This window comes from Janthinobacterium aquaticum (genome assembly GCF_009208565.1).
In the GTDB taxonomy this organism is placed as follows: Bacteria; Pseudomonadota; Gammaproteobacteria; order Burkholderiales; family Burkholderiaceae_D; genus Janthinobacterium.
The window spans coordinates 1-659,031 of sequence record NZ_WFLK01000001.1 but is presented as its reverse complement, the minus strand read 5'-3'; the positions used below and the strand labels follow the sequence as shown (position 1 = coordinate 659,031).

At 62.3% G+C, this 659,031-nt stretch carries 584 protein-coding genes, 14 tRNA genes, 3 pseudogenes and 2 riboswitches; of the genes and pseudogenes, 336 read left to right on the top strand and 265 right to left on the bottom strand.

What is annotated here, in order from left to right; genetic code table 11:
* The first annotated feature begins 507 nt into the window (after positions 1-507).
* Both GCM43_RS02980 and GCM43_RS02975 read left to right on the top strand, forming a co-directional pair.
* On the top strand, positions 508-891 hold the full coding sequence (locus tag GCM43_RS02980; RefSeq protein WP_152241985.1) for a glutaredoxin domain-containing protein: 384 nt from the start codon (positions 508-510) through the stop codon (positions 889-891).
* A gap of 84 nt (positions 892-975) precedes the next feature.
* A complete protein-coding gene (locus tag GCM43_RS02975) occupies positions 976-1,713 on the top strand; it encodes a hypothetical protein (protein WP_152241984.1) in 738 nt (245 codons plus the stop codon).
* Here GCM43_RS02975 and GCM43_RS02970 read toward each other — a convergent pair.
* Complete coding sequence (locus tag GCM43_RS02970) at positions 1,710-1,943, bottom strand: DUF3820 family protein (protein WP_152241983.1); 234 nt, start codon at positions 1,941-1,943, stop codon at positions 1,710-1,712. The two genes, GCM43_RS02975 and GCM43_RS02970, sit on opposite strands and share 4 nt — an antisense overlap.
* A 133-nt stretch (positions 1,944-2,076) precedes the next feature.
* Between GCM43_RS02970 and GCM43_RS02965 the strand changes: the two genes are divergently transcribed.
* Together GCM43_RS02965 and GCM43_RS02960 are read left to right on the top strand one after the other, a co-directional pair.
* Positions 2,077-3,288, top strand: a complete 1,212-nt coding sequence (locus GCM43_RS02965) for an MFS transporter (RefSeq protein WP_152242047.1) — start codon at positions 2,077-2,079, stop codon at positions 3,286-3,288.
* A 192-nt stretch (positions 3,289-3,480) separates the two neighbouring features.
* Entirely contained in the window at positions 3,481-5,418 is a 1,938-nt protein-coding gene (locus GCM43_RS02960; RefSeq protein WP_413770920.1) for a PhoX family protein, read from the top strand.
* Between the two features lie 112 nt (positions 5,419-5,530).
* Here GCM43_RS02960 and GCM43_RS02955 read toward each other — a convergent pair whose 3' ends face one another.
* Both GCM43_RS02955 and GCM43_RS02950 read right to left on the bottom strand, forming a co-directional pair.
* Positions 5,531-6,400 (bottom strand): nucleotidyl transferase AbiEii/AbiGii toxin family protein, encoded by an 870-nt coding sequence (locus GCM43_RS02955; protein WP_152241981.1) that lies wholly within the window; start codon positions 6,398-6,400, stop codon positions 5,531-5,533.
* Positions 6,375-7,451 carry a type IV toxin-antitoxin system AbiEi family antitoxin gene (locus GCM43_RS02950; protein ID WP_193315512.1) on the bottom strand — a complete coding sequence of 359 codons (1,077 nt, stop codon included), beginning with the start codon at positions 7,449-7,451 and terminating at the stop codon, positions 6,375-6,377. Before GCM43_RS02950 ends, GCM43_RS02955 begins: the two co-directional genes overlap by 26 nt.
* Before the next feature lie 327 nt (positions 7,452-7,778).
* Between GCM43_RS02950 and GCM43_RS02945 the strand changes: the two genes are divergently transcribed.
* The 12 genes from GCM43_RS02945 (at position 7,779) to GCM43_RS02890 (ending at position 29,613) form a co-directional block, all read left to right on the top strand.
* Positions 7,779-9,248 (top strand): sodium:solute symporter, encoded by a 1,470-nt coding sequence (locus tag GCM43_RS02945; RefSeq protein WP_152241979.1) that lies wholly within the window; start codon positions 7,779-7,781, stop codon positions 9,246-9,248.
* A 58-nt stretch (positions 9,249-9,306) separates the two neighbouring features.
* Complete coding sequence (sppA, locus tag GCM43_RS02940; protein ID WP_152241978.1) at positions 9,307-11,181, top strand: signal peptide peptidase SppA; 1,875 nt, start codon at positions 9,307-9,309, stop codon at positions 11,179-11,181.
* Between the two features lie 451 nt (positions 11,182-11,632).
* Positions 11,633-13,051: an efflux RND transporter periplasmic adaptor subunit gene (locus GCM43_RS02935; RefSeq protein ID WP_152241977.1), complete on the top strand. Its 1,419-nt coding sequence runs from the start codon at positions 11,633-11,635 to the stop codon at positions 13,049-13,051.
* On the top strand, positions 13,048-16,167 hold the full coding sequence (locus GCM43_RS02930) for an efflux RND transporter permease subunit (RefSeq protein ID WP_152241976.1): 3,120 nt from the start codon (positions 13,048-13,050) through the stop codon (positions 16,165-16,167). The genes GCM43_RS02935 and GCM43_RS02930 overlap by 4 nt, the downstream gene beginning before the upstream one ends.
* Complete coding sequence (locus GCM43_RS02925) at positions 16,164-19,400, top strand: efflux RND transporter permease subunit (protein WP_152241975.1); 3,237 nt, start codon at positions 16,164-16,166, stop codon at positions 19,398-19,400. Before GCM43_RS02930 ends, GCM43_RS02925 begins: the two co-directional genes overlap by 4 nt.
* Positions 19,397-20,821: an efflux transporter outer membrane subunit gene (locus GCM43_RS02920; protein WP_152241974.1), complete on the top strand. Its 1,425-nt coding sequence runs from the start codon at positions 19,397-19,399 to the stop codon at positions 20,819-20,821. The genes GCM43_RS02925 and GCM43_RS02920 overlap by 4 nt, the downstream gene beginning before the upstream one ends.
* Positions 20,822-20,955: 134 nt before the next feature.
* Positions 20,956-23,556 (top strand): chemotaxis protein CheB, encoded by a 2,601-nt coding sequence (locus tag GCM43_RS02915; RefSeq protein WP_152241973.1) that lies wholly within the window; start codon positions 20,956-20,958, stop codon positions 23,554-23,556.
* Positions 23,553-25,652 (top strand): sensor histidine kinase, encoded by a 2,100-nt coding sequence (locus GCM43_RS26355; RefSeq protein WP_264372633.1) that lies wholly within the window; start codon positions 23,553-23,555, stop codon positions 25,650-25,652. Before GCM43_RS02915 ends, GCM43_RS26355 begins: the two co-directional genes overlap by 4 nt.
* A 71-nt stretch (positions 25,653-25,723) precedes the next feature.
* Positions 25,724-27,880, top strand: a complete 2,157-nt coding sequence (locus GCM43_RS02905; RefSeq protein WP_152241972.1) for a S46 family peptidase — start codon at positions 25,724-25,726, stop codon at positions 27,878-27,880.
* 400 nt (positions 27,881-28,280) lie between these two features.
* Complete coding sequence (locus GCM43_RS02900) at positions 28,281-28,607, top strand: hypothetical protein (RefSeq protein WP_152241971.1); 327 nt, start codon at positions 28,281-28,283, stop codon at positions 28,605-28,607.
* Positions 28,608-28,652: 45 nt separating this feature from the next.
* On the top strand, positions 28,653-28,913 hold the full coding sequence (locus GCM43_RS02895; protein WP_152241970.1) for a hypothetical protein: 261 nt from the start codon (positions 28,653-28,655) through the stop codon (positions 28,911-28,913).
* A 103-nt stretch (positions 28,914-29,016) separates the two neighbouring features.
* Positions 29,017-29,613, top strand: a complete 597-nt coding sequence (locus GCM43_RS02890; protein WP_152241969.1) for a DUF4755 domain-containing protein — start codon at positions 29,017-29,019, stop codon at positions 29,611-29,613.
* Between the two features lie 654 nt (positions 29,614-30,267).
* Here GCM43_RS02890 and GCM43_RS02885 read toward each other — a convergent pair.
* Both GCM43_RS02885 and GCM43_RS02880 read right to left on the bottom strand, forming a co-directional pair.
* A complete protein-coding gene (locus GCM43_RS02885) occupies positions 30,268-30,747 on the bottom strand; it encodes a hypothetical protein (RefSeq protein WP_226929280.1) in 480 nt (159 codons plus the stop codon).
* A gap of 79 nt (positions 30,748-30,826) precedes the next feature.
* Positions 30,827-31,441, bottom strand: a complete 615-nt coding sequence (locus GCM43_RS02880; protein WP_152241968.1) for a TetR/AcrR family transcriptional regulator — start codon at positions 31,439-31,441, stop codon at positions 30,827-30,829.
* Between the two features lie 75 nt (positions 31,442-31,516).
* On the opposite strand from GCM43_RS02880, the gene GCM43_RS02875 reads away from it, so the two are divergent.
* The 3 genes from GCM43_RS02875 to GCM43_RS02865 all read left to right on the top strand — a co-directional run bounded on the left by GCM43_RS02875 (position 31,517) and on the right by GCM43_RS02865 (position 33,271).
* Entirely contained in the window at positions 31,517-32,035 is a 519-nt protein-coding gene (locus GCM43_RS02875; protein WP_226929279.1) for a DUF2867 domain-containing protein, read from the top strand.
* Positions 32,036-32,129: 94 nt separating this feature from the next.
* Positions 32,130-32,741, top strand: coding sequence for a nicotinamide riboside transporter PnuC (gene pnuC, locus GCM43_RS02870; RefSeq protein ID WP_152241967.1), 612 nt, complete (start codon positions 32,130-32,132; stop codon positions 32,739-32,741).
* Positions 32,738-33,271: an AAA family ATPase gene (locus GCM43_RS02865; protein WP_193315511.1), complete on the top strand. Its 534-nt coding sequence runs from the start codon at positions 32,738-32,740 to the stop codon at positions 33,269-33,271. The genes pnuC and GCM43_RS02865 overlap by 4 nt, the downstream gene beginning before the upstream one ends.
* 7 nt (positions 33,272-33,278) lie before the next feature.
* Here the strand turns inward: GCM43_RS02865 and GCM43_RS02860 are convergent, their stop codons facing one another.
* Both GCM43_RS02860 and GCM43_RS02855 read right to left on the bottom strand, forming a co-directional pair.
* Positions 33,279-35,432 carry a TonB-dependent siderophore receptor gene (locus tag GCM43_RS02860; RefSeq protein WP_152241966.1) on the bottom strand — a complete coding sequence of 718 codons (2,154 nt, stop codon included), beginning with the start codon at positions 35,430-35,432 and terminating at the stop codon, positions 33,279-33,281.
* Between the two features lie 54 nt (positions 35,433-35,486).
* Positions 35,487-35,584, bottom strand: a riboswitch (TPP riboswitch).
* Between the two features lie 65 nt (positions 35,585-35,649).
* The gene (locus GCM43_RS02855; protein ID WP_152241965.1) at positions 35,650-36,807 is read right to left on the bottom strand and encodes an iron-containing alcohol dehydrogenase; all 1,158 of its coding nucleotides are present in this window, start codon (positions 36,805-36,807) and stop codon (positions 35,650-35,652) included.
* Between the two features lie 134 nt (positions 36,808-36,941).
* On the opposite strand from GCM43_RS02855, the gene GCM43_RS02850 reads away from it, so the two are divergent.
* Both GCM43_RS02850 and GCM43_RS02845 read left to right on the top strand, forming a co-directional pair.
* Positions 36,942-37,247, top strand: a complete 306-nt coding sequence (locus GCM43_RS02850; RefSeq protein WP_152241964.1) for a ferritin family protein — start codon at positions 36,942-36,944, stop codon at positions 37,245-37,247.
* Positions 37,248-37,351: 104 nt separating this feature from the next.
* Positions 37,352-37,834: an Imm26 family immunity protein gene (locus GCM43_RS02845; protein WP_152241963.1), complete on the top strand. Its 483-nt coding sequence runs from the start codon at positions 37,352-37,354 to the stop codon at positions 37,832-37,834.
* A 115-nt stretch (positions 37,835-37,949) separates the two neighbouring features.
* Here the strand turns inward: GCM43_RS02845 and GCM43_RS02840 are convergent, their stop codons facing one another.
* Positions 37,950-39,305 (bottom strand): sensor histidine kinase, encoded by a 1,356-nt coding sequence (locus GCM43_RS02840; RefSeq protein ID WP_152241962.1) that lies wholly within the window; start codon positions 39,303-39,305, stop codon positions 37,950-37,952.
* Between the two features lie 16 nt (positions 39,306-39,321).
* Positions 39,322-40,023, bottom strand: coding sequence for an osmolarity response regulator transcription factor OmpR (ompR, locus tag GCM43_RS02835; RefSeq protein ID WP_244199194.1), 702 nt, complete (start codon positions 40,021-40,023; stop codon positions 39,322-39,324).
* Between the two features lie 404 nt (positions 40,024-40,427).
* Between ompR and GCM43_RS02830 the strand changes: the two genes are divergently transcribed.
* Both GCM43_RS02830 and GCM43_RS02825 read left to right on the top strand, forming a co-directional pair.
* Complete coding sequence (locus GCM43_RS02830; RefSeq protein ID WP_152241960.1) at positions 40,428-40,715, top strand: hypothetical protein; 288 nt, start codon at positions 40,428-40,430, stop codon at positions 40,713-40,715.
* 168 nt (positions 40,716-40,883) lie between these two features.
* Positions 40,884-42,764, top strand: coding sequence for a flagellar assembly protein A (locus GCM43_RS02825; RefSeq protein WP_152241959.1), 1,881 nt, complete (start codon positions 40,884-40,886; stop codon positions 42,762-42,764).
* A 105-nt stretch (positions 42,765-42,869) separates the two neighbouring features.
* On the opposite strand, the gene arfB is transcribed toward GCM43_RS02825, so the two are convergent.
* The 5 genes from arfB to GCM43_RS02800 all read right to left on the bottom strand — a co-directional run bounded on the left by arfB (position 42,870) and on the right by GCM43_RS02800 (position 47,813).
* Positions 42,870-43,265 carry an alternative ribosome rescue aminoacyl-tRNA hydrolase ArfB gene (gene arfB / locus GCM43_RS02820; RefSeq protein WP_152241958.1) on the bottom strand — a complete coding sequence of 132 codons (396 nt, stop codon included), beginning with the start codon at positions 43,263-43,265 and terminating at the stop codon, positions 42,870-42,872.
* 13 nt (positions 43,266-43,278) lie between these two features.
* Positions 43,279-45,288 (bottom strand): ATP-binding cassette domain-containing protein, encoded by a 2,010-nt coding sequence (locus GCM43_RS02815; RefSeq protein ID WP_152241957.1) that lies wholly within the window; start codon positions 45,286-45,288, stop codon positions 43,279-43,281.
* Positions 45,289-45,375: 87 nt separating this feature from the next.
* Positions 45,376-46,266, bottom strand: coding sequence for a 50S ribosomal protein L3 N(5)-glutamine methyltransferase (gene prmB, locus GCM43_RS02810; protein ID WP_152241956.1), 891 nt, complete (start codon positions 46,264-46,266; stop codon positions 45,376-45,378).
* A gap of 53 nt (positions 46,267-46,319) precedes the next feature.
* Complete coding sequence (gene dapE, locus GCM43_RS02805) at positions 46,320-47,456, bottom strand: succinyl-diaminopimelate desuccinylase (RefSeq protein WP_152241955.1); 1,137 nt, start codon at positions 47,454-47,456, stop codon at positions 46,320-46,322.
* A gap of 3 nt (positions 47,457-47,459) precedes the next feature.
* The gene (locus tag GCM43_RS02800; protein ID WP_152241954.1) at positions 47,460-47,813 is read right to left on the bottom strand and encodes an ArsC family reductase; all 354 of its coding nucleotides are present in this window, start codon (positions 47,811-47,813) and stop codon (positions 47,460-47,462) included.
* 259 nt (positions 47,814-48,072) lie between these two features.
* Here GCM43_RS02800 and GCM43_RS02795 point away from each other — a divergent pair, with 259 nt between their 5' ends.
* Positions 48,073-48,495: a hypothetical protein gene (locus tag GCM43_RS02795; RefSeq protein WP_152241953.1), complete on the top strand. Its 423-nt coding sequence runs from the start codon at positions 48,073-48,075 to the stop codon at positions 48,493-48,495.
* A gap of 223 nt (positions 48,496-48,718) precedes the next feature.
* Here GCM43_RS02795 and dapD read toward each other — a convergent pair whose 3' ends face one another.
* Positions 48,719-49,546, bottom strand: coding sequence for a 2,3,4,5-tetrahydropyridine-2,6-dicarboxylate N-succinyltransferase (gene dapD / locus GCM43_RS02790; RefSeq protein WP_152241952.1), 828 nt, complete (start codon positions 49,544-49,546; stop codon positions 48,719-48,721).
* A 29-nt stretch (positions 49,547-49,575) separates the two neighbouring features.
* The gene (gene dapC, locus GCM43_RS02785) at positions 49,576-50,790 is read right to left on the bottom strand and encodes a succinyldiaminopimelate transaminase (RefSeq protein ID WP_152241951.1); all 1,215 of its coding nucleotides are present in this window, start codon (positions 50,788-50,790) and stop codon (positions 49,576-49,578) included.
* Between the two features lie 112 nt (positions 50,791-50,902).
* Here dapC and tsaB point away from each other — a divergent pair, with 112 nt between their 5' ends.
* Genes tsaB through GCM43_RS02765 form a run of 4 tightly spaced genes read left to right on the top strand, consistent with a single transcriptional unit; the run spans position 50,903 to position 53,883 of the window.
* Entirely contained in the window at positions 50,903-51,625 is a 723-nt protein-coding gene (tsaB, locus tag GCM43_RS02780) for a tRNA (adenosine(37)-N6)-threonylcarbamoyltransferase complex dimerization subunit type 1 TsaB (protein ID WP_152241950.1), read from the top strand.
* Positions 51,622-52,110, top strand: coding sequence for a ribosomal protein S18-alanine N-acetyltransferase (gene rimI, locus GCM43_RS02775; RefSeq protein WP_152241949.1), 489 nt, complete (start codon positions 51,622-51,624; stop codon positions 52,108-52,110). The genes tsaB and rimI overlap by 4 nt, the downstream gene beginning before the upstream one ends.
* Positions 52,107-52,973 (top strand): uracil-DNA glycosylase, encoded by an 867-nt coding sequence (locus tag GCM43_RS02770; protein WP_152241948.1) that lies wholly within the window; start codon positions 52,107-52,109, stop codon positions 52,971-52,973. The genes rimI and GCM43_RS02770 overlap by 4 nt, the downstream gene beginning before the upstream one ends.
* Positions 52,966-53,883: a DUF1853 family protein gene (locus GCM43_RS02765; RefSeq protein ID WP_152241947.1), complete on the top strand. Its 918-nt coding sequence runs from the start codon at positions 52,966-52,968 to the stop codon at positions 53,881-53,883. Before GCM43_RS02770 ends, GCM43_RS02765 begins: the two co-directional genes overlap by 8 nt.
* Positions 53,884-53,990: 107 nt before the next feature.
* On the opposite strand, the gene lplT is transcribed toward GCM43_RS02765, so the two are convergent.
* Complete coding sequence (gene lplT, locus GCM43_RS02760) at positions 53,991-55,253, bottom strand: lysophospholipid transporter LplT (RefSeq protein ID WP_152241946.1); 1,263 nt, start codon at positions 55,251-55,253, stop codon at positions 53,991-53,993.
* A 245-nt stretch (positions 55,254-55,498) separates the two neighbouring features.
* Between lplT and alr (GCM43_RS02755) the strand changes: the two genes are divergently transcribed.
* From alr (GCM43_RS02755) to fliD, 4 genes are all read left to right on the top strand, one after another.
* Positions 55,499-56,590, top strand: coding sequence for an alanine racemase (gene alr / locus GCM43_RS02755; protein ID WP_152241945.1), 1,092 nt, complete (start codon positions 55,499-55,501; stop codon positions 56,588-56,590).
* Between the two features lie 72 nt (positions 56,591-56,662).
* A complete protein-coding gene (radA, locus tag GCM43_RS02750) occupies positions 56,663-58,039 on the top strand; it encodes a DNA repair protein RadA (RefSeq protein WP_152241944.1) in 1,377 nt (458 codons plus the stop codon).
* A 128-nt stretch (positions 58,040-58,167) separates the two neighbouring features.
* On the top strand, positions 58,168-58,497 hold the full coding sequence (locus GCM43_RS02745) for a PilZ domain-containing protein (RefSeq protein WP_319636930.1): 330 nt from the start codon (positions 58,168-58,170) through the stop codon (positions 58,495-58,497).
* Between the two features lie 128 nt (positions 58,498-58,625).
* Positions 58,626-59,999, top strand: a complete 1,374-nt coding sequence (gene fliD / locus GCM43_RS02740) for a flagellar filament capping protein FliD (RefSeq protein ID WP_152241942.1) — start codon at positions 58,626-58,628, stop codon at positions 59,997-59,999.
* 11 nt (positions 60,000-60,010) lie between these two features.
* Here the strand turns inward: fliD and GCM43_RS02735 are convergent, their stop codons facing one another.
* Positions 60,011-60,811 carry a helix-turn-helix transcriptional regulator gene (locus GCM43_RS02735; protein WP_193315510.1) on the bottom strand — a complete coding sequence of 267 codons (801 nt, stop codon included), beginning with the start codon at positions 60,809-60,811 and terminating at the stop codon, positions 60,011-60,013.
* A gap of 99 nt (positions 60,812-60,910) precedes the next feature.
* Between GCM43_RS02735 and GCM43_RS02730 the strand changes: the two genes are divergently transcribed.
* Together GCM43_RS02730 and rraA are read left to right on the top strand one after the other, a co-directional pair.
* On the top strand, positions 60,911-62,122 hold the full coding sequence (locus GCM43_RS02730) for an MFS transporter (protein WP_152241941.1): 1,212 nt from the start codon (positions 60,911-60,913) through the stop codon (positions 62,120-62,122).
* Between the two features lie 38 nt (positions 62,123-62,160).
* The gene (gene rraA, locus GCM43_RS02725; RefSeq protein WP_152241940.1) at positions 62,161-62,655 is read left to right on the top strand and encodes a ribonuclease E activity regulator RraA; all 495 of its coding nucleotides are present in this window, start codon (positions 62,161-62,163) and stop codon (positions 62,653-62,655) included.
* Between the two features lie 12 nt (positions 62,656-62,667).
* Here the strand turns inward: rraA and GCM43_RS02720 are convergent, their stop codons facing one another.
* Positions 62,668-63,087, bottom strand: coding sequence for a DUF4952 domain-containing protein (locus GCM43_RS02720; RefSeq protein WP_152241939.1), 420 nt, complete (start codon positions 63,085-63,087; stop codon positions 62,668-62,670).
* A 339-nt stretch (positions 63,088-63,426) separates the two neighbouring features.
* Between GCM43_RS02720 and GCM43_RS02715 the strand changes: the two genes are divergently transcribed.
* Entirely contained in the window at positions 63,427-65,250 is a 1,824-nt protein-coding gene (locus GCM43_RS02715) for a DUF4153 domain-containing protein (RefSeq protein WP_152241938.1), read from the top strand.
* Between the two features lie 3 nt (positions 65,251-65,253).
* Here the strand turns inward: GCM43_RS02715 and motA are convergent, their stop codons facing one another.
* A complete protein-coding gene (gene motA / locus GCM43_RS02710; protein WP_152241937.1) occupies positions 65,254-66,117 on the bottom strand; it encodes a flagellar motor stator protein MotA in 864 nt (287 codons plus the stop codon).
* Between the two features lie 129 nt (positions 66,118-66,246).
* Here motA and GCM43_RS02705 point away from each other — a divergent pair, with 129 nt between their 5' ends.
* The 3 genes from GCM43_RS02705 (at position 66,247) to GCM43_RS02695 (ending at position 69,197) form a co-directional block, all read left to right on the top strand.
* On the top strand, positions 66,247-67,317 hold the full coding sequence (locus GCM43_RS02705; RefSeq protein ID WP_152241936.1) for an Lnb N-terminal periplasmic domain-containing protein: 1,071 nt from the start codon (positions 66,247-66,249) through the stop codon (positions 67,315-67,317).
* Positions 67,318-67,380: 63 nt separating this feature from the next.
* A complete protein-coding gene (locus tag GCM43_RS02700) occupies positions 67,381-68,643 on the top strand; it encodes a DEAD/DEAH box helicase (RefSeq protein ID WP_152241935.1) in 1,263 nt (420 codons plus the stop codon).
* An 83-nt stretch (positions 68,644-68,726) separates the two neighbouring features.
* On the top strand, positions 68,727-69,197 hold the full coding sequence (locus GCM43_RS02695; protein ID WP_152241934.1) for a hypothetical protein: 471 nt from the start codon (positions 68,727-68,729) through the stop codon (positions 69,195-69,197).
* Here the strand turns inward: GCM43_RS02695 and GCM43_RS02690 are convergent, their stop codons facing one another.
* Genes GCM43_RS02690 through GCM43_RS02675 form a run of 4 tightly spaced genes read right to left on the bottom strand, consistent with a single transcriptional unit; the run spans position 69,198 to position 72,631 of the window.
* On the bottom strand, positions 69,198-69,869 hold the full coding sequence (locus tag GCM43_RS02690; protein WP_152241933.1) for a hypothetical protein: 672 nt from the start codon (positions 69,867-69,869) through the stop codon (positions 69,198-69,200).
* Entirely contained in the window at positions 69,866-70,876 is a 1,011-nt protein-coding gene (locus tag GCM43_RS02685; protein WP_152241932.1) for an MlaD family protein, read from the bottom strand. The genes GCM43_RS02690 and GCM43_RS02685 overlap by 4 nt, the downstream gene beginning before the upstream one ends.
* Before the next feature lie 23 nt (positions 70,877-70,899).
* Positions 70,900-71,712 carry an MlaE family ABC transporter permease gene (locus GCM43_RS02680; protein ID WP_152241931.1) on the bottom strand — a complete coding sequence of 271 codons (813 nt, stop codon included), beginning with the start codon at positions 71,710-71,712 and terminating at the stop codon, positions 70,900-70,902.
* 55 nt (positions 71,713-71,767) lie between these two features.
* Positions 71,768-72,631, bottom strand: a complete 864-nt coding sequence (locus tag GCM43_RS02675) for a LysR family transcriptional regulator (RefSeq protein WP_152241930.1) — start codon at positions 72,629-72,631, stop codon at positions 71,768-71,770.
* A 118-nt stretch (positions 72,632-72,749) separates the two neighbouring features.
* On the opposite strand from GCM43_RS02675, the gene GCM43_RS02670 reads away from it, so the two are divergent.
* On the top strand, positions 72,750-74,132 hold the full coding sequence (locus GCM43_RS02670) for an MFS transporter (protein WP_152241929.1): 1,383 nt from the start codon (positions 72,750-72,752) through the stop codon (positions 74,130-74,132).
* A 7-nt stretch (positions 74,133-74,139) separates the two neighbouring features.
* Here the strand turns inward: GCM43_RS02670 and ribB are convergent, their stop codons facing one another.
* A complete protein-coding gene (ribB, locus tag GCM43_RS02665; RefSeq protein WP_152241928.1) occupies positions 74,140-74,790 on the bottom strand; it encodes a 3,4-dihydroxy-2-butanone-4-phosphate synthase in 651 nt (216 codons plus the stop codon).
* 96 nt (positions 74,791-74,886) lie between these two features.
* A riboswitch (FMN riboswitch) is annotated at positions 74,887-75,028 on the bottom strand.
* 150 nt (positions 75,029-75,178) lie between these two features.
* On the opposite strand from ribB, the gene GCM43_RS02660 reads away from it, so the two are divergent.
* From GCM43_RS02660 to GCM43_RS02635, 6 genes are all read left to right on the top strand, one after another.
* Entirely contained in the window at positions 75,179-78,049 is a 2,871-nt protein-coding gene (locus tag GCM43_RS02660; RefSeq protein WP_152241927.1) for a M16 family metallopeptidase, read from the top strand.
* Positions 78,050-78,129: 80 nt separating this feature from the next.
* Positions 78,130-78,327, top strand: coding sequence for a hypothetical protein (locus tag GCM43_RS02655; RefSeq protein WP_152241926.1), 198 nt, complete (start codon positions 78,130-78,132; stop codon positions 78,325-78,327).
* Between the two features lie 133 nt (positions 78,328-78,460).
* Positions 78,461-79,978, top strand: a complete 1,518-nt coding sequence (locus GCM43_RS02650; RefSeq protein WP_152241925.1) for a methyl-accepting chemotaxis protein — start codon at positions 78,461-78,463, stop codon at positions 79,976-79,978.
* Positions 79,979-80,081: 103 nt separating this feature from the next.
* Entirely contained in the window at positions 80,082-80,951 is an 870-nt protein-coding gene (locus GCM43_RS02645; protein ID WP_152242040.1) for a ThiF family adenylyltransferase, read from the top strand.
* 2 nt (positions 80,952-80,953) lie between these two features.
* A complete protein-coding gene (locus GCM43_RS02640; RefSeq protein ID WP_319636931.1) occupies positions 80,954-82,051 on the top strand; it encodes a nitroreductase family protein in 1,098 nt (365 codons plus the stop codon).
* Position 82,052: 1 nt separating this feature from the next.
* Positions 82,053-82,712 (top strand): acyltransferase, encoded by a 660-nt coding sequence (locus GCM43_RS02635; RefSeq protein WP_152241924.1) that lies wholly within the window; start codon positions 82,053-82,055, stop codon positions 82,710-82,712.
* Here the strand turns inward: GCM43_RS02635 and GCM43_RS02630 are convergent.
* From GCM43_RS02630 to GCM43_RS02620, 3 genes are all read right to left on the bottom strand, one after another.
* Positions 82,709-83,722 carry an EDSAP-1 family PEP-CTERM protein gene (locus GCM43_RS02630; RefSeq protein ID WP_152241923.1) on the bottom strand — a complete coding sequence of 338 codons (1,014 nt, stop codon included), beginning with the start codon at positions 83,720-83,722 and terminating at the stop codon, positions 82,709-82,711. The two genes, GCM43_RS02635 and GCM43_RS02630, sit on opposite strands and share 4 nt — an antisense overlap.
* 85 nt (positions 83,723-83,807) lie before the next feature.
* Positions 83,808-84,788, bottom strand: a complete 981-nt coding sequence (locus GCM43_RS02625) for an EDSAP-1 family PEP-CTERM protein (RefSeq protein ID WP_152241922.1) — start codon at positions 84,786-84,788, stop codon at positions 83,808-83,810.
* A 196-nt stretch (positions 84,789-84,984) separates the two neighbouring features.
* On the bottom strand, positions 84,985-86,196 hold the full coding sequence (locus GCM43_RS02620) for a glycosyltransferase (RefSeq protein WP_152241921.1): 1,212 nt from the start codon (positions 86,194-86,196) through the stop codon (positions 84,985-84,987).
* Between the two features lie 142 nt (positions 86,197-86,338).
* Here GCM43_RS02620 and GCM43_RS25730 point away from each other — a divergent pair, with 142 nt between their 5' ends.
* The 4 genes from GCM43_RS25730 to GCM43_RS02610 all read left to right on the top strand — a co-directional run bounded on the left by GCM43_RS25730 (position 86,339) and on the right by GCM43_RS02610 (position 87,839).
* Positions 86,339-86,503, top strand: a complete 165-nt coding sequence (locus GCM43_RS25730; RefSeq protein ID WP_193315517.1) for a hypothetical protein — start codon at positions 86,339-86,341, stop codon at positions 86,501-86,503.
* Positions 86,504-86,677: 174 nt separating this feature from the next.
* Complete coding sequence (locus GCM43_RS25725) at positions 86,678-86,815, top strand: hypothetical protein (RefSeq protein ID WP_193315509.1); 138 nt, start codon at positions 86,678-86,680, stop codon at positions 86,813-86,815.
* 126 nt (positions 86,816-86,941) lie between these two features.
* Complete coding sequence (locus tag GCM43_RS02615) at positions 86,942-87,310, top strand: hypothetical protein (protein WP_152241920.1); 369 nt, start codon at positions 86,942-86,944, stop codon at positions 87,308-87,310.
* Positions 87,311-87,380: 70 nt separating this feature from the next.
* Positions 87,381-87,839: an acyl-CoA thioesterase gene (locus GCM43_RS02610; RefSeq protein ID WP_152241919.1), complete on the top strand. Its 459-nt coding sequence runs from the start codon at positions 87,381-87,383 to the stop codon at positions 87,837-87,839.
* Between the two features lie 96 nt (positions 87,840-87,935).
* Here GCM43_RS02610 and GCM43_RS02605 read toward each other — a convergent pair whose 3' ends face one another.
* Positions 87,936-89,342: a DEAD/DEAH box helicase gene (locus GCM43_RS02605; protein ID WP_152241918.1), complete on the bottom strand. Its 1,407-nt coding sequence runs from the start codon at positions 89,340-89,342 to the stop codon at positions 87,936-87,938.
* 416 nt (positions 89,343-89,758) lie between these two features.
* Positions 89,759-91,171 carry a transglycosylase SLT domain-containing protein gene (locus GCM43_RS02600; protein WP_152241917.1) on the bottom strand — a complete coding sequence of 471 codons (1,413 nt, stop codon included), beginning with the start codon at positions 91,169-91,171 and terminating at the stop codon, positions 89,759-89,761.
* A gap of 314 nt (positions 91,172-91,485) precedes the next feature.
* Between GCM43_RS02600 and GCM43_RS02595 the strand changes: the two genes are divergently transcribed.
* Complete coding sequence (locus GCM43_RS02595) at positions 91,486-92,067, top strand: DUF1415 domain-containing protein (RefSeq protein WP_152241916.1); 582 nt, start codon at positions 91,486-91,488, stop codon at positions 92,065-92,067.
* Positions 92,064-92,267 (top strand): DUF1289 domain-containing protein, encoded by a 204-nt coding sequence (locus tag GCM43_RS02590; protein ID WP_152241915.1) that lies wholly within the window; start codon positions 92,064-92,066, stop codon positions 92,265-92,267. Before GCM43_RS02595 ends, GCM43_RS02590 begins: the two co-directional genes overlap by 4 nt.
* Positions 92,268-92,413: 146 nt before the next feature.
* Here the strand turns inward: GCM43_RS02590 and GCM43_RS02585 are convergent, their stop codons facing one another.
* Positions 92,414-92,920 (bottom strand): DUF1993 domain-containing protein, encoded by a 507-nt coding sequence (locus GCM43_RS02585; RefSeq protein ID WP_193315508.1) that lies wholly within the window; start codon positions 92,918-92,920, stop codon positions 92,414-92,416.
* Between the two features lie 265 nt (positions 92,921-93,185).
* Here GCM43_RS02585 and GCM43_RS02580 point away from each other — a divergent pair, with 265 nt between their 5' ends.
* Entirely contained in the window at positions 93,186-96,302 is a 3,117-nt protein-coding gene (locus tag GCM43_RS02580) for an EAL domain-containing protein (RefSeq protein WP_152241913.1), read from the top strand.
* 15 nt (positions 96,303-96,317) lie between these two features.
* Positions 96,318-98,591: a xanthine dehydrogenase family protein molybdopterin-binding subunit gene (locus GCM43_RS02575; protein ID WP_152241912.1), complete on the top strand. Its 2,274-nt coding sequence runs from the start codon at positions 96,318-96,320 to the stop codon at positions 98,589-98,591.
* Positions 98,592-98,597: 6 nt separating this feature from the next.
* Here GCM43_RS02575 and GCM43_RS02570 read toward each other — a convergent pair whose 3' ends face one another.
* Positions 98,598-99,023 carry a thioredoxin family protein gene (locus GCM43_RS02570; protein ID WP_152241911.1) on the bottom strand — a complete coding sequence of 142 codons (426 nt, stop codon included), beginning with the start codon at positions 99,021-99,023 and terminating at the stop codon, positions 98,598-98,600.
* A gap of 173 nt (positions 99,024-99,196) precedes the next feature.
* On the opposite strand from GCM43_RS02570, the gene GCM43_RS02565 reads away from it, so the two are divergent.
* The gene (locus tag GCM43_RS02565; protein ID WP_152241910.1) at positions 99,197-100,114 is read left to right on the top strand and encodes a 23S rRNA (adenine(2030)-N(6))-methyltransferase RlmJ; all 918 of its coding nucleotides are present in this window, start codon (positions 99,197-99,199) and stop codon (positions 100,112-100,114) included.
* A 12-nt stretch (positions 100,115-100,126) separates the two neighbouring features.
* Here GCM43_RS02565 and GCM43_RS02560 read toward each other — a convergent pair whose 3' ends face one another.
* Together GCM43_RS02560 and GCM43_RS02555 are read right to left on the bottom strand one after the other, a co-directional pair.
* The gene (locus tag GCM43_RS02560) at positions 100,127-100,912 is read right to left on the bottom strand and encodes an SAM-dependent methyltransferase (RefSeq protein ID WP_152241909.1); all 786 of its coding nucleotides are present in this window, start codon (positions 100,910-100,912) and stop codon (positions 100,127-100,129) included.
* Between the two features lie 84 nt (positions 100,913-100,996).
* The gene (locus tag GCM43_RS02555) at positions 100,997-101,605 is read right to left on the bottom strand and encodes a Maf-like protein (RefSeq protein ID WP_152241908.1); all 609 of its coding nucleotides are present in this window, start codon (positions 101,603-101,605) and stop codon (positions 100,997-100,999) included.
* 108 nt (positions 101,606-101,713) lie between these two features.
* Here GCM43_RS02555 and GCM43_RS02550 point away from each other — a divergent pair, with 108 nt between their 5' ends.
* The 30 genes from GCM43_RS02550 (at position 101,714) to GCM43_RS02405 (ending at position 124,945) form a co-directional block, all read left to right on the top strand.
* Positions 101,714-102,211, top strand: coding sequence for a YceD family protein (locus GCM43_RS02550; protein ID WP_152241907.1), 498 nt, complete (start codon positions 101,714-101,716; stop codon positions 102,209-102,211).
* A 187-nt stretch (positions 102,212-102,398) separates the two neighbouring features.
* Positions 102,399-102,581: a 50S ribosomal protein L32 gene (gene rpmF / locus GCM43_RS02545; RefSeq protein ID WP_034749653.1), complete on the top strand. Its 183-nt coding sequence runs from the start codon at positions 102,399-102,401 to the stop codon at positions 102,579-102,581.
* 213 nt (positions 102,582-102,794) lie between these two features.
* A complete protein-coding gene (gene plsX / locus GCM43_RS02540; RefSeq protein WP_152241906.1) occupies positions 102,795-103,859 on the top strand; it encodes a phosphate acyltransferase PlsX in 1,065 nt (354 codons plus the stop codon).
* Positions 103,860-103,874: 15 nt separating this feature from the next.
* Complete coding sequence (locus tag GCM43_RS02535) at positions 103,875-104,873, top strand: beta-ketoacyl-ACP synthase III (protein WP_152241905.1); 999 nt, start codon at positions 103,875-103,877, stop codon at positions 104,871-104,873.
* Between the two features lie 31 nt (positions 104,874-104,904).
* Positions 104,905-105,846, top strand: a complete 942-nt coding sequence (gene fabD, locus GCM43_RS02530) for an ACP S-malonyltransferase (RefSeq protein WP_152241904.1) — start codon at positions 104,905-104,907, stop codon at positions 105,844-105,846.
* A 38-nt stretch (positions 105,847-105,884) separates the two neighbouring features.
* On the top strand, positions 105,885-106,634 hold the full coding sequence (gene fabG, locus GCM43_RS02525) for a 3-oxoacyl-ACP reductase FabG (protein WP_193315516.1): 750 nt from the start codon (positions 105,885-105,887) through the stop codon (positions 106,632-106,634).
* Positions 106,635-106,811: 177 nt separating this feature from the next.
* Positions 106,812-107,051 carry an acyl carrier protein gene (acpP, locus tag GCM43_RS02520; RefSeq protein WP_152241902.1) on the top strand — a complete coding sequence of 80 codons (240 nt, stop codon included), beginning with the start codon at positions 106,812-106,814 and terminating at the stop codon, positions 107,049-107,051.
* Between the two features lie 28 nt (positions 107,052-107,079).
* On the top strand, positions 107,080-108,330 hold the full coding sequence (gene fabF / locus GCM43_RS02515; RefSeq protein ID WP_152241901.1) for a beta-ketoacyl-ACP synthase II: 1,251 nt from the start codon (positions 107,080-107,082) through the stop codon (positions 108,328-108,330).
* A 287-nt stretch (positions 108,331-108,617) separates the two neighbouring features.
* Positions 108,618-109,031 carry a hypothetical protein gene (locus GCM43_RS02510; protein ID WP_152241900.1) on the top strand — a complete coding sequence of 138 codons (414 nt, stop codon included), beginning with the start codon at positions 108,618-108,620 and terminating at the stop codon, positions 109,029-109,031.
* Between the two features lie 81 nt (positions 109,032-109,112).
* The gene (gene rpoE / locus GCM43_RS02505) at positions 109,113-109,715 is read left to right on the top strand and encodes an RNA polymerase sigma factor RpoE (RefSeq protein WP_152241899.1); all 603 of its coding nucleotides are present in this window, start codon (positions 109,113-109,115) and stop codon (positions 109,713-109,715) included.
* A gap of 77 nt (positions 109,716-109,792) precedes the next feature.
* Positions 109,793-110,113, top strand: a complete 321-nt coding sequence (locus tag GCM43_RS02500; RefSeq protein ID WP_152241898.1) for a sigma-E factor negative regulatory protein — start codon at positions 109,793-109,795, stop codon at positions 110,111-110,113.
* A 171-nt stretch (positions 110,114-110,284) separates the two neighbouring features.
* Entirely contained in the window at positions 110,285-111,778 is a 1,494-nt protein-coding gene (locus tag GCM43_RS02495) for a Do family serine endopeptidase (protein WP_152241897.1), read from the top strand.
* Positions 111,779-111,853: 75 nt separating this feature from the next.
* Positions 111,854-112,105 carry a glutaredoxin family protein gene (locus GCM43_RS02490; RefSeq protein ID WP_152241896.1) on the top strand — a complete coding sequence of 84 codons (252 nt, stop codon included), beginning with the start codon at positions 111,854-111,856 and terminating at the stop codon, positions 112,103-112,105.
* Between the two features lie 277 nt (positions 112,106-112,382).
* Positions 112,383-114,176: a translation elongation factor 4 gene (gene lepA / locus GCM43_RS02485; protein ID WP_152241895.1), complete on the top strand. Its 1,794-nt coding sequence runs from the start codon at positions 112,383-112,385 to the stop codon at positions 114,174-114,176.
* Positions 114,173-115,090, top strand: coding sequence for a signal peptidase I (gene lepB, locus GCM43_RS02480; protein WP_152241894.1), 918 nt, complete (start codon positions 114,173-114,175; stop codon positions 115,088-115,090). The genes lepA and lepB (GCM43_RS02480) overlap by 4 nt, the downstream gene beginning before the upstream one ends.
* Positions 115,091-115,174: 84 nt before the next feature.
* Entirely contained in the window at positions 115,175-115,945 is a 771-nt protein-coding gene (rnc, locus tag GCM43_RS02475) for a ribonuclease III (RefSeq protein ID WP_413770919.1), read from the top strand.
* A gap of 7 nt (positions 115,946-115,952) precedes the next feature.
* Positions 115,953-116,855, top strand: coding sequence for a GTPase Era (gene era, locus GCM43_RS02470; protein ID WP_152241892.1), 903 nt, complete (start codon positions 115,953-115,955; stop codon positions 116,853-116,855).
* Positions 116,856-116,883: 28 nt separating this feature from the next.
* Positions 116,884-117,717: a DNA repair protein RecO gene (gene recO / locus GCM43_RS02465; RefSeq protein WP_152241891.1), complete on the top strand. Its 834-nt coding sequence runs from the start codon at positions 116,884-116,886 to the stop codon at positions 117,715-117,717.
* 19 nt (positions 117,718-117,736) lie between these two features.
* Positions 117,737-118,498 (top strand): pyridoxine 5'-phosphate synthase, encoded by a 762-nt coding sequence (gene pdxJ / locus GCM43_RS02460; RefSeq protein WP_152241890.1) that lies wholly within the window; start codon positions 117,737-117,739, stop codon positions 118,496-118,498.
* Between the two features lie 2 nt (positions 118,499-118,500).
* Positions 118,501-118,902, top strand: a complete 402-nt coding sequence (gene acpS, locus GCM43_RS02455; protein WP_152241889.1) for a holo-ACP synthase — start codon at positions 118,501-118,503, stop codon at positions 118,900-118,902.
* Positions 118,903-118,909: 7 nt separating this feature from the next.
* Positions 118,910-120,790 (top strand): excinuclease ABC subunit UvrC, encoded by a 1,881-nt coding sequence (gene uvrC / locus GCM43_RS02450; protein ID WP_152241888.1) that lies wholly within the window; start codon positions 118,910-118,912, stop codon positions 120,788-120,790.
* 112 nt (positions 120,791-120,902) lie between these two features.
* Positions 120,903-121,487 carry a CDP-diacylglycerol--glycerol-3-phosphate 3-phosphatidyltransferase gene (pgsA, locus tag GCM43_RS02445; protein ID WP_152241887.1) on the top strand — a complete coding sequence of 195 codons (585 nt, stop codon included), beginning with the start codon at positions 120,903-120,905 and terminating at the stop codon, positions 121,485-121,487.
* 386 nt (positions 121,488-121,873) lie between these two features.
* Positions 121,874-121,949, top strand: a tRNA-Gly gene (locus GCM43_RS02440).
* Positions 121,950-122,040: 91 nt separating this feature from the next.
* Positions 122,041-122,116, top strand: a tRNA-Gly gene (locus GCM43_RS02435).
* Between the two features lie 59 nt (positions 122,117-122,175).
* Positions 122,176-122,251: transfer RNA gene (locus tag GCM43_RS02430), tRNA-Gly, on the top strand.
* Positions 122,252-122,306: 55 nt separating this feature from the next.
* A tRNA-Gly gene (locus GCM43_RS02425) sits at positions 122,307-122,382 on the top strand.
* A gap of 82 nt (positions 122,383-122,464) precedes the next feature.
* Positions 122,465-122,540: transfer RNA gene (locus tag GCM43_RS02420), tRNA-Gly, on the top strand.
* Positions 122,541-122,580: 40 nt separating this feature from the next.
* Positions 122,581-122,654 (top strand) — tRNA-Cys (locus GCM43_RS02415).
* Between the two features lie 309 nt (positions 122,655-122,963).
* Positions 122,964-124,451: a SulP family inorganic anion transporter gene (locus GCM43_RS02410; RefSeq protein WP_152241886.1), complete on the top strand. Its 1,488-nt coding sequence runs from the start codon at positions 122,964-122,966 to the stop codon at positions 124,449-124,451.
* Positions 124,452-124,480: 29 nt separating this feature from the next.
* Positions 124,481-124,945, top strand: a complete 465-nt coding sequence (locus tag GCM43_RS02405) for a hypothetical protein (RefSeq protein ID WP_152241885.1) — start codon at positions 124,481-124,483, stop codon at positions 124,943-124,945.
* Here the strand turns inward: GCM43_RS02405 and GCM43_RS02400 are convergent.
* A complete protein-coding gene (locus tag GCM43_RS02400; RefSeq protein WP_152241884.1) occupies positions 124,942-126,630 on the bottom strand; it encodes a methyl-accepting chemotaxis protein in 1,689 nt (562 codons plus the stop codon). The genes GCM43_RS02405 and GCM43_RS02400 overlap by 4 nt on opposite strands.
* Positions 126,631-127,144: 514 nt before the next feature.
* On the opposite strand from GCM43_RS02400, the gene fdnG reads away from it, so the two are divergent.
* From fdnG to tcuC (GCM43_RS02350), 10 genes are all read left to right on the top strand, one after another.
* The gene (gene fdnG / locus GCM43_RS02395) at positions 127,145-130,216 is read left to right on the top strand and encodes a formate dehydrogenase-N subunit alpha (RefSeq protein WP_152241883.1); all 3,072 of its coding nucleotides are present in this window, start codon (positions 127,145-127,147) and stop codon (positions 130,214-130,216) included.
* 13 nt (positions 130,217-130,229) lie between these two features.
* Positions 130,230-131,144 carry a formate dehydrogenase subunit beta gene (fdxH, locus tag GCM43_RS02390; RefSeq protein WP_152241882.1) on the top strand — a complete coding sequence of 305 codons (915 nt, stop codon included), beginning with the start codon at positions 130,230-130,232 and terminating at the stop codon, positions 131,142-131,144.
* Positions 131,141-131,809, top strand: a complete 669-nt coding sequence (locus tag GCM43_RS02385) for a formate dehydrogenase subunit gamma (protein ID WP_152241881.1) — start codon at positions 131,141-131,143, stop codon at positions 131,807-131,809. Before fdxH ends, GCM43_RS02385 begins: the two co-directional genes overlap by 4 nt.
* 209 nt (positions 131,810-132,018) lie before the next feature.
* The gene (gene fdhE, locus GCM43_RS02380) at positions 132,019-133,059 is read left to right on the top strand and encodes a formate dehydrogenase accessory protein FdhE (RefSeq protein WP_152241880.1); all 1,041 of its coding nucleotides are present in this window, start codon (positions 132,019-132,021) and stop codon (positions 133,057-133,059) included.
* Positions 133,059-134,471: an L-seryl-tRNA(Sec) selenium transferase gene (selA, locus tag GCM43_RS02375; RefSeq protein ID WP_152241879.1), complete on the top strand. Its 1,413-nt coding sequence runs from the start codon at positions 133,059-133,061 to the stop codon at positions 134,469-134,471. Before fdhE ends, selA begins: the two co-directional genes overlap by 1 nt.
* Entirely contained in the window at positions 134,468-136,417 is a 1,950-nt protein-coding gene (gene selB, locus GCM43_RS02370) for a selenocysteine-specific translation elongation factor (protein WP_152241878.1), read from the top strand. The genes selA and selB overlap by 4 nt, the downstream gene beginning before the upstream one ends.
* On the top strand, positions 136,414-137,313 hold the full coding sequence (locus GCM43_RS02365) for a LysR family transcriptional regulator (protein ID WP_152241877.1): 900 nt from the start codon (positions 136,414-136,416) through the stop codon (positions 137,311-137,313). The genes selB and GCM43_RS02365 overlap by 4 nt, the downstream gene beginning before the upstream one ends.
* A 106-nt stretch (positions 137,314-137,419) precedes the next feature.
* Entirely contained in the window at positions 137,420-138,202 is a 783-nt protein-coding gene (locus tag GCM43_RS02360) for a substrate-binding domain-containing protein (protein ID WP_152241876.1), read from the top strand.
* A 54-nt stretch (positions 138,203-138,256) separates the two neighbouring features.
* Positions 138,257-139,576, top strand: coding sequence for an MFS transporter (tcuC, locus tag GCM43_RS02355; RefSeq protein ID WP_152241875.1), 1,320 nt, complete (start codon positions 138,257-138,259; stop codon positions 139,574-139,576).
* A gap of 100 nt (positions 139,577-139,676) precedes the next feature.
* Entirely contained in the window at positions 139,677-140,966 is a 1,290-nt protein-coding gene (gene tcuC / locus GCM43_RS02350; protein ID WP_152241874.1) for an MFS transporter, read from the top strand.
* Positions 140,967-141,028: 62 nt separating this feature from the next.
* Here tcuC (GCM43_RS02350) and GCM43_RS02345 read toward each other — a convergent pair whose 3' ends face one another.
* The 8 genes from GCM43_RS02345 to deoC form a co-directional block, all read right to left on the bottom strand.
* Positions 141,029-142,066 (bottom strand): ABC transporter permease, encoded by a 1,038-nt coding sequence (locus tag GCM43_RS02345; protein ID WP_152241873.1) that lies wholly within the window; start codon positions 142,064-142,066, stop codon positions 141,029-141,031.
* On the bottom strand, positions 142,063-143,625 hold the full coding sequence (locus GCM43_RS02340; RefSeq protein ID WP_152241872.1) for a sugar ABC transporter ATP-binding protein: 1,563 nt from the start codon (positions 143,623-143,625) through the stop codon (positions 142,063-142,065). The genes GCM43_RS02345 and GCM43_RS02340 overlap by 4 nt, the downstream gene beginning before the upstream one ends.
* Before the next feature lie 104 nt (positions 143,626-143,729).
* Positions 143,730-144,740 (bottom strand): substrate-binding domain-containing protein, encoded by a 1,011-nt coding sequence (locus GCM43_RS02335; protein ID WP_152241871.1) that lies wholly within the window; start codon positions 144,738-144,740, stop codon positions 143,730-143,732.
* Between the two features lie 79 nt (positions 144,741-144,819).
* Entirely contained in the window at positions 144,820-145,815 is a 996-nt protein-coding gene (locus GCM43_RS02330) for an ABC transporter permease (protein ID WP_152241870.1), read from the bottom strand.
* 32 nt (positions 145,816-145,847) lie between these two features.
* Positions 145,848-146,786 carry a ribokinase gene (gene rbsK / locus GCM43_RS02325; RefSeq protein WP_152241869.1) on the bottom strand — a complete coding sequence of 313 codons (939 nt, stop codon included), beginning with the start codon at positions 146,784-146,786 and terminating at the stop codon, positions 145,848-145,850.
* Positions 146,787-146,788: 2 nt separating this feature from the next.
* The gene (locus GCM43_RS02320; protein WP_152241868.1) at positions 146,789-147,241 is read right to left on the bottom strand and encodes an RbsD/FucU family protein; all 453 of its coding nucleotides are present in this window, start codon (positions 147,239-147,241) and stop codon (positions 146,789-146,791) included.
* A gap of 238 nt (positions 147,242-147,479) precedes the next feature.
* A complete protein-coding gene (locus GCM43_RS02315; protein WP_152241867.1) occupies positions 147,480-149,888 on the bottom strand; it encodes an aldehyde dehydrogenase family protein in 2,409 nt (802 codons plus the stop codon).
* Between the two features lie 5 nt (positions 149,889-149,893).
* Positions 149,894-150,973, bottom strand: coding sequence for a deoxyribose-phosphate aldolase (deoC, locus tag GCM43_RS02310; protein ID WP_226929278.1), 1,080 nt, complete (start codon positions 150,971-150,973; stop codon positions 149,894-149,896).
* A gap of 269 nt (positions 150,974-151,242) precedes the next feature.
* On the opposite strand from deoC, the gene GCM43_RS02305 reads away from it, so the two are divergent.
* The 3 genes from GCM43_RS02305 to GCM43_RS02295 all read left to right on the top strand — a co-directional run bounded on the left by GCM43_RS02305 (position 151,243) and on the right by GCM43_RS02295 (position 153,032).
* Entirely contained in the window at positions 151,243-152,073 is an 831-nt protein-coding gene (locus GCM43_RS02305; protein ID WP_152241866.1) for a DeoR/GlpR family DNA-binding transcription regulator, read from the top strand.
* A gap of 29 nt (positions 152,074-152,102) precedes the next feature.
* Positions 152,103-152,198: transfer RNA gene (locus GCM43_RS02300), tRNA-Sec, on the top strand.
* Positions 152,199-152,333: 135 nt separating this feature from the next.
* Entirely contained in the window at positions 152,334-153,032 is a 699-nt protein-coding gene (locus GCM43_RS02295) for a substrate-binding periplasmic protein (protein ID WP_152241865.1), read from the top strand.
* On the opposite strand, the gene GCM43_RS02290 is transcribed toward GCM43_RS02295, so the two are convergent.
* The 8 genes from GCM43_RS02290 to fur all read right to left on the bottom strand — a co-directional run bounded on the left by GCM43_RS02290 (position 153,015) and on the right by fur (position 158,344).
* Positions 153,015-153,755: a GGDEF domain-containing protein gene (locus GCM43_RS02290; protein ID WP_152241864.1), complete on the bottom strand. Its 741-nt coding sequence runs from the start codon at positions 153,753-153,755 to the stop codon at positions 153,015-153,017. The genes GCM43_RS02295 and GCM43_RS02290 overlap by 18 nt on opposite strands.
* A 3-nt stretch (positions 153,756-153,758) precedes the next feature.
* On the bottom strand, positions 153,759-154,157 hold the full coding sequence (locus tag GCM43_RS02285; protein ID WP_152241863.1) for a DUF1987 domain-containing protein: 399 nt from the start codon (positions 154,155-154,157) through the stop codon (positions 153,759-153,761).
* Positions 154,158-154,180: 23 nt separating this feature from the next.
* On the bottom strand, positions 154,181-154,738 hold the full coding sequence (locus tag GCM43_RS02280) for a SiaB family protein kinase (protein ID WP_152241862.1): 558 nt from the start codon (positions 154,736-154,738) through the stop codon (positions 154,181-154,183).
* Positions 154,739-154,788: 50 nt separating this feature from the next.
* On the bottom strand, positions 154,789-156,021 hold the full coding sequence (locus GCM43_RS02275) for a SpoIIE family protein phosphatase (protein WP_193315507.1): 1,233 nt from the start codon (positions 156,019-156,021) through the stop codon (positions 154,789-154,791).
* A gap of 160 nt (positions 156,022-156,181) precedes the next feature.
* Positions 156,182-156,388 carry a hypothetical protein gene (locus GCM43_RS02270; protein ID WP_226929277.1) on the bottom strand — a complete coding sequence of 69 codons (207 nt, stop codon included), beginning with the start codon at positions 156,386-156,388 and terminating at the stop codon, positions 156,182-156,184.
* A gap of 336 nt (positions 156,389-156,724) precedes the next feature.
* On the bottom strand, positions 156,725-157,378 hold the full coding sequence (locus tag GCM43_RS02265; RefSeq protein WP_226929287.1) for a DUF1349 domain-containing protein: 654 nt from the start codon (positions 157,376-157,378) through the stop codon (positions 156,725-156,727).
* 119 nt (positions 157,379-157,497) lie between these two features.
* A complete protein-coding gene (locus GCM43_RS02260; protein ID WP_152241860.1) occupies positions 157,498-157,842 on the bottom strand; it encodes a MerR family transcriptional regulator in 345 nt (114 codons plus the stop codon).
* 64 nt (positions 157,843-157,906) lie between these two features.
* Positions 157,907-158,344 carry a ferric iron uptake transcriptional regulator gene (gene fur / locus GCM43_RS02255; RefSeq protein ID WP_152241859.1) on the bottom strand — a complete coding sequence of 146 codons (438 nt, stop codon included), beginning with the start codon at positions 158,342-158,344 and terminating at the stop codon, positions 157,907-157,909.
* 108 nt (positions 158,345-158,452) lie between these two features.
* Between fur and GCM43_RS02250 the strand changes: the two genes are divergently transcribed.
* The 3 genes from GCM43_RS02250 (at position 158,453) to GCM43_RS02240 (ending at position 160,960) form a co-directional block, all read left to right on the top strand.
* Positions 158,453-159,349: a LysR family transcriptional regulator gene (locus GCM43_RS02250; protein ID WP_152241858.1), complete on the top strand. Its 897-nt coding sequence runs from the start codon at positions 158,453-158,455 to the stop codon at positions 159,347-159,349.
* A gap of 177 nt (positions 159,350-159,526) precedes the next feature.
* Entirely contained in the window at positions 159,527-160,141 is a 615-nt protein-coding gene (locus GCM43_RS02245; protein WP_152241857.1) for an OmpW/AlkL family protein, read from the top strand.
* Positions 160,142-160,417: 276 nt separating this feature from the next.
* Positions 160,418-160,960, top strand: coding sequence for a gamma carbonic anhydrase family protein (locus GCM43_RS02240; protein ID WP_152241856.1), 543 nt, complete (start codon positions 160,418-160,420; stop codon positions 160,958-160,960).
* A 9-nt stretch (positions 160,961-160,969) separates the two neighbouring features.
* Here the strand turns inward: GCM43_RS02240 and GCM43_RS02235 are convergent, their stop codons facing one another.
* The gene (locus GCM43_RS02235; protein WP_152241855.1) at positions 160,970-161,287 is read right to left on the bottom strand and encodes a DUF3144 domain-containing protein; all 318 of its coding nucleotides are present in this window, start codon (positions 161,285-161,287) and stop codon (positions 160,970-160,972) included.
* A gap of 132 nt (positions 161,288-161,419) precedes the next feature.
* Positions 161,420-163,072, bottom strand: coding sequence for a Na+/H+ antiporter (locus tag GCM43_RS02230; protein WP_152241854.1), 1,653 nt, complete (start codon positions 163,070-163,072; stop codon positions 161,420-161,422).
* 173 nt (positions 163,073-163,245) lie between these two features.
* Between GCM43_RS02230 and GCM43_RS02225 the strand changes: the two genes are divergently transcribed.
* Genes GCM43_RS02225 through GCM43_RS02215 form a run of 3 tightly spaced genes read left to right on the top strand, consistent with a single transcriptional unit; the run spans position 163,246 to position 167,547 of the window.
* Complete coding sequence (locus GCM43_RS02225; protein ID WP_152241853.1) at positions 163,246-164,733, top strand: cytochrome c; 1,488 nt, start codon at positions 163,246-163,248, stop codon at positions 164,731-164,733.
* Positions 164,734-164,750: 17 nt separating this feature from the next.
* Positions 164,751-165,221: a (2Fe-2S)-binding protein gene (locus tag GCM43_RS02220; protein WP_152241852.1), complete on the top strand. Its 471-nt coding sequence runs from the start codon at positions 164,751-164,753 to the stop codon at positions 165,219-165,221.
* The gene (locus GCM43_RS02215; RefSeq protein WP_193315506.1) at positions 165,214-167,547 is read left to right on the top strand and encodes a xanthine dehydrogenase family protein molybdopterin-binding subunit; all 2,334 of its coding nucleotides are present in this window, start codon (positions 165,214-165,216) and stop codon (positions 167,545-167,547) included. Before GCM43_RS02220 ends, GCM43_RS02215 begins: the two co-directional genes overlap by 8 nt.
* Before the next feature lie 37 nt (positions 167,548-167,584).
* Here the strand turns inward: GCM43_RS02215 and fghA are convergent, their stop codons facing one another.
* From fghA to GCM43_RS02135, 16 genes are all read right to left on the bottom strand, one after another.
* Positions 167,585-168,454 (bottom strand): S-formylglutathione hydrolase, encoded by an 870-nt coding sequence (fghA, locus tag GCM43_RS02210; protein WP_319636929.1) that lies wholly within the window; start codon positions 168,452-168,454, stop codon positions 167,585-167,587.
* 64 nt (positions 168,455-168,518) lie between these two features.
* Positions 168,519-169,436: an NAD-dependent protein deacetylase gene (locus GCM43_RS02205; RefSeq protein WP_226929275.1), complete on the bottom strand. Its 918-nt coding sequence runs from the start codon at positions 169,434-169,436 to the stop codon at positions 168,519-168,521.
* Between the two features lie 56 nt (positions 169,437-169,492).
* A complete protein-coding gene (lepB, locus tag GCM43_RS02200) occupies positions 169,493-170,164 on the bottom strand; it encodes a signal peptidase I (protein ID WP_152241851.1) in 672 nt (223 codons plus the stop codon).
* Positions 170,165-170,351: 187 nt separating this feature from the next.
* Entirely contained in the window at positions 170,352-170,597 is a 246-nt protein-coding gene (locus tag GCM43_RS02195; protein WP_152241850.1) for a hypothetical protein, read from the bottom strand.
* Complete coding sequence (locus GCM43_RS02190; RefSeq protein ID WP_152241849.1) at positions 170,594-170,845, bottom strand: hypothetical protein; 252 nt, start codon at positions 170,843-170,845, stop codon at positions 170,594-170,596. Before GCM43_RS02190 ends, GCM43_RS02195 begins: the two co-directional genes overlap by 4 nt.
* A gap of 132 nt (positions 170,846-170,977) precedes the next feature.
* The gene (locus GCM43_RS02185) at positions 170,978-171,508 is read right to left on the bottom strand and encodes a GNAT family N-acetyltransferase (RefSeq protein ID WP_193315505.1); all 531 of its coding nucleotides are present in this window, start codon (positions 171,506-171,508) and stop codon (positions 170,978-170,980) included.
* 87 nt (positions 171,509-171,595) lie between these two features.
* Complete coding sequence (locus tag GCM43_RS02180; RefSeq protein ID WP_152241847.1) at positions 171,596-172,180, bottom strand: DinB family protein; 585 nt, start codon at positions 172,178-172,180, stop codon at positions 171,596-171,598.
* Positions 172,181-172,193: 13 nt separating this feature from the next.
* Positions 172,194-172,895: an ABC transporter ATP-binding protein gene (locus tag GCM43_RS02175; protein WP_152241846.1), complete on the bottom strand. Its 702-nt coding sequence runs from the start codon at positions 172,893-172,895 to the stop codon at positions 172,194-172,196.
* Positions 172,888-173,613, bottom strand: coding sequence for an ABC transporter ATP-binding protein (locus GCM43_RS02170; protein ID WP_152241845.1), 726 nt, complete (start codon positions 173,611-173,613; stop codon positions 172,888-172,890). The genes GCM43_RS02175 and GCM43_RS02170 overlap by 8 nt, the downstream gene beginning before the upstream one ends.
* On the bottom strand, positions 173,606-174,580 hold the full coding sequence (locus tag GCM43_RS02165; protein WP_152241844.1) for a branched-chain amino acid ABC transporter permease: 975 nt from the start codon (positions 174,578-174,580) through the stop codon (positions 173,606-173,608). Before GCM43_RS02165 ends, GCM43_RS02170 begins: the two co-directional genes overlap by 8 nt.
* Positions 174,577-175,449 (bottom strand): branched-chain amino acid ABC transporter permease, encoded by an 873-nt coding sequence (locus tag GCM43_RS02160; protein WP_152241843.1) that lies wholly within the window; start codon positions 175,447-175,449, stop codon positions 174,577-174,579. The genes GCM43_RS02165 and GCM43_RS02160 overlap by 4 nt, the downstream gene beginning before the upstream one ends.
* Positions 175,450-175,528: 79 nt before the next feature.
* Positions 175,529-176,695, bottom strand: a complete 1,167-nt coding sequence (locus GCM43_RS02155; protein WP_152241842.1) for an ABC transporter substrate-binding protein — start codon at positions 176,693-176,695, stop codon at positions 175,529-175,531.
* A gap of 77 nt (positions 176,696-176,772) precedes the next feature.
* On the bottom strand, positions 176,773-178,335 hold the full coding sequence (locus GCM43_RS02150) for a class I adenylate-forming enzyme family protein (protein ID WP_152242034.1): 1,563 nt from the start codon (positions 178,333-178,335) through the stop codon (positions 176,773-176,775).
* The gene (locus GCM43_RS02145) at positions 178,335-179,489 is read right to left on the bottom strand and encodes an acyl-CoA dehydrogenase family protein (protein ID WP_152241841.1); all 1,155 of its coding nucleotides are present in this window, start codon (positions 179,487-179,489) and stop codon (positions 178,335-178,337) included. The genes GCM43_RS02150 and GCM43_RS02145 overlap by 1 nt, the downstream gene beginning before the upstream one ends.
* 36 nt (positions 179,490-179,525) lie before the next feature.
* The gene (locus GCM43_RS02140; protein ID WP_152241840.1) at positions 179,526-180,362 is read right to left on the bottom strand and encodes an IclR family transcriptional regulator; all 837 of its coding nucleotides are present in this window, start codon (positions 180,360-180,362) and stop codon (positions 179,526-179,528) included.
* A gap of 298 nt (positions 180,363-180,660) precedes the next feature.
* Positions 180,661-181,029, bottom strand: coding sequence for a flagellar basal body protein (locus tag GCM43_RS02135; protein ID WP_152241839.1), 369 nt, complete (start codon positions 181,027-181,029; stop codon positions 180,661-180,663).
* 424 nt (positions 181,030-181,453) lie between these two features.
* On the opposite strand from GCM43_RS02135, the gene GCM43_RS02130 reads away from it, so the two are divergent.
* The gene (locus GCM43_RS02130) at positions 181,454-182,638 is read left to right on the top strand and encodes a dienelactone hydrolase family protein (protein ID WP_226929274.1); all 1,185 of its coding nucleotides are present in this window, start codon (positions 181,454-181,456) and stop codon (positions 182,636-182,638) included.
* A 111-nt stretch (positions 182,639-182,749) separates the two neighbouring features.
* The gene (locus GCM43_RS02125; RefSeq protein ID WP_152241838.1) at positions 182,750-184,342 is read left to right on the top strand and encodes an NYN domain-containing protein; all 1,593 of its coding nucleotides are present in this window, start codon (positions 182,750-182,752) and stop codon (positions 184,340-184,342) included.
* A 14-nt stretch (positions 184,343-184,356) separates the two neighbouring features.
* Here the strand turns inward: GCM43_RS02125 and GCM43_RS02120 are convergent, their stop codons facing one another.
* Together GCM43_RS02120 and GCM43_RS02115 are read right to left on the bottom strand one after the other, a co-directional pair.
* Positions 184,357-184,851: an NMCC_0638 family (lipo)protein gene (locus GCM43_RS02120; protein ID WP_152241837.1), complete on the bottom strand. Its 495-nt coding sequence runs from the start codon at positions 184,849-184,851 to the stop codon at positions 184,357-184,359.
* Positions 184,852-184,971: 120 nt separating this feature from the next.
* Complete coding sequence (locus GCM43_RS02115; RefSeq protein WP_152241836.1) at positions 184,972-186,774, bottom strand: methyl-accepting chemotaxis protein; 1,803 nt, start codon at positions 186,772-186,774, stop codon at positions 184,972-184,974.
* A gap of 76 nt (positions 186,775-186,850) precedes the next feature.
* On the opposite strand from GCM43_RS02115, the gene GCM43_RS02110 reads away from it, so the two are divergent.
* Entirely contained in the window at positions 186,851-187,111 is a 261-nt protein-coding gene (locus tag GCM43_RS02110; RefSeq protein WP_152241835.1) for a hypothetical protein, read from the top strand.
* A 124-nt stretch (positions 187,112-187,235) separates the two neighbouring features.
* Here the strand turns inward: GCM43_RS02110 and GCM43_RS02105 are convergent, their stop codons facing one another.
* From GCM43_RS02105 to GCM43_RS02080, 6 genes are read right to left on the bottom strand one after another with little or no spacing between them, the layout of a single operon-like run.
* A complete protein-coding gene (locus GCM43_RS02105) occupies positions 187,236-187,970 on the bottom strand; it encodes an ABC transporter ATP-binding protein (RefSeq protein ID WP_152241834.1) in 735 nt (244 codons plus the stop codon).
* Positions 187,971-187,980: 10 nt separating this feature from the next.
* Entirely contained in the window at positions 187,981-188,805 is an 825-nt protein-coding gene (locus GCM43_RS02100) for an ABC transporter permease (RefSeq protein WP_152241833.1), read from the bottom strand.
* 3 nt (positions 188,806-188,808) lie between these two features.
* The gene (locus tag GCM43_RS02095; protein WP_152241832.1) at positions 188,809-189,801 is read right to left on the bottom strand and encodes an aliphatic sulfonate ABC transporter substrate-binding protein; all 993 of its coding nucleotides are present in this window, start codon (positions 189,799-189,801) and stop codon (positions 188,809-188,811) included.
* A 15-nt stretch (positions 189,802-189,816) separates the two neighbouring features.
* Entirely contained in the window at positions 189,817-191,205 is a 1,389-nt protein-coding gene (locus GCM43_RS02090; protein ID WP_152241831.1) for an LLM class flavin-dependent oxidoreductase, read from the bottom strand.
* On the bottom strand, positions 191,205-192,032 hold the full coding sequence (locus GCM43_RS02085) for a MetQ/NlpA family ABC transporter substrate-binding protein (RefSeq protein ID WP_152241830.1): 828 nt from the start codon (positions 192,030-192,032) through the stop codon (positions 191,205-191,207). The genes GCM43_RS02090 and GCM43_RS02085 overlap by 1 nt, the downstream gene beginning before the upstream one ends.
* An 18-nt stretch (positions 192,033-192,050) precedes the next feature.
* Positions 192,051-193,274, bottom strand: coding sequence for an acyl-CoA dehydrogenase family protein (locus GCM43_RS02080; protein WP_152241829.1), 1,224 nt, complete (start codon positions 193,272-193,274; stop codon positions 192,051-192,053).
* A gap of 256 nt (positions 193,275-193,530) precedes the next feature.
* Between GCM43_RS02080 and ssuE the strand changes: the two genes are divergently transcribed.
* From ssuE to GCM43_RS02055, 5 genes are read left to right on the top strand one after another with little or no spacing between them, the layout of a single operon-like run.
* Positions 193,531-194,163 carry an NADPH-dependent FMN reductase gene (gene ssuE / locus GCM43_RS02075; RefSeq protein WP_152241828.1) on the top strand — a complete coding sequence of 211 codons (633 nt, stop codon included), beginning with the start codon at positions 193,531-193,533 and terminating at the stop codon, positions 194,161-194,163.
* A gap of 27 nt (positions 194,164-194,190) precedes the next feature.
* Entirely contained in the window at positions 194,191-195,201 is a 1,011-nt protein-coding gene (locus tag GCM43_RS02070; RefSeq protein ID WP_152241827.1) for a sulfonate ABC transporter substrate-binding protein, read from the top strand.
* 12 nt (positions 195,202-195,213) lie between these two features.
* A complete protein-coding gene (ssuD, locus tag GCM43_RS02065) occupies positions 195,214-196,380 on the top strand; it encodes an FMNH2-dependent alkanesulfonate monooxygenase (RefSeq protein ID WP_152241826.1) in 1,167 nt (388 codons plus the stop codon).
* 1 nt (position 196,381) lies between these two features.
* On the top strand, positions 196,382-197,158 hold the full coding sequence (ssuC, locus tag GCM43_RS02060; RefSeq protein WP_152241825.1) for an aliphatic sulfonate ABC transporter permease SsuC: 777 nt from the start codon (positions 196,382-196,384) through the stop codon (positions 197,156-197,158).
* Positions 197,159-197,184: 26 nt separating this feature from the next.
* Positions 197,185-198,000 carry an ATP-binding cassette domain-containing protein gene (locus tag GCM43_RS02055; RefSeq protein ID WP_152241824.1) on the top strand — a complete coding sequence of 272 codons (816 nt, stop codon included), beginning with the start codon at positions 197,185-197,187 and terminating at the stop codon, positions 197,998-198,000.
* On the opposite strand, the gene GCM43_RS02050 is transcribed toward GCM43_RS02055, so the two are convergent.
* Together GCM43_RS02050 and GCM43_RS02045 are read right to left on the bottom strand one after the other, a co-directional pair.
* Positions 197,966-198,658: an HAD-IA family hydrolase gene (locus GCM43_RS02050; protein WP_152241823.1), complete on the bottom strand. Its 693-nt coding sequence runs from the start codon at positions 198,656-198,658 to the stop codon at positions 197,966-197,968. The two genes, GCM43_RS02055 and GCM43_RS02050, sit on opposite strands and share 35 nt — an antisense overlap.
* Before the next feature lie 144 nt (positions 198,659-198,802).
* A complete protein-coding gene (locus tag GCM43_RS02045; protein WP_152241822.1) occupies positions 198,803-200,320 on the bottom strand; it encodes a CoA-acylating methylmalonate-semialdehyde dehydrogenase in 1,518 nt (505 codons plus the stop codon).
* A 106-nt stretch (positions 200,321-200,426) separates the two neighbouring features.
* Here GCM43_RS02045 and GCM43_RS02040 point away from each other — a divergent pair, with 106 nt between their 5' ends.
* Positions 200,427-201,362: a LysR family transcriptional regulator gene (locus tag GCM43_RS02040; protein ID WP_152241821.1), complete on the top strand. Its 936-nt coding sequence runs from the start codon at positions 200,427-200,429 to the stop codon at positions 201,360-201,362.
* Here the strand turns inward: GCM43_RS02040 and GCM43_RS02035 are convergent, their stop codons facing one another.
* From GCM43_RS02035 to GCM43_RS02015, 5 genes are all read right to left on the bottom strand, one after another.
* The gene (locus tag GCM43_RS02035; RefSeq protein WP_152241820.1) at positions 201,363-202,196 is read right to left on the bottom strand and encodes a MetQ/NlpA family ABC transporter substrate-binding protein; all 834 of its coding nucleotides are present in this window, start codon (positions 202,194-202,196) and stop codon (positions 201,363-201,365) included. It abuts the gene before it with no gap.
* Between the two features lie 19 nt (positions 202,197-202,215).
* Positions 202,216-202,890, bottom strand: coding sequence for a methionine ABC transporter permease (locus GCM43_RS02030; RefSeq protein ID WP_152241819.1), 675 nt, complete (start codon positions 202,888-202,890; stop codon positions 202,216-202,218).
* Complete coding sequence (locus GCM43_RS02025; RefSeq protein WP_152241818.1) at positions 202,883-203,689, bottom strand: methionine ABC transporter ATP-binding protein; 807 nt, start codon at positions 203,687-203,689, stop codon at positions 202,883-202,885. The genes GCM43_RS02030 and GCM43_RS02025 overlap by 8 nt, the downstream gene beginning before the upstream one ends.
* Before the next feature lie 314 nt (positions 203,690-204,003).
* On the bottom strand, positions 204,004-204,504 hold the full coding sequence (locus tag GCM43_RS02020; RefSeq protein ID WP_152241817.1) for a YbaN family protein: 501 nt from the start codon (positions 204,502-204,504) through the stop codon (positions 204,004-204,006).
* Positions 204,504-205,127 (bottom strand): biliverdin-producing heme oxygenase, encoded by a 624-nt coding sequence (locus GCM43_RS02015; protein ID WP_152241816.1) that lies wholly within the window; start codon positions 205,125-205,127, stop codon positions 204,504-204,506. The genes GCM43_RS02020 and GCM43_RS02015 overlap by 1 nt, the downstream gene beginning before the upstream one ends.
* 459 nt (positions 205,128-205,586) lie before the next feature.
* On the opposite strand from GCM43_RS02015, the gene GCM43_RS02010 reads away from it, so the two are divergent.
* Positions 205,587-206,153 (top strand): YceI family protein, encoded by a 567-nt coding sequence (locus GCM43_RS02010; RefSeq protein ID WP_152241815.1) that lies wholly within the window; start codon positions 205,587-205,589, stop codon positions 206,151-206,153.
* Positions 206,154-206,229: 76 nt separating this feature from the next.
* Here GCM43_RS02010 and GCM43_RS02005 read toward each other — a convergent pair whose 3' ends face one another.
* Together GCM43_RS02005 and GCM43_RS02000 are read right to left on the bottom strand one after the other, a co-directional pair.
* Complete coding sequence (locus GCM43_RS02005; RefSeq protein WP_152241814.1) at positions 206,230-208,032, bottom strand: NAD(P)/FAD-dependent oxidoreductase; 1,803 nt, start codon at positions 208,030-208,032, stop codon at positions 206,230-206,232.
* A gap of 126 nt (positions 208,033-208,158) precedes the next feature.
* Positions 208,159-209,301, bottom strand: a complete 1,143-nt coding sequence (locus GCM43_RS02000; RefSeq protein WP_152241813.1) for a sigma-54-dependent Fis family transcriptional regulator — start codon at positions 209,299-209,301, stop codon at positions 208,159-208,161.
* A gap of 172 nt (positions 209,302-209,473) precedes the next feature.
* Here GCM43_RS02000 and GCM43_RS01995 point away from each other — a divergent pair, with 172 nt between their 5' ends.
* The 3 genes from GCM43_RS01995 to GCM43_RS01985 all read left to right on the top strand — a co-directional run bounded on the left by GCM43_RS01995 (position 209,474) and on the right by GCM43_RS01985 (position 211,658).
* On the top strand, positions 209,474-211,039 hold the full coding sequence (locus GCM43_RS01995) for a CHASE2 domain-containing protein (protein ID WP_152241812.1): 1,566 nt from the start codon (positions 209,474-209,476) through the stop codon (positions 211,037-211,039).
* A 72-nt stretch (positions 211,040-211,111) separates the two neighbouring features.
* Positions 211,112-211,381, top strand: a complete 270-nt coding sequence (locus GCM43_RS01990; protein WP_152241811.1) for a BrnT family toxin — start codon at positions 211,112-211,114, stop codon at positions 211,379-211,381.
* Positions 211,365-211,658 (top strand): BrnA antitoxin family protein, encoded by a 294-nt coding sequence (locus GCM43_RS01985; protein ID WP_152241810.1) that lies wholly within the window; start codon positions 211,365-211,367, stop codon positions 211,656-211,658. The genes GCM43_RS01990 and GCM43_RS01985 overlap by 17 nt, the downstream gene beginning before the upstream one ends.
* Positions 211,659-211,662: 4 nt before the next feature.
* Here the strand turns inward: GCM43_RS01985 and GCM43_RS01980 are convergent, their stop codons facing one another.
* The 3 genes from GCM43_RS01980 to GCM43_RS01970 are packed head-to-tail and all read right to left on the bottom strand — an operon-like array spanning position 211,663 to position 216,876.
* On the bottom strand, positions 211,663-214,428 hold the full coding sequence (locus tag GCM43_RS01980) for an Hsp70 family protein (protein ID WP_152241809.1): 2,766 nt from the start codon (positions 214,426-214,428) through the stop codon (positions 211,663-211,665).
* Between the two features lies 1 nt (position 214,429).
* Positions 214,430-216,298, bottom strand: coding sequence for an Hsp70 family protein (locus GCM43_RS01975; RefSeq protein WP_152241808.1), 1,869 nt, complete (start codon positions 216,296-216,298; stop codon positions 214,430-214,432).
* The gene (locus GCM43_RS01970) at positions 216,295-216,876 is read right to left on the bottom strand and encodes a DUF2760 domain-containing protein (RefSeq protein WP_152241807.1); all 582 of its coding nucleotides are present in this window, start codon (positions 216,874-216,876) and stop codon (positions 216,295-216,297) included. The genes GCM43_RS01975 and GCM43_RS01970 overlap by 4 nt, the downstream gene beginning before the upstream one ends.
* Before the next feature lie 261 nt (positions 216,877-217,137).
* Here GCM43_RS01970 and GCM43_RS01965 point away from each other — a divergent pair, with 261 nt between their 5' ends.
* The 6 genes from GCM43_RS01965 (at position 217,138) to urtE (ending at position 223,760) form a co-directional block, all read left to right on the top strand.
* Positions 217,138-217,947: a DUF4349 domain-containing protein gene (locus GCM43_RS01965; RefSeq protein WP_152241806.1), complete on the top strand. Its 810-nt coding sequence runs from the start codon at positions 217,138-217,140 to the stop codon at positions 217,945-217,947.
* A gap of 202 nt (positions 217,948-218,149) precedes the next feature.
* Positions 218,150-219,400, top strand: a complete 1,251-nt coding sequence (gene urtA, locus GCM43_RS01960) for an urea ABC transporter substrate-binding protein (RefSeq protein ID WP_152241805.1) — start codon at positions 218,150-218,152, stop codon at positions 219,398-219,400.
* Between the two features lie 107 nt (positions 219,401-219,507).
* Positions 219,508-221,106 carry an urea ABC transporter permease subunit UrtB gene (gene urtB, locus GCM43_RS01955; RefSeq protein ID WP_152241804.1) on the top strand — a complete coding sequence of 533 codons (1,599 nt, stop codon included), beginning with the start codon at positions 219,508-219,510 and terminating at the stop codon, positions 221,104-221,106.
* Positions 221,103-222,230 carry an urea ABC transporter permease subunit UrtC gene (gene urtC, locus GCM43_RS01950; RefSeq protein ID WP_193315504.1) on the top strand — a complete coding sequence of 376 codons (1,128 nt, stop codon included), beginning with the start codon at positions 221,103-221,105 and terminating at the stop codon, positions 222,228-222,230. Before urtB ends, urtC begins: the two co-directional genes overlap by 4 nt.
* Entirely contained in the window at positions 222,227-223,057 is an 831-nt protein-coding gene (gene urtD / locus GCM43_RS01945) for an urea ABC transporter ATP-binding protein UrtD (RefSeq protein ID WP_152241803.1), read from the top strand. Before urtC ends, urtD begins: the two co-directional genes overlap by 4 nt.
* A 4-nt stretch (positions 223,058-223,061) precedes the next feature.
* A complete protein-coding gene (gene urtE / locus GCM43_RS01940) occupies positions 223,062-223,760 on the top strand; it encodes an urea ABC transporter ATP-binding subunit UrtE (RefSeq protein WP_152242031.1) in 699 nt (232 codons plus the stop codon).
* A gap of 3 nt (positions 223,761-223,763) precedes the next feature.
* Here urtE and GCM43_RS01935 read toward each other — a convergent pair whose 3' ends face one another.
* The 4 genes from GCM43_RS01935 to GCM43_RS01920 form a co-directional block, all read right to left on the bottom strand.
* The gene (locus GCM43_RS01935; protein ID WP_152241802.1) at positions 223,764-224,348 is read right to left on the bottom strand and encodes a chromate transporter; all 585 of its coding nucleotides are present in this window, start codon (positions 224,346-224,348) and stop codon (positions 223,764-223,766) included.
* On the bottom strand, positions 224,345-224,941 hold the full coding sequence (locus GCM43_RS01930; RefSeq protein WP_152241801.1) for a chromate transporter: 597 nt from the start codon (positions 224,939-224,941) through the stop codon (positions 224,345-224,347). Before GCM43_RS01930 ends, GCM43_RS01935 begins: the two co-directional genes overlap by 4 nt.
* Positions 224,942-225,381: 440 nt before the next feature.
* On the bottom strand, positions 225,382-225,987 hold the full coding sequence (locus GCM43_RS01925; RefSeq protein ID WP_152241800.1) for a response regulator: 606 nt from the start codon (positions 225,985-225,987) through the stop codon (positions 225,382-225,384).
* 362 nt (positions 225,988-226,349) lie between these two features.
* A complete protein-coding gene (locus GCM43_RS01920; RefSeq protein ID WP_152241799.1) occupies positions 226,350-226,880 on the bottom strand; it encodes a phosphohydrolase in 531 nt (176 codons plus the stop codon).
* Between the two features lie 82 nt (positions 226,881-226,962).
* On the opposite strand from GCM43_RS01920, the gene GCM43_RS01915 reads away from it, so the two are divergent.
* Positions 226,963-227,874 (top strand): alpha/beta hydrolase, encoded by a 912-nt coding sequence (locus tag GCM43_RS01915; protein ID WP_152241798.1) that lies wholly within the window; start codon positions 226,963-226,965, stop codon positions 227,872-227,874.
* A gap of 43 nt (positions 227,875-227,917) precedes the next feature.
* On the opposite strand, the gene GCM43_RS01910 is transcribed toward GCM43_RS01915, so the two are convergent.
* The 3 genes from GCM43_RS01910 to cynR form a co-directional block, all read right to left on the bottom strand.
* Positions 227,918-228,478 (bottom strand): TetR/AcrR family transcriptional regulator, encoded by a 561-nt coding sequence (locus GCM43_RS01910; protein WP_152241797.1) that lies wholly within the window; start codon positions 228,476-228,478, stop codon positions 227,918-227,920.
* Positions 228,479-228,487: 9 nt separating this feature from the next.
* A complete protein-coding gene (locus tag GCM43_RS01905) occupies positions 228,488-228,958 on the bottom strand; it encodes a nuclear transport factor 2 family protein (protein WP_152241796.1) in 471 nt (156 codons plus the stop codon).
* A gap of 277 nt (positions 228,959-229,235) precedes the next feature.
* The gene (gene cynR, locus GCM43_RS01900) at positions 229,236-230,162 is read right to left on the bottom strand and encodes a transcriptional regulator CynR (RefSeq protein ID WP_226929273.1); all 927 of its coding nucleotides are present in this window, start codon (positions 230,160-230,162) and stop codon (positions 229,236-229,238) included.
* 167 nt (positions 230,163-230,329) lie between these two features.
* Between cynR and GCM43_RS01895 the strand changes: the two genes are divergently transcribed.
* The 4 genes from GCM43_RS01895 (at position 230,330) to GCM43_RS01880 (ending at position 232,751) form a co-directional block, all read left to right on the top strand.
* Positions 230,330-230,992, top strand: a complete 663-nt coding sequence (locus tag GCM43_RS01895) for a carbonic anhydrase (protein ID WP_152241795.1) — start codon at positions 230,330-230,332, stop codon at positions 230,990-230,992.
* A 33-nt stretch (positions 230,993-231,025) separates the two neighbouring features.
* The gene (gene cynS, locus GCM43_RS01890) at positions 231,026-231,496 is read left to right on the top strand and encodes a cyanase (RefSeq protein WP_152241794.1); all 471 of its coding nucleotides are present in this window, start codon (positions 231,026-231,028) and stop codon (positions 231,494-231,496) included.
* Positions 231,497-231,534: 38 nt separating this feature from the next.
* Positions 231,535-231,726: a hypothetical protein gene (locus GCM43_RS01885; protein ID WP_152241793.1), complete on the top strand. Its 192-nt coding sequence runs from the start codon at positions 231,535-231,537 to the stop codon at positions 231,724-231,726.
* 140 nt (positions 231,727-231,866) lie between these two features.
* Entirely contained in the window at positions 231,867-232,751 is an 885-nt protein-coding gene (locus GCM43_RS01880; RefSeq protein WP_226929272.1) for a LysR family transcriptional regulator, read from the top strand.
* Between the two features lie 5 nt (positions 232,752-232,756).
* Here GCM43_RS01880 and GCM43_RS01875 read toward each other — a convergent pair whose 3' ends face one another.
* The 3 genes from GCM43_RS01875 to GCM43_RS01865 all read right to left on the bottom strand — a co-directional run bounded on the left by GCM43_RS01875 (position 232,757) and on the right by GCM43_RS01865 (position 238,619).
* The gene (locus tag GCM43_RS01875) at positions 232,757-234,841 is read right to left on the bottom strand and encodes a pyridoxamine 5'-phosphate oxidase family protein (protein ID WP_152241792.1); all 2,085 of its coding nucleotides are present in this window, start codon (positions 234,839-234,841) and stop codon (positions 232,757-232,759) included.
* A 20-nt stretch (positions 234,842-234,861) separates the two neighbouring features.
* Entirely contained in the window at positions 234,862-235,509 is a 648-nt protein-coding gene (locus tag GCM43_RS01870) for a glutathione S-transferase family protein (protein WP_152241791.1), read from the bottom strand.
* 293 nt (positions 235,510-235,802) lie between these two features.
* A complete protein-coding gene (locus GCM43_RS01865) occupies positions 235,803-238,619 on the bottom strand; it encodes a hybrid sensor histidine kinase/response regulator (protein ID WP_226929271.1) in 2,817 nt (938 codons plus the stop codon).
* 236 nt (positions 238,620-238,855) lie between these two features.
* Here GCM43_RS01865 and GCM43_RS01860 point away from each other — a divergent pair, with 236 nt between their 5' ends.
* Complete coding sequence (locus GCM43_RS01860; protein ID WP_152241789.1) at positions 238,856-239,491, top strand: LysE family translocator; 636 nt, start codon at positions 238,856-238,858, stop codon at positions 239,489-239,491.
* Here GCM43_RS01860 and GCM43_RS01855 read toward each other — a convergent pair.
* Positions 239,454-240,194: a YceI family protein gene (locus tag GCM43_RS01855; RefSeq protein WP_152241788.1), complete on the bottom strand. Its 741-nt coding sequence runs from the start codon at positions 240,192-240,194 to the stop codon at positions 239,454-239,456. The genes GCM43_RS01860 and GCM43_RS01855 overlap by 38 nt on opposite strands.
* Before the next feature lie 534 nt (positions 240,195-240,728).
* The gene (locus tag GCM43_RS01850; protein ID WP_152241787.1) at positions 240,729-243,428 is read right to left on the bottom strand and encodes a M1 family metallopeptidase; all 2,700 of its coding nucleotides are present in this window, start codon (positions 243,426-243,428) and stop codon (positions 240,729-240,731) included.
* 233 nt (positions 243,429-243,661) lie between these two features.
* On the opposite strand from GCM43_RS01850, the gene GCM43_RS01845 reads away from it, so the two are divergent.
* Entirely contained in the window at positions 243,662-244,285 is a 624-nt protein-coding gene (locus tag GCM43_RS01845; protein WP_152242028.1) for a glutathione S-transferase family protein, read from the top strand.
* Positions 244,286-244,365: 80 nt separating this feature from the next.
* Here the strand turns inward: GCM43_RS01845 and GCM43_RS01840 are convergent, their stop codons facing one another.
* Together GCM43_RS01840 and GCM43_RS01835 are read right to left on the bottom strand one after the other, a co-directional pair.
* Positions 244,366-246,474 (bottom strand): prolyl oligopeptidase family serine peptidase, encoded by a 2,109-nt coding sequence (locus GCM43_RS01840; protein WP_226929270.1) that lies wholly within the window; start codon positions 246,472-246,474, stop codon positions 244,366-244,368.
* A gap of 153 nt (positions 246,475-246,627) precedes the next feature.
* Entirely contained in the window at positions 246,628-247,026 is a 399-nt protein-coding gene (locus GCM43_RS01835) for a RidA family protein (protein ID WP_152241786.1), read from the bottom strand.
* Positions 247,027-247,158: 132 nt separating this feature from the next.
* On the opposite strand from GCM43_RS01835, the gene GCM43_RS01830 reads away from it, so the two are divergent.
* The 8 genes from GCM43_RS01830 (at position 247,159) to GCM43_RS01795 (ending at position 259,587) form a co-directional block, all read left to right on the top strand.
* Complete coding sequence (locus GCM43_RS01830; RefSeq protein ID WP_152241785.1) at positions 247,159-248,061, top strand: LysR family transcriptional regulator; 903 nt, start codon at positions 247,159-247,161, stop codon at positions 248,059-248,061.
* A 299-nt stretch (positions 248,062-248,360) separates the two neighbouring features.
* Positions 248,361-249,653, top strand: a complete 1,293-nt coding sequence (locus GCM43_RS01825; protein ID WP_152241784.1) for an MFS transporter — start codon at positions 248,361-248,363, stop codon at positions 249,651-249,653.
* Between the two features lie 22 nt (positions 249,654-249,675).
* Positions 249,676-252,225, top strand: a complete 2,550-nt coding sequence (gene nirB, locus GCM43_RS01820; protein WP_152241783.1) for a nitrite reductase large subunit NirB — start codon at positions 249,676-249,678, stop codon at positions 252,223-252,225.
* A gap of 3 nt (positions 252,226-252,228) precedes the next feature.
* Positions 252,229-252,591 (top strand): nitrite reductase small subunit NirD, encoded by a 363-nt coding sequence (gene nirD / locus GCM43_RS01815; protein ID WP_413770918.1) that lies wholly within the window; start codon positions 252,229-252,231, stop codon positions 252,589-252,591.
* A complete protein-coding gene (locus tag GCM43_RS01810; RefSeq protein ID WP_226929269.1) occupies positions 252,588-253,832 on the top strand; it encodes an NAD(P)/FAD-dependent oxidoreductase in 1,245 nt (414 codons plus the stop codon). Before nirD ends, GCM43_RS01810 begins: the two co-directional genes overlap by 4 nt.
* Before the next feature lie 17 nt (positions 253,833-253,849).
* Positions 253,850-256,537: a nitrate reductase gene (locus GCM43_RS01805; RefSeq protein WP_152241782.1), complete on the top strand. Its 2,688-nt coding sequence runs from the start codon at positions 253,850-253,852 to the stop codon at positions 256,535-256,537.
* A 328-nt stretch (positions 256,538-256,865) separates the two neighbouring features.
* A complete protein-coding gene (gene cysC, locus GCM43_RS01800; protein ID WP_152241781.1) occupies positions 256,866-257,402 on the top strand; it encodes an adenylyl-sulfate kinase in 537 nt (178 codons plus the stop codon).
* Positions 257,403-257,595: 193 nt separating this feature from the next.
* Positions 257,596-259,587 carry a diguanylate cyclase domain-containing protein gene (locus GCM43_RS01795; protein ID WP_193315503.1) on the top strand — a complete coding sequence of 664 codons (1,992 nt, stop codon included), beginning with the start codon at positions 257,596-257,598 and terminating at the stop codon, positions 259,585-259,587.
* A 1-nt stretch (position 259,588) separates the two neighbouring features.
* Here GCM43_RS01795 and GCM43_RS01790 read toward each other — a convergent pair whose 3' ends face one another.
* The gene (locus GCM43_RS01790; protein WP_152241779.1) at positions 259,589-260,092 is read right to left on the bottom strand and encodes a MarR family winged helix-turn-helix transcriptional regulator; all 504 of its coding nucleotides are present in this window, start codon (positions 260,090-260,092) and stop codon (positions 259,589-259,591) included.
* A gap of 353 nt (positions 260,093-260,445) precedes the next feature.
* The gene (locus GCM43_RS01785; RefSeq protein ID WP_461653575.1) at positions 260,446-261,246 is read right to left on the bottom strand and encodes a DeoR/GlpR family DNA-binding transcription regulator; all 801 of its coding nucleotides are present in this window, start codon (positions 261,244-261,246) and stop codon (positions 260,446-260,448) included.
* 143 nt (positions 261,247-261,389) lie between these two features.
* On the opposite strand from GCM43_RS01785, the gene glpD reads away from it, so the two are divergent.
* The 8 genes from glpD to glpK all read left to right on the top strand — a co-directional run bounded on the left by glpD (position 261,390) and on the right by glpK (position 270,584).
* Positions 261,390-262,961, top strand: coding sequence for a glycerol-3-phosphate dehydrogenase (glpD, locus tag GCM43_RS01780; protein ID WP_152241778.1), 1,572 nt, complete (start codon positions 261,390-261,392; stop codon positions 262,959-262,961).
* 61 nt (positions 262,962-263,022) lie between these two features.
* Positions 263,023-264,132, top strand: coding sequence for an ABC transporter ATP-binding protein (locus GCM43_RS01775; protein WP_152241777.1), 1,110 nt, complete (start codon positions 263,023-263,025; stop codon positions 264,130-264,132).
* A complete protein-coding gene (locus tag GCM43_RS01770) occupies positions 264,132-265,229 on the top strand; it encodes an ABC transporter ATP-binding protein (protein WP_152241776.1) in 1,098 nt (365 codons plus the stop codon). Before GCM43_RS01775 ends, GCM43_RS01770 begins: the two co-directional genes overlap by 1 nt.
* Entirely contained in the window at positions 265,229-266,098 is an 870-nt protein-coding gene (locus GCM43_RS01765) for a carbohydrate ABC transporter permease (protein WP_152241775.1), read from the top strand. Before GCM43_RS01770 ends, GCM43_RS01765 begins: the two co-directional genes overlap by 1 nt.
* On the top strand, positions 266,095-266,898 hold the full coding sequence (locus GCM43_RS01760) for a carbohydrate ABC transporter permease (RefSeq protein ID WP_152241774.1): 804 nt from the start codon (positions 266,095-266,097) through the stop codon (positions 266,896-266,898). Before GCM43_RS01765 ends, GCM43_RS01760 begins: the two co-directional genes overlap by 4 nt.
* 33 nt (positions 266,899-266,931) lie before the next feature.
* Complete coding sequence (locus tag GCM43_RS01755) at positions 266,932-267,207, top strand: DUF2160 domain-containing protein (protein WP_152242023.1); 276 nt, start codon at positions 266,932-266,934, stop codon at positions 267,205-267,207.
* 72 nt (positions 267,208-267,279) lie between these two features.
* Positions 267,280-269,007 carry an ABC transporter substrate-binding protein gene (locus GCM43_RS01750; RefSeq protein WP_152241773.1) on the top strand — a complete coding sequence of 576 codons (1,728 nt, stop codon included), beginning with the start codon at positions 267,280-267,282 and terminating at the stop codon, positions 269,005-269,007.
* A gap of 83 nt (positions 269,008-269,090) precedes the next feature.
* Positions 269,091-270,584, top strand: a complete 1,494-nt coding sequence (gene glpK / locus GCM43_RS01745) for a glycerol kinase GlpK (RefSeq protein ID WP_152241772.1) — start codon at positions 269,091-269,093, stop codon at positions 270,582-270,584.
* Positions 270,585-270,630: 46 nt separating this feature from the next.
* On the opposite strand, the gene GCM43_RS01740 is transcribed toward glpK, so the two are convergent.
* From GCM43_RS01740 to GCM43_RS01715, 6 genes are all read right to left on the bottom strand, one after another.
* Positions 270,631-271,098, bottom strand: a complete 468-nt coding sequence (locus GCM43_RS01740; RefSeq protein WP_152241771.1) for a hypothetical protein — start codon at positions 271,096-271,098, stop codon at positions 270,631-270,633.
* A 53-nt stretch (positions 271,099-271,151) separates the two neighbouring features.
* Positions 271,152-272,966, bottom strand: a complete 1,815-nt coding sequence (locus tag GCM43_RS01735) for a hypothetical protein (protein ID WP_152241770.1) — start codon at positions 272,964-272,966, stop codon at positions 271,152-271,154.
* A 28-nt stretch (positions 272,967-272,994) separates the two neighbouring features.
* On the bottom strand, positions 272,995-275,865 hold the full coding sequence (locus GCM43_RS01730) for an AAA family ATPase (protein WP_152241769.1): 2,871 nt from the start codon (positions 275,863-275,865) through the stop codon (positions 272,995-272,997).
* A 98-nt stretch (positions 275,866-275,963) separates the two neighbouring features.
* Positions 275,964-276,539: a YdcF family protein gene (locus tag GCM43_RS01725; RefSeq protein ID WP_152241768.1), complete on the bottom strand. Its 576-nt coding sequence runs from the start codon at positions 276,537-276,539 to the stop codon at positions 275,964-275,966.
* A 129-nt stretch (positions 276,540-276,668) separates the two neighbouring features.
* A complete protein-coding gene (locus tag GCM43_RS01720; RefSeq protein WP_152241767.1) occupies positions 276,669-277,010 on the bottom strand; it encodes a hypothetical protein in 342 nt (113 codons plus the stop codon).
* Between the two features lie 149 nt (positions 277,011-277,159).
* Positions 277,160-277,660, bottom strand: coding sequence for an Lrp/AsnC ligand binding domain-containing protein (locus GCM43_RS01715; protein ID WP_152241766.1), 501 nt, complete (start codon positions 277,658-277,660; stop codon positions 277,160-277,162).
* A gap of 137 nt (positions 277,661-277,797) precedes the next feature.
* Between GCM43_RS01715 and GCM43_RS01710 the strand changes: the two genes are divergently transcribed.
* The 3 genes from GCM43_RS01710 (at position 277,798) to GCM43_RS01700 (ending at position 280,894) form a co-directional block, all read left to right on the top strand.
* Positions 277,798-279,087, top strand: a complete 1,290-nt coding sequence (locus GCM43_RS01710) for a D-amino acid dehydrogenase (RefSeq protein WP_152241765.1) — start codon at positions 277,798-277,800, stop codon at positions 279,085-279,087.
* Position 279,088: 1 nt separating this feature from the next.
* A complete protein-coding gene (gene alr, locus GCM43_RS01705) occupies positions 279,089-280,228 on the top strand; it encodes an alanine racemase (protein ID WP_226929268.1) in 1,140 nt (379 codons plus the stop codon).
* Positions 280,229-280,336: 108 nt separating this feature from the next.
* On the top strand, positions 280,337-280,894 hold the full coding sequence (locus tag GCM43_RS01700) for an NADPH-dependent FMN reductase (protein WP_152241764.1): 558 nt from the start codon (positions 280,337-280,339) through the stop codon (positions 280,892-280,894).
* 64 nt (positions 280,895-280,958) lie between these two features.
* Here the strand turns inward: GCM43_RS01700 and GCM43_RS01695 are convergent, their stop codons facing one another.
* The 4 genes from GCM43_RS01695 to GCM43_RS01680 form a co-directional block, all read right to left on the bottom strand.
* Positions 280,959-281,534, bottom strand: coding sequence for a YceI family protein (locus GCM43_RS01695; protein ID WP_193315501.1), 576 nt, complete (start codon positions 281,532-281,534; stop codon positions 280,959-280,961).
* Between the two features lie 32 nt (positions 281,535-281,566).
* Entirely contained in the window at positions 281,567-282,130 is a 564-nt protein-coding gene (locus GCM43_RS01690; protein WP_152241763.1) for a YceI family protein, read from the bottom strand.
* A 29-nt stretch (positions 282,131-282,159) separates the two neighbouring features.
* The gene (locus GCM43_RS01685; protein ID WP_152241762.1) at positions 282,160-282,747 is read right to left on the bottom strand and encodes a cytochrome b; all 588 of its coding nucleotides are present in this window, start codon (positions 282,745-282,747) and stop codon (positions 282,160-282,162) included.
* Between the two features lie 77 nt (positions 282,748-282,824).
* Positions 282,825-283,877, bottom strand: a complete 1,053-nt coding sequence (locus GCM43_RS01680; RefSeq protein WP_152241761.1) for a porin — start codon at positions 283,875-283,877, stop codon at positions 282,825-282,827.
* A gap of 249 nt (positions 283,878-284,126) precedes the next feature.
* On the opposite strand from GCM43_RS01680, the gene GCM43_RS01675 reads away from it, so the two are divergent.
* From GCM43_RS01675 to GCM43_RS01575, 21 genes are all read left to right on the top strand, one after another.
* On the top strand, positions 284,127-284,840 hold the full coding sequence (locus GCM43_RS01675) for a GntR family transcriptional regulator (protein ID WP_152241760.1): 714 nt from the start codon (positions 284,127-284,129) through the stop codon (positions 284,838-284,840).
* On the top strand, positions 284,837-286,060 hold the full coding sequence (locus tag GCM43_RS01670; protein WP_152241759.1) for a VOC family protein: 1,224 nt from the start codon (positions 284,837-284,839) through the stop codon (positions 286,058-286,060). The genes GCM43_RS01675 and GCM43_RS01670 overlap by 4 nt, the downstream gene beginning before the upstream one ends.
* A gap of 139 nt (positions 286,061-286,199) precedes the next feature.
* The gene (locus GCM43_RS01665) at positions 286,200-287,072 is read left to right on the top strand and encodes a fumarylacetoacetate hydrolase family protein (protein WP_152241758.1); all 873 of its coding nucleotides are present in this window, start codon (positions 286,200-286,202) and stop codon (positions 287,070-287,072) included.
* Between the two features lie 12 nt (positions 287,073-287,084).
* Positions 287,085-287,534 carry a DUF3237 family protein gene (locus tag GCM43_RS01660; RefSeq protein WP_226929267.1) on the top strand — a complete coding sequence of 150 codons (450 nt, stop codon included), beginning with the start codon at positions 287,085-287,087 and terminating at the stop codon, positions 287,532-287,534.
* Positions 287,535-287,557: 23 nt separating this feature from the next.
* Entirely contained in the window at positions 287,558-288,994 is a 1,437-nt protein-coding gene (locus tag GCM43_RS01655; RefSeq protein ID WP_152241757.1) for an aldehyde dehydrogenase family protein, read from the top strand.
* Between the two features lie 45 nt (positions 288,995-289,039).
* Complete coding sequence (locus GCM43_RS01650; RefSeq protein ID WP_152241756.1) at positions 289,040-290,299, top strand: CaiB/BaiF CoA transferase family protein; 1,260 nt, start codon at positions 289,040-289,042, stop codon at positions 290,297-290,299.
* Positions 290,300-290,338: 39 nt separating this feature from the next.
* The gene (locus GCM43_RS01645; protein ID WP_226929266.1) at positions 290,339-291,736 is read left to right on the top strand and encodes an MFS transporter; all 1,398 of its coding nucleotides are present in this window, start codon (positions 290,339-290,341) and stop codon (positions 291,734-291,736) included.
* The gene (locus GCM43_RS01640) at positions 291,733-292,194 is read left to right on the top strand and encodes a cache domain-containing protein (RefSeq protein WP_226929265.1); all 462 of its coding nucleotides are present in this window, start codon (positions 291,733-291,735) and stop codon (positions 292,192-292,194) included. Before GCM43_RS01645 ends, GCM43_RS01640 begins: the two co-directional genes overlap by 4 nt.
* Before the next feature lie 35 nt (positions 292,195-292,229).
* Complete coding sequence (locus GCM43_RS01635; RefSeq protein WP_152241755.1) at positions 292,230-293,060, top strand: enoyl-CoA hydratase-related protein; 831 nt, start codon at positions 292,230-292,232, stop codon at positions 293,058-293,060.
* Positions 293,061-293,129: 69 nt separating this feature from the next.
* Complete coding sequence (locus GCM43_RS01630; RefSeq protein ID WP_152241754.1) at positions 293,130-293,888, top strand: 3-hydroxyacyl-CoA dehydrogenase; 759 nt, start codon at positions 293,130-293,132, stop codon at positions 293,886-293,888.
* Positions 293,889-293,948: 60 nt separating this feature from the next.
* Positions 293,949-295,562, top strand: a complete 1,614-nt coding sequence (locus GCM43_RS01625) for a sensor domain-containing diguanylate cyclase (RefSeq protein WP_226929264.1) — start codon at positions 293,949-293,951, stop codon at positions 295,560-295,562.
* A gap of 40 nt (positions 295,563-295,602) precedes the next feature.
* Positions 295,603-296,133 (top strand): hypothetical protein, encoded by a 531-nt coding sequence (locus GCM43_RS01620; protein ID WP_152241753.1) that lies wholly within the window; start codon positions 295,603-295,605, stop codon positions 296,131-296,133.
* A gap of 33 nt (positions 296,134-296,166) precedes the next feature.
* Positions 296,167-296,559 (top strand): hypothetical protein, encoded by a 393-nt coding sequence (locus GCM43_RS01615; protein ID WP_152241752.1) that lies wholly within the window; start codon positions 296,167-296,169, stop codon positions 296,557-296,559.
* 78 nt (positions 296,560-296,637) lie between these two features.
* On the top strand, positions 296,638-297,030 hold the full coding sequence (locus tag GCM43_RS01610; RefSeq protein ID WP_152241751.1) for a hypothetical protein: 393 nt from the start codon (positions 296,638-296,640) through the stop codon (positions 297,028-297,030).
* A 1-nt stretch (position 297,031) separates the two neighbouring features.
* Positions 297,032-298,378 carry a TolC family protein gene (locus GCM43_RS01605; protein WP_226929263.1) on the top strand — a complete coding sequence of 449 codons (1,347 nt, stop codon included), beginning with the start codon at positions 297,032-297,034 and terminating at the stop codon, positions 298,376-298,378.
* 2 nt (positions 298,379-298,380) lie between these two features.
* Positions 298,381-299,757: a multicopper oxidase family protein gene (locus tag GCM43_RS01600; protein WP_152241749.1), complete on the top strand. Its 1,377-nt coding sequence runs from the start codon at positions 298,381-298,383 to the stop codon at positions 299,755-299,757.
* 156 nt (positions 299,758-299,913) lie between these two features.
* On the top strand, positions 299,914-301,566 hold the full coding sequence (locus GCM43_RS26460; protein WP_152241748.1) for a methyl-accepting chemotaxis protein: 1,653 nt from the start codon (positions 299,914-299,916) through the stop codon (positions 301,564-301,566).
* A gap of 129 nt (positions 301,567-301,695) precedes the next feature.
* Entirely contained in the window at positions 301,696-302,427 is a 732-nt protein-coding gene (locus GCM43_RS01590) for a transporter (RefSeq protein ID WP_152241747.1), read from the top strand.
* 88 nt (positions 302,428-302,515) lie between these two features.
* Positions 302,516-303,076 (top strand): hypothetical protein, encoded by a 561-nt coding sequence (locus GCM43_RS01585; protein WP_152241746.1) that lies wholly within the window; start codon positions 302,516-302,518, stop codon positions 303,074-303,076.
* Positions 303,077-303,093: 17 nt separating this feature from the next.
* Entirely contained in the window at positions 303,094-304,389 is a 1,296-nt protein-coding gene (locus GCM43_RS01580) for an NAD(P)/FAD-dependent oxidoreductase (RefSeq protein WP_152241745.1), read from the top strand.
* A gap of 20 nt (positions 304,390-304,409) precedes the next feature.
* Positions 304,410-304,919, top strand: a complete 510-nt coding sequence (locus GCM43_RS01575) for a DUF6265 family protein (protein WP_152241744.1) — start codon at positions 304,410-304,412, stop codon at positions 304,917-304,919.
* A gap of 264 nt (positions 304,920-305,183) precedes the next feature.
* Here GCM43_RS01575 and GCM43_RS01570 read toward each other — a convergent pair whose 3' ends face one another.
* Positions 305,184-305,894, bottom strand: coding sequence for a sensor histidine kinase (locus tag GCM43_RS01570; RefSeq protein WP_152241743.1), 711 nt, complete (start codon positions 305,892-305,894; stop codon positions 305,184-305,186).
* A gap of 218 nt (positions 305,895-306,112) precedes the next feature.
* On the opposite strand from GCM43_RS01570, the gene GCM43_RS01565 reads away from it, so the two are divergent.
* Positions 306,113-306,514: a hypothetical protein gene (locus tag GCM43_RS01565; protein ID WP_152241742.1), complete on the top strand. Its 402-nt coding sequence runs from the start codon at positions 306,113-306,115 to the stop codon at positions 306,512-306,514.
* A 106-nt stretch (positions 306,515-306,620) separates the two neighbouring features.
* On the opposite strand, the gene GCM43_RS01560 is transcribed toward GCM43_RS01565, so the two are convergent.
* Entirely contained in the window at positions 306,621-307,604 is a 984-nt protein-coding gene (locus tag GCM43_RS01560; RefSeq protein WP_152241741.1) for a GGDEF domain-containing response regulator, read from the bottom strand.
* Positions 307,605-307,925: 321 nt separating this feature from the next.
* Positions 307,926-309,992 (bottom strand): sensor histidine kinase, encoded by a 2,067-nt coding sequence (locus GCM43_RS01555; protein ID WP_152241740.1) that lies wholly within the window; start codon positions 309,990-309,992, stop codon positions 307,926-307,928.
* Positions 309,993-310,388: 396 nt separating this feature from the next.
* On the opposite strand from GCM43_RS01555, the gene GCM43_RS01550 reads away from it, so the two are divergent.
* From GCM43_RS01550 to GCM43_RS01535, 4 genes are all read left to right on the top strand, one after another.
* Positions 310,389-310,465, top strand: a tRNA-Arg gene (locus GCM43_RS01550).
* An 82-nt stretch (positions 310,466-310,547) separates the two neighbouring features.
* A tRNA-Arg gene (locus GCM43_RS01545) sits at positions 310,548-310,624 on the top strand.
* Positions 310,625-310,690: 66 nt separating this feature from the next.
* Positions 310,691-310,767: transfer RNA gene (locus tag GCM43_RS01540), tRNA-Arg, on the top strand.
* A gap of 66 nt (positions 310,768-310,833) precedes the next feature.
* A tRNA-Arg gene (locus tag GCM43_RS01535) sits at positions 310,834-310,910 on the top strand.
* 65 nt (positions 310,911-310,975) lie between these two features.
* Here GCM43_RS01535 and GCM43_RS01530 read toward each other — a convergent pair.
* Positions 310,976-311,839 carry a helix-turn-helix domain-containing protein gene (locus GCM43_RS01530; protein WP_152241739.1) on the bottom strand — a complete coding sequence of 288 codons (864 nt, stop codon included), beginning with the start codon at positions 311,837-311,839 and terminating at the stop codon, positions 310,976-310,978.
* A gap of 120 nt (positions 311,840-311,959) precedes the next feature.
* Between GCM43_RS01530 and GCM43_RS01525 the strand changes: the two genes are divergently transcribed.
* Positions 311,960-312,916: a phytanoyl-CoA dioxygenase family protein gene (locus GCM43_RS01525; protein WP_152241738.1), complete on the top strand. Its 957-nt coding sequence runs from the start codon at positions 311,960-311,962 to the stop codon at positions 312,914-312,916.
* An 88-nt stretch (positions 312,917-313,004) separates the two neighbouring features.
* Complete coding sequence (locus GCM43_RS01520; protein WP_152241737.1) at positions 313,005-314,150, top strand: alpha-hydroxy acid oxidase; 1,146 nt, start codon at positions 313,005-313,007, stop codon at positions 314,148-314,150.
* Positions 314,151-314,172: 22 nt separating this feature from the next.
* Here the strand turns inward: GCM43_RS01520 and GCM43_RS01515 are convergent, their stop codons facing one another.
* Positions 314,173-314,832, bottom strand: coding sequence for a hypothetical protein (locus GCM43_RS01515; protein ID WP_152241736.1), 660 nt, complete (start codon positions 314,830-314,832; stop codon positions 314,173-314,175).
* Between the two features lie 97 nt (positions 314,833-314,929).
* Here GCM43_RS01515 and GCM43_RS01510 point away from each other — a divergent pair, with 97 nt between their 5' ends.
* The gene (locus tag GCM43_RS01510) at positions 314,930-315,430 is read left to right on the top strand and encodes a hypothetical protein (RefSeq protein WP_152241735.1); all 501 of its coding nucleotides are present in this window, start codon (positions 314,930-314,932) and stop codon (positions 315,428-315,430) included.
* A gap of 14 nt (positions 315,431-315,444) precedes the next feature.
* On the opposite strand, the gene GCM43_RS01505 is transcribed toward GCM43_RS01510, so the two are convergent.
* Positions 315,445-315,654: a hypothetical protein gene (locus tag GCM43_RS01505; protein ID WP_152241734.1), complete on the bottom strand. Its 210-nt coding sequence runs from the start codon at positions 315,652-315,654 to the stop codon at positions 315,445-315,447.
* On the bottom strand, positions 315,596-315,997 hold the full coding sequence (locus GCM43_RS01500) for a DNA breaking-rejoining protein (RefSeq protein ID WP_152241733.1): 402 nt from the start codon (positions 315,995-315,997) through the stop codon (positions 315,596-315,598). The genes GCM43_RS01505 and GCM43_RS01500 overlap by 59 nt, the downstream gene beginning before the upstream one ends.
* A 140-nt stretch (positions 315,998-316,137) precedes the next feature.
* On the opposite strand from GCM43_RS01500, the gene GCM43_RS01495 reads away from it, so the two are divergent.
* Positions 316,138-317,145: a L,D-transpeptidase gene (locus GCM43_RS01495; RefSeq protein WP_226929262.1), complete on the top strand. Its 1,008-nt coding sequence runs from the start codon at positions 316,138-316,140 to the stop codon at positions 317,143-317,145.
* Between the two features lie 24 nt (positions 317,146-317,169).
* On the opposite strand, the gene GCM43_RS01490 is transcribed toward GCM43_RS01495, so the two are convergent.
* The gene (locus GCM43_RS01490; protein ID WP_193315500.1) at positions 317,170-318,690 is read right to left on the bottom strand and encodes a sensor domain-containing diguanylate cyclase; all 1,521 of its coding nucleotides are present in this window, start codon (positions 318,688-318,690) and stop codon (positions 317,170-317,172) included.
* A gap of 90 nt (positions 318,691-318,780) precedes the next feature.
* On the opposite strand from GCM43_RS01490, the gene GCM43_RS01485 reads away from it, so the two are divergent.
* Positions 318,781-319,362, top strand: a complete 582-nt coding sequence (locus GCM43_RS01485) for a GNAT family N-acetyltransferase (RefSeq protein WP_152241731.1) — start codon at positions 318,781-318,783, stop codon at positions 319,360-319,362.
* A gap of 33 nt (positions 319,363-319,395) precedes the next feature.
* On the opposite strand, the gene GCM43_RS01480 is transcribed toward GCM43_RS01485, so the two are convergent.
* Together GCM43_RS01480 and GCM43_RS01475 are read right to left on the bottom strand one after the other, a co-directional pair.
* Positions 319,396-319,803: a hypothetical protein gene (locus GCM43_RS01480; RefSeq protein ID WP_226929261.1), complete on the bottom strand. Its 408-nt coding sequence runs from the start codon at positions 319,801-319,803 to the stop codon at positions 319,396-319,398.
* Between the two features lie 106 nt (positions 319,804-319,909).
* Positions 319,910-321,085, bottom strand: coding sequence for a zinc-dependent alcohol dehydrogenase (locus GCM43_RS01475; protein WP_152241730.1), 1,176 nt, complete (start codon positions 321,083-321,085; stop codon positions 319,910-319,912).
* Positions 321,086-321,315: 230 nt separating this feature from the next.
* Here GCM43_RS01475 and GCM43_RS01470 point away from each other — a divergent pair, with 230 nt between their 5' ends.
* Positions 321,316-321,513: a type II toxin-antitoxin system prevent-host-death family antitoxin gene (locus tag GCM43_RS01470; protein ID WP_193315499.1), complete on the top strand. Its 198-nt coding sequence runs from the start codon at positions 321,316-321,318 to the stop codon at positions 321,511-321,513.
* On the opposite strand, the gene gstA is transcribed toward GCM43_RS01470, so the two are convergent.
* Entirely contained in the window at positions 321,510-322,145 is a 636-nt protein-coding gene (gene gstA, locus GCM43_RS01465; RefSeq protein WP_152241728.1) for a glutathione transferase GstA, read from the bottom strand. The two genes, GCM43_RS01470 and gstA, sit on opposite strands and share 4 nt — an antisense overlap.
* A gap of 133 nt (positions 322,146-322,278) precedes the next feature.
* Here gstA and GCM43_RS01460 point away from each other — a divergent pair, with 133 nt between their 5' ends.
* Entirely contained in the window at positions 322,279-322,599 is a 321-nt protein-coding gene (locus tag GCM43_RS01460; RefSeq protein WP_152241727.1) for a winged helix-turn-helix transcriptional regulator, read from the top strand.
* Positions 322,600-322,667: 68 nt separating this feature from the next.
* Here the strand turns inward: GCM43_RS01460 and GCM43_RS01455 are convergent, their stop codons facing one another.
* Both GCM43_RS01455 and GCM43_RS01450 read right to left on the bottom strand, forming a co-directional pair.
* The gene (locus GCM43_RS01455; RefSeq protein ID WP_152241726.1) at positions 322,668-323,624 is read right to left on the bottom strand and encodes a D-2-hydroxyacid dehydrogenase; all 957 of its coding nucleotides are present in this window, start codon (positions 323,622-323,624) and stop codon (positions 322,668-322,670) included.
* Positions 323,621-324,565 carry a LysR family transcriptional regulator gene (locus GCM43_RS01450; protein WP_152241725.1) on the bottom strand — a complete coding sequence of 315 codons (945 nt, stop codon included), beginning with the start codon at positions 324,563-324,565 and terminating at the stop codon, positions 323,621-323,623. The genes GCM43_RS01455 and GCM43_RS01450 overlap by 4 nt, the downstream gene beginning before the upstream one ends.
* Positions 324,566-324,768: 203 nt before the next feature.
* On the opposite strand from GCM43_RS01450, the gene GCM43_RS25720 reads away from it, so the two are divergent.
* The 5 genes from GCM43_RS25720 (at position 324,769) to GCM43_RS01430 (ending at position 332,039) form a co-directional block, all read left to right on the top strand.
* A complete protein-coding gene (locus GCM43_RS25720; protein ID WP_193315498.1) occupies positions 324,769-324,921 on the top strand; it encodes a hypothetical protein in 153 nt (50 codons plus the stop codon).
* The gene (locus GCM43_RS01445; protein WP_152241724.1) at positions 324,918-325,769 is read left to right on the top strand and encodes an alpha/beta hydrolase; all 852 of its coding nucleotides are present in this window, start codon (positions 324,918-324,920) and stop codon (positions 325,767-325,769) included. Before GCM43_RS25720 ends, GCM43_RS01445 begins: the two co-directional genes overlap by 4 nt.
* A gap of 293 nt (positions 325,770-326,062) precedes the next feature.
* Positions 326,063-327,310, top strand: coding sequence for an efflux RND transporter periplasmic adaptor subunit (locus tag GCM43_RS01440; RefSeq protein ID WP_152241723.1), 1,248 nt, complete (start codon positions 326,063-326,065; stop codon positions 327,308-327,310).
* Positions 327,311-327,312: 2 nt separating this feature from the next.
* Positions 327,313-330,525, top strand: a complete 3,213-nt coding sequence (locus tag GCM43_RS01435) for an efflux RND transporter permease subunit (protein ID WP_152241722.1) — start codon at positions 327,313-327,315, stop codon at positions 330,523-330,525.
* 14 nt (positions 330,526-330,539) lie between these two features.
* Positions 330,540-332,039 (top strand): efflux transporter outer membrane subunit, encoded by a 1,500-nt coding sequence (locus GCM43_RS01430; RefSeq protein ID WP_152242014.1) that lies wholly within the window; start codon positions 330,540-330,542, stop codon positions 332,037-332,039.
* A gap of 158 nt (positions 332,040-332,197) precedes the next feature.
* Here GCM43_RS01430 and GCM43_RS01425 read toward each other — a convergent pair whose 3' ends face one another.
* Positions 332,198-332,446, bottom strand: a complete 249-nt coding sequence (locus tag GCM43_RS01425; RefSeq protein WP_152241721.1) for a hypothetical protein — start codon at positions 332,444-332,446, stop codon at positions 332,198-332,200.
* A 54-nt stretch (positions 332,447-332,500) separates the two neighbouring features.
* On the bottom strand, positions 332,501-332,833 hold the full coding sequence (locus GCM43_RS01420; RefSeq protein WP_152241720.1) for a hypothetical protein: 333 nt from the start codon (positions 332,831-332,833) through the stop codon (positions 332,501-332,503).
* A 264-nt stretch (positions 332,834-333,097) separates the two neighbouring features.
* Here GCM43_RS01420 and GCM43_RS01415 point away from each other — a divergent pair, with 264 nt between their 5' ends.
* The gene (locus GCM43_RS01415) at positions 333,098-333,655 is read left to right on the top strand and encodes a fasciclin domain-containing protein (RefSeq protein ID WP_193315497.1); all 558 of its coding nucleotides are present in this window, start codon (positions 333,098-333,100) and stop codon (positions 333,653-333,655) included.
* A gap of 59 nt (positions 333,656-333,714) precedes the next feature.
* On the opposite strand, the gene GCM43_RS25715 is transcribed toward GCM43_RS01415, so the two are convergent.
* From GCM43_RS25715 to GCM43_RS01395, 4 genes are all read right to left on the bottom strand, one after another.
* Complete coding sequence (locus GCM43_RS25715; protein WP_193315496.1) at positions 333,715-333,966, bottom strand: hypothetical protein; 252 nt, start codon at positions 333,964-333,966, stop codon at positions 333,715-333,717.
* A gap of 70 nt (positions 333,967-334,036) precedes the next feature.
* Positions 334,037-334,378, bottom strand: a complete 342-nt coding sequence (locus GCM43_RS01405) for a hypothetical protein (RefSeq protein WP_152241718.1) — start codon at positions 334,376-334,378, stop codon at positions 334,037-334,039.
* A 112-nt stretch (positions 334,379-334,490) separates the two neighbouring features.
* On the bottom strand, positions 334,491-335,687 hold the full coding sequence (locus tag GCM43_RS01400; protein WP_152242012.1) for a PepSY-associated TM helix domain-containing protein: 1,197 nt from the start codon (positions 335,685-335,687) through the stop codon (positions 334,491-334,493).
* 6 nt (positions 335,688-335,693) lie between these two features.
* Positions 335,694-337,832 (bottom strand): TonB-dependent siderophore receptor, encoded by a 2,139-nt coding sequence (locus GCM43_RS01395; RefSeq protein ID WP_152241717.1) that lies wholly within the window; start codon positions 337,830-337,832, stop codon positions 335,694-335,696.
* Between the two features lie 262 nt (positions 337,833-338,094).
* Between GCM43_RS01395 and GCM43_RS01390 the strand changes: the two genes are divergently transcribed.
* Positions 338,095-339,390, top strand: coding sequence for a sensor histidine kinase (locus GCM43_RS01390; protein WP_152241716.1), 1,296 nt, complete (start codon positions 338,095-338,097; stop codon positions 339,388-339,390).
* Positions 339,387-340,118, top strand: coding sequence for a LytR/AlgR family response regulator transcription factor (locus GCM43_RS01385; RefSeq protein WP_152241715.1), 732 nt, complete (start codon positions 339,387-339,389; stop codon positions 340,116-340,118). Before GCM43_RS01390 ends, GCM43_RS01385 begins: the two co-directional genes overlap by 4 nt.
* Before the next feature lie 16 nt (positions 340,119-340,134).
* On the opposite strand, the gene GCM43_RS01380 is transcribed toward GCM43_RS01385, so the two are convergent.
* Positions 340,135-340,446 carry a hypothetical protein gene (locus GCM43_RS01380; protein ID WP_152241714.1) on the bottom strand — a complete coding sequence of 104 codons (312 nt, stop codon included), beginning with the start codon at positions 340,444-340,446 and terminating at the stop codon, positions 340,135-340,137.
* 200 nt (positions 340,447-340,646) lie between these two features.
* Here GCM43_RS01380 and ligD point away from each other — a divergent pair, with 200 nt between their 5' ends.
* The gene (gene ligD / locus GCM43_RS01375; protein WP_152241713.1) at positions 340,647-343,145 is read left to right on the top strand and encodes a DNA ligase D; all 2,499 of its coding nucleotides are present in this window, start codon (positions 340,647-340,649) and stop codon (positions 343,143-343,145) included.
* Here ligD and GCM43_RS01370 read toward each other — a convergent pair.
* The 4 genes from GCM43_RS01370 to GCM43_RS01355 all read right to left on the bottom strand — a co-directional run bounded on the left by GCM43_RS01370 (position 343,142) and on the right by GCM43_RS01355 (position 346,393).
* A complete protein-coding gene (locus tag GCM43_RS01370; protein WP_152241712.1) occupies positions 343,142-343,741 on the bottom strand; it encodes a cytochrome b in 600 nt (199 codons plus the stop codon). The genes ligD and GCM43_RS01370 overlap by 4 nt on opposite strands.
* Positions 343,742-343,780: 39 nt before the next feature.
* Positions 343,781-344,374 (bottom strand): TetR/AcrR family transcriptional regulator, encoded by a 594-nt coding sequence (locus GCM43_RS01365; RefSeq protein ID WP_152241711.1) that lies wholly within the window; start codon positions 344,372-344,374, stop codon positions 343,781-343,783.
* Between the two features lie 113 nt (positions 344,375-344,487).
* Positions 344,488-345,393, bottom strand: coding sequence for a non-homologous end joining protein Ku (gene ku, locus GCM43_RS01360; RefSeq protein WP_152241710.1), 906 nt, complete (start codon positions 345,391-345,393; stop codon positions 344,488-344,490).
* Between the two features lies 1 nt (position 345,394).
* Positions 345,395-346,393 (bottom strand): SDR family oxidoreductase, encoded by a 999-nt coding sequence (locus GCM43_RS01355; RefSeq protein WP_152241709.1) that lies wholly within the window; start codon positions 346,391-346,393, stop codon positions 345,395-345,397.
* A 126-nt stretch (positions 346,394-346,519) separates the two neighbouring features.
* On the opposite strand from GCM43_RS01355, the gene GCM43_RS01350 reads away from it, so the two are divergent.
* The 14 genes from GCM43_RS01350 (at position 346,520) to GCM43_RS01285 (ending at position 362,778) form a co-directional block, all read left to right on the top strand.
* Positions 346,520-347,071 carry a TetR/AcrR family transcriptional regulator gene (locus GCM43_RS01350; protein WP_152241708.1) on the top strand — a complete coding sequence of 184 codons (552 nt, stop codon included), beginning with the start codon at positions 346,520-346,522 and terminating at the stop codon, positions 347,069-347,071.
* An 83-nt stretch (positions 347,072-347,154) separates the two neighbouring features.
* Positions 347,155-348,795 carry a SulP family inorganic anion transporter gene (locus tag GCM43_RS01345; protein WP_152241707.1) on the top strand — a complete coding sequence of 547 codons (1,641 nt, stop codon included), beginning with the start codon at positions 347,155-347,157 and terminating at the stop codon, positions 348,793-348,795.
* A complete protein-coding gene (locus tag GCM43_RS01340; protein WP_152241706.1) occupies positions 348,792-349,181 on the top strand; it encodes an Imm1 family immunity protein in 390 nt (129 codons plus the stop codon). Before GCM43_RS01345 ends, GCM43_RS01340 begins: the two co-directional genes overlap by 4 nt.
* 132 nt (positions 349,182-349,313) lie before the next feature.
* Positions 349,314-352,373, top strand: a complete 3,060-nt coding sequence (locus GCM43_RS01335; RefSeq protein ID WP_152241705.1) for an ATP-binding protein — start codon at positions 349,314-349,316, stop codon at positions 352,371-352,373.
* Positions 352,370-354,544, top strand: a complete 2,175-nt coding sequence (locus GCM43_RS01330) for a sensor histidine kinase (RefSeq protein WP_152241704.1) — start codon at positions 352,370-352,372, stop codon at positions 354,542-354,544. Before GCM43_RS01335 ends, GCM43_RS01330 begins: the two co-directional genes overlap by 4 nt.
* Positions 354,545-354,730: 186 nt before the next feature.
* The gene (locus tag GCM43_RS01325) at positions 354,731-356,941 is read left to right on the top strand and encodes a GGDEF/EAL domain-containing response regulator (RefSeq protein WP_152241703.1); all 2,211 of its coding nucleotides are present in this window, start codon (positions 354,731-354,733) and stop codon (positions 356,939-356,941) included.
* Positions 356,942-357,108: 167 nt separating this feature from the next.
* Positions 357,109-357,975, top strand: a complete 867-nt coding sequence (locus GCM43_RS01320) for an urease accessory protein UreD (RefSeq protein ID WP_152241702.1) — start codon at positions 357,109-357,111, stop codon at positions 357,973-357,975.
* Between the two features lie 13 nt (positions 357,976-357,988).
* A complete protein-coding gene (locus tag GCM43_RS01315) occupies positions 357,989-358,291 on the top strand; it encodes an urease subunit gamma (protein WP_152241701.1) in 303 nt (100 codons plus the stop codon).
* A 42-nt stretch (positions 358,292-358,333) separates the two neighbouring features.
* Complete coding sequence (locus tag GCM43_RS01310; protein WP_152241700.1) at positions 358,334-358,663, top strand: urease subunit beta; 330 nt, start codon at positions 358,334-358,336, stop codon at positions 358,661-358,663.
* Between the two features lies 1 nt (position 358,664).
* A complete protein-coding gene (ureC, locus tag GCM43_RS01305; protein WP_152241699.1) occupies positions 358,665-360,365 on the top strand; it encodes an urease subunit alpha in 1,701 nt (566 codons plus the stop codon).
* Positions 360,366-360,377: 12 nt separating this feature from the next.
* Positions 360,378-360,893 (top strand): urease accessory protein UreE, encoded by a 516-nt coding sequence (gene ureE, locus GCM43_RS01300; protein WP_152241698.1) that lies wholly within the window; start codon positions 360,378-360,380, stop codon positions 360,891-360,893.
* On the top strand, positions 360,893-361,573 hold the full coding sequence (locus tag GCM43_RS01295; protein ID WP_152241697.1) for an urease accessory protein UreF: 681 nt from the start codon (positions 360,893-360,895) through the stop codon (positions 361,571-361,573). Before ureE ends, GCM43_RS01295 begins: the two co-directional genes overlap by 1 nt.
* A 15-nt stretch (positions 361,574-361,588) precedes the next feature.
* On the top strand, positions 361,589-362,221 hold the full coding sequence (ureG, locus tag GCM43_RS01290) for an urease accessory protein UreG (protein ID WP_152241696.1): 633 nt from the start codon (positions 361,589-361,591) through the stop codon (positions 362,219-362,221).
* A complete protein-coding gene (locus GCM43_RS01285; RefSeq protein WP_152241695.1) occupies positions 362,218-362,778 on the top strand; it encodes a HupE/UreJ family protein in 561 nt (186 codons plus the stop codon). The genes ureG and GCM43_RS01285 overlap by 4 nt, the downstream gene beginning before the upstream one ends.
* A gap of 19 nt (positions 362,779-362,797) precedes the next feature.
* Here the strand turns inward: GCM43_RS01285 and GCM43_RS01280 are convergent, their stop codons facing one another.
* The 4 genes from GCM43_RS01280 to GCM43_RS01265 all read right to left on the bottom strand — a co-directional run bounded on the left by GCM43_RS01280 (position 362,798) and on the right by GCM43_RS01265 (position 365,602).
* Entirely contained in the window at positions 362,798-363,406 is a 609-nt protein-coding gene (locus GCM43_RS01280) for a 1-acyl-sn-glycerol-3-phosphate acyltransferase (protein WP_152241694.1), read from the bottom strand.
* A 282-nt stretch (positions 363,407-363,688) separates the two neighbouring features.
* Positions 363,689-364,744, bottom strand: a complete 1,056-nt coding sequence (locus GCM43_RS01275; protein ID WP_152241693.1) for an alkene reductase — start codon at positions 364,742-364,744, stop codon at positions 363,689-363,691.
* Positions 364,745-364,794: 50 nt separating this feature from the next.
* A complete protein-coding gene (locus GCM43_RS01270) occupies positions 364,795-365,091 on the bottom strand; it encodes an ArsR/SmtB family transcription factor (RefSeq protein ID WP_152241692.1) in 297 nt (98 codons plus the stop codon).
* A 148-nt stretch (positions 365,092-365,239) separates the two neighbouring features.
* On the bottom strand, positions 365,240-365,602 hold the full coding sequence (locus tag GCM43_RS01265) for a DUF1304 domain-containing protein (protein WP_152241691.1): 363 nt from the start codon (positions 365,600-365,602) through the stop codon (positions 365,240-365,242).
* A 213-nt stretch (positions 365,603-365,815) separates the two neighbouring features.
* On the opposite strand from GCM43_RS01265, the gene sugE reads away from it, so the two are divergent.
* Positions 365,816-366,136: a quaternary ammonium compound efflux SMR transporter SugE gene (gene sugE, locus GCM43_RS01260; RefSeq protein WP_152241690.1), complete on the top strand. Its 321-nt coding sequence runs from the start codon at positions 365,816-365,818 to the stop codon at positions 366,134-366,136.
* A gap of 107 nt (positions 366,137-366,243) precedes the next feature.
* On the opposite strand, the gene GCM43_RS01255 is transcribed toward sugE, so the two are convergent.
* Entirely contained in the window at positions 366,244-367,197 is a 954-nt protein-coding gene (locus tag GCM43_RS01255) for a M14 family metallopeptidase (protein WP_152241689.1), read from the bottom strand.
* Positions 367,198-367,325: 128 nt separating this feature from the next.
* Between GCM43_RS01255 and GCM43_RS01250 the strand changes: the two genes are divergently transcribed.
* Positions 367,326-368,441 carry an acyltransferase family protein gene (locus GCM43_RS01250; RefSeq protein ID WP_152241688.1) on the top strand — a complete coding sequence of 372 codons (1,116 nt, stop codon included), beginning with the start codon at positions 367,326-367,328 and terminating at the stop codon, positions 368,439-368,441.
* Here the strand turns inward: GCM43_RS01250 and GCM43_RS01245 are convergent.
* Complete coding sequence (locus GCM43_RS01245; protein WP_152241687.1) at positions 368,438-368,902, bottom strand: hypothetical protein; 465 nt, start codon at positions 368,900-368,902, stop codon at positions 368,438-368,440. The genes GCM43_RS01250 and GCM43_RS01245 overlap by 4 nt on opposite strands.
* A gap of 146 nt (positions 368,903-369,048) precedes the next feature.
* Between GCM43_RS01245 and GCM43_RS01240 the strand changes: the two genes are divergently transcribed.
* The 12 genes from GCM43_RS01240 to GCM43_RS01185 all read left to right on the top strand — a co-directional run bounded on the left by GCM43_RS01240 (position 369,049) and on the right by GCM43_RS01185 (position 379,793).
* Positions 369,049-369,125: transfer RNA gene (locus GCM43_RS01240), tRNA-Val, on the top strand.
* Between the two features lie 78 nt (positions 369,126-369,203).
* Positions 369,204-369,280: transfer RNA gene (locus tag GCM43_RS01235), tRNA-Val, on the top strand.
* 216 nt (positions 369,281-369,496) lie between these two features.
* Entirely contained in the window at positions 369,497-371,404 is a 1,908-nt protein-coding gene (thrS, locus tag GCM43_RS01230; protein WP_152241686.1) for a threonine--tRNA ligase, read from the top strand.
* Between the two features lie 27 nt (positions 371,405-371,431).
* The gene (gene infC, locus GCM43_RS01225; protein ID WP_264372634.1) at positions 371,432-371,977 is read left to right on the top strand and encodes a translation initiation factor IF-3; all 546 of its coding nucleotides are present in this window, start codon (positions 371,432-371,434) and stop codon (positions 371,975-371,977) included.
* 227 nt (positions 371,978-372,204) lie between these two features.
* The gene (gene rpmI, locus GCM43_RS01220) at positions 372,205-372,402 is read left to right on the top strand and encodes a 50S ribosomal protein L35 (protein ID WP_152242011.1); all 198 of its coding nucleotides are present in this window, start codon (positions 372,205-372,207) and stop codon (positions 372,400-372,402) included.
* A gap of 26 nt (positions 372,403-372,428) precedes the next feature.
* Positions 372,429-372,788 carry a 50S ribosomal protein L20 gene (gene rplT, locus GCM43_RS01215; RefSeq protein ID WP_010399214.1) on the top strand — a complete coding sequence of 120 codons (360 nt, stop codon included), beginning with the start codon at positions 372,429-372,431 and terminating at the stop codon, positions 372,786-372,788.
* A gap of 135 nt (positions 372,789-372,923) precedes the next feature.
* Positions 372,924-373,940, top strand: coding sequence for a phenylalanine--tRNA ligase subunit alpha (gene pheS, locus GCM43_RS01210; RefSeq protein ID WP_152241685.1), 1,017 nt, complete (start codon positions 372,924-372,926; stop codon positions 373,938-373,940).
* Positions 373,941-374,019: 79 nt separating this feature from the next.
* Positions 374,020-376,446 (top strand): phenylalanine--tRNA ligase subunit beta, encoded by a 2,427-nt coding sequence (pheT, locus tag GCM43_RS01205; protein ID WP_152241684.1) that lies wholly within the window; start codon positions 374,020-374,022, stop codon positions 376,444-376,446.
* Between the two features lie 169 nt (positions 376,447-376,615).
* Positions 376,616-376,963, top strand: a complete 348-nt coding sequence (locus tag GCM43_RS01200; protein ID WP_152241683.1) for an integration host factor subunit alpha — start codon at positions 376,616-376,618, stop codon at positions 376,961-376,963.
* 10 nt (positions 376,964-376,973) lie between these two features.
* Positions 376,974-377,393 carry a MerR family transcriptional regulator gene (locus GCM43_RS01195; protein WP_152241682.1) on the top strand — a complete coding sequence of 140 codons (420 nt, stop codon included), beginning with the start codon at positions 376,974-376,976 and terminating at the stop codon, positions 377,391-377,393.
* A gap of 199 nt (positions 377,394-377,592) precedes the next feature.
* Positions 377,593-378,225: a response regulator gene (locus tag GCM43_RS01190; protein ID WP_076571670.1), complete on the top strand. Its 633-nt coding sequence runs from the start codon at positions 377,593-377,595 to the stop codon at positions 378,223-378,225.
* 149 nt (positions 378,226-378,374) lie between these two features.
* Positions 378,375-379,793: a sensor histidine kinase gene (locus tag GCM43_RS01185; protein ID WP_152241681.1), complete on the top strand. Its 1,419-nt coding sequence runs from the start codon at positions 378,375-378,377 to the stop codon at positions 379,791-379,793.
* 171 nt (positions 379,794-379,964) lie between these two features.
* Here the strand turns inward: GCM43_RS01185 and GCM43_RS01180 are convergent, their stop codons facing one another.
* Positions 379,965-380,774, bottom strand: a complete 810-nt coding sequence (locus GCM43_RS01180) for a Crp/Fnr family transcriptional regulator (protein WP_152241680.1) — start codon at positions 380,772-380,774, stop codon at positions 379,965-379,967.
* 501 nt (positions 380,775-381,275) lie between these two features.
* Between GCM43_RS01180 and GCM43_RS01175 the strand changes: the two genes are divergently transcribed.
* Entirely contained in the window at positions 381,276-382,943 is a 1,668-nt protein-coding gene (locus tag GCM43_RS01175) for a peptide chain release factor 3 (RefSeq protein ID WP_152241679.1), read from the top strand.
* A 124-nt stretch (positions 382,944-383,067) separates the two neighbouring features.
* Here the strand turns inward: GCM43_RS01175 and GCM43_RS01170 are convergent, their stop codons facing one another.
* The gene (locus GCM43_RS01170; protein ID WP_152241678.1) at positions 383,068-384,972 is read right to left on the bottom strand and encodes a putative bifunctional diguanylate cyclase/phosphodiesterase; all 1,905 of its coding nucleotides are present in this window, start codon (positions 384,970-384,972) and stop codon (positions 383,068-383,070) included.
* A gap of 374 nt (positions 384,973-385,346) precedes the next feature.
* Between GCM43_RS01170 and rnk the strand changes: the two genes are divergently transcribed.
* Positions 385,347-385,754, top strand: a complete 408-nt coding sequence (gene rnk, locus GCM43_RS01165) for a nucleoside diphosphate kinase regulator (RefSeq protein WP_152241677.1) — start codon at positions 385,347-385,349, stop codon at positions 385,752-385,754.
* Positions 385,755-385,797: 43 nt separating this feature from the next.
* Here the strand turns inward: rnk and GCM43_RS01160 are convergent, their stop codons facing one another.
* From GCM43_RS01160 to GCM43_RS01150, 3 genes are all read right to left on the bottom strand, one after another.
* Positions 385,798-386,823: a transporter gene (locus GCM43_RS01160; protein WP_413770917.1), complete on the bottom strand. Its 1,026-nt coding sequence runs from the start codon at positions 386,821-386,823 to the stop codon at positions 385,798-385,800.
* A gap of 145 nt (positions 386,824-386,968) precedes the next feature.
* On the bottom strand, positions 386,969-387,667 hold the full coding sequence (locus GCM43_RS01155) for a YXWGXW repeat-containing protein (protein ID WP_152241676.1): 699 nt from the start codon (positions 387,665-387,667) through the stop codon (positions 386,969-386,971).
* 124 nt (positions 387,668-387,791) lie between these two features.
* A complete protein-coding gene (locus GCM43_RS01150) occupies positions 387,792-388,022 on the bottom strand; it encodes a hypothetical protein (RefSeq protein ID WP_152241675.1) in 231 nt (76 codons plus the stop codon).
* A 343-nt stretch (positions 388,023-388,365) separates the two neighbouring features.
* Between GCM43_RS01150 and GCM43_RS01145 the strand changes: the two genes are divergently transcribed.
* The 4 genes from GCM43_RS01145 to GCM43_RS01130 all read left to right on the top strand — a co-directional run bounded on the left by GCM43_RS01145 (position 388,366) and on the right by GCM43_RS01130 (position 394,381).
* Positions 388,366-390,666 carry a coiled-coil domain-containing protein gene (locus GCM43_RS01145; protein WP_152241674.1) on the top strand — a complete coding sequence of 767 codons (2,301 nt, stop codon included), beginning with the start codon at positions 388,366-388,368 and terminating at the stop codon, positions 390,664-390,666.
* 17 nt (positions 390,667-390,683) lie between these two features.
* Positions 390,684-393,005, top strand: coding sequence for a bifunctional serine/threonine-protein kinase/formylglycine-generating enzyme family protein (locus tag GCM43_RS01140; RefSeq protein WP_152241673.1), 2,322 nt, complete (start codon positions 390,684-390,686; stop codon positions 393,003-393,005).
* An 87-nt stretch (positions 393,006-393,092) separates the two neighbouring features.
* Positions 393,093-393,491, top strand: coding sequence for an OsmC family protein (locus GCM43_RS01135; RefSeq protein ID WP_152241672.1), 399 nt, complete (start codon positions 393,093-393,095; stop codon positions 393,489-393,491).
* Positions 393,488-394,381: a pirin family protein gene (locus GCM43_RS01130; protein WP_152241671.1), complete on the top strand. Its 894-nt coding sequence runs from the start codon at positions 393,488-393,490 to the stop codon at positions 394,379-394,381. Before GCM43_RS01135 ends, GCM43_RS01130 begins: the two co-directional genes overlap by 4 nt.
* 120 nt (positions 394,382-394,501) lie before the next feature.
* Here GCM43_RS01130 and GCM43_RS01125 read toward each other — a convergent pair.
* Positions 394,502-394,984 (bottom strand): annotated as a pseudogene (locus GCM43_RS01125) (metal-dependent hydrolase); the annotation flags it as partial.
* 300 nt (positions 394,985-395,284) lie between these two features.
* Positions 395,285-396,874: an FHA domain-containing protein gene (locus tag GCM43_RS01120; RefSeq protein WP_226929260.1), complete on the bottom strand. Its 1,590-nt coding sequence runs from the start codon at positions 396,872-396,874 to the stop codon at positions 395,285-395,287.
* A gap of 300 nt (positions 396,875-397,174) precedes the next feature.
* Here GCM43_RS01120 and GCM43_RS01115 point away from each other — a divergent pair, with 300 nt between their 5' ends.
* Complete coding sequence (locus GCM43_RS01115; RefSeq protein ID WP_152241669.1) at positions 397,175-397,594, top strand: DUF2177 family protein; 420 nt, start codon at positions 397,175-397,177, stop codon at positions 397,592-397,594.
* Here the strand turns inward: GCM43_RS01115 and GCM43_RS01110 are convergent.
* The 3 genes from GCM43_RS01110 to GCM43_RS01100 form a co-directional block, all read right to left on the bottom strand.
* Positions 397,584-398,507: a PP2C family protein-serine/threonine phosphatase gene (locus tag GCM43_RS01110; protein WP_152241668.1), complete on the bottom strand. Its 924-nt coding sequence runs from the start codon at positions 398,505-398,507 to the stop codon at positions 397,584-397,586. The genes GCM43_RS01115 and GCM43_RS01110 overlap by 11 nt on opposite strands.
* Before the next feature lie 154 nt (positions 398,508-398,661).
* Entirely contained in the window at positions 398,662-399,120 is a 459-nt protein-coding gene (locus GCM43_RS01105; protein ID WP_152241667.1) for a glycine zipper 2TM domain-containing protein, read from the bottom strand.
* A 141-nt stretch (positions 399,121-399,261) separates the two neighbouring features.
* Complete coding sequence (locus GCM43_RS01100) at positions 399,262-399,804, bottom strand: GNAT family N-acetyltransferase (protein WP_152241666.1); 543 nt, start codon at positions 399,802-399,804, stop codon at positions 399,262-399,264.
* 149 nt (positions 399,805-399,953) lie between these two features.
* Here GCM43_RS01100 and GCM43_RS01095 point away from each other — a divergent pair, with 149 nt between their 5' ends.
* A complete protein-coding gene (locus GCM43_RS01095) occupies positions 399,954-401,408 on the top strand; it encodes a M20/M25/M40 family metallo-hydrolase (RefSeq protein ID WP_152241665.1) in 1,455 nt (484 codons plus the stop codon).
* An 8-nt stretch (positions 401,409-401,416) separates the two neighbouring features.
* Here the strand turns inward: GCM43_RS01095 and GCM43_RS01090 are convergent, their stop codons facing one another.
* The 3 genes from GCM43_RS01090 to GCM43_RS01080 form a co-directional block, all read right to left on the bottom strand.
* Positions 401,417-402,751, bottom strand: a complete 1,335-nt coding sequence (locus tag GCM43_RS01090) for a hypothetical protein (protein ID WP_226929259.1) — start codon at positions 402,749-402,751, stop codon at positions 401,417-401,419.
* Between the two features lie 121 nt (positions 402,752-402,872).
* The gene (locus tag GCM43_RS01085; RefSeq protein ID WP_152241664.1) at positions 402,873-405,008 is read right to left on the bottom strand and encodes a T6SS effector phospholipase Tle3 domain-containing protein; all 2,136 of its coding nucleotides are present in this window, start codon (positions 405,006-405,008) and stop codon (positions 402,873-402,875) included.
* 104 nt (positions 405,009-405,112) lie between these two features.
* On the bottom strand, positions 405,113-405,970 hold the full coding sequence (locus tag GCM43_RS01080) for an MBL fold metallo-hydrolase (protein WP_152241663.1): 858 nt from the start codon (positions 405,968-405,970) through the stop codon (positions 405,113-405,115).
* A gap of 130 nt (positions 405,971-406,100) precedes the next feature.
* On the opposite strand from GCM43_RS01080, the gene GCM43_RS01075 reads away from it, so the two are divergent.
* The 7 genes from GCM43_RS01075 (at position 406,101) to GCM43_RS01045 (ending at position 414,852) form a co-directional block, all read left to right on the top strand.
* The gene (locus GCM43_RS01075; RefSeq protein WP_152241662.1) at positions 406,101-406,337 is read left to right on the top strand and encodes a hypothetical protein; all 237 of its coding nucleotides are present in this window, start codon (positions 406,101-406,103) and stop codon (positions 406,335-406,337) included.
* A 115-nt stretch (positions 406,338-406,452) separates the two neighbouring features.
* Complete coding sequence (locus GCM43_RS01070; protein ID WP_152241661.1) at positions 406,453-406,704, top strand: hypothetical protein; 252 nt, start codon at positions 406,453-406,455, stop codon at positions 406,702-406,704.
* A 258-nt stretch (positions 406,705-406,962) separates the two neighbouring features.
* Entirely contained in the window at positions 406,963-407,850 is an 888-nt protein-coding gene (gene prpB / locus GCM43_RS01065; RefSeq protein WP_152241660.1) for a methylisocitrate lyase, read from the top strand.
* Between the two features lie 24 nt (positions 407,851-407,874).
* On the top strand, positions 407,875-409,029 hold the full coding sequence (gene prpC / locus GCM43_RS01060) for a bifunctional 2-methylcitrate synthase/citrate synthase (RefSeq protein ID WP_152241659.1): 1,155 nt from the start codon (positions 407,875-407,877) through the stop codon (positions 409,027-409,029).
* A gap of 11 nt (positions 409,030-409,040) precedes the next feature.
* A complete protein-coding gene (acnD, locus tag GCM43_RS01055) occupies positions 409,041-411,653 on the top strand; it encodes a Fe/S-dependent 2-methylisocitrate dehydratase AcnD (RefSeq protein WP_152241658.1) in 2,613 nt (870 codons plus the stop codon).
* 83 nt (positions 411,654-411,736) lie between these two features.
* The gene (gene prpF / locus GCM43_RS01050) at positions 411,737-412,936 is read left to right on the top strand and encodes a 2-methylaconitate cis-trans isomerase PrpF (protein ID WP_152241657.1); all 1,200 of its coding nucleotides are present in this window, start codon (positions 411,737-411,739) and stop codon (positions 412,934-412,936) included.
* A 29-nt stretch (positions 412,937-412,965) separates the two neighbouring features.
* Positions 412,966-414,852, top strand: coding sequence for a propionate--CoA ligase (locus GCM43_RS01045; protein WP_152241656.1), 1,887 nt, complete (start codon positions 412,966-412,968; stop codon positions 414,850-414,852).
* 42 nt (positions 414,853-414,894) lie between these two features.
* On the opposite strand, the gene GCM43_RS01040 is transcribed toward GCM43_RS01045, so the two are convergent.
* Positions 414,895-415,608 carry a S24 family peptidase gene (locus tag GCM43_RS01040; RefSeq protein ID WP_152241655.1) on the bottom strand — a complete coding sequence of 238 codons (714 nt, stop codon included), beginning with the start codon at positions 415,606-415,608 and terminating at the stop codon, positions 414,895-414,897.
* Between the two features lie 161 nt (positions 415,609-415,769).
* Between GCM43_RS01040 and GCM43_RS01035 the strand changes: the two genes are divergently transcribed.
* The gene (locus tag GCM43_RS01035) at positions 415,770-416,159 is read left to right on the top strand and encodes a winged helix-turn-helix transcriptional regulator (protein WP_193315493.1); all 390 of its coding nucleotides are present in this window, start codon (positions 415,770-415,772) and stop codon (positions 416,157-416,159) included.
* A 49-nt stretch (positions 416,160-416,208) separates the two neighbouring features.
* Positions 416,209-416,637: a hypothetical protein gene (locus GCM43_RS01030; protein ID WP_152241653.1), complete on the top strand. Its 429-nt coding sequence runs from the start codon at positions 416,209-416,211 to the stop codon at positions 416,635-416,637.
* Positions 416,638-416,652: 15 nt separating this feature from the next.
* Here the strand turns inward: GCM43_RS01030 and GCM43_RS26350 are convergent, their stop codons facing one another.
* The 7 genes from GCM43_RS26350 to GCM43_RS01000 form a co-directional block, all read right to left on the bottom strand.
* Positions 416,653-416,775 (bottom strand): hypothetical protein, encoded by a 123-nt coding sequence (locus GCM43_RS26350; protein ID WP_264372632.1) that lies wholly within the window; start codon positions 416,773-416,775, stop codon positions 416,653-416,655.
* A gap of 328 nt (positions 416,776-417,103) precedes the next feature.
* Entirely contained in the window at positions 417,104-419,134 is a 2,031-nt protein-coding gene (locus tag GCM43_RS01025) for a M3 family metallopeptidase (protein WP_152241652.1), read from the bottom strand.
* Between the two features lie 102 nt (positions 419,135-419,236).
* Positions 419,237-422,113, bottom strand: coding sequence for an insulinase family protein (locus tag GCM43_RS01020; RefSeq protein WP_152241651.1), 2,877 nt, complete (start codon positions 422,111-422,113; stop codon positions 419,237-419,239).
* Positions 422,114-422,156: 43 nt separating this feature from the next.
* On the bottom strand, positions 422,157-423,029 hold the full coding sequence (locus tag GCM43_RS01015) for a hypothetical protein (RefSeq protein WP_152241650.1): 873 nt from the start codon (positions 423,027-423,029) through the stop codon (positions 422,157-422,159).
* Between the two features lies 1 nt (position 423,030).
* A complete protein-coding gene (trxA, locus tag GCM43_RS01010; protein WP_152241649.1) occupies positions 423,031-423,360 on the bottom strand; it encodes a thioredoxin in 330 nt (109 codons plus the stop codon).
* Between the two features lie 120 nt (positions 423,361-423,480).
* On the bottom strand, positions 423,481-425,217 hold the full coding sequence (locus tag GCM43_RS01005; protein WP_152241648.1) for an ABC transporter ATP-binding protein/permease: 1,737 nt from the start codon (positions 425,215-425,217) through the stop codon (positions 423,481-423,483).
* Positions 425,218-425,235: 18 nt separating this feature from the next.
* On the bottom strand, positions 425,236-427,617 hold the full coding sequence (locus GCM43_RS01000) for a TonB-dependent siderophore receptor (protein ID WP_152241647.1): 2,382 nt from the start codon (positions 427,615-427,617) through the stop codon (positions 425,236-425,238).
* Positions 427,618-427,776: 159 nt separating this feature from the next.
* Between GCM43_RS01000 and GCM43_RS00995 the strand changes: the two genes are divergently transcribed.
* Both GCM43_RS00995 and pcp read left to right on the top strand, forming a co-directional pair.
* Positions 427,777-429,258 (top strand): aminotransferase-like domain-containing protein, encoded by a 1,482-nt coding sequence (locus tag GCM43_RS00995; RefSeq protein ID WP_152241646.1) that lies wholly within the window; start codon positions 427,777-427,779, stop codon positions 429,256-429,258.
* A gap of 174 nt (positions 429,259-429,432) precedes the next feature.
* Positions 429,433-430,086 carry a pyroglutamyl-peptidase I gene (gene pcp / locus GCM43_RS00990; protein ID WP_152242007.1) on the top strand — a complete coding sequence of 218 codons (654 nt, stop codon included), beginning with the start codon at positions 429,433-429,435 and terminating at the stop codon, positions 430,084-430,086.
* Positions 430,087-430,398: 312 nt separating this feature from the next.
* On the opposite strand, the gene GCM43_RS00985 is transcribed toward pcp, so the two are convergent.
* Positions 430,399-430,485, bottom strand: a tRNA-Leu gene (locus GCM43_RS00985).
* A 267-nt stretch (positions 430,486-430,752) separates the two neighbouring features.
* Here GCM43_RS00985 and GCM43_RS00980 point away from each other — a divergent pair.
* The 3 genes from GCM43_RS00980 to GCM43_RS00970 are packed head-to-tail and all read left to right on the top strand — an operon-like array spanning position 430,753 to position 434,367.
* On the top strand, positions 430,753-431,991 hold the full coding sequence (locus GCM43_RS00980; RefSeq protein WP_226929258.1) for a porin: 1,239 nt from the start codon (positions 430,753-430,755) through the stop codon (positions 431,989-431,991).
* A gap of 10 nt (positions 431,992-432,001) precedes the next feature.
* Positions 432,002-432,433 (top strand): phosphate ABC transporter substrate-binding protein, encoded by a 432-nt coding sequence (locus GCM43_RS00975; RefSeq protein WP_152241645.1) that lies wholly within the window; start codon positions 432,002-432,004, stop codon positions 432,431-432,433.
* On the top strand, positions 432,433-434,367 hold the full coding sequence (locus GCM43_RS00970) for a sensor domain-containing diguanylate cyclase (protein ID WP_152241644.1): 1,935 nt from the start codon (positions 432,433-432,435) through the stop codon (positions 434,365-434,367). Before GCM43_RS00975 ends, GCM43_RS00970 begins: the two co-directional genes overlap by 1 nt.
* On the opposite strand, the gene GCM43_RS00965 is transcribed toward GCM43_RS00970, so the two are convergent.
* Positions 434,351-436,636, bottom strand: a complete 2,286-nt coding sequence (locus GCM43_RS00965; protein WP_152241643.1) for a TonB-dependent receptor — start codon at positions 436,634-436,636, stop codon at positions 434,351-434,353. The genes GCM43_RS00970 and GCM43_RS00965 overlap by 17 nt on opposite strands.
* A 283-nt stretch (positions 436,637-436,919) precedes the next feature.
* Entirely contained in the window at positions 436,920-437,090 is a 171-nt protein-coding gene (locus GCM43_RS25710; protein ID WP_193315492.1) for a hypothetical protein, read from the bottom strand.
* On the opposite strand from GCM43_RS25710, the gene GCM43_RS00960 reads away from it, so the two are divergent.
* Positions 437,089-438,534 (top strand): HD-GYP domain-containing protein, encoded by a 1,446-nt coding sequence (locus GCM43_RS00960; RefSeq protein WP_152241642.1) that lies wholly within the window; start codon positions 437,089-437,091, stop codon positions 438,532-438,534. The two genes, GCM43_RS25710 and GCM43_RS00960, sit on opposite strands and share 2 nt — an antisense overlap.
* Before the next feature lie 12 nt (positions 438,535-438,546).
* Here GCM43_RS00960 and GCM43_RS00955 read toward each other — a convergent pair whose 3' ends face one another.
* The 3 genes from GCM43_RS00955 to GCM43_RS00945 all read right to left on the bottom strand — a co-directional run bounded on the left by GCM43_RS00955 (position 438,547) and on the right by GCM43_RS00945 (position 439,882).
* Positions 438,547-438,759, bottom strand: a complete 213-nt coding sequence (locus GCM43_RS00955; protein WP_152241641.1) for a hypothetical protein — start codon at positions 438,757-438,759, stop codon at positions 438,547-438,549.
* A 48-nt stretch (positions 438,760-438,807) separates the two neighbouring features.
* Positions 438,808-439,320 carry a DUF2939 domain-containing protein gene (locus GCM43_RS00950; protein ID WP_193315491.1) on the bottom strand — a complete coding sequence of 171 codons (513 nt, stop codon included), beginning with the start codon at positions 439,318-439,320 and terminating at the stop codon, positions 438,808-438,810.
* A 115-nt stretch (positions 439,321-439,435) separates the two neighbouring features.
* Complete coding sequence (locus tag GCM43_RS00945; protein ID WP_152241639.1) at positions 439,436-439,882, bottom strand: DUF2939 domain-containing protein; 447 nt, start codon at positions 439,880-439,882, stop codon at positions 439,436-439,438.
* 122 nt (positions 439,883-440,004) lie between these two features.
* On the opposite strand from GCM43_RS00945, the gene GCM43_RS00940 reads away from it, so the two are divergent.
* Positions 440,005-440,862, top strand: coding sequence for a hypothetical protein (locus GCM43_RS00940; protein ID WP_152241638.1), 858 nt, complete (start codon positions 440,005-440,007; stop codon positions 440,860-440,862).
* Between the two features lie 207 nt (positions 440,863-441,069).
* Here the strand turns inward: GCM43_RS00940 and GCM43_RS00935 are convergent, their stop codons facing one another.
* Positions 441,070-442,251 carry a trans-sulfuration enzyme family protein gene (locus GCM43_RS00935; RefSeq protein WP_152241637.1) on the bottom strand — a complete coding sequence of 394 codons (1,182 nt, stop codon included), beginning with the start codon at positions 442,249-442,251 and terminating at the stop codon, positions 441,070-441,072.
* Positions 442,248-443,666 (bottom strand): pyridoxal-phosphate dependent enzyme, encoded by a 1,419-nt coding sequence (locus GCM43_RS00930; RefSeq protein WP_193315490.1) that lies wholly within the window; start codon positions 443,664-443,666, stop codon positions 442,248-442,250. The genes GCM43_RS00935 and GCM43_RS00930 overlap by 4 nt, the downstream gene beginning before the upstream one ends.
* A gap of 216 nt (positions 443,667-443,882) precedes the next feature.
* On the opposite strand from GCM43_RS00930, the gene GCM43_RS00925 reads away from it, so the two are divergent.
* The gene (locus tag GCM43_RS00925) at positions 443,883-444,497 is read left to right on the top strand and encodes a thymidine kinase (protein WP_319636928.1); all 615 of its coding nucleotides are present in this window, start codon (positions 443,883-443,885) and stop codon (positions 444,495-444,497) included.
* A 152-nt stretch (positions 444,498-444,649) separates the two neighbouring features.
* On the opposite strand, the gene mqo is transcribed toward GCM43_RS00925, so the two are convergent.
* From mqo to GCM43_RS00910, 3 genes are all read right to left on the bottom strand, one after another.
* Positions 444,650-446,365 (bottom strand): malate dehydrogenase (quinone), encoded by a 1,716-nt coding sequence (gene mqo / locus GCM43_RS00920; protein ID WP_152241636.1) that lies wholly within the window; start codon positions 446,363-446,365, stop codon positions 444,650-444,652.
* Positions 446,366-446,479: 114 nt separating this feature from the next.
* Positions 446,480-446,926, bottom strand: a complete 447-nt coding sequence (locus GCM43_RS00915) for a MarR family winged helix-turn-helix transcriptional regulator (RefSeq protein ID WP_193315489.1) — start codon at positions 446,924-446,926, stop codon at positions 446,480-446,482.
* A gap of 214 nt (positions 446,927-447,140) precedes the next feature.
* On the bottom strand, positions 447,141-448,736 hold the full coding sequence (locus tag GCM43_RS00910; RefSeq protein ID WP_152241634.1) for a methyl-accepting chemotaxis protein: 1,596 nt from the start codon (positions 448,734-448,736) through the stop codon (positions 447,141-447,143).
* 157 nt (positions 448,737-448,893) lie between these two features.
* Between GCM43_RS00910 and GCM43_RS00905 the strand changes: the two genes are divergently transcribed.
* Positions 448,894-449,463 (top strand): TetR/AcrR family transcriptional regulator, encoded by a 570-nt coding sequence (locus tag GCM43_RS00905; protein WP_152241633.1) that lies wholly within the window; start codon positions 448,894-448,896, stop codon positions 449,461-449,463.
* A gap of 11 nt (positions 449,464-449,474) precedes the next feature.
* On the opposite strand, the gene GCM43_RS00900 is transcribed toward GCM43_RS00905, so the two are convergent.
* The gene (locus tag GCM43_RS00900) at positions 449,475-449,747 is read right to left on the bottom strand and encodes a putative signal transducing protein (protein WP_152241632.1); all 273 of its coding nucleotides are present in this window, start codon (positions 449,745-449,747) and stop codon (positions 449,475-449,477) included.
* Positions 449,748-449,800: 53 nt separating this feature from the next.
* Positions 449,801-451,771, bottom strand: coding sequence for a methyl-accepting chemotaxis protein (locus GCM43_RS00895; protein ID WP_193315488.1), 1,971 nt, complete (start codon positions 451,769-451,771; stop codon positions 449,801-449,803).
* Positions 451,772-452,313: 542 nt separating this feature from the next.
* Between GCM43_RS00895 and GCM43_RS00890 the strand changes: the two genes are divergently transcribed.
* Positions 452,314-454,581, top strand: coding sequence for a carboxy terminal-processing peptidase (locus GCM43_RS00890; protein WP_152241631.1), 2,268 nt, complete (start codon positions 452,314-452,316; stop codon positions 454,579-454,581).
* A 264-nt stretch (positions 454,582-454,845) separates the two neighbouring features.
* Here the strand turns inward: GCM43_RS00890 and GCM43_RS00885 are convergent, their stop codons facing one another.
* A complete protein-coding gene (locus GCM43_RS00885; protein ID WP_152241630.1) occupies positions 454,846-455,763 on the bottom strand; it encodes a LysR family transcriptional regulator in 918 nt (305 codons plus the stop codon).
* A gap of 116 nt (positions 455,764-455,879) precedes the next feature.
* On the opposite strand from GCM43_RS00885, the gene GCM43_RS00880 reads away from it, so the two are divergent.
* Positions 455,880-457,121, top strand: coding sequence for an MFS transporter (locus GCM43_RS00880; RefSeq protein ID WP_152241629.1), 1,242 nt, complete (start codon positions 455,880-455,882; stop codon positions 457,119-457,121).
* 180 nt (positions 457,122-457,301) lie between these two features.
* Here GCM43_RS00880 and GCM43_RS00875 read toward each other — a convergent pair whose 3' ends face one another.
* A complete protein-coding gene (locus GCM43_RS00875; RefSeq protein WP_152241628.1) occupies positions 457,302-457,988 on the bottom strand; it encodes a pentapeptide repeat-containing protein in 687 nt (228 codons plus the stop codon).
* Between the two features lie 212 nt (positions 457,989-458,200).
* On the opposite strand from GCM43_RS00875, the gene alaC reads away from it, so the two are divergent.
* The 8 genes from alaC (at position 458,201) to GCM43_RS00835 (ending at position 466,605) form a co-directional block, all read left to right on the top strand.
* Positions 458,201-459,409, top strand: coding sequence for an alanine transaminase (gene alaC, locus GCM43_RS00870; RefSeq protein WP_152241627.1), 1,209 nt, complete (start codon positions 458,201-458,203; stop codon positions 459,407-459,409).
* Between the two features lie 299 nt (positions 459,410-459,708).
* A complete protein-coding gene (locus GCM43_RS00865; protein ID WP_152241626.1) occupies positions 459,709-460,509 on the top strand; it encodes an alpha/beta fold hydrolase in 801 nt (266 codons plus the stop codon).
* A 330-nt stretch (positions 460,510-460,839) separates the two neighbouring features.
* Positions 460,840-461,247, top strand: coding sequence for a type II toxin-antitoxin system RelE/ParE family toxin (locus tag GCM43_RS00860; protein WP_152241625.1), 408 nt, complete (start codon positions 460,840-460,842; stop codon positions 461,245-461,247).
* Positions 461,222-461,554: a helix-turn-helix domain-containing protein gene (locus GCM43_RS00855; RefSeq protein ID WP_193315487.1), complete on the top strand. Its 333-nt coding sequence runs from the start codon at positions 461,222-461,224 to the stop codon at positions 461,552-461,554. The genes GCM43_RS00860 and GCM43_RS00855 overlap by 26 nt, the downstream gene beginning before the upstream one ends.
* A 166-nt stretch (positions 461,555-461,720) precedes the next feature.
* Positions 461,721-462,911: an acyl-CoA dehydrogenase family protein gene (locus tag GCM43_RS00850; protein WP_152241624.1), complete on the top strand. Its 1,191-nt coding sequence runs from the start codon at positions 461,721-461,723 to the stop codon at positions 462,909-462,911.
* Positions 462,912-462,922: 11 nt separating this feature from the next.
* Positions 462,923-464,068 (top strand): acyl-CoA dehydrogenase family protein, encoded by a 1,146-nt coding sequence (locus tag GCM43_RS00845; protein ID WP_152241623.1) that lies wholly within the window; start codon positions 462,923-462,925, stop codon positions 464,066-464,068.
* 23 nt (positions 464,069-464,091) lie between these two features.
* Positions 464,092-464,547, top strand: coding sequence for a MaoC family dehydratase (locus tag GCM43_RS00840; protein WP_413770921.1), 456 nt, complete (start codon positions 464,092-464,094; stop codon positions 464,545-464,547).
* Positions 464,548-464,613: 66 nt separating this feature from the next.
* Positions 464,614-466,605, top strand: a complete 1,992-nt coding sequence (locus tag GCM43_RS00835) for a hybrid sensor histidine kinase/response regulator (protein ID WP_193315486.1) — start codon at positions 464,614-464,616, stop codon at positions 466,603-466,605.
* A 61-nt stretch (positions 466,606-466,666) separates the two neighbouring features.
* Here the strand turns inward: GCM43_RS00835 and GCM43_RS00830 are convergent, their stop codons facing one another.
* The 15 genes from GCM43_RS00830 to GCM43_RS00760 form a co-directional block, all read right to left on the bottom strand.
* The gene (locus GCM43_RS00830; RefSeq protein ID WP_152241620.1) at positions 466,667-467,170 is read right to left on the bottom strand and encodes a hemerythrin domain-containing protein; all 504 of its coding nucleotides are present in this window, start codon (positions 467,168-467,170) and stop codon (positions 466,667-466,669) included.
* 114 nt (positions 467,171-467,284) lie between these two features.
* Entirely contained in the window at positions 467,285-467,857 is a 573-nt protein-coding gene (locus GCM43_RS00825; RefSeq protein WP_152241619.1) for a prepilin-type N-terminal cleavage/methylation domain-containing protein, read from the bottom strand.
* A 51-nt stretch (positions 467,858-467,908) separates the two neighbouring features.
* Entirely contained in the window at positions 467,909-468,640 is a 732-nt protein-coding gene (locus GCM43_RS00820) for a hypothetical protein (protein WP_152241618.1), read from the bottom strand.
* The gene (locus tag GCM43_RS00815) at positions 468,637-469,407 is read right to left on the bottom strand and encodes an ABC transporter permease (protein ID WP_152241617.1); all 771 of its coding nucleotides are present in this window, start codon (positions 469,405-469,407) and stop codon (positions 468,637-468,639) included. Before GCM43_RS00815 ends, GCM43_RS00820 begins: the two co-directional genes overlap by 4 nt.
* The gene (locus GCM43_RS00810; protein WP_152241616.1) at positions 469,407-470,114 is read right to left on the bottom strand and encodes a prepilin-type N-terminal cleavage/methylation domain-containing protein; all 708 of its coding nucleotides are present in this window, start codon (positions 470,112-470,114) and stop codon (positions 469,407-469,409) included. Before GCM43_RS00810 ends, GCM43_RS00815 begins: the two co-directional genes overlap by 1 nt.
* Entirely contained in the window at positions 470,111-470,821 is a 711-nt protein-coding gene (locus GCM43_RS00805) for a hypothetical protein (protein WP_152242001.1), read from the bottom strand. Before GCM43_RS00805 ends, GCM43_RS00810 begins: the two co-directional genes overlap by 4 nt.
* Complete coding sequence (locus GCM43_RS00800; protein ID WP_152241615.1) at positions 470,821-471,255, bottom strand: hypothetical protein; 435 nt, start codon at positions 471,253-471,255, stop codon at positions 470,821-470,823. The genes GCM43_RS00805 and GCM43_RS00800 overlap by 1 nt, the downstream gene beginning before the upstream one ends.
* A gap of 17 nt (positions 471,256-471,272) precedes the next feature.
* Positions 471,273-471,956, bottom strand: a complete 684-nt coding sequence (locus GCM43_RS00795) for a hypothetical protein (RefSeq protein WP_152241614.1) — start codon at positions 471,954-471,956, stop codon at positions 471,273-471,275.
* On the bottom strand, positions 471,953-473,518 hold the full coding sequence (locus GCM43_RS00790) for a hypothetical protein (protein WP_152241613.1): 1,566 nt from the start codon (positions 473,516-473,518) through the stop codon (positions 471,953-471,955). Before GCM43_RS00790 ends, GCM43_RS00795 begins: the two co-directional genes overlap by 4 nt.
* Before the next feature lie 7 nt (positions 473,519-473,525).
* Positions 473,526-474,731 (bottom strand): type II secretion system F family protein, encoded by a 1,206-nt coding sequence (locus GCM43_RS00785; RefSeq protein WP_152241612.1) that lies wholly within the window; start codon positions 474,729-474,731, stop codon positions 473,526-473,528.
* Positions 474,731-476,434 (bottom strand): GspE/PulE family protein, encoded by a 1,704-nt coding sequence (locus tag GCM43_RS00780; protein ID WP_152241611.1) that lies wholly within the window; start codon positions 476,432-476,434, stop codon positions 474,731-474,733. The genes GCM43_RS00785 and GCM43_RS00780 overlap by 1 nt, the downstream gene beginning before the upstream one ends.
* Positions 476,435-476,450: 16 nt before the next feature.
* A complete protein-coding gene (locus tag GCM43_RS00775; RefSeq protein ID WP_226929257.1) occupies positions 476,451-477,860 on the bottom strand; it encodes a tetratricopeptide repeat protein in 1,410 nt (469 codons plus the stop codon).
* The gene (gene mshL, locus GCM43_RS00770) at positions 477,857-479,776 is read right to left on the bottom strand and encodes a pilus (MSHA type) biogenesis protein MshL (protein WP_193315485.1); all 1,920 of its coding nucleotides are present in this window, start codon (positions 479,774-479,776) and stop codon (positions 477,857-477,859) included. Before mshL (GCM43_RS00770) ends, GCM43_RS00775 begins: the two co-directional genes overlap by 4 nt.
* A 197-nt stretch (positions 479,777-479,973) precedes the next feature.
* The gene (locus GCM43_RS00765) at positions 479,974-480,867 is read right to left on the bottom strand and encodes an ExeA family protein (RefSeq protein WP_152241610.1); all 894 of its coding nucleotides are present in this window, start codon (positions 480,865-480,867) and stop codon (positions 479,974-479,976) included.
* Positions 480,864-481,607, bottom strand: a complete 744-nt coding sequence (locus tag GCM43_RS00760; RefSeq protein WP_226929256.1) for an ABC transporter ATP-binding protein — start codon at positions 481,605-481,607, stop codon at positions 480,864-480,866. Before GCM43_RS00760 ends, GCM43_RS00765 begins: the two co-directional genes overlap by 4 nt.
* Positions 481,608-481,776: 169 nt before the next feature.
* Between GCM43_RS00760 and GCM43_RS00755 the strand changes: the two genes are divergently transcribed.
* The 15 genes from GCM43_RS00755 to GCM43_RS00685 all read left to right on the top strand — a co-directional run bounded on the left by GCM43_RS00755 (position 481,777) and on the right by GCM43_RS00685 (position 495,270).
* A complete protein-coding gene (locus GCM43_RS00755) occupies positions 481,777-483,480 on the top strand; it encodes a GspE/PulE family protein (RefSeq protein ID WP_152241609.1) in 1,704 nt (567 codons plus the stop codon).
* A 1-nt stretch (position 483,481) separates the two neighbouring features.
* The gene (locus GCM43_RS00750; protein ID WP_152241608.1) at positions 483,482-484,714 is read left to right on the top strand and encodes a type II secretion system F family protein; all 1,233 of its coding nucleotides are present in this window, start codon (positions 483,482-483,484) and stop codon (positions 484,712-484,714) included.
* The gene (locus GCM43_RS00745; RefSeq protein WP_152241607.1) at positions 484,711-485,241 is read left to right on the top strand and encodes a prepilin-type N-terminal cleavage/methylation domain-containing protein; all 531 of its coding nucleotides are present in this window, start codon (positions 484,711-484,713) and stop codon (positions 485,239-485,241) included. Before GCM43_RS00750 ends, GCM43_RS00745 begins: the two co-directional genes overlap by 4 nt.
* A gap of 69 nt (positions 485,242-485,310) precedes the next feature.
* A complete protein-coding gene (locus GCM43_RS26455; protein ID WP_152241606.1) occupies positions 485,311-485,775 on the top strand; it encodes a type II secretion system protein in 465 nt (154 codons plus the stop codon).
* 159 nt (positions 485,776-485,934) lie between these two features.
* Complete coding sequence (locus GCM43_RS00735; protein ID WP_152241605.1) at positions 485,935-486,501, top strand: pilus assembly FimT family protein; 567 nt, start codon at positions 485,935-485,937, stop codon at positions 486,499-486,501.
* Positions 486,491-487,069 (top strand): type IV pilus modification PilV family protein, encoded by a 579-nt coding sequence (locus GCM43_RS00730; RefSeq protein WP_152241604.1) that lies wholly within the window; start codon positions 486,491-486,493, stop codon positions 487,067-487,069. Before GCM43_RS00735 ends, GCM43_RS00730 begins: the two co-directional genes overlap by 11 nt.
* Positions 487,066-487,956 (top strand): type II secretion system protein, encoded by an 891-nt coding sequence (locus GCM43_RS00725; protein ID WP_152241603.1) that lies wholly within the window; start codon positions 487,066-487,068, stop codon positions 487,954-487,956. Before GCM43_RS00730 ends, GCM43_RS00725 begins: the two co-directional genes overlap by 4 nt.
* On the top strand, positions 487,953-488,387 hold the full coding sequence (locus GCM43_RS00720) for an agglutinin biogenesis protein MshP (protein WP_152241602.1): 435 nt from the start codon (positions 487,953-487,955) through the stop codon (positions 488,385-488,387). Before GCM43_RS00725 ends, GCM43_RS00720 begins: the two co-directional genes overlap by 4 nt.
* 229 nt (positions 488,388-488,616) lie before the next feature.
* On the top strand, positions 488,617-489,570 hold the full coding sequence (locus tag GCM43_RS00715) for a type IV pilus biogenesis protein PilM (RefSeq protein ID WP_152241601.1): 954 nt from the start codon (positions 488,617-488,619) through the stop codon (positions 489,568-489,570).
* Entirely contained in the window at positions 489,567-490,259 is a 693-nt protein-coding gene (locus GCM43_RS00710) for an MSHA biogenesis protein MshA (RefSeq protein WP_152241600.1), read from the top strand. Before GCM43_RS00715 ends, GCM43_RS00710 begins: the two co-directional genes overlap by 4 nt.
* Entirely contained in the window at positions 490,256-491,047 is a 792-nt protein-coding gene (gene gspM / locus GCM43_RS00705) for a type II secretion system protein GspM (RefSeq protein WP_152241599.1), read from the top strand. Before GCM43_RS00710 ends, gspM begins: the two co-directional genes overlap by 4 nt.
* Positions 491,044-491,412: an MSHA biogenesis protein MshK gene (locus GCM43_RS00700; RefSeq protein WP_152241598.1), complete on the top strand. Its 369-nt coding sequence runs from the start codon at positions 491,044-491,046 to the stop codon at positions 491,410-491,412. The genes gspM and GCM43_RS00700 overlap by 4 nt, the downstream gene beginning before the upstream one ends.
* Before the next feature lie 35 nt (positions 491,413-491,447).
* Complete coding sequence (gene mshL / locus GCM43_RS00695; RefSeq protein WP_152241597.1) at positions 491,448-493,226, top strand: pilus (MSHA type) biogenesis protein MshL; 1,779 nt, start codon at positions 491,448-491,450, stop codon at positions 493,224-493,226.
* Positions 493,227-494,141, top strand: coding sequence for an ExeA family protein (locus tag GCM43_RS00690; protein ID WP_152241596.1), 915 nt, complete (start codon positions 493,227-493,229; stop codon positions 494,139-494,141).
* Between the two features lie 19 nt (positions 494,142-494,160).
* On the top strand, positions 494,161-495,270 hold the full coding sequence (locus GCM43_RS00685; protein ID WP_152241595.1) for a tetratricopeptide repeat protein: 1,110 nt from the start codon (positions 494,161-494,163) through the stop codon (positions 495,268-495,270).
* A 1-nt stretch (position 495,271) separates the two neighbouring features.
* On the opposite strand, the gene GCM43_RS00680 is transcribed toward GCM43_RS00685, so the two are convergent.
* The 3 genes from GCM43_RS00680 to GCM43_RS00670 form a co-directional block, all read right to left on the bottom strand.
* A complete protein-coding gene (locus GCM43_RS00680; protein WP_152241594.1) occupies positions 495,272-496,042 on the bottom strand; it encodes a hypothetical protein in 771 nt (256 codons plus the stop codon).
* 3 nt (positions 496,043-496,045) lie between these two features.
* Positions 496,046-497,215: a pyridoxal phosphate-dependent aminotransferase gene (locus tag GCM43_RS00675; protein WP_152241593.1), complete on the bottom strand. Its 1,170-nt coding sequence runs from the start codon at positions 497,213-497,215 to the stop codon at positions 496,046-496,048.
* 74 nt (positions 497,216-497,289) lie between these two features.
* On the bottom strand, positions 497,290-497,733 hold the full coding sequence (locus tag GCM43_RS00670; RefSeq protein ID WP_152241592.1) for a putative toxin-antitoxin system toxin component, PIN family: 444 nt from the start codon (positions 497,731-497,733) through the stop codon (positions 497,290-497,292).
* A gap of 28 nt (positions 497,734-497,761) precedes the next feature.
* Between GCM43_RS00670 and yaaA the strand changes: the two genes are divergently transcribed.
* Entirely contained in the window at positions 497,762-498,532 is a 771-nt protein-coding gene (yaaA, locus tag GCM43_RS00665; RefSeq protein WP_152241997.1) for a peroxide stress protein YaaA, read from the top strand.
* 260 nt (positions 498,533-498,792) lie between these two features.
* On the opposite strand, the gene GCM43_RS00660 is transcribed toward yaaA, so the two are convergent.
* Positions 498,793-499,596 carry an outer membrane protein assembly factor BamD gene (locus GCM43_RS00660; protein ID WP_152241591.1) on the bottom strand — a complete coding sequence of 268 codons (804 nt, stop codon included), beginning with the start codon at positions 499,594-499,596 and terminating at the stop codon, positions 498,793-498,795.
* Between the two features lie 101 nt (positions 499,597-499,697).
* Here GCM43_RS00660 and GCM43_RS00655 point away from each other — a divergent pair, with 101 nt between their 5' ends.
* Entirely contained in the window at positions 499,698-500,711 is a 1,014-nt protein-coding gene (locus GCM43_RS00655) for an RluA family pseudouridine synthase (protein WP_226929255.1), read from the top strand.
* Entirely contained in the window at positions 500,711-501,505 is a 795-nt protein-coding gene (pgeF, locus tag GCM43_RS00650) for a peptidoglycan editing factor PgeF (RefSeq protein WP_152241589.1), read from the top strand. The genes GCM43_RS00655 and pgeF overlap by 1 nt, the downstream gene beginning before the upstream one ends.
* 26 nt (positions 501,506-501,531) lie before the next feature.
* Here pgeF and GCM43_RS00645 read toward each other — a convergent pair whose 3' ends face one another.
* Positions 501,532-501,744, bottom strand: coding sequence for a hypothetical protein (locus tag GCM43_RS00645; protein WP_152241996.1), 213 nt, complete (start codon positions 501,742-501,744; stop codon positions 501,532-501,534).
* 66 nt (positions 501,745-501,810) lie between these two features.
* On the opposite strand from GCM43_RS00645, the gene phaC reads away from it, so the two are divergent.
* The 7 genes from phaC (at position 501,811) to GCM43_RS00610 (ending at position 509,441) form a co-directional block, all read left to right on the top strand.
* Positions 501,811-503,562: a class I poly(R)-hydroxyalkanoic acid synthase gene (phaC, locus tag GCM43_RS00640; RefSeq protein ID WP_152241588.1), complete on the top strand. Its 1,752-nt coding sequence runs from the start codon at positions 501,811-501,813 to the stop codon at positions 503,560-503,562.
* A 223-nt stretch (positions 503,563-503,785) separates the two neighbouring features.
* Positions 503,786-504,349, top strand: coding sequence for a polyhydroxyalkanoate synthesis repressor PhaR (gene phaR / locus GCM43_RS00635; RefSeq protein ID WP_152241587.1), 564 nt, complete (start codon positions 503,786-503,788; stop codon positions 504,347-504,349).
* A gap of 92 nt (positions 504,350-504,441) precedes the next feature.
* The gene (locus GCM43_RS00630; RefSeq protein ID WP_152241586.1) at positions 504,442-504,759 is read left to right on the top strand and encodes a hypothetical protein; all 318 of its coding nucleotides are present in this window, start codon (positions 504,442-504,444) and stop codon (positions 504,757-504,759) included.
* Positions 504,760-504,852: 93 nt separating this feature from the next.
* The gene (locus GCM43_RS00625) at positions 504,853-505,362 is read left to right on the top strand and encodes a nucleotidyltransferase family protein (protein WP_226929254.1); all 510 of its coding nucleotides are present in this window, start codon (positions 504,853-504,855) and stop codon (positions 505,360-505,362) included.
* A gap of 130 nt (positions 505,363-505,492) precedes the next feature.
* A complete protein-coding gene (locus GCM43_RS00620) occupies positions 505,493-505,969 on the top strand; it encodes a (2Fe-2S)-binding protein (RefSeq protein WP_152241584.1) in 477 nt (158 codons plus the stop codon).
* On the top strand, positions 505,966-508,158 hold the full coding sequence (locus GCM43_RS00615) for a xanthine dehydrogenase family protein molybdopterin-binding subunit (protein WP_152241583.1): 2,193 nt from the start codon (positions 505,966-505,968) through the stop codon (positions 508,156-508,158). Before GCM43_RS00620 ends, GCM43_RS00615 begins: the two co-directional genes overlap by 4 nt.
* On the top strand, positions 508,155-509,441 hold the full coding sequence (locus GCM43_RS00610; RefSeq protein WP_152241582.1) for a c-type cytochrome: 1,287 nt from the start codon (positions 508,155-508,157) through the stop codon (positions 509,439-509,441). Before GCM43_RS00615 ends, GCM43_RS00610 begins: the two co-directional genes overlap by 4 nt.
* Positions 509,442-509,505: 64 nt before the next feature.
* Here the strand turns inward: GCM43_RS00610 and GCM43_RS00605 are convergent, their stop codons facing one another.
* Positions 509,506-509,745: a hypothetical protein gene (locus tag GCM43_RS00605; RefSeq protein WP_152241581.1), complete on the bottom strand. Its 240-nt coding sequence runs from the start codon at positions 509,743-509,745 to the stop codon at positions 509,506-509,508.
* 186 nt (positions 509,746-509,931) lie between these two features.
* Here GCM43_RS00605 and GCM43_RS00600 point away from each other — a divergent pair, with 186 nt between their 5' ends.
* Positions 509,932-511,332 carry an aminotransferase-like domain-containing protein gene (locus GCM43_RS00600; protein WP_193315484.1) on the top strand — a complete coding sequence of 467 codons (1,401 nt, stop codon included), beginning with the start codon at positions 509,932-509,934 and terminating at the stop codon, positions 511,330-511,332.
* A 36-nt stretch (positions 511,333-511,368) separates the two neighbouring features.
* On the opposite strand, the gene GCM43_RS00595 is transcribed toward GCM43_RS00600, so the two are convergent.
* On the bottom strand, positions 511,369-511,854 hold the full coding sequence (locus GCM43_RS00595; protein WP_152241580.1) for a DUF1203 domain-containing protein: 486 nt from the start codon (positions 511,852-511,854) through the stop codon (positions 511,369-511,371).
* 279 nt (positions 511,855-512,133) lie between these two features.
* Between GCM43_RS00595 and rimO the strand changes: the two genes are divergently transcribed.
* Complete coding sequence (gene rimO, locus GCM43_RS00590; protein WP_152241994.1) at positions 512,134-513,489, top strand: 30S ribosomal protein S12 methylthiotransferase RimO; 1,356 nt, start codon at positions 512,134-512,136, stop codon at positions 513,487-513,489.
* Positions 513,490-513,602: 113 nt separating this feature from the next.
* Complete coding sequence (locus GCM43_RS00585; RefSeq protein ID WP_152241579.1) at positions 513,603-514,769, top strand: cystathionine beta-lyase; 1,167 nt, start codon at positions 513,603-513,605, stop codon at positions 514,767-514,769.
* 2 nt (positions 514,770-514,771) lie between these two features.
* On the opposite strand, the gene GCM43_RS00580 is transcribed toward GCM43_RS00585, so the two are convergent.
* Entirely contained in the window at positions 514,772-515,143 is a 372-nt protein-coding gene (locus tag GCM43_RS00580) for a DUF4870 family protein (protein WP_152241578.1), read from the bottom strand.
* 89 nt (positions 515,144-515,232) lie between these two features.
* On the opposite strand from GCM43_RS00580, the gene GCM43_RS00575 reads away from it, so the two are divergent.
* Positions 515,233-517,086, top strand: a complete 1,854-nt coding sequence (locus GCM43_RS00575; protein ID WP_152241577.1) for a serine hydrolase domain-containing protein — start codon at positions 515,233-515,235, stop codon at positions 517,084-517,086.
* A gap of 77 nt (positions 517,087-517,163) precedes the next feature.
* Here GCM43_RS00575 and serB read toward each other — a convergent pair whose 3' ends face one another.
* The 3 genes from serB to GCM43_RS00560 form a co-directional block, all read right to left on the bottom strand.
* Positions 517,164-518,015 carry a phosphoserine phosphatase SerB gene (gene serB, locus GCM43_RS00570; protein ID WP_152241993.1) on the bottom strand — a complete coding sequence of 284 codons (852 nt, stop codon included), beginning with the start codon at positions 518,013-518,015 and terminating at the stop codon, positions 517,164-517,166.
* Between the two features lie 66 nt (positions 518,016-518,081).
* A complete protein-coding gene (mfd, locus tag GCM43_RS00565) occupies positions 518,082-521,525 on the bottom strand; it encodes a transcription-repair coupling factor (protein WP_152241576.1) in 3,444 nt (1,147 codons plus the stop codon).
* A 117-nt stretch (positions 521,526-521,642) separates the two neighbouring features.
* Entirely contained in the window at positions 521,643-522,593 is a 951-nt protein-coding gene (locus GCM43_RS00560) for a 5'-nucleotidase (protein ID WP_152241575.1), read from the bottom strand.
* 284 nt (positions 522,594-522,877) lie between these two features.
* On the opposite strand from GCM43_RS00560, the gene GCM43_RS00555 reads away from it, so the two are divergent.
* From GCM43_RS00555 to GCM43_RS00535, 5 genes are all read left to right on the top strand, one after another.
* Positions 522,878-524,464: a methyl-accepting chemotaxis protein gene (locus tag GCM43_RS00555; protein ID WP_152241574.1), complete on the top strand. Its 1,587-nt coding sequence runs from the start codon at positions 522,878-522,880 to the stop codon at positions 524,462-524,464.
* A 345-nt stretch (positions 524,465-524,809) separates the two neighbouring features.
* Entirely contained in the window at positions 524,810-526,423 is a 1,614-nt protein-coding gene (locus GCM43_RS00550) for a methyl-accepting chemotaxis protein (protein WP_193315483.1), read from the top strand.
* Positions 526,424-526,442: 19 nt separating this feature from the next.
* The gene (locus GCM43_RS00545) at positions 526,443-527,216 is read left to right on the top strand and encodes an EAL domain-containing protein (RefSeq protein ID WP_152241572.1); all 774 of its coding nucleotides are present in this window, start codon (positions 526,443-526,445) and stop codon (positions 527,214-527,216) included.
* 110 nt (positions 527,217-527,326) lie between these two features.
* Complete coding sequence (locus GCM43_RS00540; RefSeq protein ID WP_152241571.1) at positions 527,327-530,113, top strand: ATP-binding protein; 2,787 nt, start codon at positions 527,327-527,329, stop codon at positions 530,111-530,113.
* 86 nt (positions 530,114-530,199) lie between these two features.
* The gene (locus GCM43_RS00535) at positions 530,200-530,901 is read left to right on the top strand and encodes a TetR/AcrR family transcriptional regulator (RefSeq protein ID WP_152241570.1); all 702 of its coding nucleotides are present in this window, start codon (positions 530,200-530,202) and stop codon (positions 530,899-530,901) included.
* 84 nt (positions 530,902-530,985) lie between these two features.
* On the opposite strand, the gene GCM43_RS00530 is transcribed toward GCM43_RS00535, so the two are convergent.
* Positions 530,986-533,313 (bottom strand): penicillin-binding protein 1A, encoded by a 2,328-nt coding sequence (locus tag GCM43_RS00530; protein WP_226929253.1) that lies wholly within the window; start codon positions 533,311-533,313, stop codon positions 530,986-530,988.
* Between the two features lie 188 nt (positions 533,314-533,501).
* On the opposite strand from GCM43_RS00530, the gene GCM43_RS00525 reads away from it, so the two are divergent.
* The 4 genes from GCM43_RS00525 (at position 533,502) to GCM43_RS00510 (ending at position 540,081) form a co-directional block, all read left to right on the top strand.
* Positions 533,502-535,769 (top strand): OPT family oligopeptide transporter, encoded by a 2,268-nt coding sequence (locus GCM43_RS00525; protein ID WP_152241569.1) that lies wholly within the window; start codon positions 533,502-533,504, stop codon positions 535,767-535,769.
* A gap of 220 nt (positions 535,770-535,989) precedes the next feature.
* Positions 535,990-536,469, top strand: coding sequence for a sigma-70 family RNA polymerase sigma factor (locus tag GCM43_RS00520; protein WP_226929252.1), 480 nt, complete (start codon positions 535,990-535,992; stop codon positions 536,467-536,469).
* A gap of 2 nt (positions 536,470-536,471) precedes the next feature.
* Positions 536,472-537,482 (top strand): FecR domain-containing protein, encoded by a 1,011-nt coding sequence (locus GCM43_RS00515; RefSeq protein WP_152241567.1) that lies wholly within the window; start codon positions 536,472-536,474, stop codon positions 537,480-537,482.
* A 94-nt stretch (positions 537,483-537,576) separates the two neighbouring features.
* On the top strand, positions 537,577-540,081 hold the full coding sequence (locus tag GCM43_RS00510; RefSeq protein WP_152241566.1) for a TonB-dependent siderophore receptor: 2,505 nt from the start codon (positions 537,577-537,579) through the stop codon (positions 540,079-540,081).
* Between the two features lie 36 nt (positions 540,082-540,117).
* Here GCM43_RS00510 and GCM43_RS00505 read toward each other — a convergent pair whose 3' ends face one another.
* The 3 genes from GCM43_RS00505 to GCM43_RS00495 all read right to left on the bottom strand — a co-directional run bounded on the left by GCM43_RS00505 (position 540,118) and on the right by GCM43_RS00495 (position 544,107).
* Positions 540,118-541,809, bottom strand: a complete 1,692-nt coding sequence (locus GCM43_RS00505; RefSeq protein WP_152241565.1) for a coiled-coil domain-containing protein — start codon at positions 541,807-541,809, stop codon at positions 540,118-540,120.
* An 8-nt stretch (positions 541,810-541,817) separates the two neighbouring features.
* Positions 541,818-542,495 carry a UPF0149 family protein gene (locus GCM43_RS00500; protein WP_152241564.1) on the bottom strand — a complete coding sequence of 226 codons (678 nt, stop codon included), beginning with the start codon at positions 542,493-542,495 and terminating at the stop codon, positions 541,818-541,820.
* Between the two features lie 106 nt (positions 542,496-542,601).
* Positions 542,602-544,107, bottom strand: a complete 1,506-nt coding sequence (locus tag GCM43_RS00495; RefSeq protein WP_152241563.1) for a peptide MFS transporter — start codon at positions 544,105-544,107, stop codon at positions 542,602-542,604.
* A gap of 309 nt (positions 544,108-544,416) precedes the next feature.
* On the opposite strand from GCM43_RS00495, the gene ppnN reads away from it, so the two are divergent.
* Together ppnN and GCM43_RS26450 are read left to right on the top strand one after the other, a co-directional pair.
* The gene (gene ppnN / locus GCM43_RS00490; RefSeq protein WP_152241562.1) at positions 544,417-545,787 is read left to right on the top strand and encodes a nucleotide 5'-monophosphate nucleosidase PpnN; all 1,371 of its coding nucleotides are present in this window, start codon (positions 544,417-544,419) and stop codon (positions 545,785-545,787) included.
* A gap of 332 nt (positions 545,788-546,119) precedes the next feature.
* Positions 546,120-547,319, top strand: coding sequence for a methyl-accepting chemotaxis protein (locus GCM43_RS26450; protein WP_152241561.1), 1,200 nt, complete (start codon positions 546,120-546,122; stop codon positions 547,317-547,319).
* 117 nt (positions 547,320-547,436) lie between these two features.
* Here the strand turns inward: GCM43_RS26450 and lysS are convergent, their stop codons facing one another.
* The 4 genes from lysS to GCM43_RS00465 all read right to left on the bottom strand — a co-directional run bounded on the left by lysS (position 547,437) and on the right by GCM43_RS00465 (position 552,007).
* Positions 547,437-548,966 carry a lysine--tRNA ligase gene (gene lysS, locus GCM43_RS00480; protein WP_152241560.1) on the bottom strand — a complete coding sequence of 510 codons (1,530 nt, stop codon included), beginning with the start codon at positions 548,964-548,966 and terminating at the stop codon, positions 547,437-547,439.
* 22 nt (positions 548,967-548,988) lie between these two features.
* Complete coding sequence (locus GCM43_RS00475; protein ID WP_152241559.1) at positions 548,989-549,666, bottom strand: HAD family hydrolase; 678 nt, start codon at positions 549,664-549,666, stop codon at positions 548,989-548,991.
* A gap of 2 nt (positions 549,667-549,668) precedes the next feature.
* Positions 549,669-550,773, bottom strand: a protein-coding gene (gene prfB, locus GCM43_RS00470) for a peptide chain release factor 2 (protein WP_152241558.1) whose coding sequence is annotated in 2 segments (ribosomal slippage) — positions 549,669-550,691 and positions 550,693-550,773 — 1,104 coding nt in all. Because the reading frame shifts where the segments join, the coding sequence is not laid out codon by codon here.
* Positions 550,774-551,068: 295 nt separating this feature from the next.
* A complete protein-coding gene (locus GCM43_RS00465; protein WP_226929251.1) occupies positions 551,069-552,007 on the bottom strand; it encodes a YihY/virulence factor BrkB family protein in 939 nt (312 codons plus the stop codon).
* Between the two features lie 113 nt (positions 552,008-552,120).
* Here GCM43_RS00465 and GCM43_RS00460 point away from each other — a divergent pair, with 113 nt between their 5' ends.
* On the top strand, positions 552,121-553,119 hold the full coding sequence (locus GCM43_RS00460; RefSeq protein ID WP_152241557.1) for an alpha/beta hydrolase: 999 nt from the start codon (positions 552,121-552,123) through the stop codon (positions 553,117-553,119).
* Here the strand turns inward: GCM43_RS00460 and GCM43_RS00455 are convergent.
* Positions 553,103-555,400, bottom strand: coding sequence for an FdhF/YdeP family oxidoreductase (locus GCM43_RS00455; protein WP_152241556.1), 2,298 nt, complete (start codon positions 555,398-555,400; stop codon positions 553,103-553,105). The two genes, GCM43_RS00460 and GCM43_RS00455, sit on opposite strands and share 17 nt — an antisense overlap.
* Before the next feature lie 149 nt (positions 555,401-555,549).
* Between GCM43_RS00455 and GCM43_RS00450 the strand changes: the two genes are divergently transcribed.
* Together GCM43_RS00450 and GCM43_RS00445 are read left to right on the top strand one after the other, a co-directional pair.
* Complete coding sequence (locus tag GCM43_RS00450) at positions 555,550-557,592, top strand: bifunctional 2',3'-cyclic-nucleotide 2'-phosphodiesterase/3'-nucleotidase (protein ID WP_152241555.1); 2,043 nt, start codon at positions 555,550-555,552, stop codon at positions 557,590-557,592.
* Positions 557,589-558,104 (top strand): SEL1-like repeat protein, encoded by a 516-nt coding sequence (locus GCM43_RS00445; RefSeq protein WP_152241554.1) that lies wholly within the window; start codon positions 557,589-557,591, stop codon positions 558,102-558,104. Before GCM43_RS00450 ends, GCM43_RS00445 begins: the two co-directional genes overlap by 4 nt.
* On the opposite strand, the gene GCM43_RS00440 is transcribed toward GCM43_RS00445, so the two are convergent.
* Together GCM43_RS00440 and GCM43_RS00435 are read right to left on the bottom strand one after the other, a co-directional pair.
* Entirely contained in the window at positions 558,101-558,571 is a 471-nt protein-coding gene (locus tag GCM43_RS00440) for a hypothetical protein (RefSeq protein ID WP_152241553.1), read from the bottom strand. The genes GCM43_RS00445 and GCM43_RS00440 overlap by 4 nt on opposite strands.
* A 9-nt stretch (positions 558,572-558,580) precedes the next feature.
* Positions 558,581-559,465, bottom strand: a complete 885-nt coding sequence (locus tag GCM43_RS00435) for a hypothetical protein (protein WP_152241552.1) — start codon at positions 559,463-559,465, stop codon at positions 558,581-558,583.
* A gap of 303 nt (positions 559,466-559,768) precedes the next feature.
* On the opposite strand from GCM43_RS00435, the gene GCM43_RS00430 reads away from it, so the two are divergent.
* The 5 genes from GCM43_RS00430 to GCM43_RS00410 all read left to right on the top strand — a co-directional run bounded on the left by GCM43_RS00430 (position 559,769) and on the right by GCM43_RS00410 (position 566,802).
* Positions 559,769-560,926, top strand: a complete 1,158-nt coding sequence (locus GCM43_RS00430) for an ABC transporter substrate-binding protein (protein ID WP_152241551.1) — start codon at positions 559,769-559,771, stop codon at positions 560,924-560,926.
* Positions 560,927-561,021: 95 nt separating this feature from the next.
* A complete protein-coding gene (locus GCM43_RS00425) occupies positions 561,022-561,912 on the top strand; it encodes a branched-chain amino acid ABC transporter permease (RefSeq protein WP_152241550.1) in 891 nt (296 codons plus the stop codon).
* Between the two features lie 7 nt (positions 561,913-561,919).
* On the top strand, positions 561,920-563,875 hold the full coding sequence (locus GCM43_RS00420; RefSeq protein WP_152241549.1) for a branched-chain amino acid ABC transporter ATP-binding protein/permease: 1,956 nt from the start codon (positions 561,920-561,922) through the stop codon (positions 563,873-563,875).
* A gap of 10 nt (positions 563,876-563,885) precedes the next feature.
* Positions 563,886-564,608, top strand: a complete 723-nt coding sequence (locus GCM43_RS00415) for an ABC transporter ATP-binding protein (RefSeq protein ID WP_152241548.1) — start codon at positions 563,886-563,888, stop codon at positions 564,606-564,608.
* Positions 564,609-564,672: 64 nt separating this feature from the next.
* Positions 564,673-566,802, top strand: coding sequence for a TonB-dependent receptor plug domain-containing protein (locus tag GCM43_RS00410; RefSeq protein WP_226929250.1), 2,130 nt, complete (start codon positions 564,673-564,675; stop codon positions 566,800-566,802).
* Between the two features lie 4 nt (positions 566,803-566,806).
* Here GCM43_RS00410 and GCM43_RS00405 read toward each other — a convergent pair whose 3' ends face one another.
* Genes GCM43_RS00405 through GCM43_RS00395 form a run of 3 tightly spaced genes read right to left on the bottom strand, consistent with a single transcriptional unit; the run spans position 566,807 to position 568,301 of the window.
* A complete protein-coding gene (locus GCM43_RS00405; RefSeq protein ID WP_152241547.1) occupies positions 566,807-567,127 on the bottom strand; it encodes a DUF2288 domain-containing protein in 321 nt (106 codons plus the stop codon).
* A gap of 35 nt (positions 567,128-567,162) precedes the next feature.
* Entirely contained in the window at positions 567,163-567,864 is a 702-nt protein-coding gene (locus tag GCM43_RS00400; protein WP_193315482.1) for an RES family NAD+ phosphorylase, read from the bottom strand.
* Positions 567,864-568,301 carry an MbcA/ParS/Xre antitoxin family protein gene (locus GCM43_RS00395; RefSeq protein WP_152241546.1) on the bottom strand — a complete coding sequence of 146 codons (438 nt, stop codon included), beginning with the start codon at positions 568,299-568,301 and terminating at the stop codon, positions 567,864-567,866. Before GCM43_RS00395 ends, GCM43_RS00400 begins: the two co-directional genes overlap by 1 nt.
* Before the next feature lie 248 nt (positions 568,302-568,549).
* On the opposite strand from GCM43_RS00395, the gene GCM43_RS26445 reads away from it, so the two are divergent.
* On the top strand, positions 568,550-570,250 hold the full coding sequence (locus tag GCM43_RS26445; protein ID WP_152241545.1) for a methyl-accepting chemotaxis protein: 1,701 nt from the start codon (positions 568,550-568,552) through the stop codon (positions 570,248-570,250).
* Between the two features lie 14 nt (positions 570,251-570,264).
* A complete protein-coding gene (locus GCM43_RS00385) occupies positions 570,265-570,714 on the top strand; it encodes a hypothetical protein (RefSeq protein WP_152241544.1) in 450 nt (149 codons plus the stop codon).
* A gap of 28 nt (positions 570,715-570,742) precedes the next feature.
* On the opposite strand, the gene recJ is transcribed toward GCM43_RS00385, so the two are convergent.
* Together recJ and GCM43_RS00375 are read right to left on the bottom strand one after the other, a co-directional pair.
* Positions 570,743-572,443, bottom strand: a complete 1,701-nt coding sequence (recJ, locus tag GCM43_RS00380; protein ID WP_152241543.1) for a single-stranded-DNA-specific exonuclease RecJ — start codon at positions 572,441-572,443, stop codon at positions 570,743-570,745.
* Positions 572,440-573,462, bottom strand: coding sequence for a hypothetical protein (locus GCM43_RS00375; protein WP_193315481.1), 1,023 nt, complete (start codon positions 573,460-573,462; stop codon positions 572,440-572,442). The genes recJ and GCM43_RS00375 overlap by 4 nt, the downstream gene beginning before the upstream one ends.
* 138 nt (positions 573,463-573,600) lie before the next feature.
* Between GCM43_RS00375 and GCM43_RS00370 the strand changes: the two genes are divergently transcribed.
* From GCM43_RS00370 to GCM43_RS00350, 5 genes are read left to right on the top strand one after another with little or no spacing between them, the layout of a single operon-like run.
* The gene (locus GCM43_RS00370) at positions 573,601-574,878 is read left to right on the top strand and encodes a lipoprotein-releasing ABC transporter permease subunit (protein ID WP_152241541.1); all 1,278 of its coding nucleotides are present in this window, start codon (positions 573,601-573,603) and stop codon (positions 574,876-574,878) included.
* A 29-nt stretch (positions 574,879-574,907) separates the two neighbouring features.
* Entirely contained in the window at positions 574,908-576,173 is a 1,266-nt protein-coding gene (locus GCM43_RS00365; protein ID WP_152241540.1) for a lipoprotein-releasing ABC transporter permease subunit, read from the top strand.
* 16 nt (positions 576,174-576,189) lie between these two features.
* Complete coding sequence (lolD, locus tag GCM43_RS00360; protein ID WP_152241539.1) at positions 576,190-576,903, top strand: lipoprotein-releasing ABC transporter ATP-binding protein LolD; 714 nt, start codon at positions 576,190-576,192, stop codon at positions 576,901-576,903.
* 10 nt (positions 576,904-576,913) lie between these two features.
* Positions 576,914-577,723 (top strand): TatD family hydrolase, encoded by an 810-nt coding sequence (locus GCM43_RS00355; RefSeq protein ID WP_152241538.1) that lies wholly within the window; start codon positions 576,914-576,916, stop codon positions 577,721-577,723.
* Positions 577,720-578,946, top strand: a complete 1,227-nt coding sequence (locus GCM43_RS00350) for a PQQ-dependent sugar dehydrogenase (protein WP_152241537.1) — start codon at positions 577,720-577,722, stop codon at positions 578,944-578,946. The genes GCM43_RS00355 and GCM43_RS00350 overlap by 4 nt, the downstream gene beginning before the upstream one ends.
* 280 nt (positions 578,947-579,226) lie before the next feature.
* Here GCM43_RS00350 and GCM43_RS00345 read toward each other — a convergent pair whose 3' ends face one another.
* From GCM43_RS00345 to mdcA, 10 genes and pseudogenes are all read right to left on the bottom strand, one after another.
* On the bottom strand, positions 579,227-581,209 hold the full coding sequence (locus GCM43_RS00345) for a helicase-related protein (RefSeq protein ID WP_152241536.1): 1,983 nt from the start codon (positions 581,207-581,209) through the stop codon (positions 579,227-579,229).
* A 66-nt stretch (positions 581,210-581,275) separates the two neighbouring features.
* Complete coding sequence (mdcH, locus tag GCM43_RS00340) at positions 581,276-582,184, bottom strand: malonate decarboxylase subunit epsilon (RefSeq protein WP_152241535.1); 909 nt, start codon at positions 582,182-582,184, stop codon at positions 581,276-581,278.
* Positions 582,181-582,780, bottom strand: a complete 600-nt coding sequence (locus tag GCM43_RS00335) for a malonate decarboxylase holo-ACP synthase (protein ID WP_152241534.1) — start codon at positions 582,778-582,780, stop codon at positions 582,181-582,183. The genes mdcH and GCM43_RS00335 overlap by 4 nt, the downstream gene beginning before the upstream one ends.
* Positions 582,780-583,543, bottom strand: a pseudogene (gene madM, locus GCM43_RS00330) (malonate transporter subunit MadM). Before madM ends, GCM43_RS00335 begins: the two are co-directional and overlap by 1 nt.
* Before the next feature lie 21 nt (positions 583,544-583,564).
* On the bottom strand, positions 583,565-583,966 hold the full coding sequence (gene madL / locus GCM43_RS00325; protein ID WP_152241533.1) for a malonate transporter subunit MadL: 402 nt from the start codon (positions 583,964-583,966) through the stop codon (positions 583,565-583,567).
* Between the two features lie 61 nt (positions 583,967-584,027).
* Positions 584,028-584,858 carry a biotin-independent malonate decarboxylase subunit gamma gene (mdcE, locus tag GCM43_RS00320; RefSeq protein ID WP_152241532.1) on the bottom strand — a complete coding sequence of 277 codons (831 nt, stop codon included), beginning with the start codon at positions 584,856-584,858 and terminating at the stop codon, positions 584,028-584,030.
* On the bottom strand, positions 584,855-585,706 hold the full coding sequence (locus GCM43_RS00315; RefSeq protein WP_152241531.1) for a biotin-independent malonate decarboxylase subunit beta: 852 nt from the start codon (positions 585,704-585,706) through the stop codon (positions 584,855-584,857). The genes mdcE and GCM43_RS00315 overlap by 4 nt, the downstream gene beginning before the upstream one ends.
* Positions 585,703-585,996: a malonate decarboxylase subunit delta gene (locus GCM43_RS00310; RefSeq protein WP_152241530.1), complete on the bottom strand. Its 294-nt coding sequence runs from the start codon at positions 585,994-585,996 to the stop codon at positions 585,703-585,705. The genes GCM43_RS00315 and GCM43_RS00310 overlap by 4 nt, the downstream gene beginning before the upstream one ends.
* Complete coding sequence (locus GCM43_RS00305) at positions 585,983-586,900, bottom strand: triphosphoribosyl-dephospho-CoA synthase (RefSeq protein WP_226929249.1); 918 nt, start codon at positions 586,898-586,900, stop codon at positions 585,983-585,985. The genes GCM43_RS00310 and GCM43_RS00305 overlap by 14 nt, the downstream gene beginning before the upstream one ends.
* 11 nt (positions 586,901-586,911) lie before the next feature.
* Positions 586,912-588,591, bottom strand: a complete 1,680-nt coding sequence (gene mdcA, locus GCM43_RS00300) for a malonate decarboxylase subunit alpha (protein ID WP_152241528.1) — start codon at positions 588,589-588,591, stop codon at positions 586,912-586,914.
* A gap of 120 nt (positions 588,592-588,711) precedes the next feature.
* Here mdcA and GCM43_RS00295 point away from each other — a divergent pair, with 120 nt between their 5' ends.
* Positions 588,712-589,617, top strand: coding sequence for a LysR family transcriptional regulator (locus GCM43_RS00295; RefSeq protein ID WP_152241527.1), 906 nt, complete (start codon positions 588,712-588,714; stop codon positions 589,615-589,617).
* A 14-nt stretch (positions 589,618-589,631) separates the two neighbouring features.
* Here the strand turns inward: GCM43_RS00295 and GCM43_RS00290 are convergent, their stop codons facing one another.
* Both GCM43_RS00290 and GCM43_RS00285 read right to left on the bottom strand, forming a co-directional pair.
* Positions 589,632-590,765: an AAA family ATPase gene (locus tag GCM43_RS00290; RefSeq protein ID WP_152241526.1), complete on the bottom strand. Its 1,134-nt coding sequence runs from the start codon at positions 590,763-590,765 to the stop codon at positions 589,632-589,634.
* Positions 590,762-591,655, bottom strand: a complete 894-nt coding sequence (locus GCM43_RS00285; RefSeq protein WP_152241525.1) for an RNA ligase family protein — start codon at positions 591,653-591,655, stop codon at positions 590,762-590,764. Before GCM43_RS00285 ends, GCM43_RS00290 begins: the two co-directional genes overlap by 4 nt.
* 420 nt (positions 591,656-592,075) lie before the next feature.
* Here GCM43_RS00285 and GCM43_RS00280 point away from each other — a divergent pair, with 420 nt between their 5' ends.
* Entirely contained in the window at positions 592,076-594,499 is a 2,424-nt protein-coding gene (locus GCM43_RS00280; RefSeq protein WP_152241524.1) for a DNA internalization-related competence protein ComEC/Rec2, read from the top strand.
* Positions 594,500-594,510: 11 nt separating this feature from the next.
* Here the strand turns inward: GCM43_RS00280 and GCM43_RS00275 are convergent, their stop codons facing one another.
* The gene (locus GCM43_RS00275; protein ID WP_152241523.1) at positions 594,511-595,440 is read right to left on the bottom strand and encodes a LysR family transcriptional regulator; all 930 of its coding nucleotides are present in this window, start codon (positions 595,438-595,440) and stop codon (positions 594,511-594,513) included.
* A 149-nt stretch (positions 595,441-595,589) separates the two neighbouring features.
* Here GCM43_RS00275 and GCM43_RS00270 point away from each other — a divergent pair, with 149 nt between their 5' ends.
* From GCM43_RS00270 to dcd, 4 genes are read left to right on the top strand one after another with little or no spacing between them, the layout of a single operon-like run.
* Complete coding sequence (locus GCM43_RS00270; protein ID WP_152241522.1) at positions 595,590-596,351, top strand: sulfite exporter TauE/SafE family protein; 762 nt, start codon at positions 595,590-595,592, stop codon at positions 596,349-596,351.
* Between the two features lie 3 nt (positions 596,352-596,354).
* A complete protein-coding gene (locus GCM43_RS00265; protein WP_152241521.1) occupies positions 596,355-597,050 on the top strand; it encodes an HAD family hydrolase in 696 nt (231 codons plus the stop codon).
* A gap of 57 nt (positions 597,051-597,107) precedes the next feature.
* Positions 597,108-597,920 carry an alpha/beta hydrolase gene (locus tag GCM43_RS00260; RefSeq protein ID WP_152241520.1) on the top strand — a complete coding sequence of 271 codons (813 nt, stop codon included), beginning with the start codon at positions 597,108-597,110 and terminating at the stop codon, positions 597,918-597,920.
* 53 nt (positions 597,921-597,973) lie between these two features.
* Positions 597,974-598,543 carry a dCTP deaminase gene (gene dcd, locus GCM43_RS00255; protein WP_034755486.1) on the top strand — a complete coding sequence of 190 codons (570 nt, stop codon included), beginning with the start codon at positions 597,974-597,976 and terminating at the stop codon, positions 598,541-598,543.
* Positions 598,544-598,549: 6 nt separating this feature from the next.
* Here the strand turns inward: dcd and GCM43_RS00250 are convergent, their stop codons facing one another.
* Entirely contained in the window at positions 598,550-599,782 is a 1,233-nt protein-coding gene (locus GCM43_RS00250) for a PrpF domain-containing protein (protein ID WP_152241519.1), read from the bottom strand.
* Positions 599,783-599,939: 157 nt separating this feature from the next.
* On the opposite strand from GCM43_RS00250, the gene GCM43_RS00245 reads away from it, so the two are divergent.
* On the top strand, positions 599,940-600,296 hold the full coding sequence (locus GCM43_RS00245; RefSeq protein ID WP_152241518.1) for a FlxA-like family protein: 357 nt from the start codon (positions 599,940-599,942) through the stop codon (positions 600,294-600,296).
* Between the two features lie 101 nt (positions 600,297-600,397).
* Here GCM43_RS00245 and GCM43_RS00240 read toward each other — a convergent pair whose 3' ends face one another.
* Both GCM43_RS00240 and GCM43_RS00235 read right to left on the bottom strand, forming a co-directional pair.
* Entirely contained in the window at positions 600,398-601,948 is a 1,551-nt protein-coding gene (locus GCM43_RS00240; protein ID WP_152241517.1) for an ATP-binding protein, read from the bottom strand.
* Positions 601,949-601,950: 2 nt separating this feature from the next.
* A complete protein-coding gene (locus tag GCM43_RS00235) occupies positions 601,951-602,640 on the bottom strand; it encodes a response regulator transcription factor (RefSeq protein WP_152241516.1) in 690 nt (229 codons plus the stop codon).
* Between the two features lie 180 nt (positions 602,641-602,820).
* Between GCM43_RS00235 and GCM43_RS00230 the strand changes: the two genes are divergently transcribed.
* The gene (locus GCM43_RS00230) at positions 602,821-603,333 is read left to right on the top strand and encodes a Spy/CpxP family protein refolding chaperone (RefSeq protein WP_152241515.1); all 513 of its coding nucleotides are present in this window, start codon (positions 602,821-602,823) and stop codon (positions 603,331-603,333) included.
* 131 nt (positions 603,334-603,464) lie between these two features.
* Complete coding sequence (locus GCM43_RS00225) at positions 603,465-604,346, top strand: dioxygenase family protein (RefSeq protein ID WP_152241514.1); 882 nt, start codon at positions 603,465-603,467, stop codon at positions 604,344-604,346.
* 2 nt (positions 604,347-604,348) lie between these two features.
* On the opposite strand, the gene GCM43_RS00220 is transcribed toward GCM43_RS00225, so the two are convergent.
* Genes GCM43_RS00220 through GCM43_RS00210 form a run of 3 tightly spaced genes read right to left on the bottom strand, consistent with a single transcriptional unit; the run spans position 604,349 to position 607,976 of the window.
* On the bottom strand, positions 604,349-605,800 hold the full coding sequence (locus GCM43_RS00220; protein ID WP_226929248.1) for a DUF1501 domain-containing protein: 1,452 nt from the start codon (positions 605,798-605,800) through the stop codon (positions 604,349-604,351).
* A gap of 11 nt (positions 605,801-605,811) precedes the next feature.
* Positions 605,812-607,638, bottom strand: a complete 1,827-nt coding sequence (locus tag GCM43_RS00215) for a DUF1800 domain-containing protein (RefSeq protein WP_152241513.1) — start codon at positions 607,636-607,638, stop codon at positions 605,812-605,814.
* 50 nt (positions 607,639-607,688) lie between these two features.
* Positions 607,689-607,976, bottom strand: a complete 288-nt coding sequence (locus GCM43_RS00210) for a hypothetical protein (protein ID WP_152241512.1) — start codon at positions 607,974-607,976, stop codon at positions 607,689-607,691.
* On the opposite strand from GCM43_RS00210, the gene GCM43_RS00205 reads away from it, so the two are divergent.
* Entirely contained in the window at positions 607,976-608,998 is a 1,023-nt protein-coding gene (locus GCM43_RS00205; protein WP_152241511.1) for an SAM-dependent methyltransferase, read from the top strand. The genes GCM43_RS00210 and GCM43_RS00205 overlap by 1 nt on opposite strands.
* Positions 608,999-609,052: 54 nt before the next feature.
* On the opposite strand, the gene GCM43_RS00200 is transcribed toward GCM43_RS00205, so the two are convergent.
* The 3 genes from GCM43_RS00200 to GCM43_RS00190 form a co-directional block, all read right to left on the bottom strand.
* Positions 609,053-611,308, bottom strand: a complete 2,256-nt coding sequence (locus GCM43_RS00200) for an arginine/lysine/ornithine decarboxylase (protein WP_152241510.1) — start codon at positions 611,306-611,308, stop codon at positions 609,053-609,055.
* A gap of 184 nt (positions 611,309-611,492) precedes the next feature.
* Positions 611,493-612,008: a dihydrofolate reductase gene (locus GCM43_RS00195; protein WP_152241509.1), complete on the bottom strand. Its 516-nt coding sequence runs from the start codon at positions 612,006-612,008 to the stop codon at positions 611,493-611,495.
* A gap of 31 nt (positions 612,009-612,039) precedes the next feature.
* Positions 612,040-612,789, bottom strand: a complete 750-nt coding sequence (locus GCM43_RS00190; protein ID WP_152241508.1) for an alpha/beta fold hydrolase — start codon at positions 612,787-612,789, stop codon at positions 612,040-612,042.
* A gap of 193 nt (positions 612,790-612,982) precedes the next feature.
* On the opposite strand from GCM43_RS00190, the gene GCM43_RS00185 reads away from it, so the two are divergent.
* The 4 genes from GCM43_RS00185 (at position 612,983) to GCM43_RS00170 (ending at position 618,648) form a co-directional block, all read left to right on the top strand.
* Positions 612,983-613,558 (top strand): TerD family protein, encoded by a 576-nt coding sequence (locus GCM43_RS00185; RefSeq protein WP_152241507.1) that lies wholly within the window; start codon positions 612,983-612,985, stop codon positions 613,556-613,558.
* A 74-nt stretch (positions 613,559-613,632) separates the two neighbouring features.
* Positions 613,633-614,868, top strand: coding sequence for a TerD family protein (locus GCM43_RS00180; RefSeq protein WP_152241506.1), 1,236 nt, complete (start codon positions 613,633-613,635; stop codon positions 614,866-614,868).
* A gap of 9 nt (positions 614,869-614,877) precedes the next feature.
* Positions 614,878-616,212, top strand: a complete 1,335-nt coding sequence (locus GCM43_RS00175) for a VWA domain-containing protein (RefSeq protein ID WP_152241505.1) — start codon at positions 614,878-614,880, stop codon at positions 616,210-616,212.
* 135 nt (positions 616,213-616,347) lie between these two features.
* Entirely contained in the window at positions 616,348-618,648 is a 2,301-nt protein-coding gene (locus GCM43_RS00170) for an outer membrane beta-barrel family protein (protein ID WP_152241504.1), read from the top strand.
* 121 nt (positions 618,649-618,769) lie between these two features.
* On the opposite strand, the gene GCM43_RS00165 is transcribed toward GCM43_RS00170, so the two are convergent.
* Both GCM43_RS00165 and GCM43_RS00160 read right to left on the bottom strand, forming a co-directional pair.
* Positions 618,770-619,810 (bottom strand): SMI1/KNR4 family protein, encoded by a 1,041-nt coding sequence (locus tag GCM43_RS00165; RefSeq protein WP_152241503.1) that lies wholly within the window; start codon positions 619,808-619,810, stop codon positions 618,770-618,772.
* The gene (locus GCM43_RS00160; protein WP_152241502.1) at positions 619,810-620,784 is read right to left on the bottom strand and encodes a thymidylate synthase; all 975 of its coding nucleotides are present in this window, start codon (positions 620,782-620,784) and stop codon (positions 619,810-619,812) included. The genes GCM43_RS00165 and GCM43_RS00160 overlap by 1 nt, the downstream gene beginning before the upstream one ends.
* A gap of 178 nt (positions 620,785-620,962) precedes the next feature.
* Here GCM43_RS00160 and GCM43_RS00155 point away from each other — a divergent pair, with 178 nt between their 5' ends.
* Positions 620,963-623,746 (top strand): bifunctional diguanylate cyclase/phosphodiesterase, encoded by a 2,784-nt coding sequence (locus GCM43_RS00155; RefSeq protein WP_152241501.1) that lies wholly within the window; start codon positions 620,963-620,965, stop codon positions 623,744-623,746.
* Positions 623,747-623,905: 159 nt separating this feature from the next.
* Entirely contained in the window at positions 623,906-625,339 is a 1,434-nt protein-coding gene (locus GCM43_RS00150) for an OmpP1/FadL family transporter (protein WP_152241500.1), read from the top strand.
* A 232-nt stretch (positions 625,340-625,571) separates the two neighbouring features.
* Here the strand turns inward: GCM43_RS00150 and GCM43_RS00145 are convergent, their stop codons facing one another.
* The 9 genes from GCM43_RS00145 to wrbA are packed head-to-tail and all read right to left on the bottom strand — an operon-like array spanning position 625,572 to position 635,715.
* On the bottom strand, positions 625,572-626,657 hold the full coding sequence (locus GCM43_RS00145; RefSeq protein WP_152241499.1) for a threonine aldolase family protein: 1,086 nt from the start codon (positions 626,655-626,657) through the stop codon (positions 625,572-625,574).
* Positions 626,658-626,667: 10 nt separating this feature from the next.
* Positions 626,668-627,339 carry a leucine efflux protein LeuE gene (leuE, locus tag GCM43_RS00140; protein ID WP_152241498.1) on the bottom strand — a complete coding sequence of 224 codons (672 nt, stop codon included), beginning with the start codon at positions 627,337-627,339 and terminating at the stop codon, positions 626,668-626,670.
* Positions 627,340-627,347: 8 nt separating this feature from the next.
* Positions 627,348-629,192, bottom strand: coding sequence for an ABC transporter transmembrane domain-containing protein (locus GCM43_RS00135; RefSeq protein WP_152241497.1), 1,845 nt, complete (start codon positions 629,190-629,192; stop codon positions 627,348-627,350).
* A 39-nt stretch (positions 629,193-629,231) separates the two neighbouring features.
* Positions 629,232-630,308 (bottom strand): lipocalin-like domain-containing protein, encoded by a 1,077-nt coding sequence (locus GCM43_RS00130; RefSeq protein ID WP_152241496.1) that lies wholly within the window; start codon positions 630,306-630,308, stop codon positions 629,232-629,234.
* On the bottom strand, positions 630,308-632,980 hold the full coding sequence (locus GCM43_RS00125) for an FtsX-like permease family protein (protein WP_152241495.1): 2,673 nt from the start codon (positions 632,978-632,980) through the stop codon (positions 630,308-630,310). Before GCM43_RS00125 ends, GCM43_RS00130 begins: the two co-directional genes overlap by 1 nt.
* Positions 632,875-633,297: a DUF4124 domain-containing protein gene (locus tag GCM43_RS00120; protein WP_152241494.1), complete on the bottom strand. Its 423-nt coding sequence runs from the start codon at positions 633,295-633,297 to the stop codon at positions 632,875-632,877. Before GCM43_RS00120 ends, GCM43_RS00125 begins: the two co-directional genes overlap by 106 nt.
* The gene (locus GCM43_RS00115) at positions 633,294-634,700 is read right to left on the bottom strand and encodes an FAD-binding oxidoreductase (RefSeq protein WP_152241493.1); all 1,407 of its coding nucleotides are present in this window, start codon (positions 634,698-634,700) and stop codon (positions 633,294-633,296) included. Before GCM43_RS00115 ends, GCM43_RS00120 begins: the two co-directional genes overlap by 4 nt.
* Entirely contained in the window at positions 634,697-635,107 is a 411-nt protein-coding gene (locus tag GCM43_RS00110) for a DUF2069 domain-containing protein (protein WP_152241987.1), read from the bottom strand. The genes GCM43_RS00115 and GCM43_RS00110 overlap by 4 nt, the downstream gene beginning before the upstream one ends.
* Entirely contained in the window at positions 635,107-635,715 is a 609-nt protein-coding gene (gene wrbA, locus GCM43_RS00105; RefSeq protein ID WP_152241986.1) for an NAD(P)H:quinone oxidoreductase, read from the bottom strand. The genes GCM43_RS00110 and wrbA overlap by 1 nt, the downstream gene beginning before the upstream one ends.
* Positions 635,716-635,794: 79 nt before the next feature.
* Between wrbA and GCM43_RS00100 the strand changes: the two genes are divergently transcribed.
* Positions 635,795-637,183, top strand: coding sequence for a YihY family inner membrane protein (locus tag GCM43_RS00100; protein WP_152241492.1), 1,389 nt, complete (start codon positions 635,795-635,797; stop codon positions 637,181-637,183).
* A gap of 16 nt (positions 637,184-637,199) precedes the next feature.
* On the opposite strand, the gene GCM43_RS00095 is transcribed toward GCM43_RS00100, so the two are convergent.
* From GCM43_RS00095 to GCM43_RS00085, 3 genes are read right to left on the bottom strand one after another with little or no spacing between them, the layout of a single operon-like run.
* Positions 637,200-639,212 carry a DUF6630 family protein gene (locus GCM43_RS00095; RefSeq protein WP_152241491.1) on the bottom strand — a complete coding sequence of 671 codons (2,013 nt, stop codon included), beginning with the start codon at positions 639,210-639,212 and terminating at the stop codon, positions 637,200-637,202.
* A gap of 7 nt (positions 639,213-639,219) precedes the next feature.
* Positions 639,220-640,029 carry an alpha/beta fold hydrolase gene (locus GCM43_RS00090; protein ID WP_152241490.1) on the bottom strand — a complete coding sequence of 270 codons (810 nt, stop codon included), beginning with the start codon at positions 640,027-640,029 and terminating at the stop codon, positions 639,220-639,222.
* Between the two features lies 1 nt (position 640,030).
* Positions 640,031-641,341, bottom strand: a complete 1,311-nt coding sequence (locus GCM43_RS00085) for an O-acetylhomoserine aminocarboxypropyltransferase (protein WP_152241489.1) — start codon at positions 641,339-641,341, stop codon at positions 640,031-640,033.
* A 193-nt stretch (positions 641,342-641,534) separates the two neighbouring features.
* Here GCM43_RS00085 and GCM43_RS00080 point away from each other — a divergent pair, with 193 nt between their 5' ends.
* Positions 641,535-641,981, top strand: a complete 447-nt coding sequence (locus tag GCM43_RS00080; RefSeq protein ID WP_152241488.1) for a CBS domain-containing protein — start codon at positions 641,535-641,537, stop codon at positions 641,979-641,981.
* Between the two features lie 113 nt (positions 641,982-642,094).
* Here the strand turns inward: GCM43_RS00080 and GCM43_RS00075 are convergent, their stop codons facing one another.
* On the bottom strand, positions 642,095-644,365 hold the full coding sequence (locus tag GCM43_RS00075) for a putative bifunctional diguanylate cyclase/phosphodiesterase (RefSeq protein WP_152241487.1): 2,271 nt from the start codon (positions 644,363-644,365) through the stop codon (positions 642,095-642,097).
* 375 nt (positions 644,366-644,740) lie between these two features.
* On the opposite strand from GCM43_RS00075, the gene aroC reads away from it, so the two are divergent.
* The gene (aroC, locus tag GCM43_RS00070; protein ID WP_152241486.1) at positions 644,741-645,835 is read left to right on the top strand and encodes a chorismate synthase; all 1,095 of its coding nucleotides are present in this window, start codon (positions 644,741-644,743) and stop codon (positions 645,833-645,835) included.
* Positions 645,836-645,960: 125 nt separating this feature from the next.
* On the opposite strand, the gene GCM43_RS00065 is transcribed toward aroC, so the two are convergent.
* Both GCM43_RS00065 and GCM43_RS00060 read right to left on the bottom strand, forming a co-directional pair.
* Positions 645,961-647,466, bottom strand: coding sequence for an HDOD domain-containing protein (locus GCM43_RS00065; protein WP_152241485.1), 1,506 nt, complete (start codon positions 647,464-647,466; stop codon positions 645,961-645,963).
* Positions 647,463-649,151, bottom strand: coding sequence for a putative bifunctional diguanylate cyclase/phosphodiesterase (locus GCM43_RS00060; protein ID WP_226929246.1), 1,689 nt, complete (start codon positions 649,149-649,151; stop codon positions 647,463-647,465). Before GCM43_RS00060 ends, GCM43_RS00065 begins: the two co-directional genes overlap by 4 nt.
* A gap of 491 nt (positions 649,152-649,642) precedes the next feature.
* Here GCM43_RS00060 and GCM43_RS00055 point away from each other — a divergent pair, with 491 nt between their 5' ends.
* The 4 genes from GCM43_RS00055 to GCM43_RS00040 all read left to right on the top strand — a co-directional run bounded on the left by GCM43_RS00055 (position 649,643) and on the right by GCM43_RS00040 (position 653,024).
* Positions 649,643-651,334 (top strand): isovaleryl-CoA dehydrogenase, encoded by a 1,692-nt coding sequence (locus GCM43_RS00055; protein WP_152241483.1) that lies wholly within the window; start codon positions 649,643-649,645, stop codon positions 651,332-651,334.
* Positions 651,335-651,466: 132 nt separating this feature from the next.
* Entirely contained in the window at positions 651,467-652,117 is a 651-nt protein-coding gene (upp, locus tag GCM43_RS00050; protein ID WP_152241482.1) for a uracil phosphoribosyltransferase, read from the top strand.
* A 36-nt stretch (positions 652,118-652,153) separates the two neighbouring features.
* Positions 652,154-652,504 (top strand): Hpt domain-containing protein, encoded by a 351-nt coding sequence (locus tag GCM43_RS00045; protein WP_226929245.1) that lies wholly within the window; start codon positions 652,154-652,156, stop codon positions 652,502-652,504.
* A gap of 316 nt (positions 652,505-652,820) precedes the next feature.
* Positions 652,821-653,024: a cold-shock protein gene (locus GCM43_RS00040; RefSeq protein WP_020703630.1), complete on the top strand. Its 204-nt coding sequence runs from the start codon at positions 652,821-652,823 to the stop codon at positions 653,022-653,024.
* A 247-nt stretch (positions 653,025-653,271) separates the two neighbouring features.
* Here the strand turns inward: GCM43_RS00040 and GCM43_RS00035 are convergent, their stop codons facing one another.
* Positions 653,272-654,189: a LysR family transcriptional regulator gene (locus GCM43_RS00035; RefSeq protein WP_152241480.1), complete on the bottom strand. Its 918-nt coding sequence runs from the start codon at positions 654,187-654,189 to the stop codon at positions 653,272-653,274.
* Positions 654,190-654,392: 203 nt separating this feature from the next.
* Here GCM43_RS00035 and aceB point away from each other — a divergent pair, with 203 nt between their 5' ends.
* Complete coding sequence (aceB, locus tag GCM43_RS00030; protein ID WP_152241479.1) at positions 654,393-655,991, top strand: malate synthase A; 1,599 nt, start codon at positions 654,393-654,395, stop codon at positions 655,989-655,991.
* 59 nt (positions 655,992-656,050) lie between these two features.
* On the opposite strand, the gene gloB is transcribed toward aceB, so the two are convergent.
* Positions 656,051-656,860, bottom strand: a complete 810-nt coding sequence (gloB, locus tag GCM43_RS00025) for a hydroxyacylglutathione hydrolase (RefSeq protein ID WP_152241478.1) — start codon at positions 656,858-656,860, stop codon at positions 656,051-656,053.
* A 19-nt stretch (positions 656,861-656,879) separates the two neighbouring features.
* Here gloB and GCM43_RS00020 point away from each other — a divergent pair, with 19 nt between their 5' ends.
* The 3 genes from GCM43_RS00020 (at position 656,880) to dnaQ (ending at position 658,891) form a co-directional block, all read left to right on the top strand.
* Positions 656,880-657,656, top strand: coding sequence for a class I SAM-dependent methyltransferase (locus GCM43_RS00020; RefSeq protein WP_152241477.1), 777 nt, complete (start codon positions 656,880-656,882; stop codon positions 657,654-657,656).
* Positions 657,649-658,098, top strand: coding sequence for a ribonuclease HI (gene rnhA / locus GCM43_RS00015; RefSeq protein WP_152241476.1), 450 nt, complete (start codon positions 657,649-657,651; stop codon positions 658,096-658,098). The genes GCM43_RS00020 and rnhA overlap by 8 nt, the downstream gene beginning before the upstream one ends.
* Positions 658,099-658,177: 79 nt before the next feature.
* The gene (gene dnaQ / locus GCM43_RS00010; protein ID WP_152241475.1) at positions 658,178-658,891 is read left to right on the top strand and encodes a DNA polymerase III subunit epsilon; all 714 of its coding nucleotides are present in this window, start codon (positions 658,178-658,180) and stop codon (positions 658,889-658,891) included.
* A gap of 33 nt (positions 658,892-658,924) precedes the next feature.
* Here the strand turns inward: dnaQ and GCM43_RS25985 are convergent.
* Positions 658,925-659,031: pseudogene (locus GCM43_RS25985) on the bottom strand (IS110 family transposase); the annotation flags it as partial.

Below are 659,031 nucleotides of genomic sequence, written 5' to 3'. Positions count from 1 at the left end.
TACTACCTTGTTGCGATGCTTGCCGTTGGTCAGGCGCAGCGCGCAGTCCAGCTTTGCCTTGGCAACGTCGATTCCTAAATGAAACATGTTGTGGTCCTCTTGCGATCTACCTTGTGAATGCGGGCTAACCGGCGTGCCGGTGCCAAAGATACTGTCCGATCTTGACATTGAGGGTGGGTAACTGGTGCGAGATCTACGATGCTGGCTTTGAGCCTAAGGGCGGATACAGCATCCAGTTACCCGGTCTTGATATGCCTACCAAGAATTTTGACAGCGGTTAATGTTGTTCGCAACACCATCAACCGCATGAGAGGAATAATACAAGGTCGGATTAGCCGCGTAGCGGCGTAATCCGACAACACCTGCGGCGCCAACAATGTTGTCGGATTACGCGGGGCTTTGCCCCGTTAATCCGACCTACCGTCCTCTTAACTTAACGGCATTACGACCTGACCCCGGATTTTCCATGTCACAATGCATCAGACGACACTTCTTTACAGGACCCCCATGACCCGCGCCATACTCGACGAAAGCCAGATCCATCCCGCCGCCCGCCCGTTCATCGGCGGCAAGCATGGCGATATCGTGCGCGAAGTGCAGGCGGCCATTGCCGCGCACCAGGTGGTGGTGGTTGGCATGGCACTGAACCCGTTTCCACGCAAGGCGCGCAAGATACTCGATGTGCTCGGCACGCCTTACCAGTACCTGCAGTACGGCAGCTATCTGAGCCAGTGGCATCGCCGCAATGCGCTCAAGATGTGGAGCGGCTGGCCGACTTTTCCCATGGTGTTTGTCAATGGCGTGCTGGTCGGCGGCGCCAGCGAACTGCAGGCGCTGGTGGCCAGCGGCGAGTTGAGCAGCATGCTGGCCAGGAAAATACGCGCGTTTTAACCTCTTGTGACAATGCGTGAATTTTGTCGCCACTTGCAGTGCTTATAGTCGTCTTTTTGATGCCACAAAGCGAAAGGTGGAACGATGGAAGACGAGGGCGTGCCGGGCAAGAGCGGCAAAGGTTTGATGTTCGTTTGCGCGCTGCTGTGCGTGCTGGCCGTCTGGCTGGCTGCGCAGTGGCAAAGTGGGGCGCTGGCGTTTCAGGCCAATCTGGCGGCGCTGGCGCCGGGTATTTTCGGCTCGATGCTGCTGGTGGCGCTGTTCGTCGAACGCATGATCGAAGTATTTGTTTCCCTGTGGGCGCCGCCGCAAGTGGCAGCGCACCAGCAGACCATCGCCTGGTGGCAGGCCCAGCGCGGGCGCCAGAAGCGCCGCATCGCCGACCTGCTGGCCGAACTCAATAGCACGCCTGGCCTTTCCGACGAGCGCAAGACGGTCATCGCCGGCCTGCTCGACGCTGCGCGCCAGCAGATCGAACAGGCCGACGACAAGGTCGACGCCGAGCAAAAGGCGCTGCTGCCGTACACCATACAAACCACCAAAGTCACCACCTGGGTCGGCCTGATGCTGGGCATGATCACCTCGGCGGCCGGCTTTCGCTTCCTGTCGCAGATCGTGGTGCTGGCGCCGATATCGGCAGCGGGCCTGCCGCTGTCGGTGCAGGAGCAGTACAGCGCTTTTATCGCCGTCGATGTGGTGCTGACCGGCGCGGTACTGGCCGGCGGCAGCAAGCTGGTGCATCAGATCTTCGGCGTCTATGAGTCCTACACCACGGCCTGGTCGAAGGCCGCGCAGGCGCGCGGCGTGGCCTCGTCGAGTTAGTCGCTGGCGCGCCGCCAGCCTGGCGGACGCAGGGGATCGAGCAGGCTGCGCAGGTCATTGTGGTCGAGTTCGTACATCAGCGCCAACAGGCTGCCCAGTTCGCCCGAAGGAAAACCTTCGCGCGCGAACCAGCCCAGGTAGTGGCCGGGCAGGTCGGCCAGCTTGCGTCCCTTGTATTTTCCATACGGCATATCGCGCGTCAGCAGCAGCGCCAGTTTTTCAGAGTCCATGCGCATCAGTGTAGCAGAGCGCTCAATTGTTGAGATGCGCGCAACTATGTTCTGCCCGGTCAGCTATTTTTAGAAACAAAGAAAACCCCGATACTGCTTGTCATTAACTTTATCGGAGTTTCCCGTGTTTTCCATGCCTATTGCCCTGCTTGCGCTGACCATCAGCGCATTTGCCATCGGTACCACCGAGTTTGTCATTGTCGGCCTGTTGCCCACCATCGCCGCCGACCTGAAAGTCAGCCTGCCCTCGGCCGGCCTGCTGGTCAGCCTCTACGCGCTGGGCGTGGCCGTCGGCGCCCCCGTACTGACGGCGCTGACCGGCAAGGTGCCGCGCAAGATTTTGCTGTTGTCGCTGATGGTGTTGTTTACCCTCGGTAATCTGCTGGCCTGGAAGTCGCCAGGCTATGAAACCCTGATCATGGCGCGCATCCTGACGGGCCTGGCCCATGGCGTGTTCTTTTCCATCGGCTCGACCATCGCCACCTCGCTGGTGCCCAAGGAAAAGGCGGCCAGTGCGATTGCCATCATGTTTACCGGCCTGACGGTGGCGCTGGTCACGGGCGTGCCGCTGGGAACGTTTATCGGCCAGCATTTCGGCTGGCGCGAAACCTTTCTGGCTGTCTCGGTCCTGGGCCTGGTGGCGTTTGTCGGCAGCCTGCTGTATGTGCCGTCGACCATTCGCCACAGCAAGCCGGCGTCGCTGCTGCAGCAGTTCCAGGTGCTGGGCCAGCCGCGCCTGTTGCTGGTGTACGCCATGACGGCCGTTGGCTATGGCGGCTCCTTTATTGCCTTTACCTATCTTGCGCCGATTCTGCAGCAGGTGTCGGGCTTTGGCGCCAGCGCCGTGGGCCTGGTGATGCTGGTGTATGGCGTATCGGTGGCGTTTGGCAATATATGGGGCGGCAAGCTGGCCGACAGGCGCGGCCCGGTCAGCGCGCTCAAGCTGATTTTCCTGCTGTTGTCGGGCGTGCTGCTGCTGTTGACCTTTACCGCGCCGCATCCGGTGCTGGTGGTGGCGACCGTGCTGCTGTGGGGCGCCGTAGCCTTCGGCAATGTCGCCGGTTTGCAGGTCTATGTGGTGCAGCAGGCTGAACACTTCACGCCGCGCGCCGTCGACGTGGCCTCGGGCCTCAATATTGCCGCGTTCAATCTTGGCATTGCCGGCGGCGCCTGGGGCGGCGGCCTGATTGTCGACCGACTGGGGCTGGTTCATACCGGCTGGATCGGCGCGCTGGTAGTGCTGGGCGCGTTTGGCCTGACGGCCCTGAGTGGCCGGCTGGACCGCCTCAATCCGATACCGCTGCGCGCTGCCGGTGAAAAATCCCTCCATGCAGCAGGACATTAAGCGGTTTGCCTGAGCGCCTCGATGACGTCGGTACAACGTCATCAAGCTGACATATTGCCTGTTTATGATCTGGCCTCGTCGCCTTGCCGGCCTGTTCCACGATATTTATTCATAACGGAAAAACAAAAAATGTCGAATCACGCTCCTGAATCTACCCGTCGCCGCCTGCTGCAGATGTTTGCAGGCGCTCCCATGTTGCCGTTGGCCGGCCTGACCGGTGTCAGCACCTTGCTGTCCGCCTGCGGCGGCAGCTCGGACTCCGTGACGCCACCGGTGACCACGCCAGCCACCCCGGTCGCGACCTTTACCACCGCAGAATTTACCGGCATGGCTGCGCCGACGGCCAGCTCGCCAACCGCACTGGCCACCACCACGGTCGGCTCCAAGCTCAAGGTCAACTTCAGCGATGGCAGCAGCAACAGCTATAACCTGGCTTACCAGCCTTTCTTCCTGACCGGCGACCGCGTCCCGGACGGCAAGGGCGGCACCGTGATTGCCGGCGGTTACTTCGACATCAAGAACCAGCCCATCATCGACAGTTCGCTGCCAGGGCGCGAGCGCCAGTTCTTCTCCGATTCGCCGGACGGCAGCTCGATGCTGACGATTGCCAATCCAACCGTGACTGGCATCAAGGGCAAGGCCGTGTTTGCCGTGGTGCAGTTCGAGTACAACACCGCCAACCAGGCCGGCGCATCGACCTACGGCACGCTGCCGTCGCCGATCGCGGTGCTGACGCTGGACCAGGACCAGACCACCGGCAAGCTGTCGATGGTCAAGTACCACAACGTCGACACCTCGTCCGTCAAGGGCCTGTGGATCACCTGCGGCGCCAGCCTGTCGCCGTGGAACACCCATCTGTCGAGCGAAGAGTACGAACCCGATGCGTTCGACCAGGGCCTGGGTGGCCAGACGCTGGCCGTGCTGAAAGCCTACAGCCAGAACGTGTTCGGCAACCCGGCTACGGCCAACCCGTACGACTACGGCCACCTGCCGGAAGTATCGGTCAATCCGGATGGCACCGGCAGCATCAAGAAGCACTACTGCCTGGGCCGCTACTCGCGCGAGCTGGTACAGGTGATGCCCGACCAGCGCACCATCCTTGGCGGCGACGACTACACCAACGGCGGCCTGTTCATGTTCGTGGCCGACAAGGCTGCCGACCTGGCCGCTGGCGGCACGCTGTACATCGCCAAATACACCACGCAACTGACCGAAACCACCACCGGCAAGCTGCAATGGGTCAGGCTTGGCCATGCAACGCATGCTGAAATCAAGGCGCTGGTCGATGGCGGCATCAAAGCCACCGACATCATGGATTCGACATTGAGCGATCCGAACGACACCAGCTACACCAAGATCGTGCTCAACAAGAAAACCGCCTGGGTGCGCGTCAAGGCCGGCCAGGAAAAAGCCGCCGCCTTCCTGGAAACCCATCGCTACGCGGCAATGAAGGGCGGCAGCATGGCCTTTACCAAGAACGAAGGCACGACCGTCAACGCCAAGGACAAGATTGCCTACTCGGCCTACGCCAATATCCAGGATTCGATGGTCGAAGGCGGTTCGGGCTATGTCGCCGGCCTCAACGTCAAGTTCAAGAAACTGGTCGCAGGCGCGGTGGTGCAGCACAAGCTCGGTGGCGGCCAGAAAGATGACACCGGCGCCGCAATCGACAGCGAATGGGTACCGCTTGAATCGAGCGTACTGCTGGCCGGCGAAGATATTGCAGCCGACGCCCTCGGCAACACCGCCAACCAGGACAAGATCGCCAGCCCGGACAACCTGAAGTTCTCGGAAAAACTGCGCACCCTGTTTATCGGCGAAGATAGTGGCAACCATCTGAACAACTTCCTGTGGGCCTACAACGTCGATACCAAAAAGCTCGAACGCCTGCTGTCGTGCCCGGCCGGCGCCGAATCGACCGGCCTGCACGCAGTCGACGAAATCAACGGCTGGACCTACGTGATGAGCAACTTCCAGCACGCCGGCGACGAGTGGAGCCGCTTCCCGGGCTTGCCCACGGCGCTCAAGGACCAGATCAATATCATTATCAACACCAACTACAACAACAAGGCCAGCGGCGCAGTCGGCTATCTGACGGCGGAACTGACGCAGGTGAAACTGTCAAAATAATGCGCTGCATCTGAGCGCATTGCCAATCGGCAGGGCAAGCAAAAGTGCCCGTCTCCGCAAGGGGACGGGCGCTTGCTTTTGAAGGGGGGACTGGCTTGAGTTATTTCTGTTTTTAGCGACCTTCGATTCCACTGCCTTCCAACGATTTTTCCAAAAGTCGAAGGCGAGACACAACGCGTTCACCGACATTATCTGCATGGCGGTTGGCTTTGATCATTTCATTGGAAAGCCGATCAAAGTCTTGCCGGATAATTCGCAGCAGCATTGCCAGGGTTTCAGCGCTTGCCACGCGCTCGATGTCTTTGCCAAGTAAATAAACACCGGCCAAATCCGGATCGGCATCTCCGGCCTCGATCACACCTTCCTCATCGTAGACACGCTCCAGATTGCCAGCTGCGGTGTAATTGTCCATCAAGTGGATCAGATCATGGGCATCTTTCGGATTTTCCCGTCCCCGATCAGACCATGCGACAAGTTTCAATATCGCGAGGCCGGCCAGTGAAACAACCTTTCCGTCAAAATCAGCGGCAAACCTCACGTGCTCTGCGGCCGCCAGCACATCGTCATAGCCTGCAACGTTCATGATGACCGCCATATCCGGTGGCCAGGCGATTTCTCCCGTGCCTTCGGCAATGGGGCCAAACGGTACCAGGTCCAGAGGATAGCAAAGAGAGCCGTTCGGGCCAGTGAAGTAGATGCGTTGTTTTGCCGCGCCCTGTTCCTTGAAGGTTCCGTGCGCCAGAAGCCTGGAGCGCAGCGCATCGAACTGCTGCCAATTTTTCACGGCGACGGCAAAATCTACATCATAGGTTGCTCGCCTGGCGGTAATGCCAAACACATGATCCAGGAGGATGTCTCTTGCTGTCGCGCCCACCAGCATGTAATCAATCCCGTCAGCCGATGCATCGGCGGCGACGACACGCAGGATATCGATAATGATGGGATCGACGGGCCGGTTATTCCTGATTAAACGTGGGGTCAATGCACTTCTCCTTGATCATGTTGGCCGCTTCGTCTGCGCGCGGATCCATTAAGGCCCGCAGCTCGGCGTAAACCAGCAGTGGTGGCGCAAGGAGGCGTTCGATGTCGCCTTGTGGCCAGAATGCTTCCAGTATTTCGATATTGCCATCGGCATCGGGTTTGAGTCGATGTTGTTTGACCAGCATCCTGATGACGCTATCGATATCTCCCTGCTCAACGTAAAGGGTTTGCGTCAATGGCTTGAGGTAGCCGGTCAGATTACAGGCGGCCACTTCCGAGCTCCACGCGTAACGAAAAGCATCCAGTTGCACTGACCGCCACCAATCGGGGTCAGGTGCGCTGAAACGCCTGCGATGCAGTTTGGGGCGCAATGTTACCGGGAAATTGACTGCCCATTCATTGATCAGCCGATCTGGCTCCAGCAGCTTTCTACGTCCGGCACCGCCGGAATCAATCAGGTAACCCCGACGCTGTAAATCGTTCAGCACATTGTAGGCAGTACCCAGTGACACGCCAGCGGCGCCTGCAATGGACTTGAATGATGAATTGAGAAGGGCGGGCTGTGAAAGCACTGCAAAGACCACGCGCAATGTTGCTGAGTTCGTAAGTCCCTTGGGTTCGTCATTGGCAAGGCGAACCGGGCTACGTTTTTCGCCAGTCATAAAGACAAAGAGACCTGGTGCATGCAAATATGCGTTGCCAGACAGATCGATGAACTGCAGGTCTATTGTCCTGCAGTATTCGGCCAGTTCCCTGCTGAGGTAGGGCGTGATCAGCAGACCGTCCTCTCCGAGCCGTGTCAGCTGTTGCCGCACTTTGTTCAGATGTTCCTTGCGATCAATCGATGATTTGCATTCGACCCAGTAACGGTGTGTGCCGTTAGGATGCTGCAATCTGATTGTGGCATCGGCCTGCGGCTGATCAGATCTGAAAGGCTCAACCGTGGTGACAGATCCCGTGATCGCGGTTCTTTCTTGCAATGTTCGCAGAGCATGCGAGATCAGTTCCCGCTCCGCAGTGAGGTAATCCAGAACGAGTTCACTTGCGATCATTTCTATCTCCACCATTTCTCACTGAATGTGACTGCACATGGTATTAAAAAATCAAAAAAAATTCAATAATTTTTCTTTTTCACGTTACGCGAATTCTTAAATAAATTAGAAAATTTCTTGTAGACAAAAACAGCGAAGAATTTAAACCACTGCTGCCGATGTGTCTGCAACCGACGGTGCCGTATATCCGGATGACTGCCGTCTGCTACATCGTCTTCTCTTTTTCCATGACGCGCGTGGAGCAACTGACCGCGCTGCGTCCCGCAGCCGCTTCAACGCGGGTAGTGTATATTCCCGTCCCTGTCCATCCTTGCCGTTCGCACCTTCATGTCACCGATCCTGCTGTTTTCCGTCGTGCTTGCCTATTTCCTGATCCTGCTGGGCGTGGCCAGGCGTACGGCGCGCCGCGCCAACAATGACAGTTTTTTTATCGGCAACAAGAACAGCAACTGGATGCTGGTGGCCTTCGGCATGGTGGGCACCACGCTGACCGGCGTGACCTTTATCAGCGTGCCGGGCGCCGTCGGCAGCAGTGGCTTCGGCTATATCCAGCTGATGATCGGTTATGTACTCGGCTACCTTGCCATTACCTTTATCCTGCTGCCGCTGTATTACCGGCTGCAACTGACCTCCATCTACCGCTACCTGGAACTGCGCCTGGGGCGGCGTGCCGGCCAGAGCGGGGCGGCCTTTTTTATCCTGTCGCGCCTGCTGGGGGCGACGGCGCGCCTGTATTTGGTGGTCAATATCTTGCAGGCCACGATTCTTGACAGCCTGGGCGTGCCGTTCTGGCTGACTGCCTGCGTGGTGCTGCTGCTGATCTGGCTCTATACCTATGAAGGCGGCGTCAAGACCATCGTCTGGACCGATACGCTGCAGACGGCCTGCATGCTGGCCGGGCTGGTGATCTGCACGTTCTGGCTGCTGCGCGAGATGAATCTGTCGCCGCTGGAAAGCCTGGAGCAGATGCGTTTGCAGGGCCTGGCGCGGGTGTTCAATACCGATCCTGACAGCCCCGGCTACGTGTGGAAGCATATCGTGGCCGGCATGTTTATCACGATCGCCATGACCGGCATGGACCAGGAGATGATGCAGAAAAATATCTCGGTACGGACCTTGCGCGACTCGCAGAAAAACATGCTGACCCTGACCGTGATATTGACCGGCGTGCTGCTGCTGTTCCTGTTCCTGGGTGGCCTGCTGCACCTGTATGCGCCGGCGGCCGGTATTGCAGCCACCGGCGACAAGCTGTTTCCGGCGGTGGTGCTCGGCCATTTTCCGGTCTTGGTGCAGCTGATCTTCTTTATTGCCTTGATTTCCGCGCTGTTTCCCAGCGTCGATGGGGCACTCACGGCGCTGACCTCGACGTTCTGCATCGATATACTGGGCTTGCCGCGCAGGAGCGGGCTCGACCAGGCCACGCAGACGCGCTGGCGCCAACGCGTGCACCTGGGTTTTACCGCGCTGTTCCTGCTGCTGATCATGGCCTTCAAATGGATCGACAGCCCCAGCATGATCGGCGTGATCCTGAAGCTGGCCAGCTACACCTATGGGCCGTTGCTGGGCCTGTTCATGTTCGGCCTGCTGTGCCGGCGCGGCGTGCGCGGGCGCTGGGTGCCGCTGGTGTGCGTGGCCGGCCCGCTGCTGTGCGCGCTGATCGAACAGGAGCAGGCGCTGCTGTTCGAGCATTACCGCCTGGGACTGGAGCTGCTGCTGCTTAATGGCGCACTGGTGCTGGCAGGGTTGATGCTCATTTCCGTGCCGGCTGAAAAGGGCGCGGTACTGCTGTCAGATTAGCCGGTGGCGGCAGTTTTCAGTTATATTGATTTTTTAGCCAAATCAATACGGAGCATCGATGTCACTGAATCCCTTTCCGCCACTGCGCCGCGGGCTGGCTGCCTGCTGGCGCGCGCTGGACGCCACGCGCCGCGCGGTCTTCAACCTGATCTTCCTGCTGGTGGTGGTCGCTATCCTGATCGGCATCTTTGGCGGCGGCGCCAAGCCGTTGCAGGACAAGACCACGCTGGTGCTGAGCCTGAAAGGGCCGCTGGTCGAAGAGACGCCTGGCGGGGTGCGCGATGCGGTGCTGGCCAATGTCAGCGGCGACGTCAGGAAAAGCGTACAGCTGCGCGACGTGCTGGCAGTGCTGGACATGGCTGGCAAGGACCCCAAGATCGGCGCCATGGTGCTGATGCTCGACGATCTCGAAGGTGGCGGCCTGGCGTCGCTGCGCGAAGTGGCGGCCGGCATCGCGCGCTTCCGCGCCACCGGCAAGCAAGTGGTGGCCTGGGGCTCGAACTACAACCAGCGCCAGTACCTGCTGGCCGCCAGGGCCAACGAAGTGTATCTGCATCCGATGGGCGGCGTGCTGATTGAGGGTTTTGGCCGCTACCGCAATTACTACCGCGATGCGCTCGACAAGGTCGGCGTCACGGTCAACCTGCTCAAGGTAGGCGCCTACAAGAGTGCTGCCGAGCCATATATTGCCAACGGGCCGTCGGAGGCCGCAGCCGAAGCCGAGCGTTATCTGAATGACGGCCTGTGGGCGACATATACGACTGATGTGGAAAAATCGCGCAAGCTGCCGGCCGGCGCCATCATGAATTCGATCAACCAGCTGCCCGAAATGCTTGAAGCGGCCGGCGGTAATATGGCCAAGGTATCGCTGGACGCCAAGCTGGTCGACGGCCTGAAAACGCGTGACGAACTGCGCCAGATGATGATGACGCGCGGCGCCAAAGATATCGACGGCAACAGTTTCCGTCAGGTGTCGTACAGCGACTACCTGGCGCGCCTGCGTCCGAACATGATGGGCGACGCCGTTGGCGTGGTGGTGGCCTCGGGCGAGATCGGCGACGGCATGGCGCCGGCCGGTGAAATCGGCGGCCTGTCGACGTCGCGCCTGATCCGCCAGGCACGCGAAGACAAGTCCATCAAGGCCATCGTGCTGCGCGTCGATTCGCCTGGCGGCAGTGCCTTCGGCTCAGAACTGATCCGCCGCGAACTGGAACTGACGCGCGCCGCCGGCAAGCCGGTGGTGGTTTCGATGGGTAACGTGGCTGCTTCCGGCGGCTACTGGATCAGCACCGCCTCCGACGAAGTGATTGCCGATGCCGCCACCATTACCGGTTCAATCGGCGTGTTTGCCATTTTGCCAACCGCGGAAAAAGTGGTCGACAAGCTGGGCATCCACACCGCCGGCGCGCCGACCACCTGGCTGGCCGACGCCGGCAACCCGCTGCGTCCGCTCGACCCGCGCTTTGCCAAAGTGGTGCAGGGCTCGATCAACCATGTGTATGGCGACTTCATCAATATCGCCGCCAAAGCGCGCAAGACCACGCCGGAAAAAATCAATGAAGTGGCGCAGGGACGCGTCTGGACCGGCCTGCAGGCCAAGGACCGCAACCTGGTCGACCGTATCGGCAGCTATGGCGACGCGCTGGCGTCGGCCGCCAGGCGCGCCAAGCTGGGCAGCGACTATCGCGTTGCCTACCTGGAGCCTGAAGTATCGAATTTCGACCGTTTCCTCGGCATGTTCGGCTCGAAAGCCATGGCCTCGCTGGGCCTGGGTGAGCATGTCCGGCTGGGAATGGCCTCGACCGGCCTGCCGCCGCAGGCAGCGCTGGGCGTGGCCACTGACCTGGCCTGGTTGTCGGACATGACGCGCGAGCGCAAGCCGTTCATGGCGCTCACGCATTGCCTGTGCAACGATCCGATGGGCGGCAAATAGCGTTTGCTGTCGTTGCCACTCACGAAACAAGCCGGTCATGCCGGCTTGTTTTTATTGCGGTGCTGTAAAGCGGCGTAAAGGTTTTGTGATGGAACAGCGGCAAAGGCAGGAGATTTGTAGCGAGTTTGTATCTGCATTAGTACTTCTGCCAACGCTGCTGTGCGTGGCATTCCCCTTGCAAGCCTCATATTTGCGTGCCTATGATGCCTGGCCCACCTTATTGCTGTCGCCAATTGTTTCAGTCAGAAATGAAACAGTTACATGACTATGCTAGAGTCCTCGCTCGATGGGAGGCCGATGTTTTTTCAGCTGATTTTCAGCTCTTGAAATCCCGTCAAGATTGCAAGAAAAACCTGATTGCGGCAGTTGTCCTGAGTGTGCAAACCTCGGCCGGCGCCACCAGCAAACACACAAACAAACGCCGTGCCAGCGGCCTATAAAAGGAAGAGTAATGGATACGCATACCCCGGTCACACCTGCACGGCGCAGCCGCCGTTCCAAAATCGTCGGCACCGTGATGGCGCTGGCCGTGATGGCCGCGCTGGGCGGCGCCGCCTGGTACCTGACGCACTCTGGCAGCAGTGCAAAGGCTGGCGCCAGCATGGCCGGTGGCCCTGGCGGACCTGGTGGTCCCGGTGCCGGCGGCCCGGGCGGGCGCCGTGGTCCGCCCTCGACCACCGTGGGCGTGGCGACCGCCGTCAAGTCCGACTTGCCGGTGGTGCTCGATGCGCTGGGCACGGTGACGGCGGCATCGACCGTGACGGTGCGCCCGCAGGTGTCGGGCATCCTCAAGGAGATCAGATTCAAGGAAGGCGGCATGGTCAAGGCGGGCCAGGTGGTGGCGCTGATCGAGCCGGCGCAGTTTGAAATGGCCCTGATGCAGGCTACCGGCCAGCGCCAGCGCGACGAGGCACAGCTGGACAATGCGCGCCTGACCCTGAAGCGCTACCAGACCCTGCTGGGCCAGGACTCGATTGCCCGCCAGGATGTCGATACCCAGGCCGCGCTGGTCAAGCAGCTCGAAGGTACAGTCATGACCGACCGTGCAGCCGAAGGCACGGCGCGGCTCAATCTGGGCTACACCAAGGTGGTTTCGCCGATCAGCGGCAGGGCAGGGCTGAAGGTGGTCGATATCGGCAACCTGGTCAGCACCAGCGATACCGGCGGGGTAGTGGTCGTGACCCAGCTCTCGCCGATCGACGTGCAGTTCTCGGTGCCGCAGGACAAGGCGCAAACCATCCAGGAACGGCTCAATTCCGGTACCGCGCTGCCGGCCGTGGCGCTCGACCGCACGCGCACCATCACGCTTGACAAGGGCGCCTTGAGTGCGCTCGACAACCAGGTCGACGTGCAGACCGGCACCGTGCGCGCCAAGGCCCGCTACGCCAATGACAAGATGGCGCTGTTCCCCAGCCAGTTCGTCAATGTGCGCCTGGAGATGGGCAATATCGTCGGCGCCGTGCTGGTGCCGGTCACAGCCCTGCGTCACAGTAACAATGGCGACTTCGTGTATGTGCTCAAAGCCGACAAGACCGTCACCGTGCGCATGGTCACGCGCGGCCAGGCCACCACCGACATGGTGGAAATTCGCGCCGGTCTGGAAGCGGGCGAGCAGGTCATTACCGAAGGCGCCGACCGCCTGAAGGAAGGCGCCAAAGTGATGCTCGCTGGCGACAAGCCGGCCGGCATGGGCGGTGCTGGCGCGGGCAATGGCGAGCGCCGCCATCGCCGCCAGCATGCCGAAGGCGCCGCTGGCGCCGCCGGTGCCTCCGGCGCCGCCGGTGCCTCCGGCGCTGCAGCGTCTGCTGCCGCCAGCGCGCCAGTGGCCACGCCGGCGAAAGGTGATGCCGCCAAGGGTGCCGCGCAATGAGTCCATCGACTCCGTTTATCAAGCGCCCGGTTGCCACGGCGCTATTGATGCTGGCCATTGTGCTGGCCGGCCTGGTGGGTTTCAAGTTCCTGCCGCTGGCGGCCTTGCCGCAGGTTGATTTCCCCACCATCCAGGTGCAGACGCTGTATCCGGGCGCCAGCCCCGAAGTGATGGGCCAGACCGTGACGGCGCCGCTCGAGCGCCAGTTCGGCCAGATGGCAGGCCTGCAGCGCATGAGTTCGACCAGTGCTGCCGGCGTGTCGATTATCACGCTGCAGTTCACGCTGGGCCAGACGCTCGACGTGGCCGAGCAGGAAGTGCAGGCCGCCATCAATGCCGGCGGGTCCTTGCTGCCCACCGACTTACCGGCGCCGCCGGTGTACGCCAAGGTTAATCCGGCCGACGCGCCCGTGCTGACGCTGGCCATTACCTCCGACACCATGCCGCTCACGCAGGTGCAAAACATCGTCAACACGCGCCTGGCGCTCAAGATCAGCCAGGTCAGCGGCGTGGGCCTGGTGTCGCTGTCGGGCGGCCAGCGCCCGGCCGTGCGCATCCAGGGCGACACCAACCTGCTCGCTTCCTATGGCCTGGGTCTGGACAGCCTGCGCACCGCCATCGCTTCGGCCAACGTCAACAGCGCCAAGGGCAGTTTTGACGGCCCCACGCGCTCGTTTACGATCAACGCCAACGATCAGTTGGTCACCGCCGACGACTACAAGAAGCTGATCATCACCTACAAGAACGGCGCCCCGGTGCGCCTGTCCGACGTGGCCAAGGTGGTCGACAGTGCCGAGAACACGCGCCTGGGCGCCTGGTCGGGCAAGCAGCCGGCGATTATCCTTAACGTGCAGCGCCAGCCTGGCGCCAATGTGATCAAGACGGTTGACGCCATCAAGGCACTCCTGCCCGAGCTGCAGCAAAGCCTGCCGGCCGCCATGAAGCTCGAGGTGCTGAGCGACCGCACCACCGGCATCCGCGCCTCGGTCGAACACGTGGAACTGGAACTGCTGGCCTCCATCGTGCTGGTGGTGCTGGTGATCTTTGCCTTCCTGCACAGCCTGCGCGCCACCGTGATTGCCAGCCTGTCGGTGCCGATCTCGCTGATCGGCGCCTGCGGTGTGATGTATTTGCTCGGCTATAGCCTGAACAACCTGTCGCTGATGGCGCTGACGATTGCCACCGGCTTCGTGGTCGATGACGCCATCGTGATGATTGAAAATATCGCGCGCTATATCGAAGAGGGCGAAACGCCGATGGCCGCAGCCCTGAAGGGCGCCTCGCAGATCGGCTTTACGATTATCTCGCTGACGGTCTCGCTGATCGCCGTACTGATCCCGCTCTTGTTCATGGGCGATGTGGTGGGCCGTCTGTTCCGCGAGTTTGCCATGACGCTGGCCATCACCATTCTGATTTCGGCCGTGGTCTCGCTGACGCTGGTGCCGATGATGTCGGCGCGCTGGCTCAAAAGCCATGCGGATGAAAAAATCGGCGCGTCCGGCCAGCGCATCCAGGCCTTTTTCGATCGCGTGATTGTGCGCTACGACCATGCGCTGGTGTGGGTGCTCAAACGCCAGGGACTGACCCTGATCGTGGCGCTGGCCACGCTGGTGCTGACCGTGATCCTGTACATGACCATCCCGAAAGGCCTGTTCCCGACGCAGGATACCGGTCAGTTGCAGGCGCGCCTGGAAACGGCGCAGGCGGTGTCGTACGAACGCATGGCCAGCCTGCAGCAGGCAGCAGCGAGCGCGCTGCTGGAAGACCCCGATGTGGAGACCTTAAGTTCGCTGGTTGGTGTGGACGCGGCCAACAACACCATGCTCCATACGGGCAGCATGCTGATCAACCTGAAGCGCTCGCGCAGCGATAGCCAGGACGACATCATGGAGCGCCTGCGTGAACGCGTGGCCAAGGTGGCTGGCGTGACGCTGTATCTGCAGCCGACGCAGGACCTGACCATCGACTCCGAATCGGGGCCGACCCAGTACCGCGTCTCGCTCGAAGGCGCCGATACCGCCACCGTCACTGAATGGGCCAACAAGCTCGCTGCACGCATGCGTGACAAAGCGCAGCTGCGCAATGTGGTGACCGACGCCGGCGCCACCGGCGCAGCCGTCAATGTGTCGATTGACCGCGACAGCGCTGCGCGCATGTCGGTCACCACCGCCACCGTCGACGATGCGCTCTACAACGCCTTTGGCCAGCGCATTATCTCGACCATCTTTACCGAGACCAACCAGTACCGCGTAATCCTGGAAGCGGCGCCCGGCATCATTACCACGCCGGAAAAACTGGGCGACCTGCAGGTGCGTACCGGCGCCGGCAAGTCCACGCCGCTGTCGGCGTTTGCCAGCGTGACCGAAAAACAGGCGCCGCTGCAAATCACGCACGTGGCGCAGTATCCGGCCACCACGCTGGGCTTCGATACGGCCAAGGGCGTGGCATTGGGCCGCGCCGTCGAGGCGGTGCGCGAAGCGGCAAAAGAGATCGCCATGCCGGCGTCCGTCTCGCTGACTTTCCTCGGCGCTGCCGGTGCGTATGAAAACTCGCTGTCGAACCAGCTGTGGCTGATCCTCGCTGCCGTGGTGTGCGTGTATATCGTGCTCGGCGTGCTGTATGAAAGCTATATCCACCCGCTGACGATTCTGTCGACGCTGCCGTCGGCCGGCGTGGGCGCGCTGCTGGCGCTGATGGTGTCGGGCCAGGACCTGGGCGTGATCGGCATTATCGGCATTATCCTGTTGATCGGCATCGTGAAAAAGAACGCCATCATGATGATCGACTTTGCCATCGAGGCCGAGCGCGACGAGGGCAAGAGCCCGCAGGAGGCGATTCACCAGGCCGCGTTGCTGCGCTTCCGTCCGATCCTGATGACGACTCTGGCCGCCCTGTTTGCCGCCGTGCCGTTGATGCTGGGCTGGGGCGAGGGCGCCGAACTGCGCCGTCCGTTGGGACTGGCCATCTTTGGCGGGCTGATCCTCAGCCAGATCCTGACGCTGTTTACCACGCCGGTAATCTACCTGGCGTTTGACCGCCTGGGCCAGCGTTTCGGGCCGAAAAAAGGCGCGGTCAATCTGGACAAGGCCGATACCGGAACCGGGAGCACCGCGTGAATCTGTCCTCCCCGTTTGTCAAGCGGCCGATTGCCACCGTCCTGCTGACCATCGGCATTGCGCTGGCCGGCATCGGCGCGTTTTTCGTGCTGCCGGTCTCGCCGCTGCCGCAGGTCGATTATCCAACCATTTCGGTCAGCGCCAGCCTGCCTGGCGCCAGTCCGGAAACCATGGCCAGTTCGGTGGCTACGCCGCTCGAGCGGCGCCTGGGGGTAATTTCGGGCGTCAACGAGATGACCTCGTCGTCCGGCAGCGGCTCGACCCGCATCAACCTGCAGTTCGACCTGAACCGCAAGATCGATGCCGCCGCGCGTGAAGTGCAGGCGGCCATTTCGGCTTCGCGCGCCGACCTGCCGGCGACCCTGCGCAGCAACCCGACCTACCGCAAGGCCAATCCGTCGGATGCGCCGGTGGTGATCCTGGCGCTGACCTCGAAAACGCGCACGCCGGGCCAGATTTACGATGCCGTGTCGAACCTGGTGCAGCAGAAAGTGGCCCAGGTCAAAGGCGTGGGCGACGTGGAGCTGGGCGGCGGCTCGCTGCCGGCCGTACGCGTGGAACTGCTGCCGTACCAGCTCAATCACTACGCCGTCTCGATGGAGGACGTGCGCGCGGCGATCCAGGCCAGCAACGCCAACCGGCCCAAGGGGGCCATTACCGGCGATGAGCGCAGCCTGCAGGTGTATTCGGGCGCCAGCACTGCCTCGGGCGGGCGCAGTGCGGCCGACTATCGCAGCCTGGTGGTGGCCTGGCGCGACGGCGCCGCCATCCGTCTCGATGACGTGGCCGAGGTGGTCGACGGCGTGGAGAACAACAATACGCTGGGCCTCTTTAATGGCGAGCCGGCGGTAATCGTGCTGATCACGCGCCAGCCGGGCGCCAACGTGATTGCCACCGTCGATGGCGTGCGCGCGCTGCTGCCCGAATTGCAGGCGCAACTGCCCGGCGACATCAAGCTGCAGGTGGCGTCCGACAGCACTAATTCGATCCGCTCGTCCCTGCATGAAATCGAGTTCACATTGATTCTGTCGATCGTGCTGGTGGTGCTGGTGGTCAGCGCGTTTTTGCGCAGCGTGCGCGCCACCATCATTCCGGCGGTGGCCACCATTGTCTCGCTGCTTGGTACTTTTGGCGTGATGTATGCGCTGGGCTTTTCGCTCAACAACCTGTCGCTGATGGCGCTGACGGTGGCCACCGGTTTCGTGGTCGACGACGCCATCGTGGTGCTGGAAAACACCCAGCGCCATATCGAGGCCGGCATGGACCGCTTCAAGGCCGCGCTGCTGGGGGCGCGCGAAGTGGGGTTCACCGTGCTGTCGATCAGCCTGTCGCTGGTGGCGGTGTTTATTCCGCTGCTGTTTATGGGCGGCCAGGTGGGGCGATTGTTCCGCGAGTTTGCCGTGACCCTGTCGGCTGCGGTGATGATTTCGCTGGTCATTTCACTGACCACCACGCCGATGATGTGCGCCTGGCTGCTGAAAAACGGCGAGCAGCACAAGCCGCCCGGCGCCGTGGCGCGCTGGTTCGAGCGCGGCTTCGAGCGCATGCTCACATTCTACGAGCATTGCCTGGACTGGGCGCTGTCGAGTGCCGCGCTGGTCATGACCATCCTGGTATTCGTGGTGGGCCTGAACGTGTATCTGTTTGCGGCCGCGCCCAAGGGCTTTTTCCCGCAGCAGGATACGGGCCAGATCAACGGCGGCATGCGCGCCGACCAGAGCATCTCGTTCCAGGCCATGCAGGGCAAGCTGCGCGAACTGGTCAATATCATCAAGAACGATCCGGCGGTCGATACGGTGGTGGGCTTTACCGGCGGCAGCCGCGCTGGCGGCGGCTTCATGTTCATCAACCTGAAACCGGCCTCGCAGCGCACCGACAAGGGCCAGGCCGTGATCGCCCGCCTGCGCCCGCAACTGGCCAAGGTCAGCGGCATTTCGCTGTTCCTCAATCCGGTGCAGGATTTGCGCATGGGGGGCCGCTCGTCGAACTCGACCTATCAGTACACCCTGATCAGCGACAACCAGGCCGACCTGAAAAAATGGGCGGCAAAGCTGGCCGACCAGATGAAGCAGCAGCCGGCCCTGACCGACGTCGATACCGACCAGGCCGAGAACGGCGTGGAAACGTATGTGTCGATCGACAAGGACCGTGCCACCGAACTGGGAGTGCAGGTGCGCGATATCGACAATGCGCTCTACAACAGCTTCGGCCAGCGCCAGGTCGCCACCATCTATAGCGAACTCAATCAATATCACGTGATCATGGAAGTGGCGCCGCGCTACGCGCAAAGTCCCGAGGCGCTGCGCTCGGTGTATGTGCCGGCCTCGAATGCGGCCAATACCACCACCACGACCAGCGCGGTCAGTTCGGCGGTGTCGGCTACCACCTCGAACACCACGGCGGCGCGCGATCCGTCCAGCGGTACGGCGCTGGCTACCACCATGTCCACTATGGTGCCGCTGTCGTCGTTCAGCACCTTTGCCGAAAGCTCGACCGCCACCTCGATCAACCATCAGGGCGGCGAACTGGCCACCACCGTGTCGTTCAACCTGGCCGACGGTTATACGCTGGGCGACGGCCAGGCAGCGGTGGCGCAGGCCGAATCCGAGATCGGCATGCCGGTCAATGTGCGCGGCAGCTTCCAGGGTTCGGCCAAGAGTGCGCAGGACAGCAACAAGGAGCAGCCGCTGTTGATCCTGGCCGCCATCGTGGTGATCTATATCGTGCTGGGCATCCTGTATGAAAGCCTGATCCATCCGATCACGGTGCTGTCGACGCTGCCGTCGGCCGGCGTCGGCGCGGTGCTGGCGCTGCTGCTGTTTCGCATGGAGTTTTCCATCATTGCGCTGATCGGGGTGTTTTTGTTGATCGGCATTGTCAAGAAAAATGCTATATTGATCATCGACTTCGCACTGGAGGCCGAGCGCTCGCGCGGTCTGACTGCCGTCGAAGCGGTCCGTGAAGCGTGTTTGCTGCGCTTCCGTCCGATCCTGATGACCACACTGGCGGCAGCGCTTGGCGCCTTGCCGCTGGCAATCGGTTTCGGCGAGGGCTCCGAGTTGCGCCAGCCTTTGGGGGTTGCCATTATTGGCGGCCTGATTGCCAGCCAGTTATTGACATTGCTGACCACCCCGGTGGTCTATATCCTGCTCGACAAACTGCGCAAACGCAGCCCCGACGAGCAGCAATTGAGCCGCATTCCCGGGCCAGATAACCTGAGCACATCATCATGAAGCAAGTAAAAATCGAGAAGTTTTCCACGCCGCTGCGCCGCGTCCAGTCGCTGGCCGCCGCCAGCGCTTTCGTCCTGCTGGCTGGCTGCGCCGTCAGCCCTGTCTATCAAGTGCCGACCGCTGCTGCGCCGCAGACGTTCAAGGAAGCGGCCGGCTGGCAGCCGGCGGCGCCAGCCGATACGCTTGAGCGCGGTCCGTGGTGGACGCTGTTTGGCGACGCCCAGCTGAACCTGCTTGCCGACAGCGTGGAAGTATCGAACCAGAACGTGGCCGCCGCGATTGCGTCCTATGAACAGGCGCGCGCGCTGGTGCGCGAACAGCGCGCCTCGCTGTTCCCGACCGTGACGCTCAATGGCAGCGGCACGCGCTCGGGCGGTGGTGGCGAGCAGCAGACCAGCAACAGCTACCGCTCCTCGCTGGGCGCCAGCTGGGAGCCGGACGTGTGGGGCAAGCTGCGCGCCGGCGTGACCGGCGCCGACGCCAGTGCCGCCGCCAGCGCGGCTGACCTGGCCGCAGCGCGCCTGTCGGCGCAGGGCGAACTGGCCACCAATTACTTTTCGCTGCGCCAGAGCGATGCGCAGATCGCGCTGCTCAATACCACCATCGAGGGCTACCGGCGCGTGCTCGATATCACCGGCAACCGCTTCAATTCCGGCATCGCCGCCAAGTCCGACCTGCTGCAAGCGCAGACACAGCTGGCCAACGCGCAGATCGATTTGTCGAGCCAGGTGCGCCAGCGCGCCCAGCTCGAACACGCAATTGCCATCCTGGTGGGCCGCGCGCCGGCCGACTTCAGCCTGGCCGCCGCGCCATGGACGCTGACGGTGCCTGATGTGCCGCTGGGCGTGCCATCGACGCTGTTGCAGCGCCGGCCCGATATTGCGGCGGCCGAACGGCGCGTGGCGCTGGCCAACGAGCAGATCGGCATAGCCCGCTCGGCTTATTATCCGAGCCTGAACCTGACCGGCTCCTACGGCTCGAACGCCAGCCGCGTCGGCGATTTGTTCAACGCCTCGACCAGCCTGTGGTCGCTCGGCGTGTCGGCCGCGCAAACGCTGTTCAACGCCGGCGCCACCACGGCCAGCGTGGATGCGGCGAAAGCGTCGCACGAGGCAGCCGTTGCGCGCTATCGCCAGACCGTCTTGAGCGCGTTCGGCGCGGTGGAGGATCAGCTGTCGGCCACGCGCGCGCTGGCTGAGCAGCTTGACCTGCGCCGCCAGGCCTCGAATGCGGCCGATCAGGTCGAGCAGCAGATGCTCAACCGCTACAACGCCGGCCAGGTCGGCTATACCGATGTGGTCAATGCGCAGGTCACTGCGCTGTCGGCAAGGCGCCAGCTGGTGCAGGCGCAGGCCGACCGCCAGACCACGGCGGTGGCGCTGATCCAGGCGCTGGGCGGCGGCTGGCAGGCCACGCAATAAGGCGGTTGTCGGCAGGGGCGCGCGCGGTGCGCATGGTGTGCATTTGCGCCTTTCCAGTCGTGTAGCGAGTGCTAAAATGCAAGTTTAATTCTTTCTTGCCTCGGCAGGTGTGCCGTGGCGCTTACTTGCCGACGATGACACGCAGCAAATCCAGCAACGGCCCCGTAACGGACCCCGCCGCCATCATTTTTCCCGTGGTGGCGATTGGCGCCTCTGCCGGCGGCCTCGATCCGATCGTCGCTTTCCTGTCCAATGTGCCGCAGGACAGCGGCATAGCCTATGTGGTGATCCAGCACCTGGACCCGCTGCACAAGGCCTTGCTACCCGAGTTGCTGCAGCGCGCCACCAGCGTGCCGGTGGTGGAAATCACCCACCAGTGCGAACTGCGGCCCAATCATATTTATGTCATTCCGCCGAACGCCGAACTGGGCCTGTCGAAGGGCCGCTTCCTGCTCAGCGAGCCGGTGCAGTTGCGCGGGCACCGGCTGCCGATCAACGCCTTTTTTGAAAGCCTGGCGGCGGAACTGGGCGAGCTGGCCGTCGGCGTGGTGTTTTCCGGCATGGGACGCGACGGCACGCGCGGCCTGCAGGCCATCAAGCAGGCCGGCGGGCTGACGCTGGCGCAGTATCCGGACACGGCCAAGTTCGACATGATGCCGCAAAGCGCCATCTCGGCCGAGGCAGCGGACCTGATCGATTTTCCCGACAAGATGCCGGAAAAGATCATCAACTACCTGTTTCGCAGCAGCTATCTGAGCCAGCCGGGCCAGGATGCCAACGGTCGCAATTCGCTGCAGGAAATCGTGGCGCTGTTGTCCGAACACACCGGCAACAGTTTTACCGACTACAAGATCAATACGGTGCTGCGCCGCATCGAGCGGCGCATGAGTTTGTTCCAGTTCAGTTCGATGGACCAGTACGTGCCGTATCTGCGCGAAAATCCGTCCGAGATCGACCTGCTGTTCAAGGAGCTGTTGATCGGCGTAACCAGCTTTTTCCGCGACCAGAAGGTGTGGGAATACCTGAAGATGGTGGTGTTGCCGCAGCTGCTGGCGGCGAACCCCGATGGGCGCGCCTTCAAGGCCTGGGTGCCGGCCTGTTCCACCGGCGAAGAAGCCTATTCGCTGGCCATGATCTTCCATGAAGTGGTGGCCAGCATCAATCCGCCGTCGAAATACAGCCTGCAGATTTTTGCCACCGACCTGTCGGCCGATGCGATCGACCGCGCGCGCCAGGGCCGCTTCCCGCTCAGCATCAGCAGCGATGTGTCGGCCGAACGGCTCGATCGCTTTTTCCTGCGAGACAAGAACCATTACCATGTCAAGAAAGAGATACGCAATTCGATCATCTTTGCGCAGCAGAACATTATTTCAGATCCGCCGTTTACCAAGCTCGATATCCTGTGCTGCCGCAATCTGCTGATCTATCTCAATGCCAAGCTGCAGCAGCGCCTGATTCCGCTGTTTCATTACGCCCTGAACCGCGACGGCATTCTACTGCTCGGTAGTGCTGATACGCCTGGGCATTTTTCCGACTTGTTTGCACCGCTGACCACTTCGACGCGCCTGTTCCGGCGCCTGGATAACCTGGCACGACAGCGTTTGCCAACCTATTTCCCGACCAAGGTATCGTTGGCATCTCCCCCTACACCCAGTGACACGAGAGAAGTGAGCATGACAGGCAAGATACAATCGCATGTGGAGCAATTGCTGCTCCAAAAATATTCGCCGGCGGCGGCGCTGCTGAACCAGGATGGCGATATTCTGTATATTAACGGGCGCACCGGCGCCTTCCTGGAGCCGGCTGCCGGCAAGGCAAACTGGAATATCCACGCCATGGCGCGCGAAGGGTTGCGCTACGAACTGGGCAGCCTGATCAAGCAGGCGCTGCAAAGCGAAAGCGTGATGCGCCTGAAGGGCCTGGTGGTGAAAGACCACCTCGGGCAGTCGATGGGCGTCGATCTCAGCGCCGAGGCGCTAAGCCAGCCCGAGTCGCTGCGCGGCATGGTATTCGTGACCTTTTCCAGCGTGCCGCTGCAGGCCGAGACGCGCAGCGGCCGGTCGCCTAATCCCAAGGTGCTGGAACTGGAGCAGCAGCTGGCGCAGGCGCGCAACGAGATCCAGGCCGTGCGTGATGAAATGCAGACTTCGCGCGAGGAGCTCAAGTCGGCCAACGAGGAGTTGCAGTCGACGAATGAAGAATTGCAATCGACCAATGAGGAACTGACGACGTCGAAAGAGGAGATGCAGTCGCTCAACGAGGAGCTGTACACGGTCAATGCCGAGCTGCAGTCCAAGGTCGACGACCTGTCGCTGGTCAACAGCGATATGAAAAACCTGCTCAACAGCACCGATATTGCCACCATCTTCCTTGACAGCGACCTGCGCATCCGCCGCTTTACAGCGCCGGCCACGCAAATTTACAAGCTGATCCAGACCGACTTGCGCCGGCCCCTGAGCGACATCGTCAACGACCTCGATTATCCCGACCTGGAAACCAATGCGCTCGAGGTGATCCGCACGCTGGTGTTTTCCGAGCGCCAGGTGCCCACCAAGGCCGGACGCTGGTATAACGTGCGCATCATGCCCTACCGCACGATTGAAAACGTGATCGATGGCGTGGTATTGACGTTTATTAATATCACCGAGTCGAAGATGCGCGAGGCACAGCTGCGCCAGATGCAATCGGGCGTGCTCGGCGGCGAAACAGGCGACAGCGGCAAGAGCACGCCATGAACGGCAAGTTCGATAGCGGCGCCAGCCTGAAAGCCTTGCGCGAGCAGGCTGAGCAACTGGTGCTTGGGCAGGCCAGGCAGGCCAGTGCGCCGTTATCGAACGAAGAGGTGATGCGCCAGTTGCATGAGCTGCAGGTCAGCCAGATCGAGCTGGAAATGCAGAACGTGGCGCTGGCTGAGCTGGAACGGCTCAAGGCCGAATTTGAAAGCAGCCGCGACCTCTATGCCCAGCTCTATGAACAGGCGCCGGTCAGTTATTTTTCACTGGCGCGCGATGGCGTGATCACGCGCGCCAATGCGGCCGCCAGTACTTTGCTGGCGCGCGACAGGCGCAGCCTGCTGGGCCTGAGCTTCGAGCAGTTCGTGGCGCCGCAGGCGCAGGCGCTCTGGCGCCGTTTCCTCGCCAGCGTGTTCGATACCGGCGCGCGCCAGGTGTTCGAGGCGCCACTGTTCGCCTCGCCTGAAGGCGGCGCCATGCGCATCGAAGCGAACTATGACGCCGACAGCGACAGCGCGCGCATGATGGTCACGCAGCTCGGTGACGAACATGAGCGTGACTCGGCGCTGCGGCGCGCCTTTTTGATCCTCGACACCATCCGCGAAGGCGTGATGGTGACCGACCGCAGCAACCGCATTATTTCGGTCAACCCGGCGTTTACCGCCATTACCGGTTACCAGGCGGAGGAGGCGATCGGACGCGATCCGCGATTTCTCGGCGCCGGCACGCATCCGCCGCAGTTTTATGAGGTCATGTGGCGCAGCCTGCGCCAGGACGGCTGCTGGTCTGGCGAGCTGGTCAATCAGCGCAGGAACGGCGAGCGCTTTGTCGAGTCGCTGTCGATCACGCCGATGCGTGCGTCCGACGGTGCCACCAGTCATTTTGTGGGCGTGTTTTCCGATATTACCGAGCGCAAGCTGGCTGAAGCGGCCGTGCGCGAGCTGCATCGCGAACTCGACCAGCGCGTGGCCGAGCGTACCTCCGAGCTGGTGGGTGCGAACCAGCACCTGCAGCGCGAAATGTTCGAGCGCGAACAGGCGCAGCTGGCCTTGCGCGACGCCGAGCATTTTTTTCATGCCACCCTCGATTCGCTGCCGGACCGGGTGCTGGTACTCGACCGGGCCGGGTTTGTGGTGCATGCCAACCAGGCCTGCATGCGTTTTGCCGGCCATGCCACGCCGCAGCCGGCCTATCTGGTTTTTTGTGAAACCGATCCGCGCTGGCAGGGCGGGGCCGGCCGGCAACTGGCTGACGGCATCCGCGCCGTGATCGCCGGGGTCAGCGCCACCCATACACTCGAGTATGCGTTTGCGGTGGCCGACGGCGAACGCTGGTGGCAGGCCAGGGTCAGCCGTTTCCTGGGCGAGGGGCCGCTGCGGGTGGTGGTGGCGCATACAGACATGACTGAACGCAAGCTGATGGAGCAGGCGCTGCGCCAGCTTGCGCTGCACCTGGAAACGGTCAAGGAAGACGAGCGCAAGCGCATTTCGCGCGATATCCACGACGAGCTGGGGCAGAACCTGCTGGCGCTGCGCATCGATGTGTCGATGCTGAGCGCGCGCACGCAGGCGGCCCATCCGCGCCTGCACCGGCGCGTTGCTGCCGCGCTCGACAATGTCGACACCACCATCCGCAGCGTGCGCGGCATCATGAACGAGCTGCGCCCGATGGCGCTGGACCTGGGATTGCAGGCGGCCATCGAATGGCAGGCGGGCGACTTTCGCAAGCGCAGCGGCATCGAGTGCCATCTGCTGATACGCGACGAGGCGCTGTTTGCCGCCATCGGCAGCCATCTGGAAATCGCCCTGTTTCGCATCGTGCAGGAGGGGCTGGCCAATATCATGCACCATTCGCAGGCCAACCTTGCCGAGATCGAGCTCAGTTCCGATGCCTGCGCCGTGCATCTGAGCATCAGCGATAACGGCCGCGGCATTGCTCCTAATCAACCGCGTGGGCAGCAATGCTTTGGCCTGATCGGCATTGCCGAGCGCGTCAATGGGCTGGGCGGACAGTTCAAGATCGGCACGCCGCCGTCGGGGCAGGGGTGCCGGCTGAGTTTGCAAATTCCGTTGCAGCCGCCGCCACACCGGCCAGGCTAGCCATTATTTGCCGCCTGGCACTGGCCGGACAGGCTATACTTTTGCCTGCTTTTTATGGAGGGGCAAATAGCATGTTCAAGAAAATCGCATTACCAGTCGCCTTGTTGGGCGCGTTCGCCGGCGCACACGCCGACGAAGGGCAGTGGCAGCCACATCAGTTGCCACAGCTGAAAGCCGAGCTCAAACGGGTCGGCATCGAGATTCCTGCAGAAAAACTGGCTGACCTCAGCAAGCACCCGATGAGCGCCATCGTCTCGCTGGGCGGCTGCTCGGCCTCGTTTGTGTCCGACGCCGGCCTGGTAGTGACCAATCACCACTGCGCCTACGGTGCGATCCAGCGCAATTCGACGCCTGAACATAATTACATTACCGACGGTTTCCTGGCCAAGACGCGCGACGCCGAACTGCCGGGCGGCCCGAACAGCCTGGTCTACGTGACCGACAAGGTGGAAAACGTCAGCGACCGTGTACTGAAAGGCCTGACGGCGCAGATGAGCGGGCGCGAACGCCATGAAGCGGTGGAAAAACGCATCAAGGACCTGATCGCCGAATGCGAGACCGACAAGATGTATCGCTGCTCCGTGCCAGCGTTCCACCGGGGCCTGGAATACTACCGCATCCGCCAGATGATGATACGCGACGTGCGCCTGGTCTACGCGCCGTCCGACAAGATCGGCAACTTCGGCGGCGACGTCGACAACTACGAATGGCCGCGCCACACCGGCGACTACTCCTTCCTGCGCGCCTACGTGGGCAAGGACGGCCGTCCGGCCGATCCGTCGCCCGACAACGTGCCCTACAAGTCGAAAGACTTCCTGGTGGTCTCGGCCGAAGGCATCAAGGCCGGCGACGGCATCCTGCTGGCCGGCTACCCGGGCCGCACCAGTCGCTACAAACTGCCGGCGGAAATTCGCTACGCGCGCGACGACGCGTTCCCGCTGAAAGTGGCCGAACTGCAGGCCGACCTGGCCGTGATGGCTGACGCCACCAAAGGCGACGCAGCTGCAGCCGTGCGCTATGCCAGCGTGGTGAAAAGCATCAACAACGTACTGAAAAAAACCCAGGGCCTGCTCGACGGTTTTGCGCGCAAGGACATCGCCGCCATCAAGGATGGCCAGGACGCCGAGTTCCGCGCCTGGTACGCCAAACAGCCGAACGTGTCGCCAACGCTGCTGGCCGAACTGGATGCCGCCATTGCCAGCGACATGGCGCTCTCCGACGAGGAATTTGCCTGGTCGGTGGCCACCAACAGCGACCTGCTGAAAAGCGCCCGTTCGCTGTACCGCCTGGCTGAAGAACGCCAGAAGAGCGATGCCGACCGTGAATCCGGTTACCAGCAGCGCGACCTGGCCTTTATCAAGGCGCGCCTGGCACGCCTGGAGCAGTCCTACGTCAACAAGGTCGACCAGGCCCGTTTTGAAGCCGGTCTGAAGCGCTACGCCCAGCTGGCTGCCAAGAGTCATCCGCAAGGGCTGGACGCCTTGCTGCCAGCACCAGGCGCAGTTGCTGCGCTGTACCAGAAGACGGAACTGGCCGACACCGCCAAGCGCCTGGCCTGGATGGAAAAGGACAAGGCCGCGTTCGAGCAGTCGAACGACGCCTTCGTGCAACTGGCCATCAAGCTGCAGCCGGTCGCAGCGTCGCTGGAAGATCGCCGCAAGGAAATCGACGGCGACCTCGAGCGCGTGATTCCGCAGTACATGCAGGCGGTGATTGCCTGGAAGCAGTCGCAAGGCAAGCCGGTCTACCCGGACGCCAACTCGACTTTGCGCGTGACCTACGGCACCGTGGCGCCATACTCGCCGCGTGACGGCATCAGCAAAGGCCCGTTCACTACGGTGGAAGGCATCGTTGAGAAAGTTACCGGCAAGGCGCCGTTCGAAGCACCGCAAGGCCTGCTCGACGCAGTCAAGCAAAAGCGCTACGGCCAGTTCCGCGATCCGGTACTGGGCACCGTGCCGGTCAACTTCCTGACCAGCGCCGACACCACCGGCGGCAATTCGGGTTCGGCCGTGATGAACAAGCGTGGCGAACTGATCGGCCTGAACTTCGATTCCACCTACGAATCGATTACCAAGGACTGGTACTTCGACACCGCCATCACGCGCGCGATCCACCTCGATATCCGCTATATGCTGTGGGTGATGAAGGAAGTGGACCATGCCGATAACCTGCTGGCGGAAATGACGATCAAGTATCCGAAGCCGGTAAAGAACGCTAAAAAATAAGTGTGTTTAGCTGAAGAAAAACCGCATTGCCCGCAAGGGTAATGCGGTTTTTTTAACCCCAAAGCAAACCCTGCAGGGGCAATCCACCCAAAGTTAAGGACTTGCGAAGCCCATAGAACAAATATTCCATTGAGCTATCGATGTGATTGCCATAGACTGCATGAGCAATGAGAATTGATATCAGTCTCTGGAAAATTCTCTCAATAATTGTCATTTATCCGTATTCGCATGCTGCGAAAGGTTGAATTACGCATGGTGAGGTTGTAATGCCTGAAAACCGGTTTTCAGCCGTTCCAAGCCAATTTCGCGATGCTTCACTCTTGCCAGCTTCGCTGGTTCGTTCAAGCTGTATGGAAATCGGCATGCGGCATTATTTTGCTTGCTATAACTGGTAATTAATATGAATTTAAGCTTGGAGGAGTGGGATCGAACTATAGCCGGACTTTACGATGGCATATTACAGCCCGATCTATTTTTCTCCGCCATCGCAGCTGCAAATAAAACACTGGATGCGGACTTTTGCCACGTTCTAGGCGTCACGCCCGAAGGGCAAGTTCCATTGAATATTGTCACGATACCGAGCTATGAAGTGGCGACCGGAGTTTATGCTCGTCACTACGTCGGCATTGATCCATGGCGTCAATTTGCCGATAGTCAGCCGGTAGGGAAGACCTATCGATCCAGTTCCTTGTTTAGTCCAAAATTTGTTGATCGTAACGAGTTTTAACAAGACTTCCTGAAGCCCCCACGGCTTGCGTTAAATCATAGGCGCATGCTTGCATCGCAGCGAAAAAATGAGCGTTTATCCAGCATTCAATCACATCAATGGCAGCCGGAATTTACCGATGAAGAGCATAGGTATTTTAATTTAATTAATTCTCATCTTGGCAAAGTCATCACCGCGATCGAACGCATACGTCCTGTCAGCACAGCGTTGACGCTCGGTGAGCTAGCGCTTGAGGTGATGCAGATCGCCCTGTTGGGGGTGGCCCCAATGGCATCGTTACGTATGCCAATGTGCAGGCAAAAATAGAACTGGCGACGCTCGCCTTGGCGTTTGATCATTCATTTTAATGATGCAGCACTGGCATTAAATGCTGTAAGATTGCCTTCAAGCATGCCCTCTGAAGTGATTCGTGTTTCATAAATCTCCTGGGGCATTTTATTTTTCTTTCACTATAGGTAAAAACATGATTTTATCCTGGTCTCTCATCGTTATTGGTGCCTTGTTTATTCTTAATGGGATTCCTGCCATGATTTTTGGTGCTGGCGGCATTTTTTATATTTTCCTGGGTGCAGTTATTGTTTTCTTTGGTCGCAAGCTTTTGCGAAAAAATAAAAACAAGATAAACAATATAAAGCATTTGGATAAAAATGCGCTGGCCAACGCCGACTATAGTCATGTTTATGAGGATTTTGCCATAGGCATCAGCGAAAGAGATCGCAAAGTTTATCTTGCCGAAAATGGGAAGTCCAAGACCTATGATTTTAGCGATATCCGAAGCTGGCGATACAATCTGGAGTCCGGAGGCGCTGTTATTAACGGTGGCATGGCCGGGGTCGCACGAACAATTGGCCAGGACCGCATGAATAAAATGGCGAGCGGATTTTTCGTGCAGGTTAGAGACATAGATAACCCTGAATGGCAAATCAGATTCCCTCATGATTCGGAGCAAAAGAAGAACCTGTTGCGCTGGATGGAGATTTTCGATCAAAAAGTCAATAATCGGTAAGTAAAAAAAACCCGAAAACAAGCCCGGGTCTTTTTGATTTGTCTCGTCGGCACTACATGAATCTGGCACTGTTCTTCTTGGGCGGCGCAACCTCCAACTCATTGGCCAGGTGAGGGTTCCGGATTTTGATGACATCGCCAAGGTCCGCGCGGTCGATGGTGAACAGCGGTTTGCCGTCCTTTGTGTTTAGTACAACTACCGCATCAACGACGAGATAGGAGGTCGCCGACTGGCTCGTGTCGGTGATAGCCTGCGACTTGACGATGTGACCGAGGTTAATGCATGGAAGGTCCGCGCTGGATGAACTGGCATCGCCAAGTGCTACCAGCCCGCTTTCGATTTCACGCGCCTCGCTCTAAACAGTGAAATATTAGTACAGCGCAGATCGTTGTGGTTTCATCAAAAGTGATAGTTAGGTGCCAGCCCAATCCACCCAAGTTAGGCGATAGGCTGCCATCAAGTAGCTCGCAGGCGTTGGTTCGCCGTGATCTTGATCGTCCTGGGTGATGTTTAAACGTTCGCTTGGCGATCAGAGCCAGCGCGTTGGCCAGCAAGGGGATGCAGGCAGCCCAAGCACCAACGATGGCAAGAGCGGCCTGCGTACCGAATCGACACAGGTGCGGTTGATGGGTCTGTCGAGTGGCAATGCATTGATCACTCATCCGACTTCGTTGCCAGCGCCACAATCGCCGCGCCGGCGGCGACGATCAGCAGGTCTTCGATCAGGCCGCTGCGGGTCTGGCCGATTTTGGCGATGGCCTGCTTGCGTGCCGACAGCGTCAGGTAGGCCATCGGCACGGCTGTTGCCACGGCGACAGCGGCGCCAGTGCGTTCGCGGCCCTCGGGCGCCAGGGCGGCGCCGGCAATGCCGGCGCTCATCACGCGCGCCAGCATGCCCAGGAACACGGTACGGTCGGGCGCCGTTTTCATCTTGTCGCCGGCCAGTTCGCCGGCGCCCATCGCCAAAGCGCCCAGCTTGAATACGGGGCGGTCCAGCAGCACCAGCGTGCCCGGCGTCTTGCGTCCGGCCAGGCGGGCCATGGCGAGGGTGGCCATCGGTGTCATCGAACGGGCGCTGGCAACGGCGCCGATCAGAATGGAGGAAAGCAGGCTGCGTATCTTCAAGGTCATCATGGTGGTCAACTCCTCTGCATTGGTTAGACACCATTGTAGTGAGGCCATGCAGTGCTGTCGCACGCTATGGCGGCGTGCACTATGCCGGCCTGCACCTTAGCGCTTCGAGCGGCAGCTGGAAAAACCGTGGCACCAGCGCCGGCGTCAGTTCATTGCCGCCGCCTATCATGTCGAGCCGGCCGCTCAGGCGCAGCATCACGTAGCCATGTCCCAGCGACCAGCCGGCGCTGGCCGCTGCCTTGGCCCAGTGTGCATCAAGGCCGGCTTCGCGCACGGCCGCGCCGGCGGTCAGCAGCACATGCTCGAAACACTGCTCGGCGGCCTGCAGCAGCACCGGGAACTGGCGCACGTCCTGGTGCTCGAACATCAAACGATAGTGGGCCGGTGCACCGAGTGCAAATTCAATATATTGCTGCCCGAGCAGCTCGAAACGTTCGGCCGCCGGCAGGCTGCCCAAGGGCGGCAGGTGCTGGTCCCAGCGCTGGCGCAGGGCGGCAAAGCCGGCTGCTGCCACTTCTGCCAGCAGCGCTTCCTTGCTGGGAAAGTGGCGGTAGACGGCGGCGATCGATACGCCTGCGGTGCGCGCCAGTTCGCGCAGCGACAGGCTGGCGTCCTGCTGCTGCGCCAGTTGCGCCATTGCGGCCGCTAGCAGGGTGTCGCGTAAATTGCCGTGGTGATAGCTGGCTGTAGTCATATGTTATCGGTGTTTACATTGCGTGATTTGTCTGTATGATGGCGATGTTATCACTGAAAACATATGAGGTCTTCCATGATGGGCTCCAGCAAGGTCAAAGTGCGCAAGGTGGAACTGCCGCGGCAAGCATCGATAGCCGGTCTCTACCCGGGCAGCCATCTGGCCGATGCCTACCAGATAGCGCTGGGTCCCCGGGCGCACGGCATGGACATGGAGAGCCTGGCGCGCGTGCTGCTGGGCAGTCAGCCGCGCTGGGCGCAGGCGCTGATGGTGCTGCGCGACGCCATCGTGGCGCCTTTCGGCATCAAGACGGCCAGCGAGCTGGCAGGCGGCGAGGGCGGGCGCATCGGCATCTTTCGCATCTATTCGGTGACGGACGATGAAATCGTGGTGGGGGAAGACGACAGCCACCTGGACTTTCGGCTGTCGATGCTGCGCAGCGCCGATGGCAGCGTGTACGGAAGCGTCACCCTGGCCAGCGCCGTGCATTGCCATAACCGGATAGGGCGCGCCTATATTTTCCTGATCCGGCCGTTTCATGAACTGATCGTTCGGCGCTCACTGACGCGCGCAGCGAGACTGCACCTGGCATAGGCGAGAGAGACGGGCGGCAGCGCCGGCAGGGCGTCAATCTTGCTTATTCAGGCCCGCTATTGCATACTGCACCACCTGCCTGATCCCCATTCCCATGAACGATACGCTGTTGCTGCTCGGCTTTGCCACCACGCCGCTTGAACTGATTTCCTTTGTCCTGGCACTGACAACCGTTGCGCTCAATATTGGCCAGAATCACTGGGCCTGGCTGTTTGCGATTATTTCCTCGGCTGCCTATGGCTGGGTGTTTTTTGCCTCGCGCCTGTATGGCGACATGGCGCTGCAGCTGGTGTTCATTACCGTGTCGTTCTGGGGCTGGTACCAGTGGCTGCATCCGCAGCAGGGCGCGACCGTGCTGCCGGTGACCACGCTGTCGCTGCGCGGCTGGCTGGCCAGCGGCGCTGGCTGGCTGGCCGGCTTTCTGCTGATCGCCTGGCTGCTTACTTCCACCGATACCGACGTGCCCCATGCCGACGGCTTTCTGACGGCCGGCAGCCTGGTGGGGCAGGTGCTGCTGTCGCGTAAAAAACTGGAAAACTGGATCGTCTGGATCGTGGTCGATATCCTGTACGTCGGTCTGTATATCCACAAGAATCTGATGCTGACCGCTGTGCTGTATGGCGTGTTCGTGGTGATGGCCGTGATCGGCCTGCTGGCCTGGAAAAAAGCCGCGCCGGCCGCGCCCGATGCGATGGTTCTCAAGTGAGCGCAGCGCTGTACCGCATCGCCATCCTGGGTGCCGAATCGTCGGGCAAGTCGACTCTGGCCGCCGCCCTGGCCGAACGCCTGGACACGGTGTGGGTGCCGGAATACTTGCGCGAGTTCGTGGAAAAAGAGGGCAGGGTACCCGTTGCCGCCGACCAGTTCCTGATTGCCAGCACGCAGGTGGCGCGCGAGCGCGAGGCGGCTGGCCGGGCAAAGCGGGTGCTGGTGTGCGACACCACGCCCCTGATGACGGTGCTCTACAGCCGCCATTACTTCGATGGCGAAGATGTGCAACTGGCAGCGCTGGCCGCTGCCACGCGCTACGACCTGACACTGGTGACCGCGCCCGATACGCCGTGGGTGGCCGATGGCCTGCAGCGCGAATCGGAAGCTGTGCGCCAGCAGGTCTACCAGCTGCTGCTCGGCGAGCTGGCGGCGCGGCAGATACCGCACCATATCCTGCACGGCACGCTCGCACAGCGCATGGCGCAGGCCATGCCGCTGATCGAACGCGCCATCGCTAACGCCTGATAGTCGATCAGAAGTCAAACTGGGCCGACACGCGCAGCGTGCGGCTGGCGCCCGGATACAGATAGCCGTCGGACTCCGGCGTGGCGTCGCGCCAGTAGAACTTGTCGAACACGTTGTTGACGGTGGCGCGCAAGGTGGTCTGCTGGCCGGCAATGCGCGTGGCGTAAGCGGCACCCAGATTGAACACATGGTACGACGGCACAAAAGTCGCATTGTTGTACTGGAACGCCTTCTTGCCTGCATATTCCCAGCTGCCGTTGACGCTCAGGCCGGCAAGCTGCTGCACGCGGTAGTCGGCATGCATATTGCTTTTGAAAGCCGGAACATTGGGCACGCGCTTGCCGTCGAGCGAGGCTTCGCCGGTAGCGGACTGGCGACTGTTGAGCAACGTGGCCGACACGCCCAACGTCAGGTCGGGCGTGGCCTTGCCCTGCGCTGACAATTCCAGCCCGCGATGCTGGGCCTGGCCTGCGCGCACAAAGTAACTGGCTTCGTTCTGGAATTCCAGGCCCTTGCGGATCTGGAACAGGCTGGCTGCCACCATGAAGTCCGGTGTCAGGTCGGCCTTCACGCCGAACTCGATCTGCTTCGAGCGGCTCGGCGACAGCTCTTCATTGGCATTGGCTGCCTTGCGGTCGGCCGTGCCGCCATGCTCCATGCCTTGCGAGTAGGCGCCATACACGGCCACGTTGTCGAGCACGTTGTAGACCAGCGCCAGATTGGGCAGCAGGAAGTCGTGGCTGGCGCGCACTTCGGCCACGCTCGGGTCGGCCTTGAGTACGTACTGGTAGCCGTCCACGCTGACATGGCGCAGGCCCGCATGCAGCGTCCAGCTTGGCGCCAGGCTGACGATGTCCTGCACGAACACGGAATTCTCGCGGTCGTTGCGGGTCAGGCGCACCGGCCCCTGCACGCCGCTCGATGGCTCGACGATCACCGGCTGGTAGATATTGCTCACGCCGGCATAGTCGTAGACGTACAGGCCGGCGCGATCCTTGCGGCGGAAGGTCGATACGCCCGCCGTCAGCGCATGGCGCACGCTGCCGGTGGCAAATTTGCCCTGGATCATCGCCTGTGCACTGAGCGGCTTCTTGGTTTCACCGAGGCTGCGGTAGTCATACACGTCATAGTCGCCATTGCTGCAGAAACCTGGAAACAGGTTTTCCGAACTGCAGCCGTACGGGAAGGCGGTGTAGTCGTCACGCTTGAACGAATGCTGGTTGGCCGACAGGGTGGCGTGCCAGTTGTCGTCAAACGCGTACTGGAAGCGCAGGCCGATGTTGCTGGTGATGGTTTCGACCGGACGCGTCCAGGGCTGCAGGTTGAGCATGGTGTCGGCACTGACGTGCGTGGGCAGGGTAGTGTTGCCCAGCAACTGGAAACCTGGTGCGGTGGCCTGCGCCTTGTACTGGTAGTCGGCGTCGAGCTGCAGCAGCGCTTTCGGTGAAATCTGCCAGTCAAACGCGCCGGAAATGAATTTGCGGTTGCCGTCGGCGCCCTTGATATACGAGCGCAGGCGTTCTGCCGCCACATTGATGCGGTAGCCAAAGCGTGGGTCTTCCAGGCGGCCACCGAGGTCGACTGCGCCATACAGCGTGCCGCGCTCGCGCGCTTCAAGCGTGACCGTGCGCAGTGGCTCGGCGGTGGGGCGCTTGACGATAAAGTCGATCACGCCGCCCGGTGCGGCCACGCCGGCCTGCAGGCCCGACAGGCCTTTCAGTACCTCGATGCGCTCCTTGTTTTCCAGTGGAATCTGGGTGTCGCCGGGAATGGCCACGCCGTCCTTGCGGTAGCTGGAATTGTTGTCGAGCTTGAAGCCACGGATCGAGAACTGCTCGGCATAGCCGACGGCGTTGTAGGCGTCGTTGATGCTGGCGTCCAGGCGCACCGCTTCGCTGGCATTACGGATCTGCAGGTCCTGCAGCTGTTGCTGCGAGATGACGGTGACGGCGGCCGGCGTTTCCAGCAGGGCTGCGTCGGAAAAACCGCCCACCGTGGCGCGCTTTGCCGCCGGCGTCTTGCTGGCAGTAACGACCACTTCGGCCATGCTGGGCGTGTCGGCGGCCTCTGGCGTGGCGGTGTCTAGGGCAAAGGCGGGCGCGGCAAACGCTTGTGCGATAGCCAGGGTCAGCAGGGAAACAGACAGATTCGGTGTAGGCATGATTGCTCGTGTTGGCATGTTCGGCTGGCGCCAACGCAGGAGCTATCAAAGGAGGGTGGGTACTTTGCGCTTTCCTTCGCTGGCATTATCCAGATCAGGTACGAAGGGTATCTCTCACCCGGAAAACAGCTCCAGGACCCCTAGCGAAGCGACAGCTTAGCACGAAGCACCGCCAGCTGTCTCGCGCAGCTGACGGTTTTACAACAATGCATGGCTGCTACAAGCTCATTTCCAGCACCTTGCGGCTCACTTCCAGCGTCACGTCGCGCTGCTCGCCCATGGCCGTCATGCCGTGCGCTTCGAGCGCGGTCAGCACGGCCTCGATGCTGCCATGGTCGAGCCCATAGTCGGCCAGGCTGGTTTTGAGGCCCATATGGCGGATAAAGAATTCGGTACGTACAATCGCCCCTTCGATGCGGCCATTTTCATCGCCGCCGTCGAGGTTCCAGATACGCGCCGCATACTGCAGCAGCCTGGCGCGCTTGGCGTCGCGGCGCACGCGCATCATGCTGGGCAGGAGAATGGCCATCGTTTGCGCATGGTCGAGTTCATACAGGCTGGTGAGCTGGTGGCCGATCGCGTGCGCCGACCAGTCCTGCGGCACGCCGGCGCCGATCAGACCGTTCATGGCCAGCGTGGCGCTCAGCATCACGTTGGCGCGCACGTCGTAATCGTCCGGATTGGCCAGCGCGCGCGGTCCTTCCTCGATCAGCGTTTGCAGGATGCCTTCGGCAAAACGGTCCTGCAGCGCGCTGTTGACCGGATAGGTCAGATATTGCTCCATCACATGCGCAAACGCTTCGATCACGCCGTTGCCCACCTGGCGCAGCGGCAGCGTAAACGTGGTCGACGGATCGAGCACCGAAAACACCGGATACACCTTGCGGCTGGCAAACCAGCGCTTTTCCCGGGTCGCCTCGCGCGTGATGACGGCCGAGCCGTTCATCTCCGAGCCGGTGGCCGGCAGCGTCAATACGGTGGCAAAGGGCAGGGCGGCTTCGATGGTCTTGCCGTTGTTTTCAAGCAGCTCCCACGGCTCGCCCTTGTACAGCGCGGCGGCGGCAATAAACTTGGTGCCGTCGATCACCGAGCCGCCGCCGACGGCCAGCAGGAAGTCGATCTTTTCCTGCTTCACCAGCGCCACCGCTTCCATCAGCGTCTCGTAGCTGGGGTTGGTTTCAATGCCGCCAAATTCGATGACGGTGTGGCCGGCCAGCGCGCCGCGCACCTCATCGTAGACGCCGTTCTTGCGGATGCTGCCGCCGCCATAGGTCATCAGCACGCGTGCCCCTAGCGGCACCAACTGGCCGATGGCAGCGCTCTGGCCCTGGCCGAACAGGATTTGCGTAGGATTGTAAAAGTCAAAATTGAACATGTCTCTCCCATTGTTGCTCGATGGCTGGAACCTGATTATGGACGAAGGCGTGCCCGGCTGTCCCGACGCTTGAGCTTTTGGCTGCTGCAGAGGACAATGCAGCTCGGCTGTCACTACACGATCAAGGAAACCGCATGTCCCATCTGCCACTCGAAGAATCCGGCCTGCCGGCCACCGCGCTCGACATGCATCGCGCCATCAACGCGCTGGTCGCCGCGCTGCAGTCGGTCGACCTCAATGGCCAGCGCCTCGAAGCGTGCACCGACCCGGAACTGCGCCGCGTGCTGGCGCATGCGGGCGACGCCAGCCGCAAGGAAGCGGCCATGCTGCTCGAATGGATGCGCCGGCGCGATGCACGCCTGGACAAGGAAATGAAGGAAGCGCTGTTCAAGGCCGGCCCCATCGTCGCGCAGTTTCATTACGACGAGAAAGTGCAGTAGCCCGCTGGCAATAGAGCGCCAGGCATGCGCCATCGATTGCCGCTCTCGCGTAAGCTGTCGCCCGACGTTCAAGCGAAAGGGAGTCAGATGCGAAGGGAAGTTGCATGAAATCATTACCATACCGGGAGGGCAGCTGGTTTGCCGTGCCCTTGACCGGCGGCGGCCATGCCGTCGGCGTGGTGGCGCGCACCGCGCCAGCCGGACGCATTATGCTGGCCTATATGTTCGGGCCGAAACGCGACGCACTGCCACCGCTGTCCGAGCTGCAGCAGCTGCGCCCTGAACAAGCCGTGCGTCGCCTGCGCACCGGCGACATGGCGCTGCTCAACGAGCGCTGGCCCATGCTGGGCGACAGCGCCGACTGGCAGCGCGACGCCTGGCCGATGCCGCCGTTTATCCGCCGCAACGAGTCGCTGCAACGCGCCTGGCGCGCCAGCTACGCCGACGCCGACCCGGCCAAGCTCGACCGTGAAGAATCGGTACCGTTCGATACGCCGGGGCTGGAAAGCGATTCGCTGTATGGCTATGGCGCAACGGAGCTGCTGATGAGCAAGTTGCTGGTGACCTCATCACCTGATTCGGTGTAATCCGACCATCTCCGGGACGGCCAACAATGTTGTCGGATTACGCGCTGGCACGCTAATCCGACCTACCCGACCTACCCGACCTACCCGACCTATCCGACGTGCACGACGTGCCGATTTACACCGCTGGCAAACTGATCTGAAACGCCAGCCCGCCGCCTTCGCGGTTGCGCACCTGCAACTCGGCGCCGTGGCGCAGCAGCACGCGGTCGACGATGGCAAGACCGAGGCCGGCGCCGTTGGCCTGGCCGCGTGCCGTATCGAGGCGGGTGAAGGGCTTGAGCATCTGCTCGATCTTTTCGGTCGGCACGCCGGGGCCGTGATCCTGTACTTCGATCACCACTTTTTTCGCGCCCAAGCTGCCTTTGATCTGGCAGCTGATATCGAGTTCGGTCATGTCGCTGCCCGGCGTCTTGCCGTAGCGGCGCGCATTTTCCACCAGGTTATTGAGCACGCGTCGCAGATCGGTGCCGTTGCCCATCACATGCGCATCGGGTGCGATCTGGGCCGTGATGGTGACGTCAGGCAGGCGCATCGCCTCGCGCGCCATGTCGGTCAAGAGGCCCGACAGGTCGATTTCGGTAAACGTCGACGCTTCGGTCGGTCTGGCATAGTCGAGGAACTGGCCGATGATGGCGTCCATCTGGCCGATATCGGACTGGATGCCTTCTCTTGCATCATCGGACAGATTGGCCATTTCCACTTCCAGCTGCATGCGCGCCAGCGGCGTGCGCAGGTCGTGCGAGATGCCGGCCAAAATCACCGCGCGGTCCGATTCCACCTGTTTCAGGTCGTCCACCATCTGGTTGAAGCTGCGGTTTGCTTCCAGGATTTCTATCGGTCCTTTTTCCGGCAGCGGCGCCGGCTGGCGTCCCTGTGCAATCGCGCGCGCCGCTACCGTCAGGCGCGACAGCGGGCGGTTGATCAGGCTGGAAATAATCGCCGCGCCCAACAGCGACAGCAGCGACACCAGCGAAGCCCAGCCCAGCCACTGGAAGCCGGTCAGGCCGCGCAGGCGCTCGCGGTCTAGCATCAGCCAGTAGTCATCGTCGTCGATCTTGAAGCTGACCCAGAAGCCGGCCACGCCATTGACGCGCGCCGAAAAGCGCGTGTCGTGACCGAGCTTGGCCTTGACCAGCGTTTCAATGTCGGGCATCAGATAATTGTCGGGCGGCGGATCGATGCGGTCGTCCTCGTACAGCGGGAAGATGCGGATGCCTTCGTTGCTGACCAGGTCGAACAGCAGTTCGCGGCGCAGCTCGGGCGCCGAGTGCGTCAGCGCCGCATGCGTGATGGTGACCACGGAGATGATCTGCGCAGAAATCTGCTGTGCCTGCGGCTCGCGCTGGACCACGGAAATCATGCCGATCCAGGCGGTCATGCTGACTGTGGTCAAGGTGCCGAGCAGCAGGAACGTGCGCCAGAACAGGCCGCTCTTCAGCCGTGCCAGGCTGATATCGGGAACAAGTTTCATCTAGCCTCGCCAGCGATCAGCGCGGCTGTCCGTCCGGAATGAACACGTAGCCCAGGCCCCACACGGTCTGGATAAACAGCGGGCTTGACGGGTCCGGTTCGATCAGCTTGCGCAGGCGCGAGATCTGCACGTCCAGGCTGCGGTCAAACACTTCGTATTCGCGCCCGCGCGCCAGTTCCATCAGCTTTTCGCGCGACAGCGGCTGGCGCGCATGGCGGGCAAATACCTTCAGCACCGAAAATTCACCGGTGGTCAAAGGTACTGTCTCGCCGCTCTTTTTCAGCGTGCGCGTGCCCAGGTCCAGCACGAAGTTGCCGAACTCGAAGGTTTGCGGCGTTTCCGATGGGGCGCCCGGAATTTCGTCAGGCCCCTTGCGGCGCAGCACGGCGCCGATACGCGCCACCAGTTCGCGTGGATTGAATGGCTTGGGCAGGTAGTCGTCGGCGCCCATTTCCAGGCCGACGATGCGATCCACGTCTTCGCCCTTTGCCGTCAGCATGATGATCGGCGTCTGGTCGCCGGCACCGCGCAGGCGGCGGCAGATCGACAGCCCGTCTTCACCGGGCAGCATCAGGTCGAGCACCAGCAGGTCATAGCGTTCGCGCAGCCACAGCTTGTTCATGGCGGTGGCGCTTTCGGCCGTAAAGACATTGAAGCCCTGTTCGGTCAGGTAGCGGCGCAGCAGGTCGCGCAGGCGCACATCGTCGTCCACCACCATGATCTTTGCCTGATGGCCCTGTGCGCCTTGCGCTGTTGTATTGTTGCCGGAAGTGGAGGTTGTGGTCATTTGGTATGTCGTGTTATCGTATATTGGTTGCTATAGTAACGCCTGGCGCGGCGTCGTCAATGGCTGCAACTTGCGTTTTGGTCTGATTTGGCACCCATTACATACTGTTACAAACTTTACCCAATTGCTCTTACTGCGTCGTGTAAAGCATCATACACTGGGGTCACAGTGGAATTGCGCTTTAAGTTTATACGGCATTGCGGAAGAGGAACTCAATGAATAACGTCGATCAAAAAATTCACGCCAGTCCTTGCGCTGTTGCAGCACGTGTTTCCGTACAGGCGTCTGCACGCATTTCTGCACGTGTGGTGTTGTCCTCGCTTGCCTTCGTTTGCATGTTGGGCTCAGGCCTGGCGCAGGCTCAGTCACAGCCGCCGCGGCGCGACGACCAGCCACAGTTGCAGAGCCAGCGTTTCGAGCAGTCGCAGCGCAACAATGATAACCGCTTGCGCGATCAGCGGGACGCACGCAGCTTCGATACGCGCGCCGACGACCAGCGCCGCGGCAATGACGGCGCCGAATCGCGCCGCACCGGCCGCATGACGCCCGACGAGCGGCGTGATCTGCGTCGCCAGATCAATGAAGCGGGGCAGGATATCTATTCCAATCCGCCGCGCCGCTAAGCGTCCCTGAACGTTGCTTTTTCTGCCGCAGGCCAGACCATCTTCGCATGGCCTGGCCTGTTTGTTTTGGTGCGTGCAGCGACATGAAGATTGCTCCGTGCCGCCATCAGCCGTGCTATTGTTCTGCCGCAAGAGCAGCATTTTTAGCGGAGGAGCGGGAACGTGAGCGTGAGCGACAGGGACGCGTTTGAGGCCGACATGACCGGCGCTGGCGGTTGGCCGCCTGGCCTGCTGCTGCGCAAGGACGGCGTGTTCCTCGACGTGGCGCTGGCGCCCGAACTGCTGCGTTCCGGCATCGATCGCCTGTACCAGACTGGCTGGCTGCTGGCCGGGCTCGATTATCCCTTGTTGCTGCAGACGCTGTTTCAGGCGCCGGGCCCGCGCCGTACCGTCAAGAGCGAAGCGGCGCTGCGCATCGCGGCGCGCGTGGCGCCGTTTGCGCCCGAGCGGCGCCGGTTGTATGAACACATTACCGTGCACGATGACGTGGCCGAGTTTTATTTCGAGGCCGTGCCTTCCAGCGAGGACAGCCGGGTACCGGTCACGCGCGATGTCGACGAAATGGTGGCGGCGCTCTGGCGCCATGGTGTGCATTATGGCGTGGACAGCGCTGCCGTACGCGCGCTGATCGTCTCGGGCCGCGCCGAGCGCGCCATCGTGGCGCGCGCGCTGGCGCCGCAGCCGGGGCGCGAAGCCCAGCTGACGCCGGTGGCGCAGGGGATCGAGCGTGACGATGCCCCGCGCGAACGGGCCGACGGCCGCTTCGACTTGCTCAGTTTTAAGAATCGCCATCCGCATATCAAAAAGCATACGCGCCTCTTGCGCAGCAGCGCCGCCACGCCAGGTCTGCATGGCTATGCTTTGTCCGGCGCGGTGCTGCCGCCACCGCCGCCTGCCCAGGTCGATTTGAGAGCATACGCCGGCGAGGGCACGCGGATCGAGCGCGTGACGGACGGCGAGTTTCTGGTCGCCGCCGTCGACGGCTATGTGCAGATTGATGCGCAGGGCAGGATTTCCATCGAAAACAAGATCGTCAGCCATGACGGCGTCAGCAGCCGCACCACTGGTAACCTGAAGCTGCGCGGCGCCTACGAGGAGTTTGGTGAGGTGCAGGAGCAGCGCCTGATCGACGGCAGCGACATGACCTTGCACGGCGACGTCTATGGTCGCCTGCATTCGCATGGCGGTCTGATCGAACTCGAGCGCAACCTGGTGGGCGGCACCGCGTACAACGAGCATGGCGATATCCACGTCGGTGGCGTCGCCTCGGGCGCGGTGCTGCAGGCGCGCGACGGCACGGTGCGGCTTGCGCGCGCCGAGAGCTGCGTGATTTCCGGCACGCGCGTGGTGATCGCGCACGCCAGCAATTGCGAGATCATTGCCGACGAGGTGGAGCTCGGCGTGGCCGAAGGCTGCGCCGTGGCGGCGCGACAGATGCGCATCGGCCAGACTCGTGCGCGCAAGCAGGTCGAGATGCTGGTGTTGCCACTGGTGCCGGATCTGGCGCCGTTCGAGGAGCGCATCGCCGACGCCGTCGCCAGGGCAGAGCAGCAGGGACAACTTCAGATCAAGCGTCAGCAGGAAGTGGCGGCCATTGCGCAGCTGCCGGACATGCGCAGCTATCTTTCCCTGACTGGCCAGCTGCGCCGCAGCGAGCTGGTGTTGAAGGAAGCGCAGCAGGTGCTGTATGACAAGCTGGCCGCGCGCATGGCGCCCGTGCTCAAGGAGATGGCCCGCCTGCGGCTCGATATCAAGCAGGCCGAGGTGATGCAGGCGCAACTGCAGGCGCAGGCCGGGCAGTTCGCGCAGGAGCGGCTGGCGGCAGCGGCCCACACGCATTGCGTGCTCACTGCCATCGAAGGCGACACCATCGTGCGCACCTTGCTGGCGCCAGCGCTGCCGGCGCGCGTCTACGACCGCACGCCCAAGGAAATCAAGGCCTTGCTGCATAGCGCAACGCCGGGCACGCTACCCGTGTTTGTGGGCAGCAGCGGCGCGCTGGACTGGACGTATGTGCCGGAGGAAGTGACATCGTGTAGGTCGGATTAGCGCGTAGCGCGTAATCCGACAACATTGTTGACGCTGGTGGTATTGTCGGATTACGCCGCTGCGCGGCTAATCCGACCTACGAATATTGGCCGACCTGATCCCGATTTATCCCAACACCTTGCCACGTGATTGCTTGAGCAGGCCGTGCGTGCTTTTGCTGTCGAGCCGGCGCCGTTGCGAGCCGCGCGTGGGCTTGGTGGCGCGGCGGATGGTGGGCAGCACGGCCACGCTGTCGATAATCTGCTGCAGCCGCTGCAAGGCTTCTTCCTTGTTCTGCTCCAGGCTGCGCGACTGTTGTGCCTTCAGTACCAGTACGCCGTCCTTGCTGATGCGGCTGTCGCGCAGCGCCAGCAGGCGCTCCTTGATCGCATCGGGCAGCGACGAGGCGGCAATGGCAAAGCGCAGATGCACGGCGCACGAAACCTTGTTGACGTTCTGCCCACCCGGCCCCTGGGCGCGGATGGCGGAAAATTCAACGTCGGCAGGATCGAGCGTCGGCATCGCAGTGCTTCAATCAGGCGCCGATCTTTTCCAGCTGGTCCTGCAGGTCCAGCCAGTCCGCTTCGAGCTGCGCCAGGTCCTTGGCGTAGAAGCTCTGGTCGGCCAGCAATTGCTTCAACTTGGCCTTGTTGGCCGCATCGTAGATCGACGGCTCGGCGAGCGCTGCATCGGCCAGCGCCTTTTGCTCGTTGCGCTTGGCAATCTGCTCTTCCTGGCGCTTGATCTTGTTTTCCAGCGGTTTACGCAGGGCAGCGGTGCGCTGGCGCTGTTCGGCGTCCAGACGCTTCTGCTCCTTCTTGTCGACCGCGGGCACGCTGGCCACGGCGGCCGGCTTGGCCACTGGTGAAGCGACCGGGAAGTCCGTCTTGTTGGCCTTGCCCGCAGCCGGCAGCACATCGGTGCCTTTGCCCAGCTTGGTCTGGAACAGCCAGTCCTTGTAGTCGTCCAGATCGCCATCGAACGGCTGCAGCTTGCCGTCGGCAACGATAATGAATTCGTCGGTGGTGGCGCGCAGCAAATGGCGATCATGCGATACCACCACCAGCGTGCCCTCGAACTGCGCCAGTGCCTCGGTCAGCGCTTCGCGCGTTTCCAGGTCCAGATGGTTGGTCGGTTCATCGAGCAGCAGCAAATTTGGCCGCTGCCAGACGATCAGTGCCAGAGCCAGACGGGCCTTTTCGCCACCCGAAAACGGCGCGATCGAGCTGGTGACCATGGTGCCGGGGAAGTTGAAGCCGCCCAGGAAGTTGCGCAGTTCCTGTTCGCGCACGGTCGGCGCAATCTTGGCCAGATGCCACAGCGGCGATTCGTCATGGCGCAGCATTTCCACCTGGTGCTGGGCAAAGTAACCGATATTGAGGCCCTTGCCCATGGTGGCGTCGCCGGTCAGGGGCGCCAGCTCACCGGCAATGGTCTTGATCAGGGTCGATTTGCCGGCGCCGTTCTGGCCCAGCAAGCCGATGCGCTGGCCGATCTGCAGCGAAAACTTGATGCCGTTGACGATGGTTTTCTGGCTGATCTCGCCGGTTTCCTCGTTTTCGATCTTGTAGCCGGCGTCGACGTCTTCCATCACCATCAGCGGGTTCGGCGCGCTCAACGGCTCGCGGAACTCGAACGAGAATTCGGCGGCAGCGCGCAGCGGCGCCAGCTCTTCCATCTTGGCCAGCGCCTTCATGCGGCTCTGTGCCTGGCGAGCCTTGGAGGCCTGGGCCTTGAAGCGGTTGACGAACGACTCCAGATGCGCGCGCTTGCGCTGCTGCTTTTCCAGCGCGCCGGCGGCCAGGATCATCTGCGCCGCACGCTGGCGCTCGAAGCTCGAGTAGTTGCCCGAATAGCGTTTGAGCTTGCGCTCGTCGATATGCACCACCACGTTGACGACTTCATCGAGGAAGTCGCGGTCATGGGAGATGATCAACAGGGTGCCGGCATAGCGCTTGAGCCAGTCTTCCAGCCAGATGATCGCATCCAGATCCAGATGGTTGGTCGGTTCATCGAGCAGCAGCAGGTCGGACGGGCACATCAGCGCCTGCGCCAGGTTCAGGCGCATGCGCCAGCCGCCCGAAAAGCTGGCCACCGGCTGCTGCATCTGGTCGAGCGTAAAGCCCAGGCCCAGCAGCAACTGCTCGCCGCGCGACTGCACGGTATAAGCGTCGGCATCGGCCAGCGCGCTGTAGATCTCGCCGATGGCAATCCCGTTTTCCGAAGTGGCCGGCTCGCTTTCCAGGCGCGCCAGTTCCGCTTCGAGCTTGCGCAGGGTGACGTCGCCATCGATGGCGTAGTCGAGCGCAGCACGGTCCAGCGGCGGGGTTTCCTGCGCCACGTAAGCCACGCGCCATTTGGCCGGGAAATCGATCTCGCCCTGGTCGGGATGCAGCTCGCCGCGCATCATCGCGAACAGACTCGATTTGCCGGCGCCGTTGGCGCCGATCAGGCCGATCTTGTCGCCCGGGTTAAGGGTGACGTCGACCTGTTCGAGCAACGGTTTGATGCCGCGCATCAGGCTTACTTGTATAAAACGTATCATTTTTTTCTTTGTGGTGTTACGTAGGTCGGATTAGTGGGGCAAAGCCCCGCGTAATCCGACAACATTGTTGACGTCATTGGTGCCTGATTAAACCAGCTTCAACTGCTCCGCCGTCAGCAGAAACACCATATCGTCGCCAGCGCTGGTAGTCAGCCAGGTCAGGCCCAGCTCGCCAAAGGCGGCTTCGGCAAATTCGCGCTCGTTGCCGATTTCAACCATCAAAATGCCATCGTCGGTCAGGCGCTCGGCGGCGCCGGCGATAATCTTGCGCACCAGGTCCATGCCGTCGCTGCCGCCGTCGAGCGCGATTTGCGGCTCGGCCAGGTATTCCTGCGGCAGCGCCTTCATCGAGGCCGAATTGACGTACGGCGGGTTGGTGACAATCATGTTGTACTTCTTGGCCGGCACGTTGGCGTACAGGTCGGACTGGATCAAATTGATGCGCGATTCAAGTTTGTAGGTGTCGACGTTGCGTTTGGCCACGGCCAGCGCGTCAGGCGAGATATCGACCGCGTCCACGGTGGCGCTCGGGAAGGCGTCGGCCATCATGATCGACAGGCAGCCTGAACCCGTGCACAGTTCGAGGATATTTTCCACCGCTTCCGGCTCTGCCACCCAAGGCGAAAAATATTCGGGAATCAGCTCGGCAATAAAGGAGCGCGGCACGATCACGCGCTCGTCGACGTAGAAATTGTAGGTGCCCAGCCAGGCTTCTTTGGTGATGTAGGCGGCCGGCACGCGGTCGATGCTGCGGCGGTCGATCACGGCCATCACGCTGGCCACTTCCGATGGCATCAGCTTGGCGTCGAGGAACGGTTCGAGCTTGTCCAGCGGCAGCTTCAAAGTGTGCAGGATCAGATAGGCGGCTTCGTCAAACGCCTCGGCGCTGCCGTGGCCGAAAAACAGCTTGGCGGTGTTGAAGCGGGTGGTGGCGTAGCGCAGCAGGTCGCGTGGCGTGGTAAACGGATTCGGTGTCATGGCGTTCTCGAAAAGACGGTGTTCTGGTCCGCATGGCGGACCTCGGTATTGATTCAGGCAGGCAGCAAATGCTCCAGCGTGCGCCGGTAAATGTTCTTCAGCGGATCGATATGGCGCAGTTCGATATGTTCGTCGATCTTGTGGATACTGGCATTGGGCGGCCCGAATTCTATCACCTGAGGGCAGATCTGCGCGATAAAGCGGCCATCCGAGGTGCCGCCGGTGGTCGACAGCTCAGTCGTGATACCGGTCTCCTCGATGATGGCGTCCGACAGCGCATCCGACAGGCTGCCGCGTGGCGTGAGGAACGCCTGGCCGCTCAGCGTCCATTGCAGATCGTATGGGAAATCGTATTGATCGAGAATCGCGTGCACGCGTGCGCGCAGGCCTTCATCGGTGCTGGCGGTGGAAAAACGGAAGTTGAAGTCGATCACCATCTCGCCCGGAATCACATTATTGGCGCCGGTGCCGGCGTTGATGTTCGACATCTGCCACGAGGTCGGCAGATAGTATTCATTGCCATCGTCCCAGCGTTCGGCCACCAGGTCCGCAATCGCCTGCGCGGCCAGGTGGATCGGGTTTTTTGCCAGCTGCGGGTAGGCGATATGACCCTGCACGCCCTTGACGGTGAGCCGGCCCGAGAGCGAGCCGCGACGGCCGTTCTTGATCATGTCGCCCAGTTCGGCGCTCGAGGTTGGTTCGCCCACCAGGCAGTAATCGATCTGCTCGCCGCGCGCTTTCAACTGTTCGCACACCACCACCGTGCCGTCGACAGCCGGGCCTTCTTCGTCGGAGGTGATCAGGAACGCGATCGAGCCGCTGTGATCGGGCGTGGCGGCAATGAATTCTTCGCACGCCACCACCATCGCGGCTATCGAGGTCTTCATGTCGGCCGCGCCACGGCCATACAGCTTGCCATCGCGGAGGGTCGGAATAAACGGCAGCGAGCGCCACTGCTCGACCGGGCCGGTCGGCACCACATCGGTATGGCCGGCAAACACGAACACGGGCGAGGTAGTGCCACGGCGTGCCCACAGATTGGTCACGCCGTTCGAGATAATGGTTTCGCAGACAAAGCCCAGTGGCGTGAGCAAATCGATCAGGTGCTGCTGGCAGCCCTTGTCGTCAGGCGTGATGGACGACAGCGAGATCAGTTTTTCGGTCAGGGCCAGCGTTCTGGAAGCGGTCATGATTCAGCCTGCGAAAAGAGTGGTGTACTGCGCATCGGAAAACGCCACGCTGAACCTGCCATCGACATCGAGCACCGGGCGCTTGATGATGGACGGGTTTTCCAGCATCAGCTCCAGCGCGCTGGCTGCATCGACAATGCCGGCCTTGCGCTCGTCGCTCAGGGCGCGCCAGGTCGTGCCCTTCTTGTTGACCAGCACATCCCAGGGCAGCTGCGTCAGCCAATGCTCGACCGTGGCGTGTTGCAGGCCCTGTTTCTTGAAGTCATGAAAGGTGAAGTCGTGCTGGTGGTCGCTGAGCCAGGTGCGGGCTTTTTTGACGGTATCGCAGTTGGGGATGCCGTAGAGGGTGATGGTCATGGTGTGGGAGGCGTGTCAGTAAGGCTTGAGCGGGGTGCTTGCATTCGCGGAAAGAAGCAGATTTACCCGGTATTATACTTCGGAGGGGCTTGCCGGTCGCTGTCTGCGGTAAGCAGGCAGCATCAAGGACGAGCTTGAAGCCATTGCGCTGTCGCTCAATACGTGTAACTGGACTTCAATAAGGCATAAAATTAATCAAATAATTCACATGGCATTAAATTTCCGTCCGGTAAATTGTAAATTTAATTAATGGTTATATATGAAACTTTACTGTACGACTGTGGTTATCCCTGAGTTCTCTGATGTGGCTGGAAAGATAGCTGTTTTAATAAAAAAGCGCATGAATGATGCGTACAAGGGGCAAGATTTCGGAGGAGGGCTTGATACATTTACGATATGTCTATATGTAACTTATTTTGAGGCATCGTCTACGCTGGAAGAGGCCAGGTTAAATCATGGCATAGAAATCTTTCAGGATTTCAGGACGAAAGAACTAATGAAGGGATTGGGCATTATTGTTGTGGTTGATCCGGATTTGGCTAGAAATATGACTGAAGAAGATTTCAAGAGTGATGTTTTTAATAAAATTGGCTACACATTTGATAATTTTGATATAAATACTCCCTCGGAATTTGATGTTGAAAGTTTTTCTTTTTTTGTAAAGTCCAGTCTTGTTAGCTGACAGTTGCCAGTCCAGCGTGCCGCTCAGCAGTCTGCCGCAGACAAGGTGTGCGTGCCGCAAGCAAGTTCAGTTGTGCCAGAAGAGAGGCTGGCGGCGCAATAGGGGGGAGGTGGCTCGTCAGCATCCGTTGCGCACGTTCGCACAGCCAGCGAGCATGGTATGCGTAATAAAAAATGTCCCGCATAAACGGGACATTTTTACTTCAGCGCTGCAGCCGGCCTGATCAAATACCGCGCAGCAGTTCGTTGATGCCGGTCTTGGCGCGGGTCTTGGCGTCCACGCGCTTGACGATCACGGCGCAGTACAGCGAGTACTTGCCGTCTTCCGAAGGCAGGTTGCCCGATACCACGACCGAGCCGGCCGGCACGCGGCCGTAGGTCACTTCGCCGGTGGCGCGGTCGTAGATCTTGGTCGACTGGCCGATATACACGCCCATCGAGATCACCGAGTTTTCTTCAACGATCACGCCTTCGACGATTTCCGAGCGGGCGCCGATAAAGCAGTTGTCTTCGATAATGGTCGGGTTGGCCTGCATCGGTTCGAGCACGCCGCCGATGCCGACGCCGCCGGACAGGTGGACGTTCTTGCCGATCTGGGCGCAGGAGCCGACGGTGGCCCAGGTATCAACCATCGCGCCTTCATCGACGTAGGCGCCGATATTGACGTACGACGGCATCAGCACCACATTCTTGGCGATAAACGAGCCGCGGCGGGCGACTGCCGGCGGCACCACGCGGAAGCCGCCTTTGGCGAAGTCTTCCGGCGTGTAGTTGGCAAACTTGGTCGGTACCTTGTCGTAGAACTGCATGGTGCCGTCGGACGGCATGACGACGTTGTTTTCCAGGCGGAACGACAGCAGCACGGCTTTCTTGACCCACTGGTTGACCACCCAGTCACCGCTGGTTTTTTCGGCAACGCGGATGCTGCCGTTGTCCAGGCCGTTGATCACGTGCGATACGGCGTCGCGCAGTTCGGCAGCGCCGTTGCCCGGATTGATCTCGGCGCGGTTTTCCCAGGCCTGGTCGATAATGTTTTGCAGTTGTTGGCTCATGATGAAGTCTTGTGTGGATTGAAATACGGTTATGCGGAAAGCTGCTGGCAGAATTTTACTATGCGCTGCGCTGCCTCGAGGCCTTCGGCCGTTTCGGCCACCAGCGCCATGCGGATGCGGTTGCGTCCCGGATTGATGCCGTGCGCGTCGCGCGCCAGATAGCTTCCTGGCAGGACGGTGACATTATATTCGGCGTACAGGCGCTGCGCGAACTCGGTGTCCGACAGGCCGGTGCGGCTGACGTCAGCCCACAGGTAAAAGCCGGCGTCGGGCAAGGCGACATCCATTACCGTCTGCAGCAGCGGGGTAATGGCGTCGAACTTGGCACGGTATTGGGCGCGATTGTCTTCGACATGGGTTTCGTCGTTCCAGGCCGCGACCGAGGCCGCCTGCACGGCAGGGCTCATGGCCCCGCCGTGGTAGGTGCGGTAAAGCAGGAATTTTTTCAGTACTTCGGCGTCGCCGGCCACAAAGCCCGAGCGCATGCCCGGCACGTTGGAGCGCTTGGACAGGCTGGAAAACACCACCAGGCGCGCATACGGGCGCTCGACGCTGGACAGGCCCAGCATATGGGCTGCCTGCATCGCGCCCAGCGGCGGCGTGTCTCCGTGGTAGATCTCGGAATAGCATTCGTCGGCGGCAATCACGAAGTCGTAGCGTTCGGACAGCGCAAACAGGTTTTCCCAGTCGGTCAAGGTGAGTACGGCGCCGGTCGGATTGCCGGGCGAGCACAGGAACAACAGCTTGACCTTTTCCCACACGGAAGCAGGTACGCTGTCGTAGTCGCAGCCGAAGTTGCGGACCGGATCGGAATTCACAAAATACGGCTCGGCGCCGGCCAGGTAGGCGGCGCCTTCATAGATCTGGTAGAACGGGTTCGGGCTGATCACCAGCGAACCGGCAGCCGGGTCGATCACGGTTTGCGCCAGCGCAAACAGCGCTTCGCGCGAACCATTGACCGGCAAAATCTGCGTGGCCGCGTCGAGCGCCGGAATCTGATAGCGGCGCTGCAGCCAGCCCGCGATCGCCTCGCGCAGCGCCGGCGTGCCGATGGTGGTCGGGTAGCTGGCCAGGCCGTTGATGTTGTCGATCAGCGCCTGCTCGATAAAGGCCGGCGTCGGGTGTTTCGGTTCGCCCATGCCCAGGCTGATCGGCTTGTAGGCAGCGTTGGCGCTCACGCCGGCAAACAGCTGACGCAGCTTTTCAAATGGATAGGGTTGCAGTTTTGACAGAAGTGGATTCACGGGCAGGCCAGGTCAGTTGGAGGGATGCGAGCCTGACATTATAGCTGCGCCGGCCACGGCGTAGTATCGGCTGCAGTTGGTGCATCGGCGGCGCCACAGGTTAAAATACGCCATGTCTACCATACTTGCTATTGAAACTTCTTCCGAACTGGCATCGTGCGCCCTGTTGCGTGGCGATGTCGTGTTGAGCCGTGCATCGTCGGGTGTGCGCACCCACTCCCAGGCCATCTTGCCGCTGGTGCAGGAACTGCTGGCCGAGGCCGGTATTGCGCTGGCCGATTGCGATGCAATTGCCTATGGCTCCGGCCCGGGCTCGTTTACCGGCGTGCGTACCGCCTGCGGCATCGCCCAGGGCCTGGCCTATGGCGCCGGTTTGCCGGTAGTACCGGTGGTGACGCTCGACGCCATGGCGCTCGCTTGCCAGCAACAGCATGGCGCACAGCGCGTGCTGACGGTGCTCGATGCGCGCATGGGCGAAGTGTATTGGGCGCAGTACGATCTTGCCGGTGCCATGCAGACAGTGTTGCCGCCGGTGCTCAGTGCGCCTGGTGCGGTGGCGCCGGAGGGCGACGTGGTCGCTTGCGGCAACGGCTTTGCCGCCTATGCCGACGAGCTGGCTGCCTTGCCCTGCATTGCCACGGCAGACGCCGCCATCATGCCGCACGCCATCCAGGTCGGCCAGTTGGCGCAGCGCGCCTTTGCTGCCGGCCAGACGGTGACGGCTGCCGAAGCCCAGCCGCTGTATCTGCGCAACAAGATTGCGTACACCAGCGCCGAGCGCGCCGTCATCAACGCCGCCAAGGCTGCCAAGGTGGTTGAGGGGGCAGGGCAATGACAGCCGACCTGGCGCGCCTGAGCCTGGCGCCGATGCGCGAGGCCGATCTGGACGAGGTGCTGGCGCTGGAGCTGCGCGTCTATCCGCATCCCTGGACGCTGGGCAACTTTGCCGATTCACTCAAAAGCAATTATCCGGCGCGCGTGCTGCGCGACAGCGACGGCACCTTGCTCGGTTACTTTGTGGTCATGCCGGTAGTCGATGAAGGCCATCTGCTCAATGTGGCCGTCGATGGCGCGCTGCAAGGGCAGGGCCTGGGCCGCCATCTGCTGGCACAGTGCTGCGCCTGCGCGCGCGAGCTCGGCATGGAGTCGATGCTGCTGGAAGTGCGCCCGACCAATCTGCGCGCGCTCGACCTGTACCAGCGCCATGGTTTCAAGCAGATCGGCCGGCGCAAGGGCTACTATCCTGCGAGCAATGGGCAGCGCGAGGACGCCATTGTGATGCGGTTCAGTCTGGAGCCTGGTCTGGGAACCCCATTATGAGCCGCAGCGCCGTGTTTCTCGATGAAATGGGCATCGGCCCGCTATGGCGCTTGCGCCAGGGCGCGGCGCCTGAGCTGCAGGAGGTGATCGAGGCAGCGCCTGAGCCCATCGTGCCTGTTGTGCAGGCCATGCCAGAGATTGCCAGGGTGGTTGAGGTTGCTGAAACAGTGCCGCCGCCAGCGGTGGTGGCGCCAGCCGCCGTGCCGCCTGCGCCGGTCGCTTTGCCTGTAGCGGAAGACACGGCCTGGTTTGACGACGCGCCCGCACCGCCGGCAGCCCAGCCGGTCACCGATGCCGAGATTGCCGCCATGGACTGGGACAGCCTGGCTGGCGCCGTGGCCAAGTGCACGCGCTGCGACTTGTGCAAGTCGCGCAAGGGCGTGGTGATGGGGCGCGGCAACCGTCAGGCCGACTGGCTGATGCTGGCCAGCAGCCCGTCGCGCCTTGAGGAGCGCGAACAGCGCGCCTTGCCGGGCGACCAGGGAAAACTGCTCGACAATATGCTCAAGGCCATCGACCTCGATACCGGGCGCGACACCTATGTCACGCATCTGCTCAAATGCCGGCCGCTCGATGAAGCCGGCCAGGAACGCTTGCCGACGCAAGCCGAATCGGCTGCCTGCCGGCCATATTTCGAGCGCGAACTGGCGCTGCTGCAGCCGCGCACCATTGTCACGCTCGGTTCGATGGCCGCGGCAGGCATGATGCCCACTGAAAAGCCGGTACGCGGCAAGGTGCGCCAGTTGGGGGCGATGTCGCTGATTGCGACCTTCCATCCTGAAGCACTGCTGCAGGACGACACCGGCCGGGCCAAGGCGCGTGCCTGGGCCGACTTGTGCCTGGCAAAAAGCACGCATGGCTGAGCAGAACTTCCAGCGCCGCTTTGAACAGCGCTGGAGCCATCTGACCGAGCCGCGCGTGCGCGCGCTGGCCTGGCTGCTCGATTCACCCAACCTGCTCGATGCAAATAGTCCCGCCTGGCAAGGGCGCATTGCCAGCCTGGGTGTCGTTACGCCGGCGGTAGCCGACTGGCTGGCAGGGCTGCAGCGCGATCCGGCGCCGTTTGATGCCGCCTTTGGCGACAAGGTGTACTCGCGTCTCGGCCTTTATGCTGAAAAGCTGCTGGCCTTTTATTTCGAGCAGCACGGACAATTATTTGCCCACGGCCTGCAGGTGCGCGCCAGCCGCAACGACACGGTGGGCGAGTTCGACTTCCTGCTGCGCCAGGGCGAGCACTTGCTGCACTGGGAACTGGCCACCAAATTCTATCTGCTCGACGGCGCGCCCGATGCCGCCTTGAATCATCTGATCGGCCCCAACCTGGCCGATGCGCTGGGCCTGAAGATGCGCAAGATCTTCGACAAGCAGCTGGCGCTGGCCAGCCATCCGGCTGCGCAGCCCTTGCTGCCGCAACCGGTGGAGGCTGCGCAGGCGCTGGTCAAGGGCTGGCTGTTTTATCCGCAAGGTGTGGTGCAAGCCATGACCGGCATCGCGCCCGCTCATGCGCATGGATTCTGGTGCACTGCCCGTCAATTGCCGGCGCGCGCCTATGTGCTGCTGCCGCGCCTGCAATGGCTGGCGCCGTACAAAGGACGTGATGAGCAAGTACTGGCTGCCGGCGAACTGGCGATGCCACTGGCGCAGCCTTATATGGTGGCCGAAGTCGAAACGGTCGACGGCTGGCAGGTCGAAGTGGCGCGCGGTTTCGTGGTGCCCGACGACTGGGCCGAGCGCGCCGGCGAGCGGAGGCAGGCGGGGATGCTGCCGGCGTAATCGCGTAATCCGACAACACCGCTGACGCCAACAATATTGTCGGATTACGGCCCGAAGGGCCTAATCCGACCTACGTGCCACGTCGGAAGCCCCGTCGGAAGCGGATCTTAATGCTTGTGCTCGCCAATCAGCGACAGGTTGTCATGCTCGGCCTGGTTCATTTTATGGCGGCGCATGATCAGGAACATGGTGCCGGCCACGAACAGCCCGAACAGGGTAATGATGATATTGAGCGGCAGGTGCAGGCGGATCATCACCGAATAGACGGCCAGCATGGTCAGGATCGACAGGTTTTCATTGAAGTTCTGTACCGCAATCGAATGGCCTGCGCTCATCAGTACGTGACCGCGGTGCTGCAGCAGGGCGTTCATCGGCACCACGAAAAAGCCGGACAGGGCACCGATCAGCACCAGCAGCGGATAGGCAACCCAGACAGAGTGCACTTGCGTCATCATCATCACGATAATACCCATGATGATGCCCAGTGGAATGACGGTCAGCGATTTGCGCAGCGGAATAAAGCGTGCCGACGCTACCGCGCCGAGCGCTACACCGATGGCTACCACGCCCACCAGGCTGGTCGCTTTGTCGAATGGCATATGCAGTGATTGCTTGGCCCACTCCAGCACGATCAGCTGCAAGGTGGCGCCGGCGCCCCAGAACAGGGTAGTCACGCCCAGGGTGATCTGGCCCAGCTTGTCTTTCCAGAGTATCGAGTAGCAGTTCGCAAAGTCGGCGATCAGTTTGATAGGATTGCGTTCCTGATGCGGGTAGACGCAGCCGGTATCGGGAATCTTGAGGTTGGCCAGTGCGGCGATCACATAGATACCTACTACCACGCATAGCGCCGCTTCCGACTTGGAAGTAATGCCGGTGTCGATCAGCGGGATGTCAATTGACAGCAGCATGTCCGACACATGGCCGCTGACCAGCGCACCGCCCATCACCGTACCGAGGATAATCGAGCTGACGGTTAGTCCTTCGATCCAGCCATTGGCTGCCACCAGTTTCTCGGGGGGCAAAAGTTCGGTCAGGATGCCGTACTTGGCTGGCGAGTACACGGCCGCGCCAAAACCGACCACGGCATAGGCCAGCAGCGGATGAACATGGAAGAAAACCAGGGCACAGCCGAAGATTTTAACGGTGTTGGCAATGAACATGACCTTGCCCTTTGGCAAGGAATCGGCGAAAGCGCCAACAAAAGCTGCCAACAGCACGTAAAAGAGGACAAATGAGAGTTTTAGCAGCGGGGTAATCCACGCTGGGGACTTCATGGACACCAATAAATCAACGGCGACAAAAAAAAGGGCGTTATCGGCCAGCGACGAAAAGAACTGCGCTGCCATGATGGTATAAAAACCACGATTCATTCTGGATTGCCTGAAATCATATCTGGCTTGCTTTATACCACGAAAAAACGACTATCCCCAAGTTTGCCAGCCTATGTTGCCCCCGAGTTGGCTCAAGCATTATCTAAGCGTCATTTAATTGATTTGAAGTAAGAAAATACACACGTTGATGTACATTTTATAAATAGTAAAACTTGGCGGGCACCTTCAGTACCGCCTGTTGCATCCGGTAAAATGCAGCTTTGCCACTTGCCCTGAGTCTGTGTATGCCGCGGCCCCTGTTTGCCCATATTCATATCGATGCCATGCAACATAATCTGGCGCGCGCCCGCGAATGCGCGCGCGGCGCCAGGGTCTGGGCGGTGGTCAAGGCCGATGCCTACGGACATGGACTGGCGCGCGCCGTGCGCGGTTTCGCCGACGCCGACGGGCTGGCGCTGGTGGAGTTTGATTATGCACTGCGCCTGCGCGAATTGGGCTGGACCCGGCCGATCCTGATGCTCGAGGGTTTTTTCGACGCCAGCGACCTGCAGTTGATGGCGCGCCACGGCCTGCAAGGCAGCGTGCACAGCGAAGAACAGCTTGCCATGCTGGCGGCGGCGCAACTAACGGCGCCCATCGATGTGCATCTGAAAATGAATACCGGCATGAACCGGCTCGGTTTTACGCCCGATACCATCGCCCATGCTTACGCCCGCCTGCGCGCCATGCCGCAGGTGGCCAGCATTACCCTGATGACTCATTTTGCCAATGCCGACGAGCTGGCACCGGCACGCCTGCCACTGGCGCAGCAGCTGCAACGCTTTGAAGCCGGTGCGGCCAGTATCAATCAGCGCCTGCCGCGCAGCCTGTCCAACTCTGCCGCCCTGCTGATGCACGAGATCGACAGCGACTGGGTGCGCCCGGGCGTGATGCTGTATGGTGGCACGCCGGCCGGCAGCGCGCATGGCGTGCCGGCGGGCGAGTTTGGCCTGCTGCCCACCATGACCCTGCGCAGCCAACTGATCGCCGTGCAGCAGATCGAAGCCGGTGAGCTGGTCGGTTACGGCAGTTGCTTCGAGGCCGGCGCACGCATGCGCATCGGCGTGGTGGCTTGCGGCTATGCCGATGGTTATCCGCGCCATGCACCGCACGGTACGCCGGTGCTGGTCGATGGTGTGCGCACGGGGCTGGTGGGACGCGTGTCGATGGATATGCTGATGGTCGACCTCAGTCATGCGCCCGATGCCGGCGTGGGCAGTGAAGTCACGCTGTGGGGGCAGGGCTTGCCGATCGATGAGGTGGCGCTGGCGGCCGGCACCATCGGCTACGAGCTGATGTGTGCGCTGGCGCCGCGCGTGCCGGTCAGCGATGCGTGACGGTCGCACGGTAGATGGTCTATACTGTATAAATACACAGTAACGCAGTAACTTTCCGGAACTCCGCATACCATGGCAAAAAACAAGACCACCTATACCTGCAGCGACTGCGGCGCGATCAGCAATAAATGGACCGGCCAGTGCAGCTCCTGCAATCAGTGGAACACGCTGGTCGAGACGGTGGCTGAAACGGCGGGCAATAACCGTTATTCCAATCCGCAACATATGTCGCTGGCGCAGACGGCACCCGTGCTCTCGCTTGACGATATCGACGCCATCGACGTGCCGCGCTTCGGCACCGGCATCGAGGAATTTGATCGCGTGCTGGGCGGCGGCATGGTCTCGGGCGGGGTGGTGCTGATCGGCGGCGACCCTGGTATCGGCAAGTCGACGCTGCTGCTGCAGGCGCTGGCCAATATGTCGCACCACAAGCGCGTGCTGTATGTCAGCGGCGAGGAGTCGGGCGCGCAGATTGCGCTGCGCGCCAAGCGGCTGGTGATCGACGCCAAGGAGCTCAAGTTGCAGGCCGAGATCCAGCTGGAAAAAATCCTCGCCACGCTGGCTGACCTGAAACCGGAAGTGGTGGTGATCGATTCGATCCAGACCGTCTATTCCGATGCGCTCAGCTCGGCCCCCGGTTCGGTGGCGCAGGTGCGCGAGTGCGCGGCGCAACTGACGCGCGCGGCCAAGACCAGTGGTGTGACGATTATCCTGGTCGGCCACGTGACCAAGGAAGGCGCGCTGGCCGGTCCGCGCGTGCTCGAGCATATCGTCGATACGGTGCTGTATTTTGAAGGGGACGCCCATTCGAGTTTCCGCCTGGTGCGCGCCATCAAGAACCGTTTTGGCGCGGTCAATGAACTGGGCGTGTTTGCCATGACCGAAAAAGGCCTGAAGGGGGTGTCGAACCCGTCGGCATTGTTCCTGTCGCAGCACGATAACCAGGTGCCCGGCTCGTGCGTGATGGTCACGCAGGAGGGCACGCGCCCGCTGCTGGTGGAAATCCAGGCGCTGGTCGATACCAGCCATTTGCCCAATGCGCGCCGGCTGTCGGTGGGGCTGGAGCAGAACCGGCTGGCCATGCTGCTGGCGGTGGCCCATCGCCATGCCGGTATTGCTGCGTTTGACCAGGATGTATTTATCAATGCGGTGGGCGGCGTGAAAATTACCGAACCGGCGGCCGACCTGGCGGTTTTGCTGGCAATTAACTCCTCGATGCGCAACAAGCCCTTGCCGCGCGGCCTGGTGGTATTTGGTGAAGTGGGGCTGGCAGGTGAAATTCGTCCGGCGCCGCGTGGCCAGGAACGGCTGCGCGAGGCGGCCAAGCTCGGTTTTACGCTGGCGATGATCCCCAAATCGAATCTGCCCAAGCAGGCCATCGAAGGCATCAAGGTGATTGCCGTCGAGCGCATCGACGAGGCATTCAACAAGCTGCGCGATCACGAGTGAGCAGTTTGATAATCGAAATACCAATTTTGCGTTTGATCAAACTTAATCGCCATTTCCAACTATAATATTTGCCCTATGCCCTCCGGCATGGCGCACATGTTTGTGCGATAACGTGAATTGATAGCGAAGTGAATACTGTGTCAGCAGAGCAAAGGCAAGGCGCCCGCAAGATTTTGCGCAGCAGGGCGATGTTGGTAATGGACGGTGCGGAACCGGTGGCGGCGCGCACACTCGATGTCGGGCCGGGCGGCATGTCGGCCGTGGTGGCCGAGCCGGTACCGGCAGGCAAGCAGGGCAAGGTGCTGTTTGAATTGTTTTATGAAGGCAGTGCGCATATTATTGAAGCACGTACCGCTGTATCGCATTGCATATTCAGCAGCGCCGGCTTCAAGGTGGGCCTGACTTTCATGAAGCTCGATATGGCCGTTTCCAGCGCCATCTCCAAATTCATGCGCTAAACTGGTGCATAGCGGGGTGGAGCAGGGCAAAAATTGTTCTGTTCGTCGTTTTGATATTTGAATAATGCTGCATAATGAGCAATTCAGGGCGGCTGTCGCGCCTTTGCTTACCGAACAGGACTGCAACCATGTTTAATTCGACCATTACCAGCAAGGCCTACAGCAATCCCCTGACGACGACGGCGCCGTCAGCCGAGGTGTACGCCAAGGTCGAGCAGCAGATGAAATCGCAGAACACCGGCGTGGTCAAGCTCAATACCAGCCTGGCGCGCGACCAGACCAAGCTGTCCGGCCTCGGGCAGCTGCAATCGGCGCTGGCCAAGTTCCAGGCGGTGGCCGCCAATATGTCCGGCAGCGGCGTCAATACCGCCGCCACCTCCAGCACCAAGGGCGTGCTGACGGCCACCACCAATGACAAGGCCGCCAGCGGCACCCACGCCATCGACGTCAAGCAACTGGCGCAGGGCCAGACGCTGGCCACCGCACCGCAAAAAAGCAGCAGCACCGTGATCGGCACGGGCGCCGTGGCGCAAATCAGGATCGAACTTGGCAGCGTCGATGGCAAACAGTTTTCCGCCGGCGGCGGCAAAGCCATCACGCTCACCATCGACAGCAGCAACAACACGCTCGACGGCATTGCCGCGGCGCTGAAAAAGGCCGGTGTCGACGCCAGCGTGGTCAAGGGCGACGACGGCTATACGCTGGCGATCAACGGCCAGAGCGGCGCCGACAACAGCATGCGCATCAGCGTGGCGGGCGACGCCGCCATCGGCAACCTGCTCAGCTACAGCCCGTCGGCCAGCAAGGGCATGACGCAGACGCAGGCGGCGCAGGATGCGCTGCTGACAGTCGATGGCAAGGACGTGATCAGCGCCAGCAACAAGCTTGACAAAACCATCGAAGGGGTGAGCTTCGAGCTGAAAGCCAAGGGCAGCACGGACCTGGTGGTGGCCAAGGACAGCAGCCAGATCGCCAGCAATGTGGCCAGTTTCGTCACCGCCTACAACGAACTGAACAGCAAACTGCAAACGCTGCAGAAAGGCGATCTGAAGTCCGACACCGCCCTGAGCCAGGTCAGCGGCCAGATGGCGCAGGTGCTGCGCACAGCCAGCAACGGCGTACCGGCTTCGGTATTGAGCAGCGCAGGCGTGACGCTGGGGCGTAGCGGTGAGCTGGTGCTCGACGAGAAAAAGCTCAAGTCGGCCATCGAAGCCGATCCGGATGCGGTCAGCAAGCTGTTTTCCAATGACGGCAAGGGTGTGGCCGACCAGTTCAACGCCAAAATCACCACCTTGACCAGTGATTCCAGCCTGATCCGCAAGGAAGTGCAATCGGTGGGTAAGGAAATTACCACGCTCAACAACAAGAAGACCGAGCTGGCCAAGGTGTTGACCAAGCAGGCCGAAGCGCTGGTCAAGCTGTATTCGGCGCAGGAGCAGGGCACCAATTCAGCCCTGCCAGGCTATACCGGCAAAAACTCGCTGTTCGACTTTATGGCGTAAGGCGGCCAGTCTTAATTGCTGGCATTCCGGGAAAAAAATGCCGATGGCGAACTGCCAAAGGTTTTCCTGAACATCGCTGAAAAAGCCGACTGGCTGGCGTAGCCCAGCTCTTCGGCCACCTGCGACAGCGCCACGCCGCGCGCAATCATCGGCGCCGCATGCGCCAGGCGCACCTGCTGGCGCCACTGGCCAAAGCTCATTCCCAGTTCCCGCTCGAACAGGCGCGCCAGCGTGCGCTCGGACGCACCGGCCATTTGCGCCCATTCTTCCAGAGTCAGCTTGCTGCCCGGCGTATCGATCAGGCGGGCGCACAGGCTGGCCAGGCGCTTGTCGGTCGGCATCGGCACGTGGATGGGGCGCGTGCTGGCGCGCGACAGTTCATCGAGGATCAGCTCGGCCAGCAAGGCCTTGCGCGCCATTTCCTGGCCCGGGTCGAGCTGTTCCAGCGCCATGCTCAGCTGGCGCAGCAGGTTCGATACTTCCAGCACGCGGCAATCGTTGCCGGCAAACGGTGCGCGCGCCGGATGGATGCACAGCGGGCGCAAGCGGGTTTTTTCCAGGATTGCCACCGCGTGCTCGACCTGCGGCGGTATCCAGATGGCGCGCATGGGCGGCAGGATCCAGCTGCTGTTGTGGGCGCTGATGCGCAGCACGCCGTCCAGCGACAGCGCAATCTGGCCCCAGTCATGGCTGTGCGGCAGCAGGAATTCATCGGGTTGCAGGTCGCGCGCCACCATGGTGACGGGGATGGCCTCGCTGGGCAGTTCGCGTGGCGGACACATGCGTGTGTGATGCAGGATGGGGACGGCCATCAGCTTGGCAGGAACGCGACAAAAATTGGCATTTTAGTGGAAAAAGGGCAATAGTATTTTGTTTACACTCAATCATTATCATAATCAGCAGGGGATGACATGGCAACAACAACTTTGCGCAGCGACGCGCGCGTGATTGGCCTGGTCGGCCTGGCGCATGGCGTCTCGCATTTTTATCATCTGATCCTGGCGTCGCTGTTTGTCTGGCTCAAGCCTGCTTTTGATCTGTCGTATGCCGAGCTGGGCCTGCTGATGACGGTGTTTTTCATTATCTCCGGCGTGGGGCAGGCGCTGGCCGGTTTCGTGGTCGACCGTTTTGGCGCGCGCGCGGTGCTGTTTTCCGGCGTGTTCCTGCTGGGCGCGTCGGCGCTGGTGCTGGCGCAGGCGTACAGCTATACGGCGCTGATGCTGGGCGCCATGCTGGCCGGCACCGGCAACAGCGTATTTCATCCGGCCGACTACACCATCCTCAATCAGCGCGTCTCGCCCGCCCGGGTGGCCTACGGCTTTTCCATGCACGGCATCAGTGGCAATATCGGCTGGGCCCTGTCACCGCTGTTCATGACCTGGGTGGCCACGCATTATGATTGGCGCATCGCCTTGCAAAGTGCGGCCGTACTGCCATTTGGCGTGCTGCTGATCCTGGTGCTGAACCGCCATGCGATCCGGCCTGAATTCAAGCCGGCCACGGCAACGCCAGGCGCCGATGGTGAGAGCACGCTGTCGTTCCTGCGCCTGCCGGCGGTCTGGATGTGCTTTGCATTTTTCCTCATTACCGCCATTGCACTGGGCGGTATCCAGAGCTTTGCCAGCGTGGCGCTGGTCAAGCTGTACGGCATGAGCCTGGCGCTGGCTACCAGTGCATATACTGCCTATATGCTGGCCTCGGCGGTGGGCATGGCCTTTGGCGGTGTGGTTGGCGCGAAAAGCAGCCAGCCTGACCGCAATGTGGCGATCGCCTTTGGTGCCGCTGCGCTGCTGGCAGTGCTGCTGGGACTGGCGCTGGTGCCGGCCTGGGGTGCAGTGGTGCTGATGGGCGCCATCGGCCTGACGTCGGGCGTGGCCGGTCCTTCGCGCGACCTGATGATACGGGCGGCGGCGCCGAAGAACGCCACCGGGCGCGTGTACGGCGTAGTGTATTCGGGGCTCGACAGCGGCCTGGCCATCGGCCCGCTGTTCTTTGGCGCGCTGATGGACGGCGACCATCCTGCGCTGCTGTTCGTGTTTATCGGCGTGTTCCAGGCACTGGCCATCGTCACAGCGGTGGGCGTGGGCGGAAAAACGCGGGCGGGAGCGCTGCAAAAGGCATAGAATGTGCTCCGGGATTCTGATATTTTTTCGGAGAAAACATGACCTTTGCCACCACCGATCTGTGCGATGACTACGCTGCCATGCTCGATGAAGGCACGCTGGCGGTGTTGTCGCCGGTCTACCGCTCCTATGGCCAGAAAGCGCGCTTTTGCGGCCCTGCTATCACCTTGCAAGTATACGAAGACAATGCACTGGTGCGCAGCACACTGGAAACGCCGGGCCAGGGCCGCGTGCTGGTGGTCGACGGCGGCGCCAGCCTGCGCCGTGCGCTCGTTGGCGGCCAGCTGGCCATGCTGGCGCAAAACAACGGCTGGGCCGGCATGGTGATTCACGGCTGCATCCGCGACAGCGAGGAAATCAATGTCTGCCAGATCGGCGTGCGCGCGCTGGCCACCCACCCACGTAAAAGCGGCAAGACCGGCGCCGGCAAGGTTGACGTACCGGTGCATATTGCCGATGTGACGGTGTTGCCGGGCGACTGGATCTATGCCGACGCCGACGGCGTGCTGGTAGCGCGCCAGGAGCTGGACTAGCCAGCCAGCAGTTCAGGGATCATGCGCATAAGCATGAACGCTGATATAAAAGCGGTCGATGGCCGGCCAGTCCTGGCGCTGGCGCACCGGTGTTTCTTCGGTCGCCATGACCATCACATACTGGAAGCCGGTATGCCTGTCGCGCCACGAATGCCGTGAGCTGTCCCAGGCGCAGCAATAGCGCTTGAGCGCAGGCAGGCCATACGCGCGGTGCAAATAGGTTTCGGCCTGCCGCGCGTGCTTGCCCGCCACTTCATAGCGGGCAAGGTACGGCTGGTCCTGGCGATCATGCTGCTGCTCGCACCCCTTGTAGAGCAGATAGGCCGGTTTCCTGCCCTGTTCGCCGAGAAAGTCGCCACAGCGCAGCTGTGCTGGCGGCTGTGCCTGGCCGGCGGCGGCCAGCAGTATCGCCATCACCATCGTTACCGCCATGATGCGGCCTGCGATCGATAGTCGCGGCACCCATCGCCGGCACGCAACAGGGCGCGTTGCTGATCAAAGCACAAGAAATTGTGCGACAGGCCCATGGCGCCTGCCAGGTCACCGGTTTGCATGAGCGTCCATTGAAAGATGCTGGGGCCTGCAGTGTACTGCACGCGCAAGCGTGGGCTGTTTTCGTTATGGATGGCATGCGCCGGCGCTAACGGGCCCACCGGTACTGTGGTAACTCGCGGCACCAAGTCTGCCCGTGCGCGTGCCTTGGTTGAAGCGACCTTGATGAGATGCAATAATGCACGCTGTATGATGACAGAACGACTCTAAAAGGACTTTATGCAAGCTGCCACTGGACAAGATACGGTATTGCTCGATCCCGTGGTAGCACCGCGCATCGCGGTGACCCGGCTGCTGGCCGGCGTGCTGCAAGGCGTGCTGCTGTTCTGGCTGTACAGCGCCGCGCAGAACAAGGCGTGGCCCGCCACCGTGCCATCGCTGCTGGCGCCGCTGATGCTGTGCTGCATGCTGCTGCCGGTGCTGCTGGTATCGAGCCTCGGGCATATGTCGATCAAGCGCATCGCCTTGTGGATGCTGGGCGCCGGCACGGTATTGACGCTGCTGGCGCTGCACGATGTGGCGCGCGGCGCCGAGCACGTTATCTGGGGCAACTACAAGCCCGGTGCACCGCTGCGTGTGATTTCCGCGCAGCTGTTCGGCTTTTGCGTGGTGGGCCTGTACGTGGCCCATGCGCTGGTGCTGGCCAGCGCGCAGGACCAGTTGCGCGTGGCGCGCTATCCGACCTACTTTGAAATTGCCTGGAAGCTCGGCATCCAGCTGCTGTTTTCGCTGCTGTTCGTGGCCGTGCTGTGCCTGGTGTTCTGGCTGGGTGGACAGCTGTTCTTGCTGATCAGGCTGGCATTCCTTAAAAATTTGCTGGCGCAGCCCTGGTTCGTGATTCCCGTGCTGTGCTTTGCGTTTTCGTTTGCCATGCATATTACCGATGTACGGCCATCGATCGTACGCGGCATCCGCACGCTGCTGCTGGTCTTGCTGTCGTGGCTGCTGCCGATTGCCGCCGTGCTGGTGGCCAGTTTCCTGCTGACCTTGCCGTTTATCGGTTTCGAGCGGCTGTGGGCCACGCGCCATGCCGCCTCGGTGCTGCTGGGCATGGCCGGCGTGCTGGTGGTGCTGATCAATGCGGCGTTCCAGAATGGCGAAGTGGGCATGGGCGTGGCGCGCGGCGTGCGCCTGGGCACGCGCCTGGCGTGTTTGCTGCTGCCGTGGCTGGTCGGCATTGCCATCTATGCGCTGACCTTGCGCGTGATGTCGCATGGCTGGAGCGCCGAGCGCCTGGTCGCTTGCGCCTGCCTGCTGATTGCCGCCTGCTATGCGGTCGGCTATGCGTGGGCGGCCAGTAAATACGGCAACTGGCTGCACCTGATTGCCAACGTCAATGTGGCCACCGCTTTTGTCGGCCTGGCTGTGCTGTGCGCGCTGTTTACGCCGCTGGCCGATCCGGCGCGCCTGTCGGTGGCCAGCCAGATGGCGCGCCTGGAAAGCGGCAAGGTGGGCGCCGACCGTTTCGATTTCGAGTATCTGCGTTTCGAAGGTGCCAAGTATGGACAGGCGGCGCTGGAAGAACTCAAGGCCCGCCGCACCGGCCCTGAAGCGGCCATTATCCAGGCGCGTGCGCAGGCCATGCTGCTGCGTGAAAACCGCCTGGACGAAACCGGCGCCCTGAGCGACATCAGCATCAACCTGACCGTGCGCCCGGACGGCGCGCGCCTGCCCGAGAGCTTTTTGAGCCAGGACTGGAGCCAGGTAACGCCGGGCTGGCGCTTGCCGGCCTGCCTGAAGCGGGCAGGGCAGCAGTGCGATGCTTATCTGCTCGACTTCGACGGTGATGGCAAGGATGAGGTGCTGCTGATCAGCAATGATCCGCGTGCGGTGTCGGTGCTGCTGGCGGAAAAAGAAGGCGGCGGCTGGTATGCGCGCGGCCAGGTGCCGGCCAATATCCTGCGCTGCAAGCCGCTGCGCGAGAAGCTGCAGGCCGGCCAGTTCCAGCTGGTGCCGCCGCAGGTGCGCGAGCTGGAAGTCGATGGCCTGCGCGTGCCGATGAGCCTGTACAACCCGGAAGAGCCTGATTGCCCCGAGCAATAGAGCCTAGTTGCGTGTCCTCACGCCGCGCACATGGTTCTCCAGTTCGCTGAACGACGGCCGTTCGGTGGCGGAAATGACTTTGCGGCCAAATTCCACTGCCAGCGCCGGCGCGTAGCCGTTCAGGCTGGCCAGCAGCGTGACCTTCACGCACTGGTACATCTTGGCCGTTTCATGGTGCTTGCGGCGCAGCAGGCTGGCCAGTGGCGAAATAAAGCCGTAGGCCAGCAGGATGCCGATAAAGGTGCCCACCAGTGCCTGCGCAATCAGCACGCCCAGCTCGGCCGGCGGCAGGCCGACCGAGGCCATGGTATGCACCACCCCCATCACCGCGGCCACGATGCCGAAGGCCGGCATGGCGTCGGCCAGCTGTGAAATGGTCTGGATCGGCATCTCGGCGTCTTCATGATGGGTCTCGATTTCATTGTCCATCAGGTTTTCGATCTGGTAGGCGTCCATATTGCCCGACACCATCAGGCGCAGATAATCGGTAATGAATTCAAGGATATGCTCGTCGCCCAGCGTGTACGGATACTTGACAAACAGCGCGCTGCGGTAGGGATCGTCGATATCGTCTTCGACCGACATCAGGCCTTCCTTGCGGATCTTGCTCAGCACTTCATACATCAGGCCCATCAGTTCCATATAGCGCGCCTTGGTGTATTGCGCCGTATGGAACAGGGTGGGGATGGCGGCCAGCGTGGCGCGGATGGCCTTGGCGTCGTTGCCGACGATAAAAGTCCCGACCGCCGCACCGCCGATCATCAATAGCTCCAGCGGCTGGAACAGCGCCGCCAGATGGCCGCCCTGCAAGGCAAAGCCGCCAAAGACGGAAAACAGCACGACAATAAAACCAAGTATGACCAGCACTGGGTACTCCCTGTAAATTGCTATAACGCAATATTGTAGTGTACCGCGATTCGGTTCCCGGATAAACGTGCATGGCGACAGTTGGCGCACAATTGATCAGTTCACTCAACAAAACTTTATAATGGCCACATGACATTCTTATCACACCGTACTGTTTCCATTCTTGGCGTGCTGGGCAAGCTGGCCGCCTCCCTGATAATCGTTCTGAGCGCAGCCTGGGGCGCGCTGGCGCTGTGGTATCACCTGCACGGTGGCGCGGCGGCGCAGACCATCGGCGCGCTGCTGTGGGCCGCGCTGGGTATCGGCAGCGTGGCGCTATGGTGGCTGCGCGGCAGTGCGCGCGCCTTGCTGCCGTATGGCGTGGGCTTCGTGCTGATGCTGGTGTGGTGGAGCCTGATTGCACCCTCGCAGGACCGCAGCTGGGCCGACGATGTGGCCAGGAATGTGACGGGCAGCGTCAAGGGCAGCGTGGTCACGCTCGACAACGTGCGCAATTTCGACTGGCGCAGCGATGACGACTACACCGTCAAGTGGGAGCAGCGCAGCTATGACCTCGACGAGCTGCGCACGGTCGATACCGCGCTGTCGTACTGGACCGGCCCCCTGATCGCCCACACCCTGGTGTCGTTTGGCTTTGCCGACGGCCGCTTCCTGACGTTTTCCATCGAGATCCGCAAGGAAAAGGGCGAGAGCTTTTCCGCCATTGGCGGCTTTTTCAAGCATTTCGAGACCAGCCTGATTGCCGCCGACGAGCGCGATATACTGCGCGTGCGCACCAATGCGCGCGGCGAAGACATGCATCTGTACCGCGTGCTGATGCCGCGTGCAGCGATGCGCTCGCTGTTTATGGCCTACCTCGACGAAGCCGACGCCCTGAAGCGCAAGCCGCAGTTTTACAATACGCTGACGGCCAACTGCACCACCATCGTGTTCGAGATGGCGCGCCGCATCGTGCCCGGCCTGCCGCTCGATTACCGGCTGCTCGCCTCTGGCTATCTGGACCGCTATCTGTTCGATGTCGGCGCGCTGGTGCCGGGCCTGACCTTCGCTCAGCTGCGCGACGGCGGCCATATTACGGCGCGGGCGCGCGAAGCGAACGACGATGCCGACTTTTCGCATGCGATCCGGCGCAATATGCCGGGCTACGATGAAGACGGCCGTGCTGTGCGGCAGATGCCGAAGCAGGCACCGAGGCGCTAGGCGCTCTGGGCGCCAGGCAGTATTGCTATACTGGCGCCTTTTCCAAGAACAAGAAGGCCCGCCATGCCATTTTCCTCACTGGGTCTGATTCCCGCCCTGGTCCGCGCCGTTGAAAAAGCCGGCTATGCCGCGCCGACGGCCATCCAGTCCGCCGCCATCCCTGCCGTGCTGCGCGGCAGCGATGTGCTGGGCGCGGCGCAAACCGGCTCGGGCAAGACGGCCGCCTATGCGCTGCCGCTGCTGCAAGCGCTGATGGCGCCAGTATCGGGCCCGCGCCAGGTGCGCGCGCTGATCCTGGTACCCACGCGCGAGCTGGCCGCGCAGGTCGGCCAGACGCTGCATGCACTGGCCAATCCGCTGCCCGTCAAACTGAAAATTGCCGTGCTGTTCGGTGGCGTGTCGATCAATCCGCAGATGATGGACTTGCGCGGCGGCGCCGATATCGTGGTGGCCACGCCGGGGCGCCTGCTCGACCTGGTCAAGCACAATGCCGTCAAGCTGGGCGGCGTGTCGTGCTTCGTGCTCGATGAAGCGGACCGGCTGCTCGACATGGGCTTCAGTGAAGAAATCGGGGCGGTGCTGGCGCTGCTGCCGGCAAAGCGCCAGAACCTGTTTTTCTCGGCCACCTTTCCCGACAGCGTACAGGCACTGGCGTCCAGCCTGCTGGTCGATCCGGTGCGCATCGAAGTGGCGTCCGAGCCGCAGGACAAGCCCGATATCGTGCAGCGCGCCATCACGGTCGATGCGGCGCGCCGCACCCAGTTGCTGCGCTACCTGGTCTTGCAGCAGCAGTGGGAACGGGTGCTGGTGTTTGTTGCCACCAAGTATGCGGCCGAGCATGTAGCGGCCAAGCTGCAGCGCGCCGGCCTGCATGTTGGCGCGTTTCACGGTGAATTTGCGCAAGGCACGCGTAGCCAGCTGCTGGCCGACTTCAAGGCCGGCCGCTTGCAGGTGCTGGTGGCCACCGATGTGGCTGCACGCGGCATCGATATTGCCGGTCTGCCGGCGGTCATCAACTACGACCTGCCGCGTTCGGCCGCCGACTATATCCACCGCATCGGCCGCACCGGCCGCGCCGGCGAAAGCGGCATGGCGGTCAGTTTTGTTACGGCCGATACCGAAGCGCATTTCCGCCTGATTGAAAACCGCAACGATCTGCGCATCGTGCGTGAAGTGGTGGCCGGTTTCGAGCCGACCGAACAGGCCACGCCCGTCAGCGCCTTCACCGACACCGTCAACGGCGGCGTCAAGGGTGCGCGCAAGAGCAAGAAAGACAAGCTGCGGGAGGTGGCGGCGAAGGCGGCAAAGGCGGCAGAAAGCAGTTAAATTGGTTCTTGTGTGCGCCAGCCCCTTGAGTGGAGCGTCTTGCCGTTTTACTATAGGCGTTCTATAAAGCAACGGAGTTGCGCATGCAGAACAAAATATGGACGCTGATGGCCGCTGCCGGGCTGGGTTTGCTGAGCGCCTGCGCCAGCTTGCAGGGCGGTTCGGGCTTGAACCTGACCATGCCGGGCACCGTCCCAGCCAATCCGGCAGTGGCTGCCACCTGGTATAACCCGCCGGCCGAATTTCCCGGCATCTGCATCACCCAGTTCAAGGATGGCAGCCTGCGCTTTGACGGCGGTTTTGCGTTTTTGAATCCGGGCCGCTGGTCGTACGATGCGGCCACTGCGGAACTGCGCTTCGAGCTCAAGCCCTGGCCGCAGCTGGCCAAGGCGCATGCCAATACCGGCTTGCACCAACAATTGCTGCGTGTCGAGGCCGACAAAAACGCACTGGTCTACCGCGTCAAGGCCGAGACCAAGTCCATCGGTTTGGGCGGTTTTATCTTCTACCGCGATATGGCGTGTCCGGGCAAATCTGGCAAGGCCGCCAGTTGATTACAAAGGCTTGCCGCTTTTTTCCACCACATCCATGCGCCGTGCGATGCGCTGCGCTGCGTCAAGCTGGCCAGCCTGTTCCAGTCGCAGGCGCTGCACGCCCAGCCAGGCCAGCAGCGGCCGGCGCCAGCCCTGGTCCGAAGCGGTGGCGACAGCCGTGTCGAGCAGCGCAGGGGTGGCGCGGTTGGCGCGCAGCAGCACGCCGGCAGCCACCAGGCGTGACAGCGGCTCCCTGATCGCCGCCACGGCATCGGCCGCAGCCGTATCGGAGGCGGCAGCGGCCGGTGCGCGCTGCGCTTCGGGCAGCAGGGCGATCTGTCCAGGCTGCACTTTTCCCAGCAGATAATCGGCATAGGCGCGATCGGCTTCGCCGGCGTCGCTGCGCAGTTGCTCGAAGCCGGGGCAGGCGTCAAGCGCCAGGCTGGCCACGCGCGCCGCGCAGCGCAGCAGCTCGACACGGGCGATCAACTCGAATTTGCCGGTGGAGCCGACCTGCGCGCGGGCGCGTTCGAATTCAGCTTGCTCAACGCGCGCATCGCCACTCAGATAGGCTGATTCAAAGCGTTCAAGCGAACTTTGCGCCGTCATTTTCCAGTCCGGCACCGGCGGGCCGCTGGCGCAGGCGGTCAGCAGCACGCAGGCCAGCAAGGCAGTGACTTGTTTCATTCTCATGGCAGGGTAATCTCCGGATTGCGCTTGAACGGCCATTTACGGTTCAGTTCGTTGACCAGTTGCTCGACCTTGCGCAGATTGCTTTCCACCTCATTGCGCAGCGGTGCCAGGTCGGCGGTGGCCGCTTTGGCATTGGCGCCGACGGCCTGCGCTTCGACCAGCACGGCGTCGACTTTTTTAAGGCTGGCGCGGGTGTCGGCCAGCAGCGCGTTCAACTGCACGATGGTGGCCTGGGCATCGGTCATCACGCCCTGTTCGCCGAATACGCGCGTGTCGGCATTGCCCACCAGCGTACTGGTGCGGCGCGCCAGCTGGTCGGCCGTGACCAGCAGCGCATTGGCGCGTTCGACCAGCAGTTTGGATTGCGCGTCGTCGCCGGTCAGCAGGCCCATCGCGCCGCCCGGGCCGCTCAGCTTGCCGGTGACGGCCTGCACATTGCGCATGGTCGAGTCGAGCGGCGAATCGGCGCCGGTCAGGTTGCCCAAGTTGGCCAGCAGATCCTTGGCCGCGGCCAGCAGGCGCGGAATTTCAGCGGCCATATCGCCCACCAGCAGGTCGCGCGTGGCCTTGTCGGGCAGCGGCGGGTCGGTCAGGATGCCGCTGTAGGCGCGCAGCTTGGCGCCGCCGACAATGCCGCGCTCGAGCGTGAAGATGCTGCTGGTGCGCAGCCAGTGCGCGTCTTTTTCCGGCACGTCGACAATCACGCGCGCACGCCCGTCCGGCGCCAGTTCGATGCGGCGTACGCGGCCGATGGGAAAGCCCGAGAAGGTCAGGTCGGCGCCGACCACCACGCCGTCCGAATCGTCGGTGGCCAGCACCAGCTCCTGGGTTGACTCGAAGGCGCCGCGCGCATACATCAGGTACAGCACGGAGCCGGTGATCAGCACGAACATCGAGATCAGCAGGATGGCCGCCTTCAGTTCGGCGTGGCGCACCGGTGGCGGCGCGGGCAGCACCGCGTCGGGCGCGGTAATATCGGTCTGGTCGGGATTTGGGGTCTGGCTCATGGCAGGCGAATAGGATAAAGGAGTCAGTAGTAGTTGCCCATCAGGGAGGCGACTTCAACGAGCAAAATAACGGAAAACAGGCGCAGCATTTCGGACAGGCCGTGCGCGGCAAACAGCCGGTGGCGCCGGTCGGGCTCAAGCGGATAGTACGATGACGCGAGCGGTATCAGCGCCACCGCAAAGCTGAAAAACACCACCTTGAGCATCAATATCAGCAGCACCGCCGGATTGAAGATCTGGCCGACCACGCGCGTATAGCCCTGCAGCGCCCATGGCGTAAAACCGTAGATCACCAGGTAGGCCAGAATCAGCGAACTGACGCAGCTGAAAATGGCCAGCATCCAGACCGCAAAAATACCCGACATCACGCGTGGAAAATATTCGCGCCGCAGCAGGTCGACGTTCTGCTTTTGCAGGCTATCGAGCGCGCCGGTCGAGCGCATCTGCGCAAAGGCAATGCCGTCGGGCAGCGTCAGGCGCAGCGCCACGAACAGCGCGGCGGTGAGCGGAATCAGTTCAAGCACCAGCACACGCACCACCATCTCCAGCGCATAGCGCGACAGGCCGTAGCTTTGCGCGCTGACCACCACGATGCGGATCAGCACCAGGCTGACCAGTGCGCAGGCCACGCTGAACCACACCAGGTTGGGCGCGGTATTGATCACCAGCCGGTGCGCCAGCAGCGGACGGTTGCTGCGGTTATAGCTCGATGGCGACAGCCCCAGCGAAAAAATCAAAATTGAAAAATGCAGCAGGCTCCACCAGCTGCGCAGCCAGGCGATGGTGGCGCGGTGCAGGCGATGCAGGCCGATGATCAGGGAGACGGAACGGGTCATCGTGGCATCTTAACATCGGCCGCGTTCGCCGGGCGATACGGCTGGTGTGCGTCGGCTATTGTGCGACGCTGGCGATAATCGCATCGGCCGCGGCGCGCACGCGCGCCGAGCGCGCCAGGTCGCCATGCATGACCAGCCAGACGTCATACGGCTCGCTGCGCTCGGGCCAGATGCGCACCAGTTGCGGGTCGCTGTCGCCCAGATGGGTGCCCAGTTCGGCAATGCCCAGCCCGGCGCGCGCCGCTTCCTGCAGCATCATCGCGGTATTGACCTCCATCGCCACGCGGGCATTGGCCACCGGTTCTCCGGCCAGTTTGTCGGCATGGCGCGCCGCCACCGACTGGTGATAGATCACGATATCGTGGCCGGCCAGCGCCGTGCCGCGCTGCGGTTCGCCGCGCTCGGCCAGATAGGCGGCCGAAGCGTACAGGCCCAGGTTGCGTTTGACCAGGTGGCGCGAAATCAGGTCCGGGTCCTGCGGGCGCGCCGAGCGTACGGCCAGGTCGGCTTCGCGCCTGGTCAGGCTGGTCAGCTGTGGCGACACATGCAGCGCAATGCGGATGTCGGGGTGCTCGTCATGCAGGCGGCGCATGGCGCGCATCACGAAGTGGCTGGCCATGCTGTCGGTGGTGGCCACCCGCACCAGGCCCGACAGGCGCGTATCGACGCCCTGCATTTCGCGCTGCAATCGGTCCGCTGCGCGCTCCATCGCTTCGGCCGCCGCCAGCGCCAGTTCGCCGGCCGGCGTTGGCACATAGCCCGATGGCGTGCGCAGGAACAGCCTGGCGCCGAGCGCCGTTTCCAGCGCGGCCAGGCGCCGTCCGCAGGTGGCCTGGTCGATGCGCAGCAGCGCTGCTGCGCCGCGCAGCGTGCCGGCGCGGCCGATGGCCAGGAAAATGCGGGCGTTATCCCAGTCCATCGCTGTGTCCTTGTTTTAGTGTGATGCATTTTTGCATCAGGGTGCCGATTTTATGGGCGTTTACTGCATCATGCAAGCTTTCTACAATGCGTTTTTCTTCGTGCTTTCAAGGACTCTCATGTCTTCCGTTGTAACTGGTCGCCGGCCTTTTCCGGTCTTGCTGACGCTGGCGCTGGGCTTTGTGATGGCGATGCTTGATGTGACTGCGGTCAATGTTGCGCTGCCCGGCATTGCGCTCGATCTGCAGGTGCCGCTGGCGGGCCTGGTATGGGTGGTCGATGGCTATACGCTGACGTTTGCCGCACTGCTGCTGGCCGGCGGCGCACTGGCTGATCGCTACGGTCCGAAGGCCGTCTATCAGGCAGGCCTGGCGCTGTTCCTGGCCGGCTCGGCGCTGTGCGCCATGGCGCCCGACGGCGTCTCGCTGACGGCGGCGCGGCTGCTGCAAGGGGCAGGTGCTGCGCTGTTCATGCCCAGTTCGCTGAGCCTGCTCACGCACAGCTATGAAGACCCGGCGCTGCGCACGCGCATGCTCGGTGCCTGGTCGGCGCTGGTGGGCGTGGCGGGGGCCTCGGGGCCGCTGGTCGGTGGCCTGCTGGTGCATCAGTTTGGCTGGCGCAGCGTGTTCTGGATCAATCTGCCGCTCGGTGTGCTGGCCATCGTGATGGCGCAGCTGTTGCTGGCGGCGCCACCGAAGCGGCCGCGCGCGCTGTCGCTGGGCAGCCATGCGTTGGGCGTGGCGGCGCTGGCGGGCCTCAGTTTTGTGCTGATCGAAGGCCCGGTGCTCGGTTGGCTGGCGCCTGCCGTCTTGCTGGCGTCGGGCCTGACACTGGCGAGCGCTGCTGTGTTGCTGCAGCGCGAGCGGCGCGGCAGCCATCCGCTGCTGCCGCGCGAACTGTTTCAGGGCAGCAGTTTTGGCGCGGCCAATGGCGTCGGTTTCCTGATCAATTTTGGCGTTTTCGGCCAGCTGTTCCTGCTCAGCCTGTATCTGCAGCAGGGCGGCAGCGGCGATGCGCTGCAGGCAGGCCTGCGGCTGTTGCCGATGATGGCGGCTTATACGGTCGGCAATTTTATGGCTGGCGGCATCGCGGCGCGCCATGGCACGCGCAGGCCCATGCTGCTGGGCTTGCTGGTGGCGGCGGCCATGGCCGCCTTGCTGGCGACGCTCCAACTGGCCGCGCAGCAGGCCTTGCCGTATGGCGTGCTGGTGCCAGTGGCGGTGCTGATGAATGTGGCAATCGGCATTGCGATTCCGGCCATGACGGCCACCGTGATGCAGGTGGCCGGCAAGGCGCATGCCAATAGCGCGGCAGCGGCATTGAACGCCAACCGTCAGGTCGGCGCGCTGGTGGGCGTGGCGCTGGCCGGCAGCATGCTGCAGATGGCGCCGGGCTGGCCGCAGCGCATCGTGCTCGCTTACGCTGCCGTGGCCGTGGCCTATGCGCTGGCGGCAGGGCTGGTCGACCGGCGCATCGCAGTGCCCACCTCCGTACCGGCTTGACCCTGCTTTATGTGGCCTCGTGCCGCTGGCGCCAGGCGACCAGCTCTTCGATGGTCAGGATGGGCATGCCGTGCAGTTCGGCAAAGCGCTCGATATCGTCGCCGCGCATCATGCTGCCGTCCGGGTTCATCAGTTCGCACAGCACGCCGGCCGGGCGCAGGCCGGCCATGCGCGCCAGGTCCACAGAGCCTTCGGTGTGGCCACGGCGCTCCAGTACGCCGCCAGGGGCGGCGCGCAGCGGGAATACATGGCCGGGACTGACCAGGTCGGACGGAGTAGCCGATGCGGCAATGGCTGTGCGGATGGTGGTCACGCGGTCGGCTGCCGAGACGCCGGTAGTGACGCCCTCGCGCGCTTCGATCGAGACGGTAAACGGCGTGCCGTAGCGGCTGCCGTTATGTTGCGACATCATCGGCAGTTGCAGGGCCTGAACGGTGGCAGCCTCCAGGCACAGGCATACGATGCCGCTGCATTCGCGGATCAGCAATGCCATGGTTTCATTGGTGATTTTGTCGGCTGCCAGGATCAGGTCGGCTTCGTTTTCACGGTCGAAATCGTCGAGCAGGATGACCGGCACGCCGGCGCGCATGGCGGCCAGCGCCGATTCGATACGACCTTCAAGGTCATTCGATTGCAGGGTGTAGCTATTGACTAACATGGGTGGAACGCTCCTCGCATAAGCGAAAAACGCTGCAGGGCAAGCGCATAGGCGCAGCAGGCCGCGTCGCGCAGGCGAGCGGGCAGCTGGACTACCGCACATCTTCTTTCATCCGGACTATACCGTCGGCTCTGGCATCGCACCAGATCTGCTGACCCTCCCGAAGGAGGCGCTCGCGGGCTTGACCGTGGCCGGTCTTACCGCCGGTGGGGAATCGCACCCCGCCCCGAAGACGTATTGTTGTGCCGGTCACATAACCGGCGGCAATACTTTAGCACAGATAGGCCATTGCGGCAGTCGCCCGGCCTCGGCATCCTAAGCTGATTTTAATCGCGGAAAGGCCGATTCGGTGTAAGGTAGCGCCGTTACGCCTTAACCACGAGAGTACATGAAACTGAGACCATTACGCCTGATCACGGGCGCCGTATTGCTGGCCTGCGCCTGCATGGCGCAAGCACAAATCGCACTGAACGATCCGCTGCCGCTGTCGCCGGAGGTAACGGTCGGCAAGCTGTCCAATGGCCTGACTTACTACATCAAGAAAAATGCCCGTCCGGCCCAGAAAGTCGAATTGCGCCTGGTGGTCAAGGCCGGCTCGATCCTGGAGGATGACGACCAGCAGGGCCTGGCGCACTTTACCGAACATATGGCCTTCAATGGCTCGACGCATTTCAAGCGCAATGAGCTGATTTCCTATCTGCAGTCGATTGGCGTCAAGTTCGGCGCCGACCTCAACGCCTACACCAGCTTCGACGAGACCGTGTATGTGCTGCCGATCCCCACTACGCAAAAAGGCAACCTGGAAAAAGGATTCCTGGTGCTCGAAGACTGGGCGCACGGCCTGAAGTTCAATCCGGCTGACATTAACAGCGAGCGCGGCATCGTGCTCGAAGAGGCGCGCCTGGGCAAGGGCGCCAGCGACCGCATGAACAAGGTACTGTATCCGAAGCTGCTGAACGGCTCGCGCTATGCCGAGCGCATGCCGATTGGCAAAGAGTCTGTGCTCAAGACCTTCAAGCCGGACACCATCAAGCGTTTCTACAAGGACTGGTACCGGCCCGACCTGATGGCGGTGATGGTGGTGGGCGATGTGGAACCGAAGCAGGCCGAGGCGATGATACGCCGGCATTTCGGCAAGCTGAAAAATCCGGCCAAGCCGCGCCCGCGCACCTATGCCGAAGTGCCGCTGCGCGAACAGACCGAAGCGCTGGTCATTACCGACAAGGAAGCGACCGACGATACGGTCTTTATCCGCTATCCGATCCGCCCGGCGCAGGAACCCGTCACGATTGCCGACTACCGGCGCCAGATGATCGAAAACCTGTACGGCCAGATGCTGAGCGCGCGCATGCAGGAACTGACGCAGCAGGCCGATCCGCCGTTTATCCAGGGCGGCAGCAGCATGGGCAAGCTGGTGCGCGGCTATGAGTCGTTCAGCGCTTATGCACTGTTGGGCAAGGGCGGCGTGCAGCCGGCCATCGCAGCGCTGGTGCGCGAGGACGAACGGGCGCGCCGCTTCGGTTTCAGCCAGGATGAACTCGACCGTGCGCGCAAGAATATGCTGCGCAACTACGAGCGCGCCTACAACGAGCGCGACAAATCCGATTCGGCCGGCTTCGTGGCCGAATACTCGCGCAACTTCCTGGAAAAAGAGGCGATACCGGGCATCGAAAATGAGCTGATGTATGCGCGCGAATTGTTGCCCCAGGTTAGCTTGCAAGAGCTTAACGAGACCGTGGCCAAGGTGATTCCCGACCGCCAGAAAAAGCTGGTCGTGTATATGGGAAGTGAGATGGGAAGTGAAACAGGCAGTGAAGCAAATGCCGGCGGCAAAGCAGTGCCGACCGAGCAGCAGCTGCTCGACGCGGTAGCGCAGGCTGAGCAGCAACAGGTCGAGCCGAAGCTGGAAAAAGTGGTCGACAGCAAGCTGATGGATGGTCCGCCAGCCGGTGGCAGCATCGTCAGCGAAACCCTCAATAGTGCCATCGGCGTGACCGAGCTCAAACTGGGCAATGGCGTGCGCGTGCTGCTCAAGCCGACCGACTTCAAGAACGATCAGGTGCTGATGGGCGCGACGCGTTTCGGCGGCCAGTCGCTGTTTGACGACGCCGACGTCTACAACGCGCGCTATGCCAGTGCGGTTGTCAGCAACATGGGCCTGAAGGACCTGGCGCCGCTGGATCTGCAAAAGGCCATGGCCGGCAAGACCGTCAACGTGGGCGCTTCGCTGGGCGAACTGAGCGAAGGCTTTGGCGGTTCGTCCAGCAGCGCCGATGTGGAGTCGATGCTGCAGCTGGTCAACCTGTATATGCACCAGGTGCGGCGTGACCCGGCGCTGTTCCAGTCGTATATCGGCAAGCAGCAGGACCTGGCGAAAAACAGCATGCTGCAGCCCGAGACGGTGTTCTACGACACGGTCCAGCGCACCATGTTTGGCGACTCGCCGCGCATCGACGGCGTGCCGCATGCGAGCGACTTTGCCAAAATCGACCTGGACCGTGCGCTCGAGATTTTCCGCCAGCGCTATGGCAGCGCGCGCGACATGACGTTTTTCTTTACCGGCAGCTTCGATGTCGAGACCATCAAGCCGCTGCTGGCCGCTTACCTGGGCACCTTGCCGGTGGGCGAAGTGCCGCACGCTTACCGCGACCTGGGACTGCGGCCGGTCAAGGGCGTAGTCAAAAAAGCGGTGTATATGGGCAGCGAGCCGAAGAGCAATATTTCAATCAACTTTACCGGCGAGGTCGAGTACTCCGACGAGCAGAAAATGGTCTTGCAGGCGCTCGGTGAAGTGCTCAATCTCAGGGTCATCGACGTGCTGCGCGAAAAGATGAGCATGATCTATGGTGGCGGCTTCGAGACGGCCATGGGCAAGCATCCGTATGGTCATTACACGGTAGGCCTGTCGCTGCCGACCGGCCCTGAAAATGTCGACAAGGTGATTGCGGCGGCGTTTGCCGAGATCAAGCGCATGAAGACCGACGGCCCCAGCGCAGCCGACTTGGAAAAAGTCAAGCTGAACTGGATTACACGCCAGAAGAAAGCCATGCGCGAGAACAGCTACTGGATGAGCCAGCTGATGGGCAGTGTCACGCAGGAGCGCGATCCAACCCAGATTCTGCGCTACGAGCAGCGCGTACGCGCCATCACGCCACAGGCCGTCAAACAGGCGGCGCAGCGTTACCTGGATCTGAACAATTATGTGCAGGTGGTGCTGTATCCCGAGCAGAAAAATGTGACAGCCAGCAACAGTCATTAATTCAGGGTAGGGCCGGCAGCGGGGGAACTGCTACACTGTCGGCTATCGATGCGATAGCGCATGCAAGCTGAGGAAGCAAGATGGCAAAGAAAGAAGAACTCGATCCGGAAACCCTGGAACTGATCAACTGGTGCATCGAGGTCGAAGGCTTCCTGGTTGCCGGCGGCGCCACGCTGGCGCAGGCCCAGGAGCATATCGAAGAGCAGGTCGAATGGTTTACCGACCAGTTCTACGACGGCCTGACGCCGGAAGAAGCGGCCAAGGAAGCGTTGGCCTGATCAGCTGAGCAAGTAGTATCCAATGCGGGCGGTGCCTGCCGGGCATCGCCCGGTGGCGCCGCCCGTTTTGCTTTTCTGAAAAGCTTTCCTTAACCTATATCCCTGCATTTTCTTTGTATTTCCCAAGGTTCCCATGACTCTGCGTTCCCGTATTCTGCTGTTGTGCTTTACTACCCTGCTGGGCATTATCCTGATCGCCTCGGCCTCTCTTTTTTCGATGCGCCAGGGCCTGATGGCCGAACGCGTGGAGCAACTGACCGTCCTGGTCGAACTGGCCAATGCTTCGGTCGAGAAGGCCTATGCGCTGGAACAGTCGGGCAAGCTGACGCGTGAGCAGGCGCAGCAGCAGGCCAGGCTGGCCGTTGGCAGCTTCGTCAAGGACGACATGTATTATTTTGTGCGCGACTACAGCAGCGACCTGCTGTTGGTGCATCCGAAAGCATCGCGCATCGGCGTGCCGCAAGATGGCATGAAACAGTCGGGGGACAATTACCGCGCCGCGCTGGCCGGCAAGCGCGTAGGCGTGGTGCAGGCCGATGGCACGCGTCCCGGCGTGACAGGCCCGGTGGCCAAGATGTACACGGTAATGAAGTTTGCACCTTGGAACTGGCTGATCGGCACCGGCACCTATATTGACGATATCAACCACAAATTCTGGGCCCAGGCGCGCATGCTGCTGGCCATCGGCGGCGTACTGATGCTGGTGGTGGCCGGCATGGCGACGGTCATGCTGCGCCGCATCGTGGGCCAGCTCGGCGGCGAGCCTGACTACGCAGCGGCCATCGTGGCGCAGATTGCGCAGGGCGACCTGACCACGCCGATCAGTACCCGGCCTGGCGACACCGGCAGCCTGCTGCTGGCGATCCGCGCCATGCGCGACAACCTCGCGCATCTGGTCAGCCAGGTGCGCCGCGACGCCGACGCCATCTCGACGGCATCCGCTGAAATTGCTTCCGGTAACCATGATCTGTCGGCACGCACCGAGCAGCAGGCCGGCGCACTCGAGGAGACCGCCTCGACGATGGAAGAAATGACCTCGACCGTGCGCCAGAACGCGGACAATGCGCGCCAGGCCAACCAACTGGCCGTGTCGGCTTCGCAGGTGGCTGTGGAGGCGGGCGGCGTGGTCGGGCAGGTGGTCAGCACCATGGGCGCGATCAACCAGTCGTCGAAAAAGATCGGCGATATTATCAGCGTGATCGATGCGATTGCCTTCCAGACCAATATCCTGGCCCTGAATGCGGCAGTCGAGGCGGCGCGCGCCGGTGAGCAGGGGCGCGGCTTTGCCGTGGTGGCCGGCGAAGTGCGCAACCTGGCGCAGCGCTCGGCGGCGGCGGCCAAGGAGATCAAGCAACTGATCGACGACTCGGCCGAACAGGTGGGCGCCGGGGAAAAGCTGGTGGCACTGGCCGGCGCCACGATGGACAAGGTGGTCGTCAGCGTGCGCCAGGTCAGCGATATCGTGGCGGAAATTTCGGCCGCCAGCGGCGAGCAGAGCGCCGGCATTGAACAGATCAATCAGGCGATTGTGGAAATGGATAATATGACCCAGCAGAATTCGGCGCTGGTGGAACAGGCTTCGGCGGCAGCGCAGGCGATGAACGATCAGGCAGCCGGCCTGGCGCAAGTGGTCAGCGTTTTCAAGGTGTAGGAAGGCAAATAAGGTATAGAGCTGGAGCAAGGTTTCGTTCGATTGACGGAACTTTTTTGCAGGCCGTTTGTCCAAACCTCTTTGGTATGAGGTGAAGGTGATGATGGCAGACGGTTTTTTCTATGATGCAGCATTTGCCCGCAATCTGGGCTGGGTCACGCAGCAGGAGCAGCACAGTTTGCGCGGCAAGCGCGTGGCCATTGCCGGCATGGGCGGCGTGGGCGGCGTGCATCTGCTGACGCTGGCGCGGCTCGGTATCGGCGCGTTTCATCTGGCCGATTTCGATACCTTCGATATCGCCAACTTCAACCGCCAGGCCGGCGCCATGGTCTCGACGCTGGGCCAGCCCAAGGTCGAGGTGCTGGCGCAGATGGCGCGCGATATCAATCCTGAACTCGATCTGCAGCTGTTTCCCGATGGCGTCAACCAGGGCAACCTGGCGGCTTTTTTCAAGAATGTCGACCTGTATGTCGATGGCCTTGATTTCTTTGCCTTTGCTGCGCGCCAAGCTACTTTTGCCCTGTGCGCGCAGTTGGACATTCCGGCCATTACCGCAGCGCCGCTGGGCATGGGCACTGCCGTGCTGAGTTTTCTGCCGGGTCAGATGACGTTCGAGCAATATTTCGGCTGGGGCGACCTGCCGGACGAAGAAAAGGCGCTGCGTTTTCTGGTCGGCCTGGCGCCGGCCGGCCTGCACGGACGCTATCTGGTCGATCCCACGGCGATCAACCTGAAGGAGCGGCGCGGCCCTTCCACCATGATGGGTTGCCAGCTCTGTGCTGGTGCGGCCGCCACCGAAGCGCTGAAAATCCTGCTGCGGCGCGGCACGGTGCGCGCGGCGCCGCATGGCACGCATTTCGATGCGTATCGCAACAAGCTCGTGCATACCTGGCGTCCGGGCGGCAACCGCCATCCGCTGCAGCGCCTGGCCATGGCGCTGATACGGCGCCGCAGCCCAGCCCAGGGCACATGATGGTGGCCGCCTTGACCCTTGATCCCGTGCTGGCAAGCATACTCGAACAGGCGCGCTGGGCGCCCAGCGGCGACAATACCCAGCCCTGGCGCTTTGAAATAGTCGGCCCACGCCGGGTGGTGGTGCATGGTTTCGATACGCGCAGCCACTGCGTGTACGACCTCGACGGCCATCCCAGCCAGCTGTCGCTGGGCGCCTTGCTTGAAAGCATGGCGCTGGCTGCCAGCAGTCACGGCTTGCACATGGAGGCGCAGCGGCGCACCGGCTTGCCGGACGCCACGCCGACCTTTGAGCTGCGATTTGTCGACGCGCCGGGCCTGATACCCGATCCGCTGGCCGCATATCTGCTGGCGCGCAGCGTGCAGCGGCGCGCGCTGAGCACGCGGCGCCTGCGCGTCGATGAAAAGGCTGCGTTGGCGGCCAGCTTGCCGCCTGGTTACAGCGTGCTGTGGCTGGAAGGCGCGCGCCTGCGCCTGGCCTGCGCGCGGCTGATGTTCGACAATGCGCGGCTGCGCCTGACCATGCCCGAGGCGCATCAGGTGCATCGCGATGTGATCGAATGGGGCGCGCGCTTCAGCGATACGCGCATACCCGACCAGGCGCTTGGCGTTGACGCCGTGACGGCCAGGCTGATGCGCTGGATTATGGGCAGCTGGCGCCGCGTCGACTTTTTCAATACCTGGCTGGCTGGCACGCTGGCGCCACGCCTGCAGATGGATCTGCTGCCGGGCTGGCGCTGCGGTGCGCATTGTGTCTTGCTGGCAGACACGCCGCCGCGTCACATCGACGACTATGTGGCGGCGGGGCGCGCCATGCAGCGCTTCTGGCTGGCGGCAACCGAACTGGGGCTGCAAATGCAGCCGGAACTGACGCCGTTGATCTTTGCCCGCTATGCGCGCGAGCGGCGCGTGTTTTCCCGTGCGCCAGGGCTGCATGAGCTGGCGCAACAACTGGCAGGGCGTACCGAGGCGCTGCTGGGCAAGGATGTGATTGAGCGGGCCGTATTTATGGGCCGCATCGGCGCCGGGCCACCCGCGGTGGCGCGCTCGCTGCGCCGGCCGTTGAGCGAACTGCTGGTCGTGCCTGGCAAGGGGGCGTGACATGCGCCGTATCGGCACGCTTGAAATTGTCGTCTTCCTGGGTTTGCTGGCGCTGATCGTGTTGCTGGGCATCGGTGGCGCCGCCTGGCTGGTGGGCATGCTGACACTGGGGCAGTGGCGCCCGATCGCCTTGATGGCGGCGGCAGTCGTGCTGACCTATCTGTGCGCCTTTGCCGTGTACCGGCTGGCGCTGCGTGTCTGGCCGCTGGTCGAAGGTAGCGCCGCACCCGGTTCGCGGGCGGCCTTTGCCGCCAATCTCAATATCCTGTTTTACTTGTTGTTGTTTAACAGTTTGATTCGTACCCATTTCCTGCCCTTGCCGCTGCTGCGCCTGGTGTACCTGGCGCTCGGGGCGCGTCTCGGAGAAAATACCTACAGCGCCGGCGCGCTGCTCGACCCGCCTTTGATCACGATTGGCAGCAATACCATCGTCGGCCACGATGCGGTGGTGTTTGCGCATGTGATCGAAGGCGAACGCCTGGAACTGCAGCGCGTGTGGATCGGCAGCGGCGTGACGATCGGCGCCCACGCCGTGATCATGGCTGGCGCGCGCATCGGCGACGGCGCCATGATTTCAGTCGGCGCGGTGCTGACCAAGGGCAGTGTGGTCGGCCCTGGCGAAGTCTGGGGCGGCATTCCGGCGCGTCGCCTGAAAGGCTAGGAGTGACATGCCTGGCGCGCTTTGCGACGCGCCAGGCACAGCCCTGCCAGTCCCAGCCCCAGCAGGGCCAGCGTAGCCGGCTCGCTGACCAGCTGCACCGTCGGGAAAATCGACAGATCGGCGCTGTTGACGGTGTTCAGGGTCAGCGTGTAGTTGCCCGCCACCAGGTTATTGGTCAGCGCTGTATAGGCGCCGCCGCAACTGCTGCCGGTGCCCGTGCCGGTAGGCGCGCCACAGGCGAGCGGGTCATAGGTCAGCAGCTTGCCGCTGGTCAGGGTATTGCTTGAGTAGCTCAGATTGAGGTCGGCCGCATCGGCAAATTCGGTGCCGCCGCTGATGCCTGAGCCTATGGCGCCGTCCGGCGACCAGTTGAACACGGTTTGTCCGACTGCATTGGTGATGGTAAAGCTGACCGACATATTGGCGCTCGACGACGAACCGGGGCCTGCCAGCGCATCGAGATACACCTGCATGAAGGGCGCGGCCAGGAAGTTGAACAGGATGGTGGCGCCCGGTGCGCCAACCACCAGGTTGACGCGCAAGCCGGTGTTCGAACCGTTGCGTCCTGAGGCATCGGCGTTGCCGGCATCGAACAGAAAAGCTTCGGCAGCATTGACTGAATGCGTGCTGGTAGCGCCGGCAGGGAAGGGCGGAATCTGCGAGCTGATGATTTGTGCATCGCCGCGCGAGTACGAGGCGCCGCCCTGGCCTTGCTGGCTGAAATTGTTTTGCCCTTTGGTGACGGCGCCCAGGCTCGATTGCGGCGCGTCGATAAAACCATTGCCGCCGCGAATGACGCTGCTGCCATTCAAGGTGGCGGTCGAGCGTGAAATATCGGTATTGCCTGCCACCGCAATCGAGCCGGTGGGGTTGCTGACGGTCAGGCCGAAGATATTACTGTAAGAATAAGCATAGGCCGAAGCGCTGGCCTTGCCGCTGGCGCCGGCCATCAGCAGACAGGCCAGCGCCAGCGAGCAGATTAAAGTCGGAAAAGAAAAAGGCTGTTTCATAGGGCGTCCCGGGCGTGTGCGCCGTGGCGTTGCTGCAAGGCGCCACGGCAGGCAGGTGTAAAAAAAACCGACAGAGCGCTGCCGTTCAAGCGGTGAGCCGGCGGCGGCTGGCGTAGCCCAGGCCGGCCAGTCCCAGGCCGAGCAGGGCCAGCGTGCCCGGTTCCGGCACGGCAGCCACCTTGACCAAGTCGACGCTTTCCACCGCGTTCAGTGTCAGCGTGTAGGCGCCCGCCACCAGCGCATTGGTCAGCGCCGTGAAGGTGCCGCCGCAGCCGGTGCCGATGCCGGTGCCGGTCGGCGTGCCGCAACCGGTCGGGTCATAGGTAAACAGGTTGCCGCGTGTCAGGAAGTTGGTCGACAGATTGGTGTTGAGATTGGCCGCGTCGGCAGACTCGGTGCCGCCGGTAATGCCGGAGCCGACCACGCCGTCCGGCGCCCAGTTGAAAATGGTGGCGCCGGCCGCGTTGGTGATGCTGAAGGTCACGACCAGGTTGGCCGTCGATGACGAGCCTGCTCCCACATCGTTGTTCAGGAACACTTGCATGAAGGGATCGGCCAGGAAGTTGAACGCCAGCGTGGCGGTGGGCGAACCGACCACGAAGTTGACGGAAAAGCCGGTGGTCGAGCCGTTGCGCCCCGAGGCGTCGGCGGTGCCGGCCGTATCGAGATGGGCTTCGGCCACATTGACCGCCTGGGTGCTGGTGGCGCCCGGTGGGAAAGGCGGGAACTGGGTGCTGACGATCTGCGCATCGCCGCGCGCGTAGGTGCCGACCGGGCCTTGCTTGGTGAAATTGTTTTCGCCATTGGTGACGGCGCCGACGGCCGACTGTGGCGAATCGAGCGTGCCGGAGCCGCCGTTGATCACGCTCACGCCGTTGAGCGTCGAGGTGCTGCGCGAGATATTGGTGGTGCTGGCCACCGTGACCACCCCGGTGGGATTGGTAATGGTCAGGCCGAAGATATTGTCATAGGAGTAGCCGTAGGCGCCTGCCTGCGCGCTGCCTGCCGCGCACAGCATGGCCAGTGCGGCAGCGGCGGGGAGCAGTTTCAAGTTTGAAATGTTCATTTTGCGAACCTCGTCATGGGTGGAAGAGTGGCATCGGATGAGCCCTGTCGGGAGGAACTCACGGGTCTTCAAAGCCACTTTCGTGCCAGGCCGGGTTTTTACTGCGTAATCAAGCACTTGCCCTGTTATCTGCAGCGCGCCATGTCGGCTGTCGCAGGCAAGTGTAAAAAAAGCCGACAGCGTGGCGCCGTCAGGTTCAGGCTGGCAGCAGTTCTGCCATGCTTGCCTGCAGGCGAGCAATCGGCTGGTATTGCCCGAACAGCCTTGCCAGATGCTGTGCGGCGCGTCTGGCGTGCGGGTCGCCCAGCAGGCGCGTGCAAAGCGCGCGCAACACCGCTTCCTGCAGGCGGTCGGCGCGCAGCAGCGCTCCGGCGCCAGCGCTGACGATGGCGTGCATATTGAGGAACTGGTCAAGGTTGCCGGCAATGCCGATCACCGGCACGCCGGCGCGCAGCGCCTGGTGGCTGGTCGGGCTGCCGCCATTGCAGATCACGATGCTGGCGTGGCGCGCTGCCGCATCGCCAGGCAGGAATGGCGCCACGAAGGCGTTGGGCGGCACGCTGGCCAGGTCGATATTGCCGGCCGTAGCCGCCACTACAGTCACCGGCAGCGGCGCCAGCGCGCGCAGCACGTGCGGTAACAACTGCGCCAGGCCGGAGCTGCCCAGGGTGACGTAGACGATCGGCCGGCTGCTGTCCAGCACGCTTTGTTGCCACCACGGCGGCATGGCCACCGGCGGCGCCCAGGTGATTGGGCCCAGAAAGCCATGGCCTGCCGGCATCGCCGGCGAGCCGAACAGTTCGGCAATATCGGCGTACAGGGTGTGATCGGCATCGGTATAGATGCGGCGCAAGTCGCTACCCAGCGAGGGCAGGCCATGCCGTCGGCGCACGCGGTTGAGCGGCACGGCGTGCGAAGCAAAAGCGATTGGCCGCACCAGGCGGAACAGCGTGTCGGCCAGCCAGATGGGCAGCGTGCGCGTTATCGGCAGCGCCGGCACCGTGTAGTGCTGGCGCACATGCGGACTCCAGTAGGCATTGCTGATGGTGATATAGGGTATCTGCTGCAGGCGCGCGCTGACCGACAGCGACAGGCGAAAGTCGCCGATCACCAGATCGGGCTGGACCGCTTGCAGCAGGCGCATATCATCGGCTACGTAGGCTTGCAGCGTGGCCTCATCGTACACCGGACTGCCTTGCGCCAGTGCCTGCAGAAACTGCTGCGGCGTGATGCTGTCAATGCGCCAGCGCTGGAAAGTGCTGCCCTGGAAACAGAAATCATAACCGTCGGCGCAGGCAAAATGGATGTCATGCTGTTCAGGCGGCAGGCCTTGCGCCAGCGTCAGCAGGCGCCCGACATGGGCCAGGGTGACGGCTTCGGCAAGTAACAAGATTTTTTTTCGACGCATTGTTGCTCCACGGCTGGCGCCAGGCAGCAGGCCCGGCACCCTGTTTGGAGTCTTTGCAGTGAAGAAAGTTCCTGCTGTACCTGTTCCAGCGGCGCGACATGATCGGGCCGCCTGCGCTAGAGTGGCCGTAAAGGAGATCGCCATGAACGATGACATAGTCAAGCACGCCCACAGCACGCCCGAGCCCGATATCACGCCGCCGCCCGAAGGCGACCCTGTCACGCCGCCACCGGACAGGCAGCCCGAGGTCGATCCGGTGCCGGTCGAAGAGCCAACGCCGCCGTCGCCGCCGGTGAAAATGCAGTAACCATGCAGGCAGCTTCGCGTGGCACGCCATTTAAACAACAGCGTTCAAGAAAAGCGTGCTCTGGCACACACAAAACGCGGTTGAACGTGTGTGTGTCACGCAGCCGTCACGATTCTGTTCTTATAATGAGCTATCGAAAACACATGGCGTTTTGACGCGAATACGGAGACCATCATGGGCAATTCTTTATACAACAAAATCCATCTGGGACGCCGGCCTGTGCTGGAAAACAAAAGCCTGCTGGCACTGGCGTTGACCGGCGCCGTGGCTGGTTGTGGCCTGGTCTGGCTGGTGTTGCGCACGTTGAAATAAACAACAGTTCTTCAGCTTGCCGTGCGCCGCGCGCCTTGCGTGCGGCCATGTACTGACGTTGCCTGTTGCCGTTGTGCAGCCGGGCGCGTACCATGAGGGCCGAAACCTGGCCTCTTATGGAAATGTATGAAGAACGAAAAATTAACAACCGACGAATATGATGCGCTTGAACAAGTTGCGCGCGGCATCAAGACCGAGCGTCCAAGCGCTTGCGTGGCGCGTAATGCCAAGCGCCTGTCGGGCCTCAAGCTGCTCAGCTATGCCCGCGATGGCCGCCTGTCCATCACCGACAAGGCAAAGGAAATGCTGTTTCTGCGCCGCTGCATCATGGGCCTGCGCGCCGTGTCTGCCGACCCGCTGGCCGCGCTCGATAGCGAAGTAGGGTATTTCCTGAGCAAGAAAGCCCATATCGTCGCGCGCGCCGACGGCGCCGGACACGATATCACCGACAAGGGCCGCGACTCGCTGGCCGATATCGACACCCTGGGCCTGTAAGGCCTTGCAGCCGGCCCTGCAAGGCCGGTTTCCTGTTACTCATTCCCTGGAGAATACTTTGGACAGTGCGATGAACTGGTCGGCCCATGAACTGACGATGACGGTGCTGATGACGCCCGACATGGCCAACTTTTCCGGCAATGTGCACGGCGGCACGATCCTGAAATATCTCGACAGCGTTGCCTATGCTTGCGCCAGCCGTTATTCGGGCAGCTATGTGGTGACCTTGTCGGTCGATCAGGTGATGTTTCGCCAGCCCATCCATGTGGGCGAACTGGTGACCTTCCTGGCCTCGATCAATTACACCGGCAACACCTCGATGGAAGTGGGCATCCGCGTGGTCACGGAAAATATCCAGCAGCGCCTGGTGCGCCATGCCAACAGCTGCTATTTCACCATGGTGGCGGTCGATGCTGACCGCAAGCCGGTGGCTGTGCCGCCTTTGGTGCTGGAAACGCCCGAGCAGAAGGTGCGCTTCGAGCAGGCCAAGCTGCGCAAGCAGGTACGCCAGGAGCTGTCGAAGAAGTAAGCCAGCCAGCACACAAGTAAAAACGGCCACCAGATTGCTCTGGTGGCCGTTTTTTTCATGCTGCGCCGGTCGCGGCGCAGATGCCATCAACCGTGATTAACGGTCGCCGTAGCTGCGGCGTGCGCCGTCGGTGCTGCGCGGGTTGGAACCCTTGTAGCCGCCGCCGGTGCTCGGTGCGCCGTCTTTGCGTGGTGCGCCCGGTTTGCTGAAGGTGCGCTGGCCTGGCTTGGCGCCGCTGCGGTTATCGCCTGGTTTCCAGCCGCCTGGACGGGCGCTCGAACGTGGCGCCGACGCGGTTTTCTTCGGCTCGAAGCCTTCGATCACGTTGACCGGAATCAGTTGCTTGGTAAAACGCTCGATGCGCTTGACGTTCATGCCTTCGGCGTGGTTGACCAGCGAGATTGCCAGGCCATTGCGGCCGGCACGGCCGGTACGGCCGATACGGTGCACATAGTCTTCCGGGAACTTCGGCAGGTCGTAGTTGAACACGTGGGTAATGGTCGGTACGTCGATGCCGCGGGCGGCAACGTCGGTAGCTACCAGCACCTTGACATGGCCACGACGCATGCCGTCGAGCGTGCGGTTACGCGCGCCCTGGTGCATGTCGCCGTGCAGCGCGGCAGCCGAGAAACCGGCGATGTTCAGGCGGTCGGCAATGGTGTCGGCGTCACGCTTGGTGGCGGTAAACACCACAGCCTGGTCGAGCGAATCGTCGCGCAGCAGGTGGTCCAGCAGGCGATTCTTGTGCGACAGATCGTCGACAAAGTGCACGCGCTGGGTGATGTTTTCATGCTTGTTGGTCGAGCTCGCCACCTGGATGATCATCGGGTTCTTGGTGATGCGGCGGGCCATATTGCCAACCACGCCGTCGAGCGTTGCCGAGAACAGCATGGTCTGGCGGCCTTCCGGTGTCGCTTCAACGATTTTTTCGATATCGTCGATAAAGCCCATGTCGAGCATGCGGTCAGCTTCGTCCAGTACCAGGATTTCCAGTTGCGAGAAATCGATCTTGCCCGATTCCATATGGTCGATCAGACGGCCTGGGGTAGCAACCAGGATTTCCGGGTTCTTGGCCAGCAATTGCATCTGTTTAGGGTAAGGCATGCCGCCCAGAATCGACACAGCCTTGATGCGGCGAATGCCGGTGCTGTACTTGTCGGTATTGGTGGTCACTTGCAGTGCCAGTTCGCGCGTTGGCGTCAGAACCAGCATTTTTGGCGTGGCAGCCTTGAAACGTGGACGTTCGCCACGGGCGCGGGCAGCCTGCATGTCCTGGTTGGCGGTACGGCCGGCTGCGCTTTGTTCGGCGCTGGCCAGTTTGTGCAGCGACGGCAGCATGAACGCTGCGGTCTTGCCCGAACCGGTCTGCGACGAGACCAGCAGGTCACGGCCTTCGATCGCGGCAGGAATCGCTTGCGACTGGACCGCGGTTGGCGCGGTGTAGCCCGATTCGGTCAGAGCGGCGAGGATGGACGGATGCAGGCCTAAGGATTCAAATGTCATTCTTTTTTTCTTTCGTGAAAATCAGCGTTCTTGCAAAAAGCAGAACGCAAAATAGCAACGCCAACCAAAACGAAATGACTCGAATAAAAAGAAATTTCGGCACAAAAGCTTTGCGCCGGGACGGTGTCAGGTGCGACACACAAGGCGGGAGGGCTTTATAAGGCAACATCCGGTGGATGCGCCAAGGCTTGCGAAGCTGCTAGTTTGATATTGCATGATGCTGCGGGGTTGCTTTTTGCAAAGCATATTGCAGCGCACAACGACACTATACCGTATTTTCATCGGTTTTGCACGGCTTATCTGTACAGCGGCGTTCCGGGCGCGCATTTTTGCCGTCCATTGTGGCGTGGGCAAGTAAAACCGGCCGCGACAGCAGAGCTGTGGCGGCCGGCAAGGTCAGTGCGCAATGGCATTGATCAATGGCGTGCCTTGGCGCGGTTGTTGCTGCCGCCACGGGCGATGCGCGGCTTGACCAGCGAGATCGGCGTAGCCTTGGACTTGCCGCCCTTGGCCACATGGCGCGAGTTCTTGCTGGCGCGCTCGGGACGATCCGCTTCAAACAGTATCTTGGCGTTGTCGGCGATGTCCTGGGTGATATTCATGTTCATGGTGGCCGACGTCTTGGGCACCAGGATGGTCGAGCCGGCGCGCAGGCTCGTGCGTTGCGGAATATTGTTAGCCTGGCGCAGCACATCGGCCGTGGTGCCGAACTTCGAGGCCAGCGTTTCGATGCGTTCGCGTGCGCTGGTGATCTTGTGCGTGGTCCAGCTCGACAGGGCATGGCCCCATTGCGCCAGGTTGCTGGTGAACTTGGCCGCGTTTTCCTGGGGCAGCAAAATCTTGGTTTTTTCGCCACCGATAATGACCGGGCGATTGAACTGCGGATTGAGCGCCTTGAATTCATCCATCGACAGCTCGGCCAGCTGCGCCGCGACGGTCACATCGATGTCGCTGGTTTTGTCGATGGCGGTAAAGTAGGGGTGATTGTCGACCACCGGCAGCGTCAGGCCATATTGGGCCGGGTTGCCGATAATGTTCTTTACCGCCTGCAGCTTGGGCACGTAATTGCGCGTTTCGGCCGGCATCAGGTCGGCCAGGCTTTCAAAGTCGGTCGGCTTGCCCAGCGACTGGTTTTTCTTGATGGCGCGCTGAACCGAACCTTCGCCCCAGTTGTACGCAGCCAGTGCCAGTTGCCAGTCGCCAAACATGTCATACAGGCGCTGCAGATAAGTGAGCGCCGCATCGGTCGAGGCCAGCACGCCGCGGCGCTCGTCCTTGAACATGTTCTGTTTCAGATTGAAGTCGCGTCCGGTGGCCGGCACGAACTGCCACATGCCGGCCGCATTGGCGCTCGAGAACGCCTGCGGATTGAAGGCCGATTCAATGAATGGCAGCAGCGCCAGTTCGGTAGGCATGCCGCGCTTTTCCAGCTCCTGCACCACGTGGAAGATATAGCGCGAGGCGCGCGCCGTGGTGCGGGCGATATAGTCGGGACGCGTGGCGTACCAGTTGACGTGGTTGGCCACCAGCTGGTTATTAATGTCGGGAATCGCATAGCCGCTGCGGATGCGGCCCCAGACATCGGCTTCGCGCAAAGGGTCGGAACTGTCGCTGAGATTTTTCATCAGGCGATCCGTCTTTTGCAGGCGATTGTCGAGGGTGGGGAGGTTGGCCGTGACCTGGGCGGTCATCGGAATCAGGGCGGGGTTGGCAGCGGCGACTGGCGCGTAATCGCTCTCAACACCGGTGTCGTTCGCCTGGCTGAAGGCCGGCACCAGGGCCAGCACCAACGCTGCCAGAGCGCCAGATTTAAAGGAGTTTTCGTGCATATTATTCCATTGTTGTCGTCGGAGAAACATCGGACTGACGCATGAGCAAGCAGCGAGTGTACGTATTTCCACATGCCGGAGTCAAGAATTATGTCAGTTCGATGACGGCTTGCGGGGAAGTTTCCATTCGCTAATCATGCGAAAAATACCAATTAAATTTGCCCGTTTCGCTGTTCGGCCGCTGTTATAGCATAGCCGGGGCAGGGGCTGTCGCAAGGTTAGCGGCGCGTGGGTATGAGCTTGCGCAAAGTATGCGTACAATTTGACTTTGGCCGGCGTCTTGCCGGTTGCGTTTATTGAAAGAAGCCTGTTATATGACTACCCCGCCGCGCCACGAAGACGACAACGCCGTGATCATTGCCAATACCGTCGAGTGGCTGGAAAAGGCCGTGATCGGCCTGAACCTGTGTCCGTTTGCCAAGGCCGTGCATGTCAAGCAGCAGATCCGCTATGTGGTGTGCGATTCGGCCAATCCCGAAGAACTGCTGGCGCTGCTGATGGATGAATTGCAGCTGCTGGCCGATACCAGCCCGGAAGAAATCGACACCACCTTGCTGATTCATCCGTATGCGCTCAACGATTTTCTGGACTACAACGAGTTTCTCGACGTTGTCGAAGCTGCAGTGGAAGACATGCAGCTCGATGGCGAACTGCAGGTAGCGAGTTTTCATCCGCAATACCAGTTTGCCGAAACGTTTGATGACGATATCAGCAACTTCACCAACCGTTCGCCGTATCCGACGCTGCATCTGCTGCGCGAAGACAGCATCGAGCGCGCGGTCGAGGCCTTTCCCGAGGCTTCCGAGATTTTCGACAAGAATATCGCCACGCTGGAAAAGCTGGGCTTGGACGGCTGGCAGAAGCTGGGCCTCTACCAGCATGTGGTGGCCAAATGAGCGACGAGCTGTGCGACGCCTTGCCGGAACGGCCCGATACACCGTGCGTGGCGGTCTGCTCGACTACCTTCGATGAAATATGCCGCGGCTGTGGTCGCACCGTGGTGGAGGTGGCGCACTGGGTGTCGATGAGCGCGCAGGAAAAAGAAGCGGTGTGGGTGCGCATCCTGGCGCAGGGGTATCCGCGCAGGAATAGCTGAGAAAGACGTGGCGTGCTGCCCGCCTGTCCGTGATGTCATCCGACAATACCGCAGACGCCAACAATGTTGTCGGATTACGGCCCCTGCGGGGCCTAATCCGACCTACGTCCGACCCGACAATGGCGTAGGTCGGACCCGGCAGCCGATTAATAACTGCCGATAAAATCTTTCTTGCCAATCTCGATGCCGTTATGGCGCAGGATGTCGTAGGCGGTGGTGGCGTGGAAGAAGAAGTGCGGCAGCGCGTAGTGAAACAGATAGGTCTGGCCCGTGAAGTGTTTGGTTTTCTCGCCGCTGCCGGTGGTGATGGCGCGCGTTTCGCTGCCTTCGATATCGGCTTGCGGCAGGCTTTCCAGGAAGACGATGGTCTTGACGATGCGCGCTTTCAGTTCGGCAAAGCTCTGTTCGCTGTCTTCATACGGTGGCACGGCCACGCCGGCCAGGCGCGCGCCGCAGCCCTTGGCGAAATCGGTGGCGATCTGGATCTGGCGCACGAACGGCAGCATGTCGGGGAACAGGCGGTAGTGCAGCAGCGCGGCCGGATCAATCTTTTTATCCTGCACATGTGCTTCGGCCTTGTCGAGGATGGTGGCCAGGCTGCCCAGTATCTGTTTGAAAACGGGGATCGATGCGGAATGGATGGAAAAGGTCATGATGGTTCCTCTTGGTAAAGTGGCGCGATCATAGCAAGGTGTGCGGTTTTTTGCTTGCCGTTGTCCTGGCTGCTATATTGTCAGGCATGCGCTGTGGTATCGAGCGCACAGATCAGCGGCTAGTTTTATTGCTTTATGGACAGGTATGTGACTTTGTGTGCATTTTCCATGCATAATTGCCGACAAGGAATTTCCTCCATCGCAGTGCTCCCCCGATAAAATCCGATGACCGTACGCTCGACCATCATTGCTCCGTGCCGCCGGCATGGCTGATTCCATTTTCCGTCGCTGGCGCGCCAGCCTGAACAACCTGTATGGTTCGTCGATCTATGGCGCGCTGATACTGGTGGTGCTGGGCGGCCTGGTGGTGCCCGCGCTGGTCGGCAGCTATCTGCTGGTCGGCGTGCACGAGCGGCAGTCGGCGCGCACCAGCCTCAATGAATCGCTGCAGCGCTATGTCGACATCCTGGCGCTGGGCATGCAGGAATCGCTGTGGAACATGAATGCCGAATCGGCCCGTTCGCTGGTCGAATCGGTGATGCGCGACCGCGCTGTGCTGGTGGTGCAGGTGACGGGCGTGGCCGATACCGAATTCATGCGCCTGCAGGCGCCGCAGCGCCCGGTCGGCAATGTTTTTCGCGCCGGGCGCGACATCGTGGTGCGCGGCGAACGCATCGGCCATGTAATGGTCGAAATGGACGATGCGCGCAGTCAGCAGGATCTGCGCGAAAAGCAGATCGCCTATATCTTTGTGCTGGGCGCGCAACTGGCCATCTCGATGGCGCTGATCGTGCTGTTCATGAATCGCCGCCTGCTCAGGCCCTTGCGTCGGCTGATGCGTTTTTCCGACCGCCTGTCGCATGGCGACTTCGATACGCCCTTGGTGCCCGACGGTAACGATGAGCTGGGCCGCCTGGCCGCGCAGCTTGAACGCATGCGCGCCGCCATCGGCCAGCTGTTCGAAGATATCGGCCAGCGCGAAGAGCGCTTTCGCACCATCGTCACGCAGGTGCCCGGCGCGGTGTTCCGCTACCGGCCCGACGGCCCCATCGATTTTGTCAGCGAGGCCATCGAGGACATTGCCGGCTACACGGCGCAGCAGTTCATGCGTGGCACCACCCATGCCTGGGTCGACCTGATCTGCCCGGAGGATCGCCGCAACCACCGGCGCGCCGTCAGGCAGGCGGTGGCCGAGGTGCAGCCCTACGCACTTGAATACCGCATTATCGACGCGGCCGGCATCGAGCGCTGGGTGGCGGAAAACGGCCAGCCGCAGGCCGGCGAGCAGGGCGTGGTGTGGGTCGACGGCATTATTGCCGACATCAGCCAGCGCAAGCACCATGAAATGCGCATCGAAGCGCTGCTGACCGAGCAAAGCGCGATACTCGACAACGTGATGTTCGGCGTGATGTTCGTGCGCCACCGCCGCATCGTGTCCGTCAATCGCCGCTGCGAAGAGCTGTTCGGCTATGGCCGCGATGAAATGGCGGGCCAGTCGACCGCCATCGTGTTTCCGACCTTGTATGACTTCGAGGAAGCAGGCGAGCGCCAGTATCCTGCCATGCGCGAGGGCGGCGACTTCAGCGAGGAGCGCCACTACAAGCGCCAGGACGGCAGCCTGTTCTGGGCGCTGGTCAGCGGCTGCGCGCTCGATCCGGCCCGTCCGGGCGAAGGCAGCATCTGGGTCTATGCCGACATTACGGCGCGCAAGGAGGCCGAGGAAAAACTGCGCCTGTCGGCAGCCGTGCTTGAACATATCGCCGACGGCGTGATGGTGGTCGATGTCGATGAAATGATCGTTGCCGTCAATCCGGCCTTTACGCAAATTACCGGCTACACCCAGGCCGAGGCGGTCGGCCTGCATTCATCGATGACGCGCTCGCAGCGTCATGACGATGCCTTTTACGTGACCATGTGGGACGAGCTGACCGGTACCGGTTTCTGGCGCGGCGAGATCTGGCGCCAGCGCAAGAACGGCGAGGTTTATCTGGAATGGCTGACCATCAGCGCGGTGCTCGACAACCGGGGTGCGCCGACGCATTACGTGGGCGTATTCAGCGACATCACCGCCATCAAACAGGCGCAGGAAAAGCTCGATCATATGGCCCATCACGATCCGCTGACTGCACTGCCCAATCGCCTGCTGTTCCACGACCGCCTGCAGCACGCCTTGCAGCGCGCTGCGCGCGATGGCGAGCAGCTGGCCATCCTGTTCATCGACCTGGACCGCTTCAAGAACGTCAACGATACGCTCGGTCACCATATCGGCGACGAACTGCTGCAGCAGGTGGCCAGTGAGCTGGCCGCGCGCCTGCGCGAAGGCGACACGCTGGCGCGCCTCGGTGGCGATGAATTCATCGTGCTGCTCGAAGGCGTCGATGGCCAGTTCGGCGCCAGCCAGGTGGCCGACAAGCTGGTGGCCATGTTCGAGCAGCCGTTCCTGGTGGCCGGCCACGAGCTGTTCGTGACCTGCAGCGTGGGCGTGAGCCTGTATCCGCATGACGCGCAGGATCTTAATATGCTGATCCGCAATGCCGACGTGGCCATGTACCAGGCCAAGGCGCGCGGGCGCAACGGCTACCGCTTCTATGCGCCGTCGATGACGGGCGAGGGCATGGAGCGCCTGCGGCTGGAAACGTTCCTGCGCCGCTCGCTGGAAAAGAACGAGATTTTCCTCAACTATCAGCCGCAGGTCGAGATCGACACGGGTCGCCTGATCGGCGTCGAGGCGCTGGTGCGCTGGAACCATCCGGAACTGGGCCTGGTGCCGCCGTCGCGCTTCATTGCGCTGGCCGAAGACAGCGGCTTTATCAACCAGCTGGGCAAGTGGGTGCTGGAAGAAGCGTGCCGCCAGATGCTGCGCTGGCAGCAGCAGGGCCTGCATGTGCCGAAAATGGCGGTCAACCTGTCGCTCAAGCAGTTCGAGCGCGGCAGCATCGCCGGCATGGTCGACGCCATCTTGCAGGAAACCGGCCTGGAGCCGCAGCGCCTGCAGCTGGAAGTGACCGAGTCGGTGATCATGAATACCAGCGATGCGCTCGGCTACATCAATGACCTGCACGCGATCGGCGTGGGGCTGGCCATCGATGACTTTGGCACCGGCTACTCGTCGCTGGCCTACCTCAAGCAGTTGCCGGTGCAGACGCTGAAGATCGACCGCTCGTTTATCAAGGATATTGCCAGCGACGCCGACGACGAAGCCATCACGATTGCCATTATCGAGCTGGGACGCAGCATGCAGCTGTCTGTGATTGCCGAAGGCGTGGAGACGCAGGAGCAGGCGGCATTTTTGCTGCGCCACGGCTGCCGCCTGGCGCAGGGCTATTTTTATAGCCGTCCGGTGACGGCGCACGATATAGTGGAGCGCTGGACCTCACTCTAAAGAAAAGGATGGCGCATGGCCGCACGACAATCGACTTCCCGCCGCCGTTTTCTGCTTGGCGGCCTGGGGCTTGGCGTGGCAGGCGTGGGCGCACTGGTGCTGGGTTGGGGCGTGCTGCCGCCGCGCCAGCGCCTGTATGGCAGCGCGCCGCTGCCGGTCGGAGGCGGTGCGGTAGCGCTCAATGGGTGGCTGGCGATCCGTCCTGACGGCAAGGTGCTGCTGGCCATGCCGCGCAGCGAAATGGGGCAGGGCGTGCATACCGCGCTGCCGATGCTGGTGGCCGAAGAGCTGGACGTGGCGCTCGATAACATCGAGCTGATCCAGGCGCCCATCGACAAAATCTTCGGCAATATCACGCTGCTGCGCGACGGCCTGCCGTTTCATCCTGACGACCGCGGCCGCACCCGCGCCCTGGTTGAATGGACGGTGGCCAAGGCGGCGCGCGAGCTGGGCGTGATCGTGACGGGCGGCTCGTCGAGCGTGAAGGACGCCTGGCAGCCGATGCGCGAGGCCGGCGCCGCCGCTCGCGCCATGTTGGTCCAGGCCGCAGCGCAAGCATGGCAGGTCGCCCCCACGCAATGCACGACCAAGGATGGTGCCGTGCTGCATGCCGACGGCCGGCGCGCCAGCTACGCCAGCCTGGCAGGGCAGGCGGCCGGCATCGATCCGGGCAAGCCAGTGCTCAAGACGCCCGAACAATTCAGGCTGATCGGGCGCAGTGCACCGCGCCGCGATACGCCATCGAAGGTCGATGGCAGCGCCGTGTTCGGCATCGATGCGCGCCCGCCCGGCCTGTTGTACGCCAGCCTGCAGCTGGCGCCGCGCCTGGGCGACACGCTTGCCGGTTTTGACGCCGCACCGGTGCTGGCCATGTCCGGTGTGCGCAAGGTGCTCGACCTGTCCGGCGCGCTGAAGAACCGCAGCGCGCCGTGCGTGGCGGTGGTGGCAGCCAGCTACTGGCAGGCAAAGCAGGCGGCCTCAGCGTTGGCGGTGCAGTGGCAGGCTGGCGCTGGCGCTGCTTTGTCGAGCCAGGCCATTTTTGCCGACTTTGCGCGCCGGCTCGACAGCGAGGCGGGCTATACCTATCACGCCAGCGGCAAGGTCGACGATCCGTCGCAGCAGTCGCTGCGTGAAGTGAAAGCCGAATACCGCGCGCCGTTCCTGGCGCACGCCACCATGGAGCCGGTCAACTGCACCGCGCAGGTCAAAGACGGTAAAGTGCGCCTGTGGGCCTCGACCCAGGCGCCCGGCATTGCAGTGGAAGCGGCGGCCAAAGTGGCCGGGGTCGCTGCCAGCGACGTCAGCATCGAGGTGCTGCTGCTCGGTGGCGGCTTTGGCCGGCGCCTGGAAGTCGATATGGTGGCGCAGGCGGTGGCCATTGCGCTGCAATGCGACGGCGCGCCGGTGCAATTGATCTGGACCCGCGAACAGGATACTGCGCACGATATGTACCGTCCGGCGGCACTGGCGCGCTTTGCCGCGCGGCTCGATGCGCAAGGGCGCATTGCGGCCTGGGACAACAAGTCGGTCAGCGCCTCGATCACGCACCAGTATTTGCAGCGCAACTTCGGCCTGCCCGGCATGGGGCCGGACAAGACCACCGCCGAAGGCGAGTTCGACATGCCTTATGAGATCGCCAACCAGCGTATCGCCCATGTGATTGCCGACAGCGCAGTTCCAGTCGGCTACTGGCGCTCGGTCGGCCATTCGCATAATGCGTTTTTCAAGGAAAGCTTTATCGACGAATTGGCGCATGCGGCCGGCCAGGACAGCGTGGCCTACCGGCGCGCCATGCTGGCGCAGCACCCGCGCCACCTGGCCGTGCTCGACGCGGCCGTGGCCCGGGCTGGCCAGGCCCCGGCCGGCAGTGCGCATGGCGTGGCACTGCACCAGTCATTTGGCAGCATCGTGGCGCAAGTGGCGCAGGTGTCGGTGGACAACGGCGAGATCCGCGTGCAGCGCGTGGTCTGCGTGATCGACTGCGGCCTGGCCGTCAATCCCGATATCATCGAGCAGCAGATGGAGTCGGCGGTGGTATTCGGCCTGTCGGCCGCATTGGGCGGCGAGATCACGTTCAAGGATGGCAAGGTCGAGCAAAGCAATTTCCACGACTATCCGGTGCTGCGCATGGGCCAGGCGCCGCAGGTCGACACCATCATCATGCCCAGCCTGGAGGCGCCCGAAGGCGTGGGCGAGCCGGGTACGCCGCCGATTGCGCCGGCCGTGGCCAATGCCCTGTTCAAGCTGACCGGCCAGCGCCTGCGCAGCCTGCCGCTGCGACTGCCGTAAGCTGTTTTAGCCGGGTTCTGCCAGCAGCGTGCGCAAATTGCAGTCGCGCTGCCAGTTGCGCCGCTCGTCGCTGCTGAGCGCCTGGGCGGCCAGTTCGTCGGCGCTGAGCGCCTGCTGCGCCGTGATCATGCGGTGCGCCAGGCTGCCGTCGGGCAGCACGGTGCCAAAGAAGGCCACGTTGTCGTCATGCTGGATCAGCAGGGTAGGGAAGTTGTCGATATCGAGGTCACCCACCACATCGGCCTGGTCTTCGATATCGATCCAGACAAACTGCATGTCCGGATGGCGCGCCGCCAGTTCCTCGAAAGTGTGGCGGTAAGTGCCGCAGGTGCCGCACCATTGCGCGCATAAACAGGCCACGCTCCAGCGCGGGCCGGCCAGGCTGGCGGCGATCTCGGCGCGGTTGTCGGTAGTTAAGGTCAGACTATGCATGGTTTTGCTGGCGGCGCACGGGCGCAGCGGCCAAAAGCGCGTATTTTACTCCGGCCTGCGCATTGCTTGCGGCCGAGGCCGCCGGCCTGGCCGGTGTTTTTTGATATGCATGGCGTTTCTGGTGGATAATGCTGCCAATTGCACGCCCATTTTATTTTAGGAACAGTCAGTTTATGTTGAGTTATCGTCACGCTTTTCACGCAGGCAACCATGCCGATGTGTTGAAGCATTATGTCCAGATCCAGTTGCTCAAGTATCTGAATCAGAAGGACACCGCCTACAGTTATATCGATACCCATTCGGGCGCCGGCGTGTATGCGCTCGACGGCGGTTATGCGTCGAAAAACGCCGAGTATGAGACCGGCATCGCGCCGCTGTGGGATCGCACCGACCTGCCTGAATCGCTGGCCGAGTATGTGAATCTGATCAAGGAAATGAATCCGAGCGGCAAGATGCGCTACTACCCAGGTTCGCCGTACTGCGCCGACCAGGTTAGCCGCGAGCAGGATCGTTTGCGCCTGTTCGAGCTGCATCCGGCCGACGCCAAGATTCTGGCCGACAATTTCCGCAAGGTCGAAGCCCATGCGCAGGCCCAGGGCGAGCGTCCGACCGTGCGCGGCAAGCGCGTGATCATTACCAAGGCCGACGGTTTCCAGAGCCTGAAAGCGCTGCTGCCGCCGCCGTCGCGCCGCGCGCTGGTGCTGATCGACCCGCCGTATGAAGACAAGATGGATTACCGCAAGGTCAAGGACACGCTGGCCGAAGCGCTGGGCCGCTTTCCGACCGGCACGTACGCGGTCTGGTATCCGGTGCTGCAGCGCATGGAGTCGCGCCAGTTTGCCGACAAGCTCAAGCAACTGCCGTCAGCCGAGTGGCTGCACGTGACGCTGACGGTCAATACGCCATCGCCGGACGGCTTTGGCTTGCACAGCAGCGGCATGTTCATTCTTAATCCGCCGTACACCCTGGAGCCGATGCTGCGCGAAGTAATGCCTTACCTGGTCAAGGTGCTGGGCCGCGATGACGGCGCCAAATTTGTGCTGGAAACCGGCAAGGGCGGCGTGAAAAATACCGGTACGCGCCGCATCTGATGCGTCTGGGGCTTATTGGCCCAGCAGTAAAAATACCGTGGGCTTCTTGTGGAAGTCCGGCGCCTGGCCTGCCGCCAGGCGTTTTTTCCACTGGCCGGCATTGCTGGTCTGGATGCTTTCCGTGGAAAGGCTGAGGTCGGTTGCCACGCAGATCAGCGTCGACGGCTGGCACTGCGCCACCAGTGCTTCAAGCATGGCGGCGTTGCGGTACGGCGTTTCAATAAACAGTTGTGTCTGTTTTTCCGCGCGCGAACGGTTTTCCAGCTCCTTGATGCGCTTGGCGCGCAGCGCCGCGTCGGTCGGCAGATAGCCGTTGAAGGCAAAGCTCTGGCCGTTCAGGCCGCTACCCATCACCGCCAGCAGGATCGATGAAGGCCCCACCAGCGGGCGCACGCGGATGCCGTGCTGGTGCGCCAGGCGCACCAGGTCGGCGCCCGGGTCGGCCACAGCCGGTACACCCGCTTCCGACACCAGTCCCGCATCGCGCCCCGCCAGCAGCGGCGCCAGCAAACCGGCCAGCGCCTGCGCCGGGGTATTGACGTTCAGTTCCGAAATCGTCATTTCCTGCAAGGGCCTGGCCAGCGGATGCTGTATGCCGACCAGTTTTAAAAAGGCGCGCGCCGTCTTGGCGTTTTCAGCCACGAAATAATCGAGCTGCGAAGTGATGCGGCGCACCTCGTCGGGAATAATATGCGCCAGCGCGTCGGGTGGCGCGTCGGTCGGCGCATCGGCCAGAACTTCGGACAGGCCGAGGTGGTTGGGGATCAGGTACAGCGTGCCAGTTGCTTGTGAGTTCATGGTCAGTCGTGTTGTAACCCTGGCAGCGAAAGGCCGGAGTCGAACCCTCAGGGTCCGACTCCGGTTCCTGCCTTGGGTTGGATTTCAGGTGTTAAAAAAAACCGCTCCCGCGCGCCGCAGCATACCCGTCAGCGCAATCAGTGGCAGCCCGGTCAGGGCGGTAGGGTCGGTACTGTCGATGCGTTCGAGGATGGCGATGCCCAGCCCCTCGTTCTTGGCGCTGCCGGCGCAGTCGTACGGCTGCTCGATGCGCAGGTAGGCATCGAGTTCGGCATCCGGCAAATCGCGCACGGTAACCAGCGTTTGCACGTCTTCGATCTGCGCATGAGGGGTTGCTCCGCGTCCGTCGAGCAGGCACAGCGCCGTATGGAAGATGACCTGGCGTCCGCGCATGGTCTGCAGTTGCAGCAGGGCGTTGGCGTGGTTGCCCGGCTTGCCGATCTGCGCGCCATCGAGCGTGGCGACCTGGTCCGAGCCGATCACCAGGCTGCCGGGAAAACGTTGCAGCACAGCCTCGGCCTTGGCGTGGGCCAGGCGTAGCGCGGTGGCGCTGGGGCTTTCGCCGTCGAGCGGACGTTCGTCGAGGTCGGGTACGGCCACCTCGAACGGTAGTTGCAGGCGCGACAGCAGTTCTCTGCGGTAGCTGGAACTGGAGGCAAGAATCAGGCGCAAAGGAGAAGAATTTGGTATCATTCGGTAAACAATCAGCAGGCCGCTGGCGCAAAAAAATGCGTGCAAGTCTTTGACTCGGCGTTGAAAACCCTGTTATTATCGCAGGTTTTCCGGGGAAATTTTCTGCCAATGAATGCTTTTGTGATCGACGCCTTTGATTTTTCCCGTGTCGGTGCAAGCCGCGAAGGCGTAACGCCGGTTGCCGAAATGACCCGGTTGACCAAGGATTGCGCGGACAATTCCGGTGAGATTTCCTGGAAGATTGTCGGCAGCACCAGCAAGCAGGGATACCCTGAGCTGACCTTGTCGGTCAGCGGCAAAGTCCAGCTGGTTTGCCAGCGCTGCCTGGCCCCGTTTGCCTATGATATCGATTCGTCGACCAGGCTGATGCTGGGCAAGGATGATGCGCATGCTGATGAAATCGAAGAAATCATTGCCGATGAATCGGTCGATGTGATCGTCGGCAGTCGCAGCATGGATGCCATGGCGCTGATCGAAGATGAAGCCTTGCTGGCCCTGCCGCAGGTACCCAAACACGATGTCTGCCCCGATACGGCGCAGCTCGATGCTCTCAAGACTGAAAAGAAATCGCCCTTTGCGGCGCTGAAAAGCTTGAAGCCAGAATAAGTAGTGGTAATGAACGTGTCAAACGCGTGTTGTAATCGAGTATGGCAATGTTGTAGTAGAAGTAGCAGTAATAAACGATGTCGGTACGGGCTGTTTTAGGATAGTCTATGCCGCTGGGATACTCGATTCGCATGTATTTGCTGGTCGAATGTGCTAAAATTTTAGAACTTATGTATTAGGAGTTATCATGGCAGTTCAACAGAACAAGAAAACCCCATCGAAGCGCGGTATGCACCGTTCGCACGATTTCCTGGTAGCGCCGCAATTGAGCGTCGAGCCAGTCACCGGCGAAACGCATATGCGTCACCACATCAGCCCTAACGGTTTCTACCGTGGCCGTAAAGTGTTGAAGACCAAAAACGACGAGTAATCGACGTTTTGTTGGGTAAGTCGAAAGCGGTGTTGCGTGGATGTTCAGCGTGGCGCCGCTTCTTCTTTTTTATCGGCTGCAATTGATCTTGCACACCGTCATTTTGAATCACGCTCACCGCGTCTGGTTCGTGCATGACACGATGCCATCGGCATATGTTTCAGTCCGATTCTCATCTTGCCGCAAGCCCGCAGCGGTATTGAATCAAAACAAATGACAATCAAAATATCTATCGACTGCATGGGCGGAGATCATGGTCCCTCAGTCACTATTCCTGCAGCAATTTCCTTTATCAAACAAGAGCCTGACGCCGAACTGATCCTGGTGGGATTGGAAGATGTGATCCGCGCCGAACTCAAGAAATACAAGGCCGACGCATTGCCGCGCCTGACGGTATTGCATGCCTCCGAACAAGTTACCATGGACGATCCGCTGGAAGTGGCCTTGCGCCGCAAGAAGGATTCGTCCATGCGCGTGGCCATTGAACAGGTCAAGAACAGCACGGCGCGAGCCTGCGTTTCCGCTGGCAACACTGCCGCCCTGATGGCCGTTTCGCGCTATGTCCTCAAAACCATGTCAGGCGTCGACCGCCCGGCCATCTGCAGCATCCTGCCCAATCAAAAGGGCGGCCCGACCTATATGCTCGACCTGGGCGCCAACGTCGACTGCGAACCGCATCACCTGCACCAGTTTGCCATCATGGGTTCGGTGCTGGTGTCGGCCATGGAAGGCATCGAACGCCCGACCATCGGCCTGCTCAACGTCGGTACCGAAGACATCAAGGGCAATGAGGTGGTCAAGCTGACCTCCAAGCTGCTGCAGGCCGACCATGACCGTGGCGCGCTCAATTTCTACGGCAACGTGGAAGGCAACGACATCTTCAAGGGCACCACCGATATCGTCGTGTGCGACGGTTTTGTCGGCAATGTGACATTGAAAGCCATCGAAGGCCTGGCGCGCTATTTCAAGCTGGTGCTGACGTCCGAATTCAAGCGTAATCCGATCACCATGCTCGGCGCCCTGATCGCGCGCACGGCTCTGAAGGCCATCGGCAACCGCCTGAACCCTTCGCGTTTCAATGGCGCCAGCCTGCTGGGCCTGCGCGGCCTGGTCTTCAAGAGCCACGGCGGCGCCGATGCCTATTCATTCGAGTGGGCGATTCGCCGCGCGCATGAGGCGGCCAAGAACGATGTGCAGGCGCACCTGGCCAGCATGATCGCCGAACTGATGCCGCGCACACCAGTGGAAGAACCTCAATCAACAAGCTCTAGCATTTAGTGGACGGATACGGGCATGACTGTTTTTAGCAGAACCTACAGCAAGATTATCGGTACCGGCAGCTATCTGCCGGAAAAGCGCGTGACCAACCAGGATCTGACGGAGCAGCTCGCTGCCAAGGGCATCGAGACGTCCGACGAATGGATCGTCTCGCGCAGCGGTATCTCGGCGCGCCACTACGCGGCGCCGACACAAAACTCCTCCGACCTGGGCGTGGAAGCGGCCAAAAAAGCGCTGGAAATGGCCGGCATCGAAGGCAATGACCTGGACCTGATCATCGTGGCCAGCTCGACCCCGGATTTCTTCGGCAGTTTTCCCAGCACCGCCTGCATCGTGCAGAACAAGCTGGGCATTACCAACAACTGCGCCGCCGTCGACGTGCAGGCTGTCTGCAGCGGCTTCGTCTATGCAGTGGCCACGGCCGACAGCTTTATCCAGTCTGGCATGCACAAGAACGTGCTGGTGATCGGCGCCGAAGTGTTTTCGCGCATCCTGGACTTTAACGACCGCAGCACCTGCGTGCTGTTTGGCGACGGCGCCGGCGCCATCGTCATGACGGCCTCGCAAGAGCCGGGTATCCTGGCCACCAAGCTGCATGCCGACGGCCGCCACTCCGATATCCTGAGCGTGCCCGGCAATGTGGCCGATGGCGCCCTGGCCGGCAGTGCCTTTTTGCATATGGATGGCCCGGCCGTGTTCAAGCTGGCTGTGTCGGTACTGGAAAAAGTCGCCCAGGAAGCGTTGACGCACGCCAATATGACGCAGGACCAGATCGACTGGCTGATCCCGCACCAGGCCAATATCCGCATCATGAACAGCACCGCCAAGAAGCTCGGCTTGCCGCTGGAAAAAATGGTGGTCACGGTTGACCAGCACGGCAATACCTCGGCTGCGTCGATCCCGCTGGCGCTCGATATCGCCGTGCGCGACGGTCGCGTCAAAAAGGGCGACAACGTGATGATGGAAGGCGTGGGCGGCGGCTTTACCTGGGGCGCCGTGCTCGCAAGAATGTAAGCTGCTGAGAAAAATATTAAACGGAGTCACCATGACAAAATTCGCATTTGTTTTCCCGGGCCAGGGCTCGCAAGCCATCGCCATGCTCGACGGCTTTGCCGGCAATGACATCGTCGCGCAAACCGTGGCCGAAGCGTCCGAAGCGCTCAAGCTCGACCTGGGCAAGCTGATTGCCGAAGGTCCGAAAGAAGAACTGGACCTGACCACCAATACCCAGCCGGTGATGCTGACGGCGGCCGTGGCGTTCTATCGCGCCTGGATCGCTGCCGGCGGCCCGCTGCCCAGCGTGGTCGCTGGTCACAGCCTCGGTGAATACTCGGCGCTGGTCGCTGCTGGCGTGATCGATTTCAAGGACGCCGTGCCGCTGGTGCGCTTCCGCGCGCAAGCCATGCAGGAAGCCGTGCCGGTCGGGCAGGGCACCATGGCGGTGGTACTGGGCCTGTCGGACGATGACGTACGCGCCGTCTGTGTCGAGGCCGCTGCCGAAAATACCGCGCTGGTGGTCGAGCCGGTCAACTTCAATGCGCCGGCGCAAGTCGTGATCGCCGGCCATACGGCAGCTGTCGAGCGCGCCTGTGAGTTGGCCAAGGCCAAAGGCGCCAAGCGCGCCATGAAACTGCCGGTATCGGCGCCGTTCCACTCCTCGCTGCTGAAACCGGCGTCGGACCGCCTGAGCGCCTATATGGCCGACCTGACGTTCTCGGCGCCGCAAATCGCCCTGATCAATAACGTCGATGTGGCCATCGTCAACGATCCGGCCGGCATCAAGCAGGCGCTGGTACGCCAGGCCGCCAGCCCGGTGCGCTGGGTCGAGACCATGCAGAAAGTCGCGGCTGACGGCATCACGCAAGTGATCGAATGCGGTCCGGGCAAGGTGCTGATGGGCCTGGCCAAGCGCATCGATCCGGTGCTGGTGGGCGACGCCATTGTCGACCAGGCATCGCTTGACCGTATTTTGACGCAGCTCAAATAAACTGCAGGCGGCAGCGCGACTGCCGTCTTTTAATAAGGATAACCATGAATTTAGCAAATCAAGTCGTGCTGGTCACCGGCGCTTCGCGCGGCATCGGCCGCGCCATCGCCGTCGAATTGGGCAAGCAGGGCGCCACCGTGGTCGGCACCGCCACCTCGGAAGCGGGTGCGCAGGCCATCAGCGACTACCTGACCGAAGCGGGCGTGGCCGGCAAGGGCCTGGTGCTGAACGTGACCGACGCGGCGCGTTGCGCAGCAGTCGTTGACGAAGTGCAGAAAACCTACGGCAGCCTGTCGGTGCTGGTCAACAACGCCGGCATCACGCAGGACCAATTGGCCATGCGCATGAAGGACGAAGAGTGGGACAGCGTCATTTCCACCAATCTGTCGGCGGTCGGCCGTTTGTCGCGCGCGGTACTGCGCGGGATGATGAAAGCGAAAACTGGGCGTATCATTAATATTACGTCGGTGGTGGCCTCGTCGGGCAATCCGGGGCAGATGAACTACGCGGCAGCCAAGGCTGGCGTGGAGGGCATGAGCCGCGCGCTGGCGCGTGAAATTGGCAGTCGCAACATTACCGTCAACTGCATCGCGCCAGGTTTTATCGATACCGACATGACCAAGGCGCTGAGCGAAGAGCAGCACGCCGCGCTGCTGACGCAAATTCCGCTGTCGCGTTTGGGCAAGCCGGAAGACGTGGCGGCGGCCGTGGCTTTCCTTGCTTCGCCGCAAGCGGCCTACATCACGGGCACCACCCTGCACGTGAATGGCGGCATGTATATGAATTGATGCGTATGCTGGACGAGAAGGCGGTTTGTGGCATGATGGAAACGTCTTTTTGTCTGAAATAGCATCTTTTAGCAGCAGCTTCGGCTGAAATAGCCGCAGACATTGAAATTAGTATTCGGACGCGCAAACCTGATAAAATGCGCGCACTTTCCGTAACACACACTTTGGAGCCATAACATGTCGGATATCGAACAACGCGTTAAGAAAATCGTCGCTGAGCAACTGGGCGTTGCAGAAGCAGACATCAAAATCGAATCCTCTTTCGTCGACGATCTGGGCGCCGATTCCCTGGACACCGTGGAACTGGTGATGGCCCTGGAAGATGAGTTCGAAATGGAAATCCCTGACGAACAAGCTGAAAAAATCACCACCGTGAAACAGGCGATCGACTACGCCACCGCCAACGTCAAGGCCTAAGGCTTCTGACTGACTTCAGGAGAATCGCTTGAGCCGTTCTAAAAACCGTCGTGTCGTCGTTACCGGCCTGGGCTGCGTCTCACCTGTAGGCAATAATATTGCCGACAGCTGGGGTGCAATCGTCGAAGGTAAATCCGGCATTGCCACGATTACCAAGTTCGATGCCCAGCCTTTCACCACGCACTTTGCCGGTGAAGTCAAAGGCTTCAATATCGAAGATTACATCTCCGGTAAGGAAGCTCGCCACATGGATACCTTTATCCATTTTGGCATGGCTGCCGGCATTCAAGCCATGCAGGACTCCGGCCTGGAAGTGACCGAAGAGAACGCCGAGCGTATCGGCGTGATCATCGGCTCGGGCATCGGTGGCCTGCCGCTGATTGAAGAAACCAAGTCCGAGTACGAGAAACGCGGCCCGCGCCGTATTTCGCCATTTTTCGTGCCTGCCTCGATCATTAACATGATCTCTGGCAACCTTTCGATCAAATATGGTCTGAAGGGCCCGAACCTGGCTATCGTGACGGCCTGTACTACCGGTTTGCACTGCATCGGTGCTGCTGCGCGCATGATCGAGTACGGCGATGCCGACGTCATGATCGCCGGCGGCGCCGAATCGACTGTCTCGCCGCTGGGCCTTGGCGGCTTCGCCTCGGCACGCGCCTTGTCGACCCGTAACGACGACCCGGCAACGGCGTCGCGTCCGTGGGACAAGGACCGCGATGGTTTCGTGCTCGGCGAAGGCGCTGGCGTGATGGTGCTGGAAGACTACGACCACGCGGTAGCGCGCGGCGCCAAGATCTATGCTGAAGTGCATGGTTTCGGGATGAGCGCAGATGCTTATCACATGACCTCGCCTCTGGAAGATGGCAGCGGCGGTGGCCGTTCAGTGGTTGCTGCGTTGAACAACGCCGGTTTGAACCCGGATCAGATTCAATACGTCAACGCGCATGGCACCTCGACGCCGCAAGGCGACGTGGCTGAAGTGATGGGCGTCAAGCGCACCTTCGGCGAGCATGCCAAGAACCTGGTCGTCAGCTCGACCAAGTCGATGACCGGCCATCTGCTCGGTGGCGCCGGTGGCCTGGAAGCAGTGTTTACGGTGCTGGCAATCCACAATCAAGTGGCGCCGCCGACCATCAACCTGTTCAACCAGGATCCGGCTTGCGATCTCGACTTCTGTGCCAATACGGCGCGCGACATGAAGATCGATTATGCAGTGAAGAATTCGTTCGGCTTCGGCGGTACGAATGGCACGCTGATTTTCGGTAAAGCAAAGTAAAAGCAAGTCTGGTTCGGCGAGATATTTTTGTTTCGCCTGAACTTTTAGCGCTCACTACGGTCAAACCGTAGTGAGCGCTGATTCGGCGCCAACGTTCGTTGGCGCCTGAATTTGCCCGGCATGGTGCCGGCGCGCCTTAATTTTTTCCCGTCAAGTCTATGTCGATTGCCGTTTCGGCTGTCGTTCGCACGCCTGTCTGCGTGCGCCTGCCGCAAGCTTGCCTGGCCGTTTGCGCGTTGCTGGCTGCCTGTCCGCTGTCCGGCTGCTGGCCTGCTGTCGGCAGCTCCATGCAATTGGTCGGTGCTTACGCCTGGTCCTTGCCGCTGGCAGTGGCAAGCGCTGCCGGCGGCCTGTTGCTGCTGGTCATCTGTTGCCGGCCCGCCACCGCATGCAGGCTTGATATTTCACCGGTCGGCCAGGTGCGCCTGGCGGTATATCTGGATTCGACAGCGCGCGATTCGGCAGCGCCCGCTGCGGTGCCGGCGTCAATCGCGTTGCCGTCGCAGTCGTCGTTATGTCGGCTGTTGCCGGGAACGACCTTGTGGCCAGCGCTGCTGGTGCTGCGCCTGATGGACGGGCAAGGCCGGCGATGCAGCGTGCTGGTCCAGCGCGGCGCCTACGGATGTCCGGCGTTTCGCGCGCTTGCCGTGGCGTGTCGCGTGCTGGCGGCGCGCCAGGAGCCGGATGGCGAAAAAAAGTGACATGAAAACTGAACTTCTTGCAGCGGGCCAACTCTATAGTCAATCAGGCACGCACGCTGCATGTGAACAGGGGTTGCGGGCGTGAAGACAGAGCGGGAAGCGGATCAATTGCTGGTCGAACGCGTACAGGCGGGCGACCGGCAGGCGTTTGACATTCTGGTGTCGAAGTATCAGCGACGCCTGATGCGTCTGATATCGCGGTTGATACATGATACGGCTGAGGCTGAAGATGTAGTACAGGAAACCTTTATCAAGGCATACCGGGCGCTGCGGCATTTTCGTGGTGAAGCCGCCTTTTATACCTGGCTGTACCGCATCGGTATCAATACAGCCAAGAACTATCTGCTGACCCAAGGGCGGCGCACGCCTGCCTTGGGCGATGCCGATGCCGGGCAGGCGGAATCGTTCGAGGATGGCGGTAAACTGCGCGACAACAATACGCCCGAGTCCGTATTGGCCAGCAAGCAGATCGCCGCCACCGTCAACGCCGCCATGGACTTGCTGCCGATTGAATTGCGTACGGCGATCATATTGCGTGAAATCGAAGGCCTGAGCTACGACGAGATTTCACAGATCATGGCCTGTCCCATCGGCACCGTGCGCAGCCGTATTTTTCGCGCACGCGAGGTGATTGCGGAAAAACTCAAACCCTTGCTCGACATGCCGATTGACAAGCGCTGGTAATGAAACGAGTATGGCGCTTATTGTAAAAAAGCATGGCCGGTAATGACGCCGGGATACTTGAACTGGCTGGGTCTATCATGGACACGCACACACAATTGCTCGAATACCTGTCGGCCCTGGCCGACGGCGAGCTGGCGCACAGCGAACGCGAGCTGGCCCTGGCGGTACTCGATACCGAAGCCGGGCGCCAGGCCTGGCAGGCCTGGCAGCGCATCGGCGACGTGCTGCGCGCGCAGCTGCCCGGTAATGCGTCCGATGCGCCTGATACGCCGGATATGCAGTTCGCGGCGCGCCTTGCCAGCCGCCTGACGCAGGAGGAGGCTGCCGGCAGCACCGTCCCGTCCAGACAGCCTGACGCAGCCTTGCCCCTGCAGCGCCATCCATCGGCGCAGCGCTGACAGTCTGGCTTACGCCGGCCTTAATGCCGGCGTCCCCCTCTTGACACCTGCCTGCGGCACGATTGACACTATCAGCAGGCGATATCTTGCTTATGCGATATATTGTTGAGCAGTTTGCCATTGCTTGCCGGCAGCAGCCCGATCCGATTCAACATTCGAAAAGTACTGTCCATGAAAAAAAATATTTGTGCAAACAGCAAAACGTTTTCAGCGAAAACTCTTTCCGCACTGTGTCTGGGAACGGCCAGCGTTTTCTTTGCGCCCACCGTGCTGGGCCTGGGCCCGGTCGCGCAGGCCGCCATTCCTGCCGTTGGCTTGCCCGACTTTGCCAACCTGGTCGATGCCGTCGGCCCGGCCGTGGTCAATATTCGCACCACCGAACGCCTGAAGTCCGGCGGCCCCGGCGCTGGTGGCCAAGATGAACAGGAAATGCAGGAATTCCTGCGCCGCTTCTTTGGCGGCGCCATGCCCACGCCACGCCAGCAGTCGCCCAAGGCGCCGCGTGGTGCGCAGCAGGAGCGCGAAGTGCAGCGCGGCGTCGGCTCGGGCTTTATTATCTCGGCCGATGGCTATGTGCTGAGCAATGCGCACGTGGTCGACGGCGCCGATGAAGTCTACGTCACGCTGACCGACAAGCGCGAATTCAAGGCCAAGGTAATCGGTGCCGACGCCAGCACCGACGTGGCGCTGCTCAAAATCGAGGGCAGCAACCTGCCTCGTATTACCATCGGCGACTCCAACAAGATCCGCGTCGGCGAATGGGTGATTGCCATCGGTTCGCCATTCAACCTCGACAATACGGTGACGGCCGGCATTATCTCGGCCAAGGCGCGCGATACCGGCGACTACCTGCCGCTGATCCAGAGCGATGTGGCGGTCAACCCCGGCAATTCGGGCGGCCCCTTGATCAATATGCGCGGCGAAGTGATCGGCATCAATTCGCAGATCGCCACCTTGTCCGGCGCCTATAACGGCATTTCGTTTGCCGTGCCGATCGACGAGGCGATGCGCGTGGGCGAACAGTTGAAAAAGACCGGCAAGGTAGTGCGCGGACGCATCGGCGTGCAGATCGGCGCCGTCAGCAAGGAAGTGGCCGAGTCGCTGGGCCTGCCGAACGACAAGGGGGCGCAGGTATCGATGGTCGAGCCGGGCGGCGCTGCCGACAAGGCCGGCATCAAGCCGGGCGATATTATCCTGAAATTCAACGGCGCCGCCATCGAGCGCTGGTCCGACCTGCCGCGCCTGGTGGGCAGCGCCACCGTCAATGGCAAGGCCACCATGACCGTCTGGCGCAACGGCGTGCAGCAGGAGGTGCCGGTGGTGGTGGCGCAGGTCGATGACGGCAAGACAGCCAAGAAAGACGCCAAGGCACCGGAAGTACTGGGCCGCAATGCACTGGGTCTGAAAGTGAGCGACGTGCCGGCAGCCAAAAAGCAGGAACTGAAAATCGATGCTGGCGTCCAGGTCGACGATGCCGATGGCGTGGCTGCGCTGGCCGGCTTGCAAGGCGGCGACGTGATCTTGCAGCTCAATAACACCGCCGTGCGCGACGCCAAACAGTTCAATGCGCTGGTAGCCAAGCTCGATCCGAAGAAGACCACCGCGCTGCTGGTACGCCGTGGCGATACCGCGCAGTTTGTTTCCTTGCGGCCAACCGCGAAGTAACTCCGGCCTGTGGGGGCGGGCCATCCCAGGCCGCTCCCTTGCCCCGCGCGCGTCAACAAGATCACTGAACCCACCATGCACTTCACCCTGTACTCCCGCGGTTACTGCCACCTTTGCCAGGAGATGTTTGACGCGCTGCAGCGTCTGCAAACGCCGGCGCAGCCGTTCACGGTCGAGGTAATCGATATCGACCAGTCGCCCGACGCCACGCTGCTGGCCCGCTTCGATGAGCTCGTTCCGGTGCTGTTTGCCGGCCTTGAGCAGCCCGAGCTGTGTCATTACTTCCTCGACGAAGCGGCCGTGCGGCGCTGCCTGGCAGCGCAATAAAGAAAGCGCGCCAGCACGCAACTGCACGTTTTCCCCGGTGCCACCCTGATAACACGGGCTTTCTAGTGTGAAATCCGGTAAAATGGAGAGGTCGAAAAAGCTCCTGTCCGAGGCAGCAGCTTCTGTCGCTTCAAAAAGCGCTCGCCCGGGGCATGCAGATGCCCTGCTCGGAGCGCTTTTTTCATCATGAGCGGGGCGCCGGGTCTATCCCGAAGTTGGCCCCTTGGCCCTGGATTCCTTGTTACAGCACTGTTGTCACTCGCATAGATATTAGTTAATGAATAACATACGCAATTTCTCCATCATCGCCCATATTGACCACGGTAAATCGACCCTGGCGGACCGCATCATTCAATTGTGCGGCGGCCTGTCCGACCGCGAGATGGAGGCGCAGGTGCTCGATTCGATGGATCTGGAGCGCGAACGCGGCATTACCATCAAGGCACAAACGGCCGCGCTGCAATACAAGGCGCGCGATGGCCAGACCTATAACCTGAACCTGATCGATACGCCGGGCCACGTCGACTTCAGCTATGAAGTGTCGCGCTCGCTGTCGGCCTGCGAAGGCGCGCTGCTGGTAGTCGACGCCTCGCAGGGCGTGGAAGCGCAAACCGTGGCTAACTGCTACACGGCGCTCGACCTGGGCGTAGAGGTGGTGCCGGTACTGAACAAGATCGACTTGCCGAACGCCGACCCGCCGACCGCGATTGCCGAAATCGAAGACGTGATCGGCATCGATGCCGCTGACGCCGTGCATTGCTCGGCCAAGACCGGCCTGGGCGTGCAGGACGTGCTGGAGTCCCTGATCGCCAAGGTGCCGGCGCCGAAGGGCGATCCGGACGCACCGTTGCAGGCGCTGATCGTCGACTCCTGGTACGACTCGTACGTGGGCGTGGTGATGCTGGTGCGCATGGTCAATGGCACCCTTAAACCCAAAGACAAGATCCGCCTGATGGCCACCGATTCGGTGCAGCTGGTGGAAGATATCGGCGTATTTTCGCCGCGTTCGCAATCCTTGCCGCAATTGTCGGCAGGACAGGTGGGCTTTATTATCGCCGGTATCAAGGAACTGAAGGCGGCCAAGGTGGGCGACACCGTGACGCTGGCTTCGCGTCCTGCCAGTGAGCCGCTGCCCGGCTTCAAGGAAGTGCAGCCGCAGGTGTTTGCCGGCCTGTTCCCGGTCGAAGCCAACCAGTACGATGCGCTGCGCGATTCGTTGGAAAAGCTCAAGCTCAATGATGCGGCGCTGATGTACGAGCCGGAAGTGTCGCAGGCGCTGGGCTTCGGCTTCCGCTGCGGCTTCCTGGGCTTGCTGCACATGGAAATCGTGCAGGAGCGTCTCGAACGCGAGTTCGACATGGACCTGATCACCACCGCGCCGACCGTGGTGTACGAGGTGGTGCAGCGCGACGGTAGCATGATCAACGTCGACAACCCCTCCAAGATGCCCGATCCGTCGCGCATCGAAGAAGTGCGCGAGCCGATCGTTACGGTCAATCTGTATATGCCGCAAGAGTATGTCGGTTCGGTCATTACCCTGTGTATCGCCAAGCGCGGCATCCAGATGGACATGAGCTACCACGGCCGCCAGGTCAAGCTGATCTATGAAATGCCGATGGCCGAGATCGTGCTGGACTTCTTTGATCGCCTGAAATCGACCTCGCGCGGTTACGCTTCGATGGACTACGAGTTCAAGGAATACCGCGCGGCCGACGTGGTCAAGGTCGACATGCTGATCAACAGCGAGAAAGTCGATGCGCTGGCCATTATCGTGCACCGTTCCAACAGCCAGTATCGTGGTCGCCAGGTTGCCGCCAAGATGCGCGAGCTGATTCCGCGCCAGATGTTCGACGTGGCGATCCAGGCGACCATCGGCGCCAACATTATCTCGCGCGAGAACGTCAAGGCGTTGCGCAAGAACGTGCTGGCCAAGTGCTATGGCGGCGATATCAGCCGCAAGAAGAAATTGCTGGAAAAACAAAAAGCAGGTAAAAAACGCATGAAACAAGTGGGTTCGGTGGAGATCCCGCAAGAAGCATTCCTGGCAATTTTACAAGTGGACGATAAATGAACCTGCAAGTGATCTTAGGAAATTTCGCTTTAATCCTGTTTGTGCTGATGGTGGCGACCGGCCTGGTCTGGTGCCTCGATGTGTTCTATCTGTCCAAGCAGCGCCGCAAGGCGGCCGACCAGGCGCTGGCCGAATTCGATGCGCGCCAGGCCAAGCTCGCCGGCGAGGGCATCAAGGCCGACGCCGGCGGCAACCGTGCCTCGATCGAAGCGGCGCTGCTGCGCCAGCCGACATGGGTTGAATACTCGGGCAGCTTCTTTCCGGTGATTGCGCTGGTGTTCTGCCTGCGCTCGTTCCTGTACGAGCCGTTCAAGATTCCATCGTCGTCGATGGTGCCGACGCTGCTGGTGGGCGACCTGATCCTGGTGAACAAATTTACCTACGGTATCCGTCTGCCGATCGTCAACAAGCGCATTATCGAAGTGAACGATCCGCAGCGCGGCGACGTGATGGTGTTCAAGTATCCGAAAGACATGACGCAGGACTACATCAAGCGCGTGATCGGCGTGCCCGGTGATAAAATCACCTATGAAAACAAGCGTTTGACGGTCAATGGCAAGGAAGTGACATACACGCCGCTCGACGATTATCTCGACGATGAAAGCACCGTGTATCACAAGCAGCTGGAAGAAAACCTGACCGGCGTCAGCCACCGCATCCTCAATGACGATCCGGCGCCGACGCTGAACCTGGCCGAAGTGAAAGATTTCCCGCACAAGGACGACTGCAGCTACAACGAAGACGGCTTTACCTGCGTGGTGCCAGCGGGGAACTACTTCATGATGGGCGACAACCGTGACAACAGTGCGGACAGCCGCTACTGGGGTTTCGTGCCGAACGAGAATATCGTCGGCAAGGCTTTCCTGGTGTGGATGAATTTCAGCAATCCGAAACGCGTGGGCGGCATTCATTAAGCCTCTGGCCGCCGCGCCCAAACATTGCGTGGCGGCCAGCCGAATCAATCAGATGAAACAGAAACAACAATGAATCTTCAGCTATTGCAAACCCGTCTAGGCTATACGTTCCAGGATGCTGGCCTGCTGCAGCAAGCCCTGACGCACCGTAGCCACAGCAGTTTGCATAACGAGCGGCTGGAATTTCTCGGTGACTCCATCCTCAACTGCGTGGTAGCGTCGATCCTGTACGAGCGCTTCCAGGCAATTGACGAGGGAGATTTGTCACGCCTGCGCGCCAATCTGGTCAAGCAGCAGTCGCTGTATGAAATCGCGCAAAAGCTCGAACTGTCGCAGTTCCTGCGCCTGGGCGAAGGCGAACTCAAGTCTGGCGGCTTTCGCCGTCCGTCGATCCTGGCAGATACGCTTGAAGCGTTGCTGGGCGCAATTTTCCTCGATACCGGTTTCGATGCGGCCAGCATGGTAATCCGCGCGTTCTATATTCCCATCCTCGATACGGTCGATCCGCGTACGCTGGGCAAGGACGCCAAGACGCTGCTGCAGGAATTTTTGCAAAGTAAGAAAATCTCGCTGCCACAATACAATGTGGTGGCCACCCATGGCGCCGCCCACAGCCAGGAATTCGAGATCGAATGCCTGGTGCCGAAGTTGAATATCCAGGTCTACGGCCGTGGCGGAAGCCGCCGCGCCGGTGAGCAAGCCGCCGCCCGACTGGCGCTCGACGTGGCAGAGCAGGCAATGCAAAAGTCGCCTGCCGCCAGCCGCAAGCCCAAACCGCGCGCCGCCCAGCTCAAGCTGGCCGGCATTGCCACCATCCAGAGCGACGACGTTGCCGTTCACACCAAACAGAATTGATACCAGCATGACAGATTCCAAAATGCCCGAACACTTCCGCTGTGGCTATATCGCCATCGTGGGCCGCCCCAACGTGGGCAAATCGACCCTGATGAACGTGCTGATCGGCGCCAAGGTCAGCATCACCTCGCGCAAGGCGCAGACCACGCGCCACCGCATTACCGGCATCCAGACCTTGCCCGATGCGCAGTTTATCTATGTCGATACGCCTGGCTTCCAGACGCGCCACTCCAACGCGCTCAACAAGACGCTCAACAAGACCGTCACCAATACCCTGATTTCGTCGGACGTGATCCTGTACGTGATCGAGGCGGGCACGTTTGGCCCGGCCGACCAGCAGGTAATGGACCTGCTGCCGAAAGAAGTGCCGTGCATCCTGGTGATCAACAAGTCGGACCGCGTGAAAGACAAGGCCGTGCTGCTGCCGTTCGCGCAAAAAGTGGCCGCCATGCGCGACTTCGCCGCCATCGTGCCGGTGTCGGCCAAGCTGCACTTCCAGCTTGAAGGCTTGCAAAACGAGATCAAGCGCTTCCTGCCGGAAAACCAGCCTATCTTCGGGCCCGACGATATTACCGATCGCAGCGAAAAATTCCTGGCCTCGGAAATCGTGCGTGAAAAGCTGTTCCGCTTTGTCGGTGATGAACTGCCGTACACCAGTACCGTACTGATCGAGAAATTCGAGCAGGAAGGCGACCTGCGCCGCGTGTTTGCCGCCATCCTGGTCGAACGCGATACGCATAAATCGATGATCATCGGTAACAAGGGTGCGCGCCTGAAGGAAGTGTCGACCCAGGCCCGCCTGGATATGGAAAAGCTGTTCGGCGGTCCGGTCTACCTGGAAATCTGGGTCAAGGTCAAATCGGGCTGGGCCGACAACGAAGCCGGCCTGCGCGCCTACGGCTACGAGTAAGCCTGCCACGGGTGACAACACCAACCGCATGAGCACCACCCTCCCTGCGTTGCCCGATGCTGCGCCGGTGGCCGCCGCGCCACCGGCTGCCGGTGCGCCGCCAGCGCGTCCGGCACGCCCGGCGCGCGCCACTACCCGCGCCCCGCAGCGCGACGGCAAGGTCACCGGCCAGCCGTCGTTTGTGCTGCACAGCTATCCCCATAAAGAAACCAGCCTGATCGTCGACGTATTTACGCGCGAGTACGGCCGCATCGCGCTGGTGGCCAAGGGCGCCAAGCGGCCCCATTCGCAACTGCGCGGCGTGCTGCAGACCTTCCAGCCGCTGCAGGCCGGCTGGACCGGCAAGTCCGAGCTGCGCATCCTGACCGGTGCCGAGTGGGTCGGTGGCATGCTGCCGTTGGAAAAAACCGCCTTGCTATGCGGCTTTTATCTCAATGAACTGCTGGTCAGGCTGCTGGCGCGCGACGATCCCCATCCCCAACTGTTCGACCATTACGTGGCCACGCTGAACCAGCTGGCGCACAACGAGCCGGCGCCGATCGTGCTGCGCAAGTTCGAGCGCGCACTGCTCAAGGAAACCGGGGTGGCGGCCGATCTCACGCGCTGCACCGTCACGCGCCAGGGCGTGCAGGCCGGTGAGGTGTATGTGGTCGACCCCGAGCGCGGACCGCGTCCGGCGCACGCGCAGGACGCCTGGCCGAAAATCACCGGCAAGACCCTGCTCGACATGGAATGCGAAGATTACCTCGATGCCGCCACGCAGGCGCAGAGCAAGCTGCTGATGCGCTTTTTGCTGGCCCACCAACTCGGTGGCGCGACCCTCAATACGCGCCAGATTCTGATCGACCTGTTGCAGCTATAATTTTACGGAACTTAATCTCATGAGCTTTTTGCAGCCTGCCGGCCCCGTCATCGACCTGGGCGTCAATATCGACCATGTGGCGACCCTGCGCAATGCGCGCGGCACCGCTTACCCTGATCCGCTGCGCGCAGCGCTGCTGGCCGAACAGGCCGGCGCCGACGCCATCACCTTGCACCTGCGCGAAGACCGCCGCCATATCAAGGACGCCGATGTGATTGCGATTGCGCCGCAACTGATTACGCGCATGAACCTGGAAGCAGCCGTCACTGCCGAGATGATCGACTTTGCCTGCCGCATCAAGCCGTTTGATGTCTGCCTGGTGCCGGAAAAGCGCACTGAAGTGACCACTGAAGGCGGGCTGGACGTGGTGCGCTACTACAAGGAAGTGGAAGCGGCCGTCAAGCAGCTGCAAGGCGAGGGCATCCGCGTCAGCCTCTTTATCGATGCCGACGAGCAGCAGATCGGCGCCGCTGCCGACCTGGGCGCGCCGGTGATCGAGCTGCACACGGGCCGCTATGCCGATACCGAAGGCGCGGAGCAACTGGCCGAGCTTGAACGCATCGAGGCCGGTGTGCGCTTTGGCGTTGGGCGCGGTCTGAAGGTCAACGCGGGCCACGGTCTGCACTACACCAATGTACAGGCGATTGCCGCCATCCCCGATATTGCCGAACTCAATATCGGCCACGCCATCGTGGCGCATGCGGTGTTTGTCGGTTGGGAAAACGCGGTTCGTGAAATGAAGGCTATCATGGTGGCGACAAGACTGGGCAGCAAAGGATAAACATGATCTACGGCATCGGTACCGACATCTGCAAGATACCGCGCATCGAGGCGGCGCTGCAGCGCCATGGCGAGCGCTTTGCACGCAAAATACTGGGGCCGCAGGAGCTGGACAAGTTTCGCGCGCGCAGTGCCAAGCATGCGGCGCGCGGCGTGCGCTTCCTGGCAACCCGCTTTGCCGCCAAGGAAGCGTTTTCCAAGGCCATCGGCCTGGGCATGCGCATGCCGATGACCTGGCCGGCCGCGCAGATGCTGAACCACCCGAGCGGCAAGCCGATGATCGTCTGCAGCGGCGTGCTGGCCGAGTTCATGGAAAAACATCGCCTGATCGTGCAGGTCACGGTCAGCGATGAAGAAGAGTATGCCGTGGCGTTTGTGATCGTGGAGCAGGCGCCGGAACCCTGAGTGAGCAATGACTGAAGCAATCCCCGATCTGAACGCCATCGTGCCTGTGCCGGATCCGCGTGAGCAGGTGCTGGCGACGGTGGCCAAACTGCCCAACCTGCCTGGCGTCTACCGTTATTTCGATGCCGCCGACAAAGTGCTGTACGTGGGCAAGGCGCGCGACCTGAAAAAGCGCGTGTCGAGCTATTTCCAGAAAAACCTGGCCAGCCCGCGCATCGCCATGATGGTCGAGCGCATTGCACGCCTGGAAACCACGGTCACGCACAGCGAGGCCGAAGCGCTAATCCTGGAAAACAACCTGATCAAGGCGCTGCAGCCGCGTTACAACATCCTGTTTCGCGACGATAAGTCCTACCCTTATCTGAAAATCACCAACGGCGAAGCGCCGCGCATGGTGTATTACCGCGGTGCGGTGGACAAGAAGAACCAGTATTTCGGTCCGTTTCCCAGCTCGTGGGCGGTCAAGGAATCGATGCAGATACTGCAGAAAGTATTCCTGATCCGCACCTGCGAAGACAGCGTGTACGCCAATCGCACGCGGCCCTGTCTGCTGCACCAGATCGGCCGCTGCAGTGCGCCGTGCGTGAACCTGATCAGCAAGGAAGACTACCGGCTCGACGTCGACAATGCAGCGCGTTTCCTGCGCGGGCGCCAGAGTGAAGTCATGGCCGACCTGGAAAAGAAGATGCATGCCTATGCGGCCGAGCTGAAATTCGAGCAGGCGGCGCTGGTGCGCAACCAGATTGCGTCGCTGTCGCGCGTGCTGCATCAGCAGAGCATGGAAACGTCGGGCGACGCCGATGTCGATATTATTGCCGTGCTGGTGCAGGGCGGCCGCGCCTGCGTCAACCTGGCGATGGTGCGCGGCGGACGCCATCTGGGCGACCGCGCCTATTTTCCAAGCCAGATGAGCGATGCCGCCGCCATTGCCGAAGAACCCATCGAGGTCGAGGTGCTGAGCGCCTTCCTGGCCCAGCATTACACGGAAAAATTTATTCCTGGCACGCTGATCCTCAATATTGAATTCGACCAGCCGGCGCTGATGGTGGCCCTGATGGAACAGTGCGGCCATCGCATCAACCTGATTTTCCAGCCGCAGGGGCAGCGCCGCCAGTGGCTGGAACTGGCGCAAAAAGGCGCCGAGATTTCGCTGGCGCGATTGCTGTCCGAGCAGGGCTCGCAGCAGTCGCGCACGCGTGCGCTGGCCGACGCCTTGCGGCTGGAAATCGAAGACCTCGACACCCTGCGCGTCGAGTGTTTCGATATCAGCCATACGCAGGGCGAAGCGACGCAGGCCTCGTGCGTGGTGTTCCATCATCACGCCATGCAGAACGGCGAATACCGGCGCTACAACATCAACGACATTACGCCGGGCGACGATTACGCCGCCATGCGCCAGGTGCTGATGCGCCGCTATGAAAAAGTGGCCAATGGCGACGGTGTGATGCCCGATGTGGTGCTGATCGACGGCGGCAAGGGCCAGATTGAAATGGCGCGCCAGGTATTTGCCGAACTGGGGCTCGATATCAGCCTGATCGTCGGCGTGGCCAAGGGCGAGGGCAGGCGCGTGGGGCTGGAAACGCTGATGTTTGTCGACGGACGGCCGCAGCAGGAGCTGGGCAAGGAATCGGCGGCGCTGATGCTGGTGGCGCAGATCCGCGACGAGGCGCACCGCTTTGCCATTACCGGCATGCGCGCCAAGCGCGCCAAGACGCGCCAGACCTCGCGCCTGGAAGAGATTGAAGGCATTGGCGCCAAGCGCCGCCAGAAATTGCTGGCGCGTTTTGGCGGCCTGCGCGGCGTGGTGGACGCCAGCGTGGAGGATCTGATGTCGGTGGAAGGCATTTCAACCCAGCTGGCCGAAGAGATTTACCGACAGTTGCACTGATGCACGAGCCGGTGCGGCTGCCAGCAACTGGAATAGGTTACTATGCGTGCGCCATATCATCCCGTGATGTGTGGCGTTTTGTTCACTTTATCCGTCGGCCGATTGTCTTACTATGCCTTTTAATATTCCCATTCTCCTGACCTGGCTGCGCGTGGCCCTGATCCCGTTGGTGGTCGGCGTGTTTTACCTGCCGCCGTCGATGCTGCTGCATGGCGACCAGAACCTGGTGGCCACGCTGGTCTTCATCGTTGCCGCCGTGACCGACTGGTTTGACGGTTTTCTGGCGCGCCGCTGGAACCAGACCTCAGCCTTTGGCGCCTTCCTCGACCCGGTGGCCGACAAGCTGATGGTCGCCGGCGCCTTGCTGGTACTGGTGCAGCTCGACCGCGTCAACGCCGTGCTGGCCTTTATTATTATCGGCCGCGAGATCACCATCTCGGCGCTGCGCGAATGGATGGCGCAGATCGGCGCGTCCAAATCGGTGGCGGTCAGCTCGATCGGCAAGATCAAGACCGCCGCCCAGATGACCGCCATTCCGTTGCTGCTGTATCACGAGGTGATCTTTGGCGCGATCGATACCCATGTCTGGGGTGAAAAGCTTTTGTGGCTCGCTTGCGTGCTGACGGTTTGGTCGATGTTCTATTACCTGCGCCTGGCATGGCCCCTGATTAAGGAAAAGGCCGGCAATCTGCATTGATCCCGTATGTCGGGTGGGTCGGGTACGTCGGGTAGGTCGGATTAGTCCCGAAGGGACGTAATCCGACACAATAGGCGCTTGCGTATCTCTGCGCTTGAAAGCGTAAAAACTGCGGGCCGGAGACGCGGGGCTGAGAAAATGCCGATGGCGGCGTTGCAGCTCCTCGCCGTACTGGCGTACTGTCTTCGTCGCTGCGCCTTGCCCTCGACATTTTTCAGCCCCGCTTGGCCCGGAATGCCTTTGCCGGGGACGAGGGGTGTTTTGGGCATTGGTGGTTTGCTTGTTCTCGTATGTTTGCGGTCCCTGGATAGTCCATAGGAGAAGCCGCCAAAATCCCATTGACACCCTCTGTAATACCTCTATAATGCTGGCCTGTTGTTGATGACGCGGGAGTAGCTCAGTTGGTAGAGCGCAACCTTGCCAAGGTTGAGGTCGAGAGTTCGAGACTCTTCTCCCGCTCCAGTTTTCTGGAAGTGTCATAGGTAAAACAGCAGTTGCAGTGAAAAAGTAGTACTGGCGATGTAGTAGAGCTTCTGATACAATGTTGTCCACTGCGGGAGTAGCTCAGTTGGTAGAGCGCAACCTTGCCAAGGTTGAGGTCGAGAGTTCGAGACTCTTCTCCCGCTCCAGTGATTCACTGGGCGCAGTTGTAAACGAGGTTGAAAAGCAGTAAAATAGTTGTTCAGATGCGGGAGTAGCTCAGTTGGTAGAGCGCAACCTTGCCAAGGTTGAGGTCGAGAGTTCGAGACTCTTCTCCCGCTCCAGCGCAAGCTGGAAGCAGTCAGGTTAGTGGCAGCAGCAGAAAATAGAAGCTCCAATGCGGGAGTAGCTCAGTTGGTAGAGCGCAACCTTGCCAAGGTTGAGGTCGAGAGTTCGAGACTCTTCTCCCGCTCCAGAATTCTAAAGGGAAGCGCAGCTGGCTTCCTTTTTTTATCCGCCGCCATGTGATGGTGCAGCGTGATGCAGTAAAGCTCCATGCGGGAGTAGCTCAGTTGGTAGAGCGCAACCTTGCCAAGGTTGAGGTCGAGAGTTCGAGACTCTTCTCCCGCTCCAGTTTCAGATGTGCCGAAAAACACATCGCAGCAGTTCCTCAGGCGAGGTAGCAAAGAGGTTATGCAGCGGCCTGCAAAGCCGTTTAGACGGGTTCGATTCCCGTCCTCGCCTCCAGATGAAAAAAATAGCCCACTTTCGAGTGGGCTATTTTTTTGCCTGCCCGGGCAGTTGCGGTCGTCTTGCGAGTGTTTTGCGCCTGTCTTGCGCCAGTCTTGTATACTCGCGCCTGCCCGGCCATGCTGTCGTGCTAACCCGATTGATCCGACCTGTGCGCCATACCGATGTAGTGAGCGATTCCCTATAAATTCCCAATCTCGACCGGGATTTGCGTGGCCAGCGGTTCAACGCCAGCCAGCTGTATCGGTACGCCTGATTTCACGGCAGCAAGCCTGCCATTGTTTGCTTCAAACCGGATACTGATCAATGATGAGCAATACCTTTCGGGCCGAATGGTTCCCGAATATACAAAAGAATTTCCTCGCCGGCCTGACCACCTCGTTTGCGTTGGTGCCTGAATGCATCGCCTTTGCGCTCGTTGCGCACCTCAATCCGCTGATGGGCTTGTATGGCGCCTTTATTATCTGCGCCATGACGGCCGTGTTTGGCGGGCGGCCCGGCATGATTTCGGGCGCGGCCGGCTCGATGGCGGTAGTGATCGTGGCGCTGGTGGTGCAGCATGGAGTGCAGTATCTGCTGGCGACCGTGGTGCTAAGCGGCATGATCATGGCGCTGTTCGGCATTTTGCGCCTGGGTAAGTTAATCCGCATGGTGCCGCATCCGGTGATGCTGGGCTTTGTCAACGGCCTGGCCATCGTGATTGCCATGGCCCAGCTTGAACACTTTCGCCAGCCGGCCGCGCAGGGCCATGGCTGGCTGCAGGGCACGCCGCTACTTGTGATGAGCGCGCTGGTGGCGCTGACCATGGCGATTGTCTATATTTTGCCGCGTCTGACGCGCGCCGCGCCGCCGGCGCTGGTGGCCATTCTTGGCGTGGGCGTACTGTGCTATGTGCTGCAATTGCCGACGCGCACCCTGGGCGACCTGGCGCAGATTGCCGGCGGCCTGCCCGTGTGGCACTGGCCCGATGTGCCGTTTAATATGGCAACTTTGCAGATTATTTTCCCGTATGCCGCGCTGATGGCCATGGTGGGCCTGCTGGAAACCCTGCTGACTTTTAACCTGACCGATGAAATGACGGAAACGCGCGGCCAGCCCAACCGCGAATGCGTGGCGCTGGGCGCCTCCAATATCGTCTCGGGCATGTTTGGCGGCATGGGCGGCTGCGCGATGATCGGTCAGACCATGATCAACTTGAGTTCGGGCGGTCGCTCGCGCCTGTCGGGGCTGACCAGTGGCGTGATGATCCTGTTGTTTATCCTGTTTCTGTCGCCGCTGATCGAGCGCATTCCGCTGGCGGCGCTGGTGGGTGTGATGTTCGTGGTGGCGCAGGAAACGTTTGCCTGGGGTTCGCTGCGCGTGCTGGGCAAGGTGCCGAAGCACGATGCGCTGGTCATCGTGGCTGTCACCATTATTACCGTCTTGACCGACCTGGCGGTGGCCGTGGGCTGCGGCATCGTGATTGCCGCGTTGAACTTTGCCTGGCAGCACGCGCGCGAGATGCGCGCCGATATCGATGACAGTACGCAAGGCGAGCGCGTGTATGTGCCGCACGGCACGCTGTTCTTTGCCTCGACCGCGCATTTCCAGGAACTGTTCGATCCGGTTCTGGACCCGGCGCGCGTGGTGCTCGATTGCCGCCATCTGCATATGGCCGACCATTCGGCCATTGCCGCCATTGAATCGCTGTACGAGCGTTATGAAAAAGCCGGCAAGCATGTGCAGGTCACGCATTTGTCCAAGCGTAACCATGCCTTGCTGGCGCGCGCCGGCGTCGATGTCGGCGTGGCCTGACCTTTATTGAAAAGAAAATCCGGAGCACCATGCTGACTGCAGAACAAGAAACATTATTACAGGAAAGCCAGCAGGCTTTCGATGCCTATTACGACGCGCTGGGTACCTCGCTGGTCAGCTTTGTCGAGCGCCTCGGCATCCAGCCATCGCACGAAGTGCTGACCAATGCGGCCGAATACCTGCCGTATATCGATGCGGCCATGCGCACCATCACTATCCGCGATGAAAGCTGGCAGTGGGTCAAGACCATGCTCGGCTACTTTGTGGGGGAATACTTCGTGCAGCAGCATGCCGGCTGCTGGTATCTGGAAACGCAGCCCCAGTCGCCGCATTTCTGCCGTGTGATGGTCGGCGGCTTTGAAGATGGCCTGCCGGCCGATGCTGCGATCGAGCCGGAACAGCTGGCGCTGGCCTTGTTGGCCGGCCCGCTGCCGCGCGAGCTGTCGAAACTGATCGACGAGACGGCGACAGCGCTGCAACGCAAGCCGCTTTAAAACTCTTCCCAATCGCCTTCGCCACTGGTCGCCTTGGGCGCGCTGCGAGGTGCAGGCGAGGGCAGGGTCGGCGCCTTGCGGACTGGCTGCGTTGGTGCTTTCAAGGGCGCAGCCTTGGCCACTTTCACTGCCGGTACGGCTGCCGCGCCGTCCAGGCGAAACACGCTGACTACCTGTGCCAGCGCGCTGGCCTGTTCCTGCATCGCTTCGGCCGCTGCCGAGGCTTCTTCCACCAGCGCTGCATTTTGTTGGGTAACCTGATCCATTTCGGAAATGGCCTGGTTCACCTGCTCGATGCCGGCGCTTTGCTCTTCGCTGGCGTTGCTGATTTCACCCATGATCGAGGTGACAAAGGCAATGCTCTGCACGATCTCTTCCATGGTGCGGCCGGCGCGATCGACCAGCACGGTGCCGGCGTCAACTTTCTGCACCGAATCGTTGATCAGATCCTTGATTTCCTTGGCCGCTGCACTCGAGCGCTGCGCCAGGTTGCGCACTTCGGTGGCCACCACCGCAAAGCCACGGCCCTGTTCGCCGGCGCGCGCTGCTTCCACCGCCGCATTCAGCGCCAAAATATTGGTCTGGAAGGCAATCCCGTCGATCACGGAAATAATATCGACGATCTTTTTCGACGAGTTGTTGATGTCGTCCATGGTGGTGACCACTTCGGCCACCACGGCGCCGCCGCGGCTGGCGATCTGGGCGGCGTCGCCGGCCAGTTTGTTCGCTTCGCGCGCATGCTCGGTATTCTGCTTGACGGTCGAGGTCAGTTCTTCCATCGAGGAAGCGGTTTCTTCCAGCGAACTGGCCTGCTGTTCGGTGCGCGACGACAGATCCTGGTTGCCGGCTGCAATTTCGCTCGATGCGGTGGCAATCGTGTCGGTGCCGCTGCGCACCTGGCCGACGATGCCCACCAGGCTGTCGTTCATGGTTTTCAGCGCCTGCATCAGCTGGCCGGTTTCATCGCGGCTGCTTACCGTGATCTGGCTGGTCAGGTCGCCGGCCGCTACCGTTTCAGCAACCTGAACGGCAGCGCGGATCGGACGCGTGATCGAGCGCGAAATGGTCCAGGCAAAGCCGATGCCGAGAATAATGGCCAGGATGCCCAGTTCGATCAGCAGCAAACGGGTGCTGGTGTACGACTCGAGGATGCTGTCGGCTACGCCGTCGGCAGCGGCAATCTGCATTTCCGCAAAGCGCTTGACTTCGGCCTGGTAGGCCACCGTGATGGGCGCCAGCTCCACATCGAAAATCTTGCGTGCCAGTTCCATATCGCCTTCGGCCTTGGCCTTGAAGGCGCGGCCGCGCGTTTCAACATAGGCAGTGCGCACCTTGCGCACCACGTCGAACTGCGCCTTGACGCCCGGATTGCGCAGCGAAACGGCAATCTTGTCCTGCAGATCGCTGGAGCGCTGGGCAAATACTTTCAGATCGGCTTCGATTTTGGCCAGCACGACCGGATTGGTAATTTCAAACGTGGCCACGCCGCGCACGCTGTTGATCTCGATGATCTTGGCCCATTCGGCTACCATGCGCTGGTTCTTGATGCTGGTATGGACCAGGCGGTAGGTCAGGTCGCTGGCCGTTTGCATGCGCACGATGGCGGTGACGGTCAGGGCGGCAAGCAACAGCAATACGACGGCAAAGCCGACGCCGAGGCGGCTGCCGATATTCAGGTTTTTCATGTGGTTCCTAGCAATTTAACAGTCGGATTCGCCGCAATGCGCAGGTCGTCGCGCTGCAGAACGGGAAATCGGGGGTAACTGGCGCCGCGCTTCTGGCGCTATGGCGGGCCACGCAAGCTGTGGCCGGGAGGTGCAAGTGGTTGCGCACTGGCTGGATGCTCAGCGGCCGGCGAAGTATAGCATTGATACGGAGAAATAGTTTTTCAAAGCAATAATAATGTTATTTAGGCATGTAATATAATGACAGGTGCAGGTGCTCACTATCGCAATACAAGGCGGATTTTAGCAGGGCTACCGGTCAATAAGTAGTTTCCACTAAGTAGTCACAACCAGCAGCCAGCACCAGTTGCCTTATTGAGGAGTAAAATGCATTGATATGGCGCAAAAACTCTGTAATTCATGCTGTGAATATCGGTAGCGACTGCTCCATGACTTTTTTTTACATACAAAACTTCGGAAAACCGGTGGCAGTCACACCGGCATGCCGAAGTTCCTTACATCATAGAGGCCTGATATGGTTCAGATGTCCAGGCGCCAGTTCCTTCGGGTAACTGGCGCGACCATTGCCGGCTCCAGTCTGGCCATGCTCGGTTTCGCACCGGGCACGGCCATGGCTGAAGTGCGGCAATACAAGCTGTCTCGCACCACCGAGACGCGCAATACCTGTCCTTACTGCTCGGTAGGCTGCGGCGTACTGTTGTACGGACTGGGCGACGGCGCGAAAAACGCTGTGTCGAGCATTATCCACGTGGAAGGCGACGCCGATCACCCGGTCAACCGCGGTACGCTGTGCCCGAAAGGCGCCAGCCTGATCGACTTCATCCATAGCCCGAACCGCCTGAAAGTGCCCGAGTATCGCGCACCTGGCGGCACGGAATGGCAGCCGATCTCCTGGGATGTGGCGCTCGACAAGATCGCGCGCCTGATGAAGGATGACCGTGACGCCAACCTGATCGAGAAAACCGAAGACGGCAAGACCGTCAACCGCTGGCTCTCCACCGGCATGCTGGCCGCCTCTGCCGGCAGCAACGAGGTCGGTTATCTGACCCACAAGACAGTGCGCAGCATGGGGATGCTGACCTTTGATAATCAGGCGCGTGTATGACACGGACCGACGGTGGCAGGTCTTGCCCCGACGTTTGGCCGTGGCGCGATGACGAATCATTGGGTCGATATCAAGAATGCCGATGTGATCCTGGTCATGGGCGGCAATGCAGCAGAAGCACATCCTTGCGGATTCAAATGGGTAACGGAAGCAAAAGCACATAACAAGGCCAAGCTGATCGTTGTCGATCCGCGTTTTACCCGTACCGCATCCGTGGCAGATTACTACTGCGCCACGCGTACCGGCACGGACATCGTTTTCCTCGGCGGTATCATCAATTACCTGCTGACCAACGACAAGATCCAGCACGAATACGTCCGCAATTACACGGACATGCCCTTTATCGTGCGCGAAGACTTCGGCTTTGAAGATGGCCTGTATTCGGGCTTCGACAAGGAAAAAGGCAAGTACACCGACAAGAGCACCTGGGACTATGAAATCGGCGAAGATGGCTACGCCAAGGTCGATCCGACCCTGGAGCATCCGCGCTGCGTGTACCAGATGATGAAGAAGCACTATTCGCGCTACACCGTGGAAATGGTGACGCGCACGTGCGGTGTCTCGTCCGAGAAATTCCATAAAGTTGCCGAAGCGCTTGCTTCGACCGCCGTGCCCGGTCGTGCCGGCACCATCCTGTACGCACTGGGCTGGACGCACCATTCGACCGGCGCGCAGACCATCCGTACCGGCGCCATGGTGCAGCTGTTGCTCGGTAATATGGGCATTGCCGGTGGCGGCATGAACGCCTTGCGCGGCCACTCGAATATCCAGGGTCTGACCGACCTGGGGCTGATGTCGAACCTGTTGCCAGGCTATATGACGCTGCCCAACGAGGGCGAGCAGGATTTCGACGGCTATATCGGCGCGCGCGCCACCAAGCCGCTGCGTCCGAATCAGCTCAGCTACTGGAGCAATTACCGCAAATTCCACGTCAGCTTCATGAAGACGTGGTGGGGTGACTTTGCCACGGCCGAGAACAACTACGCGTTCGATTACCTGCCCAAGCTCGACAAGCCGTATGACCTGATGCAGGCCATCGAGAACATGCATCAAGGTAAGATGACCGGTTATATCTGCCAGGGCTTCAACGTGCTGGCGTCGGCGCCGAACAAGCAGAAGGTGACCGAAGCGCTGTCGAAACTCAAGTTCCTCGTCATCATGGATCCGCTGGCAGTGGAAACCGGTGAATTCTGGAAGCCGCACGGCCAGTATCACGAAGTCGATCCGACCAAGATCATGACCGAAGTGTTCCGTTTGCCGACCAGCTGCTTTGCCGAAGAACGCGGCTCGCTGGTGAGCTCCTCGCGCGTGCTGCAATGGCACTGGCAGGCAGCCGAACCACCGGGCCAGGCGCGCAGTGACCTCGATATCATGTCGGGCCTGTTCCTGCGCATCCGCAAGATGTACCAGACCGAAGGCGGTAAATTCCCGGACCCGATCGTCAACCTGACGTGGAACTATGCGCAGCCGCATAGCCCGCAGCCGGAAGAGATCGCCCGCGAATTCAACGGCCGGGCACTGGTCGATCTGTACGATCCAAAGGACGCCACCAAGCTGCTGGTCAAGAAGGGCGAGCAATTGTCCTCGTTTGCCCAGTTGCGCGACGATGGCAGCACCACCAGCGGTTGCTGGATTTTTGCCGGCAGCTGGACCCCGGCAGGCAACCAGATGGGACGGCGCGACAACAGCGACCCGACCGGTATCGGCCAGACGCTGGGCTGGGCCTGGGCATGGCCGGCCAACCGCCGTGTGCTGTACAACCGTGCTTCGTGCGATCTGAAAGGCAAGCCGTTCGATCCGACCCGCAAGCTGATCGCCTGGAACGGCACCAACTGGAGCGGTGCTGACGTGCCCGACTTCAAGGTGGACGAACCGCCGGAAAACGGCATGGGTCCGTTCATTATGCTGGGCGAAGGTGTGGCGCGTTTCTTTGCGCGTGGCGCCATGGCCGAAGGTCCGTTCCCCGAGCATTACGAGCCGTTTGAAAATCCGCTCGGCTACAACCCGATGCATCCGAAAAATGCGCAGGCGACCAGCAATCCTGGTGCGCGCGTGTTTGCCGATGACCGGAAAATGTTCGGGACGCATGAAGAGTATCCGCATGTGGCAACCAGCTACCGCCTGACCGAGCATTTCCATTACTGGACCAAGCATGCACGGCTCAATGCCATTATCCAGCCGCAGCAATTCGTTGAAATCGGCGAAGAGCTGGCCAAAAGCATCGGCGTGGTTGCCGGTGGCGAAGTGCGCGTGTCGTCCAAGCGTGGCCACATTATCGCCAAGGCCGTCGTCACCAAGCGTATCAAGGCGTTGACGATCGAAGGCAAGCCGGTGCATACCGTCGGCCTGCCGCTGCACTGGGGCTTTACCGGCCTGACCAAGCCCGGGTATCTGATTAATACCCTGACGCCTGGCGTGGGGGATGCGAATTCGCAGACACCGGAATTCAAGTCCTTCCTGGTGAAGGTGGAAAAAGCATGATGGGAGATCAATAATGGCACTGCAATCGTTAGACATCAAGCGCCTGTCCGCCACCACCGTCACGCCGCCCCAGGCGAGGACGCCGGTGACCGGTACCGTGGCCAAGCTGATCGATGTATCCAAATGCATCGGCTGCAAGGCCTGCCAGACGGCCTGTATGGAATGGAACGACCTGCGCGATGAAGTCGGTGAGAATCACGGCACCTACGACAATCCGACCGACCTGTCGCCGCAATCGTGGACGGTGATGCGTTTTACCGAGCATGAAAGCAACGACGGCAACCTCGAGTGGTTGATCCGCAAGGACGGCTGCATGCACTGCGAGGACCCGGGCTGCCTGAAGGCCTGTCCGGCGCCGGGCGCCATCGTGCAGTACACCAACGGCATCGTCGACTTCCATCAGGAAAACTGCATCGGCTGTGGCTACTGCGTGGCCGGCTGTCCTTTCGATGTGCCGCGCATCTCGAAAAAGGACGACCGCGCCTACAAGTGCACGCTGTGCTCGGACCGCGTGGCCGTCGGCCAGGAACCGGCCTGCGTGAAAACCTGTCCGACCGGCGCCATCGTGTTCGGCACCAAGGAAGACATGAAGGTGCATGCGGAAGAGCGCATCGTCGACCTGAAGTCGCGCGGCTTCGAGAACGCAGGGCTGTACGACCCGGCTGGCGTGGGTGGCACGCACGTGATGTATGTGCTGCACCATGCCGACAAGCCGACGCTGTACGCCAACCTGCCGAACCGTCCGCGCATCAGTCCGATGGTGGGCTTCTGGAAGGGCTGGGCCAAGCCGCTGGCCGTAGCCGGCATGGCGGCAACGGCGCTGGCCGGTTTCTTCCATTACACGCGTGTCGGTCCGAACGAAGTGTCGAAGGATGAAGAGGCCGAAGCACTGGCAGAGGCCCGGCGCATCCGCGAGGAGCAATCATGAGCCACCAACATGACGATCACAAGCTGCGTGACAAGGACGGCAATCCCCTGATTGAACGCTACAAGCCCAATGAGCGCACCAATCACTGGATCACGGCGATTACCTTCGTGATGCTGGCGCTGTCGGGCCTGGCGATGTTCCATCCGTCGATGTCGTGGCTGGCGCTGCTGTTTGGCGGCGGCCAGTGGACGCGCATTTTGCATCCGTTTGCCGGCCTGGTGATGTTTGTCTCGTTTGCGATCCTGGTGGTGCGCTTCTGGCACCATAACAAGTTCGAGGATGGCGACAGGCAGTGGTTGAAGCAGATGGACGATGTGCTCAACAACCGCGAAGAAAAGCTTCCGAAGATCGGCAAATACAACGCCGGCCAGAAGATCCTGTTTTTCGTGCTGCTGTTCTGCATGTGCGGCCTGCTGTTGTCAGGCATCGTGATCTGGCGCGCGTATTTTGCGTTCTACTTCCCGATTCCCGTCATCCGCGCCGCCGCCTTGCTGCACTCGATCTGTGCCTTCGGCATTATCTGCGCCATCATCGTGCATATCTATGCGGCGCTGTGGGTCAAGGGCTCGATCGGCGCCATGGTGCGCGGCACCGTCACGTACGGCTGGGCGCGCAAGCACCATCCGAAGTGGTTTGAAGCGGTGATGCGCAACGAAAAGCACTGATTGTCTTAACCCTACTGCAAAAGTCAGGGTAGGTCGGATTAGCCGGAACGGCGTAATCCGACAATTGGCAGCTGATATGGTCGGATTACGCCGCTACGCGACCTGCGCGTCCCGGCTAATCCGACCTACTTGGTTGCCAAGAGCTTTGCGGCTGGCGATAGCCGTATCGATTAAAATACTTTATCGCCCTTTTTTTGATGGGAACCCCAGTGGTACAACGTATCCTACAGCCAGGTGAAATCGAAGGCCTGGACCACAACGCCATTCCGCGCCTGCTGCTGCCGCAGCCAAAGTCCTTGTTTGCTGCGCGCGCGCTGCGCCTGCGCGAACTGGCGCAAGGCAATATCAAGGGCATCCCGGTCGACGCCGGCATGCAGGGCTATCTGGTGCTGATGGCCGCGCTGGCCGACGCCCAGGCTGCCGTGGTGGACAAGCTGGCGCCGGGCAGCGTGCCCAGCGCTGATGCCGACGCGCTGCGCCGCGCCATGTCGCACCGCATGCCGGTGCTGCCGGTCAATGGCGCCCGCCCACCGGTCTGGCGCAGCATTTTCAGCAGCCTGCTCGATGAGCTGGCCGCCACTGCCGCCAAAACGCCGGCGCTGGCCACGGGCCTGAACCAGGTGCTGGCGCAACTGCGCGCGCTCGATGAAGCGGCGCTCGATGCCTGCGCCGACGCCGTGCTCGATGAAAACGGCGACCATATCAATCCGATGCACGCACCGTTCGTGGCGGCCGCGCTGCAGGTACTGTGGTCGACTGCCGCCAGCGAACTGCGCGCCACGCGCGTGCCGGACCTGGACACCGGCGCGCTGTGCCCGGTCTGCGGCTCGCATCCGGTAGCGAGCGTGATTCGCATCGGCGGCCAGTCGCAAGGCTATCGCTATCTGCACTGCGGTATCTGCGAAAGCGAATGGCATATGGTGCGCGTGAAGTGCTCGACCTGCGAGCAGAACGGCAAGATCGCCTACCAGGGCCTGGACCTGGCCGGCGCCGCGCCGTTCGACCCGGTCGCAGCCAAGGACGAAGCACTGCCCAACAAGGCCAACGATCCGAAAAAGGTAGCGCGCGCCGAAACCTGCGACGACTGCCATACCTACCGCAAGGTATTCAACCAGGAACATGACTACAACGTCGACCCGCTGGCTGACGACCTGGCCAGCCTGATGCTCGATTTGCTGGTGGGCGAAGCCGGCTACCAGCGCGCCAGCGGCAATCCGCTGCTGTGGCTGGGCAAGGGAGAAGGCGCCTGATGAAGACTGTGCCGTCCGTGCAGACTGTACGCTTGCCGTCCGTCGACCGCATCCTGGGCGACGCCGCCTGCGCAGCGCTGATTGCGCAGTATGGCCGCGCGCAGACGCTCGACGCCGCACGTGCGCTGCTGGCCAGCCTGCGTGCAGCCATGCTGGCCGGCACCCAGGCGCCGCTGGAACTGAGCGAGATTGCAGCGCAACTGGCACAGCAGTTGCAGGCGCAGTCGCGCTCGTCGCTGCGCGCCGTATTCAATCTGACAGGCACGGTGCTGCACACCAACCTGGGGCGCGCGCTGCTGCCTGACGCGGCCGTGCAAGCCGTGGTCGAAGCGCTGCAGTGGCCGATGAACCTGGAATTCGATCTCGAGACCGGTAAGCGCGGCGACCGCGACGACCTGGTCGAAGAACTGCTGCGCGAACTGACGGGGGCCGAAGCGGCCACCATCGTCAACAACAATGCCGCCGCGGTGCTGCTGATGTTGAATACGCTGGCGCAGAACAAAGAGGTGATCGTCTCGCGTGGCGAACTGGTGGAAATCGGCGGCGCCTTTCGCATTCCCGACGTGATGACGCGCGCCGGCGCAGTGCTGCGCGAAGTGGGCAGCACCAACCGCACCCACCGCGCCGACTATGCCAATGGCATCAATGAAAACACCGCTTTGCTGATGAAGGTCCATTGCAGCAATTACGCCATTACCGGCTTTACCAAAAGCGTGGAGCTGGACGAACTGGTGCCGCTGGCGGCCGAGCATGGCGTGGCCACGGCGGTGGACCTGGGCAGCGGCACACTGGTCGACCTGGCGCAATATGGTCTGCCGCATGAAACCACGGTGCGCGAGACGATTGCCGCCGGTGCCGACCTGGTCACCTTCAGCGGCGACAAGCTGCTCGGCGGTCCGCAGTGCGGCGTGATCGTCGGCCGCGCCGATCTGATTGCGAAAATCAAGCGCAATCCGCTGAAGCGCGCGCTGCGCGTCGGCAAGCTGACGCTGGCCGCTCTGGAGCCGGTGCTGCAGCTCTATCGCGCGCCCGACCTGTTGGCCGAACGCTTGACCACCTTGCGCTTGCTGACACGCCCGTCCAGCGCCATGCGCGCCCAGGCGCAGGAGATCGCACCGCAGCTGCAGCAGGTGCTGGGCGACAGCTACGCCGTCACAGCCGAGGCGATGCTGAGCCAGATTGGCAGCGGCGCCTTGCCGGTCGACCAGTTGCCGAGCTTTGGCCTGGCCGTGCGGGCCACTGCCAGCTGCCGCATCGGCAATGCGCTGGGCGTGCTCGAACAGCGCCTGCGCGGCTTGGCCATGCCTGTCATCGGGCGCATCGGCCAGGATACGCTGTGGCTCGATCTGCGCTGCCTGGAAAGCGCTCACCACGATCGCTTCGTGGCGCAATTGGCGCAACTGCAGTCATGATTGTCGGCACCGCAGGCCATATCGACCATGGCAAGACCACACTGACGCGCGCGCTGACGGGCGTGCATACCGACCGCCTGAAGGAAGAGCAGGCGCGCGGCATTTCCATCGAACTTGGCTACGCCTATCTGCCGCTGGCCAATGGCACGGTGCTGGGCGTAATCGATGTGCCGGGCCATGAAAAATTTATCCGCACCATGGCTTCGGGCGTGACCGGCATCGACTTTGCGCTGCTGGTGGTGGCGGCTGACGACGGCGTGATGCCGCAAACGCGCGAACATCTGGCCATCTTGCGCCTGCTGGGCGTGGCGCGCGGCGCCGTGGCTTTGACCAAGGTGGACCGCGCCGACAGCGCGCGCGTGGCGCAGGTTACGCGCGACATCACGGCGCTGCTGGCCGATACCGCGTTTGCCGGTGCGCCTGTGTTCCCTACCAGCGCGCAAAACGATGGCGACCCGGGTGTGGCCGCCTTGCTGGCGCACCTGACGCAAGTGGCCGGCACGCTGCCCGAGCGTGACGAGCGCCGGCTGTTCCGCCTAGGCGTGGACCGCGTATTTTCGCTGTCGGGGCAGGGCACCATTGTCACCGGCACGGCGCTGGCCGGCCGCGCGCAGGTGGGCGATACGGTAGTGCTGGCGCCAGGCGGCTTGGACGCGCGCGTGCGCAGCATCCATGCGCAGAACCGCGCTGCCGACAGCGGCCTGGCCGGCCAGCGCCTGGCGCTGAACCTGGCCGGTATTGCCAAAGAAAAGATCGAACGCGGCAACTGGGTGGTCGCGCCCGAACTGGCGCAGTGCTCCGAGCGCATCGATGTCGAACTGACGCTGCTGCCCGATTGCGCCGTGCAGCTGAAAGCCTGGTCGCCGCTGCATGTGCATCTGGGGGCGGCGCACCAGCTGGCGCGCGCCGTGATGCTCGATGGCGACAGCCTGTCGCCAGGCCAGACGGGCCGCGTGCAGCTGGTGTTCGAGGCGCCTTTGCATGCGGTGCCAGGCGACCGCTTCGTGGTGCGCAATGCGCAGGCCACGCAGACCATCGGCGGTGGCATGGTGCTCGATCCGTTCGGGCCGGCGCGCAAGCGGCGCAGCCCGGCGCGCCTGGCCTGGCTCGATGCGCTGGCCGCTTTTATCGCGCACGGCGACACCGGCGCGCTGCTGGCGCAAAGCCCGCTGGGCCTGCGCGAGTCGCTGCTGGTGCGCCTGTCGCTGCTGCCGGCAGGCGCCATCGTGCTGCCGTCGGACACGCGCCGTATTGCCCTGCGCGGCGATGATGCCTTGCTGCTGACGCCGCAGGCGCTGGCCGCGCTGGAGGAACGTGTGCTGGCCGCCCTGGCCGCCTTCCACGCGCGCGCGCCCGACGAAGCGGGGCCGGAACTGTGGCGCTTGAAGCGCATTGTCGACGCCGAGATGGAAGACGGCTTGTGGAGCGCGCTCGTTGGTGGCCTGCTGGCCGACGCACGCGTGCTGGCGCTGGGCGCCAGCCTGCATCTGCCCGAGCACAGCGTGGCGCTGAGCGAGCAGGAGCAGGCGCAAGTCGCGCCGTTGCTGGCAGCCTTGCAGGCCGGTCGCTACGATCCGCCGTGGACGCGCGACCTGGCGCGCGAGTTTGCCATCAGCGAAGACGAGACGCGCCGTCTGCTGCGCAAGCTGGCCAAGGCCGGCCAGATCAGCCAGGTGGTGCACGACCTGTTCTACCATCCGCAGGCGCTGGCCGAGCTGGCGCAGCTGGTGCGCGACCTGGCCGCGCAGGCAGAAAGCCACGCGGCGCTGCCAGCCGGCTCGGGCGCGGTCGGTGCGGCGCAATTTCGCGATGCCACTGGCCTGGGGCGCAAGCGGGCAATCCAGGTGCTGGAGTTTTTTGACCGCGTCGGCTACACGCGGCGCGTTGGCAACGGTCACTTGCTGCGGCCACAGGTACAGTGGTCCTACACAGCGGCACCGGCATGAACCAGCTGCGCTTTGATCTTGGCGACCTGCAGGCGATGGTGGCGGTGGTGGACAAGGGCGGCTTTCGCGCTGCCGCCAGTGCGCTGCACCTGTCGCAGCCGGCGCTGTCGCGGCGCATCGCCAAGCTCGAAGAAGCGCTCAATGTACAGCTGTTCGAGCGCACCACGCGTCGCGTCGCGCTGACACTGGTCGGACGCGAATTTTTTGCGAGGGCGGTTGAAATTCTCGATAACGTGGAGCGCTCGCTGCACAAGATCAGCGATATCTCGCTCACGCATTTCGGCCAGGTGACCATCGCCTGCGTGCCGTCAGTGGCGCATAATTTTTTGCCGCCTATCCTGCAGCGCTTCAATGCAGCCTTGCCCGGCATTCGCATTCGCGTGGCCGACGAAGGTGCGCACGACGTATTGAACCTGGTGGCCCGCGGCGACGCCGATTTCGGCGTCAACTTCCTTGGCGCCAGCGAGGCCGGCATCGATTTCGAGCCGATTATCCGCGAGCAGTTCGTGCTGGCCTGTCTGCCCGGCCATCCGCTGGCCGCGCGCGAGACGGTCAGCTGGGACGATATCAGCGGCTATCCCTACATGACCGTGGCCAAGTCCAGCGGCAACCGCAAGGTGCTCGATGAGGCGATGGCGCCGGCCGAGCGGCGGCCGCAGTCGTATATCGAGGTGCGCCATGTCTCGACGCTGCTCGAACTGGTGGCATCAGGCCTCGGTATTGCGGTGGTGCCGCAGTTGTCGATGCCGGCCAGGGGAGGGCTGCGCGCGGTGCCGCTGGCAGGGTCAGGCATCGAGCGCACGCTGGGCGTGATACGCCGCACAGGCCGCGTGTTTGCGCCTGCCGCGCAGCACCTGTACGAGGAAATCAAGGCAACGCTGGCGGCATTGCAGTAATTGATGTGTTTGCCGCATCAATGCTGAGGTTTTTTGCATTTTACTTTATCAATGCCACTTCTGATAATGGTTCCATAAAAACCGTAGCCATTATCAGGAGATCGTCATGCAGTTCCCCCTAGCCCGCGCGTGTGCGCTGTTGCTGTCCGTGCTCGTGCTGGCTGCGCCCGCGCTGAAAGCCGAAGAAATCAATGTCATGAACTCGGGCGGCTTCAGCGCCGCCTACAAGGCCCTGCTGCCGCGCTATGAGCAGGCCAGCGGCGACACCCTGCATACCGCTTGGGGTCCTTCGATGGGCGTGGCGCCCGAAGCAATACCGGTACGCCTGTCGCGCGGCGAGCCGGCCGATGTCGTCATTATGGTCGGCTACGCGCTCGACAAACTGATCGCGCAGGGCGTCGTCGATCCGGCCAGCCGCACCGACCTGGCCGATTCGCGCATCGGCATGGTGGTGCGCAAGGGTGCGTCGGTACCCGATATTTCCACCGTCGACGCACTGCGCAAGGCCATCGTGCAGGCCGATTCGATCGCCTATTCCGACAGCGCCAGCGGCGTCTATATCGAACGTGAAATGCTCAGCAAGCTCGATATCGAGACGCTGGTCAAGCCGCGTGCGCACATGGTGCAGAAAACGCCTGTGGCCGAACTGGTGGCGGCAGGGCGCTATACGCTGGGCTTCCAGCAGGTCAGCGAAGTGCTGCCGATTGCCGGCATCACCTTTGTCGGCCGCCTGCCCGAAGCGGTGCAAAGCGTGACCCGCTTTGCCGCCGGCATTCCCTATTCGGCCGCCCATCCGGCTGCCGCGCGCAAGCTGATCAGCTTTCTCGCCTCCCCCAAAGCCCGCGATGCGGTCGTTGCCAGCGGTCTCGATCCGCTGCCGGCCAACTGATACTGATACGCCCCTTTATCCTGCGCCGCCAGCGTGCGGCAGAGAGAGATTCAAATGACTGCCATTTCAAAGGCCGCGCCGTCGCGCGCCGGCATGGTGCTGCGTGTGACCAGCGGCAATTTCATGGAAATGTTCGACTTTTTCCTGTTCGGCTTTTACGCCACCGCCATTTCAAAAGCGTTTTTCCCGTCCGATAACGAAGTCATTTCGCTGATGATGACGCTGATGACCTTTGGCGCCGGCTTCCTGATGCGCCCATTGGGGGCCGTGATCCTTGGCGCCTACGTCGACCGGGTTGGCCGGCGCAAGGGGCTGATCGTTACGCTGGGGCTGATGGCGCTTGGTACGGTGCTGATCGCCTGCGTGCCCGGCTACGCCACCATCGGCGTGCTGGCGCCGGTACTGGTGCTGATCGGGCGCCTGTTGCAGGGCTTTTCGGCCGGCGCCGAACTCGGTGGCGTGTCGGTCTACCTGGCCGAGATGGCCACGCCGGGACGCAAAGGCTTTTATGTCAGCTGGCAGTCGGCCAGCCAGCAGGTGGCCATTGTGGTCGCCGCAGCCCTGGGCTATGGCCTGAACCAGATACTGAGCGCCAGCGAGATGAGTGACTGGGGCTGGCGCATTCCGTTCTTTATCGGCTGCATGATCGTGCCCATTTTGTTCGTGATTCGCCGCACGCTGCAGGAAACCGAAGAATTTCAGCAACGCAAGCACCGCCCCGAACTCAAAGCAATCCTGCGCTCGATGCTCGACAACTGGCGCCTGGTACTGGCCGGCGCCATGCTGGTGGCGCTGACCACGGTGTCGTTTTACCTGATCACCATCTATACGCCGACCTTCGGCAAGACCGTACTCAAACTGAGCACCACCGACAGCCTGATCGTCACCTTGTGCGTAGGCGTATCGAACTTTTTCTGGCTGCCGGTCATGGGTGCGCTGTCGGATCGTGTCGGACGCCGTCCGTTGCTGCTGTGTTTTTCGGTGCTGGCCATCCTGACGGCCTACCCGGCGATGCACTGGCTGGTACAGGCACCGAGCTTTGGCAAGATGCTGGGCGTGGAACTGTGGCTGTCGTTTGTCTATGCGAGCTTTAACGGCGCCATGGTGGTGGCGCTGACCGAAGTGATGCCGGTCGAGGTGCGCACCACCGGCTTCTCGCTGGCCTACAGCCTGGCCACGGCCATTTTCGGCGGCTTTACGCCGGCCATTGCCACCAGCCTGATTGCCAGTTCCGGCGACAAGGCTTCGCCAGCGCTGTGGCTGACCTTTGCCGCCGTATGCAGCCTGGGCGCGGCGCTGTACCTGTATCGCCAGCCGGCGGTACGCCAAACTGCCATGGCTGGCGTGCCGGGGGCGCACGGCAAGGCCATATAACCGGCAGGCAGGCAGCTCGCCAGCGCTCTTTTCCACAAGCCGCTATCATCTTGTTTCGATATCGGCGCCGCCGCCGCGCGGCAGAAAAGAGAGACTCAAGATGACTGCCACCCAGACTGCCAAGGCCCAGTCGCAGACCAGTATGGTGCTGCGTGTGACGAGCGGAAACTTCATGGAAATGTACGACTTTTTCCTGTTCGGTTTCTACGCCACCGCGATTGCCCAGGCCTTTTTCCCTTCGCACAGCCAGGTCACGTCGCTGATGCTGACCCTGATGACGTTTGGCGCCGGCTTTCTGATGCGCCCCCTGGGCGCGATTTTCCTCGGCGCCTATGTCGACCGCGTGGGCCGGCGCAAAGGCCTGATCGTCACGCTGGCGCTGATGGCCGTCAGCACTGTGCTGGTGGCCTGCGTGCCCGGCTACGATACCATCGGCATATTGGCACCGATCCTGGTGCTGATCGGGCGCCTGCTGCAGGGTTTCTCGGCCGGCGCCGAACTTGGCGGCGTGTCGGTCTACCTGGCCGAGATGGCCACGCCGGGGCGCAAGGGCTTTTATGTCAGCTGGCAGTCGGCCAGCCAGCAGGTGGCCATTATCGCCGCCGCAGGTCTGGGATTCGGCCTAAACCAGGCTTTCAGCCCGGCCGAAATGACCAGCTGGGGCTGGCGCATCCCGTTCTTTATCGGCTGCCTGATCGTGCCAATCCTGTTCGTGCTGCGCAGCCATCTGCAGGAAACCGAAGAATTCAAACAGCGCAAGCACCGCCCCGACCTGCAGGCGATCCTGCGTTCGATGCTGGCCAACTGGCCGATGGTGCTGGCCGGCGCCATGCTGGTGGCGCTCACCACCGTGTCGTTTTACCTCATTACGGTCTATACGCCGACCTTTGGCAAAACCGTGCTCAAGCTCAGCACCACCGACAGCCTGATGGTGACCCTGTGCGTGGGCGTATCGAACTTTTTCTGGCTGCCGGTGATGGGTGCACTGTCGGACCGCGTCGGGCGCCGTCCTTTGCTGCTGTGCTTTTCGGCGCTGGCCATCATCACGGCCTATCCGGCGCTGCACTGGCTGGTGCAGTCACCGAGCTTTGCGCGCATGCTCAGCGTGGAATTGTGGCTGTCATTTGTCTACGCCAGCTATAACGGCGCAATGGTGGTGGCCCTGACCGAAGTGATGCCGATGGAAGTACGCACCACCGGTTTCTCGCTGGCCTACAGCCTGGCCACGGCCATTTTCGGCGGCTTTACGCCGGCCATTGCCACGGCCCTGATCGAAGACACCGGTAACAAGGCGTCACCGGCGTTCTGGCTCACGCTGGCCGGCGTGTGCAGCCTGGCTGCGACCTTGTATCTGTATCGTGGAAAAGGCAGCAAGGCAGCGCTGGCGTAGGTCGGATTAGGCCCATCGGGCCGTAATCCGACAACATTGTTGGCGTCAGCGGTGTTGTCGTATTACGACGCCCGCTTGCTGGCAAACACCGCACCAGCAACCACGATAAACGTGCCGACAATGACTTTCTGCCAAGTGCTTGGTACGCCAGCGAGAATGAGCACGTTGTTGATCAGGGTGACCAGCAGCACGCCCAGCAAAGTGCCGCTGACAGTGCCGCTGCCGCCGGTAATGCGCGCGCCACCGAGGATCACGGCGGCGATCACGTCAAGCTCCATGCCGACCAGGTCGAACGGGTTGGCCAGGCGCGTGCTCGAGACGTGCACGATGCCGGCCAGACCGGCCAGAAAACCGGCATAGCCGAACACGAACAGATGCACGGTGCGCAGCTTGTAGCCGAGGCGTTCGGCAATCGACAGGCTGCCGCCGATCGCATACACGGCGCGGCCCATCAGCGTGCGGTTGAGCAGCCACCAGGTCAGCGCAGCAGCCGCCACCAGCACCAGCACGGTGGCCGGCAGTACCGCATGCACGCCGGTGGCCGTATCGTGGCGCCAGATGGCCAGCTTGCCGAAGGCGTCCATCGGCTGTGGCACGTTCATGAAGAACACCGTGCCGATAAAGGTCAGCAAAATACCGCGGAACAGATACTGGGTGCCGATGGTGACGATCAGCGATGGTGCTTTCAGCCAGTCGACCAGCAGGCCGTTCAAGACGCCCAGCAGCGTGCCACCGGCAGCGCCGGCCACCAGGATGATGGCCATATGCGTTTCCGGGAACTTCGTCATCACCAGCTTGGTAATGCCGTACATGGTCAGCGCTGCAATCGCCGCAAACGACACGTCGATGCCGCCGGCAGCGAGCACGATCATCACGCCCAGTGCAAATAGCCCCAGCACGGTACAGGCGCGCACGATGTCGAACGCCATCGCCAGCTGGAAGAACTGCGGATTGATGGCGCCGACCACCAGGCACAGCACGATAATGAGCGCCAGCGTAAACAATTGCGGGTGACGCGCCAGGCGCTGGCGCAGCGTGACTTTGGGGGCGCCGACATCGGCCGGCGCGGCGTAATTGCGGGTCATCGTGCTGCTGTTCATGAAGCCACCTTGCTGGTTTGATCGGAGATAAGGGCGTGGTACAGCGTTTCTTCTTCCAGTCCTTCGGCGTCAAAAACGTTGGCGATGCGGCCCTTACGCATCATCACGATACGGTCGCAGTTCTGCAGCAGTTCCGGCAGGTCGTCGCTGACCAGCAGCACCGCCAGGCCGTCTTCGGCCAGGCGCTGGACGATGCGGTAGATGATGTCTTTCGAGCCCACGTCCACACCCACCGTCGGGCCGTGCAGGATCAGCACGCGCGGGGCAATCGCCAGCCAGCGCCCGATCAGCACGCGCTGCTGGTTGCCGCCGGACAGCGACTGCACCGGGCGGTCAACATCCGGGGTCGCGATCTGCAGATCCTTGACCGTGCTTTCGGCCAGCGCCTGCGCGCGGCGGGCGTCCAGCGCACCAAAGCGCGAGCGCAGGGTGTTCAACACCGTGGTAATAATGTTTTCGCGGATCGATTTGTCGAGGAACAGGCCTTCACTGAGGCGGTCTTCCGGCACGTAGCCGATGCGCTGGGCAATCGCGTCGTTCGGGTTGCGCAGCGTGATGTGCTGGCCGTCGAGGAAAATCTCGCCACTGTCGGCCGGCTGCACGCCGGCCAGCGCCAGCGCCAGTTCATTGCGGCCCGAATCGAGCAGGCCGGTAATGCCGAGAATTTCGCCTTTGTGCAGCGTCAGGTCAACGCCGGAGAAATAGCCGCGCCGGCCCAGGCCCTTGATGCGCAGCAGCTCGCCGTCGCCGTGCGAGCGCTGGCGATAGCGGCCGCCATCGAGATTCTTGCCGGTCATGGCGTGCGCCAGTTCGGCCTTGGTGTAGTTGGCAATCGGGCCTTGCGTGACCTTGCTGCCGTCGCGGAAAACAATCGCCTGGCCACCGATGGCGTAGCACTCGTCTAACTTGTGGCTGACGAACAGCACTGCCACGCCCTGGGCGCGCAGGCCTTCGATCACCGATATCAGGTTGTCGACTTCCTTCTGGGTGAGCGAGGTGGTCGGCTCATCCATGATGACCATTTTGGCGCTGGTGGCCACCGCGCGCGCAATCGCCAGCAGCTGGCGCGTGGCGATCGGCAGTTCATCGGCGCGGGTGGACAGGAAGTGCGGATCGGATGGCAGGCCGACGGCTGCCAGCGCACGCGCGGCGGTGGCGTTGACGGCATGGCGGTCGAAGCGGCGCGCCAGGCGGCCATTGCCGGCCACCAGCTGCTCGCTCAGGGCCACGTTTTCAGCCACGCTCATATTGGGCAGCAGCGACAGGTCCTGGTACACGGTCTCGATGCCGAGCGCCAGCGACTGCAGCGGCGTCAGCGCGTCGTGCGGCTGGCCGTTGATGCTGATGCGCCCTTCGCTGGGAGCGTGGGCGCCGGAAATGATCTTGATAAGGGTGCTCTTGCCGCAGCCGTTTTCGCCCAGCAAGTGATAAATTTCGCCAGCTTCGATGGTCAGGTCGACGCCGCGCAGCGCATGCACGCCGGCGTAGCGCTTGTGGATGCCTTCGAGCTGCAAAAAAACCTTCGGCGTGGCCGCCGGATTTTGGGTGGTACTGGTCATGAATCGATTCTTTCTGCGATAAGCGATGCCGCACACGGCCGGCGTGCGATAGGCGTTGCCGCACGCCGCGGGCGCCTGATGGCGCCAGCGGCGTGCTCAGTTACTTAGAACGCGTACTTTTTGTAGTTGGATTTATCGACTTCGACCCACGCCTTGCCGGTAACGATAATGCCCACGCCAGGGCCTTTTTTCACGGTGACCGCGTTGTAGCCCGGTACGCCCATGTCCATGCCGTTGGTGATGGTTTTGCCCTGAATGAGCATCAGCGCTGCCTTGTTCATCATGATGCCGGCGTCTTTCGGATCCCAGAAAGCGATACCGCCTACGGCGCCCGATTCAAGAAACTTGGCCGCTTCGCTCGGCAGGCCGGTGCCGTACACGCAGATTTTGCCGGTCAGGCCAGCTTCTTCGATGGCGCGGCCGATGCCCAGCACGTCGAGCGAGGACGAACCCTGGAAGCCTTTGATATCCGGGTGCTTGCGCAGGATTTCCTTGGCTTTGCCGTAAGCTTTTTCAGCGTCGTTGGCGGTCTCGTTTTTCGCGTCGACCAGCACCATTTTCGGATACTTCTTGGCGTTGTTGGCGCCGCCGTCAGCCCACTGCACTTGCGACTGGCTACCCAGAGAGCCCAGCAGGGACGACCATTTGCCGGACTTGCCCATGCACTCGGCCAGGCGTTCGTTCAGGCGCGCGCCGTAGGCGGTGTTGTCGAAGGCTTCGATGTCGACCAGGGTGTTTTTCTGGTTGTCCGCTTCATGCGTGACAACCTTGATGCCGCGGTCGAGTGCGCGTTTCAGTACGGGTTCGAGCGTCAGCGGGTCCATCGAGACGACGGCAATTGCGTCGACCTTCTTGGCCACCAGGTCTTCCACCAGGCGTTGCTGTTGAGCCGCGTCCGACTGCGCCGGGCCGATCTGGCGTGCATTGACCACGCCCGGATTGGCTGCGCCAAACTCCTTGACGCCCACTTCCATGCGATTGAACCAGCTCATGCCGGTGATTTTTACAACCGTGACGATATCGACCGGCTTTTTATTTTGTGCGTGCAGTACGCCGGCAACCGTGAGGGAGCCGATGGCAACGATGGCAGCGGCGCAGGTGGTTTTCTTGAACATGTTTGTCTCCATACCCTCTTTATTGATTGTTCGCTGACCCAGGAGGGGACTGGATCAGCGTGCGCTGGGGTGGTATTGATTAACCCTTGCGCGGTGAGAAAAAACGGTAGTCACTCAGATTGATACGGGCCGAAGCCAGGAAGCACAGCAGCAGCAAACCCCAGGCGCAATCGCGGAAGAAGTTCGAGATATCGAGCAGGTTGAATGTGCTCGACAGCAGCTGCAGCGCGGTGGCCGAGAAGAACAGGCAGACCATGCGGCCATAGCCGCCTTGCGGACGCACCCCGGCCATCACCGCCACCAGGATGGCGATCAGCAGGTAGGAGCTGCCGTAGTCGGCTTTCACGCTGGCCGTGCGGGCGGCGATGATCACGCCGGCCAGGCCGGCCAGCAGGCCCGAAATGGCATAGGTGGCCACCAGCATGCGCGCGCCGGGAATGCCGGCATAGCGCGCTGCCTTGGCATTGGTGCCGAGCAAAAACAGGCGGATGCCGAACGGGCTGAAACGTAGCAGCCAGCCGATTGCCAGCAGCACCACCATAAAGATGATGAACGGGATCGGCACGCCCAGCAGATTCTCGTTACCGAGCATCGACATCGGCTCCGCGCCGGCCAGGCGTACGCTCGAGCCTTTGCTCAATACCACGGCGGCGCCGGTAAAGATCAGCTGCGTGCCGAGCGTACACAGGATCGGCGTCAGGCCCACGCCGGCAATCAGCCAGCCGTTGAGCAGGCCGCCGATCACGCCGGTGGCCAGCGCCACCAGGATAAAGGCCAGCGTATAGCCCCAGGGCGAGGCGTCGGCATCGACCACCAGCGGCACGATGGTCGCGGCGACAACGCCGGCCAGGTTGGCCATGCCCAGCACCGACAGGTCGATGCCGCCGTTACCGGCAATCATGGCCAGCGAGACGCCGATGGCCAGCAGAGCCAGTTCAGGCAACTGGCTGGCCATCGACTGGAAGTTGTAGACGTCGAGGAAGTCGCCGTGCGACAGCACGCTGGCCGCAAGCAAAATCAGGACATTGATACCCACCAGGAAGTTAAGCTGTGGGTCGGAAAACTGGCGCTTCATGCTGACTCCAAAAATAAACGGAAAAACCTGGCTCAGGCGCGTGCCAGCAGTGCGTCAACCTCGGCGCGTTTGGGCATCGACGGGGCGGTGCCGGCGCGCGTGACCGAAATGGCGGCCAGCGCTGCGGCAAAGCGGGCCGCTTCGCGTGGCGTGGCGCCTTCTGCCAACGCTGCTGCAAAGCCGCCATTGAACGCATCGCCGGCGCCGGTTGTTTCCAGTACCGGCCCGGCATTGAACGGCGCGATCAGCACCGATTCGCTGGCGCTGTGCAGCAGTGCGCCTTGCGAGCCAAGCGTAATGAGAGCGCAGCCGACGCCACGTGCAAGAAAAGCATCGCCGGCGGCGCGCGCTTGTTCCAGGTTGGTGACGGGCAGGCCGGTCAGGATCGCCGCTTCGTGCTCGTTGGGGGTAATGAAGTCGCACAGCGGATAGACGGCGTCGTCAAACGCCACTGCCGGTGCCGGATTGAACACCGTGGTGGTGCCGGCGGCGCGGGCGATCTGCAGGGCGCGCAGGGCAGCGTCGGCAGGCTGCTCGAGCTGGGTGACAAACACGCGCGCAGCGGCAATCGCGTCACTGGCTGCTTCCACGTCGGCCACGCCGATCAGGCTGGCCGCGCCCGAGACCACGATAATGGCGTTGTCACCGTTTTTCTCGTTCAGGTAGATGAAGGCTGCGCCGGTCGGATGGGTGTCGACCTGTTTGACGCGCGGCGTGATGCCGTCGGCGCGCCACAGCGCCAGCGCATTGTCGGCAAAGCTGTCCTGGCCCAGGGTGCTGATAAAGGTCACCTCGGCGCCGGCGCGCGCTGCCGCCACGGCCTGGTTGGAGCCTTTGCCGCCCGGGCCCATGGCAAAGCCGGAGCCGGCAATGGTCTGGCCCACGCCGGGCATGTGCGCGGCGCGAAAAGCCAGGTCGGCTACATAGATGCCGAGGATCGCGACGCCGCGTCCTGCTTGAACGGCGCCCATGATCAGGCCTCAGGGGCGATCACGCCCTTTTTGAAGATGAAGCAGCCGTAGAAACGGCGCTCGCCGGTGGCGATCACGCAGTAAGCTTTGCGCGCCACATCGTAAAAATCAAAGCGTTCGATCGAGCCCAGGATGCGCTCGCGTCCTTCGGCCTGGTTGATTTCGATCTGTACTTCCTGCTGCACCGGCAGCACATTGTCCGGTTCGCCCACCACCTCCATGCGGTGCGCGGCCACATCCACCGCCGTATCGAGCGCCATCACCGACAGGATGGCGCGCGCCGCTTCCCTGGTGCCGACGCCGTCGATGCGCAGCACCTTGCCCAGCACCGTCTGGCGGGCAACAGAGTCGGCGGGGAAGTTGGCGTCACACAGCACCAGTTCATCGCCATGGCCCATGGCGCGCAGGGCGTACAGCACATCCGCATTCAACAGCGGGTCGATATGTTTCAACATTTTTGTCTCCAGACTTGTTATGCAATTGTTGCAGTGGTGTCTGCCAGATTGCCGCTCGTCGTCGGCTTGCCTGGCACTGCGTATATAAACCTTTTAACAGGTCGGTTAGCGTAGGTCGGATTAGCGCAGCGTAATCCGACGCAGCGTCGCGTAATCCTAATTAGCGCCGCGGGCTGTTGTCGGGTTACGCCGTTCCGGCTAACCCGACCTACCCCGACCTACTCCGATTTACCGTCCTTTATTCCCCGTACGGCACCCACACATTCTTGATCTGGGTGGCGTGGCGCAGCCAGGCCGGGCCTTCTGCAGCGATGTCGTCGTTCCAGTCGGTTGCAAGACCATAGTCTACCAACGTGCGCTTGAGGTTGCCGGTTGACAGGCGTTCGACCGTGGCCGACAGCGCCGCGTCGCCAAACGCCCACAGGGCGTCGACGTCGTCGTGCGCGGCGAGCGTGGCCAGCAGCGTGGCGGCGTCGCCGGTCACGATATTGATCACGCCGCCCGGCAGGTCCGACGTTTCCAGCACCTGGTAGAAATCGGTAGCGATCAGCGCATGGCGCGCGCTCGGCACGATCACCGAACGGTTGCCCATCGCCAGCAATGGCGCCAGCAGGCTGACAAACGACAGCAGTGGCGATTCGTCAGGGCAGACCACGCCGACCACGCCGATCGGCTCGACCATTGCCAGCGCGACGCCGCGCATTGGCGGCACGTGTACGGCGCCTTCGTATTTATCGGCCCAGGCGCCATAGGCGAACAGGCGGCTGATCGACTGGTCGACTTCTTTGGCGGCAGCCTCGTTCGATACACCGGTCAGGCTGGCAATGCGGCTGGCAAATTCGCCGGCGCGCGCCGACAGGTTCTCGGCCAGGTAGTACAGCGCCTGTGCGCGGCGGTGCGGCGTGCTGGCCGACCAGCTGGCGGCAGCATGCGCGGCAGCGACGGCGTTGCGGATATCCTTGCGGTTGCCCAGGCCGACTTCGCCAGCGAGCTTGCCGTTGGCGCCGAACACGCCCAGCGACTGCTCGCCGTCCGAACGGGCCTGCTTGCCGCCGACATACAGCTTGGCGGTGCGGTCGACCAGCGCAAAGCTGGCGCTGGTGGTGTCTGCGGCTTCGCTTTTGCCGGTGACGGCAGCAGCAGTAGCAGTAGCAGTAGCAGTGCGGGGCAAGCGCTGGGCCCAGGCGCGCGGTTTCAGGTATTCATAGCAGCCTTCGCGGCCGCCTTCGCGCCCGAAGCCCGATTCGCGCACGCCGCCAAAACCGACGCCGGCGTCAAACAGATTGGTCGAGTTGATCCATACCACGCCGGCTTTCAACGCTGGCACCACGGCCAGCGCCAGGCCGATGGTTTCGCTCCACACGCTGGCGGCCAGGCCGTAGCGCGAATTGTTGGCAATGGCCACCGCTTCATCGTGGGTGCGGAAGGTCATCGACACCAGTACCGGTCCGAAGATTTCTTCGTTGGCCACGGTGCTGGCCGGATGCACATTGGTCAGAAGGGTCGGTGCAAAGTAGCTGCCGCCGACCGGCAGCGAGATATCGGGCTGGAAGCAGGTTGCGCCTTCCTTCACGCCCAGCTCCACCAGTTTTTTCACGCGCTCGTGCTGCGACGGCGCGATCAAGGAGCCGATGTCGATGGTCTTGTCGAGCGGCGTACCGGCGCGCAAGTGGCCCATGCGGCGTTTCAGGCGTGCGTAGAAGTCCTGCGCAATGCCTTCCTGTACCAGCAGGCGCGCACCGGCGCAGCAGACCTGGCCCTGATTGAACCAGATGGCGTCAACCACGCCTTCGACGGCAGCGTCGATGTCGGCGTCGTCAAACACGATGAACGGCGACTTGCCGCCCAGTTCCAATGTGAGCGACTTGCCGCTGCCGGCGGTTTTTTCACGGATCAAGCGGCCCACGTCGGTCGAACCGGTAAAGGCGATCTTGTTGACGTCCGGGTGCGCCACGATGGCGGCACCGGTGGCGCCGTCGCCGGTCACCACGTTCAGTACGCCGGCCGGCAGGCCGGCTTGCGCGGCCAGTTCGGCAAACAGCAGCGCTGACAGCGGCGTGAATTCGGCTGGCTTCAATACCACCGTATTGCCCAGCGCCAGCGCCGGAGCGATTTTCCATGCCAGCATCAACAGCGGAAAGTTCCACGGCACGATCTGGCCGATCACGCCCACCGGCACCTGGTCGGCAAATTCGCGTTCCTGCAGTTGCGCCCAGCCGGCGTGGTGGTAGAAGTGACGCGCTACCAGCGGCACGTCGATATCGCGCGTTTCGCGGATCGGCTTGCCATTGTCGAGTGCTTCGACGACGGCAAACAGGCGGGCGTGGCGCTGCACCATGCGCGCCAGCGCATACAGATGGCGGGCGCGCGCATGGCCGCCAATGGCGAACCAGTTTTCCTGTGCGGCGCGGGCGGCGCTGACGGCAGCGTCGACGTCGGCCTGGGTGCCTTGCGCAATGCGTGCCAGCGGCTTGCCGGTGGCCGGTTCATTGGTGTCGAACAGGGTGCTCGACGCGGCAGGCGTAAAGGCGCCGTTGATGAAGTGGCCGAAGCCGTCGCTGTGGCGCGCCAGCCAGGCGCGTGCGTCGGTGTCGCTTTCAGGGGCAGGGCCGTAGTCCATGGTATCGAAATAGTGTGTAACGCTCATATGAATTATCCGATCGCGTGGCGGTGGAAAGCCGAGTAACGGCCGGTAACGTGGTGTTCAAGCTGGCGTTCGATATCGGCCAGCAGCGAGGAGGCGCCGATGCGGAACAGGTCCGGTTCGAGCCACTCGCGGCCCAGTTCTTCCTTCATCAGGATCTGGTAGTTGAGAATGTCCTTGGCGGCCGAGACGCCGCCGGCCGGCTTGTAGCCGACCTTGTAGCCGGTGCGTTCCTGGTACTGGCGGATCATGCGCAGCATGATCAGGGTCACCAGCGGGGTGGCGTTGACGCCTTCCTTGCCGGTCGAGGTCTTGATAAAGTCGGCGCCGGCCATCATGCAGATCATCGAGGCCTTGGCCACGTTGCGCATGGTTTTCAGTTCGCCGGTGGCCAGGATGGCTTTCACGTGCGCTTCGCCGCACGCTACACGGAAGTCGCGCATTTCGGCGTACAGGGCTTTCCAGTTGCCGGTCAATACGTGCTCACGCGTGATGACGATATCGATTTCGCTGGCGCCATCGTGCACCGACGCTTCGATTTCCTTCAGTTTCAGGTCGTGCGGGATCAGGCCAGCCGGAAAACCGGTCGACACGGCCGCCACCGGAATGCCGCTGCCGGCCAGTGCTTCCACGGCGGTCGCCACATAGCGGTGATACACGCAGATGGCGCCCGTATGCAGCGTGCGCTCGCCAAAGCCCAGCGCGTCGAGCAGGTCCTGGCGCACCGGCATGATGGCCTTGGCGCAGAGGCGCTTGACGCGTTCGGTGGTGTCGTCGCCGGACAAAGTGGTCAGGTCGATGCAGCTGATGGCTTTGAGCAGCCAGGCAGCCTGCGCGTCCTTTTTCACCGAGCGGCGGCCAGGCAGGGTGGCCACGCGGCGCTCGGCGGCCGACAGGTTGACGCGGATGTCATCGAACCAGCTGCTGTCGAAAGGTACGCCGGGATTGCGGGCGTGGCCGTGGCTGCTGGCAGCTGCGCCAGGCGTGGCCGGCAGCACGATGGAAGACGGTTCGGCAGCAGTGGCTGCGGGCTCGCTGCGCGGCCGGGCGGCTGCGGCAACGCGCGGTGATTTGGAAGTAGTGGTCATGGTTGGGGCGCCGCCGCGCAAGGCTGCGCGGGCAGGTCAGTGGGATGGTGGGCGGTAAACATTGCAGTCGTGTCTCCGTGAACGCTAGGGCGTTTCCTTGTGGTTTTGTGGTCTGTCGAACCTGAGTAACATCTCGGTAGCATTCGGCGCCACAATTTTATGTTACGCCAATAACATTTGTGAGCGCAACTACTTTTTTCTAATAACATAAAGATTTTCTGCTGTTACAATTCATGCTTCATGATTTGATCAAGAGTGAAAGCAAACCCATGCGCAATACCGTGCGAATGACAGCCGGCGCAAAGGCGCGCCAATTGCGGCTCGAACGTATGCAGGCCCTGATCGGCAATTCCGGTCCGGCCTTGCTGAGCCGCGTCGCCGAATTGCTGGGCGTGACCGAAATGACGATACGCCGCGACCTTGCTGTGGCGGGATCACCACTGTCCTGCCTGGGCGGATATGTTCTGGAAGCAACATTGCCGGCCAGCTCGGAGCAATATGTGCTGGCCGAAGAAATCGACCACCACACCGTGCGCAAGCGCCTGGCCTGCCAGCGCGCCGCCGCCATGGTGGAAGAGGGCGACAGCCTGTTTATCGACTGCGGCACCACCATGCTGCATTTTGCCGCTGCGCTGCCGCCCGACATTGCGCTGACCGTGGTGTGCTACTCGATGAACGTGGCTGACATCATCGGCAAGCGCGCCAATACCCAGCTGATCCTGCTGGGCGGGCTGTACCAGCCGTCTTCACTGACTTTTTACTCGGAAGAGTCGGTGCAGTACCTGGGCCGGCTGGGCGTCAACAAGGCCTTTATTTCGGCTGGCGGCGCCGATCCGGTACGCGGCGTCAGCTGCTCGCACTTCCATGAGGTGGCCACCAAGCAGGCAGCCATCCGCAGTGCGGCGCAAAGCATCCTGGTGGTCGATGAAAGCAAGCTGGGGCGTGTGCGCACAGCGTTTTTCAGCCCGCTCGACGTGTTTTCAAAGATTGTCGTCGGTGGTGAACCCGATAGCGAGCTCGCTGCCCAGTTCCAGGGCTGGCCGCTGGAGGTGGTGGCGGCGCCGGCAGCGGTGAGCGAACAGCGGTTTGGAAATATGTAGCGGCGTCGGTTATACTTGGCAGGCACCGCGGAAAGCACACTCATCCGGTGATGTGGCCGGGCTTCAAACCCGGTGGAGGGCGTCAGACGTTCTCCCGTAGGTTCGACTCCTGCTGTTTTCCGCCATCTTTCCCCGTTCCCGCCTGCCGTTTCCACGGTTGCCTTTTCCATTGCAGTGACAAGATAAGCCGGCGTTGAAAAAGCGGCATCAGGGTGCAAATGAAGCCAGGATACAGTTCAAGGACGTGTGCGTTCGCAATCATGGCGCTGCTGGCCGGCACTGCAGCGGCCGGGCCGCTGCGTATCGTCGGTGAAAACCTGCCGCCATCGAGCATGATGGATGGCGAGGTGGTGGTCGGACGCGAAACGGGCAAGGTGCGCGAGCTGCTGGCGCGCGCCGGCGTGGGCTACCAGATCACGCTGCTGCCCTGGAAGCGCGCCTATGCACAGGCGCTCGGCGAGCCGGATACCTGCATTTACGCCGCCACCCGCACCCCGGAGCGCGAAAAGCTGTTTCGCTGGATCGGTCCGCTCAACGAAGGGCAATGGATACTGTATGGGCTGGCGTCGCGCCGGCTGGTGGCGCAAAGCCTCGACGATGTGCGCGGCATGACCATCGGCACCTTGCTCGGCGATGCGCGCGACGACTATCTGCGTCAGCGCGGTTTTGACGTAGCGCCGGTCACGCAGGAGTGGCTCAATCCACAAAAGCTGATGATGGGGCGCATCGATTTGTGGGCGGTCGGCGTGGCCAGCGGCACGCGGCCGTTTGCCGGCAAGCCGTGGGAAGAGCAGGTGGTGCCGGTGCTGACCTTCAACCGCGTGCAGACCTATCTGGCCTGTAATCCTGGCGTGCCCGAAGCGCAGCTGCAGGCCATGCAGCGTGCCGTGACAGCCATGCGCCGTGACGGCAGCATGGCGCGCCACGACCAGGCAGCCAATTCAAGCTTCCAGCCATAGCCGCACACAGTTGCGGCCATCGCGCTTGGCCTGGTACAGCGCCTGGTCGGCATGGTTGTAGGCCGCTTCAAATGCGCTGCCGGCGCGGTTCCAGCTCACGCCCACGCTGACGGTGACGCTGCGCGAAATCGGTGAACAATGCTGATGCGCGCCGACGGCGTTGCAGATCTGCTGCCCGATGGCTGCAGCGTCTTCGCGCGAGGCAGTGGGCCACACCACGGAAAACTCCTCGCCGCCGACGCGGCCGATGGCCGTGTCGCTGCCCAGCACCTGCTTCAGGCAGCCCACCACGGCCTGGATCACGCTGTCACCGGCCGGGTGGCCGAAATCATCGTTGACCTGCTTGAACAGGTCGATATCGAGCACGATCAGCGCCATGTCTCCCTGCGTCAGGCAACGCTGTGCGCGCTCGATCAGGGCACCGCGATTGAGCGCGCCGGTCAGCGGGTCGTGGGTGGCGCGGTATTCGAGCTGGCCGGCCAGCGTCTGCAGTTCGCGGTTGAGCAGATGCATGTCGCGCTCGGCGCGGTCGCTGCGGCGGATCAGGCGGCGCGTCTCGCGCATCAGGCGCTCGTAATGGTTGATCAGTTCGCCCAGCATGCGGCGTTGCTGCGCACCCGATGCCGCGTCGTCGGCGTACATGCTGCGCGCGGCCGACAGCGCCGCCGCTTCCACGGTAAACAGATCGGCCTCGAGGCCGGCGTCATGCATCGGAGCGCCCATGGTCTACTCGCTGCGTACAGGGTGGTCGTGGAAATCGAGCGCCGTGAAGTCGAGCTGCAGCTCCTCGCCGAATTCGGCGATGGTGTCGTCGTCTTCGTCGTGGTACCAGTTCAGGCGCACGTGGTTGCCGTCGACAGCGGCCTGGTTGAGCGTGTCGAACAGCGTAAACAGCATCTTGGTGCTGGAGCTGTTGAAGTAGGCCAGCGACACGTGCACCGTGATCTGGGTGTCATGGCACGCTTCCACATAGTTGCGCACGGCGGCGATCAGCGGGCCGTAAAAGGCAGCCGCGTTCTCGGGGTAGGACTCGCCCTTGATCGACAGGGTGTGCTGCTCGAACCGGAAATCGATTTCGGGCGAACTGGGGGTGGCGGCAAGAAAAAGGGGGGACGGTAATTGCATATGCTTTCCTGGTTCGGCGCTTGTCAGATAATGGCTTTGATGCAGAAGATGGTGCTGCCGGGCTCCTGCGGGTCCTGGGCAAATTCGAATTCCAGCGGTTCGCTGGCGTCGCGCGCGAGCGTCAGAAAACCCAGGCCGGCGCCCTTGCTGTCGGCCGGCGTATCTTCGCGCAGGGCCTTGCGGTAGGCCAGGCGGATTTCTTCCATCGTCATGGTGTGCAGCGGCTCGAGCCGGCTGCCGATGCGCGCCACGTTTTCGGTCGACACCGGATTGGCACAGAGCAGGAAAAAGCTGTCGCCGCGGGTGCCGATGCAAAACGAGCCGCGCCGCATCTGCAGGTCGTCCTGGGCGTCCGGCGTCAGGCTGTCGGACGAATAGTGCATGATATTTTGCGACATCTCGATAAACGACGAGAAGATGCGCCGGCGCGTCGGACCGGCCGCACCGGCCGTGTCCAGGCGCGCCTTGATGGTTTCGGAAATGGCGCTGACCACGTGCTGCGAGAAGTAGCCGGCATAGAAAAAGATGATATTGCGCTTGCGCGCCACATCCCAAAACTCGTTAAATTCTTGATACAGCACGTGCGTGCTCCTGGCTGGCCGGTTGCCCGGCGGGTTGAGTAAAGAATTGTCTACAGGCGGAAGCAGAAAAAAGTCAGGTCGTCGCGGCGCGGCTGCGGGCCCTGCCAGGCGGCCATGTCGTGCAGCAGCGCAGCAGCGACCTCGCTGGCCGGCGAGCCCTGGCGCAGCAGCAGTTGCTCGCGCATGCGCCGCTTGCCGTAGGCGATATCGCGCGCACCGCCAATCTGGTCGAGCAGGCCGTCGGTGGTCAGGAACAGCAGGCTGCCCGGCTGGGCGTCGACCACTTCGCTGCGCCAGGCATGGTCAAACGGTGTATCGACATAGCCCACGCCCATGCGCGCGCCCTCGATGGCGCGCACCGCGTCCGCGCCCGGCTCGACGATATACAGCGCCTGCTTGGCGCCGGCGTAGTGCAGGCTGGCGCTGGCGGCGTCATAGCTGAGAAAGGCGCAGTCCATGCCGTCGTTGGAAGTGGTGCCGCTGGCCGCGTCGGCGCTGCCGTCCTGGCCCAGCAAGGTCTTGATGGCGCGACTGACGGCGCCGATCAGGGCGGCCGGATCGCCATGCCCCAGCTCGCGCAGCGCCTGGCTCAGGGCCGATGAGGCGATCAGCGTCATGAAGGCGCCTGGCACGCCATGGCCGGTGCAGTCGGCCAGCGCGGCAAACCAGCCGCCGGCATGGCGCTCGAAAAAGTAGAAGTCGCCGCCGACCACGTCGCGCGGCTGCCATTCGAGGTGGGCGTCGGGCAGGCTGGCGCGCAGTTCGGCGTCGGAGCTGCGCAGCAGCGCGCGCTGGATCACGCTGGCGTAGTCGATGCTGTGCATGATCTGGCGGTTTTTTTCGGCCTGCATGGTAGCCACCACGTTCATCAGCTGCAGGCCGAAACCGACGCCGGCCAGCACGCCGTTGTCGGTAATGATGAAACCGTCGGCCAGCGCCTTTTCGCCGGCTTCGACGGCGCGGAAGGTCAGGTCCTCGATGCTCATGGCGGCGTCGACGATCAGCGGTTCCTTGTCCATGAAGGCGATGCAGCTTTTCTTGCCATACACTTCGTGATAGAAGGGCTTGGACATCTGTGACATAAAGATATTGCGGCTGATCAGGCCGATCGGGCGCTGCTGTTCGGTGACGGGCAAGCTCATCATGTCGCGCCGTTCCATAAACAATTCCAATACGGCGAAATTGCTGTCGTCCGCCTGCACCGACTCCGTGGCAATGCACAGGTCGGCAGCGATGGACGAGCGATAACGGGGAAGATGCAATCGAGAGGCGTTGAACTCCACGGGCGGCTACCTTTACATGACGGTCGGCGCCTTGTTGCTCCAGCTGCAAGGACGGCTGGCCAAAAGGCAATGTCGACATGGTAGCCGCGCAATATGACAAGGTGATTACAAACTTGTCAGAGTCGTACCAATTATGCCTGGTAGGCAAGCACCTTTTTGCTCAACGCAGGTGCGAGGCCAGCCGCTGCGCCTGCGCCAGCCAGCGTGCACGCTGGTCGTCGTTTGCGCCGAGCAGCGGACCGTAGGTAGCCACCCGGACCGGCTTGATACCGCAAAACTCCAGCGTGGTTTTGCGCATCTGGTGGATGCCGGGCATGCGATAAACCCAGCGGAAATACCAGGGCGGCGTATCCATCGTGACCAGCAACGTCACTGTCCTGAAAGTTGATCAGGTTGCATGCTAAAGCCTGCCCCAGGGGGTAATGTCTCTAACTAAGTTAGCGCTCCGGCGCCAAAAGCACACTGGCAAACGCATTAAAGCCACAGTTGTGCGCATAGGTTCTCCGGGCCAAGCGGGGCTGAAAAATGTCGATGGCAAGGCGCAGCGACGAAGACAGTACGAATGTACGGCGAGGAGCTGCAACGCCGCCATCGGCATTTTCTCAGCCTCGCGTCTCTGGCCCGCCATTTTTTCGCCTTGCGACTATCAATGCTCGAAAAAGCTTAACTTAGCGGCCTTAGCCCCAGGGGGCAAGGTCAAGCCTTATACGCCGAGCCGGAAATCGTTGACGCAGTCGGCGCTCAACACCGGATCGATAAAGGTGCTGGCGTTGCCGGAGCCGAGCGGCGACTGCGAGCTCAGGCCGGCATACAGGCGCGGCGGATAATCGTTGCCGTACAGGCGCGCCAGGTTCCAGCTGACCTTGTCAGTCGAAAAATACAGGCCCACGGTGCGCGTATCGGACGATATTTTCAGATACACCTCGGGTGCGGCAATCGACTGGTGGTTATTGTCATCGGACGTATCGACCGTGCGTACGCTCACCACGCGCGTGACGCCGCGCTCGTCGCGCTCGAGTGCGAACTTCTGCCATAGCCGTTCCGAGGCGAACAGGTACAGCGCGCCGGCGTCATAGCTGGTGTGAAAGCCGGGCCTGACCATAGCCGTTAGCGTGAATGGCCTGGTATTGTCGAGTTCAGCCAGCAGCACCGGCGCCGTATTGTTGGACAGTTTGCCGTTCGGATCGTTGAAATAGTCGCGCCTGGCGGCACTGCTGATCGTGATGGCCGCGCCATCGATGCTGGCATACTCGTCCGCCTGGTTCAGGCAGCGCGTGAAATGTATGCCTGGCAATTGCAGGGAACAGGGCGTACCCAGGTTGTCGGTGCTGTCCCGGGCGCCTGCGCGGTTTTCCATATTGTTCAAAAGCGGTCTCCTGTGCTGTTATCGTGTGCGCGACACTGGCGGTAGCGCTTGCCCGATTGTGCAAGTAAAAGACCGTGCTGTCCATCGCCGACAGGAAGGGCAATGGTGGCTCAGGCAGCCAGGCAGGCGTCGATTTCCAGGCCGATGGCGGCCAGGTCGGCGTCGAGCTGGCGCAGGCGCGCCATTTCGCTTTGCAACTGGCTGCGCTTGGTATCGACCAGGCGCGACAGGGCAGCCCAGTCCGACTTGTCGCCATCGAGCAGCGAGTGCAGCTCGGCCAGTCGAAAGCCCAGCGCCTGCGCCTGGCGAATCAGCCTGACCTGGCTGGCATCGTGTTCGGTGTAGCTGCGGTAGACGCCAGCGCGCCGTACTTCGCCCAGCAGGCCCAGTGCTTCATAGTGGCGCAAGGCCTTGGGCGTGGCGCCGGTCAGGCGCGCCAGTTCTCCGATATACATGCTGCTTCCCGCTATGAAATGGCCATGCTAGTGCAAAACAGGCGTCCTGCAAAGCCGGCCGTCTTCAGGCGCGGCGCGGCGGCACTTTTTTTGCCGTGCAGTCAGCGCAGGTGCCGTACAGCGACAGCGCATGTTCATGCAGCACGAAGCCGCGTTCGGTGGCGATCTCGTGCTGGCGCGTTTCAATGCCATCGTCGACAAATTCATCGACCTTGCCGCAGCCGGTGCAGACCAGATGGTCATGGTGATGACCTTCGTTGAGCTCGAACACGGCATGGCCCGATTCAAAATGCCGGCGAAACAGGATGCCCGCTTCGGCAAACTGCATCAGCACGCGATAGATGGTGGCCAGGCCGACATCAATCTTTTCGGCCAGCAGCAGCTTGTAGACATCATCGGCGCTCAGATGCTTGATCGAGCCTTCTTGAAACAGCTGCAGAATCCGCAGGCGCGGGATAGTCACTTTCAGCCCCGACTCACGCAGTTCTTTCAATATATCCATGTCTCCCATCCTTTATAGTGGCATCAATGCAGATTCGCATTATATCGCAAATGATAATCATTATTATTCGCATATGCAATAACTTGCTGACGAAAGAAAGGAGACGGCATGGACCGTTTTGATGCCATGCGCCTGTATGCGCGCATCGTTGAACTGGGCAGCTTCACGCGCGCGGCGCACGACCTCGGCTATCCGAAAGCCACGGTCACGCACGCCATCGCCCAGCTCGAAGCGCGCCTGCAGGTGCGCCTGCTGCAGCGGACTACGCGCCAGGTCAGGCCCACGCCCGACGGCCAGCTGTATTACCAGCGCTGCGTGCATTTGCTGGCCGAGCTCGAAGAGACCGAGACCGTGTTTGCCAGCGCCCAGCAGCAGCCGGCCGGCAAGCTGCGGGTGGACCTGCAAGGCACGCTGGCACGCCATTTCGTGTTGCCAGTGCTGGATCAGTTCTGTCGCCGCTATCCGCATATTGAGCTGGAAATCGGCATGGGCGATCGCCTGGTCGACCTGGTGCGCGAAGGCATCGATTGCGTCCTGCGGGCCGGCGAACTGGACGATTCATCGCTGGTGGCGCGCCGGCTGGCGCTGCTTGAGCAGCTCACCTGCGCCAGTCCGGCCTACCTGGCGGCGCATGGCACGCCGCGCAATCTGGCCGAGCTTGATGGTCACCGCGCCGTCAACTTCTTTTCCAGCCATAGCGGCAAGGTGTGGCCGTTTGAATTTCGCCAGGACGGGCAGCTGCACCGGCTGCAACTGCCCGGCACGGTATCGGTCAGCCATGCCGACGCCTATCATGCGTGCTGCCGCGCCGGACTCGGCCTGATCCAGGCGCCGCGCTATCACCTCGAGGCCAGCCTGCGCGACGGCAGCCTGGTCGAGGTGCTGGCCACGCAGCGGCCCGATCCCATACCCGTATCGGTGCTCTATCCGCAGGCGCGCCAGCTGGCGCCGCGCGTGCGCGTGTTTGTCGACTGGCTGGCCGGGCTGTTTCCGGACGCAGTTTGATGCATCGCAATAGAGGCTTTTTTTGATCTATGCGAGGTAAATCTGCCCTCTGTCGTGGCCTTGCAGCACTATTTGATGTGGATCAAAGTTTTTGCTGCGCTGCAATCCTAGACTTCGTTTCGTTAAATGACGAAAAAACTTAACGAAAAACTTAACGACGAAAAAGAGGGAAACAGAATGAAAAAGTCCACAACCGCAGCAGCAATTATCCTGGCCATCGGTGCCTTTGCCGGTAACGCCATTGCACAGGAAAGCCCATGGCTGGTGCGTGCCCGCGTGGTGCAGATCGATACCGCCAACAAGTCGGCACCCGTAGCTGGCGTCGGCGCGTCCGACCGTATTCATGTCAGTGACAAGACCATTCCTGAAGTCGATATTTCGTACTTCTTTACACCGAATATCGCTGCCGAGCTGATCCTGACCTATCCGCAAAAACACGATGTCAAGCTCGACGGCGCCAAGATCGGCACCTTCAAGCACCTGCCACCGACGCTGTCGCTGCAATACCACTTCATGCCTGAAAAACAGTTCAGCCCCTACGTTGGCGCCGGCATCAACTACACCAATATTTCGGACGTGAAACTGCTCGGTGGCGCCGGCCGCCTGGAGCACGACAGCTGGGGCTACTCGCTGCAAGCGGGCGTCGACTACAAGCTCGACAAGAACTGGTCGCTGAACTTCGACGTCAAGAAAGTACAGATCCGCAGCGACGTGTTTATCTCGGGCGTCAAGGCCAGCGAAGTCAAGGTTGATCCTTACCTGATTGGTCTGGGCGTCGGCTACCGCTTCTAAGATTGGGCCGCGCTGCGTAGGTCGGATTAGCGCGCAAGCGCGTAATCCGACAACAATGTTGGCACTGTAGGTGTTTGTCGGATTACGCCGTTCCGGCTAATCCGACCTACCATACTTCGGCGCGGCGCCTTGCCCTGGACGTTTTTCGACAGCGCTCTGTCTCGGGTGCGCTGATCGCTGATAAATCCGGCTTTGACGCCGGATTTTTTTTGCCCATCTTCTGCGTCGCGCTTACAATGGCTGGCACTGTGAAATCAACCAGAAAGTGAGCCAGCAATGCCCGTCAGTTCCTACCTCGATACCCATCCCGCCATCGGTGAACGCGTCTATCTGCACGGCACGGCGCAGGTGATCGGTGATGTACAGATCGGTGACGACTGCTCGATCTGGTGCAACAGCGTGCTGCGCGGCGATGTCAACCGCATCGTGATCGGCGAGGGCAGCAATATCCAGGATTTTTCCATGGGCCATGTGTCGCACAGGAATGCCGCCAAGCCCGAAGGTTCGCCGTTGACCATCGGCAAATACGTGACCATCGGCCACTCGGTGATTTTGCATGGCTGCAGCATCGGCGACGAATGCCTGATCGGCATGGGCAGCATCGTGATGGATGATGTGGTGGTGCAAAAGCACGTGATGGTGGGCGCAGGCAGTCTGGTGTCGCCCGGCAAGGTGCTGGAAAGCGGCCACCTGTATGTAGGGCGGCCGGCTGTCAAGGTGCGCGCCTTGACCGAGGCCGAGATCGCCTACCTGCGCTACTCGGCCGAGCACTATGTGCGCGTCAAGAACAACTACCTGGCCGGCAGCGCGCCGGCCTGAGCGGCGCGATCAGCCCTTGGGTGCGGCTGAAGGCTGCTGGTACTGCTCGAAATTCTTGATGTAATCGTTGAAATTGTCGGTCAGCATGCGCTTGTATTGCTCGGTGAAAAAGGCCACGGCCTCGTCCTTTTCCTGCGCCATTTTGGCCGCGTCATTCATCCTGCTGGACACGAGAAACGCGTTGAAGCGCGCTGCCGCGTACAACAGCGAAGTGGCCACTTCATTGCCGGTGTTGTGTTCGCATTGCTGATTGGCCAGAGCGATCACCTGGTCGGCGCGCTCCCAGAATTCCGGGCCGGTTCTTGGTTTGCTGGTTGGTGTAGTCATAAGGTCCTCATGTGGTGCGCGCCAGTCTACACAGCGCGCCGCAGCCTGTCCAGCCAGCACCGGCGCCGTCCAGGGCGCCGACACGATCATGCTGACGCGGCAGTTTTACAAGCAGCTTGCCAATCTGTTTGCCTACTCTTCCAGCGTAGCCTCCATCAGATCGATTTCACGCAGCAGGCGCAGATGAATCGAGTCGTCGAGCTCGCCTGAAATACGGCGCCGGTACAGCTCGTCGCGTTCGGCAGACAGCGCTTCCAGGCGCAGCGCGCGTTCAGCGCGCGCCATGTCCTGCATGCGGGCCGCTTCGTCATTGCTGCTCTCGCCAAGCGCCAGGCGGCGGCGATAGGTTTCCAGCAGGCGGTTGGCGGCCTCCATCACCACCTGCTCCTTGCCGTCCTTGCTCATGCTGGCCGACACTTTTTCCAATCGGGCAATGGCCGCTTCGGCCGCCGCCGAGCGCGCATTGCGCTCTTCGCTGGAGCGGCGCGCCGGTGGCGCAAACACCAGTTCCTTGCTCAGCAGCGGCAAGGTGACGCTGGCCAGTATCAGCGACAGCAGGATCACGCCCATCGCCAGGAAGATCACCAGGTCGCGCGCGGGAAAGCGCGTGCCGTCGGGCAGGAACAGCGGCAGCGTCAGGATGCCGGCCAGCGTCAGCGCGCCGCGCACGCCGGCAAACGAGGCGACCAGCAGCAATCGCAGGCTGGGTCGTGCCAGCGCATTGGCTTCCTTGTTGCTCTTGTCGTCACGCTTGTGGCGCTTGAACAACGTGACCTTCATCGAGACGAACACCCACACAAAGCGCATGAAGGTCAGGCCGACTGTAATGGCGATCACATACAGCGGCAGCTTCCAGGTGCCGCCGGCGCCCAGTTCGACCGTGGCGGCAGGCAGGTTGGTGATCGTGCCGGGCAGTTGCGCCCCGAGCATCACGAAGATGACGCCGTTGAGCACCAGCTGCATGGTGTCCCAGACCGCCTTGCGCTGGGTGCGCGTGGCGGCCAGCGGGCGGCCGATCAGGTCGGCGTAATGCATCGAGACGCCGGCAGTGGCGGCCGCCAGGATGCCCGAGCCATGGATCTGCTCGGCGCCCAGGTAGGCGGCAAACGGGATCAGGATGCTGATCAGGATCTGCAGGCCCGGCTCTTCGCCAACCTTGCTGACCAGCCATTTGTTGGCCAGGCCCACGCCCCAGGAGATGGCCAGGCCAATCACGATGCCGCCGCCGGCCTCCTGCACAAAGCTCATCGAGGCGGCGCCGATTGAAAAGCCGCCGGTCATCATGGCGCCGACGGCAAAGGTAAAGCACACCAGCCCGGAGGCGTCGTTGAGCAGCGACTCGCCCTCCAGGATATGCATCAGGCGCGGCGGTATCGGATTGCCGGCCGCAATGGCCGAGACCGCCACCGGGTCGGTCGGCGACAGGATCGCGCCCAGCGCAAAGGCCACCGCCAGTGGCACGGTGGGAATCAGCCAGTCGATAAAGAAGCCCATGCCGACCACGGTAAACAGTACCAGGCCGATGGCCAGCATCAGGATGGCGCGCGCGTCGGAAAAAAATGCGCCTTTGGGGATGCGCCAGCCGTCCAGGAACAGCAGCGGCGGAATAAACAGCAGGAAAAAGATATCGGGGTCGAGCGGCAGTTGCAGGCCGAACAGGGCCAGCAGCGAGCCGCCGGCAATCTGGATCAGCGGCAAGGGCAGCTTTGCCCAGCGCATGCGGGCAATAAAGCCGCACAGCACGACAGTGAGGACCAGCACAAGAATAATGGTAACGGTATGCATGTAGGGCGGCAAGCAGGCAGACAAAAGACGATTATAAAGGTCAGTGGCTGCACACCGCTGCCGGCTTGCAAACGCTGTGGCGCGGCACCCGCCTGCCATTTTGCCTGCATACAACGAGTTGCAAATCCGGTTAAGATATTGCCACTGTTGTCTCTACCCCTGAAAGTTCTGTCTTGTTCAAGAAAATCTGTACCGGCCTGCTGATCGTGCTTGGCCTGATGCTCGCTGCGGTGGTCGCTGCCGTGGCATATTACTGGCGCCCGGCCATTGCGCCGATTGCGCCGCCGCCGGCAGCGTCGTTCTCGACGCAGGCCGTCGAACAGGGCCGCATCCTGGCCGGCATGGGCAATTGCGCCGCCTGCCATACCGCCGACGGCGGCGCCGCCTATTCGGGCGGGCGCGCCATGGCCACGCCATTCGGCACGATCTACAGCACCAATTTGACCCCCGATACGCGCACCGGCATTGGCCGCTGGTCGCTGGCCGCCTTCCGGCGCGCCATGCGCGAAGGGGTGGGGCGCGATGGCCAGCATCTGTTTCCCGCGTTTCCCTATACGCATTTTGCCCAGATCAACGATGCCGACCTGGCTGCGCTGTACGCCTGGCTGATGACGCGCGCGCCGGTCGAGGCGACACCGCCTGCCAATACCTTGCCGTTTCCGCTCAACCAGCGCGTGCTGCAGGCCGGCTGGAAGCTGCTGTTTTTCCATCCCGGTGCGGCCTCGCAGGCGCCGCCGGCGCTGGCCGGGCAATCGCTGCAGGAATGGCATCGCGGCCGCTACCTGGCCGAAGGACTTGGCCATTGCGCCGCCTGTCATACGCCGCGCAATGCGCTGGGTGCCGAAATTACCGGTTCGAACTATGCCGGGGCTGCCATCGACAACTGGTATGCGCCGGCGTTGACAGCCGCCAATACCGCGCCGCTGCCCTGGACGCGTGACGAGCTGTACGCATTCCTGCGCACGGGTGCCACAGCCTTGCATGGGGTGGCCGCCGGCCCGATGTCGGAGGTGGTGCATGAAGGCATGGCGGACTCGCCCGACGCCGATATCCGCGCACTGGCAGCGTATTTTGCGCAGCTGGGCCAGGCCGACTTGCGCCAGGTCGATGCCGGCGCCGTGATCAAGGCCGGCATCGACCGCTCGCAGCGCGTGGCGCGGGTCGACAACGACCAGGGCGCCAGCCTGTATGTCGCCGCCTGCGCGTCGTGCCACGCCAACAGCAACGGCGTGCCTGCCTTGCTGCGCCCGGAACTGAGCCTGAACAGCGCCGTCAGTGCGCCCGACCCAGCCAACCTGATTCAGGTGATCCTGCACGGCGTGGGCAAGAAAGAGGGCCTGCCAGGCGCGATGATGCCGGGTTTTGCGCATGCGCTGTCCAATACCGATATCGCGCAACTGGCGGCCTATCTGCGGCGCAGCCGCAGCCATCAGCCCGCCTGGACCAATCTGGAAGCGACCGTGGCACGCCTGCGCGCCAGCAGCCATGCGGCCAGCCAGGCTGCCAACGGCGAAGAAAGCAGCGAGGCGGCCAGGGCCGCCAGCGACGCCAGCACACCCAATTCGGCTGCCGAAGAGGCGGAAATTGCCGCCGGGGTCACCAATCCGGCCAATTCGGCCAGCTCGGCCAGTTCAGCCGCTGCTGCAGCCGGCATCAAATAATCATTGGAAAGAAAGCCATGTTCAAGCTTACCGTCAATGGCCAGGCACTTGCCACCGCCGTCGACCCCGATACCCCGCTGCTGTGGGTGCTGCGTGAAGAGGCGCGCCTGACCGGCACCAAGTTCGGCTGCGGGGTGGGCATGTGCGGCGCCTGCACCGTGCATGTGGACGGGCACGCCGTGCGTTCCTGCATTACGCCGGTACCCAGCGTGGCAGGTTCTGCCGTGACCACCATCGAAGGCCTGTCGCCCGACGGCAAGCACCCGCTTCAGCAGGCGTGGATCGCCACCCAGGCGCCGCAATGCGGCTACTGCCAGTCGGGCCAGATCATGCAGGCGGCCAGCTTGCTGCGCGATTATCCGCAGCCGACCGACGCCGATATCGACGCCGTCATGAGCGGCAACCTGTGCCGCTGCATGGCCTATGTGCGCATCCGCAAGGCCATCAAGCTGGCGGCTGCCACCATGCAGGAGGCACCCCATGCTTGAGTTTCCGGCCAAGCTGCCCAATGAAAAAAATGCGGACTCGCCGGGCGTGTCGCTGGGCCGGCGCGGTTTCCTGATCAGCGCCTTTGGTGCCGGCGTCACGCTGGCCTTCCTGCGCGCCGACGATGCCCTGGCGCGCGGCAAGGTGGCGCAGCCTGCCCGAACAGCGGCGGCCGTTCCCGCGTTCGACCCCAGCATCTGGTATGACATCGGCCACGATGGCACGGTGACCGTCAATATTGCCAAGGCGGAAATGGGGCAGCATATCGGCACGGCGCTGGCGCGCATCGTGGCCGACGAGCTAGAGGCGGATTGGAGCAAGGTACGCCTGAACTATGTCGACAGCGACCCGAAGTGGGGCGTGATGGTGACTGGCGGCAGCTGGTCGGTCTGGCAGAATTTCGATCCGCTCAGCCGCGCCGGCGCTGCCGGACGGCTGGCGCTGGTCGAGGCCGGTGCGCGCCTGCTGCGCGAACCGGTAGCCGCCTGCAGCGCCAGGCTGGGCGTGGTGCATGGGCGGCACCGCTCGATCAGCTATGGCGAGATCGTACGTCGCGGCAAACTCACGCGCGTCTACACGCCCGAGCAGCTGCAAGCGATCGCGCTCAAGACGCCGGCGCAGCGCAAGCTGGTCGGTCAGACGGTGCAGGCGCTTGATATCCCGTCGAAAACCGATGGTTCGGCCATCTACGGCATCGACGCGCATATCGACGGCATGCTGTATGCGCGCCCGAAAATCCCGCCGACGCGCTATGGCGCCAAGGTGCTGACTATCGATGACTCGGCCGCCAAAGGTATTGCCGGCTATGTCGATACGGTCGCGCTCAAGGACCCCAGCGGCACGACGCCGGGCTGGGTCATGGTGTATGCGAAAACCTACGCTGCCGCCTTGCGTGCAGCCGACCTGGTCCAGGTCAAATGGCGCGCCGGGCCGGCCGCCCATGTTTCCGAGCAGGACATCGTGCATTACGCCAGCAAGCAGCTGGCCGACGCTACGCTGGGCGCGCGGGTGGTCGACGATGAGGGCGTCGACGCGGCGTTCGCGCACGCCGACCTGAAGCTGGAGCGCCACTATACGACTGCCACCGTACTGCATTTCCAGCTCGAACCGGTCAATGCACTGGTGCAGGAAATCAATGGCGTCTGGCATGTGCATGCAGGCACCCAGTGGCAGTCGTTGATTCTGCCGGTGCTGGCGCAGGCGCTGGAGGTGCCAGAGGCCAATGTGGTGCTGCATACCTATCTGCTGGGCGGCGGCTTTGGCCGGCGCCTGAACGGCGACTATTGCGTGCCGGCGGCGCTGGCGGCGCAGGCCATCGGCCGTCCCGTCAAGATGATTCTCACGCGCGCCGATGACAGCCATTTCGATTCGCCCCGTTCGCCTTCGGTACAGCATCTGCGCATGGCGTTTGACGCCTCGGGCAAGGTCACGGCGATGGCGCACGAGGCCAGCGCCGGCTGGCCGACCCAGGTGATGGCGCCGGCCTTGCTGGCCAAAAACAGCAAAGGCAGGCCTTACGACCCGTTTGCCATTGCCGGCGCCGATCACTGGTACACGGTGGGTGCGCAGCGCGTGCGCGCCGTGTCCAATGACCTGGCCAACAGCACTTTCCGGCCGGGCTGGCTGCGCTCGGTCGCGCCGGGCTGGACCAACTGGGCGGTGGAAAGCTTTATCGATGAGGCAGCGCAGGCGGCCAAGGTCAATCCACTGGCTTTTCGCTTGTCGCTGCTGCAGGCTACCGGGCGCAATGCCGGCAGCGCACCGAATGCGGTGGGTGGTGCGGCGCGCCTGGCGCAGGTCTTGCAGCGGGCGGCTGAAAAAGCCGGTTGGGGTGCGGCCATGCCGCCCGATACCGGTCTCGGGATTGCCGCCAGCTTTGGCCAGGAGCGCAATATGCCGACCTGGACCGCTTGTGTGGCGCGTGTCTGGGTCGACCGCCGCACATGCATGGTCAAGGTGGAAAAACTGACCATGGTGATCGACGCCGGCACCATCGTCGACCCTGATGGCGCGCTGGCGCAGGCCGAGGGCGGCGCCCTGTGGGGCGTCAGCATGGCGCTGCATGAGGGCACGGCGTTCCTGAACGGCCAGGTCAAGGATACCAATCTCAATACCTATACGCCGCTGCGCATGGCCGATGTGCCTGAACTCGATATCGAGTTTGTCAGCAGCACCGAAGCGGCTACCGGCATGGGCGAACCGCCCGTCACGGTGGTGGCGCCGGCGATTGCCAACGCCATCTTCATGGCGGTCGGCTCGCGCGTACGCCATTTGCCGATCCGTCCGGCTGCCGTGCTGACGGGGCTGGACAAATACGGCGCTGTGTAAGCTGCCTGCCCAGATTCTGCTTCCGGGGGTGATACAGCTAACTACCCCGCAACTGCCCGGCATGAAACCGCAAATGCTCCTCGACAAAGGTCGAGATAAAGTAGTAGCCGTGGTCATAGCCGGCATGTCGGCGCAGTTGCAGCGGCTGGCCGGCATCGCGGCATGCCGCTTCAAACACCTCGGGATACAGTTGCTCTTCGAGGAATTTGTCGGCCAGGCCCTGGTCGATCAATATGCCGCCAGGAAACGGCGCCGGCTGGCCTTGCAGGCTGCGCATCAGGGCGCTGGCATCGTACTGCTGCCAACTGCTTTCATCGCTGCCCAGATAGCCGCCAAACGCTTTCTTGCCCCATGGGCACTGACTCGGTGCGGCAATCGGCGCAAACGCCGAGACCGAGCGGAACAGATGCGGATTGCGCAGTGCCAGCACCAGCGCGCCGTGGCCGCCCATCGAGTGGCCGAAAATGCCGGTGCGTGCGGCGTCAAGATGAAGTTCCTGTTCCAGCAGCGCACGCAGTTCCAGGATATAGCTGTACATGCGGTAGTGGCTGCTCCAGGGCGCTTCGGTGGCATCGACATAAAAGCCGGCGCCGGCACCGAAATCCCAGGCATCGGTCTCGCCGGCAATATTGGCGCCGCGCGGGCTGGTGTCGGGCATCACCAGCACCAGTCCTTCTTCAGCCGCCACGCGCTGGGCGCCGCCCTTGATGGCAAAGGTTTCTTCGGTACAGGTAAGGCCCGCCAGGTAAAACAGGGCGGGGCGCTTGCCATGCGTGTTGCCCGCGCCTGGCGCCGTGTCCGGGATAAACACCGAGAAACGCATCGGCAGGCCGATGGCCTGCGCGTCGTGACGGTAAAAACGTTGTACGCCGCCAAAGCAGGCGTGTTCGCTTAACAGTTCCAGCATGTATTCTCCGAGTCAATATTGCAAGCGCATAGTATAGCCAGACTGCTGTTGTCGCTGCAGCGATTCAGGCCAACATGGCCGCTACTGCTGGCAGCAAGTCCTGCGCCGGTGCTTCAAGTTTGAACGCCAGCAGCTCGTCGGCGCGCGTCTTGCCGATATTGACGGCGGCCACCGGCTTGCCGGTCTCGGACGCCAGCCGGCACAGGCGAAAGCTTGAATACACCATGACCGACGAGCCGATAACCAGCAGCGCGCTGGCCTGCTCCATTTTGCGCAGCGCTTCGGCGCTGCAGGCCGCTGGCACGCCATCGCCGAAAAACACCACGTCCGGCTTCAGTGTGCCGCCGCAATGCAGGCACTGAGGAAGATGAAAGCTGGCCAGTTGCGACGGTTCGAGCAGCGCGTCGCCATCGGGCGCAGGTGTGGCGACCAGGCCGGCCATCTGCGGATTGTCGTGTTCAAGCTGTTGCTGGACCGCGCTGCGGGCATAGGTGCGCTGGCAGTCGAGACACACTACGTCATGTATGCTGCCGTGCAATTCAGTGACGTCGGTGCTGCCGGCACGCTGGTGCAGGCCGTCCACGTTTTGCGTGACCAGGCTGCCGATCCGTTGTTGTAACGCCAGTTGCGCGATAGCCAGATGGCCGGCATTGGGCGCCGCACGCGACAGGGTCGGGTAGCCAACCATGCTGCGCGCCCAGTAGCGGCGCCGCACCGCTTCCTGGCGCCGGAAATCGGGCCCCTGCACGGGCGCATTGCCGCGCCGCACACCATCGGCGTCGCGGTAGTCGGGGATGCCCGAGGCCGTGCTGATGCCGGCGCCGGTCAGCAGCAACACATCAGGATGACGCTGGAGAAACTGGCCCAGGCGATCGACAGATTCGTTGACGGCTTTGTTCACAGATTCGTCACTGCTGTTGCCGGCGCCTGGCTTGCCGGGCAGGGCCGAAGCCATGGGTGAGAGTGCGGTAGAAGTAGACATGATGCGCCATGCTACTCCAAATCCAGCCGTGCTTCAGGCCGCGCCTCGGCCCACGTTTATTGCAGGGCCATGCCAAAGCGGTCCAGCCGTGGCCGCCAGCCGTGCAGAATGTCGGCCGATACCAGAATGCCTTCGGCTTTGCCAATCAGCAATTCGCGCGGCACGAAGCCGAAATAGCGCGAGTCGGCGCTGTTGTCGCGATTGTCACCGAGCATCATGAAATGGTCGGCCGGCACGGTCACCGGCGCAAAGTCGCGCCGCGCCGCGATCTGCGGCAGCAGCTGTATCTGGCGTGAGCGTCCATTGCCGCTTTCGCGTACTTGCTGCACGGTGATTTGTCCGGCCTTGCCGACCGGCTCGCTGACAGTGTCCAGCAAAGCGTAATCTACAGGCCGGCCATTGATAAACAGCTGTTCATTGCGCATGGCAACCGTATCGCCGGGCAGGGCAATAATGCGTTTGATCAGGCGGGTATGGTCAGCCGGCGAGGAAAAAGTCACGATATCGCCACGCGCCGGCTCGCCCGTGCGCTGCAATACGATATCGGTCAGCGGCACTTTGACGTTGTAGGCCAGCCGGTTGACGAACACCACGTCGCCTTCGAGCAGGTTGGGGCGCATGGAGGCCGACGGTATCGGGTTCCAATCCGCGACCGCCGTGCGGAACACGCCAAACAGCAGCACAAACATCAGAAAGCCTTTGTTGGCGCGTATCCAGTTCGTTTTCATTGCTCGTCTCCTGATTGCTGTTGATCAGCAATCTTGCTCGTGCGTACACACGTGTTGGGCGTGGCAATATGCTCACCCTGTCACCACGATGCGCAGACAAACTGAAGCGACTCTTAAAACTGGTGCGCTGGCTGGAAAAAGAGCCAGTTTGACAGCCAACTGTTGCTGGCCAGCCGCAGTTGCTGCGTTATGGTCGACGGCAGGGGGCAGCTGCGTCCCTGGCTGCGCGCGTGAGCGGCTTGCCGCCCAGCTCTTCCCACAGTTCGGCAATGGCCACCAGCAGGCCGCCGGCCAGCACGGGAATGGCCACCAGCGCCGGCATGGTTTGCAGCCATGGGTCAAGGGCGATGGCCGATATGATGGACACCATTAGCGCCACGGCCCAGAAGCGGTGCGGATGGCGCAAGGTTAACAGATGCGGTAAGGTAGTCATAACTCCTCCTTCGATAACAGACGAAACAGTCGCGCAACAAAGATGCTGCTGGCGGCAATCACCACGCAGGCATCGAGAAAAAACAGTACCATGCCCACCAGATGCATGCCCTGCACCAGATAGGCAGGAAGCTGCCTTGCCTCGGCCCATTGCGTCAGCCATGCCAGCGCTGCCGCTGCGGCAAAAACCAGCACCGCCAGCGACAGCATCAGCAGCACATGTTCAAACAGGCGATGGCGCAGTTTCATGTTGGACTCCAGGGTGTCAAAAAGATTCCCGAATGTTGACTTTAATCGTCATCGCAACCGCCTGTTTGCGCTGGCGTAAAGTGGCCGGCGATAGGCGCAAAAGAGAATTTTTACCTGGAAATGCCGATACGATCAGGCATCAAGCTGCGGATTGCGCCGTTCAAAGTACAGCAGGTCATACCAGCTGTTGTTGAGCCGCATGGCATTTTTCGACTGGCCATACTGGACAAAGCCGCCGTGTTGCAGCACCGCAATCGACCCCAGGTTGGGCGGACGCACGGTCGCTTCCAGGCGCCACAGGTCGAGTTCGCCAAAGGCCTGTTCCTGCAGCAGCGTCATCATTTGCCTGGCGTAGCCGCGTCCGCCAAACGGCGCGCCCACGCGGTAGCCCAGCTGCGCCTTGTTGAAGTAAGGCCGCGTGACGCCCGTCAGGTTGATGCGACCGACAATCTGGCCGTCAATCTTGGCCAGGTACTGATGGCTGGTGTCCTGCGCGCGTTCGCGCACGGCGTGCTCAATGGCGGCGGCAATGCCGTCGATGGTGTAGTAGGACTCGGCGCGCGCCGTGACCCATTGCTCGAAATGGGCGCGGCTGGCCAGTTCAAAGTCGAGCAGGGCGGCAATATCTGCACTGGTGGGCGCGTGCAGTTGCAACTGATTCATGTCTGTCATAGTGCGCTGGCGTGGCAATCCATGCGAAGGAAAATGCCTCATTATAGTCAGCAACCTCTTCCTGCTCTGAGCAAGCTGTCAACGCATTTGCCAGATTTCTTCCTCAGTCCAGCCCAGTTCGGCAAAGTCTGGCGCGCGCAGGTTGGCTTCGCCGGTGCAGAAAAACTCATCGAGCTGAGGCGGCGCCACGGGTGTGCCGGCCAGCATGGCGTGCACCTGGCCGCGATGGTGGTTCTGGTGCTGGAACAGATGGGCCAGCAGGCGCGAACGCGTATCGATTTGCGGCGTGTCGCGCAAGATGGTGACGGGCCGTGCCAGGTCGGCGTCGGTCAGCTGCCGGCAATGCGCAATCAGGCGCTTGTCGGCTGCCGCTTGCGCCGCATGCAGGCTGGCGCAGTCGTCGAACGGCTCGTCCTGTTCAAAAAACACATAGCAGTTGTCATGCGGCGCCTGGCCGGTCAGTTCGCGCTCCAGTGCATCGAGATAAAACCAGTCGCAGGTCAGGATATGGTTGAGAGTAAGCTGGATGGTCGGGAAAAAGCTGGTGCGCGTGGCCTGCAAGTCGGCGCGCGTCAGTTGCAGGCACGCGTGGTAAAGACGGTGGTTGGCCCAGGCATTGTTGCAGGCTTGGCTGGCGATATACTGTACGAATGGACTGGTCATCAAGGTTCAGTGTTCAGCGTGAAAAATACAGCGCATGCAGGTGCTCGAGATCGACTTCGCGCGCCGCCTGCGACAGCGCCACTTTACCGCTTTGCATCAGAATCACATGGTCGGCCACGGCCACTGCCCGCGCCGTATTCTGCTCGACCAGGATAATCGTGCGCTCGCCATCGTTCAGACGCGCCAGGATGGCAAACAGTTCGTCTACCACCAGCGGCGCCAGACCGAGCGAAGGCTCGTCGATCAGCAGCAGCGACGGGTCCGACATCAGGCCGCGCGCCATCGCCAGCATCTGCGCTTCGCCGCCAGACAGCGAACCGGCCAGTTGCCGGCGCCGCTCGTGCAGGCGCGGGAACATCGCGTAAGCCTGCTCCAGGCGCGCGGGCATGTGCTGGCGATGCTGTTTTGGAAAAGCCCCCATGATCAGGTTTTCCTCCACGCTCATGTCGCGAAACACCATGCGTCCCTCGGGGATCATGGTCACGCCGGCGTCGCTCATGTTCCAGGTTGGCGTGCCGTTGATCGCCTTGCCGCTCAAGCGGATACTGCCGGCGCTGACCGGCAGCAGGCCCATGATGGCGCGCAGCAGCGTGGTCTTGCCGGCGCCGTTCGGGCCGATAATCGTGGTCAGCCTGCCGGGCGCGATGCTGAGCGAGACATCCCACAGCACATTGATGGCGCCGTAACCGGCGCGCACTTTATCGATTTCAAGCATTCGGGCCTCCTGCATCTGCGCCTACATAACTTTTGATCACGGCCGGGTCGCGAAACACTGCCTCCGGCGTGCCGTCGGCAATCAGCTGGCCAAAGTTCAGCACTGCCACGCGCTGGCACAGATTGCTGATGGTCTCGATATCGTGTTCGATCATCACGATGCCCACGCCGAATTTTGCATGCAGGTCCTTGAGCATGCCCATGAAGCGGCGCTTGCCATTGGTTTCCAGGCCGGCCAGCACCTCGTCGAGCAGCAGCAGTTTTGGCGCGGTGGCCAGCGCCTTGGCCACTTCCAGCGCCTTCAGTTCCGTCAGCGCCAGTTCGCTGGCTGCATCGCGCCCGGCCTTGTCCGCCAGTCCGGTAAAGTCGAGGATGGCGTCGAGGCGCTGTGGGTCGACCTTGCCGGTGCCAAAGCGCTGCGCCACGATCAGGTTTTCACGCACCGTCAGCTCGTGCATGGGCTGCGGAATCTGGAAAGTGCGGCCCAATCCCAGGCGCGCGCGCTGGTACATGGAGGTAGCCATCACGTTGCGTCCCTCGAAGCGAATCTGGCCGCCGGTGGGGCGCACCAGTCCCGAGATGGCATTGAACAGCGTGGTCTTGCCGGCGCCATTGGGGCCGACCAGGCCGATCACGTCGCTGCTGCCGACGTTCAGGGTCACGCCATCGACCGCCTTGAGGCCGCCGAAGCGTACCGAGACATTATCGAGTTCAAGCATGCTGCTTCTCCTTGCTACCGTCCTTGCGCCTGAGGGCCTTGTGCAGCAGCGGCAGCAAACCGTTCGGGCTGAACACGATCATCGCCACCAGCAGCAGGCCCAGCACCAATTGGTGGCCGGTCGGGATCAGCGCCTTGAAGACCAGTTGGTCGACCAGGTAGACCACCACCGCGCCCAGCACGGGGCCGGGTATGGTGCGATAGCCGCCAAAAATGGCCGCCACGATGGGCAGCGTGACCCACAGGCCGTTGAAGGCGTAGTCCGGCTCCAGGAAGTTGATGTAGTGCGCATTGAAGGCGCCGAACAGGCCGGCCATAAAGGCCGACACCAGCAGCATCAGGCCCTTGAGCAGCGTGCTGTTGACGCCCACCACGCGCGTGGCGTCTTCGCTGTCATGCATGGCGCGCAGGGCCAGGCCGTAATGGCTGGCGCGGATGCGGCTGTAGGCCAGCATGCACAGCACCACCAGGGTGAGCACCACCAGGTAGGCGCCGTTTTTGCTCGCCAGATCGAAGCCCAGCACGGTAGGCAGGGCCGGGATATTGGCCACGCCGCCGGCACCGCCCGTGACCGAACTCCATTCGGTCGCCAGGATGCGGAAGATATGCGCGTAAGCGAGGATGGCCAGCGCAAAATACGGTCCGCGCAGGCGCAGCACCGGCAGCATAATGACGGCGGCCGCTGCCGCCCCGGCGCCGCCGAGCAGCATGGCCGGCAGCACCGGCACGCCGAGCTTGACGGTGGTCAGCGCCGAGACATACGCGCCCACCCCAAAAAACGCCGAATGGCCGAAGCTGACCATGCCGCCCAGGTTGCCCAGCAGCGCCCACGACAGCGCCACGCCGCCGATAATCAGCGCCGCCACCACCATGCTCATCACGTATTGATTGCCGCCCAGCGCCAGCGGTACGGCCACATAGGCCGCTGCCAGCAGGAGCGTATTGCGTATCCATGCCGTGGTTTTCATCCGCGCCTCCGTGCCGCACCAAACAGGCCGTTGGGCAGGATAAACAGCACCAGCAGGAACAGCACCATGCCAGACAGCTCCTGCAGCGCCGAACTGGCCAGCGTTACCGTCAGCGCTTCGCACACGCCCAGCAGCACTGCCGCCAGCAGCACGCCCGGGATCGAGCCGATGCCAGCCAATACGGTAATGATAAAGGCCTTGACGGTCAGCGCGCTGCCGTAGGCCGGCTGGATCACGCCATAGCTGAATAGCGCCACGCCGGCAAACGCGGCCAGCACGCCGGCGACCAGGAACGACACCATTTCGGTGCGGCGCGGATCGATCCCCATCAGCTTGGCCGCATCGCGGTTGCTGGCCACGGCGCGTACGGCGCGGCCATACCAGCTGGTCGACAGCCAGCGCCATAGCGCCGCCATCAGCACCAGGCTGACACTGAAAAAAATCACTTCGCTGCGCATGCTGAACAGCGGCCCGACTTCAAAGCCTTCCTGCAGCCAGCTTGACGACGTCGAGCGGATATCGGCCTTCCATACCAGCAGGATAAAGTTCGTCAGGATCACGCCGATGCCATAGGTCAGGATCAGTGAATTGATCTCGCGGTCCTTTTTGATGCGGCTGACGATCACGTACACGCCCACCGAGGTGGCGCTGACGATCACCAGCGCAATCGGAATGGCAAACATCGGCCCCAGGCCGAGGCCCGACTCCACGCTGTAGGCGATATAGGCTGCCAGCAGCACCAGTTCGCCATGCGCCAGGTTGATCACTTTCATGGTGCCGAACACCAGCGCCAGACCCAGCGCGATCAGGGCGTACGAGCCACCCTGCAGCAAGCCTGAATACAGCGCCTGCGCGATTAATTCTGTCATGAGCTAGTCCTGTTCATGTTCCTCGGGCGCGTCTGTGCCGCCCAAGCAGGGCAGGTGCGCAGACGCCACGATGCTGCGCTTACCAGGGCAGCGCAGGGTAGGCCAGCTTGCCGGTCGCGTTTTCCTTCGGCCAGACAATCACGATCTTCTTGTCCTGGTGCTGCGCCATGCGGTGCACGAAGTTCTTGTTGTCGCCATTGTCGGCAAACTGCACGCGCCCGATCAGCGTTTCACGGTCGGTGGCACGCATCTCGTCGGCGATGCCGCCTTTCTTGACGGTGCCCTTGTCGGCGGCGCGCGCAATGGCTTCAAACAGCAGCATCGACTGCACATAGCCGAACTGGCCCAGGTAGTCGGGCTCCTTCTTGTAGAGCTGCTTGTAGGCGTCGGCAAAGGCCTTGCCGTCGGCCGTCTTGAATTCGGTCGGGAAGGGCAGCAGCGCGGTGCCAAATATATTGGGCATCAGGTCCGGAAAGTCGGCCGCCATCTTGGGCGTGGCCAACGACCATACGCCAACCATCGCCTTGATCTTCGGCTTCAGGACGCGCGCGGCGCGGATAATGCCCACATAATCGTTTTCATAGCCGACCATGGCGACGACTTCCGATTTGTCCTGCAGCTTGATCTTGTTGATGATCGGCTTGAAGTCGGTAATGGCCGGGTCGAACGAGTGGGAAGTGACTTTTACACCCTTGGCGGCCAGCGCCTTTTCCACATCCTTGGCCAGGCCGCTGGTTGCTTCCTTGGTCGAATAGACGATCGAGACCGATTTTGCGCCCACATCCTGCAACAGGCCCAGCATGGCTTTTTCGTAGCCGGCCGTATTGTTAATGCGGAAAAAATTCTTGCGCCCGCTTGCCACCAGGCTGTCATCGACGCCACCGGACGTAATATAGACGAGGCCGAGCTTGTTGGCCGTGTCCGACGCGGGCGAGATATTGTTCGAGCCGTAGCCGCCGGTAATGGCCACCACGCCCTGGCTGGCCAGCTTTTCAACGGCGGCAATCGCCTTGGCCGGCGCCGATTCGTCGTCGATGGTGACGATTTTGACCTTGTGTTTGCCGTTGGTCTTGTTGAATACTTCGGCGGCCACCATGATCCCTTCCTGCATGCCGGCGCCGACGCGCGCCAGGTTGCCGGTCAGTGGAATCTCGGCGCCGACCAGGAACTCGTCTGCCTGCGCTGCGCTGAGGGTGCCACAGGCAAGCATGGCTGCCATGGCGATACGTGTGATTGCGTTTTTCATCTGTGTCTCCTCCGATATGACTGCTGCCCGCTGGTTTGCTTTTGTCGGACGGTATTGTAATGAGCTTGACTGCTGGTCTACAAATCTGACGATGTAATCTGTTGCTGGGCCATCTGTTTCAGGCGTCCCTTCAGTATCTTGCCGGTGGCCGCTGCCGGCAGCGCCTCCATCACGATAATGGTCGATGGACGCTTGTAAGGCGCCAGGTGCTGCGCCAGCCACTGCTGCAAGTCGTCCACCGACACGCGCTGGCGCGCGTCGATTTCCACATACGCTACCACGTCCTCGTTGCCATCGGCGAGAAGGCAGCCGACGACGGCCGACTGCACCACGCCGGGGTGGGCGTTCAGTGCTGTTTCCACCTCCAGCGGATAGACATTGAAACCCGAGCGGATAATCAGTTCCTTGGTGCGCCCGACAATAAACAGCGCGCCGTCGGCATCCTGGCGCGCCATGTCGCCCGTATTGAGCCAGCCGCCATCGCGCATGGTCGCTGCCGTCATGGCCGGCTCGCGGTAGTAGCCGGCCATCACGTTCGGGCCGCGTATCCACAGCTCTCCCGTTTCGCCCGGCGCCGCGTCGGCGTTATCGGCATCGACCAGGCGCACGTCGACGCCGGGAATCGGCAGGCCGACCGAATCGTCGTGGCGCGGCGCATCGAGGCGGGTCTGGCTGATGGTGGGCGAGCTTTCCGTCATGCCGTAACCGTTGTGTAGCGACGTGCCCAGCAGCTTTTCCACCTCCTGCTTGAGCACCGGCGACAGCGGCGAGCCGCCGGCATAGGCAAAGCGCAGCCGGTTTGGCAGCGGCGTGCCGGCGCCACCCACTGTCTGCAGCAGCTTGGCGTACATGGCCGGCACGCCTTGCACAATGGTGAGGCCATCGCGCAGCGCCGACAGCAGATGCTCGCAGCTGAAACGCGGCACCAGCTGCAGCGTGGCGCCAGCCGTCAGCGTGCCCAGCGCCACCGAGGCCAGGCCATACACATGCGAGATCGGCAGCACGCCATAGGCGCGGTCGCCGGGCTCCAGGCCACGCAGGCGGCTCGACACGGCCGCAATAAACAGCAGGTTACGGTGCGTCAGCATTACGCCCTTGGGCTGGCCGGTGGTGCCGGTGGTATAGATCAGCGCGGCAATCTGCTCGTTGCCGGCCGTCGTCGCTTCAGGCTGCGCCGCCTCGTTCAGTGCGCCCACCTGCAGTGTGCCCATGCCGTCAACCGCTACCGTACTGCTGCCGCTGTACTGCGCGTGGGCTGCCGCTTCCGGCGAATTATGCGTCAGGTACAGCACGCGGCGTGCCGTGCAGTGGCTGGCGATGGTGTCGACTTCGCGCGACGACAGCCGCGCATTGACATTGACGACCCACGCGTCGACGCTGGCGCAGGCAAAGATCAGCGCTATCTGCAGCGCGCAGTTTTCACCGACCACCACCACGCGGTCGCCGGGGCGCACGTCCAGCTTGCGCAGCAATTGCGCGGCGCTGTTCATGCTGTGGGCAAGCTCGGCATAGTTCCAGCGGCGATCGCCTTCGATCAGCGCCGGCGCATGCGGCGTGCGCTCGGCCCACTGTTGCGCAATCGCCGACAGGCGCGCCGGCATGGCAGCGAGCAGGGCGGGGATGTCGAAAGCGGCGCCCATCACTTTTGCGCCGCCTTGATCATATTGCGGGCAATCACGATCTGCTGGATCTGCGTGGTGCCTTCGTAGATGCGGAACAGGCGCACATCGCGGTAGAAGCGTTCGGCAGCGTATTCCGATATGTAGCCTGCGCCGCCATGGATCTGCACCGAGCGGTCGGCCACGCGGCCGCACATTTCGGAGGCAAACAGCTTGCAGCACGACGCTTCGGTCGAGATATCTTCGCCATTGTCGCGCCGCCGCGCCGCATCGAGCACCATGCTGCGCGCCGCGTAAATCTCGGCCTTGCTGTCGGCCAGCATCGCCTGGATCAGCTGGAACTGGGCAATCGGCTGGCCGAACTGCTGGCGCTCCATGGCGTAGGCCAGCGCATCGGCCAGCATGCGTTCGGCCGCGCCCACGCAGACGGCGGCGATATGCAAACGGCCCTTGTCGAGCACTTTCATGGCCGTCTTGAAGCCCACGCCTTCCTTGCCGCCGATCAGATTCGCTGCCGGCACGCGGCAGTTTTCAAAGATGACGTCGCAGGTATGCGCGCCTTGCTGGCCCATCTTCCTGTCGATCTTGCCCAGAGACAGGCCTGGCGTATCCTTTTCCACGATAAAGGCGGAAATGGCCGATGCGCCGCGTTTGGCCTGGTCGGTGCGCGCCATCACGGTAAAGATGCTGGCCTCGGGCGCGTTGGTGATATAGCGTTTGCTGCCGTTGAGGATATAAAAGTCGCCGTCGCGCACGGCCGTGGTGCGCAGCGAGGCGGCGTCCGAGCCCGAACCGGCTTCGGTCAGTGCAAACGAGCCGATCATGTCGCCGGCGGCCAGCTTCGGCAGATAGTGCTGCTTCTGCGCTTCCGTGCCGTCGATCACGATGCCTTGCGAGCCGATGCCGTTGTTGGTGCCGATCAGCGAACGGAAGGCTGGCGAGGTGCGGGCGATCTCGAAGGCGACGCGCACCTCTTCTTCCATGGTCAGCTGCAGTCCGCCATAGGCTTCCGGTATCGACAGGCCAAACAGGCCCAGTTCACGCATCTGCGCCACGATGGCCGGCGGAATAGTGTCGGTTTCAGCCACCAGCGCCTCGTTCGGCACCAGCTCCTCGCGCACAAAGCGGCTGATGCTGTCGAGCAGAATATTGAGGGTTTCTTCGTCGCGTATCATGATTTCCTTGTTCAGTTAGGCTCAGGCGCGGCCGGCCTAGGTGCGGCCCATATTGGTTTCGATGTTCTTCACCAGTGCCGCCAGCCGGGGGCCCAGATCGGTTTCCAGCTTGTCGCGCGACAGCAAAAAGGCCGGGCCGCCGCAATTGAAGGCCAGCACCTGTTCGCCATCGAGGCCCAGCAGCGGCACGCCCACGGCATGCACGTCGCTCTGCCATTCGCCGGCCGAGATGCAGAAACCGCGATCCTGGTAATCCTTGAGCGCCTGCTCGACGCCGGCGCGGATCTGCGGCCAGCGCTCGGCATCGTGCGTGCGCGCATGGTCCAGCAGGTAATCGCGTTCGCCTTGCGGCAGGATGCACAGCAGTGCCTTGCCCATGGCGGTGGTCATCAAAGGGATGCGCGAGCCGACATCGAGCCGCAAGGTGACGTTGGCGCTGCTGCGGCAGCTTTCCACGTACACCATGCTGTGGCGGTCGCGCGCGCCCATCGACACGGATGCCTGCGCATGTTCGGCCAGTTCCTCCATCAGCGGGCGCGCCAGCTTGCGCACATCGAGGTTCGACAGCATGCGGTAACCGAGCGCCAGCACGCCGGCGCCCAACTGGTATTTGCCCAGATTGTCCGAATAACCGAGATAACCGAGTTTGGTCAGGGTATAGGTCAGGCGCGAGATGGTCGGCTTGGGAATCGCCGTGCGCCGCGCCATCTCGGCATTCGACAGATACACCTCGCCCGGCCGGAAACAGCGCAGCACTTCCAGCCCGCGCGCCAGTGCGTTGACGAACTGGCGGTCACGGCTTTCCTCGTCGTCGGCAAAGACCACGATTTCGGGATCGGTGGCGCTGAGGCTGGGGGCGATCTGCGTTCGCATTGGTGCGTTCCTTGACTGTTCTTGCCGGCCAGTGTGCCCAGCATGCACAGGCATGTCAATCGTTTTGCGGAACATTATTTCGCACAGCAAAATATGTGGCGCGGCACCAATGGCAGCGCGCGCAGCCCAGAGTCAGGCCGTCTCGCCTGTTGTGCAAGGTTGAAGATTTAATCGGATGGAAAATACGCCGGGGCGCAGCATTTGCAGTAATCGATGCCAGCTGCGACGGTGGGCAAACGCCGCAAGGCCTTCAGGCGAAGGCGACTGTCTTATCGATAGTGAGACAGGAAAAAGTGCTTCAGCTGCGTACGTCGATCAGGCTGCCCAAGGCCTGGTCGGCAGCTTTCACGACATTGGCCGACAGATTGAAACCGGCTTTGTAGACCAGCGTATCGGTCAGTTCGCCGGCCAGGCCCACGCTGCTCGGGCGCTGCTCGGCCACCGTGTTTTGAGCTGCCTGGGCGCCCGTGTTTTCCTGCGCCGACAGACGGCGCCCTTCGACGGACAGCGTAACGCCACTGCCGGCCGGGCTGCTTTCCTGGAAGCGCGCCGACTGCGGCTGGTAGCCTGGCGTATTGACGTTGGCGACATTATTGGCGGCCACGTCGAGCGCGCGCTGGTTGGCGGTCAGGCCGGCGGTGCCGGTAGTAAGGGCAGTAATCGACATAATCGCTCCTTGCTGGTCGTGGCGTTCAGTTAATCTGTCCGACGCATTTAAAAGCTTAAAAACGCAAAGGCGGGCCGGAGACGCGAGTCTGAGAAAATGCCGATGGCGGCGTTGCAGCTCCTCGCCGTACTGGCGTACTGTCTTCGTCGCTGCGCCTTGCCCTCGACATTTTTCAGCCTCGCTTGGCCCGATAAGCCTGTTCAAGCAATTGAGACTTAATCTATTTTGCAGGTTGGCTGGTCGAGCTGGGATGCTAACTGAACGGTATTAGCTCCTTGCTAGCCTCCTTAGTTTACTCTTTCTGGCCAGCGCCGTGGTTGGTGTGCGGCGACACTGTTGCGGGCGCTGACTATATTATCGATGGCGGGCGATTTCTGTTGTTGTCGCGCCATGTGATGCCTAGACTGGATGGCTGCATTCTTTCATGTTCCCGATGGAGGCCGTTATCTTGCGCACGATCCTGCTCCTGCTGGCTGCATTTGCCATGTCCATGACCGGCCATGCGCTGGCCGATAACGCCACGTTCGACCCGCCGCTCGACGCACGCCTCAACGAACAGGTAGTCATGGTGCCCGCTGGCGAAGGACTGCGCGACCGGCTGGAAACCACTATCTTCAAGCCCGACGGCCGCGGGCCGTTCCCGCTGCTGCTGATGAACCATGGCAAGCAGCCTGGTCCGTCAAAACAGCAAAAGCGCGAGCGTTTTGTTTATCTGGCCATTGAATTCGTGCGGCGCGGTTATGCAGTGATGGTGCCGATGCGCACCGGCTACGGCCAGTCGACGGGCGACTACCGCGACCGCGGCTGCGACATGACGGCCAGCGCTTTTGGCCAGGCGCGCGACTTGCGCGATGTGCTCGAGTATGCGCGCAGCCAGAGCTGGGTCGATGCGCAGCGCATGGTCGTCGCTGGCCAGTCGTATGGTGGCATGGCGGTGCTGGCGCTGGCCACCTCGTCAGAACCTGGCGTGCGTGCGGTCCTCAATTTTTCCGGCGGCCTGCGCTACGACAATTCGCCGTGCGATTGGCAGGCTACGCTGACCAAGGCGTTTGGCCTGCTGGGCAAATACAACCATATTCCCACCTTGTGGTTGTATGGCGCCAACGACTCGTATTTTGCGCCGCCGCTGGTGGCGCAATGGCACCAGGCCTTCGTGGGTGCGGGCGGCCACGCCAGGCTGGTCGACTATGGCGCCTTCAAGCGCGATGCGCATCTGACCGTCGGCAGCCGCGACGGCGTGGCCTATTGGTTGCCGCCCACCCTGACTTTTTTGCGCAGCATGGCCATGCCGGTCAAGCCGATAGTCGAGATTGGCGAGCCGCCAGCGCTGCCGGCCACCGGCTTTGCCGCGCAAACCGATGTTGACGCCGTGCCTTATCTGACCGAACGTGGACGCGCCGCCTACAAGGTATTCCTGGGCCGGTTGCAGCCGCGCGCGTTTGCGCTGTCGGCCAGCGGCGCCTGGGGCTGGGCGGAAGAGGGCGAAAGCCCGGACCTGCGCGCGCTGGCGTCATGCCAGCAACTGAGCAGCGTGCCGTGCCAGCTGTATGCGGTCGATGAAAATGTGGTCTGGACCGGTGCCGGCGCCGCTGCCGGCAGCCACGATTAGGCTGCTGCGCACAATAGTTATCGCCGAAACAGCCGCTGCGCGCATATACTAGGCAAAAAAAACGGCAGCAATGCTGCCGTTCCGCCCTTATTATCAGCGAGAATCATCTTTATGGCGTCATCCCCCGAAAACCTCAGCATGGCCGTGTTTTGCGATTTTGAAAACGTCGCGCTTGGCGTGCGAGACGCAAATTACGAAAAATTCGATATCAAACCGATCCTCGAGCGCTTGCTGCTCAAGGGCAGCATCGTGGTCAAGAAATCCTATTGCGACTGGGACCGCTACAAAAGCTTCAAGGGCCCGATGCATGAAGCGAACTTCGAACTGATTGAAATTCCCCATGTGCGCCAGTCTGGCAAGAATTCGGCCGATATCCGCCTGGTGGTTGATGCGCTCGACCTGTGCTACACCAAGGCGCATGTCAACACCTTCGTCATTATCAGCGGCGACTCCGACTTTTCGCCACTGGTGTCGAAACTGCGCGAGAACGCCAAGCAGGTGATCGGCGTGGGCGTCAAGCAGTCGACCTCGGATCTGCTGGTAGCCAACTGCGACGAATTCATTTTCTACGATGACCTGGTGCGCGAGAGCCGCCGCTCGGCCGCCAAGCGCGACCCGCGCGAAGCACCGGCTGCCAAGCGTACGCCGGACGAAGAAGTGCGCCGCAAGGAAAAATACGAGTCGCGCAAGACCGAGGCGATCGAGATGGCCGTGGCCACCTTCGACGCGCTGGTATCCGAACGCGGCGACACCGGCAAGATCTGGGCCTCGATGCTGAAAGAAGCGATCAAGCGCCGCAAGCCCGATTTCAGCGAGTCCTATTACGGTTTCCGCACCTTCGGCAACCTGCTGGAAGAAGCACAGGCGCGCGGCCTGCTTGAATTTGGCCGCGATGAAAAATCGGGCGCCTATGTCTATCGCAGCAGCGGACTGGTACCGCTTGCTGCAGACAACGCCAGTGTGCCAGCCAGCGAAGTGACTTCGCCGGTGGCCAGCGATAGCGCCTTGCCGGAAGAGGGCAGCCGCGAGAACGGCAGCCGCCGTGGTGGCCGCAACGAGGGACGCAATGAGGGCCGCAACGAAGGTCGCAACGGCCGCAACGGCCGCAAGCAAAATGACCTGCGCCGCAACGACGCGAATGCACCGGCCTTTGTACCGGTAGCCGATGAGGCGCTGGCCCAAGAAGCCGAAACGCTGCCGCAACCGCCGGTAGAAGTAACTGAACTGGCCGACGTGATCGAAGCGGCAGTGATTGCGCAGCCGCCAGCAGTCGACAATGGCAAGGGCCGTGGCAATCGCCGCAATGGCCGCGGCGGGCGCAATGGGCGTGCTGCCGACAGCGCCGACCTGGCGCCGGCGGTCGTGCCGGTGGCCGCGCCGGTGGCTGACGTCGTGGTCGAAACAGCGCCGGTGGCTGAACCAGTAGTGGAAGTGACCGCACCAGTTGCTGTTGCCGAGGCGCCAGCCAAGCCCAAGGCCAAGCCGCGCACGCCGGCACGCAAGGCGGCAGCAGCGAAAAAGCCGGCTCGCCAGGCCGAAGAAGCGTCTGCTGTGGAAGCTGCGCCAGTTCCGGTCACTGTGCAGGAAGCGCCGGTCGCGCCAGCGTCAGAACCGGTGGAGGTGACCGAGGCAGCGCCAGCCAAGCCTGCGCGCAAGCCTGCAACGCGTCGTCCTGCACGCAAGAAGACAGAATCGGCAGAGTAAGGCGATCGTTGTCTTTATCTGAGCTGCATTGAGATGGCAATGTTGTATTTGCCGGGCCGTTTGTAGGCACTGAAAATCCAGTCTGCAAAGGGGCGTGTCGGCAGTGTCAGATGGTAGACCGTGCCAGTGACATCGGGATCACGGTTCATCGTCTCCTCGCTGACCTTGAAGAGCGTTGAAGGTGGCGGCAACGCCTTTTTCAACTGCTCTTGCAAGGCAGCCTGATCGTTTGTATGGGCATACACCGTACACAGGCCATCGCGCTCCAGAACGATGGCCATTTTTTCGCCTGTATAGGCTGCGCCAGCCGCTCCTTCGCGCAGCAGCGCCTGTTTTTGCTCCGCGCTGGCCGGAACAAAGCCGAGCTTGCGTGCAATCGCCTCGCCGCTATCCTGATCGCCCAGCGCGCCCATGCACACCCTGAAAAACCCATCGACCGCTTGCGTGTCCTGCGCTGCGGCGTCTGCCATGCAGATCATGCAAAGCGATGCCATGAAGATTGATTTCATCTGCGTCCTTTCAACTCGCCATTGGAGTGCATGCTATTGACCGAAGGTGATACCCGTCGAGCGTAGCAGGTGGCCGGGTTGAAAGTATGAGCAAGCGCAAGCTGCGGCTATCGAGGCGCGTCAGGCCTCCATCTTGAAGCCGCCGACGATCACCGCCAGATTGGTGGCCTGATCCTGCAGAGACTGCGCTGCTGCTGCCGCTTGCTCGACCAGCGCCGCATTTTGCTGGGTGTTCTGGTCCATATGCGTTATGGCGCGGTTGATTTCCTCGATGCCGGTGTTCTGTTCGGCGCTGGCACTGGCGATTTCGCTGACGATGGTACTGACGTTTTTGACGCTGCCGACGATTTCCAGCATGGTCTGGCCAGCCTTTTCCACCAGCACGCCGCCATCGGTAATCTTCGATACCGACGAATCGATCAAAGCCTTGATTTCCTTGGCTGCCTGGGCGCTGCGGTGCGCCAGGCTGCGCACTTCGCTGGCCACCACCGCAAAGCCACGCCCCTGTTCGCCGGCGCGCGCCGCTTCCACGGCCGCGTTCAAGGCCAGGATATTGGTCTGGAAAGCGATGCCGTCGATGACCCCGATAATGTCGACGATCTGGCGCGAAGACTGATTGATCGCTTCCATCGTGCTGACCACATCGCCGACCACTGCACCACCTGCCTCGGCGATGGTGGACGCATCGACCGCCAGGCGGTTGGCCTTGCGCGCGTTGTCGGCATTTTGCTTGACGGTCGATGTCAGCTCTTCCATCGCGGACGCGGTTTCCTCCAGCGCCCCGGCCTGCTGTTCGGTACGGCCCGACAAATCAAGATTGCCGCTGGCGATCTCCGCCGACGACACCTTGACGGCGTCGCTGGTGCGGCGAATTTCCAGCAGGATGGCGGTAATCTTGTGCACGAACACATTGAACGAGCGCGCGATCTGGCTTACTTCGTCCTCCCCATCTTCGGGCAGGCGCATGGTCAGGTCGCCGTTGCCGGAGCCGATGTTGTCCATCGCCGTGCGTACTTGCGACAGGCGGCGGAAAGCGGCTGTCGTGACCATGCCCAGTATCAGGGCAACGAGCGCCGCCACCAGCACGATGGCCACCAGCGCCGACTGCGTGGCACGGCGCATGCCGGCGTTGACATCGGCCTTGTCCATCGCCAGCATCAGGGTCCATTCTGTGCCTTTCACGGGCACACCCTGGATCAGCTTGGCCGCGCCGTTCAGCTGCAGTTCGGTCGTGGCGTCATTGCCAGCGAGCGCGGCAAGGCGTTCGGTCGTCAGATCCGGGTTCCAGTCTTTGGCCGGCTTGTTGATCCATTGGGCATCCGGGTGGGCCAGCATCATGCCGTCGCGGTCGACCAGGAAGGCAAAGCTGCCCGGAGTCGGGCGTACGGCCTTGACCACGTTGCTGACGCCATCGAGGAACATGGCTGCCGCCACCACGCCTTGCATTACGCCGTCCTGTTTGACCTGGGCCGTGAACGACACCATCGGCTTCTTGGTCAGCACATCGGTATAAGGCTTGGTCACCACCGGCGCGCCGGCCTTGACCGACTGCTGGTACCACGAGCGCCCGGTCGGATCATAGCCCGGCGGCAGGCCTTCCGGGTTGGACGTGAATGCCGTCTTGTCCTGCTTGCCGAACGTGGTGACGTAAAAACCCCCGCTCTTTTGCAGCTGCCTGATGACGAACACGGGGTCGGCCTGCAACACGCCTTCGGCAGCGGCGGCCGTCATGCTGGCCCTGGATGCCACCCATTCATTGATGGCGGAGGCATAGCCGTCGGCGATGGAGCGTGAATTTTGCTCGATGGCGTGGTCGTTGGAGGTCTTGACGATGACGTATGACACAGCGCCCACCAGGCAAAGGCTCAGCAGGAGCAGGGAAATACTGAAAAACAAAATGCGCGTTCTGATCGATGAAAACATGGTTATCTTCCCTGTTATTGTCTGTCTTGCTTTTTCGCCGCCCTGGCGGCAAAAAAGCACATTCCCAACCATGTAGTTGTCCAGCGTCGACGATGCAAACAGCAAACCGGATGGGTTTTCCTTGATCTCCGTCGTATCCACTGGGAAATTTATCGTACCGGATTTTGTCTGCCTGTCGAAGGCAGAAGCTGAAATTCTCGCTACCGAAACGACAGTTTGGTGTGCAATTGCAGGATATAGCTGCAATTCCGGACGGCTGGCCGCAGTTTATGCACGGCTCGGCGCGCCAGCTTCAACCGGATGGGCTGAGTGGGGCGAGATCGGCGTCAAGCCCTGAGCGCAAGGAACTACAGTGCATGCTGGCGATGGTGGAAAAAGGGGAAGCCGACAAGCCGGTCTATACGCTGCGGGGTGAGCGCTGATGGTAGCCAGGTGCGGGCAGGGTGCACCTGCCCGTTACTTCAGATCGCATGCGCCGCGTGCAAGTCCGCCAGGATCTGCTCCTTCAGCTGCGCCTGCGCAGCCGGGGCGCGTGTGCGTGGGCGCGGCTGGGGCACGTCGTAGTGGGCGCGCGGCGGGCCGGCGCGGGTGTCGAGCATGACGATGCGGTCGGCGAGGTACAGCGCTTCGTCAATATCGTGGGTGACCAGCAGTACCGTCAGGCCATGGCGGGCCGCGACACCAGCGAGCAGATCCTGCAGCTTCATGCGGGTAAACGCGTCGACGGCGGAGAACGGCTCGTCGAGCAGCAAAATGCGCGGCTGGCCGAACAGGCCGCGTGCGATGGCGGCGCGTTGGGCCTGGCCGCCGGACAGCTGGCGCGGCAGGAACTGCGCGAGGCCGGGCAGGCCGACTTCGTCGAGCAGCTGCGCCACGCGCGGATCGTGTTCGCCGCCGGGCCCCAACCCAAAGGCGATGTTCTGCGCCACCGTCAGCCACGGAAACAGGCGCGGCTCCTGGAAGATCAGGCCGATATCGGCGTGTACTCCATCAAGTACCTTGCCATCGAGCTGCAGCCTGCCGCGATAGTGGCTGTCAAGGCCGGCGATGATCGACAGCAGGCTGCTCTTGCCGCAGCCGCTGGCGCCGATCAGGCTGACGATTTCGCCCGGCTGCAGTTGCAGCTGCAGGTTATGCAGCACGCGGCGCGGACCATACGATTTTTCATGCACGTCGATCTGGAGCAGGGCAGGCATGGCTTCTCTTTCAGTCGGGTTGATAGCTGTCGCGCCAGGCCAGCGCTCGCTGTTCGACAATGCGCATCAGGCTGTCGCTGGCCTTGCCGAGCAATGCCAGCAGCACGATGGCAGCCAGCACGATATCGGCGCGGCTGGTTTCGCGCCCGTCGCTGAGCAAGTAGCCCAGGCCCTGGCTGGCCGCGATCAGTTCGGCCGCTACCATGAACATCCAGGCCAGGCTCAGGCCATTGCGCAGGCCCGTGAAAATCGATGGCAGGGCGGCCGGCAGCAGCACGCGCCGCGCCAGCGCGGGGGCGCTCAAACGGTACATGCGCGCCGCCTCGATCAGCTTGCGGTCCACGCCGCGTATGCCCGAGGCCACGCCCATGTAGACGGGAAAGAAGGCGCCGATACCGATCAGCACCAGCTTGGGCGCTTCGTCGATGCCCAGCCATAGCAGCAGCAAGGGCACCCAGGCCAGTGAAGGAATGGCGCGCAGCGCCTGGAAAGCCGGGTCGAGCAGCGCTTCGGCCGTACGGCTCAGGCCCACGGCAGCGCCGAGCACGATGGCCAGCAGCGCGCCTCCGGCAAAGCCGATGGCCACCCGCACGGCGCTGGCCAGCACATGGCCGCCCAAGCCCTGCTGCGCCAGCGCGCCGATGGTGGCGGCGATTTCGCTGGGGGCAGGCAGCAGGTTGCCCGGTATCAGGCCGCTGCGCACCCCCGCTTCGGCGCCCAGCAGCGCCAGCGCCGGCAGCAGCAGCCCCCAGGCGGCGCGCGGCAGGCGCCAGCGCAGGGCGGGGCGGCTGGCCTTGTGAGCCGGTGCATCGGCCGCGAGCGTGTCCCTGGCCATGGATTATCCCTTGCTAATGAATGGCACGGCAAAGCGCGTGTCGACCAGGTCGGCAATGGCGCGGTTGATATCGGCGCCGGGCTTGACCAGCGCTTCGTCCACCAGGATCGGTGCGGCTGCCTGCAGCGCCTTGACATGCTCGCTGGACGGTTGCGGGTTGCCAAAGTCGCTGCGCAGCTTGATCTGCAGCAGCGCCACCGGCAGGCTGACCTTGGCTTCTTCGGCCAGGATCTTTGCCGCTTCGGACGGATTGGCGCGCACCCACGCACGCGCCCGTTCGTAGGCCTGGATCACCTTGCCGGTTTCGGCCGGGCGAGCCGCAAGGAAATCCTCGCGCACGTTCAGAAAACCATAGGTATTGAAGGCCACGTTACGGTAGATCAGGCGCGAACCCGATTCCAGTTCGCTCGCTGCCATATGCGGGTCCAGGCCAGCCCAGGCGTCGACCTTGCCCTGTTCCAGCGCAGCGCGGCCATCGGCATGCTGCAGGCTCACGTGTTCGATATCGCTGCGTTTCAGGCCCGCCGTTTTCAGGGCGCGCAGCAAAAACAGATACGGGTCGGTACCCTTGGTGGCAGCCACCTTCTTGCCTTTCAGGTCAGCGATACTGCGGATCGGGCTGTCCTTGCGCACCACCAGCGCCGTCCATTCCGGCCGCGAGAAGATGTATGGCGCCCGGATCGGGTTGCCGTTGGCGCGCGCCAGCAGCGCGGCCAGGCCGGCGCTCGAACCGATATCGATGCTGTTGGCATTCAGGTATTCCAGCGCGCGGTTGCTGCCTGCGCTCAGTACCCATTTGATGCTGGTGCCATCGGCCTTGAACGCTTCTTCCAGCCAGCCGAAGCGGCGCAGCACCAAGCTGGTGGGCGAATAATAGGCGTAGTCGAGCCGCAGCTCCTTCAATGGCGTAGCTGCCTGCGCGGCGCGCGCCAGAGCAGGGAAGGCGGCGACAGCGGCACCGGCGGCGGCCAGCTTCAATACGGTTCTGCGTTTCATGTGGTCCTTGAAAGTTTATGCTGCCAGCGTGGCAGGGGTGTTGTCGATGCTGACCTGGCGTCCAGGGTGGCTGTCGGGCAGGCGCGGGCCCTGGCCAAACACTTTGTGGCGCAAGCTGCCTTGCTGATAACTGCTGCTGTAGCGGCCGCGCCGCTGCAGTTCGGGCACGATATGCGTGACCACATCGCGCATGCTGTCGTGGGCCACGGCAAAGGCCAGGTTGAAGCCGTCGATGCCGGTGTCATCCAGCCAGCTTTCAAGCTGATCGGCCACCTGGCGCGCATCGCCGACGATCACCGGGCCGCGCCCGCCCAGGCCGATATATTCGGCCGCCTCCCTGACCGTCCAGGTACGGTTCGGGTCGGCCTGGCTGAATGAGGCCAGCGCGGAGCGGCCGGCGTCCGAGTCGATATAGTCGATGGTGGCGTCGAGCGGATAAGCGCTGAAATCGACGCCGGTCCAGCCGGACAGCAGCACCAGCGCCGCCTCGATATCGATATGGCGCAGGTAGTCGGCATGCTTGGCGCGCGCTTCGGCTTCGGTCTCGCCAGTGATGATCAAGGCCTGCGCGTAGATCAGCAAGCTGTCGCCATCGCGCCCGGCGGCCTTGACAGCAGAGCGCAAGTCGTCGGCATAGCGCTTGACCACCGTTTTGCTGGGGCCACTGACAAAGGTGGCCTCCGCATGACGCGCAGCAAAGCGGGTGCCGCGTGGCGAGGTGCCAGCCTGGTACAGCAGCGGCGTGCGCTGCGGCGACGGTTCGCACAGGTGGATGCCCGGCACCTGGTAGTGGCGCCCGACATGGTTGATGGCATGCACGCGCGACGGCTCGGCATACACGCCGCGTGCCTTGTCGTTGACCACCGCGTCGTCGTCCCAGCTTTTTTCCCACAGCTTGTAGACCACATCGAGGTATTCGTCGGCCAGGTCATAGCGTTCGTCGTGGCCGAGCTGGCGCGTCTGGCCCAGGTTGCGCGCCGCGCTGTCGAGGTAGCCGGTGACGATATTCCAGCCAATGCGTCCGCCGGTCAGATGGTCGAGCGTGGAAATGCGTCGCGCGAACGTGTACGGATGCTCGTAGGTGAGAGCGCAGGTCACGCCGAAACCCAGGTGCGTTGTCGCCTGCGCCATGATCGGCACCAGCGCCAGTGGATCGTTGAGCGGCACCTGCACGCCATGCCTGAGCGCTGCATCCAGGCTGCCCTGGTAGACGTCATACACACCCAGCACGTCGGCCAGGAAGACGGCATCGAACAGGCCTTTTTCCAGCAGCTGCGCCAGCTCGGTCCAGTGCGACGCTTCGGTGTAATTGCTGCTGCGGTCGCGTTCATGCGTCCACAGCCCCGGCGACTGGTGGCCCACGGTGTTCATCTGGAAAGCGTTGAAGCGTATGGTTTTGGGCATTATTTTGATGCCGTCTGCAGGGATTGCTGATACTCCGGCTTCACATAGCCGGCAAAGTGCTTGTTGGTGACCTCCAGGAAAGCGCGCGAACGGTAGGCTGCCGCCAGGTCTTTGGCAAACTGTTTGTCCTTGTCGACCGTGCGCACTGCTACCAGGTTGATATAGTTAGGCGGGATTTTTTCGGCCACCAGCGCTTCGGTCAGTTTCAGGCCCGAAGCGAGCGCGAAGTTACCGTTGATGAACGAATAGTCGGTGTCGCCCAGCGAGCGTGGCAGCTGCGCCGCTTCCAGCGGCAGCAGCTTGATCTTTTTGAGATTGACGGCGATGTCTTTTTCCGAGGCGCGTACCGGGTCGACGTTATCGCGCAGCTTGACCCAGCCCAGCTGCTCGAGCAGCACCAGTGCGCGCGCCTGGTTGGTCGGATCGTTCGGCAGGCCCACGGTGGAGCCTTCTTTCACCTCGGCCAGCGATTTGTGCTTTTTGCTGTAGAGCGCAATCGGCGCGGTCGGCACCTGGATCAGTTCAGAGAGCGCCAGCTTGTGCTCAAGCGCGAATTTTTTCAGGTAGACGATATGCTGGAACACATTGGCGTCCAGCGATCCCTCTGCCAGCGCGAAATTGGGCTGGATATAGTCATTGAATTCAACGATCTTCACCTTGTAGCCCTGCTGCTCCAGTATCGGCTTGATACCCAGCTTGAGCTGGTCGGCATACGGCCCGGCGCTGGCGCCGATGGTAATGTCTTTCGGGTCTTTGGCCTGGGCCAGGGAGGTGGCAAGGGCAAAAGCAAGTGTGCTCAGGATCAGGGTGCGGCGTGCGATGGTCATGGTTGTATCTCGGTGAGGTCAGGAGTAAGCAGTTGGCTCGGGCACGGTTCCCGACAGCGCAAAGCGTCCCAGGTCGCGCAGCTTGTAGTCAACGGGATCGTGCAGGGTATGGACGCGCGCATTGCGCCAGTAGCGGTCAAAACCGTAGCGTGCCGAGGTTGAACGTGCGCCGGTCAGCTCGAACATCTGGCTGCTGATCTCCACGCCGGCCTTGTGCGCCAGGCATTTGGCTTCGGCCACGGCCACGGCCAGTTCGCCGCGTTCCTGCGCGGTGACTAGCGCGCCTTTGTCAAAGACGGTCTGCAGTTCGCTGGCGGCCGCATTGGCCAGCGCCTGGGCAGGGCGCAGCAGCAGCCACAACTGGCCATAGCGGTGCTGTACCAGCGGATCGTCGGTCGCCTGCGCCACGCCGGAAGCAAACCAGGACTTGGCCTCGTCGCGCGTGTACTGGCGCGCCGCCTCGAAAGCACCTTCGGCAATGCCCAGGTAAAGGTTGGTCATGATCAGCTGTGCGATCTGCGAGCGTACGGTGGCCTGCGGCGTGGCGGCCTGTCCCGGCGCTTGCAGCACCAGCTCTGCCGGCAGGGCGACCCGGTGAAAATGCACATTGCCGCTGTCGGTCTGGCGCTGGCCGAAAGCGTCCCAGTCGGCCTGCACCTCGACGCCGTCCTGGCGCGTGGGCAGGGCTGCGATCAGCGCTGAATTGCTTGCTGCGTGCCATGCCGAAATGGTCAGCCAGTCCGAGCCGACCGAGCCGGAAGAAAAGCTCTTGACGCCGTCGAGCACAAAGCCGCCGTCACTGTCGCTGGCAGAAACGCGCTTGTCGAGCGGGTTCAGGGCATTGCCCCAGAACAGATGCTGTTCGACCGTCAGCGTCAACAGGCGGCGCTGCTGCTGCGCCGTGCCATACAGCTGCAGGCCGGCCAACTGCAGGTGGTGAAAGCCGAACACATGAGCCAGTGCACTGTCGGCGCGCGCCAGGATACGGATCACCTGAAGCACCACCGGCCAGGAAGCGCCCTGGCCGCCAAACTGGGTCGGGATCGACAGTGTCAGCAGGCCTGACGCGCGTATCAGCTCGCGTTCCGGCGCGGCGTGGCCACCGGCCTGGTCGCGGGCATTGGCGCTCTTGGCCAGCGCCTGCGCCAGTTCGGTAGCAATCGCAATCGCGTCGCCGGGCAGGTCGCTGCCTGGCTTGTGTGAGGTGTGTGAGCGGGTGGAATGAAGCAGGCTGGACGTCATGGTGTGCTTTGCGTGGATTCGATGCGAACCAGTATTGCACCGGAAAAGCAGCGCCGTACACGAAGAAATGCGCGCATGGATATGCAAAAAAAGCGCATGCAAGCGGTGCGACGGGTATCGCCGGGCGTCGTGCCGCGTAAAACAAAAAACGCATATCGAAGTGCGAAAGCATTCGTTTTGCTGGCCGCTTGATGGCGATAGGCTGCATCCATCTTTCGCAGTTCCACAACTTCAATATCGGATCGGAACCAGCATCATGAGCATACTTTTACTGGGCGGTAGCCCGCAGTCACCATCGAGCACCAGCCGGCTGCTCCAGCACATCGGCCAGCAACTGGCCTTGCACGGCCATGAGGTCAGCAAGCTCGATGTGCGCGATTTGCCTGCGGCCGCGCTGCTGCAGGCCGATTACGCCGATACGCAAATCGCCGCTGCCGTGCGCGCCGTGGCCGACGCCGATGCCATCGTGATTGCCACGCCGGTCTACAAGGCTGCCTACACGGGCCTGTTGAAGGCCTTTCTCGACCTGCTGCCGCAAGATGGCCTGCGCGGCAAGCTGGTGCTGCCGCTGGCCACCGGCGGCGGCCAGGCCCACACGCTGGCGCTGGACTACGCCTTGCGTCCTGTGCTGCACGCACTCGATGCCAGACAGGTCTTTGCCAGTATTTACGCCAATTCGCAGCAACTGAACTGGCACGAAGAGCGCGGCCTGACACTGGACGCGCCGATCGAACAGCGCGTGCGCGCCGGCGTGGCCGATCTGTCGGCCGGCCTGCTGGTGCTGCAGGGCGCACGCCGCGCTGCCATCGCAGCCGAAGCGGCGTCACAGTCGCCGCAGCGTTCGCTGCAGGAACACCCGTATAAACAGCCTGCCTTGCAGACTGCCTGATTTTTTCACCTGACCGGAGAACCCGCCATGACCCATCGCCATCAACAACGCCAACGTCTGCACCGCCGCCATACCCTCGGCCTGCTGTTTGTCGCCGCTGCCGGCATGGTGACGGCGGTCATGCCGATGGCGGTGCAAGCGCAGGCCACGGCAAAGCAGGAACTGCGCATCGGTTACCAGAAGTACGGCACGCTGACCCTGCTCAAGGGCCGCGGCACGCTGGAAAAGCGCCTGGCCGAACAGGGTGTCAATGTGAAGTGGACCGAGTTTCCGGCCGGCCCGGTGCTGCTCGAAGGACTCAATGTGGGCAGCATCGACTTTGGCACCGTGGGCGAAGCGCCACCGATTTTTGCGCAGGCGGCCGGCGCCGACCTGGTGTATGTCGGCAATGAGCCGGCGTCGCCTGGCAGTGAAGCCATCGTGGTGCCCAAGGGATCGTCCCTGCGCACGCTGGCCGACCTAAAAGGCAAGAAGATTGCGCTCAACAAGGGCTCGAACGTGCATTACCTGCTGTTGAAAGCGCTGGAAAAAGCCGGCGTGGCTTATGCCGATATCCAGCCCGTGTACCTGCCGCCGGCCGATGCGCGCGCGGCCTTCGAGCGCGGTAGCGTGGACGCCTGGGCCATCTGGGATCCGTTCCTGGCGGCGGCTGAAAAGCAGATCGGTGCGCGCGTGCTGGCCGATGGCAAAGGGCTGGTGGCCAACTATCAGTTCTATCTGGCTTCGCGCAATTACGCTGAAAAAAATCCCGAGATCCTGCGCATCGTGCTCGATGAGGTGGCCAAGGTCGACGACTGGGGTCGCAGCAATCCGGAAGAGGTGGCGACCGTGCTGTCGGCGCAAACCGGCCTGTCGCGCGACGTGGTGGCGCTGGCCGCCTCGCGCTACGCCTATGGCGTGAAACCGGTATCGGTCGACGTGATCGCCGCGCAGCAGAAAGTGGCCGACGCCTTTGCCAGCTTGAAGTTGATCCCCAAACCCATCATTGTCAAAGACGCGCTGCTGCCGGTCAAACAGGTAGCGAGCAACGCCAAATAAAAGAGAGATACCATGTCATTGAATATTTTCTGGTTTATTCCGACCCATGGCGACAGCCGCTACCTGGGTACCTCGCAAGGCGCGCGTCCGGTCGACGCCGACTACCTGCGCCAGGTAGCCGTGGCTGCCGATACGCTCGGCTACGATGGTGTACTGCTGCCCACCGGCCGTTCCTGCGAAGATGCGTGGGTGGTGGCCTCTTCCTTGATCAGCGTGACGCAAAAGCTCAAGTTCCTGGTTGCCGTGCGTCCGGGTCTGTCCAGCCCCGGCCTGGCGGTACGCATGGCGTCGACCTTTGACCGCCTGTCCAATGGCCGCCTGTTGATCAATGTGGTGACCGGCGGCGACCAGGGTGAACTGGAAGCCGACGGCCTGTTTGCCGACCATGCCAAACGCTATGAAATTTCGGACGAATTCATTCGTGTCTGGCGCGCTTCGCTGGCTGGCGAAGGCGGTGCGGCCGGCTTTGATTTCGAGGGCAAGCATATCCAGGTCAAGGGTTCGAAAACCCTGTACCCGCCGGTGCAAAAGCCGTATCCGCCACTGTATTTCGGCGGCTCGTCCGAGCCGGCCCACGAGCTGGCAGCCGAGCAGATGGATGTCTACCTGACCTGGGGCGAGCCGCCGGCAGCCGTGGCGGAAAAGATCGCCGATATCCGCGCGCGCGCCGCCAAACGTGGCCGCACGGTGAAGTTCGGCATCCGATTGCATGTGATCGTGCGTGAAACCAATGAAGCAGCCTGGCGCGCTGCCGATGAGCTGATCAGCCATCTGGACGATGAGGTAATCGCCAAGGCGCAGGCAGCGTTTGCCAAAATGGATTCGGTGGGCCAGCAGCGCATGGCCGCGCTGCATGGCGGCCGGCGCGACAAGCTTGAAGTGTCGCCCAATCTGTGGGCCGGCGTGGGCCTGGTGCGCGGTGGCGCCGGCACCGCGCTGGTGGGCGACGCTGAAACGGTGGTGGCGCGCATCAGGGAATATGCCGAGCTGGGCATCGAGACCTTTATTTTCTCGGGCTATCCGCACCTGGAAGAATCGTACCGCTTTGCCGAACTGGTATTCCCGCTACTGGGCAAGGGCAAGGCCGTGGGCGAGCAGTCGCTTACCGGCCCGTTTGGCGAAATCATGGCCAGCAATATCGTGCCGCAAGCGCCGGCTGACCAGAAAAAGGCGGCCTGAGATGGCAAAGCGCAAACACGCGCCCTGGTGGCAGCCGCTGGCGCCCTGGGCCTTGCCGGCGGCGTTGCTGTTGGGCTGGCAGGTGGCCTCGCAGGCAGGCTGGCTGTCGTCACGCATCCTGCCCGAACCGTGGGCGGTGGCCAGGGCCTTCTGGAGCTTGAGCGAATCGGGCGAACTGTGGCTGCACCTGAAAACGAGCTTGTGGCGGGCAGCGCTGGGATTTGGCATCGGCGGTGGCCTGGGACTGTTGCTGGGATTGTTGACCGGTAGCTGGCGCCACGCCGAAACGCTGCTCGACACCACTTTGCAGATGATCCGCAATATCCCGGCGCTGGCGCTGATCCCGCTGGTGATTTTGTGGTTCGGCATCGATGAAACGGCCAAGCTGTTTCTGCTGGCAGTCGGCGTATTTTTCCCGATTTATCTCAATACCTTCCACGGCATCCGTTCAGCCGACCAGGGCCTGATCGAGATGGCCAAAAGCTATGGCCTGTCGGGCTGGCCCTTGTACCGCGACGTGATCCTGCCAGCGGCGATGCCGTCGATACTGGTCGGTGTGCGTTTTTCGCTGGGCCTGGTGTGGGTGCTGCTGATCGTGGCCGAGACCATTTCGGCGCAGGCCGGTATCGGCTATATGACCATGAATGCGCGTGAATTCCTGCAAACCGATGTGGTGCTGGTGGGCATCCTGCTGTACGCCCTGTTGGGCAAGCTGGCCGACCTGTTTTCACGCCAGCTCGAGCGCCGCTGCCTGCGCTGGAATCCGGCATACCGTTAAGCGTACCAATAGTTCAAGGAGTGACCATGTTGCTGGCACCGATACAGATCGAATCCGATTATCTTTCCCATTTCGTGCAGGATGCGCCATCGGTCAGGCATGTCGCGGAGTCGCACGAGGCACCCAAGGTGCGCTCCGGCGTGCCGCTGGCGCTGTCCAATCTCAGTAAATCCTACGACGAGCGGCGCGTGCTCAAGGATGTGCAGCTGCATCTGGAAGCCGGTGAATTTGTCGCCATCGTGGGGCGCAGCGGCTGCGGCAAGAGCACCTTGCTGCGTTCGATTGCCGGACTGGAAAGCGTCGATGAAGGCAGCGTCACGGTGGGTTCGGGCACGCTGGCGCCGGAGGTGCGCATTATGTTCCAGGAGGCGCGGCTGCTGCCGTGGAAAAGCGTGCTCGATAACGTGGCGCTGGGTTTGCCGCGCGCCAAAGGCGCCGCTGCTGCCGCCTTGTGGACGGTTGGCCTGGCCGAGCGCGCCGAGGACTGGCCCTCAGCACTGTCCGGTGGCCAGAAGCAGCGCGTGGCGCTGGCGCGCGCACTGGTGCACGAGCCGCAGTTGCTGCTGCTCGATGAGCCGCTTGGTGCGCTCGACGCGCTGACGCGCATCGAAATGCAGCAGCTGATCGAATCGTTATGGCAGGCGCGCGGCTTTACCGCCGTGCTGGTCACGCATGATGTGGCCGAAGCGGTGGCGCTGGCCGACCGCGTGCTGCTGATCGAAGATGGTGAAATCACGCTGGACCAGGCAGTGGACCTGCCACGCCCGCGCCAGCGCGGCAGTGCCCAATTTGCGGCGCTCGAACAGTCTATCTTGCAGCGGGTACTTCGGCCAGCACGATAAAGCCGTCGGTATCGACCGTGGCCACCACGGTTTCATAGTTGGCGATACTGGCGTGGCGCGTGGCCAGCGGATGGGCGTGGGTGGCGGTAATGACCATCACTTTGGCGCCCGCCGCTTCACCCGCTTCGATGCCTACCGAGGCGTCTTCAAACACCAGGCATTGATCGGCTGGCACGCCCAGCTGTTGCGCGGCCAGCAGATAGCAGTCTGGCCTGGGCTTGCCGGCCTTGACGTCTTCAGCCGTGACCATCACGGCTGGCACCGGCATGCTGGCCGCTTTCAGGCGCGCCACGGCCAGCGCACGCGGCGCCGAGGTCACGATCGCCCATTGCGCTGGCGGCAGGGAATTGAGGAAACGCTGCGCGCCGGCGATCTCGATAATGCCTTCCACATCGATGATTTCGGCATCGGTAATGCCCTGCGCTTCCTGGCGCGGATCGAGTCCGGGCAGTGCCAGGCGCGTGATCGTGTCTACCGAGCGCGCGCCGTGGATGGTGGGCAGGAACGCCGCCACATCGAGCCCCTGGCGCTTGGCCCACTGGCCCCAGATGCGCTCAGCCGCCGCTATGGAATTGATGACGGTGCCGTCCATGTCGAACAGGAAAGCGCGATAGCGGCCGGCAATGCCGGCGGCAGGGGAGACGGGAACTGCGGACATGGCTTCCTTCCAAAAGTCGGTGGAAGTGATTGTAGCAGCGTAGGTCGGATTAGGCCCCGAAGGGGCCGTAATCCGACAACATTGTTGGCACGGCCGGTGGTGTTGTCGGATTACGCGCGTAGCGCTAATCCGACCTACCGGTATTTATTTCGCCACCGGCATCGCAAAATCCGCCCCTGCCGCCGTGCTTTGCGGCCAGCGCTGCATCACTGACTTCTGACGCGTGTAGAAGCGTACGCCTTCTTCGCCGTAGGCGTGCATGTCACCGAACAGGCTGCGCTTCCAGCCGCCGAAGCCGTGCCAGGCCATCGGCACGGGAATCGGCACGTTGATGCCGACCATGCCGACCTGGATGCGGCGCGCGAATTCGCGGGCGGTGTGGCCGTCGGCCGTGTAGCAGGCCACGCCGTTGGCAAATTCATGGGCGTTGACCAGTTGTACCGCTTCTTCGAAGCTGGCGGCGCGCACGCACGACAGCACCGGGCCGAAGATCTCTTCTTTGTAGATGCGCATGTCCGGTTTCACATGGTCGAACAGCGTGGCGCCGGTAAAGAAGCCGTCTTCATGGCCGGCTACCTGGAAGTTGCGGCCATCGACGACCAGCTGTGCGCCTTCCTCGATGCCGATGCCAACATAGCCTTCCACGCGCAGCAACGCTTCGCGCGTGACCAGCGGGCCCATTTCCGCCGATTCATCGAGGCCGTTGCCCACCTTGAGCGTGGCGCAGCGCTGCCTGACCATTTCGACGATCTTGTCGCCGATATCGCCCACCAGCACCGCCACCGAAATGGCCATGCAACGCTCGCCGGCCGAGCCGTAGGCCGCGCCCATCAGCGCATCAACCACCTGTTCCGGATTGGCGTCCGGCATCACCACCATATGGTTCTTGGCGCCGCCCAGTGCCTGCGAGCGCTTGCCGTATTGCGCTGCGCGCTGCTGGATCGATTGAGCAATCGGAGTCGAACCGACAAAACTCACGGCCGCCACATCAGGATGCGCGATCAGGGCATCGACGGCATGTTTGTCACCCTGGATCACATTGAATACGCCCGGTGGCAGGCCCGCTTCGGTCAGCAGATCGGCCATGAACAGCGCGGCGCTCGGATCGCGTTCGCTTGGTTTGAGAATAAAGCTGTTGCCGGTGGCAATGGCCAGCGGGTACATCCAGCACGGCACCATGCACGGGAAATTGAACGGGGTAATGCCGACGGTGACGCCCAGCGGCTGGCGCATGGTCCAGTTGTCGATGCCCGTGCTGACCTGCTCGGTATAGTCGCCCTTGAGCAGTTGCGGTACGCCGCAGGCAAATTCGATGATGTCGATGCCGCGCGCCACTTCGCCCTGCGCATCGGACCAGACCTTGCCGTGTTCGGCCGTGATCATGGCCGCCAGTGTGTCGCGCTGCTCGTTCATCAGCTGCAAAAAGCGCTGCATGATGCGGGCGCGGCGGATCGGCGGCATGTCGCCCCAGCCTTGCTGCGCCTTGAGCGCGACCGCCACCACCTGGTTCACTTCCTCTTCGCTCGCCAGCGCCACCTGGCGCGCCACGGCGCCGGTGGCCGGGTTATACACGGCTTGCGATTTGCCGCTGGCGCCTGCCACGCGGCGACCGCCGATATGGTGGCCGACTTCTTCATTACTGGTGTAGGCGATGCTGCTCATGCTGGTCTCCGGTGGTGTTTGAGTGGTGCCCATTCTGGAACCGGCGGCCAGCGAGGTCAAGACGATAAAACTTGATACACTGTTCAATATAATTGACAATCAAGGTATGGAAAATAAACCAATCTCGGGACTGTGGTCGCATATTCACTCGCTGGGCGTGCTGGCGGTGACCGGCTCTTTTACTGCCGCCGCGCAGCGCCTGGGCGTGACCAAGGCGGCCATGAGCCAGCGCATCGCGGAGCTGGAACGGGCGGCCGGCGTGGCGCTGGTCCAGCGCACCACGCGCAGCGTGCGCCTGACCGAAGCGGGGCAGCAGCTGGTTGATACCACCGGCGCGGCCTTTGGCGAAATCGAACAGTGTTTTGCCAGCGTGCGCGACCTGGCTAGCGAGCCCAGTGGGGTATTGAGCGTGACGGCGCCGGTGGCGCTGGGGCGCCAGCAGCTGGCGCCGCGCATGGCCGCTTTCCTGCAGCAGTATCCGAATGTGCGCATCGAACTGGAATTGACCGACCGCCTGAGTTCCTTGTCGCAGGAAGGCTTTGACCTGGCGATCCGCCATGCCGACACGGCGCCCGACACCCATGTCGCCTGGACCCTGTGCGAGACGCGCTCGCTGCTGGTGGCCACGCCGGCCTACCTGCGCCGCCATGGCGTACCGGAGGCGCCCGACGACCTGGCCAGCCATGCCTGCCTCACGTACTTGCGCCGTGGCGACGTGCCCAGCTGGAGTTTTGTGCCGGCCAGTGGCACTGGCGCGCGCACCAGCATTGCAGTCAAGGGGGGATTTTCAGCCAATAACAGCGAGGCGCTGCGCGATGCTGCGCTGAGCGGGCTGGGGATCGCCTTGCTGCCGGACTTCAGCGCGCAGGCCGATCTGGCGCGCGGCAAGCTGGTAACGGTCTTGCCGCGCTGGCGCCCGATCGGCGCATTTGGCCAGCGCCTGTTTGCGCTGCGCGCCTACAGCCCGTACCTGCCGCGGGCGGCGCGCGCCTATGTGGACTTTCTGCGCGCCGAGTTTCGCGGCGGTTTTACACAGAGTTGATTACTTCTTGGCCGTGCCGGCCTTTTCCATTGCGACCTGGTAGTCGGTTTTCTCGTAGCCGGCAAAGTTCTTGTTGGTCACGTCCAGAAAAGCGCGCGAACGGTAGGCCGCCTCCAGGTCTTTGACCCATGGCTTGCCCTTGTCGGCGGTGCGCACTGCCACCAGGTTGACGTAGCTGTCCGAGATTTTTTCGGCAATCAGGGCGCTGGTCAGCTTGATACCGGCCGCCTGTGCGTAGTTGCCGTTGATGAATGCGTAGTCGGTGTCGGCCAGCGCGCGTGGCAGTTGCGCCGCTTCCAGCGGCACCAGCTTGAGCTTTTTCGAATTGTCGGCGACGTCGCGCTCGGAGGCGCGCAGCGGATCGACATTCGGTTTGAGTTTGATCCAGCCCATTTTGTCGAGCACCACCAGCGCACGCGCCTGGTTGGTCGGGTCGTTCGGCATGGCGATGGTGGCGCCATTCTTGATCTCGGCCAGCGATTTGTGTTTGGTGCTGTACATCGCGATGGGAATGGTCGGCACGGTGATCAGCGGCGAGATGGCCAGCTTGTTATCGGTGGCGAACTTGTTCAGGTAGACGATATGCTGGAACACGTTGGCGTCCAGCGATCCTTCGGCCAGCGCGAAGTTCGGCTGCACGTAGTCGTTGAATTCAACGATTTTGACCTTGTAGCCCTGTTTTTCCAGGATCGGCTTGATGCCGATTTTCAGCTGGTCGCCGTAGGGACCGGCGCTGGTGCCGATCACGATTTCCTTGGGGTCCTTGGCGTGCGCCGAGAAGGCGAGGGTCAGGCCGGCAGCGGCCAGCAGCAGGTTGCGACGGAGAGTGTTCATAATGTTCCTTACTTTGAAATTAACGTTTGTCCAGGCGCTTGGCAATGCGGGTGCCGGCAAACTGGATGATCTGTACCAGCACGATCAGGATGGCCACGGTGACGACCATGATGTCGGTCTCGAAACGGTAATAACCGTAGCGAATCGCCAGGTCGCCGATACCGCCGCCGCCGACCACGCCGGCCACGGCCGAATAGGACAGGAAGCTGATCGACAGCACGGTCAGCGCCAGCACCAGGCCGGAACGCGCTTCAACCAGCAGCACGCGGAAAATGATCTGCATTTCCGAGGCGCCCATGGCGTGCGCCGCCTCGATCACGCCGCGCGGCACTTCGCGCAGGTTCTGCTCGACCAGGCGCGCCAGATAGGGAATGGCGGCAAACGACAGCGGCACGGCAGCGGCCAGCGGGCCGATCGAGGTGCCGGCAATTACGCGGGTAAACGGCGTCAGGGCTACCAGCAAAATAATGAAGGGGAACGAGCGCACGGTGTTGACCAGCCAGCCCAGCACCAGCGACAGCGGACGGTTTTCCATCGACTGTCCTTCCGAGACCAGGAACAGCACGATGCCCAGCGGGCCGCCGATCAGCACCGCAGCGGTCAGGCCGATGCCCAGCATGGTCATGGTCTGGCCCAGCGCCACCCAGATTTCGGGCAGCAGGTTGACGACGTTATTGATTGATTCTTCAAACATGTGCTGCATCCTTCCAGGCGCTCTTTTCAAACGCTTCGGTACCGTAATAGGCGAGCTCGCGGCCCAGCGCGGTCTTGCGCGGGGTGGTGTCGCTCAGTTCGAACTGCTCGGCAATCGCGCCCGACTCCACCACCGCCACGCGGTTGCAGATGGCGCCCAGCACCGACAATTCATGGCTGACGATCACGATGGTCACGCCCAGGCGCGCATTGATGTCGCGCAGGGTATCGAGCAGCGCGCGCGTGGTTTCGGCGTCCAGAGCCGACGTTGGTTCGTCGCACAGCAGCACGTCAGGATGGCTGGCCAGGGCGCGGGCAATGGCCACGCGCTGCTTCTGGCCGCCTGACAGTTGCGCCGGGTAGCTGTGCAGCTTGTCGGACAGTCCGACCAGCGCCAGGCATTCCTCGACGCGGGCGGCAATCTGCTCGCCTTTGTGGCTGCCATGAATCCTGAGCGGGAAGGCCACGTTGTCAAACACGCTGGCGTTTTGCAGCAGGTTGAACTGCTGGAAGATCATGCCGATATTCTGGCGCGCGTCGCGCAGGTCTTTCTTGTTCAGGCTGGTCAGTTCGCGGCCGGCCACGGTAATGGTGCCGCTGTCGGGACGCTCGAGCAGGTTAATCAGGCGCAGCAGCGTGGACTTGCCGGCGCCGCTCTTGCCGATCAGGCCGAAAATGTCGCCGGCATACACATCCAGGCTGGCATCCTTGACCGCGTGGAACTGTGCACCCTTGGGCAGGGCAAACGTCTTGTTTGCGCCATCGATGCGGATCACCGGGGGGCGGTGTGGTGTGGTCATGCGGTAATTCCTCTTATTATTAGCCATGGCCGAACAGCTTGCCGCGATGGCGCAGCGTCCGTTCTGTCATGTCGGTTGCGTAGTATACCTGAACGCGTTATGAGGACAACGACAGATTCTTGCTTTGGATATGCGAATAATGTCTATTGCGGCGATTTCGGCTTATAAAATTACAAGCCCTGCAGATTGGGAAAATTAAATTCAGTCAGACATGCGGCAGGCGTCAGGTCGCCGGCAAAGATTTGGCGCGCGGAGTAAGCCTGCAGGCGCATGTAGTGCGACCGGCAGCGGAGCCGTGACAGTAGCGGAAGGCGTTATGGCGCGTCGGCTGGCGCGACCGGGGCAGATTCTGCTTCGGCTGACGGCGGCCGGGCGGCCGGGCCATTGGGCCGGCGCAGCAGATAGATCAGGACGGCAATTTCGATGGCACCCACCAGCACGATCACCCATACGGGCGGGTGGCCCAGGCACATGGCGACAAAGCCGATTGCCATGCCCAGCGCGGCCATCGCCTTGCCGCGGCGCGAGACGGCGCGGTGCTCGCGCCACTGGCGCAGCGGATGGCCGAAGCGCGGATGGTGCAGCAGCCAGTGTTCGAGGCGCGGCGAGGCACGGCTGAAACAAGCCAGCGCCAGGATCAGGAAAATGGTGGTGGGCATCACGGGCAGCATGGCGCCGATAATGCCCAGCGCCACCATCAGCATGCCCGCTGCCGTCCAGGCCCAGCGGCGCAGTCGGGCGCCATGCGCCTCGCGCACCAGCGGTGGCGGCGCCGGAGTGGGAGCCGGGGTGGGCGGCAGCTTGCCTTCAGTCATCAGCCGAGCGCCTCGACATGGCCATGCATGCGCATGAACGCGGCGCGCGCACCGTCGATCACGCGCGCCTCGCCATCGGCATCGAGCTCGACCGTATCAAGTACGCTGGTAAAGTCGCGCCAGTGGCGTGCGCGGCCGTCCGGATGGCCGGCCAGGTGACGCGCGCCAAAGTGCTCATCGAGTCCGATCTTGCCTGCCAATTTGTACAGGATGGCGGCGCCCAGCTTCGAGCCTTCGCTGACATACAGCCAGCCCAGCGCGGTGGCCAGGTCCAGCTGCGTATCAACCGGTGCGGCCAGCGGGGCAGGCGGCAGCGGCGTGTCCAGGTCCTGCAGGTCGGCCGCAATGCTGGCGTAGCGGCGGCGCTCGGCCAGGTCCGGCAGCAGGGCGGCCAGGCCCGCATGTTCGTACAGCGCATCGACATCGCGCAGGAACGCGTATTGCGCCAGCAAAAAACGCGCATAGTTGTGCTTGTTCTCGAATGGCGCACTGGCCATGATGCGCTTGTCGAGCACATCGTGGGTGGCCATGGTATCGGCTTTCAGGCGCGCGCTACGTGGCAGGGGCAGGGGGGCGGTCTCGGTAGCGGTCAAGGTGGTAGTGTCGTGCGTGGCTGCGTTCATGGTGTCCGGTCCCCTATTATGGATCAATCAGGTCAAAGCTGCGCATGCCCTTGTGAGGCAGCGCGATGGCATGTGGTCAGCAAGGTCTTGGGCTGGCGTGCACGCGGCCAGGATGGCCCGCTGGCTGGCGGAGTTGGCCGTACCCGATGGTTGCGGCGGCAACAGCTTGTGAAAGGCAGGCATGATAGCAAGCGCGAAGCGCAATAACAAGAATCATTCGCATTCAGATTGGTGATTATTTCTGTGCTAATCTGATTGCTGCTGATCACTGCCATTGGCGCATTGTCAGGCGATGCGGCAGATGATCGATTTTTTCGATGCTAACTAGGTAAATTTTCCGTTTTACATCGATCTTCCTGCCATGCATAATCATTGCAACAGTAGCCAGACAGTGTGATGTGCTTACCTGGCACACCGTCACTGTGGCTGGTCCCTATTTTTATTTACAGGAAAATCAATATGAAAAAACTGCTCGCCTTTATCGCCGCCGCTGGTATCTCCCTGTCCGCCGCTGCCGCTCCGGAAGTGTATGTCATCGATGGCAGCCACACCTTCCCGCGTTTCGGCTACACCCACATGGGCTTCTCGCATCAGGAAAGCCGTTTCAACAACACCACCGGCAAAATCACGCTGGACCGCGCTGCCAAGACCGGCTCGGTTGAAGTGCTGATCGACACCAAATCGGTGGACACCGGTTCGACCCTGTTCAACGGCCATATCCAGGGCGAAGACTTCCTCGACACCACCAAGTATCCAGTGGCCACCTACAAGTCGACCAAGTTCAACTTCACCGGCGACAAGCTGACCAGCGTTGACGGCGACCTGACCCTGAAAGGCGTGACCAAGCCAGTGACCCTGACGGTAACGTCGTTCACTTGCGCACCGCACCCGATGCTGAAGAAAGACGCTTGCGGCGCCAACGCCACGGCCCAGATCAAGCGCTCGGAATTTAACGCAGGCAAATACGCACCAGCAGTCAGCGATGAAGTGCAACTGACGTTCGCGATCGAAGCGATCAAGCAATAATGTTTGTGGGGCAGGCAGCAGCCTGCTCGCGTCGGTAACAGCAAAAGGCGGATCTGCACGATCCGCCTTTTCTATTTCAGCCCAGATGATGCACTGGCTGCAAGCCATACACGGGCGTCGCGAGTCCTTCCATGCGCGCCTTCAGTTGCAGCGACAGATACTGCGAATAATGGCGCGACTGGTGCAAATTGCCGCCATGGAACCACAGCGCCTGCTGTTGCGTGGGCTTCCACATATTGCGCTGTTCGCCTTCCCACGGGCCCGGGTCCTTGGTCGTCGCTGAACCGAGTCCCCATACCTTGCCGACCTTGTCGGCCACTTCCGGCGAAATCAGGTCGGCGGCCCAGCCGTTCATCGAGCCATAGCCGGTGGCGTAGACCACCAGGTCGGCCGGCAGCTCGGTGCCGTCGGTCAATACCACCGAATGCTCTTTGAGCTCGCTGACGCCGACCCCGCTTTTAAGCTTGATCTTGCCCGAGGCTATCAGTTCGGAGGCGCCTACATCGATATAGTAGCCTGAGCCGCGGCGCAGGTATTTCATGAACAGGCCCGAGTCGTCGTCGCCGAAGTCGAGCATGAAGCCGCTTTCTTGCAGACGTGCATAAAACGCCGCATCGCGTTCGCGGATCGCCTTGAATACCGGCTTTTGAAAGTCGGCCAGCAGCTTGTACGGAATCGAGGCAAACGTCAGGTCGGCCTTGGCGGTGGTCATGCCGGCGGCCAGCGCGCGCTCCGAATACAAATCACCCAGCGCCAGCTCCATCAGCGAATCGGACTTGACGATATGGGTTGACGAGCGCTGTACCATCGTCACGTCCACGCCGGCTTCCCACAGCGCGGCGCAGATATCGTGGGCCGAGTTGTTGGCGCCGATCACCACCACCTTCTTGCCAACATAGGCGTCCGGCCCCGGATGCTGCGAGGAGTGCTGCTGCTCGCCCTTGAAAACATCCATGCCCTTGAATGTCGGCAGATTGGCCTTGCCCGACATGCCGGTGGCCAGCACCAGCTGGCGTGGCTTCAGGGTGACCGGCCGGCCATCGCGCAACACCTGCACCGTCCACTCGCCACTCGTCTCGTCAAAGCTGGCCGACTCGCAGGTGGTCGAGCCCCAGTAGTTCAGCTCCATCACCTTGGTATACATTTCCAGCCAGTCGCCAACCTTGTCCTTGGGCGTAAAGACGGGCCAGTTGTCGGGAAACGGAATATACGGCATATGGTCGTACCAGACCGGGTCATGCAGGCACAGCGACTTGTAGCGCTTGCGCCAGCTGTCGCCTGGACGGGCGTTTTTCTCGATGATAATGGTGGGCACATCGAGCTGGCGCAGACGCGCACCGAGCGCAATGCCGCCCTGGCCGCCGCCGATAATCACGCAGTAAGGCTGGCGTTCGTAACCGAGTTCCTTCGCCTCGTTTTCGCGCCGCTCCAGCCAAGTCGTGCGATGGGTGTGGGCGCCATGTTCGGCGCCCATCGGGCGGCGCTTGCCGCGCGCTTCTTCAAAGCCTTTCAGTTCGCTCATGGTGGTGAGCAGCGTCCAGATCCTGCCGTCGCGGATGCGGATAAAACCCACGCCGCGCGCCACAGCAGTCTCGACGCTGATCCAGCCCTGCAGCACGCCACCGCTCTCGCTTGCCGGCTCGCCTTCTGCCATGCGGATCGTGATTGGCTGCGCCGCACCCAGCTGGGCGTCCAGCATGGCGGCAATCTGCGCGCGGCCTTCCAGGGTTTTCAGGTTCCAGGTAAATAGTACCAGGTCGCGCCAGCAGCCGTCTTCTTCAAACAGGTTTGCTGCGGCGGCGCTGTCGCTGCTGCGCAGCGCGCCTTCGAGCTGTTCGAGCGTGCCGGCCAGGCGCTGGTCCAACGTTTGATCGTTCATCGTGTCTCCTCATGTCGTGATGATGGAATGCGGCTTTTTGCACCGCTGACGATGTTGTATCACGCACGTTTGTGGCTGGCATGGCGCGTTGCAGCACGACTGCCAATGAGACGAAAATCTCGCTCTTTATTGCCGGTGCGGCGGCACGATATCGAATTGCCTGAGGCGCCGGTACAGCGTGGCGCGCGACATGCCAAGCATGGCGGCGGCGTCCAGCGGGCGCCACTTCGCTGCCGCCATCGCGTTGGCGATGCGCGTGCGTTCGGCCTGCTCGTGCTGCGCCAGGCTGCGCCTGGCGGGCGCGCTGTCGGTCGCATCTGGAAACTGCCGCGGGCTGCTGCGCGATGGTGCACGTATGCGTGCATGCAGCCAGCTGCCGGCACCGGCGTTGGTCATGCGCAGCGACAGCAGCTGCGACCCGGCGCGCCGGTCGAACAGCCGGCCGGGGCTGACCTCGAATACTTCTTCGATGGGGCGGGGCAGGGTGGCCAGCGCCGCCACCAGCTGGCGCGCACAGCGGTTGGCGGCCACCACCATGCCGTGTTCGTCGATGGCCAGCAGCATTTCCGGCTGTACTTCCACGAAATGGCGATTGCGGTGCGCCAGCATGATGTGGCAATAATCATGGGATTGCAGGAAATAGGCGTCTTCGATCATGGTGGCGCTCTGGCGCACCAGCTGGTAGACCAGGCGCTGGCTGTCGCGTGCATCGGGCGAACTGAGGGCCGAGGCGTCGAGCACGCCGATCAGTTCATCGCGCGCGGAAAAAATCGGTGCGGCGCTGCAGGTCAGGCTGGTAAAGGCAGCGCGAAAATGATCGAGCTTGTGCACCGTGATCGGTGCCTGGTCGAGCAGCACCGAGGCAATGCCGCAGGTGCCTTCTTCGTCTTCGGACCAGCATGAGCCCAGGTACAGTCCGGCTTTCCTGAAATGCTTGCGCTGGTCCTGGTCGACCGCATAGTCGATGGTCACGCCGTGCGCATTGGCCAGTATCACGCAGTAACCTGCTTCGCGCACCATGGCGTGCAGGCGCGGCAGGCATAGTGCCGCCGAGCGCAAAAAACCTTCCTCGGACTGCTGGATGGCGCGCAGCTCGCCGGCGCTGAGGATGCGCGGCCCGGCGGTGGCGCCTGGATCGAGCCGGTAATCGTCGAGCGAGCGGCGGTACGAGCGGGCCAGGCGCGTGCTGTCGGCGCCAGGATCGGGCACGCGGCCATCGATCAGGTTGCGCACGCGCTCAAGATGGCTGGTGGGGCGCACATAGGGCATGGCGGTCTCCATTTTTGTGACAGGTGTTGACTGCTTGTAGCATGAACGGGTGCGCCACGCATCCTGCAGTGCAGCACGGTGCCGCGTTGAGACGAACGTCTCAGCCGTGCGTCGGTCTGAGCACACTTGCAATAATATGTTCTTATCGTTACCAACTATTGCTTGAAAAATAATGAATTCCGATATACCCGAAGAGCACGCCGCCACGCCGCCGCCCAGGCTCAAGCTCAGCCTGGCCCAGCGCCTGCTGTGGCCATTTGCCCAGCTCGGTCACGCCTTCAAGCTGACCGGCACCCATTTGCTGCACCATGTGATCGGCGCCACGCTGATCGCCTCGCTGATGCTGGCGCTGGAAGGCTTGCATGTGCTCGAATGGCTTGATGCGGCGATGCTGCGTTTCAGCGCCGAGCATGGCGAGCTGGTTCGCGAGCGCAAGGACCAGGGGGCGCGGTACAGGCCCGGCATTATCGAGATCGACCAGCCGGCGTTCGAACAGGTTTTCCAGGAACGCGAGCCGCTGGAGCGGGCGCGCCTGGAGCAGCTGATCGCCAGCGCAGCAGAGCGCGGCAGCAAGGTGCTGGCCATCGACCTTGATCTGGCGCCGGCCGTACACGAAGAGCAGCATGAAGGCGGCCGGCCGCTCGACCGCCTGCTCGATAAATTGGCCACTGACGGCCATCAACTGGTACTGATCCTGCCGGAAGAGTCGCCACGCAATGCCAATTTGCCGTGGATACGCGCGCGCTGCGAGGCCGGCGTGCATTTTGCCAGCCCGCAGATCCGTGAGCGCATGGGCGCTGTCACGCGCATCGAGCTGAAAAGCCCGGTGCTGGCCGCCGTCACGTTCGAGCTGGCGCATGGCGTGCATGAGCAGGAGCACAAGCAGCCCTTGCCTGGCATCCTGTCGGAGCAGAAGGAAGTGGTCGGCCTGGCCAACCGCGTGTGCCAGCTGGCCAAACGCACCGGCAGCGAAAAGGAACTGGCGCGCTGGGCTTTCGAGCCGGTGATTCACGGCGACGCCAAAGATGCAAAAGAACAGAACGCCGTGACGGCGCCATTTCATCCGAGTGCGATGGCTGCCGAATTTCTCGACCCGACCCGCACCCGCGCCCGCCTGATCGACGGCAAGGCTGCCGTCTCGCCGGACGCGCTGCGCAAGAACGTGGTGTATATCGGCACCAGCTACGATCCGCGCGACCGCTACACCACCGCCGAGGGTGAACAGTCGAGCCTGCATCTGCATGCAGCCGCGCATGCTTCGCTGGGCATCGGTACGGCCGATGTGAACAAATACGTGGTGTTTGCCGCAGATATCGTGATCGGCGTGCTGCTGGGCTGCCTGTTTGGCGGTCTGTGGACGCTGTATGGCCGCGCCGAGCTGGCCATCGACAAGCGCATGGAAGAACCCGATATCGGCCGTTTGCACCGCATGGGCACGCTGGCCGAGTTCTATGGCATCCGCGTGATCCTGTGCGTGGTATGGGCCTCGCCGGTGCTGATCGGCCTGCTGGCCATCTACCTGTCGCATGGCGCACTCGAGCAGGGCTGGTGGGTCAATCCGGGACCGTTGATTGCCGGCATGTTCCTGCACGCCATGTCGCTGCGCGATGAAGCCCACCATCCGCACGAGGAAGTGCCCGGGCTCAATGTCTGGGCCCAGTTGCGCCGTACCCATCCCGGCATTGTGCTGGTGCAGGCGCCGCTGGCAGTGCTGCTGTTTATTGTGGCGGTGCTTTAATGCCGCGCAATACGGGTGTGCCGGCGCGCAGATAAAATCTTGACTTTACCTTATAGTGTATCTACATTATATATGTTAGTCACTTTTGATCCGTGTAAAGACACCATCAACTGCCTGAAACACGGTGTGTCGCTAGTCGAAGCAACACGCCTGGACTGGGAGCATGCGCTGACGTGGTTGGACACACGTCGGGATTACGGTGAAGAACGCGAGATTGCCCTGGCGGCCATCGGCAACACCTTATTTTATGTCGTCTTTGTGGAAAGACACGGCGGCATGCGCATCATCAGCATGCGCCGAGCCACTAACAAGGAGATAAAACGCTATGTCCAAACTTACTGAGTTGCGTTTGAATACGGACGAAGAAGAGGCCGCGATCAACGCGGCAGCGCTGGCTGACCCTGATGCCCAGCCCTTGACCGACGCAGAACTGGCGCAGTTTGCGCCCGGGCGCCGGCCACGCGGCAGGCCGGCGCTGGCGGTGACCAAGATCGCCACCAATGTACGGCTCGACCCGGACGTGCTGCAGGCGTTCAAGTCCACCGGCGCCGGCTGGCAGACGCGCATCAACGAGGTGCTGCTGGTCTGGGCGCGCGAACGCGGCATGATCAAACGCTGAACAATCAGGCCAGCAGCTTGAGCCCCGGCGGCAGCGCTTCGCCCAGCATGCGTTTGGTGCTCGCTTCGTCAAGCTGCACCACTTCGGCAACCATCGCCACCCAGCTGGCCGGCGCGCCCACGCCTTTGAGGCGCGCAATTACCGTGGCGCGCAGCGTTGCATCGATATCGCGCGAGCGGTCGCCTGTCATGCGCGCCAGGTGGGCGCTGGCAAAGGCCGCCGCTTCGGTCTTTTTCCAGTCCATCGCCAGCAGCACGGCCAGCCAGTCCGAGACGGTGGCGCTGTCCACCACTTCATGCGCGCTGCCATGCAAGGGCTGGCGTGCGCCGACCCGCGCCAGCGCCCACAGGCTGTGCAGGTCGGGCGACTTTTTCATGCGTTTCAACAGCCAGGCGCCCACTTCGGCCTTGTAGGCGCCAGGGATGCGTTCGAGCGATGCCCCAAGGCGCAGCATATCGTCGTCGCTGCCGTTGACCAGCGTGACCGGACGGCGGCTGCGTTCGCCTTCGTCGGCCTGCAGATTGTAGGCAAAATCATCGAGCAAGCGTAGCTGCTGTTCGCTGCTCAAGCCGCCGGCCACGCGGCGCCACAGCGTCCACCATTCGCTGCAGACCTGGCTGTCCTTGTGAAATTGCGCGCCGGTGTCAAACAGCGCCCACAGCTGCTCGATGCGCCACGGATCGAGCGCATCGCCATAGCCGGGGCGCAGGCAGTAGCCGGCCAGGTTCAGCCAGACGCGTTCGTGCTCGGCCGAGCGGCGCCGGCCGCGCGCGCGCGCCAGCAGCGCGTCAAACAGCTGGCGCAGCAGTGGGGTATCCCAATTTTCACGGCCGCCCAGGCCCTGTTCCAGATGCTGGCGCAGCTGGCGCACATCGCGGCTGTCGGTCTTTTGCGCCTTGCCGCCAAAGATGCGCTCTATCTTGGCCACCGCTTCCCTGATGCGTGGCGACACCGGTTCGATCTCGCCGTCCGACTCACCGGCCTGCGCCTCGCCGCGCAGCTGGAATTCCAGTTGCCAGCGCTGCGCCGGGTCTTCTTCCGATACGCAATGCACTTCCAGCGTGCCCACGTCGGTCATCACGGTAGCAAGCTGCACCGCAATGTCACGCTTGTCGTTGCCATCAGCGCCGGCGTGCAGCACGCTGGCCAGTGGCGGCAGATGCAGGAAGTCGCCATCGCGCAGGTCGACCAGGTCGCCCGCTTTCGGCGGGATAGCGCCGCGGGCGTTGCTCGTTGCCAGGTGAAAGCGCACCGGCCGGCCCAGGCGCAGCGCAAAGCGCCGGTCGGCCAGGCCGATTTCCTCGCCGCTGGCGGCGCCGCGCGGCAAAATGCAGACGGCGCGATGCTCCTTGACCGACTCGCCCAGCACCAGATAATAGCTGCGCGGCGAGCCGCCGCCGATGCGCGGCGCTTCGCCGCGTCGCGCCAGCGCATAGGCCACCGCACCGCGCGCCACGGCCACGTCGGGATTGTCGTTATGCAGTACGTGCGGCGCGCTGCCGCGCCAGTGCGCCAGCGTATCGGCCAGGCGCTGCGCCAGCGCGTCGGCGCGGAACACGCCGCCATTGAGCAGCACGGTGTCGGGCAATTCGCCGCCGTGCTGCTGCAGGAAGCTGGCCAGATGGCGCGTGACGGCTGCGTCCTGCGCATACGGCAGGCCGAATTCGATAATGCCGGCGCGCCCCTTGCGCGCGGTTTCATGCGCGTCGACCAGCGGAAAAAAGCCATCGATCACCAGCGCGGCCACTTCCTCGCGCGTGAGCTCGACCGAACGGCTGGCGCCGATCAGGCGCGAGCCGCCGCCCAGCAGCGTCACGCTGGTGCTGGCGGGTGCGTCATGCGACAGCAGCAGCTCCTTGGCGGCGCGGCAGCGCTCCATCAGCTGCGACAGGCGCGCGGCCGACAGGCGCAGGCCGCCTTCGCTGCCAGCAGCCATGCGCGTTTCAACCAGGTGCGCCAGCGCCAGGTCCATATTGTCGCCGCCGAGGATCAGGTGGTTGCCCACGCCGGTGCGGCTGAACTGCGGCTCGCCATCGTCATCGAGTTCGACATCGATCAGGCTGAAGTCGGTGGTGCCGCCGCCCACATCGACCACCAGGATGCGGCGCGACTGCGCCAGCTGGTCGCGCAGCGTCTCGCGGTGGCGCTGCAGATAATCATGGAAGGCGGCCTGCGGCTCTTCGACCAGGCGCAGCTGCGCCAGGCCGGCCTGGCGTGCGGCGGCCAGCGTCAGGGCGCGTGCGCCTTCGTCAAACGAGGCCGGAATGGTCAGCACCAGTTCTTGCTGCTCCAGTGGCGCTTGCGGGAAGCGCGCATTCCAGGCGGCACGCACATGAGCCAGGTAGCTGGCGCTGGCTGCCACCGGTGACACTTTCGGCACCTCGGCTTCGGCGCCCCACGGCAGGATAGCCGCCTGGCGGTCCACCTGGCCATGCGACAGCCAGCTTTTTGCGCTGGCCACCAGTCGGCCCGGCACCTGCGCGCCGAACTGGCGTGCCAGCGCGCCCAGCACCACCTGGCTGACGCCTGCCACGTCCTGCTGCGCCCAGGGCAGTTGCAAGTCGCCTGGCGCCAGCTCACCGTCGGCCGGATGGTAGCGCAATGAGGGCAGCATGGGGCGTGGCGCCACTTCGCCGGGCGCTACCAGCTGTTCGATGCCGAACAGCTCGATCGGCGCGCCGGCGCGGCCCGCTTCCACATAGGCCACTACCGTATTGGTGGTGCCCAGGTCGATGCCGACCAGATAAGTCGCTTTGCCTGCCTTGGCCATATTATTGCGCGCTGTTGCGCACGTCGAATTCGACCTTCCAGCGCTCGGCGCCATCGAGCGACACGGCCAGCAGTTCAAGTGTACCGGCTTCGGTCACGCGCGCATGCAGCCTGACCTGCACCACCTCGCCGGCCTGGCGGCCATCCGACGACAGCGTGGCCTGGATTTCGCTCAGTTCCTGCAGCTCGTCCGGTGCCCAGAAGTCCAGCAGGTCGCCGATCTGGTCGTTGCGGCGCGTGGACGAGGCAAAGAAGCGAAAATGCACCGGTTCGCCCACCACCAGGCCGAACTGCTGGCCTGGCAGTTCCAGTTCGCTGCCTTCCTCCATGCCGAACGGCGCCACGCACAGCGCCTGGATCGGCGGCTCCATGCCGGGGATGGCCGGCATGGCCGACTCGATCGCCACGTAGAAGGCGCTGGCCGTGCCGCCGCGGATGCGCACGCCATGGCCGCGCCGCACATAGCTGTAGTAGGCGGCGCCGCGCGCCACGGCCAGGTCCAGATCGGCCCCGGCCAGCACGCGTGCAGCTTCCGCGCCTTCCATATACAGCCAATCGTTGACGGTGGCCATCATGCGCTGCACCAGCAGATCGGACTTGAACACGCCGCCGTTGAACAGCACGGCGGTCGGATGCAGGAACGTGGCGCCGTCTGCCTGGCGACCGGCAAAGCCTTCCAGTTCGGCAGTGGCGGCCACCTGGCGAGCCAAAAACGCCGCCAGGTGGCGCGTAATGGAGGCGTCCTGCGCATAGGGCAGGCCCACTTGCGTGAGACCGGCGCGCGTGCGCACGGCAGGGCGGCTCGACGCTTCGACCTGCGGGAAGAAGCCGTCGAGGATAAAGGTCGACACTTCGGCGCGCGTCAGTTCGGTGCGGATCGAGCCGCCGATCAGTTTCGAGCCGCGGCTCGGCACCACGATCGGGGCGGTGTCCATGCCGCTGTCGGCCAGCAGGCTTTCCTTGGCGCTGCGGCAACCGTAGGTGAGGGCGCGCATCTGCCAGGCGTCGAGCTGGGTGCCGTTGGCGGCCAGCTTGCGCGCCACCAGGTGGGCCAGCGCCAGATCCATATTGTCGCCGCCCAGCAGGATATGCTCGCCCACGGCCACGCGGTGCGGCTCGAGCACGCCATCGCGCTCAAGCACGGCGATCAGCGAAAAGTCGCTGGTGCCGCCGCCCACGTCAACCACCAGAATAATGTCGCCCGGCTTGACTTCCTTGCGCCAGCGTCCTTCGCTGCCCTGGATCCAGCTGTACAGCGCCGCCTGCGGCTCTTCGAGCAGCGTCAGGTTGCCGTAGCCGGCGGCCTTGGCCGCTTCCATGGTCAGTTCGCGCGCGCCCGGATCGAACGAGGCCGGAATGGTGACGGTGATTTCCTGCTGCGCAAACGGTGCCTCAGGATGGGCGTGATCCCAGGCCTGGCGCAAGTGCTGCAGATACCGCATCGAGGCGGTGATCGGCGAAATGCGCGCTACTTCAGGCGGTGCATCGCTGGGCAGGATGGCGGCGCGGCGGTCCACGCCAGGGTGGCACAGCCAGCTCTTGGCGCTCGACACCAGGCGGATCGGGGTGGTGGCGCCGCGGCTGCGCGCCATTTCGCCTGCTACATAGGGAGAGTCCGATTCAGCAGTGCCCCATGGCAGCGCCAGGTCGCCCGGCGCCAGTTCATCGGCGTGCGGCAGGTAGACAAACGATGGCAGCAGCGGCAGCGATTCAAGCGTGCCTGGGCCTGACAGCTGCGGCACGGCCAGCACGCCGTGGCTCGATTTCTCGCCGTCGCTTTGCGTCAGATTGACATACGACAGCGCGCTGTGGGTGGTGCCGAGGTCAATGCCGATGGCGTAGCTGGCAGGGGAATGAAGAGCCTCGTTCACAGTTCCACCTCGGCCGGCGCCAGGATGGCGGCATCGTGCTGCTCGCTCAGTTTTGGCAGGCGCACGCCGGCAGCGCGCCAGCCGCGGTGGCTGAGCGTGCCGGTAAATGGCGCGGCGCCAACCACGTTGCCGGTCAGGCGCACGCTGGCCGGATCAAAGCCGGCCGGCAGCGTCACGCGGCTGCCTTCTGCTTCCTGGCGCACCGCTTCGATGGTGAAATAGTCGCGCAGCACCTTGGCGCAGCCTTCGTGCACCACGCGCGCGGCAGCGCCGATATCGGCGTCGGCATGGCCGGCCAGGTTTTCCTGGGTAAAGTCAATCAGGCGCGCTTCGCGCTGCAGCAGCGCCAGCAGTTGCAGTGCGGCGTCTGGCGTGGCTTCTTTGACGATCACGGGCGCCGCTGCCGGTGCCGGGGCAACCGGTGCTGCGGGTGCGACTGGTGCTACCGGCGCAGCTTCGGGCAGATGCAGTTTTTCCACGCGCGCAGCATAGGCGCCGTCGGACAGGGTGCTGAAAAAGGCGCCGAAAGCCAGCGGGATTCTGCGCCAGAACGATGGATGGGACGTTGGTGTGCTCATGATGAGGTGTTTTCTCTTGTGTTTTGTGGTGAGGCGTCGGCGGCGCGCAAAAGCTGGGCCGCTTCGCGGTAGCGAGGCGCATGGGCGCTCGGTGTTTGCCCGCATGATACCAGCTTGCACGCTTGCGCCAAAGCGGGCGGGCCGCTTGCGGCAACCGTGCCGGGCGTGCCAGTCGAAATACATTACAATCGGCGCTTGTTTTTTGCTTAATATTTTCGCGAGATAATGAAATTTCACCGTTCCACTTCTTCAGAGGCCGCCATGCAACCTTCGCCAAATGCAATCAAGCTGATCCTGGTCATGATGGTTGCCTTGCTTGCCGGCTGCGCCCCTAAAGCCGAACAGGGCGGCGCTTCCAGCGCAGCGCGATTGGAAGGGCGCGACAAAGGCAGCGAGTTTCTTGCTTACGAGCATAGCGTCAGCGTCGACACCAGCGAAGCGCAGCTGCGCCCGCTATATGAAAAAGTCATCGCTGCCTGCAAGGCCGATACGGCCAACGGCTGCATCCTGCTCGATTCGAGCATCGACAGTGGCCGCCATGTGCAGGCGCGCATCAGCATGCGTGCCAAACAGGCCGGCGTGAAAAAGCTGGTCGAGCTGGTCGCCGCTGGTGGCGACGTGACCAGCCAGGGCACCAAAGTGGAAGACCTGGGGCGTCCTGTGTTTGACAGCAACAAGCGACTGGCGATGCTCAGGCAATACCAGGCGCAGCTGCAAACGCTGGAACAGCGCTCGGCGAAAGACGTCGATGCGCTGATCAAGGTGACCCGCGAGCTGGCCACCGTGCAGACCGAACTGGAGCAGGCTACCGCCGCCAATGTGCAGCTGATGCAGCGCATCGAGTCTGACCTGCTTACTGTGTCGCTGAGCAGCCAGGGCCGCCAGTCGTTCTGGTCGCCGATCCGGCACTCGCTGGGCAACTTTACCGAGAACCTGTCCGAAGGCACGGGCAATGCGATTACCGCCATGGCCTATATCCTGCCGTGGTTGCTGGCCTTTGTGCTGCTGTTCCCGCTGGGGCGCAAGGGCTGGCGCCGTTTGCGTGGTGCAAGGAAACCCGACACGCGCTGATGCACTGCCGTCTGGTGCATCAATCGAACCCGGCTGCACAGCGCCTGTGCAGCCGGGTTTTTTTTCGTGCAACAACATCACGGCTGCACCAAAGCGTGGCGTGGGTCGCGTGCGTGTCGGGGCCAGATGCTGGCATACATTCTGCTTTAACAACATGGTAGCCCCTTCCGACACGCATGCAGCACCTTAACCTGGAGTCACCATGTCACGAAGAATCATCCTGAAAGCGGCAGCAGCAGGCGCACTGGCCTTGAGCACGGCAGGTTTTTCCCCGGCGGCGTTTGCCGCCGACACCATCAAGGTGGGTATTTTGCATTCGCTGTCGGGCACCATGGCCATCTCGGAAACGTCGCTCAAGGATGTGGCGCTGATGACGATCGCCGAGATCAACGCCAAGGGCGGCGTATTGGGCAAGAAGCTCGAACCCGTGGTAGTCGACCCGGCGTCGAACTGGCCGCTGTTTGCCGAAAAGGCACGCCAGCTGATTGCGCAGGACAAGGTGTCGGTGGTGTTTGGCTGCTGGACCTCGGTGTCGCGCAAGTCGGTCTTGCCGGTATTTAAGGAACTCAACAGCCTGTTGTTCTATCCGGTGCAGTATGAAGGCGAGGAGCTGGAAAAGAACGTGTTTTACACGGGCGCTGCACCGAACCAGCAGGCAATTCCTGCGGTGGAGTATCTGATGAGCAAGGACGGTGGCGGCGCCAAGCGCTTTGTGCTGCTGGGCACCGATTACGTGTACCCGCGCACCACCAACAAGATCCTGCGCGCGTTTTTGAAAAGCAAGGGCGTCAAGGACAGCGATATCAGCGAAGTCTATACGCCGTTCGGTCATGCCGACTACCAGACCATCGTGGCCAATATCAAGAAGTTCTCGGCCGGTGGCAAGACGGCAGTTATCTCCACCATCAATGGCGACTCCAACGTGCCGTTCTACAAGGAGCTGGGCAATGCAGGCCTGAAGGCAACCGATGTGCCGGTGGTGGCGTTCTCGGTGGGCGAAGAGGAGTTGCGCGGCATCGATACCAAGCCGCTACTGGGTCATCTGGCGGCCTGGAACTATTTCGAATCGGTCAAAAACCCCGTCAACGCGGCCTTTATCAAGCAATGGAAAGCCTATGCGGTGGCGCAAAAGCTGCCCAATGCCGGCACGGTGGTGACCAATGACCCGATGGAAGCGACCTACGTCGGCATCCATATGTGGGCGCAGGCGGTCGAGAAAGCCAAGTCCACCGATACCGACAAGGTGATCGCGGCCATGGCCGGGCAGAGCTTCAAGGCGCCGTCCGGCTTTACGCTGACCATGGACGCCACCAACCACCATCTGCACAAGCCGGTAATGATCGGCGAGATCAAGGCTGACGGCCAGTTCAATGTGGTGTGGAAAACCAGGGAACCGATCCGCGCGCAGCCGTGGAGTCCGTTTATCAAGGGTAATGAGGGCAAGCAGCAGTAGTTTTTTAATCCCACAGCAAGGTCCGACCCGGCGGTTCGCCGTTGGGTTCAATATCAAAACTGTGCCTGGATTCAGTCCGCCTGAAGCAAACTTGAGAGGTCGTCCGCATGCGTCTGACTAGCCGTATTTTGCTGTTGTTGTGCCTGCTGCCTGCACTGGCGCAGGCAGCCATCGATGCTGCCTTGTTAAAGCCGCTCGCTGGTGACGATCCGGAAGCGCGCGTGGCGGCCGTGGGGCAGCTGGCGGCGCTGGCCACGCCGGAGGCAGCGCGCGTGCTGCAGGCGCTGCAGGACGAGGCGCTGTATGCCACGCCGGACGGGCGCGTGCTGGTGATCGAGGGCGAGCAGGCGTTCGATCCTGCCAGCGGCAGCAATGGTGCGGTGCCCGATGGCGTCGATGGCGTGATGGTCAATAACCGCTTGCGCTCGGCAGTGCAGGGCGCCTTGTCCGGACTGGCGCTGTTGTCGCCCGAGCGCGCCACGCGCCTGGCTGCGGCCAGCGAGCTGCAAAAGTCGGTCGATCCGGCGCAGGCGCCGTTGATCCGCAAGGCGTTGGCGCAGGAAAGCGATGCGCAGATCCGGCAGATCCTGGCGCAGGTCATTGCCAGCGCCGACCTGCAGTCTTCCGATGCACCCGTGCGCAGACAGGCAGTGCTGGCGCTGGGCGGCAGCAGCGATGCGCGACTGTTGCCTCGCCTGCGCGCGATGCTGGAAAAAGACGCACAAGGGCGCGCGCACGAGCCGGACGAAGCGGTCCAGATTGCCGCCGTTCAGACCATCAGCGCCATCGAGGGGCGCGTGGCGCGCATGGAATTTGCCGGTAATGTGTTTTATGGTATTTCGCTGGGTAGCGTGCTGCTGCTGGCCGCGCTGGGTCTGGCCATTACCTTTGGCCTGATGGGCATTATCAATATGGCGCACGGCGAACTGCTGATGATCGGCGCCTACACCACCTATTTGTGCCAGCTGTTTTTCCGCCAGTACCTGCCCGGCATGCAGGATGCCTACTTGCTGGCAGCGGTGCCGGCCGCCTTCCTGGTCGCCGCACTGGTGGGCGTGGTGCTTGAGCGCACGGTAATCCGCTGGCTGTACGGCCGCCCGCTTGAAACGCTGCTGGCCACCTGGGGCATCAGCCTGATCCTGATGCAGGCGGTGCGCACCGTGTTTGGTGCGCAAAACGTCGAGGTGGCCAACCCGGCCTGGATGTCGGGCGGCGTGACGGTGCTGGGTGGCCTGGTGCTGCCGTGGAACCGGCTGGTGATTATCGGTTTTGCCTGCGTGGTGGTGGCGTGTGTGTGGCTGATACTCAACAAGACGCGGCTGGGCCTGTTCGTGCGCGCCGTCACGCAGAACCGCCGCATGGCGTCCTGCGTTGGCGTCTCGACCGGCAAGGTCGATATGCTGACCTTTGGCCTCGGTTCGGGCATTGCCGGCCTGGGCGGCGTGGCGCTGTCGCAGTTGGGCAATGTGGGGCCGGACCTGGGCCAGAGCTATATCGTCGACTCCTTTATGGTGGTGGTGCTGGGCGGCGTCGGGCAGCTGGCCGGCACCGTGATTGCCGCGCTGGGGCTGGGCGAAGTCAACAAATTTCTCGAGCCGGTGGCCGGCGCCGTGCTGGCCAAAATTGCCATCCTGGTGTTCATCATCGTGTTTATCCAGCGCCAGCCGCAGGGCCTGTTTGCCATGAAAGGACGCAGCGTCGAATGATCAGCTCATTTCCCGTCAAGCAGGGGCTGTTTTCGCGCCCCGTCTGGTCCGCCATCGTTGCGTGCACGGTGCTGGCCGCATTGCTGCCGCTATGCAACCTGCTGTTTGCCGAAGGCCATGCGCTGCATGTGTCGGCCTACACGGTGGGCCTGGTCGGCAAATTCATGTGCTACGCGCTGGCCGCGCTGGCGCTCGACCTGGTCTGGGGCTATACCGGTATCCTGTCGCTGGGCCATGGCGTGTTCTTTGCGCTGGGCGCCTATGCGCACGGTATGTATCTGATGCGCGCCGGCCAGGCTGCAGGCAGCGTGCCCGGTTTCATGCAATTTCTGGACTGGAACAACTACCCCTGGTACTGGGCCATGACTGAGCACTTCTGGTATTGCATGGCGCTGGTGGTGCTGGTGCCGGGCGTGCTGGCGTTTGTGTTTGGCTATTTTGCCTTCCGTTCGCGCATCAAGGGCGTGTATTTTTCGATTATCACGCAAGCGATGACGTATGCCTTCATGCTGCTGTTCTTTCGCAATGAAACTGGCTTTGGCGGCAACAACGGTTTTACCGACTTCAAGACTATCCTCGGCTACAGCGTGACGGCGCCAGCCACCAAGGCGGTGCTGTTCCTGCTGACGCTGGCCCTGCTGGTGGCGGCGCTGATCGGTGCGCGCGCGATTGTCAGCTCCAAGCTCGGGCGCGTGCTGCAAGGGGTGCGTGACAGCGAGGCGCGACTGATGTTCCTCGGCTACAACCCCCTGTGGTTCAAGCTGTTTATCTGGACCCTGTCGGCCATGCTGTGCGGCATTGCCGGTGCGCTGTATGTGCCGCAGGTGGGCATGGTCAATCCTTCCGAGATGTCGCCGGCCAATTCGATAGAAATGGTGGTATGGGTGGCGGTGGGCGGACGCGGCACGCTGATCGGGCCGATCCTGGGCGCGTTTACCGTCAACGGCCTGAAGAGCTGGTTTACCGCCGCCTTGCCCGAGCTGTGGCTGTTTGCGCTGGGCCTGCTGTTTATTGGCGTCACGCTCTTCATGCAAAAGGGCATGCTGGGCGTGGTCGACAGCGTACGCGTGCGCCTGGCGCGTGGCAAGCATGCTGCACCGGCAACGGCCGAGGAGGGCGCATGAGCATTCGCATGTTGCCCGGCATGGCTGCGCCGGAGGCGGGCGCGCAATATGCCCGCGTTAAGAGCCCCGGCCTTGACACCACCCACGGCGCCATTTTGTACCTGGAAGACATCACGGTGTCGTTCGACGGCTTCAAGGCCATCAACAAGCTCAACCTCGACATTTCCGTCGGGGAACTGCGCTGCATTATCGGGCCCAACGGCGCCGGCAAGACTACCATGATGGACGTGATCACCGGCAAGACCCGTCCCACCTCGGGCAGCGCCTGGTTCGGCCAGACCATGAACCTGGCCACCATGAGCGAAGCGCAGATCGCCCATGCCGGCATCGGCCGCAAGTTCCAGCGTCCCACCGTGTTCGAGCAGCACACGGTGTTCGATAACCTGGAACTGGCCATGAAGATGAACAAACGCGTGATGACGACGCTGTTTGCCCGGCTCGATTCGGCGCAGCTGGGCCGGATCGAAGCGACCTTGCGCCTGATCCGCCTCAACGGCCAGGAGCGCCGCCTTGCCGGCCTGCTGTCGCATGGCCAGAAGCAGTGGCTGGAAATCGGCATGCTGCTGATGCAGGAGCCGCAGCTGATTTTGCTCGACGAGCCGGTGGCCGGCATGTCCGATGCGGAAACGGCGCGCACGGCCGAACTGCTTAACGAATTGCGCGGCAAGCATTCGATCATGGTGGTCGAGCACGACATGGGCTTTGTGACCGACATTGCCCGGCAGGGCATTGTGACCGTACTGCATGAGGGCAGCGTGCTGGCGCAAGGGCGCATGGAGCAGGTGCAAGCCGACGAACGTGTGATTGAAGTTTACCTGGGGCGCTGACATCATGCTGCAAGTGGAACAACTGCATCAATACTATGGCAGCTCGCATACGCTGCGCGGCATTTCTCTATCGGTCAGCAAGGGCGAATGCCTGGCCTTGCTGGGCCGTAACGGGGTGGGCAAGACAACCCTGCTCAAATGCCTGATGGGCGTGCTGCCTGTCAGCGAAGGCCAAGTCAGCTTTGACGGACGCGATATCACGCGCCTGGCGCCGCATGTGCGCGCCGCGCGCGGCATGGCGTATGTGCCGCAGGGGCGCGATATCTTTGCGCGCCTGAGCGTCGAGGAAAACCTGCTGATGGGCATGGCGGTTAAAAAAGGCAGCCAGGCCGGGCGCATCGATGAACAGGTGTTTGAACTGTTTCCGGTCCTGAAAGAGATGCTGCAGCGCCGCGGTGGCGACCTGTCTGGCGGCCAGCAGCAGCAACTGGCCATTGCGCGCGCCTTGCTGGCCGAGCCGAAGCTCATTATCTTTGACGAACCCACCGAAGGCATCCAGCCGTCGGTAATCAAGGATATCGGGCGCGTGATTGCGCTGCTCAAGCAGCGCGGCGACATGGCCATCTTGCTGTGCGAACAGTATTTTGACTTCGCACGCGAGCTGGCCGACCAGTTCGTGGTGCTCTCGCGTGGCAGCGTGGTGGCCAGCGGCAACGCTGCCCAGATGGATGGCGACGATGTGCGGCGCCACCTGGCCGTCTGACGGCTAGATGATCTGGTACCAGCCGAGCACGGCGCCGGCGCCCAGCAGCCACAGCAGATGTATCCTGGTGCGCCAGATGATCAGGCCGGCCAACACCGACAGCGTCCATACCGGCCAGTCGGTGGCCAGGCGATGGTTGGCGCCGCCCAGGATCAGGCCGGTCGAGACCAGCAACGCCACCACGATCGGCGCCATGCCCTGCTTGAAGGCGCGCACAGCGCGCAGGTCGCGGTTGCGATAACCCCACTGCGCTGCCAGATAGGTCAGCGTGGTGCTGGGCAGCATGATGCCGACCATGGTAATGAACACGCCCAGGCAGGCCGCTGTCGTGCTGCCCGCGTTCATGCCGACGTTCCAGCCCATCAGCGCAACAAACAAGACGTTCGGGCCAGGTGCGGCCTGGGCAATGGCAATCGATTCATTGAACTGCGCCTGGGTCAGCCAGCCATGCTGCTCGACCAGGAAGCGGTGCATCTCGGCAGTCGTGGAAATGGCGCCACCCACCGACATCAGCGACAGCAGCAGATAGTGGCCAAACAGATTGAGCCAGTCGGCGCCGGTCAGCACCAGTTGCAGTGGCGGGTTCATCGTGGCAGCTTTCGATAGGTGGCCCAGACGCCAAAGCCGCCCAGCCCCAGCAGTATCCACGGCAGTGGCCAGCGCAGCACCGCCACCATCAATACGCCCAGCGCCGCCATGGACAGTGTCAGCCACAGCGGTAGCGGATGCTTGACCAGTGCTGCCGCAAGCTTGATGCCGGTAGCCGCAATCATGCCGGCCGACACGGCCGCCATGCCGCGCAAGGCGCCTGCCAGTTGCGGATAATGTCCGTAGTGCGAGTAAAGCACGCCCAGGATCAGCACGATCACCAGCGGCGCGGCCAGCATGCCGGCCAGCGCCGCCAGTGCCCCCTTCAGGCCGAAATAGCGCCCGCCCACCATCAGCGACAGATTGACCACGTTGGGACCGGGCATGATTTGCGCGACTGCCCAGTCTTCGAGAAACTGTTCCTGCGTCAGCCAGCGCTTGCGCTCGACCATTTCACGCTGGATCACGGCCAGTACGCCGCCAAAACCCTGCAGGGCCAGCCAGGTAAACGAGAAAAACAGGTCACGCAGGGAATCAGGGCGGGGCTGTGTATCGGGCAGGACGCTGGTGGGGGCAATGGAAGGAGCAGGCATGCCTGATTATCGCCGTGCACCGGCAGTGTTGTCGATCTGTTCTTGCACGGGGCACTTTGACAATCGCCGCACAAAACAACAGCTGGCGGCTATCGCCAGCAGCCATGTTATGCACAAAAGATGAGTTAACGAAATGCCGGAATATTTTTTCAGCGAGAATCGTCAGCGCGCAACGACTTTGCAAGTCATTGATTTTTAACTGATATATTTTTGCCAGTTGATTGGGCAGTTTATTGAAAGCCGCACTGGCTGTGGCTTTGAGGGCTGTCAAGAGGTGCTTATCCACAAAGATATCCACACGCGATGGGGATATCTGAAAAAGCCTATAACAATCCGGCACTTAGCTTCTGCGGACAACTTGATGGCTGATCCTGCATGGTGGAGAGATACTGTATTTGCATACAGTATGCTGGTGCTGGCGCTGCAAGTCAAGCGCGACCTTAGCGGACAGGCTGCCCGTGCGATACGCACGCTTCCAGCGCGGCAGACAGGTTGGCGACCTCGCTTTCGGCCTCGCGCAAGCTGGCATAGGTGCGCAGCGAGGCGATCACGGTGGTAAACAGTTTCCGGTTGGTTAGATCCGTCTTGCACCAGAAGTCGTTGATATCGTAGTCGGTAATAATGCGGTGCTCGAGCGCTTGCCCCGGCTGTCCCGTGCGCAGGATAATGCGCACGGCCTTGTAGTGCAGTTCTTCACGGATCTGGCGCGCCAGGTGCAGGCCGGCATCCTGGGTTTCCATGATCACATCGAGCAGCACCACGGCCACATCGGGCGAAGCGTGCAATACCGTCATCGCCTCTTCTGCCGAATAGGCATGCAGAAAACTCAGCCGGCGTCCCTCGAAGCTGGCCTGGCTCAATGCAAACTTGGTGACCACATGCACATCGACATCGTCGTCGACAATCAGTATCTGCCAGGACGGCCGCGCGGCCGCGCTGACGGCGTCGCCATCGCCGGGCTGCGCCTCGTCGATCAGCCAGTCATTATCCTCGGCAGCCGCTGTTGCCTGGTTGTTCGCCACAGTATCGGCGTTTTCCTTGTTCATATCGACCACTTTCCCAGCGTTAAGCGTAAGCGCCGTTATCGTCGCGCGCTTTGCGAACCTTATGTCAGTGAGCCTGCTTTGTCAAAGGTAGTGCAGTGTGGCAAGTGGATACAAGCAGCGGAAAAAAATATTTTCAGCATCGGCGCGATGACTACTTAGTGGCACGAACAGCTTGCGCCAAGTCATTGATTTTATTGATGGAAAATATTGCCTTAGAATTCAGCAAATTATTGAATGCCGCATTCGCTCTGGCTTTGCGGCTTGTCAAGGGGTGCTTATCAACAACTTTATCCACAGTTGCTGTGGATAATCCGAAAAGCGCCAGCCAAATCCGGGGCTTAAGGCATCTGCGCCGAGGCCGGCTAACGGTTGCGCAACAGGGCAAATTCGTCCAGAAAGCACTGCTTGGCTTCCTGCGGACCCATGGCCTTGATTATAGTCGCCAGTGGGGTAATGCCGTCAAGGTATGCCCAGCGTTCTGCCGAATGCGGCATCAGGTCGCGCTTCTCGGTGGCCAGCGCGATCAGGTCGGCATGCTTGATCGGCGCATAGTCGGTAAAATCGATGTCGAAGGTGGCGGCAATAATCGCGGTGACCTGGTCCTCCAGCGCGGCAAATTCGGGCAGCAATACCTTGAGCGGCTTGACCATGTCGCCCAGGTAGGCTTCGGCTGCATCGTGCAGCAGGGCAGCCAGGCGCAGTGGCGGCGGCACCAGGCTGGCCACGATCAGGCTATGCTGGGCGATGGAATAGAATTCACGGGTCTGGCCGTTGAAACGGCATTGGTAGGCCAGGCCGTGGGCAATGTCTTCGATGGCGACCCGGTCGATATGCGGGCGCAGTGGATAAAAGCGGTTGCCGGAAAAAGTGGAAACGTAATCGGTAGTCATCATCTGGTTCATTATCGCGGTCTTGCAGTGAGCAGGACTGATCGTACACCGGCTGGCTGGATTTGGCCGCATTTTGGAGTAGCTAATGAAACGACTGCCGTGGAAACGACTGCTGTGGCTGGCCTTGGCCGGTATCGTTTTGCCCGCCAGCGCCATGCCTGGCGGCGCCATCGCACTGTGGCCAGGCGCGCCACCGGGCGGCGCTGCTGCCGGGCCGCAGCAAACCACTGCCAAGGGCTCGATAACTGATGTTGCCATGCCGTATCTGGTGGCGCACCGCGCCGCCAGTCCGAACGCCATGGTGGTGCTGGTGATCAGTGGTGGCGGCTATGCGCATATCGAGGCAGGCAAGGAAAGCGCGCCGGCAGCGGCCTGGCTGCAAGCCCACGGCATCAGCGCATACGAACTGGTCTACCGTTTGCCGGTCGAGGGCGGCGGCGTGGCGGCGCCGTTCCAGGATGCGCAGCGCGCCATGCGCCTGCTGCGCAGCCATGCCGGCGACTGGGGCATCGATCCGAAACGCATCGGTATTATGGGGTTTTCTGCCGGCGCGCATCTGGCCGGCATCACGGCGACCCAGCCTGGCGTGGCGCGCTACGCGCCGGTCGATGCCAGCGACAGCGTCTCGGCGCGGCCGGATTTTGCCGTGCTGCTGTACCCGGTGCTGACCATGCAGGCGCCTTTCGATACCACGCACGCAAAGAAAATCCTGCTGGGCCCCGCGCCGTCGCAGCCGCAGCGCGATGCGCTGTCAGTCGAGCGCCAGGTCGATGCGCAGACGCCGCCCACCTTTATCGCCCAGGCGCTCGACGATGCGGTTGCCGCACCGGACAACAGCCTGCTGATGCTCGCTGCCTTGCGCCGCAATAGCGTACCGGCCGAACTGCATCTGTTCCAGCGCGGCGGCCATGGCTGGGGAATGGGCAAGGCCGGCAGTGAAGCAGCTGCCTGGCCGTTGTTGCTGCAACAGTGGCTGGCCGGTTTGCCGCACGACTGATCAGGCTAGCTCTTCAGGCCGCCATCATGCGCATGCTGCTGGCCTAACTGGTCAGCAGACGCGCCTGAAGGGTATGTAAAATATCGGTGAAAACGTCCGTCTGGTCCAGAGCCCTGGACAACACCAGGGCGCCCTGAATGCCGCCTACCACTTCTTTTGCAAGCGCGCTGGCCTCTTGCGGTGTGCGCCCGGTGCGCACCAGCGCCGCGGCAAGCGCATCGATCCAGGCTGCAAAGTAATCACGGACTCGATTTGCAAAGCGGTCACGCTCATTGCCGAGCGCGAACACGCCGACCAGGCAAACGCGACGGCCAGACAGGAAGTAGCGGCTGACGTCGTCGAACATGGCTTTGATGCCTTCCATGGCATCGGCACGCTCAAGCAGCGCGTCGAAAACATGCTGTTTGAACCACTGGTCGACCTGCTCCAGCACGGCTTGCGCCATTTCCTCTTTGCCGCCTGGGAAGAAGTGGTAGATGCTGCCCTTGCCCAGCTTGGTGCCTTCGCTGATGCGAGCCAGGCTCGCACCCTCGAAACCATAGGCCCGGAATATTTCAGCCAGCATCGGGATCACATCTTCCCGTTCCGCAATTACTCTAGCCATGCATGTTCCTTAAAAACCGAAATCGCTCAGCCCCGGATGATCGGCTGGGCGTGGGCCGCTATTGTCCCACAGGAACTTGCGCTCATCAGCACTGATCGGATGCTCGTTGATGCAAGCGTGGCGATGATGCATCAGGCCATACTCATCGAATTCCCAGTTTTCATTGCCATAAGCACGATGCCACTGGCCCGAATCGTCGCGATACTCGTAGGCAAAGCGCACCGCGATACGCGCACCGCCGTAGGCCCACAGTTCCTTGACCAGGCGGTAATCGAGTTCGCGGGTCCACTTGCGCTTGAGCAGCGCGACGATGGCTTCGCGCCCCTGAACGAACTCGGCGCGATTGCGCCACCAGCTGTCTTCCGTGTAGGCGAGCGCGACTTTCTCTGCATCGCGGGTGTTCCAGCCGTTCTCGGCGAGGCGAACTTTTTCAATCGCGGTTTCGAGGGTGAAAGGTGGCAGTGGGGGACGGACAGACATGTTATTTCTCCTTGTTTACCGTTTGGAACACAATGTACCGTTCGGTAAAGAGACTATAGAGCGGTCAACTTCCTTTTGCAAGCTTTTTTTTTGGACGAATTTCATCGATGCCCGCCGAGTCGCGCTCGATTGCTGCATTGAAGGTGTAAGTGAAAGGGAAGGGGCGCGCTGCTGCTGCCCGTTAGCGTGGCTGACGAGACACTATCTGGAACTGATCCAGGAAGTGCTCAGGTGGACAGGTATCCTGATGCACTCATGCGCTGCAAGACGCAGAGGCCTAAGCGCCGTCACTATTCCAGGTGTTTTTGCACAAGGCCGTAAAGGCCGCTGCTGCCGCAGACTGGTATGCACCGTGACGGTAGAGCAATGCTGCCGTACGCGATTTCGGTGCTGGCGAGATAGAGATATTGCATAGCTCTGGATGCTGCGCACCGATGGCTTCGGGCAGTATCGTGACGAGACTGCTGCGACTGACTACCGCTATCAAGGCGCTGATGGTATTGGCTTCCATGGCAATAACGGGGGCGATCGCCTGCGATCGCAAATAGTCGTCGACGTGGTGTCTGGTGGCAAAATCAGCACTCAATACAGCGAGCTTCTCGGTGGCCAGCATCTGTGGCGTGATATCGCGTTTTGGCGATGCAAAACGGTGATGGATACCTGCCACGACGCTCAGCCGCTCTACCAATAAAGGTTCGCACGCAATGTCGTCGGCAGTGCGCGTCACGTTGAAAGCAATAGCCAGATCAACCTCGTCTGCTGCGACGGCTGCCGCGATGGTATCGAGCGACATCTCCTGCAGACGCACTGTGATATCAGGGTACCGTGCATGAAATGCGGCCAGCAAGGGGCCGACCAGATAGGCCGTGAAGGTCGGGGTGGTAGCCAAGCGCAGCTCGCCACGCTTCAGGTCCTGCACGTCCAGGATCGCCCGTCGCCCGGACGCCAGTTCCCGTAGCGCTTTGCGCGCATGTTCAATATAGACACTGCCGGCGTCGGTGACTTTTACGGTGCGCCCGCTGCGGTCAAGCAACGCAACACCCAGCGACTCTTCAAGCTGGATGATTTGTTGCGACAAGGTCGGCTGCGATACATGCAAGGCTTCGGCGGCCCGCGTGAAATTGCCGTGTTCAGCCACGGCAAGCAGATAGTGTATGTGTCGAAGTTGCATCGTGTGGTTTGCTGAAATGGCTTCTGTTGCCATTTTAACCCGGCGCTACCTGACCAGCCGCGATATCGGAACGCGGCCCGGCTGCGTGCTCTTGCTATGCATGTATTGGTAAAACCTATCGAGTCCATCCGAAATCGATCTTGGACGGTATGGTCGAAACACATGAAGATGAATCCATCAAAGCCAGGGAGGTTATTCTTATGAAACAGCTTATCGAAGGCGCGATGAAATTCCAGACGCAGGTTTTTCCTGAAATGTCGAACCTTTTCAAGAAACTCGCGACAAGTCAGAGTCCTGCTGTGCTGTTCATTACCTGCTCGGACAGCCGGGTTGTGCCCGAGTTACTGACTCAGCAACAGCCAGGCGACGTGTTCGTGATCCGTAATGCCGGCAATATTGTGCCGTCCTACAGTGCTGAACCCGGTGGCGTGACCGCCAGCGTTGAGTATGCGGTCGGCGTTCTGGGCGTGACCGATATCGTCGTGTGTGGCCATAGTGATTGCGGCGCCATGACCGCAATCGCCAGCCATAAATGCCTCGATAACCTGCCGGCGGTGGCAAGCTGGCTACGCCATGCCGATGCAGCGAAGGCCGTCAACGAAGCGCACACGCACGACACGCCTGAGGCGAAGGTGATCTCGATGGTCTATGCCAACGTGGTGGCCCAACTGACGAACATGCGTACTCACCCGACTGTTGCACTGGCCCTGGAACAGGGCAAAGTTACTTTGCATGGCTGGGTGTTTGACATTGAAACCGGCGATATCAATGTCCTCGACGGCAACAGCTGCACATTTGTCAGCCTGGCCGCCCACCCTGATGCCGTGGCCTTTAAATCGCACAAGCAGCAGTTGGCCGCTTGATTTGCTTTCCCCTCCACAAGAAGGAAATTTGTCATGATCCAAAGCAATGTAACGCAAGATGTCCGGCTTGAACTGACTGCCCGCGTCATCGCCGCAAAGGCCATCAAGGACCTGAGCTTTGCCGAGCTGGCGCAAGACACCGGTCTGAGTGTAGCCTATGTCACCGCCGCGCTCCTGGGGCAGCACGCCTTGCCCAGCGAAGCGGCCGAGCTGGTCGCCGCCCGCCTGGGACTCGATGCCGCCGACGCCAGGCAGCTGCAGGCCATTCCACTGCGCGGCAGCATACCGGGTGGCGTGCCGACCGACCCCACCGTCTACCGCTTCTACGAAATGGTGCAGATCTATGGCACCACGTTGAAAGCACTGGTGCACGAGCAGTTTGGCGACGGCATCATCAGCGCCATCAACTTCAGGCTCGATATCAGGAAGGTTGACGATCCCGAAGGCGGTTCGCGTGCCGTGATTACCCTGGACGGCAAGTTCTTGCCGAACAGGCCGTATTAAGTTCCTGAAAACGACCTGGTAATCTTGCGGAGGCTGCGATGAATTCTGCTGAAAAAGCGCACATGGCCGTGTGGTGCGAGCAATTGATCGCTGCGCAGCGTCTGACGTTTCAACAAACGCCCGAGGGCTGGTTAGTCAGCCTCGATGGCTTTTACATGTCTTACGGCGAGACCGTGTGGATCGCAGCGGCCTGGGCGTTTATCATGAGCCATAAGTCCGCTTATGAGTAGCGTGCAACAGCCCGGAGGCCCTGCCTGTGCCGCCTTGCCGCTGCGATGTAATATATCTCTGCCATGATGTCGGCGTTAGGGCATTGAGCTGTCGACAATTATTTATTTGCAGGGAGAGACTCATCGACCAGGTTTATTTGATGCAGGTGTTTGTTGCCGTCAGCGAAGAAGGCGGCTTGTCCGCAGCTGCACGCAAACTGGGTTTGTCACCGGCGGCCGTCACCCGCGCCGTGGTCGCGCTGGAACAGCAACTCGGCATTGCCTTGCTGCTTCGCACAACGCGCAACGTGCGTCTGACCGACGCCGGTCAACAGTATCTGGAAGATACACGCGCCATTTTGGCCAGCATTATCGAGGCAAACGAAAAAGCCAGCGGCATCAATGCCGAGCCGGGAGGGCAGTTGATGCTGACGGCGCCAGTGCTGTTTGGCCGCCATTTCGTGCTTCCCTGTGTACTCGACTACATGCAGCGTTACCCGGGGGTAGAGGTCAATGCGCAATTTCTCGACCGCGTCGTCAACCTCGTTGAAGACGGGTTTGACGTCGCCGTGCGCATTGGCCACCTTCCTGATTCGACGCTTCGAGCGGTCAAAGTGGGGCGGATAAGACGCGTGCTGTGCGCTTCGCCGTCTTATCTGGCGGCGCACGGTACACCGGCTCATCCCGCAGACCTGCAAGGCCATACGATAGTGGCATCGAGCGCAACCACGCCACGCGTCGAATGGCAGTTCCGTGACGGGGGCGACACGTCTAGCGTTTTGCTCAAGCCACGCCTGCTGGTCAGCACCAACGATGCGGCGCTCGATGCGGCGATTGCCGGTCTGGGCGTCACCCGCCTGATGTCGTACCAGACCGCACAGGCCATCGACAAGGGCCAGCTGAAAGTCCTTCTGGAGGACTTCGAGGAGGAGCCCTGGCCGGTACACCTGGTGCATCGCGAAGGGCGCCACCGTTCTTCAAAAGTGCGCGCCTTTATCGACATTGCGTCCGAGCGCCTGCGCACGCACCCCCTGCTACGCAACTGATTACCTCAGAGATCCAATACCAGTGGCTCGCCAGCGGCCGACGGCAGCGGTATGCTGATGCAGGTCAGGATATGCTCCGGGGCACACTGCGCACCCGGAGGCGAAACATAGCCCGATCTGCCCGATAGTACCCGGCTTGCACAGGTTCCGCAGTTGCCGCTGCGGCATCCCGATAACGGCGTCATGCCGTTGGCTTCGGCCAGTTCCAGCAGCGTGCCGTCTTCCGGCTGCCATGTGATTTCTTTTGATGAGACATGGAATTTAACGGCGGCAGGGCTGGCGCTGGCAAGATCGACCAATTCCACCTTTGCAGCAGGCGCGTCGGTATCTGCCATACGGCGCATTGGGCTGTCACCACCGAAATCTTCAAAGTGTATGCGCGCGTCGCGCACATTGAGTCCCCGCAAACCGTCATACAGCTCTTGCATGAACCCCTGCGGGCCGCACAGATAAAAGTCGTAGTCATCGAAGGGCAGGATTTTTTTGAGCAGGTCAATCGACACCCTGCCTCTGTATGGCCTTGCCTGGACAGCTTCGGACCAGGCATCTCCATCCTGGCTGTGCACCAGATGGACAAAGAGATTGCGATGGCTTGCGCGCTTGTTCGCCAGCTCTTCGGCAAACGCCTGTTCTTGCGCGTTGCGCGCGCCATGGACAAAGTAAATCGGCAACTGGTGAACCTGGCTGCCATCGTTCGGCAGCAGTCCATCGAGCATGGCGATCATTGGCGTGATGCCGGCGCCGGCTGACAGCATGACCGCCGAACGGTTGCGTGACCGGTCAAAGGTGAATGCGCCACCTGGGCTCTTTGCCTCAATGACGGCGCCTGTGCTCTGCTCATGCAGCCAGGAAGACGCGGCGCCTTGCCGTTTGACGGAGATCTGCAGCCGCTGTCCATCTGGCGCGGCGGACAGCGTATAAATCCGTTGAAGACCGCCTGCCGCTGCCGGTAGCCGGATCGGCAAAAACTGGCCCGGGGTGTAAGAGGGCACTGCCAGGCCATCCACGGCGTCCAGGAAGAAAGTGCGGATGCTGGCGCTTTCATCGCGCGTTCCGCTGATGCGGTACGCCCGCCATTCGTTTGCCTTGCGCTCAAGCCCGATAGCACGATCGGCCTGCTGCCAGGTTCCCGTGCTTTCAATCTGAGGCCAGTAGCTGCGCGCCGACCAGCGCAGCGGAAGTGAGTTTGCCAGCCGGCGTACGCCCACGACTTTCAGCCGCAGCAGACGTTGTGCACCGGCGAAGGCCGCGACCTGCGGACCATCCCAGACCAGGCTGGCAGTGCAGCTGACCTGAAGATAGTCGCCGGTGTCGAAGTCGATAAACAGCAAGCCGGCACGCGGGTCCAGGTGCAGGTTGCCCAGCGTCTGGTATAGCCTGTTTCCCGCGAAGTCTGGCAACAGCAGCGTGCGGCCGTCTTCAACGCGGATAAAGCCCGATTGCCCGCCACGGTGAGAGATGTCAGCGCCGGCTGCAGACGCGTTTGCCGTATCGGCAGATGCCGCCGCATTACTCGCAATGAACATGGTGTCGGCAGATTCAATCAGCGCCCGATCGGCTGGCGTCAGGACGGCGTATTCGTGAACCTGCACCGGTCCTGACAGTTTGACCAACTGCGGTTCGCGCGTCTGGATGTATTGCGGACAGTTGCCGAAACTCTGCTCTACACGCGCCGTAAAGCCGTCATCATCGATATGCTCGACGGTTGCATTGAGGCGGTTACGGCGACGGGTCGGCAGCTCGATGCCGAGCATGCCCAGCCGGGCCCCGTCACGCATGTTCTCTGCGAGCTTGTCACCAGGCAGCGGCTGCGCGTTGATCCGCACAGTTTGCGCGTCGGGAGAATGGATAAAGCCTGGAGCGCCGACCATCATCGAGGCCCATGGCTGTCCGCTGTCGTCCACGCTGCCGACCATCAGGAATGGCAGCTGATGAAAGAAGAGGCGATGCTGTTCGGGCATGTGGTCACGAATCATGCGTTGACCAAGCCAGGCCGCTTCAGCCAGCGTTCCGGCCTGCTGTTGAATTGCCAGTTCGCCGGCGTGAAACGGCAGCTTCTCTGATGATCCATCGTGCACCAAGGTATTCATGGTTGTTCCTGCTTTCGGTTCTAGTGGTCCGATACGTTAGTGCGCTGCATGGGCACAAAGCCGGGCAGTGCCTCGACGCGCGATAACCATCCACGGATGGCCGGGTACGGGGCCAGATCGATACCGCCTTCCGGAGCGTGGGCGATATAGCTATATGCCGCCACATCGGCGATGGTGGCGTGGGCGCCCAGCGCGAAGTCACGCTCTGCAAACTGCGGCTCGAGAACGTCGAACAGCTTCCTGGAAACGGCCCTGGCCTGCTTATGGTCGAGAGCGTAAGCAAACACGGTGATCAGGCGGGCCGAGCATGGGCCGTTGAAAATTGGCCCTGCCGCCAGCGACAGCCATTGCTGAATCTTGACTTCGCTCGCGATGTCTGCGGGCATCCAGCGCGCTTCGCCGTAAGTGCGCGCGAGGTAAACCAGGATCGCGTTGGAGTCGTAAACAACCAAACCGTTGTCGTCGATCACCGGCACCTGGCCAAACGGATTCTTGGCAAGATAGTCGGGCGTGCGCTGCTGCCCGTTGGCCAGGTCGACGTCGATCATCTCGAACGGCAGGCCCAGCAGCGAGAGAAACAACTCGACACGGTGAGCGTGGCCGGAGAGAGCGGCGCGATACAGGCGGATCGGGCGCACTGGCTTGGTTACTTTGGTTACTTTGGTCATGGCGATTTCCTTCATTAGGTGAGAGTTCTCATGGCCGCGCTTTTCTGGATGTTTTCCATCACTGGCGTCCACGCTGCCTGTAACCGCATTGTGCAAAACTGCTGGCTTTAGAGAAAGGACGCCAACTGAAATTGAATTTTTCTCTCAGCGAAAAAGCGGCGGCCACATCTGCTGTGAGTGGTGCATGGCTAGTGAAAACGCCAGATCCTGGACATGGCGAGCCGGCATGCTGAAGCAATGATGGAAGGGAGTGTGGATAGCAGTGCAGGCAAGGAGGCCCCCGAAGCTGCTAATTATCTGGCGTTGACAGATGCCGGTTCTGTAGCCAGGTCGCAGCACGCTTCATCAAGCGCCGCCTGCAGCTGCGGCAGATGCGTTTCGACCTGATCAAGCTGGCCATTGGAGGCCAGTTGCTCCATGCGGTGGCACAGGCCGTGCAGCGTCTGGCGGCTCAGGTAGCCGGCGCTGCCCTTGAGCGCATGGAAGGCGGCTGCGGCGGCGCTGGCGTTGTCGTCGGCCACGGCATGGCGCGCCAGGTCGAGCCGGCGCGGCGCTTCCTCCAGAAACGCCTTGGCAATGCGCTGCAGATGATTGTGCGACAGGCCGTCCAGCGGCAGGATATGTACGCGCTCCTGGGTGGGACCAGCGGGCGCAGCAGCGGGGGCAGAAGCAGCAGCGGAAGCAGAAGCAGCCGCGACGCCCAGCGTCTCGATGCCGAACTGGCGCGCCAGCAGGTCTTCCGACGCGCTCGACGGCAGCACCTGGCCGCGTGCCAGCAGCAGGTCGATCAGCGCGTCGATCTTCTGGAACAGCAGCGCTTCGTCCACTGGTTTGCTGAGAAAATCATCCATGCCAGCCGCCAGATAGCGCTGGCGGTCATGCTCGCTGGCGTTGGCCGTCAACGCAATAATCGGAATCTGGCTGTCCCGCACGGCAAACTGTTCGCTGCCGCCGGCGCGGATCAGGCGCGCCGCCTGTTCGCCATCCATCTGCGGCATGCGGCCGTCCATCAGCACGCAGTCGTAGTGCTCGGCAGCGAGTGCACGCAGTGCTTCTTCGCCGTTTTCCACCATCGCCACCTGGTGGCCCATACCCTCCAGCAGGGTGCCGATAATGATCTGGTTGGTGCGCACGTCTTCTGCGCACAGGATATGCAGGCGGAACGGGTGGCGTGCACGGCGCGGCGCCTGGCGCGCATCGAGCGGCGGCGCCACGCCTTCGGCCAGCGGCAGGGTGAAGTGGAAGCGCGAACCGATGCCCGGTTGGCTTTCCACGCCGATACGCCCACCCATCAGTTCGACCAGCTGCTTGCAGATGGCCAGTCCCAGTCCGGTACCGCCATAGCGGCGCGTGGTGGAATGGTCGGCCTGCTCGAACTTGCCGAACAGGCGCGGCAGCGTCTCGGCATCGATGCCGGCGCCGGTATCGCTGATCATGAATTCGATCTGGCCGTCGTGCACGCGCCGTACCTGCAGCGCCACTTCGCCGTTGGCAGTAAATTTGATGGCGTTGCCCAGCAGGTTGATCAGGATCTGGCGCAGGCGCGTCGGATCGGCGCGCACATAGCGCGGCAGGTCGAGCGCCAGCTCGCGCCGCAGCAGCAGGCTCTTGGCGTCGGCCTGGCCCTGCACGATGCCGGCCGCGTCGTCGATCAGCGCCAGCAGGTCGAAATCGACGCTTTCAAGGGGCAGCTTGCCGGCGTCGATCTTGGAAAAATCGAGGATATCGTTAAGGATGGTCAGCAGCGACACGCCATTGTGCAGGCCGATGCGCAGGTATTCCTGGGTGGGGCCGCGCACCGACTGGTCGCGCAGCGCAAACTTGAGCATGCCGATCACGCCGGCCAGCGGGGTGCGGATATCGTGGCTCATGGCCGACAGGAAGTCGATGCGGTGGCGGCTGACCACTTCGGCGTGCTCCTTGGCTGCCAGCAGCGCTTCGTTGCTGAGGGTCAGCTCCTGAGTGCGTTCCTGTACCCGCTGCTCGAGATTGTTGCGCAGCAGGCGGATCTGGTCGGCCAGCGCAAAGGCCAGCAGCAGGCCGTCGAGCGTGCCGCCGAGCAGCGTGAGCAACTGGGCGTTGGCCACCACGGCCGGTATCAGCCCCAGGTTGGCCGGCAAAATCACAAAGCCGGGCAGCATCAGCGCCACAAAGCCCAGCACGAAGAAGCGCGCCGGCTGGAAGCCGCCGCGCCACACCACGATGCCGCAGGTCAGCGCCAGCACCATCCAGATGGTGATGGCGACGGTGGCCAGCGCATGGGCGTATTGCGGGTACAGAAAGCAGCTGGGCAGAAGCAGCAGCGGCAGCACCAGATTGATGCGGCTCCAGCGCGCCAGACGCGGCGCGCGTTCGTCCAGGCGCAGGAAATCCATGTAGAACAGGGTGCTCAGTACCGGCAGCAGGAAAAACGGCACATAGTGCAGCTGCAGCATGCGCCAGTCGAACAGGTCGGAAAACACATGGAACGTCATGGCCCACGCCAGGCCATAGGTGATCACATAGAGCGCGTAGTAGAACGAAGCCTTGTCCAAGTTGATTGAAAAGATAAAGAAATTGAACAGTCCCAGCGCCAGCAGCGCGCCAATCGAAGCGATGATCAGGAAGTTTTCCCGGCCGACCAGCTTGCGGTAGTCGTCCTGCGCGGTCACGGCAAACAACGGTGCCCGCGCGTAGTAGGGGCTGGAAAAATGGATCAGGATATCGGCCGTCTGGCCCGGCTGCAGTTCGATGTTCTTGCCATAGTGCAGCAGATAGTCGTGCGGGCGCTGGTAGCCGCTCAGCAGCGTGCGCGCCGGCAGATCACCGGCATAGACATGGATATCGACCGTATCGATCAGGGTATCGTTCGGATCGATCACCCACGCCGCCTGCGTGCTGTCATTGCGCACGGTGGCATGCAGCCAGTAGGCGCCGCCAAACAGGTTGACGTCGGCAACCGGGCGCTGGCGTGCCAGCCAGGCCGGCAGGGCTGCGGCGTCAGCCGGCGCGGCCGCATCGGCCTGTGCCGGCGCCAGGTACAGCTGGCCGCCCTGGCCGAGGTGGTGCAGGCCCTGGGAAGTCAGCGACAGCGTGGCGGCATTGGCGTTACCCAGCAAAACGCACAGCAACAGCAGTACGCACAGCCAGGCGAGGGCAAAAGATCGGTGGGGGAGGATAGGGGGCTGGGCTGGCATCGCTGATGTGGTGTTGTCGCTGTGTTCGTGAGCGGCATGCCCGTGCGGTTCAAGCACATATTTTAATCGACAGAAACTGCTATTTTGTGATTAGTTGTCAAAGATGACTCGCCAGCTGTTGTATCGGTGCCTTCCGGTATGATGGCGGTTTTTGAACATGAGTATCAACCATGCTGAGTCCCGAACAACTGCTGGCCTTTCTGGCCGCCGCCACCCTGATTACGGCCAGTCCGGGGCCTGATAATCTGATGGTACTGGGTGTGGGCATGTCGCGCGGACGGCGCCAGGGCATGGTGTTCGGGCTCGGCTGCGCCCTGGGATGCCTGACGCATACGTTGTTGGCGACCGTCGGTGTATCGGCCCTGCTGGCCGCCTCGCCGCTGGCATTTACTGCACTCAAGGTGGCCGGTGCGCTGTATCTGGTCTGGCTGGGCATCGGTGCTCTGCGCAGCCGTGGCGGCGCCAAAGTGGCCGGAACTGGCGAGCTGGCAAACGAAACGCTGGGGCGCTTATTTGCCAAGGGACTGTTCGCCAACAGTATCAATCCGAAAGTCGTGCTGTTTTTTCTGACCTTTTTGCCGCAGTTCGTGCTGACCGCGCCAGGCAGCGGCAGTGCATCCTGGCAGACAGCGCAACTGGGCCTGGTATTTACCGCCCAGGCCTGCGTGCTGTTCGGTTTGCTCGGCTACTTTTCCGGCGCCATTGGCCAGTGGATCAACCAACGGCCGCGCGCCGGCCTGTGGCTCGACCGCGTTGCCGGCGCCATCTTTATCGGCCTGGGGCTGCGCCTGCTGCTGGTGCGCTAGCGCGGATATCGAAAGCCAGTTCCATCTGGTCCTGTACCGCCATGGCCCCGCCCAGCACGGAAAACGGCGTGATGCCGAAGTCGCTCTGATTGAGCAGCAGCTTGCCGCTCGCCTGCAGGCTGCGCCCGTCCGCAGCGCTCACCACGGTGGTGGGTACTGCCACCTGGCGCGTGACACCATGCAGGGTAATGGCGGCGTCGAGCACGCCCGGCGTGGCGCCGTAGCGCGCCTGCACCGTCACCAAAGGATAGCGTTCGGCGTCGAGCACGCGCACCAGCATATTGTGGCGGGTGCCGGCAATCGCTTCGTTTGAGGGCGTCGTTTCCAGCCCGGCCTGCGCGCGCAGCGCCGCTTCATCGACGCTCATGGCGTCGAGGCGAAACTGGAAAAAGGCCTGGCCGCGCGCTGGCGCTACCCAGCCCTCGAGCGTGCGGCTGGCAATCACATGATCGTGGCCGAGCCGCGCCAGCGCGCCGCCACGGCGCACGGTAATGGTCAGCAGGCTGGCTGGGGCGTCGATGCGCAGCACCGGCCCGTTCTGCGCCTGCCCATCCGGCATGGCGATATCGGCCATGGTCGTTGACGCAGGCTGAACCGCCATGGTTGAAGGCAAAGCAGGGGCGGCAGGTGAAATGGGCAGCGGCGAGCAGGCGGCCAGCAGCAGGCCTGCCAGCAGCAGCGTGGAGCGGGAGGAAACGGTCATGGATTCTTTTCATGCAGATAATGCACGATGGTAAGCGATTACGGCACTTTGTGGAGCCAGCGCGCGCTGCGTCATATTGCCGTCATATGCGGCTGCTATGCTTCGTTTCGTTGGTACAGCATGCGAGGCGCACATCACTACGCTCGGGGAGCGCTAGGATGCCGCGCATGGCTCAACAGCTTAGCCGGTGAGCTCAACCATCGGCACCAGACACCGCAGCAGGGACTGATAACAGGAAAAACAGGCTGCCTTAATGAAGTCCTAAGCCTGAAAAGCCGCAACGCTGGCATAGTGAACACATGGCGCACGGAAACCCCGGGCCCAAGGTTGCCGGACACCTCATTGACCGGCACGAATTGTGTTTTGTTGTCCTCCCTGTTTATCCCTGCGCTCTCAACAGCGTTTCAACCGGCAGCCGCATATGGCGATGCCGGTTTTTTTTTGCCTGGTGAATTGACAAAGCCTGCTTGGAACGCACCATGAGCAGCTTGCAGTGCCAGGCACTGCAAGCTGAGCTGACCGGCTAGCGTGGCATCAGCCAGCTTGCTTGGCCAACCACGCATCGATCGCCGGCAGGCGCTGCGTGCGTACCTTGATGCGGTAGGCGATATCGGCCTTGGCGGTATCGGCGTCGCCGCGTGCACCCTGCGCCAGGTGCGCTTGCGAGTACGCTTCGAGCTTGTCTATCATGGCTGCCTGCGCCGAGGCTGCGGCCAGGCGTGGAAAATAGCGGCTGCGCGAGCTGGCGTCGATACGGGCATTCACCTGCTCCAGGTGGGCCAGCGCAAAGTCGAACGCCAGTTCCGGATGCGTGTGCGCCACGCGGCTGATCATGGCCGGGCTATTGGTCACGCCCGGTTCATCCGTCAACGCCAGTGCCAGCGCACGTTTGGCCAGTGCCGCATCATCGGAGGACGCCAGCAGGTCATAGAGCTGGTTGCGGATCAGCGGGGTTTTCTCGGCTTGCGCCTCGGCGTGCAACTGGTCCCACATGGCGCTGTCGGCATGCTGGGCCACCACGCCCAGGATGGTACGGCGCAGCGGCGCCGGCAATGCGGCCGGATCGGTGCTGCGCGCGGCGTAGCGGCGGCGTGCTTCGGCGATCACCGCTGCATCATCGAGCGAACTCAATGTCGATATCAGTTGGGTGCGCAGCGTGGCCACGCTGGACGCTTCGCCGTCGCGTGCCTGCCAGCCCGTTTGCGCCAGCACCGGCGCCAGACGCGAGACAGCCCACGCATCGAAGGCGCGCTGGCGCGCCGGCTTTTCTGCCGAGCCGTCCGCATACTGCTCGTGCAGCGCGCCCAGCACACTGGCGACCTTGCCCCAGACCTGCGGGTCGGCCGACAGCGGCGTGGCTTTCACCATATCGAGGAAGTCGGATGGATTTTGCAGGCCAGCCATGCCCAGCGACTGACTGTTGGCCAGTACGCCCAACTGGTCGATGGCCGGTAGTTGGGCGAAGCTGGCGGCAAGCCCGCTGGCCAGCGCCGGTGCATACACCGTGCGGTAGTAGCCGCTCTGGCCGGCATTGACCAGCAGCGGGCCGCAGCCCGGCACCTGCATGGTGGCCTTGCCGTTTTCCACCAGCGCGCGCGCCAGCTTGCTGCTGCCCACCGTTTGCGCGATCACCGGCACGCGCCAGGTCAACGCTTTCTTGCCGTCGCGGTCCTTGGTAAATTCGCCCTGCGTGAGCTTGACGGTGGTATTGCCGGCCTTGCAGACGGCCGAATCGACGCGGATCAGCGGCACGCCTGGCTGCAGCGTGAAGTCATGCGCAATCGCGCTGACCGGCTTGCCGGCGGCCGCGTCGACCTCGCGCCACAGGTCGTTCGACACCGTATTGCCGTAGGCGTGCTTTTTCATGTAGCTGCGCACGGCCGTGCGCCAGGTATCGGCGCCCACATACGCTTCAAGCATGCGGATCACCGCTTCGCCCTTCTGGTAGGTGATGGTGTCGAAGGCCTGGCTGGCCTGTTCGACCGTGGCGATGCGCTGCACTACCGGATGGGTGGTGACCAGCGCATCGCGCGCCATGGCCGCTTCGCGTCCGCCGACGGCCGACAGCGCGGTATTCCATTCCGGGTGCATGCGTTCGGTGGCGCGGCTTTCCATCCACGAGGCAAAGCCTTCATTGAGCCACAGGTCGTCCCACCAGCGCATGGTGACCAGGTCGCCAAACCACTGGTGCGCCATTTCATGGGCCAGCGTGACGTAGATATTTTCCTTGTCGGCCTGGGTGGAGATGGCCGGGTCGAGCAGCAGGCTGTATTCGAACGTGAAGACGGCGCCCCAGTTTTCCATTGCGCCGAAGAACTGGCTGCGTCCCGGTGCGGCGATATTGTCCAGCTTGGGCAGCGGGAAGCGCACGCCAAAGTAATCGTTGTACTCGCGCAGCAACGCGGCCGACTCGTCGAGCGCAAAGCGGCCTTGGGCCAGCGCGCCTTTCTTGGTAATCACGCCAATTTCCGTGCCGTCCGAATTGGCGGTGGCGCGCTCGAATTCGCCGAGGCCGAAAAACAGCAGATAGGTCGACATGCGCGGCGTGGTGGCAAAGCTTACGCGCTTCTTGCCGTTGCCCGCATCAACGCTGGAGGTGATCGGCATATTGCCCACGGCCATCTGGTTTGATGGCACCGTCACGTCGAGCGCAAAAGTGGCCTTGTAGTCCGGTTCATCCCACGACGGAATCACGCTGCGCGCATCCGAGTTTTCAAACTGCGTGTACAGCGCGCGCTTGCGCCCTTCCGGCGTGTCGTAGTCGAGCGAGAACAGGCCGGTGGCCTGGCTGCCGATCTTGCCGCTGTAGTCAATGGCCAGCGTGTACTGGCCCTTGGCCAGCGGCTTGGCAAAATGCAGCGTGGCGGTCTGTTTGTCCGCATCGATATCGATTTTGCTGGCCTGCTGCATGCCGCCCACGCCTTCGATGCTGGCGCCGGCAAAGGTCAGTTCGAGCGCATTGACGGTAATGCTGCTGGTCGGTGCCGACACCGTCACGGTAATGGCCACCTTGGCCATAAAGCTCGATGCCTGTGCATCGGGCGTGAGCGACAGCGCATAGTGCGACGGCGTGACGCCGCGTGGCAACTGGGTGGTAGTGCTGTCGGCATGCGCGGCGCTGGCGTGGCGCACATTGCTTGTGTTGTTGGCGGCATAGGCGCCGGTGGCGGCCAGTGCCAGGACGGCGGCGGCAATTTTGGTGCTGGCGTGGCGGCGTGCGAAAGTGCGGTACATGGGAACCTTGTTGGGCATGAAGAGCGTGGCGGGCCTTGTGGGCTGTCGGCGGTCGTGGTTGAAAGTGGACACTGGATCAGGTTCGCCGGCGCGGTCGCCCGGCGATCCCGCCACGCAATCTACGGGCAAAGCCGGCCAAAGTCAAACACTGACGGCTGCTATGATGGCGTTGCACCCACAGCCAAGTTCAGCGACTTTTCATAACAACAAGGTATGCAAACAAGGAGACCATGATGAAACTGTATAGTACCCCGCGCACCCCCAATCCACGCCGCGTGACCATGTTTATGGCCGAGAAAGGCATCACCGGCGTCGAGCAGGTGGCGATTGACCTGATGGCCGGCCAGCACCGCGATCCGGTTTTTTTGCAGAAGAACCCGATGGGCCGCGTGCCGGCGCTGGAATTGCCGGACGGTCGCGTGCTGTGTGAAACGCGCGCCATCTGCACCTATCTGGAAGGCCTGCAGCCTGACCCGAACCTGATGGGAGAGGGATTTGAAGAGCGCGCCTTTATCGAGATGGCCGACCGGCGCATCGAACTGCATCTGTTTCTGGGCATCGTCAACAGCGTGCGCCATAGCCACCCGGCGCTGGCGGCGCTGGAAAACCCGCAGTTTGCCGACTATGGCGCAGCGCAAGGCATCAAAATGCGCGAGACGGCGCAGTGGCTCGACCAGCTGCTGGCGCAGCAGCCCTATGTCGCCGGCGAGCGCTTCACGATCGCCGACATCACCGCTTTTTGCGCGCTGGAATTCGCGCGCGGCCTGATGAAATACACGCCGGGCGCCGAAGGGCTGCCGCATCTGCAGGCCTACCGCGACCGCATTGCCGCCCGCCCCAGCGCGCAGACAAAATAAACCCGGCAGGCCGGCGTAGGTCGGGTTAGCCGGCACGGCGTAACCCGACAACACCCGCGAACCCAACCACAGCCACTACCCTACCGCAACTGCTTCTGCAAAAAGGTATACGTCATCGCCCACATCAGCGCCTGCTGGTCGTTATTGGCCGCGCCGGCATGGCCGCCTTCCGTGTTTTCCCAGTACAGCACATCGTGACCCTGTTCGTCCATCTTGGCCACCATCTTGCGCGCGTGGCCCGGATGGACGCGGTCGTCACGGGTCGAGGTGGTAAATAGCGTGCGCGGATATTTTCTGTCCTTGAACACGTTCTGGTACGGTGAGTACTTGCTGATATACGACCATTGCTCCGGCACGTCCGGGTCGCCATATTCGCCCATCCATGAGGCGCCAGCCAGCAGCTTGTTATAGCGGCGCATGTCGAGCAGCGGCACCTGGCTGACGACGGCGTTGAACAGGTCAGGGCGCTGGGTCAATACGGCGCCGACCAGGAGGCCGCCATTGCTGCCGCCCATGATGCCCAGGTGGCGCGGACTGGTCAGCTTGCGCTTGATCAGGTCCTGCGCCACCGAGATAAAGTCATCGTAGGCGCGCTGGCGGTTTTCCTTGAGCGCCGCCTGGTGCCAGCGCGGGCCGAATTCGCCGCCGCCGCGGATATTGGCCAGCACATACACGCCGCCCTGTTTCAGCCAGGACTCGCCGATAATGCCGCTGTAGTTCGGTTTGAGCGATACCTCGAAGCCGCCGTAGCCATACAGCACGGTGGGGTTCTTGCCATCGAGCCGGGTCTTCTTGTTCATGATGACAAAGTAGGGCACTTTGGTGCCGTCCTTCGAGGTCGACTCGTACTGTGCCACCTTGTAGGGTTTGGCGTCAAAGTACGCCGGCAGCGACTTGATCTTCGTGCGCGCATCGCTTTGCACCTGGCCCAGGTACAGCGTGGTGGGGTTCAGGAAGTCGGTCACGATCAGGAAATACTGGTCGGAGTCGACCGGGTCGAGCGGGTTGACGACCAGCGTGCCCAGCGCCGGAGCGTCGACAGCGCGACGCAGCCATTTGCCGTCCACGTGGCGCAGCTCCGTGATGCGGTTCTTGACCTTGTCCAGTTCCGTGATCAGGATCGCCGATCTGGTGGCCGCCACGCCGTCGAGCGACGAGGTAGCCGTGGGCGCGTACAGCACCTCGAAGTCCTGCTTTCCCTGCATGAAGGCGGCAAAGTCCATCGCCAGCAGCGCGCCTTGCGGGTAGGTCTTGCCGTTGATGTTCCAGTCCGAGCGCAGCGTCAGCACGACCTGGTCGCGCACCGTAAAGGCGTTGGCGTCGATCGGCTTGGGCAGTTTTTTCAGACTGTCGCCTTCGCGCAGGAACATCTCGCTGCTGTAAAAATCGATCTGCCGCTCGACGAACTGCACCTCGTGGCCGGGCGTGAAGTCCTTGTAGGCGCCGGCGCTCATGTCGCTGGCCTGCGCTTCGTACAGCGTCTTCGCGTCGGTCAGCGGCGTGCCGCGACGCCATTGCTTGATCATGCGCGGATAGCCGGAACTGGTCATCGAGCCGGGGCCGAAATCGGTCGAGACAAAAATCGTGTCGGTATCGATCCAGCTGGCGCTGCCTTTCGCTTCGGGCAGCTTGAAGCCGTCGTCGACAAACGCGCGCTTGGCCACGTCATATTCGCGCACCACCTTGGCGTCGCCGCCGCCGCGCGACAGCGATACCAGGCAGCGCTCGCCCTTCGGATACAGGCAGGAGACGCCGCCCCAGACCCAGTTCTCGCCTTCGCTCGCCGCCAGCGCATCGAGGTCGATCACGGTTTCCCACTGCGTATCGGCAGCCTGGTATTGCGCCAGCGTGGTGCGGCGCCAGATGCCGCGCACATGCTGGGCGTCGCGCCAGAAATTATAGTAATAGTCGCCTTCCTTGCTCACGTAGGCGATGCGCTCTTTCGAGTTGAGGATGGTTTTCAGGCGCGCGTCGAGCGCGGCAAAGCCGGGTTGGCTTTGCAGCTCCTTGACGGTGACGGCGTTGTGCGTGCGTACCCAGTCCATCGGGCGCTCGCCGCTGATGTCTTCGAGCCACTGCAGCGGATCGGTCGGTGGATTGGCGGCGGAATCGGGCGACTGGGCATGCGCCAGGCCGGCGGTAGCCAGGCCGAGCAGCATGCTGCCTGCGAACTTGCGATATAAAGACATAAGGCTTTCCTTGGCAATAACGGTTGTGCCGGTTTGCTGTCAAAACGGCACGCACATGTTGCCATGGATTGCTTTACAGAACCAGAGGCTGTGCCTGATACCGCCAGGTTCGCGTCCCCGGCCCGCCATTTTTTCGCCTTTTAATTTCAACGTTCAGGCTTCAGGCAGTTTTGCCACCACCTTGATCTCGAACTGGAAGCCATATAGCCAGGTCACGCCCACCGCCGTCACCGTCGGGTAGGGCGCCTGGCCCCAATACTCGGCCTGCACCAGATCCCAGATGCGCTGGAAGGTCTGTTCCGGATCGACCAGGAACAGCGTCACGTCCTGCACATCGTCAAAAGTGCAGCCTGCCGCCTGCAAAATGGCGTTCAGGTTGTCAAAGGCGCGCCGTACCTGTGCTTCGAGTTCAGGCTCAGGCGAGCCGTCGTCGCGGCTGCCGACCTGGCCCGACACAAACAGCAGGCCGTTGGCGCGGATGGCCGGTGAATAGCGGTTCTGTTCATACAGCGCCTGGCGCCCCGGTGGAAAAACGATATCGCGTGCTGTCATGGTGTCTCTCTGGTCATTGCAGGCCCGTGCCTGCGCAAGACCTTACTTTAACCAGCAAGCGAGACTGGAAAAAGCAGCAAGACAGTACAGGACTGTTTGTATAATCCAAACAATCATGAAAGGACACTGGCGATGGACCGGCTCGATACGATGAAAACCTTTGTGCGCGTGGTGGAAACGGGCAGCTTTACCAAAGCGGCGCACACCCTCGGCATCAGCCGCGCCACCGTCACGCAGCTGATCCAGCAGCTCGAAGCGCGACTGCAGATGAAACTGCTCAACCGCACCACGCGCAAGGTCAATGTTACGGCCGACGGTGCTGCTTATTACGAACGCATCGTCCCCTTGCTGTTTGACCTCGACGAGATTGAAAGCAGCCTGCCCAGCGCCGCCTCGTTGCCGCGCGGCGTGCTGCGCGTCGATATGCCCAGCCCCTTTGCCACGCTGATCCTGATGCCGGCGCTGCCGCAGTTCCATGCGCGCTATCCTGATATCGTATTGGAACTGGGCGCCAGCGACCGCATGGTCGATGTGATCGGCGAGAACGTCGATTGCGTGATCCGTGGCGGCGAGATCACCGACCAGTCGCTGGTGGCGCGCCCGCTGGCCCAACTGCAGTTGGGCGTCTATGCGGCGCCAGCCTATCTGGCGCGCGCCGGCACGCCGCGCCATCCGCGCGAGCTCGAAGATGGTGCGCACCGCATCGTGCGCTTTCGCTGGCGCAGCAGCGCCAGTTCGCCCTATGTCCTGCAGCGTGGTGAAGAAACAGTGACCATCCGCGGCCAGCATGTGCTGTCGATCGACGACGGCAATGCCTACCTGGCAGCGGGCCTGGCCGGCATGGGCGCGCTGTGGCTGCCCGACTATATGGCCAGGGCCGCTGTGGCCAGCGGTGCGCTGCTGCCGCTGTTTGCCGGCTGGCAGATCGCGCCGATGGCCATGTCGCTTGCCTATCCGCCCAATCGCCACCTGAGCAAGAAGCTGCGCGTGTTTATCGACTGGGTGCAGCAACTGATGGCGCAGCAGTCCTGTTAGTGCAAAAACGCCATGTCCTGGCGCCCGCTGCACCAACAAGTGGCATTGCTGCACTGCGATATGCCATGCTGGCATCGCCATGCCCGTGCAAAACGCCTGTGTACCCGTTAAAAAGCTGGCACGGCGCTTGCTAAAGAAAGGGTACGGATCAACGGCGATCCCCTGAACAAACAACGGTCCAATGACGGACCACACGGACAACGGCGTCCGCCCAGGCTGAATGACTTCATGCAGCAGGGGCGGGCGCCGTTTTGTTTTTGTGCGACAGAGTTTTTTAACGGGATACTTCGGGAACCATCATGGCCAGCAAAGCTAACAGCATCGCGCTCTTCTCCCTCGCCACGCCACCCATGCGCGCCTTTCACCTGACGTGGATGGCGTTCTTCGTCTGCTTTTTCGCCTGGTTCGCCTGCGCACCGCTGATGCCGGTGATCAAGGGCGAATTCGGCCTCTCGCTGGCGCAGGTCGCCAATATCAATATTGCGGCAGTGGCCATCACCATCCTGGTGCGCCTGATAGTGGGCCCGCTGTGCGACCGCTACGGTCCGCGCAAGACCTACACCGGCCTGCTGGTGCTGGGCGCCATTCCCGTGCTGGGCGTGGCGGCGGCGCAAAGCTATGAAAGCTTTCTGTTTTTCCGCCTCGGCATCGGTGCGGTCGGCGCCAGCTTTGTCATCACCCAGTACCATACCTCGGTGATGTTTGCGCCGCGCGTGGTCGGCACCGCCAATGCGGCCGCTGCCGGCTGGGGCAATGCCGGCGGCGGTGCAGCGCAGGCGCTGATGCCGCTGCTGCTGGGCGCTATCGTCATGCTGGGCGTATCGGAAACCATGGGCTGGCGCTTGGCGCTGCTGGTGCCGGGCGTACTGATGCTGGTGATGGCGGTGCTGTACTGGCGCTATACGCAGGACTGCCCGGAAGGCAATTACTCGGATCTGCGCGCCGCTGGCATGACGATTGAAAACGGTAAAAAGGGCGGCTGGGCCAGTTTCAAGGCCGCTGCCAGCAACTACCGGGTCTGGCTGCTGTTCGTCACCTACGGCGCCTGCTTCGGCATCGAGATTTTTATTCACAATATCGCCGCCGTCTACTACGTCGACCACTTTGGCCTGTCGCTGAAATCGGCTGGCCTGGCTGCCGGCAGTTTTGGCCTGCTGGCGCTGTTTGCCCGCGCCCTGGGCGGCTGGCTGTCCGACAAGCTGGCCCTGCGCGGCAACCTCAATAGCCGCGTGACCTTGCTGTTCATGCTGATGATCGGCGAAGGCGTGGGCCTGCTGTGGTTTGCCAAGGTCGATAGCGTCACTTACGCCGTGATTGCCATGCTGGTATTCGGCCTGTTCACCCATATGGCCTGCGGCGCAACCTATGCACTGGTGCCATTTATCGACAGCAAAGCACTGGGCGGCGTGGCCGGCATTATCGGCGCCGGCGGCAATGTGGGCGCGGTCGCTGCAGGCTTTCTGATGAAAGGTACCGGCGACATTCGTCAGACATTGATTATCCTGAGCGTGCTGGTGGTGGTATCGGCTCTGTGCGCCATTGCCGTGCGCTTCAGTGCCATGCCGGCAGAACAGAAGATGGCTGCGGCCTGAGGAGAGCAAGATGACACATTCCATGAAAATCGTTGTACTGGGCAATGGCATGGTCGGCCACAAATTCCTCGAGCGCCTGGCGCTGGAGAGCAATGCGCGCCTGTCGGTTACGGTGCTGTGCGAAGAGCCGCGCCCGGCCTACGACCGCGTGCATCTGTCGGAGTATTTCACTGGCAAGTCGGCAGACGATTTGTCGCTGGTGGCGCCCGGTTTTTTTGAGCAGCCCAATGTCGCCCTGAAGCTCAACGCACGCGCCGTCAGCGTCGACCGCGCCGCGAAGACCGTAACGGTCAGCACCGGCGAGATCCTGCCGTACGACAAACTGGTGTTTGCCACCGGCTCGACCCCGTTCGTGCCGCCACTGCCCGGCAAGGACCGCGACGGCTGCTTTGTCTACCGCACCATCGAGGACCTGGACGCGATGCTGGCCTGGGGCGGCAAGTCGACAACCGGCGTGGTGATCGGCGGCGGGCTGTTGGGCCTGGAATGCGCCAAGGCGCTGCGCGACCTCAAGCTCGACACCCATGTGGTGGAATTTGCGCCGCGCCTGATGGCGGTGCAGGTCGATGAAGGCGGCGCGCGCGTTTTGCGCCGCAAGATCGAGCAACTGGGCGTGACCGTACATACGCAGAAAAACACGCTGGCCATTGTCGATGGCGAAGCCGCCACGCACCGCATGCAGTTTGCCGACGGCAGCCACCTGGAAGCGGACATGATCGTGTTCTCGGCCGGCATCCGTCCGCGCGACGAACTGGCGCGCGCCTGCGGCCTGGAAGTCGGCCCGCGCGGCGGCATCGCGATCGACGATAGCTGCCTGACGTCCGACCCTGACATTTACGCCATCGGCGAGTGCGCGCTGTGGGGCGGACTGGTATTCGGCCTGGTGGCGCCCGGTTATGAAATGGCCCGTATCGCGGCGCGCCATGTGCTGCAGGAAGAGGGCGAGGCCAGTTTCAAGGGCGCCGACATGAGCACCAAGCTCAAGCTGATGGGCGTGGACGTGGCCAGCCTGGGCGACCCGCACGGCAATGCGCCTGGCAGCCGCAGCTACCAGTTCATGGACGAGCGCAAGCAGATCTACAAGAAAATCGTGGTGTCGGACTGTGGCAAATACCTGCTTGGCGGCGTGATGGTGGGCGACGCCAGCGAATACGGTACGCTGCTGCAGATGATGCTGAACAAAATCGAGCTGCCCGAGTCGCCCGAGTTCCTGATCCTGCCGCAGGCCGACGGCCAGCAGGCCAGTCACGGCCTGGGCGTGGACGCCTTGCCCGATACGGCGCAGATCTGCTCATGCAACGATGTGTCGAAAGGCGCGCTGTGCGCGGCAGTGGCCAATGGCGCCACCAGCATCGGTGAACTGAAAAGCTGCACGAAAGCCGGCACTGCCTGTGGCGGCTGCGTGCCGCTGGTCACGCAGATCATGAAGGCTGAAATGAAAAAGCAGGGCATGGCGGTCAACAATCATGTCTGCGAACACTTTGCTTTCACACGCCAGGAACTGCATCACCTGGTGCGCGTGGAAAAAATCCGCAGCTTCGGCGAACTGCTGGAAGCGCACGGCCATGGCCTCGGTTGCGATGTGTGCAAGCCGCTGGTGGCCAATATTCTCGCGTCGTGCTGGAACGATTTTGTACTGAAACCGGTGCACGCCAGCCTGCAGGACAGCAATGACTACTTTCTCGGCAATATCCAGAAAGACGGCACCTATTCGGTCGTGCCGCGCATGCCGGGCGGCGAAGTGACGGCCGACGGTCTGATCGCGGTGGGCATGGTGGCGAAAAAATACGGCCTGTACACCAAGATCACGGGCGGCCAGCGGGTCGACCTGTTCGGCGCGCGCGTCGAGCAGCTGCCGGACATCTGGGAAGAGCTGATTGCGGCCGGTTTCGAGTCGGGACATGCCTATGGCAAGTCGCTGCGCACGGTCAAATCGTGCGTCGGCTCGACCTGGTGCCGTTACGGCGTGGCCGACAGCGTGGGCTTTGCGATTGCACTGGAAAACCGCTACAAGGGTCTGCGCACGCCGCACAAGATCAAGTTTGGCGTCTCCGGCTGCACGCGTGAATGCGCCGAAGCGCAAGGCAAGGATATCGGCCTGATCGCCACCGAAAAAGGCTGGAACCTGTACGTGTGCGGCAATGGCGGCATGAAGCCGCGCCACGCCGAACTGATTGCCAGCGATCTCGATGAAGCCACGTTGATCAAATATGTCGACCGTTTCCTGATGTTCTATGTGCGCACGGCAGACCGTCTGCAGCGTACCAGCGTATGGCGCGACAACCTCGAAGGCGGCCTCGATTACCTGAAAGCGGTGGTGATCAACGACAGCCTCGGCATCGGCAGCGAGCTCGAAGCGGACATGCAGCATGTGGTCGACCATTATGCTGACGAGTGGAAAGTGGCCGTGTCCGACCCGGCCGTGCGCCAGCGCTTCCGCCATTTCATCAATAGCGACCAGGGTGACGAAAACGTGGTGTTCGTGCCCGAGCGCGGCCAGATTCGCCCGGCCACGTTCGACGAACGCCGCCGCCCGAACGCCGTGATTCCCATTTTAGCCGTGGAGGTTTAAGCCATGAACGACATGACCGTCATGCAGCAACCGCAATTGAGCGACTGGCAGGCCATTTGCGCGCTGTCCGATATCGTGCCCGATACGGGCGTATGCGCGCTCGTCAAGGGCCGCCATGTGGCGTTGTTCCGGGTCGGCGACGCCTCGCCGCGCGTCTATGCGATCGACAATATCGATCCCAATGCCGGCGCCTCGGTGCTGTCGCGCGGTCTGGTGGGCAGCATCGGCGAACGGGTAGTGGTGGCCTCGCCGCTGTACAAGCAGCATTTCGACCTGGCCAGCGGCGAGTGCATTGAAGCGCCTGAAAATTCGGTGGCGGCCTGGCCGGCGCGCGTGTTTGCCGACATGGTGTGGGTGGCGCTGTGAATGCTTGCGCCTCGCCGGCGCCGGTTCGCCAGTCGCTGGTGGTGGTGGGTAACGGCATGGCCGGCATGCGCACGGTCGAAGAGCTGCTGAAACTGGCACCGGACCTGTACGACATCACCGTTTTCGGCGCCGAGCCGCATGGCAATTACAACCGTATCCTGCTCTCGCCGGTGCTCGCTGGCGAAAAAACGGTGGACGACATCATGCTGCACACGCGCGAATGGTACGCGCAAAACGGCATCACCCTGCATGCAGGCGACCCGGTGGTGCGCATCGACCGGCGCCAGCGCGTGGTGCAATCGCAGTCGGGCCTGTGCGTGCCGTATGACCGGCTGCTGCTGGCCACCGGCTCGACGCCGTTTATCGTGCCCGTGCCTGGCCATGAACTGCCGGGCGTGATCGGCTTCCGCGATATTGCCGACGTCGACACCATGCTGCAGGCGGCGCGCACGCACCGCCATGCGGTGGTGATTGGTGGCGGCCTGTTGGGACTGGAAGCGGCCAACGGCCTGCAGCGCCAGGGCATGGACGTGACCGTGGTGCACATGAGCGCCAGCCTGATGAACCAGCAGCTCGACCAGCCGGCGTCGGCGCTGCTGAAAGCCGCGCTGGAATCGCGCGGGCTGCGCTTTCTGATGCAGGCCCAGACCGAGGCGATTGTCGGCAAGGAGCGCGTTGAAGGCGTGCGCTTTGCTGATGGCAGCACCATTCCCGCCGACCTGGTGGTAATGACGGCCGGCGTGCGGCCCAATGTGGCGCTGGCGCGCGCGGCCGGCCTGCACTGCGAACGCGCCATCGTGGTCGACGACACCCTGCAAAGCTACGATCCGCGCGTGTATGCAGTGGGCGAATGCGTGCAGCACCGCCGCGCCACCTTTGGCCTGGTCGCGCCGATCTGGGAGCAGGCGCGCGTGGCCGGAGCCCATCTGGCCGGCGCCGGCCACCGCCGCTATGTGCAGCAGGCCAGCGCCACCAAGCTGAAAGTGACCGGTATCGACCTCTATTCGGCCGGCGACATCATCGGCGGCGAAGGCAGCGAAGACCTGGTGCTGCGCGACCCGCGCCGTGCCATCTACAAGCGCCTGGTAGTGCAGGGCAACCGGCTGACCGGCGCCGTGCTGTATGGCGACGTGCAGGACGGTCCCTGGTATTTTGATTTGATACAGCAACGCCGCGATATCAGCGCCTTGCGCGCGCGCCTGCTGTTTGGCCAGGCGCTGTGCAGCCAGACCCAGACTTAACCATCACAGGAAACACCATGATTACCAGCACGCCCGTGAAAACCACTTGCCCTTACTGCGGCGTCGGCTGCGGCGTGGAAGCCACGCGCCTGCCCGACGGCGCCATCCGCATTGCCGGCGATACCGCGCATCCGGCCAACGCAGGCCGCCTGTGCGTCAAGGGTTCCGCGCTGGGCGATACCGTCTCGCTCGACCAGCGTTTGCTCTATCCGCAAGTGCGCCAGGATGGCGTTTTGCGGCGCGCCAGCTGGGACAGTGCGCTCGACAAGGTGGCCGGCGGCCTGCGCGCGATTATCGACCAGCACGGCCCCGATGCGGTGGCGCTGTATGTCTCGGGCCAGCTGCTGACAGAAGACTATTACATTGCCAACAAGCTGATGAAAGGCTATGTGGGCAGTGCCAATATCGACACCAATTCGCGCCTGTGCATGTCGTCGGCGGTGGCCGGCCACAAGCGCGCGTTCGGCGAAGACATCGTGCCGGGCTGCTACGAAGACCTGGAACTGGCCGACATGGTGGTGCTGGTCGGCTCGAACACGGCCTGGTGCCATCCCATTTTGTTCCAGCGCATCGTGCGCCTGCGTGAGAGCCGCCCGCACATGAAGCTGGTGGTGATCGATCCGCGCCGTACCGCCACCTGCGAGCTGGCCGACCTGCACCTGCCCATCAAGCCCGGCACCGATGTGTGGCTGTTCAACGGTCTGCTGTGCTACTTGGCCAGGGCTGGCGTAATCGCCGACGACTTTGTCACGCAGCACAGCAGCGGCCTCGATGCGGCGCTGGCAGTGGCCCATGAAGACTGCAGCGATCCGCTCAAGGTGGCGCGCATCTGCAAGATTGACCCAGACGCCCTGCTGGCGTTTTATCGCGACTTTGCGGCCACCGGCAAGGTAGTGACCGCTTACTCGATGGGCGTCAATCAGTCGTCGAGCGGCACCGACAAAGCCAACAGCATCATCAACTGCCACCTGGCCACGGGGCGTATCGGCCAGCCGGGCATGGGGCCGTTTTCGCTGACCGGCCAGCCCAACGCCATGGGCGGGCGCGAAGTGGGCGGGTTGGCCAATATGCTGGCTGCGCACATGGAGCTCGACAATGCGCAGCACCGGGAAGTGGTACAGACGTTCTGGGACGCACCGGCCATGGCCGACAAGCCGGGCCTGAAGGCGCTCGACTTGTTCCACGCCATCGAAGAAGGCAAGGTGAAAGCCGTGTGGATCATGGCCACCAATCCGCTGGTCAGCATGCCCGACGCCGACCAGCTGCGCCGCGCGCTGGACAAATGCGAACTGGTGGTGGTGTCCGAGATCAGCGCGCAAAGCGATACCAATGCCCATGCCGACGTGCTGCTGCCGGCGTTGGGCTGGGGCGAAAAAGACGGCACGGTGACCAATTCGGAGCGGCGTATCTCGCGCCAGCGCGCCTTTTTGCCGGCCCCGGGCGAGGCGCGCGCCGACTGGCAGGTGCTGTGCGAGGTGGCGCAGCGCATGGGCTATGCCGGCTTTGATTTTGCGTCGCCACAGGCTATTTTCGATGAACATGCGCGCTTGTCTGCCTGGCGTAATGAAGGGGCAACAGCGCGCCTGTTCAATCTGTTTGATCTCACCGGCATGGATGCAGCACAGTATGACGCCCTGGCGCCGCAGCAGTGGCCGCAAGGCCAGGCGCGCCTGTTCGGCGACGGCCGCTTTGCCCATGCCGATGGCCGTGCGCGTTTTGTGCCCACTGCGCCGCGTGCGCCGCGCAATGTACCCGATGAAGACTATCCGCTGATACTCAATACCGGGCGCGTGCGCGACCAGTGGCATACCATGACGCGCACCGGCAAGGCGGCGCGCCTGTCGGATCACTTGCCCGAATCGTTTATCGACATCCATCCCAACGACGCGCTGCTCTACAGCGTGCGTGAAGGCGAACTGGCGCGCATCTCCAGCGCCTGGGGCGCGATGGTGGCGCGCGTGGTGCATGGCGGCGGCGTGGCGCGCGGCCAGGTGTTCGTGCCGATCCACTGGAGCGACGCCAATGCCTCCGACGCGCGCGTGGGGGCGGTGGTCAATCCGGTGGTCGATCCGGTCTCGGGCGAGCCCGAATTCAAGCATACGCCGGTACGCATCGAGCAGTTCCGCGTGCACTGGCATGCGTTCGTGCTGAGCCGCAAGCCGATTGAGCTCGATGGCGTGGCACACTGGACGCGTGTGCAGGGCGAGCAGTTCCAGCGCTATGAGCTCGCTGGTCGTACCCGCATCGCCGACCTCGGCGACTGGGCGCGTACGCTGCTGCAGGTGGACGATCCCGATGCCGACTGGCTTGACTACCAGGATGCCAGCGCCGGCGTCTATCGCGCGGTGCACCTGGAAGACGGGCGCATCACGCAGTGCGTTTATGTTTCGCCGCGCCCGGACCTGCCCTCGCGCGCCTGGCTGGCCAGCCTGTTTGCCCATGAGCAGCTCGACCCGCTCGACCGCGCCGGCGTGCTGCTGGGCGCGCCAATTGCCAAAGGGGCTGATGCCGGCCCAACAGTCTGCGCCTGCTTCGGCGTAGGTCGCAATACCATCTGCAACGCTATCCGCGAGCGCGGCTTGACCACCAGTGCGCAGGTCACCAGCTGCGTCAAGGCGGGCGGCAATTGCGGCTCCTGTGTGCCGGAGATACGTCAGTTGATTGCCGTTACGCTGGCCGAGGCGGCTGAAGAGAAAGCTGCGTAGCGCTGTCATGGCGTTCAGTTAATCTGTCTGGCGCATTTAATAGCTTAAAAACGTCAAGCGGGCCGGAGACGCGAGCCTGAGAAAATGCCGATGGCGGCGTTGCAGCTCCTCGCCGTACATGCGTACTGTCTTCGTTGCTGCGCCTTGCCCTCGGCATTTTTCAGGCTCGCTTGGCCCGGTACGCCTGTTCTGGCAACTGAGGCTTTAATTTGTTTCGCAGGTTGACTGGTCGCGTAGGGAGCTAACTGAACGCCATTATGCGTAACGCTGCCTGTTGTGTTTCTGTGCCGGTGTTTGCTATATTGCCAGCACATCAACAGGAGACGGCATGGCAGCTAGCGCAGCGTTATATTCATCTACCGTCTGGCTGACCGGGCTGTCGGGCGCCGGCAAGACCAGTATTGCCGAAGCGCTGGCGCTGCGATTGCAGGACGAGGGCAGGGCGGTGTATGTGCTAGATGGCGACAGGCTGCGCCATGGCCTGAACCGCGACCTCGGCTTTGCGCCGCAGGATCGGCGTGAAAATATCCGCCGCGCTGCCGAAGTGGCGAGGCTGATGAATGATGCCGGCCTGCTGGTGATCGCGGCCTTTATCTCGCCCTACCGCGAAGATCGCGCCATGGCGGCAGATGTTATCGGCGCCGAGCGCTGGCTGGAAGTGCATGTCAGCACGCCGGTCGAGGTATGCGAGGCGCGCGATCCGAAGGGACTCTACGCGCGCGCGCGTGCCGGCCAGCTTGCCCAGTTCACCGGCATCACCGCGCCCTACGAGGCGCCGCTGGCCGCCGGCCTGACGCTCGACACGCGTGCGCGCACGATCGATGCGTCGGTTGACGAACTTCTCCGGTTTCTCCATCTGTTATAAAAAACCACACTGTGCGGCGGGACGGCGCAGCTTTTGCATGCCGCCATGGTACTTTTGGTATCATGTTGCAAAGCAATCTATTTCCATGCCTGCCAGATAAGCCCTGAGCAGGCGGACCGCCGGGGCGCAGTACCAGGCACTACCGGACCTAGCAGCCATGATAACGAGTACACGCAAGCGATGGCGCAGTATCTTGCCAGCCAGCCTCAAAGCACGCATGAGCGTGGTAGTGTTCCTGCTGGTGCTGGGCGCGGTGGCGCTGCTGGCGCTGGCCACGCTGGCGCTGGCCGAGCGCGACATGCGCGCCGTGACCGGCCAGCAGCAATTTGTATCGCTGGCCAGCGCCGCCGTTTTCATCGACGAGGAACTCGCTGCCAAGCGCAACGTGCTGCGCGTGCTTGCCGACAGCATCGCTGCGCTCGATATCGACGACCAGCCCGGCCTGCAGCGCTTCCTTAATGCTCAGACCATATTGAGCAAGGAATTTTTTACCGCCGGCCTGGTCGGTCTCGATGGCACGCTGCTGGCCAGCCTGGCGCCGGCCAGGCTGCGCGCCGGTTCGGTCAAGCTCAACTTGCGGGGCAGGGCGTATTTCGACCAGACCCTGGCGCAAAAGCGTTCCATTATTTCCGAGCCCTTGCAGGGCAGTGTGTCGGGCATGCCGGTGGTGGTGGTGACCCAGCCGGTGTTCGATGCGCGCGGGCAGATCCGCTACGTGCTGGCTGCCAGCGTCAATTTGCGCCAGCCCGATTTCCTGGGCAGGCTCAGTTCGCTACGGCCCGGTGTGGGCGGGCACTTGTATATCATGACCGCTGACGGCATCGTCGTCGAGCACCCCGACAAATCGCTGATCATGCAGCATATTGCCGCGCTGTGTCCGCCCAGTATCCCGACCAGCAACGCCATCAAGGGCTTTGAAGGCTGGATGACCGGCAAGACCAGCAAAGGAGAAGATGCGCTGTTTGCCTATCGCCGCATCGCGTCGACCAACTGGATACTGGCTTCTGTTTATCCGACCAGTGCCGCATTCGCGCCGCTGCATGCGATACGCAGCAAGGTATTGGTGGCGGCATTATGCATGGCGGCGGTAGCGGGCCTGCTGGGCTGGCGCGTGGTGCTGCGCCTGCTGCACCCGCTCGAGCGCCTGCGCCGGCAGGTGCACGGCATTCGCCGCGACCGGGTTGGTATCGAGGTATTGCAGATCGGGCGGCGCGATGAGATCGGCGACCTGAGCCGTGACTTCTATTCGCTGGTGGCGGAACGCGAATCGGCCCAGGCGCAGACGCGCGCCAGCGAGCGGCGCCTGAAACTGCTGACCGATCACGTGCCGGTGGTGATTGTCTATATCGACCGCGAACACCGCTACCAGTTCATGAACGCCACGTTTGAAAAATGGTTCGGCGTCTCGATAGCGGAAGGGATGATGAATTCGATTCGCGACGTGCTGGGCGAGGCCGCCTACGCGATGCGTGAACAGCATTTGCGCCGTGCGTTTGCCGGTGAAGAAGTCGAGTATGAATTTACCACCGATGCTGCCGATGGTTGCCGCTCGTTCCAGACCAATTACATCCCTGATGTGGCTGAAGACGGGCAGGTGGCTGGCGTGTATGGCCTGATCCACGAGATTACCAAGGTGAAGGCCGTGCACTCGGCGCTGCAGTTTGCCGCCGCCACCGATGTGCTGACGGGCATCGCCAACCGCCGCCGCTTTGACGAGCAACTGGCCCTGAGCATGCAGCGGGCCAGGGAGACGGGCGAGCCGATGGCGTTGGCCTATCTCGATATCGACCGTTTCAAGGGCATCAACGACAGCCTCGGTCATGCGGCCGGCGACGAGGTGCTCAAGGAGTTTGCCGCGCGCCTGGTGCGCAAGGTGCGCGCCAGCGACCTGCCTGCGCGCCTGGCCGGCGATGAATTCGTGATCATCTTCGATGCCGTGACCAGTGCTGCCGAGGTGCAGCAGATCGGCCGCAAGATCATCGAAGCGATACGCGTGCCGTTCCGGCTGTCGCAGGGCGAACTGCTGGTCACGACCAGCATCGGCATAGCACTGTTTCGCCACGGCGAACTGGTGCCGGAGCAATTGCTGGCAGTGGCCGACCAGGCGCTGTACCAGGCCAAGGATCAGGGCCGTGATACGGTGGCCCTGATCGAGGCTGACGCAACAGCAGGCCGGACGGCCTGACTCAGTTCAGCGGCTCGCTTTTAAGCTGGTGCGTACGCGCCACTTCCTTCATCGCTTCAAGCAGGCTTTCGCGCAGCGGCGGCGGCAGCTGGCCAAAAAACTCTTCGTCATTCTGGTCGGCCATGCCGGCCAGCACTGGCACCAGCGCCTCGCCTTCGGCCGTCAGCTCGATCGAATGCTGGCGACGGTCGGCCAGCAGGATGGACTTGCTGACCATGCCCTTGCTTTCCAGCCGGTCGATCAGCTTGGAGACGGCGCCCTTGCTCATGCCGGCCACTTGCGCCAGCGTGGTGGGCGAAGTGCAGCCGAGACGGAACATCTCGCGCAACACCACCCACTCGGAGACGGTCACGCCATTGGCTTCGGCTTTTTTCTGAAAGCTGTGCGATACGTGGGTGGAAACAAAACGCAGCCAGTAGCCGAGATGGGCTTCGAGTTCGCTGACGGCGGCGGCGTTGGCGTGGATGCCGGACGATTTGACGCCCACTTCAAAAGTATGGTTCATCTCATTTCCTTCACTAGGCGGCGCTTCGGGCATGGTTTGGGCCGTGGCGCTGGATGTCGAGTGGCTTGTTGGGGAATCGTGGTCTTGCATGCAGTCTTTACAGGTAATTTCCTAAGAAATCACTATGCTCCATGAGTTAATTTTCAATAATGATGTTGATAATTCGATTAAGCAAAAAGCAATATCACGCGCACAATCGTCTTGCCAATAAGGAAGATTAAAATTATAACTCATGTTGCATCAATGGTAACAGCATTATTTTGACAACGAAAACATTTTCCCTCTCAATAAGTGAAGTCCTGCACATAACGATCAATTGACTGCCGTTCGGCGGCGCCCGGCCAGGTCCAGTGTCAGGCGGCGACGACCACTTTGACGGCGGCATCGCGCAAAACGCGCGCAAAGCGCGGCGGCGGCGGCGCATCGGTAAACAGCATGTCGACCTGCGCCAGATCGGCCAGCCGCACCAGCGCCTTGCGGCCGAATTTATGCTGGTCGGCGACCAGCCACACTTCACGCGACTGTTCGATAATGGCTTGCGCCACGCGCACCTCGCGCGCGTCGAAGTCGCGCAGGCTGCCATCCTCGTCGATGCTGGAGATGCCGATAATGCCGATATCGACCTTGAACTGGCGGATAAAGTCGATGGTTGCCTCACCCACGATGCCGCGGTCGCGCCCGCGCACCACGCCGCCGGCCACGATCACCTCGCAGCCCGGATTGTCGGCCAGGATGGCGGCCACGTTGAGGTTGTTGGTCACCACGTGCAGGCCCGCATGCTGGCCCAGCGCGCGCGCCACTTCTTCGGTGGTGGTGCCGATATTGATCAATAGCGAACAGCCGTGCGGCACTTGCTGCGCCACCGCGCCGGCGATGCGGCGCTTCGCTTCGCTGTTGAACACCTGGCGCTGGCTGTAATCGATATTTTCCACCGAAGAGGGCAGGCCGACGCCGCCGTGGTAGCGCGCCAGCAGGCGCGCTTCTTCCATCTGCTTGACATCGCGGCGCACGGTTTGTGGCGTCACGCCCAGTTGCTGGGCCAGTTCTTCCACCGAAACGGTCAATTGCTGGCGTACCGCATCGAGCAGGCGGCGCTGGCGGGGATTCAAAATCATGGTAACTTTCTTATAAAACGAAAATAAACGAACAAATATTGATTAAAATATGTTGCTATGCATTCGTATTCTGGCGTATCTTATTCATATGGTATGTGAATACCTTCAGTATTGATCTTAAACACAGTCGCTGGCGATGCCTAGTTTTTCTTGCCAGCGACCATGACAAAAATGGAGTTGCAATGACGGTTGTACCGCACCACGATTCATCGACAGGCCTTCACCAGCCGAACGCAACGAGAGAGCTCGCCTGCGATGTGCTGGTGGTCGGCGGCGGCATCAACGGCGCCGGCATTGCGCGTGACGCAGCCGGACGCGGCCTGTCGGTGGTGCTGTGCGAAAAGGATGACTTGGCCGCGCATACCTCGTCAGCTTCGACCAAGTTGATTCATGGCGGCCTGCGCTATCTCGAGTATTACGAGTTCGGCCTGGTGCGCAAAGCGCTGATCGAGCGCGAAGTGCTGCTGCGCTCGGCGCCGCATATCATGTGGCCGCTGCGCTTCGTGATGCCGCACGCTAAAGGGCAGCGTCCGGCCTGGCTGATCCGCGCCGGCCTGTTTTTGTACGATATGCTGGCCAAACGCGAACTGTTGCCGGGCTCGGCCAGCATCAATCTCAAACGCCATCCAGCCGGCCAGCCGCTGAAGGCGCAATTCGAACGCGGTTTTGTGTATTCCGATGGCTGGGTCAACGATGCGCGGCTGGTGCTGCTCAACGCGGTTGATGCGGCCGAGCGCGGCGCGCAGATTTTTACGCGCACCCGTTGCACCGCCTTGCAGCGCGAGGCGGACGGCTGGCAGGCGCGCCTGCAGCATGAAGACGGCAGCGCGGTGCTGGTGCGCGCGCGCAGCGTGGTCAACGCCACCGGGCCGTGGACGGCCGAATTCCTGCAGCAGGCAGCCCCGGCTGGACCGGCGCGCAAGCTGCGCCTGATCAAGGGCAGCCATATCGTTGTCAAGCGCCTGTTCGAGCACGATCATGCGTATATCTTCCAGCACCCGGACGGACGCATCGTGTTTGCGATTCCCTATGAAGACGACTACACGCTGATCGGCACCACCGACCTCGACTATCAGGGCGACAGCGGAAAAGTTGCTATCAGTAATGAAGAAATCAGTTACTTGTGCGAACTTTCCAGTTACTATTTCAGCAAGCCGATTACGCCAGATGATGTGGTCTGGACCTATTCAGGCGTGCGTCCGCTGGTACAGGACGAAGCGGCCGACGCCAAGGCCGTCACGCGCGATTACCGCTTCGAGCTGGATCAGGACGGCCCGCCCTTGCTGAGCGTTTTTGGCGGCAAGATCACGACCTTTCGCAAGCTGGCCGAGGAAGCACTCGACCTGCTGGCGCCGACCCTGGGCAATACGCACGGCGCCTGGAGTGCGGCGGCCTGCCTGCCCGGCGGCGATGTGGCAGGCAGCACGCCGCAGAACCGTGCGGTACGCGAGTTCGGCAGTTTTGTTCAGGGCTGGCAGCAGCAGTACGACTGGCTGCCACCGGCGCTGGTAGCGCGTTATGCGCGCGCTTATGGCACGCGCATTCATGCGCTGCTGAAAGGGCGCGACAGCCTGGCGGCAATGGGCGAGGAAATTGCACCGGGGCTGTATGCGGCCGAAGTCGATTACTGGCGGCGCCATGAATTTGCCGTTACGGCCGCTGACATGCTGTGGCGGCGTTCCAAGCTGGGCCTGCATTTGCCCGCTGGCACGGAATTGATACTGGATGACTGGCTGGCCCGCCATCCCTTGTAGTTTGCAGGTGACGACCATGCCCCGACAGAGGGCGCGGCGACAAAAACTTTGGAGGAGATTCATGCAACTGGAGCTGCACGAGATCAGCAAGAAGCATGGTGCTGACGATTATCTTTACCCGATGTCGCTGGCGCTGGTGCCGGGCGCCATCAATGTGCTGCTGGGCACCACGCGCGCCGGCAAGACCACGCTGATGCGTGTGATGGCCGGGCTCGACAAGCCCACTGCCGGCAAGGTGCTGGCCGATGGCGTCGATGTGACGGGCGTGCCGGTCAGTAAGCGCAACCTGGCCATGGTCTATCAGCAGTTCATCAACTATCCGGCCTTCAGCGTGTATGACAATATGGCTTCGCCCTTGCGTCTGCGCAAGGTGCCTGAAGCGCAGATCCGCGAAAAAGTACTGGCGCTGGCCGAGCGGCTGCATATCACGCCCTATCTGGAGCGCACGCCGGGCGAACTGTCGGGCGGCCAGCAGCAGCGCACGGCGCTGGGGCGCGCGCTGATCAAGGATGCCTCCCTGCTGCTGCTCGATGAGCCGCTGGTCAATCTTGACTACAAGCTGCGCGAAGAGCTGCGGCGCGAACTGACCGAGCTGTTTTCCAGCGGCAGCACCACCGTGGTGTATGCCACCACCGAGCCGCTTGAAGCGCTGCAGCTGGGTGGCCATGTGGCGGTGCTGCACGAAGGGCGCCTGCTCCAGCAGGGGCCGACGCTCGATGTGTTCAACGCGCCAAACAGCATCGAGGTGGCGCGCACTTTCAGCGATCCGCCAATCAACCTGCTGCCGGTGCAGATCGATGCGCAGGGCGTGGCGCAGGCTGAAGGCGGCCTGGCCATTTCCCTGAACGCCGAACAGCAGGCAGCGCTGGCCGGCCAGCGCAGCGTGACGCTGGGCGTGCGCGCACACAGCCTGCAACTGGCTTCTTCCGTCGCCAGTGCGCCCGGTACGCTGGCGATCCCCGCAACCGTGGATCTGGCTGAAATCAGCGGCTCGGAAACCTATGTGCATGCGCGCCGTGGCGCGCTGTCGCTGGTGGCCCAACTCTCAGGCGTGCATGATATGGAGATCGGCAGCGACTGCACCATGGTCTGCCAGAGCGCTGCACTGTTCATTTTTGGCGCCGACGGCAAGCTGCTGTTTGCCCCGCAGTCCGGTAAGGGAGGCCAATAATGGCGCGCATTGAACTGATCGACCTTGCTCATGCCTACAAGCCCGACCCGAGTGCGCCATCGGATTACGCGCTGCGCCCGATGAGCATGACCTGGCGCGACGGCGGCGCCTATGCACTGCTGGGGCCATCGGGCTGCGGCAAGACCACCTTGCTCAATATTATCTCGGGCCTGGTCAAGCCGTCGCACGGCAAGGTACTGTTTGACGGCAAAGACGTGACGCAACTGCCGACCGAAGCGCGCAATATTGCGCAGGTGTTCCAGTTCCCCGTCATCTACGACACCATGACCGTGCACGACAACCTGGCTTTCCCGCTGCGCAATCGCGGCTGGAAGGAATCCGAAGTGAAAAAGCGCGTGCAGCAGGTGGCGCAGATGCTTGAACTGACGGGTGACCTGAAAATGCGCGCCAGCGGCCTGTCGGTCGACGCCAAGCAGAAAATCTCGCTGGGCCGCGGCCTGGTGCGCCCCGATGTGGCCGCCGTGCTGTTCGACGAACCGCTGACGGTGATCGATCCGCACCTGAAATGGCTGTTGCGGCGCAAACTCAAGGAAATCCACCATGAACTCAAGCTCTCGCTGATCTACGTCACGCATGACCAGGTCGAGGCGCTGACCTTTGCCGACGAAGTGGTGGTGATGACGCAGGGTGAAGTGGTGCAGACGGGCAGCGCGCAGGCGCTGTTTGAAACGCCGGCCCATACCTTTGTCGGCTACTTTATCGGCAACCCCGGCATGAATCTGTTCGACTGCACGTTGGACGACGGGCGCGCCATCGTGGCTGGCCAGGCCCTGGCCCTGAATGATGCCGCCCGCGCTGCGCTGACAGGCGCCAGCGGCAAGATCACGCTGGGCATCCGGCCCGAGTTTGTCGAATGCGTGGACGGCGCAACGGCGGCAAGCGACACCGTGCAGGCCAGCGTGCTGGCCGTGCGCAATATGGGCACGCATTATCTGGCCGAATTCCGGCTTGGCAGCCAGGTGCTGGCGGCCAGGCTGCGCAGTATCGATGCAGCGACAGCGCCAGGACAGGGCGTGCGGCTGCGTTTTCCGCCGGAGCGCACTTTGTACTACGTCAACGACAAACGGGTGGCCTGATGAAAACTGATAATAACCGCGCTTGGTTTCTGATACTGCCGGTGCTGCTGTGCGTGGCGTTTTCCGCCATCCTGCCCCTGATGACGGTGGTGAACTATTCGGTGCAGGATATTCTGAGCCCGACCCAGAAAGTGTTTGTCGGCGTCGAGTGGTTCCGCATGGTGATGCAGGACGGCGACCTGCACAGCGCCTTGTTGCGCCAGCTGCTGTTTTCCGGCTCGGTGCTGGCGATCCAGATCCCGCTGGGCATCCTGATTGCGCTGTGCATGCCGGCCGATGGCTGGAAGGCTTCCCTGTCGCTGGTGCTGATCGCGCTGCCGCTGCTGATTCCCTGGAACGTGGTCGGCACCATCTGGCAGATCTTCGGCCGTGGCGATATCGGCCTGATGGGCTACAGCCTGAACCAGCTGGGCTTCGACTATAACTACAACGGCAATTCGCTCGACGCCTGGCTGACGGTGATGGTGATGGATATCTGGCACTGGACGCCGCTGGTGGTGCTGCTGTGCTATGCGGGCCTGCGCGCGATTCCCGACGCCTATTACCAGGCAGCGCGCATCGACGGCGCCTCGCGCCTGGCGGTGTTTCGCTATATCCAGCTGCCCAAGCTGCGCAATGTGCTGATGATCGCGGTGCTGCTGCGCTTTATGGACAGCTTCATGATCTATACCGAGCCGTTCGTGCTGACCGGCGGCGGGCCAGGCAACGCCACCACCTTTTTATCGCAGTACCTGACGCAAAAGGCGGTCGGGCAGTTTGACCTGGGACCGGCTTCGGCGTTTTCGCTGATTTACTTCCTGATCATCCTGCTGTTCTGCTTTGCGCTCTACACCTGGATGCAGCGCGTTGGCACGGGAGACCAGAAATGAATCGCAAAGTTTCTTCAGGCATTCTGATCGCCTTCCTGCTCGCGTCCCTGCTGCCGATCTACTGGATGCTCAATATGTCGCTCAAGACCAACGAGGAAATCGTGGGCGTCCTGAGCTTGTGGCCGCAGCAGCTGACGTTTGCCAACTACCACACCATCTTTACCGACGCGTCCTGGTACAGCGGCTACATCAACTCGATGATCTACGTGGCGCTCAATATGGTCATGTCGGTGACGGTGGCGCTGCCCGCCGCGTATGCTTTTTCGCGCTATAACTTTGTCGGCGACAAGCACCTGTTTTTCTGGCTGCTGACCAACCGCATGACGCCGCCAGCGGTATTCCTGGTGCCGTTCTTCCAGCTCTATTCCACCGTCGGCCTGATGGACACCCATCTGGCCGTGGCCCTGGCGCACATGGTGTTCAACGTGCCGCTGGCGGTCTGGATACTGGAAGGCTTCATGTCGGGCGTGCCGAAGGAAATCGACGAGACGGCGTATATCGACGGCTACAGCTTCCCGCGCTTCTTTATCCGCATCTTCCTGCCGATGATCAAGTCGGGCATCGGCGTGACGGCGTTCTTCTGCTTCATGTTCAGCTGGGTCGAACTGCTGCTGGCGCGCACGCTCACGTCTGTGAACGCCAAGCCGATTGCCGCCACCATGACGCGCACCGTGTCGGCGGCCGGCATGGACTGGGGCGTGCTGGCGGCGGCCGGCGTGCTCACCATCGTGCCGGGCGCACTGGTGATCTGGTTCGTGCGCCATTACATCGCCAAGGGCTTTGCCATGGGGAGGGTCTGAACAATGGAAAACAATGTGGACAGTACTGCCAGCCTGTTTGGCTGGATGGCGTGGACGCCTGAAGTGGCGGTGTTCTTTATCTGTATCGGCTTGATGCTGGCCGTGATGACGGTGTGGCAGATCCGTTCGCCCAGCATCGAGCGCAAGGGCTTTTTGCCGATGCCGACCACGCGCGGTGACCGCCTGTTTGTCGGCCTGCTGGCAGCCGCCTACGTGAATCTGGCCTGGGCCGGCCTGACCGAGCTGCAGCAGGCAATTGGTGCGGCCATCAGTTTTGTAGTGTTGTTGATTGTAATGCGGTGGGGATAAGCCGGCTTGCCGGTGGGTGGAGAATGCCGGGCGCCATCGGCGGCCGGTTCATATAATAAAAGGAGAGATACGATGAAATTGAAGTTCACGGTCTTTGCAGCAGCAGCCATGCTGCTGGCCAATGCGGCCCTGGCCGACGTCAAGCAGGCGCAAACCTGGGTCGACAAGGAGTTCCAGCCATCGAGCCTGAGCAAGCAGCAGCAGATGGAGGAGATGAAATGGTTTATCGACGCTGCCGCCAAGCTCAAAGCCAAAGGCATCAAGGAAATTTCGGTGGTGTCCGAGACCATCGACACCCACGTCTATGAATCGAAAACGCTGGCCAAGGCGTTTGAGGAAATCACCGGCATCAAGGTGCGCCACGACATTATCCAGGAAGGCGACGTGGTGGAAAAGCTGCAGACCTCCATGCAGTCCGGTAAAAGCATCTATGACGGCTGGATTTCGGACTCCGACCTGATCGGCACCCACTACCGCTATGGCGCCGTCGAGCCGCTGTCGGACTATATGGCCGGCAAGGGCAAGGAATTTACCAATCCTGGCCTGGACCTGAAGGACTTTATCGGCATCAGCTTTACCACCGCACCGGATGGCAAGGTCTATCAGCTGCCCGACCAGCAGTTCGCCAACCTGTACTGGTTCCGCGCCGACTGGTTTGCGCGCAAGGACCTGCAGGCCAAGTTCAAGGCCAAGTACGGCTACGAGCTCGGTGTGCCGCAGAACTGGTCGGCCTACGAAGACATCGCCGACTTCTTTACCAACGACGTGAAAGAAATCGACGGCAAGAAAGTCTACGGCCATATGGACTACGGCAAGAAAGATCCCTCGCTGGGCTGGCGCTTTACCGATGCCTGGCTGTCGATGGCTGGCGCGGCCGACAAGGGTATCCCGAACGGCATGCCGATCGACGAGTGGGGCATCAAGGTGGCGGCAGACAAGTGCACGCCGGTGGGCGCTTCGATGTCGCGTGGCGGCGCCACCAATTCGCCGGCTGCCGTCTTTGCGCTGACCAAGTACATCGACTGGATGAAGAAATACGCGCCGCCGCAGGCCAACGGCATGAACTTCTCCGAGTCCGGCCCGGTGCCGGCGCAAGGCGAGATCGCCCAGCAGATTTTCTGGTACACGGCGTTTACGGCCGGCATGGTCAAGCCCGGCCTGCCGGTGGTCAACAAGGATGGCACGCCGAAATGGCGGATGGCGCCGTCGCCGCACGGCCCGTACTGGAAAGACGGCATGCAGAACGGCTACCAGGACGTCGGTTCATGGTTCCTGTTCAAGTCCACGCCGGACGACCGCAAGGCTGCCGCCTGGCTGTATGCGCAGTTCGTCACATCGAAGACCGTCTCGCTGAAAAAGTCCATTGTGGGCGTGACCTTTATCCGCGATTCCGATATCCGCCACGATTACTTTACCAAGCACGCCAATGAATACGGCGGCCTGATCGAGTTCTACCGCAGCCCGGCGCGCGTGGCCTGGACGCCGACCGGCAACAACGTGCCCGACTATCCGAAACTGGCGCAGCTGTGGTGGAAAAACGTGGCCACCGCCATTACCGGCGAAAAAACGCCGCAGGCCGCGATGGACAACCTGGCCGAGGAAATGGACCAGGTGATGGCACGCCTGCAGCGCGCCGGCATGAAAGCGTGCGCACCGAAGTTGAACGCCAAGGGCGATCCGAACCAGTATCTGTCCGACCAGCACGCGCCGTGGAAGAAACTGGCCAATGAAAAACCGAAGGGCGAAACCATTGCTTACGACAAGCTGCTGCAGGCCTGGAAAGAAGGCAAGGTGCGTTAAACTTTGCTGATGTTGTAATCTGGCAGGCACGGTTCGTGCAGACGAACTGTGCCTGTTTTTACCATGTAATGCAGTGCTGACTTATGACCAACTATATACTTGCTTTAGATCAGGGTACCACCAGCTCACGCGCCATTCTGTTTGACCATGCGGGCCGCGTGCATGCGTGCGCGCAGGGTGAATTTCGCCAGATTTTTCCGCAGCCGGGCTGGGTCGAACACGACGCCAGTGAAATATGGGATTCGCAGCGCAGCGTCATGGAGCAGGTGCTGCGCGAGAGCGGCGTGCCGGCCAGCGACGTGGCCGCCATCGGCGTGACCAATCAGCGCGAGACCACCGTGTTGTGGGACCGCGCTACCGGCGAACCTGTCACCAATGCCATCGTCTGGCAGGACCGGCGCAATGCCGCCTTTTGCGATCAGCTGGTCGCCGAAGGCAAGGCCGAACTGATCCAGCAAAAAACCGGCCTGGTGCTCGACGCCTATTTTTCCGCCACCAAGCTCAAATGGATGCTCGACAATATCGCCGGCCTGCGCGCACGCGCCCAGCGCGGCGAGCTGGCCTTCGGCACCGTCGACAGCTGGCTGATCTACAAGATGAGCGGCGCCCATCTGACCGATACCAGCAATGCTTCACGCACCATGCTGTTCAATATCCACACGCTGCAATGGGACACCGACCTGCTGGCGCTGCTCGATATTCCCGCTTCGCTGCTGCCCGACGTGGTGCCATCGAGCGGCATCGCCGCCCATACGCACACCGATTTGCTGGGCGTGCGCCTGCCGATTGCCGGCATTGCCGGCGACCAGCAGGCCGCCACCTTTGGCCAGGCCTGCCTGAAGCCGGGCATGGCCAAGAACACCTATGGCACCGGCTGCTTTATGCTGATGAATGTGGGCAAGCGCCCGCTGCCGTCGAAAAACCGCCTGCTCTCGACCGTCGGCTGGCGCCTGGGCGAGGGCGCCAACCGCACCGATTATCTGCTCGAGGGCAGCGCCTTTATTGCCGGCGCCGCCGTGCAGTGGATGCGCGACGGCCTGGGCATTATCAGCCACTCGTCCGAGGTCGAGGCGCTGGCCAGCAGCGTGCCCGATACGGGCGGGCTGGTCTTCGTGCCGGCCTTTGCCGGCCTCGGTGCGCCATACTGGGATCCGTATGCGCGCGGCACGCTGATCGGCATTACGCGCGGCACCGGCAAGGCGCATATCGCGCGCGCGGCGCTCGAAGGCGTGGCTTACCAGAACGTCGATGTGCTGTCGGCCATGCAGAAAGACGCCGGCATTGCCCTGTCCGAACTGCGCGTGGACGGCGGCGCGGCGCGCAACGACATGCTGATGCAGTTCCAGGCTGATATTCTGAATGTGCCGGTAGTACGTCCGGTAGTCACGGAAACCACGGCGCTGGGTGCAGCCTATCTGGCGGGCCTGGCGGTAGGTTTCTGGGCGTCGGAAGAGGAGATCGGCGCGCAGTGGCAGGTGGGCCGCCGCTTCGAGCCGAAGATGGCGCACGATGAACGCCTGGCGCGGCTGCATAAATGGCAGCGTGCGGTCGAGCGTTCGCGCCAGTGGGACGAGTAGACTGACAGGGTCAGGGCCGGGACGAGGTATCCCGGCCCCCGACGGCTTACATCGTTTCGACCTGGTCGCCCTTGATTTTCTTGCTTTCTTCAATCAGGTTGCGCGCACCGGCACGCAGTGCCGACAGATTGCGCTTGATGGTCTGGCGCAGGACTGCTTCGGCTGGCGCCTGATTCGGCGCACCGACAAACGCTTCCACGGTGGCCGTTACGTCGCAGTCGGTGTCGATGGTCTTGCGGCGGATCGACAGCTTGACTGCCTTGCTGCTGCTGTTGATGTTATTGATTGCCAGCAGCAGTTGCTCGCGCGACAGCTCCAGTGATTTGGCATCGGCAAAATTCGGGAACACCAGCATCAGATACTCGGGATCATTTTCCGCATCCAGGCTGAAGTACAGCGTGCCCAGGTCGGGATACTTGAAAATGACGTCATCGGTGTCATCGATCTTGGCAATCATGCCCAGTTCTTCTTCAATCACCGTTTTGTACAGTGTGGCAAGGGTATTGCTATCCATAGATTGCTCCATCAGGTTACGTAACTATCAAGTTTATAAGCAAGTATAACGTCTTAGTGGTGGCCATGGCCGCCACCTTGCTCGGCTTCGGGCTTGCGTATGGCGATCCAGGCCGTGATCAGGCTGAAGACGATAGTCAAGGTCAACAGTACGCTGTGCGCAAACACTTCCGGCTCGTGATATGCCTGGATAAATTCCGGATCGATGGCCGGCCCATGCTGCACCGTGTGGCTGGCCGTCACGGCGTTCTCATGCGGTGCTGCATGGATATCGCCGGCCTGTGCCTGCTCAGGCAGCGCCAGCGCATGCCCTTGCTTGACCTTGATGCGCTCGCCATTGGCAAACAGCCAGTACAGCATTGAGTTCTGGTCCTGGTGGTGCGTCACATGCAGGTAGCTCATCACCGATTCTCCCACCTCGTAGGTAAAGAATCCCACGAAGACGCCGCTGCCGGCAGCGGTAATACTGCGGCGTACGCGGTCGCGATGCTGTTCAATATGCAAGGCGTCAGCGCCCACATAGGTTGCACGGGCCTTGATCACTTTTTCAATCGATGTCAGCCGTTCCTTCAGATGCAGAGCCTGATCCATCTTGCACAGCAACAGATCGGAAACATAGGCATCTTGTTGCAGCGGCGCCATATTAAGTGCAGCGACATTGGCATTGGTCTGTATCAGCCCGGCCATGGTTTTATTGAGTTTTTTGGTCGTGTTTTTATGCAGTTGCTCGGCAATACGCGTTTTCAATACCTTCAAATTCAAGGCGTACAGCAGAAAAACGATACCGCCCGCCACCGATGTGAAGGTCAGCAATTTACCCAGTTCGGACCAGTATTGGAATTCGGGAAACCAGACCCAGTACAGTGTCAGCACCAGCATGGCAAAGACACTGCCATACAACCATCGCTTGTGTCGGTGCACAAAGTCATGCAACACGGTGGCACGTTGAGCAAAGACATCTTCCCACATTAATGCATACCGTTTGTGTGGTCCATTATGGCTCTTGCCATGCTCTTCTGCCGCATCTTCAACTCGTTGCCATTCTTTCAGCATGTTGCTTGAAAAAACATGCTCTTTGTCTGCGTCGATGGCAGTGCGGAGCTTGGCAAGGCCTTTCGTCTGCTCCTGCAGGATATGGCGCGTTTCAAGCCGTGTGGTCGTCATCTTGGCCAGCATAAAGGCGCGCAATACCATGGCGGCGTCGTCGGCCTGCATTTCAAAGTTTGCGTCGTACTCAGAAACGGTAATGGGCCGCTCGTAATCAATGTAGAAAGCATTTTTGTGCGTTCTCTCGCTGATCCTGTACGTCTCAAGGATGACCGATTGATCGGCAGGTGTGGTGGCGATGCGTAATTCGCCGAGCAAAAAGCTGCCGTCACCCGGTGATCCGGGGGGCGCAGCATTCATCTTTTTGTTGATCTCGATTGGCGCGCTTCCCGCCAGCAGTTCCTCCATTTCGGCTCCTTGCGTGCCGGTATGCCCGTGCGTGTTTGTCGTAACGCTCTCGAGGTCGCTACCTTCAACCTTGTTGCCCTCTTTGACCAGATGTTCATTTGTCCGGATAACTTCCGGGGGCGTGTTATCGTCGCTGGCAAGCGGATTTTTACTGCCATATACTGGTTTCGCGACCGGCAGCTTTGCCGGTTCCTTGCCAGCGTCGCCGTCCTGCGCGACGGCTTTGACGTTGTCCTCATCAACGGAATTTTTCTTGCTATCGAAACGGGGCAGGCCATCGGCCTCGATGTCCTTCTTCTGTGGCTTGATGGGCACCACTTTGGCGGGTGTTTCATCACGGCGCATCACGGAAATAAAGTATCGTCCGCCGCTGCGTGGTTCGGCTTTGTAGCTGTAGATGACGGTATTGCTCATAACCCTCTTTCCTGTTGAATTTGTCCGCTTAAGCCAGCATATTGCGCAAGGTATCGCCATCGAGCATTTCATGTTCCAGCAGGTAGTTCGCCACCTGCTCGATGGTGCGCCAGTGTTCGTCGATCACGTGCGTGGTGTGCTGGCGCGCTTCGGCCAGCCAGGCGTGCGAGCGTTCCACCGCGCGTTCCTGCAGGGCGCGCTGGCCGGCCTCGGAGATGCCTGACAGCGACAACCAGCCAAATTCCTCGTCCAGCCCCCATTCGGTAATCGCCTGCCAGGCCAGGCGGGTGGCGTAGTGCAGGTCGCTGGCGGCGCCGGCGTCGTTGCCGCCAGCGTCATCGATGGCGGGGAAGCGCCGCGATTCGGCAATGCGTCCGGCCAGTGCCACGCAGATGCGGTTGATGGCCTGGGCGCGGTTGAAGTTGCCGCCGCTTGAATTTTCCTGGTCATAACTGGTAAAGCCCAGGCTGTCGCGGCGCGGCACGATGGTGATCTGCTGCACCCGCACGCCGGGGTTGAGCACCATCGACACCACGGCGTGGCCGGCCTCGTGAAAGGCGGTCGATTCAAGCTGTTCGCGCAGGCGCGGGTTTTCGACGCGCTGGCCGTGGCGGATCACATTGATCTGTTCAAGCACATCGGCCTGGGTAATATGGTCGGTCTGGCGGCGCACCAAGTCGAGCGCGCATTCGCGGTAGACTTTTTCCAGGTCGGCGCCGGTCATGCCGGCGCTGAGGTCGAGCAGCACCTGGTCGTCCCAGGCGTCCTGGTGGGGCAGGCCGTGCAGGCGCGCCACGAACAGGGCGCGCGCTTCGCGGTCGAGCATGGGAATTTCAATATTGAGGTCGAGCCGGCCCGAGCGCGTCAGCGCCGGATCGACCTTGCCGGGGAAGTTGGTGGCGGCGATCACGAACACGCCGCCCCAGCGGGTGTCGGAAAAACCGTCGATTTCAGTGAGCAGCTGGTTGATGCAGACATCGGCGCCGTGCGCGCCGCGCACGCCCAGCGCATCGATCTCGTCGATAAACACGATGCTGGGTGCAAACTTGCGGGCGCGCTGGAACAGCGTGCGGATCAGGTCCAGGTCCAGCAGCTGCGGCCCGGTCACGCTGATAAAGGGCAGCTTGGCTTCGGCCGCCAGCGCCTTGGCCAGCATGGTCTTGCCGGTGCCGGCACTGCCATACAGCAGCATGCCCTTGGGCAAAGCCAGCGGTGCGCCGCCGACGCTGGCCGGCTGCTGCAGCAGGCGCAGCACCTGCTGCAGGCGCTGCTTGACATGCTGATGGCCGAAAATCGCATCAAAGCCCTGCTTGGGCAATTCGGTGACAAAGCCGCCGGTGTTGCCGTAGTCCGATTGTACGCGCACGCGTTCCAGTTCCAGCGCATCGAGCTGCAGCGTGAGCGTGGCGCCGTCGCGCGTGGCCGTCAGCCGGTAGCGCAGCGTTTCGCTACGGCGCAGCAACTGGTTGAGCACTTCAGCCGGGTTGCTGGCGCGCAGGCGCTCAAGCAGTGGCGACGGCGCCACGCTGACCACCAGCTGCGTGGCGCGGCTGGCGCCGCTGGCGTCGCAGTCGCGCACATAGTGCTGTACCAGCGGGCGGGCCACGCCATCGAGTTCACGCGCATTGATGTCCGGTCCCAGGGCAAGCGTCAGCACCCAGGCCAGTTCGGGCGCGTCGAGACCGCTGCAGGCCACGTTCTGCGCTTGCAGGCCGCTCGCCAGCGTGGCCAGGCGCTGGCCTGTGATGGCCAGCAGCGCGTCCAGCCCCAGCGGCAGGAAGGGCAGGATGGGGAACTGGCTCAGGTGCGTGGCAAAGCCCGAGGCGCGCGCGGGCGCCGGCTCGCCGCGGATACCTGTCTGGCTGGCGGGCGGCGCGCCAAAAGCCGCGCGCAGCTGGGCGATCGCCTGCTCCGGCGTGTCGGCCAGCAGTTGCTGGTAGCCGGGCTGCTCATAGACGGCGCTGGCGGCATTGCTGGTAAAGAGCAGGATGGTGTCGCTGAAGTCGACGCTGCGGCTGTCGGGGTGGCCGCTTTCAGCGCCGCTGCCGAAGCCATATTCGTCATCGAGGCTGCCGCCGACCAGCAGAGGCATCAGCAGCTGTTGCACGTTTTCATGGGCGCGGTCGATATGCTCGAACACCACGATGGCGCGCGGATGCTCCCACACAAAACCGGTCAGGCGCCCAGGGCGCGCGTCCGACCAGCCATAGCGCAGGCCGGTCAGGCCAAAGCCTTCGCGCTCGCTCTGGTAGCTGGCCATATTGAGCGTCAGCATGGGCCGCCCGGCATAGTGCTGCGCCAGCAGATTTGTCATCAGGGTCTTGCCGCTCGATGGTGGGCCGAGCAGCAGAAACACCTGTGGACCGTTTTGGCCGTCAAGTTTCCATTCACGCAGCGTCAGTTCTTCGCGCAGCAGCGTGGCGGCCAGTTCCTGGCCCAGCAACTGGGTGGCCAGCCGTTCGCGCAGGCTGTTGCCCGCAGAGGCTGCGCCGCCGGCGCCGGCGTTGATCGGCGGCGGCTTGAGCGCGGCCGTGACCACCTGCATGGCCGCGGTGATCGCGGCGTCGCGTTCGCTTTCCTCCAGCGGCGCTTCGGCAAAAACGGCCTCTTCGCCGGCCCAGTTGCCGCCTGCCAGCCGCGTTTTGAGCTGCACCAGCGCATCTGCCAGGCGCAGTGCCGGTTCTGCCTGGTAGCTGTCGAGTACAAGCTGCCCGCCGGGCGCTGCCTGTTCGCGCGTCAGCGCGGCCGCCGGCACACCGGCCTGGCCAACGGCGCTGTCGGTGGCGGCAGGGGCAATAAATTGCAGGGCCGCATAGAAACAGTCGATATCAATGCGTTTGCGTTGTTGATGCAAGGCAATTACCTTGGACATCCTGAGCGCTGCGGTCAGTTTGTCCATTGATGCTTCTTTACGCTGTTCATGCAGACCTGGATGGGCTAACGGAGGTGAGCGCGAGTATCAGCGATCTTTTGCAATACGTCAATTATTGTTATGTTCTACGTAAGCTGCATGGAACGCAGATAATAAAGCGCAAAGCCGGCCGCTTCGCGCGGCAGCGAATACAGGTCGCGCCACTCGACATACGGCGCATGGATCTGTGCGCTGACATGCACGCCGGCGCGCTGCAGCGCCAGCCGCATGCGCGGCACATGGAAATACTGGGTGGCTACCATGGCGCTGCGCCAGCCGTGGCTGGCCATGATGGCCGCTGCATTGTGCGCCGTGGCGCCGGTGGTCCAGCCCTGGCTGTCCTCGACAATGGCGCTGGCCGGCACGCCCTGGCGGCGCAGGTAGGCCGCCATGGACACGGCTTCGTCAAAGCCTTCCTTGCCGGTGGCGCCACTGACCAGTATGCGCGGCGCCAGTCGCTCGCGATAGGCGGCCAGCGCTGCATCGAGCCGGGCCTGCAGGCGCGGGCTCGGCGTACCGTCGGGGGCGATGGTATTACCAGGCACCACAATCACATCGGCAGGCGCAAGCTGGTCGTGCACGCCGTCGAGCACCAGCGCGGCGCAGGCCAGCGTCCATGCCGCCAGCAGGGCGGCAAGAAGATAAAGCAGGTTTTTAAGCATGGTGCATGATACTGCACCGATGGCCGTGGTGTTGTCTGGTTACGCCCTGCGGGCTAACCCGACCTACGCCTTGCCCTCGACATTTTTCAGGTCCGCTTGGCCCGGTGTTCCTGTGCGGGAGGACCAGAATTATTTGCGCGGCTCGTGAATGCGGAATTTCCTGACAATACCAGCATGGTCAAACATCACGGCCACTTCGCGCGTGCCTTTTTCGCCCAGCAGCGGCAGCAGTCGCCTTGAGGGCTGCAGTTGGTTCTTGTAGACCCACACTTCATAGCCGGGGTCGAAGCTGACCACGGTGGCGTTGCCCAGTGCCGCGTCGAGATCGAGGCGGGTGGTTTTGCCCACCTTGATGTTCTGGTAGATGGCGCCGTTGACGGGCGCGCGGTTGACCTGGTATTCGCTGGCCGTGCACATGGCCACGCTCAAGCCAGCCAGGCAGCATAGCGCCAGTTTGATGACAGTGTTCATGGTAGTCGTTCCGGTGTGCATCACCGCTTCCAATCTCAGAGGGGACGGGCGTGATGTCTGGACGCAGTGTGCTGAGATTCTGTTGAACCGGCTACCGGATTATACAAAGGCTCGCATGGCGATGCTGAAGGGTGCGCAAAACGGTACTTTCAGCGTCCTGGCTGAACGTCGGTCGAGACCGCCAGCGTTTCCTTGATCTCTTCCATCACCACATAGCTTTTCGATTGCGCCGCGCCCGGCAGCTGCAGCAGCATGTCGCCCAGCAGCTTGCGATATTCGGCCATCTCGTGGATGCGCGCCTTGATCAGATAGTCGAAGTCGCCCGACACCAGGTGGCATTCCTGCACCTCCGGTATCTGCAGCACTTCGCGGCGGAACTGCTCGAAGGCCGAGGCCGACTTCTGGTTCAGGGTGATTTCCACGAACACCAGCAACTTGGCGCCCACGGCGGCCGGATTGACGCGCGCATAATAGCCGCTGATCACGCCGTCGCGCTCCATGCGCCGCACCCGTTCGATGCAGGGCGTGATCGACAGGCCGACCTGTTCGCCCAGCTCTTTCATTGAGATGCGCCCGTCCACCTGCAGCACGCGCAGGATATGCCGGTCGAGCTTGTCGAGCCCGCGTGCCGATTCTTTAAGAATTCTCATGGATTTTTATGATTATTTGCTGAATATCTTGATTTATACGTGAACAAATGCTGGTTCAATCGCCATATCATAGCGGCAAATCCGGCAATCTGCCCAAAAAACAATCGTCATCAAAAAACGGAAAAATAGAGGAAATTATGCGTATCGTGATTCTGGGCAGCGGCGTGATCGGCGTCACCAGTGCTTACTACCTGGCCAGGGCCGGCCATGACGTGACCGTCATCGACCGCCAGCCCGGTCCGGCGCTGGAAACCAGTTTCGCCAACGCCGGCCAGATTTCGCCCGGCTACGCCTCGCCGTGGGCCGCGCCCGGCATTCCCCTCAAAGCCGTAAAATGGATGATGCAGCGCCACGCCCCGCTGGCCATCTCGCTCGACGGCAGCATGGCGCAGCTCAAATGGATGTGGCAGATGCTGCGCAACTGCACGCCCGACGCCTACGCCGTCAACAAGGAACGCATGGTGCGTCTGGCCGAATACAGCCGCGACTGCTTCAAGACGCTGCGCGCCGAGGCCGGCATCACCTATGAAGGGCGCCAGCAGGGCACGACCCAGCTGTTCCGTACCGAAAAACAATACAACGATGCGGCTAAGGATATCGAGGTGCTGCAGGAAGCGGGCGTGCCGTTCGAGGTCTTGTTGCGCGACCAGTTGTCCGGCGCCGAGCCGGCCCTGGAAGCGGTCAAGCACAAGCTGTTTGGCGGCCTGCGCCTGCCCAACGATGAAACCGGCGACTGCCAGCTGTTTACCACGCGCCTGGCCGAGATGGCCGTCGCGCTTGGTGTCACGTTCCGCTATGGCGTGCCGATCGATGCGCTGCTGACGCAGGGCGACGCGATTGCCGGCGTACAGTGCGGCGCAGAACTGGTCAAGGCAGACGCTTACGTGGTGGCCCTCGGTTCCTACTCGACCAATTTCATCAAGCCGCAGCTCGATATTCCCGTCTATCCGCTCAAGGGCTATTCGATCACGGTGCCTATCGTCGATGCGGCCAAAGCACCGGTATCGACCATCCTTGATGAAACCTACAAGATTGCCGTCACGCGCTTTGACGACCGCATCCGCGTGGGCGGCATGGCCGAGATTGCCGGCTACGACCTGCGCCTCAACCCGCGCCGCCGCGAAACGCTGGAAATGGTGGTCAACGACCTGTTCCCCGGCGGCGGCAATACGGTCGACGCCACCTTCTGGACCGGCCTGCGCCCGATGACGCCGGACGGCACGCCGATCGTCGGACGCACGCCGCTGCGTAACCTGTTTCTGAACACCGGCCACGGCACGCTGGGCTGGACCATGTCGTGCGGTTCGGCGCAGTTGCTGGCCGACCTGATGTCGTCGAAGCAGCCGGCTATCCGCGCCGATGACCTGTCGGTAGCGCGCTATCACGGCGCCACCCAGGGCGGCAAGCTGCAATACGCGGGCGCTTGAGATGGGCGCTTTCATGAGCATGGGCGTGCCGGCCAAGGAGCGTAGCGGCGCCATCCTGACCATCGACCTCGATGCCGTGCGCAGCAATTACCGTTTGCTGCGCGCACGCGCGTTGCCGGCTGCCTGTTCGGCCGTGGTCAAGTCCGACGCCTACGGCCTGGGCGCAGCGCAAGTGGCGTCGGCGCTGTACCAGGAAGGCTGCCGGCATTTTTTTGTCGCTCACCTGGAAGAAGGCATCAGCCTGCGCCCGCACCTGGCGCTGGACGCCGCCATTTTCGTTCTGCACGGCCCGCCGGTAGGCACCGAAGCGGCGTTTACCGAGCATGGCTTGATTCCTGTGCTCAACAGCGTGCCACAGGTGCAAGGCTGGCGCGCGCATGCCGCCATGCTGGGCCGCACGCTGGACGCCATCGTGCAGGTCGATACCGGCATGTCGCGCATGGGCATGGCGCCGCAGGAAGTCGATCAATGGCTGGCCGACGCGCACTTTCTCGACGGCGTCAATGTGCTCTATGTGATGAGCCACCTGGCCTGCGCCGACGAGCGCGCCAACCCGTTCAATGCGCTGCAACTGGCACGCTTCCAGGCGATCCTTGCCCGTTTGCCGGCCTGCCGCGCCAGCCTGGCCAATTCCTCGGGCGTGTTCCTGTCGCCCAGCTACCACTTTGACCTGGTGCGCCCCGGCGCGGCGCTGTATGGTATTACGCCACAGGCAGGCGAGGTCAACCCCATGCGCCCGGTGGTGCGTCTGCAGGGCAAGATTATCCAGTCGCGCACGATAGGCGATGGCGACCATGTCGGCTACAGCCTGCGTTATACGGCGCAAGGCGTCTGCCGGGTGGCCACTGTGTCGGTCGGTTATGCCGACGGCTGGCTGCGCAGCATGAGCAACCAGGGCCTGGCCGTGATCGATGGCGTGAAGGTGCCGCAGATCGGCGCCATTTCGATGGACTCGATTACGCTTGACGTCAGTGCAATTGCGCCCGAACGCGTGGCGCCGGGCAGCCTGGTTGACCTGATCTGCGCCGAGCATCCGGTCGATGCGGTGGCCGCCATGGCCCAGACCATCGGCTACGAAGTGCTGACCAATCTGGGTGGACGCTATTACCGCGAATACCGCGGTCTGGCCCGCCCAGCTTGACCTTACCTAGCCTTCTGGCGTGCAGACGCCGGCGATAATTGTGTGGCAAGATAGCCCTGTAGCGTACTTTGCTCCAGGGCTTTTTTTCCACTTTTATCGAGGTCATTCATGAGTCAATATCAAGTCGCCGTTATCGTTGGCAGCCTGCGCAAGGATTCCTTCAACCGCAAGCTGGCCGACGCCATCATCAAGCTGGCCCCGCCAGAGTTTTCGTTCAAGCATATTGAAATCGGCGACCTGCCGCTGTACAACCAGGACGACGATGGCGCCCAGAGCGAACAGGTGCTGCGCCTGAAAACCGAGATCGCCGATTCCCAGGCGCTGCTGTTCCTGACCCCCGAGTACAACCGTTCCGTGCCTGGCGTACTGAAAAACGCCATCGACCACGCTTCGCGCCCTTACGGCCAGAGCGTCTGGGGCGGCAAGCCGGGCGCCGTGCTGGGCGTATCGGTGGGCGCCATCGGCACCGCACTGGCGCAGCAGCATCTGCGCAATATCTTGGCCTACCTGGACGTGCCGCTGCTAAACCAGCCGGAAATGTTTATCCAGGCCAAGGATGGCCTGTTTGACGAACACGGCAATATCGGTGAAGCCAGCCTGGGCTTCTTCCAGGGCTGGATGCAGCATTATGTGAATTGGGTCAAGAAACACGCGATCCACGCATAAGCGGGAATAAACGCTTGCAACGAGCATCACGGATGCTGCCGGCAGCGCCGGCAGCACAGCCGAATCAATCCACCTTGATCAGGCCTTCGGCTTGGATCGCCAGCTTGATCTCGGGCTTGAAGCCCAGGTCGAGGTTGACCGTAATGCCATAGTCGGCGCGGTTGAAGTTGGCAAACGCGTTCACGCCGCACACTTCGCGCTTGTACAGCTTGCTTTCCATGCATTTGAAGGTCTCGATCTGCAAATTGAGCGGCTTTGTCACGCCGTTCAGGGTCAGTTCGCCTATGACTTCGACCGGTCGCTCGCCGTCGAAGCGCATGCTGCTGCCGCGATAGACGGCCGTCGGATATTTCTCGGTATCGAGAATGCGCGCCGATTTCAATACGCCATTCATGGCGGTATGGCCCACATCGACTGATGCGGTCTCGACCGTCACTTCCAGCGTTCCCGTTTTTGCCTGGCGATCCAGCACCACGGTGCCGCTGCTTTTGGTAAATTTGCCGCGCCAGACCGACATGCCGCCCCAATGATCGGTCTCGAAGCTCGGGTAAGTGTGGCTAGGCAGCAAGGTGTAGGTTTCAGCGGCAAACGCCGGCAGTGCAAGGGTGGCTGCCAGGGCGCTGATCAACAGTGATTTCATGGTGTTTCCTTCAAAGAGTAGATATCGGAGAACTATTTGCCGGTCGTTACCAGGCGAAACTTCAGCGTCACTTCATCGGCCACCAGCGAGGTGTCCTTCCATTCCTGTTCGCCGATATTAAATTGCAGCCGTTTGATCGGCAGCGTGCCGTCGAACGTCAGCACGTTGGCGTTCTGGCTCATCTGCACCGGAATGCTGACCGGGCTGGTCGCGCCCTTGATGCTGAGCTGGCCGTCAACCAGATAGCGCCCGGGCGCCGTTTGCCTGACCGCGCTCGAGACAAAGGTGGCCTTGGGAAAGCCGGCAGCGTTAAACCAGGTCTTGCTGCGCACTTCCTTGTTGTAGCTTTCATCGCCGATATCGAAGCTGTTCATGTTGACGTCGATGCGCACTTTGGTTTGCGCCGGTTTGGCCGGGTCGAATTGCATGTCGAGTGCAAACTGCTTGAATTTGCCGTCCAGCGGCACGCCCATCTGTTTGAAGCCGGCAACGATGCTGCTTTTTTGCAGATCGAGCGTGTTTTGTGCGCCCGCCAGTGCAGGCAGCAGCAGGGCCAGCGCGAGGGCGCCGCGCCGCAAATGGGATAAACAGGTCATGTAATGTCTCCGGTGAGTAAAGGTCAGGATCAGCGCGATGATGGCGGGCGCTGGAGAAACGGCAGCATGCGTGCCAGCAAGCCGTCGCGATTGATGAACTGGTGTTTGATCACGGCCAGCAGATGCAGGCACACCAGGCACAGCAAGCTGTAATTGAAAATCCAGTGCAGGCTACGCAGCAACACCTTCAATTGGGCATCGGGCGCCACGATGGCGGGAATGGGCAGTACGCCAAACAGCACCACCGGCACACCGGCAGCCTGGCTGAACAACAGGCCCGACACGGGCACGGCCACCAGCAGCGCATACAGCGCCAGGTGTGTCAGGTGCGCTGCACGCTGTTGCCAGCGCGCCATGCCAGCTGGCATCGCCGGGCTGGCGTGCAACAGGCGCCACAGCACGCGCGGCAGCAGCGTGAGCAGCACAGTCAGGCCGATCCATTTATGCCAGGAAAAATATTTCAGTTTCGTTGGCGTCAGCCCCGGTATGTCCGTCATCACCAGCCCAAGCGCAAAGCAGCCTGCCACCAGCAGCGCCCCCAGCCAGTGCAGCACGATGCTGGTGCGGGGATAGGTCGTGGCAGCAGTGCCGCTGTGGTCGGGTTGGCGTGGCTTCATATGGTGTCCAGTCAGGGGATCGGCACGCTGGCGCCCATGCATGGCGCCATCGTGTCAGGGTGGTTCAGGGGGAATGGTCAGATGCTATGGTTCAGGCCGATACTGATCCCGGCCTGGCCGGTCTGGCGCGTGGCCGGAATCAGGGCGCCGCCATACAGATTGCGGTCGATTTCAAGGTACAGGCGGGTGCGCTTGGAGAAGGCATAGTTGGCGCTGACGATATACAGGTCGCGTTGTCCGCTGACCACATGGCTGTAGCGCGAACGGTACACCGCGGCCACCAGTTCCACCTCCGGCGTGATCTGGTACTGCGCGCCGACCCAGCTCACTTTGTTGCTGTAGGTGCCCGCTGCCAGTGTTTCCTGCCGCTCCTTGGAGTGGCCAGCTTTCAGGCGCAAGTCGCCAAACTGGTAGCCGCCGCCAACGATGTAGGAAACATTGTCCTGCCCGGCCAGCGTTTTTTTCTGCGTGTAGGCAGCGCCCAGCTGCGCGGTGCCGTCGGCGTAACGTGCGGCCACTGCCTGCGCCGAGCCATTGCGGGTGTTCCCTACTTGCTCGCCGGCCGCGTATTCGGCGGCCAGCGTGACCGGACCGGTGATGTAGTTGTATTGCAGGTCGTTGTTGAAGCGCGTGCCGCTGGAAGCCGACGCGCCCAGGCCTGCGGCAATCGCTGCGGCGGGCAGGGTGGTGCCGGCGCCGGCGCCAACCGGCACCAGGCTGATGTAGCGGTAGCCGAACGGATCGTTTTCGCGCACCGTGGTCGAGGCGATCGTGTACTGGCGCCCGGCAGTCAGGCTGCCCCACGCGCCGCCCAGGCTGACCCAGGCACTGCGGTTGAACAGCACGCCGTTGGCGTTATCGAGTGCGCCGGTGCCGTTGTTGAACCCTGTTTCAAGCAGGAATTTGACTTTATTTCCGCCCCCCAGATCCTCGGTCCCCATAAAGCCGAAGCGGTTGGCCTGGTAGATGCCATTCGAACCGACTGACAGTTTGCTGTCGCCAGCGGCATTGCTGTTGGTGACGTTGCGCACGCCGCCATCGGTGGTGCCGTAGATGGTGACATTGCTTTGGGCGTGTGCAAGGTTGCTGGCCAGGCCGAGCAGGGCCAGCGCGTACAGGGTACGTTTCATGATTCATCTCCAGTGTTTTTTATAGGTATGTCAGTCGTGATCGACTGTACGCAGCGCCATGTCACGACCCGTTGAAGGTGCCGGCACGTTGTCTGCGTGAACAAATTATATGCACAAAATAAAAAATTATGTACAAAAATAATTTTGTGCACAAAAATAAAATGTGTGCGTATAATCCGAAAAAATGCTGAAAAATTGCTCGATCAGTGGTATCAAGTAAGCCTGACGAAATCTGCTGAGGAGTAATGCATGGGTGCCAAGGAAATGATCGATATGCCAGTGTCCGAACGGGCGTTTCAACTGCTGCGCGGCAAGATATTGCGCTGCGAGTACGAGCCCGGCGTGAAGCTGAAAATCGATGTGCTGCAGCGCGATCTCGGGGTGTCGAGCAGTCCTTTGCGCGAAGCCTTGAGCCGGCTGGTGGTCGAGGGCCTGGTCGTCAGTGACGAGCGGCGTGGCTTTACGGCGGCGCCGATCTCGGTCAGCGACCTGCGCGAAGTGACGCGGCTGCGCCTGATGCTCGATTGCGAAGCGCTGGCCGAGTCGATCGACCATGGCGACGATCACTGGGAAGCCAATATCGTGACGGCGTTTCACTGGCTGTCACGCATCGAAGGGCGCCATGGCGAAGGGCCGCTGACGCTGGACGCGGACTGGACGCTGCGGCACAAGGAATTTCACATGGCTTTGCTGAGCGGTTGCAGTTCCGGCAAGCTCATGAAGCTCAGTTCTGCACTGTTTGACCAGTCCGAACGCTACCGCAGGCTGTCGATCAGGTACCGCGTCGAGCCGCGCCACAAGGCGGCCGAGCACGGCGAGATGATGGACGTGGTGCTGTCGCGTAAAAAGAATGAAGCAGTAACGCTGTTGCATGACCATATTTTTCGTACCGCCGAGAACGTTGCCGCTGTACTGGGCAAATTGGCCTCGGAAGAACTGACAACAAAAGGAGACAGTCGATGACAACAACAAAACAGGAATGCGTGGTAGGCGGTGTCACATTGCCGCGCCCGTTCAAGGTACGCCGCCTCGGCCATTTCGGCATCAATGTGCACGACCCCGAGGTATCGCGCCATTTCTACGAAAAGCTGATGGGCTTTCGTATTTCGGATGTGCTTGATTTCGGCGGCCGTCTGCCGGAAGAGGAAATGGTCAAGCATGGCCCGCATGTGGGCTACTTTGCCCGCCATGGCACCGAGCACCACTCATTCGTGTTTTTTCCGCGCCGCGTGCTCAATGCGGTGTATGGTTTCCCTGCCGATTTTCCTGAAGTTGTCACCAACCAGATCACCTGGCAGGTAGGCAGCCTGCGCGAAGTGGTCGATGGTCATGACTGGTTCGTCAAGAAAGACATGCGCATCCAGCGCTCGGGGCGCGACTTGCCCGGCTCGAACTGGAACGTCTATCCCTTTGATCCCGATGGCCATGTCAATGAACTGTATTACGGCATCGAACAGATCGGCTGGAACGGCCAGAGCAAACCGTACAGCATGCACAAGGTGCGCTACACGCGTCCGCCCGAACTGCCTCATCCGTCCGAATATTCCGAGGTGCAGGCCTGCGTCAAGGAAGGCATCGATGGCACCACCGGCTGGCAACAGAACGAGCCGATGCCTGAAACTTACAATGTCGATGGCGTACTGCTGGGCCGTCCGTATAAAGTAACGCGTGTCGGTCCGGTGCGCCTCTTCGTGCAGGACATGGAGCAGTCGCTGGCGTTTTACCGCGATGAACTGGGCCTGGTCATTACCGAAGAAGTCATCTGGCAGGGACACCGCTGCGTTTTCCTGCGCGCCAATACCGAACACCATTCGCTGGCGCTGTATCCGATGGCGCTGCGCGCCGAACTGGGCCTCAATCCCAAGGCCACGCTGTTCTCGTTCGGCATGCAGGTGGCCAACTACCAGCAACTGCAAGACGCGGTGGCGTTCCTCAAGCAAGAGGGCGTGACCATCAAGATGCTGCCGCCCGAGTTGTTCCCCGGCATCGACTATTGCGCCTTTGCACTCGACCCGGACGGCTTTGCCATCCAGCTCTATTACTACATGGAACAGGTCGGCTGGGACGGCAAGCCACGCCCGGCGTCGCTGCGTCCGGTGATCGATCCCGATAACTGGCCCGCCACCGTGCCGGCCGCGTCCGACAGCTTCCAGGGCGAAACCTATTTTGGCCCCTGGAGCTGAGCCGGCGCACCACGCTTGACCCCGCTTTAGTTACAACGCTGCACTCCTTGCAGGATGCGCCCTGGCGCACCCTGGGGATGCGTGCAGCCCAACGTTTTGACCATTAACCGACTTGCCGCAAGGCCAGTGAAAGGACAATATGAAACTCATCTCTTTTAGCAGCAACGGCCGTGAAAGCTGGGGCGCCGTCAGCGGCGATCGCGTAATCGACCTGGGCGCGGCCCTGGAAGGCAAATATCCCTTGCTGCAAGACTTTATCGGCAGCGAAGACTATGCACGCCGCGAGGCGCTGGTCGCCGGTCGCGAAGGCACACTGCGCCTGGCCGACGTCACGTTGCTGCCAGTCATCACGCGCCCGGAAAAAATCGTGCTGCTGGTCAGGAACTATCTCGACCATCACAACGAAGTGGTCGCTGCCGGCCTGAAACGCGAAATCCCGAAATTTCCACCGCTGTTCCTGCGCGTGTGGCGCTCGCAGATCGGCCATGAAGCGCCGATCGTGCGCCCGGCTATTTCCGACCAGCTCGATTGGGAAGGCGAACTGGCCGTCATTATCGGCAAGGGTGGTCGCCATATTGCCGAAAGCGACGCCTTGTCGCACGTGGCCGGCTACGCCTGCTATAACGACGCCAGCGTGCGCGAGTTCCAGTTCCATGCGCAGCAAATTGCTGCGGGCAAGAATTTCGTCGGCACCGGCAGCTTCGGTCCATGGATGGTCACGGCCGATGAAGTGGGCGATCCATCGCAGCTCAAGCTGCAAACGCGCCTGAACGGCGAACTGGTGCAGGACTCCAATACCAGCAACATGATCTTTGGCGTGCCGCGCCTGATCAACTATATCTCCACCATTTTCGACCTGGTGCCGGGCGACGTGATCGTCACCGGTACCCCGGCCGGCACCGGCTGGACGGTCAAGCCGCCACGCTTCCTGCGTCCGTCCGACGTGGTCGAAGTGGAGATCGAGAAAATCGGCGTACTGCGCAACGGCGTAGTCGATGAAGCAACAGCCTGAGACGAAAGCGTGATGATGAAGACCCAACATTTGTTCGACCTGACGCTGGAACTGGGGCAGATGGTGTCGCTAGGGCCGGTGGCAGCCGGCGAGCGCCGCGTGGCCGGCATTGCCGGCGGCGTGCTGGCCGGTGAAGCGCTGCGCGGCGAGCTGCTTTCGGGCAGCGACACGCAGCTGATGCGCGCCGACGGCGTGCTGGAAATCGACGCCGCGTACGTGGTGCGGCTCGAACACGGCGAATTGCTGCGCATCGTCAACCAGGGCTACCGCCATGGTCCGGCCGAGGTGCTGGCGCGCCTGGCGCGCGGCGAAGCGGTCGATCCTGCCGACTATTTTTTCCGCACCGTGATGCGCTTTGAAACGGCCGCACCGGCACTGGCCTGGCTCAATGGCGCCATCGCCGTGGCCAACGCCGAACGCCAGGGCGGCAAGGTGATCATGCACGCCTGGCAGGTATTGTAATGAACGCCAACCTGGAGACTGGCATGCCACATCATAATTTGATCGACGGCGAGTGGGTCGCCGGCGGCGAGCAGGTTGCCAACATCAACCCGTCCGATACCAGCGACGTCGTGGGTACCTACAGTTTCGCCACCGCCGCCCAGACGCAGGACGCCATCGCTGCAGCGCGCGCGGCCTTTCCCGCCTGGTCGGTCGGCAACATCCAGACCCGCGCCGAGATGCTGGACCGCATCGGTACTGAAATCCTGGCGCGTAGCCGCGAGCTGGGGCAGCTGCTGTCGCGCGAAGAGGGCAAGCCGTTGGCCGAAGGCATCGGCGAGACCGTTCGCGCCGGCAATATCTTCAAGTTTTTTGCCGGCGAAGTGCTGCGCAGCGGCGGCGAAAGCGTGCCATCGGTACGCCCCGGCATTTCGGTTGAGATCACCCGCGAGCCGCTCGGTGTGGTGGGCCTGATCACGCCGTGGAATTTTCCGATCGCCATTCCTGCCTGGAAGATCGCACCGGCGCTGGCCTATGGCAATTGCGTGGTCTTCAAGCCAGCCGAACTGACGCCGGGCAGCGCCTGGGCGCTGGCCGACATTATCGCGCGCAGCGGCGTGCCCGCCGGCGTCTTCAATCTGGTGATGGGGCGCGGCGACGTGGTTGGCGCTACGCTGGCGGCGTCGCCGGACATCGACGGCATCAGCTTTACCGGCTCGCAAGGCGTGGGCCGGCGCGTGGCCGCGCAGGCCGTGGCCAACATGACCAAGGTCCAGCTGGAAATGGGCGGCAAGAATCCGCAAGTTATTCTCGACGATGCCGACCTGGAAACGGCGGTCACGCTGTCGCTGCAAAGCGCCTTCTTTTCCACCGGCCAGCGCTGCACGGCAGCGAGCCGCTTTATTGTCACCAACGGCATTCACGACCGCTTCGTGACTGCGCTGGCACAGCGGGTGCAGGCGCTGAGGGTTGGCCATGCGCTCACTGGCGATACCGAAATCGGCCCGGTGGTCGACCAGCGCCAGCTCGACAAGAACTTCGAATATGCCGGTTCGGCTGCAGAAGAAGGCGCGCGGCTGGTGGCCGGTGGCCAGCGCCTCGAGCGCGCCACGCATGGCTTTTTCATGGCGCCGGCGCTGTTTGCCGACACCACGCCATCGATGCGCCTGAACCGCGAGGAAGTCTTCGGCCCCGTGGCCGGCATTATCCGCGTGAGAGACTATGAAGAAGCGCTGGCGCTGGCCAACGACACGCCGTTTGGCCTGACCGCCGGCATTGCCACCACCTCGCTCAAGTACGCCAGCCATTTCCGCCGCCATGCGCAGGCCGGCATGGTGATGGTCAACGTGCCCACGGCCGGGGTCGACTACCACGTGCCGTTTGGCGGGCGCAAGGGATCGAGCTACGGCGCGCGCGAGCAGGGCCGCCATGCTGCCGATTTTTACACCACCATCAAGACCGCGTACATTGCACCTTACTGAGGATACTGACATGACATCATTGGCATACTGCAGTGGAGCGCCGGCATGAGCGGCGCCCTGTCGCACCTGAAGGTGCTGGACCTGTCGCGCGTGCTGGCCGGGCCGATGGCTGGCCAGATCCTGGCTGACCTGGGCGCCGAGGTCATCAAAGTCGAGCGCCTGGGCCTGGGCGACGATACGCGTGCGTGGGGGCCGCCTTACCTCAGCGACAGCGACGGCCAGTCGACCTCCGAGGCCGCGTATTTTGCCACCGTCAACCGCAACAAGAAGTCGGTGGCGATTGACCTGGCCCATCCGGAAGGGCAGGCGCTGATCCGTTCGCTGGCGGCCGAATGCGATGTGCTGATTGAAAACTTCAAGGTGGACGGCCTGCAGCGCTACGGCCTTGATCACGCGTCGCTGAGCAAGATCAATCCGCGCCTGGTGTACTGCTCGATTACCGGTTTCGGCCAGGACGGCCCGTACGCCGCGCGCGCCGGCTATGATTTCCTGATGCAGGGCCTGGGCGGCCTGATGAGCATTACCGGCCATGGCAACGGCCAGCCCGGCGCCGGTCCGATGAAGGTGGGCGTGGCGCTGACGGACGTGATGACCGGCCTGTACGCGGTGATCGGCGTGCTGGCCGCACTGACCGCGCGCGGCCAGTCGGGCAAGGGCCAGCATATCGACCTGGCGCTGCTGGACGTGCAGGTGGCCGGCCTGGCCAACCAGGCCATGAATTACCTGGCCACCGGCGTCGCGCCGCAGCGCATGGGCAATTCGCATCCGAGCATCGTGCCGTATCAGGATTTTGCCACCGCCGACGGCTTCATGATTATTGCCGTTGGCAATGACGGCCAGTTTGCGCGGCTGTGCCAGGCGCTTGACCACCCGCAATGGGCGCAGGACGAACGTTTTGCCACCAATGTGGCGCGCGTGGCCAACCGGGTCGAACTGATTTCCCTGCTGCATGCACAGACCGTGGGCCAGACAACGGCGTACTGGGTCAGCGCGCTGGAACAGGCTGGCGTGCCGTGCGGGCCGATCAACGATGTGGCGCAGGTGTTTGACGATCCGCAGGTCAAGGCGCGCGGCATGCGTGTCGATATGGCCCATCCGCTGGCCGGCAATGTGGCGCTGGTGGCCAGCCCCTTGCGCCTGTCGCAGACGCCTGTCAGCTACCGCCTGGCGCCGCCGTTGCTGGGACAGCACACCCGCAGCGTGCTGCGCGACGTGCTCGCGCTCGATGATGCGCGCATCGACGCCTTGTGTTCTGCCGGCGCCATTGCATGCCTGGAACAAGCGGAGGTGGCGGCAACCTCTTAAAGCTGGGCAAGGTCAAGACTATAAATAAAGGAGACAAGCTTGAACACGCTACATCAAGGCCGCTCGCCCACGGGCGACGCGGCAAAGGGAGTCATCGTACTCTCGGATATTATTGAACACAGCCGTCTGGGCAGCTATCAGATCCGGATCATGGTGCTGTGTGCACTGGCCGTGGTGTTTGACGGCTTCGACGTGCAGGCCATGGGCTTTGTGGCCCCGGCCCTGCGCCAGGACTGGCTGGTTGCGCCGGACGTGTTCGGGCCGATTTTTTCCGCCAGCCTGGTCGGCATGGTGATCGGTTCGCTGCTGCTGAGTGCCGTGGCCGACCGCATCGGCCGCCGTCCTGTGCTGATCGGCGCCGTGATGCTGTCGGGCCTTATTACACTGGCCACCTCGTTTGCCACCTCGGTTGAAAGCCTGCTGGCGCTGCGTTTCCTGACCGGCATCGGCCTGGGCGCCATCTTGCCCAATGCGCTGGCGCTGACCAGCGAATACAGCCCGGGCAGGAAAAAAACTTTCCTGGTGATGATGATGGCGTGCTGCCTGTCGATCGGCGCGGCCGTCGGCGGCGCCACTGCAGCGCTGCTGATTCCGGATTTTGGCTGGCGCTCGGTGTTTGTGGTGGGCGGTATCGGGCCGATGGTAATCGGCGTGCTGATGCTGTTCATGCTGCCCGAGTCGCTCAATGTGCTGGTGCAAAAGCCCAATCAGCGCAGCACCGTGCTGCGCATCTTGCAGCGCATTGCGCCGCAGGTGGGCGTCAGCGAAGACAGCCGCATCGTGTATGGCGAGGCGCGTGCTGCCGGCGCCCCGATCGGCCAACTGTTCAGCGAAGGGCGGCGCGACACCACCTTGCTGCTGTGGCTGATGCACTTTGCCAACCTGGCGATTCTGTATTTCCTGGCCAACTGGCTGCCAACGCTGGTCAAGGATGCCGGCCTGCCGCTGCGCACCTCCGTTATTGCCGGCACCATCTTGCAAGTTGCCAGTGTGCTTGGCTCGCTGTGCCTGGCGCGGCTAATTACCCGCTATGGTTATTTCCGCGTGCTGCCCGTCAGCTATCTGATTGGCGCGCTGGCCATCGCATTGATCGGCCAGGTTGCCAGTTCGCCGCAAATGCTGTTTGCAGTGGTATTCGTGGTGGGCTTTTGCGCCATTGGCGGCCTGAATGGCATCAATGCACTGGCCGTGGCGTCTTATCCGGCGGCCTTGCGTACCACCGGCATCGGCTGGGCGCTGGGGGTAGGGCGTTTCGGCTCGATCCTGGCGCCGATGCTGGGCGGCATCTTGCTGGCCAGGCAATGGAGCATTTCCTCGCTGTTCCTGGTCGCTGCCGTGCCGGCGCTGGTGCTCGCTGGCGCGCTGCTGGTGATGCATGGCCGTGCACGCCGTGCCGCGCAGGCGCCGGCCAACCTGCTGCACAAGGAGGCGACATGATGCGCACCCTGTACGCCATGCTGCTGGCCGCACTGTTGTGCTGTGGCCTGGCAGCGCCGCTGGCGCAGGCCGGCGAACGCGCCACGGCTGCCGAAGCGCAGGCCATGGTCAAAAAAGCAGTCGCTTATCTGCAAAAGAATGGTCCGCAAAAAGCCTATGCGCAATTCAATGATCCACAGGGCCAGTTCCGCGACCGCGACCTGTATCTGGTGGTGTTCGACATGCAGGGCACCGGCCTGGCCCATGTCAATCCGCGCCTGGTGGGCAAGCTGACCGGCGATATCCGCGACGCCGACGGCAAACAGATCTTCCACGCCCAGCGCAAGCTGGCGCTGGAGCAGGGCAAGGGCTGGGTCGATTACAAATGGCCCAATCCGGTCAGCGGCAAGATCGAGCAGAAGTCGACCTATCTGGAACGGGTCGGCGACATCATCATCATGTGCGGCATTTATAAATAACCCAGGTGCGCCACCGGCGCACGCGAAAGACAACCATGACCTCTGTTTCTTCTCCCGCCTTGCCGCAGCTGCATGACGCACTGCTGCATATCGATGGCCGCGTGGCCACGTTGACCCTCAACCGCGACGATGTGCGCAACGAGCTGACCGGCACGCGCCTGGTCGACGACATTGAAACCGTGGCCGCCTGGATCAACGCCAACGAAGCCATCTCCGCGCTGGTCATCAGCGGCGCCGGCAAAGCCTTTTCGGCCGGCGGCAACGTCAAGCACATGCAAAACCGCCAGGGTACGTTCGGCGGCGACGTCCATGCGGTGCAAAAGCAGTACCGTGAAGGCATACAGCGCATACCGCTGGCTATGCACAAGCTTGAAGTGCCGGTGATTGCCGCCATCAATGGCGCGGCCATCGGCGCCGGTTTCGACCTGGCCTGCATGTGCGATTTCCGCCTGGCCGCCAGCGACAGCGTGATGGGCGAGACCTTCGTCAACATGGGCATTATCCCCGGCGACGGCGGCGCCTGGTTCCTGCAGCGCCTGATCGGCTACCAGCGCGCGGCCGAACTGACCTTCAGCGGACGCGTGTTCGGCGCTGCCGAAGCGCAGGCCATGGGCATCGTGCTCGAGGTGCTGGAGCCGGCCGAGCTGATGCCGCGCGCACAGGCACTGGCCGCCAGCTTTGCGGCCAAGCCGCCGCAGGCGCTGCGCATGAGCAAGCGCCTGATGAAACTGGCGCAGCGCCAGGAGCTGCCCGATTTCCTCGACCATTGCGCCGTGTTGCAGGGCATCTGCCACAACACGCAGGACCATCTGGAGGCGGTCGGCGCGTTCCTGGAAAAACGCAGCGCGCAGTTTGTTGGACGCTGACCACCGGACGTTGACACCCCATCGCGCCGCCGCTGGCGGCGGCGCCACATTCCCATTCAAAGGCACACCATGCAGATCAAGGACCAGGTTTTCATTATTTCAGGCGGCGCGTCAGGCCTCGGTGCGGCAACGGCGCGCATGCTGGCGCAGCAGGGCGGCAAAGTCGTGCTGGCCGACGTGCAGGATGCACCGGGCACAGCGCTGGCGGCGCAGCTGGGCGGCGTGTTCGTGCACTGCGACGTCACCTCGGAAGACGATGCGCGCGCGGTCATCGACGCCGCACTGGCGCTTGGCCCCTTGCGCGGGCTGGTCAACTGCGCCGGCGTGGCGCCAGCCATGAAGACCGTGGGCAAGGACGGCGCCCATGCGCTGGATCTGTTCCAGCGCGTGATCAGCATCAACCTGGTCGGCACGTTCAATATGTGCCGCCTGGCAGCGCAGGCCATGGCGCAGCAGGAGCCGACGGCGCAAGGCGAACGTGGCGTGCTGATCAATACAGCGTCGGTGGCGGCCTTTGACGGACAAATCGGCCAGGCGGCCTATGGCGCTTCCAAGGCTGGCGTGGCCGGCATGACCTTGCCGATGGCGCGCGACCTGGCGCGTAGCGGCATCCGGGTCATGACGATTGCACCGGGCATCTTTGAAACGCCGATGCTGCTGGCCATGCCTGCCGAAGTGCAGCAGGCGCTGGGCAGCATGGTGCCGTTTCCTTCGCGCCTGGGCAAGCCAGAAGAGTACGCCCAGCTTGCCTGCGCGATCATCGACAATGTGATGCTCAACGGCGAGACCATCCGTCTGGACGGCGCCATCCGCATGCAGCCAAAATGAGTGTGCCGGAAAGGCAACATATTGTAGGTTTGGTAAAATATTGCACTATAGATATGTATAATGCAGCTCTTTTCAGGCGCTGCCATTTCCATGTCGTTCTCAGCCAAGTTACGTATTTTGCTGCACATTAATCTGAGGCGCCTGATCGTGCTGGTCGCTTTTGGCAGCGCGATCATTTCGCTGGCCAATGGCTTTCACGCCAGCTACCGCGTGCAGCGCCAGTTGCTGATCGACACAGCGCTGGAGGCCAATCATGCTTACGCCCTCAAGCTGGCGCAAAGCACGCAGGATTATTTGCAGTCGACGCGCCAGCAGCTCGCTTACAGCGCCGGCCTGCTGGGGCCGCGCTTCAACCAGCCGGGCGCGCTGCAGGCCGAAGCGACGCGCTTGCGCGAACAGACCAATACTTTCAACTCCGTGGCAGTCGTCAACGCAAAAGGCGTGGTGGTAGCCGTCTCGCCCGAAGCGTTGCCCGTCATGGGGCGGCAGCTTGCAACGCCGGGCGCGCTGAAGATGCTGCGCGAGCGCCAGCCGGTGATTACCGAGCCCTACCTCTCTTCGGTTGGCAATCTGGTGATCGTCATTTCCCACCCGATCGTGGACGGACTGGGGCGCTACCTGGGCTATGTCGGCGGGACGATTTACCTGAAACAGAAAAACATTCTATCCAGACTGCTTGGCCAGCATTTTTACCGCGATGGCTCCTACCTGTATGTGGTAGACCAGAAGCGGCGGCTGCTGTTCCACCCCGATCCAGCGCGGGTGGGGGAAACAGCCGGCGCCAATACCGTGATCGATGCCGTGGCGCGCCAGGAAAGCGGCAGCAAGCGCACCGTCAATACGCTCGGTGTCGATATGCTGGCCGGCTATGCTGCCGTGCCGGCAACGGGCTGGGGCATCGTGGCGCAGCGGCCCACCACCGCCACGCTGGCGCCGCTGAACCAGCTGATGTTCAATACCCTGTGGCATACGCTGCCGGTGGCCTTGCTGAGCCTGCCACTGATCTGGTGGCTGGCGCGCCTGATCTCGCGACCGCTGATGCAGCTGGCCGAAGGCGCCAGTCGCATGGATACGCCGGGCACGGCCGAGCGCATCGACCGCATCAGCGTCTGGTACGTGGAAGCGGCGCAGATCAAGCGAGCCTTGCTGATCGGCATGTCGCTTCTGCAGAAAAAGATCGGCCGCCTGAAAGCTGATGTGCAGACCGATCCGCTGACGGGCCTGGCGAACCGGCGCGGCATGGATACGGCGCTGGCCACGTGGCAGCTGCAGTCGCGCGCTTTTTCCGTAGTGGCCATCGATATCGACCATTTCAAGCAGGTCAACGACCTGCGCGGCCATGCGGTGGGCGACGCCGTCATCTTGCGCCTGGCGCAGCTGATGCGCGCCTGCTCGCGCGATGCCGACGTGCTGTGCCGCAATGGCGGCGATGAATTCCTGATGCTGTTGCCCGACGCCAGTCTGGAGGTGGCGCAACGCGTTGCCGAGCGGCTGCGCGCCAAGGTTGCCGAGACGGTGATTGCCGGCGCAGGCAAGGTGACGGTGTCGCTGGGCGTGGTGGCGTCGAGCCAGCATGCCGGCGGCGCCGACGCCATTCTGCGCGCGGCCGATGCCGCGCTGTATCATGCCAAGCAACAGGGGCGTAACCGCGTGGGCGTGCTGGAAATAGCATGATGATGGCTGTAACAGAGAAGAGCTGCTGTGCGGGAACAATATGAATAACAGCAAGAGCGCCGCGAGCATACGCTGCGAGGCCGGCGGGCGGCCATTGGACCTGGCCCGCCTTGGCTGCCGTGAAATGGGCTATGGCCACTCGTCGCAGCTGCCCTTGTTGCCGTTTTGCCTGCGCCTGCCAACCAGCGAGCTGGCCGGCCTGATCGACGCTCCTTATGACGATTTCCTGCAAACCTGCCGCGAAGATGACGCGCTGTTTGAAGAAAGCGACTTGCCGGCGTTGAGAGACGCCGGCTACCCTGGCGTGCAGGCCATGCTGGCACAGCATCGCCCGTTGCTGGCGCAGTTACTGGTCGATTACCTGTACCGCGACCTGCTAGACGCCATTGCCATGCGCAGCGGTGCCACATTGGCGCGCCCGCGCCGCAGCGGCGACCCGCGTGGCGCCAACGGCCGCGCGTATTTCACCGTCAACGCTTTGCAGGCCGTAGCGTTTGTCGATGATGAGGTGGTGCTGGAAGGACAAGGTTATTTTGGTGTGTATACTATCTGGCTGAAAGTTGTGGCTTGACCTTCCGGTAGTGGGAAGGTTTATGATGTAGCCATGGAACGTCACTGTCACCGCTTTTTTCTGCGCTCGCTGCTCTGGCTGCTGGTCGCCGCACTGCCCCTGCAGGGGTTTGCGGCGGTGGCGCGCCTGTGCTGCCAGCCGGTGACATTATCCATCAGCGAGGTTGCCAAGCCGGCACCGCATTGTCACCAGATGGCTGACAAGGTCGATGACGGCAGCAAACACATCAAGCCTGTCGATCACCAGCCTGGTCACGACTGCGGCCATGCCGCCTGCAGCGTGGGCGCCAGTGCGCCGCCGTCGTGCCTGCAGACGCCGGTGCTGGCGTCGGCCGTTTGCCTTCCGCCGCTGGCCAGCAGTCAGTTCCTGGCCGGGCATATTCCGGCCGGTCCCGAACGTCCTCCCAGAAACGCCTTCATCGTCTGATTGCCCGCAGGCTGCATGCAGCCTTGCCGGTGTACTTTGGCGCCCCGATCGCGCCGTACTTTTACTTTCAGGATAGATATGAAGCCCTTGTTTTGCTTCGCGCTGGCCGCTACGCTGGGCCTGCCTGCGGCCGTGCAGGCATCAGGCCCCGCACCCGCTGCCGCCGCCTCGCCCCAACCGCAGGATGCCCAGGCATTCGTGCCCCCGATTGCTTACCGCTCTGCCTTTGACGCCTACCAGTCCGTCCCCGAAGAGGACGCCACGCCTGATGAAACCTGGCGCGCCGTGAACCGCAAGGTCGGCGATGCCGGCGGCCATATGGGCCATATGGGAAATATGGGTCACATGGGCCAGATGCAGCAGACGGGCCAGATGCACGATCATGCGATGCCGATGGCCAAGCCGGTCACCGCGCCTGCAACCCCCGCGCCGCCAGTGCCAGCAGCGGCTCACCACCATGAGGAACACTGACATGCGCGCTTTTTATCGAATGACGCCGCTGATGCTGGCCTTGTTGCTGGCCGGTTGTGCCAGCAACAGTGCGGACGGCGGCAGGCAAAGTGTTTCGGCGCTGGTTGAAACACGTACGGGCGCGGCGTTGCCGCCATCTGCCGGTGGACAGGACGAAGCGGTAGCGCAGTTGCTGGCCCAGCCGCTGACCGCGGACGCGGCCGTGCGCATTGCGCTGCTCAATAACCGTGGCCTGCAAGCATCGCTTGCTGAGCTGGGCATCTCGGAAGCGGAGCTGGTGCAAGCTGGCCGGCTGCGCAATCCCGGCCTGTCGTTTGGCCGCTCGCATGGCAGTGAAGGCAATGAGATCGACCGCAGCGTCAGTTTTGATCTGGCGGGTCTATTGACTATGCCGCTGCGCGTGCAGATCGAAGAAGGGCGCTTCGAACAGGCCAAATTGCAGGCAGCATCGACCACCGTGCAACTGGCCCATGCGGTGCGCCGCGCCTACTTTACGGCCGTGGCCGCCGTGCAGACCGAAATGTTTATGCAGCAGGCGATGGTATCGGCCGAAGCAGGCGCGCAACTGGCTGCGCGGCTGCAGCAGGCCGGCAACTGGAGCCGTCTGGACCAGGCGCGCCAGCAGGTGTTTTATGCCGACGCCGTCAGCGAGCTGGCGCGCGCGCGCCACCAGGCCACGGCCGCGCGCGAACACCTGGCGCGCCTGCTGGGGCTGTGGGGCAGCCAGGCCGAGCTCAAGCTGCCGGCGCGCCTGCCCGACTTGCCCGACGCGCCGCAGCCGGCCGGCGAGCTGGAGCAGCAGGCCATGCAGCAGCGCCTCGACGTGCAGATCAGCAAGTTGAACACCGAGGCGACGGCGCGTGCGCTGGGTCTGTCGCGCGCCACGCGCCTGGTCAATGTGCTCGAGGTCGGCTATACGAACAAGAGCACCAGCACCGCGCCGCGTGAAAACGGCTATAGCGTGTCGCTGGAACTGCCGCTGTTCGACTGGGGCACGGCCCGCAATGCGCGCGCCCAGGCCGTCTACGAGCAGGCGCTGGCGCGCACGGCCGACACCGCGATCACGGCGCGCTCGCAGGTGCGCGTCGCCTACTCGGGCTACCGCACCGCCTACGACCTGGCGCGCCACTATCGCGATGAAGTCGTGCCACTACGCAAGACCATCTCGCATGAGGTGCTGCTGCGCTACAACGGCATGCTTGCCTCCGTATTCGAACTGCTGGCCGACGCGCGCGAGCAGGTCGCCAGCGTCAATGGAGCCATTGAAGCGCAGCGCGATTTCTGGATTGCGCAAACCGATTTGCAGGCAGCCGTCGAAGGCGGCGCGGTCACTGAGAACAAGGAATAATGATGGTTACTCGCAGAAATTTTTTCATGAATGCCGGCGCCGTGGCGCTGAGCGCCGCCGCTGTCAGCCGCGTTGGCGCAGCCTCGTTGCCTGAGGCGGTGATTGCCAGTAGTGCCGATACCAAAGCGCCACCGCCGCCACCGAATGGCCGGCCATACAATCCGGTGGTGACGCTCAATGGCTGGTCCTTGCCCTGGCGCATGAATAACAACGTCAAGGAATTCCACCTGGTGGCCGAGCCGGTGGTGCGCGAACTGGCGCCGGGCATGGTGGCCAATCTGTGGGGCTACAACGGCCAGTCGCCGGGCCCGACCATCGAGGTGGTCGAAGGCGACCGCGTGCGCATCTTTGTCACCAATAAGTTGCCCGAGCAAACCAGCGTGCATTGGCATGGCCAGCGCTTGCCTAACGGTATGGATGGCGTCACCGGCCTGACCCAGCCCGGCATTGCGCCCGGCAAGACCTTTGTCTATGAATTCGTGGCCAAACGCCCCGGCACCTTCATGTATCACCCGCATGCCGACGAGATGACGCAGATGGCGATGGGCATGATGGGTTTCTGGGTGACTCATCCGAAAGACCCGAATTTCATGAAAGTGGACCGCGATTTTGTGTTCCTGCTCAGTAATTACGATATCGATCCGGGCAGTTATACGCCCAAAATCATGACCATGACGGACTTCAATCTGTTTACCTTCAACAGCCGGGTATTTCCCGGCATCGATCCGATGGTGGTGCGCCAGGGCGACAAGGTGCGCGTACGCGTGGGCAACCTGACCATGACCAATCATCCGATTCATATGCATGGACATGAATTCGAGGTCACCGGCACCGACGGCGGCTGGACCCGGCCCGAATCGCGCTGGCCGGAAGTGACGACCGACGTGGCGGTCGGCCAGATGCGGGCGGTCGAGTTCGTGGCGACCGACCTTGGCGACTGGGCTTTTCATTGCCACAAGTCGCACCACACCATGAACGCCATGGGGCATGACGTGCCGACCATGATCGGCGTCGACCACCAGGGCATTGCCGCCAAGATCAACCAGCTGGTACCCGGCTATATGGTGATGGGCGAGCGCGGCATGGCCGACATGGGCGAGATGCAGATGCCGGTGCCCGACAACACCTTGCCGATGATGAGCGGCGACGGGCCGTTCGGGGCGATCGGCATGGGCGGCATGTTTACCACCGTCAAGGTGCGCAAGGACCAGAAACCGGGCGACTACCGCGACCCGGGCTGGTACAAGCATCCGCCCGGCACGCTGGCCTATGAATGGACCGGCGCCATGCCGGAGCCGGTGCGCCCTGCCGTCAGGCCGGTTGCACCGGGCGGCATGGAAATGAGTGTGCGCAAGCCAACAGGACATGGCGGACACTAATTTTATTCAGATAATGTTCATTGCCGCCTAGCATGATTTTGAAATAATAGTGTTGTGCTGGCTCAATGAATTGTCCTGAAGTGACAATCCGAGCATCTGTTCGGCGACTTTTTTCTTTATATTCGGCAGATGATTGCTTGAATAAAGGGGAAAAGCATGCTGAAACAGATGAAAGTCGGTACGCGGCTGCTGGCCGCGTTTTCATGTATCGCGGTGCTGGGCGCGATCGTGGCCGGCATCGGCATTTTCAATATGGGCAGGATCGACACCATGGCCAGCCAGATGTACAACAATGAGCTGCTGGGCCTGTCGCATATCAAGGAAGCCAATATCGCCCTGATCAAGGTCGGCCGCGCGCGCAGCAATTTCCTGCTGGCCACGACCGACGAGGAGCGCGCCACGCGTCAGGCCGATATCGCCAAATTCCTCGCCGCCAACAAGGCCAGCCTGGCCAAGGCGCAGCCATTGTTTGTCACGCCGGCCGCGAAGCAATTGTTTGCCCGTTTTTCCACCGTCGAAGCCGAGTACGTCAAGGTCATGACGCAGGTGCTGACGATGGCGGCGGCCGAACCGCTGGCGCAGCGCAGTGCAGAACTGACCGCGCTGTTGAATACCACGCGCCAGCATGCCAACGAGCTTGACGGCCTGCTTGACCAGTTGTCGCAGCAGAAGGAGTCGCGCGCCAAACAAGCCTCCGAACAGGCCAGCGGCGTGTACCAGGCCAGCCGCAGCTTCATGATCGCGCTGGTGCTGGGCAGCGTGGCGGCCGGCCTGGCGCTGGGCGCCATGATCACGCGCGGACTGACGCGCCAGCTTGGCGGCGAGCCGGGCTATGCCGTGCAGATTGCCGGCGCGATTGCCGAAGGCGACCTGACGATCGATATTCACACCGCCAGCAACGACAGCAGCAGCCTGCTGTACGCGATGAAAGGCATGCGCGACAAGCTGGTGGGCATCGTCAGCCAGGTGCGTTCCGGCACCGAAACGATCAATACGGCGTCGGGTGAAATTGCCCAGGGCAATCTTGACCTGTCGTCGCGTACCGAAGAGCAGGCCAGTTCGCTGGAAGAAACCGCTTCCTCGATGGAAGAGCTTACGTCTACCGTGCGGCAGAACGCCGAAAATGCGCGCCAGGCCAATGTCCTGGCCGGCGCTGCGTCGGACGTGGCCAGCAAGGGCGGCGCCGTGGTGGGGCAGGTGGTGCAGACGATGGACTCGATCAATGCGTCGTCGCGCAAGATCGTTGACATTATCAGCGTGATCGACGGCATCGCCTTCCAGACCAATATCCTGGCCCTGAACGCCGCCGTGGAAGCGGCGCGCGCCGGCGAGGAAGGGCGCGGCTTTGCGGTGGTGGCGGCCGAAGTGCGCAACCTGGCACAGCGCTCGAGCCAGGCCGCCAAAGAAATCAAGACCCTGATCGGCGACTCGGTAGCACAGGTGGAAATCGGCGCGCGCCTGGTGCAGGATGCCGGCCAGACCATGGATGAGGTGGTGGCTAGCGTGCGCCGGGTGGCCGATATCATGCAAGATATTACGGCGGCCAGTGCCGAGCAGAGTGCCGGCATCGAACAGGTCAACCAGGCGGTGGTGCAGATGGACCAGGTGACGCAGCAAAATGCAGCGCTGGTGGAAGAAGCGGCGGCCGCTGCCGAGTCCCTGCAGGACCAGGCCGTGGCATTGACGGAGCTGGTGGGGGTATTCCGCCTGCATGCGCAGCAGGGTGCGCCGGCGCCGGCGGCGAGCAATGTCACGCCGCTGCGTCGTCCGGCGCCCGCACCCCGGCACGATCTGCGGCGCCTGGCCTGAAGGGCGCTGCCAGCAGCGAGGCGGCAGCAAAGTATGGCCAGAAATGGTAGGCTGTGACAGTCAAACTGCCAATTGTCCCTGCTTATGCTGCGTCTGAAACACTGGTTATTGTCCGTCCTGCTGCCCGCAATGCTGCCCGTGTGTGCCTGTGCCCAGCAGGATGCCGGTGATCCGGTACTGCCGTACCGTCCATCCGTCGCCAGCCCGGCGCAACTGCCGTCGCCTGGCCAGCTGGAACTGGAGCTGGGTGCCTTGTCGATCAAAACCGACCAGTCGCGCCGCGCCAGCCTGCCTTATGCGCTGAAGCTGGCGTTCACACCGCAGTGGGGCATGCTGATCGAAGGCGACGCGCTGGTGCGCGTGCGCGACGACGCCTCGCCAGGCACCACCGGAATCGGTGACACCAGCCTGGTGCTCAAGCGTGCTTTTCTGCTTGATAACGCCACGGCGCTGGGACTCGAACTGGGCTGGAAAGTGCCGACTGCCAGGGACAGCATCGGCAGCGGCAAGCGCGATATCAGCCTGAACGCGATAGTGAGCCGCGACCTGGGAGCCGTGCATATGGACGCCAACCTGAACGCCACCCATCTCGGTGCGCCAGACGCCGGCACGGGCAGCACGCAGACTGGCTGGGCAACCTCGTTTTCCATGCCGGTGAGCGAGCGCTGGGGCGCAACGGCCGAGGTGTCGGGCACGCGTTCGCGCGGCGCGCCAGCGACTGCGCAATTGCTGCTTGCCGCCACCTGGAGCGTCACGCCACGCTTGGTGATCGATATCGGCGCCGCCCGTGGCCTGACTGGCGTATCGCCGGACTGGTCGCTGTTCAGCGGCTTTGTTGTGCCGCTGGGCAAGCTGTGGTGACGGCGAGGCAACGGTCTTATGTGTCCTTGCGTACAAACGGATCCCTTTTGCGGGCTTACAATCGGCGCATAGTCCACAGGAGCATGTCATGAAAAAATCGATACTCTTCGCCACCGTATTTGCTGCCGCCCTGGCCGCCTCTGCTGCCGCCCAGGCCCAGGTCAATGTTTCGGTCCATATCGGCCAGCCCGATTTTTACGGCCGTATCGATGTGGGCGACTATCCGGCGCCGCAACTGGTCTACGCCCAGCCGGTGATCGTGCAGCGTCCCGTGCATTATGTCGGCCGTCCAATCTACCTGCGCGTGCCGCCGGGGCATGCCAAAAACTGGTCGCGCCACTGCCGCGCGTATAATGCCTGTAACCAAGAGGTCTATTTCGTCCAGGATAATTGGTATAAAAACCAGTATGCGCCGCGTTATCGCCAGCAGCATGGTCATCCCGGACGCCCCGCGCACTACGCGCATCCTGCGCCACCACCGCCACACCATGATGGCCGCCCCGGCCCCGGATCCCGTCCACACGAAGCACATGGCCGGCCGGACCGTCACGACCACGACGGCCGGCCTGGCCCGGGCCGTGGCAATGGACACGGCAACGGCCACGGCAATGGTGGTGGGCATGAGCGGGGAAATGACCGCAGAAATTAAACTACCAAGGAGTATCTTTGCAAAGCAAAATCGTGATCGTAGGCGGTGGGGCAGGTGGCCTGGAGCTGGCCTGCAAACTCAGCCGCAAGCTCGGCCCCGGCCAGGTAACCCTGGTCGACAGCCGCCTCTACCATATCTGGAAGCCGTCGCTGCATGAAGTGGCGGCCGGCACCCTCGATATTCACCAGGAAGGCCTGTCCTACCAGATGCTGGCGCACGACAATGGCTTTACCTATGTGTATGGCCCCTTGATCGCGCTGGACGCCGCCGGCAGCAGCCTGACCGTGGGCGCCATCGGCGTCGACGGTGAGCAGTTGCTGCCCGAGCGCCGCATCGGCTATGAACAGCTGGTGCTGGCCGTCGGCAGCACCTCGAACTATTTTGGCGTGGAAGGCGCGCGCGAGCACACCATTTCGCTTAACGCCACCGAGGACGCCGAGCGCTTCCGCCTGACCCTCTTGAAACTGCTGGCCATGGCCGAGCAGCGCCAGGGCGACGCCGGCCATCCGGGCGTGGACATCGTCATTATCGGCGGCGGCGCCACCGGCGTGGAGCTGGCGGCGGAACTGCGCGAGGCCAGCGGCGTCTACGCCGCGTATGGTTTCCAGAATCTGAACGCGATCAAGGATGTGCGCATCACGCTGCTCGAAGGGGCGCCCCGCATCCTGGCGCCGCTGCCCGAGCGTGTCTCGGCAGCAGCCCTGCGCCTGCTGCGCCAGCAGGGCATCACGGTTGCGGCCGATACCCGCGTCACTTCGATCGAAGCGGACAAGGTCAACGTGGCTGGCGGCGCCAGCTATGCAGCCGACATCTGCGTATGGGCGGCCGGCATCCGCGCGCCGGAGTTTCTGGCCACGCTGGGCCTGCCGACCAACCGCGCCGGCCAGCTCGAAGTGACCGGCATGCTCAACGTGCAGGGTCACGCCAATATTTATGCGCTGGGCGACTGCGCCGCCTGCGCCGGCGCCGACGGGCGCCTGGTGCCGCCGCGCGCCCAGGCCGCGCACCAGCAGGCCGATTACCTGCTCAAGACCTTCATGCTGCAGGCCAAAGGCAAGCCGCCGCAGACCAAGCCGTATGAATACCTCGACTACGGTTCGCTGGTGTCGTTCGGCCGCACCACCTCGGTGGGCACGCTGATGGGGTCCCTGAAGGGGCTGAGCTGGTTTGTCGAGGGTTTCGTGGCGCGCATGATGTATGTCAGCCTGCATCTGATGCATCACAACGCCGTGCTGGGCAGCGTGCGCACGGCCGTGATGGCCATGGGGCGCTTCCTGATCAAGCGCAGCACGCCGCAGGTCAAACTGCACTGATTTCAATGGAAGGAACAAGCATGCAACGTTATGCAATCGCATTGATGCTGGCCTGCCTGGGCATGGGAGCGGCCCAGGCAGCAAGCAAGGCGCCAGCGCAGGCACCCGAAACGGTGGCGAAATTTTCCTGGCTGGCCGGCTGCTGGCAGGTCGATGGCGCCGAACCCGGTTCGGGAGAGCAGTGGAGTACGGCCGCCGGCGGCACCATCCTGGGTACCAGCCGCACCGTCAAGGGCGGCAAGACTACCACGTTTGAATTTGTCCAGATTCGCCTGACCGTGCCGGGCCAGCTCGCTTATATCGTCCAGCCGTCGGGCGAACCGCCGGTGGAGTTCAATCTGCTCAGTCAAAGCAAGCCTGGCGAGTTCATCTTTGCCAACCTTGATAATGACTTCCCCAGCCGTATCATTTATCGCCGCGATGGTGATCGCAAGCTGCATGCCAGCATCGTCGGGACCCTGAAAGGGAAATTGACCACCATTAATTTTCCGATGACCAGGATCAGTTGCGAGCCGGGGCGCGCCAAATAAGTCAGATAAAAACGGCGCTTGGGGCGTAAAGCCGTTAAGTTAGCGCTCCGGCGCCAAAAGCATACCGGCAAACGTATTAAAGCCACAGTCGTGCGCATAGGTTCTCCGGGCCAAGCGGGGCTGAAAAATGTCGAGGGCAAGGCGCGGCGACGCAGACAGTACCTCAGTACGGCAAGGAAGCCGCAACGCCGCCATCGGCATTTTCTCAGACTCGCGTCTCTGGCCCGCCATTTTTTCGCCTTGCGACTTACAATGAGCCGTGTTTTACTGTGCCTGTTGGCGCGGCAAGATGACGGTCAGCGTGGCGCCGCCTTGCGGGCCTGTGGCCAGGCTCAGCGTGCCACCCAGATACTGCACGCGTTCGCGCACCAGGCGCAAGCCATGCTTGTTGATTTCTGCCGGCAACGGCGTGGGCAGGCCGATACCGTTGTCCTTGACCGTCAGCATGACTTCTTCATCGTTTTCATCGACAATAATATCGACTTCGCTGGCCTGGGCATGTGCTGCAATATTGGCCAGCGCTTCCTCAAGCGTGCGCAGCAGCGCCACGCCGACGCTGCGAGGGCCGCTCAGTTCGTCTTCGGGCAGGCTGCAACGCACGGTCAGCTTGTGTTGTTCGGCAAATTGCGCGGCCAGTTCGCCAAGCGCCACATTGACGCCCAGAAATTCAAGCTTGTCGTTCCACAGCTTGATCTGCATCTGGCGATTGGTTTCAATCACATTGAGCAGCAGCTGCTTCATGGTGGCTGCGCGCTCGAGCAGCACGGGCTCCTGCGGCATTTTTTGTGTCAGCAGCGACAAGTGCATGGTCAGCGCCGTCAGCGACGAACCCAGGCTGTCGTGCAACTGGCGCGACAGCGCGCGTCGTTCATTGTCCCAGCTGGTATTGACATGGCCGAGCAACTCGGAGAGGTCGGCGGCACGCTGCGCATCGGCCTGGCCAGGGCCTTGCTGCGGATCGGAATATGCGGACATGGAGCCCCGTGAGTAGTGAAAAAGATAAGCTGCGTGGCTGTGGATAATACAGCAGGTTTTCGATCCGGGGCGCATGGATGGAAAATTTCGGCCCAGCCGGCCAGCGCTGTCGCACCCATTTGCGTACGCTTGCGCACATACCTGCCGCGCTGCTGCTGCCATAGTAAGGCCGTGCCCCATCCGCCCTGGCGGCGGCTTACCCACTGAAAGGACCGGCCATGAATATTGATACGATTGTTGATCAGGAATACTGCGCGAAGAGTTTTCGCGATATCGTCAACGCGCCCATCAGCGCACTGCGCGGCGTCAGTCCGAAAGACGCCAAGGCACTGACCCAGGCTTTCGGCGTCACCACCGTGCGCGAACTGGCCAATCTGAACTTCGTCAAATGGGCCAGCGCGCTGGCCATCCTGGCAGACGAAGAGGGCATGACGGGCGAAGAAAAGGCGAAGGAAGAGCTGCTGGACGACGCCGTGGAGATGACCTTTCCCGCCAGCGACCCCATTTCGGTAGACGCCGGCATTACCCGCATCGAAGTGCCGCCCGAGAAGGTCAGTGCCTGTACCGACCACCAGCATGCCGGCAAACACGAGGCTCAGGCCGGTAAAAAAGGCAAATAGGGCCGGTTCCGCTCACTGCGCTGCTGCGACGTAGCGGCGAAAAAAAAGAGGCTGCGGCCTCTTTTTTCATTGCCTGAAACCTGCCGGCATGCTTGCCGCGCCTGTTTCAGACCACCGAGGTGACGCTGTGGCTCTGCAGGTTGCTTTCCGCCGCTGTCATATCGTGCTGCGCGCAGCAGTAGCGATTCTTGCCGGCCCGCTTCGCTTCGTACAGGGCTGCATCGGCCGCGCCGAGCAGCGCGTCGACCGTGCCGGCGTCGTCGGGGTAGATGCTGATGCCGATGCTGGTCGACAGCTGCAGCGTCAGGTCGTTGATAAAGTAAGGCTCGGAAATGACTTCGATCAGCTTGGTCGCCGGCTCGTGCGCATCACCCTTGCCGGCCAGGTTGCCCAGCACGATCACGAACTCGTCACCGCCGATGCGCGCTACCGTGTCTTCCTTGCGCGAGACGCTGACCAGGCGTTCGGCCACCAGTTTCAGGATGTCGTCGCCGTAACCGTGGCCGTAGGTATCATTGATGGCCTTGAAGCCGTCCAGATCCAGGTACAGGATGGCCGACTTGCCGCGCACGCGCGCCGAATGCTGGAGGGTATGGCCGATGCGGTCTTCCAGCAGGCGGCGGTTGGGCAGGCCCGTCAGCGGGTCGTGCAGCGCCAGTTCCTGCTGCTGGCGGCTGTATTGCGCCAGTTCCTTGTACAGCAGCCGCACTTCCAGCATGTTATGGATGCGCTTGTGTACTTCCATCAGGTCAAACGGTTTGCTGATAAAGTCGCGCGCGCCTGCTTCTAGTGCGGCAATCTTGAAACTTGGTTGCGCCGTCAGCGCCAGCACCGGCAGGTAGCCGCCGTGTTCGATTTCCTTCAGGCCTTTCATGACCTGGAAGCCATTGAGTTCCGGCATCTGCAAGTCAAGCAGGATCAGGTCGTAATTGTGTTCCTCATGCAATGGGCATACTTGCGCAGGGCGCATGGTCGCCGTCACATTGCTGTAGCCGGCGTCGCGCAAAATCTCCAGCATCAGGTCAATATTGTCGGGTGAATCATCAACGACCAAAATTTTGGCTTTCAAAATCTCATCTTGGCTTGGCATGGGGCATCTCTGTGAATAAGTTCAACGCTGCATCGTCTCCGCGGATAGCCGGTTCACAGCGAACCGCACTGATGGTAGCGCCTTGCGAAAAGATAGGGCGCACGAAAGCTGACCAGCATGGCTGTGCAATGTGCCGCCATGCTGCCAGCGGCATGCAGGGCCGGCTCATCGCGCAAGGAGGCGCGGCGTTGTGGTTGGGCTTGTTATGTCCTGACTGTTGAATTGAGTGTAGCAAACACCAGTTGTGTTGCTTGTAGGACAGTGCCGCGTAGCGAGGTAGGAAGTGTAACCGGTGTTTGCTGACTTTTTGTATTCAAATTTTTATTTATTTGCATCATCTTTTGTCAGGCTTGTCACAGGCTCCGGTACCTTCTCGACGGGCAGGCGTACAGTAAAAGTGGCGCCCTGCATTTCGCCAGGGCTGCTGACAGACATGCTGCCGCCATGCTGCAGCACCAGATGATTGACGATGGCCAGGCCCAGGCCCAGGCCGCCGTGCTTGCGCGTGGTCGAGGCGTCGGCCTGGCGGAAGCGGTCGAACACATGCGGCAGGAAGTCGGCGCGGATGCCCACGCCGTTGTCGGCAATAATGATCAGCAGCCAGTTGCCCTCGCGCCGCACGGCAATGCTGACGCGGCCGTCCTGCGGCGTAAATTTGAAGGCGTTCGACAGCAGATTCCACAGCACCTGCTGCAGGCGGGCGGGGTCGCCCATCAACACGCCGGCGTCTGCCGCGATCTCGGTATGCACACTGATATGCTTGGCCTGGGCTACCGGCTGCAAGCTGTCGAGTGCGGCGGCAATCAGGGGTTCTGGCGCAACCGGTCGCCGTTCCAGCGCCAGCGCGTTCGAGCCGCTGGCGCTGATGCGGCTCATGTCGAGCAGGTCTTCGATCAGTTGCGCCTGCGCCCTAGCGTTGCGCTCGATGCTTTGCAGGCCGCGCTGCAGGTCGGCCGGCGCACGCGCGCCGCGCGCCAGCACCTGCGCCCAGCCCAGTATGGCCGACAGCGGCGTGCGCAATTCATGCGACAGGCTGGCCAGGAATTCGTCCTTGAGCCGGTTGGTATGTTCGGCTTCGGCGCGCGCTTCGCGTTCGCTGTCGAGCAGGATGCGGCGCTCTTCGGCGGCGCGCTGCGCCTCGGCGTACAGACGCGTATTGTCGAGCGCCATGGCGGCCTGGTTGGCGATGGCCGTGACGATGCGCTCGCTGCGCGCGCTGAACATGCCCGGCTGCGGATGGCCGAGCAGCAGGCGGCCCAGGATGCGTCCCGAGTGCGAACGCACCGGCAGGCTCAGGCAACTGCGCATGGCCGGTGCGCCGGCTGTGTTCTGATCGGCCTGGGTGTCATGCAGCCGCAGGGCAGGGCCATGGCGCAGCGCCGGCCCGATGGCGCGCGCCGCAGCCAGCTCCAGCCCGGACACCGCCAGCGCCTCGGGCAGCGGTGGTTCATCGTCACCGCCTTGGGTGCCGGCGCCGCCGTAATACAACACGCCATGGCGCGCGCCGCTGATCTGGGTGGCGGCGTCGACCGCCGCCTGCAGCAGCGCCGGCAGGTTCAGCGTGCCGGCCAGCGTGGCGCCGGTGCTGTTGAGCAGTTCGAGCACGCGCGTTTCATCACGCAGATCCTCATGCACGTGCCTGACTTGGTCGACATCGGTGCTGGTGCCAAACCAGCGCAATATCTGGCCGCGCTGGTCGCGCATGGGGTTGGCGCGCGTCAGGAACCAGCGATACTGTCCGTTGCGGGCGCGGATCGGGAACTCCATCTCGAATGGCGTGCCGCTACGCAGCGCCGCCCTCCAGCCGGCCAGCATCTGCGGCAGCTCCTGTGGATCGTAGGCGCCGCGCCAGCCATCGCCGGCCATCTGCTGCGCGCTGATGCCGGTGTAGTCGTGCCAGCGCTGGTTGCACCAGATAATGGCGCCGTCGGTGCGCGCGATCCACGCCAGCTGCGGGAAGGCATCGGCCAGCGCGCGCAGGTCCGCTTCGCTCTGGCGCAGGCTTTCCTGGGCCGCCTTGCGCTCGTTGATGTCGCTGATATAGGCCACCAGGCCGTCGGCGGAAGGAAACAGACGCACCTCCAGCCAGCCGCCCAGCGGCGGGTAATACAGTTCGACGTTGCAACTGCGTTGTTCGGCCATGGCGCGCCGGCACTGCGTTTCCAGTTCGGTGCCTGACAGGCGCGCGCAACTGAGCCACAGATTGTCGCCGGCGCCGACCTGTTTGCCGGCGCACTGCGAGGCCAGCATGGCTGCCGCATGCGCATTGATATAGCGGATGGTCCAGTCGCGGTCGAGCAGGCACAAGCCGTCCGTGATCCCTTCGAGCAAGGCGGTGAAGGGCGCGTCTGCCTGGGTCAGGCTGCTGTCGTCGGTGGAACGGATCATGATGGTATCGTCTAAGCCGCCATGGACTGGCGCAGCCTGCCGCAAACGGGCACGGCGGCTGCGCAAAGGTGTTGTCTGCGTGATTACGCCTGATGCCATGATTGTATCGCCAGCGGCAGATCGCCATCGCACGGTTGAGTACTCGCCGCCCGGGCGCTGCTGCAGATAGCACTGGACAGCCGGCAGTGCAGTCCCTATAATCCCGCTTCTTTCGAGACAGCAACTTCTCGATTCGCAGCAGGTGGTTGAAAGGCCGTCTGTCGGCGATAAAAAAGCGTAGGCTTTTGTGCGATGGAAAGTTGTTGTCAGAGCAGGGCGTTGCCCGGTGAAACCAGCTAAGCGATTGAAAAATCGAACTTTTCAAAGCGAAATGAATACGATATAATGTTTGCCTGCGCGGCTGTAGCTCAGCTGGATAGAGTACTTGGCTACGAACCAAGGGGTCGTGGGTTCAATTCCTGCCAGCCGCACCAGAATTTCTGAAATCAGGCAATGCCTGGTTTGTTGTAAAAAAGTTTTATTCTTCATGCAGTACGGTGAAGTGTTGCAAGTTTTGCGGCTGTAGCTCAGCTGGATAGAGTACTTGGCTACGAACCAAGGGGTCGTGGGTTCAATTCCTGCCAGCCGCACCAGTTTTATCAAAGCCGGAAGATTGGTTTTGCATGTTTCAAGTTCCATGCAAATGGAATGCAAGTTTTGCGGCTGTAGCTCAGCTGGATAGAGTACTTGGCTACGAACCAAGGGGTCGTGGGTTCAATTCCTGCCAGCCGCACCAGTTTTACCAAAGCCAGCAGTTTGGTTTTGCATGTTTAAAGTTCCATGCGAATGGGATGCAAGTTTTGCGGCTGTAGCTCAGCTGGATAGAGTACTTGGCTACGAACCAAGGGGTCGTGGGTTCAATTCCTGCCAGCCGCACCAGAACAAAGGGATCAGATTGAAAAATCTGATCCCTTTTTCCATTGTGCCGCCACTTTTTGTTCAGCTTATGCTGCGCGTCGGTACTGCTGGCGAAACGCGCGCGGCGCCATCTGCTTGTCGGCACGAAACTGGCGGTTGAAATGGGCCAGATTGCGGTAGCCGGCCTCCTGCGCGATGGCGGCAATGCTGTGTTCGGTCTGGATCAATTGCTGGCAGGCGCGCCCGATGCGCAGCCGCGCCAGATAACTGGCCGGCGTACACAGTACGTGGCGCTTGAAGAAGCGGTGAAAAGCCCCCAGCGACAGGGCGGCGCGCCCGGCCATGTCGGCCAGCGCGATTTCCTCGCGAAAATGTTCGTGCATATAGTCAAGCACGCTGGCCAGCCGTTTTTGCTGCAGGTCCGCTGCCACCAGATTCAGCGCGCTGGACGCCAGCGGCTGCGCTTGCAGGTCGCCAGCCAGTTCCAGCAGCACATCGAGCAGCAGCGGTAGGCGCTGCGCTGGCTCCAGCGCTTGCAGGCGCAGCAGCCGGTCGCCGCAGCGCGCGGCCACTGCCGGCGTAAAGTGCAGCGCCGGCCCTGCGCGCCTGGCCAGCTGGCGCAGGCTTTGCAGCTCGGGAAATACCTCGGCCAGTTGATGTATCCATTCCAGCGAAAACCATACCACTACCGCCAGCATCGGCCGCGCCGCATCAATGCGTTCGCTGGCCGACCAGGTATGGGGCAAATTTGGTCCCACCAGCACCAGGTCGCCCGGTTCGAAATTGCCCAGATGGTCGCCAATATAGCGCTGGCCGCGTGCATTGACCGTTAGCGTCAGCTCGAACTGCGGATGGTAGTGCCAGAGGAAGGGAATGGCCTCGAGTTCGCGCCACAGCAGGCCCCAAGAGTGGCCGGCCGGTATCGTGACCTGTTCAAATAAAGGTGTCATCGTGACGTTTGGTGGGCCTGAATGGTCACGATAGTATCAGAACTGGCTGTTGATGACGTATTGGCACACTGCGTTTCGCCGCACAATCGCTGTCACACCAATCAATAACAGGAGACAGCGATGCAAGACCGCTACCAGTATGGCAATGGACGCCCGGGCAATCCTTCCGTGGCCTATATCGAGCAGGCGCAGCTGCACGAACTGAAAAAACAGCTGCCACTGCGCGTGTTGTCGGACAGCGACTTTTTGCACTGGCAGACCTATGGCTATGTGATCGTCAAGGATGCCGTCAGTCCTGAACAGGTGCACCGCACCACCGAGTTCCTGTGGGAGTTCCAGGGTCTCGACCAGCACGACCCGTCGACCTGGAATGCCGACCAGCTGCGCGACCATGCGATGAAAGAGCTCAACGGCTCGGGCATGGTCGAGGCCTACCATAACCAGGTGCTGTGGGATAACCGCCAGACCCGGCGCGTGTATGACGCCTTTGTCGATATCTGGGACCGCGAAGACCTGTGGGTCACCATCGACCGCGCCAACCTCAATACGCCGAACAACGGCAAGCGCAAGTTCGGTGGCTTTATCCACTGGGATGCCGACACGACGCTCGATCCCTTGCCGGTCAATGTGCAGGGCGTGCTGGCGCTGTCGGACACCACGCCTGAAGGCGGTGGTTTTCAGTGCTTCCCGCAGCTGTTCCAGAATTTCAAGGCATGGCGCGAACAGGCGCCCAAGGGCCGCAATCCATGGCAGCCAGACCTGGAAGCGGTGCCGTATCCGATGGAATTTATCGCCATGAAGAAGGGCGAACTGCTGATCTTTAACAGCCTGCTGGCGCATGGCATCCGGCCCAATACCTCAAGCGACCAGGTGCGCCTGGCGCAGTACATCTCCTTTACGCCGGCGCAGGAAGACAATGCGCCGTTGCGCGAGTGGCGCGTGCGCAGCTGGCGCGAGCGCAGCGCACCGGAAGGCTATGCGTTTCCGGGCGACCCGCTGGAAAAGGAAAAGCTGGTTTATCCGCAGGCGCAACTGAGCGAGCTCGGTGAAAAAATCCTCGGTGCGCGCGACTGGTGAGGGCTGAAAAATAGGCAGATAGACAATCTGCGCCAAATGCACGATCATGGTCTGACCTGTCACCGACATGACGCTAACGAGGACCCGCATGACCATGATCACCTGCATCGAAGACCTGCGCGTGCTGGCGCAAAAACGCGTGCCGCGCATGTTTTACGACTATGCCGACTCGGGCTCGTGGAGCGAATCGACCTACCGCGCCAACGCGCTGGATTTCGGCAAGATCAAGTTTCGCCAGCGCGTCGCCGTCAATCTGGAAAACCGCAGCCTGGCCTCGACCATGGTGGGCCAGCCTGTTTCCATGCCGGTCGCGCTGGCGCCGACCGGCCTGACCGGCATGCAGCATGCCGATGGCGAAATCCTCGCCGCGCAGGCGGCCGAGCGCTTCGGCGTGCCGTTTACACTGTCAACCATGAGCATCTGCTCGATCGAGGACGTGGCGGCGCACACTACCAAACCGTTCTGGTTCCAGCTGTACGTAATGAAGGACCGCGCCTTTATCGAGCGCCTGATCGAGCGCGCGCGGGCGGCCCGCTGCAGCGCGCTGGTGCTGACGCTCGACTTGCAGGTGCTTGGGCAGCGCCACAAGGATTTGCGCAACGGCCTGTCGGCGCCCCCCAAGCTGACGCTTAAAAATATCGCCAATATGGCCACCAAGCCGCGCTGGGTGGCCGGCATGCTCGGTACCAAGCGGCATGGTTTCGGCAATATCGTCGGCCATGCCACGTCGGTGTCGGACATGTCATCGCTGTCGGCCTGGACCCAGCAGCAGTTTGATCTGAGCCTGTCGTGGAAGGACGTGGAATGGATCAAGCGGCGCTGGGGCGGCAAGCTCATTATCAAGGGCATTATGGATGCCGACGACGCGCGCCTGGCGGTAGGCAGCGGCGCCGATGCGCTGATCGTGTCGAACCACGGCGGGCGTCAGCTCGATGGCGCGCAGTCGTCGATCGAGGCGCTGCCGGCCATCGTGGAAGCGGTCGGTGGCCAGATTGAAATTCATATGGACGGCGGCGTGCGCAGCGGCCAGGATGTGCTGCGCGCGGTGGCGCTGGGCGCGCGCGGCGTCTATATCGGCCGCCCGTTCCTGTATGGCCTGGGCGCCATGGGCGGGCCAGGTGTCACGCGCTGCCTGGACATAATCCGCAATGAACTCGACCTGTCGATGGCCTTTTGCGGCCTGCGCGACGTGCAGCAGGTGGACCGTACAATTTTGCTGCCGGGGACGTTTTAAGCGCTACCCGGCAGGCCCGGGCTCAAGCCGGTTGCCCGATATTGTTCCACTGGCCGCGAAAGGTCGCCGCATCGAGCGGGCGTGCATGTACGTCGCCGGGCTTGAACAGATCGGTCAGCGCCAGATCCTGGATGGCTGAACCGAAGCCGCCCAGCGTGGCCTTGCCCCAGGGGCGCCTGGCATGCAGAAATACTGGCGCCTGCTGCTGCCGGGCCAGCACTGTCATGGCCTGGCGCGTGGTTGCCGCCGCTTCTGCGCCCAGATCGGTGGCGATTGCGCACACCAGGCGCTGACCGAACAGCAGTGGCCGGCCAGCGGCGTTCAGCCGGGACTCATTGAAGACGCTGATAAACAGGTCCGGCGCCAGATCGTCTTTTTCACACACCGTCCACGTGGGCGCCCACGCTTCCACGCTCATGAAGCGTGCACCGGTGGTGTGCGGCCCATGCGTCCATTTGGCCTGCGACTTGTCGTCCCAGCCCATGCGCCCGAAAGCGATCAATTTTCCTTGCGGATTGTACTGGTGGCTGCGCACGCCGGCTTTACCCTTGCCACGTGTTTGCGCCAGCACCGGTGCGAGGGCGGCGGCAAACGGCGTCCACTGGTCCGACTGCCACAGGCCGGGGGCATCGGGGGCGGCCAGCAGCACGAATACGTCATAATCGCGTGAAAAGAAAGACATGGGCATCCTGGTAAGCGTGTGAAAAATCTTGCCATGCCATTATAGTTGCATGAAATAATAAGCGTGTTCACGGCTGACTGATGGCAGGAGACTGACGATGAAAGTTCGCACCTTGCTGACTGCACTTGCCTTGCTCGCGCCATGCGCGGCCCATGCCCAGGACCGCTACCGCAACGATGAGCGCGACCGCCGCGATGACATTCAGCTGGTCTGCTACGGCGGCGCCGAAAAAACCACCACCGAGTATCGCTCCGGCTACGAATGGGATGCGCAGCAGCACAAGTATGTGCCGAAACAGGGCGTGGAGCTGGGCAAGTCCGATTTCCAGGCCACCCTGACTATCTCGATACATGGCGAACGTGGCGAGATACAGCTGCCCAAAAGCCTGATTCCACCGCTGCATGGCGGTAACGACAGCGGCTGGTGGAATATCGACGAGCTGTGGATCGGCCACGATGAGATTCGCGGCAAGTTTCGCCTGAATGGCCTGAACCAGCCGCGCATGGTGATCAACCGCATGAATGGCGCCATTACCATCGACGGCATGATCAAGTTCAATGGCCGCTGCGACGCCGACCAGGGACACCGGCGCTTCTGAGGCGCCGCCTTGGTCTATGGCTCTTGCGGCTGGCGCAGGTTGATGTCGATCTGCCGGTAGGGGATGGCGATGCCGGCTGCCTGCAATGCGGTCAGCGTGCGGCCCAGCAGGTCGCCGCGCACCTGCTCCCAGGTGGCGATATCGCCGAGCTGCTGGCGCGCCTGTTCAGGCGCCGCTGCCGATGTCCAGCTGGTAGCTTGCCGTCTGGTTTTTGCGCGCAGCATTGCGCATCAGGTAGACCGTCACCTTGTAGCGCGTGGCGCCTGTCACGCCAGCGTGGAAGTGCGCCCCGTCGCGCGAGCCGACAAAGATCGCCTCGTCGCTGCCGTTGGCGCTGACATTGAAGTACAGCGACGGATGGGCGCTATTGAGCCTGATATCGAACTTGCCGTTGGCCGGTGCAGCAATGCTGTATTCGACCGTCGCGTAGCCCTTGATCTTGCCGGCCAGTTTCTTGACCGGCGCCCCTTGCACCAGTTCGACCTGTTCGCGCCGGACAGGATCGGCAGCCCAGGCATGACCCTGGAGCAGCACTGCGCAGGCCAGGGTGGTGAGGTATTTGTGCATCGTGTGCTCCAGGCAGGTGGGAGGGGACTATGGTGGGCTGTTGCTGATACTGTAACATGCAGCTGCAAAAAACTTGCCGGTTGTTTAGCTTTGCAGGAATATTCAGCTTCAATCCAACGTAACGCACAAGGAGTCGTGTATTGAAATCTGATCTGGCTGCCCCGCGGTTCAAGCGCTTGCTTGCGCTGTCGATACTGGCGGCGTGCCTGTATGCCGATGCCGCGCTGGCGCAGGGTGCAAAGGTGTCCTCGCCGGTCGAGCTGGCGCGTCGCGCCGGCTCGCTCAAGCCTGGACAGTGGGTATGGGCGCCCGCCATTGCGCCAGCCGGGCCGCTGCTCGTATATGTCGACCTGTCGCGCCAGTTGGCCACCATCTACCGCAATGGCGTGCGCATCGGCGTGTCCACGGTATCGAGCGGCAAGCCGGGCCATGACACGCCGACCGGTGTCTTTACCATCCTGGAAAAGAACGTCGAACATCATTCCAGCGTGTATCACAATGCCAGCATGCCGTACCAGCAGCGCCTGACCTGGGACGGCGTGGCGCTGCATGCAGGCGGCCTGCCGGGCTACCCGGAAAGCCACGGCTGCGTACACCTGCCGTATGCGTTTGCGCGCGTTCTGTTCGGCGCCACGCGCCAGGGCACCACTGTGATCGTCAGCAAGTCGGCCGGCAGCCATGGCGGCGCCGATGGTGCCGACGGCGGTGAGGTGCTGGCGCCGTCGGCGGCCGTCGAGGTGCAGGAGGGCGATTTCTGGGCGCCTTCGCGTTCGGAAAAAGGGCCGGTGACCATTGTCATGTCGCGCAGCGACCAGGCGGTGGTCGTGCTGCGCAACGGCGTGGAAATCGGCCGCGCCCGCGCCACGCTGCCACCGGCCAGCGACGCAGACCGCGACACCCATGTGCTGACGCTGGCCGACACCGCCGGCCAGGGCCGCTGGCTGTATGTCGGCGTGGCCGGCCACGACGAGGAATCGGGTCGCCAATTGGCCGAGGCAATACGCAGTCAGGTGCAATTGCCTGCCGATTTTTACGCCAGCGTCAGCGCCATCCTCAAGCCGGGCGCCACCTTGCTGGTAACGGCGGCACCATTGTCGCAGAGTGGGCGCGGCAGTGCCCTGACCGTGATCAGTGGCGCGGCGCAATAAAGCAGCCGGCCAAGGTGGCGTGCCTCAGCTGACGCGATTGCGTCCGCTGGTCTTGGACTGGTAGAGCAGGGCGTCTGCCGCGCGTATCAATGCGGTGCTGTCAGCGCCTTGATCCTGGCCAGGATAGACGGTGGCCGCGCCCAGGCTGATGGTGACCACGCCGATGGCGCTGGCGGCATGCGGGATCTGCAGCGCCACCACCGCCGTGCGGATGGCTTCGGCCACTGCGCGCGCGCCGGCCGTATCGGCGCCCGGCATAATCACCGCAAACTCTTCGCCGCCATAGCGCGCCGCGAGATCTTCGGCGCGATGGACGCTGCCTGCCACCGCACCGGCCACGGCGCGCAGGCAGTCGTCGCCTGCCACATGGCCGTAGCTGTCATTGAATTTCTTGAAAAAGTCGACATCCATCATGATCAGCGAGACCGGCTGCGCATGGCGCCGGGCGCGATCCAGCTCCAGCGCCAGTTTTTCATCGAAACAGCGCCGGTTGGCCAGCCCGGTCAAACCGTCTTGCGAGGCGCGCGCTTCGAGTTCGGCATTGGCCTGCTGCAGTTCGGTTTCGATACGGTCGCGAATGGCAATCTGGCGCATCAGCCTGCGAAACAGGAAAATGAGCAAGGCGCCGGCCACCAGCGAGGCTGCAACGATTTGCGTACTGAGGCGCCGCCAGTCCGAGAAAATATCGTCGCGCGACAGGCCGGCCGCCACGATGACGGGAAAGCGCTCCAGGTGGCGGTAGCTGTAGAGCCGCTCCACGCCATCGACGCGCGCTTTCATCATGGCCGTGCCGGCCGGTCCCATTTTCCGGTAAGTCTGCAGCAGCACACCTTGGGAAACATCCATGCCGATCACCTTGGCGTCGAACGGGCGCCGGTAGATCAGCCGGCCATCGTCGAGCGCAAAGAAGGCGGTGCCGGTATTGCCCAGGTTGAGGCTGTTATAGACATGCTCGAACGACTGCAGACGCAGCGTGACCAGTACCACGCCGGCAAAACTGCCATCGGCCAGTTCGACCCGGCGCGATACCGGCAGCAGCCACTGTCCGCCTTTCTTGCCCAGTATCGGCGTGCTGATATGCGTGCCCGCCTGCCGGTTGGCCTGGTGGAAATGGAAGTAGGCGCGGTCGGTGCTGTTGCCTTCCTCGCTGTCGCCCAGCGATGTGGCTAGCCACTTGCCCTGCCGGTCGATAATGAACAGGCCATCGATTTCCACGATATTTCTGGATAGCTGCTCAAGGTGTCGTTGCAGCCGGTCGCCGGTCGCATCGTTATTGCCCTCATGGCGCAGGTGCTCGACGATGTCTTCAAGCATCACATCGGCCAGCTCCAGTTCCATATAGGCCTGCGCTGCCAGCGTGCGCGCCATGTTCTGCGTGGTCGCCTCGGCCTCGCGCAAACGCACCTCGTGGGCCGACCAGACGATCCACGCGGTCATGCCCATCAGAACGGCGCAGATGCAGAAAAACGCCGTGCTGGCCAGTGCCGTGACGGGCCGTTTGTGGCGTGCAGCTGGTTGCGCAGCGCGGTTTGTTGCATCATCCATGGCAGGGCGGAAAAGATAGATAAAAAGTGTTGCCATAGTACATTAAAATAAAGACAGCTTTGTGTATCCATCACCACAATCGGGCCATCCATGACCTATGAAAAAACCATTGAAACCGAACGCCTGATCCTGAGAAAGCCGCACCCGGCCGACGCGCCGGCGCTGTTTGCCATCCACGCCGACCCGGAGGTGATGCGCTACTTCAGCGAACTCCCATGGCAGGACGACAGCCGCGCGGCAGGCAAGATTGCCGACGATATCGCTGCCTTTGAAAAAGAGGAGTCGTTCCGCTTTGCCGTCGAACTGAAGGCAACCGGGCAATATATGGGCAGCTGCAGCCTGTTTGCCGAGCACCGCCAGAACCGCCGCGCCGAGATCGGCTATGTGCTGGGCCGGCCGTACTGGGGCCACGGCTATATGCAGGAAGCCCTGTCGGCGCTGCTGGAGTTTGCTTTTGTCGAACGCAACCTCAATCGGCTGGAAGCCGATATCGACCCGCTCAATACGGCCTCGGCCAGCGCACTCGAGCGCCAGGGTTTCAGGCGGGAGGGATTTTTGCCCGAGCGCTGGATCGTCGGCGGCCAGGTCAGCGATACGGCGCTGTATGGCCTGCTGCGGCGCGAATGGGAAGCGCGGCGAAATGCCGGGTCGGCCGCTGCTGTCCCGGGCTGATACAGTACCCGTTGTGGTAACGCTGCGTTACCCTCAATCGCGCCGCCGGCGGCGGCTGGTCAACAGCCAGTAGCCCACGCCCAGCACTGCCGCGCCGATGGCGGCCTTGCGCAATACGCCGGGCCGGTCATGGCGCCAGGCTGCCGGCAAACCCATTTCACTGACGATGTTGGGCAGTTGGCCATGGCGCAGGTCCTCGGCCACACCTTCCACCGCATCGACGCGGTCGGCCAGCAGCAGCATCAGCCAGTGGCGCAAATCATTTTCCGTGCGGCGAAAGGCGAGACGGCGCAGCATGCCGCTCAAGCCGCGCGGCGGCGCGCTGGTGCCATACAGCGGTGTGATGGCCGGATATTCCAGTGACACCAGCACTTCCGTAGCGCCGTGCTGCTGTACCGGCGGCGCCGGCGGGCCATCGAGCCGGGCCGGCATGCGTTCCATGGGGACGGCGGGGCGCCTGGCCCGGTCCAGGTCGCTGCCCCAGCCTGCGATATCTTCTCGCCGCGCCGCGTGGGTCCGAGGGGAAGCCGGCTCTGAAGGTGTCATTTCATTTGGCATGGTTCGCTCCTTGCGGGTTGGTACCGGATGGCAGCAGCACGGTCTTGATGCAATTGTCCAGTTTGCCGGAAAATATCTGGTAGGCATCGGCCACGTCGGCCAGCGGCACGCGGTGGGTAATGATTTGCCTGGGATCGATATGGCCGGCGCGGATATGTTCGAGCAGGCGCGGCAGATGGCGCTTGACGCTGGCCTGGTTCATGCGCAGGGTCAGCCCCTTGTTGAGGGCATTGCCTATCGGCACGGCGTTAAAGGTCGGTCCGTAGACGCCGACTATCGAAACATTGCCGCCCTTGCGCACCGAGTTGATGGCCCAGTGCAGCACGGTGGCCGAGCCGGCCTGCATCATGGTGTAGCGCCCGGTCAGCGACTGCATGGCATTGCCTGCCGCCTCGCAGCCCACCGCGTCGATGCACACGTCGGCGCCCAGCCAGTCGGTCATCTTCTTGATATGCAGGGCCATGTCGGTCACATCCTTGAAATTGACCACCTCGCACTGGGCGTAGCGTCGCACGAAGTCGAGCCGGTAGTCCACATGGTCGACCACGATGACGCGCCCGGCGCCCATCAGCCAGGCGGACTTGGCGGCAAAGATGCCGACCGGGCCGGCGCCAAACACCACCACCGTGTCGCCGGCGCTGATGTCGCCCATTTCGGCGGCCTGGTAGCCGGTCGGCAGGGCGTCGGTCAGCAATACGGCATCGTCGTGGTCGATATCGTCGGGAATGACCATCGGACCGACGTCGGCCATCGGCACGCGCACCAGTTCGGCCTGGCCGCCGTCATAGCCGCCAGCCGTATGCGAGTAGCCATAGATGCCGCCCACGGCAGTCGCCTGCGGGTTCACATTGTGGCAGTTGCCATACAGTTCGCGCTGGCAAAAATAGCAGCTGCCGCAAAAGATATTGAACGGCACCAGCACCGCGTCACCGATCTTGAGCTTGCGCACCGCGCTGCCGACTTCGACCACGACGCCGACAAATTCATGGCCGAAGGTCGAACCGACCCGCGTATCCGGTACCAGGCCGTGATACAGGTGCAGGTCCGAGCCGCAGATGCAGGAGCGGGTCACGCGCACGATGGCGTCGCCCGGGTGCTCGATTTCGGGGTCCGGCTTGCAGGACGCCCTGATGCGGTAGGGACCGCGATAATTCATTGCCAGCATAGTATCTCCGTGTCAGTTTGACGGTCATGCCAGGGCTTGCTGCAAAGTAGCAAGGCTGGCCATGGTGCGTGCTGCAGGTCCATGATGCACCCGCTATCGATGCAATCATGTAGGACAGATACACCTGTGACGGTAAGAGTCTGTCTGGCGTAGTGGCTTGCCCTGGCTAGGACAGGTCCGAGAAAAACACGGGGAGAGGGTCGAAGCTGTCGCGCACGCCGATGTCGGCTATGATCAAACAGGTTGTTGAAACCGGTGATCCGCTAGCGGTCACCGTCAATGGCAGGGTACAGGCTGTTATCCAGAGCCTCGCCAGCTATCAAAACACGCAGAATCAAATGGCGATGCTGCGTATCCTCGCACTTGGTCGCAAGCAGATACAGGAAGGTAAAGTCATCGATCATGAGGACGTCCGGTCTTTGATCTAGTCCGCTATCAGCCCTTCCTCGCGCAAGGCTTTTTGCACCGCCGGCCTTGCCTGTACACGCTGGTACCAGTCGCGTAAATGATCGAGCTGGTCGAAATGAATATCGGCCTTGTAGTACGAGGTCAGCCACGACGCCTGGCCCCAGCCCGTGAGCGCGAACAGGTAGGCGTCGGCTACACTGAAGTATTCGCCCATCAGATAAGGCTGGCCAGCCAGCTGCTCGTCGATCCAGGCATAGCGCTGTTCCAGTTTGGGCCTGGCCATTTCCAGGTAGTTGCCGGCACGTGCGGCGTACAGCAGCGGAATAAATCCCTTGTGTATTTCGGTGGACAGGAAGTTCAGCCATTGCTGCAGGCGATAGCGCTCGAAGCTGCCGTTGGGTGGCGCCAGCCGGGCTGCGGGATGCAGGTCGGCCAGGTATTGCATGATGGCCGGTCCTTCGCGCAGCAGGCGTCCGTCGTCCAGTTCCAGCACGGGCACATAGCCGTGCGCATTGACATCGTAAAAGCTGGCGCCGTCGTCGGTCACGTGCCGCTTGTAATCGACCTTGACAAGGGTGGCGTCCAGGCCCAGTTCCCTGAGGACGATATGCGTGCCCAGCGAGCAGCTGGCGGGGATATGGTACAGCTTCATGATGGCTCCGGTAGTGGCGCCCTCCAGGTGAAAGCGCCTGGACAGCCATTATAGGCAGCAAGGATAAAAAAGGAAGAAGGCAGTATAATGTTGTGTAGGTACATTTTTTATACTTGATGCGAGCGCAGTGACCATGAAGGAAAGCGTAACGGGATGTTCGATCGAAGAGGCGATGCGGCTGCTGGGTGGGTGCTGGCGCTTGCTGCTGGTGTCTTACCTGGTCGATGGTCCGAAGCGCTTCAATGCACTGCGGCGCGATGTGCCGCATATTTCGCAGCGCATGCTGACCCTTGATCTGCGCGCGCTGGAAGAGGCGGGACTGGTCGCGCGCACGGTGTATCCGGAAGTGCCGGTGAAAGTTGAATATGCATTGACGGCAGACGGCCAGCGCCTGCTGCCGGTGGTGGCCGTGATGAAGGAATTCGGTTTGTGGCTCAAAGGCAGGCTGGAATAGGGTGCCGCCGAGGTGCGTCCGCCGAGGCCGCAGAGCCATAATCCCGCCACCGTATCAGCCAGCGCCACTCACGTCACCACATTGATCGGTGCCCCACGCTCGAACGCTTCCACATTATCGATCAGCATGTCGGCCAGCAGCTGCATCGCCTCGCCGCTGGCCCAGGCCGTATGCGGGGTCAGGATAAAGTTCGGCAGGCGCAGCGCCAGCAGCGGGTTGTCGGGCAGTGGCGGCTCTTTCGACAGCACATCGAAGCCGGCGCCGGCAATCACGCCGCGCGTGAGGGCGTCGGCCAGCGCCGCCTCGTCGACCAGGCCGCCGCGCGCCGTATTGATCAGCAGCGCCGACGGCTTCATGCGCGCCAGCTCTGCTGCGCCGATCATGTTGCGCGTCTTGTCGGTCAAGGGCAGGTGCAGGCTGATGATGTCGGAGGTGGCCAGCAGTTCGTCAAAGCTCACTTCAATCACGCCGTCTTCCGCGATGGGCGAACGGTTGTGCACCGCCACCTCCATGCCGAAAGCGCGCGCCAGCTGCGCCACCGACTTGCCCAGCGCGCCGTAGCCGAGCAGGCCCAGGCGGCTGCCGGCCAGGTCGCGGATCGGGTGGCCGAACAGGCAGAAGCGGCTGGACTGCTGCCACAAACCGGCTTCGATATCGGCCCGGTAGGCAATCAGCTGGCGGCGCAGCGCCAGCATCAGCGCCAGCGTATGCTCGGGCACGGTAGCGCGTGCGTAGTCGCGGATATTGGCCACCACGATGCCGCGCGCGCGGCAGGCCGGCAGGTCGATAATGTCGGTGCCGGTCGCGGCCACCGCGATCATTTTCAGATCGGGCAGCTGCGCCAGTTCGGCCTCCCTGAGCGGCACTTTGTTGGTGATGGCGATGCTGGTGCCGGCAAGGCGCGCTACCGTCTCTTCGCTGCCTTTGGTGTGCGCGTGCTCGGCCCAAGTATGGGCGAAGGCCGGGCGGCGCAGATTGGCAATCAGGCTGTCGCGGTCGAGAAAAACAATGCTGTGCTGTGTCATGGAGCGGTACCTTGGTCGGGCCGGCGCACGCCTTGCTGCTGCGTGGCAGGGTGGTTGATAAACATGTCGGCCACCCATTCCACAAACACGCGCACCTTGGCAGACAGGTGGCGGTTCGGCGGATAGATGACATGGATGGGTAAAGGGTCGGATTCCCAGTCGCCGAGCACTTCGACCATTTTGCCTTGTTCGATCAGCGGTTCAAGCATGAACTGCGTCATCTGCGCCAGGCCCAGGCCGGCCAGGCCGGCCGCGGTGTAGGCGTTCGAGTCGTTGACGGCAAGATGGGCCGGCATGGCAACCTGGATGCGCTCGCCGTCGCGCGTGAAATCCCATTCGTAAGTGCGGCCGGTCTTGGCCGAAAAGAAGTTCACGCCACGGTGCTGTTTCAGATCGTTCGGATGCTGCGGCGTGCCGTACATGGCCAGGTACGATGGCGAGGCGCAGGTGATAAAGTGCAGCACGCCGACGCGGCGCGCGATCAGGTTGACGTCACCGAGTTCGCCGCCACGGATGGCGCAGTCAACGCCTTCCTCGATGAGATCGACCGGCCGGTCGCTGCAGCCCAGTTCCAGTTCGATATCGGGAAAGCGTGCAAAGAAGTCGGGCAGGGCAGGGATGATCAATTCACTGGCCAGCGCCGTGGGCGCATCGACGCGCAGCCGCCCGCTCGGGCTCAGGCGCGTGCGCGACAGCGATTCCTCTGCCTCGCGCACGTCGGCCAGAATGCGTACGCAGTGCTCGTAATAGGCGGCGCCGTCAGAGGTAATGCTGACGTGGCGCGTGGTGCGGTTGAGCAGTTTGACCGACAAGCTTGTTTCCAGTGCCTGCACGAGCGTCGAGACGGTGGCCTTGGGCAGCTGCATGTTTTCAGCTGCGCGCGTAAAGCCGCCGGCATCGACTACCTGGATAAACACTTCCATCGCTTGCAGCTTGTTCAACTTGATTTCCTGTCATGTTCTATTTGATTGTTCGGAATCCTGAACAATCAATTCGCCATTGCGCTATTTATCAGATTGTAGAACAAGTTTATAGTTGTTGTACTGCAGCATATTTCTGTCGCAGCAGACTCATCAGGAGAAACATCATGGCTCATCGGAATGGAAACTTTGCATTGTTCGCGCTTTTTGCCAGCGCGCTTGCCTTGTCCGCGATGGTATACACGGACGCTTACTCGCATGCGGCGCAGTCCGAAGCGTCCGGCTATAACGCGCTGACCCACGAGGTTGGCGGCGGTGCCCTGTTGTGTCTCAACGACGCGGCCGCCAGCGTGCTGGCGCCGGTGGTGGCGCAATGAGCGTGATGGCCGACATCGCTCCAATCGAGTCGCTGAAAATACGCGACATCGAGGTGCAGGGCGAGCAGGGGCCGCTGGCCGCGCGCATCTATACGGCTGGCACGGCCGGCATCAAGCGTTCGAGCCTGATCGTGTTCTTCCACGGTGGCGGTTTTGTCGAAGGCGACCTGGACGACGCGGACGATTTCCTGCGCTGCCTGGTGCTGGGCAATCCCGACCATGTGGTGCTGGCCTCGAACTATACGCTGGCCAAGGTGCGGCCTTTCCCGGCCGCCGTCGAAGATGCGCATGCGGTGCTGATGTGGGCAAAAAAGAACAAGACCAAGCTGGGCTGGTCGGGCAAGCAGATGGTGGTGTCGGGCATCGAGGCCGGCGCCAACCTGGCCGCCGTCTGCGCGCTGATGTCGCGCGACCGCGGGGGCCCGCCTTTGGCTGGCCAGATCCTGATCATGCCGATGCTCGACCCGGCGCTGTCGACCTGCTCGATGCGCAGCCTGCCGACCTGCCCGGAGCTGGTGGAAGTGGCGGACGCCTGCGCCGCCGCCTACCGCGGCTACCTGCCCAATGCCACCGACCGCTGCCATCCGTATGCGTCGCCGCTGCATTCGAGCCGGCTGAAGAACCTGCCGCCGGCGCTGATCCTGTCGAGCGAAACTGATCCATTACGCGATGAAGCTGAACAATACGGCAGCAAGCTGATCGCCAACGGCGTCAAGACCACCGTGCGTCGCATGCCGGCCGAGCCGCTGCTGGACCAGGAGGCGCGCAATGAATGCGCGTGCAAGGTCCACGCCCTTAGTGAAATTGCCAGTTTTGTGGCCGGCCTGGCGCCGGAACCGGAGTCATAACGACGCCACAACGCCACCGAAAATCATTCCTTCAAAAAATTACACTTAGTAGTTTACTTTTTGAGTTTCGATTGCTACACTGTGTAGTGTAGTTTGTCAGCAAGAACGTAATTCGCCTGCGTTGTGCACTCGTACAGCCAGCTTTGTCGTCCCCGTCTGTTTTTTGTAAAACAGGCGGTCCCTCCACCGTCGATTTGCGCCATGAGGCGCCTTGAACCGCAGTTTGCTTCGCCAAGCTGGGTGGCGTGCTGCCGCCCATACGATTAGAAATTTTCATATATTAGGGAAATAAAATGAAAAGCACTCAACAATTTTCAGCCTTGCTCAAGCCGCTGGCCGCCTCGCTGGTCGTGGCCGGCCTGGTTGCCTTCAGCCTCGGCGGCTGCGACAGCGCCAACAGCAAGGTGCCTGACGCGCCTGCCGCCGGCGGTCCACCGGTCTCGGCCGCCGCCGTGGTGGAAAAGCAGATCACCGAAACCCAGGAGTTTTCGGGCCGCCTGGAAGCGATCGAACGCGTGCAGATTCGTTCGCGCGTCGGCGGCTTTATTACTTCGGTCAATTTCAAGCCGGGCAGTGAAGTGAAAAAAGGCGATGTGCTGTTCGTGATCGATCCGCGTCCATTCCAGGCCGAAGTGTCGCGCGCCGAAGGCGCCGCCGCCTCGGCCCGCGCCAAGGCCGAACTGGCCAAGCTGGAGCTGGCGCGCGCTGAAAAGCTGCTGGCTGAAAAAGCCATTCCGCAGCGCGAACTCGATGAAAAAGCCTCGAACCTGAAAGAGCTCGACGCCACCGCCCGCGCCGAGCAGGCGTCGTATGAAGCAGCGCGCCTGAACCTGTCGTACACACAGGTACAGGCACCGATCAGTGGCCGTGTCTCGAAGGCTGAAATCACGGTCGGCAACCTGATCGATGCCTCAGCCGTACTGACGTCCGTGGTTTCGACCGACCGCATCTACGCCAGTTTCGACGGCGATGAAGACACCTATCTGCGCGTAGCCGGTACGGCGCAAAAGGGCACACCTGTCACGGTGCGCGTGGGCCTGGCCAACGAGGCCGGCTTCCCGCATGAAGGCAAGCTCGAATTCGTCGACAACCAGCTCGATCCGGCCACCGGCAGCGTGCGCATGCGCGCCACCTTTGCCAATGCCGACCGCATGCTCGTGCCTGGCCTGTTTGCCCGCATCCAGCTCGATGGCGGCAATGGCCCGCAGGCGCAAAGCACGGCTCTGTTGATCAGTGACCGCGCCGTGGGCACCGATCAAAGCCGCAAATACGTCTATGTGGTGAACGCCGACAACAAGGCCGAATACCGCGCCGTGACACTGGGTCCGACCTCGAACGGCCTGCGCGTGGTGCGCGACGGCCTGAAGGCTGGCGAAAAAATCGTCGTCAACGGCCTGCAGCGCGTGCGCCCCGGCGCGCCCGTCACGCCACAGATGGTAGCGATGGATTTTGATCCGCTGGCGCCGGCAGCGGCACCGGCCAAGAAAGAAACAAAAGACGCGACCGTTGCAGCCAAAGCGGCATCGACTTCCAAGGAATAATCATGAATTTTTCACGCTTTTTCATCGACAAGCCGATCTTTGCGGCGGTGCTGTCGATCGTTATTTTCGTGGCCGGGATGCTGTCGATCTTCGGCCTGCCGATCTCCGAATACCCGGACGTGGTGCCGCCATCGGTGGTGGTGCGTGCGCAGTATCCGGGCGCCAACCCGAAGGTGATTGCCGAAACCGTGGCCGCTCCGCTCGAGGAGCAGATCAACGGTGTCGAGAACATGCTCTACATGTCCTCGCAAAACACCTCGGACGGCGCCATGATGCTGACCATTACATTCAAGATCGGCACCAACGTCGAGCAGGCTGAAACGCAGGTGCAAAACCGCGTGCAGCGCGCTTTGCCGCGCCTGCCCGAAGAAGTGCGCCAGATTGGCGTGACGACCGTCAAGTCGTCGCCCAACCTGACCATGGTGGTGCATCTGGTCTCGCCCAACAAGCGCTATGACGATATGTATCTGCGCAACTACGCGGTGCTGAACGTCAAGGACCAGCTGGCGCGCCTGCCCGGCATGGGCGATATCCAGATCTTCGGCGCCGGCGACTACGCCATGCGCATCTGGCTCGATCCGCAAAAGGTCGCTGCCCGCGGCATGACCGCCAATGACGTCGTCGACGCCATCCGCGAGCAGAACGTGCAGGTCGCCGCCGGTGTGATCGGCGCTTCGCCAGCGAAGGACTCGCAGTTCCAGCTGACCGTCAACACCCAGGGCCGCTTGCAGTCACCCGAAGAGTTTGGCGCGATTATCGTGCGTACCAACAGCGACGGCGCCGTCACGCACCTGAAAGATGTGGCGCGCGTGGAAATGGGCGCCAACAGCTACTCGCTGCGCTCCCTGCTGAACAACAATCCGGCCGTCGGCATGGGTATTTTCGAGGCGCCCAACGCCAATGCGCTGCAGCTGTCGTCGGACGTGCGCGCCAAGATGGACGAACTGAAAAAAGACTTCCCGCAAGGCGTGGAATACCGCATCGAATATGACCCGACCCAGTTCGTGCGCTCGTCGATCGAAGCGGTGATCCATACGCTGTTGGAGGCCATTGCGCTGGTGGTGCTGGTGGTGATCATCTTCCTGCAGACCTGGCGCGCGTCCATTATCCCGCTCTTGGCCGTGCCAGTGTCGATTGTCGGTACCTTTGCCGTGATGCTGGGCTTTGGTTTTTCGATCAATACCCTGTCGCTGTTCGGGCTGGTGCTGGCCATCGGTATCGTGGTCGATGACGCCATCGTGGTAGTGGAAAACGTCGAGCGCAATATTGAAGAAGGGCTGTCGCCGCGCGACGCCACCATCCAGGCGATGAAAGAAGTGAGCGGTCCGATCGTGGCCATCGCGCTGGTGCTGTGCGCCGTGTTCGTGCCGATTGCGTTTGTACCTGGCCTGTCGGGCGAGTTCTACCGCCAGTTCGCGCTGACCATTGCCATCTCGACCGTGATCTCGGCATTCAGCTCGCTGACGCTGGCGCCAGCCCTGTCGGCAGCCTTGCTCAAACCGCACGATGCGCCAAAAGACGCGCTGACGCGCGGCATGGACAAGGTCTTCGGCCGCTTCTTTGCCTGGTTCAACCGCTTCTTTGGCCGTGCTTCGCACCGCTATGAAGCCGGCGTCAAGGGTGTGCTGGGCCGAAAGAGCGCATCCTTGGGTGTGTACGCACTGCTGGTGATCGCCGCCGTGTTCGTGTTCAAGGCGGTACCGGCCGGCTTCGTACCAGGGCAGGACAAGCAATATCTGGTGGGCTTTGCGCAATTGCCTGACGCCGCCTCGCTCGACCGTACCGAAGACGTGGTACGCCGCATGTCCGACGTCATCAAGTCGGTGCCAGGCGTGGAGTCGACGATTGCCTTCCCGGGCCTGTCGATCAACGACTTTACCAATGCACCGAATGCCGGCATCGTGTTTGCGACCCTGAAACCGTTTGACGAGCGCACCACCAAGGAATTGTCGGGCGGCGCCATCGCGGCCGAGATCAACAAGCGCCTGGGCGGTATCCAGGACGCCTTTATCATGGTGTTCCCACCACCGCCGGTCAACGGCCTGGGCACCATCGGCGGCTTCAAGATGATGATCGAAGACCGCGGCAACCTCGGTTACGACGCGCTGTACAACGCCACCCAGGCGCTGGCCGGCAAGGCTTACCAGACGCCGGAACTGGCTGGCGTGTTCTCGGGCTACCAGATCAACGTGCCGCAGCTGTTTGCCGATGTGGATCGCGTCAAGGCCAAGCAGATGGGCGTGCCGCTGGCCACCATCTACCAGACCTTGCAGATCAATCTGGGTTCCTTGTACGTGAACGACTTCAACCAGTTTGGCCGTACCTACCAGGTGCGCGTGCAGGCCGACGCCGAGTTCCGTTCGCATGCGCAGGATATCGCGCAACTGAAAGTACGCAACGACAAGGGCGAAATGATCCCGCTGTCGTCGCTGATGCGCGTGAAAGACAGCTATGGCCCGGACCGCGTACAGCGCTACAACGCCTACGCTGCAGCCGACTTCAATGGCGGTGCCGCACCCGGTGTATCGAGTGGCCAGGCGCAGGCGGCACTGGAACGCATCGCCAAGGAAGTGCTGCCACAGGGCATTTCGTATGAATGGACCGAGCTGACCTACCAGGACATCTTGTCCGGCAACACCATGATCTACGTGTTCCCGCTGTGCGTGCTGCTGGTGTTCCTGGTATTGGCTGCCCAGTATGAAAGCTGGACCCTGCCGCTGGCCGTGATCCTGATCGTGCCGATGTCGATCCTGTGCGCTCTCTTGGGCGTGAAGCTGACCGGTGGCGACAACAACGTCTTTACCCAGATTGCGCTGTTCGTGCTGGTGGGGCTGGCGTCGAAAAATGCGATTCTGATCGTGGAATTTGCCCGCGAACTGGAAGACCATGGCCGCACCGTGGTGCAGGCTGCGCTCGAAGCTTGCCGCCTGCGTCTGCGTCCGATCCTGATGACGTCGATCGCGTTCATCATGGGCGTGGTACCACTGGTGTTCTCGCACGGCGCCGGTTCGGAAATGCGTCACGCGATGGGTGTGGCGGTGTTTGCCGGCATGCTGGGCGTGACCTTCTTCGGCCTGTTCCTCACGCCGGTGTTCTATGTTTTGCTGCGCACGCTGGCGCAGCGTTTTGAGAAAAAGCCAGCCGTCTCGATGGACAAACCGGTCGCCAAGCGTCCTACAGCGCCGGTGCTGGATCTGGAAGGAGATGTATCGTGAAAAACAATCTGATGATGCGTAGCGCGAAGTCGACGCTCAAGCCGCTGTTAAGCGTGATGGCCGCCGCCGTGCTGCTGGCCGCCTGCTCGACGCCGCAGTTTATCCAGCCGCAAATCGATACGCCAGCGGCGTTCAAGGAGCCGCAGTCGCTGGCCGCTCCGGTAGTGCAGACGGCGCCCGACGGCACGCGCTGGGCGCCGGCCCAGGTCAGCTACGCCGAGCGCCAGGCGCGCGGCCAGTGGTGGCTGGCGTTTAACGACGCCACCCTGACGGCGCTGATCGGCGAGGCCACGCAGGCCAACGCCAACCTGGCTGTTGCCGCCGCCCGCGTCAAGCAGGCGCGCGCAATTGCCGGCATCGCCGAAGCGGACCGTATTCCGCAGGTGGGCGTCAATGTCGGCGGGCAGCGCACGCGGGCCTCGAACGTGTCGCTGGGCCTGCCCAACGGCGCGCCGGTGGCCGCTACCAATGTCTATCAGGCCAACCTGACGGCCAGCTACGAAGTCGACCTGTTCGGCCGCGTGGCAGCCAATGTCAGCGCGGCGCGCAGCGATGCGCTGGCAGTCGAGGCAACTTATCGCTCTGTGCTGCTGTCCCTGCAGGCCGATGTGGCGCAGACCTATTTCCAGCTGCGCGCCACGGACGCCGAACTGGCGACACTGGAGCAGACGGTGCGCCTGCGTGAAGAAAGCGTGCATGTCAACCAGCGCCGCTACGACCTGGGCGATATCGGCGAATTCGATCTGTCGCGCGCCCGCACCGAACTGTCGACGGCGCGCGCCGAGGCGATCGGCCTGCAGCGCCAGCGCGCCACCAGCGAACATGCGCTGGCAGTGTTGCTGGGCAAACCGGCGGCCAGCTTTACGGCCGGCGCCAATCCGCTGCAGGACAGTGCGTTCCTGCCGCTGATACCGGCCGGCCTGCCATCGACGCTCCTGGAGCGCCGGCCCGATATCGCCTCGGCCCAGCGCACCATGGAAGCGGCCAATGCGCGCATCGGCGTGGCCCGTTCGGCCATGTTCCCGGCGTTGAGCCTGAACGCTTCGGGTGGCGGCGCCTCCGATACGTTCTCCGATATCTTCAAGTGGAGCAGCCGCTCCTGGCTGCTGGGCGCCTTGCTGTCGATGCCGGTGATCGATGGTGGCCGCAACAAGGCCGCCATCACGCGCAGCGAAGGCCAGCTTGACGAGTCGGTAGCCAGCTACCGCCAGAGCGTGCTGGTGGCGTTTGCCGAGGTGGAAGACAACCTGGCTGGCCTGCGCATCCTGTCGGGCCAGACGCAGCAGATCGACGAGGCCGTGGTATCGGCGCGCCGCTCGGCCGACCTGGCACAAAAGCTGTACGACGCCGGCCGTTCCAGCTACCTGGACCTGCTCGACGCGCAGCGCAACCTGGCCACCATCGAGCGCAACGCGGTGCAACTGCGTGGCAACCGCGCCGTCACCACCGTGGCGCTGATCCGCGCCCTGGGCGGTGGCTGGGGCGAGGCCGAGCCGCAGGTAGCGGCCAACTAGTTTTCCGGCACTGCGGGCTGGCATGGGCCGGCCCGCAGCAAGGAAACCATCTTCAGGGCGGTGCAATGCATGGGCATTGCGCCGCTTTTCTTTTGTCCATAAAAAAAACAGGTCCGTTTCCGGACCTGTTCATCATGCTTGAACAAAGTTTGCTGCGCTTATTTGGCTGCTGCAGCTTCGGCAGCCGCTGCGGTCACGTCCTTGCCAGTGGTGACGTTCTTGGCCTTTTTATGCTTGGCTTTCTTGTGCGCTGGCTTGGCTGCCGGCGCCGCAGTGTCCACCTTGGCCGCTTCTGCTGCCGCTGCGGTGACGGGTGTTACTGCCGCTGCCGGTGCGGCGGCAGGCGCCTGGGCAAAAGCGGCGGTGGCAAACAGGCTGGCGATCAGTGTAGCAAATACTTTTTTCATGACGGTATCCTCGGTATGTGATGAACAGGTATTTCTTGTCAGACTGTAGCAGGTTTATTTGGCCGGCGCTGTAGCACTGGCGTCGACTGCTTTTTCATTGGCCTTGACCTTGGCTTTGGCTGCCTTGTGATGGGCCTTGGTCTTGGCGACCTTGGCATCGGCCTTGGCGCTGGCCACGTCGGCTTTTGCGTCAGCGACTGCTGCCGCTTCCTTGGCGTCGGCTTTGGCGACAGCTTTGGTTTCTTTCGCTTCCGCTTTCACCACTTCCTTGGTGTGTGCAGCCTGGGCTTTCGCTTCAGCGGGAGCCGCTGGCGTCTGGGCAAAAGCGGCGCTGGCGAACAGACCGGCGATCAGGGTGGCGCTCAGGTTCAAGATGCTTTTTTTCATGGTGCAGTCCTCAGTAGTGGTGGATGTTCGTATTTGTCTGTGCCGGGAAGTTTCCCTTGTCACTGAGCAGAAAACGCGGCCCGGTACGCTGCCGTTGACGCGCTTTACAAACGCTTACAACCCGCCCGTATCGGCTTGCGCGCCTGACTAAAAAATAGTTGAATCCGATGTGCCGGGGAGGGCGTAAAAGTCCATGCAATCATGCACACGCCACTATGGAAAACGGGCAGCCAGCCTGCCAGTGTTCCCTCACCGGAGATCATCATGCGTACTTTCGTTCCCGCAGTCCTGTTTGCCACTTCCATGCTCGCTACCGGCGCCGGTTTTGCCGCCGACATGAACACCATGGTTGGCGGCCAGAGCATGTATCCCAGCAAGGACATCGTCGACAATGCCGTCAACTCAGCCGATCACACGACGCTGGTGGCTGCCGTCAAGGCTGCAGGGCTGGTCGATACCTTGAAAGGCAAGGGGCCATTTACGGTGTTTGCGCCGACCAATGCGGCCTTTGCCAAGCTGCCGGCCGGCACGGTTGAAACGCTGGTCAAGCCGGAAAGCAAAGAAACGCTGACCAAGATTCTCACCTATCACGTCGTACCGGGAAAATACGACTTCAAGGCGCTGGCGCGTGAAATCAAGATGCATGATGGCAAAGCCACGCTGCCCACCGCCAGTGGCGGCAAGCTGATGTTCGCCATGAACGGCATGCACAATATCGTGGTGATGGACGAAAGCGGCAACACAGCCAATATCAGCACTTACGACGTCTATCAATCCAACGGCGTGATCAACGTGATCGATACCGTGCTGATGCCGAAATAAAGCGCCAGACTAAAAAAAACAGGGTTGAAGAACCCTGTTTTTTAGTGTCGCCGTAACGATTACTTGGTTTGTGCGGCTTCGGCTGCCGGTGCGGTGACTGCCTTGTCGCCGGTTGCGGCTTTCTTGGCCTTTTTGTGCTTGGCTTTCTTGTGTTCAGCCTTGGCAGCTGGCGCTGGCGTTTCAGCTTTGGCGGCTGCTGCTGCCGGCGCCGTCACGGGGGCTGCCGGTGCTGCCGGTGCTGCGGCAGGGGCTTGGGCAAAAGCGGCGGTAGCGAACAGGCTGGCGATCAGGGTGGCGAATACTTTTTTCATGATGAAATCCTCGATAAATAATGAAGTGATGTAATGGGTGTTGCGTACTGCAATGACTGGTCAGCCTGGCTTATTTTGCTGGCGCCGCTGGTGCTGCCGGTGCAGCTTCTGCCACTTTCTCGTCAGCTTTCACTTTGGCCTTGGCGGCTTTGTGATGGGCTTTGGCTTTGCTTACTTTTGCGTCGGCCTTGGCGCTGGCCACGTCGGCCTTGGCATCGGCTACGGCTGCCGCTTCTTTTGCATCAGCCTTGACGACAGCCTTGGTTTCTTTGGCGTCAGCCTTGGCCACTTCTTTGGTATGGACCGCTTTTGCTTTGGCATCGGCTGGCGTGGCTGGGGTCTGGGCGAAGGCGGCGCTAGCGAACAGGCCGGCGATCAGGGTGGCGCTCAGGTTCAAGATGCTTTTTTTCATGGTGCAGTCCTCAGTGATGGTTGTTTGTGTCTTTGTGGTGCAGGGATGATTCCCGTGTCACTGAGGAGAAAACGCAGCCCGTCACGCAGGCGTTGACGGGCTTTACAATCGCTTACAACTGGCTCGATTTGAGGAGGCGTGCGCGCCGCTTGCGCAGCCAGATAATCAGACCGGTGGCGCTCAGCATCGCCACCACCAGCCCCATGGCCGAGATCAGCACGCGCCCTGGCAGGCCGAGGATGCGCCCGGAATGCAGTGGAAACTGCGCCTGCAAAAAGATATCGCCAGCGCTGCCCGTGCCGGGAATCACGCCGCCCGCCGCGCTGCCGTCGCGGCCATCGAAATACAGCCACGCATTGCCAAGGCCACCGTCGCCATGGTCGTTGTCGGCGTTGAAAAAACCGACGCCATACAGGCCGTAAGCCGAGGAATAGAACACGCCGCCGGCCGGCAGCTGCCAGCCGCGTTTGGCCGCTTCGGCTTTGGCCAGGGCCACCGCCTGTTCGCGCGTGAGCAGTGGCTCGACCGGTTTGTCGGGCGCTTGCGGAGTGCGGCTGTCAAAGGCGTTCGGGCTGAGGGTGGAAAACTTCGCTACCAGCGGTCGCATCAGCTGCGTCTGCAGATTCATCGACACCGACGTCACCGCCAGTATCAACAGCAGCAGCCAGACCCATACACCGCCGGAGCGATGCAGATCGAAATTCAGCCGGTGGCCGCCTTGCTGCCAGCGGAAAGCCAGCGATTTGCGCCAGCTGCGCCAGTTGGGGAACGACAGGTAGAGGGCGATAAAGCAGTCGAAAAACCACACGATGCCGATAATGCCCATAAACCAGATGCCGAATTCGATGCCCCAGCCGCTCGGTATATGCATGGTGTAATGCAGCTTGTACAGGAACGGCAGGAGGTTTTCGCGCGCCAGCGAGATGTCTCCCCACTGGCGCGCGCCCTGCAGCTTGCCAGTCACGGGATCGACGGCCAACTGGTTGAAGCCCAGTTCATGCAGCTTGCCGGTGGCAGGGTCGAGCCTGGGTTCGACCGACATCAGCGCCGTATGGCCTGCTTCAAGCGTAGTCAAGGTGTAGTTGACGCGCAGGCGTGGATCGTTCGCTTCGACCTGGCGCGCCAGCGCCAGTCCCGACTGCGCACCGCCAGCATGCTCGCCGCTGGCGGCATGGAACAGCTGCGGGTTGAGCCAGGCATCGAGCTCGTGATCCCACGAAATCACGGCGCCGGTCAGCCCGGAAATAAACAGGAATAGCGCCACCGCCAGCCCAAACCAGCGGTGCAGCACGACCAGCGGGGAACGCAGCGTCATTTAGTACTTCCAGCTCAGGGTGGCGCTGCCATTGCGCCCGGCTGCGTACAGCGACTGGTCCCAGTACAGGCTGGTCAGGTGCTTTTTATCGGTGACGTTGTTGAGGTTGAGCGCCAGGCTGACGTTCTTGCTCAGGTCATAGCTGGCCATCAGGCCCAGCTCGGCATAGGCGCCCTGGCGCAGCGTGACGGCGTCGCTGACAGCCAGATGAATCTGGTCCTGCCAGCGCAAGGTGGCGCCCACTTTCAGTTTCGGCACGGCGGGCAGTTGATAGGTGCTCGACAGGTGGAACTGCTTGCGCGGGATGAAAGTGCGCGCAGCCTTGCCGTCGTTGCCCGTGATGCTCAGCTGCGCATAGCCGGCGCTGGCCTGCCACCCTTTGGCCAGCTGGCCCGATGCATCGAACTCGAAGCCTTTCGAGTCCGAATCGACGCCGCGGTAGATCGTCTTGAAGTCGGCGGTGGTGCCGGCCGCCTCGGCCACGTTCTGCTGGCGCGTCTTGAAGACGGCCCCCGACAGGTTCAGCCGGCCGTCAAGCAATTCGCTTTTCAGGCCCAGTTCCAGGCTTTTGCCCTTGGCCGCAGCTAGCGTCTGGCCGTTGGCGTCGGTATCGCTTTGCGGATTGAAGATCTCGGTATAGCTGGCATAGGCCGACACGCTGCGGTTGATGTCATAGACCAGGCCCAGGTAAGGCGTGGTATCGCTTTGCGACTTGGCGTGGCTGACGCCATAGGCGCTGCCGCTGCTGTCGACCTTGACGGCGTTGACGCCGGCCAGCAGCTTGGTATTGTCGGCCAGGTTGAAGCGCGCGGCCACAAAGGCGTTCTTGCGTGTGTCGCTGTATTGGCTGCCGTCGGTGGACGCATCAAACAGCGGTTCAGGGTAAGTGCCGTCAAAGGCGCCGCTGGCCGACAGCTCGGTACCGATGCCGCGCCCGTACCAGGACACGTTGTTCAGGCGCGACTTGGACCAGCTGGCGCCGAAGGTCAGGTCATGCTGGCGCCCGCCCAGAGCGAATTTGCCGGTGGCCGAAACGTCGGCCAGGCTTTGCTCGTTGTGCGAAGCGTACTGTGACGGATAGCTGTACAGGCCGACGCCGGTGGCGCGGTCCGGCGTGCCGTATACATACAGCAGCTTGGACGCCTCGTTGGCCTTGGTATGGGTCAGCGTGGTCCTGATGCTCCAGTCGGCGTTGATGCGGTGCGCCAGTTCGGCAAAGGTGCTGTTTGTTTCCGTGTTCCAGTACGACCAGTTGGCCGAGGTCGAGGTGGAAATCGGGTAGTCGGTCTGCGTATTGTCGCTGTAGTACATCGGCAGCGCGCCCCACATGCCGCCGCGCGCCTTGTTCATCTGGTAGGCGTGGCCCACGGTGAATGTGGTGGCATCGGTCAGCTTCGCTTCCACCACCGCGTAGGCAACGTCTTTTTTTGGCGAATAGCGATCCAGATACGAGTCGCCGTCCTGGTGCGCCAGCACGAAGCGCGCCGATACCTTGCCATCGCTCGACAGCGGTGTCGATACATCGGCGTCAAGCCGGCGCGTATTCCACGAGCCGAGCGTCAGCGCTGCCGATGCCGCCAGCCCGGCGGTCGGTCGCTTGCGCACGAAGTTGATGGTGGCCGACGGATTGCCGGTCGAGGAAATGAGTCCATTGGCGCCGCGCACCACATCGACGCGCTCGTACAGGGCCGTATCGAGGTCGCCCGAGACGTTGCCGAACACCAGCGGCATGCCCACGCCGTCGTACTGGAAGTTGGTGATGTCGTAGCCGCGCGCGGTGTAATAGGTACGGTCCGTTTCCACCGCTTCGACCGTCACGCCGGTGCTTTGCGCCAGCACCCGGTTGACGTTGTCGAGCCGGAAGTCGTCCATCTGCGCGCGCGTGACCACCGACACCGACTGCGGCGTTTCGCGCAGCGACAGTTCCATTTTGCTGGCCGAAGCGCTGCTGCGCGCGGTGTAGGCGTCCGCTTCGTGGCTGGCCGTGACGGTAATCGTTTGCATGGTCGCCGCATCGTCGGCGTCGCCTGCAGGCTGCCCGGCCTGCGCCATGCTGCTGCCGAGAGCGATCGAAATGGCCAGCGCCACGGGGCGCAGTGCAGGCAGGCGGACAGGGAATGGGGTGGCGCGAACGGACATGCGGTGCTGCATAACTGAGACTCCAGGAATAAGAATAAAGGTAATAATGAGAACCATTCTCAATTTTAGCTGTAATCGGAACGTTCGTGTAGTGTGTTCAACCGTTAAAGGCAGTTATCAGCTTGTATTTACCTGTTTTTACAAAGCGCTGTTGTTCGGGCATTGATGCCGGCATGGCGGGCATTGGCCGCATACTGTGCGCTCCGGTTGTTGCGCGCGCTAGAATCATGCCTTCTTTTGCCAGATACTGCGTGCTCCAGCCATGTCCATTTCCACCTTGTATGCCACCGAGCCGATCGTGCATGATCGGCGCCTCGTGCGGCTGTACCTGCAACAGTCCATGCTGCGTTTTTACGCCTGCTTTTTGCCGTTCATGGCAATCCTTGCCGCGCTGTGGCTGACCTTGCTGGGACAACTGCTGTCCGGTGCAACGCAAAACTGGGCGCCGCTGTGTTTCGGGCTGCCGGCCCTGCTGGCGCCTGCGCTTGGCTGCAAGGGCATGGTGCGGGCGCAACTGCAAAAGTTTTCGGACGAAGGGCGTAGCCTGACTGAAGAGCTGGTCTCGCCGCGTATCGTGCGTGAACTCGCGTCGCCGTTCGACATTTTCACCACCTTTGATTTATGCGCCGAAGCCCTGTCGAGCCTCGCCACTGGCCATGCGCTGGGCTTGAGCGGTCCGCCGGCTTTTGCCCATGACCCGTTCAGGCGCACGATCGTGCTCGGGTCGCAGCGGCCATTTCGCCTGTTCGGCGGCACCGAAGTGCGCCTGCAGGCGGGGGCCGGCGAGAGCGTGCACATCACCATACGGCGCATCGCCAGCGGCGATTTTCTGCGCTTTCAGACCGGCAGCGCGCTGCGCGCCGTCGAGGCAGTGGTGACGCAGCTGCAGGCCAGCATCACGCGCCGCCAGCGGGCGCTCGATACGGCCTCGCGTGCCCAGGCGGCCGAGCGCAGTGCGCTGCAGGCGCGACTGTCCGCCTTGCAGGCCCAGGTCGAACCACATTTTCTGTTCAATACGCTGGCCAATCTCAAATATCTGGTGCGCACCGATGGCAAGGAAGCGCTGCGCATGCTCGATCATCTGATCGCCTATCTGCAAAATGCCATGCCAGACATGCGTTCGGTGTCGTCCACCGTCGGGCGCGAGCTGGCACTGGCGCACGACTATCTGTCGCTGATGCAAATACGCATGGGCCAGCGGCTGCAGTTTGAAGTGGCCGCGCCAGCCTCGCTTGACGCCGTGCCGATGCCGCCGGCCATGCTCATTTCGCTGGTAGAAAACGCGCTCAAACATGGCCTGGCGCTCTTGCAGCAGGCAGGCATGGTGCACATCGCCGCTGCACTCGAAGACCAGGTGCTGGTGCTGCGCGTGCGCGACAACGGTGCCGGCCTGGCCGGCAGCGCGACCCATGGGGAGGGTACGGGCCTGGCCAATATCCATGCCAGACTGGCGCTGCTGTATAACGGGAAAGCGTCGCTGACGGTGATGGCGTGCGCACCATCGGGCACGGAAGCTGTTTTGCGCTTGCCAGTGGCGTTGCCGGAGCAGTCAGCATGATTTCGCGCGCCGTGATTATCGAAGACGAGCCGCTGCTGCGCTCCGAGCTGCGCGACCAGTTGCAGCAACTGTGGCCAGCCCTGCAGATCGTTGGCGAAGCCGATAACGGCGTGGCGGCGCTGGCGCTGATCGATGCGTTGCAGCCGGAGCTGGTTTTCCTCGATATCCAGATGCCCGGCCTGACCGGGCTGGAAGTGGCCGCGCATCTGCCGGCACTGTGCCAAGTGGTGTTTGTGACCGCTTACGCCCAGCATGCGCTGGCCGCGTTTGATGCCGGCGCCGCCGATTATCTGCTCAAACCGCTGTCGGCGGCACGCCTGCTGCAGACCGTGCGCCGCCTGCAAGCGCGCAGCGTGGCGGCCCCACCACCGCCGGCATTGTGGCGGCAACTGGCGCCGGCGCCGGTTTATCTGAAATGGATCAAGGCCTCATCAGGCCAGTCGCTGCGTCTGTTCATGGTCGATGAAATTGATTACTTTCAGGGCGCGGACAAGTACACGCGGGTGATGGGTGCGGCGGGGGAGGGATTGATACGTTTGAGCCTGAAGCAGCTGCTCGAGCAGCTCGACCCGCAGCAGTTCGCCCAGGTGCATCGCAGCAGCATCGTCAACCTGCATGCGGTCGAACGCATCGTCAGGGATGGCGCGGGGATGCAGTTGTATCTGAAGAACGGCCGCGGCGTGCTGGCCGTGAGCGACGCCTACAGCCGCCAGTTCCGGCAGATGTAAGCGCCACTGTCAGCCATTACTTGGCCGCTGGAGCTTCGGCTTTTGCTTCGGCAGCATTGGCTTTGGCCTTGGCTTTGCTGGCCTTGTGATGCGCCTTGGCCTTGCTGGCGTCGGCATCGGCTTTGGCGCTGGCCACGTCGGCTTTGGCGTCCGCCGTTGCTGCTGCTACCTTGGCGTCTGCCTTGGCAACGGCCTTGGTTTCCTTGGCTTCGGCCTTGGCCACTTCCTTGGTGTGCTTGGCTTCAGCCTTGGCCGGGGCGGCAGGCGTCTGGGCAAAGGCTGCGGTAGCGAACAGGCCGGCGATCAGCGTAGCGATAACTTTTTTCATGATGCAGTTCCTTGGAAGTGGTTGGTGTTCAGGAGAACGATTCGCCTGTCACTGAACCAAGAACGCAGCAAGTAAAAAGATGGTTGACAGCAATACAGACTGTTACATTTGCCGGTGTTGCGGCGGTTTGTTAGCTGGCGTACTGCATGCGTGCAGCAGCGGGCCTAGACTGGCCAGCATCATTCACGCCGGGAGCCGTCATGACCGATGCATTGAAGACCTATAAAGCCAAACGCAATTTCGATGTGACGCCGGAGCCTGCCGGCGGCGATGAAGTCGCTGGCGAAGCGCTGAGCTTTGTGATCCAGAAGCACTGGGCCAGCCGCCTGCATTACGATTTCCGTCTCGAGCTCGATGGCACCATGAAAAGCTGGGCCGTGCCCAAAGGGCCGAGTTACGACAGCCGCGACAAGCGCATGGCGGTGCAGGTGGAAGACCATCCGATTTCCTACTCCAGCTTTGAAGGCACGATACCGGAAAAGCAGTATGGTGCCGGCAAGGTGATTATCTGGGACAAGGGCACTTGGCAGCCGCAGCCGGCCACGCCGGACGCGCGCAAGGCGCTGGCGGACGGCAACCTCAAATTTACCCTGCATGGCCATAAAATGCATGGCAACTGGGTGCTGGTACGCATGAAAAGCCGCGGTGAAAAGCAGCCGGCCTGGCTGCTGATCAAGGAGAAAGACGAATACACGCGCCCGGCAGAAGAGTATTCGGTGGTCGATGAGCTGCCCGACAGCGTCAAGCGCAAGGCCATGCCGAAGCCTCGCAAGAACGTCGAAGCCCGGCCTCCTGCCGCTCCCAAGGCCAGCCTGCCCGAGCGCTTCTCGCCGCAACTGGCGACGCTGGTCGATGCGCCGCCTGCGGACGCGGCCCAATGGCTTTACGAGATCAAATTCGACGGCTACCGCATCCTGGCGCGCGTGGACGGCAAGCAGGTGGCGCTGATCACGCGCAACGGCAACGACTGGACCCACAAGCTGGTGCGGCTGCAGCAGGCGCTGGAAAAAATGGGCCTGCCATCGGGCTGGTATGACGGCGAGATCGTCGTCAATAACGACAAGGGGCAGAGCGACTTCGGCGCGCTGCAACTGGCCTTTGACAAGGAAGCCACGTCCGACATCGTGTATTACCTGTTCGACGTGCCTTATTTTGACGGCAATGACCTGCGCGGCCAGCCGGTCGAAGCGCGCCGTGGCCTGCTGCAGCAATTACTTGCCAGCCTGCCCGAGTCGCCGCTGGTGCGGTTCAGCGCCGAACTCGACGCGCCGGCGCAGGAAATCCTGTCCGCCGCCTGCCAGCTGGGACTCGAAGGCGTGATCGGCAAGCGGCGCGGTTCGCATTACGTCACGCGCCGCTCGGCCGACTGGATCAAGCTCAAATGCGGCCATCGCCAGGAGTTCGTGATCGGCGGCTATACCGAGCCGCAAGGCGCGCGCGAAGGCATCGGCTCGCTGCTGCTGGGCGTGCATGATGAAGAGGGCAAGCTGCACTATGCCGGCAATGTCGGCACCGGTTTTGATGAAGCGACGCTGCGCGATTTGCGCCGGCAACTCGACGCATTGAAGACGCCGTCCAGCGCCTTTGCCGGCAAGGCCGGCGGCGTGCGCAAGCCGGTGTGGGTCAAGCCGCAGCTGGTGGCCGAAGTCAGTTTTGCCCAATGGACCAGCGCCGGCTCGATTCGTCATGCGGTGTTTCTCGGCCTGCGCAGCGACAAGCAAGCAAGCAGCATCGTGCGCGAACGCGCGCAACAAGCCGGCAGCAAGCAGGAGAAAAACGTGAGCAAACCTGAAAAAGCACAAGTGGACAGCATCCTGCCGGCCAGCTTCAGGGTGACCCATGGCGAGCGCGTGATCGACAAAGATAGCGGCGCCACCAAGATCGACCTGGTGCGCTATTACGCACTGGTCGGCAAGCTGATGCTGGTGCATCTGCGCGGCCGGCCCGTATCGCTGGTGCGTGCGCCGGCTGGCGTCGGCGGCGAGCTGTTTTTCCAGAAGCACGCCGACGTCTCAAAAATGCCGGGTGTGAAACAGCTGGCCAAGGCGCTCGACACCGGGCATCCACCCATGCTTGAAGTGGGCAGCGCTCAGGGGCTACTGTCGGCGGCGCAGTGGAACGTGGTGGAGTTTCATACCCAGAATGCGCTGGCCAGTAGCTACACTACGCCCAACCGGCTGATATTCGACCTCGACCCGGGCAAGGGCGTGGACTGGCCGGCCATCCGGGAAGCGGCCGTATTGCTGCGTGCGTTCCTGACCGAACTTGGTTTGCCAGCCTGGCTGAAAACGAGCGGCGGCAAGGGCCTGCACGTGGTCGTGCCGATCCGCCCCAAGCATGACTGGGACACCGTCAAATCTTTTTCGCAGGCCATCGTGGCGCATATGGCGCAGCTGATACCGGATCGCTTCGTGGTCAAAAGCGGACCGTCGAACCGGGTCGGCAAGATCTTTATCGACTACCTGCGCAACGGACGCGGCGCCACTACTGTTTGCGCCTGGTCGGCGCGCACGCGCTCAGGGCTGGGCATTTCCGTGCCGCTGGCGTGGGAGGAGCTCGATCAGCTGAAATCGGGCGACCAGTGGCAGGTGGGCAATGTGCATGAGCGCCTCGCGGTGGGCAATACGCCGTGGGACGGCTATGCACGCAGCGCCAAAGGGATCGATGCGGCGATGAAAAAGCTCGGGTTCAAGCCCTAGTCTGTTGGCTGCTCGCTTTTCAACCATGGCAGCATTCTTGTCAGCACATCGTCGCGGCGTACCCAGTGATGGAACAGCGCTGCAAGAACATGTATGGCAACCACGCTCCAGGCGATCCATTTGCCCAGAAAATGATGAATGGCGTCGATCGGCACCTCGAACGCTTCAAAGCTCAAGCCGTAGCTGTGGCTGATCCAGGCAAACAGGGCTGTTTCGTTAAAGCCGGTGACGCTGAACAGGCCAAAGTCGGTCGGTGCGCCTGTGCCCAGATAGCCGGTCAGCGGCATGGCGATCAGCAGGCCATACAGGGCCCAGTGCGCCAAGTGAGCAAGCCGGTGTTCCAGCGCGCTGCCAGGGGGATTGTCGGGCTGGACGCCGATCATGCGCCACAGCAGGCGAGGCAGCACGAGAAAACCGACCAGCAGTCCCAGCACCCAATGAATGTTAAGCACCGGCCACGATTCGGGCGACGTATCGTCCATAAACCAGATCACATAATAGACCACGATATAGGCTGCAATAAACGCAGCGGCACTGGTCCAGTGCAGGAAACGGGCGAGCACGCCGAAGCGGTTTGCGGTATTTTGCCATTGCATGTTTTTTACTCCGGTAAATGATGTGCGCCAAGGCCAAAATTAACGTGGCAACAGGCCGCTCAGCAGCCGTTCCAGGCCTTGCAGTCCTACGTCCAGACGCGTTTCCGGGTCGCCATCGGGCTCGGCGATCCAGAACGAGGCCTCCGTGACTGCCCCGTAGATCATCCGCGCCGTCACATTGGCATGCAGTGGCGCCACGATGCCTTCGCTGATCAGTTTTTCCAGCGACGCCTGCAGTGCAGCGATCCCCGCCAGTTGGGCAGCCTGTGGCACGTCGCCAAAGACGGCGCGTGCATCCTGCAGAATGATGCGGCGGATTTCCGGCTCCAGTGCGAGTTCGAGATAGGTGCAGCAGCGCTGGCGGAACGCTTCCCAGGAGGAGGGCGCGGCATCGGACACGGCCTGCAGGCGGTCGGCAACTTCCGCTTCGATCTGTTCGATAACTGCCAGCAGCAGGCCTTCCTTATTGCCGAAATGGTGATAAAGCGCGCCGCGCGTCAGGCCGACGGCGGCCGTAAAATCGTTCATGGCAGTGTGGGCAAAGCCGTGCTGCGAGAAGGCGCGCCGGGCCGCCGTGACCAGTTTGGTCCGTGTTTCTTCGATCATGCTGGCGCGTGTGCGGCGTTGCTGCATCAGATTATTCCTCCATTGACATACACGATGCATGTTAATGACATGCATCGTGTATGTCAATGGAGGCAGGGCAGCATTTTTGCCGGATCTGCGGTGCGATCAGGCCCGCAAATTCAGGCGCTTTTGCGTTTTGCGGGACTTTTGCCTGCTGCTGCCGCCTTGCGCGGTGCGGCTTTACGCGGCTCGACCTTTTTAACCGGCGTTTTTTTAGGTGCTGGTGCCTTCTTGCCCAGGCTCTGCTGCAGCAGTGCCACCAGGTCGATCACGTTGCTGGCTTGCGGCTTCTCGTCAGCGTCCGGTTCGGGTGCGGTAATGGTCTTGGTCTGTCTGGCCTTGATCTTTTTCTTGACCAGCGCCAGCACATCGTCGCGGTAGGTGTCGCGGTACTGGTCGGGCTGCCATTGTTCGCTCATGCCTTCGACCAGTGACAGCGCCATGTTCAGTTCCTTGTCGGAGATGCCGGCCGCTTTGAGTGTGGCGCCCGGCAGTTCCAGGTCGTCCATCTCGCGGATTTCATCGGCAAAGCGCAGTGTATTGAGCACGATGGCCTGGCCGATGCAGACCAGCGCGCACAGGTGCTGGCGGGTGCGGATCACCACGTTGGCGATGCCGACCTTGCCCGACTTGCGCAGCGTTTCGCGCAGCAGCGCATAAACCTTGTCGCCGCCCTTGCCTGGCAGCAGGTAATACGGGTGCTCGTAGTAGGTGAGGGGCACCTCGGCCGCGTCGACAAAGGTCAGGATGTCGATGGTCTGGGTGGCCTTGACGTTGGCGCGTTTCAGGTCTTCGTCCGACAGCACCACATATTCATCGGGCTTGTATTCATAGCCCTTGATAATGTCGTCCCACACCACTTCCTTGCCCGTCTTCTTGTTGTAGCGCTTGAAGCCGATCGGCGCAAAGTCGCGCCGGTCGAGCATCGACAGGTCCAGTTCATGGTCCTTGGCGCCCGAGATCAGCTCGACCGGGATATACACCAGGCCGAAACTGATGGCGCCTTTCCACAGTGCGCGCGGCATGCTATTCGCCCACGCTGCCCGTGACCGGCAGCACGATGCCGGTGATATAGCTCGAACAGGCCGGCGAGGCCAGGAACACATAGGCCGGCGACAGCTCTTCGGGCTGGGCCGGACGGTGCATATCGGTGTCCTTGCCAAAGCTGGTGATTTCATCGACCGGCTTGTCGGCCGGGTTAAGCGGCGTCCAGACCGGGCCAGGCGCGACCGCATTGACGCGGATGCCCTGTTCCAGCAGGTTGCCGGCCAGCGCCATCGTAAACGCGTGGATGGCGCCTTTGGTGGTGGAATAGTCGATCAGCTTTTTCGAGCCTTTCAGGCCGGTGACGGAACCGGTATTGATAATGGACGCGCCGCGTTTCAGATGCGGCAGCACCGCCTTGGCCATATGGAAGTAGCCGTAGACATTGGTTTTCAGGGTGAGGTCGAAACGCTCTTCGGTCAGGTCGAGCAGCGAGTCGGCATGTTCCTGGAAGGCGGCGTTGTTGACCAGCACATCGATCTGGCCGAACTGGTCGATGACCTGCTGCACCGCCTGCTGGCAAAAGCCCACATCGCGCACGTCGCCGGGCAATACCATGCAGCGCTGGCCTTCAGCCTGCACATGGCGGCAGGTCTCCTCGGCGTCTTCGTGTTCGTTCAGGTAAATAATGGCCACGTCGGCGCCTTCGCGCGCATACAGCACGGCCACGGCGCGCCCGATGCCCGAGTCGCCGCCGGTAATGATGGCGACCTTGCCTGCCAGCTTGCCGCTACCCTTGTAGTCGGGCGCCATGAAGCGGGGTTTGAGGTCCATCTGTGCTTCGATGCCGGGCTTGTCGAGGTGCTGGGCCGGCAGCGGCGTGCCGGGCTGGCGGGTCTCGCCGGTTTGGACGGCCTCCTGGCTTTCCTGCTCGTCGGCTTTGGCGGCGTCGCGCTGGTCCTGTTGCTGCTGCACGCTGCGTTGCAGGCTGGCGGCAGACTGTGTCAGTTCGTCGGTGGTGTGATCCTGGGAATTGCTCATGCTGGCCTCCTTGAATGCGAAGTTTCAGTATCGGCCTTGCAAGCTTGTCTTAACAGTACGCTTGCTAACAGAGTGGCGAAGTCGCTTTCAAAGTTATATGATGGATGACATTATTGAGGGGGCGCCATGAAAGTGAGCAGGGAGCAGGCGGCATTGAACCGCCAGCGGGTGGTCGAGGTGGCATCGAAGCTGTTTCGCGAAAAAGGCTATGACGGTATCGGCGTGGCCGATCTGATGAAAAGCGCCGGTCTCACGCACGGCGGCTTTTACGGCCAGTTTGCGTCCAAGGAAAGTCTGATGACCGAAGCGTCGACGCTGGCGCTGCAAAACTCCATCGCAAACTGGCGCACCAAGGGCACACTGCCCGAGATCGTCGACAGTTACCTGAGTGCACGTCACCGCGATCAGCCGGACAGCGGCTGCCCCGCTGCCGCCATGGGCGGCGATATCGCACGCACGCTGCCTGGCGCGCAGCAGGCGTTTGCCGCCGCCACGCGCCAGCAGTTCGCGCTGCTGGCCGGCCTGATGCCGGACGGCGATTCGACGTTGCAGCACCAGCAGGCCATCACCACCTTTGCGGCGATGGTGGGGGCGATGGTGCTGGCGCGCGCGGTCGGCGACGACCCGCTGTCGGATGATATCCTCGGCGCGGTCAGGGCCGAGCTGCTGGGCAGTTAAGTTAAGGCTTGCTGCGCCGTCTGCCCCTGTCAAGCGGACGCGCCGCGTGATAGGCTTCGGTTTTCAGTTTTTGGGATGGCATCATGCTGCTTTGGCTCAGGCAATACCGGCGTTCTCTGTTGGCGGGAGACATTACGGCCGGCATTGTGGTGGCCATGATGATGGTGCCGCAGGGCATGGCCTATGCGCTGGTGGCCGGCCTGCCGCCGGTGGTCGGCATCTACGCCAGCATCCTGCCGCCGGTGCTGTACGCCGTGTTCGGCAGCAGCATGACGCAGTCGGTGGGGCCGATGGCGATCGTGTCGCTGATGACGGGCGCCGCGCTGGCGCCGCTGGCCGACCCCGGCTCGACACTCTATATCGTGCTGGCCGCGCAACTGGCCTTCATCAGCGGCGTGATTTTGCTGCTGTGCGGGGTGCTGCGGCTGGGTTTTATGGCCAATTTCCTGTCGCGCCCGGTGATCAGCGGTTTCAGCAATGGCGCCTCGATCCTGATTATCTGGGGCCAGGTCACGCCGCTCATGGGCGCCACCTGGCCGCACTGGCACCTGCCCAGCCTGCTGCTGGGCCTCTCCAGCCTGTTGCTGCTGTGGCTGGCCAAACGTTACCTGTCGCACCTGCTGCAGGCGTGCGGCCTGAGCAAGACGGCAGCCGATGTCGGCGCGCGCCTGGCGCCGATGCTGCTGGTTATTTCCGGTATCGTGCTGGTCACGTGGGGCGGCATGGACCGTATGGGCGTGCAGGTAACGGGCCATGTGCCGAGCGGGCTGCCGGGCCTGAACCTGGCCACATCGGGCGCGCACTGGCGCACGTTGTTGTCGCCCGGCTTGCTGATCGCCTTTATCATTTTCCTGATGAGCATGTCGGCTGCGCAGACGCTGGCGCAAAAGCGCGGCGAAAAGTTGCACACCAATCGCGAGCTGCTGGGCTTGGGCGCGGCCAATGCGGCCAGCGCGCTGTCGGGCGGCTTTCCCGTCACCGGCTCGATCTCGCGCTCGGCGGTCAACTTCCAGGCCGGCGCCAATACGCCGCTGGCCAGCATCATCACAGCGGCCCTGCTGGCGCTGGCGCTGGTGGCGCCGACCGGCTGGCTGGCGCTGCTGCCGCTGCCGGTGCTGGCAGCCACCATTATCTTCGCGGTGGCCAATCTGCTCGACTGGGGCACCTTAAAAATGGCCTGGCGCTACGACCGCAGCGATGCGGTGGCGCTGCTGGCTACCACCGTCGGCGTGCTGGTGCTGGGCGTTGAAGCAGGCGTGGTGATCGGTGTGCTGTTGTCAATGGGTACGCTGATCTGGCGCGCCAGCCGTCCGCATATCGCCGTGCTGGGGCGCATCCCCAACAGCGAGCATTTCCGCAATATCGAGCGCTATGAGGCGCATACCTTGCCCGATATCTTGCTGCTGCGCATAGACGCCGGCCTGTTCTTCGGCAATGTGGAAGCGGTGACCGAGCGCATCGAGGAAGAGCTGCGTGGCCACCCGAGCGCGCGCCATCTGGTGCTGGTGCTGTCGGCCGTCAACCAGATCGACAGCACTGCGCTGATGGGATTGCTTGAACTCAATGCCACGCTGGCCAAACGTGGCATCACGCTGAACCTGGCCGAAGTCAAGGGGCCGGTAATGGATCGCCTGCGCCAGAGCAATTTCCTCAAACAAATGAGCGGCAAGCTGTATCTGAGCACGGCGCTGGCCACGGCCGACCTGGGCGGCAGGCCGACATGATGATGGAACTCAATCTGCACGGCGAGGCGCACGCTGTGGCGACAGCGGCGCAGTTGCAAGCGTTGCTGGCCCGTTCGCATACTTTGGCGCAGTGCGAGCTGTGGCTGACCATGGCCGCCGATGCCGAGCAAGGCCCGGCGCTGTGCATGCTGCGCAATGGCGGCAATGCCTGGCTGATGTATCTGTCGCCGCAGGACGGCACCAGCTGTCACTCGCTGGGCGACGAGGAAGCGCCGGGTGAGTGCAGCTATTTGCTGGCCAACGGCCAGCTCGACTTCTATCCGGAGGCATGGTGCATCGCAGTCGAGCCGTGCTATCAAGCCATGGCGGCGTTTTTGCGCGACTCGGGCGCGCGACCTGCGGCCGTGGCCTGGCAGGCAGATTAGAGATATCAGGCCAGCGGCCTGAAACCATGGACTTGCACGCCTGCTTGCCGTTATGATGTTTTACTAAGTATGCGCCGCTGCATGGTATGCGCGCGGCCATAAGGGCGAAATCTGCTGGTGAAAAGGCGTGGCATGGGCGTTGTGGAGCAGGGGCTGCACGGGCTGGCGCCGGGCGGCAGGACAGGACAGGCAGTGGTGCGCCGCTGCTGCTGCGCATTGCTGCTGCTGTTTTGTACAGGGGGGGCGCTGGCGGCCCCTGGCGCACTGGCACACAAGCGTGTCCTGTTGCTGAGCGCCTACGATTACGGCCGCGCTGGCGTGGCCGCTTATACGCGCACCTATGTCGAATCGATGACCGCTGCCGGCCTGGCCGGCGAGAACGTGATGGTCGAACATCTGAACCTGAACAAGGCCGATGACCCGGTGCAGCGCGCCAGGATGCGCGAACTGTTGCTTTTAAGGTACAACCAGTCTGGCGGGGCCAGAGCTGATCTGATCGTCGTCCTGCAGCAGCCGGCGCTCGACTACCTGCTGGCGGAACTGGCGCCGCTCACGCATGGCACGCCGGTGCTGGCCATCAGCACCAGTGGCCTGCCTTTGCCGGCCGGCAGTTCGCCGCTGGTCTGGCAGCAAAAATCGAATGTTGACTTTGCCGGCACGCTGGCGCAGGCCATGGCGCTGTTCCCGTCCACGCGGCAGATTGTGGTGGCCGTTGGCGCCAGCGAGTCCGACCAGATGTTCAAGCGCGAGATGCAGCAGGCCGCACTGCCATGGCAGAACATGGTGGAGGTGCGCTACCTCGATCAGCTGAACCTGGCGCAGATGCGCGAGGCCGTGACCAGGCTGCCGGCCGGGACCTTGCTGGTGGCGGCCAATGTCAGCCGTGATGCCGATGGCGCCATTGTGCGGCCGGTACAGTTTGCGGGCGAACTGGCGCGGCTGGCCAGTGTGCCGGTGTTCGGCATGTATAACACCAACGTAGGGCAGGGCGTGCTGGGCGGCTCGGTGCTGCATATCGACGACGCGGCGCGGCAGATGGCGAAATTGTCGATGGCGCTGCTGGACGGACAGTTGCCCGGGCCGCCGGGCGCCTTGCTGGCGCCGTCGCCGACCGTCGCCATGTACGACTGGCAGCTACTGCAGCACTGGAATGCCGATATCGGCACGCTGCCGCCGCAGACCGTCTTTGTCAACCAGACGCCGACCTTGTGGGTACAGCACCGTGTGGCCGTGTTGTCCACTGGCGCCGTGTTCCTGCTGATGGCGACCCTGCTGAGCGCCTTGCTGCTGCAGCGGCGCCGTTTGCAACGCGCCGAACGCGAAGCGCGCGAGAGCGAGCAGCGCTTTCGCATCCTGGTCGAGCATGCACCCGACGCTATCCTGGTGTACGACCTCGATCTCGACCTGTTTATCGACGCCAATAGCGGCGCCGAGCGGCTGACGGGCATGTCGCGCGAGCGACTGCTGGCCAGCCGTCCGCTCGATTTGTATTGCGAAGAACAACCGGAGGGGCACTCACTGGCGGCCATGCTGCGCGAGAATCTGCAGCGTGTGATGCAGGGCGACAGCCTGCATGTGGAGCGCAATGTGCGGCGCGCCGACGGCGTCATGCTGCTGTGCGAAGTGCATATGGTGCGCCTGCCGATGGCAGGGCGGCATCTGGTGCGCGGCGGGATCATCGATATCACCGAGCGCAGGCGCAGCGAGCAGGAATTGCTCGGCTACCGCGACCACCTGGAAGAGCTGGTGCAGCAGCGCACGGCGGCGCTGTCGGTGGCCGTGACCGAGGCCGAGTCGGCCAACCGCGCCAAGAGCGTGTTCCTGGCCAATATGAGTCATGAATTGCGTACGCCCTTGAATTCGGTGATCGGCTTTTCGCAGATGATGGCCAGTTCCGCCGGCATGGCCGAGGAAGAAAAAAGCCGGCTGGCCATGATCAACCGCGCCGGTCACCATTTGCTCACGCTGATCAACGACATCCTTGAACTGTCGAAGATCGAAGCCGGCCGCATGCAACTGCAGAGCGGACCGGTGGAGCTCGACAGCCTGCTTGACGAGGTGCTGGCCATGATGCGCGTGAAGGCCGCCGAGCGCGGCATCGCGCTGCAGCGCCAGACCAGCGGTCTGCCGCCGCTGGTGACGCTCGACGGCGCCAAGTTGCGCCAGGTGTTGCTCAACCTGCTGTCCAATGCCCTTAAATTCATCGAACGCGGCAGCGTGACGCTGGCGCTCCATTGCCAGGCTGCCGGCGAGCAGATACTGCTGGCCTTTGCCGTGCAGGATACCGGCAGCGGCATCGGCAAAGAGGACCTGGAACGCATCTTCGAGCCTTTCGTGCAGACCGACATTGCGCTTGGCCATACCGGCACCGGCCTGGGATTGACGATTTCGCGCCAGTTCGTGCGCCTGATGGGCGGCGAGTTGCAGGTCGAATCGCAACTGGGCCAGGGGTCGGTATTTCGCTTTACCTTGCGCGTGGACAGCGTCGCCGTCACTGCGCCTGCGCTGCCTGCACCAGGCTTGCCTGAGCGACTGCCACCGGGGCAGCGCGGCAGCGCGGTGCTGCTGGTCGATGACGACGCCAACAGCCGCCAGCTGCTGCGCGACCTGCTCACGCCGATGGGCGTGGAGCTGCAGGAAGCCGTTGACGGCCGGCAGGCGCGCACCATGCTTGAAACGCACCGGTACGACCTGGTGCTCAGCGACTGGCGCATGCCGCAGATGGACGGGCTGGCGCTGACGCGCTGGCTGCGCGGCCAGCCGCTGGCGGTGCAGCCGCGCCTGGTGATCATGAGCGCCTCGGCCTTCGAGGAGGAAAAACAGGAGGCGCTGGCTGGTGGCGCCGACGCCTTCCTGCGCAAGCCGATCGAGCAGCAGCAGTTGTTTGCGCTGATCGGGCAGCAGTTGTTACTGCACTGCGAGCAAGTGGCCGCCAGGGCGCAGCCTGCACGGCAGGACCAGTTGCAGGCCGAGATGGCGCAGCTCGACCCACGGCAGCGCCAGGCACTGCTCCACGCGGTGCGCGCGCTCGATTTGCGCCGCAGCGCCATCGTGCTGGCCGACGTGGCTACCCAATTGCCGCAGCTGGCCGCCTGCATCGGCGCCATGCTGGGCGACCACCAATATCCGCAGCTGTGCCAATGGCTGGTGCAAGAGCCCGGCGCGGATCAATCGCAGGATGCACCGTCATGAGCCGCAAGCCAGAAAACCAGCGCGGCGAACGCCTGGCCCGCATTTCCATCATCTTGGCCGTCAGCGTGACGCTGACCTTCGTGGTCACCTTGCTGCTGCTGCTGTTCGCCGTGCTGTTCTATCAGTCCGAGCGCGACCAGCGCTGGCAGCAGCTGCACCGCAGCCTGTCGGTCAGCGCCGACCAGCTGGCGGTGGCGGTCGAACTGCCGCTGTGGAATCTGGACGACAAGCAGATGCTGGCCATTATGCGCAGCACCCTGGGCAACCAGGAACTGTACGCCAGCACGCTGACGCCGGCCATCGGCAATAACGAGATCTTCATGGGCCGCGACGCCAACGGCACGCTGCAGCGGCTTGACGCCGCACCGGAAGAGGCCTCGCTGCTGGTCGAACGGCGCGTGGTGGCGCTGGGCCCGCAGATACTGGGCACGGTTGCCGTCTACGCCGAGCCGTCGGTGCTGCATGCGCAGCTGCGCCAGCGCGCGCTGGCCATCGGCCTGCTGATCGTCGGGCTCGACGTGATCCTGGTGGCCAGCATCTGGCTGCTGATGTGGTGGCTGGTGCTCAAGCCGCTGACCAGCATCGGCCAGTATGCGGCGGCGGTGCGCGCCGGCCAGCATGTGGGCGCCGGCCTGCCGCCCAAGACCTGGTTCCTGGGCGAATTGCGCACGCTGTACCGCGCCATCCGCGATATGGTGGCGCTGCTCGACAGCCGCTACCGCGCCTTGCAGCGCAGCGAAGAGCGAGTGCAGATGGCGACTGGCGCGGCCAGTATCGGCATCTGGGACTGGAACGTGGCGACCGGTGAGCTGGAGTGGGATGACCAGATGTACGCCCAGTTCAAGGCCGACGCCGCCGCCGGCGTGGCGCCGTCGCAGATCTGGCGCAAGGCCTTGCTGGCGCAGGACGTGCCGTTGACCAAGGAGGCGATCCGCGCAGCCCTGCGCGATGGCCATGCGTTTTCGTATGAGTACCGCATCCTGTGGCCCGATGGCAGCATCCGCTATATCAAGGTCGGCGCGGTGCTGTTTCGCGATGGACATGGAAAGCCCATGCGCATGGTCGGCTCGAATCATGACATCACGGCGCACCGCGAAGCCGAGCTTGAACTGCTGCGCCACCGCCATCACCTCGAAGAGCTGGTTGCCGAACGCACCGGTGCGCTGTCGGTGGCGGTGCGCGAGGCGCAGGCGGCCGACCGCGCCAAGAGCGTGTTCCTGGCCAATATGAGCCATGAACTGCGCACGCCCTTGAATTCGGTGATCGGCTTTTCACGCCTGATGGCCGACTCGCCCAATATGCACGCCGAAGAAAAACGCAACCTGGTCATTATTCATCGCTCCGGCACGCATCTGCTGACGCTGATTAACCAGATCCTGGAGGTGGCGAAGGGCGAGGCGGGCCGGCTGGCGGCGCAGGACGAAGTGGTGGCGCTGGCGCCGCTGCTGCAGGAAGTGACGGACATGCTGTGCATCCGCGCCGAACAGCAGGGCATGGCGCTGCATCTCGATGGCGAGAGCCTGCCGCCGGCGGCGCTGGTGGACGCGACGCGCTTGCGCCAGGTATTGCTGAACCTGCTGACGAACGCGCTCAAGTTTGCCGGCCGGGGCACGGTGACGCTGCGCGTGCGTGGCGAGCCGCTGGCCGACGGCGCCTGGCGGGTGGCGTTTGCCGTGATCGATACCGGCATCGGCATCGCCATCGAAGACCAGCTGCGCATCTTCGAGCCATTCGTGCAGGCCGACAGCGATGGTCCGAAAGACGGCACCGGCCTGGGCCTGGCCATTTCGCGCCAGTTCGTGCAACTGATGGGCGGCACGCTGACAGTGCAGTCGCAGCCGCAGCAGGGCGCTACCTTCCGTTTTACGCTGACGATGCAGGAGGCGCCATTGCCGCCGACATCGGCACCGGCCGCGCCTTTGCCTGCGTCGGCCGTGCCTGTGCTGCCGGCCGCGCCGCTCGAGCCGCGCGCGCTCAACGCGCTGGCGCCGTCGGCCCGCGCCGCGCTGCTGGCGGCGCTGCGCGAACTCAATCTCGCGCGGGTCAGCCTGCTGCTGCAGGAATTGCCGCCGTCGGCGCAGCTGCTGGTGGCCGCGTTCCAGGCCATGCTGGCGCAGCATCAATACCGCGAGCTGTGCGAGCTGCTTGAACATCAAGATGCAGTGGCGTAGACGGGCGCTGTGGGGCGTGAACATCGGAACACCCGGGCAAATCAAAAAAACAAGAAAAATGCGACGCTTAGATGGTGCTAAATTGCAATAAAGATTATGATGTTGGTATGGTGTTCACCGCATAAAGAGATTGTTACAGCGTAGCAGCATCTGCTGCGCCTTATTCAGAGCTGAGAGAACTGCACCATGCACCGCGATTTTTCGGAAGTCAATTCCAAGGGGGAAGTGCTGATCGTCGAAGATACGGCCGCTTCGCTCAAGCTGCTCAGCGACCTGCTGAGCGGCGCCGGCTATGCCGTGCGCCAGGCGCCCAACGGCGAACTGGCGCTATGGACGGCGCAGGCGCGCGCCCCCGACCTGATCCTGCTCGATGTGCGCATGCCTGGCCTCGATGGCTTTGAAGTGTGTCGCCGCCTCAAGGAAACGCCGTCGCTGTGCGAAGTTCCGGTGATTTTCCTGTCGGCCCAGCACGATACCGACGACAAGGTGCGCGGTTTTGCACTCGGTGCGGTTGACTTTATCGCCAAGCCGTTCCAGGCCGAGGAAATCCTGGCCCGCACCGACGCCCATGTGCGCCTGCGCCGCGCCCAGCTGCAATTGGCGCAGGAGCGCGCCACGCTCGAGCAGCGCGTGACCGAACGCACGGCCGAACTGGAACAGGTGGCCGGCACGCTGGCGCGCGAAGTGCAGATACGGCGCGCCAACGAAGACTTGCTGCGCCTGTCGGGCCAGTTTTTCGAGGCCACCCAGGACGCCATCCTGATTACAGACGCCAATAGCCTCATCGTCGCTTCCAACCCGGCCTTTACGCGCATTACCGGCTATGCTGCGCAGGAAGTGCTGGGACTCGATATCACGCGCCTGTATGCCGAAGCGACTGGCGAAGCGGTACGCGAAGCGCTGCGCCAGGGCTTGCACAGCAGCGGCTACTGGACCGGCGAAGTACAGACCCGGCGCAAGAGCGGCGACACCTATCCCTGCCTGCTCAGCGCCACCACCGTGCGCGGGCCCGATGGTGCGGTGATCAACTATATCGGCGTTTTTCTCGATATCAGCGAACGCAAGGCCGAGCAGCATCTGATCGACTTTTTGTCCTATCACGACGCGCTGACCGGTCTGCCCAACCGCGCGTTGGTGCGCGAGCGTTTCGAACCGATGCGCGCACAGGCGCTGCGCGAGGGCCAGCAGGTGGTGCTGATGTGCCTGGACCTGGACCGCTTCAAGAACATCAACGATTCGCACGGCCAGGCGGTGGGTGACAAGGCGCTGCAGGTGGTGGCGCGTTTTCTCACAAGCTGCGTGCGCGAAGGCGATATCGTGGCGCGCCAGGGCGGCGACGAATTCCAGATTCTGCTGCAGGACGATGCGCTGCTGGGACGCACGCTGGCGCTGGCGCAGACCATCCTGGGCGGGCTGCGCGAAGAATTGAGCGTCAGCGGCGACCGCCTGGCCTTGACCACCAGCATCGGCATCGCCATGTGCCCGGCCGATGGCAACAGTCTCGACGACCTGCTGCGCCATGCCGATACGGCGCTGGTGCGCGCCAAGGAAATGGGGCGCGACCATTACGCCTTCTTTACCGAACGCATGGGCAGCGACATCCGCGACAAGCTGGCGGTACAGCAGCAATTGCGCGGCGCAGTCGGGCGCGATGAATTCGAAGTGCATTACCAGCCGCAGGTGTGCCTGCGTACGGGCGCCATGGTGGGCGCCGAGGCGCTGCTGCGCTGGCATAATCCGACCCTGGGCCGCGTGCCGCCTGGCGTGTTCATTGCGCTGGCCGAAGAATATGGCTTCATTACCGCCATCGGCGAATGGGTGCTGGAAAGCGTATGCGCCCAGATCCGCGCCTGGCAGGACGCGGGACTGGGCAATATCAAGGTAGCGGTCAACCTGTCGGGCAAGCAGTTTGCGCAGGACCGCACGGTGCCGTTCGTCGAAGCGGTGCTGCGCCGCTATGCGATTGCGCCGGCCTGCCTGGGCATCGAGATCACCGAAAGCGCCGTGATGGGCGACCCGGACAAAGCGGTGGCGGCGTTGACGCGCCTGAAAGACATCGGTGTCAGTATTTCGCTCGACGACTTCGGCACCGGCTACTCCAGCCTGGGCTACCTGAAGCGCTTCCCGATCGATGTGCTGAAGATCGACAAGTCGTTTGTCGACGATGTCTGCACCAGCTGCAGCGACGCGGCGATTGCCCGCTCGGTCATTTCGCTGGCGCACAATCTGCATATGCGCGTGATTGCCGAAGGCGTGGAAACGCGCGAGCAGCTGGCCTTCCTGAGCGAGCACGATTGCGACGAGATGCAGGGTTATTATTTCAGCCGTCCGTTGACGGCGCAGGCCTTTACCGACTTGCTGCACGAAAAACGCACACTCGACATCGGCGCTGCCTGATCCGGCGCACTGGTGCACTGCGCCGGTGCACCGCGCTGCACCGTGCTGCATAATGGTGCTGCAAACTCACTCCAGCTGACGCCAGCTGCCCGCGCCAGCGAGGTACGGCTGGCGTACGGCTGGCACGCATTATGCTGTGTTCATCGTTATTTGCACGATGAACGCGCATGCCTGACGATACCCACATAGTCAACACGGAGCACAGCGCCACCCACGGCGCCTGGCACGCGGAGCTGCGCCTCGAGTTTGCGCTCGACGATGGGTTCAGCCGCCTGGTGGGGCGCCGCCATAGCGGCCCACTGCGCGTGCAAAAGCCGCTGTACCCGGAAGGCGGCGCGCTGTGCCACGCCATCATTATCCATCCGCCTGGCGGCGTGGTGGGCGGCGACCAGCTCGATGTGCAGGCCCATGTCGGCGCCGGCGCCCAGGCGCTGCTGACGGCGCCCGGTGCGGCCAAGTGGTACCGCGCCAATGGCCATGTCACGCGCCAGCAGGTACGGCTGCAGGCAGACGCCGGCGCGGCCATCGAGTGGCTGCCGCAGGAAAGCATTTTCTTTGACCAGGCCTGCGTGCAGCTGCGCCACGAGGTCGAGCTGGCGGCCGACGCCAGCTATCTGGGCCTCGATATCGTCTGCCTGGGCCGCAGCGCCTCGGGCGAAAAATTCAATAGCGGCAGCATCAGCCAGCACACCCAGATTCGCCGTGGCGGCAAGTTGCTGTGGTGGGAGCAGGGCGTGCTGGCCGCTGGCGGCGCCCTGATGCACAGCGCGCTGGGCATGGCCGGCCATAGCGTGTGCGCCACCCTGATTGCCGTCGGCACCGTGCTGCCAGCGTCGTTGGTGGCCACACTGCGCGCGCTGGCGCAGCCGGCCGGTGCGCTGTTGGGCGTCACGCAAATCAAGGCGCTGGTGGTGGTGCGCCTGTTGTGCAGCGACAGCGAGGCGGCGCGCCACCTCATGCTGCAGGCCTGGCAATTGCTGCGTCCGGCCCTGCTGGGGCGCCCCGGCATCGTGCCGCGCATCTGGAATACCTGACCCGAAAGAGACCATGGACCTGACTCCACGAGAAAAAGACAAGCTGCTTATTTTTACCGCGGCGCTACTGGCCGAGCGGCGTCTGGCGCGCGGCCTGCAACTCAATTACCCGGAAGCGGTGGCCCTGATCACGGCCGCCATCATGGAAGGGGCGCGCGACGGCAAGTCGGTGGCGCAGCTGATGTCGGACGGCACGCAGATACTGACGCGCGCCCAGGTGATGCCGGGCATACCCGAGATGATTCCCGATATCCAGGTCGAGGCGACCTTCCCGGACGGCAGCAAGCTGGTGACCGTGCACCATCCGATCCCGTAATGTGCGCCGGCCAATAAACATCATGACCACAAAGGAGCCGCCATGACACCAGGCGAATATCAGTTGGAAGAGGGCGAAATCGGCCTCAATGCAGGCAGGTCTACCGCGACGGTGGTGGTGGCCAACCGTGGCGACCGGCCGATACAGGTCGGCTCGCATTTTCATTTCTTCGAGGTCAACCCGGCGCTGTCGTTCGAACGCTGGCGCGCTTACGGCATGCGCCTCAATATTGCCGCCGGCACCGCCGTGCGGTTTGAGCCGGGCCAGCAGCGCACGGTCGAACTGGTGGCGCTGGCCGGCGAGCGCAAGGTATTCGGCTTTGCCGGCGCCGTGATGGGCGAACTGAAAGATACTCCACCCGGAAAGGGCTGAGATGGCCAGTATTCCCCGCAGTGCCTATGCCGAGATGTTCGGCCCGACCACTGGCGACCGTGTGCGCCTGGCCGATACCGAACTGTTTATCGAGATCGAGCACGATTACGCGATCTACGGCGAGGAAGTCAAATTCGGCGGCGGCAAGGTAATCCGCGACGGCATGGGCCAGTCGCAGCGCAGTGCGGCCGAGGTGATGGATACCGTCATTACCAACGCCGTCATTATCGATCACTGGGGTATCGTGAAGGCCGATATCGGCTTGAAGAACGGCCTGATTTTCGGCGTCGGCAAGGCCGGCAACCCGGATATCCAGCCCGGCGTCACGCTGGCCATCGGCGGCGCCACTGAAATCATCGCCGGCGAAGGCATGATCGTCACCGCCGGCGGGGTCGATACGCATATCCATTTCATCTGCCCTCAGCAGATCGAGGAGGCCTTGATGAGTGGCGTGACCACCATGCTTGGTGGCGGCACCGGTCCGGCAGTGGGCACGGCGGCGACCACCTGCACGCCGGGACCATGGCATCTGCATTCGATGCTGGCCGCGGCCGATGCTTTTCCGATGAACCTGGGTTTTATGGGCAAGGGCAATGTCAGTCTGCCCACGCCGCTCGAAGAACAGGTGCGCGCCGGCGCCATCGGCCTGAAACTGCACGAGGACTGGGGCAGCACGCCAGCTGCCATCGACAACTGCCTGTCGGTGGCCGAACGGATGGATATCCAGGTGGCGCTGCACAGCGACACGCTTAACGAAGGCGGCTTTCTCGAGCATACGCTGGCTGCCTTCAAGGACCGCACCATCCATACCTTCCATACCGAAGGCGCTGGTGGTGGCCATGCGCCCGATATTATCGCTGCCGTCGGCCAGTCCAATGTGCTGCCGTCGTCGACCAATCCGACCCGCCCGTTTACCGTCAATACGCTCGACGAACACCTCGACATGCTGATGGTGTGCCACCATCTCGATCCGGCCATCGCCGAAGACGTGGCCTTTGCCGAGTCGCGCATCCGTCGCGAAACCATCGCCGCCGAAGATATCCTGCATGACCTGGGCGCCATTTCCATGATGTCGTCGGACTCGCAGGCGATGGGGCGGGTCGGCGAAGTGATCATGCGCACCTGGCAGACGGCGCACAAGATGAAGGTGCAGCGCGGCGCGCTGGCGCCCGACACGGCGCGCAGCGACAATTTCCGCGTCAAGCGCTATATCGCCAAATACACGATCAATCCGGCCATCACGCATGGCATCTCGCATCTGGTCGGCTCGATCGAAGCGGGCAAGATTGCCGACCTGGTGCTGTGGAAGCCGGCTTTTTTCGGCGTCAAGCCGTCGATGATCCTCAAGGGCGGCATGATTGCGGCGGCGCAGATGGGCGACCCGAATGCCTCGATTCCCACGCCGCAACCCGTGCACTACCGCATGATGTTCGGCGCCTTTGGCGGCGGGCTGAAAAAGTCGTTTACGTTTGTCTCGCAGGCAGCCTGGGAGCTCGATATCGGCCACCAGTTAAAGCTCAATAAAACCGTGCTGCCGGTCAAAAACATGCGCGGCCTGCGCAAGCACGACATGATCCACAACGGCGCTACGCCGCATATGGAAGTCGATCCTGAAACTTATGCCGTGCGTGCCGATGGCCAGTTGCTGGTATGCGAGGCCGCCAGCGTGCTGCCGATGGCGCAGCGCTATTTTCTTTTTTAAGGCGTCAACCCCATGCTCACTTTGCATACCAAAATCGATCCATCCGACCCTCGTCCGGCCGAAGCGCAGCTGGTGCTGCCTTATGACCTGCGCGAAAAATGCCGTTTGCGCGCCACCTTGTCGAACGGTGAAGAAGCGGCCGTGTTTACCGTGCGTGGAACGGTGCTGCGCGATGGCGAACGCTTGACCGGCCCCGATGGCCGGGTAGTACAGATCGTCGCCGCGCTTGAACCGACTTATCTGGTGCGCTGCCCCGATGCGCATACGCTGCTGCGCTGCGCTTTTCATCTCGGTAACCGCCACACCCAGGCGCAACTGGGCGACGGCTGGCTGCGCATCCGCCGCGACCCGGTGCTCAAAGAAATGCTCGAAGGGCTGCGCGCCACCGTCAGCGAAGAAAACGGGCCGTTCGAGCCCGAGGCGGGCGCTTACGGCGGCGGCCACGGTCATCATGACGGCCATGGCCAGCATCTGCTGGCGCCGGTGCCGCTGCGCCAGAAAATCCATCGTCCCGGCGACCGTAGCTGATGCAGGCGCAGGCCCTGCTGCATCTGCTGCAGTTTGCCAGCCCGGCCTTGCCGATCGGCGCCTACAGTTATTCGCAGGCGCTCGAAGCGGCGTTGGAAAGCGGCGCCGTGCACGACGCGGCCACGGCGCGCAGCTGGATCGCCGATTCCCTGCACCAGGTGATGGCGCGCTGGGATGGGCCGCTTTGCTGGCGCCTGATGCAAGGCTTTGCGCAGCACGACGCCGATAGCGTGGCCTGCTGGAGCGAGCGCTTTATCGCCTCGCGCGATACGGCGGAGTTCCGCGCTGAAACCGTGCAGATGGGCTATTCGCTCAACAAGCTGCTGCAGGAACTGGGCGTGGTAGATGAGACCAGGCTGGCCATGCTGCAGGCGGGCGGCGAAGTCACGCTGCCTGCCGCCTACGCCTGCGCGGTGGCGGCGCTGGCCATCCCGCATGAGGAAGCGCTGCTGGCGATGCTGTTTGCCTGGGCAGAAAACCAGGTACTGGTATGCGTCAAGTCGGTGCCGCTGGGGCAGGTGGCGGGCCAGCGCATGCTGCTGTCGCTACGCGATGAACTGGCAGCGGCGGCGCAGACGGCGATGCAGCTGGGCGACGAAGAAATGGGCAACTGGACACCGGGATTGTCGCTGCTGTCGATGCGCCACGAGGTGCAGTACAGCCGGCTGTACCGATCATAACCATCAGGAGAAAACATGAACATGACATCGAACCCGCTGCGCGTGGGTATAGGCGGGCCGGTCGGCTCGGGCAAGACGGCGCTGTGCGAAATGCTGTGCAAGGGCATGCGCGAGCGCTACGACATGGCCGTTATTACCAACGATATCTACACCAAGGAGGACATGGAAATCCTGCTGCGCGCCGACGCGCTGCCGGCCGAGCGGCTGATGGGGGTGGAAACGGGCGGCTGTCCGCATACGGCCATCCGCGAAGACGCGTCGATCAACCTCGAAGCGATTGCGCGCATGCAGGCTGATTTTCCGGCGCTGGACCTGATCCTGGTCGAGTCGGGCGGCGACAACCTGGCAGCGACCTTCAGCCCCGAGCTGTCGGACCTGACCATTTATGTAATCGACGTGGCCGGCGGCGAGAAAATCCCGCGCAAGGGTGGCCCCGGCATTACCCGTTCGGACCTGCTGATCATTAACAAGACCGACCTGGCGCCGCATGTGGGCGCGAACCTCGACATCATGGCGCAGGACGCCAAACGCATGCGTGGCGAACGCCCGTTTGTGTTTACCAACCTGCGCAGCGGCGACGGTGTAGAGGCCGTTATGCAATTTATCCGCGAGCAGGGTTTGCTCGATCAGAAAAAGGACATGCCATGAACCATAAAAACAGTAATCTGATACTGGCCGGTGCGGCCCTGTCGCTGCTGGCCATGCCGGCTTTTGCCCACCCGGGCCATGGCGAGGCGCTGGGCTTTTTCGATGGCCTGGCCCATCCGTTTACCGGCCTTGACCATCTGCTGGCCATGCTGGGCCTGGGGCTATGGGGCGGCCAGCAGCGGCGCAGCCTGGCGCAGCCTGCCACCTTTCTCGCCATGATGTTGGTCGGTGCGATGGTCGGCATGGCCGGCTTGACGGTACCGGGGCTGGAGACGGGCATTGCCGCCACCGTGGCGCTGACCGGCCTTGCCATTGCGCTGGCGTTGTCGCTGCCGGGCTGGCTGGCCACCAGCCTGGTCGGCCTGTTTGCGCTGGCACACGGCAATGCGCATGGCCAGGAATTGCCGTCGGCATCGGCGGCGGCCGGGTTTATGCTGGCCTCGGCAGTACTGCTGATGGCCGGGCGCCTGGCTGGCCAGGTGCTGGCTGAACGCATGCTGCGTGCCGCCGGCGTGGCCATGACGGCGGCCGGCGTGGTGCTGATGGGGATGAACTAAAACTGCACCAGCCGCCGCGCTAGCCCGGCCGCTTGTCCGACAGCACGATCGGCGCGGCATCCTCGGGGTGCAGCCCCTTGTAGTTGGCATAGACGGCGGCAATGGCCGCCATGTCGGCCTCCTTGTCGCCCGTCAGCGTCAGGTGGTCGACCAGTCCCAGCACCTTGCTTGGGTAATCGATATACACCAGCACCAGCGGCACCTTGGCTGCCAGCGCCAGGTGGTAAAAACCGCTGCGCCAGTTGGGGCGATAGCTGCGCGTGGCCTCGGGCGTAATGGCCAGCCAGTACCAGTCGGCAGCGAGCATGCGCTGGGCCTGGGTTTCAATGGTATTGCTGGTGGTGCTGCGGTCGACCGGTTCGCCACCGAGGTATCGCATGATTTTGCCCAGCGGGCCGCGAAACAGCGAGTCCTTGGCCAGCCAGCGAAACGGCAGGTCGAGCGCCCACTTGCCGAACAGGCCGATAGGGAAATCCCAGTTCGACGTATGCGGATAGACCACCACGATGCCGCGCGGACCGGGCAGCGGACGAAAACGCAATCGCCAGCCGAACAGATTGAGCACCCGCAGCGCACTGCGCTGGCGCCAGGTGGGCAGCGTTTGCGGCTGTACGAAATAGTCGTCCATGGGTCTCCTCTGTACCTTTATCCTGGTTGCAATGGCGCGAGCGGCGGCCATTTCATATCGCAAAAATTTCTGCGCAGGCATTTTATATGCGGCAGCGTGCATCGGCAAGCAGAGGCATTGCCGCCTTTTGGCCGAGCATGGGCGGCTCGCGCGAATAAGGGCTGGAAGGAGAGGAGGCGTAGGTCGGATTAGGCCCCGCAGGGGCCGTAATCCGACAATACCATTGACGCTAACAATGTTGTCGGATTACGCGGGGCTTTGCCCCGCTAATCCGACCTACACTCAGGCCAGTGCCGGATAGTCGGTATAGCCTTCTGCGGCCGGGGCGTAAATCGTTGCCGGGTTGAGCGTATTGAGCGGCGCACCGGTGCGCAGGCGTGCCGGCAGGTCCGGGTTGGCGATAAACCACAGGCCGAACGCCACGGCGTCGGCTTCGCCTTTGGCCAGCAGCGCTTCGGCCGCTGCCTGGTCCATCTTTTCGTTGGCGATATAGGCGCCGCCGAACTGTTCTTTCAGGTACGGACCCAGACGGTCGTCGCCCAGCGCTTCGCGCGCGCAGATAAAGGCGATGCCGCGCTTGCCCAGTTCGCGTGCCACGTAGCCGAAAGTTTCCTTCGGCGTCGAGTCGCCCATGTCATGCGAATCGCGGCGTGGCGCCAGGTGCATGCCGACCTTGTCGGCGCCCCAGACGTCGATACAGGCATCGGTCACTTCGAGCATCAAACGGGCGCGGTTTTCAATCGAGCCGCCGTACTGGTCGGTACGTGTATTGGTGCTGTCTTGCAGGAACTGGTCGAGCAGATAGCCGTTGGCGCCGTGCACTTCGACGCCGTCAAAACCGGCCTTTTTGGCGTTTTCGGCGCCCTTGCGGTAGGCGGCAACCACACCCGGAATTTCTTCGAGGTCCAGTGCGCGCGGGGTCACGTATTCCTGCATCGGACGCACCAGGCTGACATGGCCGGCCGGTTTGATGGCGCTCGGCGCCACCGGCAGGTCGCCGTCCAGGAACAGCGGCGCCGAAATACGGCCCACATGCCACAGCTGCAGCACGATCTTGCCGCCGGCGGCGTGTACGGCGCTGGTAATCTTTTTCCAGCCTTCGACCTGTTCATCGGACCAGATGCCAGGTGTATGCGCGTAGCCGACGCCTTGCGGGGTGACGGCGGTCGCTTCGGTAATGATCAGGCCGGCCGAAGCGCGCTGGACGTAGTACTCGACCATCAGATCGTTCGGTACACGGCCCGGGTTGTCGGCGCGCGAACGCGTCAACGGCGCCATGATGATACGGTTTTTCAGTGCCAGGCTGCCGATGGTAACAGGATCAAATAAGGTGCTCATTGTTTCGCTTTCATATCAGGATGGCCGCGGTAGCGGCAGGGAAACTGCGCTTACAAACCTTGCTGCAACTGCTCAAGAAAGGCGGCAATGGTCGCTTCATTACGCTTGAACAAGCTCCATTGCCCCACTTTGTAGCTTGAAATCAAATCTGCCTTCTGCAAGACGGCCAGGTGCGCCGACACGGTCGACTGCGACAAAGCCAGGTGACGGTCAATCAGGCCCGCACACACGCCAAACTCCAGCGGGTGGACCTGGTCGCTGAAATACTGCTTTGGCGTTTTCAGCGCCTGCAGAATTTCGCGCCGTACCGGATTGGCCAGCGCCTTGTGTATCGCATCGATGTCCATCAATTCTCCTGGCCGGCAGGGCGCACCCTGTGCATATCGGCATTTCTCGATTTCAATATCGCTTTTTTACGATATTGCATTGCGTTAGCATAGTACGATAGAAAACGATAACGTGCTGGGCCGGTGTAATTTGAGCCGGCCCCGTACTTCATCGAGCGAAATAAAACAGCAGCAACGCCAGCACGGCCGGCACGGTCTGGATGTACAGGATGCTGGTCTTGACAGTGGCCGCGCCCCAGATACCGGCTACGGCAATGCAGCCCAGGCCATACAGCGTAAATGCCTGCGCTACGGTCGCGTCCGGCAGGAACATGCCCAATGCCAGCGCCGCGACCAGGAAGCCGTTATAGCAGCCCTGGTTGGACATGGCGGCGCGCACGATTTCGGCCTTTTCCTTCGATAAGCCGAATACCTTGCGGCCGCGGGCGTCGAACAGGATGGTTTCAAGCAGCACGATATACACATGCAAGAGCAAAATAAGGGCGGTCAGTGCTTTGGCTGCGGTCAGCATCGTGTCTCCAGAATGATGGGTAAAGCGCAATTATCAGCCAGGCCGGCTTGTTGCGGAATTGTTTGTTTAGAGCAATAACACTAGCGCGATATGCTTTGGGCAAGATTTTGCCGCGAATGCTATACTCGCCGCTCTTTTGCTCCTGTGGGGACGACCCTGCCACGGTGATGGGGCTGCATGGCGGGGACGACCCTGCCGCCTCGGGAGAAAAACATGTCGTGGATGATACTGGTATTGGCTGGCCTGCTGGAAATCGGCTGGGCCATCGGCTTGAAATACAGCGCCGGCTTTACGCGCCTGGTGCCTTCGGTGCTGACGGCTGTTTCCATGCTGGGCAGCGTCGTGATGCTGGGCCTGGCCTTGCGCACCTTGCCGCTGGGCACGGCTTACGCCATCTGGACCGGCATCGGCACGGTGGGCACGGCCATCTTCGGCATGATGGTGCTGGGCGAACCGTCGAGTGCGGCGCGCATCGTTTGCATCGCCTTGATCGTTTGCGGCATCCTCGGGTTGAAACTGCTGAGTCCGCAGTAAGGCTGACGGTGGGTGTCGGGTTACGCTGCGCTAACCCGACCTACACCGACCTGCGCCGACCTGCAAATTCGAGAGTACGCGATGACTTATCTGTATCTGGCCATTGATCAGAAGCCCGGGTTGACGCGCGCCAGGTAGTACCACTCGGCGTTGGCCTGGGCATTGACGTCCGGGAACAGGATAGTTGCATCGAACTCGGCCGTGACCGGCGTGCCATCGGCGCGCACGCCGATCTGCTCGCCCTGTTTGACCGTATCAAAGCTCGACCAGGTTTTGATAAAGCGGTCGTTGGCGTCAAGCTTGTCGTGCACCACCACCATGCTCAGCGCTTCCATGTCGGCGTCGGCAATCGGCTCCGGCTGCGGCGCAGCGACCAGGCCGAGGAAGGCCAGCGTGTTGCGGATGGCCCGGTAGGCGACGTCCGGCGCGGCCGGATCGGCATGCTGGCCGCATTCGAGCGTCAGGGCATAGCCGCCGGTCGAGCGCATGTATTCGGTGGTGCCCACGCCGTAGCGCAGCACCATGCCGACCTGCTCGCTGCTGCCCATGCGGCGCTGCACGCCCTGGCCGTAGGTCTGCAGCCAGCCGTCGACAAAGCGGCGCACGCCCAGGCGACGCGCCAGTGCGCGCTCTTGCTCTTCATGCTGGAACGGCTGCAGCGGGCCGTCGTTGTTGCGCGGGCCGACCATCACGAAGGGCTGGCTGTCGGCGTTGAACGAATGCAGGTCAAGCAGCACGTCATGCTGGCTCAGCAGCGGGCACAGCCAGTTGGCGATGCGGTCTTCGAAGTCTTGCGGGTGCGCGTTCGGAAACAGGTTGCGGTTCAGGTTGCGCTCGCCGCTGCGCTGGCCTTTGGCATACGCCAGCGGATTGGTGATCGGCACAAAGGTCACGCTGCCGGCCAGGATCGGCAGTTCGCCGCTGTCGATTTCCGCCATCACGCGCAGTATGCCCTTGGTGCCACAGGTTTCGTTGCCGTGCACGGCGCCGGTCACGATCAGGCGCGGCCCCTGGCCCTGGCCGGTATAGTTGATGGATTTGAAGTGGTGTGCGCTGTGCATGCTCTCTGGTCCTATGGTGGAAACGGGTCGCCGTATTTTATTTCATCTGCCTGCCGTTCTGTAAAAATCTGGCCAGGGCAGGGCACGCCATGGCATGATCGGCGCCTGTTCACTATTGCTTGCGATTCATGTCCGGTCTTGCTCCATCTTCCCGCCTGCACGGCTTGGATACCCTGCGCGCGCTGGCCATTGTGCTGGTGTTCATGAATCATTACCGGCTGTTTGTCAGCGACGGTGATGCCTTTGGCTTCTGGGGCGAGGTGGGCTGGGTCGGGGTCGACCTGTTTTTTGGCCTTAGCGGCTATCTGATCGGCAACCAGATCTTTGCGGCACTGCGTAGCGAACACGGTTTTTCGCTGCCGCGTTTTTATGCGCGCCGTTTTTTGCGCACCTTGCCGAACTTTTATGTGGTACTGGCACTCTATTATCTGTGGCCGGCTTTTCGCGGCGACAGCCCGCTGTTGCCGCTATGGCGGTTTTTGACCTTTACGCAAAATATCAATCTGAACCCCGGCACGGCGTTTTCGCATGCCTGGTCGCTGTGCGTGGAAGAACAGTTTTATGTACTGCTGCCAGCCGTGGCCTTGCTGATCGCTGCCTGCCGCCAGTCGCTGTCCTGGGCGTGGGCGGCGGTGGCGGCCAGTTTTGCAGCCGGCATGCTGGTGCGCAGCTATCTGTGGCAGGAGCATGTGCCCGGGCCGCAAAGCCTGTATGGCTACTACAAATATATCTACTACGCGTCATGGTGCCGCTTTGACGAGCTGGTGGCCGGCGTGGCGCTGGCGCTGCTGAAAAACTACCATCCACGGGCCTGGCAGCGCGCCACCTCGCATGGCAACCTGGCGTTGCTGGCCGGACTGGCGGGCGCCGCGCTGGTGTTGCCGGTGTTTTTTGCGCACCACTATGACTACTGGGTAACGGTGTTTGGCTATCCCGCGCTGGCGCTGAGTGTCACGCTGCTGCTGGTCGCTGCCATGAGTCCGGCTAGCCTGCTGTACCGGCTGCGCGTGCCCGGCGCGGCCAGCCTGGCCCTGTGGTCGTATGCGATTTACCTGCTGCACAAGCAGCTGTGCATCATGCTCAAGCCGCTGCTGCAGGCGCAGGGTCTTGGCCCTGACGGCTGGCCGGCGATGCTGGTGATGGCGGCGCTGAGCGTGCTGACTGGCTGGCTGCTGTACGCGCTGGTGGAAACGCCGTTTATGCGCCTGCGCCAGCGTTATGTGTCATCGAACGCTCGTTGCTAGATGTCGATCACGTCCAGCCCGCGCGGCGTGCCCACCAGCAGTTCCAGCACCGCATGTGCGCGCACCTGGTCCGGTTCGTGTTCGGTATTGCGGATCAGCGCGCGCAGGCCCGGCACTGCTTCCACGGTATGCGCGCTGTCATAGGCGCGCATCAGCATCAGCACCAGATCGGCGGCGCCGGCGCCGGGCGAGCGACGCAGCCGTTCATGGATGGCGGCCAGCAAAGCCTGCTGCATGCGCGGCGTCGGATGAGTAATATAGGCAAACACGCTGGGGGTGGCGGCAATGGCCGCGCCGATGCGCCGCTCGATCTCATCGGGCTTGACGTCGGACGCGATATCGAAATAGGCGGCATCCCAGCGCGTGCGCGCATGTGGATGGTTGGGCGGAAAGGAGTCGGCGGTTTCAAAGCCGCACCAGCGGCTCAAAGCTTTCAGCCAGGAAAGAAGGGTAGAGTTCATGCCGCGATTCTAGCGATATTTGCGTGGCCGTGGTCAGCCTGCCTTTTGTATGGCCGACGCCCGGCAATCGCAATCAAAACAGAATGAAGTTTCCTGTAAAACAGCCCTTGTCATTACGGGAAAGCCTCTCTATAATGCTGGTCTTCGGGCGGTTAGTTCAGCTGGTTAGAATACTTGGTCGACATCCAAGGGGTCGGGGATTCGAATTCCTCACCGCCCACCAGAATATGCAGCAAGGTAATAATCAAGGCAGCGCAAGCTGCAAGTGATGATTAAAAAAGTCATCAAAAAAAAGTTTTACGGGCGGTTAGTTCAGCTGGTTAGAATACTTGGTCGACATCCAAGGGGTCGGGGATTCGAATTCCTCACCGCCCACCAGAATGCAGTTCAGAGAGAAAGAAAGGTTATCCGGTTATGACACCGCGAACTACTACCAGGATTTGGGAGTGACGCTAGTCGATCGGGTTTGCTTTGTCTCAAAAAAGTGAAAAACGCGGCTAGTCCGCGTTTTTTTGCGTCTGCGTTTTCCTTTCAGTTCTATCCACACATTATTTAGCAGTTTTACCTGGCGCCAGCGCCGACATGGAGATCAATATGCTTACAATCCGACTTCCCGATGGTTCCGCCCGTCAATTTGACGGCCCGGTCACCGTGGCCCAGGTTGCGGCCAATATTGGTACCGGCCTGGCCAAGGCTGCGCTGGCCGGCAAAGTTGACGGCAAGCTGGTCGATACGTCCCATCTGATCGAGCAGGACGCCGAAGTGGCGATCGTGACCGACAAGGACGCCGATGGCCTGGAAGTGATCCGCCATTCGACCGCTCACTTGCTGGCCTATGCCGTCAAGGAACTGTTCCCCGAAGCGCAAGTGACCATCGGCCCGGTGATCGACAACGGCTTCTACTACGACTTTGCCTACAAGCGCCCGTTTACGCCGGAAGACCTGGCGGCGATTGAAAAGAAAATGGCCGAGCTGGCTAAAAAAGACGAGCAGGTATCGCGCAAGGTGGTGTCGCGCGACGAGGCGATTGAATACTTCAAAGGTATCGGTGAAGCTTACAAGGCCGAGCTGATCGGCGCCATTCCGGCCGACCAGGAAGTATCGCTGTATTCGGAAGGCAAGTTCACCGACCTGTGCCGCGGCCCGCACGTGCCGTCGACGGGCAAGCTGAAAGTGTTCAAGCTGATGAAGCTGGCCGGCGCCTACTGGCGCGGCGACTCGAAAAACGAGATGCTGCAGCGTATCTACGGCACCGCCTGGGCTAAAAAGGAAGACCAGGAACTGTATCTGCACAACCTGGAAGAAGCGGAAAAGCGCGACCACCGCAAGCTGGGCAAGCAGCTCGACTTCTTCCACTTCCAGGAAGAAGCGCCAGGCCTGATCTTCTGGCATCCGAAAGGCTGGTCGATCTGGCAGCAGGTCGAGCAATATATGCGCAATGTGTACCAGGTCAACGGCTACCAGGAAGTCAAGGCGCCGCAGATTCTGGATCGTGGCCTGTGGGAAAAGACCGGTCACTGGGATAACTACCGTGAAAACATGTTTATCACGGAGTCGGAAAACCGCGCCTATGCATTGAAGCCGATGAACTGCCCTGGTCACGTGCAGATTTTCAACAACGGCATGCGCAGCTACCGCGACCTGCCGCTGCGCTACGGCGAATTCGGCCAATGCCACCGCAACGAGCCGTCCGGCGCGCTGCACGGCATGATGCGCGTGCGCGGCTTTACGCAAGATGACGGCCATATTTTCTGTACCGAAGACCAGATCGCCGGCGAAGTGACGGCCTTCCATCAGCAGGCCATGGATGTGTATACGGCATTCGGTTTTACCAATATCGACGTCAAGCTGGCGCTGCGTCCGGACAGCCGCATCGGCACCGAAGAGTCGTGGGACAAGGCGGAAGAATCGTTGCGTTCGGCCCTGCGCGCATGTGGCGTGGAGTGGACGGAGCTGCCGGGCGAGGGCGCTTTCTATGGTCCGAAGATCGAATACCATCTGAAGGACAGCCTCGGCCGCGCCTGGCAGGTGGGCACGGTGCAGATCGATCCGTCGATGCCGGGTCGCCTGGGCGCCGAATATGTGGCGGTTGATAACACGCGCCAGGTGCCGATTATGCTGCATCGCGCGATCGTCGGTTCGCTCGAACGTTTTATCGGTATCCTGATCGAACACTATGCTGGTGCGATGCCGTTGTGGCTGTCGCCGATGCAAGTGTCGGTGTTGAATATTTCCGACGCCCAGGCCGATTATGTGCAACAAGTAACAACAAAACTGCGCAAAGCGGGGCTGCGCGTACAGGCTGATTTGCGCAACGAGAAGATTACCTATAAAATACGTGAACATTCCGTTCAAAAAATGCCTTACATCCTGGTGATCGGGGATAAGGAGCGGGATGCCAATACCGTGGCCGTGCGGGCGCGGGGTAATGTCGACCTGGGCGTAATGTCCGTCGACGCCCTGATCGAGCGACTCAAACATGAAGTCGACACCAAGGCCTGACGAGGAAACTCGCAGCACGACCGTCTTATCAGATTTTTAAAGGAAATTACAATAGCTACTGACAAGTCACATCGCATCAATGGCGAAATCACTGCCCCTGAAATGCGTTTAAGCGGGGTCGATAACGAGCCACTCGGTATCGTGAGTTTGGCCGAAGCCTTCCGCCTGGCGGAAGAGGCTAACGTCGACCTGGTGGAAATTGCGCCAACCGCGCAGCCACCGGTATGCCGTTTGATGGACTACGGCAAATTCAAGTATTCGGAGCAGAAAAAAGCTCACGAAGCGAAATTGAAGCAAAAGATCATTCTCGTGAAGGAAGTTAAATTCCGTCCGGGTACTGATGATGGTGACTACAATATCAAGCTGCGCAATCTCATCAAGTTTCTTGAAGATGGCGATAAAACCAAAATCACGCTGCGTTTCCGCGGTCGTGAGATGGCGCACCAGGATATTGGCTTCCGCATGCTGGAACGTCTGAAGGCCGATCTGGAGCCGCATGGCCAGGTTGAGCAGTTTCCAAAGATGGAAGGCCGTCAGATGATCATGGTTCTGTCGCCGAAGAAGAAAAAGTAAGCTACAATAGCGGTTCTCTGTGGATGGCAGGTGTTTGCGCCAGTGTTGGTGCAGCAAGTCGTCCCGGAAAAATTTGAGCGGCCCGTTCAGCAATGGACGGGCCGCTCGAAACTGTAGTGGACTCGCATCCGCTGCACAACATGTGAAAGCAGGCATCTAAGCGCGACGTCGTGTTGCCACCTGCAATCCTGTTATAAATGGAGCTGTCCGTAAGAGGACAGATTGCTATGCCTAAAATGAAGACCAAAAGCTCCGCGAAAAAACGTTTTCGCGTGCGTCCAGGTGGTACTGTGAAGTCGGGTCAAGCGTTCAAACGCCACATCCTGACCAAGAAAACCACCAAAAACAAACGTCAGCTGCGCGGTACCCGCAACATCAACGCTTCGGACGTGACGTCCGTACTGCGTATGATGCCGACTGCTTAATCTCACACTCAATTTAAGGAGTTACTATGCCTAGAGTAAAACGTGGGGTTACAGCTCGTGCCCGTCATAAGAAGATTCTTGTTCAAGCTAAAGGCTACCGTGGTCGCCGCAGCCGTGTATACCGTGTTGCCAAGCAAGCAGTTATGCGCGCTGGCCAATACGCATACCGCGATCGCCGCAACAAGAAACGCGTTTTCCGCCGCCTGTGGATCGCCCGTATCAACGCTGCTTCCCGTGAGCATGGCGTAACGTACAGCGTATTCATGAACGGCCTGAAAAAAGCAAATATCGAACTGGACCGTAAAGTCCTGGCCGATATGGCTGTGATGGACAAGCCAGCATTCGCTGCGATTGTCAACGCAGTTAAAGCAAAAATCGCTGCGTAAGCACGGTCATTGCACAACGCTATTTTTACGATAGCGTTAAAAAGAGCGGGGCAGGGGTTTATACCTCGTGCCCCGTTTCCGTTTTTGATAGTTGGGCTCTCAGTCCCGGATAGATTTCCAAACAGGAAAAGCCGCATGAACTCCCTAGAAGAACTCGTTGTCTCGGCCCAGGCTGACTTTATCGCCGCCGCAGACGCTGCCGCACTTGAAAACGCCAAAGCCCGCTACCTGGGCAAGACTGGCCAGATTACTGAAATGATGAAGGGTCTGGGCAAGCTCGACCCTGACGCGCGCAAGGCGCAGGGCGCCCTCATCAACGCCGCCAAAGTGCAGATCGAAGACGCGCTGACCGCGCGCCGTGATGCGCTGGCCGACGCGCAGATGCAAGGCCGTCTGAACGCCGAAGCGATCGACGTGACCCTGCCAGGCCGTGGCCGCATGCCAGGCGGCATCCATCCGGTGATGCGCAGCTGGGAACGGGTCGAAGAAATCTTCCGCTCGATCGGTTTTGATGTGGCCGACGGCCCCGAAATCGAAACCGACTGGACCAATTTCACGGCTCTGAACAGCCCGGAAAACCATCCTGCGCGCTCGATGCAGGACACCTTCTATATCGACGGCAATGACACCGACGGCAAGCCTTTGTTGCTGCGCACGCACACCAGCCCGATGCAGGTGCGCTATGCGCGCACGCATACGCCGCCGATCAAGGTGATCGCGCCGGGCCGTACCTACCGCGTCGACAGCGACGCTACCCATTCGCCGATGTTCCACCAGGTCGAAGGCCTGTGGATCGCCGAAGACATCAGCTTTGCCGACTTGAAGGGCGTGTACCTGAACTTCGTCAAGGCATTCTTTGAAACCGACGACCTGCAGGTGCGTTTCCGTCCGTCGTACTTCCCGTTTACGGAACCGTCGGCCGAGATCGATATCGCGTTCGGTTCCGGCCCGCTGAAGGGCCGCTGGCTGGAAGTGTCGGGCGCCGGCCAGGTGCACCCGACGGTGGTGAAAAACTTCGGCCTCGATCCTGAAAAATTCATCGGCTTTGCGTTCGGCTCCGGCCTGGAACGCCTGACGATGCTGCGTTATGGCATCAATGACCTGCGCCTGTTCTATGAAGGCGATCTGCGTTTCCTGAAGCAGTTCAATTGAAGCATTGTCCCGTTTGATTTGCGGCGCTTGAGCGCCTTTGTGCTCGCGCCGCAATCGTTGATCTTTTGAAGGCTTGAATATGCAATTTTCCGAAAACTGGCTCCGTACCATGGTCGATCCGAAGATGACTTCGGACGAACTGTCCCATCTGCTGACCATGTCCGGTCTCGAAGTTGAAGACGTCGATCCGGTTGCCCCGCCATTCTCGAACGTGGTGGTGGGCCTGGTACTGGAAATGGAGAAACACCCGAACGCCGACCGCCTGAATGTGTGCAAGGTCGATGTCGGTACTGGCACCATGCTCAATATCGTCTGCGGCGCGCCCAACGTGCGCCCGGGCCTGCGCGTGGCCTGTGCCATGGCTGGCGCCGTGCTGCCGCCTGGCGCCGATGGCAAGCCGTTTGTCATCAAGGTCGGCCAGCTGCGCGGCGTCGAGTCGCAAGGCATGCTGTGCTCGGCGCGCGAACTGAAATTGTCGGAAGAAAACGCCGGCCTGCTCGAATTGCCTGACGACGCGCCGATCGGCCAGAATTTCCGCGACTACTACGCGCTCAACGACCTCAAATTCACCATCAAGCTGACCCCGAACAAGGCGGACTGCCTGTCGGTGCTGGGCGTGGCGCGTGAAGTGTCGGCGCTGACCGGCGTGCCGCTCAATGCGCCGCAGTTCGCAGCCGTACCGGTGTCGAGCGACGAAGTGCTGCCAGTCAAGGTCAGCGCACCGGATCTGTGCGGCCGCTTTACCGGTCGCGTGATCCGTGGCCTCAATGCACGCGCCGCTACGCCGGACTGGATGAAGCAGCGCCTCGAGCGCAGCGGCCAGCGTCCGCTGTCGGCACTGGTTGATATTTCCAACTATGTGATGCTGGAGCTGGGGCGTCCTAGCCATGTGTTTGACCTGGCCAAGATTCATGGCGGCCTGGATATCCGCTGGGGCAAGGCAGGCGAGTCGGTCAAGCTGTTGAACGGCAATACCGTGGCGGTCGATGACTGGATCGGCGTGATTGCCGACGACCAGGAAATCGAATCGCTGGCCGGCATCATGGGCGGCGACGCCAGTTCGGTGTCCGACGACACCGACAGCATCTACCTGGAAGCGGCATTCTGGTGGCCAAACGCCATCCAGGGCCGTGCCCGCCGTCTCAATTTCTCGACTGATGCGGCGCACCGTTTCGAGCGTGGCGTCGACTTTGCCACCAACGTCGAGCATATCGAACGCATTACCGCGCTGATCGTGGAAATCTGCGGCACGCCGGGCACCACCGTCGGCCCGGTCGACGACCATGTGGTCAACCTGCCGCAGCGCAAGGCTGTCACCATGCGCACGGCGCGCGCGCAGAAAGTTATCGGCGTGCCGTTGACTGACGAGGTCGTGGCCGATATCTTTACGCGCCTGGCGCTGCCGTTCGTGCAGGCCGACGGCGTGTTCTCGGTGACTTCGCCCAGCTATCGTTTCGATATCGAGATCGAGGAAGACCTGATCGAGGAAGTGGCCCGCGTCTACGGCTTTGAAAACATTCCTGCGCTGGCGCCGGTTGCGGCCAATGTGATGCAGATCGCCCCGGAAAACACGCGTTCGCTGTTTGCCGTGCGCCATGAACTGGCCGACCTCGGTTACCAGGAAGTGGTCAACATGAGCTTTGTCGATGCTGGCTGGGAGCGCGATTTTTCGGGCAACAACAACCCGATCAAGCTGCAAAATCCGATTGCCAGCCAGATGAGCGTGATGCGCTCGTCGCTGATCGGCAGCCTGATCGCCAACGTGCGCTACAACCTGAACCGCAAGACCAATCGCGTGCGCATCTTCGAGGTGGGCGCGATCTTCCATCGTAACGAGACGGCCATCAATGGTCCCTTGTCGGTGGCCGGCTACGACCAGCCAAAACGCGTGGCTGCCATGGCCTACGGTGCCGTCGCGGACGAGCAATGGGGCCAGGCTGCACGCACGGTCGACTACTTCGATGTGAAAGCCGACCTTGAAGCGCTGTTCGCGCCGCTGGTGCTGCGCTTTGCAAAGGCAGAGCATCCGGCGCTGCATCCGGGTCGCTCGGCAACCGTCGAACTCGATGGCAAGGTGATTGGCTTTATCGGCGAATTGCACCCGCGCTGGATGCAGAAATACGATCTGCCACAGGCGCCGGTACTGTTTGAAGTCGATGCTGCGGCACTGGAGCAGCGCACGCTGCCGGTGTACGCGGAAATCTCGAAATTCCCGGGCGCCAGCCGCGATCTGGCGGTGGTTGTCAAGCAGGCCGTGCCGGTGCAGGACGTGCTCGACACGCTGCACAAGGCAGCGCAGGGCAGCAGTGCCGCGCGTGTGGTGCAAGCCATTGTTTTATTTGATGAATATCGTGGAAAAGGTCTGGAAAGCGATGAAAAAAGCCTTGCTTTCCGGATTAGCTTGCAAGATACTCAAAATACCCTGCAGGATGACGTGGTCGATGGCTTGATGGCCGTGCTGATCGAAGCCGTCAAGCAGGCGCACGACGCAAAACTGCGTTCGTAATTGCCGGAAGGCCGTCGCCACCATGCGACGGCCTTCCGCCGTAAACAGGCCGCGTGTTTGTCATGGACAAACAGCAGGCGCACAGAAAAGGCAGGGCAGGAAAATTAATAATAGCGACGTTGATTCCGCCGTACTGCAGTCCGCACTGGCTGCCGATCTGCATCGGGCCATGCTGGTTGCCAAAGTGCGCCAGGAAGCGGAAAAAGATCTTCCCACCTTGACCAAGGCTGAACTGGCCGAACTGCTGTTCGAGCAAGTGGGCCTGAACAAGCGTGAAGCAAAAGACATGGTGGAAACCTTCTTTGACGAGATACGCAATGCGCTCGAGCGCGGCGAAGCGGTCAAATTGTCCGGTTTCGGCAACTTCCAGCTGCGCGACAAGCCGCAGCGGCCGGGGCGCAACCCCAAGACCGGCGAAGAGATTCCCATTACGGCGCGCCGCGTCGTGACCTTCCATGCCAGCCAGAAGCTCAAGGGCATGGTCGAAGAAACCAGTCCGCTGGCCCGCGCGGCCTGAGTGAATGGCGATGAACGAGCGCATCAGTAAAACGGAGTTGATCGCCTTGCCGCCGATTCCGGCCAAGCGCTATTTCACGATCGGCGAAGTGAGCGAGTTGTGCGGCGTCAAGCCGCATGTGCTGCGCTACTGGGAGCAGGAGTTCTCCCAGCTCAAGCCGGTCAAGCGGCGCGGCAATCGCCGCTACTATCAGCACCACGAAGTGCTGCTGATACGGCGCATCCGCGAGCTGCTGTACGAGCAGGGCTTTACCATCAGCGGTGCGCGTAACAAGCTCGACAGTCGTGGCGCAGCGCATGTCAATCTGGCAGACGATTTCACGCCGCCGGTTCCTGATGTGGTCGCCGCGCCGCCCGAACCGGTCGAGCCGCCGCTGGACCGGCAATGGATACGCGCCGAGTTGTTGGCGATACTGGCCTTGCTAAAATAGAACTCGGTCTTATATAGCCAGGGTTGTGTTTTATAACGCTGTTTTTTTTTGATTAAAATGCAGGGGCGCACGGCTTGTATCGTGTGCGCCGTGTGTTTTACTTATAATGCTTAGGTTGCGTTTTTGTTAGTGACGCTGAACCGGCGCGGTGTGCCGCGTCGGGAGTCTTTCCCAGGCAAGGAAAATTTAAGGGGAAACAATGATACGCGTTGCCATTTGTGATGACCACCAAATAGTACGAGCTGGATTCAAGCAGATTTTTTCGTCGTCAGGCGATTTCAGTGTGGTGGCGGAAGCCGGTACCGGGCGCGAGGCGCTCGATATCGCCCGCCGCGAAATATGTGATGTGCTGTTGCTCGATATCGCCATGCCCGACCAGAGCGGCATCGATACCTTGCGCACCATCCGCCAGGGCCAGCCCGAACTGCCGGTGCTGATCCTGAGCGGCTACCCGGCACAGCAGTACGCGCTGAACCTGTTCAAGATGGGCGCCAACGGCTACCTGAACAAGGAGTGCGAGGCTGACGAGCTGATGACGGCCGTGCGCACCGTGTACCAGGGCCGCCGCTATGTCAGCTCGACCGTCGGCGAGTTGCTGGCGCAGTCGTTCGACCGCGACACCAATGCGGCGCTGCACACCGAACTGTCGGATCGCGAATTCCAGGTGTTTTTGCGCCTGGCGCGCGGCGCCACCGTCTCCGATATCGGCGTGGCGCTGTCGCTGAGCATCAAGACCGTCAGTACCTACCGCACGCGCATTATGGAAAAAATGGGCTTGCAATCGAACAGCGACTTGACCTATTACGCAATGAAAAACAATTTGCTTGACTAGCGCGACGGTGCGATCATGGCTCATGATCGCCCGGCTTGCCTGATAGCATGGTCTTGATGTTGCGTGACGCAGCACCCGTAAGCGAGATTGATGACACACAGGCGTCGGCATGTTGACCGGCGCCCAGCTTGCCAAGGATGCACATCAGGATGTACTTCACCGTTGAACCGGCCCCGAAACACCGCCTTCCCTTCTTCAAGACAGCGCTGTTCTTCGTCTGCGCGCTGCTGCTTGTCGGCAACGGCTTCAGCCTTTACCACAATCTCCAGTCCCTCAAGCGTACCAATACACTGCTGAGCCAGAGTGCGCTGGTGGCCGACCGCCTGCAGTATCTCAATGTGCTGGTGCTCGATGCCGAGAGCAGCCTGCGCGGCTATTTCCTGTCGGATGCCGATACCTATCTGGGGCCGTCGAAAACCGCCACTGCCGAGATTGAAAAGGAGCTGCATGGCCTGGAGGTGCTGCTGGCCAACAGCCCCAGTCAGCTCAAGAACCTGGCGCAGCTCAAGACGCTGATCCGGCGCAAAATGCTGACACTCGATGAATCGATCAACGTCTACAAGCAAGGTGGCCTGTCCGATATCGTCAATATTGCCCGCGTCAGCGACGAACGCGCCGCCATGGACGAAATCCGCCTGCAGGTGGTGATCATGGTGCGCGAGCAGAGCGAGTCGCTGGCCACCGGCAGCGCCGCGTTTTACCGCGAATATCAGAATGCGGTGGTGTTTGGCATTGGCATCAATGCGCTGGCGATTGCGGTGCTACTGATGTTCTACCAGCTGGTGCGGATCAGTTTTCGCACGCGCGCCGCCGCCGAATTTGCTCTGCAAAACGCCAACGACAATCTGGAGTCAACTGTGGCCAAGCGTACCGAGCAGCTATCGGTGCTGTCGCGCCATCTGATCAGTGTCAGCGAAGAGGAAAAAGCGCGCCTGGCGCGCGAGCTGCATGACGAGCTCGGTGCCCACCTGACCTCGATCAGCATGGACTTGGGCGCCGTCACGCAGCAGCTGGCGCAAACGCAACCCGAACTGGCGGCCCAGCTGCGCCGCGCCAAGGCGACGCTGCTGGAAACGGTGGAACTGAAGCGGCGCATCGTCGAAGATTTGCGGCCCAGCCTGCTCGATAATCTGGGCCTGTGCGCGGCCATAGAGAGCTATTGCATGGAATTTACGCGCATCAGTTCGGTGCGCTGTGAAACAGACGTCAGCATCAGCCTCGATATCCGCGAGCCGACGCTGACCATCGCCGTGTTTCGCATCGTGCAGGAATCACTGACCAATATCCTCAAATATGCGCGCGCCTCGGCGGTCAGCGTGACCCTCAGGCGCAATGAGCAGGGCTTGCTGCTGCGCGTGCTCGATGATGGTGTCGGCATTGCCGAGGACGCGCTGCAAAAGCCCATGTCGCATGGTTTGCTGGGCATGCGCGAACGCGCTTTGCTGCTTGGTGGCACGCTGAGCGTGCGGCCCGGCCCCGGTGGCAAGGGCACTTGCGTGGAAGCGCTGATACCGTTGCCGCTGATGCCGGAGCCGCTGCAAGAAGACGCCGAGCTGCGCCCAGCGTAGGTCGGCATTGGTCGATGTACGTCGATGTACGTCGGCGTAGGTCGGCTTAGCGCAGCGTAAGCCGACGTTACCAGCGAATTATCCCTCCCCCCCCCGGTTTGCTTTTGGAACAAAAAAAACACCAACGGCCAGGAAATTCCTGGCCGTTTGGTGTTTGATCGGTAGAGTAGCTTAGCAGCGCGCTACATCGCGCAGCAGGCGGTCGTATTCGGTCTTGGCAACCTTGTAGCATTCGCCTGCGTAGGACTCCAGGCCAGCGCGGTCCAGCACCGTGATATTGCCACGGCGGTAGTGGATCAGGCCTTCATCCTGCAGCTTGCCGGCGGCGGCGGTGATGCTCTCGCGGCGCACGCCCAGCATGATCGAGATCAGTTCCTGCGTGACTTTCAATTCATTCGATGGCGAGCGGTCCAGGCGGTCGAGCAGCCAGCGGCACAGCTTTTGTTCGATCGAGCTGTGACGGCCGCCAACGGCGTTTTGCGCCATCTGGGCAAACAGGGCATTGGTATAGCGCATCAGCAACTGTGGCAGGGCGCCGCCCTGGTTGAAGGCGTCGCGCAGGCTTTGCGTTTTCAGGCGATAGCCGTAACCGGCGCTCTGCACGACGGCGGTGCACATGGCGCGCTCGCCCGGCACCAGCGATACGCCGACCACGCCTTCATGGCCGACCACGGCGATCTCGGTGGTGGCGCCGTCTTCCATTACATACAGCAGCGACACGATGGCATTGGTCGGGAAGTAGGTGTATTCCAGGCAGTTGCCATAGGCGAACAGCTCTTTGCCGAAAGGCATCTCGACCAGTTCCAGGTCTTCAAACAGCGATTCCAGCGCTGCGCGCGGCAGGGCGCCCAGCAATTCATTCTGTTGTGCGCTGCTGAGGCTGACACGCGACGCAAGCTTGATCTCGCGGCCGGCAGCTGGCATGGCCAGTGGCAGCATGGCGGATTTGGTGGCTGAGACGCTAAGTTGAGTGTGGTTCATATGTTTCCTCGCAGGCTGTTACATCGGGTGCGCCTGCTGCGCTGGCCGGTCAATCTTCGAGAGATTTTCTTCGTGCCGCGCAGTGCAGATCGCGATGTAGCTACTTTACGGGCATATGTAATTGGCGAACATAAGATTAGCAGTCGCCGTTTTGTAGTCTCAATTGAGGTCGCCTTGTAGTCCTAGTCCTACGAGCGCACGATTGAAATGGTAGCGGAGCGCTCCTGGCATGGGATTCATGCTGGCTGGCGCCCTGAAACGCCGCAGAAAGCGGCTTTGGAGGTGAGTTCAGATAGTACTCCAACTTTTTAATTTGGGCCGTTCTGTAGGACGGCGTGTAGGACGCCCGGTGTCCGTCCTTGCCAGGCAGGTGATCGATGCCCGGCGGGCGCTGGAACAGTTCACACGGAAGGGCCATCATTCTGTAAAATCGAGGGTTTTTTGCAATGGCCATATTATGGGACGCCCCAGATGGTCACCAATATGGCTAACGAGAACAACATGACAGCGACAGATTCGACCGATACCACCGATAACAACGAGATAGCAGCGTCGGCGGCCAGCAGCAAGACCCCTGCGATGATCGCGCGCGAAGTGCAGCGCCGCCGCACGTTCGGCATCATCTCCCACCCGGATGCCGGTAAGACCACGCTGACCGAAAAACTGCTGCTGTTCTCGGGCGCGATCCAGATGGCCGGTACCGTCAAGGCGCGCAAGTCCGGTCGCCACGCCACGTCGGACTGGATGGAAATCGAGAAGCAGCGTGGCATTTCGGTCGCCTCGTCGGTGATGCAGTTCGAGTTCCGCGACCACGTGGTCAACCTGCTCGACACCCCGGGTCACCAGGACTTCTCGGAAGACACTTATCGCGTGCTGACGGCGGTCGACTCGGCGCTGATGGTGATCGATGCGGCCAAGGGCGTGGAAGCGCAGACCATCAAGCTGCTCGACGTGTGCCGCATGCGCAATACGCCGATTGTCACCTTCATGAACAAGATGGACCGCGAAACGCGCGATCCGCTCGACCTGCTCGACGAACTCGAGTCGGTGCTCAAGATCCAGTGCGCGCCGGTGACCTGGCCGATCGGCATGGGCAAGAACTTCCGCGGCGTGTACCACCTGCTCAACGATACGATCATGCTGTTCAAGGCCGGTGAAGAAAAGGCCGACGGCGCCTTTGAGATCATCAAGGGCATCGACAATCCGCGCCTGCAGGAGATGTTCCCGCTGGAGATGGATCAGCTGCGCATGGAAGTCGAACTGGTGCACGGCGCCTCCAATCCGTTCGACCTCGAACAATTCCTGGCCGGCGTGCAGACGCCGGTGTTCTTCGGCTCGGCCATCAACAACTTCGGCGTGCGCGAGATTCTGTCGGCGCTGGTCGATTGGGCGCCCGCGCCACGCGAACGCGATGCCACGGTGCGTTCGGTCGAGCCGTCCGAGCAGCCGTTTACCGGCTTCGTGTTCAAGATCCAGGCCAATATGGACCCGGCCCACCGCGACCGCATCGCTTTCCTGCGCGTGTGCTCGGGGCGCTTCGAGCGTGGCATGAAGGTCAAGCATTTGCGCCTGGGCCGCGATATCAAGGTGTCCTCGGTGGTGACGTTCATGGCATCGTCGCGCGAACAGGTGGAAGAGGCGTACGCCGGCGACATTATCGGCCTGCCGAACCACGGCAATATGCAGATCGGCGACAGTTTTTCCGAAGGCGAGATGCTGACCTTTACCGGCATTCCGTACTTTGCGCCGGACTTCTTCCGCTCGGTACGCATCCGCAATCCGCTCAAGATCAAGCAACTGCACAAGGGCTTGCAGCAGCTCGGTGAAGAAGGCGCGGTACAGGTGTTCAAGCCGGTGCAGGGCGGCGAACTGGTATTGGGGGCAGTCGGCGTGCTGCAGTTCGAAGTGGTCGCCAGCCGCCTGCTCAACGAGTACGGCGTCGACGCCGTCTTCGAAGGCACCAGCATCAGCAGCGCGCGCTGGGTCTCGAGCGACGACAAGAAGGCGCTGGTCGACTTTGAAAACGCGCTCGGTCACAATGTGGCCTATGACGCGGCCGGCAATATGGCCTACCTGGCCACCTCGGGCGTCAATCTGCGTCTGACGCAGGAGCGCTGGCCCAAGCTGACTTTCCACGCTACCCGCGAGCATTCGGCCAAGCTGGCGTAGGCTGGCAATACGTTGATGCTTGATCGGTCTGCGTAGGTCGGATTAGGCCCCGCAGGGGCCGTAATCCGACAACATTGTTGGCGTCAGCGGTGTTGTCGGATTACGGCCTGCGGCCTAATCCGACCTACGCGCCATCACCGAGTGCCATCACCGTGCGCCGGCTCCAGTCGCGCCGTTCCAGCAGCAGGGCGGTCAGCTGCGCTGCCGTCATCGGACGGGCAAAGAAATAGCCCTGCACATTGTCGCAGCCGGCCTGGCGCAGGAATTCCACCTGCTGCGGCGTTTCCACGCCTTCGGCCACCACCTTCAGGTTCAGGCTGTGGGCCATGGCGATAATGGCTGTGATGATCGCTTCGCCTTCGCCGGGCAGGTCGTGCACGAAGCTGCGGTCGATCTTCAGCTGGTCGATCGGCAGGCGCTTGAGGTAGGACATCGAAGAGTAGCCGGTGCCGAAGTCGTCGATCGACAGATGGATGCCGGCTTCCTGCAGGCGGCGCATCAGCTCCACATTGGCGTGCACGTTGTCCATCATGACGCCTTCGGTAATTTCCAGCTCCAGCAGCCCGTGCGGCAACTGCGTTTCTTCCAGGATGGCGCGTATATCGTCCATCAGGCCCGGCTCGCGCGCCTGGCAGGCAGACAGGTTGACCGCGACATGTTCAAGCGAATCGAGCAGCCCTGCCTTGCACCAGCTGGCCGCCTGGCGGCACGCGCTTTGCAGCACCCAGCGGCCCAGTTCAATGATGACGCCGCTTTCCTCGGCGACCGGAATAAATTCGTCCGGGGTCAGCGGACCGAGTTCACGGCAGTTCCAGCGGATCAGCGCTTCTACGCCGACGAGGCGGCCGCTGCGCAAATCGATCTGCGGCTGGTAGTGCAGATACAGCTCATCGTTTTGCAGCGCGCGGCGCAGGTTCGCTTCGATGCGCATGCGGCGCTGGGCGCGCTGTTCCATTTCGGCGCGAAACACCGCGTAGCGGTTCTTGCCGTCGTGCTTGGCGTAATACATGGCGGTATCGGCGTTGCGCGTCAACGTGGCGCCGTCCTGCGCGTCAAACGGATACAGGCTCATGCCGATGCTGGCGCTGACATACAGCTGGTGGCCCTGCAGCGCAAACGGCTCGGCCAGCGCGGCCAGCAGCTTGCGCGAGACGCAGGCCATCTCGGAGGCATCATCGGCCGGCTCGACAATCACCACGAACTCGTCGCCGCCGATGCGGCAGACGATATCGGTGCTGCGCACGATGGCCGTCAGGCGCCTGGCGACCAGCTGCAGCAACTGGTCGCCGCACTGGTGGCCCAGCGTATCGTTGACGATCTTGAAGTTGTCGAGGTCGAGCAGCAGCAGGCCCAGGCTGCTGTCCTGGCGGTCGGCACGCGCCATGGCGTAGGCCAGCGCCTCGTTGAATTCATGGCGGTTCGGCAGTTCGGTGACGGGGTCGACATGCGCCAGATAGTGCAGGTGATTCTCGGCCTGCTGCGCGGCCGAGCGCGTGCGTCGCACCATCAGGATCGCCACCGCGTAGGCAAACAGGCTGACCAGGCCGATATAGGCGGCCGCTTCGATCAGATCCTGATGCAGCGTGACGAGGTTGCTGCGCAGCAGCAGGGCGCCGCCGCCCGGCACCGGTGTCAGCAGCGTAGCATGATCGGCCAGCCAGTCGATCCGCATGCCCGCTTGCGGCGTCTTCGGTGCCGCGTCGCTGGCGGTGCGTGCGTAGCTGGCAAAGGGCGAACCGTAGGGACTGTAAAGCACGGCCTGTTCGATCTCTGGCGTACCCGACAGCCGCCCCAGAGCCTGCTCGGCGCCCAGGCGGTCATGCTGGCGCAGCTTGACCGACATCTCGGGCGCCAGCATGGCCGTTTGCAACGAAAGCGAGCGCTGCAGCGACCCTTGCAGGCAGATCAGCTGGAATATGATCAGCAGCAGGCTGGTACAGCTCATCAGAACAAACGCGGCCAGCAGATTGAAGCGGGCTACCTGCGCGCCGCGCATCCTGGCTGACGGCAGCTTCATACGTTCCATCATGCGGTTTTTCCTTGCCCTGCCATGCATTGTTTCCATTCTGGTGTAGCCGGTGGCGCAAGGGGCGCACCGTCTTGTCGAGGCCGACATATTGTCAGTTTGGCGCCTGAAAGTACAGGCGGGATGCAACTGTCTGTTACTGCGCGCCGTACTACAGGCGACAAGGGCATGCTGTCTTTGCAATACGCGCTGACAGCAATTTTAGCTTTTTTCTCCAGATTATGTTTTTTTAAAGGTTTCGTTGCCGTCAAGATTGCTTATCTAATTTATTGCAACTAATTGATTTTAATAAATTTTATTGACAAACCATCGTGGGCTATGGCCTTGCGTCGCGAGTTCGTCCATAATCCGCTGATGAATTGACCAGAGAGGAAGACTTGGAAACAAAACCAAAAATCGTTTTATCGTCGCAGGACCTGGAGCGCCTGGAAACACTGTTGTATGCGCTGGGCAATAGCCTGTCGCCGGACCGCGCCGCGCTGCTGGCCGAGCTGGGCCGGGCAGACGTGCTCGAGCCGCAGGAAATTCCGCCTACCGTGGTGACCATGAATTCGACGGTGCGCTTTACGGTGGAAGGTCGCGAGCAGTTCTGCCTGACGCTGGTGTATCCGAAAGATGTCGACGGCCAGGCCGACCGCATTTCCGTGCTGGCACCGGTCGGCAGCGCGCTGCTGGGCCTGTCAGTGGGCGACAGCATCAGCTGGCCGATGCCGGGCGGCGTGGTGCAGGTAAAGATCGAAGAGATCGTCTACCAGCCCGAACGCGCCGGCGAGTTTCACCGCTAGCGTGTGCCATGCGCACGGCGCCTGCCGTGCGTGGCAGACGCTCTCAGCTGTTTTTCTGCATCCGCACCACCACCCAGCCCGCTACCACCGTAAAGGTGACGATCACGGCGACAATGATCCAGAAGCCTTCCGGGTCCTGCGCCAGCGGTATGCCGCCCACGTTCATGCCCAGCATGCCGGCAATGATATTGATCGGCAGCGCCAGCACCGTCACGATGGTCAGCACGAACAGGCTGCGGCCGTTTTCCTCGTTGACACGCGCCGCGATTTCCTCCTGCAGCAGCTTGATGCGCTCCTGCAGCGAGGTCATGTCGCTCAGCACCACTGAAAACTCCTCGGTCGACTGGCGCAGGTCCAGGCTGTCGTGTTCCGACACCCACGAGGGCGGACGCTGCAGCAGCCGGAACAGGGCCGCCGGTTCCGGCGCCAGCAGGCGCTGCAGCCGCACCAGCACGCGCCGCATCGAACCGAGCACTTCGCGCTTGGGCACCAGCCGTCCGGCCAGCAGATTGTCTTCGATATCGTCGACGCGGGCGACCGCATCGCGCACGATATTGACCAGCACATCGGCTTGGTCGCGCAGCAGGTGCACCAGCAGTTCGACCGAGGAGCGGATCGGTTCGTGGTTCCGGATGACGGCCTGGCGCAGCCGCTCGATCGACTGCAGCGGCGCGCGGCGCGCCGTCAATACCAGGCTTTGCGTGACACTGGCCCACATGGTGGAAATGTCGGACGCTTCAAACGAAAAATTGTGCACTACATCGTTGACGACGGCGATCAGGCTGTTTTCAACATGCTCGATGCGCGTCGAGCGCGAGCCCTGGTGCAGCGTTTCGTAAAATTCGTCGGCCAGGCTGGTATGGGCCAGCAGCCATTTTTCGCTGGCCGCGTGCGACAGGTTGAAGTGCAGCCACAGGAACTGGCCCGGCGGGCGCGCCTCCTGCGCCAGCCAGGCCAGCGCTGCGCTCGAATCGAGTGCTACCGGCTGGGCTTCGCGGCCAAATAAAAAGCCCCAGACCAGGCCCGAAGTATCCGAACCATAGGTAAAGCCGGCAGTTTCCATCGTCATCGTGTTTGTTTTCCGCGCGCAGTCATTCGCAGTGATTGATACAGTAAATGATGCAGTATTGATCGTCGCGCGATTGTAGAGAATTTATATTACCGTGACATGACAAAGGCCACCTTGAAGGTGGCCTTTGCGCAATCATGCCGGCTTAACTGCGCCGCGGATCGTTGGGGCGGCGGTCGTCGCGGTTCGGCACGCCGTCGTGATCGCGGTCATGGCGGTCATAGCGGTCATCATGGCGATCCTGGCGGTTCGGGATGCCGTCGCGGTCACGGTCGCCGTTCGGACCGCGCGCGTTCCAGCGGCCCTGGTCCATCTGCCAGTGGCCGTTGCGCTGGCTCCAGCTTGGCGGCGCATACACATAGCCGGGGCGTTCGGCGATCCACACGCCCGGCGTCCAGGCGTAGCTGCGGGTGCGCCATTCCCAGTGTCCGGGCGCCCACACATAACCGGGGCGCGGACGCGGAATCGCTTCACGGCGCGGCGGCGGCGGGGCGATGCGGATTTCTTCATAGCGCACCGGCTGCGAGACGGCGACCCAGCCGCCCTGGTTCAGGCGCCAGCGATTGTTTTCCTGCACCCATTCGGCGCGGCGGTACTGGTTGCCGCTACGCTCGCGTAACCACTGGCCTTCATTCCACACGTGGCGCTGGCCGTTCCAGTTCCAGTAGCCGGGCGCCCAGACATAGCCGCTGCGCGGTGCCGGCACGCTTTCAAAGCGCGGCGCTGGCGGAGCGCTGCTGATAACGATGCTGACACTGGACCCTTGGGCCATCGCCTCGACCGGCGCAAACGCTGCGGTACTGATGGCCAGCATGGCTGCTGCATAGATGGTGATCGGTTTCATGGTTGGCTCCCTCGGTGATAATGTGAGGTGAACTATAGCCACTTGCGATACGTGTTTTCGGATTTGAATTAACTTATTACATTTGACACAAAACCATGCTGCCGTGTATCTGCGGCGGTAACAATTACAGCGTGCTGGCAGTGACGTTGCGCGACAGCTGCTGGCGCTCTTCGAGCAGCGACAGCTGCTTTTCCTGCGCCGTCATGCGCTTGGCGCTGACGGTCACCACATGCATCGTTTGCGCGGCGCTGGCGGTCTCGCCGGCTTGCGGCTGCACGACACTGACATAGCTGGCCGAGCAGGCCAGGGCAACGGCGACGACAAACATGGCTTCGAAGTTTTTCAGCGCTTTCATGATGTTTCCTTTCAGTGGCGGGTTGGCGATGTATGTACTGTAGGTCAGCCGGCCGGCGTGTTCCACGCGCTTGCGACCAGTTGCGCTTTTTGCAGGATAAAGCGTCAAAATGCGGCGCTGGAAGGCGCTCGCTGCGTTTCTGGCGTCGCCACCGCAGGAATTGAGGGACAATTAGCCCTGTATCCGGGCTTATGAGTGCAGTTGCTTCATGGCATTCTTTATCTTCAGGCCATGCTGGCGTGATCGGTCGTGCCCGGCCTGCTAGAATCGGCAGGGCAGGCGCCTGGCGCCAAGCGGCAGAGCTCAGGCGCGCCGGGCATCTCTACATCATCAGGAGTCTTACATGTTCCAATTGTTTGGTTTTGGCGGCGCCCGTTGCCCCCGTTGCGAACACAAGAATGCTGCCGCTGCCGCTTACTGCGCCGAGTGCGGCCTGTCGCTGGGCGCGCCCGGCAACGATGCGGTGCTGCACGCCAACGAGTGGCGCCTGGCCGACGACCAGCTGGCGCTGTTTTTCGGCGTGCGCGAACTGTCCTCGCTGTTCGGCGCGCCCGGCCGGCGCCTGCAGGTGCCGGCCGGCACGCGCGCCTGGATCGTGCAGGGCGACGCTATTACGCCGGTGCCGCCGGCAGACTACGATTCGGCCAGCTTTTTTGCGCGCCTGCCGCAATTGATGCCGGCGCGCCCGGCCGAAGTGCTGCTGGCGCGCGCCGATGCGCTGGCGCTGGCGTTCGAGCTGGACCTGGCCAGCACCGAGCAGCTGGCGGTGGCAGCCAGCGTGCAGATCGATATCGCGCTGGGCCAGCCCGAAGCGTTCGCGCGCCAGTTCATGCGCGCCCCCGGCGCCGTGACGCTGGCCCATCTGCACGCCTTGCTGCTGCCTTCGGTGCGCCAGATTGCGCTGGAATTCATCGGTTCGCGCGCGCTGCGCGAGATGCAGGCCGATGCCGACCTGCGGCCGCAGTTCGACGAGCGGCTGCAAACGGCGCTGACGCAGCGCCTGGCGCCGTCGGGACTGGCAGCAGCACGCGTGCAGACGACGGCGCTGCGCCATCAGAAAGCTGCGGCCGGAGAGGGCAGCGACGCGCCCATCGGCACGCTGTGGTTGGGGGGCTTGCCGCCCGATGGCGAGGCGGGGCAGGACAACGCGCACTACGACGAACAGCAATGGCAGCGCATCGCACGCGAGGAAATGGCGGTGCGCCATGCGCTGCGGCGCAGCGAGCTGGAGCAGGAAGCGCGTGCGGGCCAGGCCGAGCTTTCGCACCAGGAAGCCGAGCGCCGGCAGGCGCTGCGCGGACGCCAGATCGACCTGTATGGCCGCATCCTGGAAGCGAAATCGCGCCGCCAGGCGCTCGACCATGGCGCGGCGCTGGCGGTGGCCGAGCTGGAGCAGGAACTGGCCAGGAAGGGCGCGGCGCAGGCCGATGAGGCGGCTGGCTGGGCGCATTTGCAGGCGATGGCGGCGATCAGGATGCGCAGCGAACTCGAACTGTCGCAATTGAATGGGCGCGAACAGCTGCAGCTGGCGCAGCAGCGCTTTACGCACCAGGTACACCTGCAGTCGATCAGCCAGCAGATGGAAAGCGCGCTGCTGATCGACGATGAAACGCAGCGCCGCACGCAACTGGCGCGGCTGCGCCAGAGCGAAATGGCGGCGGCCCGGCGCGAAGCGGAGCTCGAAGCCGAGCAACACAAGGCCGCCTGGCAGGGGCTGGCGCTGGCCAACGCGGCGCGCCAGCGCGAAGCGCAGCGGCTGCAGGAGTGGGAAGACCAGATGCAGCTGGCGCGCCAGCGCGAACTGCTGCGTGCCGAGGCGCACAAGGACGAGGCGGCGCAGGTGCAGGCGGCCGACGTGGCGGAAAAAGTGGCGGCGCTGCGCCGCGCCGGCGCGCGCGAGGACGCCGTCGCCCAGCAGGAAAAGCTGATGCGCACCATCGAGGCCGATGGCGTGCACGCGCGCCAGCTGCAGCAGCAAGCGCACCTGGCGCAGCTCGATGCGCTGCAGATCGAAGAGCAGCGCCAGCAACTGCGCCAGCTTGAGCAGGAGGCGCAGTGGCAGCGCGAGCTGCTGGCGATGGGGCAGCAGCGCGAGCACGACCATGCGCGCTGGAAGAGCGACTATGAGTCGCTGGTGGCGCAGCAGGCGCATGCGGCCGAACTGGCGCGCATCGAGATCGACCGGGTCGAAAAAGTCGGCACCCTCAGCGATACCGGCAAGGTAGCGCTGGCGGCCGGCCCCAATGCGGCCGTGCTGGCGCAGGTGCTGAAAACCCAGCTGCAGGCCGGCATGAGCGCCGAACAGATCCATGCGCTGGCGGCGCTGGCGGCTGCGGAAAACAGCGTGGCCCCGCTGGACGCCATGCGCATGGCGCAAGAGGGCGCCAGCCAGGAGCGCGCCTATCTGCAGGAACAGGCCGAGCGCGAACGGCGCGCCCAGCTCGAACTGATCAATCTGCACAATACGGCGCACGGCCAGGCGCTGGCGGCCCAGGCGCAGCTGGGCGTGGCGGTGGCGCAGGCGGTGCTGCCCGGCCAGGCTGCCGGCGCCATGGCCGGCCGCTGCGCCAATGGCCACCTGCTGCGCATCGGCCATCCGGAAGACAAATTTTGCGCCGCCTGCGGTGTGGCGCTGCAGCCTTGATGGAAGCTTCACTTTAGATGATGCAAAAAGCACGAGACAAACTGCGCGAACTGCGCGCCCTGCATGACGACGGGCTGCTCAGCGAACAGGAATTCGAACACCGCAAGAACGCCATCCTCGATGCCGAATATGCGCCCCCCGGTGCTTCGGCGCCGGCGCCGCTGCCGGTGCGCCAGGGCACCGAACTGGGATTGATGGCGGGCCAGGAAATCGGCCCGCAAAACCGCCGTTACCGGCTCGAACGGCTGATCGGCACCGGCGGCATGGGCCAGGTATGGCAGGCCACCGACCTGGCCACGCATGCCGAACTGGGCAGCAGCGAAATGGTGGCGCTCAAGATCCTGCCGCCGCAGTTGACGCAAAGCCCGACCCACGCCCGCCTGCTGATCGAGGAAGCGACCCAGGCGCGCAAGCTGGCGCACGAGCATATCGTGCGCGTCTACGAGTGGGCGCAGGACCCGGCCACCGCCAGCTACTTCATCATCATGGAATGCCTGGACGGCGAGGATCTCGAACATTACCTGGCGCGCGAGGGCAGGCTGACGCTGCCGGCAGTGCAGCAGCTGCTGGCGCCGGTGGCCGAAGCGCTGTCGTATGCGTGGGAAAAGCACAAGCTGGTACACCGCGACATCAAGCCGGGCAATGTGTTCCTGACCGCTGGCGGCGAAGTCAAGCTGCTCGACTACGGCATCGCCTCGCGCGTGCGCAACGCCGGCAGCAGCATCGGCCTGGAAACGCCCAACGCCGGCACCGACGGCTATCGCGCGCCGGAAGCAGGCGCCTACCAGCGCCAGCCCAGCCCGCGCCTCGACGTGTATGCGGTGTCGGTCATGATCTACCAGATGCTCGAAGGACGCATGCCGTTCGACGAGGTGCGCCAAGCCGGCCATTTGCCGTCGGCGCCGCAGGCGCTTAACGCCACGCAGTGGCAGGTGCTGCAGAACGGTTTCTCGATGACGCCCGAACTGCGTGCGCAGTCGGTGCAGGCGCTGCTGGAGAGCCTGGAACGCGCCGCCGGTCCAACCGCCGAGGAGTTGCTGGAGCAGGCGCGCCAGGAGCGCGCACGCGAGGCGCAGCGCCAGCAGCAGGCGGCGCTTGAAGCGCAGCAGGCCAGGGAAGCGGCGCGCAAGCTCGAAGAAGAACAGGCGCAGCGGCGCCAGGCCGAAGCGCATGCGGCGGCGCTGGAAAAGCAGCGGCTGGACAAAGTGCGCCGCGAGCAGGAAGCGCAGCGCCAGCGCGAAGCCGATGAGGCGCGCAAGCTGCGCAAGGAGGCGCTGCGCGGCCAGCTGCGCGCGCGCCGCGAAGCCGATGCCGCGTCGGCGCTGCTGGCGCACCAGGAACTGCAGCGCAAGGCGGTGCAGGCCAAGGCGGAAGCAGCTTACCGCGCCGAGCAGGAGCGCGCGCGCAGGGAGGCTGCCGAGAAGGCGCAGGCCAGCCGCGCCGCTTCACCGGTCGAACCGTCGCCCGAGGCGTCGCCTGAGGCCAGTGCTGCACCAGTAACAGCGCCAGCATCGATCCCCGCTGCCGACGGCCTGCTGCGCGACGATTTCCTCGATGGCAGCGGCCAGGGCCCCGAGCTGGTGCTGATTCCCAGCGGCCGTTTCCAGATGGGCTCAAACGAGGAAGAGCACAAGGCGGCGATGCGCGCCGGGGCGCAAAAAAGCTGGCTGGAGCGTGAAATGCCGCAGCACTGGGTCGGCATCGCACAGCCGTTTGCGCTGGCGCGCCATCCGGTCAGCGTCGGCGAATGGCGCGTTTTTGTGCGCGCCACCGGCTGGAACGGCGGGCTCGAGACCAACTGGGAAAAACCCGGCTTCGTGCAGACCGACCTGCATCCGGTAGTCGGCGTGAGCTGGAACGACGCGCAGCTGTACCTGGCCTGGCTCGGCGAAAAGACCGGCCAGCGCTATCGGCTGCCCAGCGAAGCCGAATGGGAATACGCCTGCCGCGCCGGCAGCCGCACCGCCTTCCATACCGGCGAGACCATCAGCACCGAGCAGGCCAACTACGACGGCCTGTATATCTACAATGGCGGCGAGCGCGGACAGTATCGCGGCGGCACCACGGCGCAAGGCGTTTTTGCGCCCAACGCCTGGGGTCTGTACGACATGCACGGCAATGTCTGGGAGTGGGTACAGGATAGTGTGCATGACAACTACCAGGGCGCCCCCGTTGACGGCAGCGCCTGGGAGGACGGCGCCGACAGCAGCCGGCGCATCCTGCGCGGCGGCTCCTGGCTGTACCATCCGCGCTACCTGCGCTCGGCGCTGCGCAACGGTTATTCGGCAGTGCTGTCGAACGATATCGTGGGCTTTCGCGTGGCGCGCGAGGTCGGGTAATTTTGCCGGCGGCCCTCTCCTTTGACAGGCTGCGCAAAACCGGCAAAGCGTGTAAATTGAGGCTTTCTTAACGCAGCAAGGAACGCCATGACCATCACAGCCATCCGCGACCAGTCGCAACCCATGCGCCATATCGTGCACGTGCGCGACCATATCATCTCTGCCGACGCCAGCGTGGCCGAAGGCGGCGGCGATTCCGGCCCTTCGCCGCACGACCTGTACGACGCGGCGCTGTCGGCCTGCAAGGCGCTGACGGTGCTGTGGTATGCGAAACACAAGAATATTGCGCTGGAAAACGTCGAAGTGACCACCGAGCGCGACGCCAGCGACGAGCGCAAGGGCGTCTATCGCCTGGCCGTCAGCCTGCACCTGACCGGCGACCTGTCGGACGCGCAGCGCGAGGAATTGCTGGCGGTGGCCGGCAAATGCCCGATCCACAAGCTGATGACGGCCGTGACCACCGAAGTGACGACGGTGCTGGCATGAGCGCGATCCTGAAAAGCCACGAGAAGGACCTGGGCGGCGGCTTCGTGGTGCGCCGTTTGTTGCCGTCAGCCGTCAAGCAGGCGGTCGGCCCGTTTATCTTCTTCGACCATTTCGGCCCGATCGATGTGGCGCCCGACGCCAACCACGATGTGCGCCCGCATCCGCATATCGGCCTGGCTACCGTGACCTATCTGTTCGAAGGTGCGATCGACCACCGCGACAGCATCGGTTCAATCCAGCGCATCGAACCCGGTGCGATCAACCTGATGACGGCCGGGCGCGGCATCGTCCATTCCGAGCGCACGCCGGCCGACCTGGCCGGCCAGCCGCACCGCACGCATGGCCTGCAGCTGTGGGCCGCGCTGCCCAAGGCCAACGAGGAGGATGCGCCGGCTTTCACGCATACGCCGCAGGCCGACATTCCCGTGGTGCCGCTCGACGGCGCCGTGGTCAAGGTACTGATCGGCAGCGCCTACGGTCAGACTTCGCCGGTAGCCACCTGCATGCCGACGCTGTACCTGGACGTGGTGCTCGAAGCCGGACGCAGCCTGTCGCTGGAGGGCCTGCCGGCCGAAGCGGCCGTCTACCCGGTCAGCGGCGAGGTGCTGCTCGACGGCGTGGCGCTGGCGCCGCACACCATGGCCTTGCTCGATACCGGCGCGGCGCCGGTGGTCACGGCCGGCGACGGTCGCGCGCAGCTGGTGGTAATCGGCGGCGCGCCGCTGGATGGGCCGCGCCATATTTTCTGGAACTTCGTCTCGTCGAGCAAGGAGCGCCTGGCGCAGGCGGCCGACGACTGGAGCGCGCAGCGCATGGGCCAGGTGCCGGGCGAGACCGAGTTTATCCGGCTGCCCAAGACGCCAGTGCGCCCACCGCCGCAGTTTCTGTAACACTCAAGGCGCGCTGCCGTAGCGCCACATATGCTGCCAGCGTAGCAGGCTTTCCCAGGCTTGCCTGATTGCGCTGGCCGTCTGCTGCGCCAGTTCCACCAGCAGCGCGCTGCAGCGCTGCCAATGCACGCCATTAAAAAACACATGGTCGGCCACCACTACCGCCGCCAGCCAGGCGGCGGCGATCACGATCAGATCATGCCGGCCGCTTTTCCACCAGCGCAGCGAGTGGCGGCGGATAATCCACGGCACGCCCAGCGGATTGGGCCAGTCGGCCAGCAGGTGCATGATGCCGCCGGCGGCAAAACCGAACAGCGGCGGCGCCCACAGGTGGTGCGGCAGTTGCAGGTAGGTATAGACCAGCAGGGCGATCCACGCCAGGCCCCAGTGGGTCCAGGTGCGGTGCGTGATCCACAGCTTGTGCGTGCGCGCCCACCACGCCACTTCCATCCAGTCCGGCGCCGTGCCGCCGAGCGCACCCATTAAAAACGCGGCAATCGACAGCAGGTGATACGGCCCGCCTGCATCGGCGTGCGCCACCAGCGCTGCGGCGATCACGCCGGCAGCCCAGCCGGTCGCATGATGCGCTTTGTTGGAAGCCATGGAAAATGTAAAACGCTTTCGTGGCGCTTTGTAAAATCATAGAGTTGGTTGCTGGATGAATATACAGTACACAAGGGTAATAGACGAGGCTATTTGCACAAGATGTGTAAATTATTTGTTAAATGCGGGGTGATTTTTAACCCCAAAGCAGGCGCTGGGGTGAGCTGGTAGGTCGGATTGGCGCGCAAGCGCGTAATCCGACAACACCAACGGCCGTGCCAACAATGTTGTCGGATTACGGCCCCTTTGGGGCCTGATCCGACCTACGTGATGTTCACTGGCTAGCTACAGAACAATGGCCTAAACCGTCAGCGCAGCGCCAACGTCATCGCGTAGCCCGGCGCCGTCGGTGCGGATAATCCAGCATTCGGGATAAGGCTCGCTGGCCAGGCGGTGGTGGCGACCCAGGCCGGCCAGGCTGGCCAGCGCAGTGGTGGGCGCCAGTGCGGTTTCGCGGTCGCTGGTCGGGTCCAGATGCCAGAAGCCGCCGTGGCGGTGGAACAGCAGTGGCAGGGCGGCTGCCTGGGGTGCAGCGTGGCCGGCATCGTGAGGCAGAGTGGGGCGCGTTTCCGGTTGCAGCAGAAAAAAGCATTCAGCCTGCGCACCCTGGTCGAGGCGGTGCAGGATCACGCCGTGCGGCAAAATGGCAGTCACGCCCAGTACCACGATATTGCGGATGCTGGCCGACAGTTCAATCCGCATGCCCGGGCGCAGCGGCACGGGCTTGTGCTTGCCGGGCCAGGCGCCGTCGAGCAGCAGGCCGTAGCGCGACACGTCTTCGATCTCGAAGCCGGACTGGCCACGGCGGATAATCGCATGTCTGCCCGACAGGCGCCGGGTCAGGCCGTTGTTGTCCTGGCCGTCGGCGCTGAAATGGCTGAGCAGTACATCGCTTTCCGGGTCCACCAGTTCAAAGCGGCCGAGCACGCATTCGTCAAGCGCAAACAGGCGCAGCTGGCGCTGTGCGCCGCTTTCCGGTGCGGCGTTGACGATGCAGGCGGCCTGGCTGCGATGCGGATGCTGGTCGCTGCTGCGCGGGATGTCGACCTCGATCAGTTCTTCGTCCCAGGCGATGGTGGTAAAACCCATATCGACCTTGCCTTGTGGGGCCGACAGGTCGACGTGGGCGATGCCGGCGTTGCGCGCCGTGATATCGAGATTGCAGCCGTCGCCGCCCGTTACGCGGGCAATTGACGCATCGTCGGCCATGACGCGCACGTTTTTGTGGGTGCTGAGGAAGATCTGGTGGATTTCCGTCAGCGTGGCGTCGCGGCGCGGCACCAGGATCACGAATGTGCACACCCATTTCTGCACGATGGCGCCGTCGCGGTGGCTTTGCAGTTCGACGTCGATCTGGTACTGGCCGTGCTCCTTGTTGCGGGACGAGAAGTCGACAAATACCGGGCGCCAGTCGCCGCGCGTGGTGCGCGCCACGTCGTGCTGCACGGCGCCGCGCGGGATCAGTTCGGAGCGCAGGCGCAGCGTCAGCTGAGGCGCCGCTTGCGCAGTCATGCCGCGCAGCTCCATTTTCAGCGTCTGCCGGCCGCCGGCGGCGCGCGGGTCGAAGCCGCTGATATGCAGGTGCGCCTGCACTGCCTGCGAGAACGGGCGCATGGGCGCAGCCGATGGCGCCGCTGCCGGTGCCGGTGTTGCTTGCACGCGCTCGGGCGGGGCCTTGCTATAGGTGTTTTGGGTAACGGCAACAGCAGGCGCAGGCGCGCGCGTACCCGCCGTTGCCGATTGCTCGGAACGGGCGCTGCGCATTGCGTTCAGCAGGTCATAGCTGCTTGGTTCGGCGCTGGTTTGCGGGTGGTTGCCCGCGCAGGCGCTTTCCCCAGGCAAGACCCAGAACGTACAGTGCGGGTGCTGCGGGTTGCTGCATTTTTTCATGTCATTCTGACTCGAACCATCTGGGGCTTGGCGCCCTCTGTCGTAGCAGCAAGCTTACGCGCTTTTGCTTCGATTGGGAATCGGCACTTCCTGTCAAATGCCGCTTTTTGCGGCATATATGCGACGATAAAGCCCGATTTGAAATTCTTCTTGGAAACTATTGCATTAAATCATATTTCGTGGCTTTTCAGGCATGTCAGATAAATCATGCTTTAATGCGTGCTATATGTATCCGGTAGTACAGAGCAAACGCCGCCAGTTGCTTACGCTGGAATTCCGAACCTCGCCTGAAAGCCCGTTATGACAAACCGCCGCTGGCAGCCACTCGCTGCCGCCTATATTGCAAGCTTGCTGGTGTTTCTTGCTGCCGACGCCCTGTGGTTGGGCGTGCTGATGGGACCAACTTACGCCGAATGGCTGGGGCCATTGATGCTGGCGCAGCCGCGTCTGGCACCCGCCGCCGCGTTTTACCTGCTGATCGGCATCGGTTTACTGGTGTTTGGCGTGCTGCCCGGCTTGCGCAGCAGCAGTCTTGCCACCACGGCGCGTCTGTCCGCCTTGCTGGGCCTGATGGCTTATGGCACTTACGATCTGACCAATTACGCCACCTTGCGCGACTGGCCACTGGCGCTGACCCTGATCGACCTGGCCTGGGGCACGTTTTTGTGCGCGCTGGCGGGAAGCGCCGGCTATCTGGCGGCGCGCCGGCTCAAGCCTTGAGGCGCAGTACCAGCGCTGTCAGATTGTCGCTGTGCAGGCCAGCTGGCGGCTGATGCATGAAGTCGCACAGAATCGCCTCGCTGGCCTGCGCCGCCGTCTTGCCGCGGCATAGCGCCGGCCAGCGCGCGATGGCCTCGTCGGGCCTGGCGCAGGACCAGAAGCCATCGCTGGCCAGCACATAAACCGCATCAGGTCGCAACGGCAACGCCCTGCGGTCGCCCAGGTGCACCAGAAAGGGCGGCAGATTGCCGGCATCGAGCGCCACCAGCGGCAACTGCAGTTCCAGCCTGTCGTTGATGACATTGCCAAGAATAAAGGCCTGTGCAATCTGCGGATGGTGCTGGCCATGCACACGCGCACGCCAGCCGCTTTCATCGATCAGGCCGGCCATGGCATGCACGGTGGCCGGCACATGGTCGACGGTCAGGCAGGTCACGCTGTTTTCGCTTATTTCATACAGGCGCGAATCGCCGACGTGGTAGAGCAGGGGATCGCCATCGGGCGGCATTTCCAGCAGGGTCAGGGTGGTGCCGGGCGGGCGCGCCGCCGGCGCCTGATTGAACTGCTGCTGCAGCTGCGCATGCAATTGGTCCAGCTTTGCTGCCAGCGTGGCATGGCTGGTGCAGGCCGGCATGGCCAGCAGGCCTTGCACCCCCGCTTCTGCCGCTTCGCGCCCATTGCCATGGCCGCCCATGCCGTCGAGTACGGCGGCGCGGATATGTCCCGCAGGCCAGTCGGGCACGTGCAAGCGTTCCGGCAGCTGGTTGGCCAGGAATGCTGCCTGGCCGCTGGCGTCGATCAGCAGGAAATTGTCCTGGTTTTCGCTGCGTTTCAAGGCGCCCGCACCGACGCTGGTTGCGGCGGCAAGGTCGAGCCGTGGGCCGAAATCAAGCGCCTCTGAAATGAAATGCATGGGGTAGGGCGCTCTTGGTGGCGCGCTGTGGACGATACCGACAGCTTAGCCGAAGCGCTGTGCCAGCGCCAGCAACTTGGCGGCATCGATCGCTGGCGAAAAAAAACCTGCACCGGCAAGCCGGCGCAGGTTTTCGGGGAGCGTTCAGTATCGCTTAACGGCGGTGTCCCCAGCCGTGGCCACGATCATCGCGGTAGTCGCGGCGGTCCCAGCGGCCGTGGTCGCGGTAGTAGCCGCGGCTTGGTTCAACGTAGACCACCGGTGGCGGACCGTAGTAGCGCGGTGGCGGTGCGTAGTACACAGGGCGCGGCGCTGGCTGGTAATACACCGGGCGTGGCGCTGGCTGGTAATACACGGGCGGCGCGCTCTGATAGTAGCCGCCGCGATAGCCGCGGTCATAGCCGCGATCATTGGTGCGCAGGCTATTACCTACCGCAGCACCGATCACGCCGCCGACAATCGCGCCGTTGGTGCCGCCAGTGTTGTTGCCGATGGCCGCTCCGACAACGGCGCCAGCAACAGTATTGAAATCGCGGTCGCCGGCAGCCGACGCGGCCGAAGACACCGCAACTGCCGCTACCATTACCGCACCGAGGAGTTTTTTGTTCAACATGGCATTTCCTTCCATTCCGGCGTGATCACCATGATCCGCATGCAGTGAACTATAGCGGCCGCATTACAGTCCATCCATGTTTAATACAACTTATTACAAACCAAACGGACCGTAACAAGTCGGCGCCAGTTCAGCGCAAATTCAGCGCTGTGAGGCGTCCAGGCGCGCCTGCCACTCGGGGCGCAGCAGGCCGTAAATTTTTACATCGCGCATTACGCCGTTGATAAAAAACGCCTGGCGCAGCACGCCTTCATGCGTAAAGCCGTTCTTTTGCGCGATACGCTCGGAGCCGGTATTGAGCGGATCCATCAGCAGTTCGAGCCGGTGATACGGATAGGCGCCAAACAGATAGTCGACCAGCAGGCGTGTCGCCTCGGACATATAGCCGCGCCCGAAACGCTGCGGGTCGAACAGGCGGTAGCCGATCTCGCGACTGGTTGGCGTGCGCGTCTTGAAGTGGGTAATGGTGCCGACGATATTCTGGTGCAGGTCTTCGATCACGAACAATTCGCTGTCCTCGGTCACGAAGCCGGTCTGCAGGAAATCGCGCCGCATCGCTTCGGGCGACTTGAACTGCAAGGAGAAAAACGACCCGCGCGAGGGCAGGTCGTTGACCAGTGCAATATAAGCGTTCAGATCGGCGGCCTGCAAGTGCCGCACGGTGCACAGGGTTCCCTTGAGCATGGCGTAGTCCAGTGGCGGTTCGAACCCTGATGTTACCCGAGATGCCATCGCGGCGTCGCGTGGCAGTGGCAATATTGATGCAAACACACAATAAATACGTTATCGTTTCAGATTGCGCCCTGCGCCTTACACTCCCGTACAGGATAGTCATGCATTTTTCTCGTTCCCGCACGCCGCTGCGCCGTGCTGTTTCCCTCGCTGTTACCTCGATGCTGCTGGGCGTTGCTGCCGGTGGTGCCTGCGCTGCTGCGCCCGGCAATTCGCCCGAAGCGCTGGCGCAGGTGCGCGATAGCGCTTTGCGCAGCGACTGGGCTTATGAACGCCTGGCCGATATGACCGACCTGATCGGCCCGCGCCTGTCCGGTTCGGTCGGCGCTGCCGCCGCCGTGCAGCAGGTGGCCGACACCATGCGCCAGCTGGGCGCCAAAGTCACGCTGCAGCCGGTCAAGGTGCCGCACTGGGTGCGCGGCGTGGAAACGGCCGAGATCGTTGACTATGCGGGCCGTCCGGCCGGCATTGCGCAGCGCGTGGTGCTGACCGCGCTGGGCGGCTCGGGCGCAACGCCAGCGGCCGGCCTGACGGCGCCAGTGGTGATCGTCAGTAGCCTGGAAGAACTCAATGCGCGCGCCGCTGAAGTCAAGGGCGCCATCGTGCTGATCGATACGCCGTTTGACCAGGAAATGGCCGAGCGCGGCCTGGCCGGCACCACCTATGGCCAGGGCTCGCGCTTCCGCTTCAACGGCCCGAAAGCAGCGGCCGACCTGGGCGCCGCTGCTGCGCTGGTGCGCTCGATCGGCGGCGCCGATTTCCGCATCGTGCATGCGGGCGCGACCGGCCTGCAGGACGGCAAGCGTATTCCGGCTGCCGCCGTGACGGTGGAAGACGCCTTGCTGATGGGCCGCCTGGCCGCACGCGGCCCGCTCAAGATGCACCTGACACTGACGCCGCAAACGCTGCCCGACGCCGACAGCTACAACGTGATTGCCGACTGGCCCGGCACCGACAAGGCCGATGAAGTGGTGATCGTCTCCGGCCACCTCGACTCGTGGGACCTGGCCACCGGCGCCCATGACGACGGTGCCGGCGTGGTCGCGGCCATGGGCGTGATCGAGACCTTGAAAAAGCTCGACTACCGTCCGCGCCGCACCATCCGCGTGATCGCCTGGATGAACGAGGAAAACGGCGGCCGTGGCGGCCAGGCCTATTTTGACGCCAACAAGAATACGCTGGCCAAGCAGTATGCGGCCATCGAGATGGATGGCGGCGCCGGGCGCCCCTTCGGCATCCTGGCCGGCGTCGGCCCGAAAGCGGAAAAACTGTTCGCACCGCTGCGCGCAGCACTGCTGCCGATCGGCGCGCAGGCATTTACGCGCCGCGACGTAATCGGCTCGGGCGACTTGCATCGTCTGGAAAAAGGCGGCGTGCCCAGTTTCGAGCCGCTGGTCGACATGCACAGCTACTTCCACTACCACCACACGCCAGCCGACACGCTCGACAAGGTCAACCCCGAGCACCTCAAGCGCAATGTGGCAGTGATGTCGTCGCTGGCCTGGTATCTGGCCAACCTGGATGGCGAAATCGGTCGCGCGCCAGAGCAGGAGTAAGTCCGGCTTTAGCGCGAAAAGCCCTGCATGATGATGTCTTCATCATGGCGCAGCCCCCACCAGGGCAGATACGCATACGCTTCACCGCGGGCGCGAAACCAGGGCTTGTCGTGATCGATGGGGCGCACGGTGGCTGGCGGCAGCACCAGCACGGCGGTCAGCTTGCTGGCGTCGCTGGTGCCAGCTACCAGCACCGGCTTGCCGATGTGGTTGGCATGGCCGATGGCCAGCGCCACATTGGTCAGCGCCGTGCCGGCACCCATCTCGCCCAGCAGGGCCGGGGTGTTGAAGGTTTGCGGCAGAAAATCGAAACCTGGTACTTCTAGTGTCAGGGCATGCGCCAGTTGCCCAAGCCTGTCCGATGAAGCGGGCAGGCTGCGGTTGGCGTCGTGGATCACAAAGCCAATATCCTCCTCAGTCCTGCCGCTGTTGTGTGCCGCCTGGGCAAGCACCGCCTGCCAGGCCTGCACGGCGCGCGGCGGCTTGTCCTTTGATGGTTCGAAATGCTGCGCATTGCTGCTGGCCGGATAGCCTATCCAGGCCAGCGCAGCGCGTTCTGTCTTGTAGTGCGGCCCAGCCAGCACCAGCAGCACCATGTTTTCATTGATCTGCGTATCTTTTGGCCGGCTCGGCGCATCCCAGCCCATGACCCAGACGGTCTTGTCGGGATGCGCTTGCAGGTACTTCAGTCCAGCTTCGAGCGAGACAAAGCCGGCGTTATTGCTGCCCATGGTTAAGTGCACATCGGGCGGGGTGGGGCTGGTCCACAGCGTAGGGGAACCCGGATTGCCGATACTGAAAACCCTGGCAATATAGTCCCTGGTAAAGTTGCCAGCCTCCTGCTCGTCAAGCTTGGCTTCGGGTAGTGCGTATTCGATGCGAATACCAGCGAGTTCGCGTCGGGTTTTTTTATCGCGGATCGAATGCGCATTGTAAAAGTAGCGCGAGTTGGCAAAGTAATTGTCGTGCATTTGATCGACCAACACTTCCACATATTTATGGTGGTAACCTTTGAATGTCTCTTTACCGTCATTTCCGGCTGCAATGTATGACACTGCCTGTAGTGTCGTAAAAGCGCGCGGATCGGTTCTCACCATATCATCATTTTTGTTGGGTTTTGCCAGGCCCAAGGTCCAGAGTAACTGCCATTGCGTCGGATAGTCGCGCCGCTGCAGGGGATTGAGCCATTGCAGGCCGACAACCTGCGCTGAAAATGGTGGCGATATCGGAACATTGGCGCTGCTGCGCAGTACGCTGGTTTCCGTTGCAGGCTTGACTCCACATGCAGTTAGCAGAGCATAGATTGCAATAGTTAAAAGTAAAGGTATCTCGATGGCCTTCATGATCGCTCCAATATTTTCATAGTTAATGTAGGGAGTTGAGTTGCATGACACTGCCAGGCTTGTCAGTACGACGGAAGTAACTAGTGCGTAAGCAATTCGTCGACGACTTGTAGGGCGGAAGTTATGCACCGTCTGTCCTCAAGATAAGGTCGCTGTAATTTACTTGTGGGCGCTGGTTCTGGCGCTCATCCATGATTTTTTCAGGCATCTTGGCTGCGCACTTCTCGTTATTGACCCATACTGACAGCAATAACCCTATGTACTTACCATCAGCGAAATACTCTTTGAATTGTTTATGTTCATTTTCGTCAGGTAAGCCTGCCAGTATTCGCCAGTCCGCCGCAATTCGTAGCGTCTGCAACTGCTCGTTGCTGATCGTGCACACCCCCACCGCCACGTCATATGCCAGCGCTTTTTCCGCATTGCCGGCGCAGGTCAGGATGGTGGAATGATCTGTGGCGTAGGTATCGATATTGGCGCCAAGATAGTGGCGTATTTCCTTGTTGCGCCAGGTGTTAAACGACGTAGTTGCGGTCTCGGGTTGATCTATCTGCGTGACTGGCTGGCCGGGTTCGACTAGCTTTTCGCGACGCGCCTGCATGCGCAGCATGCCGTTCATTTCATACTTCAGGCTCGCTTCGCTGTCGGCATTGCCGCGTCCCTTGCTGCGATGTCCGGCGTACGCATCGCCATCGGCGTCGGCGCGCTGTGCATCCAGGGCTTCGGCTGGCATATCGAACCCTTCGTCGAAGGCCAGGCTGACCTCACCATAGCGTTTGGCTTCAGGCAAGAATGGTTCGGGCAGGGCCGGCGCGTTCATTGGCAGCTTCCAATGTTCCGGCGGCAATGCGTTGATACGGGTGCGGGCCAGACTGGTGGCGATAATGGCAATCGGTGCAAGCAGGAACGTCAGTATCTTGCTCCCGATGCTGCGGCTGGCACGCAGGCCCTTCTCGATTGAGTAGACGGCAATCTTTGACGGTGGACTCCAGAATTGATGGCTATCTGGCGCCAGCGGCTTGCCATCGCGCTGCCAGATATCGAAGTCTTTCTCGCCAGCCTGCCCGACCAGGTGGTTCTGCGCAAAGACACGCTGAGTAAATACGCCTTCTCCGCCGGTGTCGGCAATTTCCTGCGCCGACATGCCGCGCCAGCCTATACCTTGTATCGGTGTGGCAGAGATGACCTGATCGTGCGGATTGAAATACAGCGTCACGCGACCGTGGACAAAACCGTTCAAACCATAATCTTCGCGGTCGGCCACTGCTGTGTAGCTGTCTTTGCGCTCCGGTTTGAGGTTGGCGCACAGTTGGTCGACCAGTGCGCTGTCCTGTTGCGTCCCCTGACGCGTGTGCAGGATGGCAAAAAAGGCTTTCAGCGTTTGTGCGCGCGCCGTGTACTTTTGCCGGCCCGTATTGCCATGTGGGTCCTTCAAGTTGCCGCTGATCCAATTTTCCGTGAAGTTGCTGTCCAGCAGGCTGTATGGTGGGTTGCACAGTACATAGCTGTCGGCCACGGCAGACGGTCCCAGCCTGTCGCCAAGAAAAGCGGCCGCCATGGCCACCATATTGCCCTGGCTATGGCAGACGATGGTGACGGGCGCATCGTGCTGGCAGGCGCGTATCGATTGCACCAGGCGGGCCAGGCGCCATGCGGCAAACACGAAGTAAGCGCGCGGCGGGCAGGCATAGACCTGGCGGTCATTGGTCGGATTCATATGCTGGATATGCATCCACAAAAATAATTCTTCCGACAGGCCGTCGCTCCACAAATCGGGCAGGGCGCTGCAGCCATTGGCAAACGGGCCACCGCCCCAGTAGTTTTTTTCATTGAGGTAAATACCATCACCAAACTGCTGCAGTTCTTCCCCGCTGGCCTTGTAGCCCCAGCGAAAACGGATCACGGGCGAGTTGGCATGGTCGGCTTGTAGAAAGTTCGTGGCGTTGCGCCTGGGGTTGAGAAAGCCGTCTTCTGTCAGTTCACGCGCATACCGGGCTGGCTGCATTTGTCCGCTTGCCGGCCCGGAAATGTGCAAGTCCTGGTCGCGCCGTTTCAGGCGGGCGTTGAGTCCTGCGCACAAGCCTTGTTCGGCCTCGTCATACCATTCGCCATCGGAATTGACACCGTGAACAAAGATCATAATGCCTGGACGGGGCAGGCGCACGACGGCGTCAAGCAGGCCCTTGTCGAAGCGCGTGACGCCTTCAACTTCGGCCAGCAAAACACAGTCTGGCCCGGGAAATTCTGGCGTTTGCATGCAGATCCCATCGCATTGATATCGTTGCGCCCAAGAAAAACGGGCAATCTGCACTGTATGCGGATTGCCCGTGACGCTGTTTGCGAGAGATCAAGCGGCGCTGTTCAGACAGCGTTGAGCGGTATCTTCAGATAGCGCACGCCGTTGTCTTCCGGTTCGGGCAGCCTGCCGGCGTTGAGATTGACCTGGATCGCCGGCAGGATCAGCGTTGGCATATCGAGCGTGGCGTCGCGCGTGGTGCGCATGGTCACGAACTGGTCTTCGCTGACGCCGTCATGCAGGTGGATATTGCTGGCGCGCTGTTCGGCTACCGTTGTTTCCCAGCGTGCTGACCGGCCGGCCGGCGGATAGTCGTGGCAGATAAACAGCCGCGTAGCTGGCGGCAGCGACAGCAGGCGCTGCGCGGAGCGGTACAGCAGGGCGGCCGAGCCGCCGGGAAAATCGCAGCGCGCCGAACCGACGTCGGGCATGAACAGGGTGTCGCCGACAAACACGGCGTCACCGATCTGGTAGGCCAGGTCGGCCGGCGTGTGGCCGGGCACATGCAGCGCACGCGCCTGCAGGGCGCCGATGCAAAACAGCTGGTCGGGCGCAAACAGCTGGTCGAACTGCGCACCATCGGCCGATGCTGGCGGCAGATTGTAGACCGGTGCAAACGCCTGCTGTACTTGGCCGATGGCCGCGCCGATGGCAATCTCGCCGCCGATATGCTGCTGCAGATACGGCGCGGCCGACAAATGGTCGGCATGGGCGTGGGTTTCCAGCAGCCACTGACAGTGCAGCGCCTGCGCGCGCACAAAAGCGATCACCTGGTCGGCCGAGGTGGTGCCGGTGCGGCCGGACTTGGCGTCATAGTCGAGCACCGAGTCGATCACGGCGCAGGCGCCGCCTGGCGCCTCGTACACCACATAGGTGACGGTGGCGGTGGCGGGGTCGAAGAAGGCTTGGACAAGTGGGTTCATGGCGTCATTATATCGCTGCGCCAGCAGTTTGATATGCGAAAACCGCATAAGCTGCAGCGCTTTGCAACGTGCGGGCAAGGTGTGGCGCTTCATGTTACGCTGCATTTCACCTTACAACGAGGAGGAATCGATGGACGATATCACGGCACACAGCGAACAGTATCGCGGCTTCACCATTTCGGTCACGCCGCAGAAAGACAATGACGACCTGTGGGACTTCAGCTATCGGCTGCAGCGCGACGGCGAACCGGCGTCGCAGGCGATCGAACGCAGCCGCACCCTCGGCGGTTACGCCGCACCCGATACGGCCCGTCTGGCCGGCCTGGAAGTGGCCCGCATCGAAGTCGACAATCTGCTGCGCCCCTGAGCGCCCCTGAGCACATATCGCCGCATGAGAGCACGGCACAGCGGCAAGCACGCCGCAGCATGCCGTCCTTTCATGTTACGTGCTACGATTTCTTATATTGAGCAAGGAGGCCCCCATGAATGACAACAGTTCCAAAATCCACTATAAAGGCTGGGAAATCGTGCCCTTGGCCGTACCGACCAGCGACGGCAAATGGTCGGCCAGCTGCGATATCGAACGCGCCAGCGCGGAAGGCATCGAAGTATTCGAAGGCTCGACCATGCAGTTCGTGCGCGACGACGAAGACGGCGCCATTGCTGCGGCTTGCGAAGAAGCCGTGCGCCAGATCGATAATATTATCGCCAATCCCCTGGTGCGTCTGGCCTGAGCATCCATCTTACGCAGCCGGTGTTTACCGGTTGCGCATGTTTCATGACGTTTCAAAATTGTTTCATTTTGAGATTTTGAAATGCAATTGAAATATCGTTGAAACATCATTGAAACATTTCAATGTCTTCTTCTCGTCCTCCATCTGCCCGCCAAGCCTGATTATTCGGCCTTGTTGCGGTATTCACCTCTGCTGGCACGGCATTTGCAATAGTGTGGCTATTGCAATCTCGTTGAAACAATAGACCAAGGTGATCAGATGACTCAGTACTCCGCAGGTGCGGCATTTCGCAAAGCTGTCCAGGAAGAATCCCCATTGCAGGTAGTCGGCACCATTAATGCCAACCATGCGCTGCTGGCCAAGCGCGCCGGCTACAAGGCCATTTATCTGTCGGGTGGCGGCGTGGCTGCGGGTTCGCTGGGCTTGCCCGATCTGGGCATCTCGGGCCTCGACGATGTGCTGACAGATATCCGCCGCATTACCGACGTGTGCGATTTGCCGCTGCTGGTCGATGCCGATACCGGTTTTGGCTCCTCGGCCTTTAACGTGGCGCGCACCGTCAAGTCGATGATCAAGTTCGGCGCCGCCGGCTTGCATATCGAAGACCAGGTGGGCGCCAAGCGCTGCGGCCATCGTCCGGGCAAGGAAATCGTCAGCAAGGAAGAAATGGTCGACCGCATCAAGGCCGCCGTCGATGCGCGCACCGACCCGAATTTCGTGATCATGGCGCGTACCGATGCGCTGGCCGTCGATGGCCTGGAAGCAGCGCTCGAGCGCGCCGTGGCCTGCGTGGAGGCGGGCGCCGACATGGTGTTCCCGGAAGCGATCACCGACCTCGATATGTACGCCAAATTTGCCAAAGCGCTCAATGTGCCGATCCTGGCCAATATCACCGAATTCGGTTCGACGCCTTTGTTTACGCTCGACGAGCTGCGCAGCGCCCATGTGGGCCTGGCGCTGTATCCGCTGTCGGCCTTTCGCGCCATGAACAAGGCGGCTGAAAATGTCTACGCCGCCTTGCGCCGCGACGGCACGCAGAAAAACGTGGTCGACACCATGCAAACGCGCATGGAACTGTACGAATCGATCAACTATCACGATTTCGAGCAAAAGCTCGACGCGCTGTTCGCCGCGCAGAAAAAATAAATCCACCTATTTCTGGAGAAGCACATGACCGCACCACAAGCCGCCACCTTCAAACCTAAAAAATCGGTTGCCCTGTCGGGCGTGACCGCCGGTAATACCGCCCTGTGCTCGGTCGGCAAGACCGGCAACGACCTGCATTACCGCGGCTACGACATTCTCGATGTGGCCGACAGCTGCGAATTCGAGGAAATTGCCTACCTTCTGGTGCACGGCAAGCTGCCGACCAGCGCCGAACTGAAAGGCTACAAGGCCAAGCTGAAATCCTTGCGCGGCCTGCCGTCGGCCGTCAAGGCGGCGCTTGAAGCCCTTCCAGCCGGCGCCCATCCGATGGATGTGATGCGCACTGGTGTGTCGGTACTGGGCTGCACGCTGCCGGAAAAAGACGACCATAACGTACCGGGCGCGCGCGATATCGCCGACCGTCTGATGGCCTCGTTCGGCTCGATGCTGCTGTACTGGTACCACTACAGCCATAACGGCAAGCGCATCGAAGTGGAAACCGACGACGAATCGATCGGCGGCCATTTCCTGCACCTGCTGCACGGCAAAAAGCCGTCGGCGTCGTGGGAAAAAGCCATGCACACGTCCCTGATCCTGTACGCTGAACATGAATTCAATGCTTCGACCTTTACCAGTCGCGTGATTGCCGGCACCGGCTCTGACATCCACTCGGCCATTACCGGTGCGATTGGCGCGCTGCGCGGCCCGAAACACGGCGGCGCCAACGAAGTGGCGCTGGACATTCAAAAACGCTACGACAACGCCGACGAAGCCGAAGCCGATATCCGCGAGCGCGTGTCCAACAAGGAAGTGGTGATCGGCTTTGGCCATCCGGTCTACACGATTTCCGATCCGCGCAACAAAGTCATCAAGGAAGTGGCGCGCAGCCTGTCGCAGGAAGCGGGCTCGATGAAAATGTTCGATATTGCCGAGCGCCTGGAGTCGGTGATGTGGGAGATCAAGAACATGTTCCCGAACCTGGACTGGTTCTCGGCCGTGTCGTACCACATGATGGGCGTGCCGACGGCGATGTTTACACCGCTGTTCGTCATTTCGCGCACCTCGGGCTGGGCCGCGCACATTATTGAGCAGCGCATCGACAACAAGATTATCCGCCCGAGCGCCAACTATGTCGGCCCGGAAGACTTGCAATTCGTGCCGATCAAGGACCGCAGCTGATGAGCGCCACCATGAATCATCTTTACCGCAAGGCTTTGCCTGGCACCCGGCTCGACTACTTTGATGCGCGCGCCGCCGTCGACGCCATCAAACCTGGCGCCTGGGCCGGCCTGCCGTATACCTCGCGCGTACTGGCGGAAAACCTGGTGCGCCGCTGCGACCCGGCCACGCTGGACGCCTCGCTGACGCAGCTGATCGAGCGCCGGCGCGACCTCGACTTTCCATGGTTCCCGGCGCGCGTGGTCTGCCACGACATTCTCGGCCAGACCGCGCTGGTCGACCTGGCCGGCCTGCGCGACGCGATTGCCGCGCAGGGCGGCGACCCGGCGCTGGTCAACCCGGTCGTCCCCACGCAGCTGGTGGTCGACCATTCGCTGGCGGTGGAATGCGGCGGCTTCGACCCGGACGCCTTTGCCAAGAATCGCGCCATCGAAGACCGCCGCAATGAAGACCGCTTCGACTTTATCGACTGGACCAAGAAGGCCTTCAAGAACGTCGACGTGATCCCGCCCGGTAACGGCATCCTGCACCAGATCAATCTGGAGCGCATGTCGCCGGTGATCCAGGTGCAGGACGGCGTCGCCTATCCCGACACGCTGGTGGGCACCGATTCGCATACGCCGATGGTCGACGCATTGGGCGTGATCGCCATCGGCGTGGGTGGCCTGGAAGCGGAAAGCGTGATGCTGGGGCGCGCCTCGTGGATGCGTTTGCCCGATATTATCGGCGTCAAGCTGACTGGCAAACCACAACCGGGCATTACCGCCACCGACACCGTGCTGGCGCTGACGGAATTCCTGCGCAAGCAGAAAGTAGTGTCGTCCTACCTCGAGTTTTTTGGCGAGGGTGCCTCGCACCTGACGCTGGGCGACCGCGCCACCATCGCCAATATGGCGCCCGAATTTGGCGCCACGGCGGCCATGTTCTATATCGACCAGCAGACCATCAAGTACCTGAAACTGACCGGCCGGGACGACGAACTGGTGCAGCTGGTCGAAGCCTATGCCCGGGAAACGGGCCTGTGGGCCGACAGCCTGGCCACGGCGCAGTATGAACGCGTGCTGGAGTTCGACCTGTCGACGGTGGTGCGCAATATCGCCGGGCCGTCCAATCCGCACAGCCGCGTGCCAACCTCGGAACTGGCCGCGCGCGGCATTGCCGGGGTGGTAGAAAACGAAGCGGGCAAAATGCCCGATGGCGCCGTCATCATCGCCGCCATTACCAGCTGCACCAACACCAACAATCCGCGCAACATGATTGCCGCCGGGCTGATTGCGCGCAACGCCAACCGCCTGGGCCTGCAGAGAAAACCGTGGGTCAAGTCGTCGCTGGCGCCGGGCTCGAAAACCGTCGAACTGTATCTGCAGGAAGCCGGCTTGATGAGCGAACTCGAAGCGCTGGGCTTTGGCGTGGTGGCGTTTGCCTGCACCTCGTGCAACGGCATGTCCGGCGCGCTCGATCCGGTGATCCAGGAAGAAGTCGTCTCGCGCGACCTGTATGCCACCGCCGTGTTGTCGGGCAACCGCAACTTCGACGGCCGCATCCACCCGTATGCCAAGCAGGCCTTCCTGGCTTCGCCGCCGCTGGTCGTGGCCTATGCTATTGCCGGCACCATCCGCTTCGATATCGAGAAAGACGTGCTGGGCTTCGATGCCGACGGCAAGCCGGTCACGCTCAAGGATATCTGGCCGTCCGACGAAGAGATCGACGCCATCGTGGCAGCCAGCGTCAAGCCCGAGCAGTACCGCAAGGTGTATGTGCCGATGTTTGCCGCCCGCGTGGATGACGGCGAGAAGGTCAGCGCGCTGTACGACTGGCGCCCGCAGACAACCTATATCCGCCGTCCGCCTTACTGGGAAGGCGCGCTGGCCGGCGCGCGCACCCTGCGCGGCATGCGCCCGCTGGCGGTATTGGGCGACAATATCACCACCGACCATCTGTCGCCGTCGAACGCCATTATGCTCGACAGCGCAGCGGGCGCGTATCTGGCCAAAATGGGCTTGCCGGAAGAGGACTTCAATTCCTACGCCACCCATCGCGGCGACCATCTGACGGCGCAGCGCGCCACCTTTGCCAATCCGACCCTGAAAAACGAAATGGTGATTGAGGACGGCAAGGTCAAGGCCGGTTCGCTCACGCGCATCGAGCCCGATGGCACCATCTCACGCATGTGGGAAGCGATCGAAGTGTATATGGAGCGCAAGCAGCCCTTGATCATTGTCGCCGGCGCCGACTATGGCCAGGGTTCCTCGCGCGACTGGGCAGCCAAAGGCGTGCGCCTGGCCGGCGTGGAAGCGATCGTGGCCGAAGGCTTCGAGCGCATCCACCGCACCAACCTGGTTGGCATGGGTGTGCTGCCGCTGGAGTTTTTGCCCGGCGTGAACCGCAAGACGCTGGCGCTCGATGGCAGCGAGACCTATGACGTTCTCGGCGAGCGCACACCGCGCTCTATCCTGACACTGGTGGTCCATCGCAGCAACGGCGAGACGCTGCAAGTGCCGGTGACCTGCCGCCTCGATACGGCCGAAGAAGTGTCAATCTACGAGGCCGGCGGCGTGCTGCAGCGTTTTGCGCAGGATTTTCTGGAGTCGTCCGTAGGTCGGATTAGCGGCGCAGCCGCGTAATCCGACAACACCGGCAGCGTCAACAATGTGTCGGATTACGCGTGGCTTTGCCACGCTAATCCGACCTACTTTCTGGATACATTATGCCCCATCCCCCCCAAATCAAAATCCCCGCCACCTATATGCGCGGCGGTACCAGCAAAGGCGTATTTTTCCGCCTGCAGGACCTGCCGGCCAGCGCGCAGCAAGCGGGGGGCGCGCGCGACGCGCTGCTGCTGCGCGTCATCGGAAGTCCCGACCCGTATGCCAAGCAGATCGACGGCATGGGCGGTGGCACCTCGAGCACCAGCAAGACGGTAATCCTCGACAAGAGCAGCCGCGCGGACCATGACGTCGACTATCTGTTCGGCCAGGTCGCCATTGACAAGGCCTTTGTCGACTGGAGCGGCAACTGCGGCAACCTGTCGGCGGCTGTCGGCGCGTTTGCCATCAGCGCCGGCCTGGTCGATCCGGCGCGCGTGCCGCATGACGGCGCAGCCGTGGTGCGCATCTGGCAGGCCAATATTGGCAAGACGATTATCGCGCATGTGCCGATGACCGGCGGCGAAGTGCAGGAAACGGGCGACTTCGAGCTCGATGGCGTGACCTTTCCGGCCGCCGAAGTGAAACTCGAGTTTCTCGACCCGGCCGCCGATGAAGACGGCGACGGTGCAGGCTCATCGATGTTTCCCACCGGCCAACTGGTCGACGAACTCGAGGTGCCGGGCGTGGGTACGCTGAAAGCCACCATGATCAACGCCGGCATCCCCACCATCTTTGTCGACGCGGCGGCCATCGGCTATGTGGGCACCGAACTGCAGGACGCGATCAACGGCGACCCGGCCGCGCTGGCGCTGTTCGAGTTGATCCGCGCGCATGGCGCGCTACGCATGGGCCTGATTACCGATATCGCCCAGGCAGCGACGCGCCAGCATACGCCCAAGGTGGCGTTCGTGGCGCCGCCTGCCGATTACGTGGCGTCGAGTGGCAAAGAGGTCAGGGCGGGCGAGATCGACCTGCTGGTGCGTGCCATGTCGATGGGCAAGCTGCACCACGCCATGATGGGCACGGCGGCGGTGGCCATCGGCACGGCCGCTGCCATCCCCGGCACGCTGGTCAATCTGGCGGCCGGTGGCGGCGCCCGGCAAAGCGTGCGCTTCGGCCATCCGTCCGGCACCCTGATGGTGGGCGCCGAGGCGGCGCAGGAGGGTGGCGAATGGCGCGTTACCAAGGCCATCATGAGCCGCAGCGCGCGCGTGCTGATGGAAGGCGCGGTGCGCGTGCCTGGCAATGTCATCGCTTAAAAAACAATAGCAGGCCAACCGGAGGAGACATGGATTACGCTGCATTTTATCAGCGCTCGATCGACGCGCCCGAAGCTTTCTGGCGCGATGAAGCGGGCAGGATCGACTGGCATACCCCGTTTTCGCAAGTGCTCGACTATTCCCGCCCACCGTTTGCAAAGTGGTTTGTCGGCGGCACCACCAATCTGTGCCACAACGCGGTCGACCGCTGGGTCGCCACGCGTGGCGATGCGCCGGCGCTGATCGCCATTTCCACCGAAACCAATACCGAAAAAACCTATACCTACCGCGAGCTGCAGCGCGAAGTCGAGCGCTGCGCGGCCATCCTGCTGTCGCTGGGCGTGGCGCGCGGCGACCGCGTGCTGATCTATATGCCGATGATTGCCGAAGCCGCGTTTGCCATGCTGGCCTGCGCGCGCATCGGTGCCATCCATTCGGTGGTGTTCGGCGGCTTTGCGGCCAACAGCCTGGCCAGCCGCATCGACGATGCGCAGCCCAAGCTGGTCTTTTCCAGCGACGCCGGCTCGCGCAACGGCAAGGCGATTGCCTACAAGCCGCTGCTCGACGAAGCGATACGGCTTGCTGCGCACAAGCCGCAGCAGGTGCTGCTGGTGAACCGCGGATTGGTGCCGATGCAGCTCGAACCAGGGCGCGATGTCGATTACGCCAGCTTGCGTCAACAGCACATGGACGCCAGCGTGCCGGTCACCTGGCTCGAATCGAACGAGATGTCGTATGTGCTCTACACCTCGGGCACCACCGGCAAGCCCAAAGGTGTGCAGCGTGACGTGGGCGGCTATGCGGTGGCGCTGGCTTCGTCGATGCAGCATGTATTCTGCGCCAAGCCGGGCGAGACCTTTTTTGCTACTTCCGATATCGGCTGGGTGGTCGGCCACTCGTATATCGTCTACGGCCCCCTGATCGCTGGCATGGCCACCATCATGTACGAGGGTCTGCCGATCTGCCCCGACGCGGGTGTGTGGTGGCGCATCGTCGAGCAGTACAAGGTCACGCGCATGTTCTCGGCGCCGACTGCCATCCGCGTGCTGCGCAAGCATCCGGTCGAACTGATGCGCAAGTACGATCTGTCGTCGCTGAAAGCGATGTACCTGGCTGGCGAGCCACTCGATGAAACCACCTCGCAGTGGATTGCCGATGAACTCAAGGTCGATATTATCGACAACTACTGGCAGACCGAAACGGGCTGGCCGCTGCTGACGGTGGCGCGCGGCGTCGAGCACACGCCGACGCGCCTGGGCAGCCCCGGCAAGCCGCTGTATGGCTATCGCGTCAAGCTGCTCAATGAAGCGACTGGCGAAGAGTGCGGCGCCGGCGAGCGCGGCGTACTGGTGCTCGAAGGCCCACTGCCGCCCGGCTGCATGCAGACGGTCTATGGAGACGATCAGCGCTTTGTCGATACCTACTGGTCGACCATCAGCGAGCATCAGGTGTATTCCACGTTCGACTGGGCCATGCGCGATGCGGACGGCTATTACTTTATCCTCGGCCGCACCGATGACGTCATTAACGTGGCCGGCCACCGCCTGGGCACGCGCGAAATCGAAGAGAGCATCTCTAGCCATCCCAACGTGTCGGAAGTGGCGGTGGTCGGCATGGAAGACAAACTCAAAGGGCAGGTGGCGATGGCTTTCGTCATTCTGAAAGACGCCCGGCCAGCCGAAAGTGCCGAGGGCAGGGCGGCGCTGGAGCGCGATGTGATGGCGGTGGTGGATCGCCAGCTCGGGGCCGTGGCGCGGCCGGCGCGCGTGCTGTTCGTGCCGCAACTGCCGAAGACGCGTTCGGGCAAGCTGCTGCGCCGCTCGATCCAGGCCATCTGCGAAGGACGCAGTCCGGGCGACCTGACCTCGATTGAGGATCCGGCCTCGTTGCAGCATATCGAGGCTGCACTGGCGTAGTAAGCCTATACCGGAGTTTATCGAATGATAAACTCCGGTTGTTCATATCCGTTCGCTTTCCTTGCGCACCACGCGACCGACGATAATGCACTCCCTGCCGCGGCACATCTTGCGGTGGTATTTGCGCTGGTCCGGATTGTCCGAGGTCAGCCACCATTCGCCGATATCGCGCGCCAGCCGCTTGACTACCGGCTCGCCTTCGTAGTTGACGGCAAACACCACGCCGTCCACCGGCCGTGTATCTGCCGTGTTGATAATCACCACATCGTCCTCGTACAGGGCCGGTTCCATGCTCTCGCCCTTGACCTTGATGGCCACCAGCCTGTCCGGGTGATAACCGTTGCGGTCGACCCAGCCGCGCTGCACGCTGATGGTGCCGCCGTCATGGGTTTCCGGCTCGACCGCAAAGCCGGTAATGCCGGCCGACAGGCGCAGCTTGACTTTGCGGATGGTATAGAAGCGCTCGTCGTGCTCATCGTCGAGTACCACCTCGCGCACGCCCTTGAGCGCGCGCGCGGCCAGCATGGCCTGATCGGGCGCGGCGCCCTGGTCGAAATACATGCTGTCGAGCTGCAGGTCCGCTTCGAGCTTGCGCGCGATTTTCTCGCTGAAGGCACGCCCGTCGCGGTAGGTCGGCGACAGGATCTGCGAGATGCGCGCCTCGCTCCAGCCGCTGGCGTCGGAAATCTTCTTGCGCGTATTGGCATAGCGCTCGCCGATCAGCGCCAATAGCCGGTCACGTCTGTATTGATACATATCCATCCCCCTATTAAACCCGAAATTTACCGTTTGATAAAGTACCAAATGCTTGACTTTAACATTAGCGATTGATAAAGTCCATCCATTGCCTGTCGCAAATTCGCACACTGCGAGACGGGCCGGCACAAGGAGGCAGGCAGATGTTAAGCAGCAATCAAATGACAGCAGGCAAAAGAACATCCCAGGCAGGACGCCGCTTGCAGGGGCGCAGCAAGCGTTCGCAACAGCACATCTCACGGATCGCGCAGTTCATTACCGAGCAGGGCCAGGCCAGCGCGGCGCAGCTGTCTGCCCTCTTGGCGCTCGACGCCGGCACCATCAGCCGCTATCTGCGCCATATGTGCGACAGCGGCGTGATTCACCTGGCGCAGCGTCACTGCACCGAGCCCGGCCGGCAGCGGCCCGCCCTGTATGCGGCGGGTGAAGCGGGCGGCGACTGTGAGCGCTGGGCCGAATTGCCGCCCCAGGTGCGCCTGACGGCGCGCTGGCCGGTCGGCCAGGCGCTGCGCGATCCGCTGGTGGCGGCGCTGTTCGGGCCAGGGCGATAACCATGGCGCAGCGGCGTCTATTGAGTAACAGAAACGAGAAAAATGTATCATGGAAATCGATATCAGCGCCGCCGGCGCGACCTGGATCAAATTGCTGGGCCTGCCTCTGCTGGCAGCCCTGCTGGCTACCATCCTCAGCTTTATGGTGATGTGGCCGCGAACAAAAAAAGAAGCGGTGATCCGCATCTGCTCGAGCATTATTATCGCCACCTTTACGGGCCCCGTACTGGTAGCCGCCGTGCTGTCCTGGTGGCCCAGCCTGTTCGACAGCGCCAACCGGGTCGCCGTGCTGTACGGCTGCGATCCTGCCACCGGCTTTCTGTTTATCGCCGCCCCGCTGATGGCCGCCATCGGCCTGCCCGCCTGGTGGGTGCTGGCCGCCTGCGTGCGCTGGTTCGACCGCCGGCGCGACAAGGACATCGGCGAGATGGCTGCCGAGGTGGCTGCGGCGGTCAAGGAGGTGAGGTCGGGGCGGTGAGGTGGAAGGGTTTCACTATATGTCGAGCTGTTTGAATACCGGATCGATGATTACCGCCGCACCATCGGCAGGCGAGACGAGCATATAGGTGTAGCTGAACGATTGCGGGTCGAACAGCTGGATGGAATGGGGATGCATGGACAGATGCTCCTGATGGATCAATGGGGGGGGCTGCACGGTTCAGGCGATGCGCGCCAGCGGCGTGCGCCGCAGCACCAGGCACAAGACGGCGCCGGCTGCGCCGATGTACAGCAGTGCGCATCACGCTCATCGATAACATCAGGATGCAGGCGGTAACGAGCACGGCAAGCGGGGCATTGAGCGCTTGTACCAGCAGGCCGGCGATGCCTGGGCCGAGCAGGCGTGAAATCGAGTCGGTGCTGGCAAAGCGGGCATGGGCGCCGAGCACGCCTTCGCGCCCGACGATGCCGGTCAGCAGGATCTGTTCTTGTGCCCGCGCCTGCACCTATGCCGCCGCTGGCGTGACGGGGGCCTCGATGGCGCGCTGGCGCAGCATTGCCGCGCTATTTGGCGCACGGCCGCGAAATGCCTGGAAATTGCTGGCTGCGGGGCGGCTGCCGCCGACTTCCAGTATCTCGCTGCGGAACCGGTCCCAGGTACCCTGGTCGAGCACGCCGGCTTCTTCGAACGCATCCCAGGCATCGGCCGACAGCACTTCCGCCCACAGGTAGCTGTAGTAGCCGGCCGCGTAGCCGCCGGCAAAAATATGCGAAAAGCCATGGGCAAAGCGGTTGTAGGCCGGCACCTGCAGTACCGCCACCTGCTGGCGTACCTGGTCGAGCAGGCGCTGCGCGAGGGTGTCGGGCTGTTCACGCAGGTGCAGCTTCATGTCGAACAATGCGAACTCGATCTGGCGCAGCAGGCCCAGGCCGCTCTGGAAATTCCTGGCCGCCAGCATCTTGTCGAACAGTTTCCTGGGCAATGGGCGGCCATCGTCAACATGGGCGCTAAGGGGCTCGACGACATCCCACTGCCAGGCAAAGTTCTCCATCAGCTGGCTGGGCAGCTCGACCGCATCCCACTCCACGCCGGAAAAGCCCGATACGCCGCGCACCTCCACGGTCGACAGCAGTACGTGCAGGTTATGGCCGAATTCGTGGAACAGGGTAATGAGTTCATCGTGGCCGATGGTGGCTACGCCATCGTCGCCCGGGGCGGTGAAATTGCAGACCAGGCAAGACAGCGCCGTGCGCAGATGCTCACCGTGGCGCCAGCGCGGCTGCAGGCCATCCACCCAGGCGCCGCCGCGTTTTCCGGCGCGCGCATACAGGTCCAGATAAAACAACCCCAGCACTTCGCCGCGGCGCGTCACGCGCCAGGCACTCACGCTGTCGTGCCAGACCGGCACGTCGGCGGCAGTGATCTCGACGTCGGCAATGCGTTGTACCAGCTGCAGCAACGAGTTGAGCACGCGGTCAACCTGGAAATAGCGCTTCACTTCGCTCTGGCTGAACGCAAACCGGGCCTGGCGCAGGCGCTCGCTGGCAAAGGGCAGGTCCCAGGCCTGCAACTCGTCCAGTCCCAGTTCTTCGCGCGCAAACGTACGCACTTCCTCGATTTCGCTCACTGCCGAAGCCCTGGCCGACGCTGCCAGTTCGTCGAGAAAAGCCGTGACCTGTGCCGGGCTTTGCGCCATCTTCGGCGCGAGCGACAATTCGGCGTAATTGGCCAGTCCCAGCAACGCCGCCGTTTCGTGGCGCAGCGCAAGCAGTTCGTCCATCAGCGCCGTATTGTCCAGTTCCGCCGGACCGAACTCGCTGGCGCGCGTGACGTGGGCGTGATAGAGCTTTTCGCGCAGCGCACGGTTGCTGGCCTGGCGCATGATGGCCGAGTAGGTAGCCTGCTGCACATTGAGCTTGCAGCCTTCGTACCCGTCGGCCGCTGCCGCCTTGCGCGTCGCTTCGAGCACATCGGTCGGCACGCCCTCCATCTCGGGTAGCGCAACATACATGGCAAAGCGGTCGGTGGCGTCAAGGACATTGCTGGAAAAACGCTGCGTCAACATGGCGCGGCGCTGCGCCAGCACGGCAAAGCGTGCCTTGTCGGCAGCATCGAGTTCGGCCCCCGACAGCCGCGCAGCTTCGACGGTGAGCGCCGTGGCGCGCGCCTGCTGCGACGACAGGCTGGCGTCGCCGGCAGCCTTGCGATACTTGCGGTAGAGCGCCACGTCGCCGTCCAGCGCGGTAAAAAAAGCGCTGACCCCGGGCAGGCAGGCAAGATAGCTTGCGCGCAGCGCCGGCGTATCGGCTACGCCGTGCAGATGCGAGACGAGATGCCAGGCCATGGTCAGGCGTTCGACCGGCAGATCGAGCGCGGCGGCCAGCGCCGTATAGTTGGCAGCCACGTCCGGGCCGGCCGCGTGCTGGCGCGCAGCGTCGGCTTCGGCCAGCAACTGGTCGATGGCCGGCGCGATCAGGGCCGGATCGATGGCCCGAAAATCGGGCGCACCGTTGAAATTGAGCGGGGGGGTATGCATGAGAAGTGTGGGGAAGTGTGGTCAGTGCTGCGGGCAGCTGTGTAACCGGTACGGCAACGCTGAACGTTGCGCTGCCGTACCGGGAGGTCAGTCAGGGCAGTGTCATGCGCTGTGTTGCGCTTCGGCGCCAAGCGACGCCGCCAGATCCAGTACTTCAAGCCCTGCCATGTCTTGCGCGAGATTGCCTACCGAGGCGGCGCGGCTGGCGCTGGCGTCCCTGAGCCAGCGTGCCACCGCCTGCCGTACGGCATCGATGGTGCAGGCCAGTACGCCTGAGCGATATTGCTGGCGCGCGGCTGTGCCGATGCCGCGCTGGTGCAGCGACCAGGCCGCCAGTACCGCACCAAACGGCGCGGCCGGATGGTCGAGCTTCTTGATGGTCGACACGATCGCCTCTTCCAGCTGTTCCTGCGTGAACGGACGGTCGAGCATGCGCTCGACTGCTTCGGCAAAATCGGCGTAGGTTGCGGCCAGGCGCGGATCACGGTAGGACTGCATCGTGAAGGTGCCGGCGCCTTCTGCGTAGCTGGCGCTGCCGCCGTAGGCGCCGCCGCGTTCGCGCAGCGCCTGGTGCAGGAACTGATGCTGGAACAGTTCGGCCGCCACCGCCAGTGCCGGTGCGTCCGCATGTTGCATGTCCGGCGCTTTCCAGGCGATATGGCAATGGTTGACCTGGCTGGGCGCATACAGCGCCAGGGCTGCCCGCTTGCCGCTGATGGTGCGGTGGCGCGCAGGCGCATCCTGGGCTGGCGCCATGTTGAACAGCGCAGCCAGGGCCTGTGCATCGTCACCGGAGCCCGCCAGCAGCACGGTAGCGGGGCACTGCACCAGGCTTTCATGCAGGCTTGCCAGGCGATCAATCACCGCCTGATACCCTTCTTCGGTCGCCATTTTCGCTTGCAGGTGCGCCAGGAAAGTGCTGTAGGCGGCGCCTTCGCTGGCATCTTCGAACGCGCGCAGCGGCGACAGGGGCGCGCTGGCAGCCAGGTGGGCCTGTCGGTCGCCTTCCTGCGCCAGGCTGTTGCGACGCTGGCGCAGCATGAGTTCGACCAGGAAGCGGATACGGGCCTGCTCATCAAAGCGTGGCTGCCCGACATACGTGTCAAGCACTGCGGCGATCTGCGCATGGTCTTCGCGCAGCGCGCTGGCATAAAAATTCATCGACAGGCGCAGCGCACCTGCGCTGTCGAGCAGCGGCTGCACGCCGATGTCAAATTGTGCGACCTGGCTGCGGCGCCAGGCCCCGGCCTGCTCGAAGCGCATGTCTGTCACGCCCAGGCCGTCGCGCAGGCTGGCGTAAAGCCTGAGCCACGGCCAGTTATGTTCGCCCAGTGCGCTGATGTCAAACTGCATGCGCGCCGAAGAAATGCCGTTCGAGGCAATGCTGAACACATATTTGCCGTCCCGTGCCTCAGGTACTGCCGGCAGCGCCTTGGGCTGGCGATCCAGGTCGGCAGGGCGGATGCGTGGCAGTAGCGAGGCGTCTGCCGGTGCGCGCTGGAGTTCTTCAAGTGCACGGTTGTCGGCGCCTATGCGCTCGAACTGCGCCGGCGTCATGCCAGCCTGTATCGTGGCCAGGCGTTGTTCTTCGGCGGCGGCGCGGTCCTTGAAGTAATCGGGGTCGGGCAGCACGTGCGCATCGAGCCGCGCCGGGTTGTCCAGCAACGCGCGCACCAGGCCCTGGAAAAAGCCGGGCCTGGCGATGTCGCGGCGCAGTTGGGCGAGGATGGCGGCGCTGTCGAATGCGTCGATGGCGTCGCCGTCGCGCAGTACCGCAGGCACGGCATTGAGCATGCGCGACAGAATATTGGGCATGCGTCCGCCCGATGTGTCGCGCTGCTGGTAGACGATGTCGCGCAGCGCTGCCTGCAGCGCCGCTTCCGGCACGCCCGTCTGCGCTACCGCTTCCAGCGTCTGCTGCAACAGCGCGCGCGCGTCGTCGAGCTGCTCGCGCGTCAATCCTTCCATGCCGACATGGAACAGGATCTGGCGCGCATTGGCGTCCATGCCGATAATGCGGGCAGGGCGGCCGTAGCCGGCCGATTCGAGCGCCTTGCGCAGCGGCGCCGCAGCGTCACCGAGCAGGCCCGCCTGCAGCAGGTGGGCGTGGTGCAGCGCGGTCAGGTCGGCCGATTCACCCAGGACCCAGGCGCTTTGCACGCCATGTTCGCTGGCGCTGTCTGCCTGGGCCGGCACGCCGATGGTGTGCTGGCGTGGCGCGGCCACGGTGGCCAGTTGCGGCAGGCGCCGCGGCGCGTTGCCGGGCAGTTGCGCCAGCACGCGTTCGGCGATGCGCTGCTGCACTTGCGCCGCAGGCATGGCGCCAGCCGTCATGAACAGCGCTTGCGACGGGTGGTAGTGGCTGGCATGGAAATCTTTGAGCGCCTGGTAGTCGAGCGCAGGAATATCGAGCGGATCGCCGCCCGACACCACCGCATAGGTCGTTCCTGCCAGCAGCTGAGCGGTGATGCCGTTGTAGAGCGCCTGCAAGGGGTTGGTAAAGGCGCCTTTCATTTCGTTCAGCACCACGCCCTGGTAGCGCAACTTGCCGTCTTCGAGCGTGTAGCGCCAGCCTTCCTGCAGAAAATTGAGGTAGTCGAGCGTCGGGAAGAAGGTCGCGTCCAGGTAGACGTCGAGCAGGTTGAAAAAATCGTTGCGATCCGTGGTGGCAAACGGATAGACGGTACGGTCGGCGTAGGTCATCGCGTTCATGAAGCTGGCCGTCGAGCGCCGCATCATCGAAAAGAAGGGATTGCGCACCGGGTAGCGCTGCGAGCCCGATAGCGCCAGGTGCTCGAGGATATGGGCCCGGCCGTCGCTGTTGTGCGGGACCGTCGGGAACGCCACCAGGAAGGCCAGGTCGGCCTGGTCGGTGAGCAGGTGGATATGGCGCGCGCCCGACAACGGCTCGACATATTCCTCGACGGTCGTGCGCAGCTCGGCGATGTCGTGGCTGCGAAGTTTTTCGAATAGTGTCATGGCAATAGGCAGTAAAAGGCGGACGCGCCGCCAGGGTGAGGCATCAAGCCTGTTTGAGCTGCTCGATCAGGACGTCGGCCGCGCGGCGGTTGGCGCTGATGATGGCGTCGCGGTCGATCCGGTTCTTCCAGACGATCTTGTCGTGGACGTCCGGGTGGTGCTCGGCCAGCAGGGAAAAGACGGTAATGCCCTGTTCCTGCAGCTCCGGCTTGCTGGCAAGATGGGTATCCCACATCAACTTGAGGTGGGTGCGGATATTGGTGTCGTCTTCCTTGGTATAGCCTGATTCGACGTCGGCCTTGCTGATGGCCGCCTTGCTGTAGACGCGCAAGGTGTCGTAGACCACGGCCTTCGAGGTGGACGGGTCCCACGCTGCCGTTTCGACGCACACGGCCAGGCTTTGCAGCAGTTCGCTGTCGAGGCCATCGGTCACGCCGGTTGCGCTGCGGCGTGCGGCGCGCCAGTCGGCTGGAACCGGGCGCTGGCCTGCCATCACCTGCTGCTGCAGCGATTGCACCTGCTGCAATACGGCGTCGAGTTCGGCCGGCACATCGGTCGACTGGCCGACAAAGGCGCGCGCATCGGCCAGCACGCTCAGGATCACGGCGCTGGCAGCGGGCGAAACGTCGGCGCCCGGGCGGATGGCGTTGAGCAGACGGATGCCGAAATCAAGTGCGTCATCGATGGTCTGCTGCTGGGCCGCAATGCCGTCGGCGGTCGTTGCCAGCCACTGCGGCAGGCCAAGATCGTTTTCCCATTTGACCAGGTCTTCGCTTTCGAGCAGGCAGCCGATCAGGCTGCCTTTTTCGCCATTCCAGGCCAGTGGGCCCGGCGCCAGGCGTTTCTGTTCGGCTTGTTTGCGCAATTGCGCGATGCAGTCATCGCGTACGGTGGGGTTCGAGTGGTAGGCTTGCATTTCATGCCTCCAGCTGGTCGTCGAGCAGGGCCGCCAGGCGGGTCTTCGATTGCGCGCCGAGCAGGCGGGCACGCTCCTCGCCGTCGGCGAACAGCAGCAGAGTCGGCAGGCCGCGCACGGCCATCTCTTCCATGGCCTTCCGGTTTTCATCGGCGTTGATCTTGACCACGCGCACTTCCGGATAGTCGTCGGCGATGTCGGCCAGGATAGGCGCCAGTGCCTTGCACGGGCCGCACCATTCAGCCCAGAAGTCGACCAGTACCACTCCCTTGTGCTGTTTCACATCGACGTCGAAAGTGGCGTCGGTGGCGTTGACGATGTTAGAGCTCATTCGGTATTCCTATCATTAAAAAGTTTGATGCGGCCAGCGTACCAGCACAGCGGGTGCGCGTGACCGGACTGAATTGCAGACATCTGTCAGGCTGAATGGCCTGTTTTATCAGTACAGATATCAAGCCGGTAAATCAGGTTGGTCAAGGCGGGCTGTCGGTGGGGTGGCGGCAGCCACCTGCAGCTCGTGGTCGTGGAAGCGAACCAGTTCGGCGCGGTGCGCAACGCTGACGATTGCAGCATTGGGCAGTGCGCGCAGCAGTTCGGTGTACATCTGATGCTCGAGCGCCGGATCGAGGGCGCTGGTGGCCTCGTCGAGGAACACGAAGTCGGGCGCCTGCAGCAATACGCGCGCAAACGCGACGCGCTGCTGCTCCCCGCCGGACAGCTGCTGGCGCCAGTTGTCATGCGCATGCAGGCTGGTAATGCGCTGGTCGAGGTGGCAGGCGGCAAGCACGCGGCGGCAGGCTTCGTCGTCATACGCCTCGGCAGGGTAGGGATAGCACAGCGCCTCCTTGAAAGGCCCGGTAGGCAGATAGCTGCGCTGCGGCACGAACATCATGTGCACACCGTGCGGACGCAGCACCTCGCCGTTGCCATGCGGCCACAAGCCTGCCAGCACGCGCAGCAGGGTGCTCTTGCCGACGCCGGACGGACCGCGCACGATCCAGCGCTCGCCCTGACTGATGCGCAGCGGCTGGACCTGGGTGAGCGGGCTGCCCAGCGGATCGCGCAGCTCGAGCAGGCTGGTCGTCAGGGCCGTATCGCTGCTGTCGGCCAGGCGAAAGCCGCTCTGTCGCACGCGTGCCTTGTTGATATTCCACTGCAAGTCGCGCAGTCGATTGGCAATCGCGATCCAGTTCGCAAACGACTGGTAGGCCTGGCTGAAAAAGTTCAGCGAACCGCTGAGCATGGCGTAGGCGCCGGTAATGCGCGTCACGCCGCCCATGGTGATCTGCCCGGTCAGGTAAAGTGGCAGTGCAGCGAGCACCGGCAGGCCGGTAAAGAAGTGGGAATAGCCGGTCGACGTCAGCATCACCTTGGCGCGCCGGATAATGAGCGAAACGGTGTTTTCGCGCACCTTCCTGAACAGCCGGGTCAGGCGGCCATCTTCGGTGGGCGCGCCGCAGTAGAAGGCAATCTGCTCGGCGTTCTCGCGCACCTGCATGGCGCCGTAGCGATAGTCCGCTTCCACGGTCTGGCGCTCCATGTTCAGGCCCACCAGTCGCTTGCCCACCCAGTGCATCAGCAGCAGGCTGCCGATGTTGTAGGCGTAGGCCACGTAGACCATCATGCCGTGCAGGTTCCAGGTGCTACCGGCGAGCGTAAACGTGACCACGCCCGACAGGCTCCACAGCAGGGCTGTGTAGGTCACCAGGTTGACCGTCACGTTGAGCAGGTTGAACGTCAGGTTGAGCGTATCGTTGGTAAACAGCCTGACGTCTTCGGAGATGCGCTGGTCGGCATTGCTGAGCGTGCCCTCGCGTTCCATGTCGTAAAACACGTTCGCTTCCAGCCATTCGCGCTGCAGTTTTTCGGTCAGCCAGGTGCGCCAGCGCAGGTCCAGAAATTCCTGGACCGCCACGTTGATTACCGACAGCGCACCGATCGACAGCCCGGCCACGACGCTGGCCACCAGCACCGGCCAGATGATGTCCCACTTCATCGTCAGCAGCGAGTCAGTTACCTCCCCGGTCAGCTTGTTGGCCCAGATATGCAGCCTGACGGCGCCGAACATGTTGAACAGGATGACCGCCACCATCAGATAGACTTTCCAGTCCCTCAGCTGGCGCCAGTAGGAAAATACCAGCGCCGACAGGCGCGGGCGTAGCGGGTCTTGCAGCGTCGTATGCGTCATCGTCTGGTCCGGGTATGCCTATTTGAAGCTGTACTTGGCTGTGAGGACGTAGGAGCGTCCCGGCAACAGCGGCACGTAGCTGTTGCTGACGGTCGTGTCATACAGGGTACGGTCAAGTATATTCTTCACGCCGAACGTCAGGTCCCAGCGCGGCATCGAGTAGTACACGCTGGCGTCGAGCCTGGCACCGCCCGGCACATTGAACTGATAGGTCGGATTGATGTTGCCCAGGCTGCCGCTGTTGGCCGTGATGCCCGCTCCGACTCCCCAGCCTTTCCAGTTCGCTGACTGGGCCTTGTAGACCGTCCACAGGCTCATTTTGTGTTTCTCGATGCCGGTAAATACCGTGGTCGCCACGACGGGATCGGCCACCTGGCTGTAGGTGTAGTTGAAGATCAGATCCAGGCCGGCCATCAGGCGGCCCTGGGCGTCGATTTCCGCACCACGGCTGCGCTGGGCATCGCGGGTGTTGTAGCAGTTGTTGATGCGGTCATAGACACGCGTGTTCGACTGCTGCAGCGAAAACAAGCTGGTGGTCAGGGTAAAGCGGCTGTCGAGCAGATCGAACTTGGCGCCCAGTTCACGGTTGCGGGTGATATTGGGCGGCACGGTACCCAGGGTGCACGAGCGGTCGGTAAAAGGAATATAACCCTCGGCATAGCTGGCGTACAGCGCGGTGTTGTCGTTGAGCTGGTAGACGATGCCCGCACCGGGGATGGTGTGGTAAAGCGTGGTCGATGGCGTCGATACGTGCACGTCCGGCTTGCCGAAATAGGTCGCCTGGCTTTCGGCAACGACGTAGCGGTTGCGGCGCAAGTTCAGCAGCACATTCCACTTGTCATAGGAAAGCATTTCCTGCACATACACGGCGCGCTGGCGCTGCCCGTTATAGCTCTGGTTGCTCGGCGTCGTGGAGCGGTCGCGCAAATCATCGAAGGTGTACGGCGTGGAAGAGTAGACCGGTACATTGACGTAGGTTTCGGTAGTCTGGTAAGAATCGAGTCCATAGTTCGAATGGCTGAAGCCGGTCGAGAGCTTGTGGCGCACTTCTCCGGTCGCAAAATTGAAACGCAGGTAATGGTCGCCGCTCAGTGTCTGGTCCTGGCTCATCGTGCGTGAAGCACTGAACGAGATGTCGGGCTGCGGTGAATCTGGCGCGGCGCCGCGCGCATAAGTAAAGCCATTGGCAGACGGTACATGCAGGTCGAAGTCTTGCGTCGTTTTTTGCAGCCGGCTGACCAAAGTCACATTTTTTGCAAGCGCCTGTTCAAGCTGGTAGTTGTAGCGGCGCACGGTCACGTCGAAGCCGTCATGGCGGTTGGCGAGCAGGCGATCCGGTTTTGGCATGATCTTGCCGTTGCGCAGCGCGAAGGTGTAGGGCAGCACCGGGTTGAGGTCTTTGGTGTAGTCTGCGCTGACGATAAAGTCGGTGCTGGCGTCTTTCCAGCGGAAAGACTGTGTCAGGCCCTTGCTGTTCTTGCCGTCGGTACCACTGTCGCTGCCTGTGGCATCCTGCAAGCTGACGATGGTGCGGTAGCTCAGGCGCTTGTCGTCGCTGATCGCGCCGGACAGATCGACCGCTGCCGTCTTGTCATTATGTGTGCCGTACTGCAGGTACAGGTCTCGGATGTCGTCGGCTTGGGGTTTCTTGACCACGATATTGACGGCGCCGCCCAGCGCACCGCCGCCAGCCAGGATCGCCTGCGGGCCCTTGAGTACTTCAACGCGCTCGACCGAGAACACGCTGCGCGAGGTGGCGCTGCTGTCAGGCACGCCATTGGTATTGCTCGATGCATTGAAGCCGCGGATGTTGAAAGTGGTCATGCGCTGCGGCGTCTGGCTGAACGCCATGCCGCTGACATTGCGCAGCGCCTCGACCAGGTTGGTTGCCTGCTGCGATTCGAGCACCTTGCCGGTGAGCAGTGTGACGGCGCCCGGCACCAGGTGCAGGCTGGTGCCGCCGCGCGTGGCCGTATCGGAACGGTCGGCTTTGAATTCGCTCTCTGCCTGGTCACGCTTTGCCACCACCGTGACCACCGGCGCCGGCGTGACCACCAGGGAGCCGACGTGGTCTTCGTTCAGCAGGTAGTTGGTGCCGGCCAGCGCCTGGCTGATGGCTGTGCCGGCACTGAAATTGCCAAGCACCTTGTTGGCGCGCCCATCTTGCAACGCTGCGCGGTCAAAGGAGATGTGGCGTCCACTGATGGCCTCGATCGCCTCCAGCGTCTGTACCAGCGAGCCCGGTTTCAGGTCGTAATAGTGCACGGAAACCGGCGCTCCCGATGCCCCCGCCTGCTGGGCCATCGCCATGGGTGATATCACACCGAAGGTAAGGATGCCGGCCAGCGCGTTCTGAATAATCGACCTGCGCGGGGTGTAACGTGAATCGTTGCGATACATGATGGACGCCCTTGTTTTTGGAAGTTGAAACCGTAATATAATTAAATGCTTTTTGTCATGCCAGTGTCATAACAGTACGCCTCACAGCCATATTTTCCATTTCGTACTGAAGAAAATTTCAGTACACAATTCACTTCCCTCTCGCCCAGGAGCCAAGACATGCCGCGTGGACGTCCCAGCCATCGACCAACTGTTGCATTTGACAACACCGTGCGCCAGCAAAGGGAAGAGGGCGAGGGCCGTGTCTCGCTGGTGGACCGGCTGTTTGACCGGGTGGTGCTGGAAATCCAGGCCGGCCGGCTGGCGCCGGGGCAGCGTTTGCATTCGGTGCGCCAGCTGGCTGATGAGTGCGAGGTCAGCCGCGACACCGTGGCGCGTGCCTACGACAAGCTGGTGGCGCACGGACACATCGAGTCGCGCCCGGGCTCGGGGTTTTACCTCAGGCAGAAGCAGCGCCAGTCCTGGTCCGGCACCGACAACGGCAAGCATCAGCTGCTGCCAGACTGGTGGCGCTTTCGCCTGGTGCAACCGGCGGCAGATTTGAAGAGCACCACGGGCCTGGGCTTGCTGCCGGCCGACTGGCTCGATGAAACCGGGCTGGGTAAAGCCATGCGTGCCGTGGCGCGTGCCAGTGCCCGCAACCTGTCCGGTTTTGGCAGTCCGCTCGGCTACCTGCCGTTGCGCCAGCAATTGCAGGCCAAACTGCGCGAAGTGCAGGTCGAAGCTCCCGTATCGCGCATCATGGTAACCGCCGGCGCCACCCAGGCGCTGCATCTGGTGATCATGGCCAATTTGCGCACGGCGGGAGAGCCGGTGCTGCTGGAAGAACCGTGTTCGTTCATGCTGCGCGACCGCCTGATGGCAGTCGGGCTCAATCTGCTCAATGTACCGCGCGACGAAGATGGGCCCAACCTGGAAAAACTGCGCGAACACTGCATTGCGCACCGTCCGCGTTTCTTCTTTTGCAGTTCCGTTTTGCATAATCCGACGTCGAGCCATATCTCGCCGCACAAGGCGTATCAGATACTGCGACTGGCCGATGAATTCAACCTGACGATCGTGGAAGACGATACCTACAGCGACCTCATGCCTGTCGGCAAAACTGCTCCCGTTACCCGGCTTGCCAGCCTGGATCAGCTCGAGCGCGTCGTCTATATCGGCAGCTTCTCCAAAACGGTTGCTCCCGGCCTGCGCCTGGGCTATATCTGCGCCAGCCAGCAGATTATGGACTGGCTGCTCGTCTATCGCACGGTCTGCGAAATATCGGGTTCGGCCATCAACGAGCGCGTACTGTACCAACTGCTTTCGCACGGAGGCTACCGCCATCACTGCGCGCAGCTGCGTAGCCGGCTCGACGAATGCCGCCAGCCGGTGATCCAGCAGCTCACCGACATCGGTTGCAGCATCGATCACCAGCCTTCCGAAGGGATGTATCTGTGGGTCACGCTGCCCGACAAGATGAAATCGCTGGCGCTGGCCGACGAACTGCTCAAAAGCGGACATCTGACTGCGCCAGGTCCGCTGTTTTCAAGCGACGCCTTGCATGTATCGCGGATGCGCTTCAATATCAGCCGCACCTTGGGCAGCCCTTTGATCGCCGATCTGTCGCGCCTGCTCAAGGCGCGCACCAGCGCCGGCTGACGCCGGCGATGCGCGGCGGCCGTAGATGAAAGCAAATTTGTCTGTAAATTTTTGATGTTCTGCCCTTTGCGAGCACGTTTTGCAGACAGACTTCTCATCCCCTGGCCTCTCCGGTCAGATCAATCGGCACAAACGAACATCCTCCTCAACCGGCGTACTGAAATTAAATTCATGATTAAAACAGTTTTGCTTGCTGGTTTTGCCCCTTTTAATGGCGAGTCGCTTAATCCCGCATGGGAGGCAGTGGCGATGTTGCAAGGGTACGCTGACGCGACGTTTCGGGTGGAATCTCGCCAACTGCCGTGTGCGTTCGGGAGCGCACGGCAGATACTGAGCGATTTCGTTAAAGAGCTTTCTCCGGCGCTGGTTGTTGTTGTCGGACAGGCAGGGGGGCGACCGGATATAACGATTGAACGCGTCGCGATCAATGTCGATGACGCGCCGATCAAGGACAACGCAGGCCAACAGCCTATTGACCAGGTGATCGCCGAGGATGGACCTGCTGCATACTTCGCCACTCTTCCTCTCAAGTCCATCGTCTGTGCGCTCAGAGAACTCGGAATTCCTGCCTCGGTTTCGCAATCGGCCGGTACGTTTGTTTGCAACCATGTTTTTTACGGTTTGATGCATTTTCTGGCGACCCAAATGCCCAACTCGCGCATTGGCGCAGGTTTTATTCACATCCCATATCTGCCAGCGCAAGCCGCGAACCGCCCTGGCGCACCGAGTATGGCGCTCGACACAGTTGTCATGGGCCTGCAATGCGCTATCCAGGTTGCGCTTTCCACCAGCGAGGATCGCAAGGAAGCGGGCGGAACGACGCACTGACTTGACATTGTGCGTAACCGTGGACGGCTGATTCGAGACGTACCCTGACCCATGTCCTTATACACAACTCAGCGTTAGCCATCCCTGCCAGTCAGCATGCGCAAAAAGAGAATCGAACACAGCAGCTGCATTACAGGAGACTGTCGATTGTCGACATCGGAGTATTGCATTGCAATACGAGGCTGCTTTACGCGGCATTTAAAAATGCGGTAAAAAATTACGGCAGAGAATTTTGCGGAACTGAGCTTGTTTTGCGGAACTAGAAAAATGCGAAATGATAGTGTGTACTATCTCTGTGGTTCGCATGTGCGCTGGTGCCCGGAGCCGGAATCGAACCGGCACGCCCTTACAGGCGGGAGATTTTAAGTCTCCAGTGTCTACCAGTTTCACCATCCGGGCAGCGCGGCGAGATTCTAGCACAAATAGTGCCTCTTACACCATGAGTCATGGCAGAGGCTGTCTCAATCGGTCACGGTCGACGGTATATTTCATTGCACGTTCGGCATGTAAAGTTTCATCTCGGAACTATCGTGATACACTGCGCATACGAACTCCATGCTGGTTCGTGGCCATCGTCATGCCGCTTGCAGGCCCCTTCGACGCTGGCTTTTTCCTGTCATATCGATTGGGAAATGTTTATCTCATCGTCAGCCAGGAATCAATGTCATGCCCACCATGAAGAAATCGCCGTCCTTGTTACACTTGTGCCTCGGTGCAAGCCTGGCGTTTGCCGTGGACGGTGCCAACGCACAGGAGGCGCCATTGCCAGCCTGGACTTTTGGCGGTTTTGGTACGGCCGGGCTCGTGCATTCGAGCGAGCGCCAGGCCGATTTCAGCGCCAATGTGATCAACCCTGGTGGCGCCGGCAAGACGGATCGCTGGAGTCCGTCGGTCGACAGCCGCCTCGGCGCGCAGCTTGCGGTCGACGTCACGCCGCAGTGGTCGGCGGTACTGCAGATGGTCGCCGAGCGTAACTTGCAGGACTCCTGGCGGCCGGTGGTGGAGTGGGCCAATGTCAAATATCAGGCGACACCAGAGCTGAGCCTTCGGCTGGGCCGGATTGTCCTGCCGATTTACCTCGCCGGCGATTACCGCAAGGCCGGCTACGCGCTGGAATGGGTGCGTCCGCCAGCCGAGGTGTACGGCTCGCTGCCGGTTGCCAATAGCGACGGTATCGACGCCAGCTACCGCTGGCAGGCAGGCGCGGCCAACAACCTGACCCAGGTGCTGTATGGCCGCACCAGTGTCAAGACCGATGACACTGGCAAGCGGGCCAGGGGGCGCCAGCTGGTCGGCCTGTCCAATACCACCACCTATGGCGGCTTTACGGTACGCGCCAGTGTGCTGACGGCGGAACTGACGGTCGATCTGGCGCGCCCCCTGTTCGACGCTTTCCGGCAGTATGGGCCGCAGGGCGCGCAGATTGCTGATCGCTATGATGCCGATCACAAGCGCGTGGCAATTGCCAACGTCGGCGTCAGCTACGATACCGGTGACTGGTTTGTGCAGGCCGAAGGCAGCCGCATGAACGCGCGCTCGTTCCTTGGCGACAAGACGAGCATGTATGTTGGCGGCGGCTATCGCTTTGGCGCCTGGACCCCGTACGCCACCTTTGCCAGGGTGAAAGCCAATATCCCTTTGCAGGACGCTGGTCTCGCCAGCGGCGCGCCGGGCGCCAGCTATCTCGACGGGCAATTGAACCGGCTGCTGCAAACAATTGCTGCGCAGCACAGTATCAGCACCGGTGTGCGCTGGGATTTCCAGCCGGACCGTGCGCTGAAACTGCAGTACGACCGCCTGCGTCCCACGGGCGGCTCTTCCGGCACCTTGATCAATGTGCAGCCGGGTTTTCGTTCCGGTCATCCCGTGCACGTCGTGAGCATCGCGCTCGACTTTGTGTTCTAGGATGGCCGCCATGCTGAGAAAAACGCTGTCAAGTTTGTTGCTGACGCTGGCCTGCTTCCAGGCGAGCGGAGCGCTGGGCGCCGAGATGGTCGTCATCGTTTCGGCGCGCAATGCGACTGAAGTCTTGCGCGCCGACCAGGTCGCAGACATCTTTCTGGGCCAGAGCGCGCGTTTTCCCGATGGCGCTCTGGCGGCCGCCGTCGACCAGCCGATCGGTGCGCCGCAGCGTGATGTGTTTTACCTGAAAGTGGCGGCCAAGTCGCCGGCGCTGCTGAAAGCATACTGGACCAAGATGATTTTCACCGGGCGCGGCCAGCCACCGAGGGAAGAGCCTGACAGCGTCAGCGTCCGCAGGCTGGTGGCCGACAATCCCGGTTTGATCGGCTATATCGACCGCGCTGCGCTCGATGCCAGTGTCAAGCCTGTGCTGGTGGTGCGCTGATGCCTTTCCAGTACCCGACGCCGGATCCGGCCGCGCCACGTGCGCCCACCAGCCGCATCGGCAAATTGCTGCGCCTCAGCACCGACACCCATTTTTCGCTGCCGCTGTTCGTGCTGCTGCTGCTCGTCGCGATATGGGGCAGCACCTTGCGCATTATCGGCGCCGAGCAGGCAGGCGCCCAGAGCGCGATGCGCGACTCGGTGCGCGAACTGATGGATACCTACGAGGCCCAGGTGGCGCGCAATATCGGCGACATCGACCAGACCCTGAAAGTGGTGGCGTACGCCGTCAGCCTCAAGGGCGCCGACGGCGCGCTGCCCGAACTGAAACGCCAGGATCTTCTGCCACCCGCCATGATTTTTACGGTGGTGATCGCCGACCGTAGCGGACGTGTGATTGCCAGCAGTCCCGCTACGCCACCGCGTTCGATTGCAGCCCAGGATTATTTCCAGCGCCATGCGGCGCGCCCCGGCGATATCACCAACGTCAGCGTGCCACTGCCCGACCGCCCCGGTGGCGCGGCGGTGCTCAATTTTACGCGGCGGCTGCAGGATGCCGCCGGTCATTTCGACGGCATCGTGATGGTGCAGGTAGACCCCGCCTATTTCACCAGTGGTTACGAGCGCACGCGCCAGGGCGAACATGGCTTGCTGGCCATTTATGGCGCTGATGGACAGGCGCGGGCCTTGCGCGTCGGTGCTCGTGACAGTCTGATCAGTGCCGCACCGTCGCTGGCCCGCCTGCGCGCGCAGCCGGCCTGGGATGGCGTCACGCGGGAAATGCTGATTCAGCCGTCCCTGGGCGGGCGCCTGAGCGTGGTGGTGGGCCTTGCGCGCAACGAGCAGATGGCGGAATTCATGCAGCACCGGCGAACCAATATGGTGCTCGCCGCAGCGGCCAGCGCTGTGCTGCTGCTGTTTGCCAGCCTGGCATGGATCTGGCTGTGGCAGCGCGCCAAGGCGCAGCGCCTGATGCGGCGCGCCCAGGCGACCTACGCCGCCGCCGCCGAGGCCAGTCTCGACGCCTTTTTCATGCTGCACAGCCTGCGTGACAAGCATGGCATAGTGATCGATTTCCGCGTGACCACTGCCAACAGCCGGGCCGTCACGATGACGGGCAGGAGCAAGCTGGAAATGCAGGGCGCGAGCGTGCTGGAGCTGCTGCCGCGCAGCCGTGAAAACGGCCTGTTCGACAAGCTCAGGCGCGTGGCCGACGAGCGCTCCGTCTACGAGGAAGAATGGGAGAACGATCGCGCCGAGGCGCCTGCACGGTGGCTGCATCTGCAGTTGGTTGGCGTGGAAGACGGTGTGGTGGCGATTGTTCGCGACATCAGCGACCGCAAGCAGGCCGAAGCGCGCATCCTGACCCTGGCCATGTACGACGGGCTGACGGGCTTGCCCAACCGCAGCCTGACCATGCAGCGCCTGGAAACGGCGGTAGAGCAGGCGCGTGAAGGCGGCAGCGCGCCGCTGGTATGCTTTATCGACTTGGACGGCTTCAAGCAGGTCAACGATGGCCTCGGCCACCAGGCCGGTGACGACTTGCTCAAGATCACGGCCGCGCGCATGCGCGACTGCGTGCGCCAGCACGATACGGTGGGGCGGCTCGGCGGCGACGAGTTCGTGCTGATCCTGCCATGGAGCAGCAACGAGTTGGCCGCCGCCCGCGCGCTGCTGGAACAAATCCTGGCTGCCGTCACGCAGCCACTGCTGCTGGCAGGCCAGGAAGTGCGGATCAGCTGCAGCATTGGCGTGGCCATGTATGCGCAGGAAAGCGACAGCGCCGACAAGCTGCTGGTCCACGCCGACGCTGCCATGTACCGTGCCAAATCGGCGGGCAAGAACAATGTCCAGTTTTTTGAAGAGGACCTGAGCGGCACTGGCGAGTCCCGGCCGGACCGGCCAGCGCCTCAGTCGTTCAGAACGTCGCCTTGAACTGCACGCCGTAAGTGCGCGGTTCGTTGACGATGCCAGTCAGGTTGTCAAAGTCGATCGCGCCCAGCGACTGGATCTGGTTGGTGATATTGCGTCCGTAGGCAGACAGCTCGTAGTTATCCCATTTGTAGCCCACGCGCAGGCCGCCTTCGAGCAGCTCCTTGGCCTTGTATTCCTTGGCCTCATACAGGAAGAAATTGTAGCTGGTGCGGTAGGCCCAGTCGGTATAGGCGTAGAACTCGCCGCTGGCGACCGGAATGCTGTACTTGAGCGTGAAGTTGCCTTGCCATTCGGGGGCGCGCGGCAGCGGGTTGCCGTCGATGTAGGCGGTGCCGCGGAAGGGGCCGAGCGGGTCGGTCACGGTGCAGCCGCTGGCCGGGTTGTTCAGGGCGTTGCCGCAGGTTTGCACGAACAGGCGCTTGTCTTCGATTTCGGTGTGGTTGTAGCTGCCGCCCAGGGTCATGCTGAGCGAGTCGCTGAGGTTGGCCTGGAAGTCGAGCTCCGCGCCACGGCCGGTGGCCTTGTCGGCGTTGATCAGCTGGTTCATGTTGATGGCGCCGCTGCCGGCAGTGAGCTGCTTGTCCTTCACGCGGTATTCAAATACGGCCAGGCTCAGGCGTGCGCGCTTGTCGAACAGGTCCTGCTTGATGCCGGCTTCGACCGACAGCGCTTTTTCCGCGCCGGCAAACGAAGGGCGGTCGGACAGGCCGTTCAGGCGACCCTGCATCGACGGCGCACGGTAGCCGGTGGCAATGCGGGCGTAGGCGTTGGTTGACGGCGTCAGCACATAGGTGCCGCTGAGGTCCCAGCTGACGTTGTGCGAAGTGTCGTTGAGGTAAAAAGGGCCGGCAGTAGTCGCTTCCACACGCTTGGCCGAAAAGTCCTTTTCGTCGCGCGTGTAGCGCAGGCCGGCACGCAGCTTGAGCGCGTCCGACACCGTGTAGTTGAGCGAGCCGAAGGCGGCGTAGGACTTCGCGCTTTGATTTTGCGTGGAATAGTTCGGGCTTTGCGGGTTGCCTGACGACAGGCTGTCAAAGGCAATACTGTCGATCTGGATGTCTTCCTTGAAGTAAAACAGGCCGGCGATCCATTGCAGTGGGCCGCGGGCAGACGACTCGGCGCGAAACTCCTGCGAGATCTGCTTGTGGTTCGGGATAACGTCGGCCGTTTCCACCACGAACGGAATAAAGCCGGGGCCCATCGGAGGCGCGTACACGGCGCCGTAGCCGCCGTCGACGTCGGCGCGGCTGAAGAAATCGAGTTTTTCGTAGCCGGTGATCGAGTGCAAAGTGACGTCCGGCAAATCCCATTTCAGGCGCATGCTGCCGCCCTTGGTTTTCAGATGCTGGCGGTTGATGCCGTCGGTGGGGTAGTTGTCGTAGTCAAAATTGTCGACCAGGTCGTTGGTGCCCTGTTTCAGGATATTGGCGCGAAACAGCGTTGCCGTGCCGTCGAGGTTGCGCGCGTGGACGTTGAACAGGGCGCTGAAGTCGCGCGTCGGCTTGACCAGTACTTGCAGGCGGGCGGCGCTGTCCTCGTAGCCTTCAAAGTCGCGCGTGCCGCTCGGGAGCGGATTGTGCACGCGGTCGTCGCGGCGCTGGGTCTGGCCGGAAAAGCGCAGTGCCACCGTGTCGCTGACTGGTACGTTGAACGCGCCTTCCAGGTTCTTCACGCCATCCTTGCCAAAGCCGCCGCTCAGGTAGCCTTCGGTCTTGAAGACGGGCTTGGCCGAATCGAACTTGATCACGCCCGCCGGCGAATTGCGGCCAAACAGCGTGCCCTGCGGGCCGCGCAGCACTTCCACCTGGTCAACGTCGAACACGGGAAAGCCCTTGAGCATCGGGTTTTCCATCACCACGTCATCCATCACCAGGCCGACCGGCTGCGAAGCATTGAGGTCGAAGTCGGTATTGCCCAGACCGCGAATATAGAAGCGCGGAAAGGTGCGCCCATAATCGGACTCGACCGATACGCTCGGCGAGCGGCTGTTGAGGAAGCGGATATCGGCGCCACCGGCAGTGAGCACATCGAGTTTCTCGCCTTTCAGCGTGGCGATCGACATCGGCACGTCCTTGATGTTTTCTGCACGGCGCTGCGCCGTGACGATCACGGTTTCAAGCTGGTTGGCGCTGGCCGGGGCGGCCGCGGTGTCGCTGACAACATCAGGGGCTGGCGCGGTGGTTTGCGCCATCGACTGCAGCGGGAAGGCGGCGACGACGGCCAGGGCGATCACGGTATGGCGTATCCGGCCTGCGTTCTGTGTTGTCATGAAACTGCTCCTCGGGTTGGATAAAGTGGCGAACCTGGGTGGCACAGCGGCTGGGCGCCAGGCAGGGGAGATTTGCTATTTAGCCATTTCCAGCAGTGAAATATTCATATGAATTTCCTCTCAATCGGTGAAGAAAATCGTATTTGTCGTTCACTTTTTCATGTTGCATAGTGAGGAGCGGCCGCCTCTGTCGCACAACCTGGAAATGAACGTTGGCGATCACCTACCGCCATTTTCGCCATTTTTCATGCCGAAAAAACAGCACTCGCCCCATGGAAAGCCGTCATGGCGACGTTGTTGCAAGACCACATACTTCTTCCTTGAAAGTGGCCTGCCACGACATTCTTCCTCTGCCGTTGCGGTCTTTGACAGAAATATCGGCGGCCGCTGCACTGGCCGTCAGCTTGGCGTAAAATGTAAATAATTTCACAGAAGAAATTTTTATTTCTGCCATGCTAATTTCTACTATCCCCACCGCCGTCGACGGCATCCAGCTGTCCGAACTGATCGCCGCCCTGAGCCAGGCGCTCGATATTACCGAAGGGCAGCCGGAAGGCCATTGCATCCGTTGCTGCTGGATCGGCATGCACGTGGGTCGCGAGCTTGGCATGGGGGAAGAAGAGCTGTGGGATCTGTATTACACGCTGCTGCTCAAGGATCTGGGCTGCAGCAGCAATGCGGCGCGCATCTGCGAGCTGTACATGACCGACGACCTGACGTTCAAGCAAGGCTTCAAGACGGTGGGCGACAGTCTGCCGCAGGTATTGAAGTTCGTGCTCAAGCATACTGGCCTGAAAGCCGGACTGGCCGAGCGCTTCCGCGCCGTCATGACCATCTTGCGTGACGGCCCGCAGATTGCGCAGGACCTGATTGCCACGCGCTGCCAGCGCGGCGCCGAGATTGCGCGCCTGCTGCGCTTTCCGGAAAGCGTGGCGACCGGCATCTACAGCCTCGATGAGCACTATAACGGCCAGGGCAAGCCGCACAAGCTGGCCGGCGAGGCCATTCCGCTGTTTGCGCGCATTGCCCTGATGGCGCAGGTGATCGATGTGTTTCATACCGCCGATGGTGCGCGGGCGGCTCGCGCCGAGGCGCGTCTGCGCGCCGGCACCTGGTTCGATCCGCAACTGGTGGCCGCGTTCGAGCGCGTGTCCGAATCGGGCGCTTTCTGGGCCATGCTGCGCTCGAGCGAGATCGATGCGGCGGTGGCGGCGCTCGAACCGATTCAGGGCAAAGTGCCGGTCGATGAAGACTATCTCGACGATATTGCCGTGGCGTTTGGCCAGGTGGTCGACTCGAAAAGCCCGTACACCAGTGGCCACAGCGAGCGCGTGGCGCTCTATACGGACATGATTGCCGAGGCGATGGGCGTGGCGCCCGAGCGGCGGCGCTGGCTCAAGCGCGGCGCCTTGCTGCATGACGTGGGCAAGCTCGGCGTCAGTAATAGCGTGCTCGACAAAGCCGGCAAGCTCGACACCGATGAATGGCAGGCGGTGCAGCTGCACGCCGCCTATACGGAAAAAATCCTGTCGCGTATCGACGCCTTTGCCGAACTGGCCGTGGTGGCGGCCGCGCATCATGAGCGGCTCGATGGCAAAGGCTATCCGCGGGGCATTTCAGCCGACGATATTTCGCTGGAAACGCGCATTATTACGACTGCCGATATTTTTGATGCCATTACCGCCGACCGTCCTTATCGGGGCCCGATTCCGATCCCCAAGGCGCTCGATATCATGGCCGAGACGGTCGGCACGGCCATTGATGCCCAGTGTTTCGAAGCCTTGAAGGCGGCGCTGGAAAAATTGCCGGAACTGGCCGCGGTCGGCGCGCCGGTGCAGCTCAGTTCGGCCACGGGCAGCCCGGCAGCGCCGGTCAAGACACTGGCTGCAGCGGCCTGACGGTCAGCTGCCTTAGATCGGAAACGCGCCGGCGCCCGAGACGTTCAGGCAGGCCACCTTGTCGGTGGAAAAGTATTTGATTTGCCCCAGGCCGATGGCGTAAGCGCCGTCCCCTAGCGGCGTGATCGGTCCGGTCAGTTTTTCACCGCTGACCAGCGTTACCACCCACGGTGTGCTGTCCGGCTTGCCCGCATGCTGCAACGCCTGTTGTACCAGATCCGACATAGTGCCTCCAAGATGATGTTTTCCTCATCATAGCAGCGCTCTCGCCGTTCATGCGTCCGCCAGCAGATTCTTCGGCAGCGCCACCGAGGTCAGTTTCCAGCCCAACAGGCCATCGCGCTGCAAAGTCAGTTCGCCGATATGACTTTTGCTGTGCGTGCGCTGTACCACCACGCTGTTCCAGGAGGTGTAGTGCAGGGCGTAATCGGGTTTGTTGATGCGTTGACGACCGCTGACATCGCTGACTTTGGACAGCGGCTTTTCGTAGCGGTCATTGAGTTTCATCAGCGCGATCATGCCTTCGGGCATCAGCATGGTGTCGACCAGCGGCGCTACCACGGCCGGGCTGATATCGGCCGCCACGCCGGGAGCGGCAAACAGTTGCTGCAGTTGCCAGTTCAGGCTGGCGCGCAACTGGGCGCGGTCGACATGCGTCGCCAGCGCTTCGGTATCTTCTTCCATCGCGGCGGCGTGAATCTGGTTGATGGCCAGATACGGGCTGCCATACAACAGGCCGGCGGATATCGCCATGGCCAGTGCACCGAAAAACAGGACTCGTTTCATATTGAGATCTCTTTTCACGGCGCCTGGCGCCCGAGGTGCTGGCATCTTACATATTATTTCCTTAAATCAATATAGATTTTTAAGTAATTTTTGTTGTAAATCAATTCAAGTGCAATCAGAGCAGCTCTGCCGGCAAGCTCAGGTCCACCAGCCGCCAGTCCCAGACGCCATGCCGTTGCAGCAGGAAGCTGGTAGCCGATTTGCCCGCACCGGCGCGCCGCAGCACCACGTAATCCCATGAGTGGTACGCCAGGCGAAAGTCATGGCGCTCGCCGTCCGGTCCCAGCTTGCCATGCAGGATCAGGGTAGTCAGGCCCGGTGGCGAGACGATGGTGTCGAGCATTTCCTTGAGCTCCTCGGTGTCGCTTGTTTCACCAGCGGCCAGCAGCTGGCGTTGCACACTGGCGCGCACGGTAGGCAGGTCGGCGCGCTCGGCCAGCGTGGACAGCCGTACCGACTTGGCCGCCATGCTGAGGCGGTACATGGCAACATACGGGCTGACGTAGGTAAAGCCGATGGCGGCGACAGCAAAAATCGCAGCGGTGGCGTACTTTCTTTTCATGTTCAAGGGTCGATGATTGGTGCCGCCGTGATTTTACCCGGCCAGCTGCAGTTGCGGTGACAGATGGTGTAGCATGCGTGCCGGCGCGGCTGATTGTGCCGCATGCAATAACAAGGACAACCATGAATATTATTATTAACCCGCTGCTGCAGGCCTATGTCGACCCGCTGACCGAAAGCGAACACGCGGCGCTCGAGCGCAGTCTGCTGGCTGAAGGCTGCCGCGACGCGCTGGTGCTGTGGAACGATGTGCTGATCGACGGCCATAACCGTTATGCCATCTGCCAGCAGCACGGCATACCGTTCAGGACTATCCAGAATACCAGTTTTGAATCGATCGACGATGTGATGCTGTGGATGATCGACAATCACCTGGCGCGGCGCAGCGTGTCGGACTTCCAGCGCGGCGTGCTGGCGCTGCGCAAGAAGGAAATCGTGTCATCGCGCATGCCGTTGGCGGCCGCTCCTGACAGCGCCGAGCCAGCCGAAGGCGAGCGTGCGGCGCCCGCTACTGTCAAGCCTGCCATGAGCACGCGCGAAGAGGTGGCCCGTGCAGCGCGCCTGAGCAGCAACCAGATCAGCCAGATTGAAAAAATCCAGAAGGCCGCCGCGCCCGAGCTGGTCGAAGCGGTGCGCGCCGGCACCATTTCCATCAATGCGGCAGCCACGGTGGCCTCGCTGCCGCCTGAAGAGCAGGTGGCGGCGGTGGCCGGTGGCAAAAAATTGCTGCGTCAGGCAGCGAAAGAAATCCGCGAGCAGCGTGCCGCCTCGCGCCCACCGCGCGAACCGAAGACGCCACATGTGTCTCTGGATACGCCGGAAACCGGCGATGAACCGTGGGCAGCCAGTGCGGCCGCGCCGCCATCCGAAGTGGAACGCCTGCGCGACGAACTGGCCACCCTCAAACAGCGCGTGGCGCAGCTGCAAAAGGAAAACACGGCGCTCAATGAACGTATTGCCGTGCTGATCGATGCATCGTAATCGCAAGTCTGAATCATGCCCGCCGACGCGAAGCATGCGTAGGTCGGATTAGCGGCTGCAAGCCGCGTAATCCGACAAAGCCAGCGGCACAAGCGTATACGGGTCAAATTAGCGGCTGCAAGCCGCGTAATCCGACAAAGCCAGAGGCGCAAGCGCGTACGGGTCAATTAGCGGCTGCAAGCCGCGTAATCCGACGCCGCCGCCCACTCAGATCGCATCCAGCGCCGTACGCAAATCGTGGCGCAAGTCTTCCACATCCTCGATCCCCACCGACAGCCGGATCAGCCCATCGCCGATGCCCAGCCGGGCGCGCTGTTCGGCCGGAATGCTGGCATGCGTCATCAGGGCAGGGTGCTCGATCATGCTTTCCACGCCGCCCAGGCTTTCGGCCAGGGCAAACACCTGGCAGGTTTCCAGGAAGCGGCGCGCACCGGCCAGGTCGGTATCGAGGTCGATCGATATAATGCCGCCAAAGCCGTCCATCTGGCGCTGCGCCAGCGCATGCTGCGGGTGCGAGGCCAGCCCCGGATAAAATACGCTCTTGACTTCCTTCTGCTGCTCGAGCCAGTGCGCCAAGTCGAGTGCGCTCTGACAGTGGCGCTGCATGCGGATGGCCAGCGTCTTGACGCCACGCAGGGCCAGGAAGCTGTCGAACGGGCTGGCAATCGCGCCCACCGAGTTTTGCAGGAAGGCCAGCTGTTCGCGCCATTCGGCCTGCCGCTCTTCGGCGCCGACGATGGCGATGCCGCCGATCATATCGGAGTGGCCGTTCAGGTATTTGGTGGCCGAGTGCACGACGATATCAAAACCATGTTCGAGCGGACGCTGCACGAGCGGGCTGGCAAAGGTATTGTCGGCTACCGCAATAATGCCGCGTGCGCGGCAGATATCGGCAATCGCACGCAGGTCGGCCAGTTTGAGCATGGGGTTGGTCGGCGTTTCGACCCATACCATTTTCGTTTCCGGACGCAGCGCAGCGAGCAGGTTGTGCGGATTCGTCAGGTCGACATAGGTGAAATCGTGGCCGGCTGAGCGGCGCCGTACGCGCTCGAACAGGCGGTAGGTTCCGCCGTACATATCGTCGCCGGCAACGATATGGCTGCCGGCGTCAAGCAGTTCGAGCACGCTGGAAATGGCGGCCAGGCCCGAGGCGAACGCAAACGCGGCGCTGCCGCCTTCGAGGTCGGCCACGCAGCGCTCGAAGGCCCAGCGCGTGGGGTTGTGCGAGCGGCCGTAGTCGAGGCCCTTGTGGACGCCGGGGCTTTCCTGCACAAAGGTGGAGGTGGCGTAAATCGGCGGCATAATGGCGCCGGTCGATGGATCGGGCGACTGACCGGCATGGATTACGCGCGTGGCCAGGCTGCTTTTGCGGGTTGTCGGTGGGTTCAAGATAGCGTCCTGCGTAAATGGTTGAGGAGGTCGAAGCGTGTAATCAGGCCATAAAAGACGCCATGTTCGGCAATCACCGCCGTCAGGCCGCGCTCGAGCGTGGCGCGCAGCGCCGCCAGGCTGGCGGACGGCGCCAGTGTTTCCAGGGCGGTGGTCATGGTGTCGCCCACCAGGCCGGCAAAGTGGGCGGCGTCGCCCGAGACGTGCAGCAGCAGGTCCGATTCATCGATCATGCCGACCAGATTGCCGTCGTCCAGCACCGGCAGCTGCGCCAGGTCGCTGGCGCGCATGCGGTTAAAGGCAGTGAGCAAGGTGTCGCCGGGCGCCACGCTGACCACTTCGCCGTCGTCATGGCGCCGGCCGATCAGGTCGCGCAGGTCGCCCGAGACGCTGCGTTCAAGCAGGCCCTGGTCGCGCATCCAGCCGTCGTTGTAGACCTTCGACAGATAGCGGGTGCCGGTATCGCAGACAAATGTCACCACGCGTTTGGGCGTGCTCTGTTCGCGGCAGTACTTGAGCGCGGCCGCCAGCAGGGTGCCGGTCGAGGAGCCGCCCAGGATGCCTTCGGCACGCAGCAACTGGCGTGCGCTGTCGAAGCTTTCCTGGTCGCTGATGGTGTAGGCGCGGCGCACGCTGTCCATGTCGGCAATGGCGGGGATAAAGTCTTCGCCGATGCCTTCGACCGCCCACGAGCCGCTGGTGCCGGCCACCTTGCCCGATTCGATATACTCGGTCAGGATCGAGCCTTGCGGGTCGGCCAGCACGAACTCGAGCTGCGGCTGCACCTTGCGGAAATAGCGCGACAGGCCCGTCAGCGTGCCCGAAGAGCCCACGCCGACCACGATGGCGTCGACGTCATGGCCGCTTTGCTGCCAGATTTCCGGGCCGGTCGAGGTTTCATGCGCAAGCGGATTGGCCGGGTTGTTGAACTGGTCGGCAAAAAAGGCGCCCGGCAGTTCGCGCTCCAGGCGCGCCGCATAGTCCTGGTAATACTCGGGATTGCCCTTGCCCACGTCCGAGCGCGTGGTGTGCACCTCGGCGCCCAGCGCTTTGAGGTGCAGCACTTTTTCGGTCGACATCTTGTCGGGCACGACCAGGATCACGCGGTAGCCCTTGATACGCCCGACCAGCGCCAGGCCGATGCCGGTATTGCCGGCCGTCGCTTCGATGATGACGCCGCCCGGCAGCAGGCGGCCATCGGCTTCGGCAGCCTCGATAATCGACAGGCCGATGCGGTCCTTGATGGAGCCGCCCGGGTTCTGCGATTCGAGTTTCAGGAACAGCTGGCAAGGGCCGGTGTCGAGACGGGTGACTTCGATCAGCGGCGTATTGCCGATCAGCCGGAACAGCGCCGGGGCTTCGGTGCGGCCTGCCGGTGGGGATAAGGGCAGGTGAGGGTGTGCAAGGTCATTCATGATGGCTCCTGTCAGCGAAAACGGCGGCGCGCGATTGTGTCGCGGGCAGCTTTTCCGTGCAAAAGGGCGCAGTGTAGGCGCGTGCCTGCCGGCTGCGAACGAATGTTTATCTGCTAGCTTAGTCGCTTTTTGCATATGCTGGCGCGTCCGATCCGGTGCGCCTGAACGACTGCTTTGCAATTGACCTGCCGACGCCTATACTTGCGCTGCAGGCTGATGCCAGCTTGTGCATGCGGGATATCGCCCGATGCTGATTTTGTTCGTTTGGAGATTGTTTTGGCACGCCTTTGGTTCAGATATGCTGCGATGAACGCAGGCAAGACCAGCTCCCTGTTACAGGTGGCACATAATTATGAAGAAAACGGCGAGCAAGTCTTGCTGCTCACTTCAGCACTCGATGACCGTGATGGCCAGGGTGTGATTTCTTCCCGCATTGGCCTCAAGCGCGATGCGGAGACCTACAGCACGCGCACCGATTTCTCGGAGCGCTTGAAAGATGTCGATGTCGCCTGCGTGCTGATCGAAGAGGCCCAGTTCCTCACCGTCGAGCAAGTGCGCCAGCTGCATCGCTGGGTGCACACCAAAAATATTCCGGTCATGTGTTTTGGACTGCGATCCGATTTCAAGGGCGAGTCCTTTCCGGGGGCGGCAGCGCTGCTGACGCTGGCAGACAACCTGGAAGAAATCCGCACCGCCTGCCGTTGCGGCAAGAAGGCGACCATGAATATCCGTATCGACGAGAACGGTAACCGTGTGCAGGAAGGCCAGCAGGTCTTTATTGGTGGCAACAGCAGCTACCGGCAGGTGTGTGCCCGCTGCTTTTACAAATAAAAAGAGAGGTCGCGTAGGTCGGATTAGCGGGGCGAAGCCCCGCGTAATCCGACAACATTGTTGGCGTCAGCGGTCCGACAACATTGTTGACGTCAGCGGTGTTGTCGGATTACGGCCCGAAGGGCCTAATCCGACCTACGCATCAAACTGCTTTACAGCGCAATATCCGACACTTTTTTCACCGTGCCTGGCTGTGCGCTCGATGCAGCCGCCGGCACGATGCCGTCGAGGCTCGGTGAGGCGATCGCCAGTTGCAGGGTTTCTGCGGTGGCGGCCCATTCAGCGGCCAGCAGTTGCGGGTTTTCGTTGAGTTTCTGGCCGTAGGTCGGCACGATTTCACGAATCTTGCTTTGCCACGCTTCGGTTTTCATTTTGTCGGCAAACACTTTTTCCAGCAGCGACAGCATGATGGCCGGCGAGGTCGAGCCGCCTGGCGAAGCGCCCAGCAGGGCCGATACCGAACGGTCCTGCGACACCACCACTTCCGTACCCAGCTTCAGCTGGCCGCCTTTGCCCGGCACGTTCTTGATGATCTGCACGCGCTGGCCGGCCTGCCACAGGCGCCAGTCGCCGTCCTTGGCTTCAGGCATGTAGTGGCGCAGGGCCGCCATTTTTTCTTCTTTCGACAGTTCCAGCTGCTGCGCCAGGTATTTGACGAGCGAAAACTCGTTCATGCCGACCTGCAGTTGCGGAATGATGTTCGACGGCGTGGTGGCCTTGGCGATGTCGAAGTAGGAGCCGTTCTTGAGGAACTTGCTCGACCAGGTGGCAAACGGGCCAAACAGCAGCACGGTCTTGCCGTCAAGCACGCGGGTGTCCAGATGCGGCACCGACATCGGTGGCGAGCCGCTGTCGGCCAGGCCGTAAACCTTGGCCAGGTGGCGCGAGGCGATCTCGGGGTTTTCCGTGACCAGGAATTCGCCACCGACCGGGAAGCCGGCGTATTGCTTGGCTTCCGGAATGCCGGTCAGTTGCAGCAGTGGCAGCGCCGCGCCGCCGGCGCCGATAAAGATATGCTTGGCATCGACCGTCTGGATCTTCGATTTGTCGTTGATGTCGAAGGCCGACACGCGCCACGTGCCGTCGTCGTTGCGGGTAATCGAGCGCACTTCATGGCTGGTGGTGATTTTGACGCCCATGCCTTCGTTCAGGTGCTTGTAGAACTGGCGGGTAATGGCGCCCAGATTGACGTCGGTGCCCAGCGGCGAACGCGTGGCGGTCACGATTTCGCCTTCCTTGCGGCCTTCCATCATGATCGGAATCCACTTTTTGATCTGGACCGGATCGGTGGTCATTTCCATGCCGGCGAACAGTGGCGACGCTTTCAGTGCTTCGACGCGCTTGCGGATGAATTCGCGGTTTTCCTCGCCGAAGACCAGGTTCATATGCGGCGTCGAATTGATGAATTCGCGCGGATTGGCCAGCAGGCCCTTGCGGACCTGGTGCGACCAGAACTGGCGCGAGATCTGGAAGCTCTCGTTGATCTCGATGGCCTTGGTGATATGCACCTGGCCTTTGTCGTCCATCGGCGTGTAGTTCAGCTCGCACAGCGCCGAGTGGCCGGTGCCGGCATTGTTCCAGCCATTCGAGCTTTCTTCGGCGACCTTGTCGAGGCGCTCGAATACTTCAAATTTCCAGCCTGGTTCCAGTTCGGACAGGTAGACGCCCAGCGTGGCGCTCATGATGCCGCCGCCGATCAGCAGCACGTCCACCGCGCGGTCCGCCTTGTCGGCACGGTACTGGCGGCCCGACAGCGCCACGTAGCCGCCGCATGCTGCTGCTGCGCCCACTGCCACACCCATAAACTTACGCCTGGAGACGCCGCGGCCTTTGGTCGCGGTGGTTTTCTGTTGATCTGCTTGACTCATATACTACCTTCCGAAATATCAGATTAGCCGGGCAATGGCGGTTCAACCGTTCCTGCCACGGGTTCGCATCGTGGCAAAGGATCAGTTGCAAATTTCATTGCCCAGGCAAATAAATTACAAATCTTGCTGCCTCGCATTGAGCAGCATTTTTTCAAGTGCATGCTTGAGGGCCAGCGCTTCCTGCTCGCTGAAACCACTGAGCAGTTGTCCATAGACTTTCTGGATGGCCGCGGTGATTTGCGGGTACAGCGCGACGCCTTTTTCAGTCAATGTCACATTGACCTGGCGACGGTCTTCCAGATCGCGAACCTTGCGAACGATGCCTTTAGCCTCCATTCTATCAAGAAGTCGCGACATAGGTCCGGCCTCAATGCCGACTAGTTGACAATACTCATTGACAGTTCGAGCGCGTTCGCGTATGGCGCCTACCACCACAACATACTGTGACGCGGTCAGGTCGAGCGGCTGCATTTCCTTGTCCACGGCAGCAAAAAGAGCATTGCGGGTTTGGTTGATCAGGTAGCCAAGTTGCCCATTTTGTAGTTCTTCTACTATTTGCATGTGCTTCAATGTGATTCTCCACAATTGACGTATAAGACGAAATATGTTTGCTTGAGCAATTATATTCCACCAGGTCGTTATCGCTTGCATGGTTGCTGCTACGGCGACTGCAATGGGAGTGGAAGAACAGGGGATGGCGCGATAGTTGACAGCCGTCGTTTCCGGGCCGGACAGCGGTGTCGGCCCGGAAGTGTGATGGTCAAATGCGGTGGGCTTACTGGTGCAGCGTCACGGCGCGGGACGGGCTCAGCGTTGCCACCGTAAAGCGCGACACGATGCTGCGCAAGCCTTCGGCCTGGCTGGCCAGGGCGTGCGCCGCTGCCGAGGCCTGTTCGACCAGGGCGGCGTTTTGCTGGGTGACGTCGTCCATGCTGATAATGGCGGCATTGACCTGCTCGACGCCGGAGCGTTGTTCGACCGACGCCGCCACCACTTCACGCATCATGCCGCTGACGCAGTTGATCGACTGGGCAATCTCGGTCATTGATTGTCCTGCCTGGTTGACAGCGGCCGAGCCGATTTCAATGTCGGATACCGAACCCAGAATCAGGCTGCGAATTTCAAGCGATGCGGCAGCGCAGCGCTGGGACAGCGAGCGCACTTCGGTGGCAACAACGGCAAAACCACGCCCCTGTTCGCCTGCACGCGCCGCTTCCACGGCCGCGTTGAGCGCCAGGATATTGGTCTGGAAGGCAATCGCTTCAATGGTGCCGATCACCTCGGTCATGCGCTTGCTGCCATGCGATACTTTTTCCATTGCCGCAACCACGTTTTGCACCACCGCGCTGCCGGACGACGCCGTCTGAGAAGCGCGCTCCGACACCAACTGGCCTTGCCGTGCGTTCTCGCTGTTATTGCCGATGGTCGAGGTGATTTCTTCCATGCTGGCAGCGGTTTCCTCCAGCGACGATGCCTGCTCTTCGGTACGGCGCGACAGGTCGCTATTGCCGACTGCAATCTCGCCGGCGGCGTTGGCAATCGCATCGGCCGAGCCCTTGATGTCGCTGACCATCAGATTGAGCTTGACGCGCATTTCCTCGAGCGTCGCGATCAGGCTGTCTTTGGGCATGCGGGTGATGTCGACCGCCAGCGCCAGGTTGCCGTTGGCAATTTCGCGTGCAATGGCGCGCGCCTCATCCGGGTCGCCGCCGAGCTGGCGCATGGTGCTGCGCGTCAGGCGGAAACTGACCGTTACGCTGACCAGCAGGGCGACTACCACCAGCACCAGGATGGTGGAGTAGGTGCGCGCGGCGTTATTTTTTGCCGTGATGCTTGCTTCCTTGTTCAGGGCGATTTCCTTGTCTTTCAGGGCGATGGCGCTGCCGACCCACTGCCGCTGCAAGGGCCGCAGTTCGGTCAGGGCCAGTGCTGCGGCCAGCTCGGTCTGGTTCTCCAGCGCCGCCTGCAGCACCTTGTTCAGGGCAGGCATTGCGGCCTGCTCGTCCTGCTGCAGTTGCGCATACATGCGCTTTTCTTCGGCTGAGGTGCCAGTGTCCTGGTCCAGCATCTGGCCCAGTTTTCGCAGTGCATCGCGGTAGACAGCCTGCTGTTTTTTGATGCGGTCGGCTTCCTGCTGCATCAATTGGGGATCGGTAAACATGATGGTGTTGCGCAAGGCAATCATCTGGTCCTGTATGGCCACTTCCAGTTGCGAGGCGTACAGCATTTCCGGGGTGTTGACGTCGAGTGCATCGACGATATTGCGGTTCAGCGTTCTGACGCCATTGGTGCCTGCGGCGCCGATCAGCAGTGACAAGGCCATCAACAGCCCAAGGCTCAGCATCAGCCGGTTCTTTAACTTGAGTTTCATTTCGATTATCCTGTTAACTGTACTGTAGGTATAGTACAGTATTGATTAAAAGAAATGTTCATTGCAAATGAGAATTATCACCAATTGTTGCAGCAGTGTGGCTTTCCAGCCATAGTAGAATGTCGCTCATTACGTATAACTACTGACTTCAGATTTCATGACTACAGCCCACGGCGCGCGTGCCAGCAATCGTGATGCGCTTCTCGACGCGCTGGAACGCATTATTTCGGAAGGCAGCGTGCATGATGTAACGCTCGATGGCGTTGCTGCGCGTGCCGGCATCACCAAAGGCGGTTTGATTTATCACTTCAAGTCCAAGGAAATGCTGCTGCATGCGCTGGTCGAGCGCATGCGGATGCGGCTCGATGCGCATTGCGTCGATCCGGATATGAGTCCGCGCCTGGCGCTCAGGAAGTTCCTGATTGCACGCATTCATTACGCCTTTGCACTGAGCGCCCAGGAAAAGAAGGTGATGGCCAATTTGCTCGCGGCAGCGTCAAGCTATCCGGCGCTGATGGCGCCAGTCAAGGCGATGTATGAAGGTGGTGTCGAGGGGCTGGCCCGCGTCGAGGGCACCGCCGGCCTGGCGCTGTCGGTCTGGACGGCGCTCGATGGTTTTGTATTGCTGGAAATGCTGGGCGTGCGCCATTTCTCGGCGGCGGAGAAAGAGCAGATGAAAGCGCACCTGCTGCTGCAGGTCGAGCAGGGAATCGGCCTGGAAGACTGACTGAGCTTGTTTTAGTCGGCCACAGGCATGCCGACATCGGCATCATCGGACAAGGCCAGGTCGCCGCGCTCGTAGGCGGCCAGTACTTCTTTGGCCCGTTCAAGATCGCGTTCATGCACCAGCAGGCGCGCGCCGCCGATGGCTGGCGCCAGCAGCATGTCGGCCTGCATATGCTGGTCGTCGGTCAGGATGACATCCAGGCCGGCCGCTTCCAGGCAGCCGCGCATCAGGTGGGCGTCGGTGGGGATCATGATCCTGGCAAGCAGGCAATAATCATCGTACATTGCTACTCCACAGGTGTTGGTTGACGGCCCATCTTAGCATGGGACTTGGCAACCTAAAGTTTGAACACGCCCACCACGCGCGTCAGTTCCTGCGCCTGTTCCTGCAGTGCGTCGGCAGCTGCCGCCGCTTCCTCCACCAGCGCCGCGTTCTGCTGGGTCACCTGGTCCATCTGCGTAATGGCCTGGTTGACCTGGTCGATGCCGGCGCGCTGTTCTTCGCTGGCCTGCGCAATATCGGCCATCAGGGTGCTGACTTTCTGCACGCTGGCCACCACTTCGTCCATGGTGGCGCTGGCGGCGCTGACCTGCTTGTGGCCGAGGTCGACCGTGCTGGTGGAGGCGTCGATCAGATCCTTGATGTCCTTGGCGGCGGCTGTCGAGCGTTGCGCCAGGGTGCGCACTTCGGTGGCGACCACGGCAAAGCCGCGGCCCTGTTCGCCGGCGCGCGCCGCTTCCACGGCCGCATTGAGGGCCAGGATATTGGTCTGGAAGGCAATGCCATCGATCACCCCGATAATATCGGCAATGCGCGCCGACGAGGCGCGGATGGCGTCCATGGTGCTGCTGACCTGCGCCACGGCTTCGCCGCCCTGGGCTGCCACGCCGGACGAGGCGCGCGCCAGGCTGTTGGCCTGCTGGGCATGTTCCACGTTCTGGCGTACGGTCGAACTCAGTTCTTCCATCGACGCTGCCGTTTCTTCGAGCGAGCTGGCCTGTTCTTCGGTGCGGCTCGACAGGTCCAGATTGCCGCTGGCAATTTCACTTGATGCAGTGGCGATCTGGCTGGCGCTGCCGCGTACCTGGCCCACCACGGCCGACAGGTTGTCGCTGATGCTGTTCATGGCGCGCAGCAATCGGCCGATCTCGTCTTCACTGGTGGTGTCCAGGTGTACCGTCAGGTCGCCGCCGGCAATTTGCGCCGCAGCCGCTTCGGCCTTGCCCAGCGGACGCGTGACCAGCGTACGCACCAGCAGATACAGCAATACGGCAAACACCAGCAGCGAAATCAGGCCGAACAGGGCCAGCTGGTTGCGCAGACTGCGTGCTTCTTCGGTAATTTCATCGGTAAAGGTGCCACCGGCAATCAGCCAGTTCCAGTCCTTGAAATGGCGATAGTACAGCTGCTTTTCTCGCGCGCTGGCAGCCGTTTCGCCAGGTGCGGTCCAGGTGTAGCGGATGTCGCCGTTCTTTTTCTCCAGCATTTCCTGGATAAACAGGCGGCCATCGGACGCCTTGAACTCCAGTGCGCTCTTGCCTTCGCTGTTTGGGTGGAGTACCAGGTTGCCATAATTAGGGCCCTTGGCGGTGTCGACTATATAGATATAGCCGGTCTTGCCGATCTTGATCTGGCGGATTTTGTCTTTCAGCATCGCCATGTTCTTGCTGATATCGAGGCCGATAAACAGCACGCCGACCACCTTGCCGGCCTTGTCGCGCACCAGGTCGTACTGGGTAATGAAGGGTTTACCGAACAGGTTGGCAATGCCGACATACGATTTGCCGGCGCGCAGCTGCGCATAGCTGGGGTGGGCATGGTCGAGCATGGTGCCGACGGCGCGCTCACCATCCTGTTTCTTGAGTGAGGTGCTGATGCGTACGAAGTCGCCGCCATCGGCAGCAAAGATGGTGGCCACGACGCCGGTTTTCTCCAGGAACTGGTCGACGATGGAGGTGTCCAGGTTGAGCACCATGCTGCCGTTGGCCAGCGCCGGCGTGGCCTTGCCGGCGACATCGACCTTGTTGGCGGTGTCGATGGTAAAGGCGGCCGGCAGTTCGCTGGCGAACAGGCGGGCAAACGTGCCAGCCTCGTTGACCATCGCCGTATTGAACACTTCGGTAGTGGTCATTACGCTGTCGAGTTCACTGATGACTGCCGCTTCGGCACGCTGCTCCAGCACGCGCGACGTCACCGTGCCGATCAGCACGGCCAGGCTGACCAGAATCAGGCTCACCAGTGCAAACGTAAAGATGGTGATTTTGCCGCCGACGCTCCAGTGGCGCGGCTGTATTGAAAATTTCTTCATGATGAATTGTATAAATAATAAATATCAATGCAGCGCGCACGCGCAGATCGCCTAGCCGCATGATCAGGGGAGCGAGGCTGAAGGAGTAACCGTTGGTGCGGATGGCGCTGGAAAAAGGGTAGGGCTGACCGGAAGCTGTGAATACAGGACGGCGTCGGGGTCATCATATCATGTAACCCACAAATTATTTCTTTTTGCAATGATAAAGGTCAATAAATTCAATAACTTGTGATAAATATTATCTGGCTTGCCACGGCTTTTTTATATTTTTTGTATGCTTTACTTCGGTTTATACGTAGTTGTCTTATGACATGGGACTGTGCATGGTGATTGTTTCAGTTTGTAATGAATATGCGCGCCGCTTTAACAAGCGCTTAAGCTTCTGGGGAGAAACTCCATTTCCATCAGAGACCCATGCTGTGTATCCTGCGCTGTGTATCCTGTAGAATAACTTCAGACCAGTCGCCATCTCACTGTAGTCATGGCTGGCGCCATAGCATTTGCGCCGCCTGCAACTGTATAAACAATTTTCGGAGAAGCCGATGAAGAAGCAAATGATTTTGGCCACACTGGTCATGGCGCTGAGCGCGCAAGTTGGCGCGGCCCAGGCCGACAAGAGCGCCGCGCCTACGCCGCCGATGAAGCCGCTGGCCCAGCAGACCCAGGCTGCGCTGTGGGCTTCGCGCGTGCTGTCGCGCTATCACTACAAGGCGACTCCACTGGACGACGCCATGTCGGAGAAGATTTTTGACCGCTATTTCAAGTCGCTCGACGGTGAAAAGCTGTTTTTCGTGCAGGCCGATATCGACCGCTTTGCGCCGCTGCGCACCAAGCTTGACGACGCCATCAACAATGAAGACCTGACGGCGCCGTTCGCCATCTATAACCTGTACCAGCAGCGTTTCGACGAGCGCATGGCCTATGCGCGCGAACTGCTGAAAACCAAATTCGATTTCTCGTCCGACGAGAGCTACCAGATCGACCGTGAAAAAGCCGCCTGGCCGAAGAACGAAGACGAAGTGCGCGATCTGTGGCGCAAGCGCGTCAAGAACGACTGGCTGCGCCTGAAACTGGCCGGCAAGGACGACAAGGGCATCCGCGAGACGCTCGACAAGCGCTATGAAAGCTACACCACGCGCTCGCGCAAGCTCAACAATGAAGACGTGTTCCAGATCTTCATGAACGCCTACGCCATGTCGATCGAGCCGCATACCAATTACCTGGGCCCGCGCGCGTCGGAAAACTTCGATATCGCCATGCGCCTGTCGTTGGAAGGCATCGGTGCGGTGCTGCAGACGCGCGACGAATACACGGTGGTGCGCGAAGTGGTGCCGGGCAGCCCGGCCGGTTTGTCAGGCAAGGTCAAGGTGGGCGACCGTATCGTCGGCGTGGGGCAGGGCGACAGCGGCCCGATTACCGAAGTGCTGGGCATGCGCATCGACGACGTGGTGCAGCTGATCCGCGGCGCCAAGGATTCGACCGTGCGCCTCGATATCCTGCCGGCCGACGCCGGTCCGGACGCCAAGCATACGGTGGTCTCGCTGGTGCGCAAGAAAATCAGCATGGAAGAGCAGGCTGCCAAGAAATCGATTATCGAAGTGCGCGACAACGGCGTGAAGCGCCGCATCGGCGTCATTTCGCTGCCGACCTTCTACCAGGACTTCGAGGCGCGCCGCCGTGGCGACAAGGACTTCAAGAGCGCCACGCGCGACGTGACCCGCCTGCTGACCGAGCTGAAAAAAGAGAAGGTCGACAATGTGCTGATCGACCTGCGCAATAACGGCGGCGGTTCGCTGACCGAGGCGGTCGAGCTGACCGGCCTGTTTATCGACAAGGGCCCGGTGGTGATGCAGCGCAATGCCGAAGGCAAGGTCGATATCGAAAGCGACACCAACGCCGGCCTGGCCTGGGATGGCCCGATGGGCGTGCTGATCAACCGTGGTTCGGCTTCGGCGTCGGAGATTTTTGCCGCCGCCATCCAGGACTACGGTCGGGGCCTGGTGATTGGCGAGGGCAGTTTCGGCAAGGGCACCGTGCAAACGCTGCTCAACCTGGACCGCTTCGGCGGCAGCGACAAGGCGCGCCTGGGCGAACTGAAGATGACGATTGCGCAGTTCTTCCGCATCAACGGCGGCACCACCCAGCTGCGCGGCGTGACGCCCGACATCAAGCTGCCGAGCATGGCGGATACGGAAAACTTCGGTGAATCCAGCTACGACAACGCATTGCCGTGGGTGCAGATCAAGCCGGCGCCATTCGTTGCCACTGGCGACTTGAAGGAAATCGTGCCGCTGCTCGACAAGAAACATGAAGCGCGGGTGGCCAAGGACAAGGACTTCCAGTATCTGCAGGACGATATTGCGCTGGTGGTCAAGCAGCGCAAGGACAATATGCTGTCGCTCAACGAAACCGTGCGCCGCAAGGAGCGTGACGCCCAGGAAGCGCGCGCCAAGGCACGTGAAAAACGGTTGATCGCGCAAATTTCCAATCCGTCCGACGATCTGGTGGTGATTCCTGATCCGAAAGATGTATTGAAAGGCGCCAAGGCCGCCAGCAAAACGGCCAAGCAGATCGCCGCCGTCAAGGGCGCGCTGCGCACCGACGATGGCCTGCAGGGCGACGAGCGCGCTCTGAGCGCGGAACTGGACGCGGAAACGGCCGCCAAGAGCGCCAAGGATGTGCTGCTCAACGAAACGGCGCGCATCCTGGCCGATGAAGTTACGCTGATTAAGGGTGATACGCGCCTGGCAGCGAAGGTGCTGCCGTATGGCGCCGATACCAAGGCAACACCGGTGGCGGCGACCAAGTAGGTCGGATTAGGCCCTTCGGGCCGTAATCCGACAACATTGTTGGCTCCTGACTAGAGTGTCGGATTACGGCCTGCGGCCTAATCCGACCTACGCCACAGGTGCGAATTTGACGCTATTGGTCATTCCACCATTATGCGCCAGCCGCATTTCTGTTATTGCCACAAACAATTGGCAGCCGATTGCGCAATGCAGCATAATTGATCTGTCTCCTCTATTCTCCTCCAAGAAAATAGATTCAGCCCGCTCCTGTAGCGGGCTTTTTTTTTAGCCGGGCAATTGCACATCGGGGTTTTGCGCCAGCAGTTCGGTTAGCCAATTGGCAAAGGCGCGCACCTTGGGTACGGCCAGCCGTCCTTGCGGTGTCAGCAGCGACATGGCCATCGGCGTGGGCGGATAATCGGCCAGCACCGCCACCAGCGCGCCGCTGTCCAGGTGCTCGCGCACCTGGTACAGCGCGGCCTGCGCCAGTCCCAGCCCCTGCAGCGCGCAGGTGACGTTGGCGTCGGCATCGCTGACCGCCAGCGGCCCCTTCATCTGTACCCGCAATACCTGGCCTTCGTGCAGGAAATCCCAGTCGAATGCGCGTCCGCTGCGGCCCGAGAAATGCATGATGCCGCTGTGCATAGCCAGGTCGGCGATCGTGTGCGGCGTGCCGCGCCGGGCCAGATAGGCCGGTGCGGCGCAGGTGACGAAACGCATGCTGCCGATGCGCTTGCCGATCATGGCTGAATCTTGCAACTCGCCCACCCGCAGCGCGCAGTCGATGCCTTCCCCGGTCAGGTCGACCAGGCTGTCGGTCAGGCCGACGTGCAACTGTACGTCCGGATACTGCGCATGAAACTGACCGATATGCGGCAGCACCAGTTGGCGCCCGACCGTGCCGGGCAGGTTGATGCGCAGCAGGCCGCGCGGCTTGTTGGCCTCCGGGCCGATAAAGGCCAGCTCCGATGCCTCCACCGCACCCAGAATGGCGATGCAATCGCGGAAATAGTCGGCGCCATCGGGCGTCAGCGACAGGCGGCGCGTGGTGCGCTGCAGCAGCTGGGCTCCCAGGTAGGCTTCCAGTTTTTGCAGCGTCGCCGTCAGCGCCGCACGCGGCAGGCCCAGCGTTTCGGCGGCCTTGGAAAAGCTGTTGGCTTCGACAATGCGCACGAACGTCTGCATGGCCTTGATCTTGTCCATGGCAACTCCCTGGGATTGTTCATATAAAGTGAAAAGTATAGCCGACTGGTCGCGTAATGATTTAATCGTTGACTATGCCTACAATGGCTTATCTACTTTTTCAACGAGGAAATAAAATGAACAAGGCCTCTTCACACACCCGCAGCACCGCTGCCGGAGCGGATGCGCAGTCCGATATTTCGTCCGGCATGGTGCTGCTGCTGGCCATTGCCTGCGGCCTGATTGTTGCCAATCTGTATTATGCGCAGACGCTGGTCGGCCCGATCAGCGCCGCCACCGGCCTGTCGGCCAAGGCGGCCGGCCTGATCGTGACGCTGACCCAGATCGGCTACACGCTGGGCCTGCTGTTCGTGGTGCCGCTGGCCGATCTGCTGGAAAATCGCCGCCTGATCATCACCGGCCTGCTGGTGACCGCCGTGGCCCTGCTGGTGGCTGCGCTCAGTACCGGCGCCATCGTGTTCCTGGCCGCTGCGCTGGCCATCGGCCTGGGTTCGGTGGCGGCGCAGGTGATCGTGCCGTTTGCTGCGCACCTGTCCAAGGAAGCCACGCGCGGCAGGGCGGTGGGCAAGGTGGTCAGCGGCTTGTTGCTGGGCATTATGCTGGCCCGTCCGGCCGCCTCGCTGATTGCTGCCCATGCCAGCTGGCATGTGGTGTTTGGCGGCGCTGCCGTGCTGATGATTGCGCTGGCGCTGGTGCTGCGCCGTGCGCTGCCGGTACGCCAGCCGGTGTCGAGCATGACCTATCCGAAACTGATGGCTTCGCTCTGGCATCTGCTGACCGGTACCCCGGTGCTGCGCCGCCGCGCCGCCTACCATGCCGGCCTGTTCGGCGCCTTCAGCCTGTTCTGGACCGTCACGCCGCTGGTGCTGGCCAGCCCTGAGTTCGGTCTGTCGCAAACCGGCATCGCCATCTTTGCGCTGGTCGGCATGGCTGGTGCCGTGGCCTCGCCGATTGCAGGCCATCTGGCCGACAGCGGCCATACCTTGCCGGCCACGGCTGCGGCACTGGTGCTGGGCGCGGTGGCTTTTGCGCTGCCGATGTTTGCGCCGCAGTCGCATGCCCTGGCGCTGGGCCTGCTGGTGGCCGCTTCCATCGTGCTCGACATGGGCGTGGCCGCCAACCTGGTACTGGGCCAGCGCGCCATCTTCAGCCTGGCGCCTGAAGTGCGTGGCCGCCTGAACGGCCTGTATTTCGCGCTGTTCTTTGCCGGCGGTGCCGTCGGCTCAGCCGTCGGCGCCTGGGTGTATGCAAGCTACGGCTGGCATGCCGCCCTGCTGACCGGCATGGCGTTCCCTGGCCTGGCCCTGCTGTACTGGCTTGGCGAGTTGCGTCCTGGCGCAACGGGCCGTACCGCCTGACAGCCATATCGCGTCATTATCACCACTGTGAATTTCAACCATCATGAATATAAAGTGGTTTTATATGGCGCGATGCAGCATGATTACACCTGTCTCCTCTAACTCCTCACCGGAATTAGATTCAGCCCGCTGCTATAGCGGGCTTTTTTTTGCCTGTCGCAATAGCGGAGCGGCTGGCGGTCAGGCCACCACCAGTCCCAGCTGGCGCACCAGCATGGCGGCCTGGGCGTGGGTGATCACGGCGCCCTTGAATAGTGCCGCCTCGCCCAGCTTGACGCCGTCGATATCGGTGCCGCGCAGGTCGGCGTCCTGGAATTTGGCCAGTTTCAAGGTGGCGTTGCGCAGGCTGCCGCCTTCGAATACGGCTTCGCGAAAGTCGCAGCCGGCCAGGTAGGCGTCGGAGAAATCAAGTTCTTTGAGCACGGCCTTGCGAAACGAGAAGCCGCGCAGGTCGGCGCCCACCAGCAGGCTGTCTTCAAAGCTGATGCCCAGATGCGCCACTTCCTCGAACGAAGCGCCGGTCAGCTTGCAGCCGCGAAAGCTGCTTGAGGCCAGGCGCGCGCGGCGCCAGGTGGTGTTGTTGAGGTCGCAGCCGTCAAAGCGGGCGTCGACCGCGTCCACCGATTCAAACTCGGCACTGCCAGCGCGGCAGCGGCGCCAGCTGCTTCGCGCCAGTTGGCTGCCGAACAGATTGGCGTCGTGGAAGGTGCAGCGCTCGAAGGTGCAGTTTTGCAAATCCAGGCGCGACAGGTCGGCGCCGTCAAAGCTGCAGCCGATAAAGCGATTGACTGCCTGTGCCAGCAGCGCTTCCAGTTCTGTGCGTCCGAGCGTGCGTTCTTCTACGCTCTGGTCGTTCTCTAATGCCATGCTTGGTATTCCTTGTAAAGGGCAGGGCGGCGAGAGCGTAGCGCACGCGCGCCGCCCGGCCGGTGTGCCAGCCAACGTGCTCACCTTGGCCGGCGGCCATTGTAGCGCAGCACCCTTGCTAGCGCCACGATGGCCGGGTTAGTATGGTTGCAGGTGCACCCATTGCGCCAACGTCGCTCGGACGGATCCGGGCGCTTACGTAAAGACTGATCATGACCGAAACCCAAGCTCCGCGCAGCTTTTCGCGCATCAATCGCCTTCCCCCTTATGTGTTCAATATCACTGCCGAGCTGAAAATGGCGGCGCGCCGCCGTGGCGAAGATATTATCGACATGTCGATGGGCAACCCCGATGGCGCGACGCCATCCCATATCGTCGACAAGCTGATCGATACCGTCAAGCGGCCCGATACGCACGGCTATTCGGCCTCCAAGGGCATACCCCGCCTGCGCCGCGCAATTGCGCACTGGTACAAGGCGCGCTACGAGGTCGAGATCGATCCCGACAGCGAAGCGATCGTCACCATCGGCTCGAAAGAGGGACTGGCCCACCTGATGCTGGCCACGCTCGACCGTGGCGACACGGTACTGGTGCCCAACCCCAGCTATCCGATCCATATCTGGGGTGCGGTGATTGCCGGCGCCGATATCCGTTCGGTGCGCATGGGCCCTGGCGTGGACTTTTTTGCCGAGATCGAGCGGGCCATCCGTGAAAGCTATCCCAAGCCCAAGATGATGGTGCTGGGCTTTCCGTCCAACCCGACCGCGCAATGCGTGGAACTGGAGTTTTTCGAGCGCGTGGTGGCGCTGGCCAAACAGCACAATATCCTGGTGGTGCATGACCTGGCTTACGCCGACATTACCTTTGACGGCTGGAAGGCGCCATCGATCATGCAGGTGCCGGGCGCGCGCGATGTCGCCGTCGAGTTCTTTACCATGTCGAAAAGCTACAACATGGCCGGCTGGCGCATCGGCTTTATGGTCGGCAACGCCGAACTGGTGGCGGCGCTGGCGCGCATCAAAAGCTATCACGACTACGGCAGCTTTACGCCGGTGCAGGTAGCGGCGATTGCCGCGCTGGAAGGCGACCAGAGCTGCGTAACGGAAATTTGCGCGCAGTACCAGAAACGCCGCGACGTGCTGGTCAAAGGCTTGCACGAAGCGGGCTGGATGGTGGAAAAGCCAAAGGCCTCGATGTATATCTGGGCGCATATCCCCGAAGCCTATCGCCACCTCGGTTCGCTGGAGTTTGCCAAGTTGCTGCTGGAAAAAGCGCGTGTCAGCGTGTCGCCCGGTATCGGCTTTGGCGAATATGGCGATGAATATGTGCGTTTTGCACTGATCGAGAACGAGGCGAGGGTGCGCCAGGCGCTGCGCGGCATCAAGGCCATGCTGAAGGACCCTGCGCCTGCCATAAAATAATGCTGTGTGGCATCATGCATTGCCACCATTATCACGCTCACGCATGACCTATATCATCAATATAAAGTGGTTTTATGTGTTGCGATGCGGCATGATGCTTCTGTCTCCTCTACTTCCTCACAGGAAATAGATTCAGCCCGCTAACTTAGCGGGCTTTTTTTTGCTTGTTGAAATGGCGTCCTTGTCTTTTGATCAGGATATTGCCATGCCGCATGATGGGCGCGCAGTACCGTGCGCCCCACTAAGATGGTTGTATGCCTGCAAAACAGGTTCTTCCCACATCTTAGCCAAGGATCATCATGAACGTACTGAACAATCCATTTCGCATCGCCGCCCTGATTGGCAGCCTGTTTGCCGGCGTGGTACCAGTCAGCCAGGCGGCAGCGGCCCCTGCCAAGCCGACCATTATCCTGGTGCATGGTGCGTTTGCCGATTCGTCGAGCTGGGATGGCGTCAGCGCCCGTCTTGAAAAGGCCGGCTACACCGTGATCGGCGCGGCCAACCACCTGCGCAGCGTGAAAAGCGATGCCGCCTCGGTGGCCAGCGTGGTCAAGAGTGTGTCCGGTTCGGTGATCCTGGTGGGCCATTCTTATGGCGGTTCGGTCATCAGTGAGGCTGCCGAAGGCGCCGGCAACGTCAAGGGCCTGGTCTATGTGGCGGCGTTTGCGCCGGAAGCGGGCGAGACTGCTGCCGGCCTGTCGGGCAAGTTTCCTGGCGGTACGCTGGGTGCGGCGCTGTCCAAGCCTGTACCGCTGGGCAATGGCAGCAATGACTTGTATATCGAGCAGGCCAAGTTCCACGATCAGTTTGCCGCTGACGTGCCAGCCGACAAGGCCCGCCTGATGGCCGTCGGCCAGCGTCCGATTACCGATGCGGCCCTGAACGAAGCGTCGACGGCGCCGGCCTGGAAAACCATTCCATCGTGGTTTGTGTATGGCGCGGCCGACAAGAATATTCCGCCGGCAGTGCAGGATTTCATGGCCAAGCGTGCCAAGGCCAAAGATATCGTGGTCGTGAAGGGCGCTTCACACGTGGTAATGGTGTCGCATCCTGACGTCGTGGCCAAGTTGATCGAAGACGCTGCGCGCAGCATCAAGTAAGCAGATGACAGCAATATGACAAGATATAGCCACAGGCTATTTCTCTCATCACAACATGCAATTGGCAAGCTTTGCTGCAATGCGCCATAATTGATTCGTCTCCTCTACTTCCTCACAGGAATTAGATTCAGCCCGCTCCCACAGCGGGCTTTTTTTTGCGCTCGATTTGTCCGTAGCGCTTTTCATGGCCAGCCTGCCTCTGGCGAAATATTGATTTACTTCCCTGTGCTCTATGGAACCCCTTGGCACAATCAGGCATGCGCCACGCATTTGCATGTGTATTTACAGTGCAAACTATCGCACCTTGTGCTATGATTTTTGAGGCAAACAATGAATCAGAAAAGAGTATTCAAAACAAAAACGTTTGCACGCTGGGCCAGGAAGGTGCTGAACGACGAATTGCTTTGCAAGGCGGCAAGCGAGATTGAGCGGGGCGAATTCGAGGCCGATCTGGGTCAGGGTGTTTGCAAGAAACGCATCGCCTTGCCGGGGCAAGGGAAAAGCGGCTCGGCCCGCTCGCTGGTGGCGAAACAGCATGCCTCGGCAATTTTTTTTCTTGCAGGGCGGGAAAAGAGTGATCCGGGAAAGGATTTTTCTTCCAAGGAAGAAGAGGCGGCCAAACTGGTGGGCAAGGCATTGCAGGGGGCAACAGCTGCAAAGCTTGATGCCATGAAGATGGATGGACTATTAACGGAAATTTGTGGAGATTGCCATGAGCAACAAAACTACGGCCGATAGCCGCGTGCTGCAAGAGTTGCTGGAAACGGCAGCTGATCTGAGCGCCTATGGCCTGGTGTCGAAGATCGATATGGCGCGCATGAATATGCTGTGCGAGGCGCCGCCCGAGTATTCGCCCCAGCGCGTGGTGGCCATACGCACAGAGGTCGCGAGAATGAGCCAGCAGGTGTTTGCGTCCATGCTCAATGTGAGCGTGTCTACAGTGCAGAAGTGGGAGTCCCCAGCTGCCGAGAAGCGTCCGAGCGGCGCTGCGGCAAAGCTGCTGCAGTTGGTCGAGAAAAAAGGCATTGAAGCGGTTCTCGCCTGAGCTTGTGTGCCAGGCATGTACACCAGGCCTGGCGAGTCTTTTGTGGCGCAGGCAATCGGGATGGCTGACTTCTGCAGTACAATCATCGTGAACGGTCGTGCTATTTTTGTGCGCTTGAGCCTTCTGCGCGCGGTAGTGCGGCGTCACAAGAACAGGAGACCAGACCATGAACCTGCATTACAGCGCAGAGGAAAACGTGTTTCGCGACACCGTGCGCGCTTTTCTCGACACCCATCTGCCGCCCGAACTGCAGCGCAAGGTGCGCCTGCACCTGCGCCTGGCGCGCGAAGATTATGTACGCTGGCACAAGATCGTTGCCGCACAAGGATGGGCCGCACCGGGCTGGCCGGTGGAGTTCGGCGGCACCGGCTGGAGCGCGGTGCAGCGCCATATCTGGGAAGACGAATGCGCGCGCGCCGCCACGCCGCCGATCCTGCCGTTCGGCGTCAATATGGTGGCGCCCGTCATCATGGCCTTCGGCAGCGAGCAGCAAAAAGCCCATTATCTGCCGCGCATTCTCAATTGCGACGACTGGTGGTGCCAGGGTTATTCCGAGCCGGGCGCCGGCTCCGATCTGGCCTCGTTGAAAACCACCGCAGTGCGCGACGGCGATCATTACATCGTCAACGGCCAGAAGACCTGGACCACGCTGGCCCAGCATGCCGACATGATCTTCTGCCTCGTGCGCACCGACAGCAGCGTGCGCAAGCAGCAAGGCATCAGCTTTCTGCTGATCGATATGAAAACACCCGGCGTCACGGTGCGCCCGATTATCATGCTTGACGAAGACCACGAGGTCAATGAAGTCTTCTTTGACAATGTGCGCGTGCCGGTGGCCAACCTGGTGGGCCAGGAAAACCGCGGCTGGACTTACGCCAAATACCTGCTGGGCCACGAGCGCACCGGCATTGCCGCCGTGGGCCGCTCGAAGCGCGAACTGGCGTTCCTCAAGCAACTGACCATGCAGCAGCAAAAACGCGGCCAGCCGCTGCTGCGCGATCCGGCCTTTGCGGCAAAAGTGGCGGGCGTGGAAATTGAACTGATGGCGCTGGAAATGACGGTGTTGCGCGTGGTCAGCGAGGAGAACAAGGGACCGGGGCCGCAGGCGTCGATGCTCAAGGTGCGCGGCTCGGAAATCCAGCAGCAGTTGACCGAACTGATGGTCGAAGCCATCGGCCCGCAGGCCTTGCCATTCGATCCCGCCTATCTCGACGGCGATGCGCAGTACGCTGCTGCAGGCGACGACCTCGCCGCACCGCTGGCCGCGTATTACTTCAATTACCGCAAGACCTCGATCTATGGCGGCTCGAACGAAATCCAGAAAAACATCATCACGCAGATGATCCTGGGCCTGTAAGGAGATACAGCATGGACTTCACCCTCAATCAGGACCAGCAGCAACTGGCCGACGCGCTGCGGCGCTGGCTCGACAAGGAGTATGCATTCGAGCGCCGCCGCGCCATCGTGCATTCCGATAGCGGCGTGTCGCACGAGGCCTGGGACGGCCTGGTCGAACTGGGCCTGACCGCCTTGCCGCTGCCGGGCGAGGCGGGCGGCTTCGATGGTACGGCGGCCGACCTGCTGCCGGTGATGCAGGCGCTGGGCCGCGCGCTGCTGGTCGAGCCGTATTTCGCCACCATCTGGGGCGCGCGTTTCCTGGCGCTGGGCGGGCGTCACTTGTCGCAGCTCGAACAGGTGGCGCAGGGCAGCCTGCGCCTGGCCTGCGCACTGGGCGAACGCCAGGCGCGCCACGACTTGCACGATATCGTGACCACCGCTGTTGCCAATGGCGAAGGCTTCGTGCTCGACGGCGAAAAAACCGTGGTGCTGCATGGCGCCCAGGCCGGTGCCTTGATCGTCTCGGCGCGCAGCGGCGGCGGCCAGTATGACCAGGATGGCATTTCGCTGTTCCTGGTGCCGACCGACGCGCCGGGCGTCACGCTGCGCGACTATCGCACCATCGACGGCCAGCGCGCCGCCACTGTCACGCTGGTGCAGGTGGTGCTGGGCGGCGAGGCGCTGATCGGGCAGGCGGGGCAGGGCTGGCCGCTGCTCGACGCCGCCGCCGATTACGCCACTGCCTTGTTGTGCGCCGAAGCGGTGGGCGCCATGGAGGCGCTGTTCGAAGCCACGCTCGATTATCTGAAAACGCGCCAGCAGTTCGGCGCACCGATCGGCCAGTTCCAGGCGCTGCAGCACCGCATGGCCGACGTGTTTATCCACCTGGAGCAGGCGCGTTCGATGGCGATGCTCGCTGTCGCACAGGCCGACAGCGCAGAGGCGCAGGAGCGGCGGCGCGCCGTTTCGGCCGCCAAGGCGCGCGTCAGCCAGGCCGCCACTTTTGTCGGCCAGCAGGCGGTGCAGCTGCACGGCGGCATGGGCGTGACCGATGAACTGCCCGCGTCTCACCATTTCAAGCGCCTGTCAATGATTGCGCTGACCCTGGGCGACGCGCAGCACCATCTGGAGCGCTTTGTCGCCCAGCCAGGCTTTCTGCCGGCGGAGGGCGCATGAGCGACGATGCCATCGTGCTCGCCGTGCGCGAGATCGCCGGCGTGGCCGGCTTGCGGCAGCTGACTGGTCAGCATGTGGCGCTGTCGCGCTGGTTCGATATCACCCAGCAGCGCGTCGATACCTTTGCCGATGCCACCGAAGACCATCAATGGATCCATGTCGACGCCGAACGCAGCGAACGCGAGTCGCCGTTCGGCGCCACGGTAGCGCATGGCTTTCTGACGCTGTCGCTGCTGCCGGCCATGTTGGGCAGTGCGCTGCACCTGGCCGGTATCCGCATGGCCGTCAATTATGGCCTGAACAAGGTGCGTTTTCCGGCCCCGGTGCCGGTCGGCAGCCGGCTGCGTGCGCGGCTCGATATCGTGGCGGTCGATGATGCGCCGGCAGGTGCGCAGGTGACCTGGGCCGTGACCGTCGAGCGCGAAGGCGACAGCAAACCGGTGTGCGTGGCCGAGTTTCTGATGCGCTGTTATCCGTAGCGCTGGCAGTTGGTGGGCGATGCTAGAATGGCAGCGTTGCCCATGCCACCTCTTGCTGCCCCTTTGATGACTGTTGATACCGCCCTGGTCGTACAGGCGCTGCCGTTCGCGCTGCTCATTCTCGACACCTCGCCCGACTTCGTGATCCTGCACGGCTCGGATGAGTATATGGCTGCCACCTGCACCACGCGCAGCGAAATTATCGGCCGGCCCATGTTCGAGATTTTTCCGGCCGAGTCGGAGCTTGCCGATGGCCCGGCGCGTCTGCGTGCATCGCTTGAAGAGGTGGTGCGCACGCGGCGAATGCACACCATGGATCTGCAGCGCTACGATGTGCCGGACCGTCAGCACGGCGGCTTTATCGTCAAATACTGGCTGCCGACCAATCTGCCGGTACTCGATGGCGATGGCCAGGTACGCGCCATCGTGCACCGCGCCTATGACATGACGGCGCTGGTGGATGAAACGGCCTTGCCTGCCGGTGATATCTCGGCCCATGTCAAGCGCTCGTTCGAGGACTTGCGCCAGGTGATTGAAGTGGTCAAGGAAGGCGAGCGGCGGCGCAGCGCTGCCGAGGCGCGCGCCGCCGAGGCCGGCGAACGGCTGGAACTGGCGGCGCAGGCCGGCGAACTCGGTACATTTTATTGTCCACTGCCACTCGACAAAATCTACTGGAACGACAAATGCAAGGAGCATTTTTTCGTGGCCGAAGACGCCGAGATCGATAGCGAGCTGTTCTACCAATACATTCATCCTGACGACCGTGAGCATACGCGCCTGGCCGTCGAGGCCAGCGTGCATAATCGGCAAACCTACGATGTGGAATACCGCGTGCTGGCGCCGGACGGACGACAGCGCTGGCTGCGTGCCAAGGGCCGCACCTATTTCGACCGTGCCGGCCAGCCGACCCGTTTTGACGGCATCACCATCGATATCAGTGCGCAGAAACAGGTCGAGGCCGAGCTGGCGCAGAGCAACCAGCAGAAAGACGATTTCCTGGCCATGCTGGCGCACGAGCTGCGCAATCCGCTGGCGCCGATCAGCGCGGCGGCCGATCTGCTGAACCTGGCCAGCCATGATACGGTGCGGGTCAAGCGCATGAGCGAGGTGCTGGGCCGCCAGGCGCGTCATATGACGGCCATGCTGGACGACCTGCTCGATGTCTCGCGCGTGACGCGCGGCATCGTGGCGCTGAAAAGAGATGCGCTCGATTTCAAGCTGGTGCTGGCGTCCGCGCTCGAGCAGGCCGGTCCCCTGATCGCGCAGCGCGGCCACCAGGTGCAGCGCGTGGTGACGCAGGACAGCACGCTGATGCTGGGCGATGAAAAGCGGCTGGTGCAGGTGCTGGTCAACCTGCTCAACAATGCCGCCAAATATACGCCACCCAACGGCCGGATCACCATTTCGCTGTCGGTCGACAGGGACATGCTGGCGCTGTCGGTAGCCGACAACGGCGTGGGCATCGCGGCGCGGCTGCTACCGCGCATATTCGACCTGTTCGTGCAGGCGGAGCGCACGCCCGATCGCGCCCAGGGCGGCCTGGGACTGGGGCTGGCGCTGGTGCGCAGCCTGGTCGAACTGCATGGGGGACGCGTTGCCGCCGACAGCCCGGGCGAGCACGAAGGTGCCACGTTTACCGTCTGGCTGCCGCGCCATGCCGGCGAGGAAATACATGCCATACCGGGGCAGCAGCGCGTTCTGCGCAGCAAGCGCGCCTTGCGCATCGTGGTGGTCGACGATAATGTCGATGCAGCCTGGACGCTGGCCAGCTGTCTCCGCTCGATGGGACACGAGGTGCGCGAACTGCACGATCCGCTGGCGGCGCTGGCCTTGCCGGACGCGCCGGACGTGTTTCTGCTCGATATCGGCATGCCGAAAATGGACGGGCGCGAACTGGCGCGCCAGCTGCGCCACCAGCCGCATATGGCCGGCGCACGGCTGGTGGCAGTGACCGGCTACGCCAGTCAGGGTGATGAGGCCGGGGCAGCACCATTTGACAGCTATCTGGTCAAGCCGGTTGACTTTGCCGCCTTGCTCGATGTGCTGGACCGGATTTGATTGATGCGTGGGTCGGATTACGGCCCCAAAGGGGCCGTAATCCGACCCACCGTCCACGCATTCAACCGGGCAGCACAACCTGCTTCTTGCGCTCGGCAATGGCTACTGCCATGGCCACCAGGTCCAGATCGCTGGCGCGCGCTTTCGGGAACATTTCCTGTTCTTCTTCCTTGACGTGGTGCTCGATCTGTTCCGACAACACGGTCACTTTGGCGTCGTACAGGTCGTCGCCCGGCTCCATGGACAGGATTTGCGCGATCAGGTCCTTGGCCGACGCATGTTCCACCGTGGCTTCATCGACCAGGTCTTCGCTGTCCTCGGCGTCGGCGCGCACGGCAGGGTAGAAGATTTCTTCTTCGGCCGTGGTGTGCTTGATCAGCTCATGGCAGATTTTGGTGGCCAGGGTTTTTTTCGCTTTCAGGGCGCGCTTGCCCAGGCCTTCGTACTGCTCGAACATGGCTTTGACTTCGGCGTGGTCGGCTTTTAGCAGGGCGACCGCATCATTGGCGGTCTCGGTGCGCTTGCGCTTGGCTGCTGTGCTGGCTGCTTGAGTATTGGCTGGCATGATGTGCTCCTGTAAACAATGATTAGGTGAAAATCATCATAGCTCCACAGTAAAGCAATGGCATCAGAAGTACGCGCAGTACTTTGTAGGATTTTGCCTAAGCTATCATCGACATCAGAAGAACACGGCCGTGCGCGCAATAATCGAACCGGTGTTGCCATAGGGCTGGGTCGCACGGATCGAGCCGGTGGTGGCCACGCCGTCATCGAGCTTGCTGTCGAGTTGCTCGGCATAGCTTTCGGGCAGGTTGTCGAAGCGGATGCCGTTGCCGGCGCGTCCCGCCACTTCATCGTTGTACAGATACACGGCGCCGCCCTGGGCGCTGGTCATGAACTGGCTGGTGCCGTTGTAGGAGCCGGTAATAAAGCCGCCCAGCGCCAGATGCTGCGGCGCCAGCGTGAATTCGCGCGGCTGGCCGTCGCCGATCTGGCCGTCGCCATTGCCGTTGCCGGCCGAATTGGGCACATGCAGCGTGCCCTGCAGATCGTCGCCGGGCAGGGCGCGAAATTTGTCCTGGTAGGCGTTGACGGCAGCGGTCAGCGAATTGCTTTGCTGGATAATGTTCTTGACCTTGGCGCTGTCGATCAGGCCCTGGCCCTTGAGCACGCCACCCAGCAGCAGGCCGATAATGACCAGCACGATGGCAATTTCAACCAGCGTAAAACCGTGTTGCGGGCGAGGCGGCATAAGATATTCCTTGAGTTGCGGTGGTGATAGTTTACTGTAATTGCCGGCGCCTCAGGGCGCCGGCCTGGCTGCCTGTGTCTTTTTGGCTGCCAGCGCGTCGAGCCGGCGCGCCATAAACGCCAGTTCGTTCGGATCGGTAATCTGGCCGCTGTCGATCAGGCCGCCCAGCACCAGCCGGGCGCTATCGAGCTGGTCCATGTCTTCCAGGATAAACGCATCCATCTGCCGCACCCAGGCCGGCACGCCCGGGCCGCTTGCATGCAGGCGCAATTCGCGCGCATAGCGGCGTGCCAGCGCCAGGTCATGCAGCTGGTGGCGGGCAGTCAGCGTCGCTTGCGCCATGGCCGGCCAGCGCCGTTGCGGATCGGCCGCAAAGCTGTCGGCGACAAAACGCAGCATGCGCCGCACACGCGCCGGATCGGCCACGCCGGCATAGACGCTGCCGGCGGCCACCAGCGCGTACTGGCTGCGCGGATCGAGCGCCTGCGCCGTTTCCAGCCAGCCGGCCAGGCGTTCGTAATCGAGCGCGCGCCATGGCAGGCTGATGCCAGGCTGGTCGTCGAACGCCTGCAGGTGCAGCAGCAGGCCGCGCGCCATGGCCAGCGGTTCACCCAGGCTGGCCAGGCGCGCGCCAGCCACGCTGGGCGCTGGCGGCAGCGCCTGTGCCTGCGGCGGCGCGCTGCGCTGTTCCTGCCGCCACAGCACTTGCAACAGCAGGCACAGGCCCAGCACCAGCCACAGCAGGCGCGGCACGGCCGCCAGCGGACGCAGGCCTGCACTCACGGCACACTCCGGCGGTAAAAGTCGCACAGTGCGGCCGCCGCCAGTAGCGCCACATAAATCGCCGTTTGCGCGGCCAGCGCTGCCAGCGCCGGCCAGTTGCCGCTGGCGTACAGCAGCCAGTCGCTGCGGGCAAACAGGTCGAGCCGCGGCAGCAGCAGCGCCAGCATATCGATACCGGCCGCCAGCGCCCGTTGCACAGCGCCGCCCGCACCGTGGCTACCATGGGCCAGCAGTTGCAGGCTGTCGATCACGCGCGCCAGCAGGTAAAAGCCGGCGCTGGCGGCCAGCGCCGGCAGTGCATTGTGCAAGCTGGCAGCGCATAGCAGGCTGAAGGTGGCGACGATCCACAGTTCGGCCAGCAGCGACAGGCTCCATAACAGGCTTTGCAGCGGTGCCGCCCACAGCAGCGTCAGGGCGCCGAACAGGATGGCCGGCAGTGCTGCCAGGGCGGCAAAGCCGGCCAGCTTGCCTAGCAGATAGGCCGCGCGCGGCAGCGGCAGGGCCAGCACCAGTTCCAGGCCCTTGTCGGCCGCCTCGCGCGCCATGCTGGTCACCACAAAGGCCATCAGCAGAAACACGCCGGCCAGGCGCAGCGAGGCGGCGACCAGCGCCGCTTCGGTGGCGGCGCTTTCAGTGAGCGCCAGTTGTCCGAGCAGCGCGGACAGGCCCAGCGCCGTGCACACGGCCAGCAGGCACAGCCATAAAAACTTGCCGCGCAGCGCCTCCTTGACGGTGTAGCGCGCGATCAGCAGCAGCGGCGCGGCCATCAGCGCGGCAGCCTTTGCGCCACGACCATCCTGTTGAACAGAATGCCAGGAACGATCCAGGTCACGATATCATCGAATTGGCCGCCGGGCTGGGCCGGGCCGCTTGCGGGGCGGCTGATAAAGATCGTCTCGCTGACAGCATTGCTGCGCTCGTCCACGTTATTGGCCTGCACACTTTGCTGGCGCTGGCCCTGTTCGCTGAAGGCGCCGTAGCCGTTCTTGCCGTGCGACATGATCATGGCCGGAATATCGTTCAGCCCGGTTGCCTGTACCAGCGCGCCGCCGTTGCGCGTGACGATGCTGATATCGCGCGGCGTGCTGAGGGCAAACAGCTGTTCGCTGTCGGCAAACGCCGGCGTGACGCTGTAGCGAAACAGATTGTTCCAGCTGTCGCTCTTGCGCAGCCCCAGCGTGGTCCACGGCAGGATGCCGCTGCGCTTTTCGCCGCGGCAGCGCGATCCCTGCCGGTCTTCCAGGCCGTTCAAGGCCGAGATGGCAGGGCAGGGCAGATAGCCGTAGCGCAGCGCAAAGCCGGTCAGCGCTTCTTTGGCTTCATCGAGCGCTTTTTGCGTGTCGGCCACCTTGCGCTGCTCCAGTTGCACCGACAGCGGCGTGACCAGGCCGCCGATCATGAGGCCCACCACCACCAGCACGATGGCGATTTCGATTAGTGAAAAACCGCGCTGGCGGCGTGATAAATAAGTCATGGCAAGGTGCGCGCAGCGCGCATGCGTTGATACAAAGTCGGCAGGGTAATCCACGCCAGCATATCGTCAAACGCACCGCCGGCAGTCTGATCGTTGGCGGTGGCGGGGCGGCTGACAAAGGTGCGGCTGGCGCTGTCGTTGTGGGCTTCGTCGAGGTTGCCGCGCGCCAGATTGGGCTGGCGCACGCCGCTGGCGGCCGTGCCAAAGTTGGCGCCGCCTTGCGAAAACAGTACCAGCGGCAGGCACTGCACGCTGACATCGCATTCCGCCTGGCCGGCCAGGAACCGCAGCGCCCCATCGGCGCCGCGCGTGCTGACCGTGCGGTTGGCCACCGCCGAGAACGAGACGATCGGCGCGCGTGTCATCTCCGGCGTCACGCTGTAGCGCAGCAGCCGCCCCCAGCCGTCGCTGCCGGCCACGCCCAGCGCCACCCACGGCACAAAGCCGCTGCACTGGGCGTCGTCGAGGCAGTCATCAAGGCGTTCGCGCCCGTCCAGCGCCGAGGCAGCTGGGCGCGGCAGGCGGCCGTTGCTGGCGGCAAAACCGAGCAGTGCTTCGCGCGCCTGCGCCAGTGTCGACAGCGTGCGCTGCTGGCGCACGGCCTCGGCCGTATTGCGGCCAAAGGCGTTGATCAGCAGCGATGCCACACCCAGTCCCAGCACCGCCACCAGCAGCAGCAGGGCTGCGCCTTGCTGGCGCGCGCGCATCAAGGCCGGCCTCCCGCTGCTTCGACTACCTGCCGGCGCAGCGGATCATAGCGCTGGCCGGGCCTGAGCAGCACGCTCTGGCCGTTCGACAATTGCAGCGTCAGCGTGCCGCCCTGCTCGGGAGCCAGCCGGTTATAGGGCTCCTGCTGCGCCTGCTCGGGAGCCAGCCGGTTATAGGGCTCCTGCTGCGCCTGCTGGTTCAGCCAGACGGTCGAGCGCCCGCTGCTGCGCTGTACCAGTCCGTTCAGTTCCACCGGCGGCGGTAGCGCAGCCGGTGCCGGAGCCGGGGCAGGGGGCGCGGCCAGCATTGCCTGCGGCTGGTCGGCTGCGTTGCGCCGGGCGTCGAGTTCGGCGCGCTGCGCGGGCGTGGAAAACAGCCGGCCCAGCGGCGCCGGGTTCTGCGCCTGCGCCAGCGCGGCGACAGACAGCAGCAACAGACATAGCCCGCGCCTCATGGCTGCACCCCGGCAGCGTCGGGCGTCTGGCCCAATGTCAGCCACAGCAGGCTGCAGTCGGCGCTCAGCATGGGCGCCGCTGCAGCGTCGTTGGCAATACTGCTGCCGCCGCTGTCACCGCCACTGCTGCGGCGGATCGCGCAATCGTGCACGGCGATATAGCCGGCGCGGCGCAAGTCGTTCAGGAAAGCCAACATATCGCCTTCATGCAGCAAGTCCATATGCAGCCGCATTTGACTGGCGCGCAACTGATACTGGCCCATGCTCAAAGGCAGCGGTACTTTCAGCGTCTGCTGGGCGCTGATTTCATAGCTGAGCGGCAGCAACTTGCGGCGCGCCTGGCTGCGCTGCATGGCGTCGATCCAGGCCAGGCGGTTTTCCTCGCCGATCAGGCCGCGCTGGCGCAGCGCTTCAAAGCGTGGCCCGTAAGTGCGTATTTCCTGCTTTTCCGTTTCCACCTGGTTGAACAGCGAGGCCGCCGCCGTGCGCGACCTTTGCGCCTGCTCCAGTTGCTGGGCCTGCTGCTGGCGATAGCTGCCGGTGACGCCCAGCAGCACCAGGCTGATGATCAGCGTGGCGGCAAAGCACAGCAGTGCGCGCCGCACCAGATGCAGTTCGCCCAGCCACAGCGGCAGCGCGCGCGTGGCCGGCGCCGGCTTTTTCATGCCGGGCGCGCTCATGGCCGCCACGCCAGCAGCACGGTGAAGCGCGCCGGCGTATCGGCTGCCGCCAGCGCGCTCTTGCCGGCCAGGGGAACGCTGGGGCGCAGGTCCAGCGGCGCTTCCTCGATCGCGACCGTCATGTGCGGCTGGCGCGCCAGTCGCTGTGCAAACGCGGTGACGGCCGACAGCGCGCTGCGATAGTCGTTGCGTGGCATGTCGACATCGAGTTCCACCCGCAGCGCCTGCGGCGGCGCAGCCGGAATGCCGGCCAGCGCGCTGTCGATGGCGCTGCCGGCAGCTTGGGACGGCGGCGCCTGCTGCATGCCGGCGCTGCGCGGCGGCGCTTCGCCGGCATGCCAGTGCAGCGAACTGAGCCTGACCTGCGGCGCCTGGTCGAGCGCGCTGCTGAGCATGACCAGCAACCGGCCCGGCTCGGGCGCCTGGGTGGCCAGCAAATGTTCCATCATGACGGCAGCTTTCATGTTCCGGGTTTTTTCGGGCGCTGGAGGCAGGCCGGCCATGACGTTGCGATAGCGCTGCTGGTAGGATGCCGCCTCCTGCTGCAGGCGCGCGCTGTCGCCGGCATCGTCGTAGCCGCCCAGCAGGTTGGCGACGCACCACAGCAGCGCCGAGGCGCCGATCAGTGCGCTGGCGCCGTACAGCGCCGTGCGCGCGCGCCGGAAATGATCATAGCGCGCCAGCGCGCCGGGCGGATAGTGGGATGGCGGCGGCTGCCTGCCCAGCAGGGTCAGCAGCAGCTGGTCGGCCAGCGCCGGCGTGGCGTGCAGGCCCACGCGTTCGCTGGCCGCCTGCATGTCGATAAAGTGATACGCCACTTCCACGCCGTTGTCGCACAGCAGTTCGAGCCTGGTGATCTGCTCGCCAGGGGCCACAATGACGGTATGGAGCACGTCGCCGCGTTCGAGCATGCGCGTGCTGGTCAGGAACTGGCGCGTTTTTTCCGTCTCCAGCGCGATATTGACGGCCACGCCGTCGAGTGCAATGGCCGCCGTCTGGCGTGAAAAGCGCAGCTGGCCGCCGTCGTAATAGCTTTGCCGCAGGCCGCCCGACTGCTGCGTGACCAGCAGCAGGTGTTCATGCGGCAGCGCCAGGCGCTGTACCAGCGCAATGCTGAGCAGGCTGGTCGAGTAGATGCCGGCCAGCGGCACCTGCAGATGCTCAATCGCCTCGGTCCACGGCTGCAGCAGGGCAGGGTTGGTCAGCGCAAAAAACAGCACCTGGTCATCGTGGCGGCCCGTGCTTTCGCGTCCCAGCATAGTGCTGCCGCGATAGGGCGTGTCGCGGTGCAGCTGCTGCTGGCGCCGCGCCAGCAGCGCGCGGCCAGCCTTGCCGCGCACATGCGGCAGCAGCTGGCGCTGGAAATCTTCCTCGATCAGGTCGGTCAGCAGATAAACCGGCGTGTCGCAGCGCTGTGCACCGGGTTCTTCCAGCCAGGCGGCAAACGCGTCGATGCCCTTGGCGCTGGCCTCGAAGTGCCGGCCGGGGCCCAGCGCGCCGTTGCGCCAGTCATAGGCGCACAGCGCGTCGCTGGTCAGGTAAAGCAGTTGTTTGCGCAACACGGCGGCCTCACGTCTTGATATTGCTGATGGTGTCGTAGATCGGCCCCAGCACCGACAACATGATCCAGCCCAGCAGCAGGCCCAGGATCACCGTCATGGCCGGCTCGATCATGGCCTGCACTTTTTCTATCAGCTCCTTCACTTCGCGGTTGTAGAAATAGCTGACATTGCGCAGCGCCGTATCGAGCGAGCCGGTAGCCTCGCCAACCTTGAGCATGCGGATCACCAGCGGTGGAAAAATGCCGGTCTGCTGGAACGCTGCGGTGACGCCCTGGCCTTCGCCGATCAGCTGCGCGGCGCGGCGCAGGCCGGCCGCCACCACGTGGTTGCCGGCAATGCCTTCGGACAGGCGGATACACTCGAGGATGGTAATGCCCGACGCATACATCAGCGCAAAAAAGGTGGCAAAGCGCGCCAGGATGATTTTATGCAGTACCGGCCCGATCAGCCACAGCCGCAGTTTCATGGCGTCAAACGCAAAGCGCGCCGCCTCGCTGCGTTTGAGCCAGGCGCGTGCGCCGGCAAAGCCGGCCAGCGGCAGGGCCAGCAGCAGATACCAGTAATCGATAAAGATATTCGACACCACGATCAGCACGCGTGTATGCAGCGGCAGTTCGCCGCCCATATTGCGGATAAACGCGGTCAGTTGTGGCACCAGATAGATCATCAGGAAGAACGTGACGGCGGCGACCACCAGTGCCACCACTACCGGGTACATCATGATCTTGCGCGTCTGCGAGGCGAGTTCATCTTGCCACTTGAGACTTTCCGACAGATTTTTAAAGACGTCGGCAATCTTGCCGCTCTGCTCGCCGGCGAGGATCAGGCTGGTAAAAGTAGCGTCGAAGATATCGCCATGCAAGGCCAGCGCCCCGGACAGCGGCAGGCCGCCTTCGATACTTTCGATCAGGTCGGTCACCACTTCGCGCAAGCGCGGATGGTCGGTGCTGTCGCGCAGGTCGTTCAACCCTTCCAGGATCGGCACGCCGGCGCCGGTCAGCTGCTCCATGTGAAAGCAGAAGTTGATCAGGTCGCGCCGGTGGATCACGCGCTTGCCCAGCAATACCAGATGTTGGCCGGTCACCTTGCAGTCGATCAGGTCGAGCTGCATGCGGTGCAGCCGCGCTTCCAGGTCAGGCACATTGGCCGCTTCCATGCTGCCCGGAATGACGGCGCCGGCAGCGTCCATGGCGCGGTAGACGTATTGCGCCATCAGGCCAACCTGTCCGTCAGGTCGACCACGCGCGCCACTTCTTCGAGCGTGGTGACGCCTTCGCGCACGCGGCGCAGGCCGTCGTCGACCAGCGCATGAAAGCCGCTGGCGCGCGCCGCGTTCTTCAGTTCGCGCATGGTGGCGCGCCGCGCCGTCATTTCATCGAGTTCGGGCGTCATTTTCAGCAGTTCCATAATCGCCAGGCGGCCCTTGTAGCCCTGATGCGCGCAGCGCTCGCAACCGACGGCATGGCAGACGGTAGCTGGCGCATCGTCCGCACCCAGGCCCAAGAGGCGCCGCTCGACCTCGTCGGCCAGCGTCGTCTCCTTGCAATGCGGACACAGCACGCGCACCAGGCGCTGGGCGATAATGCCGATGATATTGCCGGCCATAATATCGGGCAGGATGCCGATATCGAGCAGGCGCGTGAGCGAACCGATGGCCGAATTGGTATGCAGCGTGGAATAGACCTGATGGCCGGTCATGGCGGCGGCAAAGGCCATTTCGGCTGTTTCGCGGTCGCGGATTTCGCCGACCAGTATCACATCCGGGTCCTGGCGCATCATCGAGCGGATGCCGTCGGCAAAGCCGAGCTTGACCGATTCGTTGACCGAGGTCTGGCGTATCATGTTCATCGGATACTCGACCGGGTCTTCCAGCGTCATGATATTGATGCTTTCGGTATTGATATGGTTGATGATCGAGTACAGGGTGGTGGTCTTGCCGCTGCCGGTCGGCCCGGTCACCAGGATCACCCCGTCGGGGCGCGCGATCATCAGTTTCAACAGGTTCAGCTCGGTCTCGGCCAGGCCCAGCGCGTCCAGCGGCACGATGCCTTTCTGGCGGTCGAGCACGCGCAACACGAAGTTCTCGCCATGCGTGGTGGGCTGGGCCGAAGCGCGAAAGTCGATCTGCCGGCCGGAAAAGCGGATCGTGATGCGCCCGTCCTGCGGCGCGCGCGCCTCGGCGATATTCATGTTCGAGATCACCTTCAGGCGCACCGCCATGGCCGGCCAGTACGATTTGTGCAGGCTGCGGATCTGGCGCAGGATGCCGTCGATGCGGTAGCGGATGCGCAGGAACGACTGCTCCGGCTCGAAATGGATGTCCGAGGCGCCGTTTTGCACCGCGTCGGCCAGCAGCGCATCGATCAGGCGCACCATCGGCTGGCTGTATTCGTCGGACGGTGAAGCCATGCTCTGGTAATTGACTTCGCCCGTTTCAATCTCGTGCAAAATGCCGTCGATCGACAGCTCGAAACCGTAATACTGGTCGATCGCACGCGCAATATCGGATTCATTGACCAGCAGCGGCGTAATCGTAATGCCCTTGACCAGCATGGCGGCGATCTGGTCGAGCGCGACGATATTGCTGGTGTCGGCCATGGCCAGGATCAGATTGTCGCTGTGGCGCTCATACACGATAGGAAACACGCGATAGCGCTTGGCCACCTCCTTGGGAATCAGTTTCAAGGCGATGGCGTCCACCACCAGACTGGTCAGGTCGGCGCTTTCCTGCTTCAGGTTTTCGCTCAGCGCCTCGCGCACGGTGGCTTCCGTCACAAAGCCCAGCGTGATCAGCAACTTGCCCAGCGGCTCGCTGCTGCGCTTCTGCTCGATCAGCGCGATGCGCAGCTGGTCCTCGCTGATCACGCCTTTCTTGATCAGCAATTTGCCCAGGGGAAGTTTGGCTGGTTCTGCCATCGATGCGCTTCTTTTCTTATTGTTGACGCGTGATGATGATATCGGCTGCGCCGGTACCGGTATTGGCGCCGCCCAGCTCCTGCAGCCGGACCTGGGCGGCAGTGCGGTCAAACCCGGCCGGCGCAGCTTGCGCCAGGCTCAAGGCGCGCTGGTAATAGCTGGCGGCCAGGCGCGGCTGGTTCAGCCGGTCCAGTCCCACCGCCAGGTTGAAGGCGTAGTCGGGATTGTCCGGCACGGCGCTGTAGGCGCGGAAAAACTGCTGCTGGGCTTCGCTCCAGCGGCGCTGTTTGGCGTACACATTGCCCAGTGCAAACAAGACCGGGCCGCTGTCGGGCGTGCGTTCCAGGATGGCTTTCAGGCGCGCTTCGCTTTGCACCAGGTCGCCCTGGCGCAAGCCGACCAGGCCGGCCAGGGCCACGCCGTCATCGGGATTGAGTTCGAGCAGACGCACGTACAGGGCGGCCGCCTGCGCGCCTTGCTGCTCGCGCAGCGCCACCGTCGCCAGGCCGAGCAGGGCGTCGCGGTTGACCGGATCCTGCGCCAGCACGGCCTCGTACTGCTGGCGCGCCGGCGCCAGCTGGCCCGTGCTCAACGCCTGATAACCCTGCTGCACGCCGGGCGCCACCTGCAGCGCGGCGTCGTTGCGCATAACCTGTATATGACTGGCTGGCGGCGCCATCACCGGCGCCAGCGTCGGCGGCGCGGCCGGCGGCATCTGCGCCAACTGCGCCTGCACTGCCGCCTGCACCGCCGACTGGATCATTGCCTGCTGCTGCGCCAGCGAGGCGGCCGGCGCTTCTTCTTCGCGCAGCGCGGCGCTTTCCGGTTCCTGTGCGGGCTGGACCGGACCGTTGGTGGCCGGCAAAATCACCAGCGGTCCGGCGCCGGCCACAGTACCGGGCGCATCCGTCAACGGCATCGGCACGCCGGGCAGGCTGGCGCCGGCGCCCGGGCTGCTGGTGGCGCGCCAGTACCAATAGCCCATGGCCGCCACCACCAGTAGTAGCACGCTCAGCAGCACGGCCAGGCGCAACGTGGCCGGATCGATGCTGACGGCGCTGCGCGGCGGCGTGGTGCTGCGGCTGGCGCTGGCCGCGCGCGGTCTGGCTGCCGAGGTGCGTGGCGTTTCTGCCCGCGGCGTCTCAGTGCGCGGCGGCTCGGCGCCCGACGCTTCGGGCGCCGCAGCAGCTGACGGCGCCTGGTAGGGCGGCGCGGCTGGCGCGCCGTTCAGTGGTTCCAGGCTCAAGCCTGCCAGCGCCTGCGGCGGCGCGTCAGTTGCCGTGCGAGAGGACGGCAGCACAGTGTCGGCCGGCGCCAGTTCCAGCACCTGGTCATACGCCTCGGACGGCTTTTCCAGCTCGTCCTCGTGCAAGCTGGCCTGTTTGGCACGCTCGGCTTTCTTGAGCGCCTGCATCAGCAAACTCATGGCTGGCCTCCCTGTTGCGGGACCGGCTCCGCATATGGCTGGCTGTTGAGCGGTTTCTGGCCCGGCAGCAGATAGCGGTAGTCGCGGTAATCGCCTTCGATGCTGGCGTCCTTGACCACCACCGGGCGCATGAAGATTACCAGTTCGGTCTTGCTGCTGGTTTCATTACGGTAGGAAAACAGATTGCCCACCACCGGCAGGCTGGACAGTCCCGGCACGCCGTCTTTCAGATTGTCGATCGAGTCCTGCATCAGCCCGCCCATCACCGCCACCTGGCCGCTGCTGACCTTCATGATCGATTCGAGTTCGCGCGCCTGGATCACCGGCACCCGGCTTTGCACATTGGCCGTGGCCAGGGCCGGATTGGGGTCCTGCACATAGCCGACGATGCGGGTAATGGTCGGGCGCACATTGAGCGTGACTTCATCGCTGTCGGAAATCTGTGGCGTGACGCTCATCACAAAGCCGACCGGCACCGTTTCCAGTTTCGATTCATAGGTGGCCGGGGTGGTGACGGTGCCGGTCGAGCTGATCACGGCCGGCGTGACCTTGATGGTAAAGAACACGTTGTTGTCGACCACTTTGAGCATGGCGGTCTGGTTGTTGAGCACGCTGATTTTCGGGCTCGACAGCACTTTCACCTTGCCGAACGATTCAAGCAACTGGATGGTGGTGGAAAAACTGTCTTTCAGGTAGTTGAGCACGAAAATGCCGGGCGTGGTGCCGGGTGTAACGCCACTGGGCAGCGCCGGTGAGCCGACCTGCTGCTGGTTGAGACGCAAATTGCCGGTCAGGCGCGACCAGTTGATGCCCTGCTGGTATTCGTCGCTCAGGCGCACTTCCAGGATGGTGGCTTCGATCAGCACCTGGCGCTTGGCGCTGTGCAGCACCAGGTCGAGAAACTCTTTGACCTTTTCATGCTGGCGGCCGGTGGCGCGCACGGCGATCAGGCCGCCTTCCACGTTGACCACCACCGAAGACGATTCGCCCTTGTTGGCCAGCTTGGGCAGCGCCATGCCGTTGGCGTCGGTGGCACTGTTGTTCTGTATGGTGCCAGCCGGTTGGCCTGGCGCCTGGTAGCCCTGGCCGCCATATTGGCCTGGCGCCGCCACCGGATCGGGCGACATATAGCGCGTCGACGGCATGCCCGACACCGGCGCACTGGCGGCCGGCGACTGGAACTGCCCTTGGGGCTGCCCCTGGCCGGGCTGGCCTTGGGCTTGCAGGCCGGCAAGCTGCTGATTCAGCTGCGCCAGCGGGTCGGTCAGCTTGTCGTTGAGCGTGGTCTCGCGCAGCAGGTCGCGGATATTTTTTTCCAGGCTATACCAGAAGTTGTTTTCCGAGCGGTTGACCACCAGGCTGGTGGAATTGTTGTTGCCGTTGCCGCCGCCCTGCACCGGGTTGGCGGCGTTATTGCTGGCGCCGCCAGCGGTGGAAATCTGCGTGGCGATATTGACGCTGCTGTTGGTACTGCGCGCCATATTCACGTAATCGACCTTGTAGGTGCGCCATACCGGCGCGTCCGGCAACACCAAAAGGTTCTTGCCGTCGATTTCATAGCGCATGTCGACCTGCCTGCCGATGCGGTTGAGTAATTGCGGCAAGGTCTGGTTAAGCGCGTTAAGCGTGACCGTGCCTTCGATCTGGGGGTGGATGTCGACATTCATGCCGGCATCGCGCGCCAGCGCAAACAGCAGCGACTGCACCGGCACCTTGTGCACCGTCACGCTGTAGGTCTCCACTTTGGCGCCCGGCGTCGGCGCAGGCGCGCTCAGACTTTGCTGTACCGTGTCGGGAATCAGCCCGGCCGGACGCGGCGCCTCATTGATGTGTGCCGGCGACAGCGGCGTCTGGTGCGCGGCGCAGCCGGCCAGCATGGCACAGCAGGCCAGCAAAGGGAGAGGGTGGTTGTGCATGAAAAGAGTCGCCCTTGGAGTCGAGAGGTGCCTTTGCAATTTTAACCACCGTGCTGGTTAAAATGCAATCGTGCAAATGGCAACATCAGCGCTGCCCCGTGAAATAAAGCCGGCGGCTGCAACGCCGCACCGTGCAGCCCGGCAGGTTGAAATTTCCTTGTGGATATTTTATTTGTCGGGCTGCAATGTTGCATGGCTTAACGCCATAGCAGTGCCGCCAGGATCAGCCCCACTACTGCCAGCGCACAGGCCAGCCAAGTGCCGTGCCGTCTCGCTGGCCTGAACGCACTGTCGGCAATCGCCTGGCGCAGATGGCGCGCGCTGATCTGCTGCGCGTCGTCGGCATAGGCGGCCAGCAGCGCCTTGTCGGCCAGGATATTGACGCGCCGCACTGTGCCTTGCGAGGTGCGCGTCAGCAGCCATAGTGCGCCGAGTGAAAACGGCAGCGGCGCGTTGCGTCCGGCAGCGGCCAGACGGCATTGCAGATACTCGGGCAACAGGGCGGGCGGCAGGCGCGGCATGGCAAAGTGCTGGGTAATGCGTTCGTTGAACTGGCGCAGTTGCGGCAGCGCCAGCGTCTGGTCGAGTTCGGGCTGGCCGAACAGCACGATCTGCAGCAGCTTGTGGCTGGCCGTTTCCAGATTGGTTAGCAGGCGCAGCGCTTCAAGCGTGTCGACCGGCATGGCCTGCGCTTCCTCGGCCAGCAGCACCACCTGGCGCCCGCCAGCATGGCGCGCGATCAGTTCGGCGTGCAAGGCGCGCAGCACCACGTCGGCACGCTGGCCGTCGAGCTGCAGGCCCAGTTCGTCGCCGAGCGCCGCCATCACCTCGTCGGGACCCAGACGCGGGTTGAGCAGATACAGCACATCGATATGAGCCGGCAGGCGCGCGGCCAGCATGCGGCACAACATGGTCTTGCCGCTGCCTACTTCGCCGGACAGCTTGATGATGCCAGCGCCCTGTTCGACGGCATAGACCAGTGCCTCGAGCAGCGCGCCGCGCGTATTGCCGGCGTAGAAAAAGGCCGGATCGGGCGTGATGCCGAACGGCGCTGCCCGCAGTCCGAAATGGCGCAGGTAGAGCGCGCTCATGCAATGGCGTTCAGAAAAGCCTGTTCCAGGCTGGCGCCGGCCGCCCCACCGTGGCGGGCGCGGCACTGCGCGGGCGTGCCGGCAAAGGCGATGCGTCCGCCATGCAGGATGGCCATGCGGTCGCACAGTTCATCGATATCGGCCAGTGCATGCGAGGTCAGCAGCACGCCGCGTCCGGCCGCCTGCCATTGCCGTAAGGCGCCCTTGAACAGCGCGCGCGCCTTGGGGTCGAGCCCGCTCATCGGTTCGTCCAGCACCAGTTGCTGCTTGCCCGACAGCAGGCAGGCGGCCAGCCCCAGCTTTTGCATCATGCCCTTGGAATAGCTGCGGGCAGGGCGCAGCAAGGCGCCGGCATCGAGTTCGAGCAGGGCCAGCGTCTGCAGGACGAGCGCTTCCTGGTAGCGCACGCCATGCAGGCCCAGCAGATACTGCAGAACTTCGCGCCCTTGCAGGTAATACGGCGCCTGGAAACGCTCTGGCAGGAAGGCCAGCGGTGCGCGCGACGCGCTGCGGTGCTGCGGCTGGCCGAAGATGGCAATGTCGCCTGCCTCTGGCGTGCAGAAGTCGAGCAGGCAGTGCAGCAAGGTGGTCTTGCCGGCGCCGTTGATGCCGACCAGACCGAACAGTTCGCCAGGTCTGATATCGAGCGAGATACCGCCCAGCACCGGCCTGCCGGCCAGTTGTTTGTGTACGGCGTGAAAGCGGATGGCGCAGTCGCTCATGGGTACTTGATCAGTCATTGAACGCCATTATGGCCATGCGCTGGGCCAGGCCGCAAGCGTTTCTGCATCGCTTGACAAACAAGATGAAAATGCCAAGCAAGAATATATTTTCTTTAAGAAACAATGCGTTCTGGCATAAAATGCCGTAGGCGCAGTGGACGCCGCTTGAAAACCTGAGGAGCGATGCATGGCAAGGCCTGAGAAAGTCCGGCTCGGTGAGATTTTGGTGCAGCAGAAACTGCTGACAGAAGAACAATTGGGTCTGGCCTTGACGGAACAGAAGCGCTCGGGCCGCAAGCTGGGACGCGTGTTTATCGAACACGGCTATGTCACGGAAGAGCAGATTTCCGGTGCGCTGGCGCGCCAGCTCAACATCCCCTATATCAATCTCAAGTTCTACAATATCAACCCGGAACTGGTGCGCCTGCTGCCGGAAACCCAGGCGCGGCGCTTTCGCGCGCTGGTGCTGGAAGACCGCCGCGAGAGCCTGTTGGTCGGCATGTCCGACCCCACCGATCTGTTTGCCTACGACGAGATCGCGCGCCTGGTGCGGCGCAATATCGAACTGGCGGTGGTCAATGAAACCGAGGTGCTGGCCGCCATCGACCGCATCTATCGCCGCACCGAAGACATTTCCACCCTGACGCGCGAGCTCGAGCAGGACCTGGGCGATGTCTCGATCGACTTCGGCGCGCTGGCTGCCAATCCGGGTCTGGAAGAGGCCCCCATCGTCAAGCTGCTGCAGTCGGTGTTTGACGACGCCACCCAGGTGCGCGCCTCCGACATTCATATCGAACCGCAGGAAAGCCGGCTGCAGATCCGCTTTCGCATCGATGGCGTGCTGCACCTCCAGACCGAAGCCGATATCAAGATCGCCAGCTCGCTGGCGCTGCGCCTGAAACTGATGTCGGACCTCGATATTTCCGAAAAGCGCCTGCCGCAGGACGGCCGCTTTGCCATCCGCGTAAAAAACCAGCGCATCGACGTGCGTATCTCCACCATGCCCACGCAATACGGCGAATCGGTGGTAATGCGTCTGCTCAACCAGGGCGGCACTGCCCTGCGACTGGACGGCATCGGCATGCCGCCGGCGCTGGTCGAGCGTTTTCGCGCCATCGTGCAGCGCCCCAATGGGCTGGTGCTGGTCACAGGGCCGACCGGTAGCGGCAAGACCACCACGCTGTATTGCGCCTTGTCCGAACTCAACTCAGTCGAGAAAAAACTGATTACCGTGGAAGATCCGGTCGAATACCGGTTGGCCGGCATCAACCAGGTGCAGGTCAACGACAAGATCGAGCTGAACTTTGCCCGCGTGCTGCGCTCGGCCCTGCGCCAGGACCCTGACATCGTGCTGGTGGGCGAGATGCGCGACCAGGAAACGGCGCAGATCGGTCTGCGCGCCGCGATGACCGGTCACTTGGTGCTGTCAACATTGCATACCAACGATGCCGCCAGCACGCCGCTGCGCCTGATGGATATGGGCGTGCCGCGCTATATGGTGGGCAGTTCGCTGCAGGCGGTGCTGGCGCAGCGCCTGGTGCGCGTGATCTGCGAAAGCTGCACCACGCCGTACCAGCCGCTGCCCAATGAACTCGAATGGCTGCGCATGGAGCTGGGCGAACTGGTTGACCGCACCCAGTATTTCCATGGCAAGGGCTGCTCGCACTGCAACGGCATGGGCTATCGCGGCCGTACCGGTGTGTATGAACTGCTGGAAATGACGCGCGCCGTGGTCGATGCTGCCAACCATGCCGACCCGTCGCATTTCCTGAAGGCGGCCAACGCCGAGATGGCCGGCGAGACGCTGCGCCGCCATGCGGTGCAACTGGTGGTGCAGGGCCGCACCACGATTGCCGAAGCGATGCGCATCAGCAACCAGAACGAGGATTGACGTGCCTTTTTTCGCCTACAAAGCCCGCAGCGCCAGCGGCGAACTGCTGCAAGGCGTGCTGGAAGGGGCCGACAGCGGCGCGGTCGCCAACCAGCTGTTCGCCACCGGCGCCACGCCGGTCGATATCGTGCAAACCAAAAGGGCGGTGACGACCAGCAGCGAGCTCGGCCTGTGGCAGCGCCTGACCGAGAAAAAAGTTACCTCGATGGACGTGCAGCTGTTCAGCCGCCAGATGCATACGCTCCTGAAAGCCGGCGTGCCCATTATGCGCGGCCTGGCCGGCCTGCAGGAGTCGGCCGTCAGCCCCGCTTTCGGACGCGTGATCAAGGATATCCGCGAGTCGCTCGACGCCGGGCGCGAACTGTCGGCCGCCATGGCCCGCCATCCGACCGTGTTTTCCGCGTTTTACCTGTCGATGGTGCGCGTGGGCGAGATGACGGGGCGGCTAGATGAGGTGTTCTTGCGGCTGTTCGACCATCTGGAATTCGACCGCGATATGCGGGCGAGGGTGAAGTCGGCGACGCGGTATCCGATGTTTGTGATCGTGGCCATGATTATTGCAATGGTGATCGTCAATATCTTCGTTATCCCTCAATTTTCCAAGGTCTTTGCCAGCTTCCATGCGGAGCTGCCTTTGATGACGCGCATTCTGATTGGCAGTTCCGCCTTTATGGTGAAATACTGGCCAGTGCTCCTGGTACTGGCGATTGCTGCGGTGGCCGGTTTTAATTACTGGCTGCGCACGCAAGCTGGTCGCTATAACTGGGATCGCATCAAATTGCGTTTCCCTATTGCCGGCAAGATCATTCAGAAAGGCACCATGTCGCGCTTTGCGCGCAGTTTCGCGCTGTCCAGCACCAGTGGCGTGCCGATCGTGCAGGCGCTGACGGTAGTCTCGCAGACGGTCGACAACGCCTATTTGTGTGCCAAGGTCGAACAGATGCGCGATGGTGTGGAGCGTGGCGAAAGTATTTTGCGTACTTCCGTCAGTGCCGGTGTCTTTACGCCGGTGGTGCTGCAGATGATTGCTATTGGGGAAGAATCTGGCTCACTCGACGATCTGATGGATGAGATAGCCGAAATGTATGAGCGTGAAGTCGATTACGAACTCAAGACGCTGTCGGCGCAGATCGAGCCGATTCTGATCTCCTTCCTGGGCGCCATGGTGCTGGTGCTGGCTTTGGGTATTTTCCTGCCGATCTGGGATTTGGGGAGGGTAGCATTACAAAAATGATGCTCATGCGTGCCAGATTACATCGCGCCGATGCTGGCTTTACGCTGTTCGAGTTGGCGGTGGTGGTAGCGGTGGTGGCTATTTTGTCCACGGTACTGCTGAGCCGTCTGTCATTCTATACGCAAACTGCCAGACAGCTTGCTTTTAACCAGACCCTGGCCGCATTGCGTGCACAGGTGAAGCTGGAAGCGCTTGAACTGATGATTGCCAGACGACCAGAGGACATCGCCGCTTTGGCCGGGAAAAATCCTTTTAACTGGTTGGTACAGAAGCCTGCCAATTACTTGGGCGAAATGACGTCTCCCAATACAAAAAAACTTGATCCAGATAATTGGTTTTTTGACAAAAATGATGGAAAATTGGTATATTTGTTAAGTGCAGGCAACATTTTCAGCTCTGAGGGTTCCGAGTTGCTAAAATTCAAGGTAAGCTTGAAACAAGTCCCACCGACAGCGACAGAGGCTGGTGACGCTCTCACGCTGGAGGCGATGCCGAGCTCATCAGGCGGTGCAGTGGCTGCCAGGTAGGCCATTTTTTTAATGCAGACAGACGTCTGTTTGCAGGTGCAATATTCACATGATTTTTTGGAGATCCGCATGAACAAATCGATACGTAGTTTCAACCAAAGCGCCCAAGCGGGTTTCACATTGATCGAACTGGTTGTGGTGATTGTTATTCTGGGTATTTTGGCGGCAACTGCGATTCCTCGTTTTGTTGATATGGCGACGCAGGCGCGTATTGCCAAGATCAATGCGGCACGCGGCACCTTGCAAAGTGCCGCCGCGCTGGCCCATTCGCAATGGCTCGTTACTGGTTCGACATTAACAGACATCAGCATGGAAGGTGTCAACAACGTTAATATGGCTTTCGGCTACCCTAGTGCAACCGGCATTTTGGTTGCTGCCAATTTGAGCGCCGCCGACTACACCACCACGACCAGCGGCGCGACTATCGTTGTTTCGGAGAACCCTGCCCGTACCGATTGCACGGTTACGTACACGCCAGCGACCTCGCTGACAGTTCCTGCGGTGGTATCGGCTGCGACCACAACAGGCTGCTAAATCAGGCTGCTGACTTAGCAGCACACTTTTTGTCAGGTAGTTGGTCGCTGACTGTCGCGACCACTGAGCCCAAATTGGCGTCGCGCCGATTGGGCTTTTTTAAAGCCTGCATTTTGAGTTGGCGAATCAGCACTGGCGCACCTTGAACATACCAAGCTTATGACGCATTATGGTCTGTCTTCTTCTACCGTGCTGATTGGCATTCGCCGCGTACGCGGCTTCACCATGATCGAGCTGATTACGGTGATCATAATCGTCGGCATTATGGCGGCCTTTGCCGCACCGCGCTTCGTGCAGAAAGAAACGTTTGACGCGCGCACCTTTACCGATCAGAACCTCAATATGCTGCGCTATGCGCAAAAGCTGGCGATTGCGCAGAACCGCCCCGTATTTGCCTTGTTGAGCAGTAACCGTATTGCACTGTGTTTTACTGCTGCCTGCAGCGTTGCTGCCGACCAGGTGCGCCCGCCGTCCGGTACCAATTCCGGCAATCCCGGCACCGTTGCAGCCTGTGGCAATGCTGCTGCCTGGTTTTGCGAAGGGCGGCCCAGTAACGTCACTTATACGCCACCGACTGCAGTGTTCTATTTCAATGCGCTGGGCCGGCCCTTTCTGGCCACTGACGTCGATCCGGTATCGACCTTTACGCGCATGCAGATTCCCATCAGCGGCGCTGGCGTTACGCGCAATGTGATCGTGGAAGCGGAGACCGGCTATGTGCACTGACCCCCTGCGCTTTGGCCGGCGCGGCCAGTGCGGCTTTACGATCATTGAACTGGTGATCTTTATCGTGGTGATTGGCGTGGCCGTGGCCGGTGTGCTGGGGGTAATGAACCTGACCACCAGCCGCAGCGCCGACCCGCAGCTGCGCAAGCAGGCGCTGGTGCTGGCAGAAGGCCTGCTGGAAGAGATACAAAGCGCGCGCTTTACCTTTTGCAAGCCCGATGATGCGGCCGCTGAAACGGCCGTCAACACAGCTGGTTGCGCCACGCCGCAGGCGGTGGGCCAGCCAGCAGGCACTCGTCCTTACCTGAGTGTGACCGATTATGTTCCAGCGTTTGGTACCGCGCAGCCCTACATCAGAGATGCGCTGGACATCAAGTTTCCAGATGGCTACAGTGCCACTGTAACATTATCACCTGAAGTTGCGTTAGGCCCGGCTGACGCCCTGGTGCCAGCGGATGCCACACCCGCCAATCTCAATGCCCTGCGCATTACCGTCACGGTGTCTTATGCCGGCGGAAACGTTACCCTGGTCGGCTACCGCACGCGCTATGCGCCCAATCTGATATGAGGCCGACATCCCTGCGCCGCCAGCGCGGCTTTACGCTGGTTGAACTGGTGGTCACGATGGTGATCATCGGCATCGTCGCCGGCATGGTGACGGTGTTTATCAGCGCCCCGGTGCGCAGCTATCTTGATACGGCTGCGCGCGTCGAGCTGGCCGATGCGGCCGATACGGCCACGCGCCGCATTGCGCGCGATGTGCGCCTGGCGCTGCCCAATAGTGTACGTGTGGACCCCAGTCGCAAGTATTTGGAACTGTTGCTGACCAAGACCGGCGGCCGTTACCTGGCGCAGGGCGATGCCACGCCCGGCAATATTCTGGGCTTTGACCCGGATGCGCCACCAGCCAATCCCAATGTCTTCACTATCGTTGGCGCCGCGCCGAGCGGCGTGCAGGCAATACGCGCCGGAGATTTTATCGTGGTCAACAATCTGGGTGATTCAGCACCGGTAAATGCTTATGAGTGTACGGCAAAATGCAACCGCGCCACGGTTGCCTCAGTTGCCGGTAATAGCGTGACTATGGTCGCCAACCCATTTTTGGCTGCCAACCCCAGCAACGCCACCATGCGCGCCATGCCTTCGCAGAGCAACCGCTTCCAGGTCGTGACCACGCCGGTCACCTATTACTGCGCACCCGGCGGCACGCTGCAGCGCTATTCCGGCTATGCCATCCAGGCTGCTCAACCAGTCAATGCCGCAGCGGCGCCGTTACTCAATGCGCCGGTCAGCGGCCAGTTGGCCGGGCAGGTTGCCGAGTGCGGTTTCTCCTTAGGCCAGCTGGCCAATGTGCAGCGCGGCCTGATCACGATTAACCTCACACTGGGCGTGAAAAATAGCAGCGCTGGCCAGGTCACGCTGATGCAGCAGGCACAGGTCAACAATACGCCATGAAGCCTAACCGACTCTCCTCACGCATCTGCCGCCCCTCGCGCGGCTTCGGCATTATTACCGCCGTGTTTCTGCTGGTGGTGCTGGCTGGGCTTGGCGTAGCCATGGTCAGCCTGTCGACCGTGCAGCACGCCAGCTCGGCGCTGGACGTGCAGGGCGCACGCGCCTACCAGGCGGCGCGCGCCGGCATCGAATGGGGTTTGTATCGCCAGCTGCGCGCCAATATCTGCGAGGCGAACCGTACTTTCGCCGTGCCCGCCAGCGGCGGCTTTACGGTGACGGTGCGCTGTACGCTCACTACCGGTCCTGGCGCCTTGCAGCGCTACCAGCTGGTATCCACCGCCTGCAACCAGCCGTTCAACGGCGCGTGCTCGGCTGCCAGTGCCAGCAATAACAGTGACTATGTGCAGCGCGTGGTGCAGGCGGAGTTCTGAATGCCTGGTCATGGTTTGATTCTGATGACGGGCTGACATGCGGAAATTTCAGGCTTTCTATTGGGAGGCAGGATATTCGATGCGTTGACGCCTCGTGGTATTTTTCAGAATATTTGTTGTCAATTGTTAATTTTTTTGCCTGTAAATCGGGTTCATGAATTAAAATTGACGCAATGCATTAATTCGGCGGCAACATGGCGCCAGCTACTTTTATCGACGGATCGTGCGCATGGCATTATTTGTAAGGACAAAAAAACGCGAAGGATTGCTGGCGACAGCGTTTTCAGCCGATGGCGTATGCGCCGCCGTCGTCAGGCGGCAAAGTGAAGGCAAGGTACAGGTGCGCGCTGCCGCTTTTTACGCCGGCGCTGGCGCCAGTGCGGCTACCTCCGGCGCCACGCTGGAGAAGTTGAGCAAGGAGATGCAGGCTGCGTCCTACCGCAACACCACTTTGCTGAACGCGCCCGATTATCAATTACTGTCGCTCGAAGCGCCCAATGTGCCACCGGAAGAGCTGAAGACGGCTATCGGCTGGCGCCTGAAAGACATGCTGGACTTCCCGCTGGCCGACGCCACCATCGATGTGTTCGACATTCCGCCCGACCAGAATGCGCCCGTGCGCGGCCAGTCGGTGTTTGCGGTGGCGGGGCGCAATGGCGCCGTGTCGGCGCGCCAGGGTTTGTTCAGCGGCGCCAAGGTACCGCTGTCGGTGATCGATATTCCTGAAATGGCGCAGCGTAATATTGCCGCCTTGCTGGAAACGCCGGGCCGCGGCCTGGCCATGCTGTCGTTCGATGGCGATGGCGGCTTGCTGACGGTCAATTTCAATGCCGAGCTGTATCTGTCGCGACGCATCGACGTCAAGCTCGACCAGCTGCGCGAGGCCGGCGACGAGCAGCGTGCGCAGTACCACGACAAGATTACGCTCGAGCTGCAGCGCTCGTTCGACCATTTCGAGCGCCAGTTTCACTTCATTAACGTCGCCCGCCTGATGCTGGCGCCGACCGGCGTGGACGGCCTGCATGGCTATCTGGCCGACAATCTGTATATGCCGGTCGAAGCGCTCGACCTGTCGGCGATATTCGAGCTGTCGGACGTGCCGCAACTGCAGGACGCGGCCAGCCAGGCGCGCTTTTTCCTGACCCTGGGCGCCGCCTTGCGCCAGGAAGCGGTGGCGCCATGAGCCAGCAGATCAACCTGTTCAACCCGGCGTTTGAAAAACAGCAGCAGGTCCTGTCGGCCGCCACCATGGCGCAGGGATTGCTGCTGATCGCGCTGGCCGGCGCCGCACTGGCCTGGTATGGCCAGCGCCAGGCCGCCAAGCTCGAGCAGGCCGAGGCGCAGTCGCTGGAGCAGCTCAAGCTGCGCCAGGCGCGCCTGGCCAAGGTGCAGGCCGAGTATCCGCCACGCAGCAAGGATGCCAGCATTGCGCAGTCGCTGACGCAGGCGCAGGCCGAACGCCTGGCCCTGCTCGAGGCGCAGAAATTGCTGGACGGCGGCGACCTGGGCAACACCAACGGCTACTCCGCCTACTTCCGGGCCTTTGCCAACGGCAAGGTCAACGGCCTGTGGCTGACCGGCGCCAGCATCGTCGGCGCCGGCACCCAGATCGGCTTGCAGGGCGGGGCCTTGCAGGCCTCGCTGGTGCCCGCTTATATCAGTGCGCTGGGCCGGCAACCGGTATTGCGCGGCAAGACCTTTGCCCGCCTCGATATCGGTGCCAGCACGCCGCCCGCAGCGCCTGGTGCGCCGACTGTGTCTACCGTGCCGGCCAACCCTGCCGCAGCTGTTGCACCTTCCATACCTTACCTGGCCTTTGATCTGCAGTCGCAGCCGAAAACCGATGATGCGGCAGGAGGCGCGACGCCATGAAACAATCGCCGTTGAAGCAGCAATGGGACAAGCTGGCCGCGCGCATCGACGCCATGAGCGTGCGCGAGCGCGTCATGATATTTGGCGCCAGTTGCGCCTTGCTGCTGTTTTTGCTGTATTCGCTGTTCCTCAATCCGCTGTTTGCGCGCCAGCAGCGCCTGAGCGCCAGCCTGGCCGAACAGCAGGCGACCATGGCCGGCATCGATGCCGAGATACTGCAGAAAATCAGCAGCCACGCCATCGATCCCGATGCAGCCGAGCGCGCCGAACTGGACAAGGCGCGCCAGGAAGTCACGCGTCTGGGCCATACGCTGCGCAGCACCCAGGCCGGCCTGGTGGCGCCCGAGCGCATCGTGTTTTTGCTCGAGCGCCTGCTCAAGCAGCATGCACGGTTGAAAGTCGAGTCCTTGAAAACGCTGCAGACCATTCCACTGGGCGACGACAGTGTCGCGGCTGGCGCGCCTGCGGCGGCGCCGTCTTTGACGTCCGCCACCACGGCAAGCGGCGCGGTGGCCGCCGTGCATGCTAACGCAGCCAATGCTGCCAATGCGTCAGCCACGCCGGCGGTGCCTGCGGTCAAGCCGCCGCCGCTGCTGTACCGCCATGGCGTGGAAGTGGTCTTGCAGGGCAGCTATATCGATATGGTCAACTATATGGAAGCACTCGAAGCGATGCCCACGCGGGTATTCTGGGGCAAGGCCAGCATGTCGGTAGAGCGCTACCCGCACGCCAGCCTGAAGCTGACGTTGTACACCTTGAGCCTCGATAACAAATGGATTGCACTATGATCGGCCGGCTGACCCTGCTTGCGCTGTTGCCGCTGCTACCCGTCATGGCCGATGCGCAGGCGCTGATCGACCCGACCCGGCCTCCCGATGCGCCGCTGTCTGTCGAAGGCGCCGTTGCCGAAGCGCGCAAAGGGCCGCAGCTGCAATCGGTGCTGGTGTCCGACAACGGCCGGCGCGTGGCCGTCATCGATGGCCGCACGGTGCGCGTGGGCGACCGCATCGGCAATGCCAGCGTGGCCGGCATTGCCGGCACGTCGGTGGTGCTGCAGCGTGGCAAGGCGATGGAAACCCTGCGGCTCTATCCGCGCCAGGATGCACAGGCCCCAGGCAAGGCGGGAAAGAAGCGCGCTTATGCAGATCAATAATGCAGATCAATAAAGACATGGAAAACAAGGCGAGCATGCAGAAGTTAACCCGAATGGCGGCGGCGCTGGGCCTGGCCGCCAGTGTCAGCGCCTGCGTCGCGCCACAGCAGCGCGATACCTATGATGCCATCAAGGCACAGGTGGCGCAGGCCTCGAAAACCACCACGCCGGCCAGCCAGCCCGATGCGGTGCAGGAGGCGCTGTTGCCGCCGGCGCAGGCGCTGGCCGGCAGCCTGCCCAAGGCGCGCGCGGTGCTCGATGAACGCTTCAACGTGGCCTTCAACAATGTGCCGGCGCGCCAGTTCTACAATTCCATCGTGACCGGCACGCGCTACAACATCCTGGTTCATCCCGATGTGCAGGGCAATGTGTCGGCCAACCTCAAGGACGTCACGCTGTTCGAGGCGCTCGACGCCGTGCGCGAAATGTACGGCTACGACTACAAGGTCGACGGCACGCGCATCTCGATCCGCCCGTTGACCATGCAGACGCGCATGTTCCAGGTCAATTACCTGACCGGCAACCGCAAGGGTATGTCCAATCTGCGCGTCTCGTCGACTTCGGTCAATAACGCCGGCAGCAGCACAAGCGGCCAGGGCAGCGGCAATAGCGGCAGTGGCCAGCAACCGATGCAGCAGCCAGGCCAGCAGGGGCAGGGCGGCCAGGTGGTGCAGGACAGCGCCAACGTCAGCACCACCTCCGATGCCGACTTCTGGCTCGAACTCAAGGAGTCGCTCAACGCCATCGTTGGCGGTAGCGGCGACGGCCGCAAAGTGGTGCTCAGTCCGCAGTCCGGCGTGGTGGTGGTGCGCGCCATGCCCGAAGAGCTGCGCAATGTGGACGCTTATCTGAAGGCGACCCAGCTGTCGGTGGACCGCCAGGTGATCCTGGAGGCGAAGATTATCGAAGTCGAACTGAACGACAACTACCAGACCGGCGTCAACTGGGCCTCGTTTGCCTCGATCAAGAGTGGCCATGCCAACCGCATCTCTACCGGCTTCCTGGCGCCCGGCAGTAGCCTGGCGCCGCTGCCGTTCGGCGGCGGCCAGCCGCCGGTGATCACCAACGGCGCCAGCGGCATTTCTGCCAGCACCGGTTTCGGCCTCAGCTCGGCCGCCTCGGCCGCCGGTTCCATGTTCGGCCTTGCCCTGCAGACCAGCAACTTTGCCGCCATGATCTCGTTCCTGGAGTCGCAGGGCAATGTGCACGTGCTGTCGAGCCCGCGCATTGCCACCATGAACAATCAAAAAGCGGTGCTGAAGATCGGTACCGATGAATTTTTTGTCACCGGCGTGAGCACCACCGTAACCTCGACCGGCACCACCGGCGGCACCACCTCGAGCCCGAACGTGACCTTGCAGCCCTTCTTTTCCGGCGTGGTGCTGGACGTGACGCCGCAGATCGACGAGAACGGCAATATCATTTTGCATGTGCACCCGTCGGTCAGCCAGGTCACCACCGTGACCAAGGATGTCGACCTGGGCAGCGCCGGCTCGCTCAAGCTGCCGCTGGCCGCCTCGAGCACCTCGGAAATGGACAGCATGGTGCGCAGCCAGGATGGCCGCATCGTGGCCATTGGCGGCCTGATGCGCCAGTCGACCGTCAATGACCGTTCGCAGGTGCCGGGCGCCGGCAATATTCCCTTGCTGGGCGCCTTGTTCCGCAATACCGGCCAGACCATCCAGAAGCGCGAGTTGGTGGTGCTGATCAAGCCGACCATCGTGGAAGGCGCCAACAGCTGGAATGACGACCTGCTCGAGTCAAGCAAGCGCATCGAGGCGCTCGATCCGCGCCGCGCACCGGGACGGCCTTAGATGTACCGTGCCCATTTCGGCTTGCGCGAGGCGCCGTTCGGCCTGACGCCCGATACCAGCTATTTCTTTAACGGACCGCAATCGCAGGCCGCGCTCAACACCTTGCTGGTGGCGGCGCGCAATGGCGAAGGGTTTATTAAAATTACCGGTGAAGTGGGCACCGGCAAGACTTTTTTATGCCGCAAATTCCTGCAGTCGCTGGGGCCGGCCTTTGTGACCGCGTATATCCCGAATCCGAATTTGCCGGCGCAGGCGCTGATCCAGGCGCTGGCGGCTGATATCGATGTGCTGGTGGCCAAAGATGCCGATCAGCATCAGCTGCTGACGGCCATCAATCTGCGTCTGCTGAACCTGGCGGCGCAGGGCAAGCGCGTGCTGCTGTGCCTGGACGAAGCGCAGGCCATTCCGTTGGAAAGCCTGGAGGCACTGCGGCTGTTGACCAATCTGGAGACGGAAAAGCGCAAGCTGCTGCAGATCGTGCTGTTCGGCCAGCCCGAGCTTGACGCCAAGCTGGCGCTGCCGGAAATCCGCCAACTGACGCAACGCATCACGTTTCACTATGAACTGGGCCCCTTGTCGCGCGATGACGTGGAGTTCTACGTGGCGCATCGCCTGCGCATCGGCGGCTATACGGGCGCGCGCCTGTTCGAACGCGCGGCGCTGAAAAAACTGTATGGCGCCAGCGGCGGCATTCCGCGCCTGGTCAATATCATGGCGCACAAGGCGCTGATGCTGGCGTATGGCGAAGGCCGGCAACAGGTCAGCCGCCGCCATGTGGCGCTGGCGGCCGACGACACCATGGCCAGCCGGCGTCCGGCGTGGCTGCAAGCGTGGCGCAAACGCTGGACCTGGCTGGCCGGTTCTGGCGCGCTGGCCGGCGCCTGCGCCGTAAGCCTCACCTTATTGAACCGTTGACGAAGAGATGAGTCTGTAGATGAGTCTGATTAACAAGATGTTGCAGGACCTCGACGCGCGCGGCACGCCCGACGGGCAGGGTGGCTTGCCCGGTGCGCAGGACGTGCGCCCGGTGCCGCTGCAGGAACGCGGCCTGCCGCGCGGCCTGTTGGCGGGCGGCGCGCTGGCGCTGTCGGTCATTGTGATTGCCCTGGCCTGGGTGTATCTGAAGCGTCCGGAACTGCCGCCGGTGCTGGTCAATGTGGCGACCACGCCCCCTGCTGCACCGGTGCCTGCTGCTGCACCAGAAGTGGTGGCAGCCGCACAACCGGTCGTGGTGCCGGTCGCCATACCGGCCGCCGCGCCCGTTGAAACCGCGCCAGCCAGTGTTGCGCCGGTCGAAACTGCGCCGGTGCCGCCGCCCGCAGCGGCGAAACCGGCCAGGCCAAGCGAGCGCGTCGCGCCACACAATCTGCGCGCCGAAGAGTTGCAGCGCATCGGCGCGGCAAAGGAAAAAGCAGCGCCGCCCAAGGTCGCATCGGTGGCAGGCGAAAGACTGGCCGAAGGCAAGCAGGTCACGCCGCAGCAGCGCATCGACAACGGCTATCGCCGCGCGCTGGCCTATCTGCAGGATGGCCGCATCGAGGAAGCGATGGCCGGCTTGCAGCAGACCCTGGCGCTCGATCCGCGCCACCAGGGCGCGCGCGAAACGCTGGTGCGCCTGCTGCTCGAAGCGCAGCGTCCGGACGAGGCGGTGAGCCAGTTGCAGCAAAGCCTGAACCTGGACCCGAAACAGCCGGCGCAGGCGATGACGCTGGCGCGCCTGCAGCTCGACAGGAGCGGCGCGGCGGCACTCGATACCCTGCGCCGCACGCTGCCCTATGCGCAGGAGCATGGCGACTACCGCGCCCTGTATGCGGGCGTGCTGCAGCGCGAACAGCGCTACCGTGACGCGGCCGAACAGTACCAGGCGGCGCTGCAGTCGGCGCCCGACAACAGCGTCTGGTGGATGGGGTTGGGGATAGCTTTGCAGGCCGACAATCAGCCGGCGCCGGCGCGCCAGGCGTTTGAACGTGCCAAGAGTCTGCAGACGCTGTCGCCGCAGTTGCAGGCGTTTGTTGAACGCAAGCTGGTCCAGCTGGCGAAATAGTTTATAGCTGCGCTCCGTCGCCCCACACATGGCGCATGCTGAAATGCAGCTGCGCTTCGCTCTCGTGCACTGCGCCGACAATCGCGCATGCGGCCGTCACGCCGGCAGCACGCGGCAGCGTATGCTTCAGTTCTTCCGGCGACAGCGGCACGCCTTGCACCGTGCTTAAGGGATGGATCAGCGTGGGGTCACGCCGTGTTACCACCGCGAGCTCGCCGCTGCGCAGGCGCACCAGCGTGCCTGGCGGGTATTTGCCCAGCACCTGCATGAAATGCTGCGCCAGCAAGCGTTCGGTGCCGGAATCGCGGTCGAGAAAGATGGTCTGCAGGGCCTGGTCGGGCAGGGCCGAGCGCAGGTAGTTGCGCGACGACACCAGCGTGCAGTACTGGCTGGCCAGCGCCACCAGTATCTGCTCTGGCGAGGCAGATTTTGCAGGCAGCGCGTCCTCTGCCGTGATGGTCAGTGCCGCGATACCGATATCGAGCAGCTCGACGTGAGACTGTTGCATATCCTGCGCCACCAGCATGGCCAGCAGCGCTGTCTCGATGCCATGGCGCACGGCATGGGTGCCGGCTATCTGGTTGAGCATGATGGCAGCCAGTGCGATATCGGCGCCTTGCCCGAGCGCCACCAGCAGTTCGCGCGCAATCGCCCGCAGGTCCGGCGCGCCGTCGCCATCGTGCGTGGCGCACGGCAATTGCGCCAGCCGGCGCGCGCTGTCATTGAGCGTGCGCAGCACTGATGGTTGCTGCTGGCGCGTATCGGGACCCATCGCTTACACAGCGCGCAGGCGCGCCAGCGCCAGTTCCAGCGTGGCGTCCTGCTTGGCAAAGCAGAAACGCACCACGCCGGACTCCTGTCCTTCGGCATAAAAGGCCGATACGGGAATGGCCGCTACCTTGATTTCGCTGGTCAGCCACTGGGCAAACTGCGCTTCCTTGTCGTGCGAAATGGCGTCGTAGCGCACGCACTGGAAATAGGTGCCGTCGGCCGGCAGCAGGGTAAAGCGGCTGCCGGCCAGTCCGGCGCGAAACAGGTCGCGCTTGCGCTGATAGAACGCCGGCAGCTCCAGATACGGTTGCGGCGACGCCATATGGCTGGCCAGCCCGTGCTGCATCGGCGTATTGACGCTGAATACATTGTACTGATGCACCTTGCGAAACTCGGCCGTGAGCGCAGCCGGCGCGGCTACATAGCCCACCTTCCAGCCCGTTACATGGTAAGTCTTGCCAAAGCTCGACACGATAAAGCTGCGCGCCGCCAGTTCCGGGTGGCGGCACAGCGATTCGTGGCGCACGCCGTCATACACCATGTGTTCATAGACTTCGTCCGACAGCAGCATGATATCGGTGCCGCGCACGATCTCTGCCAGCGCAGCAATGTCGGCCGTGCGCAGGATGGTGCCGGTCGGATTGTGCGGCGTGTTGATGACGATCAGGCGCGTCTTGCCGGTAACAGCGGCGGCAATTCTGGCCCACGGCACGCTGTAGCCATGCTGGCCCAGTTCCATTGCCACCCGCACCGGCACGCCGCCGGCCAGCGCAATGGCTGGCAGATAGCTGTCGTAGGCCGGTTCGATCACGATCACTTCGTCGCCCGGATGCACGCAGCATAAAATCGCCGTGGTCAGCGCTTCGGTTGCGCCGGCGGTGACGGTAATTTCCGTGTTGGCGTCGTACTGATGGCCGTACAGGCTGGCAATCTTGGCGGCAATGGCGAGGCGCAAGGGCGCCGCACCGGTCATGGGCGGATACTGGTTATGGCCGGCGCGCATTGCCTCGCTGACCAGTTCGACCAGCGCCGGGTCGCAATCGAAGTCGGGAAAGCCCTGGCCCAGGTTGACGGCGCCGTGCTCGGCCGCCAGCTGCGACATGCGGGTAAAAATGGTGGTGCCGACGGCCGGCAGGCGCGTTTGCAGGGAAGGCGTAGGGAAATGCTGGGTCATGGTCGGTGTTGGCGCAGGGGAATCATGACTTATTCTAGCGCAGCGTCAGCGGTTCCGTGCAGTATCATGCAATATCAATCAGCGGCGCTGGCAGGCGCCCATTTCTCCGGTACCATAATCTGGAACATGCCGGCTTTGACCGTCTTGCGCGCCAGTTTCAGCAGCGCCTTGTCCTTGGTAATAAGGATATCGGCGCTGGCGTCGCGCGCCAGTTCCAGAAATTTCTGGTCGTCGCGGTCGCTGCACACCGGCAGGCGCACGCCAGAGACGGGCGGGGCCACCACCGTGATCAGCGCATCGAAGCGGCTGATGGCGACGGCGCGGCTGGCTTCGTCGAGCGGCAGGTGCGGGTAATTAAGCACCACCAGGTATTCCATGCGGCAGTCTTCACGGGTAATGGCCTGTACCGCACCGCTTTGCATGGCGGCCAGCAGGGCCGCCCAGCGCGGGTCGTTAAAGACAAACAGGTCGAGGCAGACATTGGTGTCGAGGACGAGTTTTTGTGGAGCAGGTATCATGTCGGCAATTCTTTTTTCGATGAACAATATGTTGATTGTGCTTTCCCCCGCCAAGAGTCTCGACCTGGAGACGCCGCCTACCACCAAGCTGCACAGTACGCCTGATTTTCTCGAGCATTCAGCCCAGTTGATCGAACGCATGCGGGAATTTTCGCCGGCCGAAGTCGGCAGCCTGATGGATATTTCCGATGCCTTGTCGGCCCTCAACGTGGCCCGCTACGCGTCCTGGACCACAGACACTGTCGATGCGCGCCAGGCCATTATGGCCTTCAACGGCGACGTCTATGCCGGTTTTGACGCGCGCAGTTTGCAACCTGGCCAGCTCGATTATGCACAGTCGCAGGTACGCATCCTGTCGGGCCTGTACGGCCTTTTGCGTCCGCTCGACCTGATCCATCCGCACCGGCTGGAAATGGGCACGCGCCTGTCCACCGCGCGCGGCAAGGATTTGTACGCGTTCTGGGGTAGCCTGATTACCGATGCCCTGAACCGCACCGCCGAACAGCAGGGCGCCAAAGTGCTGGTCAACCTGGCGTCGGAGGAATACTTCAAGTCCGTCAAGCCGCGTCAGCTGGCCGTGCCGGTGATCACACCGGTGTTCGAGGACTGGAAGAGCGGCAAGTACAAAATCATTTCCTTCTACGCCAAGCGCGCGCGCGGCATGCTGGCCCGCTACGCCGCCGTCAACGACATCCGCGATCCTGAACAATTGAAGGCGTTCGATGTTGACGGCTACGGCTTTGTGCCGGAAGCATCGAATGACAGCAGTTGGGTGTTCCGGCGCAAGGTGGCACAATAATGGCGGGATTGTCCCTGTCATCGTCGCGTAGGTCGGATTAGGCCGCAGGCCGTAATCCGACATGGCGTGATCAGATGCAACGGCGTAAGCCGACAGCAATATCCGACAGCGGCGCAAGCCAACAGCAATATCCGGCAGCGGCGCAAGCCGACGGCAATATCCGGCACCTGAGTGTCGGATTACGCCGCTGCGCGGCTAATCCGACCTACCCGATCTACCCGACCCACGCGAGCCACCCGACCCACGCGCCTCATGGCTTTTTACTGCCAGAAATTCCACCAACGACGTTCCTTCTTGACCCCTTCCGGGCTCAGGAACGCGGTTTGCGGGTAGTTCTTGGTCAGCACGCGCAAGGTGTCGTCGCGCAGGTCGGTCAGGCCCAGCTTGTCATACGAGCGATACATGATGAACAGTGCTTCCTCGATCGCTGGCGACTGCGAGAAATCCTTTACCGTGCCCTGGGCGCGGTTGGCGGCGGCCAGGTAGGCGCCGCGGCGGTAGTAGTAGCGCGCCACGTGCACTTCGTACTTGGCCATGGCGTCGATCAGGTAGTTCATGCGCGCCAGGGCATCAGGCGTGTACTTGCTGTTCGGAAACTTGTCGACCAGTTGCTTGAAGGCGGCAAACGCTTCGCGCGTGGCCTTCGGATCGCGTTCGGTCGGGTCCTGTTCGTACAGGAAGTTCAGGAAGCTGATCTGGTCGTTAAAGCTGATCAGGCCGCGCAGGTAGTACATATAGTCTACGTTGGCGTGGTTTGGATGCAACTTGATAAAGCGTTCGACGGCAGCCAGCGCCTGAGCCTGGTCTCCCGACTTATAATACGCGTAGGCGATTTCCATTTGCGCTTGCAGCGCATAGTTGCCGAAAGGATAGTTAGCCTCCAGCTTCTGGAACAGGCCGATGGCAGCTTCATAGTGCTGCCCGGCCATTTCTTCACGCGCCTCCGAGTATAATTTCGTAACGGACCAATTTTTGGTCTCATCCACTTTTTCCGGCAACAAGCTGCAAGCGGACATGCCGAGCAGAACGACTGAAGCGACTACCAACGATAATTTTTTTTGCATGACGTTTTGCAAGAAGGTTTTAACCAAGATTTTACAATAGGCTGATTATAGCCGATGGGAATGCTGTGATATTAACTCCGAAGCCTAATTTGGCGGACCCCGTGTTTGACTCCTCTTCCGAACAGGATGGCGATGATGTGTTTGATGGCGATTTTGGCGGCGATGACGCCGTTGACGAACTGGCGCCGATCGAACTGCAACTGACGCCCGACGCCTGCGGCCACCGCCTCGACAAGGTCATCTCCAAGCTGGTGCCGCAATACTCGCGCAGCCGTCTGCAACTGTGGCTGGAAGACGGCTTTATCAGCGTTGACGGCAAAGTTGCCAAGCGTAACATGACCGCCTATGGCGATGAAAAAGTCGTGATCCTGCCGCAGAGCGCGCCGGAAGACGCTGCCTACAAGCCAGAAGAAATTGCCCTCAATATCGTGCACGAGGACGAGCATATCATCGTCATCAACAAACCGGCCGGCCTGGTCGTGCATCCGGGCGCCGGCAATTGGTCGGGCACTTTGCTCAACGGCCTGCTGCATCATTGCCCGCAACTGGTGGGCGTGCCGCGCGCCGGCATTGTGCACCGGCTGGACAAGGATACCAGCGGCCTGATGGTGGTTGGCAAGACGCTGGCTTCGCAGACCGACCTGGTGCGCCAGCTGCAGGCGCGCACCGTCAAGCGCGAATATTTTGCGCTGGTATGGGGCACGCCGCGCGAGTCCGGCACCATCGATGCGTCGATTGCGCGCCACCCGCGCGAGCGCGTCAAGATGGCTGTATCGCAAAACTTTACCGCCAAGCCGGCCATTACGCATTATGAAGTGCTGGAAACTGGCGAGCTGGACCGTCGCCCGGTCAGCCTGGTGCAATGCCGCCTGGAAACGGGCCGCACCCACCAGATTCGCGTACACATGCAGCATCTCGGCTTTGCGCTGGTGGGTGATGCTGTGTATGGCAAGCCGCACCTGGTGCCGGTGTTCCCGCGCCAGGCGCTGCAGGCGCGCCGCCTGGGCCTGGTGCATCCGGGCACGGGGGAAGACTGCGAATGGATCGTGCCGCTGGCCGATGACTTTGCCGAACTGATTGCCTCAGCCGGCATCGAAGAGCCGGAAGCGGTGTAATGGCTGACGCCCGCGTCGATTTTCCCGGCATCGTGCCCGACTGGCCCGGCTTGCCGGCCAATGTGGGCGCGCTGTCGACCGTGCGCCTTGGCGGCGTCAGCCAGGCGCCCTATGGCGATGGGCAGGGTGGCGGCGGCCTGAACCTGGGCGTGCATGTGGGCGATAATGCGGCGGCGGTTACCGCCAACCGCGCGCTGCTGCAAGCGGTGCTGCCGGGCACGCCTGCCTGGCTGTCGCAAGTGCATGGGGTGGCAGTGGTGGATGGCGCGCTGCCATTTGACGGTACACCGGAAGCCGATGCCAGCGTGGCCAGCACGCCAGGCGCCGTGTGCCTGGTGATGACAGCCGACTGCCTGCCGGTGCTGTTCAGTTCGCAAGATGGCCAGGTGGTGGGCGCGGCCCACGCTGGCTGGCGCGGCCTGGCTGCTGGCGTGCTGCAACGCACGGTAGAGGCCATGCGCGAGCGCGGTGCTGGCGAAATACTGGCCTGGCTGGGGCCGGCTATCGGTCCGCAGCAGTTTGAAGTAGGGCAGGAAGTGCTGCAGGCCTATCTCGACGGTGCGCAAGATGATGGCGAGCGGCAGGCGGTTACGCAAGCTTTTGTAGCGGCGCCAGGCAGAGACGGCAAATACCTCGCAGATATCTACGCATTGGCGCGCATGATGCTGTTGCGGGCGGGCGTGAAGCAAGTATCTGGTGGGCAATACTGCACCGTCAGCGATGCAGCGCGGTTTTATTCCTACCGGCGCGATGGCGTCACGGGGCGACAGGCCAGTTTGATCTGGCGCAAGTAATCTTTAGTTTTCATGGCGGCAGACACTCAGGTGTCTGCCGTTTTTGTTTTATCTTCAGTACCAGTGGCAGCACGGCGCGCCGCCTTGCGTTTGCGTCGCCCCGAACCGGTCAGATAGAATAGGATCGACAGCGGAATGACGCAGTACAGCAGAAAGGTCATCAGCCCGGCAACAATGGAAGGCTCGGTCAGCGCCATCAGGCCGACCACATAGATCCAGGCGATGGCAGTCATCAGCATCATTGTTGTTGGCAATCAGTAAGGGTAGCAAACATCGTTGTTTCACTTTTGAATGGACTGAACCATATGAATATGCCCGATCCTCAGGCGATGAGCAAAGAGTGGATAGCGCAATTGAGTGATCCCAATCAATGGAATAGCTGGTTCAAGATGGTGCCGCAGGCCCCGGCCAATCCGCTTGCCGGCATTTTGCAGGATGCCGGCGCCAGCATCAAGCCGGAAGTGGTCGAGCAGCTGAAAAATGCGTATATGTCAAAGCTGACGGCGTTGTGGGGCGACTTCGTGGGCGGCAAGACGCCTGAACTGAAGGACCGCCGCTTTGCCGCGCCGGCCTGGCACGCCAGCCCGCTGTCGGCCTTCAATGCCGCGGCCTACCTGCTCAACGGCGAATTCCTGAGCGCCATGGCCGACGCCGTCGAGGCGACGCCGCACCAGAAACAGAAGATCCGCTTTGCGGTGCAGCAGATCGTCGACGCCATGTCGCCGGCCAATTTCCTGGCCACCAATCCCGATGCGCAGCAGACTCTGATCGAGACCAAGGGCGAGAGCCTGACCCGCGGCCTGTCCAATATGCTGGCCGATATGCAGAAAGGGCGCATTTCGCAGTCTGACGAATCAGCGTTCGAAGTGGGCCGCAACGTGGCCACCACGCCTGGCACGGTGGTATTTGAAAATGAACTGTTTCAGCTGATCCAGTATGCGCCAGCGACCCCAACGGTGCACCAGCGGCCGCTGTTGATGGTGCCGCCATGCATCAACAAATACTATATCCTCGACTTGCAACCGGAAAACTCGCTGGTGCGCTATGCGGTCGAGCAGGGCAATACCGTGTTCCTGATGTCCTGGCGCAATGCCGACCACAGCATGCAGCATGTGACCTGGGACGACTATGTGGAGCAGGGCGTGATCGAGGCGATCCGCGTCACCCAGGCCATTTCTGGCCAGGATCAGCTCAATATGTTCGGCTTTTGCGTGGGCGGCACCATCGTCTCGACCGCGCTGGCCGTGCTGAAGGCGCGCGGTGAAAACCCGGCGGCCAGCCTGACGCTGCTGACCACCTTCCTTGATTTCTGCGATACCGGCGCGCTCGAAGTGTTTATCGACGAGCCACAGGTGGCGCTGCGCGAGCAGACGCTGGCCAAGGGCGGCCTGATGTCCGGGCGCGACCTGGGCAGCACTTTTTCCAGTCTGCGGCCGAACGACCTGGTATGGAACTATGTGCAGTCAAACTACCTCAAAGGGAAAGAACCCGTTGCTTTCGACCTGCTGTACTGGAACAGCGATGGCACCAGCCTGCCTGGTCCGATGTTTTGCTGGTACTTGCGCAATACCTATCTGGAAAACAGCCTGAAAGTGCCGGGCAAGCTGACGGTGGCCGGCGAAAAGGTCGACCTGTCGAGCATCGACGCGCCTGCGTTTATCTACGGCTCGCGTGAGGATCATATCGTGCCGTGGGGCGCGGCGTATGCCAGCATGGCCGTGCTGAACCCGAAAAAGCCAGGCGCCAACCGTTTTATCCTGGGCGCTTCCGGCCATATTGCCGGTGTAATCAACCCGGCCTCGAAGAAAAAGCGCAGCTACTGGACCAATGATCCTGCCAAGCCGTCGCGCTCGGCAAAGGCAAAAGCTGTGGTGCAAGGGGCCGAGCAGTGGCTGGAAGGCGCCACCGAACACGCTGGCAGCTGGTGGCCCGAATGGGCGGCTTTCCTGGCGCAGCATGGCGGCGCCGAAGTCAAGGCGCCGGCCAAGCCGGGCAGCAAGCGCTATGCGCCCATCGAGGCGGCGCCCGGACGCTACGTCAAGGTCAGGGCCGACTAGCTTGCAAGCTTGCCACTTGATGGGGCAGTCTACTATGGTTGCCTTGTCAAGAGCCTACTTTTAGTTGCGTTGCAATAATTTCGGGAATCTTCCGCACGATTGTGTGCGCGTGTTGTTTTCCACTCTATAATGCAAAAAGTAGGACGCTGCGAAAGCGAACCACCCGTTCGCTTTTTTTCGGAATAACTCAGTATGCGTTGCGGCGCAATAAGTGGGACCTGTGATGAGTAGTGTTAAAAAAAGTAGTGACCGCCTGATTAAGAAATACCCTAATCGCCGTCTGTACGATACGCAGACCAGTTCCTACATCACCTTGACCGATGTCAAGCAACTGGTGCTGGATAATGAAGAATTCACGGTCGTCGACGCCAAGTCCAGCGAAGATCTGACACGCAGCATCCTGTTGCAGATCATTCTGGAAGAAGAAGCGAACGGCGCGCCCATGTTTTCCAGCGGCGTGCTGTCGCAGATCATCCGCTACTATGGCCACGCCATGCAGGGCATGATGGGTTCCTACCTGGAAAAGAACGTGCAGGCGTTTACCGATATCCAGCATAAATTCACCGGCACCTCGGCCGGCAGCTTCGACGGCAAGCCGTTCAGCCCTGAAATGTGGACCCAGTTTATGAACGTCCAGGGCCCGATGATGCAAGGCATGATGAACAACTACATCGACCAGAGCAAGAGCCTGTTCGTGCAGATGCAGGAACAGATGCAAAACCAGAGCAAGAATCTGTTCGGCGCTTTCCCGTTCGTGCCGCCAGTGCCGCCAACGGACAAAAAATAAGCCGCTTCAGGCTTGGCAGTCAATAACGGCACAGCATAGACTGTGCCGTTTTGTTTTTGGCGCTGCTTTGTGCGCCTGTCATCAGGAGTGTGATGTCTATTCCAAAAAAGGGAAGCCGCCGGATCACGGTCGATGCATTATCCTATCGCTGGTCCGTCAGCCAGCCTGCGCTGACAGCGGCCCTGACAGAGTCCAATATGTCTTTCGCGGTTGAGGCGGAACTGGGCGGGCGCACCACGCTGCGGGTGAAGACAGATATGGCCTACCCGGATATCTGGCTGGGCAATAGGTCACCTGCTATTACGCCCTCCATCGTGGAGCGCGCCATACGCCAGGCACTGAGCCAGGGGTGGCAGCCGTGCCAGTCGGGAAGTGCTGTCGAGATCACAATTTGCCTGGCCCAGGCCTGACATGCGCCGTTCTTCACACAGCAAGGTGGGCAGGAAATGAGCGGGGAACTGCTCGCCCGGCTGCAGGATATTATTGCAGCAGATCGCCAGCGCATGCATGTTCTTCAACTTGCACAAGAGCTCGACCTGCCCGATTGCTGGGTTGCTGCAGGCTTTGTGCGCAGCGCTGTCTGGGATTATCTGCATCAGCGTTCCCCTTCGCCATTGCCTGACGATATCGACGTGATCTGGCACGATCCAGGCAACGCCACACAGGAGCATGACGCCATGCTCGAGTCGCGCCTGAGGGCGTGCGACGCCACGCTGGGCTGGTCGGTCAAGAACCAGGCGCGCATGCATGAACGCAATGCGGATCTGCCTTACCTGAACGCTTCTGATGCGATGCGCCATTGGCCGGAAACGGCCACTGCCGTGGGTGTGCGGCTCGGTCGCCAGGGCAGCATCGAGGTTGCTGCGCCTTTCGGCCTGCATGACCTGTTTGACTTGATTGTCCGGCCGACAGAGCGCTTCCTGGCAGGCAAGCAGGCGCTTTACGCCGATCGCATCCATTGCAAGAACTGGCAAGCGGCCTGGCCCATGCTGCGGATTGCATTGCCAGACTGATCCAAACCTTGGAAAAGCGGCGGGCTCCCTGTCTTTTGGCAGTGTGCTTGCCTGACTGTCACTGTCAAGCTAGCTCCGGTAGCGTGGACGCGGCATCAAGCCGCGCCGGCATATTTACCGGGGATAGACGATGGTGACACTCAATATTAATGGCAGCGAGCGCAGTTTTGACGTGACGCCCGAGATGCCGCTGCTGTGGGTGCTGCGCGATGCGGCGCACATGACAGGTACCAAATTTGGCTGTGGCATGGCGCTGTGCGGGGCGTGCACCGTGCATATCGACGGCGAGGCCGCGCGCTCGTGCGTGCTGCCGGTACAGGCGGCCGTGGGCCGGAAAATCACCACCATCGAAGGCGTCGGCGCCACGCCGAGCGGGCGCGCCGTGCAGGCGGCGTGGCTGGCTGCCGAGGTGGTGCAATGCGGGTACTGCCAGTCGGGCCAGATCATGTCCGCTTCGGCGCTGCTGGCAAAGAACCACGCGCCGACCGACGCCGATATCGATGCCGCGATGAGCGGCAATATCTGCCGCTGCGGCACCTACCAGCGCATCAAGCTGGCGATACACCAGGCGGTGTTGTCGCCTGCGCTTAAAGAAAGCAAGTCATGAGCGGCGCACTGCAGCCATCGCCTTCGCGGCGCCTGTTTTTGAAAAGCGCGGGCCTGGTCGGCGGCGCCTGGGTCCTGGGACTGCTGCCGGGCGCGGGCGAGTACGCCGCTGCCGCCCCTGTTGCGGGCCAGTTCGACCCGAATGCCTTTATCTCCATCCACAGCGATGGCAGCGTGACGCTGACCATGCCGAAAATCGAAATGGGGCAGGGCACTTACACCTCGCTGCCGATGCTGATCGCCGAAGAGCTGGAAATCGGCCTCGATCAGGTGCGCCTGCGCCATGCGCCGCCCGATGTGGCCTTGTACGGCGGCGCGCGTCACGACCAGTTTACGGGAGGCTCGCTGAGCATCCAGACACTGTGGCTGCCGCTGCGCCAGGCCGGCGCCACGGTGCGCACGCTGCTGGTCAGCGCTGCGGCGCAGGGCTGGGGCGTTGCGCCGGAAAGCTGCCATGCGGCGCACGGCGTGGTCCATCACGCGGCCTCGAAGCGCCAGATCGCTTATGGTGCACTGATCGCGACGGCGGCCGGTTTGCCGCTGCCGGCAGTGCCCGTGCCGCTCAAGGCCAAACGCGACTTCAAGCTGCTGGGCACCCCGCAAAAGCGCCTGGACACGCGCGGCAAGGTCGACGGCAGCGCGCAGTTCGGCATCGATGTGGTGTTGCCGGGGATGCTGTTTGCCTCGGTGGCGGCCTGTCCTGTCGCTGGCGGCAAGCTCAAGTCGGTCGACGATAGCCGCGCGCGCGCCTTGCCTGGCGTGCGCGACGTGGTGCGCCTCGACGATGCGGTGGCCGTTATCGCCGACAATACCTGGTATGCGCGCCAGGGCGTGGCGGCGCTGGCCATCACCTGGGACAACGGAGAAAATGCCGGCCTGTCCACCGCCGGCATTGCCGCCATCATGGCGCAGGCGGCAGCGCAGCCAGGCAAGGTGGCGCGCAACGACGGCGACGCGGCCAGCGTGCTGGCGATGGCATCCGGCACCCAGCGTCATACCTCCACCTATACCAATCCGATGCTGGCGCACGCGCCGATGGAGCCGATCAACTGCACCGTGCATGTGCAGACTGACCGCGCCGAGTTGTGGGTCGGCACGCAGATACCGGCCCGCGCGCGCGATGCAGTGGCCAGACGGCTGAATCTGGCGCCGGAGCAGATTACGCTCAATGGCTATCTGCTCGGCGGCGCGTTCGGGCGCCGCCTGCACAGCGACTTTATCGAGCAGGCCGCGCTGATCGGCCGCCAGGTCAAGGGGCCCGTGAAGGTGACGTGGACGCGCGAGGAGGACATGCAGCACGATGTGTATCGCGGTTTTTACCACCATGTGGTGTCGGCTTCGGTCGGTGAGGACGGCTGGCCGCTGGCGCTGTTCCACAAGCTGGCAGGGCCGTCGAATATCGCGCCTTTTTCACCGGGCCTGCTGCGCGATGGCCTTGACCTGGCCGCCGTCGAGGGCTCGGCCAATCTCAGCTACGCGATTGCAAACGTGAAAGTGGAGTACACGCGCGAAGACGGGCCGGTGCCGACCGGCTTCTGGCGCGGCGTGGGGCCGACGCGCAATCTGTTCGTGCTCGAGAGCTTTATCGACGAACTGGCGCACCGCGCCAGGCACGATCCACTGGCATACCGGCTGGCCATGCTCAAGGACAAACCGCGCGCGGCCCATGTGCTCACGCGTGCGGCCAAACTGGCCGGCTGGGGCGGCAAGCAGAAAACACCGCCGGGCATGCTGGCGCGCACCGGGCGCGGCATCGCCTTGCTGTATGCCTGGAATACCTATATGGCGCAGGTGGTTGACCTGTCGGTTGGCATGGACGGCGCCGTTAGCGTGCAGCGCGTGGTATGCGTGGTCGATTGCGGCAGCATCGTCAATCCCGATACGGTGGCCGCGCAGATCCAGGGCGGCATCAACTTCGGCCTGACCGCCATGCTGTATGGCGAAATTACGCACCAGGACGGGCGCGTCCAGCAAAGCAATTTTCATGACTACCAGGCCCTGCGCATGCCCGAGGCGCCGCAGGTGGTGCTTGAAATCGTCGACAGCGAGGAGCCGCCGGGCGGCATCGGCGAGCCCGGCACTGCCACCTTCGGGCCGGCGTTTGCCAACGCCATTTTCGCCGCCACCGGCAAGCGCTTGTACAGCACGCCGGTGCGCGCCGCCGATCTGATTGCAGGAGGCCAGGCATGAACAGGAAATGGACAATCGCGCTGACAGTAGTCGTGGTGGGGGTGGCTGGTGCGCTGGCATTTGCCTGGCAGCCGGCGATTGCGCCAGTCGCACCCGTCGCATCGGCCATGCTGGACCAGGGCGCGGTGGCGCGTGGTGCGCGCATCGTGGCGCTGGGCGACTGCATGGTGTGCCATACCAGTAAGGACGGCACGCCATTTGCGGGCGGCCGGGCGCTGCGCACGCCTTTCGGCACGCTCTACACCACCAATATCACGCCGCATGTGGATGCGAACGGCGAGGGTAACGGTATCGGCGACTGGTCGCTGGCAGCCTTTACGCGTGCGGTGCGCCAAGGCGTGGCGCGCGACGGCCATCTGCTGTATCCGGCCTTCCCGTACATTCATTACACGAAAATGACGGATGCCGATATTGCCGACGCCTATGCCTTTTTGATGAGCCGCGAAGCGGTCGATGCAAAGCCGCCTGCCAACGACTTGCCGTTGCCGCTGCGATTTCGCCCGCTGCTGGCAGGCTGGAATCTGCTGTACCTGCGCAGCGGTGCGCAGGCGGACGATGCCAGCCAGGACGCAACCTGGAACCGTGGCCGCTACCTGGTCAACGGCCTCGGACACTGCGCCTCGTGCCACAGCAGCCTGAATCCGATCGGCGGCGAGGGCAGCCCGGCCTTCGGTGGCGGCAATGTCGATGGCTGGGATGCGCCGGCGCTGACGACCTTGCTGGACCGGCCGACGCCGTGGAATCAGCAACAGCTGGCGCTGTACCTGCGCCATGGCTATTCGCCCGAACATGGCGCGGCCGGCGGGCCGATGGCGCCCGTCACTCACAGCCTGGCCAGCGTACCGCAGGAAGATGCGCAGGCCATGGCCCGTTATCTGATGACATTGCAGACTGCCGCGCCGCCCAAGCCGGGCGCGCCGGCGCTGCAGGCCGATTCGGGGCAACTCAAGCTGGGCGCAACGCTGTTTGCCGGCGCCTGCGCCACCTGCCATGGCGCCGCGCCGGCTGGCGGCTTGCCATCGGCGCGCTCACCGCTGGCACTGGCCACCGCGGTAGCCGGCGAGCGGCCCGATAACCTGATCCAGGTACTGCTTGAAGGCATGCCGCTGGAAACAGGACGCTCCACCGGACAGGCTTCGCGCTATATGCCGCCATTTGCCAGCGCGCTGACCGATGCGCAGATCGCTGCGCTGGCCGCCTACATCCGCGTGGACATCGCGAAGCGTCCCGTATGGCCTGATGTGGAAAAGCGTGCGGCTGCCTTGCGCAAGGCAGCCATGTAAGGACGATGGCCGCAGGCGAGTTGGCGTGGTTGCCGCCTCGCCTGCGGCCAGTTGTTTGCCCTAACTACATGACCGTTTCCAGTCCGACCATCTTGACCACGTAGTAGGTGCCGAGCCCGACCACCAGCAGCAACAGCAGGAAGATGGCAATCACCTTGCCGCTGGCCCGCAGCACTGCGCGCTGTTCTGCCGCCGGATCCTTTTTCTTCTTGCCTTGATCGTAATGCCACTTGATGGCGTAAAACATGCCCGTAGCCAGCACGAGGGCCTTGAATGTCACCAGGACGATAGGGATCCAATCCATTTTTTGATTCTTTCCAGCTTCTAACTTGACACAAACTATTATGAGGAACTTGGCCTCAGGGCATTGCTTCGGCAGCGGCCATCGATTGCAGCCATCTGAAAGGCATCTTTCAGGCGTTTCGACGATAGCATTGCTGCACGTTCTGAAGCATACTACCTGAAAGCAATATCCATACATTGAGACAAAATGTCCCAGTTGAAAACCATACAAGATGAAAAGCCGCCAGGCTGGCTGCCGCAGCTGGTCGCCAGCAAAGGGCCCCGGTTCCTGCAGATAGCCGATGCCTTGCAGGCCGCGCTGGCAGACGGCTCGTTGCTGCCAGGTGACCGCCTGCCGCCCCAGCGCCAGCTGGCTGCGCAATTGGATGTCGATCTGACTACCATCACGCGTGCCTACGATGAAGCCAGGCGGCGCCATCTGCTCGAAGGGCGCGGCGCCCGCGGCACTTACGTTGCCGCGCCCAAAGTCGAATTGAGCTCGGTTCTCGACCTGAGCATGAATACCCCGCCGCCCCCCGAGGGCGTGGACTTTGACGATCTGCTGAAACAGGGACTGTCGCAGGTGCTGCTGAGGGCGGATAGCGAATTGCTGATGACCTACCACCTGGCCGGCGGCAGCGATTCCGACCGCAGGGCAGGGGCGAAATGGCTGGAGCCGATGTTCGGGCACGTCGATTGCGCGCAGGTCATCGTCTGTTCCGGTGCACAGGCAGCGATTGCGGCATCGATCCTGGCGCTGACCGAGCCTGGCGACGTGATCCTGGCCGAGCCCATCAGTTATCCCGGCCTGCGCACTGCGGCGGCGCAATTCGGGCGGCGCATTGTTGCGGTCGAAACAGACCAGCACGGCATGCTGCCCGAACTGCTTGAGCAGGCCTGCCGCCAGCACAGGGTCGGGCTGGTCTATCTCAATCCGACCCTGCAGAACCCGACCGCCGTCACCATGCCGGTGCACCGGCGCAAGGAGCTTGCCAGCGTTGCGCAGCGCTGCCAGGTGCGCATTATCGAGGACGATCCCTACTGGCTGCTGGCCGACGCGCCGCCACCGCCGCTTGCCACATTTGCCGCGCAGCAGGCGGTGTATGTATCGACCCTGTCGAAATGCCTGACACCGGGCCTGCGGGTGGCCTATGTGCTGATACGCGAGGCGCCCGAGCGCGAACGCTTCCTGGCGGCGCTCAGGTCATTTGCGCTGATGGTCGCGCCGCTGACGGCCGCGCTGGCCACGCAGTGGATACTTGACGGTTCGGCTGCCACCTTGATGGCAGGCATACGCAAGGAAGCACGCCTGCGCCACCGCATGGCACTCGATATTCTGTCCGGGCGCAACAGCGGCGCCGAAGACGGCCTGCATGTGTGGCTAGAACTGCCTGCCTACTGGAACTCCATGCAACTGGCCAGTGTCGCCGGCAGCGAAGGTATTGCCGTGACCCCGGCAGAGCAGTTCGCCATCGGCAATGTCACCGTCAACGCCATCCGGATTTCGCTGGGCAGCATCAAGGACCGCGCACGTTTGCAGGCGGGGTTGCAACGGCTGTCGCAGCTGCTTGCGCGGCGGCCTAAGTCGCTTGCTGCTGGCGTGGCTTGATAGCTCGGCGTTCCTCTGCTTTTGTGGCGCGGTTTCCTAGCTTTCCGCACTTGCCTGCACCCTGTCAATCCGGCCAGCGTAGCAGCCGCGCCTGGCGTTGTGAACGTGGATATAGCTGACCTCCGGATTGGCAAAAATCTGCTCGATCACGGTTTCAATCGCCGTGCCTTCGACCACGTCAGCTTCAAGCATCATTGCGCCGGCAGAGTAGCCGCGCAGCGACAACAGGCGACACCGCATCGACTCAGGCACCTGATTGACTGCATCGTAAGTATTGCTGGCGCCTTCGCGTACGAAAATGGCGTGGGAGGCGCGGTATGGCGTCATGGCGTCCAGGCAAACATGGTTAAGCAGCAGTACCGTTTCGCCCACTTCGGCATCGCGCAGCTCTATGCGATCGGGAAAGCCTGGCTTTTCGTCAACGATATAACGGTGTATGCCCTGTGCCTGCAACTCGGCCTCAGGCAGGCCAAAAAAACGCTGGAACGGTTCGGGTGAAAGACCGCGGATACGAAACTGCATGGTGACACTCCTGTTTGCCTGAAAATGACATCAGACCATCATTGAAGCGCGTGCGCCATCCGCTTCTTGCTTTGCAATTCACCCTGGGCACTGACGCCTTTGGCGTTACAAACTCTGTTGCCAGTTCTGTTGCATCTGCCGCAGCAAAACCAGGCCGCCGCTGACAGGGGAGGGCCGCTCGGGGTACAATAGCCGATTCGCCTTACATTTTCCTAGCTGCCCACTATGTCTGAAATTCACCGTATTGCTCCTTCCGCCAAGCCAGAGGCCCTGCAGGCCATGCCAGGTGCCGCGCCGAAAGTCGGCTTTGTTTCGCTCGGCTGCCCGAAAGCGCTGGTCGACTCCGAGCAGATCCTGACCCAGCTGCGCGCCGAAGGGTATGAAACGGCGAAATCGTATGACGGCGCCGACCTGGTCATCGTCAACACCTGCGGCTTTATCGACGCGGCCGTGCAGGAGTCGCTCGATGCGATCGGCGAAGCGCTGGCTGAAAATGGCAAGGTGATCGTCACCGGTTGCCTGGGCGCCAAGAAAGATGCTGCCGGCGACGACATCATCATGAAAGTGCATCCGAAGGTGCTGTCGGTAACCGGTCCGCACGCGCTGGCCGAAGTGATGGATTCGGTCCATCTGCACCTGCCGAAGCCGCACGCGCCGTTCCTCGACCTGGTGCCGCCGCAAGGCATCAAGCTGACGCCGAAGCACTATGCCTACCTGAAAATTTCCGAAGGCTGCAACCACCGCTGCAGTTTCTGCATCATTCCGTCGATGCGCGGCGACCTGGTGTCGCGCCCGATCGGCGAACTGATGATCGAAGCGGAAAACCTGTTCAAGTCGGGCGTCAAGGAACTGCTGGTCATTTCGCAGGATACCTCGGCCTATGGCGTGGACGTGAAGTTCCGTTCGGGTTTCTGGAACGGCCGTCCCGTCAAGACCCATATGACCCAGCTGACCGAAGCGCTGGGCGAGCTGGCCAAGTCGTACGGCGCCTGGGTGCGTCTGCACTACGTCTATCCGTATCCGCACGTTGACCAGATCATCCCGATGATGAGCGGCGGCCATATCCTGCCTTACCTCGATATTCCAATGCAGCATGCGCATCCGGACGTGCTGAAGCGCATGAAACGTCCGGCCAGCGGCGAGAAAAACCTCGACCGCATCCAGGCCTGGCGCGCGATCAACCCGGACCTGACCATCCGTTCGACCTTTATTGCCGGTTTCCCGGGCGAGACGGAAGCGGAATTCGAATATCTGCTGGACTTCCTGAAAGAAGCGCAGATCGACCGCCTGGGCTGCTTTGCCTATTCGCCGGTCGAAGGCGCTACCGCCAACGAGATCGCCAATCCGGTGCCGGAAGAAGTGCGCGAAGAGCGCCGTGGCCGCGTGATGCTGTTGCAGGAAGAAATCTCGAAAAAGCGTTTGCAAGCGAAGGTTGGCAAGACCGTGCGCGTGCTGATCGATGAAATTACACGCACCGGCGGCGTGGGCCGCTCGGCTGCCGATGCGCCGGAAATCGATGGCGTGGTCTACGTCAAGCCGCCGTACGAGCCGCACCGCAAGCTGGCGGTGGGCCAGTTTGTCGACGTGAAAATCACCTCGGCCGACGCGCATGACCTGTGGGGCGCTGCAGAGTAAGATCGACGTAAGCAGATGTAACATTGCTGCGGTGTGACAGGGCGAAAGCCCGTACAATCAGGGCGGACCAGTCATTGCTGGCCCGCCTTTTTTTACGTGCCACAGCCCTAGCGATGACCCAGACCAAATCCCTGCAAACTGCACTGATCCACAGCGACTACACGGCGCCTCAAGGTTTTGCCGCCTTTCCCCAGGCTATACACCATGCCTCGACCGTCCTGTTCAAGGACGTGGCGTCGATGCGTTCAGGTAACTGGCACGATAAAAGCGCCTACACCTACGGCCTGCACGGCACGCCCACCACCTTTACGCTTGAAGCGCGGCTGGCTGAGATCGAAGGCGGCACGCACTGCCTGCTGGCGCCGTCCGGCCTGGCGGCGATTGCCATGGCCAACTTTGCGCTGCTCAAAAGCGGCGACGATGTGTTGCTGCCGGAAAACGTGTACTACCCGAACCGCGAACTGGGGCGCTGGCTGTCGCAGGACTTCGGCATCACGGCGCGCTATTACGACCCGCTGGTCGGCGCCGGCATTGCCGAGCTGATACAGTCCAATACGCGGTTGATCTGGACTGAAGCACCCGGCTCGGTGACCATGGAAGTGCCCGATATTCCCGCCATCTGCGCTGCCGCTCATGCGCGCGGCGTGATCGTCGGGCTGGACAATACCTGGTCGGCCGGGCTGGCGCTGCGCGGTTTTGATCTCGGTGTCGATTTCGTGATGCAGGCGCTGACCAAATACCACTCGGGCGGCTCGGACGTGCTGATGGGCGCCGTCATCACGCGCGACAAGCAGCTCAACGACCGCCTGGCGCTGGCGCATATGCGCCTGGGGCTGGGTGTCGGAGCAGACGATGCTTATCTGGTGCTGCGCAGCCTGCCGACCATGAAGCTGCGCTTCGATGCCCATGACGCCGGCGCGCGCAGCGTGGCTGCCTGGCTGAAAAGCCGGCCCGAGATTGCCAGCGTGCTGCATCCGGCGTTCGAGGACTGTCCGGGGCACGCCATCTGGCAGCGCGACTTCACGGGGGCAGGGGGCTTGTTTTCCGTGCTGTTTGACGCCAGCTATACGGAACAGCAGACCGACCGGTTTGTCGATGCCTTGACACTGTTCAAGATCGGCTATAGCTGGGGCGGCGCGCATAGCCTGGTGATGCCTTACCGGCTCCATGGCATGCGGCGCAGCTGGCAGCAGGGCGGCCAGCTGGTGCGTTTCAATATCGGGCTGGAGTCGCCGCAGGACCTGATCGCCGATATCGCGCAGGCCCTGGCGGCGTTATAGCATTACGGCACTGCCTGGTTGTTGTTGAGGTCGATAAAGCCGCGCAGCAGGCGGTAGGCTTTCCACAGCCAGGCCACGCCCCATACCAGCAGTGCGCCGGGGATGCCGATCAGCGTGATCCACAGCACGCCGCCCAGTACCATCCAGAACAGATACCACCAGAACGAGCGGATCTGCCAGCTGTGGTGGCTGTGCACGAAGGTGCCGGCCGACTCGCCCTGTTTCACATAGTTGATAATCAGTGGAATAAAGGAAAACGCGCCCAGCGAAAACACAAAGCTGGCGCCATGGATCAGATATAGCCACCAGGCCAGGTTTTTTGCCTGCTGGGTACGGATATCGGGATTGTTATCAATAATTGTCTGCTGTGTCATGGGTGCTCCTGGTCCAGGGTCTGGGTTTTGATTGTAGCAATCAAACCGGCACGACAGCATATGATTGAAAAAAAACGTGAAAGGACGCCATGAAGCGATCAATCTGGAACAGCCTGCGCTGCCTGCTGCTGGCAAGCGGCCTGGTACTGGCTTTGAGCAGCCAGGCGGCCGACGGCGCCTTGCGCAGCGATATCACGGCAGCGCTGAAGGAAGAGGGTCTTGCTGGCGCTGTATGGAGCGAAGTGCTGCCCACTGGGCGGGTTAATCTGGGCGCTGCCGGCGTGGCCAATGCCGGCAGCAACAGCGCCATGGCGCCGGACGCCAAGGTACAGGTCGGTTCCGTGGCCAAGGTGGTGCTGGCGCTGGGCGTGTTGCAGCTGATTACCGAAAACCGGCTGCAGCTCGATACGCCGGTCAGTGAAGTATTGCCCGAACTGGCCATCAACAATCGCTGGCAGGCCAGCGACCCGGTGCGTATCCGCCACTTGCTGGACCATACGGCAGGACTCGATAATATCCGCTTCTGGCAGGCTTTCAGCAGCAAACCCACACCCGATACGCCGCTGGCCGAGGCGCTCGACGGCAGCCGGCTGCTGCGCGTGCGCACCCGGCCCGGCAGCCGCTATGCCTATTCCAACATGGGCTATGGCGTGCTGGGCATGGTGATTGAAAAGATTGCCGGCCAGCGCTATGAAAGCTATCTCGACGCGCACCTGCTGCCGCTGCTCGGCATGCGCGACAGCACCTTCGGTTTTGTCACGCAAACCGGGCCGCGCCCGGGCGGCCAGCTGGGCGTGCAGGTCGACCCGCGCCTGGCGATGGGGCACTTCGAGCACGGCCGGACGCAGCCGGCCGTGCCGCTGTATCTGCGCCCGGCCGGACAGTTCACTACCACGGCAGCCGATATGGCCAGGCTTGCGCAGTTCCTGCTCGGAGACGGCAAGGCTGGCGACCAGGTGCTGGTGGCTCCCGGGTTGATGGCAGCGCTGGCCACGCCAGAAGGCACCGATGCGGCGCAGGCGGGCCTCTTGGCCGGCCATGGCCTGGCGCTGGCCACGCGCGACCGCCACAATGTGTCCGGCGCCTGCCATCCTGGCACCACGGTGGGCTTTCGCGCCATGCTGTGCATTTTCCCCGAACAGAAAAGCGCCTACTTTATCGGCTTTAACGCTGACGTGGAACAGGCCGACTACGAGCGCTTCAACCGTTTGCTGCTGCGCGAGCTTGACCTGCCGCTGCGCGCGCCAGCCCCGCGCGGCACGCCGGCGCCCACGGTGGAAAACTGGCAGGGCGTCTATGTGCCGGCTTCCGGCGGCCTGGCCGGCATGGCCTGGGTCGATACGGTATTTGGTTTTCTGCGCCTGAAATGGGACGGCGACAATATGTATCTGATTCCGTTCCAGGGCGAGCCGAAGGAGCTCGAACCGGTGGACGGCATGCTGTTTCGCGCCAGCGACCGCAGCGCTGCCTCGCACGTGCTGCTGCAAAGCGAAGGGCGCCATGTGATCAGCGACGGCCTGCACACCTGGGAGCGCGCCTCGATGCTGCGCATGCTGGTGCTATGGGCCAGCGCGGCGCTGGGCGTGATTGGCTTGCTGTATGTGCTGCTGGTGGGATTGTGGCGCGCCGCCAGGCGTGTCTTGAGCCGGCGCGACCATCTGTTTGCGCCGCTGCTGGCCGAACTGGCGCTGCTGTTGACGTTGCCGCTGTTTTATTTGCAGTCGTGGCAGTCGCTGGGCGAAGTCTCGCCGGCCAGCGTGCTGCTGCTGTTGGCCACCATTGCGCTGCCGCTGGCGGTGGCGTTCGGCCTGGCACGCTGCTGGCGCGAGCGCGGCGCCACTGCGCAAGAAAGAGTCGACTGGCTCGCCTTGCTGGCAGCCTTGCAGTTGTTGCTGGTGCTGGCCTGGTGGGGATTGCTGCCGCTGCGTTTGTGGCAGCTGTAGGTCGGATTAGGCCCTGCGGGCCGTAATCCGACAACATTGTTGACGGCCGATGTCGGATTACGCGGGGCTTTGCCCCGCTAATCCGACCTACCCAAGATGTTGAGGATGCCGTCGAGGCCGACGAAATTCAAGGCCACATCGGCCTGGGCGCGCACCACCGGTTTGGCGCGAAACGCTACCGACAGGCCGGCAATGCTCATCATTTTCAGGTCGTTGGCGCCGTCGCCCATGACGATCGCTTCGGACGTCGCAATCCCCAGCTCCTTGCACACGCGTTCGACCGTGCGCATTTTTTCCTCGGCGTCGACGATGCCGCCGATAACCTTGCCGGTCAGTTTGCCGTCGATGATTTCCAGTTCATTGGCGTGCGTGTAGTCCAGGCCCAGGCGCTCTTTCAGGCGTTCGGTAAAGAAGGTAAAGCCGCCCGATACCAGCAGCGTTTTCAGGCCTGCCGCCTTGACTGCAGCCAGCATCTTTTCAGCGCCTGGTGACAGCTGCAGGCGTTCGTCATACACGCGCTGCAGGGCTGATGCGTCGAGCCCTTCGAGCAGCGCCACGCGCTGGGTCAGGCTGGCGGCAAAATCGAGTTCGCCACGCATTGCCGCCTCGGTAATGGCGGCCACCTGCGGTTTCAGGCCCTGCATGTCGGCGATTTCATCGATGCATTCGATGGTGATCAGGGTCGAGTCCATGTCCATCGCCACGAGCTTGAATTCGCCCAGTTCGCGCTGGCCCATCGTGTAGGTGGCGTCGAGCTGTGCGGCCTGCGTGGCCACTTCGATGGTGGGGCGCAGCGCCGGCGAGTAGGCGATCTTTTCGCAGCGCACCGCGTACGGGCCCAGGCGTGTGATGGCGGTGGGCGCGGCCAGCGCGGCAATGCGTTCGAGCCGGGCCGGGTCGCCGCCTTCGCCTTGCAGGATCAGATTCATGGTGATGGATGTGCTGGATGTCATGGGCAGGCCTGCAATGGATTCAAAAAATAATAAACAATGACTCTAGGCGGTCAATTGGCGAATAGTGGTCTTGATCTGCGTGACGCGCGCGGCCAGGTCGGGCATGGCCGCGCTCAGTTTCAGCTTGTCCTGGCCGTGCAGCTTGATATGGCGGTTTTTCTGTATCAGTTCGATGATGCGCATCGGGTCGATCGGCGGCTGGGCCATGAACTGCAGCGTGGCCGCTTCGCCATGGACGTCGATCTTGACGATGCCGACTGTCTTGGCCAGGATGCGCAGGCGGTGCGTTTCGATCAGTGACTTGACCGGCTCGGGCAGCTTGCCGAAACGGTCGATCAGCTCTTCCTGGATATCGTCGATCTTGTCCTGCGTGGCACAGTTGGCCAGGCGCTTGTAGATCGACAGACGCTCGTGCACATCGCCGCAGAAGTCGGCCGGTAACAGCGCTGGCACATGCAGGTTGATCTCGGTGGTGGTGGCCAGCGGCGCGGCCAGGTCGGGCTCCTTGCCCGCTTTGAGCGAGCGCACGGCTTCGTTAAGCATGTCCGAATACAGCTGGAAGCCGATTTCAGTCATCTCGCCGGACTGGCTGTCGCCGAGCACTTCGCCGGCGCCGCGTATCTCCAGGTCGTGCATGGCCAGATAAAAGCCGCTGCCCAGTTCTTCCATCTGCTGGATCGCGTCCAGGCGACGCTGCGCCAGCTTCGACAGGCCCTGCACGTCATGCACCAGCAGATAGGCATAGGCCTGGTGATGCGAGCGGCCCACGCGCCCGCGCAGCTGGTGCAGCTGCGCCAGGCCGAACTTGTCGGCGCGGTGCATGATGATGGTGTTCGCAGTTGGCACATCGATGCCGGTCTCGATAATGGTGGTGCACAGCAAAATATTGAAGCGCTGCGCCACGAAGTCGCGCATGACTTTTTCCAGGTCGCGCTCATGCATCTGGCCGTGCGCCACTGCAATGCGCGCTTCGGGCAGCAGTTCGGTCAGCATGGCCAGGCGGTTCTGGATGGTCTCCACCTCGTTGTGCAGGAAGTAGATCTGGCCGCCGCGCTTGAGTTCGCGCAAGCACGCCTCGCGGATAATCGCTTCACCTTCACTGCGCACAAACGTCTTGATGGCCAGGCGCTTTTGCGGCGCCGTGGCGATAATGGAAAAGTCGCGCAGGCCTTCGAGCGCCATGCCCAGCGTGCGCGGAATCGGCGTGGCCGTCAGCGTCAGCACGTCCACTTCCGCGCGCAGCGCTTTGAGCGCTTCCTTCTGGCGCACGCCGAAGCGGTGTTCCTCGTCGATGATCACCAGGCCCAGACGCGTGAACTTCACATCATCCGACAACAGCTTGTGGGTGCCGATAATAATGTCGAGCGTGCCGTCGGCCATGCCCTTGAAAGCCTGCGTGATCTCCTTGCCGGTACGGAAGCGTGACAGCTCGGCAATGCGCACCGGCCAGTCGGCAAAGCGGTCGGCAAAGGTCTGGGCATGCTGCTCGGCCAGCAGGGTAGTGGGGGCCAGGATCGCCACCTGCTTGCCGCCCATGACGGCAATAAAGGCTGCGCGCAGCGCCACTTCGGTCTTGCCGAAGCCGACATCGCCGCACACCAGCCGGTCCATCGGTTTGCCCGACGTCATGTCCTTGATGACGTTGTTGATGGCCTCGGCCTGGTCCGGCGTTTCATCGAAGCCGAAGCTGTCGGCGAAGCGCTCGTAGTCGTGCGCCGAATACTCGAACGCATGGCCCTGGCGCAGCGCGCGCCGGGCATACAGGTTGAGAAGCTCGGCGGCCGTGTCGCGTACCTGGTCGGCCGCTTTTTTCTTGGCCTTTTCCCACTGTCCCGAACCGAGCGAATGCAGCGGCGCGTCTTCAGGCGAGGCGCCTGAATAGCGCGAGATCACGTGCAGCTGCGACACCGGCACATACAGCTTGGTGTCCTTGGCATATTCGAGGTGCAAAAATTCGGTCTCGCCTTCGCCCAGGTCCATGCTGGTCAGGCCCATGTAGCGGCCGATGCCGTGGTTGATATGCACCACCGGGTCGCCGATTTTCAGCTCGGACAGGTCGCGCACCATCGACTCGACCTGCGTCACGCCTTCCTGCTTTTTCTTGCCCACGCGCCGGCCCGAGCCGGCATACAGCTCCGTTTCGGTGATGTAGGCGATATGGCCGTCGTCGGCAAACAGCTCGAAGCCCGCATGCAGCGGCGCCACGCCCAGCATCAGTTTGGCGTCCGACTGCAGGAAGCCGTCATTGCCTTCGGCTGGAACCAGTGGCAGGTCGAACTCGGCAAAATACTGCTGCAGCGTTTCGCGCCGGCCGTTCGACTCGGCGCAGATCAGCACGCGCCGGCCTTGCTGCAGCAGATAGCTGCGCAGGTTGGCCAGCGGATCGTCGGCGCGCCGGTTGACGGCCACGTTCGGTATCGGCGCCGACAGTTCGGACGCCTGTGCATCGGCGGACTTGTTGATGGCCACGCGCGCATACGGCTTGGCCAGCGCAAAGAACTGTTCATCGGACAGGAACAGCGACTCGGGCGGCAGGATCGGGCGTTCGCGGTCGGCCTTCAGGAAGCGGTAGCGCGACTGGGTATCGGTCCAGAAGCGGCCAATAGCCGCGTCGATATCGCCGACCATGGCCAGCGCGGCCTCGGCCGGCAGGTAGTCAAACAGGGTCGCGGTTTCTTCAAAAAACAGCGGCAGATAGTATTCGATGCCGGCCGAGGCAATGCCGCTGCTGATGTCCTTGTAGACCACCGCGCGCGACGGATCGCCCTCGAACTGCTCGCGCCAGCGGCTGCGAAAGGTGGTGCGCGCCGCCTCGTCCATCGGAAATTCGCGCCCCGGTAGCAGCCGTACTTCATGCACCGGATAGAGCGAGCGCTGAGTGTCGGCGTCAAAGGTGCGGATGGTTTCGATGGTGTCGCCGAACAGGTCGAGCCGGTAGGGCAAGGTTGAACCCATCGGGAACAGGTCGAGCAGGCCGCCGCGCACCGAGTATTCGCCGGGCGACATCACCTGTGACACATGGCTGTAGCCCGCCAGCGTCAGCTGCGACTTCAGGCGCGCTTCGTCCAGCGTCTCGCCCTTCTTGAAAAAGAAGGTGTAGGCCGCCAGGAACGACGGCGGCGCCAGGCGCACCAGCGCCGTGGTGGCCGGCACGATCAGCACGTCGCACTGGCCATTCTGGATTTCATGCAGGGTTGCCAGGCGTTCGGACACCAGGTCCTGATGCGGCGAAAAGGCGTCGTAAGGCAGCGTTTCCCAGTCCGGCAGCAAATGGCAGCGCAGCTGCGCGCCACCGAACCATGGAATTTCATCGAGCAGGCGCTGTCCGTCGCTGGCCTGCGCCACTACCACGGCCAGCATCTGGCCCCGCGATTTCCATTCCAGCGCCGCCAGCGCCAGGGCGTAGGCGTCGGCGGAACCATACAGGGCCGGCAGGGCGTAGCGGTTGCCGGCTTTGGGGAGCGATTTTTTCAGGGCTGAAGACATGCAGGCGATGGCGAGGGTAATGGTATTGATGAGGGTGGCAAGGACGAAAGCAGGCGCTGCACCGGATCGAAGACGCGGTGCGTGCAGGCCAGATTATAGACCATGCACGCCGCCATTTCAGGCACCCGTGCCGGTGCGCAGATTGGCCACGCCGAATGGCACGTGCACCATCGGAATGGCGTCGCCATTGGACTTCAGGTGGCTTAACTGGTCATCGAAGAAAATATGCGGCCGGAACACGCCCAGCACGCGCGACTTGTCCATGCCGCCGAGGAAAAATGTTTCGTCGGCCGCCACGCCCCAGCTTTTCAGGGTGGTCACCACCCGTTCGTGCGAGGGCGCATTGCGCGCCGTGATAATGGCGATGCGCAGGATTTTCCGGTAGGACGGGTCGCGCTGCTGCGCTTTTTCTTCCAGTCGCTGCATATTGGCCAGTTTCTGGAACAGGCCGGCCAGCGGGCCGGGTCGATGCGGCGTGCCGACGTTCAGCGTTTCGTGGGCGTGGAATTCATCGACGTCGTTATTGCGCTTGAACACCGTTTCGGCTTCATCGTCGGCGATCACGCCGTCAAAGTCGAAGGCCACGCGCAGTTCGTCGTCCTGTTCGTCGTCTTCGGTGCGCGACGGCGAGGGCAGCACCAAGCCTGCCGGATAATGGCAGGCCAGCGCGCTGCGCACATCGTCTTCATTGGCGCTCAGGAACAGCGAAGCGTTAAACGCCGGCAGGTAAGGATAGGGCGACCTGCCGGTCATGAAGGCGGCGCGTGAAATGTCGAGCCCGTAGTGGGCAATCGAATGCATGACGCGCAAGCCCGTTTCAGGCGAATTGCGTGAAAACAGCACGACTTCGACCGGCGACTCCTCAGGGTGGTGTTTGTTGATGTTCAGAAAGCGGCGGATAAACGGGAACGCCACGCCGCGCCCGAGTACGGCGTCGACATGTGTTTCCTGGTACTTGCGGTATTCCTCGGTGCCGCTGTCGAGGTAGACCTGGTGCGATTCGGACAGGTCAAACAGGGCGCTCGATGCCACGCCGATCACCAGTTTGTGTTCGATAGGGTAGGCCATCACGATTCCACTATGGATTGAATGGCTATATTAGACGAATATCAATGTTTCGGCCATCTGTGTATATGGCGCGACAGTCAGTTAAAAAATTGCCTTTGGTTAATTGTTTGATGCTCAAGTCCCGGCTTTTACACTATGCTGCTCGGCGATCAATTCTCGTAATTGTCTTTACCTTACGTTTCCCGATACTGCCCCGACCTCGCAATCTTTGGCGCGTACCGACGTTTCTACCGATCTGGCCAGCAGGTGCTGACTGCGCGCGCCGGTCTTTTTATGGGATAAGCATGTTCAGAAATTTACGCATCAAATGGAAACTCGCGTCGCTGGCCGGCGTCATGCTGGCAGCACTGCTGGTGGTGGGCGTCACCGGCTTTCTCGGCATCGCCGAGGTGGGCGGCGCGGTGAATGAAATCGGGCTGGTACGCCTGCCATCGGTGCAGGGCCTGCTGCTGATGAGCGAAGGCCAGACGGCGGTCGCTGCCGGCACGCTCAGCGCCGCAATCTATGAAAACAACTACCAGGCACAGGACAAATTCAGCGAAGCGCAGCAGTTGCGCGCGCGGGCCTGGGCCACGATCGACAGTGGCCGCAAGCTCTATGAACCACTGCCGCAGACGCCCGATGAAGCGCGCCTGTGGCAGCGCTTCCAGGGCGAGTGGAAGGCATGGAAGGGCGCTGATGACAAGGTCGCCAGCGTACTGGCGGCGCTGGCCGCCAACCGCGACGAACAGGTGCAGCGCACGCTGTTTGTCGATTTTTACCGCGATTACCTGGCATCGCGCGCCTTGTTCGGCAAGGCCGAAGCTTCCCTTAACGAGATCATTGTGCTCAACAAGGCGGTAGCGCAGTCCAGCGTGCAGGGGGGCGGCGCAGCCGTATTGCGTTCCAAAAGCCTGATGGTCGGGCTGGCGCTGCTGGCATCGGTGATCGGCATCGCCTGCTCGGCGCTGATTGCGCGCGCCATCACCGAGCCGATTGAAGCGGCCGTCAAGGTGGCGCAGACTGTGGCCGCCGGCGACCTCAGCAGCCGCATTACGGTATCGACCACCGAAGAGACCGGCCAGTTGCTCAAGGCGCTGTCGGACATGAACTCGGGCCTGGTATCGATTGTGGGGCAGGTACGGGCAGGTACCGACACCATCGCTACCGCCTCGTCGCAGATTGCCAGCGGCAACCTCGATTTGTCCTCGCGCACCGAGGAACAGGCCAGTTCGCTCGAAGAAACCGCGTCGTCGATGGAAGAGCTGACCTCGACCGTGCGCCAGAATGCCGACAATGCGCAGCAGGCCAACCAGTTGGCGGTGACCGCGTCGCAGGTGGCCCTCAAGGGTGGCGCGGTGGTCGGCCAGGTGGTCGAGACCATGGCAGCGATCAACGGCAGTTCGCGCAAGATCGTTGACATCATCAGCGTGATTGATGGGATTGCTTTCCAGACCAATATCCTGGCCCTGAATGCGGCAGTCGAGGCAGCGCGCGCCGGCGAGCAGGGCCGCGGCTTTGCGGTGGTGGCCGGTGAAGTGCGCAACCTGGCGCAGCGATCAAGCGCTGCGGCACGTGAAATCAAGACGCTGATCGACGATTCGGTCAGTGCCGTCGACGCCGGCGGCAAGCTGGTGGCAGAGGCCGGTGACACCATGAACGATATCGTCACCAGCGTGCAGCGCGTGACCGACATCATGGCGGAAATTACGCTGGCCACGCAGGAGCAAAGCTCGGGCATCGATCAGATCAACCAGGCGATCGGCCAGATGGACCAGGTGACCCAGCAAAATGCGGCGCTGGTGGAAGAGGCTGCCGCTGCTGCGGCGTCGCTGCAGGACCAGGCCGGCAAGCTCGCTGGCGTGGTCAGCGTGTTCAGGCTCGCTGCCTGACGCGCAGCTTGTTGAACTGACTGCAAGACGGCCGCCCGGTGCGGCCGTTTTGCATTTTCTGCCTCGCCACGCCCGGCATGGCTCATCCCTTGCAAATTTGTCTCATTTTCTATCTAAGCAAAACTTTGCAAAAATTAACGCGACATAAGCTGTCATATAAACCACACTGCCGGGCGTGCTGCAAACATGCCTGCGCGTGGCACCTTGCTGCCGTCTTGTCTCCTGCCTGCTGACCCTGCTGCTGTTCCTTGCCTGCCTTAGTCTGATTGCAGCCATTGCCGCCATTGCCGTCTGCCAGTTGCTGCGAGCCTGGCGCTTCACTGTTAACCATTTCTAAGGATGCGAATGAAAATGCTTACGATGAATATCGGCACGCGCTTGCGCTGCTCGTTTGCGGTGTTGACGGTATTGCTGCTGGCCACTGCCGCGCTGGGCCTGCTGCGATTGTCGACGCTCGATCAGCGCATGGGCAGCGTGATCGACCAGGAGTATCCGAAGACCGTGGTGGCCAATGACATCATCAAGCAGGTCAATGTGATCGCACGCTCGTCGCGCAATCTGCTGCTGATGACGGCACCGGAACAGCTGGCAAAGGAACGTGAAACGATTGCGGCAGCGAGCGCTCAGACGGAGCAGAAACTGACCGAACTGGAGCGCATGGTCAATAGCGACAAAGGCAAGGCGCTGATGCGCACGGTCATGCAGGCGCGTGCCGACTATAACGCCGGCCGCGACAAGGTACTGGCACTGCTTGACGAAGGCGCGCGCGAGACCGGCACCAATCTGCTGCTCAGCAGCGTGCGCGCCGATCAGCTGCGCTATATGGCAGGGCTGGAGACGCTGATCAAGCACCAGCATCAGCGCATGGAAGACGCCGGGCAGCAGGTGCGCCAGGAGTACCTCAGCGCGCGCATTACTTTGCTGGTGATCAGCGCCCTGGCCGTCATGTTCTCGATAATTACCGCCTGGCTCGTCACGCGCAGCATCGTGCGGCCGCTGCAGCACGCCGTCAACGTGGCGCAAACCGTGGCGGCGGGCGACCTCAGTTCGACCTTCGGTGTGCATGCCCATGATGAAACCGGTCGGCTGCTCGACGCCCTGGCGACCATGAACGGCAACCTGCGCGATATTGTGCAGCAGGTACGCAGCGGTACCGATACCATTGCCACCGCGTCGACCCAGATCGCGGCCGGCAATATCGATCTGTCTTCGCGCACCGAAGAACAGGCCAGCTCACTCGAACAGACCGCCTCGGCGATGGAAGAACTGAGCTCGACGGTCCAGCAAAACGCCGATAACGCGCGCCGCGCCAGTGCGCTGGCGACAGAGGCGTCGCAGATCGCCAGCCAGGGCGGCACGGCAGTGGGGCAGGTGATTACCACCATGGACGCCATCAGCGGCGCATCGGCCAGGATTGCCGATATTATCGGCGTGATCGACATGCTGGCTTTCCAGACCAATATCCTGGCGCTCAATGCAGCGGTTGAGGCGGCGCGTGCCGGTGAGCAGGGCCGCGGCTTTGCGGTGGTGGCCACCGAAGTGCGCAACCTGGCGCAGCGCAGTGCCTCGGCGGCGCGCGACATCCGCGCCCTGATCGCCAATTCCACCGAACAGGTCGATGCCGGTGCTGCGCTGGTGTCGCGTGCCGGCGCCACCATGCACGAGGTGGTGCAGGCGGTCGGACGCGTCAGCCAGATGGTGGCCGATATTTCTGCGGCCAGCGCCGAGCAGAGCACCGGCCTTGGCCAGATCAACCAGGCGGTGGTGCAGATGGATGAAGTGACGCAGCAGAACGCGGCGCTGGTCGAAGAGGCCACGGCCGCTTCGCAGTCGCTCGAGAGCGAGGCTGGCCGGCTGCTCGATATCGTCAGTGTATTTCGCCTGCGCGCCGGTAACGCCACGGCTGTCGCAGCCTCGGCACCGGCCAGCGTGCGCGCCGTGCCACGCTTGAGCGCCTGAGCGCCGCGGCGTGCCAACCATGTTCTACAGCCGTCTGGCACAGGCGATGGACCGCGGTGACCTGTGCTTCTATTACCAGGGAAAATTCGGCACGGCCGATGCGCGCCTGGCAGGCCTCGAAGCGCTGTTGCGCTGGCGCGATCCGCTGCACGGCATGATTTTTCCACAGGATATCATCGGCCATGCCGAACAGAGTGCCGCCATCATCGAACTGGGCAAATGGGGTATCGACAGTGCCTGCCGCCAGCTGGCCCGCTGGCGCCACGAGGGGCTGCCGCTGGTGCCGGTGGCGGTCAATATCTCGGTGTGGCAATTGAGTGGCGGCGACCTGTACGACACGGTGCAGCACTGTTTGTCGCGTTACGCGCTGTCGCCCACCTTGCTGGAAATCGAGTTGACAGAAAGTGGCGAGATCGTCGATATGGCGCAGGCCTGCGACACCTTGCAGCGCCTGCGCGTGCTTGGCGTGCGTGTAGCGCTCGACGATTACGGCACCGGTTATGCCGGCCTGATGCACCTGAAGATGCTGCCGCTCGATACGCTCAAGATGGACCGCTGCTTCATCGATGGCGTCGATGGCAATGGGCGCGATGCGCTGATCGTGGCGTCGAGCGTGGCACTGGCCTGCGCGCTGGGCCTGGAGGTGGTGGCCGAAGGCGTGGAGACGGCCGCCCAGCTGGCTGGCGCGCATCGCCTCGGTTGCCACCAGACGCAAGGATATTACCTGCACCGTCCAGCCCCGGCCGCAGCCATTGCGCCTTTGCTGGGCAGTGCGCGCACACCTGCAGCATGATGAATGTAACAGCGTTCATACATGGGGCCATGTGGCGCTGCGCCAATGATCGGTAAAATAGAACCTTTGTGCGGTCATTGCGCCTGCATTTTCTTCCCATAGCATCAAACATGAACAGCCCCGTACCGGCCTATGTCTTCGGCCCGTTCCGCCTGTTGCCGCTCGAACGCCAGCTGTTCGATGGCGAACGCGCCGTGCGTGTCGGCAGCCGTGCGATGGATCTGTTGCTGGCGTTGCTGGAGCGTGCCGGCGAGATCGTTGACAAACAGGACCTGCTGGCCATCGTCTGGCACAACGCCGTGGTCGATGATTCCACCTTGCGCGTGCACCTGGCGGCGCTGCGCAAGGTACTGCGCGATGGCCGCGATGGGCAGCGCTATATCACCACCGTACCGGGGCGCGGCTATGGTTTCCTGGCGCCGCTGAAACACGCCGGGCATCCGGCGCCGGCAGAGCTGGCGCAGACCGAGCCGCACGATAACCTGCCGGTGCTGCTGACGCGGGTGGTCGGGCGCGACGATGTGGTGCAGGCCATGGCCAATCATCTGCAGCAGCAGCGCCTGTTGTGCATCGCCGGCCCTGGCGGTATCGGCAAGACCACGGTGGCCGTGGCGCTGGCCAGGCGGGTGCTGCGCCGCCATGCCGACGGCGGCTGCTTTGTCGACCTGGCGCCGCTCAGCGACGGCCAGCTGGCGCCGCTGGCGCTGGCTGCAGCGCTGGGCGTGTCGGTGCCTGCCTCTGATCCGATGCCAGGTCTGCTGGCCCATCTGCGCCAGCGCCATATCCTGGTGGTGCTCGACAACTGTGACCATGTGGTGGCAGCTGCCGCGGCGCTGGCAGACACGCTGCTCAAGCATGCGCCGCATTTGCATCTGGTGGTGACCTGCCGCGAACCGCTGCGTATTGCCGGCGAGCAGCTGCAGCGCTTGCCGGCGCTCGAACTGCCGCCACTCCATGGCATGCATGATCCTGCCGCCTTGCGCCATTTTGCGGCCGTGCAACTGTTTATCGAACGCTGCAAAACCGTCCATGCCGGCTTCGCGCTGGCCGACGCCGAGCTGCCGGTGGTGGTGGAAATCTGCCGCCGTCTCGACGGCATTCCGCTGGCGCTCGAACTTGCTGCGGGGCGGATTGCGCATTTCGGCCTGCATGAACTGAGGCGCCAGCTCGATGACTGCCTGCGCCTGCTGGTACGCGGGCCGCGCAACTGGCCTTTGCGCCACCAGACGCTGCGTGCCACGCTCGACTGGAGCCATGGCCTGCTCGATGATGAGGCGCGCAGCGTGCTGCGCGCGCTGAGCGTGTTCAGAAGCCGCTTCCAGCTGGCGTCGGCCGACGCCGTTGCCGATCGCGATGTCTACGAGTGCATGGCCGAACTGGCCGCCAAATCCTTCATCAGCGTGGAATTTTGCCGCCAGCAGGTCTACTACCGGCTGCTTGACACCACGCGCTGCTACGCGTCGGCGCAGCTGGCGCTCGCCGGCGAGCAGCATGCCGTCTATGGGCGCCACGCCCGCCATTGTCTGCAACTGGCCGAGCGCATTGCCGGCGAATGGGGCAGCATGCCGGCCGCCGCCTGGGTGGTGCGCCATGGCCGCCATATCGATGACCTGCGCGCAGCCATCGACTGGGCTTTCGGTGCGGCCGACAACGCGGCACTGGGCGTGGCGCTCACGCTGTCGGCACAGACGCTGTTTTATCAGCTGTCGCTGCTTGACGAATACCGCGTGCGGGTCGAGCTTGCCCTGGCGCGCATGGCGTCCGGGCCGATAGCCGATGCCGGCCTGGAAATGCAGCTGCATGCCTCGCTGGCCCATTTGCAGCTCTATACGCAGGGTGTCAGCGGGGCCATGCTGCTGTCATTCCAGCGCAGCCATGACCTGGCCATGCAGGGCGGCGTCGCTGAAAGACAGGCCCAGGCAATTTGCGGCATGTGGCTGGCCAGCATGGCCCTGGCTGACTATCGCCGTGCCGATATCTGCATCGGCAGCTTTGCCCTGCTGCCGCAGACCGGCTCGGATACGGCCATGCAGCTGCTTCTCGCGCGCATGCGCGCCTCCAGTGAACATATGCAGGGCCGGCATGCTGTCTCGGCCGACCTGTCGCGCATGGTGCTGGCGCAGCACGCCGATACCGGGCATTTCAGCTCCAACAGCGTGCTGCTGGCCGACCATCAGGTGTGCCTGCGCGGCAACCTGGCGCGCTGCCTGTGGCTGATGGGGCAACCCGACGATGCCTTGCAGCTCGCGCGCGAGGCGGTGGCCGTCGGCTTTGAGCACAACGGCGTGTCGCTGTGTGCAGCGCTGGCTTTCAGCGCCATCCCGGTGGCGCTGTGGTGCGGACAACTGGCGCAGGCGCAGGCCTGGAGTTCTCTGCTACGCGAGCATGTCGAGCGCCTTGGCTTGCTGTACTGGCGCGGCTGGAGCGATGGCTACCAGCAGTTGCTTGATGCCGAGGCAGGGCGTGCCGCGCTGAACTGGCCAGGCGCGGCGCGCTGGCCCATGCAGATCGACATGATGGCAACGCTGCACGATGCCGCTGCCGATGCGCATGCGCTGCGACGGGTGGAGGAGGGGATGGCGCCGTGGATGGCCGCCGAGGTGCTGCGCCGTAGCGCGCAGCGCGCCTGGCTGGCGCTGGCGCCTGGCGACAACGCAGGTCTTGACGCGGTGCGCCAGCGACTTGAAACGGCCTTTCAACTTGCGCGCGACCAGGGCGCGCTGGGCTGGCAGTTGCGCTGTGCCACCAGCCTGGCGCGCGTGCTGGCGCAATTGCAGCGCTGTGCCGAAGCCTGCGCGCTGCTGCAGGCTGTCCACGGCAAGTATGCACAAGGCCATGACAGCGCCGATCTGGCGGCGGCAGCAGCGCTGCTGGCCAGCCTGCAATCTGAAAAATGACGCTGCTGCTGCGCTATAATCGTTGCCGATTCAATCATTAATCCACCGCCGTACCGACGGCGCCGTTTTTACTCTGTTTTTTTGGAATGCACTTGCCGACCCATTTCAACTTTGAGCAGTTCCAGCAGATGACGCCCTTAAATGGCGAAAATATCTGGGAATATATTCTCGACCGCCATGCGGGCCGTATCGGTGTCAAGCGGCGCAAGCCGGCGCTGGAGAATCTCGAGCGCATCTTTGGCGCCACCTTCCGCCTGGCCAACGATGTCGGTTTTCGCGCCATGAGCCTGCGCGACCTGTGCCGCGAAACCGGCTTGTCGATGGGCGGCCTGTATGGCTATATCAGCGGCAAGGACCAACTGGCCGAAATGATCGAAGACGTGGTGCGCCACGCCAGCCAGGCCCTGCCCGAACTGTTTGCCCATGTGGCGTCGCCGCTGGACCGGCTCGAAGCGCTGATCCGCTCGTCGATCTACCTGTCCGAAGTGCTGCAGCCGTGGTTTTATTTTGTCTATATGGACTCGCGCGTGCTGCACGCCGAACAGCGCAGCATGGCCAAGCAGTCCGAACTGTACGTGCAGACGCTGCTGGCCGCCACCATCGCCGACATTACCCCGCGTCCGCAGGGCGATCCCGCCCTGCTGGCGGCGCACTGCCTGGCGCTGTTCCAGGACTGGTACGTCAAACGCTGGAAATACCGCGCCGCCAAGGTCGATGTCGATGATTTTGCTGATAGCGTGGTGGCCACCGTGAGGGGCTATCTCGGCGTTGCCGCGCCAGGTCCGTAGGTCGGATTAGCGGGGCAAAGCCCCGCGTAATCCGACGCCATTGTTGGCCTCAACGGTGTTGTCGGTTCACGGGTTGCCCCGTGCCTAATTATTCATGGTCTCCACCGGCACCGATTCGGGCATCGCTGCCGGATCGGTTGGCGTCTCGCTGTCCATGTCGAGCGTCTTGACGCCCATGTCGATATATTCGTCGTAGATCCACTCGCCGTCGATCTGCGACAGGCCGGCCGGCACGGCGCGCGTGATCTGCGGGCGCGTCGACAGGGCGGTGCGCATGTAGTCGATCCAGATCGGCATGGCCAGCGTGGCGCCGAACTCGCGCCCGCCCAGCGACTTCGGCTCGTCATAGCCCATCCAGGCCACCGCCACGATGCCGCCGCCGTAGCCGGCAAACCAGCCGTCGACGGCGTCGCTGGTGGTGCCGGTCTTGCCGGCGATGTCGCTGCGGCCCAGCCGTTTGGTAGCGGCCGCGCCGGTGCCGCTGCGCGTCACTTCACGCAGCATCGAGTCCATCACAAAGGCATTGCGCGGGTCGAGCGCCAGGGTTTTTTCGTCGCCTGCAAGCGGTGGTTTGGTCTGCATCAGCACCGCTCCCCTGGCGTCGACGATGCGATCGATCAGGTACGGTTCGACCTGATGGCCACCGTTGGCAAACAGCGCGTAGGCGCCGGCCAGTTGCACCGGCGTGACCGAGCCCGTACCGAGCGCCATGGTCAGGTTGTTGGGCTGGCGCGCCGGATCGAAGCCGAATTTTTCAATGAATTCATGCGCATACGGCACGCCGAGCGCGCGCAGAATGCGCACCGAGGCCACGTTCTTGGACTGCGCCAGCGCAAAGCGCATGGTAATCGGACCGTCGAACTTGAAGTCGTCGTTTTGCGGCGCCCACATCTTGCCGCCGGCCGACAGTTCGAGCGGCACGTCGTTGATCAGCGTGGCCGGCGAAAAGCCTTTTTCCAGCGCCGCCGAGTACACGAAAGGCTTCATGGCTGAACCGGGCTGGCGCCACGCCTGCGTGACATGGTTGAACTTTTGCAGGTTGTAGTCGAAGCCGCCCACCATCGCATGGTAGGCGCCGGTGTCGGCGTCGAGCGAGACAAAGGCCGCGGCCACCAGCGGCACCTGGGTAATGGCCCATTTGTCCTTGCTGTCTCTGGCGATGCGGATCACCGCGCCCGGGCGCAGCCGGATGCCGTCCTTCGCCTTGTTCGAGAGGGCCGGCGCGGCAAAGCGCAGGCCGTCGCCGGTGATCTCGATCGGATCGTCGCTGCCGCTGTCGACCGTGACCTTGCCGTTGGCCACACCGAGCACCACGGCGGCGATCAGGCCGTCGCTGTCCGGACGCTTCTGCAAGGCCGCGTCGATGGCGTCGTCGCGCAGCTGGGGCTCGTCGGGCAGATCGATAAAGGTTTCCGGGCCGCGGTAGCCATGGCGCTGGTCGTAGGCGATCACGTTGCGGCGGGTCGACTCATAGGCGGCGTCCTGATCGGCTTTCAGGATGGTGGTATAGACGCTGATGCCCTTGGTATAACTGTCTTCCTTGTACTGCGCATAGACCGCCTGGCGCGCCAGTTCGGCCACGTATTCGGCATGCGTGTCGAAGCCTTGCCGCCCGCGCGTACTGACGCGCATCGGCTGCTTGAGCGCCTGCTGATACTGGCCTTCGCTGATGTAATCGAGCTCGCGCATGCGTTTCAGCACCAGCTGCGCGCGCGCATGGGCGCGTTTTGGATTGCTGACCGGGTTATGGCGCGAGGGATTTTGCGGCAGGCCGGCCAGTGTGGCCATTTCGGCAATCGACAGTTCATTGAGCGGCTTGCCGAAATAGGTCTGCGCGGCGCTGGCAAAACCGAACGAGCGCTGGCCCAGGTAGACCTGGTTCATGTACAGCTCGAGGATCTGGTCCTTCGACAGCGCGGCCTCGATTTTCAGGGCCAGCATGATTTCATTGAGCTTGCGCGAGGCAACCTTGTCGCGTGTCAGGAAGAAGTTGCGCGCCACCTGCATGGTAATGGTCGAGCCGCCGCCGTGGCCGAAGCCATGGCGCAGGTTCGACAGCACGGCGCCGCCGGCGCGGATAAAGTCGATGCCGTTGTGTTCATAGAAGCGACTGTCCTCGATGGCCAGCAGCGCTTTCTTCATCATTTCCGGTACCTGGGCAATCGGCACGAAATCGCGGTGCTCTTCGCCGTATTCGCCGATCAGCACTTTGTCGGTGGTGTACACGCGCAGCGGTATCTTGGGCTGATAGTCGAGAATCACGTCGAGCGCGGGCAGGCGCGGCTTGACATATAAAAACAGGTAGCCACCCAGGCCGGCAGCGCCGGCTACGGCCAGGCAGGCTGCCGCGATGGCGGTGCGCACCACGGCGCGTTTTGATGGCAGGGGAAAGGCGGAACGGTTGGCAGTCAAGACAGGTCTCACGTGAGCGTGCACGGCACGGTGCCAGCGATTATAGACCAATGCGCGCGCTGTCTTGCCAGCATGGGCAGCGCAAAAAAACTTTTCATCGAAACGCTCCTGTGCCATAGTCTTGGCTGTACAGAGCGGCCCGGGCGATCCCCGGGCTGTTTGATTTATACTATATACAAGGAATACTCATGGCAAATGATGCAACACCGTCGACGGTGAAGCCGTATATCCCTGCCAGCGCCAAGTTGCCGGAAATGACTTTCCGCGCGCTGCTGATGGGCGTCATCCTCGGCATGGTGTTTGGCGCGTCCTCGCTGTATCTGGTGCTCAAGGTGGGCCTGACGGTCAGCGCCTCGATTCCGGTGGCGGTCATCGCCATTACGCTGTTCGGCCTGGCCAAGAAGGTCGGCGGCAAGGACTCCTCGATCCTGGAAAACAGCATTACCCAGACGGCCGGTTCGGCCGGCGAATCGCTGGCCTTCGGCCTGGGCGTGACCATGCCGGCCATCCTGATCCTGGGCTTCGACCTGGAAATTTCGCGCGTGATGCTGGTGGGCATACTGGGTGGACTGTTGGGCATCCTGATGATGATTCCGATGCGCCGCACCATGATCGTCGACCAGCACAAGGAGCTCAAATTCCCCGAAGGCACGGCCTGCGCCGAAGTGCTCAAGGCAGCCGCTACGTCCGAGTCGCGTATTGCGGCCGGCGAAAGCATCGAGGAAGACTCGGCCGCCGCCAAAGACGCCAAGAAGCGCGCCAAGATCATCTTTGGCGGCTTTGCCGTGGGCCTGCTGTACAAGGTCTTCAATATCTCGTTCAAGGGCTGGAAAGATACGCCCGGCGTGGAGTTTGCCGCGCCGCTCAAGGGCGGCTCGATCGGCGCTGAAATCTCGCCCGAGCTGCTGGGCGTGGGCTACATTATCGGCCCGCGCATTGCCGCCACCATGGCGGCCGGCGGCGTGCTGTCCTATCTGCTGCTGATCCCGATGATCAAGTTCTTTGGCGATAATCTCACCACCGTGCTCTCGCCAGGCACCAAACTGATCAGCGAAATGGGCGCCGACGATGTGCGCAGCGCCTATGTGCTGTATATCGGCGCCGGCGCGGTGGCTGCCGGTGGCCTGATTTCGCTGGTACGCGCCATGCCGATGATCTGGCGCAGCCTGTCGGCCGGCCTGTCGGGTCTGGGCAAGGGCAGCAAGGCCAATGACACCTTGCGTACCGAACAGGATATCCCGCTCAAGTGGGTGATGATCGGCTGCCTGGCCATTATCGCCGTGATCACCTTTGCCACGCCGTTGCACATGAACGTGCTCGGTGCGCTGCTGATCCTGGTGTTCGGCTTTCTGTTCGCCACCGTATCGTCGCGCCTGACCGGTGAAATCGGCTCGTCGTCGAACCCGATCTCGGGCATGGCGGTAGCGACCTTGCTGTTTACCTGCCTGATCTTCCTGATCATGGGCTGGACCGGCGGGCGCTATTATGTGACGGCCCTGTCGGTCGGCGCCATCGTGTGTATCGCCGCCAGCAATGCCGGCACCACTTCGCAGGACCTGAAGACCGGCTACCTGGTCGGCGCCACGCCGCGCCTGCAGCAGTACGCGATCCTGGCCGGCGCGCTGTCGTCAGCGCTGATCCTGGGTCCGATCTTGTTGAAGCTCAATGAAGCAAGCACCGTCTATGTGCCGGCGGCGCAGGTGGCGCCAGGACTCACCGTCGATGCATCGAAGCTGACGGTCACGGGCGCACTGCAAGGCCCGCAGGCCGAGACCGACCACGCTACCTATAAAGTCTGGCAGAAAACCGACACCGTCGGCGGCCCGGCCGGCAAGTACTTCGTGAAAGAAGACGGCCAGCTGGCCTACCTGGTTGACCCGGGTATCAACGGCCATTACAACATGCGTCCGGACGGCTCTGAAGTGAAGAAGTACGATGCGCCCAAGGCCGTGCTGATGTCCTATATTATCAAAGGCATCCTCGACCAGCAGCTGCCATGGACGCTGGTGCTGTTTGGGGTCATGATCGCGGTGGTGCTGGAAATGGCCGGCATTGCCTCGCTGGCGTTTTCGGTCGGCGTGTACCTGCCGCTGTCGTCCACGCTGCCGATCTTTGTCGGCGGCCTGGTGCGCTGGCTGGCCGACCGCCGCAACAACAAGCTCGAACACAACGCCAGCCTCAATGAGGAAGAGCGCCAGCTGGCGGGCGACCGCAGTTCGGGCGTGCTGCTCGCCTCGGGTTATATCGCCGGCGGCGCGCTGGCCGGCATCATTATCGCCATCACCGCCGGCGTGCTCACGCACTTCGACCAGATGATGAACAACTGGGCCGAGCATGGCAATCCATTCTATGCGGGCCTGAACGCCGACGCACTGTCGCTGCTGCCGTATGCGGTAATCATCGTGCTGCTGTATGTGGTGGCGCGCGAGAAGAAGAAAACTGCGACAGAAAGTTGATACCGAAGCTTGATACATCGAAGGACTGATTTTTTTCACCGCAGTATCGAGTAACCGCCCGCATCGCCTGCCGATGCCGGGCGGTTTTTTCATGTGCGGCGTGGCTATTGATCCCTGTCTTTCAACGGTACGGTTGCTGCGCTGTCCATGTCTGTTTATAATTGAGAATAATTCTCATTAATATTTTCTCTGCCAACGTATGCCTGCCGTTCCCGCACCCATGCACGACCTTGCCATTCTTTATCAGCAGCACCATGGCTGGTTGCGTGGCTGGCTGCACCGCAAGGTGGGCAATGGTTTCGATGCGGCTGACCTGGCGCAAAGCACTTTCCTGCGCGCGCTGACGGCGCACAATGTCGATGCGGTGCGCGAGCCGCGCGCCTGGCTCACCACCATCGCATGCAATCTGCTGATCAACCACGTGCGCCGGCGCGCCATCGAACAGGCTTGTCTCGATGCGCTGGCGCTACTGCCTGAAGCGGTGGCGCCGGCCCCTGAAGTGCGGCTGATGTTCCTGGAAACCCTGGTCGAGCTGGATCGTCGTCTGGCGGGCTTGCCGGCACAGGCGCGCCAGGCCTTTTTGCTGGCGCAGCTCGACGGCATGGGGCAGCAGCAGATTGCCCTGGAGCTGGGCATCTCGCTGGCCACGGTCAAGCGCCATCTGGCCAAAGCGGCGCTGCGCTGCTTTTTTCCGGAGTAGGGATGGAGCACGAGTATGCGGCTGCAGATAACGCGACCGTGCGCGTGGCGCCGGCAGTGGCGCGCCAGGCCGTGCAGTGGTGGCTGCAATTGCAAGATGGCGTGGCGTGCACCGCGACCCTGGTCGCTTGGCAGGCATGGCGGGCGCACGACCCGGAACATGAACGGGCCTGGCAATGCATCGAGGAGGTCAGCGGCCGCCTGGCAGATATCCCGCCGTCGCTGGCCTCAGCAGCAATGGCGGCGCCGGCTTCGCGCCAGCGCCGGCGCGCAGTGCGCATCCTGAGCGCGCTGGTGGTCGCTGCCGGGAGTGCCGCCGTGCTGCGCGAGACGCCGGCATGGCAGACCTGGAGCGCCGACGCCAGCACCGCTACCAGCGAGCGACGCAGTGTGCGCCTGCCTGACGGCGGCACGCTGGTCCTCAATACCGGCAGCGCTGTCAACGTGCGCTATGACGCACGGCAGCGCGTGGTGGAACTGCTGCGCGGTGAGGTACTGGTGCAGACGACGCACGATGTTGCGCAAAAGCAGGAACCCCGGCAAAGACCGTTCATCGTACAGACACGCGACGGCAGCGTGCTGGCGCTGGGTACGCGCTTTACCGTGCGCCAGCACGACGCTTCGGTTGGCGTTGCGGTGATCGAGGGCGCGGTCGAACTGCGGCCTGTTGCGGGCGATCACGCCATGCGCGTGTTGCGTGCGGGCGAGGAGAGCGCCTTCACGCGCCAGGCGGTGCGCTCGATCCGGCCGCTCGACCCCGGCGCCGGCGCGTGGGTCGACGGCATGCTGGTCGTGGCGCACTGCCGCCTGGACGATTTTCTGCAGGAGCTGTCGCGCCACCGGCCTGGCCGCCTTGGCTGCGAACAGGCCGCTGCCGGCCTGCTGGTGTCGGGAACCTATCCCCTGGACGATACCGATCAGGTACTGCTGGCACTGACGACCGCCTTGCCGCTCGAGCTGCACTACCTGACGCGCTACTGGGTTACGGTGCGCCGCAAGCAACAAGGGGGCTGAAAGAAAAGTGAGCTGTTTTTGCAGCAGGCTTGTCATGGTAGGTGAGGGTGCCGCTTTGCACCCGCCATCATTCATCCATCGACAAAGGTATGCCATGACTGACCGCAGCACATTTTCCGCCAACAGCCCGACACCAGGGACCAGACGTCCCGCCATGACGCCGATTGCCCATCTCGTGCACGCGCTGTGCTTTGGCGCGCTGGCCTGCTTGGCCACCACCGGCGTGCAGGCCCAGACGGCGCAGGCTGAAACAGTACGCCGCTACGATATTGCCGCCGGTGCGCTCGAAGTGACACTGAACCAGCTGGGCCGCGAGGCGGGACTGCTGATCGCTTTCAGTTCGGCCACTACCGAGGGGTTGCGCAGTAACGGCGTAAGCGGCAGCCTGACGATTGAGCAGGCTTTGGCACGCGCTCTGGCCGGCACCGGCCTGATTGCCGTGCGCACGCCGGCTGGCGGCTATGTGCTGCGCAGCGCACCGGCCGGCGCCGCGCCTGCGGGATCGTCCGGCCAGGTACAGACCATGGCGCCCGTTACCGTCAGGGCCCAGTCGGAAAATGACAGTGCCTGGGGCAAGGTCAGCGGTTACGTGGCCCACCGTGGCAGTACCGCCACCAAGACCGATGCGCTCCTGCAGGAAGTGCCGCAATCGGTTTCCGTCATCACGCGCGACCGCATGGACGACCAGGGCGTGCGCACCCTGAACGATGCCATTCAATATACGGCGGGCCTGCGCGCCAATACGGCCGGCGCCAACCCGGCCGATGACAGCCTGTCGCTGCGCGGCTTCAGCCAGTTCTCGGGCGCTTTTTACCTGGACGGCATGCGTTTGATGCCGATGGGGACGCTCGGCTTTTTCGGGATGGAACCGTATGGCGCCGAGCGAGTTGAAGTGCTGAAAGGGCCCTCGTCCGTGCTGTATGGGCAGAATGCGCCTGGAGGTATCGTCAATTTCGTGGCCAAGCGGCCGACCGCCGAGACGGTGCGCCAGGTCGAGCTGCTGTTTGGCAGCCATGCGCGCAAGCAGGCTGCCTTTGATTTTGGCGGCAAGCTGGACGATGACGGCAGCCTGCAATACCGGCTGGTAGGGCTGGCGCGTGACGCCAGCCAGCAGATCGACTACATGAAGGATGATCGCCTGTATCTGGCGCCCAGTCTCACCTGGACACCAGATGCGCGCACCAGCGTGACCCTGCTGAGCTTTTTCCAGAAAAACCGCGCCATGCAGTCGTCGAACGTGCAGTTCAATGCCCTGAACGGCGACAATCCCAACGGCCGCCTGCCGCTCACGCGCTTCCTGGGTGAGCCGGGCTTCGACCACGAGGAAACCAAAGTGGCCTCGCTCGGCTACGAAGCGCGCCACACTTTTGACAGCGGCTGGACGGTCAAGCAGAATTTCCGCTATCTGCATGCAGACAACCATGAGCAGTATATGTTCAGATGGGGTAACCTGATCGATGATACGGTCACCAACCGTGAAATCGACTCGCGTGACGGCAAGGGCAGCGTGTACTCGCTCGACACCAGCATCAGCGGGCAGTTCGTCACCGGCGCTCTGCGCCACGACATGCTTGCCGGCGTCGACTACAGCCGCAGCAACACGTCATTTCAGTCGTATATCGCGGATGGACCGCAAATCGATATCTACCGGCCCGTATATGGCGCGCCGCTCGATCTGGCGGCCCTGACACCCGATGCCTTGCGGCGCGAGCATAACCGGCAGTTGGGACTGTATGCGCAGGATCGGATGGCGTGGCAGCGCTGGGTGCTGACAGTGGGCGGGCGCAAGGAATGGACGCGCCAGGAGCAGCTCAACCTGCTGGCCGCGCCGGCCACCAGCACCGTGCGCAAGCCCGGTGCTTTTACCGGACGTGCCGGCCTCACTTACCTGGCAGACAATGGCCTGGCGCCTTATGCCAGCTATACCGAATCGTTTGCGCCGGTCTCTGGCGCCGACCGCCTTGACAGGCCTTTCAAACCTGAAACGGCGAAACAGGTAGAAGTGGGTGTCAAATATGCGCCGGACACGAACCTTGCCATCACGCTGGCGGCATTCGAGCTGCATCGCCAGAATGTGCTGACAACCGATTCGGAAGCGCCGAATTTTTCGGTCCAGCAGGGCGAGGTACGCTCGCGCGGGATCGAGTTCGAAGTGGTGGCGCAGCCCACGCGCCAGCTCAAAGTGCTCGCATCGCTGACCTATAATCCGCTCAAGGTCACCAGGGCAAACCCCGACCAGTGGGGTGACAATTACCAGGGCAATTCACCGTACGAAGTACCGAAGAACATGGCCTCGGTATGGGGCGACTATGCTTTCGACGGCGTCTTGCGCGGGCTGTCGGCCGGTGCCGGTTTGCGTCATGTAGGCGACAGCTGGGGCGACGCTGAAAACAGTTTCAAGGTACCCGGCTTTACGCTGGCGGACCTGTCGCTGCGCTACGACTTGGGCGCGGCGCGCAGTCAATGGCGCGGCCTGACGCTCAGCGTGACGGCGAAAAACCTGTTTGACAAATACCATGTCGCCTCGTGCTTCTCGGCGCGTGCATGCAACTATGGCGAGCAGCGCAATCTGGTGGCACGGGTAGGCTACGTCTGGTGACGTGCATGATGGTGGCGCATGTGCTGACAGCGAACATCATATGCCAAACACCTTGAGCACCGCGTCCGTCAAGCCCTCGAACCAGCTGCCCACCTTGCCCGGTTGTTTGCCGTGGCGCGGCGTTTCCTCGTAGAGCAAAATGCCGTCGCCGTCGAAGCGGTCATTGAGCAGGGCCTGCTGGCCGCGCAGGTAGGGGATAAAGGTTTCGCTGCGCGTGGTCGAATAGAGCACGCCGGTGGAAAAGCCCAGCGTGGCGGCCTGGCTGATGGAGCGTCCCTGGCCGGCTGGTTCCATGCGCACGCCGCGCGTGCCGCGCACGATCAGCGTGACAGGGCCGCGAAAGACGATAAAGCGCAGCTGCAAGGTCAGCCAGGCGTGCAGGCTGGCCAGGCGCCAGTGGCTGCTGATCGATGGTTTCTGCTGGCCGTGCACGATCAGTCCGACCAGGCCGCGCGGCTGGAATACCAGCGCCGCGCCTTCGGGCAGCGTCAATACTGCCACTTCCATCAACGGGTCGTCGCTGGCCGACAGCGTGATCGACGCCGTCTGTGCGCTGGTGATGCTGGTCAGCGCCACCATGCCGGCGGCCAGGCTGGTGAACGGATACGTCCAGTCGAGCAGCCACTGCGTGCGCTTGCGCGTGGTGGCCGGTGACGATTGCAGATAGGCCGGATGAATCAGCATGGTGTCGCCCTGTTCCAGCTGCAAGGATTGCGAGACGCCGGAAATGCGTGACTGCTGGGGCAATGAAATGGAAGTCGGCCTGCCGTTCAGGTGCAGTTCCTGTGCGATGGCCAGTGGCTTGAAACGCGACGCCAGTGGCGCCAGCACAAAGTAAAAAAATGCCTTGATGGCCAGCGGCGTCAGGATCGCCGACAGCACCAGCAGCGCGGCGATGGGTATGACCTCGAACACCGGTGCGCGCCAGCGGGCGATCCAGTTGCGCGCCAGCTGCGCCTGGCTCGCTGCGATGGTGTGCTGCAGCGGCGCCAGCGTGGCTGCCATAGCTGCTTTGTCGATAGCGAATGGGGCAGGGCGCCTGGCGTCACCGGTACGCGCACGCTGCAGCAGGTATTGCTGATACGCTTGCAGGTTGGCGGTGCGTAGGATTTGTTCCTGCTGTTCCAGCGCCGTCAGCTGGCCCTGCGCCGCATTGCCTGGCACATGAGCCGCCAGCGGGTGCACAAGCAGCAGTTGGCGCTGCTGTGCCAGATTGACCTGCAGCGCGGTATAGACGCGCACATGTTCCTGGTGCAGGCGCACCAGCGCCTGGCGCGCATCGTCGCCGCGCAAGGCCGCCTGCAGGGCGGCCAGGTAGCGCGCTTCCTGCGACAGCACTTCGATTTCGATACGCCGCGTCGCCTCCTGCTGCGCGTGTGCGGCCAGCACGTTGGCGTCAGGCAGGGGCAGGGTAAACAGCGATGGCGATCGTTCGGCACGCAACTGGCCCAGCTCTGCCTGGATGCTGGCCAGGCGCGTGTCGACAGCCGATAGTGAGGCGTTTTGCAGGTTTGCGACCCGCTTCGTGGCCGCTTGCGCCAGCGTATCGCCATGCTGTTCGCCGCTACTTGCCGCCTCGCGCAGGATGCTGACCGAGGCACTGGTCGCCTGAAAGGCGCGCCATTCTGCCAGCAGATAGCGCCCCGCCAGAAGGATGACAATAAACAGCACGAACTGCAGCGCATGGCGCAGCAGGAAGTGAAAAACGCTCGTCAGCAGCTGGCGCAAACGATGCTTTAGCTGGCCGCGCCGTCAGCGTCGGCGCAGCATTTCTTGTACTTCTTGCCGCTGCCGCAGTGGCACGGGTCGTTGCGGCCGGTTTTCGGTACGGCGCGCAGCACGGTGTCGCTGGCATGGCTTTGCTGCAGATGGCGCTGGCGCGCCCACGCGGCATTGATGGCAATCACCGACGGGATCACGGCGTCCTGCGCCTCTTCGGCTGTTTCGTCATCGAGTTCGGTGGCCGTGGTCAGGTGGCGAAACGGCGCCAGGTATTCGGGGTGGCTGACGGCCAGCGTGGCCCATTGCGGCTTGTCGAGCTGCGTGCCTTGCAGGAAGCCGGCGCACCAGCCCTGCACGCTCCATTCCGGGCCGCATTCATAGATCGGCTCGAAGCTGTCCGGGTCCTTGGTCAGCCATTCAACCATATAGGCGTAGTGGCGCTGCGCCAGCGCGGCGGCGCGCACGCTTGCTTCGCTGGCTGCTGGCAGCGTGCTGCCGGCAGATTTGTCCCACATCCAGGCCAGCCACTGGGCCGGCTCGATTGGTTTCGGACTGAGCGCCACGGCCGTCAGCAGGCCTTCGAGCATGGAGACATCCATGGCGGCGCCAGCCAGCTCGGGCGCGGCCAGCAGGGTATCGAGTTCGGCGTATTCATCGTCGGAGAGCGGGGAGGTGGTGGCAATGCTGGACATGGTGTTTTTCTGCAAAAGTGAATGGCCCGGGGCCGATGGCGTTATTGTAACCGCCCAATAAAAAACGGCGGCCCGCAGGCCGCCGTTTTGCTACAACATGCGACGATTACTTCACGCCGTGCATCAGTTTGTTGATCAGCGGTGCGATCAGGAACAGCACCACGCCGGCGCCCAGCAGCGACCAGAAGCCGAAGGTGTAGCCGGACAGGGCCGACGGTACCGACATGCCGCTGTCACCACTGACGTGACTGGCGAAAATGCCCGACAGGTTGTTGCCGATACCGGTCGACAGGAACCAGCCGCCCATGCCCATGCCGACCAGGCGTACCGGGGCCAGCTTGGTGACCATCGACAGGCCGATAGGCGACAGGCACAGCTCGCCAATCGACTGGATCACGTAGACCATGAACAGGGTCCAGAACGGGATCTTGTTGTCGGCGCCAACCAGGCTCGACAGTGCGAAGATCAGCAGGCCGAAGGCAGCAGCATTGCCCAGCAGGCCCAGGCCGAATTTGCGCGGGATCGATGGATTGACATTGTGGCGTGCCAGGAATACCCAGACAGCGGCAATGATCGGTGCGAAAACGATAATCGCTACCGAGTTGACGGTCTGGAAGTAGGCGGTCGGGAACGTCCAGAAGCCCAGGTCGCGGTTGACGATGTTTTCAGCCAGGAAGGTAAACGAGCTGCCAGCCTGTTCAAAGAACATCCAGAACAAAATGTTGAAGGCAAAGATCACCAGCATGGCGATGGTCTTGTCGCGTGCCACCTTGCCGGTGCGTGCGCCTTCGATAAACAGCATCACGGACAGACCGACAAACAGGATCGTCAGCACGATCTGCAGGTTGGCGGCGCCAACGGTCAGCAGGAAGTACATCAGCGGGATGACACAGATGCAGCCCAGTGCTACCCATACCACGCGCATCGGATTGGCCGATTGCGCGTCCGGTGCGCCGATACCTTTGAGGGCGTTACGGCCGACATAGAACCATACCAGGCTGATCAGCATGCCGACGCCGGCTGCCATGAACACCATTTTGTACGATGGCATGCCCGAGGTGCCGAAGATCGACTCGGCCAGCCACTGGGTAAACACCGGTGCGACCATCGCACCCATGTTGATGCCCATGTAGAAAATGGTAAAGCCACTGTCGCGGCGCGGATCGGCCGAGGTGTACAGCTTGCCGACCATGGTCGAGATGTTCGGCTTGAACATGCCGTTACCGACGATCATGGTGGCCAGGCCCAGGTTGAAGATATCCTGGTTGGGCACGGCAATACAGAACAGGCCGGCTGCCATAAAGACGGCGCCCAGCAGGATCGAACGCTGGTAGCCGATCACGCGGTCGGCGATATAACCGCCGAACAGTGCGCCTGCATACACCAGCGCCAGGAAGGAACCGTAGGTCAGGTTGGCCGCAGCCTGGCCCGACGCATCGCCACCGTGGAACTGGGCCACGATGTAGAGCACCAGTGCCCAGCGAACTCCGTAGAACGCAAAGCGTTCCCAGAATTCAGTCATGAACAACATCCACAACGGGCTGGGGTGGCCCATGATCTGCTTGAACTCGGGAATTACGGCTTCCTTGTTGGGCGTAGTCGCACCGCTCATGCGGTTCCTCCTGAAAATTATTATGGTCAATCGATAAAACAAACTTATGGAAGCGGCCTCTACTGCAGATTCTCTTGTGAAGTATCCCGGCACGGAAATTCCAATAGGGACGCATTCTAATCTACAAATTGCGCTGAGCGAAGGTTTCCGTTTGCATTAGCAAGGACGGCTGTTTCATATCGGTCAAACCGGTTTCAGGCAACAGTAGCCATGGAGGAATTTGCGGCAGTACAGCACAAGCTGCCAGAGTTGTCGTATATTGGTGCTGCAACACCCTTTGAGCATCGATTTTTATAGGATTCAAGCACAATGGAACACGACGTTATCGATACTCTGGTGACACCTGAGGGCCGCCTGGACGTGCTCTCCAAGAATGAAGTCAATAAATTGCTCGACACCAGTCAGGGCGGCCTGTACGACACCTTCCGCCGCTGCGCACTGGCGGTACTCAACAGCGGCAGCACCATCGACGATGGCCGCGCCCTGCTAGAGCGCTACGAGTCGTTTGAAATCTCGATTATCCAGCGCGAGCGCGGCATCAAGCTCGACATCAAAGGCGCACCGGCGGCAGCGTTTGTCGATGGCAAGATGATCAAGGGCCTGCACGAGCATCTGTTTGCCGTGCTGCGCGACATTATCTTTGTCAGCGATGAAGTAACGGGCAACCCGAAATTCGATCTGCACAGCACCGAAGGCGTGACCGACGCGGTATTTCATATCCTGCGCAACGCCAATGTGCTGCAAACCCAGCTCAACCCCAATCTGGTGGTGTGCTGGGGCGGTCACTCGATCAACCGCGCCGAATACAATTACTCGAAAGAGGTCGGATACCAGCTGGGCCTGCGCGGCCTCGATATCTGCACCGGCTGCGGCCCGGGCGCCATGAAAGGCCCGATGAAGGGCGCCACCATCGGCCACGCCAAGCAGCGCCTGCACAACGGCCGCTATCTGGGCATTACCGAGCCGGGCATTATTGCCGCCGAGTCGCCCAACCCGATCGTCAATGATCTGGTGATCATGCCGGACATTGAAAAGCGCCTCGAGGCATTCGTGCGCGCCGGCCACGGCATCGTGGTGTTCCCGGGCGGCGCTGGCACGGCCGAAGAGATCCTGTATATCCTCGGCATCCTGCTGCATCCGGACAATGCCGACGTGCCATTCCCGCTGATTTTCACCGGCCCGGAAACGGCGCGCGAGTATTTCGTGCAGATCAACCAGTTTATCCACGATACGCTGGGACCGGAAGCGCAGCAGCGCTACAAAATCATTATCGACGACCCGGAACTGGTGGCGCGCGAAATGCAGGAGGGCATCAAGCAGGTGCGTGAATTCCGCAAGGCACACAGCGACGCCTATTATTTCAACTGGCTGCTCAGGATCGACCATGAGTTCCAGAAGCCGTTCCACCCGACGCATGAAAACATGCGCAACCTGAGCCTGCACAAAAACCAGCCGACCCATCTGCTGGCAGCGCAACTGCGCCGCGCGTTTTCAGGCGTGGTGGCTGGCAACGTCAAGGACGATGGCATCCGCTCGATCGAGAAGTACGGCAACTTCGAGATCCATGGCGACAAATCCATTATGGGCCCGATGGACGCGCTGCTGGCGTCGTTCGTGGCCCAGCACCGCATGAAACTGGCGGGCACGGCGTATGTGCCGTGCTATACCGTGGTGCAGTAGGTCGGATCAGGCCCCTGCGGGGGCCGTAATCCGACAACCGTGTTGGCACTGACCGTGGTGTTGTCGGATTACGGCCTGCGGCCTGATCCGACCTATAAAAGGTTCTTCACGGGTTTCCGCGGAGGCGCACAAAAAGCCGCCAGATCGCACGATCTGGCGGCTTTTTGCATTCGGCTGCCGGCCAGGTTTTGCCCTCCACACTATTGAGCCCGCACCATCGCGTTTGATTGAATGCTGTTATTATCCGCGCATTAATAGTTTCTTGCGAGAAGCAATTTTTACTAAAAAGCAAGATTGCATGTGCAGTCCTTCAATCAATAACAGAGAATTTTATGTGGCCTTTTTCAACCAAGCAATCGACTGCCTTGCCGCAGATGGAATTGCAGGCTTTGCGCGACCAGATCGACCAGGCGCAGGCGCTGGCCGCCCAGCTGGAAGATGACAACGAGCATCTGATGAACCGTTTTGACCTGGTGCGCGGCGCCACCTCCGATGGCCTGTGGGACATGGAAGTGAACCAGGCCGATCCCGGCAACGAAAACAATGTGTTCTGGTGGTCTAACCAGTTCCGCGCCTTGCTCGGCTATCGTGACGAGCGTGATTTTCCCAATGTACTGGGCAGTTGGTCGCGCTTGCTGCATGCCGAGGATTACGGCCCGACCATGCAGGCCTTCGGCAAGAGCCTCAGCGATCTGTCGGGCCGCACGCCCTACGATGTGCGCTACCGCCTGAAATGCCGCGATGGCGAATACCGCTGGTTTGCCGCAAAAGGCAAGATCCTGCGTGACGAGCGCGGCGTGGCGCAGCGTATCGCCGGCTCGCTCACCAGCATAGAAACCCAGCTGGCCAAGGAGCGCGAGCTGGAAAAGACGCTGGTGCGATTCGAGCTGTCGGGCGACATGATCAACGACGGCCTGTATGACGTGGAAATTGTGGCAGGTGACCCGATCAATCCGAACAATGTGTTCTGGTGGTCGCCGCAGTTTCGCAGCCTGCTCGGTTTCCAGACCGAGCAGGAGTTCCCCAATGTGATGGATTCGTGGGCTTCGCGCCTGCATCCGGAAGACAGCGAACAGAGCCTCGGTGGCTTTATTGCCCACCTGAACGACCGCAGCAGCGGCGAGCCTTTTACCGTGGTGCAGCGCGTACGCTGTGCCGACAATGAATACCGCTGGTTTCGCGTCAAAGGCCAGACCAAGCGCGATGCCAATGGCTATCCGCTGCGCTCGGTCGGCGCGCTGACCGATATCCACTCGCAAAAGCTGGCTGAAGAAGCCAAGGAGCGCCAGGTCGCCTACCAGGCCAGGCTGGAAGCGAGTCTCAAGGACATCGGCAAGATTGTCGAGACGATCGAGCTGATCGCGCGCCAGACCAATCTGATTGCGCTGAACGCCGCCATCGAGGCAGCCCATGCCGGTAACGCTGGCCGCGGCTTTTCGGTGATTGCGGGCGAAGTGCGCCAGCTGTCGTCGCGCACGACCGAGGCGACCACCGAAGTGTCGCGCATCCAGCGCGAGCTGGCCCAGGCCTGATCCGCTACATCGCCAGCATGAAAAAAGCCGCCAGATAGGCTATCTGGCGGCTTTCTGCTTTGATCTTGGAATAGCCTGAAAAAAAACGCTGTGAGCTAATTTTTCAGGCCTTCGCCATTACTCTTCGCGGCGCAGGTGCGGGAACAGCAGCACGTCGCGGATATTGGGCGAATCGGTAATGATCATCATCAGGCGGTCGATGCCGATGCCGCAACCGCCGGCTGGCGGCATGCCGTATTCGAGCGCGCGGATGTAGTCGGCGTCGTAGAACATCGCTTCTTCGTCACCGGCGTCCTTGGCGGCAACTTGCGCCAGGAAGCGGGCCGACTGGTCTTCGGCGTCGTTCAGCTCCGAAAAACCATTGGCGATTTCGCGGCCGACCATGAACAGCTCGAAGCGCTCGGTAATGCCGGCCACGGTGTCGGAGGCGCGCGCCAGCGGCGACACTTCAACCGGGTAGTCGATGATATAAGTCGGCTCCCACAGCTGCGCTTCGGCGGTTTCTTCAAACAGCGCCAGTTGCAGCGCGCCCAGGCCGGCGGTGGCGAACGGCTTGACGCCGAACTTCAGCAGTTCTTTCTTGATGAATTCGGCATCGTTCAGCTGCTCGGCCGTGTAGTGCGGCGCGTACTTGTTGATGGCGCCAACGATGGTCAGGCGATGGAACGGCTTGGCCAGGTCCAGCTCGCGGCCACCGTAGGTCAGCGTGGCGGTACCGTGCGCATCGATGGCGGCCTGGCGGATCACCGCTTCGGTAAAGTCCATCAGCCACTTGTAGTCGGTATAGGCCGCGTAGAATTCCATCATCGTGAATTCAGGGTTGTGACGGATCGACACACCTTCGTTGCGGAAGTTGCGGTTGATCTCGAACACGCGGTCAAAGCCGCCCACGACCAGGCGCTTCAGGTACAGTTCCGGCGCGATACGCAGGTACATTTCCATGTCCAGCGCATTGTGGTGCGTGACGAACGGCTTGGCTGCCGCGCCGCCCGGAATGGTGTGCAGCATCGGCGTTTCGACTTCCATGAAGTCGTTCTTTTCCATGAAGCGGCGGATCGACGAGATGGCGGCGGTACGCGCCTTGAAGGTGCGACGCGTCTCTTCGCTCATGATCAGGTCGACATAGCGCTGGCGGTACTTGGTTTCCTGATCGGCCAGGCCGTGGAATTTGTCCGGCAGCGGGCGCAGCGACTTGGTGATCAGGCGCAGTTCTGTGACCTTGATGGTCAGCTCGTCGGTCTTGGTCTTGAACAGGGTGCCGGTCACGCCCAGGATATCGCCCAGGTCATAGTGGTGCAGCGCAGCCATGGCCGCTTCGCCGGTCAGGTCGAGCGTGGCGTAGATCTGGATGCGGCCGTCGGCGCGCGGGCCCGAAGCGTCCTGCAGGGTGGCGAAAGCGGCTTTCTTGCCCGCTTCGCGTTTCAACATCATGCGGCCAGCCAGCACCACGGTCACCGGTTCGGCTTCCAGTTCTTCGCGTGTCTTGCCGCCATACTGGGCGTGCAGGTCGGCGGCCTTGTGCTGCGGGCGGAAGTCGTTCGGGAACGCGACGCCTTCGGCGCGCAGGGCGCCCAGCTTGGCGCGGCGCTCGGCGATGATCTTGTTTTCATCAGGGGCGGCGGCTTGGTCTTGGATTTCCGTGGTCATGATCAGTTTGTTTTTGTGTAGATTAAATGGTGGTCGCTGCTGGCGCGCTGGCAAACAGCGTATCGAGATCGAGTTCGCTGAAGTTGGCCGCGATGCAGATCACGTTGTCGAACTCGGCAAACGCCGAAGCGGGCAGGGTGGTGGTCAGCACCACCGCGCGCATGCCGGCGCGGCGCGCCGCCTCCACGCCCAGCGGCGCGTCTTCAAACACGATGCAGTTCTCGGGCAGCGCGCCGGCGCGTTCGGCGCCGGCCAGGAATACGTCCGGGTTGGGCTTGCCACGCGCCACATCGCCGGCACCGACGATGGCGTCGAACTTGCTGCGCAGGTTCAGGCCATCGAGCGTAAAGGCGATGTTTTCGTTCGGCGCGGCGGTGCCCACCACCAGCTTGACGCCGGCAGCGGCAGCCTTGGCGATCAGCGCGTCAAAGCCCGGCACGGCAGCCAGGTGCGGGCCGTACAGTTCGCGGTACAGCGCTTCTTTCTCGGCGTTCAGCGTGACATGGTCGACATCTTCGCCCAGATAGCTGCGCATGATTTCATGGCCCTGGCGACCGGCTGTGTCGAGAAAAAACGCATCGGGGTCGATCACCTTGCCGCGGCTTTCAAAAAACGCCAGCCACGATTTGGTGTGAAAGGCCATGTTGTCGACGATGGTGCCGTCCATGTCAAAGATCAGTGCACGCTGAGGTGAAGTCATGCTTATACGCCTTGCTTGAGGGAAGCGGAGATAAAGTCGTCGATGTCGCCGTCGAGCACGCCCTTGGTGTTGCCCGTCTCGAAACCGGTGCGCAAATCCTTGATGCGCGACTGGTCGAGCACGTAGGAGCGGATTTGGTGGCCCCAGCCGACGTCGGTCTTCGAGTCTTCCAGCTTTTGCTGCTCGCTCATGCGCTTGCGCAGTTCATGTTCGTACAGCTTCGCTTTCAGCATTTCCATCGCTTCGGCGCGGTTGCGGTGCTGCGAACGGTCGTTCTGGCACTGCACCACGATACCGGTCGGGGCGTGGGTCATGCGCACGGCCGAGTCGGTTTTATTGATGTGCTGGCCACCGGCGCCCGAGGCGCGATAAGTGTCGACGCGGATATCGGCCGGGTTGACGTCGATCTCGATCGAATCGTCCACTTCCGGATACACGAACAGCGACGTGAACGACGTATGGCGGCCGTTGGCCGAGTCAAACGGCGACTTGCGCACCAGGCGGTGCACGCCGGTTTCCGTGCGCAGGAAGCCATAGGCGTGATCGCCCTCGACTTTCAGCGTAGCGGTCTTGATGCCGGCTACCTCACCCTCGGACTGTTCCAGGATATCGACCTTGAAGCCTTTGCGCTCGCAATAGCGCAGGTACTGGCGCAGCAACATCGAGGCCCAGTCCTGGGCTTCGGTACCGCCGGCACCGGCCTGGATATCGATAAAGCAGTTGTTCGGGTCCATCGGATTGTTGAACATCCGGCGGAACTCCATGCTGACGATGACTTTTTCAATTTCCCTGACATCGACTTCGATCGCTTCGAGCGTCTCGTCGTCGCCTTCCTCACGCGCCATGGCAAACAAATCCAGCGTATCGCGCAGATCGGCATCGGCCTTGGTCAGGGTAAAGACGATCGCTTCGAGCGCCTTCTTTTCCTTGCCCAGGTCTTGCGCGCGCTTGGGATCGTTCCAGACCGTAGGGTCTTCTAATTCTTCATTGACCTGCTCGAGTTTCTCCGACTTGACAGTGAAGTCAAAGATACCTCCGAAGTTCGGCTTCGCGGACCGTCAGGTCGGCGAGCAGGGCGGAGATGACATTAATGCGTTCGGCTTCCATGATCTTGGTCTTCTGGTAGTGTAATCAACCTTGAATTATACCCTACGGCAGGCGGTTTTCGACGCTCAAGACACGCCATAGACCAATTGTGACAACCGGATCGTGGCAGATTATCAGGGTGATGACTGAGGGAAGGCCATGGCCGGATTGCCGCTGATCGCATTGATCAGCGCCGTATCGATCAGTTTTTGATAAAACATCTTCATGGACGCCCTCCGCCTGCACCGGCTGATTTCACCGATGCTGCGCCGGTTCGCGGCGTCCATCTTGCGCTGGCACAGACCAGACGCCATCATCAGGAGCGGTGGCGGTGGCTTCCCAGCGTCATCGCATATTCATGCGTAAATAATGCGCCAAAGAAGAAAATCTGCGCCGAATAGTATATCCAGGTAATCAAAGCCACGATGGAGCCAGCCGCACCATAGGCGTTGCCGAAGTCGCCGTGGCCCAGGTACAGGCCGATCACCACCTTGCCGCCCATAAACAGGATCGCCGTCAGAATGGCGCCAACAATCACATCGCGCCAGGCAATCGGCGTGGCAGGCAGGTATTTGTAAATAAAGGCAAAGATGACGGTGACGATCACCATCGACAGGCCGGCCATCGCATACTGCAGCAGCTTGCCGGGATCGGTTGGATCGGCCCAGCTGCCTTGCAGCGCTGCCAGGCCGGCGTTGACCGCCAGCGTCATCATCAGCATCAGGGCCAGCACCAGCACCAGGCCGAACGACAGGATGCGTTCCTTGAGCATCAGCCACACGCCCGAGCCTTCGGACGGCGGGATTTCCCACAGCTCGTCCAGGCTTTCTTTCAGTTCGGCAAAGGCGCTGGTGGCCGTGACCAATACGATCACGCCGGAGATCAGGCTCGCCGCCAGCCCTTCGTCTTCGCGTCGGGCGCCGGCAATAATGGCTTTCAGTGCATCGCCGCCCTGCGCGCCGGTCAGGCCGCCCAGTTCCGTCAACAGGGCGGTGCGCACGGCGTTTTCGTCAAAAAACATGCTGGCCAGCGCCACCACCAGGATCAGCATCGGCGCCAGCGAAAACAGCACATACAGTGTCAGCGCGGCGCCCTTGCTGGCGGCGCGCCGGTCCAGCCAGGCGTTGAAGGCGGCGCGCGCCATCTGCGCCAGCGCATAAGCATACGAGGCCCAGCCGCCACGCTGCACGCGTTCGGCCACTTCGATGCGCTGCTGGGCCAGCACTTGTTTTTTTTCCGGGGGCAGGTTTTTCAAGATGCAGCTTCCTGTAGATGGACAAGGCTCCAGCTTGCACGCGCCAGCTGCCAGCTTCCGTGCGCGTGCGCACGCTCTGCTACAGTGCAGTTTTGCCACTTGCAGAGAACACCATGCCGTTTCCAGAGTCCCGCCAGCCCGTTCTCGACCCGGTCGATGCCGCCATCGTGGCCGAGGCGCGCGCCTTCAACCGCCGCCTGGCCTGGGCGCCGCGCCTGCGCATCCGCAATCGTTTTACGCCGCTGCTGGTGCAGTCGCTGTTGCATCTGGGACAGGTGGCCGACGGCGCCAGGCTGGCCAGGGCCGGCGTACGTGCGCGCCGCCAGGTCATCCACGTCGATGGTCTCGCCGTGCCGCTGCGTATCCTGACGGGCAGCCGGCCGCCGCGCGCCGTGGTGCTGGATTTTCATGGTGGCGGCTGGGTGATCGGCAACGCGCAGATGAATGACGCGCTCAATATTGCGATTGTCAACGCCTGCGATGTGGCGGTGGTGTCGGTCGATTACCGGCTGATGCCGGCGCATGCGCTGCGCGATATGCTGGACGACTGCCTGGCTGCTGCGCGCTGGCTGCTCGGCGACCAGGCCGATCCGTCATGGGCGCAGCTACCGATGCTGGTGGTGGGCGAGTCGGCTGGCGGCCATCTGGCGGCGGCAACGCTGCTCAGTTTGAGGCAATCGCCGCCATTGCTGGCACGCATCGCCGGCGCGGTGCTCTACTACGGCGTGTACGACCTGTCCGGCACACCGAGCGTACGCGCGGCCGGGCCCGACACCTTGCTGCTGCACGGCCCCAGCATGGCAACGTCGATGCGCCAGCTGACCCCGGGCCTGAGCGAGGCGCAGCAGCGCACGGTACCATGGTCGCCGCTGTATGGCGTGCTCGACGGCATGCCGCCGGCGCTGATGGTGGCCGGCGCGCGCGATCCGCTGTTTGACGATACGGTGCTGATGGCGGCGCGCTGGCGCGAGGTGGCCGACGTCGAGTTGCATCTGCTGCCCGAGGCGGCGCACGGGTTTATCCGCTTTCCGATCGCGCTGGCGCGCAATATGCAATCGCGCACCCACGCGTGGCTCAATGAGCGCATTGCTGCTTTCAAGCCCCTGACGTGAGCATTCTAACGGCAATCGATTTGCCTGCTGGCACCATGCTGTCGATCGCATGGTGCGCCAGCGGCAGCAGCGGATTGCATTCAGGGAAATAGCCGGCCAGGCAGCCGGCAGGCACGTCGTAAGCCACCAGCTTGAAACCATTGACGCGGCGCACGATGCCGTCTGGCGCCACGCCCAGCAGATCGACCAGCGCGCCTTCAGCAAACCCCAGCCGCGCGATATCGTCTACATTGACCAGCAGCACGCGGCGCGTGCCGTGGATGCCGCGAAAACGGTCGTCTTCGTTGTAGACGGTGGTATTGAACTGGCTGTCGCTGCGGATGGTAAACAGGCGCAAGACATCGGCGTTGGGCTGCGGTTCATCCGGGTCTTCCTGCAGCGTGGCTGGCGTAATAAAGTTTGCCAGGCCGTTGGCTGTTTTCCAGACCCGCTCGGCCGCCGGCACGGGCCGGCGAAAGCCGCCTGGCTGCCACATGCGCGCGTTAAAGCCGTGGAAAATATCCGGGTAGGTGATGGCAATGGCGTCGCGCACGGTGGCATAGTCGGCAACCCACGCATCCCACGGCACCAGCGCAAAGCGCTCGGCCGGCAGCATGGCGCGCGCCAGTTCTGCCACGATGGCCGGTTCCGAGCGCAAGGTGGCGGCGGCAGGCTCGGCGCGGCCGCGCGAACCATGCATGCAGCCGGTGCTGTCTTCGACAGAGACGGCCTGCTCGCCGCTGGCCTGGCGGTCGATCTCGATGCGGCCCAGGCAGGGCAGCAGATACGTCGTTTTCCCCGGCACCAGATGGCTGCGATTGAGCTTGGTGGCGATCTGGACCGACAGTGTCAGCTTGCGCCAGGCAGCTTCGAGCTGGTCGGTGTCGGGTGCGGCGCGCAGGAAGTTGCCGCCCAGGCTGACAAACGCCTGCACCGAGCCGTCAAGCAGGCCCTGGCAGGCGGTCACGGTATTGAGGCCCTTGTCGCGTGGCGGCGCAAAGCCGTATTGTTTTTCCAGCTGGTCGAGCGGCGCCAGTTCCGGCTTTTCTGTAATGCCCACCGTGCGCTGTCCCTGGACGTTCGAGTGGCCGCGCACCGGGCAGATGCCGGCGCCTGGTTTGCCGATATTGCCGCGCAGTAGCAGCAGGTTCGACAGCATCTGCACATTCTGCACGCCATGGCGATGCTGGGTCAGGCCCATGCCAAACACGCCGATCACACGCTGCGAACTGGCGTAGGTGGCCGCCGCCGTTTCCAGGTCGGCGCGGCCCAGGCCCGACTCGCGTTCGATATCGCGCCATGTGGCGGCCCGTGCAGCGCCGGCAAAGTCGTCAAAACTGGCAGTATGTTCAGCGAGAAAAGACGCATCGAGCACGCGCGGGGCGCCGGCAGCCTGCGCCGCATCGTCGGCCTCGATCAGCGCCTTGCACAGTCCCATCAGCGCCGCGCTGTCGCCGCCGGCCTTGACCTGCAGATACTGGGTGCTGATAAGCGTCTCGGCCGGGGTGAGCATCTCGGCCGGCGACTGCGGGTTGGCAAAATGCAGCAAGCCGGTCTCGCGCAGCGGGTTGAAGGTGATCACGGGCACGCCGCGTTTGCGCGCTTCCTGCAACTGGTGCAGCATGCGCGGGCTGTTGGTGCCGACATTCTGGCCGAAGAAAAAGATGCAGTCGGTCTGCTCGAAGTCGTCCAGTACAACGGTGCCGATCGGCACGCCGATGGTTTTCGGCAGCGCGACCGAGGTGCTTTCATGGCACATGTTCGAGCTGTCGGGCAGGTTGTTGTTGCCGTACATCCGCGCGGCCAGCTGGTACATATAGGACGTTTCCAGCGAGGCGCGTCCGGAACTGTAGAACACCACGCTTTTCGGGGCCATCGCGCGCAGTTCGGCGCCGATGGTCTCAAACGCCGCTTCCCAGCTCGTTTCCTGGTAACGGTCGCTTGCGCTGTCCCAGCGCAGCGGCACCGTCAGGCGGCCCACGCTTTCGAGCTGATGATCGCTCCAGCTGCGCAGTTCGGCCAGTGTGTGCTTGTCAAAAAAGTCGGCGCCGATAGTCTTGCTGGTGATTTCCCAGGCCGTGGCCTTGGCGCCGCTTTCGCAAAACTCGAACGGGTGCGGGTTGGCCGGCTTGGCCCAGGCGCAGCCCACGCAGGCAAAACCGTCAGTCTTGTTCTGATGCAGCATCAGGCTGCTGCCCTTGAACAGCACGCCTTCGGTCAGCAGTGCCGAGCCGACTTCCTTGACGGAGCCCCAGCCTCCTGCAGGATGCGCGTACGGTTCGGGTTGGCTGGCTTTGGTCATGGCGTGCTCCGCGATAATTGGATTATGCGAAGTTACGTGCAATCGGCCTGGCTCTCTGTACTGCGCTGCACACAAGATGGCATTCGGGTAATTGCGTGGCTGAAAGCCGGCGCGTATGATGGCCAGTTTTACTGATACTGGCCCAGCCCATGCCGACCCCGACCATCCTGCGTTTGTTCGTCCTTCCTGTTCCCGTGCTGCTGGCCGCTTGCGGCACTGTGCCATCCGTCACGCCGTCGATGCCCGCCATGCCCGCCACATCGGCTGGCAGCACCGTCACGCTGGCGCTGCTGGAAACCACCGACCTGCACGCCAATGTGCTCAGCTATGATTATTACAAGCTGCAGGCCGAGCCGTCGATCGGGCTCGAGCGCACGGCCAGCGTGATTGCCCAGGCGCGCGCGCAGTTTCCAAACAATTTGCTGCTCGATAATGGCGACACCATCCAGGGTACGGCACTGGCCGATTACCAGGCGCTGGTGAAACCACTGGCTTGCGACCAGACGCTGGCGATCTACAAGGCCATGAATCTGCTGAAAGTCGATGGCGGCGGTATCGGCAACCATGAATTCAACTATGGCCTGGCGTTTTTGAGCCAGGTAACGGGCAACCGGTTTGACGTGGACAGCGTCGATGCGGCCAAACCGCGCTGCGCGGGGCCGCAGTTTCCGCAGGTGCTGGCCAATGTCTACAGCGTGAAAAGCGGCAAACCGCTGTTTGCGCCGTATCACATCATCAACAAACAGGTGACGGCAAGCGGACCTGACGGCAAGCAGGTGACGGCGGTGGTCAGGGTAGGCATTATCGGTTTTGCACCGCCGACCATTATGTCGTGGGACAAGCGCTGGCTGGAAGGGCGCGTCTATACGCAGGGCGTGCGCGAGACGGCAGAAAAATATATCCCTGAAATGCGCGCCAAAGGCGCCGACCTGGTGGTCGCCATCTCGCATGGCGGCCTGGATAACAGCCCATATTCGCCGACCATGGAAAACGGCAATTACTATCTGTCGCAAGTATCGGGCGTGGACGCCATGCTGATCGGCCACTCGCACCAATTGTTCCCGAACGCTGCCAGTACCGTGCCGCAGTTCAACCTGCCCGGCGTGGACAAGGTTCGTGGCCTGGTCAACGGTGTGCCGACCGTGATGGCCAATCTGTGGGGCAAGCATCTGGGCGTGATCGGCCTGCATCTGCGTTACGACGGCAAGCAATGGGTGGTGGACAAGAGCCAGACCACGGTCGAGGCGCGCGGCATCCAGAACGCCGACAAGAGCTATGTGGTGCCCGATGCGGCCATCGCCGCGCTGGTGGCCGACGAACATGCCGCCACCATCCGCTATGTGCAGACGCCAGTCGGCAGCACCGATTTCCGCATGTCGACCTATTTTGCCGATGTGGGCGATGTCAGCGCGATTGAAGTGGTCAATCAGGCGCAGGCTGCCTATCTGGCCGCGTTTGTCAAAGCCAATCTGCCGCAATACGCAAGCCTGCCGGTGCTGTCGATGTCGTCGCCGTTCAAGAGCGGCTCGGCTGGCGTGACCGACTATACCGATGTCAAGGCGGGCAATGTCGCGCTGAACAACGCTGCTGACCTGTATCTGTATCCGAACGCGCTGTATGGCGTGAAGATGACGGGGGCCGAACTGAAAGCCTGGCTCGAGCATTCGGCGCAGCGCTTCAATACCATCGATCCGAATCAGGCCCAGCCGCAAGAACTGGTCAATCCAGCCCATCCAAGCTATAACTTCGACGCCATCACCAGCCGTGATGTGCGCTATGAAATCGATGTAACCCAGCTGCCAGGCCAGCGCATCAAGACCTTGACCTACCAGGGCAAGCCGGTGGATCCGCAGCAGCAATTTCTGATCGCCACCAATAACTACCGCGCCAGCGGCGGCGGCAATTTCCCTGGTCTCGATGGCAGCAAGACGGTAGTTGCTTCGCCGGACAATAACCGCGAGTTGCTGATTGCCTATGTCACCGAGCAAAAACACCTGACACGCGCGGCCAGTGGCGCGGCGCGCAGCTGGCGTTTTGTAAAGGTAGCGACGAAGGGCCCGGTGGTATTTCACTCGGCGCCCAATGTGATTGCGTTGGCAAAGGACGCCGGCATCAACAATGTAACGCAGCTCAAAGCCGATGATGGGCTAGGCAAGGGCTTTGCGCTGTATCAGGTCGATTTGTCGAAATGAGACTGAAAAGTTGCATGCTGGCGGTGGTGTTGCTGGCTTCGTTGACTACTGCACTGCCGGTCTTTGCTGCTAACGATCCGGGCACGGATCTGGCCCAGGCCAGGCAGTTGATGCGTGGCGAGGCAGCAGGGCATCCGCAGGCGCGCGCCCTGTTTGCGGCAGCAGCCAGGCAGGGCAGCGGGCCGGCAGCCTACTATCTGGGCCTGATGCAAAAAAACGGCCTCGGTGGTGCGGCAGACCCGGCGGCTGCGCTGCAATCGCTGTTGCTGGCAGCGCAGCGCCAGGTAGTGCCTGCCATGTTTCTGGCAGCGAACATGCTGCAAGACAGCGATCCAGCCCAGGCGCGTCGCTGGCTTGATGCGGCCTGTGACGCCGAATATCCGGAAGCGCTGATGCAAAAATCGCTGGCGCTCTCGGAAGGGCGCATGGGCTATGCGCACAATGAAGCGCAAGGTGCGCTGTATCTGAAAATGGCGCAGCACGCGATGGGACATCGGCAGCCTGAACCTTAGCTGCCGCTTGCAGGCGGCTCGGCAATGGCATTCAATGCAGTGGCATTCAATGCCCCGGCGGTATCAGGTTTTGCACGCAGGGACTTGATGGCATCGCTTACTGCCAGCGGGTTGCGCGAGAGCAGGGCGCCAGCCAGGTCCAGCAAGCCGGCCGCCGCCTTGATGGCTGCCTTGGTCTGCTTGATATCGGCCACCACCTGCGTGCCGCGATCGATGGCCTCGTTGACATTGCGTACGGCGTCCTGTGCATGTTCGGCCAGCAGATAAATGCCATTTGCACGGAAAAACGCCACCATGTGGTCCAGATGGCTTTCATACTGCTGCAGTTCCTGCAGTTCTACCGCTGAAATCGGCGGCGCCTGCGCGGTCAAAGCGATGCGCAGCTCGAGTATGCCTGCCGAGGCGCGTGCCAGGCGGTCGGCGATATTGGTGCTGTCCGACTCTTCCAGCCGTTCGGGCTTGTTCATTCTGTTCTCCTACCACAATGTCGGGCTGTACAGCGCGTTCTGGCGCTGCAAGGCGTCGACGCGGCTGGCAAACACTGCCAGTTGCTGCGCCAGTTCGGCGTCATTCATGGGTTTGCTGCGCAGTGCGGCCAGGCTGCGCTGCATGACGTCGATGGCGTCCACATAGGCGGCCAGCACTTTGCCACGTTCGACCAGTTGCAAGCGGTCGTCAGCCAGTCTGGAGCGCAGAATATTGACGGCCAGCGGCTCGCGCGCGGCGCTGTTGTCGAGTGCACGGTCCAGTAGCGCCAGGGTCCGGCTTTCATCACCCACGGTGTCGTTATAATTTTGCCGGGCGAAACTGCGCAGCGTATCGCTGATCAGCTTGATATCGTCTTCGCGCTCAAGCAGCAGTGCAATGCCCGCTCGTTGCTGGCGCTGCGTGGCTACTCGGCTGATCAGTTCGCTCAAGCGCGTAACCCGCGCCACCTTGTCTGCGTCCAGCAGGCTGCCGCCACCACTGTCTGGCAAGCCTCCCAGCGCCTTGTTCAGCGCACCAAATTCGTCCTTGCTGCGCGACAGTGTGTCGCTCGACAGCGCCAGCAGCACATCGGCATAGCGTTTGAGTACCTGGTTCAGTTGCGCCATGGCCGAGAATGCGCCGGCATAGGGCTGGCAGCGTGCAAGCGCATCTTGCGCTGCAGCCTGCGGCTGGTATGGCCTGTCGGTAATGACACCGGTACGCTGCACATTGCTGGTGCAGCTGCGCATGGCGTGCGCCAGCATCGGCTCGAAGGCGTTGGCGACCGATTCGGTCTGTACTGCAAAGGTAGCCACTGGCTTGAAATTGCTGCAGGCACTGTTCAACAGCGCGAGCAGCAGGATGGCCGCAATGGTGGAAAAAGGGTGCCGCATGCGACCTCCGCTCGGGCTGGAATGCCCATCATCGCACTGCTGGCAGTGCCGTCTTTTGCGCCAGATCAAACGGCCGTCACCAACCAAGCCATGGGCTGCAAAGCCAGTGTTTTCGCCATATTTTGCTTACGCGAAGCTGACAGGTCTGTAGAAAGTTTTCAAATCAACCATGCTGCGTCGCGTCATATGTAGTTGTTGCTGGGGCATGCTTACTCCCCTACAATGAATTATCGATGGGGCGGTTATCCAGCGTACGACTATAACAATATGTGGTTTAAAAGCGTTGTATCACAGGAGATGACAATGAAGTTCAATCAGAAATTGCTGGTAGCAAGTTTGGTTCTGGGTTTCTCGCAAATGGCTGTTGCAGCCGACCCCATCAAGATCGGCGTATCCGGTCCGTTTACCGGCGGCTCGGCGCCGATGGGCGTGTCGATGCGCGACGGCGTCAAGCTGGCCGTGGCTGAAATCAACGCCAAGGGCGGCGTCATGGGCCGCTCGCTGCTGCTGATTGAGCGCGACGACGAAGCCAAGAACGAGCGCGGCGTGCAGATCGCGCAAGAGCTGATCAACAAGGAAAAAGTCGCCGCCACCGTGGGCTATATCAATACCGGCGTGGCGCTGGCCTCGCAGCGTTTCTACCAGGACGCCAAGATTCCCGTGATGAACAATGTGGCCACCGGCTCGATCGTCACCAAGCAGTTTGCCGACCAGCCAGAAAACTATATCTTCCGCAATGCCGCCAATGACCAGATCCAGTCGCACATGATCGTCGAAGAGGCGGTCGAGCGTCGCAAGTTCAAGAAAGTGGCGATCCTGGCCGACTCGACCAACTATGGCCAGCTGGGCCGCGAAGACCTGGAAAAGGCGCTCGACAAAAAAGGCATCAAGGCGGTAGCGGTTGAAAAATACAATATCAAGGACGTCGACATGACGGCCCAGTTGTTGAAAGCCAAGCAGGCCGGCGCCGAAGTGGTGCTGACCTACGGCATCGGTCCGGAACTGGCGCAAATTGCCAACGGCATGGAAAAACTGGGCTGGAAAGTGCCGCTGATCGGCAGTTGGACGCTGGCCATGGGTAACTTTATCGACAATGCCGGCAAGAACGGCGACGGCACGCGCATGCCGCAAACCTTTATCCAGGACGCCAGCACCCCCAAGCGCAAGGCCTTTATCGACGCGTATCTTGCCGCCTATAAGCCGTCGGGCGGACGCATGCCGTCGGCCGTGTCCGCAGCGCAAGGTTACGACTCGATCTACCTGCTGGCAGCGGCCTTCAAGCAGGCCGGCGGCACCGATGGGCCGAAAGTGCGCGCCGCTCTGGAAAACCTGAACGAAAAAGTCGAAGGCGCCGTGACCACCTACAACAAGCCGTTCAGCAAAACCAACCATGAGGCGATTACGGCCGACCTGACCGTGTTCGGCGAGGTCAGGGATGGCAAAGTCATCCTTGCCAAATAAGCGAGCGGACATCGTCCTGATGCCTTAGCTGTGAAATGGCCAGTCTTGAGGATCAAGGCTGGCCATTTTTTATCGTTCGTCTTACGGGGAATACCATGGAAATCTTCCTGCAGCTTGTCTTCAGCGGCGTGGCGCTGGGCATGATTTATGCCGTTATCGCTTTTGGCTACCAGCTGACCTTTGCCACCTCAGGCACCCTCAACTTTGGCCAGGGCGAGTCGTTGATGCTGGGTGCGCTCGTTGGCCTGAGTCTGGTTGGCACCATCCACGGCGGCCCGTACATGAGTTACTTGCTGATGATCCCCATCGTGATCGTCTTTGGCGCCTTGCAGGGCGTGTTTGTCGAATGGATCGGCGTGCGCCCGGCCATCAAGATCAAGAGCGAGTTCGGCTGGATCATGTCGACCATTGCGCTGGCCATTATCTTCAAGAACGTGGCGGAAAATATCTGGGGCAAGGACGATTTGATGTTTCCTTCCCCCTTGTCGGCCGCGCCGTTTCAGTTGTTTGGCGCCAATGTGCAGCAGATGCAGGTGGCCGTGATACTCGGCGCGCTGGCCATTATGCTGGCCGTTGAAGTGTTCAACCGCAAATCGATCTACGGCAAGGCCGTGGTGGCCACTGCCAATGACCGCGATGCGGCAGGCTTGATGGGCATCAATACCGGCATGGTGATCACGTTTTCGTACGCGCTGTCGTCGGCCACGGCCGCGTTTGCCGGCGTGCTGGTAGCGCCGCTGACGCTGACCGGCGCCACCATGGGCGCTTCCCTGGGCTTGAAAGCGTTTGCCGTGGCCATTATCGGCGGGCTGACGTCGGGCATGGGGGCGATTGTGGGCGGGCTGATCCTGGGTATCGCCGAGACCACCACCGGCTATTACATCTCCACCGGCTACAAGGAAGTGCCCGGCCTGCTGTTGCTGCTGCTGGTGCTGGCCATCAAGCCGTCCGGCCTGTTTGGCAAAGCTGCGATCAAGAAAGTCTGAGGAACACATGAACCAGAAAATTACCATGCTGGCATTGAGCGCGGCAGGCTTGGCCGTGCTGCTGCTGTTTCCTGTTGTGATCCCCAATCCCTATTATATTCATCTGGCCGAAACCATCCTGATCTACGCCATCCTGCTGTTTGGTCTTGATATCGTGGTGGGCTATACGGGCCAGGTGTCGTTGGGCCATGCCGGCCTGTTCGGTATCGGCTCGTATGCGACCGGCGTGCTGGTATTCAAACTTGGTGCGCCGTTCTGGCTGGCGATACCGGCCAGCGTGCTGGGCGCGGCCGTGTTTGGCGCCATCCTGGCGCTGCCGGCGCTGCGCGTGACCGGGCCTTACCTGGCGATGGTCACGCTGGCCTTCGGCACCATCGTGCAAATCTTGATCAACGAGATGAGTTTCCTGACCGAAGGGCCGATGGGCATCAAGATCCACAAGCCCATGCTGTTCGGCCATAAACTGTCGGAAGTCGAGTATTACTATATGGTGGCGGCGCTGACGGTGCTGTCGCTGATCGTGGTGCACCGCATATTGAAATCGAACCTGGGACGCGCGTTCGAGGCGCTGCGCGACAGCCCGATTGCATCCGACTGCATGGGCGTGTCGGTGTACCGCTACAAGGTGTATGCGTTCGTGATCAGCGCCGGCTTTGCCGGGCTGGCTGGCAGCCTGTATGCGTACTCTGAAGAATATATCTCGCCCAATACCTACAACTTCGAGCTGACCATCCTGTTCCTGTTGGCCGTCATTATGGGCGGTCGCAAGACGCGCTCGGGCGCACTGATCGGCGCGCTGATCGTGGTGATGCTGCCGAGCCTGCTGTCCGATATTGCCTTGTTCCGCAAGATTGCCGTGGCGGCCGCCGTACTGGGCGTGATCGGTTCAGGCCTGATGCTGGCGCAAAAGCGCACTACCGTGCGCGGCGTGATCGTGCCGCTGGTGGCCACCATCGGCCTGGCGGCGGTGTCGTTCAAGTTAGATAATATGGTGGAGTGGCGTTTGACCATTTTTGGTTTGATGACGCTGTTTGTGGTGTATTACCTGCAGGACGGCATCGTTGGCTTCCTGATGAGTTTTATCGGGCGCGGGCGGCGCCATGTGAAGGCGGTGACCGCGCATGGCGTGGCGCCGTTTGCCCAGTTGGGCGACAGCCGCAATACGGGCGGTGTGCCTCTACTGCGCGTGGACCAGGCGCTGATGCAGTTTGGCGGCTTGAAAGCGCTCAACCAGGTCGATCTGTCGGTGGCGCAAGGATCGGTACATGGCCTGATCGGCCCGAACGGTTCAGGCAAGAGCACCATGATGAATGTGCTGACCGGCATCTACAAGCCGACCGCCGGCAAGGTCGAGTTCGATGGCGCCGTCATTTCGGGCCGCACGCCGTCTGAAATTGCTTTGGGTGGCGTGGCGCGCACGTTCCAGAACGTGCAGCTGTTCGGTGAAATGACCGCCACTGAAAACGTATTGGTCGGCCTGCACAACACGTTTGCGTCGAACGTGTTTGACGTGATGCTGCAAACGCCGCGCTACCGGCGCGAAGAGCGCCTGGCGCGCGAACGGGCTGCCAGCATTCTCGACTTTGTCGGCCTGGCCGACCTGGCCAACGAAGAAGCGCGCAATCTGCCGTATGGCAAGCAGCGCCTGCTGGAAATCGGCCGTGCGCTGGGTTTGAATCCGCGCCTGCTGCTGCTCGACGAGCCGGCCGCCGGCCTGACCGCGCCCGATATCCGCGAACTGATGGCCATTATCCGCAAGATCCGCGAGCACGGTATTACCATTATCCTGATCGAGCATCATATGGATGTAGTGATGGCCTTGTCTGACGTAGTCACGGTGCTCGACTTTGGCCAGAAAATTGCCGAAGGCGCACCGGCTGCGGTGCAAAGCGATCCGAAAGTGATCGAAGCCTACCTGGGCGGCAGCAGCGAGCAGGCCGCCACGCCATCGACCACACATTGACGAGGACGCCATGTTAGCTATCCATAATTTGCAGGCCGCCTACGGCAAAGTTGAAGTGTTGCACGGCATCTCGCTGGAGGTACCCAAAGGCAAACTGGTCACGCTGATCGGCTCGAACGGCGCTGGCAAGACCACCACCATGCGCGCCATTTCCGGCATGTTGAAACCCAAAGGCGGCAGCGTAACCCTGGACGGCAAGGATGTGACCGGGCTGGACTCGCACAAAATCGCGCGCGCCGGCCTGGCCCATTCGCCGGAAGGGCGGCGCGTATTTGCCTCAATGTCGGTGACCGACAATCTGCTGCTGGGGGCGTTTCCGCGCTTTACGCGGGCGCGCCCGAAAGGCGACGTCAGGGGCGACCTGGAGCGGGCGATGGAGCTGTTTCCACGCCTGAAAGAACGGCGCGACCAGCTGGCCGGCACGCTATCGGGCGGCGAGCAGCAGATGCTGGCCATGGCGCGCGCCGTGATGCTCAACCCCGAGGTGATCCTGCTTGACGAACCATCGATGGGCCTGGCGCCGATACTGGTCGAAGAGGTGTTTCGCATTATTACGCGCCTCAAGTCCGAGGGCGTGACCATGCTGCTGGTGGAACAGTTTGCCGCCGCCGCGCTCAACGTGGCTGACTACGGCTATGTGCTGGAAAACGGCAGCATTTCGGTGCATGGACCGGCAGAGAGCCTGAAGACCGATCCGAAGGTGGTGGCGGCGTATCTGGGAGGTGGGCATTAGCTTGTGCCTGCTTGTTAAATCCTCTACACTTCCCGCTTCCTTCAGGTAGTGGTGAGAAAGTTCCATGCAGAGCGTATCGCGGTATGTCCCGATTTTTTTGTTGCTGTATTGGGGCGCCAGCCGCGCAGACGATGAACCGCTGCAAAAGGTGGAGGTTTCTGGCGCCAATGGCGTCCAGCAGCGCCGGGACGATACGGCCAGCCGGCTGATCGTGGGCCGTGACGAGATAGTGCAATATGGCGACAGCAATCTCGCTGCGGTACTGGCGCGCCAGCCTGGCGTATCGGTGGTCGGCAGCGAAGTGAGATTGCGTGGCCTCGGAGCCGGCTATACGCAAATCCTGATCAATGGCGACCCGGCGCCGCCCGGCTTTTCGATCGACACACTGGCGCCGGACACCATCGAACGCATCGAGATATTGCGTAGCGCCGCCGCCGAATACAGCATGCAGGCCGTGGCCGGCAGCATCAATCTGATCTTGCGCAAGGGCAGTAGCAGCGCGCAGCGTGAAGTCAAATTTGGTGCGGGCCGGGGCGATGGTCGCTGGAGTCCGCTTGCCTCCTTGCGTGCGGCAGACAAGCTGGGCAACTTTTCCTATGGTGTGACTGCGGTGTTGGAGCGCACTGCCGAGGACGCCGAGGTGCAGACGCGCGAACGCGCTTCTGACAGCGCGGGCCAGACTGTGATGCTGCGCCAGACGTCAGTGCGCAATGCTTCGTCGGTCAACAAGGCCAGCCTGGCGCCGCGTTTGCACTGGGACTTGACGGGCAGCGACACACTGACCTGGCAGAGTCTCTTTAACTGGTATCGCACCGGCTTCAACGGCAATGCGCGCGAAACCGTCCTGCTTGGCAACGGCACCGATTATCCAGTCAACCGGGTGACATCGGCCGCATCCATTTTTTCCGGCCGCAGCGATCTGGCCTGGGTCAGCTCATTCGGCGCCCAGGGCAAACTGACGGCCAAGCTTGGGTTCAGTCACGATCAGCGCGATACCGATTATGATTTCCTTGGGCACGCCGCTGATGATGCGCCGCGTTTGCGGCGCGCAGTGTTATCCGATGCAACCGACGACAGTGCCACCAGCAGCGGAAAATATCTGGCCCGCCTTGGTGCCGGCCATGCCCTGAGCCTGGGCTGGGATGGCGGCTTGCTGGTGCGCCGCGAAGCGCGACATCAGCGCGATACTTTTGCCGACGGCGCGCCGCCTTATGCGCTCGATGAAGACTATATTGCCCGGGTGCGTCGGCTGGCGCTGTATGCGCAGGATGAATGGGATCTGGCAGCGCGGCTGCAGATGTATGCCGGATTGCGCTGGGAGGGCCTGCGTACCTCGACTTCCGGACGCACGCTGGCAGAAACGCCAACGCGCTCGGGCGTGTGGAGTCCGGTCATGCAGATGCTGTGGAAGCTGCCTGAGCAGGAGCGGGACCAGGTTCGCCTGGCGCTGGCGCGCACCTACAAGGCGCCCGCCACGCGCAACCTGATACCGCGGCGCTATACGGTCAATAACGGCAATGGTCCGAACAATCCTGACTTCCAGGGCAATCCGGCTTTGCGCCCGGAACTGGCCTGGGGCCTCGATGCGGCGTGGGAAAGCTATTTTGGCAAAAGTGGCGTGGCCAGCCTGTCTGCCTTTGCACGCCGCATCAGCGATGTGACAGTGCAGCGCCTGTTTGAACAGGACGGGGTCTGGATCACCACGCCGTACAATCAGGGCAGGGCCAGCGTGCACGGCATTGAAGCCGACCTGAAATTTCCGCTACGCAGCTTGATTGCCGATGCGCCGGCACTGGACTTGCGTGCCAACCTGGCGCGCAGCTGGTCACGCGTTGATGCCGTGACAGGTTCGGACAACCGCCTGGCCAGCCAGGTGCCGGCCACGTTCAATTTGGGTGTGGATTATCATGCGACGGCGCAGTGGAGCGGCGGCGCCAGCTATAACCTGCAGACGGGTGGTCTGGCGCGGCAGGACCGGTTCTCCGGCAGTTATGTCGGTGTGCGCCGCACGCTTGACACCTATGCACTGTGGCAACAACAAGGCGGATTTCGCCTGCGGCTGTCCCTGCTCAATCTGCTGCACCAGCAGCGTTTGCAGGGACAATGGTATCAGGATGGACAAGGCGCAAGTGACAGCATGACCAGTACTGCGAGTGGCGCCGTGCTGCGTTTGCTGATCGAACGCAGTCTGTAGATAGTTAGTGGCGCGTCGGCTTTTCTTCCTGCACCAGGATAAACGGGCTGACCACCACCGCCCACAGCGAGGCGTCAGCGGCCTGCCAGCTCGAAGCCTGCTGGTCCGACACCTTGGCGACCTTGCAGTCGGCCATCCATTGCACGATGGTCGGCTTGTCGTCATGCGAGATGCGTACGGCCACTTCCACCAGGTCGAGTTCATTGGCCACCCACACCACATTGCCTTGGGCGAAATGCTTTTCCAGCTCGCTCCAGGGCAGGCGCGCCGTTTCGCTGTTGACTTTGAGGCGCAGGTCGGTGTCGTTTTCGGGTTTGGTTTGCATGGATTTCTTTATCGTTCTGGAATAAGCGGGCTCGATTATAGTGCTTCCACGCGCGGCGTGGGGCTGCCATCCCATGTCAGCCGCCAGGCTGTTCCCTTGCGCACGTTACCGACCAGGGCAGGGCGGAAGCAGGCGAGATTGGTGCCGCCGGCGCGGCGCGTGCTGGGAAAGATCACACCCATCGAGCCGGCATCCAGCAAGGTGGCCGCCAGCTCCTGCGAAGCAATATAGCTGGCCGGATCGAGGCAGGCGGCAAAGCGGCCGTCGTGGCGGATATCGTGGAAAGTGGCGGAAAAGTCAGCCAGCAGGCTCTGGTAGCTGACGCTGTCGTGGAAATAATCGATCTCCTGGTATTCCACCGTCTTGTGAAAGATTATTTCCGCCAGCGCCGTTTCCATCTCGAACGCACAGTACCAGGCGCCGCGTTCGCCGTCGTTGAAACGCGCCCCTTCCGGGCGTGCATAGGTATAGGCGGCATTGATGATGCGAAAGTTGGGCACGCCAAAAACCAGCTCGTCCACGCCAATTCCTGGCGCACCGCCGTACTCGGCCACCAGGCGTGCATTGGTGGCATTGTCGAGTTCAAACAGCTCGCGCAGATGGGTGTCGTCGTCGGCCAGCGGCGCCAGCACCGAGTCTTCCAGGTCGGCAAAGCGTGAAGGGATCAGACGGCAGGTGTCGATCTGGCGCAGCGCTGACAGCGGCGGCAGATCAGCGTGGGGCAGGAGCGGCGTCATCAGAGGCCGCCGCGCCGCGCATCGAGCAGCTTGCGCACTGTCTGCATGGCCAGCAGGCCGCCGGCCAGCATTTGCGACAGTGGCGTGCGCCCGCCAAACACCGGGTTTTTGTTTGGCAGGCTGACCCACTGGTCGGCCAGTTGGTCGCCATACAGGATATGCAGCGCCTTGTAGATGCCCAGCAAATACGAGATGCGCGTGATGCGGTCGACTTCCAGCACGCGGTCCGGGTTTTTCTTCCACTCGTACCAGGCGCTGCTCGACAGGCCGCCCAGCAGCTCGCGCGCTTCCTCGTCGCGCAGCTTCCAGGCTGCAGCCAGCCTGAAAAAGCCTTTCAGCGCCGCTTGCGACAGGCGCTCGCGTTCCTCTCTGGCGTTGAGGTCGATCAGCACCGCCGGTTCGAAGCGGCTTTTTGGATAGGCGTAAGCTAGATTCATGATGACTCCTTTAATGGATAAATATTACTCCATATCTGGATTTCATGTGCAGCTTAGCTGCGCTGCCTGTACTGGATAGGCACTACTTTTGTGACGATAAAGCACTAAAAGTAGTAAAAATGCACCAAATATGTGCAATGTTGCACCAAGTCAGGGGGTTAATCCGTAATTTTTGTTGCTTGTGGGATATGATATTGATTCATATCAATTTTATTGCGCAATATCGTCGTTCATCACACAGGATCGTCATGCAATTTTTTAAAAATCTCAATATTGGCAAAAGGCTCGCCATTTCTCTGACGCTGATCGGCGCCTTGCTGTTAAGCGTGGCCATTATCAGTATCATCATGCTGGGCAGATTGAATCTTGGGACCACCAATATCGTCGAAAACAATCTGGTGCAATTGCAGTTATCGAACCAGATGATCAGCAATGCCAACGATATCGCCATTTCCTTGCGCAATATGGCCATGAGCGACGACCCCAGCGATCGCAAGGCGCAGGATCAGATCGTGCATGAGCGCCGTGCGGACATGCTGAAAAATATTGCGGCGCTGGAACAGTTTTCCCTGAGTGGCGCCGACAAGGACTTGCTGGCGAAAATCGCCGCGGCCAATACCGAGTATGCGCAGGGTCAGGAAGAAATGCTCAAGCATATCGCGCAAAGCTCGCGCGAAGACACGGCGCTGTACCTGACCAACAAGCTGCGTCCCGTCTTTCGCGTGCTGAAAGACCGTCTGCTGGAAAAAATCGCGTCCCAAAACGTCAGCGCCAAGGAGGCGGGCGCTGCAGCCAATGCGACCTACGCCAACGCGCGCTTGATCATGATCGTGCTGGCGCTGGCGGCCATTGCCCTGGCCGCACTGCTTGGTTACGTGATCACCACCTCGATTACGCGTCCGCTGGCCAGGGCGCTGCATCTGGCCAATACCGTGGCAGAAGGCGACTTGAGCAGCGTGATCACGGTTGACACGCGCGACGAGACCGGCCTGCTCTTGCAAGCGCTGAAAACCATGAACGAGCGCCTGGCCGCCACCGTCAGCCAGGTGCGCAGCGGTACCGACAATATCGCCATGTCAGCCAGTGAAGTGGCTGCCGGCAGCATGGACCTGTCGTCGCGCACCGAACAGCAGGCCAGCTCGCTTGAAGAAACGGCCTCGTCGATGGAAGAACTGACGTCGACCGTCAAGCAAAATACCGACAATGCGCGCCAGGCCTACAAGCTGGCCGAATCGGCCTCCAGCATCGCCCAGCGTGGCGGCCAGATGATTACCCAGGTGGTTACCACCATGGACCAGATCAATCAGTCGTCTGGCAAAATCGCCAGCATTATTGGCGTGATTGACGGCATTGCCTTCCAGACCAATATCCTGGCGTTGAACGCTGCCGTGGAAGCAGCGCGCGCAGGCGAGCAGGGACGTGGCTTTGCCGTGGTAGCCACCGAAGTGCGCAACCTGGCCCAGCGCTCGGCCGCCGCAGCCAAGGAAATCAAGTCACTGATCGATGACTCCACGTCGACCGTGGAAAATGGCAGCAAGCTGGTCAGCGATGCCGGCACCACCATGGGCGAACTGGTCGACAGCGTGCGCCGCGTAACCGATATCGTCTCGGAAATTACTTCGGCCAGCGTCGAGCAGAGTGCCGGTATCGAGCAGATCAACCAGGCCGTGATTGAAATGGACAATGTGACGCAGCAAAATGCCGCATTGGTCGAGCAGTCGGCAGCTGCGGCGGCCGCCATGCAGAACCAGGCCGAGGCGCTGGCAACAGCGGTCAGCGTGTTCAAGCTCGGCGCGTCGGGGCAAGTGGTGCCAGCCACTGTGGTCAGTGCGCGCAAGCCGGCAGCGCCTGCTGCAGGCAAGCCACGCGCCGCGCAAATAGCGGCGCCTCGCTCAGCCAGTGCACGCGCCGCGTCGCCCAAGCTGGATGACGAATGGGAAACGTTCTGAGGCAGACGGGGGCTATGATGGTAACTGAGGCAATCGAAGGCGCCCGCTGGTTCAGTGCCGTGGGAACCTACACGGCCCAACCGGGCCAGCTGGCTGTGTCCGATCTGCAGAATTTCAAAGGCAACATCAACTGGCTACCCACCTCACGCGACCAGCCAGATCCGATCCACGGCGACGCCCTGCAAGCGCTGCTCAAGCAGGGCGAACCGGCGATCCAGGCTGAAGTGCTGAAAAACTACAGGTTGACACTGCAGTCACTGCGCACGGTACCGGACGGCACCCTGCGTTTCGTTGCGACCGATTTTACTGAAGCAGCCAAGGGGGCGGCCTTGTATTGTGTTCGCATGGCAACCCTGGAAATGCGCGCCGGATGCGCCGGTTTCTGGGTTGGCGCGCTGGAAATTTACCGCCAGGGCAACTGGCCGTGCGCCTTGCTGGCTGATGGCACGCTGTTGGTTTATTAATCAGTCAGAGTTGGCCTGATATGCTCTATCACGCCGGCTCCGCATGCTCCACCATCAACTGCACCTTGGTGGTGCCGTTGTATTCATTGGCGTCGAGCCTGAAGGCGACGCGCGTGCGTTCGCCCAGGGCGTCGGTGTGGCCGAACCAGATGGCGTCAAAGCGCACGCCGTTTTTTTCCAGCAGCAGTTTCAGGTGCCGCTCTTTCAAAATGCGCTGGCTGACGACGCGAAATTCGTCGCAAAATACCGGTGGCGCAAAGCCCTGGCCCCACACCTGACCGTCCATCAAGGCAATAAAGTCGGTGGTGTAATAGGCGTCTTCGAGCGGGCCGTCGGTTTCCACCACGCGCTCGAGCTGCTGCTCGGTCAGCCAGGCCTGGCCGACCGCTTCAAACGCTTTGGAAAACGCATCGAACGCATCGGCGCGGATGATCAGGCCTGCTGCCATCGCATGGCCGCCGAATTTGTCGATCAGGCTCGGCGCGCGCTTGGACACCAGGTCGAGCGCGTCGCGCAGATGAAAGCCGGGGATCGAGCGGCCCGAGCCCTTGAGCCAGCCATCGGCGCCCGGTGCAAAGGTAATCGTCGGGCGATAGAATTTTTCCTTCAGGCGCGAGGCCACAATGCCGATCACGCCCTGGTGCCAGGATTCATCAAACACGCTGATGGTGCTGCTGGCGGCGGGCTGGAATTCGTCCAGGTGTAGCATGGCCGTATCCTGCATGTCCGCTTCGATTTCACGGCGTTTCAGGTTGATCTCGTTCAGTTGCTGCGCCAGCGCCCAGGCGCGGCCTTCGTCATCGGTAATCAGGCATTCGATGCCGAGCGACATGTCCTGCAGACGGCCGGCGGCATTCAGGCGCGGTCCCAGCGCAAAGCCCAGGTCGAACGGGGTGGCGCTGCGTGCTTCGCGGCCAGCCACGCGGAACAGCGCAGCCACGCCCGCATGCATATTGCCCTTGCGCATGCGCTTGAGGCCCTGCGCCACCAGGATGCGGTTATTGCTGTCCAGGCGCACCACATCGGCCACCGTGCCCAGCGCCACCAGGTCGAGCAGATTGTCGAGCTTGGGCTGCGGCATGGTCTCGAACGCGCCGCGCTTGCGCAGTTCTGCGCGCAGGGCCAGCAGCACGTAGAACATCACGCCCACGCCAGCCAGATGCTTCGATGGAAAGCCGCAGGCAGGCTGGTTCGGGTTGACGATCACGGCGGCGGCGGGCAGGGTGTCGGCCGGCAAATGGTGGTCGGTAACCACCACTTCGATGCCGCGCCGGTTCGCTTCGGCCACGCCGTCGATGCTGGCAATGCCGTTGTCGACGGTAATGATAATGTCGGGCGACTTTTCGCGCGCCGTCAGTTCGACGATTTCCGGTGTCAGTCCATAGCCGTATTCAAAACGGTTGGGTACGATAAAGTCGACATTGGCACCCATCGCGCGCAAGCCGCGCAGGGCCACGGCGCAGGCAGTGGCGCCGTCGCAGTCGTAGTCAGCCACGATCACCATGCGCTTGCCGGCAGCAATTGCGTCGGCCAGGAACACGCCGGCCGCATCGATATGCAGCAGGTTCGACGGTGGGATCAGCGAGGCCAGTTCGCTTGACAGTTCGGCCGTGTTGCGCAGGCCGCGCGCGGCGTACAGGCGCGCCAGCACCGGGTGCACGCCGTCCTGGCGCAGCAATTCCGATTCGCGGTAAGGGCAGGGGCGGGTGGCAATGCGGGTACGGGTCATGGTTGCTTCAGTGCGTTCAGATTATTGGTGCGCCAGAATTTGCGCTGGGCATTCCTGCTGGTGGTGCTGTCATGCCAGCCTTCGCGGTGCGTGAGGACCAGGCGCAACTGGCCCAGGCTGCCGTCCTTGAGTGCCGCCAGGAGCGGTGCAAACCAGTGCTGCTCAAGCTGCTGCATCTGCTGCAGCCACAGACCCCATTCCTGCGCCAGCGCCGGCGCGATCAGGCCGCCATGCACCAGCAGCGCATCACTCTGGCCGGCCAGTACAGTTGTTAGAGTGGCGTTGCGCTGCGCAGGTTCCGCCAGCGCCGCCAGCCAGCCAGGGGCTTCTTGCGTATGCAGCGATTGTGCCTGGCCCGGCAGCTCAGACCCCAGTGCGCCGCCCCATAGCCAGAAGGAATTGACCGGTTTCAGGCCGCGCTCTTCGCGCGCTGCATTGGCCGGATGGCCATGCCACAGCATCTGGATTTCGTTTTGCAGCCGGCGCAGCGGGCGCGCATGTTCGCCTTCGGGCATGGCGACCGACAAGTCCTGGGTGGCTGCTGCGTCCGGCGACGGGCCTTGCAAATCGCTCCAGGCGTCGGCGCGCATGAACCAGGTCAGCGCATCGCCGTAATACAGCGGCTGGCCCATTTCATCGAAAAACGGCCGCGCCGTCTCGAACAGCGCGCGGCTGTCTGCCTCGCTCAGCTGCAGCTGGCGTGCGTCGCCCATGCCGATATGCGTGCGCGCCAGTTCGATATTGACCGGGTGGATCAGAAAGTAGCGTGCGCCCGGTTCCGGCGACAGGCCAAAGCCGCGCATGGCCTGCGCCGCCGGTCCGGCACCTTGGCTCAGCGCGGAGGCCAGCCATGCCTCGTGCGGCAGCAGAGGGGAAGCGTTGTCGGCCCGGTGAAACTGTTCGCTGGCAGTGCGCGACAGCAGCGCGGCCAGCGCCGGCGCCTGCAGCGCCTTGATGATGTCCGGCGCCAGTTCGGCGGCGGGCAAGGCGTAGGGCAATACAAAGGTCAGTTGATTCATCCCGGAATTGTAGGCCATTGTGCGCTTGGGCGTGCTAAAAGTCGCGTTTGCGTCGTGTGTTTCACGCATGAAATTGCCAATATGTGGCACACTGCGCGCTCGCCTATCATCGTTGTTGCGGGAGCGCATAAGTATCAAATGAGCATCATCAAAAAATTTCCTTACGAGTGGCAGGTTGGCGTGCGCTACACGCGTGCGGGCAAGCGCAGCGGCCGTAACAGTTTTATCTCGTTCATTTCCATGATTTCGATTGCCGGCATCGGCCTGGGCGTGGCCGCGCTGATCGTGGTGCTGTCCGTCATGAACGGCTTCCAAAAAGAGGTGACGGACCGTTTGATGTCGGTGCTGGCTCATGTGGAAGTGTTCGATACCACCGGTTCCATGCCCAATTGGCAGGCGCAGGAACGCGCCGCCTATGCCAATCCGCAAGTCAAGGCGGTGGCGCCGTTCGTGGAAACCCAGGGCATGCTGCTCAACGATGAAACCATGCGCCCGTCGGTGGTGCGCGGCGTGGTACCGCAACAGGAAGCCACGGTATCGAGCGTGGCTGGCCAGATGAAAGAAGGCAAATTCGACTCCTTGGCGCCAGGCTCCTACAACGTGGTGCTGGGCATCGACCTGGCCAAGGCGCTGGGCGTGCAAGTGGGCCAGAATGTCACGCTGATGCTCGAGCGCGAACCCAAAGTGGGCGACTCGCCCGGCGCCATGATCATGCCGCGCATGCGCCCCTTGAAGGTGTCCGGTATTTTTGAAGCGGGCCACAATGAACTCGATGGCAGCCTGGCGTTTGTCAATATGCAGGACGCCGAACAGCTGCTGCAGCTCGATGGCCCGTCGGGCCTGCGCCTGCGATTGCACGATATGAACCAGGCGCCACAGGTGGCGCGCGAGCTGAAGGCGTCGATGCCGGGCGAACTGTGGATGCGCGACTGGTCGCGCGCCAGCGCCAGCTGGTATGCGCTGGTGCAAAGCCAGAAGAACATGATGTTCATTATTCTCAGCATGATTATCGCGGTGGCAGCGTTTAACCTGGTGTCGACGCTGGTGATGTCGGTCACCGACAAGCAGGCCGATATTGCGATTTTGCGCACGCTGGGTGCCTCGCCGTTCTCGATCATGAAGATCTTCATGATCCAGGGCGCGCTGGTGGGGCTGTTGGGTAGTGCGCTGGGCGTGATCGGCGGCGTGGTGCTGGCGCTCAATGTAGGCGTGATCGTGCCGTTTATCGAAGGCATCTTTGGCCTGCACTTCATTTCAAAAGAAATCTACCAGATCAGCGCCGTGCCGTCCGACGTACACTGGCTGGACGTGGCGCAGATCGGCCTGATCGCCTTTGGCCTGGCGCTGGCGGCTACCATCTATCCGAGCTGGCGCGCGGCGCGGGTCAAGCCGGCCGAGGCGCTGCGTTACGAATAAACTGGGGTTCGACCCGGCATTAACCATTTATGAGCATGTTTAAAAATCTCCCCTTTGAATGGCTGGTCGGCCTGCGCTACACGCGCGCCGGCAAGCGCAGTGGCCGCAACAGTTTTATCTCGTTTATTTCGCTCATTTCCATGGCCGGCATCGGCCTGGGCGTGGCGGCGCTGATCGTGGTGCTGTCGGTGATGAACGGCTTCCAGAAGGAAGTGACCGACCGCATGCTGTCGGTGCTGGCGCATGTGGAAGTGTTCGACAACAGCGGCAGCATGCTTGACTGGCGCGCCGAAAAGGCCGAGGCGTTCAAGAATCCGGCCGTGAAGGGCGCGGCGCCGTTTGTGGAAACCCAGGGCATGCTGCTGCGCGACGACGCGCTGCGCCCGGCCATTGTGCGCGGCGTGCTGCCGGAAGAAGAGCCGAATGTGTCGGACGTGGCCGGCCAGACGCGTATCGGCAGCTTCAAGGCGCTGCAGCCTGGCAGCTTCAATATCGTGCTGGGCATCGAACTGGCGCGCGCGCTGCGCGTGAACCTTGGCGAAAAAGTCACGTTGATGCTGGCGCAGGGGCAGGTCACGCCAGCGGGCGTATTGCCGCGCATGCGCAGCTTTACCGTCAGCGGCATTTTCCAGGCTGGCCACAACGAATTCGATGCGGGCCTGGCCTTTATCAATATCAAGGATGGCGAACGGCTGCTGCGCCTCGAAGGTCCGTCGGGCCTGCGCCTGCGCCTGGCCGACATGAACCGCGCGCCGCAGATTGCGCTTGAGCTGAAAAAATCGATGCCGGGCGATCTGCGTCTGCGCGACTGGTCGCAGCTGAACGCCAACTGGTTTTCGGCCGTGCAGACCGAAAAGCGCATGATGTTCATTATCCTCACGCTCATCATCGCGGTGGCCGCCTTCAACCTGGTCTCCACGCTGGTGATGACGGTGACTGACAAGCAGGCCGATATTGCCATCTTGCGCACCCTGGGCGCATCCCCCGGCTCGATCATGAAAATCTTCGTGATCCAGGGCGCGCTGGTGGGCATACTCGGCACCATCCTGGGCGTGGCCGGCGGCGTGCTGGTGGCCACCAATATCGACGTGATCGTGCCGTTTATCGAGCACTTGCTGGGCGTGCAGTTCCTGTCGAAAGATATCTATTTCATCAGCACCGTGCCGTCCGACATGCGCTGGCCCGACGTCGCCAAAATCGGCGTGCTGGCCGTGATCCTGGCCTTCCTCGCTACCCTGTATCCAAGCTGGTGGGCCGCGCGCGTCAAGCCGGCCGAAGCACTGCGTTACGAATAATGACATGACTCTTACCATGACCGATCTCAATAAAACCGCGCCTCAGGGCGAACCCGTGCTGTCCTGTCGTGGCCTGGGCAAGACGTTCACGCAGGGCAGCTACAAGGTGCAGGTACTGGCCGGCATCGACATTGCCGTGCACCGCGGCGAGCGCGTCGCCATTGTCGGCGCTTCCGGCTCCGGCAAATCGACCCTGCTGCATCTGCTGGGCGGGCTCGATACGCCGACCACCGGCAGCGTCAATCTGCTCGGCAAGGATTTTGCCAGTCTCAGTGAAAAGGCGCGTGGCGACCTGCGCAATGCGCAGCTGGGCTTTGTCTACCAGTTCCATCACCTGCTGCCCGAGTTCTCCGCGCTCGCCAACGTCGCCATGCCGCTGCTGATCCGCCGCATGCAGCGCGCACCGGCCACCGAACTGGCGCAGACTATCCTGGCACGCGTGAATCTGGCCAAGCGCGTCAGCCATACGCCGGGCGAACTGTCGGGCGGCGAGCGCCAGCGCGTAGCCCTGGCGCGCGCACTGGTTACCCAGCCGGCCTGCGTGCTGGCGGACGAGCCGACCGGCAACCTCGATCACGCCACCGCCGAACAGATTTTCGACCTGATGCTGGAACTGTCGCGCACCCTGGGTACGGCTTTTGTGATCGTCACCCACGATATCGAACTGGCCAAGCGCTGCGACCGCGTGCTGCGCCTGACCGACGAAGGGCTGCAGCCTTACCAGTATTAAGGAGCCTGCCATGCAATGGATCGATACGCATTGCCACCTGGACGCGCACGAATTCGGCGACGAGTCGCTGCAGATTGCGGCGCACGCCGGTGCGCAGCAGGTGCAGATGATCGTGATACCGGCGGTCGAGCGCGCCAATTTCTCCATCGTGCGCGATCTCGCTGCCAGCGCGCCCAACGCCTGCTATGCGCTGGGCATTCATCCGATCTACGTACCCAACGCTACCGAGGACGACCTGCTGGCGCTGCGCGCCGCCGTGCAGGCAGCCATGGTCGACCCGCGTTTTGTCGCCATTGGCGAGATCGGCCTCGACTTCTTTATTCCGATGCTGACCGAACCGGCCATGCGCGCCAAGCAGGAGCACTTCCTGCGCGAACAGCTGAAAATCGCACGCGATTTTGACCTGCCGGTGCTGGCCCATGTGCGCCGCTCGCAGGATATCGTGCTCAAGCATGCACGCCAGATCCGCCCGAACGGCGGTATCGCGCATGCCTTCAATGGCAGCTTCCAGCAGGCGCAGGGCTATATCGACATCGGCTTCAAGCTCGGCTTCGGCGGCGCCATGACCTTTACGCGCGCGCTGCAGATACGCCGCATGGCTGCCGAACTGCCGTTGGAGGCCATCGTGCTGGAAACCGACGCGCCCGATATTTCACCAAGCTGGGTCCATCCTGGCCGCAACAGCCCTGAGCAATTGCCGCGCATCGGCGCCGTGCTGGCCGAATTGCGCGGTATCGACCTTGCCGCAGTCGCGCTGCAGACCAGCGCCAACGCGCGCGCCGTGATGCCGCGCCTGCCCATCCTGAAAGAACAGCCATGAAAAAATCTTTGTTGGCCGCCGCACTGGCTGCCGCCACACTTGCCACCACGCCTGTCATGGCTGCCGAGCTGTGCGACGGCCTGCCACGCCTCGATGTGACCACGCCGGCCGGCTTTTGCGTGGGCGTGCTGGCCTCCGGATTGAAGTTCCCGCGTGGCGTGCTGCCTTTGACGACCGGCGACCTGCTGGTTACCGACATGGCCGGCTGGACGCCGAACCAGGGCAAGCTGTGGCTGCTCAAGCGCCAGGCCAATGGCAGCTACCAGAAGCAGATGCTGATGGACAAACTCGATCGCCCGAACGGCATCGTGCAAGGGCCTGATGGCCAGATCTATGTGGGCGTGGTCAAGCGCATCTTCCGCTTCGATCTGCGCGATCCTGCCACCATGACCGACGTGATCGGCGGCAGCGCCAAAACCCCCGGCTTGCCAGGCCTGGGCCTGCACCTGTTGACCAATATGCGTTTCAGCCCCAAGGGCGACCTGTACGTGAATGTCGGCTCGAACACCGACCATTGCGAAGGCGCAGACAACAAGGCGCCTGATCCATCGAAACCATGCGTGGCAGGCGAGGGCAAGGAGCCGCTGGCCGCTATCCGCGAATACAAGATGACCTGGCCGGCCGGCACCGTCGCCAGCTGGAGCACGTATGCACACGGCCTGCGCAATTCAATGGCGCTGGCGTTCCATCCCGCGACCGGCGCGCTGTGGCAGGCAGAAAACGCGCGCGACGCTATCCAGGCGGCCATGCCTCAGCTCAAAAGCGACGAAGATCTGCCGCACGAAGAGCTCAACCTGATCAAGGCCGGCCAGCATTACGGCTGGCCCTACTGCTACGACAACAACCTGGCCAGTCCCGAATACCCGAAAACCGATTGCGCCGCCAAATATGTGGCGCCGCAGCGCCTGCTGCCCGGCCACGCCGCGCCGCTGGGCATGACCTTTTATACGGCCAGCCGCTTTCCGGCCACGTATAAAAACAGCCTGATTATCGGCTACCACGGCTACCGGTCCAACGGCCACCGGCTGGTGGCGCTACTGCCCGACGCCGCCGGCGCGCCGCTGGGCAAGTCGGTGGAACTGATCAAGGGCTGGGAGCGCAAGGGCAAGCAGGGCCGCGGCGCCCCGGTTGACGTCAGGCAGGGGCAGGACGGCGATATCTATATGGCCGATGACCATAACGGGCTGGTACTCAAGCTTCATTACGACGCGCCCGCTGGATAATACTTATTCAAGCATTTTGGTGATACGGTCCCTTAAGCGCAAGATGCAAACTTGCGTGGCCGCGATCCTACAGGCCGGGCCGCCTTGCCGTCCATGTTTGACATGGCGCCCGGCGCGGTCGCGGCGGTTGCCAGACAATCTTCAGACTTACCGGAGAGCCGCCATGCGCCATTTGCCCGCCATATTGACTGCCGTCCACCGGGGTCAAGGTTTGCGGTTCGGCCTGTTACTGGCGCTGCGGCGAAGTGTGGTTCTGGGAGCTGCGCTAGCGCAGCGCCGATCAGCGAAACTTCTTGCTTGACCGCTGGCGCGAGGCGGCATTGTGCGCGCGCAGAATGGAATCAACGCGCTCGGACGCATCGCGCGACAGCTGCTGCGCCGTCTCGATATCGGGAAAATACTCGGGCAGGCGGTAGCTGAGCCAGGCGTAGGCCGAATAATAGCGGCAGGTGTCTTCCACCTGCTGCAGGTTTTGCGAGTTGCCGCCATAGGCGTGCTGGCGCAGTGTGCTCATTTTGCCCTGCGACAGATTGCGCGACCAGTTTTCCCATGCCGTCTGCAGCGACGGCACTTTGCTGGAAATGGGCACCAGCGACAGCGTGAATTTGTCGGCCACGCTCAAAGGCAGCGTATCGAGCCACAGCGCGCGCTCTTTCTGGTCTTCGGTAATGCGCGGGAAGAAAAAGCCGTCCGGCACATCGATATTATGGATAAAGCGGCGCAGCAGTTTCGACAGCGACTGCTCGCCCGTGACGGCGGCGATGCGGTGCAGATGTTCGAGCGTGGGCGCCACGGCAAAGCCGCTGGTATTGAGCGCATGCAGTTTTTCCTTCAGCAGCGCGCGCATCACTTCGTGTGTTTCGTTGTCGTAACCGGCTACCAGGCCTTCTTCATGCACGCCATAGCGGCCGGCCCGCCCGGCGATCTGGCGCGCCAGCGCGGCCGAAATTTCTTCCTCTTCGCGGCCGTTGTATTTGACGCTGGTGGTCATCACGATGCGCGCGATCGGCATGTTCAGGCCCATCGCCAGTGCATCGGTGCCGACCACCACATCGGCCGTACCATCGCGAAAACGCTGCGCCTGCGCGCGCCGCACTTCGGGCGACAGATTGCCGTAGACGGTGGCCACCGACAGGCCGGTTTCGGTAATCATGTCGCGCCACATCAGCACTTCACGACGCGAAAACGCGATCACCGCGTCGCCACGGCGCAGGTTGCGCACCTTGCGCACGGCGGTCGGCTCCATCGATAACGGCCCCATGCGTTTCAGGACATGCACTTCCAGCGGGCAGTCCAGCCGTTCGGCCAGCGCTTCGATGGCGCGCCGCGCCTCGGGGGCGCCAACCAGGTAGACGGTATGGGCCGGCGCGCCGCAGACGGCGGCCGTCCAGGCGGCGCCGCGCTCGGGGTCGGCCAGCATCTGGATTTCATCGATCACGGCCACCTCGACCGCCGTGCGCGTATCGAGCATTTCCACCGTGCTGGCCACGTGGGTAGCGTCATCGGCCAGCCGGCGTTCCTCGCCCGTCACCAGGCTGACCGCCAGCGGCTTGCCGTTGGGGCGCGCTTCCTGCATGCGTTCAAAGTTTTCCAGCGCCAGCAGGCGCAGCGGCGCAAGATAGATGCCGCTTTTGGCCTTCATCAGCGCTTCCATGGCGCGGTGGGTCTTGCCCGAATTGGTGGGGCCCAGCAGCGCGACAAAGCGGCGCGGCAGCCGGCGCGCCATCTCGAACGACGCCGGGTATTCAGCGAGGTTGATGCTCTGGCGCGTACGCGCCGCATGCTGCTCTTCCTGCTGGCGTTCGATGGCGTGGGTAAAACGCTGGCGGATGCGGTCGAACACCATGCCGGCCGGCTCGGAGGTCTGCATGTCGGCCAGCGTATGCAAAAACAGCATCGGGTCCGATTCGACATCCTCGCACTGGCCGGCAATATCGGCCACGAAATCGCTCACCTGCAGGCGCAGTTCCTCGAATGCGGCCGCACTGGCGCGTTCGCGCAGCAGCGCCAGGCGCGTTGCGCGGTCCATCTTGCGCCACTTGGCCGGGCGCGCCAGCACGCCTTGCGCCGGCACCAGCGCATAGGGCACGCGCAGGCCGCCAGCCTTGACGACGCCGGAAAAGCGCACGAACACGCGCCCCTCCATCTTGACCAGTGCAATATGCTCGGCCAGTTCGCCGAGTTCCTGCACGAGGGTGCTGTCATGCTGTTCGTCGGCAGCGTGGTCAAGATGGTCGTCGGGAGGCAGTGCGGAGGTCGTCATGTGAGGCCTGAAACAGAAAAATTCAGCCACGATTATACCGCGCTGGCGGCATGCTCAGGCGCGCGGTCAGCGCGACGCCAGCGCCAGCACGGTATCGAGCCGGGTGCTGTCGCAGCTGACGGCAAGGCCGTCTTCCAGCAGTGGCGCTGTCAGCTTGGTCAGCACCGCGCCGGGCGGCATTTCCAGCGCCAGGCGTGCGCCGCGTTCCCAGGCCAGGCGCATGGTCACCGCCCATTGCACCTGGTTGGCCATATTGGCAGCCAGGCTGGCGGCTATGCGCAGCGGGTCGAACAGCGCGCGCGCGGCGCTGCTGCTGAGGTAAGTGCAGCGCGGGCGGTGCAGCGGCACGGTGTCGAACGCCTGCTGCATCTGCAGTGCAGCGTCGCCAAACAGCGGGCAGTGCGACGGCACGGCCACCGCCAGCCGTTTGGCGCAGCTGGCGCCGTGTGTGCGCGCCAGCGTCATCACGGCGGCCAGGCCAGCATCGCTGCCCGACACCACGATTTCACGCGCCGCATTGATGTTGGCGATATAGACCGGTTCTGCAGCGCTGTGCACCTGCGCCACCAGCGGCGCCAGTTGCTGCGCATCGAGCCCCAGCACCACCGCCATGCCATAGCCGCTGGGGTAGGCCTTTTCCATCAGCTCGCCGCGCCGCGCCACCAGTCTGACTGCGTCGGCAAAGTCGATCACGCCGGCGATGACGGCAGCTGCATATTCGCCGATGGAGAAACCTGCCACCATCGACGGCCGCGCGCCATGCTGCATCAGCTGGCGTGCATAGGCTACGCCGCTAATGAGCAGGCATAGCTGCACGGCGCGCGTGGACTGCAGCGCCGCTTCAGTGTCGAGTTGCAGCGGGTCCTGCCCCAGCACGGCCGCGCTTTCGGCCAGCAGCGCGGCGCTGTCGGGCAGGCCATGGAGCATGCCGCTGCGCTGCGCGCCCTGGCCGGGAAAGGTAAATAGCACCGTCATGGCATCTCCCATGGGTTGGCGGTCAGGACCGGTCCTTGAGCGGTCTTGAGCAGCACGCGCGTGCGTCCGGCGGCCCATTCGGCAAAGGCAAAGCCGCCGTGACCGGTATCGATCTGCAGATCGATGCGGCATAGCTGGCTTGCCTCAGCCAGCATTGCCAGCAGGGCATCGCGCTGCTGCGTCGTGAACGGCCGGGCGCTGCGCAGCACCAGATCGAGGTCGCTGTCGGCGCGCAGCAGCGGTTCGCCGGTAGCCAGTGCAAAGCCGGTGCTGCCGCTCGGGCCCCACGCCAGGCCCAGCGCGTTCAAGGGGCCGCTGGCTACGCGCAGGGCGTCGAGCGCGGCGCAGGGCGCCAGGCTGGCCGGTACGACGATGCTTGATAGTTGCTCCGGCGTGCACACGCGCAGCACGCTGGTGCTGGCAGTCACGCCGGACTGGCGCTCGCTACGCACGCTGCCGCGCAGGCCAACCGGCACCTGGCCAGCCGGCGCTTGTGCGCGCCGTACCACCACCGGCCAGTGCGGCCGCGCCCAGGCCGGCGCCGGCGCGGGCAGTGCTGACAGCCATAGCAGGTCGTGGGCGCGCAAATCGCTCATTACGCCCCCACCATGGCCTTGACGCTGAAAAACAGCAGTGATGGCCCCAGCAGGCAGCCCAGCCCCGTGTGGAAGGTTGCACCAGCGCGCCATATGGCACCAGTTTGCGGTCGGTGGCGGCCAGGCCGGCCGACACCCCGCTGACGGTGCCGGCCAGGCCGCCGAAAACCATCGCCGAGCGCGGGGTTTTCAGGCGCAGGAAGTTCGCAGCCATCGGCGTGCCGACCATCACGATAATGGCCTTGATCAGGCCAGCGGCGATGCTGAGCGCCATCACGTCCGAGGTGGCGCCGATGGCAGCACCGGTGACCGGGCCGACGATGTAGGTAACGGCGCCGGCGCCGATGGTGGTCATGCTGACGGCGTCCGAGTAGCCGAACGACCAGGCCAGCGCCGCGCCGACGATAAACGGAATCAGCACGCCCAGCAGCAGCGCCACCACGCCGATCATGCCGGCCTTGCGCGCCTCGGATGCTTTCACTTCAAACGCGGTGGCAACGATGGCAAAGTCGCGCAGCATGCTGCCGCCCATCAGCCCGATGCCGCCAAACAGCGACAGGTCGGCCAGCCCCTTGTGGCCACCGCTTTGCATGCCGCCCCACCAGGCCAGGCCCAGCCCTATCACGATGGCAATCGCCGAGCCATGCACCCGGCCAAAGGTCAGCCAGCGCGAAATCTGCATCGATACCAGCATCACCAGGCCCACCACGGCAAAGGCGGTGACCAGGCCGTTTTCCAGCACGGCTTTATGTATGACGTCCATATGTGTCGTGTCCATCATGGCTTACTCCCGGCACAGGTTCAGTTCGGCGCAGGCTTCGGCCACCTGCTGCGGCGTTTCCATGCGGTTGATCAGGGCAATCACCAGCGCGCAGGCAACGACTGCGCCCAGCGCCGCCAGCAGCGCTACCGGGCCGCCGCGCAATGCCGCCACCACATCTTGCTGCGCGGCCATGGCAACGACGACCGGAATATACATCGCGCCCCAGTACTCGACGCCGCGCTCGCTCATGGCCGGCAACCAGTTCAGGCGGTGCATATAGATGCGCGCGGCAATGAGCAGCAGCATGGCGATGCCGACCCCGCCGACGTTGGCGTGCACGCCCATGGCCCTGCCCAGCAGGTCGCCCAGGATAATGCCCAGCAAATGGCAGATGGCCAGCAGGGCGGTTCCGTAAATAATCATGTTTGTCTCCTTGAATATGGTTGGAAGGACTTGTGTGCGTCTTCTCTTGACCGGTAAATGCTCAGGGTGGTGGCGCCTCCTCGTGCCATTGCTGGCGCAACAGGGCGCGCACCTGGCTCGATGCCTGCCGGTTCGGTGCACCCTGGCGGCTGGCCAGGCCGGTATCGTCCGACAGCGTAATATCGGCCAGCGCCGCCACCAGGCTGGCGCGCACAGTGGCGAGATCCTCTGGCAGCGGCTGATCCGGCTGGCGCACGGCCAGCAATTGCCACAACAGGCCCAGCGAGGCGTAGTTGGCGATGTCGTAAGCCATAGGCGGCACCGTGGCCGACAGCTTTTCCAGCGCCTCGACCGAGCGCAGCGTAATGCGCGCCGCCGAGGCCTTGCCCATCGCATGCACCATCACCTGCGGATCGTCAAAGGCGATCAGGCGGTTGGCCTGGTAGCCATGAGCGAGAAAGGCGCCCGACATGGCCTTGCCGACGATCAGGCCGATCACCGGATGGCCAGCCAGGCGCGCCTGGGCATAAGCACCCGCAGCGCCAGCCAGCGCCTGATGGATGCCATAAGCTTCTTCGCGCCGGCCATAGGCCTGGCTGGTCACGTCGATCACGGCCACGATCGGGCGCTTGATTGCCTGTTCACGATCGAGCGCGACGACTTGCTGCACCGCGCGCGCCAGCTGCCAGCCTTCGACCAGGCCGATTTCGCCGTTGCGGGCGCGTGGAAAACGGTTGGCGCTGTCCGGCACCACGGCCAGGTAGCGCGCCGGCTGTTCGTCGAGCAGCGCGTCGACCACGCGTACCGATGGTGCATAACCGTCCAGCGAGGCGGCGCCGTCAGTCAGCGCGGCCAGCCAGATGGCGCCGCGGCTGCTTTGATCTGCTGTCATGGTGTCTCTCCTTGTGCGTATTGGTGGCGAACCGCTGCTGGCGTGGCCTGGCCGGCGGTATCCACGCTGGCCAGCCGCGCGAGGTAAAAATCAGCCTGCTCGCTGCGGTGCTGCGCCGGCACGCCGCGTGCAAACAGCTGCACGGTGGTGGCGCGGATCAGCGCTGTGTCGTCCTCGACAAAGGCGTCGGCCAGGCCGCTGGCATGGCGCTGTTCGCCGCCGCTCAAGCTCCAGATAAACGGCTTGTTGCGCGAGTCGAATTCTTCGATGCCCGCTTCCTGTTCGATCACGGCCGGACCATTGAGACCCAGCCTCGCCTCGCGGGTCACCATCAGATAGCTGCACAGGCCGGCGGCGATCGACATGCCGCCATAGCAGCCCACGGTGCCGGCCGAGATGCCGATTACCGGCTGATAGCGGCGCAGGTCGACAATCGCAGCCTGGATATCGGCAATCGCGGCCAGGCCCAGGTTCGCTTCCTGCAGCCGTACGCCGCCCGTTTCAAACAGGATCACGGCGCGGGTCGGGATGCCTGCGCGGTTGTCCACGGCCGCCAGTTCCAGTGCACCGGCGATTTTTGCACCGCCCACTTCACCCATGCTGCCGCCCTGGTAGGCGCCTTCGATGGCCAGCACCAGCGTGCTCTGGCCGTCCAGCAGGCCCTTGGCCACGATCACGCCGTCGTCGGCCTGGGCAGTAACGCCCTGTTTGGGCAGCCAGGGCGACGCCACGCCACAAAATGGATCGAGCAGTTCGCGCATGCTGCCGGCGTCGAGCAGGGCGCGCGCACGACTGCGGGCGCTGCGCTCGATAAAGCTGTCGCGCTCCAGTAAATGCTGCAGGTTCATGTCAGCTCCTCGTAGGCTTGTTCGATGCGCATGCGTACCACGCCGGGCGTGGCGCCGCTGTCGTTGATAATGATCTGCGCGGCCGGTAGCGGCTCGCCACCGAATATGCGTGCCAGCACGGCGTCCCACAGCGCGCCTTTGCCGTTGACCGAGGTGTTGACCACGATATGCGTGCTGCCCGTCGCATTGGGCGCCAGCAGCACTTCCAGGTCGCCCGAACCGACCACGCCGGCCAGTGCGCGTCCTGACGCCGGCGCACTGGCGGGGAAGTTGTATTCACGTTGTTCCATGGCTGTCCTCGGTGTCAGTGTCAGGTTGATGGTGCTGCAGGTGCTGCAGGCGCTGCAGACGATCCAGCAGCAGGGTGGCGGCCAGCAGATCGGCCGCGCCACCGGGCGAGACGTTCAGCGCCAGCATGGTGTGTTCCAGCTGCACGAGGGCGGCGCTGCCTGCGCGGGTCGTTAGGCCGCCGGCCGCCAGCACGGCGCTGGCGCCAGCCTGTACCTGCGCCAGTGCGCCGGGGCCGCCGCGCGCCAGCACGCAGGTGTCGTCAAGTTCAGCCACGATGGCCAGCAGCGATTGCAGGCGTGCGGCCGTTTCGGTAGCGCCCTGCCTGCGCGCCTCTTGCAGGGCCGGCAGGCTCACTTGCGTTACATGCGGAAAATCGGCCTGCGCCTGGCCGCTGGCGCCGCCCACGTGGTAGCGCAGCCGCGCCGCTTCGCCCTTGTTGCCGGTGCGTGCCGGGGCACCCGCATCCTTGATGCGCGCCAACGCGCCGGCGCGCGCCGCCAGTGCTGCCGGTGTCAAGGGCTGGCCGGCTGCCAGCTGCTGGCCAGCAGCGGTAATCAGCAAGCCCAGTGCCCAGATCGCGCCGCGGTGGGTGTTGACGCCGCCGGTCACCGTCAGCATCACCGCCTCACCGACCCGGCCGAGCCGGCCGATGCGCTGGCGCAGCAGGTCTTGCGGCAAGCCAGCCAGGCCTGCTTCGGCCATCGCTTCAAAGGTGGGGCGCAGTGCGACGGCCGAGTGGCACATCAGGGCCCAGTTCAGGTCCCGGTGCGCGCCACGGCTGCGCAGGTCGACCAGGCCGGGTTTGGGCGTCAGCGTGACTTCATCGAGCAGCGCCTGCTGTACCAGGCTGGCCAGCGCGCGCGCCTGCTGCAGGTGAGGTTGAAGGTGAGTGATAGTGGTCATGGTCATAGTCATTACCAGCTCCTGAATTTGGCGGGTGGGTCATACAGGCCATCGGACCATTCGACCAGGTCGGCGATGCTCTTGGCGGCCAGCAGGCTGCGGCTGGCGTCGCCGCGCTGCACGCCGATATCTTCTGGCAGCGCGATCAGGCCGGCTTGGCGCAGCGACTGCGTGGTTTTCGGGTCGTGGCGCAGGCCCACGGGGGTGACGCCTGCCACGGCCGCCAGCATGGCCTTGCGCTCGTCGAGCGAACGCGCCTTGTACAGGTAGGCGATGCCTTCTTCGGTCAGCACATGGCTGACATCGTCGCCATAAATCATCACGGGCGCGAGCGGCATGCCACTGTCCTGGCCGACCTTGACGGCGTCCAGCGACTCGACGATGGTCGGCTGGCCGCCGTCCTGGAATGTTTCGACCATCTGCACCACCAGCTTCTTGCCGCGCGCCAGCGGATCGTCGGTCTCGATCAGGTCGAGCCAGGCGGGCGTCGGGTGGCGCCGGCCGTGCGGATCGTGGCCCATATTGGGCGCACCGCCAAAGCCGGCCAACCGGCCATTGGTGACGGTCGATGAATTGCCCACGCCGTCCATCTGCAAGGTCGCGCCGATAAACAGGTCGACCGCATACTGGCCGGCCAGCTGGCACAGCGCGCGGTTCGAGCGCATGGAGCCATCGCGGCCCGTGAAAAACACGTCGGGGCGCGCCGCCGTATAGCGCTCCATGCCCAGTTCGGCGCCGAAGCAGTGCACGCTCTCGACCCAGCCCGACTCGATGGCCGGAATCAGCGTCGGATGCGGATTGAGTGCCCAGTTGCGGCAGATCTTGCCTTTCAGGCCCAGCTGCTCGCCATAGGTCGGCAGGATCAGTTCGATGGCAGCCGTGTTGAAGCCGATGCCGTGATTGAGCGACTGCACCTGATGGCGCTCATAGACGCCGCGAATCGCCATCATCGCCATCAGTACGTGCACCGGCTTGATCACGCGCGGGTCGCGGGTAAACAACGGCTCGATAAAGAAGGGGCGGTCGGCTTCGACCACGAAGTCGACCCAGGAGCCGGGAATATCGACGCGCGGCAGTTCAGCCGGGTCATCGACGATGCGGTTGACCTGCGCGATCACGATGCCATCGCGAAATGCTGCCGCTTCCACCAGCGTGGGCGTGTCTTCGGTACTGGGCCCGGTATACAGATTGCCCTGGCGGTCGGCCAGGTAACCGGCCACCATCACCACGTTCGGTGACAGATCGACGAACAGGCGCGCATACAGTTCGATATAAGTGTGGATGGCGCCCACTTCAAGCTGGCCGTCCTGCAGGAATTGTGCAATGCGCAGGCTTTGCGTGCCGGCAAAAGAGAAATCGAGCTTGCGGGCGATGCCGCGCTCGAACAGGTCCAGGTGCTCGGGCAGGCTCACGCTGGGCATGATCATGTGCAGGTGATGCACGATGGCCGGATCGACCTGGTTGAGCATGCGCGCCAAAAAGTCGGCCTGCTTCTGGTTATTGCCTTCCAAAACCACGCGGTCGCCCGGTTGCAGCAGCGCTTCGAGTGCTGCCGGCATATCGGCCGCGTTGAGCACCGGTCCGTTGGCGTAGCGCTGCACGGCGGCGATGCGGCGCTTTTTTTCAGTGCGCCGCTTATCCCAGACGGGGGTTGCCGTCGGCGTTGGCGGCCTGGTTATAGGGCTGGTCATCGGAACTCCCGGAAAATTCGTCGTAAGCTCACGATAGGCCGCTTTAGTGCGCCGTACAATCAAGCTGATGGTATATTCATTACTGTGAAGTTAATGAACCAGCTTTAACCGGACGCCACAATGGCCATTGATGAAGACATCACGCTGAAAAAACTGACCGTGTTCCTGAGCTTTATGGAACTCAACAACATGGCGCGCGTGGCCGAAGCGCTGGGCCAGAGCACCGTCAGCGTGCACCGCGCGCTGCACTCGCTGGAGCAGGGCCTGCGCTGTCCGCTGTTCAAGCGCGACGGGCGCAATCTGATCCCGCTGCATGCGGCCTACACGTTTGCCGAATCGGCGCGCCGCGCGCTGGCCGAATGCGAGGAGGGCGTGCGCAAGGTGCGTGAAATGTCGGGCATCAATCCGGTGCGCCTGAAAATCGGCTCGCTCTATTCGCTGACGCTCGACTGCATCCCGCAACTGGTAATCGGCCTGAAGCTGAGAAAGCCCGGCCTCGATATCGACCTGACACTGGGCTCGAACCGCGAGCTGCTGCAGCTGTTGAACGACGGCCGTCTCGACGCCATCGTGATCGGCGTGCAGGATGCACTTCCGGGCGGACCGCTGGTGTCGGTGCCGCTGTTTCACGACGAGGTATTCCTGGCTGCACCCACCGGCTCGCCGTACAGCGGCGAAACGGCGCTCGACCTGCAGCGCCTGCGCGACGAACGCTTTGTCACGTTGGGCGACGGTTTTGTGACCTCCGAGAGCTTCAACCATGCATTTGCCCTGGCCGGGTTTGCGCCCGCCACCGCGATGCAGGTCGGCGATATTTTCTCGCTGATTAACCTGGTCAGCGGCGGCATCGGCTACAGCCTGCTGCCGGGACGCGTGCGCGCCTTCAGCAGCCGCATCGAACTGATACCGCTGGCCAGCCGCTATCGCGCGCAGCAGTTGATTACGCTACTGATGCTTGACAGCCGCGAGCGCGATCCCAATTTGCTGGCGCTGGCAGCCGAGTGCCGCATGGTCGGGCACCGCTGACGGCGCCAGCGTGACTAATCGACGTTGTACTGCACCTCATGCGCCTCGGCTGGCACCGGCACGTCCCAGCGGTGCAGCATGCGTTCTAGCGACGCCTGGTTCAGGGTTGTATCGCGTGCGCCATTGCGCCGGCGCAGCTCCTTGAACGACGCTTCGAGATAGATGATGTTGACTTCGGCATCGTAGCGGTACAGCAGGTCGAGCGCCTTGTCGCGCAGTTCCGGGTTGATATTGGTGGCGTTCCACACAAACGGCGCTTTTGCGCGCAGCAGTTCCTTTGCGCGCTCCACCGTGTAGTGGGCAGCGGCGCCGTCGTTTTCCCCGTGCCTGAGCTTTAGCGTGGCTTTCGCATCGTCGAAGGACACCACCGGCAGCGTCGGGTATTCGCGCGCGACCCAGGTGTTCTTGCCCGATGCCGGCAGGCCGCTCATCAGCACCACTTTTGAGCCTTGCGGCGCATACAGCGGATAGTCGGGGTGGCCTTTGGCATGGCGCGCGTATTCCAGGCGGGTATGCGCATCGACATAGGCGCGTGGCTGGCCGTAGCACTGTTCTTCGCGCGCCAGCTCGCGAAACAGCTCCACGTTATCGAGCACGGAAGCCTGGTCGGCGCAGATCCTGCCGCGCATATCGGCTTCGGCCAGCGCGGCAAGCAGGCGGATATCGAGCTCCCAACTCAGCTTGTGCACCAGGCGTGTGGCGTCCAGCGTGGCCGACGACACAGCAAAAAACGGCACCTGGTGTACCTTGATCAGCCGGCAGATCGCCTCGCGCAGCGCGAACGGCACGCCGGCGCGCCACAGCAGCACGCGCGCATCGACTGCGCCGCGCTTGGAGTGCCCGGGCTGGCCGATATGGCCGGTATAAGGATCGATCACGGTGGTGTCGGCCTTGGAGACGTCATGCAGCAGCGCCGCGAAAAACAGGATAAAGCGCTGCTCCTCGCTGGCGCTGGCGTAATCGGCCAGCTTGACCATTTCATCGCAGACCATCATGGTATGCGTCCAGACATCGCCCTCGCCATGGTAGCGCGGCTCCTGAGGCGTGGTTTTTGCCCGTTCGAGCACCGGGAATGCCAGCAGGCATGCCTGATAATCGGCTTGCGCCCCTGGTAATGGCACCAGGGCGGCCAGGGTTTTCATGTTCATGCTGTACTTTCCTGCCAGGTGTGCGTCAGCACCGGCGCATAGATATCGACGCCTGGACGCAGTTGATTCGGAACGAAGGGCTGGTCGGCGTGATGGCGGGCCGACTCCAGGATGGCCTGCACGAAATCGGCGCGCACCCATTTGTAGCGCTCGATGGTGCGGCCGTTTTCTTCGACCTTGATATACAAGCCTTCGGTGAGGTCGCTCTTGTCGCACTGCTGCCAGGCTCTATCCAGATCGAGACCTTCTGCGGCGATCACCTGCTCGAAGCGCGTGCGCCAGGCGCGAGACTTGGCCAGCGATGGCGGCAGCCAGTCCTGCCTGCCGGCCTTGCCACGCGCTGCGCAACTGACCAGCTCCCTGAACTCGCGCAGCGTGCGCGGTGCGATGCCCTGGTACAGCACCGGCACGGCCAGTACCGGCGCACCGGCCAGCAGTGCGCTTCTGGCTGGCGTCGACAGAAACGCTTCTTTCGAGCGATCCCAGATGTCGAACTCGGCAAAATAGTGCGGTAGCGCGTCGTAAAACACCGAGTGCTTCTTGTGCAGCCATTCGCCGTACATGACGTAGCGGTCCTCGAGTTTTTCCAGCAGTGCGCCTTCGTGGGCGCTGGCCCAGCGTTTGAACAGATTGAACTGGCGCTCGCGCCCGCCGCCGGCCAGATAGTGGCCACGCGACTGCAGCAGCTGCTCGCCGCCATGGTTGAAGGACACGCCGCTATTGCCACCATCGAGCTTTTCCTCGATCACGATATGGCGGCCGGCCAGGCGCGCATACGGCACATGCTCGTGGCCTTCGTCGCCATCCTGCAGGCGCGAGCCTTCCAGGTGCGGCGTGCGTGGGTATTTCAACAGCGCAGGAATATCCTGGCCGTGTATAAGGGTATTCATTGCAATCTCCAAAAACAAAATCAGGGATTGCCAACGACAGCATCGAAAAGGGTCATGCAGGTGCCGTTAACGGCAGGGACAGAGAAGGGCAGCGTCGCAAGAGTGACTCGCGATGCTGCACGGCGTCTGCTTTCCACTAGTGATTTCACCACCACGCAGGCATGGCTGCGGCAAGGCGAAATCGCGCTCGAGCGAAGTTCGTTGGCGAATTAGTAGAAAGAAACAGGCACGTCGTTCTCGATTCAGGAAAGAGGGTTGATACGGTTGAGCCGTTAATTGTATTTTACTTTTTACGATTTCACAATTGCTTTTGTATCGCGCGCGTGGCTTGTGTGTTGCGTCAATGTTCCGTCGCTTCGACGCGCAGGCCGCACTATCGCCAGCTATATTGACTGGCTCCCACACCTGTCAGCTACCGCCATGCGCCTGTGCATCCTTGGTTTTGTTGCCGGCACCTGTCTGCTGCAGACGCAGGCGCAGTTGCCTGAGATGCCAGGCACATGGCTGGTTTTGCTGGTACTGGTGCTGGCGCTGGCCGCAGCAGGACTGCTGCGCCGCTATCATCCGGTGCTGCAGGGCGCAATCGCCGCCATGTTAGGGGCAGGACTGGGTTTTTGCTGGGCCGCCTGCCTAGCACAGGCAGCCATGGCGCCGCAACTGGCGCTGGCAGACGAGGGGCGCGATATTGTGGTCACCGGCACGATTGCCAGCCTGCCGTACCGCTTCGAGCAGGGCGTGCGTTTCAATTTTGCGGTGGAGCATTCCTCAAGTGCCAGCGTGCCGCCGCTGGTGGCACTGTCCTGGTATAGCGGCTTTCGTGGCGAGGCCAGCGCGGTGGTCGGCGACGTGCAGCCGGGCGAGCGCTGGCGGCTGACGGTGCGCCTGCAGCGCCCGCACGGCAATGCCAATCCGATGGGCTTTGACTATGAAGTCTGGCTGCTCGAACAGGGCGTGCGCGCTACCGGCTATGTGCGTCCCGAGCCGCGTGCCGACACGCCGAACCGGCGGCTCGATGCGTTCGTACCCGGTTTTTCCAATACGGTGGAGGCGGCGCGGGCATGGCTGCGCGCGCGCATATTGCGCAGTCTGGCCGGGCGCGAGTATGCGGGCGTGATCGTGGCGCTGGTGGTCGGTGACCAGCGCGCGATCGACCAGTCGGACTGGCAGGTGTTCAACCGCACAGGCGTCAGCCACCTGATTTCGATCTCGGGTTTGCATATCACCATGATTGCCGGCCTGTTTGCGCTGGCCGCGGGCGCGCTGTGGCGGCGTTCGTTTTTCACGCAGTGGCAATTGCCTTTGCTGCTGCCGGCGCAGAAAGTGGCGGCGCTGGCGGGCGTGGCGGCGGCATTGCTGTATGTGCTGCTGGCCGGCTTTGGCGTGCCGGCCCAGCGCACGCTGTATATGCTGTGCGTGGTGGCGCTGGCCTTGTGGCTGGGGCGCCTGGCCAGCGTCACGCATGTGCTGTGTCTGGCGCTATTGACGGTGCTGCTGTTTGACCCGTGGGCCGTGCTGTGGCCCGGCTTCTGGCTGTCGTTTGGCGCGGTGGCGACCATACTGTATGCAACGGTGGGGCGCGTGTCTGCCATGCTGCAGGCCGGCGGCGCCCGCGCCAGTCTGATGCACCAACTGGCGCTGGGCGCGCATACGCAATATGTGGTGACGGTGGGGCTGGTGCCGCTGACGGTCCTGCTGTTTTCGCAGGTGTCGCTGGTCAGTCCGGTGGCCAATGCGCTGGCTATTCCCCTTATCAGCCTGCTGGTAACGCCAATGGCGCTGGTGGGCAGCCTGCTGCCGGCGCCCTTGTCGGATGGGCTGTTATGGGCTGCCCATGCGCTGGTAGCCATGCTGGCGCAGGTGCTCGAGTGGTTTGGCGCGCGCCGCTTTGCCGTCTGGAGCGCACCGGCGCCGCCGTGGTGGAGCTTTTGCTGGGCGGCTTTCGGCACGCTATGGCTGCTGGCGCCGCGCGGCTGGCCACAGCGCTGGGCCGGCATGCTGGGCTGGCTGCCCTTGCTGGCTGCCTTGCCGGCCAGTCCTGCGCCGGGGCGTTTGTGGGTGACCGCCTTTGATGTGGGCCAGGGCATGGCGTTGCTGGTTGAAACCCATCGCCACCGGCTGCTGTACGACACAGGGCCTGCCTACAGTCCCGACTCGGACGGCGCCAGCCGCGTGATCGTGCCGTACCTGCGTGCGCGCGGTATCGACCGGCTCGACGGCGTGATCATCTCGCACAGCGATACCGACCATGTGGGCGGCGCGCTGTCGCTGCTGGAGCAGGTCGAGGTGGGGTGGCTGGCCTCGTCGCTGCCATCGGGCCATCCCGTGCTAGCCCTGCGCCGCAGCCAGGGCAGGGTGCACTGGCGCTGCAGCGCCGGCCAGCGCTGGAACTGGGACGGTGTACAGTTCGAGATGCTGCATCCGCAGGCCGACAGTTACGACAATCTCCATGTCAAACCAAACGCCCGCAGCTGCACGGTCAAAATTACCAGCGGCCGGCATGCCATTTTGCTGGCCGGCGATATCGAAGCGCAGCAGGAGGCGCAACTGGTGGTGCAGCATGGCGCCAACCTCAAGGCCGATGTGCTGCTGGCCCCGCACCATGGCAGCGGCACTTCGTCGACGCAAGGTTTCCTCAAGGCGGTCGAACCATCTGTGGCGATCTTTCAGGTCGGGCACCGCAACCGTTATCGGCATCCGAAGGCCGAGGTGTTTGAGCGTTATGGGCAGATGGGCATACAGCGCATGCGAACCGATACCGAAGGTGCCGTGACGCTGGCCTTCGGGGAAACAGTCCAGATTCAGGCATATCGCCAAAGCCGGCCGCGTTACTGGCACGAGCGCTGACCATCGAAACGTCAGATTGCCGGCTCCCGCTCATCCGGTATCTCCAGGCCTTTATTCCTCACATACTCAAGAAACAGCCTGGCCCCCTTGGCCATGCGCGAGGTGCCGTATACGGCGTGCATGCTGGGGTCTTGCTCCTTTGACGAAGTAAGCCGGTAGGCGGGGCAGACGCGTTGCAAGGCGCCGGTAGCCACCGCCGGTTCGGCCAGCCAGCTGGCCAGGCGCACGATGCCGGCGCCTTCCAGTGCGGCCTGGAAGGTGGCGATGCCGGAGGTGAAGCGAAAGCGCGGCTCGGCCTGGTAGCGCACGTTGCGCGTGGCCGAAACAAAATGCCAGTCGCGCAGGATGCGCGGGGCCGAGTGGATGATCACGTCGTGGCCGGCCAGCTCCTCCGGTTCGTCGGGTGCGCCCATGCGCGCGATATAGTCGGGCGAGGCGTACATATAGCGGCGGTAGTTCCATAGCGGATAGCCGATCAGCTCACTCGACTGGGGGAAAGCGCCGCGGATGGCGAAGTCGAGCTTTTCCTGGATCGGATCGATCGACTTGTCCGAAAAGTGGATGTCGACCGACACCTTGGGGTAATCGCGCGAGAACTGCGCCACCACACGGGGCAAAAAGCCCAGCGACAGGATTTCCGGTGCCGAGATGCGCACCCAGCCCTGCGGCGAGTTGCTCAGTTGCGCCAACTGATCTTCCGCTTCGGCCTGGGTTTCCAGCAGATGCTTGGCCGAGGCGTAGTAGGTTTCGCCGGCAGTCGTCAATGTGAACTGCTTTTGCGTGCGCAGAATCAGCTCGGCGCCGATCGCTTCTTCCAGGAACTGGATGGCACGCGTGACGGCCGAGGGCGATCTGCCCAGCATGCGCGCCGCATGCACGAAACTGCGCTTTTCCACCACCGTGCAAAAAGCGCGGATTTCCCACATCAGTTTCAAGGACATGCACCTCTCCCGGCTAAAGCACCAGTAAAGCGCATGGCGCGGCATTTCGTCAAGCGTTACGAATGATTGCGTTTTGCGCAAGATGGCGTTGCATCCATAAAAATGTTGGCGCTCTATACTGGCCACCTTCCTTCTTTTAGTGTGCTGCCATGCTGACCATTTCGCTTCTCTGTCTGTTTGCTTTCTTTGCTGGCCTGATCGATGCGGCGGTCGGTGGCGGCGGCCTGATCCAGTTGCCGGCGCTGTTCAACCTGATGCCCAATATGGCATCCACCTCACTGCTGGGCACCAACAAGTTTGCCTCGGCCTGCGGTACCACGTTTGCCGCGCGCTCGTTTATCGGCAAGGTGCGGGTACCCTGGATGCTGGTGCTGCCGGCTGTCGCTGCCGCCTTTGTGATGTCGTTTATCGGCGCTGCCGCCGTGTCCTATGTGCCGCAGCAGGTGGTGCGCCCGATGGTGCTGGTACTGATTATCATCATGGCCATCTACACCTTTATCAAGAAAGACTTCGGCTCGATGCGCGAGTCGCGCAGCATCGGCACACGTGAGCGTATCCTGGCCGTGGTGATCGGCGGCGCCATCGGCTTTTACGACGGGCTGTTCGGGCCGGGCACGGGCAGTTTTCTGATCTTTTTGTTTATCCGCGTGTTCGGCTTTGACTTTATCCTGGCGTCGGCCTGCTCCAAGCTGGTCAATATCGCCACCAACGTGGCGGCGCTGGCCTTCTTTGTGCCGGCGGGTCATGTGGTCTACGCGATTGCCGCACCGATGGCAGTATGCAATATCCTCGGTGCGCTGACTGGCACCTGGATCGCCGTGCGCCGTGGCGCCGCCTTTGTGCGGGTGCTGTTCCTGGTGCTGCTGGTGATGCTGATACTGAAACTCTCCTACGATATTTTCTTCAAGTAAGCCATGAAGACCCTGCGTGGCGTGCTGTGGGACAACGATGGCGTGCTGGTCAATACGGAGCAGATGTTCTACGAAAGCAACCGCGAGCTGCTGCTGCCGTACGGTATCGACCTGTCGCCCAAGCAGTTCTTCGACTGGTTTCTCGATAACAATTATGGCGCCTGGCATCTGCTGCTGGCCCAGGGGTATCCGCCGGCCCTGGTCGACCGGCTGCGCACCGAGCGCAGCGCGCTGTTTGGCCGGCGTTTGCGCCAGGCCGGCGCGCTGGCCATGCCGGGCATGGCGCAGCTGCTGGCGCAACTGCGCACGCAGGTGGCAATGGGGGTAGTGACCAGCGCCTACGCCGAGCATTTCCAGCTCAGCCATGCCCATACCGGCCTGGCCGGTCATTTCGACTTTGTACTGACGCGCGAACATTATGCGCAAAGCAAGCCGGCGCCCGACGGCTACCTGGCAGGGCTGGCGCGGCTGGGGCTGCCTGCAGCCGACTGCGTGGCCGTCGAAGACTCACCGCGCGGCCTGCGCGCGGCCAATGCGGCCGGGCTGGAATGCATCGTGTTGCGCAATGCCATGAACCGCCACCATGCGTTTGACGAGGCGTTCTGCGTGGTCGAATCGGTCGCCGAGCTGGGCCAGGTGCTCGCTTCCTTTGTGTCGGACAAGAAAGTAGCAGGGCGCCGATTAGAGTGCACGCTCTGACCGGTCCGGCAGTTGCGCCTTTACAATGATTCATCGCACCTCAGTCCAGGCACCACCATGACGCTACCGCAACTGCATTTCTCCCACGCCAACAGCTATCCGGCAGGTACTTATCGCAAGCTGTTCGGACTGCTGGGCGAGCATTACCAGGTGCAGGCGCTCGACATGCATGGCCACGATCCGCGCTACCCGGTCAGCACCGGCTGGCCGGCACTGGCGCAGGAACTGATCGCCGACCTGGAGCGCCGTTACACGGCGCCGGTGATCCTGGTCGGCCATTCTCTGGGCGGCATGTTGAGCCTGCTTGCGGCGCACCAGCGGCCGGACCTGGTGCGCTGCGTGGTCCTGCTCGATTCGCCGGTGGTGGCTGGATGGCGCGCCTGGTTCGTGCGCCTGGCCAGGAACACACGTATTGGTGAGCGCTATTCGCCGGCCCGTTTTTCAGCGCGCCGGCGCAAGGTCTGGCCCGATGCCCAGGCTGCCTACGAGCATTTTGCCGCCAAGGACCTGTTTGCCATCTGGGCGCCGCAGGTGCTGCGCGACTATATCGCCAGCGGTCTCGCGCCGCATCCGGATGGCGTGCAGCTGCGCTTTACGCGCGAGATCGAAAGCCAGGTCTACCGCAGCTTGCCGCATCATATCGGCAGCCTGGTGCGCAAGGGCTTTCCGGTACCGATCGGCTTTATCGGCGGGCTGGACTCGGTCGAGTCGCGCCAGGCTGGGCTGGCGGCCACGCGCAAGCTGGTCGGCAGGTTCTTCCGCCAGGTGCCGGGCGGCCACCTGTTCCCGATGGAAGCGCCGGAACTGACGGCGCAGGTGGTGCATGAGATGATTTCCGACCTGCTCGGCCATCGCGGCGGCCAACGGTAGCCGATTTTCGCGTAAAATCCTGCCATTCCGATATTCTAGAAAGACCCCTTGCGATGACGATTAAAAGCGATAAATGGATACGCCGCATGGCGGAAACGACGGGCATGATCGAGCCGTTCGAACCGGGCCAGGTCAAGGAGCGCGACGGCAACCGTATCGTTTCTTATGGCACATCGAGCTACGGCTACGATATCCGCTGCGCCGACGAATTCAAGCTGTTTACCAATATCAACACCACCATCGTCGATCCAAAAGACTTTGACGCCAACAACTTTGTCGATGTTTCGGGCAAGGGCTATTGCATTATCCCGCCGAACTCGTTTGCACTGGCGCGCACGGTCGAGTACTTCCGCATTCCACGCAATGTGCTGACCATCTGCCTCGGCAAGAGTACCTATGCGCGCTGCGGCATTATCGTCAATGTCACGCCGTTCGAGCCGGAATGGGAAGGCTATGTGACGCTCGAATTCTCCAACACCACGCCGCTGCCGGCCAAAATCTACGCCAACGAAGGCGTGGCGCAGGTGCTGTTCTTCGAGTCCGACGAAGTCTGCGAAACGTCCTACAAGGACCGTGGCGGCAAATACCAGGGCCAGGTTGGCGTCACGCTCCCCAAGACCTGATCGGCTTTACCAGGCCTGGCGCAGCAGCCAGGCTTTCAGCTCGGCCGATGCCCGGTACAGCGGCATATGGCCGCGCAGCAGGATTTGCGCGCTGCGCCGGTAGGCCGCGCTGCTGATCTCGATGCCGGCGTCGCTCTGCCGCGCCACGATGGTCGTGTCAAGCACGCCAGCCGGATTTTCTATGCCGACCGCGATATCGGCTTGCTGCGCTCCAACGGCCGGCACGCCGCTCGCCAGCGCATGCGCCACCGTGCCGGGGATCAGGCAGGCGGCCGCCAGGCAGCAGCCGCCCGAGACGGCCAGCGAGGCATGCGCCGACTGCGGCGTAAAATAGCGCACCGCAATATTGCCGGCGCCATTTGCTGCGCCGACGATGCAGAACTTCGGTATCGTTTCGCTGCGCTCGAGTTCTTCACGGGTCATCGGCTGGCCGTCGCGCCGGCGCAATCCCATCAACAGTCCCGCTTCACTCCACAATGCGCGTATGGCCTGCATGAAGGCGGCGTCCGCCTCCAGTTCCGCGATCGGCTCGTGCGCCGTCTTGCCCAGTTCGCTGGCCAGCGCAATCACCATCGGCACGGCCACATCCACGCACGACACCGTGTAGCGGCCGATCCGGTTGCGCGTCGCGCCTGTTGGCAGCAGCCGGCCGGTCTTGGCGCCCACCGGCTGCTGCAGGAACAGGTCGACCTGCGGGTAGCTGCCGCGTACGCCGGGAATGGTCGTATCTGCAAAGCTGCCGTCCTGCCGGCGTTCCATGCGCGAGGTGGTGACGACGCCAGTATTGGTATTGCGGATCGCGATCTCGTGCATGCCGATGGCCGGCGCCTCGATCACGCCTGTGTCCAGCCCCCACAATTGCAGTGCCGACGACATATTGCCGCAGTTGACGCTCCAGTCGATCAGGCCGTGCCCGCCGGCCAGCTGCGCCAGCGTGCTGACCAGGCGTGCTTGGCCCTGATGTTGTTCGACATCGACCAGGAACACTTTGTTGCTGGTAGGCGTGCCGCGCCCCAGTCCCGTGACCTGGCGGTTGCCGGGCAGCGGCGCTTCGCCGTCGAGCGGTACACCCAGCAGATGCTGCAGCAATTCATCGCGCAGCGGCGGTTCTGCCGGCACGGCGGCGGCATGCAGCACCAGGCCGGTGGAAGTGCCGCCACGCAGGTGGTGCAGCGGGTATTCTGGCACGCCAAAGCGTACGCGCGGAACAAGGTCGGGCAGGGCAGGTAACAGGGGCATGACGGGGCGTTCAAGGCGGCAAAACACCAGTGTGCCAGTTTTTTGACCTTGCCGGTTGTTGGCGGCGTTCTTTACACGGCTTTACCTGGCTTTACATGGCAGGCCATTCATCCTTGTAAATATTTTCCGATAATAAAGTATCGAACAAGGAGGCATCATGGTATCGGCAATCTCGGGCAGCACAATCAGCACGGTGGCAAGCAGTGGCGGCAGCAGTAGCAGTACGCAGATCGCCGCTCTGCAAAAGCAGATCACGGCAGCGCAAAAAGAATTGACCGAGTCGCAAAAAGGCGAGCAGAACGAAGCCGCGCAGAAACTGCAGCAGCAGCTGGCACAGCAGATCGCGGCGCTGCAGGCGCAGATAGCGCAGTTGCAGGCGGCTGCAGCACAGCAGGCGCAACAGCAGCAGACCGGGCAGGGCGGTAGCAGTGCAGATACCAGTAACAGCGCCAGCACCAGCAATGCGCGGGCGTCAGGGTCGTTGTTGGGGAGTATTATCGATACGCAGGCGTAACAAGATCGTCGGATTGGAGCGTAGGTCGGATTAGCGCGCAAGCGCGTAATCCGACAACATTGTTGGCGTCGGTGGTGTTGTCGGATTACGCCGCTGCGCGGCTAATCCGACCTACGTGACTTCACGGTTAGCACCATCTCCACGCAAAACCCGCCGCTGCTGCGGTTGCGCGCGCTGATGGTGCCGCCGTGTGCTTCGATCACGTGGCGGGCGATGGCCAGGCCCAGGCCGTGGCCATCGGTCGAGTTTTCGGTGTTGCTGGAGCGGAAAAAGGGCTGGAAGATATGATCCAGGTCGGCCGCCGGCACGCCGGGGCCACGGTCCAGTACGGTGATGCGCACCTGGCTCGCCTCTGGCAGCAAGGCCAGTTCCAACTGCACCGCGCCGTGGTCGGGACTGTGCTTGACGGCGTTGCGCACCACGTTTTCCACCGCGCGCGCCAGCAGCTCCGGCTGGCCGCTGACCATTACTTCGCCCATCCCGGCGTCGCCGCCGACATCGAGTGTGATGCCGCGTGCTTCTGCCTCGTAGCAGGCGTCTTCCACGATGTCGTGCAGCAGGTCGGCGAGGCAAAAGTCGCTGTAGAGAGCTTTGCCGGCGCCTGCTTCCATGCGCGACAGGGTCAGCAACTCGCCAATCAGCTTGTCCATGCGCACGCCTTCGCGCTCGATGCGCGCCAGCGAAGCGTCGAGCTTGTCGGGTTGCTGGTGCGCCAGGCCGATGGCGGCCTGCAGGCGTGCCAGCGGCGAGCGCAGTTCGTGCGACACGTCATGCAGCAAGCGCGTCTGGCTGTCCATCAGGCTGCGCAGGCGGCCCGTCATGCGGTCGAAATCGCGGCCCAGGTCGCTCAGCTCGTCGCCGCGTCCGCTGGCCTGGAAGCGCGGCGCCAGGTCGCCGTTCGAGGCGGCCTCGAAGGCCAGGCGCAGCGCGCGGATCGGGCGCGAGAAATACCAGGCCAGCAGAAAGGCAAACAGCAAGCTGGCGATGGTGGCGGCGATAATGGGCACCAGGTTGCGGTACGGGCTGTCCATGCGCGGACCGGGTCCGCCCATGCCGGGGCCGGGTAGTTGGTTGCGCAGGTTGTCCATGCCAGGGGCTGCTCCGGGCGGTGCGCCATCCGGGCGAGGGATTTCCCTCCCGGAACCGTTCTGGGCAGGATCGCGCGGCGCCGGCGGCAGCATGCGCGGGCCGGCCATGGTGACCGCATTGAGCGCTTCACGGGCGGCGCCCAGTTGTGCGTTGCGAAAACGTTCCGAGTAAGGCAGGAACAGCAGGTAGCGCACGCCGTCGCTGCCGGTGGCTTCGCGTACCACAGGGCGGCTCTGCTCCTGTTCCAGCAGCGCGCGCGCCTTGTTGAGCATGGCCGGATGAATGCTGCGGCCCATCAGTTCCTTGCCATGCTGGTCGATGGCGACCACGCGCATCCGGTCGAGCTTGCCAATAAAATGCTTGAGCGCTGCGCTGCCGCCGGCTTCCAGCGTTGCCGTGGCCGCCTCGATGGCCATCTGCGCCGGCGGGCTGGTGTCGATCTCTTCGGCGCGCTGTTGCTGGATGGCGCGGTTTTTCAGCCAGAACGCGCCGCCGATGCCGATGGTGGCCGCGATCTGGGCCAGCAGTATGCACAGGAAAAACTTCCAGAACAATCGGCCCACGCTTATTCCTTGATCAGCTGGTAGCCGAGCCGGTACACCGTCTGCAGGCAGGAACGGCCATCGTCAAGGTTGCCCAGCTTGCGTCGCAGGCTGCTCAGGTGGACGTCGATATTGCGGTCAAAGCGCGCCATCGGGCGCCCCAGCCCCAGTTCGGACAGCTGGTTCTTGCTGACCGGCTTGCCGGCATTGCGCACCAGTACTTCGAGCAGGTTAAATTCGGTGCTGGTCAGTTCCAGGTGTGTCCCGGCCCAGGCGGCGCGCCGCTGCTCGGGCCACATTGTCAGGTGGCCCACCACCATCGGCGCGGTGGCCGAGCTGTCGGGCGGCAACGCCTGCGAACGGCGCAGAATGGCGCGGATGCGCGCTGTCAGCTCGCGCGGCGTACAGGGCTTGGTCACGTAATCGTCGGCGCCCAGCTCCAGGCCGACGATGCGGTCGGTATCGTCGCCGCGCGCAGTGAGCATCAAAATGGGCAGGCGGCTGCCGGCGCGGATGCGGCGCAGCGTTTCCAGGCCGTTCATGCGCGGCATCATGACGTCGAGGATGGCGATCGCATACAGGCCGGTCAGCGCTTCGGCCGCGCCGCGTTCGCCGTCATGCACGGCAGTCGCCTCAAAGCCTTCCTGGGTCAGGTATTCCTGGAACATGCCGACCAGTTCGACATCGTCATCTATCAATAAAACCTTGCTCATGCCTGGTGCTTTTTTCGGTGGTAACTGCCCATGATAACAGTCAAAACAGACGGCAATGCGCTGTTTTACGCGCTTTTACAGTGTGCCGCCAGGAGGGGTTTTACATGTTTTTACCTGCCGCTAACGTTGCTTTACATGCCTGCGCCGGACAATGGAATCCTGTCCAGACACGAGGAAAGCATGATGAAACACAGTAGCAAACCAGTTGGCGCCACCATTGCCATGCTCATGATCGCAGCACTGTGCCTGCCGCTCGCCAGCCAGGCGCAGCAGGGACCGCAGCGCGGCCCGGATGCCGGCCCGCCACACGCCATGCCAGCCCCGCCGTCAGCCATGGGCGGACACGGTAACAGCGATGGCCTGCCGCCCTTTATGCATGGCATCGAGCTGAGCGAGGCGCAGCAGGACAAGGTGTTTGCTGCCACCTATGCCCAGGCGCCGTTCCTGCGCGAGCAGGAGAAAATCGCCTTCAAGGCGCACCAGCAATTGCGCGACCTGGCGGCGTCAAACGCCTATGACGACGCACAGGCGCAGGCACTGGCACGCAGTGCAGCCGAGGCCATGGCGGCCATCAGCCTGCAACGCGCACGCCTGGAACAGCAGTTGCTGGCCGTGCTGACGCCGGAGCAGCGCCAGCAGATCGAAGCGCGCCGCCCCGATGGCGCCGGCCGTCCTGGTCCGCGGTCGCGCTAAGTCATTATGATGATCCGCAAGCCAGCCAAGCGGGACAGTCACAGCATCGGGCAACGCGCCATGCATCTGTGCTACCTGTGCGCCAGCCTCAGCCCGGCGCTGGCCGGCTTGCCTTACCTGATGGAATATGTATGGATTTGCATGAGCAAAAAGCTGAGTTCGCAGCTGAGTTCGGCCTGGCGTCCGACCTTGAAGTAATGCAGCGCCAGGCTGCCGAGCGGCGCCAGGTCTTGCGCTGGCTGCTGGCCGGCGTCGCCACCATCCCGCTGGCCAGTTGCGGCGGCAGCGCCGATGCCGATGTCGCCAGCACGGTCACCACCGCGACCGGCACCGGCAGTACTGCCACCGCCACGCCAACGGCAGGCAGCTGCGCGGTTATCCCCGAGGAAACGGCTGGCCCGTACCCGGCCGATGGCAGCAATACCAATGGCGGCAGCATCATCAATGTGCTCAACCAGTCCGGCGTGGTGCGCAGCGATATCCGCGCCAGCTTCAATGGCGCTACCGGCGTGGCTGCCGGCGTGCCGCTGACCATCAAGCTGCAACTGGTTAACGCCAATACCAGCTGCGCCAGCCTGGCCGGCTACGCCGTGTATCTGTGGCATTGCGACCGCGACGGCCTGTATTCGCTGTATTCAAGCGGCGTGACGGCGCAGAACTATCTGCGCGGGGTGCAGGAAAGCGACAGCAGCGGCAATCTGTCGTTTACCACGATTTTCCCCGGCTGCTATGCGGGCCGCATGCCGCATGTGCATTTTGAAGTCTACCCGAGCCTGGCCAGGGCCGCCACGGCCAGCAGCCGCATCAAGACCTCGCAGTTCACCTTTCCGCTGGCGACCCTGAACGAGGTCTACACGGCCAGCGGCTATGCCACCAGCGTGCGCAACCTGGCGCAGATCAGCTACGCCACCGACAATGTGTTCAGCGACGGCACCAGCTTGCAGATGGCCAGCGTGAGCGGCAACGCCGTCGACGGCTATGTGGTCACGCTGACCATCGGCGTCAACGGCTAGGATCAAGCCATGAAACCCAGGTCGCGGCGGCTGAAGTTGCCCAGGTTGGGGAACACCTCGGCCAGGCGGTTGTCGGGCACGCCGAACCATCTGGCCAGCGTGGCGCCATACTGGTCGACCGAGGTGGTCGGCAAGAGCGAGCCGGAACCCACGTCCAGTTCATGGCCGAGGCCGCTGGCCGGGAAGGCGCCGTAGATATCGCGTCCGCGCACGGCACCGCCGACCACGAAATGGTGCGCGCCCCAGCCGTGGTCGGTGCCGTCGCCATTGCTGGTAAAGGTGCGTCCGAAATCCGAAGCCGTAAACGTGGTGACCTGGCGGCGCAGGTCGGCGCCCTGCAGGCTGGCCAGCGTGGCGTCGAAATAGGCCAGCGCGTGGGCCAGGCGCGCCATCAGGTCGGCGTGCAGCACTTTTTGCCGGTCGTGCGTGTCAAAGCCGCCCAGCGTCACATAGAACACCTGGCGTTTGGCGCCCAGCGGATTGCGCCCGCCGATAATGCGCGCCACCGTCTGCAACTGCACCGCCAGCGCATTGGTGGCGGCCACGCCGGTATTGGGATTGACATAGGTGCCGGGGTTGGGCACGCCGGTCGGGCCGGCGGCCAGCATGGCGCCGCTCAGCAGCGTCTGGCTGGCAATGGCGCGCTGCACCACCGCCACCTGTTCCTGCTCGATCGGATCGTTGCCGGCCTCATTGATAATGGCTTGCAGCGCGGAGGCGCCGGCTGGCGAACTGAACAGATAGCCGCTGGTATTGCGGATCGCCACGGCGCCCGACTGGCCCACCTGGAACTGGCGCACCTGGCTGCCGCTCAAAAACACCGAATTGCCGGCCGCCGAGACGGTGGTAAACATGGCATTGGCGTTACCGCTGGCAAACACATCGCCGATACGTCCGCCCCAGCCGGTGGTAGCGCCTTCGGGTTGGCCCGATTGCCAGATCGATTGCTGGTCGTTATGCGAAAACAGCTTGGGCGGCAGCGCCACGCTTTTCGCCTTGTATTGCGCCAGCGTCACCGGCTGCACCAGCGTGCCGACATTGGCCACCACCGCGGCGCGCCCGGCGTCAAACAGGTCTTTCAACGGCGCCATGGAAGGATGCAGGGCGAAGCTGCGGCCGGCCTGGGCGGTATCGGGCACAATCGGCAGCACGCCGCCCGTCTCGCCCACGCCGGGCAGGTGGATCGAATCGCTGGCGCCGGTATTGCGCAATCGCTGGTACTGGCTCCAGGAGGCGGTGTCGGTGGCCAGCACGGTGTTGAAGGCGTCATTGCCGCCATTGAGGAAGATGCAGACGATGGCCTTGTAGTCGCTGGCCGACTGGGCAGCCGCATCGCCCATGGCGGCCAGGTTGAGCGCAAACGGCGTTGCTGCCGAGCCGGCCAGCGCCGCCATCGAGCCGAGAAAGCGGCGGCGCGAGATCGGCGCGGCGGGAGGGAAAGAGGAAGGTGGCATGCTCGGTGTCCTTATTTCTGCACCAGGTAATCGGAAGAGGCCATGGTCAGGTAGACGGCCAGCTTGACGCGGTTGCTTTTGGCGGTGGCCACTTGCGCCGCCGTGGCCGAGGCGCCGCTGGGAATGGCCACGCTGTTGACGGCGGTCAGCAGGCGCCCGCGCAGGCGCGCCGACATGGTGCCGTGCGTCAGCAGCAGGTCGATGCGGTCGAGCAGGGCCGGCGCATCGGCCGCCAGCGCCAGCTCCTGGGTATAGTCGGGCTTGACTTCCAGGCTTTCGCCCACGCCGCTGGCCACGGTGTCCTGCATGAAGTTCAGGTAAGCGGTGACGGACGGTTCGGCCGTGATCTGCAATTCCGGCGCGTACAGGCCGGCGCTGGCCAGCGCCGAATTGGGCGGCACATAGGAAGGGCGGAAGAAGTTGAAGACCGATGGCGCGTTAAGCGGACTCTGGCCCAGGCCGTACATCGGCGTTTCCAGGTAATAGATGCGATAGCGCCCGCTGGCCGCCTTGGCGTCGAAGGCACGCATCCAGCTGGCCAGGCGCAGCAGCGGCTCGCGCAATTTGCCCGTACGCAAGGTAGTGCCGGCCGGCGCCAGCGCTTCCTGGTCCAGCAGTACGGCGCGGATCACCGCCTGCATGTCGCCGCGCACACCCTTGCCATTGTTGGCGAAGGCGGCCGCTACCCGGCCCACGTAGGCCGGGCTGGGGTTGCTGGTGACCAGGCGCTGGATCAGCTGGCGGCCAAAGAAGGGGCCCACATTGGGATGGTTGAACAGGGTGTCGAGCGCGACTTTCAGGTCCGCTTCACCGCTGGTGGCGCCGGCAATGCTCTGGCCCAGAAAGTTTTTCTCGCCGCTGGAATGGAAGGCCGGGTAGTTTTGCATCGGTTTCCAGTCGCGGTCGGGGTCAGGTACGCCGCCGTTGAAGCGGCTGCTGCTCTGGTCGGCGCCGGCCCAGCTCCAGCCGGTAAAGACGCGCGCCAGGCCGCTCACGTCGTCGCGCCCGTAGGTGTCGATCGGCTTGCCGCCAGCCAGCTTGACGCTGCCGTCGGCGTTCAGTTGATATAAGCCGATGGTAAACAGCTGCATCACTTCACGCGCGAAGTTCTCGTCGGGCGTGCGGGTAGCCGATTCTTTCTGGTTGCGCAGGTGCGACAGGTAGATACCCATCATCGGATGGAGGGCCACGCCTTCAAGCAGGTCGCGGAAATTGCCGAACGCATGCTGGCCCAGCATGTCGTAATAGCTGGCCACGCCACGCACCTGCGGCCAGACCGTTTCGTTTTGCGTCGAGATCACGAAAATTTCCGACAGGGCAAACGCCACGCGCTGGCGCAACTGGTCCTCGCCGCGTACGCCCTGTTGCCAGAACGACTCGTAAAAGCCGGTCGGGTTGACTTTGGCGCCGCCCGCTGCCTGGGCGGCCAGCAGCGTGTCGATATATTTGCGGTGCAGCGTTTGCGGTGCGGAAAACTGCTGCGTGAACCAACTGGCGGCGTCGCTGGCGGCAAGCTGCTCGATGGCCGTCATATTCGGGCCGAAGGTGGCGCGTCCGAGAAAGCGCGACGCTTCCCTGGTCGTCAGGCGCAGCGCCTGCGCCGGTGGCGGCACGGTGACCACCGGCGGCGTTGGATCGGCCGGTGTTGGCGTGCTGACCGGGGGCGTGGTGTCGCCCGGCGTGCCGGTGGACGTGCCTGGCGTGGTCGTTGGCGGCACGCCAGGCGAGGTCGGATTGACGCTGGTGGCCGGCGCAGAGTCGCCAGCACCGCCGCCGCAGGCAGTGAGCAGCGCCAGCACTGCGGGAGCGAGCACGCGGCGTAAAATGGAGGCAGTCATGTAATTTCTTCCCGGCAATATGATTTCATCGCCGTAATTGTAGAGCTTGTTTAGTGACTTTCTGTTTCAAGAACAGCATTGACGACTTGCTCACGGAATCGGATCAGCGATCTTTGAAGGTTTTGATGGGAATTTGCGCGATGTTGCGAGAACATTCCATTTTGAAAATGGAATTTATTTTTGCCCGCTGTCGCCCGCTTGTGGCCGTTTTGCGACGAAGCGATTACAGCTTGCCAAGTTGTTTGCAAACTGTCAGCAGCCAATAAAAGGCCGCGACATGATTTTGCTATGCTGCCACTATCAGGCTGTCTTGCAATCCCATTTACAGGAAACTCCAATGATGAACTCCCCTGCGGCAAAGCGCCGCCATGGCAGCTTGGCCACCTTGCACGCCAGCCAGGCCGGTCTTGCGCGCATTGCACGCACGATCGCCGATCCGGCGCGCTCGCTGGAAAGCCTGATCGGCGTGACGGGCGAGCTGCGCGCTTTTGTCGAGCGCCATACGCAACTGGTCATGAAAATCGCGAACCCGTTGACCGAAGGCGGCAGCACGCTGCCCAGCGGCCGCGCGATTTCGCCGTTGCAGGCGGCCTTGTGTGCGCGCGAAATGCTGCGCAGCGCCGCCTTTATCCAGGGGCTGGCAAGCGCGATCCGGGCGCGCCTGAACGACGCGGCGCCGGTGGCCGTGCTGTATGCCGGTTGCGGGCCGTTTGCCCTGCTGGCCCTGCCCCTGATGGCGATCTTTTCGCCGCGCCAGGTGCAATTTACCGTGCTTGAAGTGCATGAAGAAGCGCTGGGCCATGCGCGCACCCTCATCGATGAGCTCGGTTATAACGCGCATGTGGCGGCGTTTGTCTGCACCGATGCGGTCACCTGGCGCATCGCACCCGACGCCGTGCCCGATGTGATCGTCAGCGAAACGATGAATACTGCGCTGGGCAAGGAGCCGCAGGTGGCCATTATGCGCAATCTGTTTGCGCAGGCGCCGCAGGCAACGCTGGTGCCGTCGGCCATCAGCGTGCATGTGGGCTCGGAAGGCGACACCAGCGCCGAGCCGTGCAGCGAGTGGGGCAAGGTTTTCGAGATCAATGCCGAGCGCATTCTGGACTGGCAGTTGATTGAGGCGCCCCGGCTGCCCGCTGCCAGCATCACGCTGCCGGCCGATCTTGGCTTCGGCGCCCGGCTGCTGACGCGTATCGAGGTGTATGGCGACATCCGGCTCGGCGATTACGACAGCAGCCTGAATCTGCCGCTGCAACTGCCTGGCAAGCCGAAATTGAAGGGAAAAGAAACCCTGGCCTTCAGCTACCAGCTGGGCAGCGCGCCAGGGCTGGCGTGCGAGGTGTCCCCGTCACAGTAAGGGAGGAACCGGCGCCGCCATTGCGGATGGCGCCGGTGCTGCGGCGTCAGGCGATCAGTCCTGGCGCACGCAATCGACAAAGTAGCCGCGCTTACCATCGACTTCGCGCTTGACCAGGCCGTGCACATCGGTCTCGAAGCCGGGGAAGCGCTCGTTGAAGTCGCGCGCAAAGCGCAGGTAGTCGACGATGGTCTTGTTGAAGCGCTCGCCCGGGATCAACAGCGGAATGCCCGGTGGATACGGTGTCAGCAGGATCGACGTAATACGTCCTTCCAGTTCGTCGATGGCCACGCGTTCGATTTCGCGGTGCGCCATCTTGGCAAACGCTTCCGACGGTTTCATGGCCGGGATCATGTCCGACAGATACATTTCCGTGGTCAGGCGCGCCACATCGTACGCTTTGTAGAAGTCGTGGATCTGCTGGCACAGGTCGCGCAGGCCCATTTTTTCATAGCGCGGGTTGGCCGCCGCAAATTCCGGCAGGATGCGCCACATCGGCTGGTTCTTGTCGTAATCATCCTTGAACTGCTGCAAGGCGGTCAGCAGGGTGTTCCAGCGGCCTTTGGTAATGCCGATGGTAAACATGATAAAGAACGAATAGAGGCCGCATTTTTCAATGATCACGCCATGCTCGGCCAGGTACTTGGTCACGATCGACGCAGGAATGCCGGTCTCGCCGAACTGGCCGTCGAGCGACAGGCCCGGGTTGACGATGGTAGCCTTGATCGGGTCGAGCATATTGAACCCGGGAGCCAGGTCGCCGAAACCGTGCCAGTCGTCTTCGGCGCGGATCATCCAGTCTTCCTGCTGGCCCATGCCTTCGTCGTTGAAGCTGTCTGGTCCCCATACCTGGAACCACCAGTCCTGGCCCCACTCCTGGTCGATTTTCTTCATGGCGCGGCGGAAATCCAACGCTTCCATGATCGACTCTTCCACCAGCGCGGTGCCGCCCGGCGCTTCCATCATGGCCGCCGCCACATCGCACGAGGCGATAATCGAGTACTGCGGCGAGGTCGAGGTATGCATCAGGTAAGCCTCGTTGAAGGCGTCCTGGTCCAGCTTGACCTGGTCCGATTCGCGCACCAGGATCTGCGAGGCCTGCGACAGGCCGGCCAGCAGTTTATGCGTCGACTGGGTCGAGAAGATCATCGATTCCTTGGCGCGCGGACGGTCCTTGCCGATCGCGTGCATATTCTTGTAGAAATCGTGGAAGGTGGCGTGCGGCAGCCACGCTTCGTCGAAGTGCAGGGTATCGATCTTGCCGTCGAGCATTTCGCGCAGCGTTTCCACGTTGTAGACCACGCCGTCGTAGGTCGACTGGGTAATGGTCAAAATGCGCGGCTTCTTGTTTTTCGCTTCGCGCGCAAATGGGTTGGCTTCGATCTTGCGGGCAATGCTTTCCGGCGTGAATTCAGCCAGCGGAATCGGTCCGATAATGCCCAGGTGATTGCGCGTTGGCATCAGGAACACGGGAATGGCGCCGCACATGATAATCGAGTGCAGAATCGATTTGTGGCAGTTGCGGTCGACCACCACGATGTCGCCTGGCGCCACCGTCGAGTGCCAGACCATCTTGTTCGAGGTCGAGGTGCCGTTGGTCACAAAGTAGCAATGGTCGGCATTGAAGATGCGCGCGGCATTGCGCTCGGACGCGGCGACAGGGCCGGTATGGTCGAGCAACTGGCCCAGTTCTTCGACGGCGTTGCAGACGTCGGCGCGCAGCATGTTTTCACCGAAGAACTGGTGGAACATCTGGCCGATCGGCGACTTCAGGAACGCTACGCCGCCCGAGTGGCCGGGGCAGTGCCACGAGTAGGAGCCGTCATTGGCGTAGTGCACCAGCGCGCGGAAGAACGGCGGCGAAAGGCCGTCCAGATAGGACTTGGCTTCGCGGATAATATGACGCGCCACGAATTCCGGCGTATCTTCGAACATATGGATAAAACCATGCAGTTCGCGCAGGATATCGTTGGGGATATGGCGCGAGGTGCGCGTTTCGCCATACATATAGATGGGAATGTCGGCGTTCTTGTGGCGGATTTCCTCGACAAAGGCGCGCAGGGACTTGAGGGCAATATCGGTGTCTTCAACCGAACCGCTGCCGAACTCTTCATCGTCGATCGACAGCACGAAGGCCGAAGCGCGCGATTGTTGCTGGGCAAATTGCGACAGGTCGCCGTAGCTGGTCACGCCCAGCACTTCCATGCCTTCTTTTTCCATTGCGGCGGCAAGGGCGCGAATGCCCAGGCCGGACGTATTTTCAGAACGGAAATCCTCGTCAATAATGACGATAGGGAAACGAAATTTCATGCATGTCTCCAAAAAAGCAAGCCGCCCCTGACCAAAGGAGGGGCGGACGAGGGCGCGACAGCAGGCCATGCCTGTGCGGTCGCAACAAAAAATAAGAACGGGATTCTCGCAGAAATGCAGCCTCTGCGGTAAAAAATATCATCTGCCAAAACACACGATTTTTGCGCAGCTTACACCATTCCTGTTACTGGGGCGTGACAGCAGGCTGCTCGCTGCCCGCGCGGCGCTCGAGCGTGACGAATGCATAGGCCAGGCCTGATTTTTCCGACACATGCGCTACACGTGCGGTTTCTTGCCAAATGGCATGATCGATGGCCGGGAAAAAGGCGTCGCAGTCGTAGGCAGCAGCAATCTCGGTAACGATCAAACGCGTGGCCAGCACCAGCGACTGGCGGTAGATCTCGGCCCCGCCAATGACATACGCTTCTTCGCCCGCCAGCAGAGCCAGTGCTGCTTCGATCGAACCGACCGCTTCCACGCCGTCATGGCGCCACTCGCTATTGCGCGTGATGACGATATTGCGCCGGTTCGGCAGCGGCCTGCCGATCGAGTCAAACGTCTTGCGTCCCATAATGATCGGATGGCCGGTGGTCAAACGCTTGAAGTGCGCGAGGTCTTCCGGCAGCTTCCAGGGCAGGGTGTTGTCGATGCCGATGCCGCCCTGCTGGTCGGTGGCGACGATAATGGTCAGGTGTTTCATGTCAGTCTTGCTGTCAAAGTAAATGCCGCCATTATCGTTGAAATACCGATGGATGGTCAGCGATGAATGCCAGCATGGCGTCGGCCAGTGCCTGCGGTGCTTCCAGCGGGATCATATGGCCGGTTTGCTGGCCGCTGGCCTCGCCAAACATCTGCAGCGTAGCATGGGGGAACCTGGCGGCCATGGCGCGCAGATCTGCCGCCGGCACCAGTTTGTCGTCCTCGGCGCCGACGATCAGTACCGGGAAGGTCAGCGCGGCCAACTCATCCATCAGATCGAGCCGGCCGATGGTGGTGGCAAACTGGGTCAGCAGCACGTCTTTGCCCAGCTCCAGCGCCATCTGGTCGATCACTCCGACAATGGCGGCGTCCTGCAGATGGGCCGGATGCAGGATTTCGCGCAGGCGCTGGCGCGTGATGCCGGTATAGGCATTGCGTTCGAGCATGACGGCAATGCGCTGGCGCGTCTCGATTTCCGCCGGCTGCAGGCCCCTGGCCGAATTGGCGATCAAGGTAAGCGAGGCGATGCGTTCGGGATGGGCCACCGCGTATTCGACTGCCAGATAGGCGCCCAGCGAAAACGCCACCAGGTGGGCGCGCGGCGCGCTGTGGCCGGCAATCAGTTCCTGCATCTGTCCGCGGGTGCGCGCCTTGTGCAACGGCACATAATGCAAATCGCAGTGCTGGTCGAGCAGGGGCGCCACGCGCATCCACATGCGCTCGTCGCACAGCGTGCCGGGAATCAGGTCGAGCCGGATCGAAGGAAGGTTTTCTGCAGTCATGGTCGCGTGGCACAGGCAAATCGAGCGGCATTATCGGCCAATTTCGCAAAAGCTGCACGATGGCGGGATGGACAGCAGGTTGCTGGATGGTATTATTTTCAATAGTGCGCGTCTGGCATTATGGTAGGCTGGCAGTCAGTTGCGCATGCGCGTAGCGCTTATTGAATTCAATCTTATCAAAAGGGAAAATACCATGGCGATCAGTTTGCAAAAAGGCGGCAATGTCAATTTGAGCAAGGAAGCTCCTGGCTTGAAAAAAATCGTGATTGGCCTGGGCTGGGACCCGCGCGCCACCGATGGCGCCGCCTTTGACCTGGACGGCAGCGCCTTTTTGCTGAAAACCGACGGCAAGGCGCGTTCCGATGCCGACTTTATTTTCTATAACAACCTGAAGTCAGCCGATGGCTCGATCGTCCATGCCGGCGACAACACCACCGGTGGCGGCGATGGCGACGATGAAAAAGTCGCCGTGGATCTTTCCGCCGTGCCGGCCGATATCGACAAGATTGCCGTTGCCGTCACCATCCATGACGCTGAAAACCGCAAGCAGAACTTCGGCATGGTCAGCAAGGCCTATATTCGCTGCCTCAATGGCGACAACGGCCAGGAAATCGCCCGCTACGACCTGTCCGAAGACGGTTCGACCGAAGCTGCCATGATCTTCGGCGAAATCTACCGCGCCGGCAGCGAATGGAAATTCAAGGCCATCGGCCAGGGCTTCAAGGGCGGCCTGGGGCCACTGGCGCGCTCGTTTGGCATTAACGCTTAAGCAGGCGCCCCGTTATAGCCCGTCCCGGGCGTTGCTTGCCATGCCCGGGTGCAACTCTTCTGCACTGACCCCATATGGAAACTCTGATCAAAGGGCAACGCCTTGCGTTGGCCGGCCTGGTTGCGGGCGATGTTTTGCAACTGAAAGCCGATGCCGCGGGCCTGGCGCCCGATTACGCCTGCTTTGGCCTCGACGCCGCAGGCAAGCTGGCCGACGAGCGCTACATGACGTTTTTCAACCAGCCGCGTACGCCGTGCGGCGGCGTGACGGTACAGACTGGCGGCTTTTCCTTCCAACTAGGCCTGTTGCCGACCTCGATAGCGCGGCTGGTGGTGACAGCGGCCGTCGACGGCGATGCGGTGATGTCGCAGCTGGGGCCATCCTCGCTGGTGCTGGCCGAGGGCAATCGCGAGCTGGCGCGCTTTGCGTTTGCGGGCAGCGATTTTGCCCAGGAAAAAGCCGTGATGCTGGGCGAGTTCTACCGCAAGGACGGCCAGTGGCGTTTTATGGCGGTGGGGCAGGGCTTCAATGGCGGGCTGGACGCACTGGTCGCGCATTTTGGCGGCGAAGTGGCCGGTGCCGAATCCGAACCGGTGGCCAAGCCGGTGTCGCTGTCGAAAATATCGCTGACCAAGCCTGGCCAGACGCATAAAGTATCGCTGGACAAGGGCGCCGGCGCGCCGAAAAAGCTGATCGTCAGGGCCACCTGGGTCGATAACGGCGATGGCGACGACGATAACGACGATCTGGACCTGCGTGTTGGCCTGCTGCTGCCCGACGGTCGCATGCGCTTTATCCAGGCGCCCGACACCCCCGGCAGCTTTGACGCCATGCCCTATGTGCTTCACTTGGGCGATGTGACGGGCGCTTCCGGCAAGGCGCCGGCCACTGAAACGGTGGAAGTCAATCCGGCGCTGGCGCAGTTTTATGGTGGCACGGTCGGCCTGGTGTTCAGCGTGTATTCGGCGGTGGCCAATGGCGCCGTATCGGTCGCCTCGATGCAGCCGAAGATGGTGATGGAATATGGTGCGCAGATTGTCGAGTGTGCATTTGATTTTCGCAGTTCGCCGGCAGCCAAAGACGACACCGTCTACAGCTATGTGATCGGCCTGGCGCGCGTGACGCCCGACAGCATTATCCTCGAGCCTTCAGGCAAGACTTCGGAGCCCGACAGCGAAGCCACGCCCTGGCTGACCTGGCAGGGCGATGCATTGAGCTTGCAATTCAACGGTCCTGCCGTCTTCAAGGGCGAAGACAAGGACGATGAAGACGACTATAACGCCGGCAATCCGCGCCGCTACATCGCTTAAGGACACCCAATGGAACATCTGAGCAAAGGCCAGCGCCTGCCGCTGGCAGCTATCGCCCCTGATGGCGTACTGGATATCGGCGTGGGCGTGGCCGGACTGGCGCTGGACTTCGCCTGCTTTGGCCTGGACGCCGGCGGCAAGCTTGCCGACGAACGCTACATGACGTTTTTCAACCAGCCGCGCACGCCATGCGGCGGGGTCGAGGCGCGCGCTGGCAGCAGCGGCGAGCAGGCGGCGTTTGTCTTCCAGCTGTCGCGCCTGCCGTCCAGCATCGACCGGCTGGTGCTGACCGCCAGTATCGACGGCAGCAGCGTCATGTCGCAACTGCAGTCGGGCCATGTGCGTATCGCCAGTGCGGGCCGTGAAGCGGCGCGCTTTGCGTTTTCAGGCACGGACTTTGCGCAGGAAAAGGCCGTGATGCTGGCCGAGCTGTACCGCAAGGATGGGCAGTGGCGGCTGATGGCGGTTGGCCAGGGTTTCAATGGCGGCCTCGATGCGCTGGTGCGCCATTTTGGCGGCGAAGCGGCGCAGGCTGCGCAACCCTCGCAAGCAGCAGTGTCTGCCGTAGTACAGGCCAAGATCAATCTGGAAAAGCGCGTCGAACGTGAAGCGCCACAGTTGGTCAGTCTGGTCAAGCAGGCCGGGGTATCGCTGCAAAAGGTCGGCCTGCACGAGCATCGCGCCAAGGTTTGCCTGTGTCTCGATATTTCCGGCTCCATGGGGCGGCTGTACCGCGACGGCCTGGTGCAGCAGTTCGCCGAACGCATCCTGGCGCTCGGTTGCAAGTTCGATGATGACGGCGAAATCGACGTTTTCCTGTTTGGCAAAAACGTGCACCAGCCCGAGCCTATGGCCTTGAGCAACTGCACCACCTATGTGCGCAATGCCATCGACCATCATCCGCTCGAAGGCGACACGCGCTATGGCCGCGCGATGGAAGCTATCCGCGCATTCTACTTTCCCGACGCGCACGGCGGCGAACGCAGGAGTGCGCGTCGGGCCGACTTGCCCGTGTATGTGATGTTCGTTACCGACGGCGGCACCAGCGACCAGGCCACCACGGAAAAGCAGCTGCGCTGGGCCAGCAACGAGCCGATCTTCTGGCAATTCATGGGCATCGGCAAGGGCCGCAAGTCCAAAAGCAAGTTCCTGGCAGCGTTTGCCGATTCCGACTTCCCGTTCCTGGAAAAGCTCGACGAGCTTGGTGGACGGCTGATCGACAACGCCAACTACTTCTCGGTCAGCTCGCCCGACGAGCATAGCGACGCCGATCTGTACGACTTGCTGATGACGGAGTATCCGGGCTGGCTCAAGCTGGCAAAACAGCATGGTTTGCTGGCCTGAGTGAGGCAGTATTACCACAAAGGGAATGGAAACGTTAAACCAGGTAAAGAACAATTGTTCTCATTTGGCGCGGCCTCTAGAATCATGCCATCAGTCGCCACGACTCTTGCACAACGATTCCTACTTTGACAATTCATGCAAAAAATCCTTTTCTGCTGCCTTGCCGGCAGCAGTCTGCTGTCCCCTTTGACTTCCGCGCACGCACAAAGCAGCGCATCTGACACGCTCAAGCCTGCGGCACCGGCCGTGCCAGCGGTGCCTGCCAAGGCTGCGCCGCCGGTCAAGGTCGAGGCGCCAGACACCACGCCTTCGGTCAGCGTCAGCGCCGAACGTCCGACCGGCCGTATCGACCGCCAGGTGTACGAGGTCAAATCCGATATCGGCAGTACCAACGGCACGGCTGCCGATGCACTCAGCAATGTGCCGTCGGTGGCGGTCGATCCCGATGGCTCGGTTACGCTGCGCGGCAGCAGCAATGTGCAGATCCTGATCGACGGCAAGCCGTCGGCCATGATGCAGGGCGATTCGCGCGGCGCGACCCTGAACGCGATGGCGGCCGACGATATCGACTCGGTCGAAGTGATCAACAATCCCGGTGCGCAGTTCGGCAACGAGGCTGGCGGCGGGCCGATCCTGAACCTGGTGATGAAGCGCAACCGCAAACCGGGCGGTTTTGCCACCGTCAATGCCAACCGCGGCATCGGCGGGCGTTATAACGCATCGACTTCCGGCACCTATAACGAGGGTCCATGGGGCTTTCAGGGCGGCATCAATTTCCGCCACGACGGGCGTAACTCCGAAGGCGAAGTCACGCGTGAGCGGCTCGACCGCGTGACGGGCGCCTTTGCGCCCAGCAGCCAGAGTTCGGTCAATAACGGCCTGAATGATTCGCTCGGGTTGAATGGCACCGTCAATTACAACCTGGGTGCCAACGATACGCTGGCCGCCAGCGTCTCGCTGAACAACCGCAGCAACGACCAGCGCTCGCGCGACCGCTATATCAATGGTGACAGCGACGGCAATACCATCGGCGACTACGTGCGCAGCACAGCGCGTAGCGGCGACAGCCATAATTACAGCTGGGGTGGTCGCTACGATCACAAGGGCGAGCTGCCCGGCGAGACGCTCAAGATCGACCTGCGCGTGTCGTCGGCAAATAACGAGAGTGACAGCGATTACGCCAACGTCTATGCGATAGCGACCGGCAATGCCGTCGACACCCGCGCGCGCCAGCACAGCCAGACCGGCAACCGCATCGTCGACTTCAGCGGCGACTACGAGCGCCCGCTGGCTGGCGGCGTGGCCAAGCTGGGCTACAAGGTGGCCGATAATTCCAGCAGTTTCGACACGCTCTATACCGATATCGACCCGCGCAGCCTGATTGAGACTGTCAACCCGATGCGCAGCAACCGCTTCGAACTCGACGAGCGCACCATTGCGCTGTACGGCTCGTACCAGATGCGTTTGAGCGAGCGCTGGGGTGCGCTGGCCGGCCTGCGCGCCGAATACACCGACCTGACGGTGCGCCAGATTACCAGCGATATTGAAGCCACCAACAACTACATCAATTACATTCCCAGCCTGTTTGCCACCTACAAGGTCAACGACGAAAGCAATCTGCGCTTCAGCTACGCGCACCGCATTCGCCGCCCGAGCGCCGGCGACCTTAATCCGTATGTGATCTATCGCGACGAATTCAATGTCTCTGCCGGTAACCCGAAACTCAAACCAACCCAGACCGATTCGTTTGAAGTGGGCTATGAAACCAAGCTGTGGGGACTGGAAAGCAGCTTGCGCGCCTATCACCGGCGTGACAAGGATGCGATTGTCGACTACCGCTATTTCATCAGCGACAATGTGCTGCTGACCACGCGCGAAAACGGTGAAGGCAGCCATTCAAGCGGCATGGAGTTCAGCCTGTCGGGCAAGCTGACGCCGTCGCTGACGCTTAACACCAGCGGCAACCTGGCGCGCAGCCAGCAGCAGTCACAGGACGACCTGGGCAATGTCAGCACGCGCACCGCCAATTCGCTGAGCGGCCGCGCGCGCCTCAACTATCAGCTCAACACCGCCAACCAGGTGCAGGTGGCGCTGCAGATGCAGGGCAAGACCTTGTCCGGCCAGGGCTACCGCTCACCGAACAATACGGTCAATATCAACTGGCGCCATACCGTGACGCCGCAGTTGAGCCTGGTGATGAATGTCACTGACGTGTTCAGCAGCAACAAGATGGAAACCGTGATCAACAGCGCTTCGCTGCGCGAAACGAGCACGCGCCGCTTTGACGGCCGCATGATCTATGTGGGCCTGTCGTATCGCCTCGGTGGTCCGTCGGCGTCCAGAGACGGCGATTCGCCGCGCTTTGGCCCGCCGGGCGGCCGTGGTCCAGGCGGTCCGGGAGGCCCTGGCCCCGGCGGACCGGGCGCGGAAGGGTAGGTCGGATTAGGCCGCGAAGGGGCCGTAATCCGACAACATTGTTGGCGCTTGCGGTATTGTCGGATTACGCCGCTACGCGGCTAATCCGACCTACGGTTTGCCTGGACTCGGCTAGATCCAGTTATTTTGCGCTGGCCAGCTCGTTGATAAAGTCAACCAGGCTGGCGTTGTACCGCTCGAAATCCCAGCGTCCGGTGCCATGCATGGCGTGCAGCACCGGCGCATCCTCGCCATCGGCCTGGCTCAGATCCAGGCAGAACGGGTCGGCGCCTGCATCGGCAATCACCACATAGTGCGCGGGCCAGTCGGCAATGACGGCCTGTTCGACCGGATTCCAGCTGTAGCCATGCTGCGCCTTGAGCAGTTCGTGCGCGCCGTACAGGCTTACGCCTTCTGGAAAATCATCTCCTTCGACCTGTACCCTGAGCGGCGAAGCGCAGGCCAGGAAGCGCCGGTAGTGCTCGGGCAGCGTCCAGCGCTGGTCGATGGCCAGCAGGTCCGCAGGATTGGCGATGGTCAGCCAGTTTGACGGCTGGGCCAGATCCTGTTCCTGCGCGCGCTGCGCCGCCAGCTTGCGCTCGAGCGCGGCCAGTGCATGTTCCAGCGGTGACTGCGGCGCGTCGAGCAGACGGTGGCGCGCCGGCTCGGCATGGCCGGCGCCATCGGGGTAGCCGAGCGACTGCCAGGCCAGCAGCGCCGGCAGGTCGAGATCCGGCTCTTTCCAGTAGCCGGGGTCTTGCGGGCGGCCCGCGTCAAACGGCTGGCGGCTGAAGATGGCCAGGCTCTTGACGGCCTTGGCGCGCACATCGAGTGCCTGGCCGGTGTCCAGCGCCAGCGCAACGAGTGCAGGATACGCAGCCTTGCCGCCGCTTTTCAGCAGGCCATCGACGCTCCAGTAGGCCAGCTTGGGTTGCTGCAGGCTCCAGGCATAAAAATCTTCGTACTCGCCAGGCTGCGTCAGGCGCACCATATCGGGCAGCAAAAAAGCGCGCCAGTGCAGCAGCTGGCCGTCGCGGATATACGCCGCCAGTATCGACAGCACGGCGGCGCGGTCCGCCTCGCCATGGTTTTTCAGCAGCCGGTCTTTCAGGCGTGCGAACTTTTCACCGCTGGTTTCGTCAAACAGCTTGCGATGCAGCGCCGACAGTGGTGCGGTCGCCATCAGACCGCCATCGCCGCCTTGATCGGCGCATGATGCTCGTAGCCTTCCAGCGAAAAGTCGGACGGTTCGATCTTTTCCAGCCATTCCGGCTCATACTTGCCGGTTTTGGCATACTCGGGCACGCGGTCGGCAATTACCAGGCGCGGCGCCGGGAACGGCTCGCGCTGCAACTGCTCCTGCACCATATCGAGATGGTTTTCATAGATATGCGCGTCGCCGATAAAATAGGTGAACCAGCGCGGGGTATAGCCGGTCAGGCGCGCCACCAGGTGCAGCAGCACGGCGCCTTCGGCGATATTGAACGGCGTGCCCAGGCCGATGTCGTTGCTGCGCACATACAGGCACAGCGAGATTTCACGCGTGCTGGCGTTGGGAATAAACTGGTACAGCAAATGGCAGGCGGGCAGGGCCACGGCGTCGAGCACGGCCGGGTTCCAGCCATGGAACAGGATGCGGCGGCTGCCTGGGTCGTTCATGATGGTGTCCAGGCATTCGCGCAACTGGTCGACCGCCTTGTACAGCAGCACCTTTGCCACGCCTTCCTCGACCACCGGCGCCACTACTGCAAAGCCGTTGGCCTGCGCGCTGGCAATCTGCGCCGCTTCGCTCGCGTCGAGCAGCTTGTAGGCTGGCCATTGGCGCCATTGCACGCCGTAGACGGGGCCGAGGTCGTCTTCACCCTGGCGGTAGGGATTGGCCAGCCACTGCGCGTTCTCGTTGGCGTTCTGGTCCCAGACTTTGCAGCCGAGCGCGCGGAACTCGGCCGCATTGCGCGACGCGCGCAAAAACGCGCACAATTCGCCGACGACCGACTTGAAGGCCAGCTTCTTGGTGGTGACGGCTGGAAAATTGCCATTGGCCAGGTCAAAACGCATCATCGCGCCCGGTACGCTCAGGGTGCGGATACCCGTGCGGTTATCCTGCCAGCTGCCGGTATCAAGGACGGTTCTGATCAATTCCTGGTATTGCTGCATGGTTGGTGCTCCTACATCGCCTACATAAGGACGGTGATTGTAACGCAGCCGGCGCCATGCAGTGCCGCCCGCGCTGTTCGCATGCACATAAATGCGCCTGGCGCATACCACTGGCGATAACTCTGTGGTAACTTGTGTATCCTTACGGAAATGATGTAAATACGGTAAAAACAGCAACATGCCTTTGCGACAATTTTTCATGCCTGCCGGCGCTGCTACCGAGCTCAGCCGCGCGGCATTCTTCAGGGCCAACCTGCGCATGGTGCTGGCCTGGCCGCTGCTCGGGCTGGCCCTGTGCGCGGTGCTGTGGACCGCTACCTTGCTGCAGCTGGAAGCGGAAAAAAAGGTGGCGCAGCAGCAGGCGCTCGACAATGTCGCCTCGCTGTCCAAGGCCTACGGCCAGTATCTGCTGCGCACCATGGAGCAGATGGACCAGCTCACGCTGCAGCTGAAATACGAATGGGAAAACGCACACGGCAGGCTGCAGCTCGACCAGCTCAAGACGCAGGGCATGTATGCCTTGCCGCAATTTGCCGTCGTCGCCATCTTCGACCGCAAGGGCCACCCCGTGACGGCCACCGCGCCGCTGCAGCGCCTGCGCACCAGTGAGCGCAGCGATATGCTGTTGCGGCACTGGCGCAGTAACTCCAGTGCGCTGCGCATTGCGCTGGGGCGGATGCAGGAAACGGCGCCGGCGGCCGACACCGGCCAGGCGGACGAGGGTGCTGGCGCGGCCCAGGACGCCACCCTGGTTCACTTTACGCGCCGCCTCGAGGACGCCGATGGCAATTTCGACGGCGTGCTGCTCATTTCCATCCATTCCAGCTATTTTTCCGAATTTTATGACAGCGTCAATTTCGGCAGGCTGGGCATGTCGGCGCTGGTCGGCGAGGATGGCGAGTTATTCAGCACCCGCCTCGGTTCGCGCGTGGCGCCGGTGCGCGGCGTGCCATTCTTTGACACCAGCTTTCTCGACAGCGACAGCGGCGCCATGCAGTCGCAGGGCCGTATCGGCTTTTCGGACAAGCAGAACCGTTTTGTCGGCTGGCAGGCGCTGGGCGCCTATCCATTTACGGCCCTGGTTGGCCTGGCCGACATGGAAGTGCTGCAGCCTTACCAGGAAACGCGCACCATTTACCTCGGCATCGCGCTGGCCGTCAGCGCCATGCTGCTGGCCTTTACCGGCGTCGCCACCATCTTGTCGTTGCGCCTGGCCTGGCGCCACCATCAGTCCGAAGGCGTGCGCGGCGCCTACCGCATGGCCACCGAAGGCACCAGCGACGGCTTTTATATTATCGTGGCCATTCGCGGGGCCAACGGCGCCATCAGCGACTTTGAACTGGTCGACTGCAACGAGCCGGGCGCCCGTTTTTTGGGCGTGCGCCGCGAGCAGCTGCTGGGCCTGCGTCTGCAGTCGCGCGCGCACGAGCCGTATTTCCGCGACCTGATCCAGAATTACAAGGTGGCCATGCAGACCGGCTTTTCGGAGCAGGAAATCGAACTGGCCGACGGCAATCCGTTCCAGCTGCGCTGGATACGCCGGCGTGTGGTGCGTAGCGGCGACCGCCTGGCCGTGACCGTGCAGGACATCAGTGAGGCGAAAGAGCACGAGCAGGAACTGCGCCGCATGGCCAACGAGGATGGCCTGACCGGCTTGCCGAACCGCCATTGGCTGCAGCACTTCCTGCCCGGCGCATTGAGCCGCGCGGCGCAGGGCGGGCAGATGCTGGCGCTGCTGTTCATCGATCTGGACGGTTTCAAGGACATCAATGACACGCAGGGCCATGCCGAAGGCGACAAGGTGCTGCGCGCCGCCTCGGTGCGCCTGAAGGCGGTGCTGCGCCCTGGCGACCATGTGGTGCGCCTGGGCGGCGATGAATTCGTGGTGCTGCTCGATCCGATCGAAGACGACAGCCGCGCCGAGCAGGTTGCCGCGCGCATCGCGCAGGCCTTCGACGAGCCGTTCTACCTGGGCAGCGAGCGCCACAAGATGGGCGCCTCGATCGGTATCAGCATCTCGCCGCGCGACGGGCGCGACACCGATGTGCTGCTGAAAAACGCCGATATCGCCATGTACGCCGTCAAGATGGCCGGCAAGGGCCATCACCGCTTCTTCCAGCCGGCGCTGTTCGAGACCATCCGCCACCGGCGCGAACTGGAGCAGGCGCTGGTAACGGCGCTCGAGCAGGATCAATTCCTGGTGGTGTACCAGCCACGCGTCGATACCCAAAGCGGCCTGTTGTGCAGTATGGAGGCGCTGGTGCGCTGGCAGCATCCGCTGCACGGCATGGTGCCGCCGCTTGAATTCATCCCGGTGGCCGAAAGCAGCGGCCTCATTTCGCAGCTGGGCGAGATGGTGATTGAAAAGGTCTGCCAGCAGATGGCGCGCTGGAAGTCGTTTGGCTTGCAGCTGGTGCCCGTTTCCATCAACGTCTCGGCGCGCCAGTTCAGCCGTGGCGATGTGCATCTGGTACTGGCCTCGGCGCTGGCGCGGCATGCCATCGAAGCGCGCCTGATCGAAGTGGAAATCACCGAATCGGCGATGATGGACGAGCAGAACCGTACGCTCGAGCAACTGGCCGCCATCCGTGCGCTGGGCGTGCGCCTGCTGGTCGACGATTTCGGCACCGGCTACTCGTCGCTGTCGCAGCTGCAGAGGTTTGCCATGGACGGCCTGAAGATCGACCGCGCGTTTACCACCGAACTGGGCCGCTCGGAGCAGGGTGAAGTGTTCGTGCGCGCCATCGTTTCAATGGCCCATGCACTGGGCATGAGCGTGGTGGCCGAAGGGGTGGAAACGCAGCAGCAGCTCGATATGCTGCGCACCTTGCAGTGCAATGAAATCCAGGGCTACCTGGTGTCGCGCCCGGTGCCTGCCGAGCAGATGCTCGAACTGATGCTCAAGCGGCGACTGCTGGGCCGACCCGATGGGGCACTGCCCGCATTGCAGCTCTCACACTAAAAAAGAGCGACCGTTCGCTTTTTTTTGAAATTTATTATATGCTGCCCAGGCACCGTCCGGGAACCCGCTTGCAGGCGTTCCCGGCGGCTCCGTACGACGGGCAGATACTGGCGGCCCGAACGCATGCATAGCCAGCTTATATAATAAAGAGAGACCCGCTTGAAACCACAATATCTGCCTTTGATCATTGCCGCCGCGCTGGCCGGCCTGTCCACCAATGCTGCCGCATCGGGTTACCGCTTCGGCTCGCAAAGCGTGTCCGGCCAGGGCACGGCCGACGCCAATGCCGCTGAAGCGGCTGACGCTTCCACCATTTTCTACAACCCGGCCGGCCTGTCGCGCCTGGAAGGCACGCAACTGCTCGGCGGCGGCACGCTGGTGCTGCCGCATTCGAGCTTCCAGGACACCGGCTCGCGTACCTTCACCAACCGCGTCCCCGGTGGCACGGCCAAGGACTATGCGCCCGACGCCGTGTTTGCGCCAGCGCTGTACGCCAGCAAAAAGCTCAACGACCAGTGGACTGCCGGCTTCGGCCTGTTCGTGCCTTACGGCGCCAAACTCGATTACGGCAACAGCTGGAGCGGCCGCTACGCCATTTCCAATATCAAGCTCGAAGCGATTGCCTTGAATCCTTCGGTGGCGTTCAAGCTCAACGAGCATCACTCGTTCGGCTTTGGCGTAACGGCCGAATACATGAAGGCCGAACTGGGCCAAGCGGTCGACGTGCCAGGTTCGGTGGCCTTCCTGGCGCAACATGCGCCGGCCGCATCGACCGCCTTTATCACCAATATCGCGCGCACACAGGGTTTGGCTGCCGCCCAAGCTGCGACTGTGGCGCTGCGCGGCGCCAAGGATGGGCATGCCGAGATGGATGGCGATGACTGGGGATTTGGCTTCAACCTTGGCTATCTGTACCAGATGAACGAGGCGACGCGCTTTGGCGTGTCGTACCGCTCGTCGATCTCGCACAAGCTCAAGGGCAATACGGTGTGGGATTTCTCGCAGGTGTCGAATAACGCCGCCGTCAACGCCTTTATTGCTGCCGCCTCCAACAAGGTCAATTCGGGCGCGCTGGTCGAACTGCGCACGCCGGAAACCGTCTCGCTGAACGCTTTCCATCAGATGGATGAGCGCTGGGCGCTGATGGGTGACGTGACCTGGACGCGCACCTCGCGCCTGCAAAATCTCGATATCCAGTTCCCGCCGACAGCCGAAGGCGCAGAGCGCATCCGCCAGCAGTGGAAGGACACCACGCGCGTCTCGCTGGGCGCCAACTACAAGTATAGCGACAGCCTGCTGCTGCGTGCCGGTGTGGCCCATGACGAAGCGCCGGTACGCGGCCCCGAACTGCGCCACGCAGCGCTACCTGACAGCGACCGCATGCAGTATTCGATCGGCGCCAACTGGAAGCTCAGCCCGAATGCCTCGCTGGACCTGGCCTACAGCTATATCGACTTCAAGGACGCCGCCGTCAACTACACCAACCAGTGCTCGCCGGTGACCGCCGGCTGCACTGGCAACGGCGAAACCACGCGCGGCCTGTTCAAGACCCGCATGCAGTTGCTGGGGCTGGCTTATAACTACAAGTTTTAAGGCGTCGGTCGTAGGTCGGATTAGGCCCCACAGGGGCCGTAATCCGACAATACCGTTGACGTCAACAATGTTGTCGGCTTACGCGCTGCGCGCTAAGCCGACCTACGCGCTAAGCCGACCTACGCCGACATGTACGCGTCAATCCGACGTATATGCGTCAATCCGACATCAGCATCAAGCCGACATCAGCATCAAGCCGACGCGCGCACGCGCCTGTGTCCAAACGCGGCCATTACGGCTTCAATCGCGCCGCGAGCAAATCGAGCGCCTTAAGCACCTGGCCGTCCGGCATTGCCAGCAGGTTGTCGCCCACATACCACTCGATATAGCAATGATCGGGCAGTGCTGCATGGCTGGCGCGGCCGAACAGCCAGATGCCGTGTTCGCTCGCGATGTCATCGCGGATCGCCATGGCGCGCTCGCGCGAGACCGGCAGATGCAGGTGCAGCATATTGGCCTGCGGGCGGGCCGGATTGACGGCGATCACCGGGTAATCCTGCAGCAGCTGGTATAGCCACTGCGTGCGCTCGAAGTAGTGCGGCATGGCGGCGATGCGCGCATCGAACTGCATGGCGGCGGCCACCACGTAGGGCGTACGGTGGATAATATTGCCGCCCTGGCGGCGGAACCATTCGCGTGCGCGCTCGACAAACTGGCCGCTGCCGGCCAGCATGGCGCCGCCCAGGCCGCCGATACCTTTGTAGAGCGACACATACACGCTGTCAAAGCCGCGGCAGACGGCGGAGAGTGGCTGGCCAAACGCTGCCTGGGTTTCCCACAGGCGTGCGCCGTCCATATGCAAGTGGATATTGTGCTGCTGGCAGTGATGCTTGATAGCGTCCAGTTCGTCCCATCGAGGGCACTGGCCGCCGATTTCGCGCATCGGCAGTTCAAGCTGCGCCGCAGCCAACGCATCGGGCACGGCGCGCAGGTCATCCACCGTCCATGGCCGGTGCGGGTCGCCGATCATCAGGGCCTTGAAATGGTCGAGCAGTTCGTGGTTGCCGCGTTCGTGGCGCAGGATATGCGAGGTCGGATGCAGCGCCACCAGGCGCGAAGCGCGGTCCTGGCAGGCCAGACGCAACGCGGTCACCTGCGTCATGGTGCCGGTGATGCAGAACACTGCCGCTTCAAAGCCCAGCAGGCGCGCGATCTTTTGCTCGAACTGTTCGATCAGTTCGCCGTCGCCATAGGTGTCATGCGCAATGCCGTGTTCTTCGCACCAGGCGGACATCGCGGCAAAGGTTTCGGCCGGTGTTGGCTGGCGGTGGCCCGGGATAATGGTATGGCATTGCTGGCGCAGTTCGGCGTCGGTCAAGAAGTTCTCCTTACAGGGTGGCGGTGGCCAGCTTGGCGCCAAAGCCGATAAACAGCGCACCGACCCCGCCGCCCATGCCGGCCGACAGGCGGCGACGGCGGCGGAAGGCGGCCGCCAGGCGCGCGCCGACAAAGATAATCACTGTCAGATAGGTAAAGCTCAGTAGCTGGCAAGTCAGGCCCAGTCCGACAAACGACAGCGCCGGCGTGGCAAAGGCGGGGTCGACAAACTGGATAAAGAACGAAATAAAGAACAGGATCGCCTTGGGATTCATCAGGCTGATCACCAGCGCCTTGCGGAAGGGATTGCTTTCCTTTGCAGCAGTCGGCGCAGGCGTGACGTCGCCGGTAGCCTGCGGTGCGCGCAGCTGCCGCCAGCAGCCGATCAGCATTTGCAGGCCGATCCAGCCCAGGTAGGCCGCGCCGATATACTTCACGGCATAGAACAGGGCAGGGCTGGCTTTCAGCAGCGACGCCACGCCGCAGGCTGACAGCACCATCAGCACCAGGTCACCCACGAATATGCCGCAGGCGCCCTGGTAGGCCGGGCGTACGCCGCGCTGGGCGGCTACCGACAGCACATACATCGAGTTAGGGCCGGGCAGCAGCACGATAAAGATCGTGCCGATCAAAAAAGTCCAGAAGTCGGTAATGCCCAGATGGGCGTGGAAAAAGGCGTTCATCTTTCAACCTACCCAGCGTGCACATGGTGAAACTGCAGTGCCGCCAGGTTGGCGTAGACGCCTTTCATTGCCACCAGTTGCGCGTGCGTGCCCATTTCCACGATCTTGCCGTCTTCCATTACCACGATGCGGTCGGCGCGCTGCACGGTGGCCAGGCGGTGCGCGATAATGACGGTGGTGCGCCCGACCATCGCCGCTTCCAGCGCCGACTGCACCAGGCGTTCCGATTCGGCATCGAGCGCGCTGGTGGCCTCGTCGAGCAGCAGCAGCGGCGGGTTTTTCAGCAGGGCGCGCGCAATCGCGATGCGCTGGCGCTGGCCGCCGGACAGGCGCACGCCGCGCTCGCCGAGGAACGATTTGTAGCCATTGGGCAGGCGCTCGATGAATTCATGGGCAGCCGCCATTTTTGCCGCCGCAATCACCTCGGCGTCAGTTGCGCCGGCGCGCCCGTAGCGGATGTTTTCCATCGCGTCGTTCGAGAAAATCACCGTATCTTGCGGCACGATGCCAATGGCGTCGCGCAACGTGTGCAGGTCGAGCTGTTTGATGTCGACGCCGTCGAGGCGGATCTGGCCGCCTTGCGGATCGTAAAAGCGCAGGAACAGCTGGAACAGCGTGGTCTTGCCGGCGCCGGACGGACCGACCACGGCCACCGTTTCACCGGGGGCGATATCGAGACTGACCTGGTCCAGCGCATGGGTGTCGGGGCGCGAAGGGTAGGAAAACTGCAGGCGGTCGAGCGTCAGCGAAGCGCCATTGGCGGCGCGCGCCGGCAGCGCCAAAGGTGCGGCTGGCGAGGAAATATCCGACTGGACGGCCATCAGTTCAAGCAGGCGCTCGGTGGCGCCGGCAGCGCGCTGCGCCTCGCCCATCACTTCGGACAACGCGCCGATGGCGCCGGCCACGATGGACGCGTACAGGATGAACTGCCCCAGGTCGCCGCCCGTCATCGAGCCATCGAGCACCGCGCGCGCACCGAGCCACAGCACGAACACGATGGCGCCAAACACCAGCAGGATGGCGATCATGGTCAGCAGCGCGCGCGCGCGGATACGGCGCATGGCGGTCATGAAGGCGCCTTCGACCGAGTCGCCAAAGCGCTTCGATTCGATCTTTTCATGCGTGAACGCCTGCACGGTTGGCATGGCGTTGAGAATTTCACCGGCCATCGCCGACGCGTCGGCAATGCGGTCCTGCGAATCGCGCGACAGCTTGCGCACGCGCCGGCCAAACACGATGATCGGCACCACCACCAGGATCAACAGGCCGATAATGATGCCGGCCAGTTTGGCGCTGGTCACGAACAGCATCACCAGGCCGCCGATAAACAGCAGCATATTGCGCAGCGCCATCGAGATGCTGGTGCCGACTACCGCCTGGATCAGCGTGGTGTCGGTGGTAATGCGCGAGAGCACCTCGCCGGTCTGCGTAGTTTCAAAAAACTCGGGGCTTTGCGTGACCACATGGCCGTACACGGCGCTGCGGATATCGGCCGTGACGCGCTCGCCCAGCCAGGACACCGTATAAAAGCGCGCCGCCGTAGCCAGCGCCAGCACCGACGCCACGCCAAACAGGGCCAGGAACACCAGGTCCACATGCTCGATGCTTTTCGAGCCGGCCGCGCCGCCAAAACCGAGGTCGATCATCTGCTTGAAGGCGGCCGGAATGGCCAGCGTGGAAGCGGCTGCCACCACCAGCGCGATACCGGCCAGGAAGAACTGCTTGCGGTAGGGCGTGAGGAAAGGCATCAGGCCCTTGAAGGCGGCCAGGCTGCCTTTTTTCAGTTCGCGGCTGGTGCCCGTTGCGGGCGTCGTGGAAGTGGTGGTGCTGCTCGTTTCGGTACTGGTCGTCATGGGTCTTCGCTTTGTTTTACTGTATCTGCTACTGTTGTTCTACAACTTCATCGGCTGGACATAACCGGTCATTTCCAGGTAGGCGCGGCCTGCCTGCTGGCCGTCACGCTTGACCGTCACCGCGCCTTCCCAGTAGACGGCGCCGGTCGAGCGGCGCGAATCGAGTTCCTGGTCGGGCTGCAGCGGCGCGATCTGCCAGCGCGTGCCACCGGTACGAATTTCGGTGGCGACCGGATACTCGGCCCTGGTGCGCGGCGAGCGCCACAGCTGCGTGGGGGCAAATTCCACCTCGTCGGGCCCGAATTGCGTGACCTTGCCGTGGCGGTCGCGCCATGCGGCGTGGGCCCATAGTTTAGCACCTGTCTTGCTGCGTATCTGGAAAGCCATCAGCGCGCCGCCGTCATCGAGGTTGGCGCCGACCCAGTTCCAGCCGCTGGCGTTTTCATCGAGCACCTGGCTCGACCATTCGTGATCGAGCCAGGTGGTGCCGGTGACCGCTTCGGGCTGGCCGCCGGCGCGTGTAATGGTGCCGCGCGTGGCCAGTTGCGGCTCGCTGTAGTAGTAACTGGACTGTTCCGGGCGCGGCCCCTTGCGCGAGTAGCCGCGCTCGCCCTGCAGCAGCGGCGCCTGGGTCGGGCTCAAGGTCAGCTGCAGCGAAAATTCGCGCGCCGCCAGCGTTACTTCATAGTGGCCATCATCGCGCCGCTGCATGCGCCAGTCGTCGAGCTTGACGTCGGTATTGCCTTCCTTTGCGTAGGCCAGGTCAAAGCCCTGGCGCGCACTGCGCTCGTCGTGCAGCAGCTTGCCCAGCTTCGGATCCGACAGCGCGGCGTGGCCGATAATAAGCTGTTTCGGCGCAAACGCGCTCGGGTTGGCCGGGTCCGAGCCGGTGGCGCTGCGAAAGAAGGTGACCTGGTAGCCCAGTTGCTGGCCGCCGGCGGTAGTGACCCAGCCGGTGGCATACCACCACTCGGTCTTGAAGGCGGGATGGGCGCCGAAGTCGTGCGGCAGGCGCAGCGACTGGCCAGCCGGCAGCGGCGTGACCGGTTCAAACACCGGCGCGGCCGCCATGGCCGGCAGCGCCAGGCACAGTATCAAAAGCAAACAATGTCGCATTACCAGTCCTCCCTGACGGCGCGTATGGGACCTGCCGACAGCGCCTGACGCCCGGCCAGCAGGGCCGTAGCGGCGCTGGCGGCCAGCAGTGCACCGGCCACGGTGGCGATCAGACCCCATGGCAGATGCAGTTGCATGGTCCAGTGGAACGATTGCGGATTGACGATATACACCAGCACAAAGCTGATCAACAGGCCCAGCACGAAACCGGTGGCTATCCCCAGCGCCGTCAAGGCGCCGCCTTCGAGCGCCAGGATGGCCAGGATCTGCCCGCGCGTGACGCCCACATGGCGCAGCATGCCGAATTCGCGCGCGCGCGCCAGCGTCTGCGCCGAAAACGTGGCGGCCACGCCAAACAGGCCAATCACGATGGCAATCGCTTCAAGCAGGTAGGTGACGGCAAAGCTGCGGTCGAAAATCTGCAGGCTCAGGGCGCGAATCGCCGAAGGGCTCGACAGCTCCAGCGTGGCGCCAAACGGCAGCGCCTTGATGCGTTGCTGCAGCTGGTCAGCGCTCACGCCTTTATCCAGCCACAGCGCCGCGTCGCTCACTTCCAGGTCGCGCGTAATGGCGCGGTAGTCGTCCAGCGGCATATAAATCGAGCCGCTGGCGCGCGCATAGTCGCGCCAGACGCCGGCTACAAAGAAGTCATGCAGGCCACCTGCCAGCGGCAGCCTGATGCTCTGGCCGGGCTGGTAGCCATACAGATCGGCGGCAGCTTCGGACAGCCATACGGGGCGCAAGCCGGCAGGCACCGGCAGCGTGTCGCCGACGAGCACCATGCTTTTGCCGGGATCCTGCAGATTGATCGGGCGCGCCAGCAGCGTGACGTTGGGGCGCTCGGGCGACAGCGACAGCGAGCGCACGCGCAAAAAGTCGGCACGTGCCACGCCGGGCAGGGTGGTGATGCGGCGCTGTTCGTCGGGATTCAAACCGGAGGTGCTGCCGCTGGCAGCGGTGCGCGCATACAGGTCGGCCGGCAGGATCTGCAGCAGCCAGTCGTCGACCGAGACGCGAAAGCTCGATACCATGATGGCCATCGCCACCATCAGGCTAAAGCTCGACAGCACCCCGCCCAGCGCAATGCCGACCTGGCCTGACGCATTGGCCAGGCGCGACACCGTCAGGCTGCGCACCGGCGCGCGCGCAGCGACACTGGCGCGCAGCCACACGCGTTCGACGGCGCGAAACACCACCAGCGCCAGCTGCGGCATCAGTGCAATGGCGCCGATCAGCAGCAGCGCAATCGAGATATAGCCAAACAGCGGCAGCTCGAACACGGGCGGCAGCAGCGTCAGTGCGCCCGCTGCCAGCAGGCACACCAGCGCCGGCCAGGTCTTGGCCAGGCGCGTGGTGACGGCCGCCTCGCTGCCCGACTTGAGCGCGATGGCGGGCGCCGCGCGCGACGCCTCCAAGGCCGGCGCGGCGCAGCCGAGCAGCGCCACGCCCAGGCCCAGCGCAAAGTACACCAACGCTGCTACCGGCGTGAACTGCACCTGCGGCTGCACCCCGGAGAAAAAGCCGGCGCCCAGGTCACCGCCAAAAAAACGCAGCGCCAGCGCCGCCATGGCGTAGCCACCGGCAATGCCGGCAGCCGCACCCACCACGCCCAGGCTGGCGCCTTCCATCAGCACCTGGCGCAGCAGCATGCCGCGCTCCATGCCCAGCACGCGCAGCAGCGCAAACTGGCTGCGGCGGCGGATCACCGACAGCGCCTGGGTGGAAAACACCAAAAAGGCGCCAGTAAACAGGGCAACCAAGGCCAGCACGGTCAGGTTGACGCGGTAGGCGCGGCTGAGGTTGTTGTTGCGGCTGTTCTGGTTTTCATCGTTGGGCTGGCCGACCCGGAAGCGGCCCGGATAATCGCGTTCCAGATCACGCGCCAGTTGCGCTTGGAAGGCCTCGCGGTTGACCCCGTCGCGCAGTTTCAGATCGATGCGCGACAGCTTGCCCAGGCGCTGGAAGCGCCACTGCGCCGCGCCGATATCCATCACGGCGATGCGCTGGCCGGCGCGTGCGCGCTGCAGCGAGCCGGCCACGCGCAGCTTGATGCTGCCGGTGCCCGACTGCAGCGCCAGCGTGTCGCCTTGCGCCAGGCCCAGCGCACGCAGGGCAGCCGGCGACAGAAAAATCGCATCGCCAGACAAGGTGTCGAACGGCTGGTCGTCGCTTGGTGCGCCGATCAGGTCGGGCGAAATAAAGCCGGCGCGAAAAACGTCAAGCGCCAGCACTTGCAGTGGCGGCAGACTGGGCTTGCCGGTCACGCCGACCTGCAGTTCGAGTACCGGCGAGGCGACGGCCACGCCGCTTCGCGCTGCCAGTTGTGGATAGATGGCTTCATCGAACAACGCTTCACGGCCCGACACCTGCACGTCGGCCTGGCCGGACAGGCTCTTGACGGCGGTGGAAAATTCATTGAAGGCGGCGGCGTTGATCAGGTGGATGGCAAAGCCCAGCGAGACGCCCACGGCAATGGCCAGCACCGCCACCAGCGCGCGCACCGGGTGGGCGCGCCATTCGCCGAGCAGCAGCCAGCGCGACAGGGTGCTGTGCGAGGCGGCCGGTTTCAATTGAGGCAATCGAGCGCCAGGCGCTCGCTGGCGCGCCGCACTTTGAGCTGCGCCGCTTCGCGCGTCTTGTCGCCGGCGCCCACGGCGTCCTGCGCCGCCCATTTCTGCTGCAGGCGCAGCTGGGCGCAATGCTGTTCATGTTCGGCCGACTGCATATTGGCGCGCGCGCGGGCCGCGTCTTCGCGCTCTTCGCGTTTTTTGCGCGTCGATTCGAGCTGGTCGGCCACGCGCTGCTGGCGCGTGGCGGCGCCCTTGTCGATGGCCGGTGGCGGCGGTGGGACTTCGATCAGCTGCACCTGGCCGGCCGCGCACGGCGTTTCGCTATAGCTGGTCCGGCCGTCCTTGACGCATTTGTAGACGCCCTGCGCCGATGCTTGCGCCGATGCCACGATCGCCAGCGTGATCAACAAGGTTTTCATAATATTTTCCCCGGATTCATGATGCCCTGCGGGTCCAGCGCCTGCTTGATGGCGCGCATCAGCTGCAGCTCCAGCGCCGACTTGGTATGCGCCAGTTCGTCTTTTTTCAGCGCGCCGATGCCGTGTTCGGCCGAGATCGAACCGTCAAAGGCCGTCACCTGGTCATGCACGATGCGGTTGATCGCATCCTGGTTGGCCAGGAAATCGATATCACTCATGCCGGCCGGCGGCGCCACGTTGTAATGCAGGTTGCCGTCGCCAAGGTGACCGAAGCACACCAGCTGGCAGCCGGGAAAGGCGCTTGCCAGCGCCGCATCGGTCAGGGCGATAAAGTCGGCGATGCGCGAGATCGGCAGCGAAATATCGTGCTTGATATTCTTGCCGGCGCGCGCCTGCGCCAGCGGGATATGTTCGCGCAGCTGCCACAGGCCTGTTGACTGCGCCACCGAGGCTGAGACCACCGCGTCTTCGATGACGTCGCTGTCGAGCGCCGCGCCGATACTCGCTTCAAGCAGTTCGATGGCATGCGCTTCGGACTGGCTGCTCGACAGCTCCAGCAGCACATACTGGCCATGCGTGTACTTGAACGGCTGCGGCAATTGCGGAAACTGCTCGGCCACCAGGCGCAGGCAGTACTGCGACATCAGCTCGAAACCGGTCAGGCTGGCGCCGCAATGGTCCTGCATCAGGCCCAGCAGGCGTAGCGCATGAGCAGGCGAGTTCAGGGCGGCCAGCGCCGTAATGCACGCCTTGGGCTGCGGATAGAGCTTCAACACTGCGCCGGTAATCACCCCCAGCGTGCCCTCGGCGCCGATATAAAGGTCGCGCAGGTCGTAGCCGGTATTGTCCTTGCGCAGGCCGCGCAGGCCGTTCCACACTTCGCCTTGCGGCGTGACCACTTCCAGCCCCAGGCACAGCTCGCGGGTATTGCCATAGCGTAGCACCGCCGTGCCGCCGGCGTTCGTTGCCAGGTTGCCGCCGATGGTGCAGCTGCCTTCGGCCGCCAGCGACAAGGGAAACAGGCAATCGGCCGCGCTGGCGGCCTCCTGCACGGTCTGCAGAATGCAACCGGCGTCAACCGTGATGGTGCGGTTGACGGTGTCGAGCGCGCGGATGCGGTTCATGCGCGCCAGCGACAGCACCACGGCGGTGCCGGCGCTATCGGGGATGCTGCCCAGCACCAGTCCGGTATTGCCGCCCTGCGGCACCACCGGCACGCCATGCGTGCTACAGGCGCGCAGCAGCTGCGCCACCTGTTCTGTACTGGCAGGACGCAGCACGGCCAGCGCGCGGCCCGTATAACGGTCGCGCCAGTCGGTCAGGAACGGCGCCATCTCGGCGTCGGCGGTCAGTACATAGGCGTCCCCGAGCGCGGCGCGGCAGGCAGTGAGAAACTCCGTCATTTTGTGATATTGACCTTGTTGACTTTGGCGAGCAGTTCCCTGGCCATCTGTTTGGCGGCCTTTTTATACGGGCGCAGATACAGCACGGCGCAGCAGAAATACACGCACACGATCACCGCTTCACCCCAGGCCATAAAGGCCGATGCGGCCAGCTTGTCGCTGTAGCCGCGCACCACGCCCTCGGTAAAGTACAGCAGGATCACCATCGACGACCATTGCAGCGTATAGACATCGCGCTTGATCACGCCATACAGGGGAATAAGCAGAGGCACGGCCTTGATGGCCAGCCACGAGCCGCCCGGTTTCAGGGGCGCCACAACCATTTCCCACAGCACGCACCAGACTATCAGCGTGGACAGGCTGGCAATGGCGCCCCAGTGAAAGTACTTGTGCAGTGCGCCATGCATCATGCCTCCGCAAGCTTGCGCGCGTTCTCGGCCAGGCGCCGGCCCAGCGCCAGCGCGAGGCGCTTTTCATCGTCGCTGATGGCCTTGTTGCCTTCAATGCCGGACCAGTGCGTGGCGCCATAGGGCGAGCCGCCGGTCGAGGTGGTCATCAGTTCGGGGTTGGTATAGGGCAGGCCCATGACCAGCATGCCGTGGTGGAACAGCGGGATCATCATCGACAGCAGCGTCGACTCCTGGCCGCCATGCAGGCTGCCGGTCGAGGTAAATACGCAGGCTGGCTTGCCGGCCAGGCTGCCGGCCAGCCAGTCGCTGGCCGTGCCATCCCAGAAATACTTCATGGCCGCGGCCATATTGCCAAAGCGCGTGGGCGAACCGAGCGCCAGGCCAGCGCATTGCTGCAGATCCTCGAGTTCCACATACGGCGCGCCCTCGGGCGGCACCTCGGGCGCGGTGGCTTCGGCCACGGTCGAGACGGCCGGCACGGTGCGCAGCCGCGCATCACAGCCGGGCACGCTTTCGACGCCTTGCGCGATCAGTTCGGCCAACTGGCGCGTGGCGCCATGACGGGAGTAAAACAGGACAAGAATAATCAGATTGGATGGCTTCATCATTGGTATTATAGGGCGCTTTGCGGGCCGATACGACTGCCTTTGTACGCGCCTTTCCGATTTCGCTGATTTGGATGTCATGTTTTTAAAAACCATCTTGCCTTTCTTTCGCAGCCTGTGGCGCATTGCCAGCCAGAGCGTGCACGCCATGCGCGGCCTGAGCTGGTCGCAGGTACGCGAGCTGCTGCAGTTTGCGCGCCGCCGCGTGAGCGAAGAAAGCCTGCCGCAGGTTGCCGGCAGCCTCACTTTCGCCACCGTGTTTGCGCTGGTGCCGCTATTGACGCTGGCGCTGGCGATCTTTACGACTTTTCCGCTGTTTAATACTTTCCGCCATGCACTGGAAGACTATTTCGTGCAAAGCGTGATGCCCAAGGGCATTTCCAACACCATCCTCGGCTACCTGACCACGTTTGCGTCGAAAGCCACGCGCCTGTCGGCCATCGGCGCCGGCGCACTGATCTTTACCTCGATCGGCATGATGAATCTGATCGAGCGCATCTTCAACCGCATCTGGCGCGTGCGCCAGGAGCGGCGCTGGAGCAAGCGGCTGCTGGTCTACTGGGCCATCGTTACGCTCGGGCCGCTGCTGGTTGGCGTGTCGCTGACGGTCACCACGCGCGTGTTCATGGTCACCAGCATGGCCACCAGTGGCCTGGTCGGCGATGCGCCGTTTCTCAGTGCTGCTTTCTACACCGTGGTATCGATCGGCCTGACCATGCTGGCCTTTACCCTGCTCTATATGACGGTGCCCAACCGCGATGTCGACTGGCGCGACGCCGCCTGGGGCGGCCTGCTGGCGGCGCTGGCCTTCGAGGTGGCCAAGCGCGGCTTCGGCGAATTCATCCAGGATTTTCCCACCTATTCGCGCATCTACGGCGCGCTGGCCGCCTTGCCGCTGTTCCTGGTGTGGATCTACCTGTCCTGGATGATCACGCTGGTGGGCGCCTTGCTGGTGGCGGCGCTGCCGGTGGTGAAATACGAGCGCTGGTGGCATGAGGCGGCGCCCGGCAGCGAGTTTGTCGACGCGGTGGCGGTGCTGCAGGTGCTGCACCGCGCCAGTGCGTTTGGCGACACGGCGCTGGTGGGTTCTGCCGAGATACGCAGCAGCACCCGCCTGGGGTTTGACGAGATGGAAAAGCTGCTGGCCAAAATGGTCGACCAGGGCTGGGTGGGTCGTGTCAATGTGGAGTCGGCGGTGCGGGTGCAGTGGGGCAAGCGGGTGGCCGACAGCTCGGACCACTGGGTTTTGCTGGGCAATGTGCAGCGCATCACGCTGGCCGATGTGTACCGGCTGTTCGTGTTTGGCGGCATGCGCGTCAACGCCGGCTATCCGGCCGGCGCCACCGACGAGCGCGACATGCGGGCGGCGCAATCGGCCGCAGCGCTGGCCGCCGAGGTGGAAAATGCAGTCGAGCAGGGCCTGGGTTTGACCCTGGCCGAGCATTTCAGCCAATTGCGCGCCGCCTGAACTGTAGCGCTTGCGCTCAGTACCGCTGCGGTGCGCGGCCCGTGCCTTCTGCAACGCGCTCGAACGCCGCCACATCCCCGTCGCGCAGCAGCCCCAGGTAAAACGTATCGTCGCCTGACATCACGTTGACCAGTTGCAATCCATGCGGCGCCAGATGGCGGCCAATCGCCCGCAAGCCTTCTTCCATGCGGTCGCCGTCCTCGCGGTCATGCCAGCGGAAATCCTGCAGCGCCGGCACGTCGATATGGGCGCCGATATGCTCGATCTCGTCGACCGCCTTCCAGTCCAGCGTGGTGCCAAAGCCCAGCGCATGGGCGGCAGTCGACCAGAGCGAAAACAGGCAGGCCGCTTCCGGCGTGGCGCCCTCATATTGCTCTTCCGGGTCGTCCTGTTCCAGCTCTTCCTGCATCAGGCGCACGCAGCTTGCGGCCAGGTCGCTGTCGCCCAGCACCAGCATGTTGGCCATGGCGTGCAGTTCGCCGGAGTCGGCCTGTTCCAGCAGTTGCGCTGGCGTATAGGCGTTGATCTCGATACGATCATCAGCAGGCCGGCTCAAACCCATGGCCGCACTGAGTTCGGCCGTGACGTCGGCCTTGAACTGTTCCAGCCTGCCGACCTGTTCGATCAGTTGGCCGGCAAAATCCATGCGCCAGGCCATGCCTTCGCTGGCGACATACAGAAAATCATCCTGGATCACCACGCCGCGCAGATGGTGGGCCGGCGCATAGCGTGGCACAAAGGCCTGCTGGCCATCCTGGCGCAGCAGGCACACGCGGCCGGCCGCATCGACCGCATAGATCAGTTTCTTGCGCACGCGTGGCGGCGAGGAGGTGGTGGCGCAGTCGATTTCGCTGTACTGGCATGGCGCCAGCAGCACGCCATCGGTATTGGCCAGGCCAAACAGAAAACGCCCGTCGATGCGCTGGCTGACAATGGCGATGCGGTTCTTCTTGCCGAAATCCTGCACCGAACTGTAGCAAGGTTGCAGCACTACCTTGCCAGTGACGTCGAGTACACCGCAGCGGTTGCGTTCATCGTTGTGCTCATTATTGCGTTCATGCTCAAAATCGATATAGCCATCGTCGCGCGCGCTGACATGCTCGACGTTCTCGTGCAGCACTGCGCCATCGGGCAGGTGCAGCAGCCTGCCTGCGCCCGAGGCATCCACCTGCAGCGCCAGATGGGCATTGACGATATAGAGCGCGCCGGCGGCCGGTGGCAATACCAGCATGCCATTGAGATCGGCCAGGCCGGTGCGTGGCGCGTCGCCATCGGACACGGTAAGCGTCAACCAGCCATGCTGCGCATCGTGCGCGTCCACTGCGGCGGCGCCCAGCGTCAGCGGGATAATCCAGCGGCCATATGGCGTGACTAGTCCAACCGGCTGCGCCTGGCCGGTCGGCGTGACTTCGTAGCACAGTGCATCGTCATGCCAGGCTTGTACTGTCAGGTTCGCCATAAAGGGCAGGCTGTCTGTTTCCAGTTCTTCGATATCGAACAATTGCGCGCTGGCGCTGGCCGACCAGTAGCCAAAGGCCGGCGTGCTGCCGGTGGCGCCGTCCAGCAATGGCGCCAGTACACTGCGCTGGCCGGCCACCAGCGCCGCGTGCAGTTGCGCCGCTTCCACCCGCAACTGCTGCAGCGCTGCGTCGTACTGCGGCGTGCCCACGTCGTGCGGTATCAACTGCACGCAGTCGAGCACCAGCCACTGTTCGCTGCCGGCCAGCAGGCTGGAAATAGCGCTGCGCGCCACGATGGCGGCGGCGTCGCGCGGGCGCTCCATCATGGCAGTCAGCTGTTGCCAGGTTTCCCGGGCCTGGGCCAGTGGCGCGGCCAGTACGCAGCAGCCGTCCTCGCCAAAGTCATATACCGGCCAATGACAGGGTTTGGCGTCGGGCCCCATCAGCAGCTTGAACAGCAGCGGAATATCGCGGCGCCATTCGGCCAGGCCTTGCAGCGCATCGAGATGAAAAGTAGCGTCGCCGGGCAGGGCGTCGCTGGAAAACAGAACAGAAGTAAAAATAATCATCGGAGAATCAAATAGAAGTGCTGGCAAAGCCGAACAGCGCATCGAGCACGGCGTCAGGCTGTTCGGCCATCAGTTCGTGGCCGCTGTCGACCTGCACTACCTGGCCATGCGCGATGGTCGAGGTCAGCAGGCGGGTGGATTTGGGCGGCGTCATCATGTCGCGCCGGCCAAAGATAAACAGGGCGGGGCAGCGCACCGACGCGGCTGCCGCTTCGCCGTTGGCATAGGCGTTACAGGCGGAAAAGTCGGTATAAAACACCTGCTGGCCGTTGCGCGCGGCAATATGCTGCTTGAGACGGCGCGCGCCGCCCATGGCAAAAAAGCCGGGTCCGGGGAATGACGGTTTTTGCGCAATCGACGAATGCGACCAGATATTGACCATATCGATGGCCGTTTGTACGTCGGTGCGCGCCGTCTCCAGCAGCGCTGGCGACACCTTCATCGGCCAGGTTGAGCCCAGCAGCGCCAGTCTGGTCACGCGCTCGGGTGCCTGGCAGGCCGCTTCAAGTGCAATCAGGGAACCCATGCTGTGACCGGCCAGCATGGCGCGCACCACGCCGGCAGCGTCCAGCAGCGCCAGCAGCCAGGCCGCCAGCGCTTCCACCGTGTCCAGCGCCGGCCCACCGCTGCGGCCGTGGCCGGGCAGGTCCGGCGCCAGCACGTTCCAGCCGTGATGGGCAAAATAGCGCGATTGCAGCGCCCAGACGCTATGGTCGTTCTGCGCGCCGTGCAGAAACACGATCGTCGGCTGGGCGGGATTGAAGGCCTTGCCACCGGTATAGCAATATGCGCGTTCACCCTGTATCGTTAGCAGCATCTCACACTCCTTTTTGCGACAGCTTCAGGCTGCGCGCCAGGTCGTCGATCAGGTCGTCGGCGTCTTCCAGGCCAACCGAGAGGCGCATGGTGCCCTGGGTAATGCCGGCCTGCTGCAACTGCGCGTCGGGCACGCGGAAATGGGTCGTGGAAGCGGGGTGGATCACCAGCGACTTGGCGTCGCCCACATTGGCCAAATGCGAAAACACCTGCAGGCTGTCGGCAAAGCGCTGGCCGGCCGCGCGGTCACCGCGCAGGTTGAAGGTAAAGACGGCGCCGGCGCCCTTGGGCAGCAGGGTTTTGGCCAGTGCGTAGTCCGGGTGGCTCGGCAGCTCCGGGTACGACACCGATTCGACCGCCGGATGACTGAGCAAAAAGTCGATGACCTTGCGGGTATTGGCCACATGACGCTCCATGCGCAGACCCAGTGTTTCCACCCCCTGCAAAATGGCAAACGCATTGTGCGGACTCATGGCTGCGCCAAAGTCGCGCAGACCCTCGCGCCGCGCGCGCAGGGCAAACGGCGCCACGGTCGACTCCTCGGCAAACACCATGCCGTGAAAGCCGTCATAGGGTTCGCACAGTTCGGCAAAACGCCCCGTCTGGTCGTAGGCGCCTTGCCAGTCAAAGCTGCCGCCATCGACCAGCAGGCCCCCAATTGCTGTGCCATGGCCGCACAGGAACTTGGTAGCCGAATGGAACGCCAGGTCGGCGCCGTGCTCGAACGGGCGCAGCAGATATGGCGTGGTGAAGGTCGAGTCGAGCATCAGCGGCAGGTGATGCTCGTGGGCCAGCGCAGCAACGGTGCCGATATCGAGCACGTCGAGCCCCGGATTGCCCAGCGTTTCGGCAAACAGCACGCGCGTTTCGGGACGGATGGCGGCGCGCCAGGCGTCGATATCGCGCGGGTCGACAAAGGTGGTCTCGATGCCGAAGCGTTTCAGGGTATAGGCCAGCAGGTTGTGCGAGCCGCCGTACAGTGCGCGCGAAGCGACGATATGGGCGCCGGCGCCGGCAATCGTCACCAGTCCCAGGTGCAGCGCAGCCTGGCCGCTGGCCGTGGCGATGCCGGCCACGCCGCCTTCGAGCGCGGCAATGCGCTCTTCAAGCACCGCATTGGTGGGATTGGAAATGCGTGAATAGACATGGCCGGCGCGCTCCATATTGAACAGCGAGGCGGCATGGTCAGAACTTTTGAAGGCAAACGAGGACGTGAAATGGATCGGCGTGGCGCGCGAGCCGGTGCTGGGGTCAGGCGCGGCGCCTGCGTGCAGCGACAGGGTATCGAATCCCGGGTACTTCGGACCGCTCATGGTGTCTCCGTCAAGATTGTTATCGTAGCCAGATCGTAACCCGATTCAGTACTGAACAGAAGATCAGCCGTGCGCCAGCATGGCGATGCATGATTCATTGACCGCAATACTGGATTTTTTAACAGTCATAGGCTACAGTCGCAATTCAGAGGCTTACAATAAAAAATACCACTCACCGGACAGGAAGGCCACCATGAAAGTATCTGAAATTCTCCAAGTCAAGGGAAATATCCTCTATACGGTCACGCCCGACCAGCCGCTGCTCGATGCGGCCAACACCATGGCTGAAAAAGACATCGGGTCGCTGGTGGTGATGGAATTTGGCGACCTGGTCGGCATGCTGACCTTCCGCGAAGTGCTCAATGCGCTGCACGAGAACGCCGGCCAGATCGGCGGTGGCACGGTGCGCAAGCATATGGACGACCATCCGATTACCGTCACGCCCGACACCGAAGTCAATGAAGTACGCCGCATCATGCTGGAAAAGCATGCGCGCTACCTGCCGGTCATGAATGCCAAGACGCTGCTGGGCGTGATCTCGTTCTACGACGTGGCACGCGCCGTACTCGAAGCGCAAAGCTTTGAAAACCAGATGCTCAAAGCGTATATCCGCGACTGGCCGGCTGATACGCCGGATTGATGATTGATAATTGATGCGTGTAGGTCGGATTAGGCCCCGCAGGGGCCGTAATCCGACAACATTGTTGACGTTCGCGGTATTGTCGGATTACGGCGCGTCGCGCCTAATCCGACCTACGCCGCTCCCGCCACCGTCTCGTTATTGAGCCAGTTCCCCAGCGCCGCAGCCGTCATCGGCCGCGCAAACAGGAAGCCTTGCGCCAGAGGACAGCCCAGCGCCTGCAGGATCTGCGCCTGGCGCTCGTCTTCCACGCCTTCGGCAATCACCGATAATCCCAGGTTGCGGCCCAGCTGAATCACCATTTCGGCGATGCTGCTGCCGCGCGCCGAGCCGGTAATCTCGGTAACAAACGCGCGGTCGATTTTCAGGCGGTCGACCTGCAGGCGCTGCAGGTACGACAGCGAAGAAAAACCGGTGCCGAAATCGTCGATGGCGATGCTCACGCCGGTCTGCTTGATCTGCCACAGCATCTTGATCAAGAGGTCGGGCTCTTCCATTGCCATCGATTCGGTAATTTCCAGTTCGATGAATTCGGGCGGCGCCTGCGTTTCTTCCAGCGCGGCGCGCAGCATGTCGAGAAACAGCGGGTGGCGGAACTGCACCTGCGAGACGTTAATCGACATGACGAAATTACGGTGGCCCTGCTCGCGCAGCTGCACCAGTTCGCGGCAGGCGGTGCGCAGCACCCATTCGCCCAGCTCGATGATAATGCCCGAGTATTCGGCAATCGGGATAAAGCGGTCCGGCGAGATGAACTTGCCGTCCGGCGTCTGCCAGCGCAGCAGCGCTTCGGCGCCCACCGGGCGGCGCGTCGTCAGGTCGATCTGCGGCTGGTACACCACGAACAGCTGGCCCTGGCTAAAGCCGGTGCGCAGCGCGTGCATCATGCGCACGCGCTCGCGGATCTCGATGCCCATGCTGCGCGAAAAATAGAAATGGCCGGCACGCTGCTGCATTTTGGCGCGCTTCAAGGCGATGTCGGCGTCCTTGAGCGCATCGGCGCCGCTGCCCACGTGCTCGCCCAACCGCACCAGGCCCAGCGTGGCCGACAGCTGCACGTCCTGGCCGTCGATGCTGAACGGCGTCTGGAACAGCGCCAGGATATTGGCCGGATTGACTTGCGACGAGTCGCCCAGCACGCAGAAAATGTCGCCGCCCAGGCGCGCCACCGTCAGCTGCGCACCGAGCTGGTTCTGCAGCCGGCCGGCCACCGCCAGCAGCAGCATGTCGCCGAACTGGTGGCCAAGCGCATCGTTGGTTTCGGAAAAATGGTCGAGGTCGACCAGCGACAGCGTCGCTTCGTCGCGCGCCGGGCCGGCCAGCGTGGCGTCGAGGATCTCCACCAGGCGGGTGCGGTTGGGCAGCTTGGACAGCTGGTCGTAAAAGGCGGCGTTATGCAGGTGCGTCACCAGTTCCACATTGTCGAGGCCGACGGCAACATTGCTGCAAAACACTTCCAGCAGGCTGATGTCGATCGGGCTCAGGGCGTGTGGCAGTAGCAGGTAGGCGGCCGAATCGCGGCTCGACTTGCCGGCAAAGTACAAGGTGACGCAATCGTGTGCATACACATTGCTGCGCTGGGCCAGCGCATGCTCGATGGCCGCGGCGATGCGCGGATTGGCCACGCTGCACAGGGCGCCGTGCGGCAGGTCGGCAAAGCAGCCGGTATTGGCGCACACCACCAGGTCGCGGCTGCCGTTGTCGTGCTGTTGCTGCACGCACAGTACGCCGTCGGCGCGCATGCCCAGCAGTTCGCCGATCTGCGTCAGCACCCCGGCGGAAAAATTCTGCACGCCATGCAGCGCCATCAGCTGGGTGCTGGCGTGCACGATCTGGTCCAGCCCGCGCCGGCTGTTGCTGATGGCGCAAATCTGCTCGTAAGAGCGGATCGCCGCCGTCACGGTGGTAAACAGCTTGATGCGCGTGAGCTCGGATTTGGTCTTGTAATCGTTGATATCGAAATCGCGAATGGCGTCGATTTCCGGCGCGTAGCCGGGCTGGCCGGTGCGCAGGATAATGCGCACGTCGCTCATTTTCAGCGTTTCGCGGATATAGCGCACCAGATGCAGACCGGCGTCGTCGTGCTCCATCACCACATCGAGCAGGATCACGGCGATATCGCGTTCATGCCGCAGCAGTTCACGTGCCTGGCCGGCCGAATAGGCATGCACGAACTGCAGCGGGCGGTTCTGCATTTCCAGGTTGCCGAGCGCGAAAGTGGTGGTGGAGTGCACATCTTCATCATCATCGATGATCATCACCCGCCACACGGGGCGCGCGGCGCCGGCTGGCTGCGTCGCTGGCGCCTCATCGAGAAACACCAGGTCGTCCTGATCGTCCTTGCCAGTGTCCAGCGGCGTGATCGGGGTGATCGGTCCAGGCATGTAGTGGCTTCTCCAGATGGCTCGCTAAGAAAAGAGCACATCACAACAGGCCTGCAGCATGGCTGCCTTTGGTTGGCGCTGGCTTTGCCGTCATCATGCAGTGCGGACATATTGTGATGCGCTCTCGCTGAAGTATATAGCGATTTAACAAGCAAAATGTTTTTTTTAGTTTTATTTAAACGGGTAATGTTTCCTTCGTAACATGATTAATGCCAACTTCGCGCATTTCATCGTATTTAATCGAATATGATATAAAACAGCTATGTCAATGCAACACGGTTTTTTTAAATCGCCCTGTTGCTGCGGCGCCGTCGCGACATGGCGTGCCGCACGGGCTGGTAGAATGGCGTTTTCCAGTCTTTCATATTTCCTACTATGTCCGGCAACTCTTTTGGCAAGCTGTTTACTGTTACCACTTTTGGCGAATCGCATGGTCCGGCCATCGGCTGCGTTATCGACGGTTGTCCGCCGGGCCTGGCGCTGTCGGAAGCCGACATCCAGCCTGAGCTTGATCGCCGCAAGCCCGGCACCTCGCGCCATGTGACCCAGCGCCAGGAATCGGACACGGTGGAAATCCTGTCGGGCGTCTACCAGGGCGTGACCACCGGCACGCCGATTGCATTGCTGATTCGCAATGAAGACCAGCGTAGCAAGGATTACGGCAATATCGCCGAGAGCTTTCGTCCCGGCCACGCCGACTATGCTTACTGGCATAAATACGGCGTGCGCGATCCGCGCGGCGGCGGCCGTTCTTCGGCGCGCCTGACCGCGCCGGTGGTGGGCGCGGCAGCGATTGCCAAAAAATGGCTGGCGCAGCAGTACGGCACCACCTTCAAGGGCTGCATGAGCCAGCTGGGCGAGATTGCCGTGCCGTTCCAGTCGTGGGAGCACGTGCACGCCAATCCGTTTTTCGCCGCCAGCAGCGATGCCGACCTGATTGCCAGCATGGAAGAGGCGATGGACCAGCTGCGCCGCGACGGCGACTCGATCGGCGCGCGCATCGAGGTAGTGGCGCAAAACGTGCCGGTCGGCCTGGGCCAGCCCATCTATGACAAGCTCGACGCCGATATCGCCTACGCGATGATGGGCATCAATGCTGTCAAAGGCGTGGAAATCGGCGCCGGTTTTGCGTCCGTGGCGCAAAAGGGCACCCAGCATGGCGACGAACTGACGCCGGAAGGCTTTATCGGCAACAACGCCGGCGGCGTGCTGGGCGGCATTTCCACCGGCCAGGACATTACCGTCTCGATCGCCATCAAACCGACCTCGTCGATCCGCACGCCGCGCCGTTCGATCGACAAGGAAGGCAAGCCGGTGATGGTGGAAACCTTTGGTCGCCACGACCCCTGCGTGGGCATCCGCGCCACGCCGATTGCCGAAGCCATGCTGGCGCTGGTGCTGATCGACCATGCGTTGATGCACCGTGCGCAGTGCGGCGACGTCAGTGTGCAGACGCCGAAGCTGAAATAAGCTGATGTAGGTCGGATTAGCCGCGCAGCGGCGTAATCCGACAACACCTGCAGCGCCAACAATGTTGTCGGATTACGGCCCCGCAGGGCCTAATCCGACCTACGCCCGCTGCCTGGCCGCGGATGTCAATTTACTTTGTTCGCCACCAGCTCCAGCTGGTGGCGCATCTCCACCGACTGCACCAGAATCGCGCGGATGTCGTTGATCAGGTTGAACTCGGTCTGGTTGAGCTGGATCGGCGGGAAGCTGTCGTCCCAGTCGCCGTACAGGAAACCGGCCGGGTGGCCGTTGGCCGACAGCGGCACCACCACGAAGCTGCGCGCGTCCGATAGCGTGCTTTTCCACCATTGCGGCAGCTTGGCGGAAAACTTCGGATCGCGTGCATTGTCGATAAAGATCACGCGGTCGCTGTTGAGTGCCGCATGAAACACATTCGGTTCGTACACATCGGCAAACACCATCAGGCTCTGCAAATCGGCCATGCCTGCACCCATGCTGATGCGAGCCGCATACTGGCGCTCCTTGTGGTTGCGCACAAACGCCACCGAGCGTGAAAAATCAAAACCCTGATGCAGCGTTTCCAGCGCCATCGACACCATCTGGCCGGGCTTGGCACTGCCCAGCGCACTGCGCAGTTCGGCCAGGCCGCCGATCAGTACGCGGTTGCCTTCGGCGCGCATGCGCGTCGAGGCCAGCTGGCGCGCGCGCCGCTCGGCCGGCTTGGACAGCGGCGCAATGGTCAGGTCGGCCGCCGCCATGGCCTTGGCCTTGTCGACCGCCACACTTAATTCTTCGGCCTGCACGCCGAGCATGCCGGCGTAGCTGCCGATCAGCAGCTGCACCTGCGCTGCACCCGCTTCGTCGTCATGCCACATCAGGTCGGCGCAGCGGGCCGACATGGTCGACAGGCCGGCCATCCAGTCGGCGCTGCTGACAGCTTCTTCCGATTCGGCCGGATCGACCGGTTCGAGCGGGCGCATGCCGTTGATCAGGTGCTGCGGCAGGCCCCAGTGGGCGGCGGTGGCATAGCCGACTTCGGGCAGCGAGAGGCCCAGGATGTCTTCGGCGGCGGCCGCCTCGTTGCCAGGCCCGCCATGCGCCTGCAGCCGCGCCCAGTAGTCGGGCATGTAAAAAGTCACCATCATCCGGCCCAGCGTATGGAGCATCGAGCACACCACGGCCTGCTCGGCCTGCAGGCTGCCGGCGCTGGTGGCCACCTGCTGTGCCACCATGCCGGCCAGCACGGCCTTTTCCATTTCCACATGAGCGCTGACGGAATCGGGCGTGGCCTGCGACAGCTCCTCGATCAGTTTCAGGCCCAGCGCCAGGTGGCCGATGGCGTCGATGCCGAGCACCAGTACCGCCTTCGAGACCGTATTGACGCGCTGGCCAAAGGCCGAATACATGCCGCTATTGGCCAGGCGCAGCACCTTGTGCGTCAGCACAGGGTCTGACAGTACCGTTTGCGTCATGTCGAACTGCTGGTCGTCCTCGCCGCGCATGGCACCCAGGATGGCGCTGATGGCCTTGGCAAAGCCGGGCATGTCGCCTTGCTGTCGGGTGCGCGACCACAATTGCTCCAGGGTATGCTTGCCGAGCTGGGTCGGCGCCGTGAAGTGGCCTGGAATCATTGCATGCCTCCGCGCGGTTCATGGGCAGGCGGCGTGGGAACCAGCGCCGCGTAGGTTTTGTCGCTGAGCGCCGCCAGTGCGGCATGGGCCGGCATCGGCTTGCCGGTCAGGTAACCCTGGACGTACTGGCAGCCGCGTGATTCGATAAAATGCATTTGTTCTTCCGTTTCTACGCCTTCGGCCACCACCGACAGGTTCAGATGTTTTGCCAGGTCGAGTATGGCATTGCAGATAGCGGCGTCCTTGCTCGATGCGGGCAAGTCTTTGATAAAGGTGCGATCGATCTTCAGCACGGAAATGGGAAAGCGCTTGAGATAGGCCAGCGAGGAATAGCCGGTGCCGAAGTCGTCGATGGCGATGCGCGCCTGACGCTCGGTCATTCTGACCAGGATCGATTCGGCATGCACCGGGTCGATCATCAGCGTGCCTTCAGTAATTTCCAGCACCAGGTTGTCGCCGGACACGCCGGAAAAGGTGATGGCGTCGTCGAGTATGTCGAGAAATTTGTCATTGCGGAACTGGCGCGGACTGATATTGACCGACATGTACAGCGGCCGCTGCGCCACTTCCTGGAACTGCTTCAGTTGCACGCAGGCCGCTTTCAGCGCCCAGGCGCCAAGCAGATTGATCAGTCCATTCGATTCGGCAATCGGAATAAAGCGCACCGGCGGCACCAGCCCCAGCGCCGGGTGCTTCCAGCGCATCAGCGTCTCGAAGCCCTGGATCTGGCGCGTGCGGGCGTCGACGATGGGCTGGTAATAGAGCAGAAATTCGCCTTCGCGCACGGCCTGGAACATTGCCGCTTCCAGCGAGATGTCGTGCTCCGACGGGCCGTTCAGGCGCGGGCTGTAGATCAGGCAGCGCGCCTTGCCGGTTTCTTTGGCGCGCGACATGGCCGCATCGGCCAGCGCCACCAGGCGTACTTCGTCTTCGGCGTGCAGCGGATAGATCGACACGCCGACCGAGGCGCCGATGTAGATGGTGTGGCCATCGACTTCGAACGGCGACTGCAGCGTGGCCAGCAGGCGTCCCGTGACCAGCTTGATCTGCGCCTCGGTGGCGCTGCCGGGCAGCACGGCGACAAATTCGTCGCCGCCGGCGCGCGCCAGCGTATCGCTGTCGCGCAGTGTCTTGCGCAGGCGCGCCGCGGCCAGGCGCAGTACGGCGTCGCCGATCGGGTGGCCGAGGCCGTCGTTGACTTTCTTGAAGCCATCGAGGCCGATGGTGGCCACCGAAAAGCCCTGGCCCGACCGCGCGGCCTGGGCAATGACCATGCGGATGCGGTCCGACAGCAGCAAGCGGTTTGGCAGGCCGGTGAGCGCGTCGTGGGTTGCCATATGGCGCAGGCGCTCTTCCGTATTATGCTGGCCCGAAGTGTCGCGTCCGACTACCAGCAGCTCGGCCACGCCGGCATCGTTGAGGTAGGACGACAGGCGCAATTCGAACCAGATTTCCTGGTCCGGCGCCTGCAGGCGCATTTCCAGCCGGCCTGGCACCTGCAGCGCATCGTCGAGGGCCGCCTGCAGGGCGGCGCGCGAGACCTCGGTGGCCAGCATCAGCAGGCGCTGGCCCGGCAGGCCGGCAGGGGCGGCAGGAGAGGCAAACAGGGCGCTGGCGCGCCGGCTGGCAAACAGGATCACGCCTTGGGCATCGAGCCGGAACACGATATCGCCTGCTTCTTCCATGAGGTTGTCTAGCTCCTGACGAGCCTCGCGTTGGGCGGCGGATGGGGTACTGGAAAACATCGTGCTGGCTTTGACCTTTTATTGTTGATGCCGCCTGGTTCTGCGCATGGCGGCATGGTGTTCAGCGCCCGCAGCGCTGCGCGTCATGCGTGACGCGGATGTTATTGCATTTTTAACGGAGCCGACTGCATGGTGTTATCTGCTTTCCGGTCAGACATTTCTACACGGAATGTATCACTGAAAAGCGCCGGTTTACATGAAATAAAGCAACATTACTTCGGCTTTCGGAAATATTCTGCTGTGTGTGGAAAAAAGTCACGCCGCCTTGTTATCTGCTTGGTATCTCTATATTGCATTGCTGATTTTTTGCTATCATCGTCTGCGCTTGCCGGCACTGCGCTTCTGCGTTAGTCTGGCCCAGGTCTGTCGACCCGCGCCGGCGCTGCCGGGGCGAAGGCCGACATGATAGCAAACCATGATGGAGTCCCGCCATGAATGCTTGTGATCGTTATGCTACACATGCCGTTTTCAACCAGAGCGCGCCGTTTGAAAACATTAACCTGTTTGCCTGCGATGCCGCATTGCGCGAGGGTGTGCTGCGCGAGGGCGCGGCGGCAGCGGTGCCCCGGCTCACGGCGCTGGGGCAATTGCTGGGCCGCGCCGACACCATGGCGCTGGCGCGCCAGGCCAATATCAACGGGCCGCAATTGCAGCAATTCGATCGCGCCGGCCGTCGCATCGACGAGGTGACCTTTCATCCTGCCTGGCATGCCTTGATGACGATACTGATCGAAGCGGGCGCCCATGCTGCGCCGTGGGTGGCGCCGGGGCCGGGCGCACAGGTCGCGCGCGCCGCCACCTATCTGCTGTTCGGCCAGGTGGAAAACGGCGCGCAGTGTCCGGTTACCATGACCTACGCCAGTGTGCCGGCGCTGCGCCAGTCCGGCCTGCCACAACTGGTGGAGCAGTGGTTGCCTAAAATTCTATCGACGCACTATGATCCGCGCTCGCTACCGATCGAACACAAGCATGGCGCCCTGATCGGTATGGGCATGACGGAAAAGCAGGGCGGATCGGACGTGCGTAGCAATACCACCCGCGCCGAAGCGGTGCCGCTGCAGCAAGCGCAGGCGCTGTTCGGCGCGCAGGGCGAGGCGCTGTGGCGTATTACCGGGCATAAATGGTTCTTTTCCGCCCCCCAAAGCGATGCGCACCTGATCCTGGCGCAAACCGCGATGGAGTCGGGCAGCGCCCTGTCGTGCTTTTTCCTGCCGCGCTACCTGCCCGACGGCACCCGCAACGCCATTGTCGTGCAGCGCCTGAAAGACAAATTAGGCAATCGCTCAAACGCCTCGTCGGAAGTGGAGTTTGCCGGCGCCTATGGCTGGCTGCTGGGCGCGCAGGGCAGGGGTGTGGTCACCATTCTCGACATGGCTGCTCACACCCGGCTCGACTGCGTGCTGGGCAGCGCCGGCATTATGCGCGCCGCCTTGACGCAGGCCTTGCATCATGCGCGCCAGCGCAGCGTATTTGGCCGCTTGCTGGTCGAGCAGCCGCTGATGGTCAATGTGCTGGCCGACCTGGCGCTCGAATCGGAGGCGGCCACGGCGTTTGCGCTGCGCCTGGCGCGCTGCTTCGATGCGCCCGATGATGGTGCCGAGCAGGCACTGGCGCGCCTGCTGACGCCGGCTGGCAAGTACTGGATCTGCAAGCGTTGCCCGGGCGTGGTGGCCGAGGCCATGGAAGTGCTGGGCGGCAGCGGTTATGTGGAGGATGCGCCGCTGGCGCGCCTGTACCGCGAAGCGCCGGTCAATTCCATCTGGGAGGGTTCAGGCAATATCATGTGTCTCGACGTGCTGCGCGCGCTGGCGCGCTCACCGGCCGCGCGCGATGCGCTGGCAGCCGAGCTGGCACTGGCCGGCGACGGCGAGCCGGTCTTTGCGCGCTACCGCGCCGCCTTGCTGCTTGAACTGGCGGCGGCGCAGCTTGACGAGGCCGGCGCGCGACACCTGGCCGGGCGCATCGTGCTGGCGGTGCAGGCCGGCCTGCTGCTGCGCCATGCACCGCCATTTATTGCGCGCGCTTTTGTGGCGTCGCGCCTGGCGCAGCATCCGGACGCGGTGTTTGGCTGCCTGCCAGCCGGTTTTGACGGCGCGGCCATCCTGGCGCGGGCATTGCAATAAAAGAATTGGTTCGCCTGGAGCACACCGTACGGGCGCCAATTTTTTCTGAAATTCCAGCCACAGGCGGCCTGAGGGCTGGGATAATGCGGCTATTGATCAAATATGCCGCCACGTTTGAATGAAAGACTATTAATGAAACAAGATCCGCGCTTTCCCAATCTCTTTATTACCGATCACCCGCTGATCCAGCACAAGCTGAGCCATATGCGCGAGCACGACACCTCGACGCGTACCTTCCGCGAACTGCTCAAGGAGATCACCTTGCTGATGGGCTACGAGATTACGCGTGACCTGCCGTTGACCACCCGTGAAATCAAGACGCCGTTGATGACCATCGACGCGCCCGTCATCGCCGGCAAGAAGCTGGCGATCGTGCCGATCCTGCGCGCCGGCATCGGCATGAGCGACGGCCTGCTTAATCTGGTGCCGTCGGCGCGCGTCGGCCATATCGGCGTGTACCGCGATCCGGCCACCCACCGGCCAGTTGAATATCTGGTGCGCCTGCCCGACACCACCGACCGCATCTTTATTCTGTGCGATCCGATGGTGGCAACCGGCAACTCGGCAGTGTATGCGGTCGACGTGCTGAAAAAGCGCGGCGTCAGCGACGAGCAGATCATTTTCCTGGCGCTGGTCGCTGCTCCCGAAGGCGTGACGGTGTTCCAGGATGCGCATCCGAACGTCAAAATGTTTACGGCAGCGCTCGATTCGCACCTGAACGACCACGCTTATATCGTGCCGGGCCTCGGTGATGCCGGCGACCGCATCTTTGGCACCAAATAAACCAACTTTACGGCGACTGACTCGATGGCAACGTTAATGGATCCCGACTTCCGCGCCCGCCTGCGCGCGCTGAATGAAAAATACGCGGCTGGCGTACCGTCACTGATGCAGGCAATTGCCGACGCGCAGACTCGCTGCAACAGTGAAGGCCCGCGCCAGGAGCAACTGACCGCCTTGCACCGCGGCCTGCATGCAGTGGCAGGCTCGGCTGCTACCTTCGGCTTTGCCGCGCTGGGGCAGGAGTGCCGGCGCATCGAACAACTGGTGCGCGCGCTGTTGAACGAACCGGGCAATGTCATGGCGCAATGGCCCGCACTCGACACGCAGGTCAGCACACTGCTGCGCTGGGCCGAACGCGATGCGGCCGCCACCCATTTCAACGCCTGAGACGGCGCGATTGAACCGCAAAAGCGTGCTACGTTTGATGAAACGCAAAGCGTGCGCGCTGTCGTTTGAGCTATAGTATGTCCATAGCCTGTTATAAGGCGCCGCAAAACAGTGAGAAACCGCGTATTTTTGGCATTTTTTAACCCTCAAACACGCTTCGCAGGTTTATTTTGCGAAAGAATGGTTTTTTTCTGTTTTGTTGGTATAATTAGGCATCGTTGGATTCGAGCTAGTAGTGCAGTTTGTCTGTCATTTCTTTCTTGCTTCAAACGATATAACGGGCGCAAGCCCAACTTAACTGAAATAGGAAATTGTAATGGCAACTGGCATCGTAAAATGGTTCAATGATTCGAAGGGTTTCGGCTTTATTACCCCTGACGAAGGCGGCGAAGATCTGTTCGCTCACTTCTCGGCTATCCAGTCGGCCGGCTTCAAATCGCTGCAAGAGAACCAACGTGTTTCTTTTGAAGTGACCGCTGGCCCTAAAGGCAAGCAAGCTTCGAACATTCAGCCAATCTAATACGCTGGATCAAACGAAATAAGAAAATCCTCGGTTTCCGGGGATTTTTTTTGGCCACAGCCTTCAGGATTCGGCGGTTTCGTCTGCCCCTGATGCACTAAGCTCGCGTCCCAGCACCATAAGCAACACTCCAGTCGTCGGCACAGGCCCACCGGGCCAAGCGGGGCTGAAAAATGTCGAGGGCAAGGCGTAGGTCGGGTTAGCCCGCAGGGCGTAAGCCGACAACACCACGGCCATCGGCATTTTCTCAGGCGCGCGTCTCTGAACTGCCCCAGTACCCCTCCTGTGCATAGCACTGTCTTAGAAAATCCACAAAAGCCCGTATCCGCAGCGGCAAATGCCGGCGCTGTGCAAATACCGCATAAATATCGTTGCCAGGCGCGGCAAACTGATCGAGCACCGTGACCAGTTTGCCGGACTCGATTTCAGCGCCCACCTCCCACATGGAACGCCAAGCCAGCCCCTTGCCGGCCAGCGCCCAGTCGTGCAGCACCTCGCCATCGTTGCAATCCATATTGCCTGACACCTTGTAGGTGACGTTTTTGCCGTTTTCGCTGAAGGTCCAGCCACGTTGGCTGCCTTCGCTGCTGATGACCAGGCAGTTATGCCGTGCCAAGTCGCCTGGCAGGCGCGGCGTGCCGGCGCGTTTCAGGTAGGCGGGCGAGGCCACCACCACGCGATGGTTGTCGGCCAGCTTGGTGCTGACCAGGGTCGAATCGGACAGGCTGGCAATGCGGATCGCCACATCCACGCCTTCGCCGATCAGGTCGACCAGGCGATCATTCAGGTGCAGCGACACGCTGACGTCGCGATGCTCGGCTGCAAAAGAGGGGATCAGCGGTGCCACATGCTGGCGGCCGAAGCCGGCTGGCGCCGAGATCAGCAGGTGGCCGGTGGCCTTCACGCTGCGCTCGGCCACCGCCGCTTCGGCTTCTTCGAGTTCACCGAGTATGCGCTGGCAATCTTCCAGAAACGCGACGCCCTCATTGGTCAGTGCCAGCTTGCGCGTGGTGCGTTGCAACAGTTTTACCCCGAGACGCTGCTCGAGTGCGTCGAGGCGGCGTCCTATCATGGCCGGCGCGATGCCTTCGGCGCGGGCGGCGGCCGACAGGCTGCCATGCGCAACAACTTCAACAAACGTGGAAATCTGACGAAATTGACCCATGAACGGCACTCACTTGTGATAAAAACGCATGGATGTAGTGATTTTTAATCTCGTTTCCGTGCCTAATAGTGCATATACTATAAACCAACGCATCATTCGGCAGTGACTCAGTTGTGCGCTACTTGCACGCTATCACTGTTACGGCTGATCAGTCCAGCGCTTGTTTGACCACCAGATTACTTTTGATAATAACGGAGAGTTCCATGACGCACAGCACGATCAATTTACCTGAAGGCATGCAGATCACGGGCGAAATCAAGCCCGGCTATGAACAGATACTGACCCCGGAGGCGCTGGCGCTGGTGGCGAAGCTGTCGCGCGCGTTCGAGCCGCGTCGCCAGCAGTTGCTGGGCGTGCGCATCGAGCGCGCAGCGCGGCTCGACGCCGGCGAGCGGCCTGATTTTCTGCCGGAAACGGCGCATATCCGTGACGGCGACTGGACCATCGCACCGATACCGAAAGCGCTCGAATGCCGCCGCGTGGAAATCACCGGTCCGGTCGAGCGCAAGATGGTGATCAACGCCTTCAATTCCGGCGCCGACAGCTATATGACGGACTTCGAGGACTCCAATACGCCCAACTGGGACAACCAGATCACTGGCCAGATCAATATGTTCGACGCCGTGCGCCGCACCATCTCGCTCGAGCAGAACGGCAAGTCCTACAAGCTCAACGACAAAATCGCCACGTTGGTGGTGCGTCCGCGCGGCTGGCATCTCGATGAAAAGCATGTGCTGGTCGACGGCAAGCGCGTCTCGGGCGGCATCTTTGATTTTGCGCTGTTCATGTTTCACAACGCCAAGGAGCAACTGGCGCGCGGCGCTGGGCCGTACTTCTATCTGCCGAAGATGGAATCGCACCTGGAAGCACGCCTGTGGAACGATATCTTCGTGATGACGCAGCAGGAACTGGGCCTGCCGCAAGGCACCATCAAGGCCACCGTGCTGATTGAAACCATCCTGGCGGCGTTTGAAATGGATGAAATCCTGTACGAACTGAAGGAGCATAGCGCCGGCCTGAACGCTGGCCGCTGGGACTATATCTTCTCGTGCATCAAGAAATTCAAGCTCGACAAGGACTTCTGCCTGGCCGACCGCGCCAAGGTCACCATGACGGCGCCATTCATGCGCGCCTACGCCTTGCTGCTGCTGAAAACCTGCCACAAGCGCAATGCGCCGGCCATCGGCGGCATGGCAGCGTTGATCCCGATCAAGAACGATCCTGAAAAGAACGAAGTGGCGATGGGCGGGGTGCGCAACGACAAGGCACGCGACGCCACGGACGGCTATGACGGCGGCTGGGTCGCCCATCCTGGGCTGGTCGAGCTGGCGATGGCCGAATTTACCAAAGTGCTGGGCGACAAGCCGAACCAGATCGGCAAGCAGCGTCCCGACATTGAGGTCAAGGCGGCCGACCTGCTGAACTTCCAGCCGGAAACACCGATCACGGAAGCGGGCCTGCGCTACAACATCAACGTCGGCATCCATTATCTGGGCAGCTGGCTGGCCGGCAACGGTTGCGTGCCCATCCACAACCTGATGGAAGACGCGGCCACGGCCGAGATCAGCCGCTCGCAGGTATGGCAGTGGATCCGCTCAAACAAGGGCGTACTGGAAGACGGCCGCAAGGTCACGGCCGAGATGGTGCGGGCGATGATCGTCGAAGAGCTTGCCAAGGTGCAGCGTGATGCGCCGGGCGGCGATGGTCCGACTTATGTTCGCGCCGGCCAGATTTTTGAAGATATGTCGACTTCGGATGCGTTTGCCGAATTTCTGACGCTGCCGCTGTACGAAGAAATCTAAAGCGCTGACCCACGATCCCGGCCATGCCCAACAGGCATCGCCGGGATTTTTCATGTCCGTCAGAAGTTGTTTTTCCACATGCGTAAGGCGGCAAACGCCTCCACCGGCGAGGCATCGGTGGTCAGCTTGCCGACCACTTTCAGGCTGTTCAGGATTGCTGGTTCGCGATAACGCAGGAAAGGGTTGGTGGCTTTTTCCAGCGCAATGGTGGTTGGCACCGTTGGCAAGCCCTGCTGGCGTTTTTCCGTGTCGATATTGACGCGCTGCTGCAGCGCTTCGTTGCCGGGTTCCACGGCGCAGGCAAAGCGCAGATTGGCCAGCGTATATTCATGCGCGCAAAATACCTCGGTATCGTCTGGCAGGGCGGCCAGCTTGCCCAGCGAATCGGCCATCTGGCCCGGCGTGCCTTCAAACAGACGGCCGCAGCCGCCGGCAAACAGCGTGTCGCCGGAAAACAGCCACGGCGCGCCATTGCGTCCATCGTGCTCGCGCACATAAGCAATATGCCCCCTGGTGTGACCCGGCACCTCGATCACGCGCAGCTGCAGATTGAGCTCGGGCACGCTGGCCACGTCATTTTCTGCCAGCGGCTGCGTGATCTCTGTGATAGCCTCATTGCGTGGGCCGTAGACCGGCACGGCATAATGCTGCAACAATGTGGCGACGCCACCGGTGTGGTCGGCATGGTGATGCGTCAGTAAAATGGCGCTCAAGGTTAACTGATGGGCTTGCAAAGCTGCCAGCACCGGCGCAGCGTCGCCGGGATCGACCACGGCGGCATGGCTGCCGTCATGGATCAGCCACAGGTAGTTGTCGTTAAATGCAGGCACGGCAAGTACCGATAAAGCGTGTTTGGGGGAATGGTTCATGTGTAAAAGAGAAAACTGAATGGACAGCACGGCATCCGAAAAATCCATTATAGCGCTTGATAGCTGGCTGCAGACACCTGCCGGAGTATATGCGCGCGCCTGGGAGCAGCAATGCCTGGACCGCCTGACGGTCGATATCTTCGGCTTTAACGCGGTGCAACTGGGGCTGCCGCAGTTCGATGCGCTGGCCGCCAGCCGCATGCCCAACAAATGGCAGGTCGATGCGCGCCTGCCGTCACGTCAGCCGGCCGACAGCCGCCTCAAGCTGGTGTCGGCCTTTGACGAGTTGCCGTTCGATACGCACAGTCTGGACCTGGTAGTGCTGCCGCATGTGCTGGAGTTTTCCGCCGAGCCGCATCAGATATTGCGTGAAGTCGAGCGTGTGCTGATTCCTGAGGGGCGCCTGATTATCTGTGGCTTCAATCCGGCCAGCCTGTGGGGCGCACGCCAGGCCATGGGCCGCCTGACGGGGCGGCGCTATCTGCCCAGGGCCACCGAGGTCATTTCCCTGCCGCGCGTGAAGGATTGGCTGAAACTGCTCAATATGGGCGTCAGCGAAAGCCATTTCGGCTGTTATGCGCCAGCTTGCCGGACTGAAAAGTGGCTGCGCCGGCATGCTTATATGGACCGCGCCGGCGCGCGCTGGTGGCCATTTTTTGGTGCAGTGTATATAGTGCAGGCCATCAAGCGCGTCAAAGGGATGCGCCTGATCGGTCCGGCGTGGACCAAAAATCCGGCAACGGCGCCAGCCGGCGTGCCGGTCACGAACAAGAGGCGGGAACAGCAAGATGGCTAATGCAACAGATCAGGTGGAAATTTATGCGGACGGTGCCTGCAAAGGCAATCCCGGCACGGGCGGCTGGGGCGCGCTGCTGGTGGCGGGCGGCGCGAAAAAGGAAATCTACGGCGGTGAATTGAATACCACCAACAACCGCATGGAACTGAAGGCCGTGATCGAAGCGCTGACGCTGCTCAAGCGGCCCTGCGAGGTAGTGCTGTACACCGATAGCCAATACGTGCAAAAGGGCATCAGCGAGTGGATCCACGGCTGGAAGGCGCGCGGCTGGAAAACCGCGGCCAAGGCGCCGGTCAAGAATGTCGACCTGTGGCAGGCGCTCGACGAAGCGCAGGCGCTGCACAAGGTCGAATGGCGCTGGGTGCGCGGCCATAATGGCCACCCGGGCAATGAGCGGGCCGACCAACTGGCCAACCTCGGCGTGGAAACCGTGCGCGCCTGATTATGATCGTGCAGTCGGCTCCGGGGCGCAGGTTTGCTATACTGCGTCCCTTGTTTTTTGTTCTTGGGTGAATCCAGCCATGCGTCAAATTGTTCTCGATACCGAAACCACCGGCCTTAATCCCCGCACGGGCGACCGCATCCTGGAGATCGGCGCCGTCGAGCTCAATAACCGCATGCTCACCGGGAACAATTTTCACCACTACATCAATCCCGAGCGCGATTCGGAAGAGGGTGCGCTGGCCGTCCATGGCCTGACCACCGAATTTTTGAGCGACAAGCCCAAGTTTGCGGAAATTGCCCAGCAGTTGCGCGACTATATCGCCGATGCCGAGCTGATTATCCATAACGCCCCGTTCGATATCGGCTTTCTCAACGCCGAATTCAAACGCCTGAACATGCCGCCCGTGCACGAGCAGGTGCGCGGCGTGATCGATACGCTGGTGCAGGCCAAAGAAATGCACCCTGGCAAACGCAACTCGCTCGACGCCTTGTGCGACCGCTATGGCGTCTCCAACGCCCATCGCAAGCTGCATGGCGCGCTGCTCGACTCGGAACTGCTGGCCGATGTCTACCTGGCCATGACGCGCGGCCAGAACAGCCTGAGCATGGATGTCGAGGAAGCCGCGCCAGCCGACGGCGCCGTGCTGGAAATCGTGCCGCTCGCTGCCGTGATTTTCCAGCCAGCCAGCGCCGACGAAGAAGAAGCGCACCAGGCCTCGCTGGCTGGCCTGGACAAGGCGGCCAAGGGACAGTGCATCTGGACGGCGGTGACGGCGGCGCCAGCTGCCTGACCCGGAAGAAAATCGTAGATACTGTTATCCCCGTCAAGCGGCGTGCAAGGTTGGATCAAATATTTTTCCTGACCTGAGCACGCCGAATGCCACGTGTACCAGTTTGCGCATCATGGCACCGATGATCAATTTCGGCGCCT

Bases quoted from the DNA above. Each gene is read 5' to 3' on its own strand.
- GCM43_RS02930 (WP_152241976.1), top strand. From the start codon at position 13,048: ATGAGTCCATCGACTCCGTTTATCAAGCGCCCGGTTGCCACGGCGCTA.
- selA (WP_152241879.1), top strand. From the start codon at position 133,059: ATGAAGACTGTGCCGTCCGTGCAGACTGTACGCTTGCCGTCCGTCGAC.
- GCM43_RS02800 (WP_152241954.1), bottom strand. From the start codon at position 47,813: ATGACCATCACCCTCTACGGCATCCCCAACTGCGATACCGTCAAAAAA.
- GCM43_RS02335 (WP_152241871.1), bottom strand. From the start codon at position 144,740: ATGTTCAAGAAAACCACCTGCGCCGCTGCCATCGTTGCCATCGGCTCC.
- GCM43_RS26445 (WP_152241545.1), top strand. From the start codon at position 568,550: ATGCAATTTTTTAAAAATCTCAATATTGGCAAAAGGCTCGCCATTTCT.
- GCM43_RS00375 (WP_193315481.1), bottom strand. From the start codon at position 573,462: ATGAATCAACTGACCTTTGTATTGCCCTACGCCTTGCCCGCCGCCGAA.
- GCM43_RS00110 (WP_152241987.1), bottom strand. From the start codon at position 635,107: ATGCATGGCGCACTGCACAAGTACTTTCACTGGGGCGCCATTGCCAGC.
- GCM43_RS02680 (WP_152241931.1), bottom strand. From the start codon at position 71,712: ATGACCCGTTCCGTCTCCCTGATCATCGGCCTGCATCGCCTGCACCGC.
- GCM43_RS01610 (WP_152241751.1), top strand. From the start codon at position 296,638: ATGAAGCCCTTGTTTTGCTTCGCGCTGGCCGCTACGCTGGGCCTGCCT.
- GCM43_RS01720 (WP_152241767.1), bottom strand. From the start codon at position 277,010: ATGAACACTGTCATCAAACTGGCGCTATGCTGCCTGGCTGGCTTGAGC.
- yaaA (WP_152241997.1), top strand. From the start codon at position 497,762: ATGTTGATTGTGCTTTCCCCCGCCAAGAGTCTCGACCTGGAGACGCCG.
- GCM43_RS01555 (WP_152241740.1), bottom strand. From the start codon at position 309,992: ATGATCCGTTCCACCGACGACAGCAGCCTGACCCAGGCAGACGCGCCC.
- GCM43_RS00090 (WP_152241490.1), bottom strand. From the start codon at position 640,029: ATGCTGCTAACGATACAGGGTGAACGCGCATATTGCTATACCGGTGGC.
- GCM43_RS02840 (WP_152241962.1), bottom strand. From the start codon at position 39,305: ATGAAACTTGTTCCCGATATCAGCCTGGCACGGCTGAAGAGCGGCCTG.
- GCM43_RS00270 (WP_152241522.1), top strand. From the start codon at position 595,590: ATGCTGACCATTTCGCTTCTCTGTCTGTTTGCTTTCTTTGCTGGCCTG.
- GCM43_RS00680 (WP_152241594.1), bottom strand. From the start codon at position 496,042: ATGGGTCCCGATACGCGCCAGCAGCAACCATCAGTGCTGCGCACGCTC.
- GCM43_RS00910 (WP_152241634.1), bottom strand. From the start codon at position 448,736: ATGAAACTCAAGTTAAAGAACCGGCTGATGCTGAGCCTTGGGCTGTTG.
- GCM43_RS02235 (WP_152241855.1), bottom strand. From the start codon at position 161,287: ATGACTACACCAACCAGCAAACCAAGAACCGGCCCGGAATTCTGGGAG.
- GCM43_RS02500 (WP_152241898.1), top strand. From the start codon at position 109,793: ATGGACACGCACACACAATTGCTCGAATACCTGTCGGCCCTGGCCGAC.
- GCM43_RS01475 (WP_152241730.1), bottom strand. From the start codon at position 321,085: ATGCTGGCAATGAATTATCGCGGTCCCTACCGCATCAGGGCGTCCTGC.
- GCM43_RS00250 (WP_152241519.1), bottom strand. From the start codon at position 599,782: ATGCCCCTGTTACCTGCCCTGCCCGACCTTGTTCCGCGCGTACGCTTT.
- GCM43_RS01730 (WP_152241769.1), bottom strand. From the start codon at position 275,865: ATGGACAAACTGACCGCAGCGCTCAGGATGTCCAAGGTAATTGCCTTG.
- GCM43_RS01765 (WP_152241775.1), top strand. From the start codon at position 265,229: ATGAAAACTGATAATAACCGCGCTTGGTTTCTGATACTGCCGGTGCTG.
- GCM43_RS02365 (WP_152241877.1), top strand. From the start codon at position 136,414: ATGAACCAGCTGCGCTTTGATCTTGGCGACCTGCAGGCGATGGTGGCG.
- GCM43_RS00575 (WP_152241577.1), top strand. From the start codon at position 515,233: ATGAAGCGATCAATCTGGAACAGCCTGCGCTGCCTGCTGCTGGCAAGC.
- fur (WP_152241859.1), bottom strand. From the start codon at position 158,344: ATGGATATATTGAAAGAACTGCGTGAGTCGGGGCTGAAAGTGACTATC.
- mdcE (WP_152241532.1), bottom strand. From the start codon at position 584,858: ATGACAGCAGATCAAAGCAGCCGCGGCGCCATCTGGCTGGCCGCGCTG.
- GCM43_RS01310 (WP_152241700.1), top strand. From the start codon at position 358,334: ATGACACCAGGCGAATATCAGTTGGAAGAGGGCGAAATCGGCCTCAAT.
- ureE (WP_152241698.1), top strand. From the start codon at position 360,378: ATGCTCACTTTGCATACCAAAATCGATCCATCCGACCCTCGTCCGGCC.
- GCM43_RS00280 (WP_152241524.1), top strand. From the start codon at position 592,076: ATGCGCCTGTGCATCCTTGGTTTTGTTGCCGGCACCTGTCTGCTGCAG.
- aceB (WP_152241479.1), top strand. From the start codon at position 654,393: ATGACGCACAGCACGATCAATTTACCTGAAGGCATGCAGATCACGGGC.
- GCM43_RS00560 (WP_152241575.1), bottom strand. From the start codon at position 522,593: ATGGCCTACCCTATCGAACACAAACTGGTGATCGGCGTGGCATCGAGC.
- GCM43_RS01185 (WP_152241681.1), top strand. From the start codon at position 378,375: ATGTACTTCACCGTTGAACCGGCCCCGAAACACCGCCTTCCCTTCTTC.
- GCM43_RS02620 (WP_152241921.1), bottom strand. From the start codon at position 86,196: ATGCGTCGAAAAAAAATCTTGTTACTTGCCGAAGCCGTCACCCTGGCC.
- upp (WP_152241482.1), top strand. From the start codon at position 651,467: ATGAAACAAGATCCGCGCTTTCCCAATCTCTTTATTACCGATCACCCG.
- GCM43_RS01365 (WP_152241711.1), bottom strand. From the start codon at position 344,374: ATGCAGCAACGCCGCACACGCGCCAGCATGATCGAAGAAACACGGACC.
- GCM43_RS02700 (WP_152241935.1), top strand. From the start codon at position 67,381: ATGCCATTTTCCTCACTGGGTCTGATTCCCGCCCTGGTCCGCGCCGTT.
- GCM43_RS02920 (WP_152241974.1), top strand. From the start codon at position 19,397: ATGAAGCAAGTAAAAATCGAGAAGTTTTCCACGCCGCTGCGCCGCGTC.
- GCM43_RS00385 (WP_152241544.1), top strand. From the start codon at position 570,265: ATGATGGTAACTGAGGCAATCGAAGGCGCCCGCTGGTTCAGTGCCGTG.
- GCM43_RS00890 (WP_152241631.1), top strand. From the start codon at position 452,314: ATGAAGAAGCAAATGATTTTGGCCACACTGGTCATGGCGCTGAGCGCG.
- GCM43_RS02610 (WP_152241919.1), top strand. From the start codon at position 87,381: ATGAACTGGTCGGCCCATGAACTGACGATGACGGTGCTGATGACGCCC.
- GCM43_RS01500 (WP_152241733.1), bottom strand. From the start codon at position 315,997: ATGCACAAATACCTCACCACCCTGGCCTGCGCAGTGCTGCTCCAGGGT.
- GCM43_RS02045 (WP_152241822.1), bottom strand. From the start codon at position 200,320: ATGAGCAGCATCGCCTACACCAGTAATGAAGAAGTCGGCCACCATATC.
- GCM43_RS01075 (WP_152241662.1), top strand. From the start codon at position 406,101: ATGGACGATATCACGGCACACAGCGAACAGTATCGCGGCTTCACCATT.
- glpD (WP_152241778.1), top strand. From the start codon at position 261,390: ATGACGGTTGTACCGCACCACGATTCATCGACAGGCCTTCACCAGCCG.
- GCM43_RS00200 (WP_152241510.1), bottom strand. From the start codon at position 611,308: ATGAAATTTCGTTTCCCTATCGTCATTATTGACGAGGATTTCCGTTCT.
- GCM43_RS01140 (WP_152241673.1), top strand. From the start codon at position 390,684: ATGATGCAAAAAGCACGAGACAAACTGCGCGAACTGCGCGCCCTGCAT.
- GCM43_RS00765 (WP_152241610.1), bottom strand. From the start codon at position 480,867: ATGAGCGCGCTCTACCTGCGCCATTTCGGACTGCGGGCAGCGCCGTTC.
- GCM43_RS02960 (WP_413770920.1), top strand. From the start codon at position 3,481: ATGTTGCCGTTGGCCGGCCTGACCGGTGTCAGCACCTTGCTGTCCGCC.
- phaC (WP_152241588.1), top strand. From the start codon at position 501,811: ATGAATATGCCCGATCCTCAGGCGATGAGCAAAGAGTGGATAGCGCAA.
- arfB (WP_152241958.1), bottom strand. From the start codon at position 43,265: ATGCCGACGCTCGATCCTGCCGACGTTGAATTTTCCGCCATCCGCGCC.
- GCM43_RS00710 (WP_152241600.1), top strand. From the start codon at position 489,567: ATGAGCCAGCAGATCAACCTGTTCAACCCGGCGTTTGAAAAACAGCAG.
- GCM43_RS02795 (WP_152241953.1), top strand. From the start codon at position 48,073: ATGAAACTTTACTGTACGACTGTGGTTATCCCTGAGTTCTCTGATGTG.
- prpC (WP_152241659.1), top strand. From the start codon at position 407,875: ATGACCGCACCACAAGCCGCCACCTTCAAACCTAAAAAATCGGTTGCC.
- GCM43_RS02170 (WP_152241845.1), bottom strand. From the start codon at position 173,613: ATGCTTGAACTCGATAATGTCTCGGTACGCTTCGGCGGCCTCAAGGCG.
- GCM43_RS02105 (WP_152241834.1), bottom strand. From the start codon at position 187,970: ATGCCTGCCCTGCTCCAGATCGACGTGCATGAAAAATCGTATGGTCCG.
- GCM43_RS01925 (WP_152241800.1), bottom strand. From the start codon at position 225,987: ATGAACAAGGAAAACGCCGATACTGTGGCGAACAACCAGGCAACAGCG.
- urtE (WP_152242031.1), top strand. From the start codon at position 223,062: ATGCTGCAAGTGGAACAACTGCATCAATACTATGGCAGCTCGCATACG.
- GCM43_RS00405 (WP_152241547.1), bottom strand. From the start codon at position 567,127: ATGCAAACCAAACCCGAAAACGACACCGACCTGCGCCTCAAAGTCAAC.
- ssuD (WP_152241826.1), top strand. From the start codon at position 195,214: ATGTCATTGAATATTTTCTGGTTTATTCCGACCCATGGCGACAGCCGC.
- GCM43_RS01630 (WP_152241754.1), top strand. From the start codon at position 293,130: ATGCAGATCAAGGACCAGGTTTTCATTATTTCAGGCGGCGCGTCAGGC.
- GCM43_RS00605 (WP_152241581.1), bottom strand. From the start codon at position 509,745: ATGGATTGGATCCCTATCGTCCTGGTGACATTCAAGGCCCTCGTGCTG.
- GCM43_RS00805 (WP_152242001.1), bottom strand. From the start codon at position 470,821: ATGCGCGCGCGCCAGCAAGGCGCAGCCCTGCTGCTGCTGGTGGCGGTG.
- GCM43_RS00725 (WP_152241603.1), top strand. From the start codon at position 487,066: ATGAGGCCGACATCCCTGCGCCGCCAGCGCGGCTTTACGCTGGTTGAA.
- GCM43_RS01615 (WP_152241752.1), top strand. From the start codon at position 296,167: ATGGAACGTCACTGTCACCGCTTTTTTCTGCGCTCGCTGCTCTGGCTG.
- GCM43_RS01070 (WP_152241661.1), top strand. From the start codon at position 406,453: ATGAATGACAACAGTTCCAAAATCCACTATAAAGGCTGGGAAATCGTG.
- lysS (WP_152241560.1), bottom strand. From the start codon at position 548,966: ATGACCACGGAAATCCAAGACCAAGCCGCCGCCCCTGATGAAAACAAG.
- GCM43_RS00100 (WP_152241492.1), top strand. From the start codon at position 635,795: ATGTTTTTAAAAACCATCTTGCCTTTCTTTCGCAGCCTGTGGCGCATT.
- GCM43_RS00550 (WP_193315483.1), top strand. From the start codon at position 524,810: ATGAAAATGCTTACGATGAATATCGGCACGCGCTTGCGCTGCTCGTTT.
- GCM43_RS00420 (WP_152241549.1), top strand. From the start codon at position 561,920: ATGAACCAGAAAATTACCATGCTGGCATTGAGCGCGGCAGGCTTGGCC.
- GCM43_RS00520 (WP_226929252.1), top strand. From the start codon at position 535,990: ATGCACGACCTTGCCATTCTTTATCAGCAGCACCATGGCTGGTTGCGT.
- GCM43_RS00020 (WP_152241477.1), top strand. From the start codon at position 656,880: ATGGACAGCACGGCATCCGAAAAATCCATTATAGCGCTTGATAGCTGG.
- GCM43_RS01980 (WP_152241809.1), bottom strand. From the start codon at position 214,428: ATGGCCAAGGCAGGCAAAGCGACTTATCTGGTCGGCATCGACCTGGGC.
- GCM43_RS01855 (WP_152241788.1), bottom strand. From the start codon at position 240,194: ATGACCGTTTCCTCCCGCTCCACGCTGCTGCTGGCAGGCCTGCTGCTG.
- GCM43_RS01105 (WP_152241667.1), bottom strand. From the start codon at position 399,120: ATGTTGAACAAAAAACTCCTCGGTGCGGTAATGGTAGCGGCAGTTGCG.
- GCM43_RS25710 (WP_193315492.1), bottom strand. From the start codon at position 437,090: ATGGCAGAAATAAAAATTTCTTCTGTGAAATTATTTACATTTTACGCC.
- GCM43_RS00955 (WP_152241641.1), bottom strand. From the start codon at position 438,759: ATGTCGGATCTGGTACAACAGGCGTTGCAGCATGCGGGCAAGCCGGAC.
- GCM43_RS00580 (WP_152241578.1), bottom strand. From the start codon at position 515,143: ATGACACAGCAGACAATTATTGATAACAATCCCGATATCCGTACCCAG.
- GCM43_RS00885 (WP_152241630.1), bottom strand. From the start codon at position 455,763: ATGGACAAGATCAAGGCCATGCAGACGTTCGTGCGCATTGTCGAAGCC.
- GCM43_RS01725 (WP_152241768.1), bottom strand. From the start codon at position 276,539: ATGCTTAAAAACCTGCTTTATCTTCTTGCCGCCCTGCTGGCGGCATGG.
- GCM43_RS02765 (WP_152241947.1), top strand. From the start codon at position 52,966: ATGGCTGAGCAGAACTTCCAGCGCCGCTTTGAACAGCGCTGGAGCCAT.
- GCM43_RS01880 (WP_226929272.1), top strand. From the start codon at position 231,867: ATGCAGGTGTTTGTTGCCGTCAGCGAAGAAGGCGGCTTGTCCGCAGCT.
- GCM43_RS01520 (WP_152241737.1), top strand. From the start codon at position 313,005: ATGACCATGATCACCTGCATCGAAGACCTGCGCGTGCTGGCGCAAAAA.
- GCM43_RS00760 (WP_226929256.1), bottom strand. From the start codon at position 481,607: ATGACTGATCAAGTACCCATGAGCGACTGCGCCATCCGCTTTCACGCC.
- GCM43_RS00205 (WP_152241511.1), top strand. From the start codon at position 607,976: ATGATGAACTCCCCTGCGGCAAAGCGCCGCCATGGCAGCTTGGCCACC.
- GCM43_RS02050 (WP_152241823.1), bottom strand. From the start codon at position 198,658: ATGTCCGCAGTTCCCGTCTCCCCTGCCGCCGGCATTGCCGGCCGCTAT.
- GCM43_RS00055 (WP_152241483.1), top strand. From the start codon at position 649,643: ATGAATGCTTGTGATCGTTATGCTACACATGCCGTTTTCAACCAGAGC.
- GCM43_RS01130 (WP_152241671.1), top strand. From the start codon at position 393,488: ATGAGCGCGATCCTGAAAAGCCACGAGAAGGACCTGGGCGGCGGCTTC.
- GCM43_RS01650 (WP_152241756.1), top strand. From the start codon at position 289,040: ATGAGCGGCGCCCTGTCGCACCTGAAGGTGCTGGACCTGTCGCGCGTG.
- GCM43_RS01570 (WP_152241743.1), bottom strand. From the start codon at position 305,894: ATGTCCGCATATTCCGATCCGCAGCAAGGCCCTGGCCAGGCCGATGCG.
- GCM43_RS00365 (WP_152241540.1), top strand. From the start codon at position 574,908: ATGAGCATGTTTAAAAATCTCCCCTTTGAATGGCTGGTCGGCCTGCGC.
- GCM43_RS01965 (WP_152241806.1), top strand. From the start codon at position 217,138: ATGCAACCTTCGCCAAATGCAATCAAGCTGATCCTGGTCATGATGGTT.
- GCM43_RS01175 (WP_152241679.1), top strand. From the start codon at position 381,276: ATGACAGCGACAGATTCGACCGATACCACCGATAACAACGAGATAGCA.
- GCM43_RS01845 (WP_152242028.1), top strand. From the start codon at position 243,662: ATGAAACTGTATAGTACCCCGCGCACCCCCAATCCACGCCGCGTGACC.
- GCM43_RS00925 (WP_319636928.1), top strand. From the start codon at position 443,883: ATGCCAGCTTGTGCATGCGGGATATCGCCCGATGCTGATTTTGTTCGT.
- GCM43_RS02070 (WP_152241827.1), top strand. From the start codon at position 194,191: ATGACCCATCGCCATCAACAACGCCAACGTCTGCACCGCCGCCATACC.
- GCM43_RS01850 (WP_152241787.1), bottom strand. From the start codon at position 243,428: ATGTACCGCACTTTCGCACGCCGCCACGCCAGCACCAAAATTGCCGCC.
- GCM43_RS01825 (WP_152241784.1), top strand. From the start codon at position 248,361: ATGGCCAGCAAAGCTAACAGCATCGCGCTCTTCTCCCTCGCCACGCCA.
- GCM43_RS00515 (WP_152241567.1), top strand. From the start codon at position 536,472: ATGGAGCACGAGTATGCGGCTGCAGATAACGCGACCGTGCGCGTGGCG.
- GCM43_RS01340 (WP_152241706.1), top strand. From the start codon at position 348,792: ATGATGATGGAACTCAATCTGCACGGCGAGGCGCACGCTGTGGCGACA.
- GCM43_RS02160 (WP_152241843.1), bottom strand. From the start codon at position 175,449: ATGACAGAATTAATCGCGCAGGCGCTGTATTCAGGCTTGCTGCAGGGT.
- GCM43_RS00775 (WP_226929257.1), bottom strand. From the start codon at position 477,860: ATGAGTTTGCTGATGCAGGCGCTCAAGAAAGCCGAGCGTGCCAAACAG.
- GCM43_RS02085 (WP_152241830.1), bottom strand. From the start codon at position 192,032: ATGACCATCGCACGCCGCACCCTGATCCTGAGCACACTTGCTTTTGCC.
- plsX (WP_152241906.1), top strand. From the start codon at position 102,795: ATGACAATCAAAATATCTATCGACTGCATGGGCGGAGATCATGGTCCC.
- GCM43_RS01195 (WP_152241682.1), top strand. From the start codon at position 376,974: ATGAACGAGCGCATCAGTAAAACGGAGTTGATCGCCTTGCCGCCGATT.
- GCM43_RS00445 (WP_152241554.1), top strand. From the start codon at position 557,589: ATGAGACTGAAAAGTTGCATGCTGGCGGTGGTGTTGCTGGCTTCGTTG.
- GCM43_RS02550 (WP_152241907.1), top strand. From the start codon at position 101,714: ATGAATGCTTTTGTGATCGACGCCTTTGATTTTTCCCGTGTCGGTGCA.
- GCM43_RS00915 (WP_193315489.1), bottom strand. From the start codon at position 446,926: ATGCAAATAGTAGAAGAACTACAAAATGGGCAACTTGGCTACCTGATC.
- GCM43_RS01665 (WP_152241758.1), top strand. From the start codon at position 286,200: ATGAAACTCATCTCTTTTAGCAGCAACGGCCGTGAAAGCTGGGGCGCC.
- GCM43_RS02565 (WP_152241910.1), top strand. From the start codon at position 99,197: ATGTTGAGTTATCGTCACGCTTTTCACGCAGGCAACCATGCCGATGTG.
- GCM43_RS02260 (WP_152241860.1), bottom strand. From the start codon at position 157,842: ATGTATATCGGAGAACTGGCGCGCCTGACCGGCGCCACGCCCAAGGCC.
- GCM43_RS00880 (WP_152241629.1), top strand. From the start codon at position 455,880: ATGAACAAGGCCTCTTCACACACCCGCAGCACCGCTGCCGGAGCGGAT.
- GCM43_RS01590 (WP_152241747.1), top strand. From the start codon at position 301,696: ATGCTGCCCGTGTGTGCCTGTGCCCAGCAGGATGCCGGTGATCCGGTA.
- GCM43_RS00600 (WP_193315484.1), top strand. From the start codon at position 509,932: ATGTCCCAGTTGAAAACCATACAAGATGAAAAGCCGCCAGGCTGGCTG.
- GCM43_RS01670 (WP_152241759.1), top strand. From the start codon at position 284,837: ATGACAACAACAAAACAGGAATGCGTGGTAGGCGGTGTCACATTGCCG.
- GCM43_RS02685 (WP_152241932.1), bottom strand. From the start codon at position 70,876: ATGAGCCAGACCCCAAATCCCGACCAGACCGATATTACCGCGCCCGAC.
- GCM43_RS01600 (WP_152241749.1), top strand. From the start codon at position 298,381: ATGGTTACTCGCAGAAATTTTTTCATGAATGCCGGCGCCGTGGCGCTG.
- GCM43_RS00545 (WP_152241572.1), top strand. From the start codon at position 526,443: ATGTTCTACAGCCGTCTGGCACAGGCGATGGACCGCGGTGACCTGTGC.
- GCM43_RS00660 (WP_152241591.1), bottom strand. From the start codon at position 499,596: ATGCAAAAAAAATTATCGTTGGTAGTCGCTTCAGTCGTTCTGCTCGGC.
- rpmI (WP_152242011.1), top strand. From the start codon at position 372,205: ATGCCTAAAATGAAGACCAAAAGCTCCGCGAAAAAACGTTTTCGCGTG.
- ureC (WP_152241699.1), top strand. From the start codon at position 358,665: ATGGCCAGTATTCCCCGCAGTGCCTATGCCGAGATGTTCGGCCCGACC.
- GCM43_RS01530 (WP_152241739.1), bottom strand. From the start codon at position 311,839: ATGACACCTTTATTTGAACAGGTCACGATACCGGCCGGCCACTCTTGG.
- GCM43_RS00085 (WP_152241489.1), bottom strand. From the start codon at position 641,341: ATGAGCGGTCCGAAGTACCCGGGATTCGATACCCTGTCGCTGCACGCA.
- GCM43_RS00310 (WP_152241530.1), bottom strand. From the start codon at position 585,996: ATGGAACAACGTGAATACAACTTCCCCGCCAGTGCGCCGGCGTCAGGA.
- GCM43_RS00230 (WP_152241515.1), top strand. From the start codon at position 602,821: ATGATGAAACACAGTAGCAAACCAGTTGGCGCCACCATTGCCATGCTC.
- GCM43_RS00115 (WP_152241493.1), bottom strand. From the start codon at position 634,700: ATGACGGAGTTTCTCACTGCCTGCCGCGCCGCGCTCGGGGACGCCTAT.
- GCM43_RS02660 (WP_152241927.1), top strand. From the start codon at position 75,179: ATGAAACTGAGACCATTACGCCTGATCACGGGCGCCGTATTGCTGGCC.
- GCM43_RS00095 (WP_152241491.1), bottom strand. From the start codon at position 639,212: ATGATTATTTTTACTTCTGTTCTGTTTTCCAGCGACGCCCTGCCCGGC.
- sppA (WP_152241978.1), top strand. From the start codon at position 9,307: ATGTCACTGAATCCCTTTCCGCCACTGCGCCGCGGGCTGGCTGCCTGC.
- dapE (WP_152241955.1), bottom strand. From the start codon at position 47,456: ATGACCGCTTCCAGAACGCTGGCCCTGACCGAAAAACTGATCTCGCTG.
- GCM43_RS02495 (WP_152241897.1), top strand. From the start codon at position 110,285: ATGAAAAAAAATATTTGTGCAAACAGCAAAACGTTTTCAGCGAAAACT.
- GCM43_RS25730 (WP_193315517.1), top strand. From the start codon at position 86,339: ATGAACGATGACATAGTCAAGCACGCCCACAGCACGCCCGAGCCCGAT.
- GCM43_RS01875 (WP_152241792.1), bottom strand. From the start codon at position 234,841: ATGAATACCTTGGTGCACGATGGATCATCAGAGAAGCTGCCGTTTCAC.
- ribB (WP_152241928.1), bottom strand. From the start codon at position 74,790: ATGTTAGTCAATAGCTACACCCTGCAATCGAATGACCTTGAAGGTCGT.
- GCM43_RS01350 (WP_152241708.1), top strand. From the start codon at position 346,520: ATGAAAGTGAGCAGGGAGCAGGCGGCATTGAACCGCCAGCGGGTGGTC.
- GCM43_RS25715 (WP_193315496.1), bottom strand. From the start codon at position 333,966: ATGAAAAAAGTATTCGCCACCCTGATCGCCAGCCTGTTCGCTACCGCC.
- GCM43_RS00625 (WP_226929254.1), top strand. From the start codon at position 504,853: ATGCATGTTCTTCAACTTGCACAAGAGCTCGACCTGCCCGATTGCTGG.
- GCM43_RS00370 (WP_152241541.1), top strand. From the start codon at position 573,601: ATGAGCATCATCAAAAAATTTCCTTACGAGTGGCAGGTTGGCGTGCGC.
- GCM43_RS26355 (WP_264372633.1), top strand. From the start codon at position 23,553: ATGAACGGCAAGTTCGATAGCGGCGCCAGCCTGAAAGCCTTGCGCGAG.
- GCM43_RS00675 (WP_152241593.1), bottom strand. From the start codon at position 497,215: ATGACCCAGCATTTCCCTACGCCTTCCCTGCAAACGCGCCTGCCGGCC.
- GCM43_RS01895 (WP_152241795.1), top strand. From the start codon at position 230,330: ATGAAACAGCTTATCGAAGGCGCGATGAAATTCCAGACGCAGGTTTTT.
- GCM43_RS01320 (WP_152241702.1), top strand. From the start codon at position 357,109: ATGCCTGACGATACCCACATAGTCAACACGGAGCACAGCGCCACCCAC.
- alr (WP_152241945.1), top strand. From the start codon at position 55,499: ATGCCGCGGCCCCTGTTTGCCCATATTCATATCGATGCCATGCAACAT.
- rimO (WP_152241994.1), top strand. From the start codon at position 512,134: ATGCCAGGTGCCGCGCCGAAAGTCGGCTTTGTTTCGCTCGGCTGCCCG.
- GCM43_RS02180 (WP_152241847.1), bottom strand. From the start codon at position 172,180: ATGACCAGTCCATTCGTACAGTATATCGCCAGCCAAGCCTGCAACAAT.
- GCM43_RS00755 (WP_152241609.1), top strand. From the start codon at position 481,777: ATGGCAAGGCCTGAGAAAGTCCGGCTCGGTGAGATTTTGGTGCAGCAG.
- GCM43_RS02555 (WP_152241908.1), bottom strand. From the start codon at position 101,605: ATGATACCAAATTCTTCTCCTTTGCGCCTGATTCTTGCCTCCAGTTCC.
- GCM43_RS00795 (WP_152241614.1), bottom strand. From the start codon at position 471,956: ATGAGCGCGCCCGGCATGAAAAAGCCGGCGCCGGCCACGCGCGCGCTG.
- GCM43_RS00460 (WP_152241557.1), top strand. From the start codon at position 552,121: ATGCCGTTTCCAGAGTCCCGCCAGCCCGTTCTCGACCCGGTCGATGCC.
- GCM43_RS00075 (WP_152241487.1), bottom strand. From the start codon at position 644,365: ATGCCTGGACCGATCACCCCGATCACGCCGCTGGACACTGGCAAGGAC.
- GCM43_RS01750 (WP_152241773.1), top strand. From the start codon at position 267,280: ATGAAATTGAAGTTCACGGTCTTTGCAGCAGCAGCCATGCTGCTGGCC.
- cynR (WP_226929273.1), bottom strand. From the start codon at position 230,162: ATGGCAACAGAAGCCATTTCAGCAAACCACACGATGCAACTTCGACAC.
- dnaQ (WP_152241475.1), top strand. From the start codon at position 658,178: ATGCGTCAAATTGTTCTCGATACCGAAACCACCGGCCTTAATCCCCGC.
- GCM43_RS01675 (WP_152241760.1), top strand. From the start codon at position 284,127: ATGGGTGCCAAGGAAATGATCGATATGCCAGTGTCCGAACGGGCGTTT.
- GCM43_RS02035 (WP_152241820.1), bottom strand. From the start codon at position 202,196: ATGAACACTCTCCGTCGCAACCTGCTGCTGGCCGCTGCCGGCCTGACC.
- lplT (WP_152241946.1), bottom strand. From the start codon at position 55,253: ATGAATCGTGGTTTTTATACCATCATGGCAGCGCAGTTCTTTTCGTCG.
- GCM43_RS02895 (WP_152241970.1), top strand. From the start codon at position 28,653: ATGCTTGCATCGCAGCGAAAAAATGAGCGTTTATCCAGCATTCAATCA.
- GCM43_RS02305 (WP_152241866.1), top strand. From the start codon at position 151,243: ATGCGCAATACCGTGCGAATGACAGCCGGCGCAAAGGCGCGCCAATTG.
- GCM43_RS02285 (WP_152241863.1), bottom strand. From the start codon at position 154,157: ATGCAATTACCGTCCCCCCTTTTTCTTGCCGCCACCCCCAGTTCGCCC.
- GCM43_RS02950 (WP_193315512.1), bottom strand. From the start codon at position 7,451: ATGATCGCAAGTGAACTCGTTCTGGATTACCTCACTGCGGAGCGGGAA.
- GCM43_RS01860 (WP_152241789.1), top strand. From the start codon at position 238,856: ATGCTGAGTCCCGAACAACTGCTGGCCTTTCTGGCCGCCGCCACCCTG.
- GCM43_RS02015 (WP_152241816.1), bottom strand. From the start codon at position 205,127: ATGAACGCAGCCACGCACGACACTACCACCTTGACCGCTACCGAGACC.
- GCM43_RS00630 (WP_152241586.1), top strand. From the start codon at position 504,442: ATGTCTATTCCAAAAAAGGGAAGCCGCCGGATCACGGTCGATGCATTA.
- GCM43_RS01295 (WP_152241697.1), top strand. From the start codon at position 360,893: ATGCAGGCGCAGGCCCTGCTGCATCTGCTGCAGTTTGCCAGCCCGGCC.
- leuE (WP_152241498.1), bottom strand. From the start codon at position 627,339: ATGAACGCCTTTTTCCACGCCCATCTGGGCATTACCGACTTCTGGACT.
- serB (WP_152241993.1), bottom strand. From the start codon at position 518,015: ATGAATCTGATCCTGCAAGGCGAAGGCGGCGACCCGGCCCGGCTCGAA.
- GCM43_RS02000 (WP_152241813.1), bottom strand. From the start codon at position 209,301: ATGCCCTATGTGCGCCCCACCAGCCATCTTGAGCGCGTGCGCAACCTG.
- GCM43_RS01760 (WP_152241774.1), top strand. From the start codon at position 266,095: ATGAATCGCAAAGTTTCTTCAGGCATTCTGATCGCCTTCCTGCTCGCG.
- GCM43_RS00945 (WP_152241639.1), bottom strand. From the start codon at position 439,882: ATGAAAAGAAAGTACGCCACCGCTGCGATTTTTGCTGTCGCCGCCATC.
- GCM43_RS01005 (WP_152241648.1), bottom strand. From the start codon at position 425,217: ATGACGCATACGACGCTGCAAGACCCGCTACGCCCGCGCCTGTCGGCG.
- mfd (WP_152241576.1), bottom strand. From the start codon at position 521,525: ATGTCTTCAGCCCTGAAAAAATCGCTCCCCAAAGCCGGCAACCGCTAC.
- GCM43_RS00455 (WP_152241556.1), bottom strand. From the start codon at position 555,400: ATGACCAAAGCCAGCCAACCCGAACCGTACGCGCATCCTGCAGGAGGC.
- GCM43_RS02095 (WP_152241832.1), bottom strand. From the start codon at position 189,801: ATGAAACGCAGAACCGTATTGAAGCTGGCCGCCGCCGGTGCCGCTGTC.
- GCM43_RS01525 (WP_152241738.1), top strand. From the start codon at position 311,960: ATGCAAGACCGCTACCAGTATGGCAATGGACGCCCGGGCAATCCTTCC.
- GCM43_RS01380 (WP_152241714.1), bottom strand. From the start codon at position 340,446: ATGAAAAAAGTTATCGCTACGCTGATCGCCGGCCTGTTCGCTACCGCA.
- GCM43_RS02125 (WP_152241838.1), top strand. From the start codon at position 182,750: ATGGCGTCATCCCCCGAAAACCTCAGCATGGCCGTGTTTTGCGATTTT.
- GCM43_RS02090 (WP_152241831.1), bottom strand. From the start codon at position 191,205: ATGCCCAAAACCATACGCTTCAACGCTTTCCAGATGAACACCGTGGGC.
- GCM43_RS02150 (WP_152242034.1), bottom strand. From the start codon at position 178,335: ATGGGCGCCGCTTTCGACATCCCCGCCCTGCTCGCTGCCATGCCGGCG.
- GCM43_RS01840 (WP_226929270.1), bottom strand. From the start codon at position 246,474: ATGTCTTTATATCGCAAGTTCGCAGGCAGCATGCTGCTCGGCCTGGCT.
- mqo (WP_152241636.1), bottom strand. From the start codon at position 446,365: ATGAGTCAAGCAGATCAACAGAAAACCACCGCGACCAAAGGCCGCGGC.
- pgeF (WP_152241589.1), top strand. From the start codon at position 500,711: ATGGCTGACGCCCGCGTCGATTTTCCCGGCATCGTGCCCGACTGGCCC.
- GCM43_RS00900 (WP_152241632.1), bottom strand. From the start codon at position 449,747: ATGTACGATGATTATTGCCTGCTTGCCAGGATCATGATCCCCACCGAC.
- GCM43_RS01280 (WP_152241694.1), bottom strand. From the start codon at position 363,406: ATGGACGACTATTTCGTACAGCCGCAAACGCTGCCCACCTGGCGCCAG.
- GCM43_RS02695 (WP_152241934.1), top strand. From the start codon at position 68,727: ATGCAGAACAAAATATGGACGCTGATGGCCGCTGCCGGGCTGGGTTTG.
- prpB (WP_152241660.1), top strand. From the start codon at position 406,963: ATGACTCAGTACTCCGCAGGTGCGGCATTTCGCAAAGCTGTCCAGGAA.
- GCM43_RS00290 (WP_152241526.1), bottom strand. From the start codon at position 590,765: ATGAACATGAAAACCCTGGCCGCCCTGGTGCCATTACCAGGGGCGCAA.
- GCM43_RS00855 (WP_193315487.1), top strand. From the start codon at position 461,222: ATGAGCAACAAAACTACGGCCGATAGCCGCGTGCTGCAAGAGTTGCTG.
- GCM43_RS00645 (WP_152241996.1), bottom strand. From the start codon at position 501,744: ATGCTGATGACTGCCATCGCCTGGATCTATGTGGTCGGCCTGATGGCG.
- GCM43_RS02875 (WP_226929279.1), top strand. From the start codon at position 31,517: ATGATGGGCTCCAGCAAGGTCAAAGTGCGCAAGGTGGAACTGCCGCGG.
- GCM43_RS00435 (WP_152241552.1), bottom strand. From the start codon at position 559,465: ATGCGGCACCCTTTTTCCACCATTGCGGCCATCCTGCTGCTCGCGCTG.
- dcd (WP_034755486.1), top strand. From the start codon at position 597,974: ATGACGATTAAAAGCGATAAATGGATACGCCGCATGGCGGAAACGACG.
- GCM43_RS01935 (WP_152241802.1), bottom strand. From the start codon at position 224,348: ATGAACCCGCCACTGCAACTGGTGCTGACCGGCGCCGACTGGCTCAAT.
- GCM43_RS02315 (WP_152241867.1), bottom strand. From the start codon at position 149,888: ATGAGCGTTACACACTATTTCGATACCATGGACTACGGCCCTGCCCCT.
- GCM43_RS01330 (WP_152241704.1), top strand. From the start codon at position 352,370: ATGAGCCGCAAGCCAGAAAACCAGCGCGGCGAACGCCTGGCCCGCATT.
- GCM43_RS00595 (WP_152241580.1), bottom strand. From the start codon at position 511,854: ATGCAGTTTCGTATCCGCGGTCTTTCACCCGAACCGTTCCAGCGTTTT.
- GCM43_RS00345 (WP_152241536.1), bottom strand. From the start codon at position 581,209: ATGACGACCTCCGCACTGCCTCCCGACGACCATCTTGACCACGCTGCC.
- GCM43_RS00525 (WP_152241569.1), top strand. From the start codon at position 533,502: ATGGCAAATGATGCAACACCGTCGACGGTGAAGCCGTATATCCCTGCC.
- GCM43_RS02265 (WP_226929287.1), bottom strand. From the start codon at position 157,378: ATGGAAAACCGCGCAGGCGCCCGGGACAGCACCGACAACCTGGGTACG.
- GCM43_RS02140 (WP_152241840.1), bottom strand. From the start codon at position 180,362: ATGCGAACGCAGATCGCCCCCAGCCTCAGCGCCACCGATCCCGAAATC.
- nirD (WP_413770918.1), top strand. From the start codon at position 252,229: ATGAACGACATGACCGTCATGCAGCAACCGCAATTGAGCGACTGGCAG.
- GCM43_RS02240 (WP_152241856.1), top strand. From the start codon at position 160,418: ATGCCCGTCAGTTCCTACCTCGATACCCATCCCGCCATCGGTGAACGC.
- GCM43_RS02570 (WP_152241911.1), bottom strand. From the start codon at position 99,023: ATGCATAGTCTGACCTTAACTACCGACAACCGCGCCGAGATCGCCGCC.
- era (WP_152241892.1), top strand. From the start codon at position 115,953: ATGACAGATTCCAAAATGCCCGAACACTTCCGCTGTGGCTATATCGCC.
- GCM43_RS02020 (WP_152241817.1), bottom strand. From the start codon at position 204,504: ATGACTGAAGGCAAGCTGCCGCCCACCCCGGCTCCCACTCCGGCGCCG.
- GCM43_RS02845 (WP_152241963.1), top strand. From the start codon at position 37,352: ATGAAATCATTACCATACCGGGAGGGCAGCTGGTTTGCCGTGCCCTTG.
- GCM43_RS01265 (WP_152241691.1), bottom strand. From the start codon at position 365,602: ATGCTGACCGCAGCCAAAGCACTGACCGCCCTTATTTTGCTCTTGCAT.
- GCM43_RS00195 (WP_152241509.1), bottom strand. From the start codon at position 612,008: ATGAAACACCTGACCATTATCGTCGCCACCGACCAGCAGGGCGGCATC.
- GCM43_RS01430 (WP_152242014.1), top strand. From the start codon at position 330,540: ATGCGTAGCGCGAAGTCGACGCTCAAGCCGCTGTTAAGCGTGATGGCC.
- selB (WP_152241878.1), top strand. From the start codon at position 134,468: ATGATTGTCGGCACCGCAGGCCATATCGACCATGGCAAGACCACACTG.
- trxA (WP_152241649.1), bottom strand. From the start codon at position 423,360: ATGAGCTCTAACATCGTCAACGCCACCGACGCCACTTTCGACGTCGAT.
- GCM43_RS00780 (WP_152241611.1), bottom strand. From the start codon at position 476,434: ATGGCAGAACCAGCCAAACTTCCCCTGGGCAAATTGCTGATCAAGAAA.
- GCM43_RS00065 (WP_152241485.1), bottom strand. From the start codon at position 647,466: ATGATTCCAGGCCACTTCACGGCGCCGACCCAGCTCGGCAAGCATACC.
- GCM43_RS02970 (WP_152241983.1), bottom strand. From the start codon at position 1,943: ATGGACTCTGAAAAACTGGCGCTGCTGCTGACGCGCGATATGCCGTAT.
- GCM43_RS02360 (WP_152241876.1), top strand. From the start codon at position 137,420: ATGCAGTTCCCCCTAGCCCGCGCGTGTGCGCTGTTGCTGTCCGTGCTC.
- GCM43_RS02585 (WP_193315508.1), bottom strand. From the start codon at position 92,920: ATGACCTTTTCCATCCATTCCGCATCGATCCCCGTTTTCAAACAGATA.
- GCM43_RS00430 (WP_152241551.1), top strand. From the start codon at position 559,769: ATGAAGTTCAATCAGAAATTGCTGGTAGCAAGTTTGGTTCTGGGTTTC.
- GCM43_RS00180 (WP_152241506.1), top strand. From the start codon at position 613,633: ATGGAAACTCTGATCAAAGGGCAACGCCTTGCGTTGGCCGGCCTGGTT.
- GCM43_RS01245 (WP_152241687.1), bottom strand. From the start codon at position 368,902: ATGAACTCTACCCTTCTTTCCTGGCTGAAAGCTTTGAGCCGCTGGTGC.
- GCM43_RS02510 (WP_152241900.1), top strand. From the start codon at position 108,618: ATGCAATTGGTCGGTGCTTACGCCTGGTCCTTGCCGCTGGCAGTGGCA.
- GCM43_RS01135 (WP_152241672.1), top strand. From the start codon at position 393,093: ATGACCATCACAGCCATCCGCGACCAGTCGCAACCCATGCGCCATATC.
- prmB (WP_152241956.1), bottom strand. From the start codon at position 46,266: ATGACACCGAATCCGTTTACCACGCCACGCGACCTGCTGCGCTACGCC.
- GCM43_RS00865 (WP_152241626.1), top strand. From the start codon at position 459,709: ATGAACGTACTGAACAATCCATTTCGCATCGCCGCCCTGATTGGCAGC.
- GCM43_RS00275 (WP_152241523.1), bottom strand. From the start codon at position 595,440: ATGTCCTTGAAACTGATGTGGGAAATCCGCGCTTTTTGCACGGTGGTG.
- pgsA (WP_152241887.1), top strand. From the start codon at position 120,903: ATGCCTTTTAATATTCCCATTCTCCTGACCTGGCTGCGCGTGGCCCTG.
- GCM43_RS02120 (WP_152241837.1), bottom strand. From the start codon at position 184,851: ATGAAATCAATCTTCATGGCATCGCTTTGCATGATCTGCATGGCAGAC.
- GCM43_RS01915 (WP_152241798.1), top strand. From the start codon at position 226,963: ATGAAACGACTGCCGTGGAAACGACTGCTGTGGCTGGCCTTGGCCGGT.
- GCM43_RS01490 (WP_193315500.1), bottom strand. From the start codon at position 318,690: ATGGATGATGCAACAAACCGCGCTGCGCAACCAGCTGCACGCCACAAA.
- GCM43_RS01680 (WP_152241761.1), bottom strand. From the start codon at position 283,877: ATGAAACGTACCCTGTACGCGCTGGCCCTGCTCGGCCTGGCCAGCAAC.
- urtD (WP_152241803.1), top strand. From the start codon at position 222,227: ATGAGCATTCGCATGTTGCCCGGCATGGCTGCGCCGGAGGCGGGCGCG.
- GCM43_RS02115 (WP_152241836.1), bottom strand. From the start codon at position 186,774: ATGTTTTCATCGATCAGAACGCGCATTTTGTTTTTCAGTATTTCCCTG.
- GCM43_RS02860 (WP_152241966.1), bottom strand. From the start codon at position 35,432: ATGCCTACACCGAATCTGTCTGTTTCCCTGCTGACCCTGGCTATCGCA.
- fdxH (WP_152241882.1), top strand. From the start codon at position 130,230: ATGGCACTGCAATCGTTAGACATCAAGCGCCTGTCCGCCACCACCGTC.
- GCM43_RS00350 (WP_152241537.1), top strand. From the start codon at position 577,720: ATGAAAAAATCTTTGTTGGCCGCCGCACTGGCTGCCGCCACACTTGCC.
- GCM43_RS02850 (WP_152241964.1), top strand. From the start codon at position 36,942: ATGTCCCATCTGCCACTCGAAGAATCCGGCCTGCCGGCCACCGCGCTC.
- GCM43_RS26455 (WP_152241606.1), top strand. From the start codon at position 485,311: ATGAACAAATCGATACGTAGTTTCAACCAAAGCGCCCAAGCGGGTTTC.
- GCM43_RS01575 (WP_152241744.1), top strand. From the start codon at position 304,410: ATGCAACGTTATGCAATCGCATTGATGCTGGCCTGCCTGGGCATGGGA.
- GCM43_RS00905 (WP_152241633.1), top strand. From the start codon at position 448,894: ATGACTACAGCCCACGGCGCGCGTGCCAGCAATCGTGATGCGCTTCTC.
- GCM43_RS00960 (WP_152241642.1), top strand. From the start codon at position 437,089: ATGCTAATTTCTACTATCCCCACCGCCGTCGACGGCATCCAGCTGTCC.
- GCM43_RS02135 (WP_152241839.1), bottom strand. From the start codon at position 181,029: ATGTCGATTACTGCCCTTACTACCGGCACCGCCGGCCTGACCGCCAAC.
- GCM43_RS00410 (WP_226929250.1), top strand. From the start codon at position 564,673: ATGCAGAGCGTATCGCGGTATGTCCCGATTTTTTTGTTGCTGTATTGG.
- GCM43_RS02195 (WP_152241850.1), bottom strand. From the start codon at position 170,597: ATGACTACCTTACCGCATCTGTTAACCTTGCGCCATCCGCACCGCTTC.
- GCM43_RS00835 (WP_193315486.1), top strand. From the start codon at position 464,614: ATGACTGTTGATACCGCCCTGGTCGTACAGGCGCTGCCGTTCGCGCTG.
- GCM43_RS00850 (WP_152241624.1), top strand. From the start codon at position 461,721: ATGAACCTGCATTACAGCGCAGAGGAAAACGTGTTTCGCGACACCGTG.
- GCM43_RS02575 (WP_152241912.1), top strand. From the start codon at position 96,318: ATGGCCGCACGACAATCGACTTCCCGCCGCCGTTTTCTGCTTGGCGGC.
- GCM43_RS01035 (WP_193315493.1), top strand. From the start codon at position 415,770: ATGACAGCAGGCAAAAGAACATCCCAGGCAGGACGCCGCTTGCAGGGG.
- GCM43_RS01905 (WP_152241796.1), bottom strand. From the start codon at position 228,958: ATGTCTGTCCGTCCCCCACTGCCACCTTTCACCCTCGAAACCGCGATT.
- GCM43_RS00045 (WP_226929245.1), top strand. From the start codon at position 652,154: ATGGATCCCGACTTCCGCGCCCGCCTGCGCGCGCTGAATGAAAAATAC.
- GCM43_RS00175 (WP_152241505.1), top strand. From the start codon at position 614,878: ATGGAACATCTGAGCAAAGGCCAGCGCCTGCCGCTGGCAGCTATCGCC.
- tsaB (WP_152241950.1), top strand. From the start codon at position 50,903: ATGTCTACCATACTTGCTATTGAAACTTCTTCCGAACTGGCATCGTGC.
- GCM43_RS02080 (WP_152241829.1), bottom strand. From the start codon at position 193,274: ATGACGTCCAGCCTGCTTCATTCCACCCGCTCACACACCTCACACAAG.
- GCM43_RS01790 (WP_152241779.1), bottom strand. From the start codon at position 260,092: ATGAACCATACTTTTGAAGTGGGCGTCAAATCGTCCGGCATCCACGCC.
- fghA (WP_319636929.1), bottom strand. From the start codon at position 168,454: ATGCTGGAACTGTTAAGCGAACACGCCTGCTTTGGCGGCGTACAACGT.
- GCM43_RS02410 (WP_152241886.1), top strand. From the start codon at position 122,964: ATGATGAGCAATACCTTTCGGGCCGAATGGTTCCCGAATATACAAAAG.
- GCM43_RS01415 (WP_193315497.1), top strand. From the start codon at position 333,098: ATGCGTACTTTCGTTCCCGCAGTCCTGTTTGCCACTTCCATGCTCGCT.
- GCM43_RS01370 (WP_152241712.1), bottom strand. From the start codon at position 343,741: ATGCAATGGCAAAATACCGCAAACCGCTTCGGCGTGCTCGCCCGTTTC.
- alr (WP_226929268.1), top strand. From the start codon at position 279,089: ATGGGCGCTTTCATGAGCATGGGCGTGCCGGCCAAGGAGCGTAGCGGC.
- GCM43_RS00500 (WP_152241564.1), bottom strand. From the start codon at position 542,495: ATGTCCAGCATTGCCACCACCTCCCCGCTCTCCGACGATGAATACGCC.
- gstA (WP_152241728.1), bottom strand. From the start codon at position 322,145: ATGAAGCTGTACCATATCCCCGCCAGCTGCTCGCTGGGCACGCATATC.
- GCM43_RS02770 (WP_152241948.1), top strand. From the start codon at position 52,107: ATGAGCCGCAGCGCCGTGTTTCTCGATGAAATGGGCATCGGCCCGCTA.
- GCM43_RS00130 (WP_152241496.1), bottom strand. From the start codon at position 630,308: ATGCGACATTGTTTGCTTTTGATACTGTGCCTGGCGCTGCCGGCCATG.
- GCM43_RS01990 (WP_152241811.1), top strand. From the start codon at position 211,112: ATGTTAGTCACTTTTGATCCGTGTAAAGACACCATCAACTGCCTGAAA.
- GCM43_RS00715 (WP_152241601.1), top strand. From the start codon at position 488,617: ATGGCATTATTTGTAAGGACAAAAAAACGCGAAGGATTGCTGGCGACA.
- ureG (WP_152241696.1), top strand. From the start codon at position 361,589: ATGAACATGACATCGAACCCGCTGCGCGTGGGTATAGGCGGGCCGGTC.
- GCM43_RS02705 (WP_152241936.1), top strand. From the start codon at position 66,247: ATGACATTCTTATCACACCGTACTGTTTCCATTCTTGGCGTGCTGGGC.
- GCM43_RS00810 (WP_152241616.1), bottom strand. From the start codon at position 470,114: ATGACTTATTTATCACGCCGCCAGCGCGGTTTTTCACTAATCGAAATC.
- GCM43_RS01660 (WP_226929267.1), top strand. From the start codon at position 287,085: ATGATGAAGACCCAACATTTGTTCGACCTGACGCTGGAACTGGGGCAG.
- GCM43_RS00155 (WP_152241501.1), top strand. From the start codon at position 620,963: ATGCCTTTGCGACAATTTTTCATGCCTGCCGGCGCTGCTACCGAGCTC.
- GCM43_RS02155 (WP_152241842.1), bottom strand. From the start codon at position 176,695: ATGAAAAACGCAATCACACGTATCGCCATGGCAGCCATGCTTGCCTGT.
- GCM43_RS02205 (WP_226929275.1), bottom strand. From the start codon at position 169,436: ATGTCTACTTCTACCGCACTCTCACCCATGGCTTCGGCCCTGCCCGGC.
- ku (WP_152241710.1), bottom strand. From the start codon at position 345,393: ATGCCGCGCGCACTGTGGAAAGGCGCCATCAGTTTCGGCCTGGTGTAT.
- mshL (WP_152241597.1), top strand. From the start codon at position 491,448: ATGCAGAAGTTAACCCGAATGGCGGCGGCGCTGGGCCTGGCCGCCAGT.
- GCM43_RS01885 (WP_152241793.1), top strand. From the start codon at position 231,535: ATGAATTCTGCTGAAAAAGCGCACATGGCCGTGTGGTGCGAGCAATTG.
- GCM43_RS01420 (WP_152241720.1), bottom strand. From the start codon at position 332,833: ATGAAAAAAAGCATCTTGAACCTGAGCGCCACCCTGATCGCCGGTCTG.
- GCM43_RS01030 (WP_152241653.1), top strand. From the start codon at position 416,209: ATGGAAATCGATATCAGCGCCGCCGGCGCGACCTGGATCAAATTGCTG.
- GCM43_RS00285 (WP_152241525.1), bottom strand. From the start codon at position 591,655: ATGAATACCCTTATACACGGCCAGGATATTCCTGCGCTGTTGAAATAC.
- GCM43_RS02935 (WP_152241977.1), top strand. From the start codon at position 11,633: ATGGATACGCATACCCCGGTCACACCTGCACGGCGCAGCCGCCGTTCC.
- GCM43_RS02130 (WP_226929274.1), top strand. From the start codon at position 181,454: ATGTTCCCGATGGAGGCCGTTATCTTGCGCACGATCCTGCTCCTGCTG.
- madL (WP_152241533.1), bottom strand. From the start codon at position 583,966: ATGATTATTTACGGAACCGCCCTGCTGGCCATCTGCCATTTGCTGGGC.
- GCM43_RS02340 (WP_152241872.1), bottom strand. From the start codon at position 143,625: ATGACCAGTACCACCCAAAATCCGGCGGCCACGCCGAAGGTTTTTTTG.
- GCM43_RS00875 (WP_152241628.1), bottom strand. From the start codon at position 457,988: ATGGCATTAGAGAACGACCAGAGCGTAGAAGAACGCACGCTCGGACGC.
- GCM43_RS26460 (WP_152241748.1), top strand. From the start codon at position 299,914: ATGCTGAAACAGATGAAAGTCGGTACGCGGCTGCTGGCCGCGTTTTCA.
- GCM43_RS00215 (WP_152241513.1), bottom strand. From the start codon at position 607,638: ATGACTGCCTCCATTTTACGCCGCGTGCTCGCTCCCGCAGTGCTGGCG.
- aroC (WP_152241486.1), top strand. From the start codon at position 644,741: ATGTCCGGCAACTCTTTTGGCAAGCTGTTTACTGTTACCACTTTTGGC.
- GCM43_RS00400 (WP_193315482.1), bottom strand. From the start codon at position 567,864: ATGACGCCGCTCCTGCCCCACGCTGATCTGCCGCCGCTGTCAGCGCTG.
- GCM43_RS00135 (WP_152241497.1), bottom strand. From the start codon at position 629,192: ATGACGACCAGTACCGAAACGAGCAGCACCACCACTTCCACGACGCCC.
- GCM43_RS00265 (WP_152241521.1), top strand. From the start codon at position 596,355: ATGAAGACCCTGCGTGGCGTGCTGTGGGACAACGATGGCGTGCTGGTC.
- GCM43_RS01640 (WP_226929265.1), top strand. From the start codon at position 291,733: ATGATGCGCACCCTGTACGCCATGCTGCTGGCCGCACTGTTGTGCTGT.
- GCM43_RS02010 (WP_152241815.1), top strand. From the start codon at position 205,587: ATGAAAAAACTGCTCGCCTTTATCGCCGCCGCTGGTATCTCCCTGTCC.
- radA (WP_152241944.1), top strand. From the start codon at position 56,663: ATGGCAAAAAACAAGACCACCTATACCTGCAGCGACTGCGGCGCGATC.
- wrbA (WP_152241986.1), bottom strand. From the start codon at position 635,715: ATGAAGCCATCCAATCTGATTATTCTTGTCCTGTTTTACTCCCGTCAT.
- GCM43_RS02625 (WP_152241922.1), bottom strand. From the start codon at position 84,788: ATGAACATTTCAAACTTGAAACTGCTCCCCGCCGCTGCCGCACTGGCC.
- GCM43_RS01355 (WP_152241709.1), bottom strand. From the start codon at position 346,393: ATGAGCAATTCCCAGGATCACACCACCGACGAACTGACACAGTCTGCC.
- urtC (WP_193315504.1), top strand. From the start codon at position 221,103: ATGATCAGCTCATTTCCCGTCAAGCAGGGGCTGTTTTCGCGCCCCGTC.
- GCM43_RS00690 (WP_152241596.1), top strand. From the start codon at position 493,227: ATGTACCGTGCCCATTTCGGCTTGCGCGAGGCGCCGTTCGGCCTGACG.
- GCM43_RS01170 (WP_152241678.1), bottom strand. From the start codon at position 384,972: ATGATGGAACGTATGAAGCTGCCGTCAGCCAGGATGCGCGGCGCGCAG.
- GCM43_RS02605 (WP_152241918.1), bottom strand. From the start codon at position 89,342: ATGACATTTGAATCCTTAGGCCTGCATCCGTCCATCCTCGCCGCTCTG.
- acnD (WP_152241658.1), top strand. From the start codon at position 409,041: ATGAATCATCTTTACCGCAAGGCTTTGCCTGGCACCCGGCTCGACTAC.
- GCM43_RS02165 (WP_152241844.1), bottom strand. From the start codon at position 174,580: ATGAAAACCACGGCATGGATACGCAATACGCTCCTGCTGGCAGCGGCC.
- gspM (WP_152241599.1), top strand. From the start codon at position 490,256: ATGAAACAATCGCCGTTGAAGCAGCAATGGGACAAGCTGGCCGCGCGC.
- GCM43_RS01095 (WP_152241665.1), top strand. From the start codon at position 399,954: ATGCATTTTTCTCGTTCCCGCACGCCGCTGCGCCGTGCTGTTTCCCTC.
- GCM43_RS00555 (WP_152241574.1), top strand. From the start codon at position 522,878: ATGTTCAGAAATTTACGCATCAAATGGAAACTCGCGTCGCTGGCCGGC.
- GCM43_RS02290 (WP_152241864.1), bottom strand. From the start codon at position 153,755: ATGGGCGCTCCGATGCATGACGCCGGCCTCGAGGCCGATCTGTTTACC.
- uvrC (WP_152241888.1), top strand. From the start codon at position 118,910: ATGACTGAAGCAATCCCCGATCTGAACGCCATCGTGCCTGTGCCGGAT.
- recO (WP_152241891.1), top strand. From the start codon at position 116,884: ATGAGCACCACCCTCCCTGCGTTGCCCGATGCTGCGCCGGTGGCCGCC.
- acpP (WP_152241902.1), top strand. From the start codon at position 106,812: ATGTCGGATATCGAACAACGCGTTAAGAAAATCGTCGCTGAGCAACTG.
- fliD (WP_152241942.1), top strand. From the start codon at position 58,626: ATGTTTAATTCGACCATTACCAGCAAGGCCTACAGCAATCCCCTGACG.
- GCM43_RS01455 (WP_152241726.1), bottom strand. From the start codon at position 323,624: ATGACACAGCACAGCATTGTTTTTCTCGACCGCGACAGCCTGATTGCC.
- GCM43_RS01515 (WP_152241736.1), bottom strand. From the start codon at position 314,832: ATGTCTTTCTTTTCACGCGATTATGACGTATTCGTGCTGCTGGCCGCC.
- GCM43_RS02100 (WP_152241833.1), bottom strand. From the start codon at position 188,805: ATGGCCAGGGACACGCTCGCGGCCGATGCACCGGCTCACAAGGCCAGC.
- alaC (WP_152241627.1), top strand. From the start codon at position 458,201: ATGACCGAAACCCAAGCTCCGCGCAGCTTTTCGCGCATCAATCGCCTT.
- GCM43_RS01485 (WP_152241731.1), top strand. From the start codon at position 318,781: ATGACCTATGAAAAAACCATTGAAACCGAACGCCTGATCCTGAGAAAG.
- GCM43_RS00190 (WP_152241508.1), bottom strand. From the start codon at position 612,789: ATGACTGCAGAAAACCTTCCTTCGATCCGGCTCGACCTGATTCCCGGC.
- GCM43_RS01910 (WP_152241797.1), bottom strand. From the start codon at position 228,478: ATGGCTAGAGTAATTGCGGAACGGGAAGATGTGATCCCGATGCTGGCT.
- GCM43_RS01510 (WP_152241735.1), top strand. From the start codon at position 314,930: ATGAAAGTTCGCACCTTGCTGACTGCACTTGCCTTGCTCGCGCCATGC.
- GCM43_RS00540 (WP_152241571.1), top strand. From the start codon at position 527,327: ATGAACAGCCCCGTACCGGCCTATGTCTTCGGCCCGTTCCGCCTGTTG.
- GCM43_RS01445 (WP_152241724.1), top strand. From the start codon at position 324,918: ATGAGCGTGATGGCCGACATCGCTCCAATCGAGTCGCTGAAAATACGC.
- GCM43_RS00315 (WP_152241531.1), bottom strand. From the start codon at position 585,706: ATGAACCTGCAGCATTTACTGGAGCGCGACAGCTTTATCGAGCGCAGC.
- GCM43_RS02975 (WP_152241984.1), top strand. From the start codon at position 976: ATGGAAGACGAGGGCGTGCCGGGCAAGAGCGGCAAAGGTTTGATGTTC.
- GCM43_RS01090 (WP_226929259.1), bottom strand. From the start codon at position 402,751: ATGAAGGCCATCGAGATACCTTTACTTTTAACTATTGCAATCTATGCT.
- GCM43_RS02560 (WP_152241909.1), bottom strand. From the start codon at position 100,912: ATGAACTCACAAGCAACTGGCACGCTGTACCTGATCCCCAACCACCTC.
- urtB (WP_152241804.1), top strand. From the start codon at position 219,508: ATGCGTCTGACTAGCCGTATTTTGCTGTTGTTGTGCCTGCTGCCTGCA.
- GCM43_RS25725 (WP_193315509.1), top strand. From the start codon at position 86,678: ATGGGCAATTCTTTATACAACAAAATCCATCTGGGACGCCGGCCTGTG.
- GCM43_RS01625 (WP_226929264.1), top strand. From the start codon at position 293,949: ATGCAGCTCTTTTCAGGCGCTGCCATTTCCATGTCGTTCTCAGCCAAG.
- GCM43_RS02720 (WP_152241939.1), bottom strand. From the start codon at position 63,087: ATGGCGGTAACGATGGTGATGGCGATACTGCTGGCCGCCGCCGGCCAG.
- GCM43_RS00495 (WP_152241563.1), bottom strand. From the start codon at position 544,107: ATGAGCGGTGCGACTACGCCCAACAAGGAAGCCGTAATTCCCGAGTTC.
- GCM43_RS00510 (WP_152241566.1), top strand. From the start codon at position 537,577: ATGACTGACCGCAGCACATTTTCCGCCAACAGCCCGACACCAGGGACC.
- mdcA (WP_152241528.1), bottom strand. From the start codon at position 588,591: ATGACCAGCCCTATAACCAGGCCGCCAACGCCGACGGCAACCCCCGTC.
- GCM43_RS01770 (WP_152241776.1), top strand. From the start codon at position 264,132: ATGGCGCGCATTGAACTGATCGACCTTGCTCATGCCTACAAGCCCGAC.
- GCM43_RS02915 (WP_152241973.1), top strand. From the start codon at position 20,956: ATGACACGCAGCAAATCCAGCAACGGCCCCGTAACGGACCCCGCCGCC.
- GCM43_RS01150 (WP_152241675.1), bottom strand. From the start codon at position 388,022: ATGAAAGCGCTGAAAAACTTCGAAGCCATGTTTGTCGTCGCCGTTGCC.
- GCM43_RS00160 (WP_152241502.1), bottom strand. From the start codon at position 620,784: ATGCAGCAATACCAGGAATTGATCAGAACCGTCCTTGATACCGGCAGC.
- GCM43_RS02690 (WP_152241933.1), bottom strand. From the start codon at position 69,869: ATGAGAATGAAACAAGTCACTGCCTTGCTGGCCTGCGTGCTGCTGACC.
- GCM43_RS00845 (WP_152241623.1), top strand. From the start codon at position 462,923: ATGGACTTCACCCTCAATCAGGACCAGCAGCAACTGGCCGACGCGCTG.
- GCM43_RS01015 (WP_152241650.1), bottom strand. From the start codon at position 423,029: ATGCAAGCCTACCACTCGAACCCCACCGTACGCGATGACTGCATCGCG.
- tcuC (WP_152241875.1), top strand. From the start codon at position 138,257: ATGACTGCCATTTCAAAGGCCGCGCCGTCGCGCGCCGGCATGGTGCTG.
- rplT (WP_010399214.1), top strand. From the start codon at position 372,429: ATGCCTAGAGTAAAACGTGGGGTTACAGCTCGTGCCCGTCATAAGAAG.
- GCM43_RS00535 (WP_152241570.1), top strand. From the start codon at position 530,200: ATGCACTTGCCGACCCATTTCAACTTTGAGCAGTTCCAGCAGATGACG.
- lepB (WP_152241894.1), top strand. From the start codon at position 114,173: ATGAACCTGCAAGTGATCTTAGGAAATTTCGCTTTAATCCTGTTTGTG.
- GCM43_RS00220 (WP_226929248.1), bottom strand. From the start codon at position 605,800: ATGCCACCTTCCTCTTTCCCTCCCGCCGCGCCGATCTCGCGCCGCCGC.
- GCM43_RS02400 (WP_152241884.1), bottom strand. From the start codon at position 126,630: ATGAAAAACCTGAATATCGGCAGCCGCCTCGGCGTCGGCTTTGCCGTC.
- GCM43_RS02855 (WP_152241965.1), bottom strand. From the start codon at position 36,807: ATGTTCAATTTTGACTTTTACAATCCTACGCAAATCCTGTTCGGCCAG.
- GCM43_RS01120 (WP_226929260.1), bottom strand. From the start codon at position 396,874: ATGAAAAAATGCAGCAACCCGCAGCACCCGCACTGTACGTTCTGGGTC.
- GCM43_RS02630 (WP_152241923.1), bottom strand. From the start codon at position 83,722: ATGAAACAGCCTTTTTCTTTTCCGACTTTAATCTGCTCGCTGGCGCTG.
- GCM43_RS00730 (WP_152241604.1), top strand. From the start codon at position 486,491: ATGTGCACTGACCCCCTGCGCTTTGGCCGGCGCGGCCAGTGCGGCTTT.
- GCM43_RS01605 (WP_226929263.1), top strand. From the start codon at position 297,032: ATGCGCGCTTTTTATCGAATGACGCCGCTGATGCTGGCCTTGTTGCTG.
- GCM43_RS01160 (WP_413770917.1), bottom strand. From the start codon at position 386,823: ATGACGATGGAAACTGCCGGCTTTACCTATGGTTCGGATACTTCGGGC.
- GCM43_RS00165 (WP_152241503.1), bottom strand. From the start codon at position 619,810: ATGGCGACCGCACCACTGTCGGCGCTGCATCGCAAGCTGTTTGACGAA.
- GCM43_RS01460 (WP_152241727.1), top strand. From the start codon at position 322,279: ATGAAGGAAAGCGTAACGGGATGTTCGATCGAAGAGGCGATGCGGCTG.
- GCM43_RS01080 (WP_152241663.1), bottom strand. From the start codon at position 405,970: ATGAACCCACTTGTCCAAGCCTTCTTCGACCCCGCCACCGCCACCGTC.
- GCM43_RS01440 (WP_152241723.1), top strand. From the start codon at position 326,063: ATGAAAAGCACTCAACAATTTTCAGCCTTGCTCAAGCCGCTGGCCGCC.
- GCM43_RS02345 (WP_152241873.1), bottom strand. From the start codon at position 142,066: ATGAACAGCAGCACGATGACCCGCAATTACGCCGCGCCGGCCGATGTC.
- GCM43_RS01505 (WP_152241734.1), bottom strand. From the start codon at position 315,654: ATGCTGCGCGCAAAAACCAGACGGCAAGCTACCAGCTGGACATCGGCA.
- GCM43_RS01270 (WP_152241692.1), bottom strand. From the start codon at position 365,091: ATGGACATCGATGCGATACACAAGGCGCTGGCCAATCCGGTACGGCGC.
- recJ (WP_152241543.1), bottom strand. From the start codon at position 572,443: ATGACCCGTACCCGCATTGCCACCCGCCCCTGCCCTTACCGCGAATCG.
- rbsK (WP_152241869.1), bottom strand. From the start codon at position 146,786: ATGGGCGCCGTTCAAGCAGGACGCGGCGTCGCGATCCTCGGCATCTAT.
- GCM43_RS01250 (WP_152241688.1), top strand. From the start codon at position 367,326: ATGTCCGGTCTTGCTCCATCTTCCCGCCTGCACGGCTTGGATACCCTG.
- deoC (WP_226929278.1), bottom strand. From the start codon at position 150,973: ATGACCACTACTTCCAAATCACCGCGCGTTGCCGCAGCCGCCCGGCCG.
- GCM43_RS01100 (WP_152241666.1), bottom strand. From the start codon at position 399,804: ATGCTCAAGGGAACCCTGTGCACCGTGCGGCACTTGCAGGCCGCCGAT.
- GCM43_RS02145 (WP_152241841.1), bottom strand. From the start codon at position 179,489: ATGATACGCGACGAAGAAACCCTCAATATTCTGCTCGACAGCATCAGC.
- GCM43_RS00930 (WP_193315490.1), bottom strand. From the start codon at position 443,666: ATGAATGACCTTGCACACCCTCACCTGCCCTTATCCCCACCGGCAGGC.
- ppnN (WP_152241562.1), top strand. From the start codon at position 544,417: ATGGAACACGACGTTATCGATACTCTGGTGACACCTGAGGGCCGCCTG.
- GCM43_RS00685 (WP_152241595.1), top strand. From the start codon at position 494,161: ATGAGTCTGATTAACAAGATGTTGCAGGACCTCGACGCGCGCGGCACG.
- glpK (WP_152241772.1), top strand. From the start codon at position 269,091: ATGACCAACTATATACTTGCTTTAGATCAGGGTACCACCAGCTCACGC.
- GCM43_RS00950 (WP_193315491.1), bottom strand. From the start codon at position 439,320: ATGAAACGAGTCCTGTTTTTCGGTGCACTGGCCATGGCGATATCCGCC.
- gloB (WP_152241478.1), bottom strand. From the start codon at position 656,860: ATGAACCATTCCCCCAAACACGCTTTATCGGTACTTGCCGTGCCTGCA.
- GCM43_RS01255 (WP_152241689.1), bottom strand. From the start codon at position 367,197: ATGCACAGCGCACACCACTTCAAATCCATCAACTATACCGGCCAGGGC.
- GCM43_RS02005 (WP_152241814.1), bottom strand. From the start codon at position 208,032: ATGAACGATCAAACGTTGGACCAGCGCCTGGCCGGCACGCTCGAACAG.
- GCM43_RS02185 (WP_193315505.1), bottom strand. From the start codon at position 171,508: ATGAATCAGTTGCAACTGCACGCGCCCACCAGTGCAGATATTGCCGCC.
- GCM43_RS02815 (WP_152241957.1), bottom strand. From the start codon at position 45,288: ATGATACGTTTTATACAAGTAAGCCTGATGCGCGGCATCAAACCGTTG.
- rnhA (WP_152241476.1), top strand. From the start codon at position 657,649: ATGGCTAATGCAACAGATCAGGTGGAAATTTATGCGGACGGTGCCTGC.
- GCM43_RS02945 (WP_152241979.1), top strand. From the start codon at position 7,779: ATGTCACCGATCCTGCTGTTTTCCGTCGTGCTTGCCTATTTCCTGATC.
- fabD (WP_152241904.1), top strand. From the start codon at position 104,905: ATGACAAAATTCGCATTTGTTTTCCCGGGCCAGGGCTCGCAAGCCATC.
- sugE (WP_152241690.1), top strand. From the start codon at position 365,816: ATGTCGTGGATGATACTGGTATTGGCTGGCCTGCTGGAAATCGGCTGG.
- GCM43_RS00060 (WP_226929246.1), bottom strand. From the start codon at position 649,151: ATGGAAGAAGCAGGCGATATCGTGTTCCGGCTCGATGCCCAAGGCGTG.
- GCM43_RS02245 (WP_152241857.1), top strand. From the start codon at position 159,527: ATGAAAAAGTCCACAACCGCAGCAGCAATTATCCTGGCCATCGGTGCC.
- rimI (WP_152241949.1), top strand. From the start codon at position 51,622: ATGACAGCCGACCTGGCGCGCCTGAGCCTGGCGCCGATGCGCGAGGCC.
- GCM43_RS02650 (WP_152241925.1), top strand. From the start codon at position 78,461: ATGACTCTGCGTTCCCGTATTCTGCTGTTGTGCTTTACTACCCTGCTG.
- ssuC (WP_152241825.1), top strand. From the start codon at position 196,382: ATGGCAAAGCGCAAACACGCGCCCTGGTGGCAGCCGCTGGCGCCCTGG.
- GCM43_RS26450 (WP_152241561.1), top strand. From the start codon at position 546,120: ATGTGGCCTTTTTCAACCAAGCAATCGACTGCCTTGCCGCAGATGGAA.
- GCM43_RS00035 (WP_152241480.1), bottom strand. From the start codon at position 654,189: ATGGGTCAATTTCGTCAGATTTCCACGTTTGTTGAAGTTGTTGCGCAT.
- GCM43_RS01735 (WP_152241770.1), bottom strand. From the start codon at position 272,966: ATGAGCAATACCGTCATCTACAGCTACAAAGCCGAACCACGCAGCGGC.
- GCM43_RS00895 (WP_193315488.1), bottom strand. From the start codon at position 451,771: ATGAAGAAATTTTCAATACAGCCGCGCCACTGGAGCGTCGGCGGCAAA.
- dapD (WP_152241952.1), bottom strand. From the start codon at position 49,546: ATGAGCCAACAACTGCAAAACATTATCGACCAGGCCTGGGAAAACCGC.
- pheT (WP_152241684.1), top strand. From the start codon at position 374,020: ATGCAATTTTCCGAAAACTGGCTCCGTACCATGGTCGATCCGAAGATG.
- phaR (WP_152241587.1), top strand. From the start codon at position 503,786: ATGAGTAGTGTTAAAAAAAGTAGTGACCGCCTGATTAAGAAATACCCT.
- GCM43_RS00295 (WP_152241527.1), top strand. From the start codon at position 588,712: ATGGCCATTGATGAAGACATCACGCTGAAAAAACTGACCGTGTTCCTG.
- GCM43_RS02250 (WP_152241858.1), top strand. From the start codon at position 158,453: ATGGACCGTTTTGATGCCATGCGCCTGTATGCGCGCATCGTTGAACTG.
- GCM43_RS01870 (WP_152241791.1), bottom strand. From the start codon at position 235,509: ATGACCAAAGTAACCAAAGTAACCAAGCCAGTGCGCCCGATCCGCCTG.
- rpmF (WP_034749653.1), top strand. From the start codon at position 102,399: ATGGCAGTTCAACAGAACAAGAAAACCCCATCGAAGCGCGGTATGCAC.
- GCM43_RS01480 (WP_226929261.1), bottom strand. From the start codon at position 319,803: ATGGAACGCATGCCGGCCCGGCTCGATGGCCCGCCGGCGCCGCCGGTA.
- GCM43_RS01695 (WP_193315501.1), bottom strand. From the start codon at position 281,534: ATGAAATCACTGTTGATCAGCGCCCTGGCAGCCACCCTTGCACTGCCG.
- GCM43_RS01200 (WP_152241683.1), top strand. From the start codon at position 376,616: ATGCTGGTTGCCAAAGTGCGCCAGGAAGCGGAAAAAGATCTTCCCACC.
- GCM43_RS01085 (WP_152241664.1), bottom strand. From the start codon at position 405,008: ATGCAAACGCCAGAATTTCCCGGGCCAGACTGTGTTTTGCTGGCCGAA.
- GCM43_RS02175 (WP_152241846.1), bottom strand. From the start codon at position 172,895: ATGCTTGAAATCGATAAAGTGCGCGCCGGTTACGGCGCCATCAATGTG.
- GCM43_RS02880 (WP_152241968.1), bottom strand. From the start codon at position 31,441: ATGACTACAGCCAGCTATCACCACGGCAATTTACGCGACACCCTGCTA.
- GCM43_RS00040 (WP_020703630.1), top strand. From the start codon at position 652,821: ATGGCAACTGGCATCGTAAAATGGTTCAATGATTCGAAGGGTTTCGGC.
- GCM43_RS01040 (WP_152241655.1), bottom strand. From the start codon at position 415,608: ATGTATCAATACAGACGTGACCGGCTATTGGCGCTGATCGGCGAGCGC.
- GCM43_RS01775 (WP_152241777.1), top strand. From the start codon at position 263,023: ATGCAACTGGAGCTGCACGAGATCAGCAAGAAGCATGGTGCTGACGAT.
- tcuC (WP_152241874.1), top strand. From the start codon at position 139,677: ATGACTGCCACCCAGACTGCCAAGGCCCAGTCGCAGACCAGTATGGTG.
- GCM43_RS02615 (WP_152241920.1), top strand. From the start codon at position 86,942: ATGAAGAACGAAAAATTAACAACCGACGAATATGATGCGCTTGAACAA.
- GCM43_RS01740 (WP_152241771.1), bottom strand. From the start codon at position 271,098: ATGGATAGCAATACCCTTGCCACACTGTACAAAACGGTGATTGAAGAA.
- GCM43_RS00785 (WP_152241612.1), bottom strand. From the start codon at position 474,731: ATGGCGCAATACGTCTACCGCGCCATGGACGCTGCCGGCGCCGTCATT.
- lepA (WP_152241895.1), top strand. From the start codon at position 112,383: ATGAATAACATACGCAATTTCTCCATCATCGCCCATATTGACCACGGT.
- GCM43_RS02215 (WP_193315506.1), top strand. From the start codon at position 165,214: ATGCTTGAGTTTCCGGCCAAGCTGCCCAATGAAAAAAATGCGGACTCG.
- GCM43_RS01145 (WP_152241674.1), top strand. From the start codon at position 388,366: ATGTTCCAATTGTTTGGTTTTGGCGGCGCCCGTTGCCCCCGTTGCGAA.
- GCM43_RS00670 (WP_152241592.1), bottom strand. From the start codon at position 497,733: ATGATACCTGCTCCACAAAAACTCGTCCTCGACACCAATGTCTGCCTC.
- GCM43_RS01995 (WP_152241812.1), top strand. From the start codon at position 209,474: ATGAATTCCGATATACCCGAAGAGCACGCCGCCACGCCGCCGCCCAGG.
- GCM43_RS02295 (WP_152241865.1), top strand. From the start codon at position 152,334: ATGGCGCTGCTGGCCGGCACTGCAGCGGCCGGGCCGCTGCGTATCGTC.
- GCM43_RS00735 (WP_152241605.1), top strand. From the start codon at position 485,935: ATGACGCATTATGGTCTGTCTTCTTCTACCGTGCTGATTGGCATTCGC.
- GCM43_RS01285 (WP_152241695.1), top strand. From the start codon at position 362,218: ATGAACCATAAAAACAGTAATCTGATACTGGCCGGTGCGGCCCTGTCG.
- GCM43_RS00260 (WP_152241520.1), top strand. From the start codon at position 597,108: ATGACGCTACCGCAACTGCATTTCTCCCACGCCAACAGCTATCCGGCA.
- GCM43_RS01835 (WP_152241786.1), bottom strand. From the start codon at position 247,026: ATGACAGCACGCGATATCGTTTTTCCACCGGGGCGCCAGGCGCTGTAT.
- GCM43_RS00450 (WP_152241555.1), top strand. From the start codon at position 555,550: ATGCCGACCCCGACCATCCTGCGTTTGTTCGTCCTTCCTGTTCCCGTG.
- GCM43_RS02595 (WP_152241916.1), top strand. From the start codon at position 91,486: ATGACTACCCCGCCGCGCCACGAAGACGACAACGCCGTGATCATTGCC.
- GCM43_RS01690 (WP_152241763.1), bottom strand. From the start codon at position 282,130: ATGACCTGTTTATCCCATTTGCGGCGCGGCGCCCTCGCGCTGGCCCTG.
- GCM43_RS02590 (WP_152241915.1), top strand. From the start codon at position 92,064: ATGAGCGACGAGCTGTGCGACGCCTTGCCGGAACGGCCCGATACACCG.
- GCM43_RS00995 (WP_152241646.1), top strand. From the start codon at position 427,777: ATGCCGCGTGGACGTCCCAGCCATCGACCAACTGTTGCATTTGACAAC.
- GCM43_RS00965 (WP_152241643.1), bottom strand. From the start codon at position 436,636: ATGACAACACAGAACGCAGGCCGGATACGCCATACCGTGATCGCCCTG.
- GCM43_RS02675 (WP_152241930.1), bottom strand. From the start codon at position 72,631: ATGGACTGGGATAACGCCCGCATTTTCCTGGCCATCGGCCGCGCCGGC.
- GCM43_RS02735 (WP_193315510.1), bottom strand. From the start codon at position 60,811: ATGGCCGTCCCCATCCTGCATCACACACGCATGTGTCCGCCACGCGAA.
- GCM43_RS01655 (WP_152241757.1), top strand. From the start codon at position 287,558: ATGCCACATCATAATTTGATCGACGGCGAGTGGGTCGCCGGCGGCGAG.
- GCM43_RS00980 (WP_226929258.1), top strand. From the start codon at position 430,753: ATGCCCACCATGAAGAAATCGCCGTCCTTGTTACACTTGTGCCTCGGT.
- GCM43_RS02535 (WP_152241905.1), top strand. From the start codon at position 103,875: ATGACTGTTTTTAGCAGAACCTACAGCAAGATTATCGGTACCGGCAGC.
- GCM43_RS01470 (WP_193315499.1), top strand. From the start codon at position 321,316: ATGATCAAACAGGTTGTTGAAACCGGTGATCCGCTAGCGGTCACCGTC.
- GCM43_RS00830 (WP_152241620.1), bottom strand. From the start codon at position 467,170: ATGCCAGCCAATACTCAAGCAGCCAGCACAGCAGCCAAGCGCAAGCGC.
- GCM43_RS02830 (WP_152241960.1), top strand. From the start codon at position 40,428: ATGTTGGGCTCAGGCCTGGCGCAGGCTCAGTCACAGCCGCCGCGGCGC.
- GCM43_RS01020 (WP_152241651.1), bottom strand. From the start codon at position 422,113: ATGACACTATTCGAAAAACTTCGCAGCCACGACATCGCCGAGCTGCGC.
- GCM43_RS01345 (WP_152241707.1), top strand. From the start codon at position 347,155: ATGCTGCTTTGGCTCAGGCAATACCGGCGTTCTCTGTTGGCGGGAGAC.
- prpF (WP_152241657.1), top strand. From the start codon at position 411,737: ATGCCCCATCCCCCCCAAATCAAAATCCCCGCCACCTATATGCGCGGC.
- GCM43_RS02385 (WP_152241881.1), top strand. From the start codon at position 131,141: ATGAGCCACCAACATGACGATCACAAGCTGCGTGACAAGGACGGCAAT.
- GCM43_RS02905 (WP_152241972.1), top strand. From the start codon at position 25,724: ATGTTCAAGAAAATCGCATTACCAGTCGCCTTGTTGGGCGCGTTCGCC.
- GCM43_RS00585 (WP_152241579.1), top strand. From the start codon at position 513,603: ATGACCCAGACCAAATCCCTGCAAACTGCACTGATCCACAGCGACTAC.
- GCM43_RS01930 (WP_152241801.1), bottom strand. From the start codon at position 224,941: ATGCCTGCTCCTTCCATTGCCCCCACCAGCGTCCTGCCCGATACACAG.
- GCM43_RS00940 (WP_152241638.1), top strand. From the start codon at position 440,005: ATGAATATTATTATTAACCCGCTGCTGCAGGCCTATGTCGACCCGCTG.
- GCM43_RS01315 (WP_152241701.1), top strand. From the start codon at position 357,989: ATGGACCTGACTCCACGAGAAAAAGACAAGCTGCTTATTTTTACCGCG.
- GCM43_RS01830 (WP_152241785.1), top strand. From the start codon at position 247,159: ATGGACCGGCTCGATACGATGAAAACCTTTGTGCGCGTGGTGGAAACG.
- GCM43_RS00700 (WP_152241598.1), top strand. From the start codon at position 491,044: ATGATCGGCCGGCTGACCCTGCTTGCGCTGTTGCCGCTGCTACCCGTC.
- ssuE (WP_152241828.1), top strand. From the start codon at position 193,531: ATGAGCATACTTTTACTGGGCGGTAGCCCGCAGTCACCATCGAGCACC.
- GCM43_RS01635 (WP_152241755.1), top strand. From the start codon at position 292,230: ATGACCTCTGTTTCTTCTCCCGCCTTGCCGCAGCTGCATGACGCACTG.
- GCM43_RS01395 (WP_152241717.1), bottom strand. From the start codon at position 337,832: ATGTCCGTTCGCGCCACCCCATTCCCTGTCCGCCTGCCTGCACTGCGC.
- GCM43_RS00080 (WP_152241488.1), top strand. From the start codon at position 641,535: ATGAAAGTATCTGAAATTCTCCAAGTCAAGGGAAATATCCTCTATACG.
- GCM43_RS01685 (WP_152241762.1), bottom strand. From the start codon at position 282,747: ATGAAGCCACGCCAACCCGACCACAGCGGCACTGCTGCCACGACCTAT.
- GCM43_RS01715 (WP_152241766.1), bottom strand. From the start codon at position 277,660: ATGAGAATTCTTAAAGAATCGGCACGCGGGCTCGACAAGCTCGACCGG.
- mdcH (WP_152241535.1), bottom strand. From the start codon at position 582,184: ATGACGGTGCTATTTACCTTTCCCGGCCAGGGCGCGCAGCGCAGCGGC.
- GCM43_RS00225 (WP_152241514.1), top strand. From the start codon at position 603,465: ATGGATTTGCATGAGCAAAAAGCTGAGTTCGCAGCTGAGTTCGGCCTG.
- GCM43_RS00235 (WP_152241516.1), bottom strand. From the start codon at position 602,640: ATGAGCAAGGTTTTATTGATAGATGACGATGTCGAACTGGTCGGCATG.
- GCM43_RS01435 (WP_152241722.1), top strand. From the start codon at position 327,313: ATGAATTTTTCACGCTTTTTCATCGACAAGCCGATCTTTGCGGCGGTG.
- GCM43_RS02580 (WP_152241913.1), top strand. From the start codon at position 93,186: ATGGCTGATTCCATTTTCCGTCGCTGGCGCGCCAGCCTGAACAACCTG.
- ompR (WP_244199194.1), bottom strand. From the start codon at position 40,023: ATGGTGGTGGACGACGATGTGCGCCTGCGCGACCTGCTGCGCCGCTAC.
- GCM43_RS00395 (WP_152241546.1), bottom strand. From the start codon at position 568,301: ATGAATCTAGCTTACGCCTATCCAAAAAGCCGCTTCGAACCGGCGGTG.
- GCM43_RS00305 (WP_226929249.1), bottom strand. From the start codon at position 586,900: ATGACCACTATCACTCACCTTCAACCTCACCTGCAGCAGGCGCGCGCG.
- acpS (WP_152241889.1), top strand. From the start codon at position 118,501: ATGATCTACGGCATCGGTACCGACATCTGCAAGATACCGCGCATCGAG.
- GCM43_RS01970 (WP_152241807.1), bottom strand. From the start codon at position 216,876: ATGAGCACACCAACGTCCCATCCATCGTTCTGGCGCAGAATCCCGCTG.
- pnuC (WP_152241967.1), top strand. From the start codon at position 32,130: ATGAACGATACGCTGTTGCTGCTCGGCTTTGCCACCACGCCGCTTGAA.
- GCM43_RS01585 (WP_152241746.1), top strand. From the start codon at position 302,516: ATGAAAAAATCGATACTCTTCGCCACCGTATTTGCTGCCGCCCTGGCC.
- GCM43_RS01700 (WP_152241764.1), top strand. From the start codon at position 280,337: ATGAGTCAATATCAAGTCGCCGTTATCGTTGGCAGCCTGCGCAAGGAT.
- GCM43_RS02635 (WP_152241924.1), top strand. From the start codon at position 82,053: ATGCGCCGTATCGGCACGCTTGAAATTGTCGTCTTCCTGGGTTTGCTG.
- GCM43_RS00745 (WP_152241607.1), top strand. From the start codon at position 484,711: ATGATGCTCATGCGTGCCAGATTACATCGCGCCGATGCTGGCTTTACG.
- GCM43_RS01190 (WP_076571670.1), top strand. From the start codon at position 377,593: ATGATACGCGTTGCCATTTGTGATGACCACCAAATAGTACGAGCTGGA.
- cysC (WP_152241781.1), top strand. From the start codon at position 256,866: ATGGCAGCTAGCGCAGCGTTATATTCATCTACCGTCTGGCTGACCGGG.
- GCM43_RS00415 (WP_152241548.1), top strand. From the start codon at position 563,886: ATGTTAGCTATCCATAATTTGCAGGCCGCCTACGGCAAAGTTGAAGTG.
- GCM43_RS00475 (WP_152241559.1), bottom strand. From the start codon at position 549,666: ATGACTTCACCTCAGCGTGCACTGATCTTTGACATGGACGGCACCATC.
- GCM43_RS02885 (WP_226929280.1), bottom strand. From the start codon at position 30,747: ATGATGACCTTGAAGATACGCAGCCTGCTTTCCTCCATTCTGATCGGC.
- GCM43_RS01110 (WP_152241668.1), bottom strand. From the start codon at position 398,507: ATGCATTTCATTTCAGAGGCGCTTGATTTCGGCCCACGGCTCGACCTT.
- GCM43_RS02330 (WP_152241870.1), bottom strand. From the start codon at position 145,815: ATGAAGCGCCAGTTTTCCGACCCACAGCTTAACTTCCTGGTGGGTATC.
- GCM43_RS02655 (WP_152241926.1), top strand. From the start codon at position 78,130: ATGGCAAAGAAAGAAGAACTCGATCCGGAAACCCTGGAACTGATCAAC.
- GCM43_RS00975 (WP_152241645.1), top strand. From the start codon at position 432,002: ATGCTGAGAAAAACGCTGTCAAGTTTGTTGCTGACGCTGGCCTGCTTC.
- GCM43_RS01000 (WP_152241647.1), bottom strand. From the start codon at position 427,617: ATGTATCGCAACGATTCACGTTACACCCCGCGCAGGTCGATTATTCAG.
- lolD (WP_152241539.1), top strand. From the start codon at position 576,190: ATGACCGATCTCAATAAAACCGCGCCTCAGGGCGAACCCGTGCTGTCC.
- GCM43_RS00610 (WP_152241582.1), top strand. From the start codon at position 508,155: ATGAACAGGAAATGGACAATCGCGCTGACAGTAGTCGTGGTGGGGGTG.
- GCM43_RS02030 (WP_152241819.1), bottom strand. From the start codon at position 202,890: ATGTTTGAAGAATCAATCAATAACGTCGTCAACCTGCTGCCCGAAATC.
- GCM43_RS00860 (WP_152241625.1), top strand. From the start codon at position 460,840: ATGAATCAGAAAAGAGTATTCAAAACAAAAACGTTTGCACGCTGGGCC.
- GCM43_RS01710 (WP_152241765.1), top strand. From the start codon at position 277,798: ATGCGTATCGTGATTCTGGGCAGCGGCGTGATCGGCGTCACCAGTGCT.
- GCM43_RS26350 (WP_264372632.1), bottom strand. From the start codon at position 416,775: ATGCATCCCCATTCCATCCAGCTGTTCGACCCGCAATCGTTCAGCTAC.
- GCM43_RS01115 (WP_152241669.1), top strand. From the start codon at position 397,175: ATGACAAACCGCCGCTGGCAGCCACTCGCTGCCGCCTATATTGCAAGC.
- GCM43_RS02320 (WP_152241868.1), bottom strand. From the start codon at position 147,241: ATGTTGAAACATATCGACCCGCTGTTGAATGCGGATGTGCTGTACGCC.
- GCM43_RS02025 (WP_152241818.1), bottom strand. From the start codon at position 203,689: ATGACCACACCACACCGCCCCCCGGTGATCCGCATCGATGGCGCAAAC.
- nirB (WP_152241783.1), top strand. From the start codon at position 249,676: ATGAAAATCGTTGTACTGGGCAATGGCATGGTCGGCCACAAATTCCTC.
- GCM43_RS01920 (WP_152241799.1), bottom strand. From the start codon at position 226,880: ATGATGACTACCGATTACGTTTCCACTTTTTCCGGCAACCGCTTTTAT.
- GCM43_RS01045 (WP_152241656.1), top strand. From the start codon at position 412,966: ATGGATTACGCTGCATTTTATCAGCGCTCGATCGACGCGCCCGAAGCT.
- GCM43_RS01620 (WP_152241753.1), top strand. From the start codon at position 295,603: ATGAATAACAGCAAGAGCGCCGCGAGCATACGCTGCGAGGCCGGCGGG.
- GCM43_RS00185 (WP_152241507.1), top strand. From the start codon at position 612,983: ATGGCGATCAGTTTGCAAAAAGGCGGCAATGTCAATTTGAGCAAGGAA.
- GCM43_RS01985 (WP_152241810.1), top strand. From the start codon at position 211,365: ATGTCCAAACTTACTGAGTTGCGTTTGAATACGGACGAAGAAGAGGCC.
- cynS (WP_152241794.1), top strand. From the start codon at position 231,026: ATGATCCAAAGCAATGTAACGCAAGATGTCCGGCTTGAACTGACTGCC.
- GCM43_RS02190 (WP_152241849.1), bottom strand. From the start codon at position 170,845: ATGAAACTGCGCCATCGCCTGTTTGAACATGTGCTGCTGATGCTGTCG.
- GCM43_RS00335 (WP_152241534.1), bottom strand. From the start codon at position 582,780: ATGAGCGATTTGCGCGCCCACGACCTGCTATGGCTGTCAGCACTGCCC.
- GCM43_RS00125 (WP_152241495.1), bottom strand. From the start codon at position 632,980: ATGGGCGGCGCAGGACGCCGTGGGCGCCGGCGACAAGACGCGCGAAGC.
- GCM43_RS01335 (WP_152241705.1), top strand. From the start codon at position 349,314: ATGGGCGTTGTGGAGCAGGGGCTGCACGGGCTGGCGCCGGGCGGCAGG.
- mshL (WP_193315485.1), bottom strand. From the start codon at position 479,776: ATGCACAACCACCCTCTCCCTTTGCTGGCCTGCTGTGCCATGCTGGCC.
- GCM43_RS02715 (WP_152241938.1), top strand. From the start codon at position 63,427: ATGCAAGCTGCCACTGGACAAGATACGGTATTGCTCGATCCCGTGGTA.
- GCM43_RS01805 (WP_152241782.1), top strand. From the start codon at position 253,850: ATGATTACCAGCACGCCCGTGAAAACCACTTGCCCTTACTGCGGCGTC.
- GCM43_RS02900 (WP_152241971.1), top strand. From the start codon at position 28,281: ATGAATTTAAGCTTGGAGGAGTGGGATCGAACTATAGCCGGACTTTAC.
- rraA (WP_152241940.1), top strand. From the start codon at position 62,161: ATGACCTTTGCCACCACCGATCTGTGCGATGACTACGCTGCCATGCTC.
- GCM43_RS01405 (WP_152241718.1), bottom strand. From the start codon at position 334,378: ATGAAAAAAAGCATCTTGAACCTGAGCGCCACCCTGATCGCCGGCCTG.
- GCM43_RS00825 (WP_152241619.1), bottom strand. From the start codon at position 467,857: ATGCCGCCTCGCCCGCAACACGGTTTTACGCTGGTTGAAATTGCCATC.
- GCM43_RS00120 (WP_152241494.1), bottom strand. From the start codon at position 633,297: ATGAAAACCTTGTTGATCACGCTGGCGATCGTGGCATCGGCGCAAGCA.
- GCM43_RS00970 (WP_152241644.1), top strand. From the start codon at position 432,433: ATGCCTTTCCAGTACCCGACGCCGGATCCGGCCGCGCCACGTGCGCCC.
- GCM43_RS00620 (WP_152241584.1), top strand. From the start codon at position 505,493: ATGGTGACACTCAATATTAATGGCAGCGAGCGCAGTTTTGACGTGACG.
- GCM43_RS02730 (WP_152241941.1), top strand. From the start codon at position 60,911: ATGGCAACAACAACTTTGCGCAGCGACGCGCGCGTGATTGGCCTGGTC.
- GCM43_RS01025 (WP_152241652.1), bottom strand. From the start codon at position 419,134: ATGCATACCCCCCCGCTCAATTTCAACGGTGCGCCCGATTTTCGGGCC.
- GCM43_RS02600 (WP_152241917.1), bottom strand. From the start codon at position 91,171: ATGCACGAAAACTCCTTTAAATCTGGCGCTCTGGCAGCGTTGGTGCTG.
- GCM43_RS01385 (WP_152241715.1), top strand. From the start codon at position 339,387: ATGATTTCGCGCGCCGTGATTATCGAAGACGAGCCGCTGCTGCGCTCC.
- GCM43_RS00815 (WP_152241617.1), bottom strand. From the start codon at position 469,407: ATGGCCGCGCCGCTGCTGCTGATCGCGCGCTACACCGTCAAGGAGGCG.
- GCM43_RS02645 (WP_152242040.1), top strand. From the start codon at position 80,082: ATGGCAGACGGTTTTTTCTATGATGCAGCATTTGCCCGCAATCTGGGC.
- GCM43_RS01155 (WP_152241676.1), bottom strand. From the start codon at position 387,667: ATGAAACCGATCACCATCTATGCAGCAGCCATGCTGGCCATCAGTACC.
- GCM43_RS01560 (WP_152241741.1), bottom strand. From the start codon at position 307,604: ATGCCAAGCCAAGATGAGATTTTGAAAGCCAAAATTTTGGTCGTTGAT.
- thrS (WP_152241686.1), top strand. From the start codon at position 369,497: ATGCTTACAATCCGACTTCCCGATGGTTCCGCCCGTCAATTTGACGGC.
- GCM43_RS02670 (WP_152241929.1), top strand. From the start codon at position 72,750: ATGTCTTCCGTTGTAACTGGTCGCCGGCCTTTTCCGGTCTTGCTGACG.
- GCM43_RS02980 (WP_152241985.1), top strand. From the start codon at position 508: ATGACCCGCGCCATACTCGACGAAAGCCAGATCCATCCCGCCGCCCGC.
- GCM43_RS00245 (WP_152241518.1), top strand. From the start codon at position 599,940: ATGGTATCGGCAATCTCGGGCAGCACAATCAGCACGGTGGCAAGCAGT.
- GCM43_RS02055 (WP_152241824.1), top strand. From the start codon at position 197,185: ATGTTGCTGGCACCGATACAGATCGAATCCGATTATCTTTCCCATTTC.
- GCM43_RS01425 (WP_152241721.1), bottom strand. From the start codon at position 332,446: ATGAAAAAAGTATTTGCTACACTGATCGCCAGCCTGTTTGCCACCGCC.
- GCM43_RS01180 (WP_152241680.1), bottom strand. From the start codon at position 380,774: ATGAACCACACTCAACTTAGCGTCTCAGCCACCAAATCCGCCATGCTG.
- GCM43_RS00170 (WP_152241504.1), top strand. From the start codon at position 616,348: ATGCAAAAAATCCTTTTCTGCTGCCTTGCCGGCAGCAGTCTGCTGTCC.
- GCM43_RS02220 (WP_152241852.1), top strand. From the start codon at position 164,751: ATGTTCAAGCTTACCGTCAATGGCCAGGCACTTGCCACCGCCGTCGAC.
- GCM43_RS00355 (WP_152241538.1), top strand. From the start codon at position 576,914: ATGCAATGGATCGATACGCATTGCCACCTGGACGCGCACGAATTCGGC.
- GCM43_RS02405 (WP_152241885.1), top strand. From the start codon at position 124,481: ATGCTGACTGCAGAACAAGAAACATTATTACAGGAAAGCCAGCAGGCT.
- GCM43_RS00615 (WP_152241583.1), top strand. From the start codon at position 505,966: ATGAGCGGCGCACTGCAGCCATCGCCTTCGCGGCGCCTGTTTTTGAAA.
- GCM43_RS00425 (WP_152241550.1), top strand. From the start codon at position 561,022: ATGGAAATCTTCCTGCAGCTTGTCTTCAGCGGCGTGGCGCTGGGCATG.
- lepB (WP_152241851.1), bottom strand. From the start codon at position 170,164: ATGAAAACGAACTGGATACGCGCCAACAAAGGCTTTCTGATGTTTGTG.
- GCM43_RS02490 (WP_152241896.1), top strand. From the start codon at position 111,854: ATGCACTTCACCCTGTACTCCCGCGGTTACTGCCACCTTTGCCAGGAG.
- pdxJ (WP_152241890.1), top strand. From the start codon at position 117,737: ATGAGCTTTTTGCAGCCTGCCGGCCCCGTCATCGACCTGGGCGTCAAT.
- GCM43_RS00440 (WP_152241553.1), bottom strand. From the start codon at position 558,571: ATGAACAAGCCCGAACGGCTGGAAGAGTCGGACAGCACCAATATCGCC.
- GCM43_RS01390 (WP_152241716.1), top strand. From the start codon at position 338,095: ATGTCCATTTCCACCTTGTATGCCACCGAGCCGATCGTGCATGATCGG.
- GCM43_RS02965 (WP_152242047.1), top strand. From the start codon at position 2,077: ATGCCTATTGCCCTGCTTGCGCTGACCATCAGCGCATTTGCCATCGGT.
- GCM43_RS02230 (WP_152241854.1), bottom strand. From the start codon at position 163,072: ATGCATACCGTTACCATTATTCTTGTGCTGGTCCTCACTGTCGTGCTG.
- GCM43_RS01565 (WP_152241742.1), top strand. From the start codon at position 306,113: ATGAATATTGATACGATTGTTGATCAGGAATACTGCGCGAAGAGTTTT.
- GCM43_RS02040 (WP_152241821.1), top strand. From the start codon at position 200,427: ATGGAAAATAAACCAATCTCGGGACTGTGGTCGCATATTCACTCGCTG.
- pheS (WP_152241685.1), top strand. From the start codon at position 372,924: ATGAACTCCCTAGAAGAACTCGTTGTCTCGGCCCAGGCTGACTTTATC.
- ligD (WP_152241713.1), top strand. From the start codon at position 340,647: ATGACCGATGCATTGAAGACCTATAAAGCCAAACGCAATTTCGATGTG.
- GCM43_RS00720 (WP_152241602.1), top strand. From the start codon at position 487,953: ATGAAGCCTAACCGACTCTCCTCACGCATCTGCCGCCCCTCGCGCGGC.
- urtA (WP_152241805.1), top strand. From the start codon at position 218,150: ATGTCACGAAGAATCATCCTGAAAGCGGCAGCAGCAGGCGCACTGGCC.
- GCM43_RS01275 (WP_152241693.1), bottom strand. From the start codon at position 364,744: ATGAGCACCTTATTTGATCCTGTTACCATCGGCAGCCTGGCACTGAAA.
- GCM43_RS01325 (WP_152241703.1), top strand. From the start codon at position 354,731: ATGCACCGCGATTTTTCGGAAGTCAATTCCAAGGGGGAAGTGCTGATC.